The sequence below is a fragment of the Streptomyces sp. NBC_00076 genome (genome assembly GCF_045041235.1).
Lineage (GTDB): Bacteria > Actinomycetota > Actinomycetes > Streptomycetales > Streptomycetaceae > Streptomyces.
The window spans coordinates 3,768,066-4,690,811 of the sequence record NZ_CP108242.1; the positions used below are offsets into that span (position 1 = coordinate 3,768,066).

775 protein-coding genes, 11 tRNA genes, 3 rRNA genes, 1 other RNA gene, 16 pseudogenes and 1 riboswitch (2 of these 807 running past the window's edge) are annotated in these 922,746 nt (G+C 70.2%); of the genes and pseudogenes, 392 read left to right on the forward strand and 414 right to left on the reverse strand.

The annotated features are described in order from the left end of the window. Positions 1–669, forward strand: partial view of a hypothetical protein gene (locus OHA64_RS17130; RefSeq protein WP_405613850.1) — the 3' portion only. Its footprint begins 48 nt before the window's first position; 669 of the gene's 717 nt are visible here — the last part of the coding sequence; its start codon lies off the left edge, out of view; it ends in the stop codon at positions 667–669. A gap of 151 nt (positions 670–820) precedes the next feature. Here the strand turns inward: OHA64_RS17130 and OHA64_RS17135 are convergent, their stop codons facing one another. Continuing rightward, complete coding sequence (locus OHA64_RS17135; protein ID WP_405613852.1) at positions 821–1,396, reverse strand: biotin transporter BioY; 576 nt, start codon at positions 1,394–1,396, stop codon at positions 821–823. Positions 1,397–1,858: 462 nt separating this feature from the next. On the opposite strand from OHA64_RS17135, the gene OHA64_RS17140 reads away from it, so the two are divergent. From OHA64_RS17140 to OHA64_RS17170, 7 genes are all read left to right on the forward strand, one after another. After that, positions 1,859–3,061: an ROK family protein gene (locus OHA64_RS17140; protein WP_405613854.1), complete on the forward strand. Its 1,203-nt coding sequence runs from the start codon at positions 1,859–1,861 to the stop codon at positions 3,059–3,061. A gap of 302 nt (positions 3,062–3,363) precedes the next feature. Continuing rightward, positions 3,364–4,428, forward strand: coding sequence for an ABC transporter substrate-binding protein (locus OHA64_RS17145; RefSeq protein WP_405613856.1), 1,065 nt, complete (start codon positions 3,364–3,366; stop codon positions 4,426–4,428). Between the two features lie 5 nt (positions 4,429–4,433). Continuing rightward, the gene (locus tag OHA64_RS17150) at positions 4,434–5,333 is read left to right on the forward strand and encodes an ABC transporter permease (RefSeq protein ID WP_405613858.1); all 900 of its coding nucleotides are present in this window, start codon (positions 4,434–4,436) and stop codon (positions 5,331–5,333) included. Then, positions 5,309–6,043: an ABC transporter ATP-binding protein gene (locus OHA64_RS17155; protein ID WP_405613860.1), complete on the forward strand. Its 735-nt coding sequence runs from the start codon at positions 5,309–5,311 to the stop codon at positions 6,041–6,043. The genes OHA64_RS17150 and OHA64_RS17155 overlap by 25 nt, the downstream gene beginning before the upstream one ends. Next, complete coding sequence (locus OHA64_RS17160) at positions 6,040–7,392, forward strand: LLM class flavin-dependent oxidoreductase (RefSeq protein WP_405613862.1); 1,353 nt, start codon at positions 6,040–6,042, stop codon at positions 7,390–7,392. Before OHA64_RS17155 ends, OHA64_RS17160 begins: the two co-directional genes overlap by 4 nt. Before the next feature lie 12 nt (positions 7,393–7,404). After that, the gene (locus OHA64_RS17165; RefSeq protein ID WP_405613864.1) at positions 7,405–8,301 is read left to right on the forward strand and encodes a TauD/TfdA dioxygenase family protein; all 897 of its coding nucleotides are present in this window, start codon (positions 7,405–7,407) and stop codon (positions 8,299–8,301) included. 113 nt (positions 8,302–8,414) lie between these two features. Further along, the gene (locus OHA64_RS17170; RefSeq protein ID WP_405613866.1) at positions 8,415–9,806 is read left to right on the forward strand and encodes an amino acid permease; all 1,392 of its coding nucleotides are present in this window, start codon (positions 8,415–8,417) and stop codon (positions 9,804–9,806) included. Positions 9,807–10,048: 242 nt separating this feature from the next. On the opposite strand, the gene OHA64_RS17175 is transcribed toward OHA64_RS17170, so the two are convergent. From OHA64_RS17175 to OHA64_RS17185, 3 genes are read right to left on the reverse strand one after another with little or no spacing between them, the layout of a single operon-like run. Continuing rightward, positions 10,049–10,822, reverse strand: a complete 774-nt coding sequence (locus tag OHA64_RS17175) for an SAM-dependent methyltransferase (RefSeq protein WP_405613868.1) — start codon at positions 10,820–10,822, stop codon at positions 10,049–10,051. Between the two features lie 12 nt (positions 10,823–10,834). Then, on the reverse strand, positions 10,835–11,458 hold the full coding sequence (locus OHA64_RS17180) for a histidine phosphatase family protein (protein ID WP_405613870.1): 624 nt from the start codon (positions 11,456–11,458) through the stop codon (positions 10,835–10,837). Next, on the reverse strand, positions 11,455–12,957 hold the full coding sequence (locus tag OHA64_RS17185) for an FGGY-family carbohydrate kinase (RefSeq protein WP_405613872.1): 1,503 nt from the start codon (positions 12,955–12,957) through the stop codon (positions 11,455–11,457). The genes OHA64_RS17180 and OHA64_RS17185 overlap by 4 nt, the downstream gene beginning before the upstream one ends. 167 nt (positions 12,958–13,124) lie before the next feature. Here OHA64_RS17185 and OHA64_RS17190 point away from each other — a divergent pair, with 167 nt between their 5' ends. From OHA64_RS17190 to OHA64_RS17230, 9 genes are all read left to right on the forward strand, one after another. Continuing rightward, the gene (locus tag OHA64_RS17190) at positions 13,125–14,546 is read left to right on the forward strand and encodes an ABC transporter substrate-binding protein (protein WP_405613874.1); all 1,422 of its coding nucleotides are present in this window, start codon (positions 13,125–13,127) and stop codon (positions 14,544–14,546) included. Positions 14,547–14,551: 5 nt separating this feature from the next. Continuing rightward, a complete protein-coding gene (locus OHA64_RS17195) occupies positions 14,552–15,433 on the forward strand; it encodes a carbohydrate ABC transporter permease (RefSeq protein ID WP_405613876.1) in 882 nt (293 codons plus the stop codon). Further along, positions 15,430–16,260 carry a carbohydrate ABC transporter permease gene (locus OHA64_RS17200; RefSeq protein WP_405613878.1) on the forward strand — a complete coding sequence of 277 codons (831 nt, stop codon included), beginning with the start codon at positions 15,430–15,432 and terminating at the stop codon, positions 16,258–16,260. Before OHA64_RS17195 ends, OHA64_RS17200 begins: the two co-directional genes overlap by 4 nt. Then, a complete protein-coding gene (locus OHA64_RS17205) occupies positions 16,257–17,351 on the forward strand; it encodes an ABC transporter ATP-binding protein (RefSeq protein WP_405613880.1) in 1,095 nt (364 codons plus the stop codon). Before OHA64_RS17200 ends, OHA64_RS17205 begins: the two co-directional genes overlap by 4 nt. Continuing rightward, positions 17,348–18,178 carry a DeoR/GlpR family DNA-binding transcription regulator gene (locus tag OHA64_RS17210; RefSeq protein ID WP_405613882.1) on the forward strand — a complete coding sequence of 277 codons (831 nt, stop codon included), beginning with the start codon at positions 17,348–17,350 and terminating at the stop codon, positions 18,176–18,178. Before OHA64_RS17205 ends, OHA64_RS17210 begins: the two co-directional genes overlap by 4 nt. Continuing rightward, positions 18,156–19,232 carry an ABC transporter ATP-binding protein gene (locus OHA64_RS17215; protein WP_405613884.1) on the forward strand — a complete coding sequence of 359 codons (1,077 nt, stop codon included), beginning with the start codon at positions 18,156–18,158 and terminating at the stop codon, positions 19,230–19,232. Before OHA64_RS17210 ends, OHA64_RS17215 begins: the two co-directional genes overlap by 23 nt. Continuing rightward, entirely contained in the window at positions 19,229–20,266 is a 1,038-nt protein-coding gene (locus OHA64_RS17220) for a 2-hydroxyacid dehydrogenase (protein WP_405613886.1), read from the forward strand. The genes OHA64_RS17215 and OHA64_RS17220 overlap by 4 nt, the downstream gene beginning before the upstream one ends. 29 nt (positions 20,267–20,295) lie before the next feature. Continuing rightward, the gene (locus OHA64_RS17225; protein ID WP_405613888.1) at positions 20,296–21,723 is read left to right on the forward strand and encodes an FGGY family carbohydrate kinase; all 1,428 of its coding nucleotides are present in this window, start codon (positions 20,296–20,298) and stop codon (positions 21,721–21,723) included. Between the two features lie 186 nt (positions 21,724–21,909). Continuing rightward, positions 21,910–22,143 carry a hypothetical protein gene (locus OHA64_RS17230; RefSeq protein ID WP_405613890.1) on the forward strand — a complete coding sequence of 78 codons (234 nt, stop codon included), beginning with the start codon at positions 21,910–21,912 and terminating at the stop codon, positions 22,141–22,143. Positions 22,144–22,146: 3 nt separating this feature from the next. On the opposite strand, the gene OHA64_RS17235 is transcribed toward OHA64_RS17230, so the two are convergent. Continuing rightward, positions 22,147–22,806, reverse strand: coding sequence for a DsbA family protein (locus OHA64_RS17235; protein WP_405613892.1), 660 nt, complete (start codon positions 22,804–22,806; stop codon positions 22,147–22,149). Between the two features lie 159 nt (positions 22,807–22,965). Between OHA64_RS17235 and pepN (OHA64_RS17240) the strand changes: the two genes are divergently transcribed. Continuing rightward, positions 22,966–25,557, forward strand: a complete 2,592-nt coding sequence (pepN, locus tag OHA64_RS17240) for an aminopeptidase N (RefSeq protein ID WP_405613894.1) — start codon at positions 22,966–22,968, stop codon at positions 25,555–25,557. Between the two features lie 206 nt (positions 25,558–25,763). Next, entirely contained in the window at positions 25,764–26,861 is a 1,098-nt protein-coding gene (locus OHA64_RS17245) for a hypothetical protein (protein ID WP_405613896.1), read from the forward strand. Positions 26,862–27,048: 187 nt separating this feature from the next. Here OHA64_RS17245 and OHA64_RS17250 read toward each other — a convergent pair whose 3' ends face one another. The 3 genes from OHA64_RS17250 to OHA64_RS17260 all read right to left on the reverse strand — a co-directional run bounded on the left by OHA64_RS17250 (position 27,049) and on the right by OHA64_RS17260 (position 30,780). Continuing rightward, positions 27,049–28,209 carry a serine hydrolase domain-containing protein gene (locus tag OHA64_RS17250; RefSeq protein ID WP_405613898.1) on the reverse strand — a complete coding sequence of 387 codons (1,161 nt, stop codon included), beginning with the start codon at positions 28,207–28,209 and terminating at the stop codon, positions 27,049–27,051. A gap of 101 nt (positions 28,210–28,310) precedes the next feature. Next, positions 28,311–30,071, reverse strand: coding sequence for a TIGR03767 family metallophosphoesterase (locus OHA64_RS17255; RefSeq protein ID WP_405613900.1), 1,761 nt, complete (start codon positions 30,069–30,071; stop codon positions 28,311–28,313). A gap of 199 nt (positions 30,072–30,270) precedes the next feature. Beyond that, positions 30,271–30,780, reverse strand: a complete 510-nt coding sequence (locus tag OHA64_RS17260) for an NUDIX hydrolase (protein WP_405613902.1) — start codon at positions 30,778–30,780, stop codon at positions 30,271–30,273. A 241-nt stretch (positions 30,781–31,021) separates the two neighbouring features. On the opposite strand from OHA64_RS17260, the gene OHA64_RS17265 reads away from it, so the two are divergent. Then, positions 31,022–34,327: a S8 family serine peptidase gene (locus OHA64_RS17265; RefSeq protein ID WP_405613904.1), complete on the forward strand. Its 3,306-nt coding sequence runs from the start codon at positions 31,022–31,024 to the stop codon at positions 34,325–34,327. A gap of 101 nt (positions 34,328–34,428) precedes the next feature. Here OHA64_RS17265 and OHA64_RS17270 read toward each other — a convergent pair whose 3' ends face one another. Continuing rightward, positions 34,429–35,160: a hypothetical protein gene (locus OHA64_RS17270; RefSeq protein ID WP_405613906.1), complete on the reverse strand. Its 732-nt coding sequence runs from the start codon at positions 35,158–35,160 to the stop codon at positions 34,429–34,431. Between the two features lies 1 nt (position 35,161). Then, the gene (locus OHA64_RS17275; RefSeq protein WP_405613908.1) at positions 35,162–35,689 is read right to left on the reverse strand and encodes a sigma-70 family RNA polymerase sigma factor; all 528 of its coding nucleotides are present in this window, start codon (positions 35,687–35,689) and stop codon (positions 35,162–35,164) included. Positions 35,690–36,021: 332 nt separating this feature from the next. Here OHA64_RS17275 and OHA64_RS17280 point away from each other — a divergent pair, with 332 nt between their 5' ends. Further along, the gene (locus OHA64_RS17280; RefSeq protein WP_405613910.1) at positions 36,022–37,038 is read left to right on the forward strand and encodes an aspartate-semialdehyde dehydrogenase; all 1,017 of its coding nucleotides are present in this window, start codon (positions 36,022–36,024) and stop codon (positions 37,036–37,038) included. A gap of 59 nt (positions 37,039–37,097) precedes the next feature. On the opposite strand, the gene OHA64_RS17285 is transcribed toward OHA64_RS17280, so the two are convergent. Then, entirely contained in the window at positions 37,098–37,574 is a 477-nt protein-coding gene (locus OHA64_RS17285; RefSeq protein WP_405613912.1) for a DUF1203 domain-containing protein, read from the reverse strand. 166 nt (positions 37,575–37,740) lie between these two features. On the opposite strand from OHA64_RS17285, the gene pepN (OHA64_RS17290) reads away from it, so the two are divergent. Further along, the gene (gene pepN, locus OHA64_RS17290) at positions 37,741–40,326 is read left to right on the forward strand and encodes an aminopeptidase N (protein ID WP_405613914.1); all 2,586 of its coding nucleotides are present in this window, start codon (positions 37,741–37,743) and stop codon (positions 40,324–40,326) included. A 68-nt stretch (positions 40,327–40,394) separates the two neighbouring features. Here pepN (OHA64_RS17290) and OHA64_RS17295 read toward each other — a convergent pair whose 3' ends face one another. Next, complete coding sequence (locus tag OHA64_RS17295; protein WP_405613916.1) at positions 40,395–41,333, reverse strand: EamA family transporter; 939 nt, start codon at positions 41,331–41,333, stop codon at positions 40,395–40,397. Between the two features lie 109 nt (positions 41,334–41,442). Between OHA64_RS17295 and OHA64_RS17300 the strand changes: the two genes are divergently transcribed. Then, entirely contained in the window at positions 41,443–41,952 is a 510-nt protein-coding gene (locus OHA64_RS17300; protein WP_405613917.1) for a MarR family winged helix-turn-helix transcriptional regulator, read from the forward strand. 331 nt (positions 41,953–42,283) lie between these two features. Here OHA64_RS17300 and OHA64_RS17305 read toward each other — a convergent pair whose 3' ends face one another. Genes OHA64_RS17305 through OHA64_RS17315 form a run of 3 tightly spaced genes read right to left on the reverse strand, consistent with a single transcriptional unit; the run spans position 42,284 to position 45,000 of the window. Beyond that, a complete protein-coding gene (locus OHA64_RS17305) occupies positions 42,284–42,565 on the reverse strand; it encodes a hypothetical protein (RefSeq protein ID WP_405613918.1) in 282 nt (93 codons plus the stop codon). A 59-nt stretch (positions 42,566–42,624) separates the two neighbouring features. Next, a complete protein-coding gene (gene malQ / locus OHA64_RS17310; protein WP_405613920.1) occupies positions 42,625–44,739 on the reverse strand; it encodes a 4-alpha-glucanotransferase in 2,115 nt (704 codons plus the stop codon). Next, positions 44,740–45,000, reverse strand: coding sequence for a hypothetical protein (locus OHA64_RS17315; RefSeq protein WP_405613922.1), 261 nt, complete (start codon positions 44,998–45,000; stop codon positions 44,740–44,742). A 263-nt stretch (positions 45,001–45,263) separates the two neighbouring features. Between OHA64_RS17315 and OHA64_RS17320 the strand changes: the two genes are divergently transcribed. Genes OHA64_RS17320 through OHA64_RS17340 form a run of 5 tightly spaced genes read left to right on the forward strand, consistent with a single transcriptional unit; the run spans position 45,264 to position 49,633 of the window. Continuing rightward, complete coding sequence (locus tag OHA64_RS17320; RefSeq protein WP_405613924.1) at positions 45,264–45,890, forward strand: RNA polymerase sigma factor; 627 nt, start codon at positions 45,264–45,266, stop codon at positions 45,888–45,890. Beyond that, positions 45,887–46,816, forward strand: coding sequence for a zf-HC2 domain-containing protein (locus OHA64_RS17325; RefSeq protein WP_405613926.1), 930 nt, complete (start codon positions 45,887–45,889; stop codon positions 46,814–46,816). The genes OHA64_RS17320 and OHA64_RS17325 overlap by 4 nt, the downstream gene beginning before the upstream one ends. Beyond that, complete coding sequence (locus tag OHA64_RS17330) at positions 46,813–47,652, forward strand: ABC transporter ATP-binding protein (RefSeq protein ID WP_405613928.1); 840 nt, start codon at positions 46,813–46,815, stop codon at positions 47,650–47,652. The genes OHA64_RS17325 and OHA64_RS17330 overlap by 4 nt, the downstream gene beginning before the upstream one ends. Beyond that, positions 47,649–48,986 carry a hypothetical protein gene (locus OHA64_RS17335; RefSeq protein WP_405613930.1) on the forward strand — a complete coding sequence of 446 codons (1,338 nt, stop codon included), beginning with the start codon at positions 47,649–47,651 and terminating at the stop codon, positions 48,984–48,986. The genes OHA64_RS17330 and OHA64_RS17335 overlap by 4 nt, the downstream gene beginning before the upstream one ends. Then, the gene (locus OHA64_RS17340; protein WP_405613931.1) at positions 48,983–49,633 is read left to right on the forward strand and encodes a hypothetical protein; all 651 of its coding nucleotides are present in this window, start codon (positions 48,983–48,985) and stop codon (positions 49,631–49,633) included. The genes OHA64_RS17335 and OHA64_RS17340 overlap by 4 nt, the downstream gene beginning before the upstream one ends. Before the next feature lie 103 nt (positions 49,634–49,736). Here the strand turns inward: OHA64_RS17340 and OHA64_RS17345 are convergent, their stop codons facing one another. Beyond that, positions 49,737–50,273 carry an HNH endonuclease gene (locus tag OHA64_RS17345; protein WP_030670120.1) on the reverse strand — a complete coding sequence of 179 codons (537 nt, stop codon included), beginning with the start codon at positions 50,271–50,273 and terminating at the stop codon, positions 49,737–49,739. Positions 50,274–50,647: 374 nt separating this feature from the next. Here OHA64_RS17345 and OHA64_RS17350 point away from each other — a divergent pair, with 374 nt between their 5' ends. The 14 genes from OHA64_RS17350 to OHA64_RS17415 all read left to right on the forward strand — a co-directional run bounded on the left by OHA64_RS17350 (position 50,648) and on the right by OHA64_RS17415 (position 70,117). Further along, on the forward strand, positions 50,648–51,745 hold the full coding sequence (locus OHA64_RS17350; RefSeq protein ID WP_405613933.1) for a mechanosensitive ion channel family protein: 1,098 nt from the start codon (positions 50,648–50,650) through the stop codon (positions 51,743–51,745). Positions 51,746–51,960: 215 nt separating this feature from the next. Next, positions 51,961–53,172, forward strand: coding sequence for an ROK family protein (locus OHA64_RS17355; RefSeq protein ID WP_405613935.1), 1,212 nt, complete (start codon positions 51,961–51,963; stop codon positions 53,170–53,172). A gap of 61 nt (positions 53,173–53,233) precedes the next feature. Next, a complete protein-coding gene (locus tag OHA64_RS17360; protein WP_405613937.1) occupies positions 53,234–54,580 on the forward strand; it encodes an ABC transporter substrate-binding protein in 1,347 nt (448 codons plus the stop codon). A 2-nt stretch (positions 54,581–54,582) separates the two neighbouring features. Continuing rightward, the gene (locus OHA64_RS17365) at positions 54,583–55,548 is read left to right on the forward strand and encodes a carbohydrate ABC transporter permease (protein WP_405613939.1); all 966 of its coding nucleotides are present in this window, start codon (positions 54,583–54,585) and stop codon (positions 55,546–55,548) included. A gap of 1 nt (position 55,549) precedes the next feature. Then, on the forward strand, positions 55,550–56,443 hold the full coding sequence (locus OHA64_RS17370; RefSeq protein WP_405613941.1) for a carbohydrate ABC transporter permease: 894 nt from the start codon (positions 55,550–55,552) through the stop codon (positions 56,441–56,443). A gap of 93 nt (positions 56,444–56,536) precedes the next feature. Next, positions 56,537–57,802 carry a 6-phospho-beta-glucosidase gene (locus OHA64_RS17375; RefSeq protein WP_405613943.1) on the forward strand — a complete coding sequence of 422 codons (1,266 nt, stop codon included), beginning with the start codon at positions 56,537–56,539 and terminating at the stop codon, positions 57,800–57,802. Further along, the gene (locus OHA64_RS17380; RefSeq protein ID WP_405613945.1) at positions 57,793–58,782 is read left to right on the forward strand and encodes an N-acetylglucosamine kinase; all 990 of its coding nucleotides are present in this window, start codon (positions 57,793–57,795) and stop codon (positions 58,780–58,782) included. Before OHA64_RS17375 ends, OHA64_RS17380 begins: the two co-directional genes overlap by 10 nt. Before the next feature lie 268 nt (positions 58,783–59,050). Continuing rightward, positions 59,051–60,532, forward strand: coding sequence for a hypothetical protein (locus OHA64_RS17385; RefSeq protein ID WP_405613947.1), 1,482 nt, complete (start codon positions 59,051–59,053; stop codon positions 60,530–60,532). A 14-nt stretch (positions 60,533–60,546) separates the two neighbouring features. Then, positions 60,547–61,605 (forward strand): glutamate ABC transporter substrate-binding protein, encoded by a 1,059-nt coding sequence (locus OHA64_RS17390; RefSeq protein WP_405613949.1) that lies wholly within the window; start codon positions 60,547–60,549, stop codon positions 61,603–61,605. A 71-nt stretch (positions 61,606–61,676) separates the two neighbouring features. Further along, positions 61,677–63,011 (forward strand): hypothetical protein, encoded by a 1,335-nt coding sequence (locus OHA64_RS17395; protein ID WP_405613951.1) that lies wholly within the window; start codon positions 61,677–61,679, stop codon positions 63,009–63,011. After that, positions 63,008–65,602, forward strand: a complete 2,595-nt coding sequence (locus OHA64_RS17400; protein ID WP_405613953.1) for a tetratricopeptide repeat protein — start codon at positions 63,008–63,010, stop codon at positions 65,600–65,602. Before OHA64_RS17395 ends, OHA64_RS17400 begins: the two co-directional genes overlap by 4 nt. Then, the gene (locus OHA64_RS17405) at positions 65,603–66,961 is read left to right on the forward strand and encodes a PP2C family serine/threonine-protein phosphatase (protein WP_405613955.1); all 1,359 of its coding nucleotides are present in this window, start codon (positions 65,603–65,605) and stop codon (positions 66,959–66,961) included. It abuts the gene before it with no gap. A gap of 111 nt (positions 66,962–67,072) precedes the next feature. Then, positions 67,073–68,419 carry a vWA domain-containing protein gene (locus tag OHA64_RS17410; RefSeq protein WP_405613957.1) on the forward strand — a complete coding sequence of 449 codons (1,347 nt, stop codon included), beginning with the start codon at positions 67,073–67,075 and terminating at the stop codon, positions 68,417–68,419. Between the two features lie 102 nt (positions 68,420–68,521). Further along, a complete protein-coding gene (locus tag OHA64_RS17415; RefSeq protein ID WP_405613958.1) occupies positions 68,522–70,117 on the forward strand; it encodes an FHA domain-containing protein in 1,596 nt (531 codons plus the stop codon). A gap of 36 nt (positions 70,118–70,153) precedes the next feature. Here OHA64_RS17415 and OHA64_RS17420 read toward each other — a convergent pair whose 3' ends face one another. After that, entirely contained in the window at positions 70,154–71,206 is a 1,053-nt protein-coding gene (locus OHA64_RS17420) for a methyltransferase domain-containing protein (protein ID WP_405613960.1), read from the reverse strand. Between the two features lie 127 nt (positions 71,207–71,333). Here OHA64_RS17420 and OHA64_RS17425 point away from each other — a divergent pair, with 127 nt between their 5' ends. Then, entirely contained in the window at positions 71,334–71,747 is a 414-nt protein-coding gene (locus tag OHA64_RS17425; protein ID WP_405613962.1) for a globin, read from the forward strand. A 387-nt stretch (positions 71,748–72,134) separates the two neighbouring features. Here the strand turns inward: OHA64_RS17425 and OHA64_RS17430 are convergent, their stop codons facing one another. Genes OHA64_RS17430 through ettA form a run of 3 tightly spaced genes read right to left on the reverse strand, consistent with a single transcriptional unit; the run spans position 72,135 to position 74,893 of the window. After that, on the reverse strand, positions 72,135–72,812 hold the full coding sequence (locus OHA64_RS17430; protein WP_405613964.1) for a hypothetical protein: 678 nt from the start codon (positions 72,810–72,812) through the stop codon (positions 72,135–72,137). Then, positions 72,809–73,222, reverse strand: a complete 414-nt coding sequence (locus OHA64_RS17435; protein WP_405613966.1) for an acyl-CoA thioesterase — start codon at positions 73,220–73,222, stop codon at positions 72,809–72,811. Before OHA64_RS17435 ends, OHA64_RS17430 begins: the two co-directional genes overlap by 4 nt. Before the next feature lie 6 nt (positions 73,223–73,228). Continuing rightward, a complete protein-coding gene (gene ettA / locus OHA64_RS17440) occupies positions 73,229–74,893 on the reverse strand; it encodes an energy-dependent translational throttle protein EttA (RefSeq protein ID WP_405613968.1) in 1,665 nt (554 codons plus the stop codon). 252 nt (positions 74,894–75,145) lie between these two features. Here ettA and OHA64_RS17445 point away from each other — a divergent pair, with 252 nt between their 5' ends. Together OHA64_RS17445 and OHA64_RS17450 are read left to right on the forward strand one after the other, a co-directional pair. Then, positions 75,146–75,664, forward strand: coding sequence for an HAD domain-containing protein (locus OHA64_RS17445; protein ID WP_405613970.1), 519 nt, complete (start codon positions 75,146–75,148; stop codon positions 75,662–75,664). Positions 75,665–75,928: 264 nt separating this feature from the next. Further along, complete coding sequence (locus OHA64_RS17450) at positions 75,929–76,369, forward strand: VOC family protein (RefSeq protein WP_405613972.1); 441 nt, start codon at positions 75,929–75,931, stop codon at positions 76,367–76,369. A 311-nt stretch (positions 76,370–76,680) separates the two neighbouring features. On the opposite strand, the gene OHA64_RS17455 is transcribed toward OHA64_RS17450, so the two are convergent. From OHA64_RS17455 to OHA64_RS17470, 4 genes are all read right to left on the reverse strand, one after another. Further along, positions 76,681–78,081: a Cys-Gln thioester bond-forming surface protein gene (locus tag OHA64_RS17455; protein ID WP_405613974.1), complete on the reverse strand. Its 1,401-nt coding sequence runs from the start codon at positions 78,079–78,081 to the stop codon at positions 76,681–76,683. A 331-nt stretch (positions 78,082–78,412) separates the two neighbouring features. Further along, positions 78,413–78,883 carry a single-stranded DNA-binding protein gene (locus OHA64_RS17460; RefSeq protein WP_405624003.1) on the reverse strand — a complete coding sequence of 157 codons (471 nt, stop codon included), beginning with the start codon at positions 78,881–78,883 and terminating at the stop codon, positions 78,413–78,415. A 240-nt stretch (positions 78,884–79,123) separates the two neighbouring features. Next, entirely contained in the window at positions 79,124–80,947 is a 1,824-nt protein-coding gene (locus OHA64_RS17465; protein WP_405624004.1) for a GTPase, read from the reverse strand. A 405-nt stretch (positions 80,948–81,352) separates the two neighbouring features. Then, positions 81,353–82,960, reverse strand: coding sequence for a dynamin family protein (locus tag OHA64_RS17470; protein WP_405613976.1), 1,608 nt, complete (start codon positions 82,958–82,960; stop codon positions 81,353–81,355). A 322-nt stretch (positions 82,961–83,282) separates the two neighbouring features. Between OHA64_RS17470 and OHA64_RS17475 the strand changes: the two genes are divergently transcribed. Then, positions 83,283–83,355 (forward strand) — tRNA-Arg (locus OHA64_RS17475). 143 nt (positions 83,356–83,498) lie between these two features. Here the strand turns inward: OHA64_RS17475 and OHA64_RS17480 are convergent. Further along, entirely contained in the window at positions 83,499–84,275 is a 777-nt protein-coding gene (locus OHA64_RS17480) for a hypothetical protein (protein ID WP_405613978.1), read from the reverse strand. Then, positions 84,272–84,547 carry a hypothetical protein gene (locus OHA64_RS17485; protein ID WP_405613980.1) on the reverse strand — a complete coding sequence of 92 codons (276 nt, stop codon included), beginning with the start codon at positions 84,545–84,547 and terminating at the stop codon, positions 84,272–84,274. The genes OHA64_RS17480 and OHA64_RS17485 overlap by 4 nt, the downstream gene beginning before the upstream one ends. Positions 84,548–86,538: 1,991 nt before the next feature. On the opposite strand from OHA64_RS17485, the gene OHA64_RS17490 reads away from it, so the two are divergent. The 4 genes from OHA64_RS17490 (at position 86,539) to OHA64_RS17505 (ending at position 90,245) form a co-directional block, all read left to right on the forward strand. After that, the gene (locus OHA64_RS17490; protein WP_405613982.1) at positions 86,539–86,928 is read left to right on the forward strand and encodes an SCP2 sterol-binding domain-containing protein; all 390 of its coding nucleotides are present in this window, start codon (positions 86,539–86,541) and stop codon (positions 86,926–86,928) included. A 66-nt stretch (positions 86,929–86,994) separates the two neighbouring features. Further along, positions 86,995–88,215 (forward strand): acyl-CoA dehydrogenase family protein, encoded by a 1,221-nt coding sequence (locus OHA64_RS17495; RefSeq protein WP_405613984.1) that lies wholly within the window; start codon positions 86,995–86,997, stop codon positions 88,213–88,215. Positions 88,216–88,260: 45 nt separating this feature from the next. After that, positions 88,261–89,352 carry a hypothetical protein gene (locus tag OHA64_RS17500; protein ID WP_405613986.1) on the forward strand — a complete coding sequence of 364 codons (1,092 nt, stop codon included), beginning with the start codon at positions 88,261–88,263 and terminating at the stop codon, positions 89,350–89,352. Further along, positions 89,352–90,245 (forward strand): HesA/MoeB/ThiF family protein, encoded by an 894-nt coding sequence (locus OHA64_RS17505; protein WP_405613988.1) that lies wholly within the window; start codon positions 89,352–89,354, stop codon positions 90,243–90,245. Before OHA64_RS17500 ends, OHA64_RS17505 begins: the two co-directional genes overlap by 1 nt. A 199-nt stretch (positions 90,246–90,444) precedes the next feature. Here the strand turns inward: OHA64_RS17505 and OHA64_RS17510 are convergent, their stop codons facing one another. Continuing rightward, positions 90,445–91,059 (reverse strand): TetR/AcrR family transcriptional regulator, encoded by a 615-nt coding sequence (locus OHA64_RS17510; RefSeq protein WP_405613990.1) that lies wholly within the window; start codon positions 91,057–91,059, stop codon positions 90,445–90,447. 121 nt (positions 91,060–91,180) lie between these two features. Here OHA64_RS17510 and OHA64_RS17515 point away from each other — a divergent pair, with 121 nt between their 5' ends. From OHA64_RS17515 to OHA64_RS17525, 3 genes are all read left to right on the forward strand, one after another. Then, on the forward strand, positions 91,181–93,601 hold the full coding sequence (locus OHA64_RS17515; RefSeq protein WP_405613992.1) for an MMPL family transporter: 2,421 nt from the start codon (positions 91,181–91,183) through the stop codon (positions 93,599–93,601). 42 nt (positions 93,602–93,643) lie between these two features. Continuing rightward, positions 93,644–93,793, forward strand: a complete 150-nt coding sequence (locus OHA64_RS17520; protein ID WP_405613994.1) for a hypothetical protein — start codon at positions 93,644–93,646, stop codon at positions 93,791–93,793. A 144-nt stretch (positions 93,794–93,937) separates the two neighbouring features. Then, positions 93,938–94,150: a DUF4190 domain-containing protein gene (locus OHA64_RS17525; RefSeq protein WP_405613996.1), complete on the forward strand. Its 213-nt coding sequence runs from the start codon at positions 93,938–93,940 to the stop codon at positions 94,148–94,150. A 117-nt stretch (positions 94,151–94,267) separates the two neighbouring features. Here OHA64_RS17525 and OHA64_RS17530 read toward each other — a convergent pair whose 3' ends face one another. The 4 genes from OHA64_RS17530 to OHA64_RS17545 form a co-directional block, all read right to left on the reverse strand. Then, complete coding sequence (locus OHA64_RS17530) at positions 94,268–95,134, reverse strand: tyrosinase family protein (protein WP_405613998.1); 867 nt, start codon at positions 95,132–95,134, stop codon at positions 94,268–94,270. Beyond that, positions 95,118–95,600, reverse strand: coding sequence for a tyrosinase family oxidase copper chaperone (locus tag OHA64_RS17535; protein WP_405624005.1), 483 nt, complete (start codon positions 95,598–95,600; stop codon positions 95,118–95,120). The genes OHA64_RS17530 and OHA64_RS17535 overlap by 17 nt, the downstream gene beginning before the upstream one ends. Before the next feature lie 113 nt (positions 95,601–95,713). After that, positions 95,714–95,998 (reverse strand): DUF5949 family protein, encoded by a 285-nt coding sequence (locus tag OHA64_RS17540; RefSeq protein WP_405614000.1) that lies wholly within the window; start codon positions 95,996–95,998, stop codon positions 95,714–95,716. Positions 95,999–96,264: 266 nt separating this feature from the next. Continuing rightward, complete coding sequence (locus OHA64_RS17545) at positions 96,265–96,543, reverse strand: hypothetical protein (protein ID WP_405614002.1); 279 nt, start codon at positions 96,541–96,543, stop codon at positions 96,265–96,267. 515 nt (positions 96,544–97,058) lie between these two features. Here OHA64_RS17545 and OHA64_RS17550 point away from each other — a divergent pair. The 9 genes and pseudogenes from OHA64_RS17550 to OHA64_RS17590 form a co-directional block, all read left to right on the forward strand. Next, on the forward strand, positions 97,059–98,207 hold the full coding sequence (locus OHA64_RS17550; RefSeq protein ID WP_405614004.1) for a DUF3344 domain-containing protein: 1,149 nt from the start codon (positions 97,059–97,061) through the stop codon (positions 98,205–98,207). Positions 98,208–98,256: 49 nt separating this feature from the next. Next, entirely contained in the window at positions 98,257–99,438 is a 1,182-nt protein-coding gene (locus tag OHA64_RS17555) for a glycosyltransferase (RefSeq protein ID WP_405614006.1), read from the forward strand. Continuing rightward, on the forward strand, positions 99,435–100,862 hold the full coding sequence (locus tag OHA64_RS17560; protein WP_405614008.1) for an exopolysaccharide biosynthesis polyprenyl glycosylphosphotransferase: 1,428 nt from the start codon (positions 99,435–99,437) through the stop codon (positions 100,860–100,862). Before OHA64_RS17555 ends, OHA64_RS17560 begins: the two co-directional genes overlap by 4 nt. Positions 100,863–100,909: 47 nt before the next feature. Then, positions 100,910–102,226 (forward strand): O-antigen ligase family protein, encoded by a 1,317-nt coding sequence (locus OHA64_RS17565; protein ID WP_405624006.1) that lies wholly within the window; start codon positions 100,910–100,912, stop codon positions 102,224–102,226. Beyond that, positions 102,223–104,061 (forward strand): murein biosynthesis integral membrane protein MurJ, encoded by a 1,839-nt coding sequence (murJ, locus tag OHA64_RS17570; RefSeq protein ID WP_405614010.1) that lies wholly within the window; start codon positions 102,223–102,225, stop codon positions 104,059–104,061. Before OHA64_RS17565 ends, murJ (OHA64_RS17570) begins: the two co-directional genes overlap by 4 nt. Then, positions 104,045–104,809, forward strand: a complete 765-nt coding sequence (locus OHA64_RS17575; protein ID WP_405614012.1) for a polysaccharide deacetylase family protein — start codon at positions 104,045–104,047, stop codon at positions 104,807–104,809. Before murJ (OHA64_RS17570) ends, OHA64_RS17575 begins: the two co-directional genes overlap by 17 nt. A 2-nt stretch (positions 104,810–104,811) precedes the next feature. Further along, a complete protein-coding gene (locus OHA64_RS17580) occupies positions 104,812–105,963 on the forward strand; it encodes a glycosyltransferase (protein ID WP_405614014.1) in 1,152 nt (383 codons plus the stop codon). Then, complete coding sequence (locus OHA64_RS17585) at positions 105,960–106,619, forward strand: lipopolysaccharide biosynthesis protein (protein ID WP_405614016.1); 660 nt, start codon at positions 105,960–105,962, stop codon at positions 106,617–106,619. Before OHA64_RS17580 ends, OHA64_RS17585 begins: the two co-directional genes overlap by 4 nt. A 50-nt stretch (positions 106,620–106,669) precedes the next feature. Continuing rightward, positions 106,670–107,713 (forward strand): annotated as a pseudogene (locus tag OHA64_RS17590) (GNAT family N-acetyltransferase); the annotation flags it as partial. 35 nt (positions 107,714–107,748) lie between these two features. Here OHA64_RS17590 and OHA64_RS17595 read toward each other — a convergent pair. Continuing rightward, entirely contained in the window at positions 107,749–109,137 is a 1,389-nt protein-coding gene (locus OHA64_RS17595; RefSeq protein WP_405614018.1) for a glycosyl hydrolase, read from the reverse strand. 250 nt (positions 109,138–109,387) lie between these two features. Between OHA64_RS17595 and OHA64_RS17600 the strand changes: the two genes are divergently transcribed. Together OHA64_RS17600 and OHA64_RS17605 are read left to right on the forward strand one after the other, a co-directional pair. Further along, the gene (locus tag OHA64_RS17600) at positions 109,388–110,647 is read left to right on the forward strand and encodes an ATP-grasp domain-containing protein (RefSeq protein WP_405614020.1); all 1,260 of its coding nucleotides are present in this window, start codon (positions 109,388–109,390) and stop codon (positions 110,645–110,647) included. Further along, positions 110,647–111,912: an NAD(P)-binding domain-containing protein gene (locus tag OHA64_RS17605; RefSeq protein WP_405614022.1), complete on the forward strand. Its 1,266-nt coding sequence runs from the start codon at positions 110,647–110,649 to the stop codon at positions 111,910–111,912. Before OHA64_RS17600 ends, OHA64_RS17605 begins: the two co-directional genes overlap by 1 nt. 71 nt (positions 111,913–111,983) lie before the next feature. Here the strand turns inward: OHA64_RS17605 and OHA64_RS17610 are convergent, their stop codons facing one another. The 9 genes from OHA64_RS17610 to OHA64_RS17650 all read right to left on the reverse strand — a co-directional run bounded on the left by OHA64_RS17610 (position 111,984) and on the right by OHA64_RS17650 (position 119,712). Then, positions 111,984–112,538: a hypothetical protein gene (locus OHA64_RS17610; RefSeq protein WP_405614024.1), complete on the reverse strand. Its 555-nt coding sequence runs from the start codon at positions 112,536–112,538 to the stop codon at positions 111,984–111,986. Positions 112,539–113,319: 781 nt separating this feature from the next. Then, positions 113,320–113,568, reverse strand: a complete 249-nt coding sequence (locus tag OHA64_RS17615; protein WP_405614026.1) for a hypothetical protein — start codon at positions 113,566–113,568, stop codon at positions 113,320–113,322. Between the two features lie 231 nt (positions 113,569–113,799). Then, positions 113,800–114,069, reverse strand: coding sequence for a hypothetical protein (locus OHA64_RS17620; RefSeq protein ID WP_405614027.1), 270 nt, complete (start codon positions 114,067–114,069; stop codon positions 113,800–113,802). A gap of 761 nt (positions 114,070–114,830) precedes the next feature. Continuing rightward, complete coding sequence (locus OHA64_RS17625) at positions 114,831–115,106, reverse strand: hypothetical protein (RefSeq protein WP_405614029.1); 276 nt, start codon at positions 115,104–115,106, stop codon at positions 114,831–114,833. A 419-nt stretch (positions 115,107–115,525) separates the two neighbouring features. Continuing rightward, positions 115,526–115,801 (reverse strand): hypothetical protein, encoded by a 276-nt coding sequence (locus OHA64_RS17630; RefSeq protein ID WP_405614031.1) that lies wholly within the window; start codon positions 115,799–115,801, stop codon positions 115,526–115,528. A gap of 537 nt (positions 115,802–116,338) precedes the next feature. Further along, complete coding sequence (locus OHA64_RS17635) at positions 116,339–116,617, reverse strand: DUF6207 family protein (protein WP_405614033.1); 279 nt, start codon at positions 116,615–116,617, stop codon at positions 116,339–116,341. A gap of 190 nt (positions 116,618–116,807) precedes the next feature. Further along, the gene (locus OHA64_RS17640; protein WP_405614035.1) at positions 116,808–117,092 is read right to left on the reverse strand and encodes a hypothetical protein; all 285 of its coding nucleotides are present in this window, start codon (positions 117,090–117,092) and stop codon (positions 116,808–116,810) included. 273 nt (positions 117,093–117,365) lie between these two features. Beyond that, on the reverse strand, positions 117,366–118,607 hold the full coding sequence (locus tag OHA64_RS17645; RefSeq protein ID WP_405614037.1) for a glycosyltransferase: 1,242 nt from the start codon (positions 118,605–118,607) through the stop codon (positions 117,366–117,368). A 91-nt stretch (positions 118,608–118,698) separates the two neighbouring features. After that, a complete protein-coding gene (locus OHA64_RS17650) occupies positions 118,699–119,712 on the reverse strand; it encodes an alpha/beta hydrolase (RefSeq protein ID WP_405614039.1) in 1,014 nt (337 codons plus the stop codon). A 250-nt stretch (positions 119,713–119,962) separates the two neighbouring features. On the opposite strand from OHA64_RS17650, the gene ccrA reads away from it, so the two are divergent. Beyond that, positions 119,963–121,303, forward strand: coding sequence for a crotonyl-CoA carboxylase/reductase (gene ccrA / locus OHA64_RS17655; RefSeq protein ID WP_405614041.1), 1,341 nt, complete (start codon positions 119,963–119,965; stop codon positions 121,301–121,303). Between the two features lie 56 nt (positions 121,304–121,359). Here ccrA and OHA64_RS17660 read toward each other — a convergent pair whose 3' ends face one another. Both OHA64_RS17660 and OHA64_RS17665 read right to left on the reverse strand, forming a co-directional pair. Next, positions 121,360–128,022, reverse strand: a complete 6,663-nt coding sequence (locus OHA64_RS17660) for an SDR family NAD(P)-dependent oxidoreductase (protein WP_405614043.1) — start codon at positions 128,020–128,022, stop codon at positions 121,360–121,362. Positions 128,023–128,129: 107 nt separating this feature from the next. Next, on the reverse strand, positions 128,130–129,929 hold the full coding sequence (locus OHA64_RS17665) for a fatty acyl-AMP ligase (protein WP_405614045.1): 1,800 nt from the start codon (positions 129,927–129,929) through the stop codon (positions 128,130–128,132). A 194-nt stretch (positions 129,930–130,123) separates the two neighbouring features. Between OHA64_RS17665 and OHA64_RS17670 the strand changes: the two genes are divergently transcribed. From OHA64_RS17670 to OHA64_RS17680, 3 genes are all read left to right on the forward strand, one after another. Beyond that, positions 130,124–130,474 carry a hypothetical protein gene (locus OHA64_RS17670; RefSeq protein WP_405614047.1) on the forward strand — a complete coding sequence of 117 codons (351 nt, stop codon included), beginning with the start codon at positions 130,124–130,126 and terminating at the stop codon, positions 130,472–130,474. Positions 130,475–130,526: 52 nt separating this feature from the next. Continuing rightward, positions 130,527–131,864, forward strand: a complete 1,338-nt coding sequence (locus tag OHA64_RS17675) for a hypothetical protein (RefSeq protein ID WP_405614049.1) — start codon at positions 130,527–130,529, stop codon at positions 131,862–131,864. A gap of 110 nt (positions 131,865–131,974) precedes the next feature. Beyond that, positions 131,975–132,586, forward strand: a complete 612-nt coding sequence (locus OHA64_RS17680) for a chorismate mutase (RefSeq protein ID WP_405614051.1) — start codon at positions 131,975–131,977, stop codon at positions 132,584–132,586. On the opposite strand, the gene OHA64_RS17685 is transcribed toward OHA64_RS17680, so the two are convergent. From OHA64_RS17685 to iolC, 8 genes are all read right to left on the reverse strand, one after another. Then, complete coding sequence (locus OHA64_RS17685) at positions 132,577–134,118, reverse strand: von Willebrand factor type A domain-containing protein (protein ID WP_405614053.1); 1,542 nt, start codon at positions 134,116–134,118, stop codon at positions 132,577–132,579. The genes OHA64_RS17680 and OHA64_RS17685 overlap by 10 nt on opposite strands. A 146-nt stretch (positions 134,119–134,264) precedes the next feature. After that, positions 134,265–135,134, reverse strand: coding sequence for an ABC transporter permease (locus tag OHA64_RS17690; protein ID WP_405614055.1), 870 nt, complete (start codon positions 135,132–135,134; stop codon positions 134,265–134,267). Next, entirely contained in the window at positions 135,131–137,785 is a 2,655-nt protein-coding gene (locus tag OHA64_RS17695) for an alpha/beta fold hydrolase (protein WP_405614057.1), read from the reverse strand. The genes OHA64_RS17690 and OHA64_RS17695 overlap by 4 nt, the downstream gene beginning before the upstream one ends. Positions 137,786–137,949: 164 nt before the next feature. Then, positions 137,950–139,452 (reverse strand): CoA-acylating methylmalonate-semialdehyde dehydrogenase, encoded by a 1,503-nt coding sequence (gene mmsA, locus OHA64_RS17700; RefSeq protein ID WP_405614059.1) that lies wholly within the window; start codon positions 139,450–139,452, stop codon positions 137,950–137,952. A gap of 19 nt (positions 139,453–139,471) precedes the next feature. Next, positions 139,472–141,364 carry a 3D-(3,5/4)-trihydroxycyclohexane-1,2-dione acylhydrolase (decyclizing) gene (gene iolD, locus OHA64_RS17705; protein ID WP_405614061.1) on the reverse strand — a complete coding sequence of 631 codons (1,893 nt, stop codon included), beginning with the start codon at positions 141,362–141,364 and terminating at the stop codon, positions 139,472–139,474. Next, positions 141,361–142,176, reverse strand: coding sequence for a 5-deoxy-glucuronate isomerase (gene iolB, locus OHA64_RS17710; protein WP_405614063.1), 816 nt, complete (start codon positions 142,174–142,176; stop codon positions 141,361–141,363). Before iolB ends, iolD begins: the two co-directional genes overlap by 4 nt. Before the next feature lie 7 nt (positions 142,177–142,183). Next, positions 142,184–143,065 (reverse strand): deoxyribose-phosphate aldolase, encoded by an 882-nt coding sequence (locus tag OHA64_RS17715; RefSeq protein WP_405614065.1) that lies wholly within the window; start codon positions 143,063–143,065, stop codon positions 142,184–142,186. Beyond that, positions 143,062–144,012 (reverse strand): 5-dehydro-2-deoxygluconokinase, encoded by a 951-nt coding sequence (gene iolC / locus OHA64_RS17720; RefSeq protein WP_405614067.1) that lies wholly within the window; start codon positions 144,010–144,012, stop codon positions 143,062–143,064. Before iolC ends, OHA64_RS17715 begins: the two co-directional genes overlap by 4 nt. Before the next feature lie 189 nt (positions 144,013–144,201). On the opposite strand from iolC, the gene OHA64_RS17725 reads away from it, so the two are divergent. Both OHA64_RS17725 and OHA64_RS17730 read left to right on the forward strand, forming a co-directional pair. After that, positions 144,202–145,119: a sugar phosphate isomerase/epimerase family protein gene (locus tag OHA64_RS17725; protein ID WP_405614069.1), complete on the forward strand. Its 918-nt coding sequence runs from the start codon at positions 144,202–144,204 to the stop codon at positions 145,117–145,119. A 302-nt stretch (positions 145,120–145,421) separates the two neighbouring features. After that, positions 145,422–145,622 carry a helix-turn-helix transcriptional regulator gene (locus OHA64_RS17730; RefSeq protein WP_405614071.1) on the forward strand — a complete coding sequence of 67 codons (201 nt, stop codon included), beginning with the start codon at positions 145,422–145,424 and terminating at the stop codon, positions 145,620–145,622. 41 nt (positions 145,623–145,663) lie between these two features. On the opposite strand, the gene OHA64_RS17735 is transcribed toward OHA64_RS17730, so the two are convergent. Beyond that, positions 145,664–146,707: a zinc-dependent alcohol dehydrogenase family protein gene (locus OHA64_RS17735; RefSeq protein ID WP_405614073.1), complete on the reverse strand. Its 1,044-nt coding sequence runs from the start codon at positions 146,705–146,707 to the stop codon at positions 145,664–145,666. Between the two features lie 50 nt (positions 146,708–146,757). Beyond that, positions 146,758–147,135 (reverse strand): annotated as a pseudogene (locus OHA64_RS17740) (MMPL family transporter); the annotation flags it as partial. Between OHA64_RS17740 and OHA64_RS17745 the strand changes: the two are divergent. The 3 genes and pseudogenes from OHA64_RS17745 to OHA64_RS17755 all read left to right on the forward strand — a co-directional run. Further along, a pseudogene (locus tag OHA64_RS17745) lies at positions 147,128–147,352 on the forward strand (TetR/AcrR family transcriptional regulator); the annotation flags it as partial. The pseudogenes OHA64_RS17740 and OHA64_RS17745 sit on opposite strands and share 8 nt — an antisense overlap. Positions 147,353–147,558: 206 nt before the next feature. Then, positions 147,559–147,798: a heavy-metal-associated domain-containing protein gene (locus tag OHA64_RS17750; protein WP_405614075.1), complete on the forward strand. Its 240-nt coding sequence runs from the start codon at positions 147,559–147,561 to the stop codon at positions 147,796–147,798. 89 nt (positions 147,799–147,887) lie between these two features. Next, entirely contained in the window at positions 147,888–150,143 is a 2,256-nt protein-coding gene (locus tag OHA64_RS17755; protein ID WP_405614077.1) for a heavy metal translocating P-type ATPase, read from the forward strand. 756 nt (positions 150,144–150,899) lie between these two features. Here OHA64_RS17755 and OHA64_RS17760 read toward each other — a convergent pair. The 3 genes from OHA64_RS17760 to OHA64_RS17770 form a co-directional block, all read right to left on the reverse strand. Next, positions 150,900–152,198 carry a citrate synthase gene (locus tag OHA64_RS17760; RefSeq protein WP_405614079.1) on the reverse strand — a complete coding sequence of 433 codons (1,299 nt, stop codon included), beginning with the start codon at positions 152,196–152,198 and terminating at the stop codon, positions 150,900–150,902. A 264-nt stretch (positions 152,199–152,462) separates the two neighbouring features. After that, complete coding sequence (locus tag OHA64_RS17765; RefSeq protein ID WP_405614081.1) at positions 152,463–154,718, reverse strand: ATP-dependent RecD-like DNA helicase; 2,256 nt, start codon at positions 154,716–154,718, stop codon at positions 152,463–152,465. Between the two features lie 91 nt (positions 154,719–154,809). Beyond that, the gene (locus tag OHA64_RS17770; RefSeq protein WP_405614083.1) at positions 154,810–155,712 is read right to left on the reverse strand and encodes an alpha/beta fold hydrolase; all 903 of its coding nucleotides are present in this window, start codon (positions 155,710–155,712) and stop codon (positions 154,810–154,812) included. 123 nt (positions 155,713–155,835) lie between these two features. Between OHA64_RS17770 and OHA64_RS17775 the strand changes: the two genes are divergently transcribed. Then, a complete protein-coding gene (locus OHA64_RS17775; RefSeq protein ID WP_405624007.1) occupies positions 155,836–156,267 on the forward strand; it encodes a MarR family winged helix-turn-helix transcriptional regulator in 432 nt (143 codons plus the stop codon). Positions 156,268–156,442: 175 nt separating this feature from the next. Here the strand turns inward: OHA64_RS17775 and OHA64_RS17780 are convergent, their stop codons facing one another. Together OHA64_RS17780 and OHA64_RS17785 are read right to left on the reverse strand one after the other, a co-directional pair. Continuing rightward, complete coding sequence (locus tag OHA64_RS17780) at positions 156,443–157,090, reverse strand: dihydrofolate reductase family protein (protein ID WP_405614084.1); 648 nt, start codon at positions 157,088–157,090, stop codon at positions 156,443–156,445. 81 nt (positions 157,091–157,171) lie between these two features. Next, positions 157,172–157,537: a hypothetical protein gene (locus tag OHA64_RS17785; RefSeq protein ID WP_405614086.1), complete on the reverse strand. Its 366-nt coding sequence runs from the start codon at positions 157,535–157,537 to the stop codon at positions 157,172–157,174. Positions 157,538–157,780: 243 nt separating this feature from the next. On the opposite strand from OHA64_RS17785, the gene OHA64_RS17790 reads away from it, so the two are divergent. The 5 genes from OHA64_RS17790 (at position 157,781) to rbsD (ending at position 163,723) form a co-directional block, all read left to right on the forward strand. Then, positions 157,781–158,839, forward strand: coding sequence for a LacI family DNA-binding transcriptional regulator (locus tag OHA64_RS17790; RefSeq protein WP_405614088.1), 1,059 nt, complete (start codon positions 157,781–157,783; stop codon positions 158,837–158,839). Next, positions 158,836–160,365 (forward strand): sugar ABC transporter ATP-binding protein, encoded by a 1,530-nt coding sequence (locus OHA64_RS17795; RefSeq protein ID WP_405614090.1) that lies wholly within the window; start codon positions 158,836–158,838, stop codon positions 160,363–160,365. The genes OHA64_RS17790 and OHA64_RS17795 overlap by 4 nt, the downstream gene beginning before the upstream one ends. Beyond that, entirely contained in the window at positions 160,355–162,307 is a 1,953-nt protein-coding gene (locus tag OHA64_RS17800; RefSeq protein WP_405614092.1) for a substrate-binding domain-containing protein, read from the forward strand. The genes OHA64_RS17795 and OHA64_RS17800 overlap by 11 nt, the downstream gene beginning before the upstream one ends. A 127-nt stretch (positions 162,308–162,434) precedes the next feature. Continuing rightward, entirely contained in the window at positions 162,435–163,337 is a 903-nt protein-coding gene (locus OHA64_RS17805; RefSeq protein WP_405614093.1) for a ribokinase, read from the forward strand. After that, a complete protein-coding gene (rbsD, locus tag OHA64_RS17810; protein WP_405614094.1) occupies positions 163,334–163,723 on the forward strand; it encodes a D-ribose pyranase in 390 nt (129 codons plus the stop codon). Before OHA64_RS17805 ends, rbsD begins: the two co-directional genes overlap by 4 nt. A 204-nt stretch (positions 163,724–163,927) precedes the next feature. On the opposite strand, the gene OHA64_RS17815 is transcribed toward rbsD, so the two are convergent. Further along, a complete protein-coding gene (locus tag OHA64_RS17815; protein WP_405614095.1) occupies positions 163,928–164,221 on the reverse strand; it encodes a hypothetical protein in 294 nt (97 codons plus the stop codon). 266 nt (positions 164,222–164,487) lie between these two features. Here OHA64_RS17815 and OHA64_RS17820 point away from each other — a divergent pair, with 266 nt between their 5' ends. The 3 genes from OHA64_RS17820 to OHA64_RS17830 are packed head-to-tail and all read left to right on the forward strand — an operon-like array spanning position 164,488 to position 166,026. Continuing rightward, positions 164,488–165,312 (forward strand): Scr1 family TA system antitoxin-like transcriptional regulator, encoded by an 825-nt coding sequence (locus tag OHA64_RS17820; RefSeq protein ID WP_405614096.1) that lies wholly within the window; start codon positions 164,488–164,490, stop codon positions 165,310–165,312. Then, positions 165,299–165,523: a DUF397 domain-containing protein gene (locus OHA64_RS17825; protein ID WP_405614098.1), complete on the forward strand. Its 225-nt coding sequence runs from the start codon at positions 165,299–165,301 to the stop codon at positions 165,521–165,523. The genes OHA64_RS17820 and OHA64_RS17825 overlap by 14 nt, the downstream gene beginning before the upstream one ends. A gap of 47 nt (positions 165,524–165,570) precedes the next feature. Next, entirely contained in the window at positions 165,571–166,026 is a 456-nt protein-coding gene (locus OHA64_RS17830) for a GNAT family N-acetyltransferase (RefSeq protein ID WP_405614100.1), read from the forward strand. Between the two features lie 65 nt (positions 166,027–166,091). Here OHA64_RS17830 and OHA64_RS17835 read toward each other — a convergent pair whose 3' ends face one another. The 6 genes from OHA64_RS17835 to OHA64_RS17860 all read right to left on the reverse strand — a co-directional run bounded on the left by OHA64_RS17835 (position 166,092) and on the right by OHA64_RS17860 (position 170,906). Then, entirely contained in the window at positions 166,092–166,886 is a 795-nt protein-coding gene (locus tag OHA64_RS17835; protein WP_405614102.1) for a DUF1868 domain-containing protein, read from the reverse strand. 149 nt (positions 166,887–167,035) lie between these two features. Then, the gene (locus OHA64_RS17840) at positions 167,036–167,428 is read right to left on the reverse strand and encodes a hypothetical protein (protein WP_405614104.1); all 393 of its coding nucleotides are present in this window, start codon (positions 167,426–167,428) and stop codon (positions 167,036–167,038) included. Continuing rightward, positions 167,425–167,706 carry an Arc family DNA-binding protein gene (locus tag OHA64_RS17845; RefSeq protein ID WP_405614106.1) on the reverse strand — a complete coding sequence of 94 codons (282 nt, stop codon included), beginning with the start codon at positions 167,704–167,706 and terminating at the stop codon, positions 167,425–167,427. Before OHA64_RS17845 ends, OHA64_RS17840 begins: the two co-directional genes overlap by 4 nt. Before the next feature lie 73 nt (positions 167,707–167,779). Then, complete coding sequence (locus OHA64_RS17850; protein ID WP_405614107.1) at positions 167,780–168,610, reverse strand: sugar phosphate isomerase/epimerase family protein; 831 nt, start codon at positions 168,608–168,610, stop codon at positions 167,780–167,782. Then, the gene (locus tag OHA64_RS17855; protein ID WP_405614109.1) at positions 168,607–169,758 is read right to left on the reverse strand and encodes a dihydrodipicolinate synthase family protein; all 1,152 of its coding nucleotides are present in this window, start codon (positions 169,756–169,758) and stop codon (positions 168,607–168,609) included. Before OHA64_RS17855 ends, OHA64_RS17850 begins: the two co-directional genes overlap by 4 nt. Next, complete coding sequence (locus OHA64_RS17860) at positions 169,755–170,906, reverse strand: Gfo/Idh/MocA family protein (protein WP_405614111.1); 1,152 nt, start codon at positions 170,904–170,906, stop codon at positions 169,755–169,757. Before OHA64_RS17860 ends, OHA64_RS17855 begins: the two co-directional genes overlap by 4 nt. Positions 170,907–171,276: 370 nt before the next feature. On the opposite strand from OHA64_RS17860, the gene OHA64_RS17865 reads away from it, so the two are divergent. Both OHA64_RS17865 and OHA64_RS17870 read left to right on the forward strand, forming a co-directional pair. Next, entirely contained in the window at positions 171,277–172,323 is a 1,047-nt protein-coding gene (locus OHA64_RS17865; RefSeq protein WP_405614113.1) for a LacI family DNA-binding transcriptional regulator, read from the forward strand. Positions 172,324–172,388: 65 nt separating this feature from the next. Beyond that, positions 172,389–172,679, forward strand: coding sequence for a hypothetical protein (locus tag OHA64_RS17870; protein ID WP_405614115.1), 291 nt, complete (start codon positions 172,389–172,391; stop codon positions 172,677–172,679). A 74-nt stretch (positions 172,680–172,753) separates the two neighbouring features. On the opposite strand, the gene OHA64_RS17875 is transcribed toward OHA64_RS17870, so the two are convergent. Both OHA64_RS17875 and OHA64_RS17880 read right to left on the reverse strand, forming a co-directional pair. Next, positions 172,754–173,569 (reverse strand): alpha/beta fold hydrolase, encoded by an 816-nt coding sequence (locus tag OHA64_RS17875; protein ID WP_405614117.1) that lies wholly within the window; start codon positions 173,567–173,569, stop codon positions 172,754–172,756. A gap of 81 nt (positions 173,570–173,650) precedes the next feature. Further along, positions 173,651–174,316: a DUF4097 family beta strand repeat-containing protein gene (locus OHA64_RS17880; protein WP_405624008.1), complete on the reverse strand. Its 666-nt coding sequence runs from the start codon at positions 174,314–174,316 to the stop codon at positions 173,651–173,653. Between the two features lie 239 nt (positions 174,317–174,555). Between OHA64_RS17880 and OHA64_RS17885 the strand changes: the two genes are divergently transcribed. The 3 genes from OHA64_RS17885 (at position 174,556) to OHA64_RS17895 (ending at position 177,416) form a co-directional block, all read left to right on the forward strand. Then, positions 174,556–175,344, forward strand: a complete 789-nt coding sequence (locus OHA64_RS17885; RefSeq protein ID WP_405614119.1) for a helix-turn-helix domain-containing protein — start codon at positions 174,556–174,558, stop codon at positions 175,342–175,344. Positions 175,345–175,482: 138 nt separating this feature from the next. Beyond that, positions 175,483–176,415, forward strand: a complete 933-nt coding sequence (locus OHA64_RS17890) for a GNAT family N-acetyltransferase (protein ID WP_405614121.1) — start codon at positions 175,483–175,485, stop codon at positions 176,413–176,415. A gap of 200 nt (positions 176,416–176,615) precedes the next feature. Then, positions 176,616–177,416: a sugar phosphate isomerase/epimerase family protein gene (locus OHA64_RS17895; RefSeq protein ID WP_405614123.1), complete on the forward strand. Its 801-nt coding sequence runs from the start codon at positions 176,616–176,618 to the stop codon at positions 177,414–177,416. Between the two features lie 17 nt (positions 177,417–177,433). Here the strand turns inward: OHA64_RS17895 and OHA64_RS17900 are convergent, their stop codons facing one another. Continuing rightward, a complete protein-coding gene (locus OHA64_RS17900) occupies positions 177,434–178,063 on the reverse strand; it encodes a GNAT family N-acetyltransferase (RefSeq protein WP_405614125.1) in 630 nt (209 codons plus the stop codon). A gap of 349 nt (positions 178,064–178,412) precedes the next feature. Between OHA64_RS17900 and OHA64_RS17905 the strand changes: the two genes are divergently transcribed. Next, a complete protein-coding gene (locus tag OHA64_RS17905; RefSeq protein ID WP_405614128.1) occupies positions 178,413–180,425 on the forward strand; it encodes a glycoside hydrolase family 3 protein in 2,013 nt (670 codons plus the stop codon). 114 nt (positions 180,426–180,539) lie between these two features. Beyond that, positions 180,540–181,178: a hypothetical protein gene (locus tag OHA64_RS17910; RefSeq protein ID WP_405624009.1), complete on the forward strand. Its 639-nt coding sequence runs from the start codon at positions 180,540–180,542 to the stop codon at positions 181,176–181,178. Between the two features lie 107 nt (positions 181,179–181,285). On the opposite strand, the gene OHA64_RS17915 is transcribed toward OHA64_RS17910, so the two are convergent. The 5 genes from OHA64_RS17915 to OHA64_RS17935 all read right to left on the reverse strand — a co-directional run bounded on the left by OHA64_RS17915 (position 181,286) and on the right by OHA64_RS17935 (position 189,223). Next, on the reverse strand, positions 181,286–182,737 hold the full coding sequence (locus OHA64_RS17915) for a S28 family serine protease (RefSeq protein WP_405614130.1): 1,452 nt from the start codon (positions 182,735–182,737) through the stop codon (positions 181,286–181,288). Positions 182,738–182,847: 110 nt separating this feature from the next. Next, positions 182,848–183,237, reverse strand: a complete 390-nt coding sequence (locus OHA64_RS17920) for a hypothetical protein (RefSeq protein ID WP_405614132.1) — start codon at positions 183,235–183,237, stop codon at positions 182,848–182,850. A gap of 103 nt (positions 183,238–183,340) precedes the next feature. Then, positions 183,341–187,117, reverse strand: coding sequence for an ABC transporter ATP-binding protein (locus OHA64_RS17925; protein ID WP_405614134.1), 3,777 nt, complete (start codon positions 187,115–187,117; stop codon positions 183,341–183,343). 186 nt (positions 187,118–187,303) lie between these two features. Beyond that, positions 187,304–188,323: an esterase-like activity of phytase family protein gene (locus tag OHA64_RS17930; RefSeq protein ID WP_405614136.1), complete on the reverse strand. Its 1,020-nt coding sequence runs from the start codon at positions 188,321–188,323 to the stop codon at positions 187,304–187,306. A gap of 48 nt (positions 188,324–188,371) precedes the next feature. Further along, on the reverse strand, positions 188,372–189,223 hold the full coding sequence (locus OHA64_RS17935; protein WP_405614138.1) for a serine hydrolase: 852 nt from the start codon (positions 189,221–189,223) through the stop codon (positions 188,372–188,374). 787 nt (positions 189,224–190,010) lie between these two features. On the opposite strand from OHA64_RS17935, the gene OHA64_RS17940 reads away from it, so the two are divergent. The 6 genes from OHA64_RS17940 (at position 190,011) to OHA64_RS17965 (ending at position 198,823) form a co-directional block, all read left to right on the forward strand. After that, positions 190,011–191,018 carry a LacI family DNA-binding transcriptional regulator gene (locus tag OHA64_RS17940; protein WP_405614140.1) on the forward strand — a complete coding sequence of 336 codons (1,008 nt, stop codon included), beginning with the start codon at positions 190,011–190,013 and terminating at the stop codon, positions 191,016–191,018. A gap of 268 nt (positions 191,019–191,286) precedes the next feature. Next, complete coding sequence (locus tag OHA64_RS17945; protein WP_405614142.1) at positions 191,287–192,882, forward strand: sugar ABC transporter substrate-binding protein; 1,596 nt, start codon at positions 191,287–191,289, stop codon at positions 192,880–192,882. Positions 192,883–192,915: 33 nt separating this feature from the next. Continuing rightward, positions 192,916–193,902, forward strand: coding sequence for a carbohydrate ABC transporter permease (locus tag OHA64_RS17950; protein ID WP_405614143.1), 987 nt, complete (start codon positions 192,916–192,918; stop codon positions 193,900–193,902). A 5-nt stretch (positions 193,903–193,907) separates the two neighbouring features. Further along, positions 193,908–194,795, forward strand: coding sequence for a carbohydrate ABC transporter permease (locus OHA64_RS17955; RefSeq protein ID WP_405614145.1), 888 nt, complete (start codon positions 193,908–193,910; stop codon positions 194,793–194,795). Between the two features lie 263 nt (positions 194,796–195,058). Next, positions 195,059–197,275 carry a glycoside hydrolase family 3 N-terminal domain-containing protein gene (locus OHA64_RS17960; protein ID WP_405624010.1) on the forward strand — a complete coding sequence of 739 codons (2,217 nt, stop codon included), beginning with the start codon at positions 195,059–195,061 and terminating at the stop codon, positions 197,273–197,275. Between the two features lie 69 nt (positions 197,276–197,344). Further along, positions 197,345–198,823, forward strand: a complete 1,479-nt coding sequence (locus OHA64_RS17965) for a glycoside hydrolase family 32 protein (protein WP_405614147.1) — start codon at positions 197,345–197,347, stop codon at positions 198,821–198,823. 391 nt (positions 198,824–199,214) lie between these two features. On the opposite strand, the pseudogene OHA64_RS17970 reads toward OHA64_RS17965, so the two are convergent. After that, a pseudogene (locus tag OHA64_RS17970) lies at positions 199,215–199,502 on the reverse strand (hypothetical protein); the annotation flags it as partial. Between the two features lie 73 nt (positions 199,503–199,575). On the opposite strand from OHA64_RS17970, the pseudogene OHA64_RS17975 reads away from it, so the two are divergent. The 4 genes and pseudogenes from OHA64_RS17975 to OHA64_RS17990 all read left to right on the forward strand — a co-directional run bounded on the left by OHA64_RS17975 (position 199,576) and on the right by OHA64_RS17990 (position 203,777). Further along, a pseudogene (locus tag OHA64_RS17975) lies at positions 199,576–200,166 on the forward strand (Scr1 family TA system antitoxin-like transcriptional regulator). Next, positions 200,159–200,380, forward strand: coding sequence for a DUF397 domain-containing protein (locus OHA64_RS17980; protein ID WP_405614149.1), 222 nt, complete (start codon positions 200,159–200,161; stop codon positions 200,378–200,380). Before OHA64_RS17975 ends, OHA64_RS17980 begins: the two are co-directional and overlap by 8 nt. A gap of 68 nt (positions 200,381–200,448) precedes the next feature. Further along, the gene (locus OHA64_RS17985) at positions 200,449–202,743 is read left to right on the forward strand and encodes an ArnT family glycosyltransferase (protein ID WP_405614151.1); all 2,295 of its coding nucleotides are present in this window, start codon (positions 200,449–200,451) and stop codon (positions 202,741–202,743) included. Positions 202,744–202,967: 224 nt separating this feature from the next. Next, positions 202,968–203,777: an endonuclease I family protein gene (locus tag OHA64_RS17990; protein ID WP_405614153.1), complete on the forward strand. Its 810-nt coding sequence runs from the start codon at positions 202,968–202,970 to the stop codon at positions 203,775–203,777. A gap of 27 nt (positions 203,778–203,804) precedes the next feature. Here OHA64_RS17990 and OHA64_RS17995 read toward each other — a convergent pair whose 3' ends face one another. From OHA64_RS17995 to OHA64_RS18030, 8 genes are all read right to left on the reverse strand, one after another. After that, the gene (locus tag OHA64_RS17995) at positions 203,805–204,785 is read right to left on the reverse strand and encodes a phosphotransferase enzyme family protein (RefSeq protein ID WP_405614155.1); all 981 of its coding nucleotides are present in this window, start codon (positions 204,783–204,785) and stop codon (positions 203,805–203,807) included. A 157-nt stretch (positions 204,786–204,942) separates the two neighbouring features. Continuing rightward, positions 204,943–206,040, reverse strand: coding sequence for an aldo/keto reductase (locus tag OHA64_RS18000; RefSeq protein WP_405614157.1), 1,098 nt, complete (start codon positions 206,038–206,040; stop codon positions 204,943–204,945). A gap of 160 nt (positions 206,041–206,200) precedes the next feature. Next, positions 206,201–207,199, reverse strand: a complete 999-nt coding sequence (locus OHA64_RS18005) for a hypothetical protein (protein WP_405614159.1) — start codon at positions 207,197–207,199, stop codon at positions 206,201–206,203. Positions 207,200–207,360: 161 nt separating this feature from the next. After that, on the reverse strand, positions 207,361–208,614 hold the full coding sequence (locus OHA64_RS18010) for an MFS transporter (RefSeq protein ID WP_405614161.1): 1,254 nt from the start codon (positions 208,612–208,614) through the stop codon (positions 207,361–207,363). A gap of 244 nt (positions 208,615–208,858) precedes the next feature. Further along, positions 208,859–209,737: a helix-turn-helix transcriptional regulator gene (locus OHA64_RS18015; protein ID WP_405614163.1), complete on the reverse strand. Its 879-nt coding sequence runs from the start codon at positions 209,735–209,737 to the stop codon at positions 208,859–208,861. Positions 209,738–209,867: 130 nt separating this feature from the next. After that, positions 209,868–211,556: a thiamine pyrophosphate-binding protein gene (locus OHA64_RS18020; protein WP_405614165.1), complete on the reverse strand. Its 1,689-nt coding sequence runs from the start codon at positions 211,554–211,556 to the stop codon at positions 209,868–209,870. Then, positions 211,553–212,521 (reverse strand): agmatinase, encoded by a 969-nt coding sequence (speB, locus tag OHA64_RS18025; RefSeq protein WP_405614167.1) that lies wholly within the window; start codon positions 212,519–212,521, stop codon positions 211,553–211,555. Before speB ends, OHA64_RS18020 begins: the two co-directional genes overlap by 4 nt. Positions 212,522–212,595: 74 nt before the next feature. After that, positions 212,596–214,092 (reverse strand): sodium:solute symporter, encoded by a 1,497-nt coding sequence (locus OHA64_RS18030; RefSeq protein WP_405614169.1) that lies wholly within the window; start codon positions 214,090–214,092, stop codon positions 212,596–212,598. Between the two features lie 104 nt (positions 214,093–214,196). On the opposite strand from OHA64_RS18030, the gene OHA64_RS18035 reads away from it, so the two are divergent. Together OHA64_RS18035 and OHA64_RS18040 are read left to right on the forward strand one after the other, a co-directional pair. Further along, the gene (locus OHA64_RS18035) at positions 214,197–215,669 is read left to right on the forward strand and encodes a PucR family transcriptional regulator (protein WP_405614171.1); all 1,473 of its coding nucleotides are present in this window, start codon (positions 214,197–214,199) and stop codon (positions 215,667–215,669) included. A gap of 165 nt (positions 215,670–215,834) precedes the next feature. Continuing rightward, complete coding sequence (locus OHA64_RS18040; RefSeq protein WP_405614173.1) at positions 215,835–216,623, forward strand: phosphatase; 789 nt, start codon at positions 215,835–215,837, stop codon at positions 216,621–216,623. Positions 216,624–216,716: 93 nt separating this feature from the next. Here OHA64_RS18040 and OHA64_RS18045 read toward each other — a convergent pair whose 3' ends face one another. From OHA64_RS18045 to OHA64_RS18055, 3 genes are all read right to left on the reverse strand, one after another. Further along, the gene (locus OHA64_RS18045; RefSeq protein WP_405614175.1) at positions 216,717–217,589 is read right to left on the reverse strand and encodes an acyl-CoA thioesterase; all 873 of its coding nucleotides are present in this window, start codon (positions 217,587–217,589) and stop codon (positions 216,717–216,719) included. A gap of 35 nt (positions 217,590–217,624) precedes the next feature. After that, positions 217,625–218,782: an acyl-CoA dehydrogenase family protein gene (locus OHA64_RS18050; RefSeq protein ID WP_405614177.1), complete on the reverse strand. Its 1,158-nt coding sequence runs from the start codon at positions 218,780–218,782 to the stop codon at positions 217,625–217,627. Between the two features lie 211 nt (positions 218,783–218,993). Further along, the gene (locus OHA64_RS18055) at positions 218,994–219,584 is read right to left on the reverse strand and encodes a TetR/AcrR family transcriptional regulator (RefSeq protein ID WP_405614179.1); all 591 of its coding nucleotides are present in this window, start codon (positions 219,582–219,584) and stop codon (positions 218,994–218,996) included. A gap of 96 nt (positions 219,585–219,680) precedes the next feature. Here OHA64_RS18055 and OHA64_RS18060 point away from each other — a divergent pair, with 96 nt between their 5' ends. The 4 genes from OHA64_RS18060 to OHA64_RS18075 are packed head-to-tail and all read left to right on the forward strand — an operon-like array spanning position 219,681 to position 225,500. Next, positions 219,681–221,297, forward strand: coding sequence for a carboxyl transferase domain-containing protein (locus tag OHA64_RS18060; RefSeq protein WP_405614181.1), 1,617 nt, complete (start codon positions 219,681–219,683; stop codon positions 221,295–221,297). A 29-nt stretch (positions 221,298–221,326) separates the two neighbouring features. After that, positions 221,327–223,378, forward strand: coding sequence for an acetyl/propionyl/methylcrotonyl-CoA carboxylase subunit alpha (locus OHA64_RS18065; RefSeq protein WP_405624011.1), 2,052 nt, complete (start codon positions 221,327–221,329; stop codon positions 223,376–223,378). Beyond that, the gene (locus OHA64_RS18070; RefSeq protein WP_405614183.1) at positions 223,375–224,334 is read left to right on the forward strand and encodes a hydroxymethylglutaryl-CoA lyase; all 960 of its coding nucleotides are present in this window, start codon (positions 223,375–223,377) and stop codon (positions 224,332–224,334) included. Before OHA64_RS18065 ends, OHA64_RS18070 begins: the two co-directional genes overlap by 4 nt. A 5-nt stretch (positions 224,335–224,339) precedes the next feature. Beyond that, a complete protein-coding gene (locus OHA64_RS18075; protein WP_405614185.1) occupies positions 224,340–225,500 on the forward strand; it encodes an acyl-CoA dehydrogenase family protein in 1,161 nt (386 codons plus the stop codon). 142 nt (positions 225,501–225,642) lie between these two features. Here OHA64_RS18075 and OHA64_RS18080 read toward each other — a convergent pair whose 3' ends face one another. Then, positions 225,643–227,571 (reverse strand): glycosyltransferase family 2 protein, encoded by a 1,929-nt coding sequence (locus tag OHA64_RS18080; protein WP_405614187.1) that lies wholly within the window; start codon positions 227,569–227,571, stop codon positions 225,643–225,645. 463 nt (positions 227,572–228,034) lie between these two features. Between OHA64_RS18080 and OHA64_RS18085 the strand changes: the two genes are divergently transcribed. The 4 genes from OHA64_RS18085 (at position 228,035) to OHA64_RS18100 (ending at position 240,778) form a co-directional block, all read left to right on the forward strand. After that, on the forward strand, positions 228,035–229,597 hold the full coding sequence (locus OHA64_RS18085; protein ID WP_405614189.1) for a VCBS repeat-containing protein: 1,563 nt from the start codon (positions 228,035–228,037) through the stop codon (positions 229,595–229,597). A gap of 32 nt (positions 229,598–229,629) precedes the next feature. Beyond that, positions 229,630–233,280, forward strand: coding sequence for a LamG-like jellyroll fold domain-containing protein (locus OHA64_RS18090; RefSeq protein WP_405614191.1), 3,651 nt, complete (start codon positions 229,630–229,632; stop codon positions 233,278–233,280). 172 nt (positions 233,281–233,452) lie between these two features. Beyond that, positions 233,453–240,334: an RHS repeat-associated core domain-containing protein gene (locus OHA64_RS18095; protein ID WP_405614193.1), complete on the forward strand. Its 6,882-nt coding sequence runs from the start codon at positions 233,453–233,455 to the stop codon at positions 240,332–240,334. 3 nt (positions 240,335–240,337) lie between these two features. Continuing rightward, positions 240,338–240,778 carry a hypothetical protein gene (locus tag OHA64_RS18100; protein ID WP_405614195.1) on the forward strand — a complete coding sequence of 147 codons (441 nt, stop codon included), beginning with the start codon at positions 240,338–240,340 and terminating at the stop codon, positions 240,776–240,778. Positions 240,779–240,845: 67 nt separating this feature from the next. Here the strand turns inward: OHA64_RS18100 and OHA64_RS18105 are convergent, their stop codons facing one another. Next, a complete protein-coding gene (locus OHA64_RS18105) occupies positions 240,846–241,088 on the reverse strand; it encodes a DUF397 domain-containing protein (RefSeq protein WP_405614197.1) in 243 nt (80 codons plus the stop codon). A 17-nt stretch (positions 241,089–241,105) separates the two neighbouring features. Next, a complete protein-coding gene (locus OHA64_RS18110; protein WP_405614199.1) occupies positions 241,106–241,957 on the reverse strand; it encodes a Scr1 family TA system antitoxin-like transcriptional regulator in 852 nt (283 codons plus the stop codon). Between the two features lie 156 nt (positions 241,958–242,113). Between OHA64_RS18110 and OHA64_RS18115 the strand changes: the two genes are divergently transcribed. The 9 genes from OHA64_RS18115 to OHA64_RS18155 all read left to right on the forward strand — a co-directional run bounded on the left by OHA64_RS18115 (position 242,114) and on the right by OHA64_RS18155 (position 251,670). Continuing rightward, on the forward strand, positions 242,114–242,593 hold the full coding sequence (locus OHA64_RS18115) for an ATP-binding protein (protein WP_405614201.1): 480 nt from the start codon (positions 242,114–242,116) through the stop codon (positions 242,591–242,593). Between the two features lie 92 nt (positions 242,594–242,685). Next, the gene (locus OHA64_RS18120) at positions 242,686–243,312 is read left to right on the forward strand and encodes a Uma2 family endonuclease (protein WP_405614203.1); all 627 of its coding nucleotides are present in this window, start codon (positions 242,686–242,688) and stop codon (positions 243,310–243,312) included. A 295-nt stretch (positions 243,313–243,607) separates the two neighbouring features. Next, positions 243,608–244,654: an ABC transporter substrate-binding protein gene (locus OHA64_RS18125; RefSeq protein WP_405614205.1), complete on the forward strand. Its 1,047-nt coding sequence runs from the start codon at positions 243,608–243,610 to the stop codon at positions 244,652–244,654. A gap of 47 nt (positions 244,655–244,701) precedes the next feature. After that, positions 244,702–245,535 (forward strand): siderophore-interacting protein, encoded by an 834-nt coding sequence (locus OHA64_RS18130; RefSeq protein ID WP_405614207.1) that lies wholly within the window; start codon positions 244,702–244,704, stop codon positions 245,533–245,535. A 166-nt stretch (positions 245,536–245,701) separates the two neighbouring features. Next, positions 245,702–247,168 (forward strand): lysine decarboxylase DesA, encoded by a 1,467-nt coding sequence (gene desA / locus OHA64_RS18135; RefSeq protein ID WP_405614209.1) that lies wholly within the window; start codon positions 245,702–245,704, stop codon positions 247,166–247,168. After that, positions 247,152–248,435 carry a lysine N(6)-hydroxylase/L-ornithine N(5)-oxygenase family protein gene (locus OHA64_RS18140; protein ID WP_405614211.1) on the forward strand — a complete coding sequence of 428 codons (1,284 nt, stop codon included), beginning with the start codon at positions 247,152–247,154 and terminating at the stop codon, positions 248,433–248,435. The genes desA and OHA64_RS18140 overlap by 17 nt, the downstream gene beginning before the upstream one ends. Continuing rightward, entirely contained in the window at positions 248,432–248,980 is a 549-nt protein-coding gene (locus tag OHA64_RS18145) for a GNAT family N-acetyltransferase (protein ID WP_405614213.1), read from the forward strand. Before OHA64_RS18140 ends, OHA64_RS18145 begins: the two co-directional genes overlap by 4 nt. Next, positions 248,977–250,749: an IucA/IucC family protein gene (locus OHA64_RS18150; RefSeq protein ID WP_405614215.1), complete on the forward strand. Its 1,773-nt coding sequence runs from the start codon at positions 248,977–248,979 to the stop codon at positions 250,747–250,749. The genes OHA64_RS18145 and OHA64_RS18150 overlap by 4 nt, the downstream gene beginning before the upstream one ends. 39 nt (positions 250,750–250,788) lie before the next feature. Beyond that, on the forward strand, positions 250,789–251,670 hold the full coding sequence (locus OHA64_RS18155) for a DUF4429 domain-containing protein (protein ID WP_405614217.1): 882 nt from the start codon (positions 250,789–250,791) through the stop codon (positions 251,668–251,670). A 104-nt stretch (positions 251,671–251,774) separates the two neighbouring features. Here the strand turns inward: OHA64_RS18155 and OHA64_RS18160 are convergent, their stop codons facing one another. Next, positions 251,775–253,340 (reverse strand): fibronectin type III domain-containing protein, encoded by a 1,566-nt coding sequence (locus OHA64_RS18160; RefSeq protein WP_405614219.1) that lies wholly within the window; start codon positions 253,338–253,340, stop codon positions 251,775–251,777. Between the two features lie 186 nt (positions 253,341–253,526). Here OHA64_RS18160 and OHA64_RS18165 point away from each other — a divergent pair, with 186 nt between their 5' ends. Both OHA64_RS18165 and glmS read left to right on the forward strand, forming a co-directional pair. Further along, positions 253,527–253,784: a hypothetical protein gene (locus OHA64_RS18165; protein WP_405614221.1), complete on the forward strand. Its 258-nt coding sequence runs from the start codon at positions 253,527–253,529 to the stop codon at positions 253,782–253,784. A gap of 13 nt (positions 253,785–253,797) precedes the next feature. Further along, positions 253,798–255,615, forward strand: coding sequence for a glutamine--fructose-6-phosphate transaminase (isomerizing) (gene glmS, locus OHA64_RS18170; protein ID WP_405614223.1), 1,818 nt, complete (start codon positions 253,798–253,800; stop codon positions 255,613–255,615). Between the two features lie 107 nt (positions 255,616–255,722). On the opposite strand, the gene OHA64_RS18175 is transcribed toward glmS, so the two are convergent. Beyond that, positions 255,723–256,286 carry a GPR1/FUN34/YaaH family transporter gene (locus OHA64_RS18175; RefSeq protein WP_405614225.1) on the reverse strand — a complete coding sequence of 188 codons (564 nt, stop codon included), beginning with the start codon at positions 256,284–256,286 and terminating at the stop codon, positions 255,723–255,725. A 184-nt stretch (positions 256,287–256,470) separates the two neighbouring features. Beyond that, entirely contained in the window at positions 256,471–256,998 is a 528-nt protein-coding gene (locus OHA64_RS18180; RefSeq protein WP_405614227.1) for a universal stress protein, read from the reverse strand. Positions 256,999–257,337: 339 nt separating this feature from the next. Between OHA64_RS18180 and OHA64_RS18185 the strand changes: the two genes are divergently transcribed. The 5 genes from OHA64_RS18185 to OHA64_RS18205 all read left to right on the forward strand — a co-directional run bounded on the left by OHA64_RS18185 (position 257,338) and on the right by OHA64_RS18205 (position 260,968). Continuing rightward, positions 257,338–257,703 carry a hypothetical protein gene (locus OHA64_RS18185; RefSeq protein WP_405614229.1) on the forward strand — a complete coding sequence of 122 codons (366 nt, stop codon included), beginning with the start codon at positions 257,338–257,340 and terminating at the stop codon, positions 257,701–257,703. 387 nt (positions 257,704–258,090) lie between these two features. Then, complete coding sequence (locus OHA64_RS18190) at positions 258,091–259,362, forward strand: helix-turn-helix domain-containing protein (protein WP_405614231.1); 1,272 nt, start codon at positions 258,091–258,093, stop codon at positions 259,360–259,362. A gap of 177 nt (positions 259,363–259,539) precedes the next feature. Continuing rightward, the gene (gene orn / locus OHA64_RS18195) at positions 259,540–260,142 is read left to right on the forward strand and encodes an oligoribonuclease (RefSeq protein WP_405614233.1); all 603 of its coding nucleotides are present in this window, start codon (positions 259,540–259,542) and stop codon (positions 260,140–260,142) included. A gap of 109 nt (positions 260,143–260,251) precedes the next feature. Then, positions 260,252–260,324, forward strand: a tRNA-His gene (locus OHA64_RS18200). A gap of 110 nt (positions 260,325–260,434) precedes the next feature. Continuing rightward, positions 260,435–260,968, forward strand: coding sequence for a GNAT family N-acetyltransferase (locus tag OHA64_RS18205; RefSeq protein ID WP_405614235.1), 534 nt, complete (start codon positions 260,435–260,437; stop codon positions 260,966–260,968). A 47-nt stretch (positions 260,969–261,015) separates the two neighbouring features. Here OHA64_RS18205 and OHA64_RS18210 read toward each other — a convergent pair whose 3' ends face one another. Continuing rightward, complete coding sequence (locus tag OHA64_RS18210) at positions 261,016–261,834, reverse strand: serine/threonine protein kinase (RefSeq protein ID WP_405614237.1); 819 nt, start codon at positions 261,832–261,834, stop codon at positions 261,016–261,018. 118 nt (positions 261,835–261,952) lie between these two features. Here OHA64_RS18210 and OHA64_RS18215 point away from each other — a divergent pair, with 118 nt between their 5' ends. After that, complete coding sequence (locus OHA64_RS18215; RefSeq protein WP_405614238.1) at positions 261,953–262,234, forward strand: hypothetical protein; 282 nt, start codon at positions 261,953–261,955, stop codon at positions 262,232–262,234. A 5-nt stretch (positions 262,235–262,239) separates the two neighbouring features. On the opposite strand, the gene OHA64_RS18220 is transcribed toward OHA64_RS18215, so the two are convergent. Next, positions 262,240–263,295, reverse strand: a complete 1,056-nt coding sequence (locus tag OHA64_RS18220) for a LacI family DNA-binding transcriptional regulator (protein ID WP_405614240.1) — start codon at positions 263,293–263,295, stop codon at positions 262,240–262,242. Positions 263,296–263,652: 357 nt separating this feature from the next. Between OHA64_RS18220 and OHA64_RS18225 the strand changes: the two genes are divergently transcribed. From OHA64_RS18225 to OHA64_RS18240, 4 genes are all read left to right on the forward strand, one after another. Further along, complete coding sequence (locus OHA64_RS18225; RefSeq protein ID WP_405614242.1) at positions 263,653–264,981, forward strand: ABC transporter substrate-binding protein; 1,329 nt, start codon at positions 263,653–263,655, stop codon at positions 264,979–264,981. Positions 264,982–264,986: 5 nt separating this feature from the next. After that, entirely contained in the window at positions 264,987–266,000 is a 1,014-nt protein-coding gene (locus OHA64_RS18230) for a carbohydrate ABC transporter permease (protein ID WP_405614244.1), read from the forward strand. Positions 266,001–266,012: 12 nt separating this feature from the next. Beyond that, a complete protein-coding gene (locus OHA64_RS18235) occupies positions 266,013–266,933 on the forward strand; it encodes a carbohydrate ABC transporter permease (protein ID WP_405614246.1) in 921 nt (306 codons plus the stop codon). 135 nt (positions 266,934–267,068) lie between these two features. Beyond that, positions 267,069–268,532, forward strand: coding sequence for a GH1 family beta-glucosidase (locus OHA64_RS18240; RefSeq protein WP_405614248.1), 1,464 nt, complete (start codon positions 267,069–267,071; stop codon positions 268,530–268,532). Between the two features lie 142 nt (positions 268,533–268,674). Here OHA64_RS18240 and OHA64_RS18245 read toward each other — a convergent pair whose 3' ends face one another. The 5 genes from OHA64_RS18245 to OHA64_RS18265 all read right to left on the reverse strand — a co-directional run bounded on the left by OHA64_RS18245 (position 268,675) and on the right by OHA64_RS18265 (position 273,522). Continuing rightward, positions 268,675–269,559 (reverse strand): carbohydrate ABC transporter permease, encoded by an 885-nt coding sequence (locus tag OHA64_RS18245; protein ID WP_405614250.1) that lies wholly within the window; start codon positions 269,557–269,559, stop codon positions 268,675–268,677. Then, entirely contained in the window at positions 269,556–270,536 is a 981-nt protein-coding gene (locus tag OHA64_RS18250) for a carbohydrate ABC transporter permease (RefSeq protein WP_405614252.1), read from the reverse strand. Before OHA64_RS18250 ends, OHA64_RS18245 begins: the two co-directional genes overlap by 4 nt. 11 nt (positions 270,537–270,547) lie before the next feature. Further along, entirely contained in the window at positions 270,548–271,861 is a 1,314-nt protein-coding gene (locus tag OHA64_RS18255; RefSeq protein WP_405614254.1) for an ABC transporter substrate-binding protein, read from the reverse strand. Between the two features lie 309 nt (positions 271,862–272,170). Continuing rightward, the gene (locus OHA64_RS18260; RefSeq protein ID WP_405614256.1) at positions 272,171–273,040 is read right to left on the reverse strand and encodes a spermidine synthase; all 870 of its coding nucleotides are present in this window, start codon (positions 273,038–273,040) and stop codon (positions 272,171–272,173) included. A 95-nt stretch (positions 273,041–273,135) separates the two neighbouring features. Beyond that, a complete protein-coding gene (locus tag OHA64_RS18265; RefSeq protein ID WP_405614258.1) occupies positions 273,136–273,522 on the reverse strand; it encodes a hypothetical protein in 387 nt (128 codons plus the stop codon). 293 nt (positions 273,523–273,815) lie between these two features. Between OHA64_RS18265 and OHA64_RS18270 the strand changes: the two genes are divergently transcribed. Next, positions 273,816–275,282 (forward strand): hypothetical protein, encoded by a 1,467-nt coding sequence (locus OHA64_RS18270; protein WP_405614260.1) that lies wholly within the window; start codon positions 273,816–273,818, stop codon positions 275,280–275,282. Between the two features lie 14 nt (positions 275,283–275,296). Here the strand turns inward: OHA64_RS18270 and OHA64_RS18275 are convergent, their stop codons facing one another. Next, positions 275,297–275,890: a histidine phosphatase family protein gene (locus tag OHA64_RS18275; RefSeq protein WP_405614262.1), complete on the reverse strand. Its 594-nt coding sequence runs from the start codon at positions 275,888–275,890 to the stop codon at positions 275,297–275,299. Positions 275,891–276,084: 194 nt separating this feature from the next. Between OHA64_RS18275 and OHA64_RS18280 the strand changes: the two genes are divergently transcribed. From OHA64_RS18280 to OHA64_RS18310, 7 genes are all read left to right on the forward strand, one after another. Continuing rightward, positions 276,085–277,038, forward strand: coding sequence for a phosphatase PAP2 family protein (locus OHA64_RS18280; protein ID WP_405614264.1), 954 nt, complete (start codon positions 276,085–276,087; stop codon positions 277,036–277,038). Further along, positions 276,989–278,119 carry a hypothetical protein gene (locus OHA64_RS18285; RefSeq protein WP_405614266.1) on the forward strand — a complete coding sequence of 377 codons (1,131 nt, stop codon included), beginning with the start codon at positions 276,989–276,991 and terminating at the stop codon, positions 278,117–278,119. Before OHA64_RS18280 ends, OHA64_RS18285 begins: the two co-directional genes overlap by 50 nt. Next, a complete protein-coding gene (locus tag OHA64_RS18290; protein ID WP_405614268.1) occupies positions 278,110–279,699 on the forward strand; it encodes a hypothetical protein in 1,590 nt (529 codons plus the stop codon). Before OHA64_RS18285 ends, OHA64_RS18290 begins: the two co-directional genes overlap by 10 nt. Next, positions 279,696–281,033 carry an AAA domain-containing protein gene (locus OHA64_RS18295; RefSeq protein ID WP_405614270.1) on the forward strand — a complete coding sequence of 446 codons (1,338 nt, stop codon included), beginning with the start codon at positions 279,696–279,698 and terminating at the stop codon, positions 281,031–281,033. Before OHA64_RS18290 ends, OHA64_RS18295 begins: the two co-directional genes overlap by 4 nt. 173 nt (positions 281,034–281,206) lie before the next feature. Beyond that, positions 281,207–281,575 carry a hypothetical protein gene (locus tag OHA64_RS18300; RefSeq protein WP_405614272.1) on the forward strand — a complete coding sequence of 123 codons (369 nt, stop codon included), beginning with the start codon at positions 281,207–281,209 and terminating at the stop codon, positions 281,573–281,575. Between the two features lie 135 nt (positions 281,576–281,710). Continuing rightward, positions 281,711–282,325 (forward strand): bifunctional DNA primase/polymerase, encoded by a 615-nt coding sequence (locus tag OHA64_RS18305; RefSeq protein ID WP_405614274.1) that lies wholly within the window; start codon positions 281,711–281,713, stop codon positions 282,323–282,325. Beyond that, positions 282,316–282,389: transfer RNA gene (locus OHA64_RS18310), tRNA-Lys, on the forward strand. The genes OHA64_RS18305 and OHA64_RS18310 overlap by 10 nt, the downstream gene beginning before the upstream one ends. A 156-nt stretch (positions 282,390–282,545) precedes the next feature. Here OHA64_RS18310 and OHA64_RS18315 read toward each other — a convergent pair. Further along, positions 282,546–283,808: a M6 family metalloprotease domain-containing protein gene (locus OHA64_RS18315; RefSeq protein ID WP_405614276.1), complete on the reverse strand. Its 1,263-nt coding sequence runs from the start codon at positions 283,806–283,808 to the stop codon at positions 282,546–282,548. A 313-nt stretch (positions 283,809–284,121) separates the two neighbouring features. Here OHA64_RS18315 and OHA64_RS18320 point away from each other — a divergent pair, with 313 nt between their 5' ends. Further along, positions 284,122–285,930: a putative bifunctional diguanylate cyclase/phosphodiesterase gene (locus OHA64_RS18320; protein ID WP_405614278.1), complete on the forward strand. Its 1,809-nt coding sequence runs from the start codon at positions 284,122–284,124 to the stop codon at positions 285,928–285,930. A gap of 39 nt (positions 285,931–285,969) precedes the next feature. Here OHA64_RS18320 and OHA64_RS18325 read toward each other — a convergent pair whose 3' ends face one another. The 3 genes from OHA64_RS18325 to OHA64_RS18335 all read right to left on the reverse strand — a co-directional run bounded on the left by OHA64_RS18325 (position 285,970) and on the right by OHA64_RS18335 (position 288,839). Further along, positions 285,970–287,064: an LLM class flavin-dependent oxidoreductase gene (locus tag OHA64_RS18325; RefSeq protein WP_405614280.1), complete on the reverse strand. Its 1,095-nt coding sequence runs from the start codon at positions 287,062–287,064 to the stop codon at positions 285,970–285,972. A 204-nt stretch (positions 287,065–287,268) separates the two neighbouring features. After that, positions 287,269–288,000 (reverse strand): decarboxylase, encoded by a 732-nt coding sequence (locus OHA64_RS18330; protein WP_405614282.1) that lies wholly within the window; start codon positions 287,998–288,000, stop codon positions 287,269–287,271. After that, on the reverse strand, positions 287,997–288,839 hold the full coding sequence (locus OHA64_RS18335; RefSeq protein WP_405614284.1) for an aspartate/glutamate racemase family protein: 843 nt from the start codon (positions 288,837–288,839) through the stop codon (positions 287,997–287,999). The genes OHA64_RS18330 and OHA64_RS18335 overlap by 4 nt, the downstream gene beginning before the upstream one ends. A 200-nt stretch (positions 288,840–289,039) precedes the next feature. On the opposite strand from OHA64_RS18335, the gene OHA64_RS18340 reads away from it, so the two are divergent. After that, a complete protein-coding gene (locus OHA64_RS18340) occupies positions 289,040–290,023 on the forward strand; it encodes a D-2-hydroxyacid dehydrogenase (protein ID WP_405614286.1) in 984 nt (327 codons plus the stop codon). 19 nt (positions 290,024–290,042) lie between these two features. After that, positions 290,043–291,434 (forward strand): amidase, encoded by a 1,392-nt coding sequence (locus OHA64_RS18345; protein WP_405614288.1) that lies wholly within the window; start codon positions 290,043–290,045, stop codon positions 291,432–291,434. Positions 291,435–291,437: 3 nt separating this feature from the next. On the opposite strand, the gene OHA64_RS18350 is transcribed toward OHA64_RS18345, so the two are convergent. Further along, positions 291,438–291,932: a DUF3830 family protein gene (locus tag OHA64_RS18350; RefSeq protein WP_405614290.1), complete on the reverse strand. Its 495-nt coding sequence runs from the start codon at positions 291,930–291,932 to the stop codon at positions 291,438–291,440. 97 nt (positions 291,933–292,029) lie between these two features. Between OHA64_RS18350 and ehuB the strand changes: the two genes are divergently transcribed. From ehuB to OHA64_RS18380, 6 genes are all read left to right on the forward strand, one after another. After that, positions 292,030–292,956 (forward strand): ectoine/hydroxyectoine ABC transporter substrate-binding protein EhuB, encoded by a 927-nt coding sequence (gene ehuB / locus OHA64_RS18355; protein WP_405614292.1) that lies wholly within the window; start codon positions 292,030–292,032, stop codon positions 292,954–292,956. Beyond that, the gene (gene ehuC, locus OHA64_RS18360) at positions 292,956–293,696 is read left to right on the forward strand and encodes an ectoine/hydroxyectoine ABC transporter permease subunit EhuC (RefSeq protein WP_405614294.1); all 741 of its coding nucleotides are present in this window, start codon (positions 292,956–292,958) and stop codon (positions 293,694–293,696) included. Before ehuB ends, ehuC begins: the two co-directional genes overlap by 1 nt. Next, entirely contained in the window at positions 293,693–294,340 is a 648-nt protein-coding gene (ehuD, locus tag OHA64_RS18365) for an ectoine/hydroxyectoine ABC transporter permease subunit EhuD (protein ID WP_405614296.1), read from the forward strand. The genes ehuC and ehuD overlap by 4 nt, the downstream gene beginning before the upstream one ends. After that, positions 294,330–295,127 (forward strand): ectoine/hydroxyectoine ABC transporter ATP-binding protein EhuA, encoded by a 798-nt coding sequence (gene ehuA / locus OHA64_RS18370; RefSeq protein ID WP_405614298.1) that lies wholly within the window; start codon positions 294,330–294,332, stop codon positions 295,125–295,127. The genes ehuD and ehuA overlap by 11 nt, the downstream gene beginning before the upstream one ends. 222 nt (positions 295,128–295,349) lie before the next feature. Further along, positions 295,350–296,108: an IclR family transcriptional regulator gene (locus OHA64_RS18375; protein ID WP_405614300.1), complete on the forward strand. Its 759-nt coding sequence runs from the start codon at positions 295,350–295,352 to the stop codon at positions 296,106–296,108. 195 nt (positions 296,109–296,303) lie between these two features. Next, positions 296,304–296,377 (forward strand) — tRNA-Lys (locus OHA64_RS18380). A gap of 179 nt (positions 296,378–296,556) precedes the next feature. On the opposite strand, the gene OHA64_RS18385 is transcribed toward OHA64_RS18380, so the two are convergent. The 5 genes and pseudogenes from OHA64_RS18385 to OHA64_RS18405 form a co-directional block, all read right to left on the reverse strand. Beyond that, complete coding sequence (locus OHA64_RS18385) at positions 296,557–298,239, reverse strand: AMP-binding protein (RefSeq protein WP_405614302.1); 1,683 nt, start codon at positions 298,237–298,239, stop codon at positions 296,557–296,559. 39 nt (positions 298,240–298,278) lie between these two features. After that, on the reverse strand, positions 298,279–298,740 hold the full coding sequence (locus OHA64_RS18390; RefSeq protein ID WP_405614304.1) for a DUF3592 domain-containing protein: 462 nt from the start codon (positions 298,738–298,740) through the stop codon (positions 298,279–298,281). Between the two features lie 113 nt (positions 298,741–298,853). Continuing rightward, positions 298,854–299,459, reverse strand: a complete 606-nt coding sequence (locus OHA64_RS18395; protein WP_405614306.1) for a lytic polysaccharide monooxygenase — start codon at positions 299,457–299,459, stop codon at positions 298,854–298,856. A 159-nt stretch (positions 299,460–299,618) separates the two neighbouring features. Then, complete coding sequence (locus OHA64_RS18400; protein WP_405614308.1) at positions 299,619–300,728, reverse strand: SPFH domain-containing protein; 1,110 nt, start codon at positions 300,726–300,728, stop codon at positions 299,619–299,621. A 69-nt stretch (positions 300,729–300,797) separates the two neighbouring features. Continuing rightward, a pseudogene (locus OHA64_RS18405) lies at positions 300,798–301,064 on the reverse strand (peptidoglycan-binding protein); the annotation flags it as partial. Between the two features lie 350 nt (positions 301,065–301,414). Here OHA64_RS18405 and OHA64_RS18410 point away from each other — a divergent pair. The 4 genes from OHA64_RS18410 to OHA64_RS18425 all read left to right on the forward strand — a co-directional run bounded on the left by OHA64_RS18410 (position 301,415) and on the right by OHA64_RS18425 (position 306,184). Next, positions 301,415–301,488, forward strand: a tRNA-Lys gene (locus OHA64_RS18410). A gap of 2 nt (positions 301,489–301,490) precedes the next feature. Then, complete coding sequence (locus OHA64_RS18415; protein ID WP_405614310.1) at positions 301,491–301,913, forward strand: FCD domain-containing protein; 423 nt, start codon at positions 301,491–301,493, stop codon at positions 301,911–301,913. A 312-nt stretch (positions 301,914–302,225) separates the two neighbouring features. Next, positions 302,226–304,250: a glycosyltransferase family 2 protein gene (locus OHA64_RS18420; protein ID WP_405614312.1), complete on the forward strand. Its 2,025-nt coding sequence runs from the start codon at positions 302,226–302,228 to the stop codon at positions 304,248–304,250. Continuing rightward, a complete protein-coding gene (locus tag OHA64_RS18425; protein WP_405614314.1) occupies positions 304,247–306,184 on the forward strand; it encodes a galactose oxidase-like domain-containing protein in 1,938 nt (645 codons plus the stop codon). Before OHA64_RS18420 ends, OHA64_RS18425 begins: the two co-directional genes overlap by 4 nt. A 118-nt stretch (positions 306,185–306,302) precedes the next feature. On the opposite strand, the gene OHA64_RS18430 is transcribed toward OHA64_RS18425, so the two are convergent. The 6 genes from OHA64_RS18430 to OHA64_RS18455 form a co-directional block, all read right to left on the reverse strand. Further along, positions 306,303–307,328 (reverse strand): glycoside hydrolase family 6 protein, encoded by a 1,026-nt coding sequence (locus OHA64_RS18430; RefSeq protein WP_405614316.1) that lies wholly within the window; start codon positions 307,326–307,328, stop codon positions 306,303–306,305. 242 nt (positions 307,329–307,570) lie between these two features. Beyond that, positions 307,571–308,236, reverse strand: coding sequence for a class F sortase (locus OHA64_RS18435; RefSeq protein WP_405614318.1), 666 nt, complete (start codon positions 308,234–308,236; stop codon positions 307,571–307,573). A gap of 6 nt (positions 308,237–308,242) precedes the next feature. Then, complete coding sequence (locus tag OHA64_RS18440) at positions 308,243–308,809, reverse strand: hypothetical protein (RefSeq protein ID WP_405614319.1); 567 nt, start codon at positions 308,807–308,809, stop codon at positions 308,243–308,245. Positions 308,810–308,913: 104 nt separating this feature from the next. Beyond that, positions 308,914–309,693 carry an HAD-IIA family hydrolase gene (locus OHA64_RS18445; protein WP_405614321.1) on the reverse strand — a complete coding sequence of 260 codons (780 nt, stop codon included), beginning with the start codon at positions 309,691–309,693 and terminating at the stop codon, positions 308,914–308,916. 110 nt (positions 309,694–309,803) lie between these two features. Continuing rightward, positions 309,804–310,592, reverse strand: coding sequence for a hypothetical protein (locus tag OHA64_RS18450; RefSeq protein WP_405614323.1), 789 nt, complete (start codon positions 310,590–310,592; stop codon positions 309,804–309,806). 153 nt (positions 310,593–310,745) lie between these two features. Next, positions 310,746–311,882, reverse strand: coding sequence for an ROK family protein (locus OHA64_RS18455; protein ID WP_405614325.1), 1,137 nt, complete (start codon positions 311,880–311,882; stop codon positions 310,746–310,748). A 137-nt stretch (positions 311,883–312,019) separates the two neighbouring features. On the opposite strand from OHA64_RS18455, the gene OHA64_RS18460 reads away from it, so the two are divergent. The 3 genes from OHA64_RS18460 to OHA64_RS18470 all read left to right on the forward strand — a co-directional run bounded on the left by OHA64_RS18460 (position 312,020) and on the right by OHA64_RS18470 (position 314,700). Next, positions 312,020–313,120, forward strand: coding sequence for a Gfo/Idh/MocA family oxidoreductase (locus tag OHA64_RS18460; RefSeq protein WP_405614327.1), 1,101 nt, complete (start codon positions 312,020–312,022; stop codon positions 313,118–313,120). Then, positions 313,117–313,629, forward strand: coding sequence for a heme-degrading domain-containing protein (locus OHA64_RS18465; RefSeq protein ID WP_405614329.1), 513 nt, complete (start codon positions 313,117–313,119; stop codon positions 313,627–313,629). The genes OHA64_RS18460 and OHA64_RS18465 overlap by 4 nt, the downstream gene beginning before the upstream one ends. Before the next feature lie 204 nt (positions 313,630–313,833). Continuing rightward, a complete protein-coding gene (locus OHA64_RS18470; protein WP_405614331.1) occupies positions 313,834–314,700 on the forward strand; it encodes an LLM class F420-dependent oxidoreductase in 867 nt (288 codons plus the stop codon). Positions 314,701–314,816: 116 nt separating this feature from the next. On the opposite strand, the gene OHA64_RS18475 is transcribed toward OHA64_RS18470, so the two are convergent. The 4 genes from OHA64_RS18475 to OHA64_RS18490 form a co-directional block, all read right to left on the reverse strand. Beyond that, positions 314,817–315,674 (reverse strand): fumarylacetoacetate hydrolase family protein, encoded by an 858-nt coding sequence (locus OHA64_RS18475; RefSeq protein ID WP_405614333.1) that lies wholly within the window; start codon positions 315,672–315,674, stop codon positions 314,817–314,819. A gap of 128 nt (positions 315,675–315,802) precedes the next feature. After that, positions 315,803–316,516: a YidC/Oxa1 family membrane protein insertase gene (locus OHA64_RS18480; protein ID WP_405614335.1), complete on the reverse strand. Its 714-nt coding sequence runs from the start codon at positions 316,514–316,516 to the stop codon at positions 315,803–315,805. A gap of 105 nt (positions 316,517–316,621) precedes the next feature. After that, on the reverse strand, positions 316,622–316,933 hold the full coding sequence (locus OHA64_RS18485) for a DUF6412 domain-containing protein (protein WP_405614337.1): 312 nt from the start codon (positions 316,931–316,933) through the stop codon (positions 316,622–316,624). A 146-nt stretch (positions 316,934–317,079) separates the two neighbouring features. After that, a complete protein-coding gene (locus OHA64_RS18490) occupies positions 317,080–317,910 on the reverse strand; it encodes a class E sortase (RefSeq protein WP_405614339.1) in 831 nt (276 codons plus the stop codon). A 256-nt stretch (positions 317,911–318,166) separates the two neighbouring features. Here OHA64_RS18490 and OHA64_RS18495 point away from each other — a divergent pair, with 256 nt between their 5' ends. Then, complete coding sequence (locus OHA64_RS18495; RefSeq protein ID WP_405614341.1) at positions 318,167–319,639, forward strand: beta-1,6-galactanase; 1,473 nt, start codon at positions 318,167–318,169, stop codon at positions 319,637–319,639. 76 nt (positions 319,640–319,715) lie between these two features. Here OHA64_RS18495 and OHA64_RS18500 read toward each other — a convergent pair whose 3' ends face one another. Beyond that, positions 319,716–320,666: an SDR family NAD(P)-dependent oxidoreductase gene (locus OHA64_RS18500; protein ID WP_405614343.1), complete on the reverse strand. Its 951-nt coding sequence runs from the start codon at positions 320,664–320,666 to the stop codon at positions 319,716–319,718. Positions 320,667–321,055: 389 nt separating this feature from the next. Between OHA64_RS18500 and OHA64_RS18505 the strand changes: the two genes are divergently transcribed. The 6 genes from OHA64_RS18505 (at position 321,056) to OHA64_RS18530 (ending at position 329,179) form a co-directional block, all read left to right on the forward strand. After that, positions 321,056–321,484: a VOC family protein gene (locus tag OHA64_RS18505; protein ID WP_405614345.1), complete on the forward strand. Its 429-nt coding sequence runs from the start codon at positions 321,056–321,058 to the stop codon at positions 321,482–321,484. Positions 321,485–321,749: 265 nt separating this feature from the next. Further along, a complete protein-coding gene (locus OHA64_RS18510; RefSeq protein WP_405614347.1) occupies positions 321,750–322,238 on the forward strand; it encodes a carboxymuconolactone decarboxylase family protein in 489 nt (162 codons plus the stop codon). A gap of 125 nt (positions 322,239–322,363) precedes the next feature. After that, the gene (locus OHA64_RS18515; RefSeq protein ID WP_405614349.1) at positions 322,364–323,377 is read left to right on the forward strand and encodes an SEC-C metal-binding domain-containing protein; all 1,014 of its coding nucleotides are present in this window, start codon (positions 322,364–322,366) and stop codon (positions 323,375–323,377) included. Between the two features lie 613 nt (positions 323,378–323,990). Continuing rightward, on the forward strand, positions 323,991–325,544 hold the full coding sequence (locus OHA64_RS18520) for an ATP-binding protein (RefSeq protein ID WP_405614351.1): 1,554 nt from the start codon (positions 323,991–323,993) through the stop codon (positions 325,542–325,544). A 47-nt stretch (positions 325,545–325,591) separates the two neighbouring features. Further along, complete coding sequence (locus tag OHA64_RS18525) at positions 325,592–328,585, forward strand: Z1 domain-containing protein (RefSeq protein WP_405614353.1); 2,994 nt, start codon at positions 325,592–325,594, stop codon at positions 328,583–328,585. A 132-nt stretch (positions 328,586–328,717) separates the two neighbouring features. Beyond that, positions 328,718–329,179, forward strand: coding sequence for a very short patch repair endonuclease (locus OHA64_RS18530; RefSeq protein WP_405614355.1), 462 nt, complete (start codon positions 328,718–328,720; stop codon positions 329,177–329,179). Here OHA64_RS18530 and OHA64_RS18535 read toward each other — a convergent pair. From OHA64_RS18535 to OHA64_RS18550, 4 genes are all read right to left on the reverse strand, one after another. Further along, on the reverse strand, positions 329,111–330,460 hold the full coding sequence (locus OHA64_RS18535) for a DNA cytosine methyltransferase (protein ID WP_405614357.1): 1,350 nt from the start codon (positions 330,458–330,460) through the stop codon (positions 329,111–329,113). The genes OHA64_RS18530 and OHA64_RS18535 overlap by 69 nt on opposite strands. 97 nt (positions 330,461–330,557) lie before the next feature. Beyond that, positions 330,558–332,384, reverse strand: a complete 1,827-nt coding sequence (locus OHA64_RS18540; protein ID WP_405614359.1) for a DEAD/DEAH box helicase — start codon at positions 332,382–332,384, stop codon at positions 330,558–330,560. Then, positions 332,381–333,817 (reverse strand): hypothetical protein, encoded by a 1,437-nt coding sequence (locus OHA64_RS18545; protein WP_405614361.1) that lies wholly within the window; start codon positions 333,815–333,817, stop codon positions 332,381–332,383. Before OHA64_RS18545 ends, OHA64_RS18540 begins: the two co-directional genes overlap by 4 nt. Before the next feature lie 22 nt (positions 333,818–333,839). After that, complete coding sequence (locus OHA64_RS18550) at positions 333,840–334,529, reverse strand: hypothetical protein (RefSeq protein WP_405614363.1); 690 nt, start codon at positions 334,527–334,529, stop codon at positions 333,840–333,842. 255 nt (positions 334,530–334,784) lie between these two features. On the opposite strand from OHA64_RS18550, the gene OHA64_RS18555 reads away from it, so the two are divergent. Further along, positions 334,785–335,678 carry a hypothetical protein gene (locus tag OHA64_RS18555; protein WP_405614365.1) on the forward strand — a complete coding sequence of 298 codons (894 nt, stop codon included), beginning with the start codon at positions 334,785–334,787 and terminating at the stop codon, positions 335,676–335,678. 71 nt (positions 335,679–335,749) lie between these two features. On the opposite strand, the gene OHA64_RS18560 is transcribed toward OHA64_RS18555, so the two are convergent. Beyond that, the gene (locus tag OHA64_RS18560) at positions 335,750–336,370 is read right to left on the reverse strand and encodes an ATP-binding protein (protein WP_405614367.1); all 621 of its coding nucleotides are present in this window, start codon (positions 336,368–336,370) and stop codon (positions 335,750–335,752) included. 221 nt (positions 336,371–336,591) lie between these two features. On the opposite strand from OHA64_RS18560, the gene OHA64_RS18565 reads away from it, so the two are divergent. Together OHA64_RS18565 and OHA64_RS18570 are read left to right on the forward strand one after the other, a co-directional pair. Then, positions 336,592–337,437 carry a helix-turn-helix domain-containing protein gene (locus tag OHA64_RS18565; RefSeq protein WP_405614369.1) on the forward strand — a complete coding sequence of 282 codons (846 nt, stop codon included), beginning with the start codon at positions 336,592–336,594 and terminating at the stop codon, positions 337,435–337,437. A 1-nt stretch (position 337,438) separates the two neighbouring features. Then, on the forward strand, positions 337,439–337,666 hold the full coding sequence (locus OHA64_RS18570; protein ID WP_405614371.1) for a DUF397 domain-containing protein: 228 nt from the start codon (positions 337,439–337,441) through the stop codon (positions 337,664–337,666). On the opposite strand, the pseudogene OHA64_RS18575 reads toward OHA64_RS18570, so the two are convergent. The 4 genes and pseudogenes from OHA64_RS18575 to OHA64_RS18590 form a co-directional block, all read right to left on the reverse strand. Then, a pseudogene (locus tag OHA64_RS18575) lies at positions 337,659–337,950 on the reverse strand (IS701 family transposase); the annotation flags it as partial. The gene OHA64_RS18570 and the pseudogene OHA64_RS18575 sit on opposite strands and share 8 nt — an antisense overlap. A gap of 108 nt (positions 337,951–338,058) precedes the next feature. Further along, complete coding sequence (locus tag OHA64_RS18580; RefSeq protein ID WP_405614373.1) at positions 338,059–338,721, reverse strand: pyridoxal 5'-phosphate synthase; 663 nt, start codon at positions 338,719–338,721, stop codon at positions 338,059–338,061. 148 nt (positions 338,722–338,869) lie between these two features. Further along, positions 338,870–339,028 (reverse strand): annotated as a pseudogene (locus OHA64_RS18585) (transposase); the annotation flags it as partial. Positions 339,029–339,268: 240 nt separating this feature from the next. Then, the gene (locus OHA64_RS18590) at positions 339,269–340,036 is read right to left on the reverse strand and encodes a methyltransferase domain-containing protein (protein ID WP_405614375.1); all 768 of its coding nucleotides are present in this window, start codon (positions 340,034–340,036) and stop codon (positions 339,269–339,271) included. 209 nt (positions 340,037–340,245) lie between these two features. Here OHA64_RS18590 and OHA64_RS18595 point away from each other — a divergent pair, with 209 nt between their 5' ends. The 3 genes from OHA64_RS18595 (at position 340,246) to OHA64_RS18605 (ending at position 343,632) form a co-directional block, all read left to right on the forward strand. Then, on the forward strand, positions 340,246–340,797 hold the full coding sequence (locus OHA64_RS18595; protein ID WP_405614377.1) for a GNAT family N-acetyltransferase: 552 nt from the start codon (positions 340,246–340,248) through the stop codon (positions 340,795–340,797). A 781-nt stretch (positions 340,798–341,578) separates the two neighbouring features. Continuing rightward, a complete protein-coding gene (locus tag OHA64_RS18600) occupies positions 341,579–342,007 on the forward strand; it encodes a hypothetical protein (RefSeq protein WP_405614379.1) in 429 nt (142 codons plus the stop codon). 2 nt (positions 342,008–342,009) lie between these two features. Further along, complete coding sequence (locus OHA64_RS18605; protein ID WP_405614381.1) at positions 342,010–343,632, forward strand: Rieske 2Fe-2S domain-containing protein; 1,623 nt, start codon at positions 342,010–342,012, stop codon at positions 343,630–343,632. A gap of 141 nt (positions 343,633–343,773) precedes the next feature. Here the strand turns inward: OHA64_RS18605 and helR are convergent, their stop codons facing one another. From helR to OHA64_RS18625, 4 genes and pseudogenes are all read right to left on the reverse strand, one after another. After that, positions 343,774–345,945, reverse strand: coding sequence for an RNA polymerase recycling motor ATPase HelR (gene helR / locus OHA64_RS18610; RefSeq protein WP_405614383.1), 2,172 nt, complete (start codon positions 345,943–345,945; stop codon positions 343,774–343,776). 117 nt (positions 345,946–346,062) lie between these two features. Beyond that, positions 346,063–347,303, reverse strand: a pseudogene (locus OHA64_RS18615) (glycosyltransferase). A gap of 235 nt (positions 347,304–347,538) precedes the next feature. Continuing rightward, positions 347,539–349,218: a glycosyltransferase gene (locus tag OHA64_RS18620; RefSeq protein WP_405614385.1), complete on the reverse strand. Its 1,680-nt coding sequence runs from the start codon at positions 349,216–349,218 to the stop codon at positions 347,539–347,541. Positions 349,219–349,397: 179 nt separating this feature from the next. Then, on the reverse strand, positions 349,398–350,015 hold the full coding sequence (locus OHA64_RS18625; protein WP_405614387.1) for a TetR/AcrR family transcriptional regulator: 618 nt from the start codon (positions 350,013–350,015) through the stop codon (positions 349,398–349,400). A 96-nt stretch (positions 350,016–350,111) separates the two neighbouring features. Between OHA64_RS18625 and OHA64_RS18630 the strand changes: the two genes are divergently transcribed. After that, positions 350,112–351,434, forward strand: a complete 1,323-nt coding sequence (locus OHA64_RS18630) for an alpha/beta hydrolase (RefSeq protein WP_405614389.1) — start codon at positions 350,112–350,114, stop codon at positions 351,432–351,434. 55 nt (positions 351,435–351,489) lie between these two features. On the opposite strand, the gene OHA64_RS18635 is transcribed toward OHA64_RS18630, so the two are convergent. Further along, complete coding sequence (locus tag OHA64_RS18635) at positions 351,490–352,269, reverse strand: alpha/beta fold hydrolase (protein WP_405614391.1); 780 nt, start codon at positions 352,267–352,269, stop codon at positions 351,490–351,492. Between the two features lie 249 nt (positions 352,270–352,518). Here OHA64_RS18635 and OHA64_RS18640 point away from each other — a divergent pair, with 249 nt between their 5' ends. Together OHA64_RS18640 and OHA64_RS18645 are read left to right on the forward strand one after the other, a co-directional pair. Further along, positions 352,519–352,821, forward strand: a complete 303-nt coding sequence (locus OHA64_RS18640; RefSeq protein WP_405614393.1) for a hypothetical protein — start codon at positions 352,519–352,521, stop codon at positions 352,819–352,821. Between the two features lie 246 nt (positions 352,822–353,067). Then, positions 353,068–354,528, forward strand: a complete 1,461-nt coding sequence (locus OHA64_RS18645; RefSeq protein ID WP_405624012.1) for an alginate lyase family protein — start codon at positions 353,068–353,070, stop codon at positions 354,526–354,528. Between the two features lie 19 nt (positions 354,529–354,547). Here OHA64_RS18645 and OHA64_RS18650 read toward each other — a convergent pair whose 3' ends face one another. Together OHA64_RS18650 and OHA64_RS18655 are read right to left on the reverse strand one after the other, a co-directional pair. Continuing rightward, positions 354,548–356,095: an MFS transporter gene (locus OHA64_RS18650; RefSeq protein ID WP_405614395.1), complete on the reverse strand. Its 1,548-nt coding sequence runs from the start codon at positions 356,093–356,095 to the stop codon at positions 354,548–354,550. A gap of 54 nt (positions 356,096–356,149) precedes the next feature. Next, positions 356,150–357,541, reverse strand: coding sequence for a DUF445 domain-containing protein (locus tag OHA64_RS18655; protein ID WP_405614397.1), 1,392 nt, complete (start codon positions 357,539–357,541; stop codon positions 356,150–356,152). Positions 357,542–357,757: 216 nt separating this feature from the next. On the opposite strand from OHA64_RS18655, the gene OHA64_RS18660 reads away from it, so the two are divergent. Further along, a complete protein-coding gene (locus OHA64_RS18660; RefSeq protein ID WP_405614399.1) occupies positions 357,758–359,098 on the forward strand; it encodes an SGNH/GDSL hydrolase family protein in 1,341 nt (446 codons plus the stop codon). A 119-nt stretch (positions 359,099–359,217) separates the two neighbouring features. Here the strand turns inward: OHA64_RS18660 and OHA64_RS18665 are convergent, their stop codons facing one another. Continuing rightward, positions 359,218–359,826, reverse strand: coding sequence for a TetR/AcrR family transcriptional regulator (locus tag OHA64_RS18665; RefSeq protein WP_405614401.1), 609 nt, complete (start codon positions 359,824–359,826; stop codon positions 359,218–359,220). 106 nt (positions 359,827–359,932) lie between these two features. Between OHA64_RS18665 and OHA64_RS18670 the strand changes: the two genes are divergently transcribed. Next, positions 359,933–360,679, forward strand: coding sequence for an SDR family oxidoreductase (locus OHA64_RS18670; RefSeq protein ID WP_405614403.1), 747 nt, complete (start codon positions 359,933–359,935; stop codon positions 360,677–360,679). 92 nt (positions 360,680–360,771) lie between these two features. Here OHA64_RS18670 and OHA64_RS18675 read toward each other — a convergent pair whose 3' ends face one another. From OHA64_RS18675 to OHA64_RS18690, 4 genes are read right to left on the reverse strand one after another with little or no spacing between them, the layout of a single operon-like run. Beyond that, on the reverse strand, positions 360,772–361,641 hold the full coding sequence (locus OHA64_RS18675; protein WP_405614405.1) for a DUF1707 domain-containing protein: 870 nt from the start codon (positions 361,639–361,641) through the stop codon (positions 360,772–360,774). A 33-nt stretch (positions 361,642–361,674) separates the two neighbouring features. Continuing rightward, positions 361,675–362,712: an ATP-binding cassette domain-containing protein gene (locus OHA64_RS18680; protein WP_405614407.1), complete on the reverse strand. Its 1,038-nt coding sequence runs from the start codon at positions 362,710–362,712 to the stop codon at positions 361,675–361,677. Between the two features lie 6 nt (positions 362,713–362,718). Then, complete coding sequence (locus tag OHA64_RS18685) at positions 362,719–363,483, reverse strand: ABC transporter permease (protein WP_405624013.1); 765 nt, start codon at positions 363,481–363,483, stop codon at positions 362,719–362,721. A gap of 49 nt (positions 363,484–363,532) precedes the next feature. Beyond that, the gene (locus tag OHA64_RS18690; protein WP_405614409.1) at positions 363,533–364,333 is read right to left on the reverse strand and encodes an ABC transporter permease; all 801 of its coding nucleotides are present in this window, start codon (positions 364,331–364,333) and stop codon (positions 363,533–363,535) included. Between the two features lie 568 nt (positions 364,334–364,901). On the opposite strand from OHA64_RS18690, the gene OHA64_RS18695 reads away from it, so the two are divergent. Then, the gene (locus OHA64_RS18695; RefSeq protein ID WP_405614411.1) at positions 364,902–367,316 is read left to right on the forward strand and encodes a transglycosylase domain-containing protein; all 2,415 of its coding nucleotides are present in this window, start codon (positions 364,902–364,904) and stop codon (positions 367,314–367,316) included. Between the two features lie 87 nt (positions 367,317–367,403). On the opposite strand, the gene OHA64_RS18700 is transcribed toward OHA64_RS18695, so the two are convergent. Both OHA64_RS18700 and OHA64_RS18705 read right to left on the reverse strand, forming a co-directional pair. Beyond that, positions 367,404–367,760 (reverse strand): GroES family chaperonin, encoded by a 357-nt coding sequence (locus tag OHA64_RS18700; RefSeq protein WP_405614413.1) that lies wholly within the window; start codon positions 367,758–367,760, stop codon positions 367,404–367,406. A 55-nt stretch (positions 367,761–367,815) separates the two neighbouring features. Next, a complete protein-coding gene (locus OHA64_RS18705; RefSeq protein WP_405614415.1) occupies positions 367,816–368,145 on the reverse strand; it encodes a DUF3618 domain-containing protein in 330 nt (109 codons plus the stop codon). A gap of 130 nt (positions 368,146–368,275) precedes the next feature. On the opposite strand from OHA64_RS18705, the gene bcp reads away from it, so the two are divergent. Further along, positions 368,276–368,743: a thioredoxin-dependent thiol peroxidase gene (gene bcp / locus OHA64_RS18710; protein WP_405614417.1), complete on the forward strand. Its 468-nt coding sequence runs from the start codon at positions 368,276–368,278 to the stop codon at positions 368,741–368,743. Here the strand turns inward: bcp and OHA64_RS18715 are convergent. Continuing rightward, the gene (locus OHA64_RS18715; RefSeq protein WP_405624014.1) at positions 368,724–369,242 is read right to left on the reverse strand and encodes a GNAT family N-acetyltransferase; all 519 of its coding nucleotides are present in this window, start codon (positions 369,240–369,242) and stop codon (positions 368,724–368,726) included. The genes bcp and OHA64_RS18715 overlap by 20 nt on opposite strands. Before the next feature lie 278 nt (positions 369,243–369,520). Between OHA64_RS18715 and OHA64_RS18720 the strand changes: the two genes are divergently transcribed. The 3 genes from OHA64_RS18720 to OHA64_RS18730 all read left to right on the forward strand — a co-directional run bounded on the left by OHA64_RS18720 (position 369,521) and on the right by OHA64_RS18730 (position 370,957). After that, entirely contained in the window at positions 369,521–370,018 is a 498-nt protein-coding gene (locus OHA64_RS18720; RefSeq protein ID WP_405624016.1) for an HNH endonuclease, read from the forward strand. Then, positions 370,015–370,875 (forward strand): HNH endonuclease, encoded by an 861-nt coding sequence (locus OHA64_RS18725; RefSeq protein ID WP_405614419.1) that lies wholly within the window; start codon positions 370,015–370,017, stop codon positions 370,873–370,875. Before OHA64_RS18720 ends, OHA64_RS18725 begins: the two co-directional genes overlap by 4 nt. Before the next feature lie 7 nt (positions 370,876–370,882). Continuing rightward, a tRNA-Leu gene (locus OHA64_RS18730) sits at positions 370,883–370,957 on the forward strand. A gap of 67 nt (positions 370,958–371,024) precedes the next feature. Here the strand turns inward: OHA64_RS18730 and rdgB are convergent. From rdgB to OHA64_RS18750, 4 genes are all read right to left on the reverse strand, one after another. Next, a complete protein-coding gene (gene rdgB / locus OHA64_RS18735; RefSeq protein ID WP_405614421.1) occupies positions 371,025–371,627 on the reverse strand; it encodes an RdgB/HAM1 family non-canonical purine NTP pyrophosphatase in 603 nt (200 codons plus the stop codon). 31 nt (positions 371,628–371,658) lie between these two features. After that, a complete protein-coding gene (locus OHA64_RS18740; protein WP_405614423.1) occupies positions 371,659–372,063 on the reverse strand; it encodes a hypothetical protein in 405 nt (134 codons plus the stop codon). A gap of 145 nt (positions 372,064–372,208) precedes the next feature. Further along, entirely contained in the window at positions 372,209–372,946 is a 738-nt protein-coding gene (gene rph, locus OHA64_RS18745; protein WP_405614425.1) for a ribonuclease PH, read from the reverse strand. Between the two features lie 137 nt (positions 372,947–373,083). Then, positions 373,084–373,317, reverse strand: coding sequence for a glucose PTS transporter subunit EIIB (locus OHA64_RS18750; protein WP_405614427.1), 234 nt, complete (start codon positions 373,315–373,317; stop codon positions 373,084–373,086). A gap of 249 nt (positions 373,318–373,566) precedes the next feature. Between OHA64_RS18750 and OHA64_RS18755 the strand changes: the two genes are divergently transcribed. Further along, on the forward strand, positions 373,567–374,871 hold the full coding sequence (locus OHA64_RS18755) for a PTS transporter subunit EIIC (protein ID WP_405614429.1): 1,305 nt from the start codon (positions 373,567–373,569) through the stop codon (positions 374,869–374,871). Positions 374,872–374,956: 85 nt separating this feature from the next. Here OHA64_RS18755 and OHA64_RS18760 read toward each other — a convergent pair whose 3' ends face one another. Further along, positions 374,957–375,709, reverse strand: coding sequence for an MBL fold metallo-hydrolase (locus OHA64_RS18760; RefSeq protein ID WP_405614431.1), 753 nt, complete (start codon positions 375,707–375,709; stop codon positions 374,957–374,959). Between the two features lie 220 nt (positions 375,710–375,929). Here OHA64_RS18760 and OHA64_RS18765 point away from each other — a divergent pair, with 220 nt between their 5' ends. Next, positions 375,930–376,385: a type II toxin-antitoxin system PemK/MazF family toxin gene (locus OHA64_RS18765; RefSeq protein ID WP_405614433.1), complete on the forward strand. Its 456-nt coding sequence runs from the start codon at positions 375,930–375,932 to the stop codon at positions 376,383–376,385. A 40-nt stretch (positions 376,386–376,425) separates the two neighbouring features. Here the strand turns inward: OHA64_RS18765 and OHA64_RS18770 are convergent, their stop codons facing one another. The 8 genes from OHA64_RS18770 to clpS all read right to left on the reverse strand — a co-directional run bounded on the left by OHA64_RS18770 (position 376,426) and on the right by clpS (position 382,530). Then, positions 376,426–377,376, reverse strand: coding sequence for a PLP-dependent cysteine synthase family protein (locus OHA64_RS18770; RefSeq protein ID WP_405614435.1), 951 nt, complete (start codon positions 377,374–377,376; stop codon positions 376,426–376,428). A 16-nt stretch (positions 377,377–377,392) separates the two neighbouring features. Beyond that, entirely contained in the window at positions 377,393–377,671 is a 279-nt protein-coding gene (locus OHA64_RS18775) for a MoaD/ThiS family protein (protein WP_405614437.1), read from the reverse strand. A 152-nt stretch (positions 377,672–377,823) separates the two neighbouring features. Then, complete coding sequence (locus OHA64_RS18780; RefSeq protein WP_309474684.1) at positions 377,824–377,919, reverse strand: putative leader peptide; 96 nt, start codon at positions 377,917–377,919, stop codon at positions 377,824–377,826. Between the two features lie 88 nt (positions 377,920–378,007). Then, positions 378,008–379,054, reverse strand: a complete 1,047-nt coding sequence (locus tag OHA64_RS18785; RefSeq protein ID WP_405614439.1) for a LacI family DNA-binding transcriptional regulator — start codon at positions 379,052–379,054, stop codon at positions 378,008–378,010. 34 nt (positions 379,055–379,088) lie between these two features. Further along, positions 379,089–379,511 carry a Mov34/MPN/PAD-1 family protein gene (locus OHA64_RS18790; protein WP_389141245.1) on the reverse strand — a complete coding sequence of 141 codons (423 nt, stop codon included), beginning with the start codon at positions 379,509–379,511 and terminating at the stop codon, positions 379,089–379,091. A gap of 129 nt (positions 379,512–379,640) precedes the next feature. Continuing rightward, the gene (locus tag OHA64_RS18795; protein ID WP_405614442.1) at positions 379,641–381,077 is read right to left on the reverse strand and encodes an amino acid permease; all 1,437 of its coding nucleotides are present in this window, start codon (positions 381,075–381,077) and stop codon (positions 379,641–379,643) included. A gap of 434 nt (positions 381,078–381,511) precedes the next feature. Next, positions 381,512–382,114: a DUF2017 domain-containing protein gene (locus OHA64_RS18800; protein WP_405614444.1), complete on the reverse strand. Its 603-nt coding sequence runs from the start codon at positions 382,112–382,114 to the stop codon at positions 381,512–381,514. Positions 382,115–382,212: 98 nt separating this feature from the next. Next, positions 382,213–382,530, reverse strand: coding sequence for an ATP-dependent Clp protease adapter ClpS (gene clpS / locus OHA64_RS18805; protein ID WP_405614446.1), 318 nt, complete (start codon positions 382,528–382,530; stop codon positions 382,213–382,215). A gap of 57 nt (positions 382,531–382,587) precedes the next feature. Between clpS and OHA64_RS18810 the strand changes: the two genes are divergently transcribed. The 3 genes from OHA64_RS18810 to OHA64_RS18820 all read left to right on the forward strand — a co-directional run bounded on the left by OHA64_RS18810 (position 382,588) and on the right by OHA64_RS18820 (position 385,193). After that, on the forward strand, positions 382,588–383,934 hold the full coding sequence (locus tag OHA64_RS18810) for a nicotinate phosphoribosyltransferase (RefSeq protein WP_405614448.1): 1,347 nt from the start codon (positions 382,588–382,590) through the stop codon (positions 383,932–383,934). Positions 383,935–384,073: 139 nt separating this feature from the next. Continuing rightward, positions 384,074–384,664, forward strand: a complete 591-nt coding sequence (locus OHA64_RS18815) for a nicotinamidase (RefSeq protein ID WP_405614450.1) — start codon at positions 384,074–384,076, stop codon at positions 384,662–384,664. 118 nt (positions 384,665–384,782) lie between these two features. Next, positions 384,783–385,193, forward strand: a complete 411-nt coding sequence (locus OHA64_RS18820) for an MmpS family transport accessory protein (protein WP_405614452.1) — start codon at positions 384,783–384,785, stop codon at positions 385,191–385,193. A gap of 118 nt (positions 385,194–385,311) precedes the next feature. Here the strand turns inward: OHA64_RS18820 and OHA64_RS18825 are convergent, their stop codons facing one another. Together OHA64_RS18825 and OHA64_RS18830 are read right to left on the reverse strand one after the other, a co-directional pair. Beyond that, positions 385,312–385,653, reverse strand: coding sequence for a hypothetical protein (locus tag OHA64_RS18825; protein WP_405614454.1), 342 nt, complete (start codon positions 385,651–385,653; stop codon positions 385,312–385,314). Between the two features lie 133 nt (positions 385,654–385,786). Next, the gene (locus OHA64_RS18830) at positions 385,787–388,120 is read right to left on the reverse strand and encodes an immune inhibitor A domain-containing protein (RefSeq protein WP_405614456.1); all 2,334 of its coding nucleotides are present in this window, start codon (positions 388,118–388,120) and stop codon (positions 385,787–385,789) included. A gap of 446 nt (positions 388,121–388,566) precedes the next feature. On the opposite strand from OHA64_RS18830, the gene OHA64_RS18835 reads away from it, so the two are divergent. Beyond that, positions 388,567–388,890 (forward strand): hypothetical protein, encoded by a 324-nt coding sequence (locus tag OHA64_RS18835; RefSeq protein ID WP_405614458.1) that lies wholly within the window; start codon positions 388,567–388,569, stop codon positions 388,888–388,890. A gap of 16 nt (positions 388,891–388,906) precedes the next feature. On the opposite strand, the gene OHA64_RS18840 is transcribed toward OHA64_RS18835, so the two are convergent. Both OHA64_RS18840 and OHA64_RS18845 read right to left on the reverse strand, forming a co-directional pair. After that, entirely contained in the window at positions 388,907–389,593 is a 687-nt protein-coding gene (locus OHA64_RS18840; RefSeq protein WP_405614460.1) for an RDD family protein, read from the reverse strand. An 89-nt stretch (positions 389,594–389,682) separates the two neighbouring features. After that, positions 389,683–391,473, reverse strand: a complete 1,791-nt coding sequence (locus tag OHA64_RS18845) for an RDD family protein (protein ID WP_405614462.1) — start codon at positions 391,471–391,473, stop codon at positions 389,683–389,685. 238 nt (positions 391,474–391,711) lie between these two features. Between OHA64_RS18845 and OHA64_RS18850 the strand changes: the two genes are divergently transcribed. Continuing rightward, a complete protein-coding gene (locus OHA64_RS18850; RefSeq protein WP_405614464.1) occupies positions 391,712–392,125 on the forward strand; it encodes an SsgA family sporulation/cell division regulator in 414 nt (137 codons plus the stop codon). A gap of 19 nt (positions 392,126–392,144) precedes the next feature. On the opposite strand, the gene OHA64_RS18855 is transcribed toward OHA64_RS18850, so the two are convergent. Continuing rightward, the gene (locus OHA64_RS18855) at positions 392,145–393,551 is read right to left on the reverse strand and encodes an FAD-binding oxidoreductase (RefSeq protein ID WP_405614466.1); all 1,407 of its coding nucleotides are present in this window, start codon (positions 393,549–393,551) and stop codon (positions 392,145–392,147) included. A 92-nt stretch (positions 393,552–393,643) separates the two neighbouring features. Here OHA64_RS18855 and OHA64_RS18860 point away from each other — a divergent pair, with 92 nt between their 5' ends. After that, complete coding sequence (locus tag OHA64_RS18860) at positions 393,644–395,140, forward strand: tetratricopeptide repeat protein (RefSeq protein ID WP_405614468.1); 1,497 nt, start codon at positions 393,644–393,646, stop codon at positions 395,138–395,140. Here OHA64_RS18860 and hppD read toward each other — a convergent pair whose 3' ends face one another. Next, positions 395,141–396,286 (reverse strand): 4-hydroxyphenylpyruvate dioxygenase, encoded by a 1,146-nt coding sequence (hppD, locus tag OHA64_RS18865; RefSeq protein WP_405614470.1) that lies wholly within the window; start codon positions 396,284–396,286, stop codon positions 395,141–395,143. A 125-nt stretch (positions 396,287–396,411) separates the two neighbouring features. On the opposite strand from hppD, the gene OHA64_RS18870 reads away from it, so the two are divergent. The 7 genes from OHA64_RS18870 (at position 396,412) to OHA64_RS18900 (ending at position 401,549) form a co-directional block, all read left to right on the forward strand. Further along, entirely contained in the window at positions 396,412–396,891 is a 480-nt protein-coding gene (locus OHA64_RS18870; RefSeq protein ID WP_405614472.1) for an Lrp/AsnC family transcriptional regulator, read from the forward strand. Between the two features lie 20 nt (positions 396,892–396,911). After that, a complete protein-coding gene (locus OHA64_RS18875; RefSeq protein WP_405624017.1) occupies positions 396,912–397,559 on the forward strand; it encodes an ABC transporter permease in 648 nt (215 codons plus the stop codon). Further along, positions 397,552–398,790, forward strand: a complete 1,239-nt coding sequence (locus OHA64_RS18880; RefSeq protein WP_405614474.1) for a betaine/proline/choline family ABC transporter ATP-binding protein — start codon at positions 397,552–397,554, stop codon at positions 398,788–398,790. Before OHA64_RS18875 ends, OHA64_RS18880 begins: the two co-directional genes overlap by 8 nt. Next, positions 398,787–399,647, forward strand: coding sequence for an ABC transporter permease (locus OHA64_RS18885; RefSeq protein ID WP_405614476.1), 861 nt, complete (start codon positions 398,787–398,789; stop codon positions 399,645–399,647). Before OHA64_RS18880 ends, OHA64_RS18885 begins: the two co-directional genes overlap by 4 nt. Beyond that, entirely contained in the window at positions 399,644–400,615 is a 972-nt protein-coding gene (locus OHA64_RS18890) for a glycine betaine ABC transporter substrate-binding protein (RefSeq protein WP_405614478.1), read from the forward strand. Before OHA64_RS18885 ends, OHA64_RS18890 begins: the two co-directional genes overlap by 4 nt. Before the next feature lie 140 nt (positions 400,616–400,755). Further along, on the forward strand, positions 400,756–401,358 hold the full coding sequence (locus OHA64_RS18895; RefSeq protein ID WP_405614480.1) for an ArsR/SmtB family transcription factor: 603 nt from the start codon (positions 400,756–400,758) through the stop codon (positions 401,356–401,358). Further along, the gene (locus OHA64_RS18900) at positions 401,355–401,549 is read left to right on the forward strand and encodes a hypothetical protein (RefSeq protein ID WP_405614482.1); all 195 of its coding nucleotides are present in this window, start codon (positions 401,355–401,357) and stop codon (positions 401,547–401,549) included. The genes OHA64_RS18895 and OHA64_RS18900 overlap by 4 nt, the downstream gene beginning before the upstream one ends. Here OHA64_RS18900 and OHA64_RS18905 read toward each other — a convergent pair. The 4 genes from OHA64_RS18905 to OHA64_RS18920 form a co-directional block, all read right to left on the reverse strand. Next, entirely contained in the window at positions 401,539–402,330 is a 792-nt protein-coding gene (locus tag OHA64_RS18905) for a PDZ domain-containing protein (RefSeq protein ID WP_405614484.1), read from the reverse strand. The genes OHA64_RS18900 and OHA64_RS18905 overlap by 11 nt on opposite strands. A 78-nt stretch (positions 402,331–402,408) precedes the next feature. Continuing rightward, positions 402,409–403,050 (reverse strand): IclR family transcriptional regulator, encoded by a 642-nt coding sequence (locus OHA64_RS18910; RefSeq protein ID WP_405614486.1) that lies wholly within the window; start codon positions 403,048–403,050, stop codon positions 402,409–402,411. 448 nt (positions 403,051–403,498) lie between these two features. Next, on the reverse strand, positions 403,499–405,289 hold the full coding sequence (locus tag OHA64_RS18915; protein WP_405614488.1) for a DEAD/DEAH box helicase: 1,791 nt from the start codon (positions 405,287–405,289) through the stop codon (positions 403,499–403,501). Between the two features lie 327 nt (positions 405,290–405,616). Next, positions 405,617–407,329 carry an MFS transporter gene (locus tag OHA64_RS18920; protein ID WP_405614490.1) on the reverse strand — a complete coding sequence of 571 codons (1,713 nt, stop codon included), beginning with the start codon at positions 407,327–407,329 and terminating at the stop codon, positions 405,617–405,619. A gap of 216 nt (positions 407,330–407,545) precedes the next feature. On the opposite strand from OHA64_RS18920, the gene OHA64_RS18925 reads away from it, so the two are divergent. After that, positions 407,546–407,620 (forward strand) — tRNA-Cys (locus tag OHA64_RS18925). A gap of 579 nt (positions 407,621–408,199) precedes the next feature. Then, entirely contained in the window at positions 408,200–408,991 is a 792-nt protein-coding gene (locus OHA64_RS18930; RefSeq protein ID WP_405614492.1) for a hypothetical protein, read from the forward strand. 22 nt (positions 408,992–409,013) lie between these two features. Here the strand turns inward: OHA64_RS18930 and OHA64_RS18935 are convergent, their stop codons facing one another. Beyond that, positions 409,014–410,087 carry an IS701 family transposase gene (locus OHA64_RS18935; RefSeq protein WP_405624019.1) on the reverse strand — a complete coding sequence of 358 codons (1,074 nt, stop codon included), beginning with the start codon at positions 410,085–410,087 and terminating at the stop codon, positions 409,014–409,016. Between the two features lie 685 nt (positions 410,088–410,772). On the opposite strand from OHA64_RS18935, the gene OHA64_RS18940 reads away from it, so the two are divergent. After that, a complete protein-coding gene (locus OHA64_RS18940; RefSeq protein WP_405614494.1) occupies positions 410,773–411,456 on the forward strand; it encodes a neutral zinc metallopeptidase in 684 nt (227 codons plus the stop codon). Positions 411,457–411,536: 80 nt separating this feature from the next. Here the strand turns inward: OHA64_RS18940 and OHA64_RS18945 are convergent, their stop codons facing one another. The 12 genes from OHA64_RS18945 to OHA64_RS19000 form a co-directional block, all read right to left on the reverse strand. Beyond that, a complete protein-coding gene (locus OHA64_RS18945; RefSeq protein ID WP_405614496.1) occupies positions 411,537–412,694 on the reverse strand; it encodes an SUKH-4 family immunity protein in 1,158 nt (385 codons plus the stop codon). Between the two features lie 132 nt (positions 412,695–412,826). After that, positions 412,827–413,459 carry an AAA family ATPase gene (locus OHA64_RS18950; protein ID WP_405614498.1) on the reverse strand — a complete coding sequence of 211 codons (633 nt, stop codon included), beginning with the start codon at positions 413,457–413,459 and terminating at the stop codon, positions 412,827–412,829. Beyond that, on the reverse strand, positions 413,459–413,596 hold the full coding sequence (locus OHA64_RS18955; protein ID WP_405614500.1) for a hypothetical protein: 138 nt from the start codon (positions 413,594–413,596) through the stop codon (positions 413,459–413,461). The genes OHA64_RS18950 and OHA64_RS18955 overlap by 1 nt, the downstream gene beginning before the upstream one ends. Then, complete coding sequence (locus tag OHA64_RS18960; RefSeq protein WP_405614502.1) at positions 413,593–415,908, reverse strand: xanthine dehydrogenase family protein molybdopterin-binding subunit; 2,316 nt, start codon at positions 415,906–415,908, stop codon at positions 413,593–413,595. The genes OHA64_RS18955 and OHA64_RS18960 overlap by 4 nt, the downstream gene beginning before the upstream one ends. Further along, entirely contained in the window at positions 415,905–417,986 is a 2,082-nt protein-coding gene (locus OHA64_RS18965) for a 2Fe-2S iron-sulfur cluster-binding protein (protein WP_405614504.1), read from the reverse strand. Before OHA64_RS18965 ends, OHA64_RS18960 begins: the two co-directional genes overlap by 4 nt. Continuing rightward, positions 417,983–418,876: an FAD binding domain-containing protein gene (locus OHA64_RS18970; protein WP_405614506.1), complete on the reverse strand. Its 894-nt coding sequence runs from the start codon at positions 418,874–418,876 to the stop codon at positions 417,983–417,985. The genes OHA64_RS18965 and OHA64_RS18970 overlap by 4 nt, the downstream gene beginning before the upstream one ends. 224 nt (positions 418,877–419,100) lie before the next feature. Beyond that, positions 419,101–420,771, reverse strand: a complete 1,671-nt coding sequence (locus tag OHA64_RS18975; protein ID WP_405614508.1) for a beta-N-acetylhexosaminidase — start codon at positions 420,769–420,771, stop codon at positions 419,101–419,103. 37 nt (positions 420,772–420,808) lie between these two features. Further along, complete coding sequence (locus tag OHA64_RS18980; RefSeq protein WP_405614510.1) at positions 420,809–421,654, reverse strand: carbohydrate ABC transporter permease; 846 nt, start codon at positions 421,652–421,654, stop codon at positions 420,809–420,811. Continuing rightward, positions 421,651–422,646: a carbohydrate ABC transporter permease gene (locus OHA64_RS18985; RefSeq protein WP_405614512.1), complete on the reverse strand. Its 996-nt coding sequence runs from the start codon at positions 422,644–422,646 to the stop codon at positions 421,651–421,653. The genes OHA64_RS18980 and OHA64_RS18985 overlap by 4 nt, the downstream gene beginning before the upstream one ends. A gap of 5 nt (positions 422,647–422,651) precedes the next feature. Then, positions 422,652–423,944: an extracellular solute-binding protein gene (locus tag OHA64_RS18990; protein WP_405614514.1), complete on the reverse strand. Its 1,293-nt coding sequence runs from the start codon at positions 423,942–423,944 to the stop codon at positions 422,652–422,654. A 237-nt stretch (positions 423,945–424,181) separates the two neighbouring features. Continuing rightward, entirely contained in the window at positions 424,182–424,478 is a 297-nt protein-coding gene (locus OHA64_RS18995; protein ID WP_030666896.1) for a DUF3039 domain-containing protein, read from the reverse strand. A 30-nt stretch (positions 424,479–424,508) separates the two neighbouring features. Beyond that, positions 424,509–425,081: a YqgE/AlgH family protein gene (locus OHA64_RS19000; protein WP_405614517.1), complete on the reverse strand. Its 573-nt coding sequence runs from the start codon at positions 425,079–425,081 to the stop codon at positions 424,509–424,511. 310 nt (positions 425,082–425,391) lie between these two features. Here OHA64_RS19000 and murA point away from each other — a divergent pair, with 310 nt between their 5' ends. Further along, entirely contained in the window at positions 425,392–426,738 is a 1,347-nt protein-coding gene (gene murA, locus OHA64_RS19005) for a UDP-N-acetylglucosamine 1-carboxyvinyltransferase (RefSeq protein WP_405614519.1), read from the forward strand. Between the two features lie 299 nt (positions 426,739–427,037). Here murA and OHA64_RS19010 read toward each other — a convergent pair whose 3' ends face one another. The 12 genes and pseudogenes from OHA64_RS19010 to OHA64_RS19065 form a co-directional block, all read right to left on the reverse strand. Further along, on the reverse strand, positions 427,038–427,319 hold the full coding sequence (locus tag OHA64_RS19010; protein ID WP_007382399.1) for an HU family DNA-binding protein: 282 nt from the start codon (positions 427,317–427,319) through the stop codon (positions 427,038–427,040). A 338-nt stretch (positions 427,320–427,657) separates the two neighbouring features. Then, a complete protein-coding gene (locus OHA64_RS19015) occupies positions 427,658–429,085 on the reverse strand; it encodes an NAD-dependent malic enzyme (protein ID WP_405614521.1) in 1,428 nt (475 codons plus the stop codon). A 342-nt stretch (positions 429,086–429,427) separates the two neighbouring features. After that, positions 429,428–431,962 carry a HelD family protein gene (locus tag OHA64_RS19020; protein WP_405614523.1) on the reverse strand — a complete coding sequence of 845 codons (2,535 nt, stop codon included), beginning with the start codon at positions 431,960–431,962 and terminating at the stop codon, positions 429,428–429,430. An 82-nt stretch (positions 431,963–432,044) separates the two neighbouring features. Then, positions 432,045–432,869, reverse strand: a complete 825-nt coding sequence (locus OHA64_RS19025) for an anti-sigma factor family protein (RefSeq protein ID WP_405614526.1) — start codon at positions 432,867–432,869, stop codon at positions 432,045–432,047. Further along, positions 432,869–433,390 (reverse strand): sigma-70 family RNA polymerase sigma factor, encoded by a 522-nt coding sequence (locus OHA64_RS19030; RefSeq protein WP_010039908.1) that lies wholly within the window; start codon positions 433,388–433,390, stop codon positions 432,869–432,871. The genes OHA64_RS19025 and OHA64_RS19030 overlap by 1 nt, the downstream gene beginning before the upstream one ends. A 318-nt stretch (positions 433,391–433,708) precedes the next feature. Beyond that, positions 433,709–434,302, reverse strand: a complete 594-nt coding sequence (locus tag OHA64_RS19035; protein ID WP_405614528.1) for a CGNR zinc finger domain-containing protein — start codon at positions 434,300–434,302, stop codon at positions 433,709–433,711. A 307-nt stretch (positions 434,303–434,609) separates the two neighbouring features. Continuing rightward, complete coding sequence (locus OHA64_RS19040) at positions 434,610–435,761, reverse strand: uroporphyrinogen-III synthase (RefSeq protein ID WP_405614531.1); 1,152 nt, start codon at positions 435,759–435,761, stop codon at positions 434,610–434,612. A gap of 137 nt (positions 435,762–435,898) precedes the next feature. Further along, the gene (locus tag OHA64_RS19045; RefSeq protein WP_405614533.1) at positions 435,899–437,281 is read right to left on the reverse strand and encodes a nitrate/nitrite transporter; all 1,383 of its coding nucleotides are present in this window, start codon (positions 437,279–437,281) and stop codon (positions 435,899–435,901) included. A gap of 227 nt (positions 437,282–437,508) precedes the next feature. Beyond that, positions 437,509–438,714, reverse strand: coding sequence for an acyltransferase (locus OHA64_RS19050; RefSeq protein WP_405614535.1), 1,206 nt, complete (start codon positions 438,712–438,714; stop codon positions 437,509–437,511). Then, positions 438,711–440,903 carry a polysaccharide deacetylase family protein gene (locus OHA64_RS19055; RefSeq protein WP_405614537.1) on the reverse strand — a complete coding sequence of 731 codons (2,193 nt, stop codon included), beginning with the start codon at positions 440,901–440,903 and terminating at the stop codon, positions 438,711–438,713. The genes OHA64_RS19050 and OHA64_RS19055 overlap by 4 nt, the downstream gene beginning before the upstream one ends. 268 nt (positions 440,904–441,171) lie before the next feature. Continuing rightward, positions 441,172–441,918, reverse strand: a complete 747-nt coding sequence (locus OHA64_RS19060) for a hypothetical protein (RefSeq protein WP_405614539.1) — start codon at positions 441,916–441,918, stop codon at positions 441,172–441,174. A 562-nt stretch (positions 441,919–442,480) separates the two neighbouring features. Beyond that, positions 442,481–443,060: pseudogene (locus OHA64_RS19065) on the reverse strand (LysR family transcriptional regulator); the annotation flags it as partial. 140 nt (positions 443,061–443,200) lie between these two features. Here OHA64_RS19065 and OHA64_RS19070 point away from each other — a divergent pair. The 8 genes from OHA64_RS19070 to OHA64_RS19105 all read left to right on the forward strand — a co-directional run bounded on the left by OHA64_RS19070 (position 443,201) and on the right by OHA64_RS19105 (position 454,440). After that, on the forward strand, positions 443,201–444,496 hold the full coding sequence (locus OHA64_RS19070; RefSeq protein WP_405614541.1) for an ABC transporter substrate-binding protein: 1,296 nt from the start codon (positions 443,201–443,203) through the stop codon (positions 444,494–444,496). Continuing rightward, a complete protein-coding gene (locus OHA64_RS19075; protein ID WP_405614543.1) occupies positions 444,493–445,461 on the forward strand; it encodes a carbohydrate ABC transporter permease in 969 nt (322 codons plus the stop codon). The genes OHA64_RS19070 and OHA64_RS19075 overlap by 4 nt, the downstream gene beginning before the upstream one ends. Beyond that, the gene (locus OHA64_RS19080; protein WP_405614545.1) at positions 445,458–446,282 is read left to right on the forward strand and encodes a carbohydrate ABC transporter permease; all 825 of its coding nucleotides are present in this window, start codon (positions 445,458–445,460) and stop codon (positions 446,280–446,282) included. The genes OHA64_RS19075 and OHA64_RS19080 overlap by 4 nt, the downstream gene beginning before the upstream one ends. 11 nt (positions 446,283–446,293) lie before the next feature. After that, on the forward strand, positions 446,294–448,540 hold the full coding sequence (gene yicI, locus OHA64_RS19085) for an alpha-xylosidase (RefSeq protein WP_405614547.1): 2,247 nt from the start codon (positions 446,294–446,296) through the stop codon (positions 448,538–448,540). Further along, positions 448,540–449,553 (forward strand): LacI family DNA-binding transcriptional regulator, encoded by a 1,014-nt coding sequence (locus tag OHA64_RS19090; protein WP_405614549.1) that lies wholly within the window; start codon positions 448,540–448,542, stop codon positions 449,551–449,553. The genes yicI and OHA64_RS19090 overlap by 1 nt, the downstream gene beginning before the upstream one ends. A gap of 119 nt (positions 449,554–449,672) precedes the next feature. Next, positions 449,673–449,981 (forward strand): trypco2 family protein, encoded by a 309-nt coding sequence (locus OHA64_RS19095; RefSeq protein WP_405614551.1) that lies wholly within the window; start codon positions 449,673–449,675, stop codon positions 449,979–449,981. Positions 449,982–449,996: 15 nt separating this feature from the next. After that, the gene (locus tag OHA64_RS19100; protein ID WP_405614553.1) at positions 449,997–453,980 is read left to right on the forward strand and encodes a trypsin-like peptidase domain-containing protein; all 3,984 of its coding nucleotides are present in this window, start codon (positions 449,997–449,999) and stop codon (positions 453,978–453,980) included. Positions 453,981–453,984: 4 nt separating this feature from the next. Next, positions 453,985–454,440 (forward strand): DUF4913 domain-containing protein, encoded by a 456-nt coding sequence (locus OHA64_RS19105; protein WP_405614555.1) that lies wholly within the window; start codon positions 453,985–453,987, stop codon positions 454,438–454,440. Positions 454,441–454,513: 73 nt separating this feature from the next. Here OHA64_RS19105 and OHA64_RS19110 read toward each other — a convergent pair whose 3' ends face one another. From OHA64_RS19110 to ftsE, 6 genes are all read right to left on the reverse strand, one after another. Further along, positions 454,514–455,500, reverse strand: a complete 987-nt coding sequence (locus OHA64_RS19110) for an alpha/beta hydrolase family esterase (protein WP_405614557.1) — start codon at positions 455,498–455,500, stop codon at positions 454,514–454,516. A 131-nt stretch (positions 455,501–455,631) separates the two neighbouring features. Beyond that, positions 455,632–456,037: a transfer-messenger RNA gene (gene ssrA / locus OHA64_RS19115) on the reverse strand. 97 nt (positions 456,038–456,134) lie between these two features. After that, positions 456,135–456,680 carry an SsrA-binding protein SmpB gene (gene smpB / locus OHA64_RS19120; RefSeq protein ID WP_030947328.1) on the reverse strand — a complete coding sequence of 182 codons (546 nt, stop codon included), beginning with the start codon at positions 456,678–456,680 and terminating at the stop codon, positions 456,135–456,137. Positions 456,681–456,769: 89 nt separating this feature from the next. Continuing rightward, on the reverse strand, positions 456,770–457,939 hold the full coding sequence (locus OHA64_RS19125; RefSeq protein ID WP_405614559.1) for a S41 family peptidase: 1,170 nt from the start codon (positions 457,937–457,939) through the stop codon (positions 456,770–456,772). 67 nt (positions 457,940–458,006) lie between these two features. Further along, positions 458,007–458,924 (reverse strand): permease-like cell division protein FtsX, encoded by a 918-nt coding sequence (gene ftsX / locus OHA64_RS19130; RefSeq protein ID WP_405614561.1) that lies wholly within the window; start codon positions 458,922–458,924, stop codon positions 458,007–458,009. 45 nt (positions 458,925–458,969) lie between these two features. Next, entirely contained in the window at positions 458,970–459,659 is a 690-nt protein-coding gene (gene ftsE, locus OHA64_RS19135) for a cell division ATP-binding protein FtsE (RefSeq protein WP_389157974.1), read from the reverse strand. Between the two features lie 223 nt (positions 459,660–459,882). Here ftsE and OHA64_RS19140 point away from each other — a divergent pair, with 223 nt between their 5' ends. Beyond that, positions 459,883–460,074, forward strand: coding sequence for a hypothetical protein (locus OHA64_RS19140; protein ID WP_405614564.1), 192 nt, complete (start codon positions 459,883–459,885; stop codon positions 460,072–460,074). 137 nt (positions 460,075–460,211) lie between these two features. Here OHA64_RS19140 and OHA64_RS19145 read toward each other — a convergent pair whose 3' ends face one another. The 4 genes from OHA64_RS19145 to OHA64_RS19160 form a co-directional block, all read right to left on the reverse strand. Then, positions 460,212–460,871, reverse strand: a complete 660-nt coding sequence (locus OHA64_RS19145) for a hypothetical protein (protein WP_405614566.1) — start codon at positions 460,869–460,871, stop codon at positions 460,212–460,214. Between the two features lie 322 nt (positions 460,872–461,193). Then, positions 461,194–462,300 (reverse strand): peptide chain release factor 2, encoded by a 1,107-nt coding sequence (gene prfB, locus OHA64_RS19150; protein WP_405614568.1) that lies wholly within the window; start codon positions 462,298–462,300, stop codon positions 461,194–461,196. 112 nt (positions 462,301–462,412) lie between these two features. Continuing rightward, complete coding sequence (locus tag OHA64_RS19155) at positions 462,413–463,651, reverse strand: serine/threonine-protein kinase (RefSeq protein WP_405614570.1); 1,239 nt, start codon at positions 463,649–463,651, stop codon at positions 462,413–462,415. Positions 463,652–463,773: 122 nt separating this feature from the next. Further along, complete coding sequence (locus OHA64_RS19160) at positions 463,774–465,480, reverse strand: serine/threonine-protein kinase (protein WP_405614572.1); 1,707 nt, start codon at positions 465,478–465,480, stop codon at positions 463,774–463,776. Positions 465,481–465,895: 415 nt separating this feature from the next. On the opposite strand from OHA64_RS19160, the gene OHA64_RS19165 reads away from it, so the two are divergent. From OHA64_RS19165 to OHA64_RS19205, 9 genes are all read left to right on the forward strand, one after another. Next, entirely contained in the window at positions 465,896–469,672 is a 3,777-nt protein-coding gene (locus OHA64_RS19165) for an FHA domain-containing protein (RefSeq protein ID WP_405624020.1), read from the forward strand. Positions 469,673–469,946: 274 nt separating this feature from the next. Next, a complete protein-coding gene (locus OHA64_RS19170; RefSeq protein ID WP_405614574.1) occupies positions 469,947–471,329 on the forward strand; it encodes an ABC transporter substrate-binding protein in 1,383 nt (460 codons plus the stop codon). Positions 471,330–471,337: 8 nt separating this feature from the next. Further along, positions 471,338–472,693, forward strand: coding sequence for a carbohydrate ABC transporter permease (locus OHA64_RS19175; protein ID WP_405614576.1), 1,356 nt, complete (start codon positions 471,338–471,340; stop codon positions 472,691–472,693). 74 nt (positions 472,694–472,767) lie between these two features. Further along, positions 472,768–473,571: a carbohydrate ABC transporter permease gene (locus OHA64_RS19180; protein WP_405624021.1), complete on the forward strand. Its 804-nt coding sequence runs from the start codon at positions 472,768–472,770 to the stop codon at positions 473,569–473,571. A gap of 159 nt (positions 473,572–473,730) precedes the next feature. Beyond that, positions 473,731–476,007: a CDP-glycerol glycerophosphotransferase family protein gene (locus OHA64_RS19185; protein WP_405614578.1), complete on the forward strand. Its 2,277-nt coding sequence runs from the start codon at positions 473,731–473,733 to the stop codon at positions 476,005–476,007. 220 nt (positions 476,008–476,227) lie between these two features. Further along, the gene (locus OHA64_RS19190) at positions 476,228–478,429 is read left to right on the forward strand and encodes a CDP-glycerol glycerophosphotransferase family protein (protein WP_405614580.1); all 2,202 of its coding nucleotides are present in this window, start codon (positions 476,228–476,230) and stop codon (positions 478,427–478,429) included. Positions 478,430–478,436: 7 nt separating this feature from the next. Continuing rightward, positions 478,437–480,719 (forward strand): CDP-glycerol glycerophosphotransferase family protein, encoded by a 2,283-nt coding sequence (locus tag OHA64_RS19195; protein WP_405614582.1) that lies wholly within the window; start codon positions 478,437–478,439, stop codon positions 480,717–480,719. Beyond that, on the forward strand, positions 480,716–481,993 hold the full coding sequence (locus tag OHA64_RS19200; RefSeq protein ID WP_405614584.1) for a hypothetical protein: 1,278 nt from the start codon (positions 480,716–480,718) through the stop codon (positions 481,991–481,993). Before OHA64_RS19195 ends, OHA64_RS19200 begins: the two co-directional genes overlap by 4 nt. Before the next feature lie 73 nt (positions 481,994–482,066). Continuing rightward, a complete protein-coding gene (locus OHA64_RS19205; protein ID WP_405614586.1) occupies positions 482,067–483,662 on the forward strand; it encodes a hypothetical protein in 1,596 nt (531 codons plus the stop codon). Positions 483,663–483,697: 35 nt separating this feature from the next. Here OHA64_RS19205 and OHA64_RS19210 read toward each other — a convergent pair whose 3' ends face one another. Continuing rightward, a complete protein-coding gene (locus tag OHA64_RS19210; protein ID WP_405614588.1) occupies positions 483,698–484,111 on the reverse strand; it encodes an organic hydroperoxide resistance protein in 414 nt (137 codons plus the stop codon). Between the two features lie 128 nt (positions 484,112–484,239). Here OHA64_RS19210 and OHA64_RS19215 point away from each other — a divergent pair. Together OHA64_RS19215 and galE (OHA64_RS19220) are read left to right on the forward strand one after the other, a co-directional pair. Next, positions 484,240–484,737: pseudogene (locus OHA64_RS19215) on the forward strand (MarR family winged helix-turn-helix transcriptional regulator); the annotation flags it as partial. Positions 484,738–484,856: 119 nt separating this feature from the next. After that, positions 484,857–485,849, forward strand: a complete 993-nt coding sequence (gene galE / locus OHA64_RS19220) for a UDP-glucose 4-epimerase GalE (protein WP_405614590.1) — start codon at positions 484,857–484,859, stop codon at positions 485,847–485,849. Positions 485,850–485,926: 77 nt separating this feature from the next. Here the strand turns inward: galE (OHA64_RS19220) and OHA64_RS19225 are convergent, their stop codons facing one another. After that, positions 485,927–486,583: a response regulator gene (locus tag OHA64_RS19225; protein ID WP_405614592.1), complete on the reverse strand. Its 657-nt coding sequence runs from the start codon at positions 486,581–486,583 to the stop codon at positions 485,927–485,929. Between the two features lie 89 nt (positions 486,584–486,672). Then, positions 486,673–487,299 (reverse strand): TetR/AcrR family transcriptional regulator, encoded by a 627-nt coding sequence (locus tag OHA64_RS19230; protein ID WP_405614594.1) that lies wholly within the window; start codon positions 487,297–487,299, stop codon positions 486,673–486,675. Positions 487,300–487,539: 240 nt separating this feature from the next. Between OHA64_RS19230 and OHA64_RS19235 the strand changes: the two genes are divergently transcribed. Both OHA64_RS19235 and OHA64_RS19240 read left to right on the forward strand, forming a co-directional pair. Next, positions 487,540–488,457 (forward strand): ABC transporter permease, encoded by a 918-nt coding sequence (locus tag OHA64_RS19235; protein WP_405614596.1) that lies wholly within the window; start codon positions 487,540–487,542, stop codon positions 488,455–488,457. After that, positions 488,450–489,379: an ABC transporter ATP-binding protein gene (locus tag OHA64_RS19240; protein WP_405614597.1), complete on the forward strand. Its 930-nt coding sequence runs from the start codon at positions 488,450–488,452 to the stop codon at positions 489,377–489,379. Before OHA64_RS19235 ends, OHA64_RS19240 begins: the two co-directional genes overlap by 8 nt. A gap of 162 nt (positions 489,380–489,541) precedes the next feature. Here the strand turns inward: OHA64_RS19240 and OHA64_RS19245 are convergent, their stop codons facing one another. The 3 genes from OHA64_RS19245 to OHA64_RS19255 all read right to left on the reverse strand — a co-directional run bounded on the left by OHA64_RS19245 (position 489,542) and on the right by OHA64_RS19255 (position 496,230). Beyond that, positions 489,542–494,473, reverse strand: a complete 4,932-nt coding sequence (locus tag OHA64_RS19245; RefSeq protein ID WP_405614599.1) for an NAD-glutamate dehydrogenase — start codon at positions 494,471–494,473, stop codon at positions 489,542–489,544. A 469-nt stretch (positions 494,474–494,942) separates the two neighbouring features. Next, positions 494,943–495,608: an HAD family hydrolase gene (locus OHA64_RS19250; protein ID WP_405614601.1), complete on the reverse strand. Its 666-nt coding sequence runs from the start codon at positions 495,606–495,608 to the stop codon at positions 494,943–494,945. 103 nt (positions 495,609–495,711) lie between these two features. Continuing rightward, positions 495,712–496,230: a DUF6912 family protein gene (locus OHA64_RS19255; RefSeq protein ID WP_405614603.1), complete on the reverse strand. Its 519-nt coding sequence runs from the start codon at positions 496,228–496,230 to the stop codon at positions 495,712–495,714. A gap of 338 nt (positions 496,231–496,568) precedes the next feature. On the opposite strand from OHA64_RS19255, the gene OHA64_RS19260 reads away from it, so the two are divergent. Next, entirely contained in the window at positions 496,569–497,228 is a 660-nt protein-coding gene (locus OHA64_RS19260; RefSeq protein WP_405614605.1) for an Rv3235 family protein, read from the forward strand. A gap of 212 nt (positions 497,229–497,440) precedes the next feature. On the opposite strand, the gene secA is transcribed toward OHA64_RS19260, so the two are convergent. Continuing rightward, on the reverse strand, positions 497,441–500,281 hold the full coding sequence (gene secA, locus OHA64_RS19265; RefSeq protein WP_405614607.1) for a preprotein translocase subunit SecA: 2,841 nt from the start codon (positions 500,279–500,281) through the stop codon (positions 497,441–497,443). A 280-nt stretch (positions 500,282–500,561) separates the two neighbouring features. Between secA and OHA64_RS19270 the strand changes: the two genes are divergently transcribed. Together OHA64_RS19270 and OHA64_RS19275 are read left to right on the forward strand one after the other, a co-directional pair. Further along, positions 500,562–501,143 carry a GNAT family N-acetyltransferase gene (locus OHA64_RS19270; RefSeq protein ID WP_405614610.1) on the forward strand — a complete coding sequence of 194 codons (582 nt, stop codon included), beginning with the start codon at positions 500,562–500,564 and terminating at the stop codon, positions 501,141–501,143. 344 nt (positions 501,144–501,487) lie between these two features. Then, positions 501,488–502,660 carry a winged helix-turn-helix domain-containing protein gene (locus tag OHA64_RS19275; RefSeq protein ID WP_405614612.1) on the forward strand — a complete coding sequence of 391 codons (1,173 nt, stop codon included), beginning with the start codon at positions 501,488–501,490 and terminating at the stop codon, positions 502,658–502,660. A gap of 91 nt (positions 502,661–502,751) precedes the next feature. Here OHA64_RS19275 and OHA64_RS19280 read toward each other — a convergent pair whose 3' ends face one another. The 7 genes and pseudogenes from OHA64_RS19280 to mtnA all read right to left on the reverse strand — a co-directional run bounded on the left by OHA64_RS19280 (position 502,752) and on the right by mtnA (position 511,951). Continuing rightward, positions 502,752–503,492, reverse strand: a complete 741-nt coding sequence (locus OHA64_RS19280) for a response regulator (RefSeq protein WP_405614614.1) — start codon at positions 503,490–503,492, stop codon at positions 502,752–502,754. Between the two features lie 204 nt (positions 503,493–503,696). After that, on the reverse strand, positions 503,697–504,389 hold the full coding sequence (hpf, locus tag OHA64_RS19285) for a ribosome hibernation-promoting factor, HPF/YfiA family (protein ID WP_405614616.1): 693 nt from the start codon (positions 504,387–504,389) through the stop codon (positions 503,697–503,699). An 898-nt stretch (positions 504,390–505,287) separates the two neighbouring features. Further along, positions 505,288–505,921, reverse strand: a pseudogene (locus tag OHA64_RS19290) (ComF family protein); the annotation flags it as partial. A 208-nt stretch (positions 505,922–506,129) separates the two neighbouring features. Next, entirely contained in the window at positions 506,130–507,920 is a 1,791-nt protein-coding gene (locus OHA64_RS19295; RefSeq protein WP_405614618.1) for an LpqB family beta-propeller domain-containing protein, read from the reverse strand. A gap of 37 nt (positions 507,921–507,957) precedes the next feature. Beyond that, a complete protein-coding gene (gene mtrB / locus OHA64_RS19300; protein ID WP_405614620.1) occupies positions 507,958–510,111 on the reverse strand; it encodes an MtrAB system histidine kinase MtrB in 2,154 nt (717 codons plus the stop codon). 1 nt (position 510,112) lies between these two features. Further along, entirely contained in the window at positions 510,113–510,790 is a 678-nt protein-coding gene (gene mtrA, locus OHA64_RS19305) for a two-component system response regulator MtrA (RefSeq protein ID WP_405614622.1), read from the reverse strand. Between the two features lie 15 nt (positions 510,791–510,805). Beyond that, entirely contained in the window at positions 510,806–511,951 is a 1,146-nt protein-coding gene (gene mtnA / locus OHA64_RS19310; RefSeq protein WP_405624022.1) for an S-methyl-5-thioribose-1-phosphate isomerase, read from the reverse strand. Positions 511,952–512,089: 138 nt separating this feature from the next. On the opposite strand from mtnA, the gene OHA64_RS19315 reads away from it, so the two are divergent. The 5 genes from OHA64_RS19315 to OHA64_RS19335 are packed head-to-tail and all read left to right on the forward strand — an operon-like array spanning position 512,090 to position 517,808. Continuing rightward, a complete protein-coding gene (locus OHA64_RS19315; protein ID WP_405614624.1) occupies positions 512,090–513,484 on the forward strand; it encodes a glycerophosphoryl diester phosphodiesterase membrane domain-containing protein in 1,395 nt (464 codons plus the stop codon). Positions 513,485–513,488: 4 nt separating this feature from the next. Then, the gene (locus tag OHA64_RS19320; protein WP_405614626.1) at positions 513,489–514,313 is read left to right on the forward strand and encodes a DUF4129 domain-containing protein; all 825 of its coding nucleotides are present in this window, start codon (positions 513,489–513,491) and stop codon (positions 514,311–514,313) included. Then, a complete protein-coding gene (locus tag OHA64_RS19325; protein ID WP_405614628.1) occupies positions 514,310–515,509 on the forward strand; it encodes a DUF4350 domain-containing protein in 1,200 nt (399 codons plus the stop codon). Before OHA64_RS19320 ends, OHA64_RS19325 begins: the two co-directional genes overlap by 4 nt. Next, positions 515,509–516,498 carry an AAA family ATPase gene (locus OHA64_RS19330; protein WP_405624023.1) on the forward strand — a complete coding sequence of 330 codons (990 nt, stop codon included), beginning with the start codon at positions 515,509–515,511 and terminating at the stop codon, positions 516,496–516,498. The genes OHA64_RS19325 and OHA64_RS19330 overlap by 1 nt, the downstream gene beginning before the upstream one ends. Next, positions 516,498–517,808 (forward strand): DUF58 domain-containing protein, encoded by a 1,311-nt coding sequence (locus tag OHA64_RS19335; protein ID WP_405614630.1) that lies wholly within the window; start codon positions 516,498–516,500, stop codon positions 517,806–517,808. Before OHA64_RS19330 ends, OHA64_RS19335 begins: the two co-directional genes overlap by 1 nt. Before the next feature lie 103 nt (positions 517,809–517,911). Here the strand turns inward: OHA64_RS19335 and rrf are convergent. The 4 genes from rrf to OHA64_RS19355 form a co-directional block, all read right to left on the reverse strand. After that, positions 517,912–518,028: ribosomal RNA gene (rrf, locus tag OHA64_RS19340) — 5S ribosomal RNA — on the reverse strand. 92 nt (positions 518,029–518,120) lie between these two features. Further along, positions 518,121–521,243: ribosomal RNA gene (locus OHA64_RS19345) — 23S ribosomal RNA — on the reverse strand. A gap of 319 nt (positions 521,244–521,562) precedes the next feature. Beyond that, positions 521,563–523,088: ribosomal RNA gene (locus OHA64_RS19350) — 16S ribosomal RNA — on the reverse strand. The 16S, 23S and 5S rRNA genes sit together here, the layout of an rRNA operon. Before the next feature lie 567 nt (positions 523,089–523,655). Beyond that, positions 523,656–524,663 (reverse strand): stage II sporulation protein M, encoded by a 1,008-nt coding sequence (locus tag OHA64_RS19355; protein WP_405614632.1) that lies wholly within the window; start codon positions 524,661–524,663, stop codon positions 523,656–523,658. Between the two features lie 130 nt (positions 524,664–524,793). On the opposite strand from OHA64_RS19355, the gene OHA64_RS19360 reads away from it, so the two are divergent. After that, on the forward strand, positions 524,794–525,798 hold the full coding sequence (locus tag OHA64_RS19360; RefSeq protein ID WP_405614635.1) for an RDD family protein: 1,005 nt from the start codon (positions 524,794–524,796) through the stop codon (positions 525,796–525,798). 179 nt (positions 525,799–525,977) lie between these two features. Here OHA64_RS19360 and OHA64_RS19365 read toward each other — a convergent pair whose 3' ends face one another. Then, positions 525,978–526,592 carry a hypothetical protein gene (locus OHA64_RS19365; RefSeq protein WP_405614637.1) on the reverse strand — a complete coding sequence of 205 codons (615 nt, stop codon included), beginning with the start codon at positions 526,590–526,592 and terminating at the stop codon, positions 525,978–525,980. 214 nt (positions 526,593–526,806) lie between these two features. Beyond that, positions 526,807–528,261, reverse strand: coding sequence for an adenosylhomocysteinase (gene ahcY, locus OHA64_RS19370; RefSeq protein ID WP_405614639.1), 1,455 nt, complete (start codon positions 528,259–528,261; stop codon positions 526,807–526,809). A 517-nt stretch (positions 528,262–528,778) separates the two neighbouring features. Between ahcY and OHA64_RS19375 the strand changes: the two genes are divergently transcribed. Then, a complete protein-coding gene (locus tag OHA64_RS19375; protein WP_405614641.1) occupies positions 528,779–530,920 on the forward strand; it encodes a fructose-specific PTS transporter subunit EIIC in 2,142 nt (713 codons plus the stop codon). A gap of 347 nt (positions 530,921–531,267) precedes the next feature. On the opposite strand, the gene OHA64_RS19380 is transcribed toward OHA64_RS19375, so the two are convergent. The 7 genes from OHA64_RS19380 to OHA64_RS19410 form a co-directional block, all read right to left on the reverse strand. Further along, positions 531,268–532,248 (reverse strand): cation diffusion facilitator family transporter, encoded by a 981-nt coding sequence (locus OHA64_RS19380; protein ID WP_405614643.1) that lies wholly within the window; start codon positions 532,246–532,248, stop codon positions 531,268–531,270. A gap of 144 nt (positions 532,249–532,392) precedes the next feature. Then, positions 532,393–533,544, reverse strand: coding sequence for a mannose-6-phosphate isomerase, class I (gene manA, locus OHA64_RS19385; RefSeq protein ID WP_405614645.1), 1,152 nt, complete (start codon positions 533,542–533,544; stop codon positions 532,393–532,395). A gap of 163 nt (positions 533,545–533,707) precedes the next feature. Beyond that, positions 533,708–534,841, reverse strand: coding sequence for an SIS domain-containing protein (locus tag OHA64_RS19390; RefSeq protein WP_405614647.1), 1,134 nt, complete (start codon positions 534,839–534,841; stop codon positions 533,708–533,710). Positions 534,842–534,905: 64 nt separating this feature from the next. Beyond that, positions 534,906–535,076: a Trm112 family protein gene (locus OHA64_RS19395; RefSeq protein ID WP_306980442.1), complete on the reverse strand. Its 171-nt coding sequence runs from the start codon at positions 535,074–535,076 to the stop codon at positions 534,906–534,908. Between the two features lie 230 nt (positions 535,077–535,306). After that, positions 535,307–536,713: a phosphomannomutase/phosphoglucomutase gene (locus tag OHA64_RS19400; protein ID WP_405614649.1), complete on the reverse strand. Its 1,407-nt coding sequence runs from the start codon at positions 536,711–536,713 to the stop codon at positions 535,307–535,309. A 117-nt stretch (positions 536,714–536,830) separates the two neighbouring features. Continuing rightward, positions 536,831–538,447, reverse strand: coding sequence for an L-lactate permease (locus OHA64_RS19405; RefSeq protein ID WP_405624024.1), 1,617 nt, complete (start codon positions 538,445–538,447; stop codon positions 536,831–536,833). Positions 538,448–538,707: 260 nt separating this feature from the next. Beyond that, positions 538,708–539,133 carry a DUF3499 domain-containing protein gene (locus OHA64_RS19410; RefSeq protein ID WP_405624025.1) on the reverse strand — a complete coding sequence of 142 codons (426 nt, stop codon included), beginning with the start codon at positions 539,131–539,133 and terminating at the stop codon, positions 538,708–538,710. 292 nt (positions 539,134–539,425) lie between these two features. On the opposite strand from OHA64_RS19410, the gene OHA64_RS19415 reads away from it, so the two are divergent. Continuing rightward, on the forward strand, positions 539,426–539,875 hold the full coding sequence (locus tag OHA64_RS19415; RefSeq protein ID WP_405624026.1) for a metallopeptidase family protein: 450 nt from the start codon (positions 539,426–539,428) through the stop codon (positions 539,873–539,875). A 31-nt stretch (positions 539,876–539,906) separates the two neighbouring features. Here OHA64_RS19415 and OHA64_RS19420 read toward each other — a convergent pair whose 3' ends face one another. The 3 genes from OHA64_RS19420 to OHA64_RS19430 all read right to left on the reverse strand — a co-directional run bounded on the left by OHA64_RS19420 (position 539,907) and on the right by OHA64_RS19430 (position 545,599). After that, complete coding sequence (locus tag OHA64_RS19420; protein WP_405614651.1) at positions 539,907–541,394, reverse strand: DUF5719 family protein; 1,488 nt, start codon at positions 541,392–541,394, stop codon at positions 539,907–539,909. After that, on the reverse strand, positions 541,391–545,092 hold the full coding sequence (locus OHA64_RS19425; protein ID WP_405614653.1) for a glycosyltransferase: 3,702 nt from the start codon (positions 545,090–545,092) through the stop codon (positions 541,391–541,393). Before OHA64_RS19425 ends, OHA64_RS19420 begins: the two co-directional genes overlap by 4 nt. 243 nt (positions 545,093–545,335) lie before the next feature. Then, positions 545,336–545,599: a WhiB family transcriptional regulator gene (locus OHA64_RS19430; protein WP_003975777.1), complete on the reverse strand. Its 264-nt coding sequence runs from the start codon at positions 545,597–545,599 to the stop codon at positions 545,336–545,338. 742 nt (positions 545,600–546,341) lie between these two features. Between OHA64_RS19430 and OHA64_RS19435 the strand changes: the two genes are divergently transcribed. From OHA64_RS19435 to OHA64_RS19450, 4 genes are all read left to right on the forward strand, one after another. Then, a complete protein-coding gene (locus OHA64_RS19435) occupies positions 546,342–546,887 on the forward strand; it encodes a cysteine dioxygenase (RefSeq protein WP_405614655.1) in 546 nt (181 codons plus the stop codon). A 73-nt stretch (positions 546,888–546,960) separates the two neighbouring features. Continuing rightward, positions 546,961–547,920: a 2-phospho-L-lactate transferase gene (gene cofD, locus OHA64_RS19440; protein ID WP_405614657.1), complete on the forward strand. Its 960-nt coding sequence runs from the start codon at positions 546,961–546,963 to the stop codon at positions 547,918–547,920. Further along, positions 547,917–549,227, forward strand: a complete 1,311-nt coding sequence (locus OHA64_RS19445; RefSeq protein ID WP_405614659.1) for a coenzyme F420-0:L-glutamate ligase — start codon at positions 547,917–547,919, stop codon at positions 549,225–549,227. The genes cofD and OHA64_RS19445 overlap by 4 nt, the downstream gene beginning before the upstream one ends. Before the next feature lie 196 nt (positions 549,228–549,423). Further along, entirely contained in the window at positions 549,424–550,428 is a 1,005-nt protein-coding gene (locus OHA64_RS19450; RefSeq protein ID WP_405614661.1) for a DNA-3-methyladenine glycosylase family protein, read from the forward strand. Between the two features lie 299 nt (positions 550,429–550,727). Here the strand turns inward: OHA64_RS19450 and OHA64_RS19455 are convergent, their stop codons facing one another. Both OHA64_RS19455 and OHA64_RS19460 read right to left on the reverse strand, forming a co-directional pair. Then, positions 550,728–551,810 carry a sugar phosphate nucleotidyltransferase gene (locus OHA64_RS19455; RefSeq protein WP_405614663.1) on the reverse strand — a complete coding sequence of 361 codons (1,083 nt, stop codon included), beginning with the start codon at positions 551,808–551,810 and terminating at the stop codon, positions 550,728–550,730. Positions 551,811–552,059: 249 nt separating this feature from the next. Then, positions 552,060–553,667, reverse strand: a complete 1,608-nt coding sequence (locus OHA64_RS19460) for a peptidoglycan recognition protein (protein WP_405614665.1) — start codon at positions 553,665–553,667, stop codon at positions 552,060–552,062. 121 nt (positions 553,668–553,788) lie between these two features. On the opposite strand from OHA64_RS19460, the gene OHA64_RS19465 reads away from it, so the two are divergent. The 5 genes from OHA64_RS19465 (at position 553,789) to OHA64_RS19485 (ending at position 561,742) form a co-directional block, all read left to right on the forward strand. Continuing rightward, positions 553,789–554,544 carry a TIGR03089 family protein gene (locus tag OHA64_RS19465; RefSeq protein WP_405614667.1) on the forward strand — a complete coding sequence of 252 codons (756 nt, stop codon included), beginning with the start codon at positions 553,789–553,791 and terminating at the stop codon, positions 554,542–554,544. A gap of 250 nt (positions 554,545–554,794) precedes the next feature. After that, entirely contained in the window at positions 554,795–556,117 is a 1,323-nt protein-coding gene (locus OHA64_RS19470; RefSeq protein WP_405614669.1) for an LCP family protein, read from the forward strand. Between the two features lie 231 nt (positions 556,118–556,348). Continuing rightward, a complete protein-coding gene (locus OHA64_RS19475; protein WP_405614671.1) occupies positions 556,349–558,079 on the forward strand; it encodes an LCP family protein in 1,731 nt (576 codons plus the stop codon). Between the two features lie 77 nt (positions 558,080–558,156). Next, entirely contained in the window at positions 558,157–559,875 is a 1,719-nt protein-coding gene (locus OHA64_RS19480) for an LCP family protein (RefSeq protein WP_405614673.1), read from the forward strand. A 121-nt stretch (positions 559,876–559,996) separates the two neighbouring features. Continuing rightward, positions 559,997–561,742, forward strand: coding sequence for an LCP family protein (locus OHA64_RS19485; protein ID WP_405614675.1), 1,746 nt, complete (start codon positions 559,997–559,999; stop codon positions 561,740–561,742). A 125-nt stretch (positions 561,743–561,867) separates the two neighbouring features. Here OHA64_RS19485 and OHA64_RS19490 read toward each other — a convergent pair whose 3' ends face one another. After that, positions 561,868–562,920 carry a glycosyltransferase family 2 protein gene (locus tag OHA64_RS19490; RefSeq protein WP_405614677.1) on the reverse strand — a complete coding sequence of 351 codons (1,053 nt, stop codon included), beginning with the start codon at positions 562,918–562,920 and terminating at the stop codon, positions 561,868–561,870. A gap of 128 nt (positions 562,921–563,048) precedes the next feature. On the opposite strand from OHA64_RS19490, the gene OHA64_RS19495 reads away from it, so the two are divergent. After that, a complete protein-coding gene (locus OHA64_RS19495) occupies positions 563,049–564,515 on the forward strand; it encodes an LCP family protein (protein WP_405614679.1) in 1,467 nt (488 codons plus the stop codon). Between the two features lie 131 nt (positions 564,516–564,646). Next, entirely contained in the window at positions 564,647–565,006 is a 360-nt protein-coding gene (locus OHA64_RS19500; RefSeq protein WP_405614681.1) for a four-helix bundle copper-binding protein, read from the forward strand. A 75-nt stretch (positions 565,007–565,081) separates the two neighbouring features. Here the strand turns inward: OHA64_RS19500 and OHA64_RS19505 are convergent, their stop codons facing one another. The 3 genes from OHA64_RS19505 to OHA64_RS19515 all read right to left on the reverse strand — a co-directional run bounded on the left by OHA64_RS19505 (position 565,082) and on the right by OHA64_RS19515 (position 568,313). Beyond that, entirely contained in the window at positions 565,082–565,708 is a 627-nt protein-coding gene (locus tag OHA64_RS19505) for an HAD-IA family hydrolase (RefSeq protein ID WP_405614683.1), read from the reverse strand. Further along, entirely contained in the window at positions 565,705–567,012 is a 1,308-nt protein-coding gene (locus OHA64_RS19510; RefSeq protein ID WP_405614685.1) for an LCP family protein, read from the reverse strand. The genes OHA64_RS19505 and OHA64_RS19510 overlap by 4 nt, the downstream gene beginning before the upstream one ends. A gap of 143 nt (positions 567,013–567,155) precedes the next feature. Continuing rightward, on the reverse strand, positions 567,156–568,313 hold the full coding sequence (locus tag OHA64_RS19515) for an acyl-CoA dehydrogenase (RefSeq protein ID WP_405614687.1): 1,158 nt from the start codon (positions 568,311–568,313) through the stop codon (positions 567,156–567,158). A 232-nt stretch (positions 568,314–568,545) separates the two neighbouring features. Here OHA64_RS19515 and OHA64_RS19520 point away from each other — a divergent pair, with 232 nt between their 5' ends. The 6 genes from OHA64_RS19520 (at position 568,546) to OHA64_RS19545 (ending at position 574,911) form a co-directional block, all read left to right on the forward strand. Further along, positions 568,546–569,889: a UDP-glucose dehydrogenase family protein gene (locus OHA64_RS19520; protein WP_405614689.1), complete on the forward strand. Its 1,344-nt coding sequence runs from the start codon at positions 568,546–568,548 to the stop codon at positions 569,887–569,889. A 518-nt stretch (positions 569,890–570,407) separates the two neighbouring features. Beyond that, on the forward strand, positions 570,408–571,043 hold the full coding sequence (locus tag OHA64_RS19525) for a hypothetical protein (protein WP_405614691.1): 636 nt from the start codon (positions 570,408–570,410) through the stop codon (positions 571,041–571,043). Next, positions 571,040–572,380: a copper resistance CopC/CopD family protein gene (locus tag OHA64_RS19530; protein ID WP_405614693.1), complete on the forward strand. Its 1,341-nt coding sequence runs from the start codon at positions 571,040–571,042 to the stop codon at positions 572,378–572,380. Before OHA64_RS19525 ends, OHA64_RS19530 begins: the two co-directional genes overlap by 4 nt. Before the next feature lie 28 nt (positions 572,381–572,408). Then, positions 572,409–573,434: a plastocyanin/azurin family copper-binding protein gene (locus OHA64_RS19535; RefSeq protein WP_405614695.1), complete on the forward strand. Its 1,026-nt coding sequence runs from the start codon at positions 572,409–572,411 to the stop codon at positions 573,432–573,434. A 119-nt stretch (positions 573,435–573,553) separates the two neighbouring features. Next, entirely contained in the window at positions 573,554–574,141 is a 588-nt protein-coding gene (locus OHA64_RS19540) for a hypothetical protein (protein WP_405614697.1), read from the forward strand. 44 nt (positions 574,142–574,185) lie between these two features. After that, a complete protein-coding gene (locus OHA64_RS19545) occupies positions 574,186–574,911 on the forward strand; it encodes a cupredoxin family copper-binding protein (protein ID WP_405614699.1) in 726 nt (241 codons plus the stop codon). Positions 574,912–575,014: 103 nt separating this feature from the next. On the opposite strand, the gene OHA64_RS19550 is transcribed toward OHA64_RS19545, so the two are convergent. Beyond that, the gene (locus OHA64_RS19550; protein ID WP_405614701.1) at positions 575,015–575,599 is read right to left on the reverse strand and encodes a CGNR zinc finger domain-containing protein; all 585 of its coding nucleotides are present in this window, start codon (positions 575,597–575,599) and stop codon (positions 575,015–575,017) included. 101 nt (positions 575,600–575,700) lie between these two features. Here OHA64_RS19550 and OHA64_RS19555 point away from each other — a divergent pair, with 101 nt between their 5' ends. The 3 genes from OHA64_RS19555 to OHA64_RS19565 all read left to right on the forward strand — a co-directional run bounded on the left by OHA64_RS19555 (position 575,701) and on the right by OHA64_RS19565 (position 577,298). Next, entirely contained in the window at positions 575,701–576,060 is a 360-nt protein-coding gene (locus tag OHA64_RS19555) for a VOC family protein (protein WP_405614704.1), read from the forward strand. Between the two features lie 14 nt (positions 576,061–576,074). After that, a complete protein-coding gene (locus OHA64_RS19560) occupies positions 576,075–576,467 on the forward strand; it encodes a VOC family protein (protein ID WP_405614706.1) in 393 nt (130 codons plus the stop codon). Between the two features lie 180 nt (positions 576,468–576,647). Then, positions 576,648–577,298 carry a response regulator transcription factor gene (locus OHA64_RS19565; protein ID WP_405614709.1) on the forward strand — a complete coding sequence of 217 codons (651 nt, stop codon included), beginning with the start codon at positions 576,648–576,650 and terminating at the stop codon, positions 577,296–577,298. Positions 577,299–577,398: 100 nt separating this feature from the next. Here the strand turns inward: OHA64_RS19565 and OHA64_RS19570 are convergent, their stop codons facing one another. Genes OHA64_RS19570 through OHA64_RS19580 form a run of 3 tightly spaced genes read right to left on the reverse strand, consistent with a single transcriptional unit; the run spans position 577,399 to position 580,321 of the window. After that, entirely contained in the window at positions 577,399–578,577 is a 1,179-nt protein-coding gene (locus OHA64_RS19570) for a dipeptidase (protein WP_405624027.1), read from the reverse strand. Between the two features lie 50 nt (positions 578,578–578,627). Then, positions 578,628–579,164, reverse strand: a complete 537-nt coding sequence (purE, locus tag OHA64_RS19575; protein WP_405614711.1) for a 5-(carboxyamino)imidazole ribonucleotide mutase — start codon at positions 579,162–579,164, stop codon at positions 578,628–578,630. Beyond that, complete coding sequence (locus tag OHA64_RS19580; protein ID WP_405614714.1) at positions 579,161–580,321, reverse strand: 5-(carboxyamino)imidazole ribonucleotide synthase; 1,161 nt, start codon at positions 580,319–580,321, stop codon at positions 579,161–579,163. The genes purE and OHA64_RS19580 overlap by 4 nt, the downstream gene beginning before the upstream one ends. A gap of 152 nt (positions 580,322–580,473) precedes the next feature. Here OHA64_RS19580 and OHA64_RS19585 point away from each other — a divergent pair, with 152 nt between their 5' ends. Next, positions 580,474–581,046 carry a GtrA family protein gene (locus OHA64_RS19585; protein WP_405614716.1) on the forward strand — a complete coding sequence of 191 codons (573 nt, stop codon included), beginning with the start codon at positions 580,474–580,476 and terminating at the stop codon, positions 581,044–581,046. Between the two features lie 15 nt (positions 581,047–581,061). On the opposite strand, the gene OHA64_RS19590 is transcribed toward OHA64_RS19585, so the two are convergent. Together OHA64_RS19590 and OHA64_RS19595 are read right to left on the reverse strand one after the other, a co-directional pair. Beyond that, positions 581,062–582,342 carry an ATP-binding protein gene (locus OHA64_RS19590; RefSeq protein ID WP_405614718.1) on the reverse strand — a complete coding sequence of 427 codons (1,281 nt, stop codon included), beginning with the start codon at positions 582,340–582,342 and terminating at the stop codon, positions 581,062–581,064. Positions 582,343–582,478: 136 nt separating this feature from the next. After that, positions 582,479–583,156 (reverse strand): response regulator transcription factor, encoded by a 678-nt coding sequence (locus OHA64_RS19595; protein WP_405614720.1) that lies wholly within the window; start codon positions 583,154–583,156, stop codon positions 582,479–582,481. Between the two features lie 345 nt (positions 583,157–583,501). On the opposite strand from OHA64_RS19595, the gene OHA64_RS19600 reads away from it, so the two are divergent. Beyond that, positions 583,502–585,040: a peptide MFS transporter gene (locus OHA64_RS19600; protein ID WP_405614722.1), complete on the forward strand. Its 1,539-nt coding sequence runs from the start codon at positions 583,502–583,504 to the stop codon at positions 585,038–585,040. An 84-nt stretch (positions 585,041–585,124) separates the two neighbouring features. On the opposite strand, the gene OHA64_RS19605 is transcribed toward OHA64_RS19600, so the two are convergent. From OHA64_RS19605 to OHA64_RS19630, 6 genes are all read right to left on the reverse strand, one after another. Then, complete coding sequence (locus tag OHA64_RS19605) at positions 585,125–586,471, reverse strand: hypothetical protein (RefSeq protein WP_405614724.1); 1,347 nt, start codon at positions 586,469–586,471, stop codon at positions 585,125–585,127. Next, positions 586,468–587,664, reverse strand: a complete 1,197-nt coding sequence (locus OHA64_RS19610) for a hypothetical protein (RefSeq protein ID WP_405614726.1) — start codon at positions 587,662–587,664, stop codon at positions 586,468–586,470. Before OHA64_RS19610 ends, OHA64_RS19605 begins: the two co-directional genes overlap by 4 nt. Further along, the gene (locus OHA64_RS19615; protein ID WP_405614728.1) at positions 587,661–587,879 is read right to left on the reverse strand and encodes a hypothetical protein; all 219 of its coding nucleotides are present in this window, start codon (positions 587,877–587,879) and stop codon (positions 587,661–587,663) included. Before OHA64_RS19615 ends, OHA64_RS19610 begins: the two co-directional genes overlap by 4 nt. Before the next feature lie 65 nt (positions 587,880–587,944). Continuing rightward, the gene (locus tag OHA64_RS19620) at positions 587,945–588,673 is read right to left on the reverse strand and encodes an LPXTG cell wall anchor domain-containing protein (RefSeq protein ID WP_405614730.1); all 729 of its coding nucleotides are present in this window, start codon (positions 588,671–588,673) and stop codon (positions 587,945–587,947) included. A gap of 237 nt (positions 588,674–588,910) precedes the next feature. Beyond that, positions 588,911–589,447, reverse strand: coding sequence for an ATP-binding protein (locus OHA64_RS19625; RefSeq protein ID WP_405614732.1), 537 nt, complete (start codon positions 589,445–589,447; stop codon positions 588,911–588,913). A gap of 211 nt (positions 589,448–589,658) precedes the next feature. After that, positions 589,659–590,054, reverse strand: coding sequence for an STAS domain-containing protein (locus tag OHA64_RS19630; protein ID WP_405614734.1), 396 nt, complete (start codon positions 590,052–590,054; stop codon positions 589,659–589,661). 251 nt (positions 590,055–590,305) lie between these two features. Between OHA64_RS19630 and OHA64_RS19635 the strand changes: the two genes are divergently transcribed. Continuing rightward, a complete protein-coding gene (locus OHA64_RS19635; RefSeq protein ID WP_405614736.1) occupies positions 590,306–591,199 on the forward strand; it encodes an RNA polymerase sigma factor SigF in 894 nt (297 codons plus the stop codon). Positions 591,200–591,308: 109 nt separating this feature from the next. Here OHA64_RS19635 and OHA64_RS19640 read toward each other — a convergent pair whose 3' ends face one another. Together OHA64_RS19640 and OHA64_RS19645 are read right to left on the reverse strand one after the other, a co-directional pair. Next, positions 591,309–591,581, reverse strand: a complete 273-nt coding sequence (locus OHA64_RS19640) for a hypothetical protein (RefSeq protein WP_405614738.1) — start codon at positions 591,579–591,581, stop codon at positions 591,309–591,311. 76 nt (positions 591,582–591,657) lie between these two features. Continuing rightward, positions 591,658–592,077: an ATP-binding protein gene (locus OHA64_RS19645; RefSeq protein WP_405614740.1), complete on the reverse strand. Its 420-nt coding sequence runs from the start codon at positions 592,075–592,077 to the stop codon at positions 591,658–591,660. A 214-nt stretch (positions 592,078–592,291) separates the two neighbouring features. Between OHA64_RS19645 and OHA64_RS19650 the strand changes: the two genes are divergently transcribed. Together OHA64_RS19650 and OHA64_RS19655 are read left to right on the forward strand one after the other, a co-directional pair. Next, positions 592,292–593,143 carry a helix-turn-helix domain-containing protein gene (locus tag OHA64_RS19650; protein WP_405614742.1) on the forward strand — a complete coding sequence of 284 codons (852 nt, stop codon included), beginning with the start codon at positions 592,292–592,294 and terminating at the stop codon, positions 593,141–593,143. A gap of 9 nt (positions 593,144–593,152) precedes the next feature. Further along, entirely contained in the window at positions 593,153–593,359 is a 207-nt protein-coding gene (locus tag OHA64_RS19655) for a DUF397 domain-containing protein (RefSeq protein WP_405614744.1), read from the forward strand. On the opposite strand, the gene hutI is transcribed toward OHA64_RS19655, so the two are convergent. The 4 genes from hutI to hutU form a co-directional block, all read right to left on the reverse strand. Then, positions 593,310–594,509 carry an imidazolonepropionase gene (hutI, locus tag OHA64_RS19660; protein ID WP_405614746.1) on the reverse strand — a complete coding sequence of 400 codons (1,200 nt, stop codon included), beginning with the start codon at positions 594,507–594,509 and terminating at the stop codon, positions 593,310–593,312. The two genes, OHA64_RS19655 and hutI, sit on opposite strands and share 50 nt — an antisense overlap. Positions 594,510–594,541: 32 nt before the next feature. After that, complete coding sequence (locus OHA64_RS19665) at positions 594,542–595,888, reverse strand: formimidoylglutamate deiminase (RefSeq protein WP_405614749.1); 1,347 nt, start codon at positions 595,886–595,888, stop codon at positions 594,542–594,544. Continuing rightward, a complete protein-coding gene (locus OHA64_RS19670) occupies positions 595,885–597,087 on the reverse strand; it encodes an allantoate amidohydrolase (RefSeq protein ID WP_405624028.1) in 1,203 nt (400 codons plus the stop codon). Before OHA64_RS19670 ends, OHA64_RS19665 begins: the two co-directional genes overlap by 4 nt. 233 nt (positions 597,088–597,320) lie before the next feature. Further along, positions 597,321–598,985 carry a urocanate hydratase gene (gene hutU, locus OHA64_RS19675; RefSeq protein WP_405614751.1) on the reverse strand — a complete coding sequence of 555 codons (1,665 nt, stop codon included), beginning with the start codon at positions 598,983–598,985 and terminating at the stop codon, positions 597,321–597,323. A 115-nt stretch (positions 598,986–599,100) separates the two neighbouring features. Between hutU and OHA64_RS19680 the strand changes: the two genes are divergently transcribed. The 5 genes from OHA64_RS19680 to OHA64_RS19700 all read left to right on the forward strand — a co-directional run bounded on the left by OHA64_RS19680 (position 599,101) and on the right by OHA64_RS19700 (position 603,065). Beyond that, entirely contained in the window at positions 599,101–600,519 is a 1,419-nt protein-coding gene (locus OHA64_RS19680; RefSeq protein ID WP_405614753.1) for a diaminopimelate decarboxylase, read from the forward strand. 191 nt (positions 600,520–600,710) lie between these two features. Further along, a complete protein-coding gene (locus OHA64_RS19685; protein ID WP_405614755.1) occupies positions 600,711–601,121 on the forward strand; it encodes a hypothetical protein in 411 nt (136 codons plus the stop codon). Further along, a complete protein-coding gene (locus OHA64_RS19690) occupies positions 601,118–602,104 on the forward strand; it encodes a hypothetical protein (RefSeq protein WP_405614757.1) in 987 nt (328 codons plus the stop codon). The genes OHA64_RS19685 and OHA64_RS19690 overlap by 4 nt, the downstream gene beginning before the upstream one ends. Before the next feature lie 46 nt (positions 602,105–602,150). Further along, positions 602,151–602,681 carry a roadblock/LC7 domain-containing protein gene (locus tag OHA64_RS19695; RefSeq protein ID WP_405614759.1) on the forward strand — a complete coding sequence of 177 codons (531 nt, stop codon included), beginning with the start codon at positions 602,151–602,153 and terminating at the stop codon, positions 602,679–602,681. Positions 602,682–602,690: 9 nt separating this feature from the next. Next, positions 602,691–603,065, forward strand: coding sequence for a hypothetical protein (locus tag OHA64_RS19700; protein ID WP_405614761.1), 375 nt, complete (start codon positions 602,691–602,693; stop codon positions 603,063–603,065). A 47-nt stretch (positions 603,066–603,112) separates the two neighbouring features. On the opposite strand, the gene OHA64_RS19705 is transcribed toward OHA64_RS19700, so the two are convergent. The 3 genes from OHA64_RS19705 to OHA64_RS19715 all read right to left on the reverse strand — a co-directional run bounded on the left by OHA64_RS19705 (position 603,113) and on the right by OHA64_RS19715 (position 606,189). Beyond that, a complete protein-coding gene (locus OHA64_RS19705; protein ID WP_405614763.1) occupies positions 603,113–603,697 on the reverse strand; it encodes a hypothetical protein in 585 nt (194 codons plus the stop codon). Positions 603,698–603,781: 84 nt separating this feature from the next. Then, entirely contained in the window at positions 603,782–604,684 is a 903-nt protein-coding gene (locus tag OHA64_RS19710) for a MurR/RpiR family transcriptional regulator (protein ID WP_405614765.1), read from the reverse strand. Next, positions 604,681–606,189: an aromatic amino acid ammonia-lyase gene (locus OHA64_RS19715; RefSeq protein ID WP_405614767.1), complete on the reverse strand. Its 1,509-nt coding sequence runs from the start codon at positions 606,187–606,189 to the stop codon at positions 604,681–604,683. Before OHA64_RS19715 ends, OHA64_RS19710 begins: the two co-directional genes overlap by 4 nt. A 142-nt stretch (positions 606,190–606,331) precedes the next feature. On the opposite strand from OHA64_RS19715, the gene OHA64_RS19720 reads away from it, so the two are divergent. The 5 genes from OHA64_RS19720 to OHA64_RS19740 all read left to right on the forward strand — a co-directional run bounded on the left by OHA64_RS19720 (position 606,332) and on the right by OHA64_RS19740 (position 610,180). Next, a complete protein-coding gene (locus tag OHA64_RS19720; protein ID WP_405614769.1) occupies positions 606,332–607,390 on the forward strand; it encodes an ABC transporter ATP-binding protein in 1,059 nt (352 codons plus the stop codon). Beyond that, positions 607,387–608,028, forward strand: coding sequence for an ABC transporter permease (locus OHA64_RS19725; RefSeq protein ID WP_405614771.1), 642 nt, complete (start codon positions 607,387–607,389; stop codon positions 608,026–608,028). The genes OHA64_RS19720 and OHA64_RS19725 overlap by 4 nt, the downstream gene beginning before the upstream one ends. Beyond that, entirely contained in the window at positions 608,028–608,690 is a 663-nt protein-coding gene (locus tag OHA64_RS19730) for an ABC transporter permease (RefSeq protein WP_405614773.1), read from the forward strand. The genes OHA64_RS19725 and OHA64_RS19730 overlap by 1 nt, the downstream gene beginning before the upstream one ends. A 13-nt stretch (positions 608,691–608,703) precedes the next feature. After that, positions 608,704–609,639, forward strand: a complete 936-nt coding sequence (locus tag OHA64_RS19735; protein ID WP_405614775.1) for an ABC transporter substrate-binding protein — start codon at positions 608,704–608,706, stop codon at positions 609,637–609,639. Between the two features lie 103 nt (positions 609,640–609,742). After that, complete coding sequence (locus OHA64_RS19740; RefSeq protein WP_405614777.1) at positions 609,743–610,180, forward strand: hypothetical protein; 438 nt, start codon at positions 609,743–609,745, stop codon at positions 610,178–610,180. A gap of 399 nt (positions 610,181–610,579) precedes the next feature. Here OHA64_RS19740 and OHA64_RS19745 read toward each other — a convergent pair whose 3' ends face one another. Beyond that, positions 610,580–611,968, reverse strand: coding sequence for a cystathionine beta-synthase (locus OHA64_RS19745; protein WP_405614779.1), 1,389 nt, complete (start codon positions 611,966–611,968; stop codon positions 610,580–610,582). Between the two features lie 162 nt (positions 611,969–612,130). On the opposite strand from OHA64_RS19745, the gene OHA64_RS19750 reads away from it, so the two are divergent. The 3 genes from OHA64_RS19750 (at position 612,131) to OHA64_RS19760 (ending at position 615,707) form a co-directional block, all read left to right on the forward strand. Continuing rightward, positions 612,131–613,156 (forward strand): SGNH/GDSL hydrolase family protein, encoded by a 1,026-nt coding sequence (locus OHA64_RS19750; RefSeq protein WP_405614781.1) that lies wholly within the window; start codon positions 612,131–612,133, stop codon positions 613,154–613,156. 211 nt (positions 613,157–613,367) lie between these two features. Continuing rightward, positions 613,368–614,588 (forward strand): acetyl-CoA C-acetyltransferase, encoded by a 1,221-nt coding sequence (locus OHA64_RS19755; RefSeq protein WP_405614783.1) that lies wholly within the window; start codon positions 613,368–613,370, stop codon positions 614,586–614,588. Positions 614,589–614,903: 315 nt separating this feature from the next. After that, positions 614,904–615,707: a hypothetical protein gene (locus OHA64_RS19760; protein WP_405624029.1), complete on the forward strand. Its 804-nt coding sequence runs from the start codon at positions 614,904–614,906 to the stop codon at positions 615,705–615,707. 36 nt (positions 615,708–615,743) lie between these two features. Here the strand turns inward: OHA64_RS19760 and OHA64_RS19765 are convergent, their stop codons facing one another. Next, on the reverse strand, positions 615,744–616,055 hold the full coding sequence (locus OHA64_RS19765; RefSeq protein ID WP_405614785.1) for a hypothetical protein: 312 nt from the start codon (positions 616,053–616,055) through the stop codon (positions 615,744–615,746). A gap of 104 nt (positions 616,056–616,159) precedes the next feature. Here OHA64_RS19765 and OHA64_RS19770 point away from each other — a divergent pair, with 104 nt between their 5' ends. After that, the gene (locus OHA64_RS19770; RefSeq protein ID WP_067433987.1) at positions 616,160–616,390 is read left to right on the forward strand and encodes a DUF4287 domain-containing protein; all 231 of its coding nucleotides are present in this window, start codon (positions 616,160–616,162) and stop codon (positions 616,388–616,390) included. Positions 616,391–616,487: 97 nt separating this feature from the next. Here OHA64_RS19770 and OHA64_RS19775 read toward each other — a convergent pair whose 3' ends face one another. The 3 genes from OHA64_RS19775 to OHA64_RS19785 form a co-directional block, all read right to left on the reverse strand. Beyond that, the gene (locus tag OHA64_RS19775; protein ID WP_405614788.1) at positions 616,488–617,381 is read right to left on the reverse strand and encodes a Bax inhibitor-1/YccA family protein; all 894 of its coding nucleotides are present in this window, start codon (positions 617,379–617,381) and stop codon (positions 616,488–616,490) included. A 150-nt stretch (positions 617,382–617,531) separates the two neighbouring features. Then, positions 617,532–618,707, reverse strand: a complete 1,176-nt coding sequence (locus tag OHA64_RS19780; RefSeq protein ID WP_405614790.1) for a 4-hydroxybenzoate 3-monooxygenase — start codon at positions 618,705–618,707, stop codon at positions 617,532–617,534. Between the two features lie 172 nt (positions 618,708–618,879). Continuing rightward, positions 618,880–618,963, reverse strand: a tRNA-Leu gene (locus OHA64_RS19785). 400 nt (positions 618,964–619,363) lie between these two features. Between OHA64_RS19785 and OHA64_RS19790 the strand changes: the two genes are divergently transcribed. Both OHA64_RS19790 and OHA64_RS19795 read left to right on the forward strand, forming a co-directional pair. Next, positions 619,364–620,164, forward strand: a complete 801-nt coding sequence (locus OHA64_RS19790; RefSeq protein WP_405614792.1) for an ABC transporter ATP-binding protein — start codon at positions 619,364–619,366, stop codon at positions 620,162–620,164. Then, entirely contained in the window at positions 620,164–622,692 is a 2,529-nt protein-coding gene (locus tag OHA64_RS19795) for an ABC transporter permease (RefSeq protein WP_405614795.1), read from the forward strand. Before OHA64_RS19790 ends, OHA64_RS19795 begins: the two co-directional genes overlap by 1 nt. 104 nt (positions 622,693–622,796) lie before the next feature. Here the strand turns inward: OHA64_RS19795 and OHA64_RS19800 are convergent, their stop codons facing one another. The 3 genes from OHA64_RS19800 to OHA64_RS19810 form a co-directional block, all read right to left on the reverse strand. Then, positions 622,797–624,098 (reverse strand): class I SAM-dependent methyltransferase, encoded by a 1,302-nt coding sequence (locus OHA64_RS19800; protein ID WP_405614797.1) that lies wholly within the window; start codon positions 624,096–624,098, stop codon positions 622,797–622,799. A 303-nt stretch (positions 624,099–624,401) separates the two neighbouring features. Continuing rightward, positions 624,402–625,196 carry an ATP-binding protein gene (locus tag OHA64_RS19805; protein ID WP_405614799.1) on the reverse strand — a complete coding sequence of 265 codons (795 nt, stop codon included), beginning with the start codon at positions 625,194–625,196 and terminating at the stop codon, positions 624,402–624,404. Further along, positions 625,193–625,534 carry a hypothetical protein gene (locus OHA64_RS19810; RefSeq protein WP_405614801.1) on the reverse strand — a complete coding sequence of 114 codons (342 nt, stop codon included), beginning with the start codon at positions 625,532–625,534 and terminating at the stop codon, positions 625,193–625,195. Before OHA64_RS19810 ends, OHA64_RS19805 begins: the two co-directional genes overlap by 4 nt. Positions 625,535–625,834: 300 nt before the next feature. On the opposite strand from OHA64_RS19810, the gene OHA64_RS19815 reads away from it, so the two are divergent. Together OHA64_RS19815 and OHA64_RS19820 are read left to right on the forward strand one after the other, a co-directional pair. Then, positions 625,835–626,677 carry a Scr1 family TA system antitoxin-like transcriptional regulator gene (locus OHA64_RS19815; protein ID WP_405614803.1) on the forward strand — a complete coding sequence of 281 codons (843 nt, stop codon included), beginning with the start codon at positions 625,835–625,837 and terminating at the stop codon, positions 626,675–626,677. Continuing rightward, on the forward strand, positions 626,674–626,892 hold the full coding sequence (locus OHA64_RS19820) for a DUF397 domain-containing protein (protein WP_405614805.1): 219 nt from the start codon (positions 626,674–626,676) through the stop codon (positions 626,890–626,892). The genes OHA64_RS19815 and OHA64_RS19820 overlap by 4 nt, the downstream gene beginning before the upstream one ends. Positions 626,893–627,158: 266 nt before the next feature. On the opposite strand, the gene OHA64_RS19825 is transcribed toward OHA64_RS19820, so the two are convergent. Continuing rightward, on the reverse strand, positions 627,159–628,394 hold the full coding sequence (locus OHA64_RS19825; protein WP_405614807.1) for an IS701 family transposase: 1,236 nt from the start codon (positions 628,392–628,394) through the stop codon (positions 627,159–627,161). Between the two features lie 74 nt (positions 628,395–628,468). Between OHA64_RS19825 and OHA64_RS19830 the strand changes: the two are divergent. Continuing rightward, positions 628,469–629,331, forward strand: a pseudogene (locus OHA64_RS19830) (IS5 family transposase). Positions 629,332–629,346: 15 nt separating this feature from the next. On the opposite strand, the gene OHA64_RS19835 reads toward OHA64_RS19830, so the two are convergent. The 20 genes from OHA64_RS19835 to OHA64_RS19930 form a co-directional block, all read right to left on the reverse strand. Further along, positions 629,347–630,168, reverse strand: a complete 822-nt coding sequence (locus OHA64_RS19835) for an APH(3'') family aminoglycoside O-phosphotransferase (protein ID WP_405614809.1) — start codon at positions 630,166–630,168, stop codon at positions 629,347–629,349. Between the two features lie 229 nt (positions 630,169–630,397). Then, positions 630,398–631,066 (reverse strand): hypothetical protein, encoded by a 669-nt coding sequence (locus OHA64_RS19840; protein ID WP_405614811.1) that lies wholly within the window; start codon positions 631,064–631,066, stop codon positions 630,398–630,400. Positions 631,067–631,174: 108 nt separating this feature from the next. Continuing rightward, entirely contained in the window at positions 631,175–631,936 is a 762-nt protein-coding gene (locus OHA64_RS19845) for a hypothetical protein (protein WP_405614813.1), read from the reverse strand. Positions 631,937–631,980: 44 nt separating this feature from the next. After that, a complete protein-coding gene (locus OHA64_RS19850) occupies positions 631,981–632,640 on the reverse strand; it encodes a hypothetical protein (protein WP_405614815.1) in 660 nt (219 codons plus the stop codon). After that, entirely contained in the window at positions 632,640–634,913 is a 2,274-nt protein-coding gene (locus tag OHA64_RS19855; RefSeq protein ID WP_405614817.1) for a DUF6571 family protein, read from the reverse strand. The genes OHA64_RS19850 and OHA64_RS19855 overlap by 1 nt, the downstream gene beginning before the upstream one ends. A gap of 20 nt (positions 634,914–634,933) precedes the next feature. Next, positions 634,934–635,383, reverse strand: a complete 450-nt coding sequence (locus tag OHA64_RS19860; protein ID WP_405614819.1) for a hypothetical protein — start codon at positions 635,381–635,383, stop codon at positions 634,934–634,936. Positions 635,384–635,656: 273 nt separating this feature from the next. Further along, positions 635,657–637,063, reverse strand: a complete 1,407-nt coding sequence (locus OHA64_RS19865; protein ID WP_405614821.1) for an NAD(P)/FAD-dependent oxidoreductase — start codon at positions 637,061–637,063, stop codon at positions 635,657–635,659. Between the two features lie 753 nt (positions 637,064–637,816). After that, positions 637,817–638,773, reverse strand: coding sequence for an exopolyphosphatase (locus OHA64_RS19870; RefSeq protein ID WP_405614823.1), 957 nt, complete (start codon positions 638,771–638,773; stop codon positions 637,817–637,819). Beyond that, positions 638,770–639,300: a DUF501 domain-containing protein gene (locus OHA64_RS19875; RefSeq protein ID WP_405614825.1), complete on the reverse strand. Its 531-nt coding sequence runs from the start codon at positions 639,298–639,300 to the stop codon at positions 638,770–638,772. Before OHA64_RS19875 ends, OHA64_RS19870 begins: the two co-directional genes overlap by 4 nt. A 35-nt stretch (positions 639,301–639,335) precedes the next feature. Next, positions 639,336–639,812, reverse strand: a complete 477-nt coding sequence (locus tag OHA64_RS19880) for a septum formation initiator family protein (RefSeq protein WP_405614827.1) — start codon at positions 639,810–639,812, stop codon at positions 639,336–639,338. A gap of 240 nt (positions 639,813–640,052) precedes the next feature. After that, positions 640,053–641,339 carry a phosphopyruvate hydratase gene (gene eno, locus OHA64_RS19885; RefSeq protein ID WP_405614829.1) on the reverse strand — a complete coding sequence of 429 codons (1,287 nt, stop codon included), beginning with the start codon at positions 641,337–641,339 and terminating at the stop codon, positions 640,053–640,055. A 347-nt stretch (positions 641,340–641,686) separates the two neighbouring features. Continuing rightward, positions 641,687–642,385, reverse strand: coding sequence for a transglycosylase family protein (locus OHA64_RS19890; RefSeq protein WP_405614831.1), 699 nt, complete (start codon positions 642,383–642,385; stop codon positions 641,687–641,689). A 3-nt stretch (positions 642,386–642,388) separates the two neighbouring features. Further along, positions 642,389–642,556: riboswitch (cyclic di-AMP (ydaO/yuaA leader) on the reverse strand. A gap of 194 nt (positions 642,557–642,750) precedes the next feature. Then, positions 642,751–643,755, reverse strand: a complete 1,005-nt coding sequence (locus OHA64_RS19895; RefSeq protein ID WP_405614833.1) for a transglycosylase family protein — start codon at positions 643,753–643,755, stop codon at positions 642,751–642,753. Positions 643,756–643,880: 125 nt separating this feature from the next. Continuing rightward, positions 643,881–645,194 carry a cytochrome P450 gene (locus OHA64_RS19900; RefSeq protein ID WP_405614835.1) on the reverse strand — a complete coding sequence of 438 codons (1,314 nt, stop codon included), beginning with the start codon at positions 645,192–645,194 and terminating at the stop codon, positions 643,881–643,883. Beyond that, positions 645,191–646,252: a nucleoside triphosphate pyrophosphohydrolase gene (locus OHA64_RS19905; RefSeq protein ID WP_405614837.1), complete on the reverse strand. Its 1,062-nt coding sequence runs from the start codon at positions 646,250–646,252 to the stop codon at positions 645,191–645,193. Before OHA64_RS19905 ends, OHA64_RS19900 begins: the two co-directional genes overlap by 4 nt. Before the next feature lie 251 nt (positions 646,253–646,503). Next, on the reverse strand, positions 646,504–647,151 hold the full coding sequence (locus tag OHA64_RS19910) for a SurA N-terminal domain-containing protein (protein WP_405614839.1): 648 nt from the start codon (positions 647,149–647,151) through the stop codon (positions 646,504–646,506). 208 nt (positions 647,152–647,359) lie between these two features. Further along, positions 647,360–648,187 (reverse strand): glycoside hydrolase domain-containing protein, encoded by an 828-nt coding sequence (locus tag OHA64_RS19915; RefSeq protein ID WP_405614841.1) that lies wholly within the window; start codon positions 648,185–648,187, stop codon positions 647,360–647,362. Positions 648,188–648,503: 316 nt separating this feature from the next. Continuing rightward, positions 648,504–649,997 (reverse strand): protein kinase domain-containing protein, encoded by a 1,494-nt coding sequence (locus tag OHA64_RS19920; protein WP_405624030.1) that lies wholly within the window; start codon positions 649,995–649,997, stop codon positions 648,504–648,506. A gap of 38 nt (positions 649,998–650,035) precedes the next feature. Then, entirely contained in the window at positions 650,036–650,770 is a 735-nt protein-coding gene (locus OHA64_RS19925) for a hypothetical protein (protein WP_405614843.1), read from the reverse strand. A gap of 192 nt (positions 650,771–650,962) precedes the next feature. After that, on the reverse strand, positions 650,963–651,706 hold the full coding sequence (locus tag OHA64_RS19930) for an N-acetyltransferase (protein WP_405614845.1): 744 nt from the start codon (positions 651,704–651,706) through the stop codon (positions 650,963–650,965). Between the two features lie 117 nt (positions 651,707–651,823). On the opposite strand from OHA64_RS19930, the gene murJ (OHA64_RS19935) reads away from it, so the two are divergent. Beyond that, entirely contained in the window at positions 651,824–653,560 is a 1,737-nt protein-coding gene (gene murJ, locus OHA64_RS19935) for a murein biosynthesis integral membrane protein MurJ (protein ID WP_405614847.1), read from the forward strand. 142 nt (positions 653,561–653,702) lie between these two features. Here the strand turns inward: murJ (OHA64_RS19935) and OHA64_RS19940 are convergent, their stop codons facing one another. Further along, complete coding sequence (locus OHA64_RS19940) at positions 653,703–654,713, reverse strand: NADP-dependent oxidoreductase (RefSeq protein WP_405614850.1); 1,011 nt, start codon at positions 654,711–654,713, stop codon at positions 653,703–653,705. Between the two features lie 113 nt (positions 654,714–654,826). On the opposite strand from OHA64_RS19940, the gene OHA64_RS19945 reads away from it, so the two are divergent. Next, positions 654,827–655,417, forward strand: coding sequence for a TetR/AcrR family transcriptional regulator (locus OHA64_RS19945; protein WP_405614852.1), 591 nt, complete (start codon positions 654,827–654,829; stop codon positions 655,415–655,417). 33 nt (positions 655,418–655,450) lie between these two features. Here the strand turns inward: OHA64_RS19945 and OHA64_RS19950 are convergent, their stop codons facing one another. Next, entirely contained in the window at positions 655,451–656,230 is a 780-nt protein-coding gene (locus OHA64_RS19950) for an HNH endonuclease family protein (protein WP_405614854.1), read from the reverse strand. Positions 656,231–656,388: 158 nt separating this feature from the next. Between OHA64_RS19950 and OHA64_RS19955 the strand changes: the two genes are divergently transcribed. After that, positions 656,389–656,571, forward strand: a complete 183-nt coding sequence (locus OHA64_RS19955) for an Rv0909 family putative TA system antitoxin (RefSeq protein WP_405614856.1) — start codon at positions 656,389–656,391, stop codon at positions 656,569–656,571. A gap of 138 nt (positions 656,572–656,709) precedes the next feature. Here OHA64_RS19955 and OHA64_RS19960 read toward each other — a convergent pair whose 3' ends face one another. Continuing rightward, positions 656,710–657,621: an SCO6745 family protein gene (locus OHA64_RS19960; protein ID WP_405614858.1), complete on the reverse strand. Its 912-nt coding sequence runs from the start codon at positions 657,619–657,621 to the stop codon at positions 656,710–656,712. Between the two features lie 121 nt (positions 657,622–657,742). On the opposite strand from OHA64_RS19960, the gene OHA64_RS19965 reads away from it, so the two are divergent. From OHA64_RS19965 to OHA64_RS19975, 3 genes are read left to right on the forward strand one after another with little or no spacing between them, the layout of a single operon-like run. Further along, positions 657,743–658,327 carry a TetR/AcrR family transcriptional regulator gene (locus OHA64_RS19965; RefSeq protein ID WP_405614860.1) on the forward strand — a complete coding sequence of 195 codons (585 nt, stop codon included), beginning with the start codon at positions 657,743–657,745 and terminating at the stop codon, positions 658,325–658,327. Between the two features lie 58 nt (positions 658,328–658,385). Then, the gene (locus OHA64_RS19970) at positions 658,386–659,171 is read left to right on the forward strand and encodes an SDR family NAD(P)-dependent oxidoreductase (protein ID WP_405614862.1); all 786 of its coding nucleotides are present in this window, start codon (positions 658,386–658,388) and stop codon (positions 659,169–659,171) included. Between the two features lie 37 nt (positions 659,172–659,208). Continuing rightward, complete coding sequence (locus OHA64_RS19975; RefSeq protein ID WP_405624031.1) at positions 659,209–659,580, forward strand: MerR family transcriptional regulator; 372 nt, start codon at positions 659,209–659,211, stop codon at positions 659,578–659,580. A gap of 18 nt (positions 659,581–659,598) precedes the next feature. Here OHA64_RS19975 and mfd read toward each other — a convergent pair whose 3' ends face one another. Beyond that, positions 659,599–663,153, reverse strand: a complete 3,555-nt coding sequence (gene mfd / locus OHA64_RS19980) for a transcription-repair coupling factor (protein ID WP_405614865.1) — start codon at positions 663,151–663,153, stop codon at positions 659,599–659,601. Between the two features lie 368 nt (positions 663,154–663,521). Between mfd and OHA64_RS19985 the strand changes: the two genes are divergently transcribed. Continuing rightward, positions 663,522–664,979, forward strand: coding sequence for a DUF2079 domain-containing protein (locus OHA64_RS19985; protein WP_405614867.1), 1,458 nt, complete (start codon positions 663,522–663,524; stop codon positions 664,977–664,979). 143 nt (positions 664,980–665,122) lie between these two features. Here the strand turns inward: OHA64_RS19985 and OHA64_RS19990 are convergent, their stop codons facing one another. Together OHA64_RS19990 and OHA64_RS19995 are read right to left on the reverse strand one after the other, a co-directional pair. Continuing rightward, entirely contained in the window at positions 665,123–667,687 is a 2,565-nt protein-coding gene (locus OHA64_RS19990; protein ID WP_405614869.1) for an ABC transporter permease, read from the reverse strand. Beyond that, positions 667,684–668,472, reverse strand: coding sequence for an ABC transporter ATP-binding protein (locus OHA64_RS19995; RefSeq protein WP_405614871.1), 789 nt, complete (start codon positions 668,470–668,472; stop codon positions 667,684–667,686). The genes OHA64_RS19990 and OHA64_RS19995 overlap by 4 nt, the downstream gene beginning before the upstream one ends. A 423-nt stretch (positions 668,473–668,895) precedes the next feature. On the opposite strand from OHA64_RS19995, the gene OHA64_RS20000 reads away from it, so the two are divergent. Then, positions 668,896–670,389, forward strand: coding sequence for an MFS transporter (locus OHA64_RS20000; RefSeq protein ID WP_405614873.1), 1,494 nt, complete (start codon positions 668,896–668,898; stop codon positions 670,387–670,389). Positions 670,390–670,450: 61 nt separating this feature from the next. On the opposite strand, the gene OHA64_RS20005 is transcribed toward OHA64_RS20000, so the two are convergent. Continuing rightward, complete coding sequence (locus OHA64_RS20005) at positions 670,451–671,629, reverse strand: alpha/beta hydrolase family protein (RefSeq protein WP_405614875.1); 1,179 nt, start codon at positions 671,627–671,629, stop codon at positions 670,451–670,453. 201 nt (positions 671,630–671,830) lie between these two features. On the opposite strand from OHA64_RS20005, the gene OHA64_RS20010 reads away from it, so the two are divergent. Beyond that, positions 671,831–672,319: a GNAT family N-acetyltransferase gene (locus tag OHA64_RS20010; RefSeq protein WP_405614877.1), complete on the forward strand. Its 489-nt coding sequence runs from the start codon at positions 671,831–671,833 to the stop codon at positions 672,317–672,319. Between the two features lie 79 nt (positions 672,320–672,398). Here the strand turns inward: OHA64_RS20010 and OHA64_RS20015 are convergent, their stop codons facing one another. Together OHA64_RS20015 and OHA64_RS20020 are read right to left on the reverse strand one after the other, a co-directional pair. Continuing rightward, complete coding sequence (locus OHA64_RS20015; RefSeq protein ID WP_405614879.1) at positions 672,399–673,286, reverse strand: cellulose-binding protein; 888 nt, start codon at positions 673,284–673,286, stop codon at positions 672,399–672,401. A gap of 213 nt (positions 673,287–673,499) precedes the next feature. Further along, positions 673,500–676,103 (reverse strand): SUKH-4 family immunity protein, encoded by a 2,604-nt coding sequence (locus tag OHA64_RS20020; protein ID WP_405624032.1) that lies wholly within the window; start codon positions 676,101–676,103, stop codon positions 673,500–673,502. A gap of 1 nt (position 676,104) precedes the next feature. Here OHA64_RS20020 and OHA64_RS20025 point away from each other — a divergent pair, with 1 nt between their 5' ends. Continuing rightward, on the forward strand, positions 676,105–676,233 hold the full coding sequence (locus tag OHA64_RS20025) for a hypothetical protein (RefSeq protein WP_405624444.1): 129 nt from the start codon (positions 676,105–676,107) through the stop codon (positions 676,231–676,233). Positions 676,234–676,476: 243 nt separating this feature from the next. Here OHA64_RS20025 and OHA64_RS20030 read toward each other — a convergent pair whose 3' ends face one another. Then, positions 676,477–677,466, reverse strand: a complete 990-nt coding sequence (locus OHA64_RS20030) for an SMI1/KNR4 family protein (protein ID WP_405614881.1) — start codon at positions 677,464–677,466, stop codon at positions 676,477–676,479. Positions 677,467–677,828: 362 nt separating this feature from the next. Here OHA64_RS20030 and OHA64_RS20035 point away from each other — a divergent pair, with 362 nt between their 5' ends. Both OHA64_RS20035 and OHA64_RS20040 read left to right on the forward strand, forming a co-directional pair. Beyond that, entirely contained in the window at positions 677,829–678,488 is a 660-nt protein-coding gene (locus OHA64_RS20035) for a YwqJ-related putative deaminase (RefSeq protein WP_405614883.1), read from the forward strand. Positions 678,489–678,581: 93 nt separating this feature from the next. Then, complete coding sequence (locus OHA64_RS20040) at positions 678,582–679,076, forward strand: SUKH-3 domain-containing protein (protein WP_405624033.1); 495 nt, start codon at positions 678,582–678,584, stop codon at positions 679,074–679,076. Positions 679,077–679,153: 77 nt separating this feature from the next. On the opposite strand, the gene OHA64_RS20045 is transcribed toward OHA64_RS20040, so the two are convergent. Beyond that, the gene (locus OHA64_RS20045) at positions 679,154–680,470 is read right to left on the reverse strand and encodes a sensor histidine kinase (RefSeq protein ID WP_405614885.1); all 1,317 of its coding nucleotides are present in this window, start codon (positions 680,468–680,470) and stop codon (positions 679,154–679,156) included. 278 nt (positions 680,471–680,748) lie between these two features. Here OHA64_RS20045 and OHA64_RS20050 point away from each other — a divergent pair. From OHA64_RS20050 to OHA64_RS20080, 7 genes and pseudogenes are all read left to right on the forward strand, one after another. Further along, positions 680,749–680,820 (forward strand) — tRNA-Gln (locus OHA64_RS20050). A 116-nt stretch (positions 680,821–680,936) separates the two neighbouring features. Further along, the gene (gene glmU / locus OHA64_RS20055; protein WP_405614888.1) at positions 680,937–682,385 is read left to right on the forward strand and encodes a bifunctional UDP-N-acetylglucosamine diphosphorylase/glucosamine-1-phosphate N-acetyltransferase GlmU; all 1,449 of its coding nucleotides are present in this window, start codon (positions 680,937–680,939) and stop codon (positions 682,383–682,385) included. A 133-nt stretch (positions 682,386–682,518) separates the two neighbouring features. Then, entirely contained in the window at positions 682,519–683,499 is a 981-nt protein-coding gene (locus OHA64_RS20060; RefSeq protein WP_405614890.1) for a ribose-phosphate diphosphokinase, read from the forward strand. Between the two features lie 196 nt (positions 683,500–683,695). After that, on the forward strand, positions 683,696–684,289 hold the full coding sequence (locus OHA64_RS20065; protein WP_405614893.1) for a 50S ribosomal protein L25/general stress protein Ctc: 594 nt from the start codon (positions 683,696–683,698) through the stop codon (positions 684,287–684,289). 69 nt (positions 684,290–684,358) lie between these two features. Beyond that, positions 684,359–684,961 carry an aminoacyl-tRNA hydrolase gene (gene pth / locus OHA64_RS20070; protein WP_405614895.1) on the forward strand — a complete coding sequence of 201 codons (603 nt, stop codon included), beginning with the start codon at positions 684,359–684,361 and terminating at the stop codon, positions 684,959–684,961. Positions 684,962–685,014: 53 nt separating this feature from the next. Beyond that, complete coding sequence (locus tag OHA64_RS20075) at positions 685,015–685,521, forward strand: hypothetical protein (RefSeq protein WP_405614897.1); 507 nt, start codon at positions 685,015–685,017, stop codon at positions 685,519–685,521. 136 nt (positions 685,522–685,657) lie between these two features. After that, a pseudogene (locus OHA64_RS20080) lies at positions 685,658–686,358 on the forward strand (LPXTG cell wall anchor domain-containing protein). A 67-nt stretch (positions 686,359–686,425) separates the two neighbouring features. Here OHA64_RS20080 and ppc read toward each other — a convergent pair. Beyond that, positions 686,426–689,179 carry a phosphoenolpyruvate carboxylase gene (gene ppc / locus OHA64_RS20085; protein ID WP_405614899.1) on the reverse strand — a complete coding sequence of 918 codons (2,754 nt, stop codon included), beginning with the start codon at positions 689,177–689,179 and terminating at the stop codon, positions 686,426–686,428. Between the two features lie 290 nt (positions 689,180–689,469). Between ppc and OHA64_RS20090 the strand changes: the two genes are divergently transcribed. Then, positions 689,470–690,480 (forward strand): acyl-CoA desaturase, encoded by a 1,011-nt coding sequence (locus OHA64_RS20090; RefSeq protein WP_405614901.1) that lies wholly within the window; start codon positions 689,470–689,472, stop codon positions 690,478–690,480. Continuing rightward, on the forward strand, positions 690,477–691,154 hold the full coding sequence (locus tag OHA64_RS20095) for a TetR family transcriptional regulator (RefSeq protein WP_405614903.1): 678 nt from the start codon (positions 690,477–690,479) through the stop codon (positions 691,152–691,154). Before OHA64_RS20090 ends, OHA64_RS20095 begins: the two co-directional genes overlap by 4 nt. Before the next feature lie 28 nt (positions 691,155–691,182). On the opposite strand, the gene OHA64_RS20100 is transcribed toward OHA64_RS20095, so the two are convergent. Further along, a complete protein-coding gene (locus OHA64_RS20100) occupies positions 691,183–691,998 on the reverse strand; it encodes a trans-aconitate 2-methyltransferase (RefSeq protein ID WP_405614905.1) in 816 nt (271 codons plus the stop codon). A gap of 117 nt (positions 691,999–692,115) precedes the next feature. Between OHA64_RS20100 and tamR the strand changes: the two genes are divergently transcribed. Then, complete coding sequence (tamR, locus tag OHA64_RS20105; protein WP_405614907.1) at positions 692,116–692,613, forward strand: MarR family transcriptional regulator TamR; 498 nt, start codon at positions 692,116–692,118, stop codon at positions 692,611–692,613. Here the strand turns inward: tamR and OHA64_RS20110 are convergent. Further along, the gene (locus tag OHA64_RS20110) at positions 692,572–693,339 is read right to left on the reverse strand and encodes a LuxR C-terminal-related transcriptional regulator (protein ID WP_405614909.1); all 768 of its coding nucleotides are present in this window, start codon (positions 693,337–693,339) and stop codon (positions 692,572–692,574) included. The two genes, tamR and OHA64_RS20110, sit on opposite strands and share 42 nt — an antisense overlap. Before the next feature lie 259 nt (positions 693,340–693,598). Between OHA64_RS20110 and OHA64_RS20115 the strand changes: the two genes are divergently transcribed. Continuing rightward, entirely contained in the window at positions 693,599–694,054 is a 456-nt protein-coding gene (locus tag OHA64_RS20115) for a GNAT family N-acetyltransferase (RefSeq protein WP_405614911.1), read from the forward strand. 1 nt (position 694,055) lies between these two features. Here OHA64_RS20115 and OHA64_RS20120 read toward each other — a convergent pair whose 3' ends face one another. The 10 genes from OHA64_RS20120 to galT all read right to left on the reverse strand — a co-directional run bounded on the left by OHA64_RS20120 (position 694,056) and on the right by galT (position 703,745). Then, the gene (locus OHA64_RS20120) at positions 694,056–694,838 is read right to left on the reverse strand and encodes an enoyl-CoA hydratase/isomerase family protein (RefSeq protein WP_405614913.1); all 783 of its coding nucleotides are present in this window, start codon (positions 694,836–694,838) and stop codon (positions 694,056–694,058) included. Then, positions 694,741–696,099: a cytochrome P450 gene (locus OHA64_RS20125; RefSeq protein WP_405614915.1), complete on the reverse strand. Its 1,359-nt coding sequence runs from the start codon at positions 696,097–696,099 to the stop codon at positions 694,741–694,743. Before OHA64_RS20125 ends, OHA64_RS20120 begins: the two co-directional genes overlap by 98 nt. A 141-nt stretch (positions 696,100–696,240) precedes the next feature. Next, the gene (locus tag OHA64_RS20130) at positions 696,241–697,545 is read right to left on the reverse strand and encodes a cytochrome P450 (RefSeq protein WP_405624034.1); all 1,305 of its coding nucleotides are present in this window, start codon (positions 697,543–697,545) and stop codon (positions 696,241–696,243) included. Positions 697,546–697,644: 99 nt separating this feature from the next. Then, positions 697,645–698,247 carry a GTP-binding protein gene (locus OHA64_RS20135; RefSeq protein WP_405614917.1) on the reverse strand — a complete coding sequence of 201 codons (603 nt, stop codon included), beginning with the start codon at positions 698,245–698,247 and terminating at the stop codon, positions 697,645–697,647. Beyond that, positions 698,222–698,596, reverse strand: coding sequence for a DUF742 domain-containing protein (locus OHA64_RS20140; RefSeq protein WP_389156294.1), 375 nt, complete (start codon positions 698,594–698,596; stop codon positions 698,222–698,224). Before OHA64_RS20140 ends, OHA64_RS20135 begins: the two co-directional genes overlap by 26 nt. After that, complete coding sequence (locus tag OHA64_RS20145) at positions 698,593–698,994, reverse strand: roadblock/LC7 domain-containing protein (RefSeq protein WP_356772658.1); 402 nt, start codon at positions 698,992–698,994, stop codon at positions 698,593–698,595. Before OHA64_RS20145 ends, OHA64_RS20140 begins: the two co-directional genes overlap by 4 nt. Continuing rightward, the gene (locus tag OHA64_RS20150) at positions 698,991–700,214 is read right to left on the reverse strand and encodes a sensor histidine kinase (RefSeq protein WP_405614919.1); all 1,224 of its coding nucleotides are present in this window, start codon (positions 700,212–700,214) and stop codon (positions 698,991–698,993) included. The genes OHA64_RS20145 and OHA64_RS20150 overlap by 4 nt, the downstream gene beginning before the upstream one ends. Before the next feature lie 284 nt (positions 700,215–700,498). Then, a complete protein-coding gene (gene galK / locus OHA64_RS20155; RefSeq protein ID WP_405614921.1) occupies positions 700,499–701,662 on the reverse strand; it encodes a galactokinase in 1,164 nt (387 codons plus the stop codon). A 32-nt stretch (positions 701,663–701,694) separates the two neighbouring features. Then, positions 701,695–702,660 carry a UDP-glucose 4-epimerase GalE gene (gene galE / locus OHA64_RS20160; RefSeq protein WP_405614923.1) on the reverse strand — a complete coding sequence of 322 codons (966 nt, stop codon included), beginning with the start codon at positions 702,658–702,660 and terminating at the stop codon, positions 701,695–701,697. Beyond that, positions 702,657–703,745 (reverse strand): galactose-1-phosphate uridylyltransferase, encoded by a 1,089-nt coding sequence (gene galT, locus OHA64_RS20165; RefSeq protein ID WP_405614925.1) that lies wholly within the window; start codon positions 703,743–703,745, stop codon positions 702,657–702,659. The genes galE (OHA64_RS20160) and galT overlap by 4 nt, the downstream gene beginning before the upstream one ends. A gap of 177 nt (positions 703,746–703,922) precedes the next feature. Here galT and OHA64_RS20170 point away from each other — a divergent pair, with 177 nt between their 5' ends. Continuing rightward, positions 703,923–705,614 (forward strand): sodium:solute symporter family protein, encoded by a 1,692-nt coding sequence (locus OHA64_RS20170; protein WP_405614927.1) that lies wholly within the window; start codon positions 703,923–703,925, stop codon positions 705,612–705,614. 21 nt (positions 705,615–705,635) lie between these two features. Next, positions 705,636–705,938 carry a hypothetical protein gene (locus OHA64_RS20175; protein ID WP_405614929.1) on the forward strand — a complete coding sequence of 101 codons (303 nt, stop codon included), beginning with the start codon at positions 705,636–705,638 and terminating at the stop codon, positions 705,936–705,938. A 780-nt stretch (positions 705,939–706,718) separates the two neighbouring features. Here OHA64_RS20175 and OHA64_RS20180 read toward each other — a convergent pair. From OHA64_RS20180 to rsmI, 10 genes are all read right to left on the reverse strand, one after another. Then, entirely contained in the window at positions 706,719–707,423 is a 705-nt protein-coding gene (locus tag OHA64_RS20180) for a LuxR C-terminal-related transcriptional regulator (RefSeq protein ID WP_405614931.1), read from the reverse strand. A gap of 435 nt (positions 707,424–707,858) precedes the next feature. Next, positions 707,859–709,712 (reverse strand): PQQ-binding-like beta-propeller repeat protein, encoded by a 1,854-nt coding sequence (locus tag OHA64_RS20185; protein WP_405614933.1) that lies wholly within the window; start codon positions 709,710–709,712, stop codon positions 707,859–707,861. 65 nt (positions 709,713–709,777) lie between these two features. After that, positions 709,778–711,661: a PQQ-binding-like beta-propeller repeat protein gene (locus OHA64_RS20190; protein WP_405614935.1), complete on the reverse strand. Its 1,884-nt coding sequence runs from the start codon at positions 711,659–711,661 to the stop codon at positions 709,778–709,780. 194 nt (positions 711,662–711,855) lie between these two features. Further along, complete coding sequence (locus OHA64_RS20195) at positions 711,856–713,664, reverse strand: ABC-F family ATP-binding cassette domain-containing protein (RefSeq protein ID WP_405614937.1); 1,809 nt, start codon at positions 713,662–713,664, stop codon at positions 711,856–711,858. An 83-nt stretch (positions 713,665–713,747) separates the two neighbouring features. Next, positions 713,748–714,650, reverse strand: coding sequence for a 4-(cytidine 5'-diphospho)-2-C-methyl-D-erythritol kinase (locus tag OHA64_RS20200; RefSeq protein ID WP_405614939.1), 903 nt, complete (start codon positions 714,648–714,650; stop codon positions 713,748–713,750). Further along, on the reverse strand, positions 714,651–715,550 hold the full coding sequence (gene rsmA / locus OHA64_RS20205) for a 16S rRNA (adenine(1518)-N(6)/adenine(1519)-N(6))-dimethyltransferase RsmA (protein ID WP_405614941.1): 900 nt from the start codon (positions 715,548–715,550) through the stop codon (positions 714,651–714,653). 63 nt (positions 715,551–715,613) lie between these two features. Beyond that, on the reverse strand, positions 715,614–717,011 hold the full coding sequence (locus OHA64_RS20210; protein ID WP_405614943.1) for a ubiquitin-like domain-containing protein: 1,398 nt from the start codon (positions 717,009–717,011) through the stop codon (positions 715,614–715,616). A 149-nt stretch (positions 717,012–717,160) separates the two neighbouring features. Beyond that, positions 717,161–718,042 (reverse strand): TatD family hydrolase, encoded by an 882-nt coding sequence (locus OHA64_RS20215; RefSeq protein WP_405614945.1) that lies wholly within the window; start codon positions 718,040–718,042, stop codon positions 717,161–717,163. A 60-nt stretch (positions 718,043–718,102) separates the two neighbouring features. Further along, complete coding sequence (locus OHA64_RS20220) at positions 718,103–718,474, reverse strand: hypothetical protein (protein WP_405614947.1); 372 nt, start codon at positions 718,472–718,474, stop codon at positions 718,103–718,105. Positions 718,475–718,755: 281 nt separating this feature from the next. Next, a complete protein-coding gene (gene rsmI, locus OHA64_RS20225) occupies positions 718,756–719,628 on the reverse strand; it encodes a 16S rRNA (cytidine(1402)-2'-O)-methyltransferase (RefSeq protein WP_405614950.1) in 873 nt (290 codons plus the stop codon). Between the two features lie 63 nt (positions 719,629–719,691). Here rsmI and OHA64_RS20230 point away from each other — a divergent pair, with 63 nt between their 5' ends. The 3 genes from OHA64_RS20230 (at position 719,692) to OHA64_RS20240 (ending at position 724,970) form a co-directional block, all read left to right on the forward strand. Beyond that, on the forward strand, positions 719,692–721,431 hold the full coding sequence (locus OHA64_RS20230; protein WP_405614952.1) for a dolichyl-phosphate-mannose--protein mannosyltransferase: 1,740 nt from the start codon (positions 719,692–719,694) through the stop codon (positions 721,429–721,431). Positions 721,432–721,548: 117 nt separating this feature from the next. Beyond that, positions 721,549–723,192, forward strand: coding sequence for a penicillin-binding transpeptidase domain-containing protein (locus OHA64_RS20235; RefSeq protein ID WP_405614954.1), 1,644 nt, complete (start codon positions 721,549–721,551; stop codon positions 723,190–723,192). A 95-nt stretch (positions 723,193–723,287) separates the two neighbouring features. After that, a complete protein-coding gene (locus OHA64_RS20240; RefSeq protein ID WP_405614956.1) occupies positions 723,288–724,970 on the forward strand; it encodes a penicillin-binding transpeptidase domain-containing protein in 1,683 nt (560 codons plus the stop codon). On the opposite strand, the gene OHA64_RS20245 is transcribed toward OHA64_RS20240, so the two are convergent. Further along, entirely contained in the window at positions 724,950–725,318 is a 369-nt protein-coding gene (locus tag OHA64_RS20245) for an SsgA family sporulation/cell division regulator (RefSeq protein WP_405614959.1), read from the reverse strand. The genes OHA64_RS20240 and OHA64_RS20245 overlap by 21 nt on opposite strands. 192 nt (positions 725,319–725,510) lie before the next feature. Here OHA64_RS20245 and OHA64_RS20250 point away from each other — a divergent pair, with 192 nt between their 5' ends. From OHA64_RS20250 to OHA64_RS20275, 6 genes are all read left to right on the forward strand, one after another. Continuing rightward, positions 725,511–726,554 (forward strand): energy-coupling factor ABC transporter permease, encoded by a 1,044-nt coding sequence (locus OHA64_RS20250; RefSeq protein ID WP_405614961.1) that lies wholly within the window; start codon positions 725,511–725,513, stop codon positions 726,552–726,554. Next, positions 726,554–727,315: a cobalt ECF transporter T component CbiQ gene (gene cbiQ / locus OHA64_RS20255; protein WP_405614963.1), complete on the forward strand. Its 762-nt coding sequence runs from the start codon at positions 726,554–726,556 to the stop codon at positions 727,313–727,315. The genes OHA64_RS20250 and cbiQ overlap by 1 nt, the downstream gene beginning before the upstream one ends. A 310-nt stretch (positions 727,316–727,625) precedes the next feature. Beyond that, positions 727,626–728,375 (forward strand): energy-coupling factor ABC transporter ATP-binding protein, encoded by a 750-nt coding sequence (locus tag OHA64_RS20260; RefSeq protein WP_405614965.1) that lies wholly within the window; start codon positions 727,626–727,628, stop codon positions 728,373–728,375. Next, a complete protein-coding gene (locus OHA64_RS20265; protein ID WP_405614967.1) occupies positions 728,372–728,842 on the forward strand; it encodes a MarR family winged helix-turn-helix transcriptional regulator in 471 nt (156 codons plus the stop codon). Before OHA64_RS20260 ends, OHA64_RS20265 begins: the two co-directional genes overlap by 4 nt. 106 nt (positions 728,843–728,948) lie before the next feature. Further along, a complete protein-coding gene (locus OHA64_RS20270) occupies positions 728,949–729,431 on the forward strand; it encodes an organic hydroperoxide resistance protein (RefSeq protein ID WP_405614969.1) in 483 nt (160 codons plus the stop codon). Positions 729,432–729,509: 78 nt separating this feature from the next. After that, positions 729,510–730,691: a serine hydrolase domain-containing protein gene (locus tag OHA64_RS20275; RefSeq protein WP_405614971.1), complete on the forward strand. Its 1,182-nt coding sequence runs from the start codon at positions 729,510–729,512 to the stop codon at positions 730,689–730,691. Here the strand turns inward: OHA64_RS20275 and OHA64_RS20280 are convergent. From OHA64_RS20280 to OHA64_RS20290, 3 genes are all read right to left on the reverse strand, one after another. After that, complete coding sequence (locus OHA64_RS20280; protein ID WP_405614973.1) at positions 730,681–730,956, reverse strand: DUF1876 domain-containing protein; 276 nt, start codon at positions 730,954–730,956, stop codon at positions 730,681–730,683. The two genes, OHA64_RS20275 and OHA64_RS20280, sit on opposite strands and share 11 nt — an antisense overlap. Positions 730,957–731,089: 133 nt before the next feature. Next, on the reverse strand, positions 731,090–731,935 hold the full coding sequence (locus tag OHA64_RS20285; RefSeq protein ID WP_405614975.1) for an EamA family transporter: 846 nt from the start codon (positions 731,933–731,935) through the stop codon (positions 731,090–731,092). Next, complete coding sequence (locus OHA64_RS20290) at positions 731,932–732,450, reverse strand: YbaK/EbsC family protein (RefSeq protein ID WP_405614977.1); 519 nt, start codon at positions 732,448–732,450, stop codon at positions 731,932–731,934. The genes OHA64_RS20285 and OHA64_RS20290 overlap by 4 nt, the downstream gene beginning before the upstream one ends. Before the next feature lie 404 nt (positions 732,451–732,854). Here OHA64_RS20290 and OHA64_RS20295 point away from each other — a divergent pair, with 404 nt between their 5' ends. From OHA64_RS20295 to OHA64_RS20305, 3 genes are all read left to right on the forward strand, one after another. Then, positions 732,855–734,075, forward strand: a complete 1,221-nt coding sequence (locus OHA64_RS20295) for an RNA-guided endonuclease InsQ/TnpB family protein (protein WP_405614979.1) — start codon at positions 732,855–732,857, stop codon at positions 734,073–734,075. 37 nt (positions 734,076–734,112) lie between these two features. Then, positions 734,113–734,601, forward strand: coding sequence for a hypothetical protein (locus OHA64_RS20300; RefSeq protein WP_405614981.1), 489 nt, complete (start codon positions 734,113–734,115; stop codon positions 734,599–734,601). Between the two features lie 156 nt (positions 734,602–734,757). Next, the gene (locus OHA64_RS20305) at positions 734,758–735,390 is read left to right on the forward strand and encodes a GNAT family N-acetyltransferase (RefSeq protein WP_405614983.1); all 633 of its coding nucleotides are present in this window, start codon (positions 734,758–734,760) and stop codon (positions 735,388–735,390) included. 199 nt (positions 735,391–735,589) lie between these two features. On the opposite strand, the gene OHA64_RS20310 is transcribed toward OHA64_RS20305, so the two are convergent. Together OHA64_RS20310 and OHA64_RS20315 are read right to left on the reverse strand one after the other, a co-directional pair. Next, entirely contained in the window at positions 735,590–737,833 is a 2,244-nt protein-coding gene (locus OHA64_RS20310; protein WP_405614985.1) for an MMPL family transporter, read from the reverse strand. Between the two features lie 123 nt (positions 737,834–737,956). Further along, a complete protein-coding gene (locus OHA64_RS20315; RefSeq protein WP_405614987.1) occupies positions 737,957–738,562 on the reverse strand; it encodes a TetR/AcrR family transcriptional regulator in 606 nt (201 codons plus the stop codon). A 153-nt stretch (positions 738,563–738,715) separates the two neighbouring features. On the opposite strand from OHA64_RS20315, the gene OHA64_RS20320 reads away from it, so the two are divergent. Further along, positions 738,716–742,270 (forward strand): S41 family peptidase, encoded by a 3,555-nt coding sequence (locus OHA64_RS20320; protein WP_405614989.1) that lies wholly within the window; start codon positions 738,716–738,718, stop codon positions 742,268–742,270. A gap of 109 nt (positions 742,271–742,379) precedes the next feature. Here OHA64_RS20320 and OHA64_RS20325 read toward each other — a convergent pair whose 3' ends face one another. From OHA64_RS20325 to OHA64_RS20340, 4 genes are all read right to left on the reverse strand, one after another. Next, complete coding sequence (locus OHA64_RS20325) at positions 742,380–742,634, reverse strand: hypothetical protein (RefSeq protein ID WP_405614992.1); 255 nt, start codon at positions 742,632–742,634, stop codon at positions 742,380–742,382. Between the two features lie 86 nt (positions 742,635–742,720). Then, positions 742,721–743,605 (reverse strand): SDR family oxidoreductase, encoded by an 885-nt coding sequence (locus tag OHA64_RS20330; protein WP_405614994.1) that lies wholly within the window; start codon positions 743,603–743,605, stop codon positions 742,721–742,723. Next, the gene (locus OHA64_RS20335) at positions 743,602–744,540 is read right to left on the reverse strand and encodes an alpha/beta fold hydrolase (protein ID WP_405614996.1); all 939 of its coding nucleotides are present in this window, start codon (positions 744,538–744,540) and stop codon (positions 743,602–743,604) included. The genes OHA64_RS20330 and OHA64_RS20335 overlap by 4 nt, the downstream gene beginning before the upstream one ends. After that, a complete protein-coding gene (locus tag OHA64_RS20340; protein ID WP_405614998.1) occupies positions 744,537–746,036 on the reverse strand; it encodes a flavin-containing monooxygenase in 1,500 nt (499 codons plus the stop codon). The genes OHA64_RS20335 and OHA64_RS20340 overlap by 4 nt, the downstream gene beginning before the upstream one ends. 156 nt (positions 746,037–746,192) lie before the next feature. On the opposite strand from OHA64_RS20340, the gene OHA64_RS20345 reads away from it, so the two are divergent. Beyond that, on the forward strand, positions 746,193–746,900 hold the full coding sequence (locus OHA64_RS20345; protein WP_405615000.1) for a MerR family transcriptional regulator: 708 nt from the start codon (positions 746,193–746,195) through the stop codon (positions 746,898–746,900). On the opposite strand, the gene OHA64_RS20350 is transcribed toward OHA64_RS20345, so the two are convergent. Next, positions 746,897–747,700, reverse strand: a complete 804-nt coding sequence (locus tag OHA64_RS20350) for an exodeoxyribonuclease III (protein ID WP_405615003.1) — start codon at positions 747,698–747,700, stop codon at positions 746,897–746,899. The genes OHA64_RS20345 and OHA64_RS20350 overlap by 4 nt on opposite strands. An 80-nt stretch (positions 747,701–747,780) precedes the next feature. Here OHA64_RS20350 and OHA64_RS20355 point away from each other — a divergent pair, with 80 nt between their 5' ends. Further along, positions 747,781–748,263, forward strand: a complete 483-nt coding sequence (locus OHA64_RS20355; RefSeq protein WP_405615005.1) for a GNAT family N-acetyltransferase — start codon at positions 747,781–747,783, stop codon at positions 748,261–748,263. On the opposite strand, the gene OHA64_RS20360 is transcribed toward OHA64_RS20355, so the two are convergent. Both OHA64_RS20360 and OHA64_RS20365 read right to left on the reverse strand, forming a co-directional pair. Continuing rightward, positions 748,253–748,921: a LuxR C-terminal-related transcriptional regulator gene (locus tag OHA64_RS20360; protein WP_405615008.1), complete on the reverse strand. Its 669-nt coding sequence runs from the start codon at positions 748,919–748,921 to the stop codon at positions 748,253–748,255. The two genes, OHA64_RS20355 and OHA64_RS20360, sit on opposite strands and share 11 nt — an antisense overlap. After that, positions 748,885–750,171, reverse strand: a complete 1,287-nt coding sequence (locus tag OHA64_RS20365; RefSeq protein WP_405615010.1) for a sensor histidine kinase — start codon at positions 750,169–750,171, stop codon at positions 748,885–748,887. The genes OHA64_RS20360 and OHA64_RS20365 overlap by 37 nt, the downstream gene beginning before the upstream one ends. 180 nt (positions 750,172–750,351) lie before the next feature. On the opposite strand from OHA64_RS20365, the gene OHA64_RS20370 reads away from it, so the two are divergent. Both OHA64_RS20370 and OHA64_RS20375 read left to right on the forward strand, forming a co-directional pair. After that, on the forward strand, positions 750,352–751,101 hold the full coding sequence (locus tag OHA64_RS20370; protein WP_405615013.1) for an ABC transporter ATP-binding protein: 750 nt from the start codon (positions 750,352–750,354) through the stop codon (positions 751,099–751,101). Beyond that, the gene (locus OHA64_RS20375) at positions 751,095–753,569 is read left to right on the forward strand and encodes an ABC transporter permease (protein WP_405615015.1); all 2,475 of its coding nucleotides are present in this window, start codon (positions 751,095–751,097) and stop codon (positions 753,567–753,569) included. The genes OHA64_RS20370 and OHA64_RS20375 overlap by 7 nt, the downstream gene beginning before the upstream one ends. A gap of 49 nt (positions 753,570–753,618) precedes the next feature. Here the strand turns inward: OHA64_RS20375 and OHA64_RS20380 are convergent. The 7 genes from OHA64_RS20380 to galU form a co-directional block, all read right to left on the reverse strand. After that, positions 753,619–753,692, reverse strand: a tRNA-Ala gene (locus tag OHA64_RS20380). A 101-nt stretch (positions 753,693–753,793) separates the two neighbouring features. Then, complete coding sequence (gene glpR / locus OHA64_RS20385; protein ID WP_405615017.1) at positions 753,794–755,095, reverse strand: gephyrin-like molybdotransferase receptor GlpR; 1,302 nt, start codon at positions 755,093–755,095, stop codon at positions 753,794–753,796. A 253-nt stretch (positions 755,096–755,348) separates the two neighbouring features. Continuing rightward, complete coding sequence (locus OHA64_RS20390; RefSeq protein ID WP_405615019.1) at positions 755,349–755,963, reverse strand: GNAT family N-acetyltransferase; 615 nt, start codon at positions 755,961–755,963, stop codon at positions 755,349–755,351. A 20-nt stretch (positions 755,964–755,983) separates the two neighbouring features. Continuing rightward, positions 755,984–756,490, reverse strand: a complete 507-nt coding sequence (locus OHA64_RS20395) for a molybdenum cofactor biosynthesis protein B (protein ID WP_405615021.1) — start codon at positions 756,488–756,490, stop codon at positions 755,984–755,986. Then, complete coding sequence (moaC, locus tag OHA64_RS20400) at positions 756,487–756,993, reverse strand: cyclic pyranopterin monophosphate synthase MoaC (RefSeq protein WP_405615023.1); 507 nt, start codon at positions 756,991–756,993, stop codon at positions 756,487–756,489. Before moaC ends, OHA64_RS20395 begins: the two co-directional genes overlap by 4 nt. A 97-nt stretch (positions 756,994–757,090) precedes the next feature. Further along, entirely contained in the window at positions 757,091–758,413 is a 1,323-nt protein-coding gene (gene glp, locus OHA64_RS20405) for a gephyrin-like molybdotransferase Glp (RefSeq protein WP_405615025.1), read from the reverse strand. Positions 758,414–758,418: 5 nt separating this feature from the next. Then, the gene (gene galU / locus OHA64_RS20410) at positions 758,419–759,321 is read right to left on the reverse strand and encodes a UTP--glucose-1-phosphate uridylyltransferase GalU (RefSeq protein WP_405615027.1); all 903 of its coding nucleotides are present in this window, start codon (positions 759,319–759,321) and stop codon (positions 758,419–758,421) included. Positions 759,322–759,473: 152 nt separating this feature from the next. Between galU and OHA64_RS20415 the strand changes: the two genes are divergently transcribed. Then, complete coding sequence (locus OHA64_RS20415; RefSeq protein ID WP_405615029.1) at positions 759,474–760,034, forward strand: 5-formyltetrahydrofolate cyclo-ligase; 561 nt, start codon at positions 759,474–759,476, stop codon at positions 760,032–760,034. A gap of 76 nt (positions 760,035–760,110) precedes the next feature. Here the strand turns inward: OHA64_RS20415 and OHA64_RS20420 are convergent, their stop codons facing one another. Continuing rightward, positions 760,111–762,933: a penicillin acylase family protein gene (locus OHA64_RS20420; RefSeq protein WP_405615031.1), complete on the reverse strand. Its 2,823-nt coding sequence runs from the start codon at positions 762,931–762,933 to the stop codon at positions 760,111–760,113. 200 nt (positions 762,934–763,133) lie between these two features. On the opposite strand from OHA64_RS20420, the gene OHA64_RS20425 reads away from it, so the two are divergent. The 6 genes from OHA64_RS20425 (at position 763,134) to mscL (ending at position 769,148) form a co-directional block, all read left to right on the forward strand. Continuing rightward, complete coding sequence (locus tag OHA64_RS20425) at positions 763,134–764,711, forward strand: potassium/proton antiporter (protein WP_405624035.1); 1,578 nt, start codon at positions 763,134–763,136, stop codon at positions 764,709–764,711. Positions 764,712–764,985: 274 nt separating this feature from the next. After that, positions 764,986–766,254: an MFS transporter gene (locus OHA64_RS20430; RefSeq protein WP_405615033.1), complete on the forward strand. Its 1,269-nt coding sequence runs from the start codon at positions 764,986–764,988 to the stop codon at positions 766,252–766,254. 195 nt (positions 766,255–766,449) lie between these two features. Beyond that, complete coding sequence (locus OHA64_RS20435) at positions 766,450–766,794, forward strand: FmdB family zinc ribbon protein (RefSeq protein WP_405615035.1); 345 nt, start codon at positions 766,450–766,452, stop codon at positions 766,792–766,794. 78 nt (positions 766,795–766,872) lie between these two features. Next, positions 766,873–767,715: an S-methyl-5'-thioadenosine phosphorylase gene (locus OHA64_RS20440; RefSeq protein WP_405615037.1), complete on the forward strand. Its 843-nt coding sequence runs from the start codon at positions 766,873–766,875 to the stop codon at positions 767,713–767,715. A gap of 236 nt (positions 767,716–767,951) precedes the next feature. Continuing rightward, positions 767,952–768,545 (forward strand): hypothetical protein, encoded by a 594-nt coding sequence (locus OHA64_RS20445; protein WP_405615039.1) that lies wholly within the window; start codon positions 767,952–767,954, stop codon positions 768,543–768,545. A 126-nt stretch (positions 768,546–768,671) separates the two neighbouring features. Next, positions 768,672–769,148: a large conductance mechanosensitive channel protein MscL gene (gene mscL, locus OHA64_RS20450; protein ID WP_405615041.1), complete on the forward strand. Its 477-nt coding sequence runs from the start codon at positions 768,672–768,674 to the stop codon at positions 769,146–769,148. A 31-nt stretch (positions 769,149–769,179) separates the two neighbouring features. Here mscL and OHA64_RS20455 read toward each other — a convergent pair whose 3' ends face one another. Then, positions 769,180–769,362, reverse strand: coding sequence for a hypothetical protein (locus OHA64_RS20455; RefSeq protein ID WP_405615043.1), 183 nt, complete (start codon positions 769,360–769,362; stop codon positions 769,180–769,182). Between the two features lie 86 nt (positions 769,363–769,448). Here OHA64_RS20455 and OHA64_RS20460 point away from each other — a divergent pair, with 86 nt between their 5' ends. From OHA64_RS20460 to OHA64_RS20475, 4 genes are all read left to right on the forward strand, one after another. Continuing rightward, positions 769,449–770,714, forward strand: coding sequence for a low temperature requirement protein A (locus OHA64_RS20460; protein WP_405615045.1), 1,266 nt, complete (start codon positions 769,449–769,451; stop codon positions 770,712–770,714). 83 nt (positions 770,715–770,797) lie between these two features. Next, positions 770,798–771,820 carry a P1 family peptidase gene (locus tag OHA64_RS20465; RefSeq protein WP_405615047.1) on the forward strand — a complete coding sequence of 341 codons (1,023 nt, stop codon included), beginning with the start codon at positions 770,798–770,800 and terminating at the stop codon, positions 771,818–771,820. 286 nt (positions 771,821–772,106) lie between these two features. Beyond that, a complete protein-coding gene (locus OHA64_RS20470; protein WP_405615049.1) occupies positions 772,107–773,324 on the forward strand; it encodes an Ig-like domain-containing protein in 1,218 nt (405 codons plus the stop codon). A gap of 187 nt (positions 773,325–773,511) precedes the next feature. Beyond that, on the forward strand, positions 773,512–774,258 hold the full coding sequence (locus OHA64_RS20475) for a DUF6227 family protein (RefSeq protein WP_405615051.1): 747 nt from the start codon (positions 773,512–773,514) through the stop codon (positions 774,256–774,258). A gap of 126 nt (positions 774,259–774,384) precedes the next feature. On the opposite strand, the gene OHA64_RS20480 is transcribed toward OHA64_RS20475, so the two are convergent. The 5 genes from OHA64_RS20480 to OHA64_RS20500 all read right to left on the reverse strand — a co-directional run bounded on the left by OHA64_RS20480 (position 774,385) and on the right by OHA64_RS20500 (position 780,548). Continuing rightward, positions 774,385–774,633, reverse strand: coding sequence for a hypothetical protein (locus tag OHA64_RS20480; protein WP_405615053.1), 249 nt, complete (start codon positions 774,631–774,633; stop codon positions 774,385–774,387). Positions 774,634–774,750: 117 nt separating this feature from the next. Beyond that, positions 774,751–776,847 (reverse strand): fructose-specific PTS transporter subunit EIIC, encoded by a 2,097-nt coding sequence (locus OHA64_RS20485; protein ID WP_405615055.1) that lies wholly within the window; start codon positions 776,845–776,847, stop codon positions 774,751–774,753. Between the two features lie 286 nt (positions 776,848–777,133). Further along, complete coding sequence (pfkB, locus tag OHA64_RS20490) at positions 777,134–778,081, reverse strand: 1-phosphofructokinase (RefSeq protein WP_405615057.1); 948 nt, start codon at positions 778,079–778,081, stop codon at positions 777,134–777,136. Then, positions 778,078–778,839, reverse strand: a complete 762-nt coding sequence (locus OHA64_RS20495) for a DeoR/GlpR family DNA-binding transcription regulator (RefSeq protein WP_405615059.1) — start codon at positions 778,837–778,839, stop codon at positions 778,078–778,080. Before OHA64_RS20495 ends, pfkB begins: the two co-directional genes overlap by 4 nt. A gap of 200 nt (positions 778,840–779,039) precedes the next feature. Next, complete coding sequence (locus OHA64_RS20500; protein WP_405615062.1) at positions 779,040–780,548, reverse strand: MFS transporter; 1,509 nt, start codon at positions 780,546–780,548, stop codon at positions 779,040–779,042. Between the two features lie 63 nt (positions 780,549–780,611). Here OHA64_RS20500 and OHA64_RS20505 point away from each other — a divergent pair, with 63 nt between their 5' ends. Next, positions 780,612–781,613: a helix-turn-helix transcriptional regulator gene (locus OHA64_RS20505; protein WP_405615064.1), complete on the forward strand. Its 1,002-nt coding sequence runs from the start codon at positions 780,612–780,614 to the stop codon at positions 781,611–781,613. A 612-nt stretch (positions 781,614–782,225) separates the two neighbouring features. Here the strand turns inward: OHA64_RS20505 and OHA64_RS20510 are convergent. Further along, on the reverse strand, positions 782,226–783,221 hold the full coding sequence (locus OHA64_RS20510; RefSeq protein WP_356773609.1) for a sigma-70 family RNA polymerase sigma factor: 996 nt from the start codon (positions 783,219–783,221) through the stop codon (positions 782,226–782,228). A 169-nt stretch (positions 783,222–783,390) separates the two neighbouring features. Here OHA64_RS20510 and OHA64_RS20515 point away from each other — a divergent pair, with 169 nt between their 5' ends. Continuing rightward, complete coding sequence (locus OHA64_RS20515) at positions 783,391–783,921, forward strand: GNAT family N-acetyltransferase (RefSeq protein ID WP_405615066.1); 531 nt, start codon at positions 783,391–783,393, stop codon at positions 783,919–783,921. A gap of 47 nt (positions 783,922–783,968) precedes the next feature. Here OHA64_RS20515 and OHA64_RS20520 read toward each other — a convergent pair whose 3' ends face one another. Next, positions 783,969–784,784 carry a dioxygenase gene (locus tag OHA64_RS20520; RefSeq protein WP_405615068.1) on the reverse strand — a complete coding sequence of 272 codons (816 nt, stop codon included), beginning with the start codon at positions 784,782–784,784 and terminating at the stop codon, positions 783,969–783,971. Positions 784,785–784,894: 110 nt separating this feature from the next. On the opposite strand from OHA64_RS20520, the gene OHA64_RS20525 reads away from it, so the two are divergent. Then, positions 784,895–785,410 carry a MarR family winged helix-turn-helix transcriptional regulator gene (locus OHA64_RS20525; RefSeq protein WP_405615070.1) on the forward strand — a complete coding sequence of 172 codons (516 nt, stop codon included), beginning with the start codon at positions 784,895–784,897 and terminating at the stop codon, positions 785,408–785,410. Between the two features lie 94 nt (positions 785,411–785,504). Here the strand turns inward: OHA64_RS20525 and OHA64_RS20530 are convergent, their stop codons facing one another. Both OHA64_RS20530 and OHA64_RS20535 read right to left on the reverse strand, forming a co-directional pair. Beyond that, positions 785,505–787,034, reverse strand: a complete 1,530-nt coding sequence (locus OHA64_RS20530) for an MFS transporter (RefSeq protein WP_405615072.1) — start codon at positions 787,032–787,034, stop codon at positions 785,505–785,507. Positions 787,035–787,206: 172 nt separating this feature from the next. Beyond that, positions 787,207–787,851, reverse strand: coding sequence for a TetR/AcrR family transcriptional regulator (locus OHA64_RS20535; RefSeq protein ID WP_405615074.1), 645 nt, complete (start codon positions 787,849–787,851; stop codon positions 787,207–787,209). 496 nt (positions 787,852–788,347) lie between these two features. Here OHA64_RS20535 and OHA64_RS20540 point away from each other — a divergent pair, with 496 nt between their 5' ends. Next, positions 788,348–789,673: a M6 family metalloprotease domain-containing protein gene (locus OHA64_RS20540; protein ID WP_405615076.1), complete on the forward strand. Its 1,326-nt coding sequence runs from the start codon at positions 788,348–788,350 to the stop codon at positions 789,671–789,673. A gap of 223 nt (positions 789,674–789,896) precedes the next feature. Beyond that, positions 789,897–791,609, forward strand: a complete 1,713-nt coding sequence (locus tag OHA64_RS20545; RefSeq protein ID WP_405615078.1) for an IclR family transcriptional regulator C-terminal domain-containing protein — start codon at positions 789,897–789,899, stop codon at positions 791,607–791,609. 22 nt (positions 791,610–791,631) lie between these two features. Here OHA64_RS20545 and OHA64_RS20550 read toward each other — a convergent pair whose 3' ends face one another. After that, positions 791,632–792,243, reverse strand: coding sequence for an NADPH-dependent FMN reductase (locus OHA64_RS20550; RefSeq protein WP_405615080.1), 612 nt, complete (start codon positions 792,241–792,243; stop codon positions 791,632–791,634). 153 nt (positions 792,244–792,396) lie between these two features. Between OHA64_RS20550 and OHA64_RS20555 the strand changes: the two genes are divergently transcribed. Then, positions 792,397–792,469, forward strand: a tRNA-Arg gene (locus tag OHA64_RS20555). A 113-nt stretch (positions 792,470–792,582) separates the two neighbouring features. After that, the gene (locus OHA64_RS20560; protein ID WP_405615082.1) at positions 792,583–792,927 is read left to right on the forward strand and encodes a hypothetical protein; all 345 of its coding nucleotides are present in this window, start codon (positions 792,583–792,585) and stop codon (positions 792,925–792,927) included. A 97-nt stretch (positions 792,928–793,024) separates the two neighbouring features. Here OHA64_RS20560 and OHA64_RS20565 read toward each other — a convergent pair whose 3' ends face one another. Together OHA64_RS20565 and OHA64_RS20570 are read right to left on the reverse strand one after the other, a co-directional pair. Then, entirely contained in the window at positions 793,025–793,375 is a 351-nt protein-coding gene (locus tag OHA64_RS20565) for a tyrosine-type recombinase/integrase (protein WP_405615084.1), read from the reverse strand. 168 nt (positions 793,376–793,543) lie between these two features. Further along, the gene (locus OHA64_RS20570; protein WP_405615086.1) at positions 793,544–794,248 is read right to left on the reverse strand and encodes a hypothetical protein; all 705 of its coding nucleotides are present in this window, start codon (positions 794,246–794,248) and stop codon (positions 793,544–793,546) included. Between OHA64_RS20570 and OHA64_RS20575 the strand changes: the two genes are divergently transcribed. The 5 genes from OHA64_RS20575 to OHA64_RS20595 all read left to right on the forward strand — a co-directional run bounded on the left by OHA64_RS20575 (position 794,242) and on the right by OHA64_RS20595 (position 797,627). Next, positions 794,242–794,400: a hypothetical protein gene (locus OHA64_RS20575; protein WP_405615088.1), complete on the forward strand. Its 159-nt coding sequence runs from the start codon at positions 794,242–794,244 to the stop codon at positions 794,398–794,400. The two genes, OHA64_RS20570 and OHA64_RS20575, sit on opposite strands and share 7 nt — an antisense overlap. A gap of 426 nt (positions 794,401–794,826) precedes the next feature. Further along, positions 794,827–795,483, forward strand: a complete 657-nt coding sequence (locus OHA64_RS20580) for a hypothetical protein (RefSeq protein ID WP_405615090.1) — start codon at positions 794,827–794,829, stop codon at positions 795,481–795,483. A 145-nt stretch (positions 795,484–795,628) separates the two neighbouring features. Further along, positions 795,629–796,165, forward strand: coding sequence for an SdpA family antimicrobial peptide system protein (locus tag OHA64_RS20585; RefSeq protein WP_405615092.1), 537 nt, complete (start codon positions 795,629–795,631; stop codon positions 796,163–796,165). Continuing rightward, positions 796,162–797,145 carry a sporulation-delaying protein SdpB family protein gene (locus OHA64_RS20590; RefSeq protein WP_405615095.1) on the forward strand — a complete coding sequence of 328 codons (984 nt, stop codon included), beginning with the start codon at positions 796,162–796,164 and terminating at the stop codon, positions 797,143–797,145. The genes OHA64_RS20585 and OHA64_RS20590 overlap by 4 nt, the downstream gene beginning before the upstream one ends. Continuing rightward, complete coding sequence (locus OHA64_RS20595) at positions 797,142–797,627, forward strand: hypothetical protein (protein ID WP_405615097.1); 486 nt, start codon at positions 797,142–797,144, stop codon at positions 797,625–797,627. The genes OHA64_RS20590 and OHA64_RS20595 overlap by 4 nt, the downstream gene beginning before the upstream one ends. A 50-nt stretch (positions 797,628–797,677) precedes the next feature. Here the strand turns inward: OHA64_RS20595 and OHA64_RS20600 are convergent, their stop codons facing one another. The 5 genes from OHA64_RS20600 to OHA64_RS20620 all read right to left on the reverse strand — a co-directional run bounded on the left by OHA64_RS20600 (position 797,678) and on the right by OHA64_RS20620 (position 802,237). Beyond that, complete coding sequence (locus OHA64_RS20600) at positions 797,678–798,187, reverse strand: hypothetical protein (RefSeq protein WP_405615099.1); 510 nt, start codon at positions 798,185–798,187, stop codon at positions 797,678–797,680. Next, positions 798,184–798,531 carry a GntR family transcriptional regulator gene (locus OHA64_RS20605; protein ID WP_405615101.1) on the reverse strand — a complete coding sequence of 116 codons (348 nt, stop codon included), beginning with the start codon at positions 798,529–798,531 and terminating at the stop codon, positions 798,184–798,186. Before OHA64_RS20605 ends, OHA64_RS20600 begins: the two co-directional genes overlap by 4 nt. A 216-nt stretch (positions 798,532–798,747) precedes the next feature. Continuing rightward, positions 798,748–798,900 carry a hypothetical protein gene (locus tag OHA64_RS20610; protein WP_405615104.1) on the reverse strand — a complete coding sequence of 51 codons (153 nt, stop codon included), beginning with the start codon at positions 798,898–798,900 and terminating at the stop codon, positions 798,748–798,750. Positions 798,901–799,661: 761 nt separating this feature from the next. Next, positions 799,662–799,976, reverse strand: coding sequence for a hypothetical protein (locus OHA64_RS20615; RefSeq protein ID WP_405615106.1), 315 nt, complete (start codon positions 799,974–799,976; stop codon positions 799,662–799,664). 227 nt (positions 799,977–800,203) lie between these two features. Further along, positions 800,204–802,237, reverse strand: coding sequence for a CocE/NonD family hydrolase (locus OHA64_RS20620; protein ID WP_405624036.1), 2,034 nt, complete (start codon positions 802,235–802,237; stop codon positions 800,204–800,206). Positions 802,238–802,607: 370 nt separating this feature from the next. Between OHA64_RS20620 and OHA64_RS20625 the strand changes: the two genes are divergently transcribed. Together OHA64_RS20625 and OHA64_RS20630 are read left to right on the forward strand one after the other, a co-directional pair. Next, on the forward strand, positions 802,608–804,182 hold the full coding sequence (locus OHA64_RS20625; protein WP_405615108.1) for an AbgT family transporter: 1,575 nt from the start codon (positions 802,608–802,610) through the stop codon (positions 804,180–804,182). Between the two features lie 22 nt (positions 804,183–804,204). Further along, positions 804,205–805,341: a DUF5937 family protein gene (locus OHA64_RS20630; RefSeq protein WP_405615110.1), complete on the forward strand. Its 1,137-nt coding sequence runs from the start codon at positions 804,205–804,207 to the stop codon at positions 805,339–805,341. 812 nt (positions 805,342–806,153) lie between these two features. Here OHA64_RS20630 and OHA64_RS20635 read toward each other — a convergent pair. Further along, on the reverse strand, positions 806,154–806,882 hold the full coding sequence (locus OHA64_RS20635) for an SDR family oxidoreductase (RefSeq protein WP_405615112.1): 729 nt from the start codon (positions 806,880–806,882) through the stop codon (positions 806,154–806,156). 76 nt (positions 806,883–806,958) lie between these two features. On the opposite strand from OHA64_RS20635, the gene OHA64_RS20640 reads away from it, so the two are divergent. After that, positions 806,959–807,336, forward strand: coding sequence for a MerR family DNA-binding transcriptional regulator (locus OHA64_RS20640; RefSeq protein ID WP_405615114.1), 378 nt, complete (start codon positions 806,959–806,961; stop codon positions 807,334–807,336). A gap of 24 nt (positions 807,337–807,360) precedes the next feature. On the opposite strand, the pseudogene OHA64_RS20645 reads toward OHA64_RS20640, so the two are convergent. Further along, positions 807,361–809,023: pseudogene (locus OHA64_RS20645) on the reverse strand (IS200/IS605 family accessory protein TnpB-related protein). Positions 809,024–809,908: 885 nt separating this feature from the next. Here OHA64_RS20645 and OHA64_RS20650 point away from each other — a divergent pair. Then, the gene (locus OHA64_RS20650) at positions 809,909–810,862 is read left to right on the forward strand and encodes a hypothetical protein (RefSeq protein WP_405615116.1); all 954 of its coding nucleotides are present in this window, start codon (positions 809,909–809,911) and stop codon (positions 810,860–810,862) included. 366 nt (positions 810,863–811,228) lie between these two features. Here OHA64_RS20650 and OHA64_RS20655 read toward each other — a convergent pair whose 3' ends face one another. Then, positions 811,229–812,194: a LysR family transcriptional regulator gene (locus tag OHA64_RS20655; RefSeq protein WP_405615118.1), complete on the reverse strand. Its 966-nt coding sequence runs from the start codon at positions 812,192–812,194 to the stop codon at positions 811,229–811,231. Between the two features lie 89 nt (positions 812,195–812,283). On the opposite strand from OHA64_RS20655, the gene OHA64_RS20660 reads away from it, so the two are divergent. The 4 genes from OHA64_RS20660 (at position 812,284) to OHA64_RS20675 (ending at position 815,839) form a co-directional block, all read left to right on the forward strand. Beyond that, complete coding sequence (locus OHA64_RS20660) at positions 812,284–813,207, forward strand: zinc-binding dehydrogenase (protein ID WP_405615120.1); 924 nt, start codon at positions 812,284–812,286, stop codon at positions 813,205–813,207. Positions 813,208–813,389: 182 nt separating this feature from the next. Beyond that, entirely contained in the window at positions 813,390–814,340 is a 951-nt protein-coding gene (locus OHA64_RS20665) for an alpha/beta hydrolase family protein (RefSeq protein WP_405624037.1), read from the forward strand. A 631-nt stretch (positions 814,341–814,971) separates the two neighbouring features. After that, positions 814,972–815,391 (forward strand): SHOCT domain-containing protein, encoded by a 420-nt coding sequence (locus tag OHA64_RS20670; protein WP_405615122.1) that lies wholly within the window; start codon positions 814,972–814,974, stop codon positions 815,389–815,391. A 163-nt stretch (positions 815,392–815,554) separates the two neighbouring features. After that, complete coding sequence (locus OHA64_RS20675) at positions 815,555–815,839, forward strand: hypothetical protein (RefSeq protein WP_405615124.1); 285 nt, start codon at positions 815,555–815,557, stop codon at positions 815,837–815,839. Positions 815,840–816,514: 675 nt separating this feature from the next. On the opposite strand, the gene OHA64_RS20680 is transcribed toward OHA64_RS20675, so the two are convergent. Continuing rightward, entirely contained in the window at positions 816,515–816,799 is a 285-nt protein-coding gene (locus OHA64_RS20680) for a hypothetical protein (protein WP_405615126.1), read from the reverse strand. Positions 816,800–817,080: 281 nt separating this feature from the next. On the opposite strand from OHA64_RS20680, the gene OHA64_RS20685 reads away from it, so the two are divergent. Further along, positions 817,081–818,748 carry an IS200/IS605 family accessory protein TnpB-related protein gene (locus OHA64_RS20685; RefSeq protein ID WP_405615128.1) on the forward strand — a complete coding sequence of 556 codons (1,668 nt, stop codon included), beginning with the start codon at positions 817,081–817,083 and terminating at the stop codon, positions 818,746–818,748. Here the strand turns inward: OHA64_RS20685 and OHA64_RS20690 are convergent. Both OHA64_RS20690 and OHA64_RS20695 read right to left on the reverse strand, forming a co-directional pair. Then, a complete protein-coding gene (locus tag OHA64_RS20690; RefSeq protein WP_405615130.1) occupies positions 818,738–819,130 on the reverse strand; it encodes an MFS transporter in 393 nt (130 codons plus the stop codon). The two genes, OHA64_RS20685 and OHA64_RS20690, sit on opposite strands and share 11 nt — an antisense overlap. Before the next feature lie 115 nt (positions 819,131–819,245). Further along, positions 819,246–819,677: a MarR family winged helix-turn-helix transcriptional regulator gene (locus OHA64_RS20695; RefSeq protein ID WP_405615132.1), complete on the reverse strand. Its 432-nt coding sequence runs from the start codon at positions 819,675–819,677 to the stop codon at positions 819,246–819,248. Between the two features lie 71 nt (positions 819,678–819,748). Here OHA64_RS20695 and OHA64_RS20700 point away from each other — a divergent pair, with 71 nt between their 5' ends. Continuing rightward, complete coding sequence (locus OHA64_RS20700) at positions 819,749–820,744, forward strand: zinc-binding alcohol dehydrogenase family protein (RefSeq protein WP_405615134.1); 996 nt, start codon at positions 819,749–819,751, stop codon at positions 820,742–820,744. A gap of 155 nt (positions 820,745–820,899) precedes the next feature. On the opposite strand, the gene OHA64_RS20705 is transcribed toward OHA64_RS20700, so the two are convergent. Then, the gene (locus tag OHA64_RS20705; protein ID WP_405615136.1) at positions 820,900–823,200 is read right to left on the reverse strand and encodes an alpha-galactosidase; all 2,301 of its coding nucleotides are present in this window, start codon (positions 823,198–823,200) and stop codon (positions 820,900–820,902) included. A 170-nt stretch (positions 823,201–823,370) separates the two neighbouring features. On the opposite strand from OHA64_RS20705, the gene OHA64_RS20710 reads away from it, so the two are divergent. From OHA64_RS20710 to OHA64_RS20730, 5 genes are all read left to right on the forward strand, one after another. Then, positions 823,371–824,459 (forward strand): LacI family DNA-binding transcriptional regulator, encoded by a 1,089-nt coding sequence (locus tag OHA64_RS20710; RefSeq protein ID WP_405615138.1) that lies wholly within the window; start codon positions 823,371–823,373, stop codon positions 824,457–824,459. 243 nt (positions 824,460–824,702) lie between these two features. Continuing rightward, positions 824,703–826,016, forward strand: a complete 1,314-nt coding sequence (locus tag OHA64_RS20715) for an ABC transporter substrate-binding protein (RefSeq protein WP_405615140.1) — start codon at positions 824,703–824,705, stop codon at positions 826,014–826,016. An 89-nt stretch (positions 826,017–826,105) separates the two neighbouring features. Continuing rightward, complete coding sequence (locus tag OHA64_RS20720; RefSeq protein ID WP_405615142.1) at positions 826,106–827,098, forward strand: carbohydrate ABC transporter permease; 993 nt, start codon at positions 826,106–826,108, stop codon at positions 827,096–827,098. Continuing rightward, positions 827,095–827,949 carry a carbohydrate ABC transporter permease gene (locus tag OHA64_RS20725; RefSeq protein ID WP_405615144.1) on the forward strand — a complete coding sequence of 285 codons (855 nt, stop codon included), beginning with the start codon at positions 827,095–827,097 and terminating at the stop codon, positions 827,947–827,949. Before OHA64_RS20720 ends, OHA64_RS20725 begins: the two co-directional genes overlap by 4 nt. A 69-nt stretch (positions 827,950–828,018) precedes the next feature. Then, a complete protein-coding gene (locus OHA64_RS20730; protein WP_405615146.1) occupies positions 828,019–830,580 on the forward strand; it encodes a CBM35 domain-containing protein in 2,562 nt (853 codons plus the stop codon). A 79-nt stretch (positions 830,581–830,659) separates the two neighbouring features. On the opposite strand, the gene OHA64_RS20735 is transcribed toward OHA64_RS20730, so the two are convergent. The 6 genes from OHA64_RS20735 to OHA64_RS20760 all read right to left on the reverse strand — a co-directional run bounded on the left by OHA64_RS20735 (position 830,660) and on the right by OHA64_RS20760 (position 837,965). Next, positions 830,660–832,333, reverse strand: a complete 1,674-nt coding sequence (locus tag OHA64_RS20735; protein WP_405615148.1) for a hypothetical protein — start codon at positions 832,331–832,333, stop codon at positions 830,660–830,662. A 220-nt stretch (positions 832,334–832,553) separates the two neighbouring features. Beyond that, positions 832,554–833,573 carry a Gfo/Idh/MocA family protein gene (locus OHA64_RS20740; RefSeq protein WP_405615150.1) on the reverse strand — a complete coding sequence of 340 codons (1,020 nt, stop codon included), beginning with the start codon at positions 833,571–833,573 and terminating at the stop codon, positions 832,554–832,556. After that, complete coding sequence (locus OHA64_RS20745) at positions 833,570–834,595, reverse strand: Gfo/Idh/MocA family protein (protein ID WP_405615152.1); 1,026 nt, start codon at positions 834,593–834,595, stop codon at positions 833,570–833,572. The genes OHA64_RS20740 and OHA64_RS20745 overlap by 4 nt, the downstream gene beginning before the upstream one ends. Positions 834,596–834,724: 129 nt before the next feature. Continuing rightward, positions 834,725–835,612, reverse strand: coding sequence for a carbohydrate ABC transporter permease (locus OHA64_RS20750; RefSeq protein ID WP_405615154.1), 888 nt, complete (start codon positions 835,610–835,612; stop codon positions 834,725–834,727). Further along, a complete protein-coding gene (locus OHA64_RS20755; protein WP_405615156.1) occupies positions 835,609–836,508 on the reverse strand; it encodes a carbohydrate ABC transporter permease in 900 nt (299 codons plus the stop codon). Before OHA64_RS20755 ends, OHA64_RS20750 begins: the two co-directional genes overlap by 4 nt. Positions 836,509–836,621: 113 nt before the next feature. Beyond that, entirely contained in the window at positions 836,622–837,965 is a 1,344-nt protein-coding gene (locus OHA64_RS20760) for an ABC transporter substrate-binding protein (RefSeq protein ID WP_405615158.1), read from the reverse strand. A gap of 348 nt (positions 837,966–838,313) precedes the next feature. Between OHA64_RS20760 and OHA64_RS20765 the strand changes: the two genes are divergently transcribed. The 3 genes from OHA64_RS20765 to OHA64_RS20775 all read left to right on the forward strand — a co-directional run bounded on the left by OHA64_RS20765 (position 838,314) and on the right by OHA64_RS20775 (position 841,914). Beyond that, complete coding sequence (locus tag OHA64_RS20765) at positions 838,314–839,621, forward strand: ROK family protein (protein ID WP_405615160.1); 1,308 nt, start codon at positions 838,314–838,316, stop codon at positions 839,619–839,621. 182 nt (positions 839,622–839,803) lie between these two features. Then, positions 839,804–840,946: a DUF2235 domain-containing protein gene (locus OHA64_RS20770; RefSeq protein WP_405615162.1), complete on the forward strand. Its 1,143-nt coding sequence runs from the start codon at positions 839,804–839,806 to the stop codon at positions 840,944–840,946. A gap of 452 nt (positions 840,947–841,398) precedes the next feature. Next, on the forward strand, positions 841,399–841,914 hold the full coding sequence (locus OHA64_RS20775; RefSeq protein WP_405615164.1) for a glutathione peroxidase: 516 nt from the start codon (positions 841,399–841,401) through the stop codon (positions 841,912–841,914). 175 nt (positions 841,915–842,089) lie between these two features. Here OHA64_RS20775 and OHA64_RS20780 read toward each other — a convergent pair whose 3' ends face one another. The 3 genes from OHA64_RS20780 to OHA64_RS20790 all read right to left on the reverse strand — a co-directional run bounded on the left by OHA64_RS20780 (position 842,090) and on the right by OHA64_RS20790 (position 844,462). Beyond that, a complete protein-coding gene (locus tag OHA64_RS20780) occupies positions 842,090–842,284 on the reverse strand; it encodes a DUF397 domain-containing protein (RefSeq protein WP_405615166.1) in 195 nt (64 codons plus the stop codon). A gap of 191 nt (positions 842,285–842,475) precedes the next feature. Continuing rightward, positions 842,476–843,345, reverse strand: coding sequence for a helix-turn-helix domain-containing protein (locus OHA64_RS20785; RefSeq protein ID WP_405615168.1), 870 nt, complete (start codon positions 843,343–843,345; stop codon positions 842,476–842,478). Between the two features lie 361 nt (positions 843,346–843,706). Further along, on the reverse strand, positions 843,707–844,462 hold the full coding sequence (locus OHA64_RS20790; protein WP_405615170.1) for a GPP34 family phosphoprotein: 756 nt from the start codon (positions 844,460–844,462) through the stop codon (positions 843,707–843,709). A 398-nt stretch (positions 844,463–844,860) separates the two neighbouring features. Between OHA64_RS20790 and OHA64_RS20795 the strand changes: the two genes are divergently transcribed. Together OHA64_RS20795 and OHA64_RS20800 are read left to right on the forward strand one after the other, a co-directional pair. Next, complete coding sequence (locus OHA64_RS20795; protein ID WP_405615172.1) at positions 844,861–847,560, forward strand: D-alanyl-D-alanine carboxypeptidase; 2,700 nt, start codon at positions 844,861–844,863, stop codon at positions 847,558–847,560. 155 nt (positions 847,561–847,715) lie between these two features. Beyond that, complete coding sequence (locus OHA64_RS20800) at positions 847,716–849,686, forward strand: MFS transporter (RefSeq protein WP_405615174.1); 1,971 nt, start codon at positions 847,716–847,718, stop codon at positions 849,684–849,686. Between the two features lie 34 nt (positions 849,687–849,720). Here OHA64_RS20800 and OHA64_RS20805 read toward each other — a convergent pair whose 3' ends face one another. Further along, positions 849,721–850,947 (reverse strand): RNA-guided endonuclease InsQ/TnpB family protein, encoded by a 1,227-nt coding sequence (locus OHA64_RS20805; RefSeq protein WP_405615176.1) that lies wholly within the window; start codon positions 850,945–850,947, stop codon positions 849,721–849,723. Between the two features lie 332 nt (positions 850,948–851,279). Then, a complete protein-coding gene (locus OHA64_RS20810; RefSeq protein ID WP_405615178.1) occupies positions 851,280–852,119 on the reverse strand; it encodes a hypothetical protein in 840 nt (279 codons plus the stop codon). A 138-nt stretch (positions 852,120–852,257) separates the two neighbouring features. Between OHA64_RS20810 and OHA64_RS20815 the strand changes: the two genes are divergently transcribed. From OHA64_RS20815 to OHA64_RS20825, 3 genes are all read left to right on the forward strand, one after another. Continuing rightward, on the forward strand, positions 852,258–853,043 hold the full coding sequence (locus tag OHA64_RS20815; protein ID WP_405615180.1) for an SDR family oxidoreductase: 786 nt from the start codon (positions 852,258–852,260) through the stop codon (positions 853,041–853,043). A 160-nt stretch (positions 853,044–853,203) separates the two neighbouring features. Next, positions 853,204–854,781, forward strand: coding sequence for a sodium:solute symporter family protein (locus OHA64_RS20820; protein WP_405615182.1), 1,578 nt, complete (start codon positions 853,204–853,206; stop codon positions 854,779–854,781). Between the two features lie 119 nt (positions 854,782–854,900). Beyond that, entirely contained in the window at positions 854,901–857,471 is a 2,571-nt protein-coding gene (locus OHA64_RS20825) for a WD40/YVTN/BNR-like repeat-containing protein (protein WP_405615184.1), read from the forward strand. Positions 857,472–857,669: 198 nt separating this feature from the next. Here the strand turns inward: OHA64_RS20825 and OHA64_RS20830 are convergent, their stop codons facing one another. The 3 genes from OHA64_RS20830 to OHA64_RS20840 form a co-directional block, all read right to left on the reverse strand. Continuing rightward, positions 857,670–858,785 carry an ADP-ribosylglycohydrolase family protein gene (locus OHA64_RS20830; RefSeq protein WP_405615187.1) on the reverse strand — a complete coding sequence of 372 codons (1,116 nt, stop codon included), beginning with the start codon at positions 858,783–858,785 and terminating at the stop codon, positions 857,670–857,672. 161 nt (positions 858,786–858,946) lie between these two features. Beyond that, complete coding sequence (locus tag OHA64_RS20835; RefSeq protein ID WP_405615189.1) at positions 858,947–859,780, reverse strand: helix-turn-helix domain-containing protein; 834 nt, start codon at positions 859,778–859,780, stop codon at positions 858,947–858,949. Positions 859,781–860,027: 247 nt separating this feature from the next. Continuing rightward, positions 860,028–860,462, reverse strand: a complete 435-nt coding sequence (locus OHA64_RS20840) for an ATP-binding protein (RefSeq protein WP_405615191.1) — start codon at positions 860,460–860,462, stop codon at positions 860,028–860,030. A 114-nt stretch (positions 860,463–860,576) separates the two neighbouring features. Here OHA64_RS20840 and OHA64_RS20845 point away from each other — a divergent pair, with 114 nt between their 5' ends. The 5 genes from OHA64_RS20845 to OHA64_RS20865 all read left to right on the forward strand — a co-directional run bounded on the left by OHA64_RS20845 (position 860,577) and on the right by OHA64_RS20865 (position 862,916). Then, positions 860,577–861,389, forward strand: a complete 813-nt coding sequence (locus OHA64_RS20845) for a Scr1 family TA system antitoxin-like transcriptional regulator (protein WP_405615193.1) — start codon at positions 860,577–860,579, stop codon at positions 861,387–861,389. Further along, positions 861,386–861,574 carry a DUF397 domain-containing protein gene (locus OHA64_RS20850; RefSeq protein WP_405615195.1) on the forward strand — a complete coding sequence of 63 codons (189 nt, stop codon included), beginning with the start codon at positions 861,386–861,388 and terminating at the stop codon, positions 861,572–861,574. Before OHA64_RS20845 ends, OHA64_RS20850 begins: the two co-directional genes overlap by 4 nt. A gap of 104 nt (positions 861,575–861,678) precedes the next feature. Next, positions 861,679–862,026, forward strand: a complete 348-nt coding sequence (locus tag OHA64_RS20855) for a prevent-host-death family protein (RefSeq protein WP_405615197.1) — start codon at positions 861,679–861,681, stop codon at positions 862,024–862,026. 114 nt (positions 862,027–862,140) lie between these two features. Then, positions 862,141–862,656, forward strand: a complete 516-nt coding sequence (locus OHA64_RS20860) for a DUF2165 domain-containing protein (RefSeq protein WP_405615200.1) — start codon at positions 862,141–862,143, stop codon at positions 862,654–862,656. Next, on the forward strand, positions 862,641–862,916 hold the full coding sequence (locus tag OHA64_RS20865) for a hypothetical protein (protein ID WP_405615202.1): 276 nt from the start codon (positions 862,641–862,643) through the stop codon (positions 862,914–862,916). The genes OHA64_RS20860 and OHA64_RS20865 overlap by 16 nt, the downstream gene beginning before the upstream one ends. Before the next feature lie 22 nt (positions 862,917–862,938). On the opposite strand, the gene OHA64_RS20870 is transcribed toward OHA64_RS20865, so the two are convergent. Both OHA64_RS20870 and OHA64_RS20875 read right to left on the reverse strand, forming a co-directional pair. Next, on the reverse strand, positions 862,939–863,484 hold the full coding sequence (locus OHA64_RS20870) for an ATP-binding protein (protein ID WP_405615204.1): 546 nt from the start codon (positions 863,482–863,484) through the stop codon (positions 862,939–862,941). A 168-nt stretch (positions 863,485–863,652) separates the two neighbouring features. Further along, positions 863,653–864,819 carry a DUF5937 family protein gene (locus tag OHA64_RS20875; protein WP_405615207.1) on the reverse strand — a complete coding sequence of 389 codons (1,167 nt, stop codon included), beginning with the start codon at positions 864,817–864,819 and terminating at the stop codon, positions 863,653–863,655. 117 nt (positions 864,820–864,936) lie between these two features. Here OHA64_RS20875 and OHA64_RS20880 point away from each other — a divergent pair, with 117 nt between their 5' ends. The 4 genes from OHA64_RS20880 (at position 864,937) to OHA64_RS20895 (ending at position 868,768) form a co-directional block, all read left to right on the forward strand. After that, complete coding sequence (locus OHA64_RS20880) at positions 864,937–866,142, forward strand: amidohydrolase (protein ID WP_405615209.1); 1,206 nt, start codon at positions 864,937–864,939, stop codon at positions 866,140–866,142. Beyond that, positions 866,139–866,951 (forward strand): amino acid ABC transporter permease, encoded by an 813-nt coding sequence (locus OHA64_RS20885; RefSeq protein ID WP_405615212.1) that lies wholly within the window; start codon positions 866,139–866,141, stop codon positions 866,949–866,951. Before OHA64_RS20880 ends, OHA64_RS20885 begins: the two co-directional genes overlap by 4 nt. Then, a complete protein-coding gene (locus OHA64_RS20890; protein ID WP_405615214.1) occupies positions 866,948–867,832 on the forward strand; it encodes an ATP-binding cassette domain-containing protein in 885 nt (294 codons plus the stop codon). The genes OHA64_RS20885 and OHA64_RS20890 overlap by 4 nt, the downstream gene beginning before the upstream one ends. 63 nt (positions 867,833–867,895) lie before the next feature. Beyond that, entirely contained in the window at positions 867,896–868,768 is an 873-nt protein-coding gene (locus OHA64_RS20895; protein ID WP_405615217.1) for a substrate-binding periplasmic protein, read from the forward strand. Between the two features lie 135 nt (positions 868,769–868,903). Here OHA64_RS20895 and OHA64_RS20900 read toward each other — a convergent pair whose 3' ends face one another. From OHA64_RS20900 to OHA64_RS20910, 3 genes are all read right to left on the reverse strand, one after another. Then, complete coding sequence (locus OHA64_RS20900; protein WP_405615219.1) at positions 868,904–869,473, reverse strand: hypothetical protein; 570 nt, start codon at positions 869,471–869,473, stop codon at positions 868,904–868,906. Positions 869,474–869,567: 94 nt separating this feature from the next. Next, a complete protein-coding gene (locus OHA64_RS20905) occupies positions 869,568–872,153 on the reverse strand; it encodes a bifunctional FO biosynthesis protein CofGH (protein ID WP_405615221.1) in 2,586 nt (861 codons plus the stop codon). 139 nt (positions 872,154–872,292) lie between these two features. Next, complete coding sequence (locus OHA64_RS20910) at positions 872,293–873,138, reverse strand: LLM class F420-dependent oxidoreductase (RefSeq protein ID WP_405615223.1); 846 nt, start codon at positions 873,136–873,138, stop codon at positions 872,293–872,295. Between the two features lie 166 nt (positions 873,139–873,304). On the opposite strand from OHA64_RS20910, the gene OHA64_RS20915 reads away from it, so the two are divergent. Next, positions 873,305–874,909: a CehA/McbA family metallohydrolase gene (locus tag OHA64_RS20915; protein ID WP_405615225.1), complete on the forward strand. Its 1,605-nt coding sequence runs from the start codon at positions 873,305–873,307 to the stop codon at positions 874,907–874,909. 52 nt (positions 874,910–874,961) lie between these two features. Here the strand turns inward: OHA64_RS20915 and OHA64_RS20920 are convergent, their stop codons facing one another. The 8 genes from OHA64_RS20920 to OHA64_RS20955 form a co-directional block, all read right to left on the reverse strand. Continuing rightward, positions 874,962–875,372, reverse strand: a complete 411-nt coding sequence (locus OHA64_RS20920) for a hypothetical protein (protein WP_405615228.1) — start codon at positions 875,370–875,372, stop codon at positions 874,962–874,964. Between the two features lie 16 nt (positions 875,373–875,388). Further along, on the reverse strand, positions 875,389–875,931 hold the full coding sequence (locus OHA64_RS20925; RefSeq protein ID WP_405615230.1) for a protease inhibitor I42 family protein: 543 nt from the start codon (positions 875,929–875,931) through the stop codon (positions 875,389–875,391). A 29-nt stretch (positions 875,932–875,960) separates the two neighbouring features. Further along, positions 875,961–876,353, reverse strand: coding sequence for a type VII secretion target (locus tag OHA64_RS20930; RefSeq protein ID WP_405615232.1), 393 nt, complete (start codon positions 876,351–876,353; stop codon positions 875,961–875,963). A gap of 150 nt (positions 876,354–876,503) precedes the next feature. Continuing rightward, positions 876,504–878,093 carry a peptidoglycan-binding protein gene (locus tag OHA64_RS20935; RefSeq protein WP_405615234.1) on the reverse strand — a complete coding sequence of 530 codons (1,590 nt, stop codon included), beginning with the start codon at positions 878,091–878,093 and terminating at the stop codon, positions 876,504–876,506. A gap of 393 nt (positions 878,094–878,486) precedes the next feature. Continuing rightward, complete coding sequence (locus OHA64_RS20940; protein WP_405615236.1) at positions 878,487–879,938, reverse strand: aldehyde dehydrogenase family protein; 1,452 nt, start codon at positions 879,936–879,938, stop codon at positions 878,487–878,489. Next, on the reverse strand, positions 879,935–881,665 hold the full coding sequence (locus OHA64_RS20945; RefSeq protein ID WP_405615238.1) for an amidohydrolase family protein: 1,731 nt from the start codon (positions 881,663–881,665) through the stop codon (positions 879,935–879,937). Before OHA64_RS20945 ends, OHA64_RS20940 begins: the two co-directional genes overlap by 4 nt. Before the next feature lie 122 nt (positions 881,666–881,787). Further along, complete coding sequence (locus OHA64_RS20950; RefSeq protein ID WP_405615240.1) at positions 881,788–882,906, reverse strand: LLM class flavin-dependent oxidoreductase; 1,119 nt, start codon at positions 882,904–882,906, stop codon at positions 881,788–881,790. A gap of 111 nt (positions 882,907–883,017) precedes the next feature. Beyond that, positions 883,018–883,794, reverse strand: coding sequence for an SDR family NAD(P)-dependent oxidoreductase (locus OHA64_RS20955; protein ID WP_405615242.1), 777 nt, complete (start codon positions 883,792–883,794; stop codon positions 883,018–883,020). Between the two features lie 226 nt (positions 883,795–884,020). On the opposite strand from OHA64_RS20955, the gene OHA64_RS20960 reads away from it, so the two are divergent. Together OHA64_RS20960 and OHA64_RS20965 are read left to right on the forward strand one after the other, a co-directional pair. Further along, the gene (locus OHA64_RS20960; RefSeq protein WP_405615244.1) at positions 884,021–884,755 is read left to right on the forward strand and encodes a hypothetical protein; all 735 of its coding nucleotides are present in this window, start codon (positions 884,021–884,023) and stop codon (positions 884,753–884,755) included. 70 nt (positions 884,756–884,825) lie between these two features. Continuing rightward, entirely contained in the window at positions 884,826–885,617 is a 792-nt protein-coding gene (locus OHA64_RS20965; protein WP_405615247.1) for a hypothetical protein, read from the forward strand. A gap of 18 nt (positions 885,618–885,635) precedes the next feature. On the opposite strand, the gene OHA64_RS20970 is transcribed toward OHA64_RS20965, so the two are convergent. From OHA64_RS20970 to OHA64_RS20980, 3 genes are all read right to left on the reverse strand, one after another. Beyond that, entirely contained in the window at positions 885,636–886,286 is a 651-nt protein-coding gene (locus OHA64_RS20970) for a response regulator transcription factor (protein WP_405615249.1), read from the reverse strand. 175 nt (positions 886,287–886,461) lie between these two features. Then, the gene (locus OHA64_RS20975) at positions 886,462–887,397 is read right to left on the reverse strand and encodes a TIGR03619 family F420-dependent LLM class oxidoreductase (protein WP_405615251.1); all 936 of its coding nucleotides are present in this window, start codon (positions 887,395–887,397) and stop codon (positions 886,462–886,464) included. A 5-nt stretch (positions 887,398–887,402) separates the two neighbouring features. Beyond that, positions 887,403–888,659, reverse strand: coding sequence for an amidohydrolase family protein (locus OHA64_RS20980; protein WP_405615253.1), 1,257 nt, complete (start codon positions 888,657–888,659; stop codon positions 887,403–887,405). A 209-nt stretch (positions 888,660–888,868) separates the two neighbouring features. Between OHA64_RS20980 and OHA64_RS20985 the strand changes: the two genes are divergently transcribed. Both OHA64_RS20985 and OHA64_RS20990 read left to right on the forward strand, forming a co-directional pair. Continuing rightward, positions 888,869–891,862 carry a BTAD domain-containing putative transcriptional regulator gene (locus OHA64_RS20985; protein ID WP_405615256.1) on the forward strand — a complete coding sequence of 998 codons (2,994 nt, stop codon included), beginning with the start codon at positions 888,869–888,871 and terminating at the stop codon, positions 891,860–891,862. A gap of 219 nt (positions 891,863–892,081) precedes the next feature. Further along, entirely contained in the window at positions 892,082–892,264 is a 183-nt protein-coding gene (locus OHA64_RS20990; RefSeq protein ID WP_405615258.1) for a hypothetical protein, read from the forward strand. Between the two features lie 121 nt (positions 892,265–892,385). On the opposite strand, the gene OHA64_RS20995 is transcribed toward OHA64_RS20990, so the two are convergent. Continuing rightward, on the reverse strand, positions 892,386–893,990 hold the full coding sequence (locus OHA64_RS20995) for a FadD3 family acyl-CoA ligase (RefSeq protein WP_405615260.1): 1,605 nt from the start codon (positions 893,988–893,990) through the stop codon (positions 892,386–892,388). Positions 893,991–894,087: 97 nt separating this feature from the next. Here OHA64_RS20995 and OHA64_RS21000 point away from each other — a divergent pair, with 97 nt between their 5' ends. The 4 genes from OHA64_RS21000 to OHA64_RS21015 are packed head-to-tail and all read left to right on the forward strand — an operon-like array spanning position 894,088 to position 897,490. Next, positions 894,088–895,245 carry a lipid-transfer protein gene (locus OHA64_RS21000; protein WP_405615262.1) on the forward strand — a complete coding sequence of 386 codons (1,158 nt, stop codon included), beginning with the start codon at positions 894,088–894,090 and terminating at the stop codon, positions 895,243–895,245. A 55-nt stretch (positions 895,246–895,300) separates the two neighbouring features. After that, entirely contained in the window at positions 895,301–895,720 is a 420-nt protein-coding gene (locus OHA64_RS21005; RefSeq protein WP_405615264.1) for a Zn-ribbon domain-containing OB-fold protein, read from the forward strand. Continuing rightward, positions 895,699–896,487 (forward strand): enoyl-CoA hydratase/isomerase family protein, encoded by a 789-nt coding sequence (locus OHA64_RS21010; protein WP_405615266.1) that lies wholly within the window; start codon positions 895,699–895,701, stop codon positions 896,485–896,487. Before OHA64_RS21005 ends, OHA64_RS21010 begins: the two co-directional genes overlap by 22 nt. Positions 896,488–896,524: 37 nt before the next feature. Further along, positions 896,525–897,490 (forward strand): alpha/beta fold hydrolase, encoded by a 966-nt coding sequence (locus OHA64_RS21015; protein WP_405615268.1) that lies wholly within the window; start codon positions 896,525–896,527, stop codon positions 897,488–897,490. Between the two features lie 4 nt (positions 897,491–897,494). On the opposite strand, the gene OHA64_RS21020 is transcribed toward OHA64_RS21015, so the two are convergent. The 3 genes from OHA64_RS21020 to OHA64_RS21030 form a co-directional block, all read right to left on the reverse strand. Next, on the reverse strand, positions 897,495–898,115 hold the full coding sequence (locus OHA64_RS21020) for a hypothetical protein (protein WP_405615270.1): 621 nt from the start codon (positions 898,113–898,115) through the stop codon (positions 897,495–897,497). Positions 898,116–898,167: 52 nt separating this feature from the next. Next, positions 898,168–900,609 carry a PQQ-binding-like beta-propeller repeat protein gene (locus OHA64_RS21025; RefSeq protein ID WP_405615272.1) on the reverse strand — a complete coding sequence of 814 codons (2,442 nt, stop codon included), beginning with the start codon at positions 900,607–900,609 and terminating at the stop codon, positions 898,168–898,170. Positions 900,610–900,792: 183 nt separating this feature from the next. Continuing rightward, a complete protein-coding gene (locus OHA64_RS21030) occupies positions 900,793–901,539 on the reverse strand; it encodes a VOC family protein (RefSeq protein ID WP_405615274.1) in 747 nt (248 codons plus the stop codon). 134 nt (positions 901,540–901,673) lie between these two features. On the opposite strand from OHA64_RS21030, the gene OHA64_RS21035 reads away from it, so the two are divergent. Beyond that, on the forward strand, positions 901,674–902,309 hold the full coding sequence (locus OHA64_RS21035; protein WP_405624038.1) for a TetR family transcriptional regulator: 636 nt from the start codon (positions 901,674–901,676) through the stop codon (positions 902,307–902,309). 111 nt (positions 902,310–902,420) lie between these two features. Here the strand turns inward: OHA64_RS21035 and OHA64_RS21040 are convergent, their stop codons facing one another. Together OHA64_RS21040 and OHA64_RS21045 are read right to left on the reverse strand one after the other, a co-directional pair. Then, positions 902,421–902,900 (reverse strand): nitroreductase family deazaflavin-dependent oxidoreductase, encoded by a 480-nt coding sequence (locus OHA64_RS21040; protein WP_405615276.1) that lies wholly within the window; start codon positions 902,898–902,900, stop codon positions 902,421–902,423. Then, on the reverse strand, positions 902,897–904,090 hold the full coding sequence (locus tag OHA64_RS21045) for an acyl-CoA dehydrogenase family protein (RefSeq protein WP_405615278.1): 1,194 nt from the start codon (positions 904,088–904,090) through the stop codon (positions 902,897–902,899). The genes OHA64_RS21040 and OHA64_RS21045 overlap by 4 nt, the downstream gene beginning before the upstream one ends. A gap of 167 nt (positions 904,091–904,257) precedes the next feature. On the opposite strand from OHA64_RS21045, the gene OHA64_RS21050 reads away from it, so the two are divergent. Together OHA64_RS21050 and OHA64_RS21055 are read left to right on the forward strand one after the other, a co-directional pair. Then, positions 904,258–905,442: a thiolase C-terminal domain-containing protein gene (locus OHA64_RS21050; protein WP_405615280.1), complete on the forward strand. Its 1,185-nt coding sequence runs from the start codon at positions 904,258–904,260 to the stop codon at positions 905,440–905,442. 127 nt (positions 905,443–905,569) lie between these two features. Continuing rightward, entirely contained in the window at positions 905,570–905,995 is a 426-nt protein-coding gene (locus OHA64_RS21055) for a pyridoxamine 5'-phosphate oxidase family protein (protein WP_405615282.1), read from the forward strand. A 47-nt stretch (positions 905,996–906,042) separates the two neighbouring features. On the opposite strand, the gene OHA64_RS21060 is transcribed toward OHA64_RS21055, so the two are convergent. Beyond that, complete coding sequence (locus OHA64_RS21060) at positions 906,043–906,657, reverse strand: TetR/AcrR family transcriptional regulator (protein WP_405615284.1); 615 nt, start codon at positions 906,655–906,657, stop codon at positions 906,043–906,045. A 126-nt stretch (positions 906,658–906,783) separates the two neighbouring features. Here OHA64_RS21060 and OHA64_RS21065 point away from each other — a divergent pair, with 126 nt between their 5' ends. Together OHA64_RS21065 and OHA64_RS21070 are read left to right on the forward strand one after the other, a co-directional pair. After that, positions 906,784–908,208 carry an amidase gene (locus OHA64_RS21065; protein ID WP_405615286.1) on the forward strand — a complete coding sequence of 475 codons (1,425 nt, stop codon included), beginning with the start codon at positions 906,784–906,786 and terminating at the stop codon, positions 908,206–908,208. A gap of 90 nt (positions 908,209–908,298) precedes the next feature. Then, complete coding sequence (locus OHA64_RS21070) at positions 908,299–908,967, forward strand: pyridoxal 5'-phosphate synthase (RefSeq protein WP_405615288.1); 669 nt, start codon at positions 908,299–908,301, stop codon at positions 908,965–908,967. A 22-nt stretch (positions 908,968–908,989) separates the two neighbouring features. Here the strand turns inward: OHA64_RS21070 and OHA64_RS21075 are convergent, their stop codons facing one another. The 6 genes and pseudogenes from OHA64_RS21075 to OHA64_RS21100 form a co-directional block, all read right to left on the reverse strand. Then, positions 908,990–909,862, reverse strand: a complete 873-nt coding sequence (locus OHA64_RS21075; RefSeq protein WP_405615290.1) for a GNAT family N-acetyltransferase — start codon at positions 909,860–909,862, stop codon at positions 908,990–908,992. Between the two features lie 73 nt (positions 909,863–909,935). Then, the gene (locus OHA64_RS21080) at positions 909,936–910,622 is read right to left on the reverse strand and encodes a GNAT family N-acetyltransferase (RefSeq protein WP_405615293.1); all 687 of its coding nucleotides are present in this window, start codon (positions 910,620–910,622) and stop codon (positions 909,936–909,938) included. A 23-nt stretch (positions 910,623–910,645) separates the two neighbouring features. Next, the gene (locus OHA64_RS21085; protein WP_405624039.1) at positions 910,646–911,188 is read right to left on the reverse strand and encodes a Zn-ribbon domain-containing OB-fold protein; all 543 of its coding nucleotides are present in this window, start codon (positions 911,186–911,188) and stop codon (positions 910,646–910,648) included. 56 nt (positions 911,189–911,244) lie between these two features. Further along, positions 911,245–911,694, reverse strand: coding sequence for a DoxX family membrane protein (locus tag OHA64_RS21090; protein WP_405615295.1), 450 nt, complete (start codon positions 911,692–911,694; stop codon positions 911,245–911,247). 253 nt (positions 911,695–911,947) lie between these two features. Next, positions 911,948–912,430: pseudogene (locus OHA64_RS21095) on the reverse strand (zinc ribbon domain-containing protein); the annotation flags it as partial. Continuing rightward, positions 912,336–912,914 (reverse strand): ATP-binding protein, encoded by a 579-nt coding sequence (locus OHA64_RS21100; RefSeq protein ID WP_405615297.1) that lies wholly within the window; start codon positions 912,912–912,914, stop codon positions 912,336–912,338. The pseudogene OHA64_RS21095 and the gene OHA64_RS21100, both read right to left, overlap by 95 nt. 155 nt (positions 912,915–913,069) lie before the next feature. Between OHA64_RS21100 and OHA64_RS21105 the strand changes: the two genes are divergently transcribed. The 3 genes from OHA64_RS21105 (at position 913,070) to OHA64_RS21115 (ending at position 914,760) form a co-directional block, all read left to right on the forward strand. Then, complete coding sequence (locus OHA64_RS21105; protein WP_405615300.1) at positions 913,070–913,945, forward strand: helix-turn-helix domain-containing protein; 876 nt, start codon at positions 913,070–913,072, stop codon at positions 913,943–913,945. Continuing rightward, a complete protein-coding gene (locus OHA64_RS21110) occupies positions 913,942–914,151 on the forward strand; it encodes a DUF397 domain-containing protein (RefSeq protein ID WP_405615302.1) in 210 nt (69 codons plus the stop codon). Before OHA64_RS21105 ends, OHA64_RS21110 begins: the two co-directional genes overlap by 4 nt. Positions 914,152–914,217: 66 nt before the next feature. Beyond that, positions 914,218–914,760 (forward strand): MOSC domain-containing protein, encoded by a 543-nt coding sequence (locus OHA64_RS21115; protein ID WP_405615304.1) that lies wholly within the window; start codon positions 914,218–914,220, stop codon positions 914,758–914,760. Here OHA64_RS21115 and OHA64_RS21120 read toward each other — a convergent pair. Next, positions 914,711–915,970: an MFS transporter gene (locus OHA64_RS21120; RefSeq protein ID WP_405615307.1), complete on the reverse strand. Its 1,260-nt coding sequence runs from the start codon at positions 915,968–915,970 to the stop codon at positions 914,711–914,713. The two genes, OHA64_RS21115 and OHA64_RS21120, sit on opposite strands and share 50 nt — an antisense overlap. Before the next feature lie 123 nt (positions 915,971–916,093). Between OHA64_RS21120 and OHA64_RS21125 the strand changes: the two genes are divergently transcribed. Beyond that, entirely contained in the window at positions 916,094–917,056 is a 963-nt protein-coding gene (locus OHA64_RS21125) for a LysR family transcriptional regulator (protein ID WP_405615309.1), read from the forward strand. An 18-nt stretch (positions 917,057–917,074) separates the two neighbouring features. Here OHA64_RS21125 and OHA64_RS21130 read toward each other — a convergent pair whose 3' ends face one another. Next, positions 917,075–917,647, reverse strand: a complete 573-nt coding sequence (locus tag OHA64_RS21130; RefSeq protein WP_405615311.1) for a dihydrofolate reductase family protein — start codon at positions 917,645–917,647, stop codon at positions 917,075–917,077. Between the two features lie 216 nt (positions 917,648–917,863). Beyond that, positions 917,864–918,247, reverse strand: coding sequence for an AQJ64_40280 family protein (locus tag OHA64_RS21135; protein ID WP_405615313.1), 384 nt, complete (start codon positions 918,245–918,247; stop codon positions 917,864–917,866). Between the two features lie 322 nt (positions 918,248–918,569). On the opposite strand from OHA64_RS21135, the gene OHA64_RS21140 reads away from it, so the two are divergent. The 4 genes from OHA64_RS21140 to OHA64_RS21155 all read left to right on the forward strand — a co-directional run. Beyond that, the gene (locus OHA64_RS21140; protein ID WP_405615316.1) at positions 918,570–919,385 is read left to right on the forward strand and encodes an oxidoreductase; all 816 of its coding nucleotides are present in this window, start codon (positions 918,570–918,572) and stop codon (positions 919,383–919,385) included. 265 nt (positions 919,386–919,650) lie between these two features. Continuing rightward, entirely contained in the window at positions 919,651–920,745 is a 1,095-nt protein-coding gene (locus OHA64_RS21145; RefSeq protein WP_405615318.1) for a hypothetical protein, read from the forward strand. A 66-nt stretch (positions 920,746–920,811) separates the two neighbouring features. Beyond that, positions 920,812–921,402 carry a TetR/AcrR family transcriptional regulator gene (locus OHA64_RS21150; protein WP_405624040.1) on the forward strand — a complete coding sequence of 197 codons (591 nt, stop codon included), beginning with the start codon at positions 920,812–920,814 and terminating at the stop codon, positions 921,400–921,402. Between the two features lie 382 nt (positions 921,403–921,784). After that, positions 921,785–922,746 carry the 5' portion of a flavin-containing monooxygenase gene (locus OHA64_RS21155; protein WP_405615320.1) on the forward strand. Its footprint extends 235 nt past the window's final position, so the window shows 962 of its 1,197 coding nt (coding positions 1–962); its start codon is at positions 921,785–921,787; the stop codon falls past the right edge of the window.

The window sequence follows — 922,746 nt, forward strand, 5'->3', positions numbered from 1 at the left end:
TCTTTCTCGGTCGTGATGATCCTTTCCGGAACCGCCGGAGCGGACGACCAGGGGCCTGGGAGCGGCAAGGGGGGAAAGGCCGTTGACGAGGCGCCGGCGGGCGTGAAGCTGACCACGCTGCTGCCCGAGAAGATCTCGGTCGACAACGCGTCGAAAGAAACGAACATCACCGCCACGGTGAAGAACGAGGGGAGCAAGGAAAGCGGCAAGGTCCAGCTTTTGGTCGTCGGTTTCGACGGCCTCACGGTCAAGGACGTCCAAGGCTGTTCCCCGATCGACAAAAAGAATCTTCCGGAGGGCTCGAACAGCGGTTTCTCCTGCCCCGTCGACAATCTCGCGGCCGGCAAGTCGACGTCGTACGCCGTCAAAGCGACGTTCGATATCGGCAAGACCGGAAAGATCTGCCTGCCCGTGCAGAGCGGCGACGGAAAGAAGACGTTCTGGCAGCAGGGCCCGGTTCCGTTCGGTACGACCAACCCGTCACCGAACGCCCCGGCCACCCCGCTGCTGCTCGGCACCGACAACCAGCCGGTGGCGCCCGGCGGGGACGAACTCCCCAGGACCGGTCCGGGCGTTCTGCCGCTGGGCGCGGTGGGCGCGGCCCTGCTGACGGCGGGTGCGGCCGGGCTGTGGTGGTCGCAGCGACGGCCGAGGCAGCGGGAGAGCTGAGACCGGGAGCGGCGGTTCGTGGGGCTCGAGTGAGGACGTAGGTGGTCGCACGGGTGGGGGGCATGACCTGACGGCGCGTCGGCGCGTCTGTCAGGTCATGCCCCCCACCCCACCGGTCAGCCGTGTGACCTCGTGCGGGGGACCTCCGCGGTCAGCGCTTGAGCAGCTTCCAGGCGGTGGGCATGACGCCCATCGCCAGGGCCGCCTTCACGGCGTCGCCGATCAGGAACGGGGTGAGGCCGGCGGCGATCGCGGCGGACGCGGAGAGGTCGGCCGCGTAGGCGAGGTAGGGCACGCCGACTGCGTAGATGATCGCCTCGCCCACCAGCATCGTGCCGGCCATGCGGAGCGTCGAGCGGTCGGCGCCGCGGCGGGCCAGGGCGCCCACGGCGGCGGACGCGAGGATCATGCCGACGATGTAGCCGAAGGCGACGGAGACTCCGGAGGTGCCGTTCGAGAACCACGGCACACCGGCGAGACCGGCCAGCGCGTACAGGACGAGCGCGGACATGCCCCGGCTCACGCCGAGCGTCGTGCCGACCAGCAGGGCGGCGAAGGTCTGGCCGGTCACCGGCACCGGGGAGCCCGGCACGGGCACCGCGATCTGGGCGGCGAGTCCGGTGAGCGCGGCGCCGCCGACCACGAGCGCGACTTCCCGCACCCGGGAGACGGGGAGCAGGTCGGCGAGGACCTGACCGGTGCGGTTGGGGGCGACGGCGGTGCTCATGGGGACTCCGCGAGGGTGTGGACGGCAGGGGAACACGGCGACGCTATCCCAGCGCACTCGCGCCGATCACCGTCAGCGCTCGACAAAGGGTTGATCGGGAGCTTGGTGGGCTTCGAACAAAGGATGGCAGTTACACCGGAGTTGGCGTGATGCCGGTCACTGAGGTGGAGTGGCGTGAGCTACGGGGACGGCCACAGGGCATCTGTAGGGATCCACCAAAGGGCTCTGCTCCGTGGACACCTGCCGTCTCGCCCGTCGGTCGCCGTCTGGGCAGCCGTGGGGCCTTTTGCTAGCTTCGACCGCATGGTTGCCCAAGCCCGGAACTTCTCGTCGCGTCGCTATGTCGACCTGCGACGCGTGGGCACGGCCACCTGTCGCCGCCCCTGAGGCGGGCGGAGCGGCTCCGACGCGCCTCACGCACGAGACGGCGCAGTGTCGGACCCGTTCCCGAGGAAGATCCCCATGCCCCATACCCTGGCACCACCTCTCCCCTCCCCCGTGCCCCGCGCCGCCGACAGCGACCGGCGCCGCACCAACGCGAGCGTCATTCTGCGGTCCGTGCTGGAGCACGGTCCGGTGGCCCGCAGCACCATCTCCCGGCTCACCGGGCTGTCCCCGGCGTCGGTGACCGACCACTGCGCCCGCTTCGCGGGCCTCGGCCTCATCCGTGAGGCCGAGCCGCCCCGGCGGTCCAAGGGGTCGGGGCGGCCGCATGTGCCCCTCGACCTGGACGACTCCCGGTTCGTGGTGGGCGGAGTCCACGTGGCCGTGCCGTACACCACGGTCGCGCTGCTCGATCTGCGCGGGCGGGTGGTGGCCGAGCGGCAGTTGAAGCACGACGGCATCGAGCCCGGCCGGGTGCTGACACGCGCCGCCGACGCCCTGACGGCTCTGTTGGACCGGGCACCGGGATGCCGGCCGCTGGGTGTCGGCTTCGCGGCCGGAGGCTGGGTGGACCGGGAGACCGGGACCGTCGTCGCGCATCCGCTGCTGGGCTGGCGCGAGGTGCCGGTGCGGGAGGTGATCGGTGCCCGCACCGGGCTGCCGGTCCATGTGGACGGGCACGCGCGGGCGTTGGTCAACGCGGAGCGGTTGTTCGGGCGGGCGCGCGGCAGCCGCAGTGTGCTGCACCTGTTCGTCGGCAATGTGGTCGACGCGGCGTTCGCGACCAACGACGAGGTGCACCACGGTCCCCGGTCACAGGCCGGCGCGATCGCCCATCTGCCGTTGCGCGGCGGCACGGAGCCCTGCGACTGCGGTCGGGTCGGCTGCCTCCAGGTCGAGCTGAGCGAGCTGACCTTGTGCCGGCGGGCCCGTGCGGCGGGCATCATCGCCGGATCGAACCCGACGCATGTGATGACGGCGGCGGCGAAGGGCGACCCGGTGGCCGTCCGGTTGGTGGTGGAGCGGGCGCGGATGGTGGGCCGGGCGGTGGGGCTGCTGCTCGACGTGCTGAATCCGGAGAGCGTGGTCGTCACCGAGATCGGGGTCATCGGCCGCGAGGACTGTCTTTCCGCGTTGCGCGAGGCCGTCGGCCCCGAGCGGGCGGCGGACGTACGGCCGACGAGTTTCCCGGATTCCGTTCTGGCCACCGCGGGCGGAACCGTGGCCCTCGACGTCCTCTACCGGGATCCGCTGGGCGCCGCCGCCGGACGACCGAATTAATTCAGAAACTCCGAATGTTGACAGGCGATACGGAAGGCGAGGATCATCGTATTCATGCTGCTCACGACCTGTCGCACCCTCTGTTGCTGACACGTTGACGCGCCCTGGGCGCCTCCTTCTTCCTGCGTGAATTCCTGTTCTCCGGCCTTCGCCCGCCTGGAATTCCGCAGGTGTTCCTGCCGCTGCGCTCTGCCGCATGCTCTGCCGTGCGCGTTTCCTTCCAGCGCACTGCCAGCGCACTTCCACGCGACTTCCACGCGCATTTCTGTGCGTGTTTCCATGTGAACTCAGGGAGTTCTCCCATGCCTTCTCCATCCGTGTCCGGTGTCGATCGGCGGCTCTTCCTCTCCTCCCTGCTCGGCGTCACCGCCGCCGCTGCCGGACTGAGCGGCTGCGCCGGCAGCAGCGCCGCGGCCGACAAGTCCGACGCCGACGCGCCGCTCGCCACCAAGGTCCCCTCGGGCACCAGCCTGAAGATCTCCTCCTACCAGAACGTGCAGCAGGTGCAGTTCCAGCACGCGGGGCTCGGCGAACTGCCGTTCAGGGTGAGCAGTTGGGTGAACATCGGCGCCGGTCCCGATGTCATCAACGCCTTTCGCTCGGGATCGCTGGACGTCGCCAACAACGCCGGCATCCCGCCGATCCAGGCGCATTTCCAGGGATACGACGCGAAGATCGTCGCGATCAACATCACCCGGAAACCGAACTATCTCTTCGCCACCAAGCCCGGCAGCGACATCCGCACGGTCGAGGACTTCAGGGGCAAGAAGCTGGCGTTCTCGCAGGGACAGGCACAAGGTGTCGTCCTGCTGCGGGCGTTGAAGAAGGCCGGGCTGGCGTACGACGACGTGAAGCTCGTCCCGTTGACCAGCAACCAGTTCCTCACCGCGCTGCAGTCGGGCCAGGTGGACATCGCGCCGCTCGCCAACCAGCAGTCGCCCGCCTATCTGAAGCAGTACGAGTCCAAGGGCGCCCATGTCATCACCACCGACGTGGTCGACCTGCTCAACCTGCTGTGGGCACCGGCCTCGGTCCTGGCCGACTCCGCGAAGGCCGCCGCGGTCGCCGCGTACATCCCGTTCTGGGCGAAGGCCCAGGTGTGGCAGTACGAGCACCCGGACGTGTGGAACAAGGAGTTCTACGTCAAGACCCAGAACCTGAGCCTCGACCAGGCCCAGGCGATCACGAAGCTCGCCAACAAACCGCTGTTTTCGCCCAGTTGGGACGAGGCCATCAAGTGGGAGCAGGAGACCGCCGACCTGCTGGCGGAGGGCGGCTTCGTGAAGAAGTTCGACGTGGGCTCGCTCTTCGACCACCGCTTCGAGGGCATCGCCGCGAAGTCCGTACCGGCCGAGTACCGGAGGTGACTGCCATGACCACGACCTCAAGCACGGCGACCTCAAGCACGGCGACCGCAACCGCCACCACCGCGGCTGTCACAACCCCTGCCACCGCCACCACCCCCGCCCCCCAGGAGCGCCCCCAGGTCCGAAGGCGCCGGCGGCTCTCCCCCGGTAAGCGGCTGCCCGCCTCCCGGCTCATCGGCCCGGTCCTCTTCCTCGGCCTGTGGGCCGCCGCCTCCGCCGCCGGACAACTCGACCCGGCCGCGATCCCGGCCCCCTGGACGGTGCTGGAGACCGGCGGTCACCTGTGGACCGACGGAACGCTGCCGACCGACATCCTGACCTCGCTGGAACGCGCCGGATACGGGTTCGCGATCGGTCTGACCGTCGGTGTCGCGCTCGCCCTGGCCGCCGGGCTCAGCCGCACCGGCGACGCGCTGATCGACGGGACCGTGCAGCTCAACCGGGCCGTCCCGACCCTGGGTCTGATCCCGCTGTTCATCCTCTGGCTGGGCATCGGCGAGACCTTCAAGATCGCGATCATCGCCATCGTCGTCTACATCCCGATCTACCTCAACACACACTCCGCGCTGTCCGGCATCGACCACCGCTATGTCGAACTCGCCGAGGTACAGGGCCTGTCGAGGCTCGCTTTCGTCCGGCAGATCGTCATCCCCGGCGCCCTGCCCGGCTTCTTCGTCGGGCTCCGGCTCGGGGTGACCGGCTCCTGGCTGGGGCTGGTCGTCCTGGAGCAGATCAACGCCACCAGCGGACTCGGCTACATGATGTTCCAGGCCCAGAACTACGGCCAGACGGACGTCATCCTCGTCGGCCTGGTCATCTACGGCATCTTCGGCCTGGTCTCCGACAGCGCGGTCCGTCTCGTCGAACGGAGGGTGCTGTCATGGCGACGCACACTGAGCAGCTGACCCGTTCCGCCGTGCAACTGCGGGAACTGACCCGGTCGTTCGACGAGCGGACGGTCCTCGACGGCATCGACCTCGACCTGCCGGCCGGACAGTTCACCGCCCTGCTGGGACACAGCGGCTCCGGCAAGAGCACCCTGCTGCGGGCGATCGCGGGCCTCGACCACGAGGTCGCCGGCAGCGGCCGGCTGACCGCGCCGGAACGGGTGTCGGTGGTCTTCCAGGACTCACGGCTGCTGCCCTGGCGGCGGGTGCTGGACAACGTACTGCTGGGGACGGAGGGCAAGGAGGCGGCGGAGAAGGGCCGGGCCGCCCTCGCCGAGGTCGGCCTCGCGGGCCGGGAACGCGCCTGGCCCAGCGAACTGTCCGGCGGGGAGGCCCAGCGCGCCGCCCTGGCCCGCTCCCTGGTACGGGAGCCCGAACTCCTGCTGGCCGACGAGCCGTTCGGCGCCCTGGACGCGCTCACCCGGATCAAGATGCACGGGCTGCTGAGGGAGTTGTGGGTACGCCACCGGCCCTCCGTACTGCTCGTCACCCACGACGTGGACGAGGCGATCGTGCTCGCCGACCGGGTGCTCGTGCTCGACCAGGGCCGTATCGGCCTCGACCTGACCATCGACCGCCCGCACCCCCGCTCCTACCGGGATCCGCTGCTGGGCGAGTACCGGGAGCGGCTGCTGGCCGCGCTCGGTGTGACGGAGGACCACAAGTGACCACCAGACAGCTGCACCTGAACGCGTTCCTGATGACCACCGGCCACCACGAGGCGTCGTGGCGACTCCCGGAGAGCGACCCGTACGCGCATGTGTCCCTCGCGCACTACGTCCACCTCGCCCGGACCGCCGAACGCGGCACCTTCGACTCCCTCTTCCTGGCCGACGGCCCGCAGCTGTGGGGAAGCGTGGCACAGCGCCCCGCAGGCGCCCTGGAACCGCTCACCCTGCTGACGGCCCTGGCGACGGCCACCGAGCACATCGGCCTGATCGCCACCGCCTCCACCTCCTACAACTCGCCCTACAACCTGGCCCGCAAGTTCGCCTCCCTCGACATCCTCAGCGGTGGCCGGGCGGGCTGGAACATCGTCACCACCGCGGGCGAGGAGGCCGCCCGCAACTTCGGTCTGGACGCCGAGCCCGCCCACGCCGAGCGCTACGCCCGCGCCTCCGAGTTCCTCGACGTGGCCCTCAAGCTCTGGGACAGCTGGGAGGACGACGCGATCGTCGCCGACAAGGCGACCGGCGTCTGGGGCGACGACACGAAGATCCACCCGCCCCGCCACCACGGGACGTACTTCAGTGTCGAGGGCGCCCTGAACGTGCCGCGCAGCCCGCAGGGTTACCCGCTGCTGGTGCAGGCGGGCTCCTCGGAGGACGGCAAGGCGTTCGCGGCCCGGTACGCGGAGGCGGTGTTCACCGCCCAGCAGACCATCGAGGACGCGCAGGCCTTCTACGCCGACCTCAAGGCCCGGACCGCACAGACCGGCCGCGACCCCGAGCACATCAAGGTGCTGCCCGGCATCGTCCCGGTGATCGGCTCGACTGAGGCGGAGGCACTGGCGAACGAGCGGCTCCTCGAGGACCACATCGTGTACACGCACGGCGTGGACCGTCTGGAGCGGCTGCTGCAACTGGAGCCGGGAACACTGGAGCTGGACGCCCGACTGCCGGCCGACCTGCCCCCGGAGAGCGCGATCGAGGGCGCCAAGAGCCGTTACACGCTCATCGTCGAACTGGCCCGCCGCGAGCGCCTCACCGTGCGGCAGCTGGTCGGGCGGCTCGGCGGCGGGCGCGGGCATCTCACCTTCGCCGGGACGCCCGAGCAGGTCGCCGACGCGATCGAGACCTGGTTCACGCACGGCGCCGCCGACGGCTTCAACATCATGCCGGCCGTGCTGCCGTCCGGCCTCGACCTCTTCGTCGACCACGTCGTCCCGATCCTGCGCGCCCGCGGTCTGCTCCGCGCGGAGTACGACCGCCCGCACCAGACCCTGCGGGAGCGCTACGGCCTCCCGCGCCCCGCCAACCAGCACGTCACGCCCCGCAGGGAATCCGCCCTCGTCTGAAAGGACCCCCACATGTCCGAGATCGAGATCCGCAAGATCACCGGCAACATCGGCGCCCAGGTGTCGGGCGTCGACATCGCCAAGCCGCTGGACGAGGAGACGGTCACCGCCGTCCGCGAGGCCCTCAACGCCCACAAGGCCCTGGTGTTCGACGAGGTGAACCTGGACGACGAGGGGCAGCAGGCGTTCATCCGCCACTTCGGCGACCTCACCGCCGCCCACCCGACCGTGCCGTCCGTCGCCGGCGTCCCGAACGTCCTGCCCGTCGACAGCGAGCGGGGCCGGGCCGCCAACAACTGGCACACCGACGTCACCTTCGTCCTCAACCCGCCCCAGGCCAGCACCCTGCGCAGCATCAAGCTTCCCCCGTACGGCGGCGAGACCCTGATCGCCAACTCCGCGGCGGCGTACCGGCAGCTGCCTCAGTCACTCCGTCAGTTCGCCGACACGCTGTGGGCGGAGCACACCAACGACTACGACTACGCGGTGCCGGAGGAGGCCGTCGACGAGGACCAGGCCGCCGCGCGCGCCCAGTTCACGTCGATCAAGTACCGCACGGTCCACCCGGTGGTCCGGGTGCACCCGCTGACCGGTGAACGCGGACTGTTCATCGGCGGGTTCGCGCAGCGGATCGTGGGACTGTCGGTCGCCGAGTCCCGCAAGGTCCTCGACCTGTTCCAGTCGTACGTGACCCGGCCGGAGAACATCGTGCGCCACCGCTGGTCGGAGAACCAGCTGGTGCTGTTCGACAACCGGATCACCCAGCACTACGCCGTCGACAACTACGACCACCTGCCGCGCCGCCTGAACCGGGTCACCATCGCCGGTGACGTCCCGGTCGGCATCGAGGGCAAGGAGAGCTACTCGATCGAGGGAGACGCCTCGCACTACACTGCCGTAGCCGCGTAACCACGCTGCGTGCCGGATGCGTCCGCATGCTGGGCGGCCTTTCCCCAAGATCGGAGAGGCCGCCCAGACTGTGGGCGTTTTTGCCCATCTCACGCATTGGACGAGCCGCGCCCATGCCCAGCACCACCACCGAGACGCCGGCGCAGCAGGACGGCGCCTCCCTCTCCCACGGCCTCAAGCAGCGCCACCTGTCGATGATCGCCCTCGGCGGGGTCATCGGCGCCGGACTGTTCGTCGGCTCCGGCGCCGGTATCGCGGCCGCCGGGCCCTCGATCGTCGTCGCCTACACCCTCTCCGGCCTCCTGGTGATGCTGGTGATGCGGATGCTGGGCGAGATGTCGGCCGCGTATCCGTCGTCGGGTTCCTTCTCGGCGCACGCGGAACGCGCGATCGGTCCGTGGGCGGGGTTCACGGTGGGCTGGGCCTTCTGGGTCCTGCTCTGTACGGCGGTCGGCCTGGAGGGCATCGGCGCCGCGAAGATCGTCACCGGCTGGCTGCCGGGCACGCCCGAGTGGGCCTGGGTCGCCCTGTTCATGGTCGTGTTCTGCGTGACGAACCTGGCCGCCGTGAAGAACTTCGGCGAGTTCGAGTTCTGGTTCGCGGCCCTGAAGGTCGGCGCGATCGGCCTGTTCCTGGTGCTGGGCGTGCTGGCGATCGTGGGCGTCCTGCCCGGCACGACCGCCCCGGGCACCACGAACCTCACGGGCGAGGGCGGCTTCCTCCCGAACGGCGGCGAGGGCCTGGTCGTCGGCCTGCTCGCCTCCGTCTTCGCGTACGGCGGCCTGGAGACGGTCACCATCGCGGCGGCCGAGTCGCAGGATCCGGTGCGCGGGGTGGCGAGCGCGGTCCGTACCGCGATGTGGCGCATCGCGCTGTTCTACATCGGCTCGATGGCGGTCATCGTCACCCTGGTTCCGTGGGACGCGAAGGAGGTCGTCGAGAAGGGCCCGTACGTCGCCGCCCTCGACCACCTCGACATCCCGGGCGCCGGCCAGGTGATGAACGTCGTGGTCCTGGTGGCCCTCCTCTCGGCGATGAACGCCAACGTCTACGGCGCTTCGCGCATCGCCTACTCCCTGGTCGCGCGCGGCCAGGGCCCGAAGGCGCTGGGCCGGGTGTCCGGCGGGGTCCCCCGCATGGGGGTCCTCGCGTCGTGCGTCTTCGGTTTCGGCTGCGTGGTGCTGAGCTACTGGCGGCCGGACGACGTCTTCTCCTGGCTGCTGAACATGACCGGCGCGGTCATCCTGGTCGTCTGGATCTTCATCGCGGTCTCGCAGCTCAGGCTGCGTGGCCGGCTGGAGCGCGAGGCACCCGAGAAGCTCACCGTGCGGATGTGGGCGTTCCCGGTGCTGACCTGGGTCGCGCTGGCGGGCATGGCGGCGGTGTTCGTCCTGATGGCCCGGGAGCCGGACACGCGGGTGCAGTTGTACTCGACGGGCGGGATGACGGCGGCTCTGGCGGCCGCCGGGTACGGGTGGCAGAAGGCCCGGGCGGCCAGGGCCTGAACCGTCCTGACCCGTCCCCCTGAAAAGGCCCCCACGTGATCCACGTGGGGGCCTCCTTGTTGCCCGCACCCGTCCTCTTGTTGCTAACCTGCACTTGCAAGCATGTTGCAATAAAGCGTGGAGCCGCGTCCTGCCTCGTGATCGTCTTCTCACCGTTCACCCGGCAGGCGGAATGACGGAAAGCCCCGCGAGGACGTGACTCGCGGGGCTTTCCGGTGCGACACGGGGAGCTGGCGGTGCGGTCAGGGCTTGCGGCCCAGGCCCCCGTGCTGCCCGATCGGGGTGGGCGCCGCCTCGTCGGGGTGCCAGAGCGGTACCGACACCACGCCCGGTTCCACCAGCTCCAGCCCCTCGAAGAACGCCTCGATCTGGTCGACGGGCCGCAGGAAGTACGGGACCGCGCCGGTCTCGTTGTAGGCGTCCTGGGCCTGTTCGTAGGCCGGGTCCGTGCCGCGGGAGCCTTCGTTGACGGAGAGGTAGCTGCCGGAGGGAAGGCCCTTCAGGAGGCGGCGGACGATGTCGCGGGCCCGGTCGTGGTCCGCGACGTGGCCGAGGATGCCGCTGAGGATCAGCGCCGTGGGCCGGTCCGGGTCGAGGGTCCCGGCGGCGGCCTCGATGATGCGCTCCGGCTCGAAGAGGCTGATCTCCTCGTACGCCGTCGCGCCCTGAGGCGTGGACGTGAGCAGGGCGCGGGCGTGCGTGAGGACCAGGGGGTCGTTGTCGACGTAGACGATCCTCGACTCGGGGGCGAGGCGCTGGGCGACCTCGTGGGTGTTGTCCACGGTGGGCAGCCCGGTGCCGACGTCCAGGAACTGACGGACACCCGCCTCCCGTACCAGGTACCGGATGCTGCGGCCGAGGAAGGCGCGGCTGCCGCGGGCGATGGTGACGATCCCGGGGAAGACGGCGGTGTAGGCGTCGCCGGCCGCCTCGTCCACCGGGTAGTTGTCCTTGCCGCCGAGCCAGTAGTTCCAGATCCGGGCCGAATGCGGCACCGATGTGTCGATCTCCGTCATGTGCCCATAGTGCTACGGCAGATCGGGCTCGCACGGGACGTTGAGTGAGAGAAGTGCGGCGAAACCTTCGCTGTTCATGCGGAGTTCGCTGATCGCCGCGTTGCGCAACCGCGGGAACACTCTGCGGTACTCCCCGGCGGGGATCGACAGCAGCGTGCACAGCACGAGGCGGAACAGGGTGTTGTGGGCGACCACGAGGACGCGTTCGCCGGGGTGGGCGGCGGCGATGCGGCGCAGCGCGTCGCATCCGCGGGCGGCGGCCGCCCTCGGATCCTCGGCGGCGGGGAAGGGGTGCGCCACCGGGTCGGTGCGGTAGGCCTCCGCGGCGGCCGGGTCCTCGGCCGCGAACTCGGCGAGCGTACGGCCCTCCAGTACGCCGAAGTCGCACTCGCGCAGGCCGGGTTCGCGGTGCGGGACGAGGTCCAGGGCACGGCACGCGGGGTCGGCGGTGACGACGGCCCGGGACAGCGGGGACGTCCAGATCGCGTCGACCGGGTGGGCGGCGGCCCAGCGGCCGAGGGCGTCGGCCTGGGCGCGGCCGGTGTCGGTGAGGGGCACGTCGCTGATCCCGGCGTAGCGGTTCTCGGCGTGCCAGACGGTCTGCCCGTGCCGGGCCAGCAGCAAGGTCGTACTCATGAGTCCGCAGTATCCCGGTCCAGGCGGGCGCGCGCGTGCGCCGCGACCGAGGCCGACAGCCAGCCGCGGACGGTCAACTCGTCGACGAGGCGGGCGTACGGCTCGGTGAACAGGGCCGTACGCCCGGCGCGGGGCTCGACGACCGTACGGATCCGCGCCATGCGCTCCGCGACGTCCGCGAGCCGCGATCCGCCCGTGCCGCCGTGCCGTGCCAACGCGGCCATCCCCAGCGCCGGTTCGGTCTGCTCCGGCACCCGGGCGGGGCGGCCGAGGATGTCGGCGCGCAGTTGGTTCCAGTACGCGCTGCGGGCGGCGCCGCCGGTGAAGGTGAGCGGCCCGTCGACGGGGGCGCCGAGGTGGTGCAGGTAGTCCAGGCACAGGCGTTCCGCGAAGGCGACGCCCTGGAGCAGCGCCGCCCACAGGTCGGCGTCGTTCGCGGGCTCGCCGAGGACCAGGGCGGTGGCGTCCGGCGCCGTGAAGGGGAACCGCTCCCCCGGTGACACCAGCGGGTAGGTGACCATCCGGGACGGTTCGAAGGCCGCCGCCCGCTCGTCCATGGCGGCCGGGTCGGCGCCCGCGAAGGCCGCAGTGAGGACGCCCGCTCCCACGCTGGACGCCCCGCCGGGCAGCCAGGTCCCGTCCGGCGCGCGATGGTTGTAGACGACGCCCGTGGCGTCCCGGACGGGAGCGAGCGAGGCGCCTTTGAGGACCAGCGTGGTTCCGAGCACCGAGTTCCAGGAGCCGGGCCGCAGCGCGCCCGAGGCGATCTGCGCAGCGCAGCCGTCGGTCATCCCGGCGATCACGGGGGTGCCCGCGGGCACGCCGGTCGCCTCGGCGGCGGCCGGGCAGACCTCGCCCAGACGGCTTCCGGGGCGCACCACGTCGGGCAGGGCGCCCTCGGGCAGGCCCGGTACGTCCGGCCAGGCGTCGCGTTCCAGGTCGTAGCCGGTCTTGAGGGCGTGGCTGGAGTCGGTCGGTACCGGCCGGCCCACGAGCCGTGCGGTGATCACATCGGGTTGGTGGGTGATCCGCCCCGTGACCGACCCCGCCACACCTGTGACGGGCCTCGTGACCGCCCCCGGCCCGTGCTCTCCCATGAGCCACAGCGCCTTCGGCAACCCCCAGGTGTCCTGCACCGCGAGGCCCTCCTCCCGCAGCCCGGCCGCCACCCGCGCCGCCCGCCCGTCGTCGTACATCAGCGCCGGGCCGACCGCCCGCCCGGCGCCGTCCGTCAGCAGCACCGTCCCGGACGTCCCGCACACCGCGAGCCCGTCGATCCGCAGGCCCGCCAGCGGACCGAGCGCGGCCCGGGACGCCTCGCACACCGCCTTCCACCAGTCCTCGGGATCCTGTTCGTGCCGTACTCCGTCCCGCCGCCCCGCCAGCGGAGCCGAGCCGCCGCCGAGGACCGTCCCGTCCGCGGTGACGACCAGCACGCGGACGCTCTGCGTGCCCAGGTCGATCCCCAGCCAGGCCTCGCCGTCGCCCTCGCCCACCATCCGGGACCTCCCTGCATCGCGATCTATTCTGTGAACTTCTCACTGTGCACCGATATTTTCCCGTGCGCGAGGGATTGACGCCCAACTTCCGCCGATACACCCTCTGTTAGCGAGTCGACTCATCGTGTTAACCGAGTACCGGACCGAACCCCACGTGGAGGTCACGGATGGACACGCACCCGTACGACCGCCGACGATTCCTCGCCCTCACCGCCGCCGCGGCCGCGACCCCGCTGCTGAGCGCCTGCGGCGCCGGCTTCGGCGGGGACGACGAGAAGAGCGACGGCTCGGCCGCGGACGACGTCACCGGCTCCTTCGACTGGCGGCGGGAGAAGGGCACGACCGTGAAGGCGCTGCTGAACAAGCACCCGTACACGGACGCCCTGGTCGCCGATCTCAAGTCCTTCACCGAGCAGACCGGCATCAAGGTCGAGTACGACGTCTTCCCCGAGGACAACTACTTCGACAAGCTCACCGTGGACCTGTCCAGTGGGCGTGCCTCGTACGACGTCTTCATGCTCGGCGCCTACATGGTCTGGCAGTACGGGCCGCCGGGCTGGCTGGAGGACCTCGGCCCCTGGATGCGCAACTCCTCGGCCACCGCCGCCGAGTGGGACCAGGCCGACTTCTTCCCGAACCTCCTCCAGGCCGACCAGTGGTCGCTGAAGGCGGGCGCGCCACTCGGACAGGGCGGGCAGTACGCGCTGCCGTGGGGCTGGGAGACGAACGTCGTCGCCTACAACACGGAGGTGTTCCAAAAGCTCGGCCTGAGGCCGGCCGAGAGCTTCGACGAGCTGCGTGACCTCGCGGGAACCATCAAGCGGAAGGCGCCGGGCGCCGGTTTCGACGGCATGTACGGCATCGCGGTGCGCGGCTCCCGCAGCTGGGCGACCATCCATCCGGGCTTCATGACGATGTACGCCCGCAACGGACTCAGGGACTTCACGGTCGACGGCGGGAAACTCACACCCGCCATGAACACCCCGGAGGCCGTCGCGTTCACCGAGGACTGGGCCGGCATGGTCAAGCAGGGCGGGCCGCCCTCGTGGACCTCGTACACCTGGTACCAGTGCTCCAGCGACCTGGGCGCGAGGAAGGCCGGGATGCTGTTCGACGCCGACACGGCCGCCTACTTCCAGGCGGTCGACGGGGCCTCTCCCGCCTCCGGGAAGATCGCTTTCCACCCCGGGCCGAAGGGGCCCGACGGCTCCCTCGCCACCAACATGTGGATCTGGTCGCTGGGCATGAACGCCAAGAGCAGGCGCAAAAGCGCCAGTTGGCTGTTCCTCCAGTGGGCGACCGGCAAGGAGCACCTGCGCAAGGGCGCGATCACCCACAACCACATCGACCCGGTGCGGCGGTCGGTCAGCCAGGACGCCGCGTACAAGAACAAGATGAGGCACCTGCCGGGCTTCCTCGACACCTTCGAGACCGTAGTGGACCAGACGAAGATCCAGTTCACGCCGCAGGCGCAGTTCTTCGACGCGACGACCAGTTGGGCGGCGGCCCTCCAGGAGATCTACGGCGGGCAGGGCGCGAAGTCGGTCCTCGACGATCTGGCGGGCGAGCTCGCCGACAAGGTGGACTGAGCGGCATGGGCTGGCGGCTCACCCTGCGCCCCTACCTCCTGATCGTCCCCGCGTTGCTGCTGACCTGCGGAATCCTCTACCCGTTCGGCCTCGGCCTGTACTACACGCTGTTCGACTTCTCGGCGAGCAAACCGCAGCCGGACATGGTGCGGTTCGAGAACTACGCGACCGTCTTCACCCAGGAGGCGTTCTGGAACTCGGCGTGGGTGACGGTGCTGTACGCGGTCGGCGCCGCCGCCACCGAGACCGTGCTGGGGGTGGCCGTCGCCCTGCTGCTGCACCGGTCGTCGCTCGTCGGCCGGGTCCTGGAGAAGATCCTGATCCTGCCGTTGATGATCGCCCCGGTGATCGCGGCGATCATGTGGAAGCTGATGCTCCAGCCGTCGGTGGGCGTCGTCAACCATCTGCTGAAACCCTTCGGGCTGGGCGGGGTCCAGTGGACGGACACTCCGACGGGGGCGCTGCTGTCGTCGATCGCCGTCGACGTCTGGGTCTACACGCCGTTCGTGGCGATCCTGGCCCTGGCCGGGTTGCGGTCGCTGCCCACGTCCCCCTTCGAGGCGGCGGCGGTCGACGGCGCGGGCTGGTGGTACACGTTCCGGCGGCTGACCCTGCCGATGCTGTGGCCGTACGTACTGGTCGCGGTGATCTTCCGCTTCATGGACTCGCTGAAGGTGTTCGACATCATCTACGCCCTCACCGAGGGCGGCCCCGGCGACTCCACGGTGGTGCTCCAGATCCGGGCGTACCTGGAGGCGATCCGCTTCCAGCGGTACTCGTTCGGCATCAGCTACACGGTCGTGCTGTGGGCCGTGGTGTACCTCGCCGCGATGGTGCTGGTGAAGCGCCTGGGGAAGATCCAGCGGAAGGCGGCTGAGGTGAAATGACGTATCACAAACGCCTGCTGGGATGGCTGGCGGACGCCGCCCTCATCCTCTACTTCGTCTTCGCGCTGTTCCCGATCGCCTGGATGGTGATCCTCTCCCTGAAACCGACCAACCAGCTCTTCAGCACGTACTTCTCCTTCTCCCCGACGCTCGACGGGTACCGGGCGGTGCTGGGCGGCAGCGAGGGCGTCCCGTTCGTGCGGTTCTTCGTCAACAGCCTGGTGGTGTCGGTGGGCGCGGTGGCGCTGTCGCTGGTCGTCGGGCTGCCGGCGGCGTACGCGTCGGCGCGCTATCGGTTCAAGGGCTCCGACAACCTGATGTTCACGCTGCTGTCGTTCCGGTTCGCGCCCGAACTCACGGTGATCATCCCGCTGTTCGTGCTGTACCAGAAGCTCGGGCTGTTCGACACGTACGTCGGCATGGTGTGGGTGCTGCAACTCGTCACCCTGCCGCTGATCGTGTGGATCATGCGGTCGTACTTCGCCGATCTGACACCGGAGTTGGAGCAGGCGGCGCTGCTGGACGGCTACACGCGCAAGCAGGCCTTCTTCCGGGTGGCCCTGCCCCTGGTCAAGCCGGGCATCGCGGCCGTGTCGCTGCTCGCCTTCATCTTCGCCTGGAACAACTTCGTCTTCCCGCTGATCCTGACCTCCAGTAAGGCGCAGACGGTGACCGTGGGCGCGCTGTCCTTCCTCGGCGGTGACCGGCCCAAGTACAACCTGACGGCCGCGGCGGCGCTCGTCTCCGTCGTACCGCCGCTGCTGCTGGCCCTGACGATCCAGCGGTATCTGGTGCGGGGACTGTCGTTCGGGGCGGTGAAGTCGTGAGCATCGCACTGCGCGGAATCAGGAAGACGTACGGACGGACCGTCGCCCTCGACGGCCTCGAACTGGAGGTTGCGGAAGGCGAGTTCTGCTGTCTGCTGGGGCCGTCGGGGGCCGGCAAGACCACCACCCTGAAGACCGTCGCCGGCCTCGAACGGCCCGACGCCGGCACGGTCGAGATCGACGGCCGGGACATGAGCGCCGTCGAGCCCTACGACCGCGGCGTCGCCATGTGCTTCGAGAGCTACGCCCTCTATCCGCACCGCTCGGCCTACGACAACCTCGCCTCGCCGCTGCGCTCGCCCCGGCACCGCCTGCCCGCCGCCGAGGCCCGCGCGAGGATCGGCGAGGTCGCCGAACTCCTCGGCATCGGCGGCCTGTTGGACCGCCCGGTCGGCCGGCTCTCCAACGGCCAGCGGCAGCGCGTCGCCCTCGGCCGGGTCCTGGTCCGCCCGGCCCGCGCCTTCCTCCTCGACGAGCCGCTCTCCCACCTGGACGCCAAGCTGCGCCAGCAGATGCGGGCCGAACTGAAGGCGATCGGGGCGGCCCGGCGCACCACGACCCTGTACGTCACCCACGACTCGGTGGAGGCGCTGGCCCTCGGCGACCGGATCGGGGTGATCCGGGACGGGCGGATCGTGCAGACCGGCACCCGGGAGGACATCTGGTACCGGCCCCGCGACACGGAGGTCGCGCGTGCCTTCGGACAGCCCCGGATCAACCTGCTGCCGGGGACCGTCACGCCCGGCGGGGGTTTCCGGTCGGCGGACGGACGGGTCGAGCTGCCGCTGCACGCGCCGGTGCGGGAGAACACCGACGTCCTGATCGGCGTACGGCCCCGGGACCTCGCGCTCGACGGCCGGGGCCACGAACTCACCGGCACCGTCTACGTCACCGAGGTCCTCGGCCGGGCCGTCGAGGTGACCGTCCGCCTCGGCGAGCAGTACGTGTCGCTCGTCGTCCCGCGGGCGGCGGCGGCCGGACTGCGTCCCGACGATCCGGTACGGCTGACCGTCCGGCCTGAGAACCTGCTGCTGTTCGAGGCCGACCGGCCGGAGCGCCCAGGACGACGGATCGGGAAGAGCGCGCGATGAGCCACAGCAACCACAGCGCACAGCAGGGACCCGCGGCCCGCCAGGCCGCCATGGCGGAACAGGTACTGGCCGAGGGGTCGGCGACCGCCGCGGAACTCGCCGAGCGCTTCGGGGTGAGCCTGATGACCATCCACCGCGATCTCGACGAACTCGAACGTCAGGGAGTGGTACGGAAGTTCCGGGGCGGGGTGACCGCGCAGCCGTCGGGGGTGTTCGAGTCGAACGTGCAGTACCGGCTGAAGACCATGCGGCCCCAGAAGGCCGCCGTGGCCGAGCGGGCGCTGAAGCTCGTCGAGCCCGGTATGGCGATCATGCTCGACGACTCCACCTCCGCCCTGGAGATAGCCCGCGCGCTCCGGCTCGCCGAGGTCACCCCCCTCACGGTCGTCACCAACTTCCTGGAGGCGATCAACCTGCTCTCCGAGCAGCGGGGCATCCACCTCATGGCCCTCGGCGGCGACTACGACCCGCTGCACTCCTCGTTCCTCGGGGTGTCCTGCGTGGAGGCCGTGCAGTCGCTGCGGGTGGACCTGTGTTTCGCGTCGACGTCCGCGGTGCACGGGGGCTACGCGTACCACCAGGAGCAGCACATCGTGTCCGTGAAGCGGGCGATGCTCGACTCGGCGGCCCGCAACGTCCTGCTGATCGACCACACGAAGCTCAGCCGGGTCGCCCTGCACCGGGTCGTCCCGCTGTCCCGCTTCGATCTGGTCCTGGTCGACGACGGGGCGCCGGCGGACGCGCTGCGTGACCTGGACGAGCACAAGGTCCGTTACGAGGTGTGCGCGACGAAGGGCGGCGGTGATGACCCAGCTGGAGCTACGTGAGCTGCGCAAGACCTATGCGGCGCGGGGCCGGCCGGCGGTGGACGCGGTGTGCGGCATCGACCTGGCGCTCCGGTCGGGTGAACTCCTCGGGCTGCTCGGCCCGTCGGGCTGCGGCAAGTCCACCACCCTGCGGATGATCGCCGGGCTGGAGACGGTGACCGGAGGGGACATCCTGGTGGACGGCGCGTCGCTGGTCGGCAGGCCCGCCGGGCGCCGCAATGTCGGGGTGGCGTTCGAGAACTACGCGCTGTATCCGCCGCTGACGGTCGCGGAGAACCTCGGGTTCGGGCTCAGGGCGCGCGGCAGGGCGGCCCGGGGGGACGTCGACCGCAGGGTGCGGGACATCGCCGAGCGGGTCGGTCTGACCGGCATCCTCGACGCCCGCCCGGCGGGCCTGTCCAGCGGCCAGAAACAACGCGTGTCCCTGGCCCGCGCGCTGATCCGCGAACCGGACGTCCTGCTCCTCGACGAGCCGCTGTCCCACCTCGACGCCGCCCAGCGCGACACCACCCGCCGCGAGCTCAAGCGCATCCAACGCGACCTTGGGCACACCACGATCCTGGTCACGCACGACCAGGAGGAGGCCCTCTCGCTTGCCGACCGGATCGCCGTGATGAAGGACGGTGTCATCCAGCAGCTCGGCACCCCGTACGAGATCTACGACAGCCCCGCCAACGTCTTCGTCGCGGACTTCGTCGGCGAACCCCCGATCAACCTGTTCCCCGCAACCGTCACGGCCGACGGACACGCCCGTCTCTCGGACTCCGTGCGGCTCGCGCTGCCGGTGCCGGTCGCGGCGGGACGCGAGGTGGTGGTGGGGATACGCCCGGAGGACCTCGGGCTCGCCGCGGACGGCCTGCCCGCCCGTGTCCTGGCCCACGAGCCCCTCCTGGAGTCGGGCATCGCCACCCTCACCCTCGACGGGGTCGAGCGGCCCCTCGTGGTCCTCACCGATCCGGACGTGCGCCTCGCCCACGACGAGTCCGTCCGCGTCACCGCCGACCCGCACCTCACCCACGTCTTCGACGCCGACACGGGAGACACCCTCAGATGAGCCAGACGCTGCAAGTCGTGGCCGCCGGCGACCACTTCGTCCTGCCGGACCTGATCGCGCGGGCGGTGGCCGACGAGGTCGGCGAACACCCCGTGAACGTCAGCGAGTTGAGGCTCGGCTGGCCCCTGGAACCGTTCGGCCCCGTGGCGGAGGTGACGGAGGCGAGCGATGCCGAGGACGAACTGATCGAGGCGCTGGCCGGGGCGGAGGTGCTGATCACCCAGATGGGGCCCGTCACCGAACGGGTCCTGGCGGCCGCACCGGACCTGCGGCTGGTCGTCGTCTGCCGGGGCGGGCCGGTGAACGTGAACCTCGACGCGGCGAAGGCGCACGACGTGCGGGTGTGCTTCGCACCGGGCCGCAACGCCGCCGCCACCGCCGAGTTCACCGTCGGCCTGCTGCTGGCGGCCCTGCGCCGCATCCCGCAGGCCCACGATCTGCTCGCCCGGCAGGGCAGCTGGGAGGGCGCGACGTACTACACGTACGAGCACAGCGGACTGGAGCTGGAGGACCTGCCGGTCGGACTGGTCGGCTACGGCGCCGTCGGCAGCCGGGTCGCCCGGGTGCTGTGCGCCTTCGGCGCGCAGGTGATGGTGTACGACCCCTATGTGCGCGGCGAGATCCACGGACTGCGGGTGACCTCGCTCGACGAACTCCTCGCCCGTTCCCGGGTGATCACCCTGCACGCCCGCCTCACCCCCGAGACCCGGGGTCTGATCGGCGCCCGTGAGCTCGCGCTGCTGCCGTCCGGCGCGGTCGTGGTGAACGTGGCGCGCGGCCCGCTGCTGGACGAGGACGCGCTGTGCGACGCGCTGGAGAGCGGGCGGTTGTCGGCGGCGGCACTGGACACGTACGCGCGGGAGCCGCTGCCGGCCGGCGCGCGGCTCACCGCCCCGCCGCTCGCCGAGCGGGTGGTGCTCACCCCGCATCTGGGCGGGGCCAGCCGGGCGGTGGCCGAGAAGGCGGCGGCGATCGCGGCGGCGGAGGTGGGCCGCTGGGTGCGCGGGGAGCCGCTGGCCAACTGCCTGACCTGACATCCGGGACGAGTGTTGAGGAGGCCGGCATGTACGTCGGTATCGATGTGGGCACGTCCGTGGTGAAGGCCGCCGCCTTCGACGGCACCGGTCGTGAACTGGCCGTCGAGGCCCGCCCGGTGGGCCTCTCGCTGCACGGCGGCTTCGTCGAGCAGGACATGGAGGAGGTGTACGGGGCGGTCGTCGCCGTCCTCGACGCGCTGACCGCACGCGTGGCCGAGCCGGTGGAGCTGGCCGGGCTCACCGGGCAGGGCGACGGGGTGTGGCTGGTGGACGCGGCGGGGCGGCCGGTGCGGGCGGCGGCCTCGTGGATGGACGGGCGGGCCCACGAACCGCTCGACCGGTGGCTGGCGGACGGCACCTTCGAGGCGGTGTTCCGGCGGACGGGCAGCGCCATGTTCCCGGGCTGCCCGGGTCCGCTGCTGGCCTGGCTGGACCGGCACGAGCCGAAGTCCCTGGACGCCGCCGCCGCGGCCGTCTGCTGCAAGGACATGGTCTTCCAGCGGCTGACGGGGGCCACACGGGCGACGACGGACGTGTCGGACGCGTCCATGCCGTTCCTCGACCCGCGCACCCGCACGTACGACAACGGGGTCGTGGAGCTGTTGGGCCTGACCCACCGGCGTGGACTGCTGGCCCCGGTCGCCGACCCGATCGCGACGGCCGAGGCCCGCGGCGAGGGGCTGGCGCCCGGCACCCGCGTCAGCAACGGCCCCTACGACCTGCCCGCCAGCGCGCTCGGCGCCGGTGCCACCACCCCCGGGGACGGCCTCCTCATCGTCGGCACCTGCCTGGCCGCCCTGGTCGCCACGACCGACCTCGACCTGACCGGTGAACCGGCCGGCCTGTACATCTCCACCGACCGTCCGGGCCACCGACTGCGGGCCATGCCCGCGATGGTCGGGACGGCGGCCCTGGACTGGGTGCTGTCGACGACGGGCGTCCGCCACGAGGAGGTGGACGGCCTGCTGGCGGCCACCCCGCCGGGCGCCCACGGGGTCCGGGTCCTGCCCTACTTCGCGCCCTCGGGCGAGCGCGCCCCGTTCGTCGAGCCGCGGCTGCGCGCCGAACTCACCGGGGTCTCATTGGAGTCCACCCGTGCCGACCTGGTCCGCGCGACCTGCGAGGGCATCGGCTACGCGGCCCGGCACTGTCTGGCGGCCGCGGGTCTGACGGGCTCGCTGGCGGTGTGCGGGGGCGGCACCCGCAGCCCCGCCTGGATGCGGCTGCTCGCCGATGTGCTCGGCCGGCCGCTGCGGGTCGTCGAGGGCGAGGTGGGCGCCCGGGGCGCGGTGCTCGCGGCGGCCGAACGGTTCGGGATCGCGCTGGACCCGGCCGCCTGGACCGAGCCGACGGCGGTGATCGAACCGGACCCGGACCGGGCCGCGTACTACGCCGCGGGGTTCGACGAGCACCTGGTCAGGCTGGCGGCGGCTCGCGACCGGGCCCGCGCCTGAACGGCCCGACCGGTTCCCGCCGGCGGGAACCGGCGGGATGCCGGCGAAGTGCCGGAGCCGACGATTTCGGGGGACGCGCTCGCGAAGTACGCACAGTACTGCGTAGTACGCGCTGTACTACGGGACCGGGGTCGACGCGGTGGTGACCGACTTCCCGGATCCGGCCGTGATCGCGAGGAGAACGTGATGGGGACACGCACACTGGACTGCCCGACCTGCCGCGGCATGCAGGAGTTCCGGCTTCTCAACGACGAGGAGAAGGCGGCGATCCGTGCGGAGAAGGGGGACGGTCACCACGTGGACAACCTCTGGCGGTGCACCGCCAAGGGCTGTCTGACGTACTACCGCCACCTGAAAAAGAGCGACCGCGGCCGCCTCCCCGACAGGTTCGGTGAGGAGGCGGCCGCCGCCGGACAGTGATCCCTACAGGTTGCTGAAGTCAGGGCCCTTGGTACGGGTGCGCTTGAGCTCGTAGAAGCCGGGGACCGAGGCGACGGCGAGGGTGCCGTCCCACAGGCGCAGGGCGGCGTCGCCCTGGGGGGTCGGGGTGACGACCGGGCCGAAGAACGCGATCTCCTCGCCGTCGGGGCCGGGGACCGCGATGACCGGGGTGCCGACCTCCTGGCCGACCTTCTCGATGCCCTCCTTGTGGGAGGCGCGCAGCTGGGCGTCGAACTCGAAGTCCTCCTGGTCGGCGTACTCGATCAGGTCGGCGGGCAGGCCGACCTCGTCGAGAGCTGCCGCTATGGCCTCGACGGTCGGGCCCTCGCCGCCGTTGTGGAAGCGGGTACCGAGGGCGGTGTAGAGCGGTCCGACGACGTCGGCGCCGTGCTTCTGCCAGGCCGCGGTCACCACCCGGACCGGTTTCCATGCCTTGGTCGCGAGCATGTCCCGGTACTCCTCGGGCAGCTCGTCGATCCGGTCCTCGTTCAGCACGGCGAGGCTCATCACGTGCCAGCGGATCTCGATGTCCCGGGACTTCTCCACTTCCAGCACCCAGCGCGAGGTCATCCAGGCCCAGGGGCACAGCGGGTCGAACCAGAAGTCGACGGGGGTCTTGCCGGAGGCGGCGGTCTCGGACATGGGTCTCCTCGGAGTGCGGTGCGCGATACGGCGTCATGGCTGACCTCAAGGTGGAACACCGGCCGGGTCCCGCCCCATTCCCGGCTGCCGTGGCTGGCAGGCGCATGGCAGGATCAGCCCTGGTCCACATACTGAAACACACCCGAGGGAGTGCCATCCGTGCCCGGTGAGAACCTGTCCCGCGACGAGGCCCGGGAGCGGGCCGCCCTGCTGTCCGTCGACGGATACGACGTGTCCCTCGACATCCGTTCGGCGGTCGGCGACGAGACGGGGGACGGCCCGCGGACCTTCCGCTCGGTCACCACGATCCGCTTCCGGTGCGGCGATCCGGGCGCCTCCAGTTTCGCGGACCTGATCGCGCCGGATGTGACCGCCGTCTCCCTGAACGGCAAGGACCTCGACCCGAGCGAGGTCTTCGACGGCTCCCGGATCCTCCTGGAGGACCTGGCCGCCGACAACGAGCTGATCGTCGACGCCCAGTGCGCCTACTCCCGCACCGGTGAGGGCCTGCACCGGTTCGTCGACCCCGAGGACGGCGAGGTCTACCTCTACACGCAGTACGAGCCGGCCGACTCCCGCCGGGTCTTCGCGAACTTCGAGCAGCCGGATCTGAAGGCCCCGTTCCGTTTCGAGGTGCGGGCGCCCGAGGGGTGGACGGTGTGGGGCAACGGTGTCGGTGAACTCGCCGACGGGGTCTGGCGGTTCGCGGAGACCAAGCCGATCTCGACGTACATCACGTGTGTGGTCGCGGGCCCGTACCACTACGTGACCGACTCGTACGAGCGGGTCTTCGAGGACGGCACCCGCCTGGAGATCCCCCTGGGCGCCCTGTGCCGCAAGGGCCTGGCCCCGCACTTCGACTCCGACGACGTGTTCCTGGTGACCAAGCAGGGCCTGGACTTCTTCCACGACCACTTCGACTACCCGTACCCCTTCGGGAAGTACGACCAGGCGTTCGTACCCGAGTACAACCTCGGCGCGATGGAGAACCCGGGCCTGGTCACCTTCCGTGAGGAGTACATCTTCCGCGGCAAGGTCACCCAGGCGTCGTACGAGGGCCGGGCGAACGTCATCCTGCACGAGATGGCGCACATGTGGTTCGGCGACCTGGTGACCATGGAGTGGTGGGACGACCTGTGGCTCAAGGAGTCGTTCGCGGACTTCATGGGCGAGTTCTCGCTGGTCGGCGCGACCCGCTTCGTCAACGGCTGGGTCACCTTCGCCAACCGCCGCAAGGCGTGGGCCTACCGCGCGGACCAGCTGCCCTCCACGCACCCGATCACGGCGGACATCCGCGACCTTCAGGACGCCAAGCTGAACTTCGACGGCATCACGTACGCCAAGGGCGCGTCGGTGCTGAAGCAGCTCGTGGCGTACGTCGGGCAGGACGCGTTCCTGGAGGGCGCCCGGCGCTACTTCAAGCGGAACGCGTACGGCAACACCAGGCTCGGCGATCTGCTGTCGGTCCTTGAGGAGACCAGCGGCCGGGACATGGCCACGTGGGCGCGGGCCTGGCTGCAGACCGCCGGGGTCAACTCCCTCACCCCGCAGGTGCTGTTGAAAGCGGACGGCCGGATCGACGAGCTGACGGTGGTGCAGGAGGCCGCCGAATCGCACCCCGAACTGCGCCCGCACCGGGTGGCGGTGGGCCTGTACCGGCGGTCCGCGTCCGGCGCGCTGGAGCGGTACGCCCGTGCCGAGGCGGACGTCGACGGCCCGCGTACGGTCGTGTCCGAGCTGGCCGGCGCCGAGGCCCCCGAGCTGGTGCTGGTCAACGACGACGACCTCACCTACTGCAAGATCCGCTTCGACGCGACCTCGCTGGAGACCCTGAAGGCGCACCTGGGTGACCTCACCGATCCGCTCGCCCGGGCCCTGTGCTGGTCCGCGCTGTGGAACATGACCCGGGACGCGCTGCTGCCGGCGCGGGACTTCGTGGACCTGGTGCTGCGGTTCGGGGGGCGTGAGTCCGAGATCGGCGTACTGCAGATGCTGCACGCGTGGGCCGAGTCGGCGATCGTCCACTACGCGGCTCCAGGGTGGCGTGCGCAGGGCGCGGCGTTGCTCGCCGAGGGCGCGGAGCGGGAGCTGTCCCGCGCCGAGCCGGGCAGCGAGCAGCAGCTGGCGTGGGCGCGGTTCGTCGCGCGTACGGCGGAGGGGCGCGGCGGCTTCGATCTGCTGCTGGGCCTGCTGGACGGCACGTCGGCCATCGCGGGACTGGAGGTCGACCAGGAGCTGCGGTGGGCGTTCCTGGAGCCGCTCGCGGCCCACGGCATCGCCGACGAGAGCGCGCTGGCCGCCGAACTGGCCCGCGACGACACGGCGTCCGGCAAGCGCCACCAGGTCCGCTGTCTCGCCGCCCGCCCCTCGGCGGCGGTCAAGGCGCAGGCGTGGGCGCAGGTGGTGGAGTCCGACGCCCTGTCGAACGCGCTGGTGGAGGCGACGATCACGGGCTTCGACCGGCCCTCGCAGCGGGAGCTGCTCGCGCCGTACGCGGAGAAGTACTTCGGCGTGATCGAGCGGGTGTGGCGGGAGCGGTCGATCCAGATCGCGATGCACGTGGTCAAGGGCCTGTTCCCCTCCCTCCAGGACTCGCAGGAGACGCTGGACGCGACGGACGCCTGGCTCGCCGCCCACGAGGAGGCGGCGCCCGCCCTGCGCCGACTGGTGCTGGAGGCACGGGACGACCTGGCACGGGCGTTGCGGGGACAGGCGTGCGACGCGGAGGCGGCGGCCGCGAGCCGACCGTAGCCTTGGCCAAAACCTGAGCCTGCCGTCACCGTTACGGAATTCGGCCAACAGACGCCGTAACCCCTGGGACGCACCCGAACGGACCAGGGGTTTTCCACGGCTACTCGGCACCCGAACATCCGTCCTTTAGTGCGACCTTGTCCGCATTTGTCGACGGACCTGTAACAACGGTTAAAAGCCGGTCGGATGGCGGGAATCTGCCGGTCATGAACCACAACACCCCGGTCCCCCCGCTCTCCCCGCGCCCCCTCAAGCACCTCCCCGACGTGCACCAGCGGGTGCTGACGGCCGCCCGTCTCCGCTCGCACGGCGTCTCGGCCTCGGAGATGAACGAGCAGTGCCGTCCCGGCGGCCCCTGGCAGCAGATCCTCCCGGGGGTCTTCCTGCTCCACCCCAGTCCGCCGACCAGCGAGGAGCGGCTGCACGCGGCGCTGATGTACGCGGCACGGGAGCAGACGACCGGGGTCCCGGCGCAGCCCGGCGCGCACGGCCCGCACCGCCCGGTGTACACGGACGCGATGATCACCGGCCTGGCGGCGCTCACCCTGCACGGCTTCCGCTCGACCCCGCCGCTGCCCGCCCTGGACCGGATCGACATCCTGGTCCCCCGGATGCGCCGGCTGCGCTCGACGGGCTGCGCGCGGATCGTCCGCACGGGGGCGCTCCCCACACCCGAGCCGGTGAAGGGCCTGCCGGTCGCCCCGGTCCCGCGCGCCCTGGCCGACGCGGTGGCCGAACTGGCGGACGCGGATGCCGTACGCCGGCTGCTGACCGAGGCGGTCCGCGACCGGTACTGCGAACCGGCGTCGGTGGTACGGGCGTTGAACGACGCCAAGCTGCTGAGCCGCCCGCACGTGGTGGACGCGGTGGACTCCCTCCTCGCGGAGGGCCGGGCGATCGCCGAGAACCGGCTCTACCGGATGGTCGAGGAGTACGGCCTGCCCGACCCGGTGTGGAACGTGGACCTGCGCCTCCCCGGCGGCCCGCACCTGGGCGGCCTGGACGCGTACTGGCCGGAGCAGGCGGTCGCGGTCGAACTGGACACCCGCGCGGCCCGCCAGCACGACCGCGAGGACCACCGGCAGGAGCGCGGGCAGGACCGCCGACAGGACGAGCACGACGCGCTGTCGTCCGAATACGCCCGCAAGCGCGAGCACCTGGAGCGGCTGGGCATCACCGTCGTCCACATCACCCCGAAGAAGCTCCGGGACACGATGGAGCAGCAGGCGACGGTGGTCCGTACGGCCCTCATGGCGGCCGGGGACCGGGATCCCGCCGCGTATGTCGTGGTGCTGCCCCGTTAGCGCTGGACCGGGGCGGGATCAGGAGGGGAGCGGAGGGGCCCACGGGATCGCACGATCCGGCGGGCCCTTCCGCATGTCGCGGTCCTCCCGACCACCTGCCGGGGAGCGGTCCTCACGGCCTATGGCCGTGAGAGGGCCCCGACTGCGCCTCTCGCCTGTGCCCCCTCACCGCAGTACTCCGCCGTGACTACTCGCCGCAGTACTCCGCGTCGATCACCGCCATGATGTCCCCCGACCAGTCGTTGTTGAAGTTGACGGCAAGGGTGTGCCGGCCGTCCGCCGTCGTCACGGCCATCGAGGTCGAGCCGTGGATTTCCCCGGTGTGGCCCCAGACATGGACACCGCAGCTGAGGGTGACATCGCCGAGGCCCAAGCCGTATTGGGCGTTCGGGATGGTGGTCTCCGGCACCGTCGTCTTCATCTCCTTCAGCTGGGCCGGCGGGAGCAGCCGGCCCTGGAGCAGCGCGGAGTAGAAGCGGCCGAGGTCGGCCGAGGTGGAGACCATGTCTCCCGAGCCGAAGGCCAGTGCGGGGTTCATCTCGGTGACGTCGTACGTCGGGCCGGTGGTCGCGTCCGCCAGCTTGGAGTAGGCGCGGCTGCTGGGCTTCGGGAGGGTCGGCCTGGTGCCGGGGACCTCGGTGTCCTTCAGCCCGAGCGGGGTGATGACGCGGCGCATGACCTCCTTGTCGTACGCGTGGCCGGTGACCTTCTCGATCACCAGGGCGGCCAGCACGTAGTTGGTGTTGGAGTAGGACCAGGACGTGCCCGGTGCGAAGCGCGGCGGGTGGGACATGGCGATCGCGATCAGGTCCTGGGGCGTCTTGCGGTCGTAGCGGTGCTTCATGAAGCCGTCCTTGCGCTCGTACGTCTCCTCGAAGACCGGGTCGTCGCCGTAGCTGAAGACACCGCTGGTGTGGTTGAGGAGCTGGCGCAGGGTGATCGCGCGGCCGTCGTGGCCGTTGCCGCGGACCAGTCCGGGCAGCCATTTCTCCACCCGGTCGTCGAGGGACAGCCGCCCCTGTGCCTCCAGTTGGAGCAGCACCGTGACGACGAACGTCTTCGTGATGCTGCCCGCCCGGTAGTGGTCCTGCGGCGAACGCGGCTTGCCGGTCCGCAGGTCGCCCACGCCCGCGGTCGCCGACCATTCGCCCCGCCGGTCCCTGGCCGTCACCGTCACTCCGGGCACGCCGTCCGCGACCGCCGCCTCGATCGCCGCGCGGGTGGCGTCGTGGTGCCCGGTGTGGCCGGTGTTCCCGGCGGGCGGCGCCGCGATCGCGGGTGCCGCCAGGGCCGCCGTGAGTGCCACGGCGGTCGCCGCCACCAGAGTCGCCCGTACTCGTACGGTCATGTCCTCCCCCTTCTCGAACCGCTCACTGTTGAGCGTGGTCGGGTAGGGGGACTTGGGGCACCGCGGGAGAGTTGACTGCCGGTGTGCCGGTTGGGCCGGATTCAGCCCTTCTTCAGTACGAGCTCCGTGTTCCGGTCCTGTGCGTCGCCGCCGAGGCTCGTACTGGCGCCGGGCGCGTTGAAGGAGAGCTCGCGGTAGAGGGCCGCCAGGCCGGTCTGGGAGAGGTCGGAGAAGTCCGTGCGGTGCGGGGCAGAGGACTCGACGCAGGTGGTGAAGATCGAGAGCGTGCCGTCCTTGTTGTCCACCAGCTCGATGACCCGGGCGAGTTGGGGGTAGTCGACGTGGGAGGCGGTGGAGATCTCCCAGAAGGCGCGGCCGGAGGAGGTGGAGTGCGGGGTGATGTCGTTGCGGTGGATATGACCGTTCACCCAGGCCAGGACGTTGGCGTGGCGGCCGAGGAGGGAGATGACCTCCTGGCCGGTGTGCCGCCGATCGCCGGGGCGGGCCGGGTCGGGGCGGGTGTTGGTCATCGTCTTGCTGGTGTGGTGGCTGAAGAGGACCGCGTACGAGTCCTTGTTCTCCCGCAGGGTCCGGTCCAGCCACCTCAGCTGGGCCGTCCCGATGGAGCCCTCGTAGTGGCCGCCCGCGTCGGTGGTGTCCAGGCTGATGCCGATGACGTCGTCGGCGATCCGGAAGCTGTAGTACTGGGTGCCCGCGTCGAGGTTGGCGGTGGAGTAGCCGTGGCCGACCGGGCCCAGACCGCGGTGGGCCGGGTCGAGGTGGGCCTCGAGGTACTCGGTGGCGGTGAAGGGGGCACGGCTCTCGTCGGGCGTGACCGAGCGCATGTCGCGGGAGTGGGCCTTGAGGAAGTCGCGGAACGCGGTTCCCTTGGGGTCCTTGGCGTTCTTGATGGCGTCCTGGAGCTTGCTCGCCTCGGACGCGGACACGCTCATCAGCTTCTTGCCGCCGACCGCGTACTCGGCGAGCCAGGAGTCGCCGTGGCCGTAGCAGCCGAGCGGCATGGAGTCGTGGTTGCCGACCGTGGAGTACCAGGGCAGGTTGAGGCCGGGGCTGTTCAACTCCCGCAGTGCGGCGGTCAGATAGCCCTGGAGGTGCGGGAAGCCGAGCTGCTTGTCGGTGTCGCGCACGGTGGAGTCGGGCTGCCAGTACTGCTTGAGGCCGCTGTTCTGCACGCCCTCGTAGTGGCGCGGGTCGCCGGAGTTGGCGGTGACCCGGCCGCCGCTCATGATCGTCAGGAACCAGTCGAGCTCGGTTCTGGCGTTGTTGTCGGTGTTGTCGCCGGTGGTCATGGCGAAGTGCAGCGGCGAGCCGGTGACGGGCGCGCCCCGCAGCGCGTTGATCCGCTCCACGAGCGAGATGGCGCCGGGCACGGTGAGCGCCTCGTGCGGGCGCCAGGCGTGGGCGTCGGTGGAGCGCAGGTACTCCAGCCGCATCGGGTGCTGGGCGTCGATCAGGTGCAGGTCGGTGATCTGCACGAAGGAGGCCAGTGCGGTACGGCGGCCGGCCCGGCCGGACTTGGGCGCCGCGAGCTCGCTGCGGACCGTGCGGCTCCAGCCGGGGCCGTCGCCGAGGCGGCGGTAGCCGGAACCGGTGCGCGGGGCGGCGACCGAGGCGAGGGTGGTGCCGCGGGTGTAGGGGGCCATGGGGGCGGCCGGGGCCCTGCGGGACTGGGCCACGGGCGCCTGGGCGGCCGCGGTGTCGGTGACGGGGGCGGCCTGGCTGTCGGTGGGCCGCAGGGCGTAGCCGACGCCCGCGGAGAGGGTGACCGCCGCGGTGGCGGCGAGGACGGTACGGCGATGGGTCCCTTGTGCGGGACCGGCGACAGAGCGTGTGCGCGACATGGCGCGGTCTCCCCGAGTGCGAACGCGTCGGCAGTGGTCGCGGGCGGTCGCTGTTGCGAACATCCCGCTCACTACCGATCGTTGGCACCGGGCATGACCTGCGCGTGAACGAGGCAGCAACGCACAGCGCCGATCACCGTACGTGGATCTTGGACTACCCTGCGCGCCCTCGACCGCTCCCCCAACGGCTTGGGGACGGCTACTCCGTGTTCATCTTCCCGGGTAGGGGAGCTGTTTCCGGAGGGGGTTCGACCGGTGGCGGCGCGAGGTGCCCGGTGGCCGGTCGTTCCCGCCACAGCCGTAGCCCGAGGTCGACCAGGCTCACCAGGTTCAGGCCGGGCACGGCGTCCAGGTCGTGCCAGGCGGCCATGTCGGTGGAGCCGCCGATCTCGTAGCGGAGCTCGCCGCCGGTGATCCGGCCCTCGTAGACGAGCCGTACGCCGTGGTGGTCGACATCGCGCCCGAAACGGCCGGGAATGGTGCGGTGACCGGAGTGCACGCCGAGCAGGCCGGTGACCTCGATGCGGTACCCGGTCTCCTCGGCCACCTCCCGCACGACGGTGTCGTGGGGATCCTCGCCGTGCTCCATCCCCCCGCCGGGCAGAACCCACTCCGGCGGCCCGCCGTCGGGTGCCGGGGACCGGGAGAGCAGGAGCTGTCCGTCACGCACGCATATGGCGTAGGCCGCCACCCGCAACTTCTTGAGCACCAAGGGAAGTTAACCCGAACCCGGGCGCCTCTGGGGCGAGTTGCCCCATTCATGACTCATCTCCGCAAAGCGCATAGGGGGTTTTCCCCATGCGTCCATATCGTTTCGGTCAACTCTCCCTAAACATCCCTCCCATGGGTAAAGCTGTGCGATCGTCCGGGATCGCAATCCGGACCTCGGCGACCAGGACCGATCGGGTCTGGTCGCACACCGTTCGTTCCTTTACCTACAAGGGATGCCGATGACCCTCACCCCCCAGCGCGAGCCGATATCCGGCGCGAGACGCGTGGCCCGTATCGCCGTCGCCGCCGGACTGGTGGCCGCGCTCTCCGCCGCCGGGCCGATACCCATGGCCCTCGCCGCCGACGACGCACCCGTCGCCGCCGACCCGGGTGTGAAGTCCGCCCACGACAAGCTCGGCTCCGACGACGCCGACGCGCTCGCCGAGGCCAAGGCCGACGGCGACAAGAGCGTCACGATGATGATCGCGACCGCGCCCGGACAGACCGAGCAGGTCTCCCAGCAGCTCGACGCGGTCCAGGGCGGCCTGATCGGCAAGACCTACGACAAGCTCGGCTACGTCCGCGCCACCGTCCCGACCGGCAGGGCGGACGCGGCCATCGCCGCCGCCGCGAAGCTCACCGCCGTGCACGGCATCGACCTGCGGCAGGAGATCGTGCTGGACGACCCGTCGCCGGCCGCGGACACCGCCAAGGGCGCCACGGCCAAGGGCAAGGCTTCCTACCCGGCGCCGAACAGGAAGACCCCCGCCGAGAACCCGTACAACCCGTCGTTCGAGACGGGCGCCGTCGACTTCGTGACGCAGAACCCGAAGGCGGACGGCCGGGGCGTCACCATCGGCGTCCTCGACTCGGGCGTGGACCTCGCGCACCCGGCGCTGCAGAAGACCAGCACCGGCGAGCGGAAGATCGTCGACTGGGTGACCTCGACCGACCCGGTCTCCGACGGCGACGGCTCGTGGCTGCAGATGACCACCTCGGCGGCCGGTCCGGCGTTCTCCGCGACCCCCCGCGGCGGCACCGCCGAGACGTTCAAGGCCCCGGCCGGCTCGTACAAGTTCAGCTACTTCTACGAGTCCGCGACGGCCGGCGGCGACCAGGCGGGCGACGTCAACCGCGACGGCGACAAGACCGACGTCTGGGGCGCGCTGTACGACGCCGCGGCCGGCACCGTGCGCGTCGACCTCGACGACGACCACGACTTCGCCGACGAGCAGCCGATGAAGCCGTACAAGGACGGCTACCGGATCGGCTACTTCGGCACGGACGACCCGGCGACCGACGTCGCCGAGCGCATCCCGTTCGTCGTCGAGATCCGCAAGGACGTCGTCTACAACGCCGCGGGCGCCAAGGCCGACTACGTCAACATCGGCATGATCTCCAGCGAGCACGGCACCCACGTCGCCGGCATCACCGCCGCGAACGGCCTGTTCGGCGGCAGGATGAACGGCGCCGCGCCGGGCGCGAAGATCGTCTCGTCCCGGGCCTGCGAGTTCGGCCCCGGCTGCACCAACGTCGCGCTCACCGAGGGCATGATCGACCTCGTCGCGAACCGTGGCGTGGACATCGTGAACATGTCGATCGGCGGCCTCCCGGCGCTGAACGACGGCAACAACGCGCGCGCCGAGCTGTACACGCGCCTCATCGACACCTACGGCGTCCAGCTGGTGATCTCGGCCGGCAACTCCGGCCCCGGCGCCAACACGATCGGCGACCCGGGCCTGGCCGACAAGGTCATCTCGGTCGGCGCGACCATCTCCAAGGAGACCTGGGCCGCCAACTACGGCTCGGTCGTGGAGAAGAAGTACGCGATGATGCCGTTCTCCTCGCGCGGTCCGCGTGAGGACGGCGGCTTCACGCCGACCCTGTCCGCGCCGGGCGCCGCGATCAACACCACCCAGACCTGGCTGCCGGGCGGCCCGGTCGCCGAGGCGGGCTACACCCTGCCGGCCGGCTACTCGATGCTCCAGGGCACCTCGATGGCGTCCCCGCAGGCCGCGGGCGCCACCGCGCTGCTGCTGTCCGCCGCCAAGGCCAAGGGTGCCGACCTGACCCCGGCCACCCTGCGCACAGCGCTCACCTCGACCGCCGACCACATCAAGGGTGTACAGGCGTACGAGGAGGGGGCCGGCCTCATCAACATTCCGGACGCCTGGAAGTCGATTCGTTCCGGCGCCACCGCCCACACGTACGCGGTCAAGGCGCCGGTCGACACCGCGATCGACCAGTTCCTGAAGACCCCGGGCTTCGGCACCGGCCTGTACGACCGTGAGGGCGGCCTCAAGGCCGGCCAGAAGAAGACGTACGACGTCACGATCACCCGTACGTCCGGCGCCGACAAGGCGATCCGGCACGAGCTGTACTTCGAGAACAACGCGTCGAGCACGTTCAAGATCGTCGGCTCGGACGAGGTCAGGCTGCCGCTGAACCAGCCGGTGACCGTGAAGGTGCAGGCCGCGCCGAAGTCCGCCGGCCTCAAGAGCGCGATCCTGGAGGTCGACGACCCGAAGACCGAGGGAGTCGACCAGCAGGTGCTGTCCACCGTCGTGGTCTCGCAGCCGCTGAAGTACACCCACGCGGCGTCGAGCACGGTCCAGCGCAACAGCACCCAGTCGTACTTCGTGACCGTCCCGGAGGGCGCCAAGTCCCTCGAGGTCGCTATCGGCGGGCTGAAGGACAAGAGCCAGACCCGGTTCATCGCCATCGACCCGACCGGCGTCCCGTCCGACACCACGAGCACCCCGAACTGCTACAACAACTACCTCGACGGCAACGGCTGCAAGCCGGACGTGCGTTCGTACGCCGATCCGCGGGCCGGCGTCTGGGAGATCGAGGTCGAGGCGCGGCGCACGTCTCCGATGCTCGACAACCCTTACAAGCTGGACGTCTCCGTCCTCGGCGCGGTCTTCGACCCGGAGACCGTGACCGTCCCCGAGGCCAAGGTCGGCACCCCGGCCACCGCCTCCTGGAAGGTGACGAACGGCTTCGCCCCGATCGACGGCAAGCTGGTGGGCGGCTCGCTCGGCTCGGCCAAGTCGGCGCGTCCGACGATCGCCACCCGCCAGACCGAGACCACCACGGTCGAGGTGCCCGCGGGCGCCAAGTCGCTGGACGTCGCCATCGGCAACGTCTCCGACCCGGCGGCCGACCTGGACCTGTACGTGTACGACGCCACCGGCAAGGAACTCGGCAACTCCGCCGACGGCGACTCGGAGGAGGCGGTGTCCCTCCCCTCGCCCGCCGCCGGTACGTACACCATCGAGGTCGTCGGCTACTCGGTCCCGTCCGGTTCCACCGCGTACGACTACCAGGACGTGTTCTTCTCCGCCGCGCTCGGCACGGTCACCGTCGACGGTTCGACGCCGGTGAAGCTCGGCACGGGCGACTCCGCGACGGTCTCCGGCAGTGTCACCGCCGCCGCGCCCGCGCCGGAGGGCCGTGAGTTCTTCGGCCAGGTCCAGCTGGTGAACGCCCGCGGCACGGTCGCGGGCACCGGCAGCGTGAAGATCGAGAAGGTCACGCCGTAACCGAAAGGTCACGCCGTAACCGGTCGGTACGGCCGAGGGGCGGGCGTTCGTCGTCATGGCGGGCGCCCGCCCTTTTCTCATGCGCAGGTCAGACTGCGGTCTCATGCGCAGGTCAGCGTGCGGGACTCGGGCAGCGAGGCGGCGATCCAGGCCCGTTCGCGGGCGACCTCCTGCTTGCCGACGGCCCAGTGGTCAGGCGTGGCGGCGTCGTGGGGGACGCCGAGCAGGACCTGGTCGCCCTTGTGCAGGTGGGTGACGTCGTAGGGGTTGATCACGAAGGTGAGCTGGTCCGCGCCCCGCTCCGGCTTGTAGGAGCGGGTCACGCGCACGGTGACGCGCAGTTGTTCGGTGTCGGGGAGCTGTTCGAGGCGGGTGACCGTGCCCTCGGCAACCGTGCGGGCGCAGGCCAGGTACCGGGGGCTGCCGAAGCGGACGCCGGAGTCCTGCTTGGAGGCCGCGCTGTCGGCGCTGCCCGACGCGTCACTCATGCTGTCCCCCGCCTGGCTCAGCAGCCAGCCCATGCCCGACAGCACGACCGCGACGGCGGCCACCGCGAGGGCGCCGAAGGCGAGCCTGAAGGCCCGGCGGCGGGGCCGCGACGGACGTACGGGAACGGGCTTCGGAGCCTTGACGGGCTTCGGAGCCTTGGCGGGGTCGCCGAGGGCGTCGCCGATGAACCCCAACTGCTCGCGCAACAGCGCGAGATCGGACTCGGCGGAACGGTGTTCGGCCATGAAGGCGGCGTCCGCGCGGGCGTCGTCGGACAGCGGCTCATCGATGATCGCGGCCATCAGCGCGTCCATGTCGGCGGATCCGTCGTGTTCGGCGGTCATGTCATACCACCTCGTCCTCGTGCAGACGGGCGCGCAGGGCGCGCACCGCCGTGTGCAGCCTGCTCTTGACCGTGCCCTCCGGGATACCGAGTTCCGTGGCGATCCCGCGCACCGGCAGGTCGGCGTAGAAACGCAGGACGACGACCTGGCGCAGCGCGTCGGGCAGCTCGTCCAGGCCCTGGGCGACGGCGAGGGAGAGCACGCTGGTGTCCTCGCCGGAGGGGTGTTCCAGCTGGCGCAGGGAGGCCAGGCGCTCGCCGATGCGCTCCTGGCGGCGCTTGGCCCGGTGCCAGTCCATGGCCAGGTTGGAGGCGACGACCGCCGCCCACGCGGACACGTCACGCGGCGCCTCGTCGCCCCGCGCCACCCGCTCCAGCAACCGCAGGCGGACCTGCTGCACCCCGTCCGGCAGGTCCGCCTGCGGCACCCCGCCCAGGGCGAGCACCGCTCGCACCCGGCGTTCCTGAGCCGCGTCCAGAGGATCAGCGTGTTCGTCCCCCGACGCGCGGCGGGCCCTTCCGCGCAGCACAGACACCCCTCCCCTCACCGCGTTTCCTCTACGACGCCGTGGCGGGCGGAAACGTTCGGCACAACGGGGGAAAAATCCTTCAGAGGTGTACGTCACATCACCGCGGGACGGCCGCACAGCTTGCGGCATCAAGCAGTCGTAGGGCGAATTCCTGCAGCTCAGTGGGGGTGCGGACGGGAGTTCCGCAACCGTGGGCCCGCCTCGGGTGTCCCAGCCCTCGGGCATGGCGGCCAAAGAATTGGACAGGCGGACCCTTGTCGGCCGCATCATGGAAACGTCTCGGCCAGGCAACACGCACGTAAAGCATGCAAAGACAGACACAGGGAGTCGCCGTGAGGGTCGGAATCGTCGGAGCCACCGGTCAGGTCGGCACGGTCATGCGCAGGATTCTCACGGAGCGCGACTTCGCCGTGACCGAGCTGCGGCTGTTCGCCTCGGCCCGCTCGGCGGGAACGGTCCTGGACGGCGTGACCGTGGAGGACGCGACCACCGCCGACTACACCGGCCTGGACATCGTGCTCTTCTCCGCGGGCGGCTCGACCTCGAAGGCGCTGGCCGAGAAGGTGGCCGCGCAGGGCGCCGTCGTGATCGACAACTCCTCCGCGTGGCGCCGCGACCCGGACGTACCCCTCGTGGTGGCCGAGGTGAACCCGCACGCCATCGCCAACCGCCCCAAGGGCATCATCGCCAACCCGAACTGCACGACGATGGCCGCGATGCCGGTCCTGCGTCCGCTGCACGCCGAGGCGGGCCTCGAAGCGCTGGTCGTGGCCACCTACCAGGCGGTCTCCGGCTCCGGTCTGGCCGGCGTGGACGAGCTGTTCGAGCAGGTCAAGAAGGTCGGCGAGGACGCGCCGAAGCTCACCCACGACGGCTCGGCGGCGGAGTTCCCCGCGCCGAACAAGTACGTCGCCCCGATCGCGTACAACGTGCTGCCGATGGCCGGCTCGATCGTCGACGACGGCCTGCACGAGACCGACGAGGAGCAGAAGCTCCGCCACGAGTCCCGCAAGATCCTGGAGATCCCCGAGCTGAAGGTCTCCGGCACCTGCGTCCGCGTCCCCGTCTTCACGGGCCACTCCCTCCAGGTCAACGCCCGCTTCGCCCGCCCGATCAGCGTGGAGCGCGCGAAGGAACTGCTCGGCGGTGCGCCCGGCGTCGCCCTCACCGATGTCCCCAACCCGCTCCAGGCGGCCGGCCAGGACCCGGCGTATGTCGGCCGCATCCGTCAGGACGAGACCGTCGACAACGGCCTCGCCCTGTTCCTGTCCAACGACAACCTCCGCAAGGGCGCCGCGCTGAACGCGGTGCAGATCGCGGAGCTGGTGGCGGCGGAGCTGAAGGGCTAGCGTCTTTCGTTTGGATCATGCCGGACCCCGCGAGCCCGGCATGATCCAAACGAGAGGCCCTAAGGCCTGCGCACCTCGTAGAGGAAGCAGCCGTACTCGACGGCCCGGACGTGGACGAGTGCCACGGCCGGGTCGTCGAACGCTTTCCGAAAGGCGTCCTCGAACTCCTCGGGGGCCCTCACGTGCCGACCGCCCAGGATGCGTCCGTCGGCGGAGTACCGGCGCAGGACTCGGTGGGAGTTTGTGAAGGCCAGGCCGTCTCCGTCCGGGCCCGCGCACTCCTGCGCGTGGATGAACACCGGCCCCTGCTCGTCGTACGCCCCCGGCTCGGCTCCCGTCTGTGCCGCCCAGCGGCGCAGCGGCGCGTACGAGACCAGGGCGATCCGCTCCCCGGGCTCACTGCGGCGCAGACAGCAGCGGAGCGGGGCGCCGCCCTCGTCGTCGATGACGGGGGCCACGGCGCGTCCCGCGTCATCGACGGAGCGCAGTTCCTTCAGGGCCACCGGGCCGATGGGTCGTGCGGTGTACGTCGTCATGTCCTCAGACTCCGGTGCATCCGCCCTGCCCACCGGCGGGAAACGGACATCGCGTTCGATGCGGGCGCGTGGAAGGATGGCGCAACCCGCCCACCCGTCACCCGACCACCACCCCCCCAACGAGGCGCTACCGCGCCGCACCTTTGAATGACGAGGAGATGACCGCGTGCCTGGCACAAACCTGACTCGCGAAGAGGCGCAGCAGCGGGCGAAGCTGCTCACCGTTGACTCGTACGAGATCGATCTGGACCTCTCCGGCGCGCAGGAGGGCGGTACCTACAGGTCCGTGACCACGGTGCGCTTCGATGTCGCCGAATCCGGCACGGAGTCCTTCATCGACCTGGTCGCCCCGACCGTCCACGAGATCGCGCTCAACGGTGACCCGCTCGCCCCCGCCGAGGTCTTCGCGGACTCCCGGATCGCGCTGCCCGGTCTGCTGGAGGGCCGCAACATCCTGCGGGTCGTCGCCGACTGCGCGTACACCAACACCGGCGAGGGCCTGCACCGGTTCGTCGACCCCGTCGACAACCAGGCCTATCTGTACACCCAGTTCGAGGTGCCGGACGCCCGCCGCGTCTTCGCGAGCTTCGAGCAGCCCGACCTCAAGGCCACCTTCCAGTTCACCGTGAAGGCGCCCGACGGCTGGACGGTCATCTCCAACTCGCCGACGCCCGAACCGACGGACAGCGTCTGGGAGTTCGAGCCGACGCCGCGGATCTCGTCGTACATCACCGCGCTGATCGTCGGCCCGTACCACTCGGTGCACAGCGTGTACGAGAAGGACGGCCAGTCGGTCCCGCTCGGCATCTACTGCCGCCCCTCACTCGCCGAACACCTCGACTCGGACGCCATCTTCGAGGTGACCCGGCAGGGCTTCGACTGGTTCCAGGAGAAGTTCGACTACCAGTACCCGTTCAAGAAGTACGACCAGCTGTTCGTGCCGGAGTTCAACGCGGGCGCGATGGAGAACGCGGGCGCGGTCACCATCCGCGACCAGTACGTGTTCCGGTCCAAGGTGACGGACGCCGCGTACGAGGTGCGCGCCGAGACGATCCTGCACGAGCTGGCCCACATGTGGTTCGGCGACCTGGTCACCATGGAGTGGTGGAACGACCTGTGGCTGAACGAGTCGTTCGCCACCTACACGTCCATCGCCTGCCAGGCGCACGCGCCGGGGAGCCGCTGGCCGCACTCCTGGACCACCTTCGCCAACTCCATGAAGACGTGGGCGTACCGCCAGGACCAGCTGCCGTCCACACACCCGATCATGGCCGAGATCAACGACCTCGACGACGTGCTCGTCAACTTCGACGGCATCACCTACGCCAAGGGCGCCTCGGTACTGAAGCAGCTCGTCGCGTACGTCGGCATGGACGAGTTCTTCGCGGGCGTGCAGGCGTACTTCAAGGCGCACGCGTACGGCAACACGCGCCTGTCCGACCTGCTGGGCGCCCTGGAGAAGACCTCCGGACGTGATCTGAAGGCCTGGTCGAAGGCGTGGCTGGAGACCGCCGGCATCAACATCCTGCGCCCGGAGATCGAGACGGACGCCGCCGGTGTCATCACCTCCTTCGCGATCCGCCAGGAGGCCCCGGCCCTTCCCGCCGGCGCGAAGGGCGAGCCCACGCTGCGTCCGCACCGGATCGCGGTCGGCCTGTACGAACTGGACAGTTCGGAAGGGGCCAGCGGCAAGCTGGTGCGGGACGAGCGCGTCGAGCTGGACGTGGACGGCGAACTGACCGCCGTACCGCAGCTGGTGGGCAAGCGTCGGCCGGCCGTGGTGCTGCTCAACGACGACGACCTGTCGTACGCGAAGGTCCGCCTCGACGAGCGGTCCCTCGCCTTCGTCACCGAGCACCTCGGCGACTTCGAGTCGTCCCTGCCCCGCGCGCTGTGCTGGGCGTCGGCGTGGGACATGACCCGGGACGCCGAGCTCCCGACCCGCGACTACCTGTCCCTGGTGCTGTCCGGCATCGGCAAGGAGTCCGACATCGGTGTCGTGCAGTCGCTGCACCGTCAGGTGAAGCTGGCGATCGAGCTGTACGCCGACCCGGCCGCCCGTGAGGCCCTGCTTACCCGCTGGACGGACGCCACGCTGGCGCATCTGCGCGCGGCGGCGCCGGGCAGCGACCACCAGCTGGCGTGGGCGCGCGCGTTCGCCGCGACCGCCCGTACGCCCGAGCAGCTGGATCTGCTGGACGCCCTGCTGGAGGGCACGCAGACCATCGAGGGCCTGGCCGTCGACACCGAGCTGCGCTGGGCGTTCGTACAGCGCCTGGCCTCGGTGGGCCGCTACGACGAGGCGGAGATCACCGGCGAGTACGAGCGCGACAAGACCGCCGCCGGTGAACGGCACGCGGCCACCGCCCGGGCCGCCCGTCCGACCGAGGAGGCCAAGGCGGAGGCGTGGGGGTCGGTCGTCGAGTCCGACAAGCTGCCGAACGCCGTCCAGGAGGCGGTCATCGGCGGTTTCGTCCAGACCGACCAGCGGGAGCTGCTCTCCCCGTACACGGAGAAGTTCTTCACCGTGGTCAAGGACATCTGGGAGAACCGCTCGCACGAGATCGCCCAGCAGATCGCGGTCGGCCTCTACCCGTCGCTCCAGGTCTCCGAGGAGACCCTGCGCCAAACGGACGAGTGGCTGGCCTCCGCGGAGCCCAGCGCGGCCCTGCGGCGGCTGGTCTCCGAGTCCCGCGCGGGCGTGGAGCGCGCGCTGAAGGCGCAGACGGCGGACGCGGCGGCTGCTGAGTAGTCGTCGTCCGTACGTCGATGGGGGCGGCCGGCACTGTGCCGGGCGCCCCCATCTCCTGTCTCACGACGTCACGGTGAACGGTGTGACGCCACCGTGAGCCCCGCCGCCGGGACGGCCGCGCTCCTGTCGGCGGAAACCGGCGTTCCCGCGGACGAGACGCCCGGTCGGAGCTGTCCGGCGACCGTCGCCGTGAACGCCAGCGCCATGCCCGTCAGCTGCAGCGGGGTCAGCGACTGGCCGAGCGCGGCCCAGCCGACCACCGCGGCGGTCAGCGGTGACAGGGGGCCGAGGAAGGTGACCTGGGTGGCGGTGAGGCGGCCGATGCCGCGGAACCAGAGCAGGTAGGCGACGGCCGTGTTGGCGAGGGCCAGGTAGAGGTAGCCGCCGACCGCCCGGCCGTCCAGCACGGGCGGCGCGCCCTCGGCCAGGAGAGCGAGCGGGGCGATGAGCAGGCCGCCCGCGGTCAGCTGCCAGGCGGTGAGCGCGAGCGGGCCCACGCCGTCCGGGCGGCCCCAGCGCTTGGTCAGGACGGTTCCGGCGGACATCGAGGCGGTCGAGGCGAGCGCGGCCAGCACTCCCACGGTGTCGAGCGCCCCGGCCGCCTTCAGCACGACCAGGCTCACCCCGAACGCGGCCAGGATCCCGGTCAGCACACTCCGCGGCGTCGGCCGCTGCCCCAGCAGCAGCGCCGACAGCCCGACCACGAACAGCGGGCCGACCGAGCCGATGACCGCCGCCATCCCGCCCGGCATCCGGTACGCCGACAGGAACAGCAGCGGGAAGAAGGCGCCGATGTTCAGCGCGCCGAGCACCGCCGCCTTACCCCACCAGACGCCCCGGGGCAGCACCCGGGCGAGGGCCAGCAGGACCAGTCCGGCGGGCAGGGCGCGCAGGGCCGCTGTGAACAGGGGGCGGTCGGGCGGGAGGAGCTCGGTGGTGACGGCGTAGGTGGTGCCCCAGGAGATGGGGGCGAGCGCGGTGAGCAGGACGGTCGCGGGCCGTTTCATGACCGGCACCCCTTCGGAAGGCGGCTTGGCGATAAGTAGCTTAGCGCTAAGCAACTTGCATTCAAGCTACTTGCTTGCGGGTGACCGGAAACCGGCGGATACTCGGGCCATGAGTGCACAGCGCCCACCGCGCGAGGACCCCGTCGACGCGATCATCGAGCAGTGGGCCGAGGTGCGGCCCGACCTCGACACCACCGCGATGGAGGTCTTCGGCCGGATCTACCGGCTCACGCGTGCGGTGGGCGACCGCGTGGACAAGGCGTACGCCACGCTCGGCATCGGACGCGGCGAGTTCGACGTCCTGGCCACCCTGCGCCGCTCCGGCGAGCCGTACACCCTCTCGCCCCGCGAGCTGTCGGCGACGCTCATGCTCACCACCGGCGGGATGACCGGCCGCCTCGACAAGCTGGAACGCGCCGGGCTGCTGCGCCGCTCCCCCGACCCGCACGACCGCCGCGGGCTCCACGTGACGTTGACCGAGCAGGGGCTGGGCCTGGTCGACCGGGCGGTCGGCTCCGGCCTCGCCGTCCAGACGGAGGCCCTGTCCGCCCTGAACGCCGAACAGACCGACCAACTGGCCGGCCTGCTGCGGGAGTTGCTGCTCGACGCGGAGAAATGAGCCGGGCGCCTCTGGTGTGAGCCCGGGGGCGGCTCAGCCGACGTGCGCGCCGAGGGCCGTCACGATCGCGGACGGGGCGGCGGTGTCGGCCGCCCAGGCCACGTATCCGTCGGGCTGGGGCCCGCGGTGCAGGGGTCTCTCACGGCGCCGCTCCCTTGAGGAACTGCGGGCTGCGGACTGCGGGCCTTCGGACGCTGTGCGGTCGGGGTTGGCCCGGACATGCCGAGAGCGCCGGCCTCGCGCACGTACGGCGGGTACGTCGGCGGGGGGCGGCGCCCTCCGGGAAGCGTGCGGGCAGCCGGAGCCGGGCTCCGGAGCTGCGGCGCTTCGGTCAGACCTTCGACTCGGCCTTGGGCTTGGTCTTGATGTTGCGGGTGGTGACCCGGTGCGACTCGTGCGACTTGTCGAGGACCATGACCAGGCCCGCGATGACCCCGAACAGCACGAGGGGGGCCACGACGAAGAGGCCCAGCGTCTCGATGACGCTCAGGCCCGAGCCGGGGTCGTCGCCGTCGTCGCGGGTCACCGCGAGCGCAGGGGACGACATGAGCAGCATCATCAGCGTCGTACCGGCAGCCAGGGCGCCGGCGCGCAGGGCGTTCTTCTTGTCCACGGTGCCAAAAGTACCGAACGCCGGTTGAGGGTGCTCGTCCGGGGTGCCGTAGGAGGCGATCAGGGGTGTGGCGGGGCCGGTGAGGGGCGACCCTCCGCCGGCTCCCGCAGCACCTCCACCAACGCGTGCAGCCTCGGTGACCCGGCCAGTTCCTCCAGGGTCACCGGCCTCCCCTCCGCGTCCGCGATCGGCAACCGCCAGTTCGGGTACTGGTCCCAGGTCCCCGGAAGGTTCTGCGGGCGACGGTCGCCCACGCCGTCCGGGAGCCAGACACCGACCATGCGGGCCGGGGTGCGCAGCAGGAAGCGGTGGAGGGCCTGGATCTCGGCCTCCTCCGAGGAGGGGTCGGAGCCGCCGCCCGCGCCCTGGAGAAGGCCGAGTCGATGGAGCAGGGCCAGCCACTCCGCCGTGTCCGCCGCGGCCTCGGCCCGCTCCTCCTCCAGGGGGCGGGTCAACAGGCCCAGGCCGTCGCGGAGTTCGACGTGCTCGCCGGTGAGGCGGGCCGCCGTGGACGGCAGGTCGTGGGTGGTGGCGGTGGCCAGGCAGTCGGCGCGCCATCGGTCGGGGTCCAGGGGGCGGCCGTCGCCCTCCCAGTCGCGCTCGAACCACAGCACCGACGTGCCGAGCACCCCACGCTCGCGCAGCGTCTCGCGCACACCGGGTTCGACGGTGCCCAGGTCCTCGCCGATGACGACGGCCCCGGCCCGCGAGGCCTCCAGCACCAGCACGGCGAGCATGGCCTCGGCGTCGTAGTGGACGTACGTACCGTCCGTGGGCGCCTCGCCCAGCGGGACCCACCACAGCCGGAACAGGCCCATGACGTGGTCGATCCGCAGGGCGCCGGCGTAGCGGAACAGCGCCCGCAGCAGGTGTCGGAAGGGCGCATAGCCGGACTCGGCCAGGCGGTCGGGGCGCCAGGGCGGCAGCCCCCAGTCCTGGCCGCGCGCGTTGAAGGCGTCCGGGGGCGCGCCGACCGACATGCCGGCCGCGAAGTGCTCCTGCTGCGCCCAGGCGTCGGCGCCCCCGGGGTGCACACCGACCGCGAGGTCATGGACGATCCCGACCGGCATGTCCGCCTCGCGGGCCGCGCGCTGGGCGGCGGTGAGCTGGGTGTCGGTGAGCCAGGCGAGGAGGCAGTGGAAGTCGACGCGGTCCATCAACTCCCCGCGGGCGCGGGCGGTTTCGGCCGAGCGCGGGTCGCGCAGGCCATGCGGCCACTGGTGCCAGTCGGAGCCGTGCACCTCGGCGAGCGCGTACCAGGTGGCGTGGTCCTCCAGTGCCTCGCCCTGTTCGGCGAGGTAGTCGGCGTAGGCGGCGCGCCGGCCCGGACCGAGCGGCACCTCCCGCACCAGCTCCAGGGCCTCCCGCTTGAGCTCCCACACGGCGTCCCGGTCGATCAGCGCGTCCTGCTCCAGTACGGAGGCGCGCAGCCGGTCGGCCCGCTCCAGCAGGGCCCGCACTCGCTCACGGTCCTCGACATGGGCGTACTCGGGGATGTCCGACACCCGCAGATGGACCGGATCCGGGAAGCGGCGCGAGGACGGGCGGTAGGGGGAGGGATCCGTGGGGGCTCCGGGCACGGCCGCGTGCAGTGGGTTGACCTGGACGAATCCGGCGCCGAGCGCTCGGCCCGCCCAGGAGGTCAGTTCGGCGAGGTCACCGAGGTCGCCCATGCCCCAGGAGCGGCGGGAAAGGAGGGAGTAGAGCTGGACGAGCAGGCCGTACGAGCGCCCGGGAGGCTCGGGCAGCCGGGGCGGGGCGACGATCAGATGGGCGTCGGCGGTGCGGCCGTCCGGGGCGGTCGCGGTCAACCGGTGTACTCCGGGCGGGAGTTGGCCGACGGCGGCGCGTGTCTCGCCCTGTTCGGTGGCGATGCGCAGCCGGGTGCCGGCCGGGAGAGCGTCGAGGGCTTCGGGCGTACTGCCGCTCCAGCCCACCACGGTCGGCGGCAGCAGCCGTTGACGCAGCTCCTCCTCCCGGGCGGTGCGCGCGGCGTGGACCGCCTCGGGGCTGTCGGCGGCGACGCCCAGGGCGGCCAGGGCCCGGGTGACGGCAGTGGCGGAGGCCGTGACCGTACGGTCCGGGGAGGGGCTGTAGGAGGTGGAGACGCCATGGAGCGCGGCGAGCCGGGACAGGTCCTCGGTGGGCGGCTCGACCGGCCGGGGCGCCGTCATCTACGGCTCCCAGTGGGCATCGGACTCGCTGGTGAGCGGAGCGAAGTCGGCGAGCGGCGGCTCGCTGGTGAGGGGCTCGGCGTCGGGCAGCGGCGGCTCGCTGGTGAGCGGGGCCTCGACGCAGGCGCCCTCGGCGCTGAACACGCACAGGTGGAGATCGGATGCGGCGGACGACTCCGCCTCGTACAGGGCGGACAGGGCGGAGGGGTCCGCCTCGGGTTTGGAGAGGGGCGGGAGCAGAACGGGTGCTGATGCGGCCACGGGGGCCTCCTTGTCGAGTACGACGTGCGGATATCGCAGCTCTACCCAGTGGTCGCGGTGGCAGACGTAACCGAGGGGACAACGTGCCTCTCGTCACATTCCGTTCCGGTGCGCTATTACCATACTGGGCGAAAAAGCGCATGACGGCCATTCTCGTGCCCTGACGGGAATGTCGGCCGGGGCTCGGGGCGGGAGAGCGGCGGGTCGCGTGAACCGGGCGCTCCGAGGTCGTCGATAGACGAGGTGTGAGACTGTTCCGCCCCATGGGGGGCCACCGAGAGAAGGACCCGGGGGACTCGGACGCGGCGCTGTTGCGGGCGGTCGCGGGCGGTGACTCGGCGGCGATGGCCACGCTGTACGACCGGCACGCGGGGTGGCTGCACGCGCGGCTGAGCCGGCGTTGCGCCGATCCCGAGGTCGTGCGCGAGGTGTTGCAGGACACCTTCGTGACCGTGTGGCGGTCGGCGGCCGGACATCGCGGCGAGGAGGCCGGCGGCTGGCTGTGGACGATCGCCGCGCGCCGTCTGGTCGACGCGCGCCGGGCTCACGAGCGGGCGTCGCGGCTGGAGACGACGCCGATGAACTCGCCGGCGGGCGAGGCACGGGCCGGGTACGCACCGGCGGTGGCCGCGCCGTCCGTGCCCTCGGCGGAGGACCGGGTGCTGGCGGCGCTGGAGTACGGCGACGTGGGCACCGCCCTCGACCGCATCTCGCCCGAACTGCGCGAGGTGCTGCGCGCCACGGTCGTCGACGGCCTGACCACCCGCGAGACGGCCCGGCTGCTCGGCATCCCGGAGGGAACCGTGAAGTCCCGTGCGATGCGCGCCCGCGCCGAACTGCGCGCCGCACTCGCCCAGTTGAACACGTCGCCGATGGGAGGCCCGGCATGACCGGCTGGCACGCGTCCGACGACCTCGTCACCCGCTACGGCGACGGCTCCCTCCCGGAACCGGACGCCTGGTCCCTGGAGAAACACCTCGAAACCTGCGGCCGGTGCGCCACCCGGGTGTCCCGGGCCGTACGCGAGACGGCGGCGGGAACGGCCCTGGCGCAGGTGCGGGAGGCGGTCCTGGGAGCCGCGCCCACCCGGCCGGCAACGACGACGCCGACAACGGCGCCGATCACGGCGAAGCCGACCACGACTCAGCCTCGGCCGCGCGCCCGCCCCCTCGCTCTCCCCTCCCCCGGCCCCCGCCTCGCCCACCTCCTCTGGGCCGCCGGGCCCGCCGTGCGCGGGGCCTGGCTGCCCGCCGTGCTGCTCGTGGCATTCGGCGCCGTGGCGCTCGCGTACGGGGCCGACATCACCGGCGTACGGCCTCTGCTGCTAGCCGTCGCCCCCGTCGTACCTGTCGCCGGGGTGGCCCTGTCCTATGGGGCGCACGCCGACCCGCTGCACGAGATCGCCGCTTCGACACCGTCCGCCGGGTTGCGGCTGGTGCTGTCGCGGACGGCCGCCGTACTGGCGGTGAGTGTGCCGCTGCTGACGCTGGCCGGGCTGCTGGTGCCGTCCTCGGACGCCCCGGGCGCGGCCGCCTGGCTGCTGCCGGGGCTCGCGCTGACGCTGGCCTCGCTGGCCCTGGGCGGCTATGTCGGCGTCCGTACGGCGACGGCCGTGACCGGCGGCGGCTGGCTGTGCGCCGTACTCGTGCCGGTACTCGCCGCCCCGGGCGGGCGGCTGACGGCCCGGCTGGCCGAGCAGCTCTCGTACTGCCTCGACGGCGCCCCGGCGCAGGGCGGCTGGGCCGCGGCGGCCGCCCTGTCCGCCGTCCTGCTGGCCGCCCGCCGGCCCGCCTACGACCGCCTGGAGACGCGATGAGCCCGGCCGGCTCCATCTCCCCACCCACCTCTGGAGAACCGTTGAGCACGATACGAGTGACCGGTCTGCACGTCCGGCACCGCAAAACCGTCGCCCTCGACTCGGTGGACCTCGACTTCGGTCCCGGCGTGCACGGCCTGCTGGGTCCGAACGGCGCCGGCAAGACCTCGCTGATCCGGGTCCTGGCCACGGTGGCCGCACCGACGGGCGGCCGGGTGGAGCTGCTCGGCGACGATGTCCAGGACCACCGGAAGCGGGCCGCGGTCCGCCGTCGGCTGGGTTACCTGCCGCAGGAGTTCGGCTACTACCCGGGCTTCACCGTGCGGGAGTTCGTCGCCTACGTGGCCTGGCTGAAGGAGATGCCCGCCGCCGAGGTCCCGGCCGCCGTCGAACGGGCCGTGGCCCGGGTCGGTCTCGCCGACCGCATCGACGCCAAGGTGAAGACGCTGTCCGGCGGCATGGTGCGCCGCGTCGGCATCGCGCAGGCCATCGTCAACGAGCCCGACCTGCTGCTGCTCGACGAACCGACAGCGGGGCTCGATCCGGAGCAGCGGGTGGAGTTCCGGGAGCTGCTGCGCGAGCTGGGCGGTTCGTCGACCGTCATCGTCTCCACCCACCTGGTGGAGGACGTGGCCGCGGCCTGCACGGAGGTGACCCTCGTCGAGTCGGGCCGGGTCGCCTACCGCGGCACACCCGCCTCGCTCGCCGCGCTCGGCGATGGCGAGACGGGCACCGGCGTCGGCGACAACCCGATCGAGCGCGGCTACACGACGGCCCTGCGCACCCACCGCGCGTCCGCCGCGTCGGCCACGCCGCTCGAAGAGGCGGCGCGATGACCCTCGTGGCGGAGAGACGAGAGACCGCACCGCGCCCGCACCATCCGCTGCGCGCCGAGGTGGTCCGCGGTTTCGGCCCGTGGGCCGGTGCCGCCGTCCTGCTGACGGTCGCGGTCGCGCTGGGCGCCGCCGCCGACCAGTGGCAGGGCGGCTGGGCCGAGACGCGCGAGCGGTTGCACACGACCGCGGGGCTGCTCGGTGTGCCGCTGGCGCTGGCCGCGGGCTGCTGGCACGGCGGGCGCGAACGCAGACGCCGTACCGAGGACCTGCTGGCGGCGTCCGCGCGCGGGCCGCTCGCCCGGCTGCTGGCCTCGGGGCTGCCGCTGGTGCTGTGGGTGGTCGCGGGTTACGCGGCGGCGACCGTCCTCGCGCTGCTCGCCACCTGGTACCGCACCACGGGCGACAGCCCGTACCTGGTCGCGTTCCTCACGGACGTGGTCGTGCTGGCATCGGCCGTCGTGGCGGGCCAGGTGGTGGGTCGGCTGGTCGCCTGGCGGCTCGCGGCACCGCTGTCAGCGTTGGCGGGGTACGTCGTCATCGGCATGCTGACGTACGGCAGCGACAACAACTCCTACGCACCCCTCTCACCGGTCGTCGACGGTCCGACCAACTCGGTCCCGGTGTGGTGGCAGCCGATCGCCATGGCGGCGTGGGCGGGCGGTATCGCGGGCACCGCGGTGCTGGCGTACGCGGCCCGCCGAAGGGCCTTCGCGCTGCTGCCACTGGCCGCCGTGATCGCAGCCGGCACGCTGTTGGTGCAGACCGGGGACGGTCTGTGGCACACCAGCCCGGTCGCCCGCCGCCAGGTGTGTGACACCTCCAGCACCCCGCAGGTCTGCGTGAACGCCCGCTTCGAGAAGCTTTTGCCGCAGGTCACGGACGCCCTGTCCGGCCTCACCGGCCGTCTGGAGGGCGTACAGAACCTGCCGGTGCGGTTCGAGGACCGGCCGGGCCGGCCGGCCCGGGACGAGGTGGAGTTGCCGATGCTCGCGCCGATCGGCTGGTCCGTCGTACGGGGTGAGCTGGTCGATCCGCGGGAGTACGCGTGGGCGGCCGGGATGGCGTTGTACGGGCGCAGTGAGTGCGACGAGCCGGACCCTCGGCTCGACCCGGTCGACAGCGCCGTGGAGCACTATCTGGCGGCGAGCCCCTCGGAGAAGGTCTTCGACGAGCATCTCGCCGACAGGGGCGAGGCCGGCCGCGCGAGGCTCCGGGCCAGGGTCGCGGCCCGCGCCCGGCTGGAGGCGATGGGCGAACAGGACCGCCGCGCCTGGCTGTCGGAGTACTTCGCGACGACGGACCGGTGCGACGCGCGGGGGGTGCCGACACTGTGAACGCCTCTTTCCGCCTGCGCGCCGGCGCACTCACCGGCACCGCGCTCGACGGCCCGCTCCTGTACGCCCGCTCGCGCGCCGTCCCGCGCGCCCTCGCCGCGCTCCTCGCCACCGCCGCCCTCGCCGTATGGGCGGCAGACGGCCTGGACGCCTACCTCGATCCGGAACGGCGGGTGCCCGTCGTGGCGCTGGCCCCGCTGTTCGGCGCCGCGGTGATCGGGACGAGCCTGCACTCCGCGTCCGAGGAGCTGGACCGTACGGCGGTCAGCCCCTGGTGGCGGTGGCGCCTGGTCCATCTCCTGGCGCTGACCGGGCTCATGGCGGCCCTGCTGTCCGTGGCGGTGCTCGGCCACACGTCCGTGTTCGGCCCGCCCGCGATGATCCGCAACGCGCTCGGCTCGACGGGTCTCACCGCGGCGGTGGCCGCCCTGCTCGGCGCCCGGCTGAGCTGGCTGCCGGCCTTCGGCTATGTCAGCGCGGTGTACCTGGGGTCGGCCGGTGCGCACGGGAGGTCCAGCACGGTGTGGGCGTGGCCGGTGCAGCCGGGCGGCGGGACGGGCGCCTGGACCGCGGCGGCGTCGGTGTTCGTCGTGGGCGGGGCGCTGTACGTCGTACGGGGAGCGCGGGGAGAGGGACCGCGCGCCTGAGGTGCCGCCTCGCCCCGACGGGCCCCGCGCCGCGGACGGCGTGGGGCCCTTGAGGTCACCGGATCACCAGGTGTCACCGGGTATGCAAAAGCCCGGATCGTGGTCAGGCAGAGATGCCGTCGATCCGGGCCAGGGCGTCGTCCGCGCCGTACGGTTGCAAGTACGGCAACCAGCGCGGATCCCTGTGGCCGGTCCCGATGATGCGCCAGGCCAGGCCGGTGGGCGGGGCGGGTTTGTGGCGCAGCCGCCAGCCGATCTCGACGAGATGGCGGTCGGCCTTGACGTGGTTGCAGCGACGGCAGGACGCGACGACGTTGTCCCAGACGTGCTTGCCCCCGCGACTGCGCGGGATGACGTGGTCGACGCTGGTTGCGACGCCACCGCAGTACATGCACCGGCCCCCGTCACGGGCGAAGAGGGCCCGCCGGGTGAGAGGAACGGGCCCCCGATAGGGAACCCGTACGAATCGCTTGAGCCGGACCACGCTGGGTGCGGGGACAGTGACGGTTGCGCTGTGCATGAAGGCGCCGGACTCCTCAAGGCACACGGCCTTGTTCTCCAGAACGAGAATGAGCGCGCGACGGAGCGGTACGACGCCGAGTGGCTCGTACGACGCGTTCAGGACCAGGACATGCGGCACGGATGGCCTCCTTGGACGCCGGCGGCGCGTGGCTCGCGCCGGGACGATTTCGTTAGTCAGTCTCCCCTCATGCCTGGTGGAAGCGCCACCATGTCGTGGTAACGGGCTGGGAGTGTTTTCGACCACATCTGGTACATCCCCAGGATCGCGAGCAGTTCATCCCACCTGTTCATCCCCAGGTGAGCGCATTCTCTCCCCCGAACATTGCAACGATCGACACACGATGCCCCGATAGTGTGGTGGAGCTGCCCCACCGGTGACCTTTCCGTGACCTTGAAGCACGACGTACGACCGGACGTACGCCCGTACGACCCCACGCCGTACGGACCTGACCGCGACCGGAGGGGCGGACCGCCGCACTGGAGGTACCTGCCGTGTCCTTGTCCGCCGTCCTACTGGCCGCCGGTCCGTCGCCGTCGCCGTCCCCCTCGGGGACGCCGACCGCTCCGGCGGTGCCGTCACTCGAGGACGCCCAGGAGAGCGCGACGAACGCCGCCAGCTGGGTTCAGCAGAACTGGTCCACGTGGCTGGCGATCGGGCTGCGGGTCCTGCTGATCCTGGTGATAGCGGCGGTGCTGAGAGTCGTGGTGCGGCGGGCCATCACCAAGCTGATAGACCGGATGAACCGCTCGGTGAACGCGGTCGACGGCAGCGCGCTGGGCGGCCTGCTGGTGAACGTGGAGCGGCGCCGTCAACGCTCCCAGGCGATCGGCTCGGTCCTCCGCTCGGTCGCCAGTTTCCTGATCCTCGGCACCGCGGCGCTGATGATCCTCGGCACCTTCGAGATCAACCTCGCCCCGCTGCTGGCGTCCGCCGGCGTCGCCGGTGTCGCGATCGGTTTCGGCGCCCGGAACCTGGTGACGGACTTCCTCTCCGGCGTCTTCATGATCCTGGAGGACCAGTACGGCGTCGGCGACACGATCGACGCGGGGGTCGCCTCCGGCGAGGTGATCGAGGTCGGCCTGCGGGTGACGAAGCTGCGCGGCGACAACGGCGAGATCTGGTACGTCCGCAACGGCGAGGTCAAGCGCATCGGGAACCTGTCCCAGGGCTGGGCGACGGCCGGGGTGGATGTGACCGTCCGCGCGAACGAGGACCTGGACAAGGTGCGGCGGACCCTCAACGAGGTCAGCGAGAAGATGAGCAAGGAGGAGCCCTGGAACGAGCTCCTGTGGGGCCCGATCGAGGTTCTCGGCCTGGACAGCGTCCTGCTCGACTCGATGGTCGTGCGCGTCTCCGCCAAGACCATGCCGGGCAAGTCCCTCACCGTCGAACGCGAGCTGCGCTGGCGCATCAAGCGCGCGTTCGACGCGGCGGACATCCCGATCGTGGGCGGCGTGGCCGTCGTGGTCCAGGACGAGGGGGCCGCGGACCCCACGGCCGGCATGGCGGCCCCGTCCGTGTACTCCAACACGGGCTCCGCCCAGGCCCAGGCGGCCACACCGCTGACACCGCAGAGCCCTACGAAGTAAGGCCCACGCCCGCGCCCCGCAACCCCCGCGGGTAACAGCCTCCGCCCCCGCAGGTAACGACTCCGTTGCCGCGGGGGCTCTCTCTTGACGCCTCCTCCACCCCCGGCCTATGGTCCAGGCCATCAGATAGGAAACCTTCCTAACAGTCATCGCCGGATGGACTTCCCGGCTCGATCACTGGGAAGCTGGACGGCTGAGAGGCAGGTGTCGACCCCATGGCAGGAATCGCCGGTACGCCGGGCACCCCGCGCGTCCTGCGCGCCATGAACGACCGTGCCGCGCTGGACCTGTTGCTGGAGCACGGACCGCTGTCCCGCACCCGGATCGGCAAGCTCACCGGCCTGTCCAAGCCGACCGCCTCCCAGCTGCTGGCCCGGCTGGAGGCCTCGGGGCTGGTCCTGGCGACCGGCACCACCGAGGGCCGCCCGGGCCCCGGCGCCCAGCTCTACGAGGTCAACCCGGCCGCCGCGTACGCCGCCGGACTCGACGTCACCCCGGAGCGCATCCTGGCCGCCGTCGCCGACGTCACCGGCCGGACGGTGGGCGAACACGAACTGCCCACCCCCGGCAGGCGGTCGGCGAAGTCCGTCGTCCAGCAGGTCACCGCCGCCCTCGACGGCGCGGTCAAGGCGGCCGGGCTGGCCCGCGACGACCTGCACCGCCTCGTCATCGGCACCCCCGGCGCCTTCGACCCGGGCACCGGCCGGCTGCGCTACGCCTCCCACCTCCCCGGCTGGCACTCCCCCACGCTGCTCGACGAACTGGCCGCGGCGCTGCCGATGCCGGTCGAGTACGAGAACGACGTCAACCTCGTCGCCGTGGCCGAGCAGCGGCTCGGTGCGGCGCGGGGGTACGGCGACTTCGTCCTGCTCTGGAGCGAGGGCGGCCTCGGCGCCGCCCTGGTCCTCGGCGGGCGGCTGCACCGGGGCTGGACCGGCGGCGCCGGCGAGGTCGGTTTCCTGCCGGTGCCGGGCACCCCCCTGGTCCGCCAGGTGGCCAAGGCCAACAGCGGCGGCTACCAGGAACTGGCCGGCTCGCAGGCGATCCCCCGACTGGCCCGTGAACTCGGCGTCCAGGACATCCCCTCGGGCCCGTACCCCGAGGTCGCCGCCGCTCTCGTGGCCCGTGCCGCGGCGGCCGACGACGACCTGCACCAGCGCCTGCTCCAGACCTATGCGACGAACCTCGCCACCGGTCTGGCCTCCCTCGTCTCCGTCCTCGACCCCGAACTCGTCGTCCTCAGCGGCGCCTCGCTCACCTCGGGCGGGGAGCCACTGCGCGCCCTCGTCCAGGCCGAACTGGAGGAGCTGGCCGCACCCCGGCCCCGGCTCGTCGTGGGCGACGTCCATGAACACCCCGTGCTGCGCGGCGCATTGGAGAGCGCGCTCGCGACGACCCGCGACGAGGTCTTCGACACCTCGCGCTGAACCGCGTCCCCCCCCTCGCACACCCACCATCACCTCACCCTGGCCCTAGGGAGACCCCGTCATGCCCACAGCCATACCCGCAGCCGCCCGAAACGCGGCCTTTGTCCTCACTGCTTCCCTCGCCCTCCTCACCACGGCCTGTACGGGCCAGTCGGAATCGGCCGGCGCCTCCGACGACACATCCAAGGACACGACCATCACCTTCTGGCACGCCTGGAGCGCGCCGAACGAGGTGAAGGGCGTGAAGGCGCTGATCGCCGGCTTCGAGAAGACGCACCCCACCATCCATGTGAACGTCGTCGGCAACATGACCGACGACAAGATCAACCAGGCCCTGCGCGCGGGCGGCAGCAAGGCGCCCGACGTGATCTCGTCGTTCACCACCAACGGCGTCGGCAAGTTCTGCTCCTCGGGCGCGCTGGTCGACCTGGGCCCGCTCTTCAAGAAGTCGGGCATCGACCCGGCGACCACCTTCCCGAAGGCGATGGGCGAGTACACCCAGTACGAGGGCAACCGCTGCGCCGCCCCGCTGCTGGGGGACGCCTACGGCCTCTACTACAACAAGACCGCGTTCAAGAAGGCCGGCATCGCCAGCCCGCCCAAGACCTGGTCCGAGTTCGAGTCCGACGCCAAGAAGCTGACGATCACCCAGGGCGCCACGTACAAGCAGCTCGGCTTCATGCCGGACTACCACGGCTGGGAGACCACGACCGAGCACTACCTGGGCCAGTTCTCGCCGACGTACTTCGACAAGAGCGGCAAGTCGACGATCGCCACCGACCCGGGCGTCGCCGACGCCTTCACCCTCCAGAAGAAGCTGGTCGACGACCTCGGCGGCTTCAAGAAGCTGGAGAAGTTCCGTTCCGGGCTCGGTGACGAGTGGGGCCCCAAGCACCCCTTCCAGACCGGCCAGGTCGCCATGCAGCTCGACGGCGAGTGGCGCCTGGGCATGGCCCTGGACGCCAAGCCCGGCTTCGAGATCGGCGTCGCCCCGCTGCCCGTCTCCGACGACCAGGCCGACCAGTACGGCAAGGGCTACATCACCGGCACCATCGCCGGCATCGCCGCCACCAGCCAGAAGCAGAACGCGGCCTGGGAGCTGCTGAAGTACATCACCACGGACACCGGCGCGGTGGTCGGCTTCTCCAACGCCATCCACAACGTCCCCTCCACCCTGGCGGCCCTGAAGTCCCCCGACCTGAAGTACGACCCGCGCTTCAAGACCTTCCTCGACATCGCCGCGAACCCGAACTCCACCACCGCCCCGGCCTCGATCAACGGCGGCGTCTACCTCACCACCCTCCAGGAGCTCGGCTACGACTACGAGAGCGGCAAGGTCACCGACCTCAAGGCCGGCCTGAAGAAGGCCGCCGCGCAGATCGACACGGACATCGCGCAGGCGAAGTAGTCATGGCCATCCACACGTTGCGGGCGAAGCGGCCCCCCGGTCTCGCCGCGAAACAGCGGAGACAGGCGCTGCGCACCCTCGCCTTCCTCTCCCCCTGGTTGATCGGTTTCGCGGTGTTCTTCGCGTACCCGATGATCTCGACGGTCTACTTCTCGTTCATGCACTACGACGGCTTCAAGCCGCCGACCTGGGCCGGGACGAAGAACTGGACGTACGTCTTCGAGCACTACCCCTTCTTCTGGCCCGCCCTGCGCAACACGCTGTGGCTGGTGGTCATCATGGTGACCCTCCGCGTCCTGTTCGGGCTCGGGATCGGCATGCTCATCACGAAGATCAAGACGGGTACGGGCATCTTCCGCACCCTCTTCTACCTGCCCTACCTCGCCCCGCCGGTGGCCGCGACCATGGCGTTCGCGTTCCTCCTCAACCCCGGCACGGGACCGGTCAACTCCATGCTGGAGAAGATCGGCATCCCGGCACCGGGCTGGTTCAACGACCCGAACTGGTCCAAGCCGGCCCTGACGCTGATGTTCCTGTGGGGAGTCGGCGACCTGATGGTCATCTTCATGGCGGCGCTGCTCGATGTACCGAAGGAGCAGTACGAGGCGGCGGAGCTGGACGGCGCGTCGGCGTGGCAGCGGTTCCGGTTCGTCACCCTCCCCAACATCTCGCCGATCATCATGTTCGCGGTCGTCACCGGCGTGATCGCGGCGATGCAGTGCTACACACAGCCGCTCGTCGCCGGAAAGGTCGCCTCGGGCGTGATCCAGGGCGCGGGCACCATGTTCGAGCCCGGCTACCCCGAGCACTCCACACTCACCCTCCCCCAACTCGTCTACAACCTCGGCTTCCAGCGCTTCGACTACGGCTCCGCCTGTGTCGTCGCCCTGGTCCTGTTCGCCCTGTCGATGGCGTTCACCGCGCTGTTGATGCGGCGCCGGGGCGGCCTCATCCAGGCAGGTGACTGACATGACCCAAGTACTGGAACGGCCGGTGGAGTTGAAGGTTCCCGCCTCGCCCGCCGAGCGCACGGCCCGCCGCAAGGCGTTCCTGGAGTGGGTCGCGGTCCACTCCCTCGGCGTCGCGGCCGCCCTCTTCTTCGCCCTGCCCTTCGTGTTCGTCTTCCTGACGTCCCTGATGAGCGACTCGCAGGCACTCAGCCGGGACCTGATCCCGCACACCTGGGAATGGGCGAACTACCGCAAGGTCTTCGACACCCCCGGCTTCCTCACCTGGTGGAAGAACACGCTGGTCTACGCCGGACTGGGCACGCTCCTGACCGTCGTCTCCTCGGTTCCCGTGGCGTACGCGCTGGCCAAGTTCCGCTTCCGGGGCCGCAATCTGACGCTGATGCTGGTGATCTCGATGATGATGCTGCCTCCGCAGGTGGTCGTCATCCCGATGTACCTGTTCTGGGCGAAGCAGCTGGACCTGTCCGGCACGCTGTGGCCGATGATCATCCCGTTGGCGTTCGGAGACGCGTTCTCGATCTTCCTGCTCCGCCAGTTCCTCATGACCATCCCCAACGAGTACGTGGACGCGGCCAAGGTGGACGGCTGCGGTGACCTGCGGACCCTGCTGAGGGTCATCCTCCCGATGGCGAAGCCCGGCATCGCCGCCATCGCCCTCTTCCAGTTCTTCAACGCCTGGAACGACTACTTCGGCCCGCAGATCTACGCCTCGGAGAACCCGGGCGCGTGGACCCTCTCCTACGGCCTGGAGTCGTTCAAGGGCGCCCACCACACCGACTGGAACCTCACCATGGCCGCGACCGTGCTGGTCCTGGCTCCTGTGCTCCTCGTGTTCTTCTTCGCCCAGAAGGCGTTCGTCGAGGGCGTCACTCTCACCGGCGTAAAGGGTTGATCCACACATGCTGCGTCTACCCGGGGGCCAACCCCCGGACCCCCGGCCGATGAAGAGCTACGCCACCGGCGCCTGGAAGCGAGGGAACTCTCAGTGAAACTCACCGTGGTCGGCGGAGGATCGACCTACACCCCCGAACTCATCGACGGTTTCGCCAGGTTGCGGGACACCCTGCCCATAGAGGAACTGGTCCTGGTCGACCCCGCGGCCGAACGCCTGGAGCTGGTCGGCGGACTGGCGCGGCGCATCTTCGCCAAGCAGGGGCACCCCGGGCGGATCGTCACGACCGACGACCTGGACAAGGGCGTCGAGGGCGCCGACGCCGTCCTGCTCCAACTGCGTGTCGGCGGCCAGGCAGCGCGTCAGCAGGACGAGACCTGGCCGCTGGAGTGCGGATGCGTCGGCCAGGAGACGACCGGTGCGGGCGGCCTCGCCAAGGCACTGCGCACGGTCCCGGTGGTCCTGGACATCGCCGAACGCGTCCGCCGTACCAACCCGAACGCCTGGATCATCGACTTCACCAACCCGGTCGGCATCGTCACCCGGGCCCTGCTCCAGGCGGGCCACAAGGCGGTCGGCCTGTGCAACGTGGCGATCGGCTTCCAGCGGAAGTTCGCGGGCATGCTCGGCGTGGCGCCCGCCGACGTCCACCTCGATCACGTGGGCCTCAACCACCTCACCTGGGAGACGGGCGTGCGCCTCGGCGGCCCCGAGGGCAAGGACGTCCTGCCCGAACTCCTCACCGCCCACGGCACGGACATCGCCGGGGACCTGCACCTCCCCCGGCCCCTCCTGGACCGTCTGGGCGTGGTCCCGTCGTACTACCTGCGCTACTACTACGCGCACGACGAGGTGGTGCGGGAGCTGCGCACCAAGCCGTCCCGTGCGGCGGAAGTGGCCGCCATGGAACGGGAGTTGCTGGACCTGTACGCGGACCCGGCGCTCGACGAGAAGCCGGAGCTGCTGGCCCGGCGCGGCGGCGCCTTCTACTCGGAGGCGGCCGTGGACCTGACCGCGTCCCTGCTCGGCAAGGGCGGCAGTCCCTACCAGGTGGTGAACGCGTACAACCGGGGCACTCTGCCGTTCCTGCCGGACGACGCGGTGATCGAGGTACAGGCGGCGGTGGGCCCCAAGGGTCCGACCCCGCTGTCCGTGCCGTCCGTGGACCCCCTGTACGCCGGTCTGATGGCGAGCGTGACGACGTACGAGGACCTGGCCCTGCGAGCCGCCCTGCACGGCGGTCGCGACCGGGTCTTCCGGGCCCTCCTCGCCCACCCGCTCGTCGGCCAGTACGCGTACGCCGACTCCCTCACCGACCAGCTGATCGCACACAACCGGGAGCACCTCGCGTGGGCCTGACCGCAAGTGTCCTCGCCGTCGACGCGGGCAACAGCAAGACCGACGTCGCGATCGTGGCGGCCGACGGAACCGTCCTCGCCACGGCCCGCGGCGGCGGGTTCCGGCCGCCGGCGGTGGGCGTGGAGACGGCGGTGGACAAGGTCGCGGACGCGGTGGAGCGGGCGTTCGCCGCGGCGGGCGTCGAGTCGGCCGACCATGTCTCCGCCTGCCTCGCCAACGCCGACTTCCCCGTGGAGGAGGAGCAACTGCGGGCCGCGCTGCACGCGCGCGCGTGGGGAGCGCGTACGGAGGTCCGCAACGACACGTTCGCGGTACTGCGGGCGGGCGTCACCGAGCCGCGCGGCGTCGCCGTCGTCTGCGGCGCGGGCATCAACTGCGTCGGCATGCGTCCCGACGGCCGCACCGCCCGCTTCCCCGCGCTCGGCCGGGTCTCCGGCGACTGGGGCGGCGGCTGGGGCCTGGCGGAGGAGGCCCTGTGGCACGCCTCCCGCGCGGAGGACGGCCGCGGCGGTCCCACGACGCTGGCGCGGACCCTTCCCGCCCACTTCGGTCTCCCCTCCATGTACGCGCTCGTCGAGGCCCTGCACCTGGAGCACGTCAAGCCCGCCAGACAGCACGAGCTGACGCCCGTGCTGTTCGCGACCGCGGTCGACGGCGACCCGGTCGCCCGGTCCATCGTCGACCGGCTGGCCGAGGAGGTCGTCACCATGGCCACGGTGGCGCTGGCACGGCTCGACCTGCTGGAGGAGGAGACGCCGGTGCTGCTGGGCGGGGGTGTCCTGGCCGCGCGGCATCCCCAGCTCGACGACGGCGTACGGGACCTGCTGGCGGCCCGGGCCCCGAAGGCGGTCCCGCGCGTGGTGACCGCGCCCCCGGTTCTGGGGGCGGCCCTGCTGGGACTGGACCGTGCGGAAGCACCGGAGGAGGCCCACGAGCGACTGCGGGCGCACTTCGCACACTCCAGCCCGTCCGGCGTTTGAGGACGAGGATCTTCAGGCCGAACAGGGGGTCCGGGGGCGGAGTCCCCACGGCCGTGCGCCACAACGCACCTGAACACACCCACCTCCGGGCGGAACCGAACAGATTCCCACGGCGTATTCATGGGCAAGGGGTGGTGAAGGGGGCGCGGTCAAGCCGCCGGCAGGCATTCCGCACTGCGATCCGATCAAGATCCAGCCAAGGCCGATGCGGATGTCAGTCCCGCCAGCGATACTTGCGGCGACGGATGACCATGGGGGAGGTCAAACAGTGACACACCCGCCGAAGAGCAGCGCGGCGCCACCACCGGCACCGGGCGTGCCCACGATCCCGGCGGTGCCACCGCAGCCGACGCCGCCGGGTGGCCCTGCCCAGTACACCCGGCCCGGCCCGCCGGGCGGCCCCGGCCTGCCGCTTCCCCCCGCACCGCCGCAGGCACGGCGTACCGCGTTCGCCGAGGGAGCCGACCGCCTGCGCGCGGCCGCCACCACCGAACCGGGCCGGCTGCGCATCATCGGCGCCCTCCTCGCGCTCCTCGTCGTGGCCTTCGGCTCCGTCACCGCCTGGCAGACGGCCGAACGGTCGGCGGCCGCCGACGACGTCCTCAACAACAGCCAGCCGCTCAGTTCCTCCGCGGCCGACATCTACCGCTCGCTCGCCGACGCCAACACCGCCGCCTCCAGCGGCTTCCTGGCCGGCGGCCAGGAGACGGCGGCCTCCCGCGAGCGGTACGAGAAGGACATAGACAACGCCGCCGAGGGCCTCGTCGAGGCGGCCACCAACTCCGACCCCAAATCCCCCGCGGCGGCGACCGTGGCCGATCTGAACCGGCTGCTGCCCGAGTACAAGGGTCTGGTGGAGCGGGCCCGGACGTACAACCGGCAGGGCTTCCCGGTAGGTGGCGCGTATCTGCGGTACGCCAACGAGAAAATGCAGGAGGAGATGCTCCCGAAGGCGGAGGATCTCTACACCAAGGAGAACCAGCGGCTGCGCGCCGACTACGCGGACGCCACGCCCTACCCGTGGGCGGCGATCGGCCTCGGCGTCCTCGCGCTCGCCGGTCTCGCCTGGGCCCAGCACCGCAACTACCGGCGCACGAACCGGGTGTTGAACCAGGGCCTGGTCGCCGCCACGGCCACCGCCACGGTGGTGCTGCTCTGGCTGGTCGTCGGCCACAGCGTCGCGCGCGCGGACCTCAACGCCTCCTACGACGACGGCGTCCGCTCGCTGAACGTGCTGCACGACGCCCGGATCGCCTCCCTCAAGGCCCGCGGCAACGAGAACCTGACGCTGGTGGCCCGCGGCGCCGAGACCAAGAAGGTGGGCGACGAGAGCGTCGACGCCTACGACTACGACTTCAAGAGCAACATGGCCACCCTCGGCAAGGGCCTCGCCGAGGCGGAGAAGCTCGCCGACGACGCGACCGGCGAGCAGCCGGTCACCCAGGCCGTCGGCAACATGAAGGAGTGGAAGAAGCGCCACGGCGCGGCCCGCGCGGACGACGAGAACGGCAACTACGCGGGCGCGCTGGCCAGGGTGATCGGCACCAAGGGAGCGACCGGCGCGTGCTTCGACAGCGTCGACGCCAATCTCGCCAAGGCGATCGACCACGAGACGACCCAGTTCGAGCAGACCGCAGGTGACGGTCTGAGCGCGATGACCGGGCTGTCGGTGGGCGCCGCCGTCCTCGCGGTCCTGGGTGCCGCCGGCGCGGTGCTGGGCATCGGGCGCAGACTTTCGGAGTACCGGTGAAAGGGGGCGTGACGATGCAAGGACGACGACTGCGGGCCCGCCTGAAGGGCTGGGGCGGTGTGGGGGCGATGGCTGTCGTGTGCGCCGTCGCGCTGGCCTTCGCGCTACTGCTGCCGCTGGCCCAGCCGCGTGACGGCGGCACCGGCACCGGTGGATCGGGCCTCGCCCGGGTCACGCAGGCGAGCGCCGAAGAGGGCTGCACCACACCGGCGATGCGGAACGCGCCGGAGAAGCAGACCCTGTCCCCCTCGGGCGCCGACGGCAAGACCATCGAGGCGATCAAGAGCCGTACGGGTGAGAAGCGCAAGCTGATCGTCGGTGTCGACCAGAACAGCTACCGCTGGGGCTACCGCGACCCCAACAGCAACGGCACCGGCGACCTGGAGGGCTTCGACATCGACCTGGTCCACCGGATCGCCAAGGACATCCTCGGCGACGAGAACGACGTCCAGTTCAAGGCCATCCCCACCGACCAGCGCATCCCCGCCATCCAGGACGGCCGTGTCGACATGGTCGTCCGCACGATGACCATCAACTGCGCCCGCCTGTCGGATGTCGCCTTCTCCGCCCCCTACTTCGAGACCGGCCAGCAGGTACTCGCCCCCAAGTCCTCGTCGATCACGGGGTACGACGACTCGCTCGCGAAGAAGAAGATCTGCACCGCGACCGGCTCCACCGCCAACACCAAGCTGACCGACGACCAGAAGGCGGGCAAGCTCGTCTCCTCGGCGGACCTGAGGACCACCGTCCCCAACCAACTCGACTGTCTCGTCAGGCTGCAGCTCGGTGAGGTCGACGCGGTGGTCACCGACGGGGCGCTCGCCGCGAGCCAGGCCGCGCAGGACCCCACGGTCGAGCTGAAGGGCGACCCGTTCACCGTCGAGTACTACGGCGTGGCAATGAAGAAGGACGCCGACGACCTGGTACGCCGGGTCAACCAGATACTGGTGGACTACCGCCAGGACAAGACGAACGGCTGGCAGGCGTCGTACGACAGGTGGCTGTCGGCGACACTGTTCAAGGACTCCTCGACCTCGGAGCCACCGACACCGCAGTACCTGCGCACGAGCTGACGGTCATCACCATCTCACTCCCACGGACACTCTGAACCACTGACGGAACACAACGCAGCGAGAGGTGATCGATGGGCGTCACGGACCCCGCCGGGCCGGTGATGGACCGGGACGAGGTGGACCGTGCGCTGGCGCGGCTCGGCGCGGAGCACGAGGCGATCGAGACCTCGCTCCTCGCCCTGCAGGACCACGCGGGCCGCAGACTCCTGGAGGGCGCCGACCTCACCGGTGTCACCAAGGAGCGCTGGACGGGCGCGGAGGCGTCGATCACGCTGCTGTGGGCGTACTTCGACGCGTACACGGACGCGTTGCGGGCCGGCCGCGAGATCCGGTCCCGGCGCCGCTGGTCCAGCCGCGAGGACCTGGTCGAGCTGACCGAACTGCTGCGCGGCGAGGCCGTCACGGTCGCGGGTTCGGCCACCGCGACCGCCAACGCGCCCACGCTGCACGGCGGTCCGGGCAAGCTCAGCGAGCGTTTCTCGCTGGTCACGCTCGTGGACCGGATGAACGAGCTGTACGCGACCTCGCTCGACATGGTGGTCGCCGCGGACGCGGTGTGGTCGGCGCTGCCCGCCCGGATCGATCTGTTGGCCGCGGAACTCCAGCGCACCCGTCGGCTCGCGCACTCGGTCGGCGTGCGACCGGGCGAGCACCCGGCCGGCGACGACCTGGAGCGGATCACCCGCACGCTGACCCGACTGCGCGAGCAGGTGATCTCCGACCCGCTGGCGTTCTGGGTGCCGGCGCCGGGCAGTTCGGCCCCGGGCGGCGGCAAACCGGACACCACGGTCTACGACCGGGAGGCCCGCGCCCTGGAGGACGTGCGCCGGGAGATCGACGCCGTGCTCACGGTCCGGCAGGACGCCGAGGCCCGGCTGGTGAAGCTGCGGGACGTGCTCTCCCGCGCGGACCGCACCCTCGCGGAGGCCCGTACCGCGCGCGGAGAGGTCCTGGCGAAGATCGCAGCCACCGAGGTGCCGGTGGTCAGCGGCCCGCCGACCGCGCTGCACGAGCAGCTGTCGACGGCCGCCGAGTACCGCAGACACGCCCAGTGGCACCGTCTGTCCCCGCTCCTGGACTCCCTGGAGCGGAAGGCGGAGGACGAACTGCTGCGCGCCCGTGAGTCGTTGACCGCGGTCACCCAGCCCCTGGCGGTCCGCGCGGAACTGCGCGGCCGCCTCGACGCGTACAAGGCGAAGGTCGCCCGGCACGGCTTCGCGGAGGACCCGTTCCTGGTGGAGCGGTACGACGCGGCGCGCCGCATGCTGTGGAGCGCGCCCTGCGACCTGCGCGTCGCCGAACAGGCCGTCCTGCGCTACCAGCGGGCGGCCGCGGAACTGCTCGGCGCCCCGCGGGCGCCCGGTCAGGACGGAACCGAGGACCGAAGGGGGGAGTCGTCGTCATGAGTCAGGCAGAGCAGGGCCGGGCGCAGCAGAGCCAGGAGGAGCCGAGTCAGGCGGAGCAGAGCCAGGCACCACGGACCTGTCAGCGGCCCGACTGCGGCGGGTCGTACGAGGACGTGGGCGGTGGCGAGCTGTACTGCGACACCTGCGGTCTCGCCCCCGTCGTGTCGGCGACCGGCATGGTCGGCTCGCCGCCCACCGGGATCACCGCGGGCGGCCGGGGCTCCCGGGGTTCGTCGGGCAGCAGTTCCCGCTCCAGCAGCCGCAGTTCGCGTACGTCCTCCCACTCGTCGAAGTCCCGGCGCTCGGTGTCGGGACGGCTGTCGCGGTCCGTGTCGGGCAAGTCCACGGGCCGCTCGGTGTCGGTGCGCAGCTCCGGTGCGAGCTCCGGCTCGTCCAGTCGCGGGCGGCTCGGCGCGGGCCTGGTGGACGTGCCGGGTGTGCCGCGGCCCGACCCGCGCGCGATGGTGCTGGACAACCCCGAGGTGCCCGAGCGCAAGCGGTTCTGCTCGCGCTCGGACTGCGGGGCGCCGGTGGGGCGGGCCCGCGGTGAACGGCCGGGGCGCACCGAGGGGTTCTGCACCAAGTGCGGCCACCCTTACTCGTTCGTCCCGAAGCTGAAGACCGGCGATGTCGTGCACGGGCAGTACGAGGTCGTGGGCTGTCTGGCGCACGGCGGACTCGGCTGGGTCTACCTCGCCGTGGACCGGGCGGTGTCGGACCGCTGGGTGGTCCTCAAGGGCCTCCTCGACACCGGCGACCAGGACGCGATGGCGGCGGCGATCTCCGAGCGGCGCTTCCTCGCGGAGATCGAGCACGCCAACATCGTCCGGATCTACAACTTCGTCGAGCACCTCGACCAGCGCACCGGCTCGCTGGACGGGTACATCGTCATGGAGTACGTCGGCGGCAAGTCCCTCAAGGAGATCGCCAACGCCCGCCGCGGCCCGGCGGGCAAGCGGGACCCGCTGCCGGTGGAGCAGGGATGCGCGTACGGCATCGAGGCCCTGGAGGCGCTGGGCCACCTGCACAGCCGCAACCTGCTGTACTGCGACTTCAAGGTCGACAACGCGATCCAGACCGAGGACCAGCTCAAGCTGATCGACATGGGCGCGGTGCGCAGGATGGACGACGACGAGTCGGCCATCTACGGCACGGTCGGCTACCAGGCGCCGGAGGTCGCGGAGGTCGGGCCGTCCGTGGCGTCCGACCTGTACACCGTCGCGCGTACGCTCGCCGTCCTCACCTTCGACTTCCAGGGCTACACGAACGTCTTCGTGGACTCCCTGCCCGACCCGGACAACATCGAGGTATTCCGCCAGTACGAGTCGTTCTACCGCCTCCTGGTCCGGGCCACCGACCCCGACCCGGCCCGCCGGTTCGCCTCCGCCCAGGAGATGTCGGAACAGCTGACGGGCGTGCTGCGGGAGGTGGTGTCGCTGCAGACGGGCCGGGCGCGGCCCGCGCTGTCGACGCTGTTCGGGCCCGAAGTCCGCGTCACCGACACGGTGTTGTTCCCCAAGCTGGACGGCGAGGTGTCGCGGCTGGGTGCGCGGGCGGCGCGCCCCGCACGCTCCTCCTCCGCCGGTTCCCTCCCCGCTCCTGCCGGTTCCCTCCTCCCCGCCGCTGCCGGCGTCGCTCCCGGCCTCGTCAAGACGGTCGACGCCTCCGCCGCGGGCCTCGCGTTGCCCGTCCCGCACGTCGACCCGGGGGACCCGAACGCGGGCTTCCTGGCCGGGCTGATGACGTCAGCTCCGGCCGAGCTGCTCGGGGCGCTCGCCGCGGCGCCGGCCCCGTCGACGGAGACCCGGCTCAGGCAGATCCGCGCCTGGCTGGAGAACGGCGACGCGTACACCGCGCACGAGGCCCTGCTGCGGCTGGAGGGAGAGCGGCCCGACGACTGGCGGGTGGTCTGGTACCGGGGCGTGGCCGCCCTGGTGACCGGCGACCAGGAGGCGGCCGCGCTCGCCTTCGACGCGATCTACGACGCCTTCCCGGGCGAGATGGCCCCCAAGCTGGCGCTCGGCCTGTGCGCGGAGGTGCTGGGCCAGTTGGACAACGCCGCCGAGTACTACCGCCTGGTCTGGTCGACCGACCCGAGTTATGTGAGCGCCGCCTTCGGCCTGGCCCGCGTCCAGCTCGCGGCCGGGGACCGCCGCAGCGCCGTGAGAACGCTGGAGTCGGTGCCGGAGTCGTCCATCCACTACACCGCCGCTCGCGTGGCGGCCGTACGGGCGAGGCTGCGGCAACGCACCGCGGCCGCTTCCGACGTACCCTTCCTGGACGATCTGACCGCGGCCGCCGGTCAGATCGAAGCCCTGGAGGCGTACGGTCTGGATCCGGCCCGGCGTGAGCAGTTGTCGGCGGAAGTCCTCGGCTGCGCGCTGGACTGGATACTCTCCGGTGGCCAGGGTTCCGTCCCGCCCGGGGCCGCCGGGGGACGGATGCTGCTCGGCAGCGGCCTGGACGAGCGAGGCCTGCGTTTCGGCCTGGAACGTTCGTACCGCACGCTGGCCCGGCTGGCGTCGGGCGGCGAGGAGAGGATCGACCTGGTGGAACGTGCCAACCGTTACCGCCCCCGGACATGGGTGTAGTTGATGTCGCAGATGCCCCAACTGTCCGCCTGCCCGAGCTGCGAGGAACCGCTCGACTCGGGTGACCGTTTCTGCGGTGCGTGCGGATACGACCTGTCCGCCGTGCCCGTACGGCCGGACGACAACCCGACCATCGCCATGAACGGCAGCGCGCCGCCCCCGCCGCGCGCCGCCGAGGCGCCCTGGCCCCAAGTCCCCGACACCGGCTCCGGGGCGGCCGCCCCGGCGCACCTGCCGACGGACCTCCCGGGCACCGACTCGGGCGGCGGCGCCCTGCCACCGGTGCCGGCCCAGCCGCCGCACATCGGCCCACCGGGGTCCCCCGGGTCCCCGGCGCCCCCGGCCACGGGGGTCCGCTTCGACCATCCGCCGGAGCCCGACGACTACCCGCTCCAGGCGCCGGACCCGCGGGTGACGTCGGGCGTCCCGACTCCGGCCGAGGGCACCCAGGTGTGTGTGGCCTGCCGTGCGGGCCGCGTCGACAGCGACGGCTACTGCGAGAACTGCGGGCACGCCCAGCCGCGCGAACGCGACCACATGGAGCAGGAGTTCGGCCCGGTCGCCGCGGTCAGCGACCGGGGCCGGCGCCATCACCGCAACGAGGACGCGTTCGGCCTCGGGTGCGCCACGCTGCCCGACGGCTCGCCCGCCCTGCTGTCGATCGTCTGCGACGGCGTGTCCTCCGCGACCCGCCCCGACGACGCCTCCATGGCCGCGTCCCGGGTGGCGAGCGAGGCGCTGCTGGCCGCCCTGCCGCTCGGCACGCACCCGCAGCAGGCCATGCACGACGCGATCGTCGCGGCCTCCCGCGCGGTCAACTCGCTGGCCGCCGAGCCCGCCACGGCCCGCGAGCAGGCCCCGCACCAGAACGCCCCCGCCTGCACCCTGGTCGGCGCGGTGGTCACGTCCGGTCTGCTGATCGTCGGCTGGGTCGGCGACAGCCGCGCCTACTGGGTACCGGTGGACCGCAGCGCTCCCCCGGCCCGGCTCACCGAGGACGACTCGTGGGCGGCGCAGATGGTCGCCGCCGGCCTGATGAACGAGGCGGAGGCGTACGCCGACGAGCGCGCCCACGCGATCACCGGCTGGCTCGGCGCGGACGCCTACGAACTGGAGCCGCACACCGCTTCCTTCAAGCCGGACCGGCCGGGAGTGGTGGTGGTGTGCACGGACGGCCTGTGGAACTACGCGGAGGCGGCCGAGGAGATGGCCGAGGTGCTGCCGCTGGACGCCGCCGTGCGCCCCCTGCACAGCGCCCGCGTTCTGGTCGGTCACGCCTTGGACGGCGGGGGCCACGACAACGTAACAGTGGCCGTCCTGCCGTTCCCCGCACCGCCTCAGGGGGCAGGATCGGCCTGAGGCCGCGTACGCCTCGCGCAGCAACGGGGAAGCCTCGACGGACCGGAGGGGACCGGTCCGTCCACAGTCATCGCCCCGCCCCGGCGGGGTTCGAGGGGGATTCGATCAGGCATGGCCAATTTCTCGAAGTCGAACGCGCCACAGTTCTCGGTGGACGTGTACCAGAACGAGTTCCTGCCGGAGGGCGGCCGCGAGGTCAACGCGATCGTCACGGTGACGTCCACCGGCGGCGGCACGGTCGGAAGCGCGGTCGCGGCGCCCCATCTCTACGCGCCGGGCCAGGGCCCGTCCGCCGCGGTGGCGATCATGGTGGACTGTTCGGGCTCGATGGACTACCCGTCGGCCAAGATGCGCAACGCCCGCGACGCCACGGGCGCCGCGATCGACACCCTGCGCGACGGTGTGCACTTCGCGGTGATCGGCGGCACGCACGTCGCCAAGGAGGTCTACCCGGGCAACGGCCGCCTCGCCGTGGCCGACGCGACCACCCGCGACCAGGCGAAACAGGCCCTGCGCAAGCTCAGCGCGGGCGGCGGCACCGCCATCGGCACCTGGCTGCGTCTCGCCGACCGACTGCTGTCCTCCGCGGACGTCGCCATCCGCCACGGCATCCTGCTCACCGACGGCCGCAACGAACACGAGTCACCCGAGGACCTGAAGGCCTCCCTGGACGCCTGCGCCGGCCGCTTCACCTGTGACGCCCGCGGGGTGGGCACCGACTGGGAAGTGAAAGAAGTCACAGGGATCGCCTCGGCGCTGCTCGGCACCGCCGACATCGTCGCCGACCCGGCAGCGCTCGCCGCCGACTTCACGCAGATGATGGAGACGGCCATGGGCAAGGAGGTCGCGGACGTCGCCCTGCGGCTGTGGACCCCGGTCGGCACCACGGTGAAGTTCGTCAAACAGGTCGCGCCGACCGTCGAGGAGCTCACCGACCGGCGCACGGAGGCCGGCCCGCGCGCCGGGGACTATCCCACCGGCTCCTGGGGCGACGAGTCCCGTGACTACCACGTCTGCGTCGAGGTCCCGGTCGCCCACATCGGCCAGGAGATGCTCGCCGCCCGGGTCGCCCTGGTGGTCCCGCAGCCCGACGGCACGGTCCAGAACCTCGGCGCCCAGGGTCTGGTACGGGCCGTGTGGACCGACGACATGGTCGCCTCGACGTCGATCAACCCCCAGGTCGCCCACTACACCGGCCAGGCGGAACTGGCACAAGCCATCCAACAGGGGCTGGACCTTCGCAAAGCGGGAGATATGGATGGAGCAACGGCCAAATTGGGCCGGGCCGTTCAGCTCGCGAGTGACTCCGGGAACGCGGATACTGCGAAACTGCTTGCGAAGGTGGTGGACGTGGTCGACGCCGCGACAGGTACTGTGCGACTGAAGACGAAGGTCGCGGACGCCGACGAGATGACTCTCGAAACACGGTCCACAAAGACTGTTCGTGTAAAGAAGTGACGTAGCACGACCATGTGAAGCACGGAAAAGCAGCGAGCCTGACCCCTTGGGGTTGGAGAAATCCGGTCGTCGCGACCGGACAGGAGAGGGGGAAGCGCCGACATGCCGACCTGCCCGAACGGACACCAGTCGGGTTCCGACGACTGGTGCGAGGTCTGCGGTCACCGCATGGCCGGTGCCGCGCCCCCTCCGCCGCCCCCAGGTGGGGGGTACGGCTTCCCGCCGCCCCAGGCCACCCAGCCCGGTCCCGGCGGACGCCCGCCGCACCTGTCCGGCGGACCGGACCCCGAGCCGGAGCTCTGCCCGCAGTGCCGTACGCCCCGTGAGGGCGGAGCGCCGTTCTGCGAGGAGTGCCGGTGGAACTTCCTGACCAACACGGCGACCTCGTACACCCCGGCCGCCCCGCCCCAGTCCGCGCCCGGCCCCAACCCGGCCGGCCGCTTCCAGCAGCAGCCGGGCCAGCCGTCGTTCGGCGGCGGTGACGGGTACGACTACCAGAGCTCGCGCCCCTCGCAGGTGAACCGGCCCGCCGAGCCGATCCCGCCGGGCCCGCCGTTCGGCAACCAGCCGGGGCAGGGCGGCCCGGGTGGGCCCGGTGGCCCTTCCGGTCCTGGTGGTCCGGGCGGGTTCGGTGGCCCTTCGGGTCCCGGTGGTCCCGGTGGTCCCGGTGGTCCGGGCGGGTTCGGTGGCCCTGGCGGTCCTTCGGGTCCCGGTGGGCCTTCGGGTCCCGGCGGTCCTGGCGGTCAGGGGGGCTACGGCGGTCCTGGCGGCCAGGGTGGTTACGGTGGCCCGTCCGGTCCTAACGGCCCCGGCGGTCAGGGTGGCTTCGGCGGTCCCGGTCAGGGGGGTCCCGGCGGTCCCGGTCAGGGGGGTCCCGGCGGTGGTCCGGGTGGCCCCGGCGGTCCCGGTCCCTTCGGCGCCGACCCGTCGCGGCCTGTTCCGCCGCCGCCCGGGCCGACCCCTTACGGCGATCTCGGCGGTCCTGGTGGTCCCGGCGGTCCTGGTGGTCCCGGCGGACCCGGTAACGGACCTCAGGCGCCCCAGGCGCCCCAGGCCTTCCAGCAGCCCGGCCCGGGCCCGTCGGCCCCGCCCGGATATCCGCAGGAAAACCGGCCGCAGCAGGGCGGCCCGTCCTTCGGCGGCGGCAACGACGACTGGGTGATCTCCCCGCCGTCGGGCGGCCCCGGTGGCCCGGGCGGACCCGGCCCCGGTCAGGGCCCCGGCGGCGGCTACGGATACCCGCAGCCCGGTTCTCCGCAGGCCCCGCCCGGCCCCGGCTACCAGCAGCAGCCGACGACGTGGACGGCGACCATCGGCCCGGACCGCGAGTACTTCATGGCGATGATGCATCGTTCCGGCCCCGAGGCCGCGGGCCTCAACCTGCCCGCGTTCTCGCCCGAGCAGCAGCGCACCCTGTCCGGCAACCAGGTCACCATCGGCCGCCGCCGTCACTCCACCGGCGACACCCCCGACATCGACCTGTCGGTGCCGCCGGAGGACCCGGGCGTCTCGCACCAGCACGCGGTCCTGGTCCAGCAACCGGACGGAACCTGGGCGGTCGTCGACCAGAACTCGACGAACGGGACGACGGTGAACGGCTCGGAGGAGCCGATCCAGCCGTTCGTGCCGGTACCGCTGCAGGACGGGGACCAGGTGCACGTGGGCGCCTGGACGACGATCACCGTCCGGCGCGGCTGAGCCTCTGCTTTCCGCTGTACGCCTGGCACCTCCGCTTCACGCGAGGGGCCAGGCGTACGGCCCCTCCGGGTCGTCCAGCCACGCCCACTCGCGCTGGCCGCTGACCGTGATGCCGTACCGCTCGCGCTGCGGCCTGCCCTCCCGCTCCCACAGCGCGTACGCCTCCTGCGGAGCGAGGCTGCCACGGGTCAGGGTGAGCAGGAACCGGAACAGTTCGTGGTCCCTGGCCTGGCGCGGCACCCCACTCAGCGGGGCCGGCTCCGGTTCGGGCCCACCGCCACGCAGCGGCACGAAGTAGGCGGGCGTGTGCAGGAACCGCCCCTCGGCCTGACCCGTCCGATCTGCATGGCCCTCCTGACCCGCCTCACCTGCCGGGTTCGCGTGCCGCATGAGCCCCGTTTGCCCCGGCTCGTGGACCGTCAGGGCGATCAGGCCCGTGCCGAGGGGGGTCAGGATCCGGGCGCCGGGGCGGCACTGGGCGAGCCAGGCGAGCGGGATCGACGGCAGGGCGCAGGTGGCGATGACCCGGTCGAAGGGGGCACGCTCGGGCACCCCGCGCGCTCCGTCGCCGGTGACGACGACGGGGTGGTACCCCGCGGTGGCCAGATGCTGCCGGGCCGCCTCGGTGATCTCCGGTTCCAGGTCGACGGTGGTGACGAGGTCGTCGTCGCCGAGCCGGTGCGCGAGCAGGGCCGCGTTGTACCCCGTGCCCGCGCCGATCTCCAGGACCCGGTCGCCGGCCGCCACCCGCAACTCGGTCAGCATCATCGCCATCAGCGACGGCTGGCTGCTGGAGGAGACCAGTTCGCCGTCCCGCATCCGGGTGGCCAGCGGGACGTCGGCGTACACCCCGCGCACCCAGCGTTCGCGCGTGCCCGGGTCGGGGCTCTCGCCCCACCGGCGTTCGCACCCACCCCTGACGCCGACGTAGTAGTACGGCACGAAGAGATGCCGCGGGACCGCCTCGAACGCCTCCCGCCACACCGGGTCGGCGGCCCAGGCCCCGCTCGCGTCGATCTCCCGCACCAGCGCCGCCCGCGCCGAGGCGGCGAGGTCGTCCAGATCCTTGTGGAGAACATGCGTGCCCATACGTCCACTGTCCTTCGGGAGCCGTTGAGAAGCGAGCCGCGCCACCCTCGGGCTCCGGCCCGCCCATGGCTCGGCCCGACCGACCGTGGTCCTAGGCCTTGAGTCCTGGGCCCCCCGGTCTGAGAGCATGGAGGGCGTGAAAGAGATCCGGCGCGGCACGCTTCAGACGCAGACCTTCTACGAGCAGGTCGGCGGGGAGGAGACCTTCCGCCGCCTCGTCCACCGTTTCTACGAGGGAGTCGCCGAGGACCCGCTGCTGCGGCCCATGTATCCCGAGGAGGACCTGGGCCCGGCCGAGGAGCGCCTCACGCTCTTCCTGATCCAGTACTGGGGTGGCCCGACCACGTACAGCGACAACCGCGGCCATCCGCGCCTGCGGATGCGGCACGTCCCCTTCACCGTGAACCGCGAGGCACACGACGCCTGGCTGAAGCACATGCGGGACGCCGTGGACTCCCTCGGACTGTCCGAGGAGCACGAGCACACGCTGTGGAACTACCTGGAGTACGCGGCCGCCTCGATGGTGAACACACCGGACTAGGGCAGGACTGGGACCGACGGCGGCGCTTCTGGCGACCCTCGCCGCGTACTCGGGCGGGAGGCGGTGACGCGGCCCTGCGCCACTCCCTGCGGGGCCTCGAACGCCGCCGACACCGCCGCTGATCGTCCGCGCCCGACGCGCCCGCGGCCGGTCGCACGAGCGCCGACACCGCCGCCGCCCGGACGCCGTTCGACGGGCTGCCGGTGACCTGTGCGGCCCCTCGTGCGGTCCGGCCCGTACGCCCACCGGACCGGACCCAGGCACGGACAGCCGCCGGGCGGTAGTGGCACGGGAGTACGCCATGCGCGACCGCGCGGGCCGCCTCCAGCTGCCCGCCGACTGCACCCGGGCGTCAACGGCGTACCGGTTCCGGCGGCCTTCCCGCTCTCAGCGGACGCTGACGTCCAGCGTGCCAAGTCCCGCCCTGCGTACGGCGATCGAGCCGTACGGCGTGCGCAGCCTCAGCCACGCGCCCGACGAGATCAGCACCGGCGCCCCCGCGCTCTGCGTGGGCCGCAGGAACCCCAGCGACTGCGCCGCGTGCACGGCCCGCACCGGCAGCCCGGTCGTCCCGACCGCCCGGGACCAGATCTCCCGCCCGATCCGGTCCAACTCGGCCCGCGTGCGCCGCTCGTCCGCCAACTCCCCCGTACGGGAACGGAATTCGGTGACACCCGCGGCGACCATGGCCCGCAGTGCGTCCGGCTCCGGCAGCCCTGGCTCGGGCCGCCAGCCGCCGCGCGGCGGCAGCACGCCGGCCCACGGCGGGCCGGTGACCGCGGCCGGCACCACGGCCATACCCGCCGACTCGTCGACGGACTCCAGGAACTCCCCCGCGGACACGGTCACGTCCAGCGTGACGTCGAGCCCGTTCTCGTACGGCTTGGCGAGCCGTACCGCACGGATCGCCAGCACCTCGAAGGACGGTGGCCGGCCGAAGACGGCGAGCGCGGTCCCGGCCGCCTGGAGACGCACCGCGGCCCCGCGGTCGTAGTGGATCAGCCGGGAGAGGAAGGCCGCGAGATCCGCGGCCTCCCCCTCGTCGGCAAGGTGAAGCACCGTCATGCGGCGACGGCCTCGCCCTCGGCGTCGTCCCGGTACTCCTCCAGGAACTCACGTTCCTCCGCGGTGATCCGCCGCGGCCGCTGCGCCTCGAAGTCGAACGGCACTATCACCGTCGCGGCCTGGACGTACACCTGGTCCGGGTCCTTGACCTCGTAGGTGAGCGTGAAGGAAGCCGCCCTGATCTGGGTGACCCACAGCTCGATGTCCACAGGCGCGTGCCGGTGGACGAGCTGCCTCTTGTAGTCGATCTCGTGGCGCGCCACCACCGACCCCTGCTGGAAGTTCTTGTCCGGGCGGAACAGGAAGTCGATACGGGCTTCTTCCAGGTAGCGCAGGAAGACCACGTTGTTGACGTGCCCGTACGCGTCCATGTCCGCCCAGCGCAGCGGGCAGCGGTAGATGTGCCGCAAGATCGATCAGCCCCGGGTCAGCTTCTTGTAGGTGGCGCGGTGCGGACGCGCGGCGTCCGCGCCGAGCCGCTCGACCTTGTTCTTCTCGTACGACTCGAAGTTGCCCTCGAACCAGAACCACTTGGACTCGCCCTCGTAGGCGAGGATGTGCGTGGCGACCCGGTCCAGGAACCACCGGTCGTGGGAGACGACCACGGCGCAGCCCGGGAACTCGAGCAGCGCGTTCTCGAGGCTCGACAGGGTCTCGACGTCGAGGTCGTTGGTCGGCTCGTCGAGGAGCAGCAGGTTGCCACCCTGCTTGAGGGTGAGCGCGAGGTTGAGGCGGTTGCGCTCACCGCCGGAGAGGACGCCGGCCGGCTTCTGCTGGTCCGGGCCCTTGAAGCCGAACGCGGAGACGTACGCCCGCGAGGGCATCTCCACCTGACCCACGTTGATGTAGTCCAGCTCGTCGGAGACCACTGCCCACAGGGTCTTCTTCGGGTCGATGTTCTCGCGGCCCTGGTCCACGTACGCGATCTTGACGGTCTCGCCGACCTTGATCGAGCCGGAGTCCGGCGTCTCCAGACCCTGGATCATCTTGAAGAGGGTGGTCTTGCCTGCGCCGTTCGGGCCGATCACGCCGACGATTCCGTTGCGCGGCAGCGTGAAGCTCAGGTCCTCGATGAGGACCTTCTCGCCGAAGGCCTTGGAGAGGTTGTTCACCTCGACCACGATGGAGCCCAGGCGCGGGCCCGGCGGGATCTGGATCTCCTCGAAGTCCAGCTTCCGCATCTTGTCGGCCTCGGCGGCCATCTCCTCGTACCGGGCGAGGCGGGACTTGGACTTGGCCTGGCGCCCCTTGGCGTTGGACCGCACCCACTCGAGCTCTTCCTTCAGACGCTTCGCCCGCTTGGCGTCCTTCTGGCCCTCGACCTTGAGACGGGTCTGCTTGGTCTCCAGGTAGGTGGAGTAGTTGCCCTCGTAGCCGATGGCGCGGCCGCGGTCGAGCTCCAGGATCCAGCCCGCGACGTTGTCGAGGAAGTACCGGTCGTGGGTGACGGCGACGACGGTGCCGGGGTACTTGGCGAGGTGCTGTTCCAGCCACTGCACGGACTCGGCGTCCAGGTGGTTGGTGGGCTCGTCGAGCAGCAGCAGGTCAGGGGCCTCGATCAGCAGCTTGCAGAGCGCGACGCGGCGGCGCTCACCACCGGAGAGGTTGGTGACGGACCAGTCGCCGGGCGGGCAGCCCAGGGCATCCATGGCCTGCTCCAGCTGGGTGTCCAGGTCCCATGCGTTGGCATGGTCCAGGTCCTCCTGGAGCTTGCCCATCTCGTCCATGAGCGCGTCCGAGTAATCGGTCGCCATCAGCTCGGCGACCTCGTTGAAGCGCTTGAGCTTGCCCATGATCTCGGCGGCGCCGTCCTGCACGTTCTCCAGGACCGTCTTGGACTCGTCCAGCGGCGGCTCCTGCTGGAGCATGCCGACCGTGTAGCCGGGCGACAGGAACGCGTCACCGTTGGACGGCTGCTCGAGACCGGCCATGATCTTGAGAACGGTGGACTTACCGGCACCGTTCGGACCGACCACACCGATCTTCGCGCCGGGGAGGAAGCTCAGCGTCACGTCGTCAAGGATCACCTTGTCGCCGTGCGCCTTGCGCGTCTTGCGCATGGTGTAAATGTACTCAGCCAAGAGAAACCGTCCGGCAGCTTGAAATCTGGCAGTGGGCAGATACACCCCATCTTGCCCGACCGCCACCCCTGGGTCCTAACCCGTTTGGCCGGGGGCCTGTGACCTGGCACTTCGCGGCTGACCGCGGTAGCTCGACTGTCACTGTCGGTCGTCATCGGTCGTCGTCGGTCGACCGAGGGCGCCCTCGCACGGCCCCCGGACGGCTCAGCGCAAGGGTGCCGCTCCCCCACCACGCCGGGCTATCGTGCCGCCGTGACAAGCGCAGCGGAGCGCCCTCTCCTTTTCCTCGACGTCGACGGTCCACTCATCCCGTTCGGGTCGCCGTCCGCTCACCCACCAGCCGCTACGGCCGACACCTCGACGCCTGTCGATCAGGGAAACCCACTGCTGAGGCGGCTTGATCCTGGGGTCGGCGCGCGTCTCACGGCGCTGGGCTGCCACCTCATATGGGCCTCGACCTGGATGGAGGAGGCGAACGAGACTGTGGCACCACGCATCGGACTGCCGAACCTGCCCATGGTGGAGTGGCCGGACGTCTGTGCCGAGGCAGGCCCCCGCGGTCTGCACTGGAAGACCCGCCCCCTTGTCGAGCGGGCCAACGGCCGGCCGTTCATCTGGGTCGACGACGAGATCAGCGCGATGGATCGTCAGTGGGTCGCAGCCAGCCACCCTGGGCCGTCGCTGCTTCATCACGTCGACCCGAGTAGAGGCCTCGACGACGCCGACTTCGCCGCGCTCGCTGGTTGGCTTCGTGCCGTCGCGCCGAGATGAGCACCGTTCCAGGAGTTCTGCCGTCGGCGCATTTCTCCCGACCTGGCGCTCAACGGCACAGCGCAACCATGGTGTGGGCCGTCGAGGGAGCCATGCTCGTCGTGCCGGCGGTGGGTTGGTACTTCCGGATGAATCTCACCTGAGGCGCGATCCGGATTTTTTTCGGAGTTCGGCGGCCTGGGGATGTCGAGAACGTGCCACCGGCTCCGTCCCAGGGACATCAGCGGCCACCACCGGCCGCACGAGGAAGAAGGAGAGACCCGCATGGCGATTCAGCGGATGGACAACGTCGGCATCGTCGTCGAGGACTTGGATGCCGCCATCGCGTTCTTCGTGGAACTCGGTCTGGAGCTGGAGGGCAGGGCGGAGGTCGAGGGCCTCGTCGCCGACCAGTGCACCGGACTCGAGGGCGTCCGCTGTGACATCGCGATGGTCCGGACCCCAGACGGTCACAGCCGGCTCGAGCTGGCGAAGTACCGCAGCCCCGCGGCGATCAGCGACGGGCCGCGCAACCGGCCGCACAACATTCTGGGTACGCACCGCGTCATGTTCGCCGTCGACGACATCGAGGACACCGTTGCCCGCATGCGCCCTCACGGCGCCGAACTCGTCGGCGAGATCGCCCGGTTCGAGGACAGCTATCTGCTCTGCTACCTCCGCGGCCCGGAGGGCATCATCGTCGGACTGGCCGAGCAACTGCGCTGAGAGCTGGCCCATGATCTTCGATGCTCGCCCCATGGTGGCTGCCTGAAGCCGTGGAGCCCACCACTCCCACCACGGGGCAACGACCCCGCAACGAGGCATGGACCGCGACAAGCTGCCACCGTGATCCGGCCTTGTCAGTCCTCCAAAGCGTCGTTGACCTGCGGAGCGGCAATCCCCTGTCCCCCCCCATGACCCGTGACGCCGCTTGCCCTGAGGAGAGCCCACCTGTGGGTGTCCGACGCCTCAGGGCTTCCGCGTCGGCCGGATCGTTGGCGCGCACCGCGGCTCTTTCCCCGAGGAGGTCACGGCCGTCAGCCCTGCTCCTGCTTCTTGCGTACGACGATCAGCGCCGCGCCGCCGAGTACGACCAGGGCGATGGCGACACCCACGATCACCGGGGTCACGCCGGAGCCGCCGGTCGCGGCGAGGTTCACGTCCGACGCGTTGCCGCCCGCCGTCGCGGGGCTCGGCTCGCTGAGTGTCTGCGTGGTGTCGCCCGCCGCGCTGCCCTGTGTCCGGCAGTCGAGGACACCGGCGAACCGCTTCTCGAAGCCGCCCGCCTCGATCGTGAAGTCGTACGCCTGGTCCTCCTGGAGCGGGACGGTCACCGTGCGGGACTCACCCGCCGCGATGGTGTACTCGGCGCCCATCAACTCGAAGGCGAACGGCTCGTCGCCCTCGTTGGCCGCGGTGATGTCCAGGCCGCCCTCGGTGCAGTTCTTCGCCGCGGAGAGCGCGGGTATCGCGCCCGTCGCCGCCCAGCTCACGCTCGCGGTCGCCGAGACCGTCGACTCGCTGGAGCCGGCCAGGATCTGCGTCTGGCTGCGGCTCTCGGAGGCGAAGGCACGGCCGACCGGTACGGTCGTGGAGGCCTGCACGGTCAGGTCGGCCGAGCCCGTCGGGGCGTCCTCGGGCACCTCGAAGAACAGCTGGCTGCCGTTGACCGCGGACGTGACGTCCCGGCCGTCCTTGCCTATGAGCCGCACCCCGTTCGCGGCGGCGTCGGCCGGCGGCGTCACCGTCACCGTGGCCGCGTTGGTGTGAACCGTGACCGGGCCCAGCAGTGCGCCGGGGCGGCCGGAGACCGCGGGCGGGTCGAGTGTCAAAGACGCCGCGGGCTCCGCCGCGTTCCTGGCGCTCTTCTGCAGGTAGTCCGCGAGCTTCTCGGCCTGCGGGTCGACGGCGTCGACGTTCGCGCCGTCCGAGTAACGCCAGATGGCCACCTGGGTGGCCGCCGCCGCGTCCTGCTCGGTGAGCCCGCTGCCCACGCCCGCCGCGGTGGCCAGCGCCGCGAGGTCGTTGACCTGCGGGTAGGAGTTCTGCAGGATCCAACGGATCTTGCCCGCGTCCTTGTTGGCACCGAGCGAGGTGCCGCTCCACGGGGTCTCGTGGTACTTGGCCTCCCGCTGCGTGGGGTTGTGCAGGTCGATGCAGTACGTCTGCAGGGTCCCGCCGCCCTCGACGGACATCTCGAACAGACCCGCCGAGACGGTCAGGTCCCCGGACGCGTCGTGGATCACGGCGTCGCCGTACGTCTTCAGGCCACCTATGGTCGCGGTCGCCCCACCCTGGTTCTGGGGCGTCTCGTCGGCGGACGCCGTACCGGCGCCGGTCATCACGCCGACGGCGACGAGGCCGGACACCAGCGTCGCGGCGACGAGGCGGGCCGCCCCTCGCCTGCGCGCCGACGGCACGGAGAACGAAGAAAACACAGAATTCCCCTTCGAGCAGGACCCGTTGACGTGGGGGGTTACGGTCCCACCAGCAGAATCAGAAGCCCCGAGAGCTACGTTCGGCATCCTAGGTACCCGGCGCACCACGCTTCCCGGTGATGCACTCGGACCAGTGATCCGACTCGGAATCGTTATCGCCGAGACCGGCTGCGAGCAGGGCTTATCGACAAATCTACCGGGGTCGTACGGCACGCATTCGCAGATAAGCCGCAGTTCGGTCGGACACCATGCGCGAGGCGCGGGGTGATGTCTGACGTGGCGTGACGTGCTGTGACAACCTCGTTTGAAGTTGCTGTGGTGCGGTGTGACGTCACGTCACGACGGCGGGTTCCGGACGCTGTTGGGCGGTCGGCTCGGCCGGAGGTGTCTCCCAGCTCGGTTCCGGCTGCTGTGGTGCGCCGACGCCGACGGCCGCCGTCTCCCCCAGTTTGGTGCGCCGGAAGGCGGAGGTACCGCGGGCCAGGTCATGACCGATCGACACCGCGTCGACATCCGCGGAGGTCCAGCTCTGCCCCTCGCGCACTTCCGTACGCACCTTCAGCCTGCCCTGCACGACGACGGGATCGCCCACGTTGAGCGATGCCGCCGTATTGGTGGCGAGCTGCCGATTCGCCCACACCGTGAAGAAGTTGGTGTGGCCGTCCGTCCAGGTGCTCTTCTCGCGGTCCCAGTAGCGTGTGGTCACCGCCAGCCGAAACCGCGCCGACGCACCCGACGCCAGCTCCCGGTACACCGGCTGCGTCGCCACGTTCCCCACCGCGCAGACCATGGTTTCGTTCATCATGAACCCCTCCCTCACCCGGCCACACACGCCGGACACACGTACGGGCCCGTCCCGTACGGCTGCTTCCGTCTTCCGTCACGATCACGTCCGCCGTGATCGCGCGAAAACCAGACTGCCTCCGCCGGACCGAGCCCGCTGAGCGCTGTGCACCACCACCCGTCTGTGGAAAACTCCGTCATCCGGACGAGGGACCCAAGGACGGGAACAAGGGAAAGGACGGGCATCAGGGAGCGGACCTCACCTCGTCCCCGCACTCACCCCCACGACCCGCCCGTACTGCTCCCGAACCTCCTGGTAGCGCAGCAGTTCCGCCGCCACCGGATCCAGCACCCGGGCCCGTCCACACCCGGCCGCCGCCTCCCTCAGCCGCCGCTCGGCCTCCGCTCCGTATCGCCTGGCAGGCCCCCGCGCCGCGATCCGGCAGCTCCACTCGACGAGCGGGCCACCGATGATCCCGGCCACCATCAACATCACCGGCACACCGAGGTTCGGTGCCATGAACCCGAGGATCTGGCCCAACAGCCAGAGCCCGCCCACGACCTGCAGAATCGTCATCGACGCCTGCGCCAGCACGGCCGCGGGCCACCAGCCCGGCCGCGGTGGCCGTCCCGGCGGCAAACCGGCCCGCGCCGCCAACTCGTCCAACGCCTCGGACAACCCCTGTGAGCCGCGTACGGCCGCCTCGCGCACCGCCTGTGCCCACGGTGTCGGCAGCCCGCCCGAGGCCCGGTCGGCGAGCGTCCGAACCGCCTGTTCGACCTGTTGGCGCGCCGTGGCCTCCTCGTCCGCCTGGGCGCGCAACGGCAGTCGGCTGGTGGGGAGTTCACGCCGGTCCTCGTACCAGCGCCACAGCCGCAGCCAGGGCGTTCCGCACGCCTTGTTGGCGTTGCGTTGCCACGCCCGCTCGGCCGCCTCGCCTGCCGCGGTGGCGCCCACCGCGTCCGCGAGCCGCGCCGCGAAATCGTCCCGCGCCTCCTCGCTCAGCCCGGTCCGCCGCCCGGTGGCGTAGACGGGTCGCAACCGCCACGCGGCGGCGTCCAGGTCGGCGGAGATCCGGCGTGCCGCGGCCCCGCGCTCGGTCACGAACTGGCCGAGCGTCTCCCGCAGTTCACCGACGCCGTCCCCGGTGAGCGCGGACAGCGCGAGGACGGTCGCACCCGGCTCGCCGTGCTCGCCGAGCGCGATTCCGTCCTCGTCGAGCAGCCGCCGCAGGTCGTCGAGGACCTGCTCGGTGGCTTCCCCGGGCAGCCGGTCGATCTGGTTGAGGACGACGAACATGACCTCCGCGTGGCCCGCCATGGGACGCAGATAGCGCTCATGGAGGATCGCGTCGGCGTACTTCTCGGGGTCGACGACCCAGATGACCGCGTCGACGAGCCCCAGGATGCGGTCCACATGCTCGCGGTGCTGCACGGCGGCCGAGTCGTGGTCGGGCAGGTCGACCAGGACCAGTCCGCGCAGTTGAGCCTCCGCCTGGGGGCTCTGCAGTGGGCGCCGCCGCAGCCGCCCCGGGATGCCGAGCCGGTCGATGAGGGGCGCCGCGCCGTCGCTCCAGCTGCACACGATCGGAGCGGCGGTGGTGGGCCGTCGTACGCCGGTTTCCGAGATGGCCACTCCGGCGAGCGTGTTGAACAGCTGCGACTTGCCGCTGCCCGTGGCGCCCGCGATGGCGACCACGGTGTGCTGCCCGGACAGCCGACGCCGCGCGTGCGCCTCGTCCAGGACCCGGCCCGCCTCTGCGAGGGCCCGGCTGTCGAGCCGCGTACGGGACAGCCCGACCAGCTCGCGCAGCGCGTCGAGCCGCGACCGCAGCGGCCCGTCGTACGCCAGCGGTGTCACGGGCTGCGCACCCTGCGGCCTGGCCTCCACGACGGCGACGTGCTGCGCGGCGGTCTCCTCGGTGACCCTCCGCGCGATCAGGCCGTCGTCCCAGGCGCTCTCGGAGTCCGCACGGGCGGAAGCATCCGTGCCGGAGGAGGTATCCGTGCGGGCGGAAGTACCCGTGCGGGCGGACGGGTCCTCGCCGTTCGTCACGCGCGCGGAGCGGTCCGTCGTGGGCATCAAGGACGCGCCGGATGTCCTGGAGTCCCCATGGTCCTTGGAACCCTCAAGGCTGCCGGAGCCCTCGGGGCTCTTGGCGTCCGCCTGCTCGTCGAGAGCCTCGGCGGGTTCAGACCCGCCGCCGGCGACTCCCTTCATCCGGACCATGCGCTCAGAACGCTTGCCCCTGTCGCCTGTGCCACCGGAGTGTCCTGCGCCCCTCACGTCACCTGAGCCACCGGAGTCACCGGTTCCCCCGGAGTCCCGGGAGCCGTCCGAGCCCCCGGAGTGATCCGCGTGCTCCGTGTGACCCTGCTCCCGGTCCCGGTCCTGCCCCCGGCCTTGGCCCTGGTCCCGGCCCTGATCCCGGTCCCGGTCCTGCTCCTGGCCCTGGTCCTGTTCCTGGTCTGTGACGGCAGCCACCGGTCACCTCTCCTTCTGCAGTACGGACAGCGCGGCGATGAGTTCGGCCTGGGTTTCGGGGTGGACGTCGAGCGCGTCGAGCGGGGCGAGGCTGCGTTCGCGTTCCGTGTGCATGACCCGGTCGATGTGGTCGGTGAGCAGCCGCCCGCCCCGGTCGCGCAGCCGCAGCGCACCGTGCGCGCCGATCCGCTCGGCGAGCCCCTCACCCGCCGACCGCGCCCTACGGCTGCCGAGCAGCGCGGTGGCGACGAGTGCGGCGATCACCTCGGGATCCGGGGCGACACTGCGGTCGAGGCCGCGAAGCTCCTCCTCGACGTACTCCTCCAACTCCCGTCGCCACCGCCGTACGGCCATCCCGATCCGGTGTTCGGCGCTCTCCGGGAACGGGTCCTGGTCGGTCAGCTCTGGAGCGCAGCCCGCCGGTTCGCGCCGCCAGACCTGGTCGATGCGCTCGTCGGCCGCGGTGACGGCACACTGCAGGAGGGCTCCCAGACTCTCGACGAGCGCGTCGAGGAGCTCCGGGGCGGTGCAGTCCATCGGGAAGGCCCGCCAGCGCTTCAGCGCGTCACCGGCGAGCACGGCACCGGCCTGGAGACGGCCCTTCACGCGTCCGTGCTCGCTGTCGTACGCCCCCTCGACGCCGGCGGTCAGCCGCAGCGCCGCCGCGTGCTGAGCGGCGGCCGCGGCGGCCAGCTCGGGCATCCGGGACTTGAGCGAGTCGAGGACGCCGTGCACCGTACGGGCCAGGGAGTGCTGCCGGGCGGCCGGGTCCTGAGCCTGATGGACGAGCCAGGTCCGCAGCGAGGCCACGGCGGTGGTCGGCAGCAGCCCGCCTCCCCAGGCGGACTCGGGCAGCTCGGGCACGGTGAAGCGGGGTACTGCGCCGAGACCGGCCTTGGTGAGCAGCGCGCCGTACTGTCGTGAAACCTCGGACACCACCTGGTGGGGCACCCGGTCGAGGACAGTGACGAGCGTCACGTCGTACTCCTTGGCTGCGCGCAGCAGATGCCAGGGCACGGCATCGGCATACCGGGCGGCCGTGGTGACCATGATCCAGATGTCGGCCGCGCAGATCAGTTCGGCGGCGAGGACACGGTTGTCGGCGATGAGGGAGTCGACGTCGGGCACGTCGAGGAGTGCGAGGCCGTGCGGCAGGGTGTCGGCGGTCTCGATCCGCAGCACGCGCGCGGGATTCTCGCCGGGCAGCAGGAGGTCGTCCCCCGGCTCCTGGTGCGGCACCCACACGCGCGTGAGGTCGGGCAGCACGCGCATCCCGCTGAACCAGTGATGGTCCTCCGGTCGGCAGACCAGCACGGGAGTCCGCGTGGTCGGCCGAAGTACGCCCGCCTCGCTCACCCGCCGCCCGACGAGGGAGTTGACCAGCGTCGACTTCCCGGCCCCGGTGGAACCTCCCACCACGGCCAGGAGTGGCGCTTCGGGCTCTCTGAGCCGCGGCACCAGGTAGTCGTCTAGTTGGGCGAGCAGTTCGTCGCGGTTGGCACGCGCGCGTGGGGCGCCCGCCAGCGGCAGCGGAAAGCGCGCGGCGGCGACACGGTCGCGCAGGGCGGAGAGTGCGTCGAGCAGCTGAGGCCGTACGTCCAAGGTCACCACATGCGAAGAATGCCCAATTTTAGGGGAATTCTGAAGCATATGCGCATGTCTGCGCGCCGACAGGACACAAGGGATGGAAGGTGCGACTGGGACACGGGCACAGTCCAGGCATAACGAGTGCACAACACCCGGTGCGCAACACGCCAAAAGCGGTGCACGATTCGTACCTGCCTGCGATTATCAGGACCGCTTCACCGAACCTCCACATCGAGCCACGGAGGCGAAGCAACAGGGACAAGGACGCAGGAGCCCTATCCTTGTCCCCGGCGACGTCACGGAACGGCCCACACCCGGGCACCCACGACAGAGGCCACCACACCCGGCCCCCGTAGCTCAGTGGATAGAGCAGGCGCCTTCTAAGCGCTTGGCCGCAGGTTCGAGTCCTGCCGGGGGCGCACATACCCTCACCCTGCGGAAACGCGTGAGGGGTTCGTTGATGTCCGGATGCACATCGCTGTGAGACCAAGCGCATTGACTGTCCACGATCGTGGATACGTACCCTGACATCGGGGTTGCAGTTCGCGCCGCGGACGTCTGGCTACCGCTCCTCGCCCAGTACCTGGGCAGCCGCCCGTGGGTCCATGAGGTTGGACCACGCCTGTTCGGCCGGGAGCAGGTCCCGCTCAGGCAGGGCGTACTCCGGATACCAGCCCTCAGCCTCGCAGCCGGGGACGTTGCGCAGGATCAGCACGGTCAGGTTCGGCGGAACGGAGCCGGTGATCCGGACGGCGAGGTAGGTCTCGTGGCCGTCGTCCGCACGCACCTGGAGGCCAAGGGTGAAGGTGTCGAACTCGCGTGTGTGCTCACGGCCGTCGCGCAGCGTGGCGTGCGCCAGGTCCAGCAGAGTCGCCCGCAGGCGGCGCACGAAGCGGACACCGGCCTCGGCGCGGTACCGGACATGGTCCTCGCGTGCGGGCAGGAGGTGAGCGGTGTGTGTCGCGGTCTTCAGCCCGTCAGAATGTTCCGCGTTGTAGCGAGCCCGGACGGCGCGGCCGTCAGCCTCCAGGGCTGCATAGAAGTCATCGCCCGAGCCGTCCTCGCGCCGACCCGCTGCGACCAGCCACGGCAGATCGGCGTCCAGCCATACCGCGCCGCGCCATCGCTGCACCTTGACCTTGAACAGCACCTGGTCGTCCACGGACCGGATGCGTTCGTGCTTGCCGTCCTCGTCCGCGAACTGCTCGGACGCTTTGGCCAGCACCGGGTGGTCGATCTCGTCCAGCGGCACCGTGACCGGCGGCACCGCGAGGCACAAATCCTCGCGTAAGCAGCGCAGGGTCGGGCGGGCCGGGCGCAGCGGGCCGGGTCCGCTCATTCCTCGATTCCCCCGACCGCGTCGATCTCCTCCGCGGTCAGCCCGGTCAGCAGCATCACATCCGCCTTCAGCGAGCCATCCAGCACACTGAGCGCCTCCACCATGCCGGACCGCAGATCCTCACGGCGTTGCTCCAGATACGCCCGGACCGCCTCGGCCACCAGGTCCTTCTTCGTCAGCCCCAGGAAATGAGCACCCTGGCTGATCAACTTGTCCGTCGCCGGGTCCACCTTCAGCGGGGACTGGCGTACCGGCTTCGCCGCCGTCGTCATCGTCAACACCTCCGCTTGCCATAGTACCTAAATACCTCAAGGTGTAGTTGTTCCGGCGTCACCACTGTCGAACGCCCTGGCTCCGGCCGACGGCACGCGCCGTCGCTACCAGAGGCGACCATCGAGCAGGCATCCCGGAATCGACAGCAAGCGCTTTAACGATTTCCGTTCGTCGACGACCTGCGAACACGCAGGTGAGCACATCGCTTAGTCCCGCGCACCTTCTAAGCGCTTGGCCGCAGGTTCGAGTCCTGCCGGGGGCGCCTATCCCCGCCCTTCCTCGCAAGGGCCCCTTTGCTGGTCAGAACGGGTGACACGCGACACGCGGAAGCCCCGGAGCCCTCCCCCGATGATCAAGGGAGGGCTCCGGGGCTGTCCGGCTGTCACCGGGTTTTCGCGGGTGGCTGTGTCGAACACGTGTCGAGGTTCTCGGCCAAGAGGGCCCACCGGCGTCGGGCCGTTCGAGGAGATCCCAGACCTCCGGCGGTCGGAATCCGCTTCTTCGCGCGCCCGGCACCAGCGTTACGGACGCTGCTGACCCGCACCGACAACAGCCTTGATGAGGCCGGGAAATCGGCGATCCAGGTCCTCCTTTCGGAGGCGCATGTACAGCCTGTCCCCCGCGTCGCGCTGGCACACCGGACCAGCCTCACGAAGGACCCGCCCGTGATGGGTTCGGCTCGACTTGCCGACCGGCAGATCGAAGGAGGCGCAGAGCCGCTCCCCTTCCGGCCGTGCAGCGAAGGGGTCTCCTTCCCAACGCCGCCGGCATGGCGGCCGTCATCATCATGGGATGGCAGGCGGGCAGTTACCCGCGGGCTGGACCCTCGAAAAGATCCGCAACGTCTCAGGCGATTCGGCGGCCGCAGTCCTTGAGACGGATCGCCGATCCCCACGAGGCTCTCCGAGGTCTGTAGCCAGATGACTTGGTGCGGCCAAGCACGGGACCATTTCCAGGCGACGTACTCGCAGGCGAAGTCCTGCCATTCGCGCTCGGCGGCTGGGACATTTAGGAGACGAGCCGGCTTGTTTCGGTGTCGAAACGGCTCACGCCTCCCGCCCGCGGACATCCGCTTCGCGCGCTCATCGTCGGCCACTGCGCTCTTCTTGCAGATCTTGCCGTCCTTCTTGCACGGCTACGCGAGTGAGGCCGTCACGCGGGTCCGGCGGGAGGCCGTCGCCCCGTCGTGAAACAGGGGCGCACGCCGGCGCACACCGGCGCACGCCTTTCTCCTTCCCTCCTCCGGTTTCGGGCGACCGGAAGAGGGCTTCACCGTCCGCGTCCAGTTCTGCACGTCATCGTTTCATTTTCTCGCCGAATGAACGTGAGGCGCCGACACAACTGGCGGGTAACCACCCAAGGCGCGGCGCGGGGGGCCGAACTCACTGGGATTACCCGCGTTAACAGATACCACCGGAGATGGTTCACACATACTCCACATGTGATCTTGCCTATTTTGCCGCAGCTTGACGCGTTGTCGCTTCCCTGCCAAGGTCAAATCACACACCGACTCCGCGTCGGCGGACGAACTCGAGTATGCGAGGGCTGGGAAGCCGTTTTTACTCGAGGAGCGACGCCGACCTTTCCGGCCTCAGGACGCAGGCTCCGGAGGGACGTCGGTCGGCACTGAACGCAAGCACACGGGGGTGTCTTACGTGGCGGCAGCCATGTATACGTCTGTCCGCAGCGCCCAAGCAGGGCTCCGGAACGCCGGAACGCCGAGAGCGGGCCTGCGGGGGTGAGGCGGCAATCGGATCCGGCTGATACCGGCGGAATTCCGTTCGGCTGAGCCGGATTCTCCTCCATGCGCCGAAGGCGTACGCCGTCGCGCCCGGACGATAACGCCGTGGCGCGCCAGTACGCCGATCATTCGGATTGGCGAGCGCTCACCCTGTCACATGCACGCCACACCTATCGGGCTTGCCCTGCCCGTGTCCGTGTCCGTGTTCATGTCCATTCCGTTTTCCATTTCCACACGAGGAATTTCGCCATGCCCACGTTTCAGTCCAGCGACCACGCGACCCGGATCTTCACCCACCTCTTTGAAATCCTCCTCAAAGACGAGACGTTCACCCAGCGCATGCGGGAATCCAGCATCTCGCTGCACCTGATCCAGACCAAGCCTGACGTGGAACTGCACGTCACTCCGGACGGCGTGGAGCCCGGCGCTCCGGCGCAGCCCGCGGCCATCCGCCTCAAGATGAGCTCCGACACGGCCCACGACCTCTGGCTCGGCAAGCTGCTGATGCCGGTGGCCGTCGCCACCGGAAAGGTGCGGATCAAGGGGAACGTGGCCAAGGTCCTCGAGTTCGTACCGCTGCTGCGACCCGCATTCGACCAGTACCCGGACATCGCCAGGGCCGAGGGCCTGCCGGTCTGAGCAGGCGGCCGATCCGGCCCACCCCTCCGAGTCAACGCCCCACCCAAGAAGAGGTTCATCACAGCAATGGGCAACACCCCATCCTTCACCGCCGACACCGGCGCATTCCTCGCCGAGCCGCAGCAGATCCAGGAGTTTCGGCAGCGCGTACGTGAATTCGTCGACAAGGAGGTCCGACCCAAGGTCGCGGAGAACGACCGCGCCGCGCACGACGACTTCGACTGGGAACTGGTCCGCAAGGGCCACGAGGCCGGCCTGTTCCGTCTGGTCGTGCCGAAGGAGTACGGCGGTCTGGGGCTCGGCGTCCTCGGGGTCGCGGTGGCCTTGGAGGAGATCGCCGCGGCCTGCGCCGGTACAGCCCTGATCTTCGGAGCCACCCTGCTGGGCCAGGCCCCCGTCCTGCTCTCGGGTGACCCTCAGCTGCAGTCCCGCTTCCTGCCGCTGTTCTCCGGTGACGACCCGGTGCTGGCCTGCAACGCGATCACCGAGGACCAGGCCGGCTGCGACCTGCTCATACCGGAGAACGCCGAGCACGCCACCGATGTGGTCCAGGCCCGACGGGACGGCGACAGCTACCTGCTCACCGGGAGGAAGCGCTTCATCACCAACGCGAAAGTCGCGGAATTCGGTTCCGTCTACGCGAACGTCGAGGGGCACCCGGGCGCCACCGGCCTCACCGCGTTCATCGTGCCGCTGGACTCCCCGGGGATCACCCGTGGACCGGTCGCCGACAAGATGGGTTACCGCGCCTGCCTCGGCAGCGAGTTGCTCTTCGACCAGGTGCGCGTACCGGCGGAGAACGTCGTCGCCGGTGAGGGCAACGGCATGCTCATCAACATCCAGCAGATGAACATGGCGCGCGCCACGGTCGCCGCCATCTCCACCGGAATCGCCCGGGGTGCCTTCGAGATCGCCAAGCAGTGGTGCGCCGACCGCGTTCAGGGCGGAGTCCCGCTGTACAAGCACCAGTTCTCGGCCCGCAAGCTCGCCGAGATGGCCGCGCAGATCGAAGCGGCCCGGCTGATGTACCTCAAGGCAGCCCAGACCGCGGACACGGAGATCCCCGCCCCGGTGTTCGAGCCGGCCACCGCGAAGCTCTTCGCGGACCGCGTCGCCATCGATGTGGCCCAGGAGGCGATGTCGCTGATGGGCGCCCGCGGCTACCTGAGGGAGTACGGCATGGAGAAGTTCGTACGGGAGTCCCTGGGCGCCCGCATTTATGAGGGCACCCCCGAGGTCCTCGCTCTGGCGATCACCGAGTCGCTGTACGCCGAGGACGACTTCTGATTCCCGCCCCGTCGCAAAAGCAGGCAAGGTGAACAAGGGAAACCCATGGGTATGCACACCGATCTCGTGGCCGGTGACACGGCCACTCTCCGTCCCTGGAACGTGCCGCGCGGCCTGTCCGACGACCGCTCCACCGCCCAGCCGTCCGAGGAAGTACGGCAGCGGTACATCAGGGACATCCTCCGACTGCACGGCCGGCAGAGTTTCGGCCGCCTGGACGCGGAACTCCGCAGGACCGACGCGTGCCTCTACCGTTCCGATCACGGGCGCGGGGTGGTCACCTCCGTCGCCCGCTCGGAGTCCATCCCCGAGCGGTACCTCGTGGGGCTGGCCGGCTTCCGGCTCTCGGAGTACCTCAGGGCCGGCTTCGCCTGCGAGGACGTCGTCTTCAACCGCTCCCTGTTCTGTGAGCCGGTGCGGGAGTTCCACCCCGCGGACCTGCACGTGATCACCACGGACGTGGCCAGTGGCCGCATCCTCGGGTATGTGGCCCTGGCCCACAGCAAGGACCCGGAGCCCCGGCCGCTGAACGCCACCGACCGGCACCCGTTCCCCTGCGAGCAGGCTCACGACGTACGTCTGCAGAACCTGCTGCGCGATGCCGGGGACCTGACCACGCACGAGGTCAGGGAGGTCAAGCGTTTCGTGCACGCCCACGCCGTCACCGACCGGTCGTTACGACTGCGGATCACGCTGGAACTGCTGGCCGCCCTCACCCGCGCGTCTCACCTGGAGGGGTGCCTGACCCGTCTGCTGATCGGCGACGTGGAGGAGCACGTGGCCCTGCGGCACCTCGTGCTCCTCGGTCTCGACGTCCGCCTCCTGGAGGGCACGGAACCCCGCCTGAACCGGCAGAACGTCATGCACCCCATGTACACGGCCCGGGCCAAGGTCCTCCCCTTCTACGCCTGGACACCGGCGGCCGAGGAAGTCGACAGGCGCGGACGGATGCTGGAGCAGGCCGCCGCGGCCGAATCCCCGTTCCGGGCGCTGCGTGAGCTGATGTCCCAGCTCAGCGGATCCGTGCAGTACACAGAAGCCGAGCGGCGAGCGCGGCAGGCGGCCCCGGACAGGGGCGAGGAGGCCGCCCGCGAGGAGGCGGCCGGCGACGCGGCGACCGGGAAGGCGGCCGCCTGATGGCCCTCACGCATGAGTCCGCGCCCAGCCGCGACTTCTACGAGGTGTTCACCGAACGCAACCGCGGTTTCATCTCCGAGAGGACACAGGATGCCCTGTCCCGGGCCCGTCTCCTCATCGCCGGCTGTGGTTCGACGGGCGGTGCCGCGGTGGAACCCCTGACCAGGATCGGCGTGCAGGACTTCCTGCTGGCCGACGTCGGGGAGTTCGAACTGAACAACCTCAACCGGCAGCACGCCGCCTACGGCGACATCGGCCGCCACAAGGCGGAGGTGGCCGCGGAGCGCGTCATGTCGGTCAACCCGCACGCCCGGGTGGAGGTGGTCACCGAAGGCATCACGGCCGGCAACGCCGACGCACTCGTCGGCGGCGCGTCCGTGGTGATCGACGGCGTGGATGTCACCGAACGTTCCGGCTGGCGCGCCAAGTACCTGCTCCACGAGGCGGCGGTCAGCTCCCGCCGCCCCGTACTGACCGGTTACGACATGGCCGGCACCCAGTACATCAGGTTCTACGACTACCGCCGCGCCGGCTCCTCCCCATTCGACGGCAGGATCAAGACCGGAGACATCGAACGGGCGGGAATCTGGTCCCTGCTCCACCGCGCCGTGCCTACCAGGTACATCCCGCTGGAGATGATCAGAAACGCGCGCGAGCACCTGGGGGAGGAGGGCTACAGCGTGCCGCAACTGGTATACGCGTCCATGCTGTTCGGCGCGCTCAGCACCCGGATGACCGCGCAGATCCTGGTCGGTGATCCGGTACGCCAGGACGTGGCGGTCGACATCCACGGCGTGGTTCGGCCGCTGTCGGCAACAGTGCGCACCGGCCTACGGTGGCCCATCGAGCTGATCGGCGGGCTGCGCAAGCTGGCGGCGACGGCAGCCCGCTGAGACACCCGCACCGCCCCGCGCGTCCGGTTCCGCCGACGCGCGGGGTGCTGCGTGCCGGGTCGCCCGGGTGGCGTGCCGGGGGCGGAGGAACCTCCCCCCGGTGCGTCGGGCGGTGTCGTACTCCGGTCCCCCGGTACGTCGGGCGGCGTAGGGTCACGGTCCCCGTCCCGGCAGCCGGAGTGTCGCTGCTCAGCCGAGCTTACGAGGCCGCCTTGACGAGGCCGGACAGCATGTAACCCACCACCTGTGCCCCCTCCCGGCCGGCCTTCTCGTGGTCGTCGGCGAAGGCCAGCGCGGTGGCCGCCTCACAGAGGGTTCCGAAGATCACGGTCGCCGTCATCTCGATCGGTACCGGCCGCAACTCCCCCCGCTCGGCCAACTGGTTCAGGAGTCCCATCACCAGGGGCAGCGCCATTTCGTTGTCCATCTCGCGGCAGCGCTGCACGCCGAGGACGCCGGCGGACTGACGCAGCAGTGACCTCCGGCGCGCGTCCTCGACATAGCTGTCCAGAAAGCCCCGCACGGCGGCACTCGCGACCGACCACGGCGACTGCTCCTCGTCGCCGAGCTCCTTGAGGGCGTTTCCGACCTGGTCCAGGACGCCCCGCTGGCTGAGCTGGAACACCTCGTCGAAGATGGCGCGCTTGTCCGCGAAGTGGTGGTAGACGGCGCCCTTGCTGACGCGGGCCGTGCCGGCGATGTCGTCGACGGAGGTGACGTCGAAGCCCTTCTCGGCGAAGAGTTGCGCGGCTGCCTCCAGCACCGCGGCACGGGTCAGCGCCGCGTACTCCTCACGCCGTGACTTGACTGCCATGTTGCCTCCAAAGAATACTGACCGACCGTGAGTCGTTTGCAGACTGCGAGTCGGTGTACGACTCGGAGTTCCGTCATTATCCAGCCTGCCCCCTGACTTCTCCAACGCTGGGAGCCGTCGTATGTCGTCCGCCCGCACCGCCGAACCGATGCCTCCCAAAGGCCTCGCCGACCACGCCTCCCGGCTGATCAGAAAGGCTCGCTGGCCGCTGCTCGCGCTGTGGCTGGCAGCCTTGGCGATCAGCGGCGTGGGCGCCTCGTCCATAGCCGACTCGCTCAGCGGTGGCGGCTGGTTCGCGCCCGGGGCCGACTCCACCAAGGCGGCGCACCAGCTTGAGCACGGCTTCAAGGGCAGGGGACAGACCACGGCCACCCTCGTCATCCACGACAAGCGGTACGAGTCCGACGAGCCGCGGTTCGAGCAGCGGGCCCACGACATAGCGAGGCAGGTGACGGCGGAACCGGCGCTGAAGGTCACGGACAGCCATGGCTGGACCACCCTCGCCCGTGAGAACCGGTCCGACTACGCCGGCGACGACCACCGCACCGTCATCGACTCCCTGGCCCTGGATCTCGACGACGGTACGGCCCGCCGCGAACTGCCCAAGGTGCAGGCGGATCTGGAGGACCGTTTCGGTGGGCAGGGCCTCGATGTCTCCCTGGTCAGCCCCTCTTCCTTCTGGGGAGAGGTCAACACGCTCAGCCAGGAGGGGCTGGCCAAGGCCGAGTTGATCACGATGCCCCTGATCGTCGTGATCCTGCTGCTGCTGTTCCGCAGTCTCGTCGCCGCCCTTGTCTCGCTGGCCGTCGGAGTCTCCGCCATCGTCTTCACCCTGGGCGTGCTCGCCCCGGTGGCCCAGAGCCACGAGTTGTCGGTCTTCGTGCAGAACGCCGCCACCATGCTCGGCCTGGGCGTCGGTGTCGACTACTCACTGTTCGTGATCACAAGGTTCAAGGAACAGCTGGCCAGAGGGCAGGACGTCGAATCAGCCGTGGCGGCGACCCTGCGGACCTCCGGGCACACCGTCCTCGCCTCCGGCGCCACCATCCTCCTGGCGATGTGCACCCTCTTCCTCATCGACCTCAACGTCATCTTCTCCCTGGCGCTCGGGGCCGTGGTGGTCGTCGCCTGCTGCGTGCTGACCACGGTCCTTTTCCTGCCGGTCCTGCTGCACCTGCTGGGAAGCCGCATCAACGCGGGCCGCGTACGCGTGCCGAGGAGCCTGCGCGAGCGGTTCCGGCGGGCGGCCGGGGAAGGGGACCGTGCGGATGGCGGGAAGTCCGCCGCCGGCGAGGAGACCAGCCGCTGGTACCGCGTGTCCCTGAAGGTCATGGCCAAGCCGGTGCTCTTCCTCACCGCGACCAGCGTGGTCCTCGTCGCGCTCGCGGCTCCCGCCGCCCAGTTGCGCACCTTCTCTCCCGACGCCCGCATCCTGCCCGAGGCCTCAGCCGTCCGGGTCGGCTACGACCACATGCAGGACTCGTTCGGGGTCGGCGCCACCTCCCCGATCCAGGTGGTCGTCACCTCCCGTGAGCCGTTGGAAGAGTCGGAGCGGTCCGAGGACCTGACCCGCCTCGGCGGCCGCTTGGAGAAGCTGCCGCACGTCGAACGGGTCGACTCCGCCCTGCCCGTACTGGAGTCCGCCTCCCCGCAGGCGCCCTTCAAGGCACTGGCCGCGCCCTCCATGAGCCGGCTTCCCGACGACGCCCGCGACACGGTTCGGCACTATGTCGCCAAGGGCAACCAAGCCTTCGTTCTGGAGGTCGTGCCGGACGCCACGGCTTCCGACGACGTGGCACGGGATCTGCTCAGCCGCGTCCAGCACGAGGCGGACAAACTCCCCGCCGCCTCTCTCACCTCCGTGATCGGAGGTGAGACGGCCGAAGGCATCGACGCCAATCGCGTCATCGAGGACGGCCTGCCGCACGTCATCCTCATCATGCTCGCGGCCGTCTACCTCGTCCTTCTGCTGACCTTCCGTTCGCTGCTGCTGCCGCTGAAGGCCATCGCGATGAACCTGCTGTCGATCGCCGCGACCTACGGCGTTCTCGTCCTGGTCTTCCAGAAGGGCCTGGGCACCGGGCTCCTCGGCTTCGAGCAGACCGACTACCTGCAGAACTTCGTGCCGGTGCTGTTGCTGGCACTGCTGTTCAGCCTCAGTACCGACTACGAGGTCTTTCTGCTGGACCGGGTCCGCGAGGAGTACCTGGCGACCGGTGACAACACGGTTTCCGTGGCCCGCGGCCTCACCCGTACCGCGCCCCTGATCTCAGGAGCCGCCGTGCTCATGGTCGCGGTCTTCGGGGCGTTCGGGTTCGCCGGGATCGTTCCGATCCAGCAGTTGGGCTTCGGCATGGCCGTCGCCATCCTTCTGGACGCCACCCTCGTACGGCTTCTGTTGGTCCCCGCGGCGATGCGTCTGATGGGCCGTTGGAACTGGTGGTTCCCCGGCCGCGGCGACGGAGCGCCCTCTCAGCGGCCGACCGCCGAAGGGGCCGAAGCCGCTTCGACCCGCGAACGCGCCGAAGCGGGACGCAGGTAGGTCCTCGACCATCCATGCCAAGGCATCGACGAAAGGACGGACATGAACGCGCTGGTCGCCTCTTTGGCCCTGCTGGGCACCCTGCTGGGCGCCGTAGCCCAACTACCGGTCCATCTCAGCCTGATCGGTGGGGTGGTCATCGGAACCTGGCTGACCGCCTTCCTGGTGCGCGAACACCTCACCGGACGTTGAACGGAGTGTGACGCCATGCCGCTGACCGCAACCGGGCCATCACCCGCCCGGACATGCAGGCTGTTGAGGAAGCCGAGCCCGATCGAGCCGAGCGGGAAGGCTCCGAGCCGGCCGAGGGACGTCGGCCCCAGTGACACCGACGGCATGGCCGTGGCGTCCTTCATGCTCGGCCTCACCGGGCTGCTGGTGGGGAACATGCTGCTGGGCCCCGCCGCTGTCGGGTTCTCGGCGTTCGCGCTGTGGCGCGGTACACAGCGGCCTTGCCGTGCCTGGGCCGGCATGTTCCTCGGTTTCGCCGATGTCGTCGTCTTCGCGGTTCTGATCGCGGTCAACGACTCTGTCACCTGGCACCTGTAGACGCCTGCACCCCGCGGCCGTCCGGCTGCCCGGCCCCTGGCGGTACACGACCGCCAGGGGCTTCGCCGTACGCGTGCTGCTCCGTGTACCGGACCTCCCGGTACCTGGTCGTGGGTGCTAGGCGTACCGGTAGATGGAGCTGTGGCCCTCCATCTCCGCGGGTGTCACGCCCCACGGCGGCATCTTCTCGTGCCGTGCGACGATCCGGCCGCGCTGGGGGTTCCCCTGCCCGGGAGGCTTCTCGGGGAGATAGCGGGCGTCTCGATGCCGCCGCTGCCAGCGGGACCACACCATGTCGACGAAGGCATGGTGCATCCAGAAGACGGGGTCGTTGACGGAGGCGCCGCCCGCCATATGGCCACCGACCCATCGGTGGACCCGGTTGTGGTTGCGCCACGACGCGGTGCCGCGCCCCTGCCCCCACCCCTCCAGCCTGTTGCGGAACCCTTTGGCGGACACGGAGTTCCAGGGGGCCGTGTCGTAGACCGGATCCGCGAGGGCGGTCTCCAGATCACTGACCGTGGGCAGGGTGATGGGGTCTCGGGAGCGGCCCAGGTCCCGCATGAGGTACTCGGCGTCGGTGAAGCTCTCTTTGATGGTCCAGTGGCCGTGCTGGTAGGCGAAGGGGCCGGTCATGACCTGCCGGTCGGAACGGCGCCCGGTGCCGCCGAGCAGGTCCTCGGTCCATGGCACGGCCGTCGAGGAGTGGTTGCGCGTCCAGTCCCAGTACGGCAGGGTCACCGAGTCGTCCACCCGACGCAGCGCCCGCTCCATGCCCAGCAGCAACCTTCGGTGCCACGGCAGGAAGGAGGGTGTCATGTGGGCCGCGCGCAGGCCGCCCTCACCGTCGGGCACGTAGTACTTGATGTGCATGCGCACGAACTCGTCGTACTCACCGCGGCGTTTGACCTCGATGAGCGCGTTGACGAACCGGCGCCGCTCGGAAGAGGTGAGCTTGCTGACGTCCTTACGCGTGTACACCATGGCGATGACCCCCCTCTGTTCCCTGGCCGCCGCTCGGCGTACCGCTGTCGTCCATGCGGCTGCCGTCTGCGTCCCACACGCCCAACCGTGCGGTGGAGCCGAGTTCGTCGACAGCCGCGCGCGCCGCGGCGAGCGGTGTCGGATACGACTGGTAGTGGTCGATCATGGTCATCCAACTGCCGTCCACGCGACGCATCAGGTGCAGTGGCCGGCCGTCCACGGTGATGTGCCACGCGCCGGAGACGTCATCGCCAGGCTGCCGGTCATCGTCTCTGACGCCGACGATGCGCCGTCCGCGGTACGTCTCATCGAACCCCGTCTCGTCCTGCGAGCCCAACGCGGCCAGGACGGGGGCGACCGCCACCCCCGCCGCCGCCGCGAACAGCCCTCGCAGTAGCAGCCTCCGCCTGATGGACGCCGCGGGTTTGACGACGGGCGACGGGCCCGGGGCTGCGGTCGGCGGCAAGGCGTCGACCGTGAGTGTCGTGGAGCCGGTGGCGGCCCTCGTGGAATCGGCCGCGGAACTCACGGGGCGAGTCGTGGAACTCGCGGAGCCTGCCGTGCTGTTCACCGAGCCGGTCACGGCTTCCCCCGGACCGGACCTCGACGACCGCTCGCGGGCCATGGCGAGGATGAGGGTTGGGCGTCGGCCAGGGCGGCGTCACCGACCGACAGGACGTTGTCGCTCAACAGCTTCTCGTCGGCGCTCGACGTGGGCATCGAGTCTCCGCAGCCGTCCTTGAGGGAGGCGGTGAGGAAGTAGGCCATGTCACCGCCGAGAGCTTCGCCGCTCGATGCCGGGACGACGAGCGTGCCCGGGTCGTCGGCTCGCAAAGAGCGCGTTTCGCTGGTGGTTGAGGTCACCGCGGCAACCTACAGACGTTCCGGGACGCACTCGGACTTTCCCTCACCCGAACGGACCAATCGCGCCCCCATAACCACACGAACGAGGGGTTCACAGCTCGGCGGTTAGCGCTTTCGGTGGACGACATCGGCGACGGTGGTTGACCAGCCGCCACCACAGAGGGCCGACTCCGCACGGCGCGGAATCGGCCCTCTTCCAAGTACCACCGGGAAATGCCAGAAGCGCTGAGATCAGGAAGCGGCAGGCATCGCGTCCGGGGTAGTCGTCAGCTCTGCAGCGGCAGGCCACCCACCAGCGGGGTGCCGTTGCTCAGGGCGGTGGACGAGCGATCGACCGCCTTCAGCAGCGACTCCTTCTTCTTCTTGACGTCGAGCGCATCCGACGACTGGAGCGGTGCCACGTGGACGGGCCCGTTGTTCAGGGCGGTCACTGCGTCGTTGAGGCTCTCGTGCGCCACGTCGGTCGCACTGAGGGCGAACGCTGGCGCGGCACCGGCGAGAACCAGGGACCCGGTAAGGACAGCGGCAGCCTTCAGAGACTTCATCGTGTTCCTTTCTTCGGCAACGTGAGGTGCCGGAGAGAATTTCTGACGCCGTGCACAACGAGCGCCGACCGGTCCGGAAACCCTGCGTGCGGAAGATGCCGAGTCCTCATATGAGATCCCTGAAACATCTCTGAAAGTCGGCGACGCGGGACCAGAAAGGCCGAAAAGGCAACGTCCTTTTGCGCCCGCACCGCAGCCCGTCGACCTGCTCCGTCTCCGTCTCCGGCTCCGTCGACCTGCTCCATCTCGGGCTCCGGCTCTACCTCCAGCCTCCGCCTCTCCCTCCGGCACTGCCTCTACCGCTCCCTCTATCGCTGCCGCCGCGACTACACCTATAAGACGATTTATAAAAAGTCCGACTTCACCAATCCAACACACTTGCCGGGCTTAACATGATTACCACCGATAGCGGCTAGAGTGGCGCGGGCTTCTCGGCGCGCCCCTTCCGCGCGCACCTCGCCTTCGAGCTGCCCCCTCTGACACCGAAAAACCTTTCCCGAAAGGGCAACGCCGTCATGCGTAATTCCCTGACCCCCCTGATGCGCCGTGCGACAGTGGGCGTCCTCGCCCTCGCCGGTATCTGGGCTCCCGCCGGTGCCCAGGCGGTAGCGCCCGCCGCACCGCCGTCGCCCGAGGCGGCCCGCGTCGCATTCGCCGAGCGCTACCAGGCTCTCCAGCACGGCGGCATCGTCCGCGCGGCCAACGTCTCCATCAGCTGCCGTATGCCCCAGGCGGTCCACGGATCCTGGCCGTCGACGGCGCGCTCCTGCCCGGCCGCGCGCGAAGGCAAGGCCGGAGTGAACGGCGACTTCGACATGACCTACGTCGATGTCGACAAGGACCCGAACACCTACAACTCCTCCCGCGCGGAGGTCCGTCTGCCCAAGGGCGCGCGGGTCAGCTACGCACGGCTGTACTGGGGTGGCAACCTGCGCGTCGGTGAGCAGAAGCCGGCCAAGGACAACGGGCGGGTGCTGGTCGCCGAACCGGGCGGGGAGTACCGGGAGGTCCTCGCCGACACGGTCGTCGGCCACCGCGTGGCGCGGGGTTCGGACGCCTTCCAGGCCTCGGCGAACGTCACGAAGCTGGTTCGGGGGAGCGGGCCGGGTCTGTACACCGTGGCGCAGCTCAACGTGGCGAAGGGCAGGTCGACGGCCGGCGCGTGGGGTGGCTGGACGCTGGTGGTGGCGTACGAGAAGGCGGCGGAGCCGCTGCGGCACCTCGCCGTCTGGGACGGCTTCGAGGCACTGAAGTCCGGGGCGGGGCAGGAGATCCGGCTTCCCGGGCTGCGGTTCCCGAAGGGCGCGGGCGGCCGTGCGGGCCTGGTGACGTACGACGGCGACCGCGGCGCGACGGGCGACACCCTCACCCTCACGACCACCCGCGCACGCTCCGTCCCCACGACCCGCCGCACCACGGTCACCGCTCTCACCAACGCCGGCAACCCCCGCGACGACGTCCTGAACTCCACGATCAGCGACCCCGGGGCGGTCCAGCCGCAGCGCGTGCCGACGTACGCCGGCACCCTCGGCTACGACTCCGATGTCTACGACCTCAAGTCAGGCTTGCGGCACGGGGGTGACCAAGTGGCCTTCCGGGTCGTTTCGCAGCGGGACGCGGCTTGGACCGGCGTGCTCTTCGTCGCGGTCGACGCCAAGCAGTGAGGCGCGTACCCCCCGTTCCGAGTGCCAGCGTGAGCCGAGGACATCGCACATGCATCCGTCACCGTCCGACTCGCGATCGCGTGTCCTTCATCTCACCCAGCCTGTGAACGGCGGGGTCGCCCGCGTCGTGACAGACCTGGTACGGGTGCAACTCGCGGCCGGACTGGCCGTCACGGTGGTCTGCCCTGACGGAGCGCTCAGCACCAGGCTCCGGCCGCTGGGCGCGGACGTACGGCACTGGCACGCGACGCGGTCACCAGGTCCGTCGCTCGTGCGGGAGGTACGACAGCTCGTTCAGGTGATGGACGAAGTGCGCCCCCATCTGGTGCACGCGCACAGCGCGAAGGCCGGGCTCGCCGGGCGGCTCGCCGTGCGGGGGCGCATCCCCACCGTGTTCCAGCCTCACGCCTGGTCGTTCGAGGCCGTCGGCGGAGCCACCTCGGCGCTCGCGCTGAGGTGGGAACGGTGGGGGGCGCGTTGGGCCTGCCGCACGGTGTGCGTGAGTGAGGCGGAACGGATGACCGGCGAGCGCGCCGGGATCAGCGGGCGGTGGAGTGTCATCCCCAACGGCGTCGACCTGCGGCGCTTCCACCCCGCCCCCGCCGGCACCGTGCGGGCGGGACTGAGCCCGTTGCGCAAGGTCGATCCCGGCGCGCCGCTCGTCGTCTGCGTAGGGCGGCTGTGCCGGCAGAAGGGGCAGGACGTTCTGCTGACGGCGTGGAGCGCCGTCGCCCGCAAGGTGCCCGGCGCGCGTCTCGTCCTGGTCGGCGACGGGCCGGACCGCGACCTGCTGCAGGCGCGCGCGCCGAGGTCCGTGCTGTTCGCGGGAGCCGTCACCGACGCCGTCCCCTGGTACCAGGCGGCCGATCTCGTCGTTCTGCCGTCCCGTTGGGAGGGCATGGCGCTGGCTCCGCTGGAAGCGATGGCCTGCGGACAGCCCGTGGTGGTCACCGACGTCGACGGCGCCCGCGAGAGCCTGCCGCCCGGGCTCGCCGACCGCTGCCTGGTCCCGCCCGAGAACCCGGCGGTGCTGGCCAGGACCGTCACCGAACTACTGCTCGACCCGCGGCTGCGCGAGTCGCTCGGCCACCAGGGGCGCCGGTACGTCCTGTCCTCGCACGACGTGCGGCACACCGCCGAGGCGGTCGCGGACGTCTATCGCGACCTGATCAGCCTCCGGCCCGCACCCCGCGTCGCGCCCCCAGAGCATAGGGAGTCCATCCACTCGTGACCGCGGAAAGCACCCTTTCCTCCCCCGGCACACAGACCCGGGATCACGGATTCGCGCCCGTCTCCGTCGTGCCGCCTCGCGGCGCCGCCCCGGGTTTACGGTCCACCGCCCACAGGCGGCCCGCCCGGCCGGCCTCGCCGATGCCGTTGCTCGTCGCGGACGGCACGGCCGCCCTGCTGGGCGCCATGACACTGACCTGGACTCAGTTCCGTCCGCTCCCGTCGGCCCTGCTGGTGGCCGCGTCGCTCTTGCTGCGTCCGCACCGCACGCGCCCGTCGCCCCCGGGGTTCCTGGACGAACTGCCCGCCGTCTGCGGCCGGACCACGCTGGCCTGGCTGACACTCGCGACGCTCGTGGCGGCGTACCGGCCGGACCACGCGCTGTCCGCCCGTGCCCTGCTGGTGGGCTTCACCGTGCAGGCGGCGGCGGGCTGCGCGCTGCGCGCCACCGTGCACGCGAGGTCGCACGCGGCGCTGCTGCGCCATCCGCACGCCGCGCTCGTCATCGGTCCGGCACCGACAGCGCAGCGCGTGGCCGCCGCCGTACTGCGGCATCCGCGCTGCGGAGTGCGGCCGGTGGGACTCGTGGCCGAACGGCAGGACGGCGTCGAGGACCTGCCGGTGCTCACGACCGGTGCGGAGGTCGAGCGGGCGGTCGTGCAGAACGGTGTGCGTACCATCCTCGCCGTCCACCCCTCGGTACGGGCCCACCAGGGACCGTTGCTGCGCGCGCTGGCCGCGCGGGGCTGCGCGGTGTGGGAGCTCGACGCGGAGTCTCCGTCGTACGCGACCGAGGAGCGGCTGGCCGGATTCCCCTGCCGGCGCCTGGAGATGTCCGCGACGCGCCGTGACAGCGCGGGCAAGCGGACCCTCGATGTCCTGGTGTCGGGAACACTGCTGCTGCTGGTCAGTCCCCTGTTGCTGCTCTGCGCGGTGGCGCTGCGGATCAGTGACGGGCCGGGCGTGGTGTTCCGGCAGGAGCGCATCGGCAAGGACGGAAAGCCCTTCACCCTGCTGAAGTTCCGGACCCACCGCCCGGTCGACGCGCACGAGGCGGCGACCCGGTGGAGCGTGGCGAACGAACACGAGATGCGCGGCTTCTGCCGCATGCTGCGGCGCACCTCCCTCGACGAACTGCTCCAACTGTGGAACGTGCTCCGCGGCGACATGAGCCTGGTGGGGCCGCGGCCCGAACGCCCGTACTTCGTCGCGCAGTTCAGCCGGACCCACCCCGGCTACGCGGCCCGTCACCGCTTGCGGACGGGCATCACCGGCCTGGCCCAGATCCATGGGCTGCGCGGCGACACCTCCATCGAGGATCGCTGCCGCTTCGACAACGTCTACATCGACGACTGGTCGTTGTGGCAGGACGTGTGCATCCTTTTGCGCACCGCGGCCACGTTCGTGCGTCCGACGGGGAGCTGAGCGCCGTGAGCCTCGCACTGACGCTGCTGGCGCGCCGGGGCATCTTGATGATGACGCCGGTCCTGCCCGTGGTGGCCGTGCTCGTCCTGCTGGCGCTGCCGCTGTCCCCGGGCGGCGACTCGGGCCCGGGTCCCGCCGACGCGGTGTCCGGACTCGTGGTGCTGTACTGCGCGATCCGCCTGATGCGGGACCGGCGGCGGCCCTTGTCGCCCACGGCCGCCGTGCTGCTGGGCCTGCCGGTCGTCGGGCTGGCCCTCGCCGCCACGGGGGCGTACTCCCCCGGAGCCGGGGTCGCCGGACTGGGCCGGTATCTGCAGATCTTCGTGCTCGTCCCGGCGGCGGTCCTGTTGCTGATCCGCGACCGGGGCGACTTCCGCCTGCTGACCTGGTCGTTCGTGGGGATCGCCCTCTTGCAGGGGGCCGTCGGGGTGCACCAGTACGTCACCCGGACCGGCGCCTCCTACCAGGGCGAGCCGATCCGGGCGGTCGGCACGTTCGGGCCGCAGGACGTGATGGGCATGGCAACAGTGGTCGCCATCGGCCTGGTGTGCGCGCTGGGCCTCGCGCTGGGGCGGACGTCCGTACGGCAGCGGGGCGCCGCCGCCCTGTGCGCGCTGACGCTGCTGCTGCCGCTGGCGCTGTCCTTCAGCCGGGGCGCGTGGATCGCGACGGTCGTGACCTGCACGGCGCAACTGGTGCTGGCCGGGCTGCGCCGCGCGCTCACGGTGGCTGCGGCCCTGGTGGCCGCGGGCGTGGTCCTGGTGGGCGGCCTCGGTGTCGGCACGGCGATGCTGCAGGAGCGGATCGACAGCATCAGGCAGGTCACCGACACCCCCGACCAGTCCGTCGTCGACCGCTACACGATGTGGGCGGCCGCGACCGACATGTGGCGCGAACACCCGCTGACCGGTGTCGGACTGAAGGGCTTCCCCGAATACCGGGACGCGTACGCCTCGCCGGCGCTGTCGTCGTTCAGCGACACGGAGGGCGCGGGGGCCGGGTACCGGAGGCAGCCCCTGCTGTCGCCGCACAACATGTACTTGTTGGTGCTGAGCGAGCAGGGCCTGATCGGGTTGCTGGCACTCGCCGGGAGCTGGCTGGCCCTGCTGGTGTGCGCGCTGAAGGCGTGGGTGCGAGCACGCAGGCCGGGGGCGCACGGCCTCGACTGCGCGCTCGTCGCCTGCGGGTTGCTGGTCTGGAAGCTCACCGACTTCGTGTACGCCGACATCGGCGGCCCCTCCACCGTGCTGACCGCCGTGTGCTTCGGGCTGGTGGCGTGGTGGGCGCTGGCCGGGAGCGGCGAGGCGGAGGCCGTGACGCCGGCTCTGGTGGGCGGGAGCGCGGAGAAGGCCGAGGCACGGTGACGGTGACGCCGCGAGCTCCGGGACGCGGGACCGACAGGGCGGCCGTACCCCCGGCGCGGGCCTCCGCGCGGTCCGTGGACGGCACCGACCTCACCGCGCACACCCGGAAGTCCCTCGCCAAGGCCACACTGATCACGGCGTCGCTGTCCGTCGCCGGAGCGCTGCTCGGGCTGGTGCGGGACCAGACGCTGGCCCAGCTCTTCGGGGCGGGCAGCGAGACGGACGCCTTTCTGGTCGCGTGGACCGTGCCGGAGTTCGCCGCCACGCTGCTCATCGAGGACGGGCTGGCCATCGCGCTGATCCCGGCGTTCAGCTTCGCCCTGGTCCGGCGCGCTCAGGGTGCCTCCGGCGACCCGGTCCGCTCCCTGGTCGCCAGCACCCTGCCCCGCCTGTCCCTCTGCTTCGTCGCCGTGTCCGCGCTCGTCATCGGCGTGGCTCCCTACCTGGTCGAGGCTCTGGCACCCGGCCTGCCCGATCCCCGCCTCGCCGCCGACTGCACCCGGCTGACGGCGACCTGCGTCCTGAGTTTCGGGCTCGCCGGGTACTGCAGTGCGGCCCTGCGGGCGCACCGCCGTTTCCTGCCGCCCGCCACGATCTACGTGGCGTACAACGCCGGCATCATCGCCACGATGTTCCTGCTCGGCGGGGACTGGGGCGTGCGATCGGCGGCGGCCGGAGTAGCGGTGGGCGGCTGCCTGATGGTGGCGGTTCAACTACCGCCCCTGTGGCGGCAGCTGAGGAGTCACCCGTCCGCCGCCGACGGAGTCGTGGTCGAGGCACCCCCGAAGAACCTGGCCCTGATCAGTGCCGTTCTCCTCTTCGCGATGTGCCGCCAGTCCCAGGTCCTGATCGAACGCTTCCTCGCCTCCACCCTTCCCTCCGGGTCCATCTCGTACCTCAACTACGCGCAGAAGGTGGCCCAGATCCCGATGACGCTGTCGCTGATGCTGTGCACGGTCACCTTCCCGGTGGTGACGCGGGCGCTCGCCGACGGCCACACCGAACGGGCCCGCGCCCGCGTCGAGCGGGACCTGGCACTGACGTCGTGCGCGGTGCTCGTCGGCGCGGCCACGGTGGTCGCCTGCGCCCCGCAGATCATCGCGATCCTTTTCCAACGGGGCGCGTTCACCGCACAGGACACGGCGGTGACGGCGGGTGTCATGCGCGTGTACGCCCTCGGGCTGCTCGGCCAGACCCTGGTGGGGGTTCTGATCCGCTCGTACTTCTCGGCGGGGCGGCCTGCCTGGTATCCGACCGCCACCATGGCCGCGGGCCTCGGCGCGACCTTCTGGATCGGGGAGGGGACGGTGAGCTCCTGGGGTGTGTCGGGGATCGCCGCCGCCAACGCCGTCGGCATCACCGTCACGGCGGCGCTGCTGCTCGTCGGCCCTCCTTCGGGCAGGCTGAAGAGGCAGGCCGGCGGCAGGAGCGTCCACAGAGCACGAAGGCGCGAAGGGCAGGGCACGGGCGCCGCCCGGACACCGCTCGTGTGCCGCGGGCGCGGGCGTCGGGGCCGCCATCGAGCGGCTCACCGCCGGCCGAGGACGCGTGGGAGAGCCGGGCGGTACGGCAGCTCGCGCGGGGTCCCGATCCGTACCCGGCGGGTGCTGTCCGAACTGAGCAGGCTGGTGCTGGCGGCGGGGGTCGCGACGGCAGCGGGGGCGTTCGCCGCGAGCGGGCCCACGTCCCAGGTGATGGGCCTCGCGGCCGGCTGCCTGACCGTGGCCGCCGTCTTTCTCGTCGTCGGACGGGCCCTGGACACCCAGGGCTGCAGGTTCGCGCTTCATTTCGTACCCACCGTCACACGAAGGCTGAGGCATGGTCGCTCCCGTTGAATCCGTCGGTACCGGCAGACGCCCCTCGGTGCGGCCCGGCCCGGTCCCCTGGGTGGCGATGTACCACTCCGTGGGCGACTGCTCCGACGACCCGTACCGCATCACGGTCACACCCGAGCGGCTGGAGCGGCAGCTGGCCTGGCTGCGTAGGCGCGGGCTGCGCGGCGTCTGCCTGCGCGAGCTGTTCGCCGCCCGCGCCCGGGGCGAGGGGAGGCACCTGGTCGGTCTCACCTTCGACGACGGTTACGCCGACTTCCTCGAGCACGCTCTGCCGACGCTGCACCGCTGGAACTGCGGTGCCACCCTCTTCGTCCTGCCCGGGCGGCTCGGCGGCGTCAACTCCTGGGACCCGCTGGGCCCGCGCAAGCCGCTGCTGACCGCGGACGGCATCCGGCGTGCGGCCACGGCGGGCGTGGAGATCGGCTCGCACGGGCTGACGCACGTCGATCTCACCCGGGCCGACGACGTCACCCTGAAGGCCGAGGTCACCGACAGCAGGGCACATCTGGCGGAGCTCATCGGTGCGCCGGTCGACGGCTTCTGCTACCCGTACGGCACCGTCGACGAGCGCGCCGTCGCCGCCGTACACGAAGCCGGATACGCCTACGCCTGCGCCATCGACCCCGGCCCTCTGACGGGCCCGCACGCCCTCCCCCGGTTGCACATCGGCCAGAACGACACCGCCTGGCGGCTGCACCTCAAGCACAAGCTGCACCGACTGCGCCGACGCCCCGTAGAGGGCCTGTGACCATGAAGGTTCTGCACATCATCACCGGTCTCGGCGTCGGCGGCGCCGAACAGCAGCTCCGTCTGCTGCTGCGTCACCTCACCGTCGACAGCGAGGTGGTGACCCTCACCAACCCGGGCACCGTCGCCGACGGTCTGATCGCCGACGGCGTCCGCGTGCACCACCTGGGCATGGACGGCAACCGCGACCTGTCGGCGCTGCCCCGTCTGGTGCGCCTGATCCGCGCGGGCGGTTACGACCTGGTGCACACCCACCTCTATCGCGCCTGCGTCTACGGCCGGCTCGCCGCCCGCCTGGCCGGCGTCCGGGCCGTGATCGCCACCGAACACTCCCTCGGCAACTCCCAGATGGAAGGCCGGAAGCTGACGGCGGGTGTCCGCGCGCTCTACCTCGCCAGCGAGCGCCTCGGCTCCGCCACGGTCGCCGTCTCCCCCGCGGTCGCCGACCGCCTCCGACGCTGGGGCGTGCCCTCCCCGCGCATCGAGGTCGTCCCCAACGGCATCGACGTGACCCGTTTCCGCTTCGACCCGTCCCGGCGCCACCACACCCGCCGACGTCTCGGCCTGCCGGAGGACGCCTACGTCGTCGGCGGGATCGGTCGGCTCTGCGCGGGCAAGCGCTTCGACGTCCTCATCCAGGCGATGACCCGGCTGCCGGACGACCACTGGCTGTTGCTGGTCGGTGGCGGCCCGGAGGAGAGCGTCCTGCGCCGCACGGCTCATGAGGCCGGCGTCGCCGACCGCGTCCTGTTCACCGGCGAGCGCCCCTACGTCCCCGACGGCTCCCCCGGCCCCGACCTGCCCTCCCTCACCTTCGCCATGGACCTGCTCGCCTCCCCGTCCGAGGACGAGTCCTTCGGGCTGGCGGTCGTGGAGGCGCTGGCGTCCGGGCTGCCCGTGCTCTACGCCTCCTGCCCGGCGATCGAGGAGCTTCCCCCGCAGGCCACCGCCGGTGCCCGGCGGGTGCCTGGCGGACCGGAGGCGTACGCCCGTGCCGTGGCCACGGTGCGCGCGGCCGGCCCGCGGCCGCGTACGGCCCCGGACGCCGCCCACCGCTACAACATCACCCGCAGCGCCGCCCGGCTCATGCACGTGTACGCGACGGCGCTGTCCAGATCATTGCCCCCCTCACCCCAGGGAGCCAGTTCGTCATGACCGACAACCCCACCCGGCACCACCGGCAGCCCGGCCGTCTGGCCCGCGCCGGACTCCTGCGGCCCTGGTCGCTGCTCGCGGCCGGCGCGCTCGCCGGTGGCCTGGCCGGCGGCACCTACGGGACGCTCAAGGACCCGACGTACACGGCGACCAGCTATGTCGTCGCCGTACCGACCGCGAAGTCCGACCCGGCCTCCGCACTCGGTTTCGCGCAGGCGTACGGCCGTGCCGCCACGCAGCTCGCGGTGCTCGGGGACGCGCAGGCGTGGGCGAGAGTGCCGGTCCCGACGCTGCGGCGGAGCGTGCGGACGGTCACCTCACCGGACGCGCCGATGGTCGCCGTCTCGGCCACCTCCCCGCACCCCGGCCAGGCCGCCGACATGGCCAACGCCGTCACCCGTGCCCTGACCCGGCACGCGAACGCGACCAAGGACAGCACCCACGTCAAACTGGTGCTGTTCTCACGGGCGGTGCGGCCGACCGACCCGACGTCCCCGTCATGGGCGGTGACCGGTCTGGTCGGCACGAGCGCGGGCGGTCTGCTCGGCGGCCTGGCGCTGCTCGTACGGCCGAGGCGCCCCGCGGACGACCGCCCCGTCCGCCCCGCCTCGGTGCCCGGCCCGGCCTCCGCCGCCGACGTGCACGGACAGCTGTGACGGTGAGGTACACGACGGAACTCGTCACCGACACACGCGCCTTCGCCGCAATGGCCCCGGACTGGGGGCGGCTGTACCAGCGGTGCGGCGCGGCGACCCCGTTCCAGAACCACGCCTGGCTGCACTCGTGGTGGCTGTCGTACGGCAGACCAGGCCGGCTCCGGCTGCTGCTCGTGCGGGAGGGCGCCGAACTCGTCGCCGCCGCGCCGCTGATGCTCCGGCGCGCCCCGGTCCCCACACTCGTACCGCTCGGCGGGCCCATCTCCGACTACGGGGACGTCCTCATCGACGACGACCGGGCGGACCGGGCGGCCACCGCGCTCGCCGAGGCGCTGTCAGCCGCGGCCCGCACCGCGCTGATCGACTTCCGCGAGGTGCGGCCGGGCAGCGCGGTCGAGCACGTCTACGACCGCTGGAGCGGGCCGCGCCGCCGGATGCAGGACTCGCTGTGTCTGGAGCTGCCCGCGGTGCCCATGGATGAGCTGTTGTCCCGGCTGCCGTCCGGCAAGGCCCAGCGGGCCCGCGCCAAGCTGCGCAAGCTGAGCTCACTCGGTGTGGAGCGGCACGTGGTGGCGCCGGACCAGGTCGGGGAGGCACTTCAGCGGCTGCTCGATCTGCACCGGCTTCAGTGGCAGGGCCGGAGGGTGACGTCGGAGCACCTGCAGACACGCTTCTGCGAGCACCTGGTGCGCTCGGTGGGACCGATGGTGCGCTCCGGCGACGCGGTGGTCACCGAGTTCCGGCTCGACGACGACGTGGTAGCCGTGGACCTCACACTGCTGTCGCCCCGGCTCACGGGCGGATACCTGTACGGCGCCCATCCGCGCCTGCGGGAACGCAAGGCGGACGTGGCGGTGATGCTCCTCGACGCGTGCACCCAGCACACCGGAATCGGCGGACTGGGCACTCTGAGCCTGCTGCGGGGCAACGAGCCCTACAAGCACCACTGGCGCCCCGAACCGGTCGCCAACCAGCGACTGCTGCTGGCCCGGCGACGCACGGCACCCCTGATGTCGGCGGTGATCGGCGACGTGGCCGCGCGTCGGCGGGGCAAGGAGCTGCTGCGTCGCTTCCAGGAGTGGACCGGTGACGGGGGACCCGCCTCGAGGCCCCCCGTCAACGGCGACCGCTATCGGGTCCGCGACCACCTGTCGAGAGGCAGGCACGCCTTGCGGCGGAGCCAGAACTCGGCCCAGTCGCCCAGGCGGAGCGGCGAACAGCCCAGCGGACGCAACGATGCGGGAGGTGCGGGAGATGTGGTGGGCGCCGGAGGTGCGGTCGGCGCGGGAGGTGCGGTGGGCGCGGGCGGCGTCGTCGGCTCGCCGGTTCGACCGGAGAGGACGGACTTGTAGACCCGGGACGAACCGGGGTTGGCCGGGCACTGCCAGACACCGTGCGGACAGTAGTCGGTCAGCGTGTTGTACAGCGGCTTGTGCTCGTCGAACCAGGCGAGCATCCGCCGCATGTATTCGGCGTTGTCACCGTTGCGGAAGAGCCCCCATTCTGGATAGGAAATAGGCTTGTTGTGGGACTGCGCGAAGTCCACGTGTGCTTGAAGTCCGTAGGGCTCCGTCACCTGTTCGTCGAACGGGATTCCGCGCGGCTGGTCGTACGCGTCCATGCCGATGATGTCGACGGTGTCGTCCCCCGGATAGCACTCCGTCCAGGGAATGGCGTCCTGGCCGCGGCTCGGCGTGAAATCGAACCGGAATTCCTGGCCCGGCACCGAACGCATGGCGGTCACGATGTTGTTCCAGTACTTCTTCCAGGCCTCCGGGTCCGGCCCGCAGCGATGGGTGTACGTCGTGCCGTTCATCTCCCAACCGAGCACCAGGACCGTGTCCGGCACGTCCAACGCCACCAGCCGCTCGGCGAGAGCGCGGAAGTGGTGATCGAAGCGTCCGGCAGCGCCCTCTTGCAGCAGCCGTCCGACCTCGTCGTCGGAGACACCCTCCTCGTTGCGCTCCAACATGGGCACGTTGAGGACGAACATCCGGTCGTCCTTCGCTCTACGCCAGCGCGCCCACCCGTCGAGGAAGTCGGGCGCGCCCTCGATGTTGCTCCAGCGGTCGCCGGGCAGATAACTGTGGCCGACGCGCAGGTCGGCGCCACCCAGCCATCGACTGAGTTTCGTCATGCTCGCGACGCCGGGGGTCCCGGAGTCGAGGAAGGCACCGAACGCGGGGCTCTCCTCGCCGGGTGCCCAGGACTCCGGCCCGGCGGCGGAAGCGGCCGGCGGGGCCGGCTCCGGCGGCTCGAGGAGGGGCGGGCTCGAGGGGTCCGGTGTGGCCGCGGGCTCCTGCGGCGACGGCGCGGGAGCAGGCTCCTGCATGGCCGGCGGCGCGGCCGGCTCGATGACCGCGGGCACCGGCTGCCCCGGAGAGACGGGAGTTGGAGCCAAAGGATCGGGCGGCGTCCCCGCGAAGCCGACGCCGGACGCCAGCGTGGCCGAGAGGGCGACTGCCACGGCGACGACCGTCAGCCGCCTATTCCGGGCCCGGCAATGCTGTGGAACCATGCCTGCTTCTCTCCCCGCTCTTTTGCTGTCCTGTGCCGTTGTTCTACTTCGGCCGCTGATTCTGCCGCCGATTCTGCCGCTGATGTTCCCTGCCTTGCTCGTGGGACTTGCTCATTGGGTTTACTCGTCAGACTGCTGACGCCCAGTCACATGAAGTTAGTCACACAAAATGGAATATCGCCACCGGCCTTACGGCTTTCGAGTACCTCGCTCCCCTGTAAGGGTGAGCCGATCCGAAGGAATGAAGCCCGTGCCCCTGCTCGACACCCGCGTTCCCGCCGTTCTGCTGCGGATCGACCGCAATCCCTTTCACCACGGAACGCTTGGTGCCGTGCGCTCGCTCGGCAGAGCCGGGGTGGAGGTGCATGTGGTCGCCGATTCCACGGGAAGTCCCGTGACCAGATCGCGCTTCGTACGCGAAATGCATCCCCCGCCGCCCCCCGGCGCATCGCCCGGCGAGATCGCCCTCGCACTGCGCCGGGTGGCCGAGCGGGTCGCGCGTCCCGCTGTCCTGGTCCCGATGGACGACGCGAGCGCGGTCGCCGTGTGCCGCATGCGCGAGGAACTGGCCCCCTCCTATCTGCTGCCCGCCACGCCCGGCGCACTGCCCGAACGCGTCGCCGACAAGGCTGAACTGGCCCTCGTATGCGCGTCGGTGGGTATCCCGCACCCGGTGACGCTGGTCCCGGACAGCCCGGCGCAGGCCGCCGACGCCGCCCGTCGGCTGGGTCTGCCGATGGTGGCGAAGTGGAGCCGGCCCTGGCGGGTGCCCGCGGGCAGCGGCCTGCACAGCACGGTGCTGGTGAAATCCGCGCAGCAGGCGCGGGAGCTGTATCTGCGCACCGAGGAGGCGGGCAGCCCGCTGCTGCTGCAGGCATATCTGCCGCCCGGCCGGGACCACGACTGGTTCTTCCACGGATACGCCGACCGCGCCTGCGCGGTGCGGGCGGGCGGGCCGGGCCGCAAGCAGCGGGCGTGGCCGCGCGGGGCGGGCCTGACCGTGGTCGGCCGCTGGACGGACAACCCGCAGGTGCGGTCGCTCGCCGAGCGGCTCGTCCGTGAGCTGGGCTACCGCGGAATCTTCGACCTCGACTTCCGCCGCTGCGGCACGACGGGCAGCTATCACCTGCTCGACTTCAACCCGCGGCCCGGTGCCCAGTTCCGGCTCTTCTCCGACACCGCCGGACTGGACGTCGTACGCGCCCTGCACCTCGACCTGACACACCGGCAGCTCTCAGAGGCGGCGCCCATGGTGGGGCGGTCGTACGTGGTGGAGAACTACGCACCGCTCGCTGCGCTGCGGCCGGCGCCCCACGGACGCGAACTGGCCTGGCACGCCCCGGACGACCCGGCTCCCGGCCGGGCGATGTGGGCCCTGTGGTGCCGTCATGTGGCCCGTCGACTGCGACAGCGGCTGCGAGCGGCTCCGGCGGCGCCCGTCACGACCCGCGTGGGCCGCCAGGCGGCCGCACCGTCCCTGCCCGACGAAGAGAACGCGAGAAGCCACTGATGTACGACTTGCTGGTGGTGGGCGCCGGTCCGTACGGCCTGTCCATCGCGTCACACGCCGCGGCCGCCGGGCTGAACCTGCGCGTCCTCGGGCGGCCCATGGCGTCCTGGCGGGACCACATGCCCCGCGGCATGTTCCTGAAGTCGGAGCCATGGGCCTCCAACCTCGCGGATCCGGACGGTCGTTGGCGCCTGGACGCGTACTGCGCCACCCGCGGGCTCACGGCACGTCACGCGGAGCCGATCCCCGTGGAGACGTTCGCGTCGTACGGCATGTGGTTCGCGCGCAACGCGGTGCCGGAGGTGGACGAGCGCATGGTGAGCCGGGTGGCGGCCGGCCCGGTCGGCTTCGAAGCGGTCACCGAGGACGGGGAGGTGCTGCGCGCCCGGACGGTGGCGCTGGCGGTCGGCGTCCTGCCCTTCATGGAGGTGCCGTCACCCTTGCGCGGCCTGCACCCCTCACTCGTCACGCACAGCAGTTGCCACAGTGACCTCGCACGCTTCCGCGGCAAGGACGTCACGGTGATCGGAGGCGGCCAGGCGGCCCTGGAGACGGCGGCGCTCCTCGCCGAACAGGGCACGCGGGTACGGGTGCTGGCGCGGGCGGACCGGCTGCGCTGGAACGACGTGCCGCCGCCCGGACAGCGTCCCTGGTGGCAGTCCGCTCGCACCCCGCACAGTGGCCTCGGCTGCGGTTGGCGCAACTGGTTCTATGCGGAGTGTCCGGACCTCTTCCGCCGCCTGCCCGAGCCGACCCGGGTCGGCATCGCGGCCACCGCCCTCGGGCCGGCGGGCGCCTGGTGGGTACGGGACCGGGTCGAGCCGGTGGTGGAGATGCTGCTCGGCCGCGAGGTCGCCGCGGCCCGTACGGTGCCGGGCGGCGTACGGCTGGAGACGGTGAGCCGGACTGGGGACCTGCGCACACTGGAGACCGAACACGTGGTCGCGGCCACGGGGTTCCGGGCGACCCTGGACCGGCTCGGGCTGCTCTCCGCCGAGCTGCGCGGGAGCCTGGCGACGACGGCCGACGGTTCCCCCGAAGTGGGGCGTGCCTTCGAGTCCTCGCACCCCGGGCTGTTCCTGGCAGGCCTGCTGACCGCTTCCGCCTTCGGCCCGTCCATGCGGTTCGTCCACGGCGCGACCTTCACGGCGGCGACGCTCGTACGAGGGGTACGCCACCGACTGCGCACCGCCCCACCGGCCGGGAAGACCCCGGTACCGGCGGGCCGGAGGCACACAGCAGCACCGTGGACGACGCCCCTCTGACCAAGGGGGTGGTGCCGGGTGCCGGACTCGCCTCGTCCGGCACCCGACCGGAGCACTGTCGAAACGGCTCCCTATCGAGAGAAGCCGGCTCGGCCTCGTCGATAAAGGATGGTGCCGCTGGTCAGCAGTAGCGCCGCAAGACCAGACGCCGCCAACGCATTCTCCCTGGGGCCGGTCTCGGCGAGGGTGAGCGTCTGCGTCGAGGGTGCGACAGGTGGCGCCGTCGCCACCAGGACGGGGCGCGGGGTGGGCGGTGGCGTCGACCTCACTGGCGGCGTGGTGGGGGGCGGTGACGTCCGCGGCGTGGGCGGAAGTGTGGGGGGCTCTACGGGCGGTGTCTCGCCGTAGCCCCCTGGCTCGTCCGAGTCGTCACCATAGCCGCCGTCGTCTTCGTATCCCTGGTCATTGCCGGATCCGTCGTCATCGCCGGATCCGTCGTCATCCCCGTAGCCGCTGTCGCTGTCGCTGGCGCTGCTGCTGCCGCTGTCGCTGTCGTCGTAGAGGGCAGCAGACGTGCCCGACTGGACGCCGAGTGATCCCCCTGGGGGCCCCTCGGAGGTCGAGTCCGCGAACACCGGGGTGACGTACAGGGACAGGATGCTCGTCGCGGCGGCGGTCACGACCATTCCCTTACTCAGGTTCTGTCGCAATCTCGTCGTCTTTCTCATCAAAGAAGTGGGAAAAGCCGGCCCGGAACCTTGAGGAACAGGCCGTTGCACACTGTGCCCAGGCATGACGTGCCGACTCGGCAGTCAGTGCCTGTTCCGCCTCCCGTTGCGCCTGGATGCGGCTTCACGCCTGCCGTAGTTCCGCTGGGATTTAATCTTCTGACTGGTCAGGTGATGGGATCCGGTGAAGTGCCAGTACCGACAGTCAGAGCATCGGTAGATACGGTCCGGGATCCTGGCCAGCAGCGGCTGCTTGATCAGCCAGGTCCTGGCCTCGGATTCAGTGCGGAATGATGCTTTCCCGGTCTCCGGGCAACGCGGAAAAATGATCACACCACTCACACATTCCCTCCGAGGCGCGCTTTCGACTCACATTCCTCTTCAACAGAAGGGACGGAATCGATGTTGCATCAGCAGTAACCCGTCCGATCAAGCGGATGACACTCTTACGGCCGAGTAGCCCCTGAAATTAATCCGAATGGTCCTGTATCGCGGGTGATACGAATGGAGGTGATCGGATCATATCGGGCGGACGAGGAGCGCCCCGGAAGCGTTACTTCCTGCCCCAGGAAAAGACTCAGCGGCCATCCGGAGGATGGCCGCTGGCGGTATTGGATCGACTCTGCGCACGCACGGAGGATCCGGCCGTTCATCTCGCACGTCCGACGTTCAGGGACCCAAGCCCGCACCACAACGCAGGATTCGCCCCTGAACCAGCCGCCGGACAGTCAACCGATCACTAGCGTGGAGCGACCTGCGTGCAGAAGTTGCCGACATTCGTGACACTTTCACCCAGGACGGTGACCGGAATGCTGACCGTGATCACGGAGTTGGTGAATTCCTGCTCGCACTGCAACAACTGCGCGTTGTCGACAGCGGGATCGGGCGACTCACCGCCGGCGTCGTGAGCCTGGGCGGCCCCGGCACCCGTCAGACCGATGCTACCGATGGCGGCGGTCATCAGCATGACCTTCTTGAACCTGCGCACGCGTATCTCCATAGATTGACTCGGCCACCACAAAACGTCGTGGCCTCGATCAGCACAGCAAAGGGGACGTCCAGATCCTGCTTCCTCGACTTCCCCTGCTCCGCGAATTAGCGGCCCTTTCCCCTGCGGCCCCGAGCCGACAGATGATCAGGCGCGTCAGACGCGGCAAGGACTAAGGAGCGGGGTCCCACACTGGAGGCGCGAGACCCGGCTGCCTACGGCGTCCCGAGATCAGCCGACCGACCCGATCACCGTGCAGAAGTTTCCGATGTTCTGGTTCGTGTCACCGAGGACGGAACCAACGGGGACGAAAAGAGTGCCGCCGTCGAAGTCCTGCTGGCAGTCGACAACCTGCAGGTTGTTGACGTCGAACGGGTCGTCGTAGTCGCCGCCGCCGTTGGCGCTGGCAACCCCACTGCCGACAAGGCCGAGACCGCCGACCATGGCCGCTACGGCCGCAGCCTTCTTGAACTTGTGCATCAACGTCTCCGATTCCCTCACGCACACGACCCTCCTTACGGACCGTGCCCGACTCGTCACAGACGCTAACACAGGCCTCTCTTATTGCACCATTCCCGACACGCCCGTTTGAGTACTACTAGTTAAGCTATGTACCTTTTCAGGAAAGCTTCATAGTTCGATTGAGTCTCATTTGGAAGTGCATTCCGGGCGTCCGCCCTGGGAGCCGGGACGTGGCGCGGGCCGGCTCGACGAGCTGCTGCCAACGTGGCACCCTTCCGCCCGGGTCGGCCCGGACGAGTCAACCGCTCGCCGCTACAGCAGAGTTGATTCACCTACAGGTCGACGGTGTCCCTGGTGAGGAGAGGCCCTCACACCCGGCCTTCGCCGTACGTGGTACGGGAAGCGCGGTCACCGCGTCGGACCCGAGAAGCTCTGCGCTATTGGTGAGCGGAAGGTTGGCCTCGTTCCTTCAGGCCAGGTCACGTGACGGGGGAAGTCGGTTCGGCCGGACGAGTGGTCGCACTCGTCACCAATCCCCGTACCGCCAAGTGACCTGAAACAAAGGGCCTCCGACCGGCACGAGGGCGGCGATCTCCGAGGTCCTCGTCCGCGCTGATCGTAGGCACTCTCCGTTCGCACCCTGGACGCTCAACTCAGCTTTCCCAGGGCACAGTCACCCTCAGGCTGCCGTACCGCCTGGCGGCCTGCCGGTTCCCCATGACGGGCGTCCGGCGCCACACGGACAGAAGGCCAGGCCTCGCACGAGAAGTGCGAGACCTGGCCTTCGCGGTGCCCTGAAATCAGTCGACCGACCCGATCACCGTGCAGAAGTTACCGATGTTCTGGTTCACGTCACCGGTGAGCGTAGGAAGCTCGACTTCGGCGAGGCCGGCGCCGTCGAAGTCCTGCGTGCACTCCACGGGCTGCAGGTTGTTGACGCCATCGAACGGGTCGTCGTAGTCGTGACCGGCGTTGGCGCTGGCAATCCCGCCGCCGACGAGGCCGAGACCGCCGACCATGGCCGCTACGGCCGCAGCCTTCTTGAACTTGTGCATCAACGTCTCCGATTCCTTCACACACACGACCCTCTCGCGGGCCGTGTCCAACTCGGCACGGACGCTAGCACGTATCTCTCTTAACCTGTTATTCCCGACACACCCGATTGGGTGGAATACATTGGCCTATGTACCTTTTACGGCAAGGAGTAGCCGACCATATGAAGGCGTCCCCGATAGGGGCCAACACTCTTGGGGAGCAAACAAAATGCCTCCGACAGGCACTGGAACGAGGAACTCGGAGATCCTCGTCCGCGCTGATCGGAGGCACTTCCCGTTCGCACCCTGGGGGCTCAACTCTCCCAGGACACAGTCACCCTCAGGCTGCCGTACCGCCTGCAGACTTGTCGGCTCCCGTGACGGGGCGTCCGGCACCGCAAGGACAGAAGACCAGGTCCCGCACTGGAAGTGTGAGACCTGGTCTACACGGTGTCCTGAAATCAGTCGACCGACCCGATCACCGTGCAGAAGTTGCCGATGTTCTGGTTCGTGTCGCCGGTGACCGAACCGATGGGGGCGAAGGCGAGGCCACCGTCGAAGGTCTGGTCGCAGTCCACGACCTGCAGGTTGTTGACCGCGAAACCGAACGGGTCGTCGTAGTCGTGGCCGCCGTTGGCGCTGGCAACCCCGCCGCCGACGAGGCCGAGGCCGCCGACCATGGCCGCCACGGCCGCAACCTTCTTGAACTTGTGCATCAACGTCTCCGATTCCTTCACGCACACGACCCTCCTTACGGACCGTGTCCAACTCGTCACAGACGCTAACACAGGCCTCTCTTAACCCGCTATTCCCGACACACCCGATTGAGTGGCACCTATAGAGCTATGTACCTTTTATGATGACCGGAGGAGACGACCGTACTCCAGCAGCCGGCGGCTGCTCGGGCACTGCCTCTGCACCCGTATGGGCGGCAGTTGTGGCCTGCGCACGAGGATCGGGCTGGCGCTCTCCCGGGAGCCGGAGGAGACGGAAAGGGCTGTGGAGCACCTCCGTCAACACGGGCTGCGCGGCGAAGGCGTGACCCACTGTCGCCGGAGTGGTCAAGCGCGGGGTGACGGGGGCGGGGCCGATGCCGCGGGCTCGGCCGGCGGTCATCCGTCCGGCGCGGCCGCCCGAACCCTGCACGTTGGCCGCCGGAGTGGCGGCCGACCTCGCCCCAACGACGTTCCCTGGTCCGCCGTCCCCGTCGGCCGTCACGCCCTGACCATGAGCGGGCCCATGGTCAGGGTGTCCGGTGGCCGGGCGGGGCGCGATCACCTTCTGGTGCCGAGTTCCTGACGCAGATCCAGATAGAAGCGCAGCCATACGCCGGACTGGCTCGGTACCCGGGCCGTCCGGTCGTCGGCCGGGGCCGCCCACGGGTCGGAGACCGCCCGCTCAAAGGCGACCGCGGCCTTCTCATCGACGGCCGCGGTCGCCCACCGGTGGGCGACCGCCCGATGGAAGGCCAGCGCTGTCTCCTCATCGGCGGCCGCGGCATCCACGACCAGCAGACCCGGCTCCGCCATGTGCACGTCCTGAATCGGTTTCATGTCGGCCATGACGTCTTCGCCCGACGTGATCGTTCTCCCAGCCCGGCACCTTCACCCGATCGAGATCATCAACGGCTGGGAACCGTCCGCTGCGGCCGTCCGTGCAAGCCGGCCTTGAGGCCGTGGCCGGACCGGCACCCGTCCGCCCACACTCCGAACACGTGCCGCGACGCAGGTCGATGGTGCTGGGTCAGCCCACTGCCACCATCGTCAGTGCGGCCAATACGGTGATCACCGCGACGGGAACCATGACGATCCGCACCCGCTCCATCCTCGCGTGCACGCGCTCGCACCTGGCTGCTGAGCGCTCGCCGCGGCCCTCGGGTGGCTTCCGGGCAAGAAGTATTCCGTCGGTGGAGACGGGAGCGGGGCTGACGCGGCAACAACCGCAGTCGCTGTCGCCGCTGTCCAGCCAGTCCGCGCCCGTCGGCCCGGCGAAGTCCGCCGATGCCCCGTCGTCGTCCCACATCGTCATGACGAGTTCAACGATCCGCCCCAACGGTCGGCTACGTGCCCGCGGTTCATGGTGATGCGGATGTCACCGGCAGGGGTGGCCGGCCGGACCGCACACGGATGCGACCGGAGGGCCGCTGCGACAGCGCCGTGGGGGAACGAACCACTGCCGCAGCAACCTTCCGGGCGGTGTCTGCCCGTTCGGGACGCTGCCCAGTCCAGACGTCACTCCCGTGAGGGACACGGCAGGTCAGCCGCCGTACAGGGGCACGCGGCACCATGGGGAGCAACGCGGTTACGGGACAAGCCGGTTCAGGATCCGGCAGGCGTGGCCGACCCCGTCCTCGGTCGTCAGCGCGCGGCCCAGTCGACGGGCCGCCTCGGCATGACCGGTGTCCCCGGTGACGGCTCGCAGGCGGTCGGCGAGAGCGGAGACGGTGAGCTGCCGGGACGGCAAGGGCTTCGGGCCCACTCCGAGGCTGTGGACCCGGTCGGCCCAGTAGGGCTGATCGCCGAAGAACGGGCAGACCAGGGACGGCACTCCAGAGCGCAGTGCCGAGGCCGTGGTGCCCGCGCCGCCGTGGTGGACCACCGCAGCCATGCGGGGGAACAGCCAACTGTGGGGTGTGTCCCCGACCACGAGCATGTCGTCGTCACTCGTGGTCGGGTCTCCGGCCAGGACGCCGCGCAGTCCCGCGCGCCGCAGTGCGGCGCGCACGACGCGGTCGGTGGCCCTGGGGTCGCTGGTTTTCATGCTGCCGAAGCCCACGTACACGGGCGGTGGCCCGTCGTCCAGGAAGTCGAGTAGGCGCGGTGGCGGTTTCCACAGTGGTTGGTCGTGGTGCCAGAAGCCGGTCACGTGGACGTTGGGCCCCCAGTCGGGCGGCCGGGGTACGAGGGTGGGGCTGAACGCGCACAGCACGGGGGCCTGACGGACTCGGCGGTACGGGCCGAGAGGGGAGAGAGCGGGAAGGCCGAGGCCCTCCCTGCGCCAGGTGTTGATGAACTGGCGGCACACCAGCCACGCTCCCAGGTTGACCGCGTCGAAACTGAGGCGGTTTCCGAAGGGTCCGAGGAACCGTGCGGCCGGTGTGAACGGGTGGGGGAACACTCCCGTGGGCTGGCTGGGCTGGAAATGGATGATCGCGTGCGGGATGCGCAGGTACTGGCTCAGGTGGACGCCGAGGAGACCGAACGTGGGTGCCAGGACGAGATCGGCTCCCTCGGCGCCCGCCTGGGTCTCGGCGAGCAGGCGGGAGAACAGTGGCCGCATGATCCGGTTGATGCCGCGGATGAAGGCCACCGGGTTGCGTCGGCCGGCCAGCAGTTCCTGTCCTTCGGGCGATTCGATGATCTCGCCGGGGTCCGCCGGGAGAGAGTGGAACTGCAGTCCCGCGCCGGTGATCAGTTGCTGGTAGCGGGAACTGGCGAGCAGGCGGACGGAATGGCCCTGGCGGGTCAGTGCCCTGCCCAGCGCCAGGCACGGCTGGACGTCCCCACGCGATCCTGCGGCAAAGATCACTACTGTTCGGCCCATACCTCCCTCGATCCTGGTCGTACGCGTCGTCGCCGACGGGATGACCGTGCCGCGGGCAGCGCGTTCCGCTCCCGGATGAAGGCCGGGTCCGCTACGAGAGTTCCTCCGTCACCGCGGGCCAGATGCTGTGCAGTTCGCGCTGCCAGTAGGGCCAGGAATGCGTCCCGGGTTCGTAGAGGTTCGTCGAGACGTCGACGCCTGCCGAGCGGAGCGATTCGGCGAATTTCGTCACCGACGCCGGCAGTGCCGCTTCGGCCATCGAGCCCACCAGGAGCGCAGACTGCGAATGCCCTTCGTCCAGTGGTCCGGGCGTTCCGTCTCCCGAGGACAGGTGGACCTTCGTTCCGACGAAGGCGTCCGGCCTGGCGGCGGGGTTGTGGGCCTGCCAGATGTCGGGGTGTCTCTTCGGGTCTCCCCAGACGCGATTGATGTCGACGCCGTCCATGACGGCGCCGAGATGCAGAAGGAAACGCACCGTGGGGTCGTCGAGGTCGACGTACGAGCTCATGGAGGCCACGTACCGGTACATTCCCGGGTGACGCGCCGCGTAGTTGAGCGCGCCGAAGCCTCCCATGGACAGGCCGACGACGGCGCGGGAGGAGTTCGCGCGGAATCTCCTCTCCATGAGCCGGACGAGTTCGACGGTGTGGAACGTCTCCCAGCGGGGCCTGCCGGCGTACCAGTCGGAGTAGTAGCCGTGCATCCCGCCGTCGGGCATCACGACAAGCACTTCCGAGTTCTCCGCCAGCGCCTCGACGTCCGTCTCGCGCGTCCAGGAGGTGTAGTCGTCCTCCCCTCCGTGCAGCATGTAGAGCACGGGGAACCTGCGCTCCCTCTCGCTCTTCCAGCTCTTGGGGAGGATGACGCGGACCGGTACCGAGGCTCTCATGGCCCGTGACCGGACGGTCAGGTCCACGGTGCGGGCATCGATTTCGTCGACGTCCGTGATCCGGGCTCCGGTGTCGGCCGACCGGGACGCTTGCCGCACGCCGTTGCCGGCCGCGGCTGCCGCGGTGCCGTACAGCGGTGTGACGAGCAGGAGACAGGCCAGGAGTGAGCGGCCGGTGAGGCGTGCCCAGTTCGTCCGGGCAGTATCGACATTCACGTGCAGACCTTGCCGACATCGGCTGTCTGATCCCCAGCCGACACGCCGATTTTATGTAGATATGATCAACTCATTCCGATTTAGCACTGTTCGTGGTCTGTCATCGGTCCGCCCGTCGTGCAGCCAGACGGCGGACTGTGCGGTTGCGCTGCGACGAGGCAGGCGGCTTGCTTTGTAGAGGTGGCGGGAGGAGACAGGCCAGTGAACTGAGGGGCAGCCGCACGCGGCCCAGGAATCGTTGGGAGACTCCATGAGCACGACCATGTCCGAAGCCGTCATCGCGGGTGCCGACCGGGCCACGCTCGAGAAGCTGCCCCTGCCCGAACAGTTCGCCGCGGCGACGGTCCGTCTGGCTGACATCAAGATGTTCCAGGACACCGACGACAAGGACGTCCAGAAGTCCCTCTCCGTGGACCAGGTCCCGATGCCCGAACTGGCTCCGGACGAAGTGCTGATCGCCGTGATGGCGAGCTCCATCAACTACAACACCGTGTGGACCGCGATGTTCGAACCGCTGCCGACCTTTCAGTTCCTCAGACAGATGGGGAAGGCCGGGGGGTGGGAGCGGCGGCATGACCTCCCCTACCACGTGGTGGGGTCGGACGCCTCGGGTGTCATCGTGCGAACGGGGTCGTCCGTGCGCAGGTGGAAGGTCGGAGACCACGTCGTGGTGGCGACGGCGTACGTCGACGACCAGGACCCCGAAACACACCGGGACGGCATGCTCGGCCACGGTCAGAAGGCGTGGGGATTCGAGACGAACTTCGGCGGACTGGCGCACTACGCGATCGCGCGGGCCAGCCAGCTGATGCCCAAGCCGGCACTGCTCACCTGGGAGGAGTCAGCCGCCAATCCCCTGTGCGCGGGCACGGCCTATCGCATGCTGGTCAGCGATCGCGGGGCCCAGATGAAGCAGGGGGACGTGGTGCTGATCTGGGGGGCGACCGGCGGGCTCGGATCCTACGCGGTTCAGCTCGTACGCAACGGTGGCGGCATTCCGGTCGGGGTCGTGAACTCCCGCCACAAGGCCGACCTGTTGCGGTCCCTCGGATGCGAGGCCGTCATCAACCGCTCGGAGATCGACGGTGGTGACGCCACCCTGCTGGAGCGGCCGGAGGGGTGGAAGAAGCTCGGCGCCGCCGTGCGGGACGCGGTGGGTGAGGACCCGCACATCGTTTTCGAGCACGTCGGCGCGAAGACATTCGGGGCCTCGGTCTTTCTCGCCAGACGCGGAGGCACGGTGGTCACCTGCGGTTCCAGTACCGGGTACCAGCACACCTACGACAACCGCTATCTGTGGATGCGGCTCAAGAGGATCATCGGAAGTCACGGGGCCAACCTGCATGAGCAGTGGGAGGTCAACCGGTTGTTCAGCATGGGCCGTCTGCTGCCTGCCCTGTCGAAGACGTACCCGCTGGACGAGGTCGCGGCGGCTGCCAGGAGTGTTCAGACCAACCAGCACATCGGCAAGGTGGGTGTTCTGTGTCTCGCGCCGCGCTCGGATCTGGGGGTGACGGACCCGCAGGCCAGGGCGCGCGTGGGCGAGGACCGTCTGCGTGCCTTCCGGAGTGAGCTGCCCCGGGTCGCATAGCGCGGACCGGTCTCGGGCGGGTCCGGCGACCTGAGCGGGACCGGTGCCGGCGCGTGTCAGCCGCCGTGCCCCTCCAGGGCTTTGGTGAGGTGGCGCGCGATGACCTCGACATGGGGCGGGTCGATGAGTGACAGGTGATCGCCCGGGACGGGTACGACCTCCAGCGACGGGCACAACGGCGCCCATCCGAGGTCGGCCTCGCTGCGCACGTAGCGCGGGTCCAGAGCCGTGGTCAGCGCCTGGGACTCCTGGGCGCGGTAGAGCACGACGTGGCCCGGATACGGCTGGGGCCGGTATCGCTCTCCCACCCGTGCGTCGACGTAGGACGTTCGCTGGTGCTCCATGATTCCGGGGCTCATGTCGAGGCCGGCTTCGGCGACGAGCCGCATGACCACGTCGATCTGCTGCTCGTCGGGCGTGGCAGCCAGTTCCTCGTAGGACAGGTCGAGTCGGCGTCCGTACGTCTTCTCGATGTACTCGGCGAAGCGGCCGAACCGTTCGACCAGCATCTCCTTGGACTCCAGCCCCGGGAGGGCCGCCGGGAGGATGGTGTCGATGAGTCCGAGGAAGCCCACGGCCCTGCCCGTCTCGCGGAGCCGGCGGGCGACCTCGTAGGCGAGACAGCCGCCGAAGGACCAGCCCAGCAGGTGGTACGGCCCCTGTGGCTGGAGCTTCTGGAGGAGACCGAGGTAGTGGGCGGCCTTCTCCTCCAACGTCCCCAGGGTGTCCACGCGGTCGAATCCGTACACGTTGTGTGTGGGGGGAAGCAGGTGGACGAGTGGCCGGTAGACCGAGGTCGGCCCGCCCGCGGGGTGGAAGGTGAACAGGGCGGGGCGGTGGGCGCCGGGCTCGACGTCGCGCAGGACACGAAGGACGGACTCGCCTGTTCCGTTCACCACGGGCCGAATCAGGTCCGCGAGGGTGGCGACGCTGGAGTGGGCGAGAACCTGCTCCGCGGTGAGGCCCGGGGCAGTGGCATCCAGGCGTCGGCGGATGCCCTCCACCAGAGCATGGGCGGTGCGCCGGTCACCACCCGCGGCGACGAAGTCCTCGTTGACGTCCTCTGGCCGCCGCCCGAGGGTCTCGTTCCAGACGCCGGCCACCACACGTTCCGCGGCATCGCGAGGGGCCGGCCTGGTCGGCAGTGTCGAGATCGACGACCGGCCACTGACGCGCTCCCGCTCGCTGTCCTTCGGTTGTTCGTCCGCCGTCGCGTCACCCGGGTCAGCCCGCACCAGACCCAGTTCGCGCAGTACCGCGTCACCGAGGGCCCGAAGACTGGCACCCCGCAGAAGGAGCGGAGCGGGCAGCGCCACGGCGAAGTCCTGCTTGGCGGCGTTCTGGATCCGCACGGTCATGAGGGAGTCGAGGCCGAGATCGGTCAGAGGAGTGGTCTCGTCCAGGTCCTGGATTGCGCATCCCATGACGGCGGCCGTCCGCTTGACGAGACGTTCGTAGACCTTGGCGGGGGCTGCTTCGCCGAGCGCCTCGATGCCTCCTGGGCCGTCCCATTCGTCATCGGGGAGATGGCCGCCTCGCAGAACCCACGCGAAGAACGGGACCGTGTCCAGTCCGGGGAAGGCTTCCAGGACCCGGCGGGCATCCAGATGGACCACGCCGGTGTGCGCTCTGCCCCGGGTGACGAGTGCCTGGAGGGCGTCCAGTCCTTCGGCCGAGGCGATGGGTTCGAGAGCGAGGGCGGAGTTCACGGCGGGAGTACGGGGTGCCGCACCCACCTCGGCCCAGGGACCCCACGCGATGGCGGTCGCCGGCAGGCCGACGGCCCGGCGGCGGTGGGCGTGCGCGTCCAGCCAGGCGTTGGCCGCGGCGTAGGCCGCCTGCCCGGGGGAGCCGAAGAGCGCGGCGGCGGAGCTGTACGCCAGCCACCAGTCGAGATCGTGTCCCGCGGTGGCCGCCTCCAGTTGGAGGGCGCCGGTGACCTTCGGTCGGAAGACGGCGTGGATGTCGGTCGGTTGCAGGTCGGTGACGACGTGGTCGTGGAGCACCGCCGCGGCGTGCGCGACCCCGCACAGCGCATGTCCTTCGGACACGGCCGCCTCGACCAGACGCGCGGCCACACCGGGCTGGGCGACATCTCCCCGCACCACGGCGACGGAGGTGCCGAACTCGCCGAGTTCCGTGAGGGCGGCCTGCGTCTCGGGGCCCGGGGTGCGGCGGCCGTTCACGACGATGCGGCCCGCGCCCTGCTCGGCCAGCCGTCGCGCGGTCGCCAGGCCGAGGCCGGACAGTCCGCCCGTCACGATGTAGGCGCCGTCGGGACGTGCGAAGGGCACTCTGGCGGACGCGTCATCCGAGTCCGCGGCCGCCAGTCGGGCAACGAAGCGGGTCCCTCCGCGCCAGGCGGCCTCGTCGGCCTCGCCGTCGGAGAGCAGTTCCTGGACCAGGTCGTCGACGAGGCCGGGTTGCGGGTCGACGTCCACCAGAGTGGCGCGCAGAGAGGGATGTTCCAGGGCCAGTACGCGCACGAGCCCGCGAAGAGCTGCCAGATCGGGGTTCCCGGTCTCTCCGGGTACGACTGACTGGGCCCGCTCGGTCACGAGCCACAGTCGGGGAACCGACAGGGGCCGCGGGTCCGCGGCCAGACGGCGGGCGACGTCCGCGGCGGCGTGCAGCCCTCGACACGTTCCGGGCGGTTCGGAATCCTCCGTCAGAAGCATGACCAGGGCGGCCCGCCCGTCGTGTGTCTCTTCGCGCCAGGTGTCCAGCAGGCCGTCGAAGGAAGCGTCCCGGCTGTGCGCGACCGCCACCTCGACGCCTTGTTCCCGCAGTGCCGACCTGAGGGGAGCGGAACAGGGGTTCCTGGTGCCGTCGGGCTCGTCCGTGACCAGGAGGACGTGGGTCGGTGGGGAGGGGATGGAGACTGGGGCTTTGTCCCACTCGATCCCGTAGGTCGTCTCATCGAGCGGCTGCGGGACCTCCCCCCGTTCTACGGCCCTCAGCTGCGTCTCGTGAGCCACCATCAGCTCCCGGCCCCCGGCGTCCTCCGCGTGGATGTCCCACATGCCGCCGTGGGGTGATCGGTGGGCGTCGTGGCCGGTGGCCGGTTCGCCGGTACTCGGCAGGCACTGGACCCGGCATTCGGCATGGGCGGGAACCCGCAGCCGTACCTGGAGGGACCGTACGGCGACCGGAACGTCTTCCGTGGCGGGCGGTGCGGGGTCTGCCTTTGGCGGCTCGCCGTCCGCACGGTCCCGACGGGCCGGTGCGTGCAGAACGGCGTGAAGGAGCTTTCCGTGTCGATGATCCGGTGCGTGGTCCTCGGCAGCGGGGACGGGGAAGCCGACCTCGAAGGGAGCGGCCCCTCCCGGGTCCCGACGCGTCAACGCGTCGGGTTTGGTGAGAACGCGGGCCGAGGCATGGCACAGCCAGGCGCCGGAGGCGGATCGTGAGTGGATGCCGACGGTTGCCTGATCGCGCCCCTCCGGCTCCCAGACGGTCGTGACAGGCGTCCTGGCGGAGATCGGCAGCCACTGATGAACCGCCAGGTCCTCGATGCGTACCACCTCGGTGGCCGTGGAACTCGTGGCGGTCGCCGCGGCGATCACGAGTTCCGCGCAGGCCGGCAGCGACAGAACGGGTCTGCCGTGCAGCGTGGCCGGCTGCTGGTTCCAGCCGTCGGTGCCGATGTCCCCGTGCCACAGGACACGGTCCGTGCCGGGATCCTCCACCCGCGCTCCCAGCAGCACGTGGCCGCCCGCGGGGGACGGCCGCCTCGGCCGGCTGCCGCGACGGAACCAGTGCGGGACATGACGCCAGGGAGGGCTGGGCACGGTCAACCGCTCGCCGTCCGGCCACAGTTGTGGGGCCAGGCCTTCCACTCCGGCCAGGTGGAGCTCCGCGAGCGCGGTGCGCAGATGCACGCTTTCGTCACTGTCGCGACGCCCCGTCGCGAGCACGCGGCCTCGTCCCGGTGCCGTCTCGTCGAGGGTCTCGGTGATCGGGACGACGGCGATGGGGTGCGGCGAGATCTCCAGGAAGAGATCGTGGCCGTCGGCCGCGGCGGCGGCCACCGCCTGCTGGAAGCGAACGGGGCGGCGGGCGTTGGCGGCCCAGTAGTCCGCGTCCGCGTGGACGTCGGCGCGCGGGTCGTCGAGGACCGTCCCGTACCAGGGGATGGTCGCGACGTGTGGGCTGATGCCGTCGAGGGCGTCGCGCAGCGCCGGAAGGACGGGATCGACCGCCGGTGAATGTCCGGCGCCACTGACGGGGAGGAGGCGGGCGAGTCGCCCCTGCGCCTCGACTTCCTCGACGATACGGGCGATCGGTTCGGTGGGGCCGGTGACGGTGCACCGTTGCGGCGAGGCGTACACCGCGATGCTGACCTCCGGACAGCGGCCGAAGACCTTCGCACGGGCTTCCTCCGGCAGCTCCACGGCGGCCATGGCGCCGGCCTGCTCCTGGTCGATGGTCGCGAGCCGGGTGGACCGCGTGAGGATCACTCGTAGGCCGTCGCGGGTGTCGAGAGCGCCGGTGACCACGGCCGCGGTCACTTCTCCCATCGAGTGCCCGATGACGGCGGCGGGTTCGACCCCGTAGGCGCGCAAGGTGTTGGCCAGGGCGAGTTGCAGGCCGAAGAGGAGCGGCTGGGTTCGGTCGACGCTGGTGCCCTGGTCCGTGCGGCAGAGCAGGTCCGTCAGACAGACGCCCGTCTCCGCCTCGAAGACGGGGTCCAGTTCGCCCACGGAAGCGGCGAAGACGGGATCCTCGCGCAGCAGCCTGCGGCCCATCCCGTTCCACTGGGAGCCGTAACCGGAGAAGACGAGAACGGGTCGGCGCGGGGTCTTCTGGTCCGCGTCGGAGGCCGGTTCCGTCCGTGGGGGCACGACGCACGTCGGGGATTCGCCCTTGGCGAGCGCTCCGAGTGCCGCGGTGAGGTCGTGCGGCCCTCGGCCGACGACGGCGGCGCTTGCCGGGCCGCGGCGTTGGTGTGCCAGCGTGTGGCAGACGTCGGCGAGCGAGAGAGCACCGCCCTGCGCGTGCAGCCAACGGGCTAGACCGGTGGCTGCGTCGCCGATCCGGTCCTGTGAGCGTGCCGTGACCATCAGGATGTGCGGGACACCCTCGGCGGTCTGCTCCCGCGTGCCGTTGCCGCACCGATGACCGTGCCGGGGCGCCTCGGCGGGCGACGGGGCGGGCTGGGGCGCCCGCTCCAGGATGGCGTGGGCGTTGGTGCCCCCGAAACCGAAGGCCGACACACCCGCCAGGGCGGGGCGCCCGTGTTCGGTCGGCCAGGGGGTCGGCTCGGCGACGACGCGCAGGCCCAGCTCCGTGAAGTCGATGTGCGGGTTGGCGCTGTGGAAGTGGAGGCTGGCGGGCAGCTCCGCGTGGTGGAGCGAGATCACCGTCTTGATCAGCCCGACGATTCCCGCCGCGCCCTCCAGGTGCCCCAGGTTGCTCTTGACCGAGCCGATCAGCAGCGGTCGGTCGGCCGGGCGGCCACGGCCGAGGACGGCGCCCAGGGCTCCCGCCTCGATGGGGTCGCCCAGCAGCGTTCCGGTGCCGTGGGCCTCGACATAGCCGATGTCCGCCGCGTCCGTGCCCGCGTCACGCAGGGCGCTGCGCAGCAGTGCCTCCTGGGCGATCGGGTTGGGTGCCGTGAGGCCGGCCGAGCGGCCGTCCGAGTTGACCGCCGTTCCGCGGACGACGGCCAGGATCCTGTCGCCGTCGCGCTGCGCGTCGGTGAGCCGTTTGAGGACGACGACGCCGCATCCCTCCCCGCGCACGATGCCGTCGGCCCTCGCGTCGAACGGCTTGCACCTGCCGTCCGGTGCCAACGCGCCGACCTGGTCGAAGTTGGCGGTGATGGCCGGCGAGAGCAGCACGTTGACCCCGGCGGCCAGCGCGGTGTCGCATTCACCGTCGCGGAGACTGCGGCACGCCTGGTGCACGGCGACCAGGGACGAGGAGCAGGCGGTGTCGATCGTCATGCTGGGGCCGCGGAGGTCGAGCAGGTAGGACACGCGGTTCGCGGCGATGCTGCCCGCCGCCCCGCTGCTCGTCCACGGCGTGACCGCCGGCAGGTCCGCGGTGGTCAGATGTCCGTACTCGAGCGCGCTGAGACCGACGAACACGCCGGTCGCGGTGCCTTGGAGGGCCACGAGCGGAATCCCCGCGTGATCGAGGGCCTCGCATCCCACTTCGAGAAGGAGTCTTTGCTGAGGGTCCATGACGTCGGCTTCGCCGGGCGTGATCCCGAAGAAGTCCGCGTCGAAGCCCTCGATGTCATCCAGGAAGGCGCCCCAGCGCGTGGTACGTGCCAGCACTTCCGCGGTCTGCGGCGTCCCGTCGTCGAACAACTGCCAGCGTTCGTGCGGGACCCGACCCACCGCGTCCGTACCGGCGAGCAGTGCCTCCCAGAGGGCGTCGGGCCCGTTGATGCCGCCGGGGAGACGGCATCCGACACCGACCACCGCGACCGCGTCGGCGCCGGCGCCGGCGCCGGTGCGGTCCGTGCCCCTGTCCGGGGTGCGGGTGCTCCGTTCGCGCGGGTTTCCCGGTGCCAGGCTGCGGACCAGTTGCTCGATGCTGGGGTTCTCCCACACCAAGGTGGCGGGCAGTGTCCTGTCGAGCAGCTGTTCCAGCCGTCCACTGAGACCGACCGCGTCACGCGAGGTCAGTCCGTACTCGGTCAGGGGACGTTCGCCGTCGAGTTCGTCGCCGGGTACGCCGCACAGGTCTGCGACCAGTTGGCGCACCATGGAGCGAATCTCGGCCGCCGTCGGCGCCTCGGTACCCGGGGCCCCTGGTGGAGGTGCGTGCTCCGTGCTCGTGGGCCGGGGATCCGCTTCCCCTCCGTGTGCGGTGCTCATGCCGCGCCAGATCCCTTCCGTGCCGCGTCCTTCGTAGCCCTCCACGTGCCGTCGAGGTAGCGCGCACGGCAGGCGCTGCGGGCCACTTTGCCGCTGGTCGTGCGGGGTACGGCGCCGGGTGGGGCGTAGACGAAGTCGTGGACGGCGATGCCGTGCGTGACCGAGACGGCTCGGCGTACGGCTCGGGTCACCTCGTCGAGACGCGTGTGCGGGTCGGTGACGGCGGAGGGGTGCTCGGCGACGACGACAAGCCGTTCGCCCTCGTCGGTGGGCACGGCGAACGCGGCCGTGTGGTGGCGTCGGACGGCGGGGTGTGCGTTGTCCACGGTGAGTTCGATGTCGTGCGGATAGTGGTTGACGCCGTCGACGATCACCAGGTCCTTGATCCGGCCGGTGACGTAGAGCTGCTTGTCGTGCCACATCCCCAGGTCGCCCGTGCGCAGCCAACCCTGTGCCCGATCGGCCGGATCTTCGCTCTCCATGACGGCGCCGAAGCGCTCCCCGTCCGACGGGCGGCCCCAGTAGCCGCGTCCGATGTTCGGACCCCGCAGCCAGATCTCCCCGACCGTCCCGTCCTCCTGCCGGCGGCCGGTGGCCGGATCGACGATGGCGGCCTCCTGATCGGTCGGCCGGCCGCAGGCGACCAGGTCGGTGACGGAACCGCCGTCAGCCGGTTCGGCGACGCGCGCGATGCCCTGCGCCAGCAGGTCCCGGTCGAAGGGGGTGACGGCCGGTTCCTCCCCGGCGGGCGAGGCCGCGACGAACACGGTGGCTTCCGCGAGGCCGTAGGAGGGGCGCATGGTGGTTCTGCGGATGCCACACGGCGCGAAGGCCTCGTGGAACCGCTCGAGTGTCCGCGGGCTGACGGGCTCGCTGCCGTTGATCATCACGGCGACCGACCCGAGGGACAGGCCCGTCCGGTCCTCGGGTGGTACTCGCTGGACGCAGTAGTCGTAGGCGAAGTTCGGTGCGGCGGTGAAGGCCCCCTCATGGTGCGTGAGCAGGCGGAGCCATCGGACCGGTTGCTTGACGAAAGCCAACGGCTCCATGAGGACGGACCGCGTGCGGCCCACGAGCGGCATGACCACACCCAGCATCAGACCCATGTCGTGGTACAGCGGAAGCCAGCTCACCACGCAGTGGCGCCCACCGCGCCCACTGCTCACGCCATACGCCTCCAGCGCCTGCCGCGCGTTGACGCAGACGTTGGCATGGGTGATCTCCACCCCGGACGGCATCCTCGTCGATCCGGACGTGTACTGGAGGTAGGCGCAGTCCTCGGGCTGCGGTTCCGGGGCCGTCCGAGCCGCCGTATCCGCGGTGGCCGCCGTTCCGGAATTCCGCACAAGGCCCTCGACGCTCTCGACGCGCACCAGGGAAGTAATTCCGTGGCCGGTGCAGAATTCGGCCACCGCTTCCCGTTGCTCGGGGGCGGAAATGACGAGGGAAGGTGCCGCATCGGCCAGCACGGCCGCCAGTTTCTCGCCGTGGCCGGGCAGGTCGGGCGGGAAGAGCGGCACGGCAATCGCCCCCGCGCACAGGGAACCCAGGAACGCGACCACGTAGTCGAGGCCCTGCGGTGCGACGACGGCCACCCGCTCGCCCACCGCACCCGCCCGGCGAAGTCCCGCAGCCACCGCCCGTACCCGTGTGTCCAGCTCGTTCCACGTCAGCTCGGCGGAAGTCCCGTCCCTGTCGGCGTCGAAGTCCACGAAGGTGAACGCCGTTTCATCGGGCGCCTGGCGGGCGGAGAGGGCCAAATGGCGGCTGAGCGTGTCGCCCATGGCTGACGACATTGGATCACCGTGCCTTCATTGGGGTGCTTCCGTTCGTTCCAGAAATGTCTTAGAGGCCCCTATTCGCCCTATTCGGAGTCAGCGAAACATGAGCACATAATGTTGATAGATCGACACGCCGGGTCCGTTGTCCGGATATCGTCGTTCGCATCCGCGCAGTCAAGGTCGGATTGCCCCGGGCCGATGAATCGATCATGACGTCGACGCACTCACCAGCCCATCCGAAGGCCTCCGCTCCCCCGCCCGCGCTCCCGGTGGTCACGCCGGGCGCCGTGCCCGTGGTGGGCCGGGTGCTGCGGGTCGCGGTGTGGTCGCTGCCCGCGGTCCTCGTGGCGTTCGCCGGGTTCCGGCGGCGGTGGATGTCCGACGACGCCTTCATCTACGTACGGACCGTGCGGCAGGTACTGGCGGGCAACGGGCCCGTGTTCAACCCGGGCGAGCGGGTGGAGTCGTCCACCGGGACGCTGTGGCAGTGGCTGCTGGTGGTGGCCGGGGCGGTGGGGGCCGATCCGGCGTCGGCCGCGGTGTACGGGGGCTGGTGCTGACCGGCGCCGGGTTCGCGCTCGCGGGGCTCGGCGCGCTGCGGCTGTACGGCGGGTGGGCGGCCGCCCCCTTGGGGCGTTCGTGCTGTTGGGGCTGCCGCCCGTGTGGGACTTCGCCACCTCGGGGCTGGAGACGGGGCTTGCCACCTGCTGGATCGCGGGGGCGTGGCTGGCCCTGGTCGCCCTGCCCAGGTCCGTCGCGACCTCGGCGCTCATCGGTCTCGGTCCGCTGGTGCGGCCCGACCTCGGGCTGGTGTCGGTCGTCTTCCTGGGTGCCCAGTGGCTGCTCGTGCGGCCCTCGTGGCGGGGCGTGCTCGCGGGTGCGGGAGCGGCGGGGGTGCTGCCGGGCGCGTACGAGGTGTTCCGGGCGGGCTACTACGGGCATCTGGTGCCCCTGCCCGCCGTGACGAAGGAGGCCTCGCGGAGCCTGTGGGGTCGGGGCCTCGGCTACTTCGGGGATCTCGCGTTTCCCTATCTGCTGTGGGTGCCCGCGCTGTTGGTGATCGCCGCGGTGCCTCTCGGGCGCGGCGGATACGGGAGACGCGTGGGGCGCGGCCCGAAGGGGGACGGGGCGTCGCTCATGCCGGTGCTCGCGCCCGTCGTCGCCGGGCTGTTGTGCTGGGCGTACGTCGTGAGGGTCGGCGGTGACTTCATGCACGGGCGGATGCTGCTGCCGGGGTTGCTGCTGCTGGTGCTGCCGGTGTTCGTGGTCCCGGTGTCACGCGCGGGCATGTGCGCCGCCGTCGGCGTCGGGGTGTGGGCGGTGGTGTGCGCGGGGTGGCTGCGGGTGCCCTACGCGGGGCATGTCGGGCCGGCCGGGATCGCCGACGAGCGCGGGGTGTACGTGCGGCACAACGCCGACCCGCATCCGGTGCACCACGGCTTCGCCGGGGCGCCGTACCACCTGGGGTATCTGCGGGAGGTGCGGGAGGCCGTGCGGTCGGGGGCGCCAACGCTGCTGTTCGGCAAAGGCACGCGTACCGCCGCCAACTCGCCGTCGGTCACGGCCAGTTATGTGGTGCTCGGGCTCAACGGGTCCGTCGTGCCGCTGAACGGGACCGCGCTCGACCCGATCGGGCTCGCCTATCCGCCGGCCGCGCACTCCGAGCGGATCGAGGGCGGGCGGGTGGCGCACGACAAGTGGCTGCCGGCCGCCTGGCTCGCCGCCGACCACGGGCTTGCCACCGATCCGCCGCCCGGGACCGACCCGGCGCTGATCGACGCGGCCCGGCGCGCCCTGCACTGCGGGGCCCTCGCCGAACTGCGCGCCGCGACCCGGGATCCGCTCACGCCGGGACGCTTCCTGCGGAACGTGGCCGGGGCCTGGGAGCGCACGGAGTTCCGCTTCCCGAACGACCCCGTACGGGCCGAACGGGCGTTGCGCGGCGGGTGAGTTCGCGCGGGCCTGGCCCGGAGCGGGCGGCCTGCGGGCACACCGGTACGTTGCTGCCCGGCGCGGGCTCACACCCCGGCGCCGACCGACCACCCACGGAAGGAAACCCCGTGCGCCCCCAACGCCTTCGCTCCGTCCTCGTCGCCGTGTGTGCCACGGCGGCCGTCGCCCTCACCGGTGCCGCCCCGGCCGCCGCCGTGCCCGCCCCCGCTCCCGTACGGGCGGCGGTCGGCGCACCCGGACTCGCGCCGCTGACCGAGCTGTTCGCCGAGCGGCTGCTGTTGGCCGACAAGGTGGCCGCCGCCAAGTACGGCACCGACAAGCCGATCGACGATCCGGTGCGCGAGCAGCAGATCCTGGACGACGTGGCCGCCCGGGCGGTCGGACTCGGGCTGGACCCGGACGCGGTGAGCGCGGTCTTCCGTGACCAGATCGAGGCGAACAAGCTGGTGCAGCGCGGGCTGTACGCACGCTGGGACGCGCGTCCCGAGGAACGTCCCACCGAACGGCCGGACCTGACCAAGGAGGTCCGGCCCGCCCTGGACCGCATCACCACGGCTCTGCTGACCGCGCTGAAGGACACGGAGGCGCTGCGGGCAGGGCCGTCGTGCGCGCCCCGTCTGTCCCTCGCCGCCGTACGGTCCGCCTACGGCCATCAGCTGGACCTCCTGCATCTGAAGGGGCTCGGGCGGGCGTTGCCGTCGGTGTGCGCTCAGTCCTGAGGGTCGAGGTGCCGGGCTCGGCGGATGGTGTCGGCGAGCCCGCGTACCGCCCGGTCCTCGGTGGTGTCCGCCAAGTCGTCGGCACGGTCGGCCAGTTCGCCGAGGGTCGGGGCGCCCGGCAGTGCGGTCCCGTGGTAGTCGCGCCCGCGCAGGGAGTCGGCGAAGTACGCGGCGGTCGCCGTGACCTGGAAGCGGGGGCTCGCGCCGCGCAGGGAGTCGGCGAGCGAACCGGACTCCAGTTGGCCGCTCTCCTCGTGCGGGGTGCGGGTCTCGGGGTCCTGCCAGCGGACCGTGGCGGTGGCGAGGTGACCGTCGGTGCCGGGCTTGGTGCGGACGGCGTAGAGGGCGGTGACCGTGTGGCCGGGGCCGACCTCGCCGCCGTCGACGCGGTCGTCGCGGAAGTCGTCGTCGGCGACGCGGCGGTTGTCGTAGCCGACGAGCCGGAACTCGGCGACCGTCTGGGGGTCGAAGGCGACCTGGGCCTTGGCGTCGCGGGCTGTGAGGTCGATGTTCGTCGGGAGCTGTTCGCAGAAGACCTTCTCGGCGTCGTCCGCGCCGGACACGTACACCGTGTGGCCGTCGCCCTTGTCGGCGAGGCGTTCCATCAGGGCGTCGCCGTAGTCGCTGCCGACGCCGACGCCGAAGAGGGTGATGCCGTGTTCGCGGCGGGCTCCGTCGATGCGTTCCAGGATGGAGTCGGGGTCGGTGTCCCCGTCGTTGGCGAGCGCGTCGGAGACCAGCACGACCCGGTTGGTGGCGCCTTCGCGCAGGCCGTCGACGGCGGTGGCGTAGCCGGTGTCCACACCCGCGCCGAGGTTGGTGGAGTACGTCGGTTCCAGGCCGTCGATCGCGTCGTGGATCTCGCCCCGGTTGCCGCCGAGCCGGGTCATCGGCAGCACGGTCTCGGCCGTGTCGCTGAAGGTGACCAGGGCGACCGAGTCGTCGTCGCGCAGTCGGTCCGTCATCACGCCCAGGGACTCCTGGGCGAGGTCGAGGCGGCCCGGTTCGGCCATGGAGCCGGAGATGTCGATGACGAAGGTGAGGGCGGCGGGCGGGCGTTCGCCGGTCCGTTCGGCGGCGCGGGTGGCGAGGCCGACGCGGACCAGGGACCAGTCCTCCTCTTCGGTGCGGGCGCCGTCGACGGTCACCGTGAAGCCGTTGCCGTCGGGGCGTTCGTAGTCCTGGCGGAAGCTGTTGACGAATTCCTCGGGGCGGACAGTCGAGGGGTCGGGCCGCCGCCCGTCGGCGAGGGTGCGGCGGGCGTAGCCGTAGGAGGCGGTGTCGACGTCGAGGGCGAAGGTGGAGAGGTAGTCGGGGGACGGGGCGGCCTCGCGGGACTCGTCGTCCGGGCTGTTCTGTTCGCCGGTGCCGCGGCTGGGGGCGGGAGCCGGGAAGCCGGTCGCCCCGTTCGCGCGGTCCGCGCTGCTGTGGTCCGCGGTGTCGTTCGCACCGCATCCCGTGAGAAGCAGGCCGCCCGTCGCGGTGAACGCGAGCAGGGCGGCGCGCAGCCGTCGTATTCGGTACCGCTCCATGGTCCGTGCCCCCTTGGCCAGTTGACGCCGTGTCTGTGACTGTGACGGGCCAGCGGGCCGGAACGTGCGCTACGGGGCGTTGCGGATGGATCTCGAACAGGGCACGGACCGGGGCCTTCGAGACCGGCGGGTGACCCTCCGTTGACCTACGACACCACGTCCTTGCGGGCGAAACCCCTGAAGGCCAGCGCGAACAGCACGAGGGCGTACGTTATCGAGACGGAGGTGCCCTGGATCATGTCGGACCACTCCAGTTGCGGCCGTACGGTGTCGAGCCAGGCGTACTGCCAGTGCGCGGGCAGGAAGTCGCGCCAGTCGCCGAGGGCCGTCACCTGGTCGAGGACGTTGCCGACGATGGTCAGGCCGACCGCTCCGCCGACCGCGCCCAGCGGGGCGTCCGTCTTGGTGGACAGCCAGAACGCCAGGGCGGCGGTGACGAGTTGGGACACGAAGATGTACGCCACCGTGATCGCGAGGCGCTGGGCGGCCAGGCCGGCGGGCAGTGAGCCGCCGGTGGGGAGCTCCAGCGGGCCCCAGCCGTACGCCGCGCTGCCGACGGCGAGGGCGACGACCGGCAGCAGCACCATCGCGGCGAGGCTGAGGCCGAGGCCGACCACGAGCTTGGACCACAGCAGCCGGGCGCGGGGCACGGGCGCCGCCAGCAGATAGCGCAGGGAGGACCAGCTGGCCTCCGAGGCGACGGTGTCCCCGCAGAACAGGGCGACGGGGACGACGAGCAGGAAGCCCGCGGAGGCGAACAGGTTGACCGCGGCGAAGTTGGCCCCGGACAGGGTGGCCGTGTCCATCAGGTTCGTCCCGGCGTTGCCGCCGCCCGGGTCGCCGCCCACCTGGAAGGCGATGAGCAGCACGAACGGCAGGGCGAACAGGATCCCGCCCATGACGAGCGTGCGGCGCCGCTTCAACTGCCGGACCAGCTCGACCCGGAGGGGCAGCGTGCGGCCCGCGCGGTAACCGTCGGCGACCTCCGCGCGGTCGATCAGCGTGCTGCCGCTCATGCGGACTCTCCGATCAGGGTGAGGAAGGCGTCCTCGAGACGGCGGTGGGGGCCCACCGACTCCACGGGGACTTCGAGCCGGACGAGTTCGGTGACCAGGCGCCGGGCGCTGCCGTCGGCGTCGAGCCGGACCAGCAGGCCCTCGTCGGTGCGGACCGCGGAGGCCACGCCTGTAAGCGCGGCGACCTTCTCGACGACGGGCTCCTCCACCGGTGCGGCCGTGCCCACCAGCAGCATGTCGCCGGAGCCGATGATCTCCTGGACCGGGCCCGCCTGGACGAGCCGGCCGTGGTCCATCACGACCAGGTGCGTGCAGGACTGCTCGACCTCGGACAGCAGGTGGCTGGAGACGATCACCGTGCGGCCGGCCGCGGCGTAGCGGATCATCACCTCGCGCATCTCGCGGATCTGCGGCGGGTCGAGGCCGTTGGTCGGCTCGTCGAGGATGAGCAGGTCCGGGAGGCCGAGCATGGCCTGGGCGATGGCGAGGCGCTGGCGCATGCCCTGGGAGTACGTGCGCACCGCGCGCTCCAGTGCGGTGCCGAGGCCGGCGATCTCCAGGGCGTCGTCCAGGTGGGCGTCCTCGGGTGGGCGGCCGGTGGCCCGCCAGTACAGCTCCAGGTTCTCCCGGCCGGACAGGTGCGGGAGGAAGCCCGCGCCCTCGACGAAGGCGCCGACCCGGGACAGCACCGTGGCGCCGGGCGCGATGGCGTGGCCGAAGACGCGGATCTCTCCGGCGTCCGGCTTGATCAGGCCCATCAGCATGCGCAGGGTGGTCGTCTTGCCGGCACCGTTCGGGCCGAGGAGGCCGAGGACCTGGCCCTTCTCCACGCGGAAGGTCAGGTCCCGCACCGCGTACCGGTCGGCGGACTTCGCGTACCGCTTGCTCAGGTCCGTGATCTGGAGCGGCACTTCGGCCAGCGCCGGTTCGGGCGCGGGGGCGGTCGTGCGGCGCCGGGCCGTCAGGAGCAGGGCCAGGGCAACCGCCGCGCCGGCCAGCGGGAGCCACCACACCCAGGCGGGCAGCGGTGCCGTGGCGTTGGTGTGGCTGAGGGCGGTCGGCACCTTCAGGTCACCCTTGAGGGAGACGGTGTACGTGGCCGGGGTGGCCGGGGAGGCGTAGCCGAGGTCGGTGGAGGCGAGGACCAGGCGCAGCCGGTGGCCGTCGTCGACCTCGTGGTCGATCGCCGGGAGGGTGAGCGTGACGTCCTTGCCGGCCTTGGCGTCCTCGACACGGAGGGGTTCGACCAGCTGGGAGGGCAGCACCTGCCGCTGTCCGCCGCCGGGGCCGACGTCGTACACCTTGGCGAACAGGACCGCGTCGTCACTCGTCGACTTCACGTGGACGGTGGCCGTCGGGGACCCGGTGATCTGCAGGTCCTTCGTGAAGGGCGCCGACTCGAACGCGGCGTACTGGCCCGGGAAGTCGAGGGAGATCCCGACGCCGAGCGAGGACAGCTGGGCGAGACCGCCGGCGGCGCCGCCGATGCCGGGCAGCGCGGAGACGGCGGGCGGGCTGGCGCCGGCCGGGTTCTGGAAGCGCTGCTCGCGTCCGGCGAGGGCGACCGGGCGGGGGTCGCCCCGCAGGCCGGGGTAGGTGTCCGCGTCCACACCGCTCAGCCGGGTCTCACCGTCGCCGGTGCCTGCGCCGAGGGTGCGGGTGACGCGGAAGGCCGGGCCGGTGTCGGCGCCCTTGTCGTCCTTGAGGTACCGGTCGAACCAGGAGGCGGTCCGGGACTGGACGCGGCTCACCTCCATGTCGCCGCCGTCGTGCCCGCCGGCGATCCAGTCGACGTCGACGGGGGCGCCGTTGGCCCGGATCGCCTTGGCGGCGGCGTCGGACTGGCCGAGCGGGAAGAGGGAGTCGGTCTGGCCCTGCAGCAGGAGCGTGGGCACCTTGATGCGGTCGCCGACGGCGGACGGCGACCGCTCGTCGAGGAGCTTCACCGCCTGGGCGTCGGGGGTGCCGGACTCGGCGACCCGCTCGTACATCCGGCACAGCTGCGGCTCGAACTTGGCGCAGCCGCCGCCGGAGTTGACGAAGATGCCCGCCCACAGCTTCTTGAACACGCCGTTCGGGAAGAGGGCGTCGGCGAGGTTCCAGTACGTGATCGCCGGGGCGAGGGCGTCCACCCGCTTGTCGTATCCGGCGGTCAGCAGGGAGATCGCGCCACCGTACGAGGCGCCCGCCATGCCCACGCGCGGGTCGCCGGGCTTGTCGAGCTGGACCTGCGGCTGCTTGGCGAGCCAGTCGATGAGCTTGCGGGCGTCGGCGACCTCGCCCTTCGGATCGTTCAGCCCGATCTTGCCGGTCGACCTGCCGAAGCTGCGAGCCGACCAGGTCAGCACCGCGTACCCGTCCCGGGCCAGGCCCTCGGCCTGCTGCCGTACGTCGGCCTTGCTGCCGCCGAAGCCGTGCGCGAGGAGGACGGCGGGACGACGGCCGGTTCCTCCGGAGGTGAAGTAGGAGGTGTCGATGCGGACACCGTCGAGGGACATCACCTGGTCGGCGCGGTGCACCGGAGCCGGGGCGTCGTCGGCGACGGCGGTCCATGTCCCGGCGCCGGCGAGCACTACGACGACGGCCGCGGCGGCGGCAAGCCGTCGCGGTGCGCGCAGCAGGTCGCGTAGTCGGGGCAGTCGAAGATCCATGCGTCAACGGTACGGGGTGAAACTGTCGGCCAGATATCGACTGTGGGCTGAACTGAGGGCCATCCCCGGGAGGTACGGGCTCCTTTCATGTACCGCGTCCGTGGTACGGGGCTGCACGTCGGGAGGGGGCCGTCCGCGCTGCGGACGGCCCCCTCCCGACGTGCTCAGTGGTTGCGCGGGAAGCCCAGGTCCACGCCCGACGGGGCGTCGGCCGGGTCCGGCCAGCGGGTGGTGACGACCTTGCCGCGGGTGTAGAAGTGCGTGCCGTCGTTGCCGTAGATGTGGTGGTCGCCGAAGAGCGAGTCCTTCCAGCCACCGAAGGAGTGGTAGCCGACGGGGACCGGGATCGGGACGTTCACGCCGACCATGCCGGCCTCGATCTCCATCTGGAAGCGGCGGGCCGCGCCGCCGTCCCGGGTGAAGATCGCGGTGCCGTTGCCGAACGGCGAGCTGTTGATGAGGGCGACGCCCTCGTCGTAGGTGTCGACGCGCAGGACGCACAGCACCGGGCCGAAGATCTCGTCCTGGTAGGCCTTCGCCGACGTGGGCACCTTGTCGAGGAGCGAGATGCCGATCCAGTGGCCGTCCTCGAAGCCGGCGACGGTGTGGCCGGTGCCGTCCAGGACGACCTCCGAGCCCTCGGCCGCCGCGCCCGCCACGTATGACGCCACCTTGTCGCGGTGGACCTTGGTGATCAGCGGGCCCATCTCGGAGGTCGGGTCGTTGCCGGGGCCGATCTTGATCTTCTCGGCGCGCTCGCGGATCTTGTCCACCAGTTCGTCGCCGATCGCGCCGACGGCCACGACCGCGGAGATCGCCATGCAGCGCTCGCCCGCGGACCCGTAGGCCGCGCTCACCGCGGCGTCCGCGGCCGCGTCCAGGTCGGCGTCCGGCAGCACCAGCATGTGGTTCTTGGCGCCGCCCAGGGCCTGGACCCGCTTGTGGTTCGCGGAGGCGGTGGTGTGGATGTACCGGGCGATCGGGGTCGAGCCCACGAAGGAGATCGCCTTGACGTCCGGGTGCTCCAGGAGTCGGTCGACGGCCACCTTGTCACCGTGGACGACGTTGAAGACACCGTCGGGCAGGCCGGCCTCCGACAGCAGCTCGGCGATCTTCAGGGACGCCGACGGGTCCTTCTCGCTCGGCTTCAGCACGAAGGTGTTGCCGCACGCGATGGCCATCGGGAACATCCACATCGGGACCATCGCCGGGAAGTTGAACGGCGTGATGCCGGCGACGACACCGAGCGGCTGGCGGATCGAGGACACGTCCACGCGGCTGGCGACCTGCGTGGACAGCTCGCCCTTCAGCTGCACGTTGATGCCACAGGCCAGGTCCACGATCTCCAGGCCGCGCGCGACCTCGCCGAGCGCGTCGCTGTGCACCTTGCCGTGCTCGGCGGTGATCAGCTCGGCGATGGCGTCGCGGTTGGCGTCCAGCAGCGCGCGGAAGCGGAAGAGGATCTCCGTGCGCTTGGCCAGCGAGGACTGGCCCCAGGTCGCGTAGGCGTCCTGGGCGGCGGCCACGGCGGCGTCCACCTCCTCCACGGAAGCGAACGCGACCTTCGTGGTGACCGCGCCGGTCGCGGGGTCGGTGACCGGCCCGTACGTACCCGACGCGCCTTCGACGGGCTTGCCGCCGATCCAGTGGTTGACGATCTTCGTCATGACTGACTCCAGTAATCCTTCACAGAGGGCGGCGACGGGTAGAGACGTGCCGTTCGTACAGCTCACGGGCCTTCACCGCGGACGGTCGTGTCGCGGTTTCGGCCACAGGTACATCCCACCAGGCCTGCGCCGGAGGCGCGCCCGACACTGTGTCGGCCGTTTCGGTCTCCACGTAGACACATGTGGGAGTGTCCGCGGACCGCGCCTCGGCGAGGGCGGCGCGGAGGTCTCGTACGGTCTTCGCGCGCAGCACGCGCATACCGAGGCTCGCCACGTTCGCGGCGAGGTCCACGGGGAGCGGCGCCCCCGTGTACGTACCGTCGTCGGACTGGTAGCGGTAGGCGGTACCGAACCGCTCGCCGCCGACCGACTCGGACAGGCCGCCGATGGAGGCGTAGCCGTGGTTCTGCACCAGGAGGATCTTGATCGCGATTCCCTCCTGCACGGCCGTCACGATCTCCGTCGGCATCATCAGGTACGTGCCGTCGCCGACCAGTGCCCAGACGTTGCGCTCGGGTGCCGCCATCTTCACACCGATCGCGGCCGGGATCTCGTAGCCCATGCAGGAGTAGCCGTACTCCAGGTGGTACTGGTCCCGGGAGCGCGCCCGCCACATCTTGTGCAGGTCGCCGGGGAGCGAACCGGCCGCGTTGATGATCACGTCCGACTCGTCGACCAGGGCGTCCAGGGCGCCGAGGACCTGCGGCTGCGTGGGCCGTATGTCGGGCTCCTCGGCCTCGTAGCAGGCGTCGACGCGCAGTTCCCAGCGCTCCTTGTCGAGCGCGTACTCGCCGGCGTACGTCTCCGTGACCCGGTGACCGTGCAGCTGGAGGGCCTCGGTCAGTTCCTCGAGGCCGCTGCGGGCGTCCGCGACGAGGGGCCGGCCGGCGAGCTTGTGGCCGTCGAAGGGAGCGATGTTGAGGTTGAGGAAACGGACCTCGTCGCCGGTGAACAGGGTGTTCGACGCGGTGGTGAAGTCGGTGTAGCGGGTGCCGACGCCGATCACCAGGTCGGCCTGGCGGGCGAGTTCGTTGGCGGTGGCCGTGCCGGTGTGGCCGACGCCGCCGACGTCCTGGGGGTGGTCGTGGCGCAGGGAGCCCTTGCCTGCCTGGGTGGAGGCGACCGGGATGCCGGTGGCCGAGGCGAACTCGGCGAGGGCCTCCTCGGCGCGGCTGTGGTGGACCCCGCCGCCGGCGATGACCAGCGGCTTCTCCGAAGCCCGGATCGCCCTTACGGCCTCGGCGAGTTCGACCGGGTCGGCGCCCGGCCGTCGTACCGCCCAGGTGCGCTCCGCGAAGAACTCGTCGGGCCAGTCGTACGCCTCGGCCTGCACGTCCTGCGGGAGGGCGAGGGTCACCGCGCCGGTCTCCACCGGGTCCGTGAGCACCCGCATGGCCTGGAGCGCCGCCGGGATCAGGGCCTCCGGCCGGGTGACGCGGTCGAAGTACCTCGACACCGGGCGCAGACAGTCGTTGACCGACACATCGCCCGCGTAGGGGACTTCGAGCTGCTGGAGGACCGGGTCGGCGACCCGGGTGGCGAACGTGTCGCCGGGCAGCAGCAGGACCGGGAGGTGGTTGACGGTCGCGAGGGCGGCGCCGGTGACCAGGTTGGTGGCGCCGGGGCCGATGGAGGTCGTCACGGCGTGCGTGGACAGGCGGTTGGACTGGCGGGCGTAGCCGACGGCCGCGTGCACCATCGACTGCTCGTTGCGGCCCTGGTGGTACGGCATCTCGTCGGCGTACTCCACGAGCGCCTGGCCGAGCCCGGCGACGTTGCCGTGCCCGAAGATGCCCCAGGTCGCGCCGATCAGCCGCTGCCGTTCGCCGTCCCGCTCCGTGTACTGGACGGACAGGAAGCGGACGAGCGCCTGAGCGACCGTGAGCCTCGTCGTCGGGGTCTGCGCCGTCATCGGTAACCCTCCGTGTGGTCCGGGTGGAAGCAGATCCGCCACTCCCGTGTCTCACCCGGGCCGGCCATGACGTTCAGGTAGTACATGTCGTGGCCGGGCTGCGCGATCGACGGGCCGTGCCATCCGTCGGGTACGAGGACGGCGTCGCCGGAACGGACCTCCGCGAGGACGTCTGCTCCGCCCACGCGTGAAGGGGATACGCGCTGATAGCCGAAACCGTTCGGGCCGTCGACCTCGAAGTAGTAGATCTCCTCCAGCTCCGCCTCCTCGCCCGGCCGGTTCTCGTCGTGCTTGTGCGGCGGGTACGAGGACCAGTTGCCGCCGGGGGTGACGACCTCGACGGCGATCAGCTTGTCGCAGTCGAAGGCGTCGGCGGAGGCGAAGTTGCGGACGTGGCGCAGGCAGTTGCCGCTGCCGCGCTGTTCCTGCGGGACCTCCGGCGCGGGGCCGTAGCGGGCGGGGAGTTGTCGCTCGCACTTCGCTCCTGCCAAAGCAAAGCGGCCGCCCGCGCCGGAGGCGATCAGTGCCCGGGCGTCACGGGGCACGTACGCGAAGTCGGTGACTCCGGCGAACACGCTTTCCCGGCCCAGGAGTTGGAACTCTTCACCTTCTGTTTGCACGGTACATCCGCCTTGCAGCGGAACGACGATCCATTCGCTGTCCCCGGCGGTGAAGGTGTGGGTGCCGCCCGGTTCCAGTTCGACGATCCGCAGGCTGCTGTGGGTCCAGCCGGCCCGCTTGGGGTCGATGTCGACCACGTACTGGGCGTTCGCGGCGGTGCCCTTGGCGATGTACAGCTCGTTGCTGGTCATGTGGCCCTCACAGCAGTCCGACGGCGGTGTCCACGGCGGCGGCCACATCGCCGTCCGCCGGGTACAGCAGCGAACGGCCGACCACCAGGCCGCGCACGGTGGGCAGTTGCAGGGCGCCGCGCCACTTCTCGTACGCGCCGTCCTGATCGTCCCCGACCTCGCCGCCCAGCAGCACCGCGGGCAGCGTGGAGGTCGCCATGACCTCGGCCATGTCGTCGGGGTTCTCGGTGACCGGGACCTTCAGCCAGGTGTAGGCCGAGGTGCCGCCCAGGCCGGAGGCGATCGCGATCGACTTGGTGACGGCCTCGGCGGACAGGTCGTTGCTCAGCCTGCCCTCCGGAGAGCGGCGGCTGATGAACGGCTCGACGAAGACAGGGAGCCGGCGTGCGGCCATGTCGTCGATGGCGCGGGCCGTGGACTCCAGGGTGGTGAGGGAGCCCGGGTCGTCGTAGTCGATCCGCAGGAGCAGCTTGCCGGCGTCGAAGCCCAGGCGCTCGACGTCCTCGGGGCGGTGGCCGGTGAAGCGGTCGTCGAGTTCGAAGCTGGCGCCCTGGAGGCCGCCGCGGTTCATCGAGCCCATGACGACCTTGCCGTCGAGGGCGCCGAGCAGCAGCAGGTCGTCCAGGATGTCGGCGGTGGCCAGGACGCCGTCCACGCCGGGGCGGGACAGTGCCAGGCAGAGGCGTTCGAGCAGGTCGGCCCGGTTGGCCATGGCGTTTTTGCGGTCACCGACGCCGAGGGCGCCGCGGGCCGGGTGGTCGGCGGCGACGATCATCAGCCGGCCGCTCTCGTTGAGCAGGGAGCGGCGGGTACGGCGGGCGGCCGCCTCCGCTATGGCCTCGGGGCGCAGGGAACGGGTGCGGACCAGGTCCGCGACGTCGACGGTCACTTGACGGCTCCCGCCGCGAGCGCCGCTGCCACTTCGTCCGGGGTGGGCATCGCCGAGGAGCACTCCAGGCGGGAGGCGACGATGGCACCGGCCGCGTTGGCGTGCCGCATGATCTTCTCCAGGTCCCAGCCTTCGAGCAGGCCGTGGCAGAGGGAGCCGCCGAAGGCGTCGCCGGCTCCGAGTCCGTTGAGGACGTTCACCGGGAGCGGGGGCACCTCGGCCGACTCTCCCTTGCTGTTGACGGCGAGGACGCCCTTGGGGCCCTGCTTCACCACGGCGAGTTCCACGCCGGCGTCCAGCAGCGCGCGGGCGGCGGCGTGCGGTTCGCGCACTCCGGTGGCCACCTCCACCTCGTCGAGGTTTCCGACGGCGACGGTGGTGTGCTTCAGGGCCTCGGCGTAGAACGGGCGGGCCGCGTCCGGGTCGGACCAGAACATCGGGCGCCAGTCGAGGTCGAACACCGTGGTGCCGGCCTTGGCCCGGTTGGCGAGGGCCGCGAGCGTCGCCGTACGGCTGGGCTCCTCGCTCAGGCCGGTGCCGGTGACCCAGAAGATGCGGGCCTCGCGGATCGCGTCCAGGTCGAGCTCGTGGGCGTCGATCTCCAGGTCGGGCGCCTTGGGGCGACGGTAGAAGTACAGCGGGAAGTCGTCGGGCGGGAAGACCTCGCAGAACGTGACCGGCGTGGGCAGGCCCGGGACCGGGGTGACCCAGCGGTCGTCGACGCCGAAGCCCCGCAGCTCCTCATGGAGGTACGTCCCGAACGGGTCGTCGCCGGTACGGGTGATCACCGCGGTCCGCCGTCCCAGGCGGGCCGCGGCGACGGCGACGTTGGTGGCCGAGCCGCCGAGGAACTTGCCGAAGGTCTCCACCTGCGGCAACGGGACGCCCGTCTGCAGCGGATAGAGGTCCACTCCGATCCGCCCCATGGTGATCAGGTCGTACGCCATCGAGTTCCCTTCGTGCGCCGTGGCGGCCGGTAGCCGCGTGGGCTTCAGACCGCGTGGGCTCCTGGCCGCGTCGGCTCGTATCGGCTCTCCCCGGTTTCTAGCGCCGCGCAGGCCGCCCTGTCAATGTTTTGTCCAGACATTCGGACCAGGCCTTGACACCCCCCGCTCGCGAACCGCACGCTGGCGGCCATGACGTCGTTGTCACCTCAGCCCTCACTCTCCCGCATCCGGATCGGATCGGCGCCCGACTCCTGGGGCGTCTGGTTCCCGGACGATCCCCAACAGGTCCCCTGGAAGCGCTTCCTCGACGAGGTCGCCGCGTCCGGCTACGAGTGGATCGAGCTGGGCCCGTACGGGTACCTGCCGACCGATCCGGCCGTCCTCACCGCGGAGACGGCACAACGTGGCCTGAAAGTGTCCGCCGGCACGGTCTTCACCGGCCTGCACCACGGCGAGGCCGTCTGGGAGAAGACCTGGGCGCACGTCGCGGACAACGCGGTGCTGGCCCAGGCGATGGGCGCCCGGCATCTGGTCGTCATCCCGTCCTTCTGGCGGGACGACAAGACCGGCCAGGTGCTGGAGTCCGACACCCTCACGCCCGAACAGTGGCGCAACCTCACCTCCCTGACCGAGCGCCTCGGCAAGGAGGTGCGGGAGCGGTACGGCCTGCAGATCGTCGTCCACCCGCACGCCGACACTCACATCGACAGCGAGGAGAACGTCGTCCGCTTCCTGGACGGCACGGACTCCGACCTGGTGTCGCTGTGCCTGGACACCGGGCACTACGCGTACTGCGGCGGCGACAGCGTCAAGCTGATCGAGACCTACGGCGAGCGCATCGGGTACCTGCACCTGAAGCAGGTGGACCCGGAGATCCTGGCGGACGTGCGGGCGAACGAGGTGCCGTTCGGGCCGGCTGTCGCGCGCGGCGTGATGTGCGAGCCGCCCGCCGGGGTGCCCGCGCTGGGGCCCGTGCTGGAGGCCGCGCAGAAGCTGGACGTCGATCTGTTCGCGATCGTCGAGCAGGACATGTACCCGTGCGAGCCGGACACTCCGCTGCCGATCGCGCAGCGGACGCGGGCGTTCCTGAGGTCGTGCGGGGCGTAATCCAGCCCTCCGAGGATGGGCCGGGGCGCCTACTGGGGTGCCAGGTTCGACGAGTGGGCGGGGCGCGGCACGCCGCGCCCTTGAACCGGGGTGCGCCTTTGTGGCGTTCGTGTCACAAACATCCCCTTCGTGTCACGCATGTCACGTGTACGCGGCACATGCGTCACACCCGCGCACAGACCCTGCCCTGCCTCAACGCTCCGTCGTTGAGCGGGCAGGTTTTGTGATCGCCAGCGCAGTGCCCGGTACCCCCGACGGCCGCCCCCGGCCGCCACCGCGGCACGCGCGGGGAGGTGCACCTCATGACCGACCGAAGGCTTTGGTCCTACAAGGAGATCGCGGCACACATCCGGGTGCAGCCGGACACCGTACGGTCCTACCGCAAGCACGGTCTGCTGCCCCCGCCCGACCACGTCGAGGGCGGCAAGCCCTACTGGTACGCGGACACCGTCCGAGCCTGGGCGGCATCACGTCCGGGCAACCGCGGCCGAAGAGAGGCCTGACCCGGGGAACCGGACCTGCCCCACCTCCGTGTGGGGCACCGTCAGCTCCATGGCTCGATGACCGTCACACCCGCCCCCGGCGCCGAGCCCATCGCCGCCAGCGCTGCCGGTGTCGCGTCCAGCGTGATCGTGGACGTGACCAGCAGGTCCGGCCGCAACACTCCCGCCCGGACGAGTTCCAGCATCGGCGGGTAGGTGTGGGCGGCCATGCCGTGGCTGCCCAGGAGTTCGAGTTCGAGGGCGATCACGCGGGCCATCGGGACCGGTGTCGTGCCGCTCGCCGAGGGCAGCAGGCCGACCTGGACATGACGGCCTCGACGGCGCAGGCCGTTGACCGAGGCGGCGCAGGTGGTGGGCGAACCCAGGGCATCGAGGGAGAGATGGGCGCCGCCGTCGGTCATGTCGAGGATCGCCTCCGCCGTGTTCTCCGTGCGGGACGCGTCCACGCACTGCGCCGCGCCGAACTTCCGTGCCAGGTCCAGGGCGTGCGGGGACACGTCCACCGCCACCACCCGCGCCCCCGACGCCGCCGCGATCATCACGGCGGACAGACCGACGCCTCCACAGCCATGCACCGCGACCCACTCCCCCGCCGCCACCCGGCCCTGCTGCACCACCGCGCGGAACGCCGTGGCGAACCGGCAGCCGAGGGAGGCTGCGGTGGCGAAGGACAGGTCCTCGGGGACGGCGATCAGGTTCACGTCGGCGTGGTCCAGCGCCACGTACCTGGCGAAGGAGCCCCAGTGGGTGAAGCCGGGCTGGGTCTGCCGCTCGCACACCTGCTGATCGCCCGCCGCGCAGGACGGACAGGTGCCGCAGGCGCAGATGAACGGGACGGTGACCCGGTCACCCGGGCGCCATCCGGTCACCCGGGCGCCCACCGCCTCGACGACGCCGGCGAGTTCGTGCCCCGGCACGTGCGGCAGCGCGATGTCCGGGTCGTGGCCCTGCCAGCCGTGCCAGTCGCTGCGACACAGTCCCGTGGCCTCGACCCGCACCACCACCCCGTGCTCAGCGGGCTCCGGGTCGGCCACCTCGCGCACCTCGGCCGGCTCCCCGTACCGCTCGAACACCACTGCCCGCATGCGCGCCCCTGCTTCCCGTTCCTGCGCCGATCACCTCTGACGGCGGCACGCTATCCGCGCGTCTTCGCCTTGTCGCGCGCGGGCTCGTCCGCTTTCCCCTCGTCAGGTTCCCTCTCGTCAGGTTCCGCCTCCTCGGGTTCCCGCTTGTCCCCCTCCGGACCTCCTTCCGGACCTCCTTCCGGGTCGCCCCCTTCCGGCTTGCTCTTTTCCTTCTCGGCGGCGGCTACGGGCCGCTCCCCCTCGCTCAGTCCGAACCGTTCGTGGAAGCGCCGCAGCGGGCCCGGGGCCCACCAGGTCGCCCGGCCGGTGAGGCGCATCACCGCCGGGACCAGGAGGCTGCGGACGATCATCGCGTCCATCAGGACGGCCAGGGCGATACCGAGTCCGAGCATCTTGGTGTTGGTCACACGGGACGTGCCGATGGCGACCCCGGAGAAGCAGGAGAAGGAGCAGCCCCGCCGCCGCCAGGCCCGGGGTGAGCGCCGCATCGCCCAACTCCTCGAAGCCGCCGCCAACGTCTTCTGCACCACCGGCTACACGGCCGCCAGCACGAGCGCCATCGCCCGCGAGGCCGGCGTCTCGCCGGGCACGCTGTACCAGTTCTTCCCGAACAAGGAAGCGATCACGATCGAGCTGGGTGACCGGCAGCGGCGATTCGGGTACGCGCACGACGGCCCGGGAGAGTCCCGGGCACGCCTTTCACCCGACGGGGTACTCACCCCACGCCCCGCCACACACTCCGCCCGCGCACCGCACACCTCTTGGAGAAGTACCCCCTAGGGGTATAAAGTGGAGTGTGCGGGCCCCACCCTGGCCACGACCGCCCCACACGTCCGTACGAGGAGAACGACATGACCACTCAGACCGACACCCCCGGTTCCGTCACCGCCGTCTACAAGGTGAGCGGAATGAGCTGCGGACACTGCGAGGGGGCCGTCTCCGGCGAGCTCTCCGAGGTCGCCGGTGTCAGTTCGGTGAAGGCCGTCGCCTCGACCGGCGAGGTGACCGTGGTGTCCGCGGCCCCGCTCGACGAGGAGGCCGTGCGCGCCGCCGTCGACGAGGCGGGCTTCGAACTCGTCGGCAAGGTCTGAGGCAGACTGAGCCACGCACCTCCCCAACCCGTGCCGGATCGGCCGACACCCGTCGCCGTCCGACCCGGTCCGCTCTCTGGAGTACGGACATGTCCACCACCACCGACCGCGCCCCGACAACCGGGACGTCGGAAGTCGAACTGCTCATCGGCGGAATGACCTGCGCCTCCTGTGCGGCCCGCGTCGAGAAGAAGCTCAACCGCATGGACGGCGTGACCGCCACGGTGAACTACGCGACGGAGAAGGCGAAGGTCAGCTACCCGACGGACGTCGACGTCGCCGATCTGATCGCGACGGTGGTGCGGACCGGGTACACGGCCGAGGAACCGACGCCGCCCCCGGAGGAGACCGTCACCGCGAAAGACTCCGTGGCGGACGCCGAGGAGGACCCGGAGTCGGCCTCCCTCCGGCAGCGACTGACCGTCTCCGTCCTGCTGGCCGTCCCGGTCGTCCTGCTCTCCATGATCCCGGCGCTCCAGTTCGACAACTGGCAGTGGCTGGCGCTCACCCTGGCCTCGCCCGTCGTGGTCTGGGGCGGTCTGCCCTTCCACCGGGCCGCCTGGACGAACATCCGGCACGGCGCGGCCACCATGGACACCCTGGTCTCGCTCGGCACACTGGCGGCGTTCGGCTGGTCGCTGTGGGCGCTGTTCCTCGGCGACGCGGGCATGCCGGGCATGCGGGACCGCTTCGAGCTGACCGTTTCACGGATGCACGGCACCTCCACGATCTACCTCGAAGTCGCCGCCGGAGTCACCGCGTTCATCCTGCTGGGCCGCTATCTGGAGGCTCGCGCCAAGCGCCGCGCCGGGGCCGCGCTGCGGGCCCTGATGGAGCTCGGCGTGAAGGACGTGGCCGTCCTGCGGGACGGGCGGGAGGTACGGATCCCGGCGGCCCGGCTGGCCGTCGGTGACCGGTTCGTCGTACGGCCCGGGGAGAAGGTCGCCACCGACGGCACGGTCGTCGAGGGCGCCTCCGCGGTGGACGCGTCCATGCTGACCGGCGAGTCCGTCCCGGTGGACGTCACCGTGGGCGACACCGTCACCGGTGCCACGGTCAACGCCGGCGGGCGGCTGGTCGTCGAGGCCACCCGGGTCGGCGCCGACACCCAGCTCGCGCGGATGGCGAGGCTGGTGGAGGACGCGCAGAACGGCAAGGCCGAGGTGCAGCGGCTGGCCGACCGGGTCTCCGGGATCTTCGTGCCGGTGGTGATCGCGATCGCGGTCGGCACCTTCGGGGTGTGGCTCGGCGCGACCGGTGACACGGTCGCCGCGTTCACCGCGGCCGTCGCGGTCCTGATCATCGCCTGCCCGTGCGCGTTGGGCCTGGCCACCCCGACCGCCCTGATGGTCGGCACCGGGCGCGGCGCCCAGCTCGGCATCCTCATCAAGGGCCCCGAGGTCCTGGAGTCCACGCGCCGTGTCGACACGGTCGTCCTGGACAAGACCGGCACGGTCACCACCGGCCGGATGACCCTCCAGGAGGTCCACTTCACCGAGGGCGCGGACCCGAAGGAGGTGCTGCGGCTCGCGGGCGCCCTGGAGCACGCCTCCGAGCACCCGGTGGCCCGGGCGGTCGCCGCGGGAGCCGAGGAACGCGTGGGACCGCTGCCGGAGGCCGAGCACTTCGAGAACGTGCCCGGCCGGGGCGTACGCGGACGGGTGGAGGGTCGCGAGGTGGCCGTGGGGCGCCTTTTCGACGTGCTCCCTCAGGACCTGGCCCGTGCGCGGGAACAGGCCGAGAGGGACGGGCGTACGGCCGTCCTGGTCGGCTGGGACGGAGCGGCCCGCGGGGTCCTGGCCGTCGCGGACGCGGTCAAGGAGACCAGCGCGGAGGCGGTGCGGGAGCTGCGGGCCCTCGGCCTCACGCCGGTGCTGCTGACCGGGGACAACCGGACGGTCGCCCTGGCGGTCGCCGGGGCCGTCGGGATCGACGCCGAGCACGTGGTCGCCGAGGTGCTGCCCGAGGACAAGGTCGACGTCGTGCGACGGCTGCAGGGCGAGGGCCGGGTCGTCGCCATGGTCGGTGACGGCGTCAACGACGCGGCCGCGCTCGCCACCGCCGATCTGGGTCTGGCCATGGGGACCGGGACCGACGCGGCGATCGAGGCGGGCGACCTGACGCTGGTGCGCGGGGATCTACGGGTGGCCGCGGACGCGATCCGGCTGTCACGGCGGACCCTGTCCACGATCAAGGGCAACCTCGTGTGGGCCTTCGGGTACAACGTGGCCGCGCTGCCGCTGGCTGCCGCCGGGCTGCTGAACCCGATGATCGCGGGCGCGGCGATGGCGTTCTCGTCGGTGTTCGTTGTGACCAACAGCCTTCGGTTGCGCGCATTCCGATGACGGGCCCCTCTGGAGTCCGGCGCCACACTCACATAAGCTCTTCACAAGGCTCGCGCATCATCCTTACGCTTGGGTCGCCCGTTTGTCGTATCCGGGCCCTTGCGTATCTAACGGACATATGCAAGAGACGCAGATCACAGTGATGCGAACGTAACCATCGAAGGGGTTCGAAGGTCTAAGTTGGCGATGTCAGGCAGCGTCTTGGGGGGCGCTCACTGACATCTGAGGATGTCTTGGGGGACTTCCTCAGAGATGCGTTGCCGGGACACGTACACCGGGGAGCTTTGAGCGGCCCTCCCAGCGTGCGCTGTCCCGGCAGACCGCACACTGGAGTAGTACGAGGAGTTTTGCTCGTTCTGCTCAACGGAACCACCAGGCAGTATCAGGCAGTACCGCAAGACAGCGATTCAGGCGCTGGTTCTCACAGACGCCCGGCCGGATCCCGTGGGGGGAATCCGCACCGGGACATGGGAAGGCGCCCTGGACGTCGGCCCGTGGGGGGACTGGCGCTGGGGCGCCTTCCGCATATCCAGCGGCACGCCGGACATCCAGCGGCACGCCAGGTCAACCGGCGCACGGGTTCCATCACCCCGTGAGCTCACCGGTTCAGTCAGCCCACGAGTGCACGGGTTTCCCAGCCCACGAGTGCACAGGTTCGGTTCGCCCCCAGGAGCTCACCGGCACGCGAACACGAAGGCCCCGCACCCGGCCGAAGCCGTGTACGGGGCCCTGGTGGGCAACTCAGCGGTGGGCGACTCAGCGCTCCTCGACCGCAACGAAGTCGCGCTCGACCACGCCCGTGTAGATCTGGCGCGGGCGGCCGATGCGGGAGCCGGGCTCCTTGATCATCTCGTGCCACTGGGCGATCCAGCCCGGGAGGCGGCCCAGGGCGAACAGGACCGTGAACATCTCGGTCGGGAAGCCCATGGCCCGGTAGATCAGACCGGTGTAGAAGTCGACGTTCGGGTAGAGGTTGCGCGAGACGAAGTAGTCGTCGGAGAGCGCGTGCTCCTCCAGCTTCAGCGCGATGTCCAGCAGCTCGTCGGACTTGCCGAGGGCGGACAGCACATCGTGCGCGGCAGCCTTGATGATCTTCGCGCGCGGGTCGAAGGACTTGTACACCCGGTGGCCGAAGCCCATCAGGCGGACGCCCTCTTCCTTGTTCTTCACCTTGCGGATGAAGGAGTCCACGTCGCCGCCGTTGGCCTGGATGCCCTCGAGCATCTCCAGGACGGACTGGTTGGCGCCGCCGTGCAGCGGGCCCCACAGGGCGTTGATGCCGGCCGAGATCGACGCGAACATGTTGGCCTGCGAGGAGCCGACCAGGCGGACCGTGGACGTCGAACAGTTCTGCTCGTGGTCCGCGTGCAGGATCAGCAGCTTGTCGAGCGCGGAGACGACGACCGGGTCGAGGTCGTACTCCTGCGCCGGGACCGAGAAGGTCATACGCAGGAAGTTCTCGACGTAGCCGAGGTCGTTGCGCGGGTAGACGAACGGGTGACCGATCGACTTCTTGTACGCGTAGGCGGCGATCGTCGGAAGCTTGGCGAGCAGACGGATCGTCGAGAGGTTGCGCTGCTTCTCGTCGAACGGGTTGTGGCTGTCCTGGTAGAACGTGGACAGCGCCGAGACGACCGACGACAGCATGGCCATCGGGTGGGCGTCGCGCGGGAAGCCCCGGTAGAAGTTCTTGACGTCCTCGTGCAGCAGGGTGTGCTGCGTGATGTCGTTCTTGAAGACGGTGAGCTCGTCGACGGTCGGCAGCTCGCCGTTGATCAGCAGATAGGCCACGTCCAGGAAGGTGGAGCGCTCGGCCAGCTGCTCGATCGGGTAGCCGCGGTACCGGAGGATGCCGGCCTCGCCGTCGAGGTAGGTGACGGCGGATTTATAGGCGGCGGTGTTCCCGTAGCCGCTGTCCAGAGTGACCAGACCGGTCTGGGCACGGAGCTTCCCGATGTCGAAGCCCTTGTCGCCGACGGTGCTGTCGATCACCGGGTAGGTGTACTCGCCGTCGCCGTACCGCAGTACTACAGCGTTGTTGGTGTGCTCGCTCACGTCATCCCTCACCGACGTTGTGCCTCTTCTTCGAGGTTGCCCTGACTGTCTCTACCATCCCCCATTTGGCGCAGGAGAGTGCACTCGGGGTCGGCCGTTGGGCGTATCGGCGGCACTGAGTGCCGCCAACTCGCCCATCCTGCCTCCCCCTCACCCGCTTCCGGAAGAGCTCTGTGACCCATGTGACTCATTTGATCGATCATTTTTGGTGATGTCGGCCCTCAGATCCCCCGAAGCCCCCCGAAAGGACCCTGGACCGCAGGGTCACCGGCCCGAGAGCCGGAAGTCCAGTGCCGTGCAACGCCGCCCCGCCGACACCGTGCGCACCGCCTGGCCGATCGCCTTGCGGGAACCGACGAGGACCACCAGTTTCTTCGCCCGGGTGACCGCCGTGTACAGCAGGTTCCGCTGGAGCATCATCCAGGCGCTGGTGGTGACCGGGATCACCACGGCGGGATATTCACTTCCCTGCGAGCGGTGAATGGTCACCGCGTACGCGTGCGCCAGCTCGTCCAGTTCGTCGAACTCGTACGGGACCTCCTCGTCCTCGTCCGTCAGCACGGTGAGGCGCTGGTCGACCGGGTCGAGCGAGGTGACCACGCCCACTGTGCCGTTGAAGACACCGTTGGTGCCCTTCTCGTAATTGTTGCGAATCTGGGTGACCTTGTCGCCGACCCGGAAGACCCGCCCGCCGAACCGCTTCTCGGGCAGCTCCGGGCGGCCGGGGGTGATGGCCTGTTGGAGCAGGCCGTTGAGGGTGCCCGCACCGGCGGGCCCGCGGTGCATGGGGGCGAGCACCTGGACGTCCCGGCGCGGGTCGAGGCCGAACCTGGCCGGAATCCGCCGGGACGCCACGTCCACCGTGAGCCGGCCGACCTCCTCCGTGTCGTCCTCGACGAAGAGGAAGAAGTCATTCATGCCGTCGGTGACGGGGTGCTGTCCGGAGTTGATCCGGTGCGCGTTCGTCACCACGCCGGACTGCTGGGCCTGGCGGAACACCCGGGTCAGGCGCACGGCCGGGAGCGGGCCGCCGTCGGCGAGCAGGTCGCGGAGCACCTCGCCGGCGCCGACGCTGGGGAGCTGGTCGACATCCCCGACGAAGAGAAGGTGCGCGCCCGGGGGGACGGCCTTGACCAGCTTGTTCGCCAGCAGCAGGTCCAGCATCGACGCCTCGTCGACCACCACCAGGTCGGCATCGAGGGGGCGGTCCTTGTCGTAGGCCGCGTCACCGCCCGGCTTCAGCTCCAGCAGACGGTGGACGGTGGATGCCTCGGCGCCGGTGAGCTCGGACAGGCGCTTGGCGGCTCGGCCGGTGGGGGCGGCGAGGACGACCTTGGCCTTCTTGGCGCGGGCCAGCTCCACGATCGAGCGGACCGTGAACGACTTGCCACAGCCCGGACCGCCGGTGAGGACGGCGACCTTCTCGCCGAGCGCCAGCTTGACGGCGGCCTCCTGCTCGGGGGCGAGCTCGACCCCGGTACGGGCCTTCAGCCAGCCCAGCGCCTTGTCCCACGCGACCTCCCGGAAGGCGGGCATCCGGTCCTGGTCGGTGCGCAGGAGGCGCAACAGCTGGGCGGAGAGGGAGAGTTCGGCGCGGTGGAAGGGGACGAGGTAGATCGCGGTGACGGGCTCGCCGCCGTCAGGTCCCGGGACCTTCTCGCGTACGACACCGGGGTCCTCCCCCTCTTCCGGGGGCGCCGCGAGTTCGGCGAGGCACTCGATGACCAGGCCCGTGTCGACCTGGAGCAGCTTCACCGCGTCCGCGATCAGCTGTTCCTCGGGGAGATAGCAGTGCCCCTGGTCGGCGGACTGCGACAGGGCGTACTGCAGGCCCGCCTTGACGCGCTCCGGGCTGTCGTGCGGGATGCCCACGGACTGGGCGATCTTGTCGGCGGTGAGGAAGCCGATGCCCCAGACGTCGGAGGCCAGGCGGTACGGCTGGTTCTTCACGACGGAGATCGAGGCGTCGCCGTACTTCTTGTAGATGCGCACCGCGACCGACGTGGACACCTCGACGGTCTGGAGGAAGAGCATGACCTCCTTGATCGCCTTCTGTTCCTCCCAGGCGTCGGCGATCTTCTTCGTGCGCTTGGGGCCGAGCCCTGGGACCTCGATGAGCCGCTTGGGCTCCTCCTCGATGATCTTCAGGGTGTCCAGGCCGAAGTGCTGGGTGATGCGGTCGGCGAAGACCGGGCCGATCCCCTTGACCAGGCCCGATCCGAGATAGCGGCGGATGCCCTGGACGGTGGCCGGGAGGAGGGTCGTGTAGTTCTCGACGGTGAACTGCTTGCCGTACTGGGCGTGCGAGCCCCAGCGTCCCTCCATGCGGAGGGACTCGCCGACCTGGGCGCCGAGCAACGCGCCGACGACCGTCAGCAGGTCGCCGCCACCTCGGCCGGTGTCGACGCGGGCGACCGTGTAGCCGTTCTCCTCGTTGGCGTATGTGATGCGCTCCAGCACGCCTTCCAGCGTGGCCAGTCGCCGCTCGCCCGTCTGGGAGGCCCCCGCCTGATTGGACATGATCCGACGGTACCGCCCGGGTCCGACAACGGCGGGCGCGGACCGGAAACGGCTCCCGCACAGAGCGAGTGTTGTAGCGACCGTTGTGCTGTCAGCTGTGTGTGGTCGGCGTGGGCGGGACTGAGTCGGCGGGGCCGGTCAGGAAGCCGGTGATGAGCCGGCTCGATTCGGCCGGGGCGGCGTGCGGCAGCGCGTGGTGGGAGACGTGCGGCAGCGTGGCCGTCGTGACGTGCGGCAGGAGCGTCTCGGCGGCGGCGGCCACCTTGGCGGGGTTGTGGGTCCGGCTGTTCGCGGCGAGCAGGAGCAGGACGGGCAGGTTCAGGCGGCGCAGCGCCTTCGGCCTCGGGCGTGGTCCGACCACCGGGCGGAGGGAGGGGAAGCCCGCGGCCGCCTCTTGGAGGGCGAGCCAGTCGGGGTCGAAGGGGGCGCCCCCCGTCTCCCATTCCAGGAAGGTCCTAACCCTTCGGGGCGTGGGCCGCAGCAGCATCCGTAGCGCGTGCGACCCGTAGGACGACTTGATCGCGGTGAAGCACTGGGTCGGGTCCAGGAGGACCAGGTGGCGCACCCGGTGGGGCGCGCGCAGGGCGTAGTGCAGCGCGATCCAGGCGCCGTACGAGTGCCCGCCCAGGTCGGTCTCCGCGAGGCCGAGGCCCTTGAGGAGCGCGTCGAGCCAGGTCGTCAGGTCGGCGACCGTACGGGCTTGGCGGTCGGGGGCGGGTGCGCTGCGGCCCGGGGCGCCGATCAGGTCGACGGCGTACAGCCGGTGGACGCGGGAGAGTTCTGCGGCCTGCCGGTACCAGGAGGCCGAGGTCGCGCTTCCCCCTCCCGGCAGCAGGAGGAGTGGTGGGCCGTCGGCCGGGCCGCACATGTTCACGTGCGTCGCGCCGAAGGGTGTGGGCACGGTCGCGGCCCCACGCGATGTCGGCCACTTGGTCATGACCTTGTCGTAGGCGGCGAGGAAGCCGTCCATGTCGTACGTGCGGCGAGCGCTCATGAGCCAGGTCCCCTTATTATCTCGCTCAGTGAGATACTTGTTGAACGAGATGATAGTCGGAGGCCGCGAGTGACCGACAAGGATGGCGAGGAGCCCGCCGAGGGGGCGGGGCAGGGGCCCGAGATGGAGATCGTCCATCTGCTGCGTGCCGTGGCCGTCGACCTGGGGCGGCACAGCGCCCGGTTCGCCCGGCACAACGGCATGCATCCCACCGACGTGCGCGCGCTGATCGTCCTGATGGACGCCCACCGCGCGGACGAGGAGACCACGGCGGGGCAACTCGGTGCGGCGCTCGCACTGAACTCGGCGGGGACCACGGCACTGGTCGACCGGCTGGAGCGGGCCGGGCATGTGCGGCGGGTACGCGGCCAGGAGGACCGCCGCAAGGTCACCATCGAGGTCGACGAGCGCGCGATCGCCCTCGGCCGGCAGCACTTCGGCCCGCTGATCGACCGGGCGGTGGGCCTGTTGCGCCGGTACGACGAGCGGGAACTGGCCGCGATCAGGGACTTTCTGACGGGAGTGCGGGAGGCCGCGGCCCAGGAGGACGACTAGGGCCGTGGCAGGCGTCGCGACGGGGCGGACCTCGCCTGCCGCGGCACTCGGGGTGTCCGCGGACCGTCACCCACGAGCCGGGCCTGGAACCGTCTCCCCAGCTGCCCTCCACCACGGCCGCCGACGAGGTCCTTACACAGCGGTCCGCCGGCGGCTCAGCAGCTGAGGACGTGCCTCACCTCCTCCAGAACAAGTGATGCGTCACCCCGCTGGGGCTCGGCACCACATCGCAGTGGAAGCGGTCGAGGAGTTCCTCGGGCGACTCCCAGAGCCGTGAGCCGGATCCGAGTTTCACCCCCGGCGAGACCGCCACGTGCAGCGTGTCCACCAGGTCGGCTTCGAGGAACTCCCGGATGACCTTGGCGCCGCCGCCGAGGCGGACGTCCTTGCCCTGTGCGGCCTGCCGCGCCTGCTCCAGGACCTCGGCCGGGTCGCCGCCGACGAAGTGGAACGTGGTGTCGGAGAGCGTGAACGAGGGGCGCTCGTGGTGGGTCATGACGAACACCGGCGTGTGGAACGGGGGTTCCTCGCCCCACCAGCCCTTCCACTCGTGATCCTGCCAGGGGCCGCGCTGGGGACCGAACTTGTTACGGCCCATGATCTCGGCGCCGATGTTGTGCGCGAAGTCGCGCGTGAGGTAGTCGTCGAGACCGCGGCTGCCCCCGGGGTCGGTGCGGTTGGGCCAACTCGCCGTGGCACCGGCCCAGGCGAACATGGTCCCGGGGTCGGCGTGGCCGAACGGTCGTTCCAGGCTCTGGTGCTCGCCGGCACCGTAGCCGTCACTCGAGACGCCGAAGTTCTGCACGCGCAGTAGCTGAGGCACGATGCTCCTCCTGTGGTCGATGAGGGTTGGACCGCTCCGGCCGGCGAATCTCATCGGTCGTCGGGGAATCCCGGTTCCGGCTCACCCCGACTGTGCCACCACGTGCTCGATCACCTGCTTGAAGTCCTCGGTCGAGGAGAACTCCACGAACTCGCTGTCCTCCAGGGCCATCGGGACATGCCCGGGCGCCCAGTAGTACGCCTGACCCGCCTCGTACTCCTCCTCGCCGGCCGCCGTACGCACCCTGATCCGGCCCTTCAGCAGGTAGCCCCAGTGGGGGCACTGGCACGCGTCGTCGGGCAGGCCCTTGAGGGCCGGGCCCATGTCCGTGCCCTGCGGCAGGCTGATGTAGTTCACCGACATGTCACCGCCGATCGGCATGGTGCGTACCTCCACGCCGTCACCTTCGAGCGCCACGGGTACGTCGTTCCGGGTCGCCGCAGTCATGACTCCTCCGCTCCGGCCCGCCCGGGCCTCGCGACAATGGACCCCCCTCCTTCCACCCTGAACCGCCGAGGGGCACCCCGCGACATCACGATCTGATCAAGAGGTGCCCTCGGGGCCTTGATTTACGGGCGTGTAATCGATTCCATCCATCCGTCGGTGTAATCGATTCCACGAGTGCCTGACTTCGCATGAGTGCTTCCACCAGCACTCTCCCGACTGATTCCACAAGGAGGTGGAGCGGCCGTGGCCGGCATCAAGGACGTCGCTGCCGAGGCGGGGGTCTCCGTCGCCACGGTCTCGCGTGCCCTGAACGGTCATCCGTCGGTCAGCGCGGACGCCCGCGCGCGCGTGCTGGCCGCCGTCGAGACGCTGGACTACCGCCCGAACGCCGTCGCCCGCTCGCTGCGCACCGACCAGACCCACACCCTCGGCCTGGTCATCAGCGACGTGATGAACCCCTACTTCACCGAACTGGCCCGCTCCGTCGAGGAGGAGGCCCGCGCGCTCGGCTACAGCGTCATCATCGGCAACGCCGACGAGCGGCCCGACCTCCAGGACCACCACGTACGGAGTCTGCTGGACCGCCGTATCGACGGCCTGCTGGTCTCCCCGACCGACGGCAGGTCGCCGCTGATGCTGGACGCCGCGCGCGGGGGGACGCCGATGGTCTTCGTGGACCGGTGGATCCCGGGCTTGGAGGTGCCGGTCGTTCGGGCGGACGGACGGGCGGCCGTCCGGGATCTCGTCGCCCATCTGTACGGGCTCGGGCACCGGCGGCTGGCGATCATCGCGGGGCCGGCGGCGACCACGACCGGCCAGGAGCGGGTGGACGCCTTCAGGGAGGCGCTGCACGCGCACGGTCTCGAGCTCCCCGACGTCTACACGGGGCAGGGCGACTTCCAGGCCGACAGCGGGCGGCGGGTCACCGACGGCTTCCTCGACCTGCCCGAGCCGCCCGAGGTCGTCTTCGCCGCGGACAACCTGATGGCCCTGGGCGCGCTGGACGCGGTTCGCGCGCGCGGGCTGCGCGTTCCCGAGGACATCGCGCTGGCCGCGTTCGACGACATCCCCTGGTTCGTGCACACCGATCCGCCGATCACCGCGATCGCCCAGCCCACGGGCGAGCTGGGGCGGGCCGCCGTGCGCGCGCTCGTCGACCGCATCGAGGGACGGCCCCCCAAGTCCGTCACCCTCGCCGCCCATGTCGTCGTACGCCGCTCGTGCGGCGAACCGGCTCCCACGGAGCCACCCCCCGCACAGTCCCCCGCTGTGCGGTCCCCCGTAAGAAGGAGCCAGACGTGAGCAACCCGGACGAGTTGCTGCGCATCGAGGGCATACGCAAGACCTTCCCCGGCGTGGTCGCGCTCGACGGCGTCGACTTCGACCTGCGCCGGGGCGAGGTGCACGTCCTCCTCGGTGAGAACGGCGCGGGCAAGAGCACCCTCATCAAGATGCTCTCCGGCGCCTACACGCCCGATGGCGGGCGGATCCTGGCCGGTGGCGAGGAGGTGCGCATCCATGGCGCGCAGGACTCCGAGCGCCTCAAGATCGCCACCATCTACCAGGAGTTCACCCTCGTTCCCGATCTGACGGTGGCCGAGAACATCTTCCTGGGGCGGCAGCCGCGCCGCCTGGGCATGATCGACCGGAAGAGGATGGAGGCGGACGCCGCCGTCCTCCTGGAGCGGGTCGGCGTGAACGTGTCCCCCCGCGCGCGGGTGCGTGAACTCGGCATCGCACGCCTCCAGATGGTCGAGATCGCGAAGGCGCTGAGCCTGGACGCGCGGGTGCTGATCATGGACGAGCCGACCGCCGTGCTCACCTCCGAGGAGGTCGACAAGCTCTTCGCGATCGTGCGCACGCTGCGCGCGGACGGCGTGGGCGTCGTCTTCATCACGCACCACCTGGAGGAGATCGCCGCCCTGGGAGACCGGGTGACGGTCATCCGGGACGGCAGGAGTGTCGGGCAGGTCCCCGCCACCACGCCCGAGGACGAACTCGTCCGTCTCATGGTGGGACGGTCGATCGAGCAGCAGTACCCGCGCGAACGGGCCGACCGGGGCGCCGCGTTGCTCTCCGTCGAGGGACTCACGCGCGACGGCGTCTTCCACGACGTCAGCTTCGAGGTGCACGCCGGCGAGGTGGTCGGTGTCGCGGGGCTGGTCGGGGCCGGTCGTACGGAGGTCGTGCGGGCGGTGTTCGGCGCCGACCGGTACGACAAGGGGGCTGTGAAGGTCTCCGGCACCTCGGTTCCCAGGCACGACGTCAACGCGGCCATGACCGCGGGCATCGGTCTGATCCCGGAGGACCGCAAGGGCCAGGGGCTGGTCCTCGACGCCTCGGTCGAGGAGAACCTCGGTCTGGTCACCATGCGGTCCGCCACCCGCGCCGGGCTCGTCGACCTCACGTCGCAGCGCGCGGCCGCCGAGCGGATCGCCGAGCAGCTCGGCGTGCGGATGGCCGGCCTCGGCCAGCACGTACGGACGTTGTCCGGCGGCAACCAGCAGAAGGTCGTCATCGGCAAGTGGCTGCTGGCCGACTCCAAGGTGCTGATCCTCGACGAGCCGACGCGCGGGATCGACGTCGGCGCCAAGGTCGAGATCTACCAGCTGATCAACGAACTGACGGCCGCCGGCGCCGCCGTCCTGATGATCTCCAGCGATCTGACCGAGGTGCTCGGTATGAGCGACCGGGTGCTGGTGATGGCGCAGGGCCGGATCGCGGGCGAACTCGCCGCGGACGAGGCCACTCAGGACGCCGTGATGGCGCTCGCCGTCAGCAACCCCACGAACGAGAAGACCGGAACGGAGGCCTCCCGTGGCCACTGACACGCTCAAGAGCACGACGGGCGCGGGTGCCGCCTCGGGCGGCCTGCGCCGTCTCCTGCTCGACAACGGCGCGCTGACCGCGCTGATCGTCCTCGTCATCGCGATGTCGGCGCTGTCCGGCGACTTCATGACGACCGACAACCTGCTCAACGTCGGCGTCCAGGCGGCCGTGACCGCCATCCTCGCCTTCGGTGTCACCTTCGTGATCGTCTCGGCGGGCATCGACCTGTCGGTGGGCTCGGTGGCGGCCCTGTCGGCCACCGTCCTCGCGTGGAGCGCCACCTCGCAGGGCGTCCCGGTCGCGATGGCCGTCGTCCTCTCGATCGCGACCGGCATCGCGTGCGGTCTGGTCAACGGTTTCCTGATCTCGTACGGCAAACTGCCGCCGTTCATCGCGACGCTGGCCATGCTGTCGGTGGCCCGCGGCCTGTCGCTGGTCGTCTCGCAGGGGTCCCCCATCGCCCTTCCCGGCTCGGTCTCGCACCTCGGCGACACCCTCGGCGGCTGGCTGCCGGTGCCGGTGCTGGTGATGGTCGTGATGGGGCTCATCACGGCGTTCGTGCTGGGGCGGACGTACATCGGACGTTCCATGTACGCGATCGGCGGCAACGAGGAGGCGGCCCGTCTGTCGGGGCTGCGGGTGAAGCGGCAGAAGCTCGCCATCTACGCGTTCTCCGGCCTGTTCGCCGCTGCCGCGGGCGTGGTGCTCGCCGCCCGGCTGTCCTCAGCGCAGCCGCAGGCCGCGCAGGGCTACGAGCTGGACGCGATCGCCGCGGTCGTCATCGGCGGCGCCTCCCTCGCGGGCGGTACCGGCAAGGCGTCCGGCACGCTGATCGGCGCGTTGATCCTGGCGGTGCTGCGCAACGGGCTGAACCTGCTGTCCGTCTCCGCGTTCTGGCAGCAGGTCGTCATCGGTGTCGTGATCGCGCTGGCGGTGCTCCTTGACACGCTGCGGCGGAAGGCCGGGGCGACTCCGGCCGCCGCGGGCACCTCCGGCGGCGGCAAGGGCAGGCAGGCGGCGACGTACCTGCTCGCGGCCGTGGTCGCGGCGGCGATCGTCGGTGGCATGTCCTTCCTGCACGGCGGCTCCTCGGTGGCGAAGAGCCAGAAGATCGGGCTGTCGCTGTCGACGCTCAACAACCCGTTCTTCGTGCAGATCCGCTCCGGTGCGCAGGCGGAGGCGAAGAAGCTGGGCGTGGACCTGACGGTCACCGACGCGCAGAACGACGCCTCGCAGCAGGCCAACCAGTTGCAGAACTTCACCAGCGAGGGCCTCGGCACGATCATCGTCAACCCGGTGGACTCGGACGCGGTGACTCCGGCGGCGAAGGCCGTGAACAAGTCGGACATCCCGCTGGTGGCGGTCGACCGGTCGGTCAACAACGCGGACACCGCCGCGCTCGTCGCCTCCGACAACGTCACCGGCGGCAAGCTCGCCGCGAAGACGCTCGCCGAGAAGCTGGGCGGCAAGGGCACGATCGTGATCCTCCAGGGCCAGGCGGGCACCTCCGCCAGCCGGGAGCGCGGCTCGGGCTTCGCCGACGGTCTGAAGGCCTACCCCGGCATCAAGGTGGTCGCCAAGCAGCCCGCCGACTGGGACCGCACCAAGGGCCTGGACGTCATGACCAACCTGCTCCAGGCCAACCCCGACATCGACGGCGTCTTCGCGGAGAACGACGAGATGGGGCTCGGCGCGATCAAGGCGCTGGGTGCCAAGGCCGGAAAGTCCGTCCAGGTCATCGGCTTCGACGGCACGGCGGACGGGCTCACCGCCGTCAAGGCGGGCACGCTGTACGCGTCGGTCGCACAGCAGCCGACGGAACTCGGCAGGATCGCGGTGCGGAACGCGGTCGACGTCGCCGAGGGCGGCAAGGTCGCGAAGTCGGTGATGGTGCCGGTGAAGGTGGTCACGAGGGAGAACGTGGCCGGGTTCACGGGCTGAGGCCTGACTTCACGGGCTGATACGTGAGTTTCACGGGCTGGTACCTGAGTTTCACGGCTGAGGCGACGGGCGGGTGGTCCTCCGCGAGGGCCGTCCGCCCCACGTCACTTACAAGGGGAGCAACTTCATGGACGACTACGACCTCCTGGTCGTAGGGTCGGCCAACGCCGACCTGGTGATCGGTGTCGAACGACGCCCGGGTGCCGGGGAGACCGTCCTCGGCTCCGACCTGGCCGTACACCCGGGTGGCAAGGGCGCCAACCAGGCGGTCGCCGCCGCCCGCCTCGGAGCGCGTACGGCCCTGCTGGCCCGTGTCGGCGACGACGCGCACGGCCGGCTGCTGCTCGACGCACAGTGCGCGGCCGGCGTCGACACGGCGGGCGTCCTGGCGGGCGGCGCGCCGACCGGGGTCGCGCTGATCACGGTGGACCCGTCCGGGGACAACAGCATCGTGGTCTCGCCGGGCGCGAACGGCCGGCTGACACCGGCCGACGTGCGGTCCGCCGCGAGCCTGCTGCACGCCTCCCGCGTGGTGTCGGCGCAGCTGGAGATCCCGCTGGAGACGGTCGTGGAGGTCGTACGGAGTCTGGCGCCGGACAGCCGCTTCGTGCTGAACCCGTCCCCGCCGCGGCCCCTCCCTGAGGAGGTGCTGGCGGCCTGTGACCCGCTGATCGTCAACGAGCACGAGGCGAAGGTGATCCTCGGCGAGGGCCGCGTGACCGACGTGCCGGAGGACTGGGCGCGGTTGCTGCTGGAGAAGGGGCCGCGGTCGGTGGTCGTCACCCTGGGCGCGGAGGGCGCGCTGGTCGCGTCGGCGCAGGGCGTGACGCGGGTGCCGGCCGTGAAGGTGGCCGCCGTGGACACGACGGGCGCGGGCGACGCGTTCACCGCGGCGCTGGCCTGGCGGCTGGGGGCGGGCTCGTCCCTGGCGGAGGCGGCGGCCTACGCGTCCCGGGTCGGGGCGGCGGCCGTCACGAAGGAGGGCGCGCAGGACTCCTTCCCGACGGCGGCGGAGGTCGAGGGCCTGTGAAGAAGGCCGGAATACTGAACCGTCACCTTTCCGGGGCACTGGCCGAACTGGGGCACGGGGACGGGGTGCTGGTGTGCGACGCCGGTATGCCGATCCCGGACGGGCCACGGGTCGTGGACCTGTCCTTCACGGCCGGGGTGCCGTCCTTCGCGGACGTACTGGACGGCCTGCTGGCCGAGCTGGTGGTGGAGGGCGCGACGGCGGCGACGGAGGTGCGGGACGCCAACCCGGCGGCCGCGACGCTGCTGGACGGGCACTTCCCCGAGCTGGCCCTGGTCCCGCACGAGAGGCTCAAGCAGCTGTCGGGGGGCGCACGGCTGGTCGTCCGCACGGGGGAGGCGCGGCCGTACGCGAATGTGCTGCTGCGGTGTGGGGTGTTCTTCTGAGCGTCGGTTCAAGAAAATCAAGGGGGCCCAGTCCGTCGACCGGGCCCCCTCGGGTTTTCCCCTCCACATCAGAACTCCGCGATCCCCCCAGATCCCCCTCCAGAAGTCCTGATGCCATGTATGACACGGCAGGTGGCGGAAGGGTTGTACGGGATCTCGGAGTTTTTTTCGCTTCGGGGAGTCGTCCTCGCGGGGCGGGACGCCTCACTCGGCGAGACGTGCTCCCCGGCTCTCCGCGACCCGACTGACGTCCCGCAGGGACTCGGCGAGGCAACGGGCGAGAAAGTGCAGCTCGCCATGGGACAAACCCCGCTCGGCCAGGAGTTCCGCGGCATGACCGAGGAGGTCGCCGGCCATACCGAGTTGGACGCGTTCGGTCTCGTCGGCAAGGCGTGAGACCCGCCCCGTGCCGTCACCGATGACGTAGCAGGGCTTGCCCTCCGGACCCGCCCAGGGCAGCAGGCGTACGGCCGACTCTTCGAATCCGCTATCGCTCACCTGTCGCTCCCCACGCGAGGGAAGAACGCCGAACCGAGCCCCACGCCGAGAACCTGGGGCGGCGCGGGCTTCGCGCGGCGGCGCCTGCGCACCGGTGAGAGGAACCTCAGCGACTGCGTGAGAAGTCGGGTGATGGAGGTGGTCACGTCGACCTGCTTTCTCTCGACTGCGTTCTGTGGTGAACCAGTCACAGAGTGCGGTCGCCGTGGCTACGCTGCCAGTACCTGAGAGTTGACAAAGCGCACGTCAAGTGGGGAGTTGGCAGGATGGCGAAGCCTCGAACACCGCGGACACAGCGGGAGAAGTACGGGGAGGAACTGAGGCTGCGGCGGACGGCCGCCGAGCTCACCCAGGAGGAACTGGGCAACCAAGTCGTGTGCTCGCCGACGCTGATCAGCCACTTCGAGGCGGGCAGACGACTACCGAAGCCCGATGACGCGCACAGGATCGACCAGGTGCTCGGTACCGACGGGTTCTTCGTCCGCTGGCTGGAGGACCTGGAATCGAAGTACACCGACCACTTCGCGGTCGTGGCCGAACTGGAGCAACAGGCCACGCTGATCCAGCAGTTCGCCCTCTCACTGGTTCCCGGCGTGTTCCAGACCGAGGACTACTCACGCGCTTTGTTCCGGGCGTACCGGCCGAACCACACGGCGGAAGAACTTGACAGAGACGTTGTCATTCGAACAAAGCGTGCCCGGATTCTCGACGGGCCGTTGAAGCCGGTCGTCTGGACACTGCTCGACGAGACCGTACTGCGGCGCCGCGTCGGTGGCCCGCAGGTCATGGCCGAACAACTGCACAAGATCGCGGACATGGCCGAGGCGGGACGGCTGCGACTGCACGTCCTTCCGTTCGGCGTCGGGGCTCACTCACTCCAACAGAGTCTGCTCACGCTCATGAGCTTCGAGGACTCCGCTCCGGTGGCCTACGTCGAGGGCTTCCTCACCGGCAACTTGATGGATGATCCGTCGCTGGTGGCCGCCAGCCGGACCGCCTACGCTCTAGCGCTGAGCGACGCGTTGTCGCAACAGGAGTCACTGGCTGTTGTCAGAGCCGCAGCGGAGGAGCACGCACATGGTCAACAGTGAGCCCACTGTCTCCGACTCGTCCGCCCTCACGGGGTGGTTCAAGTCCAGCTACAGCGGCGGCGATCAGGGTGAGTGCCTCGAAGCCGCCCGCGGCCACGCCGACGTGCCCGTCCGTGACAGCAAGGCTGCCGACGGTCCGGCGCTGGTGTTCTCGACGCAACGGTGGGCGTCGTTCGTGACGGCCGTCAAGTACGGCCACATCGGCACCTGACTGTCGGCAACCGACGGCAGTGCGGCTCAGCGCGGACAATGCATCTCATGAACGCATTACCCACGCTCTCTGCCGCGGAGATCACCACGGACCGTCTCCGGCTGCGAAAAGCGCACGACGCCGACATCGACGGCCTCAGCGAACTCCAAACCGATCCACAGGTCCGTGCCCACCTCGGCGGCCCGCGGCCCCGCAGCGTCGTCGAGCAGTACTTCGATGCGAACGGCACCGGCGGCATTGCCGGCAAGCCCGGTACCTACGTCATCGCCGACAAGGAAACCGACCGGTTCATCGGGACACTTGTGCTCGACCGCCGTTCCGCCGACCTTCCCGGACACGTCACCGAGAAGGGCGCGGAGCTGGAGCTGTCATACCTGCTTCGGCGCGGCAGTTGGGGTGCGGGGCTGGGATTCGAGGCCGCCGCGGCCACCTTGCGCGCCGCCGACGAACTGCCCGACCAGCCGGACCTGCACTCCTTCAAGGCCCCGGTCTCCCGTCTCTGACAGTGCGGGGAGTTCACCGGACACGCCTGGGACACGAACGCCCGCTCGTCGGCGATAGGAGCGGATCAGGCTCTCGGTAGCCGCCACAACCGCGGGAACGCGAGCATGTCGTCGAAGAGGTTGAAGGCCGGGTGCTGCATGGTCACGGTGGCGGCGTCGCCGGTGAAGAGTGCGGAGCACTTCGCGGCCAGTCGCTCCATGGGGGGCACGTCGGATGCCAGCGGCTTGACCAGGCGGTAACCGATGGTCGAGTGGAACTGGTAGGTCTCGAAGTTCGACGGACGGATATCCAGCAGGGCGCTCAGCTCCCGTCGGGCCGTCCAGAGTGTGTTGAAGGTGGCGTCGTCGGCGGGGGTGAGGTCCATCGTGAAGTTGGCGTCGAAGGGGCGGAACCCCCTGACCTTCATCGTGATCGGGCCCAGCGGGGTCAGCGTCGACTCCTGGAGGCGCGCGAGGATCCGCTGGGACACCTCGGAGACATCCGTACAGTCAGCGAGCCAGGCCGGGAGTTGCTTGTTGATGACATTGTCCTGTGTCGTGGCGTCGAACACCGTCATGTGCATGCTCTGGTGCGGCAGACAGACGTACTGATCGGTGATGGAGGACCGCTTCATGATCTCCATCGCCTCGGTCTCGGCGTGGAAGAAGGCCGAGTCCTGGGGTACGGGGCAGACAACCGTGTTGCCACGGAAGCGCTGCGCGTTGCCGTCGAGGTCCCACTTCTTGCCGGGTCCGGCGGCCAGCGGCTCACGCCGCTCGGGGCTCTGCGAGACCGCAAACGCCGTGGCCGGGGCAAGCGCGAGACCGGCAGCAGCGCCGGCAGCGCCGAAGAAGACGCCTCGGCGGTTGGGGATAGACATGTCACTCCTATTGAGTTGGAACCCAGACAGGCGAAAGATGCCGGAGCGACCTGAAGGTTGGATGGACTCAGGGCTACCCCCAGGCGCAGCAACTGTGAGCTTGTCCCTGGCCGCGGGCCCACAGGCCGTCGTTCGGCCGGGGCGCCGCCTCAGCGGTTCAGGTCCATGATCCCGACCCCGAGTCCTTCGTACGGCTCCGGTGCCACGGTGGCGATCAGGCCGCCCGTGGGGAGCATCTGGTTCGGGCGTGCGGTGTGGACGGCGGCGGATACGCCGAAGTCGACGCCCGCACGGCCCAGTTCGGCGATGGTCACCGCCATGGCGTAGTCGTCGTCGACGAGATGGAGTACGTCCACCAGCACGCCCACGTGGTCGACGATCCCGGCACGTCGGCGCTCGGCCTCCAGGAGGCATAGGACGGGGACCCACAGACGTACGTCGTCGCTGGCGGCAGCGGCGTGGATGAGGCCGGAAACCTGCTTGTCGCCTCCCATCGCCAGGAGGGTGGCGGCGTCGATGACGTAGTGCTCGGTCCAGCTCAAGGGGAAAGCTCCGTCTCGGCCTGGGCGGCACGGTGAGCGGCGGAGGCCTCCCGCATCTTTCGCCGCATCTCGGCGGACTCCTCGTCCGAGACGTGGTGCCCGAAGCGCTCGGCGAGCAGCGCCCGCGTGCGGTCGGCCCGTTCCCTGATCTGCTCGGGGGTCAGCGTCTGAGCGGCTATGTCCTGCATGAGGGCACGGAGGCTGGTGCCTCGCGCCTCGGCCACGGCGGCCAGTTGGTCTCGGACTTCGGCGGGCACCCGGATCATGACGTCGGACATGCGCCGAGTATACGTCGCGTATACGTCGACGGCCGGAGAACAGGTCGCCCCGTTCTCCCGGCCGCCGAATGAGCTATGCCGTGTGCGTCACGAAACGTTCCGCGGTCTCGGCCAGCACTTCCCTGCCGTCCCGTGCCCACAGCCCGTCGTTGAACAGCTCGACCTCGATCGGCCCGGTGTATCCGGCCGCCGTCACGTATCCCAGCCACTCCCGCATGTCGATCGCGCCGTCGCCGATCTGGCCGCGGCCGTTGAGGACGCCTTCGGGCAGCGGGGTGGTCCAGTCGGCAAGCTGGAAGGTGTGGATACGGCCGCCCGCACCGGCCCGGGCGATCTGCTCGGGTGCCGCGTCGTCCCACCAGATGTGGTACGTGTCCACGGTGACGCCGACCTGCTGGGCCGGGAAGCGTTCCGCGAGGTCCAGGGCCTGGGCGAGGGTGGAGACCACGCAGCGGTCCGAGGCGTACATGGGGTGCAGCGGCTCGATGGCCAGCTTCACCCCGTGGTCCTCGGCGTACGGGCCGAGCTCCGCCAGCGCGTCGGCGATCCGCTCCCGGGCCCCGCGCAGGTCCTTGGAGCCGGCGGGCAGACCGCCGGATACCAGCACGAGGACGTCCGTGCCGAGCGTGGCCGCCTCGTCGACCGCGCGGCGGTTGTCGTCCAGCGCCCGGACCCGCTCGTCCGGGTCGATGGCCGTGAAGAAGCCGCCCCGGCACAGGGTGGTGACGGCCAGGCCCGCGTCTCGGACCAGCTTGGCCGTGGCCTCCACGCCGTACGTCTGGACGGGCTCGCGCCACAGGCCGACCCCCGGCACGCCCAACTCCAGGCAGGCATCGACCAGTTCCGGCATCGACAGCTGCTTGACGGTCATCTGGTTGATGCTGAAGCGGGCGAGGTCGGTCACTGGTCCACTCCGTACACGGACAGCAGGGTCTTCATCCGCTCCTCGGCCAGCTTCGGGTCCGGGAACAGGCCGAGGCCGTCGGCGAGTTCGTAGGCGCGGGCGAAGTGCGGCAGGGAGCGGGCCGACTGGAGGCCGCCGACCATGGTGAAGTGGCTCTGGTGGCCGGCCAGCCAGGCCAGGAACACCACGCCCGTCTTGTAGAAGCGGGTCGGCGTCTGGAACAGGTGGCGGGACAACTCGACGGTGGGGTCGAGGAGTTCACGGAACCCGGCCGTGTTCCCGGTGTCGAGGGCGCGGACCGCCTGAGCCGCCAGCGGGCCCAGCGGGTCGAAGATGCCGAGCAGGGCGTGGCTGAAGCCCCGCTCGTCGCCCGCGATCAGCTCGGGGTAGTTGAAGTCGTCGCCGGTGTAGCAGCGGACGCCCTCCGGGAGGCGGCGGCGCAGGTCGATCTCGCGCTGCGCGTCCAGCAGGGAGACCTTGATGCCGTCCACCTTGTCCGGGTGCGCGGCGATGACCTCAAGGAAGGTGTCGGTGGCCGCGTCCAGGTCGGACGAGCCCCAGTAGCCCTCCAGCGCCGGGTCGAACATCGGGCCCAGCCAGTGCAGGATCACCGGCTCGGTGGCCTGACGCAGCAGGTGGCCGTAGACGTCGAGGTAGTCCTCGGGGCTCTTGGCCGCCGTCGCGAGCGCCCGCGAAGCCATCAGGATCGCCTGTGCGCCCGACTCCTCGACGAGCGCGAGCTGTTCCTCGTAGGCCGCGCGGACCTCTTCCAGCGTCCCGGAGGCGATCTGGTCGGTGCCGACGCCGCACGCGATGAGCCCGCCGACCGACTTGGCCTCGGCCGCGCTGCGGCGGATCAGTTCGGCGGCACCCGCCCAGTCCAGGCCCATGCCGCGCTGGGCGGTGTCCATCGCCTCGGCGACCCCGAGCCCGTGCGACCACAGGTGGCGGCGGAAGGCGAGGGTGGCGTCCCAGTCGACGGCGGCCGGGGAGTCGGGGGTGGTGTCGGCGTACGGGTCGGCGACCACATGGGCCGCCGAGAAGACCGTACGGGAGGTGAAGGGCGAACCGGTGGTGACGGCGAGGGGCTCCGGGCGGGGCTCGTACGCCCTGCGGCCGCCCGCGGAGTCCGGCAGGTGGATGGTCACAGGGTCACCTCCGGAACCTCGAGACGGCGGCCCTCGACCGACGACCTCAGGCCCAGCTCGGCGAGCTGGACGCCGCGGGCGCCGGCGAGCAGGTCCCAGTGGTAGGGGGCGTCGGCGTAGACGTGCCGGAGGAACAGCTCCCACTGGGCCTTGAAGCCGTTGTCGAACTCGGTGTTGTCCGGGACCTCCTGCCACTGGTCGCGGAAGACCTCGGTGGCGGGGATGTCGGGGTTCCAGACCGGCTTGGGGGTGGCGGAGCGGTGCTGGACGCGGCAGTTGCGCAGACCGGCGACGGCCGAGCCCTCCGTGCCGTCGACCTGGAACTCGACCAGTTCGTCGCGGTTGACGCGCACGGCCCAGGAGGAGTTGATCTGGGCGATCGCGCCGCCGTCGAGCTCGAAGACGCCGTAGGCGGCGTCGTCGGCGGTGGCGTCGTAGGGCTTGTCGTTCTCGTCCCAGCGCTGCGGGATGTGGGTGGCGGTGAGGGCCTGGACGGACTTCACCCGGCCGAACAGCTCGTGCAGGACGTACTCCCAGTGCGGGAACATGTCGACAACGATGCCACCGCCGTCCTCGGCGCGGTAGTTCCAGGACGGGCGCTGGGCGGTCTGCCAGTCGCCCTCGAAGACCCAGTAGCCGAACTCGCCGCGGATGGAGAGGATGCGGCCGAAGAAGCCGCCGTCGATGAGGCGCTTCAGCTTGAGCAGGCCCGGGAGGAAGAGCTTGTCCTGGACGACGCCGTGCTTGATGCCGGCGTGGTCGGCGAGGCGCGCGAGTTCCAGGGCGCCTTCGAGTCCCGTGGCGGTCGGCTTCTCGGTGTAGATGTGCTTGCCCGCGGCGATCGCCTTCTTGAGCGCCTCCTCGCGGGCCGAGGTGACCTGGGCGTCGAAGTAGATCTCGACGGTCGGGTCGGCGAGGACCGCGTCCACGTCCGTCGAGATGTGCTCCAGGCCGTGCTGCTCCGCCATCGCCCGGAGGGCGTGCTCACGGCGGCCGACCAGGATCGGCTCCGGCCACAGCACGGTGCCGTCGCCGAGGTCGAGGCCGCCCTGTTCGCGGAGGGCCAGGATGGAGCGGACCAGGTGCTGGCGGTAACCCATGCGCCCGGTCACGCCGTTCATGGCGATACGCACCGTCTTGCGTGTCACGTCGTTCCCTTCGTAGGTGTCGTACGCAGCGTTCGTTCGCGATTCGTACGCGGTTGTGCGCGCCGCGTAGGCCTCTACTGATGAGCGGCACAGCAAGCGCTTTCTATCTACTGAGAAGCTAGCCTCTGTGCAGCGGTCCAGACAAGACCGTGACGGGGTTGAGTTGTTCGAGGGGGCGAACAACCGAGGGTCCGGGCTTTATGGTCTGCTCGACACGATCGGAACCGTGCCCATGGGGGGCGTGTCTATCCAGCCGGACGGCCCCGTCATATGACGGCTCGGCGTGACGGCTTGGCCAGATGACGGCCTGGCCACATGACGGCTCGGCCACGAGGACGTACGACGAGATGCGCGACCGGAGGACGACGAGATGACGGTGACCCTGGCGGACGTGGCGGCCCGCGCGCAGGTCTCGCCCGCGACGGTGTCGCGCGTGCTGAACGGGAACTATCCCGTGGCCGCTTCCACCCGGGAGCGGGTGCTGCGGGCGGTGGACGAGCTGGACTACGTACTCAACGGTCCCGCGAGCGCGCTGGCCGCGGCCACGTCCGACCTGGTCGGGATTCTGGTGAACGACATCGCCGACCCGTTCTTCGGGATCATGGCGAGCGCCATCCAGTCCGAGATCGGGGGTCCCGGCGGACGGGCCGGCGGGGAACGGCTCGCGGTGGTCTGCAACACCGGGGGCTCTCCGGAACGCGAGTTGACCTACATCACGCTGCTGCAGCGGCAGCGGGCGGCGGCCGTGGTGCTGACCGGCGGCGCCCTGGAGGGCGTGCCGCACGCGGCGGCCATGGGCGCGAAGCTGCGGAGACTGGCGGAGGCGGGGACGCGGGTGGTGCTGTGCGGGCGCCCGCCGGCGCCGGAGACCGGGGCGATCGCACTGACCTTCGACAACCGCGGGGGCGGCCGGGAACTCACCGAGCACCTGATCGGGCTCGGACACCGGCGGCTCGGCTACATCGCGGGTCCCGAGGAACGCACGACTACCCGGCACCGGCTGGAGGGACACCGGGCGGCGCTCGCGGCGCACGGGATCCCGGAGGACCCGCGGTGGACGGTGTGGGGGCGCTACGACCGACGCTCCGGGTACGAGGCGACGCTGGAGTTGTTGCGCCGCGACCCCGCTCTGACGGCGGTCGTGGCGGCGAACGACTCCGTCGCGCTGGGGGCGTGCGCGGCGCTGCGCGACTCGGGGCGTCGGATTCCGGACGACGTCTCGGTGGCGGGGTTCGACGATCTGCCGTTCAGCATCGACGCGGTGCCCTCTCTTACGACGGTGCGGCTGCCGCTGGCCGAGGCGGGGGCGCGCGCCGGGCGGATCGCGATGGGGCGGGAGGAGCCGCCGCCCGGGGGTATCGCGGTGATCCGGGGGGAGTTGATGGTGCGGGGGTCCTCCGGGGTGCCGCGGGGGTGAGCGGGGCGTTGCCTGTGCGGTGACTTGGTGCCGGGGCTGTTCGATCGGCTTCTCAGCTTGTTGCCATGGAGGAGCAGGGTCTGGCCGGCGGGCTGCTGTACACGTTCACCCAGTTCGGCTCGGCGGTCGGGATCTCCGCGGTGACCGCGGTGTACGGGATCGCCGCGGCCGGCGCCGACGGCTCACCGGGCGCGGTGCTGGACGCCTACCGCACCGCGCTCGTCGTCCCGGTGGTCATGGTGGTGCTGGGGGCGGCCCTCTCCGCCTTCGGCCTGCGCGGCGCGAGGCCCGCCGACCGGCCGGAGGGTGCGTCGCCCCCGGCCCGCGACGAGGTCAGCGACGGCGTTCCTGGGTGAGGGCCGGCAGCGCCGCCATGACCTGGTCGGCGGCGACCTGCCTGCCTCCAACTGCCAGTCCCCCGGTCGCGTCTTCAGCGCCCCCCGCGGTCGAGGGCGGCGACCCCGCGTACGGCCTCGGCGATGGCAGGGAAGTCCTTCTTGAGGATCGCACCGTGATTGGAGGCGACCTTCGCGGCGATCTGGATGTTCGGGTTGCGGACGGTCACCGCGTCGAGGCCGGCGCGGATCCGTTCCTGCTCGTCACCGCGGCTCCCGAAGGACGTTCCCGAAGCGACCACGTACCGCACCGGGACGGTGATGTCGTCCAGTACGGGACCCAGCTCGCGCTCGCGGGAGAGCCGGCCGAGCTCGATGTTGCTGTTGGCCTGCTGTTCGGCGGTCATCCGAGGGGTAAGGCCCGTCGGGCGCAGTAACGGCATGAACCAGCTCAGCCGTCCGAACAGCTTCCGGATCCGCCGCTCCATGGCCTCGTCGAGCCAGTCGTAGGGGAACGCGCCGTCGACCAGGACCGCGCCCAGCGCACGCTCCGGATTCCGTCCGGCCCAGTGCGCCCCGACGACCGCCCCGTAGGACCAGCCGACCAGCAGCGCCCGGTCCACGCCCCTGGCCGCGAGAACGGCATCGACATCCCGGACGGCGGCCTCGAAGGAATAGTCCGCCGAACGCTTCGATCTGCCGCGGGCCCGCTCGTCGTAGGTGATGTGCCGCCAGTCCGTCCCCAGTTCGGCGATGACCCGCCGCCAGTAACCCTGAGTGGCGAACTGGCCGTTGAGGTAGACCACCGGGATCCCGGGGCCGCCGGTGTCGGTGACGGCCAGAGCCGTGTCGTCGACCGGCACCATGCCGGTCCACTTCACCTGGGTCGAGGCGGTGCTGTTCTTGGTCATGTGTTCCCCCTGGTCGGATGCGAGTGTCTGTACGACTTCTCCGGGCCCCGCACATGGAATCGCAGCCCTGGTTCAACTCCGTCAGATACTGCGGGCGTTGATGTCGCCGTGGGAGGTGGTGGCGCGGATGTCGAGTTCGGCGGTGCCGTCGTTCTTGAGGGTGTTGCTGACGCGGCCGTAGCCGGTGTCGGCCACCAGGGCGGCCGAGACGCCTGCGGCGGCGACGACCGAGATGTCGCCGGACTGGGTGCGGAGCACGACCGTGCCGCGCACGGCCTCCGCGATCCGGATGTCGCCCTTGGTGGTGCTGATCTCCGCGGGGCCGCCCAGCCGGCCGACCTCGACATCGCCGTCGATCGCGGTGAGGCGGACGCTCGCGGCCTCGTCGATCTTGATCTGGCGGAACGCGCCGTCGAAGGCGACGTCGCCGAGGCGTCCGACGCCGCGGAGCTCGGCGCCGGCGGTCCTGACCTCGACTCGGGAGTCGGCGGGCAGCTGGACCGTGACCTCCAGGGATCCGGAGGGGCCGAGGAGCTGGTTACCGGCGGGCGGGGCCGAGATCCGCAGGACGCCGTCGGCGTAGACGACGGTGGCCTGCTCGGCGGCTTTGGTGTCGCGGCTCTTGGAGGGGTTGGCGGGCAGGACCTCGACGGTGGTGTCGGCGCGGTCGGCGGCGATGAACTGGACGCGTCCGGCGGGGATGTCCAGGACGGCGGAGATCGGGGCGGGGGTGTCGAACTTCTGCATCATGCTCTCCGGTGTTCGTTCCTTGTTTCTGACACCGGAAACGCTACGTTGCTTTCCAAAGTTCGACAACAACTCTGTTGCATCAAATGGGCATCATCGCAGGTAGAATCCATTAAACTGTTGCAACGAACCTGGAAGGTAACGCAACGACACCTACGCGACTGTTGCAATGACTCACCAGTGAACGCTATGGCGTGGGGGCACACGGACCGCCACGAAGGACCACCGAGGAGATCGCGATGCCTGGAGGCAGGCTCACCCAGCAGGAACGTCGGCAGATCGCGCTGGGGCTGGCCGACAGCCTCCCCTACGCCGAGATCGCCCGGCGCCTCGACCGCCCGACCTCGACGGTCACGCGCGAGGTGATGCGCAACGGCGGCCCCACCGCGTACCGCGCCGACCTCGCCCACCGCGCCACCGAACGCCGCGCCCACCGGCGCAGGCAGGTCGCACCCCGGGGGCCGGAGGCGCTCCCGCAGGCACACGGGCGCGACGCCGAGGCCGTGCGCGAGTACGAGGAGGTGTTCACCACCGTCCTCATGGCCTCGGGCATGCCCACGATGACGGCCCGGGTGATGGCCTGCCTCACCATCACCGACGCGGGCAGCCTCACCGCGTCCGAACTCGTCCAGCGCCTCCAGGTCAGCCCGGCGTCCGTCTCCAAAGCGATCGCGTCCCTCGACAGTCAGGGCATGGTCCGCAGGGAACGCGACGAACGCCGCCGCGAGCGCTACATCGTCGACGACGACGTCTACTACCAGCCGATGATGGCCAGCGCCCGCTCCACCGCGCAGCTCGTCGGTGTCGCCCAGCAGGGTGTGGGCGTTCTCGGCTGCGGCACCCCGGCCGGCACCCGCCTCGAGAACATCGCCCGCTTCCTCGACTTCGTCTCCGAAAGCATCGCCCGCGCCGCGGAACAGGCCCGCGAGATCCTCCACACCAAACCCGGAACGGTCCCGGACGGCGCCGCCCGACCAGATCCGGGCCACGGACGGACGGCCGATTCCCCTACCCACAACGGGACCTGACGCCCTGTGACCGACAAAGGCGGGCGCCGCAAAGGCATGGACGCGCGGCACCCGACCGTTCTACTCTCGACCCCGAGATATCTCTGACTGAGTCAACTATCGAAGATCAATCACTTGGACCACATGGGGTCGACGATCATGACTGTCCAGGACATCCGTGCCTTCAACCGCTTCTACACGAACGTCATCGGGGCGCTCGACTACAGCCGCCACCTGTACGCCCCCTACACCCTCACCGAGTCCCGCGTCCTGTACGAACTGGCGCACTCCCCGCGTACGGACGCGATCGATCTGCGCACCGAACTCTCCCTGGACGCCGGCTACTTGAGCAGGATCCTGAACAAATTCGAGCAGGACGGGATGATCGAGCGCACAGCCTCGCACGCCGACCCCCGCCGGCGGCACGTCACGCTCACGACGCGCGGCCGGGAGACCGCCACCCTGCTCGCCGAGCGCGCGAACGAATCCGTGGGCGCCCTGCTCGCCACCGTGCCGTCCCCGGACCGGCCCCGCCTGTCGGAGGCGATGCGGACCGTCCGGGAGCTCCTCTCCGACGGTCGCCCTCCGCGCCGCGAGGACGTCGTGCTGCGCGAACCCGGACCGGGCGACCTCGGCTGGGTCGTGCAGCGCAACGCGGCGCTGTACGCGGCCGAGTACGGCTTCGACGCCGACTACGAGGGGCTGGTGGCGAGGATCGTCGCCGACTACGCGGAGGATCACGACCCGGAGTACGAGCGGGTGTGGATCGCCGAGCTGGACGGGCGTCCGGTGGGGTGCGTGATGTGCGTACGGGACGACGCGCCCGGCTCCGCCCGGCTGCGGCTGCTGCTGGTCGAGCCGGACGCGCGCGGCCTCGGGATCGGCGACCGGCTCGTCGGGGCTCTGGTGGACTTCGCCCGCGGCGTCGGCTACCGCGACATCGTCCTGTGGACCAACGACATCCTCGGCGCGGCCCGCCGCATCTATCAACGCCACGGCTTCGTCCTCACCGCCGAGAAAGAGCACCGGTCCTTCGGCCAGGACCTCAATGGGCAGGACTGGCGACTGGATCTGAAAAGCACGAGTGAGTGACGGCGACGGCGGGTCCACAGGCGGGTCGGAAGTGAGGGTGACGGCGGAATCACAGGCCCCGCATGGATGGCGGTGACGGTGAATCCACCGCCCGTGCGTGCGTGACGGCCGATCCACAGGGCACGGGTGAGGGACAGGCGGGGCCGACACGGAGCGGCCCCCGTCTGGACCAGAGCTGATCCCCGAGTGACAGTAGGACTATGAAACTGGCGTTCTCCACCCTCGGCGTTCCCGGCCTCCCCCTCCCCGACGTGCTGCGCCTCGCGACCACGTACGGCTATCACGGCGTCGAACTGCGCGCCCATCCGGAGGAGCCGGTGCACCCCGGCCTCGATCTGACCCAACGCGCCGACGCGGCGGCCCAGTTCAAGGCTGCGGGGGTGGCAGTGCTGGGCCTCGCCGGATACGCGCGGGTGGCCGCGCCGGGCGACGACGAGCCCGTGATCGAGGAGATCCGCCGGCTCCTCGACCTCGCCCGCGACCTCGGCGCGCCCTTCGTCCGGGTGTTCCCCGGCGGCGGCACCGAGCAGAGCCGGGAGGAGGCCGACGCGACGGCCGCGCGGCGGCTCGGCACGGCCGCGGAGTACGCCGCCGACCTCGGCGTACGCATCCTCCTCGAAACCCATGACTCGCACCGCACGGGTGCCGAGGCGATCCGCGTCCTCGGCCCGGTCGGCCACCGCCAGGTCGGCTCGCTGTGGGACGTCATGCACTCCTGGCTGGGCGGCGAACAGCCCTCGGAGACGTACGCGGCCCTCGCCCCGCACCTCGGATACGTGCAGGTCAAGGACATCGCCTCGGCAGAAGACACGACCCCGCTGCCGCTCGGTAAGGGCGTCCTCCCGCTCGCCGAGTGCGTGGAGGTGCTCTCCCGGCACGGCTGGGACGGCTGGCTGTGCTGGGAGTACGAGAAGCGGTGGTACGAGGCAGCGGCACCACTGCCCGACCTGCTGGGCCCCGGACGAGAGCACCTGGCCCGTCTGCTCAACGACTCGGCCTGATTCCGCCCCCAGCTCCCCTACGCCCGCGTCGAATACCGCGCCACGCGCTCCTCCAGCCGTGTCCGGCAGTGCGGCCACTCCGCCGCCGTGATCGAGAAGATCGCGGAGTCGCGCAGCCGACCGTCCTCCCCCGGTGCCCAGGAGCGCGACCAGTTCCGCAGCACGCCCTCGAAGCGTGCCCCCACGGTCTGGATGGCCGCGCGGGAGCGCGCGTTGCGGGCGTCGGTCTTCAGGTCCACCCGGGACACCTCCCACTGTTCGAAGGCGTGCCGGAAGAGGAGGAGTTTGGCCTCGGCGTTGAGGCCGGTGCCCTGGGCGGACCCGGCGAGCCAGGTGAAGCCGACCTCCACGGCGTCGAGGTGGTCGTCGGACCGCCAGCAGCGCGGCTCCCAGTAGGCGGTGGCGCCGACCGCCCGGCCCGTGGCCGTCGAGATCTGCGCGTACGGGGCCAACCGTCCCGTCGCCGCACGGGCGAACTGGGCTTCGATGTACTTCCCGACCTCGTCGGCCCTCGGCACCCAGGTGTACGCGTAGCTGCCCCGGTCCCCCTCGGCCGCCACCGCCAACTCGGCCGCGTGCCGCCGCTCCAACGGTTCCAGACGCACCGACGTGCCCTCCAGGACCGGTCCCTCCAGCTTGAAGCTCATCCTTCGCCGCCTCTCCCCACCGCGCACACAGCGCACACAGCGCCCCGAACCCCTCGTGGAACCCGAAGTCTCGCGTAGACATCCGGGATCGTCGAAGGAGATTCCCAGCGCCCAACGTGCCTGCCCACGCGCCCCGTTGAGCTCATCGACACCATGCGCACCAACTTCGGGCATTTCGGCCCGAGCCGGGAACCCCACCCCACGCCCGCTCGTCCAACCCGCAAGCTGTCGGAGAGTCACCGTGGTCCGGTGTCGGCCTCGCTGCTGGCTGCGAACGCTGACTTACCCTCTCCGCCGTACCGCGGCCGACAGCACACCGCCATCGGCGCGCCCCCCTCCAACAGCGCCGATGGCGGCCCTTCGCCGAGTACCGCGCGTTCCCTTGACTGGCAGAAACTTCCCGGATATTCGTGACTCCTCGGAAGTTTCCTTCACGAGGGAAGGAGTGCACGTGCGCGACTCCGGCACAGGAAACGCAGGAAACGCAGGAAGCACAGAGAGCACAAGAACCTCAGGAAGCCCGAGAAGCACGAGAAGCGCGGACGGCACCGCACAGCCGTCCAGACGCACCCTCCTCACCGCCACCGCCACCGCGGCCGTCACCGCCGCGTTGACCGCCGGCACCACCGCCGCCCACGCGGCCGCCCCCGACGACAGGAAGCTCCGCGCCCTCCTCTCCCGCATGACGCTGGAGGAGAAGGTCGGGCAGCTCTTCGTGACCCGGGTCTACGGCCACTCGGCCACCACCCCCGACCAGGCCGACATCGACGCCAACCTCCAGGAACTCGGTGTCCGCACGGCCGCCGAGCTGATCGCGAAGTACCGGGTCGGCGGAATCATCTACTTCACGTGGGCGCACAACACCCGGGATCCGCACCAGATCGCCGCCCTGTCCAACGGGATCCAGCAGGTCTCCCTGGAGCAGCCGCGCGGGCTGCCCGTGCTCATCTCCACCGACCAGGAACACGGCATCGTCTGCCGGGTCGGCGAGCCCGCCACCCTCTTCCCCGGCGCCATGGCCGTCGGCGCCGGCGGGTCGAGGGCCGATGCCCGCACCCTCGGCCGGATCGCCGGACAGGAGCTGCGCGCGCTCGGCATCCGGCAGAACTACTCCCCCGTGGCCGACGTGAACGTGAACCCGGCCAACCCGGTCATCGGCGTACGGTCCTTCGGTGCCGAACCGGACGCGGTGGCCGCTCTGGTGGCCGCCGAGGTCGCCGGCTACCAGGGCGCGAAGGTCGCCGCGACCGCCAAGCACTTCCCCGGCCACGGCGACACCGCCGTCGACAGCCACTACGGCTTCCCGGTCATCACCCACAGCCGGGAGCTGTGGGAGAAGCTGGACGCCGTCCCCTTCCGGGCCGCCGTCCGCGCGGGCATCGACTCGATCATGACCGCGCACATCCAGTTCCCGGCCCTCGACGACTCCGGCGATCCGGCCACCCTCTCCCGCCCGATCCTCACCGGCATCCTGCGCGGCGAACTCGGCTACGACGGGGTGGTGGTGACCGACTCGCTCGGCATGCAGGGCGTGCGGACCAAGTACGGCGACGACCGCGTGCCGGTGCTCGCGCTCAAGGCCGGCGTGGACCAGCTCCTCAACCCGCCCTCCCTCGACGTCGCGTGGAACGCCGTCCTGAAGGCCGTACGGGACGGAGAGCTCACCGAGGAGCGGCTGGACGCGTCGATCCTGCGCGTACTGCGGCTCAAGGCGAGGCTGCGGCTCTTCGAGGAGCCGTACGTCAGCCAGGCCGGGGTCACCCGCACGGTCGGCACCCGGCCGCACCTCGCGGCGGCCGACCGGATCGCCGAGCGGACGACCACGCTGCTGGTCAACCAGGGGGGTCTGCTGCCGCTCTCCCGACGTCGTCACCCCAGGCTCCTCGTCGTCGGCGCGGATCCCGCCTCGCCGTCGGGGACGACCGGCCCTCCGACCGGCGTTCTGGCCGCCGCGCTCACCGAGCTGGGCTTCACGACCACCGCACTCTCGACGGGCACGGCCCCCTCCTCCGCCGCCATCGCGGGTGCCGTCGCGGCGGCTCGGGACGTCGACGCCGTGGTGGTCGGGACGTACAACGTCACAGCGACCAGTACCCAGAAGGCGCTGGTCGAGCAACTGGTGGCTACCGGGAGACCGGTGGTGGCGGTCGCGATCCGCAACCCCTACGACGTGGCCCACCTGCCGTCCGTACCTGCCTTCCTGGCCGCGTACTCGTGGACCGACGTCGAACTGCGGGCGGCGGCCCGGGTGATCGCGGGACGGGTCCGTCCGCGCGGAAAACTGCCGGTGCCGGTGCAGCGGGCGGACGATCCGGCGCGGGTGCTGTATCCGGTCGGACACGGGTTGTCGTACCAGACGTAGTCCGCATACGTCGCGCAACCGCCGCACGACCCCCGAAAGGCGCAAAGCACCCCGCACATCTGGCGTGGCCCCGCCGCGGCGGGTCACGCTGGGCGGGGGTGTCGGGGGATGTCGATGCGCGAAGGATGTTCCGTGCGGGCGGTGTGCGCGCTGTTGGCGCTGCTCACCGGCCTGCTGACGGGATGCCAGGGGTCCGGTGCGGGAGGCGGCGGCGAGGGCGGTCGGCTGGTGGGCGGGGCGTCGGCGGCTCCGACCCAGGGCTCCGGTTACGGCGCGGTGTTCCTCGCGGTCGACGAGTGCAGCTCCTTCGGCACGACCAGCTTCAGCGAGGTCGCCTGCACCAGTGAGCGGGCGGCGGCCCGGGTGGTGGCGCGGCACGACGGCACGGTGGGCGACGGTCCGGCGTGCCCGCCGACCACGGACTTCGTCCTGCACATCAGCGAGCAGCGCCCGGCTTCCGACGAGGACGGCGACGGTGCCGTGCCCCGGGGCTACGCCTGCATGCGCAACCTGGAGCCGCCGCACCCCGGCGACCCGGGCGGCGGGGGCGGCCCCCGCACCATCGTCGGCGACTGCGTCTACGGCCTGGGCGACGGACAGGTCCGCGAGACGGCGTGCGACGGGCGGGGCGACAGGAAACCCCAGTACCAGGTGACGAAGGCCGTCGACACCCGGGCGAAGTGCCCGCTGTCGACGGCCCTGTACGTCCAACTCGGCGGCAGTGATCCGGTGGGGTGCGCGCGTCCGGTCTGAGCGGCGGGGCGGGGCCCCGTGTGACGATTCGGCACGGAGTCGCTGCGGCCGTGACGGCCGACCGGCACGGGGGCCGGTCGGCCGTCGCGCTCATCGCGAAGGGGAGCCTACGGGCGCAGTGTCGGCTCGCGCTCCAGGTCCCGCTTGTCCAGCTTCGCGTCGAACCTCGCCAGCGGCCTGGCCGCCGACGGGTCCGCCTGGACGGAGGCGGAGGCCACGCCGGCCCACTGAAGGATCCGGGCCGTGGCCAGTGTCTTCTGGTCGGGGACCAGACCGGCCACGTTCGCGCCGTGGTTGAGACCGGGGGCGGTGAAGACGTACGAGTCCTTCGCGCCCTTGCCGAGACGGAACGGCTCCGCGCCCCACGGGTCGTTCTGCCCGTAGACGAAGAGCATGTGGCGGGCGTTGTGCCGCACCCAGGTGTCCACGTCACGCATCGCGCTCGGCTGGAACCTCATCGGGATCGAGCGCGGGACGAAGTTCCGGGGCGGCTGGTAGCCGTAGCGGACGTACTTCTTCTCGATGTACGGGAAGTGGATCGTCGGCGCGCCCAACTGGGTGCCCGCCTGGTAGTAGTACGGCGTGTACGTCTCCAGGCCCTGGTCGGCGTAGGCGGAGAACCCGGAGATCGTGTCGACCGAGTTCCAGATCTCGTCGTCGGTCGCGGTCGCCGCGTCGGCCGGGATCGCGTCGCAGTCGGACAGCAGGCTGTACTGCCAGAAGCCCCAGACGTAGTCGAGGACGACCGCCTCGTACGCCCGGTCCAGGCTGCCGACGGTGTCGAAGGTGAGGCCGTTCTCGGCCGCGTACGCCTGGTACTTCTTCTCCAGGGGCTCGCGGCGTACCAGTGCCTCGCGCTGGACCGCGTTCAGCCGGTCGCGGCACTCCTTGGTGCCGACGGTTTTGAAGAACCGGTCGTACGCCGAGTCCTCGTCGTTGACGACGTCGTTGGGGGCTACGTACGCGACGACGCCGTCCATGTCACGAGGGTAGAAGCGCTCGTAGTAGGTGGCGGTCATGCCGCCCTTGGAGCCGCCCGTGGAGATCCACTTCTTGGTGTACACGGCCTTCAGCGCCTTGTAGATGCGGTGCTGGTCGCTCGCGGCCTGCCAGATGTCCAGCTTGCTCCAGTCGGCCGGGGCGGGCCGGGACGGCGTGAAGAAGCGGTACTCCATGGAGACCTGGTTGCCGTCCACGATCTGGGTCGGCTCGCGGCGGCTCGGGGTCGTGGAGACGTTGTAGCCGCCGGTGTAGAACACCGTCGGGCGGGAGACGTCCTTGTGCAGCACGGTGATCCGCTGCTGGAACGTGCCCTTGGACGGGTGCCGGTGGTCGACCGGCTGGGCGTAGTTGAGGACGAAGAAGCGGTACCCGGTGTACGGCTTCTCCTCGATCAGGCTCATCCCCGGTATGGAGAGCAGCCGGTCCTTGATGTCCGTGACCGCGGTGGTGCCTGTTGGGCCGGTGGCCTCCGGCTCGGCGGCGGTGGCCGCACCTGCCGTGCTCAGCGTGCCTATGAGCACCGCGAGCGCGAGCAGCCATCTGAGCGCCTTGCGCATGCACCCTCCCCTGTGAGTACAGATGTCCGCCGGAAGCTAGCGGATCAACTGCCCTGCGCACCAGGGGATATGGCATGGAGGTGGGGAAAACCCTGTAGGAAACCCGCGGTTCAGCAGAGGATCCAGCCGGAACTGACCGAGCTCCTGCCCACCGCGCCCTTCACGCGGACGCACCGCTGGCCGGCGTGTGTCTTCCGCGGGCCGGCGTGGCGGGTGTACTGCCCCTCGTCCACGACCGGGCGGAGGCCGCGCGCCTGCACGCTGACCATCATGTACCGCTTCCTGCCGGGGTCCTTGGCCACGGTGATCGCGCAGACCCAGCCGCGCCGCTCGTAGACCCGCACGACGCCGGTCGCGAAGGGCAGCGTCCTGACCTTGCGTCCGGCGCAGGACGACTCGGCCGCCTGGGCGGGCCCGGGCGCCGCGAGCGCCAGCACCGCGGACGTGGTCAGCACGGCCGTGCCGAGCGCGAGGCGGCCCCGTATCGCAGCCCAGTCCACTGTCGTCCCTCCCCTACCGCGACGATGTACGTACTGGTGTACGGACGCCGGACGCGTGTCGGATGGTTGCGTGGCCGTCGCCCGCCCCCGCGCGATCCGGCCATCACTGCGAGGCGCCGACCGGCTCCTCCGGCTCGGCCGCCCCCACGAAGATCCGCCACAGCTCGGCGTACCGCCCGTCCCTGGCCAGCAGTTCCTCGTGTGTGCCGTCCTCGGAGACCTGCCCGTGTTCCATGACGACCACGCGGTCCGCGCGGGCCGCGGTGGTCAGCCGGTGGGCCACGACGAGTGTGGTCCGGCGGCCCGCGATGCGGTCGGTGGCCTGGTTGACCTGGGCTTCCGTGGCCAGGTCCAGGGCGGCCGTGGCCTCGTCGAGGAGGAGGATGTCCGGGTCGACGAGTTCGGCGCGGGCCAGCGCGATCAGCTGGCGTTGGCCGGCGGAGAGGTTGCGGCCGCGTTCGGCGACCTCGTGGAGGTAGCCGCCCGTCAGCTGGGCGATCATCTCGTGGGCGCCGACCGCTCGGGCCGCCGTCTCCACCTCGGCGTCGGTGGCGTCCGGGCGGCCGTAGGCGATGGCGTCACGGACGGTGCCCTGGAAGAGGTACGCCTCCTGCGGGACGACGCCGAGGCGGTGCCGGTAGGAGGTGAGGTCCAGCGAGCGGAGGTCCGTGCCGTCGACGGTCACCCGTCCGCCGGTCGGGTCGTAGAAGCGGGCGACCAGCTTGACCAGGGTCGACTTGCCGGCGCCCGTCTCACCGACGAACGCGACCGTCTGGCCGGCCGGGATACGCAGGTCGATGCCGCCGAGGGCCTCTTCCTCGTCGCCGTAGGCGAAGCGCACGTCCTCGAAGGCGATCTCGCCCCGCAGGGACAGGATGTCGAGCGGTTCCTCGGCGTTCTGGGTGGAGGTGGGCTCCCGGAGCAGTTCCTGGATGCGGCCCAGCGACACCGTCGCCTGCTGGTAGCCGTCGAAGACCTGGGAGAGCTGCTGGACGGGGGCGAAGAACAGGTCGATGTAGAGGAGATAGGCGACCAGCGCGCCCGTCGTGAGCGTCGCCGCGTCGACCCGTCCCGCGCCCGCGATCAGTACGGCCGCCGCCGCCACCGACGACAGCAGCTGCACGAACGGGAAGTAGATCGAGATCAGCCACTGGCCCCGGATCCGCGCCTGGCGATAGCTGTCGCTGCGCTCCGCGAAGCGCCGGCTGCCGTCGTGCTCGCGGCGGAAGGCCTGCACGATCCTGAGCCCCGACACCGATTCCTGGAGGTCGGCGTTGACCACCGACACCCGTTCCCGGGCCAGTTCGTACGCCTTCACGCTGGCCCGGCGGAAGAAGAACGTGGCGATGATCAGCGGCGGCAGGGTCGCGAACACGACGAGGGCGAGCTGGACGTCGAGCACCAGCAGGGCGACCATGATCCCGAAGAAGGTGACGACCGAGACGAACGCGGTGACCAGCCCGGTCTGCAGGAAGGTCGAGAGCGCGTCGACGTCCGTCGTCATCCGCGTCATGATCCGACCGGTCAACTCCCGCTCGTAGTAGTCGAGTCCGAGCCGCTGGAGCTGAGCGAAGATCTTCAGCCGCAGGGAGTACAGGACGCGTTCGCCGGTGCGTCCGGTCATCCGGGTCTCGCCGATCTGCGCCGTCCACTGGACGAGCACGGCGAGCAGGGCGAACAGGGAGGCGGCCCAGACCGCGCCCAGCGCCATCTGGGTGACGCCGTCGTCGATGCCGTTCCGGATCATCACCGGGAGCAGCAGGCCCATGCCGGCGTCCACGGCGACCAGCGCCAGGCTGATCAGGAGGGGCCGGCCGAAGCCGCGCAGCAGCCTGCGTAGGCCGTACGACTCCTCGGCGGCGACCGCCCGTGCCTCGTCGATGCCCGGGGTGTCGGTCGCCGGCGGCAACGCGTCGACCTGGGCGAGCAGTTCGGGGGTGGCCGGGCTGTCGGCCGTCGCCGCGTCCCTGGGCTCGCGCTCCCCCGCCCACAGCCGCGGCGTGATACCGCGCTCGACGTCGAACTCGGCGTCCAGTTCGTCCCTCCCCCACTCTCGAACAAACTCGAGCGGGGGGACCCCCATGGACGTGTCCTCGGCCGGCGCGGCCGGGCGGGCGTGGCCGGGTGAGACGCCGCCGAGTTCGTCCGGGTCGGTGAGGAGGCGGCGGTAGAGCTCGGACCGCTGCTGGAGCTCCTCGTGGGTGCCCACGTCCGCGAGCCGGCCGCCGTCGAGGACGGCGATGCGGTCGGCGAGGTTGAGGGTGGAGCGGCGGTGCGCGATCAGCAGGGTCGTCCGGCCCCGCATGACCTGCTGGAGTGCCTCGTGGATCTCGTGCTCGACACGGGCGTCCACGGCGGAGGTGGCGTCGTCGAGGACGAGCAGGCGCGGGTCGGTGAGGATCGCGCGGGCGAGGGCGACGCGCTGTCGCTGCCCGCCGGAGAGTGTCAGGCCGTGCTCGCCGACCTTGGTGTCGTAGCCGTGCGGGAGCTCGGCTATGAAGCGGTGGGCCTGGGCGGCGCGGGCGGCCTTCTCGATCTCCTCCTGGGTCGCCTCCGGGCGGCCGTACGCGATGTTGTTGCGGACCGTGTCCGAGAAGAGGAACGAGTCCTCGGGGACCAGGCCGATCGCGGCCCGCAGCGAGTCCAGGGTGAGCTCGCGGACGTCGTGGCCGCCGATGAGGACCGCGCCGCGCGTCACGTCGTAGAAGCGCGGCAGCAGGAGGGAGACCGTGGACTTGCCGGAGCCCGAGGAGCCGACGACGGCGAGGGTCTCGCCGGCGCGGATCTCGAAGGAGAGCCCCTGCAGGACCGGGCGGGCGCCGGGGGCGTCGGCGTAGCCGAACGCGACGTCGTCGAACTCGACGGTCGCGGGCGCGTCGGCGGGGAGTTCCTTGGAGCCGTCGGTCATCGAGGGCTCGGTGTCGATCAGCTCCAGGACGCGCTCGGTGCCCGCCCGGGCCTGCTGGCCGACCGTGAGCACCATGGCGAGCATCCGGACCGGGCCGACGAGCTGGGCGAGGTAGGTGGAGAAGGCGACGAACGTGCCGAGCGTGATGTGCCCGCGGACCGCCAGCCAGCCGCCGAGCGCGAGCATCGCGACCTGGCCGAGGGCGGGCACGGCCTGGAGGGCCGGGGTGTACTTGGAGTTGAAGCGGATGGTGCGCAGTCGGCCCGCGAAGAGCCGCCGGCCGACCTCCCGGAGTTTCCCGGTCTCCTGGTCCTCCTGCCCGAAGCCCTTCACCACCCGTACGCCGCTGACGGCGCCGTCGACCACGCCGGCCACGGCGGCGGCCTGGGCCTGGGCGTACCAGGTGGCGGGGTGCAGCTTGCTGCGGCTGCGCCTGGCGATCCACCACAGGGCGGGAGCCACGGCCAGGGCGACCAGGGTGAGCGGCAGGGACAGCCAGGCCATGATCACCAGGGAGATCACGAAGAGCACCAGGTTCCCGATCGTCATCGGGAGCATGAAGAGCAGGCCCTGGATCAGCTGGAGGTCGCTGGTGGCCCGGCCGACGACCTGCCCGGTCGACAGCTCGTCCTGCCGGCGTCCGTCGAGCCGGGTGATCGTCCCGAACATCTCCGTGCGCAGGTCGTGCTGGACGTCGAGGGCGAGACGGCCGCCGTAGTAGCGGCGGATGTAGGTCAGGACGTACACGAGGATGGCGGCGGCGATCAGGGCGCCCGCCCAGGGAGCCATGTCCCGGGTGTGGCCGACGATCACGTCGTCGATGATCACCTTGGTGGCCAGCGGGACCAGGGCCATGACTGCCATACCGGCGAGCGAGGAGCCGAGGGCGAGGACGACGTCCTTGCGGTGCCGCCAGGCGTATCCGGCCAGCCTGCGGGCCCAGCCCTGTGTCTCCCCCTGTTGCGCTGCCACGCGGGTGCCCTCCGTTCGACCTGATCTTCCGGAAGGCACCAACGCGAAATGAAGCGGATTTCATCCCTCCGCAACAAAACGGGGGGCGGCAGATCAGGAACAGAGGGGGGTGAAGGGGGTGAAGAGCCAGGTGCGTACTCGCAGGTAGTTGAAGAGTCAGATGCGCACTCGCAGGTAACGGAAGAGTCAGATGCGCACTCGCAAGTAATAGAACCGGGTCGTCTGCGCCGCGTTCTGGTTGTCGTCGCTGACCAGGAGCACGTTCAGGCCGCCCTTGCGCCGGCCGCCCGTGACCACCATGCCCTCGATGTTGTCCAGCAGGGGATTCGGCTGGGGCTGCTTCGCCGTGGCGCCCAGGGTCGGGCAGGCGGCGATGTCCGCGAGCAGGGTCTTCTTGATCGGGCGTACGCCCGCCTGACCCGTCAGGTTCTCGACGCCGCTCGTGTCGGTGGCGCGGCGGGGATCGGCCAGGTAGAGGCGGACCGTGTTGCCGACGCCGGAGGTGAAGCCGCGTTCCAGGACGAGGAGGCGGCCGTCGGGGGTGGCCTGGACCTCGGGGACGCCGAGGCCGGCGTCGACCGGGTAGGCGTACTGGGCGGCGAGCTCGAAGCCCTTGCGGTGCCGCTCCCAGGTCTGGAAGCGGACCACGCCGGAGCTGTCGCCGGACAGGGCGTACTCCAGGGACGCCAGCAGGGTGCGGCCGCCGGGGAGCAGCGTCAGCCCCTCGAAGGTGCCGTTGGAGACGGCCCGGCCGGCCGGGGCGACCTGGAGGGAGGACGGGACCGGAAGCCGGTCGAGGATCTCGCCGTCGCGGCTGTAGCGGCGTATCGAGGGCTCGGTCTCCGAGGTGATCAGCCGCGTGCCGTCACGGTCGATCACCAGGCCCTCGGAGTCGAGGGCGGCGCCGTTCTCGTCGGCGAGCGGGACCGTCGCACGGGGCTTGAGGGTCTTCGCGTCGAGGCCGAAGAGGGAGGAGCGGTCGGAGAGGGCGGCGAGCGAGCCGTCCGTGTCCACGGCGAGCGCGGAGAGGTTGCCGACGAAGGTGTCGTCGTACGTCGTCTTGTCGAGCGCGTCGGAGAAGCGGTCGAGGGAGACGGTGGCCGAACAGGCGTGGTTCTCCTGGGCGTTCGCGGAACCGGCGGCGGTCAGGCAGGTGGCCGCCGCCAGGGCCGCGCAGGTGGTGGCGAGTAGGGTTCTCAGGCGCATGGAGGTCACCGTAGGGCGGGTCGGTGACGGACGGGAGACCGGCAGACGTCAGGACGCCGCCAAGTCCCTGTGGACGACCTTCGCGACGCCCTGGATGGTCGTGATGCCGTAGTTCATGGTGCTGTTGCCGTGACTGAGCACCGTGATCATGTAGTCGTGGCCGCCACCCTTGAAGGCGCCGACGCTGTGCACCCGCCAGCCGTTGGTGGCCCGCTGCAGCCAGCCGTTCTTGACGGCGACCGAGACCCCGGACGGCACTCCGTACGGTGTCCCCCAGCGCTGCGACGAGATGACCTGGCCCATCAGCTTGAGGATGTAGGCGCGGGCGTTGTCGCTCAGGACCGTGTTCTTCGCGGTGACGAGCTTCAGCAGCTTCTGCTCGTCGGTGACGGTGATCTGGGTCAGGCCCCAGTAGCCGTTCGCGCCCGGCTTGGTCTGGGTCATGCCGGCCGCGGCGAGGAAGCCCTTGATCTTCGTCAGGCCCAACTGCTTCCAGAGCTTGCTGGTCGCGGTGTTGTCCGACTTGGTGATCATGGCCTTGGCGAGCGAGGCCTCGGTGTCGGTGAGGTACCGGTTGTGCTTCTTCGCGTCCCACAGCAGCGTGGCTAGCACGGTGACCTTCACGACACTGGCCGAGTCGAAGGCCGTGGAGGGGCGCAGGGTGCAGGTCGTCTTGGTGCTCCGGTCGTAGACGCCGACCGCGACGGTTCCCTTGCGGTTCGCAAGTGCGGCGGTGATGTCCTTCTTCAACTTGTCGGCGAGGCCCGCCTTGGCGGACGTACAGCTGACGGCCGGTGTGGCCGCGGCGGCGGGCGCGGCGGCGGCCACGAGGGGTATGAGGACACCGGCGCCGACACCGGCGGCCAGCGCTCTCGCGCGTATGGATATCCCGTGAGTCATGCCTTGTTGACGCACAAGTTCGAGGGAATGGTTGTACGCATCGGCGAACGGTTGGGCAAAGGCTGCGCAACCGTTACTGATCGGCGGGACGCACTCGGCGGACGCCGATCCGTCCCGTCGGCTCAGCGGATGCGGGATCTCTGGTTCCGTGGCCGAATCTCACGGCCGGTGACCGCTCGGTGGCCGATCAGCGCCGACCGGCTCCACCGGGCCGTGTCCCAAGGCGACTTCTCCATCGCCCACGTCGCGCGCGCCCTGAACACCACCACTTCCCACGCCATTTACCTGCTGTCCCAACACCCCGTCGACTGGAGTCCGCCCAGCTTTCGCCGCACCCGGCACACCGCCACCCGCATGAGGCAGTGGCGCGTCTGGTGCGAACAAGACCGCCTGTCCGTGGAGGCCATCGCCGACCGGGGGGCGACCAGCCTCGCCACCGTTCGTCTCGCACTCCTCAAGGACAGTGCTGGGCTCCGCGCTCCGCCCCGCCGGCGCCTGTACGGGCCGCCCGAGGCGGAGGTGATCTTTTCTGCAGCGCCTTGTGTGCGGAGGCGGTCCGACCTGCTTGGGGTGACAGGCGGGGCGATCGTAGGTCGGAGCTTCTTTGTTACCGAGTTGGGTCCGGTGTGTTGACCGGTGGGACATCTCGGTGTTTCACTTCCGGAACCGGTACCGAAACCGGTTCCGGGATCGCTTTCGGTACCGGTTCCACAAGTCTTTGTACGATCGGTCCTTCCGGTGCGGGAGGACTGTCTTCCGCCCTTGCATGGAGGGAGGGGAGGGTGGCATGGGAATCACCATCGCTGACGTGGCCGCGCGGGCCGGAGTCAGCAAGACGACGGTCTCGCGGGTGCTGAACGGCAAAGGCGAGATCCACGAGAACACCGTCTTGAAGGTCCGCAAGGCGATCTCGGAGCTCGGCTATGTGCCGAGCGCCGGGGCTGTGGGGCTCGCCCGCGGCACGACGCAGATGATCGGCATGCTGGTCCCTGATCTGGCATGGGTCTGGTCCGGCATCGTGCAGGCGGTCGTCGACACGCTGGAGAGCGAGGGCTTCGGACTGCGCATGCTGACCTGGAACCGCGGTGAGGAGTCACTGCGCAGGCTGGGCCTGCAGGTCGCTGCCAAGTCGTTCGACGGTCTGCTGGTGCTCGAGCCCGAGGGGGCCCTGGGATACATCACGGAACTGCACGAATCGGGGCTGCCGGTGGTGCTGATCGACGACCGCTTCCAGCGGCCTGGATTCCCCTACGTGACCACCACCAACCGGGAGGGGGGCGAGCAGGCCGCGCGGCACCTGCTGGAGATCGGGCGCCGTCGTCCTCTGGTGGTGACCGGTCCCGAGGCGTACGGCTGTACCCGGGAACGGCTGGGCGGCTTCGTGGATGTCTATGCGCAGGCCGGGATCGAGCTCGACCCGCGCCGCGTCATCTGTGGCGACTTCCAGTTCGAAAACAGCCGGAGCGCGGTCGCGCAAGCTCTCGCGGACGGCGTGGAGTTCGACGCGGTCTTCGGGCACAACGACCCTTCGGCGGCCGGCGTGCTCGCCGCGTTGCACGGCGCCGGCCTTGAGATTCCGCGGGATGTCGCCGTGGTGGGCTTCGATGACGTCGAGCTGGCGTCGTACACCTATCCGGCACTGACCACCATCCGCCAGCCGATGTGGGAGATGGGTGAGGCGGCGGCGCGTCTGCTCCTGGACCACGTGCGCGGATCGCCGGAGGCCGCCCCCTCGCGCACCATTCCGACCAGCCTCGTGATCCGTGGATCGTCGTCTCAGCCGAACTTAAACTGACGCGACGTCATCAGTCGGCCACCGGTTCCGGGGACCCGCCAGGGGCCCAGTCCGCCCTCTGGCCTGGGCAGGGCTCTCGGCCGCACCCGGTGGACGTATGACTCGTCACCGTTCCTGAACCGTCCGTCTCCGCCGCCTTTTCCAGCCCCGCAGGCGGGGACGGACTCCAACTGGCCGTGGAACGACCAATACCGCCCCTCGGGCGGGCGGTAGGTCGTTCAGGTCCAGCTGAAGCCACTGCACACGTCGGCCCGACCGGCCTGCCCGCGTGCCGGACGGCTTCACCGCCATCCACGCGGAACCAGGATCACGCGTCACCGCCGAGGTGCACGTGCTCACCCGCGGTTTCCCGATCCGGGACACCGAACGGAACGCCTGGCACACCCTGCCCGGCCGCCACCAGGACCGCGTCGGACGCTGCAGCCGCGATCTGCGCCTGACCGTCGACGTCACCGCCGGCCCCCAGGTCTGCGGACCGTGGCCCGACCCTGCCGGCCACTCGACCGTTCTTGCCCTCTGCCACCCCCTGAGTCCTGTACCGCTCAACGCCAAAAGGAGCCGCACGATGCGTACCACCACTCGTCACACCGTAAGAACGGTCCAGGCCCTGTGCGTCACCGTCACAGCAGCCTTGCTGGCCACCGGCTGCGGCCGCAGCGCGGACTCCGGCCCCGGCAAGGACGCTCCCGCGAAGATCGGCAGCGGCAAGGCCAAGGGAACACTGGTCATGTGGTCCATGGGTGACACCGACCCCGCCCTGAAGAACCTGGCCAAGAAGTTCGAGCAGGAGAACCCGGACGCCCAAGTCAAGATCACCGCCGTCCCGTGGGGCTCCGCCCACGACAAGCTGACCACCGCGATCGCCGGTGGCAACACACCGGACATGTCCGTGATCGGCACCACCTGGATGGCCGAGATGGCCGCCATGAACGGCTTCCAGGCCACCCCGGCGTCGATCAAGTCCTCAGGCTTCTACCCCGGCCAGTGGGACACCACCACGTACAAGAACACGTCCTACGGTGTGCCGTTCATCGCGAACACCATGGTGGTCTACTACCGCACCGACCTCACCACGAAGGCCGGCATCAAGGGCGCCCCGGCCGGCACCTGGGACGGTTACCTGAAGGACCTCAAGGCCATCCAGGCCACCGCCGGCAAGCAGAACCCCAAGCTGCGCTTCTCAACCGGGTGGAACATCGGCTTCAACTCCTGGATCTTCTGGCTGCCGCTGGTCTGGCAGCAGGGCGGTGACATCTACGACGCCGAGACCGGGAAGTTCACCTTCGACTCGCCCGAGGTCGCCAAGGCTCTGGAGTACTACGCGAGCATCCCCAAGCAGGGCCTGGCGCCGATCGACAAGACGGACAGCATGCCGGCGTTCCAGGCCGGCCAGGTCGCCACCTACCAGGAGGGCCCGTGGGTCGGCGGCAGCCTCCACAGCGACGCCCCGAAGCTGGACGGCAAGTGGAAGACCGCGCCGCTGCCGTACTCCAAGCAGCCCGCCGGGTTCGCCGGCGGCAGCGACCTGGCGGTGTTCAAGGACGCCAAGAACGCCGACGCGGCATGGAAGTTCGCCCGGTTCCTCACCGAGCCCGCCAACCTCGCGGCCTATGCCAAGGCCACCGGCAACATACCGCCGTCGCCCAGTGCGTGGAACGAGGCGAAGCTGAGCGAGGACGAGACGATGAAGGCGTTCGCCGAGCAGCTCAAGGTCAGCAAGGCGCCGCCCGCCATCAGGACCTGGCAGCAGATCGCCGACGCCGTCGACTCCCAACTGGAGAGGCTGACCCTCGGCAAGGCCACGGTCGCCCAGGTGCAGCAGGCGCTGCAGTCCAAGGCCACCTCCATCGGCACCGGCCGCTGAGCGCCGCCGCGTGAGCACCCCTCGTAGGGACGGATGACATCCATGTCCACGAAAACGCTTCCCGGGCGGGGCAATACCCACGAGCCGAGCACCGCAGGGCCGCAGCGAAGTGCCGGTCGTCGGCCCCTCGCGCTCCGGAGCACGGCGCGCGGCAGGCAGACCCGGGCCGCCTGGATCCTCGCCGCCCCGTTCCTCGCGCTGTTCGCTGCCTTCATGCTGCTGCCGGTCGTCTGGTCGCTGCTGATGAGCCTGACCGACACCCAGAGCGCCGACCTACGCACGCCGTTGAACGTGTCCTTCACCGGCTTCGACAACTACGTGCGGCTCTTCCAGGACGATCAGTTCGTTCACGCCCTGCGCAACACCGCGGTGTTCGTCCTGTTCGGCCTGCCCCTGACGCTGGCCGCCGGTCTCGCCGCGGCGGTCGCCCTCGACCGGGGCATCCGCCGCTTCCGGGCCGTCTTCCGGGTCGGCTTCTACCTCCCGGTCATCACCAGCATCGTGGCCATCGCCGTGGTGTGGAAGACGCTCCTGGAACCGCGCACGGGACTGGTGAACACCGTCCTGGGCTGGTTCGGGATCGACGGCCCGGCCTGGCTTGCCGACACCCGCTTCGCACTGCCCGTCATGATCGTGATGGCCGTGTGGCGCAACCTGGGCACCGTCATGATCATCATGCTGGCCGGGCTCCAGTCCGTGCCCCAATCCCTGATCGAGGCCGCCGAACTCGACGGCGCCGGAGCCTGGCAGCGCTTCTGGCGGGTCACCTTCCCGCTCCTGCGCCCCGCCCTGCTGCTCACCGCCGTCACCACCGGCATCGGCTACCTGCAGTTCTTCGACGAACCCTTCGTGATGACCCAGGGCGGACCGCTGGACTCCACCCTCTCGGCCACGATGTACGCCTACCAGCAGTTCGGCAACGGCAACTACGACGTTGCCTCGGCCGCCGGCTACGTCATCTTCGTCCTCATCGTCGCGCTGACCGTCCTGCAGTTCCGGATACTGCGAGACAAGGACTGATACCCATGAGCACCCTCTCCACCCTGCGAACAGCACCATCCGACGCGGCCCGGGCCCTGCGGCGCCGCCACATCCGGCAGACCTGGGGCCAGCCCTGGCTGTACGTACCACTTGTCGGCGCTCTCCTGCTGATGATCGCGCCGTTTTTGTGGATGCTCTCCGGTTCCTTCAAACCCGAGGCCGACATCCGCGCCGTGCCACCCGTGCTCATCCCCACCGCACCCACTACCGCCAACTTCCACGAACTGTTCAACAGGCTCGACTTCACGAGCATGTTCGCCAACTCCGTGATCGTGGCCGTGGCCGTCACCGCGGGCAATCTGATCTTCTGCTCGATGCTCGGCTACGCCCTGGCCAAACTGGAGTTCCGCGGGCAGCGCGCCGTATTCACGCTGGTCATCGGGACCCTCATGATCCCCGGCCTGGTCACCTTCGTACCGCTGTACGTGCTGGTCGCCAACATGAAGCTGACCGGCTCCCTGCTCGGGCTGATCCTGCCGTTCCTTGCCACCCCGTTCGGGGTGTTCCTGATGCGGCAGTTCATCTCCTCCCTGCCCGACGAACTCATCGACGCCGCCCGCGTCGACGGCTGCCGCGAACTGGCCATCTTCTGGAAGATCATCCTGCCACTGACCAAACCCGCCCTCGCGACCCTGGGGATCATCACCTTCCTCGGCTCCTGGAACAACTTCCTGTGGCCCCTGGTCGTGGCCCAGAACGAAAGCCAGTACACACTCCCCGTCGGCCTCGCCCTGGCCAGCGGCGGACAGGACTTCACCCGCTTCGGCATCCTCCTCGCCGGCAGCGTCGTCGTCCTCCTCCCGGTGATGATCATCTTCCTCCTCTTCCAGCGCCACTTCGTCGCCGGCATCGCCACCACCGGCCTGAAGTGACACCCCGGCGTGCGCCTCGCTGCCCTGTGCCGTTGCTGGTCCCGAACCCGGCGGCGGGCGGCCAGCGAGCCCCGCCGTGGCGGGCGGCAGTGTCTCTGCGGCGACACGCCGTCGTCCGCGGCAACCACCCAGGCCCGCAACGAACTTTCCGACCCGCGACTACCGATGACTTGGAGAACATAGTGGGACAGTCGGCCCGCCCTGCCACGTACCTGGATCCGGAAGCGGCCGTGGAAGCGAGAACCGAGGACCTGCTGTCCCGGATGACCCTGCCGGAGAAGGCCGGGCAGCTGCTGATGCTCGACGCACAACACGGGGACCTGGTGGACATCGTGTCGACCAAGCTGGCCGGGTCCGTTCTGCATGTGACTCCCGAACGTATGCCCGAGGCCATGGACATGGCCCAGCGGACACGGCTCGGCATTCCCCTGCTCACCGTCGACGACTGCATCCACGGCCACTCGTTCTGGCCGGGTGCGACCATCTTCCCGACCCAGCTGGCCATGGGCTGCACCTGGGATCCCTCCTTGCTCCACCGGGTGGCCCGCGCGGCCGCGACCGAGATCGCGACGACCGGAATCCACGGGACCTTCTCCCCGGTCCTGTGCATCACCCGGGACCTGCGCTGGGGCCGGATCAACGAGACGTTCGGCGAGGACCCGTTCCTGATCGGCGAACTCGGCGCGGCAATGGTGCGCGGCTATCAAGGTGAGGGCCTCAGCGACCCGACAGCCGTGCTGGCGTACGCCAAGCACTTCGCGGGCTACTCCGAAACCCTGGGCGGGCGCGACGCGAGCGAATCCGACCTCAGCCCACGCAAGCTGCGCTCATGGTTCCTGCCCCCGTTCGAGCAAGCCGTTCGGGCCGGCTGCCGCGCCGTCATGCTCGGCTACCAGTCGATCGACGGGGTGCCCATCACCGCGAATCAGTGGCTGATCAGCGACGTGCTCAAGGGCGAGTGGGGCTTCACCGGCACGCTGGTGACCGACTGGGACAACGTCGGCCGGATGGTCTACGACCAGCGCACCTGCGCCGACTACGCCGAGGCATCGGCGGTTGCCATCAACTCCGGGAACGACCTCATCATGGCCACGCCGCAGTTCTTCGAGGGCGCGCAGGAGGCGGTCGCCCGCGGCCTGGTCGACGAGAAACAGATCGATGACGCGGTACGGCGAGTTCTGCGGCTGAAGTTCGAGCTCGGGCTCTTCGAGGACCCCCGCGCCCCCGACCCCGAACGGCAGGCACAGGTGATCGGCTGCCGCGCGCACGCCGACCTCAACCTGGAGACCGCCCGACGCTCCCTGGTGCTGCTGCGCAACGAGGGGATCCTGCCCCTCGACGGCGGGCTGGCCTCGGACGGAACCGGCCGCGCCGCGAGCCAGGGCACGCCGCGGACGATCGCGGTCATAGGCCCCAACGCCGACAGCCCGCAAGCCATGCTCGGCGACTGGGCAGGCGCCACCGGCCAGGTTCCGTGGATGCCCGACGGACATCCACGCGAGACGGTGGAGACGGTGCTCGACGGCCTTCGCGCCGTCGTTCCCGCCGACTGGACCATCACGTACGCCCGCGGAGCCGACATCGCACGCCCCGCCTCCGACTCCGAGTGGTCCCTCGGGCCCGACGGTCAACCGCAGCCGCCCGTTTTCACCCCCGCCCCGGTCGACCAGGCACAACTTCGGGAGGCCACTGCTGCCGCGGAGGCCGCCGACTACGTCGTGGTGGTCGTGGGGGACACCATCGACCTCACCGGGGAGGTGCGCTCCACGGCCACGCTCGACCTCCAAGGAGGCCAGATCGCGCTGCTGGACGCGGTCGCCGCCACCGGCACACCGACGATCGTCGTACTCGTCCAGTCGAAGCCGAGCACCCTCCCGGAGTCGGCACTGAACGCGGCGGCACTCATCGAGGCGTTCAACCCGGGCATGCGCGGCGGCCGCGCCATCGCCGAACTCCTCCTCGGACTCACCGAACCCAGCGGCCGGCTCCCGGTCTCCTTCGCGCGCCACGTCGGACAGCAACCGGTCTTCTACAACCAGGTGCGCGGCCAGCACGGCAACCGCTACGCGGATCTCACCCAGGACCCGCTGTTCGCGTTCGGCGAGGGCCTCACCTACACCACTGTCACCTACTCCGACCTTGTCGTGCAGGAGGAGGACATCCCCTTCGACGGCACCGTCGACGCCACGGTACGACTCACCAACAGCGGCAGCCGCCGGGCCCTGGAAACGGTCCAGGCATACATCAGCGACCTGACGACCAGCGTCACCTGGGCCGAGCAGGAGCTGAAGGGTTTCACCCAGGTCGAAATCCCTCCGGGCGAAAGCCTGGAGGTCAACCTCAGCATCCCTGCCTCGCGGTGCTCACTCGTCACGGCCGACAACCGGCGCGTGGTCGAACCAGGTGAGTTCGCCCTCCGTGTGGGCCCCAACTCACGGCGGGAGCAGCAGCTGCACGCGGTGTTCCGCATCAGGGCCTGAGGACCACCGCCCAGCGCCCCTCGGCACCGCTGGGCGGTGCCCCTGTCTGACATACCGAAAGGCACACGTGTGTCCACCACGCCCGCACCCCGCGATCCGCACTACCCTGTCGCGCACCTGCGCCCGCCTCGTAACTGGATCAACGACCCCAACGGGCTGGTCTTCCACGACGGCCACTACCACGTCTTCTACCAGTACAACCCGTACGGAGCGACCCACGCGAACATGCACTGGGGCCACTTCCGCAGTCCCGACCTGCTGACCTGGGAGCCGCTGCCGATCGCCCTGTCTCCGACCCCCGATGGCGTGGACGCCGACGGCTGCTTCTCCGGCAACGCCGTCTCCGACGGCGACCGTCTCGTCGCCTTCTACTCCGCGCACCGCGAGGACCGCTCACCCCAGCACCAGCCCGTCACCTGCGCCGTCTCCCACGACGACGGCCGGACCTTCAGCCCGCGCACAGAACTGCTCATCCCCGAGCTGCCCGAGGGCTGCACCATGTACCGCGACCCGTACGTCTGGCAGGACGACGACGGCTGGCGGATGCTGGTCGGCGCCGCCCTCGCCGACGGTCGCGCCGCCGCGCTCCTCTACGACTCGCCCGACCTGGAGACCTGGACCTACCGGGGGCCCTTCGCGGCCCGCGAGAAGGAGCCGGTCAGTGACACCAGCCTGAACACCGGCGAAGGCTGGGAATGCCCCCAGTACCTGCCCGCGGCCTCGGGACCCGGCGCCCTCATCTTCAGTGCCTGGAACCTCGACGACGGCCCGCAGGGCGTCGAGGCCCTCATAGGCGAGGAACACGGCGACGTCTTCAAAGCCGGCCCGCCCGTGCTCGTCGACCACGGCCCCGACTGCTATGCACCCGCCCTGCTGCGCGCGCCGGGCAATCGGCGGCTGTTGTGGGGCTGGTCATGGGAAGCCCGCGACGAAGCCTGGGCCGTCGCAGACGGATGGGCCGGCGTTCTCACCCTGCCCCGCGAGATCCATGTCGACGACCACGGCAGGCTTCGACAGCAGCCCGCCACCGAACTGCTCGCCCTGCGTGGCGCGCACATCATCCACGCCGCAGGTGCGACGCACGGCCCGCAGCCGGTGGACCTGGGCACCGTGAGCCGCGCCTTCGACCTGACGGCCTGTCTGGAGCCGACCGGCAACGCCGGTCTGCGGCTGCTCACCACGTCGGACGGCTCCGAGTACCTCGACATCCGCCTCGATGTCGATGCGGGCGAACTGGTCGTCGACCGTGACCACGCCTCACTGGACCCCCGGGCCCGCGGCGGCTCCTACCGGATGCCCTGCCCAGCCGACCGGCCCGTCGACCTGCGCGTGGTCGTCGACCACTCCATCGCCGAAATCTTCCTGACCACCACCGGCCAGGTCCTCACTCTCCGCTTCTACCCAACAGGGCAGGGCGTGTGGCGAGTTCAGGCCCACAGCACGCCGGGTACGCGCCTCAGCTACGCGATCGACGTGTGGGAGCTGCACCCGCTCGTGATCAAGGAGCCGAGCACCGGCGTCGCAGCGTCGGCGCCAACGTCGCCATAGGGGCTGACTCTGCCCCCGATACTCCCCTTTATCTGGCTCGTGGTGGCTGAGAAAGTCGCCTCCCCACCCCGTTCCCGATGTTGGGATCAGTTTGGGCCCGCACCATCTCAACAGCGCCGAAGCAACAGGCGGTGACCGGCGTTCGTCGTCCCTCAGCAGCCCTTCCAACTGAGTGCGGGTCTCGGCCGTCTCGACGTCCGACCCGCTGCGCTTCAGCGTCTCGGAGGGCTGGTCCTGCAACCGAGTGCTCCGGCACGCCACTGGGGCGGGGGCGGGGGGCGGGAGTGGCGCGCCCCGGGCAGGAGTCCGGGGCAACGGGCAGCTGCTCAGATTTCCTCCCGGGGAGGTCGTCGCCGTCGGCCTCCCCGGGGCTGTCGGACTCGTCGTCCGCGGGCGCGGCAAGGCGGGCGCCCCGGCTCTCCGCGATGCGATGAACGTCGCGCAGCGCCTCGACCATGCGCGCCGCCAGGAAACGAAGCTGCACGGGCGTGGCCCTGCGGTCGGCGAGCATGTCGGCGGCGTGATCCAGGAGTTCGCCCGCCATACCGAGCTGCACCCTCTCGACGGTGTCCGCGACCCGGGAGGGGTGCCCGGTCCCGTCGCCGACGAGATAGCAGGGCTTGCCCTCGGGGCCGGTCCACGGCAGAAGACGCGTCGTCCTGTCCTGACCACCGATCACGCGGTCACCTCCACACCGTGGATGACTCGCGGGCCGATGTCGATGCCGTGCACGGCGAACCACAGCGCCCGTGATGACGCGTTCGCACATCGCCCACATCGAAGCGGGCCGCCGCATCCCCTCCAAGGAGGACGCGCGACGCCTGGACGCGGCTCTGAACACGGGCGACATGCTGAGCAGCTCCCTGAGGCGGAGGACGTCGCGGTCGCGGACTACTTCGAGGCGGCCCGTCAGCTCGAACAACAGGCGGTGATGATCCGGGAGTTCGCCCTGTCGTTCGTCCCCAGCGTCCTCCAGACAAGGGCGTACGCGTGTGCGGTTCTGGGACGTCGTTCCCTCCGGTGAGTGAAGAGGAATGTGACAGACGCCTTGTCACACGCCTTGAGCGCGCGAAGATCCTGGACGATCCGGTGACGCCGGTGGTTTGGGCGCTGCTGGACGAGGCGGTGCTGCGGCGGGTTGTGGGTGGATCCTCACGTGGTTCAACGACCAGCCGCCCGTGGCGTACAGCGAGGGCCTACGCATGGGGAAGCTGCACGACTCTCCGTCCATCGTGCAGGAGTTGCAGGGCCGCTACGACCTCGCGATGAGCGACGCGCTGCCGCTGAAGGAGTCAGTGGCCCTGCTGAGGGCCACAGCGAAGGACTACGGACACCATGACTGACCCGATATTCCCGGACACCGCGACACTGCGGGTGTGGCGGAAGTCCTCTTACAGCAACAGCGACGGGGGCAGCTGCCTCGAAGTCCGCGACGGCCACCCCTCGGGCGTCCCCGTCCGTGACTCCAAGTCCCCGCACGGGCCCGCCCTGGTCTTCTCGCCAGGCGGGTGGTCGCACTTCGTCGCGGCCGTCAAGTACGGGACGTTCCAGGCCTGATCAGCATCCACAGCCCGCCCCAAGGCAAGGCACAGTCCGTGCCCATGCGGCGTATGCATCGTGCACGGGTGACCTCAGCCACCGATCCCCGCCCCCACCCCACCGTGACCCCCGACCTGCCGCCCCCGGCCCCGCCCGCGGCGCCACCGGAGACGGCGCCTCGCTGGTCGCTCCCCGCACTGGTCGCGATCATGATCCTGGCCGCGGCGCTCTACTCCTGGAACCTGTCCGGATCGAGCCTGAACAGCTTCTACAGTGCCGCCGTGCTGAGCGGCACGCAGAGCTGGAAGGCCTGGTTCTTCGGCTCGCTGGACGCCGGCAACTTCCTCACCGTCGACAAGCCGCCCTTCGCGCTGATGGTCATGGGCCTGTCGTGCCGGATCCTCGGGTACGGCACCTGGCAGATGATGGCGCCGATGGTCGCGTCCGCGCTCGGCACGATCTGGATCCTGCACTCCTCCGTGAAGCGGGTGTTCGGTCACGCGGCGGCGGCCGTCGCCGCGCTGGTCCTCGCGCTGACCCCGATCACGGTCGCCATCAACCGTGACAACAACCCCGACACGCTGCTCGTGCTGCTGATGGTCGGCGGCGCGGCGCTCGCGCTGCGGGCCGTCCGTACCGACAGGCTGCTGCCGCTGATCGGCTCCGCGGTGTGCTTCGGGCTCGCGTTCAACACCAAGATGCTCCAGGGCTACATCGCACTGCCCGCCGTCTTCGCCGTGTACGTGTTCGCGTCACGGCTCGGCTGGAGGAAGAAGGCGGTGAACCTGGTTCTCGCCGCCGTGGCCCTGGCCGTCTCCAGCTTCTGGTGGGCGGCGGCCGTGTCGCTGGTGCCCGCCTCCGAGCGGCCGTACATCGGCGGCTCGACGGACGGCACCGCCTGGAACCTGATCATGGGCTACAACGGTCTGGGCCGGATCTTCGGCGGCGAGGGCAACGGCGGGGGCGGTGGCGGCGGAGGCGGCGGCTTCTCCGGTACGGCGGGCCTCGGGCGTCTCTTCAACGACATCCTCGGCGGCCAGATCTCCTGGCTGATCCCCTTCGCGGCGATCGCCTGCGTCGGCGGCCTGGTCCTGTGCGGCCGTGCCCCGCGCACCGACCCGACCCGGGCCGCGCTGGTCATGTGGGGCGGCTGGACCGCGCTGCACTACCTGACGTTCGCGATGGCCGAGGGCACCATGCACCCGTACTACACAACCGCGTTGGCGCCCGGTATCGCGGCGCTGTGCGGCGGCGGAGGCGCGCTGCTGCTGCGCGCCTTCCGTGCCGACAGGCGCTGGGCGTGGGTGCTGCCGGCCGCCCTGGCGGTCACGGCGGTGTGGGCCGCCGTGCTCCTGCGCCGGGCCTCCGGCTGGAACACCTGGCTGTGGCCGACGATCACGGTGGTCATGGCGCTGGCGATCGCGGGCCTGCTGGTCTTCCGCTCCGGCACCCGGGTACGGCTGCTGGCGGCCTCGGTGGTCGCGGCGATCGTCGCCGCGGTGGCGGGCCCGGCCGCGTACGCCTGGTCGGTACCGTCCGGCTCGGTCGGCGGAGGGGGCATGGGCGGGGGGACGAACCCGACGGCCGGGCCTTCTACGGGGAGCGGCTTCGGCGGTCCCGGTGGGGGCGGCGGCGGCCGGGGCGGCTTCGGCGGCGGTGAGTTGCCGGGCGGCACGCAACAGGGCGGCCGGGCAGACGGACAGACCGGCCAGGAGGGCGGCGGGCCCGGCGGCGGCCAGATGACGCCCGGTGGCGGCAACGGCGAACTGCCGGGCGCGGCGGGGGGCGCGGGCCAGGCTCCCGGCGGTGCCGGTGAGATGGGCGGTACGCCGCCGGGTGCCACCGGCGAGAACGGCGGTACGGCGGCCGAGGGCGGCACCGGCGGTCAGCCCGGCGGCATGGGCGGCGGGGGCATGGGCGGTATGGGCGGCGGCGCGAGCAGCGAGCTCGTCTCGTACCTGAAGAAGCACCAGGACGGCGCCAAGTGGCTGCTGGCGGTGTCCAGTTCACAGAGCGCCGCGCAGCTCATCCTCAGCAGCGGTGAACCCGTCATCTCCATGTGGGGCTGGTCCGGCAGCGACAACGCGATGACCCTCGCCAAGCTCAAGGACCTGGTGAAGAAGGGCGAGCTGCACTACATCCAGGTCGGCGGCGGCGGCATGGGCGGCGGCCCCGGCGGAGGCTCCGACCTCAGCTCCGAGGTCACGGCGTGGGTGCAGAAGAACGGGACGGCGGTGAAGGAGAGCGCGTACAGCGCCGGCTCGACGTCGGAGTCGGAGTCCAACTCCTCGTCCCAGGCCAACTCCCCGTCCCAGTCCAGCTCCTCGTCGCAGTCGAGCCAGTCGACGGTCTACCGCCTGGACGCCTCGGACGTCAGCTGACCGACACAGCCCCACCGTCCCCGGCGTCCCCACCGTCCCGGACTCCCCAACGCCCTCTGGTCTTCCGGTCAGAGGGCGTTTTGACATGTCAACTCGCGTAGACAAAGGGCAGATTGTCGGATCCGGTCACCTGTTGGACACGTCCGATTCATGGACAGGAACGCATGTCCATGTCACGCTCCCGATTACCCGCTCCACTCAACCCGCGTAGAACGGACACCCCCATGCCCGTGGCCCCCATACGCACGCGCCGCTGGAAGCCCCTGGCGCTCGCCGTCTCCACCGTCATGATCAGCCTCGCCGCCCCCGCGCTGACCGCGACCCCCGCCGCGGCCACGACGACCGCGTACGACTCGACGTACTACAAGAACGCGATCGGCAAGACGGGGACGAGCCTCAAGTCCTCCCTGCACACCATCATCAGCAGCCAGACGAAGATCTCGTACTCCGCGGTCTGGAACGCCCTCAAGGCCACCGACCAGGACCCGAACAACAGCAGCAACGTGATCCTGCTGTACAGCGGTGTCTCGCGCAGCAAGTCCCTCAACGGCGGCGACACCGGCGACTGGAACCGCGAGCACACCTGGGCCAAGTCCCACGGCGACTTCGGCGAGGTGACCGGTCCCGGCACCGACCTGCACCACCTGCGCCCGGCTGATGTCCAGGTCAACAGCATCCGTGGCAACAAGGACTTCGACAACGGCGGCAGCGCGGTCAGCGGCGGGGGCGGCAGCCTCACCGACTCCGACTCGTTCGAGCCGCGTGACGCGGACAAGGGCGACGTGGCCCGCATGATCCTGTACATGGCCGTGCGGTACGAGGGTGACGACAGCTTCGCCGACCTCGAGCCCAACGAGAAGGTCAACAACGGCAGCAACCCGTACATGGGCAAGCTCTCCGTGCTCAAGCAGTGGAGCGACGAGGACCCGCCGAGCGCCTTCGAGGAGAAGCGCAACCAGGTCATCTACGACACGTACCAGCACAACCGCAACCCGTTCATCGACCACCCGGAGTGGGTCGAGGCGATCTGGTAGGAGCGGCGTGCGAGAGTGCCTGCCGGATCAGCTCGGCCGCGCGAGAGCCTGAGTCAGTCGGGAGACGGCGGCCGGATCCGGCAGGCCACGCAGGGAGGCGACGACCTGTCCGCTCGCGAACTCGCGCTGTGCGGCGGTCACGGTCGGGTCGAACGCGCACTCGGCCTGTACACGGACGTAGTTCAGGGCCGTCGCGAAGAGCATCGAGAACGAGCCCACGCCCTGGATGACACCGGGGCCGCCGGCCTCCCGGTACGCCCGCACCAACCGCCGTGCGGAATCGGCACGGAAGTCGTTGCCGCCCGCCCATACGTACACGGCACGCGCGAGCTCGCGTTCCGCCGAGACGGTGCCGGCGTTGTCCCAGTCGAGGAGCACCGGCCCGGCCGGACCGACCAGCACGTTCTGGGGCTGCATGTCGAGATGTGACGTCACCAGGCCGTGCGGGTCGGACGGGGTGACGTGCTGCGCGAGCTCCACCGCCGAGGTGGCGACGAACCGGCCGAGCGCGTCCGACCAGGGCACGCCGACCCGGCCGGTCTCCTGGTGCAGTTTCTCCCAGTCGGCTTCGCCGGGGCACTCCTCGTACCAGGCGTCCGGTGTCTCGTCGGCGCCCTCGCCGGCCCGGTGGAGCAGGGCCAGGGTCCGTCCGCACCAGCTCAGGATCTCCGGATCGGTGGGGTCCGCCTTGGCGCCGTCGACCCAGTCGTACAGCTTCACGTGGGACCCGCCCAGCGCGGGGGCGAGCCGGGTGACGTGTGCGCCGCCGCGATTCGGCAGCAGCCGTGGCGAGGCGATCCCCAGCCGCTCCGCGGCGTCGCGCAGGGCCGCCTCCCGGGCGACCTGTCCCTGGTCACAGCCGAACAGCAACTCCTTTACCGCCCAGGAGGATTCGTTCCCGGCCAGCTTCCAGATCTGCCCGAGCGCGCCCCGGGTGACGGGTATCACCGTCCATGGCCCCGCGCCCAGCCCGTAGGTGTCCGCTATGAAGTCGGCTGCGCTCTGCATACGAGGGCCTCTCTGGCTGCGACGTCCGTGTCCCGGCGCCGCATGGTCAGGCGGCACATGGTCAGGCCACAGGATTACACCTCAGTTCACTTGAGATGCCTCGGCGCGAACATCCGCAGCACCGCTTGCCGGCCGACCCGCACCCGAAGAACAACTCCTAGGCTTGTGGTGACGCGTGGCCGAGAGGTGCGTCGCTTCCGCCGTCGACGAGGTTCGCCTGGGCCTTGCTGCCGTGGAAGTCGCGGGAGCGCTGTGCGGTGCCGAAGTCTCCGTAGGGATAGCCGCCGTGCCGCGGTGCGCTGACGGTGTCGAGGGCTGCGGTGGTGTCGGCGTCGAGGTGCAGCTCGGCCGCACCGAGGTTTTCGGTGAGGTGGGTGAGGGTGCGCGCGCCGACGACGGGAGCGGCGACGGAGGGCTGGTCGGCTGTCCAGGCCAGGGCGACCTGGCTGGGCGTGTGGCCGGTCTCGCGGGCGATGCGGACGACCGTGTCGATGGTGTGCCAGTTGCGGTCGGAGGCGGCGTACTCGGCGGAGACCCACTGGTAGAGCTCGTCGTCGGAGCCGGCACGGGTGTCGGGGGCGGGGGTGCTGCCGCGCTGGTACTTGCCGGTGAGGAAGCCGCCGGCGAGCGGGGACCAGGGCAGCAGGGAGACGTTGTTGTGCGATGCGGCGGGGATGACTTCGTATTCGCTTTCCCGGGAGAGCAGGCTGTACTGCTGCTGGAGCGTCACGGGCACGTGGATGCCCATCCGCTGTGCGGTGGAGAGGGTGAGCTGGAGCTGCCAGCCGGCGAAGTTGGACAGCCCCACATAGTTGACCTTCCCGGAGTGGACGGCGTCGTCGAGGAAGGCCAGCGTCTCCTCGATCGGCGTCAGGGGATCCCAGGCGTGGATCTGGTACAGGTCGACGTGGTCGCGTCCCAGGCGGCGCAGGGATCCGTCCAGTGACCGGCGCAGCTGTCGGCGTGTGGAGCCGAGGCTGTTGACGTCGGTGCCGGTGCCGTAGCGGCCCTTGGTGGCCAGGACGACGCGGTCGGTGACGTCGCTGGGGCGGCCGGCGAACCAGCGGCCGATGATCTCTTCGCTGCGTCCGCCGCCGTAGACGTTGGAGGTGTCGACCAGGTTGCCGCCTGCTTCCACGAACGCGTCAAGGAGCGCGAACGCCTCGTCCTCCGGGGTGTGGACGCCGAAGTACATGGCGCCGAAGGCGATGCGGGAGACGGCGGTTCCGGTGGTGCCGAGCTTGCGGTACTCCATGGTGCTCCTTGCGTTGTGCGGCGTGGTTGTGCGGCGTAGTTGTGCGGCTCACGCCGCGGTGGGGGGAGAGCTGCGGCGGGCTTGGGACGACCTGGACGGTTCGTGGCATCGGCCCGAGGCGGCGATCGGCTTCTGCGGATCGTGGTGCTCCCCGGGCCGCTCAGTGGTGCCGTGGGTGCGCGGTGAGGGCATCGCGGTTGATGGTTCCGCGCTGCAGTTTCGCGTCGTGGGGTGTGTTGAATCCGGCGTTGGTGATGAACAGTTGATTGCCGCGTACCGCGGTGGTGGTGGGTGAGGCGAGTCCGTCGTCGACGGTCAGGGCGGTCTCGGTGGTCCCGTTCGGGTGCACGACGCTGACCCGGTCGGTCGTGTCGTTCTGCGCGGCGAAGACAGTGTCGGAGTGGTCGTCGAGGAAGGAGAAGTCGTCGACGTCGGGGAGGTTGTCGGCGACGGCGTGGATGGGGCCGGGGGTTCCGTGGGCGCCGACCGGGATCCTCAGCAGCGTGCCCTGGTTGAAGTTGCTCACCCATACGGCGCCCTTGTGGAAGCGGACGCCGTTCACGCCCAGCTTCAGGGATGCCTTGGGGGCGGGTGCGAGCTCCGGACCGGTCAGCCAGGCCCTCGCCGCACCGCCGGAAGCGGGCACGGCCCACACCGTGCCGTTGCCGCTGTCGGCGGCGTAGAGGGTACGGCCGGCCGGGTCGATGGCCAGGCCGTTGGGCAGGCCGTCGGCGGGCAGGGCGGCCAGACGCTGGGGGCGGCCGTGCGGGGGCAGCTTCCAGGTACCGGCCCGGGAGGCGTCGTCGGAGGTCACGTTGTAGTAGACGGTGCCGTCGCGGCCGCGGGTGTTGCCGGTGATCTGATCGCCCTGGTGCCCGCCGACGAGGGTGGTGCGCTGCCCGGACGAGGTGATGCGCACGAGCTTCGGCGGCTTGTTCGCGGGGACGCCCAGCATGGACACGGTCAGGGAGCCGTCCGGGTTGACGGTGATGTTCTCGGGTGAGTCGCCGGAGGCGAAGTCGAACGCGGCCGCGGTCTTCACCTGGGTGATGACCGGCTGCGTACGGTCTTCTCCGGTGGCGGCGGACGCCAAGGGATTCGAGACGAGAACGGCCGCGAGAGCGGGGATCGCCGCGGCGTGAGTGAAGCGAATGCGCAAGGTGGTGCTTCCTGTGAAAGCGGCTGGAGGACGACGGAGTTGGTGCCGTACGTCTCCGGACCGAGCGGCGCCCCGGCCGACCGCCTGGTGGCCGGGGAGGGGACTGCGGGTGGGGACTACGGGAGTGAGGCGCGGCGCGGCATCAGGTGTCAGTTCTGCCGTCAGCTCCGCGCTGATTCCGCCTTGCGGTGGGAGGCGGCCAGCAGGCCAAGCGGCAGCAGGGCCGCCAGGGCGAAGGCGAAGCCGGCCAGCGACGGGCCCTGGAGGCCCAGGCCGGAGGTCAGGGCGACGCCGCCGAGCCAGGAACCCGTGGCGATCCCGACCTGGAACGCGGACGTGGCCAGGGCCATGGGCAGGGACCGGCCGGCTCCGGCGATACGGACCACCTCACCGACCACGACAGGGTTGTTGGCGAAGCCGGCTCCGCCGAGCAGCACGACCAGGACCACGGCCACGACGCTGTTGGTCGCCCACAGGGTGATGGCGGCCAGGAGCGCGGCGGTGACAGCGGTGGCCGGGATCAGGGTGGCGTAAGGCCGGCGGTCGCCTAGGCGTCCACCGACCGTGGTGCCGGCCAGGGCGCCGATGCCGAAGCCGAGCATCGCCAGCGGCACCACGCCCGTCGCGAGCCCGGCCCGGTCGGTCAGCAGCGGGGCGACGTAGCTGTAGGCGGCCATGATGCCGGCCTGGATGAGCGCGATGGCCAGGTAGACCAGCCACAAGCGCGGATGCTTGAGCGCGGCCGTCTCGGCGCGCAGGGAGGTGTCGGCACGCGTGGTGTCGGCGGGCAGTTGGCGGGCCACCACGGCGGCGGCCGCCACGGCGAGAGCGGCGAGCATCCAGAAGGGGGCCTGCCAGCCGCCCAGTTGGCCGGCCGCCGTCCCGAGCGGGACGCCGACGATGTTGGCAAGGGTGATGCCGCCGACCATCACACCCATGGCACGGGTGCTGGCGGCCGGTCCCGCGGCGGCGGTCGCCACCACCGCGCCCACGGCCCAGAAGGTGCCGTTGCCCAGCGCGGCGGCGAACCGGCCGACGAGCGCGAGCCCCAGGTTGGAGCTGAGCGCACTGACGACGTGGCCCGCGGCGAAGACCAGCAGCGCGGCGACCAGGGCCGAGCGACGCGGCAGGCGCTGGGTCGCCAGGGACATCACGGGCGCGCCGATCATCATGCCGACGGCGAAGGCGGTGATCAGCGTCCCGGCGCTGGAGACACTGACATCGAGGGCGCCGGAAATCTGCGGCAGCAGGCCGGAGACGACGAACTCGCTGGTGCCCATGAGGAAGGCGATGGCACCCAGCAACCACACCACCGGCGGCAATGTGACCTTCCCGGCAGGCGCTGCCGTGCCGTCGTCACCCGTGAACGGTGCGGCGGCCGAGGTGTCCGGCTTCGTGGACGAGGGGGAACTCACTGACGATCCTTTCAAGAGCCGGCGCGTGCCCCTGTCATCCGAAGGCGTTCCGGAGCAAGGTGGCATGCGCGCCGAAGGGGGTGCGGGCGGAGCACTTCAGGCCCGCCGCAATCCACGAAACCAAGAGCCGAGCCCGGCAGACAGTCACGCTTGTGAGGATTAACAGCAGGGACCCCCTCCTGCCGGGAGCGTGAGTGAATGCGGGCGGCGCTGGGGAGGGGAGTCCCGGAGGGACCGGCTCAGGTCAGCGCTCAGGGTCGGCCTGAGAGGCGGCCGCGTCCCGGTTCCGGCTCGCTGCCCAGCCGGCCAGCAGCTTCAGGGCGTCCGCGGCCGGGGTGCCGGGGTCGGCGCTGTACACGGTGATGGACAGCCCCTCGTCGCCGGGCAGGTCCAGCGTCTCGTGGACCAGCTCCATGCCGCCCACCGCCGGATGGTGAAACCGCTTGGTTCCCTCGGTGAAGACGTGCACGTCGTGCGCGCCCCACAGGGTGCGGAAGGCGTCGCTGCGGGTGGACAGTTCACCGATCAGGTTGGACAGCTCACGGTCGTAGGGGTTCTTGGCGACCTCGACACGCAGCACCCCGACTCCGTCACGGGCCACGCGTTCCCAGTCGGGGTACAGCCGCGTGGCCCGCGGGTCGAGGAAGACGAACCGGCAGGTGTTCACCGGCTCCACCTCGAACACCTCGCTGTGCAGAGCGCGGGCGAGCGGATTGGCCGCCAGGATGTCCATACGGTTGTTGCGCACGTAGGCCGGCTGGTCGTGCAGACCCTCGACGATACGCAGCACGCTGGGCCGCACGGTGGCCTTCTTCGGGCGGCGCCGGACCCGGGCCCCACTGGTGTTGGCCGCCCGGGCCAGGGCGTGGAGGTGATCCCGCTCGGTGGCGTCCAGCCGCAGGGCCTGGGCGACGGCGTCCAGGACGCTGTCGGAGACCCCGGTGAGGTTGCCGCGCTCCAGACGCGTGTAGTACTCGACGCTCATCCCGGCCAGCATCGCGACCTCACCGCGGCGCAGCCCTGGCACCCGCCGCTGCCCGTACACCGGCATGCCCGCCTGCTCCGGTGTGATCTTGGCGCGGCGGGACTTGAGGAATGCGCTGACTTCGGCCCGGTTGTCCATGGATCCCAGCGTAGGAAGGCGAGGCGATCAGTGGGGGTCCCTGTCAGTACCCCTCACAGCAGGGACTCCATGACGGGGCCGCAGTCACAGCCGAGCGCCCGCTGCAGGTGTCGCCGAGCTCGAAGTGGCGTCAGCCGTCCACATGCGTCGGCGCGAACATCCGCAGCACCGCCGGGAGGACGACCACCGCCGGGCCGGGTGACGCGAGTGCCTTCGACAGGTCGTCCGACAGGGTCGCCGGGGTCGTACGGACTCCCGGCACCCCGAAGGACTCGGCCAGGGCCACATAGTCCGGGCGGGTCAGTTCGGTCGCCGTCGCCTCGCCGAAGGCGTCCGTCATGTACTCGCGCAGGATGCCGTAGCCGCCGTCGTCGACGATCAGCCAGGTGACGTCGAGGTCGTACTGGCGGGCCGTGGCCAGTTCGGCGATCGAGTACAGGGCGCCGCCGTCGCCGGAGACCGCGAGCACGGGGCGGGTGGGGTCGGCTGCCGCCGCGCCGAGGGCCGCCGGGAAGGCGTAGCCGAGGCCGCCGGCGCCCTGGGCCGAGTGCATGGTGTTCGGGGACTTCGGGTCGAAGGCCGACCAGGCCCAGTAGGACAGGATCGTCATGTCCCAGAAGGAGGGGGCGGAGGCGGGGAGCGCCCGGCGTACCGACGCCAACACGTCCTGTTCCAGGGTGAGTTCCTGGGCGGCGATACGTTCCGAGACCCGGGACAGGACCGCGCTCACCCGCTCCGGGGCCGACTCGTCCACCCGCTCCGAAACCGTCTCGAGCAGCGCCTGCAACCCGAGTCGCGCGTCCGCGTGGATGCCCAGCGCCGGGTGGTTGGACTCCAGCTTGCCGAGGTCCGCCTCGATCTGGATGACCCGGCCTCGCGGCTTGAACGTGTGGTAGTTGGAGGAGAGTTCACCCAGGCCCGAGCCGATGACGAGGAGGACGTCCGCGTCCTCCAGGAAGTCCGTGGTGTGGCGGTCCTCCAGCCAGGACTGGAGCGACAGCGGGTGCTTCCAGGGGAACGCCCCCTTGCCCCCGAAGGTGGTCACCACGGGGGCCTGGATCTTCTCCGCCAGCTGCTTCAGCTTGCCCGAGGCGTCCGCCCGTACGACTCCCCCGCCCGCGATGATCGCCGGACGTGCGGCGCGGGACAGCAAGTCGGCTGCCACCGCGGTCAGTTCGGGGCGCGGGGGCAGTTCTTCGGGGAAGGCGTCGCCCCCCGTCACCACCGGGATCAGCGTCGTGGCCAGCAGTACATCCTGCGGGATCTCCACCCAGACCGGGCCGTGCGGGGCCGTCAGCGCCGACTTCCACGCCTGAGCGATCGCGGACGGGATCTGGGACTGGGCGCGGACCGTGTGGACCGTCTTCACCACGCCCCGGAACGAGGCCGACTGGTCCGGCAGTTCATGCAGATAGCCGTGGCGGCCGCCGCCCAGCCCCGCCGTCGGGATCTGACTGCTGATCGCCAGCACGGGCGCCGAAGCCGCCGCCGCCTCCTGCAAGGCCGCGAGCGAGGTCAGCGCCCCCGGCCCCGTCGACAGCAGCAGCGGGGCCGCCTCGCCCGTGATCCGGCCGTACGCGTCCGCCGCGAACCCGGCGTTGTTCTCCACCCGCAGGCCGATGTACCGCAGATCCGAGCGGCGCAGCGCGTCGAACATCCCCAACGCGTGCTGGCCCGGCAGGCCGAAGACCGTGGTCGCGCCGAGCCCGGCCAGCGTCTCCACGACCAGGTCTCCGCCGTTGCGGCCGGGGGGCGGGTTCAGCGCGGCCTCCGTCTGGGACGGTGTCGGGCGGAGCACCAGGTCGTGGTCGTGAGTCACTTCGCGCGGGCCTCTGCAATCTGGCGGGTCATGATCGTGGTCAGTTCGTACGCCGTGTGGGATGCCGCCACCGACGTGATCTCCGCGTGATCGTACGCGGGGGCCACCTCGACGACGTCCGCCGAGACCAGGTTGCAGGACGCCAGGCCGCGCAGGATCTCCAGCAGCTCACGGGAGGTCATGCCGCCCGCCTCAGGCGTACCCGTGCCGGGCGCGTGCGCCGGGTCGAGACAGTCGATGTCGATGGAGATGTACAGCGGACGGTCACCGACGCGCTGACGGAGCTGGTCGGCGACCTCGTCGACCCCGCGCCTCATCACATCCGCCGAGGTGACGATCCCGAAGCCCATCTTCTCGTCGTCCGTGAGGTCCTGCTTGCCGTACAGCGGGCCGCGCGTACCGACGTGCGAGAGCGCCTCGGTGTCGAGGACGCCCTCCTCGACCGCCCGGCGGAACGGCGTGCCGTGCGTGTACTCCGCCCCGAAGTACGTGTCCCAGGTGTCGAGGTGGGCGTCGAAGTGGAGCAGGGCGACCGGGCCGTGCTTCTTCGCGACCGACCGCAGCAGCGGCAACGCGATGGTGTGGTCGCCGCCGAGGGTCATCAGGCGGGCGCCTGTCCCCAGCAAGTCATCCGCCGCCGCCTCGATCGTCTCCACGGCCTCGTTGATGTCGAACGGGTTCACGGCGATGTCGCCGCCGTCCGCGACCTGGGCAAGGGCGAACGGGGAGGCGTCCTGCGCCGGGTTGTAGGGGCGCAGCAGCCGGGACGCCTCACGGATCGCGTTGCCGCCGAAACGGGCACCCGGCCGGTACGAGACGCCCGAGTCGAACGGCACCCCGACCACGGCGACATCGGCGCGGCCGACCTCGTCGAGGCGGGGCAGCCGGGCGAAGGTCGCGGGACCGGCGTACCGCGGTATGCGGGAGGAGTCGACGGGACCGCGGGGCGTCTCGTTGCTGCTCATGAGGTACTGCCTTCTTTCCTACGCTTCATCGCGTATGCACATCTCTGCACACCTATGTGCTGCTGTTGACGACTCTACTGGGGCGTCGGGACCGATTCGTACGCAGGTTCGGGCGCTCGGCCCGCGAGGCGCTCGCGCCAGGCCGCGAGGACGGCGGCGTCGGTCGCCGGAGTCGCCAGGGAGACGACGAGATACGCGGCCAGGGAGGACAACAGGCCGTAGTAGACGGGCTGGTTGGCGAGGATGCCGTAGGACGCCATCAGACCGACGACCGCGAGGCCGCCGACGATCACGGAGGCGAGGGCGCCCTGGACGGTGCCTCGCTTCCACAGCAGCCCGCCGAGGATCGGCACGAGGAGACCGCCGACGAGGAGGTTGTAGGCGACGGTGAGCGCCTCGACGACGTTGTTCAGCGCGATGGCGGTGCCGATCACCGCCACCCCCATGACGAGGATGAAGACGCGGTTGCCCCTGACCTCGTCCCGCTCGACCTGCTCGCCGGCCTCGCCCTGGTCGTCCCGCTCGCCCCGCGCCCCCCGCACGGCTCCCCGCAGTCGCGACCAGATGTCGTTGTTGGCGACGGTCGCGCAGGCGATCAGCGCGCCGGAGGACGTCGACATCACCGCGGCGAGCGCGGCGGCCAGCACCAACCCTCGCACCCCGATCGGGAGTTCGTCCTTCACGATGGTCGCGAAGGCGTCGTCCGCATTCGCCAGGTTCGGGTAGAGGACCTTGGCAGCCGTACCGATGACGGCGCCGGCGAGGGCGTACGCGAGACAGTAGGTACCGGCGACCGTGCCGCCCCACCGCGCCGTCGTGTCGCTGCGGGCGGTGAAGACGCGCTGCCAGATGTCCTGCCCGATGAGCATGCCGAAGGTGTAGATCAGCACATAGGTGAAGATCGTCTCGCCGCCGATGCCCAGCGGATCGAAGTACCCGGTGGGAAGCTTCGCCCGCATCTCGCCGAAGCCGCCCGCCTTCACCACGGCGATGGGCAGAAGCAGCAGCAGGACGCCGATGGTCTTCACCACGAACTGCACCATGTCCGTCAGCGTGATCGACCACATGCCGCCGAGCGTGGAGTAGGCGACCACGATCGAACCCCCGAGGACGATCGCGAGGGTCCGGTTCATGTCGAAGAGGACGTCGAAGATCGTCGCGTACGCGATGGTCGACGTGGTCGCGAGCATCAGGGTGTACGCCCACATGACCACACCGGAGATCACACCGGCCCGGCCGCCGTAGCGCAGGTCGAGCATCTCGGAGACGGTGTAGACCTTGAGGCGGGCGATGCGGGCGGAGAAGAACACGGACAGGGCGAGCAGCCCGAGACCGATGGCGAAGACCATCCAGGCGCCGGACAGCCCGTACTGGTAGCCCAGCCCCACGCCGCCGATGGTGGACGCGCCGCCCAGGACGATCGCCGCCATGGTGCCGGAGTACATGGCGGGACCCAGGCGGCGGCCCGCCACCAGGAACTCGCTCTTCGACCTGGCACGGCGCATGCCCCACCAGCCCATGGCCAGCATGCCGGCCAGATAGACGACGATCACGGTGTAGTCGACGGCCATGGGGCCCTCCTTCGCGCACTCTCGGTGGCGTGTGACGAGGTCTGACACTAGGTGGCCGGAAAGCGACTGCGAAGTGTACGTTTCATCCATTCGAGCCCTGCTGGATGGAGGGAACGTCCACCGTGCCGGACCCCGCCGTTCCGCCCACACCGCCCGTGCCCCTGACGGCACTGCTGGCCCGCGAGGACCTGGCCCTGCGGCAGATCGCGGGGCCCTGTGATCCGGACATCGTCATCCACTGGGCGCACACCTCCGAGATGGCGGACCCGTATCCGTATCTGCTGGGCGGCGAGCTGCTGCTGACGGCGGGCGTGCACATTCCGGAGGCGGCGGGTTCGGGCACCTACTTCGACGACTACGTCTCGCGGATCGTCGCGGCGGGCGGCGCGGTCCTCGGCTTCGGGGTGGCGCCGGTGCACGACACGGTGCCGCGGGCACTGGTCGCGGCCTGCGAGGCGTACGAGCTTCCCCTGGTCGAGGTCCCGCCGCGGACCACCTTCTCCGGCGTGGCCCGCGCGGTCTGGCAGCTGATGGCCCAGGCCCGGCACACCGAACTGCGCCGCGTCACGGAGGCCCAGCAGAGCCTGGCCGCCGCGGCCTCCCGCCCCGACCCGGTCCCCTCGGTCCTGCGGCAGCTGGCCCGGCGGACGGCCGGCCGGGCGGTGCTGTACGGGCCGGAGGGTGCGGAGATCGCGGCGGCGGGGACCGATCCCGGGGTCGCGGTGCGGGAGGCGCTGGCCGGGTTGGCGGGGATCGTCACCAGCCGCTCCTCCACGACCGCCACCGACACCGTCGCCGGCATCCATCTCGCCGCCTACGCCCTCGGCGCCGGACAGGGTTTCGTGCTCGGCGTCGCGGCGCCGCGTCGCGAACCCGGCGACCACACCGTCGCCTCCGTCGCCGCGGTGCTGCTCTCCCTCCTCACCGGCGAGCACCAGAGCGGCACGGGGGCGGCGCGCTCCTCGGCGCTGGTACGGCTGCTGCTGGGGTCCGCGCCCGAGGAGGTGGCTCCCCTCCTGGGCGAGGAGCGGTGGGTCGTCGTGCACGCCCGGCCCGACGCGCAGGTCCCCGACGCGGTCGGCGCCTTCGCGCTCGGTGCCGCGCTGGGCTCCTCGCTCGTCGACGTGGACCGGGACGTCGTACGGATCCTCGTGCCGGCCGGCCGGGAAACCGCCGCGCAACCCGGCTGGACGCTCGGTGTCAGCGCCGCCGTCGGTCCGCGGGAGTGGACCGACGCCGACTCCCAGGCGGGCCGCGCCCTGGCCCGGGCACGCGCCACCCGCGTCCCGCTCGCTCGCCACGGGGCCCGCCCGGCCCTCGCCGACCTGGTCCCCGGGGACGAGGCCGAGGCGTACGCCCGTACGCTGCTCGCGCCGATCACCGCCGTCCCGGCGCTCCCGGAGACCCTGCGGGCCTGGCTGTCCCTGCACGGCGGTTGGGACCGCACGGCGGTGGCGCTGGCCGTGCACCGCAACACCGTGCGGCAGCGGATCGCCCGGTGCGCGGCGCTGCTGGGCGTGGACCTGGACGACCCGGACGTACGGATGGAGCTGTGGTTTGCGCTGCGGCGGCTGTGAGCATCGATCCGGGCAGGGATCCCGGGCACCGATCCCGGCACGGATCCGGGCACCGATCCAGACACGGGGACAAGCGCAGGTCGAGCACCTCGTGACCGGCGTGACTCACGTCCCAGGGGGCGGGATGCCGGGTGATCCCCAAGTCGTCTGCCTCACAATGGAGAGATGCCGATACCCGGGACACCCAGCCGCGCCGAGCTCGTCGACCACCTTGTGAGGACCCGTATCGCGGGCGAGGTCGCCACCCCGCGCGAGAACAACCTTTCGCATTACCGCCAGCTGGCGAACGGCGTTCGCAACTACTGGCTCGGCCTGGAACTCGGCGACCGGTGGACCGACGAGCAGGACGTGCTCGCGGTGATGGCGGAACGGGTCGGAGTGAGCGACGATCCCGAGTACCGGCACGGCCAGGACACCATCGACCCCGGTCTGACGGTGGCCGGCCTGGAGCGTATGGCGGCCCGGCTGCGCAAGGCCGCCGCTGGACGGCAGCGGGTCCTCTTCGCCACCGGCCACCCGGGCGGCCTGCTCGAGGTGCACCACTCCACCGCCGCCGCGCTGCGCGCCGCCGGCTGCGAGATCGTCGTCATCCCGGAGGGGCTGCGCACCGACGAGGGGTACGTCATGCAGTTCGCGGACGTGGCGGTGCTGGAGCACGGCGCCTCGCTGTGGCACACGCACTCCGGCGAGCCGATGCGGGCCATCCTCACCGCGCTGGAGCACGAGGGCCGCCCGCTGCCGGACCTGGTCGTCGCGGACCACGGCTGGGCGGGCTACGCGGGCCAGCACGGCGTGGACTCCGTCGGATACGCCGACTGCAACGACCCGGCGCTCTTCCTGGCCGAGGCGGAGGGCACCGTGCAGGTGACGGTCCCGCTCGACGACCACGTGGTCAGCCCGCGTCACTACGACCCGATGACGGCGTATCTGCTGGCGGAGGCGGGCCTGGCGTAGGGCCTGGCGTCCGGATCAGGTCACCGGCGTGATCCACGACAGGCCCCAGCGCCGGGCCGGGGAGGGGGACCCGGCGCACCGCCGGGCCGCCCCTCAGCGTTCCCGAGGGGCGCGGACCACGCCCTCCTGGATCACGGAGATGGCGAGGCGGCCGTCCTGCGTGTAGATGCGGGCCTGGCCGAGACCCCGGCCGCCGTGCGCGGACGGCGACTCCTGGTCGTAGAGGAGCCATTCGTCGGCGCGGAACGGGCGGTGGAACCACATCGCGTGGTCCAGTGACGCGCCCACCACGTCGCCGACCGCCCATCCCCCGCGCCCGTGCGCGAGCAGGACCGAGTCGAGCAGCGTCATGTCCGAGACGTACGTGGCGAGGACGACGTGCAGGAGAGGGTCGTCCGCCAGTTTGCCGTTGGTGCGGAACCAGACCTGGGAGTGCGGCTCGCGCGGCTCGCCGAACCTTCCGTACGGCGGCTCGTCGACGTAGCGCAGGTCGATCGCCTCGCGTGCCTCCAGGAACCTCTCGACCACCTCGGGAGCGATGTGGTCGTAGCCGCGCAGGCGCTCCTCGGAGGTGGGCAGCGTGACGGGGTCCGGCGAGTCCGGCTTCGGGGTCTGGTGCTCGAAGCCCTCCTCGTACCGCTGGAAGGAGGCGGACAGGGCGAAGATCGGCTGTCCGTGCTGCACCGCGAGGACACGGCGCGCGGTGAAGGAACGGCCGTCGTTCATCCGCTCGACCGTGTAGACGATGGGCGCGCCGGGGTCTCCGGTGCGCAGGAAGTACGCGTGCAGGGAGTGGGCGAGACGGTCCTCGGGGACCGTCCGCCCGGCGGCGACGAGCGCCTGGGCCGCGACCTGGCCGCCGAAGACCCGGGGGATCACGGCGGAGCGGGACTGGCCGCGGAAGATGTTCTCCTCGATCTGCTCGAGGTCGAGCAGATCGAGGAGATCGTGTAGTGCCTGACTCATGGCGTCAGTTCTACCGGCAGGTAATTTCGCGGACCTTACAGACCCATGTCCTTCGCGATGATCGACTTCATGATCTCGCTGGTCCCGCCGTAGATGCGGTTGACGCGGTTGTCCGCGTACAGACGAGCGATCGGGTACTCGTTCATGAAGCCGTAGCCGCCGTGCAGCTGGAGGCAGCGGTCGATCACGCGGTGGGCGACCTCGGTGCAGAACAGCTTGGCGCTGGCGGCCTCGGCCGGGGTGAGCTCGTCCGCGTCGAGGGCTTCGAGCGCGCGGTCGACGACGGCCTCCGCGGCGTCCACCTCGGCCTGGCAGGCGGCCAGTTCGAACTTGGTGTTCTGGAAGGAGGCGACGGGCTTGCCGAAGACCGTGCGGTCCTGCACGTACTCCTTGGCGAACCGGACGGCGGCCTTGGCCTGGGCGTAAGCGCCGAAGGCGATGCCCCAGCGCTCGGAGGCCAGGTTGTGGCCGAGGTAGTAGAAGCCCTTGTTCTCCTCGCCGAGGAGGTCCTCGGCGGGGACCTTGACGTCGACGAACGCCAGCTCGGCGGTGTCGGAGGTCTTCAGGCCGAGCTTGTCGAGCTTGCGGCCTATGGAGTAGCCCTCGGACTTGGTGTCCACGGCGAACAGGGAGATCCCGTGGCGGCGGTCCTCGGCGGTGGGCGCGGAGGTGCGGGCACAGACGATCACGCGGTCGGCGTGGACGCCGCCGGTGATGAAGGTCTTGGAGCCGTTGAGGACGTAGTGCGTGCCGTCCTCGGAGAGCTTGGCGGTGGTCTTCATGCCCGCGAGGTCGGAGCCGGTGCCCGGCTCGGTCATCGCGAGGGCCCACATCTCCTCGCCGGAGACGAACTTCGGCAGGAAGCGCTTCTTCTGCTCGTCGGTGGCGAGCATCTTGATGTACGGCAGGCCGAGCAGCACGTGCACGCCGGAGCCGCCGAACTGGACGCCCGCGCGGGCGGTCTCCTCGTACATCACGGCTTCGAACTTGTACGAGTCGATGCCGGCGCCGCCGTACTCCTCGTCGACGCGGATGCCGAAGACGCCGAGCTCGGCGAGCTTGTAGTAGAAGTCGCGCGGCGCCTGGCCGGCGGCGAACCACTCGTCATAGACGGGGACGACCTCGGCCTCGATGAAGGCCCGGAGGGTCTCCCGGAACGCTTCGTGGTCCTCGTTGAACACCGTACGGCGCACCGCCGCACCTCCTTGCGCCTAAGCCGGCGCCGCTCTCGCGTACGTGGTCGCTCGCCGTTGGGGTTCCCCAATCGATGATTGCGGTCCACAAGGCTAAGCGCTTGCTCACTCAAAGGTACCGGTGAGTAGGAAGGCGCGTCCAGGTAACGCTCATCACGTGTGGATCCCGGCGGTTCAGGCCCACCGGAGGCGAGTTCGCCACTCCGCCCCCCTACTCCGCCGCCGCGAACGCGCCCCGCGCCATCCGGTGCAGCAGCGCCGCCGTGGCCCCCCGCCCCGGCAGCGAACCCGTTCGCCCCAGGTGCGGGGTCGAGTTCAGGAGCCCGAACACCGAGTGGACGGCGGAGCGCGCCGTCGCCTCGCCCAGCCCCGGGTACACCTCCCGGACCACGCCGACCCACAACTCCACGTACTGCCGCTGCAACTGCCGCACCAGCTTGCGGTCGCTCTCCCGGAGGCGGTCCAGCTCGCGGTCGTGGAGGGTGATCAGCGGCCGGTCGTCGAGAGCGAAGTCGATGTGGCCCTCGATGAGGGAGTCGAGGACCGACCCGGGGGCGACGCCGTCGGCCTCCTGCAGCCGCCGTTTCGCGCCCGTCAGCAGCTGACCGCTGATCCCCACCAACAGCTCGGCGAGCATCGCGTCCTTGCCCGTGAAGTGGCGGTAGAGACCAGGACCGCTGATCCCGACCGCGGCGCCTATCTCGTCCACCCCCACGCCGTGGAAGCCACGGTCGGCGAACAGCCGCGCGGCCTCCCTGAGGATCTGCTCGCGACGGGTGGGGGCGTCGGTTCTGGTGGCCATGGAAGCAATTCTAGACAGGGAGGTTAGCGGTCGTTAACCTGAAGGAAATGGTTAACGCTCATTAACAGTCCGACCGCTGGGTGAGGGGACCGCAGAATGCACGAGGCAGCGGAGCTGACGAGCGCGGCAGATCCCGCGTCGGAGACCTGGCGGGTCAACGAGGAAGCACACCTCGCACTCGTCGAGGAGCTGCGCGGCAGGCTCGCCGCCGCCCGGCTGGGCGGCGGGGAGAAGGCGCGGGCGCGGCACACCGCGCGCGGGAAGCTGCTCCCCCGCGACCGCGTCGACACCCTCCTCGACCCCGGCTCACCCTTCCTGGAGCTGGCGCCGCTCGCCGCCGAGGGGATGTACGAGGGGCAGGCGCCGGCCGCCGGTGTCATCGCGGGGATCGGCCGGGTCAGCGGGCGTGAGTGCGTGATCGTCGCCAACGACGCCACCGTCAAGGGCGGCACGTACTACCCGATGACGGTGAAGAAGCATCTGCGGGCCCAGGAAGTGGCCCTGGAGAACCGGCTCCCCTGCGTCTACCTCGTCGACTCGGGCGGGGCCTTCCTGCCCATGCAGGACGAGGTCTTCCCGGACCGTGAGCACTTCGGGCGGATCTTTTACAACCAGGCCCGGATGTCGGGGGCCGGGATCCCCCAGATCGCGGCGGTGCTCGGATCCTGCACGGCGGGCGGAGCGTATGTCCCGGCCATGAGCGACGAGGCCGTCATCGTCCGCAACCAGGGGACCATCTTCCTCGGCGGCCCCCCGCTGGTGAAGGCCGCCACCGGCGAGGTCGTCACCGCCGAGGAGCTCGGCGGCGGCGAGGTCCACGCGCGCGTGTCCGGCGTCACCGACCACCTCGCCGAGGACGACGCGCACGCCCTGCGGATCGTGCGGAACATCGCCGCCACCCTCCCCGCGCGCGGGCCCCTGCCCTGGGAGGTCCGGCCCGCAGTCGAGCCCAAGGTGGACCCGTACGGGCTGTACGGCGCCGTGCCGGTCGACTCCCGCACCCCCTACGACGTACGCGAGATCATCGCGCGCGTGGTCGACGGCTCCCGTTTCGCCGAGTTCAAGGCCGAGTTCGGGCAGACCCTCGTCACCGGCTTCGCCCGGATCCACGGCCACCCGGTCGGGATCGTCGCGAACAACGGCATCCTGTTCTCCGAGTCCGCCCAGAAGGGCGCCCACTTCATCGAGCTGTGCGACCAGCGCGGCATCCCGCTGGTGTTCCTGCAGAACATCTCGGGCTTCATGGTCGGCAAGGACTACGAGGCCGGGGGCATCGCCAAGCACGGCGCCAAGATGGTCACGGCCGTCGCGTGCACCCGCGTGCCCAAGCTGACCGTCGTCGTCGGCGGGTCGTACGGCGCCGGGAACTACTCCATGTGCGGCCGGGCCTACTCCCCGCGCTTCCTGTGGATGTGGCCCAACGCCAAGATCTCGGTCATGGGCGGCGAGCAGGCCGCCTCGGTCCTAGCGACCGTCAAACGGGACCAGTCCGAGGCCCGCGGTCAGACCTGGCCCACCGAGGACGAAGAGGCCTTCAAGGCGCCGATCCGCGCGCAGTACGAGCGCCAGGGGAACGCCTACTACGCCACCGCCCGGCTGTGGGACGACGGGGTCGTGGACCCGCTCGACACCCGGCAGGTGCTGGGTCTGGCCCTGACCGCCTGTGCCAACGCGCCACTGGGCGACCCCCAGTTCGGCGTCTTCCGGATGTGAGGGACTTGCCGACGATGTTCCGCCAGACGATGTTCGACACGGTCCTCGTGGCCAACCGCGGCGAGATCGCCGTCCGTGTCATCCGCACCCTGCGCTCGCTGGGTGTCCGCTCGGTGGCCGTCTTCTCCGACGCGGACGCCGACGCACGGCACGTCCGGGAGGCCGACACGGCCGTCCGGCTCGGCCCGGCGCCCGCCGCCGAGAGCTATCTGTCCGTCGAGCGGCTCCTGGCGGCGGCCGAGAGCACCGGCGCCCAGGCCGTCCACCCGGGATACGGCTTCCTGGCGGAGAACGCCGGATTCGCGCGCGCGTGCGCCGACGCCGGGCTGGTGTTCATCGGGCCGCCGGCCGAGGCGATCGCCCTCATGGGCGACAAGATCCGCGCCAAGGAGACGGTGCGGGCGGCCGGAGTGCCGGTGGTACCCGGGTCGAGCGGCAGCGGGCTCACGGACGCCGAACTCGCCGACGCCGCCCGGGAGATCGGCATGCCCGTCCTGCTGAAGCCCTCCGCCGGCGGGGGCGGCAAGGGCATGCGGCTGGTGCGCGACCCCTCCCTCCTGGCCGACGAGATCGCCGCCGCCCGCCGCGAGGCAAGCGCCTCCTTCGGGGACGACACACTGCTCGTGGAGCGGTGGGTGGACCGGCCCCGGCACATCGAGATCCAGGTCCTGGCCGACGGCCACGGCCACGTGATCCACCTGGGCGAGCGTGAGTGCTCCCTCCAGCGCCGCCACCAGAAGCTCATCGAGGAGGCGCCGTCCGTCCTCCTGGACGAGGAGACCCGGGCGGCGATGGGCGAGGCGGCGGTCCAGGCGGCACGTTCGTGCGGGTACGCGGGCGCGGGCACGGTCGAGTTCATCGTCCCGGGCGGCGACCCGACGTCGTACTTCTTCATGGAGATGAACACCCGCCTCCAGGTGGAGCACCCGGTCACGGAACTGGTCACCGGCCTCGACCTGGTGGAGTGGCAGCTGCGGGTCGCGGCGGGCGCGCGGCTGCCGTACCGGCAGGACGACATCAGCCTCACCGGGCACGCGATCGAGGCCCGCCTCTGCGCCGAGACGGTGTCCGTCAAGGAGGGCGCGCGCGGCTTCCTCCCCTCCGGCGGCACGGTGCTCAGGCTCCACGAACCCCAGGGCGACGGCGTACGCACCGACTCCGGGCTCAGCGAGGGCACCGAGGTCGGCAGCCTGTACGACCCGATGCTGTCCAAGGTGATCGCGTACGGGCCGGACCGGGAGACCGCGCTCAGGAAGCTCCGGGCGGCCCTCGCGGGGACGGTCACGCTGGGGGTGCAGACGAACGCCGGGTTCCTGCGGCGGCTGCTGGCGCATCCCGCGGTCGTGGCGGGCGAGTTGGACACGGGGCTGGTGGAGCGGGAGGTGGACGGGCTCGTCCCGACCGACGTGCCGCCGGAGGTCTACGCGGCGGCGGCGCTGCTGCGTCAGGCCGCCCTCGCTCCCGCGGGCTTCGAGTCCGGTGCCGGCTCGGGATCCGGCTGGGTCGATCCGTTCTCCGTGCCGGACGGCTGGCGTCTGGGCGGTGCCCGGGCGTGGACGGAGCACCACCTGCGGATCACCGGCCACGACCCGGTCACCGTCCGGGTGCGCAGCGCGCCGGACGGCGGCCTCGAAGTGCTGCCCGACGGCGCCAAAACCCCGCTGCGGGCGGTCGGAAGCCAACTCCCGGGCGCTGGACCGGAAGGCCGGTTCACCCTCCGCCTCGACGGCACTGTCCACACCTTCGCCGCCCTGCCGGACGGCACCTGGCTGGGCCGCGACGGCGACTCCTGGCAGGTGCGCGACCACGACCCGGTCGCCGCGTCCCTCAACCGCGGGGCCCACGAGGGCGCCGACTCGCTCACCGCGCCCATGCCCGGCACGGTCACCGTCGTGAAGGTCGCCGTCGGCGACGAGGTGACCGCTGGTCAGAGCCTGCTGGTCGTCGAGGCGATGAAGATGGAGCACGTCATCTCCGCCCCGCACGCCGGCACGGTCGCCGAACTGGACGTCGTACCGGGCTCGACGGTCGCCATGGACCAGGTGCTCGCCGTGATCGCACCGCACGAGGAGGCGGAATGACTGCCCAGGGACTCCCCATGCCCGTACCGGTACCGAACCTGCCCGCGCGCGTGCGCATCCACGAGGTCGGTGCCCGCGACGGCCTGCAGAACGAGAAGGCGACCGTCCCCACGGAGGTCAAGGCGGAGTTCGTCCGCCGCCTGGCCGACGCGGGACTGACGACGATCGAGGCCACCAGCTTCGTCCACCCGCGGTGGGTGCCCCAACTGGCCGATGCGGAGCAGCTGTTCCCGCTGGTCAGCGAGTTGCCCGTGGATCTGCCGGTGCTCGTGCCGAACGACCGCGGCCTGGACCGGGCGCTCGCCCTCGGCGCCACCCGGGTGGCCGTCTTCGCCAGTGCGACGGAGTCCTTCGCCAAGGCCAACCTCAACCGGACGCTCGACGAGTCGCTGGCCGTGTTCGAGCCCGTGGTGGCCCGCGCCAAGGACGAGGGCGCCCATGTGCGCGGCTATGTCTCCATGTGCTTCGGCGACCCCTGGGAGGGACCGGTCCCCGTCCACCAGGTCGTCCGGGTGTGCGCGGCGCTGCGGGACATGGGCTGCGACGAACTGAGCCTCGGCGACACGATCGGGGTCGCGACCCCGGGTCATGTCCTCGAACTCCTCTCCGCGCTCAACGAGGAGGGCGTACCGACCGACGTCCTCGGCGTGCACTTCCACGACACCTACGGCCAGGCACTGGCCAACACCCACGCGGCCCTGCAACACGGGGTCAGCACGGTCGACGCCTCCGCCGGAGGTCTCGGCGGCTGCCCGTTCGCCAGGTCCGCCACCGGCAACCTCGCCACCGAAGACCTCGTGTGGATGCTTCAGGGGCTCGGCATCGACACCGGTGTCGACCTCGGCCGTCTCGTCGCCACAAGCCTGTGGATGGCCGACCGACTGGGCCGACCCAGCCCTTCCCGCACCGTCCGAGCCCTGTCCCACGAGGACCCCGAAAGCCGCAAGGAGCAGTGACCGTCATGGACCACCGTCTCTCCCCCGAACTGGAAGAACTCCGCCGTACCGTCGAGGAGTTCGCGCACGACGTGGTGGCGCCGAAGATCGGCGACTTCTACGAGCGGCACGAGTTCCCGTACGAGATCGTCCGCGAGATGGGCCGCATGGGGCTGTTCGGGCTGCCGTTCCCGGAGGAGTACGGCGGCATGGGCGGCGACTACCTGGCCCTCGGTATCGCGCTGGAGGAACTGGCGCGGGTGGACTCGTCGGTGGCGATCACCCTGGAGGCGGGCGTCTCGCTGGGCGCGATGCCGCTCCATCTCTTCGGCACCGAGGCCCAGAAGCGGGAGTGGCTGCCCCGCCTGTGCTCCGGCGAGATGCTGGGCGCCTTCGGTCTGACCGAGCCGGACGGCGGCTCGGACGCGGGCGCGACGCGGACGACGGCCCGGCTCGACCCGGAGACCGACGAATGGGTGATCAACGGCACCAAGTGCTTCATCACCAACTCGGGCACGGACATCACGGGCCTGGTCACGGTCACCGCGGTGACCGGCCGCAAGCCGGACGGCAGGCCGCGGATCTCCGCGATCATCGTGCCGTCGGGCACCCCCGGCTTCACCGTCGCCGCGCCCTACTCCAAGGTCGGCTGGAACGCCTCGGACACCCGCGAGTTGTCCTTCTCCGACGTACGGGTCCCCGCGGCGAACCTGCTCGGCGAGGAGGGCCGCGGCTACGCCCAGTTCCTGCACATCCTGGACGAGGGCCGGATCGCCATCGCGGCCCTGGCGACGGGCCTGGCGCAGGGCTGTGTGGACGAGTCGCTGAAGTACGCGAAGGAACGCGAGGCCTTCGGCCGGCCGATCGGCGCCAACCAGGCCATCCAGTTCAAGCTCGCCGACATGGAGATGCGGGCCCACACCGCCCGTCTCGCCTGGCGCGACGCGGCCTCCCGCCTGGTGAACGGAGAGCCCTTCAAGAAGGAGGCCGCCCTCGCCAAGCTCCACTCCTCGACCATCGCCGTGGACAACGCCCGCGACGCCACCCAGATCCACGGCGGCTACGGCTTCATGAACGAGTACCCGGTCGCCCGTATGTGGCGCGACTCCAAGATCCTGGAGATCGGCGAGGGCACGAGCGAGGTCCAGCGGATGCTGATCGCGCGGGAGTTGGGGCTGGCGGGCTGATTCCGGTCGTCGGCCCGTGGCCGCCAGGGGGCGGGCCGGCGACTGCCGGGAGTCGGCCGCCGAGACTGGTCGGCCGCGCAGCTTTACCGACCCAGCCGCCGCCGAGCCTGGTCGGCCGCCCAGTCCTGTCCGCCGCCCGGCCCTACCGCCCCAACCGCCGCCGCAGGCTCCGGACCCGGCGGTTGTCGGCGACCGCGTCCCGGAGCCGACGCCCGGTGCCGGCCTGGTACGCCGGGCCTTCCAGCCGCAGCAGGGAGCCGTCACGGACGACGGCGTACGCGACCGGGGTGTCCGCCTTCGGGAAAGTGACCGGGTGGCGTCCGGCCGGGAGCTTGAGGCGGGTGGGGAGGCGTAATCGTGCCGTTCCGTCGGCTCCGGGGGCCAGTTCGGCCTCGACCGTCAGAGTGGACACAGTGAGCCGGACGGGAAGCGGGGCGCCCCCCGAGGCGGCCATGTACGGCAACCCGAGCGACCGCCGGGCACGCGAGGTGTTCGCGGAGACGACAGATTGCGTGTCGGGCCCCAGTCTTCGCAGGCGCTGGTCCAGGTCGAGGGCGAGCTGGCCCTTGCCCTTGGTCCAGTACGGGAGGGCGAGCCGCCCGCCGGTCAGCGCTGGGCTCGCGGCCGGGTCGCCCGGAGTGCCGTCGCCGGTCAGACGGACCATCCGGTCGACGCCCAGCAACTGGACGTGCGCCCACACGTCGTGGACCCCGCGCTTCAGCGGCCGACCGCCTGCCAGCCGCTCCGGGTCCAGGCGCAGCCGCCCCGACACGACGAGCCGCGACCGCCCCTCCGCGAGCGGCTCCAGCCGCACTTCCGGGTCACCCTCCGGGTACCACCAGTCCTCCCGGTCCCGGTCCTTCACCACCAGCTCCGCACAAGCCCGCCGGAACGGATCGGGGACCTCCCAGCCGTCCTCCGTCCCCGGCACCCCGTCCAACAGCTGAGGGTCCAGCCACCACGTCCCGTCCCGCTCGACGAGGGCCAGCGGTTCGCCGTCCCCCCGCAGCAGGTCCAGCGTGACGTCGGCGACCAGGCAGCCGTCCTCCCACCGCGGCTCGCCGACCTCGCCGCGTACCGTCACGTCGCGGACGCGCTCCGCCAGCGCCACCGCCCCGTCGAAGTCGCCGCGTTCCAGCAGTGCGGCCCGCAGCCGGGACACCGCGGGCAGTGCCTCCCGTACGGCGGCCGGGAACTCCTCCCGCGCCACCTCCCGGGCCGTCTCGAAGCGCTGCCGCTGTTCGGCCGGGTCCTCGCGCAGGATCTCGGGCTCACGGGTCCGGGAGAGGATCTCCACGTGGTAGAGGCGGTGCAGCAGCCGGTTCTGCAACGCGTCGATGTCGTCGGAAGGGGTGGTGCCGTCCTTGATCTGGCGGACGATGGTGCGAAGGTTGGGCCAGAACCCGTGCCGGGGGTTGAACCGGTGCCGGGTGTTGTTGCCGCCGTCGTCACGCTTCATCCAGTAGTAACAGGGGTAGTCGGCGAGGATCGAGATCCGTTCGGCCTTCAGGTAGGCGGCGCTGACGAAGGCCAGGTCCTCCATGATCCACGGCCCCTCCGGAAACCCCAGGCCGTGTAACTCCACGAACGCCCGCCGGAACATCTTGTGCGGCGACAAGCTCTGCATCAGCTCGTCGTTCTCGATCGTGCAGGCGTCCACCGTGTGCCGGAACAGCCGCCGGGGCAGCGCCATGTCGGTGGACATCTTGCCGATCACCACGTCGGCGTCGTTCCGCTTCGCGTGCTCGTACAGCCGCTCCAGGGCCTCGGGCCCGAGTTTGTCGTCGTGGTCGACGAACTGGATGTACTCCCCTTGGGCGTGCCGCATACCGAAGTTGCGCGGCGCGCCAGGCCATCCCGAGTTCGCCATGGTGTGCACCTGGACGTTCGGATGCGCGACCGCGATCTTCTCCAGCCGGCCCGGCGTGTCGTCCGTCGACCCGTCATCGACGTAGATCACCTCGTACTCGTCGGCGGGCAGACTCTGCCCCAGCAGCGACGGTGCGCACTCGTCGACGTACTTCCCGGTGTTGTAGACGGGAATGATGACGCTGACTTTGACTCTCGGCATTCCACGGACCTTAAAACTCGGCGATACAGGCGCCGAGGGATCGTTTTGCTGAGCAAGATTCGATGCAGGCGCGCAAGCATTCGCCCGGCCGCCATGGCGCCCTTTACTAAAAATTGGCGTGCAGATTGACCCGCGATATCAAAGCAAACATAAACACGGGTCAATTACAACCGTGAACATATCACGACCTTATCGCACCTGTCACGTGACGGTTCGGTGAAGTCACAGCACATCGACTCATCTCAAGGTGCGACGGAGCGACACTTTTGTCCTCATTTGACACTCAAAGGACGCTTTCCAACCATTACTGCACGCAAGGCGAGGATGGTCACAACCCGTTCAATTTATGCGCGCAACAAGTTTCCCGATGCACTTGACTCCCCTTATCTGACTCGTATTTAGTCTCCCTTTACGTCATTCATAGGGTTGGCCTTATCTGGCATTACCCAAAGGAAAACAAGGGGTGGGTGTGCGCACGCGTACACATCTGGCCGGGGGGTTAGCCGCGTTGGCCGGCCTGTTCCTGGCCGCTACGGGGGTCGTGACGATGGCGTCGCCGCAGGCGGCAGCGGCGACGTGCACGGCCGGAGTGGCAAGCGACTTCAACGGCGACGGGGTGGCCGACACGGTGATCGCGGACCCGGAGGCCACGGTGAACGGGGCCAAACAGGCCGGGCTCGTGCGCGTGGCGCTCGGCGGCGGCAAGGGGGTCTTGGAAATCTCTCAGGCCACCACCGGAATGTCGGCGACGCCGGAAATGGGTGACAGCTTCGGGGCCTCCGTCGCCGCTTATGACGCCGACGGTGATGGTTGTAGCGACCTGGCGGTGGGGGCGCCTTACGAGGATGTCGTGCAGGACGGCGCCAACGTCGTCAACGCGGGGGCGATCTACATCGTCCATGGCACGCCCACCGGCATCGGGGCGGGCTCCAAAATCGAAGGGTATACCCAGAAGGAGCTCGACTCGACTACCGCGATCGAGACGTCTGACTGGTTTGGCTTCTCCCTCAAGGCTGGCTCGACCGCGAGCGGCGTGCCGTACCTGATCGTCGGTGTCCCCGGTGAGAACGTCACCGTGGACGGCAAGACCTACTCGGACGCCGGCTGTATCGAATACGTGCAGGGCAGCACCAAGAAATCCCTCAGCCAGAACGACCCCGGGATCCCCGGTGCAGTCGAGGCCAACGACCGCTTCGGTTACTCGCTCGCAGGGACCAACCGCTACTTCGCGGTCGGCAGCCCGGGAGAGACTATCGGTGACGAAAAGTTCGCCGGAAGCGTCGCGACCTTCAACCACACCCTCTCCAATGGCATGCCCACGCCACTCATTGGACTCGACCAGAACGACACCGGGATCGCCGGTGCGCCGGAAGCCGGCGACAGCTTCGGTACCTCGATCTCCATGAGCGGCTACCGGCCGAGCGGCCAGACGTACAACTCCGACGTACTGCTCGCCATCGGGATGCCCGGCGAGGACGTCGGGACGTTGGCGGACGCCGGCGGTGTCGCGGTCGTCCGCGTCCAGCCGTCCGGCGCCTACACCCCGGTCACGGCGATGGACGGCAGCACCATGGACCTCGAGGGCGACGCGGTTGCCGGTGACTTCATGGGCCAGCGAGTGGCGATCACCAACACCGACACCAGCGTCGTGACCACCTCGGCGACCGTCCGTCTGGCCGTCGGTGAGCCCGGCAAGGACACGGCGTCGGTCAAGGACGCGGGGGCCGTCCACATCTTCCGGCCGCTCGACACGGCCATCGGCGCTGCCGACAAGGAGCTCACTCGCGGCTCTGGGCTCCCCGGCGCTGGGACGGCCCGTGACTACACAGGTGTAGCCCTGTTGGCCGGGTCCACCAACCTCTACGTGGGCGTGCCTTACAGCAAGGCCTCGGCCACCTCGAAGGGCGTCCTTTACGTCGTGCCATGGACGAACATCGACGGCAACACGAGCACCGGCACGACGACCTACCAGCCCGGTTCCGGTGGACTGCCCGACCAGGGCGCGGCGTTCGGGGCGATGCGATGAACGCGAGGTCGACGCGAAGAAGGCGCAGCACCATGAAAACCCGCACCAGAGTGGGACGCCGCTCCCTTGTCACAGCCGCCGCCATCGCAGCCATGCTGACCCCCGGCCTGGGCGTCAGTCCTGACGCCGCTCCCGTCGCAGGGCAGGCGTCGGCGGGCACGAACACCTCCGACGACAGACCCCCGTCGCTCTCCCCCTCCGCCGCCCAGGCCAAGGCGAAGAAGTCCGGCGAGCCCGTCGAGATCCAGACCCTGCGCGACGAGCGCGGCACCACCGTCGCCAACCCCGACGGCACCTTCACGACCAGCGAGTACGTGCAGCCCGTCCGCACCCGCAAGAACGGCGAGTGGACGGACATCGACACCACGCTGGTCATGCAGGAGAACGGCACGATCGCTCCGAAGGCCACGCTGACAGCCATGTCCTTCTCGGGCGGCGGCGACTCGACCTTCGCGGCGATCGAGAAGGACGGGCACGCCCTTTCCCTCGACTGGCCCGGCGAACTGCCGAAGCCGAAGCTGGACGGCTCCACCGCCACCTACGCGAGCGTCCTGCCCGGCGTCGACCTCAAGGTCACGGCCGACGCGGAGGGCTTCTCTCACGTCCTGGTGATCAAGAACAAGAAGGCTGCGGCCAACCCTGAGCTGGCCGAACTCGAACTTCCCGTCGACACCACCTCGTTGGACGTCAAGGAGGACGCCGGCGGCGGGCTGACCGCCACCGACACCGGCTCCGGCGGCACGGTCTTCGAGGCGCCCCAGCCACTGATGTGGGACTCCAGCAACGGCTCCGGCGACACGGCCTCGGCCGAACCGTCCGCCGCCGCGAGCGACCCTTCCGCCGACCCGGCTGACAACGCGGCCCCGCCGCAGGGTGCCCAGGTCGCCGACGTCGCCGTGGACGTCGCCCCGGACGCTCTGACCCTGACTCCGGAGCAGGGCATGCTCACCGACGTGGACACGGTCTACCCGGTCTACATCGACCCGGTGGTCAAGACGGCCAACCGCACCGGCTGGACCATGGTGTCGTCGTTCAACTCAACATACGAGTTCTGGAAGTTCGGCGACGACGAGGGCGTGGGCCGCTGCCCCTCCGACGTGTCGTACCGCTGCGCCAACTCCACCGACGTCAAGCGACAGTTCTTCGCGATGCCGACCGGAAGCTACGAAGGCAAGGACATCATCAGCGCGGAGTTCGCAGTGACGCTGGTGCACGCCTACAGTGACTCCCCGCGCGAGGTGCAGCTGGCCCGGGTGAACAGCGGCGGCGCGAGCGCGATCAGTTCGTCGACGAACTGGTCGAACCAGCCGTCGTCCAAGGAGACAATCTCCAGCAAGTCGCCTACGGACACGGCGGGTTCGTGTACGTCGACGAATCAGAATGTGCGCTTCGGCGTGACGGGCACGGTCCAGAAGGCGGCCGACAACGGCTGGGACACGACGACGTTCCGCCTCAAGGCGGGCAGTGAGTCCGACACGTCGTACTGGAAACGCTTCTGCGGCAACGCGCACCTTTCCGTCACCTACAACCGGCCACCGCTGGAGCCGGACCAGGACGACCTCCAGATGAAGCCGGGAGGTTCCTGCGAGTACGGCAGCGCCACCGAGCACTACGTGACCGAGGCGCCGCGCGTGACTGCGGTCATCAAGGACTACGACCACCATGACACCGGTTCCAACACCGAGACTCTCCAGGCCCAGTTCAAGGTCTCGTGGACGAACAGCTCCGGCGCCGAAGTCGTCCACTACGCCACCGCCGCCAAGAAAACCACGGTCGGTGTGACCAAGGGCAGCCAGACAGGCCAACAGACCTTCTACTACACCATCGGCTCCGATGTCTCGGGCGACGGCGAAGCGGGCTTCTCCATCCCGTCGAACACCACCATCGCCTGGGCGGTCCGCGGCTACGACCAGACCTCCTACGGCCCTTGGTCCACCGACGGCGACCAGACCCGCTGCGAGTTCATCTACGACGCGAGCAAGCCCAAGTCAGCCGTGGTCACCTCGGCGGAGTACCCGGACGACGAGGCATGGCACGCGGGCATCGGTGACTACGGCTCCTTCACCATGGACTCGCCGTCCACCGATGTGACCGGTTACTCGTACTACTTCACCGGTCCGCAGGCTGACAACACAAAGAAGACGGTGGCCGCAAAGCCCACCGGCGGCCCGGCGACGATCCGCTGGATGCCACCGAGTGAGGGCTCGTACACCCTCCACGTCACCGCGGTCGACGGAGCCGGCAATCCGCAGAAGACGCCGACGACCCATGTTTTCCTGGTCGGTGACGGCCGCGCACCGGTCGCCGCCTGGACCCTCGGCGACAAGCGGGGTTCGGCCAAGGCGGCGGGCTCGAGCGGCGCACCCGACGCCACCGCGGGTTCCGGCGTCACGTTCGAGCAAGAGGGCCCTCTCGGCTCCACCGATACCGCGGCCACCTTCGATGGCACCGACAACGCCTACCTCGACGCCGGCGCGCCCGCCGTCGACACCGGTACCACCTTCTCAGTGAGCGCCTGGGTGAATCTGACGTCGAAGCCCACCGAGAACATGACCGTGGTGAGCCAGGACGGCACCGCACAGCCCGGCTTCGAACTCGGCTACGACGTGGACAGCGCCTCCTGGACCTTCCGTATACCGGTCAGCGACATGGAGTCCCTCAGCACCTGGAACGTGTCCGGAGCGACGGCCGTCGTCGACAGCTGGACCCACCTCATCGGGGTGTACGACGACGAGCTGGGCAAGATGATGCTGTACGTCAACGGAGTCCTCGTCGCCGACGACGTCCAGGCCCGGCACACCGTCTGGAGCGCTTCCGGAGCCGTGCAGGTCGGGCGCAGGCTGTCCGCCGACGGTTACACGGCCGCCCTCAAAGGCAGCGTGGCTGACGTCAAGCTCTACGACCGCGTCATCCCGCCCGCCGAGGGCCAGGAGATCGGCGGTATCCAGCCGCACCAGCTCTCCTACTGGCAGCTGGACGAGGCGAACGCCGGCCTCTCCCCGGAGACGGGCGGGGGCACCGGCCTGACCCTGGGCGGCGGCGCCTCCATCTACCAGCCGGACGAGTCCTGCGACACCGAGGCCGACCCGGACTGTGTGCCGCCGGCCGAACCCCTGTGGGGCGACGGGCACCTGGCCCTCAACGGCACGGGCGCCTACGCCACCCGTGCCGTGGCCGGACCGCTCACCGCGCAGGACAGCTTCACTCTGACCGCCCGCGCCCGGCTGGCCTCGGCGAGCCCGACCGCGGACGCGACGGTGCTGTCGCTGTCCGGTGCCAACGGCAGCGCGATCAAGGTCAAGTACTCGGCGTCCAAGGCTCGTTGGCAGCTGGTGGTGACCGACGCCGATACCGGGACCCCGGTGACCACCACGCTCCTCGACACGGTCGACGCGCCGAGTTCCCTGGGCGACGGTGATCACCTTGCGTTGGTCTACAACGCGGTCTTCGGTGACGTGCTGCTGTACGTCAACGGAGTCGCGGCGGTCGACGCCTCCTGGGACAACGCCTGGGACTTCAGTACCACGAGTCTTCAGGTCGGCCGGGAGCTGACGGGTTCCAAAGCGAGCGGGTACTTCTCGGGCTCCACGGACGAGGTCCGCATGTACCGGGGCCCATTGGACGCCTCGCTCGTGGCACGGGTGGCGGTTCTGCCATCCGGCTCCAGCATCGACGAGGCCTAGACGCAACGCCCCGATCCAGATGGGCGGGCGGCACGGAAGCCGCCCGCCCACGCGTCGCTCTGCTCGCTTCGTTCTCTCCCCTTGTTTCGTTCCTCTCTCCCGCGTTCCTCTCTCCCGCGTTCCTCTCTCCCGCGTTCCTCTCTCCCGCGTTCCTCTTTTCGATGGAGATGTCATGTCCTCGCCCCCTTGGTACCGGTCGCCACGACCGGCTTGGCGGACCCGCCACAGACGGGCCGCGCTGCTGCTCGGCCTGGCCCTGTCGGTCGGCCTCCTCCCGCAGTACGCCCCCGAGGCCACCGCCGCCGACGGCCTGACTCAGCCGAAGGCACAGACGAACCTCGACGACCCCGTCCGCGGTAAGAACGCCAGGGCCAAGGCGTTCAAGAAGGCCGACGAGGCGGAGAAGGCGGCCGTCAAGCAGGCCGACGAGACAGCCTGGCCGAAGGCAGGCAGCGCCGAGATCACACTGTCCGGCAAGGCGGCCAAGGCCAAGGGACTGCCCCTGACGGCGAAGGCGGTCGGCGGGAAGAAGGCCGCCGAGTCCGTCCGCGTCGAGGTCCTCGGCCGCAAGGCGGCCACCGCGGCCGGCGTCGACGGAGTCCTCTTCACCGTCGCCCGCACCGACGGCGAGGCCACCAAGGGTGCAGCTCAAGTCGCCCTGGACTACACGGACTTCGCGGATGCCTACGGCGGCGGCTACGGCTCCCGCCTCCGGCTCGCCCAGTACCCGGCGTGCGTACTCACAGCGCCGGAGAAGAAGGCGTGCTCGACTCCGACGTACCTGAAGAGCACCAACAACGCGGCGGCGCAGACACTGACGGCGACCGTCGGCGCGGCCGGTGACACCTCGGGCACGCAGACCCAGCTGCTGCGGACGGCGGAGACGACCACGGCCTCCTCCGCCACCGTCCTCGCGGCCACCGCGAGCAGCGGCGGTGACGGCGGCGACTACGCGGCGACCAGCCTCTCGGCGTCCTCCGAGTGGGGCGTGGACACCAGCTCCGGCGCGTTCACCTGGTCCTACCCGATGACCGTCCCGCCGGTCCCCGGCGGCCTCCAGCCCACGGTCGGCCTGAGCTACAACTCCCAGTCGGTCGACGGCCAGACGGCAACGACCAACAACCAGGGCTCGTGGATCGGCCAGGGCTTCAGCTACGAACCCGGCTACATCGAACGTCGCTACAAGCCGTGCGCCGACGACGGACACGACGACACGTACGGTGACGAGTGCTGGGCATACGACAACGCCACACTCGCCCTCGGGGGCGGCACCTCCGGCCAGCTCGTCAAGGACGACACGACCGGTGAGTGGCGGCTCAGCTCCGACGAAAACTCCAAGATCGAGCATCTGACAGGTGCCACCAACGGCGACGACAACGGGGAGTACTGGAAGATCACCGTCGCCGACGGCACCCAGTACTTCTTCGGCCTGGGCCGCCTGCCCGGCTACGCCAGCGGTAACGAGGAGACGGGTTCCGCCTGGACCGTGCCCGTCTACGGCGACGACTCCGGCGAGCCCTGCTACAACGCCACCTTCGCGAACGCGTCCTGCGCGCAGGCCTGGCGCTGGAACCTCGACCACGTCATCGACCCGCACGGCAATGTCATGTCGTACTACTACGGCAAGGAGATCAACTACTACACGCAGGGCCTGAAGACCGATCAGAACGGCAAGTCCTACGTCCGCGGCGGCTACCTCAAGCGCATCGACTACGGACAGCGCGCGGGCAAGGCCTACTCCACCAAGCCTGCCGCCCAGGTCGTCTTCACCACCGCCGAGCGCTGCATCGGCGCCCCCACCGACTGCGAGCCCTCCGACCTCACGGACTCCACGGCCGCCAGTTGGCCCGACGTCCCCTGGGACCGGAACTGCAAGGCCGACACCAAATGTGTGGGCCAGAACTCGCCGACGTTCTGGACCCGCAAGAAGCTCACGAAGATCACCACGCAGATCCGCACCGGTGACGCGACCTACTCGCCCGTCGACGAGTGGAGCCTGTCCCACGTCTTCACCGACAACGGCGATGCCTCGAAGTCCCTGTGGCTCAACGCTGTCGACCACACCGGCAAGGCGGGTACAGCCGCCTCCGTCCCGTCCGTCGAGCTGTACGGCACTCAGCTGCCCAACCGCGTGGACGAGACCGGTGACAACCTCAACCCGTTCTACCGCTTCCGCCTCTCCGGCGTGGTGAACGAGGCCGGTGGTGCACTCAGCGTCAATTACGCGGCCGCGCAGTGCACGACCGGCAACCTGCCCGCCGAGGACTCCTCCACCAAGCGCTGCTTCCCGGTGAAGTGGAACCCGCCCGGCGCTGAGGATCCGATCCTCGACTGGTTCCACAAGTACGTCGTCGGATCGGTCGTCGAGACCGACCTCACCGGCGGCAACGACGATCAGGTCACCTCGTACACGTACGTGGGCGACGCCGGCTGGCGCAAGACCCCGGCCGACGGCATCACCACCTCCGAGTACCGCACCTGGGGCGACTGGCGCGGCTACGGGAGGGTCCAGGTCGCGACCTCGGCCGGCACCAACTCCGCGTCCAACACCAAGACCGAGCACGTCTTCTTCCGCGGCCTCGACGGAGACGTCCGCAAGGACGGCACCACCCGCTCCGCGACGGTCACCGACTCCCTCGGCGTCTCCTACGACGACTCCGACTGGAAGGGCGGCCGAGAACTGGAGACGATCACCTACAACGGCTCCGCCATCACCCAGAAATCGGTGACGGTGCCTTGGACCGCGGTGACGGCCACCCAGACGAAGGACTGGGGCACGCGCAAGGCACGTTATGTCGCGCCGGGTTCGGTGGACACGTACGTCGCGCTGGCCACGGGCGGCTGGCGGCACACCAAGTCGACGACGTCGTACGACGACAAGACCGGTCGTGCGGTCAAGGTCGACGACGCCGGTGAGGTGGGCGTAGCAGACAACCAGTGCATCCGCACCGAGTACGCGGACAGCGCGAGCCTGCACATGTACTCGTATGTGTCGCGGGTGGAGAGAGTGAAGGTGGACTGCGCCTCCACTCCGGACCGCAAGTCCGACGTCATCTCCGACGACCTGACCTACTACGACGGCTCGACCACTCTGGGCGCGGCCCCGACCAAGGCCGACGCGACCACGACCAAGCGCCTCTCGTCCCACAACGGCACGACGGCGACGTACCAGACGACCTCCGTCACGACGTACGACGGCTACGGCCGCCCGCTGGTCGTGAAGGACGCACAGACGGCGTCGTCCTCGACGACGTACACGTCCTCGACCACGTACACCGACAACACGTACGGCCTGGCGATGAAGTCGACGACGACCAACCGCCTCGGCTGGACGACATCGACGGAGTACGCCCCCCAGCGGGGACTGCCGAGCGCGAAGGTCGACCAGAACGGCATGAGGACCGACTTCGCGTACGACGGCCTGGGCCGTCTGGTGTCGGTGTGGCTGCCGGACCACCCCAAGGCCTCCGACTTCGTGCCCTCCCTCAAGTACACGTACCTGATCCGCGGCGACGACGGCCCCACCGCCGTCCACACCCAGAAGATCCAGAACGACGGCACGTCGTACGGCAGCGAGTGGTCGCTGTACGACGGCTTCCTGCGGCCCCGCCAGAAACAGACCGAGGGCGCGGACGGCGGCCGTATGGTCGCGGACACCTTCTACGACGGCTCCGGCCGCGTGGTGAAGGTCAATGACACCTACTACGCCGCCGGTGTCCCGTCCTCCACGCTCTTCGAGCCGGTCGACGCCGACCTCGACGCGCAGACGGTCACGGAGTACGACGGCGCGAGCCGCACCAAGGCGACGATCTTCAAGGTCCAGGGCACGGAGAAGTACCGCACGACGTTCGCGTACGGCGGCGACCGCGTCACGACGACCCCGCCGACGGGTGGCACGAAGACCACCGTCGTCACGGACGCGCGTGACCGCACGACGACCCAGGTCCAGTACCCGGCCGACGGTGACGCGGTCACCACGTCGTACGGCTACACGGACTCGGGTCTGCTGTCGAAGGTGACCGACGACGCGGGCAACGTGTGGTCGTACACCTACGACCAGTTGGGCCGCAAGAAGACGGCGGAGGACCCGGACACGGGTGACAGCTCGTTCACGTACGACGAGCTCGACCGCCTGACCTCCACCACGGTCAACGGCAACAAGACCTCGACCGTGTACGACGACCTGGGCCGCGTGGCCTCCACCTGGCAGGGCGAGGCCACGACGGGCACCCGGCTGTCGGTGACCCGGTACGACACCTTCGCCAAGGGCGAGTTGTACGGCGTCTATACGTACAAGGACGGTGCGGTCTACTCGTCGGTGACCTACCCGGTCCTCGACGCGGACAACGACTACAAGCCGACCTCGACGAAGTACTACCTCTCCAAGACGGCCGAGCCGCAACTGGGTGGCACGTACGAGTTCAACACCCAGTACAACCGCGACGGCACCGTGCAGGGCCAGGGCCTGCCGGCGGCGGGAGACCTGACGGGTGAGGCGCTGTCGTACACCTACGACGAGCTGCAGCGCCCCGCAGCGCTCAACACATCACTGAGTGGAGGCAGTTACGTCTCGGACGTCTCCTACTCCCCGACCTCCGACCTGGAGCAGCTGGAGCTCTCCACGGGTGTCTCGTCGGCACCCAAGACCTGGATCACCAACACCTTCGAGCAGGGCACGGACCGCCTGACCAACTCGCGGGTGGACGTGGAGGGCGCGTCGAGCGTCGCGTACGACTCGGACTACACGTACAACGCCGTCGGCGACATCCTCTCGATCGCCGACACCCCGACCGGTGGCACAAGTGACGTCCAGTGCTTCACGTACGACGGTCTGCGCCGGCTGACGGACACCTGGACGTCGTCGGTGACGTCCGGCGGGGCGTCGGGCACGGGAGCCTCGGAGAGCGCGTGCTCCTCCGGTGCGTCGTCCTCGACGGTCGGAGGAGTGTCCCCGTTCTGGACGGAATACGGCTACGACTCGATCGGCAACCGCGCGAGCGAGGTACGGCACGGTGTGAACGGCGGTGCGACCGCGACCCGTTCGTACAAGTACGGAGAGGCGGGCTCCGGCCCGTCCGGGACGAAGTCCGGCCCGCACACGGTGTCGTCGGTGGTCGAGACGACGGCTGCGACGAGCACCACCCCGCAGGTCACTTCCCAGGACACCTACACCTACGACGTGTCCGGCAACACCAAGACACGTGTCCTCGGCGGCGACACCCAGTCGCTGGACTGGGACAAGCAGGGCGAGCTGACGACGGTCACGAATGCCGACGGAACGGCGACGTCGTACAAGTACGACGCATCCGGTGAGCGGATCCTCCGGGAGACCCCCGACGAGAAGACGTTCTACCTGCCGGGCATGGAACTCCACCTGGCGAAGTCCACGTCAGCGGTGACGGCGACCCGCTACTACTCCTTCGGCGGCACGACGGTCGCGATGCGGGAGGCGGACGGTGTCCACTTCCTGGCGTCGGACCATCAGGGCACGGCGGAACTGGCGGTCGACGCGAAGACGGGCGAGACGACACGACGCCGCACCGACCCCTTCGGCAACGCGCGCGACGAGTCCACGTCGTCGTCCCCGGGCTGGGTGAACGACAAGGGCTTCGTGGGCGGAACGATCCAGGAGTCGTCGGGCCTGACAACACTGGGGGCGCGCGAGTACGACTCGGACACAGGCCGCTTCATCTCGGCGGACCCGATCATCGACTACACCGACCCGCAACAGATGAACGGCTACGCCTACAGCAACAACAATCCGGTCACCTTCTCCGATCCGAGCGGGCTCAAGTTCTGCTCCGACGACCGTTGCGGCCCCGGCGCCGACTACACCGTCAACGGGGTCTATTACTCCGTCCCTGGCCACAACGACGGCTGCGGCGGGTGCTCGGGATCCAAAGACCCCTCCTCCAACGCCCCCGCCCACAGCTATCGGATGAGCTCCACGCCCCCTGCGGCGCGCCAGGCCATCGCGGCGAAGGCGGGAGAGGACGCGGCCAAACAGCGCGCGATCGCCGTCGCCAAGGAACTGGGCAAGATCCTCGCGGACGAGTTGGGCATCACGGACGCGCTGGACTGCTTCACCACCGGCAGCCTCGGCTCCTGCGGGGCAACCGCCCTGAACGTCGTCACATCGCTCATCAGCGGCGGTCCAGTCGGCCGGCTGGTGGCGAAGTACTGGTACCGGGTGAAGAAGGGCTATGCCCTGATCAAACGGATCGGAGGCTTGGCCGAAGACCTTTGGGACAGCTTCCGGGGGTGGCGGAGGAGCAAGAAGGCCGTCGAGGAGCTCGGGCAGTGCAACAGCTTCACGCCCGAAGCCCGAGTACTGATGGCCGACGGCTCGACGAAGAAGATCGAGGACGTCGACATCGGGGACAAGGTCCTCGCCACCGACCCGGAGACCGGCGAGACCAAGGCTGAGACGGTCACTGCCGAGATCAAGGGCACAGGGCTCAAGCACCTCGTCAAGGTCACCGTTGACATCGACGGCAAGAAGGGGGCCAGGACGGCATCGGTCACCGCGACCGATGGACATCCGTTCTGGGTACCGGAACTAAGGGTATGGGTTCCGGCCACCGATCTTGAGCCGGGCGAATGGCTGAGCACCAGTGCGGGAACGCGGGTCCAGGTCACTGCGGTCAAGCGTTGGTCGGCGTCGACGGCCACGGTTCACAATCTGACCGTCAGTGACGTGCACACGTACTATGTGCTGGCGGGGGCTACGCCGGTACTCGTTCACAATTGCAATACACCTCGGGGCTTTCCCGACCGGGAGCTTCCGAGGGACCCCCGGACTGGTGAGCCAGCTCCTGACCCGGCGGCCGCCGGGTATCCGCACACGCAACTTGGGGTGAAGGGAAGCAGGCGCAATCCCCCGTACGCTCAGGCCCGAGAGTTCGATGCAGGCGGCAAGCCCGTCAGAGATGTCGACTTCACTGATCACGGACGGCCGCAGAACCATGACAATCCGCATCAGCACCCCTGGAACGAAAACGCGACCGGTGGCACCCGCAGCCGCGGTGGCGCGGAACCGCTGGATTGGGGGTGAACGATGAGGGATATCGTGGAATTTCGGATGCACGACGCTGAAGGGGAAATAGTCGGTCTCGACAGCCTGCTTGCGCTGGTCCCTGACAACAACTGGATATGGTCCGTGCTCGACTTCGACGGGATTGGGCAGGGGGCAGCCGGCCTGGGATACGCAGAATTCCGTCAGAAGGTAGGTTCCTCGCCCCAGGGGTATGTCATGTCTTGGGGTCAGGTTCGGGAATTCGCGGCTGGGGTCAGGCAGTGCTTCGATCTGCTGCTCGTAGCGGCAAGGGACCGTCGCCTGCTTGATCCAGAGCGGTTCGCTGTAGGCGACTTCACAGGATGCCTCATGGTTCTAGCTGCGAGCGACAGCACCTGGTGGACGGTGGAGATCGACGCTGACACTGACGGAGCATCTGGTCTCGCTGCGGAACTCCGAGCGCACTATCGAGTCGATACGTGACAGAAACCAGCAAACATAGGTAGCCATTGAGGCAAACTTGAAGCCCCGCCAGACCCTGGCGGGGCTTCTACTTGGGGTGACGACAGTCGGTACCTACACCGATCCGATTCTTACCACCGGAAGAAGCATTCCTGGGTTCTTGCCGCAGGGTGGATATCAACGCGCGGAGTTGGTGTGGGCCGACGGTGAGGGTGGTTTCCGGTTCGTCGCTTTCGCGCAGGAGGATCGTTCCCGTGGGCGTGCTGGCGAGGTAGACGCAGGCGGAGCCTTCCTCGCTGTAGGTCGACTTCTGCCACGTCGGTTCGGTCACGGTTCGTCCCTCGTCTGTCAGGTGTCTTGGGCGATGCGGTGGATGAGCTCGCGGGAGGGAGCGGGCTTCAAGGCGACCGCTTCCATGCGGTCCAGGACGAGCCGGTACTTCTCCAGTTGTCCTGCCGCGTCGATGAGTTCGCCGCCGTGGGCGGTGTCGACCTCGACGGTGTCCAGGTCAGGTACCGGGCCGTGGAAGTAGTCGACGGCATGGCCTGTGGTGGGGAACGAGGTGCCGTCGAAGGGGATCACGAGGAGTCTGATGCCCGCCTGCTCGCTGACTTCGGCGAGGTGCTTGAGCTGAGCCCTGGCCACTTCGCGGCCGCCGAACTGCATACGCAGGGCGGCCTCATGGACGATTGCCGTGTACGGCGGCGGCTGCTCGCGGTGAAGGATGACCTGGCGCTTGATGCGGTGGGAGATGCGGTACTCGATCTCGTGCGGGCGCAAGGCCGGCACTGCCTCGCGGAACAGGGCGCGGGCGTGTTCCGGTGTCTGGAGCAGGCCGGGAATGTTGATGACCTGGGTTACGCGCAGGGCGGTCGCGTGGTGTTCCATCTCGGCGAGGTCGAGGAGGCGGGGTGGAAGGGTGTCCCGGTATTCCTCCCACCAGCCGCGGGTGCGGTCCGCGGCCATGTCGGCGAGGGCTTCGACCAGGGGCTGGTCCGTGCAGCCGTAGATATGGGCGAGCGTGCGTACGCGTTCCGCGCTGATACCGAAGCGGTTGGCCTCGATGTTGCTGATCTGGGCCTGTGTGGTGCCCAGAGACCGGGAGGCCTCGGCGGCGGTCATGCCGGCGCGTTCCCGCATCCGGCGCAGTTCGACGCCGATGCGGAGGCGGCGTGCTGTGGGGGCGCTGCGTGGTGCCATGTCCTCGCTCCGTTCGTACGCCTGGCGTGGCGGTCACCCACACGAGGTAAAAGCCTGAAGGTTTTGCCGCTCCGTGCAAAACCTTCAGCACCCGCAGTCTACGGTGAGATCCGAGCCGCCCAACCGGCCCAAGTCCCGCCATCGCAGGAGGCATTCATGGCCACCGTATCCCCGTCGGAATGCGAGACGTTCCCAACGTGGGCGTACGCCCTCCAACTACCCCACGACGCACGCGCGGCCCGCATCGCCCGTGTCACCATGCGAGCTGTCCTCGCCGGACACGGCATGTCCCAACTCCAGGAGACGGCCGAGCTGTTGGCCTCGGAGCTGGTCACCAACGCCTACCGTTACTCGGACGGCCCGGCCGCTCTGCGCCTGCGCGGGCTCGGTGGCGACCGGCTGCGGGTGAGCGTCTCGGACACCAACCCGCACATCCCGCCGCCCTTCGACAACCGGTCCCAGCGCCTGTGCCCGGTTCCGGCGGAGGCCGCCGGCGGGCGTGGGCTGTTCCTCGTCTGCCACTACGCGGAGACCTGGGGTGGCTATCCGCTGGGAGATGATCTCTTCGGGCGGGGCGGGAAGCTGCTGTGGTGTGAGGTGGGGCCGAAGGCTGCGGGGCGGATGGCTGCGGCGTGAGGGGGGTCGAGTCGCAGGCGGTCGATGCGGGGCGACGCTATCGTGGAGCGAGCGACACGCTCTGTAATCAATGGAGGATCGCGGTGCCCACCATGACCGAGCGACCTGCCCCCATAGACACTCCTCCGGCCGGAGCCTTCGAAGACATGCTCCGGATCGTCGAGGAACTGGACACACCTGACGGCTACAAGGCCGAGCTCATCCGGGGGAAGATCGTCGTGTCGCCGTGGTCGAAGCTGCGCTACCTTCGTCCCATGCGCAGGCTGCGCGCACAGGTCGAGGCCCACGCCCCTGACGGGCACGTCACAGAGACCTCGCCGTTCCTCTTCGTGTTTCCTCCCTCCGAGCGTGGTTTCGGCCCCGATCTCTTCGTCGCCGATGAATCAGCGTTCGACGCCGAAGGCCGCCACGCCGACGGTGCCGCCCTCTCCCTCGTCGCCGAGCTGACCTCGGACTCCACCAAGGACGCGGACTGGCTCGACAAGCTGGACACGTACGGGCGGATCGTGCCGGTGTACCTCGTGCTCGACATGCAGGTGCAGGAGGTGTCCGTCTTCTGGGACCCGTCTCCCAAGGGATACCGGTCGCGGACCAACGTCCCGTTCGGGCAGCCTGTGCGGGTCCCCACTCCCTTCGACTTCGAGTTGGACACCTCGGGGTTCATGCGCCCCGCATCTGAAACCGAGCCCGAAGCCGGTTCCGGTCACGTCCCCGGCTGAGGTCCACCCTCTCCCTCATCAGCCCCTTCGCTGGCATCGAAAGTCCAGGCCGGCGGGGCGAAGTGGCGGGCGCTGTGCGGGAGTTCATCGGTGACATTCAACAGGAGCCGCCCCGCGAACCACGCCGGTTGTGACACGCACCATGCCCCGCGCGGGCATCGCACCACACAGGACGGGAACTGGGGCCGGGCGCCCTCTGGACAAAATAGAAGGTTAGGCTAACCTAATTCTGATTCCGCCACCCATCGTTGGCGTGCACCCAGTTGCCCCCGTACGCACGAAAGCAGACCCCTCCATGCCGAACGCCAGAACCGCCAACTTCTCCCGTCGCGGCCTGATCGCCACCGGCGGCGCGCTCGGCCTCGGCGCCTTCCTGGCCGCCTGCGGCGAGAGCGACTCGGAGAGCGGCGGCTCGGACTCGACGACGCCCGCCAAGGCCTCCGGCCCCTGGTCGTTCAAGGACGACCGCGGTACGACGGTGAAGCTGGACGAGGTCCCGGCGAAGATAGTCGCCTTCACCGGTGTCGCCGCCGCCCTCTTCGACTACGGCATCGAGGTCAAGGGCGTGTTCGGCCCGACCACGACGAAGGACGGCAAGGCCGACGTCCAGGCCGGCGACATGGACGTCAGCAAGCTGACGGTCTTCGGGAACGCGTGGGACCAGTTCAACATCGAGAAGTACGCGGTCTTCGCACCCCAGGTCCTGATCACCACCACCTTCGACGACGCCGGCACCCTCTGGTACGTACCCGAGAAGTCGAAGGACAAGATCGCCAAGCTGGCCCCGAGCGTCGCCGTCTCCGTCTACGACCGTCAGTTGACCAAGCCGCTCACGCGCATGTGGGAGCTGGCCGAGTCGCTCGGCGCGGACATGAAGGCCGCCAAGGTCACTGACGCCAAGAAGCGTTTCGAGGCCGCTTCGGAGCGGCTGCGCAAGGCCGCCAAGGCCCGGCCCGAGATCAAGGTGCTGGCGGGTTCCGCCGCCGACGCCTCGTTCTACGTCTCCGGCACCAACCTCTCCATCGACCTGGAGTACTTCAAGGCCCTCGGCGTGAACTTCGTCGAGCCCCCGGAGTCCGCCAAGAAGGCGACCGGCGGCTGGTACGAGACGCTGAGCTGGGAGAACGTCGACAAGTACCCCGCCGACATCATCATGATGGACGACCGCACCGCGACCATCCAGCCGGCCGACATCACCGAGGCCACCTGGAAGAAGCTCCCCGCGGTCAAGGCCGGCCAGGTCATCGCGCGTTCCCCCGAGCCGATCCTGTCGTACGACAAGTGCGTGCCGATGGTCGAGAACCTCGCGAAGGCCATCGAGGACGCGAAGAAGGTCAGCTGACCCGCGCATCTGCCCGAGCACGACTTCCTGACCCTCAGGAGCTCTCCATGACGACGGCCGTAGCCGCCCCGTTCCGTTTCTTCTCCCTCCAGGTCGTACGGACGAGGCGGCTCGGTCCGTCCCTGGTCCGGGTGACCTTCGGCGGGGAGGATCTGCACGCCTTCTTCTCCGACGGGCGGGACCAGTCCCTGTCGCTGTTCCTCCCGCACCCCGGTCAGCCCGAGCCCGTCGTCCCGATCGAACTCGGTGACGGCTGGTGGCAGGCGTGGCGTGAACTCCCGGACGACGTACGGGCCGTGATGCGCTCGTACACGCTGCGGGCGCTGCGACGCGATCCCGACGAGATCGACATCGACTTCGTGCTGCACACTCCGGCCGGCCCGGCCTCCGCGTGGGCCGCGCGGGCCGCCGCCGGGGACCGGATCCTGCTGCTCGGTCCGGCGGTCGCGGACAACCGGGCGATCCGTTTCCGGCCGCCCGTGGACACCGATCTGGTGGTCGTCTGGGGCGACGAGAGCGCCGTCCCGGCCGCCTGTGCCATCGTCGAGTCGCTGCCGGCCGGTACCCGCGCCCGGGTCTGGCTGGAGGTGCCGCACGCCGCCGATGTGCAGGACCTGGTGACCGAGGCGGACGCCGAGATCACCTGGCTGGTGCGCGACGAGGCACGCGCCGAGGGGTCCCCCATGGCCCTCGGCGCCCTTCGTGAGGGCCAACTCCCGCCCGCCGAGCGCCCGTACGTCTGGATCGCGGGCGAGTCCGGGTGCGTGAAGGAGCTGCGTCGGCACTTCGTGCGGGAGCGGGGGATCGACCGGCGCAGTGTGACGTTCGTCGGCTACTGGCGCCCGGGCCTGTCGGAGGAGCAGCTGCGCGAGCGGGAGTGATCCGTCCAGGGACGCATGCACGACGCCGGGCCGGGTCCTAAGTGACGGCGGTCACGGCAGGGGCGGGGTTTCCCCAATGCAACTTTGGTTAGGCTAACCTAAGTTGAAGCCGAGGCCCCGCCCTGCTCCCCCGCCCCCACGGACCGTCCCCACCGGAGGACCCGCAATGCGCTCGCACCTGCTCAACGACACGACCGCGGAGCACTACCGTCGCTCCGCGACCGAAGGAATCGAGCGGGTGGCGGCCAAACTCGCCACCACCTCCCGTCCGTTCACCGGCGTCACGGTCGACGCCCTCTCCTCCCGCATCGACGAGATCGACCTCGACCGTCCGCTGCACGACACCACCGCGGTGCTCGACGAACTGGAGGACGTCTACCTCCGGGACGCGGTCTACTTCCACCACCCCCGCTACCTCGCCCACCTCAACTGCCCGGTCGTCATCCCGGCCGTGCTCGGCGAGGCGATCCTCTCCGCCGTCAACTCCTCCCTGGACACCTGGGACCAGTCGGCCGGCGGCACGCTCATCGAGCGCAAGCTCATCGACTGGACGACCGCACGCATCGGGCTCGGAGAGAACGCCGACGGCGTGTTCACCTCCGGCGGCACCCAGTCCAACCTCCAGGCGCTGCTGCTCGCCCGTGAGGAGGCCAAGCCTGGCCGGGAAGGGCGGGAAGCCGCGGACTCCTTCTCCAAACTGCGCGTGTTCGCCTCCGAGGTCAGCCACTTCAGCGTGAAGAAGTCCGCGAAACTGCTCGGCCTGAGCCAGGACGCCGTCGTGTCGATCCCCGTCGGCGACGACAAGCGCATGCAGACCGTCGCGCTCGCCCAGGAGCTGGAGCGCTGCGTGCGGGACGGCCTCGTCCCCATGGCCGTCGTCGCCACCGCCGGCACCACCGACTTCGGCTCCATCGACCCGCTCCCTGAGATCGCCGAACTGTGCGAGCAGTACGGCGTGTGGATGCACGTCGACGCCGCCTACGGCTGCGGACTGCTCGCCTCCGTGAAGCACCGGGACCGTATCGACGGCATCGAGCGCGCCGACTCGGTCACCGTCGACTACCACAAGTCCTTCTTCCAGCCGGTGAGTTCGTCGGCCGTCCTGGTCCGGGACGCGAGCACCCTGCGGCACGCCACCTATCACGCGGAGTACCTCAACCCGCGCCGCATGGTGCACGAACGCATCCCCAACCAGGTCGACAAGTCCCTCCAGACCACCCGTCGCTTCGACGCTCTCAAGCTGTGGATGACCCTGCGGGTGATGGGCGCCGACGGCATCGGGCAGCTCTTCGACGAGGTCTGCGACCTGGCGGTGGAGGGCTGGAAACTGCTGGCCGCCGACCCGCGCTTCGACGTCGTGGTCGAGCCGACCCTCTCCACCCTGGTCTTCCGCTACATCCCGGCCGCCGTCACCGACCCGTCCGAGATCGACCGCGCCAACCTGTACGCCCGCAAGGCCCTGTTCGCCTCCGGCGACGCGGTGGTCGCGGGCACCAAGGTGGGCGCCCGCCACTTCCTGAAGTTCACCCTGCTCAACCCCGAGACGACGGTCGACGACATGGCCGCCGTACTCGACCTGATCGCCGGCCACGCCGAGCAGTACCTGGGAGAGTCCCTTGACCGCGCGTCCTGAAAACCCGACCGGAACCCATGACTTCGTGGGGATCGGGCTCGGTCCGTTCAATCTCGGCCTGGCCTGCCTCACCGAGCCCATCGACGAACTCGACGGCGTCTTCCTGGAGTCGAAGCCCGACTTCGAATGGCACTCCGGCATGTTCCTGGACGGCGCCCACCTCCAGACCCCGTTCATGTCGGACCTGGTCACCCTCGCCGATCCGACCTCGCCGTACTCCTTCCTCAACTACCTGAAGGAGAAGGGGCGGCTGTACTCGTTCTACATCCGCGAGAACTTCTACCCGCTGCGCGTCGAGTACGACGACTACTGCCGCTGGGCCGCGAACAAACTGAGCAGCGTCCGCTTCGGCACGACGGTCTCCGACGTGACGTACGACGAGGGCGCCGAGCTGTACGTCGTGCGGACCACGGCCGGCGACGTGTACCGCGCCCGCCACCTGGTCCTCGGCACCGGCACCCCGCCCTACGTGCCGGAGGCCTGCCAGGGCCTGGGCGGCGACTTCGTCCACAACTCCCGCTATCGGGAGCACCGGGCGGAGCTCCAGCGCAAGGAGTCGATCACGCTGGTGGGCTCCGGACAGTCCGCCGCCGAGATCTACTACGACCTCCTCAGCGAGATCGACGTGCACGGCTACCGGCTGAACTGGGTCACCCGTTCCCCGCGCTTCTTCCCGCTGGAGTACACGAAACTCACGCTGGAGATGACCTCCCCGGAGTACGTCGACTACTTCCACGCACTGCCGGAACAGACCCGCTACCGCCTCACCAGCGAGCAGAAGGGCCTGTTCAAGGGCATCGACGGTGACCTCATCAACGAGATCTTCGACCTGCTGTACCAGAAGAACCTCGGCGGTCCGGTGCCCACCCGGCTGCTCACCAACTCGTCGCTGAACAGCGCCCGGTACGAGAACGGCACGTACACGCTGGGACTGCGCCACGAGGAGCAGGAGAAGGACTACGAGCTCGACACCCAGGGCCTGGTCCTGGCCACCGGCTACAAATACGCCGAGCCCGAGTTCCTCAAGCCCGTCCGCGACCGGCTGCGCTACGACTCCCACGGCAACTACGACATCGCCCGCAACTACGCGATCGACGTCACCGGCCGGGGCGTGTTCCTGCAGAACGCCGGCGTCCACACACACAGCATCACCAGCCCCGACCTGGGCATGGGCGCGTACCGCAACAGCTACATCATCCGTGAGCTGACCGGCGGCGAGCACTACCCGGTCGAGAAGTCCATCGCGTTCCAGGAGTTCGCCGTATGACCTTCGCCTTCCGCCCCGTCGACCCCCTGAAGGACGCCGAGCTCCTGCATTCCTGGCTCACCCACCCCAAGGCGGCCTACTGGATGATGCAGGACGCGAAACTGGTGGACATCGAGCGGGCCTACATGGAGATCACGGCCGATGAGCACCAGCACGCGCTGCTCGGGCTCCAGGACGGCGAACCGGCCTTCCTGATGGAGTACTACGACCCCCGGCACCGTGAACTGGTCGGCCTGTACGAGCCGTTGCCCGGTGACGTCGGGATGCACTTCCTGGCGCCTGCCACCGACCGGCCCGTGCACGGATTCACCAAGTCGGTCATCACCGCCGTCATGGCCCGCCTCTTCGAGGACCCGGCGACCGAGCGTGTCGTCGTCGAGCCGGACATGACCAACAAGGCCGTCCACGCCCTGAACGAAGCCGTCGGATTCGTGCCCGCGCGCGAGATCCAGAAGCCGGAGAAGAAGGCGTTGCTGAGCTTCTGCACCCGAGAGCAATTCTTCAAGAAGAAGCCCAGCCTTCTCGCGACGGGGGTGTCCGCATGACCCTCGCCGACTCCGTGGCCCACCTCTCCCCCGAGCGCTGGGAGAAGGCCAACCGCCTGCTCATCCGCAAGGCCCTCGCCGAGTTCGCCCACGAACGGATCGTCACGCCGAAGGCCACCGCCGACGGCGACTTCGAGATCCGCAGCGACGACGGCCTGACGTGCTACCGCTTCAGCGCGGCCCGCCACGCCCTCGACCACTGGCAGGTGGACGCCGGCTCCATCACCCGCACCCGGGACGGCGCCGAACTCCCCCTCGCCGCACTGGACTTCTTCATCGAGCTGAAGCAGACGCTGGGCCTGAGCGACGAGATCCTCCCGGTCTACCTGGAGGAGATCTCCTCCACCCTCTCCGGCACCTGCTTCAAGCTCACCAAGCCGCAGATCCCGGTCGCCGAGCTGGTGAACAGCGGCTTCCAGGAGATCGAGACGGGAATGACCGAGGGCCACCCCTGCTTCGTCGCCAACAACGGGCGGCTGGGCTTCGGGATCCACGAGTACCTGTCGTACGCCCCCGAGACCGCGAGCCCGGTCCGCCTGGTGTGGCTGGCCGCGCACCGCTCGCGGGCGGCGTTCACGGCGGGGATCGGGATCAAGTACGAGTCCTTCGTACGGGACGAGCTGGGGGACGAGACCGTCGAGCGGTTCGACGGCGTCCTGCGGGACCGCGGCCTCGACCCGGCCGACTACCTCCTCATACCCGTCCACCCCTGGCAGTGGTGGAACAAGCTCGCGGTCACCTTCGCCGCCGAGGTCGCCCGTGGCCATCTCGTCTGCCTGGGCGAGGGCGACGACGAGTACCTGGCCCAGCAGTCCATCCGGACCTTCTTCAACAGCTCCCACCCCGAGAAGCACTATGTGAAGACGGCCCTGTCCGTCCTCAACATGGGCTTCATGCGCGGGCTCTCGGCCGCCTACATGGAGGCGACCCCGGCGATCAACGACTGGCTGGCCCAGCTCATCGACAACGACCCGGTGCTGAAGGACACGGGCCTGTCCATCATCCGGGAGCGGGCGGCCGTCGGCTACCGGCACCTGGAGTACGAGGCGGCCACCGACCGCTACTCGCCGTACCGCAAGATGCTCGCCGCGCTGTGGCGGGAGAGCCCGGTCGGCTCGCTCCAGGACGGCGAGTCCCTCGCCACCATGGCCTCCCTCGTCCATGTGGACCACGAGGGCGCGTCCTTCGCGGGTGCCCTGATCGAGCGGTCCGGACTGGCACCGACCCAGTGGTTGCGCCGCTATCTGCGGGCCTACTACACCCCGCTGCTGCACAGCTTCTACGCCTACGACCTGGTCTACATGCCGCACGGCGAGAACGTCATCCTGGTCCTGAAGGACGGCGTGGTCCAGCGCGCGATCTACAAGGACATCGCCGAGGAGATCGCGGTGATGGACCCGGACGCGGTACTGCCGCCGACGGTCGAGCGGCTGCGCGTCGAGGTCCCGGAGGACAAGAAGCTCCTGTCGATCTTCACGGACGTCTTCGACTGCTTCTTCCGCTTCCTCGCGGCGAACCTCGCCACCGAGGGGATCCTGGAGGAGGAGGACTTCTGGCGGACGGTCGCCGAGGTGACCCGCGACTACCAGCGTTCGGTGCCCGAACTCGCCGACAAGTTCGAGCGGTACGACATGTTCGCCCCCGAGTTCGCCCTGTCCTGCCTCAACCGGCTCCAGCTGCGCAACAACAAGCAGATGGTGGACCTGGCGGATCCCTCGGGCGCGCTCCAGCTGGTCGGCAACCTGGAGAACCCCCTCGCCGGGCTGTGACGGGCACCCACGCCGGAGTGCGGTGGAACAATCTGCCTCATGGCGGAAATCATCCAGAAGGACGGGACGTGGGTCTTCGACGGCGACGCCCTGCGGCTGACTCCGGGGAGGGACAAGAACGTCAGCCTTCTCCGCCGGACGCTGGGTGAACTCGTCGTCCCGCTGAGCGCGTTGGCGGGTGTCTCGTTCGAACAGGGGAAGCGGGCCGGCCGGTTGAGGCTGCGGCTGCGGGACGGCTCCGATCCGCTGCTGCTCGCGACCGGCGGCCGGCTCGGCGAACCGCACGACCCGTACCAGCTGATCGTCGAGTCCGACCGCTACGGCGTCGCCGAGTACTTCGTCGACGAGGTGCGGGGCGCGCTGCTGCTGGACCAGGTGCCGTCCGCCCCGGTGGACAGGTACCTGCTGCCGGGCCCGGCCGTCCCCATCTCGGTGTCCGCCGGGGACGGCACCGCGAGCTTCGACGGCGCGCAGATCCGCCTGGAGTGGAACTGGAAGACGGAGGACGCGAAGGCCACCGCGGGCCCGCGCGTCCTCGCGGTCACCGACCTGACCGCCGTGGAGTGGCATCCCGCGGCCGGCCTGGAGAACGGCTGTCTCCGCTTCACCGTGAAGAACTCCCCCGGCAAGGCCCCGCCGAAGTACGACCCGAACGCCGTGGAGCTGTGGAACTTCCGCAAGGACCCGCTGATGGCCCTCGTAGCGGCGGCCGTCCAGGCCCGGCTGCCGCATCCGGCGACCCGAGGGGAGGACGGCGGGCCGCCGGGGCCCGGAGCGCTCGCCGTGCCCGCGCCCGCCGCCGAGCACGAGCAGGACGCGGTGCTGCGGCGGCTGCGCGAGCTCGGTGAGCTGCACCGCGCGGGCGTGCTGACGGACGAGGAGTTCGTGACGGCGAAGCAGGCGATCCTCAAGCGGATGTAGTCATCCGGGTCGAGGACCGCCTGCCGGGGACTGTCACCGGGCGTGAGCCCGGACTTCCGGGCACCTGCCGGCACCTACCGGGCACACGAACCGCGCGTACGGCCCTACTTGGCCTTGCGCGCCACCGTGAAGTGGTCGACCTGCTCGCCGCTCTCGGCGATGCCCCGTACCGTCAGCGTGGCCGTGCGGCCCTTGGCGGCCGGGGTGACGTCCACGCGCAGGAAGGAGTAGTCGAGGTAGCGCACCCGGGACCAGGTGACGGTCTCGTTCTGCTTGCCGCCCTTGACGTTGATGAACGAGGACACGGACTCGACCTCGTTCTCGTGCCCCTCGTACGACAGCGGGGCGCTGAACGCGTAGAGGCTGCGGCCGGCCGCACCCGCCGTCACGTACACCACGCCGTCGGTCTCGGGGTACGCCGTGCCGCCGATCGGGAGCTTCTTGGTGACCGCGCCCGCCTTGATGACGTCGGTGCGCTCGTACTGGTGGTTGTGGCCGTTGATCACCAGGTCGACGGTGTACTTCTCGAACAGCGGCACCCACTCCTGGCGCACGCCCCCCTCCGAGGCGTGCGAGGTGGAGGTGCAGTAGGCACAGTGGTGGAAGAAGACGACGACGAAGTCGATGTCCTGGGAGGCACGGTACTTCTTGAGCTGCGCCTCCAGCCACTTGGTCTGGGTGCCGCCCGAGATGCCGAGGTTGGCGGGGATCTCGAAGGAGACGTCGTTGGGGTCCAGCGAGATGATCGCCGTGTTGCCGTGGACGAAGGAGTACACGCCCGGCAGGTTCGCCTTGTCCGGCCCGTTGTCGGGGAGCGTGAAGCGGGCCTCCTCGCCGCCGTAGCCGTTGGGCGAGTACCAGGCCTCCATGTCGTGGTTGCCGTAGCTGACCATCCACGGCACGGACTTGGCGACCGACTCGGTCTGGGCGAGGAACTGGTCCCAGGTGCGCGAGTCGAAGCCCGTGTCGGACGCCTGGCCCTGGCCCGTCGGGTCACCGTAGGCGATGTCGCCGGCGTGCAGGTGGAAGGCCGGGTTCTGGCCCAGGATCAGGGCGTCGTTGGCCAGCGCGTGGTAGCTGACGCCCTGGTCGCCGAAGGCCGTGAAGGTGAACGGCTTCTTGTGGGCGGGGGCCGTGGTGAAGGTGCCGAGGGTGCCGAGCAGGTGCGGCTCGGCGGGGTCGAAGCCCTGGTGCCCGACGCCGTAGTAGTACGTCCTGCCGGGCTTGAGGTGGGTCAGCTTGGCGTGCACGTAGTACTGGGTGTGGTTGCCGCTGGCACCGACACCGGCCGGGGTGTACAGGGTGCGCACCTCGGCCTCGATCTTGCGGGAGAGGTCCCAGGGGTGGGCGCCGATGCGGATGAAGGGCTTCTTCACCGCGACCGGGACCTGCCAGGAGACGGTCATCTCCGTGCTGGCGTCGTTGCCGTAGGCGAGGTGGCGGCCGAAGGGGGCGACCAGGGCGCCGTCGACCGTCGCGGCGGCCGGGGTGTCGGCCCGGGTCGGAACGGCGGCCTGTGCGGTGGCACCCGGTACGAACGCGCCACCCGCGACGGCGCCCAGCGTGACGGCGCCGCCCCTGATCATCGTGCGTCGGGAGAATCTGTTGCGCAGGTACTCGTGCTGCTCGGCCATGTTCATGCGTGCGGCGAGCTGCTCGGGTACGCCCATGCGAGGAATGTCCATGACGTCTGAAACTCGTCCCCTCAGGCGACAAGTCGCAAGACGCCGGATGGACGACGCACGAACAGGTCCTCATGACAGATTCAACGTTCACCCAAAGATCCCCCACGGACACGTGCCCGAAATCGGGCAGAATTCTTGCGAAACGGTCGTCGGTACCTCAGGATCTACCGAGTGCACGAGGAACTCGTTGATCATCTGGCGCGGTCCACGCCCCTCAACCGGGGCGAGGCGCTGCGTGTGATCCAGGACGTGCTCGCCTACTTCGACGAGACGACCGAGGAACACGTCCGTCGCCGCCACCGCGAGTTGCAGGCCCGGGGCCTGGTGAACGCGGAGATCTTCGAACGGATCCTGGCGGATCTCAAATACCGCGCGGTGGCACCGCCGGAGCTCACGCTCAGGCAGCTGCGCCGCATCGTCTACGGCTGAGGGACACACCTGTATGTGCGGAATCGTGGGATACATCGGGAAGCGTGACGTGGCTCCGCTGCTCCTGGAGGGCCTGCAGCGCCTGGAGTACCGCGGCTACGACTCGGCGGGCATCGTCGTCACCTCCCCGAAGACGTCCGGCCTGAAGATGGTCAAGGCCAAGGGCCGGGTCCGTGACCTGGAGGCCAAGGTCCCGGCGCGCTTCAAGGGCACGACCGGCATCGCGCACACCCGCTGGGCCACGCACGGCGCCCCCTCCGACGTGAACGCGCACCCGCACCTGGACGCCGAGGGCAAGGTCGCCGTCGTCCACAACGGCATCATCGACAACGCCGCCGACCTGCGCCGCAAGCTGGAGGCGGACGGCGTCGAGTTCCTCTCCGAGACCGACACGGAGGTCCTGGTCCACCTCATCGCCCGCGCCCAGGGCGCGAAGCTGGAGGACAGGGTCCGCGAGACCCTCCGGGTCATCGAGGGCACGTACGGCATCGCCGTCCTGCACGCCGACTTCCCGGACCGGATCGTGGTGGCCCGTAACGGCTCCCCGGTCGTCCTCGGCATCGGCGAGAAGGAGATGTTCGTCGCCTCGGACATCGCCGCCCTGGTCGCCCACACCCGCCAGATCGTGACGCTGGACGACGGCGAGATGGCCACCCTCAAGGCCGACGACTTCCGCACGTACACCACCGAGGGCACCCGGACCACCGCCGAGCCGACCACCGTGGAGTGGGAGGCCGCCTCCTACGACATGGGCGGCCACGACACCTACATGCACAAGGAGATCCACGAGCAGGCCGACGCCGTGGACCGCGTGCTGCGCGGCCGCATCGACGACCGCTTCTCCACCGTGCGTCTCGGCGGCCTGAACCTGGACGCCCGCGAGGCGCGCCAGATCCGCCGCGTGAAGATCCTGGGCTGCGGCACCTCCTACCACGCGGGCATGATCGGCGCCCAGATGATCGAGGAGCTGGCCCGCATCCCCGCCGACGCCGAGCCGGCGTCCGAGTTCCGCTACCGCAACGCGGTCGTCGACCCCGACACGCTGTACGTCGCCGTCTCCCAGTCCGGTGAGACGTACGACGTGCTGGCGGCCGTCCAGGAGCTGAAGCGCAAGGGCGCGCGGGTCCTGGGTGTCGTCAACGTGGTCGGCTCGGCGATCGCCCGCGAGGCGGACGGCGGCATCTACGTGCACGCCGGTCCCGAGGTCTGCGTGGTGTCGACGAAGTGCTTCACGAACACGACCGTCGCCTTCGCCCTGCTCGCCCTGCACCTGGGCCGCACCCGCGACCTCTCCGTCCGGGACGGCAAGCGGATCATCGAGGGCCTGCGGAAGCTGCCCGGGCAGATCACCGAGATCCTGGAGCAGGAGGACGAGATCAGGAAGCTGGCCGAGGAGTACGCCGAGGCCCGCTCGATGCTCTTCATCGGCCGCGTCCGGGGCTACCCGGTGGCCCGTGAGGCCTCGCTGAAGCTCAAGGAGGTCTCGTACATCCACGCCGAGGCCTACCCGGCCTCCGAGCTCAAGCACGGCCCGCTGGCCCTCATCGAGCCCGCCCTGCCGACCGTCGCGATCGTCCCGGACGACGACCTGCTGGAGAAGAACCGTGCCGCCCTGGAGGAGATCAAGGCCCGCAGCGGCCGGATCCTCGCGGTGGCCCACGAGTGCCAGGAGAAGGCCGACCAGACCATCGTGGTCCCGAAGAACGAGGCCGAACTGGACCCGATCCTGATGGGCATCCCCCTCCAACTCCTCGCCTACCACACGGCGTTGTCCCTGGGCAGGGACATCGACAAGCCGAGGAACCTCGCGAAGTCGGTGACGGTGGAGTAGCAGCGGGCCCCCGCTGCCGGAGAAACGCGACGGACCCCCACGTGACGCCACAGTCACGGGGGGTCCGTTCTCAACGCCGGGGGCCGCCCAACCCCCGGCCTACGCGGTTAACCGGCGACCGTCACTCCCCGGCGGGCCGCGCGTCGCGGGAGGGCGGTCGGCCACTGGGCCAGCGCGGCCGTCGCCGCGTACCAGGCCACCGCGCCCGCCGCCACGGCGAACCAGCCGCCGACCTTGGCGAGACCGTCGTTGTCGGCGAAGCCGGCGATGGCCAACAGGACCAGGGAGACCAGGAACAGCCCGTACGTGCCCTTGGCGAGCGGGTCGCCGACGGCCACGGTGAGGGACAGCACCACCAGCGCGAACAGCAGCAGGAACAGTCCGGCCGCGTTGTCGGAGGCCTGGCCGCCGGCGGAGACCGCCCAGGTGAACCAGAGCGCGCCGAGTGCGGAGAAGGCCGTACCGGTGACGGTGTCACGGTCGCGGAACGCGAACAGACCGGCGACGAAGAGCGCAACGCCGCCTACGTAGTGGGCCAGTGATACGGCGTCAGCCGCCGTCACGCCGTCGATCAGACCGGAGTTGCCGAGGCCGAAGGCCAACAGGGTGATGCCGAGCGCGAGTCGGCCGACGATCGTGGTGGTACTTCCCGCAGAGACGTCGTTGTCCACGGCGGGCTCCCTTCATGCATATGCGGTTGTGCGGTGACCGGTATATGCCCTTCACAAGGGCACAAACACATCTACGCGCGAGTAGATTCGGGCGGCGCACAAAGGGAGTTGCCGGTACCCAGGACGCATCTCACCTGGGACAACGACGAGTTACGGATTGACAACGACAACCAGGCGCGGACGGCTACGGGATGACCACCACGGGCCGCTTCGCCCGCTTGGCGAGCCGCCCCGCCACGGACCCGAAGAGGCGTCCGACGAGGCCATGGGTGGAGCCGACGACGATCGCGTCCGCCTCGTACTCCCGGCCCACCTCTTCGAGCTCGTGGCAGATGTCGCCGCCACGCTCGACGAGGATCCAGGGCACCTCGGCGAGGTACTCCGCACAGGCGAGCTCCAGCCCGAGGACCTCGGTGCGGTGGTCCGGTACGTCGACGAAGACCGGGGGCTCGCAGCCCGCCCACACGGTGGTGGGCAGCCGGTTGGCGACATGGACGATGATCAGGCCCGACCCGGAGCGATGGGCCATGCCGATGGCGTACGCGAGGGCGCGCTCGCTGGAGGTGGAGCCGTCAAAGCCCACGACGACGCCGTGCTTGAACGCTGGGTCGCAGGAGTGACGTGACTCTTCCGCCGCCTGGGGCTCGGCCGCCGTGTGATCGGCGACGGGCCGCTTGCGGTCCGCGGGTTCGAAGAATTCGTGACCGGCCATGGCTGTCTCGGCGTTGTGATCCTTTATGGATGGGACATCAGTGTGCGGCGGAGCTGTGTCCGGGAATCATCTTCCCAACCTCGTACCCCCAAGGGTACGGCGGCACGCCTCCTTAGCCCAGTTCCCGCCCGCTCCCCCACTCTCGATCGGCTCGAGCGGGGGACCCCCGTCGCGGGGATTCCAGGGAGCATGCACGAGGGGGCGCCCGTAACGCAATGGTTGCTGCGCTGTACAGGCGGTTTGCACAGGATTCACTTAACGCCGTTCCGTTTCGGGCGCACAGTGACCGATCGATCGAACACGCGTTGAACCCCGTGAGCCACGCCCCAGGGAGCAAGCATGTCCGGTCCGAGACCCCGTTCCGAGGCCCGCCGCGCGTCCTCACGCGGCCAGGACTCCGCGACGGACGTCGTCCGCTGGGCGGCCTTCAGCTGCGTCCTGGTCCCCGTCGTCCTCCTCTGGTACGGCAGCTCGCTGGCCGGGGCCGCCGGCACCGCCCTGGGTCTGGCCGCCGTGACCGCGGTCTGCCGTATTCTCCTGCGCCAGTCGGAGCGCGGCGCGGCTCGCATGCGCGCCGAGGAGCGGGCCCGCCGCGGCGCCCACCATGGCCGTTCGCCCGCCCGCCCGCACGGCCGTCATCACCGGGCCGCAACCGGGGCTCGTAGAGGCGGACGTCACAGTGGGGGAAATACACCGGTCGGCTGACCGGTTTCCGCGCACGCGCCCGACTCTTTTCAGCCAACTTCTGGCCCCCGCCCACCCCTTGGCCGAAGCACCCCTCAACCCCCGTTCCACCTGCACGGAAAGGGTCTTCGGGGGTCTGCGCACCCTACGTGGATTAGCCACTGCGACAAGGCGCACTTCCCTGCACGCCCCACGAGTGCAACGCTTCGTGATCGAATGCTTCACGCCAAGTTGCCAAGTCGACAATGTGCCGGATGCCCAACTGGTCACGCCGGCACCACGGGACGCAGTAGATTCGATCTTGACTGTCTTACGGCGGGGGACTCGTGCAGGACCGAGGGGAAACGTGTTGGAGCGACAGACCCGAAAGGTTAAGGGTGCCGCGACCACCGAGGGGGGCTTAGCAGTATGAGCCACGACTCCGCTGCCGCGCCGGAAGCCGCAGCCCGGAAACTCTCCGGGCGACGCCGCAAGGAGATCGTCGCGGTGCTGCTGTTCAGCGGCGGCCCCATCTTCGAGAGTTCCATACCACTGTCGGTCTTCGGGATCGACCGCCAGGACGCGGGCGTGCCGCGCTACCGCCTGCTGGTGTGCGGCGGCGAGGACGGCCCACTGCGGACCACAGGGGGCCTGGAACTCACCGCACCACATGGCTTGGAAGCGATCTCCCGAGCGGGCACCGTCGTCGTGCCGGCCTGGCGTTCGATCACTTCTCCGCCACCCGAGGAGGCGCTCGACGCGCTGCGCCGCGCCCACGAGGAGGGTGCCCGCATCGTCGGGCTGTGCACCGGTGCCTTCGTCCTCGCGGCGGCGGGCCTGCTGGACGGCCGGCCCGCCACCACACACTGGATGTACGCGCCGACACTGGCCAAGCGCTATCCGTCGGTGCACGTGGATCCGCGCGAACTGTTCGTGGACGACGGCGATGTGCTGACGTCCGCGGGCACGGCGGCCGGAATCGACCTCTGTCTCCACATCGTGCGGACGGACCACGGCAACGAGGCGGCGGGCGCGCTGGCCCGGCGTCTGGTGGTACCGCCGCGCCGGTCGGGCGGCCAGGAGCGCTATCTCGATCGATCTTTACCAGAGGAGATCGGCGCCGACCCGCTCGCCGAGGTCGTCGCGTGGGCGCTGGAGCACCTCCACGAGCAGTTCGACGTGGAGACGCTGGCTGCGCGCGCGTACATGAGCCGCCGTACGTTCGACCGCCGCTTCCGGTCGCTGACCGGCAGCGCACCGCTCCAGTGGCTGATCACCCAGCGGGTGCTGCAGGCGCAGCGGCTGCTGGAGACGTCGGACTACTCGGTGGACGAGGTCGCGGGGCGCTGCGGCTTCCGCTCACCGGTGGCGCTGCGCGGGCACTTCCGCCGTCAGCTGGGTTCGTCCCCGGCCGCCTACCGGGCCGCGTACCGCGCCCGCAGGCCGCAGGCGGAACGGCAGCCGGTGGACAGCGACGGCATGGCGCTTTCGGCCGGGCAGGTCGGTCCGGCGGGCACGCCGACGCCCCTGCACCCGGACAGCGGCGGGCCGGTTCCGCTCCAGACCCGGCGCACGGCACCGAACCCGGTCGGGACATCGGCATCGCTGTCGTCGTCCTCGTCGGCTTCGTCCGCGGAGAACGGGCGCGAGGCGTACGCGGGCAGCCGGGCGAGTCTGCCGGGGCAGCGCGGCGGAATGTGAGCGGGGTCCACGCGATCCTGAGCGGGATGTGAGGTGTGGCGGGGGTGGGCGCCGACTGGTGCTCGCCCACGTCGCCCTGCCCGGCCGGTGCCGTACCGGCAACCGCCCCGTCCCCCCAGCGAGGGCCGCGGGTGTACCGGCGCTCACAGAAGCGGACGTCAGCCTTAGGGTGGTCGCATGAACGATCGCATGGTGTGGATCGACTGCGAGATGACCGGCCTCTCGCTGTCCGACGACGCGCTCATCGAAGTGGCCGCCCTGGTGACCGACTCCGAGCTGAACATCCTCGGCGAGGGTGTGGACATCGTCGTCCGTCCGCCGGACCAGGCACTGGAGACGATGCCGGAGGTGGTACGTCAGATGCACACCGCGTCCGGACTGCTCACGGAACTGTCCGGCGGCACAACGCTCACGGACGCCGAGGAGCAGGTCCTGACGTACGTACGGGAGCATGTGAAGGAACCCGGCAAGGCCCCGCTGTGCGGCAACTCGGTCGGCACGGACCGCGGTTTCCTGCTCCGGGACATGCCGACCCTGGAGAACTACCTCCACTACCGGATCGTAGACGTGTCCAGCATCAAGGAGCTCGCCCGGCGCTGGTACCCGCGGGCGTACTTCAACAGTCCGAAGAAGAACGGCAACCACCGCGCGCTCGCCGACATCCGCGAGTCCATCGCGGAACTGCGCTACTACCGCGAGGCCGTCTTCGTACCGCAGCCGGGCCCCGACTCCGACACCGCGAAGACGATCGCCGCCAAGCACGTCCTGCCCGGCCGGTAGGGCGGAACCAAGGCCCGCGAAGGGGCGCCTCGAAAGGCGGGCGCGAGCACCCCTTCGGAGCCTGTACACTTTTTCTCGGCCGGTCGGGGAAACCCGAACCGCCGACATGGTGGGTGTAGCTCAGCTGGTAGAGCACCTGGTTGTGGTCCAGGATGCCGCGGGTTCAAGTCCCGTCACTCACCCTCGGTAATCAGCCGGTGGCCTTGGAAACAAGGTCACCGGCTGATGTCGTTCCCGGCACCCGCATCCCGAGCGGCCCGGACTCCTTCCGGATCTCGAAGAGGGCCAGCCGATGACCGAGCCCCTCGTGGCGGCCGAGCCCTTCTCCGCACCTCGCCTCGACCTCCTCCCGCTGCGGGTCGACCACGCCGAGGAGATGGCCACCGTCCTCAGCGACCCGGCCCTGCACACCTTCACCGGCGGCACGCCCTACTCCCCCGACGCCCTGCGGACCCGCTACGAGCGGCTGGTCGCCGGGTCGCCCGACCAGGACGTCACGTGGTGCAACTGGGTACTGCGGCCGCGCGCGGAGGACTGCCTCGTGGGCACGGTCCAGGCGACGATCACCCGGGGACACGCGGGGCGGGCCACCGCCGAGATCGCCTGGGTGATCGGGACGCCCTGGCAGGGGCGCGGATTCGCCTCGGAGGCGGCGCGGGCGCTCGTCGAGTGGCTCGGGAGGCGGTCGGTGCGGGCGGTGGTCGCCCACATCCACCCCGAGCACCTCGCGTCCGCCTCGGTCGCCGCGGCGGCCGGCCTCACGGCGACCGAGGAGGAGCAGAACGGCGAGCGACGGTGGCGGCTGATCCTGGGCGACGCCCCCTAGGGACACAGCGGACGCGGCACCGGGGTCCGTCCGGATCCCCCCGCCTCTCAAGCAGCCGCCGCCCTCCACGCCGTCGTCAACTCCCCCACGCCTGGGAAACGTTCGCCCGGATCCGGGCGGGTGGCCCGTTCGATGACCGCCGCCTGTGCCGTCGTGCCCCGGAAGGCGCGCTCGTCGTCGTCGGCGCCCAGAAGGAGGCGGGCGGCGCGGCCGAGGACGTACACCGTCGTGCGGCGGTCGATGACGGCGCCGCGTCGCCACTCCTCCGGGGCCATGAAGCGGCGGGAGCCGGGGAGGCGGTCCGTGGTGAGGACGAACGGGCCGGGGCGGTACTCGTCGAGGTCGATCAGATGGAGCTCGGCGGCCCGGAAGTCGTAGAGGAGGGAGCCGTCGTAGAGGTCGACGGCGACCTGGCCCGCCGCCTCCACCGCGAGATGGGCGTCGAGGAGACGGTCCAGGGCGGCGAGGACCCGGGAGACCGGGAGCGCGCGGAAGCGGGACCGGGGGCTGTCGGGGTGGGAGCGGTCCGCCGGGGTGTGGAGGGACTCGCCCTCACGCCAGGGCATCACCGTCGCCGTACGGCCGTCCCGTAGCGCGATCCGGTGCAGTTGCGGGACGATCGCCGGATGCCGGACCGATCGGTGGAAGGCCCAGGCACGGTCGAGCGAGCGGTGGGCGGCGTCGGTGGTGGCCTCCTTGACGAAACTGCGTGTGCCGTCCGGGAGTTGGACGCCGTACGAGACGCAGCCCGAGTCCTGGGTACGGAAGGCGCGGAACACCTCGCCGACGGTGCGGAGGTGGGGCTCCAGCTCGGGGACCTCGTCGACGTCCAGCAGCGGATGGGGAGTCGGCGGTTGCGGAGTCATGGACCTCAGCATGCGTCTGGGAGCGGGGCGGGTGCCGCCGGTTTTCCACACGCTCTCGCCCGGATCATACGGGCGTATGGTCAGGTTATGAGCCGTTCATGACGTTGGGAGGCTCGTCATGCGGGCCCGGCGCACTCCCCGGTGGCGGCTGCTGACCTGGGTGTTCCTCGCGTTCAACCTGGCCATGCCGCTGTGGCTCGTGGTGGCACTCGACGCGGCGCGCGAGGGCTGCGCCGGGGAGCTGTGCCGGGGCGCCGACGACCCGGAGTGGCTCGTCGGCGCCTGGCTGGTGATCGTCTGCTGGCTGGCCGGGGCCGTACTCCTCGGCATCGCCTGGTTCGTCACGCACCGCACCGAGCGGCCGCGACGGCGACCGCACAGCGGGTGGCACCGGCATTGACCGGGTCAGGACGACGTCCGCGGCACCAGCTCCGTCGCCAGCACCACCTGGCGTCGCTCCAGCTCCCGGGTGACCGCCGGACGACGGTCGGCGATCTCGGTCAGCAGCAGGTCGATCATCCTGCGTCCCATCTCCTCGATGGGCTGACGCACGCTGGTCAGCGGCGGGTCCATGTGACGGGCGATGGCCGAGTCGTCGTAGCCGACGAGCGCCACGTCGTCGGGGATGGCGCGACCCTCCTCACGCAGGACCTGACGGGCGCCGGCCGCCATCACGTCCGAGCCCGCGAAGACCGCGTCCAGGTCGGGACGGCGGGCCAGCAGCTTCGTCATCGCCCGTCGGCCGCCCTCCTCGGTGAAGTCACCCGTCTCGATCAGTCGCTCGTCCACCAGGTGCCCCGCGTCCAGCAGGGCGTCACGGTAGCCGTCGGCACGGCGCTGGGCGCCGTACACGTCGAGCCGGCCGGTGATGTGGGCGACCACCCGGGAACCGCGGGCCAGCAGGTGCTCGACCGCCGAACGGGCGCCGCCGTAGTTGTCCGAGTCGACCGACGGCAACGTCTCCCCGGCCGATCTCGGGCCGCTGATCACTGCCGGTATCTCCAGCTGGGCGAGCAGGTCGGGCAGCGGATCGTCGGCGTGCACGGACACCAGCAGGACGCCGTCGACCCGGTGCGCGGCCAGGTACTGGGCGAGGCGGGCCCGCTCCCGGTCGCTGCCCGCGAAGATCAGCAGCAGCTGCATCTCCGTGTCGGACAGCTCGGCGCCGACGCCCTTGAGCATGTCCGAGAAGTACGGTTCGGCGAAGAACCGGGTCTCCGGCTCGGGGACGACGAGGGCGATCGCGTCGGTGCGGTTGGCGGCCAGGGCACGGGCGGCCGTGTTGGGTACGTAGCCCAGTTCGGCGACCGCCGCCTCCACCGCCGCCCGGGTGGCGTCGCTCACCCGGGGCGAACCGTTGATCACCCGGGAGACCGTCCCGCGACCGACGCCCGCCCGTGCCGCCACCTCTTCGAGGGTGGGCCGGCCACCGCTCCGGCCACGCGCTCCGTGGCTTGCCATGGGCTCCGCCTTCCCGCCGTCATCATCACGCTGGCCTGGAATCTAACAGTCTGCCGAGGGCCCGACCGCGCCCCGTGGGCTCCCGCGTTTCCGCGGGAGAGCCCCGGACGGCTGGCCGGATCGTTGTCCCCCTGAGTTAGTTAACAGGCTGATAACTGAAGACATATCTCCTTGCTGACTCCCTTGACACCCCCGCCCGTACCGACGAACCTTCAACACATCACGAGTGGGAGCGCTCCCACGGTACCTGACACATACACATCCCGCACGTTCCCCACCCGAGCCGCAGCTAGAACTAACGGGTCCAACAGCGCAGTTGGCCGGGGGGTCGGCACGTCAGGGCAACAGGAGGACGCAATGCGAGCACGTACCCGATCCGCCCGCAACAGGGCGGTTGTTCTCGCGGCTGTCGCGTCGCTGGGCGCCGGGCTGCTGGCCGGCTGTGCCGACGACGGAGGCGACGACGCCAACAAGTCGTCTTCGGACGAAAACGGCGGCAAGACCACGATCACGCTGGGTCTCTTCGGCACCATGGGCTTCAAGGAGGCCGGCCTCTACACCGAGTACGAGAAGCTCAACCCCAAGATCAAGATCGCCGACAACGTGATCCAGCGGAACGAGAACTACTACCCGCCGCTGCTGAACCACCTCACCACCAACAGCGGTCTGCTGGACGTCCAGGCCGTCGAGGTCGCCAACATCGCCGAGATCGTGAACACCCAGGCCGACAAGCTCACGGACTTCTCCAAGGTCTCGGGAGTGGACAAGAGCAAGTGGCTCGGCTGGAAGTGGGAGCAGGCCACGACCAAGGACGGCCAGACGGTCGGCCTCGGTACCGACGTGGGCCCCATGGCGATCTGCTACCGCACCGACCTCTTCAAGCAGGCCGGGCTGCCCACGGACCCCGCGGAGGTCGGCGCACTGTGGAACGGTGACTGGTCCAAGCTCCTCACCGTCGGCGAGCGGTACAAGGCGAAGGCGCCCAAGGGCACCTTCTTCATGGACTCCCCCGGCGGTCTGCTCAACGGGATCATCGGCAGCGAGAAGGAGAAGTTCTACGACTCCTCCGGCAAGGTCATCTACAAGACGAACCCGGCCGTCAAGGCCGCCTTCGACCTGACCGCGGAGGCCGCCGAGAAGGGGCTGGTCCAGGCGCAGACGCAGTTCCAGCCCGCCTGGAACTCGACGATCGCCAACAGCAAGTTCGCAGCGGTCTCCTGCCCGCCGTGGATGCTCGGCACGCTGAAGGACAACTCGAAGCCGGAGGCGAAGGGCAAGTGGGCCGTCGCCACCGCGCCCAAGAGCGGTAACTGGGGCGGCACCTTCCTGACCGTGCCCAAGAGCGGCAAGAACGTGGAAGAGGCCCAGAAGTTCGTGGCCTGGCTGACCGCACCGGAGCAGCAGGCGAAGCTGTTCAAGGTACAGGCCAGCTTCCCGAGCGCCCCGGCCGCATACACCATGCCCGAGGTCACCGGCGCGGTGAACCAGATGACCGGTGAGCAGAAGATCGGCCCGATCTTCGCCGAGGCCGCCAAGACCGCCCCGGTCCAGGTGATCGGCCCGAAGGACCAGATCATCCAGCAGGGCCTGTCGGACAACGGCGTCATCCTGGTGACGAAGGGCAAGTCGGCTCAGGAGGCCTGGGAATCCGCCGTCAAGTCCATCGACAACAAGCTGGACCAGTGACCCGGATGACCACCCGTCACGACACCGCCGCGCCCCCCGTGAAGGAGGGGGGCGCGGCCCCGGGCCGCCCGCCCGGGGACGAAAACTCCGCCGCGGCGCAGCAGAAGCGCGCCCGGCTGTCCCGGCGCTGGCAGCGGGACATCCGCTGGAGTCCGTACGCCTTCGTCTCCCCGTTCTTCCTGCTTTTCGTCGCGTTCGGCCTGTTCCCGTTGCTCTACACCGGCTGGGCCTCGCTGCACCAGGTGGAGCTGACGGCGCCGACCGACATGAACTGGGTGGGGCTGCGCAACTACACCCGGATCTTCGACGACGAGTTCTTCTGGAACGCGGCGAAGAACACCCTGACGATCGGCATCATCTCCACCGTTCCGCAGCTGTTGATGGCGATGGGCATCGCCCACATCCTCAACTACAAGCTGCGGGCCTCGACCTTCTTCCGGGTCGCGATGCTCGCGCCGTACGCGACCTCGATCGCCGCCGCCTCGCTGGTGTTCGTCATGCTCTTCGGCCGCGACTACGGCATGATCAACTGGGCGCTCGACGCCGTCGGCATCGATCCGGTGGACTGGCAGAACGACAAGTGGCCCTCGCAGATCGCCGTGTCGTCGATCATCATCTGGCGCTGGACCGGCTACAACGCGCTGATCTACCTCGCCGCGATGCAGGCGATCCCGCACGACCTGTACGAGTCGGCGGCCCTGGACGGGGCCAGCCGCTGGCAGCAGTTCATCCATGTGACGGTGCCCGCGCTGCGCCCGACGATCCTGTTCACGTGCGTGGTGTCGACGATCGGGGCGAGCCAGGTCTTCGGTGAGCCGCTGCTGTTCGACGCCAACAAGGGCACCTCGGGCGGCGCGGAACACCAGTTCCAGACGCTCGGCCTGTACCTGTACGAGCAGGGCTGGGTCGCCCAGCACCTGGGCCGTGCCTCGGCGATCGCCTGGACGATGTTCCTGATGCTGATCGTCATCGGCGTCATCAACTACGTCATCTCGCGCCGGCTGCGCGCCAGTAGTTAAGGAGTCCCGGCCGTGACGACTACGGTGACGCCCACCGACCAGAATCCCATCGACTCGAAGCCCGCGGACAAGCCCAGGCGCCCGCGCCTGCCCAAGGCCGCGCGGGCCGGCGGCCAGCTGCACGGCGGCCCGATCGCGTACGCGATCCTCATCCTGTTCACGATCATCTCGCTGTTCCCCCTGGTGTGGTCGGCGATCGCCGCCTCTCGCGACAACAACCGGCTGGCGCAGACCCCACCGCCGTTCTGGTTCGGCGGCGGCCTCTTCGACAAGATCGAACTTGCCTGGACGGACGCCAATCTGGGTGAGGCGTTCTTCAACACCACGCTCGTCGCGGGGGTTTCGGCGGTGACCGTCGTCTTCCTGTCGACGATCGCCGGGTTCGCCTTCGCCAAACTGCGGTTCAGGGGCCGTGGCGCGATGATGCTGATCGTGATCGGCACGATGATGGTGCCGCCGCAGCTGAGCGTGATCCCGCTGTACATGATGGTCGCCAAGCTGGACTGGACCGACCAGTTGCAGGCGGTCATCTTCCCGTCTCTGGTGAGCGCCTTCGGGGTGTTCTTCATGCGGCAGTACCTGATCCAGGCTTTGCCGGACGAGATCATCGAGGCCGCCCGGGTCGACGGGGCGAGCAGCTGGCGGGTGGTGTGGCACGTGGTGTTCCCGGCGGCCCGGCCGGCGATGGCCGTGCTCGGCATGCTGGTGTTCGTGCAGACCTGGAACGACTTCCTGTGGCCCTTCCTGGTCCTGACCCAGACCGGCAACCCGACCGTGCAGGTCGCGGTCGCCGCCCTGGGCCGCGGCTACACGCCCGACCAGTCCCTGATCATGGCGGGCGCGCTGCTCGGCACGCTGCCGCTGCTGCTGGTCTTCGCGATCTTCGGCAAGCAGATCGTGGGCGGCATCATGCAGGGCGCCGTGAAGGGCTGAGCGCCCGCATCCCCTGGTTCTGCCGGGGCCGGGTCACCGTCGCCCCGGCCCCTGCCGGCCCTGTCTCCCCCTCCGCCACCCCCTCCCCCATCCCCTTCTCCGTCGGTCCCCCCGACCTCCAATGGGAGCGCTTCCATGCCTGAGTCCGAAACTCCGGACACCCCGGTGACCTTTCCGCCCGCCTTCCTCTGGGGCGCCGCGACCTCCGCGTACCAGATCGAGGGGGCGGTGCGGGAGGACGGCCGTACGCCCTCCATCTGGGACACCTTCAGTCATACGCCGGGCAAGACGGCCGACGGCGAGCACGGTGACATCGCTGTCGACCACTACCACCGCTACCGCGACGACGTGGCGTTGATGGCGGAGCTCGGCCTGGGCGCGTACCGCTTCTCGATCTCCTGGCCGCGGGTGCAGCCGACGGGCCGCGGTCCGGCGGTCCAGCGGGGCCTGGACTTCTACCGGCGGCTGGTCGACGAGCTGCTCGCGCGCGGCATCAAGCCGGCCATCACCCTCTACCACTGGGATCTGCCGCAGGAGCTGGAGGACGCGGGCGGTTGGCCGGAGCGCGACACGGCGTACCGCTTCGCGGAGTACGCGCAGATCGTCGGCGAGGCGCTCGGCGACCGGGTGGAGCACTGGATGACGCTCAACGAGCCGTGGTGCAGCGCGTTCCTCGGCTACGCCTCCGGTGTGCACGCCCCCGGCCGCACCGACCCGGCGGCCTCCCTCAAGGCCGCACACCACCTGAACCTGGCCCACGGCCTGGGCACCACGGCCCTGCGCTCGGCGATGCCGGCCCGCAACTCGGTGGCGGTGAGCCTCAACTCCGCGGTCGTACGGCCGCTTTCGCCGGACTCGGCGGACCTGGCGGCGGTCCAGAAGATCGACGACCTGGCCAACGGCGTCTTCCACGGCCCCATGCTGCACGGCGCGTACCCGGAGACGCTGTACGCGGCGACGGAGCTGATCACGGACTGGTCCTACGTCCAGGACGGCGACCTGGCGGCCATCAACCAGCCGCTGGACGCGCTGGGCCTCAACTACTACACCCCGGCGCTGGTCTCGGCGGCGGACCCGCACGCGAGCAGCCCGCGCGCCGACGGCCACGGCTCCAGCTCCTTCTCCCCCTGGCCCGGCGCGGACGACGTCGCCTTCCACCAGTCGCCGGGCGAGCACACGGAGATGGGCTGGACGATCGACCCGACCGGCCTGCACGACCTGATCATGCGCTACACCCGCGAGGCCCCGGGCCTGCCGCTGTACATCACGGAGAACGGCGCGGCCTACGACGACAAGCCCGACCCGGACGGCCGGGTCCACGACCCCGAGCGGATCTCCTACCTCCACGGCCACCTGTCGGCGGTCCGCCGCGCCATCACCGACGGCGCCGACGTCCGCGGGTACTACCTCTGGTCCCTCATGGACAACTTCGAGTGGGCCTACGGCTACGGCAAGCGCTTCGGCGCGGTCTACGTCGACTACGCGACCCTGGAGCGGACCCCCAAGTCGAGCGCCCACTGGTACGCCCGGGCCGCCCGCACGGGGACGCTGCCGGCGGTGACCGTGGCAGACCTGCCGCCCCTGGCGGCGACGGACTGACACCCGAGACGAACTGACACCCGAGGGGGGAAGCGGGGGACGGGACGCGGCATCCGACGGGGGATGCCGCGCCCCGATTGTCGGGCCGCACGGGGTCCGCAGGGTGCTTCTCTTCCGGCGAACGGGCCGGTCGAAAGGGGTGTCAGCCCTTGTTGGCGCCGAGGGTGAGGCCGCTGACGAACTGGCGTTGGAGTGCGAAGTAGACGATCAGGGTGGGGATCGCGGTGAGCAGGGCGCCGGCGGCGACGAGGTTGGGGTCGGTGAAGTACTGGCCGGAGAGGTTGTTCAGGGCGGAGGTGATCGGCATGTTCTCGCCGGTGGAGATCAGGACGATGGCCCAGAAGAAGTCGTTGTAGATCCAGATGGACAGCAGGGTGGCCAGGGCGGCCATCGCGGGTTTGCACAGGGGCAGCACGATCTGCCAGTACAGGCGCCATACGGAGGCGCCGTCGACGAGGGCGGCCTCGGTCAGTTCGTGCGGCAGGGAGCGCATGTAGTTGCTGAGCACGAAGGCGCAGAACCCGGACTGGAAGGCGACGTGGATGAGGACCAGGCCGAGCGCGGAGTCGTAGAGCTTGCCGCTCATGGTGATGCCGGGCAGGTCGATGAGGAGGTAGAGGCGGTAGAGCGGGGTGATGATGACCTGCTGCGGGAGCAGGTTGCCGGCCGTGAACACCAGGAGCAGGAACAGGTTGACCCTGAAGTCGAAGCGGCTGACGTAGAAGGCCACGCAGGAGGACAGGAACAGGGTCACCAGGACCGCCGGGACCGCGATGAGCAGCGTGTTCCCGAAGTAGTGCGTCATGTCCGACTGCTCGAACGCGTTGGTGAAGTTGTCGAAGCTGAGCTTGTCGGGCCAGGAGACGTAACCCTTGGTGCTGGTCTCGGAGTAAGGGCGCAGGGCGGCGAACAGTGCCCACAGCAGGGGGGCCAGCCAGGCCAGGGCGGTGACGATGAGGAAGGTGTGCAGCAGGATCCGGGCGGGGCGGATGGGGGTGCGCTGCTTGGTCGCGAGGGTCGCGCTCATGCTCGCCGCTCCTTGCGGAAGGTCGCGATCAGGTACGGGATGATCACGGCGAGGGAGATGACCAGCAGCACGACGGCGATCGCGGAGCCGTATCCGATCCGGCTGGACTCGCCGATGATGTTGTTGGTGACCAGGATCGACAGCAGTTCGGTGCCCTGGGCGCCCTTGTTGAAGACGAACACGAGGTCGAAGGCGCGCAGCGCCTCGATGATCGTGACGACCAGGACGACGGTGTTGGTGGGGCGCAGGGTGGGGAAGATGACGTTCTTGAACGTCTGCCACTCGTTCGCGCCGTCCAGCGAGGAGGCCTCGCGCAGGGACGGGTCGACGCCCTTGAGGCCGGCCAGGTAGAGGATCATCATGTAGCCGGTGTGGCGCCAGCAGGCGGCGACGAGGATGGCCCACAGGTTGAGGTGGGGGTCGCCGATCCAGTCGATGTAGTGGCCGGGTTTGTTGGCGCCGATGAGGCTGTTGATCAGGCCGGTGTCGGGGTTGTAGATCAGCTGCCAGACGAAGCCGGTGACCGCGAGCGAGACGACGACCGGCAGGAACAGCGCGGTCTGGTAGACGCGGCTGAACCGGATCTTCTTGTCGAGTTGCACGGCCAGGAACAGCCCGAGCGGGGTCGGGATCAGGATGAGCACGACGAACCAGATGACGTTGTGCTGGACGGCGGGCCAGAACTGCGGGTTGCTGGTGAACAGGTCACGGAAGTTCTGCAGCCCGACCCACTTGATGGAGTCGAAGCCGATGCCGTCCCAGGTGGTGAAGGCCAGCGCGATGGAGGCCAGCGCGGTGACCCAGACCAGGGCCACGTGCAGGATCGTGGGCACGCCGGCCATCAGGCCCAGCGTGATGCGGTCGCGGCGGGTGAGCAGGCGCCGGTGGCCCTGCGGGATCCGCTTGGCGGCGGACGCGGCGCCCGGAGGGGGCACGGCGGCCGCCTCCGGGCTGTTCGTGGTCGTCTCAGCAGTCATGGTGTGGGTGCTCAGGCAGACGCGAAGATCTGCTTCTTCTGACGTTCGACCGACGACAGGATGCTGTCGATGTTCTTGGGGTTGCGGACGAAGTTCTGCAGCGCGGGCTGCATCACCGTCGAGGTGAAGTCCGGCCGGGAGTCGCGGTCCATGAACTGCGTCAGGCTCTTGGCACCCGAGATCATCTCGTACGCCTTCTTCTGCAGGGCCGTGTACGAGGAGGTGTCGGCCTTGCTGGAGGCGGCCACCACACTCGAGTCCGCCTTGAGGTAGATCTGTTCCGCCGCGGGCGTGCCCAGGTACTCCAGCAGCTTCGCCGCGGCGGCCTTGTTCTTCGGGGCCTTGGAGAGCATGTACCCGTCGGTCGGCGCCTCGACGGTGTCCTGCCCATAGGCCGGGTCGATCTCCGGGAAGGCGAAGAAGTCCAGGTCGTCCGCGTCGGCCTTGTTGGTGAACTGCTGCCCCACGAAGGTGCCCAGCAGGTACATGCCGGCCTTCTTCGCCACCAGGGTCTGGGCGGCGTCCTGCCAGGTCCGGCCGACCGCGCCGTCCTGGTGGTAGGGGAGCAGCTCCGTCCAGTGGTCGAAGACCTTGCGGACCTTGGCGTCGGTCCAGGCCGCCTTGCCCGCCATCAGGTCCACGTGGAAGTCGTAGCCGTTGGTGCGGAAGTTGATCTGGTCGAAGGTGCCCATCGCCGGCCAGGCGTCCTTGTCGCCGAACGCGATCGGGACGAGGCCGTCCTTCTTCATCTGCTTGCACAGGGCCACCAGCTGGTCCCACGTGGTGGGGACGGTGTAGCCGTGCTGCTCGAAGACGCTCTTGCGGTAGAACAGCGCCCACGGGTACGTGTACAGCGGCACGAAGTAGTACTTGCCGTCCGCGCCCTTGCTGAGCTTCTTCATCGCGTCGGGGAAGTTCCCGCCGATCTTGGACCACACGTCGTCGATCGGGGTGGCGAGGTTCTTCGCCGCGAAGAACTGCATGCGGTAGCCGGCGAACCAGGTGAACACGTCGTCCGGCGTGCCCTGCAGATAGGAGTTGATCTGCTCCTGGAAGGTGTTGTGGTCCTTGGTGTTCACGTCGACCGTGATGCCGGACTGCTTCTGGAAGGCCGCGTAGATCTCGGCGAACGCCTTCTTCGGGACGGCGTCAGAGGAGTTGGAGCCGAGGGTGACGCTCTTCGAGTCGGAGGCCGTGCCGCTGCCGCCGCAGGCGCTCAGCAGGGGTATCCCGGCGCCGAGGACGGCGGCACCGCCGACGCCGCGCAGCAGGGCGCGACGGCTCGGGGAGGAGAGGGAGAGGCCGGAGGGGGCGAGGTCGGGCATGACGGCTCCTGAGGGCAGGGTTCGGCCACGGGGTGAGACTGACTGAAAGCTGATCTCAATCGACCAGAAATCAACTTGACCGAACACGATGGCGCCATAACAGCCGTATGAGCTGGCATGCGTCAAGACCCGCTGCGTTCATTTGTCGAAACGTAATCGACATGATTGGCCACCTTTAGGCAGCGAGTGATCATTTGTGGGGTGTGAACGCCTTCGCGAACGCGGCCTCGACATCGGGGCGCGGACCGAGTGCCGGTGTCCTGCACCTGAATGACGGGCCACCGCGGGTGGAGATCGGGACCTGCTGAGTCACCGGAAGGCGGACGGCGGTGGCGCGGGCGACGCCACGGCCGCCGCGTCCGTCACCGGCAGCGCCCCGCCCGCGAAGTCGGTGAGCGTCTTGCCGTGTTCGACCCGCCCGGGGTGCGGGTCCGAGGCGGCGCGGCGGGTGATTTCGGCGAGCGGGAGCGGGTGGTCGCAGGCGACCAGGACCGCGTTGCCGAATCGTTTGCCACGCAGGACCGTCGGGTCGGCGACCAGCGCGAGCTCCGGGAAACACGCCGCCGCGGTGGCGATCTGGCCGCGCAGATGGGCCAGCGGCGGACCGTCGGCGAGATTCGCGGCGTACCAGCCGCCCGGCTTCAGCGCCCGGCGGACCTCGCCGAGGAACTCGGTCGAGGTGAGGTGGGCCGGGGTGCGGGCCCCGCTGAACACATCGGCGATGACGAGGTCGGCCCAGCCGTCGGGCACCTTGGCAAGGCCTTCGCGGGCGTCCGTGGATCTGACCCGGATGCGCGCGGTGGGCGCCAGGGGCAGCTCCCGGCGGACCAGCTGAACCAGGGGCGCGTCGCGCTCGACGACCTGCTGGGTGGAGCGGGGGCGGGTGGCGGCGACATACCGGGCCAGGGTGAGCGCACCACCGCCGAGATGTACGGCGTGCACGGGGCGGCCGGGCGGGGCGACCAGGTCGATGACGTGCCCGAGCCGTCGCTGGTACTCGAAGGACAGATACGCCGGATCGTCCAGGTCGACATGCGACTGCGGCGCTCCGTCGATGAGCAGCGTCCAGGCCCGCGACCGGTCCCGGTCGGGGACGAGTTCGGCGAGCCCGCCGTCGACGGTCTCGACGAGCGCCTCGACGGCGGCGCCGGTGCGCCGGGGCTTCCTGGACTTTCCCATTGCGCCATTATCAGGCGCCGCGGAATGGACGACTCAACGCGCTCGGGTCAGAACTCGGCGAGCTCCTGGCGACGGCTCGCCGGCTCGCGCCGAGGTCAGCTGCAGTTGTCCACCGCCTCGATCAACCGCGCCGCCTCCCCCAGTGCCGCCCGCAGCACCACCGGATCCGTCGCGAGGTCCGCATCTCCGGAGGGCAGCAACGGTCTCAGTCTCAGCCCCCTCCCGTCCGTCTGCGTACAGGTGCTCCCCGGCACGTCCCACGCCGCGGCGGTCCCCGACGGCACCAGGAACCCCAGCGTGTCGCAGCCGTCGTCGTGCAGTACGGGCCCCACCACGTCGCCCACCCCCCGGCGCAGGATGTCGACGGCCTCGAGCCCCTGCCGCGTCGGCACCGTGACCAGATCGCACGCGCTGCCCGGGCGGGAAGGCGGCGCACCGGTCGCAGTCGACGTACAAGGATCGGCGCTCTGACTGATCTCCATCCCGGCCTCCACCACGAAACCCTCCAACGAACGGTTCGGGAGTCGGGCGGCTCCCGGTCCACGGGGTTCAACGCGGCGACGCGTCAACGGCTACGGCCGAAGTCCGCCGCAAAGGATGGCAGTTCATGGCAGATCAAGGATGAGATATCCGGTTTGCGACCAAACTCTGCGTGGCGGGGCGCACACAGCAGGTACGTTCTTGCCCGCCGGAGACAGGGTGTCACGCGGACAACTCAGCCCGAACCCACCTCGCTTCCGGCATGGTTCGACGGTTCGCACGAGAGGACCCGGCCATGGCGTCGTCAATGGTGACCTCGTCCCAGCCCCCTGGCCCACCGCGGCCGAATCTCGCGTTCCGGCGGTTGCGCGGCCAGCGCTCGCCGGCCGAGTTCGCCGCGGCGGTACGGCGGGCAGCCCGCGAGATCGGCGAGCAGGTGAGCTGCGACGCGCGCTATGTCGGACGGGTCGAGGCGGGCGAGATCCGCTGCCCCAACTACGCGTACGAACGGGTGTTCCTGCACATGTTCCCGGGCCGAACGCTCACCGACCTCGGGTTCGCGACCCGTTCGTCCGTACGCGGACGCCGGTCGCGCACGCCTGAGGACGCGCCGCCTTCGTGCACCACGATTCCGGCATATGCAACAGGTGAGACGCGAGGGGCGGACGAGCCGTATGACACCGAGGACACACCGGACCCGTACGGCGCACACAGCCCGTACGAGACGCACGACAACGAGGAGAGCGACGTGCTGCGTCGCGCATTCATGACCAGCTCAGGCGCCACGGTGGCCGCCGCCTCGCTGAGCCCCCTGGGGCTCGCCTTCGACGCCGCGGCCGCGGGCCGTCCGGTCCGCCGGGTCGGCGCGAGCGACGCGAACGCGCTCGAGGAAGCGGTCCGCAGAATCCGGCTGCTCGACGACCGGCACGGCGCGGACGGCTTGTACCAGCGCGCGGCGGCCCCGCTGCGCGCCGCCTACGCGCTGCTGGACGCCGGGGTGACCCGGCAGAGGACCGCCGACCGGCTCCACTCGGGCGCCGGTGAACTGGCCATCTCGGTGGGCTGGCTGGCCCATGACTCGGGACGCTTCGACGACGCCCGCTCGCACTACGCGGAGGCCCTCGCGACCGCCCGGGTGAGCGGCGACGACGCCCTGGAGGCGCACGCCTTCTGCAACTCGGCGTTCCTCGCGCGGGACGCCGGCCGACCGCGCGAGGCGGTACGCGCCGCCCAGGCCGCGCAACGCGTCGGGCGCTCCCTGGGTTCCGCCCGGCTGATGTCGCTGCTCGCGCTGCGCGAGGCGGGCGGCTGGGCCGGGCTCGCCGACCGCACCGGCTGCGAACAGGCCCTGGCCCGCGCCCAGGCCCTCTACGAGCGAGGCACGTCGGACGCCGACCCCGAGTGGATGAGCTTCTACGGCGAGGCCGAACTGGAGGGCCTGGAGGCGCAGTGCTGGTCGACGCTCGGCGACTGGCCCCGAGCGGCCCGGCACGCGCGTCGGGCGGCCCAGCTCCAGGACCCGCACTTCAGCAGGAACATCGCCCTGTACACGGCGGAACTGGCGGACGACCTCGCGCGCGGGGGCCGCCCCGACGAGGCCGCGGCGGCCGGCATGAAGGTGCTGGACCTGTTGAAAGAGGTGCAGTCGTCACGGGTGCAGACGATGCTGGCGGGCACCGCGAGGGTGCTGCGGCCGCACCGGCGGGCGTCGGGGGTGTCGACGTTCCTGGAGAGGCACGGCTCGTTGCCGCGTACGGCATGAGGGGGCGGCCGGCGTCAGAAAAGGTGCCCCAGGTCGTTCCAGCTCTCGATGGCCGGTTCGCCGTACGCCCAGCCGAGCACCGACAGCGACGTCGGGTTCAGCCGGATCCGCGCCGCGAAGTCCAGCGGCAGACCGAGCCAGCGTGCGCCGATGGACCGCAGTATGTGCCCGTGCGCGAACACCAGCACGTCCCGGTCCGCCTCCCGGGCCCACCCGACCACCTCGTCCGCGCGGGCCGTAACCTCCGCGAGCGGCTCGCCCTCCGGTACGCCGTCGCGCCAGATGAGCCAGCCGGGCCGCAGGGCGTGGATCTCCTGCGGGGTCATGCCCTCGTAGGCGCCGTAGTCCCACTCCATGAGCGTGTCCCAGCTGCTCGCCCGGTTCCCGAAGCCGGCGAGTTCGCAGGTCTCACGCGCCCGCACCAGCGGGCTGGTGCGCACCTCGACCCCGTCGAGACCGTCGAACGGCGCCCGGTGCAGGCGCTCCCCGAGCAGCTTGGCGCCACGCCGGCCGTCCTCCAGGAGCGGCACATCGGTCCTGCCGGTGTGCTTGCCGGACAGCGACCACTGCGTCTGTCCGTGCCGGGCCAGCAGGATGCGCGGTGCCATGGGGGGACCTTCCCGGGGGAACTCGAAGGCAAAGTCCCTCCATCATCGCGCACGCTGTGCAGGGGCAACCCGGCGGGCGATCTCTGCGTCTTTGAGGGCCGGGGGCGCTCCACGGGGGCGCGCACATACGCCGTAAAGTGGCACGACCGGAAAGACACCACCGGACGGGCGCGACGAAGGGGGAGGGCGATCGGATGCCGCAGACCGTGACACCAGGCATCGAGGCGGTCCCGGACACCCGGTTGCGCTGGTGGACCGAGCTGCCGCTGATCTTCCTGGTGTACGCCTGCTACACGGCGGGGCGGCTGCTGGCGCGAAGCGATGTGGCGGGTGCCGTCGACCACGGTCTGACGATCCTGCGCATCGAGAAGGTCCTGCGCATCAACGCCGAGCACCCCCTCAACCGGCTGTTCACGAGCGAGGCGTGGCTGGGCGTACCGGCCGACTTCTGGTACGCGTCGCTGCACTACGTGATCACACCCGCCGTCCTGGTCTGGCTGTTCCGGACGCACGCCGTGCGCTACCGCGCGGCCCGCACCTGGCTGATGACGTCCACCTTCATCGGCCTGATCGGCTTCACCCTGCTGCCGACCTGCCCGCCCCGTCTGCTCGCCGAGAGCTACGGTTTCGTGGACACGATGGCCCAGTACAGCTCGTACGGCTGGTGGGGCGGCGAGGCGAGCGCACCGCGCGGCATGGGCGGTATGACCAACCAGTACGCCGCCATGCCGAGTCTGCACGTGGGCTGGGCGCTGTGGTGCGGAGTGATGCTGTGGCGCCACGGCAGGACGCGCACCGCGAAGACCGCCGGTGTCGTCTACCCGCTGGTGACGACGATCGTGGTGATGGGCACCGCGAACCACTACTTCCTGGACGCGGTCGCGGGCGCGGCGGTGATGGGCGTCGGGCTGCTTCTCGCGCCGCATGTCACGAGGGTCGCGGAGCGCGCGGGGACGCGGTTGCGGGCCCGGTTCCCGGTCGTCGCGGGGGACGCTCCCGGCACACATGCCTCAATTGTCAGTGCCGGATGCCAGACTTCCGCGGGTGAGCACATTCCACGGCAGCGCGATTCCCGGTTCGCAGGCGGAGCCGAGCCGAGTGCCTCCCCCACGGACGCGGGAGACGGCGCTCCGGCAGCGGCTCGCTGAGCTGCGCGGTCCCGACGTCCCGGCGAAGGCGCTGGACGCGCGCGCCCTGGCGGCGCTCGCCGCCAACCCGGGGTGCGAGCGGCGTGCGATCCTCGACGGCGCCGGGGTGAACAAGACGGCTCTGGCGAGCGCGTTGGGCGCCCCGTCGGCCTTCGGGCAGTCGCAGTTCGCCCTGACCCGGGGCAACGCCTTCGAGGCCCGGGTCAAGTCGGACGGCGGCGCGGAGCTGCTGCGGCTGGTGCACGAGAAGCTGGACCCGGCGGCCGAGCCGCCGTCGCACGCCCAGGTGCCCGAACTCACCGCGATCGGCCCCGAAGGGCGCACCGCGCGCACGGCCCTCGCCCTGCGCGAGGCCACCGCGGCCGAGGGCTGGACCCTGCTCGACCACCCCATGCTGGCGCTCGACGTCGCCGGTTCGCCCGCCTTCCTGGAGCCGGACGCGGTGGTCGTGCACCCGGACGGCAGCTGGACGGTCGTGGAGATCAAGTCCTTCCCGATGCTGGACGGCTCCGCGGACCCGGCGAAGGTCGGCGCGGCCGCCCGGCAGTCCGCGGTGTACGTGCTGGCGTTGGAAGAGGTCGCCGCCCGCCTGGATCCTGTGCCCCGGGTGCGTCACCATGTGCTGCTGGTCTGCCCGAAGGACTTCTCCAACCTGGCCACCGCGTCCGCCGTCGACATCCGCAAGCAGCGCGCGGTGACCACCCGCCAGCTGGCCCGGCTGACCCGCCTCCAGGACATCGCCGACGCCCTCCCCGAGGGCACCTGCTTTACCCCGGAGCAACCGGCCGAGGACCTCACGGCGGCCGTCGAGGCGGTCCCCGCGACCTACGCTCCCGAGTGCCTGTCCGCCTGCGAGCTGGCCTTCCACTGCCGCGAACGGTCCCGCACCGCGGGCGCGGTGACCTCGCTCGGCCGCTCGGTCCGCGCCGAACTGGGCGGCCTCACCACCGTCGAGGACGTCCTGGCGGCGGCCCGCGGAGAGGCCGGGAACCCGGACGACCCGGCGGTGGCGGCGCTCAGGAGGGCGGCCGAACTGCGGGCGGAAGCGCTGGGCAGCCGACAGGGGGCGGCATGTCGCTGATCGCCACCCTGGCCCGCCTCGAAGCCGTCAGCACCGGCCGCGCCCAGCCCGCCGCGACCGTCCGGCACCGGCGGCTGTCCGAGCGGCCGCTCGTCTTCGTGCCGCTCACCACCGCCGGTGAGGCCGGCGCCCCGCTCGGCGCACTGGTGGGCACCGACCGGGACGCCCCACGACTGCTGGTCGTGCCGCAACCCCGCGACCGCGACCTCAGGTTCGCGTTCCTCGCCGAGCTGGCCGACGTCGTCCTGCCCTACGTCGACGCCTGCGCCGAGTCCGTTGAGGCCGCCGAACGCACCGAGACGGACCCGGAGACCGGCAAACGGGTCAAGGTCGAGGTGGACCTGTGCACGGACGCCCCGCAGCTGATCGTGCCCAGCCGCGCGGGAGTCGAGTTCGTCCGGCTGCTCGGGCGCTCCATGCGCTTTCGGCGTACGGCGGAACAGGACCCGGAGACGCCCTATCCCGCACCGCCCCGGCTGCCCCTGCTCGGGCGGTGGCTGACCCATTTCGGGGAGCGTGCCCGGGTGCCCGGCTCCTCGCTGCTGCTCGCCATGACGGACGTACTGGCCCGGCACTGGTCGACGGGCCAGTCCACCCTGGAGGACCAGCACCTGGGCGTGCTGCTCTCCTGGATCGACCCGCCCGAGGGCGTCCTGGGCGCCGACGCCGCCCTTCGGGCCGAACTCCACCGGGACGCGGACGGCCAGCTGGTGTGCCCGCCCGCCGGCCCGGCCACCGACCCGGCGTTCGACAACAGGCTGCTCGCCCCCGCCATCGAGCGCTACGACCGTGCCCGCACCGCCCTCGCCGCCGCCGAGGACGGCCCGCAGTCCGACGACCGGCTCGGCATCCTCACGGCGGCCGAGCGCGAGCTGCGCGCCCTGGTCGAGAGCCGGACGCGCCCCACCTGGGACGCGGTGTGGCGGGGCCTGGACCTGCTGCGGGCACTGCCGGAGGGCGCTCACGTCGAGGAGCGGTGGACCCGCGACCGCTGGTCGTTCACCGCCCACCGCGACCGCGTGCTGGCCGGCGAGCCCCCGCAGCCGCGCCGCGACGACGCGGTCACCGCCGCGAACAAGCTCGCCGCGCGGGAGCGTGAGCAGGCCCGTCTGGACGCCCAGGAGGCCCTGGACGACCCGCTGGTGATGGCCGGGCGGCGGCTCGCCGGGGAGGCGTTCGCGGGCGAGGTCACGGATGTCGTCATGGCCTACAGCGAGGGCAAGCGGCCCAGCCCCCGCCCGCTGGTCACGGTCCGCACCGACGACCGGCCGCACCTGGGCGAGCGGGCCAGGGTGTACCGCGCGCTGGGCGGCAAGCCGCAGGCGGCGGAGTTCGTCGGGCAGGAGGACGAGGGGGTCCTGGTCCTGCGGATCGTCGACAAGATGGGCCGCGGCAAGGAGCCCGAGCCGGGGTCCGTGCCGGAGAAGGGCGACCGGCTCTGCTTCACCCTCTTCGAGCACGAACAGCGTGGCGGGGCGAAGCTGCCCGACCCGGAGGACACCCCGTGGACACACGGCGGACCGCCGGGCGAGGCGACGGTTCCCGATCCCGACCCGGTGACCCAGGAGGACGTCCTTTGAACGCTCGGGACTTCGACCCCGGTGCCCTGGCGGCCCGCGCCACCGGGGCGATCCTCCACGACACCCTGCACGGCACCCACCGCGGTGTCGTCGTCGACTCCCCGCCGGGCGCCGGGAAGTCCACCCTCGTCGTCCGTGCCGCGCTCGAACTCGCCGACGCCGGGCGGCCGTTGATGGTCGTCGCGCAGACCAACGCACAGGTCGACGACCTGGTGCTGCGGCTCGCCGAGAAGAACCCCGACCTGCCGGTGGGCCGGCTGCACAGCAGCGACAGCGACCCTTACGACAAGGCGCTGGACGACCTGCCCCACGTACGGAAGTCGTCGAAGGCGGGCGATCTCGGCGGGCTGGCGGTGGTGATCTCCACGGCAGCCAAGTGGGGGCATGTGAAGGTCGACGAGCCCTGGCGGCACGCGATCGTCGACGAGGCCTACCAGATGCGTTCGGACGCGCTGCTCGCCGTGGCGGGGCTCTTCGAGCGGGCCCTGTTCGTGGGCGACCCGGGTCAGCTTGACCCGTTCGCGATCGTCGGCAGCGAGCAGTGGGCGGGCCTGTCGTACGACCCCTCGGCCTCCGCCGTGACGACCCTGCTCGCGCACAATCCCGAGCTGCCGCAGCACCGCCTGCCGGTGTCCTGGCGGCTCCCGGCGTCGGCCGCTCCACTGGTCTCCGACGCGTTCTATCCCTACACGCCCTTCCGTAGCGGCACGGATCACGACGACCGTCGTCTCGCCTTCGCGGTCCCCTCCGACGGGTCGGGCCCCGACAGGGTGATCGACGAGGCCGCGGAGTCGGGCTGGGGTCTGCTGGAGCTGCCCGCACGGCACACCCCGCGGACGGATCCCGAGGCGGTCCGGGCCGTGGCGGCGGTCGTACGCCGGCTGCTGGACCGGGGCGGCGCGGCCACGTCGGAGCGCGGGCCCGACCCCGTGCCCCTGACCGCCGACCGCGTCGCCGTCGGCACGGCCCACCGCGACCAGGCGGCGGCGGTCCGCGCGGCGCTCGCCGACCTGGGCGTCACGGAGGTGACCGTCGACACGGCGAACCGCCTCCAGGGCCGCGAGTTCGACGTCACCGTCGTCCTCCACCCCCTCTCGGGCCGCCCCGACGCCACCGCGTTCCACCTGGAGACCGGTCGCCTGTGCGTCCTGGCCTCCCGCCACCGGCACGCCTGCATCATGGTCTGCCGAGCAGGCGTCACGGACCTCCTGGACGACTACCCCTCGACGGAACCGGTCCAGCTCGGAACAGTGGTGAAATTCCCGGACGGGTGGGAGGCGAACCACGCGGTACTCGCACACCTGGCGGAACACCGGGTGTCGTGGCGACCATGACCGGTGGGAGGTACCCGACAGTCCGAGGAACATCGTGAGCCCTGGCGCCCTTGATATCTCTGGAGTGTGCAAGGGCACCGTCCAAGGTGCCCGGCCCACTTGCGCGGGCGCGGGAGAATGGACGGTGGCCCGAGCCGAGACGGGTCTTTCGTGACGTACGAGAAGGAGAAGACATGGCGGAGCCCACGCCGCGTCGGAACGAACCGCGGCTACGCCCCGCGCCCCTGCTCTTCGAGCCCGCGCAGGCCGCCGACGATCCGGAGCACTTCTTCGATCTGGAGTCGATCGACGACCCCCGCGCGCTGCTGGCCCGTGCGACCGAGCTGACGCAGGCGTTCCGGACGGCGACCGACCGTGCCGTGGAGTTCCAGGCGATAGCGGCGGCCCAGCTGGCCGACCCCCGCCGTTTCGACCGGCTGACCCCGGCGGACATCGCCGCGCGAGCCGAGTGGACCGAGGACTACGCGAAGAAGATGGTCGAGTTCGGACGCGACCTGATGCGGGGCGGCGCCGAGGGCCGAGGGACCGCCGACCCGGTGTGAGACACCCCCACCGAGACGCGTGGGCATATGCCAGGTGGGCAAGATGCGGGCAAGATACTCCCTCGCCGCCCCTCTCGTCCCGCTTTCCGGCAACCCTCAGGGACGACCTCCTCACGCCCTGTAGATGTATGGGTCATGAGCAGCACACGCGAGCAGTCCTCCTCCGCCCACTCCGACGTCTCGGGGGCGACCCCGGACGGCGCTGCCTGGCTCGCCTCCGCCGGAACCCATCCGCGCAGCACCCTGGCGCTCTGGGAGGAGTGCCCGAACGCGCCGGTCGTCCTTCCCTGCGGCACCGCCTTCGACGTCGTCGGCGCGCCCGCCGTCTTCGGGCGCCGCATGGTCGACCGACTGTGGGCGGAAGGCCCGGGCTCAGGACCGGTCGCGGCGTTCCGGGGTCGGATGCTGCTGTTCGCCGCACCCGGCACGGCCCAGCGACTGCCCTCGCTGCTGCACTGGGAGGAGTCCGGCCGCACGGGAGCCATCCCACCGCTGCTGTGCCACGGCATCGGCGACGCGGTGACCGTCCCCGCCCCGATGGCCGCCCCCGATCCGATGGCCGCCGACGACTCTCCGGGCCGCCCCGACTCGCGCTGGCTGGTCGCGCCGGACACCCGTCGCCCGTGGCTGCCGGGCCCGGAAATCCTGCTCTGGGCAGCCGTCAGGGCTGCCCGTGCGGCCGTACGGATATCGATTTTTCCTCCCGCCGACCAGGGTGCTAAGGTCTACGACGTCAGCAGGCGCCGCTAGCTCAGTTGGTTAGAGCAGCTGACTCTTAATCAGCGGGTCCGGGGTTCGAGTCCCTGGCGGCGCACGTTGGCGATGGCGAGGCATGTTCGCGGAAAGCGCGAACCGGCCTCGCCATCGTTGTTTTTGCGCGGCTTCGCCGCGCGTGGTGGGGGCTCCGCCACCCACACCCCCTCACGCCGGCGATGTGGCCGCAGGCTGAGCGGGCGATCCGGCCGAGCGATCATCCGACCGTGATCTTCACCGTCCACGCCCCCGAGGCCGTCCGCCCCTCCGCCTCCACTCGGACGTTCTCGCCGGGCACCCTGAAGCTCTCCCCCAGGGCGACCGGGGCGTCCGCGAGGGGCGGATAGACGGAGCTCTCCCAGCAGGCGTCGGTGCGCGGATGGGCGTCGATCACCTCGACCGGACCGCGGCCGGACTCCGCCGTGCCGCTCACCCGGTAGACGAGGATGCCCGACCGGCAGGCCGTCGTGTCGTTGCCCACCGGCCCGCGCACCTCGAAGGCGAGCGCGCTGTCGACTCCGGTACGGACGACCGCGAGCTTGGTCCCGCTGCCCAGCCCGAAGGCGGGCGCCCCGGCGGCGCCCACGGTGAGCACCCCGGGGCCCGCGCCGAGCGGCTCCAACGTCAGCCGCGTCGGCCCGCTCTCCTGCACGCAGGTCACCTGCCTCGACTCCAGCCAGCCGAGCTTCCACTTGTGCCAGCCGAAGAGATCCGGCGCCAGTCCGAACTGGCTGCCCATCAGATCCCAGTCGCCGACGAACGTGTCCCAATCGCCCTTGCCGTCCACCGGCCGGTGGTACAGGTCCGGAAGGTCGAAGACGTGCCCGGTCTCATGGGCCAGAACCAGCCGGTCCGGCGGGTGCTGCTCGAACACCGTCACGACCCGCCGGATGTCCGTCCCGTCGGCCCGCAGCGGGGTGTCCAGGTTCACCACCTTCGTCGCGTCCGAGTCCACGCCGGGCGCGTCCGGATCGGCGACGAAGTAGACGACGTCGTAGCGCGAGAAGTCGACCTGCCCGTCGGCCGCGGCGAGTGCGTCGCGCAGGTAGGCGGCCCGATGTGGGGCGCTCCAGTCACGCTGCATGACGTACGACGTCGACGGCCTCGGCATCCGGATCCAGTGCCGCAGCGGGTGCGGGCGCAGGGTGAACCGGCCGTAGGAGGCGCGCTGGAAGAAGCGGCTGGTGGCGGGGAAGTGGTCGGCGGCGAGCTGGGCCGGGGCGGTCAGCGGTGCCGAGTCCGGGAAGGACAGGAAGACCATCACCGCGTCCAGCTCGCGGGTCGGACGCGGATAGGCGGAGTTCCAGGTGCCCACGCCCTCCGAATGGTGGGCCGCGGTGCGCTGGAGGGCACAGGGTGCCGCCGGAAACGGTTCGGCGACCGAGGGGCCGGTCACGAGGGAGGTCGCCGCGAGGGCCGACAGGGTGGTGAACACGGCCGCGGTGCTGCGCAGTCGGGGGCGCGGAAACGGACGCGGCACAGGGACCTCCGGAAACGGTTCACGGGACACCGCGTCCATATTGTGTGCTTTTGTCGTATAAAGCCCTGTTTATCTGCACCAGAAGAGTGAGAAGTCCGAAAGACCGTCAGATGGGTCACGTGCGAACCGCTCACGGAACGTCACAACTGGTCAGGCGCCTGAAGAACACGTCCAAGGTCCGAGCAGAAACGATCTGCCAGAAGGGCAGGATGTTCCGGGACACTGGATAGCGGCTGGAAGGGTCTTGGGGCAGCCTCTATGATCGGCACACTTTCCTGCCGGACAGCGATCGAGTGCACTGCGGGAGCGAGCGGTGAGCGAAACGTCCGAAGGGCCGACGCCCGCGGCAGACCTCGACCGGTCAGCCGTCACAGAGGGTGATCCCGGCACGGCTACCAGTACCGGGCCCCAAACCTACCGCTCGGTGTTCACGGCCGCTCCGCTCGCGATGGCCGTCGTGGACCGCGAGGGTCTGGTCGTCAGCGCCAACGCCACGCTGGGCGCACTGCTCGGCTGCCCGCCGGACGAGCTGACCGGACGGATCGCCGCCGACCTGGTGGACCTCGCCTCCGACGCGCGCAGCTGGCACGCCTACCGGGAGGTCCTGCGCGGCCGTCAGGCCAGGCTGCGCTGCTCCCGTCGGCTCAAGCACCCCGACGGCCGGTCCCTGTGGGCACAGGTCACGGTCGCGCCCCTTTCGGGCCAAGGGCCCGGCGCGGTCCTGCTGTCCATCAGCGACATCACCTCCCGCCGCGAACTCCAGGCGCGGCTCAGGCACTTGCAGATGCACGACCCGGTGACCCGGCTGCCCAACCGCACCCTGTTCTTCGAACGGCTCACGGCCGCGCTGGAGGCGGAGTCGTGCGAGCAGGGCGGCACCGGCCGGGTCGGCCTGTGCTACCTCGACCTCGACGGCTTCCAGGCCGTCAACGACACCCTCGGCCACCGGATCGGCGACCGGCTGCTGGCCGCCGTCGCCGACCGTCTCACGCGCTGCGCCGACGAGGCCGGCCTCGGACGGGTCAGTGCGCCGCTGGTGGCCCGGCTCGGCGGCGACGAGTTCGCGCTCCTCGTCGAGGACTCCACCGGCACCGAACAGCTCGCGGATCTCGCCGAGGCCGTACTGAACGCGGTCCAGGCGCCTTTCGACATCTCCGGGCAGCGGCTGTCGGTGTCGGCCTCGATCGGCGTGGTGGAACGACAGGCGGCGGGCACCAGCGCGACCGGGCTCATGCAGGCCGCCGACACCACGCTGTACTGGGCCAAGGCCGACGGCAAGGCCCGCTGGACCCTCTTCGACCCGGAGCGCAACGCCCATCGCATGACCCGGCAGGCCCTCGCCTCCACCCTGCGCCCGGCGATCGAACGCGGCGAGTTCGTACTGGAGTACCAGCCGCTGGTGGCGATGGAGGACGGCCGGCTGCGGGGTGTCGAGGCCCTGGTCCGATGGAGTCACCCGCAGTTCGGGATGCTGACGCCGAATCGGTTCATCGGACTGGCCGAGGAGGACGGCTCGATCGTGCAGCTCGGCCGCTGGGTGCTGGCCACGGCCTGCCGTCAGGCGCGGCAGTGGCAGTTGGGCCATCCGGACGAGCCGCCGGTCTTCGTGAGTGTGAACGTGGCGGTCCGTCAGGTCTGGGACTCCGACCTGGTCGCGGACGTGGCCGCGATCCTCGCGGAGACGGAGCTGGCACCGCACCTGCTGCAACTGGAGCTCACGGAGTCGGCGGTGATGGGCTCGGCCGGCCGGCCGCTCCAGGCGCTCCAGGCCCTCAGCGACATGGGCGTGCACATCGCCATCGACGACTTCGGCACGGGCTACTCGAACCTGGCGTACCTCAGCCGGCTGCCGGTGTCGGTGCTGAAGCTGGACGGGTCGTTCGTGCGGGGCTTCCAGTACGAGGGGGAGGGCGTCCCGCCGAACCCGGCCGACGAGGTCGTCGTCGAGGCGATGATCCAGCTTGCCCACCGGCTGGGGCTGACGGTCACCGCGGAATGCGTGGAGACGTCCGCGCAGGCCGCGCGGCTGCGGCGGATCGGCTGCGACACCGGCCAGGGGTGGCTGTACTCACGGCCGGTGTCGCCGGATCGTATCTCCGGATTGTTGGATGTACGGGTTTGAGGTGTGCGGGGGTGTGCTGCGCGCGAATGAGGGGCGGGATCAGGCGGTCGGCAGTCCGTAGGCGTCCGCGATGAGCTCGTAGGAACGCAGGCGTACGTCGCCGCTGTGCGCGTTGCCCGTGATCATCAGCTCGTCGGCGCCGGTGCGCTTGTGGAGGTCGTCGAGGCCGGAGCGGACCTCGTCGGGGGTGCCGTGGATGACGTTGGCGTTCCAGGAGTCGACGAACTCGCGCTCCATCGGACTGAACTCGTAGGCCTCGGCCTCTTCGGGGGTGGGGACGAGTCCCGGTCGCCCGGTGCGCAGCCGCACCATGTTCAGGGCGGCGGCCAGGACCTGTCGGCGTGCTTCCTTCTCGTCCTCGGTGGCGAGGGCGGAGACGCCGATGAGGGCGTACGGCTGATCCAGGACGGCGGACGGCTGGAAGGACTCGCGGTACAGGTCCAGGGCCGGGACGGTGTTCTGGGCCGAGAAGTGGTGCGCGAAGGCGAAGGGCAGGCCGAGCTCGCCGGCGAGGCGGGCGCTGAAGCCGGAGGAGCCCAGGAGCCAGACGGGCGGGCGGTGCGGGGACTGGACGCCGCCCGGGGAGGTCGCCTGGATGGGGCCGGGGACGGCGTGGATACGGCGGTAGCGGTGACCGTCCGGGAAGTCGTCGTCGAGGAAGCGGATGAGCTCCGCGAGCTGCTGGGGAAAGTCGTCGGCGCCCTCGTGGAGCCGGTCGGTGCGGCGCAGGGCGGCGGCGGTGGCGCCGTCCGTGCCCGGGGCGCGGCCGAGGCCGAGGTCCACGCGGCCCGGGGCCATCGCCTCCAGGGTGCCGAACTGTTCCGCGATCACCAGCGGGGCGTGGTTGGGGAGCATCACGCCGCCCGAGCCGAGGCGGATGCGGGTGGTGTGGGCGGCGAGGTGGGCGAGGATCACGGCCGGGGAACTGGACGCCACGCCCGGCATGGAGTGGTGTTCGGCGACCCAGTAGCGGTGGAAGTGGCGGGACTCCGCGAGCTTGGCTATCTCGACGCTGGTGCGGAGGGCGTCGGTGGCGGTGCGGCCGGCACCGACGGTGACCAGGTCCAGGACGGAGAGCGGGGTGGGGGCGGTGCCGTGTGGTGTTCCCCGGGTCTCGTCTGGCGTTGCGGTCACGGAGGGCCTCCTGGGTTGAGCCGGTGCGGTGTCCTCCGGCGGTAACAGGAGGGGGTCTCCGGTTATTCCGTCTCGGGGGCCGGCTCGGGTGGGTGGGGGTGGGCGTTCCCGGGACTCCGCCCCGGACCCCGGTGCTCGCCCACCCCCACTCCGTCCGTCTCGGTTGCTCAAGAGGCCGGCGTCAGAAAACCCCGGCGCTCCGGACTACGCCTGGACGATGGGTTCCCTCGTGAACAGGGCCCCCAAGGACGGGGCGTGCACCCTGCGGTCCGCCAGCCTCAGAGCTTCCCAGACGGTGACCTGGTTGGCCGTGAGGACGGGTTTGCCCAGGTCCTTCTCCAGGGCCGGGATGTGGGCTGCCGTGTGCAGGGCGGTGTCGGGGAGCAGGACGGCCTCGGCGTCCGGCGCGTCGGCCTCGCGGGCCAGGGCGAACACCTCGGCCTCGCCCCACGTCCCGACCTCCGCCGCCGTGATGATTCCGGACCCGCGGACCCCGGTGACCTCCACGCCGGCCGCGCGCAGGAACTGGGCGAAGAGGTCCGCCACGTCGTCCGGATAGGTCGCGCCGACGGCCACCCGGCCCACCCCGAGCTCCCGCACCGCGTGGACGAAGGCGAACGAGGTGGAGGAGGCCGGCATGCCGGCGGTGTGGGCGAGGGTGCTCACCTGCTCGTGGGCGCCCTCCCAGCCGTAGACGAAACTGCCGCTGGTGCAGGCCCACACCACCGACTCGGCGCCGCCCATGCGCAGCTCCTCGACGCCCGCCGCGAGCCGGCCGGCGGAACCCATTTCGAGCAGGGCGTCGACCCGGTGGGCGTCCTCGCCGATATCGGTGTGCACCAGGTCCAGGCGGATGTCGCTGCCGAGCAACTGCTCGATGCGCGGATAGTCGTCCTCGGCGGAGTGGCCCGGATAGAGGAATCCCAGTGCTGTCATGTCCAGCCTTCCTGCTGCTGTTCTTCGTCCGGCAGTCCCGGTACGTCCGGTAGCGCCGGGACGTCCGGCAGCACCGGTACGTCCGGCAGTACGGGGCCGAACCGGGCGGCCGGATCGATCAGCGCCTGGTACGGTCCCACTGCTCGGGTACCCAGTTGGCGCAACGCAGCCCACATCGTCACCTGGTTGGCCGAGATCACCGGGATCCGCAGCTCCGCCTCCAGCTGGGGAATCACGTCGTAGGTCGGCAGATTGGTGCAGCTGATGAACAGCGCCTCGGCCCCGTTGAGCCCGGCCTGGCGCGCCATGTCGGCCACCTCCCGGTACGGAACCTTCCAGATGTGCCTGGTCAGGCCCATGTACGCGCAGCTGGTGACGGTGACGCCCGCCTCGGCCACGTACTCCTCCAGCGCGCGGGTGACGGACACGGTGTAGGGCGTGACCAGCGCGACCTTGCGGACGTCGAGCTCCGCCAGTGCCTCCAGCAGCGCTCCGGACGTCGTGACCGAGGGCAGCGCGCCCGCCCGGGTCATCGCCGCGCACATCGCGCGTTCTCCGGCGATCCCGCCGACGAAACTGCCGGACGTGCAGGCGTAGGCCACGACCTCGGGTGCGATGGCGGTCATCGTGCGCACCGCCTCGTGCAGGGTCTCGTGCTCGCTGACCAGGCGGGCGAGGTCGAGGCTGACCTCGACCGGGACGTAGGGTGTTCGGGTCAGATGGAGGGAGACCTCGTCGGGCACCCAACGCCACAGTTCGCGGTCGAGGGCGAAATCGAACGGGGCGACGACCCCGACACCGCGCTGGGGACGTGGACCCCCCAGAAACGAAACGTCCAAAGCAGACACCGGCCTCACACTGAGGGACCAGGGGACAACGGACCGTACGCATGCCCGTGTTGACGAAGGTAGGTTGGGGTGCGAGCGTGGTCAATCCGCCCTCGTGACCAACAGGTCACGCATCGGTCACCCGCCGATGTCCGCCCACGTCAGAGGGTCGTCGCCTCCGAAGAATCGGTACCTCGAATGGCTTCTTCCGCATGACCGCGCCCACCTCCGGTTCCTCCTCCGGTACCCCGGCCGTCCCCACCGTCCTGGTCCTGGACGCCGACCCGCCGCCCCGCCTCGGCAGCCTCACCGGCCGGGCCCGCGTCGAGCACACGGACGCGTCGACGCTCGCCGAACGGCTGCCGTCCGCCGATGTCCTGCTGGTGTGGGACTTCGCCTCGCACGCGGTCCGCGCTGCCTGGCCCGGCGACGGTCCGCGGCCACGCTGGGTGCACACGGCGAGCGCGGGCGTGGACCACCTGATGTGCCCCGAACTCGCCGCCGCCGACACGCTGGTGACGAACGCCCGGGGCGTCTTCGACCAGCCGATCGCCGAGTACGTGGCCGCGCTGGTGCTGGCGATGGCCAAGGACCTGCCGCGGACCTGGGAGTTGCAACAGCGCGGGACCTGGCGGCACCGCGAGTCGCAGCGGGTGACCGGCACACGCGCGTGCGTCGTCGGCGCCGGGCCCATCGGGCGGGCGATCGTCGCCACCCTCGAGGCGCTCGGCGTCACGGCCGCCCTCGTCGGCCGTACTCCGCGCACCGGCGTCCACGGCCCTGAGGATCTGGACCGGCTGATGGCCCGGGCGGACTGGGTGATCGCCGCGGCGCCGCTGACCGAGCAGACGCACGGCATGTTCGACGCCCGCCGCTTCGGCCTGATGCAGCCCTCGGCCCGGTTCGTCAACATCGGCCGGGGACCGCTGGTCGTCGAGGACGCACTGGCCGAGGCGCTGTCCAAGCAGTGGATCGCGGGCGCCGCGCTGGACGTCTTCGAGCACGAACCCCTGCCTGCCGACAGCCCGTTGTGGCAGGTCCCCAACCTGATCGTGTCCCCGCACATGAGCGGCGACACGGTCGGCTGGCGGGACGACCTGGGCACGCAGTTCGTGGAGATGTACGGACTCTGGGAGGCGGGTAGATCACTTCCGAACGTGGTCGACAAGCAGCGGGGGTATGTACCCGGACACTGACGTCCTACGGAGGGGCCGGATGACGGAGCTCAGCGAACTGACCGCAGTACAACTCGTCGACGGCTACCGCAAGGGCGACTTCAGCCCCGTGGAGGCGACCCGCGCTGCCCTGGAGCGCGCGGAGGCGATCCAACCCGAGGTGAACGCCTTCACGCGGCTCACGGCGGAGGACGCGCTCGGGCAGGCGCGGGCGTCGGCCGAGCGGTGGCGACGCGGTGAACCGGCCGGGCTGGTGGACGGTGTCCCGGTCACCGTGAAGGACATCCTGCTGCAGCGCGGGGCGCCGACCCTCAAGGGGTCCAAGGCGCTCTCGGAACAGGGAAGTTGGGACGAGGACGCGCCGTCCGTCGCCCGCCTGCGTGAGCACAACGCCGTCTTCCTCGGCAAGACCACGACCCCCGAGTTCGGCTGGAAGGGCGTCACGGACTCCCCACTGAACGGCGTGACCCGCAACCCGCACGACCCGACCCGCACGGCGGGCGGCTCCAGCGGCGGCGCGGCGGCGGCCGTGGCCCTCGGCGCGGGCCCCCTGGCCCTCGGCACCGACGGTGGCGGCAGCGTCCGCATCCCGGCCGCGTTCTGCGGGATCTTCGCCCTGAAGCCGACGTACGGCCGGGTGCCGCTGTATCCGGCGAGCGCCTTCGGCACCCTGGCCCATGTGGGCCCGATGACCCGGGACGCGGCCGACGCGGCCCTGCTCCTCGACGTGATCGGGACCGCCGACTCCCGCGACTGGTCGGCGCTCGCCCCGGCGCCGGGCCCCTTCTCGGCGGGGCTGTCGGGCGGGGTGCGGGGGCTGCGAATCGCCTACTCACCCTCGTTCGGCGGTCAGGTGGCGGTGCAGCCGGCGGTCGCGGCGGCGGTACGGCGGGGGGTGGAGCGGCTCGCGGAACTCGGCGCGTACGTCACCGAGGCGGACCCCGACTTCACCGACCCGGTCGACGCCTTCCACGCCCTGTGGTTCAGCGGCGCGGCCCGCGTGACCCAGCACTTCGGGCCCCAGCAGCGGGAGTTGCTCGATCCGGGGCTGCGGGAGATCTGCGACCAGGGCGCCCGCTACAGCGCGCTCGACTACCTGGCCGCGGTGGATGTCCGCATGGAACTCGGGCGCCGCATGGGCAGTTTCCACGACTCCTACGACCTGCTGGTCACCCCGACCCTGCCGATCACCGCGTTCGAGGCTGGCGTCGAGGTGCCGAAGGGGTCCGGTCACCGCCGCTGGACGGGCTGGACCCCGTTCACGTACCCCTTCAACCTGACGCAACAGCCCGCCGCGTCCGTCCCGGTGGGAACGGACGACGACGGGCTGCCGGTCGGGCTTCAACTGGTGGCCGCCCGCCACCGCGACGACCTGGTGCTCCGGGCGGCGCACGCGCTGTACGAGGCGGGAACCGCGTCGTCCGTCAGGTGAGCGTCACGCCCGCCGGAAGCTGAGGGTCTCCCCCGCCGCCCCGGTCCGCCACAGGTCGTTGCAGGCGTCCGCCAACTCGGGCAGGCCCTCGGTGATCTGGCCCCAGACGATGCCGGGGACCCAGCCGACGTCTCCGTTGAGGAGCAGGTTGTTGCGTTCGTAGAAGAGGGCCAGGTCGACGATCGTGGTGCCGGGGCGGACCTCGCGGTCGTAGCCGTAGGACTGGGTGCCGAGTTCCGCTCCCGCGAAGGAGAAATAGCAGAGATCCCCCGGGATGGGGGTGACTGTCGGGTTTTCCAGCGGTGGTTCGGATGTCGCGAAAGGCGGAAAAAGGGCGTAGATCTCGTTACGGGCGTATTTGGCGTGGTAGACGTCTCCGGCGAGCGGAAGGGAATCCCAGACAGCCGCACAGGTGATCGGCGCGCGATCGTCGAGCAGCTTTGCCGTGGCGGTGATTCCTCGCTTGACCAGCGAGACTTCGATGTATCGATCAGCCATGCGTTCCATGGTCCACCCGCGGTCAAGGGGGCCTCGGCATCAACCGGGGCCAAAAGTGATCGGCATAACTCGAATGAAGTCGGGTAGCCGCGCGCCCATGGCTCGACCACACGCAAACCGATCAGGAACCGACAACAAATCCCACAGAGGGTTCAGCCGCCGCTCCCTTCTGACCGGAGCAGTGTCGCTGGGCGCGGCGGGAAGTCTCGGGATGGTCGGCTGCAGCCGCGTCCCCGGTGAAGGGAAGGTGCTGGGCGGCAGCCTGTTGGACACCCTGCGCAACCAGGGGTCCGTGAAAATCGGTATCGCCAGCGAGCCGCCCTTCGGCTACGTCGGAGACGACGGCCAGGCCACCGGCGAAGCACCGGCGATCGCCAGGGTGATCTTCAAGAGGCTCGGCATCGACGAGGTCACGCCGGTGCCGGTGGACTTCGGCGCGCTCATACCCGGGCTGAAGGCGCGGCAGTTCGATGTGGTGTCCGCCGGGATGTACATCAATCCCCTCCGGTGCGAACAGGTGATGTTCGCCGACCCGGACTACCTCATGCTGGACGCCTTCATCGTCAAGAAGGGCAATCCGCACGGCATCAAGACGTACGCGGACGTCAAGAAGAAGGGCCTGAAGCTCGCCTCCGGCAAGGCCTACGCCCAGATCGACTACGCCAAGGCCGCGGGCATCAGCGACGTCCTGGTCCTGCCCGACCAGGTGGCCGGACTCGACGCGGTGGCCCAGGGACGGGTGGACGCCTTCGCGGGCACCCGCATCACGGTCAAGTCGGCGGTTGCGGGTTCCGGACGCGTGTCGGCGACCGAGCCGTTCCAGCCCGTGATGGACGGCAAGCCCGCCTACGGCGCCGGCGGATTCGCCTTCCGGCTGTCCGAGAAGAACTTCCGTGACGCCTTCAACAAGGAGCTGCTGAAGCTCAAGGCGAACGACTACCAGGAACTTCTCAAGATCGTCGGGCCCTTCGGCTTCTCCAAGGCCGACATGACGGACCTCACGGCGAAGGAGCTGTGCGGCTGATGATGAGTTCGGAGTTCTTCACCACCTGGTTCCTGCCGGGCGTCTGGGTCACCGTCCAGGTGACGGTGTACGCCGCGGCCCTCGGCGCGGCCATCTCGTTCGCCATCGGTCTCGCCCGCGGTTCGCAGTACTGGATCGTCCGCTTCGTCGCCGGGGCGTACTTCGAGGTCTTCCGTGGCATGTCGGCGCTGGTGCTGATGTTCTGGATGTTCTTCGCGCTGCCCCTCTTCGGCTGGCAGTTGGTGCCCATGTGGGCCGGTGTCAGCGCGCTCGGCCTGACCTACGGCGCCTACGGCTCCGAGATCGTCCGCGGTTCGCTGGCCGCCGTCACCCCGGCGCAGAAGGAAGCGGGCATCGCACTCAACTTCACCCGCTGGCAGCGGCTGCGCCTGATCGAACTGCCCCAGGCCTGGCCCGAGATGGTGCCGCCGTTCAACAACCTGCTGATCGAGTTGCTGAAGGGCACCGCCCTGGTCTCGGTCATCACGGTGGCCGACATGACGTTCGCCGGCAATCTGCTCCGGCTGGGCACCAACGAGACCACCCCGATCTACACCCTGCTGCTGGTCCTCTACTTCGTTCTCGCCTTCCTCATCACCCGCGGTATGCGGCTGGTCGAGCGCAGGGCGAAGGCCGGAATCGGGCAGCAGCCGCAGAAGACCGGCGGGACGACCAGGAAGCCCGGCGCCCGCGGCGAGAGTCTGCAGGCCGGTTCGCAGTCCGCAGGAGGTATGGGATGAGCTGGGACTGGAACGTCGTGGACGACTTCATGCCGCGGTTCTGGGACGGCGTACTCGTCACCCTGCAGGCCCTGGCCATCGGCACCCTGATCGCCTTCGCGCTGGGTCTGGTGTGGGCGCTGGCACAACGGTCCACGCAGGTGTGGGTGCGCTGGCCGGTCGTCGCGGTCACGGAGTTCATCCGCAACACACCGCTGCTGGTGCAGCTCTTCTTCCTCTTCTACGTGGTGCCCAACTTCGGCCCGTCGATGTCGCCGCTCACCACCGGCATCGTCGGCCTCGGACTGCACTACTCCACCTACACCGCCGAGGTCTACCGCGCCGGCATCGACGGCGTCCCCGCCGGCCAGTGGGAGGCGGCCACGGCGCTGAGCCTGTCCAAGGGCCGCACCTGGCGTGCGGTGATCCTTCCGCAGGCGATCCGGCGCGTCATCCCGCCGCTGGGCAACTACGTCGTCGCCATGCTCAAGGACTCCCCGATGATCGCGACCATCGGCGCCTTCGACATGCTCGGCGAGGCCCAGGCCTTCAGCAACGAGACCTTCACCACGGAGGCGCTCACCATCGTGGGCGTGGCCTTCATCGTCATCGCCTACCCCGCCTCCCTCCTGATCCGAGCCCTGGAGCGACGCCTTGTCCGCTGACACCAACCCCGCAGAGAACACCGACACCCTCGCCAATCCGCCGGTGGACGGCAGCGAACTGATCCGGCTGGAGCAGGTCACCAAGCGGTTCGGGAGCAACACCGTCCTCGACCGGCTGGACTTCTCCGTGGACTCCGGCAAGCACGTCACGCTGATCGGGCCGTCCGGCTCCGGCAAGACGACGATCCTGCGACTGCTGATGACGCTGACCAAGCCCGACGAGGGCACGATCACCGTCGACGGGGAGCGACTGTTCCCGGCCCCCGAGAAGCAGGTCCGCGAGGTCCGCAAGAAGATCGGGATGGTGTTCCAGCAGTTCAACCTGTTCCCGAACATGACGGCCCTCAGGAACATCATGGAGGCCCCGGTCACCGTGCTCGGCCTGTCCAAGGACGAGGCGGAGGAGCGGGCGCGCGGGCTGCTCGACCTGGTGGGCCTGGCCGACAAGTGCGACGCCCGGCCGACCCAGCTGTCCGGCGGCCAGCAGCAGCGGGTGGCGATCGCCCGGGCGCTGGCGATGCGGCCGCAGGTCCTGCTCCTGGACGAGGTGACCTCGGCGCTCGACCCGGAGTTGGTGGCCGGCGTCCTGGACGTGCTGCGGGACATCGCCCGCACCACCGACATCACGATGCTCTGCGTGACCCACGAGATGAACTTCGCCCGGGACATCTCGGACCAGGTCCTGATGTTCGACTCGGGTCGCGTCATCGAGTCGGGCTCGCCGGAGAAGATCTTCAGCGACCCGGAGCAGGACCGGACCCGGGAGTTCCTCAGCGCGGTGCTTTGACGTACAAGAGGTGAACACGGCTCAACACCCGAGGTCCGGGCCTCGGGTCGTGCCGTTGGCATATGCCAGAGTGCCAGCGCCCCAGCTGAGAGCCGTGCGGGGGCGCTGGAATCTCGCCAACAACCGCTCGCTGCAAGCCCCTTGCCCGTTATCGTGGAAGGGATTCGCTGTCCGGATTACGGCCCAGCTGTAGAGCGACCGAGCGAGCGCAGGGGGAACACCGTGGCGCTGATGCACGAGCCGACCGCGCCGTACCACTCGACCCAGGACGCCCTGCGCGTCCTGGAGACCGTGGCACGGCATCCCACCGGAATCACCGACAGCCGACTCGCCCGCCTGACCGGCCTCAGCCCGGAGCGCCTGACCACGCTCCTGCGGATGCTGCGCCGCGAGGGCTACGTCGAGCAGGTCACCGACGGGGCGTACGTGACCGGCGCCGCCCTCACCCGCCTCGGCTCCACCCAGGACCGCGACCAGGCCCTGCGCGAGAGGCTCCAGCGCGCGCTGGAGCGGCTGCGCGACACGGTCGGCGCCGCCGTCTACATCAGCCGGTACGTCGACGGCGAGATCGACATCACGCAGTACGCCGCCGGACCCACCACTCCCGCGGTCCACGAGTGGGTCGACTTCCGCCACTCCGCCCACGCAACCGCCATCGGCAAGAGCCTCCTCGGCCAACTCGACCACAACGGCCGCCGCGACCACCTCTCCCGGCACAAGATGGCCCGCCTCACCTCGCGCACCATCACCAGCGACAAGCTGCTGCTCTCCCGTCTGGAGTCCCAGCCGCCGACCGTGCCCCACCTCGACCTCCAGGAGTACGCCGTCGGCACGGTGTGCGCGGCCGTCCCGATCACGGCCGGCAACTCGGTCGGCTGCCTGGCCCTCTCCCTGCCGGTCGAGCACGCCCACCGCCTCCGCCAGGCCGCGGACCGGCTGAACCGTGGGGCGGCTCCGGTGCTGCTGTCCCTGGCGATCTAGGGCCTGTCCGGCGGATCATGCCGCAGACGCGGGGCCTGGCACGCCCACCTGTGTCGATGAGGCGCCGCCGATTTCCTGCGACCTGATCCGCCGGACAGGCCCTAGCGGCCACCCGGAAACGTGGTCGGAAGCACCCCCTCGGACCAGGTAGTATTTTTCTGTCGCCAGCCGCCACGAGCGGTCGGCGAGAGTCATGCGCCGCTAGCTCAGTTGGTTAGAGCAGCTGACTCTTAATCAGCGGGTCCGGGGTTCGAGTCCCTGGCGGCGCACGATGTCGATGGCGAGGCGTGTTCGCGGAAAGCGCGAACCGGCCTCGCCATCGCTGTTTTTGCGCGGCTTCGCCGCGCGTGTGGGGGCTCCGCCACCCACGGCCCCCCTGCCTCTCCGCGTCCCCTGCTGCCATGGCTCTCCGCGCGCCCTGCTCCCGGCTCCTTCCGCGCCCCCGCTTTCAGCGCGCCTGCCCGGTGAGCAGCTCTTCCCGCCCGTGCTGCCGGTACTCGGCGACGAGCCCGTCCCTGTCCTCCTCGGTCAGCCGGCGGTACCCGTCCTCGCCCGGCGGCCGCCACCACACGGGATCCGCGCGGACGAAGCCCTCCTTTCGCAGCGCCGCCCGGTGGATCTTGTTCGTCGCGGTCACCGGCATCCGCTCCACCACCCGCACGAACCGGGGCACCATCTTCGTCCCCAGGTCCGGCTGGGCGAGCAGGAACCCGGCGAAGGCCCGGGGGTCGAAGTCCCCGGCGACCGTCGCCATCACCTGGTCCCCGGTCACCGGGTCCGGCACCGCGTACACGGCGACGGCGGCCGCGCCCTCGTACCGGGCGAGGATGTTCTCGATCATCGCGGCGGCCAGGTTCTCGCCGTCCACGCGCAGCCGGTCGTCGGCGCGGCCGGCGAAGTAGAGGAAGCCGTCGGCGTCCCGGTAGAAGAGGTCGCCGGTCCAGTACCCGCCGTCATGCCGCCGCTCGGCCTCCGCCGCCGGGTTGCGCCAGTAGCCCTCGAAGGGGCTGAGCCCCCGGTTGACCAGCTCACCGATGGCCTCGTCACCGTTCAGCAGCCGTCCGGTGGAGTCGAGGACGGCCGGCGGGCACTCCTCGCGCGTCTCCGGGTGGAGAACCACCAGACCGGGCGTCGCCGGACCGACCGCGCCGCGCGGTGTGCCGGGCCGCCACTGGATCGCCGCGCCGCCCTCCGAGGAGCCGTACCCCTCCACCAGCCGCACCCCGAACCGCCGTTCGAAGGCGGCCGCGTCCACCGCCCCCGCCTCCGTGCCGAAGCCGAGGCGCAGCGGATTGTCCCGGTCGTCCGGCTGTTCCTCGGTGGCCAGGACGTACTGCACCGCACGTCCCACATAGGTGAAGTACGTCGCCCGATACCGCCGTACGTCCGCCAGGAACCGGGACGCCGAGAACCGCCGCCGCAGCGCCACGCCCGCCCCGGCCGCGAGAGCGGGCGCCCAGTCGGCGATCACCGCGTTGCCGTGGAACATCGGCATGCACACGTAGTGCACATCGTCCGGCCGTACGGCGAACTGGTCCGCCAGGGAGCGGCCGGCCGCGGCCAGACGGCCCTGGGAGCAGAGCGCGGCCTTGGGGGCGCCGGTGGAGCCCGAGGTGAAGTAGAGGAGGAGACGGTCGGCGGGGTCGGCGCGGGACGGGTCCGGACGGGACCCCGCGTAGGGCGCGAGGAGGTCGTCGTACTCCTGCGAGTCCGTCACCAGCAGGCACACTCCCCCACGCTCGACCGCGCCCGCGCGGCCGGGCCCCCAGGGCAGCCCCAGGCCCGTCAGCAGGGGCAGGTGGGCGCGTTCGGTGATCAGGATCCGGCACTCGGTGTGCAGGATGTCGCGGGCCAGTTCGGGGCCCCGGCGGGTGGGGTTGATGCCGGCGACGGCCACGCGGGCGAGGGCGGCGGCGCTCAGCCACAACGGGTACTCGGGGGTGTTGTCGAGCAGCAACCCGATGTGCGCCCCGGCCGGCAGCAGGTCGGCCAGCAGCGCGGCCCGGGCCGCCGCACCGGCCGCCACCTCGTGGTGCGTGAGCACCCGTTCCCCGCACCAGAGGCCGGGACGGTGGTCGTCCCAGCGGTCGGCGACGAGATCCGCGATCGTGCCCAGGTCACTGGACTCCATGGGGGCGCACGGTAGTTGACGCACCGTCAGATGTGGAGGCTAAGGCGTGAATCCGTCCGCGGCGTCGAACATCGTGTGGGCCACGACCATGAAGCCCAGGCAGAACACGATCAGCACCCCGAAGACGGCCAGCAGGCAGCCCGTGCCCGCCGCCAGCTTCCCGGGCGCGGGCGCCTTGGCCGTGGCCCGCTCCGGACGGTCCGCCACATAGTGCACCGTGACGATGTCGCCCTCGACGGTCGTCCCCGGTCCGCCCGTCTCGTCGAACCGGACCGGGCGGCCTTCTCGCGTGGCGAACTCGTAGACGTGGTGCAGCGTGGTGCGCACGGACGTCTCGCCGCCACCGCTGGTCGTCGTGTACGTCCGCAGACAGCGCGCCTCGGCCGTCAGGCCGCTGTTCCAGGCGCTGCTGATGTCCCGGGCGCGGCGGATCACCGTGTACGCGGCGAAGGACACGATCCCGATCATGAGCAACGGCACCACGTAGAAGAAGGCTTCCATGACGTCCCCCGATCTCCGTGCGCCGTCACGTTCGGCGACGTACGGGGAACGTACCCACAGGGGATGCCGGACCGCCTCAAGTAAGGCTCAGAGTTCCGGCATCCCCGTGCAGGTCAGAACGTGACGTCGGAGCAGGCGTAGAACGCGTTCGTCGTGTCCGCGACGGTCCAGACCGCGACGACGACGTGGTGGCCGCTCAGCCCGGACGGCAGTGTGCCGCTGTGGGAGAGCGTGGTCGGGGGTCGCTGGCCGCCGTAGGGGACGGTCAGGAACGGGGTGAGGTTGAGGTCGGAACGGGCCAGGTTGTGGTTCTGGTTCCAGCCCGGCTTGGTGACGTAGTACCTGAAGTCGGTCGTGGCGTGCATGGCCGTGAACTGCCAGCGGAACGTGTACCGCTGACCGCCCGTCACCCTGGTGGTGGGCCAGGCGCCGCCCGACGGGGTCTTCGGGCTGTCGAGCTGCGCGAAGCGGGTGTTGCCTGCGGAGCAGATCCGGCCGTCGGCCGGTCCGGCGCCGGGGAAGCCCTTGAGGCCCTCGACGCTCTGCGGCTCCCACTGGATGTCGCCGCAGTTGGTCACCGAGCCGTTCTGGCAGAGCTTCTGACGGCTGACGGGGAGGTCGGTGTAGCCGTGGCCGCTCGCACCCGGGGACGAGAGCACCAGGGCTCCGGTCGTCGCGAGGCCGAGCGCGGCGGCGTACCACTTGGTCTTTTTGCGCATGCTGCCGCTCCTGGAGAACGTGGGGGAGGTTCAGTGAGCTGTGCAGGTAGGTCTAGACCAAGTCTCAGATTATTGCGGTTACTTGAACATGTCCATACCAATCGCGAGGCGGCACGGGTCGACACGGGAGGGCGGACCGGCGGGGCCGATCGGCGAGCCTCAGCCGACGCCCCCCGCCTCCCCACGCCCCACGCAGAACGCCACCGTCAGATCCTTGACCAGCGCCTTGCGTTCGCCGTCGTCCAGCTCCACCAGTCCCCGCATGGTCAGCCGGGTCACGGTGTCCTCCACCGAGTCGACCACCGACGTGAGGACGGTCGCCCGGTGCTGGGCGTCCAGTGCGGCGATCCGGCGACGGTGCATCGCGGCGGCGACCTCGGGGGCGTACTCCACCCGCGACGGCCGCACCGAGAACACCTCGATCCCGACCGGTGCCGTATCCCCCGCCACCAGCCGGGTCAGCGCCTCCGCGGCCGCGTCGACGGAACCCCGGCCGGAGCCGGGCGTCCCCACCGGGACCCGGGTCAGCGCCGCCTCCACACACTCGCGCAGATACGTCTCGTGGTCCTCGACGCCCAGCGTGGCCCGCGCGGTGTCCCGCACCCGCCACACCACCAGCACCGCCACCCGCAGCGCGACCCCGCTCGCGTCGGCCGCGGGCATCTCCTCGCTGCGCCAGTGCCGCAGCCGTACGTCCACCCGGCGACGCAGCAGCAGCGGGTTGACCCACATCAGGCCGGTGCGCCGGACCGTACCCCGGTAGCGGCCGAACAGGCCGAGCACCCAGGCCCGCCCGGTCCGGCCCCGGGCCAGCCCGCCGAAGCCGAACAGCCCGAGCGCGCCCGCCCCCGCGTACGCCGCCCACTGCGCGGGGCCGAGCCCCGCACCCGGGTACAACGGCAGCCCGAGCGCCCGCTCCACGAGCGGCGGCAGCGCGCCCGCCCACCAGGTGGTGGCCAGGCCACAGGCCAGGCCACAGACTCCCCCGACCACTCCGGCCGCCCCCGGCAGCACCCGCGCGGGCCGCTCCACCAGCGCGGGGTCGACCTGGGGGGCGTGGCGCGCCTGCGCGGGAGCCGGCCGGCGCAGCCGCGGCTGCTCCCCCGTCCCCTCCCGGCGCCCCACGACGGAGGGCCGCAGCGGCACCGGTTCGGGTTCGTCACGGAACAGCAGGTGGACGGGGATCTCGGTGGTCGCCTCGTTCTGGATGAGCCGGACGGGCCGGGTCGGCCCCTCGGACTCGGGCGTGTGTGAAGTGGTCGTACTCATGCGTGCCTCCAGCCTCCGCGCCAGATACGCCATGACAGTGCGTGGGTCGCCCCCTGCCGGTGCGTGGTTCTACGAGAAGAGCCGCCGCCAGGTCTCCGGCCCCGGGTAGCCGTCCGCCGCGCCGCCCCGCCATCCCTGGGCGCGCTGAAAGGCCTCGACGCCGCGCCGGTCCGCCTCGCCCCAGCGGGGTCCCGGCCCGGACGGGTAGAACCTGCCGAATCCTTCCTTCGTCAGCTGTCGGCCCAGCTGGGTGACGTACTCGTTGTCCGCACCCGGCCGGAACATCGCCCGCCCCGGATAACCGGGCACACCGTGCGAGGCGGGCCCTGCGGGCGAGGCGGGCTCGGAGGTGTCCGGCGTCACGGCCCGGTGGGCGGCCGGGTGTCGGGCGACCGTGGACTGGGGCAGCACCCGCCGCCAGTGAACGCATCCGGGGCAGTCGCAGTCGCTCGCGGGATCGAGTTCCTCGAAGACCGGAGCCGCCATGCGATTCCCCTCATACCTCGGGTGGAAATGTCCGCGCCTGTGCACGTTCGTCAGTTTCTCAACTGTCGTCCCGACGCGCATGTTGACGGTCCGAATGATGTACACGACCCGCCGCCGAACGCCGGACGAACGGTCCGGGGCCGGCGATACGGCGGTCCGGAGCACCTCATCGCATCCGGTAAAGTTGTGCAGGTCAGCGGGCGCCGCTAGCTCAGTTGGTTAGAGCAGCTGACTCTTAATCAGCGGGTCCGGGGTTCGAGTCCCTGGCGGCGCACGATGTCGATGGCGAGGCATGTTCGCGGAAACCGCGAACATGCCTCGCCATCGTCGTTTCCTGACCTCATTGAACTGAACCGGCTCGGCGACCGTACGGAACGGGAGGCCGCCGAGGGAGCCGGTCTCGCCGAGACCGACCGCGCGTTTCACGCCACCCTCCACCGGGCGCTGGACATCGTACTGCTGGGCGAGGTGCTGGAGGCGTTCCGGGACCCCTTACACCACGTAGGCATGGTCCTCGTGGATGTTCGGCAGGATCCGCAGGTCACCTGCCGGCCGACCGGGACAATCCTGGAGGCGGCGAGGTCGGGCGACGCGATCAGGGCGGAGGGTGTCACAGGGAAGCGCTTCGGCGGCATCCGCACCTGCCTGTCCACAACGGCTCCACAAGGTCCCCACACGGACCACAATGAACGCGTATGACCGGTAAACACCGCGTTTCGCATCTTGCGATCATGATGAACACCGTAGAACCCTGGTTTTCAAGATGCTGCGGATTCGCGGCAGTTGGGGGGCAAAGAGCCGGTTGCCGGTGCTACGGGGAGAGGGGGCCCCGTTCATGGACCGATGCCGAGGGGGGCATCATGCAACCGGAAGGTCGCAGTTCCGTGTCCTAGATGTGGACGATGTGGTGACTGTGGCCCACCGCTGATACGACTGTGAAGGTCTAGGGGGACTGAAGCAGCCGTAAAGATACGACTGACACGTGATAACACACGTGTGGGGGGATGACTCATGACGTCGACGCCGACGGGCGCCCGGCAGAACTACGACCCGTCCCAGACCACCCAGCTCAGGGTGCCGTCACACCGGACCGGCGCGTTTCGCCGGATAAAGAAGACGCTGCCGAAGTACGACTACGAGCACTACAGCAGGCTGGCAGGTCCCCTCACCCAGCCCGACCCGACCAAGCCGTACAGAGTGCAGTACCGCTCCTTGCTCTCGCAGGAACCGCACCGCATCAGGGTCGCGCTGATGCTCGCCGCCGCGCCGCTGCTCTCGCTGGTGCTGCTGGCCTGGCTGTTGCAGCCCGAACACTGGACCGAGCGCGACTACCCGGCCTTCTCCTGGCTGCCCGCGCTCGACATCGTGATGCTCGTCGCGATCGGTCTGATCGAGTTCTTCCGCTGCATGAACGTGCTGTCGAACGCGCACGCCACCCTGGTCGCCCGCGACCCGGTCCCGGTGGTGCCCGAGACCGGCACCAGAGTCGCCTTCCTCACCTCTTTCGTGCCCGGCAAGGAGCCGCTGGAGATGGTGACGAAGACCCTGGAAGCCGCGGTGCGGATCCGGCACCGCGGCCTCATGCATGTCTGGCTCCTGGACGAGGGCGACGATCCCGCGGTCAAGGCCGTGTGCGAGCGCCTGGGCGTGCACCACTTCTCCCGCAAGGGCGTCGCCCGGTGGAACCAGGCCAGCGGCCCGCACCGCGCCAAGACGAAGCACGGCAACTACAACGCCTGGCTGGACGCGCACGGCGACGAGTACGACTTCTTCGCCTCGGTCGACACCGACCACGTGCCGCTGCCCAACTACCTGGAACGGATGCTCGGTTTCTTCCGCGACCCGAACATCGGCTTCGTCATCGGCCCGCAGGTCTACGGCAACTACGACAACTTCATCACCAAGGCCGCCGAGTCGCAGCAGTTCCTCTTCCACGCGCTGATCCAGCGCGCCGGCAACCGCTACGGCTCGCCGATGTTCGTGGGCACCTCCAACGCCGTGCGCATCAAGGCGCTGAAGCAGATCGGTGGCCTGTACGACTCGATCACCGAGGACATGGCCACCGGCTTCGAGATCCACCGGCACAGGAACCCCGCGACGGGCAAGAAGTGGCGCTCGGTCTACACCCCGGACGTGCTCGCGGTCGGTGAGGGCCCCAGCGCCTGGACGGACTTCTTCACCCAGCAGATGCGCTGGTCCCGCGGTACGTACGAGACGATCCTCAAGCAGTACTGGAAGGGCTGGTACTCGCTGCCGCCGAGCAAGCTCTTCAACTACACGATGATGATCATCTTCTACCCGATGTCGGCCCTCAACTGGATCCTCGCGGCGATGAGTTGCGCGCTGTTCCTGGGTCTGGGCGCCTCGGGTGTGAACATCGACCCGACCGTGTGGCTGATGCTCTACGGCAACGCCTCCGCGCTGCAGATCGGCCTGTACATCTGGAACCGCCGGCACAACGTCTCCCCGCACGAGCCGGAGGGATCCGGCGGTGTGGCCGGCATGGCCATGTCCGCCCTGTCCGCGCCGCTCTACGCGAAGGCGCTGGTCGACTCCGTCCTGCGCCGCAAGAGCAAGTTCGTGGTCACGCCCAAGGGCGATTCGGCGAGCCCCGACAGGTGGTTCGCGACCTTCCGGTACCACTGGTACTTCATCCTGATCTTCGGCGCGTCCATCACCGCCGGTTTCGTCTTCGGGCACTCGCACCCCGCGATGATCATCTGGGCGACCTTCGCCACGCTGGTCACCGCGACGCCGATCTTCGCCTGGCGCCACCAGTTGCGGCAGGCGAAGAAGAAGCCCGCCGTGCCCGAACAGGAGCCGCAGGACGCGGTTCCCGTCGCCCAGCCCGCGGCTCCCGCGGGCGCCTACGAGTCGCAGTCGCTGCCCGCGCAGCGGACTGGCGCCCAGCACGCACCGAACGCACCGCATGTCCCGCATGCCCCGCAGCAGAAGCCGAGTTGGGCCGCCTCGAACGGCACGGGCGACCAGACCATGCAGATCGCCCTTGGTGGACTTGGGGGACGTAAGGAATGAACGACCGAGCAGGCCGCCGCCGCGCCCGTCGACTCGCGATCGGCACGGCGGTGGTGCTCGCGCTGGCCGGGATGAACGGGCCGTGGCTGTACCGCTTCAGCACCGAGAAATACCACCAGTACCAAATCGACAGACCGGAGTACAAAGCCGAGAACGGCAAGTGGGACGTCATCGAGTTCCCCGAGGAGTACCGGCAGAACACCATCCACGCGGCGCTGCTGCGCACCGGGAAGGTGCTGCTCGTCGCGGGTTCGGGCAACAACCAGGACAACTTCGACGACAAGAAGTTCGACACCCGGGTCTGGGATCCCGTCAAGGGCACCATCAAGAAGGTCCCCACGCCCAAGGACCTGTTCTGCACCGGCCACACCCAGCTCGCCAACGGCAATCTGCTGATCGCGGGCGGTACCAAGCGGTACGAGAAGCTGAAGGGTGACGTCACCAAGGCCGGCGGCCTGATGATCGTCCACAACGAGAACCCGGACAAGCCGATCACGCTGCCCGCGGGCACGAAGTTCGTGGGCAAGAAGAACGGCAAGGCCTTCGTGTCGAAGGACCCGGTCGTGGTCGAGCGGGCGAAGAAGAACTTCGACAAGCGGACCGGCAAGTTCCTCGGCAACTCCCCGGGGCTCGGGCGCATCTACGTCGAGGCGCAGAAGAGCGGCGCCAAGTACGAGACGGGCACCCAGGACAACTACCGCATCCAGGGTCTGTCCGGCGCCGACGCCAAGAACACGTACGGCATCGCGCAGAAGCTCGCCCTCGACAAGAAGGACTTCCAGGGCATCCGCGACGCCTTCGAGTTCGACCCGATCGCCGAGAAGTACATCAAGGTCGACCCGATGAAGGAGGCCCGCTGGTACCCGACGCTCACCACCCTGAGCGACGGGAAGATCCTCAGCGTCTCCGGCCTCGACGACATCGGGCAGCTGGTCCCGGGCAAGAACGAGACCTTCGACCCGAAGACCAAGAAGTGGACGTACCTGCCGAAGACCATGCAGTTCCCGACCTACCCGGCGCTGTTCCTGTTGCAGAACGGCAAGGTCCTGTACTCGGGCTCGAACGCGGGGTACGGGCCGGACAACGTGGGCCGCGACCCCGGTGTGTGGGACGTGGACACCAACAAGTTCACGAAGATCCCCGGGCTGAGCGACCCGAACCTCATGGAGACGTCCGGGACCGTGCTGCTGCCGCCGGCCCAGGACGAGAAGTACATGGTGATCGGCGGCGGCGGGGTCGGCGAGTCCAAGCTGTCCAGCAACCGGACCCGGATCGTCGACATGAAGGCGGACAGCCCGAAGTTCGTGGACGGGCCCAGGCTGGAGAAGGGCACCCGCTATCCCCAGGCCTCGGTGCTGCCGGACGACTCCGTGCTGGTGTCCGGCGGTTCGGAGGACTACCGGGGTCGCGGCGACTCCAACATCCTCCAGGCCCGGCTGTACCACCCGGACCGGAACACGCTCGACAAGGTCGCCGATCCGCTGGTGGGGCGCAACTACCACTCCGGATCGCTGCTGCTGCCCGACGGGCGGGTGATGTTCTTCGGGTCGGACTCGTTGTACGGCGACGCGGCGAACACGAAGCCGGGGACGTTCGAGCAGCGCATCGAGATCTACACGCCGCCGTACCTGTACCGGGACTCACGGCCGTCGCTGTCGGGTGGCCCGCAGACGATCGAGCGGGGTGGGTCGGGGACGTTCACGTCCCAGCACGCCTCGTCGATCAAGAAGGTGCGGTTGATCCGGCCCAGTGCGGCGACGCATGTGACCGATGTCGATCAGCGGTCCATCGCGTTGGACTTCAAGGCGTCCGGGGACAAGATCACGGTGACGGTGCCGAAGAACAAGAACGTTGTTCAGTCGGGCTGGTACATGGTGTTCGTGAACGACGACCAGGGGACACCGTCGAAGGCGCAGTGGGTGAAGGTGCCGTAGGCCTCAAGGCGCCCTAGGTGAACGGCCCCAGCGCTGCCGCACGTTGATGAGTGCGGGAGCGCTGGGGCCGGTCGGGTCCGCGGGGCCGTGCGGCGTGCCGACACAGCCCCGCGCGCGTCTAGGTACCTGAGGCCTCAGCCAGGTCCAGGGCGTAGTCGGGCCACCACTCGCCCGCCTTCGGGCCGCCCTTGCACTCGCCGTCCGACTCCCCCGGGCGCTTGACCCAGACGTACGCGTCGACGAGCGGGTCGGCCGTTTCGGTGGTCGGGTTCTCTCCCAGAGCCCGGCCGGGCGGGTTGCACCAGCGCTTGTCCGGGTCGCCGCCGTCGTAGGGGCCGTTGCCGTTGCGGCTGGTGTCGATGACGAAGGGCTTGCCGCCCACCTTCGAGGAGAGTTCCTTGCCGTAGGCGATGGATTCCCCGGTGGGGTAGAAGTTGGAGACGTTGACCGCGAAGCCGTCGGCCTGGTCGATGCCGGCGCGCTTGAGCGGTTCGAAGATCTCGTCGGGCTTGCCCCAGCCGGCGTTGCCCGCGTCCAGGTAGACCCTCGTGCTCTTCAGCGACGTGAGCTTCTCGATGGCGTCACGGAGAAGGTCGTAGCGCTCCTCGTGGAACTCCTTGGGCGTGCAGTTGTCCACCATGTGCAGCACCGCGTCCGGCTCCAGGATGACCCTCGCGGGGCGGTCGCCGATGCCTTCGGCCACGCTGTCGAGGAACGACCGGTACGCGTCGCCGTCGGCGGCACCGCCTGACGAGAACTGGCCGCAGTCCCGGTGCGGGATGTTGTAGACGACCAGCAGCGCTTCCCGGTCCGCCTTCGCGGCCGCCTCCGTGTAGCCCCGGGCCTGTTCCTCGGGGTTCTCCGGGTTGATCCACTCGGCGGTCGGCTGCTCGGCGACCTTGCGGAGCTGCTGGGCCTCGGTCTTCTTGCCCGCCTTCTCGTACTCCTTCACCTGCCGCGCGGCGTTGCCGTCCGGGTTGACCCAGAACGGGTCCGTCTCCTTGGGCTGTTGGGCGATGCCGGTGTTGTCGTCCTGCTGCTCCTCGCCGTCGCCTCCGTCGCCCGAGGAACAGCCTGCGAGCAGCAGTGCCGCCCCCAGCACCGCCGCGGCAGCCCGCGTTCCAGCCCCCCTGCTGACGTACATCCAACTCCCCCTTGGGTGCACCGTTCCAAGTCTCAATCGTGACACATCAGTCGCGTCGCCCATGAGGACACCCGGGCCTTGTCCGGGAGCTGTTACAGCCCGATGGTCGCGAGTTCGCCCACCGGTACGGGACACACCAAGTACCCGCTCACCGCGTCGAACATCCGTCCGCCCGGGCGCACGGAGCACCACTCGTCGACGGCGGCGGTCGCAGGACCGGGCCAGGTGCCAAGGGCCTGCCCTCACAGTGCCGTGCCCGTGAGGTACGCCGAGACGATCACGTTCGCCGAGTAGCTGCGGCTCACCCGGTCGAAGGTGCCGCCGCAGGTGATCAGCCGCAGTTCGGAGCGCCCGGTCTTCCGGGGTCCGTAGGCCTGCTGGGCGTCGAAGCGGTCGCGGTTGACGACCTGGACGTCGTCGACGGTGAACTCGGCGATCCTGCCGTCGTCGCGGAACACCCGGACCGTCTCGCCGGGCTTCATCGCGCTGATCCGGTAGAAGACGGCGGGCCGGGTCTCGGTGTCGACGTGACCGACCATCAGGGCCGTCCCGGCCGCCCCGGGCTTCGCCCCGGCCGCGTACCAGCCGACCACACCCGCCTGGTCGAAGGGCGGCGGATCGATCGCCCCCTGCCCGTCCAGGCCGCGGGCCACGACCGGTGCCTGGATGCCGAGGCCGGGGATGTCGACGCGCTGCGGAAGCGCGTCCCCGAGCGGCCGGTGCGGGGGCGGCAGTCGCACGTCCGGGGGCCGGCCGACCGCCGCCATGTCGCCGGTGGCAGGAGCGGACACGCCATGCCGTACGTCGGTCACCTCTCGTCCCCACAGCCACAGCCCGAGCAGCAGGAGCGCCCAGACCACGCCGGTGAGCAGCCGGCCGGTGCCGCTGACGCGTTCTCGGTCGGACATCGCCGGTCAACCTGTCCTACGGCTCCGGCGGCTGCCGAGCAGCGCGACGGCCACTGCGGCGACCCCGGCGAGGATCAGTCCGGTCACTCCTTGCGCCGTACCGGGACCGGCCGCGCGGGCGTCGTCCACGGCGGAGAGGTGGGCGGTGCCTCCGCCGCCGGCGGGTACCGGGGCGACCGGGGAGGTGTGGGCGGACGGGGAGGCGTGGGCGGGAGGCGCGGCCTGGCCGGACGGCTGCGCCGAACCGGGCCTGACGATGATCTTGCCGTTCACCCGGGTGTCGGCACAGCTGATCCGCACGTCGTACGAGCCGGCCTTGATCGTGGTGCGGACGCGGGTCTCTCCGGCGAGCGTGCCGCCGGAGCCGGTGAGCCGGGCGTCCGTGACGAACGCCGCCGAGGCGGCGGTGGCCGACTTCACGGCACAGCCGCTCACCCGCAGCGCCACGTCGGCGCCAGGGGCGGGGGAGGACGGGGTCACCGTGACGCTGCCGCCGTCGGCCGCGTGCGCGGCCGGAGTGAGAACGGTGACAGCCAGGGCGGCGGAACAGAGAGTGAGGCGAAGTGAACCCATCGTGAACCTCCAGACATCTGGAGCCTCCCCCCGGGCCCCCCTCCCCGCATCCTCACTGGGGGCCCCGTTACTCCGTGCGGGTGGTGTTTTTGGTCCGGTTGGTTTCAGATCCGGTCGACGAGGTCCGCGATCGAGTCCACCACCTTGGACGGCCGGTACGGGAAGTTGTCGACCTGCTCGGGCTGGGTCAGGCCGGTGAGCACCAGGAACGTCTGCATCCCGGCCTCCATGCCGGCCAGGACGTCGGTGTCCATCCGGTCGCCGATCATGGCGCTGGTCTCGGAGTGGGCGCCGATGGCGTTGAGGCCGGTCCGCATCATCAGCGGGTTCGGCTTGCCCGCGAAGTAGGGCTTCCTGCCGGTCGCCTTGGTGATCAGCGCGGCGACGGCGCCGGTCGCGGGCAGCGGGCCCTCGGTCGAGGGGCCCGTCTCGTCGGGGTTCGTGGCGATGAACCGGGCGCCGGCCTCGATGAGCCGTACGGCCTTGGTCATGGCCTCGAAGGAGTAGGTCCGCGTCTCCCCGAGGACCACGTAGTCCGGCTCATGGTCGGTGAGGATGTAGCCGATGTCATGCAGCGCGGTGGTCAGTCCCGCCTCGCCGATCACGTACGCCGAGCCGCCCGGCCGCTGGTCGTCCAGGAACTGGGCGGTGGCCAGCGCGGAGGTCCAGATGGACTCGACCGGCACGTCCAGGCCCATGCGCCGCAGGCGGGCGTGCAGGTCACGCGGGGTGTAGATCGAGTTGTTGGTGAGGACCAGGAAGGGCCTGCCGGACTCGCGGAGCTTCTTGAGGAAGGCGTCGGCGCCGGGGATCGGAACGCCCTCGTGGATGAGTACACCGTCCATGTCGGTGAGCCACGACTCGATGGGCCTGCGGTCTGCCATGTGCGGGATCTCCTGCCGTACGCATGTTCGCGGTGCTGCGTGCGCACAGCCTAGACAGAGGCCGGATCTTGAGGGAATGGCCGGTTCACGGAGGTGGTGGAGGGAGAGGGTCAGCGGCGCTTGCGGGCGACCAGCAGGGAACCGACGACGATGAGCAGCATGGCTGTGGTCGCGAGCGCGGCGGTCCGGCCGAGTCCGCTGCGGGCGAGTTCGTCGGCGAAGGGGAGGCGGCCGGCGGCCGGTGTGGTGGCGTCGGCGCCCGGGCTCGGCGTCGGCCGCACGACGGTGGCCTCGGTGTGGATGCCGAACCGGTAGTCGTTCGACTGCCCGACCCAGTCGCCGTCGTCCTCCTTCCGCTGTACGACGGCCGCGCTGGCGGTGACCTCGTTCGGCCCGGCATCCGAGGTGACCGCCAACCGCACCTTCACGGTGAGGGTCTCGCCGGGGGCGACGGTGAACCCGGGGAAGCGGTCCCTCTCCTGTCCCACCTGGCCTTTCTCCTTTCGCTTCCCTTCTCCCTCCTCCGCGGCGAAGACTCCGATCAGTTCGTCGGAGTCGGTTCGCTCGAAGCGGACGGAGTGCGGGCGTGCGCGGTCACCCGCGTAGAACTCCAGGCGGGCGTGGCGGGGTCGAAGAGCACGGCGCTGGTCGACGAGGACGACGACCGGGTGGATGTTCCCGCAGGTACGGCGGGCGATGTTGGTGAGGTCGAGATACCAGACGCCGTATCCCCCACCGGCTTCGTAGGAGTCGGGCCCGCCGTGGATCCGGGTCCTGACCGGGAAGTCCCTCCCGTCGGGTCCGGCCTCACAGGAATCGGCGTACGCCGGGGCCGCGAGCGGGAGATGAACGGCGGCGGCCGTCGCGAGGCAGAGCAGAGCGGACGAAGACAGTCGCATGAACACATGACATGCCGGGTGTCGGTGGCCGACGGGCGACGCCATTCCGCCGTGGTCACCGTATGGGCGCGCGATACCGCCCGATTGGCGCCACCGCGGGCCGCGGCTGTGCGCGGGTGCCTGACCGATCGGTGCGCCGTACAGCAGCCCCGCCTACCCGTCCCCCCGCCCGAACAACGGCGCCAACAACAACTGCGCCGCTCCCTCCGCGACCGCCCGCACCCCGCCGGAGGCGACCCGTACGGGCACCCCCTCACGTCCCCCCTCCCGCTCGGCACGCGCGTCCAGAACGGCCGCGACCCCTTGCACGAAGGGCGACGGATCGGCGGCCACCGTGCGACCGCCCAGCAGCACCAGGTCGATGTCGAGCAGCCCCACCAGATTCGCGGCGCCCTCCCCCAGGACCCGCGCCGCCTCCGCCGGCTCCCCCCGGGCCATCGCATTGAGACACAGCACCTCCACGCACCCGCGGTTCCCGCACCCGCACACCGGCCCGTCCAGCTGAATGACCTGGTGGCCGAACTCCCCCGCCCCGGTCCGCGCCCCCCGGTGCACGTTCCCGCCGATCACCAGCCCCGCCCCGAGGCCCGTACCGAGATGCAGGTAGGCAAAGGAGCCGCCCTCGCCCCCGACCGCGAGTCCCAGCGCGGCGGCGTTCGTGTCCTTGTCGACGACGACCGGCAGACCCACCCGACGCGACAGGGCGGCCCGCAGCGGAAACCCGTCCCACTCGGGAAATCCGGTGACCCGGTGCAGCACTCCCCGGGTGTGGTCGAGGGGGCCGGGCAGCGCGACGCCGAGCCCCAGGAGGGAGCCGGCCGCGGCGAGCGGCCCGGGGGCGGTTGTGCCGAGCGCGTCGGCGACCATGGCCTCCGTCTCCCGTGCCACGGCCGTCAGCACCGCGTCCGCCCCCGCGCCCAGGTCCAGCGGGGCGCGCCGCTCCCCCACCACGGCCCCGGTGAGATCGACGAGCACGGTACGCAGCTCGTCCCGGTCCAGATGCACGCCGGCCGCGTGCCCGGCCTCCGGCACCAGTCGCAGTACCGTGCGCGGCTTGCCGCCCGTGGACGCCCGGCGCCCCGCCTCGGCAACCAGCCCGTCCTCCCGCAGCCGTGCCGTGATCTTGCTGACCGCCTGTGGGGTGAGCCCGGTGCGGTCGGCGAGTTCGAGCCGGCTGATGCCTTGGGCGCCCGCCGTGCGCAGCAGGTCGAGGACGAGCGCCGTGTTGTGGCTGCGCAGGGCGAACAGGTTCACACCGACCGCTGATCCCGCTGATCCCGTCACTCTCATCACTCCCCTCGAGCCACCCGCACCAGCCGTACCGCTGCCCGCACTCGCATCGCCGCTCTCCCTCCCGTCCACCTTCCCATTGTCCCCGGCGCTTGCACTTTGGCAACAGCGTTGCCAAAGTGGGAGCCATGACAGGCATGACAGCTACGACTGGAACAGCCGGTACGGCTGGCACCCCCCTTCGTGTGGGCCTCGTCGGCTACGGCCTCGCGGGCTCCGTCTTCCACGCCCCGCTGATCGCCGCCACCGAGGGCCTGCTCCTCGACACGGTGGTCACCTCGAACCCCGAGCGGCAGAAGCAGGCCCGCACCGAGTTCCCCGACGTGCGCACGGTCGCCGGCCCGGACGAGCTGTTCGACCGCGCCGACGATCTGGACCTGATCGTCATCGCGTCCCCGAACAAGACGCACGTCCCGCTCGCCACCGCCGCCCTGAAGGCCGGCCTGCCCGTGGTCGTGGACAAGCCCGTCGCCGGCACGGCCGCCGAGGCACGCGAGCTGGCCGCTCTCGCCGAGGAACGCGGCCTGCTCCTCTCCGTCTTCCAGAACCGCCGTTGGGACAACGACTTCCTGACGCTCCGAAAGCTTCTCGCCGACGGCGAACTGGGCGACGTATGGCGCTTTGAATCCCGCTTCGAACGCTGGCGGCCGCAACCGAAGGGCGGCTGGCGGGAGTCCGGCGACCCGGCAGAGATCGGAGGTCTGCTGTACGACCTCGGCAGTCATGTCGTCGACCAGGCGCTGGTCCTCTTCGGCCCGGCCGTCTCCGTGTACGCCGAGTCGGACATCCGCCGCCCGGGCGCGGAGACCGACGACGACACCTTCATCGCGATCACGCACGCGAACGGCGTCCGCTCCCACCTGTACGCCTCCGCGACGACCGCCCAACTCGGCCCTCGCTTCAGGGTGCTGGGTGCGAAGGCGGGCTATGTGAAGTACGGCCTCGATCCGCAGGAGGCGGCGCTGCGCGAGGGCGAGCGTCCCGGTGCGGGAGCCGACTGGGGCCTGGAACCCGAGTCGCTGTGGGGCCGTGTCGGTGCCGGCGAGTCCCCGCTGAGCGGCGGCGGTCGTCCCGAACCGACCCTGCCCGGCGACTACCCGGCCTACTATGCGGCCGTGGCCAGGGCCCTTACCGACGGCGGTCCCAACCCGGTGACCGCGCTGGAGGCGGCCGCCGCCCTCGACGTACTGGAGGCGGCGCGCCGTTCGGCCCGTGACGCGGTGGCGGTGAAGCTGTGACGCACAACCAGGAGATCGGCCCGAAGTTCCACCCGGAGCTCACCCCGCCGCTGGAGGAACTGGAGGCGCAGGAACGCCGCCTGGTCTTCCGGCAGTTCACGTTCGACGACGCGTGGGCCCTGGGCACCCTCCTCGTCGAGCTGGCCCGGGAATCGCAGGCGCCCGTCGCCATCGACATCCACCGCGCCGGCCAGCAGCTCTTCCACGCGGCCCTGCCCGGCTCCAGCCCCGACAACGACGCCTGGATCGCCCGCAAGCGCAGGGTCGTGGAGCGCTACGGCTCGGCCTCCTACCTGGTGGGCGCCCGCTTCCGCGCCAAGGGCAGCACGTTCGAGGAGTCCTCCCGCCTGGACCCGGACGAGTACGCGGCCCACGGCGGCTCCTTCCCGATCACAGTCGAGGGCGTCGGCGTAATCGGCGCGGTGACCGTGTCCGGGCTGCCGCAGCTCCAGGACCATCGGTTCGTCGTGGCGGCCCTGGAGCAGTACTTGGGCCTGGACCGCGACTGACGGAGACACCGGCTGCCGGACACCGACTGCTGGGAAGCCCGACTGACGGGAAGGCCGGCTGCCGGGAAGGCCGGCTGCCGGGAAGATCCCGCCGCGCCCTCCGGTTGGCACCTTTGTAGCGCCGTAGTGCCGTAGTGCCTAGTGCCCTGGTGCAGACCTGTGGCGCGCACCCGTAACACGCACCAACCGGAGGGACCCCGACCCATGAGTGACGCCTTGAAGGAAACCGTCGGACGGTACGGCATCTGGAGCGTCGGGATGCGCTCCGAGGACCCGTCCCGACGCGGCGAACTCACCGAGGCGGCCGCCGAGTTGGAGGAGCTGGGCTACGGCGCCCTGTGGCTGGGCGGCAGCAGCGCCGTCCGCAACGCCGTACCGCTCGTCGAGGCCACCTCGCGCATCACCGTCGGCACCAGCATCCAGAGCATCTGGCAGCACGAGGCCGACGACGCGGCGGCGGACCTGGCCGAGCTGGAGGCCACGCACCCCGGCCGCTTCGTCCTCGGCCTCGGTGTCGCCCACGCCAGGAACACGGAGCAGTACCGCCGCCCCTACTCGTCCCTGGTCAGCTACCTCGACGCCCTGGACAAGGCGGGTGTCCCCGCGGACCGCCGCGTCCTGGCGGCCCTAGGCCCGAAGAACCTCGAGCTGGCCCGCGAACGCTCCGCCGGCTCGATCCCCTACCTGGTGACCGCCGACCACACGGCGAAGGCCCGCGAGATCCTCGGTGACTCGCCGCTCCTGGCCCCCGAGTTGATGGTCGTCCTGGAGACGGACCCGACCCGCGCCCGGGCCCTGGCCCGCGAGGCCCTCGCCATGTACCTCGGCCTCCCGAACTACACCAACAACTTCCTCCGCGCCGGCTTCACCGAGGCCGACCTCGAGAACGGCGGCAGCGACCGTCTGATCGACGCGCTGTTCGCCTGGGGCGAGGACGACGCGGTCCGGGCGTCCATCGAGGCGTTCCACGAGGCGGGCGCGGACCACGTGGCGCTGCAGATCATCGACGGCAACTCGCGCGAGACCCTGCCGAAGGAGGCATGGCGCAGGCTGGCCTCCCTGCTGGCCTGAGTGGAGACACCTGAGGGGCGGGGGACTGTGAGTCCCCCGGGCCTGAGGGGTGCGGGACTGTGAGTCCCCCCCCCTCAGGCCCCCTGCCTCTCGGGCCTCTCGGGCCCCTCGGCCCCTCAAGCGTCCTTGAACTCCTGACGCTGCCGCCCGAGCCCCGAGATCTCCAGTTCCACCACGTCACCGGCCCGCAGGTACGGCTTGGGCTCGGGCGCGCCCATCGCGACCCCCGCCGGTGTGCCGGTGTTGATGACGTCACCCGGATACAGCGTCATGAACTGGCTGACGTACCGCACGACCTCCCCCACCGGGAAGATCTGCTCGGCCGTCGTCCCGTCCTGCTTCAGCTCCCCGTTGACCCACAGCCGCAGGGACAGCGTCTGCGGATCGGGCACCTCGTCGGCGGTCACCAGCCACGGCCCGAGCGGGTTGAACGTCTCGCAGTTCTTGCCCTTGTCCCAGGTCCCGCCCCGCTCGATCTGGAACTCCCGCTCGGACACGTCGTGCGCCACCGCGTACCCGGCGACATGCGCGAGCCCCTCCTCGGCGGACCCCAGATAGCGGGCCGTACGCCCGATGACGACGGCCAGCTCGACCTCCCAGTCCGTCTTCACCGACTGGCGGGGGATCAGCACCGTGTCCTGCGGCCCGACCACCGTGTCCGCGGCCTTGAAGAAGATCACCGGCTCGGGCGGCGGCTCGGCCCCCGTCTCACGGGCGTGGTCGTGGTAGTTCAGGCCGATGCACACGATCTTGCCGATACGCCCGACGGGCGGCCCGACCCGCAGCCCCGCCGGGTCCAGAGCGGGCAGCGAACCCTCGTCTGCGGCAGCGCGGATCCGGCCGAGGACCTCGTCGTCGGCGAGCAAGGGTCCGTCGATGTCCGGGACGACGCCGGACAGGTCCCGCAGCGTCCCCTCGGTGTCGAGCAGCGCGGGACGCTCGGCCCCCGCCGTACCGACTCGCAGCAACTTCATGATCACAATCTCCCTCGATCGCGGCGCTGTCGACCGACGGGCGCAGCCATCGGATGACTGGTCGATCCTCCAAGCTCGGCGTCCAGTCCGCAATACCCGGTTCACGGACTGGACCGCCGAGCCGGTCGTCACCTGTACAGCACGGCTCGCTCCACCGCGCTCCACGTCGTGCTGGTCACCACGTACAGGGCTGCGGCCAGCGGCACCACCGCCACGGTGAACAGCGTGAAGAAGGACATGAGAGGCATGGCCTTGGTCATCGCGCCCATCCCGGGCACTTGCTGGCCCTCCCCCACGGGCACCGCCGGAGCGGCGGCCATCATCGACTTCGTACGGCGGTAGTTGAACGCGGCGACCGCGGTGACGAGCGCGAACAGGCCGACGTACACGAGGCCCGCGCCCCCGAACATCCCGCCGTCGCCGAGAGCGTCCGTCCACCGCTCCCCGAGGGGCGCGGCGAACAGCTGGTGCGTGAGCAGCTCGTTCGTCCGGCCGCCGATCTCCGTGTTCGAGAACAGGTGGTAGAGCAGGAAGAACGCGGGCAGCTGGAACAGGCTGGGCAGGCAGCCGGACAGCGGCGACACCTTCTCCTCGGTGTGCAGTTCCAGTACGGCCTTCTGAAGCTTCTCGGGGTTCTTCGCGTGCCGCTTGCGCAGCTCGGCGATCTTCGGCTGAAGCGCGGTCCGCGCCTTCTGCCCGCGGGCCGCAGCCCGGGACAGGGGGTGCACGAGGAGGCGTACGAGTGCCGTGAACAGGACGATCGCGGCGGCGGCCGCGGTGGCGCCGAACAGCGGTTGGAGCAGGTCGGCCAGGTGCTGGACCAGGTCGGCGAAAACGGACATGGGTGAGCCCTCCGGGGGTCTCGTCGTGCCGGGAGTGGTGAGAGACGGCATGACGACCCGCGCGGAGACACGGACGTACGGAAGAGTGCTGGTGCGGCCGGTGCCCTACGCGACGGTCGTCGGGAGGGCGTGTCCGGGCGCTCGGGGGCGGGTGCGCCCCCTGGCGTCGGGATCTCGCTGGGGCAGGAACGCCGTACGGCGGACGCGGTCCCGGATGGCCGTGCGCACCCGGGTGGGCGGCACCGCGGGCGCGGCGCGCGAGAGGAGCAGCGAGCAGACAGCGAGCGCGGAGCCGGCCGCGGCGGTCGCGGCGAGCGCGACGGCGGCGGAGAGACTGCCGACGTCGAGCAGCGCGACGTCGAGGAGCACGATCAGCAGTACGACGGCGGGGCGCGGGTTGGTCCAACCGCGGATCACAGGCGGCCCCTCCCCTCGTACGTCGGTCGGCGCGTCGTGCTCGTACGCCTGTGTGTCCTGCCTCGGTCCTACCTGTATACCTGATCAGCCTCGCATACCTGATCGGTTTCGATGGGCCGCGAGAGTCGCCTCGGCCACCCTGCGATTCACTGTGCCTGGCGCGGCCGCATGGAGACGAGCTTGGCCCACACCACCAGGCGGTACCTGGACGTGTACTCCGGAGTGCAGGTGGTGAGGGTGAGGTAGTACCCGGGGTCGGTGTAGCCGCGGCGTGGATGGACGGTGGAACGCGGGATCCGGTGGATCACGGTCGCGTCGCGGGCCGAGGTCTGCGGCAGGGTCTTGTCGACGGCGTACGTGTAGACCGCGCCCTTGGTCTCGACCTCGACGATGTCCTTCGACCGCAGCCGGTTGAGGTACCGGAAGGGCTCGCCGTGGGTGTTGCGGTGCCCGGCGAGGGCGAAGTTCCCGGCCTGGCCCGGCTGTTGGGTGCTGGGGTAGTGGCCGACGTAGCCCTTGTTGAGGACGTTCTGCTTGCTGACGCCTTCGGCGACGGGGACGCGGAGGTGGAGGCGCGGGATGCTGAGGATGGCGTAGGCCTGGGAGCGGCGGGGCGCCGAGGAGAGGTCGCCGATGGCCGGCGTCTCCGGCTGACGGGCGGCCCGCTCCTCGGGAGCGGCGGACGGGACGGACGTACCGGAATCGCCGCCGTCGGTGCCGCTCCCGTCGCCGCTCCCGCCGCCGCTCTTCTCACCGCTCCCCTCTCCTTTGTCGCCGTCGTCCCACGTCCGCTCCAGCGCCTCCACCTTCCGCTCGGCGCCCTCCCGGGCCTCCCGGTTGGTCCACCACAGTTGGTGCACGACGAGAAGCAGCACCAGGACCCCGACGGTGACGAGGACTTCGCCGCCGCTCCACAGCGCTCGTCGGCGCAGGGCGCGTCGTCGCCGTATGCCGTGGTGCACGACGTGAAGCCGCATGCGTACGCCTCCTCGACCGGGGTCGCGCCGTCCGCCGCCCGCACGATAAGGGCGGGGCCTCCAAGTCACCAGGCCCGACGCCGCCGTGGCAGCCCGGCGTTCGACATACCGCACTTTCTCCATAGGTTTTAGAAAGGGCTGACAGAACCCTCGACAACCTCACGCGTCACACCCGATGCTTCGTCCTGGCATCACGGGACAGGCCACGTCGCCGGTTCAGGGATCGACGACGATCGAATCGGACTTCGGAGTAGCCATGATCCGACGCAGAACGCTGCTCACGGCCGCGGGAGGCTCCCTCCTCGGCAGCGCCCTGGCGACTGGCACCGCACACGCGGACGCCACCATTGCCGTCAACCCCGGTACGTCGTACGGCACTTGGGAAGGCTGGGGCACCTCGCTGGCCTGGTGGGCCAACGTGTTCGGCGCCCGGGACGACTTCGCCGACATCTTCTTCACCACCAAGTCGGTGTCGTACAACGGCACGACGCTGCCCGGCCTCGGAATGAACATCGCCCGCTACAACCTGGGCGCGTCCAGCTGGAACAGCGTGTCGGGCACGACGATGGCCCAGTCGCCGAACATCCCCGCCTTCAAGCAGATCGAGGGCTTCTGGCAGGACTGGAACAACGAGGACCCGGCGTCCGCCGCCTGGGACTGGACCGCGGACGCCAACCAGCGCGCGATGCTGGTGAAGGCGGTGAACCGGGGCGCGACGACCGAGCTGTTCGCGAACTCCCCGATGTGGTGGATGTGCCTCAACCACAACCCCTCGGGCGCCTCGGACGGCGGCAACAACCTCCAGTCCTGGAACTACCGCCAGCACGCCTCCCACCTGGCCGCGGTGGCCCTGCGCGCGAAGAACAACTGGGGCGTGAACTTCGCGACGGTCGACCCCTTCAACGAGCCCAGCTCCAGCTGGTGGACGGCGACCGGCACCCAGGAGGGCTGCCACATGGACGCGACCGTCCAGTCGGCCGTACTCCCGTACATGCGCAGCGAGTTGGACAAGCGCGGCCTGACCGCCACGAAGATCTCGGCGTCCGACGAGACGAGCTACGACCTGGCCCGCACGACGTGGGGTTCCTTCAGTTCCTCGACGAAGGCCCTGGTGAACCGGGTGAACGTACACGGCTACCAGGGCTCGGGCGGCCGTAGGGACGGGCTCTACACGGACGTCGTCACGAACTCCGGCAAGGCCCTGTGGAACTCGGAGACGGGCGACAGCGACGGCTCGGGCGCCACCATGGCGAGCAACCTGCTCTACGACTTCCGCTGGCTCCACCCGACGGCCTGGGTCTACTGGCAGGTCATGGACCCGTCGACGGGCTGGGCGATGATCGCGTACGACCAGGGCACCCTCCAGCCGACCTCGGTCCAGACGAAGTACTACGTGATGGCCCAGTTCAGCCGCCACATCCGCCCGGGGATGAGGATCCTCGACACGGGCGTCAGCTACGCGGCGGCGGCCTACGACGCGAGCGCGAAGCGCCTGGTGATCGTGGCCCTGAACACCTCCACCTCCGCCCAGACCCTGACCTTCGACCTCTCCCGCTTCACCACGGTCAGCGGCGGCTCGGGCGGTCTGGTCCCGCGCTGGAACACGGGCACCACAGGCGGCGACAAGTACGCGGCGTACTCCGACACCCGCCTGAGCGGCAAGACGGTGGCGGTCCCGTTCGCGGCGAAGGCGGTGCAGACACTGCAGATCGACGGCGTGACGATCTAGTTGTGCCTGTGTGATGTCGCGACAGGTCTTCGGGTTCGGTCCCCGTGCGGGGACGGGATCCGCCAAGACCTTACGCCTACGAAAAGCCGAGGCTCGGATCGGCGCCGACCAGCTCACCGCCGGCGGCCCACAGACGAGCGGCGACGGCCGGGTCGGCCATATGAGAGGGGACGGGTTCACGCCGTGGCATGCCGCGCAGGCCGAAGACTCTCGGCCCCCACAGCTGCCCTCCCCGCACCTCCGGGTCGAGGACGGCACGGACGACGGGCCATGCTCCGGCGTCCTTGCCCTGCACCATGAGCCCGGCGGGCAAGCCGCGCAGCCGCTCGCCGGGTGTTGTCACGTGTACCGGCGGGCGGGACGGGGTGAGGGAGTCCAGTGCGCCGCCGGGGTGGGCCACCACACTGAGCACCGTGCTGCCGAGGGCACGCAGGCGGCGGTCGAGTTCGAAGCCGAAGCACATCTGCGCCACCTTCGACCGGCCGTAGGTGCGCTTGGGCCGGTAGTCCTGGGTCGACTGCAGATCGCCCAGGTCCAGTCGCTCGGACCGCGCCGCGAAGCTTCCCACCGTCACGATGCGACCCGCCGACGCCGCGGACAGCAGGGGGGCCAGCCACTGGGTGAGCGCGAAGTGGCCGAGGTGGTTGGTGCCGAACATCAGCTCGTGGCCGTCCCTGGTCTCTCGACGCGGCGGGTCGTCGAGCGCGACCCCCGCGTTGTGGACCACCGCGTCGAGACGATCGAGGTCCAGCCTGTCCACGGCGCTCTTCAGGGACGACAGGTCGGCGAGGTCCAGTTGAAGGTGCCGCACCTGCGCGCCGAAGACGCGCGAGCGGATCGAGGCCATGGCGGCGTCGGCCTTCGCGGCGTCCCGGCTGCCGAGCACGACAACGGCGCCGGTGGCGGCGAGCTGCTCCGCGGCGAAGTAGCCGATCCCAGCGTTACCCCCGGTGACCAGGAAGATCTTTCCCTCGGCAGACGGCAGCCGATGAACGTCCCACGCTCTGCTCTGGGATACGGAAGACACGATGACAGGCTCCTTGCACTCTGAGCGGCGTGCTCACGGGAAGCACCAACCCGCCCAAGGTCGCAACCTCCACCGACATACCACCGACAGATCACGGTCACCGCCGACAGATCAGGGTCACCGCTGAAAGACTTCCGATCCTTCCGGAGGACTGCGCAGAGCAAGAAGGCCAGTACAGCCGAAAATCGGCGTTGCCCCAGCCCGTGATGCTCATTAGGGTCGGTCGGGTGACTGCCGGGTCGGCCATGGGCCATGCACGAGTCAGGTTCCCGGCCTCGGCGTGAGCACGAGGCGGGCAAGAGGCCCGCCCCCTTCTCCGTGTCTTTGCTCCCGGCGCCCGCGCGCGGCGCTCCATCCCAGCAGATCACAAGACCGGAGACACACCACTGATGTCCGATGCCCAGCAGCACCCGCAGGTATCCGAACTGCCGACGGCCGCAGTCCAGTTGAACCACACCGTCGTTTACGCCAGCGACCGGCACCTGTCTGCCGAGTTCATCGCCGCGATCCTGGGCCTGAAGGTCGGTGCCCCGTTCGGGCCGTTCCTGCCCGTCGACCTCGGCAACGGCGTGACGCTCGACTACTACGAGAAGCGCGACGAGCCGATCCAGGCTCAGCACTACGCCTTCCTCGTGCCCGACGAGCAGTTCGACGCGATGATCGCCCGCCTGGAGACGGTCGGAGTCACCTACTACGCCGACCCCAGCCACACCGAACCCAGCCGGATCAACCATCTGTTCGGCGGTCGCGGCGCCTACTTCGAGGACCCGGACCGCCACAACATGGAGATCATGACCCGGCCCTACGTCCGCCCCTAGCAAGCCGCCCGGCAGCGATCCATCGGGCCCTCTCCGCCGAGCGGTTCTCACCTTCCTGGCCTGGGCCGGCGAGGTGAGCCGCTTGGCGGCGCGGGCGACACATGCGTGACCTGGGCGCCGAGCTACCTGATCGAGGACCACGGACAGGGCTGTCACCAGGTCCGGAACACTCCATCAAACTTTTCCGGATTCCTGTCACATCCGCGTGCGCCGTTCCGTCAGTGCTGTGAAGACGCCGACCAGGCCGAAGCGAAGGAGAGCAGCCATGACGAACACCTCCATCTCCCGGATGCCCAACCCCGCCGAGTTCGTGCCCGAGCTCAACGACATCAGCGCCGCCCTCTTCCGGGCCACGGGCAACCGCTCGGTACCGCGCACCACGATGAACCTCGTCCACCTGCGCGCCGGGCAGATCGTCGGCAACACCTACCTGACGATCCTGAACACCGGCTTCCTGCGCAAGGCCGGGGAGTCCGAGGAGCGCATCACCGCCGTCTCCTCCTGGCAGGACGCCCCCTACTTCACCGACGCCGAACGCGCCGCCCTGGCCTTGGTGGAGGCCACCCTCCAGCCCGCCCCACACGGCAAGGAGCGCGTCTCCGACGAGCTGTACTCCGAGGTGGCGAAGCACTACGACGAGAAGGCGCTGGCGACCCTGACCATCGCGATCGGCCAGATCAACTTCTTCATCGCCCTGGCCGTCATCGGCAAGCCCCAGCCCGTCAGCTCCCTCTCCGACGAGCAGTGGGACTGACTCATTCATCCAGGGGCTCCCAGCGCCGGCGGGAGCTCCCGTCAGGGCCCTCCCACCGTCGCTGGCCTGCACCTCTCTCCACCTTCTTCTCTTCTTTGTCACCGCTCGGCAGTACGGTGTCCCCCATGCGCCCCGACACGCCTGCCGAGAACGCCGACCACACCGCCGAAGCGGCACGCCTGGAGCGGACCGCCGGCCTGCATCCCGAGGACGCCGAGGCCCTGCTGCTCCAGGCCTCGGCCCACCTGGAACTGTCCGGCGACCGCCCCGCCGCGACCACTCTCTACGACCGCCTGCTGTCGTCCCCGGACAGCCTGGAGAACCCGCTTCTGGTACGCGCCCTCAAGGCCTCGAACCTCTGGGAGTACGGCCACGAGGCGGAGGCCAGAGCGATCATCGACGGCGTCCGGGCGGCGTCCCCCCGCGACCCGGCCCCCTGGGTGATCGTGGCGGAGTCCCTGGAGGCCCACGACGAGCTGGAAGCGGCGCAGGAGACGTTCACAGAGGGCGTGGAACTGCTCCTCGCGGACGCCCAGGAACCCCCGTACGCCACACATCCGCTCCTCTTCGGCCGCCACCGGGTACGCAGGATGCTGGGCATGGGCCACGACGACTGGGACGTCCTGGCCGACACCCTCCACTCCTCCCCCGTGTCCCTGGACGAGCTCCACGACCCCAAGCGCGTCTGGTCCCTGGGCTCGGACAACCCGGCGGAACTGGCAGCGGAGATCTCCCGCCTGCAAGCGGAGCTCGGCACCTACCGGGAGGCCCTGTCCCGCCCGTTCCCCGTAGCGGTCCTGCACTGGCCGGAGGACGAACTGGCGGAGCTGGTGGACGCATATCCGTCGCTGGCCACGGAGTACCCCTCCCACCAGCAGCACCTGGCAACGATAGAAACGTCACTGCGTGAACTGTCCGCCTCCGGCACCCCGAACCTCGGCATCGTCACGGGCACGGTCCCGTCGTACGAGGCGTTCGCTGCATCGGAGGGCACCACCCCGGAGGACGTCTCCCTGCTCCCCCAGTACGCGACGACGCTGGCGGCGCGGGGGCGAGCGGTGTCTTGGCCGCCGCAGCGGGGGGCGGTTTGTTGGTGTGGGTCGGGAGAGCCGTACCGGGAGTGCCACGGGGGCCAGTAACTCGCGGTTCCTATTCAGCGACCCCTCCCTCTAATTCCCCCTGCCGGCGTCGGGACCGGACCCCCCACGCCCCACAAGCCGCTCAACCGCCCGGCGTGCTGGCGAGACGCACTCGCGCCCGGGCCCCGGCCCACCGCTCAACAACCGCCAACGCCCCTTACCTGGCAACCCCTTCTCCGGGCCGCCCGCTCGCTTCTCCCCCGTACCGGAGCGGCCCGGGTCAAGGGGGGCCCGAAGGGCCATCGCCGAAGGCGACGCGTAACGCATCGCAGCGGAGTGGAGTGGAGCGCCCTTGAGGCGGGGCGCGGAGGGACGACACTGGCTGGGAAGCGGGCGGCCCGACGGTGCCTTTGAATCCAACGGCGAACCCCGAACTCCCTGGAACCGTGCAGGAGTCCACGCAGACCAGCCCAGAAATGGGATGCGCATAAAGCACCACATGCGGGAAAGATCCCTGGCCAAAGCTGTTGACAGATAAGGGACTTATCGCACCCGTTCGACATCTGCCTCCCCCTATGTCCAACCTTTGCAGTACGGTCACATCCTCCATCTGTTGTGTGTAGGGGGCTGCTAACTCGTGGAGCAGGCCCTGACCTGTGCCTTTTGAGGAAGCATGCTCTACGAGCCCGGTACCGAATGGCAGTACGACGTCCCCACGACTGGCAGCACACACCTGCCGCCAGACGCGGGCTATGGGAAAGCCCTGACCAACCAGGGCTACGGCTTCGAGGTCGCCGTCGCTGACCTCATCGACAACTCCATCGACGCCAAGGCCGACAAGATCGTCGTGCACTTCCTGCGCGATGCCGACCGGATCCTCACCCTGCTGATCATCGACAACGGCAAGGGCATGGACGAGGCAGGCCTGGATGCCGCGATGACGGTGGGACGCCGCCGTGACTACGGCGACGAAGCCCTCGGTATGTACGGCACGGGACTGAAGGCGGCTTCCCTGTCCCACGCTTCATCGCTCACCGTGGTCAGCCGCACCCGGCGGAGCCGCGCCGCTGGGCGTCTCCTTACCGCGGAGGGCATCGAAGACAGCTTCCGCTGCGACACCGTCGACGCTCGGTACGCGCAGGAATTCGTAGACCGGTACGACGGAGTCATCGAGTGGCAGGGAACCATCGTGCGCTGGGATGGCGTGCGGGCCTTCGAGACAGTCGCGCGCGGCCAGAGCGACCAGTTCCTCTCCAAGGCGATCTCCCGACTTGAGACCCACCTCGGTCTCTACCTCCACCGGTTTCTGCAGCGCGGCCTCAAGCTCGACATAGCGGTGTGGGACGTCGGCAGCGGAGGGCAGGGCCTCGGCGAGGAAGTGGACCATATCGCCGTAGAGGCCCTGGACCCCTTCGGGTACAAGGTGCCGGGCAAGGCGGACTATCCCCGGGAGTTCATCGCCCCGGTGGAAGGTCTGGGCGACCTTCGGATGAAGGCCCACATCTGGCAGGCCAAGTCCAAGCAGGCGGGCTTCCGTCAGATCGGTTCCCTGATGGACAGACAGGGCTTCTACTTCTACCGGAACGACCGCCTCGTACAGGCTGGCGGATGGAACGGCTGGCGGAATCCTGAGGGCCACCTGGCCCTCGCCCGCGTCGCGATCGACCTTCCGTCCCACGAGAACAACGTCCTGAGTCTCGACGTGAAGAAGGAGACCATCACCGTCACGCAGGCCTTCACTGACGGCCTCGACAAGGCGGTGGATTCCAAGGGGCGCACTTTCCGGAGCTACATGCTGGACGCCGAGACCGCCTACAGGGACGGTTCGAGGCGTAATGAGATTGTCCGCAAGCCTGTGACTCCCCCGGGTAAGGGCCTGGACCCGAAGGTCAAGCGGGTCATCAAGGAGGAACTGCCAGAGAAGCCAGGCGAAGAACCGATCACCTTCACCTGGGGCCCCCTTCCCCCTGACCAGTTCTTCGCCCTGGACCGCGAGCGCAACGTCGTCGTCCTCAACAAGACCTTCCGGGAAGACTTCAACGACGGCAGGCGTGGTGGGGCAAACGATGTCCCCGTGACAAAGACCCTGCTGTACCTGCTTCTTGAGGACTGCTTCGGGCTGGGGCGCTGGGAGCGGAGTCGCCAGGACCGTCTGGACTACTGGAACACCATCCTCATGGCTTCGGTGGGCGCACAGCGCACGCGGCGTGCGCAGCCACTTTCCTGACGCCAGCGACGCAACCACCACGCCTTCTCTCAGACTGAGGACTTCACATGAGCGACACCCCAGCCACCGTGCTCCTTGAGATTCACACCGACGCGCTGGCAGGTATGAGGAACGCGCCCCGGCATTTCGCCAAATGGGCTGCTCTTGCCGCGGATGAGGACTACCCCGACGCCGACCTGAGCGAAGACCTGTTTCACACCTACCTGGTCAGCGGCGATGAGGCACTCAGAGCCCTGTGGAGCCGTCGCCTGACCGCCTGGGACTTCGCCGAAGCTCCTCACTGGGCGGTGGCCACCCCCGCTCGCACCGATGAGCGCCGAACGGCGGTGTACGACCGGCTCCAATTCGGAATCGACGTGCGCAAGGCGTTGAATGACGCCGTGCCCGTGGCGAGAATTCCGGGTCCCACCGTGATCACGCGCGAGTTCACTCCTTGGTACACCCCTGAGCGAGCGGCTGCCCGTCCCTTCTACTGGACGTCGTACGAGGGAAAGCTCCGCGCCAAGGGCTGGTCCGATGCCGCGATCGCGAGCCTCGACGAAGCAAGCCGGGCAGTCGTTGAACGCCTCACTGATCCAGAACAGCAGGCGGCTCGACAGGCGAAAGGCCTGGTCGTCGGATACGTGCAGTCCGGTAAGACCGCCAACTTCACGGGTGTCGCCGCCAAGGCGATCGACGCTGGCTACCGCCTCGTCATCGTGCTCGGCGGCACGCTCAACCTGCTGCGTGCGCAGACCCAGCGCCGCCTCGACATGGAGCTGATCGGACAGGAGAACATCCTGCGAGGCGCGGACATCACGGACCTCGACTCCCTAGTAGGCGTGGACTACGTAGGGGACGACGACGCGGACTGGCACGAGTTCGTTCAGCACGGAGCACGGCCGTCCGTCCTTGGTGCGTTCGACATCGAGCGTCTGACGACTCGTGACAAGGACTACAAGAGCCTGGCGCAGGGCATCAGGGCCCTTGAGTTCGAGAAGCGTGAACCGACCCGTCCGCTGCATGAGCCGGCGAACCTCCACCACGCGGCCGCCCGCGTCCTGGTGGTGAAGAAGAACAAGTCCGTTCTGACCAAGCTCGTCAAGGACCTCAAGCAGATCCATGGGCTGCTGGGCGAGTTGCCTGCCCTGATCATCGATGACGAGTCTGACCAGGCCTCGGTCAACACCCTGGATCCCAAGAAGTGGGAGCAGGGCAGGCCCGAGCGCACGGCCATCAATGGGCTGCTCTCTCAGCTCCTGAAGCTGCTTCCGCGCGCCCAGTACGTCGGCTACACGGCGACCCCCTTCGCCAACGTCTTCATCGACCCCGGTGACGATGAGGACATCTTCCCCAGCGACTTCCTGATCTCGCTTCCTCGCCCCTCCGGGTACATGGGCGCCCAGGACTTCCACGATCTGGACTCGGCGATCCCCAGGGAGGAGCGCACGTATGCCAACTCCCAGGAGAAGGCGCACATCCGGGACGTCTACGAGTCCACCGGCGACCGTCTCCAGGAAGCCATGGACGCCTTCGTTCTGTCGGGCGCACTGAAGTTGTACCGAGCCGATCATGGTGTGGATGACGGTCCGTTCCGGCACCACACGATGCTCGCGCATCAGTCGGTGCGGAAGGACGATCACGCGGATCTCGCGCTGCGAATCAATTCCATGTGGCACCAGGCGGGTTACAGCTCGACCGCCGGCCACGAGCGGCTCGCCGCGCTGTGGACTTCCGACTTCGCTCAGGTCAGCGAGGCCCGCGCCTCGGACCTCCCTGCTCCCACCACCTACGAGGCGCTGCGACCGTATGTGAATGCCGCACGTCAGCGCATCGGCTCAGGCGGTCAGCCCGTCATCGTCGTGAACGGCGACTCGGACCGCTACTTCGACCAGCTGAACCTCGACTTCGACCGGACGCAGCACGTCTGGAAGATTCTGGTGGGCGGAACGAAGCTCTCTCGCGGTTTCACCGTGGAAGGCCTGACGATCACCTACTACCGGCGCACCACCCAGCAGGCGGACACCCTGATGCAGATGGGCCGCTGGTTCGGCTTCCGGCCTGGGTACCGGGATTTGGTCCGGCTCTACATCGGCAGGGAGGAGCCTTTCGGCCGCAACAAGTACGCCGATCTGTACGAGGCTTACGAAGCGATCTGCCGCGACGAGGAGACGTTCCGGGAGCAGTTGGCCCAGTACGCCATGTTGGTCGACGGCCAGCCGCAGCTAACCCCCGTGCAAGTGCCTCCCCTCGTGGCGCAGCACCTGCCCTGGGTCAAGCCTTCCGCCCGAAACAAGATGTTCAATGCGGAGTTGGTGGAGATCCAATCACCCGGCCGCCCCATTGAGCCGGCCGCCTATCCGCTGAAAACCTTGGTACTCAAGCGGAACACCGAGCGGTGGCGCCCACTGTTGGACGCGCTCAGTTCAGCCCCGGTCACCTTCACCAATCCGCCAGACAACTCCAGTTCACTGGCGCGCACCTTCGAGGCACTGACCGGCACCGTCTCTCACCGTGACCTTGTGAGCGTGCTGTCCCAGCTCGAATGGGAACGTCCTGGTCACTTCGATCCGCACCTGACGTACCTCAGCCAGCTCGACGGCACGCTCGCCAAGGTGGACGACTGGCAGCTCATATCCCCACGCCTGGTTGCGGGCACACGCATAGAGGCCCGGGTGCTCGGTTCGCTGCCGCTGTCCCTCGTCCGCCGAACCCGGCAGTCCAACAAGACGTCCTTCGGCCGCATTGCCAGCGTCGAGCACCGCACCGCGGCACAGCGTCTGATCGATGAGGCGGGCGCGTCTCCCGAGGCACGAGCTCAGGGCGCCAGGATCGGGTCTACGACAGGAGTCGTGCTCCTGTACCCGGTAGTGGAGGGGGGCAGCCACAGCGACGTGCAGGCCGTCGTGCAGAGCGGCTCCGCCGATCCGTCGCAGATCGTGATGGCCTTCACCTTGATCCCGCCCACCTCAGCGGCGAGCGCTGATCGCCGACTGGTGCGTTTCCGCGCCAAGAGTTCGCGATACGCCTCTGAGGCGACAATTCCGACCGACGCGTCCTGAGGTCTTCCTTCCCCGAGGTCGAGGCCGCCCGCACCAGGGCGGCCTCACCTCAGGCAGCAGACGATCATCATCGCCATCGGCAAACAGTCCCACTCACCTCGCGGTCACCCGCCGCCGTCTACGCTCTGAGGCGTGCCCGATGATCCGAAATGGGAAGCGCCGCCAGGCTCCTGGGCTTCGTCTGCTGCCCGCCGCCGCAACATGCAGGCGATCCGGAGCCGCGACACAAAGCCCGAACAGCTAATCCGCCGCCTCGTGCATGCCCAAGGCCTGCGGTACCGCGTGGCCGCGCGTCCACTGCCAGACCTTCGCCGGACGGCTGACATGGTCTTCCGGTCAGCAAAGGTCGCCGTGTTCATTGACGGATGCTATTGGCACGGCTGCCCACAGCATTACGTGGCACCGAAGACGAACCCGGGTTACTGGTCAGATAAGGTTCTGCGGAATATGGAACGCGATCGCGACACTGAACAAAAGCTCACAGAGGCGGGATGGCTTGTACTCCGCTTCTGGGAGCATGAGCCTTCAGACGCTTGCGCTCGCAAAATCGCCGACACGGTCCTTGCGAGGCGCTTGGGACTGCGGGACTCCTGACACAGGAAAAGCCATCTGCTCGGGAGCCGATTCCAGGATTGAGGAATCTTCTGACTCCATCTCGTAGCTATTCAGCAGCTCATCTCGTTGCTCCGGGCGAAGGACAGCAGCAATCGCCCGGCCAACAGCCTCTGCGACCGGGGGCGGAAAAGCATTGCCCACCTGCCGGTACCGGGCTGTCTTCTTACCTTGAAATTCCCACCCGCGCGGAAACCCTTGAATGATGGCGGCCTGCTCTACTGTCAGCATGGGGCCGGCCTGACGGAAAAGGTCTCGCTCAGGATCGCAGTCTTCTCTGTCGTTGGCGACGCCCATGGCATCGACTCCCATAGCCGCCCAGGCCCGCTTGGCCCGAGTGGGCCCCAGATCCGCGCCACCATGCTTCCTCGACCCTCCGACAAGGGTAGGCGCCACGCCCTTCCCTGCTGCCGCGGCTTTTTCAGCGGACTCAAGCCAGTCATAGTAGACATCTCTTCCGGCACGCTCACCGGGGCCCGCTTGCACCCCCCGCTGGTTCTTGTCCCAGAAATCGTCGCAGCGTTCCCGCATGGTCTTTTCCAGCTTCTCCGCTACCGTCGCTTCTGACCTGAGGAGGCGCTTAGGCCAGGCGAACGGGGGAGCGCCTTCCTCTAGAAGATCGCTACGAATCGCAACCAGAATGGCGCGGGGGCGCAACTGCGGTACACCAAAGTCACGCGCATCAAGCCGACGCCAGACCCTGCGCATGACCGCATCCTGATTGACTGGAAGCCAGCTCGCGTCAACCTCGGGAACCGAGTATCCAGCCTCCCGTAGCTCATTCAGAATATCGTTACGATATTCAATGAATACCTCAGGGGGCTCAAGAATGCCGCGCACATTCTCAATCATGACCGCCTTGGGCATCAGATCTCTAACGATCCGCAAGGCATCCGGGAAGAGGTCACGCTCGTCATCACGGCCGAGTCTTTTACCCGCCAAGGAGAAGGGAGGGCATGGAACGCCACCCGCAAGCAAATCGAGCTCGCCTTCCTGCAGGCCAAGACTCTTATGTACCTTAGATCCAAGAAACTCTTTGACATCCATAGGCTCGATGCTTTGAGCACGCTTCGCGCTCCATCCAGGCCAGCCGGCTACGTTCGCCCGAAGCGTTTGCACCGCATGACGATCCCACTCAATCAAGGCACGGTGATCAAAGCCGGCGTTGTGCAGTCCAACGGCTTGCCCGCCTGCCCCCGCACAGATCTCGATCGAGGTCAGTGGCGGGGTGAACCGCGGGCGCTTCCGGCCGCTGGCGCGCATGGGCGCTCCTCCTGGTCTGACTGAAAAGACATGTCGTTCTTGCCGAGGCAACGATCAAGCATGCCTCAACACACCAGGAGTCTCCCAAACTCAATCCTCAGGGGCTAGCGAGACCCTTCACATGACTGAGCAAGGCCTCAATGTCAGCCGATGCGAGGCCAGCCGCCACGGATGGCTCTTCCTGCAGGTCAGCCAGCTGCTGCACCGTGGGGTCATCAAGGATCTTCCCCATGAACTCCAGCTTCCTCTCCAACCGCATCGCGACCACCTCGTCGATGGTCTTCCGGACTCCCAGCACGGTGACCCGGGTGTCCGTTCCCGGGGCGAGGCCGAGGCGATGGATCCGGTCAAGACTCTGAAGGAACCGGCCGGCCATAAAGTCTCTGTCCACGTAGATGGCGTCATGGCACACGTGGTGCAGGCTGATCCCCTCCCCTAGGGTCGCCGGGTTCGAGATCAGCACCATGCAGCTAGGGTCTTCACGGAAACGCCTGAGCTGTTCGTCCCGGTCGGGGGTCCCCCCGTAGACGACGGCCGGGCTGTACTTCCCCAGCATCTGCTCCAGGGTCGTCAGGCTCCTGACGAAGGTCGTCCAGACGAGCGTCTTCCGGCCCTGGGCCGCGTTCTCCGCGACTATCGTCGCCGCTTCCTTGTACTTGGGTGACAGCTCGTAGTCCGGCAAGTTCTGCATAAGCGAGTAAAGGGAGCTGCCTTGCGGGATGTCCAGCGGGGGTAGCTGATACGCCAGCGGCTCATACCGGCTTCCCCCCTCAAGTAGCAAGGCCGGGCTCGTCGCTGCCATAAGCAACCGCAGTGCCGTCTTGCCGAGAGAACTGAGATCGTCCCGGGCCACCCCGTTGCTCATGCCTCCCACCAACGAGCTGTAGATCTCGTCGTGCAGCGGCGGCATGTCGACGTAGCGCATCCTGAGGTGCACGGGAGGGAGCCCCAGCTCCTGCTTCGTCGTCCGGCTGAACAGCGGTCGCAGGACAGAGCTGGCATAGGCCAGGTCCCCACCCGCCACGGCCTGCACCACGGCCCGCTGTCCGTGTCCTGGCCAGACGAAACCCAGCAGATTTTCCAGATCTTTCGAACCGTTCGGCGCCGGCGTACCGGTGAGAATCATGCGCCGCTCGGCCAGAGGGCCCAGAGCCATGCACGCGGCACCGTAGGTCCCACGCGCGCCGAGCTTCATCCTGTGAGCTTCGTCAAGGATGATCATCGAAGGCGCCGCCTTCAACCAGCTGGCCAAAGTGGCCAGTGAGCGGTCCAGGCGCTCGTAGTTGACGATCAGCACCTCGGCCCACTGATCCATCGAACCGTCGAGGACGTGGGTCCGCAGCGGATAGCGGAAGCAGACGGCGGTCTCGTAACGCCAGGACTCGTATGCCGACTTGGGGCACACGACCAGGACCCGGCTCACACGCTCCTGAGCCTTCTGCGCCGCGTACACCGCCAAGGCAACCCGGGTCTTGCCCGCGCCCGGCACACTGAAATTCGCTCCGTGCTGGAGCGAGAGCAACTTCGCGATGTCACGGAGCTGGAACTCGCTGAGCGAGGCCTCCCACAGGTTTCCCAGCAAGTTGGGGACATCGCTGGAAGAAAGCTCACCCGGCGTCTGGGTGCCGGCAAGGCGCTCCTTGACCGTGTTGGCGTCCCTGACAACGCCCGACACCAGATTCCTCAGCTCAGGAGCCCACTCCACGCCCTCGCGGTGCGGCCAGCCACCAAGTACGGCCAGGTCGGCGAGGAGTTCGTCCAGGGCAACTGAAGCGGTGAGCGGGCCAAGCTGGCCGCCCGTGCGGAAACGGGCAGCCAGCTGGACAAGATCCTGCTGGTACTGGTCAGTCGTCCTCAGAACAACGCGGGTGCGCGTCTCGTCGAAACCCAGGTGCAGGGACGTTATGGTCGTGCCGCCGCTCAACGGGAGCCCTCCGCGGCCACGGCCTCCAAGAGCCAGGCCACACCGTCACCGGGGGTAGGCAGCCCCCGCCCAGCCTGCTGGGCGAGCTTCCGGAGGCTGCTGCGCAGCTTTAGGACAGCCTCGTCGAAGACCTCCTCATCAAGGCTGTGCGAGGTGCGGGCCTGCACCAGATCCATCACGCACTGATCGATGCTCGCGCAAGCCTCCGCGAGGCGTGCGGGAGCCATCTGCTTCCGCTTCCTCAGACGGGCGTTACGTCCGGCGGACTCGATCGCCTCGTCGAAGGCCTTCCTCGCCCCGTCGAGAACGGCCTGATCCTGCGCCTTATCGCTGTCAGGCAGGTCCGGCGCCGCACTGCGAACGGCCGCACTGGCGCGGAGAATCTGATCGTTCAAGGCTTTCGCTTCGGACACCACCGAGGAAGTCGCCGGCACCGCGAGGTCGAGCCCCGGGATCGAGACCTCAACCGGCTGGGCCGCGTCAGAACCGCCAACAGCCAGAGCCGGCGGCAGCGATCGAGTCAGATAACCCTCCTTGAGGAACTCCTCGTCGATGTGCCGGACATCCGTCTTGGAGAAGTCGAGGAGGATCGCGGCCAAGCGGAACTCCTTGAGGACCTCAGCCTGGTCACGGTCCACGGATTCCAGCTTGAGGTACAAGCGGTGCAGTTCCTTCAGCCGCTCCTGAGCGCCCTCCCAGTCAACGAGCCTGAGCGCGACACCACCGCCACTCTTGCTGCGGTCGATCAACTCCCGGATGGTGCTCAGGATCCACCTCTCCTGGTGGTAGGTCTTCACCTGGATACGGAAGTCCTTCGCGATCTGTTCCGGTGTCCGTCCGACGGAAGCCTGTTCCTCCATAGCCAAGAGCCTGTTGATGTACGAGTAGTCGCGGCGGTGGTCCTTGCGCAGCTGGAGCGACAGCTCGACGGCATTGATGTCCGCCCAGGTGAAGGACTCCGGCAGGACACCCACGCGCATCGACTGCACGCCCAGGTCACGGAGGGCAGCGGCGCGCGTGTTGCCGTTCACCAGTACGCCGTGGTGCGTCACCAGGCCGGGATCGTTCTGACCGAACTGCTTCAGGCTTTCCTGCAGCTTGTCGAATTCCGGGTCACGCAGGTTCGGGTCGGTCGGCGAGGCCTTGAGGAGGAACATCAGGTAATCCTGGCTCTCGGCATCCCAAGGGTCGTTCTCCAGAGCCTCATCCCGGGCAGCGTCGTGACTCCGCTGAGCACGGATGCGGTGCGTTCCCGGGTTGAAGTAGAGCCCGCTGAGCCGCAGGTCGATGACCTCGACATGGGCCTGCTGCTCGTTCCAGTCGACCGTGACCGTCTCCCTGGTACCGCCGGCCGCCTTGGCCTCCTCAACCTTCTTCTTGATCTGTTCGCTGAACTCGGCCGCCCTCGGCGGCGGCGGGAACTCCCGCAGCATCGCTTTTCTCCGTCCCGTACTTCTAGTCGTCCATGTCATCGAGAGCGTCAGCGACCGTGTTCCGGGACTCTTCCGGAAGCGTCCGCAGAATGCCCCAGAGTTTGTCCAGCGGACTCAGAGTGCGCCGATCCGCAACCATCCAGCCGGCCAGGGTCAGACGCTCGACGGGAGACAGCGCCTCCACCATCTCCAGTACGGCACCCAGGTCGACCTCGCGGTCGGAACCCCCCAATCCGCACCGCTTGCACTCCGTGACGAGCTGGTACTCGATCTCACCGTCGGAGAGGAGCACCTTGCGACGGGCCACGTTCAGCTGCGCCTGCTCGACGCCGTCTCCGTACTCTTCACCGACCGCGATCCCGCACGTGCGGCACAGGTAGTTGTCCCCCTGGAGGATCTTCGTGCGCTGCGCGGGAGTGAGGCTGTTCTTGTGCTTCGGGGCCTTCGCCTGGCCCGGGATCCACACGTCGGCTCCCCGCGTCACGAGCCGCTGCTCCTGCTGCTTCAGCTCAGCGTCTTCGCGACTCGTGTCGATGCGCCAGCCGTACTTCCGCAGGTCCCGGAGCCGCCTGTCGATCTGAGCCACCTCGGGAAAGGCCTCACGCAGCGCCGCCTTCGTGAAGATGTTCCCTTCCCCCACGACCGTCACCAGCCACAACGCGGCCCGAGCCATGCTTCCCAGCTTCTTGTCCTGCCAAGACGGCAGCGTCATCCATCGCCTCCGGTCACAAGTCGTGCGGCACGCAGACCGCATAAGAACGCACAAAGCACACAATTTGCCTCATGCGTGGTCTTGCGCCCCCCGTTTTCTCGGGCGGTTCCTCCAGTCGACACCAGGCGCCGAATAGAAGTCCAGTGTCAGAACACTTGCTCCAGAACTCGCAAGAACGCCAACTCCGGCCACCTGATGCACAATTGCTGCACCTGCAGACACGTCTCATCTCGGCCTCCGGAGGTCGGCATGCCCATGACACACACAGACTCCACAGCGCGAAGCTGGATTGACAAGGAATTCCGCAGCAACGTGCTGCCTGGCAGACAGGCTCTCGCCAAGGCTCTGCAGGAAGTGTGCCGCCACCTGTCTCCGGCCAAATCCACCAGGAATCGAATAACTCAGGCGAAAGCTGCAGAACACCTCCGATGCAGCGAAAGCGCCTTATCCAGGGCCCTCAGTGGGGAGTCGCTGCCTGGGCTTGCCCTAGTCGAGAGCTTCTACAAGCAGGCGTGCGCTGATGCTGGCAGCGAAGATGCCGTCGGCGTCAGTCTTGAGGAACTCAGGGCACTCCACAGCGAAGCGCGGGCTGAAAAGTGCCACAACTGCGTCGTCCTGGAGGCAAAGATCGACGATCTCGCCCAGCAGCTACGGGAGAGGGAGAGTGAGTGCTCAGCACTAAGGCAAGCGGTCGCCGAACTGAACATCCTCAGGCGCGAAGCGGCCGAACAGAAGGCTGTCGTAGCGAAATTGAAGGCGACCCGAGCCGGCTTGCAGGCACGCCTCGCCACTCGGGTGTCGTCAGCTCCGCTGCCGGTCCCCCGCCGAAAGGGGGACCGGCAGCGGAGGCAGAAAGACATGGCCGCCGCGCGGCTACTCGCACACCAGGCCGGAGAGCTGGACAGGGACCGAGGACCTGAAGCCGCATTGACCCTTGTGCGTCAGACCACCGAAGCACTCAGCCCTCCCGAGATGGCGACACTCCTCCTGCTGCTCCGCCAGCAACAGGACGACCGGCTGGCCGACAACGTGATCCATATCTACGGCCGGGACCAGAGCCACCGAGACGTTCTGCACGCAACCCTGGCGCTCCACGAGCATGGCGCCACAGAAGACGCCGGCGCCATGCTGCGTGCGGCATTGACATGACTGCCGGCGTCGCGCATTCGCTCCTTCCCTCTCCATGCAGGCAGAGGGCCCACACGAAGAGCACCTGACACCTAAGCGGCGCTCGTCTCAGCCTCGTAGTGCATCTGAGCTCGGTCCAGGAAGTCATCCGGGTCATGGCCGCGGGCGGCGGTCCAGTGGAGGAGGTCCGCGATCAACTCGATCGCGGACTCTTCGAGACCCCTTCTCCGGAGGGCAGACGCGTCGTGAGTCCCCTGATAGTTCTCCAAGGCTTCCGCCGCCCGTTCAACACGTCGACATCCCGGCGTGGCGCCGAGCGCAATCTCGCACCAGACGGCCTTGCCGACCGCTGTAAGCACCGTGCCCCAGTCCACGGCCAGCGAAGCGAGCAGGTGCAGGCCGCGGCCGCACTCGCGGTCACAGTCCGGCGCTCTGAGCGACGGACTCACGGGACTTTTGTCATGGACTTCAAGCCGCAGCCGCTCTCCCCTCCATTCGAGAATCAAGGTCGCGGAGGCACCCTCGCCGACATGTTTGACCACATTGGTGGCCAACTCCGTGACGAGCAACTCCGCTTCATCGACGGCGACAGGCATACCCCAGCGGGTCAGCTGCCTGACGGCAGCTCTGCGCAACAGGCGCACTTCCGCCGGCGCCGCCTCAAAAGGCAGGACGCAGCGGAGTCTCGCTTCAGTGACTTCGTAGCCGGGCATGGCCGACTCCTCCCTCCCAGGCCACGCACATGCCTGCGCCTGCCGTATCCGTACGGCTGCACTGCGTAGCGATCCGTGTCCGAGCATGGCATGGAGAAATCTCACTGTGTAACTTCTCACGAGAATCCATCGAGTGAATCTGATGGTGAGTCTGAGGCTTCGCTGCCTAGCCTGATGGGGATCTCCGGGCCCGCCAGCCCGATGCATGGCGAAGGAGTCGAATGCCTGAACGGACCACCACCCGCCGCCGCCAACTAGGCGCGATGATGCGTAAGTTGCGCGCCCGTAAGGGGCTCACGCTCGAGGAGGCCGGTCAGCTCGTCGGCGTATCCAAGGCAACAGTCAGCAGGTACGAAACCCAGTCCGGGCCGGTCAAGTGGATCATCATTGATGCCCTGTGCCGCGAGTACGGAGCAACCGAGGCCGAGCGCACGGCAATTGTCGGGCTCGCCAAGGACGCCAAGCAGCAAGGCTGGTGGAGCTCCTTCGCCGACGCCATCCCAGAGAGCATGAACCTGCTGCTCACGCTGGAAGACGAAGCTGTACGCGAGAGTCACTTCTCCTGCGTCTATGTCCCAGGCCTCCTGCAGACGCGTGCATACAGCACAGCACTGCAGCAGGCCAACGAAGTCCCTCTGCAACCAGCAGAGATCGAGCGCCTGGTCGACATCCGCATGAAGCGGCAGGAGATTCTCACGCGCGCGAAGCCGCTGCGCCTGTGGGCGATCCTCGACGAGTCCGTGATCCGCCGCGTCGTCGGGTCCCCTCAGATCATGAAGGAGCAGCTCGATCGGCTACTCGAAGCGAACGAGTCACCCCACATCACGCTCCAGGTGCTGCCCTTCTCTAAAGGAGCCCACGCCGCAGCTCTCGGAAGCTTCGTCATCATCGGCGGCAGCGAGCTGACCCTCGACGTGGTGTACGTCGACTTCCACACAGGCTCGCTCTTCCTGGAGAAGGACGAGGAACTGGACCGATACAGACTTGCGTTCGAGTACCTCCAGGCACAAGCGTTGGACATGGAGGCGTCCTCTTCCATGATCCATCGCGTCCGCAAGGAGCTATGAAGTGTCCACTGCCGCTCAAGCTGCCCGCCAGCCCGCCTGGTTCAAATCGTCGTACAGCGGCGGGAATGCGACTGAATGTGCGGAAACCGCTTTTGTTTCCTCCAGCGTGCTCGTGCGCGACTCCAAGTGGCCAGGGGGCGCATCTCTCACGTTCTCTGCCGAGGCATGGGGCGGGTTCATATCCAGAGTGGGGAATTATTTCCCCCTGAACTTCCGGAAAGAGAGCTAGATGTGGAGCGGCGGAGCTGGTGCTCAGTGAGTCCGGCCAGGCCTTTCTCGGTTTGGACGGTCTCTTCCACCCGCCATCTGGACCCGGCGGCCCGCAACAACTGGAGCAGTGGCACCGGCTGGTCCGAGAAGCAGCGGCAGTAGGCGAGTTCTCCAGTGCTGCGGCTGCGACGGATCGGCAGCTGGTGGTGGCCGACTGGGTCTCGGCGAGGTCGATGACAGCCCAGTCGTAAGAGCAGTGCCCCTGGCGTCGGCACCTTCGGACAGCTTCTGCAAGGTAGATCGCGACCTGAGAGTTTCCGATCCTCCCGGCGGCGCCGATGTACTGGCGCTGAACGCTGACGGTATGGATGCCTTTCGAGCAATGGTCAATACTTGTGGATCGGACAGCAATCAAGGCCACAGCATCTGCTTGGTCCACCCGTCGGGTGAAGGCAGGTAGACGAGCCGGGTGTGGCGGCGTTGCTTGTCGCCCTGCCAGAACTCCACCGACTCCGGGCGCACCGAGTACAGCGTCCAGCCTGGCGCCACGAGGTCCGGCTCGCTCTTGATCCGCGTGAGCGATTCCTTCACCTGCGCGTCCCTCTCGGCCAGATCCGCGAGCGGTTGCGATTGCCGGCCGAGCAGGGCTTCCGCCCGTGCCCCCTCACCACGGCCGAGGAAGTCCGCTGCGCACCGTTCAGGGGTCTCTCGCACAACCGGTCCGCGCACCCGGACCTGGCGGGCGAGCTGTGCCCAGTAGAAGGTCAACGCCGCATAGGGGCGGACAGCGAGGTCGCGGCCCTTGAGGCTGCTCGCGTCCGAGGCGAACTGCCAGCCCTCGGGGCTCACGTCCTTGAGGATGAGTACGCGGGCGGTCGGATCACCACTGGCGTCCGCCGTGGCCAGCGTCATGGCATGCGGCTCCTTCACCCCGGCGCTCAACGCCTTGAGCAACCACTCGATGAACAGCTCGGACGGCGTGTCCGGCGCAATCGACGGGTCGAACCCGGGAAGGTCGCCGGCGAAGACCTCAATGTCCCGCAGCGTCTGTCGCAGGTTGCCCGCACCGGTCACGTTCCACTCCCCCAGTCGTGATCACTCAAGTCGAACTGAACCTATCAACCTGCGTAATTCACAGGCTGATTGAGGCTGACCACGCCGCTGCAGTCCCAGGGCGTTCGACAAGGTGGCCGTTTTTGAAGCGGGCTCCAGCACGGACGGCCAGCGCCTTCCACAGGCCCATCGCGTCGTCGCCGACGACCAGTTCGGGATCGCGCATGCCGCGCCCGCGGCAGTCGCGCAGCAGGTCGGCCCACGACTCGGTCGACTCGCGCAGCCCCTCCGTCAGTGCGATCAGCGCTTTGGTACCGTCCAGCCGCACCGCTGATCAAACGTGCACCGACGTCGAGGGCAAGGCAATGGCCAGGCGGTGCGGCGTGAGCTGCGACGCCGCCGGATCCTGCCGGTGATCTCCCGCAAGGGCGCCCCCAACATAAGGGCCTGGGCAGACTCCGCCATGTCATCGAGCAGACCTTCACCCTGCTCCACCAGTTCAAGCGCCCGGCCCCGACGCCATGTTGGGGTGCGCCTGGGATGGCCGGTCCGAGGCCGGGGGTGTGGTTCATGTTCGGTGGATCGCGTACCCCAGATACGTCACCACCGGGCTGCCCTCAGGTTCGAGCACCATGTCGACCAGGTCCGGCAGCTGATCGTCGGTCAGCGTGCCGCGCCTGCGCCCGTGTGTCGCACGCACGAGGCTGCGTGCGTCGCGCGGCCTGAACGCCGAGACGTCCTTCGCGGACAGCCCCGCCTGGTCGAGGGCCGCGGCGAGCTCTGCCGGGCGGCGCAGCCGGTGTGCGGCGTAACGGCCTCGGGGCATGATCCGTGTGCCCGGGAAGGCTTGGAAGGCGCCGAGGTAGATGAGGCGAGACACCGGGGTGCGGTTCACCGTGTCGTAGACGAAGGCCCCGCCGGGGCGCAGCACGCGTGCCGCCTGTGCGAGGACCGCGTCGAGCCGTTCGGTGATCTCGAGGGTGTCGGCGCAGTACACGAGGTCGAAGGAGCCGTCCGGCAGGTCGAGTTCCTCTGCGGGTGTCGTCAGGTAGGTGATGCCCAGCCCGTCGTCCGCGTCCAGGGCGAGGGCCGTCGCGGCGGGGGACGGATCGGCGGCGACGACCTCGAACCCGAGCCGGGCGAGGCCGTAGGCCAGAAGGCCGCGCCCGCTGCCGACGACGAGCGCCCGGCTGCCGGCCGCCGGGAGGCTCAGCTCCGACAGCACGTGCCGCAGATACTCCAGCCGTACGGACTGGAAGGTCAGGGCCCGAATGTGGCGGCCGTCGACGGCCGCGGGCCCGGCCGAGTCGAGTTCAATGTGCGGGGCGGTGGGCATGCCAGGCTCCCTCGACGCTCCGGGTCAGGTTCCCTGAGGAACGTAACATCGACGCCCGGACGTGCTGCCCGGTGCACACGACGCGGCGCTCAGCCGCAGTAGCGGCTTGACCGCACCCAGAGGCTTTCGTCCACGATCCACGACCGCCTGCTCACGCACCATCGCCCCCGATGCCCCGACCACCCGCGAATGGTTTGAAAAGAGCTCCTGTGAGCCTTGAGCTGCGGCACCACACCGATGTCGAGCCGGTGCGACAGGCAATCGTGGACATCCATGTAGAGGTTCGCCAGAGAGACCTCGGCCTCACCGGCCCCTTCTACTCCGCCGAGCGCTTCAACGAGCGCCTGACAGGCCATAGTTCGGTGCCCGGCTGGGAAACGGTCATCGCCTACGACGGGACCGAGCCGGCCGGGTTTGCGTATGCCACCCCCCTCGGCCCCAGCACTCGCTGGTGGTCGGCCATGACCAGCCCTCTGCCCGACGGGTACACCGTCGAGACAGGCAAGCGCACGCTCGCGCTGAACGAGATCGTGGTCCGACGCCCGTGGCGCGGCACGGGCGTCGCACACCGCATCCACGAAGAACTCCTGGCGAGCAGGGGCGAAGAGCGGGGCACGCTCCTCGTCAACCCGAAGGCGGGAAGCGGCAAAGTACAGGCCGTTTACGAGCGGTGGGGCTACGAGAAAATCGGCGAGCAGCAGCCCTTCGCCGACTCGCCCGTGTTCGCGTCGATGATGCGCGAACCATTGCACCGGGGATGACCCTGGAATACGGGTCAGGCGCCTGCGGATCTCGGGGCAGCCTCCTGCCCCTCGTCAGACCCGGCCGGTGTTTGCGTGACGCCGGTGTTCTCGGCGTCCACTTCACCCTGCCTTTTGAGGGCGAGTTCCCTCGCCGTCTTTTCTGAGTGCAGCCTCATTTCTGCTTCTGTCCGGAGATCGAACATCGTTGCCTCCTTTGGGATTTGTTCTGCCGCGGTCGTTGCGGGAGTGTTGGAGTGTCAGGGTCTGCGTGCCGTCCGTCGCCCCGACCTGGGGCGAGGGGCAGTGGGGGATGAATGCCTGCGCGGCTGCGGTGAGCGCTGACTGACCGCAGCCGCGCTCGTGCGTGAGGGGGCGGTCGGTCAGGCTTCCTGAAAGGGGCACAGCGCTCGCGCATGGAGCGCTGAACGCGTCGCGACCGTAGGGCGCCGACGCTAGGAGCGCGAGTGAATCCGGTCCCGGAGTGACTGTGCCGACTGGTGTCCGGGTTCGTGTGGAATCCGTCGCCGCTGCATGGTCACTCCTTCCGAATTGGTTATCGCGAGCACCTCTTTGCCTGGACATTACCGTATGACCGAGGGTCCAGTCACGGTCAAGTTACCGTCGTACACGAGTAATTGACTCTGTGAACGATGCGTGAAGGGGGCGGCGCCATTCGCGTGCCCGTTGTGATCAGGAACGGGCGGAAAAGGAGGCGTTCGCGACAACTGCCGTGGCTGCCCGGAGCCGGAGGCCACACTGGCCGCCTAGACACGAGGGGGCGCCTGTGGGGACCGTGCGGATGACGTCCGGGGACGAGAGTCTGACGGGCGAGTTGGACGACTGGCTGCGTCGGGAGCCCGGGCTGCGTGGGCGGGTGCGCCGGGAGCAGTCGCCTACGCCGGGGACCTTGGGAGGCCTTCCCGAGTTGGTGATCGGGAGTGGTGTCTCGGGAGCCGCGGGGGCGCTTGCGACGGCGTTATCCCAGTCGCTGGCCGGCTGGCTGCGGTCCCGACGGGCCCGCCGCGCGGGATCGCCGGGCGCGACGACCCTGACGCTCACCGCGCAGGACGGACGCAGCCTGACACTGGACGCCCGGTCCCCGGTGGACGCGGCGGCGGTCGAGCTGTTCCTGCGGTCCGCCTTGGGCGGGACCGTGCCGGCGCCGGACGCCGCAACCGCGCCCACGCACCCGCCCGCCGCCCCGGTGGACGGCAACGGGAGCCTCTGACCGTGCGGCTGCCCGACCCCGCGCGATCGAACGCCGTGCTGATCGGTACGGGTACCTACCGGTCGCCCGACCTCCGGGACGTGCCCGCCGTCCGGGGCAATCTCGCCGACCTCGCGGCGGTCCTCAACGACCCCGTGTTCGGGTCGTTTTCGGCCGGGCGGTGCGCGGTGGTGCCGGACCCGGGCGACGCGCGGACGGCGTGCCGTGCGTTGCGGGACGCGGCTGACGCGGCCGAGGACACGCTCCTCGTGTACTTCGCCGGTCACGGGCTGCTCGGTGCACGGGGCGAGCTGTTCCTGGCGATGGCGGACACCGATCCGGCGGAACTGCGGGTGAGCGGGCTGGAGTACGACGTACTGCGGGAGGTGGTGTCGGAGTGCGGTGCGGACAACCGGATCGTGATTCTCGACTGCTGCTTCAGCGGACGGGCCGTTCCCGCTCTGGGAACGGTGCTCAGCCAGACGGCGATCGAGGGGACGTACGTGCTCGCCTCGGCCCCGCCGAACGGGGTCGCCCTCGCGCCGGACGGGGCGGCACACACCGCGTTCACCGGCGAGCTGATCGCGCTCCTGCGCAACGGTGTGCCCGGTGGGCCGGAGTTGCTGGGCCTGGGCGAGATCTATCGCAGGCTGCTGCGGGCGGCTCTGCTGCGCGGGCTTCCCCGACCGGAGTGCAGCGGCACGGGAACGGTGGATCTGCTGGCGCTGGCCCGAAATGCCGCCTCAGGCCCGACGGTTGTGGAGGTCGCCCCGGATGTCCCCCCGGATGTCCCCCTGGAAGCCCCGCGCACTCCGGAGGTCCCGGAAAGTCCCAGCCCCAGCCCCAGCCCGAGCCCCAGCCCCAGCCCCAGCCCCACAGCATCGGAGGCCGTCCTGTCAGGGGCGCCCGGGGCGACCGGGGCAACCGGGACCTCCGAGACAGTGGTCCTCGTACCGCCCGGCGCCCCGGGCACCACGTCGCCCGGCCCTACCCCCGTGGGGCGCTCGCGGCGCCGGACTCTGGCGTCCATGGCCGCGGTCGCCGTGACCGGCGGTGGCGTCGGCATCGGCATCACGGCGTGGAAGGTCCTGGACCGGACGGGGGGTGGCGGCGGCAGCCACGCCGGTGGCGCGGCCTCGGCCGGTACGCCGTCCGTCGGCGTGAAGGGCGCGACCACGACGGTCACCGCCACCTCCAGCACGACCGCCACCGCCACCGACACCGACGATGCGAAGAGTGGCGAAGGCGGCGGCGGCGCCGGCGATCCCTCCGCGGACGGGTCCACCTCGGAGGACGACGTTCCCTCCGAGGGCGCCACCACCGTGCAGAAAGACGCCCTCACCTGGAAAGTGATCGCCGATGCGGCGGACATCCCGGTCGGCGGCGGTCTGGTCGTCGCGGCGGAGAAGGTCGTGGTCACCCAGCCCCAACGAGGCGCGTTCCGGGCGTTCACCGCCGTCTGCACGCACCAGGGTTGCACGGTGAACGCGATCAGCAATGGGGAGATCCGGTGCCCCTGCCACGGGAGCGCCTTCGACATCACGGACGGCTCGGTGCAGCTCGGCCCGGCCACCGGACCGCTGGCCGCCCGCCCGATACGGATCCGTGGAGACAGCGTCGAGATCGCGGCGGACGCGGACGCCTGAGGAGCGCCCGTGCCGACCTGAGCAGATGAGAGGCTCCCCGCGAACTCCGGACCCCGAACTCCGAACTCCGACCTCCGACTTCCAGCCCTGACGCGCGTTCGCAGCTCCCTCTCCTGCCTGGGCACACCCGCCCGCCCGGCGTCAGGAGCTCGTCAGGATGACAAGTCGCTGGGTCGCTCGGGTCATCGCGACATAGCGGTCGACCGCTCCTTCGACGCCCGTTCCGAAGGTCTCCGGGTCGACGAGGACGACCAGGTCGAACTCGAGGCCCTTCGACAGTTCCGGGGTCAGGGAGCGGACGCGGGACGTCGTACGGAAGGTGGGGTCGCCGATGACGCAGGCGATTCCGTCGGCGTGGGCGGCGAGCCAGGTGTCGAGGATCGAGGTCAGGTCCGACGTGGGTCCGTGGACGACGGGGACGCCGCCGCTGCGGATGGAGGTCGGCACGTTGGCGTCGGGGAGCGCGGCGCGGATGACCGGCTCCGCTTCCGTCATGATCTCCTCCGGCGTCCGGTAGTTGATGCTCAGGGAGGCCAGGTTGATGCGGTCGAAGCCGAGCCGTTCGAGGCGTTCCTGCCATGACTCCGTGAAGCCGTGCCTGGCCTGGGCGCGGTCTCCGACGATGGTGAAGCTCCGGGACGGGCAGCGCAGCAGCAGCATCTGCCATTCCGCGTCGGTCAGTTCCTGGGCCTCGTCCACGACGACGTGCGCGAACGGGCCGGCGAGCAAGTCCGGGTCGACGATGGTCAGTTCGGACTCGTCGACCAGGCTGACCTGGGCGTCCTCGCCGCGCAGCATCCTCACCAGGCCTTCGCCGTCGTCACCGTCGGCGCCGGAGTTGGCCACCGCCTCGATCAGGTTGTCGACGACCTGCGCCATGCGCTCGCGCTGGCCGGCGATGACGGCCTGCTGACGGCGCCTGCGTCGCGCCGCCTCCGGGTCGCCGAGCCGCTGCCGTGCCGCGTCCAGGAGCGGCAGGTCGGACACCGTCCAGGCCTGCGGGTCCGCACGCTGCAACTTCTGGACGTCGTCCCGGCTGAGCCAGGGAGCGCACATCCGCAGATACGCGGGAACCGTCCACAGGTCTCCGACCAGGTCGGCCGCTTCGAGCAGCGGCCACGCGCGGTTGAAGGCCGTGAGCAACTCCCTGTTCCGCAGCAGCGACTTGCGGAGCTGGGCGGGCGGGACGTCCTCGCCGTCGTGCTTGTCGACGAGGATCGTGAGCAGTTCCTCCCAGACCTGCTCGCGCGCCTCGTTGTGCGGGGTACCGGGTTCTGCCGCGTCGAACGCCACGGCCCAGTCGTCGGCGCTCAGCGAGATGTCGGACCAGTGGGTGGTGACCGTCATGCCCTTGGCGGGCGGGTCCTCGTAGAACCGGACGGCCTTCTCGATCGCGTTCACCAGGTCCGCGGACGACTTCAGGCGGGCCACGTCCGGGTCGGTCTCGGTGGCCGCCGCGGCTCCCTCGGTGACGAGGTCCCGCAGGGTGCAGGTCTGCACGCCCTCCTCTCCGAGGCTGGGGAGGACGTCGGCGACGTAGCCCAGGTAGGGCTGGTGCGGACCGACGAACAGCACGCCGCCCCGGCGGTGACCGAGGCGGGGGTCGGAGTAGAGGAGGTAGGCGGAGCGGTGCAGGGCGACGACGGTCTTGCCCGTGCCCGGGCCGCCGTCGACGACGAGAGCGCCGCGGGATCCCGCGCGGATGATGGCGTCCTGGTCGGCCTGGATGGTGCCGAGCACGTCCCGCATCCGGGGCGAGCGGTTGCTGCCCAGGCTGGCGATGAAGGCGGACTGGTCGTCGAGTGCGGCGTGCCCGGCGAATCCGTCCGAGGTGAACACCTCGTCCCAGTAGTCGCTGATCCGGCCGCGGGTCCAGCGGTACCTGCGGCGGCTGGCCAGGCCCATCGGGTTGGCGTGGGTGGCTCCGAAGAACGGCTCGGCCGCGGGGGAACGCCAGTCGAGCAGCAGCCGACGGCCCGTGCTGTCGGTGAGACCGAGCCGTCCGACGTACACGGGCTCGGAGCTGTCCGCGCCGACCATGTGTCCGAGGCACAGGTCCAGGCCGAAGCGGCGCAGGGTGCGCAGGCGACTGGTCAGACGGTGGATCTCCGTGTCCCGGTCCATCGCCTGCCGGCCCATTCCGCCAGGTGCCCTGCGTTCGGCGTCGAGGCTGGCGGTCAGCTCGGCGATCGACTCTTCGAGGCACTCCGCGATGGCCGCGAAGTGCTGCTCGTCGTCGGCGATCAGCGTGGGGTCGGCCTTGGGGGCGAGGCGGTCGGGAAGGTCGAACGCGCTGGTGGTCAGGGGGTTCACGTAGTCGCTCCGGTAGTCCGATATGAGGTCGCTTGCGGCCGTCGCGCGCGGCACGGCATCCGGGCCCGGTGTGCCGAACCTGGGGTGTCAGGTGCCGGCTGGACGATCCCGGGTGGGTCACGCGGGCACGGGCGGCTCTTCCCGGCTGATCGCGTCGAGCAGCTTCGCGGCCACCGTCGCCCCGTCGGTGCGGACGGTGGCCGCCACGGTGGTCGCTCGTGCGTGGGTGTCAGGGGTCAGGGCCGTACTGAGCGCGGCGGACAGGGAGTCGAAGGTCGGAGTCGGGCCGTCGTGGGCCACGCCGATGCCCAGGTCGGCGACCCGGCCGGCCCAGTAGGGCTGGTCCACTCCCTGGGGCACCACCACCTGGGGTGCGCCGGCCCGGGTGGCCGTCGTCGTCGTGCCCGCGCCGCCGTGGTGCACGACGGCGGCCACCCGGCCGAACAGTACCTGCTGGTTGACCTCGCCGACGGCGAAGCAGTCGTCCTGCTCGTCGATCAGGGCCAGGTCCGCCCAGCCGCGGCCGACGAGGACACGGCGGCCCTGCGCGCGGACCGCCTCCACGGCCACCTGGGCGACGTCCGCCGAAGCGTGCATGGGCATGCTGCCGAAGCCCACGTACACCGGCGGTTCGCCGGCCTCCAGGAAAGCGGCCAGCTCGGCCGGGAGCGGACGTTCGTCGGGCAGGAACCACGCGCCGGTCTGTACGACGTCGAGGCCAGGCGTCTCCTGCCACGGGTCCAGGACCGGGTCCGTCGCCAGCCACGGATGGTCACCGAAGGCGTAGGCGCGGACGTCGTCCACCGGGGGCAGGCCGATCGACGCCCGGTTGGTGTTGAGCGCCTCACCGAACAACGCGTTGATGTTCTCGGCGTCCAGGTTCCACAGCTCCCGGTTGTCCGTCACGTCCGGTGGGAAGGGGCGGCCCGGGTACGCCAGCGGTCGGCGACGCGGTGACGGCAGGGTGAGCTGCTGCAAGGTCGCGCACACGGAGGGGATGCCCAGTTTCTCGGCCACCGACCGCGCACCGGCCACCGCCGGCAGGACGCCGGCCACCGCCACCAGCACGTCACAGCCCTCGGCCGCCGCGATGACCGCGTCCAGCTGGCCGGCGATGATCTCGGCCGCGCGCCGGGGCAGGTCCACCTGTGACGGCCGCGTCGCCGTCTTCGCCAGCATGCGCACCGACGGGCCGAAGGGCACCAGCGGCACTCCGACGCCGGCCAGCCGCCGCGCGAAGTCCTCGTCCGGCGGCGCGCACACCCGCACCTTGCGCCGAGTTCCCGCAACCGCACCGCGAGTCCCACCACCGGTTCGACGTCCCCGCGCGATCCATACGTCGACAACAACACCCGCACTTCGCAACCCCCGTTTTCCGCAGATTCTGGCCTCGGCCGGAGATTCTGCGGCACGACGGGGGGCTTGCCGCAAGCCCCCCGGTGCGCTATACGTTGAGAGTGGCAAGGAGTGGGTGACCGGTTGGTGACCTCCTTGCCTTCGCTGTTTCCTCTCCCTGCTTCCCCAGCCGTTCCCCTCGGCCGCTGTCCTTTTCTCCTTCTTTCTCGCGCGATTTCTTATTCCCGCGATGCTGCGTCACTTGTTGCGGTAGGGGCCCCAGGGGTCCGCCCTGCGTGCGAGGGTTCGGGCGCGACGGCGTACGTCCGGAGGCAGGTGTCGGAGTACCGTGCCGGCCGCTCGGCGGACTCGGGGGGACGCCGTCGTGCCGAGGAGGATGCGGTCGCGGACCGTGGCGTCGCCCGGTTGCCCCACGGTCAGGCGGAGTTGACCGGTCTGGCCGAACCAGGTGGGCACGACGAGCCGGGGCGGGGTGCCGACACCGACAGCGGCGAGACCGGCACGGTGACCGTCCGGAACGACGCGGGCCCTGCGGCCCACGCCGAGGAGCTGGCCGCTCGCCCACACCTCGTGCGTGCCGGGTTCCATCGGGGCTCCGCCGGCCAGGGTGAGCGGGTCGATGACCGTCTCGCCGGTGAGGACCACGCGGTGGCGGCCGCCGCCGAGGGGTTCGGTGCGCGGGGTGAGGTCGGCGTCCGGGTACCACCACAGGTCGCGGGCGGTGTCGTGGAGGAGGAGTTCTCCGTGGGCGTGGCCGAGGGGGTGCGCGGCCTCCCAGTCCTCGGCGCCCTTGATGCCGGCCAGCAGGTCGGGGTCGAGAAGCATGCGGCCGTAGCGTTCGACGAGGGTGAGGGGGCGGCCGTCGGGTCGGCGCATGCCGATCGTGGTCGTCACGTGGAGTCTGCCGGCGCGCCAGCGGATGTCGTCGACGGTGAGCTCGGGTCTGATCCCCTGGGTGCGGCGGGCGAGTTCCACGAGGGAGTCCAGGTGGCCCTCCTCCAGCAGGTGCGCTCTGAGCCGGGTGATGCCCGGGAGGCCGTCGCGTACGCCGGGCGGGTAGGCGTCGAGGGCCATGCGGCGTACGACGGTGAAGTGGCGTTCGAGGTTCTTGCCGGTGCGTTTGAGGGCGCGGGACTCGCCGACCGGGCGGAGGAGTTCGACGCGGTAGGAGCGGCGTAACAGGTGGTCCTGGAGCGGGCCGGGTGGGGTGTCCTGCTTGATGGCCTCCACGACCGTGCGCAGGTGTGCGTAGTAGTCCTCGGGCGTGACCACCCGGCTGCTGGTGTTGCCGCCGTCGTCCCGGCGTTGCCATACGTAGCAGGGGTGGTCGGCGAGGATCGAGACCTTCTTGGCGCGCAGGTAGGCGCGGGCCATGAAGAGCTGGTCCTCCAGGCGCACCGGGCCCTCGGGGAAGGCGAGGTCGTGGGTGAGAAGGAAGTCGCGGCGGAACATCTTGTGCGGGGTGAGGCTCTCCATCAGGGGCGCGGTCTCGACGGTGCAGTGGTCGACGGTGCGTTTGAAGACGTTGCTGGGTCCCGCCATGGTGCCGACGACCTTGCCCAGGACGATGTCGGAGCCGTTGCGGTGGGCGAGGCGGTGGAGGTGTTCGAGTGCCTGGGGGGTGAGCTCGTCGTCCTGGTCGACGAACTGGACGTACTCGCCGCGGGCCAGTCGGACACCGACGTTGCGGGGCTTGCCGGGCCAGCCGGAGTTCTCCTGGCGGACCACGCGTACGTGCGGGTGCCGGGACGCCAGCTGGTCGAGGCGGTCGGCGGAGTCGTCGGTCGAGCCGTCGTCGACGTAGATGATCTCGTACGCGTCTCGGCCGAGGCTCTGGTTGACGAGCGATGGTGAGCAGAGATCGATGTACTGACCGGCGTTGTACACGGGCACCACGATGCTGACCTTGAGCGTCAACGCTCCCCCTAAGAGACCAAGTCACCTGTCGTTCTGTTCTCGTTCTACGGACGTTCAGGTACTGGCAAAGGTTGTCCCGAGGAGAACATGTTCAGGCGAATTCGTTCAGGTATGGCGTGATCGCCCCATCATCCGCGATCACTCCTGATCATCCGCGGCGCCACTCCGGCCCTGCCCTTTCAGGTGACGGGTTCGGCCCGGCGAAGGGCGCGGAAGACCGCGGGTGTGGCCCAGCCGCGCAGGGCAGCGTGAATCGTGGATCGGAACGCGGCCTCGGCCGTGGGTGCGTCCAGAGCCCCGGCGAGTTCGAGCGTCACAAGCCCGTGCAGGGTGACCCACAGCGAGAGCGCGATCGACGTCGTCTCACCGGCGAGGAGTGAGCCCGCCACGGCCCGGTCGATCGCCTCGATGAGCGGCCGGATGGGGTCACGGGAGCCGACCGCGCCCGACGGATCGAAGGATTGCGCTCCTCCGAACAGCACCGTGTACAGGTGGCTGTGTCCGCACCCCCATCGCCGATAGGCGACCGCCAGGGCATGGAGGTCGGCGAGGGGGTCCTCGGAGGTCGGCACAGCCGACACCTCCTCGAACAGGCCGGAGACAGCCCGGTCGCGCACCGCTGCGATCAGTCCGTCCTTGCCGCCGAACAGGGAGTAGACCGCCGTCGTCGACGTGCCGGCGGCAGCCGCCACGGCGCGAACGGTGACCGATTCTCGCGGCCCGTTGGCGAGCATCTCGGTCGCGCACGCCACCAGCCGCTCTTTGACCGCCTCGTCGTTCGTCCTCGGTCTCCCCATGACGAGAAGCCTACCGCCTCTGATAACGTCGTTTTGAAACAACGTTCTGAAACGTGGGGGCCCTTCATGTCCACCTTCGCCGTACGACTTGTCCGCTTGAGCGGACGCTTACTGCTGGCGCTGACTGCCGTCGCGTCGCTGGTTGTTGTCTTTCTCGCGTTGATCGTCCTCACGGACGGGGCCGGCTCGGGACTCGCCGCTTGGCTGACGACTCTCGGAGTCGCTTCCGCCGCCGCGCTGTGGCGGAGCCGGCGTCGTACCCGGGCGGCGCGACTCGTGCCGTTCCTGCCGGTGGTCGTCGCGGCGGGGTTGACGGCGACGGTCTGCGTCCCGACCGTGCCCACGGCCCGGCAGTACCCGCCCGCCCTGCCCTTCGTGGCCACCCAGCACTGGAGCCTGACCACCGGCAGCAGGGTCGCGGTCTATCACTACCCGCCCGCAGACCCGGGCGCCCGACACCCGATTCCGCTGGTGTACCTCAACGGGGGACCAGTGCGCGGCATATCGGTTCTCGACCACCGATTCCTGCAACTCCTGGCACGCCAGGGCCACGAGGTCTACGCCTACGAACAGGCCGGCGGCGGACGCAGCGACCTGCTCCCCATGGACCAGTACACGATCTCCAGATCGGTCCGTGACCTCAACGCCTTCATCCACCGTGTGAGCAGGAGCAAGGGCAACAGCACGGGCAAGGTCGACGTCCTCGGCTTCTCGTCAGGCGCGGTCGTGCTCACCCGGGCCCTGGCCGACCCCTCCGTCACCGCACAGCCGCACCGGGCGATCATCGCCGAGCCCGGCCCGATGGACGGCCCCACAGCGAGGATCACCGAGCCCAAGGGACGTCCGTCCGCACGCGGCCTCGCACCGGCGATGAGCGGACCGCGGTCAACGCACATGCCCCGGTACGCCACGGCATTCGGCCTCATGCGACTCGGACTGCTCAGCCCCGACACCCGACTGATCGGTCAGGCTGAGGGTGCCAATGCCTTCACCGCCGCCGATCTCGGCAGCGACACCGCATCCGCGTACTGCGCGCGCGACGCGCATCGCATTCCGTCCGAAGACACGCCACGAAACTTCTCCTTCAGTCCCGCCGCCAGCCTGCGCATCCAGCAGACGGTGAAGGACTCCCCCTCCATCGCCCCGCACCTGAGGCGCTCGAAGACGCCCGCCATGCTGATGATCGCCGAGTGCTCCTCCCAGGTTCGTCCCTGGGCGACGACCGTCCTCGCCAATGACCCCGCCATCCAGCGCACGCAGTACATGCGCGGCGTCGGGCATCACATGTGGAACGGACTGGACGACAACAACGACCGGGCCGCCGCCGTCGTCACCGCGTTTCTCCGAGGCGAGCCGGCACCTCTGGCGAACCACCCCACTCGCGAGGAGATCCCCGACTTCCTGCGTGAGCGCAAGTGACGCCACCGCAACCCGCGTTCCGCCCGGTCAGCTGGGCGTCGTGCCCGCATGCCGGCTACGGCCGGCCGTGGTCCGTGAGTGCGGCCGCGGTGGCGCGTACGAAGGCCTGCGGGTTGTCGAGCATGATGTTGTGCCCGCAGTCCGGGACCGAGACCACGGACACCCCGGCCTCGGTGAGCGCGTCGGTGCCGGGGAGCGGACCGTCGGCCTCGGGCAGCAGGTAGGTGCGGGGGATCTTCAGGTCCAGCAGGAGTTCGCGCATGGTGGGATCGGTCCCGCGGATGAGATGGGTGGCGGTCCGATGGAGGGCTTCCCGACCGGCCAGGCGCATCGTGGACCACCAGTGGGGGCCGACCCGGTCGCGGACCTCTTCCCAGCCGCCTGCCAGGAACTCCTGTTCGGAGTAGGCGGCGATGCCGCTGCTGCCGCTGGAGCCGGGCGTGCGCGGGAGCGGGTCGAGGTTGGCGTCGACCAGGACGAGGCGGGAGACCAGGTGGGGGTGACGGGCGGCCAGGACGATCGCCACGGAGCCGCCCATACTGTGCGCGATCAGCTCGGCGCCGGTGACACCCGCGGAGGTCAGGGCCACGGCGAGGGCGTCGGCGTGCGATTCCAGGGTGTAGTCAAAGCCCGTCGGCCGGTCGCTGATGCCATGTCCGAGCAAGTCGATCAGCAGCGAACGTCGGCCGGCCAGCAGGGGATGGACCGCGACTTCGGCGAAGTAGGCGGGCGAAGTCGCACCAAGACCATGCACGTAGACGCGGGACGGCTCGTGTCCCGGCAGCTCCACCCAGCGAATCTGGTCACCGTCGGACGTGGCGGTGGCGGTACGCACAGTCTGCTCCCCTGTAGTCAGGATCGGTGGTGGGACGAGAGTAACCACGGAGATCGGCACGTCACCGCCGGGCCCAGGCGTAGGCGTAGGCGTAGGCGTAGGCGTAGGCCGGCAATCCCCAACTGCCCGCGGAGGGAACTTGGGAGGGAACTTGACAGGCCTGGGCTCAGGTTCGATGCGGCGGCCCACCTGGGCGTTAGCCTCGGGGTTCGGTATTCGGCCGGTTGTGCAGGTGATCAGGAGGCAGGCATGGCGAAGGTTCCCAGCGCGGTGGTCGCGGCGGGTGGGATCGTCGGCGGGTACGGCGTGGCCCGGTGGACCAGGAAGCGGCAGCTGGGCGGGGTCGTGCTGGTCGCCGCCGGGGCCGCGGCCGCGCGGCAGTGGCGGGAACAGGCGGGCGGGAAGGCCGCGGGCGCGCTGACGGCGGCGTACGTCGCCGCCTTCGCCGGGTCCCACCCCCTGGCCAAGAAGGTGGGCCCCTGGCCTGCCGTCTTCGGGGTGGCGGGCGCGGTGGCCCTGGCGTCGTGGGCGGTCGCCGACCGGAACGGCTGAGCCACGGCGACGCGACGTGGCCTCGGCGTCCTCGACCTCCACGCCGAGGTCGGGGGCGACGGGGGCGGTGCGTTCCGTCTCACGTCGGCGTGACCGGTCGGCGTAGCTCGTCGCAGTTCCTCGTCGGCGCGCCCCAGTTTTCGTTATCGCCCCCACCTCCCGCGCGTCTCCTCAACGTCCCTGCCAGGTACGTGACTTACGACGTTGAGGTGCGAGCACGTGACACGACAGATCAGCCGCCGGAGCATGCTGAGGGCCACGGGTACGGCCGCCGGGGCCGTCGCCATCGGTACGACGCTCACGCAGGCCCCTGCCGCCGCGGCGAACCCCTCCTCCGCGCACCCCGGGCTGCTGCACGCCCGCGCCGACCTGGAGCGGATGGCGGCCAAGGTGAAGGCGGGGTCGGCCTCCCACACCGCCGGCTTCGCCAAGCTGACCGCCAACCGGCATGCACAGAGCGGCTGGCGGGCCAATCCGCGGGCCACCGTGTACCGGGGGTCGGGCAGCCCGCAGAACTACACGATCCTGTACAACGACATCCACGCCGCCTACCAGAACGCCCTGCGCGGCCACGTCAGCGGCGACAGCGCGCACCTCGACACCTCCGTCGCGATCCTGAACGCCTGGTCGGCCGAGCTGACCGCCCTCGAAGGCAGCGCCGACCGTTTCCTCGCCGCCGGGCTCTACGGCTACCAGTTCGCGAACGCCGCCGAACTCGTCCGCGACCACCCCGACTTCGACCTGGGCCGGTTCCAGTCCATGCTGAGCACCGTCTTCGCGCCGCTCAGCGACAGCTTCCTGGCCGATCACAACGGCGCCGTCGTCACCAACTACTGGACCAACTGGGACCTCACCGCCCTGGCCTGTGTCCTGGCCACCGGCATCCTCTGCGACGACAAGGCCCAAGTCGCCCGTGCCGTCGACTACTTCAAGCACGGCGACGGCCTCGGCTCGGTCCGGCACGCCATCCCCGTCGTGCACGACGACGGCCTCGGCGAGTGGCTGGAGGCTGGCCGGGACCAGGGGCACGCGCTGCTCGGTGTGGGCCTGATGGGCACGGTCTGCGAGATGGCCTGGAACCAGGGCATCGACCTGTACGGCTACGACGACAGCCGTTTCCTCAAGGGCGCCCAGTACGTGGCCAAGTGGAGCATGGGCGGTGACGTGGCGTACACCGCCAACACCCGGGCGAAGGGCGCGGTGAACGGCTGGTCCGGCCGGGAGACCGCCGCCGACGCCGCCGCCGTGGACCCGGGCATGCGGCGGCCGATCTGGGCGATGATCGCCAACCACTACACCAAGCGGCGCGGGCTGTCCGCCACGTACCTCACCCGGATCGCCGCCCAGTCCGCGCCCGAGGGCGGCGGCGGGGACTACGGCCCCAACAGCGGCGGCTACGACCAACTCGGCTTCGGCACACTGGCGTTCACGCGGGACCGGGCGGCCGACCCGTCGGCCGGCCCCAGCCCGGCGGGCGGCGGCGCCTCGGCCTCCGGCGGGGGCACCGGTTCCGGCCCCCGGCCCCAGACGGCCGCGTCCGCCTCACCGTCCGGCTCCGCGTCGGCGTCAGCCCGGGCCGACGACGATCTCGCGGCCACCGGCTCCGACGACATCGTCGGCTGGACGGCCGCCGCGGGCGTCACCGCGATCGCCGGAGGCCTGCTGTTCCTGCGCCGCCGGGACCAGGCGCGCCGCGCGGGGTCGTGACGCGAGCCCCGAAATCCCGCTACGCCGTAGCCGCCCGCGACCCCGACCCCGAAGCTCCCTCCCCTGTCGACCCCGTCGCCGCCGATGCCACAGACCCTGACGCCGACCCCGGCTCCGACGCCGCCGTCAGCGGCGTGGCGATGTCCTCCAGGGAGCGGCGTTCCGCGCGTACTGCGAGGGCCGCTGCCACCAGGCCGGCCAGGCACATCAGGGCCGCGCCGATCTGGAAGGCGAGGACCGTGTCGCCGACCTTGCCGGTGCCGGTGAGTTCGGCGAACAGCAGGGGGCCGCTGATGCCGCCGGCGGCGGTGCCGATGGCGTAGAAGAAGGCGATGGACATCGCGCGGGTCTCCATCGGGAAGACCTCGGAGACCGTGAGGTAGGCGCTGGAGGCGCCCGCGGAGGCGAAGAACAGGACCGCGCACCAGCAGGCCGTCAGGGTGCCCGCGCTCAGCGAGCCCCGGTCGAACAGCCAGGCCGTGCCGAACAGGAGCAGGCCGGAGAGGATGTAGGTCGAGGAGATCATCACCTTGCGGCCGACCGTGTCGAAGAGCTTCCCGAGCAGCAGCGGGCCGAAGAAGTTGCCGACGGCGATGACGGCGAAGTAGTACCCGGTGTCGCCGGTCGGCACGTCGTAGAACGTGGTGAGGATGGCGCCGAAGCCGAAGGTGATCGCGTTGTACAGGAACGCCTGGCCGATGAAGAGGGAGAAGCCGAGGACGGCCCGTCGGCGGTAGTCGGAGAAGACGGTGCGGCCGATCTCCACGAAGCTGACGCTCCGGCGCTGGTGGATGGTGATCTCGCCCTCGGGCCGCGCGAGGGGTTCGCCCGTCTCGGCCTCGACCCGCTTCTCGATCGAGGACACGATCCGTTCCGCCTCCTCGTCGCGGCCGTGGATCAGCAGCCAGCGTGGGCTCTCCGGAACGTGACGGCGTACCAGGAGGATCACCAGGGCGAGGGCGGCACCCAGGGCGAAGGTCAGCCGCCAGCCGACGTTCGCCGCGAAGAAGTCCGTGTTCAGCGCGAGGATCGACAGCAGCGAACCGCCGACCGCGCCCAGCCAGAAGCTGCCGTTGATCATCAGGTCGACCCGGCCGCGGTACTGGGCCGGGATCAGCTCGTCGATCGCGGAGTTGATGGCCGCGTACTCGCCGCCGATGCCGAAGCCGGTCAGGAAGCGGAAGGTGAGGAACCACCAGGTGTCGAAGGACACGGAGGTGAGCGCGGTGGCCGCGAGATACACCGCGAGGGTGATCATGAACAGCTTCTTGCGGCCCCACTTGTCGGTGAGACGGCCCCAGAAGAGGGCGCCCAGACAGGCACCGGCCACATAGAGCGCGGCGGCGATACCGGTGACCTGGCCGGAGGTGATCGGCAGTCCGCTGCCGGGCTCCGACAGGCGGCCGGCGATGTTGCCGACGACCGTGACTTCGAGACCGTCGAGGATCCACACGGTGCCGAGGCCTATGACGATGGTCCAGTGCCAGCGCGACCACGGGAGGCGGTCGAGGCGGGCGGGGATGTTGCTCGTGATCGTTCGGCCGGTCTGGGCCTGCGCGGTGGTCATGGGCTCCCTCCTCATCGAGCGAGAACGCCCGGCGAGTGCCCGCAACCAGCGCGCCTACGCCCCCAGTGCCCGCGACACCGTGTAGATCAGCAGCCCCGCGAGCGAGCCGACCACCGTGCCGTTGATCCGGATGAACTGGAGGTCGCGGCCGATGTTCGCCTCGATCTTCCGGGTGGTGTGCTCGGGGTCCCAGCCGGCCACCGTGTCGGTGATCAGGGAGGTGATCTCCGCGCGGTAGGTGGTGACGACGTAGACCGCCGCGCCCTCGACCCAGCCGTCGACCTTGCCCTGGACCTTCGGGTCGGCGGCCATCCGGGACCCCAGGGACAGCAGTGAGGCGCGCACCCTGAGCCGCAGTTCGCTGCGTTCGTCCTCGGCGGCCGAGACGATCATGGAGCGGACGGCGGTCCACGCGGAGGCGATCAGGTCCTGGACCTCGCCGCGGCCCAGCACCTCACCCTTGAGCCGCTCGACGCGCGCGCGGGTGTCCGTGTCGGACTGGAGGTCGGAGGCGAAGTCGGTGAGGAAGCGGTCGAGGGCGCCGCGGGCCGGGTGGGAGGGCATGTCCCGCATCTCCGCGCAGAACCGCAGGAGTTCCTTGTAGACCCGTTCGCCGACCTTCTTGTCGACGAACCTGGGGGTCCAGCCGGGCGCCCCGCCCTGTACGGCGTCCATCACGGAGTCGCTGTGCAGCACCAGCCAGTCGTGCGCCCGGGCGACGATCAGGTCGACGGCCCGGCGGTGGCCCCCGTCGGCCACGACCTTCTGCAGCATCTTGCCGATGCCGGGCGCGATCTCCTGCGCGTCGGCCCGCCGGGTGATCGCCTCGCCGACCACGGCCTGGACGTCCGCGTCACGCAGGACGGTCAGGGCGCCCCGCAGTGCCGCCGACAGCTCCGCCGTCACCCGGTCCGCGTGCTCGGGTTGTGCCAGCCAGGTGCCGAGCCGGCTGCCGATGCCGACCGCTCGCAGCCGCTGCCGTACGACGTCCTCGGAGAGGAAGTTCTCGCCGACGAACTCGCCCAGGGTGACGCCGAGCTGGTCCTTCTTCTTGGGGATGATCGCGGTGTGCGGGATGGGCAGGCCGAGCGGGTGGCGGAAGAGGGCGGTGACCGCGAACCAGTCGGCGAGCGCGCCGACCATGCCGGCCTCGGCGGCCGCGGCGACATAGGCCGCCCAAGCCCCCGCGCCCTCGTTCGAGGCCACTTTCGCGAGGACGTACACCACCGCGACGAACAGCAGCAGTCCGGCCGCGGTGAGTTTCATGCGGCGCACGCCGCGCTGCTTCTCCGCGTCCGCCTCGCTGAACGTGTTCATGGCACGGGCGGCCGCGGCGGGCACTCCGCTGGCGGCCGAATAGGGGACGGCACGGTCACCGGTCACCGTCGCCCGGGCATCCCGCCCGACGCCGGATGATCCCTTTTTTTCAGGTTTCGTACGTTCCATCCACTCCACCCGTTCGTGATCCCCTGCACACATTGTCCCTTCCTGACCGACTCCTGGAACGGAACAAGAGTTCCCGACGTCTGTCGGGTGGGGGAATTCACGGGGAACTCCGCGGCCCAAAGGGGGGTCCTGTTCAACTACCCCTGACTTCATGACGCATCATGAGGTGATCACACCGGAGCCTCGGGCTCCCATTCCAAGGAGACACACAACCGCATGACCAAGCGTCACGGTTATGCGCTGCTCAGCACGATCATCGCTCTGATCGTCGTCCTGTCCGCGGCCATATACGTCGGAGTCGACTCCGGCCACGGCAGCGGCGAGAGCAGCACCACCACCCTTTCCGGGGCCCGCGCCCCGCACAACTCCGCCGCCCCCGCCTCCTCCGGGGTCTGGGTCGGCACCTGGTCCGCCTCCCCGGTCGGCGGCGAGCCCGGCACCGAGACCACCGGCATGGCCGGCCGTTCGGTGCGCAACGTCGTCCACACCACCATCGGCGGTACGAGTGCCCGTATCACGCTGTCCAATCTCTACGGCCAGTCGCCGCTGACCATCACGCACGCCACGATCGCCGTCGCGGCAGGCAACGGCACCGCCGAGGCGGCCGCGGAGACCATGCGGCGCCTGACCTTCGGCGGCAACACCGTCGTCGTGGTCCCGGCCGGACAGCAGGTGCTGAGCGACACCGTCGCGATCCGCGTCCCGGCGTACAGCGACATCCTGGTGACCACGTACTCCCCCACGGCGTCCGGCCCGGTCACCTACCACCCGCGCGCCCGTCAGATCTCGTACGCCGCCGTCGGTGACCGCACCGAGGACCCGACCGGCACCGCGTACACCGAGCAGACCGAGTACTGGCGTTACCTGACCGCGTTGGACGTGCTCAGCGACGAGGCCGACGGCACCGTCGTGGCCTTCGGCGACTCGCTCACCGACGGCGTCGGCTCCACCGACAACACCAACCGGCGCTGGCCGAACCTGCTGTCCGACCGGCTGCACACGGCCATCGAGGCAGGCGACGACGTGCCCCGCTACAGCGTCGTCAACCAGGGAATCGGCGGCAACCAGGTCCTCGCCGACGGCCTCGGCCGCCCCGCCGAGAACGAGGCCGGCGTGAGCCGCTTCGCCCGGGACGTGCTCGGCCGGACGAACGTCAAGGTCGCCGTCGTGGACCTCGGCATCAACGACATCCTGCGCAACCCCCGGCTGGCCGACCCCGACAGCGTTCTCGACGGTCTGCGCACCCTGGTCCGCCAGGCCCACGCCCGCGGCATCAAGGTCGTCGGCGCGACCCTGATGCCCTTCGGCGGCCACCGCGGCTACTCCGCCGCCCGCGAGAACGTCCGCCAGGCGATCAACGCCCAGATCCGCGCGGGCCACGTCTACGACGCCGTCGTCGACTTCGACAAGGCCGTCCAGGACCCGTACGACCCCCGCAGGTTCCGCTCCGACTACGACTCGGGCGACCACCTCCACCCCAGCGACAAGGGGTACGAGGCGATGGCGGCGGCGTTCGACCTGGACTCCCTGAAGGGTTCGGCACCGGCGCAGCTCTAGCGTCCGTTCCGCTCCGCAGCGTCTGTTCCGCTCCGCGGATCCTCCGACGGCGCACTCGGTCGCCGGCACCCTCAGTCGTCAGGGCTCTCGACCGTCAGGGCCCTCGACCGTCACGGCCTTCAGGCAGGTGGCCAGCTTCGCAGGGCCATGTCGGCCACCTGCTGGAGGTCGTCGCGGGTGGCGCCGCCCGCGGCTTGCACGGCGATGCCGTTGGCCACGGTCATGAGATAGCGGGCGAGTAGTCCGGGATCGGTGTCGGGGGGCAGGTCGCCTTCGTCGACGGCTCGCCGGAACCGGTCGCGGAGCAGGGAGATGTGCTCGTTGCGCCAGGCGGTGAGGGCGTCGCGGGCACTGCTCCCCGGGTCACCGGCGGCGAGGGACCCCTGGACGCCGAGGCACCCGGCGGGGCAGCCGGGGCGGGTGGTGGTCCGGACGGAGCCGTTGAGGAACGCGGTGGCCACCTCACGGGCGGTCGGTTCCTTCAGAGCCCGGGCCCCGTACGAGGCGGGGCCCTCGGTGTAGCGCTCCAGGGCCTTGCGGAACAGGTCCTCCTTGTTGCCGAAGGCCGCGTACATGCTGGTGCGGGTGATGCCCATGGCGTTGGTGAGATCGGTGAGGCTGGCGCCTTCGTAACCCTGTCCCCAGAAGACCCGCATGGCGCGTTCAAGGGCCTCGTCGGTGTCGAAACCCCTCGGTCGGCCGATCGGTGCCTTCTGACGCGAATCCATGCCATCGATCCTACCTCTTCCGTACCGATCGGTGCAGATGTGCTACGGTCCCGTTCGGTAGCCGATCAGTACCGATCGGTACTCAATTTTGGGGAGGTCAATCGTCATGGGACAGCTCGAAGGCAAGACCGCCGTCGTCACCGGCGGCGGCACCGGGATCGGCCTGGCCACCGCCGTCCGGCTGGCAGCAGAGGGCGCGCACGTCTTCATCACCGGCCGACGCAAGGCCGCGCTGGACGCCGCCGTCGAGACCATCGGCCCGGACAGGGCCACCCCGGTGGTGGGCGACATCTCCGACCTGGCCGACCTGGACCGGCTCTACGACACGGTCCGCGCCCGGGGCCAGGGCCTGGACGTGGTGTTCGCAAATGCCGGCAGCGCCTCGTTCGCGACGCTGGAGCAGGTCACCGAGGACCACGTCGAGGAGATCTTCGGCGTCAACGTCCGGGGCACACTGTTCACGGTGCAGAAGGCGCTGCCGCTGCTCAACGACGGCGCGTCGGTGATCCTGAACTCCTCGGTGCGCGCCGACGACGGTGTCGCGGCGTTCGGCACGTACGCGGCCTCCAAGGCGGCGATACGGTCCTTCACCCGGACCTGGGCCAACGAGCTCAAGGACCGCGGCATCCGGGTCAACGCGGTCTCCCCGGGCACCATCGACACTCCCGCACTCGACGCCGTGACCGCGGGAGACACACCCGTCACCAAGGCACAGTTCGCCGCGAACGTCCCCCTGGGCCGGATCGGACACCCGGACGAGGTCGCCGACGCGGTGGTCTTCCTCGCTTCCGAGCAGAGCAGGTTCATCCTCGGAGCCAACCTGTACGTCGACGGCGGCGAGAACCAGGTCTGACGCGCGGGCGCCCCATCCGCCGCGCGATCACCAGCGGGGACGATCCGTGACGTACGCGCGTACCGGCGCCCGCGACCAGTACCCGTCCGCGGTCAGTACTCGCGGTCGCGGCGCCGGTCCCGTGCCTCACGGCGCTGGTCCTGTGCCTCCCGGCGCCGGTCCCGCTCCTCCTGGCGCTCCCGCTTCCGCTCGCGCATCAGGTCGTGATGGCCGTCTAGCATCCTGCGGTGAGCCTCGAGGGCGTCGTCGCGATACGACTCCCCGAGCTCCCGCAGGGACTCCTTGCGCTCCAGCTTCTCCTGGCGGCGCTCCTCCTTCAGGCGCTGCCGCTCGGCCCGGGTGACCTTGCGCTCGACGCCGACGCCGCCCCAGAAGGCGAAGCCCGTCACGATCACCCGCGGGGCGCCCGGATCGCCCGGCACGCCTTCCTCACGGTGGTCGAAGCCACCCATGACGCCGATCCCACGCACCACGACCTCGACGCCGGGCGGCACGATCACCTGCATCCCGCCCATGATCGCGATGCAGTTGATCTCGACCTCGCCGGCCTCGAAGTCCGCCTCCCGCAGATCGATCTCGCCGCCGCCCCAGAAGGCGAAGCAGTTGAACCGCCTCGGTACCGTCCAGCGGCCCTTGCGCTGGAAGCCCGACATGACGGCGACGGCCCACGTCGACGACCCCTCACGGCCGGTGATCCGGCCCGCCCAACTCCCGCTCGGCGCCGGCTCCTTGCTCATCGAGACTCGAGGTGCTGTCCCGGCGGACGCGGGGGACGGGGCGGACGGCAGATCCCGGGTGATCGGAGCGAGCTCGCCGTACGTGCGGGCCTTGTACGTGGCGTCCAGGCGCTCCTCGAACTCCTCCATGTCGAGACGCCCCTCCGCGAGGGCGTCCCGCAGGACCTCGGTGACTCGGTCACGATCGGCGTCGGAGGCGCGCAGCTCCGGAGCATCCTCGGTCATACCCAGCAGCCTACGAGGTGTCGGCGCCGGGCACTATGCGATCGAGCCCGGCACTGCGCGCTCGTCCGCCCCGCGCCCCTCCTCGTACATCTTCGCGATCACGGCCTCGATGTCCGGCTCCCGCACCGACAGGTCCAACAACGGGTACTCCGCCGCGATCCGCGCGACGAGCGGAGCCGCCGACTGAGACGCCGGGAAGGCCACCCACTGCCGGGGCCCGTCCACCTTCACCACCCGCGCGGGCGGCGGCACGTCGATCGGCGGCAGCTCACGTTCCAGGTCCACCACCAGGGTCCGCTCGCTCTCCCCCGCCTCGTGCAGCCCGGCCAGCGCGCCGTCGTACATGAGCCGCCCGTGGTCGATGACCATCACCCGCGAGCACAACTGCTCGATGTCCTGGAGGTCGTGCGTGGTCAGCAGCACCGTCGTGCCCCGCTCGGTGTTCACCTCCCGCAGGAACTCCCGCACCCTGGCCTTGGAGACGACGTCCAGCCCGATGGTCGGCTCGTCGAGGTACAGCACCTCCGGGTCGTGCAGCAGGGCCGCCGCGATGTCGCCGCGCATCCGCTGGCCGAGCGAGAGCTGACGCACGGGGACGTCCAACAGGTCTGCCAGACCGAGGAGTTCGACGAGCCGGTCGAGGTTCTCGCGGTAACGGCCGTCGGGGATGCGGTACATGCGGTGCATCAGCCGGTACGAGTCGATCAGCGGAAGGTCCCACCACAGCGTCGTACGCTGCCCGAACACCACCCCGATCCGGTGCGCCAGCCGGATCCGCTCCCGGGACGGGTCGATGCCCGCGACCCGCAGCCGGCCGCCGCTCGGCGTCAGGATGCCGGTCAGCATCTTGATGGTCGTCGACTTCCCGGCGCCGTTCGGGCCGATGTAACCGACCATCTCACCGCGCGCCACGGAGAAGGAGAGCGCGTCGACCGCCCGCACCTGACGCCGTTCCCGCTTCATGAAGCCGGTCTTACGACGCACGTCGAAGACCTTCTCCAGCCCGTCCACCTCGATGAAACGCGTGTCCAGGGAGCCCGTGCCCGCGTCCGTGTCCGTGTCCGTGTCCATCAGTCCTCAGCTCCCCGTACTCCGATACGACCGCAGCCCCGCCCGCCAGGCCAGCCCGGCGAGCGCACAGCACGCCACCGCCACCAGCGGGGGCGTGAACGCCACCCACTGCTGCAGCCCGAGCGGATACGGCCGCCCCAACACATAGCTCCCGGGCACCCAGTTGACGAAGGCGAGCGGCAGCATGAACGTCACCCCGCGCACCAGGTCCTTCCCGAACACGGTCGGCGGATACTGCAACAGCGTGGTGCCGCCGTACGTGAACGCGTTCTGCACCTCGGCGGCGTCCTGCGCCAGGAACTGGAACGCGGCGCCCGCCACGAACAGCGCCCCGAAGATCGCCGCGCCGCTCACCAGCATCACCGGCACCAGCAGCACCTTCGCCGGAGTCCAGACGACGTCGACCGACAGCAGCGCCCAGCCCAGCACCAGCGCGCCCTGGGTGATCCGGCCCAGGCGGCGCAGCGCGAAGTGGTCCGCGCCGACCTGGGCGAGCACCGGGGCGGGCCGTACCAGCAGGGTGTCGAAGGAGCCGTCGCGCATCCGGGCGCCCAGCACGTCCATGGAGCCGAACACCAGGTCGGCGATCCCGAACGCGGTCGCGGACAGCCCGTACAGGAAGGTGACCTCGGGCAGCGTCCACCCGCCGAGCGAGTCGACCTGCGAGAACATCAGCAGGATCGCGACAAAGTCCAGCCCGGTCACCAGCAGGTTGCCGAACACCGTGACACCGAAGGAGACGCGGTAGGTCATGGCCGACCTGATCCACATCCCGGCGATCAGCCGATAGGCCCGCAGCCCCTCCGTCAGGCGGTTGTGCTCACCCACCCTGCACCACCACCCGGCGGGTCGCGGCCGACTGCAGCAGCCGCCCCGCCCACAGCAGCACCACCGCCCACACCGCCTGGAACGCGTACGCCCCCAGCGGGGCGGTCTCCCCCATCAGCACGTCCGCCGGCATCTGGAGCTGTGCCGCCCACGGCAGCACCCGGACGACGTCGCCGAGCGCGCCCGGGAAGGCGTTCAGCGGCAGTGTCATGCCCGAGCAGAAGACCCCCAGGACCATCAGGGCCTGGTTGACGCCAGTGCCGTCCATGAGCCAGAACATGCTCAGGGCCGCCAGATAGCGGATCCCGAAGCTGACGACCATCGCCAGCAGCAGCGCGACCAGGAACGCCACCCAGGTGCTGACGTCCGCCGGCAACGCCATCGGGAAGAACAGCGCCCCGAAGGCGAACGGGATCACACCCCGCCCCAGGGTCTGGAACAGCGCCCGGCCCAGGTCGCTCGCCAGCCACCACAGCTGCAGGTCGGCCGGCCGGTACAGATCGATGGCGATCTCGCCCGTGCGGATGCGGGCCATCAGATCCTTCTCCACGCCGCCGCCCTGGATGGCGAGGGTCGCGTACAGGCACTGTCCCAGCCACACGTAGGTCACCGCCTGCGTCTGGTCGTAACCCCCCAGGTGCGGCCGCTCGTCCCACAACGCCAGGTAGGTGTAGACGAGGATCAGCCCGAAGACGGTGTTCGTGAACACCCCCGCCGCCGTGGCCACCCGATATGTCGCGTACCGCCGGAATCCCCCCGCCGCGACGGCCGCGTACAGCCGTGCCGAACCCACACCCACGGCCCTCCTCACCCGCGCCGGACACCGAAGCGCAGGAGCCTAGTACGGGGGCGACCGGGCGGGCGAGCCGTTTTCCCACCGCCGAGAGCGGCCGACGAAGGGGGCCGAGACCCTGCCCGTCATGGGTTCGGGGCCCTGCCGGTCATGGGTTCGGGGCCCTGCCGGTCATGAACTCGGGGGCCCTGCCCCGCCGGTCGCATGGGTCAACTCGCCACCGAATCACTGCTGTTGAGACGCCTCTGGGAGAGCGGACTCCAGCGCCTCCGGACCTGCCACCCCGGCGACCGTCGCCGCCCGATACGTCGCGTATCGTCGGGAGCCCCCGCCACGACGGCGCGTACAACCGCCCCGAATGCGCACACACGCCCCTCCTCACCCGCACCGGACGCCGAAGCACAGGAGCCCGATGCGCGGATGGCCGGGCGGGCGGGCCATTTTCCGGGCGAGACGCGCGCCATATCCGGGAACGGAACGCGTGGTGCGAGAGTCTTCAGCAGGGGGCGCACAAGGCGTAACGAGACGTACGGGAACGTACGACGCGAAACAGGAGTCCGTGCACGAGATGAGCGACGAGCCGCAGCCGCAGCCGAACGAGGACTCGGCACCGAGAGAGCCGGAAACGGCCGAAGTGCCCGCGGCCGGGGGGCCGGCCGGGAAGAAGCCCAAGCGACCGGCGCGCACCGGCTGGCGGCGGATCATCCCGACCTGGCGCGTGGTGCTCGGCACGTTCGTCCTGGGCGTCCTGCTGCTGACGGGCATGTTCTTCCTCGGCTACTCGATGGTCAAGATCCCGTCCGCCAACGCGTTCGCCATCAAGCAGAGCAACGTCTACCTCTACTCGGACGGCAGCCAGCTCGCCCGCGACGGCGAGGTCAACCGGGAGATCATCCCCCTCTCCCAGGTCTCCAAGGCAGCCCAGCACGCCGTACTGGCCGCCGAGGACCGCGACTTCTACACCGAGTCCGCGATCGACCCCAAGGCGATGGTCCGCGCCGGCTGGAACACCGCCACCGGCAAGGGCAAGCAGTCCGGATCCACGATCACCCAGCAGTACGTGAAGAACTACTACCTGGCCCAGGAGCAGACCGTCACCCGCAAGGTGAAGGAGTTCTTCATCTCGATCAAGCTGGACCGCACGGAGTCCAAGGACCAGATCCTCGAGGGCTACCTAAACACCAGCTACTTCGGCCGCAACGCCTACGGCATCCAGGCCGCCGCCCAGGCCTACTACGGCATCGACGCCACCGAGCTGGACCCCGCCAAGGCCGCCTACCTCGCCGCACTGGTCAACGCGCCCAGCGAGTACGACGTCGTCGCCCACCCCGAGAACAAGGCGGCCGCCCAGGCCCGCTGGAACTACGTCCTGAACGGCATGGTCAAGAAGGGCTGGCTCACCCAGTCGAAGCGGGCAGACCTCACCTTCCCGATGCCGAAGGAACAGACCGTCGCCATAGGCAAGTCCGGGCAACGCGGCTACGCCATCGAAGCGATCAACCAGTACCTCACCACGAACAAGATCGTCACCGCGGACGAGCTCCAGGCGGGCGGCTACCGCATCACCACCACCCTGCAGAAGAGCAAGCAGGACGCCTTCGTCAAGGCCGTCGACGACCAGGTGATCTCCAAGCTCGACAAGAAGAACCGCAAGGTCGACAACTACGTCCGCGCCGGCGGTGCCTCCGTCGACCCCAAGACCGGCAAGGTCGTCGCCATGTACGGCGGCATCGACTTCGTCAAGCAGTACACGAACGGCGTGACCCGCCGCGACTTCCAGGTCGGCTCCACCTTCAAGCCGTTCGTGTTCACCTCCGCCGTCCAGAACCACTCCGAGACGCAGGACGGCCGCGTCATCAACCCGAACACGATCTACGACGGCACCAACAAACGCCCCGTCCAGGGCTGGGACGGCGGCACGTACGACCCGGAGAACGAGGACCAGGGCTCCTACGGGAACGTCACCGTGCGAGAGGCCACCGACAAGTCCATCAACTCGGTGTACGCGCAGATGGCCGTGGACGTCGGCTCCGACGAGGTCAAGGGGACCGCGATCGACCTGGGCCTCCCCTCCACCACCCCCGAACTGGTCGCCAGCCCCTCCATCGCGCTCGGCGTGGCCCGGGCGAGCGTCCTCGACATGGCGGAGGCCTACGCCACCCTCGCCAACCACGGCAGGCACGGCACGTACACGATGGTCGAGAAGATCACCAAGGACAGCACGAGCGACGTCGCGCTGCCCGAGAAGCGGACCAGCCAGGCTGTCAGCCGCGAGGCCGCCGACACCACGACGGCCGTGCTGCAGAGCGTGGTCGAGAACGGCACCGCCACCGCCGCCCAGGCCGCCGGCCGCCCCGCCGCGGGCAAGACCGGCACCGCCGAGGAGGACACGGCGGCCTGGTTCGCCGGCTACACCCCCGACCTCGCCACCGTCGTCTCCGTCATGGGCCAGGACCCGGTGACGGGCGCGCACAAGTCGCTGTACGGCGCGATGGGCCTGGAACGCGTCAACGGAGGCGGGGCTCCCGCGGAGATCTGGGCGCAGTTCACCAAGGAGGCCCTCAAGGGCAAGACGGCCACCGACTTCGACCTCCAGATCCAGCCGGGCTCCGACGAGTCCCAGGCCCCGAGCACCGACGTCCCGGTGGACCCGACCACGGGCGGCCAGGACACCGGCGGCACCACGGACGGCACCACCGGCAGCCCGGACCCCGAGGACCCGACCCAGGGCCAGACCGGCGGCACCACCGACACCGGGGGCACCACGGACGGCACCACCGGCGACCCGACCGGGACGCCCGGGACCACCGGGGATCCGACCAGCGGTGACACCACCACGGACGGCGGCACGACGGACGGCGGCACGACGGACGGCTCCAGCGGGGACACGGCCACCGGCGGCACGACGGACGGCACGGGCGGCGACACCGGCGGCGACGACGGCGGCGGTGAGACAGAGGGCACGACCACCGGCCCGGGCTAGCCCGTCGGTGTGCGAAGGGACGACGAAAGGGGCTGGTGACCATGGTCACCAGCCCCTCGAACCTTCGCGAACTCTCGAACCCGCTGCTTACAGATACAGCCCCGTCGAGTCCTCGGACCCCTCGAACCGGTCGGCGGCCACCGCGTGCAGATCGCGCTCACGCATCAGCACATAGGCGATCCCCCGCACCTCCACCTCGGCCCGGTCCTCCGGATCGAACAGAACCCGGTCACCCGGCTCCACCGTCCGTACGTTCTGCCCCACGGCCACGACCTCGGCCCACGCCAGCCGACGACCGACGGCCGCGGTGGCCGGAATCAGAATCCCGCCACCGGAACGCCGCTCGCCCTCGCTGGTGTCCTGCCGCACGAGGACCCGGTCGTGCAGCATCCGGATGGGCAGCTTGTCGTTCAGGGTGCTGTGCTCTTTTCTCTTGGCGCTCACGGCACTGAACCTACCTGCCTTTGCCGGGCCCGTAAGCCGTCGGGTCCGCTGTCGGTCAGCTCCGGCGCCGACGCGTCCCCAGGACGAGCAGGCCGGCGAGCCCGACGACGACCAGCGCGACGGGGACGACCCGCTCCAGCCGAGGAGCGCCGTCCTCATCCACGAACTGGGACTTGACGTCACTCACGGCCCGGTTGACCCCGACGTAGGCCCGCCCCAGCGTGTGATCGATGTTCGACACGACCTTGGCCTTGGCGTCACCCATGATCGTCTTCGGGTGCACCCGCACCCCGAGCTCGTCGAGCGTCTCCGCCAGGTTCTCGCGGCGGCGCCTGATGTCCGCCTCGATCTGCGCCGGGGTTCTGGTGTCCGACGTGTCCGCCACCGTAAGGCCTCCGAAGTCAGCTGATGCCTGTTGCTGATGCCTGCTGATTGTTCTGGAAAGTTGCTTGTCGGGACAGTCTGTCAGCTCGGTGCGCCGTCGCACGGCCAGGACCCCCGGTTACGCTTGCCCGATGAGCGAGCGACTCCAGCCCGGTGACGTGGCCCCCGCCTTCACCCTCCCCGACGCAGACGGCAAAGAGGTCTCCCTGTCGGAGTACCGGGGCCGCAAGGTCATCGTCTACTTCTACCCCGCGGCCCTGACCCCCGGCTGCACCAAACAGGCCTGCGACTTCACCGACAACCTCGACGTCCTGGCCGCCGCCGGCTACGACGTCATCGGCATCTCCCCGGACAAGCCCGAGAAACTGGCGAAGTTCCGCGAGAAGGAGTCCCTGAAGGTCACCCTGCTGGCAGACCCCGAGAAAACGGTCACCGAGTCCTACGCCGCCTACGGCGAGAAGAAGAACTACGGCAAGACCTACATGGGCGTCATCCGCTCCACGATCGTCGTCGACGCGGAGGGGAAGGTCGAACGGGCCCTGTACAACGTCCGCGCGACGGGCCACGTGGCGAAGATCATCAAGGACTTGGGTATCTGAACGAGATCCAGATGTCGGGAACCAGGTCGGGCCGCTCGGGCTCCGGCCTGGCTTCCTCGGTCCACGCTTCCCCGACGAGCTCGATCGCAACCCGCCGCCAGAAGCGGACGGCACCGGTGTTCTCGTCCTGAAAGGGAATCTCCCAGTCCCCCGGATGCCGGGCGACCACCTCCCGTATGCCCCGGAGCCCCACCCCGGTCCTCCTCACCGCGCGCACGACAAAGAAGCTGTTGAGCACCCGGACGGGCCCACCGAGCGCCCGCACGAACGCGAACCCGACGGGATTCTCACCGACGCTGAAGAGATACGGCGCCCAGTCAGGGTCACCGGAGAAGGCAGCCTCCAACCGCTCACTGCGGAACGTCCCGTCCGGGTTGGGCAGTTGCCCCCCGAACGCGGACAGGTCATGCCGGAAGAGAAGCCAGAGGCGTTCGACGGCGGGGCGATCAGCGGGGGTGGCCGGGCGGATGTTCAGCCCTGGGTCCTTGGTCTCGGTCATGAAAAAAGCCTCCCGAGCGGACAAGCGTCCGCACCTGGAAGGCCTCGCCGGTAAGCATATCAACTGCCTTGTCGTTTCGAGGGTGACCGTCCGATAAGCGGTTCGTTACTCCGTGCAGGTCACGAACGTGTGGCCGAGATCGGAGGGGATCGATGGGGGTCCGGTACACACGCGAGTTGCTCGAAGAGGCGGCGCGGGCAACAACGAACTGGGACGACGCCGTGCGGTGGTGCGGAGGTTCGCCCACACCAGGCAGCAGACGGTATCTGCGTCAGAAGATGGCGGAGGCGAGCGTAGACGTCTCACACTTCCCGACAGGGTGGGCTCGCCACACCGAGGAGACGCTTCGAGAGATCGTGGCCGTGTCTACCAGCGTCAAAGATGTGGTTCGCCGCCTGGGGATCAGCCCAGTGGGCGGCAATCACACGCACATCAGCCGCCGCATCGCGACGCTGGGCATCGACACGTCCCACTTCGCGGCGCGATCGGGCAGACCGAAGGGCTCGCTCGGCGATCTGCTGAGCCTCAGGTCACGACACGACGGCCGAGTCCCGGGAAGTCGGCTCCTTCAGCATCTGCTCCATCGCGGGGTCCCGGAGACCTGCGCATTGTGCGGCACAGGACCCAGGTGGAACCACAAACCCCTCCGACTGGAGGTCGACCACATCAACGGCGACTGGTGGGACAACCGTCCGGAGAACCTCCGACTACTCTGCCCCAACTGCCATGCGGTGACGGACACATACCGAGGCCGCAAGCGGAGGACACACACATGAGCAAGCCGAGGTACACGCTCGACCTGCTGACTCGGGCAGCCGCCGAGGCCACCAGCTTGGTCGACCTGATGCGCATGCTGGGAGTACCGATGGGGAGCGGCCCTCGCTGCTATCTCGGCAAGCGGCTACAGCACTACGGCATCGACACATCCCACTTCATCGATGAGCCGTTGCCATTGCGCTCAACGCGTTCATACACGAGGGAACTACTTCAAGAGGCCGCAGCCAACTCCCACAACATCAAAGAGATGCTGGAGTACATGGGCGTTCCGCCCTATGCCAGCGCGTACAGCCATCTCCGCAGAAGACTCGACCGGTTCGGCATCGACACATCCCACTTCACCGGAAGACGAGGTGCCAAATCGGGCACCCTCTTCCCGCGCGAAGACATCACACGTGCCGTCGCCGAATCGCACAGCTTGGCCGGAGTGATGCGAATGCTTGGCCTCCATCCTCTTGGCGGTTCCGGGCGAGCAAAGGTCAGGCGCAGCATCGCAGCCTTTGACCTGTCGACCTCCCACTTCGCAGGGCAAGGTCATTTCCGTGGCAAGCCCTCTCCGAACCGCAAGTCCGCAGCCGAGATCCTGGTGAAGCTCGCGCCTGGCTCCCCACGCACCCAGACCGTCTTGCTCAGACGAGCCCTCGACGACCTCGGCACGCCACATTTGTGCACGGAGTGCGGCACTGGAGAAATTTGGCAGGGCAGGAAGCTCGTTCTGGAGATCGACCACATCAACGGTGACCGGCTGGACAACCGGATCGAGAACCTGCGATACGTCTGCCCGTCCTGTCACAGCCAGACGAAGACCCACTCTCGGCCTCGCCGCACAGTCAAGGCACTCGGCCCAGTAAAGTAACCGTGATGGGTCCGTACCCCAGCTGGCCAGAGGGCGCCGGTTTAGGTCCGGTGTGTCGTGGGTTCGAGTCCCACCGGGCCCACCGCCAACAGGGGCGCAGCACCATCGCGGTGCTGCGCCCTTCGGCGTGTGTGCGTGGCACACAGTGTTCAGCCCAACAACTCCCGAACCACCGGCACCAACCCCCGAAACGCCTCCCCCCGATGACTGATCGCGTTCTTCTCCTCCGCGGTCAGTTCGGCGCAGGTGCGTGTCTCGCCCTCGGGCTGGAGGATCGGGTCGTAGCCGAAGCCGTTCGTGCCGGTGGGGGCGTGTCGCAGGACGCCTCGCAGTCGGCCCTCGACCACCCGCTCCGTGCCGTCCGGCAGGGCGAGCGCCGCGGCGCAGGCGAAGTGGGCGCCGCGGTGTTCGTCGGCGATGTCGGAGAGTTGGGCCAGGAGAAGGTCCAGGTTGGCGCGGTCGTCGCCGTGTTTGCCGGCCCAGCGGGCGGAGAAGATGCCGGGGGCGCCGTTCAGGACGTCGACGCAGAGGCCGGAGTCGTCGGCGACGGCGGGCAGGCCGGTCGCCTGGGCCAGGGCGTGGGCTTTCAGCAGGGCGTTCTCGGCGAACGTGACGCCCGTTTCCTTGACGTCGGGGATGTCGGGGTAGGCGTCCGCGCCGACGAGGTCGTGGGGCAGGCCTGCGTCGGCGAGGATCGCCCGGAGTTCGGTGATCTTTCCGGCGTTGCGGGTGGCGAGGATCAGGCGGGTCATGCCCACCAGTATCCCGGCCGCGCCGGCGGGGTTACGGCGTGCAGACCTTCGTCAGTTCGCCGGCCGCGTCCGTGACCGGGCTGAGGTCGGGGGTCTCGTCGCCGTTCTTGACGGCCGTACGGACGTTGCCGACGGCGGCGCCGAGGTCGTCGACCGCCTTGTTGACGTCGGTGTTGTCGGTCTTGTCGCCGATCTCGTCGAGGTTCTTGTCGATGGAGTCGAGCGACTCCTCCAGCTGTGTCGGGTCGTTCGACGCGCTCTCCACGGCCTGTTGGAGATCCGTGACGCTGTCTGCGATGGCGTCGGCGGTCTGGACACAGTCGAGTGCCTTGCTGACGGCGTCGCAGCCGGTGGTGAGGCCGACCGTCAGTCCGACGGCCGCGACGGCGGCGGCGATGGCGGTACGGCGACTACGGCGGCGTCGGCTCGCGGCCATGGATCTGTTCCCTCCGTTGGTCAGGCCCCCGGCGGGCCCCCCGTGTTGGCCGGGCGCACGGTGGTGTGCCGTGCGCCCGTACCGGTAGTGACGCGGGGACGGTCGGCGCGGTTGCCCGTGACTGCCGTCCTTCTTGGTGGTCCCTTTACTTTTCGAGGACCGTATCAAGTGCCGCGCGCTGCAGGGCCGTCAGGTCGGCACAGCCGGCGACCGCCAGATCGAGGAGGGAGTTGAGTTCGTCGCGGGCGAAGGGTTCGGCCTCGGCGGTGCCCTGGACCTCGACGAAGCGGCCGTCGCCGGTGCAGACGACGTTCATGTCGGTCTCGGCGCGCACGTCCTCCTCGTAGCGGAGGTCGAGGAGCGGGGTCGAGTCGACGATGCCGACGGAGACCGCGCTGACCGTTCCGGTGAGGGGCTGGCGGCCGGCCTTGATCAGTTTCTTGCCCTGGGCCCAGGAGACGGCGTCCGCGAGGGCGACGTATGCGCCGGTGATGGCGGCGGTGCGGGTGCCGCCGTCGGCCTGGAGGACGTCGCAGTCCAGGACGATGGTGTTCTCGCCGAGTGCCTTGTAGTCGATGACCGCGCGCAGGGAGCGGCCGATGAGGCGGCTGATCTCGTGGGTGCGGCCGCCGATCTTGCCGCGGACGGATTCGCGGTCGCCGCGGGTGTTGGTGGCGCGGGGCAGCATGGAGTACTCGGCGGTGACCCAGCCCTCGCCGCTGCCCTTGCGCCAGCGCGGGACGCCTTCGGTGACGGAGGCGGTGCAGAAGACCTTCGTGTCGCCGAAGGAGACGAGGACGGAGCCCTCGGCGTGCTTGCTCCAGCCGCGTTCGATGGTGACCGGGCGGAGTTGTTCGGGGGTGCGGCCGTCGATTCGAGACATGGCGTTGAGCCTAGTCGTACCTGTGGAAGGGCCCGTCCCTCGGTGGGAACGGGCCCTCAGGGGGTGACGTCCGATGCGGCGTCAGGAGTGAGGCCGGGGTGGGAGTCGGGGGTGAAGCCGGGGATGATTCCCGCGCTTCACATCAGGTCTTCGATCTCCGCGGCGATCGGGTCGGCGTCGGTGCCGATGACGACCTGGATCGCGGTGCCCATCTTGACGACGCCGTGGGCGCCGGCGGCCTTCAGGGCGGCCTCGTCGACCTTGGTGGCGTCGATGACCTCGGTCCGCAGGCGGGTGATGCAGCCTTCGACCTCTTCGATGTTGTCGATGCCGCCGAGCCCTGCAACGATCTTCTCAGCCTTGCTGGCCATGTTCCTTCTCCCTTGACGTCACAGCACCGAAATCGTCCGTAGCTGGTCTACACCACCTGGCGGGCGGTCGCCAAACCATGAGTGCTCTACCCGGAGAATGGGGTGGAGGACGTTCCGAAGGTGTAGCGCACCGTAGCTCTTTCGTCACGTGGGATTACGTAGAAATCGCGGGTTCCTTATCTCTCCTTCACCGTGCTACAACGTGGTCTACACCACTGAATGGTGTAGACCACCACCGATGGAGGAAGTATGAGCTCCGCCACCGCAACGGCGGCCCCCGCGAAAAAGCGGGGTTCCGGTCTGTTCCAGGGACTGCAGAAGGTCGGCCGCAGCCTGCAGCTCCCGATCGCCGTGCTGCCGGCGGCGGGTCTGCTGCTTCGGCTGGGGCAGGCAGACGTCCAGGAGAAGCTGCACCTGCCCGCCGACGTCGCCAAGGTGTTCGCCGGAGCGGGCGGCGCCATTCTGGACAGCTCCCTCGGGCTGCCCCTGTTGTTCTGCATAGGCGTGGCCATCGGCTTCGCGAAGAAGGCCGACGGCTCGACGGCGCTCGCCGCGGTGGTCAGCTTTCTGACCTACTACGCGGTGATCCACCAGTTCCCGATCGAGGAGGGGCACGAGGGCGCTACCTACACGGCCGTCGCCCCCTTCGGAGGCTTCTGGCAGAAGGGCACCGAGGCCGCCCAGGCGGCGTCCTTCCAGAACCCGGGTGTACTCGGCGGCATCATCCTCGGTCTGCTGACGGCCGTGCTGTGGCAGCGCTACCACCGCAAGCGGCTCGTCGACTGGCTCGGCTTCTTCAACGGCCGTCGGCTCGTGCCGATCATCATGGCCGCCGTCGGCACCCTCCTGGGTGTCCTGGTCGTGCTGGGCTGGCAGCCCATCGGTGACGTCATCACCAACTTCGGTGAGTGGATGACCGGCCTCGGCTCCTTCGGTGCGGCCCTCTTCGGTCTGATCAACCGTGCGCTGATCCCGATCGGCATGCACCAGTTCGTCAACTCCGTGGCGTGGTTCCAGATCGGCGACTACACCAACTCCGCCGGCACCGTCTTCCACGGCGACCTGCCCCGCTTCTTCGCCGGTGACCCGTCCGCCGGTCTGTTCATGACCGGCTTCTTCCCGATCATGATGTTCGGTCTGCCTGCGGCCGCCCTCGCCATCGCGCACACCGCCCGCCCGGAGCGCCGCAAGGCCGTCCTGGGCATGATGGTCTCGCTGGCGCTGACCTCGTTCGTCACCGGTGTCACCGAGCCGATCGAGTTCTCGTTCATGTTCATCGCCCCGGTGCTGTACGCGATCCACGCGATACTCACCGCCGTGTCGATGGCCGTGACGTGGGCCCTGGGCATGCACATGGGCTTCAGTTTCTCGGCAGGTCTGACCGACGTCGTCATCAACTGGGGCATCTCCACCAAGCCCTGGCTGTTGCTCCCCGTCGGTCTGGTCTTCGCCGCCGTCTACTACACCCTCTTCCGCTTCGCCATCATCAAGTTCAACCTCCCCACCCCCGGCCGCGAGCCCGAGGAGGAGGTCGAGGACCTCACGAAGGCGTGAGTCACCGCTGACAGCGACGAAGAGGCCCCGGAGCCATGCGCTCCGGGGCCTTGGTCACGTCGCGGACCTGGTGCCGCGTCAGTCTCTAGATCTCGTACGACGCCCTCGGCCTCGCCAGTTCCGTCGGGCCGTCGAACGCCGTGCGCGCGTCGACGAGGTTGGCCTGGGGGTCGGTCCACGGGGGGATGTGGGTCAGTATCAGCCTCCGGGCGCCTGCCCGGGTCGCCGTCTCGCCCGCCTCGCGGCCGTTGAGGTGCAGGTCGGGGATGTCTTCCTTGCCGTGCGTGAAGGCGGCCTCGCACAGGAACAGGTCGGCGTCCCGGGCGAGTTCGTCCAGCGCGGGGGTGATGCCGGTGTCGCCGGAGTACGTCAGGACCTTCCCGCCGTGCTCGACACGGATGCCGTACGCCTCGACCGGGTGGGCCACGCGTTCCGTGTGGACCGTGAACGGGCCGATGTCGAAGGTGGACGGCTTGACGGTGTGGAAGTCGAAGACCTCGCTCATGGAGGAGGCGGTGGGGGTGTCCGCGTAGGCCGTGGTGAGGCGGTGTTCCGTGCCCTCGGGTCCGTAGACGGGGATCGGATCGCAGCGGCCGCCGTCGTGGCGGTAGTAACGCGCGACGAAGTACGCGCACATGTCGATGCAGTGGTCGGCGTGCAGATGGCTGAGGAAGATCGCGTCGAGGTCGTAGAGACCGCAGTGGCGCTGCAGCTCGCCCAGGGCACCGTTGCCCATGTCGAGAAGCAGCCGGAAGCCGTCGGCCTCGATGAGGTAGCTCGAACAGGCCGATTCCGCGGACGGGAACGACCCCGAGCAGCCGACGACGGTGAGCTTCATAAAGCAGAAACCTCCGCTGGCGGGAATTCAGAAGATCGGGGAACAGGGCGTCGGGGGTCGTGCGGTCCGTCGAGCGTAAGGCGCAAAACCCCCGGTCGCGCCTCCGCCAAGGGCTGTTGTGGGCGAACTCACCTGTGCTGTCACCGGTTCGGCTGGACCAGAGGCGCGTGATGCTGACGAGGGGGCGCGCCGGTCGTCGCGCGCCGGTACCGTCGTCGGCATGGACACGTCCTGGTGGTTGGCCTTCGCGGCGGTGGTGCTGCTCGCGCTGGTCGCCACGCTCGTCGACGGTTGGGGTCGGGGCCATCGGCCCGCGGGTCGTGGGACCCGCCCGCCGAGGCCTCCGAATCGCTCCGGTGCCCGGCCCCGGCCGGCGGAGATCTGGTGGGCGAAGGTGCCGTACGAGGCGGCGGCGGGTGACGGGCGGGCCAAGGACCGGCCCTGTCTGGTGCTGGCGGTGCGCGGGGACCGGGCGACCGTCGCGAAGATCACCAGCAAGTACCGCGTCGAGCGGGGCGGGGTGATCCCCCTGCCGCCGGGCTCGGTCGGTGATGCGCGGGGGCGCGCGAGTTTCCTGGAGACGGGCGAGGTGCGCGTCGTGCCGGTGTCGGAGTTCCGGCGGCGCGCCGGGGTGGTGGACCCGGTCCTGTGGGACCAGGTCCGCCACCTCGCGTAGTAGGCAGGTCGCACGGCAGAGGCCGCTTTCGCACCAGGCCCTACGCCCAGAGCTGGCCCTGGAGGGCCTCGATGGCCGCCTCGGTGGTGGCCGCCGTGTAGACGCCGGTGGAGAGGTACTTCCAGCCGCCGTCGGCGACGACGAACGCGATGTCCGCGCTCTCGCCCGCCTTCAGCGCCTTCCTGCCGACGCCGATCGCCGCGTGCAGGGCGGCGCCGGTGGAGACGCCCGCGAAGATGCCCTCCTGCTGGAGGAGTTCGCGGGTGCGGGTGACCGCGTCGGCGGAGCCGACCGAGAAGCGGGTGGTGAGGACGGAGGCGTCGTACAGCTCCGGTACGAAGCCCTCGTCGAGGTTGCGCAGGCCGTACACGAGGTCGTCGTAGCGCGGTTCGGCGGCGACGATCTTCACGTCCGGCTTGTGTTCGCGCAGGAAGCGGCCGACGCCCATCAGGGTGCCGGTGGTGCCGAGGCCCGCGACGAAGTGGGTGATCGACGGGAGGTCGGCGAGGATCTCCGGGCCGGTCGTCGCGTAGTGGGCGCCCGCGTTGTCCGGGTTGCCGTACTGGTAGAGCATCACCCAGTCGGGATGCTCGGCGGCGAGTTCCTTGGCGACCCGTACGGCGGTGTTGGAGCCGCCCGCGGCGGGGCTGGGGACGATCTCGGCGCCCCACATGCCGAGCAGGTCCCGGCGCTCCTGAGAGGTGTTCTCGGGCATCACGCACACCATGCGGTAGCCCTTGAGCTTGGCCGCCATGGCCAGGGAGATGCCGGTGTTGCCGGAGGTGGGCTCCAGGATGGTGCAGCCGGGAGTCAGGCGGCCGTCCTTCTCCGCCTGTTCGATCATGTGCAGGGCGGGCCGGTCCTTGACCGAGCCGGTGGGGTTGCGGTCCTCCAGCTTGGCCCAGACCCGGACGTCGGCGGACGGCGAGAGCCGCGGCAGGAGCACCAGGGGGGTGTTGCCCACCGCGGCCAGCGGGGAGTCGTAACGCATGGGTGGTCAGCGGGCCTTAGGCCATGCCGCCGGCCACGGCCGGCAGGATCGTCACGTTGTCGCCGTCGGCGAGCTTGGTGGTGATGCCGTCCAGGAACCGGACGTCCTCGTCGTTGAGGTAGACGTTGACGAAGCGGCGCAGCTGGTCGCCGTCCACGATGCGGGCCTGGATGCCCGCGTGCCGGGTCTCGAGGTCGGTGAAGAGCTCGGCGAGGGTGTCCCCGTTTCCTTCCACCGCCTTCTGGCCGTCGGTGTACGTGCGGAGGATGGTCGGGATGCGGACCTCGATGGCCATGGTTGCGGGCTCCTGTCGGAAGTGGTCAGGTCGGTGGGCGCACGACAGCGCGGTACAGCTGGGTTGTACGGGTGAGGATCCCCCACGCACGGTCTCGCTCGCGCGGGAGGTGCCCCCACCGGCTCACGGCCGTACGGCGGCACGGGGCAGCGTCAACAGATGGCGCTGGCGAGCCTGCACAGGTCGACGTGCAGCCGCGCCACGAGCAGTGCGCCCGGCGTCTTCTCGCTCACGTCGTCAAGAACCATGGGCTCATCGTATCGATTCCCGGTCCGGATCCCGGAGTGCGGTTTCACATGGTGGACGTTTTGTGGCCGGTGAGTGAGACCGTACAGCTCACGCGGACTCCCGGAGCACCAGACGGGTGGGCACGACCACCGAGGAACCGGGCGGGGCGTCGGGTTTCTCCGTGCGGTCGAACAGCAGCCGGGCCATCAGGCGGCCCATCTCCTCGACGTCCTGGTGGACGGTGGTCAGCGGGGGTTCGGTCGACTCGGCGATCTCCCTCAGGTCGTCGAATCCGACCACGGCCACGTCCTGCGGCACCCGGCGTCCGTGTTCCCGCAGCGCCTGCAGCGCGCCGGACGCCATGAGGTCCGAGGCGACGAAGACGGCGTCCAGGTCGGGGCAGCGCCTCAGCAGCGCGGCCATCGCGTCGGCGCCGCCCCGCTGGGTGTAGTCGGCCTTCTCGATCAGGTGCGCGGGGGCGCCCGGCAGGACGTCCCGGTATCCGGCGAGCCGGTCGGCGGCGGAGTTCTCCTGGTCGTAGGGACCGGTGATGGTCGCGACGCGGGAGCGGCCGAGCGAGACCAGGTGCTGGACGGCCTGCCGGGCTCCCCCGCGGTTGTCGCCGTCGACGTAGGCCTGGCCGCCCCGTACGGGGTCCCCGTCGCGCAGCAGCGGACGGCCGCCGAAGACGGCGGGCAGTGCGAGTCGGTCGACCATCTCGGGCAGTCGGTCGCCGGGCCGCAGGGAGAACAGGAGGGCGCCGTCGACATGGCCGCCGCCGAGGTAGTCGGCCACGCGCGCGTGGTCGTCGGGCTCGTCCAGGAACAGCAGGACGGCCTGGGCGCCGTGGCGGGCGAGTTCCCGGCGGATGCCGCGCAGGAGGCAGTCGAAGAACGGGTCGAGGAAGAGGCGGTTCTCCGGCTGGGTCGCCACCACCGCGACCGCGCCGGTGCGATGGGTGACCAGCTGGCGGGCGGCCTGGTTGGGGACGTATCCGAGTTCGGCGATCACTTCCCGGACGCGGTCGATGACCTCGGCACGCACCCTGGGCTCCGCGTTGATCACCCGCGACACCGTGGACTTCGACACCCCCGAGCGACGTGCGACGTCTTCGAGCGTCGGGCGGTGTCCGTTCGGGCGTCGCGTCAACACCATCTCCGATAGGGCGAGTTGTCGGGGCGTACGACGATCAGTATGCCTCGACGACCTGTACCTCCTCCTCCGTCACCTCGCCTTCCAGGATCCGGAAGGAGCGGAACTGGAACGGGCCGGCCTCGTCGGTGTCGGCGGTGGAGACGAGGACGTAGTGCGCGCCGGGCTCGTTGGCGTAGGAGATGTCGGTGCGGGACGGGTACGCCTCGGTGGCCGTGTGGGAGTGGTAGATGATCACGGGTTCCTCGTCCCGGTCGTCCAGCTCCCGGTAGAGCTTGAGCAGGTCGCCGGAGTCGAACTCGTAGAACGTGGGCGAGCGGGCCGCGTTCAGCATCGGGACGAACCGCTCGGGGCGGCCCGAGCCCGCCGGGCCCGCGACCACGCCGCACGCCTCGTCGGGGTGGTCCTCACGCGCGTGGGCGACGATCTGGTCGAACAGGGCCTGGGTGATGGTCAGCATGCTGGTCAGGATAAGCAAAGGGCCGCCCCGTACCGAGTGGTGGTACGGGGCGGCCCACATGGCGGACGTCCTGAGCGGCGACCACAGGGGGCGCCACGAGCGCTCCCGGCGGCCGGACGTCCGGGCCCGCTAGCCGCCGACCTTCGCGAACTCCGCGTCGCGGCGACCGGTGCCGCCCGAATTGCGGCTCTTCAGGACCAGCCAGCCGATGCCCAGACACACGAACCAGAGCGCCATCACGTACAGACAGACGCGGGCGTCGGCGTCGTACGCGATCAGGCCGGTGACGAAGAGCAGGAAGGCGATGGCGACGTACGAGCACTTGGAGCCGCCCGGCGCCGGGAAGGAGGAGGCGGGCAGGCGGCCCGCGTCGACCGCCCGGCGGTAGAGGACGTGGCTGATCAGGATCATCAGCCAGGTCCAGATGCCGGCCGCGGTGGCCACCGAGGTGACGTAGCCGAAGGCCTTCTCCGGGACGACGTAGTTCAGGACGACGCCGATGCCCATGAAGAGGACCGAGACCATGATGGCGAAGGCCGGCGTCTTGGTCGAGGACAGCTTCCTGAAGACCGCGGGGGCCTCACCGCTGTCGGCCAGGTTCCGCAGCATGCGGCCCGTGGAGTACATGCCGGAGTTGCAGGAGGACAGGGCGGCGGTGAGGACCACGAAGTTCACGATGCCCGCGCCCGCCGGGATGCCGATCTTGGCGAAGGCCTCCACGAAGGGGCTCACCCCGTCGGCGAACTCGGTCCACTTGACCACGCACAGGATGACGGTGAGGGCGCCGACGTAGAACAGCGCGATCCGCCAGGGCAGGGTGTTGATCGCCTTGGGGAGGGTCTTCTCCGGGTCCTCGGACTCGCCGGCGGTGACGCCGACCAGCTCGACGGCCAGGTAGGCGAACATGACGCCCTGCAGGGTCATCAGGGACGAGCCGACGCCCTTGGGGAAGAAGCCGTCGAAGGCCCACAGGTTGGAGACGGCGGCGGTGTCACCGGCGGAGCTGAAGCCGAAGGTGAGGACACCGAGGCCGATCACGATCATGCCGATCAGGGCGGTGACCTTGACCATCGAGAACCAGAACTCCAGCTCGCCGAAGAGCTTCACGGAGATCAGGTTGACCCCGAACAGGACCACCAGGAAGACCAGGGCCGTCACCCACTGCGGGATGTCCGGGAACCAGTAGTTCACGTAGATCGCGGCGGCCGTCAGTTCGGCCATGCCGGTGACCACCCACATCAGCCAGTAGGTCCAGCCGGTGAAGTAGCCGAAGAACGGGCCGAGGAACTCGCGCGAGTACTCCGCGAACGAGCCCGAGACCGGGCGGTAGAGCAGGAGCTCGCCGAGCGCCCGCATGATGAAGAAGATGATGACGCCCGCGAGGGCGTACATGAAGATCAGGCTGGGTCCGGCCTTGGCGATGTTCGCCCCGGCTCCCAGGAAGAGGCCGACGCCGATCGCGCCGCCGATCGCGATCATCTGGACCTGACGGCTGCCGAGCCCGCGCTCGTACCCCTCTTCCGACTCCTTAGGGGCATTTTCCTTGTCGACCTGCGCTGAGGTCATGTGTGGTGCGCCTTTCTCCATGCCGACCCGGGCCTCTCGTCGGCCTCGGATCGGATCTCGATCCCCCCGGATTGCTGGAGCTGAGCGGAGTCCGCTCGTGCCTGGCCGACGGTCGCCGGCTCGGTGGCGCACCCGGACGAACATGGGTGGTGTTCGCCGGGCGGTCGTGAAGATTTATCACGGTCGCAACACTGATCACCTGCGTGACATGTGACGCAGAGCACAAGAAGAACTGGACAAAGAACACCGCGGCGGGTCATAGGTGCCCGCCGCGGTAATGTGATCGTTATCCGGATTTGAGCGTCCGTTGAGCGAACACGGAACCTACACAAGATGGGGCATATGCCCAGCGCCCACCTCGCGCTCGCTCTTACTCACTCGCGCTCCCCCGCGCCTCTCCTCGCTCCCTCTCACCCCTTCTCGCTCCCCCGCGATTACGGCAGGAGGGTGGTCACGAGCGTCTCCTGAAGTCCTCCGAGCCACAGATACGCCATCACCATCGGCTTGCGCGGGTCGTCGTCCGGGAGGTGGTAGAGGAGGTCGCCGTCGTCCTCGTCACTGATCTCCAGACGGGAGCCGATCGCCAGCCGCAGGTCGTTGAGGGAACGCAGCCACTGCTGGGACTCACCGGGCGCCAGCTTGAGGACCGCACCGCCCTCGCCGGACGGACTGAGCGCGTCCAGGGAGCGGATCACCGCGAGGGCGTTCTCCCGCTTGCCGGCTCTGAGGTCGTTCTCGGTGTAGCGGCGGAACTCGGCGGAGTACTCGCGTTCCTCGTCGGCGCGCTTCGGCCCGGGGTCGCCCTCCGGGTCGCGATAGGCGTCGGGGAAGAGCCGCTTGAGGACCGGGTCGGACGGAGGTTCGCTGGGGCCCTCGGCGAACAGCTCGGCGAGCGGATCGTCACTGGCCTCCTCGGCGGGGCCGGGACCGATGAGTTCCAGGAGCTGGACGGCCAGCGACCGGATGATGGAGATCTCGACGTCGTCGAGGGCGACGGCCGCGCCGCCGCCGGGGAGCGGTTCGAAGTGTCCTGGCATGGAATCTTTTCGCTGCTTGGCGGTCTGCTGGGCTGCTTCTCGGCGGTCCGCCGGGGTGCCTGTGGGCGGTCCGCCGGGGTGCCTGTCGGTCTGACGGACTACTTGCGGTCCTGCTGGAGCGTGGCCCACAGACCGTAGCCGTGCATGGCCTGCACGTCGCGCTCCATCTCCTCGCGGGACCCGCTGGAGACGACCGCCCGGCCCTTGTGATGGACGTCGAGCATGAGCTTGGTGGCCTTGTCCTTGGAGTAGCCGAAGTACGTCTGGAAGACGTAGGTCACATAGCTCATGAGGTTGACCGGGTCGTTGTGGACGATGGTGATCCAGGGGAGATCCGGCTCGGGGACGGCGAAGACCTCCTCCGCCGACTCGGTGCGTTCGGTCTCTAGGGGAGCGGGTGACGTCACATGGCCCATGCTGCCACGGCCCTCCTAAATCGTCACACTGACGAAATGGGGGTAGCATCCATTCGCATGAACACAGCGGACCTTGGGCTGCCGGTGGACGTTCCCTCGACGGCGCTCTTCACGGACCAGTACGAGCTCACCATGCTGCAGGCCGCTCTGAAGGCGGGCACCGCCGAACGGCGCAGCGTGTTCGAGTGCTTCACCCGGCGGTTGCCCGAGGGGCGTCGCTACGGCGTGGTGGCGGGCACCGGACGCGTCCTGGACGCGGTGGAGAACTTCCGTTTCGACGCGGACGTCCTCGGCTTCCTGCGCGAGCACTCCATCGTCGACGAGGCGACATCGAACTGGCTCGCCTCCTACCGCTTCTCGGGTGACATCTGGGGCTATCCCGAGGGCGAGGTGTACTTCCCGGGGTCGCCGATCCTGCGGGTCGAGGGCTCGTTCGCCGAGTGCGTGCTGCTGGAGACCGTGATCCTGTCGATCCTCAACCACGACTCGGCGATCGCCGCGGCCGCCTCCCGGATGTCCTCCGCCGCCGGCGAGCGCCCGCTGATCGAGATGGGGGCCCGCCGCACCCACGAGCTCGCCGCGGTCGCCGCCTCGCGCGCCGCGTACGTCGGCGGCTTCACCACCACCTCGGACCTGGCGGCCGGCTTCCGCTACGGCATCCCCACCGTGGGCACCTCCGCCCACGCCTTCACCCTGCTGCACGACCAGGAGCGGGACGCCTTCCAGGCCCAGGTGAACTCGCTCGGCCGGGGCACCACGCTGCTCGTGGACACGTACGACGTCGAGGAGGCCGTCCGGACGGCCGTGGAGGTGGCCGGTCCCGAGCTGGGGGCTGTGCGGATCGACTCCGGGGACCTGCTGCTGGTCGCGCACCGGGTACGGCAGCAGCTGGACGAGCTGGGGGCCACCGAGACGCGGATCATCGTGACCTCGGACCTGGACGAGTACGCCATCGCCTCGCTGGCGGCGGCGCCCGTGGACGCCTACGGCGTCGGCACCCAGCTGGTGACCGGCTCCGGGCACCCGACGGCCTCGATGGTCTACAAGCTGGTCGCCCGCGCCGAGACCGCCGACCCGAAGGCCCCGCTGGTGCCGGTGGCGAAGAGGTCCACCGGCGGCAAGACGTCCGTCGGCGGCCGCAAGTGGGCGGCGCGGCGGCTGGACCGGTACGGGGTCGCGGAGACCGAGGTCGTCGGCACCGGGCCGGTGCCGGGTGAGCTGGCCGACCGTCAGCTTCTGGTCGAGCTGGTCAAGAGCGGCGAGGTCGTCGCCCGGGAGCCGCTCGACGTGGTCCGCGACCGGCACGCGGCCGCCCGGGCCGGGCTGCCGCTGTCGGCGACCCAGCTGTCCCGCGGGGAACCGGTCATTCCGACGGAGTATGTCCAGGCGCGCTCGGGTAGTTAGAGCGGGTGCGCCCGTCCATGCCGCTCACGCCCTGCGACGCCCCCTCCCGCCCCGGCCCGGAAGTCCGTAGGCTCGGAGGTTCACCGGCCGGGCCCGCACCCCTTCTCTTCCCCGACCCCATAGTCGAAGGACACCGACCATGCGCCGCGCCTTGATCGTCGTAGACGTGCAGAACGACTTCTGCGAGGGCGGCAGCCTCGCGGTGGTCGGAGGGGCCGATGTGGCCGCCGCCGTCACCGAGCTGATCGGTCAGGCGGGCGGCTCCGGTTACCAGCACGTCGTCGCCACCCGGGACCACCACATCGCGCCCGGCGGCCACTTCGCCGACAACCCGGACTACACCCACTCCTGGCCCGCCCACTGCATCGCCGGCACCGAGGGCGTCGGCTTCCACCCCAACTTCGCCCCCGTGGTGGCCTCCGGCGCGATCGACGCCGTCTTCGACAAGGGGGCGTACGCGGCGGCGTACAGCGGGTTCGAGGGCGCCGACGAGAACGGCGTGACGCTCGCCGACTGGCTGCGCGCCCGGGAGGTCGACGAGGTGGACGTGGTCGGCATCGCGACCGACCACTGCGTGCGGGCCACCGCGCTGGACGCGGCACGGGAGGGCTTCCGTACCCAGGTGCTGCTGGATCTGACCGCCGGAGTGGCCGAGGCCACGACCGAGGCGGCGCTGGAGGAGATGCGGGGCGCGGGCGTGGAGCTGTCCGGCAAGCCCGTGGTGGCCTAGGTACCAACGGCGCACCGGCCCACTGACCTGCGCATTCATCGGCTTACAATCCGGTTGACTTTACTTTCTCTTTGCGATTGGCTGCGGATTCGACCATTCACGATCCGGGGGGATCCCTATGCACCGCATCGTCCGCGGCGCCGTCTGCTCCGCCGCCGTCACCGGCCTCGCGCTCGGCCTCAGCTCCTGCTCCGGGACTGTCGACCAGGTCGACAAGGCAGTGAGCGAGACGTACGAAGTCACCTACGAGGTCACAGGGAAGAACGTCGACTCGATCGACTTCCACGGCGGCGGCGGCACGGCCGCGAAGCCGAAGATCGAGTCGGTGTCGAAGCCCAAGCTGCCCTGGACGAAGACGGTCACACTGCGCGGCATCATGCCCGCGGCGGTGATGCCGGTCGCCACGGACCCCGAAGGCGCTGAGGTCGCGTGCAAGATCACCCACAAGGGCAAGGTGCTGGAGGAACAGAGCGCCAAGGGTCTGGTGACCGCCGGCGGCTGCATCGCGGAGTCCCCGGTCACGGAGTGACCCCGGGACGCCCCCGGTAGGTCGGCGCAGCCTGGGGGCGCGCCGGCCTACCCAGAAGCAGCGTGGCGCGTTCCGGGGCTCTCGCCTTCCGGCCCGCGTGCCGCGTACAGCCGGTCCGTCACGCAGGCGCCGCCGGGCGCCTCAGCAGTGCCCTGATCGGGTGCCACAGTTCCTGGACCAGTTCCGGTCCGACGACACCGTTGTCAGGTGCCGTGCGCCATATCAGGCCGTCCGGGTGGTGCAGGACCGCGGTGATCTCGTCCGGTGTCGGCGGGGCCGCGTTGCCCCGCAGGTAGACCGCGCGCATGCCCAGGTTGCGCAGCCTGGTCAGGGCGCGCGCCCGGTTCCGGGCGTGGACGAGAACGCGCACCGAGCCCACGCTCTCTGCGGCGGGGCTGGGCAGGTTCAGCGCCACCACCACACTGCCGGTCGGCAGCTTGCAGAAACCTCCTGCGCCCATGCGGTCATACCCCCGTGCGAGTCGTCGTCGATGTCGGTGTCAATAAGGGATCCACAGGACGCACCTAAACACGATCGGCGGCAACCCGCCAGGGGGTCACCGCCGATACGTCTTTGACCTGCGAAAATACCGTCTACTTCGCGGACGGTCCTACCTGGAGCGAGATCGTCGAGCCGTCCAGCGGCTCCTTGGAGATCTTGATCCGGGTGTTGGTGTCAGTGATCTTGACGCCCGCGAGCGGGTTCGAGGCGTCGTAGTACGTCGACGTGCCGTCGTCGAAGACAGGGACACCGGCGCGCGACTTGATCTTGGTCGGCGCGCCCGCGTTGTGCAGCGTAATCGCGTCCGTCTGCTGCCGGCTGAAGGTCGAGTCGTAGGCCTGGATGCGGTTGCGCATCAGCGTGCCGTCGGACCACTTCAGAGGCGTCGGGTGGGAGTCGATCGGCAGGATCAGGCCCTGACCGGGGTGCTGGCTGGTGTTGTCGTCGGCCTGGGAGGTGTCCCACTTCCAGATCAACAGGCCGTTCTGGTAGGCGTAGTGCTCCACCCAGCCCGGACGGGTCGTCGAGAAGCCGTAGTTGTACGGGCCGACCTTGAGGGTCTTGTCGTACGACACGTACTGGCGGTTCTCGGCGATGTAGTACTGCGGGTAGTCGTCCGTGATGGAGGCGCCGATCCGGGAGAAGCCGCTGGCGCTCCAGGCGGCGTCGGCGGACTCGGCGTTGTCGGAGAACAGGGTGGCACCGTCGGCGGTCACCGTGATCTCGTCGGCCGTGAAGCCCTTCTGGGCCACGCCACTGTCGGTCTGGTAGCGGAAGCGCAGGCCGATCTTCTTGCCCGCGTAGGCGTCGAGCGGGTAGGTCAGCTTCTGGTGGGCGTCCACCGTGCCGGTGAGGGCGGGCTTGTCGCTGGCGTCGCGCGGGACGGCGCTGCCGTCGGCCAGCTTGCCGTCGATCGGCGTCCAGTTGGCGCCGCCGTCGGTGGAGACCTCCGTGTAGACGTAGTCGTAGTCCTTCTCGGTGTCCCACCAGCCGTCGAGGGTCAGGCTCGCGGCGGACTTGCCGGTCAGGTCGACGGTCCGGGAGAGCGAGTTGCGCAGGTCGTTGCCGCTGCCGCTCCACCACTGCTTGGTGCCCTGCGCCGGGGCGACGATCTCGGTGGTGACCGTCTTGTCGGGCAGCTGGACCACGAGGGCCTGCGGGTTCTTGGTGTTGTACTCCGCGAGGCCCAGGGTGTGCTTCGACTTCACGCCCGCCTGGGCGATGTCGTAGTCGAGCCAGCCGAGTTGCAGCTTGTCCCAGGCGTTCATGTCGCCGGGCAGGTCGCCGATGGACTCCTTGCCGGTGCCGAGCCAGGAGCCGGACGACATCAGGGTCCAGAAACCGGTGGAGTTCTCGCCGCCGCCGGAGGTGTCGTACTCGTCGGGCAGGCCCAGGTCGTGGCCGTACTCGTGAGCGAAGACGCCCAGGCCGCCGTTCTCCGGCTGGATGGTGTAGTCGCCGACCCAGATGCCGGTGTCGCCGATCTGGGTGCCGCCGAGCTTGTTGTTCGCGGGGCCGGCGGAGCCGGCGTCGGTGCCGAAGGCGAACCAGCGGTGGGCCCAGATCGCGTCCTCGCCCTGCGCGCCGCCGCCCGCGGACTCGTCCTCGCCGGCGTGCACGATCTGGAAGTGGTCGATGTAGCCGTCGGGCTCGTTGAAGTCGCCGTCGCCGTCGAAGTCATTGCGGTCCCACTGGTCGAACTCGGCCAGCTCGGCCTTGATCTCGGCGGGGGTGTCACCAGCGTCCTCGCGCTGGGCGACCCAGGCGGTGACGCCGTCCCGGACCGCGTACCAGGCGGCCGTATCGTCCTTGTTGGAGCCGTAGCGGGCCTCGTTGTAGGGGACCTTGACCCAGTCGGTCACGTCGCCCTCGACCGAGTAGCGGCCCGAGGACTGCTTCTCGTAGTACTTCTTCAGCGACTCGGTGTTCTTGCCGGTGCCGAAGTACAGCTCCTGGAAGTGCTGCTGGTTGTAGTCCGCCTGCCAGGCCGTGCTGTTGTCGTCAGCGCGGTCCGGCTGGGCTATCTCGTTGTGCAGCGGGCCGGGCGTGCCGCCGTAGCGGCTGTCGACCTGGTCGCCGAACTCCACCAGGATGGTGAAGATCTTGTCGGTCTTCTCTCGGCCGAGCTCGACGTACTTGTCCTCGCCCTTGAGCTTGACGACCTTCGAGCCGTCCCGGTCCTTGACCTTGGCGGCGCCGGATATGACCTGGTTGAGCGCCTCTTCGCGCTGGGCCTCCTGGGTCTTGGACAGCGGACCGTCGAGGTCGTGTCCCCTGCTCTTGGCCGGCTGCGGGTCGTGCCCGTCAACGGCTGCGGGTGCGGCCGGGGCGGCCTGGGCCACCGCGAAGGTCGAGAAGGTGGCGGTGGCCGCGGCCACCGCGACCACGGTCGCCGCCGTTCTGAACTGCCAGGATCTGCTGGTCACTTGAGTTCCTCCCCCGCGTCCGGGCGCGCGGAAGGAGGGGGGTCCTTAGCCTGGTGGGTCCGCGCGCGCGTGTTCAACGCGTGTAGTCAAGTGACGACATTGGACTAGAGGTTGGCGAGAAAAGACAGATCTTGACTTGGACAAGTCAATTGCACTATGCGGAGTTGGCGTCCGCTTTACGAACGCCCGGCTGGGCCCACAAGGGCGCCGGACTCCGGCCCTCCGGGGCGCCGGGGGCTCATCGAACGGGCGCGCGGATCTGTCCACCTGCTGGACGGCATGAACCCGTGCGCCCCCCATGCTCCGGCCCTGTTGGTCAGGTCACGCTTACCTGTCGTTCCGCTCGGGCATGCAGGCGATTAGAGTCGATTGGCGGAACGCCCTGAATTCGGCGGAAAGCCAGGCCGACGACCCCGTGGACCCCCACTTCCGAGGACACGATTGCCATGCCTCGTCCGACTGTCACGCCTCGCCCGACGGCCGCACAGCTCGCCTACGGTTCGTGCACCGTGATCTGCTCGACGTTCGCCATGCTGCTGCTGTCACAGACGAGTTCGGGCGTGGGGATCGCGATCATCGCCGTCGCCGCACTCGCCCTCGGACTGCTGGTCGCCATGACGGTCCCGATGCCGAAGTCCCGTGTGGTCGCGGCGGACCGGCCCGCCGCGGAGCCCGCCGAAGCCGCACAGACGCCACAGGCGCCCGTGCCGGCGGCCTCGGTCGCCGCGGTGGCGTCCGAGCGGCCGGTGCACGAGCGCGCCGCTTCCTGACCCGGCCTCCGGGTGGTCAGTCGGTCTTGACCACCACCGTCTTGGCCGCCTTGTCATGCAGGCCCTGCTTGTAGGGCTTGTCGAAGAAGCTCCAGCCGCCCGCGATCGCGGTCCAGACACAGGCGCAGCAGAAGGCGAACGGGATCCACAGCACCGCCGAGCGGATCAGGTTGCTCTGCACGGAGGGGGTGGCCCCGTTGTCCAGGTTGGCCACCCGCATACCCAGCCACTTCTTGCCGAACGTCTGGCCCGTCCTGCTCATCATGACCGTGTCGTAGCCCATGTAGAGCACGGCGGCCACGAGCGACTGTCCGAGGGACTTGCCGTACTCGATCTTGTCGTTGTCGATGTCGTACTCGTGGACGTCCATGGCCCAGGTGAGCAGCCAGACGACGATCCCGACCATGATCATGTCGATGATCCTGGCGAGCGTGCGCCGGCCGCTGTCGGCGAGCGGCGGCATGCCGGCCAGCGGGTCGCCGGGGTACTGACCACCACCGCCGTGCGGGCCTCCCCCGCCTCCGTACGGGCCGCCGCCACCGCCGTACGGGTCGCCGCCGCCACCGCCGTAGGGGTCACCGCCCCCGGGAGGCGGGGGCTGAGCGCCGTACGGCGAACCCGAACCCTCGGAGGGCGGGGGCTGCTTCCTGAACGGGTCGTCTTCCGGCGGCTGACCGGAGCCGGGGGGCGGTTCGGTACTCATGGCCCGAGTCGACCGCGAACCCTCCGGCTCCGCATCCGGCGAGCGGCCGTCCGGAGTACCGCGTCCCGCGGATCCTTCGCCGGGTCCGGTCAGCCCGCAACGAACGTATGCGCGGCCTTGTCGTGCCAGCACTGGCGCCACGGCCGGTCGAACAGACCCCACAGGACACCCAGGACGCCGACGGCGAGCAGACCGGGCACGCTGTAGACGAGCCAGCGGCGCAGGGCGGCACCGAAGGACGGGGCCTCACCGCCCTCGATGTCCCGCACGTCCAGACCGAACAGCTTCTTGCCGAGGGTGCGGCCCCACTTGGCGGTGGGCAGCGCCTCGTAGAGCGCGCCGAAGACGAGCAGGACGGCGAGGACGATGCCGAGATACGTCGACGTCGTGCCGTCCAGCAGCCAGACCGTGACGGTCTCGCCGGACAGCTTGGCCGCGTCGATCTTCTCGTTGACGTGGTCGAGCGCCTTGGTGCCGAGCGGTACGGCGGCCACGGAGGTGACCGCGGCGAGGACGACGGTGTCCACGAGCCGGGCGGCCAGTCGCTTGCCGAGTCCGGCGGGACGGGCGGACGACTGCCGCCTGGCGGCCGCCTGGAACACGTCGTCCACGGGCGGCTTCCAGGGCACGACGGGCTGCTCGTCGTCGGACGCGCCCGCGAGCCGGTGCACCTGCTGGGCCCAGGAGGGCTGCCCACCACCGGCGCCGGACGCCATGGGGCCGCCCTGCTGGGGCACGCCGGGCTGCTGGGGCACGCTCGGGGCGGGGGCCGCCTGCTGCGGGCCGGACAGGGCGCCGGGCGCCGCGGAGGCGGCCTGGGCGGCGGCTGCGGGCCCGGCTTGCCCCTGCGCGTCCGCCGCACGCGCGGCGGCGGCCTTTCCGGCCCCGAATCCGGACGTGCCGGGGGTGCCGGGAGCGCCGGGAACCGGAGGGGCTTGGGAGGACGCGGCGGCGTCCGGGGACGCGGCCTGGGCTCCGGCGCCGGCCGCCCCGGGACCCGCGCCCGCCGCGAACTGGGCGCCGAACGCGCCCGGCGCGGGGGCGCTTCCGGCGCCCGGGGCGCCCGTGCTCCCCTGATGCGCCCCCGCCGCCCCGTTCTGCTGGGCCGCGCGCGGGGAGAGCGCGCGGAAGGTCACGGTGCCCTCGTCGTCGACGGGGCCACCGGGGCCCGGGACGCCGGGAGTTCCGGTGCCCGCGCCGCCCGCCGCTCCGGGGCCGGGCGTCGGCCGACGGAAGACGAACGTGTTGCCGGCGGCCGCCTCGTCCGGCTCGGTGGGCGGAATCGTCGCGCTGCCGTCCGTACTGGCCGAGCGGCCCTCCGGCTGGGGCGGACCGTCCGGGGGCTCCGCCGCGCGCGGCACCCGCGGATCCGCACCCTGCGGAAGCCCGGGTCGGCCGCCCTGCGGGGCCCCCGGCTGACCTCCGTGCTGCGCTCCCTGCGGAGCACCTTGCGGTGACCCCCACGACACCCGGCGGTCCTGGTCGCCGCCGAAGCCCGACTGCTGGGCGCGGTCGGCGCCCCACGCGGCCGCGGGTTCGGGCCGGCCACCGTGCTGGGCGCCCGCCGCCGAGGACGAGCCGGGCCCGCCGGACTGATCGGGCAGGCCCGACTGACCGGGTCGGCCGACCGGGTCCTCGTCGAAGAAGTGCGGGCCCGTCTCCTCGACCGGGGCGGCCGGACCGGCCGGGCCTGCCGAAGACGGGTCCGAGCCGGCGCCGGACGGCGGGGCGAGCGGTACGCCGTCCGTCGGTGCCGGACGGCTGGTACCCGGTACCCAGGCGGCACCGTTCCAGTACCGGACATATCCAGGAATGGAGGGGTCCGGGTAATACCCTTCGCGGGGCCTGTCATCACCAGGTGCCGGGGTTGGGGCGCTCATGTCCGTCGTCCCGTATCTGCTCGGGGGTCAAATGGGGGCCTCCACATCTATCAGACCGGCGCAACCCCCACCGCCAGTCCCGCCGGACCCACCCCTTTCCGGGCAACGCCGTGCAGCGCCTTCACAGATCCGGAAAAAAATTCTCCGAACCCGCGTAATGGTCGCCTCTCCTCCCGCTCTCCACTCGTACGGGCCCACCGCGGGCCCCGCGAGAGCGCGCGAGAGAGGAAACACCGCCATGCAACCCACCGTTGTCGAACGCGAGCTGGAACTCAGACTCATCCTGTCCCAGGACCACAGCATCCCGGTCCTGACCCGGCTCGCCTACCGCGCCGACGACCCGTACGCCGTCCGCGTCACCTTCCACATCACCTCCGAGCACCCGGTGAAATGGACGTTCTCCCGCGATCTCCTGGTGGAGGGGGTCTTCCGGCCGAGCGGGGACGGAGACGTGCGGGTGTGGCCGTCGAAGGTGGACGGCCGCAGCGTCGTCCTGATGGCGCTGAGTTCACCTGATGGTGAAGCCCTCATCCAGGCCCCGACCGCCCAGATGTCCGCCTGGCTGGAGCGGACGCTGCGGGTGGTGCCTCCGGGGACCGAGGGCGAGCAGCTGGGGATCGACGGCGAGCTCGACCAGTTGCTCGCCCAGTGACCGTGGCGGGGCGCGAGGATCAGAACAGCTTGCCCGGGTTGAGGATGCCCAGCGGATCGAAGACCTGTTTGATCTGCCGTTGCATCTCCACCCCGACCGGGCCGATCTCGCGCGCCAGCCATTCCTTCTTCAGGACGCCCACGCCGTGCTCGCCGGTGATCGTGCCGCCGAGTTCCAGGCCGAGCGCCATGATCTCGTCGAAGGACTCGCGTGCGCGCCGGGACCCCTCTGGGTCCTGGGCGTCGAAGCAGACCGTGGGGTGGGTGTTGCCGTCACCGGCGTGCGCGACGACCCCGATGGTCAGCTGGTACTTCTCCGCGATCCGCTCGGTCCCTTCGAGCATCTCGCCGAGCCTCGACCGGGGCACGCACACGTCGTCGATCATCGTGGTGCCCTTGACCGCTTCGAGCGCGGTGAGCGACAGCCGCCGCGCCTGGAGCAGCAGTTCGGACTCGGCCAGGTCGTCGGCCGGGACGACCTGGGTGGCGCCGGCCGCCTCGCACAGCGCGCCGAGGGCGGCGAGGTCGGAGGCAGGGTCCGGGGTGTCGAAGGCGGCCAGGAGGAGGGCCTCGGTGCTCTCCGGCAGTCCCATGTGCGCGAGGTCGTTGACGGCCTTCACCGTCGTACGGTCCATCAGTTCGAGGAGGGACGGCACATGGCCGCCCGCCATGATCCGGCACACGGCGTCGCAGGCGGCGGCCCCGGACGCGAACTCCGCCGCCAGCACCAGCTGCTCGGGCGGTTTCGGCCGGAGCGCCAGGGTGGCTCCCACGACGATGCCGAGCGAGCCCTCCGAGCCGACGAAGAGGCGGGTCAGGTCGTACCCGGCGACGCCCTTGGCGGTACGACGGCCGGTGGACATGAACCGCCCGTCGGCCAGCACCACGTCGAGCCCGAGGACGTACTCCGCGGTCACCCCGTACTTCACGCAGCACAGGCCACCGGAGGCGGTGCCGATGTTGCCGCCGATCGTGCACATCTCCCAGCTGGACGGATCCGGCGGGTAGTAGAGGCCGTGTTCGCCCACCGCGCGGGAGAGCGTGGCGTTGATGACGCCCGGTTCGACGACGGCGACGCGGTCGACCGGGTTGATCTCCAGGATCCGGTCCATCTTCGTCAGGGACAGCACGACGCAGCCGTCGGAGGCGTTGGCCCCGCCCGACAGGCCCGTGCGGGCGCCCTGCGGGACGACCGGGACGCGTAGTTCGGTGGCGGTGCGCATGACGTGCTGGACCTGTTCGACCGTGCGCGGCAGGACGACCACGGCGGGGGCGCCGGCCGGGCAGAAGCTGGCCATGTCGTTGGCGTAGGAGGCCGTGACGTCCGGGTCCGTGAGGACGGCGTCGGCGGGCAGGCCGTCCAGCAGACGGTCGAAGAGGTTGCCGGTCGCTTCGTCGCGCGGCGCTTCGATACGGCTCATGATCACAGGTTCGCACCCGGGGCCATCGGTGTGAACCCCATGTGGGGCAGCTGCCGTATGCGAGGGGGTGGTCGTCGTGTTGACGCACAGTGAGCGCCATGGAGAACCACGAGGAGGCTCCTTCGCCGGTGGGCGGGCCGTGGGGCCGGTGGGTGAGGACTTGGCGGGTGAGGGACAGGTGGGGGCGGGACAGGCGGGTCCTGATCGCCTCCGTCGCCGGGTGTGCCGTCCTCGGCGGAGTGCTGACGCTGCTGTCCTGGGAGGGGGCGGCGGGCCGGCCGCCCGCACCGGCGCCGGGGGCCCGGGCGCACGCGGCGGTGGCCGCCGGGGTGCCGGCCTCGCTGCCCGACCTGGCGGTGCTGATCGGTGAGCGCGAGAGGCATCTGCGTGCGTATCCCGAGGACGCGGAGTCGTGGACTGTGCTCGGGGCGGCCTATGTGGAGCGGGGGCGGCGGACCGCCGACCCGGCGTACTACCCGCGGGCCGAGAGGGCACTGCGCAGGTCGCTGAAGGTGCGCGGGAAGCGCGACGCCGAGACGCTCGGCGGGCTGGCGGCCCTGGCGAACGCGCGCCGGGACTTCCGGGCCGCGCGGTCCTGGGCGGAGGCCGCCCGGAAGGCCGAACCGGGGCGCTGGACGACGTATCCGTTGCTGATCGACGCCTACACGGGGCTCGGCGACCACAAGGCGGCCCGGGGTGCGCTGGGCCGGCTGACGGAGCTGCGGTCCGGGCCGGCCGTGCTGGCGCGGGCGGCGGCCGTGTACCGGGACCGGGGCCGGCGGGAGGACGCGGCGGCCGCGTTGTCCGACGCGGCGGCGGGAGCGCGGGCGCCGGCCGAGCGGGCGGCGTATCTGGAGCGGGCCGGGCAGCTGGCCTGGGAGCGCGGCGAACCGCAGGACGCGCTGCGGTACTTCCGGGAGTCGGTCCGCCTCGACCCGGACCAGCGGGCCGCACAGGCCGGGCAGGGGCGGGTGCTGGCGGCGCTGGGGCGGACGACGCGGGCGGTGAACGCCTACCGGGTGGCGCTGGCCGGGCAGCCGTGCCCGCAGTACGCGCTGGAACTGGGCGAGTTGTACGAGTCGCTGGGGCGCGGGCGGCCCGCCCGGGAGCAGTACGACCTGCTGCGGGCGCGGGTGCGCGACGCCGCCGCGGGCGGGGCGGACGAGGACCTGGTGCTCGGGCTGTTCGAGGCGGACCACGGTGACGCGCCGGCCGCGGTACGGCGGCTGCGGGCCGAGTGGGCGCGGCAGCCGGGGGTCGCGGTGGCCGACGCGCTGGGGTGGGCGCTGCACCGGGCCGGGGAGCACCGGGAGGCGTTGCGCTTCGCGACCCTGGCGACGGACCGGGAGAAGGGTGGTGGCGTGCGGAGTGCGGCGTACGCCTTCCACCGGGGCGTGATCGAGCGGGAGCTGGGGCGGTACGGGCCGGCCCGCAGGCACCTTCAGGAGGCGCTGCGGATCAACCCGTACTTCTCGCGGGTCCATGTGCGGGCGGCTCGGGCGGCGCTGGCCGAGCTGGGTGAGCCGTCCGTGACGGACGTGCCCGTGACGGACGTGCCCGTGACGGACGTGCCGGTGACGGACGCAAGGGAGTGACTACAGGTTGCCCCTCTTGTCCTGCTCCCGTTCGATCGCCTCGAACAGCGCCTTGAAGTTGCCCTTGCCGAAGCCCATCGAGCCATGGCGTTCGATGATCTCGAAGAACACGGTCGGGCGGTCCTGGACCGGCTTGGTGAAGATCTGCAGCAAGTAGCCGTCCTCGTCGCGGTCGGCGAGGATCTTCAGCTCGCGCAGGGTCTCGACGGGGACGCGGGTGTCGCCGACCCACTCGCCGAGGGTGTCGTAGTACGAGTCCGGCGTCTCGAGGAACCGCACCCCGGCCGCCCGCATCGTCCGTACCGTCTCGACGATGTCGCTGGTGTTGAGCGCGATGTGCTGGACGCCGGCGCCGCCGTAGAACTCCAGGTACTCGTCGATCTGGGACTTCTTCTTGGCGATGGCGGGCTCGTTGATCGGGAACTTGACCTTGAGCGTGCCGTCCGCGACCACCTTCGACATCAGCGCGCTGTACTCGGTGGCGATGTCGTCGCCCACGAACTCCTTCATGTTCGTGAAGCCCATGACCTTGTTGTAGAAGCCGACCCACTCGTTCATCCGACCGAGCTCGACGTTGCCGACGCAGTGGTCGACGGCCTGGAACGTGCGGTGGGCGGGCGGCTCGACGAGGGGTGCGGCCGTCTCGTATCCGGGGAGGTAGGGGCCGTCGTAGCCGGTGCGCTCGACCAGGGTGTGGCGGGTCTCGCCGTAGGTGGCGATCGCGGCGAGAACGACGGTGCCGTGCTCGTCCTTGGTGTCGTACGGCTCGGCGATCGAGCGGGCGCCGTGCTCGACGGCGTAGGCGTACGCGGCGCGTGCGTCCGGTACCTCGATGGCGAGGTCGACCACGCCGTCGCCGTGCTCGGCCACGTGCTGGGCGAGGAAGTGGCCCCAGGGGGTGGCGGCCTTGATGACGGAGGTGAACACGAAGCGGGCGGAGCCGTTCTCCAGCACGTAGGAGGCGGTCTCGCGGCTGCCGTTCTCCGGTCCGGAGTACGCGACCAGCTTCATGCCGAAGGCGGTGGAGTAGTAGTGCGCCGCCTGCTTGGCGTTGCCCACGGCGAAGACGACCGCGTCCATTCCCTTGACCGGGAAGGGGTCGGCCTGCCGGGCGGTGTCGGGAGTGTGCTGTGTGGTCTGCGTCATAGGGGTAGCCTCGTCCGTGGCGGCAAGGTGCGCAACAGTTCGCGTTTTCACTGGACACCATGACCAGTGGTACGGCCGCTTCGCCGGGCTTTCTGTACATGATGACCAGGATCCGGAGGGCTGTCATGGGGATCGACCAGCTGGACGGGCGGATCATCGCGCTGCTGGCGCGGGAGCCGCGGATCGGGGTGCTGGAGATGTCCCGGCGGCTGGGGGTGGCCCGGGGGACGGTGCAGGCGCGGCTCGACCGGCTTCAGTCGAACGGAGTCATCCGCGGGTTCGGCCCCGAGGTGGATCCGGCGGCGCTCGGCTATCCGGTCACCGCGTTCGCGACGCTGCAGATCCGGCAGGGGCAAGGGGCGGACGTCCGGGCACACTTGGCGACCGTTCCGGAGGTGCTGGAGCTGCACACCACCACCGGGAGCGGGGACATGCTGTGCCGGCTGGTGGCCCGCTCGAACGCCGATCTCCAGCGGGTCATCGACCGGGTTGTCGGCTTTGATGGGATTGTCCGGGCCTCCACCGCCATCGTCATGGAGAACCCCGTTCCGCTGCGGGTCATCCCCCTGGTGGAGCAGGCGGCTCAGGACGCGGAGGGAACCTAGCCGACCTGGGGGTGAGCGGAGTGAACTTCTGGGAGTACCTCGGCACCGCCCATGAGCAGCTGCTGACGGACGCCTACCAGCACGCGAGTGTCGTCTTCCAGTGCATGGTCGTGGCGACGCTGGTCGGGGTGCTCCTCGGTGTGGTCACCTCCCGCACCGAGTGGGCCGGCGCCCTCGCGACCACGGCCACCTCGGCCGTCCTGACCGTTCCGTCGCTCGCCATGATCGGGCTGCTGATCCCCGTGGTGGGCCTGGGCGTGCCGCCCACGGTGATCGCGTTGACGCTGTACGGGCTGCTGCCGATCGTGCGCAACGCGATCGTCGGACTGCGCGGGGTCGACCCGTCGCTGGTGGACGCCGCGAAGGGCATCGGGATGTCCCGGCTGATGCGGCTGACGCGGGTCGAGCTGCCGCTGGCCTGGCCGCCGATCCTGACCGGGATCCGGATCTCCACCCAGATGCTGATGGGTATCGCGGCCATCGCCGCCTACGCCTCCGGGCCCGGTCTCGGCAATGTGATCTTCCGGGGCCTCGCCTCCCTGGGCAGCAGGAACGCGCTCAACCAGGTCCTCGCGGGCACCCTCGGGATCATCGTCCTGGCTCTGCTGTTCGACGCCGCGTACGTCCTGCTCGGGCGGCTGACCATTCCCCGGGGGATCCGTGCCTGAGACAGCGACCTCCGGCGCCTCCATCGAGCTGGAGAACCTCAGCAAGCGGTATCCGGGCGCTCCCGGCCCCGCCGTCGACAGCGTCACCATGGAGATCAAGGCGGGCGAGATCGTCGTCTTCGTCGGCCCGTCGGGATGCGGTAAGTCGACGACGCTCAAGATGATCAACAGGTTGATCGAGCCGTCGGGTGGTCGCATCCGGATCAACGGCGAGGACGTGACCGACATGGATCCGGTCAGGCTGCGCCGCCAGGTCGGCTATGCGATCCAGGCCTCGGGCCTCTTCCCGCACATGACCGTCGCCCAGAACATCGCGCTGGTCCCGAAGATGGTCGGCTGGCCGAAAGGGCGGATCAAGGACCGGGTCGAGGAGATGCTCGACCTCGTCGGGCTGGATCCGGGTGAGTTCCACGGCCGCTATCCGCGTCAGTTGTCCGGCGGTCAGCAGCAGCGGGTGGGCGTGGCCCGGGCGCTGGCCGCCGATCCCCCGGTCCTGTTGATGGACGAGCCGTTCGGCGCCGTGGACCCGATCACCCGGGACCACCTCCAGGACGAGCTGATCCGGCTCCAGCACGAGCTGCGCAAGACGATCGTCTTCGTCACGCACGACTTCGACGAGGCGATCAAGCTGGGCGACCGGATCGCCGTACTGCGCGAACACTCGCACATCGCACAGTTCGACACCCCGGAGGCGATCCTCACCAACCCGGCCGACGACTTCGTGTCCGGTTTCGTGGGCGCCGGGGCCGCGCTGAAGCGCCTCAACCTCACCCGCGTACGGGACGTGGAGATCACCGACTATCCGACGGTGGCCGTGGACGACCCGCTCCAGGAGATCTTCACCAAGCTCCGCTCCAGCAGCACCAACGAGATCCTGCTGATCGACAGGCACGGCCGGCCCTACAAGTGGCTCCGGCGCGGGGACCTGATGCGCGCCAAGGGCTCGCTTGCTCGCGCCGGGACGCTGGTGAGCGACACGGTGACCCGGGACGCGACCGTGCGGGACGCGCTGGAGGCGGTGCTCACCGACAGCGCGGGGCGGGTCGCCGTCACCGGGCGGCGCGGCGAGTACACCGGCGTGGTCGACGTGGAGACGCTGATGAACTCCGTGCACGAGCTGCTGGAGGCCGACCGGCTGGAGGCGATCGCGCACCGGCACGACCTGGCGGAGCTGCGGGCCACCCACACCCACGCCGAGCAGGAAGGCGCCGGAGGGGAGAGGAAGGCGTGAGCGTCCCCGACGGCGTGACCGCTGCCGAGCTGGAGGCAGAGGGCCCGGGCGAGGACCGGGGAGGGGGCCCGGGAGATGCCCAGGCGGAAGGCCCGCCGGCACCGCGGGGTCCGCTGAAGCCGCGCCTCACCTGGCAGAAGCTGACGTTCCTGCCGACGCTGCTGGTGGCGGTCCTGCTGGCGACGTGGCTGTGGTTCGAGCAGGCCGACCTCGACCCGCTCTCCGAGAACGCGCTGTCGAACGGCCAGGTGTCGAAGGCGCTGTGGCAGCAGATCGAGCTGACGGCGATCTCGACGTTCTTCGTGTTGATCATCGCAATCCCGCTGGGGATCCTGCTGACCAGGCAGGCGTTCCGGAAGGCGACCCCGGTGGCGATGGCGTTCGCCAACATGGGCCAGGCGACCCCGGCGATCGGCCTGCTGGCGCTGCTGGTGATCTGGCTGGGCATCGGCATGAAGGCGGCGTTGATCGGCATCATCGCCTACGCCGTCCTCCCGGTCCTGTCGAACACGATCGCGGGCCTGAGGGCGAACGACCCGACGCTGCTGGAGGCGGCGCGGGGCATCGGTATGTCGCCGTGGGGCGTGCTCGGGCGGGTGGAACTGCCCCTGGCCGTCCCGCTGATCCTGGCCGGTGTGCGCACGGCGCTGGTCCTCAACGTCGGTACGGCGACCCTGGCGACCTTCGGCGGGGGCGGCGGCCTGGGTGTGCTGATCACCACCGGCATCACCAGTCAGCGCATGCCGGTGCTGGTCCTCGGCTCGGTCCTGACCATCTCACTCGCCCTGCTGGTGGACTGGCTGGCCTCGCTCGCCGAACTGCTGCTGCGTCCGCGCGGGCTGGAGGTGGGCACATGATCACGAGAGGGCGTATCTGCCTGCTGACGGCCGCGGTACTGATCGCGGCTTCCGCTTGCGGTCTGACCAGCGGCTCCCCGATGGTCGACGACGTCGAGCCGGGCACCGTCGGGCGGGGCAGGCCGCTGAAGGGCGCCGAACTCACCGTCACGTCCAAGGAGTTCACCGAAGGGCTGGTCCTCGGCGCGATCATGGGCATCGCCTTCGAGGCGTCCGGCGCCAAGGTACTCGACCGCACCGGCATCCAGGGCTCCGTCGGCACCAGGGCGGCCGTCGAGAACGGCGACGCGGACGCCGCGTACGAGTACACGGGCACCGCCTGGATCACCTACCTGGGCAACAGCAAGCCGATTCCCGATCCGCGGCAGCAGTGGCGGGCGGTGCGTGACGCGGACGCGAGGAAGGGGCTGACCTGGCTGGCGCCGGCGCCGATGAACAACACCTACGCGCTGGCGACGAACCAGGCCAACTACCGGAAGTACCGCACGACGACCCTGTCGGACGTCGCGAAGCTCTCGAAGTCCGATCCCGATGCGGTGACGCTGTGCGTGGAGGGTGAGTTCGCCAACCGTGCGGACGGGTTGCCGGGTCTGCAGAAGGCGTACGGGATGGATCTCCCGGCCAGGAACATCACACAGATGGACACCGGCATCATCTACACCCAGACCGCGAAGGGCGCCTGCACCTACGGCGAGGTGTTCACCACGGACGGGCGGATCAGGTCGATGCACCTGGTCGTGATGGGCGACGACAGGAAGTTCTTCCCGAACTACAACGCGGCTCCCATGATCCGGACGGCCACGCTGGAGAAGTGGCCGGCGATCGCGGCCATCCTCGCCCCGATCACCAGGAAGCTGGACAACTCCGTGGCGCAGCAGTTGAACGCGAAGGTGGATGTCGACGGCGAGGATCCGCACCAGGTGGCGTTGGACTGGTTGAAGGGGGAGGGGTTCGTCGAGGAGGGGTGAGGGGCGGAGGGGTGAGTGGCGGGGACTTGCGGTGGGGACTTGCGGTGGTGCCATGTGGTGGGGACTGCCCCAGGACTTGCAAAGAAGTTGATGCAAAAGACCTGTTGCAAAGGAATCTTTGCAACGTTACCTTTGGATGCATGCCCGAGCCCCACTCCGAAGAACGCCAGATCCACCACCTCGACGCCCGCTCCCTGCGCGGGCTGGCCCACCCCCTGCGTATGCAGCTGCTGGACGCCCTGCGCTTCGGCGGACCCGCCACCGCGTCCCAACTCGCCGAGCGGCTGGGCGAGTCGAGCGGAGCCACCAGCTACCACCTGCGCCAGCTGGCGACGTACGGCTTCGTGGTGGACGCCCCGGAGCACGGCAAGGGCCGGGAGCGCTGGTGGAAGGCCGCCCATGAGGGGCTGATGTTCGACGACGCCCTGTTCATGGACGACAACCCCAGCGTGCGCGGCGCCATCGACATGGTCATGCACGAGATCGCGACCAAGCACGCCCGGGACCTGTCCACCTTCCTCGGCAACCGGCACACCTGGCCCGAGGAATGGACGCAGGGCAGCGACATGAGCGACATGACCCTACGGCTCACACCGGAGCTCGCTCACGAACTCATCGAGAAGATGCATGCTCTCGTCGAGAGCTACCGCGACCTGCCCGCGGCGGACGCCTCCGACGCCGAGCGCGTACGCATCCACACGCACGCCTTCCCGATCACCAAGGACGGAGAAGCCACCCGATGAACCCGGACGCCCATCTCGCCCAGCACCACTTCCGCGCCACCGAACTCCGTGCCGAAGCGGACGCGTACCGCCTCGCCGCCGGCGCCAGGCCCCCACACGGCCTCCGTACCCGCCTCGGCTGGACCCTGATAGAGGTCGGCCTGCGACTGGCGACCCCGAGACCGTTCCTCGCGATCGGCCCTAGCAGCTAGGGACGGATCCCTTCCCGTTCTCCAACGCCGTCAGCGAGCTCACCGCGCTCTTGAGCGTGGTCACCGGAATCAGTCGCAGACCCTTCGGCAGCTCGGTCTTCGCGTCGGAGCACTCCGCCTTGGGGACCAGGAAGACGGTCGCGCCGTCCCTGCGCGCGGCCTGGGTCTTCAGTGCCACTCCCCCGACCGCGCCGACCGTTCCGTCGGCGTCGATGGTGCCCGTACCGGCGATGGTGCGGCCGCCGGTGAGGTCGCCGCCGCTGCCGTCGCCGTTCAGCTTGTCGATGATGCCGAGGGTGAAGAGGAGACCGGCGCTGGGGCCGCCGACGTCGGCGAGCTTCAGGGTGACCTTGACGTCCTTGTCGTCGAGCTTCAGGTAGTTCAGCGCGGCCTCGGTCGCCGCGTCCTGGGACTGCTCCATCTCCGCGGTGTTGTGCTGCTCGATCTCCTTGACGCTCTGCCCGCTCGGGTAGACCGCGTCGCGCGGCATGACCGCCTGGTCGGAGCGGAACCAGCTGTCGATCACTTCGCCGAGCGAGACGCGGGTGTCCGGATTGGTCGCCTCGATCGTCGTCATGCGCAGCTGCCCGCGAGTGTCCCGGGCGGGCGCGCCGGAGATCGTGATCACCGGGGTGCCCTTGTTCTCGCCGAGCACGTTCGCCGTCAGACCGGGCTGCGTGAGCGAGAACGGCAACGGCGCGAGGACCGCCGTGGCGATCAGGGCCACGACGGGCAGGGCGCAGACGGCGACGGCCCGGGGGCGCGTGAGACGAGAGAACACGGGATCAATCTAACGCGGAGGTGAAATCCGGCCAGGCGCAGGTGGGCCCGCACCCTTGCCGCGCATCGCTCGGCGACGTCAGCGCAACGCCTCGGCCACTTCCCGAGCCGCGTCCACCACCCGCGGCCCCACCCTCTCCGGCACCGCGTCCGCCAGCATCACGACCCCGACGCTGCCCTCGACACCCGTGACACCGATCAGCGGCGCCGCCGCCCCGCACGCCCCCGCCTCCAGTTCCCCGTGCGTCAGCGTGTAGCCGGGTTCCTCCGACGCCTGTTGCCGCGCGGCGAGGATCGCCCTCCCCGCCGCTCCCCGGTCCAGGGGATGCCGGAACCCGGCCCGGTAGGCCACGTGGTAATCCGTCCACGAGGGTTCGACGACCGCCACGGCCAGGGCTTCCGCCCCGTCCACCAACGTCAGATGAGCCGTCGCCCCGATGTCCTCGGCCAGTGATCGCAACGCCGGCAACGCGGCCTCCCGTACCAGCGGATGCACCTGCCGGCCCAGCCTCAGCACGCCGAGGCCCACCCGTGCCCGCCCGCCCAGGTCACGCCGTACGAGGGCGTGCTGCTCCAGCGTGGCGAGCAACCGGTACACGACGGTCCGGTTCACCCCGAGTTTGTGGGAAAGCTCGGTGACGGTCAGCCCGTGATCCGTGTCGGCGAGCAGCTTGAGGACGCGCAGTCCCCGGTCGAGCGTCTGAGAGGTCTCCGCGGTCACGACGCCCACTCCTTAAGTGGTGAGGTCGGCAGCCCCCGTCGCGGCGAATGCGTGGCCGAGTCCCGTCGGCGACGCGCGTCAGAGGCCGCCGATAGGCCGGCGGCCCGGCCTGTCCGGACCGCGTCGCTTCACGGCTGCGCTCCGCGGCGGCGCTGCCACGGGGCGTGTGCGTAGCGGGACAGTAGCGAAGCAGGTTCGCTCAGCGGAAGGCTCCGTCCAGAATCCGGGCAGCGACCGGGACGGGCTACCCCCGTTCGTCCTGATACGTACCGGCGCGTGGAGCGTCCCAAGGGGCGCGGGGCCGTGTTGCACGGGCGGCTACCGCCGCGGGGGCGCGACCAGCCACTACGGGCCCGCGGCCGAAGCACGGGACCAGCCACGACGGGCCCGCAGCCGAAGCACGACAGGCACCTCCCGCCCGTCACCGGCCACGGCACAGCGCCCGTCGTCACCGCATCCGCGTGGCCCACTCCTGCACCTTGGCGATCCGCTGCCGCAGCTGTCCGGCTGTGGCCTCGGCGCTCGGCGGGCCGCCGCACACGCGCCGCAGCTCGGTGTGGATGACCCCGTGCGGCTTGCCGCTCTGGTGGACGTACGCGCCGACCATCGTGTTGAGCTGCTTGCGCAGCTCCATCATCTCCTTGTGCGAGACCACCGGCCGCCGCTCGGCGGGCAGTTCGAGCAGGTCGGCCTCGTCGTCCGGCTTCTTGCGGCTGTGCGCGATCTGCCGGGCCTGCCGCTTCTGCAGCAGCATCTGCACCTGGTCGGGTTCGAGGAGCCCGGGAATCCCGAGGTAGTCCTGCTCCTCCTCGCTTCCCGGGTGGGCCTGCATGCCGAACTCGGCACCGTCGTAGAGGACCCGGTCGAAGACGGCCTCGGACTCCAGCGCCTCGAAGGAGAACTGCTCCTGCTCGCCGGTGTCCTCGTCCTGCTCCTTGTTCGCCTCCTCCATCTCCTTCTCGGACTCGGCGTACGGGTCCTCCTCGCCCTCCTTCTTGGGCTTGTCGAGGGCGTGGTCCCGCTCCACCTCCATCTCGTTGGCGAAGGTGAGGAGGTCGGGGACGGTCGGGAGGAAGACGGAGGCGGTCTCGCCGCGCCGCCGGGACCGTACGAAACGACCGACGGCCTGGGCGAAGAAGAGGGGCGTCGAGATGGTGGTGGCGTACACACCGACGGCGAGCCGCGGCACGTCGACGCCCTCGGACACCATCCGCACCGCGACCATCCACCGGTCGTCGCTGCCGCTGAAATCGTCGATCCTGCTGGACGCCCCGGCGTCGTCGGACAGCACGAGGGTCGCCTTGCTGCCCGTGATCTCACGGATGAGCTTGGCGTAGGCCCGGGCGGAGTCCTGGTCCGAGGCGATGACCAGGGCACCGGCGTCCGGGATGGCCTTCCTGACCTCGGTCAGCCGCTGGTCGGCCGCGCGCAGCACGCTGGGCATCCACTCGCCGCGCGGGTCGAGGGCCGTGCGCCAGGCCTGGCTGACGGCGTCCTTGGTCATCGGCTCGCCGAGCCGGGCGGCGATCTCGTCGCCTGCCTTGGTCCGCCACCGCATGTTGCCGCTGTAGGAGAGGAAGATCACCGGCCGGACGACCCCGTCGGACAGTGCCGACCCGTACCCGTACGTGTAGTCGGCCGCGGACCGCCGAATCCCGTCGTTGCCCTCCTCGTACGTCACGAAGGGAATGGGATTGGTGTCGGACCGGAAGGGCGTACCGGTGAGCGCGAGCCGCCGGGTCGCCGGCTCGAAGGCCTCCAGACACGCCTCACCCCACGACTTGCTGTCACCGGCGTGGTGGATCTCGTCGAGGATCACGAGCGTCTTGCGCTGTTCGACCCGGTTGCGGTGCAGCATGGGCCGTACACCCACGCCCGCGTAGGTCACCGCGACGCCGTGGTAGTCCTTACCGAGCGGCCCCGCGCTGTACTCCGGGTCCAGCTTGATCCCTATCCGGGCGGCCGCCTCGGCCCACTGCTTCTTCAGGTGCTCGGTGGGCGCGACCACGGTGACCTGCTGCACGACATGGTGGTGCAGCAGCCAGGACGCCAGCGTCAGCGCGAAGGTCGTCTTGCCGGCGCCGGGCGTGGCGACCGCGAGGAAGTCACGTGGCTGCTCCTGGAGGTAGTTCTCCATCGCCCCTTGCTGCCAGGCACGCAGCTTGCTGGCCGTGCCCCAGGGCGCGCGGCCGGGGAAGGCGGGCGAAAGGTGGTGGGAGGAGGCGGCGGTGGTAGTCACGGTCTCCGTCGGTGGGTCGAATGTGAGGGGCCGCGCGAAGCGCGTCGAGTGGGGCGACGGTGGGCGACGGGCGGACGACTCGGCGAACTGGTGGAACTGCTCGGCTACATATGACAACCGGGCCACCCTACCGGCGCCCCCACGGTGTCAACACGCGGACAAGCCCGGCTGGGCGTCGGGTGGGACCCACGTCACAGAGAGCGCGGCCGGCTCAGCGAGCGCGGCGCGGCGACGGAGCTGCGGGCAGGACACCTGTCCGTATGTATCGCAGAAGATCCCGGCCGTATCGCAGAAGTTCCTGGCGCTGATGGGGTCCCTTGCCCACCATCACGCCCTGGTCGACGGCAACAGTCGCCTCGTCACCCAGGCCCCCACCAGCGCCACCCCCGCCATCGGCAGGAACACCGCGAGGAAGGCTGCGGGATGGGTACCGGACGCTTCTGTGACCGTGTGGCTGACGCTGCCGCCGCCCAGGGCCGCGAAGGCCGCGCCGCCCGCCGAGAGCAGGATCACGTTGGACAGGCCGTCGGAGATCTGGAGGGCGGCGGAGTTGGTGCCGGCCTCCTCCGGGGCGGAGAGATGGAGCAGGAGCACGCTGGTCGAGGAGATCACCAGGCCCATGCCGAAGCAGCCGAAGGCCCACGCGACGGCCACCGTCCAGACGGGCACGGAGTCGATCAGCACGCTCGGCGCGGCGGCGATCGCGGCGGCCACCAGCACCATCCCGAGCGTCATCAGCCGTTGTTGGTACGGCTCCACGCGCCGCCGGGACTGCACCCACGACCCCAGCGCCCAGGTCCCGCCGCCCGCCGCGAGCGAGAACCCGGCCAGCGTCGGGGACAGCCCCCGCTGGGTGACCAGCATCAGCGGCACGAAGGACTCGGCCGCGATGAAGGACCCCGCGGCGACCCCGCGCAACAGCACGACGGACGGCAGTCCGCGCGCCGCCCGATACGTGCCGCGCGGCAGCAGCCCCAGAGCCGCCGGCACGAGCAGGGCGGCACCAACGGCACCGGGGACCAGCGAGATCCACCGCAGATCCTGTGCGGCGTACTGGAGCAGCCCCGCACCGAGGGAGATCCCTGACGCGAGCCGAATACGCCGCCGATCGAAGGAGCCACGGCCTCGCGCTGACCGCCCACGCTTCACGGAACCACCGCCGCGGCGGCTGCCTCTGCGCTCGTCGGCATCACCTTCTGCATCGGCACCGGTTTGGGCTTCGGTTTGGGCTTCGGCTTCGACTTCGGCTTCGACTCCGGCTTGGGCTTGGGCTTCGGCTTCGACTCCGGCTTCGGCTTGGGCTTCGGCTTCGGCTTCGACTCCGGCTTGGGCTTCGGCTTCGACTCCGGCTTGGGCTTGGGCTTCGGCTTCGACTCCGGCGGACGCAGCGGTGACCGGACCGGCCGCCCGTCGCCGTATCTGCGGCAGCGCGAGCGCCAGCGGAAACACCACCAGCACCGGAATCCCGACGAACACCCAGCGCCAGCCGAGGTGTTCGGTCACCGCGCCCGCGGCAAGCGGTCCGACGATCGACGGCACCACCCAACTCGCGGCGAAGGCAGCCATGATGGCCGGCCGCAACCGCTCCGGGTACGCCCGCCCCACGACGACGTACAACGCGACGATCACCAGCCCGCCGCCGAGCCCCTGCACGGCCCGCCCGAGGATGAACAGCCACATCGCGGTCGCCGTACCCGCCAACAGCAGCCCGGCCGCGAAGGCGGCGATCCCCGTGGTCAGCGCCCCGAGCGGCCCCCGCCGGTCCGACCACTGCCCGGCGAGCACCATCCCGAACAGGCTGGTCGTGAAGTACCCCGAGAACGCGAACGCGTACAACGACACCCCGTCCAGCTCCCGCGCCGCGACCGGCATCGCCGTCCCCACGGCCGTCGCCTCGAACGCGATCAGCAGCACGACGGAGACGATGCCGATGCTCAGCGCCCGATACGGACGGCTCAACACGGTCTCGTCCCGCGGAGTGCCAGGGGGCGAGGCTGCGATGTCCGCGACATCGGTGTCACGGGGTTCCAGGGCGGTCATGGTCGCCAGCGTAAGGGCCAAGAACCACTGTGGCCCCTGTCTGAAGCCTGGCCCGACCTGAGACCTTCGTCGTACGACCACACCGGCCCGCACCTCCTTTCATGAACGCGGTGTGGCAGTCCCATTGCGGCCCCCGGCTTTCTCTTGAGCCCCCTCCCCACCGCGCCCTACGGTCGTTCCACCGGGTTCGGAAGGAGCACCACGCTCCACCGACACGGCCGTGTGCCCGAGTGGTTCAGGGGCTCGCCTGCAAAGCGAGTTACGTGGGTTCGAATCCCGCCACGGCCTCCAGTGCCTGATCAGGCAAAACGAAAGGGTGGCACCCCCGAGGGGTGCCACCCTTTTGGCTGTCCGTCTCAGTTGCCGTCTCAGTTGCGGAGCCTGAACCCGCTGAGCGCCCCCAGTCCATCAGAGATGACGGTGACGGGCAGCCAGAGCTTCCTACCGAAGCTAGCGGTGCTGCACCCACCACACGAAGCCGAACACCAGTGCGCTACCTGCCGCCGTGGCGGCACCGCGGGTCATCGCAAACATCGCCGTAACGACAAGCCGCTGGGCTGTCTTTCTCGTCCACATGACCTGTTGCCCTCTCATCTACCGCCCGGGTCTTCCGAGCTCGGGTTCGAGCATCAGCGCGGACATGAGTGAGTTGGACGAGTAGAAGCCAGCCCTGAACATCTACGGACGCCACCACCTGCGTTCGGCTGAGATGCCATGCTGGTGGACAGTTTCGGACGGTCTTGGACGGGGGCAGGCATGGGTAGACCGGGGTTTTTCCGTAAGCCGGATCTGACTGGCCGTGAGCACCGCGAGTTCAACGATGCCCTCCACCGCCTTCACCTGCTGGCTGGCCGACCCAGTCTTACGGTTATGGCCCGAGAGGTGCGGGGGGCAGGGATTTCTCGAAGTTCAATTCACGACGCGTTCAGCAGCGTTCGTCTTCCGCAATGGCATGTCGTGGATGCGCTCCTTGAGATCCTTGCGTCCAAGGCCCCCGGTCTCACGGCCGAGCAGCAACTTGAGCCCATGCATGCTCTTTGGTTGCGCGCGGCCGAGGCAGAGCAGAGCCTGGTCAAGTCGGCGGCCGGGGCCATGATGGCTGACGCCCAGAGAAGCATCCTGTTGTTCGACGCCGAGCATTACAGCGACCGCGATGACGTTCAGCAGGCGTATCTACGCCGCGTGCTGTACGAGATCATCGATCACGTACTGGCCGCTGCCGGAATCAATGAGGCCCAGCGGCGACGTGAGGACCGTGGTGACTCAGTCATGGAACTGATCGATGCAAGCGTTTCTCTCACTGCGCTACTGCGAGCACTAATCACGGAGATGCCAAAGCGCCTGCTCGCTGTCAACCGGGCGCTGTCCAGCGGCGCCCAGGTCAGGATTCGCGGAGTGCTCGCGACGGGCCACGTGACCATCGACGAGTACGACGGCTGGGTGGGGTCCGATCTCAACCGCGCCTGGCGCATGCTCAATGCCGAGTTTCTGCGGAAAGCGCTGCAAGAGCAGACCAACAACATCGCCCTCTGCATCTCCGACTCTGTCTACCAAGGGACCGTGCGGCACGGACGCCCGCTCATCCCGTTGGAAAGCTTTCACCGGGTGACGTTCGACAGCAGAGACGGGCAGATGGCCGCTTGGCTGACCAGTCCCTCCTAGTACTCCAGTCTGGTTTCGTGATCTACCCGGCGGACTCGTCGGGGGTTCGTCGTCGGTAGTGGCCGCGTCGGGCTGTTGCCTGGTGGCGCCGACGCCAGTTGGACCAGTGCAGCAGTCTGGCCACGGTCACGGCTGGTGGGTTGAAGACGGCGACGAGTAGGTGTCGGATCTCCGGGACGGTCAGCGTGATCGGATCGCGGCTGCGGACGGGGTGGTATGCGTCATCGGGCCGTTCGGGGGCCGCGTCGGCGGCGAGGGCGGCCAGGAAGGCCAGGGCAAGCATGGCGAGGGTGATGTGCCGGTGCCAGGAGGTCCAGTTGCGGACCTGGTAATGGTCGAGACCGACCTGGCCCTTGGCTGCCTGGAAGCACTCCTCGACGCTCCAGCGGACACCGGCGACGCGGACCAGTTCGGACAGGGGCACTTCGGTGGGTGACCAGCACAGGTAGAAGGCGAGTTCGCCGGTGAACCGGTTGCGGCGGATGAGCAGGTGCCGGTGGCTGTCGGTGCCGATGTGGATCCAGGCCCAGTCGTAGTACCGCGGGCCTTTCGCACCGTTTCCGGCGCTGTGGCGCTGCCAGGCCGTGGCGGGCAGGCGGCCGGCGACGGCGTCCGCGCGGATGGGCGTGCGGCCGTGGTTGATCCTCACCCGCATCGAGCAGGCAACGGCCATCACGTAGCCGGTGCCGCGTGTTTCCAGGGCGGCGCGGAGCTGGGGGTCCTGGCCGTAGGCTTCGTCGCCGGTCACCCAGGAGGCGGTGATGCCGGCGTCCAGCGCAGCGGCGATCATCTCCGAGGCCAGACGGGGCTTGGTGGCGAACTGCACCGTCTCGGGTATCCCGGCCGCGGTGCGGCGTTCGGGATCATCGGCCCAGGAGTGCTCGGGCAGGTAGAGCCGACGGTCGATCAGGGCCCGTCCCCGCTCGGTGACCAGGGCGAGGAACACGCCGACCTGGGCGTTCTCGATGCGTCCCGCGGTGCCGGTGTACTGCCTCTGCACTCCCGCCGAGGACCGGCCCTTCTTCAGGAAGCCGGTCTCGTCGACCACGAGAACGCCGCCGTCGGCGCCGAGGTGTTCGACGGCGTGGGCACGCAGGTCGTCGCGTAGGGAGCACGACGCCCTCCGCGGAGTGCAGCGGTAGCGCGACGCCCCACCTCCTCGAAATGCCCGTGACGGAGGATGTGTGAACTTCTACGGTCACCTAGTCCTGGCCCTAGCCAGAGTGGAGGGGGATCGAGCGACGCTGCTCGGCTCCTGCTTTCCTGTAGGCCGCAGGCACCTAGCGACAGCGCTGCACGTGGTCGCCCCCAGCGATAAAACCATTGGGTGCCGTCGGGCACCCATGCTGAACGACCTCGCGATGCCCCTCCAGCACGCCGCGCGGCGTCAGCGCCGTGGCCGCGTCCGTCTCAATTCCCGTCTCGTTCATCGCCGTGCGGGACCGTCCAGAGCGGTTCACAGGGCCCTCGCGCTCCCTGGATGCGTACGGGATTGAACGCCGTAGAACGGGCCCGAATCACCCTCTGACCAGCACAGACAAACCTGCAAAGCGAGTTACGTGGGTTCGAATCCCGCCACGGCCTCCAGTGCCTGATCAGGCAAGACAAAAGGGCGGCACCCTCGGAGGATGCCGCCCTTTTGGTCGCCCGTCCCAGTTCCGTCAACGTGCGACCTGCCGACCTCGGGTGTTGACTGGTTATCAGAGTCCGCCGCGTCCGCCACATCACCGCGATCAGCACTCGGGTTCGATGTCGAATTTCCTCATGCCGCAGAGGTAGCCATGAGCAGAAAATTCTGGATGCGCATGTGCACGGCAGTAGCCATCACGCCGCTACTGGTCATCAGTGGTAGTTACGCATACAGCGCTCCACAACGCGCTCCTGCAACAGTGCGAGACGCAATCGAACAGGACATAGACACAGCGGTGCAAGGCGTCGACGACTTCTGGACGAAACACTGGTCGGAATTCTTCACCGAAACCTATTCCTCACCCACGGTTCTGGGCCTGTACGACGGTAGATCGGCGGACGCCCCCACCTGCGACGGGCAGCCACTGGAGGCAGGCAACGCGTTCTACTGTCCGACAGAGGACTACCTCGCCTGGGACATCGGACTCATGCAGACCGGCTATGCGACCGGAGACGCCTACGTGTACTTCGTCGTCGCACACGAGTGGGGACACGCGATACAAAGACGCCTCGATGTCCGATTGCAGGACGTCGCCGAGGAAATACAGGCCGACTGCCTCGCCGGGGCAGAACTCACGGGCTCCCAGGAGGACGGAACAATCGCCTTCGAGGACGGGGATGCCGACGAACTTGTGAAGGCCATATACAGCGTTTCCGACGATCTTCCCTGGACCAATGTCGGGGACCACGGAGACGCCGACCAGCGAAGTAGCGCCTTTGTCAGGGGGATGAAAGGCGGGGTTGAATCCTGCCTGCCGCTGAAGGCTCTGCGCTAGCCAGGAGTAGAGGGGCGTCACCTCCCCGGGTTACAGGTCAGCCCCTGCCCTGTGAGATCAGATCCGTCTGCCGTGCGGGGTCAGAGCACTCCGCTCTGCTCGTCCTGGAACAGCTTTGTCCAGTAGTGCCAGTCGGCGGCGGCCGTGGTTGCCGCCGGGTCGATCGCCGACAGCAGTTGAATCATCGTCATCGCGACCTGGGCGTAGCGATTGCGGGTCAGTTCGTGGGCCAGTGCCCCGTCGATCGTCCTCTCCCGGTGCAGGAGCCAGAGAGTGAAGGCGAGGGTGGAGACGTCGGTGTTCAGCGGGTGCAGGGTGGCGTCGGGCTCGCTCCAGTGCAGGACCGCGCCCGTCTCGCCGTCGACTACCAGGCTGTTGTCCTCGACGAGGTGGCCGAGGCGTATCAGGTGGTCGGCGCGGGCCGGGAGGTTGTCCGACCGCTCGTCGGCGCAGCTCTCGGCGAGGGTCGGCAGCGGCATGTCCGTGTCGAGGGAGAACAGGGTGCCGTCGTCGGGCAGGCCGGTCTCACGCAGGAAGCGGCGGGTCGGCTCGTGCGTGAGCGTGGTGGGGTAGTCGATGTCCTCGAAGCGCATCACCTTGCCCCGGCCGAACTCCTGGTCCAGCAGGCGGGGCGGGAGGTCAAGGGCGAGTCCGGTCTCCGAGCCGGGGCCGGCCACCAGGGCCAGCGGACGGATCAGGGCCGCGATCTTCCAGAACACGGGCACCTCGGCCCCCATGTCCTCCTCGAACACCGCCAGCAGTTGCCGCGTGGCGTCCTCGACCACTTTCGGTCCGAAACGGTCGGCGTAGGAGGCGAACTGGCCACGCCGCCTGGTCAGTTCGTCCGTCGCCGTCGCGAAACGCACCAGGGTGGGCAGCGAGGGTGCCAGCGGGGCGCGGTCCATCAGGCCGGGACAGGCGTGGAAGAAGGACGTGGTCGAGACCTCGCCCGTGGCGCCGTCGAGCAGCAGCGACTCCGTCTCGTTCCCGTGCAGGTCGGGCAGCCCGCCCAGCACCAGTTGGTCGCGCAGGTCAGCCGCCAGCCGGTCCGGGGCGCCGGTCGAGTCCGCCACTCTCCGCAGGCCCTCCCGACGCAGCTCGGCGAAGGTGAACAGGCCGCTGTCGTCGGGCAGTCCGGGACCCGTCAGCCAGCGGCGCGTCGACGCGTGCGTGACGTAGGGGCCCAGTTCGGCCTCGGTCAGTCTGATCGTCGCCGGGCAGGCTTCGGTCGTCGTCATCATGTGTTCCCCCGCGTGTACGTGCTCACAGTCCCCGCCGTGGGCACGCCCGGCCCGACCAGCTCCGGCAGCGTCCCCACTGCCCAGAACATTACGCGCCACCACTGACAACGCCCCCGGACCAGGAAGACGTCAGACCACCCTGGCCCGTTCCCGTCCCGCCACGATCGCGTCCACCGTCTCAGCCGCGGTCAGCGTGGAGGTGTCCAGCCACAGACCGATCCGCGGTGTCGACGCCCGCAGCACCTCGTCCAGCGCCTCGATCGACCAGGACTCCCCCGCCTCCGGTCGCCCCGCCGGCGTCGAAGCCCGGTTCGCACCACCATTCGCAGCCCGATTCGCAGCCCGTTGCGTGGCCGATTCCCCAGCCGGTCCGTAGCCGGTCTTCGCGCGCCCGGCCTCCCGGACGGCGACGGTCTCGGCACTCGGCGCCAACACGACCACGTACAGCGGGCGGGTGCGGACCAGTTCGACGTACGCCGCCAAGTCCGGTCCCAGCAGCACGTCCTGCACGACAGCGGTGAAACCCGCCTCCGCGTACGCGTCCGCCGTCGCCGCCGACAGCCGGTACCGCAGGCGGAGTTGGGCCTCGGCCGCGCCACCGGCCTCGGCTCCGGGAATGAACTCCTCACGCCCCGACACGATCATCCGCCGGAAGACGTCACCCCGGACATGCGCGGCCCTCGGCAGCCTCTCCGCCAGGGTCTGCGCCACCGTCGACTTCCCGGCCGCCATCACGCCGGTGATGACCACGACCCCGCGCATCACGCGAAGTACACGCCCCCCACCACGACCACGACGGCCGCCACCACGAACAGCAGGATCCACAGCGCCACCTTCCCCACGCCGGGCGGGGGTTCGTAGCGCGGCTGGTCGCCCAGGTCGGGCTCCGGCGTGCTCACTGGGCGGTCACCACCGCCGCCTGCGGGCGGATCGGGAGCCGGTTCACGGGGCGACCCGTCGCGGCCCGGACCGCGGAGGCGATCGCCGCGGGGGACGTCACCACCGGGACCGCGCTGACCGCCTTCGCTCCGAAGGGGGCGACCACGTCGCGTTCCTCGACCAGCTTCACGATCCGGATGTCCGGGGCGTCCAGGGCCGTCGGCAGGGCGTACCCGGTGAGGTCGGGGTGGCGGATCACCCCGCGGTTGCTGCGCAGGTTCTCGGTGAGCGCGATGCCCACGCCCTGGGTGACGCCCGCCTCGATGCGTGCCGCCAGCTGAGCCGGGTTCAGCACCCGGCCGACGTCCTGGGCGAGCGCGAGCTCCACCACGCGCACCGAGCCCAACTCGATGTCGACGTCCACGACGGCCCGGATCGCGCAGAAGGCGAGCCCCACGAAGGCGTCGCCCTGGCCGGTCTCGTCCAGCGGTTCGGTCGGGTGCGGGCGGCACTGGGCCGTCGCCCACAGCTCCTTGCCGTCCATCGCCTCGGTGACGGTGGTCGACAGCACGCCGTCGTACGAGGTGATCTTGCCGTCGGTGATCTGAAGCAGCTCCGTGGACATCCCGAACTTGTGCGCGAGGGGCTGCAGCAGCTGCGTACGGACCATCTTCGCCGCGCGTTCCACCGCCCCACCCGACACCCAGGTGTGGCGGCCGCGGCAGCTCGGGCCGGCCGACGGCTGGTCGGTGTCGACGGAGGCCACGTGGACCTCGTCGATGCCGAGGGTCTCCTGGACGATCTGCCGGGCCAGTGTGGTGAAGCCCTGGCCGGTCTCCACCGCCGCGCACAGCACCGTCGCCACGCCGTCCTGGACCCGGACGGTGGCCGTGGAGACCTCGTCCGTGCCCTCCGCGCCCAGCATGTGCACCATGCCCAGGCCGTACCCGACACCCCGGCGCACCGCGCCCGGTTCGCCCGCGCCCTCGGGGCCGCCGGGCAGCAGCCACAGGTCCTCGGGCGTGTCCTTGGGGAGCGCGGGGAGCGGGAAGTCCCGTACGGCCTGCAGCAGTTCGGCGACCGGCGCCGGGCAGGTCACGCTCTGGCCGGTCGGCAGGACGTCCCCCGTGGCGATCACGTTGCGCAGCCGCAGCTCGGCCGGGTCGACGCCGAGCTTCTTGGCCAGCTTGTCCATCTGCGCCTCGTAGGCGGCGCACACCTGCATCGCGCCCTCGCCGCGCACATGGCCGGAGGGCGGGTTGTTGGTGCGCACGGCCCAGCCCTCGATGAAGGCGTTCGGGACGATGTACGGGCCGCAGGCGAACGAGACCGCGGCGGCCAGCGACTCGGACGAGGTGTCCGCGTACGCGCCCGCGTCGAGCAGGATCTGTGCCTCGACCTTCACCAGCCGGCCTTCGGCGTCGGCGTGGTGGCGGTACCTCAGCAACGTCGGATGCCGGTGGGCGTGGCCCAGGAAGGACTCCTCGCGCGTCGCGGTGATCTTGACCGGGCAGCCGGTCCGGAGCGCCAGCAGGCCCAGCGGAAGCTGGAAGCCCTGGTCCTCGCGGTCCGCGGTGGCGCCGGGCACACCGGTGACGACGACCTTCACGCGCTCCGGTTCCAGGCCGTAGCAGGCGGCCGCGGTGTCGCGGTCGGTGTGCGGGTCCGTGGAGGCCACGTACAGTTCCACGCCGCCGTCGGGTCGCGGCACGGCGAGTCCGGCCTCGGCGCCGATGGGGGCGGGATCCTGGCGGCCGATGCGGTACAGGCCCTCCACCACGATGTCGCCGACCGCGTCCGGGTCGCCGTGGCGCAGGGGGATGTGCCGGATCAGGTTGCCGTCGGGGTGCAACGCCTCGGCCTCGAAGGCCTGCTCGGGGTCGGTCACCGGGTCGAGCACCTCGTACTCGACGATGACGGCGGCCGCGGCCATCCGCGCGGTGTCGGGATGGTCGGCGGCGACGGCCGCGATGGGCTCGCCGTGGTGGCGTACGACATCGGAGGCGAACACCGGACGGTCGGGTCTGCCGCGGCCGTGCAGCGCGCTGCCGGGCACGTCCTCGTGCGTGACGACGGCTCGTACGCCGGGCATCTCACGCGCGTGGGAGGTGTCGATGGACAAGATGCGCGCGTGCGGGTGCGGGGAGCGCAGCACGGCCGCCCACAGCAGGCCCTCGGCCCACAGGTCGGCCGCGTACGGGAAGGTGCCCTCGGTCTTGGCGCGTGCCTCGGCGGTCGGCAGGGACACGCCGAGGCCGTGCGGGATCGGCTCGGGGGCGGTCGCGGCCTCCGCGGTGGCGGTGGTGGTCGCGGTGGCGGCTTCGTTGCTCACGCCTGGCCTCCGTCCTGTCCCTGTGCCTGTCCGGGTCCGTACGCCCGGTCGTGCTCGGCCGGTTCGAACGCCGACCGGTTGACGCCGCCGGAGCCCGGTCCCGCCTGGTGCGGAATACGTGCCTCGTCCGCGTCCGTCTCACCGTCCGCCGCGGAGTGCGACTCGCGTTCCGCGACGACCTCCTGGACGGCGTCCACGACGCCCCGGTAGCCGGAGCACCGGCAGAGGTTGCCGCACAACGCCTGGCGGGTCTCCATCTCGGTCGGCGCCGGGTTGCCCTCCAGCAGGTCGTGCAGGGTCATCGCCATGCCCGGCACGCAGAAGCCGCACTGCACCGCGCCGCACTTCGCGAGCGCGCGCTGCACGTCCGAGGGCTGCCCGTCGACGGCCAGTCCCTCGACGGTACGGACCTCGCTGCCTGCCGCGGTCACGCCCGGCACCAGGCAGGACGCGACGAGCCGGCCGTCGACCTGGACGTTGCAGGCCCCGCACTCGCCCTGCGAGCAGCCGTCCTTGGCGCCCGCGAGGCCGAGCCGCTCACGCAGCACGTAGAGCAGGGACTCGCCGATCCAGGCGTCGGTGACGGGGCGTTCGACACCGTTGACCCGCAGGACGTAGGAGGAGAGCGGGTGTTCCTCGCCTGAGGGCGCGGGTGCGCCGTCGCCCGCCTCCGGGTCGGCTTCGGGGTCCTCGTCCGCGGGCCCTCCGGCGGGCTCCGGTGCGGACTCCGCGTCCGCCGCGGCGCCGGGCGCGGACTCGGAGGCCTCCTCGACGGCCTCGACGGCCCTCTCAGCGGCCGCTACGGCTCCGTGGGCGTGCTCCGCCGCCTCGGCGGCCTCACCGGGCCCGTGAGGCCGCTGTGAGACCGCTTCCGTGGTCTCGGAAGGCTCGGCGGGCTCTTCGTCGGACGCCTCGCCGGGGTGCCGCTCGGGCGGGAGCGGCTGAGGCTGCTCGGCCGTCTGGGCGGGCGGCTGTTCGTGCCCGGCATGGTGCGGATCCTCGGGCGCGTGCCGCTCCTGGGCGTGGAGCCCCTGTTCGGGCGCCTCGGGAGCGTACGGCTCGGCCGCCCGCGCCTCCGGGACGTGCTGTTCCGCCGGGGGGTTTTCGGGCGTGTGGTGTTCCGGTGCGTGGTGTTCGGGTGCGTAGTGCTCAGGCTGGTGCGGTTCCCGCGTGTGCGGGACGGACGGCACTCCGCCGTGCGTCGCGTGCTGTTCGTGCGCGCCGCCGGAAGCCGCCGACCGATCGAGCTCGGACCAGACGTCCGTCGGCTGATCGTGCCCGTGGCCGGCCCCGCTCGGCCGGTCGTACGCGGACCCGGTCCCGGGCCCCGAGGGCCGGCCCTGCGTGTACTCGGCACTCGCCGGCCGGTCGAACTCGGGCCCCGTCGGCTGCCCGTATCCGTGCCCGGACCCGGTGGGCTGTCCGGCCCCGTGTCCGGATCCCTGACCGTGGCCGTGGCCGTGGTCCGTCTCCTGGTCCGGGGTTCCGGGCGGCTGCCCCCAGGGCTGCCCCGCCGGCTCCGTCGCCCAGGGGGCGGCGGCGCCGCCGGGCAAGGTGGCCGGCGGCGTGCCGCCCCACTGCTCGACCAGGGACGACGTGGTGAACTCGCCCGATTCGTCCGGGAGGTCGCCGTCGGCGACCGGGATCGACCACTGGCCGGTGACGTCGTGCCCCTGCTCCGCGGCGGTCCGCGCGGCTTCCGCCGCGCCCGTCTCCTCGAAGTTCCACTGCCCGGTGGCACCCGGGTTGTACGTGAACCGGTCGTCGCCGGTGCTGTGGGGCACCGCGTTCGGGTCGGGCCACTGGGCGCCCTCGGCGGGCGCGGACGGCATCGCCCAGGAGCCCGTGGCCGACGGGTCGGTGCCCGCGATGGTGTTCGGATTGACCGTTATCTGCGGCGGCACATAGCCGTGACCGGGCGCGGCGAGCGGACTGTCCGCGGAGGCCAGGAGGGCTTCGACACCCCCTTCGGGGAGTTTCACGAAGGCGGTGGCGCCGTCGTCGTAGTCGCCCTGGGGCAACGGGTCCCAGCGGCCCGCGCTCCGGGGCGTGCCCTCTTCGTGCTGGTCGTCGGTCACGACAGCGCCCTCCCCAGTGCTCGTCGGGCCAGCGCGGCGACGGTGCGCCGCAGGTGCAGTACGGCGGGCGGAAGCTGTTGCACGGAGCCGTCCTCGGCCGGGACCGGGTCGGGAATGCAGGCCGTGGCAACGTACTCGCCGAAGGCGCTGAGCGCCTCCGGGACGAGGGCACGGCCGTTGTCCCAGTCGATCAGCCGGGCGACCCACTGCTCGGCCTGCAGCGGCCTGAGGGCCATCGGCGCTATGGCGCCGACGGCGCACCGGACACCACGCCGGGCGGGGTCGAGGACGAGGGCCACTGAGGCGACGGCACGCCCCGGCCCGGTGCGGCCGGTGGCCTTGAGGAAGACCTGCGGCGCGTGCAGGAGCGGCACGCGCACGAAGCCGATGAGTTCACCGGCGCGCAGCAACTCCATGCCGGCCAGCAGGTGCGACACCGGGATCTCCCGGCGGGCTCCGCCCGGGCCCGCGATGATGAGTGTCGCCTCCAGGGCGGCCAGTACCGGGAGCGCGTCCCCCGTGGGGGCGGCCGAGGCGATGTTGCCGCCCAGGGTGCCCGCGTTACGGATCTGCGGCGGACCGGCGGCGCGCGCGGAGGCCGCGAGCGCCGGGATCAGGGCGGCGAAGTCGGGACGGCCCATCCGCGCGTGGGTGAGGCCCGCGCCGAGCAGGGCGTGCCCGTCCTGGTACTGCCAGCCGCGGATCTCGCTGATCTTGCCGAGGCCGACCAGCGCGGCGGGCCTGAGCTGCCCGGAGTTGACGGCGGCCATCAGGTCGGTGCCGCCCGCCACGGGCACGGCTGCGGGCATGGCGGTGAGCGCCGCCACTGCCTCGTCCAGCGTTGTGGGCAGGGTGACGGCCTGCGCCGCCTGCGGTGCGTGCGTGGTCAAACCGGCTGCCCCTTCCCGCTGCCCCACCTGGTCCCGCCTGTGTTGCCGTACGGTACGTGCTGACAGGGCGGACGTGGCAACTCTGGCACATCTTCGCAGGACCCGAAGACGGGGGTCCGCTAGGAGGCATTCGCCCACCTCAGCAGGTAGATGGTCCGTTTTCGCACGGCATCACCGGTGCGCACCGATTGACACTCTTCGGTGACTCTTGACGGCTTTCTTCCTTACTTGTTCGGGGGCGCCCCCTCGATCGGCCGGCCGAGCACCCCGGGCCGCCGCTGCCACGGCAACGGCCCCGTGGGCGGACGGTAGCCGACGCCCAGGGCGTCAAGTCGCCTGTAGTGGGCGGTCATCCGCCGCTCGAAGTCGGCGAAGTCCCGTTCCGCGGGGGCGGGCAGCGAGCCCCAGGCCACCTCGGCGAAGGCGGCGAGCCTCGGGAACGTCTGGTAGTCGACGCGCCCGGAATCCTCCATCACCTCGGTCCACACGTTGGCCTGCGTACCGAGGACGTGCCGGGCCTCGTCCGCCGTCAACTCCGGTGGAACGGGTTCGAACCGATAGACGTCCTCCAGGGTGCGCACGTACGCGATGGGGACCGGCTCGTCCGGGCCCCCGTGCTGCCGGTAGTCCAGATACACCTGCTGCTCGGGGCACATGACGACGTCGTGACCGGCGCGGGCCGCCGCGATGCCGCCCCGGTAGCCGCGCCACGACGACACGGCCGCACCGTCGGCGAGACCGCCCTCCAGGATCTCGTCCCAGCCGATGAGCCTGCGCCCGCGCGCGGAGAGCCACTTGTCGAAGTGCCCGATGAACCAGGACTGCAACTCGTCCTCGTCGGCGAGGCCGAGTTCCTCGATACGGGCCTGTGCGGTGGGCGACTGCCGCCACTGGTCCTTGAGGCATTCGTCGCCTCCGACGTGCACGAACTCCGAGAACTCGGCGGTGTCGGCGGGGAACAGCTCCAGCAGTTCCTCGAACACCCCCTCGTAGAACCGCAGGGTGTTGTCAGTGGGGGCGAGTACGTTCTCGGAGATGCCCCAGCTGTCCCAGACCGAGAGGGAGGTCGTGTCGATGACGTCGGTGTTGCCGAGTTCCGGGTACGCGGAGATCGCGGCCTGCGAGTGCCCCGGTACGTCGATTTCGGGGACGACGGTGATATGCCGCTCGGCCGCGTACGCGACGATCTCCCGGATGTCGTCCTGGGTGTAGAAGCCACCGTGCGGCTTCTCCTCCCACAGCGGTGAGTCCCCGTGGCCGAATTTCGTGCGTGCCCGCCAGGAGCCGGTCTCGGTCAGCTTCGGGAATCGCTTGATCTCGACGCGCCAACCCTGGTCGTCCGTCAAGTGGAAGTGGAGGACGTTGAGTTTGTGCGCGGCCATCAGATCGAGGTAGCGCAGGACACCGTCCTTGGGCATGAAGTGCCGGGACACGTCGAGCATGAGGCCGCGCCAGCGGAAGCGGGGGCTGTCCTCGATCGTGACCGCCGCGAGGTCCCACTCCCGGCCCGGCCGCACCGGCGCCCGTCGGTAGGCGTCGGGACCGAGCAGTTGCCGGAAGGTCTGCGCACCCCAGAAGACACCGGCCGCGCTGCCGCCCTGGATCAGGATCGCGGGGCCGTCGACGACGACGCGGTAGCCCTCCGGGGGCAGGTCCTCCTCGATGCTCAGCGCGAGTCGGCTCTCGCGCTCACCGCCTTCAGGGCGGCCGCCGCCGTCCGGAAGGGGGAAGCCGGTCGCCGCGCCGAGCGTCGCCCGCAGCCAGCGCGCTACGCCCTCGGTGCCGGGTCCGGCCTCGAGCCGGGTCCCCTCGTCGAGGCGGCCGTGGCGGTGCTGGTCGAGGACGATGCGCCGCGGCGCCGGAATCAGTGCCGTCGCCTCTGGCGTCTCTGTCATGTCCGCTGTTTCCGTTGTTCTTGTCGTGGGAGTCATGTCAGTCCTTGACCGCTCCGCCCAGCCCGGAGACCAGACGTCGCTGTACGAGTACGAAGAAGATCAGCACCGGAATCGTCATCACCGTGGAGGCCGCCATGACGCCGCCCCAGTCCGGGTCGTCCGGCTTGTAGAAGACCAGCAGTGCCATCGGCAGGGTCGACTGGGAGGTGTCGCTGATGATGAACGACTTGGCGAACAGAAAGTCGTTCCAGGCCGAGATGAAGGAAAACACGCTGGTGGCCACCAGGCCGGGAAAGACCAGCGGGAAAAGGATCTGCCACAGAAATCGCGCGCGGCTCGCCCCGTCGATGTACGCGGCCTCCTCCAGCGCCTCCGGTACGGCTTTCACGAAACCGCGCAGCATCCAGATCGCGAAGGGCAGCGAGAAGGCGATGTGCGGCAGGATCAGCGACCCCAGTGTGTTCAGCTGCCCGGCGTCCCGCATGAGGAAGAACAAGGGGATCGTCAGGGCCTCGACGGGCACCATCTGGGCCACGAGAAACATGATCAGCAGCGTGGTCCGGAAGCGGAACCGGAATCGGGTCACGGCGGTCGCCGCGAGAAACGCGACCAGTGCCGAGACGATCACGACACTGCACGCGACGACAAGGCTGTTGAGGAAGTACCGGCCGAATTCCTGCTGTTCGAACACGCGCCGGAAGGAGTCCAGGGACGGAGACAGAGTCCAGGGCCGCGGCTCGGACGACTCGATTTCCCCGGCCGGTTTGAAGGCGCTGAGCACCATCCAGTACAGGGGGAACGCGACGACGACCGCGATCAGCAGGGCGGAGACCTCGGCGGCCAGCCGCCACGGGCGCCGCAGTTGCCGGTGTATCAGGTTCACAGTTCCTCCCCCTGCCGGCGCAGCAACCGGAGGTACACGAGCGTGACCGCGAGCAGGATCAGCAGCATCACCACGCCGATCGCCGAACCGAGGCTGTACTGCGAGGACGCGAACGCCTGTTGGTAGGCATACACGTTCAGTACGAGGTTCTGGCCGGCGATGCCGCCGCCGTTCGTCATGACGTAGATCTGTGTGAAGACCTTGAAGTCCCAGATGACCGACTGGATGGTGACGACGGTGAGGATCGGCCGGAGCATCGGCGCGAGCACGGACCGCCAGATGCGCCACTGTGAGGCGCCGTCCAGGGCCGCGGCCTCCAGGACCTCGCTCGGCACGGCACGGATACCGGCGTAAACCGTCACCATCACGAACGGGAAGGAGCACCACACCACTTCGAGCAGGACCAGGAAGAAGGCGCTGATCCTGCCGTACGTCCAGGAGTGGTCGCCCAGGCCCAGGACCCGGTTGACCGGGCCGAAGTCGGGGTCGAAGAGGAACAGCCACACCGTGGAGCCCGTGATGGCGGGCGTCGCCCACGCACCCAGCGCGGCCAGCATCAGCGCGAGCCGGGGTACGGACCGCACCCGCGTGAGCAGCACGGCGAGCGTGCAGCCGACGGCGAGCGTCGAGACGACGCACGCCGCCGCGAAGAGGACCGTCGCCAGCAGCACCTGCCAGAACTGGTCGTCCCCGAACAGCTCGGCATAGTTCCCGAACCCCCGGAAGGTGGTCGGTTCGCCTCCGCTGACCTGGGCCTGGGTGTACTGGAGGAACGAGATCAGGCCGAGCTGGTAAATGGGATAGACGAGCAGTCCGCCGAGGATCACCAGCGCGGGAGCGAGGTAGAGCCAGGGGGCCTTTTGCCTGCGCGCACTCCGACCCCGCGAGGGACGCGGGGCTGTGTCGTTCTGCGGCTCCGCCACGGGGCGCGACCCGCCGCCGGCGACCCGCGGTCGCCAACGGTCCACGGTCTTCGAGCCATCAGGCGTCATCGGCGTCACCCGGTGGAGCTGAACGCGTCGTTCATCTTCTTCGCCGCGTCCTTCGAGGCCGCGGCCACGTCCTTCTTGCCGCTGATGACCTCCTGGAACATGGTCGGAAGGACCAGCGAGGAGTCGATCTGCGCCCAGGCGGGCGAGGCGGGGACGAACTTGGTGCCCGCCGCAAGGGTCTGCGCGAAGGGCTTCACGTACGGCTCCTTCGCCGCCGCCTGCTGCCGCACGTCCGCGTAGGTCGGCAGGAAGCCCATCGCGTCGAAGAGTTCGGACTGCGTCTTCTTCGAGGCGAGCTGTTCCATCAGGTCGATCGCCAGGGTGCGGTGCGACGTGCTCTTCAGTACGCCGATGTTGTTGCCGCCCGCGAACGCCGGGGCTATCGAGCCGGAGGCCACGCCCGGCAGCGGAACGACCGCGTACTCGCCCTTCACCTTCCCGGCCTCGACGGCGGTGTGGCTGAAGTCGCCGCCGATCGCCATGCCCGCCTTGCCGGCCGCGAACGCGGTGATCGTGTCGTTGCCTCCCATGCCGGCGCACTTGGCGGCGGGGCAGTTGTCGTCGCCGAAGAGGGACGTGTACGCCTTGATGCCCTTCTGGGCGTTCGCGCTGTCGATCGCGGAGGCGTACGAGCCTCCCTTGCCGGCGGCGAGTTCACCGCCGTTGGCCCAGATGAACGGCATCGCGCCGTACGTGTAGGCACCGCCGACGACCAGGCCGTAGAGGTCGGGTCTGGCGCTGCGGATCTGGCGGGCGGTGGTGGCGAGTTCGGCCATCGTCTTCGGGACCGCGAGGCCGAGTTCCTTGAAGACGTCGGTGCGGTAGTAGAGGGCGCGGACGCCGACGTAGAAGGGAGCGCCGTAGATCTTGCCGTCCACGGTGACCGACTGCTTCGCGGTCGGGTCGGTGGCCTTGGCCTCGTTCCAGTCGCCGAACTCCTTCGTGACGTCGAGGAGTCCGCCGTCCTTCACGTAGCCGGCCGTGTCGGTGTTGCCGTACTCGATGACGTCGGGGGCGGACTTGGGGTCGTTGAAGGCTGCCTTGACGCGCTGGGCGCGGGTGTCGACCGGGATGTACTCGACGGCGACCTTGGCGCCCTTGTGGGCCTTCTCGAAGGCGTCGACGACGGAGTCGACGACCTTCTCCTTCGGTTTGTTGCCGACCTCCTGGAAGAGCCAGACCCGCAGGGTGCCGGTGTTCTCGTCCTTGTCGGAGGAGGAGTTGTCGGACGTCTGGGGGGCGCAGGCGGTGACGACGGCGGCGGCCAGCAGTACGGCCAGTCGGGGGGCGAGCTTCATGGAGTGTTCCTCCGGGCGCGTTGCAACATATGCAATGACGGTTTCGCTCTGCACAACACCACGGAGGCTAGGGACTACATGAACACGTCCACAAGAGGTCTCAACCACTTCGTGACCCAGGAGGACACAGAAGTGGCACGCACGGCCACCTCAAGGGGCGCGGACGCACCGACGCGCGAAGGCCCCGGGGACGCTCAGCGGCGCCCCCGGGGCCTTCGGAACCTCAGCCGGACAGGGTTACTTGTCTCCGCCCTTGTCCTTGTCGTCGCCGCCGGAGCCCATGGACTCGTAGATCTCCTTGCACATGGGACACACCGGGTACTTCTTCGGGTCGCGGCCCGGCACCCAGACCTTGCCGCACAGCGCCACGACGGGGGTGCCGTCGAGGGCGCTCGCCATGATCTTGTCCTTCTGGACGTAGTGGGCGAAGCGCTCGTGGTCGCCGTCGCCGTGGGACACCTGCGGCGTCGGCTCTACGAGTGTCCCCGTCCCAGTGCCTCGCTGCGGCTGGGTCTCAGGCTCAAGAGTGCTCATGAAAACCAAGGGTACTGAAGCTCACACGCATCAGTTGAGCGAAGGGTCGTCCGGGTACGTGGCCACCATCGCGAGTTCGTTGCGCTGGCGGCGCAGGACCTCGCGCCAGAGCCTCTCGGGGGACGGGGACGAGATGTCGCCGGGTTCCGACTCGACCACATACCACGCCCCCTCCACCAGCTCGTCCTCCAGCTGGCCCGGGCCCCAGCCGGCGTAACCGGCGAAGATCCGCAGACTACCCAGGGCCGAGGCGAGGAGTTCCGGCGGGGCCTCCAGGTCGACCAGACCGATCGCACCGTGCACCCGACGCCAGCCCAGCGGGGCCCGGTCGACGGAGCCGCCGCCGGGGATGACGGCGACGCCCAGCGCCGAGTCCAGGGACACCGGACCGCCCTGGAAGACGACACCGGGTTCACCTGCGAGGTCCGCCCAGCCCTCGAGGATGTCGCCGACGTCCACCGGAGTGGGACGGTTGAGGACGACGCCGAGCGAGCCCTCCTCGTCGTGGTCGAGAAGGAGCACCACCGCACGGTCGAAGTTCGGGTCCGCCAGGGCCGGCGTTGCCACGAGCAACCGCCCTGTGAGCGAGGACACCTCGGTCATGCCAGACATGATCCCGCATCTTGCGGTGCGGTGGGGAGCCAATCGGGGTTCGGGAGTGAATGCGGTCCTGAATCGAAGGAGCGGCCTGGTAAGGACCCGTTTTGCGGGTGGCGGGGGGAGAGCGGTGGGCGCGGAGGTGCGTCCCACGCGCACCAACCACGGCGGTGACCCCTTGTGCCCGACGAGGAACCCTTCGTGTTGTGACAGAGCTATGACGGAGTTGCGTGGTCCTTGGGCTTACAGAAGGGGGGTGGGCGGCGATTACCCTTTCCCTTCTGGCCCCTGCCCCCCTCATCGGAACGCGAGATACATGACCGTCAACGGCAATGACGACGTACTGCTTGTACACGGCGGAACCCCGCTGGAGGGCGAGATCCGTGTCCGCGGTGCGAAGAACCTCGTACCGAAGGCGATGGTCGCCGCCCTGTTGGGCAGCGAGCCGAGTCGACTGCGCAACGTTCCGGACATCCGTGACGTGCGTGTCGTACGCGGTCTGCTGCAACTGCACGGGGTGACGGTCCGTCCGGGTGAGGAGCCGGGCGAGCTGGTGATGGACCCGACCCGTGTCGAGAGCGCGAACGTCGCTGACATCGATGCCCATGCGGGGTCCTCGCGCATCCCGATCCTCCTGTGCGGTCCGCTGCTGCACCGCCTCGGCCACGCCTTCATTCCCGGTCTCGGCGGCTGCGACATCGGCGGGCGGCCCATCGACTTCCACTTCGAGGTGCTGCGGCAGTTCGGCGCGACGATCGAGAAGCGGGCGGACGGTCAGTTCCTGGAGGCGCCGCGGCGGCTGCGGGGTACGAAGATCACGCTGCCGTACCCGTCCGTCGGCGCGACCGAGCAGGTCCTGCTGACGGCCGTGCTCGCCGAAGGTGTCACCGAGCTCTCGAACGCGGCCGTGGAGCCGGAGATCGAGGACCTCATCTGCGTCCTGCAGAAAATGGGCGCCATCATCGCGATGGACACCGACCGCACGATCCGCGTCACCGGCGTGGACCAGCTCGGCGGCTACGACCACGGCGCCCTGCCGGACCGCCTGGAGGCCGCCTCCTGGGCCTCCGCGGCGCTGGCGACCGAAGGCAACATCTACGTCAAGGGCGCCCAGCAGCGCTCGATGATGACGTTCCTGAACACCTACCGGAAGGTGGGCGGTGCCTTCCGGATCGACGACGAGGGCATCCGCTTCTGGCACCCCGGCGGCCAGTTGAAGTCCATCGCCCTCGAAACGGACGTGCACCCCGGCTTCCAGACGGACTGGCAGCAACCGCTGGTGGTGGCGCTCACGCAGGCGACCGGCCTGTCCATCGTCCACGAGACGGTGTACGAGTCCCGGCTGGGCTTCACGTCCGCGCTGAACCAGATGGGTGCTCACATCCAGCTGTACCGCGAGTGCCTGGGCGGCTCCGACTGCCGCTTCGGCCAGCGCAACTTCCTGCACTCCGCGGTCGTGTCGGGTCCCACCAAGCTCCAGGGCGCCGACCTGGTCATCCCCGACCTGCGCGGCGGCTTCTCCTACCTCATCGCCGCCCTGGCGGCCCAGGGCACGTCCCGGGTCCACGGCATCGACCTCATCAACCGGGGCTACGAGAACTTCATGGAGAAGCTCGTGGAGCTGGGCGCGAAGGTCGAACTGCCGGGCAAAGCACTCGGCTGACCCCAGCCACCCGACCCCGGCCCCGAACAACACCGTCCCGGCCGGGGGTCCGGGGGTCGCCCCCCGGGCAGGCACAGCATGGAGAAGCTCGTGGAGCTGGGCGCGAAGGTCGAACTGCCGGGCAAGGCACTCGGCTGACCCCAGCCACCCGACCCCGGCCCTGAGCGTCGAGCTGTCTGCCAGGCGCTCGGGCAGCCCGTACGGCGCCTGAGTACGACGATGGGGCGGCCCCCGATCAGGGGGGCCGCCCCATTGGCGTTACCGAGCCTCGTACGCAGTGTCGTCGCGTACTTGAAGGCTTACTTGCCCTTGGCGGCTTCCTTGAGCTTCGAGCCCGCCGAGACCTTGACGCTGTAGCCGGCCGGGATCTGGATCGGGTCACCGGTCTGCGGGTTGCGCGCGGTGCGAGCGGCACGGTGGGTGCGCTCGAAGGTCAGGAAGCCGGGGATGGTGACCTTCTCGTCGCCCTTGGCGACGATCTCGCCGACGGTCTCGGCGAACGCGGCCAGAACGGCGTCGGCGTCCTTGCGAGTCACCTCGGCGCGGTCGGCCAGCGCGGCCACCAGCTCACTGCGGTTCATGTTGTTACTCCCGTGTTCTTCTTGCCGTTGAGGCGTGCCACGCGGCGGAGCCGCATGTTGGGCACAGCGAAAGCCGATGCTGCCAGGTTCCTCGGTGAGTCCCCGGAGCCGGGTCCGTCGTCAGACCCTCGCGCCCAGGGACGCATCCTGCCCCTACCTGCGGCGGGAAAGCCAATCCGGCGCCCGTAGGAGTTGTGAGAACACCCTTGGGGGTCACCCGAAGAGGGCCTGAGCCTGGCCGACACGATAAACGTCGGCCTAAGACCCCGGGTTCCACGACGCGCCGAGTTCAGGCCTGCCAGTGGCGATCCTCACAGCGAGTACACCCCCACGGGCCCCTACGGCGCCGTGAGAGCCGACGCGCCCACGGCCTTCGCCGCGTCCCGCACCGCCCCGGCCACCGCGCCCGCGACCTTGTCGTTGAACACGCTCGGGATGATGTAGTTCGGGTTCAGCTCGTCCTCGGTCACGACGTCCGCCAGCGCCTTCGCGGCGGCGATCATCATCTCGGTGTTGACCGTGCGGGACTGCGCGTCCAGCAGACCGCGGAAGACGCCCGGGAAGACCAGCACGTTGTTGATCTGGTTCGGGAAGTCGGAGCGGCCGGTGGCCACGACCGCCGCCGTCTGACGGGCGATCGCCGGGTCGACCTCGGGGTCCGGGTTCGCAAGCGCGAACACGATCGCACCGTCGGCCATGGCGGCCACGTCGTCGCCGTCGAGGACGTTCGGGGCGGAGACGCCGATGAAGACGTCCGCGCCGCGCACGGCCTCCTTGAGCGTGCCGGTGAGGCTCTCGGGGTTGGTGTTGTCGGCGATCCAGCGCAGCGGTGAGTCCGTGGCGGCGTCCACCAGGTCCTCGCGGCCGGCGTGCACGACACCGTGGATGTCCGCGACGACGGCGTTCTTGACGCCCGCCGCGATCAGCAGCTTGAGGATGGCCGTACCGGCCGCGCCGGCCCCGGACATGACGACCCGGATGTTCTCGATGGCCTTGCCCGTCACACGCAGCGCGTTCGTGAGCGAGGCGAGGACGACGATCGCGGTGCCGTGCTGGTCGTCGTGGAAGACGGGGATGTCGAGGGCCTCCCGCAGCCGCGCCTCGATCTCGAAGCAGCGCGGGGCGGAGATGTCCTCCAGGTTGATGCCGGCGAAGCCCGGGGCGATCGCCTTGACGATCTCGACGATGGCGTCGGTGTCCTGGGTGTCCAGGCACAGCGGCCAGGCGTCGATGCCGGCGAAGCGCTTGAAGAGCGCCGCCTTGCCCTCCATGACCGGGAGGGCGGCCTTCGGCCCGATGTTGCCGAGGCCCAGCACGGCCGAGCCGTCCGTCACGACCGCAACGGAGTTGCGCTTGATGGTCAGGCGGCGGGCGTCCTCGGGGTTCTCCGCGATGGCCATGCAGACGCGGGCGACGCCCGGCGTGTAGATCATGGACAGGTCGTCACGGTTGCGGATCGGGTGCTTGGACTGCATCTCGATCTTGCCGCCGAGGTGCATGAGGAACGTACGGTCGGAGACCTTGCCGAGCGTGACGCCCTCGATGCCGTGCAGCTGCTCGACGATCTCGTCGGCGTGCGCGGTGGAGGACGCCGCGATGGTGACGTCGATCCGCAGCTTCTCGTGGCCGGAGGCGGTCACGTCGAGGCCGGTCACCGAGCCTCCGTGGGACTCTACGGCCGTGGTGATCTGAGAGACCGCGGTTCCGCCCGCGGGCACCTCAAGCCGGACCGTAATCGAGTAGGAGACGCTGGGCGCCGTTGCCATGGCCGACTTCCTCTGCTTTCACCTGTGACGCTGGATCTGTCCGATGGTCGCACCTACCGCCGAGTAGGCGTTAGCCGGGTGGGATTGAGAACTTTTTGTTCGCCAGGCCGTGGGGAAGCCGTAGACGAGCCGTGGAGAAGAAGCATGAAAAAGAGGCCCACGTCACTGGGTGACGTGGGCCTCTCATCCGTTCAGTGACACCGACCCGCCATGCTCGCCTCGCGGCAAGTGGTCGCTCGTAGCGACGAAGGTTGGGCCCGGGGGCTTGGATCGGGCCGGTGCCACACTCAGGCTAACAAACGGATGCCCGAACGCCATTCCCGTCCGGGGACTTCACAGGAATCAGTCCCGCAGCAGGTCCGGCACCCCGTTCTCGTCCGGCGTGTCCCGCTCCGCCGACACCACCGTGAGCTGCTGCGTCGCCCGGGTCAGGGCCACGTACAGCACGCGCAGACCGGCCGGTGACTCGTCCGCGATCTCCGCCGGGGAGACGACCACCGTCGCGTCGTACTCCAGGCCCTTGGCCTCCAGGCTGCCGAGGGCCACGACCCGGTCGCCCAGTGCGGAGAGCCAGCGTCGCGCCTCCTCGCGGCGGTTCATGGCGACGACGACGCCGACGGTGCCGTCGACGAGGTCGAGAAGCCGGGCGGCCTCGGCCCGGACCGTCTGTGCGAGGGAGTCCCGTACGACGGCGAAGCGCGGCTGGACGCCGGTGGAGCGGACGGCCGACGGGGATGGCGAGCCCGGCATGGCCAGCGCCAGCACCTTCGCGGCCAGTTCGGCGATCTCCGCCGGGTTGCGGTAGTTCACGGTCAGCTCGAAGCGGCGGCGCGGGCGGGTGCCCAGGGCCTCGTCGCGGGCCTCGGCGGCCTCGTCGGGGTCGGACCACGAGGACTGGGCCGGGTCCCCGACGACGGTCCAGGTGGCGTGCCGGCCCCGGCGGCCGAGCATCCGCCACTGCATCGGCGTGACGTCCTGGGCCTCGTCGACGATGACGTGGGCGTACTCGGTGCGCTCCTGGGCGAGCCGCTCGGCCCGTTCGCGCTGGGTCTCCTCGCGCACCGGCATCAGCTCCTCGAGGCCGGTGAGCTGGTCGAGCGGGTCCGCCTCACGCTTGCGGCGCGGGCGGGCCGGGGTGCCGAGGATCGCCTGGAGTTCGTCCAGCATGGCGATGTCGTGCACGGAGAGGCCGTCCCGGCGCAGGGACCGGGCGACCCTGCGGACCTCCCCGGGGTTGAGGATCCGGCGCGCCCAGCGGCCGAGCCGGCGCTCGTCGGCCATGGCCTCCAGGACCGCCTTCGGGGTCAGTTCGGGCCACCAGGACTCCAGGAACTCCAGGAAGCTGTCCTCGGAGCTGACGTCCTCGTCGAAGGAGGAGCGCAGCTCGGCGGCCAGCTCCGGGTCGGTGTGCCGGCCGCCCGCGCCGGAGCGCGTCCACAGGGCGTCCAGGAGCAGCTTGCGGGCGCGCGGGCGCAGCAGGTTCACGGGCGCGGTGCCGCTGAGGGCGGTCTGCCGGATGCTGTTCAGCTCCGCGGCCTCCAGCTCCAGCCGCCGCCCGAAGGCGACCACCCGGAGCCGGGTGGGCGGGCCGGCGGGAGCCTGCGGCCGTGCCGGGGTGCCGTTGCCGTGCTCGCCGCGCTCGCCACTTCTGTCGCGCTCGCCGCGCTCGTCGGTCGCGTCGGTCTCGTCGCCGAAGGCGAGCTGTTCGGATGCGGGCCGGTCGGAGCGGGCCCCGTTGGAGGCGCCCGGGCGCGCGGGGGCGCCCCTGCCCCGGCCGGTGCCGGGTGCCCCGCCGCCGGACTCCCCTTCCAGCGCGCCCCGGGCGGCCTTCCGCAGCACCTTCAGCATCCTGTACGAGCCCTTGGCCCGGGCGGTGGCCGGGGCGTCGTACAGGGTGGCCTCGGCGCCGTCGACGAGGGAGCCGATCGCGCGGATGGCGACCTGGCCCTCCTCGCCGAGGGACGGGAGGACGCCCTCGGTGTACGCCACGAGCAGCGGGGTCGGGGAGACGATCAGGATGCCGCCCGCGTACCGGCGCCGGTCCTGGTAGAGCAGATAGGCGGCCCGGTGCAGGGCGACCGCCGTCTTGCCGGTGCCCGGGCCGCCCTCGACGTACGTCACGGAGGCGGCGGGGGCGCGGATCACCAGGTCCTGCTCGGCCTGGATGGAGGCGACGATGTCCCGCATGGAGTGGGTGCGGGCCTGGCCGAGGGCGGCCATCAGGGCGCCGTCGCCGATGACGGCCAGTTCGTGTCCGTCGAGGTGGGCCTTCAGCTCGGGGCGCATCAGGTCGTCCTCGACGCCGAGCACCTTGCGGCCCTTGGAACGGATCACCCGGCGGCGCACCACCCGGCCCGGGTCGACCGGGGTGGAGCGGTAGAAGGGGGCGGCGGCGGGCGCCCGCCAGTCGATGACCAGCGGGGCGTAGTCCTGGTCGAGGACGCCGATGCGGCCGATGTGCAGGGTCTCGGCGATGTCGGCGGTGTTGTCGTCCCGTACCGCGCCGTCAGCGGCCTCGACGGCGGTGAAGGCGCCGTCGGGCCCCTTCTTGCCGTCCTTGCCGAGGAGCAGGTCGATACGGCCGAAGAGGAAGTCCTCGAACTCGTTGTTGAGCCGGTTGAGGTGGATGCCGGCCCGGAAGACCTGTGCGTCCCGCTCGGCGAGCGCGCCGGGGGTGCCGACCTGACCGCGCTGCGCCGCGTCGTTCATGAGGAACTCGGCCTCGTGGATCTTCTCCTCGAGGCGCTGGTACACCCGGTCCAGGTGTTCCTGTTCGACGCCGATCTCGCGCTTCCGCACGGAGTCCTGTGCGGATTCCTGGACCGAGTCCTGTGCGGCGACGCGAACGGCGGTTTCCTGCTGAGCCTGAGCGGCCACCGGGCCCCCTTCTGACGTGCTGGGCAGCCGTCAACCGTACGCGAAGGGGGCCCGGGGAAGCTATGTGTCCGCTCTCAGTGATTCACGCGTCGACCTCGACGAGCTTCTTGCCGTCGAAGGTCATGACCTCGTAGTGGTCGGTCTCGTTCGGGGTGAAAGCCGCTCCGCCGCCGATGTAGAGCGGGTTCTTGGCCTTGTCGGTCTTGCCGTCCGGAAGGCCGTAGCCCCAGTCGGGGACGGACCAGGAGGAGATCGTCTCGCGCTCGCCGTTCTTGCCGACGGCGATCAGGGAGCACTTGATCGGGCCCTTGACGTTCTTGAGCTCGAGGACGACCTCGGAGCCCCAGTCCTTCTTCTGCGTGCCGACGGTCGCACTGACGTCCGTCGAGGGGTCCGTCGCCGTGACCTTGTCGTCCATGGCGTCGAACGTGGTCTTGGCCGAGCTCGCCAGGGGGGTCGCCTGGGTGCCGCCACCCGAGTCGCCCCCGTTCACGGCCACCGCGGCGATCGGGCCGCCGATGATCAGCGCGGCCGCGGCCGCCACCATGTAGAAGCTCTTGCGGCGCTTCTGCGCGCGGCGCTCGGAGACCTCGTCGACGAGGTTGTTCACCAGCCGTGGGCTGGGCTTGGCGGACAGCGACTCACCGATGCCGGGTGTGCCGGAGCCGGGCAGGTCCGCGAGCGCGGCCAGCATCGGCTCCATGCCGGCGAGTTCGTCGAGTTGCTGGGCGCACCATTCGCAGGTGGCGAGATGGGCCTCGAACGCGGTCGCTTCGACATCGTCGAGGAGGCCGAGGGCGTAGGCACCGACGGTTTCGTGCTCGTTCGGGCCCGGAGATCCCATCATGGGGCCAGACATACCCGTACCACCCGTACCGAATCCCTGTGATCCCCCATACACACTCATCACGCCGTCACCCCCCGCTCCTCCAGTGCCAGCTTCATCGACCGCAGGGCATAGAAAACCCTTGAGCGAACGGTGCCGCTGGGTATGCCCAGGGTTTCGGCCGCCTCGTTGACCGTACGCCCCTTGAAGTACGTCTCGACGAGCACCTCCCGGTGGGCCGGGGTCAGGTCGTCGAGCGCATCGGACAACGTCATCAGCCACAGCGCCTTGTCGATCTCGTCCTCCGCGGGGATGACCTCCAGCGGCGACGGATCGACCTCCTGCGGCCGGGCTTGCCGGCTGCGGTGGCCGTCGATGACGATGCGCCGGGCGACCGTCACCAGCCAGGGGCGTACCGAACCGGTCGCTCGATTGAGCTGGCCGGCATTCTTCCAGGCACGGATGAGTGTCTCCTGCACGACGTCCTCGGCTCTCTGCCGGTCGCCGGCAACGAGACGAAGGACGTACGCAAGGAGGGGTCCGGCGTGCTCCCTGTACAGGGCACGCATCAGCTCCTCATCAGGTTCCGAGGGCTGGGACATGCGATGTCGGGCCCTCGATCCACGTTCATTGGCCACGACAGAATCCTTGCGCACGCCCACCTCCGATGTCCCGGGGTTCCCCCAGTCGGTCGCTCGCCCACGAGTACGGGCGCGAGGAGTCGGGTGTTCAAAGTGGGGCGACAGTTTTCTTGTGGGTGTCGTGACGAGGCCGGACATGACCGCACATTCCCACTGCGCGATCTTCACATTTTCGGCACATAGAAAAGATCACGCCAGCTGCCCGTCGGCCCCGTCAGGTAAACGACGTGTAATCGAAATCACTTCGACAGTGCCTTCATAAAAGGGGCATAACGCCGCTCAGGCGCGGGTGAGTGCCGCCCGGCGTCGATGCCGGGCCACCCTTTCCCGGTTCCCGCAGACCTCACTGGAGCACCAACGTCGCCTGCGGCCCCGTGATGTGTCGAGGTAGACGATGGGGCAGTTGTCCCCTTCGCACTGTCTGAGTCCCGCCCGCGCGAGCGGATCGGTGAGCAGTTCCACGACGTCCCGGGCGACGGCCCCGAGCAGCGCCGTGCACGCGGGCGGTCCGTCCAGCTGCCGTACGAGCGTGCCGTCCGCACCGGGCACGGCTCGGGGAGCCGGGGGCGCGGCGCGGGCGATCTCGTTGACGTGGGCGAGCGCCAGGTCGTAGGGCCGCCCCTCGGGAGCCAGCCCGCCCGGGACCAACTGTCCGATACGGGACCGCAGTTCACGGAATCCGGCCAGCCAGGAGGTGTCGGCGTGCGCCAGTTCGGTGCCCGCGGGGACGAGCCCCGACCCGGCGATCCAGGCGCGCAGCACCGCGACCGAGCCGAGGCGTTCGACGGGGTGGGTGGTCGCGAGGAGATCCAGACAGATCCGCCCGGCGTCGAACCGCAACTCGTACGCGTCCGTGGCCGTACCCAGTGCCATGTGCCTGTCACCGCCTAGGTCACCCCCGGTGGGGAGGGGGTGGGTGAGATGCCAGCGAAGGGGGCTGGGGGAACCGTGCCGATCCGTGCCCTCTAACAGTGCCTGCCCGATCCTGTCGCCGGAACCCCTCGTACCGCCGGTACGCGGTGAGCGGGAGCGCGGTGCACCTGTGCGGGTTCGGACGCGTGTCCGGGCCGTGTTCGCCCCCGGCCGCTCTCAGCGACGACCGGGTCCACGTCCAAGTGGTGTGGGACATCGACGACTTGATCGCGAACCCGGTGTTCTCACCAAGACGCCGAGCGCCTGCTCACCCGTCCGAATACTTCGCGTCGGCGGCCGGGTCCAACGCCAGCCGGTACCCCCGCTTCACCACCGTCTGGATCAGCTTCGGCGCCCCCAGCGACGTCCGCAGGCGAGCCATCGCCGTCTCCACGGCGTGCTCGTCGCGCCCGGAACCGGGCAACGCCCGCAGCAGGTCCGAGCGGGCCACCACCCATCCCGGCCGTCGGGTCAGGGCCCGCAACAGGGACATCCCGGCCGGCGGCACCGGCTTCAGATCCCCGTCCACCAGCACCGCGTGTCCGCGGATCTCCACCCGATGCCCGGCGATCGGCAACGTCCGTGCCCGCCCCGGCAGTTCCTTGCACAGCAGTTGGACGAGCGGACCGAGCCGGAACCGCTCCGGCGAGACCGTGTCGACGCCCTGGGCCTGGAGCGGCAGCGCGGTGACCGGGCCGACACAGGCCGGCAACACGTCGTGGTTGAGCGCGGCCAGCAGCTCGGGCAGCAGACCCCGTTCCTCGGCCCGGGACAGCAGCGAGGCGGCGGCCGGCGCGCTGGTGAAGGTGAGCGCGTCCAGGCCGCGGGACACGGTGGCGTCCAGCAGCCGGTCCACCGGCCCGATGTCCTCCGGCGGCATCCACCGGTAGACGGGCACCCCGAGCACCTCCGCTCCCCCGGCCCGCAGCGCCTCCACGAACCCGGGCAGCGGCTCACCGTGCAGCTGTACGGCGACACGGCGGCCTTCCACGCCCTCCTCCAGCAGCCGGTCGAGCACCTCGGCCATGGACTCGGACGACGGCGACCACTCCTCGGTCAGGCCGGCGGCACGTACCGCGCCCTTGACCTTGGGACCGCGCGCCAGGAGCTCGACTCCGCGCAGCCTGGTCAGCAGGTCCTCACCGAGGCCCCAGCCGTCGGCGGCCTCGACCCAGCCGCGGAAGCCGATCGCGGTGGTGGCGACCACGACGTCCGGCGCCTTGTCGATGACCTCCTTGGTCGCCGCGAGCAGCTCGCTGTCGTCGGCGAGCTGCACGATGCGCAGGGCGGGGGCGTGCAGGACGGCGGCTCCGCGCCGCTGGAGCAGTGCGCCCAGCTCGTCGGCCCGGCGCGCGGCGGTCACCCCCACGGTGAAGCCCGCGAGGGGGCCGTGGTCCGGTAGCTGCTGTTCGTCGTACATAACTCTCGTCCCGCACTCGAGTCGGCACCTGCGTGAGGTGGTCGCACCCAGGTATGGGGTGCTCGCACCCGCATGCCGATCGAGCCTGTCAACGGTGCGTGACAGGCTCGGTTCGGCTGGATGTCAGCAGTGTTACGTCACACTTCCGCGTAGTTGAGCTGCGGCTTCGTGTCTGTGGCAGCCGTCGCCGTGGCCTGGCGGGCCGGACGGCGAAGGTATACGGCCCAGGTGACCACGAAGCAGGCACCGTAGAAGGCGAGGAAGGCGACGAAGGCGCCGGTGCCGGAACCGTAGGAGAGGAAGGACTGCCGGAAGGCGAGGTTGATGCCCACGCCGCCGAGCGCGCCGACCGCGCCGATCAGACCCATGGAGGCACCGGAGAGGCGACGCCCGTACGCGGCGGCCTCTTCGCCCTCCAGCCCCTTGGCCAGGGCCTTCGTCTGGAAGATGCCCGGGATCATCTTGTACGTGGACCCGTTGCCGATGCCGGTGAGGACGAACAGCACCACGAACGCGACGGTGAACAGCGCCAGCGACTTCTCCATGCTGGCGGCGATGAGCACCGCGGTCGCGACGCCCATGCCGACGTAGTTGTACAGCGTGATCTTCGCGCCGCCGTACTTGTCGGCCATCCAGCCGCCCACGGGCCGGATCAGTGAGCCGAGCAGCGGGCCGATGAAGGTGACGTAGGCCGCCTCCAGCGGCGTGCGCCCGAACTGGTTCGTCAGCACCTGCCCGAAGGCGAAGCTGTAGCCGATGAACGAACCGAAGGTGCCGACGTAGAGGAAGGACATGATCCAGGTGTGGGCGTCCCTCGCGGCGTCCTTCGCGGCGCCGGTGTCGTTCTTCACGTTCTCGAGGTTGTCCATGAACTGCGCGGCGAGGACCGCGGCCACGACGATCAACGGGATGTAGATCCCGAGCAGCACGCGGGGGCCGCCGCTGGCGCCGATGATCGCGAGCGCGATCAGTTGGATGACCGGCACGCCTACGTTGCCGCCACCGGCGTTGAGGCCGAGGGCCCACCCCTTCTTACGGAGGGGGAAGAAGGCGTTGATGTTGGTCATCGAGGAGGCGAAGTTGCCGCCGCCGATACCGGCGAGGAGACCCACGACCATGAAGGTGGCGAAGGAGGTCCCCGGCTTCATCACGACGAAGGCGGCGATGCTGGGGACGAGGAGGAGACTGGCCGAGATGATCGTCCAGTTCCGCCCGCCGAAGATCGCTACCGCGAAGGTGTAGGGAACTCGGACGACGGCTCCGACCAGCGTCACCATCGACGTCAGCAGGAACTTGTCCGCCGGGGTGAGCCCGTACTCCGGGCCCATGAAGAGCACCAGCACGGACCACAGGGTCCAGATCGAGAACCCGATGTGCTCGGAGAGGACCGAGAAGAAGAGGTTGCGCTTGGCGACCTTCTCTCCGGTCTCCTTCCAGAAGGTCTCGTCCTCCGGATCCCACTGCTGGATCCATCGGCCGCCCCTGCTAGGGGGTGCGGGGGCTGTGCTCGGGGCTGTCATGACGCCTCCACGGTGTACCGGGGCTCGGGTGGTTCGAGGGAGTGGCTGAGTCCCGACGGTAGGGAGGGCGCGTTTCCGGTCTGTGGCACTGGGTGACCGGAAGGGAACTTTGCTCTCACCGAGCGTGCAGTGGGGATGAGAGGTCTCGGAACGTTATGTGACCTGGCCCGCGGAGGCCACGACGTCAGTGGTGTCTGCCGTCGCGGCCGCTCGTCCAGGTCACGACATCAGCGGTGTCTGGCGTTACGGCCGCCTCCCGACCCGTCCGGCCACAGCCTCGGCCGTCTCTTGGCCGCCACGTCCTCCATCCAGCCGAAGGCCAGGATGCAGCAGGCGGTGAGGGCCCAGACGACGACCAGCAGGGGCCAGGAGCTCTCCAGCAGCCAGGGGGCGTGCTCCTCCAGCAGCGGGACGTTCCACAGGTGGTCCCACAGGGACTCCGCGACCACGATGCACACGTTGTGCCACAGGTAGATGGTCACCGCCCGGGAGTTGAACAGGGTGACCAGCCGGTCCCAGCGGCGCAGCGGACGCGGCCACTCGGACCAGGAGGGGCTGAAGTGCAGGAGCAGCAGCACGGTGGCGAAGGACCACAGGGACTGGGCGAAGGGGATGTCGTCGAGGTCGTGGTTCGGTCTGAAGCCGTGCGTGAGCATGTACCAGAGGCCGATGCAGGCGACCACGGGCGCGAGCGAGGGCACGACGTAGCGCGGCAGGCGTTGCAGGATGCCTTCCTGGTGGGCCATGCCGAGGAGCCAGCAGGCGCCGAACGCGCCGAAGTCGACGAGGTTGGAGTCGAGCCGCCAGCTGGGCACGTTGAGCCAGCCGAACTCCAGGGCCGCGGACAGGGCGATCGGCGACAGGATCGTCGGCCAGGGCAGCGCGCGCAGCGCCTTCAGCAGGAACGGCGACAGCAGGACGAACCACAGGTAGGCGCGGATGTACCACAGCGGTACGGCCAGTTGTTCGGACCATTCGCTGCCGATCAGCCCGTGGATGCCGGGCACACCCTCGCCGTACGGCGGGTCGCTCAGCGGCAGGATCCAGAAGGAGAGGTGGATCCACCACCAGGCCGGATGGCCCTCGGAGTCCGGCCCCCAGCCGCCGAGCAGCATGCCGGACACCCCGATGGTGCCCAGCAGCCACAGCGGCGGCAGCAGTCGGCGCATACGGCCGCGGACGACCTGCACCGCGGGGCGCTTGCCGAGGGAGCGGGCCATGAGGTTGCCGGCCAGAGCGAACATCACGCCCATGGACGGAAACACCACGGGGAGCCAGGCCCAGCCGAACAGGTGGTAGAAGACGACCCGGCCGAGGGCGATGGCCCGCAGCAGGTCGAAGTAGCGGTCGCGGCCCGGAGCGGCGGCCGGCCGCTGCTCGGGCACCTCGCCGGGCTGTTCCTGAAGGGCGGGCTGTGTGGGTGCCGTACTCATCCCACCGGCCTCCTTTCCGCGACCTTCCTGCCCTGCACGGGCACGTTCGGCGGCGCCGACACCCCGCCCATGCGCCGCAGCTTCTGCCAGCGCAGCCGGCCGCCGGTGAGGGCGGTGATCCAGGACTGGAGCAGGACGACGTACATCAACTGGCGGTAGAGGATCTGTTGCAGGGGCAGTGAGATGAGCGGGGTCAGCCGCTCGCGGTCCAGGACGAAGGAGTACATGGCGCAGGCCGCCTGGATGGCGAGGACGCCGAACCAGGCCACGATCGTCTTCTCGGTGGGGCCGAAGACCAGGCCGTAGATGAGGAACACGTCGATCAGCGGGGCCAGCAGCGGCGCCAGGACCATGAAGAGGGACACCAGCGGCAGTCCGACCCGGCCGAAACGGCCCGACGGGCCCCGGTCGAAGAGGGCACCGCGGTGTTTCCAGATCGCCTGCATGGTGCCGTACGACCAGCGGTAGCGCTGGGACCACAGCTGCTGGACGGACTCCGGGGCCTCGGTCCAGGCGCGGGCGTTCTCGGCGTAGACGACGCGCCAGCCGTCGCGGTGGATGGCCATGGTGATGTCGGTGTCCTCGGCGAGCGTGTCGTCGCTCATGCCGCCGACCCGTTCCAGGGCCGTGCGCCGGAAGGCTCCGACGGCGCCCGGGATGGTGGGCATGCACTGCAGGACGTCGTACATCCGGCGGTCCAGGTTGAAGCCCATCACGTACTCGATGTGCTGCCAGGCGCCGATGAGGGTGTCCTTGTTTCCGACCTTCGCGTTGCCGGCGACCGCGCCGACCCGGCGGTCCCCGAAGGGCTGCACGAGTTCGCGGACCGTGGACGGTTCGAAGACGGTGTCGCCGTCCATCATCACGACGAGGTCGTACCGGGCGTTCGCCACGCCCCGGTTGAGGGCCGCGGGCTTGCCCGCGTTGAGCTGGCGGACGACACGGACGCCCGGCAGGGCGAGTTCCTCCACGATCCGGGCGGTGCCGTCGCTCGACCCGTCGTCGATGACGACGACCTCGATCGGATGGTCGCTCTGCATCAGTGAACGCACGGTGCTCTCGATGCACTTGGCCTCGTTGTACGCCGGGACCAGCACCGACACCGGTTCGGTGACCGGCGCTCCCCAGCTGAAGCCGCGGCGGCGGACCCGACGGACGTGGATGCCGGAGAGCAGGAACATCAGGCCGAAGCGCGTGATGACCAGGAAGCCGATGCCGGCGAGGCAGACCACCAGGACGGCGGCGATGTTGTCCGAGGCCTGCACGAGGAAGATCCAGGCCTTGCCCTTCCACAGGTCGACGCCGGTGACCGGGGTGGCGGCGCTGGGCGCGTCGAGGGCCTCGGTGAGGTTGTCGAACTCGTAGCCCTTGGCCTGCATGTCGGGCAGGAAGCGGTCGAGTGCCTGCACGGTCTGGTGGCGGTCACCGCCGGAGTCGTGCATCAGGACGACGGCGCCCTTGCCGCCCTTGGGCGTGGCGTTGCGGACGATCTGCGCGACGCCCGGCTTGCGCCAGTCCTCGCTGTCGGTGTTGTTGACGACGGTGATGTAGCCGCGGGTGCCGATGTATTCGGTGACCGGCCAGGACTTGTTGTCCATGGCGTCGGCGAAGGAGGAGTACGGCGGCCGGAAGAGCGAGGTGCGGATGCCGGCGGCGCCGGTGATCGCGAGCTGCGTCTGGGACAGCTCCCAGTCGATGCGCTTCTGCGACTGGTAGGAGAGGTCGGGGTGGTCGAACGTGTGCAGGCCGACCTCGTGGCCCTCGTCGACCATGCGCTTGACCAGGTCCGGATAGCGCGAGGTCATGGTGCCGGTGACGAAGAAGACGGCGTGCGCGTGGTGCTTCTTGAGCACGTCCAGGACCTTGGGGGTCCAGGTCGGGTCGGGGCCGTCGTCGAAGGTGAGGACCATCCGGTGGTCGGGCACCTTCAGGGTGGTGGTGCGGCCGCCGCGGGTGTCGATGACCGGGCCCCCGTCGAGTATCTTCTCGGGCACCTTGTCGGTGGAGGCCTCGGGCTGGATGCGGTGGTCGGCGAGGATCTCGCTGTGGACGTAGCCGCGCAGCATCAGCATCGCCATCAGCGCGACGAGGACCAGCAGCGGCAGCAACAGACGCATGGGCAGGCGGCGGCGCCGGGAGCCGTCGGGGGCTCCGGTCGCGGCCCCGGGACGGCGGGTTCGGGATGCCATCAGAGGTTGTGCTCCGGGGACGGGGATGCCATCGGACGATGGACACCGGGGACGGGGGTGCCACCAGACGATGAACACCGGAATCGGGGTGCGTCCACGGGGAGCACCGGTTCGACGGACGGCCACCTGCGACCGCGCCCCGCCGACCGGCGCACACCGCGACGCGCGGCCCTCGCACGACGTACGCGGACGCGCGCGGTGTCGTTGTGCGGTGGGCGTTCGGAGCGGGGGCGCCGTTCGGTCGAGGACGTCGGGAGCGGTGGGGTCATCAGGTGACGGGAACTGCGGTCGACGCCGGAGCCGGCGCGGGGTCGGCGTGCGACTCCGTGGCGATGGGCGTCGGGTCGCTCGGGCCCTCGGCCACCGGGCCGGTGCCGGGGGCCGGGCTGTCGCTGGGGCCCGCGGTCTCGGACGGCGTGGGCGTGGGCGTTGTTCCGGGATCGGTCGGCGTCGGGGTGGCCGCCGGGCCCGTGGCCGCCGACGAGGTCCCCGTCGGCGTCGGGGTGGACACCGTCGGACCGGCGACCGGCCCCTTCGGGGTGCCGGTCGGGCTCGTCTTCGGGGCCGCCGAGGTGCCCGGCTTGGCGGGGCTGGTGGTGGCACCGGACGCGCTGGCGCCGGGTGTCGGAGCGGTCGCGCTGCCCTGACCGGTCGACGGGCTGGTGGAGCCGGGTGAGCTGCCGCCCTTGCCGGCGCGCGTCGCCGAGTCGGTGGGCGGCTTCGTGCTCTCCACCTTGCCGGCGGGCTTTCCCACCTCCTGGCCCGGCACGGGCAGCCAGGGCGCGTTGGAGTTGCCGGACAGCAGGGTGGCGACGATGACGACGGCGTACACCCCACAGGCCACGCCGACGGCGATGCCTATCCGGCGGTACAAGCGGCTGCGGCGACCCGACTCGTCCACGAAGACGGGACCGTCGGAAATGTCCTGACCACCGCCCGGCCCGTCGTCGCTCCTGGCCTGCTTTACGAGCAGGTCCTCCAACTGCTGGCCGATGCCGTCCAGTTGCACCGTCACCTCATACGGATCATGGGCGGGGTCGCTGCCATCGCGTCCATTCCCGCCATACAAGTCGTGGCTGGAAGCCGACCCGCCGGGCTCCTCCCACGGGTCCCGCACGGCGGCGGGCAGCCCAGCGGGCTCGAGTCGGTCCTTGGACGTGCCGGGCGACGCGAGGACATCGGCGCCGCCGGCCCGGCCCGGGTCCGGGACCCCCCGGGCATGTCGGCCGAGTCTCTTCGTCCTGCCGGTCAACGAGGCGGAGCGGACGCTCTGGCTCGGGATTCCGTTTTCGCCCATCACGGGGCCCTCGGCCCCTCTGGTCTCCGGAAAGACCTGGTTGCGGCCCTCTGGAGCCGAGGGCTCCTGGGCCGACGCGACCTCGGGCCATTCCGGTTGGGCTTCTTCTTGCCAGTTCTTCACTTGCACGCACATCCCCCCACGGGACAGGTCCAGGCGCGCGTTCGACCTCAGCACCCGTCGGTCGAGCCGAGCCCCCACCCGGTTCGAGCGCCCCGTTTATCACACTGTGCTCAGGCGTCGAATGTAGCGCAAGCGGAGGTTCTGTGTTGGCATCGTGTCAATAACGAGTGTTCATCAAGGCCAAATCAGTGGCTGAAATCCGACCCTCGACGGTTCGTTCAAGCCAACGCTTCTCGACCGACAGTTCGACCGCCGCCCGGCGCGGCGCGGCAAACCCTGGATGCACCAGCCCCTTACGCCACACCAGTGACACGAGTGACCACGGAACGGGAGCGATCAGTGGTCGCGTCACCGTCGCGGGCATGGCCGGAAAATCCACCACGGCGAGGACCGGCGTCCGGGCCTTCGCCGTGATCCGCTGGAACTCCTCGTCCCCCACGGCGAGCGGAACGGGGGGGCGCGACTTCCACGCCCCGCCCCTCGAACAGCGCCCGGGCCGGGCCGGCCCACTCCGGCGTGCGCGGATTCCCGGCGCCCGCATACAGGACCTCACCGGCGAGGGCGCCGACCGGCACCGCCTCCAACTCCGCCGGCGAATGATCCTCGGGCAGCACGACCGCCATCGCCTCGAAGCGCACGGGCCGGTGCTCGAGGCCCGCCCGCAGCACCGGATCGAGGCGAGTCAGCCGACCGTCGACCCGTCCGGCCGTCGAATCGCTTCCCTCCCCCGTCCCCCCAATTCCGACGCACCCCATTGACGCCGCAACAGCCGCAACATACGTTCGCCCGTCGAAGCGCTTCGACGTCGCGCATCGAATCGATTCGATCGACGCTGCGTGACGTTCCGACACCCATCCGGCTCCCCTGGAGGCACAGGATGTCAACGGCACGAAGGCGTAGGACGGCGGTCATGGCGGCGATGCTCGGCGGGGCGCTGCTTCTGACCTCCTGCGGCGGCTCGGACAGCGGGTCCGGGGACGGCAGGACGCTGAGACTGTGGCACTACGAGGCTCCGAACAGCGCGATGGGGCAAGCCTGGAACGCGGCCGTCAAGGAGTTCGAGGCCACGCACCCGGGCGTGAAGGTGGAGTTCGAGGCGAAGGGCTTCGAGCAGATCCAGAAGACCGCGCAGATGGTCCTCAACTCCTCCGACGCACCCGACCTCATGGAATACAACAAGGGCAACGCGACGGCGGGCCTGCTCTCCAAGCAAGGGCTGCTGACCGACCTGACCCCCGAGGCGACGAAACGCGGCTGGGACAAGAAGATCGGCAAGGGCGTCCGCACCACCAGCGTCTATGACACCGAGGGCGTCATGGGCTCCGGCAAGTGGTTCGGCGTGCCCAACTACGCCGAGTACACGATGGTCTTCTACAACAAGGACCTCTTCGCCAAGTACAAGATCCCCGAGCCGAAGACCTTCGACGAACTGACCGCCGCGATGGACAGGTTCGTGGCCGAGGACATCACCCCGCTCGCCAACGCGGGCGCCGAATACCCCGCCCACCAGTACCTCTACCAGCTCGCTTTGTCGAAGGCCGACCGCGCCTGGGTCGACGCCTACGAGCTCTACAAGGGCAAGCCCGACTTCCACGACGCGGCCTGGACCTACGCGGCGGAGACCTTCGCCGACTGGGTGAAGAAGGGCTATCTGAGCGAGAACTCCACCAGCGCGAAGGCGGAGGACGCCGGAGTCTCCTTCCTCCAGGGCAAGTCACCGATCCTGTTCTCCGGCAGCTGGTGGTACGGCCGCTTCCAGGACGAGGCGACGTTCGACTGGGGCACCTTCCTGTGGCCCGACTCGAACCTCACCCTCGGCTCCGGCGGCAACCTCTGGGTCGTCCCCAAGGGCGCCGAGAACAAGGACCTCGCCTACGACTTCATCGACATCACCCTGTCGAAGAAGATCCAGAACCTGCTCGGCAACAAGGGCGGCGTCCCGGTCGCGGCGGACGCGAGCGCCGTCACCGACCCCCGGTCCAAGACCCTCATCGACCACTTCAACACCCTCTCCCGCCGCGACGGCCTCGCCTTCTACCCGGACTGGCCGATCGCCGGCTTCTACGACGTCCTCGTCTCGGAGACCCAGAAGCTGCTGACCGGCAGCGAGAAACCGGACGGCTACCTGGACGCGTTGCAGGAGGCGTACGACAAGAACGCGCCCAAACGATGACGGTCACCGTCGAACGCGGCGGGCGGGTGGCCGGCAAGCAGGACCGCACCGGCCCTCCGCGCCGCCGCCCCCGTGACTCCTACGCCCTGTTCCTGCTCCCCGGGATCCTCGCCTTCCTGGTCGTGATCGTCGTCCCGTTCCTGATGAACACGGGCGTGAGTTTCACCGACTGGCAGGGCGTGGGCTCCCCCGGCTGGTCCGGGCTCGCCAACTACCGGGCGCTGCTGGACGACTCCGAGTTCTGGGCGTCCTTCCGGCACAGCCTCTTCATGGTCGTCGCGATGGCGGCCGTACCGACGGCGATCGGGCTGGTCCTGGCGGCCGCGCTGTTCGACTACGTCGGCAAACACTTCGGCGACAGGATCACGGCTGTCCTGCGCGCCTGCTTCTACCTCCCCCAAGTGCTGCCCATCGCCGTGGCCGGCATCGTCTGGAGCTGGATCCTCGCCCCGGACAACGGCTCCCTCAACGAACTCCTCAAGGCCGTGGGTCTCACCAGTTGGCAGCAGGACTGGCTCGGCGACCCGGACCTCGCGCTCTACAGCGTCATGGGCGTGATGGTCTGGGTCCAGCTCGGCTTCCCGCTGGTCGTCTTCATGGCGGGCCTCGGGCGCGTCGACCCGCAGCTGTACGAGGCGGCCGAGCTGGACGGCGCCGGCTGGTGGCGCCGCTTCCGGCACATCACGCTGCCGCAGATCCGCCCGGAGATCTACGTCGTGCTGACCTGGTGCACGATCGCCGCGCTCAAGGTGTTCGGCGCGGTGTACGTCCTCACGAAGGGCGGCCCGGGCGGGGCGACGAACGTTCCCTCCTACTTCTCCTTCACCACGTTCTTCGAGAAGACGCAGGTCGGCTACGGCGCCGCGATCTCCACCGTGCTCACCGTGATCATCCTGCTGTTCTCCCTGATCGGCCTGAAGCTCCAGACCCGCGCGGAGGACGCCGAGGAAGGGACCCGCGTATGACGACCGCGCTCCGCCGCTATCCGGTGCTGGTGGCCCTCTGCATCGCGGCCCTCTTCATGGTCGTCCCGTTCGCGATCGTCGCCGTCAACGCGGTCAAGTCCCCCACCGAGTACGCCCAGAACGGCCCGCTCAGCCTGCCCGAGGGCCTCTACCTGGACGGTGTCAAGGACTTCTGGGAACGCGTCGACTTCGGCCAGAAGCTGGTCAACTCGGCGCTGATCAGCGGCGCGGTGGCGGTGCTTGCGGTCGTCCTGTCGGTCCTCAACGCCTACGCGATCGGCATCGGCCGGATCAAGGGCCGCACCTGGGTGCTCGCCTTCTTCGTGCTCGCGAACATGCTGCCGCAGGAGGCGCTGGTCTACCCGATCTACTACCTGAGCAAGGAGGCCGGTCTCTACGACACCCGGCTGAGCGTGATCATCGTGTTCACGGTGATCCAGGCGGCCTTCGGCACGTATCTCCTCTCCTCCGTCCTCGGCCAGTTCCCCCGGGAGATCATCGAGGCCGCCCGGATCGACGGGGCGAACAAGTGGCAGGTGCTGTGGCGGATCGTGGTCCCCGTCAGCCGCCCCACCCTCGGCGTGCTCCTGGTCTTCTTCTTCATCTGGACCTGGAACGAGTTCCTGCTCCCCCTGGTCATGCTGATCTCCAACGACAACCAGACCGTGTCGGTGGCCCTCGGCGTCCTCCAGGGCCAGCGTCTGATGGACGCCACGATGACCAACGCGGCAGCCCTCCTGGGCGTCCTGCCCGCCCTCGTGTTCTTCCTCGTCTTCCAGCGAACCCTCACCCGCGGCATCGCCGTCGGTGCCGTGAAGTAAGGAACCCCCACATGAAGTTCACCGACGGCTACTGGCTGCTGCGCGAGGGTGTCACCGCGGCCTATCCGGTCGAGGTGCTCGACGTCACCGCGCAGGACGGCGCGCTGGAGATCCACGCGCCGACCCAGCCCATCCGCCACCGCGGCGACCTGCTGAAGGGACCGGTCGTGACGATCAGCGCCCACGCGCCGATGCCGGACGTCATCGGCGTCACCTTCACCCACTTCGACGGCGAGCAGCCGCGCGGCCCGGAGTTCGAGGTCACCCACGAAGACGTCCCGCCGCAGGTGGCCTACGACGACGAGCACGCCACCCTGACCTCCGGCGCGCTGTCGGTCCGGGTGGCCCGCACCGGCTCCTGGCACGTCGACTTCCTCGCCCACGGCCGCACCCTCACCTCCAGCTCCACCAAGGGCATGGGCATCATGCGGGACGCCTCGGGGCACTACCTGCGCGAACAGCTCAACCTCGGTGTGGGGACCTCGGTCTACGGCCTCGGTGAACGCTTCGGCCCCCTGGTGAAGAACGGCCAGGTCGTCGACATCTGGAACGCCGACGGCGGCACGGCGACCGAGCAGGCGTACAAGAACGTCCCCTTCTATCTGACGGACGCGGGCTACGGCGTCTTCGTCGACCACCCGGGCAAGGTGGCCTTCGAGGTCGGCTCCGAGGTCGTCTCCCGGGTGCAGTTCAGCGCCGAGACGCAGCAGTTGACGTACTACGTCATCTACGGCCCGAACCCGAAGGACATCCTGCGCAAGTACACCGCCCTCACCGGCCGCCCCGCCCTCCCGCCGCCCTGGTCCTTCGGCCTGTGGCTGTCGACGTCCTTCACCACGTCGTACGACGAGGAGACCGTCACCTCCTTCATCGAGGGCATGCGCGAGCGCGAACTGCCGCTGTCCGTCTTCCACTTCGACTGCTTCTGGATGCGCGAGTTCAACTGGTGCGACTTCCAGTGGGACCCGCGGGTGTTCCCGGACCCGGAGGGGATGCTCGCGCGGCTGCACGCGCGGGGCCTGCGGGTGTCCGTGTGGATCAACCCGTACATCGCCCAGCGCTCCCCGCTGTTCGCGGAGGGCAAGGCACTGGGGCACCTGCTGAAGCGGCCGGACGGCAGCGTCTGGCAGTGGGACCTGTGGCAGCCCGGCATGGCGCTGGTCGACTTCACCAGTCCGGCGGCCCGCGAGTGGTACGCGTCCAAGCTGGAGGCGCTGCTCGCACAGGGTGTCGACTGCTTCAAGACGGATTTCGGCGAGCGGGTTCCCCTCGACGTGGTCTGGTCCGACGGCTCCGACCCGGAGCGGATGCACAACTACTACACGTACCTCTACAACCGCACGGTCTTCGACGTGCTGCGCAAGCACCGGGGCGAGGAGGAGGCGGTCGTCTTCGCCCGCTCGGCGACCACCGGGAGCCAGAAGTTCCCGGTCCACTGGGGCGGCGACTGCGAGGCGACGTACGAGTCGATGGCCGAGTCCCTGCGCGGAGGCCTCTCCCTCGGGCTCTCCGGCTTCGGCTTCTGGAGCCACGACATCGGCGGCTTCGAGGGCACCCCGACCCCGTCCCTGTTCAAGCGCTGGGTGGCCTTCGGACTGCTGTCCTCCCACAGCCGCCTGCACGGCAGCTCCTCCTACCGCGTGCCCTGGCTGTTCGACGAGGAATCGGTCGGCGTACTGCGGCACTTCACCCGGCTGAAGCTGCGCCTCATGCCCTATCTGTACGAGGCCGCGCGCACCGCCCACTCCGAGGGCGTGCCGGTGATGCGGGCGATGGTGCTGGAGTTCCCGGACGACCCCGGGTGCGCGCACCTGGAACGGCAGTACATGCTCGGCCCGGACCTGCTGGTCGCGCCGGTGTTCAGCGACGAGGGCGATGTCTCGTACTACGTGCCCGAAGGCACCTGGACCCACTTCGTGACCGGTCGGACGGTGACCGGGCCGCGCTGGGTGCGTGAGAACCACGAATTCATGAGCGTGCCGCTCCTCGTGCGCCCGGGAGCCGTCATCCCGGTGGGTTCGGTGGACGACCGGCCCGACTACGACCACGCCGACGGGGTCACGCTGCGGGCGTACGGCCTGGAACGGGGCGACCAGGTGACGGTACGGGTCGGGGACGTGACCTTCACCGTCGTACGCGAGGGGGATCTGCTGCGGGCGTCGTGCGGTGACCCGGCGGCGCCGTGGGGGCTGGCCGTCGGTGAGCGCGAGGTGCGGGCGCGGGCCGGGACCGGGTTCCTCACGGTGGAGTGCGCCTGATGGTGAAGATCACCGACGTGGCGCGGCGCGCCGGGGTGTCCCCGAGCACCGTGTCCTACGCGCTCAGCGGCAAGCGCCCCATCTCCGAGGAGACCCGGCAGCGGGTGGAGGCCGCCATCCGCGAGCTGGGCTACCGGCCCCACGCGGGCGCCCGGGCGCTGGCGAGCAGCAAGTCGAACGTGCTGGCGCTGGTGGCGCCGCTGCGGGCCGGCATCCATGTGCCGGTGATGATGGAGTTCGCGGTCTCGGTCGTCACCACGGCCCGGCGCTACGACCATGACGTGCTCCTCCTCACCCAGGAGGAGGGCGAGGAGGGCCTGCACCGGGTCGCCGACACGGCACTCGTGGACGCGCTGATCCTGATGGACGTACAGCTGCACGACCCGCGGCTGCCGCTGCTGCGAGCCCTGGAACGGCCGTCGGTGGTGATCGGGTTCCCCGCCTCCTCCACGGACCTGACCTGCATCGACCTCGACTTCAAGGCGGCCGGCGAGGCGTGCGTGGAGCATCTGGCGGGCCTCGGACACCGGGTGGTGTCGCTGGTCGGGTCGCCGCCGCAGGTGTACGTCCGGCAGACCGCGTTCGCCCAGCACGTGGTCCAGGGCTTCACCGCCGCCGCCGACCGGCACGGCCTCGCCTCCTCGGTCCACCCGTGCGAGGCGGTCCCCGGTGGCGCCGGCGCGGTCGCCGAGCAACTCCTGCGCGAACAGCCCGCGCTGACGGGAGTCGTCGTCCACAACGAACCCTTGCTGGAGCCCCTGATCGACGCCTTCGAGAAACTCGGCCTACGCGTCCCCGGCGACCTCTCCGTCACCGCCATCTGCCCCGACGAACTCGCCGAGTCCGTCCGCGTACCCGTCACCTCGGTCGCCCTTCCGTCGGCGGAGGTGGGCACGCGCGCGGTGGAGCTGCTGATGCGGAAACTTGACGGCGACACGGACGTACCGGAGGCGACCCTGCTGGCACCGCGGCTGACGGAACGGGCGAGCACGGCGCGGCGGACGATCGCGTGAACAGACCTTCACATTCTGTGCCGCCCAACTCCCCTGGACGTACTGGTCATCCACGGCGAATCCCGGCGGAGAATCGCTAGCATGGCCACGGATGATGAACGCGGTGACGGGGGTGGGGCATGGCACGCGACGAGCGTGACGAGGACTGGCTGGATCTGGCGGACGCCATCGAGGTACTGCGGTCCCAGTTGTCGGAGGCCCAGCGCCGCGGTCAGGACTCCTCCCTGCGCTTCGTGCTGGGTGAGATCACGGCGGAGTTCGAGATCGAGCTGGTCCGGGCGAAGAACGGCGGCGGAAGGCTGCGGTTCGGTGTCGTGGAGGCGGACGCCCGAGGCGAACGCTCGGCACGGTCCACCCAGCGCGTGACCCTACGGCTGAACCCGGAGCGGCGCGATGGCGGAGAGGTGTCTGTGGGCGACGTCGAATAGTCCGGGGACGGGTTCATGGAGCAGGAACAGGTCGTCAAGGTCCGCAGCAGAACCGTCGGCACAACCCTGAGTACCAGCTTCGGCAGTGGCTACCTGATCGCGCCCCGGCTCGTCCTGACCGCCGCGCATCTGCTGCCACCGGACGAACACGGCGAGATCACGGTGTCCCTCCCGGACTCCACCGATCGGTTCCCCGCACAAGTGGTTTGGCGACGGCACGACGAGACCGTGGACGCCGCCCTGTTGGAGATCCCCGAGGCCGCCCGGGACTGGCCGACGCCGAGAACCCTGCGCGGTGCTCCGTACCGCCACCCCCAACGCTGGGGCCGGTGCGTGACGGGCGGCACCGAGCTGCGGGCCATCGCGACAGGATTCCCCCGGCAGGAGCGCACCACGGACCGCCGGAACCAGACGGCACTGGCCGGCCGGGTCAGGCCGCACGGTGGCGCGACCTTCGAGATCCTCGACGACATCGGGCTGGTGGAGGCCGACGTCTCGGAGCTCGACGCCGAAACCGCCGCGAGGACCACCCCATGGTCCGGGATGTCGGGCGCTGCCGTCTTCCTGCTCGGCGAGAAACTGCTGCTGGGCGTGGTGCGAGCAGACCGCCGGCCGCGTCAGGGCACGCGGCTGCGGTACACCCGCAGCGACGACCTGCTGGCCTGTCCCGACTTCCGCGCGGCCGTCCGCGCGGCGACCGGCGCCGACCCGCAACTCGAAGCGGCCGAGTTCACCGGCCTGCTGGAGCCGGCGCCGCCCAGACGGGACATGCTGTCCCCCATCGCGCTGCTGCGGGCCGACGCCGAGGTCGTCTCGTTCCACGGCAGGCAGGACACACTCTCCGACCTGGAGGAGTGGTGCCGGACGGATCCGTACGGTCCCCTCGCTGTCCGGGTACTCACCGCTCCGGGCGGGCAGGGCAAGACCCGGCTGGCGCGGCAGCTGATGGCGCGGATGCGGGACCAGGGCTGGGTGGTCGGACAGCTGTCCCACGAGCCCCGTGACCTGCACGCCCTGGGCGCGGTCCAGTATCCGTTGCTGCTGGTCATCGACTACGCCGAGACCCGGCCCGAGCTGGTCAGGAAGCTGCGGGAGCAGACTCGTCAGGCCCGGCATCCGGTGCGCCTGCTGCTGCTCGCCCGCTCGCTCGGCTCCTGGCAGACCAGGGCCACCGGCGCCCTGCCCGAGACCAGACTGCATGCGCTCAGCCCCGGCGCCGCCGACCGGGAGGAGGCGTTCCGGACGGCGGTCCGGGACATCTCCCGCCACCTGGCGGAGGTGATCGGCGGGACGGACGTCGACTGGCCCGCTCTCGCCGACGCCCTGACGGCCGCCCGCCCCGCGGCGGGCCCTGGGGCGCAGACGGCACTGACGGTGCAGATGGAGGCGCTGGCCGCGCTGCTGCGCCGTGTTCGGCCATCCCAGCGGGACGCGAGGACGCTGGAGGACGAACTCCTGGACCACGAGAGGACGTACTGGCAGGAGACCGCCGACGGGTGGGGCATGGGGCCCCGGGGAAACAAGCTCCTCGAACCGGCGGTGGCGGCGGCCGTGCTGTGTCCCGCGCAGGACGAGCAGGAGGCCCGGGCGACCATCGAACGGCTGCTGCCCGGTGAACTGCCGGGACACATCACGGACATCACCGCCTGGCTGCGCGACCTGTACCCGCCGCCCGAGGGCCGGTACTGGGGTCAACTGGAGCCGGACCGGCTGGCGGAGTACCACGCCTCGGAGCAGATCGTCGCCGACAGGGGGTTGCTCAGGAGACTGTTCGGCCGAGCCACGGACCACCAGCGGGTGCAGACCCTCACCGTGCTGGCCCGCTCTGCCGTGGCCCACAGCAACCAGGGCCGCGCGGCCATGGCACACACCGTCATCGACCTGCTGGGCGAGGCGATGCGCTCCGTCCCCGGCTACGCACCGCTGACCGCCACCGTGCTGCGCGCCCACTCGGACGCGCTGCCGGAGCAGTCCCACGTCCTGCGCGACCACGCGCTCGATGTCGCCCGCGAACTGAGCCGCCTGTGCCACGCCACGGGAGACGCCCCGCAGGCACGACGTGACCGCGCCTGGGCGCTGCACAACCTGGCCGAGCGTCACCAGGCGGTCGGCGACTGGGAGGACGCCCGGGAGGCAGCCGCCGCGGCCGCGGCGCTCCGCGAGGACCTGGCCCACGACGGGACGCTGACGCTCCGCACGGAGTGGGCCGACTCGCTGCTGGTGCTGTCGCAGGCCTGCGGCATGACCGGCCGTCTGATGGAGGCGTACGACGCCGGCGACCAGGCGTTGAGCCTCTTCCGCGCGCTGGCGGAGGAGGACGGCGAGGAGCGGGAGAAGCGCGAGCGCGGACTGGTGCGGGCACTGATCAACCAGTCACAGGCGGTCTGGCAGCTCGACCCGAGCGCGATTCCCTTCGACCAGATCGCCCGGTCCGACGATCACACCGAGGAGGCCGTCCGGCGCGCCCGAGCACTGGTCTCCGCGTACCCCGAACTGGACCCGCTCCTGCTCGTCAGGGCGCTGACGGAGCGAGGCACGAACCTCTGGCGCCTGCAACGGCATCCGGAGGCACTGGCGCTGGGCGAGGAGGCGGTGAAGGCCTCTCGCCGGTTGGCCGAGGAGAACCCGGACGCGTACACCGCCGACCTCGCGCGCGCTCTGATGGGCCTCGCCGTCGACTACAGCGCCGCCTCTCGGCCCCGCGGCGAGGCCATGGCGCTGGAACGGGAAGCGATCGAACTGCTGCGCCCGCTGGTCGGGGAACTTCCCGGAGTCCACCGCTCCACCCTGGCGCAGACACTGCACAACCTCGCCCTGGGACAGTCCCAGGAAGGGGACGCCGCGGCGGCGCGGGAGTCCATCCGAGAGGCCATCGAGCACCGCAGGGCCCTGGCCCGCGACCCGCACGGCGTCGCGGTGCCAGGCCTCGCCCGTTCGGTCAGTGTGCTCGCCGGTTTCCACGAGCGCACGGGCGACGACGCGGCGGCGGCCGAGGGCTTCGAGGAGGCCCTCGAGATCTACGCGCACGCCCCTCTGCCGCTCAACGCGAGCAATCTGAACGCTCAATCCGGAACCGCTCTGGATCTCGCCCGCGCCTACGACGCCCTCGGCCGCCCGACAGAGGCGGCCGCTCCCCTGGGGCAGGCCCTTGCCATCCGGCGGCGCCTCAGCGAGTACGCCCCGAGCCTCTACACGGAGGGGTATGCCAGCAGCCTCCACGACGGTTCCTACCTGTACTGGAAGCACGGCCGTCCCATCGCGGAGCGCATCCTGCTGCGCCAGGCCCTGCCGCACCACCGCCGCATGGCCCTCGACAGCGAGGAGGGGCGCGAGTGGCTGGCCATCTGCCTGCATGACCTCGGCGCCAGCTACGCGAGGTCCTCGGTGACGGTCCACCGGGCGGTTCCCGCACTGCGGGAGGCGTACGAGCTGCGTGTGGAGCTGGCGGCCAGGGACGCTCGGTACGAGGCGGGCCTGGCCGCCACCTGCGCGGAACTGGCAGGAGCGTTCCTGTGGACGAGCCGCTTCCGCGACTGCCTCCCGATCGCGGAACACTCGGTACGCCTTCGCCGCAAGCTGCTCGTCGCGGACCCCGACAGCCAGGAGCAGCCTCTCTGCTACGCCCTACTGCGGCTGGCCCAGGCGCAGGCGATGGCGGGGCACGCCTTGGCGGCCTGGCGCACCGTACTCGAGGGCGAGGAGCTCTGCCGGGCGCTGACCGATCGTCCCGGCCGGTCACCGGAGCAGAACGCCTTCCTCCTCCGGCAACTGGCCCAGGCGTTGAGCCTGTGCGGCCGGCACGACTTTCGCCGGGCCGTCCGGGCGGTGGAACCGGCCCGGCGGGCCGCTCGCATCTTCCGGAACCTGGTGGATCAGGACCCGCACCAGGCCCAGGCCCAGGCCAACCTGAGAGGGGCCCTCACCCTGCTCACCAGGGTTCTGGACCGCATCGGCCGTCACGACGAGGCCGTCGAGGCACAAATGCGCAGAGGAGCATGACGCCATGACAGCACCACGTGAAGAGGGGCAGGACGAGTCGCTGGACGACATCCGGCGCGACGAGGAGAACGCCGCTCGCCCGGCAGAGCTCTTCTACGGGAACGTCAATGAATTCGTCACCGAGCGGCTCATCTACTTCGTTCCCTGTCCCGCTCCTGGCTCGGGACGGGTCTGGTGCTCGGAGTGGTACCGGCATGCCGCGGCGCTGTCCCGGCTGGACTCGGTCTGGCGGGCCTGGGAACACCTGCGCTTCGACCCTGCCACGGGCATGTCGAACTGGTGGCTCCACCACGCGGACCCACATCTTCGCGCCCTGATGGACCCCGTCACAGGACCGTTCGGCGGGTGCGTCGACGGCCACCGGAGCCAGGAGCCGCTGCCGGTCGAGACCCCGCCGGACAGTCTGTTCACGGACCAGAGGGGGCAGCTGGGCGCAAACGATCCGTTCGCCCTCGGCTGAGCCGTCCTCGAGTAGGGCGAAGGTCCGGTCCGCGCGGTGGCGGGCGTCGGCGCCCCGGCCCAGGAGACGAGGTTCAGCCGAGCCCCCAGGCCCGTCCGAGCCGGTACGCGGCACACAGGTTCACGTCGAGGAGGTACGCCCCCGCCGTCCCGCACTGCTCGCTCCCGCTCCCGGGATCGACGGGCTGCCCGTGTCCCATCCCGGTGACGCTGTACGTCTCCACGACGGGGTGCCCGCCCGCGTCCTGGAAGACCTGGTGGGGATACCCGGCCACGGTGTCGCTGACGTCGGCGGTCCGGTCGACCCCGTGGACGTCGGTCCACTGACCCGTCAGGTCGGTCATGTTGACGGGCTTCACGGTGTGGTCGGCGGTGCCCTGGAAGACGGTGAGCGTGGGCCAGGGGCCGCCGTACCCGGGGCGGGCGGCCCGCACCCGGTCGCCCCACTGCCGCGGGGTCTGGGTGGCGCCGACGTACATGCAGACGTACGGCGACCCGGCGGCCTGCGCGCATCCGTACGGCAGTCCGGCGACGACGCCTCCGCCGGCGAACTTCTCCGGGTACGCCGCCATCATCACGGCGCTCATGCCGCCGCCGGCGGACAGCCCGGTGACGTAGACCCGCGAGGCGTTGCCGGAGACGTCGGCGAGTTGCCGGTCGACCATCTGCGCGACGGACGCGGCCTCTCCCCGACCCCGCTCGATGTCGCCGCTCTGGAACCAGTCGAAGCAGCTCGACGCGTTGTTGGCGGTCTGCTGCTGCGGCAGCACGACGGAGAAGCCCCAGCGGTCGGCGAGCTGGAGCCATCCGCTGCCGGTGCCGTAACCGGAGGCGTTCTGCGTGCATCCGTGCAGCGCGACGACGACGGGCCGGCCGACGGGAAGCCCGTCGGGGACGTACCGGAACATGCGGAGAGCACCGGGGTTGGTTCCGAACCCGGCGACCTCCTGGAGGGAGGCGGCCTCGGCCCGGCCAGGGGTGAGAAGGGTGGCGAGGAGGGCGAATAAGAGGGCCGCCAGATGGAGAGGGCGGCGTGCGGCTCTGGTGTCTGTGTCTGTCATGAGGAGGGACCGTAGAGGCGTGAACGGCCCGTCGACATGGGGCGACACACCACAACGAGCGGGGCGCGCGTGTTCGCGCATGACACAGGCCCCGCCGCTCGGAAGCGACGGGGCCTGTGCCCACATGGGATGAGTGGAGATGGCGGGAATCGAACCCGCGTCCAACGGTGCGGAATCAGGGCTTCTCCGTGTGCAGTTCGCTGTGATTTTCTCAGCCCCGGCGATCACGCGAACAAGTCACCGACGGGCTCAGTCACTGTTTGGTTTCCCTCTTCACCCCGTGACCGGGATCAAGGTTTAGTCCCCTAGCTGATGCCAGGATCCGGGTCGGGAACAGCCCCGGGCTGACACTCCGTTAAGTGCGGAGCAGTAGCCTAGTTACCTGAGATCAGGCAGCGATGGCGTACTGCGACTGCACGGGAGAATCGCTCTTGATAGTGGCGATTATTTTTTGCGACATATGGTTTACGAGATCATTGCCGCTTCCTCGACACGCTTCCCCTGCTTCGACAGCCGCTGTCGAAACCGATCATCCCCATGTTGATTTTTCAATACGCACACCGGGCTCGCCGGTGTTGGTGCCATCGTACGTGACCAACGCGGGACGATGCCACCGCATTCCCGGCGGTCCGCCCTACTGGGCGGCGCGCTGCTTCCGCTTCGCCGCCGCGATCGCCCGGTCCGACTCCCGCCGGTCCTGCTTCTCGCGAAGGGTCTGGCGCTTGTCGTACTCCTTCTTGCCTCGCGCGAGGGCGATCTCCGCCTTCGCGCGGCCGTCCCTGAAGTACAGGGCGAGGGGCACGATCGTGTGACCCGTCTCCTGGGACTTGGCCTCCAGCTTGTCGATCTCCTCGCGGTGCAGCAGCAGCTTGCGCTTGCGGCGGGCGGAGTGGTTGGTCCAGCTGCCCTGGTGGTACTCGGGGATGTGGGCGTTGTGGAGCCACGCCTCCCCCCTGTCGATCTGGACGAAGCCGTCGGTCAGCGACGTCCGTCCCTCGCGCAGCGACTTGACCTCGGTGCCTGTGAGGACGATGCCGGCCTCGTAGGTGTCGACGATCGCGTAGTCGTGCCGGGCCTTCTTGTTCTGGGCGACGATCTTGCGCTTGCCGCCCTTCTCGCCTTCTCTGGCCTTCGCGGCCGTCCCGCCCTGCTTGGCCTGGGACTCCTTCGGTACGTACATTCCCTTGCTCATAGTGCGGCCCATTTTCGCACTACGGAGGGGGTTTACGCGAAGCCCATTTACAGGGGGGTGGGCGAGGAGGAGGCCCGCTACCGCCCCAGTCCGCTCAGCACCGTCCCGGCCCGCTCGAGGACGTTCCGCTCGACGTCCAGGTCGGGCGTGATGCCGTGGCCGTCGACCCCGCGGCCTGCCGGGGTGCGGTAGTGCCCGACGGTCAGCTCCGCGACGGAGCCGTCGGGCAGCCGGGTCGGCATCTGGACCGAGCCCTTGCCGAAGGTGCGGGAGCCCACCACGACCGCGCGACCTCGGTCCTGCAGGGCACCGGTGAGCAGCTCGGCCGCGCTCATCGTGCCCCCGTCGACGAGCGCGACCAGGGGTCTGGAGGTGTCGCCGCCGGCATGGGCGTGCAGGGCGCGCTGGTCGCCCTCGACGTCGTACGTCGCCACCAGGCCGCCGTCGAGGAAGGCGGAGGCGGCGGTGACGGCCTCGGTGACCAGGCCGCCGGAGTTGCCGCGCAGGTCGAGGATGATCCCGGCGCCGGCCGGAGCCTGCCGTACGGCGGCACGGACCCGGTCGCCCGAGCCCTTGGTGAAGGCGGAGATCTTGATGACGGTGGTGTTCTCGGCGGGCGTGCACACGGTCACGTCGTCCGTGGACAGGCGGGCCCGGCGCAGGGTCTCGCTCCACGCGCGCGTGCCGCGCTCCAGACCGAGGCGGACGGTCGTACCGGCGGCGGCCGTGGCGTCACCGCGCAGCAGCGAGACGACGTCGGTGACGGGGCGCCCGTCGACCTTCCTCCCGTCGACGCTGCGCAGTCGGTCGCCGCGGTGGATCCCGGCGGCGGCCGCGGGCGAGTCCGACAGGACCTTGGTCACCTCGATACGGCCGTCCCGCTCGCGCCGCGTCCACAGGCCGACTCCGGTGTACTGGCCGTCGAGGGCCTCCTCGAACTCCTCGTACTCACCCTGGGAGTAGACGGCACCCCAGCGGTCCCCGCTGCGGCTGACCGCGCGTTCGGCGGCCTCCATGGGGGACTCGCCGTCGGCCATGGCCTTCTCGGCGGCCTTCGCCACCTGCTCGTGGCGGCTCGCGGAGGCGGCCGACAGGGTGGGGTCGGAGGCGGGTTTCCGGTCGCGGACCTCGGAGTTCGGGAAGGAGCCGGTCGCGGCTCCGGCGACGAGAACACTCGCGAAGACCAATGTCAGGGCGGCCCCGCGGCCGATGCGGCGGGGCTGACAGAACAGGTGTCGGCCTGACATGCCGGTGAGTCTAGGACAACGCGAAGGGCCGTACGGTCCGTTGACCGGACGGCCCCCTTGGCATGCGTCACACCTTCAGGTACTTGCGCAACGCGAAGAACGCGGCCAGCGCGGGCATCAGCAGACTCGTCGCCAGGATGAGCGGCAACTTCGTCAGGACCGCGTCCCAGCCGATGAAGTTGATCAGGTTCAGCTTCTCGGACAGGGCGAGGCCGTGGTCGATGAGGAAGTATCTGGCGATCACCAGGAACCCGCACGCGACCGTGCCACCGATGAGTCCGGCGACGGCGGCCTCCATGATGAACGGCGCCTGGATGTAGAAGCCCGAGGCACCGACCAGGCGCATGATCCCGGTCTCGCGCCGCCGGCTGAACGCCGAGACGCGCACGGTGTTGACGATCAGCATCAGCGCGACGACCAGCATCAGCGCCATCACCGCCCGCGCCGCCCAGTTCATGCCGTTGAGCAGCCCGAAGAGGTTGTCGAGGATGCCCTTCTGGTCCTGCACCGACTGCACGCCGTCCCGCCCGTCGAAGGCGGTCGCGATGACCTGGTACTTCTCCGGGTCCTTCAGCTTGATGCGGTACGACTCCTGCATCTGGTCCGGCGTGAGGGAGCTGGCCAGCGGGGAGTCGCCGAACTGCTCCTTGTAGTGCTTGTACGCCGCGTCCTGCGACTCGTACGTCACCGTCTGGACGACCGACATCTTGCCGAGGTCGGACTTGATCTCGGTCTTCTGCTCGTCGGTGACAGCGCCCTTGGCGCAGTTGGGGTCCGACTCGGCGTCGCTCTTGTTGCAGAGGAAGATCGAGACGTTGACCTTGTCGTACCAGTAGCCCTTCATCGTGCTGACCTGGTCACTCATCAGGAGTGACCCGCCGAACAGGGCAAGTGACAAGGCGACGGAGACGATGACGGCGAAGGTCATCGTCAGGTTGCGGCGGAGACCGACACCGATCTCCGACAGAACGAACTGGGCGCGCATGGCGGCTTCTTCAGGCCTTTCCGTGAACGTCTGCGGGGCGGTCGGTCAGTGCTGGTAGCCGTAGACGCCGCGTGCCTGGTCGCGGACGAGACGGCCCTTCTCCAGCTCGATGACGCGCTTGCGCATCTGGTCCACGATGTTCTGGTCGTGCGTGGCCATCAGCACGGTGGTGCCCGTCCGGTTGATCCGGTCGAGCAGCTTCATGATGCCGACGGAGGTCTGCGGGTCGAGGTTGCCGGTGGGCTCGTCCGCGATCAGCAGCTTGGGCCGGTTGACGAACGCGCGCGCGATGGCGACGCGCTGCTGCTCACCACCGGACAGCTCACCGGGCATCCGGTCCTCCTTGCCGCCGAGCCCGACGAGGTCGAGCACCTGCGGAACGGACTTGCGGATCTCGCCCTTCGACTTGCCGATGACCTCCTGCGCGAAGGCGACGTTCTCCGCCACCGTCTTGTTCGGCAGCAGCCGGAAGTCCTGGAAGACCGTCCCCAGCTGGCGACGCATCTGCGGCACCTTCCAGTTGGAGAGGCGCGCGAGATCCTTGCCCAGGACGTGCACCTGACCATGGCTGCTGCGCTCCTCGCGGAGGACCAGCCGCAGGAAGGTGGACTTTCCGGAGCCGGAGGACCCCACGAGGAACACGAACTCGCCCTTCTCCACTTCCAGGGAGACATCCCTGAGTGCGGGGCGGGTCTGCTTGGGGTAGACCTTGGATACGTTGTCGAATCGGATCACGGATGCACCACGGGTCGCCGGGGGTAGATGAGCGTGACCCTACGCGAACCGGGTAGCGGACCGCAGTCACCGGTCTGGGTTACGTAAGAGATGTGCGTTTTGTGCATGCCCCGGCTCCATGGGACCCCGCGCTGAATCCCCGGGAACCTGGCACAGTGGAGGGGGAACGTTCGCGTTCCTGTAGGCGTTGTGTACATGGAACCGGTGCAAGGAGGGCGAGCGCATGACGTACGACCGGCTGGTGTGCGCTAACTGCGCGGCGCCTGTGAGCGAGGGTCGGTGCCCCGTGTGCCGTGCGAACCGCGAGCGGCTGCAGCAGGACAACCTTTTCGCGGGTGTGAACCCCATGGCACTGATCGCGCTGCTCGCGGTCCTGATCGCGGCGGTCGCGCTGCTGGCGCACCAGACCGCGTAGGACGCGCTCCGAGGATGCGCTTGCCCTGAGGCGCCCGGAAAGCGACGGAAGACACACGAAGGGCCCGGAGCGTCCCCCACTCCGGGCCCTTCACCGTACTCAGTGCGTACGGTCAGCGATCAGTCGGCCACCTGGCGTCAGGCGGCCGCGCCGCCCCGGCCGCCCATGAGGCGCGGCAGGATGCGGAAGCCGATGCCACCGGCGATCATTGTGGCGGCACCGATCACCAGGAAGCCGGTCTGCGCGGCACCGGTCTCGGCGAGCTGCGCGCCACCGCCCTGGGCCTGGGCCGACGTGTCGGCCGGGGTGGTGTCCGAGCCGGTCTCGGTGAGGGCCGAGGAGCCCTCCTCCTGCGGGGAGGTGCCGGAGCCGCCGTCGGGGTCGGCGTTGTTACCGCCGCTGGCACCGTTTCCGTTGCCGTTCCCGTTGCCGTTGCCATTCCCGTTGCCGTTCCCGTTGCCGGGCTCGGTCGGGTCGGCGGTCGGGTTGTCCGTCGGCTCCTCGGTGGGCTCGGTGGGCTCCTCCGTCGGCTCGGTCGGGTCGGTGGGGTCGAGCGTCGGGACATCCGTCGGCACGTCCGTCGGGACGTCCGTGGGAATGTCCGTGGGGATGTCCGTGGGCGGGTCGGTCGGCGCGTCGCCGAGGCCGGTGTCGACGTTCACGCCGACCCCGCTCGAGTCCACGTTCACGCCGATTTCCAGCGCGGACGCCGCACCGGCGGCGGTCAGCGAGGCACCGGCCGCGATCACGGCACCGGCGGCTATGCGCGCGATCCGGATCCGCGTCTTCTTTGTCATATGGTTGCTACCCCCAGTAGCTCATCGTCAGTGAGGCGGCGCTCGGGGCTGTGATCGACGGAGGAGGTAGCTGCAACTCAGGCCCCCCGGTTCACATGCGCCCCAGAGATACGCATGCCGAGCCTCACCTTTTCCGTTTTTCAAAGCAACGTCAAGGCCGTTGCGCGCGCAATGTCCAACTAAGGGATTTTTGCCGGAGATTGAAGCGTGTGAGTGTGATGTAAAACCCAGACATCAGGCATGCAACCGGGCAGAAGAAAAGGCAACTGCCACCAGATGGACGGCAGTTGCCTTGTCGACAAAGCGCTGTGCGCTTCTGACGCTACTTCTCCTGCTGCTTGCGCCAGCGAATCCCGGCCTCCAGGAACCCGTCGATCTCGCCGTTGAACACGGCCTCCGGGTTTCCGACTTCGAACTCGGTGCGCAGGTCCTTGACCATCTGGTACGGGTGCAGGACGTACGAACGCATCTGATTGCCCCAGGAGTTGCCGCCGTCGCCCTTGAGCGCGTCCATCTTGGCCTGCTCCTCCTGGCGGCGCCGGTCGAGGAGCTTGGCCTGGAGGACGTTCATCGCGCTCGCCTTGTTCTGGATCTGCGACCGCTCGTTCTGGCAGGAGACGACGATGCCGGTGGGCAGGTGGGTGAGGCGCACCGCGGAGTCGGTGGTGTTGACGCCCTGGCCGCCGGGTCCGGACGAGCGGTAGACGTCCACGCGCAGTTCGGACTCGTCGATCTCGATGTGGTCGGTCTGCTCGACCACCGGAAGGATCTCGACGCCCGCGAAGGAGGTCTGGCGGCGCCCCTGGTTGTCGAACGGCGAGATGCGCACCAGCCGGTGCGTGCCCTGCTCCACGGAGAGCGTCCCGTACGCGTACGGGATCTGCACGGCGAAGGTGGTCGACTTGATGCCGGCCTCTTCCGCGTACGACGTCTCGTAGATCTCGGTCTTGTAGCCGTGCTGCTCCGCCCAGCGCAGGTACATGCGCTGGAGCTTCTCGGCGAAGTCGGCCGCGTCGACACCACCGGCCTCGGCGCGGATGTTGACGAGCGCCTCGCGCGAGTCGTACTCGCCGGACAGCAGCGTCCGCACTTCCATCTCGTCCAGCGCCTTCTTGACGGCGGTGAGCTCGGACTCGGCCTCGGCGCGGGTGTCCGGGTCGTCCTCCTCCTCCGCCATCTCGAACAGCACGGAGAGATCGTCGATCCGTCCGCGCAGCGTCTCCGCCTTCCTGACCTCGGCCTGGAGGTGGGAGAGCTTGCTGGTGATCTTCTGCGCCTCGTCCGGGTTGTCCCACAGGGACGGCGCGGCCGCCTGCTCCTCGAGCACGGCGATGTCTGCCCTCAGCTTCTCGAGGTCCAGAACGGCCTCGATCGACTCCATGGTCGAGGAGAGGGACTTGAGCTCTTCGGATACATCGACGACTGCCACGCCTCCAGCGTAACGGCTCCGCCAAGCGGGGAAGGCCGGTGCCCGTCCCCGGGCCGGGACGCCGCTCGGGCCGCGCCCTCCGGCGGGCCCGAGGGGGCGAAGCCCCTGGCGGTCACGGGGACGCCGGGGCCGAGTTCTTCGTGTCCTGGGGGGTCGCCCCCGCGTCGTCGCCCGAGGTCGCCGCCCACGTGCCGACGCCGGCCGCGACCAGCAGGACCAGCGTGGCGACGCCCAGCACCGCGCGCCGGCGCCGCGTGGCCGCCCGGTGCCGTGCGGAGCCCGGTCGCGGCGCACCCGCCGCCCGCGGCGCCCGGGCCGTCCCGCGCGCACCGCCGGCCAGTTCGTCGGGCGCCGGCACCCTCATCGAGGTGTGCGTGTCCCGGTTGGAGTCCGCCGGCTTCGCCCCCGGCACCAGCGGCACCGCCCCGCGGCGCACCCGCGAGGAGGACTGGGGCTCCTGAGGCGGATCCTCCCGCTCGTCCTCCTCCGCCTCGGTGTCCGGCTCGTCGACGTCCAGCGGCGGCATCCCGACCAGCATCGGCAGCAGCTCCCGCAGCCGCGCGCCGAGCTCCGAGGCCCGCAGCCGCGAGGCCGGCGCCTTCGCCAGGCACTGCACCATCAGCTGCCAGAGCTCGTCCGGGATGCCCGGGAGCGGGACGACCGTCTCGGTGACGTGCCGGCGCAGCACCGCGCCCGGGTGTCCCCCGCCGAACGGGGTGAAGCCCGCCAGCAGCTCGTACAGGACGGTCGCGAGGGCGTAGATGTCCACCGAGGCCCGCGGCGGCAGGCCCTCGACGATCTCCGGCGCCAGATAGTCCGGCGTGCCGATGATCTTCGTGGCACGGGTCCGCCGCGGCGAGTCGATCAGCTTGGCGACGCCGAAGTCGGTAAGCAGCGCCGGATGGGAGCCGCCCGGGCCGAGCGGGCCCTGCATGTCCAGCAGCACGTTCTCCGGCTTGACGTCGCGGTGCACGACCCCGGCCGCGTGTGCCGCCGCCAGCCCGTCGGCCACGTCCGCGACGATGGCGGCCGCCGCCTCGGGCGAGAGCCGCTTGTCCCGGTCGAGCCGGGTGCGCAGGTCCGTACCCCGGACCAGGTCCATGACGAGCGCGAGGTCGTTGCCGTCGACCACCAGGTCCCGTACCGAGACCACGTTCGGGTGCTCCAGGCCGAGCAGCGCCGTGCGCTCCTGGACGAAGCGTCCGACGAGCTCCTGGTCGGACGCGAGGTCCTCGCGCAGCAGCTTGATGGCGACGGGCCCGTCGGGTCCCTCACCCAGCCACACCGTGCCGGCGCTGCCCCGCCCCAGGATCTGGTGGGCGGAGTACCGGCTGCCGATCTTCCGTGTCAAGGCTGCTCCTACGGACGCGTGTTGCCGACAAAACTACGCGCCGGAAGAGCCAACCTTCACCGCGGAGACAGAAATCACCCGCCAGGTGTCGACAAATCCCCAAGCTCACTGCCAGGAGCGTCCTACTTGGAGGAGCCCCCACCCACGTCCTCGATGAATCCGGTCACCTTGCCGAACCAGTCGCTGAGCTGCTCCCAGTAGCCCTTGCCCGTCCCGATCCAGTCCTGGAGCGGGCTGAACTCCCAGACCAGCCAGCTGGCGACGAACAGGATGAGGATCGTGAACAGACAGCCCTTGAGGCAGCCCAGGCCGGGGATCTTCATCGGGTTTGCGTTGCGCTGCCGGGGCTCGCGCGGGGCCCGCCGCGGTTCCTGCTGGGCGGGCGGCGGCGCCTGCCGCTGGGGCCGCGGCTGCTGCCGGGGCTGCTGCTGCGGGGCGTACTGCTGGGGTTGCTGCTGTTGCGGATGGCCGTAACCGGACTGCGGCTGCCCGTATCCGGCCTGCGGAGGCCGCTGCTGCTGGGGCTGCTGCTGAGGGGGCCGCTGCTGCGGGCGGGCGACCTGCCGCTGGGGGCGGCGGCGCAGCGGGTCCTCGTTCGGGTCGAGGTACTGGACCTGCGTCTGTTCGTTGCGGTCGCGGGCGGCGCGCAACTGGTTCTGCCAGGGGTGCGGATCCTCGGGCCCACCGGACTGGCCGGGCTGTTGTCCTGGCTGCCCGGGCGGCACCGGCGGCATGACGGCCGTCGGGTCGGCCGCGCCCCGGTTCGGGAGTACGGCGGTGGGGTCGGCGGCGCCCGCCGGGTTTCCGGAGGTGTGCGGCAGCACGCTGGTCGCGCCGTTCGGGTCGTACGCGCCCGCGCCGTGCGGCAGCACCTGTGTCGGGTCGGCGGCGCCAGGCATGCCCGGGACGGCCGCCGGTGCCGGATCGGGTGCCAGCAGCGCGCCGACCCCCTCCGCCGCGGCGATCTGCGCCGAGTTCGCGTGCACGCCGATGCCCTCGGCGACGGCGCGCAGGCCGCGGGCGAGGTTCTCGGCGCTGGGCCGTTCGTCCGGGTTCTTGCGCAGACAGCGCTCGATGACCGTCCACAACGGGTCGGGGACCGTGGAGGGGCGGCGCGGTTCGGCGCTCAGGTGCTGGTGCAGGACCTCGAGGGCCGAGCCGCCGGAGAACGGCGGACGGCCGGTGACCAGCTCGTACAGCAGGATTCCGGCGCCGTAGATGTCGACGGCGGAGGTCTGCGGGCGGCCCTCGGCGGACTCGGGTGCGACGTACGCGGGCGTGCCGACGAACTCGTGCGTGCGGGTCAGCCCGGGCGAGTCGGCGAGGCGCGCGATGCCGAAGTCGGTCAGCATCGGGTGCATCTGGTCGCCGAACTGCTGAAGCAGGACGTTGGCCGGTTTCAGATCCCGGTGGACCACGCCGTCGGCGTGGCTGGCGGCGAGCGCGTCGGCGATCTGGGCCGTCACCAGCGCGGCGCCGACGGGGCTGAAGGGGCCGTTCTCGCGCAGATAGCGATGCAGGTCGGGGCCGTCGACGAGGTCCATGACCAGGGCGAGCAGATCGCCCTCGACCACCAGGTCGCGCACCCGCACGATGTTCGGGTGGGTCAGGCGCAACAGGACGGAGCGCTCCCGCAGGAACCGCATCACGATGTCGGGGTCGCTCGCGAGCTCCTCCTTGAGGACCTTGATCGCGACGGTCTCCCCCGGCCGGCCCTGCACGGCGGCTTCACTGCCCGCTGCCTCGCGCTGGCGGGCCCGCCAGACGGTCCCCGTGGCACCGCGTCCCAGCGGCTCCTCGAGGAAGTACTTGCTGCCTACCGGCCGCACGTCATGCGCTCCCTGCTGCTTGCCTGTGTACCGAGCTGCTTGCCTGTGTTCCGACCTACTGTAGTGCCGCCGTGCTCGACGGCAGGTTGTCGTCTTTCTGTGCGTCTTACGTACCGCTTGCCTTACTTGTTCGAAGGAAAGACGCTCTGCTCGGTCGGCTGGTTGCCGGACCCGGACGTGACCGATCTCAAGCGGTCAGGTCCGGAGTACCGGTCAGGCACTTTTACGGGCAGAGCCGACCAATCAAGATCATTTGCCGTTGGGAGGCGGGCGCGTTGTCAGTGGCAGGTGCGAGGATGCCTCCTGTTACTGGCCGACGTGCTCGTGGTGGTGGGGGAAGTCCGCGGTGGGGGACCGTGAGCGGCTTCGTCCCCGTCGTCCGCGGGTGCCCGCGCGGAAGGGACCGCTGACGGCGATGCAGATCCGGCTGACCGTCATAGACCCGCTGGGCCCGTCCGATCAGGCGCGGGGCCGCGCCACGAGTTGCGACGTCCTGGTCACGGCGCCGGCGGGCACCGCCCTCGCCGCGGTGGCCTCGGCGCTCGCCGCGTCGGTCTCCGCGGACGGGGTCCCCTCGCGCGCGGGCGACGAGCGCGGCGGAGGCCCGACCGTGCTGTACGCCGGCGCGGAGCGGCTCGACGCCCAGCGCTGCACCCTGGGCGAACCCCCTCTGATCGACGGGGCCGTGCTGTTCCTGGGCGCCCCCGGCGAACCGGAGGCCCACCCCGAGCTGGACGACGCCCCGACCCAGCTCCATGTGATCGCCGGCCCGGACGCGGGCGGGGTCCACCTGTTGCACGGCGGCCGGATCGACATCGGCCGCTCGGCCGACGCCGACGTCCCGCTCGACGACCCGGATGTCTCCCGGCTGCACTGCGCGGTGACGGTCGCAACCGACGGCCGCGTCTCGGTCGCCGACCTCACGTCCACCAACGGCACCACGCTGGACGGCACGCGCGTGGGCACCCGCCCGGTCCGCTTCGCCCCGGGCGCCCTGCTGAGGCTGGGCGAGTCGGCGCTGCGGCTGACTCCGGCCGGCGGGCCGGGGGCCCGGGTGCGGACGGCTCCGGACGGCGAGGGCCATGTACGAGTGGCGACCGGCGGCGCTCTTGAGGCCGGACCGGACCGACCCCCCGCGAACGGCGACGGCTCAAGCCCTGCCGGTCCCGCGGGTCCTGCCGGTGGGGCCCCTCACGCATACGGCTCGGCGGGCTGGGGAGCCTCGGCCTGCACTCCGGGCGGGCAAGGGCACCGGTCGGGTGAACCTCCCGTGGTGCCCGGCCAGGGGACGGCCCCGCTGATCGAGTCGCAGGGAGCGCGGCACTACGACCGGCGCAGGACCGTCCCTCGCCAGGGATCCGTCGCGGGCCCCGAGGCAGGCGGCTTCGGGGCGGGGACCGGTCGCAGTGAGGAGGCGCACACAGGCCGGACCGGCGCGGACGCACACGGCGGCTCCTCCGGTGCCGTCCCGGGTGCCCCCTCCGCAGAGACTTACGGAGACGTCGGAGCAACGCACGGGGGCCGGTTCGGAGCGCTCGGGCGGGGCGGTGTCTTCGACGACGCGGATGCGGACCCGGGTGCGGGAGGCGACCGTGACTCCGCCGCCGCACCCCTCGCGGGAACCGACGGCCCGGGCAGCGGCACCCGCAAAGGAACCCCCCTCCGCGGCACCGACGTACCGCAGGGCGTGCGCAAACGCGGGGGCCTCTCCGCGTGGGCGCGTCGGCTGACCGGCGGACGCGGCGAGCAGGACCCGGCCGCACAGGACCCGTACGAGGGCACCGAGGACACCGAGGACCCCGCCTTCGCCGCGCCGGAGACCTTCCCAGTGCCGCTCTCCCAGGCCCCCGAGACCTGGCCGGACCCGGCGTCCCTGCTGCTGACCGCGCTGGGCCCCGGACCGCGTCTGTGGGAGCGCGGCCCGGGCCACCCGGAGGCGCTCACGGTACGGCTGGGCACCGCCGACCGAGCGGCGCCCGACGGCTCCGGGCTGCTGCCCGCGGTGCCGGTGACCACAGATCTGCGCGAGGTCGGCGCGCTGGGCCTGGCGGGCCCGCGCACGCGGCTCGCCGGGCTGGCCCGCGCGGTCGTCGCCCAGCTCACCGCGCTGCACTCTCCCGACACCCTGGAAATCGTCCTGATCAGCACGGACCGCTCCCGTCCCGTCGAGGAGCGGTCCGCCGAGTGGTCGTGGTTGGGCTGGCTCCCCCATGTGCGCCCGGGCCACGGCCAGGACTGCCGCCTCCTCCTCGCCTACGACCGCGAACAGGCCGCGGCCCGCACCGACGAGCTCCTCCGCCGGCTGGAGGACCACCTGGCGGAGGCGGGAGCGGGAACACGGTCTGCGCTCACGGACGGCGCGGCCGACTCCGGACCGGCGGGCGACGGCCGTACGGTCAGGCGTCCGTCCTGGGCCAGGGACGACGAGGCGGACCAGCGGGACGCGACCGGCTTCACCGGCCCCTACACCGTGCTGGTCGTGGACGGCGACACCGGCGGCGCGACCGTGCGGGAGGCGGTGGCACGCCTGGCGCTGGAGGGGCCCCGGGCCGGCATCCACGTGGTGTGCCTCGCCGAGACGGCCCCCGCCTCGCCCGCGTCCCCGGTGACGGAGACGTACGAGGCGGCCTGCGCGGCGGCCCCGGCCTTCCGGGACTGCGGCGCCGTCGCCCTGCTCAGCGGTGACGTGGCGACGGCCCTGCGGCTGATGCGCGTGGCCCGCACCGGCACGGAGCCCGCCGCGGGCAGGGACACCTCCCGGGCGGCGACCGCACCGCACACTCCCGGTGACCCCACAGGACACGGCTCCACAGAACCGGGCCGCACCGGACACGGCTCGGTTGGCGACGGTCCCATGAGCCACGGCCCCGTGGGCCACGGCACCGTCGCCGCCGTGGACGCCGTCTCCCCGGCGTGGGCCGAGCGGTTCGCGCGGGCCCTGGCGCCGCTCCGGGCCGAGGGCCCCGCCGGTGACCGGCACCCCCGGGTGTCGGCTCCGCTGCCCCAGTCGGCCCGGCTGCTGGACGAGTTGGGGCTGGCCCGGGCCACCCCGGCGTCCCTGATGGCACGGTGGGCGGACGCGGCCGACGACAAGGAGTCGCTCGGCGGACGGGCCTGGGCGGTGCTCGGTGCCGGACCGCGCGGCCCGGTCTGCGCGGACCTCGCGGCCGAGGGCCCGCACCTGCTGATCGAGGGACCGCCGGGCAGCGGACGTACGGAGCTGCTGCGGGCGGTGGTGGCCTCCCTGGCCGCCGCCGAGCGCCCCGACCGGCTGAGCGTGGTCCTGCTGGACGGCCGGGACAGTGTGGGTACCGACGGCGGCGGCCACGGCGAAGGCCTGCGCGTCTGCACCGACGTACCGCATGTCACCACCCATCTCACCGCCAACGACCCCGTGCGCATGCGGGAGTTCGCCCAGTCCCTGAGCGCCGAACTGAAGCGGCGCGCGGAGTTGCTCGGGCGGTCCGAGTTCGCCGAGTGGCACACCGGTCGTGAGGTGTCGGGCCGCCTGGTCACCCAGCGCACCCCGACGGCACGCGGCGCGTCCGCCGCCGGTACGAGCGCCAGGGCGGGCGTCGAGTCCTCCTCCGGCGATCTCGACGGCGACCTGGACAGTCCGCCCAGCTCGACCCTCCGGTTGCGCCCGGCGGCGGCCCGCAACCGGACGCAGGCGACCCCGCCGTTGCCCCGGCTCGTGGTCGTCGTCGACGACCTGGACCTGCTGGTCTCCCCCGCCCTGGGCTCCCCGGGTCGGCCCGCGGCCGGGTCGGTGATACGCGCACTGGAGGCCGTGGCCCGGGAGGGCGAGCGGCTCGGCGTGCACCTGGTGGCCGCGTCCGGCGTCGGCGGCCGTACGGCCCAGTCGGAGTCGGCCAGAAGGGCCACTGTGCGGATCACTCTCGACGCGCCGGCCTCCGGCCCGGACGAACCGGCCCCCGGGCGTGGCCGCCTGGCCCGGCCGGACGGACGGGTGACCCCCTTCCAGGCCGGCCGCGTCACCGGCCGCATCCCCCGCACGGCGACCCTGCGCCCCACGGTCGTCCCCCTGGAATGGGCCCGCATGGGAGACCCCCCGACCCGCCGCCCCGTACGCGAACTGGGCAACGGCCCGACGGACCTCGCGCTGCTGGCCAGCGCGCTGGAGCGAGCGGCACGCGAGGTGTCGGCGACCGAAGTGCCGTCACTCCTGTAGCGGTTGAGGTGCCGTCACTCCCGTAACGGCCGAAGTGCCGCATTTTTGCTGCCCGTTCGCCGCTGACGACAAGGCCGTTCGGGCCGATCCCGGGGGTCTGGGGGCAGCAGCCCCCAGCAAGGGTCGCCCCGACGCGCCCGCCCCTGGTCACGACGGCATCACGATCCCCCGCTTGACAGCCGACGCGCTCTTGCCGACCCCACTGCACGGGCGTAGACCAGATCGCACGGGACAGCGCTCGCACGTTCGACGAGGCACGAAGAACGGGGCAGTGATGCACAGCACGAGCAGCAAGCACCGGACACCCAGGGCCGCCAGGACCGCCGCCGCGCTCCTCGCGGGAACCTTAGCCCTGGCGCTCACCGGCTGCGGCGGCGACGACGGCAAGAAGGACAGCGGAGGATCGAGCGGCGCCACGGAGGGCGGCAGCTCCCTCCAACTCCCCAAGCTCGACGGCCAGACCCTGGAGGTCGCCGCCGTCTGGACCGGACCCGAGCAGGAAAACTTCACGAAAGTCCTGAACGAGTTCGAGAAACGCACCGGCGCCAAGGTCGACTTCGTACCGACCGGCAACAACACCTCCACCTTCCTCGGTACCAAGATCCAGGGCGGCCAGCCGCCGGACGTCGCGTTCCTGCCGCAGGTCGGCGTACTCCACCAGTTCGCGCAGAAGGGCTGGCTCAAGCCCCTCGGCGCACAGGCGAAGGCCCAGTTGGACAAGAACTTCTCCAAGGGCTGGAGGGACCTGGGCGCTTACCAGGGCAAGCAGTACGGCATCTACGCGAAGGCCGCCAACAAGTCTCTGGTCTGGTACAACACGGCCGCGTTCGAGGCCGCGGGGATCACGGACCCGCCAAAGACGTGGAAGGACTTCTTGTCCACCGCGCAGACGCTGTCCGACGCGGGCACCCCGGCCGTCTCCGTCGGCGGCGCGGACGGCTGGACACTGACGGACTGGTTCGAGAACGTCTATCTCTCGCAGGCCGGTCCGGAGAAGTACGACCAGTTGGCCCAGCACAAGATCAAGTGGACGGATCCGTCCGTGAAGCAGGCGCTCACCACGCTCGCCGAGTTGTGGGGCAAGGACGAACTGCTCGCGGGCGGCCGCAAGGGCGCGCTGGGGACGGAGTTCCCGAAGTCGGTCACCCAGACCTTCTCCGGTGACACCCCGGCCGGGATGGTCTTCGAGGGCGACTTCGTGGCCGCGAACATCAACGCCGACACCAAGGCCAAGATGGGCACGGACGCCAAGGTGTTCCCGTTCCCGGCGGTCGGCGCCGACTCCCCGGTGGTCAGCGGCGGTGACGTGGCCGTGGCCCTGAAGGGCGGCGAGGGCGCCCAGGCGCTGCTGACGTTCCTGGGCTCGACCGACGCGGCCGAGATCTGGACGGCACAGGGCGGGGTCATCTCCCCGAACAAGGAGATGGACCAGAGCAAGTACAAGGACCAGGTGGCCCGGGACATCGCCAAGGCGCTGATCGACGCGGGTGACGACTTCCGGTTCGACATGTCCGACCAGGCGCCGGCGGCCTTCGGCGGCACGCAGGGCATCGGCGAGTGGAAGGACCTGCAGGACTTCCTGAAGAACCCGAGCGACGTGGCCGGCGCCCAGCGGAAGCTGGAGGCCGACGCGGCCAAGGCCTACCAGAACGGCTGACGACTCACATGTCGTCCGCCGTGGCGAAGTCGTCGGAGGGCGCCGGTGCACTGCCGACGCCCTCCGGCGCACCGCGCAAGAGCGTGACGGGGACCCGGTGGCGGATGGCGGTGCTGTTCCTCCTGCCCGCGCTGGTCCTCCTCGGCGCGCTCGTGGTCTACCCGATCGGGTACTCGATCTGGCGCAGCCTCTACGACGCCGACGGTTCCGGGTTCGTCGGCCTGGACAACTACGTCGACATCTTCACCAACGAATCGACGCTCACCGCGGTCCGCAACACCGCGATCTGGGTCGCGGTCGCCCCGGCCCTGGTCACCGCGCTGGGCCTGATCTTCGCGGTGCTGACCGAACGGGTGCGCTGGGGAACGGCGTTCAAGCTGGTCGTCTTCATGCCGATGGCGATCTCCATGCTGGCCGCCGGCATCATCTTCCGGCTGGTGTACGAGCAGGACCCGAGCCAGGGCGCGGCGAACGCGGTCGCCAAGTCGATCCACGACACGTTCGTCTCGTCGTCGGTGTATCCGAAGGCCAGGCCGAACGCCACCGCAAGCGATCTCAAGCCGTCCGGCGGTGGTTCGTTCACCACGGCCGGCACCGTGAAGGCGGGCACGCCCGCCCTGCTGCCCCTGGTGGGTATCGCCCCGAACAAGCTCCCGGGCAGCCCCGAGAACGCGAAGGCGGCGAGCGGTTCCGGTGTCACCGGCACCGTCTGGCTGGACTTCAAGCTGGGCGGCGGCGGGACGAAGGGGCAGGTCGACGCGAGTGAGAAGGCGCTGAAGGACGTCAAGGTGGAGGCCCTGAAGGACGGCAAGGTGGTCGCCTCCGCGAAGAGCGGCGCCGACGGCACCTTCAGCCTCCCGCAGGAGGCCGACGGGGCCCGACTCCGCCTGCCGGGCTCGAACTTCGCGGCGCCTTACAACGGCATCGACTGGCTCGGCCCGACGCTGGTCACCCCGGCCATCATCGGCAGCTACGTGTGGATGTGGGCGGGCTTCGCGATGGTGCTGATCGCCGCCGGTCTCGCCGGCGTGGACCGCCATCTGCTGGAGGCCGCCCGGGTGGACGGCGCCAACGAGTGGCAGGTGTTCAGAAGGGTCACCGTGCCGATGCTCGCGCCGGTCCTGGTCGTCGTCCTCGTCACGCTGATGATCAACGTGATGAAGGTCTTCGACCTGGTCTACATCATCGCCCCGCAGCCGAGTCAGGACGACGCCAACGTGCTGGCGTTGCAGCTGTTCCTGTCGTCGTTCGGCGGGGGCGGCAACTACGGCGCGGGCAGTGCGATCGGTGTGATCCTGCTGCTGCTCGTCCTTCCGGTGATGTACGTGAACATCCGCCGGCTGCGGAAGGAGCGTGAGCGGTGACCCCCTACGACACGACCGTGCGCGCGAAGCGCTCCGTCGCCGCCCGGGTCGCGGGCGGCGCGGCGGGCGGGGTGATGCGGGTCTTCCTGATTCTCGTCGCCGTGTTCTGGCTGGTGCCGACGTTCGGCCTGCTGGTGTCGTCGTTCCGGGAGCCGACCGACATCGCCTCCTCGGGCTGGTGGAAGGTGTTCACCGCTCCGAGTCAGCTGACCGCCAAGAGCTATCAGACGCTGCTGGAGAACGACGCGATCACCAGTTCGCTGTTCAACACGGTCTGGATCACGGTGCCGGCGACCCTGCTGGTGGTGCTGATCGGCGCGATGGGCGGATACGCCTTCGCGTGGATGGACTTCAAGGGCCGCGACTGGTGGTTCCTGGTGGTCGTGGCGCTGCTCGTGGTGCCGGTGCAGGTGGCGCTGATCCCGCTGTCGGACCTGTTCGGCAAGATCGGGATCTTCGGCGAGATCATCGGTGTGGTGCTCTTCCACGTCGGTTTCGGACTGCCGTTCGCGATCTTCCTGTTGCGCAACTTCTTCGCGGAGATCCCCCGGGAACTCCTGGAGGCGGCACGGCTGGACGGGGCGGGCGAGGTCAGGCTGTTCGCCACGGTGGTGCTGCCGCTGGCGGCTCCCGCGCTGGCGTCCCTGGGGATCTTCCAGTTCCTGTGGGTGTGGAACGACATGCTGGTGGCGCTGGTGTTCTCCAACTCGGAGTCGCAGCCGCTGACGGTCGCGCTCCAGCAGCAGGTACGGCAGTTCGGCAGCAACATCGAGGTCCTGGCGCCCGGCGCGTTCATCTCGATGGTGATCCCGCTGGCCGTGTTCTTCGCGTTCCAGCGGCAGTTCGTGTCCGGTGTGATGGCGGGCGCGGTCAAGTAGCCCGTACGACAGGCACATTGAGCGAGGGGCGGGCCGTCACCGGCCCGCCCCTTCACGTACACCGACAATCCCCCGTATGCCGCACACACCGTAACCAAGTCACTCCATTGGCCGTTCCCGGGCAAAACGCCCGCGCCCGCGTCGACCCATGGATGTGCCGTGCCCAGGTTCAGTGTCATCGTCCCCGCGTACAAGGTTCAGGCGTACCTGCACGACTGCCTGGAATCGGTGCTCACCCAGTCGTATCCGGATCTGGAGCTGATCGCGGTCGACGACCGTTCACCGGACGCGTGCGGCGCGATCATCGACGAGTACGCGGCCCGTGATCCGCGCGTACGGCCGGTGCGTCTGCCGGAGAACCAGGGCCTGGGCGGTGCCCGCAACGCGGGGATGCGCGAAGCGCACGGCGACTACCTGCTCTTCCTGGACGGAGACGACACCCTCGCCCCGGACGCCCTGCGGGCGATCGCCGACCGGCTGAAGGAGACGGGCGAGCCGGACATCCTGGTGCACGACTACGCGCGCACCCACTGGGACGGCCGGACCGTGCGCAACCAGGCCACCCTCGAGCTCACCGAGCGGGGTCCGGCGCCGTTCCGCCTGGAGGACCGCCCGGGACTGCTGCACCTGCTGATGGTGGCCTGGAACAAGGCGTACCGCCGGGAGTTCGTCGAGCAGGCGGGCTTCGCCTTCCCACCCGGCTCCTACGAGGACACCCCGTGGACGTACCCGGTGCTGATGGCGGCCGAGACGATCGCGACCCTGGACCGGGTGTGCGTGCACCACCGGCAGCGCCGGCAGGGCAGCATCCTCGGCACCACCAGCCGCCGTCACTTCGACATCTTCGAGCAGTACGACCGGGTCTTCGCGTATGTCGAGAAGCACGCGGAACTGGCGTGCTGGCGGCCGGTGTTGTTCCGCCGCATGGTCGATCACCTGGCGACGGTGTTCACCCGCCGTGACCGGCTGCCGCGCGAGTACCGGGCCGAGTTCCTGCGCGCCGCGCGTGCCCACTGCCGCCGGTACCGCGCCCCCGGACACCCGGCGCCCCCCGGTTCCCGCCTGCGGCACGCCCTCGTCCGCCTGGGTCTGCACCGCGCGTTCCAGGCGCTGCGGCTGGCGTCGGCCGTGCGCCGCCGGAGCGTCAAGGCGGCCGGCCGCCTGCTGAGGGGCCTGCGTCGCGTCGCCCTCCGGCTGCACTACCGCGTCCAGCTGCGTCTGCCCGTGTGCGCCGACCGTGCCGTGTTCGCCGCCCACGGGGGCCGTGGCCACGGCTGGGACCCGGGCGCCCTGGAGACCGCGTTCCGCACCCACGCGCCGCACATCACCACGGCGTGGATCGCCCGCCCCGAGCACCACCACACGATCCCGACCGCGACCCGTCGCGTCACCCCGGACACGGCCGCCTACTGGACGGCACTCGCCCGTTCCAAGTACCTGGTGCACAACGCCGACTTCGACCGGCGACTGGTCAAGCGCCCCGACCAGGTCTTTGTGCAGACCCAGCAGGGAACCCCCCTCAAGCACATGGGCCTCGACCTCCAGGAACGCCCGGCGGCCGCCCGGGACACGGACTTCGCCGAGCTTCTGCGGGGCGTCGACCAGTGGGACTACGTCCTGTCCGGCAACCGCCACTCCACGCTCACCTGGGAGCGGGTCTTCCCCGGCCGCTACACCACGCTCGCCCACGGCCGCCCCCGCAACGACGTCCTGCTGCGGGCCACCTCCGCGGACGTGGCCCGGCTGCGCGAGTCCCTCGGCATCCCGAAGGGCACGGTCGCGATCCTGTACGCGCCCACCCACCGCGACTACCGGCGCACCCAGCGCCCGCCGCTGGACCTGGACCGCCTGCTGCGGCGCCTCGGACCCCGCTTCACCGTCCTGGCCCGCGCCCACCCCACCCACGGTGGTTCGCCGGCCGAGGACGCCGGAACCTCGCCCGGGATCTTCGACGTCACCGACCATCCCAGCATCGAGCAACTCTGTCTCGCCTCGGACGCCCTGGTCACCGACTACTCGTCGATCATGTTCGACTACGCCAACCTGGACCGCCCGATCGTGATCCACACCCCGGACCGGGAGGCGTACGAGGCGGCCCGCGGCACCTACTTCGACCTGCGGTCCTTCCCGCCGGGCGCGGTGGCGGACAGCGAGGACGAGCTGATCGACATCTTCGCCACCGGCCACTGGCGCGGCTCCCGCTCCGCCCAGCTGCGCGCCGCGTTCCGCGAACGCTTCTGCCCGTGGGACGACGGACACGCCGCCGAACGGGTCGTACGGCAGGTGGTCCTGGGCGAGAGCGAGGCCGCTCTGCCGCCGGTCGTGCCGCTCGCCGAGCGCCACCCCGTGCCGTCCGCCGCCGCGGCCTTCGCGCGCTCCGCGCTCACCACCGTGCCGCAGCACGCCGGTCCCCGGACCGTCACCGACCTCGTCTGAACGTCGTCCTCACACCGGGGAGTCCCGATGCCCTCCAGCCCCTCGCGGCCCACCCCGACGCGGCCGCCCACCTGGCGCCCGACGGGCCGGCCGGGTCGCGGCGGCAGGTGAGCCGCCCGCGCAGCCCACGCCTCTCGCGCCTCTCGCGAACCGGGAACGGCCCGACAACCGCCCGACAACGACCTGCGACCGATCCGGGAACCTCGACAGAAAGAGCAGAATGCCCCGCTTCAGCATCATCGTCCCGTCCTATGGGGTCGCGGGCCGGCTGTCCCAGGCACTGGACTCGGTCCTCGCCCAGTCCTTCGGCGACTTCGAGCTGATCCCGGTCTGCGACGCGCCCGGCTCCCCCGCGGCGAACGTCGTCGCCGGGTACGCCCGCCGGGACTGCCGGGTGGCCCCGGTGCACTCACCGCCGTCGGCGGGCCTCGCCGGGGCGCGCAACGCGGGGGTCGGGGCGGCGACCGGCGGGTATCTGCTGTTCCTCGACGGCGACGACGTCCTGGTCCCCGGCGCCCTGGCCCGGCTGGACGCCCGGCTCACCCAGACCGGTGACGTGGACGTCCTGCACTTCGAGCACGAGCGGACCCCGTGGTGGGAGGGCGAGCCGACCAACCCGGCCGCGCTGGTGCTGACGAGGACTCCGCGGGGCGCCTTCTCGCCGGAGGAGGCCCCACAGCTGACCGGCGTACGGCTCCCGGCGTGGAGCGCCGCCCACCGCCGTGCCTTCGTCACCGGGCACCGGCTCTCGTTTCCTGACGGCCACTTCACCGACGTCGGCTTCTGTGCCCTGGTCGCTCTGCACGCCGAGCGGGTGGCGGTGCTGCACTCGGTCGTCGTACGGCATCTGGTGCGCCGGCAGGGCAGCCGGCTGAGCCTTCCCGGCGAGCACCACTTCGAACTGCTCGACCAGGCCGACCTGGCGCTCACCCGTGCGGCCGAACGGGGCCTGGCCGGCGCGCGGTTGGACGAGCTCTTCGGACAGCTCTTCGCCGCCGTGCTGAAGACGGCCGCCCATCCCCACCGGCTGCCCGCGCGGCGTCGCGCCTACTTCCGCCGGGCGAGCGGGCTGTACCGGCGTCACCGCCCCGCCGGGTTCCGGACGCCGGGCGGCAGCCTGGGCGTCCAGCACCGGCTGCTGGCGGCCGGGGCGTACGTCGCGTTCCGCGCGCTGCGGGGCGCCAACCAGCAGGCGTCGAGGGCGGTCCTGAGCGTGGCGCGTCCCCGCGGGCTGCGCACCCGTCTGCGGTACCGGCGCCACCTGCGCCGCCCCCTCGATCCGAACCTCGCCGTGTACTGCGCCTACTGGGGCCGCGGCTACGCCTGCAACCCGGCCGCGATCCACGCCAAGGCCCGCGAACTCGCCCCGCGGATCCGCTCGGTGTTCCTGGTCGGGCCGGACCAGGCGACCACCGTGCCCGCGGGCGTCGACCACGCCGTCATCGGCAGCGACCGCTACTGGGAGGTGCTGGCCCGGGCCACGTACCTGGTGAACAACGCCAACTTCGCGGAAGGCGTGGTCAAGCGCCCCGGCAGCGTGCACCTCCAGACCCAGCACGGCACCCCGCTGAAGACGATGGGCGTCGACCAGTCGACCTACCCGGTGGTGGCCGCCGCGACCGGCAGCTTCGCGGCGCTCCTCGGCCGGGTGGACCGCTGGGACTACAACCTGTCCGCCAACCGCCACTCCACCCAGATGTGGGAGCGGGCCTTCCCGGGCTCCTACGAGCAACTGGAGTACGGCTATCCGCGCAACGACGTCTTCTACACGGCGACCGCCGACGACGTGGCCCGGGTCAGGAAGGAACTGGGCGTCCCGGAGGGCACGACGGCCGTCCTGTACGCACCGACCCACCGCGACCACCACACCGGCTTCGAGACCCGACTGGACCTGGAGGCCTTCTGCGAGGCGGCCGGCGAGGACGTGGTCGTCCTCCTGCGCGCCCACTACTTCTACGACCGGGGCGGTCACGGCGGCAGCGGCCGGATCATCGACGTGACCGCCCACCGCTCCTCCGAGGACGTCTGCCTGGCCGCCGACGCGCTGGTCACCGACTACTCGTCGATCATGTTCGACTACGCCAACCTGGACCGCCCGATCGTCGTGTACGCCGACGACTGGGACGTCTACCGGGAGACCCGGGGCGTCTACTTCGATCTCCTTCAGGCCCCGCCGGGCCCGGTGGCGAGGACGCCGGAGGAGTTGGCCCGGGTGTTCCGCGACGGCTCGTACGCGCGAGCCGGATCGGATGCGCTGCGGGCCCGCTTCCGGGAGCGCTTCTGCCAGTTCGACGACGGACGCGCCGCCGAGCGGGTCGTACGCCGGGTGTTCCTCGGCGAGCCGCCCGAGGCCATCCCGCCCGTGCTCCCGCTCGCGGAGCGCGTCCCGGTCCCCGCTGCCGCCGCCCTCGTGAGGAGCTGACCCCGCAGTGCCCCGCTTCAGCGTCATCGTGCCCGTCTTCAAGGTGCAGGGCTTCCTGCGCGAGTGCCTCGACTCAATCCTGGAGCAGTCCTACCGGGACATCGAGGTCATCGCCGTCGACGACTGCTCTCCGGACGGCTGCGGCGCGATCCTCGACGAGTACGCGGCCCGGGACGGGCGCGTCCGAGTGCTGCACCTGCCGGAGAACGTCGGCCTCGGCCGCGCACGCAACGCCGGAATGCCGCACGCCACCGGCGACTTCCTGTTCTTCCTCGACAGCGACGACACCCTCACGCCGGGTGCGTTGCGCGCGATGGCCGACCGGCTGGCCGAGACGTCCGACCCGGACGTGCTGGTCTTCGACTACGCGCGCACCTACTGGTGGGGCGGCACCCGAAGGAACGTCCTCGCGCACGTGCTCGCCGACGCCTGCGACGGCACCGCTTCCGCCGACGCCACTCATTCCGACGGCACGCATTCCGACGGCACCTTCACCGCGTCCGAACGCCCGGAGATCCTCGACCTGCTGATGGTCGTGTGGAACAAGCTCTACCGCCGTGACTTCGTCGAGCGCGAGGGCTTCGTCTTCCCGCCCGGGTACTACGAGGACACGCCGTGGACCTTCCCGGTCCTGCTGAGCGCCTCACGGATCGCCACGCTGGACCGGATCTGCCTGAACTACCGGCAGCGCCGCCAGGGCAACATCCTGTCCACCACCAGCCGCAGGCACTTCGACATCCACGACCAGTACGAGCGGGTCTTCGCGTTCGTCGACTCCCGCCCCTCGCTGGGCAGTTGGCGTGGGCGTCTGCACGCCAAGATGGGCGAGCACTGCCTGGACATCCTCGCCAAGCCGGACCGGCTGCCGCCGTCCGCCAAGGGCGAGTTCTTCCGCCGTACCGCGGAGCTGTTCCGTAAGCACCGGCCGGCCGGCACGTCCATCGCCCCCGAACTCCGGGTTCTGGAGGGCGGATACACGGGGTACGTGGCCAAGCGGCAGGCGGTGCGGGCGGGACGGGAGCTCGCGCGGCGCGCGCTGGCGGCGCGTCGGGCGGCGGACGCGCGGCTGGTGCGCTGCCGTTCCACGCTGGGCGCCCGCCGTACGCCGGACCCGGACCTCGTCCTCTACTCGGCCTTCTCGCACCAGGGGATGCTCGGCGACCCGGCGGCGATCTATCACAAGGCCCGGGAGATCGCCCCGCACCTGCGCGGGGTGTGGGTGGTGCGGGACGAGGAGACGGCCAGGGCCGCTTTGCTGCCGCCGGACGTCGAGTACGTCCTGCTCGACTCCCCGCGCTGGCACCGGCTCGCCGCACGGGCCGCGTACCTCGTCAACAACGCCAACTGGCCCGGCGGTCTGCCCAAGCGCCCCGGCAGCGTGCACGTCCACACCCACCAGGGCACCCCGCTCACGTACATGGGCGTCGACCTGCTGGACAAGCCCGGTGCCCGGTACGGCCTCGACGTGCCGCAGATGCTGCGCCGCGCCGACCGCTGGGACTACAGCCTGGTCGCCAACCCGCACTCCGAGCTGGTGTGGGAGCGGGCGTACCCGTGTCACTTCACCTCGCTGCGCACGGGCAGCCCCCGCAACGACGCCCTCGTCCGCGCCGACCCGACGCACGCCGCGGCCGTCCGCGCCCGGCTCGGCGTCCCCTTTGGCCACCGGGTCGTGCTGTACGCGCCGACCCGCCGCGACTACCGGCGGGGCGGCCACGTGGACCGGATCGACCTGGCCCGGTTCGCCGAGGACCTAGGCGCCGGCCACACCCTCGTCGTCCGTCTGCACCCGGCACTGGCCGACGGCCCGGCCCGTGGTCTGGGCCTCGCCGAGCTGCACCGGCGCGGTGTGGTGGTCGACGCGACCGACGAACCCCACGTCGAGGACGTCATGCTCGCCGCCGACGTGCTGGTCACCGACTACTCGTCCCTGATGTTCGACTACGCCCTCCTGGACCGCCCGATCGTCGTCCACGCCGACGACTGGGGCGCGTACCGGGCGAGCCGGGGCGCCTACGTCGACATCACCGCCGAACCACCGGGCCATGTCTCGCGCTCCTACCGCGAACTGGCGTGGCTGTTCGCCTCCGGGACCTGGCGGGACGAGGAGTCGGCGCGGCTGCGGTCCGGCTTCCGGGAGCGGTTCTGCGCGTACGACGACGGACACGCCGCCGAGCGGGTCGTACGGACGGTGCTGCTGGGCGAGAGCGGGTGGGTGCCCGGGCCCTCGACGGCCGGCGGGCCTCCGGCCGCCCGCTCCGCCGACCGTGACGTGCTGACCTCCTCGTGAGGCCACGTACCTGGGTGCTGGTCCTGGCCGCCGTGTTCGCCGTGCTCCAGCTCGCGAACGTCACCGGCAGGGACACTCCCGACAGCAAGAACTACCTCTCGTACGCGCTGAGTCTGCGCGGTGACGGCAAGTGGGAGGCGGCGGCCGCCACCATCGACTACGCGTGTGCGGGCAGGGCGGCGATCGCGCGCCGCAACCAGAAGGTCGACGTGGTCCGTTTCCACGCCCCGAGCCCCGCCTCGCGGGTGATGGCCGAGTGCCGGGCGGCGGAGTGGCGGGGCGTGGACGCGCGGCTGCGGGCGGGACCGACGGGCGGGCACACCGTGCCGTTCATGCCCGAGCGCTTCATGCGGATCTTCGAGTCGCGGCCCGGCTATCCGGTGTTCCTGGTGCCGTTCCTCACCCTGTTCGGTGTGACGTGGGGCGTGTGGGCCGCGGGTGTCGTCGTGACGGTCACGGGCGGGGTGCTGGCCTTCCTGATCCTGCGCACCCTGCCGGTGCCGATGCCGCTGGCGCTGACCGGCCAGGCGCTGTTCTACGTCCTGCCGTGCGGGACGACCGCCATGCGGCCCATGACGGAGGGGCTGCTGCTGACCCTGACCCTGGCGGCGCTGTGGGGGTGCGCGCTGGTCCTGCACGGGCGGCGGGAGCGGGCCGGCCTGTGGTGGGTGGGCGGCTCGCTGCTGGCCCTGTTCACGGTGAAGCACTCCCAGTCGCTGTTCCTCGGGCTGTGCCTGGCCGGGGCGGGCGCGGTGATCGCCGTACGACGGTGGCGGCGGGGGCGGGCACCGGGACGCGGGGTCGTCGCGATCGCGGTGGTGGGCTGTTGCGGGACGGCCGGGACGCTGCTGCTGGCGAAGGCGCTGCACTACCCGTCCGAGGCGGAAAGTCTCCAGGACCTGCTCACCGCGCACTTCGCCCGGCCCGACCGGACCCGGCCGTGGCCGGAGTTCCTGCACCTCCAGGTCAACTTCTGGGTGGAGTGGCTGCGCCGGCAGCTGTGGCAGCCGCTGTTCCTGGCGGCGCTGGCGGCGGGCGCGTGGGGGGCGCTTCGCACGCGGCGGGCGTTCGGCGGTTTCCTGCTGGCGGCCGCGTTCACCGGTGTCCTCAACGAGGCCGGGCATCCCGACATCACCATCTGGGGCGACCGGCTGATCGTGCTGGTGTGGCTGCTGCCTGTGGTGGGAGTGCCGTTGCTGCTGGAGTGGATCGGCCGGAGGCCCGTCGCGATGCCCGCCCAGAAGCGTGGCGAACGGGCTCACTCGATGCGGTGACGTCCCGCTAAGCCGCTGACGTCCGCGGGAACATACGGGCAATGCCCCAGCCCACGTGTGTTCCCTCCGTCCGATGACCGCCGGCGTCCTGGTCCGGCGGACCGTGCGCGGCGCGACCGCGCTGCGCGGCGGCCGGATCCGGCGTCCGACGCCGTACCAGGTCTTCGGCTTCCTGTTCTGGCTGGTGATGTCGCTGGCGTACTGGCGGGTGCCGCTGTGCTGTGACGCCGGCCAGCACGCTGCGGTCGTCGAACGCCTGAAGAGCCATCTGCTCCAGCCACGCCATCCGATGGCGGACCTGGCGGGAGCGGGCAGCCCCTACTACTCGCCGTACGCGGTGGCCGAGGGCGCGTTCGCGCGGCTGTCGGGGCTGGGTGGCTGGGAGGTGGTGAAGCTCGCCGGGCCGCTGAACCTGCTCGTCCTGCTGACCGGCATCGGCCGCTTCGTGCGGGTGCTGACGCCGCGCCAGTGGGCGCCGGTGCTGGCGCTGGCCGCGATGACGCTGCTGTGGGGGACCGAACGGGCCTGGTGGAGCGGGTACCTCGGGCTGATGTCGATGACGGGGAACCTGGGGTATCCGTCGACGTTCGCGATCGGCTTGGCGTTCTGGGCGTGGGGGCTGACGGGCTCGCGGGCGCGGGGCGGGGCGCCGATGCCTGGGGACGGTCCGCCGCGGGGTGCGGGGCGGACGGTGCGGTACGTCGGGCCGAGCGGGCTGCCGGGGGCCGGCGGGTACGTGGGGCTCGGCGCGCTGTACGGGCTGATCCTGCTGAGCCATCCGATCACGGCGGTGGCGGCGGTGCTCGGGGCGGTCGCGTTCGTGGCCGGGTGGCAGCGGAACTGGTCCGCTGCCCTCGCCGGGCGCTGGGTCCTGGCAGGCGGCACGGCTGTGCTGGTCGCCGTCTGCTGGCCGTACTTCGACGTGCTCGCGCTGGCCGGGGACGGCAGCGTCGACGCCATGCACCGGACGCTGTACCTGGGCCTCGGCGGCCACTTCTGGCTGGCGCTGCTGGGGGTGCCGGCGCTGTGGCTGCGGGCGCGACGGGGTTCCTGGCGGGATCCGCTGGTGCTGCTGTTCGCGCTCGACTGCCTGGTCGTGGCGTACGGCTGGGTCAGCGGGCACTACACGTACGGCCGGATCCTCGGGCTGACCCTGGTGCCGCCGCAGTTCGCGCTAGCGGTGGAGCTGGCGGCGCCCCGGCCGTGGGGGGTGTGGCGGCGGGTGCTGGGCGGCGCCGCGGCGGCGGGGGCGTGCGTGGGCTTCCTCGCCGTGCAGGCGGGGGCGGTCGTGCCGCGCGCGCTGGACCCGGTCGGCTTCGCGCAGCCGCCGCGCTGGCCGACATACGAGTGGGCCGCGCGGCACATCGGGCCCGGCGAGGTCGTGATCACCGACGGCTACTACGCCGTACACGCGATCGCGGGCTACGGCCCGAACCTCGCCGCGCCCGCCTGGCCGGACGCGGCCCTGGACGAACGCGAGCGGCTGCGACGCCTCGCGGACGTCCGCGCCTACCTCGCCCCGACCTCGACCCGCGCCGAACGCGCCGCCGTCGCCCACCGCTATCACGTGCGCTGGCTGCTGCTGACGCGCTGGCACCCGGTACCCGAGGAGGCCGTGGTGGTGGCGTGGAGCGGGCGGACGGGGGAGGTGCTGGCGCGGGTCGGGTGAGGCTCCTCGGGGTTACGGAGCTGGGGTCACCAGAGTCACTCGATGACGAGATCGACTTCGATGTTGCCGCGGGTGGCGTTGGAGTAGGGGCAGACCTGGTGGGCCTGCTCGACCAGCTTGCGGCCGGCCGCCTCGTCCACGGAGTCGGGCAGCTCGACGCGGAGGGTGACCTTGAGGCCGAAGCCCTCGCCCTGCTTGCCTATGCCCACCTCGGCGGTCACGGCGGCGTCGCTCACGTCGACCTTGGCCTGCCGGCCGACCAGGCCGAGGGCGCTGCCGAAGCAGGCGGCGTAACCGGCGGCGAACAGCTGCTCCGGGTTGGTGCCCTGCCCGTTGCCGCCCATCTCCGGCGGCATGGCCAGCGCGAGGTCGATCTTGCCGTCGGAGGAAACCGCACGGCCCTCACGGCCGTGAGTGGCGGTGGCGACTGCGGTGTAGAGCGCGTCCATGGATAACCATCCCTCTCAAGTCATGTTGCGGTGGCCCGTCAGGCCGCCTCACGACGACAAGTAGAGCACACAATTAAGTTGTGCACAACTAAGTGGCTCGCAAGAGCTACCCTGGAGACATGACAGGCATGACCCCGACCCCGACCCCACCCGCCGCCGCAGCCTCCACCGCAGCCGCCGCGGAGAACTGGCTGCGCCTGGACTCCCAGATCTGCTTCTCCCTGCACGCCGCCTCACGCGCCTTCAACGGCGTCTACCGCGTGCTCCTCAAGGACCTCGGGCTCACCTACCCGCAGTACCTGGTGATGCTGGTGCTGTGGGAACAGGGCGAGTTGCCGGTCAAGAAGCTCGGCGAGCACCTGCGCCTCGACTCCGGCACACTGTCCCCGCTGCTCAAGCGGCTGGAGACGGCCGGACTCGTACGACGGGAGCGCAGCGCCCGTGACGAACGGTCGGTGGAGGTACGGCTGACCGAGGAGGGCGCGGCGCTGCGCGACCGCGCGGTCCGCGTCCCACCCCGGATCGCCGCCGCGACCGGCTTCGACCTCGACGAGATCCGCGCACTGCGCGACCGCCTCGACCAGCTCACCTCGACGCTGGACGCGGCGGCGTTGGGGGAGACGCCGGGGTGTGAGGAGGAAGTCGTCGCACCTGCCGCCTCAGACGCCGCCGCCTGCTTGACTGAGGACGGAACAGGAGCCCATCCGCTCCACACAGAAGCCAACGGACAAGGGGACGGCCGCAGATGACCTGGCTGATCACCGGCGGCGCCGGCTACATCGGGGCGCATGTCGTACGCGCGATGACCGACGCGGGCGAACAGACGGTGGTGTACGACGACCTGTCCACCGGCATCGCCGACCGCGTCCCCGAGGACGTACCGCTGGTGACCGGATCGACCCTGGACGCCGAGCGCGTGGCGCGCACCCTCGCCGACCACGAGGTCACCGGTGTCGTCCATCTGGCGGCGAAGAAGCAGGTCGGCGAGTCGGTGGACCGGCCCCTGCACTACTACCGGGAGAACGTCGAGGGCCTGCGGGTCCTGCTGGAGGCGGTGACCGCGGCGGACGTGCCGTCCTTCGTGTTCTCGTCCTCCGCCGCGGTGTACGGCATGCCGGACGTGACCCTGGTGACGGAGGAGACCCCCTGCGTCCCGATGTCTCCGTACGGCGAGACGAAGCTGGCCGGCGAGTGGCTGGTCAGGGCGACCGGGCGGGCCACGGGCCTGGCCACGGCGTCCCTGCGCTACTTCAACGTGGCGGGCGCGGCGAGCCCCGAGCTCGCCGACGTGGGCGTCTTCAACCTCATCCCGATGGTCTTCGAGAAGCTGACCGAGAACGCGCCTCCGCGGATCTTCGGCGACGACTACGACACCCCGGACGGGACGTGCGTCCGCGACTACATCCACGTGGTCGACCTGGCCGAGGCCCATGTCGCCGCCGCCCGCGCCCTTCGGTCGTCCCCCGGCCTCGACCTCACCCTCAACATCGGCCGCGGTGAGGGCGTCTCGGTGCGCGAGATGATCGACCGCGTCAACGCCCTCACCGGGTACGACCGTCCCCCGACCGTCGCCCCGCGCCGCCCGGGCGACCCGGCCAGCGTCGTCGCCTCCGCCGACCGGGCCGCCACCGAACTCGGCTGGACGGCCAAGCACGACATCCAGGACATGATCACGTCGGCCTGGAACGGCTGGCTGCGCCTCCACCCGGAAGCGGCCCGCGGCTCAGTGCTGTCGTAGGGCGCCCACGATCGCCGTCCACTCCCTGCCGGGCGTCATGCGGGCGACGGTGAACCACGACCTGGCCCGGCGCACGCCTACGCCTTCCCGCCCGCGCTGTTCAGGTACGCCAGGACGGCCAGTACGCGGCGGTGTCCGCTGTCGCTCGGCGGCAGGCCCAGCTTCAGGAACACGTTGCCGATGTGCTTGTGGACCGCGCGCTCGGTGACCACCAGCATCCCGGCGATGGTGGCGTTGCCATGCCCCTGCGCCATCAGCTTCAGCACCTCCCGCTCCCTCGGCGTCAGCGAGTCCAGCGGCGAGTCCCGGCGGCGCGTGAGCAGCTCGGTCACCACCTCGGGGTCCAGGGCCGTACCGCCGGCCGCGACCCGCTCCAGCGCGTCCAGGAACTCGTCGACCCGGCCCACCCGGTCCTTGAGCAGGTAGCCGAGGCCGCCCGCTCCCCCGGCCAGCAACTCGGCGGCGTACGACTCCTCGACGTACTGCGAGAGCACCAGCACCGGCAGACCCGGGAGTTCCCGGCGCGCGGCGAGGGCGGCGCGCAGTCCCTCGTCGCGGAAGTCGGGCGGCATGCGCACGTCCAGGACGGCCACGTCCGGGCGGTGCTCCAACAGCGCGGGCAGGATCTCGGGGCCGGTGCCGACCACGGCCACCGGGTCGTGTCCGGCCGAGGTCAGCAGGAGGACGAGCCCTTCGCGCAACAGGGCGTTGTCCTCGGCGATCACCACTCTCATGGCACCCATGGTCCTACGGGGCCCTCGGGCATGCTCCGGCGCGGTCGACCCAGACGCTCACAGCGCCTCGAGCGACACCGCGCAGGCGTTCACAGCGCCTTGAGCGCCTCCGCGGTGGCCCCTGCCAGGGACGCCAGGTACCCCTTCGGGAGCTTGGGGCTGCGGATCACCACCGAGCGCCAGTACAGGGGTCCCGAGATCAGGTCCAGCGCCAGGTCCGCGTCGAAGCCGTTCCGGATCTCGCCACGTCCCTCCGCCGCCACCACGATCTTGCTGGCGACGCCCTCCTGTCCCTCCCGCAGGGCCTTCTGCAGGGCCTCGGCGATCTCGGGGTTGCGGGCCGCCTCGGCCTGGAGATCGGGGATGACCTGCGAGGCCACGGGGTGCCGCAGGGCCCGGGAGGTCAGCTCGTACAGCAGCCGCAGGTCGCCCTCCAGCGAGCCGGTGTCCGGTACGGGCAGGCCCTGCACGGCGAGCGCGGAGACCAGGTCGAGGACGAGGTGCAGCTTGGAGCGCCAGCGGCGGTACACCGCGGTCTTGCCGACGCCCGCGCGGCGCGCGATCCCCTCGATGGACATCCGCGCGTAGCCGACGGCCGCGAGCTCCTCGAAGACGGCTCCCCGGATGGCCTCCGTCACATCCTCGCGCAGCACGGCGGCCCCCGCGGGGGCCCGGCGACGCGGACGGGTCTTCGGCTCCTCGGCGTTGGTCGTCATACGGACCAGCATAGGGCGTTACGACGAAACGGTTGCGTTCCGACGTCACATCGGCCTACGCTCACGTTGCGACGATACGGTCCCGTCCCGACGTAAGAAAACATGAAGAGAACCGTAAGGAAACGCCGGGCGACGGACACGTCGGCCGCGCCACCTGTCACGCGGCACAACTCCATACGCACCACACCCCCCGCACCACAGCCCCACGCACCACCCACCCCCCGAACGAAAGCAGCGGATGTGAGCCAGGCCCTCCACACACCGCCCCCGACGACGGCACCCGCGACCGACGACCTCGCGGCCCTCGCCGCCCGCCACGGCCTCACGGTCAGCGGCGCCCGCCCCACCCTGCGCGAGTACGTCAGCCAGCTGTGGGCGCGGCGTCACTTCATCACCGCCTTCTCGACCGCCAAGCTCACCTCGCAGTACAGCCAGGCGAAGCTGGGTCAGCTCTGGCAGGTGATGACCCCGCTGCTGAACGCGGCGGTCTACTACTTCATCTTCGGCGTGCTGATGGGCACCAAGAGGGGCGTGCCGGACTACGTCCCGTTCCTGGTGACGGGCGTATTCGTCTGGACGTTCACGCAGAGCTCGATCATGGCGGGCACCCGGGCGATCTCCGGCAACCTGGGCCTCGTACGGGCACTGCACTTCCCTCGGGCCGCGCTGCCGATCTCGTTCGCGCTCCAGCAGCTCCAGCAGCTGCTGTTCTCGATGGCGGCCCTGGTCGTGATCCTGCTCTTCTTCGGTGTGCCGGTGGCCGCGTCCTGGCTGCTGGCGATCCCGGCGCTGGTGCTGCAGTTCACCTTCAACGCGGGCATCGCGATGATCCTGGCGCGGATGGGCGCGAAGACACCGGACATCGCCCAGCTGATGCCGTTCGTCCTGCGCACGTGGATGTACGTCTCCGGCGTGATGTGGAGCCTCGACCGCCTGCTCAGCAACCACAGCGACCTGCCGTCCTGGGTGGCGCCCGTGCTGCGGGCCAACCCGGCCGCCGTCTACATCGACCTGATGCGCTTCGCCCTGATCGACAGCTTCCACTCGAGCCAGTTGCCACCCCACGTGTGGCCGGTCGCGACCGGCTGGGCCCTGCTCGTCGGCGTCGGCGGCTTCATCTACTTCTGGAAGGCTGAGGAGACGTACGGCCGTGGCTGACAACACGCAACTCCCGCAGGAACAGGTCCCCACCGTCGTCGTCGACGGCGTCGACATCGTCTACCGGGTCAACGGCACCGGCGCCGGCCGGGGTTCCGCGACCGCCGCCCTCAACCGCATGCTGCGTCGCAGGAAGACCGAGCAGGCGGCCGGTGTGCGCAAGGTGCACGCCGTCAAGAACGTGTCCTTCGTCGCCTACCGGGGCGAGGCGATCGGCCTGATCGGCACCAACGGCTCCGGCAAGTCGACCCTGCTCAAGGCCGTCGCGGGCCTGCTCCCGGTGGAGAACGGCCATATCTACACCGACGGCCAGCCCTCCCTCCTGGGCGTCAACGCTGCCCTCATGAGCGACCTGACCGGCGAGCGCAACGTCTACCTCGGCGGCCTCGCCATGGGGATGTCCCGCGAGCAGGTCAAGGACCGCTACGACGGCATCGTCGACTTCTCCGGCATCAACGAGAAGGGCGACTTCATCACCCTCCCGATGCGGACGTACTCCTCCGGCATGGCCGCCCGCCTGCGCTTCTCCATCGCCGCGGCCAAGGACCACGACGTCCTGCTCATCGACGAGGCGCTGGCGACGGGCGACCGTTCCTTCCAGAAGCGTTCCGAGGCCCGGATCCGCGAGCTGCGCAAGCACGCGGGCACGGTGTTCCTGGTCAGCCACAGCAACAAGTCGATCCGTGACACCTGCGACCGGGTGCTGTGGCTGGAGCGCGGCGAACTGCGCATGGACGGGCCGACGGAGGAGGTGCTGCAGGCGTACGAGGCATTCACCGGCGGCCCGGACAAGGCGAAGACCAAGCCCGAGAAGCAGGCCACGCCGCAGTCCAAGCCTCAGTCCGAGTCGCAGTCCAAGTCGCAGTCCAAGTCGCAGCCACAGTCGCAGTCCGAGCCCGCCAAGGTGCCGCTTCCCTCGTGAGACCTGCGGGACCTGCGAAACCTGCGGGATCTGCGCTTTCCGAAGACAGAAAGGGCGCCCCGAGCCGCAACGGCCCGGGGCGCCCTTTTGATGGTCGTACGGCTACCAATCCGTGCGACTACGAACCCGTACGTCTACGAACCCGTAGGGCAACCAGCCTGGTCACGCATGCGCCCGCAGCAGCGTCCGCATCGTCCGCATCGCCACCGACAGGTTCGCCAGATCGAACGAGTCCGAGCTCTGGATCTCCTCCAGAGTCGTCCGCGCCCGGCCCAGGATCGGCGCGTTCTTCTCCTCCCACGCCTTGAAGCGCTGCTCGGGGGTCGAGGTGCCATTGCCGACCGCGAGAACGTCCGCGGTCAGCGCCGCGTGGGCCGCGTACAGGTCCTCGCGAATGGACGCGCGGGCCATGGACTGCCAGCGGTCGGCGCGCGGCAGCTCGATGATGCGGTCCATCAGCTGGGTGATGCGCAGACGGTCGGCGAGGTCGTAGTAGACGTCGGCGACATCCATCGGGTCCCGGCCCATCCGGTCGGCCACCGAGACGATGTCGAGCGTCGGGAAGGCCGAGGAGAACCCGGCCACCCGGGTGGCGACGTCGCCCGGGACACCGACGCCCGTCAGCTCGTCGTAGATCTTCTGGTACCACTCCAGGTCAGCGCCCCGCAGCAGCTTCGGCAGCTGCGACCACACCTGCTCGACACGGTCGGCGAAGAACTCGGCGGTCTCGGCGAGCTGGAGCGGCTGCGGCCGGTTGTTGAGCAGCCAGCGCGTGCCGCGCTCGACGAGGCGACGCGAGTGCAGCCGGATGCGGGTCTGCACGGCGGCCTCGACCTTGTTGTCGAGGGCCTCCACCGCGTCCCACACGACCCCGGAGCGGAAGATCGCACGGGCCACGGTCTGTGCCCGGACGATCTCCTCCAACGAGGCACCGGTCTCCTCACGCAGCCGGTGCAGATACGTCGTACCGCCCGTGTTGACCGTGTCGTTGACCAGCACGGTCGTGGTGATCTCGCGGTGCAGCGGGTGGTTGTCGATGCGGTCGGCGAACTTCTCGCGCAGCGCGCTCGGGAAGTACGCGTGCAGCAGGACGCTCAGGTACGGGTCGTCCGGCAACGAGGTGTGCAGCAGCTCCTCGGCGACGGTGATCTTCGTGTACGCCAGCAGCACGGCCGTCTCCGGGCTGGTCAGGCCCTGCCCCGTGTTCAGCCGCTCGCGAATCTGACGGTCGGTGGGCAGGAACTCCAGGCCCCGGTCCAGCAGGCCCTCACGCACCAGGTGGCGCAGGTACCGCTGCTGGGCGTGGAGCATGTCCTTGGACTGGGCGAGCGCGTTCGCGATGGCGGTGTTCTGCGCGTAGTTGTTGCGCAGGACGAGCCGGCCGACCTCGTCGGTCATCTCGGCGAGCTGCTTGTTGCGCTGCTTGACGGTCATGTCGCCGTCCGCGACCAGGCCGTTGAGCAGGATCTTGATGTTCACCTCGTGGTCGGAGGTGTCCACGCCCGCGCTGTTGTCGATGGCATCCGTGTTGATCTTGCCGCCGAGCCGCGCGAACTCGATCCTGCCGAGCTGGGTCAGGCCCAGGTTGCCGCCCTCGCCGACCACCTTGACCCGCAGGTCGGCGCCGTCGACGCGGATCGGGTCGTTGGCCTTGTCGCCGACGTCCGCGTGCGTCTCGGTGCTCGCCTTCACGTACGTCCCGATGCCGCCGTTCCACAGCAGGTCCACCGGCGCCTTGAGGATGGCCTTCATCAGGTCGGCCGGCGTCATCTTGGAGACCTTCTCCTCGATGCCGAGGGCCTCCCGGATGTGCGCGTTGACCGGGATCGCCTTGGCGGTACGGGGGAACACCCCGCCGCCCCCGGAGATCAACTCGGTGTTGTAGTCGGCCCAGCTGGAGCGCGGCAGCTCGAAGACGCGGCGGCGTTCGGCGTAGGAGGTGGCCGCGTCCGGGTTCGGGTCGATGAAGATGTGCCGGTGGTCGAAGGCGGCCACCAGCCGGATGTGTTCGCTCAGCAGCATGCCGTTGCCGAACACGTCGCCGGACATGTCACCGATGCCGACGACCGTGAAGTCCTCGGCCTGCGTGTCCACGTCCAGCTCGCGGAAGTGCCGCTTCACGGACTCCCAGGCACCGCGGGCGGTGATGCCCATGCCCTTGTGGTCGTAGCCGGCCGAGCCGCCGGAGGCGAAGGCGTCACCGAGCCAGAAGTTGTACTGCTCGGCGACCCCGTTGGCGATGTCCGAGAAGGTCGCGGTGCCCTTGTCGGCCGCGACGACGAGATACGTGTCGTCCTCGTCGTGCCGGACGACGTCGGCGGGCGGGACGACTTCACCGGCGACCATGTTGTCGGTGATGTCGAGCAGCGCCGAGATGAAGGTCTTGTAGCTGGCGATGCCCTCCGCCAGCCAGGCGTCCCGGTCCACGCTGGGGTCCGGCAGCTGCTTGGCGACGAAACCGCCCTTGGCGCCGACCGGCACGATGACGGTGTTCTTCACCATCTGCGCCTTGACCAGGCCGAGGATCTCGGTCCGGAAGTCCTCACGCCGGTCGGACCAGCGCAGCCCGCCGCGCGCGACCTTCCCGAACCTGAGGTGCACGCCCTCCACCCGCGGCGAGTACACCCAGATCTCGAACGCCGGGCGCGGGGCCGGCAGATCGGGGATGGCCCGCGGGTCGAACTTCATGGAGACGTACGTGTGCGGCTGACCGCCCGCCGCCTCCTGGAAGAAGTTCGTGCGCAGGGTCGCCTTGATGACGGTGAGGAAGGACCGCAGGATCCGGTCCTCGTCGAGCGACGCCACCTGGTCGAGAGCCGCGTCGACCTCTTCGAGGAGCGCGTCGACGATCTCGAGCCCAGCCCGCTGCCGCTCCGGCGACATCCGCGCCTCGAACAGCGAGACGAGCAGCCGGGTGGTGTGGACGTTGTTGCGGAGGGTGTCCTCCATGTAGTCCTGGCTGAACGTCGAGCCCGCCTGCCGCAGGTACTTCGCGTACGCCCGCAGCACCATCGCCTGACGCCAGTTCAGCCCGGCACTCAGCACGAGGGAGTTGAAGCCGTCGTTCTCCGCCTTGCCGGTCCAGGTGGCGGCGAAGGCGTCCTGGAACCGCTCGCGCCCGTCGTCACCGAGGTAGTCGCCGCTGCCGCTCCTCGGCCGGGGCATGCGCAGCCCGAAGTCGTAGATCCACGCCACGCTCCGGTCCGAGCAGCGCAGTTCGTACGGCCGCTCGTCCATGACCTCGACGCCGAGCCGGTTGAGGACCGGCAGCACGGCCGACAGGGTGATGGAGTCGCCCTTGCGGTAGATCTTGAACCGGCGCTCCTCGGGGGCGGCGCCCACGGGCTCGTAGAGGCTGAGCGCGAAACCCGTCTCCTCGGTGAGCTTTTCGATCTGCGCCAGGTCGGCGACCGCGGAGCGCGGGCTGTGGTCGGCCTTGTAGCCCTCGGGGATGGCGTTGCCGTAGCGGCGCAGCAGTTCGGCGGCGCGTTCCTCGCCGAACTCGGCGTTCAGTGCCTCGGCGAACCCGTCGGCCCACGACCTCGCGGCCGCCACCAGCCGTGCCTCGATGCGGTCCTTGTCGCTGTCGCTGAGCTGCGGCAGTTCGGTGCCCTGCGGGACACGGACGACGAAGTGCAGCCGGGAGAGGATCGACTCGGTGTTCCAGGCCGTGAAGTCGACGCTGGTGCCGCCGAGTTCCTCCTTGAGGATGTCGATGATCCGCAGCCGGACACCCGTGGTGTACCGGTCGCGCGGAAGATAGACGAGGGCGGAGTAGTAGCGCCCGTACTCGTCCTGCCGCAGGTAGAGCCGCAGCCGCCGCCGCTCCTGGAGGTAGAGAACGGACGTGACGATGGACTGCAGCTCGTCGGGCGGGGTCTGGAAGAGCTCGTCGCGCGGGTACGTCTCCAGGATCTGGAGCAGATCGCGCCCGTCGTGGCTGTTGGGCGAGAACCCGGCCCGCTCCAGTACCTCTTCGACCTTGCGCCGGATGACGGGCACGCGCCGCACGGACTCGGTGTAGGCGGCGGACGAGAACAGTCCGAGGAACCGCCGCTCACCCACCACGTTCCCGTCCGCGTCGAACTTCTTGACGCCGATGTAGTCGAGGTACGACGGCCGGTGCACGGTCGACCGGCTGTTCGCCTTGGTCAGCACCAGCAGCTTGTGCTCGCGCGCCTTGACCCGCGCATCGGCCGGCAGCCGCTCGAAGGAGGGGCTGACGGGGTGGCTGTCGCCTTCGGCGTGATGCGGGTCGGACCGCAGAATGCCGAGCCCGGTCCCGGGCACGGCCGCCAGCGAGTCGTCCTCCCGCAGCTGGTACTCCCGGTACCCGAGGAAGGTGAAGTGGTCCGTGGCCAGCCAGCGCAGCAGCTCGCGGGCCTCCTCGACGTCCTGCTCCCGCAGGTCGGAGGCGATGGGCTCCTTGGGCAGCTCGTCGGCCATGCGCAGGGCCGCGTCCCGCATCTTCTCCCAGTCCTCGACGGCCTCACGGGCGTCGGACAGGACACGCAGCAGGTCGGCCGTGATCTGCTTGAGGTCGCCGCGGTCGGTCTCGCGGTCGATCTCCACGTGGATCCAGGACTCGGTGTGCGCGTCGTGCGGAAGCCCGCCGGTCAGGGGCGGGGTGAGCACCTCGCTGAGCTTGCCGGCGACATCGCGCCGCACGATGACCTGCGGGTGGATGACGACGTGGATCCCGCGTCCCTGCCGGGTCAGTTCGTTGGTGACGGAGTCGACAAGGAAGGGCATGTCATCGGTGACCACCTCGACCACCGAATGACTGCACATCCACCCGTTCTCCTCCACGGTGGGCGTGTGGACCCGCACGTTGGCCGTCCCCTGCGGGCGGTTCTCGGCCAGCCGGTAGTGCGAGAGTGCGGCACCGTAGATGTCGACCGGGTCGCGGCCGGTGAGGTCCTCCGGTGCGGTGTGCAGGTAGTAGCGCTGGAGAAACGCGAGCAGGGTGTCCCGGTCAGGCGTGCTCGCGTCCGTCGTCCCGGTCGGTAGGTGCCCCCCGACCGGGCTGTTCTCAGCAACCCGGGCGGCCCTCTCGAGCAACTCGGCCTTGGCTTCGTCCAGCTTGGTCTGCATTGTCCTCTGGCTCCTGTCGCGCGCCGTTGCGTGACGTAGAAGGAAGTACGGTCTCTTCCCCTGTGACGTGACGCCGCGACGCGGGGTGTCCGGTCTGCTCCGACGCTATGCCGCAGGGTGAGATGAGCGGGGGGATATCAGCCATTCTCGACACGCCCTCGGGGTGTGACGCTGCTCTCTGCGGCGCGTGCTTCCAAGGTGTGTACGGCGTCCTGGGGGCTCCTGCGCCCCCGTCCCGCCCGTGAAGACCAGCGACCGCCGCCCGGTCACGGAGGTACTCCGTGCTTCCCGGGCGCAGGGCAGAGGCGATGACGCCCCCGCGAACTATCGCGCTGATCACGCCACCAAGGCTATCGCTCCGCACAGGGGCCCCGTCATGAGCCGTATGTGTACAAAACTGGGGGTGGAAGTTTGACGTTTCGCACAGGGGCGGGAGTCCTGGCGTGGGTGCAGACTCCGCCCCGCGCTCTCACGCGGCCAACCGCTCCGCCTCCACGACCGCCTCAGCCAGCGTGTCCACCACAGGCACCCCGACCTCCTCCAGGCTGGCCCGCCCGTGGGATCCCCCGGTGTACAGCACGGCCCGCGCCCCCACATGCAACGCCGCCACCGCGTCGTCCGCCGCGTCCCCGATCACCACCGTCCGAGCCGGGTCCACCCCCGCGAGCGCCGCCAGATGCCGCACCATGTGCTCGGCCTTGCTCCCGCCGGACGGTCCGGTCCGCCCGTCCACGCGCAGGAAGTGCGCCTCGATCCCGAACCCCCGTACCAACGGGACGAGTTCGTCATGGACGTACATGCTCAGGATCGACTGGCTGCGCCCCGCCGACCGCCACCCCGACAGCAGCTCCACCACCCCCGCCGTGAGTCCGCACCCCACCCGGTGCTCGGCGTAGTACCGGTGGAAGGTCACGTCCATGACCTCCCACTCGGCATCGGTGGGAAGCCGCCCCATCAGCCGCTCGTAGAACTTCGGCACCGGCACGCAGTACAGCGCCCGGTACTGCTCCATCGTGAGCGGCGCCAGCCCCAGCTCGGCGAACGCCGCGTTCGTCGCCCCGATGATCGCGTCGTTGTCGTGGAACAGCGTGCCGTTCCAGTCCCAGACAATGTGTGCGCCTGTCTGCTTCCCCATGTCAGAAAACTACCCGCCCGCACTGACAATCAAGAGACCACAGGTCAGAACCCACCGAGAGGCTGTCGGGCCCGGCATTCGAGAGGCGCGTCGAGCCGCCCGCTCAGTCCTCCACCGACCCCACCAGGTTCGGGATCTCCTGCGTCGCGAACCACAGCAACTCGTGGTCCTCGGCCCCGTCCACGACGAACTGCGCGTCGTCGTCCCCGTCGTCCGCCGCCGCGAGGGCCTCGGCCGCGGCGGCCACATCCGCCTCCGCGTCGTCCGAGTCGACGTGCACGGCGGCCGCCTTGGCCAGCCGTACGGTCCCGGTGACCCGCACCTCGCCGAGCACCGCCGGATCGAGCGCCCGGTCGGGATCGGCGGTCGCTGTCCCGTCGGGTACGTCCACGGCGACCACGACCCGGCGTCGCGCCGCATCCGGGTCCGCCGCCAGCAGCCGCAGCGAGGCCAGGGCGGCGCGGTTCAGCGCCGCGTACTCCAACTCCTCGATGTCGTCGGAGAGGTACCACTCGCGCAACGCCGGCGTGACCGCGTACGCGCCGAACGGCCCGCTCCCCAGCTCTCCCGTCTTGTACGCCTCGGCGAGACCGGAAAGGGTCAGGGGGACGTAGACGCGCATGACTGGCCGCTTTCGTGGTCGGTTCCGTGGTCGGAGGCTTCCGCACAGGTCCCGGAAGCGCGAATCCGCATCCCCCGGACGGACTTCAGGATACGTGCGGGCGTCCCCTTTCGAGTCCCTGCCCACACCCCCTCGGACGTCAACCCACGACCTCGAAAGTCACCCTCCACGCCCTCGCCACCTCAGCCTTTCCCGCCTCGATCACCCGGATAAGTGAACATCCCGAGCGCCCCGACCCGAGCCTTGGTCGCCTTGCTTCCGCACCCCGCGGCCCCGTACAAGATCCCCAACCAGAAGTTACTGCCCGGTACTGCCGAGCCGATCGAACGGGGACGGACATGAACAAGGTCATGACCAGGGCGAGCCACCCCGGCACCCGCCCCACAAGCCGTCGCGACCAGCGCCGCCCCGGCGGCACACCCCCGCGCACGCCCGGCGGGGGCGCCACCCGCACCACTGCCCCGGACGGCCGACCGCCGGGCTCACCGGGCGGCCGAGGCACTGCCCTCCGTACCCGGCCCACCGACAACCGCCCACCGACCACCTCCCCTGCCGCCCTCAGGTCCCTCACACCCACCCCGACGCCCGCTCCCACTCACGTCGTCCCCGTCGCCCCCGTCGTTCCCGCCCCGGCCCCGAGCAGGCCGCTCCCGCAGCCTCGACCCACCGACGTGTTCGCCGACCGCCTGCTCGCGGTCCTGAGCGGCCGACGGCCCGTCCACTGGATGCTCCGGCACACCGCGGGCCGCGCCTACGACGAACTGGCCTGGCTCGCCGATCGCGGCCCCCTGCGCACCACCCGGGGCACCGCACCGGTCGTCCGGGACATCGGCTACTACGTCCCCCGCCCCGGCGCCATCGAGGCATTCGCCCGCATCGGAGCCGGCGACCAGCTGCGCGCCATGGCCTTCCGCCTGGAACAGGGCAGGGACCTGCGCTGGCGCTGCACGGCGGTGGAACTGGGCGGCCCACGCAGGCCGCACACGGACGACGACTGAGGAGGGCTGAGGACGGCTGACGACGGCTGACGACGGCTGACGACGGCTGACGACGGCTGACAGCAACCGCCCCCGTGCCTCCCCGTCACGGCATGCCGAAGGGCCGGCACCCAGAGGTGACCCGGCCCTTCGCCCATCGCTACAGCGCCGCAGGCGACCGCACCGTCACTTCGACCGCATGGTCGCTTCCCGCACCGTCGCTTCCTGCAATGTCACTTCTTGCGGCGTCGCCCGCCACGGGACTGCTTGCGCCGCTCCGCGCGGGTGAGGCCGTCGGCCTCGGAACGCACCGGCTCCTCGTCGTCGGCGAAGTCACCCTCGATGACGCCACCCTCCCCGTCCACGGTGGGCGCGGAGAAGTGCAGCTCCCGGCGCTGCGGGACGTCGAGCCCCTTGGCGCGGATCTCGGGACGCCCGCCCGCCTGCGCCGGAACCGCGTCCTGCTTCTCGAGGGACGGCTTCTCGTCCTCGACCGGGACCTCCTCGACCTGCTGCTCGACCTGGACCTCCAGGTTGAACAGGTAGCCGACGGACTCCTCCTTGATGCCCTCCATCATGGCGGTGAACATGTCGAAGCCCTCACGCTGGTACTCGACCAGCGGGTCCTTCTGCGCCATCGCCCGCAGGCCGATGCCCTCCTGGAGGTAGTCCATCTCGTAGAGGTGCTCGCGCCACTTGCGGTCCAGGACCGACAGCACGACCCGGCGCTCCAGCTCACGCATGATCTCGGAGCCGAGCTGCTTCTCGCGCCCCTCGTACTGCTCGTGGATGTCGTCCTTGATGGACTCGGAGATGTACTCGGCGGTCAGTCCGGCCCGGTCGCCGGCTGCCTCCTCCAACTCCTCGACGGTGACCTTCACCGGGTAGAGCTGCTTGAACGCGCCCCACAGCCGGTCGAGGTCCCAGTCCTCGGGGAAGCCCTCGGCGGTCTCCGCGGAGATGTACGCGTCGATGGTGTCGTTCATGAAGTGCTGCACCTGCTCGTGCAGGTCCTCGCCCTCCAGGACGCGGCGCCGCTCGCCGTAGATGACCTCGCGCTGCCGGTTGAGGACCTCGTCGTACTTCAGGACGTTCTTACGGGTCTCGAAGTTCTGCTGCTCGACCTGCGACTGGGCGGACGCGATCGCGCGCGTGACCATCTTGTTCTCGATCGGCACGTCGTCCGGGACGTTCGCCATCGACATCACGCGCTCGACCATCTGGGCCTTGAACAGGCGCATCAGGTCGTCGCCGAGGGACAGGTAGAAGCGCGACTCACCGGGGTCGCCCTGACGGCCGGAACGACCGCGCAGCTGGTTGTCGATACGACGCGACTCGTGGCGTTCGGTGCCGAGGACATAGAGCCCGCCGAGGTCCTTGACCTCCTCGAACTCCGCCTTGACGGCCTGTTCGGCCTTCTCCAGAGCGGTGGGCAGGGCCGCGGCCCACTCCTCGATGTGCTCCTCGGGGTCGAGGCCGCGCTGGCGCAGCTCCGCCTCGGCGAGGTCGTCGGGGTTGCCGCCGAGCTTGATGTCCGTACCACGGCCGGCCATGTTCGTGGCGACCGTCACGGCGCCCTTGCGGCCGGCCTGGGCGATGATCGGGGCCTCACGGTCGTGCTGCTTCGCGTTCAGCACTTCGTGCTGGATGCCGCGCTTGGAGAGCTGCTGCGAGAGGTACTCGGACTTCTCGACCGACGTCGTACCGACGAGGATCGGCTGGCCCTTCTCGTGCTTCTCGACGATGTCGTCGACGACCGCCTCGAACTTCGCCACCTCGGTGCGGTAGATCAGGTCGGACTGGTCCTTGCGGACCATCGGGCGGTTGGTCGGGATCGGGACGACGCCGAGCTTGTAGATCTGGTGGAACTCGGCGGCCTCGGTCATCGCCGTACCGGTCATGCCGGAGAGGCCCGGCAGTTCCTTGCCGTTCTGGTCGTGGCGCTTGTAGAGGCGGAAGAAGTTCTGCAGGGTGATGGTGGCGAGCGTCTGGTTCTCGTCCTTGATGTCCACCCCTTCCTTCGCCTCGATCGCCTGGTGCATGCCCTCGTTGTAGCGGCGGCCGGCGAGGATACGGCCGGTGTGCTCGTCGACGATCATGACCTCGCCGTCGATGACGACGTAGTCCTTGTCCGCCTTGAAGAGCTCCTTGGCCTTGATGGCGTTGTTCAGGTAGCCCACCAGGGGGGTGTTCACCGACTCGTAGAGGTTGTCGATGCCCAGCCAGTCCTCGACCTTGGCGACACCGGGCTCGTGGATGGCGACCGTGCGCTTCTTCTCGTCGACCTCGTAGTCGCCGGTCTCCTCGATGCCCTTGAGCGGGTTGCCCGCCTCGCCGCGCTTGAGGCGCGTGACCAGCTTGGCGAAGTCGCCGTACCACTTGGTGGCCTGGTCGGCCGGGCCGGAGATGATCAGCGGCGTACGGGCCTCGTCGACGAGGATCGAGTCGACCTCGTCGACGATGGCGTAGTTGTGGCCGCGCTGGACGAGTTCGTCCTGGGACCAGGCCATGTTGTCGCGCAGGTAGTCGAAGCCGAACTCGTTGTTCGTGCCGTAGGTGATGTCGCACGCGTACTGCTCACGGCGCTGGGCCGGGGTCATGTTGGCCAGGATGCAGCCGACGTTCAGGCCCAGGAACTTGTGGACGCGTCCCATCATTTCGGAGTCGCGCTCGGCCAGGTAGTCGTTGACCGTGATGAGGTGAACGCCCTTGCCGGCGAGGGCGTTCAGATACGCGGGCAGCGTGCCGACGAGGGTCTTGCCCTCACCGGTCTTCATCTCGGCGACATAGCCGAGGTGGAGGGCCGCACCGCCCATCATCTGAACGTCGTAGTGACGCTGGCCGAGCACGCGCTTGGCAGCCTCACGCACGGTCGCGAAGGCCTCGGGAAGCAGGTCGTCCAGACTCTCGCCCTCGGCGTACCGCTGCTTGTACTCATCGGTGAGGGCCCGCAGCTCGGCGTCGGAGAGGTCGACGAAGTCCTCTTCGATGGAGCTGACCTGGTCCGCGATGCGGTGCAGCTTGCGCAGGATTTTACCTTCGCCTGCACGCATGATCTTTGAGAGGACGGACACGGGGGTTGGTCTCCTTGCCGGTCGGGCCTGGGACGGTCGGTTTCCATTGGACTACTGAGCAACGGCCATCGTATGCGAGGACCCCACCGCGCCGGGAGGCCTGCCGGGACCACGACCGTCCACTGTTCGCGTGCCTGCTTCAAATCTTCTTCAAAGGGCACAACGGCCGGGCCCCACGGATGGTGCCGCGTCCCGCCGACGAATTGCACGAATTGTGATCACTCGCTCACGTGCGGCTAAAAGATGGCGCCTCGGCCCGCATCCTGAGCAGAATCGCCCGATGGACCCCGTCACACTCACCACGGACCGCCTCGTCCTGCGCACGGTCGACGCGCGGCACACCGACTCCGTGTACGCGGCCGCCCAGGACCCCGACATCCAGCGCTGGACCACGATCCCCACGCCCTACCGCCGCGAGCACGCCCGGAGCTTCACGCAGGAGGTGGCACCCGAGGGCTGGGCCTGCGACACGATGTACACGTGGGGTGTCTTCCTCCCCGAGGGCGAGGACCTCGTGGGCATGCTCAGCATCACCATGCGCTCCCCCGGCACGGCCGAGATCGGCTACTGGGGCACCAAGGAGCACCGAGGCAACGGCTATCTGACGGAGGCCACCCGCAGCGCCTCCCACTGGGCCTTCGACCGAGCCGGCGTCGACCGCCTGGAATGGCGCGCGGAAGTAGGCAACCATCCCTCCCGCGCGGTGGCAGAACGGGCAGGCTTCACCATCGAGGGCACCCTCCGCTCCGCCATCATCAACAAGGGCGTACGCCGAGACTGCTGGCTAGCCTCCCTACTCCCCTCAGACCTGTCCCTACCGTCCACAGCCCCCTACACCCCAGCACCCCCACCCACCACCTGAGCCCCACCCCCCAAGCAACCCCGACCGGAACACGACACCTCGCCGGTTCCCGGTGACGGAACCCCTGGGATGCCTGGGCCGAGGCCCCGGCCGGGCCCGGAAAACGACACCCTGCGCCCGAGGGCTCGGGGGAACAGCCCCCAGGGGTGTGGGTCACAGTCTCGCCAGGTCCCCGGGGGAACTGAGCGGGGGACGCGGGGGTGCAGGGGCGGAGCCCCTGGGGATGGGACGGGTAAGGGCGGCGTGGGCGAAACAACCCGCCCCCACAAACCGCACTCGACCCCCACCCCACAAACCCCCAGCTCACCCCCCACTGTCAGTCCCGCCCCCTATCGTGCGAACCCATGACGACCCCGCGCCCCACCACCCCCCTCTCCGCAGACGAGGCACGCCGCCTCGCTCTGAGAGCCCAAGGCTTCCTCGGCGCCCCCGACCGCAAGTCGGGCGTGCGAGGCGTACTCCGTCACCTCGGCGCGGTCCAACTCGACACCATCTCGGTCCTCGCCCGCTCCCACGAACTCATCCCGTACGCCCGCCTGGGAACCGTAGGCCGCAAGACCATCGAGAACGCCTACTGGAAGGACACCCACGCCTTCGAGTACTGGTCCCACGCCGCCTGCATCCTCCCCATCGAGGAGTGGCCCCACTTCGCCTTCCGCCGACGCTCCTACCGCAACCGCCCACATTGGAACCACGACCTCCCCGACGGCGCCTACGACCAGGTCATCAAGCAACTCCGCGCCGAAGGCCCCCTCACGGCCACAGAATTGGGCGGCGCCAAAAGGACCAGCGAGTGGTGGGACTGGTCCGGCGCAAAGGTGGCCGTCGAGCGCGCCCTCATGTACGGCGAGGTGGTCTGCGTCGAACGCCGCGGCTGGAAGCGCGTGTACGACCTCGCCGAACGCGCCGTACCCGAAACCCTGTTGCACGACGACCTGGACGACGGAGAGTGCCTGCGCCGCCTGGTCCGGCTGGCCGGCCAGTCCCTGGGAGTGGGCACCCGCGCCGACATCGCCGACTACCACCGCCTCAAGGGCGAGCAGGTCGACGCGGTGATCGCCGACTCGGGCCTGGTCCCGGTCACGGTCGAGGGCTGGGGCAAGCAGGCCTGGGCGGACCCCGCGGCCCTGGAGACACCCCCGCGCGGCCGCCACCGCACCACGCTCCTGTCCCCCTTCGACTCCCTCGTCTGGGAACGGGCCCGCACGGAACGCATCTTCGGCTTCACCCACCGCCTGGAGGCGTACGTCCCCAAGCCGAAGCGGGTGTACGGCTACTTCGCGATGCCGGTGCTCGCAGGCGGCCAACTGGTCGGCCGCGTGGACCCGGCCCGCGAGGGCCGCACCCTGGTCGCCCGGCAGGTCACCCTGAACAGCCCGAAGGCCGTCCCGGCGGTCGCGCAGGCCCTGGTCGAGGCGGCGAGCTGGGTGGACTGCTCGGACGTACGCGTGGAACGGGTGGACGCCCCGGACCTCCGCGAACCCCTCACCCGAGAACTCGCCCGCGCCCTCACCTGACCGCCCGACCCACCAAGGACACGAGAGCCACCGAAGAGCACGAGAGACACCAACGACGCGGGAGACACCAACGACACCTGCGACACCGGAACTACTGGATCTCGAGGATCTTCTCCCGCATCGCGTAGACGACGGCCTCCATCCTGGAGTGCAGTTGCAACTTCTCCAGGATGTTGCGCACGTGGTTCTTCACGGTGTTCTCGGAGATGAACAATTGCTTGGCGATGTCCCGGTTGTTCATGCCCGTCGCGACGAGCTTGAGCACTTCCAGTTCACGGTCGGTGAGCCGCGGCGCCGGCACGAGCCGACGCTCGTCGGTCCTCTGGATCATCGACTTGAACTCGGTGAGCAGCTTCGACGCCATGGACGGACTGATCTGCGACTGCCCGTCGGCCACCGCGCGAATCGCGGTGGCCACTTCGTCCGTGGAGATCTCCTTGAGCAGATATCCGGTGGCGCCCGCCTTGATCGCGTCGTAGAGGTCGGCCTCCTCGTCGCTGATCGTCAGCATGATGATCTTCGCGCTCGGAGCGACCTCCTTGATGGAGGTGCACGCCTCGATACCGCCCCGTTTGGGCATCCGTACGTCCATCAGCACGATGTCCGGCAGCAGATCGGCGGCCTTGTCCACGGCCTCCGCGCCATCACCGGCCTCGCCGACGACCTGGATGTCCTCCTCGGCGGCGAGCACGATCTCCAGGCCACGGCGGAAGAGGGCGTGGTCGTCCACGACCAGGACACGGATCGGCTCCTTGCGTGGAGAACCCGGGTCCGGGTTCATGCCGACGGCGCCGTCGCCGACGTCCTGCATCGGTCCGAAGCTGTCCGCCATCGTTCCTCCCCCTGAAGGCTGTGGCCTGTGGTCCTGTGCCATCGCCAACGCAAGGCAACGACCCGCCGGTTGGGCCGGTGCGACCATGATTTCATGCCCGGACGACACTGAGGTGACAGATCGGGGCGTGAAGTGGTCGCACGCCGGTGCCCCTGGGGGCGCACACGCGCACCAGGGGCACCTGCTCAGCTGTCAACCGGATGATCAGCCGCCCAACGTGCCACCTGCCGTGGTCGGCTGCGCCTGGGTGACCATCGGGTCCGTACTGAGGTGGATGACGCCATAGTCATAGGCGTGCCGCCGGTAGACGACACTCGGCTCCTTGGTCTCGGAGTCGATGAACAGATAGAAGTCGTGCCCGACCAGCTCCATCTCGTAAAGGGCCTGGTCGAGGGTCATCGGGGAGGCGACGTGTGTCTTTTCGCGGACGACGAGGGGGCCGTCCCCCTTGATCTCCAGCGAGCCGATCTTCTTGGTGGGTACTCCGTCCGGCTCTTCCTCGTGGACGGGGTGGCCGTTTCCGTTGAGCGTCGCGGCGCCCGGAACGTGGTCGGCGACCTCGGCCGCCGTGAGCCGACGTGATCCTCGGCGCGTGTGGCGCTTGTCGTGCTGCTTACGCAGCCGGGCGTCCAGCTTCTCCGCCGCCAGATCCAGTGCCGCATACGGGTCGCTGGCTGCCGCTTCCGCCCTGATCACCGGTCCGCGGGAGCGGAGCGTGATCTCCACTCGGTCACAGCGGTCGGCCTGTCGGGGGTTGGGCTCCTTGGACACCTCGACGTCGAGGCTGATCACCTTGCCGTCGAGCTTCTGGATCTTCTCCAGCTTCAGCTTCTCGGCCACGTGCTTGCGGAACCTCTCGGGCACCTCGGTCTTGCGGCCCTTGACGACGATGTCCACGCAGAACTCCGTTCCCGGAACGCTCCGCCTCGCTGCGGAGCATCTCCCTTTTGCACCAGGCTCCGGTGAGCCCCGGAACCTCGGACTCGGTGACTTCCACCTCCTCCCCCGCGGACAAGGTCTCCACTCCACCGGCGCGGGTGATGGTGAAAATCCCATAGCACGGCATTCGGAGATGAGAGGTGTGGCCTGCGCCTTTCCCTCACAACCGAACATATCTCGCTGGGACGGATGGCGTCACCCTCTACTGCGGCGTACCTCCGTTCAGGTGAATTCGTCCTCTCATTACCTGCAACGATGCAAGTTCACAGTCAGTTCCGGTTGATTTCGAAGGCATCCGGCGTGGCCGCGACCACAGCCGCGCAGATCACGTCACGAGCAGCTCCGCCGCCCGCTGTTCCCGGCCGGCCAGGCGCCCGCCCCGACTCCTCCTCCATCACCCGGGTCATCCGTTCCTCTCTGCTTTCCCGACTTCCCGCCCCGTACACCGGCGCGACCACCCCCCGGCACTCCCCCGCCGCATCCGCCCGGCAGGCAGCCAGATCCCCCACATCCACCCCGCGACCGGTCACCCGGCCGCCCGGTCGGCCTCGAGCCAGGCCACACAACCCCACGTCCCACCCGCTCACAACGCCACCGCGGGTAACACCTGCCCGTCCACCCCACAGGCTCCCCGACCCGCCGTACAGGGCCTCCTCGCCCCCACTCACAGCGCTGCCGCAGCTCTCCGCTCCCCACTCCCTCACCAGGGCGCCACACACGGCGTTCCCAGGCCCACTGCGAGAGCCGCCGTAAGCCACCACACCGCTCCCCGCATCTGCCACCTCCTCGGTCTCCGTCACCCCATCGGTCACGCCCGCCATCCCCGGCTCCTGCACAGCCCCCGCCGTCACCTCCGCCAGCGCCGCCCGCACCGCACGCGCGGCCTCCGCCAAGGACGCCCCGGTCGTCATCAGGTCGTCGACGAGCACCACCGGGCCACCGGACAGCAGACGACCACCGCCCGAAACCACCACCAGCGCGCCCGCGAGGTTCTCCATCCGCTGCCGGGAGTTGAGCCCCGCCTGGTCGGCCACGTCCCGTCGCTGCCGCAGCACGGCCGCCACCCGTGCCGGAGTCCCGCTGCTCCGCAAGTCACGGGCCGCTGCGAGCGCGATCCGCCGCGCCGGATCATGCCCTCGCGCCCGAACCGCCCTCCGCGCGGACGGCACCGGAACAAGCACCACTGCCCCCTCTCCCCACACCGCCCCGGCCCGCACCGCCCCGGCCAATGCCACCCCGAGCGGCGCGGCGAGTGCCAACGCGCCCCGCTCCTTGTGGGCCAGCAGTACCGCGCGCACCTCGTCCCCGTACCGTGCCGCCGCGTGCACGACCGGCAGACCCGGTGGTTCCGGCACCGGTCGCACCCGGCGTGGTACGGCGCCACTCAGGGCCGCACGGCACTCGGGACAGAGCACCGTGCGAGGCCTTCCACAACCTCCGCACTCGGCCGGCAGCACCAGGTCGGTGAGGTCCTGCCACCACCCCCGCATGCCCACCACTGTGCCAACGCCGACCCGCCCCTGCCACCCCTGTGGACAACTGCCTGTGGATAACTCCGCCCCTGCCTTCGCCACCCCAGCCCCGCCACTCCCGCACAGCAAAACGGCCGCCCCCGCCGGAGTCTCCCCGGCGAAAACGGCCGTTCATGTCACCTGTCGCCCACCACCCGGTCGCCCACCTCACCGACCGTTCCGCGACTCACCCCGGATAGACCGGCGCCGTCCCGTCCGCGTCCACCTTCTGCCATTGCGCCCCGGACGGCAGCCGCACGATCCCGTCCTCCGAGTACGCCACCAACGGCAACTGGTCGTCCTCGGACGCGGCGATCTCCTTCACGCCGGTCAGCGCCGCAGGCGGCGGCCCCTCCGGGGTGGAGCCGTCGACCTGGACGTACCGCATCTGCTGCACACCCTCCTGCTCGCGGCCGACCACCACGAGCCGGCTGTCACCGGCCCAGGAGATGGTCGTGACCTCCTCCAGCTCCGATGCCGCGGAACGCAGTTCCTGGACCGCTACGGGCGACCGCCCGCCGGACTTCTCACCGCGCTCGATCCGGCCGATGAGCAGGGACTGCCGGCCGCCCTTCTCCACCACGAGCGCGATCCGCACGCCGTCGGCGGCCACTCGAATGTCCTTGATACGGCCGTCCAGCCCCGGAGTCTCCACCTTGAGCGGCTCGCCCGCGCCCTTCTCCAGCACCAGGAGCCGGGCGTCACGGGGATTACGGTCGGCCACCCACAGGTCGCCCTCCCCGTCCCAGCTGGGCGCGGTCAGCCGGTCGTGGGCCGTCGCACCGGCACTGGTCAGCACCGGGCTCCCGAGGGACCCTCCCGACGTCATCGACCCGACGTACAGCGACTTGCCGTCGATGCCGACGCCGGCCGCCCTGTGCTCGTCGCGCGACACCGCGACCGACTGGAATTCTTTGTCGCCCTCGCCCAGTGCTCCCAGGACGGGATCGGGCTTCGTTCCGCTGCCGTCGGCCGCCATCCGCACCAGCCGGTGCTTGCCGTCGACGAAGTACAGGTACCCGGGGTCCTGCACCGAACCGCGCAGCGCGACGGCGTCGGCGTCGTCCCGATCTTCGTTGAGTGAGCAGAGCTGCTTGCCGCGCGCCTCCAGGGCGACCTCGTCCACCGCGGGCGTGAGGTTCTGCAGGGTGAACAGGATCTGGGCCGCCATGGAGTCGCACACGGTCGAACCGACCCGGGCGGCCTTGTCGTTCAGCGGCACGGTCAGCTTGTTCTGGTCGTCCGGCGTCAACGCGGTGACGCCCTTTCGCAGCTGGGTCCCGGTGGGGAAACTCGATCGGACGACCGGCCCCAGCCAGCTGGTGGGCCCGCTGAGCAGGGACCGCACCATCTGCGTCATGGCGTCCACACGCTCACGTACGTACACGGGATCGGCGACTGCCACTGCCTGCGCGCGCGTTTCGGAGGTCGTGTTCGAGGCGTAGTAGTACTTGTCGACGGACATGTAGTTGCGCTGGAAGTCCGACTTACCCATGACGACGCCCTGCGGCAGCCCGTCGATGCGCCACTGGTCGGTCTTCTGGTCCTTGACGAGGTGCACCGACTGGCGGTAGTTCCCGTCGGCGGGCGCGTACGCCCCCTGGGCGTCCACCGCGGCGACCTTGCTGCCGGTCAGCGTGAACAGGAGGTCGTCGGACTCCGGCCGAGCGCCCGCAGGCTCGACGACGATGCCCGGCCCCTCCGCGAGCACCGTGGTGGCCCGCTCCGGCCGCCATGTCTTCGCCGCCCCGGCGGTCAGATACTTGCGGGCCGTCTCATAGTGCGGATCGTCGCTGGTCAGCGCCTCCAGGAAGCCCTGCACGATCGTCGGGGGCTTCGCATCCTCCTGGGGCGGCATGGCGAAGACCCGCACCTGCGTGTCCTGGCGCGGCGTCGACTCGACGCCGCGCAGATCCCCGCTGTCGGGCATCGAGGCGCACCCGGCCAGCAGCACGACACCACAGGCTGCGTACGCCATCGCGCGCCCCGCTCCGCGCCGGGCGCCCCCCTCGCGCTCAACGCCCACGAAACGCCTCCCCTTGTTCGTACGGATCCGTTGACGCCCTGCCCGACGAAACCGCCGCCGATCCAGCCGACGCGCCCCCGGAAGAACCCGTCGATTCGTCCTCCGGCCCGCCGTCCGGCCCGCTCGCGGCACTGCCCCGCGGCCCAGCCCCATCCTCGGCCCCGGTGGGCATCTCGTCCGGCCGTCCCCCGCTCGATGCCGGCCGGGGCACCACACGCGCGCCGTTGCCGGGCAACGCCGTCGGGTCGGCCGTGGGTGCCAGGGACACCGGGCGGGGCGCGATCGGGCCCCGTGACGGCCCCCTGCCCTCTGTCGGCTGCGCGGGCACGGTCGCCGTCTTCTCTCCGCCACCGCGCGGCAGCCCGGCGTCGTCGAGCCCTCGATTGCGGCGCGAGTCCTTGGGCTCAAGCGGTATCGGAGAACCCCGCAGCGGCTCGTCCGCGGTGCGTGGCAGCGTCAACCGGAACTGCGAGCCACCGCCCGGCTCGCCCCATGCCTGCAGCCAGCCGCCGTGCAACCGCGCGTCCTCCAGGGCGATGGACAGCCCAAGGCCCGTACCGCCGGTGGTACGAGCGCGTGCCGGGTCGGCCCGCCAGAAGCGGCTGAAGACACGCGTCGCCTCACCGGGCTTGAGTCCTACGCCGTAGTCGCGCACCGCGACCGCCACCGCCCCGCCCGCGGCGGCGAGCTTGACCACGACGTCCTTGCCCTCGCCGTGTTCCACGGCGTTGACGACGAGGTTGCGCAACACCCGCTCGACCCGCCGGGTGTCGACTTCCGCGACCACGGGCTGCTGGTCGCCGACCACCCGTATCGTCGTCCCCTTGCGCTCGGCGAGCGGCTCGGCCCCGCTGAGGACCCGCCGCACGACATCCCTCAGGTCGATCGGCTCGGCCTCCAGCGCCGCCGCTCCCGCGTCGAAGCGGCTGATCTCCAAGAGGTCCGCGAGCAGCGACTCGAACCGGTCCAGCTGGTCGGCGAGCAGTTCCGCCGACCGCGCGGTCACGGGGTCGAAGTCCTCACGCGCCTCATGAATGACGTCGGCCGCCATCCGGACCGTCGTCAGCGGAGTCCGCAGCTCGTGCGACACGTCCGACACGAACCGCCGCTGCATCCGCGAGAGGTCCTCCAGCTGCTGGATCTTCAGCTGAAGGTTCTGCGCCATCTTGTTGAAGGCCTCACCGAGCCGCGCGATGTCGTCCTCGCCGGTGACCTTCATCCGCTCCTGCAGCCGCCCGGCGGACAGCCGCTCCGCGATCCCGGCCGCCATCCGCACCGGCGTGACGACCTGACGCACCACCAGCCACGCGATGGCCCCGAGAAGTACGACGACGAAGAGACCGGCCGTCGCAAGAGTCCCCTTGACCAGGCTCAGCGACTTCTCCTCCTGGGTGAGCGGGAAGAGGTAGTACAGCTGGTACGGATCGCCGTTCGGATCGTTGACCTGCTTGCCGATCACCAGGGCCGGCTGGGACTCCTTGGTGGAGCTGTAGACGATGCGTGTGTAGCTCTGGGCCGCAGCCGTGTTGTCGTCGACCTGCTCGCGCAGGCCCTCGGGCACACTGGCCGACGGATCGACGTCACCGGAGGCACGGGGACCGCGCCCGCCACCGGTGTCGCCGCCCGCGGGAAGCGTCACCACGTCGAAGGCGCTCTGACCGCCGCTGGAGAGCGACTCCACCAGGTCGCTCATCCACTGGATGACGTTCTGCTCGGCCCGGTCGTCCACCGGGGCGGCGTCGTCGCCGGTCCCGGCCCCCGCCTCGTCGGACTTCTGCTTGGCCACCGCGAACCCGCCGGTGGCCTGGCTCTGCGACGCCTTCACCTTGGCGTCCAGCAGTCCGTTGCGCACCTGTCCGATGACGACGAAACCGAGCAGCAGAACCACACCCATCGACATCAGCAGGGTGGTGACCACGACCTTGAGCTGGATGTTGCGCCGCCACAGCCGCATGACAGGCAGCAGCGGCCGGCGTATCCAGCGCATGAACAGCCGCAGTACCGGGCTGCCCTGTACGCCACCCTGCAGCAGCCCGCTCTCGAGGAGGCGCCCCCAACGGGAGCCTCCCGTCTTCCGGCCGACAGACCGCCCCGCGCGAGCCCCGGTCCGCCCGGGCGACGAAGCGGCACTGTCTTCGGACATGTCAGCTCGGTCCTGCCTTGTATCCCACACCCCGGACGGTCACCACGATCTCCGGCCGCTCCGGGTCCTTCTCGACCTTGGAGCGCAACCGCTGCACATGCACGTTGACCAGCCGTGTGTCCGCCGCGTGCCGGTAGCCCCACACCTGCTCCAGCAGCACCTCACGCGTGAACACCTGCCAGGGCTTGCGGGCCAGCGCGACCAGCAGATCGAACTCCAGCGGCGTCAGCGCGATCGACTGCCCGTCCCGCTTCACGGAGTGACCTGCCACGTCGATGACCAGATCGCCTATGGCGAGCTGTTCGGGAGTCGGCTCCTCGGACCTCCGCAGCCGCGCCCGGATCCGGGCCACCAGCTCCTTCGGCTTGAACGGCTTCACGATGTAGTCGTCGGCCCCCGACTCCAGGCCCACGACGACATCGACGGTGTCGCTCTTGGCCGTGAGCATCACGATCGGCACCCCGGACTCCGCCCTGATCAGGCGGCACACCTCGATACCGTCCCGGCCCGGCAGCATCAGATCGAGCAGCACGAGGTCGGGCTTGGACTCACGGAAAGCGGCCAGCGCCTTGTCGCCGTCAGCTACAAAAGACGGTTCAAAACCTTCACCACGCAGCACAATGCCGAGCATCTCGGCCAGTGCGGTGTCGTCGTCGACGACAAGGACTCGTCCCTTCATAACGACATCATCCCATTAGCTAATCGTTACCTGGCGTGACCTGGCACACAGCTCGGCAAGCGCCTCAGCTGTCACGGGCGAAACGGCGCCCTCTTCGGTGACGATCGCCGTCACCAGTTCGGGCGGTGTCACATCGAACGCCGGGTTGTACGCCTGGGTCCCCAGGGGTGCCACCGGAATCCCGCCTCCCGCTTCAGCCGCCCCCGGCACCTGGGGTGCTGTGAGCTCTGTCACCTCATGACCGGGGCGTTGTTCGACCTCGATGGACGCCCCGTCCGGCGTGTCCGGATCCACCGTCGTCAACGGCGCCACCACGATGAACGGCACATGGTGGTACCGCGCGAGCACCGCGAGCGGATAGCTCCCCACCTTGTTCGCCACCGAACCGTCGGCCGCGATGCGGTCCGCGCCGATGAGCACCGCGTCCACCTCTCCGGCCGCGAAAAGCGAGCCCGCCGCATTGTCGGTCAGCAATGTGTACGCCATACCGCTGCGAGCCGCCTCGTACGCCGTCAGGCGAGCACCTTGCAGCAACGGACGCGTTTCGTCCACCCACAGGCGTCGGAGGCTCCCTGCCCGATGCGCCGCCAGCGCCACCGCGAACGCCGTTCCCTCGCCACCCGACACCAGTGCCCCGGAGTTGCAGTGGGTCAGGATCCGGTGGCTCCCGCCGGGCAGCAGCTCGTCCAGCAGCGCCAGACCCCGCTCGGCCATTTGGGCGCTGGCCTGGGCGTCTTCCTGGTGCAGCCTGCGCGCGGCGGCCAGCGCGGCCTCCGCGGCCTGCCGATCGTCACCGCCCGTGCCGAGCTCGGCACGGTACGCGGAATGCGCCCTGCGCACTCCGAGGGCCAGATTCACCGCGGTGGGACGCGCGCCCGCCAGCGCTGCAGCGGCGTCGTCCACGTCGAATCCACGCACCGCGGCGAGCGCGACGCCGTACGCTCCCGCGATACCGAGCAGTGGTGCCCCGCGCACGGCGAGCGAACGGATCGCCTCCACCAGCACGGACGCGTCCGTACAGACGAGTTCGACCTCCTCGGCCGGCAGCCTCGTCTGGTCCAGAAGCACCAGTACGGGGCCTTCGGGTGGCTCTTCCCAGCGGATCGCCGGAATATCGGTCGGCCTGTTGTCCTCGCCGCTTTGCGCGTACTGATCAGCCATGCGGTCAGTCTGCCCCTTATCCGGCGGACAATTGAAGGTGTGCAGCCCATACCGCGGCTGGTCACTGGGTGACCACCCCATGGCACGATGGCTGCCACTGCCGCCGCGCCCGCGGACGGGCACCGTGAAGGAGCGACGATGAACGACACTCCGGGCTGGGCCTCGCCCGGATCCGCCCCGTCCGACGGGCAGCAGCCCGGTGCGTCCGGTCCCGCCGAGCCCGCCGACCGCCCCGGCACCGCGACCCCCGCGGAACAGCCAGGAGCGGAGCCGCCGGGACCGGATCCCCAAGGCCCGAGCTCGCAGTGGTCCAAGGAGCAGCCGCCACCCGGTCAGTGGTCCGCGCCCACCGGTCCCACCGCCCCGGGCCAGACCCCGCCGCCCCCACCGCCGGGCCCGGGCGGCTGGGGCACCCCGCCCCCGGTCGGCCCCGGAGGCTACGGCGGCCCCGGAGGCTACGGGCCGCCCGGCGGGCAACCCGGACCCGGCGGCTGGGGAGGCGGCTACGGTCCTCCTGGCGGATACCCCGGGTACGGCGGCTGGGGCGGCCCTCCGCCCGCGGCCAAGCCCGGCGTCATCCCCCTGCGCCCGCTCGGCGTCGGCGAGATCCTCGACGGCGCGGTCTCCACCATGCGCGCCCACTGGCGCACAGTCCTGGGCATCTCCCTGACCGTCGCCGTCCTCACGGAGATCATCGTCATCCTGCTTCAGGGCCTGGTCCTGAACGACACCGCCGGCAGCGAGGCCCTCAACGACCCGAGCGCCACGCTCGACGAACTGACCCGCGCCATGGGCGACGCCATGCTCAGCTCCTCCGTCGTCTTTGTGATCTCGCTGGTCGGCACAGTCGCCGCGACCGCGCTGCTCACAACCGTCACCAGCCGTGCGGTGCTCGGCAAGTCGGTCACCACCGGCGAGGCCTGGCGTGACGCCCGCCCGCAGGTGGTGAAGCTCCTCGGCCTGATCCTCCTGCTGCTGCTCATCACCGTCGGCGTCGTTGTCGTCGGCGCGCTGCCCGGCATCCTCCTGGCCGTCTCGGGCCAGACCACCGGAGGCGTCGCGCTCGCCGTCCTCGGCAGCTTGGGCGCCGCCGTCGTCGCCCTGTGGCTGGGGATCCGCTTCTCGCTGGCATCCCCCGCGCTGATGCTGGAGAAGCAGAGCATCACCAAGTCGATGAGCCGCTCGGCGAAGCTGGTCCGCGGCTCCTGGTGGCGGATCTTCGGCATCCAGCTGCTCGCGACGATCATCGCGAACATTGTCGCGGCGATCGTGGTCATCCCCTTCACCTTCCTCGCCGCCGCATCCAGCGGCGACGGCGTCGGCGGCTTCCTCAACGGCACCGGCGACCTCGGCTGGACCTTCCTCATCATCAGCGGCATCGGCTCGGTGATCGGCTCCATGATCACGTTCCCGATCACGGCAGGCGTCGCCGTGCTCCTCTACGTCGACCAGCGCATCCGCCGCGAGGCCCTCGATCTCGACCTGGCCCGCGCCGCCGGCGTCCAGGGCTACGGCCCCACCCCCGGGAGCTGATGCGGTGAATCCGGCGGGGGGATTTCTCACAGCCGTACCGGCACTGCCGGACGCTGCCGACTCGGCCGTACGACTCGTGCTGCGCGCCGGCGACACATCCGTGAGGGCGGTCCTGCGCACCGCCGACGCCGCGTCCGTCCTGTCGCTGTCGCGCTCCGACGACGCACCGCCGCTGACAATTCCTCGCGACCCCGCGCGGGAGGCGGCCCGGCGCGAGCTGTCCAAACGGATGTACCACGAGAACGACCCCGGCCTGTTCCAACGAGCCCTGGACGCGTTCTGGGACTGGGTCGACAAACTGTTCAACGCGGCCTCGTCCGCGACACCCGGAGGGCCGCTCGGCCTGGTCGTCATCATCGTGGCCGTACTCGCGGTCCTGGCCGCCCTGTGGTGGCGTCTGGGCACCCCACGCCGCGAACCGACCTCCGCGTCCGTCCTGTTCGACGACCGGCCCCGCAGCGCCGCCGAACACCGCGCGGCCGCCGAGGCCCACGCCGCCCAGGGCCATTGGAACCAGGCCGTCCAGGAACGCATGCGGGCCATCGTCCGATCCCTGGAGGAACGCACCCTTCTCGACACCCGCCCCGGCCGCACCGCCGACGAGGCTGCCGTGGAGGCGGGCCGCACCCTGCCCTCCCAAGCGGACCGGCTGCGCACCGCCGCCCGGGACTTCGACGACGTGACATACGGCGGCCGAAGGGCGAGCGAGCAGTCGTACCACCGCATCGCCGAACTCGACCGCGATCTCGACCGCACCAAACCACAACTCGCGAGCAGCAGCAGCAGCCACAGTGCAGGCCACGATGACCACCGGGGAGCCGCCGGATGACCACCGAGGTCACCCTTCCCTCCACGTCGGTCTCGCCCACCACCCGCCAGGTGTGGACTCGCGCGCGAGGCGTCATCCTCGCCCTTGTCTTTCTTGTGGCGGGGGCCATCGCCATCGCGGCGATCCGCTCCGACACTCACGAAGGCAGCCTCGACCCGCGCTCCGCCACTGACTACGGCAGTCGCGCCGTCGCCGAACTCCTCGCCGACCGAGGGGTCTCCACGCGGGTGGTCACCACCCTGGCCGAAGCGCGCGCCGCCGCCGACCCGGACACCACCCTCCTGGTAGCCGTCCCGGACCTGCTGACCGAACGTCAGCAGAGTCGGCTGCACGCCGCCACCGCCGGCACAGGAGGCCGTACCGTCCTTGTCGCCCCGGGCAGCTCGTCCGTCGAACGGCTCGCCCCCGGCATCGTCGCCAGCCCCGCCACCAGCCTCGACTCCACGCTCTCCCCCGTATGCGACCTGCCCGCCGCCCGCCGCGCCGGCGCGGCGGACACCGGCGGCATCCGCTACACAGTCACCCGACCCGGCGCCGACGAGTGCTACCCCAGCGAGCGTCTGGCCACCCTGGTACGCATGCCGGACACGTCCGGCGACGGCGACACGATCGCGCTCGGCGCGCCCGACATCCTCTACAACGACACCCTCGACGAGCAGGGCAACGCCTCGCTCGCCCTCCAACTCCTCGGCACCCGCCCCCATGTGGTCTGGTACCTCCCCTCCCTCTCCGACTCAGCCGCCGACACCGACGACGAAAAAGGCTTCTTCGATCTGCTCCCGTCGGGCTGGCTCTGGGGCACGCTGCAGCTCTTCATCGCCGCGGCACTCGCCGCCCTCTGGAGAGCACGCCGACTCGGCCCGCTCGTGCCCGAAAGACTCCCCGTGGCGATCCGCGCCTCCGAAACCGTCGAAGGCCGCGCCCGCCTCTACCGCAAGGCCAACGCCCGCGACCGCGCGGCCACCGCTCTTCGCTCCACCACTCGCACGCGCCTCGCCCCCCTCGTAGGCGTCCCCGTGACCCAGGCGAATTCGCCCGAAGCCCTGCTGCCCGCCCTGTCCGCCCACCTCCACAGCCCCGGAGACGGACAGGCAAGGCACTCTCTCCTCTTCGGCCCGTCGCCCAGCGACGACACGGCCCTCATCTCCCTCGCCGACCAACTCGACGCCCTCGAAAGAGAGGTACGCCGTCCATGATGGACCCGACCACTGACAACGCAGGGCACACCGGGGACCCGGGCACCGCCCGCGCCTCCCTGGAAGCCCTGCGCGCCGAGATCGCCAAAGCCGTGGTCGGCCAGGACCCCGCCGTGACCGGCCTCGTCGTCGCCCTCCTGTGCCGCGGACACGTTCTCCTCGAAGGAGTCCCCGGGGTCGCCAAGACGTTGCTCGTCCGCACCCTCGCATCCGCACTCGAGCTCGACACAAAACGCGTCCAGTTCACCCCCGACCTGATGCCGAGCGACGTGACCGGTTCCCTCGTCTACGACTCCCGCTCCGCAGAGTTCTCTTTCCAGCCCGGCCCTGTCTTCACCAACCTCCTCCTGGCCGACGAGATCAACCGGACCCCGCCCAAGACCCAGTCGTCCCTCCTGGAAGCCATGGAGGAACGCCAGGTCACGGTCGACGGCACCCCGCGCCCGCTCCCCGAACCATTCCTGGTCGCCGCGACCCAGAACCCCGTCGAGTACGAGGGCACGTACCCCCTGCCCGAAGCACAGCTGGATCGTTTCCTCCTCAAACTGACGATCCCCCTCCCTTCCCGCCAGGACGAGATCGACGTCCTCACCCGGCACGCCGAGGGCTTCAACCCGCGCGACCTGCACGCCGCCGGCGTACGCCCCGTCGCGGGTCCCGCCGACCTGGACGCCGCCCGCGCCGCGGTCGCCAAGACAACGATCTCCCCGGAAATCACCGCCTACGTGGTCGACATCTGCCGAGCCACCCGCGAATCGCCCTCCTGCACCCTCGGCGTCTCTCCGCGTGGCGCGACGGCCCTGCTCGCCACGGCCCGCGCCTGGGCTTGGCTGACCGGCCGCGACTACGTCACCCCCGACGACGTCAAAGCACTCGCGCTCCCCACCCTCCGCCACCGCGTACAGCTCCGCCCGGAGGCCGAAATGGAAGGCGTGACGGCCGACTCCGTCATCAACGCGATCCTCGCCCACGTCCCCGTTCCCCGCTGATGGCACTCACCGGGCGCGCCGCCCTCCTCGCGGCCCTGGGCTCCCTCCCCGTGGGTATCTGGGAACCCGGCTGGACAGGCCTGCTCGCCGTCAACGCCCCCCTGGCTGTGGCCTGCGCCTGCGACTTCGCCCTGGCAGCCCCGGTACGACGCCTCGGCCTGACCCGTTCCGGCGACACCTCTGCACGCCTCGGAGACCCCGTGGACGTCACCCTCACGATCACCAACCCGTCCCGCCGGACGCTCCGCGCCCACCTGCGCGACGCCTGGCCCCCCAGCAGCTGGCAGCCCGGCACCGAAGTCGGGGCCTCCCGTCACCGTCTGACGGTGCCCGCGGGCGAACGCCGCCGCGCGACCACTCGACTGCGACCAACTCGCCGCGGCGACCGCCAGACGGACCGCGTCACGATCCGTTCCTACGGCCCCCTCGGCCTGCTCTCCCGCCAGGGCACCCACCGGGCCCCCTGGACGGTACGCGTCCTCCCCCCGTTCACCAGCCGCAAGCACCTGCCCTCCAAGCTGGCCCGCCTGCGCGAACTGGACGGCCGCACCAGCGTCCTCACCCGTGGCGAGGGCACGGAATTCGACAGCCTCCGCGAGTACGTCCCCGGCGACGACACCCGCTCCATCGACTGGCGAGCCACGGCCCGTCAGACCACGGTCGCGGTACGCACCTGGCGCCCCGAACGCGACCGCCACATCCTCCTGGTCCTCGACACCGGCCGCACCTCCGCCGGCCGGGTGGGCGACGCTCCACGCCTCGATGCCTCCATGGACGCGGCCCTGCTCCTGTCGGCCCTGGCCTCCCGCGCCGGCGACCGCACCGACCTTCTCGCATACGACCGTCGAGTACGTGCCCTCGTCCAGGGCCGCTCAGCAGGCGATGTCCTGCCGGCCATGGTCAACGCGATGGCCACCCTCGAACCCGAACTCGTCGAAACGGACGCCCGAGGTCTCGCGGCCACGGCACTCAGATTCGCCCCGCGCCGCTCACTGATCGTCCTGCTCACGACGCTCGACACAGCTCCCGTCGAACAGGGCCTGTTGCCGGTCCTTTCTCAACTCACCCAGCGACACACGGTCCTGCTCGCTTCGGTCGCAGACCCACATATCGCCCGCATGGCCACAGCACGGGGCAACACCGATGCCATCTACGAGGCCGCAGCCGCCGCCCAGGCTCAGACCGAGCGCCACCGCATCGCGGAACAACTCCGTCGGCACGGCGTAACGGTCGTCGACGCGACACCCGACGATCTGGCTCCCGCACTGGCAGACGCATATCTGGCACTCAAGGCAGCGGGCCGTCTCTAATCCGAGATCCCTGAGATTTAAGGGGACAGGGCGCCCCGCCTGCCCAGTCCCCTTAAACGCAGAAAACCCCCGTGCCCATGGCACGGGGGTTTTCCCAAAAATTGTTCGGCGGCGTCCTACTCTCCCACAGGGTCCCCCCTGCAGTACCATCGGCGCTGTAAGGCTTAGCTTCCGGGTTCGGAATGTAACCGGGCGTTTCCCTCACGCTAAAACCACCGAAACACTATGAAACTGAACTGCCGCACCACACCCGTGGCCCTGGGTATGGGGCTGTTCGTGGTTTCAGAACCAACACAGTGGACGCGAGCAACTGAGGACAAGCCCTCGGCCTATTAGTACCGGTCACCTCCACACGTTACCGTGCTTCCAGATCCGGCCTATCAACCCAGTCGTCTACTGGGAGCCTTAACCCCTCAAAGGGGGTGGGAATACTCATCTCGAAGCAGGCTTCCCGCTTAGATGCTTTCAGCGGTTATCCCTCCCGAACGTAGCCAACCAGCCATGCCCTTGGCAGAACAACTGGCACACCAGAGGTTCGTCCGTCCCGGTCCTCTCGTACTAGGGACAGCCCTTCTCAATATTCCTACGCGCGCAGCGGATAGGGACCGAACTGTCTCACGACGTTCTAAACCCAGCTCGCGTACCGCTTTAATGGGCGAACAGCCCAACCCTTGGGACCGACTCCAGCCCCAGGATGCGACGAGCCGACATCGAGGTGCCAAACCATCCCGTCGATATGGACTCTTGGGGAAGATCAGCCTGTTATCCCCGGGGTACCTTTTATCCGTTGAGCGACGGCGCTTCCACAAGCCACCGCCGGATCACTAGTCCCGACTTTCGTCCCTGCTCGACCCGTCGGTCTCACAGTCAAGCTCCCTTGTGCACTTACACTCAACACCTGATTGCCAACCAGGCTGAGGGAACCTTTGGGCGCCTCCGTTACTCTTTAGGAGGCAACCGCCCCAGTTAAACTACCCATCAGACACTGTCCCTGATCCGGATCACGGACCCAGGTTAGACATCCAGCACGACCAGACTGGTATTTCAACGACGACTCCACCTGAACTGGCGTCCAAGCTTCACAGTCTCCCAGCTATCCTACACAAGCCGAACCGAACACCAATATCAAACTGTAGTAAAGGTCCCGGGGTCTTTCCGTCCTGCTGCGCGAAACGAGCATCTTTACTCGTAGTGCAATTTCACCGGGCCTATGGTTGAGACAGTCGAGAAGTCGTTACGCCATTCGTGCAGGTCGGAACTTACCCGACAAGGAATTTCGCTACCTTAGGATGGTTATAGTTACCACCGCCGTTTACTGGCGCTTAAGTTCTCAGCTTCGCCAAGACGAATCCTGACTAACCGGTCCCCTTAACGTTCCAGCACCGGGCAGGCGTCAGTCCGTATACATCGCCTTACGGCTTCGCACGGACCTGTGTTTTTAGTAAACAGTCGCTTCTCGCTGGTCTCTGCGGCCACCCCCAGCTCGAGGAGCACGTCCTCTCACCAGTGATGGCCCCCCTTCTCCCGAAGTTACGGGGGCATTTTGCCGAGTTCCTTAACCATAGTTCACCCGAACGCCTCGGTATTCTCTACCTGACCACCTGAGTCGGTTTAGGGTACGGGCCGCCATGAAACTCGCTAGAGGCTTTTCTCGACAGCATAGGATCATCCACTTCACCACAATCGGCTCGGCATCAGGTCTCAGACTATTGCCAGGCGGATTTACCTACCTGACGTCCTACACCCTTACCCCGGGACAACCACCGCCCGGGATGGACTACCTTCCTGCGTCACCCCATCACTCACCTACTACAAGTCTGGTCCGTCGGCTCCACCACTTTCCTTTCCCCGAAGGGTCCGGAACGGCTTCACGGACTTAGCATCGCCTGATTCAATGTTTGACGCTTCACAGCGGGTACCGGAATATCAACCGGTTATCCATCGACTACGCCTGTCGGCCTCGCCTTAGGTCCCGACTTACCCTGGGCAGATCAGCTTGACCCAGGAACCCTTAGTCAATCGGCGCACACGTTTCCCACGTGTGTATCGCTACTCATGCCTGCATTCTCACTCGTGAACCGTCCACCACTCGCTTACACGGCGGCTTCACCCGGCACACGACGCTCCCCTACCCATCACAGCGGGCGTTGGCCCTCATGCTGCAATGACACGACTTCGGCGGTACGCTTGAGCCCCGCTACATTGTCGGCGCGGAATCACTAGACCAGTGAGCTATTACGCACTCTTTCAAGGGTGGCTGCTTCTAAGCCAACCTCCTGGTTGTCTGTGCGACTCCACATCCTTTCCCACTTAGCGTACGCTTAGGGGCCTTAGTCGATGCTCTGGGCTGTTTCCCTCTCGACCATGGAGCTTATCCCCCACAGTCTCACTGCCGCGCTCTCACTTACCGGCATTCGGAGTTTGGCTAAGGTCAGTAACCCGGTAGGGCCCATCGCCTATCCAGTGCTCTACCTCCGGCAAGAAACACACGACGCTGCACCTAAATGCATTTCGGGGAGAACCAGCTATCACGGAGTTTGATTGGCCTTTCACCCCTAACCACAGGTCATCCCCCAGGTTTTCAACCCTGGTGGGTTCGGTCCTCCACGAAGTCTTACCTCCGCTTCAACCTGCCCATGGCTAGATCACTCCGCTTCGGGTCTTGAGCGTGCTACTGAAACGCCCTGTTCGGACTCGCTTTCGCTACGGCTACCCCACCCGGGTTAACCTCGCAACACACCGCAAACTCGCAGGCTCATTCTTCAAAAGGCACGCAGTCACGACGCACCAAGCAAGCTTGATGCGCGACGCTCCCACGGCTTGTAGGCACACGGTTTCAGGTACTATTTCACTCCGCTCCCGCGGTACTTTTCACCATTCCCTCACGGTACTATCCGCTATCGGTCACCAGGGAATATTTAGGCTTAGCGGGTGGTCCCGCCAGATTCACACGGGATTTCTCGGGCCCCGTGCTACTTGGGTGTCTCTCAAACGAGCCGTTGACGTTTCGACTACGGGGGTCTTACCCTCTACGCCGGACCTTTCGCATGTCCTTCGCCTACATCAACGGTTTCTGACTCGCCCTGCCGCCGGCAGACGACAGAAGAGAGATCCCACAACCCCGCATACGCAACCCCTGCCGGGTCTCACACGTATACGGTTTAGCCTCATCCGGTTTCGCTCGCCACTACTCCCGGAATCACGGTTGTTTTCTCTTCCTGCGGGTACTGAGATGTTTCACTTCCCCGCGTTCCCTCCACTTGCCCTATGTGTTCAGGCAAGGGTGACAGCCCATGACGACTGCCGGGTTTCCCCATTCGGACACCCCCGGATCAAAGCCTGGTTGACGACTCCCCGGGGCCTATCGTGGCCTCCCACGTCCTTCATCGGTTCCTGGTGCCAAGGCATCCACCGTGCGCCCTTAAAAACTTGGCCACAGATGCTCGCGTCCACTGTGCAGTTCTCAAACAACGACCAGCCACCCATCACCCCGAACCAACCGGTTCGAGTGCACTGGGGCCGGCAACTGAAGATCCAGACTCTCAAGCCCGTACCCTCAGACACCCAACAGCGTGCCCGGCATCCCTGCCGCTTCCCTCAACGTTCCACGCTCCGAAGAGCAGTACTGGAAGGAGAAGACGATCAAGTATGCCGAATAGTCAACGTTCCACCCTTGAGCAACCAGCACCGGACATTCGCCGATGTACTGGCCTCTGACCTCACCCCGGAGGGATCGGTAAGAAGTGCTCCTTAGAAAGGAGGTGATCCAGCCGCACCTTCCGGTACGGCTACCTTGTTACGACTTCGTCCCAATCGCCAGTCCCACCTTCGACAGCTCCCTCCCACAAGGGGTTGGGCCACCGGCTTCGGGTGTTACCGACTTTCGTGACGTGACGGGCGGTGTGTACAAGGCCCGGGAACGTATTCACCGCAGCAATGCTGATCTGCGATTACTAGCAACTCCGACTTCATGGGGTCGAGTTGCAGACCCCAATCCGAACTGAGACAGGCTTTTTGAGATTCGCTCCACCTCACGGTATCGCAGCTCATTGTACCTGCCATTGTAGCACGTGTGCAGCCCAAGACATAAGGGGCATGATGACTTGACGTCGTCCCCACCTTCCTCCGAGTTGACCCCGGCGGTCTCCTGTGAGTCCCCATCACCCCGAAGGGCATGCTGGCAACACAGAACAAGGGTTGCGCTCGTTGCGGGACTTAACCCAACATCTCACGACACGAGCTGACGACAGCCATGCACCACCTGTACACCGACCACAAGGGGGGCACCATCTCTGATGCTTTCCGGTGTATGTCAAGCCTTGGTAAGGTTCTTCGCGTTGCGTCGAATTAAGCCACATGCTCCGCTGCTTGTGCGGGCCCCCGTCAATTCCTTTGAGTTTTAGCCTTGCGGCCGTACTCCCCAGGCGGGGAACTTAATGCGTTAGCTGCGGCACCGACGACGTGGAATGTCGCCAACACCTAGTTCCCACCGTTTACGGCGTGGACTACCAGGGTATCTAATCCTGTTCGCTCCCCACGCTTTCGCTCCTCAGCGTCAGTAATGGCCCAGAGATCCGCCTTCGCCACCGGTGTTCCTCCTGATATCTGCGCATTTCACCGCTACACCAGGAATTCCGATCTCCCCTACCACACTCTAGCTAGCCCGTATCGAATGCAGACCCGGGGTTAAGCCCCGGGCTTTCACACCCGACGTGACAAGCCGCCTACGAGCTCTTTACGCCCAATAATTCCGGACAACGCTTGCGCCCTACGTATTACCGCGGCTGCTGGCACGTAGTTAGCCGGCGCTTCTTCTGCAGGTACCGTCACTTTCGCTTCTTCCCTGCTGAAAGAGGTTTACAACCCGAAGGCCGTCATCCCTCACGCGGCGTCGCTGCATCAGGCTTTCGCCCATTGTGCAATATTCCCCACTGCTGCCTCCCGTAGGAGTCTGGGCCGTGTCTCAGTCCCAGTGTGGCCGGTCGCCCTCTCAGGCCGGCTACCCGTCGTCGCCTTGGTGAGCCATTACCTCACCAACAAGCTGATAGGCCGCGGGCTCATCCTTCACCGCCGGAGCTTTTAACCACCATTCAGGAGAATGGAAGTGTTATCCGGTATTAGACCCCGTTTCCAGGGCTTGTCCCAGAGTGAAGGGCAGATTGCCCACGTGTTACTCACCCGTTCGCCACTAATCCCCACCGAAGTGGTTCATCGTTCGACTTGCATGTGTTAAGCACGCCGCCAGCGTTCGTCCTGAGCCAGGATCAAACTCTCCGTGAATGTTCTCCCGTAATCGGGATGACACCACGAGAGCGGAACAGTCAGGCGGAATAAGCCCGGCCGTTCACAGCGTCCTCGCTGTGTTTTCTTCAAAGGAACCTCGCCCTCTCAATGACTGAGAGAGACGGGGTATCAACATATCTGGCGTTGACTTTTGGCACGCTGTTGAGTTCTCAAGGAACGGACGCTTCCTTTGTACTCACCCGAGAGACTCTCTCAGGCTTTCCTCCGGGCGCTTCCCTTCGGTCTTGCGTTCCCGACTCTATCAGACCTTTTCGCGATCCGATTTCCTCGGTGCTTTCCAGGTTCCCGCTTCCGCGTTTCCCTTTCCGGCGGTCCCAACATTATCAGAAGTTTTGGACCGGATTGACCGGGCATCATTTCCGATTCATCGGGAGGGTGGCTTCTGTGGAATCAAAGTTCTCGAAGCCGACAGACACTCACTGTCGCCGAGCCGGTTCAACCGAGCTCCAGGCAACTGTTCGAATCTACCTCCCCACGCGATCCGTGTCAACGGCTCTTGTGGGGCGAAGGAGACAGTAGCAGTTCAGCCGCGGCATCCGCACATCAGGCAGCGGTCGGGACAGTGGCGCTGCGTTCGGCTGCCTCGACATCGCCCGTGTCGCCGGCTCGGGCCGCGCGACCGCCCAGGACATAGACGTAGGCGAGGAAGGCCAGCTCCGCTCCGATGCCGATGCCGATGCGGGCCCAGGTGGGCAGGCCGGACGGAGTGACGAAGCCTTCGATGGCGCCGGAGACGAAGAGGACCAGCGCGAGTCCTATCGCCATGCCCACGGCAGCTCGGCCTTCCTCCGCCAGGGCCGAGCGTCGGGAGCGCGGGCCGGGGTCGATCAGGGTCCAGCCCAGGCGCAGTCCTGTGCCGGCGGCCACGAAGACCGCGGTCAGTTCGAGCAGGCCGTGCGGGAGGATGAGGCCCAGGAAGGTGTCGAGGCGGCCGGCCGACGACATCAGTCCGAAGCCGACGCCGAGGTTGAGCATGTTCTGGAAAAGGATCCAGAGCACTGGCAGACCGAGGAAGACGCCAAGGACGAGGCACATGGCTGCAGCTTGGGCGTTGTTCGTCCAGACCTGGGCGGCGAAGGAGGCCGCCGGGTGGCTGGAGTAGTACGTCTCGTACTCGCCACCCGGGCGGGTGAGCTCGCGCAGATCGCTCGGTGCCGCGATGGTGGCCTGCACCTCGGGATGGGTGCCGATCCACCAGCCCAGAAGAGCCGCGACGACCGTGGACAGGAGCGCGGTGGGCACCCACCAGTGGCGGGACCGGTAGACGGCGGCAGGGAAACCGTGCGTGAGGAAGCGGGTGACGTCGCGCCAGGAGGCGCGTCGCGTGCCGGTCACAGCACTACGCGCGCGTGCCACCAGTTGACTGAGCCGGCCGGTCAACTGTGGGTCCGGGGCGCTGGACTGGATCAGCGAGAGGTGGGTGGCGGTGCGTTGGTAGAGAGCGACGAGTTCGTCAGCCTCGGCTCCGGTGAGACGGCGCTGGCGTCGCAGCAGGGCGTCCAGCCGGTCCCACTCCGCTCGGTGTGCGGTGACGAAGACGTCGAGGTCCATCGGTTTGTCTGCTCCTCCGTTGGTCGTCGGCGGTTCGTCGTGGATGTCAGCTTGTCGTACTGCGGCGCGATGCGCCCTCAGCTTGGCAGACTGGCTGTTCACAGGGCAGGTCAGGGGAAGGGCGGCGGGCGTGAGTGAGCTGGTGACTGGTGAGGCGGTGGCGCTTGAGTTGCGTCCTGCGAAGTTGCCCAGCAGGGCGTTGGCCGTCCTGATCGATCTGGTGTTGGCCGTCACCGCGTACATCGTCGTGACGATCGTTCTGGTGGCTTCCACTTCGTCCATGGATGAGGCAGCGCAGATCGCGCTGTCGATCGCCGTGTTCCTCCTGGTGCTGGTGGGTGGGCCGATTGCGGTCGAGACACTCAGCCATGGGCGTTCGCTCGGGAAGCTGGCGTGCGGGCTGCGCGTGGTGCGGGACGATGGCGGGCCGATCCGATTCCGGCACGCGCTGGTGCGGGGGGCGATAGGCACGGTGGAGATCCTGATGACGTTCGGGGTCGTTGCCTGCATCGCTTCGCTGGTGTCGGCACGCGGGCGCCGGCTCGGTGATGTGTTCGCGGGAACTCTGGTCGTACGGGAACGGGTGCCGACTGCGCAGATGGGCTTCGTGCCGCCGCCACCGCCGTGGCTGTCCGGCCGTTTCTCGGAACTCGATCTGTCGGCCGTACCCGACGGCCTGTGGCTCGCGATCCGTCAGTACCTGACGCGAATGCAGCAGTTGGATCCGCAGGTCGGTTGGGCCATGGCGGAACGGCTCGCCTCCGACCTCGCGGCTCACACGGGGGCTCCGGCTCCGCAGGGGGTTCCGTCGGCCGCGTATCTGGCGGCGGTGGTGCAGGAGCGTCAGGCCCGGGAGATTCGCCGGAGCTCCGTCGCCCGTGCAGCCACGGCCGCGGGAGCGGCGACGGATACCGGCACCGGCCTTGGTACCGGAAGCGGTACGGGTCCGGGCACGTCGTCGATCGGTGCCGGTGCTGCGCATGGGGCGCCGGGGTCTTTCGGGCCTCCGGCCGACCCGCGCTCGGTCACTCCACGACTCTCCGTAGACGTCACCGGGGCCCGGCCTGCTGCCCCCCACGACGATCCGGGTCGGTCCGACCGCGGTTCCGGTACCGGGTTCGCGCCGCCCGCATAATCTGCGAGGAGTCGGCGGCGGGTCTGCGGGAGCGTCGGTCTGCCCGAGCCCGCGCCACCCAGGTCTCTGCCTCACGCCGCGTAATGCGCTCCACCCCGCCCGCCCCGCCCGTTCCAGGCAGGCTCGTCCCCCCCTCATCCCACTCCGACCCCGTCTCCGTCCACTCCCACTCCGCCTGCTCAGGCGAATACGGATGGTGGCGAGTCGAGGTCCTCCAGTTCGATGCCGGGAGCCGCGAGCACCACGTCGCCGGAGATGTGCACCGTGTGCTGCTCACCGGTGTCCAGCGCTGTGACCTGGTATTCCTCCACGGTCAGGGGGCCGTTGTCAGTGGCGTGTGCTTCGATCTTCAGCAAGGCCCAGGACTGGTCCACGGTGCGCGGGGCGAGGACCGGGTCGGTGAGGGCGACGAGGCGTACGCGGGTGGCCGAGTTGGAGGGGGCGAGGCGCAGGAGACGCGTGGTGGCGATGAGAAAGGCCGGGGATGTGCCGGTGAAGGCGTGGGCGCGCACGCTGCCTTCCGTGGCATGGATTCCGGTGGGGTCCGTGCGGACCCAGGTGACGCCGTCGATGGCGGCGCCGCGGACCTGCCAGCTCGCGGCGTGAAGTTCGAGGCGGATGGGGCGGCCCAGTTCGTCGAGGGTGAGGTCGACGGAGCCGCTGTGGTCGCCCGAGGGGGTGGTCAGTTGGGAGACGTACCGCCAGCCGGACGGTCCGGGGGCGCAGTGGAAGTGCTCTTCCGCGAGGGGGGTGTGATCGTGCGGATCGTGGAGCGAATAACGGCCGCGGGGCATCGGGGTCCTGAGGCTTGACGGGCTGGTCCGGGCAACAGCGGCCAAAGGGGCAGGCCCCCGGCACGGGGGTGCGGGGGCCTGCCTTGGAGGCACTGCTGGTGATGAGCGAGTCAGCGCACCGACGCGTTCATCACAGCTGCGGCCCGGACTCGGTGGCTGAGGCGTTCAGCGGGGGTACAGGGCGCTGAACCCCTCAGCGGCGGCACTGGTCCGGTCAGTAGCGGTAGTGGTCCGACTTGTACGGGCCGTCGACCTCGACACCGATGTACGAGGCCTGCTCGGGGCGGAGCTGGGTGAGCTTGACGCCGAGCGCGTCCAGGTGGAGGCGGGCGACCTTCTCGTCGAGGTGCTTGGGCAGCACGTAGACGTCGGTCGGGTACTCGTCGGGCTTGGTGAACAGCTCGATCTGGGCCAGGGTCTGGTCCGCGAAGGAGTTGGACATCACGAACGACGGGTGACCGGTGGCGTTGCCCAGGTTCAGCAGGCGGCCCTCGGACAGGACGATGAGCACCTTGCCGTCGGGGAACTTCCAGGTGTGCACCTGCGGCTTGACCTCGTCCTTGACGATGCCCGGGATCTTCGCGAGGCCGGCCATGTCGATCTCGTTGTCGAAGTGGCCGATGTTGCCGATGATCGCCTGGTGCTTCATCTTGGCCATGTCCGAGGCCATGATGATGTCCTTGTTGCCGGTCGTGGTGACGAAGATGTCGCCCTTGTCGATGACCTCGTCCAGCGTCGTGACCTGGTAGCCGTCCATCGCTGCCTGCAGAGCGCAGATCGGGTCGATCTCGGTGACGATCACGCGGGCGCCCTGCCCGCGCAGGGACTCCGCGCAGCCCTTGCCCACGTCGCCGTAGCCGCAGACAACGGCGGTCTTGCCGCCGATGAGGACGTCGGTGGCGCGGTTGATGCCGTCGATCAGGGAGTGGCGGCAGCCGTACTTGTTGTCGAACTTCGACTTGGTGACGGCGTCATTGACGTTGATCGCCGGGAACAGGAGGACGCCGTCGCGCTGCATCTCGTACAGGCGGTGGACGCCGGTCGTGGTCTCCTCGGTCACGCCGCGGATCTCCGAGGCGAGTTGGGTCCACTTCTGCGAGCCGTCCGTGATGGTGCGGTGCAGGAGTTCGAGGATGACGCGGTGCTCGTCGGACTCGGCGGTGTCGACGTCCGGGACCTTGCCGTCCTTCTCGTACTCGACGCCCTTGTGGACGAGGAGGGTGGCGTCACCGCCGTCGTCCAGGATCATGTTCGGGCCGCCGGTGGGGGTGTTCGGCCAGGTCAGGGCCTGCTCCGTGCACCACCAGTACTCGTCCAGGGTCTCGCCCTTCCAGGCGAAGACCGGGATGCCCTGCGGGTTGTCGGGCGTGCCGTTCGGGCCGACGGCGATGGCGGCGGCCGCGTGGTCCTGGGTGGAGAAGATGTTGCAGGAGGCCCAGCGGACCTCGGCGCCCAGAGCGGTCAGGGTCTCGATGAGGACCGCGGTCTGAACGGTCATGTGCAGGGAGCCGGTGACGCGCGCGCCGGCCAGGGGCTGCGTCTCGGCGTACTCCTTGCGGATCGCCATCAGGCCGGGCATCTCGTGCTCGGCGAGGGTGATCTCCTTGCGGCCGAACTCGGCCAGGGAGAGGTCGGCGACCTTGAAGTCCTGGTTGTCGACAGTCGTCATTACGTGCTGCTCCTCGGGGTTGGGGCGAGGTGGGTACGGCTGTTCTGCGCGGCGGCGGACACAAAGGTGCCCGAAAGAGGGCACGGGGCATGCCCGCATGTGCGCAGCGCAGTCCGTCGGAGGCCCTCTCTCCCTCGGTCGGTCCGCGGTGGGACCGCCCGACCGCCATCAGCAGCGACGTCTGGCTCCGACCCAAGCTACACCGGTGGGCCCGGCCACCCCCAGTCCGCCTCCGAACACTTCGCGCCATCACGGCTTGGGGTCGGGGCTTGTGCCCGGCTCCCGCCGGACTCATGCCGGGTGCGGAGAGTGGGCCTGATCACGGGTGAGAACAGGACATCCGCGAGCGAGGGTGGGAAGGATTACGCGTGCGCGCAGAACAGAGCCGACAGGGGCTTTCTGCTCCTTGGGGCTGCGGGCGGGTGTGGGGCAGGATGCCGGGAGATCGGAACAACTGATCGATCTTGCGGGGCGCCCGGGACGGCGTTCCGTTCGACGAAGGCGTTAGGAGATCGACGTGACCAGTCCGGCCGGCCCTCCCCCCACGGGCCGCGGCACCACCGAGCAGAAGCACTTGAAGCTGCTCGCGGTGACCGCGTGCCCGACCGGCATCGCACACACGTACATGGCCGCCGAGAAACTCGCACAGGCCGCCGCGAGCCGCGGTATCGAGATGAAGGTGGAGACGCAGGGGTCCATCGGGGCCGAAAACATCCTTGATGACAACGATGTCAGAAGCGCGGACGGGGTCATCGTCGCCGCGGACAAGGATGTCGACCTGAGCCGTTTCGTGGGCAAGCGCGTCCTGACCGTCGGGGTGGCCGAGGGCATCCGTCACCCCGAGCAATTGATCGACCGGGTGCAGTCGGCGCCCGTGCACGCACCGGGCCGGACCATAGCGCCCACGGCGGCCCACGGTGGCGGCAAAGAACGCAGTGTCGCGTACAAGGCGCTGATGAACGGGGTCAGTTACATGATCCCGTTCGTGGTGGTCGGAGGGCTCCTGATCGCCATCTCGCTGTCGCTCGGCGGGCACACCGACCCGTCCGGCGGGCTGGTCATCCCGAAGGACTCCTTCTGGATGGACGTGAACAACATCGGTGTCATCGGCTTCACGCTGATGGTGCCGATCCTGTCCGGCTACATCGCCTATGCCATCGGGGACCGGCCAGCGCTGGTCCCGGGCATGATCGGCGGCTGGATCGCCAACACCGGGTCGCTGTACGACTCGAAGGCGGGTGCCGGGTTCATCGGGGCGATCGTGACGGGGTTCCTGGCCGGGTACCTGGTGCTGTGGATCAAGAAGTTCAGGGTCCCGAAGTTCGTGCAGCCGATCATGCCGATCATCGTGATCCCGATCGTGGCGACCACGGCACTCGGGCTGTTCTTCGTCTATGTGATCGGAAAGCCGATCTCGTGGGTCTTCGAGCATCTCACCGACTGGCTCAGCGGGATGACGGGCACGAGCGCGATCCTGCTGGGCGCGATCCTCGGCCTGATGATCGCCTTCGACATGGGCGGCCCGGTCAACAAGACGGCCTTTCTCTTCGGTACCGGGCTGATCGCGACCGGCAACCAGACGGTCATGGGCATGTGCGCCGCGGCCATCCCGGTCATGCCGCTGGGGCAGGGGTTGGCCACGCTGATACGCAAGCGGCTGTACACCGAGCAGGAGCGGGAGACGGGTCTCGCCTCGCTGTTCATGGGCTGTTTCGGCATCTCCGAGGGAGCGATCCCGTTCGCGGCGGCACGGCCCGCGCAGGTCATACCGGCGAACATGCTCGGCGGCGCGGTGGCCGGTGCGGTCGCCGGTGTCGCCGGTGTCGAGGACGCGGTCCCCCACGGCGGACCGATCGTGGCGGTACTGGGCGCGGTGAGCGGCGTACCCATGTTCTTCGTGGCGGTGGTGGTCGGCACGGTGGTCACCGCGCTGACGACGGTCGCGTTGGTGGACGTCGGTGAGCGTCGGCGCGGCCTTGCCCCGGTCCCGAATGCTGAGCCCGTGCTGGTCGGGGCAGGGGCGGGGACGGGCTCCAGCGCGCCGGGCGGCCCCGGTGCGGGTACGCCCGCCGCCTCGGCTGTCAATGCCCCGGACACGACGCCGGACGAAGGCACTCCGGACGCCCGTGCCGTCGTACCGCATCAGAGCCCCTCCAGGTTTGGGGAGGCTGCCGCATCCGGTGAGAGCGGTGCTGTCGGCGACGAGGTCCTCTCCGGCTATCTCAGCGAGCGGACCGTGAAGGTCGAACTCGACGCGCGGGACAAGGAGTCCGCCATTCAGGAGATGGCGGAACTGCTGGCGCGGACCGGCAAGGTCGTGGATGGGGACGAGCTCGTGGCGACGGCGCTGCGGCGGGAGGCTCAGGGAACGACCGGGCTCGGTGAGGAGATCGCGATTCCGCATGCCAAGACGGACGCGGTGAGCGCACCCGTGGTCGGCTTCGCACGGTCCGCCGAGGGTGTCGAGTGGGGCTCCCTGGACGGCACGAAGGCCAGGTTGGTGTTCATGATCGCCGTACCGGAGGCGGCCGCGGGCGATGAACATCTGCGGATTCTGGCGCTGTTGTCACGGAAGTTGATGGATCCCGGGTTCCGGGAGCGGCTATCGGCGGCCGTGGACGAGACGGCGGTTCTCGCTGTGCTGAGCGAGATCCGTTAGCCGGGCGATCCGTTGGCCGACGGGCCCGCGTCCGAGTACGGGACGCGGGCCCGCACAGCCGGTTCACAGGCCGCCGATACTCTCTGCGCCGCGGTGACGTGGTGCTCTGCACCGCGCCCGGGCGGTACCACTTCGACGGCGCGGTCATGCAGCGTGTCGTGGTGCTGCTCGGCCTGGGGGCGTGGGTGGGCTCCTGGTCGGACTCACCGGGCTCGGCCTGGGGATCGCCGCGCTTGCTGTGCGGCAGCGGAAGGCGGTTAACGCGGGCCCGTCCTGGAGGGCGCAGGTGTGACGACGGCCGACGGGGCCCGCCGAACACTCGGCGGGCCTCGTCGCCGTACGGGAGCTCAGTGCCCGGTCGGCTGCTGTGCGGGTCCCCCGGGTGTGGCCTCGCGGTCGGCGCCCTTGGCGGCTTCCGCCTCGCTGTAGATGTCGGGTTCGAGGTAGATCACGCGGGCGATCGGGACGGCCTCGCGGATACGGGCCTCGGCGGCGTTGATGGCGGAGGCGACCTGGGCGGCGGAGTCGTCGTGCTGGACGGAGATCTTGGCGGCGACCAACAGCTCCTCGGGGCCCAGGTGGAGCGTGCGCATGTGGATGATGCCGGTGACCGTGGCGCCGTCGACGATCGCCGTCTCGATCTTCCGGACGTCCTCGACGCCCGCCGACTCGCCGAGCAGCAGGGACTTGGTCTCGGCGGCCAGGACGAGGGCGATCAGGATGAGCAGGATGCCGATGCAGAGGGTGCCGATGCCGTCCCACACGCCGTCACCGGTGAGCAGGGCCAGGCCGACACCGCCGAGTGCGAGGACCAGGCCGACGAGCGCGCCGAAGTCCTCCAGAAGGACGACCGGGAGTTCGGGGGCCTTGGCACGGCGCACGAACTCCTTCCAGGAGAGGTCGCCGCGCAGCGGGTTGGACTCCTTGATGGCCGTCCGGAAGGAGAACGACTCGGCGATGATCGCGAAGACCAGGACGCCCACCGGCCAGTACCAGTGCTCGATCTCGTGCGGTTCCTTGATCTTCTCGTAGCCCTCGTAGATGGCGAACATGCCGCCGACCGAGAAGAGGACGATGGAGACGAGGAAGGCGTAGATGTAGCGCTCGCGGCCGTAGCCGAAGGGGTGCTGCGGGGTGGCCTCGCGCTGGGCCTTCTTGCCGCCGAGCAGGAGCAGGAACTGGTTGCCGGAGTCGGCGAGCGAGTGCACGCCCTCGGCGAGCATCGACGATGAACCGCTGAACGCGAACGCCACGAACTTCGATGCCGCGATCGCGAGGTTGGCGCCGAGTGCCGCCACGATCGCTTTGGTACCGCCTGACGCGCTCATGTGTTCGCGTTGTCCCTTCGCCTTCGTACGTACGCGGTCGCTCAAGGAGGGTCGCCAAGGACCCGGGCCTTTGCCGGGCCTTTGCCGGTGGGCCATTCTTGCAGCCCCGCGCGGCACGGACTCGTCAGGTATCCACAGAGACGGTCAGACAATCACAGTGGCTCGGAAGAGTGTGCCCGCCCCCGACACCTCGGCCTTCTCGCCCGCCGGTACGAACACGGACTGCCCGGCCGTCAGCTCGTACTCGCCCGCGCGTACCGACCCGGACGCGCAGAGCAGGATCTGTGGGGTCGCGCGGGTGAGGTCGTGGGCGGCGGCGCCCTCGGGCAGGACGTACCGGGAGAGCCGGAACTCGTCGATCGGGGTCTCGTAGACCTCCTCGTCGTCGAGTGAGGCCTCGGGGCGCAGCACGCCGGGGTCGCTCGGTTCGAAGCGGACGATGCGCAGGAGTTCGGGCACGTCGACGTGCTTGGGGGTCAGGCCGCAGCGCAGGACGTTGTCGGAGTTCGCCATGATCTCGACGCCGAGGCCGTTCAGGTACGCGTGCGGGATGCCTGCGCCGAGGAACAGTGCCTCGCCGGGCTGGAGTCGGACGTGGTTGAGGAGCATCGCGGCGATGACGCCGGGGTCGCCCGGGTAGTGGTGGGCGATGTCCGCGTAAGGGGCGTAGGTGCCGCCGAGCCGGGTGCAGGCGGAGGTGGCCGCGGTGACCGTGCGGGCCATCTCGTCCGGGTCGGCGGTGAGGATCGCCGTGAGGACCTCGCGCAGGGCCGCGTCCTCGGGGCGGGCGTGCAGCAGGTCGACGTACGGCTTGAGGGCGTCGACGCCGAGCCCGTCGAGGAGGCCGGCGGCCTCGGCCGGGTCACGGAAGCCGCACAGGCCGTCGAACTCGGTGAGCGCGCAGATGAGTTCGGGCTTGTGGTTGGCGTCCTTGTAGTTGCGGTGCGGGGCGTCGATGGGAATGTTCCGGCGTTCCTCGTCCGCGTAACCCTCCTTCGCCTGCTCCAGGTCGGGGTGCACCTGGAGGGAGAGCGGGGCGCCGGCGGCGAGGATCTTGAGCAGGAAGGGCAGTCGCGGGCCGAACTTGGCCACGGCCGGCGCGCCCAACTCTCGTTCCGGGTCGGCCTCGACGACCTCGACGAGGGTGCCGCGCCCGGTGCGGGAGGGTGCGCCCGGGTGGGCGCCCATCCACATCTCCGCCTGCGGCTCACCGGTCGGCTCCACGCCGAGCAGTCGCGGGATCGCGGTGGCCGAACCCCAGGCGTAGGGGCGGATCGTGTTGTCGAGGCGGTCCATGGGGTTCTTCCTGCCGGTTCTGTGCGTACGACTTCTCTGTGTGCACGGCTTCTGCGTGCCGCTTCTGCGTGCATTGCTTCTGCGTTCACGAGTTCTGTGTGCGTACGACTTCCGTACGCACGACACCGCTGTGCCTACGGCGGTCAAGGCGTCCTGGGCAAGATCAGGGCCTGGAAGCGAGCGCCAGGTAAACGGCGGCGAAATCCGTCATGGCGATCAGTTCCGCGAGGGTCTCCAGTTCACCGCCTGATTCCGGCTCCAGTTCACTGATCGGTGTGTCGTGGGTGAGGGCCAGTTCGCGGGCGCCGGGGGCGGCGGTGAGGCCGCCGATCGGGCGGTCGCGGAGCAGCACCACGCGCGCGTGCAGGGCGGGCGCTTCCTCCACGCGGTCGCGGAAGAAGTCGTCGGGGTCGGCGGCGGCGGCCAAGGTGCCCGCGAGGAGGGCACTGTGGGCGGCGAGGGCCTCGGGCAGTTCGGCGACGACCGCCGGCGTGCCGGCCAACTCGGCGAGGGCGGCGGCGAAACGGCGCCCGGCGGGTCCCCCGGAGGTGCCCTCGGTCCAGATCACCGGGAGGGTGTCGGCGAGCTCGGCGGCCAGGGTCTTGGCCGGGTTGCTGTAGGTCGCGATGGCGGGACCGCAGCGCTCGGCGACGCGGTCGAGGCGGTCGGCGACCTTGCTGAGGGCGTCCGGCGGAGCGGTGAGCAGACCGGTTCGGTCGAGGATCGCGAGCAGTGGCGTGAGCAGCGCCCACAGGATGCCGGGGGCGGACGCGGCGGGGAGTACGTCCTGCTGTTCGTCGTACGGGGCGGTCGCCAGCGGCACGAAGAGGCCGTGGGCGCCGTCCACCGCCTCGGTGAGCGGAGTGCGGGCCGGGGCCACGGCGACGACCGTGCAGCCCCGTCGGTACGCCGCTTCGGCGAGCAGCGACAGCCCCGGTTCGGTGCCGTCGGGGGTGGCGATCAGAAGCAGGTCCACGGAGCCGGCCCAGCCGGGCAGTTCCCAGCGCAGGGCGCCCGCCGCGGGGGCGACGCCGGTCGGAGCCAGGCGGATGACCGGGCTGCCGGGGCCCGCGAGCGTGCCGAGGAGGTCGGCGACGCAGACGGCGGCGGTGCCGGGGCCCGCGATGAGGACGGCGCGGGGGCGGCCGTCCGGTTTGAGGTCGGGTACGCCGGCCTCGGCTGCGTGCCGGGCGGCGGTGCGGACGCGGGCACCGGCCTCGGCGGCGCCTCGGAGCAGGCCGCGATGGTCGGCCTCCGCGAGTGCCTCAGGGGTGTCGAGGAGCGATTCGTCGAGCATGGGCGGCAGCCTCCGGTGGCCGGGTTCGTCGGATGCGCGGGTCTCCGGGTCGCCAGGTGGTGGCTCAGGCGGGGCGGCGGGCCTCGTCGACGAGGAGGACGGGGATGCCGTCACGGACGGGGTACGCCAGGCCGCAGTCCTGGCCGGTGCAGATCAGCTCGGTGTCCTGCTCCGTGAGGGGGGCGTGGCAGGCCGGGCAGGCGAGGATCTCCAGGAGGCCGGCTTCGAGCGGCATGGGGTGTCCCTTCGGGGCGGGTTCGCGTGCGCTTGCGTGTGCGGATGTGCCTGGTCAGGGTACCGCCGGGAACGCGGGGTGTGGATGCCGCAGCGGACCGGGGTTCGTGGGCGACCGGTGCGGGCGTGGCCGGCCGCCGAGTTGGCCCTGCTTTGCCGGTGCCCGTCCCCTCCGCCGGTGCCCGTCCCTTCGGACGGGTACCGGCGGCGCTCAGCCTCGGATGATCCGCCTCAGCCTCGGATGATTGCCAGAACCTCGTCCCGCACCTTCGTCATCGTCGCCTCGTCCCTGGCCTCCGCGTTCAGCCGCAGCAGCGGTTCCGTGTTGGAGGGACGGACGTTGAACCACCAGTCGGCCGACGACACCGTCAGGCCGTCCAGCAGGTCCAGCTCGATGCCCTCGTGGCCCTCGTACGCGGAGCGCACCGCGGTGAGGCGGCCCGCCTGGTCGTCGACGGTGGAGTTGATCTCGCCGGAGCCGGCGTAGCGGTCGTACTGCGCCACCAGGGCCGAGAGGGGGCCCTCCTGACCGCCGAGGGCGGCCAGGACGTGCAGGGCGGCCAGCATGCCGGTGTCGGCGTTCCAGAAGTCCTTGAAGTAGTAGTGCGCGGAGTGCTCGCCGCCGAAGATCGCGCCGGTCCTCGCCATCTCGGCCTTGATGAAGGAGTGGCCCACGCGCGTGCGGACCGGTGTGCCGCCCTGCTCCTTCACGACCTCGGGCACCGACCAGGACGTGATCAGGTTGTGGATGATCGTGCCCTTGCCGCCGTGCTTGGCGAGTTCGCGGGAGGCCACCAGGGCGGTGATGGCGGACGGGGAGACCGGGTCGCCGTGCTCGTCGACGACGAAACAGCGGTCGGCGTCGCCGTCGAAGGCGATACCGAGGTCGGCGCCCTCGTCGCGGACGCGCTTCTGCAGGTCGACGATGTTCGCCGGGTCGAGGGGGTTGGCCTCGTGGTTCGGGAACGTGCCGTCCAGTTCGAAGTACATCGGGACTACGTCGAGCGGTAGGCCGGCGAAGACCGTGGGGACGGTGTGGCCGCCCATGCCGTTGCCCGCGTCGACGACGACCTTCAGATGGGAGGGGCCCGAAGCGCCTTCCCTGGTAGGGCGGTGGTGGGAGCCGGACGTCAGGTCGACGAGGGAACGGAGGTAGGCGGCGTAGTCCTTCAGCGTGTCCTGCGTCGTGATCGTCCCCGGTGCCGCGGCCGGCTCGGGGGCGCCCGACTCGCTCCACTCCTCGACCAGTTCGCGGACCTCGGCGAGGCCCGTGTCCTGGCCGACCGGGGCGGCTCCCGCGCGGCACATCTTGATGCCGTTGTACTGGGCGGGGTTGTGCGAGGCGGTGAACATGGCGCCCGGCAGGTTCAACGCGCCGGACGCGTAGTACAGCTGGTCGGTCGAGCACAGGCGGATCTCGGTGACGTCCACGCCGCGTGCCGCCGCTCCGCGCGCGAAGGCACGCGACAGTCCGGGGGACGACGGCCGCATGTCGTGCCCCGTCACGATCGCGCTCGCCCCGGTCACCTGGACGAACGCGGCGCCGAAGAGCTCGGCCAGCGACTCGTCCCACTGGTCCGGGACGACCCCGCGCACGTCGTACGCCTTCACGAGCTGTGAGAGATCAGCCACGACCAACCCTTCTGAAAGTCCTGTAGGTCGCCCCAAACTACCCGTACCGACTGACAGTGCGCTGTGCGGTGGCCGAGTGGACTTCCGGCCGTAACCTCAGGTCAGACCAGCACAGGTGTGTCGTCAGGGCAGCATCCAGCCCAGCACCGGGGAACTCTGCCCGACCACGATCAGGCACATCACCAGGAGCAGTCCGGCGCTCCAGGGCAGCACCTTGCGCAGCAGGTCCCCCTCGCGGCCCGCGAGGCCCACCGCCGCGCAGGCGATGGTGAGGTTCTGCGGGGAGATCATCTTGCCGAGGACGCCGCCGGAGCTGTTGGCGGCGGCCAGGAGCTCCGGGGACAGTCCCGACTCGCGGGCCGCGGTCACCTGCAACGCCCCGAACAGCGCGTTGGCGGAGGTGTCCGAGCCGGAGACGGCCACCCCGAACCAGCCGAGGACCGGTGAGAGGAAGGCGAGACCGGCGCCGGCGGCCGCCACGAAGTGGCCGATGGTGGCGGCCTGTCCGGAGAGGTTCATGACGTATGCGAGGCCCAGGACGGACGTCACGGTCAGGATCGCGAACCTCAACTCGTGCACCGTGGACGCCCATTCCCTGACCGCCACGCGCGCGTGCACCTTGAGCACGACCGCTGTGCACACGCCGGCGAGCAGCACGAGGGTGCCGCCGGTGGACACGATCGGCCAGCTGAAGAGGTTCCCGCCGACCGGATCGCCGTCCGGGGTGACGACGTTCAGGAAGGGCCAGTCGTACGTCTGGGTCGTCCGGGCCAGCCAGTCCTTGACGGCCGGGATCTGCGCGACGGAGAAGATCGCGACGATCAGCGCGTACGGGGCGTAGGCGCGCAGGACTTCGCCGCGCGGGTCGGTCTCGTCCAGGTCCTCGCTGCGGGCCCCGGTCAGCACCGCCGCGCGGACGGGCTCGGCAGCCGGCCTGCGCGCGTGCGGTACGGCGACCAGGGCGCCCGCGCCCGCCAAAGCGGCCCCGATGTCTGCGAGTTGCGCGGAGAGGTAGTTCGAGGCGGCGAACTGCGCCGCGGCGAAGGCGGTTCCGCACACCAGGGCGGGCACCCAGGTCTCGCGCAGGCCCCTGCGGCCGTCCACCAGCCAGACCAGCACCAGCGGCACCACCAGGGCCAGCAGGGGAGTTTGACGGCCCACCACGGACGCCACGGTGTCCAGGGGCAGTCCGGTGACCTGGGCGAGGGTGACGACCGGCGTGCCCATCGCGCCGAAGGCGACCGGCGCGGTGTTGGCGACCAGCGCGACGACCGCCGCGCGCACCGGGTCGAAGCCCAGCGCCACGAGCATGACGGAACAGATCGCGACGGGCGCGCCGAAGCCGGCGAGGGCCTCCAGGAGCGCGCCGAAGCAGAAGGCGACCACAAGGGCCTGGATCCGCGGGTCGTCGGACAGCCGCCCGAAGGAGCGGCGCAGGATGTCGAAGTGCCGGGTGCGGACCGTCATCCGGTACACCCACAGGGCGTTGACGACGATCCACAGGATGGGGAAGAGACCGAACGCGGCTCCCTGGGCGGCGCTGGAGACCGTCTGCTCCAGTGGCATGCGGTAGGCGAGCCAGGCGACCAGTACGGCCGCGAGGAGGCCGGTGAGGCCCGCCAGGTGCGCCTTCACGCGGACACCGCCGAGGAGCACGAGGACGATCAGCAGGGGCAGTGTCGCCACGAGGGCGGACAGGCCGAGCGAGTCGGCGACGGGTTCCAGTTCCTGGACGTACACGGGCGGCTCCCCGGATTCCGTCATGCGGAAAGCGATTTCTCACTTCGGCTAACGGAATGGTCGTGTCCGCGCCAACGACACGTCAATGGGGTGTGCGTCATCCCGGTCATCCCGTCATCCCGTCATCCCCCAACCACCCTTCCCGTCATTCGAACGGAAACGGAACGGGACGGCCGTACGGACACGGGGCAGCCGTGCGGACAAGGGGCGGACCGTAGTCAGCTGTCCGGACTCGGCTGTCCGGACTCAGCTGCCCGGAATCAGTTGTCCGGCGAGCGCAGCACCCGCAGATGACCGCGGCGTGCGACCTCCATCGGGTCCGCCCCACGCCCTCCGCCGGCACCCCCGGCCGCGCGCTCCTGGGGGCGGGCCGCCTCGCGCACGGCGTTGGCAAGCGCTTCCAGGTCGTCGCCGCTGGGCCGGGCCGGAGCCGAGCCGTCGAGGAGGCGGACGACCTCCCAGCCGCGCGGGGCGGTGAGGCGCTCGGAGTGCTCGGCGCACAGGTCGTAGCAGTGGGGTTCGGCGTAGGTGGCGAGCGGGCCGAGGACCGCGGTCGAGTCGGCGTAGACGTACGTCAGCGTCGCGACGGCGGGACGGCCGCAAGCGGTTCGCGAACAGCGACGTACAGGGCTCACGACGTTGGACGGTACCGCACTCTTGAGCGGGCCGCGACGACTCTCCTCCAGGTCGCTGCACTGTGTCGTGCTGTGAAACGCCCCACACACTCCTCCGGGCACACCGCTCTGACCTGCACCGACACCGCTTTCCGAGGGGTCGGACGCTTTCGAGCACGGTCACCACTCGACACAAACCACGTCAATTGCCTGGAGATCGACGGTCGCGCAGAGATACGGAATCGAGCCCAACCTTGGCTGGAATGGTCAACTGCCGACATGCCGTGCGGGACGGACGGATGCCGTCGCGATGCCGCGTGGGGGTCGGGCACGCGCGCGTGGCGGGGACTACGCTTCACCAGTGATGGACAACCCCGCAACACCCCGTGCCGCCGGCCCCGGGCCCCGTCGTCGTGATCGCCACGGACGGGGCATGCGCGGCCCGATCGCCCCGCCGCAGGTGCCGCTCTCCGCGAGCCGTGCGGAGGCGTTCGCGGATCTGGTGCAGGACTCCGTGGAGCGGCTGGAGCGGCGCTGGCCGCAGCTCGCCGACATCGATTTCCTGGTGCTCGAAGTGCCGCGGCTCGACGGGCCCGGGGAGGTCTGGAACGACGAGGCGGTTCCCCTGGGCGGCACGATTCCCTCAGGGGAGGGACAGCGGGCCCGGGTGATCGTGTACCGGCGGCCGGTGGAGATCCGCACCAAGGGCCGGGACGAGCGGGCCGCGCTGGTGCACGAGATCGTCGTGGAGCAGGTCGCGGAGCTGTTGGGACTGACTCCGGAGACGGTGGACCCCCGGTACGGGGAGGACTGACCTCAGCCGGGTCCTCCCTCCCGGTCCGGAGCTACTTCTGCAGGACCGACAGGTCCTCGTCCGCTTCCGGTACCGACACCATCCCCCGGTCGTCCGCGAGGGTCTGGATGGTGAAGCCCGAGACGCCCCCCTCGGCGGCTGCGAGGGTGCGGGCCGCGTAGACCGGGCCCCCCGACAGCGGCTCCACCGTCAACGCGTACGTGCCCTTCAGGCCACTGGGGACCGGCGCCTCGACGTTCTGGGCAGTGCCCGCCTTGATCGTGAACGTCTTCGACGCGGGAGTGCCGCCGTCGCTGCCCGCCGAGGCGGTGACCTTGACCTTCGCGGCACGGCCCGGGGCGGTCAGGGCGAGCGTGGTGCCCTTGGAGCTGTTGTCGGCGGACGTGGCGCGCCGGCCGACGGCTGCGGCGGCGGGGATGAACGCCGTCTCCTGCTTGTCCCCCTTGCCGCGGACGATCCTCAGGGCGGCGACCACCGGAACGGACTGGTCGGTCGGGGTGAGGATCAGGGAGCCGGCCTCTCCCCGGGTGACGTCCCCGAGGTCGACCGCGGTCGTCATGCCCGCCTTCACGTGCAGCGTCTCGTTCCCGGCGGGCGTGATCGACCCGGTCGGGGAGGCCAGGCGCACCTTCAGGTCGGCGTCGGAGTCTCCGGGGGTGAAGGCGATCAGGCGTACGGCGGTGGCGTCCTTCGGGATGCCGGGCAGGACGAGACCGCCCGCCGGGTCCGTGGCCGCGGCCAGCCAGTCGCCGCCGAGCCGGTCGTCCAGCGCCTGCACGGACGCCGCCACGCGCCCGCTGCGGACGTTCACATGGACGGTGAGGTTCTCCTGCTTCGCGGCCGTGAGCGTGGACAGCAGCACCGGATCACTGGAGTGCGGCTGGACCGTGATGCCCTCCCCGACCGTGGTCTGCAGGGCGCCGTCCTTGCCGTAGAGCTCGACGTCGACGACGGCGGCGGAGTCGTCGGGGTTGGTGAGGTGCACGTAGTCGGTGCGGTCGGCGGCCGTGCTGGCGCCGGGGAACCAGAACTCCGTGTCCGGGGCGGTGCAGTTGACGCCCTGGAGACCGCGGCCCGTGCCCGCGGCGACCTCGGTGGTCTCCTGGAGGGTCCAGCCGGGCGCGTAACTGCCCTCGGCGGTGCCGAGGAGTGCGGGGCTGTCGCCACCGGAGACGTCCCCCGTGACCGGGGTGCCGGGCGCCTTCTGCGTCAGGACCGGCTTGGCCTTCTTCTTCGACGCGCCCTTGTCGTCCGCCGACTGCCCGGCGGCGGGCTGGAGTTCGCCCTTGCCGTCGCTCCCGGCGCCCTTGGTGACGGGCGTGAAGGACGTGTACGAGGTCTCCGCGAGGTCGGAGAGGCTGGGCGTCGGGCACAGCAGGCTGGTGCGTTCCACGGGCAGTTCGGCCGCCGTGCGCGCGGCGTTCGAGCCGGCGGCGTCCGGTGTGTCGAGGACGGCGAATCCGGTGATGGCGGCGAGCGCGGCGGTGCCGGCGATCAGGGACAGGGTGGTGCGGTTCACTGCTGGCTCCCGTCGGGGCGCTGCTCAGGGTCGGTGCCGTGGGGGTGCGGCGGCTGCTGCTCCTGCTGCTGCTGCTGCGCCGGGTCGTACGTGGGGTCGTAGCCCTGGTCGTAACCCTGCTGTGCGTACTCCTGGCCGTAGCCCTGGTCGTACGGCGTCTGCTGGGACTGGGCGCCGTACACGTACGGGTCGTACTGGCCGCCCTGGTACGGGTCAGCCTGGTAGGGCTGTTGGTCGTAGCCTCCCGCGGAGTACTGCTGGTGGGCGTCCTGGTACTGCTCGCCGCCGTAGCCGTTGCCGTACGGGGCGCCGGTGTGGCTCGGGGTGTCCCACTGGCCGTAGGACTGCTGCGGGACGGGGGCGGGCACGGGGGCCTCCCCCGGCGGCGGAGGCGGGAACTCGTCGGGTCGGCCGCCTTCTTCGGCCTCGGCCTGGGCGCGCAGACGGCGGGCGCGGCGGCCCTCGCCGGCGACGGCCTGGGCGGGGACGGCGGGCTCCTCGGGGAGGTCGTCGTCGACATGGCGGCGGCGGCCGGGCAGCGCCAGCACGACGAGGACGAGGGCGAGGGCGCCCTGCGCCCACAGCCAGGCGGTGTGCGTGAACGGGTCGTCGAAGGTGACGTCCAGCTTGCCGCCGGAAGCGGGGAGTTCGAAGCCCTGGGCCCAGCCGTCGACCGTGGTGCGGGGGAGCGGCCGGCCGTCCAGGGTGGCCGTCCAGCCCTCGGCGGCGGTGTCGGCCAGGCGCAGGACGCGGCCGTCGGCGCCGGACGGGATCGTGGTGTGGATGTCGACTGGACCGGCGGCGACGGGCCGCGGGGCACCGGACTCGGTGACGATGGTGGCGCGCGCCACCTCCTGGTCGATCCGCCACAGGCCGCTGCCGTCCTGCTGGCTGAGCCGGGACAGCCCCGGTGTGGCGTCCAGGACGCGGGTGACCTCGCGGGGCGCGCCCTTGTGGACGAGGACGTAGCGCACGGCGAACTTGCCGAGCTGGTCGGTCTGGTCGGCGCCGGAGCCGGCGACGAGGTTGGCGACGACCTTGTCGAGCCCGCTGTTCTCGCCGTCGGCCGCGGTGAGTTCGGCGTCGCCGAGGCGGGCTCCGGAGCCGCGGACCAGCATGTAGCCGACGTGGGCGGCGGAGTCGCTGTCGAGGACGAGGGTGCGGGCCTGGTCGCTGGTGCCGCTCTCCTCGGCGACGAACGCGGGCACCTGCACGGGGTCGCGCCGCTCCAGCGGTCCGTCGGCGCCGCCGATCATCCAGCCGGCGGCGACGAGCAGCGGGCCCGCGGCCGAGGCGAAGGCGATCAGCGCGGCGACCGGCTGGCGCCAGCCGAAGCTCTGCTCGGCCACGCGCGCGCGTGCCCCGTCGGCACCGAGAACGGCCGCCGCCAGGAGGGCGAGGCCGTAGACGAGGGTGGCGGGGCCGGCCCAGGTGGAGGCGTTGGACAGGACCGCGAACATCAGGCCGACGAGGGCCGCGGCCCAGGCGGTCCAGATGCCGAACTGCCGCTCGGTGCGCAGCAGGGAGGCGAGCGCGGCCAGGACCACGCCGATGAGCATCAGTCCGCTGACCGTGCCGGGGCCGCCGGGACTGATACCGAGCAGGTCCAGGGCGGTGGCGGCCGAGGAGCCGTACTCCAGGCCGGCTTCCCGGAAGAAGCCGAACGGGAGCAGGGTCAGCGACCAGGGCGCGAGGACGAGCAGGGGCACGCCGAACTGGGCCAGGAAGCGCAGACCGTAGGCGGTGATCTCGGCGCGACGCACGGCCAGCAGGCCGATGCCGAGGACCAGCGTGATGGGCCAGATGATCGGCGTGAACGCGGTGGTGACGGTCAGCAGCAGCGCGTACGCCCAGGTCGCCCGCCAACTGCCGCGCGTGCCGGAGGCGTTCGCGAGGCCGCTGGCCGCGATGCCCGCGCGCGCGATGAGCGGCAGCAGGACGGCCAGAACGGCGGTGCCGAGGCGGCCGCCGGCGAGGGCACCGGTGGCGGCGGGCAGGAAGGCGTAGACGACGGCGGCCCACGCGCGCAGGAGGCGGGACTCGACGAGCGGGCGGGAGGCGAAGTACGCGGTGAGGCCCGCCAGCGGGACCGAGCAGACCAGCAGGATCGTGATCGCGAGGCCGGTCGAGCCGAACAGCACGGACGCGATCATCGCGACGAGGGCGAGGTACGGCGGCGCGGACGAGGTGCCGCCGGCGCCCACGGTGTGCCAGGCGTCGAGGTAGCGGGACCACAGTTCACCGGAGTCGGCCGAGGCCGGCAGCAGGGCACCGCCCGCCAGCGCGCCGCCGCCGAGGAGGGCGCGGCAGGCGACCAGGGAGACCAGCAGCAGCATCAGGAAGAGCACCGGGCCGGGCTTGCGGGCGACGCGCTTGAGGCGGGCGAACTGCTCGATCTCCAGGAAGTCGGCGTCGTCGCCGCCGGGCCCGGACTCGATTCCGCCGCCGTGCCGGCCGGCGCCGGAGGTGGCCTCCGGGTCGGAGCTGCCGAAGAGGTCGCCGGCGGCCTGTTCGACCGTGGCGCGGATCGTCGCGCCGGGCGGCGGGAAGAGCGGCCGCGTCTCCTCCTTGCCGACGGAGGGACGGCCGCGCCTGCGGCGGCCGGCGAGGATCCGCTCGGGCCGCAGCAGGGTGCCCAACAGACCGCGGATCTCGTCGACGGCCTGTCCGGGGACCTTGCCGACGAGGTAGGCGACAGTCCGCAGCAAGGTGCCCAGGACGAGCCGCAGCAGCACCCAGGGCAGCACGGCCGTGCGCGTGTTGACGAGCAGGGTGTAGGCCGCGCCGGCCTTGTCGACCTTGTGCGGGGAGGCGGTGGTGCGGCCCGCGCAGTCGACGGCACGACGCTCGCGGGAGGCGGCCTCGGCGTGTCGTACGACGGCTTCGGGGGCGATCAGGACGCGGTAGCCGGCCGCGTGGGCGCGCCAGCACAGGTCGACGTCGTCACGCATCAGGGGCAGCCGGCGGTCGAACCCGCCGAGTTGCTCGAAGACGTCGCGCCGGATCAGCATGCCCGCGGTGGAGACGGACAGCACCGGGCGGACGTGGTCGTGCTGGCCCTGGTCCTGTTCGCGGCGGTCGAGGCCGGTCCAGCGGCGGCCGGAGTGGGCGATGGTGACGCCGACCTCCAGCAGCTGCCGGCGGTCGTACCAGCCACGGAGCTTGGGGCCCACGACGGCGACGTCGTCCCGGCCGAGTTCGTACTCGCTGTCCACGACCCGCAGCAGCTGGGCCAGGGCGTCCGGTTCGGGGGCACAGTCGTCGTGCAGCAGCCACAGCCACTGGACCGGTTCCCCGTGCGGGAGTTCCGGCATGTCGTAGGCGTCGTCGCGCCAGGTGCGGCTGACGGGGTCCCAGCCGCTCGGCCGCTTCAGGTACGGCAGCTCGTCGGGCGTGAGGGCGGGGGCGGTGCGGCCCGCCTCCTCGACGGCCTGGCCGAAGCCCGTGCGCCGGGCGAGATGCAGCACGCGGTCGGCGCCGAGGGCGTCGGTGACCAGCTGGGCGGAGTCGTCCGCGCTGCCGGTGTCGGCGCCCATGGCGAACTGCACGGGGCGCTCCTGGCCGAGCAGCCCGGCGAGCGCGTCGGGCAGCCAGCGGGCGCCGTCGTGGGAGACGAGGACCGCGGTCACCACATGGCGCGGAAACTCAGGTGTGGCAGCGGTGTCTTGCTGGGCTGCCGGGTGGCTGTGCACGGACATCGAGGTACGGGCCCCGGTTCGCTGGACTGCGGTGGACGCCTGTGCCCCGAGGGGGCAGCGGGGCGTCTCGGACGAGCGCCCACACTATCGGCAGAACCAAAAGGGTCGATGCGAAGCGCCTCGATGGGGGGCGGTGGCCGGGCGACGGAAGGGTGATGCGGCCGGCCGCCTGTGGACAACCCACCGGCGACGGGCCGTTCGTGGACGTAGGGGTGTACGGACGTGAGGCGGGTGCCCCTCGGTTCAGACGGCGGCCTTCTTCAGTCTGCGGCGTTCGCGCTCGGACAGACCGCCCCAGATGCCGAAACGTTCGTCGTTGGCGAGGGCGTACTCGAGGCACTCGGAGCGGACCTCACAGGCGAGGCAGACCTTCTTGGCCTCGCGGGTGGAGCCGCCCTTCTCGGGAAAGAAGGACTCGGGGTCGGTCTGGGCGCACAGCGCGCGCTCCTGCCAGCCGAGTTCCTCGTCCGCGTCGTCGACCAGCAGTTGCTGCACCAGCTCGGTCATGTGCGCCCCTCGTCTGTCTTTCGCGTCCCCGTGATCTAGCCGTTACCGAAGTCGGCTGAACGACACGAGTGAAATTACAAGTGTGCTGATCCGGGCGAGTCAAGCCGAGATCTGCTATTGGGCCCCTTATTCACTCTGCGGAACCAAGGCCTTGCGGAAAGTCTTCAAATCGTCATAAACCTTGACAAGCAGAAGGAGCCCGAGAGGACGCCCCATGTCCCACAGGGCCTTTCCGGACCTGTACGGAGAAGGACGCCCAGAAGTTCGGTCTCGTTCCGACACGCGCAGCGAAGCAAACCGGATCACAGTCGCATCACGGGATCACAACGGGGCTTGCGCGCCCGGTTGTGCGCCATGTGTCCCGGGTGGGGCCTGCACAAACCTTTCACCTCGGAGATGGACCGGATGAGGTGAAACATGTCCCACTTGTCGGGTGCCGAGTTGACAGTCGGTGTGTGAACCGATGTCCTTGTGGGCATGCTCGCGAACTTGGCACTCACCTCGACCCGCTCGGCCGGGTCCCTCGGTGCTGCCCGCGCTCGCTGTAGCTGTTGTTGCTGTCCCAGCTGTTGAGCCCAACGCGCTCCGGCTGTACGTGAGTCCACCGCGACTCGGCTGCCGTTTCCTTTGATCCCCACCCGGATCGAGCCCTCACCGGGCACCCCTCCCGCTCGCGACCCGGGCGGACGGTACGCGACACCCAGCCAGCCCCCACTCTTCCGCCGAGGAAACACCCCACCCCATGAACAGCGACAGCGACATCCAGATCGCCGGCGACATCCTCGAAGTCCCACACCTGCTCCAGGCCCCGCGCGAGCACCCGGCCACCGTGGCCGAGTTCGTCGGCCTGGCCCGCTCCCTCGCCGCCGACCGCTCCCAGTGGGAGCACCTCGTCCGCTACGACGCGACCACGCGCTGGTACCACCGGCTGCGTACCGGGCCCGGCTACGAGGTGTGGCTGCTGTCCTGGGTGCCGGGGCAGGGCAGCGGGCTGCACGACCACGGACGCTCCTCCGGTGTCCTGACCGTCCTGGAGGGCACGCTGACCGAGCGGACCGAGCGGGGCACCCGCGCGTTGGGGGCGGGCGCCCAGCGGGTCTTCGCCCCGGGATACGTCCACGAAGTGGTCAACGACGCGCTGGAGCCGGCCGTGAGTCTGCACCTCTACTACCCGGGCCTCACCGAGATGCCGATGCTCCCCCAGTCCCAGCTGCGGTCGGCCGGTGCGGCCCCCCTGGCGTGCACGGCCCCCGCGACCCAAGACGACGTGGACGTCGTGACCGCCTGACGCAGGTCGTGCCCGGCCGGCGCTTCGCGTGACCGCCTGACGCGTTGTCGTACCCGCCTGCAAGACTTGGCCCATGCGCATTGTGGTTCTGGCAGGCGGCATCGGTGGTGCCCGGTTCCTGCGCGGTCTGAAGCGGGCCGCGCCGGACGCGGACGTCACGGTCATCGGCAACACCGGGGACGACATTCACCTCTTCGGGCTGAAGGTCTGCCCGGACCTCGACACGGTGATGTACACGCTCGGCGGCGGCATCAACGAGGAGCAGGGCTGGGGGCGGGCCGACGAGACCTTCCACCTCAAGGAGGAGCTCGCGGCGTACGGCGCCGGGCCCGAGTGGTTCGGGCTCGGCGACCGCGACTTCGCCACGCACATAGTGCGGACGCAGATGATCAGTGCGGGGTATTCGCTGAGCGCGGTGACCGAGGCACTGTGCGACCGGTGGAAGCCGGGCGTACGGCTGATCCCCATGACGGACGACCGGGTCGAGACCCATGTCGCCGTCGAGGTCGACGGGGAGCGCAAGGCAGTCCACTTCCAGGAGTACTGGGTGCGGCTGCGGGCCGGTGTGCCGGCCGAGGCCATCGTGCCGGTCGGGGCGGACCAGTCCAAGCCGGCGCCGGGCGTCCTGGAAGCCATCGCGGAGGCGGACGTCGTACTCTTCCCGCCCTCCAACCCGGTCGTCTCCATCGGCACGATCCTCGCCGTGCCCGGCATCCGCGAGGCGATCGCCGACGCCGGGGTGCCGGTGGTGGGCCTGTCCCCCATCGTCGGGGACGCGCCCGTGCGCGGGATGGCCGACAAGGTGCTCGCGGCGGTCGGCGTGGAGTCGACGGCCTCGGCGGTCGCCGAGCACTACGGCTCGGGCCTGCTGGACGGCTGGCTGGTCGACACCGTGGACGCGGGCGTGGTGGAGCGGGTGGAGGCCGCGGGGATCAGGTGCCGGGCCGTGCCGCTGATGATGACCGACCTCGACGCGACCGCGCAGATGGCCAGGGAGGCGCTGACGCTGGCCGAGGAGGTGCGAGCGGTATGAGCGGCGTACCTGTCGACGGTTACCGGGTCTGGGCGGTGCCCGGGCTCCCCGAGGTGCAGCGGGGCGACGATCTCGCCAAGCTGATCGCCGCCGCCGAGCCCGCGCTGGCCGACGGGGACGTCGTCCTCGTCACCTCGAAGATCGTGTCGAAGGCGGAGGGCCGTGTCATCCAGGCGTCCGACCGGGAAGCGGCGATCGACGCAGAGACCGTACGTGTCGTGGCGCGGCGCGGTGCGCTCAGGATCGTCGAGAACCGGCAGGGGCTGGTGATGGCCGCCGCCGGTGTCGACGCCTCCAACACCCCTTCGGGGACGGTCCTGTTGCTGCCGGAGGATCCGGACGCGTCCGCGCGGGCGATCCGGGACGGCCTGCGGGACGCCCTCGGTGTCGACGTCGGGGTCCTCGTCACCGACACCTTCGGGCGGCCCTGGCGCGCGGGTCTCACGGACGTGGCGATCGGCGCCGCCGGAGTGCGGGTGCTCGACGATCTGCGCGGCGGCACGGACGCGTACGACAATCCCCTCAGCGCGACGGTCGTCGCGACGGCGGACGAGCTGGCCGCCGCCGGTGACCTGGTGAAGGGCAAGGCCGCCGGGCTGCCCGTCGCCGTGGTGCGCGGGCTGCCGCATGTGGTGGCCAAGGAGCACGGTGAGGGCGCGCGGACCATGGTGCGCGACGCACGCGACGACATGTTCCGGCTGGGCACCTCGGAAGCGGTGCGGGCCGCGGTGACCCAGCGGCGTACGGTACGGGCCTTCACGGACGAGCCGGTCGACCCGGGGGCCGTTCGACGGGCCGTGGCCGCGGCCGTGACGGCGCCGGCGCCGCACCACACGACGCCGTGGCGGTTCGTGCTGCTGGAGTCCGAGGCCGCGCGGACCGGGTTGCTGGACGCCATGCGCGAGGCCTGGATCGCCGATCTACGGCGGGACGGGAAGAGCGAGGAGTCCATCTCCAAGCGGGTGCGGCGGGGGGATGTGCTGCGGGGCGCGCCCTGTCTGGTGGTGCCGTGTCTCGTCATGGACGGCTCGCACACGTACGGCGATCCGCGGCGGGACGCGGCGGAGCGGGAGATGTTCGTGGTCGCCACGGGGGCCGGCGTGCAGAACTTCCTCGTCGCGCTGGCCGGGGAGCGGCTGGGGTCGGCGTGGGTGTCGTCCACGATGTTCTGCCGTGATGTGGTGCGGGAGGTGTTGGGGCTGCCGGAGGACTGGGATCCGATGGGGGCGGTGGCGGTCGGGCATCCGGCCCAGGAGCCGCGGGAGCGGCCTGAGCGGGATGCGGGGAGCTTCATCGAGGTGCGGTGAGGTGCCGCCGGTGAACTGCCGCCGGTGTGGTGCTGCGTCGAAGCGGGGCGCGGATCCGTTCGGGTGCCGCCCGCTTACGGTTACCTCTGGTCCGCGTGGCCTCTACTCTCGTAGGACTCTCGCAGGGCTCTGGTAGGGCCCTTAGGACATTCGCAGGACCTTCGCAGGACTTTCCGGCATCCCTGGGACTTTCATCGTGGCAGGACGGTTCGCTCCCCGGCCCACGCGCGCGACCGTGCGCGGCGGGGAGGTCGTCGTGCCCGCCGCTCGCGGGGCGGTGCCGGGGGCCGCGGGGCGGGTGCGGAGGTGGGTGCCCGACTGGCCGCTCGATCTCGGGCTGGTGCTCGGGCCGCTTCGGCGGGGGCCGGGTGATCCGACGTTCCGGGCGATGCCGGACGGGTCCGTGTGGCGGGCCAGCCTGACTCCGGTCGGGCCGGGCACGCTGCGGGTCGCCGCGGTGCGGGGTGAGGTGCTCGGGGAGGCATGGGGGCCGGGGGCGGAGTGGCTGCTGGGTCGGTTGCCGGGGATGCTGGGGGCCGATGACGACCCGGCCGCGTTCACGCCTCGGCACCGGGTGGTGGCGGGGGCCTGGCATCGGCGGCCGGGGCTTCGGCTGGCGCGGACCGGGCTGGTGCTGGAGTCGTTGATCCCCTCGGTGCTGGAGCAGAAGGTCACGACCGACGAGGCGTATCGGGCGTGGCGCTTGCTGGTGCGGAAGTTCGGGGAGCCGGCGCCGGGGCCCGCGGCGGGTGGGCGGCTGTGGGTGATGCCAACGCCTCGGACGTGGGCGTTGATCCCGTCGTGGGAGTGGCATCGGGCCGGCGTCGACAACAAGCGGGCGTCGACGATTCTGCGGGCTGTCCGGGTGGCGGCGCGGATGGAGGAGGCCGTGCGGATGGAGGCGGAGGCGGCGCAGGCTCGGTTGGAGGTGGTGCCGGGGATCGGGCCGTGGACGTCGGCGGAGGTGGTGCAGCGCAGTCACGGAGCGGCGGACGCGGTGACCGTGGGGGATCTGCATCTGCCGGGGATCGTGGGGTGGGCGTTGGCCGGGGATCGGGACGCGGACGACTCGGTGATGTTGGAGTTGCTGGAGCCGTATGCGGGGCAACGGCATCGGGCGGCCCGGTACATCCTGCTGAGCGGAAGGGTTCCGGCTCGGCGGGCGCCGCGGATGCCGCGGGGGGACATCGGGCGGTTGTGAGCCGGCCGGCGTCACGGTGATGTGCCCGGGGGCCGTCACGGTGATGTGCCCGGGGCCCGTCACGGTGATGTGCCCGGGGCCCGTCACGGTGATGTGCCTGAGGGCCCGTCACGGTGATGTGCCCGTGAGCCCCTCAGATCCCCACTCACCTTCGTCATCCGACCACGCCCACCGGTCCCGGCCCCACCGGAAGCCGGCCTCGCGCTCGAACGCCGGACAGGCTGGAATGCCTGGCCCGGCGTCGCCAGGCGCCGCCCTCGCCTGCCGGGTCCGCGCCTACCGGCCCGCCGGCCCCTCGCCTACTGGTCCGAGGAGAACCGCACCGCCCCCGCCGGGATGCGCGCGTCGCACCACACCCGCATTCCGTCGCGGAGTTCGTTGTCGGCGCCGACGACCGCCCCGTCGCCGATGACCGTGCCGGTGAGGACGGAGCGTTCGCCCACGCGGGCGCGGGTGCCGATGAGGGAGTCGGTGATGACGGCGCCGGGTTCGATGACGGCACCCGGGAGGATCGTCGACCCGAAGACCCTCGCCCCCTCCGCGACGAGGGCGCCCTCGCCCACCACCGTGCCGCCCGTGAGCTTGGCGTCGGGGGCCACGGTGGCCGTGGGCAGGATCAGGCGGTCGGCGCCGCGGCCGGGGACCGCGGGAGACGGGGCCCGGCCCAGGACCAGGTCGGCGGAGCCGCGGACGAAGGCCGCCGGGGTGCCGAGGTCCAGCCAGTACGTGGAGTCGACCATGCCCTGCAAGTGGGCCCCGGCCGCCAACAGGTCCGGGAACGTCTCGCGTTCCACCGAGACCGGGCGCCCCGCCGGGATCGTGTCGATGACCGAGCGGCGGAAGACGTACGCCCCCGCGTTGATCTGGTCGGTGACGATCTCCTCGGGCGTCTGGGGCTTCTCCAGGAACGCCAGGACCCTGCCCGTGTCATCTGTGGGGACCAGGCCGTAGGCCCGCGGGTCGGTGACCTTGGTGAGGTGCAACGACACGTCCGCGCCCGTGGTCTCGTGGGTGTGGACCAGCGCCCGGATGTCCAGGCCTGTCAGGATGTCGCCGTTGAAGATCAGGACCGGGTCGTCGGGACCCGATTGGAGGCGGGACGCCACGTTGCGGATGGCGCCGCCGGTGCCGAGGGGCTCCTCCTCCGTGACGTACTCGATGTGGAGACCCAGCGCGGAGCCGTCGCCGAAGTACGGCTCGAAGACCTCGGCCAGGTACGAGGTGGCGAGCACGATGTGGTCGACGCCCGCCGCTCTCGCTCTCGCCAGTTGGTGCGTGAGGAAGGGGACCCCGGCCGCCCGGACCATGGGCTTCGGCGTGTGCACCGTGAGGGGGCGCAGCCGGGTGCCCTTGCCGCCGACCAGGAGGATCGCTTCTGTCACCTGTCGTCTCCGCTTCCTGCCGGGACCGGCCGAACTGTCTTTCGGCCGGACAGTGTATGCAGACCGTTGTGCGCTGCCTTCGACGGGCAGGTGGCATTCAGCCTCTTGTCCCCCGACGGCGGCGAATGTGTCCTCCGGCCAGTCGAACAGACTCCGCCGGTCCCCGGACGGTTCCCGCTCCCGAGCCGACCCGGGCCAGGTCGGGATCCAGGTCCACGTCCAAGTCCAGGCCCGGATCCGGGTCCCGCCCTAGCGTCCCTGGTAGCGGGCCGCGGTCGTGCGGGCCGTGCCGAGCTTGCCGTAGAGCTTGCGGCCGGGGCACTCCGTGGCGAAGCCGTCCCGATGGCCGGAGATCACATTCAGTCGCACATTTTTTCCCTTTCGGTAGAGATTGCCACCGCCGGACTTCAGGTATGTCTTCGCACGCGGATTGACCCCGTGAAGGCCGAGTTTCCACGCGGTGAGCCGAGCGATGGCCTTCACCGTGGCGGCGGACGGCTTGGTGGAGCTGTAGCTGCCGAGGACGGCGATCCCCATGCTGTTGGTGTTGAAACCGAGCGTGTGTGCGCCCATGACCGGCTTCGCCACGCCCCCGGCACGTCCCTCGTAGATGTTTCCGCACTTGTCGACGAGGAAGTTGTAGCCGATGTCGCGCCAGCCCATGCTGACGACGTGGTAGCGGTAGATACCACGGATGACTGAGGGGGCCTGCGCGCATTTGTACCCGTTGCCCGTGGCCGTGTGGTGGACGAAGGCGGCCTTGACCTTGCTCGTGTAGCCGAACCACTGCTCCCGCAGCTTCTCGTTCGCGCCCCAGCCACGCCGCGTGACAATACGCGGGCGTGGTCCGATGTACGGCTTCCCCCGCGGCTTCCCCCGCAGCGACTTCGTCGACTCACCGGTCCGCAGGGCGAACAGCTCCCGCTCGGTCGCCTTCCGATCGAGCGCGGGAATCGCGGTGGCGCCGAGGGGGACCGACAGTTCGGCGTTGGCGGCGGAGGCCTGCACGGCGGTGAGGGCCTTGGCCGGTTCGGCGGCCGAGTTGTTGCCGCGGCCGGTGGTGTAACCCGCCAGGACCTGCGGGCCGTTGACGGGGACTGAGGTGTGGCGGGCCAAGGCGTCCGGAGCGGTCGCGCGGACCGAGGTTCCGCTGGCCGAGGCGCCACCGACCGAGGCGCCAGGAGCGGCGGTGCCGGGAGCGGCCGGGGTCGCCTCCTCGCCGGGGTCCACGAGTTCGAGGCGCATGCCCGCGGGGAGGGGGGAGGTCGCCGTCGCCGTACGGTGGCCGTCGGCGGGCTCGTCGGCGTGGGGCGCCGGGATCTTGGCGTCCGCCCGGACGCGTACCTCCACGCCGTCGGAGTCGCCCACCCACAGCGGGGCCGTGGCGCCGCGCACGCGATCCGAGGCGCCTTCGGCGGTGTCCGGGTCGGCCGCGTGTTCGGCGTTGTGGGTCTCGACGTCCTGCCAGCCGGACCAGGCGCCCGTGCCGGCGGCGCGGGTGCGGACCTGGACTCGGCCGTGGAGTTCGGTGGCGGGGTCGTCCCAGACCACGCCGACGAGCGAGAAGTGCCGTACTTCGCGGCGGGGCAGGCCCTGTTCCGCCGCGGGTCCGAGGGAGCGGTCGCGGGCCAGGGACGCGAGCGGCAGTGACTGGGTGCTGCCGGACGCTTCCGCGGTCGACCGTCTCGCGGTCGCCGTGGCCGCGTTGTCCGTCAGGGCCGCGGTGGCCGCCGCACTCGCCGGGGCCGGGGTGTTCACCGCGGCCGCGGGCGGGGTCAGCGGAAGAGCCAGGGCGGCCGCACAGGTGACACCGATCGAGGAAGCAAGGAATCCACGCATGTCCCCGATCTTGGACATAGCCACTCATATCTGTCCATTGCGGAGTTGACGGGCCGTCGAGTGGTGTTCCGCCGAACCGGTGGCGCGACGAGGGCCCGGCGACTCGAGGCGCGGGACGGGCCCGCGTACCCTTCGGTGGGTGAACGCCACCGACCGCACCCCTGCCGACCTGCTGCGTTCCGCGCTCGCCGCGGACCCCGGACGCCCGCTGGTGACCTTCTACGACGACGCCACGGGCGAACGTGTCGAATTGTCCGTGGCCACCTTCGCCAATTGGGTGGCCAAGACCGCCAACCTGCTCCAGGGCGACCTCGCCGCCGCGCCCGGCGACCGGGTCTCGCTGTTGCTGCCCGCGCACTGGCAGACCGCGGTGTGGCTGCTGGCGTGTTCGTCGGTGGGGGTGATCGCGGACGTCGGCGGGGATCCGGGGGCGGCCGACGTGGTGGTGACCGGGCCGGACTCGCTGGAGCCCGCGCGGGCGTGTTCCGGGGAGCGGGTCGCCTTGGCCCTACGGCCGCTCGGCGGGCGTTTCCCGCAGACTCCGGCGGGTTTCGCGGACTACGCCGTGGAAGTTCCGAGTCAGGGTGACCGGTTCGTGCCGTTCGCGCCGGTGGATCCCGAGGAACCTGCGCTGGTCGTGGCCGGACGGGAGGTCAGCGGAGCGGAGGTCGTCGAGCGGGCGCGGGCCGAGGCGACGGCGGTGGGACTGACAGGGCCTGGATCCCGGCTGCTGTCGGGGCTGCCGTACGACACCTGGGAGGGACTGAACGCCGGGCTGTACGCGCCGCTGGCCACCGGCGGGTCCGTGGTGCTGTGCCGGAACCTGGACCAGCTGGGTGAGGACGCGCTGGCCAAACGGATCGAGAGCGAGCGGGTCACCGCGACCGCGAGGTAGGCGACCCCTCCGGGCGGCCTCGGCATCCCTCCGCGGACAGCCCCCGCACCGCCCGTAGGACAGCCTCCGCCTATCTCTTCGGACAGCCCCCGCACTCCCCGTCGGACAGCCTCCGCCTATCTCTTCGGACAGCCCCCGCACTCCCCGCCGGCCGACCGCCGCGTCACCCGTTCGGCTCAACTCCACCCTCCCTCGCCGCCCCGTCCGCGCCATCGTCGTAGGAGCAGCCCGCACGACGCGCTCGTACGCCATGAGGGGTGGGATCGACGTGACCGACACCGCAGGCGCTCCCTCCGGACGGAACGGCGGCGACGTCGGCCTCGGTCCGGGGGTGGGGGCCTCGGCCGGCGGGAGGGGGTTGGCCCGGCGGCGCAGGCGGCGGTGGCTGCGGGGAGTGGGGCTGGCCGTCGTGGTCGTGGTGCTCGCGGCAGGCGGGGCCGGGTGGGCCGTCTACGCGAAGCTCGACGGCAACATCACGCCGGACGAAGAGGCCGCGGCCGAGCTCGCGCGGTACGAACGGGAGCGGCCCACCTCGCTGGTGCGGGGCGCGCAGAACATCCTGGTGATCGGGTCGGACTCGCGGTCGGGGGACGGGAACCGGCGCTACGGGCGGGACTCCGGGACCGAGCGGTCCGACACGACGATCCTGCTCCATCTGTCCGCAGGACGGCGCAGCGCCACCGCCATGTCTCTGCCCCGGGATCTGATGGTGGACGTGCCGGGTTGCCGACGACCCGACGGCAGCCGCACCGAGCCCATGTTCGCGATGTTCAACTACGCCTTCCAGGTCGGCGGTTCGGCCTGCACGGTCCGGACCGTCGAGCGGCTCACGAACATCCGTGTCGATCACTACGTGGTCGTCGACTTCCACGGGTTCAAGGACATGGTCGACGCGGTCGACGGCGTCGAGGTGTGCCTGGCCGAGCCGGTCCACGACAAGGCGGCCAAGCTGCGGCTCCCTGCGGGGCGGGTGACGCTCGACGGCGAACAGGCCCTCGGCTATGTGCGTGCGCGGAAGTCGCTGGGCAACGGCAGCGACACCGACCGGATGGACCGCCAGCAGCGTTTCCTCGGCGCCCTGGTCCACAAGGTGCGCGGCAACGACGTCCTGCTGAATCCCGTGCGGCTCTACCCCGTGCTGGACGCCGCCACGTCCTCGCTCACGACGGACCCGGGACTGGCGAGCTTGCGTGGTTTGTACGAACTCGTGCGTGGCGTGCGCGACATCCCCACCGAACGTGTGCAATTCCTGACCGTGCCCCGGGAGTCGTACGTCTACAACTCCAATCGCGACCAACTCGTGGAACCCGAGGCGGAGAAACTGTTCGAACGATTGCGCACGGACAAACCGGTCGTGGTGACGGCGGTCGCCACACGGAATTCGGTGACAAAAAGCCGCAATTCGGCCGCCGGGATCGAGGGCGACTACAGCGAGTACGGCACCGGCGCCCCCGACACAGTGGTGTACGAGGCCGGGAAGGCGGCCGAAAAGCGCTCGGGCGAACCCGCGAACGATGCTTCCCCCGCACCCACGTTCCGCGGGAACACGGCCGCCGAAGACCCCTGTGAGTAAAGCATTTGTCAAGGTGATGAACTGTCACCCGAGAAAATGAGCGAATTGCCCGGTTGTAGGGAAGTGGAATACGTCACCGGCGTCGCTCGACGCCTTATCGGGCGGTTAGTGTGAGCGACCCGGTGCGTCCGGCCACGAGGTCCGTCCTTTGGTCGTGCATCGTGTGACCGAGACCCGGGCGCCTTTGGAGGGGGAAGGTGCCGCGTGCCCCGACGGAGGAATCTGACAACCGTGGACGCGCAAGGCCGTGGGCGGGCGGATGATATCGACCCCGCAGACCAGTGGGTACTCAATCCGGACACCGGCGAATACGAACTGCGACTGACCCCTTCCGCACCGCAGTCGGCGGCGGTGCCCAGACCACGTGCCGCCGCCCCCGTCGGGGCGGGCGCGCCACGCGGCCGTACGGCGACACCCGTGGCGCCCGGACGTGACGTCCCGCCGCCGCGCAGACGCCGTGGGGCGCCCCCTGAGGAACCGTTGCCGGGACGGCGCGGACGTCGGCCGGTGAAGAAGGCGTCGAAGGCCAAGAAGGCCCTGCTGTGGACCGGCGGCACGATGGCGTTCGTGCTGGTGGCCGCGGCGGGCGGCGCCTACCTCTACATCGAGCACCTCAACGGCAACATAACCTCGGTCGCCGACGACGGCGCGAGCACCGGCGGCTTCCAGAAGGACAAGGCGATCAACATCCTGTTGATCGGCACGGACAAGCGCACGGGCTCGGGCAACGAGGGCTACGGCGACGCCGGCAGCGTCGGGCACGCCGACACCACGATCCTGCTGCACGTCTCCAAGGACCGTACGAACGCGACCGCGCTCAGCATCCCGCGCGACCTCATCGTCGACGTCCCCGACTGCCCCACCACGCAGGCGGACGGCACCCAGAAGATCATCCCCGGCACCCCCGACGTCCGCTTCAACACGAGCCTCGGCCAGGACGACCGGACCCCCAGCTGCACCGCGCGGACCGTCACCGAGCTGACCGGGGTCAAGCCGGACAACTTCATGGTCGCCGACTTCAACGCGGTCAAGACGCTGACCACGGCGGTCGGCGGGGTCGACGTGTGTCTCGGCAAGGACATCAAGGACCCGGACTCGCACCTGGACCTGAAGAAGGGGACGCAGCACATCTCGGGCGAGACGGCGCTCGCATTCGTGCGCACCCGGCACGCCGTCGGGTTCGGCGGCGACCTGAGCAGGATCGGGCTGCAACAGCAGTTCCTCAGCGCGCTGATGCGGAAGCTGAAGTCCAATGACACGCTGTCCAGCCCGTCGAAGATGATCAAGCTGGCCGAGGCGGGCACCAAGGCGCTGACCGTCGACTCCCAGCTGGACAGCATCAACAAGCTGAAGGACCTCGGCCTGGAGCTGGGCAAGCTCAACGTCAAGAACCTGACGTTCACCACCGTGCCGGTGATCGACAACCCCGCGGAGAAGGTGAAGGCGACCGTCGTCGTCAACCCGTCGACGGGTCAGCAGGTCTTCGACATGATCAAGAACGATGTGTCGTTCACCGAGGTCAAGGCCCAGAAGAAGAAGGAGGCGGCCGCAGTGGCCGCCCGCCTGGAGGGCACCAAGTCGGCCGCGTCGGAGGTGCGGGTGCGCATCCTCAACGGCGGTGCCGTGGCCGGCAGCGCCCAGGCGGAGCTCGAGTACCTGCAGAACGACGAGGGCGTGGTGAAGTCCGAGAACGCCGGCAACGCGCCCGCGGAGCTCGCCAAGACCACGCTCGAGTACGCTCCCGACCAGGCCGACCAGGCACGTCGGCTCGCGGACATCATGGGGTTGTCCGGATCGGCGATGAAGCCGGGCAAGAGCGTCACCAACTCCCAGGGCCTGCCGACGATGACGCTGACGCTCGGCGAGGACTTCGAGGAGGCGGGCACGTCGCTCACCGCTCCGACGAAGGCGCCGGAGGGGGTTCAGAAGTCCACGGCTGACAAGGTCGAGTGCGCCAAGTGACCTGACGGGCCTGTCGTACGTCTATAGGGACGTACGACAGGCCCGTTCGATGGTGCGAGGGTGGGGAGACAGGGGAGATGACGCGCAGCAGCGTGCAAGGGGAGGGGACCCGGCCGGACGTCCGGAAGGACGCCACGGGCCGGGAGGGCGGCCGCCGTGGGGACGGCGGGACCGGCCGACGCAAGGGGCAGCGCTCGGGCGGCGAGGCGGGAGGCGGGGACGGCTCCGGCAGACGCGGCACGGGGGGCGGACACGGCGGGCGGCGCGGCCGGCAGCGGTCCGGGCGCAAGCACCGGGTGCTGCGCTGGTCGGCGACGACCCTGTCGGTGCTGATACTGGGCACGGCCGGCGCCGGGTATCTCTACTACGAGCACCTCAACGGCAACATCCAGAAGGGCGAGCGCAGCAGCGGTGACTCCAAGGCGCACAAGGCGGAGCCGAACGCCGCCGGGCAGACGCCGATGAACATCCTGCTGATCGGCTCCGACAGCCGTAACTCCGCCGCGAACCTGAAGCTCGGCGGACACCGGGCGAGCGTGGGCAGTCCGCCGCTGGCCGACGTGCAGATGCTCATCCACCTGTCGGCGGACCGCAAGAGCGCCGCGGTGGTCAGCATTCCGCGTGACACCCGGGTCGACATACCCAAGTGCGAGGACCCGGACAGCGGCGAGAAGTTCCCGGCGACCAACAGGATCATCAACGAGACGCTGGCCCGCGGCGGAGCCGGCTGCACGCTGGCCACCTGGGAGAACCTCACCGGGATCTACATCGACCACTGGATGACGATCGACTTCGCGGGCGTGGTGAGCATGGCGGACGCCATCGGCGGCGTCGAGGTCTGTGTGGACCAGAACGTGTGGGACCGCCCGTTGCCCGGCGTGCCCGGCGGCTCCGGACTGAAGATGACGGCCGGGAAGAAGAAGGTCCAGGGCAAGCAGGCCCTGCAGTGGCTGCGCACCCGGCACGCCTGGGGCAGCGACCCACTGCGGGCCCGGGCCCAGCACATGTACATGAACTCGATGATCCGCACGCTCAAGGGCCAGAACGCCTTCACCGACACCGGCCGGCTGATGAACCTGGCCGAGGCGGCCACCAAGTCCCTGAAGGTCTCCGAGGAGATCGGCACGGTGAAGAAGCTGTACGACCTCGGGATGCAGCTCAAGACGGTGCCCACGGACCGCATCACCATGACGACGATGCCGACGACGGAGGACACCCAGAACTCCGACCATCTGCTGCCCGCCGGCGCCGACGCCGAGAAGATGTGGGCGATGATCCGCGACGACGTGCCCTTCGACGACAAGGGTGCGAAGACGGACGGGAAGTCGGACGCGAAAGAGTCCGCCGGCATCGAGAAGGGCTCCGGGGACCCCGCCGCGGCGAAGGACCAGATCGGCGTCCTGGTGACCAATGCCACCCGTACCTCCACGCTCGGACCGGTGTCCGGCCGCGCGGGCACGATCGCCGAGGCGCTCGTCGGGAAGGGGTTCACGAAGGCGGCCCGGGACTCCTCGGCGGCGCTTTCCGAGGACCGGACCGTGGTGCGCTATCCGAGCGCCGAACTGGAGGGCGACGCCCAGGAGGTCGCCAAGTCCCTCGGGATTCCTGTGAGTTCGGTGAAGAAATCGACGGACGTGTCCGGGGTCACGGTCGTCGTCGGCGCCGACTGGCGTACGGGCACGGCGTACCCGAAACAGTCGGCTCCCAAGGCCGGTGACCTGCCCAGCAACTCGGATGCCATCAACGGCTCGGACTCCGGTCAGTGCATGCCCGTGTACCAGCCCTACCGCTGGTAGTCCAACTCCCTCGCCACTCAATCCCCAGGAAATTCAGTCTCCGCCGAAGTGTGCGGATAGTGTGAGCGGTCCAGTGATCCCCGGCCACGAGATCTGGCCCAGACGGAGGATTCCGACAACGGTGGACACGCAAGGCCGTGGGCGGGCGGAGAACGTCGACCCCGCAGACCAGTGGGTGTTAAACCCGCAGACCGGCGAATACGAACTGCGACTGAGCCCTTCCGCACCGCAGTCGGCAGCCACGCCGCCGTCGACAGCCGCGCCGCAGTCGGCGGTTCCCCGGCCCCGGGGCGCGGGCACCGCCCGTACGCGGACGGCGCCGCCCTCGTCCCCCGGGCGCGCGGTACCGCCTCCGCGCAGAGGCCCGGGTGGGCCCGAGGAGCCGCTGCCGGGACGGCGTGGACGCCGGCCGGTCAAGAAGACGTCGAAGGCCAAGAAGGCCCTGCTGTGGACCGGCGGCACCATGGCGTTCGTCATGGTCGCCGCAGCGGGCGCCGGCTACCTCTACCTCCGGCACCTGGAGGGCAACGTCCAGACGACCGACGTCGGTGACGCGGGCGCCAGCGACTTCAAGAAGGACGAGGCCTTCAACGTCCTCGTCATCGGCACCGACAAGCGCACCGGCGAGGGCAACGAGGGCTACGGCGACAAGGGCAGCGTGGGCCACGCCGACACGACGATCCTGCTGCACGTGTCCAAGGACCGCTCGAACGCGACCGCGCTCAGCATCCCGCGCGACCTGATCGTCGACGTCCCCGACTGCCCCACCACGCAGGAGGACGGCACCAAGACGACCGTCCCGGGGCTGCGGGCCGCCCGTTTCAACAGGAGCCTCGGCGAGGGCGGCCGGGACCCCGGCTGCACCATGCGCACGGTGACGCAGAACACCGGCATCCCGGTGGACCACTTCATGATGGCCGACTTCAACGCGGTCAAGACGCTGACCACTGCGGTGGAGGGCGTCAAGGTGTGCGTGACGAAGGCGATCGACGACGAGGAGTCGAAGCTCGTCCTGCCGAAGGGCGAGTCCACCGTCGAGGGCGAGAAGGCCCTCGCCTTCCTGCGTACCCGTCACAGCTTCGGCAACCAGGGCGACCTGGACCGGATCAAGGTGCAGCAGCAGTTCCTCGGCTCGCTGATGCGCAAGATGTCCTCAGGCGACACCCTGACCAGCCCCAGGAAGCTGCTGAAGCTGGCCGAGGCCGCCACCGAGGCGCTGACCGTGGACAGCGCCATCGGCAGCGTCGGCACGCTCAAGGACATGGCCCTGGAACTGAAGAAGGTGCCGACGAAGAACATCACGTTCGCCACGATCCCGGTGAAGGACAATCCCGCCGAGAAAGTCAGGGCGACGGTGGTCTTCAACGAGTCCACGGCCCCCCAGGTCTTCCAGATGATCAAGGACGACGTGTCGTTCACCGAGGTCAAGCAGCAAAAGGCGAAGGAGAAGGCCGAGATCGCCGCGCGGCTCAAGGGCACCAAGGCGGACGCCTCTGAGGTGCGGGTGCGCATCCTCAACGGAGGTGCGGCGGCCGGCAGCGCGCAGAGGGAACTCGACCATCTGCAGAACAGCGAGGGTGTCACCAAGTCGGAGAACGCGGGCAACTCGGACGGCACGCAGGCGAAGACGACGTTGGAGTACGCCCCCGAGCAGGCCGATCAGGCACGTCGGCTCGCCGACATCATGGGCCTGTCGGGGTCCGCGATGAAGCCGGGCGAGAGCGCGACCAACGCGCAGGGGCTGCCCACGATGACCCTGATCCTCGGTGAGGACTTCAAGGGCGCGGGCATCAAGCTCGACGCCGCCTCGGCCCAGACCCCGGACCTGGACAAGTCCACGGCGGACAAGGTGCAGTGCGCGAGCTGAGCCTGAGCCGGTGAGGTGAGCGGGACCGCGAGCTGAGCCTGAGTCAGTACGGTGCGCGGACCGCGAGCTGAGCCGGTGAACGGGACGGGGGCGACCGCGGGTCCGAGGTCGCCCCACGCTTCTCGTCAGCCGGCGGTGGCGTCCGCGCGGACCGCCGGGCGCCGGGAGGCGATGACCTTCCTCGCCAGCGACTTCGGGCTGGTCAAAAAGCCCCAGCCCCACGACATGTGCATGGTGGCGAGGGCGACGGGGATCTGCAGCCGGGCCTTCAGCGGCAGCCCCTTGCCCGCGGGCACGGACCCGAGGGCGATCGCCGCGAGATAGCCGCCGGGGACCACGAAGCCCCACGGGGTGAGCGCGGCGCCGACCACGATCCCCGCCGCGATCGCGCACACCGCGGTCGGCGGGGCGAGGTAGCGCAGGTTGATGGAGCCCTCGTGGTAGCGGGCGACGACGTGCCGCCAACGGCCGTAGTCCTTGTACTGCTTGGCCAGCGCCCGCACCGACGGCCTGGGCCGGTACGACACCTTCAGCTCCGGCGAGAACCAGATCAGGCCCCCCGCCTCCCGGATCCGGAAGTTGAGCTCCCAGTCCTGGGCGCGGATGAACTCCACGTTGTAGCCGCCCTGTTGCTCCAGCGCCTCGCGCCGGAACACCCCCAGGTACACGGTCTCGGCCTCGCAGGCCGCGCCACCGGTGTGGAAGACGGCGTTGCCGACCCCGATCTTCGAGGTCATGGCAGCGGCGACCGCGTGCTCCCAGTCGTTCTCACCCTCGGCGTGCATGATGCCGCCGACGTTCTGCGCGCCGGTCTCCTCCAGGAGCCGTACGGCGGTGGTGATGTAGTTCGGCGAGAGCATGCCGTGCCCGTCGACGCGCACCACGATCGGATGGCGGGAGGCCTTGATCGCGGCGTTCAGCGCGGCGGGCGTGCGGCCGGTCGGGTTCGGGACGGTGACCACACGTTTGTTCGTGTGGGACGCGGTTTCCGCGACGAGCTCGGCGGCGATCTCGTCCGTACGGTCCGTGGACGGACCGAGGGCGATCACGACCTCCATCTCGCCGGCGTACTCCTGCGTGAGGATCGCTTGGACTGCTCCGCGCAGATGCCGTTCCTCGTCGAGGACGGGCATGATCACAGAAACGGCGGGGAGCTGCACGTCGGGCTTGGCGTTCATAGGGGGCTCACGTTACCGCGAATGGGGGACACCAGTGCGCCCCTCCCGGGGCGGCGCCCGTGGTCGCAGATCGTATGGACCTACGGTGCTCACGATCCCACGTTCGGCCCTAGCGGAGGTGTCCCGCCATGCCCACGCCGCCCCGCCGCTCCCCGACCCCGGCGCAGCGCAGCCCCAAGCCGCGGCGCCGCGCACAGCGGTCCGCCGTACGGCGGAAAAAGCCGCGTTGGGCCATGCGGGCGGTGACCACGCTGTCGGTGGTCGTCCTCGCCTCCGCCGGGATCGGCCACACGGTGGTCACGAGCATCGACGCGGACATCGCCCGGGTCGACCCCTTCAAGGACATGAAGAACCGGCCGCGGGCCGGTCACGGCATGAACGTGCTGCTCGTCGGCACGGACGGCCGGGACAAGATCACGGAGGACGAGCGGCGCGAGTACCGGCTCGGCGGCGCCCCCTGCCGCTGCACCGACACGATCATGATCGTGCACATCTCGGACGACCGTGAGCGGGCCAGCGTGGTGAGCCTGCCCCGCGACTCGTACGCCGTGGCGCCCGCACACACCGACCGGATCACCGGGCAACAGCACGACGAGCATCCCATCAAGATCAACGCGGCGTACGCGGAGGGCGGGCCGAACCTCACCGTGCGCACCGTCGAGGACATGACCCATGTGAAGATCGACCACTACCTGGAGATCGACTTCACCAGCTTCATGAAGACGGTGGACGTGCTCGGCGGCGTGAAGATCTGCACCGCCGACCACCTGAAGGACACCTACACCGGACTCGACCTCCCGCCCGGCGCGCACACCCTGCGCGGCGGCCAGGCCCTCCAGTACGTCCGCGCCCGGCACGTCGACGCCTCCTCCGACCTGGGCCGGATGCAGCGCCAACAACGCTTCCTGGCCGCCCTGATCGAACGGGCGACCTCCTCCGGGATCCTTCTCAACCCGATGAAGTTCCGGGACATCACCCTGGCCGTACTGGGCTCCGTACGCGCCGACAAGGGCTTCGGCACGAGCGAACTGCTGGACCTGGGCCGGGCCATGCGGAACTTCTCCCCGTCGTCCTCGGAGTTCACGACCGTCCCGATCGGACAGATGGCGTACGTCGTGAAGGGCGTCGGCTCCACCCTGAAATGGGACCCGCAGAAGTCCGAGCGGCTCTTCCGGTCGCTGCGCGCCGACCAGCCGCTGTCCGCGCACCGCCCGAAGCACAGGGCGGTGCAGGTGGCGGTGGCCCCGCAGCAGATCCGCGTCCAGGTGGAGAACGGGACGCACACGGTCGGCCTGGGCACCAAGGTGGACGCCGCGCTGGCGGCGACCGGATTCCGTACGACGCACCGGCCCGTCGACGCGGTCGACCGGTCCGTGAAGCGGACCGTCGTCGCCTACGACCCCCGCTGGGACCGCTCGGCGAAGTCGCTGGCGACCGCCCTCCCGGGCAGTGAACTGCGGGCGGTGAACGGACTCGGAGCGACGCTGAAGGTGATCGCGGGCACGGACTTCAGACAGGTGCGGAAGGTGCGATCCGAGGACCCGTACCAGGGCGAGTTCGGGGTGATGCTGGGGGACGAGGCGGTGTGCTCGTAGGTCCGGCACCAAGCCCCTGACACGGAATCCGTCCGTTTGCCCCCGTCCGCCCCATGGCGCAGGCGGGCCGGCAGGCGTAGGACGGAGGGGCGGGAGCCGATCCCGCGGTTCCCGCCACCGAAGGAGGAACCATGGCACAGCCCACCACCACCGCCCTCAGCAAGGAAATGCAGGATTGCGTCGAGGCGTGCATGGCCTGTCACAGCGCGTGCGAGGAGACGATGAGCTCCTGTATGCAGATGGGCGGACAGGCCCAGATGCAGATCATGCGTGCGCTGATCGACTGTTCCGAGACGACCCGTATGTGCTCGGACATGATGATGCGCCGCTCCCCGATGTCGGCCGAGATGTGCGCCCTGTGCGCCAAGGCCTGTGACATGTGTGCCGAGGCCTGCATGTCGATGCCCGACGATCCCCAGATGACGGCCTGCGCTCAGGCCTGCCGCCGCTGCGCCGAGACCTGCCGCGCGATGGCGGGCGCCACGATGTGAGTACCAGCCCACCAGGCCGGGGGCACCCTGCGGGGTGCCCCCGGTTCGTGCCGGGTGAAGGGGTCGTCCAGGGTCTTACGAGAGCAGCGGCTCCAACGCCCCGGCCAGGTCGGCCGGGCCGCGGAAGTGGAGCGGGCGCATGCCCAGGGCGGCGGCCGCCTCGACGTTCTCCTCCGTGTCGTCGACGAACAGACAACGCTCCGGGCGGACGGCGGCCAGGGACGCGGCGAGCCGGTAGATGCGCGGGTCCGGCTTGACCATGCCGACGCGCGCGCTGTTGACGACGTGGTCCGCGAGGTCGGTCAGACCCAGCGCGGCGAGGTCGTCCTCCAGGCGGAGGGTGGCGTTGCTGACGAGGACCAGGGGGACATGGCTGCGGGCCCGGCGCAGCAGGGACACCACCTCGGCGTCCGCCTTGAACGGCGACTCCAGCAGGGTGGTGCCCAGCTCCCAGGCCGTCGGCTCGGGCACCGGCCCGGTCAGGCCCTCGGCGATCGACCGCACCCATTCCTGCGCGTCGATCCGCCCCAGCAGCAGCGACAGGATGGTCTCCGGCGCGAAGGCCACCTTCATGGTGGTGCCCTCGGTCAGGCCGGCGGCGCGTTCCACGGCGTGCAGCCTGGAGGAGTCGTAGAAGCGGATCACGTTGTCGACATCGCAGAGCACCGCGTCGAAGGGTGCTCTGCCGCCCGGGTCAGTCACTCGACCGTGACCTTCTCATCGTTGTTCAGCTCCTCGACGAGGGTCTTCACCTTCGCCTTGTCCCAGACGAGGTTGCCGCCCGTGGAGCCGGAGATCGGCATGTTCATCGACTTGCCGTCGCCGCCGTTGACGCTCTTCATCGCCCAGAACATCTTGCCCAGGTCGTACAGGCCCATGTCCTTGTCGACGATCAGCGAGTCCAGGCCCGAGCCCATCGTCGGGTACAGCTTGAAGGGGTTGAGGATGGTGCTCGGGGTGGCGACCTGGTTGGCCAGGGCGTTGAGGAACTTCTGCTGGTTCTTCGTACGGTCCAGGTCGGAGCCCGCCAGCGCGTACCGGGTACGGACGAAGGCGAGGGCCTGCTCGCCGTTCAGGGTCTGCTTGCCCGCCGAGAAGTCGGCGCCGGACTTGGTGTCCTTCATGCCGCCCTTCGGGATGTCGATCTCGACGCCTCCGACCGCGTCCACGATGTTCGCGAAGCCGGCGAAGCCGATCTCCACGTAGTGGTCGATGTGCAGGCCGGTGTTGAACTCGACGGTGCGCACCAGCAGCTCGGGGCCGTCCTCGGCGTAGGCCGCGTTCAGCTTCACCTGCCGGCCCGTGCCCTTGTACGTCTTGCCGGAGTCGGAGCCCACGAACGTCGGTATCTCCACGTTCGAGTCACGGGGCAGGGAGACCAGGGTGTCGCCGTTGCTGCCGACGTGCAGCAGCATCATCGAGTCGGTGCGCTTGCCCGCGGCGGACCCGGTGTGCAGCTTCTTCTTCTCCTCCGAGGACATGCCCGCGCGGCTGTCGGAGCCGACGATGAGGTAGTTGGTGCCCTCGCCCGCCTCCGGCCGGTCGATGACCTTGGACAGGTCGACCTCGCGGTTGAGCTTGGAGTCGGCCCAGAAGTACGTGCCGACGGTCGTCACGACCAGCACGGTCGTCACGGTGATCGCCGTCCACTTGATCCGGCGGCGCCAGTTCGGCGCGGGGCGCGGACCGCGGCCGCCGCCGGGGCCACCGGAGCCTCCGCCGCCGTAGACCTGGCCCGTGTTGTAGCCGCTGTCGTACCCGTCGTCGTACCCGTTGTCACCACTGCCGTCGACGTACGACGGCTGCCGCGGGACCCCGCCGTACCCCGGGGCCGCCTGGCCGGGACCGTAACCGCCCTGGCCGGGGCCGTAGCCACCTTGGCCGGGCGGTGCCGCCGAGCCGCGGCGGACCTGCCGCATCACACGGGCGCTCTCGGGCTGCGCGCCTGCGCTGCCGCGTCCGTACCGGCTGCCGCGGTTGTCGGATCCCTCGGGCCAATCGCTCATGGGCCCCAGTGTGCAGGGCGAAGGTATGTCCCTTACAAGGTTCGTCGGAAAATAAGGGCAACCCTGTTGCGAAGCTGACACAAAATGCGTCGCCCTCCGCCCGACGAAGCGGGCGGAGGGCGACAAAGAAGCAGGCGCGCGCCTTACGGCAGGTTGCGGGCCATCACGATCCGCTGCACCTGGTTCGTGCCTTCGTATATTTGTGTGATCTTCGCATCGCGCATCATCCGCTCCACCGGGTAGTCACGGGTGTAGCCGTAGCCACCCAGCAGCTGGACCGCGTCCGTGGTGACCTCCATCGCCACGTCCGACGCGAAGCACTTGGCCGCCGCGCCCTGGAAGGTGAGATCGCTGTCACCGCGCTCGGACTTGGCGGCCGCCGCGTAGGTCAACTGACGCGCCGCCTCGATCTTCATGGCCATGTCCGCGAGCATGAACTGGATGCCCTGGAAGTCGGCGATCGCCTTGCCGAACTGCTTGCGCTCCTGGACATAGCCCTTGGCGTAGTCCAGGGCGCCCTGGGCGATGCCGAGGGCCTGGGCGGCGATGGTGATGCGGGTGTGGTCCAGGGTCTTCATCGCCGTCGCGAAGCCGGTGCCCTCGTCGCCGATCATGCGGTCCGCGGGGATGCGGACGTTGTCGAGGTAGACCTCGCGGGTCGGGGAGCCCTTGATGCCGAGTTTCTTCTCCGGGGCGCCGAAGGAGACGCCCTCGTCCGACTTCTCGACGACGAACGCTGAGATGCCCTTCGAGCGCTTCGACGGGTCCGTGACCGCCATCACCGTGTAGTACTCGGACTCGCCCGCGTTGGTGATCCAGCGCTTCACGCCGTTGAGGACGTAGTGGTCGCCGTCGCGGACCGCCTTCGTCTTCATGCCGGCCGCGTCGGAGCCCGCGTCCGGCTCGGACAGGGCGTACGAGAACATCGCGTCGCCCTTGGCGAGCGGGCCCAGGTACTTCTTCTTCAGGTCCTCGGAGCCGGAGAGGATCACCGGGAGCGAGCCCAGCTTGTTCACGGCCGGGATCAGGGAGGAGGAGGCGCAGACGCGGGCGACCTCCTCGATCACTATCACCGTGGCCAGCGCGTCGGCGCCCCCGCCTCCGTACTCCTCCGGTACGTGGACGGCGTGCAGGTCGTTGGCCACGAGCGCGTCGAGTGCCTCCTGCGGGAAGCGGGCCTCCTCGTCCACCGCGGCGGCGTACGGCGCGATCTTCGCCTCGGCCAGTGAACGGATCGCGTCACGGAGCATGTCGTGCTCCTCGGACGGGCGGTACAGGTCGAAATCAGCCGATCCGGCCAAGGTCTCTCACGCTCCAAAGACGCTGTGATGCTGGCGCTAATTACCGTTAAGTAACTCAAATTTTAAGGGCCTGCCCAGTGGAGTGATACGTGACCTTGGCGACAGCCGGAAAGCTGGCCTTCCAGGCCCGTTCCCCTACCCGGACTATGCTCTTCCAGCGCACCTCGTACACCCCCCACAGCCGTACCCCGAAGCCGCCCCGCACCCCCACAGTCAGACCCCTGGAGCACCCATGAGCCTCAAGATCACCGTGATCGGAACCGGCTACCTCGGCGCCACCCACGCCGCGGCCATGGCCGAGCTCGGATTCGAGGTGCTGGGGCTGGACGTCGTGCCGGAGAAGATCGAGATGCTCCAGCGGGGCGAGGTCCCCATGTACGAGCCCGGGCTCGAGGAGCTGCTGCGCAAGCACGTCGCCGGGATCAAGGGGTCGAGCGGGCGGCTGCGGTTCACCATGGACTTCGCGGAGGCGGCGGCCTTCGGCGACGTCCACTTCGTGTGCGTGAACACCCCCCAGCGGCACGGTGAGTACGCGTGCGACATGTCCTACGTCGACGCCGCCATCGCCTCCCTCGCTCCGCATCTGACGGGGCCCGCCCTCGTCGTCGGCAAGTCGACCGTGCCCGTCGGGTCCGCCGATCGGCTCGCCGCCTATCTCGCCGCGAACTCGCCCGCCGGCGCGGCCGCCGAGCTGGCCTGGAACCCGGAGTTCCTGCGCGAGGGCTTCGCGGTCCAGGACACGCTGCACCCGGACCGGATCGTGGTGGGCGTGCGCAGCGAGCGGGCGGAGAAGCTGCTGCGGAAGGTGTACGCCGGCCCCATCTCCGCCGGCTCGCCCTTCGTGGTCACCGACTTCCCGACCGCCGAGCTGGTGAAGACGTCCGCGAACTCCTTCCTGGCCACGAAGATCTCGTTCATCAACGCGATGGCGGAGATGTGCGAGGCCTCCGGCGGTGACGTGGCCAAGCTGGCCGAGGCCATCGGGTACGACGACCGGATCGGCAGGAAGTTCCTGCGGGCGGGGATCGGCTTCGGCGGCGGGTGTCTGCCGAAGGACATCCGGGCCTTCATGGCGCGCGCCGGTGAGCTGGGTGCCGACCAGGCGCTGACCTTCCTGCGCGAGATCGACTCGATCAACATGCGCCAGCGCGGGCAGATGGTGGAGCTGGCGCGGGAGGCGCTGGGCGGCGGGGCCTTCCTGGGCAAGCGGATCGCGGTGCTCGGCGCCAGCTTCAAGCCGGACTCCGACGACGTCCGGGACTCGCCCGCCCTGAATGTCGCCGGGCAGATCCACCTCCAGGGCGGCCAGGTGACGGTGTACGACCCGAAGGGCATGGACAACGCCCGCCGTATCTTCCCGACGCTCGGGTACGCGGACTCCGCGGTGGATGCGGTGCGGGGCGCGGACGCCGTGCTGCATCTGACGGAGTGGCGGGAGTTCCGCGAGCTGGACCCGGCGGCGCTCGGCGAGGTCGCGGCGACCCGGCTGGTCCTGGACGGGCGCAACGCCCTGGACCCCCAGCTGTGGCGGAAGGCCGGCTGGACGTACCGGGCGATGGGGCGGCCGACGGCCTGAGGAAATTCGGCGCGGAACTCGCCACGAAGCTCGGCAGAGGCTCGGCGCGGAACTCGGCGCGGAACTGGGTAGGGAAGTCGGTGCGGAGGCCTTCGGTAACGCGACGCCGCAATCGACACCGAGTTCCGTGCATTTCTGACGGATTTGCGGAAGGTCGAGGAATTCTCGCGGGATCGGTGAAGAAGTGTGCCGAACTGCGGAGGTCTTCTGTACGTCATTCGTCGCCACGCCTGGCTGGCCAGGGAGCGGTGGGCCAAGTTCCCCGAGATTGAGGCCCGTCTCCCCGGGCGGCATATGCGATCATCCGCGAAACCATCAACATGAGTTCGAATTTCATTCGACTTCCATTCGAGCAGCATGCGGAATGGACCGTTCTCACAGTGGGCACCCCCACGATGGAGAGCTAGGCAACAATCGGTTAACCGAGGCGTATTCGCGCGGAATCCGCACTCCACTCCACTGGTCGTCATTCGCCACACCCTCATGTGGATTGACCCGACCATGCCAGGAGAGAACACATGCCCTTGTTCCGTAGGGCGGAGTGGCCACGGGATCACCGCGACGAGTTGGTGGCGGGAGCACTCGTCGGCGCCGTGGTGATCGTGCTGGGTTACGCGTCGGGCATCGGCGCCCCCTCCGCCTCCGGAGAGGCCGCCACGGCTCCCACGCCACCGCCCGCCGCCACGGCGCCGGCGAGCCCCGTACCGACCGCACCGGGCGGCTCCGGCGCGCAGGACCCCGGCACCGGAATGGGCCAGTACCCCGTCGGGACCGGCGGGATGCCCGGGTACGGCGGGATCGGCGTGGGCACCGGCTACGGCACCGGCGGCCAGGCGGGCGGCTCCGTCGGCACCGGCGATGCCGGTCACACCGGCCACCAGACCACACCGCCCGCCGGCACCGGCTACCCCTCCCCCACACCCACCCCGTCCCCCTCGGGCTCCACTCCCGCCGACGGCGACACCTGCCAGGACGGCGAGGTCACCCTCGTACAGCCGCTGCTCGGCGGGCTCACCCAGCCCGTGTTCGGGCTGCTCGACGGCACCGACGAGACACCCGAGCCGCAACCGTCCCCCTGCGTCGGTCTCGCCTCCGTCTCCCTGACCGGCCTCCTGGGCGTCAGCGCCTCCCCCCAGCCGGGGGCGACGCCATGACGACGCCGCTTCGCCGCGCCCTGCTCCTGTTCCTGCTCACCCCGCTCCTCTACGCCCTGGTCGGGGCGCCCCAGGCCGCTTCCGCCCACACCGAGCTGGTGTCCTCCTCACCCAAGGACGGCGCGCACCTCAGGAAGGCGCCGGGCCACCTGACGCTCACCTTCGACGAGCCCGTCGACCTCACCGACGTACGGGTGCTGACGGTGGACGGCGACCGGCTGCCGGTGTCCCGGGCCGCGAAGGGCGGCACCCGCGCCGTGCGGGTCGCGCTCGCCGCGCCGGACCACGGTGATCTCGCCGTCGTCTGGTCCGTCGTCGACAAGGAGGACGGGCACGCCTCCTCCGGCCGGATCGCTCTCAGCGTCGGCACACCCGCCGCGAAGGCCACGACCGGCGGCGACGAGGCCGCGTCCCCCGCTCCCGCACCGTCCCCCTCGGTGCGCAAGGGCCTCGTCGCCGCCCGCTGGACCGGCTATCTCGCCCTCGCCCTGTTCCTGGGCGGTCTCGGCTTCCTCGTGCTGCTGTGGCCGCGCGGCGCGGACGAGCCCCGGGCGCGGGCCCTGCTCGGGCTCGCCTGGACGGCGGGACTGCTGGCGACGGTCGCGAGCATCGGCCTCCAGGGCGCGTACACCACGCTCGGCGGCGTCCGGGACGCGCTGCGCCCGGCGACGTACGCCGACATGCTGACCACCGAACCCGGTGTCGTGCTCGCCTCGCGCACGCTGCTGTGGGTGCTGGCGGCCGTGGTGCTCGGCGCGCTGCTCCAGGGCGGGGAGCGTGCCTCCCGCTCCCCGGGGTGGCGGGTGGGCGCCCTCGCGGTGACCTTCGGGCTGCTGCGGACGACCGGGATGACCGGCCACAACTCCGAGGGCAGCGAGCCCACTTGGGGCGCGATCGCCGACTTCGTCCATCTGCTCGGCGTCTCCCTGTGGATCGGCGGGCTGGCCATGCTCGCGCTGGCCGTGCTGCCGCGCCGACGGGCCGGTGAGCTGGCGGCGGTGGTGCCGGGCTACTCGCGGCTCGCGGCCGTGAGTGTCGCCGGGATCGTCGGCGCCGGGCTGGTGCTCGCGTGGCAGGTGGTCGGGTCCTACGACGCCCTGCTGAACACCTCGTACGGACATCTGCTGCTGCTGAAGACAGGTGTCCTCGGGTGCGTCCTGCTCGCCGCGTACGCGAGCCGTCAATGGGTGCGCACCCGCCTCGATCTCGCCGTGCTGCTGCGCGGCGACGCCGCCACCGTGCGGTCCTTCGGTTACTCGGTCGCGGCCGAGACGGGGCTCGTCCTCGTCGTGCTCGCCGTGACGAGTCTGCTGGTCACGGCCGACCCCGGCCAGTGAACTCCCCCCAAGTACAAAGGAGTAGCAAGTGACAGAGAACGATGAGGTCGGCACGGCCGATGCGGCCGGCGGCCGACGGCACAGGTCGCCCGTCGGGAACCGGGGCCTGCTGGTCGCCGGACTCGGCGCGGCGCTGGCCGCCGTACTCAGCCTCGGACTGCTGAGCGCGGCCAACGGTTCCACGACGACCTCGGAGCAGAACGCGGGCGCGGCTCAGGCGCCCGCTGCCGCTGCCGCCGCCCAGCCCGCCGCCGCCAAGACCGCCGACTACCAGGTCGACATCATGGGCAACAAGTTCGGCACCGGGAAGCAGCTCGTCGTCCAGGTCGGCCAGACCGTCCAGTGGACCAACCACGACAGCGTGCCGCACACGGTCACCACGACCAAGGCCCCGGTGAAGTTCGACTCGGGCACCCTGAACAAGGGCGACTCGTGGTCGTACACGTTCACCAAGACGGGCACGTACGAGTACTACTGCGCGGTGCACCCGGACATGGTCTCGTCCGTGAAGGTCGTCGCGGCGAGCGGTGGCGGCTCGACGCCGGCGCCCACGCCGACGACCGCTCCCACGGGCACGCCCACGACCGGCCCCACGGCCGCGCCGACCGGGACGCCCACCACGGGTCCGACCGGCATGCCGATGCCGACCGGCACGGGCGGCACGGGTGGCGGTTCCGGTGGTGGTTCCGGTGACGACGAGCAGTGCGCCAGCGCCCAGGACGTGCTGATGCCGATCCTCCAGCACCTCTACGCGGCGCACCTGGAGCGGTCGCCGGGCGAGCAGGTGCAGGACGCTCTCGCGCTCGACTCTTACATCAAGATGCACACCGTCTGGGTCGAGAGCATCCTCAAGCCGGCCGTCGCAGGCGGCAGCACGGTGCTCGACAGCACGCTCAGCACTCTGCTGAACCACGTCAACAACGCGCACCTGGGTGAGTCGCTCGGACAGCAGGTCACCGATCTGCTGAACCCGGACGCCTACGTGAAGATGCACACCGTCTGGGCCGGGCAGATGCTCGCGCCCACCACGGACTTCGTCACCAACAACTGCTGACGCGATCCGCGACACGGGAAAACGCCGCTCCGGCCGGGGCTCAGCCGGCCGGAGCGGCGCCCGTGTCCATTCTCCACTCCATCGCCACGCATCGGGAACCGCTTTCCAAGGAGACCGGGATGACGACCGTCACCCTGCCCACCGTCCTTCCCCCGCCGGAGTCGCGCGCCGACGCCGACCGCCGGCTGCCCCTGCCCGGCCGGTACACCGTGGCCCCCGGCCGCTCGCTCACCGAACTCACCGCCTGGTACGGCCCGTTGCCGACCCTGCGCCGCCGCGTGGCGCTGGCCGGGGCGTACCTGACCGTGCCGGCCGACACCGAAGCCACGGAACACGCCGAGCACGGTGAGCACGGCGGACACATCGAACACGGCGGACACGTCGAGCACGCCGAGCACGCTGTTGCCGGCGGCCACCCCTTCTTCCGCTTCGAGTTCGGCGACCGTCAGCTCACCGCCGCCCTCACCTCCGAGCACGTCGACGCGACTCCCGGCCGTCTCCAGCTCACCGGCGATCTCGATGTGAACGGTGTCGCCTTCCCCGTGCTGCTGCGGCTGCGGGTGGTGGAGCGCTCCGACGACCGGCTGCTCGTCGTGGGGCGCGCCCGGCTGCCGTACCGGCTGCTGCGCCGCGCCACCGGGTTCCGGCTGCCATGGCGCCGGCCGGCCACCCGGCTGCGGCTGCTCGTCGCGGCGGAGTTCGCGTGAGGGCGGCCCGGCGGACGATACGGCGGACCGCCCGGGGTGCCGCCGTGTCCGCCGTCCTCGCGCTCCTCGCCCTGCCGCTGCTGCCTGCCGGGCAGGCGTCGGCGGCCTCGTTCAGCGTGACGATGAAGGGGTACGCCTTCTCGCCCGCGAACCTGACCGTCCCGGTCGGGTCCACGGTGACCTGGACCAACCAGGACACGGCACCGCACGACGTGAAGACCACCTCGGGCCCGGTCTCGATCCACTCCCCCATGCTCAACAAGGGGCAGAGCTGGAGCTTCACGTTCACCGCGGCCGGGGCGTACGGCTACTACTGCACCGTCCACCCGAACATGACGGCCGGGATCACGGTCCGCCCGGCGGCACCGGCGACGTCGGCGGCGCCTACGCACGAACACCACGAGGGCTCGAACTCCTCCGGTTCCTCAGGCGGCACCGGCGGCACCGGCGGCACCGGTGGCACCGGTGGCTCGTCGACGGGAGGCCGGGCGCCTGCGCCGACCCGGACCGCGGCGAGCAGCAAGGCACCGCCGATGGACATGCCGTCCTCGTCGCCGTCCGCCACCGCGTCCGGGGCCGCCGCGCCGCAGACGTCCCCGTCACCGCAGGGGCCACCTGCGGCACAGATGCCCGCGACCCAGCCCACCGCCTCGACCGCCCGTCCCCTGGACCCCCTGCTCGTGCTGACCGGCATCGTCGCCGGAGTCGCGGTCCTGTGCCTGCTACTGGTCGGTTCCCGGGCTTCGGCGCCCCGGAAGGAGGAGGCGTAGACCGGTTCTCGGCCCGAGGTCGGCCTTCATCAAGACGCCCTGAGGCCACAGGTCCGGCCTCGACCCGTCGGTCGTCGGCGGCAGTCCGGACCTCGGCCGCAGGTCAGGCTTTGGCCCGGTACCGGCGCATCTTCGCGCGGGCTCCGCACACCTGCATGGAGCACCAGCGGCCGCGGCCGGCCGGGCTGCGGTCGTAGTACGCCCAGTGGCAGTCGGCCGCCTCGCAGGCCTTGAGCCGGGTCCAGGTGCCCTCGACAAGGGCCTGGGCGACGGCAGCCGCGACCCGGGAGAGCAGCGGGACCTCGACGGCCCGCGCGAGGGCGGCTGAACCGTCGCCCGGGGCAAGGGACGCCGAACCGTCGCCCCGGACAAGGGCCGGCGAACCGTCGGCCGGGACAAGGGCCGCCGAGCCGTCGGCCGGGTCGACCGTGAGGACCAGGGGCGCCCGGGCGAGCAGCTCGCCCAGCGGGTTCACAGTGCGGTGCGGGGGGTGGCCCGCATGGGCGAGCAGGGCGGCGCGCAGGGACTCGCGCAGTTCGCGGGCCCCCTCCAGCTCGTTCTCCGCGATGCCGAACCGCGCGCGGCCCTCCACCCCGTCCAGGGAGTCGGCGTACGACTCGATGTCCAGCGTGTTCACCAGGGACTGGACCAGGGCCAGACCGCCGGGCGCGGGCGATCTCTCACTCATGCTCGTGACGTTACTGCCAAAAGGGATGCATGCGGTAACCGTTACCGGTTACTCTGCTCTACAGGTAACCGACAGGTTGTCGCGACTTCAAGGAGGAAGTCATGCCGTTCGCCAAGCTGGGCTCCGTCGTCCTGGACTGTCCCGACCCCCGTGCCCTCGCCGGGTTCTACGCCGGTGTGCTCGGCGGCACCGTGAAGGACGAGGGAGAGTGGGTGGACCTCGTGCTGCCCGACGGACAGACCCTGGCGTTCCAGGCCGCCCCCGGCTACGTACCGCCGAGGTGGCCCGCGCCCGACCACTCACAGCAGTTCCATCTGGACCTCACCGTGGAGGACCTGGACGCGGCCGAGAAGGAGGCGCTTGCGCTGGGCGCCAGGCCACTGGAAACGGAGGACCGCTCGCGGACCTTCCGGGTTTACGCGGATCCGGCGGGGCACCCGTTCTGCCTCTGCGCCGGCTGACCTGGGAGGACCTCATGGCACCCGTGGCACGCATCCGTTCCGTGGTCGTCGACTGTCCCGACCCGCGCGCGCTCGCCGCGTTCTACGCACAGGTCGGCGGCGGCACCCCCGAGGCGGCGGACGACGACTGGGTGGTCCTCCGCGTTCCGGACGGGCCGCGACTGGCCTTCCAGCGGGCGCCCGGCCTCACCCCGCCTCAGTGGCCGCGCGCGGACCGCAACGCGCAGCAGTTCCACCTCGACTTCGACGCCGGGAGCACCTGGGAGGAGATCGACGCGGCCGAGGAGAAGGTGCTGGCGCTGGGAGCGCGCGTCCTGGACCGGGAGGACTACGAGAAGAAGGACTTCCGCGTCTACGCCGATCCTGCCGGGCATCCCTTCTGCCTCTGCCGGATCGGCCCGATCTGACCCCTGCCGCTGACCCCTCCCGCCCCTGGTACCGGCGTCGGTACCAGGGGCGGGCTGGGAAGTACGCGCCACGCGGCACACGCTGGGCGTTGCCCCAGAGGTACCGACCGGGCACCTTTGTGCGGGGATCTTCGTATTCAGTACGTGAACCTTCAAAGACCCGCCCCCCTCCGTGCCCTCGTGATCGACGCCGACCCCCGCACCCGGCCCCTGATCACGGAGCTCAGCAAGCTGGGATTCGAGGTGTACGCGGCCAGCCGCGGCCGGTTCGCGATACCGGTCGGCCGCTCCGCGCGGCCCGACCTCGTCGTCCTGGACGTGGCCCTGCCGGACGACGACGGCATCGAGACGTACGACGAGCTGCGGGCAGCCGGGGTGAACGCGCCGGTGCTGTTCCTCTCCGGCGAGGAGCCGGAGGCCTCGGCCGCGGTGCGCCGCGTGATGACGGGCGCCGACGGGCACGTCACCAAGCCGTTCACGCTCGCCGAGGCCGTCACGCGCCTCCAGGAACTGCTGGCCCGGGACCAGGCCGACGAGAGCCGGCTGTTGCGCAACGGCGGCCTCACGGTGGACGTGGACCGCCGCGCGGTCTGGCGGGACGGCACCCGGGTCGAGCTGTCGGTCCGCGAGTTCGACCTGCTGAGCTATCTGATGGACAACCTCGGCCAGGTCGTCACGAAGAAGCAGATCCTGGAGCGGGTCTGGGGGACGCCCTCCCGCTCCGGGACCGTCGAGACGTACGTCTACTACCTCCGCCGCAAGCTCGGCGACGACGACCAGTCGCTGATCAGGACGGTCCGCGGCCTCGGCTACACGATGGCGCGCGACTGACACCCCACCACCCGCCGCCCGGTCACCGAGTCACCGAGTCACCGAGTCACCCAGTCACCCAGTCACCCAGTCACCCAGTCACCCAGCGACCATGCCCCGGTCACCCGTCCAGTGACTCGATCGTCGCGTTGGACGGTCCCCGCGTCGACTGGAGGTCGCGGGCCACGTCCTCCGCCGCGCCCAGTACCCGTACCGCGTTCTGCCAGGTCAGCTTGGCCAGGTCGGGCTTCGACCAGCCGCGGTCCAGGAGTTCGGCGATCAGGTTGGGGTAGCCGGAGACGTCGCTGAGGCCGTCCGGGGTGAACGCGGTGCCGTCGTAGTCGCCGCCGATGCCGAGGTGGTCGATGCCGGCGACCTCGCGCATGTGGTCGAGGTGGTCCGCGACCGTCGCGACCGTCGCGACCGGACGCGGGTTGCTCTCCTCGAAGGCACGGTGCACCCTCATCGCCTCCGGGGTGGTGGCGAGATGGTGGAAGCCGTGGACGCGCATGTTCTCGTCGGCCGCCGCCGTCCAGTCCACGGCCGCCTGGAGCACGAACTTCGGGACGAACGTCACCATCGCCACGCCGCCGTTGACGGGCAGACGTTCCAGCACGTCGTCCGGGATGTTGCGCGGGTGGTCGCACACCGCCCGGGACGAGGAGTGCGAGAAGAGCACCGGCGCGGACGAGGTGTCCAGCGCGTCCCGCATCGTCGTGGCCGCCACGTGCGAGAGGTCGACCAGCATGCCCTCGCGGTTCATCTCCCGCACGACCTCACGGCCGAAGGCCGACAGCCCGCCGACGCCGGGCCGGTCGGTCGCGGAGTCCGCCCATGCCACGTTGTCGTTGTGGGTGAGGGTCAGATAGCGGACGCCGAGGGCGTACAAGCCGCGCAGCGTGGCGAGGGAGTCGGCGATCGAGTGGCCGCCCTCCGCGCCCATGAGCGAGGCGATACGGCCCTCACCGCGCGCCGCCGTCATGTCCGCCGCCGTCAGCGCGGGGCGCAGGTCCCGCGGGTAGCGGGCCATCAACTGCCGTACACAGTCGATCTGTTCCAGCGTCGCCGGGACCGGGTCGGGCAGGTCCGAGCGCACGTACACCGACCAGAACTGCGCGCCGACGCCGCCCGCCCGCAGACGGGGGATGTCGGTGTGCAGGTGGGGGCCCTGGTCGGTGGAGATGTCGCGGGCGTCGAGGTCGTAGCGGACCTGTTCGCGCAGCGCCCAGGGGAGGTCGTTGTGCCCGTCGACGACGGGGAACTCCCGCAGCAGCTCCCGGGCTTCGTCCACCGAGGTCATGGAGGTCACCGAGGTACTCGGGGTCGGCGGCGTCATCGGGGTCATCGGGGTCACTTGCCGAAGCCGAAGCTGTCGCCCGGCCCCTCGACCTTGGCGCGCAGCCGCTTGCCCTTCTCGGTGGCCTGGTCGTTCAGCTCCTGCTGGAACTCCCGCATCCGGCCGAGGAGTTCCTCGTCGTGCGTCGCCAGGATCCGGGCCGCGAGCAGGCCCGCGTTGCGCGCGCCGGCGACGGAGACCGTGGCGACCGGGACGCCGGCCGGCATCTGCACGATGGACAGCAACGAGTCCATGCCGTCGAGGTACTTCAGCGGGACGGGAACGCCGATCACCGGCAACGGGGTCACGGACGCGAGCATCCCGGGCAGATGGGCCGCGCCTCCGGCACCGGCGATGATGACCTTCAGCCCGCGCTCGGCGGCCTGCTCGCCGTACGTGACCATCTCGCGGGGCATCCGGTGCGCGGAGACGACGTCCACCTCGTACGTGATCTCGAACTCGTCGAGGGCCTTGGCGGCGGCCTCCATGACGGGCCAGTCGGAGTCCGAACCCATGACGATGCCCACCACGGGGGCGGCGGCGGAACTCATTCGGTGATCGTGCCTCTCAGGTAGCCGGCAGCGTGACGGGCGCGCTCCAGCACGTCGTCCAGGTCGTCGCCGTAGGTGTTGACGTGTCCGACCTTACGGCCGGGCTTCACGTCCTTGCCGTACATGTGGATCTTGAGCTGCGGGTCGCGGGCCATGCAGTGCAGGTACGCGGTGTACATGTCCGGGTAGTCGCCGCCGAGCACGTTGACCATGACCGTCCACGGGGCACGCGGGCGCGGGTCGCCGAGGGGGAGGTCGAGGACCGCGCGGACGTGGTTGGCGAACTGGGACGTGATCGCCCCGTCCATCGACCAGTGGCCGGAGTTGTGCGGGCGCATCGCGAGCTCGTTGACGAGGATGCGCCCGTCGCGGGTCTGGAACAGCTCGACGGCGAGGTGACCGACGACGTCCAGTTCCTTGGCGATGGTCAGGGCCATCTCCTCGGCCCTCAGCGCCAGCGTCCGGTCCAGGTCCGGAGCGGGCGCGATCACCGTGTCGCAGACGCCGTTCACCTGCCGGGACTCGACGACCGGGTAGGCGACGGCCTGGCCGTGCGGGGAGCGCACGACGTTGGCGGCGAGCTCCCGGGCGAAGTCGACCTTCTCCTCGGCGAGGACGGGGACGCCGGCGCGGAAGGGCTCTTCGGCCTGCGTCACGTCGTCGACGACCCACACGCCCTTGCCGTCGTAGCCGCCGCGGACGGTCTTGAGGACGACGGGGAAGCCGTCACCCTCCGCGCCTTCGGCGAGGCCTTCCGCCGCGAAGGCGGCGACATCGGCCGGGTCGCTCACGATCCGGTGCCGAGGACACGGCACCCCGATCGCGTCGAGTCTCTCCCGCATCACACCCTTGTCCTGGGCGTGCACGAGCGCGTCCGGGCCGGGGCGGACGGGAATGCCCTCCGCCTCCAGCGCCCGGAGGTGCTCGGTGGGCACGTGTTCGTGATCGAAGGTGATCACATCGCACCCGCGCGCGAAGTCACGCAGCGTGTCGAGATCGCGGTAGTCGCCGATGACGACATCGCTCACGACCTGCGCCGCGGAATCCTGGGGGGTGTCACTGAGGAGCTTGAATTTGATGCCGAGCGGGATGCCCGCCTCGTGTGTCATACGAGCGAGCTGCCCCCCGCCGACCATGCCGACTACCGGGAACGTCACGGTCCCAGGGTATCGGCCATTCCGCAGTGGCCGGTTTCCAGCCCTCCGGGCCCCTCTTTGCCGTCCTGTGAACTCGCCCATAGGCGATCACTAAGGGGGGATGGTTAGCATGGCTGAGTTGACGAAATCTACGGACGGGGGCCTGGACAGCCATGGAACGTGGTTCCTCGGGGCTTCCTGCGGCTCCTCCGGCACCTCGTGGCGCGGCGCGCCTGCGGGTCGACCGGCTCATGCGTGAGGCCGTCAAGTTCGGCGCCGTGGGCGGGGCCGGAGTCCTGGTCAACCTGCTCGTGTTCAACCTCGTACGGCACGCGACCGACCTCCAGGTGGTGCGGGCGAGTGTCATCGCGACCGTCGTCGCCATCGTCTTCAACTACGTCGGCTTCCGGTACTTCACCTACCGGGACCGCGACAAGAGCGGCCGTACCAAGGAACTCATGCTGTTCCTGCTGTTCAGCGCGGTCGGCCTGGTGATCGAGAACGGCGTGCTCTACGCGGCGACCTACGGGTTCGGCTGGGACAGTCCGCTGCAGAGCAACATCTTCAAGTTCGTCGGCATCGGCGTCGCGACCCTGTTCCGCTTCTGGTCGTACCGCACCTGGGTCTTCCGTACACTTCCGGCCAAGGAAGCGGTGGCCAGCGCGGAATCGTTCCTGACGACGGACGCGACCACCGACGCGACGACCGACGCGAAGAAGCGCCCGGCGGATCAGCGCGCCGCCTGACCGTCCCGGCCGCGCTCAGCGGACCGTCGGTTCCTCGTCCGCCTCCTCCGGCACCGCCTTGCGCAGCGGCGTACGCGACAGGAACAGACCGAACACCGGGGGCAGGGTCTGGAGCATCTCCAGGCGGCCCCCGTCGGCCTCCGCCAGATCCCGGGCCACCGCCAGGCCGATGCCCGTGGAGTTGCGGCCGCTGATCGCCCGCTCGAAGATGCGGGCCCCCAGGTCGGTGGGCACCCCGGGACCCTCGTCCGTGACCTCGATCACCGCCTGGTTGCCGGTGACCCGGGTGCGCAGCGCCACCGTGCCGCCGCCGTGCATGAGGGAGTTCTCGATCAGCGCGGCCAGCACCTGCGCGACCGCCCCCGGCGTACCGACCGCCGTCAGGTGCCGCTTCCCGGAGCTGACGATGGCCCTGCCCGCGCTGCGGTAGGCGGGGCGCCACTCGGCGAGCTGCTGCTGGATGACCTCGTCGAGGTCGAAGGTGACGGCGGAGCCGGTGCGCGGGTCGCGGGAGTTGGTGAGCAGCCGCTCGACCACGTCGGTGAGCCGCTCCACCTGGGTCAGGGCCACGTTCGCCTCCTCCTTCACCGTGTCCGGGTCATCCGTGAGGGTGATCTCCTCCAGGCGCATGGAAAGAGCCGTCAACGGCGTACGGAGCTGGTGGGAGGCGTCGGCGGCGAGCCGGCGTTCCGCGGTGAGCATGCGGGCGATGCGCTCGGCGGAGGAGTCGAGGACGTCGGCGACCCGGTCCAGTTCGGGGACGCCGTACCGCTTGTGACGGGGGCGCGGGTCGCCGGAGCCGAGTCGTTCGGCGGTCTCCGCGAGGTCGGTGAGCGGGGAGGCGAGCCGGTTGGCCTGGCGGATCGCCAGCACCACCGCGGCGACCACCGCGAGCAGTGCCACCAGCCCGATGATCAGGAGGGTCCGGCCGACCTCGCGGGTCACCGAGGAGCGCGGTTCCTCGACGACGACGGTCTCGCCCTCCTCGCCCTCGGCCCTGCCCTGGATCACGTCACCGGGCAGCCGGGTGCCGATCTCGATGCTGCGCTCCCCCGGGATCCGGATCACGGCGTATCGATCCTGCGCCACCTGGTCACGCAGGATCTTCGCGTCCACGGTCGCCGAGGTGAGCAGCCTGCTGTCCACGATGCTGGCCAGCCGTTGCGCCTCGGAGTCCACCCGCTCCTGCGCACTGGTGCTGATGGTGCGGGTCTCGACGATGACGAGGGACACCCCGAACACGGCGATCACGACGAGCACCACGGCGAGGGTGGACTGGATCAGACGGCGACGCACGAGGCCCTCCGGGCAGCTTTACGACGAACAGTGTGCACATGCGCCCCCAGGGGCCGCGGGAAACCGCGCGGCCGGCCACCAACGGCCCGCAGTCGCCCACCCGCACGAGCCGGCACAGCGCGACGCGCGTAGTCGCCTAGCTCTTCTCGAACCGGAACCCCACACCACGCACCGTCGCGATGTACCGGGGGTTCGCCGCGTCGTCACCGAGCTTCTTCCGCAGCCAGGAGATGTGCATGTCGAGCGTCTTCGTCGACGACCACCACGTGGTGTCCCAGACCTCCCGCATCAGCTGGTCCCGCGTGACGACCCGGCCGGCGTCCCGCACGAGGACCCGCAGCAGGTCGAACTCCTTGGCGGTGAGCTGGAGCTCCTCCTCGCCCATCCACGCGCGGTGCGACTCGACGTCGATGCGCACCCCGTGGGTGGCGGGCGGCTGGGCCGGCTCGGCGGCACCGCGCCGGAGCAGGGCCCGGACACGGGCGAGCAGTTCGGCGAGCCGGAAGGGCTTGGTGACGTAGTCGTCGGCACCCGCGTCGAGGCCGACGACGGTGTCCACCTCGTCGGCACGCGCGGTCAGGATGAGGATCGGGACGGTGAGGCCCTCGGCGCGCAACCGGCGGGCCACTTCGAGGCCGTCCATGCCGGGCAGACCCAGGTCGAGCACGACCAGGTCGACACCGCCCTGCGTTCCGGCGTCGAGCGCGGTGGGGCCGTCCTCACGCACCTCGACCTCGTACCCTTCCCTGCGCAGTGCGCGGGCCAGCGGCTCCGAGATGGACGCGTCGTCCTCGGCGAGCAGTACACGGGTCATGAGGTGATGGTAGTCCGCGCAGGCCAGGACCTGGGGTGTGATCGACGGCTCGTTGTTCTTACCTTTCTGCGTACTGGTCCGCCCCCGCGAGGCGCCGTGATGCGAACCTCCACCCCTGGGGTGTGATTAGCGGAGAAACCTTGGAAAGGGTGTGTACGACTCCCGTCTTACCTGTGATTCGCGTCTCAGGTCCTTTTTTTTCCGGCGCTGTGCTGCCGTATGGTGACTGGACGCCTGTAGCACCGTGGGGACCTTTGGCGAGGAGTTCGACGCTGAAGGTCTCTTTTGTGTGCGGGCCGGTGTTGCGCCGGCCTCGAAAGGAAAGCACCCCAGCAAGGATCGACCATGGCGTCCAGCCTGACGAAGGACTCGGTCACCCCGGGCACCCCCGGGTCCGGAAAGACCTTCTTCGGCCACCCCCGCGGACTGGCCACTCTCTTCATGACCGAGATGTGGGAGCGATTCTCCTACTACGGCATGAAGGCCCTGCTCACCGTCTATCTGCTCTCCGGCGGCCCCGGCGCCGGCAAGGGCAGCATGGGCGGCGGTCTGGCCATGGACGTGGCCACCACCACGGTGATCGTCTCCGTCTACTCGGCGATGGTGTACCTGCTCGCCATGCCCGGCGGCTGGCTCGGTGACCGCGTCTGGGGCCCGCGCAAGACGGTTGCCATCGCCGCCGTCACCATCATGGCCGGCCACCTCGTGCTTGCGCTGCCCGGCGGTCAGGCACCGTTCTTCGCGGGCCTCGCCCTGGTCGCGGTCGGCTCCGGTCTGCTCAAGGCCAACATCTCCACGATGGTGGGCCACCTGTACGACGGCCCCGAGGACCCGCGCCGCGACGGCGGCTTCACGATCTTCTACATGGGCATCAACGCCGGTGCGTTCTTCGCCCCGCTGGCCATCGGCACCGTCGGCCAGGAGGTCAACTGGCATCTCGGCTTCGGCATGGCCGCGGTCGGCATGGCGATCGGCCTCGCCACGTTCCTGCTCGGCACCCGCAACCTCAGCCCCCAGAGCAGCGTCGTGCCCAAACCGCTGGCGACCGAGGAGCGCGCGGCCTGGCTGCGCAAGGGTCTGCTGTGGGTGATCGCGGCAGCCGTCTTCTACGGCGTCGTCGGCGCCACCGGCCACTTCACCCTGAACTGGGCGATGATCCCGCTCACCGTCATCGGTCTGGTCGTCCCGGCGGGCGTGCTGCTGCGCATCAAGCGGGACAAGGAGCTCTCGGCCACCGAGCAGTCGAAGATGACCGGCTACATCTGGTTCTTCGTCGCGGCCGCCGTGTTCTGGATGATCTACGACCAGGGCGCGTCCACCGTCCAGGCGTTCGGCGAGGGCAAGGCGGCGGGCTCGCTGTTCGGCTTCGACTTCCCGTCCTCCTGGTACCAGTCGCTGAACCCGCTGTTCATCATGGCGCTGGCCCCGGTCTTCGCCTTCGTCTGGCTGTGGCTCAACCGCCAGGGCAAGGAGCCGAGCACCATCGTGAAGTTCGCGATGGCGCTGGTCCTGATCGGTGTGTCGTTCTTCTTCTTCCTGATCCCGCTGGGCCTGGCGGCGAACGGCACCGCGGTCAGCCCGATGTGGTTGGTGGGCATCTACTTCATCTTCACCGTCGGCGAGCTGTGCCTCTCCCCGGTCGGCCTGTCGGTGACCACGAAGATGGCCCCGGCCAAGTACGCCAGCCAGATGATGGGCGTGTGGTTCCTCGCGGTCACCGCGGGCGACTCGATCACGAGCCTCCTCTCCAACCCGGCGATCGCCGGTGTCGACCTCAGCGGCACCCCCGCCGTCCTCGGAGAGGCGGTCCTCGCCGCCCTCGCCGGCGTGGCGGTGTGGATGTACCGCCGCAAGGTGAAGTCCCTGATGGGCGACGTCCGCTGAGGCCCGCCGGCCCGGCCTGACGCGTGGAGGGCCACCGCACCTGCCCGGTGCGGTGGCCCTCGGCGCGTCGCGGCCCGGGGTGGGTCAGCGCAGCCGCCGCCGTCCCGGCATGAACGTGAACACCGCGCCGCCCAGCAGTACGGCTGTCCCGGCCACCAGGCCGAGGGCCTTGAGGGCGCCGTTCGACTCCGCGCCGGTCTCGGCCAGGCCGCCACCGGACGCCGTACCGGAAGTGCCGCCCGAGCCCGAGGAGCCGGCCGAGCCGCCGCCGGACGCGCCGCTCGCCTGCTCGGCGGTGTCCAGCTTGAGGGAGACCTCCGACTTGGTCGGCGTGCAGGTCGTGGTGGTGCCGAGGGCCTTGACCGTCAGGACGCCCGGCGACAGCGTGGACTCGCCGCTCGCGCCCGGCTTGTAGGTGCCCTTCAGGTCCGGGATCGTCATCGGGTCACCGGCCTTGATGTCCTCCGCGTTGGTCGGGCCCTCCACATGCACCGTGCCCTTGTCGGCACCGCCGAGGACCACCTCCATCGACGGCTTGACCGAGCCCTTGGGAATGGGGGCAGGGCTGTCCATCACCGACCCCTTGAAGCGCACGGTGAGGTCGTAACTCCCGCCGTTCTTCTTCGCGTTGATCTGCACGGGCGAGGTCGCGTTCTTCTCGCCGATGGGCGTGTTGCAGGCGTACGGCACCTGGACCTCCTTGCCGGTGAAGTCGGTCTGCCCGGTCCCGTCGTCCTCGCTCCCGGTGGCACTCGGGGTGCTCGTCGGGGTGCTCGTCGGAGTCTTGGTCGGGGTGCCGGTCGGCGTCGGGGAACCGGTGCCCGTCCCGGTGGGAGTCGGGGTGGGCGTCGAAGTGCCGTCCGACGCCGTCACGTTGATGGTCGCGGCCGGCTGCACCGCCGCCGTGGGCGCGCACTTGGTGTCCGTCGACATGACGTTGATGTCGTACGCGTCCGGCGTCAGCTTGACCTCGCCCGGCGCCGTCAGCTTCAGCTTGCCCTTCATGTCGGCCAGCACCATGTCCCCGCCCTTGGGGATCGCAGGGTTCTCCCGCGGCCCCTCCATGGCGACGGCGGTGGTCTGCGCGCCGGCCGCCTTCAACGTCCCGGACGGCTGGACGGAGTTCGCCGGCAGGTCGATCAGGTCGGGGTTCTTGGAGGCGGCCTGCACGAACTTCCACACCACCTCGACCTCGTCGCCGACCTTCGCGGTGGCCGGCGCGGTGATCTCCGCCTTGGTGGTGCCGTCGACGGGCGGCAGGCCCGCGGCGGCGGGCGGCACACAGCGGGTCGCGTACGACACCTCGGCGGCCTGCGCGGACCCCGCGGTCACCCCGAGCAGCACGCCCGCCCCGCCGAGCACCAGCGCGAGGCTCGCCGCGCCCGCTCTTCTCGGCCCGTGGCCCGGTATGACTCTCCTTCGCTCGCTCACGTGGGTCCTTTCGTGGTGGGAGTCGTGGGACTCGTCGGACTGTCGTCGTGCGGTGCGGAGAGCCGACCGGCCGTGCCCGGACCGGCGTCCGGAACGAACCACGGCAGGGTCGAAGCGGAGGGGGGCGCCTGCTCGGGGGCCCTCGGTCGGGCGGCGCGACGGGCCGTGGCACCGGGGGCACGACGGGCCTTCGGTCCGGAAGCACCGCGGGTCGCCGGTCCGGAAACCCCGGAGGTCTTCGGCCAGGGCAGGCCCCGCGGGAGTTCGGGCAGCCGAAGGCCTCGGTGCCTGAGCCCGCCCGCGCGGCGCGGCCGGACCCGGTCCACCACCGCCATCCCGGCACGGAACAGCGCGGCCGGTACGACCAGGCAGACCAGGATCCAGAACAGGGCCACGCCCCAGGGCCGGCCCACGTCCCAGGGCTGCTCGGCGAGGACCTTGCCGCCGTACTTCAGCGAGACCGTGTAGTCGCCGTGCGCCCCGGCCGTCAGCTCCAGGGGCAGCTTGATCCGTGCCTTCCCGCCGGGCTGGAGCGTGCCGCGCCACTGCTGTTCCTCCCACTGCGGCGCGAACACACCGTGGGCGGTGCCGACCTGGAAGACGGGGTCCTTGACGGCGGAGGTGCCCACGTTGCCGACGGTGAGGACGAGGGTGCGGGCGGGCGGCGCCCCGAACCAGGTCAGCAGCCCGCTGGAGCCGTCGAGCCGGGTGTCCGTGAGCACCGACAGGCGGCCGCCGGCCGGCTCGGCGGGCAGCGGCTCGACCGCGTGCCCGGCCACCTGGAAGATCGCGTCGGCCTGGGCCTGAGCCCCGGTCACCGTCGCCACGTGCACCACGCAGGGACACGGCACGGGCGGCTCGGTGACCGGCAGCTTCCGGCTGAACCGGCCCTTCCCGTCGGTCGTCACGGCCCGTCCGTCCGCGTTGGCGCAGGAGTTGGTGCCGCCGATCACACCCCGGGACGGCACGGCCTGCCCGCAGATCAGCATCATCAGCAGCGCCCGCTCCCGCCAGCCGCTGCCGGTGACGGTGATCGAACCCCCGGTGCCCGCCTGCGAGGTGGACAGCTTCACGCTCGGCTTTGCGCTCGGCTTTGCGCTCTGCCCGTCGGCCGCGGTCGCGGTGCCCGCCAGGGGCAGCAGGAGCAGCGCGAGCACCATCGCCAGCGCCGGGATCCGCGCCTTCCCGCTCACGTCGTCGCTCCCGTCAACTCGGGCCGGGCGCCGCCGGACGGCGCTACGGGCCGGCTGTCGGCAGTCTCGGCGGTCTCGGCCGTCATGGCGGTCTCGCCCGTCGTGGCGGTCCCGGCGGTCTCAGACGCCGTGGCGGCCGAAGCGGCACCGAGGATCGGCGGGAGGGACAGCAAGGACAGGCACAGGGCCCTGAGGGCACGGTCGGTGGACGGCATCGGGCGGCTCCAGCGGCGGGGCGGGTGCGGATGCTGACGGCGTCGGCGGGCGCCCGCCGACGCGGTCAGCGGCGGGCAGCCTGGTTCCGCCGGGTCAGCCACAGCGCGCCCGCCGCGCCCGCGAGCAGCACCGTGCCGCCGAGCGTGCCGAGGGCGACCGCGGAGTCCTCGGGGCCGGTCTGCGGGAGTTCGGTTCCGGAGTCGCCGCCCGAGCCGCCACTCTGGGTGCCTCCCGAGTCGCCGCCGCCCTGGGCGCCTCCCGAGGAGCTCCCGCCCGCCGCCGTCACGTCCAGGGACAGGGACGGCTTCGGGCTGCCGGTCGGCGTGCAGGTCGTCGTCGTACCGAGCGCCTTGATGGTGAGCACGCCCGCCGTGAAGGTGACCTTGCCGGACTTCTTCGGGGTGTACGTGCCCGACAGGTCGTTGATCTTGATGGGGGTGTTCGCGGGGATCGCGGCCTGGTTGGCGGGTCCGGTGACGCTCACCGTGCCGCTGTCCGCGCCGCCCAGCTTGATGGTGGCGCTCGGGTTCATCGACCCCTTGCCCAGTTCGACCGGGCTGGAGGAGACACCCTTCTGCCACGACATGGTGACCTTGTAGCCGCTACCGCTCTTGACGCCCTTAATGTCGATGGGCGAGAGGGCGGACTTGACCCCGATCGGTGTCTCACACCGGTAGTTGACGTCGACGACCTCGGCGTGGGCGGCGGGGGCGGCCATCAGCACCGCCGAGCCGGCCAGGGCCGCGGCGGACGCGAGCGCGACGGTTCGTTTCTGGTACGTCCGGTTCGACACTGTCCCCTCATTCCTGAAGGCGTTCCTGAAGGCGTTCCTGACGGTGTTCTGACGGTTTTCTGACGGCACATCAGATCGGCCGTCAAGGTACGCCCGGGCAACAGAGGAAGGAAGACAAAGGAAGCGCCGGATCTGTGGCGATCCGGCGCGGGTGAGGTGCGTATGAAGAAAGTGTCGAACCGTGGGTAACCTAGGCGGGGCTCATGGCGGCTCTCATGACCAGCCTCATCGCGGGACTCACGCGGGTGCCCCGAGCTCGGCCCACACCGTCTTGCCCGCGGCCTCGGGGCTGCGCACCACACCCCAGTCCAGGCACAGCCGCTGCACGATGAACATGCCGTGCCCCCCGGGGCGTCCGGCACGGTGCGGGGTGCGCGGCGACGGCTGGCCGGTGCCCTTGTCGGAGACCTCGAGGCGGATCACCTTGTTGTCGCAGGCGATCCGCAGCTCATCCGGCCCCTCGGCATGCAGACAGGCGTTGGTGACCAGCTCGGACACGACGAGCAGGACATCCTCGGCGGCGGCCCGCTGGTCGGCGGAGGCGGCGGGCAGCCAGCCCCACTCGTACAACGCCTGGCGGGCGAAGTCGCGGGCGAGGGGAACGACACCGCTCTGCCCTTCGAAGCTCAGCCCGCGCACCTGACGCCCCCTAGACGACACGGCCGCGCCCCCGTCGGACGCCCCGGTCGACGGCACGCCCCCCTCGGACGCCCCGGAAGCGCCGCTGGGCTCCGGACCGCGGTCGCCCGGCGGGTTAGGCCGGGTGATGCTCATCAGCGCTTCACCTCACCGATTCACCAGTTCACGATTCAAAACATCACTATTCAGTCGGTTCGCCCGGCCGGCCCCGCACAGCGGGTACGGATGTCTCCTGCCCGACCGATCCGGGTGAACACCCCCGTATTTCGACACGAAAGGCGTGACGCTCGGAAAGCACCGATCACAGGGGGACGAGCGAGGCGTCAACCAGGCCCGGCCCGGCGACTCATCCGGACTCGTCGGCCTCGCCCGATTCGCCGGCCAGAGCCGCTTCCAGGGTGTCATGGACAGTGAAGACCGCATCCGCCCCCGTGATCTCGAAGACCCGCGAAACCACGGGCAGCATCCCCGCGAGATGCACTCCACCCCCGGCCGCCTCAGCCTTCAGTCGCGCGCCCAGCAACACGTTCAGCCCCGTGGAGTCGCAGAACTCCAGGCGTGAGCAGTCGACCACCAGTCGACTGAATCCCTTGGCGAGGCACTCCTCGAGCGGCTCGCGCAACAAATCGGCGGTGTGGTGGTCCAACTCACCCGCCGGGGTCACGACGGCACTAGAGCCCGTTTCCCGAACCTCGACCAGAAGCCGGCCCGACTGTGCGCTGCCGACTGTCCCGCGGTCCATGCCGTCTTCTCTCCCGACGTCGTGGCTGCTGACTGACGCCCCCGAACACTACGCCTTCTCCACAGCCTCCGACACCTGAACAATCACCCACAAACGGACATAACCGAACATAATGCACTTGCGGTGGGCTCAGGAAACCGGGTAGGGCTAGTAGAGACACGTATTTCGACACGGTCGGCTTCGGAGGCGCCGCACACCGCAGTGCACAAACCGGCTTCGGCAGCCATATGCCGAGAACGATGGAGGACATCATGTCACCCCGGCTCGACGCATCGCATACCCAGCAGGCGACGTCGACATCCCCCTCGGAACATCTGGATCCCATCGAGCATGACGACCTGCTCGCCGGGCTTCCGGAGATCCCGCCTTACGCCGAGGTGGGCCCGGTGGACGCGCGGGCACTGTCCAAGACCCTTTTCGCCCGCCTCGAGTCACTGGAGGAGGGCACCCACGAGTACTCGTACGTCCGCAACACCCTCGTTGAACTCAATCTCGCCCTGGTCAAGTTCGCCGCCTCCCGCTTCCGCTCCCGCAGCGAGCCCATGGAGGACATCATCCAGGTCGGCACGATCGGCCTGATCAAGGCGATCGACCGATTCGAGCTCAGCCGTGGTGTGGAGTTCCCCACCTTCGCGATGCCAACCATCGTCGGCGAGATCAAGCGCTTCTTCCGCGACACCTCCTGGTCCGTGCGCGTCCCGCGCCGGCTTCAGGAGCTGCGGCTCGACCTGGCCAAGGCCGGCGACGAGCTGGCCCAGAAGCTCGACCGCGCCCCGACTGTGGGCGAGCTCGCGGAGCGCCTCGGCCTCTCGAAGGACGAGGTCGTCGAGGGCATGGCCGCGTCGAACGCGTACACCGCGTCGTCGCTGGACGCCCAGCCCGAGGAGGACGACGCCGAGGGCGCCCTCGCGGACCGTATCGGCTACGAGGACCACGGGCTCGAAGGCATCGAGTACGTCGAGTCGTTGAAGCCCCTGATCGCTGACCTTCCCTCCCGGGACCGGAAGATCCTGTCCCTCCGCTTCGTCGCGGGCATGACCCAGTCCGAGATCGGCGAAGAACTCAACATCTCGCAGATGCACGTGTCCCGACTGCTGTCGCGCACGCTGGTGAAGCTGCGCAAGGGGCTGACCGTCGAGGAGTGACGGCAGGCGCAGCCGACGATGACTGAGCGACCCGGCCCGGGTGGGCCGGGTCACAGTTGTCGCCGACGCCGTCGCCGTCGAGGGGCGTCCCGGCCTGCGGTCGTACGGCTCAAGCGCCGTCGGCGAACAGCTCCCACGCGTCGGTGACCTGATAGGAGCAGTCGAGCCAGGTGCCGAGTTGGTCCAGGTCGGTGGACGAGAGAACACGGTCGCGAACCTCGTCGGGTACACCGATCTGACGCCACCGGAGGACTCGCAGAACGCCCGCCGCTCGCTCTTGAGCCCGGCCCTCGCGAATGGCTTCCGCCCGGCCCTCCCGTCGGCCCTCCTCGCGCACCTGCTCGGCGAGCGGGTGCCGCCAGAAGTACTGGATCGCCGTCATCAAGTCCCTCCACATCTGCTGGGCCTGGGGGTTTGCCAGGCATGAGTCGACGAACTGCACGAACTTGATCAACGAGCTACGCGGCGACCAGGTCACACCACACGTACTTCCCCCGGTTGCCGAATCTGGAGAGCGGCTGCCAGCCCCAGACATCGGCGCAGGCCTGGACCAGGGCGAGGCCCCTTCCCTCCTCCGCGTCCATGAGGTTCGCCAATGTGCCTGGCGGCTCTGGAGGTCGAGGGTCCGCGTCCCACGCACCGATCCGCAGGACGCCCGCCGACCAGCGGACACGGAGCGTCGCGGGGCCCTTCGTGTGGAGTACGGCGTTGGCGATCAGCTCGGTCGCGAGGAGTTCGGCGGTGTCCGCGAGCCGGATCAGTCCGTGCATGGTGAGGATCAGACGGAGGGTGCGGCGGCAGATGGTCACGGCGCGGGGATCGTTCGGGATGGAGAGGGAGTACTCCCAGGGCTCGGACTCGGTTCCGGTTTCGGGCATGCGGCAGCTCCAGGGGTGGGGTGGGGTGGGGTCGGCGAGTGGAGGGCGGTGGCATTGCCGCAGCCGTCATGGCAGGACGGAGTGGTGCGCTTCCGCAGCGTGTGCGTCGCGTCACTGACGGTATTTCCTAATATTAGGAAGACGCAAGTCAGTGTCGTATTCTGACCCCCGAACGAGGTACGCACACAGGGCAGTTGAAACGAGGAGGTGCCGGTTGCCGCCGAAGAGGCATCTCACGGCCCGCAGGCTGCGACTAGGCGCTGAGCTGCGCAAACTACGTGAGGCGACGGGCATGAAGGCGCGGGAAGCCGCAGCCTTGCTCGGTGCCGACGCGGTCCAGATGAGCCAGATCGAGTCCGGCGTCGCAGGCGTGAGCGCGGAGCGCGTACGACGCCTCGCCGCCCACTACGCCTGTACGGACGAGGCGTTGATCGAGGCCCTCACCACGATGGCAACCGACCGCACCCGAGGCTGGTGGGAGGACTACCGGGGAGTGCTGCCCCCGGTGTTCCTGGACGTCGCCGAGGTCGAACACCACGCGACGTTCCTCCGCGAGGTGGTGATCACGCATGTGCCAGGACTTCTACAGACGGCCGACTACGCTCGCGCGGTCTACACGTACATGGTCCCCGGCCTGCCTGAAAGCGAGCTGACCCCTCGGGTGGAGCACCGGATGAGGCGACGCACTGTCATCGAAGGCGAGACTCCAACCCCGTACGAGACACTGATCCACGAGTTCGCCCTGCGCATCCGCGTAGCCGACCGCCAGTCGTCCCACGCTCAACTTCGGCAGATCCTCGACCAGATCGAGCAGGGCCACGTCACGGTCCGCATCATCCCCACCGACCAGGACGGTTTCGCCGGCGCCGGGGCTTCGATGATGTACACAGGCGGCAGGGTCCCCCGGCTGGACACCGGCCTGCGGGACGCGCCTACCGGTACCGCATTCATTGATGCGGAAGCCCAGCTGACTCAACTTCGAACACTCTTCCGTAAGGTGGAGAAGGCGACGTTGGACCCCGTGGCATCGCGGGACTTCGTCCACCGCCTGACGAAGGAGATGTGAGGCACTGCCATGAACCACACCCTGCGCTGGCAGAAGTCCACCTTCTCCGACGGCGGGGACGGCAACACCTGCGTCGAACTCGCCGCCTCCCCCACCACCCTCCACCTCCGCGAAAGCGACACCCCCGGCACCGAACTCACCACCACCGCCGCCCCGTTGGCTCACCTCATACGCGGTGTGAAGTCAGGTCTGTTCCCCGCCGCCACACCCCGCTGACCAACGGAACCCCCGGCCGGTAGGCCAGGTGGACGTGGCTCGGGGCGTCGAGGAGCATCAGGTCGGCGTACGCGCCCGGCGTGAGGCGGCCGATGTCGGAGCGGCGGAGCGCTGCCGCCCCGCCCGCCGTCGCCGACCACACCGCCTCGTCGGGGGTCATCCCCATGTCCCGTACGGCGAGCGCGATGCAGAACGGCACGGACGAGGTGAACGAAGAGCCCGGGTTGCAGTCGGTGGACAGGGCGACGGTCACGCCGGCGTCCAGGAGACGGCGGGCGTCCGGCCATGCGGCGCGGGTGGAGAACTCGGCGCCGGGGAGGAGCGTCGCCACCGTGTTGCCGGCGGCCAGCGCGTCCACGTCGGCGTCGGTCAGGTGGGTGCAGTGGTCGGCGCTGGCCGCGTCCAGCTCCACCGCCAGTTGCACACCGGGGCCGTATGACAGCTGGTTGGCGTGGATCCGTGGGTGGAGGCCCTTCGCCTTGCCCGCCGTGAGGATCGCGCGGGCCTGGTCGCCGTCGAAGGCGCCCTTCTCGCAGAAGACGTCGATCCAACGGGCGTACGGGGCGCAGGCGTCGAGCATCTCGCCGGTGACGAGGGCGACGTACGCGGCGGGGTCGTCGGCATGGTCGGGGGAGACGATGTGGGCGCCGAGGTAGGTGACCTCGTCGGTGTGGGCGGCCGCGATGCGCAGGGCGCGGGACTCGTCGGCGACGGTCAGGCCGTAGCCGGACTTGGTCTCGAAGGTGGTCGTGCCCTGGCGGAGTGCTTCGGCGAGGTAGTGGGTGAGGTTGGCCTCCAGTTCGCTGTCCGTCGCCGCGCGGGTCGCCGCGACCGTCGTACGGATGCCGCCCGCGCTGTACGGACGCCCCGACATCCGGGCGTTGAACTCCGCCGTCCGGTCGCCCGCGAAGACCAGGTGGGAGTGCGAGTCGACGAAGCCGGGCAGGACCGCTCGGCCGCCGGCGTCGACCCGATTGTCAGTGGCGGGTGCTTTGCTTGATTCACCGGTCCACACGATGCGGTCGCCGTCGATGACGACGGCCGCGTCCTGGATCAGTCCGAGGGGGGAGTTGTCACCGAGGGAGGGATCGTTGGTGACCAGCGTGGCGATGTTGGTGATGACGGTGGTCGTGCCGGTGGTGCTGCTCATCGTGTCCTCGTGGGGGCGGGGTTCGGAGGTCCTTACGCGCGCAGGGCTTCGACGGCCCGCGCCAGAGCTTGCGGCACATCGGGGACGAGCGTGTGCGCCCCGTCGCGTACGACGTGCCGCCCGCCCACGATCGTGTGCCGTACATCCGCTGCCGTCGCCGCGAATACGGCCGTCTCGGCGCCGAGCCTGGGCAGTGGCCCCGCTGTCCTGACGGAGTCGAGCGCGACCGTGGTGAGGTCGGCGAGCGCGCCTGCCTCGATGGTGCCGGCCTCGCCCCAGCCGAGGGCCGCGTGACCGTCGGCGGAGGCGGCCCTCAGCAGGGCGGCGGCGGTCCAGTGGCCGCGGGTGCGGGTGCGCAGGCGCTCGTTCAGCTCCATCGCGCGCGCCTCTTCGAGCAGGTCGATGACGGCGTGGCTGTCCGAGCCGAGGGAGAGGGGCGAACCGGCCTGCTGCAGGGCGGCGGCGGGGCCTGTCCCGTCGGCAAGGTCCCGCTCCGTCGTCGGGCACATGCAGGTGCCGGTGCCGGAGCCGCCGAGCAGGGCGATGTCCTCGTGGGTCAGGTGCGTGTTGTGGACGCCCGTGGTGCGCGTCCCGAGGACGCCGTGGTCGGCGAGGAGCTGGGTGGGCGTGCACCCGTGGGTGGCCCGGCAGGCGTCGTTCTCGGCGGTCTGCTCTGACAGGTGCACATGGAGCGGGGCCCGCCGCTCCTCGGCCCACCGGGCCACCGTCGCCAACTGCCCGGCGGGCACGGCCCGTACGGAGTGGATGGCGGCCCCGATCCGCGCGTGATCCCGTTCCTTGAGAACTGAACAGCGTTCGGCCCAGGCGTCCGCGCTGCCGTCGGAGAAACGGAGCTGGTGGGTGTTGGGCGGCTGTCCGAAGCCGGAGGAGAGGTAGGCGGTGTCGAGGAGGGTGATGCGGACACCGGCGTCGGCGGCGGCCTGGATGAGGGCGTCACCCATCGCGTTCGGATCGGCGTAGGGGGTGCCGCCCGGGGCGTGGTGCACGTAGTGGAACTCGCCGACAACGGTGACGCCGGCCAGGGCCATCTCGGCGTACACGGCCCTGGCGAGCGCGAGGTAGGTCTCGGGGGTCAGCCTGTCGGCGAACGAGTACATGACCTCGCGCCAGGTCCAGAAGGTGCCGGAGCCGACCTGGACGGTGCCGCGCAGGGCGCGGTGAAAGGCGTGCGAGTGCGCGTTCGCGAGGCCGGGGAGGGTGAGGCCTCTCAGGATCTCGGCCCCGGGGGGCGGGGCGGGGGTGTCGGTCCGGACGGCGGTGATGCGGCCGTCCTTGACCTCGACGACGACCCCCGGCTCGACGTGGGTGTCGAGCCAGGCGTGTTCCAGCCAGTACGTCCGCGTGTGGGGGTGGGTCACCTGCGGGCCAGCCCTTCCAGTACGTCGGCGAGTGCGGTCACCCCGGCCACGCAGTCGTCCTCCGCCGCGTACTCGGACGGGGAGTGCGAGACCCCGGTGGGGTTGCGTACGAACAGCATGGCGGTCGGGATGCGTCCGGAGAGAATCCCGGCGTCGTGTCCGGCGCCGGTGCCGAGGACGGGGACCTTGAGGTCCGTGTCCTTGCCCAGGATGCGGGCGAGTTCGTCGCGCAGGGCGTGGTCGAACTCGACGACGGGCGTGAAGGACTCGCGGACCACGTCGAGGTCGACGCCGTGTTCCCGGGCGTGGGCGCGGGCCGCCTTCTCGATCCCCTCGACCACGGTGTCCAGGGACTCCTGGTCGGCTGCCCGGGAGTCGAGCCAGCCGCGCACCAGGGAGGGGATCGCGTTGACGCCGTTGGGCTCGACGGCGATCTTGCCGAAGGTGGCGACGGCTCCCGCGAGTCGTGCCTCGCGGCGGGCGGCGAGGACGGTCTCGGCGTAGGACACCATGGGGTCGCGCCGGTCGACGAGCCGGGTGGTGCCGGCGTGGTTGGCCTCGCCCCGGAAGTCGAACCGCCACCGTCCGTGCGGCCAGATGGCGCTCGCGATGCCGACTTGGTCGCCGCTGAGGTCCAGCGCCCGCCCCTGCTCCACGTGCAGTTCGACGAAGGCACCGATGCGGGCGAGCCGCTCCGGGTCCGGTCCGATGGCGTCAGGGTCGTATCCGGCGGCCGCCATGGCCTGCGGGAGGGTGACCCCGTCGCCGTCGGTCAGCCGGTGTGCCTGCTCGACGCCGAGTTCCCCGGCGGTCAGCCGCGACCCGACACAGGCGAGCCCGAACCTGGCGCCCTCCTCGTCACCGAAGTTGACGATCGCGAGCGGCTTGGCGAGCGTGACGCCACGCGCGCGCAGTTCGTCGAGCGCGGCGAAGGAGGACACGACTCCGAGGGGGCCGTCGAAGGCGCCGCCGTCCGGTACGGAGTCGAGATGTGACCCGGTGACGACGGCGTCCCCGGCATCGGGGTCCCCGAGCCACGCCCACTGGTTCCCGTTCCGGTCGAGCTCGTAGGTGAGCCCACGGCTCTCGGCCTGCTCCCTGAACCAGGCCCGGCAGTCGATGTCGGCGCCGGTCCAGGCGAAGCGCCGGTAGCCCCCGGAGTCGGGGTGCCGCCCGATGGACCGCAGGTCACGCCACATCTGTTGGAAGGGCACACCGGCCGACCCGGGCTGTGACACGCCACCCTCCACAAACTCAAGCCCGTCCGCCGCCCCAGGCTGGGGGCAGCCGTTCCGCAGGGCGGGGCCGGCGGGCGCAGCCGGACGCGCGCCACCGCCAGCACCCGCACCCGCACCCGCACCCGCACCCGCACCCGGCGACGGGACCTCGCCCCCTGCCGGACGGTTGCCGTCCGGTTCACCTCCCGGACGGGTCACGCGTCGTCACCCTCGCGCATCGGCACCCGCACATTCCGCTCGTCCGCGACGGACTCCGCGATGTCGTACCCCGCGTCCACGTGCCGGATGACACCCATGCCGGGGTCGTTCGTCAGCACCCGCCGGATCTTCTCGCCGGCCAGCTTCGTGCCGTCGGCCACCGTCACCTGCCCGGCGTGGATGGAGCGCCCCATGCCGACGCCACCGCCGTGGTGGAGGGAGACCCAGGACGCGCCCGACGCCACGTTGACCATGGCGTTCAGCAGCGGCCAGTCGGCGATCGCGTCGGAGCCGTCGAGCATGGCCTCGGTCTCGCGGTAGGGGGAGGCCACCGACCCGCAGTCGAGGTGGTCGCGGCCGATGGCCAGCGGGGCGGCCAGCTCACCGGAGGCCACCATGTCGTTGAACCGCTCACCGGCCTTGTCCCGTTCGCCGTAGCCGAGCCAGCAGATCCGGGCGGGCAGGCCCTGGAAGTGGACGCGCTCGCCGGCCAGCTTGATCCAGCGGGCGAGGGACTCGTTCTCGGGGAAGAGGTCGAGCATCGCCCTGTCGGTCTTCGCGATGTCGGCGGGGTCCCCGGACAGGGCCGCCCAGCGGAAGGGGCCCTTGCCCTCGCAGAACAGCGGCCGGATGTAGGCGGGGACGAAGCCGGGGAAGGCGAACGCCCGATCGTATCCGGCGAGTTGGGCCTCGCCGCGGATCGAGTTGCCGTAGTCGAAGACCTCCGCGCCGGCGTCCATGAAGCCGACCATCGCCTCGACGTGACGCGCCATCGACTCGCGGGCGCGGGTGGTGAAACCGGCCGGGTCCTTGGCCGCGGCCGACGCCATGTCGTCGAAGTCGACGCCCACCGGGAGGTACGCGAGCGGGTCGTGCGCGGAGGTCTGGTCGGTGACGATGTCGACGGGGGCACCCTCGGCGAGCATCCGCGGGAGCAGCTCGGCGGCGTTGCCGAGCAGGCCGATGGAGAGCGGGCGGCGGGCGTCGCGGGCCTCGACGGCCAGCTGGAGGGCGTGTTCCAGGCTGTCGGCCTTCACATCGAGGTACCGGTGCTCGATGCGCCGCTCGATCGCGCGCGGGTCGCAGTCGATGCAGATGGCGACGCCGTCGTTCATGGTCACGGCGAGTGGCTGGGCGCCGCCCATGCCGCCGAGGCCGGCCGTCAGCGTGATCGTCCCGGCGAGGGTGCCGCCGAACTTCTTCGCGGCGACGGCGGCGAAGGTCTCGTAGGTGCCCTGGAGGATGCCCTGAGTGCCGATGTAGATCCAGGAGCCGGCGGTCATCTGCCCGTACATGGTCAGGCCGAGGGCCTCCAGGCGGCGGAACTCCTCCCAGTTGGCCCAGTCGCCGACAAGGTTGGAGTTGGCGATGAGGACGCGCGGGGCCCACTCGTGGGTCTGCATGATGCCCACGGGGCGGCCGGACTGGACCAGCATGGTCTCGTCCTGCTTCAGGGTCCTGAGCGTGCGGACCATGGCGTCGAAGGAGCGCCAGTCGCGGGCCGCCTTGCCGGTGCCGCCGTAGACGACGAGCTTGTCGGGGTGCTCGGCGACCTCCGGGTCGAGGTTGTTCTGCAGCATCCGCAGGGCGGCTTCCTGCTGCCATCCCAGGGCGCTCAGTTCCGTACCGCGCGGCGCTCGTACGGGGCGGGGTCCTGACATGGTCTGCCTCCTAGCGGACTGTTGCTGCCGTTATTCACATCCTGACGTCATGAATAGAACTAGTCAATACATGAGGGCGACGGCAGGGGCCGGGTCCGGGTGTTTGGCTGGACGCATGGGTGCAGACACCGACCTGACGGGGGATGCCGTGAGCAACGCCAACGAGAGTCATGTGAGCGACGACGACGAGGGGCGGGTCGCCCGCCGGGACGAGGCGGTCCGCGCGGCCGTGGAGCAGGGACTGCTGGGCCCCGGCCGCCCCATCGTGGGCCTGCTCGACGCCACCGGCATCCGGGAGTCCGCGACCCGGCTGCGGGCGGCGTTCGACGAGGTCACCGCGCCCGGCACACCCGTACTGCACGCCTTCGCGGTGAAGGCGACCCCACTGGTGCCGGTGCTGCGGCTGCTGCGGGAGGAGGGGATCGGCGCGGAGGTGGCGAGCCCGGGCGAGCTGGCGCTGGCGCGGGCGGCGGGGCTGTCGGCGGCCCGGACCGTCCTCGACTCACCCGCCAAGACACCGGCCGAGCTGCGCGAGGCACTGGCGCTGGGGATCGCGATCAACGCCGACAACCCCCAGGAGCTGGACCGCATCGACGGTCTGATGCGCTCGGCGCCCAGTCGCTCACCCCTCGGCCTCCGGGTGAACCCGCAGGTCGGGGCCGGCGCGATCGAGGCGCTGTCCACCGCCACGGCGACCTCGAAGTTCGGGGTCGCGCTGCGGGACGAGGGTGCGCGCGAGTGGGTGGTGCGGGCCTACATCGAGCGCCCCTGGCTGTCCCGGCTGCACGCGCACACCGGGTCTCAGGGTGTCCCGCTCACCCTGATGGCCGAGGGCGTGGCGCAGACGTACCGGCTCGCGGAGGAGATCAACCGGCGGATCGGGCGGCCGCAGATCGACACCATCGACATCGGCGGCGGGCTGCCGGTGAACTTCACGTCGGACAGGACGACACCGACGTACGCGGACTACGCGCGGGTACTGAAGGAGACGGTGCCGGGGCTGTTCGACGGGCGCTACGGGCTGGTGACCGAGTTCGGGCGGTCACTGCTGGCCAAGCACGGAACGGTGGTGGCGCGGGTCGAGTACACCAAGAGCGCCGGCGGGCGGCGGGTGGCGGTGACGCACGCGGGCGTGCAGGTGGCGACGCGGACGGTGTACGCGCCGGGGGCGTGGCCGCTGAGGATCGCCGGGTACGACGGCAAGGGGCGGCCGAAGGAGGGGCCCGAGGTGGTGCAGGACGTCGCCGGTCCGGCGTGCTTCGCGGGCGACCTGCTCGCCCAGGGGTATCCGCTGCCGCTGCTGGCGCAGGGCGACTACGCGGCGGCGCTGGACACGGGCGCGTACTACTTCGCGCACCACTACGCGTACAACTCCCTGGCTCGGCCCGGCATCTACGGCTTCGCCCCGGACGGGGCCGGGGGGACCGCCTTCTCGACCGTGCGCGAGGCGCAGAGCGTCGAGGAGATCGTGGCCGAATCCGGAGGGGCGCACGCGGATGCGCTCACCACCCTGCGCGCGCCCGGTCGCCGTTGACGCACGCCGGTGGGTCTGCTGCTCCACTGGTCTGGGCATGCTGATCAACTGGCCTGTGCGTCAGGCCAGTTGACCCACCTTAGTCACTCGCCGCATGTTCCACTGGAAAATGCCAGATCCCTCACCCCTCACGCACACGTTGCGTAGCTTCGGCGTCACTCAGCCGAATCCCAGGCGGGAGGGGAGCCACGGTGCCCGGAATCGACGAGTGCCTGCTGGAAGCCATGCGACTGCCCGGTGCCCGGGGCGCCGCACTGGTCGACTGGACGAGCGGACTGGCCCTGGGCACCGTCGGGGAGTCCCCGGGCGGCGACCAGGAGGCCGCCGCGGTCGAGGCCGCGGAGCTCGCCCGGCTCGCCGCCGAGCAGCACGCGTTCGCGGCCGGCGCCGGCGACGGCGAGGCAGGCGACGGTGACGGCGCCGACCCGCCGGTCGAGGACCTCATCATCAGCAACCGGGACAGCTACCACGTGCTGCGGTTCGTGCCGACGTCCTTCGACAGCAGCGTGTGCCTGCACCTGTGGCTGGCCCGCTCCGAAGGCAATCTCGCGCTGGCCCGCATCCGGCTGGGCGAGATGGCCGGACGGCTGGTGCTGGGATGACCGCCGTCCAGACCACTCCCCCTCCCCGGCTGCCCGTGCGGGACAAGGCGGCGGCCCTGGACCGCGGCTGGGGCGGCGTCTCACCGATGCTGACCCGGCTCGCCGCCGAGCGGGCCACCGGCGTCCTCGTCCGCGAGCGCGGCACGCTCCATCTCGCCGGGGGCCGGGTGGTGCACGCGGAAAGCCCGGCCGCGCCCGGTCTGGACGTCCTGCTCACCGCCCGCGGCACGCTCGACGCCGGCACCTGGCGGCGGGCGCTGACCGAGACCGGCGACCGGCACCGCGCCGGCCACCTCCTGGTCGACGGCGGACACCTCACCCCGGGCGCGCTGGACCTGTGCCGGCTGGTCGCGCTGTACGACGCGGCGTACTTCGCCCTCGCACCCAGCGGCAGCCCGGGCCGCTTCCGCTACGCCACCGAGAACGCGCCCGGCTGTCCGTGCCCGGTGCCGGTGGCCGCCCTGGAGCGCGAGACCCTGCGCCGCCGTGACCTGCTGCACCGCATCTGGCCCGACCCGGCCACGGACGACGCGCCCCTCGTCCGTACTCACCGCCCCGCGCCCCCGGCGCCCACCGCACGCCAGCGCGCGGTCCTGGCCCGCTTGGACGACACCCATCCGGACGACGCCCGCACGGCGGCGGACATCGCCAGGGACCTGGGCCGCCCGGCGTTCCACACCCTGGTGGACCTACGGCGGCTGGCGGCGGCCGGTGCCGTCTCGCCCCGCCGACCGACCTCCGCCGAACCGCCCGAGGCACTCGAAGCGCCCGAAACGCCCGAAGTGCCCGGCCAATCCAGACCACCTGGACCACCCAGACCACCCAGGCCGTCCAGACCACCCAGCCCGTCCGGTCCGCCCGACCCACCCGACCCATCCGGTCCACCCGTTCGGCCCGACCCGCTCGCGGCCTTCCCCACCGATGTCACCGACCCCCACATCACGTTGCTGAAGAGGCTCAGAGATGCGTTGGAGGCCCTTTGAGTGGCAGCGGCAGCAGCAGCGGACCCGCGCCGAGAGGAGAGACCTGATGGCGGCGGAGGCCGAAATCCTGGAGGAGTTGCACCGGCTCAGAGCCCGCGTGCCCCAGCTGACCGGTGCCCTGGCCGCCGGGGCCGACGGTCTCGTCCTCGCCCAGGACACCCCCGGCGTCGACCCGCAGGCGATGGCCGCGCTCACCGGCACCGCCCACGACCTCGCCGGCCGGCTGACAGACGCGACCGGCCAGGGCGACTTCCGCGAACTGCTCGTCCGCGGGGTCTACGGCTACGTGGCCACGTACGCGGCGGGCCGCACCGGCCTGCTGACCCTGCTCGCCCAGGACCGCGTCAACGTCGGCCGCCTCCATCTGGAGGGCCGCCGGGCCGGGGCCCGCATCGGAGAACTGGTCGACGCCACCCCGGCGCCCCCGCCCAAGCCCCCCGCGAAAACGACCGCCAGGACCACCACACCGCGGCCCAGGACCACCCGTACCTCCCGGTCCAAGCCCGCCGCCACACGTGACCCGGTCACCGAAACGCCCACCGCACCCACGGTGGCGCGTACCACCACCGAAAGTTGAGGAACCGTCATGGCCAACACCGAAACCACACTCAAAGAAGCGCTGGCCACCATCGAGGGCGCCACCGGTGTCGCGCTCGTCGACTACACCAGCGGTATGGCGCTGGGCACCTTGGGCGGCAGCAAGGGCTTCGACCTCAATGTCGCCGCCGCCGGCAACACCGACGTCGTCCGCTCGAAGATGCGCACCATGGAGCACCTCGGGCTCAAGGCCCAGATCGAGGACATCCTGATCACACTGTCCGACCAGTACCACCTGATCCGCCTGATCAGCGGCCGGGGCGGCAACGGCCTGTTCCTCTACCTGGTCCTCGACGCCAAGCGGGCCAACCTGGCGATGGCCCGCCACCAGCTGAAGCGGATCGAGGAGGACCTGGAGGTCTGACGCGACGGGTCCCAGGCCCTGTCCTGGGCGCCTGTCCTGGGCCTGTCCTAGACGAGGGCCGCGGTGCGGCGGCGGGCTCCACCCGGGGCCGCGTCGCCCGCCGCGATGCCCGTGCTGCGGTACGCCCTGACCGCCTTGCCGGCCGGGCGTCCGCCGTCCGCGGCGAGCCAGTCGGCCCGCACCCACAGCAGCGCGTCCTCGTCGCGTTCCCGCCGCCCGAGCCAGGCGGCCTTCAGCCGCAGCCCGGTGCCGCAGCCGGCGAGCAGCATGCCCCCGGCGGCGGGCACGGCGAACGCGCTGCCCAGCGCGGCGAGGAAGCCGAGCAGCAGCCACCAGCGGTGTCCCCGGCGCCAGTTGCGCACACTCACCGCACGGTCCTGGAGCACATCGTGCTTGGCCGCGCGGGCGGCCGAGCCGACCAGAGCGACGTACCGCTTACGACGGTGGGACGCCACGACCGCGACCGCGACGACGAACAGCGCCGCCCCGGCCATCACCCCGATCCGCCGGCCCGTGACACCGGGCACCAGCACACCGATCCCCGCCGCGAACACCCCGAGCCACCACATGGGCGCGGCTCCGGCCCGTACGACGACAGCCACCCGAGCCAGCCCCTGACCTCCGCGTGACACGCTCCGCCTCCTCGTCGCCCAGCACGATTTCTGGTCGCGCAGATTAACGGGCGAAGGTGAGACGAGTCTGAGAGCGACCCGCGCTCACTCGACGAACAGCCCCTTCGCCGCCGCCTTCGCGTCGAACTCCTCGAGCCGGGCCTGCGCCTCGGGCAGGTCGTCGCACATCGCCTCCAGCAGGACCCGGCCCAGCAGCATCGGCGCGCATGCCGTGTCGAAGGCGAGTCCGGTGCCGACGGCGGCCGGCAGCAGCAGGTCGGACACCTTGGCGACGGGTGCGAAGGCGGAGTCGGCGACGGTCACCACGGTCAGCCCCGCCTCCTTGGCGTAGGCGAGGGTGTCCACGACCTCGCGCGGGTGCCGGGGCAGCGCGAAGCACAGCAGTGCGGTGGCGCCCGCGTGCACGGCGGCGTCGATCCGGTCGTGGATCATCGTGCCGCCCTCGTTGAGCAGCCGTACGTCCGGATGGACCTTGGCGGCGAAGTACGCGAAGCCGTACGACTGCGAGGCCGCGGCACGCAGTCCGAGTACGGGCAGGGGGCGGGAGGAGGCGAGCAGCCGCCCCGCCCGCCGCACCGGCCGCGGGTCGGCCAGCACCTCCGCGAGAAGCCGCAGGTTCTCGATCTCGGCCTCGACGGCCTGCTGGTACTCGTTGTACGAGGCCGCGTCCGCGGCCGGTTCGGCGGGCGCGACCTCGCGCAGGTGCTTGCGCAGCGCCGGGTAGCCGTCGAAGCCGAGGGCGACCGCGAAGCGGGTGACGGACGGCTGGCTGACCCCGGCCAGCTCCGCCAGCTCCACGCTGGACAGGAACGGCACGTCGGAGGCGCGCCGCACCATGCTGTGCGCGATCCGCCGCTGGGTGGGCGTCAGCCGGTGTCCCTCGAACAGGACCTGCAACCGTGCGGCGGGGCTGTCCGGCACGGCCGCGCCGCCACCTCGCACGCCCGTGCCCGCGCTTCCGTCCGCCACGTTCCCGTCCCCGCTCATGCGTCGCTCCCCCTCCAGATGTCCGTGAACCGGTCGAGCAGTGCGGCCGCCGCTGTCACGTCGTGCGTGAGCGGCCGGTCGGCCGGGTCCTCGTCGAGCACCGACTCGGCGAGTTCCAGCGCGTGGCCCACCCCGAGCCCAGGCTCGGGCTCGAGGCCGCGCTGACGCAGCGCCCGTACGGCGGCGACGAGTTCGCAGCCGACGACGAGCCGGTACGCACCGCACGCGCGCAGTGTCTGCCGTGCGGCGAGCGAGGCGAAGCTGGCCTGTTCCTCGACGCCTCGGGAGAGTACAGCGTGCCCGAGGGAGGCGGGCGCGGAGAAGGCCCGCAGGTCGCCGAGGGCCGCGGCGGCGGCGTACTCCAGGATCATCACGCCGGAGGAGGCGGGCTCCGGATCTGCGAGGAAGGGCCGCAGCCGGGTGAAGGCGGGCTCGTTCAGGGACGCCAGCCGGGACGTCGACAGCCGGGCCACCTGGGTCATCGCCAGCCTGAAGTGGTCCAGGGCGAGGGCGAGTTGGGCCTGGTAGAAGCCGCCGTGGTGGTAGGCGGCCAGATCCTCCGGGCAGATCAGCGGGTTCTCGGCGGCCGCGTTGATCTCGATCGCGAGGACCTCCTCCAGGGCGTCGGCCGCGTCGTGTGCCGGGCCGTGAACCTGGGGCAGGCAGCGGAAGCCGTACGGGTCCTGGAGCCGGCCGAGCGGCGGGGTGGGCCGGTCGGCGGCGCCGATCAACGTCCGCATCCGGCGGGCGACTTCGCTGGAGCCGCGGTGCGGGCGGGCGGCGTGCACGGGGGCGGCGTAGGCCTCGTGCGAGCCGTCGACGGCGAGCAGGGACAGGGCACCGACGATCTGGGTGGCCTCCAGGAGTCCGCGCAGTTCGTGCAGGGCGAGGGCGGACTGGCCGAGGGTGAGGGCGTTGCTGCTGATGAAGGCGAGGGCGTCGTTGTTGTCGAGCGGCTGGGGTTCGGGGGCGCCCGTTCCCCGCCAGGGGTGTTCGCCGGCCAGCGCCAGGCCGGCCTGGGCGAGGGCGGCGATGTCGCCGGTGCCGACGGACCCGAACTCGTTCACGACCGGGTGGGCCCCGCTCTCCAGCGCCTCGCACAGGGCGGTGACGACGCTGGGCCTGAGACCCGCACCGCCGGCCAGCAGTTGGTTGGCGCGCACCGCGAGCATCGCGCGCACCTCTCGGGCGGGCAGTTCCTCGCCGATGGCCCCGGCGTGACTGCGCAGCAGCCTGAGGCCGTGTTCGGTGGCCGCCTCGGTGGGCACGTCCTCGTTCCGGTTCGCTCCGACGCCGGTGGAGCGGCCGTAGACGCGCCCGGTGGCGGCGATCTGCCGGGCGGCGTCCCAGGCCCCCTCGACGCGCCGGGTCGCCTCGCTCCCGGGAACCGGTCGCGCGGTCCCGTCGGCGAGCCGGACGACGTCCCCGACGCCGAGGCCGACGCCGTCGAGGACGACGAGAGCGGAGCCCGCAGTCCGCGGCGGGTCCACGATCTGAGACGACATTGAACCCCAAACCCTTCTCAAACAGGACAGCTGATCTTGCTTCGCGGTCATCTGTTACCTCGGATTAACGCCGAGGCGTTGACAACCTATTCACCTACCAAGAACTCTGCATGACGTTATACAGCCGGGCAAGGGACAACTCATGATCCAGTTCGACGCGGTCCACAAGCGCTTCCCCAACGGCACGACAGCAGTCCACGACCTCTCCCTGGAAATGCCGGAAGGCGGCGTGACGGTCCTCGTCGGATCCTCCGGTTGCGGCAAGACCACCACCCTGCGCATGGTCAACCGGATGGTCGAACCGACCTCCGGCACCATCCGGGTCGGCGGCAAGGACGTCCAGCGGCAGGACGCGGCCGAGCTGCGCCGCTCCATCGGGTACGTCATCCAGCAGTCGGGCCTCTTCCCGCACCGCACGGTGCTCGACAACATCGCCACGGTGCCGCTGCTGCTGGGCCACGGCCGCCGCAAGGCCAGGGCCCGCGCCGCCGAACTGCTGGAGACCGTCGGTCTCACAGCGGAGGCCGGCAAGCGGTACCCGCACCAGCTCTCCGGCGGGCAGCAGCAGCGCGTCGGTGTCGCCCGCGCGCTCGCCGCCGACCCTCCGGTGCTGCTCATGGACGAGCCGTTCGGCGCGGTCGACCCGGTGGTGCGCACCCAACTCCAGGACGAACTGCTGCGTTTGCAGAAGGAGTTGAGCAAGACCATCGTCTTCGTCACGCACGACATCGACGAGGCGGTACGGCTCGGCGACCGCATCGCGATCTTCCGCACCGGGGGCCACCTCGTCCAGTGCGCCCCGCCCACCGAACTCCTCGCCCGCCCGGCCGACGACTTCGTCGCCGACTTCCTCGGCGCCGAGCGCGGCCTGAAGCTGCTCTCGCTGAAGACCCTCGCGGACGTCCCGCAGGGCCCGGCGCCCGAGGGCGGCGCCTGGACGCTGGCCCTCGACGAGGCACGCAAGCCGCTGCACTGGACGTCGAAGGACGCCGACCTCCCCGTACGAGCGCTCAAGGACGGCGACTCCCTGCTGTCCGCGCTCAACGAGTCGGTCGCCTCCCCCACCGGTCTGATCGCCCGGGTCGACGCGGCCGGAGTCCTCACCGGCGTCTCGTCCCGCGAGGACATCCACGCCCACGCGGGCCGGGCCCACACCGAAGCCCGCGCCGAAGCTCCCACCGGGAAGGGCGTGGCCGCATGACCGTCGACTGGTCGTGGATATCCGGCCACACCGACGACCTCACCACCCTCACCCTCTCCCACCTCCAGGCGGCCCTGACCGCCGTCCTCCTCGGCCTGCTGATCAGCCTGCCCCTGGCCGTGGTGGCCCACCGGGTCCGCCCCCTGCGCGGCTTCCTGCTCGGTCTGTCGAACGTCCTGTTCACGATCCCGTCGATCGCGGTCTTCGTGCTTCTGCTGCCGATCAGCGGCCTCACCCGCACAACGACCGTCATCGGCCTGACGATCTACACCCTGGTCGTCCTGCTCCGCAACACCGTCGAGGGCCTCGACTCGGTCCCCGCGAGGACGAAGGAGGCCGCGAAGGCGATGGGCACCCGCCCGCTGCGCACGCTCCTCACCGTCGAACTCCCCCTGGCACTCCCCGTGATCATGGCGGGCGTCCGGATCGCGACCGTCATGTCGATCTCCCTGGTCTCGGTCGCCACCTACATCGGCGACGGCGGCCTCGGCCAGCTCTTCACCGACGGCTTCCAGCGCAACTACCCGACCCCGGTGATCGTGGGAGTGGTCCTGACCCTGTTGCTGGCGGTGGTGGCGGACGCGCTCCTGGTGGCGGTCCAGTACGTCCTCACCCCGTGGAAGAGGCGGCGAGCCTGATGTACGAACTCTTCAAGAACCTCGGCTCCTGGCTGACCGGCGCCGCCCAGTGGTCCGGCTCGGACGGCATCGCCCACCGCCTCGTCGAACACCTCCAGTACTCGCTCCTGGCCACGCTCATCGCGACCGCCATCGGACTGCCGCTGGGCCTGCTGATCGGCCACACCGGCAGGGGCGCGTTCCTCGCCATCAACCTCGCGTCCTTCGGCCGCGCCCTGCCGACCGTCGGCCTGGTCGTCCTGGTCTTCCTGGCCGGCGGCCTGTCGATGCTGCCGGTGTACGTCGCCCTGGTCGCCCTCGCGGTCCCGGCGATCGTCACCAACACCTACGCCGGGATGACCGCCGTCGACCCGGACGTGAAGGACGCCGCGCGCGGCCAGGGGATGCGCGCCCACCAGGTCCTCCTCCAGGTGGAACTCCCCCTCGCCCTCCCGCTGATCATGACGGGCCTGCGCCTCGCGCTCATCCAGGTGGTGGCCACCGCCACGATCGCCGCCTACGTCTCCTTCGGGGGCCTGGGCCGCTATGTCTTCGACGGCCTCGCCCAGCGCGACCTGGTCCAGGTACTCGGCGGCGCGGTGCTGGTAGCCGCGGTCGCCGTCGTCCTGGACCTGGCCCTCAGCGGCCTCCAGCGCTTCCTCTTCCGCCACCGCATCGCCTAGGGATCCCAACGAAATGAACCGTCGTACTCTCCTCGGCGCGCTCGCAGGAGCGGCCGTCACCGTCCCCGCCCTCTCCGCCTGCTCCAGCGGCATCACCTCCCTCGACAGCCAGGGCACCACCTCCGGTGGCGGCGGCTCCAGCAAGGGCGGGGTCACCATCGGCACCGCCAACTTCACGGAGAACCAGGTCCTGGGCTACCTGTACGCGGCCGTCCTCGGGACAGCCGGCGTGCAGACCACCGTCCGCCCGAACCTGGGCACCCGCGAGATCCTGATCCCCGCGCTCAAGGGCGGCGACATCGACCTCCTCCCCGAGTACCAGGGCGCCCTCCTGCACTACCTGGATCCGAAGGCGACGGCGACCGAGGAGGGCGCGATGCAGAACGCCCTCGCCATCGCCCTCCCGGCCGGCCTCCAGGTGCTTCCGTACGGCATGGCCGAGGACTCGGACGCCTTCGTCGTCACCCGCGAGACCGCCCGGAAGTACGGCCTGGCCTCCCTCGCCGACCTGCGCAAACAGAACGGCAAGCTGGTCGTCGGTGCCGCTCCCGAGGTGAAGAAGCGCCAGGTGGGCGTGGTCGGCCTGAAGGACGTCTACGGGGTGGAGTTCAAGGAGTTCAAGTCCCTCGACTCGTCCGGCCCGCTGGTCAAGGGGGCCCTGAAGAAGGGCGACGTGGACGTGGCGAACCTCTTCACCACGGACACCGACATCCAGGCCAACGACTGGGTGGTCCTGTCCGACCCGAAGAACCTGATCCCCGGCCAGCACATCGTCCCGCTCATCGCCGACCGCAAGGCCGACTCCACGGTCCGCAAGGCCCTCGCCCGCCTCGGCAACGTCCTCACCACCGCGCAGCTCACCGAGCTCAACCGCCAGGTGGACAAGGACAAGAAGGACCCGGAGGACGTGGCGAACGCGTACGCGAAGCAGCACGGGCTGGCGAAGTAGCCGGCCCCCGAAGACGCCCGGCGCACCCGACCGGCGCGCCCCCATTCCAACAGGGGGGCTAACCCCAGTGCGGCGGGCGCGCGGGCTCCTTACGGTGGGTCACATGAGCGGAATTGACGCGCGGGACACCGAGCTGAAGAAGGAACTCGACGCCACCCTGCAGGCCCGCAGGGAGCTGGGCGAGGAGTACGAGTCCGCGCTGGTCGACTCGTTCCTGGAGAAGGTCGACCAGCGCATCGACGGCGCCGTGGAGCGCCGGGTGCGCCGGCAGATGGCCGAGCAGCAGATGGTGGTGGCGCGGGGTTCCCGGTCACCGCAGACCACGGACTCCTGGGGCGAGCGCTACGGCTTCGGCATCGTCTCGCTGGTCCTGGCGGTCCCGCTGTCCGCGATCGCCGGCGGTATCTCCGACCTCCCCGGCCTGCTGGTCGCCTGGGCCGGCATCGTGGGCGTCAACGCCTTCCAGGCCGCCCGCGTCAACCCGGACCTCTTCCGGGGCCGCCGCCGCAAGGACACGGAGGACAGCGACTGGAAGGACTGACTACCGGCGCCCGTTCACGCGCGCGGAGCGCGTAACGGAGCTCGCGGGGCGGGGATCGCTGATCCCGAGAAGTTTGTGCGCGGGGACCGCCGCACCCCCTGTACGGGGGGCGGGACGACGGCGGTCCCCGCGGGGGACGCGGGCCGGGTCAGGCCTGGCTTGCGCGTCCTAGGCGTCTGTGGAGGTCCGGGAGCCGCTCCGGAGGTCCGTGACGCCGTTTCGGTGCCGGCTGGGCGGGGAGCCGCTCCCGCCCTGCCGACATCCACTAATGTGCCGGACCCGTGTTAAGCGTGTGCTGCGAGGACGTGACACGCTCGTACCACTTCTGCGAAGTCCACCGATGGGGTGGGCGAACCGCAAGTTCGCCACCGACACCGGCAGTTCACCGCAGGTTTGCCGTCACTTCCCGCCCTTGGCGAGGAAGGCCAGCAGATCCTGACGGCTGACCACTCCGGTCGGCTTGCCCTCGACGAGGACGATCGCCGCGTCCGCCGTGCCGAGCACGGACATCAGGTCCCCGACCGGCTCGCCGGATCCGACCTGGGGCAGCGGCGGCGACATGTGCTTCTCCAGCGGGTCCTCCAGCGAGGCGCGCTGGGTGAACAGGGCGTTGAGCAGCTCCCGCTCCACGACCGAGCCGACGACCTCCGCGGCCATGACGTCCGGGTGACCGGCGCCGGGCTTGACGATCGGCATCTGCGAGACGCCGTACTCGCGCAGCACCTCGATCGCCTCGCCGACGGTCTCGTCCGGGTGCATGTGGACGAGGGACGGGATGGCGCCGTGCACCTTGTCGTTGAGGACGTCGGCGACGCGGGCGCTGGGACCCTCGTCCTCGAGGAAGCCGTAGTCGGCCATCCACTCGTCGTTGAAGATCTTGCTGAGGTAGCCGCGCCCGCTGTCGGGCAGCAGCACCACCACGACGTCGTCGGGCCCGAGCCGCTCGGCCACCCGCAGCGCCGCGACCACGGCCATTCCGCAGGAGCCGCCGACCAGCAGCCCCTCCTCCTTCGCGAGCCGCCGGGTCATCTGGAAGGAGTCCTTGTCGGACACCGGCACGATCTCGTCGGCGACGGTCCGGTCGTAGGCGGTGGGCCAGAAGTCCTCACCGACACCCTCGACGAGATACGGCCGCCCGGAGCCGCCCGAGTACACGGAGCCCTCGGGGTCGGCGCCGACGACGTTCACCTTCCCGTCGCTGATGTCCTTCAGGTAGCGGCCGGTACCGGAGATGGTGCCGCCGGTCCCCACGCCCGCGACGAAGTGGGTGATCCTGCCCTCCGTCTGCTCCCACAGCTCAGGACCGGTCGAGTGGTAATGGGAGAGCGGGTTGTTGGGGTTGGAGTACTGGTCGGGCTTCCAGGCTCCGGGCGTCTCGCGGACCAGCCGGTCGGAGACGTTGTAGTACGAGTCGGGGTGCTCCGGGTCCACCGCGGTCGGACACACGACCACCTCGGCGCCGTACGCCCGCAGCACGTTGATCTTGTCGGTGCTCACCTTGTCGGGGCACACGAAGATGCACTTGTACCCCTTCTGCTGCGCCACGATGGCGAGCCCGACACCGGTGTTACCGCTGGTCGGCTCGACGATCGTGCCGCCGGGCTTGAGCGCCCCGCTCTCCTCCGCGGCCTCGATCATCCGCAGGGCGATGCGGTCCTTCACGGAACCGCCCGGGTTGAAGTACTCCACCTTGGCCAGGACGGTTGCCCGAATGCCCTTGGTCACGCTGTTGAGCCTCAGCAGCGGGGTGTTGCCGACGAGGCTGATCATCGAGTCGTGGAATTGCACCGTTGTCTCCGGATGCTTGCAAAAAGAAGTGGTCGTGATGGGTGAAGCCAGCCTATGGCTTCCGCACGATCCGTGGCTGCCGTTCACTGCCCGTTGAGATTGGGCGACGGTCCGTACGGGGCAAGGAGTGGATGTACGGATACGAGGAGGTGGCGGCGACGCATGACGAGGATGTCGAGGGCGAGGGTGGCCCGGCGGATCGCGGCCGGTGCCGCGTACGGCGGCGGCGGGATCGGTCTGGCCGGCGCGGCGGCCATGGGGCTGCTGCTGGCGGAGGTACGGCTGGCCAAGCGACAGGTGGGCAACGGCACGACGCCGCATGTCCCGCAGGCGGAGGGCCGCTACGGCCATGTCTACGCCACCCCCGACGAACCGGCCCTGCGCCTGGTGATGCTGGGCGACTCCACGGCCGCGGGCCAGGGCGTCCACCGGGCCGCGCAGACACCGGGCGCGCTGCTCGCGTCGGGACTGGCCGCGGTGGCGGAACGCCCGGTGGAGTTCCGTAACGTCGCTCTGCCCGGGGCCCGCTCCGACGACCTCGACCGCCAAGTGGCCCTGATCCTGGGGGATCCGGGGCGGGTGCCGGACATCTGCGTGATCATGATCGGCGCGAACGACGTCACCCACCGGATGCCCGCGACCCGCTCGGTGCGTCATCTGTCGACAGCGGTACGACGGCTGCGTACGGCCGGCGCGGAGGTGGTGGTCGGCACCTGTCCCGACCTCGGCACGATCGAGCCGGTGCAGCAGCCGTTGCGCTGGCTGGCCCGCCGCGCCTCCCGGCAGCTGGCGGCGGCCCAGACGATCGGAGTGGTCGAGCAGGGCGGCCGTACGGTGTCACTGGGCGATCTGCTCGGCCCGGAGTTCGCGGCGAACCCGCGGGAGCTGTTCGGCCCCGACAACTACCACCCCTCCGCGGAGGGCTACGCCACGGCCGCGATGGCGGTCCTGCCGACGGTCTGCGCGGCCCTGGGCCTGTGGCCTGCGGAGGAGGAGCGCCCGGACGTCTCCCGCCACGAGGGCTTCCTTCCGGTGGCACGAGCGGCGGCGGAGGCCGCGTCCGAGGCGGGCACCGAGGTCGCGGCCGCGGTGCCGAGCGGCCCGAGGGGCCCATGGGCCCTCCTGAAGAGGCGCAGGCGCCGGAGGGTGCCGGTGACGGAACCGACCCCCGTCACCCCGTCGCCCTGAGCTGCGGCCGGAGGGAGACTGGGCACGGAGGCCGTTGGGGCCGGGGGCTCCGAGACCGCGCCCCCGGTTCCATCCGCATTCCTGCGTCCACGCCCCACAAAAGCAAGCGCTTAGAAACTGCGGCAAGTGTCACACCGCGATACCCGTGACCAAGCCCATACGTACGGGTAACTTCCCAGTCAGCCCCACCCCCGTCGCCAATGGAGCCGTCATGCCCGAAGCCGTGATCGTCTCGACCGCCCGCTCCCCCATCGGCCGCGCCTTCAAGGGCTCCCTCAAGGACCTGCGCCCGGACGACATCACCGCCACGATCATCCAGGCCGCCCTCGCCAAGGTCCCGGAGCTCGACCCCCGGGACATCGACGACCTGATGCTCGGCTGCGGTCTGCCCGGCGGCGAGCAGGGCAACAACCTCGGACGGATCGTGGCCGTACAGATGGGGATGGACCACCTCCCCGGCTGCACGATCACCCGCTACTGCTCCTCCTCGCTCCAGACGAGCCGCATGGCCCTGCACGCCATCAAGGCCGGCGAGGGCGACGTCTTCATCTCGGCCGGCGTCGAGATGGTCTCCCGCTTCGCCAAGGGCAACTCCGACAGCCTCCCGGACACGCACAACCCCTTCTTCGCCGAGGCCGAGGCCCGCACCGCCGCCGTCGCGGAGCAGGAGGGCACGACCTGGCACGACCCGCGCGAGGACGGCCTCGTCCCGGACGCCTACATCGCGATGGGCCAGACCGCCGAGAACCTCGCCCGCTCGAAGGGCGTGACCCGCCAGGACATGGACGAGTTCGGCGTCCGCTCCCAGAACCTCGCCGAGGAAGCCATCAAGAACGGCTTCTGGGAGCGCGAGATCACCCCGGTCACCCTCCCCGACGGCACGGTCGTCTCCAAGGACGACGGCCCGCGCGCCGGCGTCACCCTGGAGGGCGTCCAGGGCCTCAAGCCGGTCTTCCGCCCCGACGGCATGGTCACCGCCGCCAACTGCTGTCCGCTCAACGACGGCGCCGCCGCGCTCGTCATCATGAGCGACACCAAGGCCCGCGAGCTCGGCCTGACCCCGCTCGCCCGCATCGTGTCGACCGGCGTCTCCGGCCTCTCCCCCGAGATCATGGGCCTCGGCCCGGTCGAGGCGTCCCAGCAGGCCCTGCGCCGGGCCGGCCTCGGTATCGACGACATCGACCTGGTCGAGATCAACGAGGCGTTCGCCGCCCAGGTGATCCCCTCCTACCGCGACCTCGGCATCGACCCCGACAAGCTGAACGTCAACGGCGGCGCCATCGCCGTGGGCCACCCCTTCGGCATGACGGGCGCCCGCATCACCGGCACGCTCATCAACTCCCTCCAGTTCCACGACAAGCAGTTCGGCCTGGAGACGATGTGCGTCGGCGGCGGGCAGGGCATGGCGATGGTCATCGAGCGCCTCAGCTGACGAGCCCTCGGGGCTCCCGGAGCTCCCGGATCCCCAACCCCCCGTATCCGTAAGGGAACCCAGCGTCACACTTCGGCCCGGAACCCGGGAAACTCCAAGGTTCTGGGCCGATTTGTGATCCAATTTCCCCCAGGATGTGACCTATCTCGCTCGGACCGGGATTCGCGCAGGTCAGCAGTACTTCAGCAGTAAGCCCCGAGCCCAAAGTCCTGTCCGTTTCGTGACGTTACGCACTGACAGCGGGTTAGTCCGCCCTTCAAGCTGATGTAGGAAGTCGGGGTCGACTTTGGAACCGGGAGTACGTCAGTGAGCGCCATGCCGATCGCTTTGTTGGTCACCACGGTCGCCACCGGCGCCGTGGGCGTCGCCGTCCTGCGCACCCTCATGGTGCTGCGCCGACAGGTCGCCGCCCTGCACACCGAGATCGCCAAGAGCAACGCCACGGCGACGCGGGGCTTCGTGCCCGCCGCCCGGCCCGCCGCCGATGTCGACGAGATACGCGCCGCCGTGGCCGAGGCCCTCGCAGAGGAACGTGAGCGTGAGCTCGCCGAGGCGCGCGCCTTCTGGGCCGCCCAGGAGGCACGTGACGCCACCGACGCGCCCTCCTCACTGCTGGGCCTGCCCGACAGCGAGCTGTTCCTGCCCCGGCAGACCGATTTCGTGGGCCTGGAGCCCCTGGAGCCCGTCGCCGAGCCCGGCGCCGACACCGACGAGTTCGCCGGGAGCTCCTCCTCCGGGGGAGACTCGCCGGAGCTGGCCGCGGCCCGCCGCCGCCACCCCTCCCACCCGGACTTCGTTCCCGTGGCGTCGCCCGTGGTCAACGACCACGAGCGAACGGTGGCCACGTTGGAGGAGCTGGCCGCCACCGCCACCGAGCTGACCGACGTCCGTCCCGGCCCCCTCGGCACCCTCGACGTCTACGTCTTCGCCGACGGCACCACCCTCTGCATGACCCCGGGCCACCGCGAAACCGCGGAACATCTGGCGTCGGCCCTGCGCGCCGGCGAGACGCCCGTACTGCTGGGCGGCTCGGGGATCTCGGGCGCGTACACCCTGACCTTCGCGTGCGGCGAGGAGAACGTCTACATCCTGGCGGACCGGGTCATAGCCTCGCTCTAGAACCCGGAGGGATGGGTGCGCCCTGTGCCCCCGCCCCTAGACCCCCGCCCTCTTCTGCGCATCCTCCACCAACCGCACAGCGTCATCGACTTGGCCCTCGTCCTCCAGCACGAGGGCCAAGTCGTGCACGGCCACGGTGATCTGGTCGGCGGCGGCGAACATCCCGGCGTCCGGCATCACCCGAGGCTCCACTCCGGGCGCCTCCACGGTCTGTGCCCACCGGGCCATCTCCCTGGCCAGTCCCAGGGCCTCGGCGGCTGCGCTCCGCTGCAGCCGACTCTGCGGCGCCGCCCTCAACCGGTCGGCAAAGTGATCCACGGCTTGCGTCAGGCGCGTCGTATCCACCACGCCGTGAGCGTACGCGCCGTACCGAGACTGTTGCCAACGGGCGAACCCTCAGGCACCGTGACCTGAAGGACCGGCTTACATCCCCTTTGCGTCCGGAGGCGCCGATGTCCCACGTCCTCTCCGAGGAGACCCACCGCAACATGCTCGCCCGCATCCCCCACTGCACCGGTCGTGAAGTCTCCGACTGGCTCCGCACCGTCGAAGACGGTCCGGCCCTCTTCCGCTTCGAGGAAAAGGTCAGCTGGCTCCGCCACGAACACAACCTCGCGTACGGCCACGCGAAGGCGATCGTCCACGAGTACGACCTGAGGAGGGCGGCGCGCAAACTCCTTTAGGCGCGCACAACGACAAGGGCCCCGGGAGAAACCCGGGGCCCTTTCACGTCTGCCGCTTCATGTCTGCCGCTTCACGTTGCCGCGCGAGCGGCGTACGTCAGTCGCTGCTGTTGAGGATCGCGATGATCCTCAGGAACTCCATGTAGATCCACACCAGCGTCATCGTCAGACCGAAGGCCGCCAGCCACGCCTCCTCGCGCGGCGCGCCGTACGCGATGCCGTCCTCGACCTGCTTGAAGTCCAGGGCCAGGAAGCAGGCACCGAGCAGGATGCCGACGACACCGAAGACCACGCCGAGCGGGCCGCTGCGGAAGCCGAGGCCGTCACCGCCGCCGAAGACGGCGAACAGCAGGTTCACCATCATCAGCAGGACGAAGCCGAGCGCGGCCGCCATCACGAAGCCGTAGAACCGGCGGTTGACGCGGATCCAGCCCGCCTTGTACGCCACCAGCACCCCGGCGAAGACCGCCATGGTGCCGATCACCGCCTGCATGGCCGCACCGTCGGCGATGCGGTTGTCGACGATGTTGGACAGAACGCCGAGGAAGACGCCCTCGAAGGCGGCGTACGTCAGGATCAGCGCGGGCGAGGCCTTGCGCTTGAAGGACTGGACGAAGGCGAGCACCATGCCGATGAGCGCGGCGCCGATGCCGATGCCGTACGACCGGCCGATGTTCGCGTCGTCGATGGGCAGCAGCGCCCAGGCGAGCGCGGCCGTGACGATCAGGACGCCGAGCGTGCTGCCGGTGCGCAGGACGACGTCGTCGATCGTCATCCTGCCGGTGGCCGGAGCCTGCGGCGGTGCGCCCTGCTGCAGGTCCTGCTGTGCGTACGGGTTCTGGGCGTACGGGTTGCCGGCCTGTGGCTGGGCATACGGGTTGCCCTGCGTGCCTACGGCTGCGCCCCCGGCCTGCGGCGCGGTGTTGAAGCCCGCGTAGCCGTTGTCGCGGCTGAACCCCCGTCGCGAGAAGACCGGGTTGCTGCTCCTCATTTCACTCCTCCATGGCCGCCGTGTGTGGGCCTTGGCTCAAGAGTAATAGGTAGGCAAAGGAATGCCCCTAGTGCTTGGGGAGGATCTTTCCCTTGTCGTGGTCGGCAACACGCTACGCGAACGGGTGATTCCCGCCACGGCCGGGTCGTTTCACCCGAATGGGAACCCGGTGTACGCCTCGGCGAGGTCCGTCTCGGCGGCCCGGGAGGAGGAGATCCGCTCCAGACGGGCCAGTTGGAGGCGGTCCTCGAAGGCGGTGGCGTCGGGGGCGCGGTGCAGGAGGCTGGTCATGTCGTAGCTGAAGCGCTCGGCCTGCCACACCCGGCGCAGACAGGTCTCGGAGTAGGCGTCGAGCAACTCCGCCGATCCCTTCTCCTTCGCGTACGTCAGTGCCCGCGCGAAGGTCACCACGTCCCCGACGGCCAGGTTGAGTCCCTTGGCTCCGGTGGGCGGCACGATGTGGGCCGCGTCCCCGGCGAGGAAGAGCCGGCCGTACCGCATGGGCTCGTGGACGTAGGAGCGCATGGGGGTCACCGACTTCTGGGTGATGGGTCCGCGGGCCAGCCGCCAGTCGTCGGCGGTCTCGAAGCGGCGCTCCAGTTCCGCCCAGATGGCGTCGTCGCTCCAGGAGTCGGCGTCCGTGCCCTCGGGGACCTGGAGGTAGAGACGGGAGACGGACGGGGAGCGCATCGACAGGAGCGCGAAGCCGCGGTCGTGGCGGGCGTAGACCAGTTCGTCGTGCGAGGGCGGGACGTCGGCGAGGATGCCGAGCCAGGCGAAAGGGTACGTCCGCTCGAACACCTGGGTGAGCCGGGCGGGGATCGCCTTGCGCGCCACCCCCCAGAAGCCGTCGCAGCCGACGACGTAGTCGCACTCCAGGACGTCTTCCCTGCCCTCGTGGCGGAAGCGGACGCGCGGCCGGTCGCTGTCGGCGTCCTCGACGGCCAGCGCCTCCGCCTCGAACAGCAGGGGGCCGCCCTCGGCGAGCTGAAGGGCGATGAGGTCCTTGCAGACCTCGGTCTGGGCGTAGACCATCACCGACCGGCCACCGGCGAGGGCGGGGAAGTCGACGCGGTGACGCTGTTTGGCGAACCGCAGTTCGATGCCGTCGTGGCGCAGACCCTCCCCGTCCATGCGCGCCCCTGCGCCGACCTCGCGCAGTACGTCGACGGTGCCCTGCTCCAGGATCCCGGCCCGCTGCCGATGTTCGACATAGGTACGGTCGCGGCTCTCCAGGACGACCGAGTCGATGCCCGCGTCATGGAGCAGCCGGGCCAGGAGGAGGCCGGCCGGACCGGCTCCGATGATGCCGACGGTGGTGCGCATCGACCAGCCTCTCTGTTCGCCCTTTTGTTCGCATGGTGAAGTTTGTTTCACCAACTTTAGGACGTGAGTCTGCGACCGCACGTGCCCGCTGTCAACGGTCGTGCGGTGAACTCTTCAATGGAGGGTGCAGGGATCGAAGGCCACGAAACGGCGGTTCGCAGAGGTACGGAAGTGCCCGGAGCCGGACTTGAACCGGCACGCCCGCGAAGGGGCAGCGAGGTTTAAGCTCGCCGTGTCTGCATTCCACCATCCGGGCAGGCCATGGGCTCCGCATCGAGGTTCCGAGCCTATCGGGAGGCTCCCCCCGAACATCGGGCGGGCGGACCGATGTTGTCTTATTTTATTGAGGCCTGAGGGAGCATCAGCACCTGGAACAGGCCATCCGCACTTGCCAGCAGCCTTGCGCGCGCCGCTCGGCCACGCATGCGGAATGACGGAATTTCACCGCCTGAACGAGGACGCTCCACCTGTTCTTGACGTCTCCTGTCCTCAGGGGTGCCCGTCATCCCCAGGTATGACAGCGCACGGTGTGGTCCGACCCGAGGCTGTCTTCAGAACCGGAACAGCGGCTGACTACACGGCGACTTGAAGCGGCCACGATTGAACACGTCCCGTCGGGGCCCCATCCGTCGTCGTTCCCTCAGGAGTGCCTACTCGTGACCACCGCATCCATCGCCGACCGGACCACCGCAGTGGCCGCGCGCGCCACGGATCTGTCGAAGATCTACGGACAGGGCGAGACCCAGGTGGTCGCCCTGGACCGGGTCTCCGTCGAGTTCCGGCAGGCCGAGTTCACCGCGATCATGGGCCCCTCCGGCTCCGGCAAGTCCACGCTGATGCACTGTGTGGCCGGCCTGGACACCTTCTCGTCCGGTTCGGTGCGCATCGGCGAGACGGAACTCGGGTCCCTCAAGGACAAGCAGTTGACCAAGCTGCGCCGGGACAAGATCGGCTTCATCTTCCAGGCCTTCAACCTGCTCCCGACGCTGACGGCCCTGGAGAACATCACCCTCCCGATGGACATCGCGGGCCGCAAACCGGACAAGCAGTGGCTGAACTCGGTGATCGGGATGGTCGGCCTGGCCGACCGTCTCAGCCACCGTCCCTCCCAGCTCTCCGGCGGCCAGCAGCAGCGCGTCGCGGTGGCCCGCGCCCTGGCCTCCCGGCCCGAGATCATCTTCGGCGACGAGCCGACCGGAAACCTAGACTCGCGCGCGGGCGCGGAGGTCCTCGGCTTCCTGCGCAACTCCGTACGGGAGCTCGGGCAGACGGTGGTGATGGTGACTCACGACCCGGTGGCCGCGGCGTACGCGGACCGGGTGGTGTTCCTGGCGGACGGACGGATCGTCGACGAACTGCACGGACCGACCGCGGACTCGGTCCTCGACCTGATGCGGCGCCTTCCTGGGGGCAACCCCCAGACCCCCGAGTTCGACGCGAAGGGCCGTACCAGCTGATGTTCCGCACCGCCCTGCGCAACGTATTCGCGCACAAGGCCAGGCTGCTCATGACCGTGCTCGCCGTTCTGCTCGGCGTGGCCTTCGTGTCGGGAACCCTGGTCTTCACCAACACCATCTCCGAGGCCTTCCAGAAGAGTTCGGCCAAGGGCTTCGACCAGGTCGACGTGGCCGTGGAGGCCGAGACCCAGGAGGACAAGGGCGACACCGTCGGCAAGACGGCCGAGCTGACGCAGGCGCTGCTCGACGACAGCGCGAAGGTGCCGGGGGCCGCGTCCGCCGTCGGCGTCGTCAACGGGTTCACCGCGATCGCCGACAAGGACGGCAAGCTCATCGGCGGCGGCTTCCAGTCGCAGGGCGGCAACTACTGGGGCACCAAGGACACCCGGTATCCGCTGGCCGAGGGCCACGCCCCGAGTGGCGCGAACGAGGTCGTCATCGACTCGGAGACCGCGAAGCGCGCCGGGTACAAGATCGGCGACACCGTACGGATCTCGGTGGACGGTCCGGTCCTCACCCCGAAGATCGCCGGCATCTTCACCACCGACGACGGCAATGTCGCCGCCGGCGGCAGCCTCGCCCTCTTCGACACGGCCTCGGCCCAGCAACTGTTCGGCAAGAAGGGCACGTACGACCAGATCGACGTGCGGGCGAAGTCCGGCGTCAGCCAGAGGGCGCTCAAGGCGGAGCTGGACAAGGCGCTGCCGAAGGACCTCGTCTACACCACGACCGGGCAGCAACTGGCCGACGACCAGGCGAAGATGATCTCCACCTCGATGTCCGGGATGAAGCAGGGCCTGCTGGTGTTCGCGGGCATCGCGCTGTTCGTCGGCACGTTCATCATCGCCAACACCTTCACCATGCTGGTCGCCCAGCGCACCAAGGAGCTGGCGCTGCTGCGCGCGGTCGGCGCCTCCCGCCGGCAGGTCACCCGGTCGGTGCTGCTGGAGGCGTTCTTCGTGGGCGCGGTGGCCGCGGTGACCGGCCTGGCCGCCGGGATCGGCATCGGGGCGGGCCTGCGGTCGCTGATGGGCTCGATCGGGGCGACCGTCCCGGACGGGCCGCTGATCATCACGCCGGGCACGGTCGGCGCGGCCCTCGCCGTCGGCGTCCTCATCACCATGCTGGCCGCGTGGCTGCCCGGCCGCCGGGCCGCTAAGATCCCGCCGGTGGCCGCGATGAGCAGCCTGCACGCACAGGCCACCACCAAGTCGCTGGTGCTGCGCAACACGCTGGGCGCGCTGTTCTCGGCGGCGGGTGTCGCGGTGGTCCTGGCCGCGACGACGATGTCCGGCTCGGACGGCCAGGCCCCGATGGGCCTCGGCGCGGTCCTGCTGATCATCGGCGTCTTCATCCTCACGCCCCTGCTGTCCCGCCCGCTGATCGCGGCCGCGGCACCGGTGCTGCGGGTGTTCGGCGTCTCGGGCAAGCTGGCCCGTCAGAACTCGGTGCGCAATCCCCGTCGTACGGCGGCCACCGCCTCCGCGCTGATGATCGGCCTCACCCTCATCACCGGCATGACGGTGATGGCGGGCAGCGTCCAGAAGTCCATCGACAAGATGGCCTCCTCGGCGATCCGCGCGGACTACGTGGTCTCCATGGCCAACGGCAACGAGCTCTCCCCCGACGTCGAGAAGAAACTCGGGGGGATCCACGACGTCACCGCCGTCAGCCCGCTGCGCAACGCCCCCTCCCGCATCGACGGCGAGAGCGAGTACCTCACCGGCGTCACGGGCGACGCGATCGGCAAGCTGACCGACCTCAAGGTCGACGACGGAGCCTTCAAGGTCGGCGGTACACAGGTCGTCGTGGACGATACGACGGCCAAGTCGCACGGCTGGAAGGCCGGTTCGGACTTCACCGTCGCCTACGAGGACGGCAAGAAGCAGCAGCTGACCGTCGCCGGGGTCTACGAGGGCAACGAGATGATCCAGGGCATCATCCTGGACAACACCGCGCTCTCCCCGCACCAGTCGGACCCGGGCGACATGCAGGTGATGGTCAAGACGTCCGACGGCGCGTCCGGCGCGACGAAGGACAGGCTGGAGAAGGCCCTCGGCTCCAACCCGGCCATCAAGGTGCAGAGCAAGCAGGACCTCTCCGACGAGATCGCGAAGATGTTCACTCTGATGCTGAACATGCTCTACGGGCTGCTCGCGATGGCCGTGATCGTCGCGGTGCTCGGGGTCATCAACACCCTGGCGATGTCCGTCTTCGAGCGCTCCCAGGAGATCGGCATGCTGCGCGCGATCGGCCTGGACCGCAAGGGCATCAAGCGGATGGTCCGCCTGGAGTCCCTGGTCATCTCGCTCTTCGGCGGGGTGCTCGGCATCGGCCTCGGGGTGTTCTTCGGCTGGGCGGCCGGTGAGCTGCTGGGCACGAGCCTGCCGACGTACGAACTCGTCCTGCCGTGGTCCAGGATGGCCGTCTTCCTCCTCCTGGCGGCGGCGGTGGGCGTCCTGGCGGCGCTGTGGCCGGCCCGGCGGGCGGCCCGCCTGAACATGCTGACGGCGATCAAGTCGGAGTAGCCGGAACAGCGGTACGAGCAGGGGCACGGCAGTCGGGCCCGCTTCCTTCGACGGGAAGCGGGCCCTTCTTTTCGTTCGGGTCTTCGTCCGGGTCCTCTTTCGGGTCAGTTCCAGGTGCGGGAGCGCAGGGGCATTCCGGAGTCGCCGGACTTGGGGGTCCGGACGGCGAGGACCTGGTTGACGCCGATCTGGTTGTGTTCGAAGGCAAGTGCGGAGGCGGCCATGTAGAGCCGCCAGACGCGGGCCCGGCCGGGGCTGGTCAGCCGCACGGCCCGGGCCCAGTCGGCCTCCAGGTTGGCGACCCAGCGGCGCAGGGTGAGGGCGTAGTGCTCGCGGATCGACTCGACGTCACGCACCTCGAACCCGGCGCGTTCGAGCTGGGTCACGGTGGTGCCGATCGGGGCCAGCTCACCGTCGGGGAAGACGTAGGCGTCGATGAACTCGTCGATGTCGTACGTGGATTCGTCGTGGTGCGGGCGGCGGCCGATCTGGTGGTTGAGCAGCCGACCGCCGGGCTTGAGGAGCCTGAAGAGATCCTCGGCGTACTCCAGGTACCGTTCGGAGCCGACGTGTTCGGCCATCCCGATGGACGAGATCGCGTCGTACGGCCCGTCGGCGACGTCCCGGTAGTCCTGTACGCGGATCTCGACCCGGTCGGTCAGTCCCTCGCCGGCGACCCGCTTGCGGGCGTACGCGGCCTGCTCGTCGGAGAGGGTGATGCCGACGACGCTCACGCCGTGCTCACGGGCGGCGTGGATGGCCATGGAGCCCCAGCCGCAGCCGACGTCGAGGAGCCGCTGACCGGGCCTCAGGGCGAGCTTGCGGGAGACGAGTTCCAGCTTGTCGCGCTGCGCGGCCTCCAGGGCGCCGCCGTCTGCTTCGGGGGTGGGCCAGTAGGCGCAGGAGTACACCATGGACGGCCCGAGGACGATCTCGTAGAAGTCGTTTCCGACGTCGTAGTGGTGGCTGATGGCCCGTCTGTCGGTGCGCTTGGTGTGCAGGCCGCGGCGTGGTCTGCGGACCTCCTCGCGCGGCGGGGCGGGGGGCAGCGGGGGCCCTGCGAGGGCGATGAGTCCGCGGGCGGCTGCGCGGAACTCGGGGTCGCGGAGTGCCTGGGCGAGAGTACGGGCGTCGTCCCCGCGCTCCCAGACGAACCCCGACATCAGGTCGAGGCCGGCGTAGAGATCGCCCTCGATGTCCAGGTCACCGGCGACCCAGGCACGGGCGAGACCCAGCTCGCCCGGCTTCCACAGCAGGCGGCGTACGGCCCGGCGGTTGCGCACCACGAGGGTCGGCGCACCCGGCGGCCCCGCCTGCGACCCGTCCCAGGCGCGGATACGCACCGGCAGAGGGGCTCCCAGCAACTGTTCGACGAGGCTTTTCAGCCGCTGCGCGGCATCCGGCATGACGTGCACCTCCGTGGCGGTGGATCCCGGAATGTCCAACACCACGTAAACACCTGCGGGGCCGGGCCGCAGTCCCCCATGCGCGTTACGCCTTGGTAAAAAGCATGTAGATGCCAAGGGCTTTCCCGTGCCGCGAGGTCGGGTCAGAGCGCGCCGCGTGCGTACGGCGTGATGTCGACGCCGATGCCGTAGGAGGCGTCGGCCTTGAGCAGGCCCCGGTGGGTGCAGGTTCGTGTTACGGCGACCATGCCTATGCCTTCGTGCTGTGGCGGGGCAGGTCCACCGTGTCGATCGTGGCGAAAGTCATCCGGCAGCCTCCGCGTCTCCGAGGCCGACGTCGGCCCATACGGTCAGCCCGCTGCCGGTACGCCGCGTACCCCACCGGTCGGCCAGTGCCTCGGTGATCAGCAGGCCGCGGCCGTGTTGCTGCTCCGGGCTCGGCCGCCCTGCCGCGCCCAGGGGCGACGCCGGTGGGCACCCCTGGCCCTCGTCGGTGACGCCGATCGTGACCGTGCGGGAGGCGAGGGCGCAGGTGACGGTGATGGTGTGGCTGTCGGTGTGCTCCAGGGCGTTGGCGACCAGCTCTCCGGTGATCGTTTCCAGGTCGTCAGTCGTATCGGGCGACAGCCCCCACACTCCAGCCGTGTCCCGCACATAGCGCCGGGCGGCACTCGCGGAGGTGAGGTCGCGACCGGCGAGAGTGAGCAGGCCGAAGCCTCGGGGGGCGGTCGGGCCGTGCGCCAGAACGTCGTGGAGGACCGTTGGCGGCGACGGCGCGATGGTCACTCCGCCTTCCCGGGCCCACCGGTCCCCGCGGAGGCGACAGCCCCGCGCGACCGCGATGAGCAGCATGTCCTCAAGCGCGTCCGTCAACTGGCATGTCAGGTCGGCGAATTCTGCAGCCTCACTCGGCCCACACTCCGGGAGTCCCTCACGCACGCGCCCCAGAAGCCGCTGCGCGAGCCCGAGTTGCACTTCCTCGATCCGGTCGGCCAACCGAGAGGCGACGCCACCGTCGCCGTCCGTGAGGAGGAGGCAGGGCTGGCCTTGGACGCCGGTCCAGGGCAGGAGCCGTAGGCGGTCCGCTCCCTCATTCATGACGCGGCCCCCAGTACGGCGTGGATGTCCCGGAGGTCGAGGTCGACACCGTAGGTGGCACACCAGAGAGCGCCGCGGCGCAGGCGCTGAAGGCGGGCCTGTTCCTCGCGCTCGTGTGCGGCGAGGTAGGGACGGACGAGGGCGGTGGAGGTGCCGTCGATGGGGGTGCGCCAGTGGCGGACGGTAGGAGCGAGGCGGCTCAGCGCCGGGAGAGTTGTGGCGGATCGAGAAGCCCGTGGCGGCTGGCCCCTCGATGGCAGAAGCGGTGCTCGATGGCGCCCAGTCGGCCCGGCGAACAGCCGTACACAGTAGACGAGTTGGCTAACCAGCCGCCGCATAGGGACTCCTTCGACGAAGTGAAGCTCAGGGCATGAGCGCGCCGCACATAGCAGCCACCATCAGTGACCGATCCAACACGCGATGCACTCATTGAGTATGCTGCCATTGAATTTCAACAATCGAGGTACAGCGCCTCAACTCTCCCTCGACAGGGTGAACTTCAGGGAGAGAGCACTGCGCGCGCTGGCCCCGCATACGCTCTGGATGCCGCACCGCAGGCAGGGCGCGCGAGTGAGCATGACGGCCGAGTGGGAGACAAGACGGTGACCGTACGAGGATCAGCGGGCCCTGCTGGCCGCATGCAGATCGCCCGTGGGCTCAAGGCGCTCCGTACCCGGGCCGACCTCACACAGTCCGAAGTGGCCAAGCTCGCGGGAGTCTCGGTCGGGACCGTGAACCGCTACGAGACATGGCAGGACCGCGCCAAGCTCAGAATCCCCACCGTGAGAGCGATCGCAGACACCTGCGGCGCCACATCCACGGAGTTGGACGCCCTGACACAGCTCGTCCGCAACCAGGAGAACGGCTGGTGGATGGACCATCCTGCCGTTCCCGAGGTCATGGACCCGCTGATGTCCTTCGAGGATGTCGCCGAATACGAGCATGTCTTCGCAAACGCTCTGGTACCGGGCCTGCTCCAGACCCCCCGATACGCCCTCGCTCTCCACGAGGCGCAGGACGTCCGTACCACTGCCGATGTCATCACGAACAAAGTGGACGCCCGCATCAAACGCCAGTCGATTCTTGAGCGTTCGCCCGCACTGCACCTCTGGGCGGTACTGGACGACTCGGTCCTCAGGCGACATGTCGGCGGCGCCGACGTGATGGCAGAGCAGATCGGCCACCTGCACGCCCTGGCGCAGCGGCCAAACGTGGACATCCAAATCCTGCAATTCACCGCGGGCGCCCACGCGGCCGGCTCGGGCGGCCACTTCCTGATCCTCGGGCGTGACGATGCAGGCGACCCGCTCAGCAGCATGAACGTGGTCTATTTGGAGATCCACAAGCGAGGTCTCTATCTCGACGCCCCCGGCGATGTGCAGAGCTACAAACTCATGTTTGACTACCTGCGATCACAAGCGGCCGACACGTCGGTCAGCCTTGAGCTGCTGGCCGCAGCACGACAGGAGTTCACCCGATGAGCGAAACGCCAGCCACAGCCCAGCTCACGGCAGGAAGCTGGTTCAAGAGCAGCTACAGCGCAGCAGACAACGAGTGCGTGGAGGTGGCCTGTTCCTTGCCGCGCGTGGGCATACGCGACTCGAAGATCTCCGGCCAGAGCGGGCTCATCGTCAGCGCTGCCGCGTTCGGCTGGTTCGTCCGCGGGTTGAAGTACAGCGCCGATATCCCTCGTTGAGCCCGTTCACCGTTGTCCCGAAGGGACAGCGGACGCGGTCGCCGCACGCGGTGATCTGGACGGCGTGCGTCTGGTCACGACCCCCGGTCCCGTACGTCCGGGTCTCCGCAGCTCCCACCGGCCGTCTCGAGGACTAGTAGTGCTTCGTTAGGTTCTGGGCTGTCTGCGGCTGCTCCGGGGGCTGGGCAGGGGGCGGCCGCAGGTGGTGCAGGTACCGGTCCAGCACCTCAACAGGTCCTGAAGAACGTCGAGGACCTGGTAGAGAGTCAGGCCGGTGTGCGGACTTTTGGGTCGAGCCGCCTGAGGGTGAGGAATGCCTGGGCGGCAGTGACGAGGGTGACGTGGTGGTGCCAGCCACGCCAGGTGCGGCCCTCGAAGTGGTCCAGTCCCAGGCCGTGCTTGAGCTCGCGGTAATCGTGCTCGATCCGCCAGCGCATCTTCGCCCACCGCACCAGGTCAGCGGCAGGTGTGGTGGCAGGCAGATTCGATACCCAGTAGCCCGTCGGAGTGTCCTGGCCGTCCGGCCATTCGACCAGGAGGGTCCGGGCGGGCAGGACGCCGTCCCACTGGTTGCGGCCGCCGCCCGCCTCCTGGGCTGCGGCCAGGGACTGCTTGCCCGCGGGCCGCACTGTCAGCACCGCGAACCGTGAGGTCATCGCGCCTTTGCTGCCCTGCCTCCAGGTCACCTCGGTGAACCGCTCCACACCCGCCTCCGCTGCGAGGACGCAGACGGCTCGCGGTGGGGTGCGGTAGCGGGCAAGGGTGGGCGGGCCGAGTCCGCCATAAGCAGGCTGGTGCGGCTCAACATCCTCCCAGTGGGCGACTTCCTTCCCGGCCAGGGCCAGGACATAGGACAGCCCTCGCTCCTCGAGACCGAGCCGGAACGGGGTACTGACGCCGTAGCCGGCATCGGCGACCACGACCGGCGCCTTCAACTGCCACTGGGCGAGGGTGTCCAGGAGGCCGAGCGCCAGACGCCACTTCTCCTGGTGCACCACGTCGTCGGGGACTCCTGCCCTGCGGCATCGCTCCGGCGCATCCGTCCACTCACGCGGCAGATACAACTGCCACTGCAACGGGCACGAAGCGGTGTCGGTGGCGGCATGGACACTGACTGCGACCTGGCAGTTCGCCCGCTTGCCGACCGCTCCGCAGTACTGGCGGGCCACCCCGACCGACGCCCTGCCGCACTTGGGGAACGACACATCGTCGATCACCCACACCTCGGGCCCGACAACGTGGGACAGCCGCTCGGCGATCCGCCGCCGCACCGGCACCGGATCCCACGGCGACTGGCTCACGAACTGCTGCAGGGCCTGCATGTTCCCGTCCGGCAGACGCTCGGCCATCGGCTGGATCGACTTGCGCCTGCCGTCCAGCATCAGACCCCGCAGATAACACTCGCCCCACCGCCGCTGATCCCGCCGCGGCAGCGACCCGAACACATCGGCAACGAACTCCGCTAACTCACCCCGGAGTCGTTCCATCTCCCCCAACCTCATACCAGGAAGATGCCCACACCAGGCGAGATCACCCAACGTAACGAAGCACTACTAGGCCGTTTCGTTCGGATCATCTGATCGTTGGTCTGTGTGTGCCGTTGACTGACGCGCAGTGGGCGCGGATCGAGCCGTTACTCCCGGACCGGACGCCGAAGCGGGGTGGACGGTGGAGGGACCATCGCGAGGTGATCGACGCGATCGCCTTCAAATTCAAGACCGGCACGCAGTGGGTGCACCTGCCAGAGAGGTACGGCAACTGGCGGGGCGTCTACAACCGGCTGCGGATTTGGGCCGTCGACGGAACCTGGGAGCGGGTGTTCACCGCGCTGATGGCACAGGCCGACGCCGAAAAGGATCTGAACTGGGCCGTGTCGGTGGACTCCACGGTCGTGCGGGCCCGCCAGCATGCGGCCGGGGCTCGGAAAAAGGGGCCCCGGCCGGCGAGCCGGGCGACCACGCCCTCGGCCGGTCCCGCGGCGGACTGACCACGAAGATCCACCTCGCCGCCGACGACCGCTGCCGGCCGCTGGCCTTCGTTCTTACCGCCGGACAGGCTGGCGACGCGCCCGCCTTCACGGAGGTGATGGCCCGCCTTCGCGTTCCCCGACGCCATGGACGGCCGCGCACCAGGCCCGACGTGGTCCTGGCCGATAAGGCGTACTCCTCCCGCGCGATCCGCAACCACCTGCGACAGCGCGGTATTCGCGCGGTGATCCCCGTCCCGGCGGACCAGCAACGTCACCGACTGCGTCGGGGAAACCGCGGCGGTAGGCCACCGGGCTTCGACCGCGATGCCTACAAGCAGCGCAACACCGTCGAGCGGTGCATCAACCGCCTCAAGCAATGGCGCGGCATCGCCACCCGCTACGAGAAGACCGCGACCATCTACCTGGCCGGACTCCACATCGCCAGCAACTTTCTATGGTCCGCCCGATGATCCCCACGAAATCGATTAGCCCCAGGTGAGCGGGTCGAGATGGAGGTAAAAGTGGAGGCGGTCGTGGTCCAGGGCGATGCCGTACTTCTCGGCGAACGCCATGTCCGCAGCCCGTCCCCGCTCCTCGTCTGGCCATGTCTCTCGCGCGTTGGCGAGCAACAGCGCCAAGTCGGCGTAGCGGTCGGCCAGCCCGAGGCGGCCCAGGTCGATGAAGCCTGACACGTCCAGGGTCCGCGGATCGAGGATGATGTTGGGCAGGCACAGATCCCCGTGGCAGACGACCGTGTCGGCGACTTCCTGTTCCCGCCGCCGTGGGACCTGCCGGGTGAGGCGGTCCAGCAGCTCCGAAGCGGGCTTGTGTTGCTGCTCGACGGGGAGGAACTCCGGGTTGACGGCGTCGCGGGCCACGACGTCGCGCGCCACGGCGACCGTAGCGTCCAGGCCCCGGCGGAATGGGCACTGCGACACGGGCACCTCGTGCAGTCGGCGCACCGCGTCCGCGATGGGTTCCCAGGCGACCCGCAGGTCCTCAGCGGGCACCTGATCAGCAGGTATGCCGGAGACGGCACTGGTCATCAGGCAGGCGCCGGCGTCACCGGAGTGCCAGTCGAGCACTCGGGGACCAGGCACACCCTGATCGTTCAGCCATGCGACCCGGTCGCGCTCGGCCTTCAGGTCGGCTGCACTCGCAGCGGACACGCACTTGGCATACTGGGTGGCGTCCGCGCTGCGAAAGACAACTGCTCCCGACTCGCCAGCGGTGACAGGCAACCAGTCGCCGTCCCCCACCCCGAGGAGCACCGGCGATAAGACCTGAGGCCCGGGGTGATCGCTCATGGCTGCCACTTTAGCTAGCCCGGCAGTCGGCCCGGGACCGCAGGGTCTCTGCAATACCACGTACCCGGCATGCGGCAAGGCGTGATCCGAACGAAACGGCCTAGGGGTGTGGCCGGCACCAAGGCGTTCGCCCAGTCGGGCGGTTCGGCCCACCCCGAACTGGTGGTTGCCTCGAAAGAACCGGAGTGATGATGCAACTCAGTCCGTCCCGCAACCGGGCAGTCCTGTCTCACCCGATGCTCGGCGCGCCGCCCGGCAAGCTCTCGGCATTGGCGCAGTACCGGATGTCCTGGGCAGCGTGTCGGATGGTGTCGGCAACGAGGCCGGCCACACTCTCGCGCACGGTGGGATCCTTCATGTCCGAGCCGTTGCCGCCCACACCGACCGAGACCTCCAGGAGATCCTTGCCGCCCGAACGGACCGGGCAGTCGACAAAGAGGTGGGCGCCAGGGCCGTTCAGATAGCCCACCGCGTCCCCGAGCGTGAGGGGCGTCCTTCCAGATTTTCCGGCATCGCGCTCAACGTCTTCGCGCGCGTGGTCGCCTCCTTGGAGAAGCCGGTACTCGACCTCGACGGTCACCCCTCCGCCGGACAGCAGACACTGCCCAAGCCCCCAGTCCCTCATGGCGTCTTGGCTGTGTCCGGCGGAGGCGAAGTTGTAGGCGTTCTTCTCCTGGAACTTCTCACCGTGCTCAGGCATGAGGCCCTTCACGTTCCCGCCGGGCAGCGACTTCTCGCACACCTTTCCGGGCACCGCCACGGCAGCGTCTTCGTCTGGCCACAACAGCCATACACCGGCGGCGACCAGAACCAGTAGTACGGCAACCATGGCGGCGGAGATCTTCCACGGTGCACGGCCCGCCGGGCTGCTCTTGGCCGCCAGGACTGTCTCTGTCATGTCCTCATCCTGTGGCTGCCGTTCGTCTTCGTTGCCGAAGGTCTGCCCACGGCCCCCGGCGTCGAGAGGCCAGGGTCAGGGAATGGCACAGGTCTTCGTCTGCAGGAGCTACTTCACGGCGATGGGCGGTTCCGCCGGAACCTTCGGGTTGTTCTGGCAGTCGAAGGAGCGCGCCACGACGCCGGCGGAGTGCAAGAGGTACTTCATGTGGACCCGGGCATCGGTATCGCCGGTGAGGGTGTCGTGCATGACTCCCTCGATCGGTACCTCGTTCTCCTGACCTGCCGGTGCGCCGGAAATCCGACACTTCACATAGATGTAGTACTTGCCGCTTCCGTTCTTTCTTTTTGCGTGCACCAGCTTAACGTCAGCGTTTACCGGGGTGGCTGTTTTGGTGCCTTGAGCGCCCGCCTTCTCGTCGACGGAGAAGTCGAATGGAACTATGGACGCGCCGTAGTAGATCGACAGGTTCTTGTTGGTCGTAGCGCCCGACGTCTTGACCACCCTGCACAGTTCGGAGTTGCTGAAGGTGGGGATTTGCGTGCTCTTCGGGTCCCAGGCCTTCGCATAGCCGTAGAACAGCGATCTGGCACTCTTCAGGTCCTCGGAGTCGGACGCCACGCCCGTCTTCTCCTTGGCACTGTTCTTGACCCACTCGACGCCGGCTGCCCCGAGCAACTGCTCACAGGTCGACGGCTCGTCGGCAGTCGTCTCCTTACCGTCCCCGTCGCCGGACGTGCAACTTCCCGTCCCCAGCAGCAGTACGAGCAGAGAGCTGGCGGCGGCCTTTCGCATCCTCACCATCCCGCGCGTCATCGGTGTCGGTGCATTCTCCAACGTCGCTGCAGACGCCAGCGCATCCCTCGCCATGGGGTGTCTTTCTGCCCACAGCTCGCGGCGCCGAGAGCAGCGAGTCACTGAAGGGCCGCGGGCGGCTCCGCAGGGATCGTCGGGTTGTTCTGGCACTCCAGGGCGGCAGTCATCGCTCGCGCGGAGCGCAGCAGGTACTTCATGTGGTCGCGGGCCGAAGTGCCGGTGGTGAGAGTATCGGTCATCACGCCCGCCAGTGGAGTCTTGGCCGCCTGCCGCGGCGAAGTGCCGGGAATCTTGCACTTGACGTACACGCCGTACTTGGGAACTCCCTTGTAGTCGTCCACCTCATGCAATTTCACATTCGAGTTGACCGGGGTGAAGACCCCATCCTCGACGCTCTTCGCCTGGAAATCGAAGGGGAGGGATGAGGGACCGAACTCTACCTTCAGTTCTTTCTTCTTTCCGGCGTCGAAATAAGTCAACGTGCATAGTTCTGACGACCAGTGGGGTCCATCCGAGCCCCCAGACCCCACCTGCTTGTAGTGTTGCGCCCGCGCTTCCTTCAGATCGACGCCGCCTCTGTCCAAGTCACTGCCACCGGGCAAATCTGCATGGTTTTCGGCCCACTTGATTCCCTCAGCTCCGAGGGTTTCTTCGCAGCCGTCTGCAGGCGATTTCGCCGCGCCGTCGACCGCGGTACAGGATGCGACCGTCAGGACCAGGGACACCAGGGCCACAGAGACGCCGGGAATTCTCTTCATTAGAATCCTCGCACATCCTTGGTGTCGCTACGCGCGCGGCCCTTATTGTAAGCTTCTTCCGCCTCGTCCGACAAATCCCAGATATCGTCATCGGACATGCCGCTCGACTTCCCGTAGTTCAGGAGCGGAATCATCGCATTGCGCTGGCCTGCGTCTCGAGCCTTGTCGATTCCCTTTAGCGCGTCGTCAGTATTATCGAACTCATTCTCCTGGAGCCAGTCGAGAGTCTGATTCGACATATGGGTCTCCGCCGCCCCGCCGACCACTTCGAAGGCGAGCGGCACGGCGATAGCCGCAGCCGCGCCGGCTGGAATGATCACTTCTGACGCCACCCCCACTGTGGTGCCGATCGCGGCACCGGCGGCAAAGTCCCGCCAGGCTCCCTGTTTCTCCAGCTCCCTGTTGGCGGCTTCCTTCTCGTCGGCGAACTCGTGGCCGATACTCTCGAACCGAGACTGATCGAGCATGCCGTGCATCATCATGCTGTGCATCGCGACCCGCTTCACATCCCCTTCGTCGCCCCCCTGCGCTGCCATGACGCTAGAACCGTAGGCCTGCTGGGCCGCCGACACCGTGTTATACGCATCCTCATCGGCTGCCACGGCACGAAGAAAATTCGTGGTACTGGTCGCGCCGAAGTCGGCGAGGTGGTTCTTTTCCGCACCGAAACGGGCGTCGCGTCCGTTCACGTTCCCGTCTCCGCTGCCACCGAATTCGGCAGCCGAGAAATTTAGGCTGTCAATGTGACCCGACGCCATACGCGCCAAACTCTCACTGATGCCCGACTGCTTCTCAATCACATCCGCTGAGCTGTAATTGTTCACGACCCTCGACATCAGATCGGTTCGCGCCTCTCGAGCCTCGATCTGAGCCTCGGTTTTCATCGGCGGAATGCTGGGATTTTCGTCATCGTACGCATACCCCAGCGTGGCGGACTCCAGCGCGTGGCCGAGATTGTCGAAGCCCGTCGGCTTGCCGTCATCGCCCAACGGCCACTTGCGGGCGTCGTTGCCATGGCCGACGAGGTAGTCCCAGTTGTCGAGCTTCTTGCCGTCCGCCGTAGTCGAGTCGTTGAAGAACTCCAGGGACGCCTCGGGGTTGTGGCCGAGGGCCTCCATGTAGCCGGCGACCGGATCGTTGGCGTTGCCGGTGGGCGGGTAGCTGAGGTCGGTCGTGTCGCGCCAGGCGACGCCGGGGTCGCCGGGATACTCGCGCTCGTACTTGAGCATCGCGTCGCCGTAGTCGTGCAGGAAGTCGTCGTCGAACTTTCCCTTGCCCATCAGGCTGCTCATCACCTGGTAGCCGTTCGGGCCCATGGGCATGGCGGGGTCGACGGGGAAGATCTTGGTGCCGGACGCGATCACGTCCTTTTTCCAGGCCTCCATGGCCTGGCTGTCGCTGTGGGAGGCGTTGGCGAGGGACATACTCAGGTTGTCCTGTACGTGCCCCAACATCTTGGCCCGGTCGCCCTCGACCGCGCCGCCGGGTGGGGCGGCGAGGTCACGCCAGAACTGGAGAGTGCCGTCCGCTCCCAGGCCGGTGGCGAAGGACTCGGTGAAGCCGGGGTTGTCTCGCTGGTTCTCGAGAGTCTCGTTGAAGCGCGCCAGCTTCTCGTCGCTCCACTCGGAGACGTCGCCCTTGGCCACCTCCTTGCGCCAGTACTCGGCGTCCGCCTTGCCCTGGTCGCGGTCGGCGTCCTTCAGGTTGTCCGGGCCCTGGTCGGTGAAGTCGTACTTGTTCCTGGCAAGTTGGCGCAGCGCCCGGGCCGCGATGCGGTCGGTTTCAGTTGCCTCCCAGAGGATCCTGGTGATCCTGCTCTGGGCGGCGTCGAGTTCCCCGTCCGTGGGCTTGTGGATGTCGGCGTCACCGCCGGCCTGGCCGGAGGGGACGGAGGCGGCGACCTTCCCGTTGCCGTTTACGTAGATGTTGCTCTTCGCCAGCTCGTCGATGGCGGTGCGAAGGCTTTCCTTGTGCTTCTTGAAGGCAGAGTGCGCGTCACGCAGAACCGCCAGCACGCTCTTCGCCTCGTCGGCCGCGTCCGCGAACTGCGCCGCCGTCTTCGTGACGAACTCCCGCGAGACCGTGGCGTTGGCGCCCTTCCAGTTCGCGGCGTTGGCCTTCTTCTCCAGATCCGTCGCGCTGACCTCGCCGTTGCCGCCGGTGGCCAGTAACTCCAGTCTGCCGACCATGGTCTTCCAGTCGGAGACCGCGGTGTTCAGCGTGCCCAGGCGCAGGTCCGTGAGTTCCTGCGCGGTGAGTGTTTCCGTCGCCATCTTCGTCAGCCCCGCCGCCGCTACTTGAAGTACTCGTTGATGCGGGAGACCGTCATCAGGTCGCCCGCAGCGTTCCGCATGCCGGTCACGACGGCCGCGTCGTCCTTGGCGTGCTGGGCACGGCTGAAGTCCAGATGGTTGGAGATGTGGGCGCAGGCCTCCTTGAGCGTCTGCTGCTGCGTGTTCCACGCGTCGTGCAGCTCGGTGAGCGCGGACCCCATGTCCAGGCCGTCGTTGAAAAGGTCGATCGATGCCGTGAAGGTGCTGGGCCGTGCGAAGTCCGCGTCCACCCGGAATTTCCCGAGCAGGTCGTACGCCATGTTCCCGAGCTTGCCCAATTCGTCGTCATGGACGACCAAATCGCCGGAGCTACCGCCACCACCCTCCGCAGGCAGCTGGTTGAGCCGCATCTGCGTCGAGCCCCCATGTGCCGCGTCGGACTTGAGTTGCTCCCACTCGTCCCAGGCCATGCCCCGTAACCCTCCCGCGTTCCCCGTGATCCCCGTGCCGCGTCAGTCGCGAAACGCGCGACTGATTGCGGATTTCCTTACCCAACTCTCAACGTATCAACGGCGGCGACGGCCCTGAGTAGTCGAGGGCACACTCGCATCATTGCTTCACACTTGCCTCGTCCGGACGACGCCGGGCTGCTCGCGCGTGAGTGAGGGGGCCGGAGCACGCCGAAGGGGCCGCCCGCACCACGGATGGCGGGCGGCCCCTTCGGGACGTTCGGTGACCGGAGGTCAGGAGGCCTTGGCCTGCTCGGCCTTGGGCTTCTCCTCGGCCTTGCCGGCCTTGCTCGCGGCAGCGACCGGCGCGGGCTTGGCAGCCTCGTAGAACTCCTCGCGGGGAGTCTCCAGGGCGCCCAGCGCGACGACCTCGCGCTTGAGGAACATGCCGAGAGTCCAGTCGGCGAAGACGCGGATCTTCCGGTTCCAGGTCGGCATCGCCATACCGTGGTAGCCGCGGTGCATGTACCAGGCGAGACGGCCCTTGAGCTTGATCTTCACCTTGCCCATGACGATCATCGCGACGCCCTTGTGGAGGCCGAGGCCCGCGACAGCACCCTTGTTGGCGTGGCTGTAGTCCTTCTGCGGGAAGCCCCGCATACCGGAGATCACGTTGTCGCCGAGGACCCGCGCCTGCCGCAGCGCGTGCTGCGCGTTCGGCGGGCACCAGGCGTTCTCGTTGCCCGCCTTGCGGCCGACGAGGTCCGGAACCTGGGCGTTGTCACCGGCGGCCCAGATGTAGTCGGTGCCCTTGACCTGGAGCGTGGGCTCGCAGTCGACGTGACCGCGGGGGCCCAGGGGGAGGCCGTAGCGGGACAGGGCCGGATTGGGCTTGACGCCGGCCGTCCAGACGACGGTGTTGGAGTCGACCTCGAGGCCGTTCTTCAGCACCACGTGGCCGTCGACGCAGGAGTCCATGGAGGTGGACAGGTAGACCTCGACCCCGCGGGTCTCCAGGTGCTCCTTGCCGTACTGGCCGAGCTTGGGGCCGACCTCGGGGAGGATCTTGTCGGCGGCGTCGACGAGGATGAACCGCATGTCCTCGCGGGACACGTTGTTGTAGTACTTCGCCGCGTCGCGGGCCATGTCCTCGACCTCGCCGATGGTCTCCGCACCCGCGAAGCCACCGCCGACGAAGACGAAGGTGAGCGCCTTGCGGCGGATCTCCTCGTCGTTCGTGGAGTCGGCCTTGTCCAGCTGCTCCAGCACGTGGTTGCGAAGGCCGATGGCCTCCTCGATGCCCTTCATACCGATGCCCTGCTCGGCGAGGCCGGGGATCGGGAAGGTGCGGGAGACCGCGCCGAGCGCGATCACCAGGTAGTCGAAGGGCAGCTCGTACGCCTCGCCGACCAGCGGGGCGATCGAGGCGACCTTGCGGTCCTGGTCGATGGTGGTGACCCGACCGGTGAGCACCTCCGCCTTGGGCAGCACGCGTCGCAGCGGGACGACGACGTGGCGCGGGGAGATGCTGCCGGCGGCGGTTTCGGGGAGGAAGGGCTGGTAGGTCATGTACGACCGGGGGTCGACGACCGTGACGGTCGCCTCGCCGTAGCGCATCTTCTTCATGATGCGCCGAGCTGCGTACAGGCCTACGTACCCACCGCCTACTACGAGGATCCTGGGACGCTCCGTGGTGCTCATGGCATCGAGTATCCACCCGCCACTGGACCATCGCTCGTGCGCCCCTTCACAAGCATGGTCGGGGTGTGTGCTATCCTCCGCGACTCGCGTGATCCACGTCATGGCGTGAACCGGGAACCTGTGCACAGTGGATGCCGTTGTCAATGCCGCGTGAGCTGCTCCTCCGCGCCACCAGACCCTCCCGTGAACCCCTCTCGCCAGACCCTCCGCACCCCCTCCGAAGCGTCCCCGCCCACCCCTTCTGAACACGTTCAAAGGGGTGTTGACCCCCCGGACGGGTCAACGGGGCGACTTTCGTCCTCCGAGAGGGCCGATTTCCTTGTGAAGAACTTCACGAACTTTCTCGGGAGCATGTCACCGAGGGGCCCGCAACGACCCCTCAGAGGCGCTCATACGTTCTCCGACCTGCTCAGCAGAGGGCGATCGGGATCATCGGCGGGTGCCGTCTCCGGGCCCGAAACCGGGCCGAGGTGTCCCCAGCCGCTGGGGGTCGGCCTGGACGGACACAGAGCACCCTCAGTGCGCTTCGAGGAGGTGGGCGGAGGCGTGTCGCAGGACTTCCCGCAGGATCGGTGGAGTTGCCCAGGGGATCACGGATCGGAGGGCTGCGACGGACCGGACGTCCTTTTCGAGCAGTAGCGACTCGTGCAGTTCCGCGATCAATGGAGGGAGCACGTGCGCGCAGCCGCTTGGATGCTCGCAGGCCACACCCGCGAGAACGCCCAAAGACCAGCCGATCCCGTCGAGCATCGCCTACGAAGGCGACTCGCTCGCCGCATGGAACGCGATCCCGTCGAGGATGTCGTGCTCGCTCACCACGACCTCCTCCGCGCCCGTCCGTTCCATGATCGCGAGGAGGACGAGGGCGCCCGCGCCGATCACGTCGACGCGGCCCGGGTGCATGGAGGGGACGGTCGCGCGCTCGGCGTGGGTGGAGCGCAGCAGCCAGTCGGTGATCTCTCGGACCCGGTCGTGGGAGACCCGGGAGTGGTGGATGGCCTCAGAGTCGTACTCGGGGAGGTTCTGCGCGATCGCGGAGATCGTCGTCACCGAGCCGGCCAGGCCCACCAGGGTGCGCGCCTCGCGCAGCGGGACCGTCTGTTCGGCGAGGTCGAGGGCGGCCTCGATGTCGGCCCGTATAGCCGCGATCTGCTCCTCTGACGGCGGGTCGGACACGACACCGTCCCGGACGAGGTGGCGCTCCGTCATACGGACGCAGCCGACGTCCACCGAGCGGGCCGCGCGCACATGGTCCTCGCCGACGACGAACTCGGTCGAGCCGCCGCCGATGTCCACGACCAGGAAGGGCCGGTGCAGGTCGTCCCGTCCGGCCAGCTCCCGTGTCGCGCCGGTGAAGGAGAACTCGGCCTCCTGGTCGCCGGAGATGACCTCGGGCTCGACGCCCAGGATGTCCAGCACCCCGCGGACGAACTCGCCCCGGTTCTCGGCGTCCCGGGAGGCCGAGGTGGCCACGAAGCGCACGCGCCGCGCACCGTGCTCCTTGATGACCGCCGCGTACTCACGGCAGGCGGCGAAGGTCCGCTCCAGCGCCTCGGGGGCGAGGCGGCCCGTCTTGTCGACGCCCTGGCCGAGACGGACGATCGTCATACGGCGGTCCAGGTCGACCAGTTCCCCGGTCTCCGGGTCGGCGTCGGCGACCAGGAGCCGGATCGAGTTCGTACCGCAGTCGATGGCGGCGACCCTTGTCACTTGGCGTCCTCCTGAGCACGCGTCACACACGTGCCCTTGCGCCACCACTCCGGCAGCATCTCCAGCGCCTCGTCGCCCAGCGGGTTCACCCCGGGGCCGGCCGCGAGGGAGTGGGCGACCAGGACGTGCAGGCACTTCACCCGGTCCGGCATGCCGCCCGCGCTGGGGAAGCCAGTCAGCTCCTCGATCTCGTCGCGGCGCCGGATGTAGTCCTCGTGCGCGGCACGGTAGGCGGCGGCCAGCTCCTGGTCGCTCTCCAGACGGGCCGTCATCTCCTTCATCACGCCGTTCGCCTCCAGCGTGCCGATCGCCGAGGCGGCCTTCGGGCACGTCAGGTAGTACAGCGTGGGGAAGGGGGTGCCGTCGGGGAGGCGCGGGGCCGTCTCCACCACGTCCGGCTCGCCGCACGGGCAACGGTGCGCGATCGCGCGCAGGCCGCGCGGCGGGCGTCCGAGCTGCTGCTGGAAGGCCTCGACGTCGGCGTCGGTGGGCTCGGTGCGCGGGGTGGGCGGCGGGGGCGTTTGCATGCCTGTAGGAGAGTCTCTCTGGATTGTCTGTCGGTTCACTGGTCGGAGGCGTCGGACGAGTCGACGCCGTCCCAGACGTTCGCGTACCAGGGGCGGTCCGCCGCGCCCAGGTCGTTGCGGGACTGCTTGGCGGCGTTCGGGTCGATGACGACGAAGCCCGTCTCACCCGGCATGACGTAGTGCAGCCGCTGCCGGATCTGCTGCTCCGCGTACGCGTCGTCCTGCCACCGTGCCTTCAGGTCGCGCAGCTGCTCGACCCGTTCCCGGGTCCGCTCCTGCTTGCGCTGCACCTCGGCGATCTCGGCGCGCTGGGCGACGTACTGCCTTATGGGATAGGCGAGCGCCACGATCAGCGTGCACAGCACGAGGGCGAGCAGCGCGGCACGGCCGGTGAGCCGGGAGCGACGGGCCTGCCGTTTGGTCTGGGAGCGGTAGACACGGGCGGCCGTCTGCTCGCCGAGCAGCCTGATCCTGGTCGTGGTGGAGAAACGGTCCCGGTCCTTCACGGCCATGTCCCCGCCTCCCGTCTCACACGTGCGTACGTCCCCGGACACGGTACGGGACCGGGTACGGGGACGTACGTACGACTGGCTAAGGCTTGGCCCTCAACAGGTCAGCCCTTTGAGTTCTCGCCGCGGCTGTGCTCACTGGTGCGCACAGCGGCTGGGCTGCGCTTACCGGTTCGCAGAACGGCCGTGCCTACTGGTTCGCGGAGCGGCTGTGCTGACTGGTTCGCAGAGCGGCTGCGCTGACTAGTTCGCAGAGCGAAACCGCGGGAAGGCGGAGCGGCCGGCGTACACCGCGGCGTCGTCGAGGATCTCCTCGATGCGCAGCAGCTGGTTGTACTTGGCGACGCGCTCGGAGCGGGCCGGGGCGCCGGTCTTGATCTGGCCGCAGTTGGTGGCGACGGCGAGGTCGGCGATGGTGACGTCCTCGGTCTCACCGGAGCGGTGGGACATCATGCACTTGAAGCCGTTGCGCTGGGCCAGCTCGACGGCGTCCAGGGTCTCGGTCAGCGAGCCGATCTGGTTGACCTTGACGAGCAGCGCGTTGGCGGCGCCGTCGTCGATGCCGCGGGCCAGGCGCTCCGGGTTGGTGACGAACAGGTCGTCGCCGACCAGCTGGACCTTGTCGCCGAGCCGGTCGGTGATGGTCTTCCAGCCGGCCCAGTCGTCCTCGAACAGCGGGTCCTCGATGGAGACGAGCGGGTACGCCTCGACGAGCTCGGCGTAGTAGTCCGTCATCTCGGCGGCGGAACGCTCCTTGCCCTCGAAGGTGTAGACGCCGTCCTTGTAGAACTCGGAGGCGGCGACGTCGAGCGCGAGGGCGATCTGCTCGCCGGGGGTGTAGCCGGCTTCCTTGACCGCCTCGAGGATGAGGTCGAGGGCCTCACGGTTGGAGCCGAGGTTCGGGGCGAAGCCGCCCTCGTCGCCGAGACCGGTGGACAGGCCGCGGCCCTTCAGCACCTTCTTGAGGGTGTGGTAGACCTCGGTGCCCCAGCGCAGCGCCTCGGAGAAGGACTCCGCGCCGATCGGGGCGATCATGAACTCCTGGATGTCCACGTTCGAGTCGGCGTGCGAGCCGCCGTTCAGGATGTTCATCATCGGCACCGGCAGCAGGTGCGCGTTCGGGCCGCCCAGGTAGCGGAAAAGCGGGAGGTCGCTGGCCTCGGAGGCGGCGTGGGCGACGGCCAGGGAGACGCCGAGGATGGCGTTGGCGCCGAGGGAGCCCTTGTTGTCGGTGGCGTCCAGGTCGAACATGGCCTGGTCGATCAGGCGCTGCTCGGTGGCGTCGTAGCCGACCAGCTCCGGGCCGATCTGCTCGATGACGGCGAGGACGGCCTTCTCGACACCCTTGCCGTGGTAGCGGTTGGGGTCACCGTCGCGGAGCTCGATGGCCTCGAAGGCACCCGTGGAGGCACCGGACGGAACGGCGGCACGACCCGTGCTGCCGTCGTCGAGGCCGACCTCGACCTCGACCGTGGGGTTGCCTCGGGAGTCCAGGATTTCCCGGGCTACGACGACGTCGATGGACGGCACGAGCATCTCCTTCTGGGATGTGACGCGGGTACGCGGGGCCGCGAGGCCCCATGGTGCACGGAGTCGCGGTCGGCTCCGCGGGATGAGCCTAACCGCCCAGGGGCGATCGGCCAGCCTGTCGCCCACCCCTTGGGCAGAACCGAGAGGAAATTGTTTCCGAACGGAACAAAGCGTGGCGAGGAAGAGCGCGCGAAGTCGCGAGAAAGTCCGTACGAAAAAGCCCCGCTCCGGTGCGTACGGGGGAGACGCACCGGAGCGGGGAGCCCGTGGGGGCGGGGGCCCTCACGAGGTCCTCAGTGTGAGGACCACGGTTGTGAGGGCGCTGTGGTTCGGGTGGGCGCCGCCTACTACTTCAGGTGCAGCTGCTGACCCGGGTAGATGAGGTTGGCGTCCTGGACGATGTCCTTGTTCAGCTCGAACAGCTTGGCCCAGCCGCCCTTGACCTTGTGCTTCTCGGCGATCGAGCTGAGGGTGTCACCCTTGACGACCTTGTACTCGCCGTCACCCTTCTTGACCTTCTTGCCGGTCGGGGTGGTGACGGTCTTCTTGGCCGCGGGGCGCTCCTGGGAACGGGAGGCCGGCTGCTCGGAGGAACGGGTGCTGGTCTCCGAGGAGCTGGAGCTGTTCGAGCTGCTGGAGCTGTTCGACGAGGTGTCGGTGCTGCCGTCGTAGCCGGAGCTCGACAGGCCCTTGCCGCAGACCGGCCAGGCGCCCTTGCCCTGGGAGGAGAGAACCTTCTCGGCGACGGCGATCTGCTGTGCCTTGGAGGCCTGGTTGGCCTGCGAGGCGTACTGCGTGCCGCCGTACGCGGCCCAGGTCGAGGCGGAGAACTGCAGGCCACCGTAGTAGCCGTTGCCGGTGTTGATGGACCAGTTGCCGCCGGACTCGCACTGGGCGACGGTGTCCCACTCGGAGGCGGTGGCGGCGGAGGCGTTGCCGGCCGCCATCAGCGGAGCGGCGATGGCGACACCGGTGACTCCGGCGATCGCGGCGGCGCGAGTGGTCTTGTTCGGACGACGGTGCTTGCCCTTGCCGGAAAACAGCATGGTTGATCCCCTCACCGACGCCTGCGAGGTGAGCTGTCGGGTTCGGGCCGGTTGAGTTGCCCGGCCGCGTCCCTTCCGGGACGCGGCTTCACCCCAAGCCGGGTCCAGCTCAACTGCTGAGCCCGGCGCTTACCTTGGGTCCCCCGCTCCTGCCTACGGCGCTTGACGCGACGACTGTTCCCGGACGGCCGCTGGCAGGATTCGGCGTTGCGGCAGCCGGGGCTCGTGTTGGCGAGCGGTCCCGACGGTAGACACGCGATCCGCGGAATTTCAAAGACGATCAGGTCTTCTGAGACTCATCCCACACTTTCACCAAACCAGACATTCGATGGCGAAGTATGACGCGAACTCCCGTCGGTTTAGCCCTATTCGGCACCAAGTCCAAGGGTCTGACCGGGGACGATACGACTCGGGTCGGAGCCGATCTCCTGCTTGTTCTCCTCGTAGAGGGCACGCCATCCGCCGGGAAGGTCAAGGGAGTCGGCGATGGACTCGAGGGTGTCCCCGATCCCGACGGTGTACGAGCCGCCGCCGACGGCGTGGCGGCCTGTGGAGGTGCCAGTGTCGGCGTCGACGGCCGCGTCCTCGTCGGCACTGCCGCCGCGGTGCTTGCCGCCCCCGAGCGCCCCGGTGTCGACCAGGCTCGAAGAGCCGCCCACCCGCCAGGAGTTGTCTGATTCGTCCTGCTTTGTCGCACCTGTGGACGTTTCGCCGGATCCCCTTGAGGCGCTGGATCCGGAGTCGGCGGACGCGTCGGACTCGGCCGAGTCGCCCGCCCCGCTCGAGCCGTCCGAAGACGCCCCGGAGGAGGAGCCTGAAGGCGAGCCGGAGGGAGTGTTCGAGGCGGAGGCCGAAGGCGTACCCGACCCCTCATCCGAGGATCCACTTCCGGACGAACCAGTCGATGAGCCCTCAGAGTCCAACAATCCGGACGAGTCCGATTCGCCCGACCCCGTCTCGCTCCCCACACCCGTGTCGACATCGGCCGCCTCGGAGCTCTTGGTGAGTCCGTTGAGCAGCCCGCAGGTGGACCAGTAGCCGACACCCTGGTCGGCGAGGATCTTCTCCGCGACGGCGATCTGCTGGTTGCGGCTGGCCTGGTCGGCGCGCGAGGCGTAGTCGAGGCCGCCGTACCGCTCCCAGTCCTTCTGGGCGATGTGGAGGCCGCCGTAGTACCCGTCGCCTTCGTTCGCGCTCCAGGAGCCCTCGGTCTCGCAGTTGGCGACCTGGTCCCACGTGGTCCCGGTGGCCGCACTGGCGCCGGTGGCACCGAGCAGCGGGATGGCGATGGCGGAGCCGGTCACGCCGGCCGCGACGAGGAGAGCCGGAGCTTGACGGGGGCGACGATGCCGGCCGTTCCCGGAGAGCATGCGGAGAACCTTTCGCGAGACAACGGTGACCGTGCGGCGGATGACACTCGCCGCAGCGTTGATCCGTGAACGTATAGGCAGACGATCACTTGTCACAAGTTAATGCCGCGTAGATCACGTGAAGATCACAAAATTGAGGGCGTGTCACCTTTACGCAGGTGAGGGACTCGACCACGCGGCGTGAACTCGACGGGCAACGTACGCAGTCCGCGCATGATGAGCCCGCCACGCCAGCGCAAATCAGCCGAATCCACGGCGAGTCGCAGGTCCGGGAGGCGGGTGAGGAGCGTACCGAGCGCACTCTGGCCCTCCAGCCGGGCGAGGGGCGCGCCGAGACAGTAGTGGATGCCGTGGCCGTATCCGAGGTGTTGGTTGTCACTTCGTGAGAGGTCGAGCACATCCGGATCCGCGAACCGCTCCGGATCCCGGTCCGCGGCGGCGAGTACGACGAGCACGGGGTCGCCGGCCGCGATGTCCTGCCCGCCGATGCTGACCGGCCGGGTGGCGAACCGCCAGGTGGCGAGCTCGACGGGGCCGTCGTAGCGCAGGAGTTCCTCGACGCCGGTCTCCAGGAGGCCGCGTTCCCCGGCTGCGAGGGACTGTTGGAGGCGGGAGCGCTGCTCGGGGTGGGTGAGCAGGGCGTAGGTGCCGTTGCCGATGAGGTTGACGGTGGTCTCGAAACCGGCGAACAGCAGGATGAAGGCCATCGCGGCGGCCTCGTTCTCGGTGAGGTGCTCGCCGTGGTCGGAGGCTCGGATGAGACCCGAGATGAGGTCCTCGCCGGGGGTGCTCTCGGCGGGGAGTGCCTCTCGCTTGCGGTGGATGAGCTCGGCGAGATAGCCGCGCATCTTCTTCACCGACCGGGCTACACCGCCGCGCGGCCCGCCCCCGTGACGGATCATCATGCCCGCCCAGTCCCGGAAGTCGTCCTGGTCCTCACGGGGGACGCCGAGCAGGTCGCAGATCGCGTAGATGGGCAGGGGGAACGCGAAGTCGTGAATCAGATCGGCACTCCCCTTCTCCGCGAACCCGTCGATCAGATCGTCGGTCAGTTCCTGCACCCGAGGGGCGAACTCGGCGACCCGTCTCGGAGTGAACGCCTTCGACACGAGGCGCCGGAGTCTCGTGTGGTCCGGCGGGTCGATGTTGAGCAGATGGGTCATCAACTCGGCCTTGCGCTCACCGGGGATACCGGTCTTGCCCTTGGCGTGCGCGGGCTCGTCGTGGTGCGCCGGGTTCTTCGAGAGGCGCTGGTCGGCGAGGGCCTGCTTGGCGTCGGCGTAGCGGGTGACCAGCCATGCCTCCACGCCACTCGGGAGTTTCGTCCGGTGGACGGGGGCGTGCTCCCGGAGCCAGGCGTACGCCGGGTAGGGGTCGGTGGCGAACTCCCAGGTGAAGAGTTCCGGGGCGGGGCTCGTGGAGGCGGGCTGGTCGGTCACTCCGTGACGGTATCCGGATCGTGGGGCAGGCCCTGCGTGCCGAGTCCCTCAGCAGCCCGTACCGCGTCCCGGTAGGCCCGGGCGGCCGCGCGCAGTGCTGCCTCCGGGTCCACTCCGGCCGCTTCCGCCCGGACCGCCTGGGTCAGCAGCTCGTAGCCGACGCCCTCGCCGGTCGGGAGCGGTACGTCGAGCTCTGCCGTGCGGACCCGTGACGCCAGCTTCGCCGCCAGGGCGAGGCCCGGCTGGCCCAGGGGTATGCCGTCCGTCACCGACTCGCGGCGCTTCTCGATCGCCTTGGTGCGCAGCCAGTGCTCCTTGACCTCCTCGGGGGTCGTCGCGGTCTCGTCGCCGAAGACATGAGGGTGGCGGTGGATGAGCTTGGCGACGATGCCGCCGGCCACGTCGTCGATGGAGAAGGGGTCGGTGCCGTCCTCGGCGCGGCCCTCCTCGGCGATGCGGGCGTGGAAGACGACCTGGAGGAGGACGTCACCGAGCTCCTCCCGCAGTTCGTCGCGGTCGCCCTCCTCGATCGCCTCGACGAGCTCGTACGCCTCCTCGATGCCGTACTTCGCCAGGCCCTTGTGGGTCTGCTGGGACGACCAGGGGCACTCGGCGCGGATGCGGTCCATGACCTGGACGAGGTCGAGGAGGCGAGCGCCCGGAAGGTCGTAGGAGGCGGGGAGCAACTCCAGCTCGGGCATCGAGACGCGGCCGGAGCCCGCGAGGCGGGCGAGGCCGTCCGTGAGGGTGGACTCGCCCTCACCGGTCGCGACCACGACCACCGTCCTGCCCTCGGCGCAGGCGGCGACCAGCTCCTCGGCGGTAGGCGACGCCTCGTCGACCGTTGTCCCCGCCTCACGCAGATAGGGCAGCTGCGGATGCGCGCCGTCCGCGCACAGCACGCGGTCGGCGGCGTGCAGTGCCTGCCAGGCGGGCCAGGACAGCAGCCCGGGTGCGACACGGTGACTGGTGGTGAGCAGGACGACACGGCCGGGGGCGAGGGTGGCGTCCTGGCTGAGGCCTGGGGTCGAGGCGGCTTCAGGGCTGATTGCGTTCACCATTCGAAGCTAACGCACGCCGCCGGGCAGGCGATCAGGTTGTCCACAGGCGAGGGGTGGCGGTGCGATCGTATGAACATCCACCGTGTGAACGTCCGCGGCGTACCGTTCCGCCTCTCGTCCGCCCTGCGGCCGGGCCCCTCACCGTCCGGGCCCCTCACCGTCCGGGGCCCTCACGTCATGCGGGGCGCCCCCTCGTCACGCGGGCGCACCTCTTGCCTGCCCCGGCACCAGCCCCGTGCTGTCGCCCCTCACGCCGTCTGCGGGATCTCCGGCGCCGTGACCTCTCGTACCCAGGGGGTCTTCGCGTCGACGCGGCTGCTCTTCTCCACGTCCCAGGTGCCGTAGCGCGGGTTGAGGTCGACGCCGAGTTCCTTCGAGGCCTTGGTGAGGACGCTCCAGAAGGCGGGGTCGCGGGTGTCGGTGCCGAGCTTGACGGCGAGCTTCTGGGCCTCCAGCTGAAGGCGGAGGTTGTCGTCGAGGCGCTCCGGGGCGATGCCGTACTGCTGGAGCCAGGCGGTCTCCAGCGCCTCGGCTCCGCCGGTCTGCTGCTCCAGGCCGGCCCGCATCTGCTGGATCTCCATGCGGCTGACGGTCACGCCCTCGTCGTCCGCGGCGCGGTGCAGCACCTGGTCCAGGACCATGTTGTGCAGGGTGTCGCGGGCGAGCGTGCCCGTCTTGGCGATGACCTGCTGGTACTGCGCCTCGTCCGGCACCGCCGCCCGCTGGGCGTCGCGCACCTCGCTCACCCGGTTCTCCAGCTGGGCGACGGTGATCCGCTGGTCGCCGACGACGGCCGCCGCGCCCGGATGCGCGTCGTTTCCGCAGGCGGTGAGGAGGGGGGCCGCGGCGATCGCGGCGGAGAGCAGGAGCGCGGTGCGACGGCGACGGCGGTGCAAGGGAACCTCCCGAGGAGATTGTGCGACGGTGCACAAGGTCTTGCGATGATCGATGTTAGGCAGTGGGCAGGCTCTGGCCAACCCATTGGACCAACGATTCGCCAGGACTTCGGGCACCGCCGCACCTCGCCGCCAGGAAGAGCGGGAGGACCGGGAAGAGCGGGATGCCCGGGATGCCAGGGATGCCCGGGAAGAGCGGGAAGAGCGGTCAGCCGGTGATGGCCACCGGGGCGTCCCACGCGTCGCGGTCCACGGTGATCGTGTAGCCGTTCCGCGTCTCCTTGCTGTTGACCATGTACTGGTGGCCCCGGCTGTGGTTCGTGAACTGGGTGGCGCCGAACGGCCAGTCAGTGGTCGTGGTGTTCTGCTTGTCCCACAGCGCGTACCACATGTTGCCCGGCAGGTCCGTCTTGTCGGTGGCCTTGGCGATCGCCTTCGCGCTGGAGCTGGTGAAGCCGTAGTAGCCGCTGCGGTACGTCTTCGCGCGCAGTGCCTTGTCGAAGGCGCGCACATAGGTGAGGACGGCGTTGTTGCACGACGTGTTCGTGATGTCGTACGGCTCCATGTCGAGGTAGACCGGGCTGCCGGCCTTCATGCCGAGGGCGGAAGACTTCGCCACGGCGTCGGCGGCGTCGCTCGCGCCGAGCGAGGCGGCGGTGGTCGCGGTGAGCTTCTCGGGGCTGGAACCGGTCTGGCAGGGCGGCTGGGCGCCGACGTAGATCGGGATGAGCTTCCAGCCGACCGTGCTGACCGACTTCACCCAGGATGCGGTGAGGTTGGGCTGGGAGCAGCCTCGGTTCTTGCCGCCGATGTAGACGGCGGCGGCGCCGTAGAGGCCGCCGTGCCAGGCCTTCATCGCGGACAGGGAGGGCGCGGCGCAGGTGTCGAAGGCGCGGCCGGTGTAGGTGCGCTGGGCGGGCCAGGTGGTGGCGGCCATGGAGGTCTGCGCGGCGATGCCTGCTCCGGCGACCACGGCGGCACCGGCGACGGTCCAGGTGACGTATCTGCGCTTCTTGGACTGCCGATGGCTGGACATGAGTGACCCCACCCCTGATTGCGCGACGCATCACCGGGACGCGTCGCGTGACGAGCGCGCGCATGGCGCGCGGAACTGGCGTGCACGACCGACGCGCGACCGGGGCGCATACGGCGTACGAAGGTTTACGAAGGCATACGAAAAGGTGCGCGGCGCGCAGAGGGGGCGCGCGCCGCGCGTGAAGTGGATCGCAACCTATCCCGCGCCGTACCTCTGTTCGGGAAACGCCGCCCCCAGTGGTGCACAAGAATCCCTCTGGGGCGAGCAAAATCCGGCCGTCGCAGGCCTCCGGCGTCGTCCCGCCCACGTGTCGACCTCAACCGCGAACCTGCCCGAGCCACTGCAGCGTCCTGCGGATCTCCGCCGCGAGCGGGTGTCCGGTGCCGTGCAGGCGTTCCGTGTCGTGCAGGAGGCGGGCCAGGGTGTCGTGAGCGGCGGCGCGGTCGCCGAGGGCGAGAAGCAGGTGGCCGATGCGGCGGCGCACGTCGTGGGCGAGTTCCGGGTCACCGGCCACGTACTGGTTCTCGTAGTACGGGAGCAGCGCGCGGTACTCGGCGAGCGCCGCCGCCGGTTCGCCGAGCTGCTCCAGGCACTGGGCGGCCTCGTAGCGGAAGCGGAGGGACTGCGGGTCGGACTGGCCTGCCTCGGCGGCGCGTTCGTCCACTAGGCGGCGCAGTTCGGGCAGTGCGCGCCGGTACTGGCCGTCGTCCATGAGCGTGGCCGCGTACTGCTTGCGCAGGGTGCGTACGACCGGAGAGCGCTCGCCGTGCTGCTCGGCGGCGGCGGGCAGGATCGCGCCGAGGATGTCGACGGCCTGGGTGATGCGGCCCTCGCCGAGGAGCCGCTTGACCTCGTCGACGGCGCGCGCGACATCCAGCTTCTCGGCGGCGGGCGCGACCGGTGAGACAGGGGCGGGCTGCGGCGCGGGCGTTCGCGCGCGGTCCGGCCAGGGGGCGTGCGGGCGCAGGAAGGGGCGGGTGGGGTCGAGGGGCGCCCCTGTGGGCATCCCGCGCGCGGGCAGCAGCGAGGCGAGGTCCTCGTACACGTCCTGCGCGGAGGCCGGCCGGTGTTGCGGGTCCTTGGCGAGCAGGCGCAGGACGAGCGCTTCCAGCGGCTCGGGCACCTCGGGGCGGGTCCGGCGCACGGGCAGCGGCGGCTCGTACAGGTGGCGGTGCAGCACGCCGAGCGCCGTCGAGCCCGCGAACGGCACGTCGCCGCTGAGCAGTTCGTGCAGGAGGACGCCGAGTGCGTACAGGTCCGTGTACGGGCCTACCGCGCCGCCCATCGCCTGCTCGGGCGCCATGTAGGCGGGCGAGCCGATGGGTGAACCGGTGTGCGTGAGGCGGGTGGTGTCGGTGTCCATGACGGACGCGACGCCGAGGTCGAGGACGGTGACCGTGCCGTCCTGCTTCACCATCACGTTGCGCGGCTTGAGGTCGCGGTGGACGATCGGCACGGCGTGCACGGCGCTCAGCACGGCGCACAGTTGCGCGGCGACCGCGACCGCCCACTGCCACGGGTACGGGTCGTGCTCGGCGAGGTGGTCGGAGAGGTCCGCGCCGTCGACGTACTGCATGACGAGGAACAGCTCCTCGCCCACGCTGCCCGCGTCGTGCACGGTGACCAGCCCCGGGTGGTCGACCTGCGCGGTCACCCGGCACTCGCGCACGAACCGCCGGCGCAGCTGGTCCGCCTCCTGGCCGGCCACCTTGTCGGGGCGCAGCAGCTTCACCGCCACGCGCCGGTCCAGCCGCTGGTCGTACGCCGCCCAGACCTGGCCCATGCCGCCCTGCCCGATGAGCGTGGACAGTTCATAGCGGCCGGCGACGACACGTCCCGTCGTCACGCTCACCTTCCGCCCTCGTGGTCGCCGTCGTGGTGACCGTTGTGCTGTCCGTCCTGCCGGCGCAGGTAGTCACTGAGCTCGTCGAGCTCGGCGCGCACCTGATCGATGCGGGCGGGCGCGGGGCGCTGCGGCGGTGGGGGAGGTACGGGGGTGCGGTGAGCGGGGCCTTGGGAAGCGGGGCTGTGCGGGGCCGGGGTGTGCGGGGCGGGGCTGTGCGAGACGGCCTCGCTCGGTGCGGGCGGCTGCGGTATCGGTGCCCGGGGCGGCGGGCTGTGCGGGAGGACCGGGTGCTGCGGGGTCGTCGTCGCGGTGTACGGCGACTGGGCCTGGGTCTGGGCCTGGGGGTAGCCGTACGCCGGTGCCGGGGGCCGCTGCGGGGCGTAGCCGGAGAAGCGGAGCTGGTGGAAGTGGCGTACGTCGGCCGCGAGGTAGTACGAGATCGACGCCACGAGGGTGCCAAGGAGGAAGGCCAGGCCCGTCCAGCCGCCCGGGGTGTGGATCTCTTCGCCCGGCTCGGAACCGATCAGGTACAGGCCGAGGGCCTCCGCCACGATCACTCCGGCGCACAGCCACCAGTCGAGCGCCCTGCGGGTCACGATGGCCAGGCGCAGCATCATCGCCCACATCAGGAGACCGCAGCTCAGCACCGAGATCACCACGAAGAGCACGCGCAGGAAGACCAGCAAGCCGGTCGGCGGGGCCTGCCTCGCCGGCTGCGCGTAGCCGTGGCCTTGCATGGCTGCTCCTGATCCCTGAAGTGGGGGGGTACCGGGTCGACCGGCACTGTCCGGTACGGGACAACGCCGGTCGCGTGATTGTCGCTTCGAGCGTATAGGCCGACACCGACAAGCGGTCCTGGGTTGTACCGAACCGTTGTCATGCCGATCACATCGGCCCGGCCGGGAGGTCAGCGGGGCGGGAACAGCGGGTCACAGAGGATGCCGCATCCACACGTTCGGCTCGACGTAGACGGCGTATCCCCGCTCCGGCTCGCACCGCACCGGCACCAGCGCACCGGGCACCTCGATGTCGCCCGCCGTGTCGAAGGGCAGTCCGGTCCAGCGGCGCCACTGCTCCAGCGAGCCGGACACGGTCATGGAGGCCGGTGCCACGGACTCGATGGTGGCGCCGGCCCGGGCGTGGACGCGCAGCCAGGGGTCGTGCGGGAGCCCGTCGGGGCGTACGCGGTGGGCGTACGCCCCGATCGGTGTGCGCGGTTCCAGGTGCTTGGCGTTGGGACGGACCGGGGCGACGACCTCGCCGAAGCCCAGGGCCCGGGCGCTGTCGCGCATCGCCGACAGCATGCGGCCGGACAGGCCGTGGCCCTGGAGCCCGGGAGTGACGGCGATGGAGATCGCGCTGACCGTGTCGGGCCGCACGCCGCGGCGCAGGTCGGCGAAGGCCCACAGGAGCACCTGGTCCCAGCCTCGGGCGGGCAGTTCGCCGCGGTCCTCGACATCGAGCGCGAACGGCACGCTGTGGGCCTGGGCCACGACCTCGCCGCGCTCGTCCTCCGCGAACAGCACGTGGTGCGGGAGTTCCGTGGCGATCCGCCCGAAGTGGGAGTCGCCCACGGCGTCCTGGACCACGAACTCCGGCCAACTGGCGGCCATCCCGACGACCCGCTCGTACATGTCCGGGCGCTCGGCGAGACTCGACGCCTTCAGCTCCATGCGGTCACCGTATGCCGGGTGCGGGACGGGGGAGATCAGATTTCGCCCCCTGTTCCCAACAGCCGTGTTTCTCGAGCCGGTTGGTGTCCGCCGATCGTGGCGACGTAGGTTGGCGGCATGCTGGAGGGGGCGAGGACCACGGGGACCACGGCGGGGAAGACAACCGGGAACGTCACGACGGAGACCGGACCAGAAGCCGGACCGGAAGCCGGACCAGCCCTCGGACCGGAGGCCGGACCGGGGACCGCCTCTGCGTCGGCGGGTCTCGCCCGGTCCTCATTGCTCATGGCGGCGGGCACCGTCGTGTCGCGGGCGACGGGACTGATCCGTACGGTGCTCCAGGCCGCAGCGCTCGGCACGGGCCTGCTGGCGACCACGTACAACACCGCGAACACCGTGCCGACCAGCCTCTACACGCTGCTCATCGGCGGAGCGCTGAACGCGGTCCTCGTACCGCAGCTGGTGCGGGCCCGCGCCACGCACCCGGACGGCGGACGGGCCTACGAACAGCGCCTGGTGACGCTCGTCCTGACCGTGCTCGGTGTCGGGACCGCACTGGCGGTGTGGGGGGCGCCGCAGATCGTCAGCGTGTACGTCCGGGACACACCCGACACCCACCAGTCGTTCGAACTGACGGTGGTCTTCGCGCGGTTCCTGCTGCCGCAGATCTTCTTCTACGGCGTGTTCGCCATCCTCGGCCAAGTCCTCAACGCCCGGGAGAAGTTCGGGGCGATGATGTGGACACCGGTCCTCAACAACGCCGTGCTGATCGGCATGTTCGCCGCCTATCTGGGGCTGATGACCGTGCCGGACGGGGTGGGGGACGTCACCGCGGGGCAGGTCCGGCTGCTCGGCATCGGGACCACCGCCGGCATCGCCGTGCAGGCCCTGGCGCTGGTTCCGTTCGCCCGGGCCGCCGGGTTCCGGTTCCGGCCGCGGTTCGACTGGCGTGGTACCGGCCTCGGCTCGGGCATCCACGCGGCCAAGTGGACGCTGTTGTTCGTGCTGGCCAACCAGGTGTCCCTGACGGTCGTCACCAACTTCGCCAACAGCGCCGACCGGGAGCTGCCGGAGTCGGGCGTCGGCTACACCGCCTACACCTACGCGCAGACCATCTGGATGCTTCCCCAGTCCATCGTCACCGTCTCTCTGGTGACCGCGCTGCTGCCGCGGATGAGCCGGGCCGTGGCCGAGGGCCGGATCGGGGATCTGCGGGCGGATCTCTCACGGGCCCTGCGCCTCAGCGGGGTCGTCATCGTGCCCGCCGGTTTCCTCTTCGTCGTGCTCGGGCCGCAGCTCGCCGCGCTGCTGTTCGCGCACGGAGCCGCCGACGCCGCCACCGCCGAGCCGCTCGGACAGATGTTGCAGGCGTTCGGGCTCGGTCTGATTCCGTTCTCCGCGCAGTATCTGTTGCTGCGGGGTTTCTACGCCTTCGAGGACACGCGCACTCCGTTCTTCATGGCCTGCTGGATCGCCGCGGTGAACATCGCTCTGGCCACGGTGTGCCAGGTGGTGTTGCCCGTGCGGTGGGCGGTGACCGGCATGGCCGGCGCCTACACGGTGTCCTATCTGGCCGGACTCGCCCTGACGGCACGGCTGTTGCGCCGGAAGGTCGGTGGCCGTCTCGATGACGGGGCCCTGCGTCGCACCTACGCGAAACTCCTGTGCGCCGCCGGTCTCTCCGCCGCGCTGGGCTGGGTCGCCTCGCGCGTCTGTGCCGCCTTCACCGATTCGGGCACCTGGTCCACCGCGCTCGCCCTCGTGGCGGGGACGGTCACCATGGCGCTGTGCTACCTCGGTCTCGCCCGTCTGCTGCGGGTCGGTGAGGTGCGGGGGCTGCCGGGCTTCCGGTGAGTTCGCCGATCGACCGCTGCGGTCCGCAGGTGATACGCCCTGAGCTCCCCGCATCGGCGGCTCGATGGCCTTCAGTGGCCCGAGGAAGAGCGCCGGAGCGTTGGTGAAACGGATTGCTGCTAGCCGACGAAACGGCTTGTCCCTAGGCCACCGTGAGCACGATCTTGCCCTGGATGTGCCCGCGGGCGGCGCGCTCGTGCGCCGCCCGGGCATCCGCCAGCTTGAACGTGCTGTCGATCGCGACGCGGACCGTGCCCGCGTCGAGCAGGCGTCCCAGTTCGGCTAGTTGCGCGCCGTTCGAGCGGACCTGGGCGCTCGAGACCGTGACGCCCAGCTTCGCGGTCTCCTCTTCGTCGAAGTCCCCGGGGAGCACGGGGAACTGGGCGCCGCCGCGCTTGAGCGTGCGCAGGAACCTCTTGCTGTCGGGGCCGCCGACGGTGTCGAGAACGAGGTCGACGTCGTGCACGAGTCCCTCGGGACGACTCGTGGTGTAGTCGATGAACTCGTCGGCGCCGAGCTCGCTCAGGAACGTTTCCTGCGCGCCCGATGCCACCGCGATGACACGCGCGCCCTTCCACTTCGCCAGCTGCAGCGCGAAGTGCCCCACGCCGCCGGCCGCGCCGTTGACGAGCACCGTCGTGTCGGCGTCGAGTGCCGTCGGACGATGCCGTGCCTGCTGGAAGGGCGAGGGGTGATCGTGTCCGACCTCGATCAGGAACTGCCACGCCGTCAGCCCGGCCATGGGCGCCGCGGCGGCGTGCACGTGGTCGATGCCGGCCGGCTTGCGTGCGAGATCGGACGCGGGCGCGGCCACGTACTCGGCGTATGCGCTGCCGTGGAAGCTGGGAAAACGCAGAAGCCCGAAGACTTCGTCACCTACGGCGAGGCCGTCCACGTCCGGGGCGACGACCTCGACGACGCCCGACACGTCCGTCCCCGGAATGACCGGCAGGCTGACGGTCGATTCCGTCTCCCCGGGCATCCTGGTCAGCCCGCCGCGGAGGTACCAGTCCGGGGGATTGACGCCGACCGCGCGCACGCGGACAAGCACCTCACCCGGCCCCGGCTCGGGAACCGGCACCTCCTCGTAGCGCAGAACTTCAGGGCCGCCGTGCTCATGGAGACGGACCGCCCTCATCGTGTGTGTCGGCATCGTTTCTCCTGCCCGCACTGCGGGATAGGGTTATTCGGATCAGCGCTCCACATAAACGGACCACTGATCCGAATATATGGACCACTGATCCGGATAGTCAAGAGGAGGGACGGATGCGGGCCGACGCCAGGAAGAACCGCGACCACGTGCTCGCAGTAGCGGGCACCGCCATCACCGAGCAGGGCGTCGACGTGTCACTGCGCGACATCGCACGCAGGGCCGACGTCGGGCTCGCGACACTGCTGCGTCACTTTCCGACGCGCGAGGCGCTGCTCGAGGCCCTGCTCCACACGAGCTTCGACGAGCTGACGGCGAGGGCGGGCGAGCTGGAGACGTCGAGCTCGCCGGACGACGCTCTCGTCTCGTGGCTACGCGACTGTGTCGCGTGGACAACCGAGTATCGGGGCGTGACCGTGCTGATGGCAGCCGCCATCGAGGACACCGACTCCGCACTCCACGCCTCGTGCGTCACCCTGCGCGCGGCCGGTGCGCAGCTGCTCGCCCTCGCCCAGGCCGCGGGCACAGCGCGGACCGACATTGACGGCAACGATCTGTTCGCGCTGATAGCGGCGCTCGCATGGATCGGCGATCAACCCTCGCTCGCCCCACGCGCCGATCACCTCTTCGATGTCGTCGCGAGCGCGATCCTGACGAATCCGGCGAGCACCGACACCGGGGGAACGCCACCCCGGGCCCGTAGTTGAATCATCGCCACCGCGGACCGGCGGAGACCGCTCCTACCCGCCACACTGCTTCAACATCATCTGCTTGTCCGCCGCCGTCACCGGCAGCTCGTACTTCAGCGAGACCTGCGCGAACCGCACACTGTACGAGCAGCGGATGCTCTTGTTCGGCGGCAGCCACGTCGCCGGACCGGAGTCGCTCTTCGCGCCGTTCGTCGGTCCGTCCACCGGGATCAGGTTGAGCGGATCGTTGGCTATGTCCTCCCGCTTTTCCTTCGTCCAGCGCGAGGCGCCCATCTGCCAGTCGTACGACAGCGGCATGACGTGGTCTATCTGGACCTTCGTCGCACGGGACTTGGTCCACTCGATCGCCTTCCCGGTATAGGGGTCCCGCAGCGTCATGGAGGCGACCACGCAGTCGGAGCCGGAGCGGAAGCGCAGACTCCGGCCGTCGCGCTTGAGGAGGTCATTACGGGTGTCGCAGCCGTTCCTCGCGAGCGGGACCCCGTCGGCCGTGTCCATCCAGGCGTAGCCGAACTCGTCCCGGTCGTAGCCCGTCTTGGGGCCGCGGCCCTTTGTCCGCAGGCTCTCGATGAGCTTGCGGGCGGCGGCCTCGTCGGTTTCGCTCGTGATGGGTGCGAGGCCCGGCTTCGTGCCGTCCGGGTTCTTCAGCGGGCTGACGGATCGCCCGTCCGGCGCGGGTGCCGGCGCGCCGCTCTCCGGCATGGAGCCGCTCGTGTCGAGGCCTTCACATCCGGCGACCAGTGTCACGGCCGCGCACGCAGCCAGTCCGGTCATGACGGCGGAACGCGCCCCGCCCCTCAGACGCAGCATGATGCGCCCCTCCCCTGCCTCCCGGTTCCGCCTCCGCACGGGCGGTTCTCGCTGCTCACGGTAGCGGCCAAGAGGTCCAGACCACACCGGGCCTAAATGGGCATACCTCGCTTTCCGGGCGTATCGTCGACTGCGAGTCACCTCGGAAGGAGCTCTGGATGGGCATCTTCGACAGATTCAAGCACCAGGCCAAGGGCAGCAAGGCCAAGGACATGTCCGACGCCGCGGAACGCAAGGCCAACGAGAAGACCGGCCACAAGCACGAGAGCCAGGTCGACGACGCGCAGCAGCGCATCGAACGCCAGGCAGGCATGGATCGCGACCGGCCCGAGCAGCCGTAGGACCGGAGACTCACGGGGGGCCGTGCGGCCTGTTCGCGCCGGACACGGCGGCTGACCGGTCCACTGAGACCACCTTGGACATGAGGCCGTCCGCGGAGACCCACCTCCCGCGGGCGGCTTCGCTGTTCATCCCTGCGTTCATACCTTCCCGATTCCCAGAGTCGTCTCCGAAGGCAGCAGCCCTGAGGACAGGACGGCGACCCAGAACTCACCCAGCAGGTCCGCGAGTCGGGCCGCGCCGTCCGAACCGAGGGCCTGCCAGGGGGCGGCGGCGAGCCGGTCGGTGTCCTGCTCGACGCTGTGGCGCAGTGCGCGGCCCGCGTCCGTGGCCGAGCCGTCCGTGTCGACCAGGCCGCGCGCGTACAGACGCTCGCGGGCGGCCGCCCATTCCGCAGCGCTCCAGCCCCGACTCTCGAAGCGCTCGGTACTGGCGGCACCTATGGCGGCGAAGGACACCAGCGACTCCACCGGGTCCAGGCCGGCCACCAGCAGGGCGGCTATATGGCCGTCGCCACGGTGTTCCCGCAGGATCGTGGCCGCGTGCCACAGCTGGAGATGCGGGGACTCGGGCCATTCCAACTCGGCATTGGCCGCAGCGAGCGGGCGGCCCGCGGTGTTCGCCGACTCGGCCGCACGTCGGGCCAGGGCGGCGGCCTCGGCCAGTTCGGGGCTGTCCGCGCGGTCGCCGAACAGGGCGCGGTAGGCCCGGTCGATGCCGCGTGTTCTCGCCGCCAGCACCACCTCCGGGCTCGCGATGCCCCACGCGGGAGCCATGTACTCGGTGACCATGCGCGGGCTGAAGCTGTAGAAGGCGGACGTCACACGCTCACCGCCCACCGCCCCCAACGGGGCCGCGCGGTACGGGAAGTAGGTCGGCCAGCGCTCCTGGACCTCGTACCCCAGAGCCGCCGCCTCTTCGAAGACCTCCGGCGCGTAGTACAGCACCGCATGCAGAGGCTCGAGCAGGTGCCAGAGTTGACGCACCCGGGACAGTTCCACGCCGCCGCCCAGGGTCGCCGCCCCCGCGACTTCACCGCCGTACTCCGACATGACGCGCCTCCTCGCTGTGTTCTCCGCACGCACGCTTCCCGCCCGCACAACTTGACACTGACAAGATTGCCCGAGCCGCCTCCAACTTGTCAATGACTAGATTGGGCGTACGCTGCTTGCCATGGCCCCCACGGAAGCGAAGCCCGGCAGTCGCCCGTACCACCACGGCGACCTGCGCCGCGCCATCCTCGCCGCCGCGCTCGACGTCATCGCAGCCGACGGCCCCACCGCGCTCAGCCTGCGCGATCTCGCCCGGCGCGCCGGTGTCTCGCACGCGGCGCCCGCCCATCACTTCAAGGACCGCACCGGGCTGCTCACGGCGATTGCGGCCGAGGGCTTCGGGCTGCTCGCGGCCACGCTGGCGGACGCGGCCGACCTGAAGGACGCGGGCGTGCGCTACGTACGCTTCGCCCGCGAGCACCCGGCGCACTTCCCGGTGATGTTCGCACCCGAGCTGCTGCGCGCCGAGGACCTCGAACTCACCGCGGCCCGCGCCCTGGCCGCCGACGCCCTGCGTCAGGCGGTCTCCGCCGTACGACCCGAGGACTACGGCGTCGACACCCGCCTCGCCGGGGTCGCCGCCTGGTCCCTGGCCCACGGATTCGCCACGCTGCTCCTCAGCCACAACCTGGACGGCCCGGTGGGCGACAAAGACCCGGAGGAGGTCTTCCGGACCCTGGCGGCCACGCTGTTCCGCGCCCTCTGACGCCCCTGGGCGGCCGCACTTGACCTTGACACCGGCGTCAGGGTTCGACCATCACCCCATGGACACCAACGCGCCGCCGAGCAAAACCACCGGCACCACCGACCCGCCTCGCATCGTCCTCGTCACCGGCGCCGGCACCGGAATCGGCCGGGCCACCGCCCGCGCCTTCGCCGCGCAGGGCGCGCACGTCGTCGCCGTGGGCCGGCGCGAGGCGCCCCTCGCGGAGACCGCCGCGTACGACGAAACCCGCATCACTCCGCTCGCCGTGGACATCACGACCGAGGACGGCCCCGAGACGATCGTCCGTGCGGCACGGGAGCGGTACGGCCGTCTCGACGTCCTGGTCAACAACGCCGCGATCGTCAACGCCCAGTCCCTGCGCACCTACACGCTCGGGTCGGCGCACGCCCAGCTCGCGACGAACCTGCTCGCCCCCGTGCTGCTCACCCAGGCCGCGCTCCCGGCACTGGAGGAGAGCCGCGGTGTCATCGTCAACGTGACGACGGCCGTCGGACAGCGCGGCTGGCCCGGCAACTCCCTGTACGCGGCGGGGAAGGCGGCCCTGGAAGTACTCACCCGCAGCTGGGCGGTGGAACTGGCCCCGCACGGCATCCGCGTCGCCGCCGTGGCCCCCGGCGCCATCGAGACCCCGATCGCGGACCACTCCGGTTACACCCCCGAGCAGCGTGCCGCGATCCGTAAGTGGCAGCTCGACCACACCCCGCTCGGCCGGGTGGGCCGTCCCGAGGACGTCGCCTGGGCGATCATCCAACTCGCCTCACCCCAGGCCTCGTTCATCACCGGAGTGGTCCTCCCGGTGGACGGCGGAGCCGTCGTCACATGAGACTGGCCTCATGTCGCAGCCCCGTCCACAGCCCCGTATGCGGATCGGCGAGCTCGCCGAGGAGACCGGCACGACACCGCGGGCCCTGCGCCACTACGAGCAGGCGGGGCTCATCACCTCCGAGCGTGCCGCAAACGGCTATCGGCTCTACGAGCCCGCCACGACCGTCCGCGTCCGCAACATCCGCCGCCTCCTGGATGTCGGCCTCACCCTCGACGACGTACGGGTGTTCCTGTCCTGCCTGGACCGTGACGTCACCGCCGGGCCGCCCTCCGACAAGGGCCTGCGGGTCGCCGCCGAGCGCCTCGCCGTGATGGAGGAGCGCATCGCCGCCCAGGCCGCCGTACGCGACAGGCTGGCGGCGGCACTGCGCCAGGCCACCGGCGCGCGGGTACGCCCGGTGGCCTGATCGCCTTGCCAGGAAGGCCTACGACCCCAGGATCGACGTCAGGAACTCCCCCACCCACCCGAGCAGTTCCCGCCCGACCAGCGGCTTGCCGCCGACCTTCGCGGTCTTCGGGCGGGGGACGAGCACCTGGTGCGCTGTCGCCTTGATGACGGTGCCGGGGTACAGCCGCTTGAGCCTCAGTTCCTGGGACTCGCGCAACTCGACCGGAGCGAAGCGGATGTTGGTGCCCTGGAGGACGATCTCGCCGACGCCGCACGCGCGGGCGAGCATCCGCAGGCCCGCCACCAGAAGCAGGTTCTCCACCGGTTCGGGCAGCTTGCCGTAGCGGTCGACGAGTTCCTCGCGGACGGCCTTGACGTCCTCCTCGGAGTTGACCGAGGCGATCGACCGGTACGCCTGGAGGCGCAACCGCTCGCCGGGGGCGTAGTCGTGCGGGACGTGCGCGTCGACCGGGAGCTCGATCTTGACCTCCAGCGGCGGCTCCTCCTCCACACCGCCCTCCAGGGAGGCGCGGTAGTCCGCGACCGCCTCGCCGACCATGCGGACGTACAGGTCGAAACCGACGCCCGCGATGTGGCCGGACTGTTCGCCGCCCAGCAGATTGCCCGCGCCTCGGATCTCCAGGTCCTTCATCGCCACGTACATGCCCGCGCCCATCTCCGTGTGCTGGGCGATGGTCGCCAGGCGCTCGTGGGCGGTCTCCGTCAGCGGCTTCTCCGGCGGGTAGAGGAAGTACGCGTACCCCCGCTCGCGGCCTCGGCCGACGCGGCCGCGCAGCTGGTGCAGCTGTGAGAGGCCGAAGTTGTCGCCGCGCTCCACGATCAGGGTGTTCGCGTTGGAGATGTCGATCCCGGACTCGACGATCGTGGTCGACACCAGCACGTCGAACTTCTTCTCCCAGAAATCGACCACGACCTGTTCCAGGGCCGTTTCCGACATCTGGCCGTGGGCGGTCGCGATGCGGGCCTCGGGGACGATCTCGCGCAGGCGGGCGGCCGCGCGGTCGATCGACTCCACCCGGTTGTGGATGTAGAAGACCTGGCCCTCGCGCAGCAGCTCGCGGCGGATGGCCGCGCCGATCTGCCGCTCCTCGTACGGTCCGACGAAGGTCAGCACCGGGTGCCGCTCCTCCGGCGGGGTGGTGATGGTGGACATCTCGCGGATGCCGGTGACCGCCATCTCCAGGGTCCTCGGGATCGGGGTCGCGGACATGGTGAGCACGTCCACGTTCGCGCGGAGCTTCTTCAGCTGCTCCTTGTGCTCGACGCCGAAGCGCTGCTCCTCGTCGACGATGACGAGGCCCAGGTCCTTGAACTTGGTCTCCGACGAGAACAGTCGGTGGGTGCCGATGACGATGTCCACCGAGCTGTCCCGGAGCCCCTCGAGGACGGCCTTCGCCTCCGCGTCGGTCTGGAAGCGGGAGAGGGCGCGCACCTTCACGGGGAACTGCGAGTAGCGCTCGGAGAACGTCCCGAAGTGCTGCTGCACCAGCAGGGTCGTCGGGACCAGCACGGCGACCTGCTTGCCGTCCTGGACGGCCTTGAAGGCGGCCCGGACCGCGATCTCCGTCTTGCCGTAGCCGACGTCGCCGCAGATCAGGCGGTCCATCGGGACCGTCTTCTCCATGTCCTCCTTGACCTCGGCGATGGTGGTGAGCTGGTCGGGGGTCTCCGCGTACGGGAAGGCGTCCTCCAGCTCGCGCTGCCAGGGGGTGTCCGCGGCGAAGGCGTGCCCGGGGGCGGCCATCCGCGCGCTGTACAGCCTGATCAGGTCGGCCGCGATCTCCTTGACGGCCTTCTTCGCGCGGGCCTTGGTCTTCGTCCAGTCGGCGCCGCCCAGCCGGTGCAGGGTGGGGGCCTCGCCGCCGACGTACTTGGTGATCTGTTCCAGCTGGTCGGTCGGGATGTAGAGGCGGTCGCCGGGCTGACCGCGCTTGGCGGGGGCGTACTCCACGACCAGGTATTCGCGGGTCGCGCCCTGCACGGTCCGCTGCACCATCTCGATGTAGCGGCCCACGCCGTGGTTCTCGTGGACGATGTAGTCGCCCGCCTCCAGGGTGAGCGGGTCGATGGTCTTGCGGCGGCGGGCGGGCATCCGGGCGCCGTCCTTGCCGGCCGCCTTCTGGCCGGACAGGTCGGTCTCGGTCAGGACGGCCAGCTTCAGCGCCGGGTCCACGAAGCCGTAGTCGATCGAGCCGCACGCCACGTGCACGACGGACGGCGCGATCTGACCGAGTTCCGCGTCCAGGCGGGCCGCGATGCCCTCGCCGCCGAGCACCTCGACGGTGCGGGCCGCCGGGCCGTGCGCCTCGGTCACGTAGACCGCGCGCCAGCCGTCGGCCAGCCAACCCTTGGTGTCGGCGAGCGCCTTGGCGGTGTCGCCGCGGTAGCTCTCCGGGGCGTGCATGCCCAGCTTCAGGGTGTCCGCGTCCCCCGCCGCGTCAGCGGAGGATGTGAACGTCTCGTCCGCCGCGAACGGCGACACCGACCACCACATCATGTCCAGCTCGCGCGCCCGCTCCCGGACGTCCGCGATGGACCACAGGGAGGCCGCGCCGACATCGATCGGGGCCTCGCCGCCGCCCGCGGTCGCCGCCCAGGACGCCTGCAGGAACTCCTGGCTCGTGGCCACAAGGTCCGAGGCACGCGTGCGGACGCGTTCCGGATCGCACACGACGGCCATGGAGCCCTTGGGCAGGACGTCCAGGAGGAGCTCCATGTCGTCCACCAGGACGGGCGCCAGGGACTCCATGCCCTCGACCGCGATCCCCTCGGCGATCCTGCCGAGCAGTTCGCCGAGCTCCGGGTGCTGTTCGGCGAGGTCACGCGCGCGCGTGCGGACATCCTCGGTCAGCAGGAGTTCGCGGCAGGGCGGGGCCCACAGACCGTGTTCGGCGACCTCCAGGGAGCGCTGGTCGGCGACCTTGAAGTAGCGGATCTCCTCCACCTCGTCGCCCCAGAACTCGATCCGCAGGGGGTGTTCCTCGGTGGGCGGGAACACATCGAGGATGCCACCGCGGACGGCGAACTCGCCGCGCTTCTCGACGAGCTCCACTCGCGCGTACGCGGCGGCGGCGAGGGCGTCGACGACCTGGCCGAGGTCAGCGGTCCGACCGGTCCTCAGAGCGACCGGTTCCAGGTCACCGAGGCCCTTGACCTGCGGCTGGAGCACGGAGCGTACGGGCGCCACGACGACGGAGACGGGGCCGGTCTCGGGGTCGTCGGGGCGCGGGTGGGCGAGGCGGCGCAGGACGGCGAGGCGACGGCCCACGGTGTCGCTGCGGGGGCTGAGCCGCTCGTGCGGGAGGGTCTCCCAGGACGGGTAGTCCACGACGCCCTCCGGGGGGAGCAGCGAGCGCAGGGCCGCGGCCAGGTCCTCCGCCTCACGGCCCGTCGCCGTCACCGCGAGGACCGGGCGGCCGGACTCGCGGGCCAGGGCGGCGATCGCGAAGGGGCGGGCCGCGGGAGGGCCGACCAGGTCGACGTGCATGCGGTTGCCGTCTGCGGCCGCGGTGATCGCTTCCGCGAGGGCGGTGTCCTTGACGACGGCGTCGAGCAGACCGTGCAGGCTCATTCGGGGGCGGCTTTCGTCCGGGGGTGGGCAACGCGAATCGCCCGACGCGGGTTAGGGGCCGGGGGGTCTCCAGCCTACGACGACGCCGTCACGGGCGTCGGGGCCTGTGGACAACCTCAGCCGGGCGGACAACCTCCGCCAGGTGGACGACCTCAGCCGGACGGACAGCCTCCGCCAGGTGGACGACCTCCGCCGGGCCGGGGCTCCCGCCCCCGCCCCCACACTCCGCTCGCCCCGTCTTCACTTACGCCCAGTAACCTGCGGCCGTCCCCCCTTCCCTACCGTTCCCGCCCGTTCCTGCACGTTCCTGTCCGTTCCTGCACGTCGCCCGCCAACGGATCCGCCCGCCCCGATTCATGAGGCCCACCATGCCGGCTCCCGCCCTCCCGTCGACGCCCACGAACCCCCTCATACCGGCGCCGGTCACGCACCCCCCGCGTGACCGGCTCGTTCCTCCCGCCCGGTGGGATCCATGGCTGTTGGCCGGGGCGCTCTTCCTCGCCTACGCGGCGCTGTCCCTCGGCCGGTACCGGCACATGGCCAGCCGATCCTGGGACCTCGGGATCTTCGAGCAGGCGATACGGGCGTACGCGCACCTGCGGACGCCGGTGGCGGATCTCAAGGGGCCGGGGTTCGACATCCTGGGGGACCACTTCAGCCCGGTGACGGCGCTGCTCGCCCCGGTCTACCGGGTCTTCCCCTCCCCCGTGACCCTCCTCGTGGCGCAGGCCGCCCTGTTCGCGGTGTCCGCGGTGCCGGTCACGCGGGCGGCCGAGGCGCTGTTGGGGCGGCGGCGAGGGCTCGCGCTCGGGGTGGCGTACGGGCTGTCCTGGGGCCTTCAGCGGGCGGTCGACTTCGACTTCCACGAGATCTGCTTCGCGGTCCCGCTGATCGCCTACTCCCTGGAGTCCGTGCTCGCCGGACGGTGGCGGCGCGCCCTGTGCTGGGCGCTTCCGCTCGTCCTGGTGAAGGAGGACCTGGGGATGACGCTGGCCGCGATCGCCGTGGTGGTCGCGATACGCGCCCGGCGTACCTCCTCGCGGACCGCGTGGTACGCGCTCGCGGTCGCCGTCCTCGGGGTGGCCGCCACCGTCGTCACGCTCACCCTGGTCATACCGGCCTTCAACACCACGGGGTCGTACGGCTACTGGGACAAGGTCGGCGGCTCGGGCGGCGGCCCCTTCGACGGCTGGGACACGAAACTCCGTACGCTCGCCTGGCTGCTGGTCCCCACCAGCGGACTGCTCGCCCTGCGGTCCCCGCTCGTCCTGGTCGCCCTGCCGACGCTCGGCTGGCGGTTCCTCTCCTCCGGCTCGAGCTACTGGGGCACGGACTGGCACTACAGCGCCGTCCTCATGCCGGTCGCCACCCTCGCACTCGCCGACGCCCTGACCGTCGTACGGCACAGCCCGCGTCCCCGGCTTCGGTCGTACGCCCTGCACCTGCCCACCGCCGTCGTCGCGGCCTCGCTGGCGCTGACCACCAGCCTGCCGTTGTCCGCGCTGACCGAGCCGGACACCTACGGCAAGCCGGCCAGGGTGAAGGCCGTCGAGCGGATGCTGGCGCGGATCCCGGACGGGGCGAGCGTGGAGGCGAACATCGGTCCGATCAGCCGGCTCACCTCGCGGTGCCGGGTGTTCTGGCTCGGCAACACCCGCGGGATCGCCCCCGACTTCATCGCCGTGGACAACAACAGGAAGTGGCTGTCCGACACCGAGGCATACGCCCGGCAGCTGCACCCCCACGCCACCTACACCGTCGAGGACGTCACCCACGGCTACGTCCTGATGAAGCGGGAGACCCCAGGCGGGCCCCCCGGGCCGTGACCGCCGGACCGCGAACATCCCACCGCGGACGCCCACATGCGAACACCCGACCGTGAACGTGTCGTCGAGCCCGGTGCCGGAGGCAGCAACCTCCCACACCGGGCCCGACGTTCCCCGTTCCCCCGCTCCCCCGTCCGCGGTGGCTATTCGGTCGCGATCGCGTTCAGTACGTTCATCCGGCCCGCCCGGAACGCCGGGACCAGGGCGGCGAACAGGCCCACGAAGGCGGATCCGATGAAGACGCCGATGATCGTCGGCCAGGGGATCTCAAGGACGTTCAGACCCTCCAGGGCGAGCAGCTTCTGCGCGGTCGCGCCCCAGCCCATGCCCAGGCCGAGGCCCAGCAGGGCGCCGAAGAGGGCGATCACCACCGACTCCATGCGGATCATGCGGCGCAGTTGGCGGCGGGAGAGGCCGATGGCGCGCATCAGGCCGATCTCCCTCGTCCGCTCGACCACCGACAGCGCCAGGGTGTTCACCACACCCAGGATCGCCACGATGATCGCCAGGGCGAGCAGGCCGTAGACCATGTTCAGGAGCTGGCCGATCTGATCCTTCAGTTCCTGCTTGTAGTCGGTCTGGTCGCGGACCTGGTACTGCGGGTAGTCGTGCATGGACTTCTTCAGCGCCGTGTACGCCTGCTCCGCCTGACCGGTCTCGGCCTTGGCGAACATGATCGTGTTGGGCGGGATCTGGGCTGCCGGGACGTACGTCCGCATCGTGTCGATGCTGATGTAGCGCGCGCCCTGGTCGATGGCGGTGTCGTCGTCCGTGATGGCCGCGACCTTGAGCTTCGCCGTCTCGCCGCCCTTGAAGGCGACGGAGATGCTGTCGCCGACGTGGACGCCGTGCTTGGCGGCGTAGTCGGAACCGACCGACATGGCGTTCTTCCCGTAGGCGGCGGAGAGGCTGCCGGCCGTGGTCGGGCGGCGCAGGTCCTGCGCGTACGTCGGGTCGGCGGCCGTCACTCCGGAGTCGTCGGTCTTGCCGTCGGGCGAGGTCAGGGTGGCGTTGAGTTCCTTGTAGCGGGTGACGTGGGCGAGGCCCGGGGTGTCCTGCATGGCCTTCTCGGCCTGCGGGACGATCCGCTGGTTGCCCTGGACGATGAAGTCCGCGCCGACCGACTTGTCGAGTTCGCTGGTGGCCGAGGCGACCATGGAGGAGCCGACGACCGACAGGCAGGCCACCAGGGCCAGGCCGATCATCAGGGCCGCGCCGGTGGCGCCGGTGCGGCGCGGGTTGCGCAGGGCGTTGCGCTCGGCCAGCCGGCCGACCGGGCCGAAGGCCCGCAGCAGCACCGCGCTGATCGCCCGGACGACACCGCCGGCCAGCAGCGGGCCGATGACGACGAACCCGATCAGGGACAGCACCACACCGCCGCCCAGCATCAGCGCGCCGTCGCTCGCCTTGTCGGCGCCCGCCGCCATGAACAGGGCCGCGGCACCGGCGGCCGTCAGCACCAGCCCGATGATGCCGCGTACCAGACCGGCCCTGCCGTCGGCCGGCGTGCCGGCGTCGCGCAGCGCGGCCATCGGGGAGACCTTGCCGGCGCGGCGGGCCGGCAGATAGGCGGCGAGGACGGTGACGACGACGCCCAGGATCACACCGGCGACCGGGGTGGTCGCCTTCACGGTCAGGTCGTCGGTGGAGAGGTTCATGCCGGCCGCGGACATCAGCTTCATCAGGCCGATGGCGATGCCGACTCCGGCGCCCACGCCCAGGATGGAGCCGACGACACCGAGCAGCAGCGCCTCGACCAGGACCGAGCGGTTGACCTGCTTGCGGGAGGAGCCGATCGCCCGCATCAGGCCGATCTCCCGGGTGCGCTGGGCAACCAGCATGGAGAAGGTGTTGATGATCAGGAAGATGCCGACCAGGAACGCGATCCCGGCGAAGCCGAGCATGGCGTACTTGATGACGTTCATGAACGAGTCGATGCCCTGGCGGTTCTCGTCGGCGTTCTCCTTGGCCGTCTGGATCTTGTACGTGCCGTCCAGGGCCTGGGTGACGTGCTGCTTGAGCTGTGCGTCGGCGACGCCGGACGCGGCGTTCACGTAGATCTGGGTGAACCGGCCGGTGGCGCCGAGGAGTTCGCGCTGGGCGGTGGCCGTGTCGAAGTAGACGACGGCGGCACCGGGGTTGGTCACCTTGAAGGTGGCGATGCCGACGATCTTCGCCTTGAAGTCACCGGTCTGCGCGATGGTGCGCAGTTCGTCGCCCATCGTGAGGTCGTGCTTGTCGGCGGTGTCGGCGTCGACCATCACCTCGGTCGGGCCCCGCGGGGCGTGTCCGGAGGTGATCTCCATCGCCCGCGCGTCGCTCTTGGTCCAGTTGCCCGCGATCGTCGGGGCGCCGCTGGTGGACCCCATGTTGTCGTTGTCGCGGTCGACGACGGTCACGTTCATCGAACTGACCGCGCCCTCGGCCGACTTGACGCCGTCCGCCTTCTCCACCCGCGCCAGCAGGGAGGCCGGCAGGGACTCGGGCTTGCCGTTCTGCGGGGTGTCGTCGCTCTTGGCCGCCTTGGGGGAGACCGTGACGTCGGACGCGGTCGTCGCGAAGAGCTTGTCGAACGTCGTGTTCATCGTGTCCGTGAACACGAGCGTGCCGCAGACGAAGGCGACCGACAGCAGGACCGCCACCGCCGACAGGGCCATGCGTCCCTTGTGCGCGAAGAAGTTGCGCATCGAGGTCTTCAGGACGGTCATGACGTACGCCCCCGGGCGTCGAAGTCCTTCATGCGGTCCAGGACGGCGTCCGCGGTCGGCTTGTACATCTCGTCGACGATCCGGCCGTCGGCGAGGTACAGCACCCGGTCCGCGTAGGAGGCGGCCACCGGGTCGTGCGTGACCATGACGATGGTCTGGCCGAGTTCGTCGACGGAGCGGCGCAGGAAGCCCAGGACCTCGGCGCCGGCGCGCGAGTCGAGGTTTCCGGTGGGCTCGTCCCCGAAGATGATCTCGGGCTGGGCGGCCAGGGCCCGGGCCACGGCCACCCGCTGCTGCTGGCCGCCGGAGAGCTGCGTGGGCCGGTGCTTGAGCCGGTCGGAGAGTCCGACGGTGTCGACGACCCGCCCCAGCCAGGCCCGGTCCGGCTTGCGGCCCGCGATGTCCATGGGCAGCGTGATGTTCTCCAGGGCGTTCAGCGTGGGCAGCAGGTTGAACGCCTGGAAGATGAACCCGATCCGGTCCCGGCGCAGTTGGGTGAGCTTCTTGTCCTTCAGGCCGGTGATCTCGGTGTCGTCCAGGTAGATCTGTCCGGACGTGACGGTGTCGAGACCGGCGAGGCAGTGCATCAGGGTGGACTTGCCGGACCCCGAGGGGCCCATGATGGCGGTGAACTGGCCGCTGGCGATGTCCACGTCGACGTGGTCGAGCGCGACGACACGGGTCTCTCCGGAGCCGTAGGCCTTCACGACCTGCCGCGCCCGCGCGGCAACGGCCGTACGCCCTCCAGTGCCCCCGTGCCTGGGAATGGTTACAGCCGATGTCACGGTATGTCTCCTATGTCGGTCAATCTCAGTCAAGTCGGTGCGTGGAGCGTGGGAAGAAGTGCTTGACGTCGAAGAGTCTGGTCCCCGGAGGGGGTCCGGCGCGCTGGTGCTCAGCGCAGTCTTCTACTGAGGAAAACCCCACCCCCACCGGTGTGGCGAACCGCCCCCCAGCGGCATAAAGCCAGATTAAGGACCGCACCGTGCCGGCTCATCCTCCGGCGGTACGAACCCTCCCCGAGCCGTAGTACGGAGGTACCCCTAGGGGCCCTCCACCGCGGGGTGGAGCTGTTCTCAGGGTCGGCTCCACCCTCCGGCTCACTCAGGCTCCACCCTGCCGTGGCGTGAGGGTCAAGCCCTCCCTCGATGCACGGGCGGGATGGGAAGCTGTCCCACGGCAGATAGATGCAGGGGGAAGGAATCCGCGTGGGCGATACGAGACCGGCGATACGCGAAGCCGGGCGGGGCACCGTACCCGACCGGCGTGGTGCGGTCGTCGCCGCCCTGATGCTGGCGATGGCGCTGGCCGCCCTCGACTCCACCATCGTCTCCACGGCCGTACCGCAGATCGTCGGCGACCTCGGCGGCTTCTCGGTGTTCTCCTGGCTGTTCTCCGGCTATCTGCTCGCCGTGACGGTGACCCTGCCGGTGTACGGCAAGCTCTCCGACACCTTCGGCCGCAAACCGGTGCTGGTCGCGGGCGCGGTCCTCTTCCTACTGGGCTCCCTGCTGTGCGCGCTGGCCTGGAACATGGGCGCGCTGATCGCGTTCCGGATCGTGCAGGGGCTGGGCGGCGGTGCGCTCCAGGGCACGGTGCAGACGCTCGCCGCCGACCTGTACCCCCTGAAGGAACGCCCGAAGATCCAGTCCAAGCTGTCCACGGTGTGGGCGGTGTCGGCGGTCGCGGGGCCCGGCGTGGGCGGGGTACTGGCGGCGTACGCGGACTGGCGCTGGATCTTCCTGGTGAACCTGCCGATCGGGGCGGTCGCGCTGTGGCTGGTCGTCCGGTACCTGCACGAGCCGGAGCGGGAGGCGCGGGCCCGCGCGCGGGTCGACTGGGCGGGCGCGCTGGCGGTGTTCGCGTGCGGCGGGGTGCTGCTGACCGCCCTGGTGCAGGGCGGGGTGGCGTGGCCGTGGCTGTCGTGGCCCTCGCTCACCCTGTTCGGGGCGGGACTGGCGCTGGCCGGGCTGGTCGTCGTCATCGAACGCCGGGCCGCCGAGCCGATCATCCCCGGGTGGGTGTGGCGCCGCCGGACGATCGCCGCGGTCAACCTCGCCCTCGGCGCGCTGGGCCTGCTGATGGTGGCGCCGGCCGTGTTCCTGCCGACGTACGCGCAGTCGGTGCTGGGACTGGCGCCGGTGGCCGCCGGGTTCGTGCTGTCCGTGTGGACGCTGAGCTGGCCCGTCTCGGCCGCCCTCAGCCAGCACGTGTACCGGCGTATCGGCTTCCGCAACACGGCGATGCTGGGCATCGGCACGGCGACGCTGATCCTGTTCGCGTTCCCCTTCCTGCCGTATCCCGGCGAGGCCTGGCAGCCGGCCCTGCTGATGCTGCTGCTCGGCGGCGCGCTCGGCCTCTTCCAGCTTCCGCTGCTGGTGGGCGTCCAGTCGACGGTCGGCTGGGCGGAACGCGGCACGACGACGGCGTCCGTCCTGTTCTGCCGGCAGACCGGCCAGACGGTCGGCGCGGCGCTGTTCGGCGCGGTCGCCAACGGCGTGCTCGCGGCGCGGCTCGGCGGCGCGGGGGACCTGGACTCGGTGACGCGCGCCCTGGACGCGGACACCGCGCCCGAGGCCACCCGCCGGGCCATCGCGGACGCGGTGCACGCCGTCTACCTGGGCGCGTCCTGCGCGGCGGCGACGGCGTTCCTGGTGCTGCTGTTCCTGGCGCCGCGCAGGTTCCCGGTGCTCAAGGACTGACGCTCAAGGGCTGACCCTCCAGGACGGACACCCCCGGACGGACGCTCAGTGAGTGACGCCCTCAGGGCAGCCGTACGGAGACCTCGGGGCTGTCCGGTGACGGTCCGTCCAGCACCGGCTGGGCGATGCCCTTGAGATGCTGGTCGAAGAAGGCGGCGAGGTACGCGCGCGTGAGGGCCTCCCCTCGCTCGAAGGGAAGCGACGCGGTGTCGGGGATGCCGGCCAGCTCGGCGAGCAGGGGGACGTCGGTGAAGGAGCCGTGGTCGGCTCCGGCCACCGTCAGCCAGCGCTTCCAGCCGTCCAGGCGGTCCCAGCCCTCGTGCCAGGTCTTGTCGCCGGTCCTGTCCTTCGCCCCGAACATCAGGAAGGGACGGCCGTCGAGGCCGGTGTCGGGAACGGGCGCGAACATGCCGCCGTCCATGTTCGCGCCGGCCCGCACGCGCGAGTCGGCGGCCATGGTCGCGACGGCGGAGGCGCCCCCGATGGAGTGTCCGGCCATGCCGATCCGCCGCGGGTCGATCATGCGGGCGTACCGCCAGGCAGGATGACGGCCGGTCAGCCGGTCGAGCACGAAGGAGACGTCCACGGCCCGGCTCTCGGCGACGGTCCCGAGGTCGACCTCGGTCTGCTCGTCGCAGATGGCGCAGGGCAGGGTCGTGCCGTCGGGCAGGGTCGTCCCCGCGTTCTCGTACGGATGGTCGACCAGCGCGACGACGTACCCCCGGCTCGCCAGGTCCTCGGCCAGACCGGTGAGCGTGGCCCGCGGGAACGTGAACCCGGGAGAGAGCACCAGGAGCGGGAACCGGCCGCCCCGGGGCCGCGCGTCGGTGTGCGACCAGGTGCGGACACCGCTGATCACCTCGGGCGGGACGGCGGCGTCCGGAGCCCTCAGCCGCAGCAGGAAGCGGGCCTCGTCGGTGGTCATGTACGGCGCTGTCGGGCCACTTGTACCGGGCTGGGCCGGGTAGTACATCGACACCATCAACTGCCGCGCGCCGGCGGCGGGCACCCAGGGGTCGGGGCGGTCGGTGTCCACGAGGTGGAGCGTGCCGCGACCGACGGGGTACGGGCCGGTGGGGCGCGGGAGTTGGGCGGACGCGGAGACGGACGCCGAGACGGACGTGGTGGCGGAGGCCGGTGAGTTCGCGGTGGTCGCGGAGGCGGCACCGGCGATCGGCAGGGTCAGGGTGAGCGCGAGCACGGCCGTCGCGGCCGTGGCTAAGCGGCGTGATCTGGTCATACCCAGGACGGTAGGCCGCGGGACACGTGCCTGACGTCACCCCGCGGTCCCATGACCACGGGGTCCCGTAGTCCTACGGGACCCTTACCTCAGAGTTACGACCGAGCGCCCCCGTCCTTCCGTGGCCGCATGCCGGCCCTGACCCGGGAGCCCGCTTCGGAAACCCACGACACCCACCCGCGCCGTGCCTACGCTGACCCCATGCCGAACCTGGAGCGCCTGCGGGCCGATCACGCGGACGCGCTGCTCGCCTTCGAGCGGGCCAACCGCGCCTACTTCGCACGGTCCATCCCGGACCGCGGGGACGCGTACTTCGAGGAGTTCGCCGCCCGCCTCGAGGACCGCCTCGCCGAACAGGACGCCGGGCTCTGCCACTTCCACGTCCTGGTGAACGAGGAGGGCGAGCTGGTCGGCCGGGTCAACCTGGTGGACGTGGCGGCCGGATCCGCCGAACTCGGCTACCACATAGGCGAGTTGACGGCGGGGCGTGGTGTCGCGACGGCGGCGGTCCGGGACCTGTGCCGGCTGGCCGGGACGACGTACGGCCTCGTCTCCCTCACCGCGATGGCCACCCTCGACAACCCGGCGTCGCGCACCGTCCTGGAGCGCAACGGCTTCACCGAGACCGGGTCCGTCACCCTCAACGGCCGCCCGGGCGTCCGCTACCGGCGCACCCGACTCATCGACTGACCACCGACCCGCAAAGCTCCGTACCGGCGCACCACGGAGCACCGGACGACGAATGAGCCCCCCCCCCACCCCAGCACCATCACTCCAGCGCAGCCCGCCCCGTGAGCGCCGTCAGGCTGTTCCGTACGTGATCCATCTGCGTCCGCAGTTCGTCCCACCGGTCGCCGTGATCGCGCAGCACCTGTTCCGTCTCCCGGGCGATCCGCTCCTCCAGCACCCGCGCCTCCGCGATCACCTCGGTCGCCCGCGCCTGCGCCTCCTCCGGCAGTCTGCGCGCCAACAACTCCGCGTCGGTGTACGCCTGCTTCGCCTCGGACATCGCGGCCTCGGCCCGCACCCCCCGCTCCGCGACCCCGGCATTCAGGGCGGCCAGTCGCTCCGCCGCCTCCCGCTCGGCGTCGGCCCACCGCTGGGCGTGCACCTTCTCCTGTTCGGCGAGCATCCCGGCGGTGCGCTGCCGCAGCTCCCGCACCTCGGACAGCGCCTCCGCACGCTCCTCCTTCACTTCACGCCGGGCACCGACCCAGATCTCGTCGGCCTCGGCGCGCGCCGCCAACAGCCGTTGCCGGGCGCGCTCCTCGGCCTCCGCGCGTACGGCGTCGGCGTGCGCCTGAGCGGCCTCGCGCACGCCCTCCACCCGCGCCCGCGCCTCCTCCATCAGGCGCCGCGCTTCCTGCCGCGCGCCCTCCCGCAGCACCGCGGCCTCCGTCTGCCCGAGCTCGAAGAGCCGCCGCGCGTTCTCGCCGAGCGTCTCGTAAGTCTGCGGGGCCAGCGCCGACACGGCCTCCCGCAGCTCCGCCGCCTCCGCCTCCATCTGCTTGGCGAGCACGGTCAGCCGGGCGGCGCGTTCCCAGGCGGCGTCCCGGTCCCGGGAGAGGGCACCGGCGTACGCGTCGACCTGTTCGGGACGGTAGCCGCGCCCTCGTCCGGCCACGAACCCCCGCGCCGACACCGATGCGCTGCTCATCCTGGAACCCCTCTCCACCGAACGGATGCAACATGATGATTTTGCGCACATCTTGATATATCTGACGTAAGTGTTCATAACGCGACACTCCGAGTGCGGGTTACGGTCGCACACGCACACACGGGCAACAAGCGCGCACGCAAAAGGGCCGGGCCCGATCACTCGACCGGGCCCGGCCCTCTGCACGACGCGGATCGCGTCAGCGCGGACGCGTCACAGCAGTCCGTCCCACATCTGCTCCAGCAGCACCGACCACCAACTCTCCGGCGAACCGAGCGCCGCCGGATCGAGAGCGGCCAACTGGGCCTGGAAGTCCACGCTCCACCGGCCCGCCTGCTCCTGGTTCAGCCCGAACCTGAGCCGCCACATCCGCCCCAGCAGCGAGAGGCACCGCTGGAACTCCGGCAGCCCCGTGTTCACGAACTGCGGCGGTACGGGAGCACCGCCCGGCCCCGCCTCCACGGGCACCGCCACGATGTTCGCCGTGCCGTACTGCACGCAGATCGCCTTGCCGAAGTCGCTGCCCATGACGAGGTACGAACCCGCGTCCGAGGAGGGCTGCACCCCGCGCTCGGCCGCCAACTCCGCCAGCGTCGGCACCGGCCGCCCCGGCTGGGCCTGCGCCCAGAAGAACGGCCCCATGTCGGTCGGCAGCCCCGCGACCACCAGCGAGTGCGCCACGACCGGCGGCACGCCCTGCCGGGACACCGCGGCCTGCTCGAACCGGAACAACCCCGGTCCGAACGCGCCCGCCAACTCCTGCGCCACGCCCTCCGGCGGAATCGGCGGCGCCGGCTGAACCTGCGGCAGCGGTGCGCGGATCGGAGCGGGGCGGGCGGGGCCGTCGGCCACCTGGTGCAACTCGCCCTGGTGCACGATCAGTTGGCGCATGCCCTGTTGCCGGCTCGCGTGATCCGTGCCGTACGGGGCGATGCTCGCGAGCCGTGCCTGCGGCCACTGCTCTCGGATCATCCGCGCGCAGTACGCACCCGGCAGCTCGCACGACTCCAACTCCGTGTGCAGCTCCAGCACCTGGTCCGGCGGCACGTTCATGGCCCGCAGCTCGTGGAAGATCTGCCACTCCGGGTGCGGTGTCCCCGGCGCCGAACGCCGGATCAGCTGCTGCTCGGAACCGTCCTGCGCGCGGTACCGCAGGACGGCCTGATACCCGGGCCCGACCGTCGGCTGCCCCTGCTGCGGATAGCCGTACGACGGCTGCCCGGCCCCCGGCGGGGGCGGCGGCATCGCACCGGGCGGAGGCGGAGGCATGGCACCCGGCGGAGGCGGAGGCATGGCGCCGGGAGGCATTCCGCCAGGCGGCGGCATCGCGCCGGGAGGCATCGGCTGGGGCGCTCCGGGCGGTGCGACGGGGGCGCCGCCCGGAGCCATACCGGGAGCACCGGGAGCACCGGGAGCCTGTGGCGGCGGGGGTGTGCCGGGGGCGCCCACCGGAGGCCCGGACAGTACGGTCTCCGCGTGGTGCACAGCCCCTCGCGGGCCCCCGGAAGAGCCCTGTGGGGCCGCAGCACCAGGAGCACCCGGGGCCCCCGGATGCTGGGGCGCGCCAGGAGCGGCGCCCGGCATCCCCGGAGCGCCGGGCGGATGAGGCGCCCCAGGGGCACCCGGAGGGGTCGGCGCGCCCGCGCCGGGGCCCATCCCGCTCGGGTCGGCAAGCATCGTGGCGGCATGGTGGACACCGCCCGGGGGCGTCCCACCGGGCGCCCCCGGAGCGCCGGGCGGCTGCGGAGCACCGGGCGGGTTGGGAGTACCGGGCGGGTTGGGAGCACCGGGCGGATTCGGCGGGCCGGGAGCCCTGGGCGCGTCCGGAGCGGGGGGTGCGGGGGGAGCCCCCGGCCCTGCGGCGGGACCTCCAGGCCCGTCGGGACCGAGCGCCGACACCATCTGCGTAGGCACATACCCGCCCGCCGCAGGACCCGGCGCACCCGGCGTACCCGCAGGTCGCGCACCCGGCGTACCCGGGGCGCCCGGCGGAGGCGGCGGGTTCGCGCCCCCACTGCGCGCACGCCGCATCGGAGGCTCGGCCTTGCTCGTCGCGGCGTCGGCGATGTCCCCGGCGTTCGGCGCGAGCGACGGTCCCGGAGCGGCCGCACCCGGTGCGGGAGGCTGCGGTGCGCCGCCTCCGGCCCCCTGCGGATACCCGTACGAGGACCCATTCGGCGCAGGCGCAGGCGGAGCAGGCGGCACGGAGCCCGCCGAAGGAACCCCAGGCGGCGGAGTACCAGGCACCCCAGCACCACCAGGCCCCTGCGGATAGCCGTACGAGGACCCACCCGGCGCGGGCGCAGGCGGCGGTGCGGCACCGGCACCGGCACCGGCAGCACCCGAAGGTGGCGCACCCGGAGTCCCCGCCCCCGACGCGTTCGAGTCGTGCACCGCCGGGCCGACCGCCGTACTCGGGAGTTGGCTGCCACCCGACATCAGCGCCGTCTTGGCGTCCGGCGGCGCCGCGGGCGGCTGCGCCTCGTCGTCGGAACCGCTCAGCGGCGGCGCGAACACCGTCGCCGGCAGCGGTACCGAACGGTCCTCGCCGACCCCGTTCGTGTCCGTCCCGGCCCACGGTGTCGCCCCGGGCGGCGCACCCGGCGCCCCGGAGGACCCACCGGAAGCACCAGAAGATGCCGCGGCCGCGGCACCCACGCCCCCAGGCCCCGCCTGAGTCTCCGGAAGCGCCCCCGAACCACCGACCGAAGCCGAACCGGAAGCCGCCCCCGAACCGGAAGCAGACCCCGAAGCAGGCCCCGCCTCCGCACCCGCCGCCGAAGGAGAAGCCGCCCCTCGCCGATCCGGAATACCCAGCTTGTCCGCCGCCTCCTGCAACCACTCCGGCGGGCTCAACAAGAAGGACGTCTGGTTCAGGTCCACCCGAGCCGCGGGCGCCGACGTCGGCTGGTCCACCGGGTCGGGACGGCCGTACTCCTCCTCGTAGCGGCGGATCACCTCACCCACCGGCAGCGAGGGCCACAGCGTGGCCTCCCCGCTGTCCCGCGCGATCACCAGCCGCTGCCTGCCGCCGTCGCCGCGCGGCCCGTCCGCGCGGTCCTCGGCCCACACCACGAAGCCGAGCTCGAACTCCCGCACCCGCACCTCACAGTGCTGGTACGACGGCACATCCCCGTTGATCCACTCTTCCGCGCGCTCCTGCGCCTGCGCGAACGTCACCATCGCTGACTCACTCCCCCACGGAAGAGACGGGAACGGACCGCGCGAACCCGCCGTCCACCATCAGGTTCGCCACGGTCTCCAACTCGGGCGGATTGCCCGCCAGCCGCGACAGGAAGACGTCGAAGTCCTCACCGCACGGCAACAACAGCCGCTCCACCCGCTCGGCCGGCGGCAGCCCCGGGTCCACGTCCCGCGCGTCGTCGTACGCGCAGAACCACACCGAGCCGAGCCGCTCGCCCTTCACCTTCACGGCCAGCAGACCGCCCTGCACGAACCCGACGCCCAGGTAGTCCTTGGTCAGATGGTCCCGCAGGCACTTGTTGACGTACACGAGGTCGTTGACCGCCGCCTCGTCCCGCACCGTGAAGAACGGCTGGTCCACCAGCAGCCCCAGTTCCGCGTCCAGCGCCGCGCCCACCGGCGCACAGCCGCCCGCCGCCTTCAGGAACGTCCGGTACGCACCCGGCAGCCGGTACCCGAGGTCCTCCTCGACCCCCTGTACCTGCGCCTCCGTCACCGCGACTCCCGACTTCGGCAGCCCGACGTGCGCGGGGCGGGTCTCCTGAAGCGGCCTGGTGCCGCGCTTGTCCTGGGCGACCATCGCCGTCGCGATGCCGCCGTGATGCCGCAGAAGCGCCTTGACCTCGACGGGAACCAGCTCCAGCCGCCGGCCGCCGGCCACGTGGTGCCACGTCCAGCCGTGCGGCGTCGCCACCGCCGGCACCGTGTCCCACAGTTCGTGCCCGGTCGCCGACAACGCCGCGTTCGCCGACACGTAGTCCGTCAGCCGCAGTTCGTCGACGCCGAATCCCTCCGGCGGGTCGGCGATCTCCACCGCCGCCCGCGCGTACGCCGAGAAGTCGGGGTAGCCGCGCTCATCGATCCGTACCCCTCTGGGGTGACGGGCCGCCCGGACCGGATCCGGGAAATGCACGACCTGCCCGGCGTAGGCCGCGTTCGGCGGCGCGGCTTGCTGCCCGAGCCGACCTGTCGTCATGGCGGTTGCCCCCTGCGGCACTCTGTACGACCCGTAGTGACCAGCTCCGCGCCACTACGCCCCGTATCGACTGTCTCGTCCGTCACGACGACCGTCTCGACCCACGTCTCGACGCCCGCCCCGACTTCTCTCCGCTTCTGTCCACGCGTTGACCGCGTGGATCGCGGTGCCGACAGCCTATGCGGTACCGCAAGACCGGTCACCGGGCACCGGCCGACGGCCCTCCGCTTCCGTGACCAGCCGTCACCCCGTCGTGACAGCCAGCCCGAACACGGGCGTGTCGCACCGCCCCAGCTTCCGCACCAGCCACACCATTTGGCAGTCTGTGTCAGCCGGGGGATGCCCGGGAGGGGATGACGATCATGAACGCGACGCAGACGGGACCGCACCCAGGACCGCGACCAGGCACGTCCGGAGACCCACGGACCAGCACGCCGGCGGACCAGCACACCGGATCCCGGACCGAATCACAGCCCAGATCGCAGCCGGGCGCGGAGCCCGGATCGCAGCCCAGACCGCACAGCGGTGCGTCCTTCGGCCCGTCCGGAGACCCCCGTATCGGCTGGAGCAGCACGGAGACCCCGCACGCTCCCGCCCTGCGGCACCGTCGCGACGGCATACTCCCCACCGTCGCCGCCGCCCTCTCCGTCCGCGGCGTCACCCTCACCGGCACGCCAGCCCGCGGCGACCAGCCGCCCGCCCTGCACCCCCTGGTCCAGGACTTCCTCGACACCCTCCCGAGCGGACAGCGGGACCGCTTCACCGGCCGCTGCGCCGAGGCCATGCTGATGTCCCGGCACATCGCCGCCGTCGACGCCACCCGCAGCAAGCGGGCCGCCCGCAAGCCGATGACCAACGGCGAGGCCCGCAGAGCCCTCAAGCAGGCGAAACTCACCACCCGGCGGATCCGCGAGGACGGCGACCCCCTGCACGGCAGCTTCGCGGCCCCCTGCCGGGCCTGCACAGCGCTCAGCGCCCACTTCGGCGTCCGTGTGGTCGACTCCACATCGACGGGCGGCTGAGCCGGTCACCCACCCATCACGTACATCAGCGTGCACAGCCACACGTACCTCGGCACGTACACAGGCAACGGCGCCTCGACGAACGAAGGGCAGATGCACCCCGACCGCACCTCCACCACGCGCTTCGCCGTTACCGTCGACGCCACTCTGCGCGCCGCCGGCTGGCTACCGGGACGCTGGGACATAAAGCAGGCCGAGATCTGGGCCGACGCGCTACGTGAACATGCCTCGCCCGCCGGACATCGGCACGCGGTCTTCCCCGCCGCCGTGGAGGCCTGGGCCGAGTTCGGCGGTCTCCACCTCGCCCCGACCGGCCCCGGCCGTCAGGTCGCCCCCGTCGGTCTCCACTTCGATCCCCTGCACGGCCTCCACCTGGCCCGCACCCTCGCCGACCTCGGCCGCGCGCTCGACACCGAGGTCTGCCCCCTCGGCGCCGAGACCGACAGCCAGGCCCTCCTGGCCATCGACACCGAAGGCCGCGTCTACGCCCTCGACCACACCGGCGACTGGTACCTGGGGCACGACCTCGACCAGGCCCTCACCACACTCGTCTCCGGCATCGAACCGACCCGCCTCACCACGGGCTGAACAACCGCACCCACAGCACCCGCAGCACAAAGAACACGAATCACCGCCCCGCCCGCACAGCCCCACGGCCCCAGGCCCTACGAAGCCGGAATCACCGCCGACACCCGGAAGCCCCCCGCGTCCGTGGGCCCGGACACGAACACCCCGCCCAGGGCGAGGACCCGTTCCCTCATGCCCACCAGCCCGTTGCCCCCCGACGGCAACCGCGCGGCCGCGGCGGTGGCCACCTCGTCCGGGGGGTCGTTCTCCACCTGCATCGCGATCTCCGCCACCCGGTGTGCCAGCCGTACGTGCGTCTTCGCCCCCGCCGCGTGCTTGTGGACGTTCGTCAACGCCTCCTGCACCACCCGGAACGCCGTCTGCTCGATCTCCGCCGTGTACTCCCGCGAGTCCCCGTCCACCGACAGTTCGACGACCATTCCGGCGGCCGCCGACTGCCCCACCAGCACGTCCAGATCCGACAGCCACGGCCCGTCCGCCGCGCTCTCGTCGTCCGCGGCCCGTGAGGCCGCCGCCGCGGCCGCCACCCCCACCGCCGCCAACGGCACATCCTCACGCCGCACGGGTGCGCCCTCAGCGCTGCGCAGCACACCGAGCATCTCCCGCAGCTCGGTCAACGCCTGGCGTCCCATGTCCCCCACGAGCGCCGCGTTCTTCACGGCCTTCTCGGGGTCCTTCCGCGCGATCGCCTGGAGCGCGGCCGCGTGCACCACCATCAGGCTCACCCGATGGGCGACGACGTCATGCATCTCCCGCGCGATCCGGGTCCGTTCCTCGCCCCGCGCCCACTCGGCCCGTTCCTCGGCCCGCTCCGCGAGCAACTGAAGCTCCCGCTCCAGGCTGTCGGCGCGCTCCCGCAAGCTCTCCATCAACCGACGCCGGGCCCCCACGTACAGCCCCAGCAGCAACGGCGGCGCGGTCAGCCCGAGAGAGGTCGTGATCGAGGCGAAGGGGACGAACCAGTCCCCCATCGTCAGGTCGCCCCGGGCCATGTCCTGCCGCACCCGTACGAACGTCACGATCAACGTCCCCACCAGCGACATCCCCGCCAGCGCTCCGATGATCCGGCGCGGCAGCTCCGAGGCGGCCAGCGTGTACAGGCCGACGATGCCCATCAGGAAGCCCATCTGGGCGGGAGTGATCGCGATCGACACCAGCACGACCGCGATCGGCCACCGCCGCCGCAGTACCAGCACCGAGCCGGCCAGCAGCCCGAACACGATCCCCGCCGCCAAGGGGATCCCCGCGTCCCGCGCGAACGGCACCCCCTCCACGGCACACTCCGCCGCGGACACCAGCGCCAGACCGACGTCCAGCACCGCGCTTCGCCACCTCGCCCACCACCACGGCGGCCCTTTCTCGGCCGCCGCGTGCTGTTCCCCCGTCGTGGTCATGACTCCAGCCTACGGTCGCCGGGCGCCCCTTTTCCGGTGAGTTTCCGTGACTGGCCCACACCACACTCCGTGACCGGACGGCGACGAATCCGCCCGATATCCCTCGAACTGCTGAATCGCTCACCGTTCGACCCTGGAAGATCGGATTCCGCCACCGAGGGCGCCTCGTTGTACCGTCGCGTGGACGTTGTACCGTCGCCCGGAAGGCGCTCGGTACGGCATAGTGTTGGGTGCCGACTCGACGATCCAGCCGAATGTCCGGTTCAGTCGAGCGTCATTCCCCCGTGGTGTAATTGGCAGCACTGTGGCTTTTGGTGCCATCTGTCCGGGTTCGAGTCCTGGCGGGGGAGCAGCGGCGGTCCGGGCCCTGACCACAGCGTCGGGGCCCTTACTCATGTCCCTCGCGAAACGCCCCGGTATCCTGCGGATGTCGAACCCCACCCCCCAGAAGCCGAAGGGCAACCCCGTGAGCGCCATTCGCCCGGCAGCCGTCGTCGTTCTCGCAGCGGGTGAGGGCACCCGTATGAAGTCGGCCACACCGAAGGTCCTGCACGAGATCTGTGGCCGTTCCCTCGTGGGCCATGTGCTGGCCGCCGCCCGCGAGTTGCAGCCGGAGAACCTGGTCGTGGTCGTGGGCCACGCCCGCGAGAAGGTCACCGCGCATCTCACCGAGGTCGACACCGAGGTCCGTACGGCCGTACAGGCACAGCAGAACGGCACCGGGCACGCCGTACGGATGGCGCTCGAAGAGCTGGGCGGCTCGGTGGACGGGACCGTGGTCGTCGTCTGCGGAGACACCCCGCTGCTGACCGGCGAGACGCTTCAGCAGCTCGCCGCGACCCACTCCGCCGACGGCAACGCCGTCACCGTGCTGACGGCCGAGGTGCCGGACGCGACCGGGTACGGCCGGATCGTGCGGGACGGGGCGTCGGGGACGGTCACCGCGATCGTCGAGCACAAGGACGCGTCCGAGTCGCAGCGCGCGATCCGGGAGATCAACTCGGGGGTGTTCGCGTTCGACGGACAGTTGCTCGCCGACGCGCTCGGGAAGGTGCGTACGGACAACTCGCAGGGCGAGGAGTACCTGACCGACGTCCTGGGGATTCTGCGCGAGGCCGGTCACCGGGTCGGCGCCTCCGTCGCCGGCGACCACCGTGAGATCGCCGGGATCAACAACCGCGTGCAGCTGTCCGAGGCGCGGCGGATCCTCAACGGCCGGTTGCTGACCAGGGCGATGCTCGCCGGTGTCACCGTCATCGACCCCGCGACGACGTGGGTCGACGTCACCGTCACGTTCGAGCAGGACGCCACCGTCCACCCGGGGACGCAGCTGCACGGGTCCACGCATCTCGGCGAGGGCGCGGTGGTCGGCCCCAACAGCCGGCTCACCGACACCCGGGTGGGGGCCGGCGCCCGGGTCGACAACACCGTCGCGGACAGCGCGGAGGTCGGCCCGCAGGCGACCGTGGGGCCGTACGCCTATCTGCGTCCCGGCACCCGGCTCGGAGCGAAGTCCAAGGTCGGTACGTACGTGGAGACCAAGAACGCCTCGATCGGCGAGGGGACGAAGGTCCCGCACCTCTCCTACGTCGGTGACGCGACGATCGGCGAGCACACCAACATCGGTGCGGCGAGCGTGTTCGTGAACTACGACGGTCAGGACAAGCACCACACGACGGTCGGCTCGCACTGCCGTACCGGTTCGGACAACATGTTTGTGGCTCCCGTCACGGTCGGGGACGGTGCGTACACCGCCGCCGGGTCCGTGATCACGAAGGACGTGCCGCCCGGTTCGCTGGCCGTGGCCCGCGGCCAACAGCGGAATATCGAGGGCTGGGTGGCCCGTAAGCGTCCGGGAAGCGCGGCGGCGAAGGCCGCCGAGGCCTCTTCCCGTCAGGCAGAAAGCGAAGACTGACCGGAAACGGACGCGCCGGGCACGGCGTACCGTGATAAGTGCACACCCGCACCCCACCACCCGAGACGACCTCTCGCAGCCAGCTGAGACGGCCGTCCGGTACCCGCTGAGAAACCTCTGAGGAGACAGTGCTGTGACCGGGATCAAGACGACCGGCGAGAAGAAGATGATGTTCTTCTCCGGCCGCGCCCACCCCGAGCTTGCCGAGGAGGTCGCCCAGCAGCTGGGTGTCGGGGTCGTCCCGACCAAGGCCTTCGACTTCGCGAACGGTGAGATCTACGTCCGTTACCAGGAGTCGGCACGTGGTGCGGACTGCTTCGTGATCCAGAGCCACACGGCTCCGATCAACCAGTGGATCATGGAGCAGTTGATCATGATCGACGCGCTGAAGCGGGCGTCGGCCCGCTCCATCACCGTCATCGTGCCGTTCTACGGTTACGCGCGGCAGGACAAGAAGCACCGCGGACGTGAACCCATCTCGGCGCGCCTGATCGCCGACCTGATGAAGACGGCGGGCGCCCACCGCATCCTCACGGTCGACCTGCACACCGACCAGATCCAGGGCTTCTTCGACGGCCCGGTGGACCACCTGTTCGCGCTGCCGATCCTCGCGGACTACGTGGGCGCGAAGGTCGACAAGTCGAAGCTCACGGTCGTCTCCCCGGACGCCGGACGCGTGCGCGTCGCCGACCGCTGGTGCGACCGGCTGGGCGCGCCCCTCGCCATCGTGCACAAGCGGCGCGACAAGGACGTGGCGAACCAGGTGACCGTCCACGAGGTCGTGGGTGAGGTCAAGGGCCGGGTGTGTGTGCTAGTCGACGACATGATCGACACCGGTGGCACGATCTGCGCCGCCGCGGACGCCCTGTTCGCGCACGGCGCCGAGGACGTCATAGTGACGGCCACCCACGGAGTGCTCTCCGGTCCGGCCGCCGACCGGCTGAAGAACTCGCGGGTGAGTGAGTTCGTGTTCACCAACACGCTGCCCACGCCGGGTGAGTTGAGCGGTGACCTGGACAAGATCACGGTGCTGTCGATCGCGCCGACGATCGCGAGCGCGGTGCGTGAGGTGTTCGAGGACGGTTCGGTGACGAGCCTGTTCGACGAGCAGTAGAGACCGCTGCGGTACCGCGGCAAAGATCCTTTTGGGTACGGCCTCCCCCTCCGAGTAGACTGCCGAAGTTGCTCGGCGAGGGAGGCCGTACCTGTTCGCGCAGGTGGTGGCTGTCCGTTATCGACGCGCTCTTCGTAGCAGGCCGTTCGTGGCCGGGTGACCACGTCCGTCCTAGTTCCCACGAGGAGTGATCCGCATGTCCGAGATCAAGATCGCCGCGGCGACCCGTACCGAGTTCGGCAAGGGTGCCGCCCGTCGCATCCGCCGTGACAGCAAGGTTCCCGGCGTTCTGTACGGCCACGGTTCCGACCCGATCCACCTCACGCTTCCCGGCCACGAGCTGCTGCTCGCGCTGCGTACCCCGAACGTCCTGATCGCCCTGGACATCGACGGCAAGTCCAACGAGCTGGCGATCCCGAAGTCCGTGCAGCGTGACCCGATCAAGGGCTTCCTGGAGCACGTCGACCTGCAGCTGGTCACGCGTGGCGAGAAGGTCAACGTCGAGATCTACGTGCACACCGAGGGCGAGCTGGCCCCGGGCGGCAACCTGCTGGAGCACGTCCTGAACGCGCTTCCGGTCGAGGCCGAGGCCACCCACATCCCCGAGTCGGTCACGGTCTCCGTCGAGGGTCTGACCGCCGGTGACTCCATCCTCGCCAAGGACATCCCGCTGCCGGCGGGCACCAAGCTGGGCGTCGACGACGACACCGTCGTCCTGCAGATCCTGGCCGCGCAGGCCGAGGAGGCCACCGAGGACGAGGCCGAGGGCGACACGGCCGCCGAGGCCTGATCCTCACCTTCGTCGTTTCGTCAGCCGCTGTTCCCCACGGGAACGGCGGCTGGCGCATATCAAGGAGACGTGGACTTGACGACCGATGCCAACGCGCCCTGGCTGATCGTGGGGCTGGGCAATCCGGGGCCGGAGTACGCGGCGAACCGGCACAACGTCGGTTTCATGGTCGCCGATCTGCTCGCGGAGCGGATGGGGGGCCGGTTCAAGCGGGCCGGCAAGGCGCAGGCGCAGGTCGTCGAGGGGCGGATCGGGCCCCCCGGTCCGGCGAACCGGCGGGTGGTGCTGGCGAAGCCGATGTCGTACATGAACCTGTCGGGCGGGCCGGTGAACGCGCTCAAGGACTTCTACAAGGTGCCGGTCGCGAACATCGTGGCCGTGCACGACGAACTGGACATCGACTACGGCACCCTGCGGCTGAAGCTGGGCGGCGGGGACAACGGGCACAACGGGCTGAAGTCGATGACGAAGGTGCTGGGTTCCGAGTATCACCGGGTGCGGTTCGGGATCGGGCGGCCTCCGGGGCGTCAGCCGGTCGCGGACTTCGTGCTGAAGGACTTCTCGGCGGCGGAGCGCAAGGAGCTGGACTACTTCGTGGACCGGGCCTCGGACGCTGTCGAGGCGCTGGTGATCGAGGGGTTGGAGCGGGCGCAAAGCACGTACAACTCCTGACTTGTCCGCCCACCGGGCCCCGCTGAAGTTGACCGGACGCAGGACCATGGCCAATGATCCCCGCCATGTCGCGCGCCTCAGCCACCCCGTCCCGCCGGACCTCGGTCGTCGCGCTGCGGTTCGGGCGGATCGCGGCGATGGGCACGGTCGCGGTGCTGATCCTGATCGCGGGTGTGTGGGCGTCCTGGGGCTCCGCTCAGCACGTGATGCTCACCAAGGGGCGGGAGCGGGGCACGATCCAGGTGGCGCGGTGCGGTGCGGACACCTGCACGGGCCCGTACACGCCGTTGTCGGCCGGTTCGCGGGCCAGGAAGAGCGTGGTCATCGAGCACACGGTCGCCGTGCGCAAGGGCCGGACCTACGACGTGGTGATCAAGCCCGGCAGTGACGACGTGGTGCGGTCCGGTCCCGCCGGGATCCTCTACGCGTGGGTGCCGATGGGCGGGGCCCTGTTGCTGGCGTCGGTGGTGGTCGCGGGCGGGTTGCGACGGACACGGGCCGCGTGGGCGCTGGCGGGGTCGGGGGTCGCGCTGCTCACGGCAACTTTTGTGCTGGTCTGAGGGACTTCGGCGGTCTCGACTTCCATGGCCGAACGCTTCGTTCCCTGTTCGTGATTGACCTGCGGTCAGTCCCGGCTGGAAGCTGAGCCACCCCCTCCACATCTTCCCTTTCACATCTGGAAGATGGAACCGCCCCATGCGTATCCTCAGCCGCGCCGGCGTCCTGTCCGCCGTAGCAACAGCGGCCTTCCTGACCGCCCCCCTCGCACATGCCACGCCTCTTGCCGTCGTTCCTGGCGACAACGGCACCGTGAAGATCCACGACGCCACCACCGGCGAGGCGCTCCGTAAGAACGAGCCCCACGTCTGCACCTTCTACCTCGACGCCTTCGGCTTCGACGCCGTCCAGCAGGTCGACTGGCACATCGAGGCCTGGCCCCGACGGCCGACGTCAAGGGCGAGACCGTGAAGTCCGGCGAGATCGCCCTGGACGCCGACGGTCACGGCCGCACGGACGACCTGTCGCTGCCCGACGGGCACTACAAGCTGTTCTGGAACTTCGACGGCGAGAACGGCGCCGCCAAGCACAAGGTGTTCTGGACCGACTGCGAGGACGACGGGGACGGCGGCGGTTCGACGCCGTCCGGGTCGGCCTCGCCGAGCTCTTCTCCGAGCTCCTCGGCCGGCGAGTCGGCGGACCCGTCAGCGTCGCCGAGCCCGAGCTCGTCCGCCGGCGGGTCGACGGCCCCGTCGGCCTCCTCCTCCCCGTCCGCCCCGGGCACCGGTGGCGACCTCGCCGAGACCGGCAACGGTGCCCCGGTCGGCCTGCTGTCGGGGGCCGCGGCCGCGCTGGTCGCCGCGGGCGGTTACCTGATGTTCCGTCGCCGCAGGGCCTGATCGCGCATACGGCGGTGCCCCCGAGCCTCAAAGAGGCTCGGGGGCACCGCCGTTCGTACGAGGACCGTCAGCCGGTGTTGCGCAGGCCCGCGGCCACGCCGTTGACGGTGAGCAGGAGTGCGCGGGAGAGCAGCGGGTCGGCTTTCTCGCCCGTGGCGGCCGCGTCGCGCTGCCGCTTGAGCAGGGCGACCTGGAGGTAGGAGATCGGGTCCAGGTAGGCGTCGCGGATGGCGACGGTCTGCTTGAGGACCGGGGTGGCGTCCAGCAGTTCCGTCTCGCCCGTCACCCTGAGCACCTCGCGCACGGTGAGTTCGTGCTCGGCCCTGATCGTCTCGAAGACGTGCTTGAGCTCGTCGGGGACCAGGGTGTCGACGTAGTGCTGGGCGATCCGCAGGTCCGTCTTGGCGAGGGTCATCTCGACGTTGGAGATGAAGTTGCGGAAGAAGTGCCACTGCTCGTGCATCTCGTCGAGCACGACGTCCCCTTCCTCCCGCAGGCCGGCCTCACGCAGGGCCTTGAGACCCGAGCCGACCCCGAACCAGCCGGGCACGATCTGCCGGGACTGGGTCCAGCCGAACACCCACGGGATGGCGCGCAGTCCGTCGAGCGAGACGCCCGAGCCGGGGCGGCGGGAGGGCCGCGAGCCCAGGTGCAGGTCGGCGAGCTGGTCGACCGGCGTGGAGGCGAGGAAGTACGTCGGCAGGTCGGGGTCCTCGACGAGCCTGCGGTAGGCGGCCTCGGCGGCGTCGCTCACCACGTCCATGGCCGCGTCCCAGCGGGCCAGCGCCTCGACCGACTGGCGGGGGGCGGTGTGCAGGGCGGACGCCTGGAGCGTGGCCGCGACGGTCAGCTCCAGGTTCTCCCTGGCCAGGGACGGCACGAGGTACTTGTCGGAGATGACCTCGCCCTGCTCGGTCACCTTGATCTCGCCCTCCAGGGTGCCCCAGGGCTGGGCGAGGATCGCGTCGTGGGAGGGGCCGCCGCCGCGGCCGACGGTGCCGCCGCGGCCGTGGAAGAGACGCAGCCGGACGCCGTAGCGGTGGGCGACGTCACGCAGACGCCGCTGGGCGCGGTGGATCTCCCACTGGCTGGTGGTGATGCCGCCGAACTTGGAGGAGTCGGAGTAGCCGAGCATGACCTCCTGGACGTCGCCCCGCAGCGCGACCAGGCGCCGGTAGGACGGGTCGGAGAGCATGTCCTCCAGGATCGTGTCGGCGGCCTTGAGCTCGTCGGTGGTCTCCAGCAGCGGCACGATGCCGACCTTCGCCCAGCCGGCGTGCAGGTCGACGAGGCCCGCCTCGCGGGCGAGGACGGCAGCGGCGAACACGTCGTCGGCGCCCTGGCACATCGAGATGATGTACGACTCTATGACCTCGGGTCCGAAGACCTCCAGGGCCCGCTTCACGGTCTGGAACACGCCGAGGGTCTTCTCGCCGGCCGCGTCCACGGGCGCCGGGGTGGACGCGAGCGGGCGGCGTGAGCGCAGCTCCTTGGCGAGCAGCTTGGCGCGGTACTCGCGGGGCATGTCGGCGTACCGCCAGGACTCCTCGCCGAGGCGGTCGAAGAGCTGGCCGAGGGCGTGGTGGTGGGCGTCCGCGTGTTCGCGTACGTCCATGGTGGCGAGCTGGAGGCCGAACGCGGCGAGGGTGCGGATCGTACGGTCCATGCGGCCGTCGGCGAAGAGGCCGCCGCGGTGCTCGCGCAGGGAGGTCTGGATCAGGGTGAGGTCGTGGATCAGCTCGGCGGTGCCGAGGTAGTCGCGGCCCTGCTCGTGCGGGATGCCCTTGGCCAGGCGCAGCTTGGTGTTCTCCAGCTTCTGCCGGATGCAGGTGGCCTTGAGGCGGTAGGGCTCCTCGGCGTTGAGGCGCTTGTAGCGGGGGCTGATCTCCGGGAGGCGCTCCAGGTCGGTGCCGAGGGAGTCCAGGAGCTCGTCGGTGGCGCCGGTGTAGCGGATCGAGTTCGACAGGAAGCCGCGCAGCTCGTCGACCGTCTCCAGGGCGTCGTTGATGCCGTGCTCGTGCTGGAGGATGAGAACGTCCCAGGTGACCTGGGGGGTGACGTTCGGGTTGCCGTCGCGGTCGCCGCCGATCCAGGTGCCGAAGGTGAGCGGCCGGGTGTCGTCGGGGAGCGTGACGCCGACCCGCTCCAGTTCCGCCGTCAGGTCCTCCAGGACGTCCCCGACCGCGCCCGCGTGCAGCTCGTCCAGGTAGTAGATGGCGTTGCGGGCCTCGTCGGCGGGCTCGGGGCGTACGACGCGCAGCTCGTCGGTCTGCCAGACGAGGTCGATGTTCTCGGCCAGCCGGGTGTCGTGACGGCGGCGGTCGGACTCGATGACCGGGGTCTCCAGGAGCGCGGCGATGCGCCGGAGCTTGTTGAGGACCGAACGGCGGGCGGCCTCGGTGGGGTGGGCCGTGAACACCGGGCGAACGTTGAGGTTGGCGACCGTCTGGCGCAGGTGCTCGGGGTCGGCATCCTTGAGGCGGTCCGCGGTGCGGGCGAGGAGACCGCCCTCGGCGGCGCGCTTGGCGCGCAGCTCGCGGCCGCGGTGGACCTGCTCGGTGACGTTGGCCAGGTGGAAGTAGGTGGAGAAGGCGCGGACCAGCTTGGCGGCGGTCTGCAGTTCGGTGCCGCGCAGCAGCTCGGCGGCGGCTTCGCCGTCCTCGCGGGTGAGACGGCGGACCTTCTCGACCAGCTCGAGCAGCTCGGGGCCCTCCTGCCGGACGAGGGTCTCGCCGAGGAGGTCACCCAGTCGCCTGATGTCGGCGCGCAGGGCGCTGCTCGTTGTCGTGGTCCGGGTTGTCAGGTCGTCGGCACTGCTCACAGGTGCGGCTCCTTGCAGTGTTGAAGCTCGTCTGGGAGGGAACCCGGACGGCGGCCTCTGGCGGCGCTGCCGCATATGAGGCCGGACAGCCGGGAAGAATTCAGAGCGGACCGCGCTGTCCGACCGACATAAGGATAGGTGTCCGGGTGGACGCGCAGACTGTCGGGCTCTTGCCGACCGGCATCGCGCTGCCATACTTACGATGCCGTAGGTTACGGAACCGTAGGAAGCACTGCCCGGTTCCCGTGACCTGGCATCGGCCTCATTCCAAGACCCCACAGGGGACGCGCATGACCTCAAGCTCCGACGTGATCGAGGACCCTTCGAAGGGGACTGACGGCTCCACGGCGCCGCTCGCCACCCTGGGTGGCGAACAGAAGCGTTCGATCGAGCAGATCACGCTGCTGCTCTTCATCACCGTCCCCTTCCTCGCGCTGGTGGCGGCCGTGCCGCTGGCGTGGGGATGGGGCGTGAGCTGGCTGGATCTCGGCCTGCTGGTCTTCTTCTACTTCCTGGGCTGTCACGGCATCACGATCGGTTTCCACCGTTATTTCACCCACGGTTCCTTCAAGGCGAAGCGACCGCTGCGGATCGCGCTGGCGATCGCGGGGTCGATGGCGGTCGAGGGTCCGCTGGTGCGCTGGGTGGCCGACCACCGCAAGCACCACAAGTTCTCGGACGCCGACGGCGACCCGCACTCCCCCTGGCGGTTCGGGGAGACGGTCCCGGCGCTGATGAAGGGCCTGTGGTGGGCCCACATTGCCTGGATGTTCGACGAGGAGCAGACGTCACAGGACAAGTACGCCCCGGATCTGATCAAGGACGGCGCGATCCGGGCGATCTCCCGCCAGTTCGTGCTGTGGACGTTCCTCTCACTGGCGCTGCCTCCGCTGATCGGCGGGCTGGTGACGATGTCCTGGTGGGGCGCGTTCACGGCGTTCTTCTGGGGCTCGCTGGTCCGGGTGGCGCTGCTGCACCACGTGACCTGGTCGATCAACTCGATCTGCCACGCGGTGGGCAAGCGCCCGTTCAAGTCGCGGGACCGCTCCGGCAACGTGTGGTGGCTGGCCGTGCTGTCCTGCGGTGAGTCCTGGCACAACCTGCACCACGCCGACCCGACGTCGGCGCGGCACGGGGTGGAGCGGGGGCAGCTGGACTCCTCGGCACGCTTCATCCGTTGGTTCGAGATGCTGGGGTGGGCGTACGACGTGCGCTGGCCGTCACGCTCGCGTATCGATTCCCGCCGTCACACCGGGGAGGACGGCTCCCGGCGGAAGAGGGAGCCGGCCGAGGCGGCATGATTGACGCCGTGGCGACCGACTCCAGCAGCACCCCGAGCAATGACAAGCCGCGGCGTGCGCGTCGCACCCGGATGACCGGTGCCGAGCGCCGCCAGCAGCTGCTGGAGATCGGTCGCACCCTCTTCGCGGCGAAGGGTTTCGAGGGCACGTCGGTGGAGGAGATCGCGGCGAAGGCCGGGGTGTCCAAGCCGGTGGTCTACGAGCACTTCGGCGGCAAGGAGGGGCTGTACGCGGTGGTGGTGGACCGCGAGATGCGGCGCCTGCTGGACATGGTGACCAGCTCGCTGACGGCCGGCCACCCCCGAGAGCTCTGCGAGCAGGCCGCCTTCGCGCTCCTCGACTACATCGAGGAGTACACGGACGGTTTCCGCATCCTGGTCCGTGACTCCCCCATCCCGCAGTCGACGGGCACCTTCGCCTCGCTGATCTCGGACATCGCCACCCAGGTGGAGGACATCCTGGGCCGCGAGTTCAAGAGTCGCGGCTTCGACCCCAAGCTGGCACCCGTGTACGCCCAGGCCCTGGTCGGCATGGTCGCCCTGACCGGCCAGTGGTGGCTGGACGTCCGCCGCCCGAAGAAGGCGGAGGTGGCGGCCCACCTGGTGAACCTGGCGTGGCACGGTCTGGACGGGCTGGAGGCGAAGCCGCATTTGATAGGGCGCCGCAAGAGCTGAACGGCCGGCTCGGGGGCGGCGCCCAGGGTCACACCCTCTTGCGCGCCACCGCGAAGACACGGCGGAACGGGTACGCGGTGCCGTGGGCGCCGGCCGGATACGCCTCGCGCAGGGCCGCCCGGTACTCGGCGACGAACGACTCCCGTGCGCCCGGATCGTCGTCGAGGGCGGTGAGGACGGGACGCAGGCCGGTTCCCTTGACCCAGTCCAGGACCGGGTCCTCGCCCTCCAGCAGATGGACGTACGTCGTCTCCCACGCGTCCACCTCGCAGCCGAGGTCGGCCAGCCGCTCCAGGTAGGACCGCGGGGTGTGGACGGCGTCGTCGTGCCGGAGGGTGTCGGCCAGGCGGTCCTTCCAGCGGGCGGAATGAGCGAGTTCTCGCATCAGCCGGTGGCTCGGGGAGTCGAAGTTGCCGGGCACCTGGAAGGCGAGGGTGCCACCGGGCGCCAGCCCCGCCACCCAGTCCGCGAACCGCTCCACGTGGCCGGGGACCCACTGCAGCGTGGCGTTGCTGACGATCAGGTCGTACGGCCGGGTGGGCGCCCAGGTCCCTACGTCGGCGTGGGCGAAGCCGAGCCGGCCGCCGCCCGCGGTCGACCCCTCGTACTCCGCGTGGGCCCGGTCGAGCATCTCGGGCGAGTTGTCGTACCCGGTGACGAGGGCGGCAGGCCAGCGGGCGGCGAGCAGGCTGGTCACGTTGCCGGGGCCGCAGCCCAGGTCGGCGATGCGGGGCGGGTCCGTGGGAAGGTCGGGGACGCGGGCCAGGAGGTCGATGAAGGGGCGGGCTCGATGGTCTGCGTGACGCAGGTACTGGGCGGGGTCCCAGGTGGGGGCGGCGGACATGGGGCCTCCTCGGTGTGACCGTGATCGACGGTCTCAGGATCCTCGCCGATTTACCTTGATGTCAAGAGACTTCACGTCAAGAGACTTCACGTCGACACAACCACTACACTGATCGTCATGGAGGACGAGGTCGATCGGCTGGTCGCAGCATGGCGCCGGGAGCGCCCGGACCTCGACGTGGAGCCGCTGGAGGTACTCAGCCGGGTGAGCAGACTGGCCCGGCACCTGGACCGGGCACGTCGACTGGCCTTCGCCGAGCACGCCCTCGAGCCCTGGGAGTTCGACGTGCTGACCGCGCTCAGGCGGGCGGGGACGCCGTACCAGCTCTCGCCGGGGCAGTTGCTGACGCAGACCCTGGTCACCTCGGGCACGATGACGAACCGCATCGACCGGCTGGCGAAGAAGGGCCTGGTGGAGCGGCTGCCCGACCCGAGCGACCGGCGCGGTGTGCTGGTCCGCCTCACGGTGGAGGGCCAGGACCGCGCGGACCAGGCCCTGGCCGGCCTGCTGGACCAGGAGCGCGCGATCCTCGCGGAACTCTCCCGCGCCCAGCGCGGCGAACTGGCGGGTCTGCTACGCCAGCTGACCGCCCCGTTCGACAACATCCCCGGCTAGGTCCACGGGGCCGACACCGGCCCGGCGGGCCAGCGCGACGGCGGCCAGGGTGGAGTGCACCCCGAGCTTGCCGAGCACGTTCTGCATGTGGGTGCGGACGGTGTGCGGGGAGAGGAACAGCCGCTCGGCGACCGCCTTGCGGCCGAGGCCCGCGACCATGCAGCGCAGTACCTCCCGCTCGCGCGGGGTGAGGGACTCCACCAGGCGTTCGCTCTCGGTGCGGTGCTTGCGGGCTGCCGTCAGCTCCCGCAGCACACCGGTGAGCAGCGCGGGCGGCAGATGGGTCTCGTCCCGCAGCACGCCCCGGATGACCGTGAGCAACCGGGACAGCGAGCAGTCCTTGGCGACCCATCCGCAGGCGCCGGCCTGCAGGGCCAGCGCGGCCCGCCGGGGGTCGTCCTTCTCGGCGAGCACGACGATCCGTACGGCGGGCTGCGCGGAACGCACGCCGACGACCAGCGAGATACCGTCGACGAGGCCGTCCTCGCCCACCTCCTGGACAGCCACCGCGGGCCGTATGCCCGCCACGTTGCAGCCCAGGTCGGCGTCGACGAGCAGCACGTCGTAGCGGCGCCCCTCGGCTGCCGCGCGCTCCAGACTGCGCAGCGCGGCCGGGCCGCTGCCCGACGCTGAGACCTCCACGTCGGGCTCGGCTGCCAGGGCGGCGGCGAGCGACTCTGCGAAGATGCGATGGTCGTCGACGACCAGCACTCGGATGCGAACCACGAAACCCCCTTCCCCAAGCTCCTGAAGAGCAGGGGATACCTCAAGGTCCGGCGAATGGTGACGGAGCGCGGGTACGACACCTGGGGATGACGTCACCGCACGGCCGCCGCCGTGCAGAGACCGCTACCCCCCATTCGGGCGTCGTACCCGACTGTCTCGCCCCCTGATCAGCACCGGCCCCCACCGGTGCTGTTCATCAGAGTACGGGCGGGGGGCCAGAGCGGAAGGTAATTTGCAGAACTGACTGTCCGACGCGTTTATGGTGAGCCGCATGTTTCGTATCGAGACAGAAGTCGACAAGGAACGGCGCGATCTGCTCCGGAATCGGCTGCGGGAGACGAACACCGCCGCCTCTCCCGTCCTGCGCGCCCTGCGCACCACACCCGACGCACGCGAGGTCCCCCTCCACATCTGGGCGCTGGACGACAGCGACGCCCTGGTCGGCGGCCTCGTCGGTCACACGTGGGCGAGCTGGCTGCATGTGACGTATCTGTGGGTCGACGAACGCCACCGGGGCTCCGGTCTCGGCTCCCGGCTGCTCGCCCGGGCGGAGCGGACGGCCCGCGGCAGGCGGGGCTGTGCCGCCGTACGCCTGGAGACCTGGGACTTCCAGGCACCGCGGTTCTATCAGAAGCGGGGCTACGAGGTGGTCTGCGTGATCCCCGACTATCCGCCGGGGATCACGGAGTACACGCTGGTCAAGCGGTGGGGGTGAGTCAGTCGGCGCCTCCTCGCCCGTTCTCGGCGACGACCGCAGCCATCAGTTCGGCGTCGAGGGCGGAGGGATCGGCCAGCCGTGTGGCGGCGGTGTAGGCGTTGAGCATCGTTTTGGTGACGCGCAGGGCGGCGGGCGGGCGTCTGGTGATGGGCTTGGCCCATGCTGTGACAGCCGCGTCGAGTTCCTCGGCGGGAACGGCCTTGTGCAGGATCGAGAGGGACAGGGCTTCTTGAGCGTCGAAGGCACGGCCCGTGAGGACCAGTTCACGGGCGCGGGCGGGGCCGACCTCGTTGAGCAGCCGGGGCAGCAGACCGCCCCAGGCCATGGGCAGACCGAAGGCGAGTTCGGGCAGCCGGAAGCTCGCGTCCTCGGCGCCGACGCGCAGGTCGCAGGCGAGCGCCAGGGCGAACCCGGCGCCTATCACCTTGCCGTGGACCCGGGCCACGGTGACCGCGGGGTTGGACGTGAGCGCCTCGCTCACGCGCCGGGCCTTGGTCCCCGAGACCCGGACGCCACCGCCCGCGGGGTCCACGACCAGATGCTCGGCGATCTCGGTACGGTCGCCGCCGACGCAGAAGTCGTCCCCGGCACCGGACAGGACGAGCACGCGCACGTCCGGATCCTGGTGGGCGAGGACGGCCCACAGGTCGTCCAGCATCGCGTCGGTGACGACATTGCCCGGCTCAGGGGTGCTGAGCTCGATGAACAGGACACTGTCCTGCCGGTGGACTCGCAGGGTTCTCAGCGAGAGGCGGGGGCGCAGGGCCGGCGGGGTCGTCATCTGAGGTCACTTTCAGGGAGGTCACGCGGCGGAACACCATCCGGGGCGCGTAAGCGGGGGCGGACACCGGGCGCAGAGTCTGGAAACGTTTCATCAGCTCGGTCAGGAGCGTACGGCCTTCGAGTCGGGCCAGGGCCGCTCCCAGGCAGTAGTGGATGCCTCCGCCGAAGGTCATGTGAGCGCCGCCGCGCAGGACGTCGAAGCGTTCCGGGTGCTCGTTGCGCCGTGGGTCGTGGGCGGCCGCGCCGTACATCACGTGGACCATCTGGTCCCGGGCGATCGGGGTGCCCGCGAGGACGGTGTCGTCGGCGGCGATACGGGTGTTGATGTGCACCGGGGGGTCGTAGCGCAACGCCTCCTCGACGGCGTCCTCGACGTGTTCGGGGTGTTGGCGCAGCCACTCCCACTGGTCGCGGTCCCGGGTCAGTAACCAGACGGCGGTGGCCATCAGGGTCGCCGAGGTCTCCAGCGAGGCGATGGTGATGAACATGACCAGGTCGTAGACGGTCCGGTCGGCGGCGGCTGGGTCGTCGGGGAACTGCTCGTCCCAGTGCCGGATCCAGCCGGAGACGACGTCGTCGCCGGGGTGGGCGCGACGTTCCGCGATGAGCTCGGTGAAGAACGTCCGCATCTCCGCGGTCGCCTGCTGGGAGACGGCCAACTCGCTCTTGGTGGGCAGGAGTTCCTGGGAGTGGACCTGGCGGTGGGTGAAGTCGAGGATGTGCGCGTGGTGTCGCGCGGGGATGTCGAGCCACTCTCCGACGGTGAGGACCGGCAGCTGGTCACCGACGACGGTGACGAAGTCGGCCTCACCGCCGTCGCGTATTCGCTCGGCCAGTTCGTCCACGATCCGCCGGGCGTGGTCCGCGATGCGGGGTGCCAGAGAGTCGAGGGTGTGACGGTCGAAGAGGTTGCCCAGGCTGCGGCGTTGGCTCGTGTGGCTCGGCGCGTTGAGCCGGAACAGGGCCCGGCTCATCGCCTGGACCGCCGAATCCTGCCAGCGTTCGGGATGGGGTTGCCGTTCCTGCCAGGCGAGGTCCGGCACCAGCCAGTTCCTGCCGCGCAGGACCTGGTTGCAGGCGTCGTGCCCGGTGACCAGGTAACCGCCCCACGGGGCGGGAACGACGTCGCCGAGGGCGCGAAGTCGGTCCCACACGGGCAGCGGATTGCTCTGGCCTTCCGGGGAACGCAGGCGCCGGAGAAGTGAGATGACGGCTCGACGGTCAGTGGTGGTTCCGCTTATGTCGCCAACGGCGGTCACGCGGAGCTCCTTTATGGCTGGGCGCTTCCGTTACTTGCGGAACCTACCCTTCCCCTATCCCGCGTCATGCGCCGCTACGTGTTGCTCCCGTCACATGCGGTGCACCGGACTCTCGGTGCACCGCCGTCAGTTGGTGGTGTGTCAGACGCGGAACAGATCGACCAGGGTGCTCCAGAAGCCCCTCTTCCGCGCGGGCTGTTCCGGCTGCACGGGCTCGGCACCGGTCGGTACACGCGGCTGCTCGGGCTCGGGCAGCGGCGCCGACTTCTGCAGGGCCGAGACCATGCGGGTGGCCGGGGTCGGGCTGAACCGCACCGGCAGCGCGGCCAGCGCGTGCTGGAACGGCCCCGGACGGAACTGCAGAGCCTCGTCCGGCACCGCCAGGGTGAGGTCGGGCAGCGCGTTGAGGATCCGCTCGATCGCGGCGATGGCGATCACCAGGGCCGGGTCCTTGGCGGGGCAGGCGTGCGGGCCCGCCCCCCACGCCAGGTGCGCGCCCTTGTTGCGTGACTCTCGGGCCTCCTTGAGGGCCGGGTCGACGTTGGCGCCGGCGAAGCTGATGACGACCGGCGAGTTCGCCTCGACGACCACTCCGCCGAGGTCGACGTTCTGCACCGGGAAGTGCGCGGCGTAGTTGGCGATGGGCGGGTTGTTCCACAGGACGTGGTCGATGGCCTCCTCGATCAGCATGCCCGAGCCGCCCGAGCCCTGGTTCGACAGGAGCAGGTGCAGGGCGTGGGCGATGAGGTTGCGCTGGGGCTCGAAGCCGGCGCCCATCAGCATGACGAGTTGGTCCTTGAGCTCCTCGTCGGTCAGGCCGGCGGGGTGCTGGATGAGCCAGGAGGTGACGTCCTCGGCGGGCCTGCGGCGCTTGATGGAGATCAACTGCATCAGGCCGGCGGTCAGTTCCTCGTTGGCGCGCTGCACGTCGATGCCGTCGAAGAGGGCGCCCAGCGAGCTGGTGAGGGTGTCGCCGATGTCGGCGGGGCAGCCGAAGAGCTTGTTGAACAGCAGCAGCGGCAGCATCTTGGCGTAGTCGTTGACCAGGTCGGCGCGGCCGCGTTCGCTGAACTGGTCGATGAGGAAGTCGGCGATCGGCTCGACATCCCGGCGCAGCCGCGTCATGTTCAGCCGGTCGAAGCTCGCGGTGACCGCCTGGCGCAGCCTGAGGTGCACGGCCCCGTCGGTGAACAGGCAGTTGGGCCGGTAGGCCATCATCGCGAGGATGGGGCTGTCGAGGGGGACGCGGCCCTCGTTCAGCGCCTTCCAGCGGCGGGAGTCACGGGCGAACAGGGAGGGGTTCTGCAGCACCCTGAGGGCCGTCTCGTGCTCGACGACCAGGGTGGCGTCCACGCCGGGCGCGAGTTCCACGGGTCCCGCGGGACCGTGGGCGCGGACCCGGTCGTAGATCTGCTGCGGGTCGGCGGTGAAGGTGCCGTCGAACATGGGGCATCTGGCGCCGGGGGCGGCCGGCGAGTGGTGAGTGTCCACGGGGGGAGTCCTTTGCGGGCCTGGGCCTCGCGGCCCGGCCGGGGAGGGAGCGGATCAGGCCGCGCGATCGAGCAGATGGCGGACCAGGGCGATCAACGCGTTCGCGGACGACCGCTGGTCGCGGGCGTCGCAGTAGACGACAGGGGTGTCCGGCAGCAGGTCGAGGGCCTCGCGGATCTCCGTCTCGTCGAAGAACCGCGCGTCGAAGCTGTTGACGGCGATGGCGTACTCGAGCCCGTACTCGTCGATCAGGTCGATGACGGGGAACGTCTCCTCCAGCCGGGCGGGGTCGACCAGCAGCAGCGCACCGAGCGCGCCGCGGGCCATGTCCTCCCACAGCTGCATGAAGCGCTGCTGTCCGGGCGTGCCGAACAGATAGAGCACGAGTTCCTCGGTCAGGGTCAGACGCCCGAAGTCCAGGGCCACGGTGGTGGTCACCTTGTCGGGTACGCCCCGCAGGTCGTCCACGTGTACGGACGCCTGCGTCATCTTCTCCTCGGTCCGCAGCGGCGTGATCTCCGACAGCGAGCCGATGAAGGTCGTCTTGCCCACCGCGAAATGCCCCACGACCAGGATCTTCGCGGCGGTGGTGACCGCGTCGGAGACATAGATCGTCCCGTTCGCGGCCGTCTCAGACGATGAGGGTTTCGAGTCCATGCAGAACCTTCTCGAGGGTCTCTCGGTCAGCGAGCTGGGCGCGGGTGGGTTCGGAGCGGCGCAGAAGGTGGCCCTGTTCGAATAAATCCGTCAGCAGCAGTCGGGCCACGCCTACCGGCAGCGACAGGTGGCCGGCCACCTCCGCCACGGACAGGTAGCCGCCCCCGCACAGCTCCCAGATGGCACGGACCTCGGGACCGGCGCCGAGCGGCAGTTCACGGTCGGGAGCCAGGGTGACCAGGGTGTGCAGCGCAAGGTCGTCCGCCGACGGCAGTCGCCGTCCGCCGGTGATGACGTAGGAACGGACGAAGTCGCTGGTGACCGGAGCTTCTTCGCCGGGACCGGTCATGCGTCGGCACCGGCGTTCAGTCGCGGCGCGGCACTCATCGCCTCGCGCAGCGCGCTCACGGTCTTCTGCATCCGGAAGGACATGGCTTCCATGTCGACGTCCAGGGCCGCCGATACGGCCAGGTAGGCGCCGCTGCCCGCGGCCACGAGGAAGATCCATCCGCCGTCGAACTCGACGAGCGTCTGCTTCCAGGTCCCGTGGCCCCCGCCCACGAACCCGGACACGGCGCGGCACAGGGACTGGATGGAGCTCATCGCCGCCGCGTTCTTCTCCGCTTCGTCACGGCTGATGTCGTCGGAGCGCTGCATCAGCAGGCCGTCGGCGGAGACCAGGATCGCATGGCGGGCCCCACGCACCTCGAGCACACCGTTCAGCACCCACGACAGGTCGGGATTCACTGGTTCTGGGATCCTTCCGTGTTGTTCGAGACCCGGCCGAGGTGCGTTCCGCGGGCGAACGCGCCGATACGTGATGCCGTCACCTCGCTGGTGTTCTCCCCGTCGGAGGCCGACTTGGCGGGTGCCGCCTGGTCGGGCTGGGGAACCATCGAGACGGGCCTGTCGCGCCTTCTGCGCCGAGGCAGACCGCCCTGCGTGGTGCCGACGACGAGCGTCGGACCGGGGGCGGGCACCGTGGCGCGGGGCCGCTCGCGCTGCTCGGCCTGCTGGTCCTCCACCTCAGGGTCGTGGTGCGAAGCGGCGGGCTGGGGGGCGTCAGTGGTCAAGAGGCCCTCCGGCACACGGATGACGGCGCGCACTCCGCCGTAGGGGGAGACCGAGTCGACGGACACCGAGAAGCCGTAGCGGGCGGCGAGCATCCCGCAGACGGCGAAGCCGAACTTGGGCGGGTCGCCGAGGCCGGTGATGTCGACGGTGCTGTCCGGCGACAGCAGGGTGGCGGCACGGGCCTTGGTCTCCTGGCTCATGCCCACACCGGCGTCGTCGACCACCAGGCACACCCCGGTCGGCACGGCCTGGATGTTGATCTCCACCGGCGACTGGGGCGCGCTGTACTTGGTCGCGTTGTCCAGGAGCTCGGCGAGGACGACGGCGACCGGCTCGACGGCCTTGCCGGTGATGGAGATGCTGACCTGGGCGTTGACCCGGACCCGGGAGAAGTCCTTGATCCGGCCCTGGGCGCTGCGGGCCACGTCGTACACGGAGGCGCTCTCGTCGCGACGCCCGAGCCAGCCGCCGCACAGCACCGAGATGCCCTTGGTACGGCGGCTGAACTGGCTGCTGGTGTGGTCGATCAGCATCAGGTCGGCCAGCACGCCGGAGTCGTCGCCGTACTCCTTCTGCAGGTTGTCCAGGAGCACCTGCTGCTCCTCGGCGAGGGACTGGAGCGTGCCCATCGCCGACTTGAGGACGGCCTTGGTGTCCGACTCCGCGTCAGCCCGGACCTCCGAGAGGTCCTCCACATGCCGTGCGGTGAGGGTTTCGTAGCCCGTCTGCACCTGGCGCAGTTGCCCTTGTACGGACACCAGGTTGCTTTGCAGGTTGTCGTTGTTGCGACGGAGAGCCATGTTGGTTCTCCGCGCGCGCATCACCGCGAAGACCGCGGCGATGATCACGATGAGCAGGATCCACAACAACGGATCCTGGATGAATGACGTCATGAGACTCTCTTCAAGTCGCCTCGCGCCGGGGGCCAGAGCAACAGCCTCTCCTTCGCGATGGGGCCCTAGAGACTGTCCCCCCGTACGCGTCATGACGCGCAGTCAGCCTACTGAAAAGTACATTGATCGTATCAGTAGCAACATGGTCAACAGGCGTACCAGACGGCGCATTTGAGGACCTTCACAAACACCACGCGCAGGATCGATTTTCCGTTGTTCCTCTTGAACGAGCGTCAGCCCCGCGCTCGTTCGGGAGCACGGGGCTGACGTGTGGAAACGGGGGTTCAGCGCAGGCGACGCGCCCCCGCCGAGGGGACCGCCTCGAACACCCGCGGCGCGGTGAAGCCGGCCGCGGCGAAGGCCTCCTGGAGCGCCTTGGTGATGGTGTCGACCTCGGCGGCCTCCGCCAGCACGATCGCCGAGCCGCCGAACCCGCCGCCCGTCATCCGGGCGCCGAGCGCGCCGGAGGCCAGGGCCGTGTCGACGACCAGGTCCAACTCCACGCAGGAGATACGGAAGTCGTCGCGCAGGGAGGCGTGCCCCGCGACCAGGACCGGCCCGATCGCCCGGGTGTCACCGGACTCCAGCAGGGCGACCACCTTCTCCACCCGCTCGTCCTCGGTGACGACGTGGCGCACCAGGCGGCGCACCTCCTCCTCGTCCCCGAGCCGCCCCAGCGCCGCGTCCAGGTCGGCGTAGGGGATGTCCCGCAGCGCGTCGACGCCCAGCAGGGCCGCGCCCTTCTCACAGCCGGCCCGGCGCTTGCCGTACTCGCCGTCGCTGTGGGCGTGCTTGACCTGGGTGTCGACGACCAGCAGGCGCATGCCCTCGGCGGCCAGGTCGAAGGGGATCTGCTTCTGGGACAGGTCACGGGTGTCGAGGAACAGGGCGTGGCCCGACTCGCAGCAGGCGGAGGCGGTCTGGTCCATGATCCCGGTCGGGGCCCCGACGTACACGTTCTCACCGCGTTGGCACAGCCGGGCCAACTGCCAGCGCTTGAGCCCCAGTTCGTACAGGTCGTTCAGGGCGAGCGCGACCACGACCTCCAGCGCCGCCGAGGAGGACAGGCCCGCGCCGGACGGCACCGTGGACGCCAGGTGGACGTCCGCGCCGGTGACCGGGTGGCCCGCCTCGCGCAGCGCCCAGACGACACCCGCCGGGTACGCCGTCCACTTCCGGTCCGACTCCGGGACCAGGTCGTCGAGCCGCAGCTCCACGACACCGCCCTCGATGTCCGCCGAGTGCAGGCGCAGTACGCCGTCATCGCGCCGGGACACCGCCGCGACCGCGATGTGCGGAAGGGCGAACGGCATCACGAAGCCGTCGTTGTAGTCGGTGTGTTCGCCGATGAGGTTGACCCGGCCCGGCGCCGCCCACACCCCCTCGGGGCCCGCCCCGTACAGCTCCTCGAACCGTTCGGCGACAGCCCCTGCGACAGCCTCGCTCATTGCCCTGACCCCTGACCTTCCGTACGTACCGGTTACTGATTGCCGCGCCGCTGCGCGAAGTCCCACGCGTCCGCGACGATCCCCGTGAGGTCCGCGCGGGACGGGTTCCAGCCGAGCTTCTCGCGCGCGCTGTCGGCCGACGCCACCAGGACCGCCGGGTCGCCGCCCCGACGAGGGGCCACGACTTCGGGGATCGGGTGGCCGGTGACCCGGCGGACCGTCTCGATGACCTCACGGACGGAGAAGCCGTTTCCGTTGCCGAGGTTGCAGATCAGGTGCTCGCCGGGGGTGGCGGCCCGCAGGGCGAGGAGGTGGGCCTCGGCCAGGTCGGCGACGTGGATGTAGTCGCGGACACAGGTGCCGTCCGGCGTCGGGTAGTCGTCGCCGTAGACGGAGATCGCCTCGCGCCTGCCCTGGGCGACCTGGAGGACCAGCGGGATCAGGTGCGACTCGGGGTCGTGCCGCTCGCCGTGGGCCCCGTAGGCACCGGCCACGTTGAAGTACCGCAGCGACACCGCGCCCAGCCCGTGGGCCGCCGCCTCACCGGTGATCATGTGGTCGACGGCCAGCTTGGTGGCGCCGTACGGGTTGGTGGGCCGGGTCGGCATCGACTCGACGATCGGGGTCTCGGTCGGCTCGCCGTAGGTGGCGGCCGTGGAGGAGAAGACGAGCCGGCGTACGCCCGCTTCCCGCATGGCCCCGAGCAGCGCCATGGTGCCGCCGACGTTGTTGTCCCAGTACTTCTCGGGCTTCACGACCGACTCGCCGACCTGGGAGAAGGCGGCGAAGTGCAGGACGGCGTCGAAGGTGGAATCCAGCCACTTGGCGGCGTCACGGATGTCGCCCTCGACGAAGGAGGCACCCGCCGGCACCCCTTCGCGGAAGCCGGTGGAGAGGTTGTCGAGGACGACGACCTCGTGGCCCGCCTCCAGCAGATGCTGGGCGACCACGCTGCCGACGTACCCCGCACCACCCGTGACCAGGTACTTACCGCTCATGAACTCGCTACCTCCCGCAGTCGCTGTGCCGCGGCCTCCGGCCGGATGTCGTTGATGAACACGTTCATGCCGGATTCGGAGCCCGCGAGGAACTTCAGCTTGCCGGACGTACGACGGATGGTGAAAAGCTCGAGGTGCAGCGCGAAGTCGTCACGGCTGACGCCCTCGAACTCCTCCAGCGCGCCGAACGGCGCCTGGTGCCAGGCGGCGATGTACGGCGTCGGCGGCTCTCCCGCCCCTTCCCTCTCTCCACCCGGACCGTCGAAGATCCGGTCGAAGCGCCTCAAGAGTTCCAGATAGACCTTGGGGAACTCTGTGCGCGCGGCCTCGTCGAGACCGAGCAGATCGGGCACCCGGCGCTTCGGGTACAGGTGCACCTCGTACGGCCAGTGCGCCGAGTACGGCACGAAGGCGACCCAGTGCTCGCCCTCCAGGACGACCCGCTCACCGGCGAGTTCCTGCTCCAGGACGACGGCGTCGAAGAGGTTCTCCCCGCCGGTCGCCTCCTTGTGGGCCGCGACCGACCGCAGCATCAGCGCGGTGCGGGGGGTGGTGAACGGGTAGGCGTAGATCTGCCCGTGCGGGTGCCCCAGGGTCACGCCGATCTCGGCACCCCGGTTCTCGAAACAGAACACCTGCTGCACGGAGGGCAGATGGGACAGCTCCGACGTCCGGTCGGTCCACGCCTCCAGGACCAGCCCCGCCTGCTCCTCGGTCAGGTCTCCGAAGGACGCGTTGTGGTCGGAGGTGAAGCAGACGACCTCGCAGCGGCCGGAGTCGCCGGCCAGCGAGGGGAAACGGTTCTCGAAGACCGCGACGTCGTACGACGAGTCCGGGATCTCACTCAGCCGCTCACCCTGCGAGGGGCACAGCGGGCACTCGTCGGCCGGCGGGTGGTAGGTGCGCCCCTGCCGATGCGAGGCGATGGCGACCGAGTCTCCGAGCAGCGGGTCCCGCCTCACCTCGGAGGTGGTGACGGTCCGCTCCAGCGGCCGCCGGTCTACCGCGTCCCGGACGACATCGTCCCGCAGGTCGTAGTAGATGAGCTCGCGACCGTCCGCCAGCCGGGTCGAGGTCTTCTTCACTGCGGACTCCCTATTCGAGCCACTCAATCACCAAACAGAACCAAACACATTGGAACACAACCCACCATGATCGTCAACATCACAATCAAACAAAGAGCGTCAACAGAAGTGTTCATCAACTGAACTCGGAGGCATAGGTTCCGCTACGGATCAGTTCACGCAACGAAGCGAGTGCTTATGCAAACCCCCACCCACCAGGCGATAGACCTGGCAGCCGACCTGCGGCTCCCCACGAACTGGCTCGACTACACGATCCTCGGCATCTACTTCGTCGTCGTCCTGGGCATCGGGTTCGCCGCCCGCAGCTCCGTGAAGACCAGCCTCGACTTCTTCCTCTCGGGCCGCTCCCTGCCCGCCTGGGTCACCGGTCTCGCGTTCGTCGCCGCCAACCTGGGCGCCACCGAGATCCTCGGCATGGCCGCCAACAGCGCGCAGTACGGCGTCTACACCACGCACTGGTACTGGATCGGCGCCATCCCGGCCATGGTCTTCCTCGGCCTGGTGATGATGCCCTTCTACTACGGCAGCAAGGTCCGCTCGGTCCCCGAGTTCCTCCTCCTGCGCTTCGACAAGGCAGCCCACCTGCTCAGTTCGATCTTGTTCGCCTTCGCCGCCATCCTGATCGCCGGCGTCAACCTCTACGCCCTCGCGATCATCGTCGAGGCGCTGCTCGGCTGGCCGCAGTGGGTGGCGATCGTGGTCGCCGGCTTCTTCGTGCTCGCCTACATCACCCTCGGCGGTCTCTCCTCGGCGATCTACAACGAGGTACTCCAGTTCTTCGTGATCCTGGCGGCCCTCATCCCGATCACCGTCCTCGGCCTGAAGAAGGTCGGCGGCTGGGACGGGCTGTCCGACTCCCTCACCAGGACACACGGCGCCGACTTCATGACCTCCTGGGGCGGCACGGGCATCGGCGACCCGAACCCGCTCGGCGCGAACTGGCTGACGATCGTGCTCGGTCTCGGCTTCGTCCTGTCCTTCGGCTACTGGACGACCAACTTCGCCGAGGTCCAGCGAGCCCTGTCGGCGAAGAACCTGTCGGCGGCCCAGCGAACGCCCCTCATCGCCGCGTTCCCCAAGATCTTCATCGTCTTCCTGGTGATGATCCCGGGCCTGGTGGCGGCGGTCCTGGTCCCGAAGATCGGCACACCAGGCTCGGACCTCCAGTACAACGACGCGATCCCGTACCTGATGGAACAGCTGCTGCCCAACGGCGTCCTCGGCATCGCGGTGACCGGTCTGCTGGCCGCGTTCATGGCGGGCATGGCGGCCAACATCTCGTCCTTCAACACGGTCTTCACCACCGACATCTGGCAGAAGTACGTGGTCAAGGACCGCCAGGACGAGTACTACGTACGCTTCGGCCGCCTGATCACCGCGATCGGCGTTCTCGCCTCGATCGGCACGGCGTTCCTGGCCTCCTCGTTCTCGAACATCATGAGCTACCTCCAGACGCTGTTCTCCTTCTTCAACGTCCCGATGTTCGTCGTCTTCATCATCGGGATGTTCTGGAAGCGCGCGTCGATGAAGTCCGGCTTCTGGGGTCTGCTCGCGGGCACGACCGCAGCGATGGTCAACTACTTCGTCCTCTACAAGCGGGACATCATCGACATCCCCTCCGACCAGGGCGCCAACTTCGTGTCGGCGATCGCGGGCTTCGTGGCCGGCGCGGTGGTGATGATCGCCGTATCCCTCGTCACGTCCCCCAAGCCGACCGAGGAACTCGAGGGCCTGGTCTACGGCACACGGTCCCCGGGCATGTCCGAGCCGCCGGCCGCCGGCGACGACGCCTGGTACCGCAAGCCGGCCCTGTTGGGCTGGGGCGCGGTGATCCTGGCGGCCGCCTGCTACATCCCGTTCTCGTTCTGACCGCGGGAGGATTGAGAAACCATGTCTGAACACCCCGACCAGAACATCCAGCGCGAGGTCTCCGAACTACAGACCAAGTCCGCGACGGCCGCCCGCCTCTTCGACATCCGCCGCATCATCGGCGGCCTGTTCGTCCTGTACGGCGTCATCGTCACCCTCGCCGGCCTCACCGACGACGACGCGGCCATAGCCAAGGCCCAGGGCGTGAACATCAACCTCTGGACGGGCCTGGCCATGCTCGCCCTGGGCGTCTTCTTCCTGGTCTGGCTCAAACTCCGCCCCACGGCTCCCCCACCCCCAGCCCCCAACGAGCCCCCGCAGTAGCCTCCGTACCGCCCGCTCCCGTCGAGGCCGCCTGAGGGCTCCGCCCAGTCCCCGCTGCCGGGAAGGCTGTTCGGCACCCCGCGCCCCGGCTTCCGGGACCGGGCGCGCCCGCCGCGGGTGGGTCGGGGCGAGACGGCGAGGCGCCCTCTCCCGCGGGGTCCCTCGCCAGCGTGAGGCCAAGTGCCCCACGCCCGAGGGACGAGGGCGTTCAGGACGGATGGCCCCTCCTCCTCACCCCCGAAGACGAACGGGCTCAGGGCGGCGGGCGAGACGGCCTGGCTCCCTCCCACCCGCAGACGCCGGACAAGGAACGAGGAATGGCCCCTCCTCCTCACCCGGGAAGACGGACGGGCTCAGGGCAGCAGAGGAGGGGCTGCCCACGAGACGCCACCCACCGGCGACGCACGGGCTCAAGGCCACAGACTGTGGCCGCAGGTCAGGAGACTGACCCTCGGCCATCACGGCCGGACGGGGCGGACAGGGCCGCTACTCGCCCACGGCGGGAAGGGGACGGGACGGGGGTGTCCGCCCGCAGCGGTTGTCGCGTCAACACCGCCCCCTCACCAAGAAACCGATTCCGCGACGTTCCGAGGACGGACACCCCCGTCCCGGCCCCAACCCACCCCCGAACCGCAGGCGCTACAGCCACCCCCACCGAACCCGCACAGGCGCCGCAGGCATGCACCCCACCGAACCCGCAGATACCCACCCCACCGAGCCCCTGCTACAGCCACCCCGCAGGCCACCGCACGCACCCCGCCCCACCGCCGGAGGCACCCGTCACTCCTCCGGCCCCTCCCCCACAGAAGACACCCGCGCCACCGGCCCCGCCCGATCCAACAACCCCGTCCGCGCAGCCAACGCCGCCGCCTCCAGCCGCGACCCCACCCCCAGCTTCATCAACACCCGCTGGACATGCGTACGAGCAGTGGACGGCGCGATCCCCATCCCCGCCGCGATCAACCGCGTGTCCTCACCGTCGGCGACCCGGACCAGCACCTCGACCTCGCGGGGCGTCAGCATCTGCAGCAGCCGCTGCCCCTCGTCGTCCGGCTGAGCCGCCGGGTTCAGCAGCTCGCTGAACGCCCCCTGCAACAGCTGCGGAGCAACCGCCGCCTCCCCCGCCCGAGCCTTGATGATCGCGCGCTCGACACCCTCGATGCGCTCGTCGTGCCGCACATAACCGGACGCCCCCGCGGCGAACGCCGCCGCGATCCCACGAGGACTCGGCACCGGCCCCAGCACCAGCACCGCCACCTGCGGCCGCTCCCGCTTGATCCTCACCACCGGGTCGAACATCCCCGGCTCGGCGGGCGTCGCCGTACCCAGCAGGCACACCTCAGGCGCCCGGCTGATCACCAACTCCGCCGCACCCGCGGCGGGCGCCGCCGCGGCGAGCACCCGGTGCCCCCGCAGCTTCAACGCCGAGGCCAACGCCTCGGCAAGCAATCGGTGGTCGTCGACCACCATGAGCCGAACTCCCATCGAGTAACCCCCCACTCCCCGCAGTCCCCCACAGCACCCACGCCCACAGCGCCCTGTCTCCACAACGCCCACAGCCTCCAATGGACCTCATGGACCTCATGGACCTGATGGACCTCATGGACCCTATGGCTGCCCACGACGGATGCCCACCGGTTCACCCGGACAGAAAGCCCCCTCCCGGCCCCCCGCCCTTCATGCCCCCGGAAGCTACACGCTTGTTCGACGTTGCGCTTCCCCTACCGGTGAGAAGTGCCCCGGATCGCCGAAAATCATCTCATTCGAGGTTGACGAACGATATGCGCGCGCCCCGCCCCCGAGCCAAGCAGCCCCGCCCCCGACGCGAACGGCCCCGTCCCTTTTCAGGGACGGGGCCGCAGCCACACCGACGGGTCAACGGGACCGGTCAACCGAACCGGTCAACCAGACCGGCTACGTTCAGCTCGCGCCGAACCCAAGCACCAGATACTCCTTGTCGTCCGAGCTGGTCAGATCACTCGCGTACACCGAGGACATGAACAGATGCCCCTGTGCGTACAGGAACTCCGAGTAGTCCGGCGACATGCTGGTCTCCGCGTCCCGCACGGACTTGGTCGCCGGGTTCTCCAGCAGCTTGGTCTCCTTGAACGAGCCGCCGTCGATGCTGACGATCTGACCGCCCTTGTCGTACGGCGGACGCTTGTACGCGATGATGTTGGTGCCGTCCATCCGCAGCGGCATGATCGTGTAGTCGTCCCCCGCGTCGGCCCGCTGCCCCGTCTGCTTCCCGGTCGCCAGATCGATCGCGACGATCTCGTTGGTGTCGCTGAACTCGCCGCTGCCGTCGTGCTCCTCGGTCGCCAGGTAGAGCCGGTCGTTGCCGACCGCGATCTGGTGGCACTCCTCGACCTTGGTGATGCCGTCGCACTTGGCCGCGTACTGGTCGCTGGGCGCGGAGATCCGGGTGCGCAGCTTGCCGGTCTTGTTGTCGATGGAGAAGAAGTCCGAGATCCCGCTACCGTCCTTCGCGGCTTCGCCCACGTCGGCGGCGACGACCAGCGGATCGGTCGACACGACGCTGGCGTACGCGATGCCCGCCCCCATCTTGTACTCGGAGATCACCTTCCCCGACTTCGGGTCGATGGTCTGGATGTGCAGCTCGGCCGAGTCGTACGAACCGCACCGACGGACCGCGACCAGCTTCGGGCCGCCGCCGTATCCGGAGTCGAAGCAGGTGTCCGTCGGCTTCGGGGCCCACAGCTGCTTGCCGGAGGCGATGTCGAAGGCGGCGCCGCCGCTGGAGCTGCCCACGGCGACGGTGCTGCCGCTGAGGGTGACGTTGTTGAAGCTGATCGGCTGGTCACCGGAGGTGGCGGTCTTCGTCCACAGCTTCTTGCCCGCGGCGAGGTCGATCCCGGCGATCTGGCTGCAGCCGTGCGAGGGCTCGGCCTTGGTCGGCATCTCGGGCTGGTAGATGATCGCCGTCTTGTTGTCGCTGGTGTGGTTGCTGCCCTGGCACACCGGGCCGGGAAGCTTGATCGTCCACAGCTTGGTGCCCTTGTCGGGGTCGTAGCCGACGATCTCGGCGATGCCGCTCTTGGCGTACACCGTGTCGGTGAGCCAGGAACCGGCCGTGGCGATCGTGCTGTCCTTGGAGACCTTGGGCGCCGGGACCTGGAAGAGAACCTTGGAGGCGGTGTTGGCGGGCACCTTCTCCACCGGCTCGGTGGACGTGGTGCCGCCGGCACCGCCGTCGGCGCCGTCGCCGCCGTCACCCTCCTTGGCGTCGTCCTTGCCGCCGGTGGCGCCGTTGGAGCTCGCGGTGTCGTCCTTCTTCCCGCTGTCGTCACCGGACGAGGACGCGTACCAGACACCACCGCCGACGATCAGCGCGATCGCCACGACGGCACCGACAATGATCATGACCTGCGCGTTGAACCCCCGCTTGCCGGGCTGTCCGGGCTGCCCCGGCTGCCCCGGCTGCGGCTGCATCGGCATGGTCGCCTGCGGGTAGCCGTAACCGGGCGGCTGCCCGTACGGGTTCGGCGCCTGGCCGGGATACCCGTACCCCGGAGGAGCCTGCGGAGGCTGGGGGGCCTGCCCGGGATACCCGTACCCGGGAGGCTGCTGAGGCTGCTGCTGCGGAGGCGGCGGCTGCTGGGGATAGCCGTACCCGGCCGGCGGCTGACCACCGGGCGGGACCGGCGGAGCGGCCGGCGGACCCGGCTGGACCGGCGGAGTGGTCGGCGGCGGGCCGAACCCCCCTTGTTGCGGCGGCTCGTTGGGGGGTGGAGGAGGGGGCGGCTGGGTCATGACGTGAGCACCTCGATGGCGGGGGCGACGACAGCGGAAGGAGAGGAAGGAGAGGGGAGAAGGGGTTACTTGCCGTAGGCGAGCATCAACTTCTCCTTCGTGTCCTCGTTGCCGGACAGCCGCGTGGTCGAGAGGTAGAAGCGCCCGCCGACCCAGTCGACGTCCTTCGAGTAGAAGCCGCTCTCGATCTGCGCGGTGCCCTGCGGGTTCTGCAGCAGCTTGGCCGGGGTGTGGCTGCCGCCGCCGGTCAGGATCGACACGATCCGCCCGCCCGCGGAGTACGAGGGCTCCACGTACGCGATGAGCTTGCCGCCCTCGACCTTGATCGGGACCATCGACTCGTCGGTGGGCGACTTGACGCGCCACTTCTCCTTGCCGGTGGAGAGGTTGATCGCCACGATCTCGTTCGGCCCGCTGGTCGCCTCGGTGGGCAGGTACAGCGTGTCGGCGTCGGCGGCCACACCCTCGCAGCCCTGAAGGTCACGCGCGATGATGGCCAGACCGCAGTTGGGGGCGAAGTCCTCGTCGAAGCCGACCTGCGAGCGGAACTTGCCCGCCGCGGTGAACGCGGAGATGTTCCACGACTTCTTGTCGTCGTTGGTGCTGTAGACCACGAGCGGGTCGGCGGAGTAGACCCGCGAGACTCTCCAGCCCTTGTCGAACTTCTGGGTCCACTTGGCCTTGCCGGTCTTGGGATCCAGCTCCTGGACCTCGTCGTGCTCGTTCGTCCCGGCGGCGTCGCAGGAGGCGACGGCGACCAGCCGGGCGCCGCCCGAGAACGCGGTCGGGAAGCAGGACTCGCCGTACCTCTTCTTGTCGAACAGCTTCTTGCCGGTCCGTACGTCGTACGCGGTGCCGGACTGCGAGCGGCCGACCATCAACGTGTCGCCGCTGACGCTCAGTTCGACCTGGAGCGCGCTGTCGAACAGCTCGCCGTCCCCGACCTTGGCGGTCCAGCCCTTGTCGCCCGTGTTCAGGTCGATCTGCTGGAGCAGGTTGCACTTGGCACGGTCAGTGGTGCCGTTCATGTACGCGACGACGATCTTGTCGTCGGACGTCTTCTGCGAGGTGACCGCGCAGATCTTCTGCGGGAAGGTGATCGGGGCCCAGGTCGGCTTGCCGTCGCCGACGTTGTAGGCGACGACCTGCTTGTACGCCGACTTCACCGCGGTCTTGTCGGTGATCCACATGCCGGCGGCGTCGGCGCCGTCACCGGGTGCGTCGGGCGCCTCCTTGTACCAGAGCACCTTCGACTCGCCGGCCTGCCGGCCCTCGTTGAGGTTCTCCGGGTCCTCGCCGCCGGCGCCGCTGCCGTCGCCGGGGTTGACCGGGGACTCGGAGGTGGTGGGCTTGGAGTCGTCGCTCTTCTCGGCGACCGGCTTCTTGTCGTCACCGTCGTCACCGCCGCTGGTGACCGCGAACACGGTCCCGCCGATGACGAGCAGCGCGGCCACGGCGGCGCCGATGACGATGGCGGTCTTCCCCTTGAAGCGGTTCCCGGAGCCGGGCGGCGGGGTGCCGGGGGCGCCCGGGAACTGGGGCTGCGCCGGATAGCCGTATCCCTGCGGCTGTCCGTACGGACCCGGCTGCTGGGGCTGACCGTAAGGTCCCGGCTGCTGCGGCTGACCGTACGGACCCTGCTGGCCGTAGGGGCCGGGCTGGGGCTGACCGTACGGACCCTGCTGGCCGTAGGGCCCCGACTGCGGGGCGGCGGGCGGCTGCTGGGGATAGCCGTAACCGGGCTGCGGGGCACCGGGCGGCGGGCCCTGCGGAGGCGGCGGCGTCTGCGGCGCCCCGAATCCGCCCTGCGGCGCGGGTGCCTGCGGCGGCTGCTGCGGTGGTGCCGGCTGTGGTTGTGGCTGCTGCGGTTGCGGCGGCTGGTCCTGCGGCGGCTGGTCCTGCGGCGCTCCGAAACCGCCCTGTGGCGGCTGGTTGGGCGGCTGCGTCATCAGCGTGTTCCCCCGTTCAATCACTGATTTCTAGCCACGCCCTGAGGTACGTAATGGACCCAGAGTCGTACTCAGAAACTTCTCAGACGGCTCTTTCTATCACCCGGGACCGACAACGCACTGGGCCGGTTCCGCCCCTGTTCCCAAGGGAGAACCGGCCCGTGACGCCCCCGTTATGCGCCTTCACGCACCCTTCACGCATCCTCGGCGAGTTCCAGCCACCGCATCTCCAGCTCGTCCCGCTCGCCGGCCAAGTCGCGCAGTTCGGCGTCCAGTTCCGCCACCTTCGCGAAGTCGGTGGCATTCTCCGCGATTCGGGCATGCAGCTTGGCCTCCTTCTCGGAGACCTTGTCCAACTGCCGTTCGATCTTCTGGAGTTCCTTCTTGGCGGCGCGCTGGTCGGCGGCGCTCTTCTCCGGTACGGCCTTGCCGGCGACCGGCGTGGGAGCGGAGGCGGCGGCCGCCTCCTCCATCCGGCGGCGACGCTCCAGGTACTCGTCGATGCCGCGCGGCAGCATCCGCAGGGTGGCGTCGCCGAGCAGGGCGAAGACTCGGTCGGTGGTGCGTTCGACGAAGAACCGGTCGTGGGAGATGACGATCATCGAGCCGGGCCAGCCGTCGAGCACGTCCTCCAGCTGGGTCAGCGTCTCGATGTCGAGGTCGTTGGTGGGCTCGTCGAGGAAGAGCACGTTGGGCTCGTCCATGAGAAGACGCAGCAGCTGAAGCCGGCGCCGCTCACCACCCGACAGGTCACCGACCGGCGTCCACTGCTTCTCCTTGCTGAACCCGAACGTCTCGCACAGCTGCCCGGCGGTCATCTCGCGCCCCTTGCCGAGGTCGACGCGCTCCCGCACCCGCTGGACCGCCTCCAGCACCCGCAGGTTCGGGTCGAGTTCGCCGACCTCCTGGGAGAGGTAGGCGAGCTTGACGGTCCTGCCGACGGCGACCCGGCCACCCGCGGGCTGCGTCTCACCGTCGGTCCAGGACGCCTCGGCCATGGCCCGCAGCAGCGAGGTCTTCCCGGCGCCGTTCACCCCGACCAGGCCGATACGGTCACCTGGCCCGAGCTGCCAGGTCACGTGCTTGAGCAGCACCTTGGGACCGGCCTGGACGGTGACGTCCTCCAGGTCGAAGACGGTCTTCCCGAGCCGCGACGAGGCGAACTTCATCAGCTCGCTGCTGTCCCGGGGCGGCGGCACGTCCGCGATGAGCTCGTTGGCGGCCTCGACACGGAAGCGCGGCTTGGACGTACGGGCCGGGGCACCGCGCCGCAGCCACGCCAGCTCCTTGCGGACCAGGTTCTGCCGCTTGGTCTCCTCGGTGGCGGCGATCCGCTCACGCTCGGCGCGCGCGAAGACGTAGTCGGAGTAGCCGCCCTCGTACTCGTAGACGTCACCGCGCTGGACGTCCCACATGCGCGTGCAGACCTGGTCCAGGAACCACCGGTCGTGGGTCACGCACACGAGCGCCGAACGGCGCTCACGCAGGTGTTTGGCAAGCCAGGCGATGCCTTCGACGTCGAGGTGGTTGGTGGGCTCGTCGAGGACGATCAGGTCCTGCTCGTCGATGAGCAGCTTGGCGAGCGCGATACGGCGGCGCTCGCCGCCGGAGAGCGGACCGATGACGGTGTCGAGCCCCTGCGGGAAGCCCGGCAGGTCCAGCCCGCCGAACAGCCCGGTCAGCACGTCTCTGATCTTCGAGTTTCCAGCCCACTCGTGGTCGGCCAGGTCGCGGATGACCTCGTGGCGGACGGTGGCGGACGGGTCGAGGGAGTCGTGCTGGGTGAGCACGCCGACCCGCAGCCCGCCCGAGTGCGTGACCCGCCCGGTGTCGGCCTCCTCCAGCTTGGCGAGCATCCGGATCAGGGTCGTCTTGCCGTCGCCGTTCCGCCCGACCACACCGATCCGGTCCCCTTCGGAGACGCCGAGGGACACGCCGTCGAGGAGGGCACGAGTGCCGTACACCTTGCTGACGTTCTCGACATTGACCAGGTTGACGGCCATTTCTCTCCTGACAGGGGGGACGATCGACCCTCCAGGGTAGTCGCCGGGGCGGACGGACCTCCCCGGCGCAGGTCGGACGGGCCTCAGGCCCCCGCCACCACCGTCGCGCCCGGCACCGGCCCCGCGGCCGTACGCACCGTGCGGCACGTGCCCGACGCTCCGAGCGCCGCCGCCACCTTCGCCGCCGACCCGGCGTCGCGGGCGAGGAACGCCGTGGTCGGGCCCGAGCCCGAGACCAGTGCGGCGAGGGCGCCGGCCGACCGGCCGGCCGCGAGAGTGCCGGCGAGCTCCGGGAACAGGGACAGGGCGGCGGGCTGGAGGTCGTTGGAGACGGCGGCGGCCAAGGCGTCGGGGTCGCCCTTGGCGAGGGCGTCGAGCAGCTCCTGGGAGACGACGGGCTCGGGGACGTCCCGCCCCTGCGCCAGCCGGTCGAACTCACGAAACACGGCCGGCGTCGACAGCCCGCGTCCCGCCATCGCGAACACCCAGTGGAAGGTTGCCCCGACCTCCAGGGTCCGCAGCTTCTCCCCGCGTCCGGTTCCGAGCGCCGCCCCGCCGACCAGGCTGAACGGCACGTCACTGCCCAACTCGGCGCAGATGTCCAGGAGTTCCTCGCGGGAGGCGTCGGCCCCCCACAGGGCGTCGCACGCCACCAGCGCGCCCGCGCCGTCCGCGCTGCCGCCCGCCATCCCGCCGGCGACGGGAATGTCCTTGGTGATGTGGACATGTACGGCGGGGTCCAGGCCGCGGCGCCCCGCGAGGGCGATCGCCGCCCGCGCCGCCAGATTCGTACGATCGAGGGGCACCTGGTCGCTGTCCGGTCCCGAGCAGGTGATGCGCAGCTCGTCGGCCGGGGTCACGGTGACCTCGTCGTGGAGACCGACCGCGAGGAAGACGTTGGCCAGGTCATGGAACCCGTCGGCACGGGCGGCGCCCACCGCGAGCTGGACGTTGACCTTGGCTGGGACGCGTACCGTCACGCTCACTTATTCGGACTCTCCTTCGGGGGTGGCCGTCGTCCGCGTCACGGCGGCCTCCGCGATCCGCGCGAACTCCTCGACCGTCAGGGCCTCCCCGCGGGCCTGCGGCGAGACGCCCGCGGCGACGAGGGCGGTCTCCGCGGCGGCGGCCGAGCCGGCCCAGCCGGCGAGCGCGGCCCGCAGGGTCTTGCGGCGCTGGGCGAAGGCGGCGTCCACGACGGCGAACACCTCACGCCTGGACGCCGTGGTCTTGATCGGTTCGGCCCGCCGCACCAGCGAGACGAGCCCGCTGTCGACGTTCGGCGCGGGCCAGAAGACGGTGCGGCCGATGGAGCCGGCCCGCTTGACGTCGGCGTACCAGTTGGCCTTGACCGACGGGACGCCGTACACCTTCGAGCCGGGTGCGGCGGCGAGCCGGTCGGCGACCTCCGCCTGGACCATCACGAGGCTGCGTTCGATGCTCGGGAAGGTGCTGAGCATGTGCAGCAGCACCGGTACGGCCACGTTGTACGGCAGGTTCGCCACCAGGGCGGTGGGGGCCGGGCCGGGCAGTTCGGTGATGTGCATCGCGTCGGAGTGGACCAGCGCGAACCGGTCGGCCCGTGCCGGCATCCGGGCCGCGACCGTCGCGGGCAGCGCGCCGGCGAGTACGTCGTCGATCTCGACGGCGGTGACCCGGTCGGCCACCTCCAACAGCGCGAGGGTGAGCGAGCCGAGTCCCGGGCCGACCTCCACCACCACGTCGTCGGGCCGGACCTCGGCGGTGCGGACGATACGGCGGACCGTGTTCGCGTCGATCACGAAGTTCTGACCGCGCTGTTTGGTGGGGCGCACCCCGAGGGCGCCCGCGAGTTCGCGGACGTCGGCGGGGCCGAGAAGGGCGTCGGGGGTGGGGCTGCTGCTCACGCGACAAGGGTACGGGCGGTACCCGGCACGGCCGACCAGCGGGCCGACCGGCGGCCGGGGGGCTCAGCCGTGCAACCGTCCCCCGCAGTGCGGCCACGGACTGGCCCCCTGCTGCATGTACAGCTTCTTCGCCCGGAACGTCTGCTCGGACGCCGACGCGTCCTGCGGCCGTCCCGTCCCTCCGAGGCTGTGCCAGGTCTGCGTGTCGAACTGGTAGAGCCCGCCGTACGTCCCGGAGGCGTCCACCGCCCCGGGCTGCCCCCCGGACTCGCACGCCGCGAGCCCCTGCCAGTTCAGCTGGTCCGCGCCCTGCACGGCGGCCGGCAGCGGCCTCGTGCCCACCTTCACCACCTGCGCCCGCGGCTCCCGCACCACCTCGGTCCCGACCCACCGGGGCTTCTTCCGGACGCCGTTGACGGTGCGGACGGAGTACGTGACCCGCCGCAGCCCCGGCTGTCCGGGCCGTTCGACGACCTCGGTCCCCTGGAACAGCGAGGGGTCCGCGGTCCGCTCCACCTCGAACGGGATCAGCTCCTCCCGGATCTCCTTCGTGCCGGTGATCCGCAGCACGGAGACGGTCTGCCCGTCGCGCGGGAAGCTCTCCGGCGCGACGGACGTGGCGTCCTGTCCGCGCAGGGTGATCCCGGCCTCCGCGACGGCCTCGCGCACGGTGGCCGCGTTGGTGCGGATCGTGCGGGCCCGGCCGTCCGCCATGACCGTCACGGAGCGCTCGGTGCGCACGTCCAGCGCGAGCCCCTCGCGCCCGATGCGACGGGAGCGCGAGGCGGACAGATAAGCACCCTCCGCACGCACCCCCAGCTGCTGAAGCGCCCCCTCCACGGTGTGCGCCGTCGTCCACACCTCGCGTTGCTGACCGTCCAGCATGAGCCGCACGGGGCGCGCGTAGCGCACCGCGACCTCGTCGCCGCTGGCGAGCGCCTCGCCCGGAGCGGGCACGATCACGTCGTGGGCCCGCACCCGCACGCCCTCCTCGGCGAGCAGTTCGGTGACGTCGTCCGCGAAGGTGTGCAGGGTGCGCGGCCGTCCGTCGACGCTGAGCTCGATCGCCTTGTCCTCGGCGACGAACGCGGTGGTGCCGCCGGCGAGGAAGGCGACCACGAGCGCCTGCGGAAGCAGCCGCCGCACGGTGCCGTCGACCCGCTCGGTGCACCGCGCCCGACGTGCGCGGGCCCCGGCCCTCCGACCCGTCGTGGCACGCGCGCCCGGCTCGGTCGGGTCCGCTCCGGTCACGCTCCCCGCCGGACGCGGGAGCACCGCCTCGGGCACCTCGTAGGCGGGCCGGTAGGTGTCCTCGTACGCCGGAGGTGCCGCCGCCTCGTAGGCCGGGGGCGGTACGTACCCGCCGTAGGCCGACGTCTCCATGTTGTGCAGGTCGGTGCGCGGATCGAGGGCCGGCTGCGTGCCGTACGCCTCGAACGTCTGGTACTGCGAGTTGCTCACGCCGACACGCTCCAGGGGCCGAAGGGGTCCAGAGGGACCAGAGGGGTCCGGATCGGGCCCCCAGAACCTAGCGGAGCGACGGTCACTCTCCAAAGTGACGCGACTACCCAGAGTCGTGTTCGGGTGAATCGGTGACGCCCGGCAACGGGTCAGTAGTCGAACGCCCGTGCCGTGTTGGCGGCGAGTGCCGACGCCAGCGCGTCCTCGTCGCTGCCGCGTACGGCGGCCAGCGCGCGCACCGTGACCGGAATGAGATACGGCGCGTTGGGCCGTCCGCGGTACGGCACCGGCGTCAGGAACGGCGCGTCGGTCTCCACCAGCAGCAGCTCCACCGGGGCGACGGCCACGGCGTCGCGCAGGTTCTGGGCGTTCTTGAAGGTGACGTTGCCGGCGAAGGACATGAAGTACCCGGCGCCGGCGCAGATCTCCGCCATCTCGGCGTCGCCGGAGTAGCAGTGGAAGACGGTGCGCTCGGGGGCGCCCTCCTCCTTCAGTACGCGCAGCACGTCGGCGTGGGCGTCGCGGTCGTGGATGACCAGGGCCTTGCCGTGCCGCTTGGCGATCTCGATGTGGGCGCGGAACGACCTCTCCTGCGCCTCCTTGCCCTCGGGCCCGGTGCGGAAGTAGTCGAGTCCCGTCTCGCCGACTCCCTTGACCTGCGGCAGCGCGGCCAGCCGGTCGATCTCGGCGAGGGCCTCGTCCAGCCCGGCGGCCCCGCCCGGCGTGCGCGCACCCTGCCGGGACCATCCGTCAGGGTCGCCGTGGACGATCCGCGGGGCCTCGTTGGGGTGCAGGGCGACGGTCGCGTGGACGGCGTCGTACCGCGCGGCCGTCTCGGCGGCCCACCGTGAACCGGCCACGTCGCAGCCGACCTGCACGACCGTGGTCACCCCCACGGAGGCCGCCTTCGCGAGCGCCTCGTCCACGGTGCCCGCCTGCATGTCGAGGTGGGTGTGGGAGTCGGCGACCGGCACCCGGAGGGGCTCCGGGAGCGGCGGGGCGGCGTTCTTGTCGGCGGCGTTCGAAGGCATGCCCCGATCCTACGAAAGGGGCAGGCCCCCCTCGGTCGCCGACCAGCTCAGCCGATCGGCTCAGCTCGCCTTGCGCTGGAACGGGTGCAGGAGATCGGACAGGTGCCAGTGATGATCCTTCTGCTGCCCCTCGCCCGCGGGCACCGGCACCTGCACCGGCCCGGCGGGCGGCGCCTGGTGCTGCCGGTGTGCGGCGTCGCGGGCCGAGGCGACCCGGCCCGGCCGCATGATCCGTACGACGTGGTTGTCGCAGTTCGAACAGGTGGGCCTGGAGAGCGGGGACGGCACGACTTGGCCGTGCACGACGTACTGCACGAACTCCCGGCCGTCGGCGTCCACGTGGTGCTCTATCTCGTACGACTGCTCCCACCCGTGCCCGCAGCGCATGCAGGCGAAGGAATACGACTCGTGAACGACGGCGATCTCACTCATGCCAGCTCCTGTAGTCCGCTGGATCGAGGGGACGGGTATGTCCCTTTCACCAGTGGACGCCTTCGCCGACGTGAACGCAGCAAGCCTGTCGAGTGTTGGATCCGATTTGGGCGTCCCTTGCCAAAGCGCCCCTTCGGCCCGCTTCTGGCTTTGCCTTCCGGGAAGGCTCTTTGCGCGTCCATGGGGCGCACGCTCAGAGGAGATACGCCCTGCTCAGGAACGTGTGCGCCCCTTTGTGCGCCCCTCGTGGAACGCCCCCCGGGAAGGACCCGGAACGCGCCTCAGGAAGGGCTCGTTCCGGATGCCGCGTTCTTCGCCGCCACCACCGCGTCGAACACCTGCCGCTTGGGCAGGCCCGCGTCGGCGGCCACCGCGGCGATCGCCTCCTTGCGCCGTTCCCCCGCCTCCTCGCGCACCCGCACCCGTCGTACGAGCTCCGCGGCGTCCAGCTCCTCGGGGCCGCGCTCCGGCGCGCCCTCCACGACGACGGTGATCTCCCCGCGCACCCCCTCCGCCGCCCACGCGGCCAGGTCGCCCAGTCCGCCGCGCCTGACCTCCTCGTACGTCTTGGTCAGCTCGCGGCAGACGGCGGCCCGCCGGTCCCCGCCGAACGCCTCGGCCATCGCGGCCAGGGTGTCGTCGAGCCGGTGCGGGGCCTCGAAGTAGACGAGGGTGCGGCGCTCCTCGGCCACCTCGCGCAGCCGGGACAGCCGTTCGCCCGCCTTGCGCGGCAGGAACCCCTCGAAGCAGAACCGGTCGACGGGCAGCCCGGACAGCGCGAGCGCGGTGAGCACCGCGGAGGGCCCCGGTACGGCGGTGACCCGGATGTCCTTCTCCACGGCCGCCGCGACCAGCCGGTATCCCGGGTCGGACACGGACGGCATCCCCGCGTCGGTCACCAGCAGCACCCGCGCGCCGCCCACCAGTTCCTCGACCAGCTCGGGCGTGCGGGCGGACTCGTTGCCCTCGAAGTACGACACGACACGCCCTCTGGGGGTGATCCCCAGAGCCTGTGTCAGCCTGCGCAGCCGCCGGGTGTCCTCGGCGGCGACGACGTCGGCCCCGGCCAGTTCCTCGGCGAGGCGGGGCGGGGCGTCGGATACGTCACCGATGGGAGTGCCGGCGAGGACCAGGGTTCCGGGCGTGTCTGTCACGTTTCCATCCTCGCAGGGCCCCAAGCACGGGACGCACACAGCGCCGTTCCTTACGATGGCGCGGTGACCAGTACCGCGTCCTCCACGGACACCCGGCAGGACCACGCCCCCCAGGACCAGCGGCCGTCGTGGCAGCAGCGACTGCGCCGTTTCGGATACGCCGCGGGGCCCAGAAGCGACGTGCGCGACCGACTGGTGCCGCCGTACGTGCGGCCCAGCCCGCGGTTGTGGCAGGTGCTCGGGGTGACCGGGCCGGCCGCCGAGCGGTTCGCCCGGTGGAGCGGCTGGGGCGGTCCGCTGCTGGTGACGCTCTTCGCGGGCGTGCTGCGCTTCTACCACCTGGGCAACCCCAAGGCGGTGATATTCGATGAGACGTATTACGCGAAGGACGCGTGGGCGCTGGTCCACCGCGGGTTCGAGGTCAACTGGGACAAGAACGTCAACGACCTGATCCTGTCGGGCGGGAACGTGCGGCTCCCGACGGACGCGGCGTATGTCGTGCACCCGCCGGTCGGCAAGTACGTCATCGGGCTCGGGGAGCTGCTCTTCGGGTTCAACCCGTTCGGCTGGCGGTTCATGACCGCGCTGCTCGGCACCCTGTCGATCCTGATGCTGTGCCGGATCGGCCGCCGTATCTTCCGCTCCACGTTCCTCGGCTGCCTGGCCGGCGCGCTGATGGCGGTGGACGGCCTGGCGTTCGTGATGGCCCGCACCTCGCTGCTCGACGGCGTGCTGATGTTCTTCGTGCTGGCCGCGTTCGGCTGCCTGGTCATCGACCGCGACCGGGCCCGGGAGAGACTCGCCGCCGCGCTCCCGGTGGACGCCGACGGCCGGGCCCGCCCGGACGCGCACATCGCGGAGACGACCCGCCTCGGATGGCGCCCCTGGCGCTGGCTGGCGGGCCTGATGCTCGGCCTCGCCATCGGCACCAAGTGGAACGGCCTCTACGTCCTGGCCGCGTTCTGTGTGCTGGCGGTGCTGTGGGACGTCGGCACCCGCAGGACCGCGGGCGCGGGCCGCCCGTACGCGGCGGTCCTCAGGCGCGACCTCGGGCTGGCGTTCCTCGCCACCGTCCCGGTCGCGATCGCCACGTACATCCTGTCCTGGCTGGGGTGGATCCTCTCCGCCACGGACGGCACCGGCGGCTACTACCGCAACTGGGCGACCGCCGACGGCAGGAGCAGCAGCTGGTCGTGGCTCTTCCCGGACTGGTGGCTCAGCCTGTGGCACTACGAGCACGAGGTCTACAAGTTCAACATCAACCTCTCCTCGCCGCACACGTACCAGTCCAACCCGTGGAGCTGGCTCGTCACGGGCCGCCCGGTCTCGTACTTCTACGAGTCCCCCGCCCCCGGCAAGGACGGCTGTCCCATCGACGCGGGCGAGAAGTGCGCCCGTGAGGTCCTCGCCATCGGCACTCCGGTGCTGTGGTGGCTGGCGTGTTTCGCGATCCTGTACGTCCTGTGGCGCTGGTTCTTCCGCCGCGACTGGCGCGCGGGCGCGATCGCCTGCGGCATCGCGGCCGGCTACCTGCCCTGGTTCCTCTACCAGGACCGCACGATCTTCTTCTTCTACACGATCGTCTTCGTCCCGTTCCTCTGCCTGGCCGTCGCCATGCTCCTCGGCGCGATCGTCGGCCCCCCGGGCTCCTCCGACACCCGCCGCGTCGCCGGCGCGACGGGCGCGGGCATCCTGGTCCTGCTGATCGCCTGGAACTTCATCTATTTCTGGCCCCTGTTCACCGGCACCACGATCCCGATCGACGAGTGGCGGTCGCGGATGTGGCTGGATACGTGGGTCTGACAATCGACGGAATCTTTACCCCGTGTGTCACACCCGCCGCATAGAGTGCGACACAAGCGCTTTCTGAACGCGTTCAAGAAGACGTGCGGAAGGCAACAACGGGGAGGGGTCCGCGAAATGGGCAGACGGGTGAAGGTCGCCGTCGTCGGTGGTGTGTTCGCCGTGATGGTGGGCGGGGCCGGGTACGGGACGTACAACTTCATGTCCGCGTTGAACGAGGGCGGCGGGGGCCGGGGCGGGACAGGATCGGCCGGGCCCGCGCCCGTGAAGAGCGGGCCGGCGAGCTCGGACGAGGTCGAGGAGACGTCCGCCAAGTTCTTCGCGGCCTGGGAGAAGGGGCAGGCGGCGAGTGCGGCGGGGTACACGAACAACGACACGGCCGCCGAGCAGCTGCTGACTGCGTACGGCGAGGCCGCCCACATCAGTGACGTCAGGATCACACCGGGGACGTCGTCCGGCGCCACCATGTCCTACACCGTGAAGGCGAAGGTGGCCTACGACGGCAAGTCCAAGTCGCTGACGTACAAGAGCAAGCTGACCGTCGTACGCGGGGTCACCACCGGGCGGGCGCTGGTCGACTGGCAGCCCTCCGTGATCCACCCCGAGTTGCGGCGGGACGACACCCTGGTCACCGGGGAGTCGGCGAACCCGCCGATCGAGGCGGTGGACCGCAACGGGGCGGTGCTGACCAAGGACGAGTACCCGTCCCTGGGGCCCATCCTTGACGCGCTGCGGGACAAGTACGGCGACAAGGCCGGCGGCACCCCCGGCATCGAGCTGGTGATCCGGCACGCCGGCGAGGACGCCGCCGACACCCCGCTGCTGACCCTCGCCAAGGGCAAGGCGGGCAAGCTGCGGACCACGCTCAGCGCGGGCGCGCAGGCCGCGGCCGAGAAGGCGGTCAAGCAGTACGCCCAGTCCTCGCTCGTCGCCGTCAAGCCCAGCACGGGTGAGGTGCTGGCGGTGGCGAACAACCGCAAGGACGCCTTCAACGCGGCCTTCGAGGGCGAGGTCGCCCCCGGTTCCACCATGAAGATCATCACCGCCGCGATGCTCATCGACAACGGCGTGACCTCGATGAACGGGCCGGCGCCCTGCCCGGACACGGCGACCTGGCAGAGCCAGACCTTCAAGAACCTCACGAACATGCGGCCCGACGAGAACGCCACGCTCGCCAACAGCTTCATGCGGTCCTGCAACACCGCCTTCATCAAGCTGATCGACGAGAAGCCGCTCACCGACGAGTCGCTGACCACGGAGGCCCAGACGCGGTTCGGGCTCGGCCTCGACTGGAAGACCGGCGTCGTCTCCCGGGACGGCAAGGTCCCCGCGTCGAGCGGTCCGGACCGGGCCGCGAACGCCATCGGCCAGGGCCAGGTCCAGATGAACCCGCTGAACCTGGCCTCGGTGACGGCCACGGCGATCACCGGCGACTTCCGTCAGCCCTACCTGGTCTCGCCCGAACTCGACGACCGTCAACTGGCCACCGCCAAGGGGCTGCCGTCCGGCACCGCCGCGCAGCTGAAGCAGATGATGCGGCTGACCGCGACCCAGGGCACCGCCGTCGAGGCGATGGCCGGACTCGGCGGGGACATCGGCGCGAAGACCGGTTCGGCGGAGGTCGACGGGCAGGCCGTGTCCAACAGTTGGTTCACCGGTTTCCGCAACGACGTGGCCGCGGCGGCCATGACGGAGGAGGGCGGCCACGGCGGCGAGGCGGCCGGCCCGATTGTCGCAGCTGTGCTACGAGCCGCCGGCTGATCTCACCCACGGGGGACGGGACTCTAGGCTGTTGCCGTCGTTGGGACTGAAGAGGGCAACGGGGACCCTGGGGATTTCGCGGAGGAACGAAGGCTGTGGGTAACAGAAGGCGCGTCGCCGAGCGACGGAAGACCAAGCCCGCCGTGGTCGGCGGGGTGATCGCCGTCGTCGTCGTCGGCGGCGCCGGCTTCGGCGCCTACGCACTGTACGGAGGCGGGTCGGCGGCCGACGACGGGAGCCGGTCGACGTCCGCGAGCGACGACCACAAGAAGGACATCCCGAGCGGTCCGCTCTCGGCGACCGAGGTCACCAGCACGGCCCGGACGTTCCTGACGGCCTGGCAGCAGGGCAGGGTGCCCCGGGCGGCCGCCGCCACGAGCGACACGGCGGCGGCCACCACCCTGCTCACCGGCTACACCAAGGACGCCCATCTCAAGGACGTCACGCTCACCGCGGGCGCCCGCACCGGCGACAAGGTCCCCTTCTCCGTGAAGGCCACGGTGTCGTACAAGGGCACCGAGAAGCCGCTGACGTACGACAGCGCGCTGACCGTCGTCCGCGACACCACCGACGGGAAGCCGCGGGTCGACTGGCACTCCTCCGTCGTCCACCCCGACCTCAAGGACGGCGACACCCTGGTCACCGGCGCGTCCGGGACTCCGCCCGTGAAGGCGGTCGACCGGGACGGGGGCGAGATCACCACCGCCAAGTACCCCTCGCTCGGCACGGTCCTGGACGGGCTGCGCGAGAAGTACGGCAAGACGGCCGGGGGCAAGGCAGGCATCGAACTCAGGGTGATCCGCGGGAAGTCCGCGAAGGCGGCGAAGGCGTCCGACAAGACGCTGCTGGAGCTGAGCAAGGGCACGCCCGGCACGGTGAAGACGACCCTGAACCCGACGCTCCAGGCGGCGGCCGAGCGGCAGGTCGCCAAGAAGGCCAAGTCGTCGGTGGTGCTGATGCGTCCCTCGACCGGCGAGATCCTGGCCGTCGCGAACGCCTCCCACGGCTTCAACATCGCCTTCCAGGGCTCCCTCGCCCCCGGCTCCACGATGAAGGTCATCACCTCCTCGCTGCTGATCGACAAGGGCCTGGCCTCGGCGGACAAGGCGCACCCCTGCCCGAAGTACTTCAAGTACGGCGGCTGGAAGTTCCAGAACGACGACAAGTTCCAGATCAAGGGCGGCACCTTCAAGGCGAGCTTCGCCCGCTCCTGCAACACGGCCTTCATCAGCCAGGCGCCCGACCTGGACAACGACGACCTGACCAAGCAGGCCCAGCAGGTCTTCGGTCTGTCCATGAACAACTGGGCCATCGGCGTGCCGACCTTCGACGGCTCGGTGCCGGTGCAGAGCGCGGCCCAGATGGCGGCCTCGCTGATCGGACAGGGCGGGGTCCGGATGAACCCGCTGAACATGGCGTCGGTGTCGGCCACGATCGAGTCGGGCAGCTTCAAGCAGCCCTACCTGGTGTCGCCCACGGTCGACGACCGCAAGCTCGCCACCGCCTCCCGCTCGATGTCCTCGGGCACGCTGTCGCAGCTGCGGGAGCTGATGTCGTACACGGCGGGCTACGGCACGGCGGCCGAGGCGATGTCCGGGGTCACCGGCAACGTGGGCGCGAAGACCGGCTCGGCGGAGGTCGACGGGCAGAAGAAGCCGAACGGGTGGTTCACCGCCTACCGCGGCGACCTCGCCGCCGCGGGCGTCGTCCAGCAGGGCGGGCACGGCGGCGACACGGCGGGCCCGATCGTGGCGTCCCTACTGAAGATGGGCGGCTGAGGTCGGCATCGGGACGGCCAGATACGTCCGCCGCAGGAACCTGAGCAGCGCCTTCGCATCGAACTGCACCACCGATACGCCCTGCGCGGAGTGGAACTCGACGACGGTCTGGACGCGTCCGCACGGCCAGACGCGGACCTCTCCGCTGCCGGCCGGGGCGCGCAGGCCCTGTTCGAGGAGCGAGCGCGAGAAGGTCCACTCGTGCGAACCGGGCAGGAGCACCCGTACCGAGCGCGGGTCGGTCTCGGGGTCGTAGCGCAGGACGACCGGGACCGCCTCGTCACCCTCTCGCGGGATGTCCGCGTCCGTGACGATGTGAGCTCGCGCGTACTGTTCGACTACAGACATCGTGACGGCCCTCTCACGCTGCGTAACCTGTGCGGAATCTGTGTGCTTATTTCCCCTCCAGCGTCGCACATTTCCGGGATCGCGCCTTGGTGGACGAAGATGCTGTTCCTCACGCCCTCGCGGCGTTTCCCCGCACTGTTCGATTCTCGGCGCTCTTGCAACTCATTCGCAACAAGCCACTATCATCGAACGGTGCATGTGCCTGACGGATTCATCAACGCGCCCGTATCCGCCGCGACCGGAGTCGTCGCCGCCGGCGCCGTCGCCCTGAGCCTGCGCGGCGCGCGCCGCGAACTGGACGAGCGCACCGCGCCGCTGGCCGGCCTGGTCGCCGCGTTCATCTTCGCCGTGCAGATGCTCAACTTCCCCGTCGCGGCGGGGACCAGCGGACATCTGCTCGGCGGCGCGCTCGCGGCGATCCTCGTCGGCCCCTTCACCGGGGTCCTGTGCGTGTCCGTGGTCCTGCTGATGCAGGGCATCCTGTTCGCGGACGGCGGCCTGACCGCCCTCGGCGTGAACATCACGGACATGGCGATCGTCACGACCGTCGTCGCGTACGCCGTCTTCCGGGGGCTGGTGAAGGTGCTGCCGCGCACCCGCCGGTCGGTGACGGTGGCCTCGTTCGCCGCCGCGCTGCTCTCCGTCCCGGCCGCGGCCCTCGCCTTCACCCTCCTGTACGCCGTGGGCGGCACCACGGACGTCGCCATCGGCAAGGTCGCCACCGCCATGATCGGCGTGCACGTCCTGATCGGCATCGGCGAGGCCGCGATCACCGCGCTGACCGTGGGCGCCGTCATCGCCGTACGCCCGGACCTGGTGTACGGCGCCCGCGGCCTCCAGCAGAAGCTGAAGCTGCGGGTGAACGGCGAGTTGGTCGACGTCCCCGACGCCGAGCCGGTTCCCGTCGCCGCCCGCTCGCACCGCACGCTGTGGATCACCGGCCTGGCGGCCTCCCTCGTGCTGGCCGGATTCGTCAGCTTCTACGCCTCCGCGAACCCCGACGGGCTGGAGAAGGTCGCCGCCGACAAGGGCATCGACCAGCGGACGAAGGAGCACGCGAACGCGGACTCCCCGCTCGCCGACTACGGCGTCAAGGACATCGAGGACGCCCGCCTCTCCGGCGGTCTGGCGGGCGTGATCGGCGTCGGCGTCACCGTCGTCGCGGGCAGCACGGTGTTCTGGGCGGTCCGCAGGCGCCGCACCGACGACACCTCTCCCGCGAGCACGAGCCTCTGATGGGCGCCGGGCACGCGCACAGGCTCTACCGGCACGGGCACTCGCCCGTGCACGCCCTGCCACCGCACACCAAACTCGCGGCGACCTTCGCCTTCGTGGTGGTCGTGGTGTCGACCCCGCGGGAGGCGATGTGGGCGTTCGGCCTGTACGCCGTACTGCTGGCGTCCGTCGCGTACGCGGCCCGGGTACCGGCCGGCTTCCTGCTCAAGCGGCTGCTGATCGAGGTCCCGTTCGTCGCGTTCGCGGTGCTGATGCCGTTCGTCGCGGAGGGCGAGCGGGTCGAGGTGCTCGGGATGTCGCTGAGCGTGAACGGCCTGTGGGGCGCCTGGAACGTGCTCGCCAAGGGCACCCTCGGGGTCGCCGCCTCCGTACTCCTCGCCTCCACCACCGAGCTGCGCGAACTCCTCCTCGGACTCCAGCGGTTGAAGCTGCCGCCGCTGCTGGTGCAGATCGCGTCCTTCATGATCAGGTACGGCGACGTCATCACGGACGAGATGCGGCGGATGCGGATCGCCCGGGAGTCACGGGGCTTCGAGGCGCGGGGCGTGAAGCACTGGGGCGTGCTGGCCAAGTCGGCCGGTGCGCTGTTCATCCGCTCCTACGAACGCGGGGAGCGGGTCCATCTGGCCATGGTCAGCCGGGGGTACGCCGGTTCGATGCCGGTCATCGACGAGGTGACCGCTTCCCGGGCGCAGTGGTCGTACGCCCTCACCCTGCCGTTCGCCGCCCTCGTCGTCTGCGTGTTGGGATGGGCTCTTTGAACCCTCCCCCAGCTGAAGCAGGGGGATTCCTGGCTCAGGAAGCCCCACCGGTCAGCGACCAGCGAGGTCTTACTCCCTCAGCACCAGCCGGGACGGAACCTGCCCGGTTGACTGAAAGCATTGGTGCGCGCCGGCTTGGTTCTCGCTCGGCACGTCGTGCGCGCTTGGTTCTCGCTACGCACGGTATGCAGCTTACCCGATCGTGTAGTCGGTCTTGCGCCCTTGAGGCGAGACCCCGTCCTCTGCCCTGCTCCGCAGGGGTTCGGTTCCTCCCCGCGCTGAAAGCCGGGGCATCCTCAAAGGAGACCCAGTGACTGCTTCCCTCGAGGTCTCCGGCCTCGCCTTCGCCTACCCGGACGGCCACCAGGCGCTGTTCGGCGTGGACTTCGCCGTCGCCCGGGGCGAGCGGGTCGCGCTGCTCGGTCCGAACGGCGCCGGCAAGACGACCCTGGTACTGCACCTCAACGGCATCCTGAGCGGCGGCACGGGCTCGGTGAAGGTGGCCGGGCTGCCCGTCGGCCGACAGCACATGGCCGAGATCCGGCGCAGGGTCGGGATCGTCTTCCAGGATCCGGACGACCAGCTCTTCATGCCGTCCGTGCGTGAGGACGTGGCCTTCGGCCCGGCGGCGGCCGGGCTGAGGGGGGCGGAGCTGGAGGAGCGCGTGGACCGGGCGCTGGAGCGGGTCGGCATGGCGGAGTTCAAGGACCGGCCCCCGCACCACCTCTCCTTCGGACAGCGGCGCCGGGTGGCCGTGGCGACCGTCCTCGCGATGGAGCCGGAGATCCTCGTCCTCGACGAGCCGTCCTCCAACCTCGACCCCGCCTCGCGCCGCGAACTCGCCGACATCCTGCGCTCGTTGGACGTGACCGTCCTGATGGTCACGCACGACCTCCCGTACGCCCTTGAGCTGTGCCCCCGCGCCCTGATCCTCAGCGACGGCACCATCGCGGCCGACGGCCCAACCGGCGAGCTACTCTCCGACGACGCGCTGATGCGGGCCCACCGACTGGAGTTGCCGTTCGGATTCGACCCGCGGTCCGTGACAATGGGCGCGTGACGAACCAAGAGGGCGCCGATGACGAGGGCTCGCTGCTGCTGGACGACCAGCTGTGCTTCGCGCTCTACGCGGCCCAGCGCGCGGTGACGTCCGCCTACCGTCCACTCCTCGACGAGCTCGGCCTGACCTACCCGCAGTACCTGGTGCTGCTGGTGCTGTGGGAGCGCGGCGAGATCACCGTCAAGGAGCTGGCGGGTGCGCTGCGGCTGGACTACGGCACGGTGTCGCCCCTGCTCAAGCGGCTGGAGGGCGCGGGTCTTGTCCGCCGGGAGCGGGCTGCGAACGACGAGCGCTCGGTGCTCGTGGCGTGCACGGACCGCGCCGAGGAGCTGAGGGAGCGCGCGGCGCGGGTGCCCGGTGCCCTGCTCGCGGCGACCGAGCTCGACAGCACGGAGGTCGGTCGATTGCGTGCGGAGCTGTGGGCACTGGCCGAGCGCGCCGAGGCGGCGGCGGACCGCGCCCGCTGATCTCGGGTTACCCACGGTTGCCACCCCCTGATAACAGCGACCTCCCTACCGGCCAGTATCTTGTGCACGATGCACTTGTGCGCACCTGTTCCGGGGGGAGCCGGCCATGACTGACGACACCACCGTCGACGCGACTGCCAACGCCATTGGCGACACCGCTGTAGACACCCGTCCCTCGAAGATCGTGTACGTCGCCGAGGCCACCGCGCACGGCGGCCGGGACGGCTTCGTCACCAGCCAGGACGGCCAGATCGAGCTGAAGGTCGCGATGCCGCCACAGCTCGGCGGCGACGGCAACGGCACCAACCCGGAGCAGCTGTTCGCGGCCGGCTACAGCTCCTGCTTCCACAACGCGCTGGTACTGGTCGGCCGGCGCTCCGGCTTCGACCTGACCGGGTCCACGGTCGCCGCGAAGGTCGGCATCGGCCCCAACGAACAGCGTGGCTACGGCCTCGCGGTCGCCCTCAGCGTCTCGCTGCCGGTCCTCGACCCGGACATCGCGGCCAAGCTGGTGGACGCGGCCCACGAGGTCTGCCCGTACTCGAACGCGACCCGCGGCAACATCGACGTCACCACCCTTCTCGGCTAGCGAGACACCGGAATCGAAGGCCGTACGGGCATGTTTCACTCACTGTCGTAGGCGAACCACCGGACAGGGAGTACGGACGTGGACGTGAACGGGACTGTGGCCGAGGGCTTCGAGCCGGTCAGGGACGCGTTCGTGCGGAACTTCGAGGCACTCGGGGACCGGGGCGCGGCCGTAGCCGTGTACCGGGACGGACGCCGGGTCGTCGATCTGTGGGGCGGCACCAAGGACGTCGACGGGACCACGCCCTGGCAGCGCGGCACCGCCCAGGTGGTGCGCTCGGCGACCAAGGGCGTCGCCGCCGCCGTACCGCTTCTGCTGCACCAGCGCGGGGAGCTGGACCTCGACGCGCCGGTCGGTGAGTACTGGCCGGAGTTCAAGGCGCACGGCAAGGACCGGGTGCTGGTGCGGCATGTGCTGAACCACCGGGCCGGGCTGCCGCTGCTCGACCGCCCGATCACGCCGCAGGACGCCCTGGACCCGCGCCGGGGCCCGGAGGCGGCCGCCGCGCAGGCCCCCGTCTGGGAGCCCGGCACGGACCACGGGTATCACGCGCTGACGTACGGCTGGATGCTCGACGAGCTGGTGCGGCGCGTGACCGGGCGGGGCGCCGGTGAGTGGATCGCGGCCGAGATCGCCGCGCCGCTGGGCCTGGACCTGTGGCTGGGGCTGCCGGAGGCGGAGGAGGCGGCGGGCCGGACCGGCCGGGTCGGCCGGATCGAGGCCCCCGAGCCGGCCCCCGGCCCGGGACTGCGGGTGCGCCCGAAGCGCTCGGTCACCGAGGCCTACGACGACCCGGGCTCCCTCACCCGCCGGGCGTTCGCCGCGATCACCCCGTTCCCCGACCAGAACGACCCGGCGTACCGGGCGGCCGCCCTGCCCGCGACCAACGGCATCGCGACCGCCGACTCCCTGGCCCGCTTCTACGCGGCGCTGATCGGCGAGGTCGACGGCATACGGCTGTTCGACCCGGCCACCGTGGCAGCGGCACGCGCCGAGGAGTCGGCGGGCCCGGACCGTGTCCTGGTGGTCAACACCCGCTTCGGCCTCGGCTACATGCTGCACGGCAGCGCGTCCCCGCTGCTCGGCCCGGGCTCGTTCGGCCACCCCGGCCGCGGCGGCGCGCTCGGCTTCGCCGACCCGGAGACCGGCGTCGCCCTCGGCTATGTCACCAACGGCTTCCGCAAGACCGTGACGGCGGATCCGCGTGCGCAGGCGCTGGTCGGGGCCGTACGCGTCGCGCTGGAGCAGGTCACACGTTGATCGGGTGGGACGTCCGCCCGGACGCCTCGTCGATCTCGCCGTGCGCCTTGGTCAGCAACCGCATCGCGAGTTCGTTCAAAGCACGGGCCGCGGCGATCTCCTCACCCACTCTCGGCTGGTTCGGATCGATGTGGTGACGGCTGGCGTGCCCGTGCGTGCGTACCTCGGTACCGTCGGGCAGGCGCACCATCGCCGCCGCCCGGGTGCGCTGATCGTCCTCCTGGAACTCCAGCTCGATGTGCCATCCCACGGTGTTGTGCAACATGACGACCACCTCCGGAAGACCTGCTTCCAGGGTGCTCCTCGACGGCCCGTGATGCACGATTCCGGCACGTGGCCGCTGTCGCGGACAGCACCGGACGAGCCGCCCCCGGGGTCACGTGACGACATGCGCCGCTTCATCCCGCGTGCAGCATCAGCCCGATCCCGAGCACCAGCAGTCCGGCCGCCGCGATCCTGGGCGCCCCGAACCGCTCCTTGAAGAACATGGCCCCGATGGCCGCGCCGACGATGATCGACGACTCGCGAAGGGCCGCGATCGGCGCGAGTTCCGCCCTGGTCTGCGCCCACAGGACGAGTCCGTACGCGAACACGGAGAGGAACGCTCCCAGCAGCCCGACGCCCGCGAACGGCCGTAGCACGGGGACGAATTCGCCCCGTAGGCGATACAGCGCGTACGCCGGGATCGCCATGCCCTCCACCGCCATCAGCCAGGCGATGTACCCGAGGGCGGACCCGGAGGCGCGCACCCCCAGCCCGTCCACGACCGTGTACGACGCGATGGCCAGCCCGGTCGCCAACGCGGCCCCGATCGCCGCCCAGTCGGGCCGCCGGCCGCGCAGTCCCCACAGTGCGACGCCGGTCAACCCCGCGCAGGACAGGGCGATCCCCGCCGCCGCCCAGCCGTCGGGCACCTCGTTCGCGAAAACGGCGGCGAGCAGGGTGACCACCAGGGGCGCGGTGCCGCGCGCGATCGGATAGGCCTGCCCGAAGTCGCCCAGCCGGAAGGACTTCATCAGCAGCAGGTAGTAGACGAGGTGGATGACCGCCGACACGATCAGATACGGCCACGCCCCCGCCGCCGGGAGCGGCACGAACGGCATCATGGCCAGGCCGATCAGCGATCCCCCGCCCGCGATCAGCGTGAACCCGACCAGTTTGTCGGTGATTTGATGGGCGATCGCGTTCCAGCTGGCGTGCGTCACCGCGGCCAGCAGCACGGCCGCGGTGACCAGCGGGGTCACGAGGTCCGCTCGCGCACGTCCACCAGGGTGGCGCCGGCGTGGACGACAAGGTCCTTGGGCCGCATGGGAAAGACGGTGTACGGGGTACCGGCGGCGGCCCACACCACCTCGTGCTCCAGCAGCGACCGGTCGGCGAGCACCCGGGTCTGGGTCCGGTGCCCGAAGGGCGGTACGCCCCCGATCGCGTACCCCGTCGTCTCCCGTACGACGTCGGCCCTGGCCCGTGTGACCTTGTCCGCGCCGAGCGCCTCGCGGACCAGCTCCAGGTCCACCCGGGAGGCGCCGTCCATCAGCACCAGCACCGGCACCCCGTCGGCCGCGAAGATCAGCGACTTGCAGATCTCGCTCAACTCGCATCCGAGCGCCGCGGCGGCCTCGGCGGCGGTGCGGGTGGCGTCGGGGAAGCGGCGGATCCGGTGGGTCAACTCGTCGAGCCCCAGCTCACGCAGGGCTTCGGCGAAACGGGGGTGGGCTTCGGAGCCCTCGGGGCGGGCGTCGGGCGCGGGCGTCGTCATGGACGGCACGCTAGTGGCGGGTGTACGGGACACGCGAACGGGTTCTCTGTCGGTGTCGCGAGCGGATTCTCCGTCTGGGACGCGCGCGCATTCACTGTCAGGAGGCGTGCGGTTCACTGTCCGTGGCGCCAGCGGGTTCACCTGTTTCTTGCGAGGAGGCCTCGGTGTTCACGCCCGGTGGAATCGCATCCGGGTGTCGCGACGCGGAGTGTTGCCGTATCAGGGCGCGGAGCGTTCGTACTGCTGCCGGTATCGCCGGGGTGTTGCGAACGCGTGTGCCTGTGGTCGCTGGTCGGGGTGGTGGCTGTGGGTTTGGGGTGCGTGTGTGCGGCGGTCGTACATACGGTCCTTCGCAGGGGTGAGGACGGCATCGTGTCTGGGCCGGGACACTGTGAGGGGGCGAAATGGCGCAGGCGGCGGTCGCTGTGGAGGGCGGGCATGCCCGGTACACCTACCGGCTGCGCGTGCCGTCCACCGCTCGCACCGCGCTGGTGGGGGAGTGGGACCGGTGCCGCTGGGTGTGGAACGAGTGTGTCGCCAAGTCCAGGGCCGTACACCTGCACAACAAGGCGGCCGGCCAGAAGGCCACGTGCGGTCCGGCGCAGCTCGACAGGATGCTGACCGAGGCCCGCGCCCGTACGCCGTGGCTGCGTGAGGGCGCATCGGTTCCTCAGCAGCAGGTCATCCGCGACTTCGGCCGCTCACGTGCCAAGGCGCACAAGGACATCCGCGAGCGCCTGCCCATGGCGCGCCGGGCCGGGATGCCGAAATGGAAGACCAAACGCGAGGCACTGGCGACCCTCAGCTACACCAAGCGCGGGTTCCGGCTGAAGGACGGCCGGCTGCACCTGGCCGGGGGCATCGTCCTGACCGTGGTGTGGTCGCGGGACCTGCCGGGGGAGCCGTCCTCGGTGCGTGTGTACCAGGACAGCCTCGGGCACTGGTACGCCTCGTTCGTCGTCCCCGCCCAACTCCAGCCGCTGCCGGAGACCGGTCGCGTGCTCGGTGTCGACTGGGGTGTGAAGGAGACCGCGACCACCACGTCCGGCGCGCACGACCTGCCACACGCCGGGCACGGCAGGAAGGCCCGGGCCAAGCTGACCCGGTACGACCGGATGATGGCCCGCCGCAGGCCGAAGAAGGGACAGCCGGCGTCGAAGGGCTACCGCGAGGCGAAGACACTGCGGGCGAAGGCGTACAAGAAGGTTGCCAGGCAGCGTGCGGACACCGGCCGTAAGTGGGCCAAGAAGGCGGTCCGCGACCACGACGCCATCGCGGTCGAGGACTTCCGCCCGAAGTTCCTTGCCAAGTCCACCATGGCCCGCAAGGCCGCTGACGCCGCCATCGGCGCCACCAAGACCGCTCTGGTGGAGATGGGCCGCAAGCACGGGCGGGACATCCGCCTGGTCCACCCCGCGCACACCACGATGGACTGCGCGCACTGCGATGCGAGAGCCAAGCATCGCCTGCCGCTGGGTGAGCGCACCTACACCTGCACCGTGTGCGGAAGGGTGTCCCCACGGGACAAGAACTCCGCACGTGTGATGCTCGTCCGGGCTGGTCTCAACCCGGCTGGTATTGATGGCGGAAGACCTCCTGGAGCGCAGCTCCAAGAGGCGGCCTGAGCCAGGAATCACCTCCCTTCAGGGAGGTGAGGATTCAATGTCAGTGGTGGATGTCATGATCGGCCCTATGGGAGTTCTCTACGGCTACTACAGCGCCGCCGATGACCAGGACGCCGGCCGGGCGATCGTCCGCGAGGACGAGCAGCCCAGCGGGACCGGATACGACCAGTTCGTGCTCAAGGGCATCGACCCGGTGGCCAACCTGCTGCCCGCCGAGTCCCTGATAACCGGCCGTTCTCAGGACGAAGTCAAGGCCGATCCCCGACACGGTCACCTGGTCGCCATGGTGGGAGACGGCGAGATCGTCAGCGTGTCGCTCACCGACACCTTCCGTGACGCCCTCGTGAGCTTCGACCCGGCGTTGTTCGACGCCGTCGCCCAGGGCTGGTCCGTCTCGGACGCCTTCGACTCGCCACCGGACAAGGACACCGTGGACGACCTGGCCGCGTTCCTGCGCGAGTTGACCGACCTCGCCCAACGGGCCACCGCCAAGGGGCACCGCCTGTACTGCTGGATCTGCCCTTAGACCGGACCCGCCACCGTCGCCGTTTCCGTCGCCGTTTCCGTCGCCGTTTCCCATCGACGTTCGAAGCCGCTCGCAGCCGACGCCCGTTCCACGCCCCGGAGTCCGAGCACCGGACGACCCGTTGTGAGAGCGCTCCCCACTGGGCAGGATGCGGCGATGACCTCAGTACCCGCCATACGTCCGTACCGACCCGAAGACCGCGAAGCCCTCGACGACATCTGCGTCCGCACCGCGCACGCCGGCCAGGACAGCCGCCCCCACTACACCGACCCGACCATCTTCCCGGCGATCTTCGCGGCGCCGTACGCCCATCTCGAACCGGACCTCGCGTTCGTCCTGGACGACGGGCACGGGCAGGCCGTCGGGTACGTCCTCGGCACCGCGAACACACCCCGTTTCGTCGAGGACTACCGGGCGAAGTGGCTGCCGTCGGTCGCCGAGAGGTACCCGGAGCCGAGCGCCCCGCCGCGCACCCCGGACGAGGAGATCGTCCCCCTCCTCCACCATCCGGAGCGCATGCTGGTGCCGGAGGTGGCCGCCTACCCGGCCCATCTCCACATCGACCTGCTCCCCGAGTGGCAGGGACGCGGCAACGGGCGGGCCCTGATGGAGACCTTCCTCGACGCGCTGCACAATAAGGGCGTACCGGCCGTGCATCTCTCCATGGTCACCGCCAACGCCTCCGCCCGGGCCTTCTACAACCGTCTCGGGTTCGACGAGATCGAGGTGCCCGGTGCCGATCCGGGTGTCACCTACCTCGGACGTGAGACGCGAGACGCGAAACAGTAGCCGTACAGGAACAGCTCGACCAGCTGCTCATCCCGCTCGGCGGGCTGGACGATCCGCGGACCGACGCGGAACGACGATCTGGAGCGCACCCCCACCGCGCTCCTGGACACCCCCGCTGGGCTGAGACGAGGAAGGCCGGTGAGGCCGCCCCGTCCACACGGAGCCCTCACCGGCCGGCCAAGCACGCGAGCAGGGTGCGTCAGACCCCTACCAGCTCGCGGTCGCCGTCCGCATGGCCGTCGTCCCGCCGCTTGTCGTCGTCCAGGGTGCGCAGCCCCTCACCCTCGACGTCCACGTTCGGCAGCGCGCGGTCCAGCCACTTCGGCAGCCACCAGGCCTTCTTGCCGAGCAGCGCGAGCACCGCCGGGACGATGGCCATACGGACGACGAACGCGTCGAAGAAGACGGCGATCGCGAGGCCGAAGCCGATCATCTTGATCATCGACTCGCTGGAGCTGATGAAGCCGCCGAAGACGGCCATCATGATGACTGCGGCCGCGGCCACCACCCGGGCGCTGTGCCTGAAGCCGGTCACCACGGCCTGGCCCGGCGACTCGCCGTGGACGTACGCCTCCCGCATGCGGGTCACGAGGAACACCTCGTAGTCCATCGCGAGTCCGAAGACCACGCCCACCATGAAGATCGGCATCATCGACATGATCGGACCGGTCTGCTCGACGCCGATCAGGCCGGAGAGCCAGCCCCACTGGAAGACCGCGACCACGGCACCGAGTGCGGCGAGCACGCTGAGCAGGAAGCCGAGGGCCGCCTTCAGCGGGACCAGGATGGAGCGGAAGACCACGATCAGAAGCAGGAAGGCCAGGCCCACCACCAGGCCCAGATACGGGATCAGGGCGTCGTTGAGCTTCTGCGAGAAGTCGATGTTCATCGCGGTCGTGCCGGTGACCAGTACCTCCGCGCCCGTGTCCGCCTTGACGTCGGCGCCCGCGCCACGGATGGCGTGGACCAGGTCCTCGGTCTGGACCGAGGACGGCTTGGAGCCGGGGATGACGGTGATCGTCGCGGTGTCGCCGGTCTTGTTGAACGCCGCCGGGGTCACCGTCACGACGTCCTTGAGGCCCTTGACCCCATCGGTCACCGCGGTGGCCGCCGTCTTGGGGTCGTCGCTGTTCTTTGCGTCGACCACGATCATCAGGGGGCCGTTGAAGCCGGGGCCGAAGCCCTCCGACAGCAGGTCGTACGCCCGACGCTGCGTCGTGGACGTCGGCTGCGAGCCGTCGTCGGGCAGCCCCAGCTCCAGCTGGGTGGCCGGGACGGCGATCGCACCCAGACCGACCACGCCGAGCAGCAGCACGGCGGCCGGACGGCGAATGACGAAGCTCGCCCAGCGGGTGCCCATGCCGGGCTTGGCCGGCACCTGGGAGGACTTCTCGGCCGCGTCGCTCTTGTCGCGCTTCCCGCGCTTCTCGCCCGCCGGACGGATCTTCCGGCCGGCGTATCCGAGGAGCGCCGGGATCATGGTCAGCGCGATGAGGACGGCCACCACGACCGTGCCCGCCGCCGCGAGGCCCATCTTGGTCAGCATCGGGACGCCGACGACCGAGAGGCCCGCCAGCGCGATCACGACCGTGAGACCCGCGAAGACCACCGCGGAGCCGGCGGTGCCGGTGGCCCGGCCTGCCGCTTCCTCTCGGTCGCGGCCGTCGGCCAGCTCGCCCCGGTACCGGGAGACGATGAACAGGGCGTAGTCGATGCCGACCGCGAGACCGATCATCAACGCGAGCGTGGACGTGGTGTCGCCGAGGTCGAGCGCGTTGGCGAGGGCGGTGATGGTGGAGACGCCGATACCGACGCCGATGATCGCCGTCAGCAGCGGCAGTCCGGCCGCGACCAGCGAGCCCAGGGTGACGACGAGGACGACCGCGGCGATGGCGAGGCCGATGACCTCACCGACCGCGCCCGGCTCGGCCCCGGCCTGGAGCGCGTCGCCTCCGACGTCGACGGTCAGTCCCGTGGCCCGGGCCTCGTCGCCGGCCGTCTCGAGGGCGTCCCTGGTCGTGTCCGCCAGTTCCATGCCGGGGAGCTTGTACTTCACGGAGGTGTAGGCGACCGTTCCGTCCTTGCTCACGGCGTGCGTCGTAAAGGGATCGGTGACGGAGACGACCTCGGAGCCGTCGCCCAGTTCCTTGACGGTCCTGTCGACGGTCGCCTTGTTGTCGGCGTCCGTCATCTTCTGGCCCTCAGGCGCCTTGAAGACGATGCGCCCGGTCGCGCCGTCCGCGCCGGCGCCGGGGAAACGCTGTTCCAGGAGGTCGAAGGCTTTCTGCGCTTCGGTCCCGGGGATCGAGAAGGAGGTGGTTCCGGCGGCGGGGGCGCTGGCCGCGCCGACGCCCGCGAGGGTCAGCAGCGCGACCCATATCAGGGCGACGAAATGCCGTCGCCGGAAGGCGAGTCGGCCGAGTTTGTACAGGAACGTGGCCACGAAGGCGTCTCCCGGTCAGGTCGTGGTCTCTTCAGGGCAGGTGTGATCAGCCCGGTGGGTGGCAGGGCTGATCGGCCCGACGACTTGAGCGGTGGCGTCAGGTTGGGCGGACCGTGGGGACGGTCAGGTGGTGGTGGGTGCGCAGAGGGCGGGGAGGACCACTGCGTCGATGTACGAAAGGAGGAAGCTCTGCGTCGGCGGCTGCTCGTCGAGCAGCGTGCGGGCGGCGAACGCTCCGATCATCATGTGCATCATGAACTGGGCCGCCGGGCTGTCCGCACGGACCTCGCCCCGGTCGATCGCCCGGTCCAGCACACGACGGAACTCCGCCATCTCCGGCTCGATGAGATGTGCCTTGAACGCCTTCAGGAGGTCCGGGTTGCCGTGGACCGCCATGGCCAGACCCCGCATCAGCGCGGAGTTCTGCTCCATCTGGCAGTCGTCCGAGCGCAGCGTGAGAGCGTGCAGGTCACCCCTGAGCGACCCCGTGTCGATCTCCCCGAGGGAGCCACCCGGCTTGCTGTGCCGGACCGCCTTCGCCACCAGTTCGGGCTTGCCGCCCCACTGACGGTAGAGCGTGGCCTTGCTGGACCGGGTGCGGGCGGCGACGGCGTCCATGGTGAGGGCGTCGTAGCCGACCTCGCGGAGCAGGTCGAGCACGGCCGTGTACAGCTCGGCCTCGCGCTCGGGTGTGATCCGACTGCGACGCGCCGTTGCTGCCTCAGCCACTCTGCTCACCTTCCAGGTCCGAACCACGGTTTCGTACATGACGAATGTATCGCACCCTCAAGCGAAACGAAACTGTTTCGTTCGTGTTATGGGTCACGGGCCGGGCAATAGTCATAAGTTGCTCCGGTTCGTCCCCAGGAAAAGCATGGGGAGGTGAGCTATCTGCGTTTTCCGCATCTGAGCGGCGATCAGCTGTGCTTCGTGGCCGAGGACGACCTCTGGCTGGCCCCGCTCGACGGACCGGGCCGCGCCTGGCGACTCACCGTCGACCGGACGAAGGTCGGCCACCCCCGCTTCTCGCCCGACGGCAGCCACCTCGCGTACACGAGCTGGCGCAGTCTGGTTCCCGAGATCCACCTGGTGCCGGTGGACGGCGGGCCGGGCAGGCAGCTCACCCACTGGGGCTCGCCGGACACCCAGGTGTGCGGCTGGACGCCCCCGGACGCGGAAGGACACAGCCAGATCCTCGCCGTCGCCTCCCACGGCGAGCCCTTCTCGTACTTCACCTGGGCGTACAAGATCCGTCCCGACGGCGACCCCGGCCGCAAGCTCCCCTGGGGCCCGGTCTCCGACATCCAGTCCGCCGACGTCGACGGCGAGCGCCGGACCCTGCTCCTCACCGGCACCCCGCCGCACGAACCGGCCGCCTGGAAGCGCTACCGGGGCGGCGCCACGGGCAGGCTGTGGCTGCACGGGGAGCGGATCCTCGCCGACCTGAACGGCCACCTCCACTCCCCCCTGTTCGTCGGCGACCGGATCGCCTTCCTCTCCGACCACGAGGGCGTCGGCAACCTCTACTCCTGCGCCCACGACGGCTCCGGCCTGCGCCGGCACACCGACCACGACGCCTTCTACGCCCGGCACGCGGCGAGCGACGGCACCCGGGTGGTGTACCAGTGCGGGGGCGACCTGTGGATCGTCGACGACCTGGCCGCCGACTCCGTTCCGCGCCGGCTCGACGTCCGGCTGAACGGGCCGCGCGCGGGACGCCGTCCGTACCAGGTCCCGGCCGCCCAGCACGTGGACGGCGTCTCGGTCGACGAGACGGGCCGCGCGAGCGCCGTCGTCGTCCGGGGGAGCCTGTACTGGCTGACCCACCGGGACGGTCCCGCCCGTACGATCACCGACACTCCGGGGGTACGGGTCCGGCTCCCGGAGATGCTCGGCTCGGGCGGCCAGGTCGCGTACGTGACGGACGCGGAGGGCGAGGACGCGATCGAGATCGCCTATCTCCCCAGGGCGACGGGACATCCCGAGCCCCGCCGACTGGCGTCGGGCGAGCTGGGGCGGGTGCTGGAGCTGGTCTCCGACCCCCAGGGCGAGCGGCTGGCCATCGCCTCGCACGACGGACGGCTGCTTCTGATCACCGTGTCCGACGACGCGGGCGCCGGCGCGGGTACGGAGGACTCGGGCGCCGGCACGGGTACGGAGGACTCGGGCCCGGACAACTCAGGCTCGGGCTCGGGCGGTTCAGGCACCGGCGACTCGGGGTCGGGCACGGTCGAATCGGGCCCGGACGGTTCAGGCACCGGCGACTCTGGGTCGGGCACGGACGGCTCAGGCACCGGCGACTCACGCGAAGGCCCGGACAACTCGGGCTCGGGCCCGGAGACCTCAGCCTCAGGCCCGGAGACTTCAGGCTCGGTCCCGGAGACCTCAGCCTCAGGCACGGAGACTTCAGGCAGCGAGGTGGTGGAACTAATCCACTCCATCAACGGCCCAGTGCGCGACCTCGCCTTCTCCCCGGACGGGGCCTGGCTCACCTGGTCGCACCCGGGCATCGGCCGCACACTCCGCCAGATCAAGATGGCCCGCATCTCCGGCAACGGGCAGGCGGGCCCGGTGATCGTGGACGTCACCAACGGCCGCTTCGAGGACGAGAACCCGGTGTTCACCAGGGACGGCCGCTATCTCGCGTTCCTGTCCTGGCGCGGCTTCGACCCGGTGTACGACGTACACACCGGCGACCTGTCCTTCCCGCTCGGCTGCCGCCCCTACCTGGTTCCCCTGTCCTCCGCCACCCCCTCCCCCTTCGCCGTGAACCCTGAGGGCCGGCCCGCCGCCGGGGGCCTGGACCCCGTGGAGGAGGACGAGGGCGGCGACGGCACGGTACTCGTCGAGGTCGAAGGCCTGGAGAGCCGAGTGACGCCCTTCCCGGTGACCGCCTCCAAGTACTCGGCGCTGTACCCGGTCGCGGGCGGCGGGCTGGTCTGGCTGCGCTGGCCGATCTCCGGTGCGCTGGGCGAGACCTTCGCGAACCCGGACGACACCAGCGGCCGCCCCACGCTGGAGCACTTCAGCATCAGCAAGGCGAAGAAGTCCGAACTCGTCGAGCACCTGGACTGGTTCGCGGTGAGCGGCGACGGCACCCGGCTGGTCCTCGTGGACGAGGGCGACCTGCGCGCGGTCCCCTCGAACGAGTCCGGCGACGGCGACGCGACGGTCTGGATCGAGGTCCGCCGCATCCTGCACGAGGTCGACCCGGCCGCCGAGTGGCGCCAGTCGTACGAGGAGGCGGGCCGGCTCATCCGGGCGTACTTCTGGGATCCGGGGATGTGCGGCATCGACTGGGACGCGGTCCTCGACCAGTACCGTCCGCTGGTCGAACGGGTCGCGTCCCCGGACGAGTTCGCGGACCTCCTGCGCGAACTGCTCGGTGAACTCGGCACCTCCCACGCCTACGTCTCGGCCGCCCGCCGCAACGAGGGCCCGCCGCACTACCAGCGCCGCCAGGGCCTCCTCGGCGCCAACTTCGTCCGACGGGACGAGGGTTGGACGGTCAGGCGGATCCTGCCCGGTGACTCCTCCGACTCCAAGGCACGGTCGCCGCTGGCCGGTACGGGCATCCGGGAGGGCGCGGTGCTCACCCACGTGGACGGCCGTCCGGTGGATCCGGAGAGGGGCCCGTATCCGCTGCTGGCGGGGGCGGGCGGTACGACGGTCGAGCTGACCGTCACCCCGGCCGAGACGAAGGGACACGCCCGCCGGGTGGCGGTCGTCCCGCTCGTCGACGAGCGCCCCCTTCGCTACCAGGACTGGGTGGCCAAACGCCGGTCCGTCGTACGGGAGTTGAGCGGCGGCCGCTGCGGCTATCTGCACATCCCCGACATGGGCGGCTCGGGCTGGGCCCAGTTCAACCGGGATCTGCGCATGGAGGTCTCGCGCCCCGCGCTCCTCGTGGACGTACGCGGCAACGCGGGTGGTCACATCAGCGAGTTGGTCGTGGAGAAGCTGACCCGCACGATCCTCGGCTGGGACCTGACCCGTGACGCCCAGCCCGTGTCGTACGCCTCGAACGCCCCGCGCGGCCCGGTGGTGGCCCTGGCCGACGAGGCGACCTCCTCGGACGGCGACATGATCACGGCCGCCTTCAAGCTCCTGAACCTGGGCCCCGTGGTCGGGCAGCGCACCTGGGGCGGAGTCGTCGGCATGACCGGCCGTCACCAACTGGGCGACGGCACGGTGATCACGGTTCCGATGAACGCGGCCTGGTTCGACGCGTACGGCTGGTCCGTGGAGAACCACGGAGTCGCCCCCGACCTGGAGATCCTCCGCACCCCGCTGGACTGGGCGGAGGGCAGACACGCCCAACTGGCCGACGCTGTGCAACTGGCCCTGGAACTACTGGAATCCAACCCCCCGGCCACTCCCCCGGAGCACAAGAACCTCCCGGACAGGTCGCGGCCCAAGCTGCCCCCGCGCTTTTGAACGGCCCACTGAACGGCCCACGGGGCGCGGACCCCGACGCACACCGGAACGTGGGGCGCCCCTTCCGAGAAAGGGCACCCCACGTCAGCGGTCACGCCGAGTTCAGCGGCTACATGTCGTAGTCCTGGCTGAGGCGGTCCTCCTCCTCGCGCTCGCGCCGCATACGCTCGGTCTCCTCGTCCCGCATGGGCTGACCAGGCCGGCCACGCTCCTGGCCGCGCTCCTGGCGCTCCTCACCCGGACGGCCACGCTCCTGGCCACGCCCCTGACTCTGCTGACCCTTCTCCCGGGCCTGCTGAGCCTTCTGCTTGGCCTGGTCCCGCATCTGCTCCGACTTGTTCTGGAACTGGTCCTTCATACCCATCTGGGTTCACTCCTAATGAGTGGGGGATGGACCCCTAGGTGGGGCCTCGACCAGATTCACACGACCGGACACAGTGCGCATTTCGATCAACTACGGTGCGTAGCGCGGGCCTCCTCGTCCGCCGCCCCACCTGCGCCGACGAGCCCCGTCCGCATGCCCTCCAGCCTGGACGCGAACCGCCTCATCTCCCGTTGCCCCACGGTCCCGATGACCCCCGGCAGGTACCCGCGCACGCCCTGCATCCCGCGCAGCCACCACTGCCCGTAGACATGACTCGACCTGCGCTCGATACCGGCCACGATCCGGTCCGCCGCCGGGCCCAGCGGATACGTCTTGTTGGACGGCCACGGCAGCCGCTGCCGCAGTTCCCGCATCACGTCCTCCTGATCGGCCCCGCGCACCATGTCGGTGTCGGTCCAGGACAGGTAACCGACCCCGACCTGCACCCCCTTGTAGCCGACCTCGGCCCGCAGACTGTGCGCGTACGCCTCCACACCCGACTTGGACGCGCAGTACGCGGTCATCATCGGCGCCGGGGTGATCGCCGCGAGGGAGGCGATCTGGAGCAGGTAGCCCCGGCTCTCCATCAGCACGGGCAGGAAGGCGCGGGCGGTCATCGCCGAGCCGATCAGGTTGACCTCGATGACCCGCCGCCAGGCCTCCGGGTCGGCGTCCACGAAGGGCCCGCCGGTGGCCACGCCCGCGTTGGCGACGACGATGTCGACCTTCCCGAACCGCTCCTTGACCTCCCGGGCGACCTGGGCCATCGCCTCGTGGTCGGTGACATCGGCGTACCAGTGGCCGCTGTCGCCGTGCAGCCGCTCGGAGACCTCCTTGAGCGCGGCGGGCTCCAGCCCGACCAGCGCCACCGTCGCCCCGCGCGCGGACAGCTTGCGGGCCAGCAGCTCCCCGACGCCCCGCGCGGCTCCGGTGACGACCGCGACCTGCCCTTCGAGACCGACCCTGCTCATGCGTCCTCCTTGACGTGACCGACGACGGGACCGACCTGGACGTACGTGGTGACCAGTTCCCGGATCTTCCCGGTGACCGGCGCGGGCGCCTCGACCGGAGTCATGTGACCGATGCCGGGCAGCTCGGTCAGACCCAGGCAGTCCGGCAGGGCGGCGACCAGCGCGCGGGCCTGCGTCGGCGGGGTGAGCCGGTCGGCGGAGCCCACCACGACGGCCGTCGGTGCGCGCAACTCCCGTACCGCGTGGTCGAGATCGAGCAGATCGAGCACGTGCGACCAGGCGTACCGCACCGCGCGCGGGCAGGCGTGCACGATACGGGCGCACGCCTCCACCATGTCGGGGGCCGAACCGGAGCCCATCGTCCCGTACTTGAGGATCCTCCGGGCGAGCGGCGTGACCGGACCGAGGGGGGCACGGGAGCCGAGGATCCGCCGGGTCAGCCAGGTCCTCGCCCGGCCCGCGCGGATCGGTAGCACCAGCGACTCGGCGACCAGCCGCGAGGAACCGGTGCTGCACAGCAGGACGGCCGCCGCGTGTTCCCGGAAGGCGGGCCGGGTGGCGGCGGCCATCACCGTCATGCCGCCCATGGAGTGACCGACCATCACCGCCTTCTCGCCCGGCGCGAGGACCGCCCCCAGCACGGCTTCGAGGTCGTCGGCGAGCGCGTCGGTGCTGCAGGCCGGGCTCGCCGGGCTGCGTCCATGGCCGCGCTGGTCGTAGGCGATGACCCGGTGGTCGACGGACAGGTCCCGTATCTGCGCCGCCCAGAAGGCCGTCGAGCAGGTCCAGCCGTGGGCGAGGACGACCGTCGGGGCGCCCTCGGGTCCGTGCACCTCGACGTGCAGACGGGCGCCGTCGGCGGAGGTGGCGGTCAGTTCGCGGGCGGGCACCGGCGGGGCGTACGGCCCGGAGGCGACGTGCAGGAGACGGCTCACGCGCTGACCTCGGCCTTCTTCTGGGTGGGCACCCGTACGACGTCGTACTCCCCGAGGTCCACGCGCCGGGTCGCGCGCCGGAACTCCGTCGTCGTGCCCGGCCAGATGGTGGTGTTGCGGCCGCTCGCGTCCATGTACCAGCTGGTGCAGCCGCCCGTGTTCCACACCGTGCGCTTCATGCGCTCCTGCACCCGGTCGTTCCAGGCGCGCACGGCGCCCGGGCGGGCGTCGAGGGCGACCCGGCCGCCGAGGACGTTCAACTGCCGTACGAAGTCGGCCATGTAGTTCAGCTGGGACTCGATCATCAGGATCATCGAGGAGTTGCCGAGGCCGGTGTTGGGGCCGATGACGGTCATCCAGTTGGGGAACCCGGCCGCCGAGGCACCGCGCAGGGCCTCCATGCCGCCCTTCCAGTACTCGGCGAGCGTGCGCCCGTCCGCGCCCACCACCCGGTCGGCGATCGGCATGTCCGTGACGTGGAAGCCGGTGCCGAAGACGAGCGCGTCGGCCTCGGCCTCGGTGCCGTCGGCCGCGACCAGCGTCGAGCCGCGGACCTCGCTCAGCCCGCTCGCGACGAGGTCCACGTTGGGCTGCGCGAGGGCCGGGTAGTAGGTCCCGGACAGCAGGATCCGCTTGCAGCCGATGCGGTAGTCGGGCGTGAGCTTGGCGCGCAGGGCCGGGTCCTTGATGGAGCGGGCCATGTTGCGCGCGGCCAACTGCTCGACCAGAACGAGCTCGTTGGGGCGCTTGGTGAACGCCTGGACCTGCAACTCCCGGATGCCCCACGACAGTCCGCGTCGGGCCTGCGCGGTGAAGGGCAGCGCCCGGTGCAGCGCGCGTTCCGCTCCGCTGATCGCCCGGTCGACCCGGGGCAGTACCCAGGGCGGGGTGCGTTGGAAGAGGGTGAGCCGGGAGACCTCGGGCTGGATGGCCGGGACGATCTGGATGGCGGAGGCGCCCGTGCCGACCATGGCGACCTTCTTGCCGCGCAGGTCGGCGTCGTGGTCCCAGCGGGCCGAGTGGAACACCTTGCCTGGGAACGAGTCCAGCCCCGGGATCTCCGGGATTCTCGGGTCGGACAGCGGCCCGGTGGCGGAGACGACCAGGTCGGCCCGGAGCGAGCCGCCGCTGGTCTCGATGTCCCAGCACAGCAGCTCGGTGTTCCAGGTCATCCGCGTGACTTCGGAGTGAAGACGCAGGTGCGGGCGCAGCCCGAAGACGTCCGTCACCCGCTCCAGGTAGGCGCGGATGTGCTCCTGACCGGAGAAGGTGCGCGGCCAGTCGGGGTTGGGCGCGAAGGAGAACGAGTAGAGATGGGACGGCACGTCACAGGCGCACCCCGGATAGGTGTTGTCCCGCCAGGTCCCGCCGACGCTGCCGGCCCGCTCCAGCACGACGAAGTCGGTGACGCCCTCGCGCCGCAGTCGTACGGCGGCCCCCAGCCCGCCGAATCCGGACCCGATCACCGCCACCCGCACGTGTTCCTGCTCGGCCATCCCGAAGCCTCCACGCATCACGCTGAACCCTGCCAGTGAATACTGGCGCAATGGGGAGAGTAGAGCAGGTCCGTACTCAGGGGTAGGGGGCGGGCCAGGACTTTTACCTCAGCGGCCGCCGCCACTGGTACCGGGACCACGACATAGGGTGCGGGCGTGGCAGACAAGCGTGAGTACCGCATGGAGGAACTGGCCGAGGCGGCCGGGATCACGGTGCGCACCCTGCGCTTCTACCGCGAGCGCAAGCTGATCCACCCACCGCGCCGCGAGGGCCGTATCGCCTGGTACGACGACAGTCACCTGGCCCGCCTGCGCACCATCACCACCCTGCTGGAGCGCGGCCACACCCTGAACGGCATCGCGGAACTGGCGGAGGCCTTCGACCACGGCCGCGACGTCGGCGACCTCCTCGGCGTCGACACCCCCACCGAGGAGGAGCCGGTCCGCCTCACCCCCGAGGAACTCGCCGCCCGCTTCGAGGGCCAGGTCACCCCCGAGAATTTCGCCGCCGCCCTGGACCTCGGCTACCTCGGCACCGCCGGCGACGAGATCGTCCACATCAGCCGCCGCCTCCTGGACGTCTCCTCCGCCCTGGTCCAGGAGGGCATCCCGCTCGCCGAGGTCCTGTCCGCGGGCACCCGCGTCCGCGCACACGCCGACGCCCTCGCCGACCTCTTCACCGACCTGATCCTCCGCCACGGCCCGCAGGAGAACCTCCAGCGACTGCGGCCCCTGGCCCGGAGCGTGGTGGAGGCGGAACTGTCACTGGCGCTGGACCGGCGGTTGCGGAGGGAGAACCACACGGGTCCGGACGGGGAGCACACAGGTCCGGACCGGGACCACATGGGCCCGGACACGGACTAGCGGTCGTAGACCACGGTCACCGGAGCGTGGTCCGACCAGCGCTCGGCATGGGTGGCGGCGCGCTCGACGTACCCCTTGACCGCCTTGGCGGCCAGGCCGGGCGTCGAGCAGTGGTAGTCGATCCGCCACCCTGAATCGTTGTCGAAGGCCCGCCCCCGGTACGACCACCACGTGTACGGGCCCTCCGCATCCGGGTGCAGCGCCCGTACGACGTCGACGTAGCCGCCCTCCGTCGCGTCCAGGACCCGGGTCAGCCACGCCCGTTCCTCCGGGAGGAAGCCCGAACTCTTCTGGTTGGCGCGCCAGTTCTTGAGGTCGGCCTGCTGGTGGGCGATGTTCCAGTCCCCGCAGATGACGACCTCGCGGCCGTCGGCGGCGGCGCGTTCGCGCAGGTCCTTGACGTAGGCGAGGAACTCGCCCATGAAGCGGACCTTCTCGTCCTGGCGCTCGGTGCCGACCTCACCGGAGGGCAGGTAGAGCGAGGCGACCGTGACACCCGGCAGGTCGGCCTCGACGTAGCGGCCGCTGGTGTCGAACTCCGAGGAGCCGAAGCCGATTTGGACCCGGTCGGGTTCACGGCGCGTGTAGAGGGAGACACCGGCCCGCCCCTTCGCGGCGGCGGGCGCGTGCACGACGTGCCAGCCTTCGGGGGTGCGCACATGCTCAGGCAGCTGCTGCGGCTCGGCGCGCACCTCCTGAAGACAGACGACATCGGCGGAGGTCTCCGCGAGCCACTCCACGAACCCCTTCTTCGCGGCGGCACGCAGCCCATTCACGTTCACGGTGGTGACAGTCAGCATCCGCGGCACAATACCGGCAGGTCCACAGCAGACTGGACGGTGTCCGGACTTCGATCCAGTACAGATGTACGATTATGCGCATGCATATTCGCCGGGTCCCGTTCGACCACCCCGACGCCGTGAAGCTCAACGACGCCGTCCAGGCCGAATACCACGTGCGCTACGGCGACGGTGGCGACTCCACGGTGCTCGCCCCGTCGGACTTCGAACCGCCGAACGGCGTCTATCTCCTCGTCTACGACGAGGCGGACCGGCCCGTCGCCACCGGCGGCTGGCGAAGCCAGGACGCCAACGGTGAGGGCAACGAGGACGGCGACGCCGAACTCAAGCGCATGTACGTGATCGACGACATGCGCGGCCGCGGTCTCGCCCGGCGCCTGCTGACGGCCCTGGAGGTGGACGCCCGCGCGGCCGGCCGTATCCGCATGGTCCTGGAGACGGGCACCAAGCAGCCCGAGGCCATCGCCCTGTACACCTCGTGCGGCTACGAACCGTGCGGCAAGTTCGGCTACTACCGCGAGTACGAGGACAGCCGGTGCTTCGCCAAGAAGCTCAGCTCCTGAGGTAGGCCAGCACGGCCAGCACCCTTCGGTGGACGTCGTCCGCCGGCGGCAGGTCCAGCTTGGTCAGGATGCTGCCGATGTGCTTGCCGACGGCCGCCTCCGACACCACCAGCGCCCGCGCGATCGCGTTGTTCGACCTGCCCTCCGCGATCAGCGCCAGCACCTCCCGCTCGCGCGGAGTGAGCCGCGCGAGCGGATCCCGGCGCCTGCGCAGCAGTTGTCGTACGACTTCGGGGTCGACCACCGTGCCGCCGCCGGCGACCTCCCGCAGCGCCGCCACGAACTGCTCGACCTGCCCCACCCGGTCCTTGAGCAGATAGCCGACGCCGCTGCCGTCCCCGGAGTCGAGGAGTTCGGCGGCGTACGCCCGCTGCACGTACTGGCTGAGCACCAGCACCGGCAGTCCGGGGCGTTCCGCGCGCAGTCGCAGGGCGGCGTGCAGCCCCTCGTCCTGGAAGCCGGGCGGCATCCGGACGTCGGTCACGACGATGTCGGGCTGGTGCTCGGCGGCCGCGCCGAGCAGCGCGTCCGCGTCGCCGACGGCGGCCGGCACCTCGTGGCCGAAGCGGGTGAGCAGCCCGATGAGGCCCTCGCGCAACAGCACGCTGTCCTCGGCGAGGACTATGCGCAGGGGTCCGTCTGTCGTCTCGGCCGGCAAGGAATCTCCACACGCAGCAGGGTCGGCCCGCCCGGCGGGCTGGACAGGGAGAGTCTGCCATCGAGCACCGACACCCGGTCGGCGAGACCGGTCAGTCCGGTGCCGCCCGCCCTGTCGGCGCCGCCGTCCCCGTCGTCGCGGACGACGAGGGTGAGCCGCCCGCCCTCGTATCCACCGCTGACGGTGGCACGGTCGGCCCCGCTGTGCCTGGCGACGTTCACGAGGGCCTCGCAGACGACGAAGTACGCGGCGGACTCGACGGGTTGGGGCAGCCTTCCGGGCAACTCAAGGTCCACGTCCACGGGGACCGGGCTGCGGTCGGCGGCGTCGGCGACGGCGGCTTCCAGGCCGTAGTCGGCGAGGACCTTGGGGTGGATGCCGTGGATCAGCTCACGCAGCTCCGCGAGGACCTGCCCGGCCTCCTCGTGGGCCTTGGCGAGCTGGTCGGCGAGCGGCCCCGGCGGGACGTCCAGCCGGGCCAGGCCGAGGGTCATGGTGAGGGCGACCAGGCGCTGTTGGGCCCCGTCGTGCAAGTCCCGCTCGATCCGGCGTCGCTCCGCCTCGAAGGCGTCCACCAACCGCACCCGGGAGCGCGCCAGTTCGGTGACCCGCTCGTTGTCCTTCGAGGTCAGCAGGGCCCGCGCCAGCTCGGCGCGGGCCCCGGCCACCACCCCCAGGGCGTAGGCGCCGCCCGCGAGCAGGACCAGCCCGAGCGCGGCGGACCCGAGGGCCCCGGGCCAGGTGTCGACCGTCCACAGCTTGGCCACCCTCGCCTCCCCGTCGACGGCGAACCACACCGGTACGGCGGCCATGACCAGCGGAACCCCGGCCGCGAAGGCGACCGCCAGCGCGTCGAGCGGCCACAGCACCAGCCCGAACAGCACGGCGTACGCCAGCTCCCTCCAGGTCGCCGGTTCCCGCAGCCGGGTCACCAGCCAGACCCGCAGTCCCGGGCCGTCGGGCACCCGGTGACCGTCGCCCGGCGCGGGTCCGACCCCGACCAGGCGCAGGCGCAGCCGCTCCACGGCGGCCACGGGGATCCCGGCCAGCACGGTCAGTACGAGCAGCGGCAGCCCGAACAGGACGACGGCCAGCACCCCGCCGACGACGAGTCCGCCGAGGATCACCACCAGGACGACCACGCCGAGCAGCGCACCGCTGCCCAGGTAGGCGACCGCTCGCCAGGGCCACGCCGATCTCAGGTATCCGCGCCCGCCGGACGCTCCGCTCAGGGCCTGCCACACGCTCATGGGGATCACCGTAGAAGCCGGGCGGGGGCGGGGCCATGGGCCCAGGCGGAGGCTCGGGGGTATGCCTGGCCCTACCCCAAGTCTCCGTCCTGCCGCACTGCTTCGGGGTGTGGTCGCGCGGTTGTCTTGCCCCACCGACACCGAACTGGTGTGAGCAGAGGCGGAGATGAGAGGGCGCGGATGAGAACCGACGCGATCGAACTGAGGGCCGTGAGCAGACGGTACGGGACCGGCGGCAACACCGTGACCGCGCTCGACGACGTCACGCTCGCCTTCCCGACGGGCACCTTCACCGCCGTCATGGGGCCGTCGGGTTCGGGCAAGTCGACCCTGCTGCAGTGTGCCGCCGGGCTGGACCGGCCCGACTCTGGCTCGGTACGGCTCGGAGACACGGAACTGACGGCACTGAACGAGCGCCGGCTGACCCTGCTGCGCCGCGAGCGCATCGGCTTCGTGTTCCAGGCGTTCAACCTGCTGCCGTCCCTGACCGCCGCGCAGAACGTCGCCCTGCCGCTGCGTCTGGCCGGCCGTCGGCCCTCGAAGGCCCGGGTGCGGGAGGTGCTGCGCCAGGTCGGCCTCGGTGACCGCGCCGGCCACCGCCCCTCCCAGCTCTCCGGCGGCCAGCAGCAGCGCGTCGCGCTCGCCCGCGCCCTGATCACCCGTCCCGAGGTCCTGTTCGGCGACGAACCGACCGGCGCGCTGGACTCCGGGACCGGACGCGAGGTCCTGTCCCTGCTGCGGGACCTCGTCGACACCGAAGGCTGCACGGTGGTGATGGTGACCCACGACCCGGTGGCCGCGTCGTACGCGGACCGCGTCGTGTTCCTGGTGGACGGCAGGGTGAGCGGGGAGCTGGGAGGGGATCCGGGAGGGGCGTCGGCGGGGGAGATCGCGGCGCACCTGACAGAGCTGGAGGCCGCCCCGTGCTGAGCCTTGCCCTCCACACCCTGCGCACCCGCTGGGTGACCTTCACCGGCACCTTCCTGGCCCTGTGTCTTGGGGTCGCGCTGCTCACCGTGATGGGGCTGGCCCTCGCCTCCTCCGGGGACGCACCCGAACGGAAGCCGGAGCGGTTCGCGGCGGCGCCGGTCGTGGTGCGGGGGCAGGACACGCTGCGCGTGCCCACCCCGGTCGGCGTCCGCACCGAGAAGCTGTCCCGCCCCCGCCCGGTCCCGCCCCGGACCGTCGCCGCGCTGCGCGCCCTCGGCCCGGTCGTCGAGGACCGCACTTTCGCCGTACGGGCCACCGGAGCGCCCGCCGACCTGGTGGGCCACCCTTGGTCGACGGCCGCGTTCGCCCCGTACGAGCTGACCTCCGGCCGAGCCCCGCACGCCGCGGACGAGGTGGTGGCCACCGGCGACTGGACGGCCGTGGGCCGCCGTCTGCACACCGCCCACGGAACCGTCCGCGTGGTCGGCACGACCCCCGACCTCGGCTTCGAGAACGGCCTCTTCTACTCCGACGCCCGCGCGGCCCGCCTGTCCCCGGTGAGCATCCAACTGGTCGTGGACGCGGACGCGGCGGCGGTACGGCGGACGACCGCAGCACCGCGGTCCGCCGGCCCGAGCGTCCTCACCGGTGACGCCCGGCGGCTCGCCGACCCCGCCCCCGACCGGGACCGGGAGGCGGTGACCGCGTTGAACGCCCTGTTCGGCACGGCCGGCGGGGTCGCCGGGTTCGTGTCGGTGTTCGTCGTGGCGTCCACCTTCGCTTTCGCGGTCGCCCAGCGGCGCCGGGAGTTCGGCCTGCTGCGCACGGCGGGCGCCACCCCGGGCCAGATCCGGCGGACGGTCGTCGCGGAGGCCCTCCTGATCGGTGTGCTCGCGTCGGCGGCGGGCTGCGCACTCGGCGGACTCGCCGCCCCGCACCTGGCCGCACGGGTCGTGGCCGAGGGTCTGGCGCCGGCCTGGTTCACCGTCGGCGAGCATGTCTGGCCGTACCATCTGGCCTTCTGGACGGGCCTGTTGGTGGCGCTGAGCGGTGTGCTGGCCGCGTCCTGGCGGGCCGGGCGGACCGCCCCCACGCAGGCCCTGCGAGAGGCATCCGTCGACACCGGAACCCTGACCCGGGGCCGCCTGTTGAGCGGTACGGTCCTGCTCCTGGCCGCCGTCGTGACCCTGGCGACGGCCCTGCTGACCGACCCGGGCGAGCTGCTGCACCGCAAGTCGTACGTCAGCCGTCCCATGCTGCTGATCACCGCGGTGGCCCTACTCTCCCCGGTCCTGGTGCGGCCGTTGGTCCGGGTGGTCGCGTGGCTGCCGGCCCGACTGCCGGGCGCCTGCGGGCTGTTGGTGCGGGAGAACACCGCCGCGGCCGTCCGCCGCACGGCCGCCGTCGCCGCTCCCGTCCTGGTCACGGTCGCCCTCACGGGCTCACTGCTGGGCGCCACCGCGACCCTGAACGAGGCGCAGGCGGCGGAGCTTCGGCACCGTACGACCGCCGACTTCGTGGTCACGCCCACGGCGTCCGGTACCGGCTCCGCCCCCGGGACGACCGGCACCGGACTCGCCCCGGAGACCGTACGGCGGCTGCGCGCGGTGCCCGGCGCCGAGGTCTCCGTGAGCGCGGCGAGCACGGTTCACACGCTGGAGGAAGGCGTGGCCCTGATCAGGTCCCAGGCCCGCGCGGTCGACCCGAAGGCGCTCGCGGCGACCGTACGGCTGCCGTTGGCCGCCGGCCGGATCGCCGATCTCGACGACGACTCGATCGTGGTGAACGAGGAGTGGGCCCGGCGCACCGTGGGCGAGCAGGTGACGGTGTGGCTGGGCGACGGCACCCGCAGGTCCCTGCGCATCGCCGCGGTCATGCCCACCGGCACGGGCGACAACGGCGTGTACGTCACCCCGTCGAACGCCCCGGACGCCCCCGTGGACCGCATCGACGTGAAGGTCGCGCCCGGCGCGGACACGAACACGGTTCGCACGCGGCTGCGGCAGGCGGTCCGGGCGTCCTCGCCCGCGGGGGCCCGGGTCCTCACCCGGGAGGAATGGCTGCGCGCCGTGTCGCCCCACGCCGACGGCACGACCCGGCTCGGTTTCCTCCTGGTCCTGGGCCTCGCCCTGCTCTACGCCGGCCTCTCGCTGGCCAACACCCTGGTCATGGCCACCTCGGACCGGGCACGGGAGCTCGCCTCGCTCCGGCTGGCGGGAGCCACCGGCGGACAGGTGCTGCGGCTGCTCGCGGCGGAGGCCCTGACCGTGGTGACGGTCGGCGCGGTGCTCGGCCTGGTCGTGGCCGCGCTCAACCTGTTCGGCATGAGGACCGCCCTGGACCTGCTCTCCGCACCCGCCCCGATCCACCTGCCCTGGCCGGCCCTCGGCACGGCGACGGCCGCGTGCGCACTGGTCGCGGTGGTCTCCACCCTGGCCACACACAGAAGATCCCGCCCGATCAACTGATCGGACGGGATCTTCTCAACTGCCCTGGTTTCCCGGGGAGTTGTTGCGGTGGACCTGTGGGGATTTGAACCCCAGACCCCCTCGATGCGAACGAGGTGCGCTACCAGACTGCGCCACAGGCCCTTGCAACGAGTGAAACTCTAGCATCCCCGTTGGGGTGCTTGGAAATCCGTTCCCGGCTGGTCAGGGCGGGCACTGCGACCGCGCGTGCCGGCCCTCGGAGCTCACTCGTTGGCGGCCCGGGGCCGGTCGCCGTCCTCGTACTGGTCGAAGAGCGGGGTGCGGCCGCGTTCGCGGGCGCGGCGGGCGGAGGCGGCGCGGCGGGCGTCACTGCGATCGTCCTCCGGCCTGTCGTCCGCGTCGGCGGAGTCCCCCTCCGATCCACCGTCCCCTGCCGCGGACTCCGCCTCCTGGTCGGGCGTGACGGTGCTGGAGCGCGCCGAGCTCCACGCGTCCGGCGCGCCCAGGTCCACGTCGGAGGTGGCCCGGGGCGCGACGGGTGCGGTCACGTACGTCGGCAACGGCACCGGTACCGGGTCCCAGCTGTCCCCCTGGGCGGGGCGCTGCTGCCGCTCGCGCTGCTGGTCGACCCACTCGGCGTGGTCGGTCTGCTCGACGAGCGCACGCCGGTCCGCGGCAAGGGCCGACATTCCGGAGTCGCTCGCCGGCTCCGGGCCGTCGTCCGGCTCGTCGGAGTCGGCGCTCGCCTCGACGGCGGCCCGCCGACGCGGCTGGCGGGCGCGCTCACGCAGTCGCTGCGCGGCGGCCTCGGCCATACGCCGGTCCATCTGGTAGGCGAAGCGCCGCCGTTCCTGGGAGCGCAGGTACGCGATGTACGTGCTGAGCAGTACGGCGGGCACCCCGGGAGCCCACAGGAACGTGAGCCCTCCGACCGCGGCGACGACCGTGCCCAGCGTGAAGGCGAGGAAGAGCATGACCGTGGTACGCCGACGGCGCGCGAGCACCTTCGTACGCCTGGCGCGTGCCGCGGCGGCCTCCTGCGCGGGCGTACGCCGGGGGGCCGGCACGCGCTTGGGCGCCGAGGAAACCGAGTCTCCCCGCACGGATTCGGGCGCGGGTTCGCGGACGGACTCCCGAGCGGGTTCCCGGCCAGGTTCACGGACGGACTCCCGCGCCGATTCCCGCGCCGGCTCCCGCTCTGGCTCCCGCGCCGGTTCTCGCTCCGGCTCGCGCGCTTGTTCCGCGCGCCCCGGGCTCTGCGCCTGAACCACCGCCTTCGCCTGCGGGCGGTTCGGAGGCATGGCGAAGGCACGGACGTCCACCGAGTCGGTGACCGCGCCCGCGTCGACGGCGCCTGGCTCCCCCTCCTCGGTGGAGCGCGCCCGCAGGTCCTTGGCGTATCGGCGCTCCATCCCCGCCCGTCCGGACAGCAACCGGATGGCTGTGCTGAAGCGTTCCGTCGGACGGGCCTCGTTCAGCTCGTCCTGCCTACGGAGCCACATCGGCACCAAGTAGGCGGCCCAGGCCCCGACAATGACTGCGTAGATGAGGCCGCTGCTGCTCACGTCTCACACGGTAGAGGGGTTTACGTGAGGCCATCTGCCAATTGAGTCGGTGTGTCGCACGATCTGGCTGATATTTCGAGCTTTTTTTGCGACCGATGCGATCAGCACGCCACCGAGGTGACGAATTCAACGTCCCAAGTCGGTCATCCGCCGATCATTTTCGAACACATATTCAATTTCCCGGGCTATGGGCTTTGCGCTGTGGGCTATGCGTATGAGCCACGGGTACGGACTACCGGCTACCGGCTACCGGCTACGCGGGATTGTCGTGAGGCGTGCTTCTGGAGCGTGCCCGCTGCCAGCGCCTGAGCAAACCGTCGGGCACCTCTTCCGAGGTGAGCGCGAACACGAGATGGTCGCGCCAGGCGCCGTCGATGTGGAGATAGCGCGGGCGCAACCCCTCCTCGCGGAATCCGAGCTTCTCCACGACGCGCCGGCTGGGCCCGTTCTCGGGGCGAATGCAGACCTCGATCCGGTGCAGGCCGACGGCCCGGAAGCAGTGGTCCACGACGAGTGCCACGGAGGTCGGCATCACCCCGCGGCCGGCCACCGATTCGTCCACCCAATACCCGACGTGCCCCGAGCACATCGAGCCCCAGGTTATTCCGGCGACCGTCAACTGCCCGACCAGCCGCCCCTGGTACTCGATGACGAACGGAAGCATCCGTCCGGCGTTCGCCTCGGCCCGCAGATGCCGGACCATCTGCCTGTAGGTCGGCCGGTGCGCGATCGGGCCGCTCGGCGTGGGCGGCGGAATGGTCGCCTCCCACGGCCGCAGCCAGTCCCGGTTGCGCCGGTTGACGTCGCGCCACGCCCGCTGGTCGCGCATCTTTATCGGCCGGAGGACGACATCGCCGTCCGCCAGCACGACGGGCCAGGATGGGCTGTTCAGCTCGCACCCCCACTGCCGGCGTCGGGTCTCGAGTGGTCCCCGCCGCGGATCTGGTCGACGGCGTGCGTCAACAGAGGCTCCAGGACGGCGAGACCGTCCTTCACACCGCCGGAGGAACCCGGCAGATTGACGATCAGTGTCCGTCCCGCCACTCCTGCCAGGCCACGGGAGAGCGCCGCCGTCGGCACCTTCTCCCGGCCGTAGGCCCTGATGGCCTCGGCGATGCCCGGCACCTCGTGGTCGATCACCCGGCGGGTCGCCTCGGGTGTGCGGTCGGTGGGCGAGATGCCGGTGCCGCCGGTGGTGACGATCACGTCGTACCCGGCGTCGACGGCGGCGCGCAGGGCGGCTTCCACGGGGTCGCCGTCGGGGACGACCTGGGGGCCGTCGACGGCGAAGCCGAAGCTCCGGAGGCCGTCGGCGATCAGCGGACCGCCCTTGTCCTCGTAGACCCCGGCCGCGGCCCGGTTGGAGGCCGTGACCACAAGAGCTCGATACGTCATACCCGGCTCCAGTCGCCCGACTTGCCGCCCGTCTTCTCCTCGACCCGTACGTCCGTGATGACCGCTCCCTTGTCGACCGCCTTGATCATGTCGATCACGGTGAGTGCGGCGACGGAGACCGCGGTGAGGGCCTCCATCTCCACGCCCGTGCGGTCCGTCGTCTTCACCGTGGCCAGGATCTCCACGGCGTCGTCCGCGACCCTCAGGTCCAGTTTCACACCGGACACCGACAACGGGTGGCACAGCGGGATGAGGTCCGGGGTGCGTTTGGCGCCCATGATGCCCGCGATCCGGGCGGTGGCGAGGGCGTCGCCCTTGGGGACGCCCTCGCCCCGCAGCAACTCGATCACGCGGGGCGAGACCAGGACGCGGCCGCTGGCGCTGGCGGTGCGCGCGGTCACGTCCTTCCCGGAGACATCGACCATGCGGGCCGCGCCCGCCTCGTCGATGTGGGTCAGTCGGTCTGAGGGTCCGGGGGTCTCCCCCCGGGAAGGCACTGTCATGCTGTGTGGCGCTCCCGGTCCGGGCCCGGCGCGCGGGCCTGCTGTGCGCGACACGGTACCGCCAAGTCGAACCGTCGAGCGGCGCGGACCCCACGGCTCAGCCGAGCAGCACGACCTCGACCTCGCTGCCCGGCTCGACGGACTCCACGTCCTCGGGGACGACGATCAGCGCGTCCGCGTGCGCCAGGGCCGCGACCAGGTGCGATCCGGCGCCGCCGACCGGGGTCACCGCTCCGTCGGCGTACATACCGCGCAGGAACTGCCGACGGCCCTTCGGCGAGGTCAGCGCCTTGCCGGCGGTCAGCTTCGCGCGGATGCGCGGCCGGTGCACGTCGTCGAGGCCCATCAGGGTGCGGATCGCGGGGCGCACGAACAGCTCGAAGGAGACGTACGACGACACGGGGTTGCCGGGGAGCGCGAGCAGCGGGGTGTGGTCGGGGCCGATGGAGCCGAAGCCCTGGGGCTTGCCGGGCTGCATGGCGAGCTTGCGGAACTCGATGCCACTGCCGGCCTCGTCCTCGTCGCCGACGTGCGACAGGGCCTCCTTGACGACGTCGTACGCCCCGACGCTGACCCCGCCCGTGGTGACCATGAGGTCGGCGCGGACGAGCTGGTCCTCGATGGTGGAGCGGAGTGTCTCGGCGTCGTCGGCGACGGCGCCCACCCGGTAGGAGATGGCACCGGCGTCGCGGGCGGCGGCGGTGAGGGCGAAGCTGTTGGAGTCGTAGATCTGGCCGCTGCCGAGTTCCTCGCCGGGCTGGACGAGTTCACTGCCGGTGGACATGACGACCACGCGCGGCCGCGGGCGCACCCGGACGGTGCCGCGCCCGATGGCGGCCAGCAGGGCGATCTGCGGCGGGCCGAGGACGGTGCCCGACTCCAGGGCGCGGTCCCCGGCCTTCACGTCGCTGCCCGTGGCGCGCACATGGGCGCGGGCCTCGGCCGGGCGGTACACGTGCACGTGCCCCTCGGCGCCCTGGGGGGACAGGGCGCGGGCGCGCATCCCGGTCACCGGGCCCTCGCCGAGGCCGCCGTCGGTCCACTCGACGGGGACGACGGTCTCGGCGCCGGGCGGCAGCGGAGCGCCGGTCATGATCCTGGCGGTCTGGCCGGGGCCGACGTGGAGCAGTGCTGCCTGGCCCGCGGCGACGTCCCCGACGACCTCCAGGACGGCCGGATACTCCTCGCTCGCACCCGCGACGTCCGCGACCCGCACCGCGTACCCGTCCATGGAGCTGTTGTCGAACGGCGGCAGGGACACCGGCACCGTGACGTCCTCGACCAGGACGCAGCCCTGGGCGTCGAGGATCTGCAGCTCGATGGGTTCGAGGGGGCGGACGGTCGCGAGGATGTCCTCCAGGTGCTCGTCCACCGACCAGAGGTGGTCGGGGTCGGCGGTGCGGGGGGCGGCGCTGCTCAACGTTGTTACATCTCCTCGGCTACGTAACTGCGAAGCCAGGTCCGGAAGTCCGGGCCCAGGTCTTCACGTTCGCACGCGAGTCTGACAATGGCACGCAGGTAGTCGCCGCGGTCGCCGGTGTCATAGCGGCGGCCCTTGAAGACCACGCCGTGCACCGGGCCGCCGATCTTCTCGTCCGTGGCGAGCTGCTGGAGGGCGTCGGTGAGCTGGATCTCGCCACCGCGGCCGGGCTCGGTCTTGCGCAGGATCTCGAAGATGTGCGGGTCGAGGACGTAGCGGCCGATCACCGCGTAGTTCGACGGCGCGTCCGCCGGGTCCGGCTTCTCCACCAGGCCGGTTACCTTGACGGTGTCGCTGTCCTCGGTGGGCCCGACGGCCGCGCTGCCGTAGAGGTGGATCTGCTCGGGCTCGACCTCCATGAGCGCGATGACGCTGCCGCCGCGCTGCTCCTGGACCTCGACCATGCGCTTGAGCAGCGGGTCGCGGGGGTCGATCAGGTCGTCACCGAGGAGGACGGCGAAGGGCTCGTTGCCCACGTGGGGGGCGGCGCACAGGACGGCGTGGCCGAGGCCTCTGGGGTCGCCCTGGCGGACGTAGTGCATGGTCGCGAGGTCGCTGGACTCCTGCACCTTGGCGAGCCGGCTCGCGTCGCCCTTCTTCTGAAGGGCGGATTCCAGCTCGTAGTTGCGATCGAAGTGGTCCTCCAGGGGGCGCTTGTTGCGGCCTGTGATCATGAGGACGTCGTCCAGGCCGGCGGACACGGCCTCCTCGACCACGTACTGGATCGCGGGCTTGTCGACTACCGGCAGCATCTCCTTGGGAGTGGCCTTGGTGGCCGGCAGGAACCGGGTGCCAAGACCTGCTGCGGGAATGACAGCCTTGCTGATCCGAGGGTGCGACTGAGTCATGCGGCAACCTTATCCGGTGCCTTTGATCGGAATCTGAGGCTCCGGTGAATTAGCTCTCATATGAGCATATTGGAAGGATACGGGTGCAGCCTTTGAGCCACGTCGAACGTCCGGCCGAGCCTGACAAGCGAACGTTGCGGCAGGAGCTCCTCATGGTGAGGAACAGGTTGACGGCCGATGACGTGCGGGAAGCTGCCACAGCGCTGGCCCAGCGGGCGTTGGGGCTGCCCGAGTTGGCGCGGGCGCGCACGGTGGCGGCGTACGTCTCCGTGGACAGCGAACCCGGCACGCTCGCGCTGCTGGACACGCTGCGCGAGCGGGGCGTGCGGGTCCTGCTCCCCGCGCTGCTGCCCGACAACGACCTCGACTGGGGCGCGTACACCGGCGAGGGTTCACTCCAACGCGTCCGACACGGCGGGCGGATGGCCCTCTTCGAGCCCGTCGGGGAGCGTCTGGGCCCGGACGCCGTGACGGGCGCCGACGTGGTGTTGCTGCCGGGGCTGGCGGTCGACGCGCGCGGGATGCGTCTGGGGCGCGGCGGGGGCTCGTACGACCGCGTCCTCGCCCGACTGGAGCGCGCGGGCGCGCACCCCGCGCTGGTGGTGCTGCTGTACGACTCCGAGGTGGTGGAGCGGGTGCCGGCCGAGGCACACGACCGTCCGGTGCGGGCGGTGGTGACGCCGTCGGGCGTACGCCGCTTCCCGTCGGACTGAGCGGCCCGGCCGCCGAGCCGAGAAGGCCCGGTCACCCAAAGGGACCGGGCCTTCAACAGCTCACCGCTTCAGCGGCTCACGGCCTCAGCACCAGCGAGTCGCTCGTGTTGCCGTCGACCGCCTTGTCGGAGAAGGACCAGTCCAGCAGCTCGCCATCGGCCCACTTGTCCGTCTGGTCGACGTAGTGGGCGCTGTAGGCGTGCCCGGAGGCGCCGGCGAGGTTGATCCACTTCGACTTGTCGAGGTCGCCGAGGTTGACCACCATCCGCATGGACGGCACCCACACGACCTCGTAGCCGCCGGCGGCGTTCCAGCCGGTGGCGTTGACCGCCGCCTCGCCGCCGCTGAGCTTCCACGGGCCGCGGTTGAGCATGTACTGCAGGAAACCGGGACCTTCGGTGCCCAGGGTCTGGTTCTTCAGGAACAGGCGGTGCAGCCGGCCCCAGCTCCAGGTGTCGATGTCCTTGCCGAGCTTGGCGGTCAGTTCCCAACGGCCGTCGATCATGGCGCGCTTGAACAGCTCGTCACGGTTCTTGGCTTCGGGGCGGGTGCCCACGTCGGGCGTCTTCCACCAGTCGCTGTTCTCGTCGTCCATGAGGTTGCGCACGACCTCGAACCAGCGGTCGCCGCCGTCCGGCTGCGCCTCGTCGGCGTCACGCTCCCCGCACTCACGGACCTTCTTGGTCTCGTCGACGGGCCCGGTGGTGTTGACCGGGTCCACCCACAGGCACTGTCCCTCGACCCGCAGTTCCTTGGGCAGCTTGTTGCCGAAGGCGAGCTTGAGGATGTTGCGCCAGACCGAGTTGAAGTAGGCGGCGGCCGCCGAGTCGGCGTCCTGGGTGTAGTCCCAGCCCTCCAGCAGCTCCTGGGCCTGGCGGACCTCCTTGTCGTCGACGTCGATCTTCAGCAGCTTGGGCACGAGCAGCTTGGCGATCTCACTGCTGTTGTCCAGCTGCATCTGCCGCATGTCGTCGGTGGAGATCTTGCCCCCGCCCTTGATCTTCTGCTCGATCAGGTCGGTTATCCGCTGGCTGCGGGTGCCGTAGCCCCAGTCCGTGGTGAGCGCATAGGGGTACTTGTCCTTGTCGATCACGGCCTGGTTGGCGGTGACGATGTAGCCGCGCTTCGGGTTGTACTCGTAGGGCAGCGCGTCCTGATCGATGAAGCTGGTCCACTTGTATTTGGAGTCCCAGCCCGGTGCCGGGATGGAGCCGTCGTCGCCCTTCGCCCGCGTGGGGATCCTCCCGGGCAGCGTGTAGCCGATGTTGTCCTTGGTGTCGGCGTAGACCAGGTTCTGCGACGGCACGTCGAACAGCGTGGCGGCCTTGCGGAAGTCGCTCCAGCCGGCGGCCTTGTCCATCGCGAAGACGGCGTCCATGGAGGTGCCCGGGTCCAGCGCGGTCCAGCGCAGGGCGATGCCGTAGCCGTCGCCGCGGTCGGGGGCGGCGGTGTCGACCGTGGCCTTCTTGCCGACCTTCACCAGCTCGCTGTCACGGTCGGACAGCAGGGGCATCCCGTCGCTGGTCTGCCGGACGACGATCTTCTTGGAGGAGCCGCCCGCGACCTTGATGGTCTCCTCGCGCGTGGTGAAGGGCTTGACCTTGCCGTCGTAGAGGTAGCCGTCGCCGGAGAGCTTCTCCAGGTAGAGGTCGGTGACGTCGACGCCGGAGTTGGTCATGCCCCAGGCGATGTTCTGGTTGTGGCCGATGACCACACCGGGCATGCCCGCGAAGGTGTAGCCGCTGACGTCGTACTGGCACTTGCTGGAGATCGCGCGGCAGTGCAGGCCCATCTGGTACCAGACGGACGGCAGGGAGGGAGACAGGTGCGGGTCGTTGGCGAGCAGCGGCTTGCCGGTGATGGTGTACTTCCCGCCCACCACCCAGGAGTTCGAGCCTATGCCGTTGCCGTTCACGCCGACGGCCGTGGGGACGTCGTCCAGGACCTTCTGGAGGCCCGTGAGCTGACTCTGCAGAGCGGAACCGGCCGTCCCTGAGGTACCGCTCGTACCGGAGACACCGCTGGTCCCGCCCGTGCCGGTGCCTGTCCCCGTGCCGGTGCCGGTACCTGTGCCGGTCCCCGTGCCCGTGCCCGTGCCGGAAGCGTCGTCGCCGCCGTCGAACGTGCCGGTGAGCTCGTCGTACTGACCCTGTTGGACGATCGTCCGGTTGCGGCTGTAGGGGTACTGCGGGTACAGGTCGGCGATCTGCTTGGGGCCGAGGCGGCTGGTCATCAGGGCGCGGTCGATCTCGTCCTGCATGTTCCCGCGCAGGTCCCAGGCCATCGCCTTCAGCCACGCGACCGAGTCGACCGGGGTCCACTTCGCGGGCTTGTAGTCGTTGGTGAAGCCGAGCGCCGCGTACTCCAGGGAGATGTCCTCGCCGCTCTTGCCCTGGAGGTAGGCGTTGACCCCCTTGGCGTAGGCCTGGAGGTACTTCTTCGTGGAGGCCGACAGCGTCTTGTCGTACTCCTGCTTCGCCACCCGGTCCCAGCCCATCGTGCGCAGGAACTCGTCGTTGTCGACCTGGCCCTTGCCGAACATCTCCGACAGCCGCCCGGAGGTCATGTGGCGGCGCACGTCCATCTCGTAGAACCGGTCCTGCGCCTGGACGTAGCCCTGCGCCATGAACAGGTCGGCGTCCGAGGAGGCGTAGACCTGCGGGATGCCGTAGCCGTCCCGCTTGACGTCGACGGGTCCGGACAGGCCGTCCAGGGTGATCGAGCCCTTGGTCTGGGGGAACGAGGCGCGGACGGTGCTGATGGACCAGTACGCCCCGTAGGCCACGCCTCCGATGATGGCCAGCACGAGGACGAGTACGAGCAGACGGGCTTTGCGCCCCTTCTTCCTGCCGGACTTGCCGGGCTTCTGACCCGATGAGGCGGTGGTGTTGGGGGGCATCGCTGTCCTTGCTGTCCTAACGCGAGCGGCAGGCGGGCGTATCCATTTGACTGAGCGCTGGAGCAACCATAGGCGCAGGGCCCGGCGCCACTTGACGCGGAGTCGGGAACCAGGACGCACGCGCGTTCGATCTTGCCTCTTCGAGTGTCAAGAAATCGTCAAGAGTTAGGTAAGGTAACGAAGTACTTGGATGCGAAACGATTCTCCGTCGTGTCCGATGTACAGGAGCCCGTGCGCGTGACGCCGCGGGCCAGCGAAGGGAACGGCCGCTGACTGTCCACCACCTCAACCAGCTCCTGCTCGTCTGCTCGCTCGTTCTGCTCGTCGCCGTGGCAGCGGTTCGGATCTCCTCGCGCAGCGGGCTCCCCAGCCTGCTCGTATACCTGGGGATCGGCATCGCCATGGGCCAGGACGGCGTCGGCGACATCCACTTCGACAACGCCGAACTGACCCAGGTCATCGGATACGCGGCCCTCGTCGTGATCCTGGCCGAGGGCGGTCTCGGCACGAAGTGGAAGGAGATCAAACCCGCCCTGCCCGCCGCCTCCACACTGGCGCTGGCCGGGGTCGCGGTGAGCGTCGGGGTGACGGCGACGGCCGCGCACTACATGGTCGGGCTGGAGTGGCGGCAGGCGCTCATCATCGGGGCGGTCGTGTCCTCGACTGACGCGGCGGCGGTCTTCTCGGTGCTGCGCAAGGTCCCCCTGCCCGCGCGGGTGACGGGCATGCTGGAGGCCGAGTCCGGCTTCAACGACGCCCCGGTGGTCATCCTGGTGATCTCCTTCTCCACCGCGGGCCCGTTCGACCACTGGTACGTGCTGCTGGGTGAGATAGCTCTGGAACTGGCCATCGGTGCCGCCATCGGCATCGCGGTGGGCTGGCTGGGGTCCTGGGGCCTCAGGCACGTCGCCCTGCCCGCCTCCGGCCTCTACCCGATCGCCGTGATGGCGATCGCCGTCACCTCGTACGCGGCGGGCGCGATGGCCCACGGCAGCGGCTTCCTCGCGGTCTATCTCGCCTCGATGGTGCTGGGCAACGCGAAGCTGCCGCACTGGCCGGCCACCCGCGGGTTCGCCGACGGGCTCGGCTGGATCGCCCAGATCGGCATGTTCGTCCTGCTCGGCCTGCTGGTCACCCCGCACGAACTGGGCGACGACATCTGGCCGGCGCTCATCATCGGGCTGGTGCTGACGATGGTGGCGCGCCCGCTGAGCATCGTGCTCTGCCTGACGCCGTTCCGGGTGCCCTGGCAGGAGCAGACCCTCATGTCCTGGGCCGGACTGCGCGGGGCGGTGCCCATCATCCTGGCGACCATCCCGATGGTGCAGGGCGTCGACGCCAGCCGCCGCATCTTCAACATCGTCTTCGTCCTGGTCGTCGTCTACACCCTGGTCCAGGGACCGACCCTGCCCTGGCTCGCCCGCAAGCTGCGCCTGGGCGGCGACCCGGAGGCCGCCTCCGACCTGGGCATCGAGTCGGCACCCCTGGAGCGACTGCGCGGGCACCTGCTGTCCGTGGAGATCCCCGAGGGCTCGAAGATGCACGGCGTCGAGGTCAACGAACTGCGCCTGCCGGCCGGGGCGGCGGTCACCCTGGTCGTCCGCGACGCGAAATCCTTCGTTCCACTGCCGACGACGGTGCTGCGGCACGGGGACGAGCTCCTCGTGGTCGCCACCAATCCCGTCCGGGACGCGGCGGAACGACGACTGCGCGCGGTCGGCCACGGCGGCAAGCTGGCCGGATGGCTGGGCACGGGCGGCACCGGCACAAGCCGTTAAGGGCATGTTTCGTACGGTTCACACCCCGGCAATCACAGGCACGCGACCCCATGGTGCTCGTTTTCACAGGTCAGTCAGTCTTGATCCCTGTACGATGAAGGCACACCCTGATCGAACCAACTCTGCCTGACGCAGAGCTGGCGCGACCGTATGGCGGCCGGGACGCTCCTGACAGCGGGCTTTGGCATCTACCGCAGTCCGCGCAAGAGGACAGCTCTCGGCGTCTCGCCCCCTGGAAGGGGCCGCGTCACCAGGCGGCAGAAAGGCACGGGCCGTGGCATCCACGGTCACCTCCCGCCCCGGATACGGGCAGCTGCTGCGCACCAGCGGCGCATGGACGTTCCTGCTCCCCGGCTTCGCGGCACGCCAGCCGTTCGCGATGCTCACCGTCTCCATCGTGCTGCTCGTACAGCACACCACCGGCTCGTACGGGGCGGCGGGCGCCGCCGCGGCCGTCACCGGTGTCTCCACGGCCCTGTTCGCGCCGTTCGGCGGTCACCTCGCCGACCGCCACGGGCAGCGCGCGGTGCTGGTCCCGAGCGTGGTCGTACACGCACTGTCGGGCCTGGCCCTCACCGCGCTCGCGCTGTCCCACGCCCCCCTGTGGGCGCTGCTCGCGGCAGCCGTGCCGACGGGCGCCTCGACGCCCCAGGTCGGCCCCATGGTGCGGGCCCGCTGGGCCGCGACCCTCAAGGACTCGCCCCTGATGTCCACCGCGGCGGCCTTCGAGTCGGTCACGGACGAGCTGACCTTCGTCGTCGGCCCGCTGCTGGCCACCGCGCTGTGCACGGCGGTGGATCCCGCCGCGGGTCTGGTGACGGAAGCCTCGCTGACGCTGCTGGGCGGCCTGCTGTTCGCCGCGCAGAAGAGCACCCAGCCCACGGTCGCCGCCGACGGGCACGCGCGCGTGGAGCACACCTCGGCGCTGCGCGTCCCCGGAGTGCGGGTCCTGATCGTGGCGTTCCTCGGCATCGGCTCCGTCTTCGGCGGCATGCAGGTCTCGCTGGCCGCGTTCAGCGAGTCGATCGGTGAACCCGGCCTGAACGGCGTCCTGTACGGCACCTTCGCCGCCGGCAACACGCTCTCCGGCCTGGTCTGCGGCGCCATCGCGTGGAAGGTGAGCCCGCGCCGCCGCCTGCTCGTCGGGTACGCCGCCCTCGCGCTGACCGCGTCCGGCCTGTGGGCCGCGCACTCGGTGCTCGTCCTGGCCGGCCTCGGCCTGCTCGTCGGCATGTGCGTGGCGCCCGCTCTGATCACCGGCTACACCCTGGTCGAGGAACTCGTCCCGGCCGGCGCACGCACCGAGGCGTTCACCTGGCTGACCGGAGCGGTCGCACTCGGCCAGGCGGCCGCCGTCACGATCGCCGGACAGCTGGAGGACCGCTTCTGGGGCGGCGCCGGGTTCCTGGTCCCGACGGGCGGCACGTTGCTGGCGTTGGTGACCTTGCTGGCGCTGCGTTCGCGGCTCATGCCGCCGCGCGCGACCAGAGTGGTCACGCGCGGCGCGGCCCATCGCGAACCTGCCGCGATCGGTGAGATGTGACGATGTATTTTCCGCGGAATACGTCACTGTGACTCCGCAGCTACGCTGCTTCTCCCTTGGGCACAAGCCGCGAGACGGTCAAGCCCTGACCGCTGCCCGCAGGCAGGTGACGCACGTTACTCCATTTGCAAGCGGCACAGGTTAGTATGGACGATCGTTAGCACTCATCGAGTGAGAGTGCCAGGAGGAAGACAAGTGCCGACCTACCAGTACCAGTGCACCGAGTGTGGCGAGGGCCTCGAGGCGGTGCAGAAGTTCACCGACGACGCACTCACCGAGTGCCCCAACTGCCAGGGCCGCCTCAAGAAGGTGTTCTCCGCGGTCGGCATCGTCTTCAAGGGCTCCGGCTTCTACCGCAACGACAGCCGCGGTTCCTCGTCGAGCAGCGCGCCGTCGACGTCGAAGTCGGCGACGTCCTCTTCGTCCTCGGAGTCGAAGTCGTCCTCCGACTCCAAGTCGTCCTCGGACTCGAAGTCCTCGAGTCCGAGCACGGGCGCCTCAAGCACGGGCAAGTCGTCCAGCAGCAGCTCCGCCGCGTAGGACCCTTTTCTTACGGGACCCTGTCGTCGTACGACGGCGGGGTCTTCGGCGTTTCCGGGGGCCGTTAGGGTGCGGGGCATGGCGAACAAGGCGAACGCAGAGATCGGTGTGATCGGCGGCTCCGGCTTCTACTCGTTCCTCGACGACGTGACCGAGATCCAGGTGGACACCCCCTACGGGCCGCCCAGTGACTCCCTCTTCCTCGGCGAGGTCGCCGGTCGGCGAGTCGCCTTCCTGCCCCGGCACGGACGCGGCCACCATCTGCCGCCGCACCGCATCAACTACCGGGCCAACCTCTGGGCCCTGCGGTCCGTCGGGGCCCGCCAGGTCCTCGGTCCGTGCGCGGTGGGCGGCCTGCGCCCCGAGTACGGGCCGGGCACGCTGTTGGTGCCGGACCAGCTGGTCGACCGTACGAAGTCCCGGACGGGCACGTACTTCGACGGGCTGCCGCTGCCGGGCGGCGGGGTGCCGAACGTGGTCCACGTGTCCCTGGCCGATCCCTACTGCCCGGCCGGACGGGCGGCCGCGCTGAAGGCGGCGCGTGGGCGGGACTGGGAACCGGTGGACGGCGGCACGCTGGTCGTGATCGAGGGGCCGCGGTTCTCGACCCGCGCCGAGTCGGTGTGGCACCAGGCGCAGGGCTGGTCGGTGGTCGGCATGACCGGACACCCCGAGGCGGCTCTCGCCCGCGAACTGGAGCTCTGCTACACCTCGTTGACCCTGGTCACCGATCTCGACGCGGGCGCGGAGACGGGCGAGGGCGTCTCCCACGACGAGGTGCTGCGGGTGTTCGCGGCGAACGTGGACCGGCTGCGGGGCGTCCTGTTCGACGCGGTGGCCGCACTGCCGTCGGGCGAGGAGCGGGACTGCCTGTGTGCGAGCGCGCTGGGCGGGATGGATCCGGGGTTCGCGCTGCCGTAGGGGTGCCGGCCTCGAGGGTTCTGGACTCGGGGCTGCTGGACTCAGGTGTGCTGGGCTCAGGGCTGCTGGACTCGGGGTTCCGGCCTCAGATGACCCGCCGCCGCGGGTGGAACTTCCCGTTCGGGTGAGGGAGTTGTCCACAACTCGGCAGTAGCCCACCGGCGTCTGCGGGAATCGGCGCGAAGCCGCATCGTGGCATCGCAAGCCGATCCCTCGTCGCAGGTGGTGGTCCTCCCGTGTCCTTCGCACTTCCGTCCTCTCCCTCGCCCTCGCCCTCTCACTCCCCTTCTCCCGTTTCTCCCGCTTTCCCGCGGCCGCTCGGCGTGGAAGCTCCCCCGACCTGCGAGGTGCCGCACTTCGCCCCCGTGCGCATTCGTGGCGGGCGTTATCAACTACAGCGACTCGTACGGCACCGACGGCGTGCCGTAGCTGCCGGCCTCACCGTCACGGCGGCCGCGGTCCTGGCGGCGGGACCCTCGGTCCCTCAGGAAACGGAGCAGCCCCGCGGGCGCCCCGTGGCGGATCCCGTACGGGAACACCGTGCCGTCCGGCTCGTGACGGCACCGGTGCGGATCGCCGACGGAGCCACGGTCCGGCTGTTGCGGCCCGGTGACCGGGTGGACGTCATCGCCGCCGAGCAGACGGCGACCGGCGGCGACGCCCGCGTGGTCGCGCGCGGGGCACGGGTGACGAAGGTGCCGGAGGCGCTGGAGGCACCGGGTGGCGCGGCTGAGGGCGGGGCGCTCGTCGTGCTGTCGGTACCGCGCTCCACCGCGGCGCGTCTCGCCGGCGCGAGCACGACAGCACGGCTGGCGGTGACACTGTGCTGACCCACGCGATGCGCGCCGCTTCACGCCCCTCCTTGAAGCCACCCGGCTGGACAGGGCCGTCTCGTCCTCACGTAGGTTGCGGAGCTGTTTGTTCCACTACCGGTTCGTATGAGGAGAGTCCCAGAATTGAGCGAGAAGAAGCCAAGCGTCTTGCAGGGGTTCAAGGCCTTCCTGATGCGCGGGAACGTCGTCGACCTGGCGGTGGCCGTGGTCATCGGCGCAGCCTTCACCAACATCGTCAACTCGGTGGTGAAGGGCCTGATCAACCCGCTGGTCGGAGCGATCGGCACCAAGAACCTCGACGGTTACAGCTCGTGTCTCGAGGAGACTTGCACGGGCACCGGCGACAACGCGACGGGCGTCCGGATCATGTGGGGGTCCGTCCTCGGCGCGACCCTGACCTTCGTGATCACGGCGGCGGTCGTCTACTTCCTGATGGTCCTGCCGATGTCGAAGTACCTGGCGCGGATGGAGGCCCGCAGGAAGGCGAAGGAGGGCACGCAGGAGGTCATGGAGGTGACCGAGTTGGAGGTGCTCAAGGAGATCCGCGACGTGCTGCTCGCACAGCAGCGGCAGCGTGGATCCGGCCACGACGAGCGTTAGCAGCGGCTGCGGTCCGCGGCGCCCGGCGGGTTCAGAGGTGGTGGGGCGGCTTCTCGTCAAGGAAGCGCTTCAGGTCGGCCGCGCTGTCGCCCTCGCCACCGGGCCGCTCGCCCCATCCCCGGTCCGTGTCGTCCGAGGACTGGCGGTCCAGCGGGTCGTCGAAGATCAGCGCGGGCTTCGGGGCACGCGGCTCGGGATCGGGGGCGGTGCTCATGTCTCCAGGGTACGGCCCTGGTGGCGGCCCACCGCCGGCGAAGTCATCCCCAAGCCATTCAGGCGCTGATCTGCTGTGCTGGACCCATGACGTCCAGTTCCCCTCCCCCGCCCGTCCCCCAGGGCGCTCCCGAACGCCGCGGCCCCCTGCGCAGGCTCACGGCCCGCGGTCGCCAAGAGGCACATCGTGTGGCCTCGCCACTGGAGCTCTTCTTCGACCTGTGTTTTGTCGTGGCGATCGCCCAGGCCGGCATCCAACTGGTGCACGCCGTGGCCGAGGCGCACACGGGCGAGGGCATCCTCAACTACACGATGGTCTTCTTCGCCATCTGGTGGGCCTGGATGAACTTCACCTGGTTCGCCTCGGCGTACGACAACGACGACACCCTGTACCGGGTCGTCACCCTGGTACAGATCGCCGGCGTCCTGGTCCTGGCGGCCGGGGTCTCGCGGGCGTTCGAGGAGCACGAGTTCCTGGCCGTCTGGCTGGGCTACGTGATCATGCGGCTGGCCATGATCGCGCAGTGGCTGCGGGTGGCGCTGTCGAGCGAGGGCCCGGAACGGACGATGGCCCTGCGGTACGCCGGCGGCGTGCTGCTCTGCCAGGTCGGCTGGCTGGGTCTGCTGGTCCTGCCCGAGGGCGCCCGGCCCTGGGTGTTCCTGGTGATGGCGCCGCTGGAGATGTGCGTGCCGCCGTTCGCGGAGAAGGACCACCCGACGTCCTGGCATCCGCACCACATCGCGGAGCGGTACGGACTGTTCACCATCATCGTGCTCGGCGAAACGATCGCCGCGGCCACGGTCGCCGTGAAGTCGGGCATCTACGAGAACGACGCACTGGACGATCTGCTGCCGATCGCAGGGGGCGGTCTGTTGATCATCTTCGCCGCCTGGTGGATCTACTTCGTGGTGCCCATCCATGGTCATCTGCGCTCCAGCAGGCAGGCGTTCCTGTGGGGCTACGGCCACTACCTGGTCTTCGCCTCCGCCGCGGCGATCGGCGCCGGGCTGGAGGTCGCGGTGGAGCAGACGCTCGGCAAGGCGCACATCTCCACCCTGGCCGCGGCGGCCGCCGTGACCCTGCCGACGGCGCTCTATCTGCTCACCGTGTGGGTGCTGCACTCCCGGCACTACAAGGTGGGCATCGCCCAGCAACTGGTGCTGCCGACCACGGCACTTCTGGTGATCGCCAGCTCCTTCCTGGGCGAGTGGGCGGTGTTCGCGGCGGGCATCGTGGCGGCGCTGGCGGTGGTGGTCGGCACGACGCTCACGGCACGCATGACCGCGCGGGAGGCCGACTCGGCGCGGGAAGCCGGGGACGCTCGGGAGGCCGGCGACGCGCGGGCCCTTTGAGGGGCTGGTGGCGCCATAGCCGGAGGGACGCCGGCGGGCGCGGAAGCGCATGGGCCCCCGACGGCTGGACGAGACTGGGATCCATGACAGTTGACGCATTGACGGACATCGCCGGTGTACGGGTCGGGCACGCCACGCGTACCGGCGGGGGCTGGCTCACCGGCACCACGGTCGTGCTCGCGCCGGAGGGCGGGGCAGTCGCCGCCGTGGACGTGCGTGGCGGCGGGCCCGGCACAAAGGAGACCGACGCCCTCGACCCGCGCAACCTCGTGCAGAAGGTCGACGCGATCGTGCTGACCGGCGGCAGCGCGTACGGCCTCGACGCGGCGTCCGGGGTGATGGCCTGGCTGGAGGAGCAGGGGCGAGGCGTACCGGTCGGGGTGGACCCGGCGCAGGTCGTGCCGGTGGTACCCGCGGCCTGTGTCTTCGACCTGGGCCGGGGCGGCGACTTCCGGGCCAGGCCGGACGCGGCCACGGGGCGCGCCGCGGTCGAGGCGGCCGCGGCGGGCGAGCCCGGGGCTCGGGTGCCGGAGGGATGTGTGGGCGCGGGTACGGGCGCCACGGTCGGGCCGCTCAAGGGCGGTGTCGGCACGGCGAGCACGGTGCTCGGCTCGGGGATCACGGTGGCCGCGCTGGTCGTGGCCAACGCGGCGGGGTCGGTGACGGATCCGGAAACGGGAGTTCTGTACGGGGAGTTGTTCCAAGGACGGGTGGAGTACCCGGAGACAGGTGTCCATGACCATGCCCTGCGTCGCCTCGCCGACATCACGGCGACCAACGCGCCGCCCCCGCTCAACACCACGCTCGCGGTGGTCGCCACCGACGCGGACCTGTCGAAGGCCCAGGCGCAGAAGCTGGCCGGCACCGCGCACGACGGCATCGCCCGCGCCGTGCGACCGGTGCACCTGCTCCACGACGGCGACACCGTGTTCGCGCTGGCGACGGGCGCCCGACCGCTCGGCACCGACCACCCCCTCGCACTCAACGAGATCCTCGCGGCGGGCGCGGACGCGGTGACCCGCGCGATCGTCCGCGCCGTGCACGCGGCCGAGTCGGTGGCCGCGCCGGGCGGGACGTGGCCGTCGTACGGGGAGTTGTACGGGTAGTTCCAGAGGGAGTCGCACGGGGAGTCGTAAGTGGGGGTGTGTCAGGTGGGTGTGTGGGGGAAGTCGGGCGGGAGCCGCTGAGGCGGACGCACTGCGGGAGGCGTGGAAGGGCCACCAGGGGACGGACTGCGGGAGGCGCGCCGGCCGGCAAACCGGCGTGGCATTGTCCCGGTTGTGTCACGTGATGGCGTTCATCGCGACCGGAGGGAACCCGACCGGCCCGCGATGCCTTCTTTCTTCACGCACTGGAGCGGATCACCCACATCACAAGAACCTGGAGCAGCCCGTGACAAGGCCGGACACAGCGACTCGGCGCGCACTCGGGGCCTGTGCCGCCTTGATGGTCGGCGCCCTCACACTCACCGCCTGCGGCAGCGACGCCAACGCCAAGAACGACGACAAGGGGAGCACCGGCTCCGGCAAGACGTCGGCGGCAAAGATACTCATCTCGGCCAAGAACGGCTCGACCGGGGCGTCGATCAACTCGACCGGCGTGCAGGTCAGCGACGGCACGCTGACCGACGTGAAGATGACGGTGGCGGGGGCGGGGACGGCCGTACCGGGAACGATCTCCGCGAACGGCGGCGCCTGGAAGCCGAAGGAGCAGTTGGAGCGCGGGACGAAGTACGAGATATCGGCGACCGCGAAGGATACGGACGGCAAGTCCACCGCCGCCGAGTCGGTCTTCACGACCGTCTCCAAGGCGAACAGTTTCATCGGGACGTACACGCCGGACGAGGGGTCGAGGGTCGGCGTCGGGATGCCGGTGTCGTTCAGCTTCGACAAGGCCATCAGCGACAAGAAGGCCGTGCAGTCGCACATCGCGGTGACGTCGAGCAGTGGGCAGAAGGTGGTCGGGCACTGGTTCGGGGCGCAGCGGCTCGACTTCCGGCCCGAGGAGTACTGGAAGGCCGGCTCCAAGGTCACGATGAAGATCGACCTGGACGGGGTCGAGGGCGCGAACGGCGTCCGGGGAGTGCAGAAGAAGACCGTCAGCTTCACCATCGGGCGCTCGCAGGTGTCCACGGTCGACGTGAACACGCAGACCATGACGGTCGTTCGGGACGGCAGCACGTTGAAGACGGTGCCGATCTCGGCGGGCAGCCCCGAGTTCACCACGTACAACGGGCAGATGGTGATCTCCGAGAAGTACCGGAAGATCCGGATGGACAGCAGGACGGTCGACCTCGCGAACGCCTACGACATCCCTGACGTACCGGACGCGATGCGGCTGACCACGTCGGGCACCTTCATCCACGGCAACTACTGGTACAACAAGGCCAACCCGCCCTTCGGCAGCCAGGGCACGAGCCATGGCTGTGTGGGCCTCCAGGACGTGCGGGGCGGCCAGGGCGGCACCCCCGCCAAGTGGTTCTTCGACAACTCGCTCATCGGGGACGTCGTGATCGTCAAGAACTCCCCCGACAAGACGGTGTCCCCCGACAACGGGTTGAACGGCTGGAATGTGCCGTGGAACGAGTGGGTCGCGGGCAGCGCCGCGTGATCACTTCCAACGTGTGCAAGTAGCACCTGACCAGCGGTTTTTGACGAATCATCGGGCCGCGTGGGAACTTTCCCCGCGGCCCGGACGTTTTCCGGGCGTATGTTTTCTCGGTTCCCGGACATGATGTCCGACCGAGGGGCTACGGTATGCACCCACAAGGTGACATGCAGCAACGCCGGGAGAAACCTTGAGCGTTCCGTACGAGACGGCAGCGTACGAACCACCCGAGTCGCCGGAGTCTCCGGAGGAGCATCTCGCGCGGCTTCTCGGCCGTGCCCTGAACTCCTTCGAGCTGCCGGACGAGACGATGCAGCGACTGGACTGCGCGCTGGCGCACGACAGTTCACTGCACTCCGCGCACCACAGCGCGGGGCTGCACCGTGAGACGTATCGGCACACCTGGCTGCTCGACGACGGCTCGGCGCTCACATTGTGGGAGCTCGTCCACAACACAGCTTCGGGCAGCGTCCCGCAGCACGAGGTGTACGTCGACGAGGAGGAGCTGCGCACGGCCACCGCGCGGCTGCCGCTGCCGCCGGACGCACCGGACTTCGAACTGCCGGTGACGGTGCAGCTGTCACCGGTCCCCACGCCCCGGCACGCGTATGCGCGGGACGACTCGGCCGATCACGCGCGGCGGCTGCTGCGCCGCGCGGAGAACGCGGACCGCCCGGACGCGGAGACGGCCACGTTACTGGCCACGGCGTGCGCCCACCAGATCACGCAGGCCTTCGGACGACCGGGCCGTGCGGGCCGTGCAAGGTTGTGTTTCTCGCTCTACGAGCACGCGTTCCTGCTGCGCGACGGTGAGGAGGTCTCCCTCTGGGAGGTCGAGCACACCGCCACACCGAACGGCCGGCACATGTGCGAGGTGTACCTGAGCGAGGCCGCGGCCAGGGACGCGATGGAACGCCGGGCGGCACAGGTCTCCTGAGCTTCTGAGCTTCCGCGACAGCGGTCGGCCGTGGCAGCTGAGGGCCGGTCGGCTGTGTCAGGTGGTGGGGCCGGTCGCCTGTGTCAGATGTCGGCTGCTGTGTGAGCTGGTCTTCCGATGGCTGTGTCAGCGGTCGCTGAGCCGTCGCACCAGGCCCGCGAACTCGTCCTGTTCCACCGAGGTCAGTTCGACCGACTCACGCTCCGGGCCGATCTGCCGCTGATGGGGCAGGTCGTACGCGGCCTGCGCGCGCCGCATGGCGGCTTCGACACGACCGCGGCGCAGCATCACGGCCAGCCCGATTCCCCAGGCGACGGTCACCAGGACGAGGAACGTCATACCAAGGAACTGGTAGACGGAGACATGCTGAGGCATGCGTTCCAGTAGACACCACGGCCCGGGACCCAGGTCCCGGACCGTGACGTATCTCGCATGTGCCGTGAACAACTCACGGCATCCCAAAGGGACGGAGCGGCGATGGGGCAGAGGTGGCTACGCGGCCACCGGCTGCTTCTGCTCCGCCGCCGTGGCGGCCGTCTCCGCCGTACCGGGGGCCACGGCACCCGGCGCCGGCTTCCGCAGGCTCTTCAGCACCACGACCAGGGCGGTCGTGACGCCCACGCCGGCCGCGATGGCGATGAGGTAGAGGAACGGGTTTCCGATCAGCGGGACCACGAAGATGCCGCCGTGCGGGGCGCGCAGGGTGGCGCCGAAGGCCATCGACAGGGACCCGGTGACCGCGCCGCCCACCATCGAGGACGGGATGACCCGCAGCGGGTCGGCCGCGGCGAACGGGATCGCGCCCTCCGAGATGAAGGAGGCGCCCAGCACCCAGGCGGCCTTGCCGTTCTCGCGCTCGGTCGGCGTGAACAGCTTGGCGCGGACCGTCGTGGCCAGGGCCATCGCGAGCGGCGGGACCATGCCGGCCGCCATCACGGCCGCCATGATCTTCATCGCGGAGTCGCTGGGGCTCGTGACCGCGATACCGGCAGTGGCGAAGGCGTACGCGACCTTGTTGACCGGGCCGCCGAGGTCGAAGCACATCATCAGGCCGAGCAGGGCGCCGAGCAGGATGGCGTTGGAACCGGAGAGGCCGTTGAGCCAGTCGGTCATGCCCTTCTGGGCCGAGGCGATGGGCTTGCCGATCACGACGAACATCAGGAACCCGACGACCGCCGAGGAGATCAGCGGGATCACCACCACCGGCATGATGCCGCGCAGAGCCGCCGGAATGTTGACCTTCTGGATGGCCAGCACCACGCCACCGGCGATCAGACCGGCCGCCAGACCGCCGAGGAAGCCCGCGTTGATGGTCAGGGAGATCGCACCGCCGACGAAGCCGGGCACGAGACCGGGCCGGTCCGCCATGCCGTACGCGATGTAGCCGGCCAGGACCGGGACGAGGAAGCCGAAGGCGACGCCGCCGATCTGGAAGAACAGGGCCGCCCAGCTGTCGGCCTGCATCCACATGAAGTGGTCCATCACCGACGGCGCCTTGTCGACCTTGTATCCGCCGATCGCGAACCCGAGGGCGATCAGCAGACCGCCCGCCGCGACGAAGGGGACCATGTAACTGACGCCGGACATCAGCCACTTGCGCAGCTTGGTGCCGTAGCCCTCGGCGGAGTCGCCGCCCCGCTCGACGGGGGTCCCGGGAGCGGAGCCGGCGGTGACCTCCCCGCGCTCGGCCTTCCCGCGTACCTCGGTGATGAGCGCGCCGGGCCTGTTGATGCCCGCCTTCACACCGACGTCCACGGTGGGCTTGCCGGCGAAACGGTCCTTGTCCCGTACGGGCACGTCGTGGGCGAAGATCACGCCGTCCGCCGCCGCGATCACCGCCGGGTCGAGCCGGGTGAAGCCGGCCGAGCCCTGCGTCTCGACGACGAGTTCGACGCCCGCCTCGCGGCCCGCGTTCTCCAGTGACTCGGCCGCCATGTACGTGTGGGCGATACCGGTCGGACAGGAGGTGACGGCGACGATACGGAAGGGACGCTCCTCGGAGGCCTCCACGGCTCCGGCAGCCTCGGCGTCGGGGGCTTCGGCGTCAGCGTCGCCGTCAGCTTCGGCGGTACCCGTGGCGGCGCCGGCGGAGGCCGCCGTCGGCGCCGCCACGGAGTCTTCGGAGGCGCTCTCGGCGGCAGCCGCGGGTTCGTCCCCGCGGATCAGCGCCGCCGCGGCCGTCGCGTCGCCCGCCGAGCGCAGCGCGTCGGTGAACTCGGCGTTCATCAGCTGCCGGGCCAGGGAAGACAGGATCGTCAGGTGGGCGTCGTCCGCGCCGGCGGGGGCGGCGATCAGGAAGATCAGGTCGGCGGGGCCGTCCGCCGCGCCGAAGTCGATGCCGTCGGCGCTACGTCCGAAGGCGAGCGTCGGCTCGGTGACGTGTTCGCTGCGGCAGTGCGGGATGCCGATGCCGCCGTCGAGGCCGGTCGGCATCTGTGCCTCGCGGGCGGCCACGTCGGCGAGGAAGCCCTCCAGGTCGGTCACCCGGCCCAGGGCCACCATGCGTTCGGCGAGGGCACGCGCCGCCGCTTCCTTGGTCTGGGCGGACAGGTCGAGGTCGACCAGGTCCGCGGTGATCATCTCGCTCATCGCGGGCTCCTTCGCACGCGTATCGCCCGGGGGGTGGGGTGGGCGGGGGTGGGGACGGGGGTGCAGTGGGGGTGTGTGGGGGTGAGGCTGGTGCCGGAGAGGGGGCTGGGGAGACCCCGCCTCCGTTCGACCGCGGCGGGTAAAGGGGAGTCCTGCCGTACGGCGACCGGTCGGGTCGGGGCCGATCCGGTGCGGACCGATCCGGTGCGGACCGATCCGGTGCGGGCCGATCCGGTGCGGACCGATCCGGCAGGGGCCCACCAAGTGGTCGTAGCCGTACGGGCGTTCATGACACCGGCTCCTTCAGTACGCGATCCACCGGTACCTCGGCCGTGACGGTCACCGCCGCCGGGTCCAGGTCGCCCGGTGTCGGCATCTCGCTGCCGGGCAGCTGCACAGCCGCCGCCCCGTGGGCGACCGCCGACGCGAGGGCTTCCGGTCCGCTGCCGCCGGCGATCAGGAAACCGGCGAGGGATGAGTCACCGGCGCCCACATTGCTGCGTACGGTGTCGACGCGCGCGCTGCCGAACCATGCGCCGTCGCCGTTGACGAGCAACTGCCCGTCGGCGCCCAGACTCGCGAGCACCGCGCCCGCGCCCATCTCCCGCAGTTCCTCGGCAGCCTTCATGGCGTCGCCCACCGTGGACAGGGGGCGCCCCACGGCCTCCGAGAGCTCCTCGGCGTTCGGCTTCACCACGTCGGGCCGCTCGCGCAGCGCGGCGAGCAGCGCGGGCCCAGAGGTGTCCAGGGCGATCCGCGCGCCGACAGCGTGTGCCCGCGCGACCAACTCGGCGTACCACTGAGGCGCGAGTCCCCGCGGCAGACTTCCGCAGCAGGCGATCCAGTCCGCGTCGGGCGACTGGACGCGCACCGTCTCCAGGAGCAGCTCCCGCTCCTCCGCCGACAGTTCGGGGCCCGGCGCGTTGATCTTCGTGAGCACGCCGTCGGACTCCGCGAGCGCGATGTTCGAGCGGGTGGCTCCGGCGACCGGGACCGGCGCGACCTCGATGCCCTGCGCGTCCAGCAGGTGGGCGACGAGCGCGCCCGGCGCACCACCCAGGGGCAGCACCGCGACCGTGCGCTGCCCGGCGGCCGAGACGGCGCGCGAGACGTTCACGCCCTTGCCACCCGGGTCCATGCGCTCGCCGGTGGCGCGGATGACCTCGCCACGGTCCAGCGAGGGGACCTCATAGGTGCGGTCCAGGGACGGGTTCGGGGTGACGGTGAGGATCATGCGCGCACTACTTCCGTGCCGCCGCGCTCGATCGCGGTGGCGTCTTCGGGGCTCAGCCCGCTGTCGGTGATCAGCAGGTCCACATCGCTCAGGGCGCCGAAGCGGGCGAAGTGCTCCTGGCCGTGCTTGGCGGAGTCGGCGAGCAGCACCACACGCCGGGCCGCGGCCACCGCCGCCCGCTTCACCGCGGCCTCCGCGAGGTCGGGAGTGGTCAGACCGTGCTCTGCGGAGAAGCCGTTGGCGGCCACGAACAGGACATCGGCGCGGATCTCGCCGTACGCCCGCAGCGCCCAGGCGTCCACGGCGGCGCGCGTACGGTGCCGTACGCGCCCCCCGACGAGGTGGAGCTGGATGCCGGGGTGGTCCGCGAGGCGGGCCGCGATCGGCAGGCTGTGGGTGACGACGGTGAGCGAGGCCTCCAGCGGGATGGCGGCGGCCACGCGGGCGATCGTCGTCCCGGCGTCGAGGACCATCGTGCCCTCGGTCGGCAGCTCCGCGAGGGCGGCCTTGGCGATGCGGTCCTTCTCGTCGGCCGCCGTCGTCTCGCGCTCGGCGAGGTCCGGCTCGAAGTCGAGACGGCCGGCCGGGATGGCGCCGCCGTGCACCCGGCGCAGGAGGCCGGTCCGGTCGAGGGCCTTCAGATCCCGGCGGATCGTCTCCGCCGTGACCTGGAACTCCTCGGCCAGTGACACCACGTCCACCCGCCCGCCGTCACGGGCGAGCCGGAGAATCTCCTGCTGCCGCTCCGGTGCGTACATGTCCGTTCGCCTCCGACCTGTGCCCGAACTTGTGGTTTCGCAGGGAGGCTACGCCGGGATTTCCGGAAAGTAAACAGGTTCGGACGTTATTCGGGCATGAACGGACTTCGGGCAGGAACGACATCGGCCGTCTCTGAGCGCGAGCGCAACACAAGGGCCCGGCACCTCCCCAGGTACCGGGCCCCTTTCTCCACCCCCGCTCACGCCACGAGCTCACGCTCCCTCTCGTCCACCGCCCCGAACTCCGGGCCGGCCCCCTCCACATGCTGCGCGGGCCGCTTCGGGAGGGCGAACATCAGCAGGAAGATGACGCCCATCACCGCGGCCACCCACCACAACGCGTTCTGGAAGCCCTCCACGAAGGCCGGGCGCACCTGGGTCGGCCGCAGATCGTCGGCCATCGCTCCGAAGAAGACCACGGAGACCAGCCCGAGCCCCAGCGCGTTGCCCATCTGCTGCACGGTGTTGATGAGTCCCGAGGCCGAACCGGCGTGCTCGCGCGGCACCTCCGACAGCACCGCGTCCGTCAGCGGGGCGACAATCAGGCCCATGCCCGCCCCCATCACGACCAGCGGCAACGCCATCTGCCAGGACGCGATGCCGAGGCCGTACCGCTCGGACTCCCAGATGTAGAGCAGCACGCCCAGCCCCATCCCCAGCGCGCCCGCCTGGAGCACCTTGCGACCGAAGCGCGGGACCAGCTGCTGCACGGACAGACCGGCCGCCAGGGACACGGCGATCGAGAACGGGACGCCGGTCAGCCCGGCCCGCAGCGGGGTCCAGCCCAGCCCCGTCTGCATGTACATGGTCCACACCAGGAAGAAGATGCCCAGCGCGACCCCGAAGACGGTCTGCACGGCGATACCGGCGGCGAAGCTCTTGACCCGGAAGAGGGACAGCTCGATCAGCGGGGACCCGTCGCGTGCCGTCTTGCGCCGCTCGTACGCCACCAGCGCGCCGAGCACCGCGAGCGAGCCGCCCATCGACACGTATCCCCACACAGGCCAGCCCAGCTCCTCGCCTCGGGTGAGCGGGTAGATCAGCATCAGCAGACCCAGCGTCACCAGCGCGACGCCCACCAGGTCCAGCTTCAGCGCCTTCGGCGCCTTGGACTCGGTGATGAAACGGCTGCCGAGAACCAGGCCCGCGATGCCGACCGGCAGGTTGATGAGGAAGATGGGCCGCCATTCGAGCCCGAACAGGTTCCACTCGGTGAGCAGTGCGCCCAGCAGCGGGCCGGAGACCGCGCCCAGGCCGACGATCGCGCCGAAGAGTCCGAAGACCTTGCCCCGCTCGTGCGCCGGGAAGGTGGCGTGCACGATCGACAGGACCTGCGGCACCATCAGCGCCGCCATGCCGCCCTGCAGGATGCGGGAGGCGACCAGCATCTCCGGGTTCGCGGCGAAGCCGCACAGCGCGGAGGCGAGGGTGAAGCCGCCGATACCGATCAGGAACAGCCGCTTGCGCCCGTGGATGTCGCCGAGCCGCCCGCCGGTGATCAGGCCGGCGGCGAAGGCCAGCGCGTATCCGGCGGTTATCCACTGGATCTGACTGAAGGAGGCGCCCGCGTCCCGCTGGATCGACGGGATGGCGATGTTGACGATCGTGACGTCGACGAGGTCCATGAAGGCCGCGGTCATCACGATGGCGAGGGCGAACCAGCGACGCCGGTCGCCCGCCGCCCTGGGAGTGGGCTCGGTGGAGGTCATGTCCCACAAGCTAAGACCCCATTAGGTCAGATCGTGTCCTATTTCTGCGGCATCCTCGAAGCCATGACGACGGACACTCCGGCTCGACTCCTCCACCTCCTCTCCCTCCTCCAGACGCCGCGCGAATGGCCCGGCGGCGAGCTCTCCGAGCGCCTCGGGGTGTCTCGGCGTACGGTCCGGCGGGACGTCGACCGGCTGCGCGAGCTCGGCTATCCCGTGCAGGCGACCAAGGGCGCCGACGGCGGCTACCGGCTCGTCGCGGGCAAGGCCATGCCGCCGCTCGTGCTCGACGACGAGGAGGCGGTGGCGATCGCGGTGGGGTTGCGAGCGGGTGCCGGTCACGCGCTGGAGGGCGTCGACGAGGCGTCCGTACGGGCGCTGGCCAAGCTGGAACAGGTGCTGCCGGCCCGGCTGCGGCACCGCGTCGCCACACTCCAGGCCGCGACGACTCCGCTCACCAGCGGGGACGGGGCGAGCATCGCACCCGAGACGCTGACCGTGATGGCCTCCACGGTGGCCGGGCGGGAGCGGCTGCGGTTCGCCTACCGCGCGCGGGACGGCGCGGACTCGCGCCGCGTGGTCGAGCCGTACCGGCTGGTCTCCACCGGGCGGCGCTGGTACCTCGTCGCCTACGACCTCGATCGCGGCGACTGGCGTACGTTCCGCGTCGACCGGGTGAGTTCACCCTTGGCCACCGGCGCGCGGTTCACGCCGCGGGAGTTGCCGACCGGCAGCGCCGCGGAGTACCTCCGGCAGTCGATGTACGGGCGGCACGAGATGTACGACTTCACGGTGACGTTCGACGCACCGGCCGAGGCGGTCGCCGCCAGGCTGCCGGGATGGCTCGAGGCCCTCCCGGAGGCGCTCGACGGGGAGCGGTGTCGCCTGCGCGGATCCGCGGGGGACTCGGCGGAGTGGCTGGCGGTGCGGTTGGCGATGCTCGGCTTCGACTTCACCGTGCAGGAACCGGAGGAACTGGTGCGGTGTGTAAGGGAGTTGGGTGCGCGGTTGGTTCGGGCGGGGGGTACGGGGGCGGGTAGCGCCGGGGAGGTGCGGCGGGATTGAGTGAGGAGGCCCGACCTCATCGGGCACCCGCACCCGAAAAGCCTGAAAACAACAGGCACACACAGAATTCTGGAGACGCTGGGCCCATGTGACAGAATCTGCCCTCCGGCGGGCCACCCCGGGGTTCAGGTTCGGGGTGTCCCGCCGGTCCGGCATATCCGGGGGCGGAGCGGCACGAAGAGAGCCGGACCCCGGCGCCCGGGGGGGGGAGGGCGCCGAAGCCCGGCTCGGGGAGAGTCCCGGCGCCGGGGGGAGTGCGACGGGACTTGGCTCGAGGGGTCCGGGAGATGGTCTCGGACTCGAACTCCTGGGCCCTGAAGTCTTGTTCCCGGGGCCCAGCGGGTTGAAGCGGCGTTACACGCCATGTTTGCGCTGTCTTTCGCCACCGGGCGCGCGCCGGGTCACGGGTGCCGAACGGATTGCGTCACGGGTGCCAACGGATGGCGTCGCGAGTGCCGAACGGATTGCGTCACGGGTGCCAACGGATTGCGTCACGGGTGCCGAACGATGGCGTCGCGACCGCCCTACCGACAGGCGTCACCGATGGCGTGAGCGAGGCGTCAGCGGTTCCCCTACCGACGCCCCGCGACAGACGTCACGCCGCCGCAGACCTCACGCCGCCGCGTCGAAGCCCGTGCTCCGCGCCAGCTTCTTCAGTTCCAGCAGGGCGTGCTTCTCGATCTGGCGGATCCGCTCGCGCGTCAGGCCGTGCTCCTTGCCGACCTCGGTCAGCGTGCGTTCCCGGCCGTCCACGATGCCGTACCGCATCTTGATGATGGAGGCCGTGCGCTGGTCGAGGCGGCCGATGAGGTCATCGAGCTCCTCGCTGCGCAGCAGGGTCAACACGGACTGCTCCGGGGAGACCGCCGACGTGTCCTCCAGGAGATCGCCGAACTGGGTGTCGCCGTCGTCGTCCACCGACATGTTCAGGGAGACCGGGTCGCGGGCCCAGTCCAGGACGTCCACGACGCGCTCCGGGTTCGAGCCGAGCTCGGCGGCGATCTCGGCGGGCTCCGGGTCGCGGCCGTGTTCGCGGTTGAACTCCCGCTGCACGCGCCGGATCCGGCCCAGCTCCTCCACCAGGTGGACGGGCAGCCGGATCGTGCGCGACTGGTCCGCTATCGAGCGGGTGATCGCCTGACGGATCCACCAGGTCGCGTACGTCGAGAACTTGAAGCCCTTGCGGTAGTCGAACTTCTCGACCGCGCGCACCAGGCCGGCGTTGCCCTCCTGGATCAGGTCGAGGAGAGGCAGCCCACTGCGGGGATAGCGGCGGGCCACCGCGACGACCAGACGGAGGTTGGAGCGGATGAAGACGTCCTTGGCACGCTCACTCTCGTCGACCAGGGCCTGGAGCTCCTCACGGGAGGCATCCGCCTTGGCGTCCTCGTATCCGTCGAGGACCTGTCGCGCGAACACACCCGCCTCGATGATCTGAGACAGCTCGACTTCCTTGGCGGCGTCGAGCAGCGGTGTGCGCGCGATCTCGTCGAGGTACATGCCGACCAGGTCGCGGTCGGCGATCTCGCCGCCACGGACGCGAACACTGCTTGCCGTGTCGGTCCGACCGGTGGCGGACTGACGACGGGCGACGGCACGGGTTGCCATGCGTGCTCCCTTGCGATGTGAGTCAGCGGGTGGTCCTTGGGCGCTGGGCACTCTCCTCGGGTGCCCTGCTTCCGATGGAAACAACGACTGGAATCCGGACAGAATTCCCAACCCACCCGCCTGTTTTTCTGATCATGCAGTATCCTGCCCGGCCACAGAGGGAGGTCCGATGTCGGTGGAACGTACAGAGGTGCAGGTCAGGCCGGGAGTCGAGGCAGACCTCGATACCCTCACCGACCTCTACAACCACTATGTACGTGAGACCTCCATCACATTCGATACCGCGATCTTCACTCCGGAGGAGCGCCGCCCTTGGCTGCTCTCCCACCCTGAAGACGGCCCGCACCGGTTGATGGTTGCCACGGAGGCGGGTTCCCCAGGAACCTCACAGGAGATTCTTGGCTACGCCACATCGAGCGCGTTCCGCCCCAAACCGGCGTACGCGACCTCGGTGGAGGTCACGGTCTACCTCGCTCCCCACGCGCGCGGGCGCGGCGTCGGCACGCTGCTCTACAAGGCCCTCTTCGAGGCCCTGGCCGACGAGGACGTCCATCGCGCCTATGCGGGCATCGCCCAGCCCAACGAGGCGTCCGCCCGCCTGCACGAGCGCTTCGGCTTCCGGCACGTGGGCACGTACCGCGAGGTGGGCCGCAAGTTCGGCCGCTACTGGGACGTGGCCTGGTTCGAGAAGGAGTTGTAGCCCACAAGGGGCCCGAGCTCCACCGGGAGTTGTAGCCCGCGCGAGGATCAGCCGAACTGCACCGACCGCTTGGCCATGCCCATCCAGAAACCGTCGATCACGGACTTCTGCGCGTCGAGCTCGCCGACGACGTCCGCGGCGCCCATGGTCACGAACAGGGGGGCGAAGTGCTCGGTGCGCGGGTGAGCGTAGCGGCCGGCCGGGGCCTTGTGGAGGAAGTCCAGCAGGGCGTCCCAGTCGCGTGACTCCAGGGCGTGGCGGCCCCAGTCGTCGAACTCGGACGACCAGGTCGGCACTCCCCCGCCCGTGTGCCGCAGCGCGGCCAGGTTGTGGGTGAAGAAGCCGGAGCCGACGATCAGCACACCCTCCTCGCGCAGCGGCGCGAGTTTGCGGCCGATGTCCATGAGCTTCACCGGGTCGAGGGTCGGCATGGAGATCTGCAGGACGGGGATGTCGGCCTTGGGGAACATCTCGACCAGCGGGACGTACGCGCCGTGGTCGAGTCCGCGGTCCGGGATGTCCTGCACGGGTATGCCGGGCGCCCGCAGCAACTTGCGTACGGACTCGGCGAGTTCGGGGGCGCCGGGGGCGTCGTAGGTCACCTGGTAGTAGTGCTCGGGGAAGCCCCAGAAGTCGTAGACCAGGGGGACCGGCTGGACGGCTCCGAGGGCGAGCGGGGCCTCTTCCCAGTGGGCGGAGACCATGAGGATCGCCTTGGGGCGGGGCAGACCGGCGGACCAGGCGGCGAGTTCGCCGGGCCAGATCGGGTCGTCCGCGAGCGGCGGGGCGCCATGACTGAGGTAGAGGGCCGGCATGCGCTGCCCAGGGACGGCGGGAGTGCGCTCCTCGATGGCGGCGGACATGGCTGCGACTCCCTCCGGAAGAACAAAGCTTGAAACATCAAGCTATGACAATATTGAGTGTACGCCTCACTTGTTTAACATTCAAGGAGAGCTCTCGTACAGTGGAGTACATGAACACGGCATCCACATCCGCGCGCGCTGAGGAGCCCCGCTGGCTCACCGACGAGGAGCAGCGCGTCTGGCGTGCCTATATGCACGCCACCACCCTTCTCGAAGACCACATGGACCGCCAGCTCCAACGGGACGCGGGCATGCCGCACGTCTATTACGGTCTCCTCGTCAAACTCGCCGAGGCCCCGCAGCGCCGGCTGCGCATGACCGAGCTGGCCATGCACGCGAAGATCACCCGCTCCCGCCTCTCGCACGCGATCGCCCGTCTGGAGAAGAACGGCTGGGTGACCCGCGAGGACTGCCCCGACGACAAGCGGGGCCAGTTCGCGGTCCTCACGGACCAGGGCCGGGAGATGCTGCGCGAGGCCGCGCCGGGCCATGTGGCGGTCGTACGGAACGCGGTGTTCGACCGGCTCACCCCGGAACAGCAGAAGTCCCTCGGCGAGATCATGGAGATCGTCGCCGAGGGACTCCAGCCGAACGAAGCGGGAGCGGACCTGCCCTGGCTGCGCTGAGCGCGACCAGGGCAGGTCCTGTGGGGCGTACGTACGGAGCGTCCCCTCCCCGTACGTACCGATGGCCCGAAGGGGTACGAGTGGACGGGCGCCGTCAGTGCGCGACCACCGGCACCGGCAGCTCGTCCTCGACACCGTCGCCGGAGCCGGTCACCGTGCTGGTGCCCGGGCGGCCGGTGTTGATGAACGTCGCGGCGATCGTCGCGGCGAGCACGAGGATGCCGACGGCGAACCAGATCGCGTTGGTGTACCCGTGCACCTGGCCCTCCAGCTGGACCAGCTGCTGCTGGGCCTGGGAACCGGCGCCGCCGATGTGGTCCTTGATGTACGAGGTCGTCGCCGAGGCGGCGATCGTGTTCAGCAGGGCCGTACCGATCGCGCCGCCCACCTGCTGCGAGGTGTTGACCATGGCGGAGGCGACACCGGCGTCACGCGGCTCGACACCGTGCGTGGACAGCGACATGGCGGGCATGAACGCCGTACCCATGCCGAGGCCGAGCAGGATCATTCCCGGCAGGATCGTGCTGGAGTAGGTGGAGCCGATCTCGAGGCGGGTCAGGATCAGCATGCCGAGCGCGGCGACCAGGAAGCCCGGAGCCATCAGGAAGCGCGGGGGGACCCGGGTCATCAGGCGGGTGCCGATCTGCGTGGAGCCCACCATCATGCCGCCGATCATCGGCAGGAAGGCGAAGCCGGTCTTGACCGGCGAGTAGCCCTTCACGATCTGCAGGTAGTAGGTCAGGAAGAGGAACAGGCCGAACATCGCGATGATCGCGAGACCGAGGGAGAGGTAGACGCCTCCGCGGTTGCGCTCGGTGATGACGCGCAGCGGCAGCAGCGGGGCCTTGACCTTGGACTCGGTGAAGACGAACGCGGCGAGCAGGACGACCGCGGCGACGAACAGCCCGACGGTCGTGGAGTCGCCCCAGCCGTCGGACTCGGCGCGGGTGAAGGCGTAGACGAGCGTGACCAGACCGAGGATGGAGAGGATGACGCCCGGGATGTCGAGCGGCGAACGGTTGCGGCCGCCGGCCGGCTCACGGATGACGTAGTAGGCGCCCGCGGCCGCGATGATCGCGAACGGGATGTTCACGAAGAACGTCCAGCGCCAGTCGAGGTATTCGGTGAGGACACCGCCGAGGATGAAGCCCACGGCGCCGCCGCCACCGGCGATCGCGCCGTAGATGCCGAACGCCTTGGCGCGCTCCTTGGGCTCCGTGAACATCACGGCGAGCAGCGAGAGCGCGGCGGGCGCGAGCAGTGCGCCGAACGCACCCTGGAGGGCGCGGGCGCCGAGCATCATGGCCTCGTTGGTGGCCGCGCCGCCGAGCGCGGAGGCGCCGGCGAAACCGATCAGACCGGCGACGAAGGTGCGCTTACGGCCCCACAGGTCGGCGATACGACCGCCGAAGAGCAGCAGACCGCCGAAGGCGAGGGCGTAGGCCGTGATGACCCACTGCCGGTTGCCGTCGGATATGCCCAGGTCCTGCTGTGCGGACGGCAGGGCGATGTTCACGATGGTCGCGTCGAGGACGACCATCAGCTGGGCGAGCGCGATGAACGTCAGCGCTTTCCAGCGGTTGGCATCCGGGACGCCGGGAGCCTTTACGGCTGTTTGAGACATGGGGGTACCCACTTCGGGACTTCGGGACGGAAAAAGGTGTCGTAAGGGTCGGCTCGTCGGTGACGACTGCCGGAATCTGTAGGTGCGACCGCCGGTCTGTGGTGACTGGCTGGTGACTGGCTCTGAGGTCTGAACTAATCGGTCAGGCGGATCTGAGGTCTCAACTCATCGGTCAGGCTTGGCGGAGGTCCTCCATGGTCACGGCCGCGCCCGGCAGGACGGAGTGGGCCGGCGCCCGCAGTCCGTCCAGGAACAGCTGCAGATGACGGTGTACGAAGCGGTCGGCGCTGACGCACGCGGTACCGGCCGGGGGCCGGCTGAGCTGGGCCACGGCGACCATCAGATCGCCGACACCCACGTCGACGCGCATCTGTCCGGCCGCCTTGGCGCGGTCCATGATCTCGTCGATGATCTGCTCGACCCGCTGGCGGGCCGCCTCGAGGTCGGGGTGGTTCCGGTCGAAGGCGTTGGCGAGCATCGGGCACAGCGCGCCGATCCGCTCGTCGGCCGAGACGTGCACGAAGCGCTCCAGCGCCCCGAAGGCGTCGCCGTGCTCCGCGAGCGCCTGTTCGGCCGCTTCCGAGGTGCGATCCATGACCGAGCAGATGACCTCGCGGACGAGGGCGTCCCGGTCCGGGAAGTTTCGGTACACCGTCGCGTTGCCGACGCCGGCCCGGCGGGCGATCTCGTCGATCGGCACGTCGGGGCCGAACTCGGTGAACATCTCCCGAGCGGCACTGACGATCCGCTCCCTGTTGCGCAGGGCGTCGGCGCGCGGCCGGGTCGCCTTGTTCTGCACGGGGGTCGCGGTCTGCACGGTGCACTCCTGAGGTTGTACGGGTGACATTACGTAACGAATGTGACGAACGGGTAAATATCCGGGGATGGATTCCCCGTTTCGCTCGAACACATGGCTAAACGGGGAAGTGGTCCCCGGTTATTTCCCTTCTCGGCGAGGATTCCATGTGACCTGAGTCACAGGATGGGTCGAGGCCTCTCGGGACCGGGGCGTGGAGCTGGTGGGGCCCGTCTCGGAGCGGCTGGCTGGTTCCGCGGGCCCGCCTGTCCAGGGGGATTCCAGCTGGTTCCGGGGGCCCGTCCTGGAGGGGATGGCTGCTGGTCCCGAGGGTCCGCCCTGGAGGGGAGATTCCAGCTGGTTCCGGGGCCTGACCTGGAGCGGGCGTCACCTGATCCCGGGGCGAGAAACCCACGTTCGGTCTCCTCCAGCGCGCGCCCGTGAACCCCTCGACACAGGGTGTTCGAAAGGGCGCAGCCTTCCGTTCGGCGGCTGCCGCGGACCGAAAGGGCCATGCATGCAGCCGCAGGCTGGGAGACCTCGGGGAGGGACGGGCACCTCTCCGGAGCCGCTCCGGCGTCGGATACGCCCGCGCCGCGTGGCCGCCCTGGCCTCCCTGACCGCGCTGACTCTCGCAGTCAGCACCTCGGCCGGCACCGGACGCCTCCCCCCGGGCCCGTCGACGGCCGGCGCAGGACCGGTCCCCATCGCCCGCTCGGCCACCCAGGGCCCCTGCATGATCAGCGGCGGCCCGACGGTCCAGATGTCGGAGGGCGTCCCGACCTCCGGCGGCTACTCCCGCTCCCTCGGCACCGTCCACGTCCTCACCCTGATGGTCGACTTCTCCGACGCGCCCGGCTCGGGCAGCGCGCAGAGCCGGTTCCGGGAGTTCTTCCCGATGACGCAGGAGTGGTTCCGCACCAGTTCCTACGGCCGCCTCGACTACCGCCCCGAGACACCGATCCCCGACTGGCTGCGCATGCCGAGGTCGTTCCGGTCCTACGGCATAGAGCGCGGCACGCCCTTCGACCCCGGCTACCGGCAGCTGGTCCAGGACGTCGTGGCCGCGGCCGATCCCAGGGTCGACTTCCGGTCGTACGACTTCCTGAACGTGCTGGTGACACCCAACGCGGGACCCTCCGCGCTGAACACGGTCCTGTCGGTCACCTTCGCCGGCAACACGGAGGCCCCCGTCGCCGACGGCGTCCGGGTGGCGAACGCCTCCTTCGTGTACTCCCGCCAGGACGACGGCTCAGGCTCCTACGACAAGACCGGCTACCGCGTCCTCCCGCACGAGAACGGCCATGTCTTCGGCCTGCCCGACCTGTACACCCCGGACGGCGGCGGCGCGGTCGGCCACTGGGACATCATGAGCGAGGACTGGGGGGCCAACAACGACCTGCTGGGCTGGCACAAGTGGAAGCTCGGCTGGCTGGACGCCGACCAGATGAGCTGCGTGACGACACCCGGCACGACGGAGCACATCCTCACCCCGCTGGCCCGGACCGGCGGCGCGAAACTGCTCTTCGTCCCGCTCGGCGGCAGCACCGGATACGCCGTCGAACTACGCACACGCGAGGGCAACGACGAGACCGTGTGCAGGCCGGGCGTACTGATCTACAAGGTCGACGCGGACGTGGACACCGGCCAGGGCCCCGTCACGGTGCACGACTCCCGCCGCGCCAGCGGAGGCTGCACCCGCAGCCCGAACGTCCACGCCGAACTCTCCGACGCCCCGTTCGCCCCCGGCGAGGATTTCCGGGACCTGAGGAGAGGCATCCGCATCTCGGTGGCGGGGGCGGACCTCTCCGGGAACTACCGGTTGCTGGTGACTCGGCGTTGAGCATTGAGGGGGTGTTGAGCTCTGAGGGGCGGCTCCGGGGACCGCGGGTGGCGAGGCCGCCCGAGCCGACGGCGCCGGGAATCACGGGACCGCGGATGACGTGGCTGCCGAGCGAACGGCACGGGGAATGACCGGCTAGCGACCGGCTGCTGGTGACCCGCCCTTGTGCACGGAGGCCCTCGGATTACCGTAGGCCTGCCGCGACCGCCGTACCGGAGAGCCGATGCCCGCTGAGACACCTGCCGAGTCCCCCGTCGAGACGCCTTTGAACTTGCACGCGAAGACCTCGCGGGAGGTCACATCGGACGGCACCTCCGGCATCCCCAGCACCCCGGTACCGGCCGAGGCGGTCGCGCCGCTGATCCGGGGCATCGGCCTGCTGCGGCAACTCACCGAGGCCGGGGGGACGTTGAGCCTGAGTGGGCTCGAACGTGCCACCGGTCTCGCCCGCTCCACGGTGGACCGGATCACCTCCACCCTCGCGCGCATGGAGTACGTCCGTCTGGACGGCCGGGACGTGGCCCTCGCCCCACGCCTCATGGAACTGGGCAACGCCTACCTGGCCGCCCTGCGCCTGCCCGCCCTCCTGAACGCCCGCGCGGACGCGCTCGCCGATGAACTGGACGAGTCGGTGTCGCTCGCGGTCGGCGACCGCGACGGAATCCGCTTCATCCACCAGGCCACCCGTCGCCGCGCCATGTCCCTGAGCTTCCGCATCGGCGACCTGCTCCCGGCCGAACGCACCGCCCCCGGCCCGCTGTTCGCGTCGGAGTGGGACACGGAGGAGTGGCAGGCGTGGCGGGCACGCCGGGCGGCGGACCCGGAGGACCGGGGCTTCCCGGCCGTACCGCCGCGCGCACACACCTCGCCGGACGACGACTTCGAACGACGTGCGGCCCGTACCCGGCAGGACGGCTGGGCGTTGGACGACCAGCTGATCGAACCCGGACTGGTCGCGGTCTCGGTACCCGTACGGGATCCCGGTACAGGCCGGATCGCCTGCGTGGCGAGCGTGGTGAGCCACACGAGCCGACACTCGGCGACCCACCTCCACGACACCCTGCTCCCAAGGCTGCGTACGGCGGTGGCTGAGATGGAGGGCGTACTGCGGAGGGCAGGGACGACCTCCACTTCGGCGTCGGCTTCCACTACGGCCTCGGGCTCGGCGTCGGCGTCGGCGTCGGCCCAACTCCTCCGGGAGTCGAAGCAGGAACTGGGCCGGGGGTTCATCGAGTCGCTGGCTCGCGGACTGACCGTACTGACGGCGTTCGGCGAGGACAGGCCGGCGCTGACCCTGACGGAGGTCGCGAAGGCGACCGGCCTGGCGCGCGCGACCGCACGCAGGGCGCTGATCACGTACGAACACCTGGGACTGGTGACCGCGGGCCCGCACCGCGCGTTCGCCCTCACCCCCCGGGTCCTGTCCCTCGGCTTCCCACCCCTCTCCCGCACCTCACTCCCCCGCATCGCGGCCCCTCACCTGGCGGACCTGGCCTCCCGGCTCCACGAATCCACGTCGCTGGCGGTCCTGTCCCCGACGGGGGAGGAGATCCAGTACACGGCCCGGGCAGCCGCGCAACGCGTGATGAGCGTGGACATCACGGTCGGCACGCGACTGCCGGCGACGGCGACGTCACTGGGCCAGGTGCTGCTGGCGGAGCGGGGGGCGGCGCCTTCCGGGGTGCTGAAGACCGTCCGCCGACAGGGTTACGCCCTCCTCGACGAGGAGTGGGAGGAGGGCCTGCGATCGATCGCGGTACCGGTCCACGACCGCACGGGAACAGTGGTCGCCGCCGCCAACGTGGCCCTGCACGCGGCCCGCCGCACGCCGGAGGAATGCGTCCAGGACATCCTTCCCGAGCTGAGAGCGACGGCGGCGCGGATCGAAGGGGAGCTGGCGGTGGCGGGAAGGTTCATGCGGGTGGCGTTGCACTGAGGGGAGATGGCTGGTTGTGGGCTCACCCCACGTAGGGCCGGGCGGCCCGCCCCTCCCGCAGGGTGAGCCCCCACCAGGCGAGCTGATCCAGCAACACGGTGGCGGCCTTCCCCGCCCCGTCCTCGTCAAGCGGCCGCCCGCGGTCGTCGAACTTCTCCCAGGCCATGTGGAAGCTGACGGTGTCCCGGAGGGTTACGGCATGCAACTCGGCGAAGACCTGCCGCAGTTGCTCCACGGCACGATGACCACCGGCCATCCCCCCGTACGAAACGAACCCGACCGGCTTGGCCCGCCACTCGCTGTACACGTAGTCGATGGCCAGCTTCAGGGACGCCGGGTACCCGTGGTTGTACTCGGGCGTGACGACCACGAGCCCGTCGAGCCCCTCGATACGCCGAGCAAGCCTCGGTACGTCACCGGGGCGATGGTCGGGACGATCACCGGACTGCTCGAAACTCAGCTTGAGTTCGTCGACGAGGGCGGGCTCGGCCAGATCGATCACATGGATCTCCATGTCCTGCCGCCCCCCGGCCTCGGCAACAAACCAGTCGGCAACCTTGTCGGCAAACCGCCCGGCCCGAACACTGCCGATGAGGACGCCGATCTTGAGCGGATGTGCGCTGTGTGTTGACATGCGAGGACCATAAAAACTCAACCAAACTTGAGGTCAACCCTCCCCCTCCCCGCCCCCTCGGGCGCGCCCCACCCACCCCCACCCACCCCTTCCGAACAGCCCTCACCCGCTACACTGACGCAGTACGCCACCACCACGGCGCCACACCACCCTGCCTTCGTAGCTCAGGGGATAGAGCACCGCTCTCCTAAAGCGGGTGTCGCAGGTTCGAATCCTGCCGGGGGCACAGAGAAACACCTGGTCAGAGGCCCTTCCGTCCGTCAGACGGGAGGGCCTCTGTGCCTGCAGCACATATATGGCACACATGCTGTGGGTGCGGACGGTGGGGAGCTGTGCAGGATGCCCGTCGAGGATGAGCTGGCCCGGCGCCGGTACGTGAAGCTGGTCGACCGCCTTGAGTCCCTGATGCTGGCCGCACTCAGGCCCGAGTACCAGGGCTACTACGGGCAGCTGATCCTGAACAGCGACGATCTTGCGGAGATGGGCGAGCTCAAGGACGTCCGGCGCGCCGCTCGGGAGGCGGGGCGTCGTCTCGGCTGGAAGACGACCACTCATCTCGTCGGCGGCCGGCTCTTCGTGCTCGACGAGCGGGAGGTGCCCGAGGAGATCGAGCGGCTGGCCGGGGACGCGGCCGCTGCTGCGATTGACCGAGGTCGGCAGGAAGGCCGCCGGCCGCGGGACTGACCTGATCCGAGGGAATCGCAAAGGGCCGCCCTCACCGCAACAGTGCGGTGAGGGCGGCCCTTTCGGTTACAGCTCCCCGGCACGGATCAGGCACACATCACGCGACGTCTTCCTCCAAGGCGGCAACCGCCTCGGCCGCCTCGCGAGTCTTCCGCTCAGCCTTCTCCAGCTTGGCCTTTGCCTTGGCCAACTGCTTGGCCCGGCGCTTGTGCATCTTCTTCGAGACCTCATCCAGACGGTCCGGGAAAAGGTGCCCGTACGTGTCCAGGGTCAGCGTCGCGGACTTGTGGCCCAGCATCGTCTGGACGACGTTGACGTCTGCCCCGCTGGCGATGGCGAGTGAGGCTGCCGTGTGCCTCAGCTTGTGCGGGGTGACCTTGAGGTGCCCCAGCCCGGCCTTCACGACCGCCGGCGCGAAGAATCGCTGGCGGAAGTTGCAAGTCGTCATCCCTCCGCCCCTGGACGTGGGGCGTCAGCTCGTCGGCCAGGAACCGCGGGATCAGTACGGACCGGCGCTCGTGGTTCTTAGGGGTGTCGAGGCAGAGCTTGCCGTTGTCCTCGGCGTACGCCTCCACGATGTGAGCCCGGCAGGCGTCCAGGTCGACGCGGCCCACTCTCAGCGCGGACGCCTCGCCCCAGCGCACGCCGGTGTAGGCCAGCAGCAAGATGAACACCCGGTAGGCGCCTGACGCGTCGGCCAGAGCGTCGACCTGCATGTCGTCGAGGTACACGTGGTCCGCCGGCATCGCCTTCGGCAGGGGCACGCCGACAGCCGGGTTGACCGCCAGACGACGAGCCTTGACCGCGTAGCCCAGAACGCGACTGAGGACGACGTACGCCTTGCGGACAGCAGATCCGCGAGCCACTCCGCGATGTCCTCGAAGTGGATGCGGTCCAGCGGGGTGGTGCCCCACTTGGGGATCACGTGGACGTCGAGAACACCGCGGTAGCGAGCCCTGGTTGAGCGCTTGAGATGAAGCTGCTCTGCCAGCCAGGACTCCGCCACCTCTGCGAACTTCACGCGGGCGGCGGCCGGGTCACGGTAGGAGCCGTCGTTGAGACGGGACTCCATCCTCGTCCGCTCGGCCTCGGCGTCGACCTTGCGGGTGAAGGTCTTCATCTTCGGCTTGCCGTCGGGGTCGTACCAGCGCACGCGGTAGCGCCCCGGCGGCGTACGCCCCGCCCTTTTGGCATCCGCCACGGCCCGTACGTACGCCGCGTGCCCTATCCGGTCCTCAATCCAGACCCGTGCCAACCAGCACCCCCTCTGGTCATCACCAGACGCCGACGGGAGCGGCAGGAGCAGGGCCGCGGGTGCCATGTGCTGAGACCAAGACCGGTCGGCCGCAGACAACGCGTCGTCAGCTGACAGACCACCATCTGCCCGTGACCACCGCCTTCGCGATCCTCTTCGCCGTCGTCGAACGTCACGCCGCCCGCGCCTGCGAGGCCCTGGACGACTACCTCCGATGAGCTGGTCCAGTCGTCTGATCAGCCAATGCCTGTCAGAGCGCGCAAACTTGGGCCCGGTCAAGTTGGCTCAGCCCGTCCAAGCCTTCTCGTGCAGCTACTCTCCGCAACGGGATCTTTTCGAGTGATCCACATCACTAAAGCCACGGCAAAGCTTCGGTTGGATTGCAATAAATTACGGACTCGCCTGATTGAAGCCGATCTCACCGAAAGTTCGCCCGCCGGGGAGAGGGTAACCCAAACTTCGCATAGTGGGTGATCACTGAAGGTGCCGCTCCGTTTTCCTGTGACGGTCCCAAGAATGGACGCCGTTAGCATGCTCATGACCATTCGACTCATCGCAGTAAGCACTCGTGCCCAGTCTTGACCACGACCAGGGTATGAGTGGCCCGTGGTGGGCCTCAACGTGCTACAGGGGAAGGTAATTCGTTGAGATCCAAGGCCAAATTAACCGCTGCCGCAGTGGCGCTCTGTCTCTCGATCGGCGGTGCCACCACTGCCTACGCGGTGGGTGGTACGTCCCATGATGTTGCGGCGCCGCATATCGCAGTCGTCAAGTCCGTCGGATCCACAGCAGACGGACGGGCGCTGTTCCGGGGAATCTTCTTCGGCCAGGGGACGGTTGCCCAGGCGCTCGCAAAGGACAGTGACCTCTTCTCCAAGATCGGAGAGGTGTACAAGCAGAACAACGGCGCCACGGCGATGAAGGCCGGCGACGCACTGCTGGATGCGCTGGCCAAGAAGAATCCGGGCTACTTCCAGAGGTTCTCCACCGAAGTCCATTCCGGGTCGCCTGCCCGGGTCCAGGCTGCACTCCTGCGGGCCCCGAAGGACCTCAAAGCCATCGGCGTCGGCGCCAAGGATGCGGACGCCGGGCCCACATGTGTGACCATCGCGGTCGCCGCTGCGGGTGTGCACATCGTCGCCGCGCTGACCGCCGCGGTCGTCGCCGTCGCAGAGGCCGCTGTCGCGGGCGCCAACATCGTGATCGGGACCAACTGGTTCTGGTCGGCGTCCAAGGCCGGTTCGACACTCACCCAGGAAGAAGCCGTCGCGAAGGTGACCACCCTCCTGCACGCGGCCTGAATTCCATCGGCGGGGCGGGTCCCGCGGACCCGCCCCGCCCCCACTTCCTGGTTTCCGTCTCGGAGTTCGACCTGTCATGCCATTGGGAAATAAGTTCGAAATAGAACGCGAGCCGACCAGCCCGCGTCAAACTGAGATTCCTCGTGTGAGGATTATTGTCGTCGGCGCGGTCGTAGCGGTGCTCGGGATCATCGGGATCCACAGCCAGCTGCCCCGGAATGCGCTCGAACTCCCCGGCGAATCCAGCGGATTTCGCGAAAACATCGGGTACATATTTCCGCAAGGCTGGGCGTTCTTCACGAAATCCCCTAGAGACCCTACGATCGAGATGTTCAAGATTGACGCCCAGGGGAATCCTGAGAAATTGTCACTCACGCCGCATTCCGCCCCCCATAACTTCTTCGGGCTCGGCCGGAAGTCCCGGGCTCAAGGACCCGAGTACGCGCTGCTTGTCGAATCCGTCCCCTATTCCACGTGGGCGGCGTGCGGAACGGAGCTCAAGTCCTGCCTCGCGCCGAAGCTCCCCGCGCACGAAGTGGTCGACCGGACTCCGTCCCCGACATTCTGCGGAGACGTTTATGCCGTCTCCTGGAAGCCGCAGCCCTGGGCCTGGCGTGACATCACCACTCAAGATCACGTGCCCGAGCGCGTGCTGCACCTGAAAGTGAAATGCGAGTCATGATGAGAAGCCTCGCTGCCTCCGTGCGTGTGCCACTGGCTTGGGGGACCTGCTACGGCCTGGCCCGCACCCTCATCGCTCTCGGGACGGCCGGCACCCTTGCCTTCAGCAGCTCGGACAGCCTGTTCGGGCTCGTGTCCAACAGGCCCAAGGCTCCCTACTGCGCGGGGATCCAGCGCTTCGATGCGTTCTGTGTCACGTCGTCCAGTCACCTGGACGGTGTGCGATGGGCCTGCGTCGCGGCACTCCTGGTGGTGGCCTCCGGCTGGCGGCCCCGATGGACCTGCATCCCTCACTGGTACGTGGCTGCCAGTTTCTACACCAGCAGCTCGATCCCCGACGGAGGCGACCAGGTCGCCTCGATCCTGACCCTGCTGCTCGTCCCGGTCGCTCTGGGCGACCCACGACGCTGGCACTGGCAGCGGCTCTCCCCACCGGCCGGCGAGGCCCCCTCGGAGCTCCGCCGGTGGGCCATCGTGGGTGCCGCCTGCTTCACCTTCGCCATCCAACTCCAGGTGGCCGGCATCTACTTCCAGTCGAGCATCGCCAAGCTCAGCCACCAGGAGTGGGCCGATGGCACGGCGATGTACTACTGGGCCTCCGACCCCTCCTTCGGTGCCTCCAGCTGGCTGGCCCCGGTCTTCAGGGTTCTGACGGACTGGGGCCCTACGGTGACGTTCCTGACGTGGGCACCTATTGCGCTGGAGTTCGCCCTTTCGATCAGCCTCCTGATGTCCCGGCGGGCAAGACTCATCCTGCTCGTCGGAGGGTTCACCCTGCACCTGATGATCGGTCTCCTCATGGGATTGTGGAGTTTCGTCCTCGTGATGTGGGGTGCTCTGCTGATCTTGTGCAATCCCATCGGTGCATCACTGCCGTGGCGGATTTCACGCCTGAAGGCGTCGCCGGCCGAGGAGAACGGCGCGGCCGACAAGGGCGCGATGGACACGGGCGATGAACGATCCACAGAGGTGACAGTATGAGCGAGGCGAACCGGAGGCGAGGGGTGGCCTTTTCGGAGCGGCGCCGAAACCCGCGGTCTGTCGACGTGGTCCTGTCGTCCGCGATGGTGGTCTGTATTGTCGGCGCGCCGTTCTTGTGGCCGCTGTCGGTGGAGGTCGTTCCCCGCGTACTGATCGTCGTGTGTCTGGTCGTGGTGCCCGCACTCATCCTCTCATTCCACAGCAGGGTGACCGTGGACGACGAGTGCGTACGTCTGTCGTTGGTGCCCGTGTGGCGCAGGACCATCGCAAGGTCGGACATCGTCGAAGTACGCCAACGCGCCATCCTCGCCCGCGACATGGGCGGGCTTGGTCTTCGGCGAACGAGTGATGGCGCGATCGGCCTTGTCATGCGGGGGAAGGATGCAGTCGAGGTCACCTTGAGGGACGGGAAGCGTTACGTCCTGGGTACCGACCGCCCCGGAGACCTGCTGGCCGTGCTGACTCCGGCAGCATCGGCATGACGGGCCGCTGGGGCGGTTGGCTCTGCGGGGCGGCTTCCGCAGCCGATCGGTCAGCCGCGTGTCAGGAAGCGGTTGACGAAAGCCGCTCCCGTTCCTGCGTCCCTGCAACTCACCGCCAGTCGCTTGCCGTTGCGCAGGTCGAGGACCAGGCATTCCCCGCCGCATACCATGACGACAGTCGTGCCTCGTTTCACCCGGTACCCCCAGCCTCCTACGGACGCGGGGGATATCTGCTCCACGGCAGCGCTGGCGATGTCGGCATAGTCCACGACTTTCGCGGGCCAGCCCCAGCGGCCCAGACCCACGCGAACGCCGGCCTGTCCTGCGATGACCCGGACAGAGCTGAGGGTCGCCACGATGCCGGGCAGGATCAGCAGGGCAAGGATCCCAGGTCCCGCGCTGTCCCAGCGCCAGACAATCAAGGCTGTCACGAGTACCAGGCTGAAGCCGGGCAGCCACCAGTTGCGGGCGCCGCTGATCCATGCGGTCCGGCTGGAGGGCTGCCCGGCGATGCCGCCGCCTCGCTGCCCGGTGGCCGCACCGTCCCCCCGTTCGTTCACGTCAACTCCTCAATCATTCGGGCGAGTTCTTGCCGCTGGTATCCACATCGCTGGCCAACATCCACCGCGCGACGGAGCAGTTCCATGAGTTCCACCTCCTGAGGGAGGGTGCCCTTGACGGTGACCCCGCGTCCGCGGCGGAACTCCAGGAGCCCTTCATCCCTGAGGGCCCGCAAGGCCCGCAGCACCGTGTTCGCGTTGATCCCCAACGCTTCGGCCAGTTCTTTTGCCGAGGGCAGCCGGTCTCCGCGTGACAGCTCACCCCGGCGTACGGCCCCGCGAATCCCGGCGGCCACCTGTTCATGCAGGGGTCGCGCGTCTGACGTATCGACCTGAAGCAACATGATGCTAATGACAATAGCTTCATTGCCTCAGTGTGAGTAGTACTGGCTGAGATCCTGTGGCCGCCGATCGCGCTGACCGTGCTCCGGCCTGATCAGCGGATCGCCAACTTGACGGCGGAGACTGGCATCCGCGGGTTCGGACGGCTCCTCCCCCGTCAGGGGCGCCTACAGCGTCATGTATCCGCTCTGACCGCCAGCAGGAGTGGCGTTGCCGCTCTACCGCTCGGCGGTACCGTCCTCGTCGTCAATCTCGTAGATCCGCCCTTGAAGCAGTTCACCAGCCCAGTCCAGCCCGACACCCTGGTCAAACCAGTGCCGATCCTTGCGGACTTCGGGCAATGAGAGGTTCACCGCCGCCCAGGAGAACACCCCCGGGAGGATGGAACGCCCGCGCTGCACTACGCGCACGGACGGCGCCGACGTCTCGCTGCCGTCACTCGCTGGTTCCCCCGAGCGACTCATGATGTCCTCGTCGAGCAGCTTTCACCGGCACGCATTCAGCACACACGGGGACGGGAAGCACCGTGAACACGTGAGAACTATGGAGAAGCCTTTCCCTGGCCAGACACACCGATGCCCACATATTCGCAGGTCACAGCCTCACCCGGCGAAAACTCCTAAAGCGGGTGTCGCAGGTTCGAATCCTGCCGGGGGCACAACGCATTACCGCTCTGACCTGGGGTTTCTACTCCCGGGAGGGCGCCTAGTCGGCCTCGGCCCCCTCGTCCGGGGCCGTTTGCGTGAGCGAGGGGTTCTGCTCGGCTGTAGCGGGTCTCTGCGCGCAGGTCTGGCCGTCCGACCTCTTTCCGGTTCAGGCCAGGCCGAACTTCTCGGCGTGTACCTGTCGAACGGAGACCGTCTCGTGGGCGGCAAACACGGCCCTGGTCATGGCGGGCGGGCCGCAGACGTACACGTCGCGTTCGGTGATGTCGGGGACAGGGTGGTGCAGGCTGAACGGCGGGCGCCGTGCTCGCCCGTCCGCCCGGTGAGCAGGTGGAGTCCACCCCGCAGCGCGACCATGTGGTGCAGCACGACAACGTCGCCGGTCGCCGCCTCTCAGGGGAAACAGCAGCGCCAGGCAGCACCCGGCAAGGATTCGATCCCACTCCTGAAGCGGGTGTCCCGCCCGCTTACCGAGTCCACATCCGCTGGAATTCTTCGGCCGGGATGGTCTCCAGCGGGTCCCCTTCAGGGTCGATCGCTTGGTCTGTGAGGAAACCGTGCTCGTCCTCCAGGTGCTCCCAACTGTATTGGCGGAGTTGGCCGGCCGGAGTCAGCTCGGCTTGCTTGATGGCGATCAACTCGCCGCGGTCGGGTACGGCCTCGAAGTACCACGAGGCGCCCTCCTCATCAGTGCCGCGGAAGTGGTGCCGCAGAGTGGCGTTCTCATCAAGTGCTCGGAAGTACGCCACGGTCTCTGCTTTGATGCGCTCCAGGTCAACCACAGGGCCATCGTGTCAGCGAGCGAGCGCAGGTTGCTCCGTTGCGACATCTACGAGTGACATCAGCGGCACCGGACGCCAACACTCGTAGGCGGTCAGGCCTGGCCGGCGTGGCCGCATGCCCCCCGGCTGGCTGAGCAGTGATCGAACTCCTGAAGCCGGTGCCGCAGGTTCCAATCCTGCCGGGGCACAGAGGTCCCTGCGGCAGCCCGGGGCGGCACGCCGGCCGGCTACGTGAGCGCGTCCGCTCCTCCTTCCAGCCACACTCGCAGGTGGGACGGGCGCCCTGCATCCAGGTGCACGGTGTTCGTGGCCACAGCGGTGCGGCGGGCGGCTGCCTCCGGTTCGCCGGTGTTGGTGTTGACGTCGAAGCGGGGGAAGTTGCTGGAGGAGACGTCGAGCCGGATGCGGTGGCCTGCGGCGAACGTGTTCGCCGTGTCGGGGGCGGTGACCTCGATCTCGTACACCTCGCCCGGAACGAGCAACTCCGGCCTCTCGTAGGAACGGTGGAAGCGGCAGCGGACGATGCCGTCGGTGAGGTTCATGGCGAAACCGTGCGGATAGTCGGCGTTCGGCGGGTGGACGTCGATCAGTTTGATGGTGAAGTCCGTGTCCGGGGCCGTCGTCGAGATGTAGAGCTTTGCCGAGACCGGGCCGGCCAGCACCACGTCCCGCTCCAGTGGCGGGGTGCTCAGGCTGATCACGTCCGGGCGGGAGTCCAGCGGAAGGTACGGTTCGCGCGCCCCGTACACCCGGGCGTCCGGGGCGTTCTGGTCGTAGGCCCCGCCCGTCATCACCGGCTCGCCCGAGGTGACTTGGCCTCCCATGGTGGGCACCGGGTGGCGCGGGTCGAAGTCGTAGGTCACCGACGCGGCGGCAACGGTGGGCGGGGCGGTGGTGAGGGCTCCGTCGGTGGTGAGGTACAAGGCGACGGGAGCCGTGGACGCCGGCGGCCACCGGGTGTCGGTGTGCCATGCGCCGCCGTGCCGCATCCGCCCCGCCGTATCCCGTCGGCCGTCACCGCCGCCCATCAGGAAGTACTGGACGGCGGGGAGGTCGCCGAACTCCGCGCCGTTCTCCTCGCCGCCCTCCGCGCCGCCCTCCGCGCCGCCCTCCGCGCCGTTCTCCTCGCCGCCGGCACGCCCCACGCCGGCGTTCTCCGGATTCGCCCCGTCGCCCTCGTCCTCCCGACGCAGCGCCCGGTCGAACCAGCGGCGGCGGAACTCCAGGTACGACGGGGCGAGGTTGCCGTCCAGTGTCGCCCGCGGGCCGAAGTCCACGTCTCCGGCGTACGTCTCGCAGCGGTGCCCGTGCGTCCACGGGCCCATGACCAGGTAGGAGGGTGCCGACTTCAGCTCCCGCAGGGCGGTGAAGTTCTCGATGGTGGAGCGGACGTACGGGTCGTACCAGCTGCCCATGTGCAGGCTAGGCGCGTCCGGGAAGCGCTCGTAGAAGCCTCGCCCGTAGATCGCCGGGTTGCGGTAGTAGTCCCCGAAGGTGTCCTGCCGCCACTGCTCCAGCAGGAAGTCCTCGTACGTCGACAGGTGCCGCAGTGGCGTGCAGCCCGGCCGCCACGGCATCGCACCGAACCAGCCCGTCAGGTCCACGCGCCGCAGTTCCTCGGCCAGGACCGGATCCGCCGCGGCCTCCGGGCTCTGCACCGCATGCCGCAGTGCCCAGGTCACCTGCTTCAGCTCGAAGGCGCCGCCCATCCGCATCCCCGCGTCGTACGCGGAGGAGAAACCGCCCGAGTCCTGGAACATGGCGGCCAGCCCCGTCGTTCCCTCGGCCGCCGCGGCTGCCTGGACGTGGGCGGAATAGGACACCCCCGTCATCACGACCCTGCCGTCACACCACGGCTGGTTCCTGAGCCAGGCGATCGTGTCCGCCCCGTCCGGGCCTTCGCCGAGGTACTTCACGAACGTCCCCTCGGAGTCGCCACGTCCCCGGCAGTCCTGGCGTACGACGTGGTAGCGGGCGTCGGTGAAGTGCCGGGCGATGTCCTCGGGCTGCGGGACCGGCGCGTCGCTGCGGTCCTGGTCCGAACCGCGCTGCGCGCGCCGACCGTACGGGGTGCGCTCGAGGAGCACGGGTAGCGCGGGAAGCGCGGTCGCCTCCGGCTCGGGTGAGGTGGAGTACAGGTCGGCGGCGAGATGGATGCCGTCCCGCACGGGGATGCGCAGGGTACGGCGCCACAGGGCACCGCCCTGGAGGGGCTCGGGCCTCTGGAGGGGTTCGGGTCCCTGGAGTGGGCCGGGCCCCAGGACGGGTTCGAGCCCCTGAAATGGGTCGGGCTCGGGTCCCAGGACGGGTTCGGGCCTGCGGGCGTGGGAGGTGTCGTACGAGGTCACTCCCGTGACGCTAAGCACTGGCCAGGATCATGGCGATCACTTGACGTCATCAGGTCAACTGTTCCGCCGGACGGTGACGGGGCCGGACACGGCACCTACTGTCAGCGAAACCCGAGAGCGCTCCGCGTGCCATCGCTGCGGATGGTGGTCCCGCGCGGCTCCGGGTCCCGTTCCGCACTGCTCGCGGCACAGCCGCACCTTGCCCTCGTTTCCCCCTCCCCCTTCCCCTCCCCGTCTTCACCCCCCTCCCCCCGTTCTCTCCCACTCCTCACAGGAGGCCGCCATGAGCGCATCCGACACCCGCACCGAGGAGGTGCAGTCCACCGAGCCCGACGAGGGGGGCCGTGGCTCCCGGCTCCTCGACCTGGTCGAGCGCGCGGGCAACGCGCTGCCGCATCCGTTCTGGCTGTTCTGGATCCTGTGCGGTGTCGTCGCCCTCGTCAGCTGGGCGCTGAACACCTCCGGCCTGCGCGTCGAGGACCCCTCCTCGGGTGACCTGGTCGGCGTACGCAGCGCCCTGTCGGTGGACGCCGTACGCGACCTGCTCACCGGCGCCGAGGAGTCCTTCGTCACCTTCGGCCCGCTCGGCGTCGTGCTGATGGTGATGCTCGGTGTCGCGGTCGCGGAGCGTTCGGGGCTCTTCGAAGCACTGGCACGCCGCATGCTGTCGGGGCTGTCGCCGCGCACCGTGGTGCTGGGCGTGGCGTTGGGCGGCGTGCTGGGGAAGTTCCTGTCCGACTCCGCGTACGTGGTCCTCATCCCGCTCGGGGCGGTGGCCTTCCGCGCCGTGGGCCGCTCCCCCATGCTCGGCATGATCGTCGCGTTCGTGTCCATCAACGCCGCGGGCGACGCCAATCCGCTGATCGCCCCCGGTGACGCGCTGTTCGCCTCCGTGGCCACCGAGGCCGCGCAGCTCGTCGACAAGGGTGTGGTGGTCCGCGCGACGGACAACATGTACTTCACGACCGTCTCGGCGTTCGTGCTGGCCGGCACCATCGCGCTGGTCGTGGACAAGATCCTCGCCAAGCGTGAGCACCACCTGGTCCCCGACGCGGACCTGGAGGCCGCCGCGGCGGGACAGGGGGCGGCCGCCGGGGTCGACGACGCCACCGAGCTGCGGGCCCTGAGGCTGACCGGGCTGGCCGTGCTCGGCTACGCGACGCTGATCGTGCTCGCGATGCTGCCCGCCTCGTCACCGCTGCGCGGCGAGGGGGGCGCGATCGTGGAGTCGACCTTCATGAACGCCATCGCCGTCTTCCTCACCGTCTTCTTCCTGCTCATCGGCGCCGTGTACGGGCGGCTCACCGGGCGGATCAGGGGGAGCCGCGCGATACCGGAGTTCATGGCGGACGGAGTGCGCTCCATCGCGCCGCTGCTGGTGCTCTTCTTCGCCGTGTCGCAGTTCCTCGCCCTGTTCAAGTGGACCAACATCGCCACGGTCGTCGCGGTCGAGGGCGCGGACTTCCTCAAGCGGATGGGCGCGCCCACGCTGGTGCTGTTCATGCTGTTGATCGTCGCGGTCGCGCTGATGAACCTCGTCATCACCTCCGGTTCCGCCCTGTGGACCCTGGTCGCCCCGGCACTGGTGCCGATGCTGATGCTGCTCGGCACCAACCCGGCCACCACCATGGCGCTCTACCGCATCGCCGACTCCTGCACCAACTCCATCACCCCGATGAGCACCTCGTTCATGCTCTGTGTCGGCTACCTCCAGACCCTCCGCCGCAAGGCCGGCATCGGCACCCTGGTCTCCTTCACCCTCCCCCTCGCCATGGTCATGCTGGCGGTCTGGGTGCTGCTGTTCTTCGCCTGGTACCTGCTGGGCGTCCCCCTCGGCCCGGGCGCGCCCGTGCGGTGAGCCGTGGCCGTACGCTGACGGCGTGAGCATCGTCCTCGACCTCGGAGGGCTTGGCCCCGCGGATCTCGTGGCCGGGCCCTCCGCGCTGTCGGAACTGATGGCGAGCCTGCACGTGCTCGCCGAACCCGAGCACCACCCGGAGTCCACCGGCTGGACGGCCCGCGCCGCCGCGGCGGGACCCGCGCTGCACGACGAGTTGTCCGTGTTCGCTCCTCTGTGGGCCCGCTACCGCTGCCGCCTGTTCTTCCCCCGTACGGTGCCGCTCGCGACGAGCCTGGACGAGGAGTTGGCGGCCATCGCGGCGCTGACGGCCGAGGACTTCCTCGACCTGGTGGCGCCCGGGGTCCTCGGCACCAACACGCAGCTCGTGCCGCCGGCCCGGGAGCTGCGCGCGGGCACCGTCGCCGCGGAGGACTACGCGCGCCGCTGCCTGCGCCGCTCCTACGCCCGCGGTGAGCTGGCGCGACAGCTGGTGGCGGCACCGCTGGAGCTGCGGGACCGGCTGCTGGCGGTGCTGCGGGCCGCCGACACCGCGTTCTTCGCCGAGGACTGGCGCACCCTGCGCACGCCCTTGGAGGACCACGCGCGGGAGGTACGTCGCCGGCTGGCGGCCCTCCCCGTGGGGGTCCCCCCGGCCGGGGAAACCCCCCTCTCGCTTCGCTCGCCCGCGGATGTGCTCGCCGCGCTGCTGCCGACCGCGGCCCGGGTCGGGCCGGGGGAACGGGTCCGGCTGGACAAGCTGCAGATCGACGAGGTGAAGGTGGCACCGCGCCCCCTCGTTCTGGTCCCGTCCGCCCGGGTGTGGCCGCATCTGACGGTCAAGAACGAGTACCCGTCGTGCGTGGTGGTGCAGTACGCGGTGCGCGGCGCCACCCCGGCCGAGCAGCTGACCCTGCGGGATCTGCACCACCGGCTGATGGCGCTGACCTCGCCTGCCCGGATGGAGCTGTGCCGTCATCTGCTGGGCGAGCCCATCACCACCTCGGAGCTCGCCGCCCGACTCGGCTCCAGCGAGCCACAGGTCTCCCGCGCCCTGCGCACCCTGCGCGACGCGGGCCTGGTGCGCTCCACCCGGGACGGCAAACTGGTGCGGCACCGGCTCGCCACGGACGTCATCCAGCGGCTGGGCCGCGATGTCCTCGCCACCGTGGCTCGGTGAACCAGTGAGGAAAGCGTGGGCTGCGGAACGCCCCGGCCCGGCCTGGAGCCCTGCGTCAGCAAGGCCATGGGCCACATCCACGCCTTGAACAGCTGGTTCAGGTAGAGCTGCGCAGTGCTGCGGGCCCGCCGCGCTTCGGGCGTGCGACGAGCGCTCGAACGGGCACGGGAAATCGCGCTCTTGCTGGAAGGGGTTACGCCTGTCCGGACTACGTCGCTGTCGTACGAGTGCGGCTACGTCGGTCCGTCCGACATTCGCCCGAGCTCCCTGGGCCCGCAGTCAGCTCGAGCCGCTCCCGCGTCAGCGGCCCCGGCGGCGTGGCCGCGCAGACGATCGAGGGCCCCGACGCCCTGCTGTGTGGCGCCTTCGTCGCCCCCAAGGTCTGTGCGGTGCTCAGGGCCTCTCCCAAAGCGGGTGCCGCAGGTTCGAATCCTGCCGGGGACACAGAAAGAGGGCCAGCTCAGGAGGGTTTCCTCCCAGGCCGGCCCTTCGTCGTGTTCGGGGCCGGGCCACACTCGTGCCACTCATGCCACTCGGATGACACATCACTCCTTGCTGATGGCCTCTCCCCACGACGGCGAGCCCACGCTTGTCAACTACGCAGACGTTGAGGAGCTTTCCGGGGAACAGCGGGAGCTTCCCCCGGTGGCGACCAGGACTCCAACAGCGCTCCGCCGCAGGTCACAGCTCCAGCCGCAGCCAAGGGACCCAAGCTTCCCAAGCTGATGACTCGACAGCCGGTGCGTAAGGATCAGGCATCACCGAGGCAGCAGCCTCAATGCCGATGTGATGCTCTCGGCCCGAGGGGCCCCTCAGGTCGCCATCAGCGCCGCCAGGGCGCGGTCCATTGCGGCGTTGAACTCTTCCGGAGCCAGCGGCAGACGGGACTTGACGTCCCGACTCCACTGGTCGGCGAGGACCTCGGCGGAGCCCGCCTCGACACCGTCGAGCGCCGCGTCGGCCAGGTCCGACGGAGCGATCTTGTCCACGGGCCAGCCCGCCGCCATGTCGGTGTCGGCCAGGCCGAGGTGTACCGCTGTGACGAGCGTGCCCTGCTCGGCGAGCTCCAGGCGGACGCCGTTGGTCATGGCCCAGGCGGCGGCCTTGGTCAGGTGGTAGGCATTGGCGCCCTTGCCCCCGAACCACGACATGGCGGAGAGGACGTCGACGATCGCGCCCCCGCCGTTCCTGGCGAGCGCCGGCGCGAACTCCCGGATCATTCCCAGGTGGCCGAACATGTTGGTCTCCAGCTCGTGCCGCACCACGTCCAGCGAACCGGTCACCAGGTCGGTCCCCGTACTGATTCCCGCGTTGTTGATGAGTAGCGAGACGTCCGGGGCGGCCTCGGCGGCGGCCCTCACGGATGCGGGATCGGTGATGTCGAGGGGCAGCACCTCGACCCCGGGCAGGTCCACGGTCTCCGGTCGGCGGGCCGTAGCGTAGACCGTGCGGGCGCCCCGTTCGAGCAGGCGCTGGGCGAAGGCGCGGCCCAGGCCGCGGTTGGCTCCGGTGACAAGGGCGACGGAGTTGTTGATATCCATGTCCGTGACGCTAGAACCTGACGTTAGCGTCAGAGGCAAGTGCTGGTCGTCAGGGCCAGGGGTGAGGGGAATCACCATGACTGTCACAGTGGCCGCGACCGAGCGGTTGATCCGCATCGGCGAGGTGGCACGAGGTGCCGGCGTCTCGGTGCGCGCCGTGCGCTACTACGAGCAGCAAGGGCTGCTCATCGCGGAGCGCAGCCCGTCCGGCCAGCGCCTGTATCGGCAGGACGCCATCCCCCTGGTCCGCTTCTTCCAGGAGATGTTCGCCGCCGGCCTCACCAGCCGAAGGATCTCCGAACTCCTTCCGTGCTGGGACGCCGGGCACACCGACGCCGAGCAACGAGCCATGCTGCGAGCCGAGCGCGAGCGCATCCAGGCCAAGATCGACGACCTGCAGGCCACCTTGGACCACCTCGACGAGGTCATCGCCATCACGGACACGCACCCGTAGCAGCATGCGAACGTTGCACCGTTCCTAATCAGTGAGCAGGAGTGAGTCTTGGACCCATACCTGGTCGCTGCGGACATCCCGACCGGTGTTGGATGTCCTGGTCGCCCGCTTTCGCTCCGTGTCCGGTGACACGGATCGCGTCCGTGGTCCGGGGCTACGGGGGCGGGGTCCCTCACGCCTGCGGGTGTCCGGTCGGGCCTGGACGGTCCGATGCCCACGACGATCACTCTGGTCGTCGTGGGGCGGTGCCGTCCTCCCCCAGTGCCTTAAGGGCCTGGGAGGTGCCCCCAGCCGGATCGGATGCCCGAGGGCGCGTCGCCCGACCGCGATGCTCGCCGCATCGTGCCGGGACATTGTGCGAGTCGGTGTGGTCAGTGGTTTCTGCCAGTGCTGGGCACCCCACCGGCTCGTGTAGGCGGGGTCGACCGCAACGATCGCGATGTTCTGTTCGGCGGCCATCGACACCAGCCGGGCGCGGAGTTTCGCGGTGGGGAAGCGGGAGAGCAGGCGGCGGAAGCGTTTGTTGCGGCCGTGCTTCTCCCGGCTTGTGCCCTCGCGGAAGTCGAGGTCCTCGATGGCGATCGCGCTCGCCCCGCAACGCCGGGCATGGTGCAGCAGCCGGGTCAGGGCGTGCCGGATCTGCGCGTCCCGGTGCTGGGCGGTGCCGTTGAGGTCGTAGGAGAAGCGTGGGTTCGCCGACCGGGTTGCCGTGCACATCCAGACGCCAGCAGGCGAGGTGGTCGTCGTTCATGTCCACCGCCACCACACCCCGGGCCAGCGCCGCCTCCCATGGCAAGACGGGGGTGGCGGCGCGCTGCCAGGACGCGGTGACATACCAGCGTCCGCGTACCGGGTCGTGGTGGATGCGGTAGGCCACCGCCCGGTTCGCGGCGATCCGGTCCAGCCACTCCTGCCCTCGATGCTGGAACCGTACGGTCGCGTCCAGCAGATACCGGCCGTGGGGTGCGTTGGCCAGGTGGGCCAGCGGGGCCGGGAGCTTGAGGGAGACCTGCCCGGTGTCGGTGACACGGATCGTTTCGTTGCCGGAGCGTTTGCCGGACTCTCCGTCGGCGGCCAGGAACATCCGCTCCGCCCGCCAGCGCTCCCTCCATTCCTGCTCGGCCAGCCCGGCCGCCTCCAAGTGGTGACGGGTGTTCGCGAGGCGTTTGCCGCCGCGCACCACATGCACCCGGCCCGCCGCCCAGTCCGCCTCCACCACCGCGAGCCGGCCCTTCAACGTCTGCAGGCGGCGGGACTTGGCATGCCACTCACCACGCGAACCGTAACCGCGTACCAGGCCGTCCCTCTTGTCGGCCTTGGCACCGAGCGGCCGGGACAGCCGCGCCTCGACCGAGTCGATCTGCCTCCGCAGCCAGGCCATGTGGGCGGCCTGTCCACGCCGCGCCAGCGCCCACTGATCATGCGTGGCCTTGGTGATACTGCCCGCCCAGCGTGCCGAGGACTTCCCTGTCAGCTCGCGCTTGCGCACCGCCCAGGAGGCCGCATCATGCGCCGGCCCCTGCCGGGACCGTATAGCGAGACCCCCGGCCGCCAGCGAACCCAGGAACATCCCCACCCCGGCAAGTACAGCCGCGTCCGACTCACTCACCCGCAGCCGGTCCCGCACCGCCACACCGGCCGGACCGGGCACCACGAACGCCGCCACCAACTCCCTCAGCCCGCCCACCCGTCCACCCCCGCCCGCGGCTCGAAGGCCCCCTGTCACCGCAGTCAACGAGCACCGCCCGCAAAGGTCACCCATTCGATGAGGGAACTTCTGTTCCCTACGCCCCACCACACCCCAGACCCTCACTCATGCATGCCAGAACACACTCGTGCGCTGTTCCGCGGCAGCAGTTCACAACCCCTCGACCCATGTTCCGCTCACCCCGCACCACAAGCGCACCAGGTCGAGCGGGGAGCAGTGGTGAAGAGTGCCGAGCCCAGTGAGGCCACGCTACGGTCGTTTGCCCAGTTCAACACCGAGACCGCCCTCAAACGCCCGCAGCTTCCCAAGCTGAGGGCTCAGAGCTGGCGCTCCGCTCATTCCGTCGCTCCTTCTCCTGATCTGGCATGCCCCCAGCAGGAGGTGCTCCCACCAGGGTTGACGGCGGTGATGGAGCCCTGCCGGGTCAGCGGCTCAACCTCGCCCACCGGTCGCTGCTGCTTCCACGCGTCGCAGTCCGGGCACTGGACCAGCGGCTTCCCCAGGAGGACGTGAAGGCGAAACCGGTCTCGCGCCACTCCTGCGCGGCGAGCAGACGCTCCCGGTCCTGCTCCTCGCGGTGCAGCTCGCTCCAGCAGCCGGACCAATGCACCGGGCACGCCGATCACCCGGCGGGCGGCCCGCGATGTGATGTGTCCGGCTCCTCGGTGGAGCCCGAATGGTCCGTGTAGGCCGAATAGGTAGGTTCATCGGACTGTTCGAGGGGCGGGCCGATCACCCCTGATGCTGCGCCGCCCGGCCGGGGCACCACATGGGGGATCACTGGGTGCTCACTCCGTGCCGAGAGAACGACGTGAGGGCGTACCCCTTTCCAAACATGTGTGCCGAAAGGCCAGGAGGAGCCAGATGCTCATCGAAGTAGGCAGGAGCCTGCCGCGCCGCTGGGTTGCGTCGGCGACGGTAGCGGGAGCTGTAGCGGCAGTCGGCCTGACCGGAGTGGTCCCGGCCGCGGCTGCCCAGGTGACCACCGCGGTGAGCTGCAGCGCCAACCCCGGCGCCCTGCAGCCCGCCATCACCGCCGCCTCGCCGGGAGACACCCTGCTGGTGAGCGGGACCTGCACCGGCCCCTTCACCATCAACAAGAACCTGACCCTGAGGGGCGTCAGTAGGGCGGTGCTCGACGGCAACCAGGCAGGCTCCACCGTCACGGTCGGCAGCGGAGCCCAGGTTCTCCTGGACCGCCTGGTCCTCACCCATGGCAGCGCTGCGTCCGCCGGCGGCGGCATCCGCAACGAGGGCACGCTGACGGTCACCAACTCCGCGGTGAGAGACAACACGGCGCCATCAGGCGCGGGCGGCGGCATCCACAACCTGGGCACGCTGACGGTCGTCAGCTCCACGGTGAGCGCCAACTACTCCCTCGGTGCCGGCGGCGGCATCAACAACAACGGATACCTCACGGTGCGTAGCTCCAGTGTGTTCGGCAATTCCGGAGACAACGGCGGAGGCATCTTCAACTATCTCGCCGGCCAAACGGTCGCGCTGATCCAGTCGTCGGTGCACCACAACACCGCGAGGGTGAGTGACGGCGGCGGCCTCCTCAACTACCAGGGCGAGATGACGGTCTCCGGCTCCACGGTGTACAGCAACACGGCCACCTTCGGAGGCGGCATCTGGAACGGAGGCACGCTGACGGCGACCCGTTCCACCGTGCTGCTCAACACCGCGACGGGCGGCCCCGGCAGTGGCGGCGGCATCTACAAAGCCGGCGGCACCGTGGCCCTGGACCGCTCCGTGGTGCGTAGCAACACCCCGGACAACTGCGCTCCGCCCGGAAGTGTCCTGGGCTGCACGGGCTGAGCACCGCCCTACACCCCCAAAGACACCGTCGCCCACCCGCTTCGCAGGCCTTCGGCCGCTGCCACCGTGGGCTCAGACCCACTCCACCCGAACGTCACCCCGACATCGACACCCACGTACACCAGCACAGAGCAGGGCCAGCTCAGGAGAGGTTTCGTCTCGGGCTGGCCCTTTGTCGTATCCGGGGTCGTCCCACATTCATTCCACTACTGCCGCGTGGAGGCCGGATCCCCTGGCCGAAGGTGTGCCGTGAACCGCGACGAGTGCGTCATCCCGGTGCACCGACTTGGCACCCGCGCAAGAAGCCCCGGCGTGTGCCGAGGCTGAAGTTCACAGGGAGCCTGGCGGGAACTGGCGAAGTGCCCTTCAACCTCTTCGCGGGTGAGGACCCTGCCGGTCTTCCGTGGTGGCGTGGGTTTCGGGCAACCAATCATGGGCCGGGTCGTACTCCAGCCAGCGGTTGCGCCCGGCCTCTGTCGTGAAAGCGCTCAGCAGTTCACCCAGCAGCGGGTGCCCGCCCTTGTCGCGCCACAGCAGTGCCCAGGCGTACAGCGGTGTGGGATCCACCAGCGGAACGGAACGGACCCCGAGGGCCTGGGGAAGCGGCACGTCGGCCGGGATCAACGAGAAGCGCCGCGACTCCGCGACCATGCCGGCGAGGAAGTGGTCAAGGCCCAGGTTGGGGCCCTCGGCGTGGTCACGGATGCCGAACTGCTCGGCGAAGCGGTGCAGGAAGTCGAGCCGATCCAGCGCCCCTGGAGTCCACAGCACACTGTCCTGAAGCTGTTCGGGCCGCAGCACGGGCTCGGCCGCAAGCGGATGGTCCTCGCCGAGGATCACGTCCACCGGCTCAAGGCGCACCAGACGATGCGCCAGTCCGGCAGGCAATGGCGGATGGACCCGCCCGAAGCCCGCGTCGATGTCACCGTGCAGCAGGGCGGCCGCCACCGAGGGCAGATCGCGGCCGTGGCCAAGTTCCAGAGCCAGTTCGCCGGTCCGCTTCGCCACCTGGGCAAGTGCCCGCATCGGCGCGTACAGGTGGCCCCACACGTCAACCCGTAGCGGACGGCGTTCGTCCCGCACTGCGGCCAGGGCCTGGTCCGCGGCGGCCAGCGTCTGCCGGGCCGGTCCCAGGAAGCGACGGCCGACCTCGGTGAGCTGCACCCCTTGGCCACTGCGCCGGAACAGCTCGGTGGCGAGCTGGGACTCCAGCCGCGCGATCCGTTTGGACAGCCCCTGCTGTGAGATCGACAGTGCCTCAGCTGCCCGTCCGAAGTGCAGCTCCTGCGCAGCGATCACAAAGGAGCGGACGTGCGCCAGGTCGAGATCCACGCCTCTCACCATAGGTGACAACCAACGGTTGTGAGCGTTTCCGTTCCCTTGTTGGATTGCTCGGCATCGCCGCCCGTTTCATGAATCGCATGCAGAGACTGATCCCCACGGGGAATCCGGCGCGTCCGGTCGCGTTCGCGGAGGACGCCCAGCCCGTCCCGCAGCCGGACGAGGCACTGATCAGGGTCGAGGCGTTCGCGCCGAACCGGGGCGAGACGTTCCTCCTGGAAAAGCCAAGGCCAGGGCTGCTTCCCGGCAAGGATGTCGCCGGCCTGGTGGTGCAGGCTGCGGCCGACGGCTCCGGCCCGCAGATCGGCGCCCGAGTGGTGGGGCACCCGCCGCAGGGCGGCTGGGCCGAGTACGCGGCGGTGCCCACCCACTCGCTCGCGGTGCTGCCCGATGGCCTCGGCGCCGTTCAGGCCGCAGCTCTGCCGCTGGCCGGGATCACCGCACTTCGGCTGCTTCGTACGGCCGGCAGCGTGTCGGGGCGGCGGATCCTGCTGACCGGTGCGTCGGGCGGTGTCGGCCACTACGTCACCGAACTGGCGGCAGCCGCAGGAGCGGAGATCACCGTGGTGACCGCCACGCCGTCACGCGGCGAGCGGCTGCGCGAGCTGGGGGCGGCAGCGGTCGTGCACAAGGTGACCGAAGCACAGGGTCCGTTCGACGTGGTGCTGGAATCCACCGGCGGCGCCCATCTGCCGGTCGCGCTGTCGAAGCTGGCACCAGGCGGCACGCTGATCTGGTTCGGCCAGGCCAGCCTCACTCCGGTGACTCTCGACTTCTTCGACCTCCTCGCCGGTCCCGAAGGGGCCACGATCCGCCACTTCCACTACGCCGGTGCGCCCTACAGCCCCGACCTGACCACTCTGGTGCGCCTGGTGAACGGCGGGCGGTTGCATCCGGAGATCGGCCACGTCGCCGACTGGGAACAGACCGCACAGACGCTGGTCGATCTGCGGGAACGACGCATTCGAGGCAAGGCCGTCCTCACCACGGGAACAGTGCGATGAGCGCCGCCGAATCCACCACGGAATCCGCTGCCGAATTCGCCGCTGAATCCACCACGGAATCCGCTGCCGAATTCGCCGCTGAATCCACCACGGAATCCGCTGCCGAATTCGCCGCTGAATCCACCACGGAATCCGCTGCCGAATTCGCCGCTGAATTCGCCGCTGAATTCGCCGCCGCCCAGATGACGCGCGCCACGGGAGCCGGGCTCGACCCGCACGAGTACCTGCACGTCACCGGCGGACTGGCATCCGTCGACGGGTGGGGTCAGGCATTCATCCGCACCGCACAGCAACACGCCGCCCGCGCGAAGCAGGCTGCCTCACCCACATCGGCAGGCGAGCACTATCAGGTGGCAGCACGCTGGTTCCACATCGCTACGCTCGCTCCGCACGGGGACCAGGACCTGGCCGCGGCAGAGGCGGACCGTGCCATGGGCCGCGCTCTGGCCCTCCTGGAGCCCGGTGCCCGCCGGATCGAAGGGCCGGCCTTCACCGGCTGGCTGCGCGGCCCCGCCGACGCGCCGGCCACCGTGGTCGTCGTCCCCGGCCTGGACTCCAGTAAAGAGGAGTTCCACACCGTCACCTCAGCCCTGCTGCGCAGAGGGGCGGCAGTATTCACGATGGACGGGCCCGGCCAAGGCGTACTCGCAGCCACCACCACCGTGCGGCCGGACTACCACCAGGTGATCGGCCAGGTCATCGACGCGCTCGGTGTCGACCGGATCGGACTCATCGGGCTGAGCCTGGGTGGCTACTACGTTGCGGAGAGCGCCGCCCACGAACCTCGCGTGGCCGCTGCCGCCACCGTGAGCGGCCCCTTCCGCCTCGACTGGGACACCGCCCCGCCCTTCGTTCAGGACATCCTCGCCCGGCGGGCCGGCGGACCCGAGGCAGCCCGCGACATCGTCCGCCACATCGACCTGTCCGCGCAGGCAGCGCGTATCACCTGCCCGCTCCTGGTGGTGGACGGCGGCCGCGACGTCATCCCCGGCGTGACCAACGGAGAGCCGCTGGCCCGCCTGGCGCCGCACGGCGAGTACCTGCTCGTCCCGCACGGCGATCACCTCCTCGGCAATGCCCGGCCCGACTGGCTGCCCACCACCGCCGACTGGATTTCCGGAGCACTCACATGAACCGCTTCACCGTTGTGCCGTACAAGCATTCCTCGCCGCGGTGTCACCGCCTTCGGGGAGCCACAACCGGTGACGACCTGCCCGGCCTGTTTGGCCGCGGACATCCCCCAGGCGGCGAGCAAGTGCCGGTACTGCGCCAGCCACCAGCCGTCTGCGGGTGCGCCTGCCCGACAGGCCCTCGTTCCATCGAAGCCCCAGATCAGACCGTCGAAGGGGCCCTCCCGCCCGGCGGACGGGAGGGCCCCTTGCGGTTGCGGCATGCATACGGCGCACATGCTCGTGAGCGCGGTGGTGGGAGCCGTGCCAGACGACCGCGACTTGGTAATGCGCCCTTCTCACACCCTGGTTATGGTTGACACGAAGTGAATGCGCAGAACGCATCTCTGACGGGCCCGTAGATCGGTCATCGCCCTTCGTCGTGTGCTCTGTCTCCGAGTGCCACCCGGCCACCGACCGGCCGCGAACATGCCGCGGCCTCGCCGTGATGCGCCACGTCCACCTGGACTCCGCCCCCCACGCCCCGTCCCTGCCGCAGGCCGGGGCGGCGAGTTCTGGCCGGGTCGGCAAGAGGCCCGCGGCCCTTCCTCTCGCGCGCTGCGGGCTGACGGGAGGACACCACAGAGGAGAAGCGATGGGCAGCACTGTGAACCTGGCCTACGACTACCCGGTCCTCGGAGCCTTCTGGACGGTCATGTGGATCTTCCTGTGGATCCTGTGGATCTTCCTGCTCTTCCGCGTGGTCGTCGACATCTTCCGCGACGACTCCCTGAGCGGCTGGGCCAAGACGGGATGGCTGGTCTTCACGATCGTCCTCCCCTTCCTGGGCGTCTTCGTCTACGTCATCGCCCGGGGCAAGGACATGGGCAGGCGTGAACAGGAACACACCAGGGCCAAGTTGGAAGAGACGGACCGCTACGTCCGCGAGACCGTCGGCGCCACCGGCCCCGCCAGCGAGGCGGACCAACTCGCCAAGCTCTCGGAGATCCGGGCCCGCGGCGACATCTCCGACGAGGAGTTCCGCCGGGCAAAGGAGAAGGTCCTCCATTCGTAACCGCACGCAAGGCAAGACACGTCAGGAGGGGAGAGCCCGGAGTTGAGCAGGCCCTGCTGGAGATCGGTCTTCGGTCACCCTGGCGACGCACACCCGAACCCGTACGGCGTCCTGAGCCGTCGGTCGGGATGCGATGTGGTTCGACCCGTTGGATGGTGGAGTCATGAACCAGCAGCACCCCCAGTTCCGTCGGACGATCGACCTCGACACCCGGCTCGTCAGGGCCGGAGCCGTGCTCACCGCGGCCGGTGCCGTGGTGGCGGGCGTCGGCATGGCCATAGGGGCCTTCGCCGTGTTCACCGCAGGTCGGCGCATGATCCGCGACATGGACGTGCCCCCGTCCCAGCAGGCGGCCGTGAAGTGGCAGCAGGCCAAGGAGGCGTCCCGAGCGGGTATGCGGGCATGGCAGTCCGCGGCCGAAGCCCAGAACGGGTCGCTCGCCCGCTAGTCCGGCGAAGCCGCTCCGTCCACCGGGTCTGCGGATCGGGCCGGGCCCGGTGTCGGTGGAGTGATGCCTCCTGCCGGGACTACCTCCTGCGTGGGATCACGCGGGTTCTCCGGGCCGGATCCGGGTGGAGCATGCCCAGTGCGGCCGGTCGGCCGTTCCTCGCCGCGAAAACATAGCCGGTCTCGTGACCTAGACGGTCTCAGACCGCTCGATGCCCCGATTCCTGAGGGCAGGAGGGTGTCTGCTCCGGCGTAAATGCGGAACCGTCTGCTCCCCCGGAGTCGGGGCACGCGATGTTCATGACACTCGCGCGCTCATTTCCCGATGATCCCACCGGGTGGTGGATCCTTATGGGCACTCTCGTTCTCTACGTCGGAGCCCGCTGGTTCTTCGCCTGGCAGCGGGCCCGGCGCGAAGGCGACGGCCACCCCTTGCGGGCCGCGTTCGCCGAGGAGGACGATCCGGGCACGGCAGTGGGGGGTGGGTTCCGTTCCTACCGCCAGTTCTTCGGCTGCGTCGGGAGCACCGTCGCAGTGTTGCTGGTCGCCGCGCTGACAACGGGCCGGCTCCGTTTCGCGCTGCTGTGGATCATTGTCCCGCTGCTGGTCACAGCGCTGGCGTACCTCGACTTCCGTCAGGCCCGGAAAGCGCGTGACAGCTCCTCGATCCGTGGCACTACGCGTCCTGAGCGGTGGAGGACTGGTCCAGGTCGCGGTCGCGGACCATGGTGAAGATGGCGAGGGCCACGCAGGCCAGCACCACGTAGACGACGCTCCAACCGTGCTGGAGACCCTGTACCGCCCGGTCCACCAGGTCCTCTCCGCCGCTTGCGCGTACGGAACCCAGACGGCCCTGGACCACGTCGTCGGCCATCGCGCCACTGGCCGTACCTCCGCCGCCCGTGTCGCCGCCGTGCGCGGACAACTGCTGGCGGGTCGAGGTGAGCAGCAGCCCGCCCACGCACGCGACACCGATCGTCTCGCCCGCGACCCGGAGGGTTCGGAGCTGCTGGCGGAGTAGTAAGCAGGAGTGAGTTGGGGTGAGTGTGAGTGAGTGCCGAGGCTGGTTGTGTGGGTCCGGTAGTCCGCGGTGCGCTGGGGGTGTTCTCTGCTGCCAAGGGGTGTTCTGAGCTTCGCCCGCCTGTGGGGAACGGGAGTTCTTGGGTCGAATGGGTGACCTTTGCGGGTGGTGGTCGTTGACTGCGGTGACGGGGTCTTCGCATCGCGGTCGGGGGTGAACGGGTGGGTGGGCTGCGGGAGTTGACGGCGCCGTTCGTTGTGCCCGGCCCGGCCGGGGTGGCGATCAGGGACCGGCTGCGGGTGAGCGAGTCGGACGCGGCGGTCCTCGCAGAGGTGGGGATGTTCCTGGGTTCGCTGGCGGCCGGGGATCTCGCCGTACGGTCCCGGCAGGGGCTGGCGCATGATGCGGCCGGGTGGGCGGTGCGCAAGCGGGAGCTGACGGGAAGGTCGTCGGCACGCTGGGCGGGCAGTATCACCAAGGCCAGCCACGATCAGTGGGCGCTGGCCCGGCGAGGGCAGGTCGCCCACATGACGTGGCTACGGGGACAGATCGCGTCGGTCGAGGTGCGGCTGGCCCGGCCGCTGGGCGCCAAAGCCGACAAGAGGGACGGCCTGGTACGCGGTTACGGTTCGCGTGGTGAGTGGCATGCCAAGTCCCGCCGCCTGCAGACCCTGAAGGACCGACTCTGGGTGGTGGAGGCGGACTGGGTGGCGGGTCGGGTGCGGGTGGTGCGCGGCGGCAAGCGCCTCGCCCACGCCCGCCACCACCTGGAGGCCGCCGGGCTGGACGAAGCAGCGTGGCGACAGCGGTGGCAGGCGGAGCGGATGTTTTTGGCCGCCGACGGAGAGTCCGGCAAACGCTTCGGCAACGAGACCATCCGCATCACCGACACCGGCCGGCTCTCGGTCAGGCTCCCGGCACCACTAGCCCACCTGGCCAACGCCCCGCACGGCCGGTATCTGCTGGACGCGACCGTGGCGTTCAAGCACCGGGGTGAGGAGTGGCGGGACCGGATCACCGCGAACCGGGCGGTGGCCTACCGCATCCACCACGATGTGGCACGCGGCCGCTGGTATGTCACCGCCTCGTGGCAGCGTGCCGCCGCACCGGTGCTGCCGCTGGAGGCGGGGCTGGCGCGGGGTGTGGTGGGGGTGGACATGAACGACGACCACCTCGCCTGCTGGCGTCTGGATGTGCACGGCAACCCGGTCGGCGAACCACGCCGCTACTTCTACGACCTGACCGGCACCGCCGCGCACCGGGACGCGCAGATCCGGCACGCCCTGACCCGCCTGCTGCACCACGCGCGCCGTTGCGGAGCGTCCGCGATCGCCATCGAGGACCTCGACTTCCGCGAGGGCACAAGCCGCGAGAAGTACGGCCGCAACAAGCGTTTCCGCCGCCTGCTCTCCCGCTTCCCCACCGCGAAACTGAAAGCCCGGCTGGTGTCGATGGCCGCCGAACAGGACGTCGCCGTCGTAGCGGTCGACCCCGCCTACACGAGCCGGTGGGGTGCCCAGCACTGGCAGCAGCCACTGACGACCCCGCGACGCACAATGTCCCGTCACGATGCGGCGAGCATCGCGGTCGGGCGACGCGCCCTCGGGCACCCGATCAGGCTGGGGGCACCTCCCAGGCCCTTAAGGCACTGGGGGAGGATGGCACCGCCCCCGCAGCACCAGAGTGATGGTGCGGGGCATCGGACCGTCCAGGCCCGACCGGAGGCCCGGCGGCGTGAGGAAACCCGCCCCCACATTCCCGGACCGCGCACCGGATGCGCGCCGCCGGGCCGTGGAGCGAAAGCGGGCGACCAGGGTGCCCAACACCGTTCGGGACACCCGGCTGAGCACGAGTCCTGGCAACAGAACCCACTCCCGCTCAGTCTTTAGGAACGGTGTTGAAGATGCCCGACGCCATACCGCTGCGTTCGGCCGGCACCACGCTGACCGCCGCGTTGTCCATGACCCCGAAGGCGAGACCGATGCCGACACCGGCCAGCAGCAGCGCCGCGTACAGCCCCGTACGGGACGACAGCGGGTCGGTGAACGTCATCAGCAGCAGCGCGACGGCCAGCACCGCGGGTCCGACGGCGAGCAGCGTCCGTACGGACAGCAACCGCACCAGCGTGGGGGTGAACAGCGGCAGGATGAAGACCGGCAGCGTCAGCGGCAGCAGCATCGCACCGGACATCGTCGCCCCGGCGCCGCCCGCGCCCTGGAAGTAGGGCGGCAGGTAGACGAGCAGGGCCGCGAACGCGAAGACGATGCTCACCGGCTGCCAGATGTCGAGACCGTTGACGCGCTCAACTTCATGCTGGCGGTCGTGGTGTTGGTCTTCGTCCTCTGGACGGTGCGTCGCTTCTTCCGGGCGCGCGGCACCATCTGAATCATGGCGCCTCGTGGACGCGGGTCAGTAGCGTCACCAACTGTTTCTGCTCGTCCGGAGTGAGCGGTGCCAGCAACTCGGCGTTGGCTGCTTCGGCCAGGGCCGCGCACCGGGTGAGGACGGCCATGCCTTCTGGGGTGGCCGTGATGGCGTTTTTGCGGCGGTCGGCGGGGTCCGGGGTGCGCAGAACGAGTCCCGCCTGTTGGAGGTCGTTGAGGATGCCGACCATGTCCTTGGGGTCTACGGCGAGCCGACGCCCCAGCTCGGCCTGGGCGACCGGCCCGTACTCGGCGGTCGCGGCCAGCACCGCGTGATGCATGAGCCTCAGCCCTTCCGCAGCGAGCGCACCGGCGACCAGGCCGCGGGCGCGCGCCGCGACGCGTCCGACGAGCCAGCTCGGCAGGGACTGGATGCGCTGGAGAGCTTCGGTCATGCGGTCAACCTATCCCGAAATTCATTGGAACTCCCTATGACTTCTGCCTATCGTTGGGCTACCCAATGAAAATGGACAGGGAGGTCCTTGTGCTGCGCATTCGCCATGAGGTCGGGCCCGGCGCGCTGGTCGCCGAGGAAGCCGACCGACCCGAGCCGGGAGCCGGGGAGGTGCTGATCCGGACCAGGGCGGTCGGGGTGACACTGCCCGCTGTGCGCAAGGTCCGGGATGCGAGGGATCCGATCTCGCTTGCGGGCGAAGTCGCCGGGCAGATCGTCGCCCTCGGCGAGGGGGTCGCCGCCTTCGGCGTCGGAGACCGTGTCACTGGGCTGTGCTTCGCCGACGCCTACGCCGAGTTCGCGGTCCTGAACACCGCGATGACCTCCCGGATCCCTGACGGCGCGAGTGACGTGGAGGCAGTGGCACTGGTCCGCAGCGGGATGGTGGCACGCGGCGCCTACGAGGCTGCGCGCGTGGAGCCTGGCGAGTCGGTCCTGGTAACGGCGGCGGCGAGTGCGGTGGGCACGCTCGCCCTCCAGTACGCCAAGGCCGGTGGGGCTGGACGCGTCGTCGCCGCTGTCAGCAGCACCGACAAGGCCGACTTCGTACGGAGTTTGGGCGCCGACGAGGTCGTTGTGTACGAGGACGCCGACTGGGGCGCACCGTACGACGTGATCCTCGATGGAGTCGGCGGCGACCTGCTCGGCCCCACCGTGCGGGCCCTGGCCACGGGCGGCCGGCTGGTGGCCTTCAGCTCCGGCGGAGGCACCGTGGAGGCATACGAACTCCTCGTCCGCGGCGCCTCGATGATCGGCTTCCAGATGCGTGCCATCGCTGTCGGCAAGCCCGAACTGTACGACCGCTGGCTGCGCGAACTCTGGCAGCTGCACGAGGAGGGCACCCTGCGCACCGCCGTGCACGAGGAGATCCCCCTCGCCGAAGCCGCCCGAGCCCACGCCCTCATCGAACAGCGCCGCAACCTTGGCAAGGTCGTCCTTGTCGCAGATGACGGTGCAACTCCCTCGTCCGGTCGGTGCGGTGGGGATGGTTCGAGTGGGCGAGGGTGAGCTGCCGAAGCGGCTTGAAACGCGCCCCGACGGGGTTCGATACCTCGTGGAGCGCGGGGAATCGCTCGTCCCTGCCCAGGAATCCTTCGGGCCGACGGTCCGGCGAAACGGATAGATGGTCGGCTGTGTCGCTGTTCCCTCGGCCGGACAGGGAGTCAGTCCGGCGAACCGGCGCTCAGCCGGAGGAGGACGGCGGTGTTGGCGCGTGGCAGGGAGACAGTGAGGTTTCCGTCGGCCGCGTTCCACTCCGCGATGGTGTCGGCGGTCGTGGGGTGGAGCACCGTGGGGTGGACGTGTACGCCACTCAGGTGCGGGATGGTGAGTGTGCGGGTGGTGTCGACGGGCCCGTTCTGCTCGGGGCCGCTCAGGACGGCCCCGTCGCCGCCATGGCCCACGCCCAGGTTCCCGCCCAGGTCCCGTCTCCAGATCATGAGGAACGTGGACTCCTCGCCCCGCAGGCCGTGGGCGATCCAGGTGTCCTCCCAGGAAGGCAGGCCCAGCGGCCAGAACGGGTGCGCTTCGCCGATCTCCGGCCGGATGTCCTTGTAGACGGAGATCGCCGAGCGGACGAGGTCGAACTGTTCGCCGCTCATGCGGTTGAGGAAACCGGAGAGGTGGACGCGGCCGAGCAGTGCGCCGGTGAGGGTGAAGGCGATCTCGTCGAGGCTCTGGTCCGGCTGGGGGTAGGCCCACACGGCGGCCTGCTCGGGCGTCGCCGCGGTGGCGGCCGCGGCGGCGATGGGCGGGTAGCGCAGGGGGTCCTGCTGGTCACTGGTCGACTGCAGTTGGGCCACGGCCAGTTGGGCGTAGTCCATACGCAGGCCACCGGAGCCGCAGTTCTCCAGGACGAGGTGGGGGTGGCGGTCGAGGAGCGAGTTCATCCAGTCGAGGTGGGCACGGTGGTGCCCGAGCAGGCCGGCCCCCGCGCTTCCGAGGCCACTCCCCGTACCGAGGCCACCACCCGTACCGACGCCACTCACCGCACCGTCGACCCCCTCGGCACCGGGAACTCCGTCCGCACCGGGAACTCCGTCCGCACCGCGAACGCCCTCCGCACCGACAACCCCCTCCGTACCAGCCCCGACGTTGATGTTGTAGTCGAGCTTCAGGTACCCGACGCCCCACTCGCCGACCAGCCGGTCCACGACCGCGTCGAGGTGGGCGCGGGCGGCCGGGTGGCGCAGGTCCAGGTGGTGCCGGCCGTGTTCCGTGACGCGGACACCGCCGCGTTGGAAGAACGCCTCGGGCGGCAGGGTGTGGGCCAAGGGGCTGCGTACGCCGACGACTTCGGGTTCGAGCCAGAGGCCCGGGGTCATGCCGTGCCGTCCGATGGCGTCCAGGACCTCCTGTATGCCACCGGGAAAGCGGTGGGGGGCGGCCTCCCACGCGCCGACGGCGTCCCACCAGCCCTGCGCGTCGTCGTCGTACCAGCCCGCGTCGATGACGAAGATCTCGGCGCCGGCCGTCCCCGCCGCCTCGATGAGGGGCAGGAGCCGTTCGGTGGTGGGGTCACCCATGAGGGTGTTCATGTAGTCGTTGTAGATCACCGGGAGGGTGCGGTGGTCGGGGTGGTCGCGGCGGATGCTCCGGCGGTAGTCCGTGAGGGTCCCGAAGGCGGCGTCCAGGCCCCCGGCCTCGGTCCGGACGAGCGCGGCGGGGACCGTGTGGAACTCCTGGCCGGGGGCGAGGGTGTGGTGCCACTGGTGGTGGGCCTCGTCGGGACCGAACAGGGCGACGTACGCCGCGCCCTCGCGTTCGCCGGTCTCGAAGCGCCAGCCCGCGCTGGACTCGATCTGCCAGAGCCAGGCGCGGCCGTCCCGGTCGGTGAGGGCGGCGACGGGGAGATGGCGGCCGGTGGACCAACTGCCCTGCGAGTAACGCTCGAAGCACCCGCGTCCCTCGTGGCCGTGGGCGGACCGGCTCAGCGGGACGACCCGGTCACGGAACGCGGCCCGGCGCCAGCGGCACTCGGCCAGCCAGTCGTTGTCCGCCCAGTGCAGGGTCAGGCCGTCGAGGCCGCCGTCGGCGTCGGAGATGCCGCCGAGGGTCAGGGTCGTCACGCTCTCCAGCCGGAGCGCGGTGGTGCCCTCGTTGACCAGACGTACCCGCGCGCGCAGGAAGCCCGCGCCGGAGCTCGCCTCCAGGGTGACCTCGGCGGCCAGGCCGGTCACCGGGTCCGCCAGCCGGATCGTCGTACGCTCCAGGCTTCCGTCCTGGACCGTCTCATGGCCGCGGTAGGCCAGGCGGTCGCCGACGGCCGTCTCGATGAAGCGCTCCCCCGACCACATGCGCCCGTGACCGGTGACGGTGACCTCGACGAGGGGCACCAGACAGGCCCAGTCCTGGCCGGGCGCTCCCAGCCTCACCGAACCGCCGGCGTCCACGACGGCGTGCAGCCCGAGCGCCGGGTGCGCCCAGATACGGGACCTCTCGACTGTTCCTACGGCACTGGTCAACGCAATTTCCCCTTCTGGGACGGTTCGGTCCTGCGTGTCTCGTGCAAGCGCTGAGCTGGGGCTTCACGCTCGGCGGGAGGGGACCGTGCCGCGCCGGCGCATGGGGTCGCTGGGTAAATCCGCGGTTACGGTCTCTTGACGCCCACGTTGTGACCGCTCACAATCCTCGCATGCATGTGACCGGTCACACAAGCTCCGGCGGCCACGGCGGCCCCCAGCAGGGGCCGCAGAAGGCCGCGAGCATCCGCGATGTCGCGCAGGCGGCAGGCGTCTCCTACCAGACCGTTTCGAGGGTCATCAACGGCCATCCGAACGTCAGGGAGGAGACCCGCACGCGGGTCGACGCGGCCATCCAGGCACTGGGATTCAGGCGCAACGCCACCGCGTTCGCACTGGCCAGCGGAGTGACCCGGTCGGTCACCGTCCTCACCTCCAACACCGTCCTCTACGGCTACGCAGCCACCCTGCAGGGCCTGGAGGAGGCGTCCCGCGCCGCCGGATACGCGCTCGGCGTCCGGGTCGTGACACCCGAGGACGACCTGGACCGCACGATCGCCGCGGCCGCCGACACCGGTGGTGGCGTGGTGGTCATCGGCTTCGACCGCCTCGGTGCGGCCGCCCTGGACCGCGTACCGGCGCACGTGCCGTGTGCGGCGGTGGTCGAAGCGCCGCCGCCGGGCCGCACACCGGACCGTCCGGCGGTGTGGGCCGACGACCGCGAGGCGGCCCGTGCCGCCACCGAGCACCTGCTGACGCTCGGGCATGAAACGGTCCACTATGTGGCGATTCCCGCCTCGACCGGGACCCGGCGCCTGGCGGGACCTCGCGCCGAGGGCTGGCGCCAGGCGCTGGAAGCGGTCGGCGTCGCCCCTCCCGCGCCGTCCGGCAAGGGCTGGGACGCCCAGGCCGGATACGAGGCCGGGAAGAAGCTCGCCAGGAACCGGGACGTCACCGCGATCCTGTGCGGCAACGACGACCTGGCGCTGGGTGTCCTGCGGGCCCTGCGTCACGCGGGCCGGCGGGTTCCGGAGGACGTCAGCGTCATCGGCTTCGACGACGCCCCGCACTCCGGTTTCGTCACACCGTCCCTCACCACGGTCCGCATGGACTTCCACGGGCTGGGCCGCGCCGCCTTCGGGCTACTGCGCGCCCAGCTCGACACCGGCCAACCGGCTTCCGAGCAGGCGCGGTTGCCGACACCGGTGCCGGTCGGACCCGCCCTCGTCCTCCGGGAGAGCTCGGGGCCACGAGACATCTGAGCCGGGCCGGACGACATCCGCGCCCGCCGAATCCATCAGCCGCTCCCCACCGCCGTCGCTCCTCCCCACCGCCCTCGTCCACCACCGCCTCAGCACCCGCCCGAAGTCACCCTCGACCGCAGTCACCGGCCACCTCCCAACCCAGCACCCTCCCAACTCACCGCCCTCCTCACCTCCCCCCAGCCATCGCCCTCCCCCCAGCGCCGCCCCGCCACCCTTCCCCGGACGACCAAGGAACTCGCCATGAGAAGAGCCGTTTCCGTCCTTGCCACCGCCTGTGTTCTCGGGCTGACCGCCACCGCCTGCAGCGACAGCACCGGTGGCACCACGGCCGACGCACCCCAGGGTTCGGTCGACCCGACCGCCTCCCTCAAGGGCGTCAACCTCACCATGTGGGTCGCCCAGAACAGCGTCTCGGAGCCGAAGCAGGCCATCGACGCGTTCGAGAAGGCCACCGGAGCCAAGATCACCACCGAGGTGATACCGGACCCCTACGAGTCGAACGTCCCGACCAAGCTCGCCTCGGGCGTCAAGCCTGACCTGATGTTCTGGCAGCCCACGGGCAGCACCCTGCCGTTCGTCCAGCCGGCCAAGAACCTGCTCCCGCTCGACAACGAGGACTGGGTCTCCAAGCTCGGCGAGACGGAGAAGAGCCTGGGCCAGGTCGACGGTCACCGTTACGCGGCCATCGTCACCAGCCCCGCGGTCCTCGGCGTCTACTACAACAAGGACGTCTTCAAGAAGGCGGGCATCACCTCCATGCCCACCAGCTACGACGACATGCTCGCCGACGCCGCGACGATCAAGGCGAAGGTCCCGGGAGTCGCCCCGTTCTTCGAGGTCGGCGGTGACAAGTGGCCCCTGCAGTGGCAGGTCCAGGCCCAGATGACGGACCTGCCGCAGTCGTTCTGGGACAACCTCAACAAGAACAAGGACAGCTGGACCAACAAGACCATCGTCGACGCCATCACCACGTACAAGACGAAGGTCCTCGACGGCGGGCTGGCGCAGAAGAACTACAAGACCGCCACCTTCGTGGACCAGGGCAAGGCGGTCATGGACGGCACGGCCGCGATGGCGGTGAACGTCACCGCGCTCCAGTCCGAGATCCAGGCCACCTCCAGCACCGAGGAGATGGACAAGAAGCTCGGCTGGTTCCCCATCGCCAACAGCTCCGCCAAGGCCGAGTACTCCCCCGACCAGACCAACGGCGTCGTCGCCTTCAACACCGGCGACACCAAGCGCCAGAACGCCGCCCGGCAGTTCATGTCCTTCTGGCTCGGCCCGAACTACCCGGCCTACATCAAGGCCAACAAGCTCGTGTCCGTCGAGCCGTCCGTGCCCAACCCCGAGGGCCTGCCGCAGACCGCGATCGCCCAGGCCAAGGCGCTGTCCTCGGCCCAGGGCGTCTTCCAGGTCAAGGCGCTCACCGCCCCCGACATGCACCTCGCCCTCGCCGACATGATCTACGGCAAGAAGACCCCGCGCGAGGTCGCCCAGGCTGCCGAGGACCAGTTCAAGCAGGTCCTCAAGGCTCGCGGCGTCTCCGGCTTCTGACCGACGGCCCCACCCAGGGGTGCCTTGCCAGCCCGTCTCCCGGGCCGCCCGTCGGCGGCGTGCCCGGGGCCCGTACCGGAGGTAGGAAAGTGGTGGACACCGCCACGATGGACGCCATCGACGCCGCGCGTGCGAAAGACCATGCGAAGGGCTCTGCGAAGAGCTCCGCGAAGGACCGGGAGCGGCCATCCAAGCGCGGCCTGCGCGAGGGCGCCCGCGGCAGGGCCAACCAGCCCTGGTGGTTCGCGCTGCCCGCGCTCGCCGTGTTCGGCCTGTTCTTCCTGCTGCCGAACCTGCTGAACTTCGTCTATCCGTTCACCGACTGGTCGGCGTTCCACTCGAAGATCGGCTTCGTGGGCCTGTCGAACTTCCGCACCATCCTCCAGGACGGGTCGATGGCCCGGGACATCCGCATCACCCTGGAGTACGCGGTCCTCGTGGCCGTCTTCCAGAACGGGTTCGGTCTCGGCCTCGCCCTGCTGCTGGAGCGCGACAGCCGCTTCAACCGCTTCTTCCGCGCGGTCTTCTTCCTCCCCGTGCTGATCTCCGCGCTGGCCGTCGGCTACCTCTTCCGGGCCCTGCTCGCCCAGGACGGGGCGCTGAACAGCGTGCTGTCCTCGCTGGCGGGACATCACGTCGACACCCCCTGGCTCGGCTCGACCACCTGGACGCTGGTCGTGGTGACCCTCATCCACGGCTGGAAGTGGATGGGCCTGGCCATGCTGATCTACCTGGCGGGGCTGAAGAGCATGCCGGGTGACGTGCTGGAGGCCGCCCGTATCGACGGGGCCGGTTCCTGGCGCACCTTCTGGTCGATCAGGTTCCCGCTGCTGGCACCCGCGGTCACGTTCAACGTCACCACCGCGCTGATCGGCTCCATGAACACCTTCGACATCGTCCAGGCCACCACCGCGGGCGGCCCCGGCAGCGAGACCGAGGTGTTCAACATCTACATGTTCCGCATCTTCGGCCAGGGGCTGTACGCGCAGGCGTCGGCGATGAGCCTGGTGCTGTTCCTCATCGTCGTCGTCCTCGCCGTGCCCGTCATCGTCGGCCTGCGGCGGAGGGAGAACAACCAGTGACCACCGTTCCCGCGTTCGCCCCCGCACGCCGGCGCCCCCTGCGCTGGGTGCAGCCCGTCGCCGTGCTGTTCATCGCCGCCCTCACCATCGGCATCCCGCTGTGGCTGGTGGCGGTCACCTCCGCCAAGCCCCAGGCCGAGGCGATCAAGCCCAACCTCTCGCTGCCGCACCACGTCCAGGCGGCCGCGAACTACCAGCAGAGCTTCGACGAGGGCAAGATCGTCCAAGGCTTCGTCAACAGTCTTCTGGTCGTCGCCCCGTCCGTCGTCGTCGTCCTGCTCCTCGGCGCCGGTGCCGCCTGGGTGTTCGCCCGCCGCAAGGGGCGCCTGGTCAACGCCATGTACGCGCTGAGCATCAGCGGGCTGCTGCTCCCACCCGCGGTGATCACCATCGTGATGGAGCTGCGCCAGCTGGGGCTGGCCGGCACCCGTCCCGGCATGATCGGCGTCTACGCCGGGATGTACCTGTCCACCTCGATCTTCTTCATGACCGGGTTCATCCGCGCTCTCCCCGAGGAACTGGAGGAGGCCGCGCGGATGGACGGCGCCGGGCCGCTGCGGGTCTTCCTGCGCATCATCCTGCCGTTGCTGCGGCCGGTCATCGCCACGGCGACGATCATGGTGATGCTCTTCGCCTGGAGCGACATCTTCTACGCCTTCTTCGTGCTCGGCGGCGGAGCGAAGGCCACGCTGCCGCTCAACCTCTACCAGGTCGCCAACGCGCAGCTCTACCTCAACAACTGGCATCTGATCTTCGCCTACGTGGTGATGATGAGCCTGCCGATGGTCCTCGTCTTCGTCATCGCGCAGCGCCGCATCGTCTCCGGCATCACCAGCGGCGCCGTCAAGTAGCCCCGGTAGTCCCCCCCCTCGGCGGTACCCACGAACCTCCCGCAACGGTGCGGGAGTTGGAGGACAGGCATGCCTCGAACACCTCGCAGATCCGGACGCTTCCGCGGCCTCATGGGCGCGGGCGCGGTCACCGCCGCCCTCGTGGGCACGGCGCTGACCGTCCCCGCCGCGCAGGCGGCCACCCCGCAGCTGACCGTCGACCTGGGCCGGACCACCGGCGCGGTCATGCACGGAGCCAACGGCGTCCTGTACGGGCTCAGTGACGACGGAGTGCCCGGCGACAGCATCGTCACCCCGCTGCACATGACGTCGATCGCGACAAAGGCGCCCGACGGCGCGCAGCACCCCAACGGTGACGCGCTGGCCGTCCAGCCCGCCTTCGTCCGCGGTGGCGGCGGCGACAACCTGATTTACATGCAGGACATCTACGCCCAGTGGCCGTACGAGAACCTCGGGCTGAGCGACTACCTGGCCAAGGTCGACACCATGGTCCGCAAGGTGGCCGCCAGGTCCGACGCGAGCACGTTCGTGTGGGTGCCGTTCAACGAACCGGACGGCAACTGGTACAGCGGACTGGGCAGTTCCGACACGACCACGTACAACAGCGCGCTCAGCAGCTTCAAGAGCGACTGGACCACCGTCTACGACAAGATCCGGTCGATCATTCCGAAGGCCAGGATCGCCGGCCCCAACGAGACCCACTACGACGCCCGCCTCATGGGCGACTTCTACCCGTGGGCGAAGGCCAACGACGTCCTGCCGGACATGACCACCTGGCACGAGCTGGACCCGGGCTCCCTGTCCCACTTCGAGGGCACCCTCAGCGCCTACCGGGCCCTCGAGCGCGCGAACGGCATCAGCGCCCGCCCGGTCAACATCAACGAGTACGGCAACCGCCGCGACCTCTCGGTCCCGGGCCAGATGGTCCAGTGGATGTCCATGTTCGAACGGAACAAGGTCTACGCCGACCAGGCGTACTGGGACGTCGCCGGGAACCTGGACGGCAACGTCAGCCAGACCAACATCCCCAACGGCGACTGGTGGCTGCTGCGTTGGTACGCGGGCCTGACCGGCAAGACCGTCCAGGTGACCCCGCCGCAGGTCAACGTCATCGACACCCTGCAGGGCATCGCCTCCCTCGACACCGGCCGCAAGCAGGCCCAGGTGCTCCTCGGCGGCGGTACCGCCGGCTCGGCGAACACCGTCATCCAGCACATCCCGGCCTCGTTCGGCCGCAAGGTCAACGTCTCCGTGGAGCGCACCGCCTGGAGCGGCTACGAGGGTGCGGGCCCCGCGCCGACCGTGCTGGCCCGCACGACCCACACGGTCGCCGCGGACGGCAGTGTCACCGTGCCACTGACCGGCCTCGACCCGATGGCGGCCTACCGCGTCACCGTCAACCCGGCCGGCAGCGGCGCGCCCACCGCGGCCGACGTCCCCTGGTCCGCGTCGTACGAGGCGGAGAACGCCGCCCTCACCAGCGGCACGGTCTACACCCAGGGCACGGTGTCCAACCCGTACGGCTACGCCACCTCGGGCACGAAGGACGTCGGCAGCCTGAACCAGGCGGACAGCAAGGCCGCCTTCACCGTCGACGTCCCGAAGACCGGCACGTACGACCTCGACGTCTTCTACGGCAACCAGTCCGGCGGCCCGGCGACCCAGACCCTCACCGTCGACGGCGGCTCACCCCGGACGATCACCTACACCCCGACCCTGAACTGGACCTACCGCGCCACCGCCGGCGCCTCGGTGTCCCTGACCGCGGGTACCCACACCCTCACCCTGGCCAAGGGGACCAACGAGGTCACCCTCGACAAGATCGACCTCACCGCGGCCTCCGGCGCGGAGACCGTCTACCCGGCCGTGTACGCCGACATCACCGGGAAGCCGTCCTACGACTACTCCGCCTCCGGCACCACCGGCGCCGGTGCCCTCGCCCTGAAGGCGGGCTCCGCGGCCGCCTTCGACGTGTACGCACCGGCCGACGGCTACTACACCGTCCACACCGACTACGCGTCCGACGGGGCGGCCAGGCTCACCCTGGACGGGGCCACCGCGGTGAGCCTGCCCTCCACGCGCGGCAGGCTCACCGACAAGAGCACCCGGCTGTACCTGTCCGCGGGCAACAACCGCGTCACCGCCGCCACTTCGGGCTCCACCACGCTGACGCTGCGCGACCTGCGCGTCGCGGCGAAGGGTGACACCTCGGGCGTCACCGCCTACGAGGCGGAGGGCGGCACCCTCGCCGGAGCCGCCGTCGTCGCCTCCGACAGCTGGGCCTCCGGCGGCAGTTACGTCGGGTACGTCGGCAACGGCTCGGGCAACACGCTCACCGTCAAGGTCGACGCCGCCGACGCCGGGCGGTACGTCATGAACGTCCGCTACGCCAACAACCAGGTAGCCGGATCCGGGAACTACAACACCAACGTCGTCTCCCGGGCGGCCCGGATTTCCGTCAACGGCACCGCCCAGACCGTCATGTTCCGCAACAACTACAGCTGGTCGAGCTACTGGGACCTGCCCGTCCCGGTCACCCTCGCCGTCGGCACCAACACGATCACCTTCGCCAACGCCGACGCCTACGCACCCAACATCGACCGCGTCACCGTGGCGCCGCTCACCGGCTGACGAACGGACCAACTCAAGCGGGTGCCGTACGAGTCGCGAATCCCCGGCTCGTACGGCACCCGTCGTGCTCGGTGTGGAACTACGAGCCGAAGTCGCCGATCACTTCGCTCATGTTGTAGCTGTACAGCTCACGCTTGCAGGACGAGCACCCCGCGCTCGGTGCGTGCTCGCCCAGCGACCACAGCTGCGGTGCGAAGCCGTCGCCACGGCCGTGCGCGAGGTACAGGTCCTCGGGACCGAAGGAACTCTGCAGCGCCTTCGCGTTGCCGGCGAGCTGTGTGGTGCCGTCGACGGAGGTCGGGGTGGCCTGGAGCAGGCGGCCGTTGTCGTAGCCGTTGCTCCGGTGGAAGTACCACTTGCCCTCGTAGCGTGTGGCGCCCTGGATCTTGTGCCAGAGGGCTTCGTCGTTGAAGGACGGGCCCGTGGGCAGACCGTAGGCGGCGTCCGCGTCGGCGTTCGTGCCGGTCGAGCCCTCGACGGCCGCGGTGAGGTCGGACATCGGGTACGTGCCGACCCGGCCGTTGCTGGTGCTGCCGTTCTTGTAGATGCAGTACTCGCCGAGAATCAGGTGATCGGTGCCGGTGCGGTCCAGGGAGATGTAGGACGCCTTCGGACGGTCGGTGGCGTAGCACTGGTTCTTGTCGGTGTCCTTGGTTGTCCTGGGCGTGGTGAACTTGAGCGTGGCGACCTGCGGCATGACGTAGCGGTAGCCGAAGCCGTACCAGACGTTGCTCTGCCGGCCGACGCGCTTCTTGTCCAGGACGTCGCTGACGAGGCCGTCGGGCGTCGGGTCGTTGACGTCGGCGTCGTTGTCCGGGTTGAGGTCCATGATCTTGCGGAGGTCGAAGACCCGCATGCCGTTGGCGGTGTCGGCGACGTACAGGTAGTTGCCGTACCAGACCATGCCGCCGGCGTGAATGCCTCCCTGGGCCTTGCAGGCCTTCGTCACGGAGTCCGTGCACTTGCCCTCGCGGGCGTGCAGCGCGTCGAAGGAGATGTTGTCCTTGCGGTTGATGTAGGGCCAGACCAGCAGCACATGGCGGTACTTCTGGGTCGCCTGGTTGAAGAAGGTGACCCGGATGCCCTTTTCGTTGCAGGCGTCGGACGCGGAGGTCTGGACGCAGTTCTCGCGTCCTGCCTCGTAGTTGCTGCGGCCGGGGTTCGCGTCGTCGTACGAGCCGACGGCGATGGGCTCGGCGTTGGACGTGCCCCAGTCCTCGTCCTCCTGCGCGTCCGAGACACCGGAGATGGCCTGCGGAATCCACTCGCTGGACGTGGCGTCGTCGCTCTTCCAGCAGACGCGGTGGTTCACGGCGAGGTCGGGGCCGTAGATGCCGGTCGAGCCGCATTCGCCGTCCCAGCCGGCGTCCCGGTTGGCCTGGTCCATCAGTTCGGTGAGGCCCTGCTTGGGAAGGGCGGCGTCCAGCTTGTTCACCAGGGGCGTGAGGGACGAGCCGGCCTCCAGCTGGAAGTCGCCGGGGCGCCCGGGGACGGGGGCCGCGAGGAGCCCGGGGTTGCCGGACTCGGGCGGGGCCAGGGGTGCGCCGTCCGAGAAGTCGTCCTGCTCGTTGTCGGGTTCGTCGATGAAGCCGTCGTCCGGCATGTCGTCGGTCGGCTCGTCCGCCGTCACCGCCGCGCGCGGCAGGCTGCCGGGGGCGGCGGACGCCCCGGTGGCGGGCATCAGCCCGGATGTCAGCGCTCCGGCTAAGACCGCCACCGCGACAAGACGTATTCGACCGGACAGGTGTGTCATCTGAAGGCCCTCCCGTGGGTGAAAACACGCAGATCAGAGGGTCAATGACGACCCATCAGCCGATCGGCGTCACTCCAGTTAACAAGCCAACCCACGGCCATTTGCAAACATTTGATCGAGGGTCACCAGATCTACACGAACATCGCGGTGGGATGCGGCCGACGGCCGACGCGGCGGCACCCGGCCCTGGTCCGGCCCCGGATCCGAGGTGTCGCGAGCCCTACCGCGTCGGCAGCGTGACCGGCCGGCCGGTGCGCAGCGACTCGTAGGCGGCCAGGACGATCCGGAGGGTGCGCAGGCCCGACTCGCCGTCGGGGGACGGCCGTCGCCCGGTGCGTACGGCGTCGAGGAACTCGTCGAGCATGGCTGCGTCCAGGTCCGCGCCGCCCGCCTCCCAGCGGTCGCGACCGGTGGTGGAGTCGAAGCCGCCGAGCAGCGGGGGGAAGGCGTCGAACTCCACGATCGCCTTCTCCGCGACGCAGGTCATGGCGAGGCCGCCCCAGGTCGGGTGGTCCGGGGGGTGGCTCCAGCTGGCGTCCACGGCGGTGACCAGCCCGCCGGGGTACCGGATGGTGACGAGTCCCGCGGTCTCGACGTCCGGGGTGGGGCCGCCGTCGTCCAGGATGCGGTTCGCCTGGGCGTACACCTCCGCCGCCTGCTCGCCGTCCAGCAGGGCGTCCACGAGGTCGGCGATGTGGACGGTGTGGTCGGCCAGCGCTCCGCCGCCCGCCAGTTCCGGGTCGGCGAACCAGGGGTGCGAACGGGCGGGGTTCGAGCCGTTGTTGGCGCCGTGGACGCTGATCAGCCCGCCGAGCGAGCCGTCGGCCAGGGCGCGGCGCAGGGCGGTGAACGCGGGGCTGAACCGGACCGGGTAGGCGGTCATCAGGGCGACCCCGGCGTGTGCGCAGGCGTCGATCATGGCCCGGGCGTCCGCCTCCGTCGTCGCGAGGGGCTTCTCGCACAGCACGTGTGCCCCGCTCGCGGCGGCCCGTTCGACCAGGTGCCGGTGGCGGGCGTTCTCGCTGGTGACGATCACGGCGTCGGGGCTCAGCGTGAACACCTCGTCCCAGCTGTCGGCGTAGGCGACACCGAGTCGTTCGGCGAGGGCCCGGCCGCGGGTGGGGTCGTCGGGCGGGGCGTCGGGGTCCGCGGTGATCAGTTCTATGCCGTCGCGGTCGCGCAGCAGCCTGATGTAGGTCGCCGCGTGCACATGGGCGAAGGACAGTACGGCGACTCTCACTGGTCGATTCCCTCCGTGGGTACGGTCGTTGGGTGCGGGCCGAGTTCCACGGCCCGCCCGGTGCGGGCGGACTCCGCCGCCGCTTCGGCGAGGCGCACGGCGGCCACGCCGTCCCGGCCGCTCACCCGGGGTTCCGGACCACCCGTGAACGCCTCGGCGAACTCGCGGATCTGGGTGAGGTAGGGCGACTCGCCGAAGTCCCCGTCGGGTATGCCGTCCGCCGGGCCGCCGGTCGCGCGACCGGTGATCCGCAGATCGAGGTGGGCCTGCGAGTCGTGCTGGACGGTTCCTCCGGTGCCCGACACATGGAACGTGGTGCGGAACGGTGTCGCCGGTGGCCCCCACACCCCTACGACCTGCGTGAGGGTGCCTCCCACGTGGGTGAGTACGGCGGTACCGGTGGCGACCGCCCCTTCCGGGGCCGGGGCGGTGAGCTGACCCTGCTGGCTGGCGTGGACCCGGACGACGTCGCCGAAGAGCCAGCGGGCGATGTCCATGTCGTGGATCATCTGGTCGCTCAGGATCCCGCCGGACCGTGCCGGGTCGGCGAACCAGCCGCTCCAGGTGGGATAGCGGCCGGTGCGGGTGAACCGGGCGACCGCCACCCGGCCGAGGCCGCCGCCCTCGACGAGGTCGCGCAGCCGGGCGTAGGCGGGGAAGAAGCGCACGACATGGCCCGGGTACAGCCGCACCCCCGCCGCTTCCGCCGCGTCGGCCATGTCCCCGGCGTCGGCCGCGCTGAGCGCCAGCGGCTTCTCGCACAGGACGTGGGCGCCGGCCGCGACGGCGGCCAGAGTGATCTCCCGGTGGGTGTCGGTCGGGGTGCACACGTCCACCACGTGGGCCCCGGCGATCGCCTCGCGCAGGGAGCCCGCGCAGGTCGCGCCGAACTCGCGGGCCAGGGCGGGGGCGCGGCTGTCGGGCGCGTAGACACGTATCCGCGCGCCCAGGGCGACCCACGCGGGCAGATGAGCGTGGGCGATGCCGCCCGCGCCGATCAGCGCGACTTCGAGTTCTGCCATGGAATTCTCCGACCTCCTGTGTGGTCCGTTCTGGTGCGGCCGGCCCGTTGGAGGCCGGCCCTCGCGTGGCCGGCCCTCGCTCGGTCGGCCCTCGCTCGGTCGGCCTTCGCTTGGTCGGCCCTCGCTCGGTCAGCCCTTGAGGGCGCCGCTGAGCACGCCGCTGATGAAGTGCCGCTGGAAGAACAGGTAGACGAGCACCACCGGGGCGATCACGATCAGGGTGGCCGCGGCGAGCAGCGGTACGTCGACGCCGAACTGCCCGGTGAAGAAGCCCAGTCCGGCGGGGGCCGTACGGCGGGCCGGGTCCTGGATCAGGATGAGCGGGAGCAGGAACTGGTTCCAGCTCCACACGAAGTACAGGACGCCCAGCGTGGTCACCGCCGGGCGGGAGCTGGGCAGCAGGATCCGCCAGAGCGTCGCCCACGACGACGCGCCGTCCAGCCGTGCCGCTTCGATGAGGCTGCGCGGCATGGTCGCGAAGTGGGCGCGCATCCAGAAGACCCCGAACGGCATGAACGCGCCGATCTCCGCGAGGGCGAGGCCCGGCACCGTGTTCGTCAGTCCTACGGCGCGCAGGTCGTAGTAGAGCGGGATGACAGTTCCCTCGGTGGGGATGGACAGGCCGAGCAGCAGATACGCGTAGAGCCGTCCCCGGCCGGGGACTTCGAGGGTCGCCAGCGCGTACCCGGCCAGGGTCGCGCAGACCACCGCGGCCGGCACCACGCACACCGCGATCACCACGCTCGACCGCAGCAGCGTCCCGAAGCCCGCCGCGGACCAGGCGCGGGAGAAGTTCTCGAAGTGCAGCCCGTCCGGCAGGGCGAAGCCGGTCAGCGGGGCGCCCGCCGGCTGGAGCGAGGCCAGCAGCAGGGAGGCGAACGGCACGAGCACCGCGGCCATGAACAGCGCGAGCACGACGGGTGCCGCCCATCGCCTGGTGAGCGTTCTCGTGCCGGTGGGCGCCGACCGGCCGGTGAGCGTTTCGGCGCCGGTGGCCGCTGTCATGGACGAGGTCACGGTGCCTCCCTGGACAGCCGGTTGATCACCAGGACGGCGAGCGAGATGACCGCCGTCAACGCGATCGCCAGGGCGCTTGCCACACCGACCGCGCCGCCCCCGAAGGCCAGCCGGTAGATGAGGATGCCGGGCACGACGGTGCTGTTGCCCGGGCCTCCTCCGGTGGTGATGTAGATGAGGTCGAAACTGGACAGGGCGGCGATGACGGTGATGGACAGCGCCACCGCGAACTCCGGTCGCAGCAGCGGGACGGTGATCGCCGTGAACTCGCGTACCGGGCCTGCCCCGTCCATCCGTGCCGCCTCGTAGATCTCCTGGTCGATGCGCTGCGTCCCGGACAGGAACAGCACCATGCACAGGCCCGAGACGACCCAGGTCCCGATCAGTCCGACGGCCGGCAGGGCCCAGGTGAAGCTGCCGAGCCAGGCGTCGGCGAGTGTGCCCAGGCCGATCGCCCGCAGTGCCTGGTTGAGGACGCCGTCCTCGGCGTACACCCAGCGCCACAGGATGCCGACCGCGACCAGCGGGATGACCTGGGGCAGGAACAGCACCGTCCGGACCAGGCCGGTGCCGCGGCGCCCGGCGCGCCGGGACACGACGGCCGCCGAGACCAGCCCCACACCGATCGGCAGGACGGAGAAGAACAGGATCAGCGCGCCCGCGTGCCAGGCGGCGTCGCGCAGCTGCGGATCGTCGGCGATACGGCGGTAGTTGTCGAGGCCGACGAAGGACGGGAGGGTCACGCCGTCCCAGTCGAACAGCGAGAGGTAGGCGGTGTGCAGCAGCGGCAGTACGGCGAAGAGCGTGTACGGCAGCAGAGCCGGCAGCAGGTACAGCAACGCCACGGCCCGCCTGCGCCGGCGCCCGGACCGTGCCGTGCGGGGGTACCGGCGCACGGCATCCTCCGGCCCGTGCTTCACCGGACGCGGGACGCCGGGAGCACGGGAAGCGCCGGACGCTCCGGATACTCCGGGCACTCGGCCTGGATCGGTCAGTCGGTCGGCGGTGGTCATTTCTTGTGGTAGTTCTCGAAGTCCGCCTGGAGACCGGCCAGGAACTTGTCGGTGGTGACCTTGCCTCCGACGAGCAGTTGCAGCTGCGTGGTGAGGGTGTCGCCCATCGTCGGGCTGGAGGAGTTCTGGATGAACGGCTGCAGACCGGCGTCCTTGACGATCGTCTGCCAGCCCGTCTGGACGTCGCCGATCAGTCCGCTCTGACTGGGCATGGCTCCCGCGTCGGGGGCCATGAAGCCCGCCTTGGCGGTGATGGGGGCGGCCTGCGCGTCGGCGGCGAAGTCGAGGAAGGCGGCCGCCGCGGCCGCGTTCGAGGACTTGCTGGACACGCAGTAGTACACCCCGGCGCCGGTGGTGCGCAGCTTCCCGCCGGCGGTGACGGGCGGCATGTTGAAGTAGCCGGCCCGCTCGCCCAGCCCCTTGGAGACCGCGGCCGCCGCCCAGTTGCCGCTGATCCGGAAGACGCCCCCGCCCTTGGCGAACGCGGCGGTGGCGTCGTTGTCGCTGACACCGTTGACCTTCGGGGTGACGTACCCCTTGTCCACCCACCGCTTGAGTGTCTCGGCGGCTGTTCTGGCGCCCGGCAGCACGATCGTGGCGCCCTGGTGTCCGAAGGCCCACGCCTCGCGGTCCTTCGGCGTCAGGTACGCCGAGAGCAGCACGTTGAAGGGGTGGTTGAGTCCGCCGTCGAGGTTGCCGGCGACGAGCGCGGTCTCACCGGCCGCCTTGGCCTTGGCGAACAGAGCCTCCAGCTCGTCCACGGTGGCCGGAGGGACGGTCAGGCCCAGCTTCTCGGCCTTGGCCTTGTTGTAGTAGACGCCCTCGAACGACAGGCCGGCACCGACGCCGTACAGGTCACCGGCGCCGACGGTCTTGCCGTCCGGGGTGAGGGTGATCTGGTCCAGGCCGGGGAACTTCTCCGCCCAGCCGTACTGCTTGCCGTATCCGTCGACCTTGAGCAGCAGCCGTCCGGGGACGAGGTTCTGCATGCCGGGGGTGAACTGGGCGATGTCGGGGGCGCCATCGGCCGACATGGTGGTGTTGATGCTCTTGAGGTAGTCGTCCCAGCCCGTGTACTGGCGCTTGACGGTGATGTTGGGGTGCTTCGCGCGGAAGGCCGCCACGAGGCCCGGGGTCATGGTGGTGTCGTCGGCGTCGGCGACCAACAGCGTGATCTTCTTGTCGGCCGGTACGGCCGTGGAGGCGGGGGCCGCGCTGCTCGCGCCGGACGACGAGGCGCCCGGGGTCAGATCACTGCACGCGGTGAGTGCCGCGGCGCCGAGCGCGCCGGTGGCTGTGAGGAAGGTACGTCTCGAAAGGGACGACGGGCTGGGGCTCATGAGGTCTCCCGGGCGTGGCGGGACAGCGGAAGCCGACGGCGGACCGGCGGCGGAGGCGCGAGGAGTGACGCAGGGGTGACGCGAGAAGGCTGGACGGCGGCGGGGACGGGCCGGGATCGCGGCGGGTCCTGCGGGCGGCGGTGTCTCAGCGGTTCGACGGCGCGGTAGCGCCGTACCCCCAGGCCGCGACTGCCACGACAGTGCGCTAGTTCGATAAAGCAGTTGCGTTTTATAATCGGAGCGCATCTGGTCCGCGTCAAGGACTCATGGCTGGATTGTTATCGTCGGGGCGGTTCGCGCCAGGTCCCGTTGTGCCACTCCGCGTGCCGCTCCACAGGAGGTTGATCATTGGCCAGGTCCAGGGACCGCTCCCCGTCCACGGCTCCCGTCACGCAGGTGCTGTGGCCGCTCAGCGGGCCGCCGGAGCCGAGCTCCCCCGGGCAGGAACTGCCCACGGTGGTGGGCGTCGCGGACCTGCGTGCCACGAACGCCGCGGCCGTCCTCGCCGCCGTCCGCTCGACGGATCCGCACCCCCGGCTCTCCACCCTGGCCGAGGCAACCAAGCTCTCCCGCCCCACAGTTGAGGCCATCGTCGAGGAACTGACCGACTGCGGCCTCATCGAGGTCGCCCCGGCCGTGTCCGCCCGCGGCCAGCGGTCCCCCGGCCGGCCGGCCCGCCGGTTCCGGTTCCGGCCACACGCGGGCTTCGTCGTCGGCGTGGACGTACGGCCCCGGTCGGTGAGTGCCTGTCTGGCCGACCTCGACGGCCGCGCGGTGGCCGTCGAACGCAAGGCGGTGCGCGCCGACCTGGGCGGCCCGGCCCGGGCCCGCGCCGTCGTCTCGGTGGTACGGCGCGCGATCGACCGCGTAGGAGCCGACGCCCGGGTGTGGGCCGCGACGATAGGCACCCCCGGACTGGTGGACCGGAGCAACACCCGTATCCGGCAGGCCGACAACCTCAAGGGCTGGGCCGAGGCGGACGTCGTCACCACCCTCCGCGACGCCCTCGGCTGCCCGGTCGCCGTGGAGAACGACGCCAACCTCGCCGCGCTCGGCGAGCAGTGGCGCGGGGTCGGCGGCTCAGCCGAGGAGATGGTCTTCGTCCTGCTCGGTGAACGCCTCGGCGCCGGCGTCATCACCGGGGGACGCCTGCTGCGCGGGCATCGCGGCGCGGCCGGTGAGATCGGCTTCATCCGCTTCCCCGGCGGCACCTCGTCGCGGCCCGGCCTCGAACCCCTGGTCGCGGACGGCGCCGCCCCTGACAGCGTTGCCCCTGACCGGACGGACCCGGCCCGTCACACAGGTGCCGACCTCGTCCGTGCCGCCGCCGAGGGGGATCCGCAGGCAGTCGCCGCCATCACCTCGTACGGGCGGAGGCTGGCCGCCGGGATCGCGCCCGTGCTGCTCGCGCTCGACCCGGCCCTGGTCGTGCTCGGCACCGGCCTCTTCTCCGATCCGGCCCTGCTTCCGGCGGGGGAGATCCTCCTGAGCGCCACCGAGGAGGAAGCCGGCAGCCTCCTCGTCGACCTGCCGCGGTGGCGGCTGTCCTCCCTGGCCGACGAGGCCGTGATCACCGGCGCGGTACGTTTCGCCCTCTCCTCCGTGGAAGAGGTGCTCCGAACCCGGCCGACCCTCCTTCCGGCCCGGGGGCGGTGAAGCCGGCGCTGGGCAGGCGGCAGGCGGGGCGTGCAGCCTGGCGGGGCATGCAGACAGGCGGGCGGGCAGCAGTGCTGCCATAGCAGTTCACATATACAAGCCCCTCCCGTACGCCTGTCCGACGATAAATGGGTATCAATCCCCAGAAAGGCGATTCAGCGGTTTCCCCGAGGAGGGATGCCATGTCCAAACGCCTGGTCATCTGTTGCGACGGAACGTGGAACCTCGCCGACCAACCGAGCAAGACCAATGTCGCCAAGGTCGCCCTGTCCGTACGCCCACGCTCCGCCGTGGGGACGGAGCAGCGCGTGTACTACCACGACGGCGTCGGCACCCGCCGGTGGGAACGCCTGCGGGGCGGTGCGTTCGGCGTGGGGCTGTCGCGGAACGTCACAGACGCCTACCGCTTCCTCGTCGAGAACTACGAGGTCGGTGACGCGCTGTACCTGTTCGGGTTCAGCCGGGGCGCGTTCACCGCTCGCAGTCTGGCCGGCCTGGTGCGCAACTCCGGCATCCTGCGCCGGGAGAACGGCGGTCGGTTGCCGGAGGCCTGGACCCTGTACCGCGACCGGACCGAGAAACCGAACGGCACGGCCTCGACCCTGTTCAGGCGGGCCTACTCGCACGAGACGGAGATCCGCTTCGTCGGCGTGTGGGACACGGTCGGTTCCCTCGGCATTCCGGCCCCGGGGCCCCAGTGGATCCAGCCGGCCGTGGACCTCGTCAACCGCCGCTGGGCCTTCCACGACACCCAGCTGAGCACCTGGGTCAACGGCGCCTTCCACGCGCTGGCCATCGACGAGCGGCGCACGGCGTTCCGGCCGACCCTGTGGCACCAGCGGCCGGGTGCCGAGGACAAGGGGCAGGAGTTGAAGCAGGCGTGGTTCACGGGTGTGCACGTCGACGTCGGTGGCGGCTATCCGGAGACGGGCCTGTCCGACCTCACCCTGCTGTGGATGATCCAGCAAGCCCTCAGGTACGGCCTCGAGTTCGACTGGGAGGTTCTCGGTGCGGCCGGTTCGGGGGTGACGGAACCGGACGACAGCGCCGCCTTCAGCGTCAGCCCCGCCGTCACGGGCCAACTGCACGACTCGCGGACGAGGATGTACAAACTGAGCCCGCCCCTTCACCGGCCCATCGGAGCGGCGGCGGACAAACAGGGCCGTCCCGACGGGAGGGAGTACCTGTCAGCGACCGCCGAGGAACGCCGCGGCGACCCGCTCACGAACTACCATCCGCCACGACTCGACGCCTACCTCGCCGACCACGCGGAAGTGAACCGCGAACCGGTGCCCCGGTCGGTCGCCGAAGTACGCGACCCATGAGGGCGGCCGAACAGTCGGCACTCCCGACCGGCTGCCCGCCGCGCCTGGATCAGGTGATCCACATGCTGGCCGCCGCGACAGCCGGTTCCGGGGCGGCACCGTAGGCCGCGGCCAGGGCCCAGATCGCCAATACGGCACAAATGCGACGAGCGCATGTCAAAAACAGCTGGGTGGGGGTGATCATGTGCGGCTCTCGCTCTCCGTTCGACGAAAAGAGTCGACTCCGTGTCCCCGCCGGAGCGGCCGCCATGGTGCCATGGGAGCGCTCCCAATTCAAAGGACGAAGGACGGAAAGCACGAGGATGGAAAGAGGCCAGTGAGGTTCTGGCGAGGTTCTGGCCCGGCAAGGTGCGGCCGGTCCCGGCCAGTGCCGACCAGTCCCGGCCAGTCCCGGCCAGTCCCGGCCAGTCCCGGCCAGTAGGACGACACCTGACGGAGTTAGCATCCGCTGCATGACGACTTCAGACAGCAACGGTGCTTCCCCCTCTCCCCTCGACGTCGAGATCGGCGCCCTCAAGGGCGGTTCCGCGAATCTCTCCCAGTACGCCGGCCAGGCCGTGCTGGTCGTGAACGTGGCGTCCAAGTGCGGGCTGACCCCGCAGTACACCGGGCTCGAGCGGCTTCAGGAGCAGTACGCCGGGCGTGGCTTCACGGTGCTCGGGGTGCCCTGCAACCAGTTCCTCGGGCAGGAGCCCGGCAGCGCCGAGGAGATCGCCGAGTTCTGCTCGGCGACGTACGGCGTGACCTTCCCGCTGACCGAGAAGGCCGAGGTCAACGGGGAGGGCCGACACCCGCTCTACGACCGCCTGGTCGGCTTCGCCGACCCCGAGGGGCACAGCGGGGACATCCGCTGGAACTTCGAGAAGTTCCTGATCGGCCGCGACGGCGAGGTCGTGGCGCGCTTCTCGCCGCAGACCGAGCCGGAGTCGGCGGAGCTGGTGGCGGCCGTGGAGAAGGCGCTCGCCTAGAGAGCCTGTCCCTCGCCCGCCGGGCCGGGCGCCGGATGGCCCGTGCGCCGGGTGCGGGCAGAGCCGAGCCCCCTCGGCAAGGACGGCGATCTGGTCGAGAGGGCTCCTGGCTGTTGCTTGTGCAGTTGTCGGTGACGCACTCGGCTCGGGAGCGGGACCAGGAGGGACCGCTCCCTTACGCCTTGACCGACGCCACGAAGGCGTTCCACGCGTCCGCGGGGAACCGCACCTTGACCCCGTCGGGGCCGACCTTGGTGTCCCCCACGTCCAGCGACGTCTCAGTGGTGGACCTGACCATCACACAGGCGCCGTTGTTGTTCGTGTAGGAGGACGTCAGCCACGTATCGGTGGCACCCAGGCGAATTGCCATGTTGTTTGCTCCGTTAGGCAGTAGCACTGTTCGGATTGCGCCAACCTTTACTGATCGTTGGCGTGATCGACGCTACTCGCCGCCCTCACCTTTCGGAGCAGCCATTCACTCTTCCGTGCGGCATATTCCGCTTGGGTCTTCCCGGCGGGCCCGGGCCGGGTGTAGCATCCCCCGCCCGCGCCCGGGAAGGCTCAACCGGCGTACTCCCGGGCGTACTCCTTCGCCACGTCCTCGATCAGCTGACGCGACTGGTCGACGTTCAGGGCCTGGGCCCGCAGGTGCTCGTACATGACCGTGTACTTCTGCACGTCCTGCGCCTTCTCCAGGTACAGGTCGCTGGTGACACCCTCCATGTACACCACGCTCGAGTCGGCCGCGTCGGCGAACTCCAGGATCGAGTACTGGCCGTTGATGCCGGGATGCGCCCCCACCTCGAACGGCAGCACCTGCACGGTGATGTGCGGACGCTGGGACACCTCGGCCAGGTACTCGAGCTGTTCGCGCATCACCTGACGGCTGCCCACGACCCGGCGCAGCGACGCCTCGTCCAGCACCACCCACAGCCTGAGGGGCTCCCCCGTGGCGGCGATACGATCCTGCCTCCGCAGCCTGACCTGCGCACGCTTGTCGATCTCGGTGTCCGACGTCTCCGGCGAACCGCCCCTGATGATGGCCTCGGCATAGGCGCGGGTCTGCAACAGGCCGGTGATGATCTGGGGTTCGTAGACCCTGAGCGACTCCGCGTCGGTCTCCAGACCGATGTAGACGCTGTACGGGATGTCCCCGAACGCGTGCCACCAGCCCTGTTGCCGGGAGTCCTTGGCCATCTGCATCAGCGACTCGACGATGCGCTGGTCCTCGACCTCGTAGACCCCGCACAGGTCGCGGACGTCACGCTGGCTGATGCTGCGCCGCCCGTTCTCCAGACGGCTGATCTTCGACTGGGACACCAGCAGTCGCTCGGCGACTTCCTCGGCCGTCATGCCCTTGAGCTCACGGAGCCGACGCAGCTCCTGACCCAGCCGGCGTCGCCTGACAGTGGGATTGACATTGGACGCCACGGGACGTGCACCTCCGGCTGCATGCCTCATCATTGCCACTTTGCGTATCTGCTGTTGAGCAGACTGCCACCAAGGGGCTTACTACCGCTGGGAAACGGTGGATATGCGCTGCGTACACGGAGGTTGAAGCGTTTTCGGCCGTCTCGCTCAGGGCCGGATTCCCGCCCGGGTCCGGACATGCGGCCGCGCGGGGCGGCGGGACCGTTCCTCGTCCGGTGGCCCGGACGTACGGTCCCGTCACCCCGCGCGGACCAGCGGCTCCCGGACCGGTCTGGGGGACTGCGGTGCGGCGCTCGGCGGTGCGTGGTGCCCTGCTGCGGTGCCTCAATGCTGTTGTCGTGCGGTGCCGTGGAACTGTGGCTCAGTGGGCCACGGCGCGCGCCATGGGTCCGCGGCGCGGTTGCATCGGAACGCCGTGCGCGGGCTCCGGTGCGGGCCTGGCTCCGGGGGCGACCTGACGGCCGGCCGGTGCCGGGCTGCGGCGCGGCTGGACCGCCACGCCGTTCTGGACGTCCATCACCGCGTGCGCGACGAGACCGCCCATGGGGTCGTGCCTGATCAGATCCCTGAGCCGGGAGCGGGAGGACCGCCCCTCGTTCCCTGGGTACAGATGCTTGCCGAGGCCTACCGCGTGCGCCAGTGCGGCGAGCGCCGCGGTCCGCGGGTCCGGCGGAACGCCGGTGCGTATCGCGGAGTCCAGTCGGGCTCTGATCTCCCGGCTGATCTCGGTTTCCGTCGCCTGATAGCGAGTCGTCGGCAACACCCCGCACATCTGGCCCGCCACGGCATGCACCATGCCGCACCGCTCCAGATACGAGAGGTAGGTCTGGCGCAGCCCGAGACGCGGCCCGCCAATCCAGTGGACGGCCCGTACGGGAGCGCCACGCCTTCGCAGCAACTCCAACGCGCAGTCCAGTGTTGGATCTCCTGTCGGCCGTGGCGACACCACGGCGATACGATCCCCGTCTGGGGCTATCCGTCCGGCCAGCGCCAGCTCTACTAGCTGTGCTCCGGCCAGACCAAGGTCGAGCGACTGCGGCTGTGCGGTGGTACCCGTGGTCGGGTCCAACGCCAGCAACAGAAGCTCCTCCGGAATCGTTCTGCGGCTCCTGCCCATCCATGCCTCCCCGCGTGGATGAATGACAGGGTGACCCCTCTCACATTGGTCTGTCGAGGGTGCGTTACCTGTTTGTGAGGGAACCAGTAGGTATGTCGTTCTCGTCTACCGCTTCGGTCAAGCCCGCACACAGGACACTGGTACATGGTTCGGACAGCGCGTGAAGCGGTGTCCCGGGCGGCTGTTCACGATTCGGTAGCCACGCGGAGGGCGTGTGGCGCATGGAGGAGGCATCGGTGGCGGGCGAGTCCCCCGACAGGTCGAAGCAGCACGAGTCGTCGGTAGAACCGACGTCGGGGAGTTCGGGTCCGGTTCCCGAAGCCAGGAACGAGAAGAGCGCGCCCCGTGACCCGCGGGTGTCCATGGCCCGCGAATCGGCCTCGAAGGCGCGTGGCGGCGTGGACACAGCGACGCGGGTGCTGTCCGTGAGGGAGCTCGCGGAGGCCACTGAGGGGGCCGAGGAGGCCACGGAGGCCGCACAGGAGCCCTCTGAGGCGCCCGAGGCAGCCTCGGACGCCGACGCCGCCGGAGAGGCCGGGAGCGCGGACGCGACGGACTCCGGTTCCGTGGGCGAGGACTCGGACACGCCTGACGGGCCCGACGATGCCGACCCCGCCGCCCCCGCCGACGAGGACGCGACCGGCGCCGACCCCGAGGGCGAGGACATCTCGGACACGCCTGACGGGCCCGACGATGCCGTCACCGACGTCGACGAGGACACGACGGACGCCGACTCTGAGGCCTCGGACGCCTCCGACGCCCCGGACGGCGACGACGAGGCCGCCGGGACGGGAGACGCCCGCCTGCGGGACGTGGTGGCCGCTTGGGTGGCCTCGGCGGACGAGGAGCCCGCGGCTGCCGCCAAGGACACCAAGGACGCGAAGGCGGACGAGGCGGACGAGGCGGACGGCGAGGGTGCCGACGACGCGACCGACGCTGCGGACGAGGACAGCGCCGACGAGGCCAGCACCACGGATACGGCCCAGCCCGAGGCCGAGACGGACCAGGCCGACCAGACCGACCAGGCGGACGGCACCGGTGCGGACAAGGGCCCCGAGGGCGCCGTAGAGCCGACAGGAGACGGCCCCGAGAGCGGAGCCGACACCGAGGCCGAACCCGAGGCCGAGTCGGACACCGAGGGCGAATCGGACACCAAGGCCGAGTCGGACGGCGAGGCCGAAGCAGCCGACGCCACCGATGACACTACCGACGCGGCAGACGCAGACGCAGACGCAGACGCAGATGCAAACCCCGCAACGGACCTGGCCCCGGAACCGGACGAGTCTCCGGCTGCCGAAAAGGACACCGACGGCGAGGGCGACTCGAAGGCCGACGCCGAGACCGACACGGGCACCGACACCGCCAAGGCGACCGACGAAGCCGACGCGGCCGACAAAGCCCCCGCTTCCGAGAAGCCCCCCGTCGATCAGCCCACCGCCGTCTTCAAGGCCCCACGCCCCTCCGCGCCCGCCGTGGATCAGCCGACGACCATGTTGAAGCTCGGCGACGCGGCCAGGGCCAAGGACCCCAAGGCGCCCAAGGACCAAGCCCCCGAGGACCGAGCCCCCAAGGGCCAGGACCCCGACGCCAAGGACTCCGACGCCAAGGACCCCCAGGCCAAGGACCCCGAGACCGACGCGGAGCGGACCAGCACCTTCGTCGCGCTCAAGCCGTTGGACGACCCCTCGGCGCGGAAGCCGAGGGCCGCCGACGCCACCACCGCGCTGCCGCGGGTGACGAAGCCGCCCGCCGACCCCACCGCGCCCGCGCCCGCGCCGCAGCTCGGGCCGGAGCGGACGACCCAGCAGCCGTTGCCGCCGAAGCCGCCGCTGGACCTGCTGGCGGAGCTGACGAACACGCCGCCGCCCCCGGACACCCCGGTCCGCACGGCCCTCCGCCGGGTCAAGATCTGGACCCCGCTGGCCCTGCTGCTCATCGTCGTCCTCGCGGTCGCACAGGCCGTACGCCCGCTGCCCGCCCCCGAGCTCCAGCTCACCGCGTCGGACAGCTACACCTTCAAGGGCGACAAGGCCGACATGCCCTGGCCGACCGACGGCCAGGCCGCCCTGGACGTGCAGGGCATCGGCAGCTTCGGCTCGTCCGGCGAGCAGAAGCCCGTGCCGATCGCCAGTGTCGCGAAGGTCATGACCGCGTACGTCATCCTGCGCGACCACCCGCTGAAGAGCGGCGCCGACGGCCCGAAGATCGAGATCGACCAGACCGCCCAGGACCAGTCGGACGCCGGCCAGGAGTCGACCGTCGACGTGACCAAGGGCGACTCCCTCTCCCAGCGCGAGGCGTTGGAGAGCATTCTGATCGCGTCCGCGAACAACATCGCGCGACTGCTCGCCCGTTGGGACGCCGGGTCGGAGAAGTCGTTCGTCAGCAAGATGAACGACGCCGCCAAGGACCTCGGTATGACCAACACGACGTACACCGACCCCTCGGGCCTGAACAACACCACCGTGTCCACGGCGGTGGACCAGGTGAAGCTGGCCAAGAAGGCGATGGACGAGCCCGCGTTCCGGGAGGTCGCCACGATGATGTCGTACGTCGACTACAAGGGCACCAAGCACGACAACTGGAACCGCCTGGTCGGCTACAACGACGTCGTCGGCATCAAGACCGGCACCACCACCTCCGCCCTCGGCAACCTCGTCTTCGCGGCGAAGAAAGAGGTGAACGGTGAGATCCGACGGGTCGTCGGCGCCGTGGTGCGCCAGCCCGCGGGCGGTTCGGACAACACCATCCTCGCGGGTGCGCTGGACGCCGGTGACAAGCTCATCCGAGCCGCGCAGGGAGCGCTCGACTCCGCCACGATCCTGAAGAAGGGCGAGGTCGTCGGGTACGTGGACGACGGTCTCGGCGGCCGTACCCCGGTCGTCACCACGAAGGACGTCACGGCCGTCGGCTGGGCGGGTCTCACGGTCAAGCTGACGTTCGCCGCCGACGACCTGCCGCACACGGCGAAGGCCGGCACCAAGGTGGGCACGCTCACCGTCGGTGACGGCTCCGGCAACGCGGTCAAGGTTCCGGTCGCGCTCCAGAAGGAGCTCATGGAGCCCGGCTTCACGGACAAGTTGACGCGTCTCGGCTGATCGGGACGGAGAAGTGCCGCCTTCGCACGCCGCCGACCGGAACCCGTCCCGGTTCCGGTCGGCGGCGTGCGTGCTAGCGTCACGAAACGGGGCAGGCGCCGCTGACGGGACGCGGCCGAGAACAGAAGACAGGACACCACGGGGAGTGCCTTCAGGTGGCCACAGCGGAGCCGACACGCGCCGACGAAACCGACCCGGGCCCGGGACCAGGCCCGCGAATACGGCTGCCCGCGCACCCGGGCGAGGACCACGGTCAACCCGACACGGGCACGGGAGCCGACACCGACACCGGTGCTGACACCAGCACCGGCGCTGAGGCCGTAGCAGACACCGGCACCGACCCGGGCGACGACGACAGCACCCACGACCCCGCCGAGGACAGCCGGCCGACCTCCCGGCTCGGCGCGGTCTTCGCCGCCGTCCGCGCGTGGGGACGACGTCACCCGGTCCTGTTCATCACCGCCTTCGCCGGCGCCCTGCACATCGCCTGGTTCTTCACCTTCGCGAACAGCGGGGGCGACCTCGCCGCGCAGGACGCGTGGGCAGAGTTCGTCGGCCGGCACCCGGACTCGGCCTACAACCTGGCCTGGTACGGCGGTATGCACCCGGTGTCGTACAGCGTGGTGTCGCCGTACCTGATGTCGGTGCTCGGCGTCCGTACGACGATGATGATCGCGGGGACGCTCTCGGCGGCTCTGCTGATGCTGGTCCTCCTGCGCTGCCGCCCGGTGCGGAAGCCGCTGTGGCCGGCGCTGGCGGGGGTCTTCGCGCTCCTGTGCAACGCGATCTCCGGGCGGGTGACGTTCGGGCTGGGCACGATGTTCTCGCTGGCCGCGGTCGCCGTCGTGTTCTGCTGGCCGCACCGCTGGCGCTACAAACGGTGGGCGAAGGCCCTGTGCGCGGCGCCGCTCGCCGCGCTGGCCACGATGGCGTCGCCGGTCGCGGGTCTGTTCGTGGGGCTGGTGGCGGTCGCGCTGTTCCTGCAGAAGCGGCGGCCGGGCGCGTGGGCGCTGGGTCTCGCACCGGCGGCCGTCGTGGCGGTGTCGGCATGGCTGTTCCCGTTCTCCGGCACCCAGCCGATGTCGATCTTCTCGACGATCCTGCCGCTGGCGTGCGCGGTGGCCGTGTTCGCCGTGGTCCCGCGCGAGTGGGAGACCGTACGGATCACGTCGGCCGTGTACGGGCTGGGGGTGCTGCTGGTGTGGCTGGTCAGCTCCCAGATCGGCTCCAACATCACGCGGCTGCCGATGCTGTTCGCGGGGGTCGTGCTGCTGGCGGCCCTGCCGTTCACGGTGCCGCGCTCGCGCAAGTGGTACACGCTCGTGCTGGCCCTCGTCGCCTTCACGGGGTGGATCGGCTTCAAGACGGTCGACGACATCATCCACACCACCCCGGCGGCGTCCTGGGCGCGTGAACTCGCGCCGCTGGTCAACGAGCTCCAGGAGGTCGGCGCGGAGAAGGGCCGGGTGGAGGTCGTGCCCGCCCGCTCCCACCGGGAGGCCTCCGCGCTCGCGCCCTACGTGAACCTGGCCCGCGGCTGGAACCGGCAGGCCGACATGGAACGCAACCCGCTCTTCTACGACGACACCCTCAACTCGGCGAACTACCACGAGTGGTTGCAGCGCTGGGCCGTGCACTTCGTCGTGCTGCCCAAGGACGAGCCGGACGGTGACGGAGGTCAGCGGGAACGGCAGCTGGTGCAGCGCGGGATGCCGTATCTGCGGCAGATCTGGGGCGACGCCAACTGGCAGTTGTTCATGGTGACCGACCCGGCGCCGCTCGCCGAGCCGAACTCGATCGTGGACCGGGCCGCACAGGGCGAGCTGACCATGGAGGTGAAGAAGGCGGGACGCATCCTCATCCGCATCCCGTACTCGCCGTGGCTGAGCATCGTCGACGCCGAGGGCAACAAGCTGAAGCCCCCGCAGGAGACGGACGCGTCGAAGGAGCGGGGCGAGGACGAGGCGAAGTCGTACGACAACGTCAACGGGTGCCTGATGGAGACCGCGGAGGACGCCGAGGGCGACAAGTGGACGATGCTGATCGCTCCGCGAGCGGGGACCTATCGGCTGGCGGCGCCCTACACCTTGCCGCGGGGTACTCCGTGCCCCGACGAGCTGAATTGAATCCTCGCCTCCCTGAAGGGAGGTGATTCCTGGCTCAGGCCGCCTCCTGGAGCAGCGCTCCTGGAGGTCTTCCGCCATCAATACCAGCCGGGTTGAGACCAGCCCGGACGAGCATCACGCGTGCGGAGTTCTTGTCCCGTGGGGACACCCTTCCGCACGTCGTGCAGGTGTAGGTGCGCTCTCCCAGCGGCAGTGCGTGCTTGGCTCTCGCATCGCAGTGCGCGCAGTCCATCGTGGTGTGCGCGGGGTGGACCAGGCGGATGTCCCGCCCGTGCTTGCGGCCCATCTCGATCAGAGCGGCTTTGGTGGCGCCGATCGCGGCGTCAGCGGCCTTGCGGGCCATGGTGGTCCTGGCCAGGAACTTCGGACGGAAGTCCTCCACAGCGACGGCATCGTGGTCGCTGACCACCTTCTTGGCCCACTTACGGCCGGTGTCCTCACGCTGCCTGGCGACCTTTTTGTACGCCTTCGCCCGCAGCTTCTTCGCCTCGCGGTAGCCCTTCGATCCGCGTTGTCCCTTCTTCGGCCTGCGGCGGGCCATCATCCGGTCGTACCGGGTCAGCTTGACCTGGGCCTTCCTGCCGTGCCCGGCGGGCGGCAGGTCGTGCGCGTCGGACGTGGTGGTCGCGGTCTCCTTCACACCCCAGTCGACACCGAGCACGCGACCGGTCTGAGGCAGCGGCTGGACCTGGGCGGGGACGACGAACGAGGCGTACCAGTGCCCGAGGCTGTCCCGGTACACGCGCACCGAGGACGGCTCCCCCGGCAGGTCCCGCGACCACACCACCGTCACCACGATGCCCCCGGCCAGGTACAGCCGACCGTCCTTCAACCGGAACCCGCGCCGGGTGTAGTTGAGGGTCGCCAGCGCCTCGCGTTTGGTCTTCCATTTCGGCATCCCGGCCCGGCGCGCCGTGGGCAGGCGCTCTGCGATGTCCTTGTGCGCCTTGGACCGTGAGCGGCCGAAGTCGCGGATGACCTGCTGCTGGACAACCGATGAGCCCTCACGCAGCCACGGCGTCCGGGCGCGGGCTTCGGTCAGCATCCTGTCGAGCTGCGCCGGACCACACGTGGCCTTCTGACCAGTCGCCTTGTTGCGCAGATGCACGGCCCTGGACTTGGCGACACACTCGTTCCACACCCACCGGCACCGGTCCCACTCCGCCACCAGCGCGGTGCCAGCCGTGGACGACACGCGCAGCCGGTACGTGTACCGGGCATGCCCGCCCTCCGCAACTACCCCCACCGCCGCCTGCACCATCTCGCCCCCTCACAGCGTCCCGGCCCAGACACGGTGCCGTCCCGAACCCTGCGAAGGACCGTATGTACGACCACCGCACACACGCACCCCAAACCCACAACCACCACCCCCACCAGCGACCACAGGCACACGCTTTCGCATCACCCCGGCGACACCGACAGCCGTACGGGCACTCCACGCCCTGATCCGGATACGGCGACACTCCACGTCGCGACACCCGGATGCGATTCCACCCCGGCATGAACGCCGGGGCCTCCTCGCAAGAAACAGGTGACCCATTCGGTCGGACCGGCCGCCGACGTCCCCCCGGGCGTCGGCGCCACCCGCTGAGCTCAGCGCAGCCGGTCCACGTACCTGTCCGTCCCCGGGATCGTCGGGACGAACGGCGCCAGCAGTTCCACCCTGCCGAGCCCCGACTCCCCCACCGCCTCCTCTAGGCCGCCGAAGTGCCCCTCCCAGCACTCCCGTGGATCCGTCTCCAGGAACCACAGCAGGGTCAGCCGGGTGTCGACGCCCTCGACCTGCTTGACGTACGTCATGCGGTCACCGGGGAGCGGGGTGGGCCGGAACACGGTCACCATCGCCGTCGGTGAGCCCGTCACCCGCTTCGGGAGGTGGCGGGAGACCAGCCACTCCAGCAACCGCGCCCGCTGGTCGGCGGATTCGGTGTCGACGACCTGGAGGACCAGGCCGGCGTAGGGGTGGTCGAGGGCGTGGAAGTCGCGGGGGCCCGCCGCGCCGTCCCGGTACACGGTCGCCTCGTGGTCCTGGAAGGCCGTGAAGACGTGGGTGCGGTCCCGGTAGACGCGGCCGTCGCGGTTGAGGCGCTTGTTGATGGCGACCGTCCAGCGCATGTGGTCGTCGTAGCGGCTGTCGGTGATCCAGTACGTGGAGAGGTAGCAGCCCGCGGTGACCGGTTCGGCGATGGCCGACTTCTCGGGTCGGCGCAGGAGTTGGAGGTCCCGGGTGGCGACCCAGCGGCGGCCGGCGTACATCCAGGGCATGGCCATCGCGCCGGCGTAGTAGTGGTCGTCCTCGTACCAGCGGTTGTACGCGTACTCGTGGCCCGGGTGCGGCTCGACCATGGTGATCAGGGCGTGGCCGGGGCGGACTCCGTACGGCCCTACGGCGGCCAGTTCGGCGTACGTCTCGCTGCGGGTGTCCTCGGGCATGGGCACTCCTCTTCCGCCTTCCCTTCCGTCCTCCTGCGGTCGTCCCTACTCTGACGCCCCGTCAGATAATTGGCCAGAGCCAGGCCGGAGACAGGCCGGAGACAGGCCGGAGTCAGGCCGGAGTCAGGGAGGACAGCGATGTCACTGCTCACCGGAAAGACCGTCGTCGTGTCGGGAGTCGGCGCCGGGCTGGGTCACCAGGTCGCGGCTGCCGTCGTACGGGACGGCGGGAACGCGGTGCTCGGCGCGCGTACCGAGGCGAACCTCGCGAAGAGCGCGGCCGAGATCGATCCCGACGGCACGCACACGGCGTTCCGGGCGACGGACATCACCGACGAGGGACAGTGCGAGGCGCTGGCCGGGTTGGCGCGGGAGCGGTTCGGGCAGATCGACGGGGTGGTCCATGTGGCGGCGTGGGACAGCTACTTCGGCGGGGTGGAGGACGCCGACTTCACGACCTGGCAGTCGGTGATCGACGTGAACCTGCTGGGGTCGCTGCGGATGACCCGGGCCTGCCTGCCGGCGCTGAAGGCGGGCGGCGGGTCGGTGGTGTTCATCGGTACGCAGTCGGCGGTGGCGGCACCGTCCCAGGTCCGGCAGGCGGCGTACGCGGCATCGAAGGGAGCGTTGACGAGCACGATGTACTCGCTGGCGCGGGAGCTCGGGCCGTACCGGGTGCGGGTCAACACCGTGCTGCCGGGCTGGATGTGGGGGCCGCCGGTGCAGGCGTACGTGCAGTTCACCGCGCACACGGAGGGGGTGCCGGAGAGCGAGGTGCTGGCACGGCTGACGGAGCGGATGGCGTTGCCCGAGCTCGCCTCGGACGTGGATGTGGCGGACGCGGCGGTGTTCCTGGCGTCGGATCGGGCGCGGGCCATCACCGGTCAGTCGTTGCTGGTCAACGCGGGGGAGTTGATGCGCTGACCTGATCGTTTTCAGCCAACCTCAAGTTCACATACTTGGACGTAGGACATCACTCAGAACTTTTTTACGCGCTCTTGACCTTCCTCGAGCTTGCCGTGAGCATGCTCACCACCCAGAGTTCACATGCCTGACCCTGGCGGCGGACCCTGGAAGGAGGCCCATGAACAGTCTCGACTGGGCCGTGCTCATCGGCTACTTCGGCGTGATGGTCGCGATCGGAATCTGGTCGCACAAGCGCGTGGACAACGTCAGCGACTTCTTCACAGCCGGCGGCAAGATGCCGTGGTGGCTGTCCGGCATCTCCCACCACATGTCGGGCTACAGCGCGGTGATGTTCACCGGCTACGCGGGAATCGCCTACACCTACGGCGTGACGTCCTTCGTCACCTGGTCCTTCCCCATCGCGCTCGGCATCGCGATCGGCTCGAAGCTGTTCGCGCCGCGCATCAACCGGCTGCGCTCGCGACTGCATGTGGCCTCCCCGCTGGAGTACCTGAAGAACCGTTACGACCTGAAGACCCAGCAGGCCCTCGCCTGGTCGGGCATGCTGCTGAAGATCGTGGACGTGGGCGCGAAGTGGGCCGCGATCGCGACCCTGCTGTCCGTGTTCACCGGGATCTCGCTCAACCAGGGCATCCTCATCACCGGCGCCATCACGGCCGTGTACTGCACGATCGGCGGTCTGTGGGCCGACGCGCTGACCGAACTGGGCCAGTTCATCATCCAGTTGCTGGCCGGCGTCTCGATGTTCGTCGCGGTCGTACTGAAGCTGAACGACAAGGGCATCGGCTTCTTCGGCGCCTGGGACGAGCCCGCCCTGCAGGGCCACGGCAAGCCCCTGGTCGGCCCCTACGGCACCGTCTTCCTGCTCGCCTTCCTCTTCATCAAGCTCTTCGAGTACAACGGCGGCATGCTCAACCAGGCCCAGCGCTACATGGCGACGAGCAGCCCGCACGAGGCCACCCGCTCGGCCCGGCTGTCCGCGGCCCTCTGGCTGATCTGGCCGGTAGTCCTCTTCTTCCCGATGTGGATGTCCCCGCTCCTGGTCCACGCCCAGAAGCCGGACGGCTCCGACTCCTACGGCCTGATGACCGAACAGCTTCTCCCGCACGGCCTGTTGGGCCTGGTCATCGTCGGCTTCTTCTCGCACACCATGGCGATGTGCTCCTCCGACGCCAACGCGATCGCCGCGGTCTTCACCCGGGACGTGGCTCCGGTGGTGTCGGCGCGGGCCCGGTCGTGGGGTGAACGCTCCGGGCTGATCGCGGCCCGGGTGACCACGGTTGTCTTCCTCGGCCTGTCCATGGCGGTGGCGACGCAGGTCAACTCCCCCGCCTTCAAGGACATCATCACCGTCGTCATCAAGTGGGTCGCCGGACTCATGGGCCCGATCGCGATCCCGATGATGCTCGGCCTGCTGCGTACGTTCCGCCGCTCCGGACCGACCGCGGCGCTCACCAGCTGGTCCATGGGCCTGCTCGCCTTCTGGCTGGTCAACTATCCGATCAACTGGAACGTCGACGGCGGCGTCCCGCTCGAGTACCAGGTGTCGATCCCGCTGGCCGTCTCCTTGGTCCTCTACATCCTCGTCGGCTTCCTGAAGCCGGAGGACACCCCGAACCGCCTGGCGATCATCGAGCGGGTCAACACGGACGACGACAGCAGCGCCGCGGCAGCGGTCCCGGCGCCGGCCCCGGCGGGCGACGACGTGGTGGGCACGACGCCGGTGAAGGACTGACCTCGCGCTCGGGAGCCCTCAACCGCCCTGTTTCCTGGAGCGGTTGAGGGAAGAGCTTTGCTGGATCATTGCCGCCCGGACATACCAGGGTTCAAGCAGTTGCTGTGTGATCACTGTTCATGAACCTGCCCCACCCCCCACTCGGAGTACGTGCGGCCGCCGTGGCCGCATGTGCCCTGCTCCTGGTCGCGGGCCGCGCCGACGCCGCGCCCCCCGCCCGCCCCCACGACCACCTCAGCCCCGGCCCGATCAGCCCCACGAGCACCACCACCGTCAGCGCGCTGACCGCGACCGACGGCGGTGACGACGACGGCGGCGGCGATGACGGCGACGACGGCGACCGGGACGACCCCACCGCCGGGTTCGCCCAGCAGGCCCGTATGAAGACGGCTCCCGGCGACACGGTCGGACCGGGCGCGCTGACCAACGCCTATGCCCAGGCAGGGAAGCTGCCGACCGTTCCGACCCGGTGGTCGGAGGCCACGAACGTCCCGCTCCAGCAGGAGGACAAGGAGTACGCCGACCCCGTCTCGTCGAACTTCGGCTCCGGATTCGGCCTCGTCAGCGGACGGGTCGCCGCACTCGCCGTCGACGGGAACACCGTGTACGAGGGCGCCGCCGACGGCGGCCTGTGGCGCTCGGACGACAACGGACAGCACTGGAAGCCTCTGTCCGACCATCAGCAGACCCTCGCCATGGGCGCCCTGGCCGTGAACCCGGCCGACCACTCCCTGTGGATCGGCACCGGCGAGCCCAGCAACTCCGGCGACTCCTACACCGGACTCGGCGTCTACCGCTCCACCGACCAGGGCCGCACCTGGAAGCAGGTGGGCAAGCGGATCGACGGCAGCATCGTTCCCCGGATCACCTTCGACGGCCAGGGACACGTCTACGCGGCCACCAACGAGGGCGTCCTGCGCCGCGCCGCCGACGACACCACCGCCGACTGGACGGTCGCCCTCGCCCCCGGCGCCCCGGACACCACCTGGTCCTCGGCCGCCACCGATGTCGCCGTACGCCCCGGAACCGGCGGACGGCAGGTGACCGCCGTGATCGCGCGTCAGTTCGTCGGCGCCGGCGACGCGAACGGCGTCTACCAGTCCGACGACTCCGGGAAACCCGGCACCTGGCACAGGGTCACCCCGACCGGCGACCTGGCGGGCGTCACCCCCGGCCGGTCGAGTCTGTCGTACTCGGCCGACGGCCACGAACTGTTCGCCCTCGTCGGTGACGCGTCGGGCGGCAGCGACCAGGGTGCGGTGTACCGCTCGGCCACCGGTGACGCGGCCGGGCCCTGGACGACCGTCGCCGACGAGGACGTACTCAAGGCGTCCGGCGCGCAGAACAGCGACCCGGCCGGCGCCGCCTGGTACAACCAGTACGTCGCCGTGGACCCCGCCGACCCCGACCACGTGTACGCGGGCTTCTCCGAGGTGTTCGAGAGCTGGGACGCCGGGAAGACCTGGGCGACGATAGGCCCGTACTGGAACTACGGCCTGAAGTGCTACACCGACGGCCTGATCGCGGGCGGCTGCCCGATGACCACCCACGCCGACCAGCACGCCATCGCCTTCGGCCCCGGCCACCGCGTCTACTTCGGCAACGACGGCGGCGTCTACGAGCGCTCGGCGACCCTGCGTCCGGACCCCGTGCTGCCCTCCGAGGGCTGGCGCAACCTCAACCAGGACCTGCGCACCCTCCAGTACTACGACGCCGCCTACGGGACCGACCCGGCGACCGGCGCCCTGTCCACCTGGGGCGGCACCCAGGACAACGGCAACGTGCTGAGCCTGCCGGGCGCGCGTGAGCTGTACCAGCCCTCGGGCGGCGACGGCGGCTTCGTCCTCATCGATCCGCGGAACGCCGACCGCGCCGTCAACGAGTACGTGGACCTGGACATGGTGCTGACCACCAACGGCGGACGCTCCGACGGCACCACGCCCTCCTTCACCAACATCTCCCCCGCCTGCGACTGGAACGCCGACCTCAAGGGCTGCGACCCAGGTCCCGAGTTCATCGCCCCCTACACCTCGGACGTCAGCGACGTGAACCACTGGGTCGCGGGCGGCCGTTACATATGGGACAACTCCGGCCACGGCTGGAACACCCGCTGCACCGCCACCTCCTGCGACTGGACCGCCGTCCACGACACCGGCGAGGACCACTCCGTCACCGCCCTCGGCGTGAACGGCTCGGTGACGTACGCGGGCTGGGAGGACTGGAGCGGCGACCAGTACGCCAGCGGCATCGACACCAACGCGGGCGGCACCTGGCACCGGCTCACCGCGCCGCTGCCGAACCGGTACGTCACCTCGCTCACCGTCGACCCGCACGACGCCCGGCACGTCTGGGCGACGTACGGCGGCTTCACCCGGTCGTACGTCTCCGGCGCGGGCGAGGGCCATGTCTTCGAGAGCAACGACGGCGGCACCACCTGGACCGACCGCACCGGCGATCTGCCGGACGCGCCGGCCGGGGCGCTCGCCCTGTGGCACGGCCATGTCGTCGTCGGCACGGACGTCGGCGTCTTCGCCGCCGCGCCCACCGCCTCCGGCTCGTACACCTGGTACCGGCTCGGCGGCGCCCTGCCCCACGCCGGGATCGTCTCCCTGGACGTCTCACCCGACGGCGGGCGGCTCCTGGTGGGGACACACGGACGCGGACTGTGGTCGGCGACGGCACCGCTGTGACGCCGATGATGTAACGCGGGACATCGACGGTACGAAATGAGGTCGGGGGGCGGGCGCCCGGTTCGGGCGTCCGCCCCCCGACCGCGGTGGCGCAAGGCGTCACTTCCGACCTGACCTCCATGGGAGACCAGTCGGGGTGCAGCCGAAGGGGACAGAGCCGGAGTCGGGGACGCCGTGCCCCGCCCTTTGATTGACGCCTCAGGCCCTCGGATACCTCGCCAACCATCCCGGGGACGACCCGGCCGGACCGTGCAGTGCCGGTCCCTGGGTCATCTCCATCGCGAAGTCGTCGGCCAGTTCCAGCAGGGTCGGGCGGCCCTCCAACTCGGCTATCCAGCCCGGGGGGAGGGCCGTCTCGCCGTGCAGGGCGCCCAGGAGGGCGCCGGTGAGGGCGCCGGCGGCGGCTGAGGGGCCGTCGTGGTTGACGGCCAGCCGCAGCCCGTGCCTTACGTCCTCCCCCACCAGCGCGCAGTACACCGCGGCTGCCAGCAGCCCCTCCGCCGTACCCTCCGCGAGAAGCTCCTCGACCCGGGCCGGGGTCGGCATCCCCTGCCGTACCGCGCCCAGCGCGTGTTGCAGCGCGTCCGAGACGGGCTGATGGCCCGAGCGGGCGGAGAGCAGGGCGAGCGCCCGCTGGACGGCCGTGTCCAGGCTCTCGCCGAGGGCCAGCGCGTGCACGATCGCGGCGTACGCGCCCGCCGAGAGGTAGGCGACGGGGTGGCCGTGGGTCTGCGCGGCGCACTCCACGGCGAGCTGGACGACGAGTTGCGGCTCCCAGCCGACGAGCAGACCGAAGGGCGCTGACCGGGCGGTGGCCTCGGGGCCCGCCTCGGCCGGGTTCTTGGGCGTCTCCAGCGTGCCCATGGCCTCGTCGCCGAACCCGATCAGCAGCGAGCGGGTCGGTTCCCGGCGGGCGTACAGCCACTCCTCCCGGGCCAGCCATCCGTCCTCCTTGCGCCGGAAGTCGGGTCCCCAGTCGCGCTGGGTGGCGGCCCAGCGCAGATACGCGCGGTGCAGATCGGTCGGCGGATGCCAGGCGCCGGTGTCCCGGCGGACCTGGGCGCGTATCAGCCCGTCCACGGTGAACAGGGTGAGCTGGGTGAGGTGGGAGACCGCGCCGCGCCGCCCGTGCCCGAAACCGAGATCGACGAGCCCCTCCGCGCCGTACTCCTCGCGGATCTCCTCCAGCCCGAGCCCGTCGACGGGCACGCCCAGCGCGTCCCCGACGGCCCCGCCCAGCAGCGTGCCGCGCACCCTGCTCCGGAAGTCCTGCTGCTCGACCCGCCCCCAGACGGCCCCGGCTGTCGCACCCACCAAGACCTCCCGCGGCGACCGTCCACACGTACGACAGCTCAGCACTGTAATCGAACGGGGACGAACCGCTTAAGAGGTGCTTCGTTATGCCAGGTGTGACCGGATTAGCCAGATTCGCCTTTAAATAGGCAACTATCGGCCGTACCGTGTGACATTGCTTCCTACGCTGCCGCGACGCCCGGACGACACCCCCGGCACCGGCCCGGACCTGGGGCCCGGAACGCCCGGTCGCAGCCGTCGCAGTTCTGGAGGGGGTCGGGGCGGGAGCTCTCCGGCCCTGGTTCGAAGGGGGGCGGCAGGAGGGCGGTGAGGCGGTGCGCCAGGAAGCCGACCGGGTGGCGCACGCCTTCCGGCGGCAGTCCTGCCGCGAGCGTTCGCTGAACGTCGTCGGGGGCGACGCCTCGTTCCAGCCAGATGACCACGGCCGGGGCGAGGCGGCGTACGTCGGGCTCGGCGAGGTGGAGTCGCGGGTCGCGGGTGCGGAGGCCTGTCAGTACGTTGCGGGCGGCGCGGTGGGCGGGCAGATCAGGAGCGTCCGGGCCTGGCAGCGAGGTGACCTGGGCGGGTTGTTCCGGCTCCTTGAGGTCAGGGGCCGGTTCGCGGCGCGGGGCGGGGGCCGTACGGGCCGTGCGCTTCTGGGGCTTGTTGTAGGAGGTCGTGCGGGTAACGATCCGCCCCGACGGCAGGCGCTCCTTGGTGCGGGACAGATACCCGTGCGTCTCCAACTCCCGCAGGGCCGCGGCGATCCGCGTCTCACCCTCGGGGAACTTGGCCGCCAGGACCTTGATGCCGACGAGCGTTCCGGTCGGGAGCGACTGGATGTGGGTCGCCAGGCCGATGGCCGTGAGCGACAGATCGGGATGCTGGGCCAGATGGTTTCCGACGACCGTGAACTCCTGGTTGTGGCGTTCGTCCACGTGGGCAACTCCGAGGTGGGAACGGGCGAAACGGGCGGAACGGGAGCGCGTGGGCGCGCTAAGGTGCTGATCAGTCATCGGGAAGTCTCGTTTCCTGGGTGATCAGGCCCTCGTTCGGGATGCCAGTCCCGGCGGGGGCCGTTTGCTGTGTGCGGTTGTCTGGCACCGCTGCCCTTCTGACGCTGCCTGACGAATTCGCCGACACGCCAGCGGAATCAGACGCGACCACTCGACCGGGTGACCAGGGATGCGGTGGCGACGGGCTGGGTGGGGCGGGGTTGGTTCTTTCCCCGGTTCTTTGTCTTTGGCGTCGGGCCCGGCCGGGTCACTGGTGCCTGCGATCCGGTGTCAGTTCGGCCCACACGGTCTTGGCATGCGCGGGCACCTCGTCGACGCCCCAGCGGTCCGCGTACGCCGTGACGATGCGCAGGCCGCGGCCCGATTCCAGGTCGTCGGCGACCGGGGCCGGGGTCGACGGGAGCCGGTCACCCCTGGCATCGGTCACCTCGATACGGAGGGTGCCGTCGGAGTGGAGCTTCAGCCTCAGCCGGAAATCCCGTCCCGGAACGCGCCCATGGAGTACGGCGTTCGACGCCAACTCGGCCACGATGTGCACCGCGCCCTCCAAGGGCAGGCCCCAGTCGTCCAGTTGACGCTCGGCGAGTAGACGGGCGAGTCGAGCACCTCTTCGAGTCGCGGACAACTGAACCGTGAAGTGGTGCGTCGGGGAAGTGACTTGAGAGAGGGATTTCTGGCTCATGTCACCCAGCGTGGCCAGTCGCCCCTACGCTGACCAGTAACGACACCGGTACGGACAGTGACTGTCCGGAGCTCAACCCGGGGTCGTACGGCTCGTACCACGGGAGGGGCGAGGGTGGAGGACGAGGAGACCGCGGCCGTACTCAGGACGGTCGGGCGTCAGGTAAAGGTGTGGCGGGAAGCCGCCGGGATGAAGCAGGCGGAACTCGGGGCGGCCATCGGGTACGGCGACGAGATGGTCTCGTCGGTGGAGCGTGGGCGGAGGGTCCCGAAGCCCGACTTCCTGGACAAGGCCGATGAAGTCCTCGGCGCGGGCGGGAAGCTCTCCGCAATGAAGGAGGACGTGGAGCGGGCCCGGTATCCCAAGAAGGTGCGGGATCTGGCGAAGCTGGAGGACGAGGCGGTGGAGCTCGGCGCCTACGCCAACCACAACATGCATGGCCTGCTCCAGACTCCCGAGTACGCGCGTGCGCTGTACGCGAGGCGGCGGCCCGCGTACTCGGAGGACGAGATCGACCGCCACGTCTCCGCACGCATGGCACGGCAGCGCGTCTTCGAGCGGGTGCCCGCGCCACTGCTCACTTTTGTCCTGGAGGAGGTGACCCTTCGCCGGCCCATCGGGGGCACAGTGGTGCTGAGGCAACAGCTCGAACACCTGTTGAGGATCAGCGCGTTGAGGCACGTCGAAATCCAGGTCATGCCAACGGAGTGCGAGGACCACGCGGGCTTGGCCGGGCCGATGCGAGTGCTGAAACTCCGGGACGGCAAGACGCTGGGGCACACGGAAGGGCAGCTGTACAGCCGGGTGATCAGCGATCCGAAGGAAGTTCAGGTCATGGAGATGCGCTATGGAATGATCCGGGCGCAGGCCCTCTCGCCCCGGGAGTCACTGGCCTTCATCGAGAAAGTCATGGGAGAAAAGACATGACCTCCACCACCGAGCCGACGTGGTTCAAGAGCAGCTTCAGCAGCAACGACGGTCCTGATTGCGTCGAGGTCGCCATAACCCCCGCCGACACCACCGTCCACGTACGGGACTCCAAGGACAAGAACGGCGGACAGCTCGCGTTCCGGAACGCCTCGTGGACCGAGTTCGTCACTCACCTGCACTGAACCACTCCGCGTAGCGGGCCCGGAAGGCATCGCGCGCCCTGACGACTCGGATCAGACGAGGACCGAGAGGGCCGGGTCCGCTTCGGGGCTGCGTATCAGGAGGCATGTCCACACTTATGGTCGCCTTTTCACGCCACGACCAGCAGCGCGAGGAGACGGCGGACATCACGGCCCGTCCCCTCGCCGCCCTGATCCGCAGCGACGCCGGCGAGCGGGCCCTATTGCGCGCGCTCCCCGCGGTCATTCCGTGGGTCCGTCATCTGTCGGCTGACGAGCTGAAGCAGTTCGTGACGGAGCTCATCGACGCCACGCACGACCTCGCTCAGCTGGACGTTCATGCCAACCTCCACCGGGTCGTCGTCGAATGGCGAGCGACGGCACGCATCCTCGCCGCCCCGATCTCACCGCTCAGCTCACCCGCCGACTGCCGGACGAGGACCACGGCGAGGTGACCGCGCCGTGAACTCACCCGAAAGACACCGAGTGATTCCCCAACTCCGTTGTCAGGAGCGTCATTCTGGCTCGATGTCTATGGGAGGCCGCCGCCCCCGGGGAAAATGATCGGCATGTCCACGACCCCACCCACCCCCCGCAGCGCGCTGTCCCTCGGCGCCACCCTCCTCACCGCGACCGTCGCCCTCTACATGGCCCTGGTCGCCTTCGGGAACATCACCGACTTCGGTACCAACCAGCAGTTCGTGCAACACGTCCTGGCCATGGATACGACCTTCAAGGACGAAGACCTCATGTGGAGGGCCGTCACCAGCAAGGGACTTCAGAACACGGCGTACGTCGCCATCATCGTGTGGGAGACCGTCGCCGCCCTCGTCCTGCTGTACGGGACCTGGCTGGGGGCGCGCAACGACCTCGGCCGGGCCCGCCGGTTCTCCACGTACGGCCTGCTCATGGTCATGCTGCTGTTCGGCGCCGGGTTCATAGCGATCGGCGGTGAGTGGTTCTCGATGTGGCAGTCGGAGAACTGGAACGGGCTGGAGGCGGCGACGCGGGCGTTCGTGTTCAGCGGGATCGTGCTGCTGGTGGTCAACCTGCCGTCCGGGAGCGGCAGGTGTGGCAACGGCTGACGGCGGGCCGGAGGGGTGGCGGTCGCGGCCCGACGGGCGGTGCGCTGGCGCAGACCCGCCGGCGGGTGGGGGCCGAGCCGCTGCACCGGCTGTTCGACCTGCTGCGCGGTCCGGCCGCCGGCATCGGCACCGCCGGCGTGTGGTGGCGCGGGCTGCTGGTCTGCGCGATCGACGGCACGACCATGGCGGTGCCCGGCGAATCTGGTGGCGTTCACCAAGCACCGCTGGGCTTGGGGCAAATGCTGGGACCGGGCCGATGAGGGGGGATCGTGTCCGCGTGTGTCAGAGGTACGCGATGTCGATCGGCAACCGCGGTTCAGCCGCGCCCGCCCCGTCATACGCGTCTGCCGTGACTCGTTCGTCCTCGGCTTCTGCGGCCTGTTCGTCCACCGGGCAGGGCAGTTCGACCCAGACGGTCTTGCCTCCGTCGTCGGTGCGCTCGGTGAGAACGACCCCGTTCAGCTCTTCGATCAGGGCGTGCACGATCTTCAGGCCGCGGCCACTGGTGGCCTCGGCACTGCTGTCCGCGGGGGCGGGGCAGTCGGGGTGGCCGTCGTGAACTCCCAGACGTATCCAGGCGCCGTCGCACAGTTCCACCACGACGTCGATCCGGACCGTGGCCGGGGACGCGTGGAGAACGACGTTGGTCAGCAGCTCCGAGGCGATCAGCCGTATCGCGTGGACGGCGTCGCTGCCGGTCGGAACCCCCCAGTGCCGAAGGGTGTCCAGGACGGCCCGGCGGGCGAGAGGGACCTGGTCCGGCTGGGCGGGGACACGGATGCATCGGGTGCTCTGGCGCTGAGCGTTCATGGTGTCCTGAGCGTTCATGGTCCGGGCTCCTCGTGCGGTTCCGGGTGAGGCCCCTTGCGGCGTGAGGAAACGTTAGGAGTGCCCTGGTCCCCCGCCCACGACGGTTGTCGCGGTGCCGGTAAGTCTTGGGCGGCGCGCCGCTGCGAGTCCGGGGGGACCTGGCTGCATCGGCGAGCCGGGACTCGCTCAGTGGAACAGCGCGGTGAGCAGGTCCTCGCCTAGGCTGCGTACGCGTTCCAGGTGCAGCTGGTAGTACGCGCGTCGGCCGTCGCGCTCGACGGTGACGAGGCCGGCCTCGCGCAGCCGGGCCAGATGGCGGGATACCTGCGGCAGGGTCATGCCACTGCGGGCGGCCAGTGCGGAGGGAGTGAGGGGTTCCCGGGCGATGGCGCGTGCGATCCGCTGGCGGCCCGGGTCACGCATGACCTCCAGCCGACGGTGCACCACCGCGTAGCTTGGCTGGTCGTCGCCCTCCGGGATCAGGGGGTACTGGACGACGGCCACCAGACCCGGCTCGTGCTTCACCAGGAAGTGGGGGCGGCCGAATGCGGACGGTACGACCAGCACCGGGGTGGTGGCGACGTTCACGATTCCATGGTGGAACTTGTCGAAGACGACGCGGGGCGGTTCGTCCCGGTACGACGCCGTTGAATCCAGGTCGGCCAGCGCTTTGCCGGGGCCACTGTGCTCGATGGAGTCGCGCAGCCGCGGCAGCTGTCCGGCGATCGCACGAGCCGCCCTGGCGAGGTCCGGTTCCAGGGCCCGGGCCGCCTGGGCCAGCAGGTCGAGGAGATCGGCGCGCAGGGACTCCGGGGCGTTGAGCAGCCTGCGGGCGAGTTCGGCCCGGGCCGTGGAGCGTTGCTCGGCCGCCGTCAGCAGGCCCTCGCGCTGCGCGCGGTCGTCCAGCACCCGGTTCAACGGGGCACCGGAGTTGCCGCCTCGGATCGCGTATCCGGTGAGTTCGACGAAGAGCGGCAGCGGCAGCTCCGCCACGTCGGCGAGCTCGGCGTCGAGCGGCCGGTCTCCTGCGGCACTCAGCGGGAACAGATACCGGGCCCGGTACGAGGCCCACAGCGGCGCCCAGTCCCTGATGCGCCGTCTCAGACCGGGGGTGAGAGTGGAGGCGGGCGCCCCGTCCCGTGCGGATCCCTCGCCGTCGGGGACGTCGGGGGCGTTGAGAGCGTCGGGGGCGTCGGGGGCGTCGGTTTCGAGTCCGCGGGCCCAGCGGAGCGCCCGCGGATGGTGCTCGGTCTCGGTGTAGGCGTGGAGCGCCGCGCCCAGCTCGGCGAGCGGTGAGGCACCAGCGGACACGCAGGAGGGCGAGGCGCCGGCAAGCGAAAGGACGACGCTCATGGCCACCTCCGGCCCCCGGGAATGTCGCTTACCGCTACCGCGACAACCATTGTAGGTATGGCCTTCGGGGAGTTCTACGGTTCCGGCAACCCGACCGAGCCCTCCCCCGGAGTAGCCATGAATCAGCCCGTCCCCGCCGACCTCCGCGCCGCCGTACGCGAGCGCCGGTCCATGCTGGAGCAGCTCAGCCTCGATCTGCACGGCACACCGGAGACCCGGTTCGAGGAGCACTACGCCGTCGAGCAGTTGGCTGGGCGGCTCGCCGCCGAGGGTTTCGAGGTGAACAAGGGCGTGGCCGGGCTGCCGACGGCTTTCACGGCCGTCCACCGTGGGCCGGTGGACGGTCCGACGGTCGCGGTGCTGCTGGAGTACGACGCACTGCCCGGCATCGGCCACGCGTGCGGACACAACCTCATCGCGGCCGGCGGACTGACCGCCGCCGTCGCCGCGGCTGCCGTACGGCCCGACCACCCCGGCACGCTGATGGTGATCGGCACTCCTGGTGAGGAGGGTGGCGGCGGAAAGATCCTCATGCTGGAGCGCGGCGTGTTCGAGGGCGTGGACGCGGCGGTGATGTTCCATCCGGCCGACCGCAGTCTGCGGGCCCGGCACGCACTGGCCGCAAGCCATCTGAGGCTGACCTTCCATGGTGTGGCCGCACATGCCGCCAAGATGCCCTGGGCCGGGCGTTCCGCCGCCGCGGGCGCCCAGCTTTTCCTCACGGCGGTCGACTCGCTGCGCCAGTTCATCCCGCCGACCGCGCGGGTGCACGGGATCATCGCGCACGGCGGCACCGCCCCCAACGTCGTGCCCGACCGTACCGAGGTGGAGCTCTTTGTCCGCGAGGCGACCTCCGCCGCCCTGGACGCACTGCTGCCCCGTGTCCTCGCGGCCGCCGACGGAGCCGCGCTCGCGACCGGTACCACCGTCGAGACCACGGAGACCGCGCCCCGCTACGCCGAGCGCAACGACAACATGGTGATGGCCGACAGGATCGCCGCCTACGCGGCCGACCTGAGCCTGGAGCTGGAGCCGCCGTCCCCGGCGAATCCGGCCGGTTCCTCGGACATCGGCAACGTCTCGGTCGAGCTCCCCGTGATCCATCCGTATGTGCAGATCTGCCCCCGCGACACCCCTGGGCATTCCGCCCGGATGCGCGAGGCCGCCCGTAGCCCCCGGGCCCACGACGCGGTCACGACGATGGCGACCGCCATGGCCGCGCTCGCCCTGGACCTGATCGGCGATCCCGAATTCCTCACCGCGGTCCGTACCGACTTCGATGCGTCCGCTCCCTGCTCCGCCCCTGGTCAGGAGCCGTCATGACCTCCTCGTCCCCGACCGCCCTCGCCTCGAACGCCCTGGTCGACACGTTCTTCGACTGGGACCTGATCGCGCAGACCTTCCCCCGCCTGATCACGGAGGGCCTGCTGAACACCTTGATCATCGCCGCGGGCGCGATCGTCCTCGGCGTCGCCATCGCCCTCGTGGCGGCGATGCTGCTGTTGTCGAAACGCCGGTGGGTGCGACTTCCGGCCCGGGTCTACGTCGACGTCTTCCGCGGCCTTCCGGTGATCATCACGGTGATGCTGGTCGGCGTGGGCCTGCCCGCGGCCGGGATCCGCCCGTTCGGCACCGACCCGTTCGGCTACGCGATCCTGGCGATCGGCATCATCTCCGGCGCGTACACCGCGGAGATCTTCCGCTCCGGCATCCAGAGCGTCGACCCCGGCCAGCTGCAGGCGGCCCGCAGCCTCGGTATGAGCTACCTCAAGGCGATGCGCCTGGTCGTGGTGCCGCAGGGCATCCGCCGTGTACTGCCCGCCATGGCAGGTCAGTTCGTCAAGGACATCAAGGAGAGCTCGCTCGTGTACCTGCTCGGCCTCGCCGCCGGGCAGCGCGAGCTGTACTTCATCGCGCAGGAGGAGGTCGCGCGAACGTACAACTCCTCGCCCCTGATCGCCGCGGGCATCTGCTACCTCGCCCTCACCATCCCGCTGACGTACTTCGTGAACTACCTGGACCGGCGGTTGCGCGAGGGCCCACACCGCGGAACCACCCCGGCCCCCGTCGAGCCGGATCTGCCCAAGACCCCGCTCCAGCCCGCCGGAACCGCCGGAGGAGAAGGCCGATGACCCCCGCGACCGCCGGAAGAGACCCGATGATCCCTGCGACCCCCGAGACCTCCGTGCCCTCCGAGACCTCTGTGACCTCCCGAGGGGGCCCGGTCGCCCCTTCGACCACCGCGCACGACCCGGTCACCCCGGCGGACACGGCACCCGCCACCCCTGTCGCCCTGCAGGTCATCGGCCTCAGCAAGAGCTACGGCGCCACCCCCGTGCTGCACGACATCAGCCTCGGCGTGCAGCGCGCGGAGACCCTCTGCCTGATCGGGCCCTCGGGCTCAGGCAAGTCCACCCTCCTCAAATGTCTCAACCTGCTGGAGACGTCCGACGCCGGTGAGATCTGGCTCGGCCAGACCTGCCTGACCGCGCCGCACGCCGACGTCGATGGCGCCCGCTCCCGTATCGGTATGGTCTTCCAACACTTCAACCTCTTCCCGCACATGAGCGTCGAGCGCAACGTCACGCTCGCCCTGACCTCCGTCAAGGGCATGGGCCGAGAACAGGCCCGCACCCTCGCCCGACGCCATCTCGGCGAAGTCGGCCTCGCCGCCTTCGCCGACCAGCGGCCCGGCCGACTGTCCGGCGGACAGCAGCAGCGCGTCGCCATCGCCCGCGCCCTCGCCATGGAGCCGGAGGTGATGCTCTTCGACGAGGCCACCTCCGCGCTCGACCCCGAACTGGTCAAGGACGTGCTCGCCGTGATGCGGGACCTCGCATCCGGCGGGATGACCATGGCCGTCGTCACCCACGAAATGGGCTTCGCCCGGGAGGCCGCCGACCGCGTCGCCTTCATGTGCGACGGCCGCATCGCCGAGATCGGCACCCCCGACCGGATCTTCGAGTGCGCCGATCACCCCCGGCTGCGCCAATTCCTCTCCCAGGTGCTGTGAACCGACGCCCGGCCCGTCATCTCCACCGTCGTGAACCTCCCTCTCCATCAGAAAGCCCATGTCATGCACCTCACTTCACGCAGATCACTCCTCGCCGGCGCTGTGGCCGCCACCCTGCTGTTCTCCCTCTCCGCCTGTGGCGGTGGAAGTGAGGCAGCGGACTCCTCGGCCAGTAAGTACAAGCTCGTCCAGGGCGGAGTGATCACCGCGGCCACCCAGTCCGAGCAACCGCCCTTCGCGATCACCGACGCCTCGGGCAGGCCCACCGGCTTCGCCGTCGACCTGATGAACCAAGCCGCGGGGCGCCTCGGCCTGAAGGTCCAGTACAAGACCACCACCCTTCAGGGCATACTCGCCGGCCTGTCGGCCGGGCAGTACGACATCGGCGTGGCCGGCGTCGGCGCGACGGCTGAGCGCAAGAAGCAGGTCGCGTTCACCACCCCCTACTACTGGGGCTTCACCGACGTCCTGACGCTCAAGAGCGGCAAGCAGACCGCTCTGCCGGACTTCGACGGCAAACGGGTCGGCGCCGTCAGCGGGTCCGTGCAGGAGACCTTCGTCAACCACGAGATGGGGAGAGTCGAGTTGGTGAAGTTCAAGGACCAGACCGCACTCATGACACAGCTCCTCTCCGGAGGCATCGAGGCAGCCGTCCTCGGCGGTGCCAGCGCGGACGCGTACGTCGCGAAGGAGCAGGTGCGCATCGCCGTCAAACTGGAGAGCCTCCAGGGAAGCGCCTTCCCGATGCGCAAGGACGGCGACCCGAAGCTGCTCAGGGACATCGACGCCCAGATCAACGCGATGATCGACGACGGCACCTACATCAAGCTGTACAGGAAGTACTTCCACGACCCGATCGCCATCGACCTGATCAAGGAGCGCCCGAACCTCGCCAAGCAGGTGGAGAACACCGACTTGGCCCCCGTCCGGCGCTGACACAGCGGTGGGGGCGTCCTTTGCGCGCCGCCCCCACCGCACTCGATAACAACTCGAAGTAACGCAATCAGGATCACGAGACACTAGGTGCGCTCTCGTTGTCCCACCGCCTGGGGCCTGCCACGGGCCCCTGTCCTACTTGACGACGACCACCGGTGTGCCCGTCTCGCCGAACGTCCACAGTGCCGCCCCGTCCGCCTTGCCCGTCCGGATGCCGCTGGTCTGCTTCCCGGAGGCGACGGCGGGCGGCGAGGAACCGTCCAGGGCGTTGGAGAACGCGATCGACAGGCCGGACTTGGCCGCGAAGTACATGATGTGCTCGATCTGCACGCCGTCGGAGCCGGTGGTGGCCTCCGTGCGCTGGGAGATCGTGTAGCTGCCGGGGTCCGGGCCGACCGTGCCCGGCCACACCGGGAAGCTCCGGCGGGAGACGTCGCTCGCGTCCACCAGCCACACCCGCTTCCGGCCGACGGAGTACACGACGCGCCGCCCGGTGCCGGAGTCGTCAGGCACCGCGGTGGGCGCGGCGGACTTCGACGCGGAGGGCTGCGGGCTCGCCGCTGTCGAGGCGTTCGGCCGGGCGGTGGCGGTGGGGTGCGGTCCCCGGTCCGCCTGCACGGCCAGCACGGTGACCGCCGCGACAGCGCCCACCGTCAGACCGGTCACCCAGACCCACGAGGGAAGCCGTCGGGCAGGCACGGGCACGCATCTCCTCAGCTACGGGACCCCTCCCACGAGGGGTCCGATCATCGTACTGTGGGCGGCCCGCGCTGCCCTCCACGCTCCGGCGCCGGTTCGCTCAGTCCAGCACCGGCAGCAGCTCCGGCAGGTGCCCGTCCGAGGCGGTCGCCGCGTGCTGCCGTTCCTGCGGTACGTCCCCGTACAGCGTGGTACGCGGCTTCGCCGGACGGCCGGCCGCGTCGGCCACCGCGATCAGGTCCTTGACGGACTTGTACGAGCCGTAGGAGGAGCCCGCCATCCGGGAGATGGTCTCCTCCATCAGCGTGCCGCCGAGGTCGTTCGCGCCGGAGCGGAGCATCTCGGCCGCGCCCTCCGTGCCCAGCTTCACCCAGCTGGTCTGGATGTTGGGGATGTACGGGTGCAGGAGCAGCCTGGCCATCGCCGTCACCGCCCGGTTGTCCCGCATGGTCGGGCCGGGGCGCGCGATGCCCGCCAGATACACCGGCGCGTTGGTGTGGATGAAGGGGAGCGTGACGAACTCCGTGAAGCCGCCGGTGCGTTGCTGGATCCCGGCGAGCGTCCGCAGGTGCCCCAGCCAGTGCCTCGGCTGGTCCACGTGCCCGTACATCATCGTCGAGGACGACCGGATCCCCAGCTCGTGCGCGGTCGTGACCACCTCGATCCAGGTGGCCGCCGGCAGCTTGCCCTTGGTCAGGATCCAGCGGACCTCGTCGTCGAGGATCTCGGCGGCCGTGCCGGGAATCGAGTCGAGACCGGCCTCCTTCGCCGCCGTCAGCCACTCGCGGATCGACATCCCGGTGCGGCTCGCGCCGTTGACGACCTCCATCGGCGAGAAGGCGTGCACATGCATGCCGGGGACGCGCTCCTTCACCGCCTTCGCGATGTCGAAGTACGCCGTGCCGGGCAGGTCCGGGTGGATGCCGCCCTGCATGCAGACCTCCACCGCGCCCACCTCCCAGGCCTGTTGGGCTCGGTCGGCGACCTGGTCGAGGGAGAGCGTGTACGCGTCGGCGTCGGTACGGCGTTGCGCGAAGGCGCAGAAACGGCAGCCGGTGTAGCAGACGTTGGTGAAGTTGATGTTCCGGGTGACGATGTACGTCACGTCGTCGCCGACCACCGACTTACGGACGTCGTCCGCCACCTCGCACAGCGCGTCCAGCGCCGGGCCGTCCGCGTGCAGCAGGGCGAGGGCCTCGTCGTCGGTCAGCCTCGTCGGGTCGTCGGCCGCCGTGGCCAGCGCCTGTCGCACGTCCGTGTCGATGCGCTCGGGTGCCATGCCGGGGACGGCCGCCTCACGCAGGGCGCCCCAGTCGCCGTACACCTCGTCGAAGTCGTCACGACGGTCGGAGGTGCGGCCCTCGGTGTCGATGGTGCGGTGCAGGTCGGTTCGGCCGGTCGACTCGAAGACCTCCTCGGGCTCCTGCCAGGGGTGCCCCTCGACCACCGCGTCCGGCCGCGCGAGCCCCGTCTCCGGGTCCGCCAGCGCGGCCACGTGCGGACGCAGCCGCGGGTCCAGCCAGGGCTCGCCGCGCCGGACGAACTCGGGATACACGCACAGACGTTCCCGCAGCTCGAACCCGGCCGCCTCGGACCGTGCCGCGAGTTCCTCGATCTGCGGCCAGGGGCGTTCGGGGTTGACGTGGTCGATGGTGAGCGGGGAGACCCCGCCCCAGTCGTCGATACCGGCCCCTATGAGCCGCTCGTACTCGGAGTCGACCAGGTTCGGCGGGGCCTGCAGACAGGCGGCCGGGCCCATGATGTGGCGGGCGACGGCCACCGTGGCGACCAGCTCGTCGAGTTCCGCGTCCGGCATGCCGCGCATCGCGGTGTCCGGCTTGGCGCGGAAGTTCTGGATGATCAGTTCCTGGACCGAGTGATAGGCCCGGGAGACCTTCCGCAACGCGAACAGGGACTCGGCCCGCTCCTCGAACGTCTCGCCGATCCCGATCAGGATCCCGGACGTGAAGGGCACGGAGGAACGGCCGGCGTCCTCCAGGACCCGCAGCCGGACGGCCGGCTCCTTGTCCGGGGAGCCGTGGTGCGGGCCGCCGGGCTCGGACCACAGCCTGGTCGCGGTCGTCTCCAGCATCATGCCCATGGACGGGGCGACCGGCTTGAGCCGCTGGAAGTCCGTCCAGGTCAGCACCCCGGGGTTGAGGTGGGGCAGCAGGCCCGTCTCCTCCAGGATCCGGATGGAGATGGCACGGACGTAGGCGATGGTGTCGTCGTAGCCGTGCGCGTCGAGCCACTCGCGGGCCTCCGGCCAGCGGTCCTCGGGCTTGTCGCCGAGGGTGATCAGGGCTTCCTTGCAGCCGAGGGCGGCACCACGACGTGCCACGTCGAGCACCTCGTCGGGCGACATGAACATCCCGTGACCCTCCCGGCGCAGCTTGCCGGGCACGGTGACGAAGGTGCAGTAGTGGCACTTGTCCCGGCACAGCCGGGTGAGCGGGATGAAGACGCTCTTCGAGTACGTGATGACGCCTTGGCGGCCCGCCGCCTCCAGGCCCGCGTCCCGCACCCGGGCGGCGGACGCGGTGAGGTCGTCGAGGGCCTCGCCGCGGGCCTGCAGCAGCACCGCCGCCTCGGACACGTCGAGGGCGACGCCGTCCCGGGCGCGTTTGAGGGCGCGACGCATGGAGTTGTCGGTGGGTCCGGTTCCGGGGGTCGCGGAGGTCGTCATCCTTCGAGCATACGGAGGGGCTCCGCCGGTTCAGCGGGGACGGGGGGCCTCGAGGGGCTGCGGTGCGTGGCCGGGTGCGGGTGGCTGGTGGCTGGTCGCGCAGTTCCCCGCGCCCCCAGATGGGCTGCCCGGCCCTCGGCTACAAGTACGCCGCGTATTCGTCCAGCACCCGCAGCACCTCCGCCTCCCCCGCGGGCGGCAGCTGCACCACGACCTCCTCGATGCCGAGGTCCGCGTAGTGCGCGAGCTTGCCCGGGCTCGGGTGGACGGCGTACGGGACGATCTGGAGGCTGGCCGGGTCCCGTCCGGCGTCCGCCCAGGCCGCCCGCAGCACGGGCAGCGACTCGGACAGTCCCCGCCCGCCGATCGGCAGCCACCCGTCGGCGTACGCGCAGATGTGGGCGAACAGCTTCGGTCCGGCGGCACCGCCGACGAGCGTGCGCGGCCCGACGACCGGTCCGCGCGGCTTCTGTACTGGTTTGGGGTACGCGAAGCTGGCCCGCACGCTCCCGAACTCCCCCTCGTGCGGAGTCGGCGCCTCGCTCCACAGGGCCCGCATCAGCGCCATCCGGTCCCGGACGAGCTCACGCCGGGTGCGCCACTCGACACCGTGGTCGGCGGCCTCCTCGACGTTCCAGCCGAAGCCGAGGCCGAGCGTGAACCGCCCGCCGGAGAGGTGGTCGAGTGTCGCGACCTGCTTGGCGAGGTCGATCGGGTCGTGCTGGGCGACCAGTGTGATGCCGGTGCCCAGTCCCAGCCGCTCGGTCACCGCCGCCGCCTGGCCGAGCGCGACGAAGGGGTCGAGGGTCCGGCCGTACTCGGGCGGCAGGTCGCCGCCGGCCGGGTACGGGCTGGTCCGCTCGACGGGGATGTGCGTGTGCTCGGGCAGATACAGCCCGGCGAACCCGCGGTGCTCCAGCTCGCGGGCGAGCCGGGTCGGGGCGATCGTCTCGTCGGTGAGGAAGACCGTCACGGAGATGCGCATGGCACATCTGTACCGGCTGCCGGTCCAGCTGTCCATACCGACCGGTCGGCATTATTCGGACGCTCGAGGGGCATCTCATCGGACGCCCATGCGACGCCATGGACCGGGATGCGCCAATTCCCCTGTCTTTCCACGGCAGTTCACACCTCTCCGGCACGGTGGAGGCATGTGTGACGACAACGACGGCAACCATGAAGACGGCCACCACCACGACAACAACACCAACGACAGCAACATCAACGACAACAACGACGGCAACGAGGCCCGGCACGGCGTCGGAAGACGCGCCCTGTTCGTGACGGGAGCCGCCGCCGCGCTTACGTTGGGAAGCGTGAGCTTCGCTTCAGCGGCCGGGGCGGCCGACGGAGGACCGGAGACGAGGACCGTGCGCGGCACGCTGCCCGCCGGCTCCCCCGACTTCGTGTACGTACCCGTCGAGGTCCCCTCCGGCGTACGGGAGATCAAGGTCGCGTACAGCTACGACCGGCCCGCCGTACCGGCCGGCACCCCGGGCAACGCCCTCGACATCGGCATCTTCGACGAGCGCGGAACCGAGCTGGGCGGCCGGGGCTTCCGGGGCTGGTCGGGCGGCGCCCGCACGGAATTCTTCCTGCGCGCGGACGACGCGACGCCGGGCTACCTCCCGGGTCCGGTGCGCGAGGGCACCTGGCACATCGCGCTCGGGCCGTACACGGTCGCCCCGCAGGGCCTGGCATACGAGATCACCGTCACCCTGACCTACGGCGAACCGGGCGAGACCGTGGCGCCGACGTACCCGCCGTCCCGGGCGAAGGGCCGGGGCCGCGCCTGGTACCGCGGGGACTGCCATCTGCACTCCTGGCACTCCGACGGCCGCCGCACGCCGGCCGAGATCGCGGCGCTGGCACGGGCCGCGGGCCTGGACTTCATCAACTCCTCGGACCACAACACGCACGCGTCGCATCCGCACTGGGCGTCCGAGGCCGGTGACGACCTGCTGATCATGCTGGGTGAGGAGGTCACCACGAGGAACGGCCACGTGGTCGCCCTCGGCACCGACCCGGGGACCTTCGTCGACTGGCGCTACCGGGCCCGCGACAACCGCTTCGGCCGCTTCGCCCGCCAGATCCGCCGCGCGGGCGGCCTGGTCGTCCCCGCCCACCCCCACGCCACCTGTGTCGGCTGCAACTGGAAGTTCGGGTTCGGGGAGGCGGACGCGATCGAGGTGTGGAACGGACCGTGGACACCCGACGACGAGGTGGCCCTCGCCGACTGGGACAGCATGCTGGTGGCGTCGGAGCGCTCCGGCGACGGTGCGTGGATCCCGGCGATGGGCAGCAGCGACGCCCACCGCGACCCGGACTCGGTCGGGTCGCCCCAGACGGTGGTGCTGGCCGACGACCTGAGCCGCGAGGCCGTCCAGGAGGGCATCCGGGCGGGCCGCTCGTACGTGGCCGAGTCGAAGAACGTGTCCCTCGCCTTCACGGCGTCCGGCGGCCGGGGCGAACACGCGGGCATCGGGGAGCGGTTGCGGGTCGGCCGCGACACTCCGGTGACGGTCCGGCTGGAGGTGACGGGGGCCCCGCGCTGCCTGGTCCGCCTCGTCACCGACCAGGGCGTCCTGTTCACCGGCGGACCGCTGCCGGTGACGGGATCGGGGGTCGTGGAGTGGCGTACGACGCCTGCGTACGCGGCCTACGTCCGCGCGGAGCTGCGGCACGAGACGGCGGCGGGCCCTCTGCCGGGCGCACTCGCGGCGTTCACCAACCCGATCTTCCTGGGCCGCGCGTAGGCCGCCGCCGGGACGGGTCGGATCTGCTCGGGTCAGTTCTGCTCGGGTCAGATCAGTTCTGCTGGGCGCGCGCCCTCGCCAGGTGCTTCAGTTCGATGATCGTCGCGACGGCTCCCAGCCAGCGGGCCGTGGCCTCGTCGGCGGGGGCGCCGCCCGCGAGCTGGGTGGCGGCCTCCAGCCAGCCCCGTACGATCTGCGCCGCCTCGGGACGCGGCAACGGCTCGGGCAGCTCCGCGGCGTACGCCACGCCTCCGGCCCGGACCACCTCGGCGAGGAAGGCCACGGAGCGCGGCTGGGTGTGGAGCCGGTCGAGCGTCACGGCGGCCGCCGCGGCGCCGTCACCGAAGAGGGCGGTTCGGCGGGGGCCGGCCTCGGCGGTGAGGCCGTAGCGCAGGAGGACCGTGACGTCGAGTGCGGCCAGTTCGTCGTCGGTGCGGTCCGGGTGCTGCGGGCTGGCGTTCATTGGTGCGGTCCTCGGCTCAGCTGACGGTGACGGTGTAGGTGACCCGCTCGGGCTCGGACGGCTTGGCGGACCCGCTCGGCGTGACGGACCCGCTCGGCGACGGCGTCGGCGACGGCGTGGAAGCCGAGCCGCTGCCGTTGCCACTGCCGTCGCAGGGGGCCTTGAACGTGCAGTGCGTCAGCACGATCTCGGTGCTGCCCTTGCCTGTGGCCTCGAAGGTGAAGGTGAGGCTGCTGCCGGCGCCGGGCACCGGCTCGTCGCCGGAGTCCGACTCGCTCTTACGGCCCTGGCTGCGGACCACCGAGGTGTCGGGCTTCGGATCGGCCAGGTACCAGTGCTCGCGGGTGGAGGCGTTCTCCTCGACGGTGAGCGTGAAGCGCTCGCCGACCTCGGCGGCGATGCTGCGGTCCCCGACGGGGTGGCTGGTGGGCTTCTCCGCACTCGTACTCGTATCCGTACTCGTACCCGTGTCTTCCCCTCCGCACCCCGTGGCGAGGGCGAGGAACGCGACCGCGGTGACCACCGCCCTGCTGCGGGATGTGGACGCCGTACGCGTCATCGGATTCGCTGTTGGCACCGGACAACCTCTCAGTACTGGGACAGAGCAGAGGGCCGCTCGGCATAGGTCGGCATCGTGGTCAGGGCGCTGTCGCCCACCAGCACGCCACTGGCCTGGGACTCGACGAGGCCGTCGCTGCCGGAGTACGCCCCCTTGGAGAGGCGCAGCTTGTCGGCGAGTTCGTGCAGCGCGTCCTCGATCGTGCGGGCCTCCGCCGTCCAGGCCCCGGCGTACGAGTTGAACGCTGCCGCGGAGTCGGCGCCGCCCAGCGTCTCCGTCGAGTAGCAGGCCCTGGAGTCGATCGCGGTGCGAATCGTCCCCGCGTCGTCGCCCGCGTCGTTCAGCTGTTTCGCCTGGCCGGTGAGCCCGCTCTTCTCCACGCCGAAGTCCGGCGCGGACGCGGAGTCGTGTGCAATGGCCATCGTCATCCCCCTGTCCCCCGTAGATCCCCCGTTGATCACATCCGCGGGAGGCTAACACGCGTCGCGGAAGCGAATCCTCAGGGATCACACGCCCCGCACGCGGCTCCCACACCATCCCCGCGCATGCCCCTCCGGCCCGGGCGCGCCGCCCTACTGCGGGACGTAGACGCTGTACGCGTCGTTGAGTTCGCCGTTCGACGCCTTGCCCATGTGGCCGTTGATGAAGTCGTCCTCGCTGACCCAGGTGGTGGTGCCCCAGGGGTTGTAGATCTGCAGCATGTCGCCCTCCTGGCCGATGATGGTCATCGCGTGGGCGCCGTCGGAGCTCTTGACGTCGACCGGGACGGGCTTTCCCTCGGCGACGGACTTCTCGACGTCGGTCAGGACCTGCCGGCGTTCGTCGGCGTTGTTCATGTCGTGGCGCTGGTAGTCGTCGCCGGTGGCGCCGCCGATGGCGTCGTCGGCTATGCGTTCCTGTCCCTCGGGGCCCATGCCGCCCCAGTTGGCGCCGCCGTCGCCTTCCGTGTGCAGCCGGTGCTGTTCCTCCACCAGGCGCTGCCGGAACGCTCCGGGGTCGTCCTCCTGGCCGCTGGGCCCGCCGGTGAGTTCGAGGGCGTAGAGGGGGTCGACCATGGCGCGCGCGGTGACGGTGGACGAGGCCACGCAGGTGCCCTCCGAGCCGTCGCCGCCCTGGATCCACTTCTGACCGTCGAAGGTCTGGTCGTCGGTGTTGACGCTGGACCCGTTGGCGTTCGTGCCCTCGTCCTTGAGGCTGTCACCCTGCGTGGTGATCGGCGACAGGTGCCGCTGCAGCCACGCAGGGTCCTTGCCCTGGATCTTGTAGGCGAACTCGTCGATCTCGTCGACGCTGCGGCCCGCGGCGAGGGCCTTCATGAGATACGCCTTCTCCTGCGGGGACGACGTGTTCGTCATGAGGAGTTCCATCCGGGCCCGGTCGGCCGGCGGGAGGTTGTCCATGGCCCGGCCCGAGCGCTCCAGCTCGTTGGCGGAGAGGATCTCGTTGTACTCCGCCGCGCCCTTCGCCCCGCTGGCGTCGGCGAGCATGAGACGGTCGACCGGGGACAGCTCGTCGGAGTCCATCTTCCCGGCACGGGCCTCGCTGGCCCATTTGTTCAGGTCCCGGGCCGCGACGCGGCGGGCCTCACCGGCGGCAAGAACGGCCTTCCGCATCTCACCGACGCCGTAGGAGGCGAAGTGGGCGGCGTTCTTGCGGTCCCACTCCTCCTCGTCGTTCTCGCGCAGGTTGTCGAAGAAGCCCTCGCGGTCGCTACCCATCTCGTTCAGCGCCTGCCGCAGCTTCCCCCGGCCGACGCCGTCCTGACTCTGGGCGTCCAGGATCGCGTCCGCCAGGACGATCAGCGCCCGGGAACCGCCCGCGAACGCGTCCGCCATGTCCGACACCGCCCGCGCCACGGCACTCACCGCGTCCGAGGCGAGAACACTCGTGTCGCCCACCCAGACCTCCGGCAAACCCTTGCGGGCCACCTTGTCCACCCGGTCGTGCAGGCTCATGACCTCGTCGAGCTGGTCCCGATACCGCCTGCCGAGCGCTTCCAGCGTTCCCGGGTCGCCTTCCGGCGGGGGCTCCGAGAAAGCCAGGTCTATCAGGTCCAGCAGATCGTTCTTGCTGCCGGCCGCCAGCATGCGCTCACTCAGCCCGGCCAGCCGCTCCGCCCGCTCGGCCGCGGACTCGTTCGCACCCCGCAACACCCCTGCCATCGCCGGCCCCGTTCCCCCGTTTTTCGTCCCGGCGGTACCGTGCGCGGGACACTGAACATGATCACGCCCGCGGGACGCTAACACGCGACGGAGGTCCACACGCCGGACGATCACACGCCCCGCACGCGACGCCCACAGCATCCTCGCGACGGGGCCCTGCCGAAGGCTGAAGGCCTGACCGACCGGACCGACTGCGTCGGCGAGATCGCCTGCGCCGCCATGCGTGACGGCACCACGGCCACCCTCGCCTTCCTGGCCCTGGCCGCCTACCTGCTCCCGGTCGGCGCGGCCGCCCTGTGGCGCTTCACCCGCACCGACATCGGCTGAACGACCCTCGCACGCCCTGCCCAGGCGGTTGGCCGCAGGTGAGGGACACCTCCGCCCAAGCGCGTCTCACCCCGGCCACACGATCGCCTGCACCTCGCTGTACGCATGCAGCGCGTACGACCCCACGTCCCGCCCCACCCCGCTCCTCTTGAACCCCCCGAACGGCGCCTCCATGTTGCGGCCGACGGTGTTGACGCCCACCCCGCCGGCTCTCAACTGCCGGGCGACGCGGAAGGCGCGGGCCACGTCCGCGGACCAGACGTAGTCGATGAGGCCGAAGTCGCTGTCGTTGGCCAGTTCCACCCCCTCCTCCTCGTCGTCGAAGGGGATGACCGTCACGACCGGGCCGAAGATCTCCTCCCGGGCGACCCGCATGTCGTTGGTGCAGTCGGCGAGGAGGGTGGGGGTGACGTAGAAGCCCCTTTCCAGCGGCGGTCGTTCACCGCCCGACACCACCACCGCCCCTTCCTTGCGGCCGAGTTCGACGTACGACTCCACCCGGTCCCGGTGGGCCGCCGAGATCACCGGTCCGACGACCGTGTCCCGCTCGCTGGGGTCACCCACCTTCAACCGGCGTGCGTACCCGGCCAGTTGCTCAACCAGACGGTCGTACACGCCCCGCTGGGCGAGCACCCGCGTCGGTGCCGTGCAGATCTGGCCGCTGTAGAAGGAGAAGGTCGTTCCGATGCCGGCCACCGCCGCGCCGATGTCCGCGTCGTCGAGGACGACCGCCGCGCCCTTCCCGCCCAGCTCCATCAGCTGGCGTTTCATGTCCCGGCCGCACACCTCGGCGATGCGCTGTCCCACCGCCGTCGACCCGGTGAAGCTCACCATGTCGACGTCGGGGGAGGCCACGGACTCCTCCCCCACCTCGACCGAGCGGCCCGAGACGACGTTCACCACCCCGCGCGGCACCCCGGCCGCCTCCAGCGCCTCGGCCATCCGGTAGACGGAGAGCGGGTCCTGCGGGGCCGGTTTCACCACCACCGTGTTGCCCATGGCGAGGGCGGGGGCCACCTTGCCGGCCGGGTTCGCCCAGGGGTTGTTGTACGAGGTGACGCAGGTGACGACGCCGACGGGCTGCCGCACGGCCAGCGCGCCCATCACCGCCGCCCGTCCCATCGGCCCGGCCTCGTTGATCTGCGGCGCGATCGCCCACTCGGCGGGTTCCACGCGTGCGTAGCGCCGGAACCGGGCGGCGGCCACCCCGACCTGCATGGCCCGCGCCGTCGCCGTCGTCGCGCCGGTCTCCGCCCGGGCCAGCGCGGCGTACGGCTCGACCTGGCCGCGGATGATGTCCGCGGCCCGGCCGAGGACCGCCGCCCGTTCCTCCGGCGCCGTGCGCGACCACGGTCCGAAGGCCTCGCGGGCCGCGGCGCAGGCCGCGCGCACCTGGTCCCGCGAGGCCTCCGGCGCCCACCCGACGGTCCCCTCGGTCGCCGGGTCGACGACCTCGTAGTGGCCGCCCTCCGGCTCCACCCAGGCGCCACCGACGAACAGCCGCTGTTCTTCGGTCACTTGGTGGCCACCGTCCGCGTGTCGCGCCCCGAGCGCAGCACCTTCCCCGGCACCGCCCCGTTCACCACGTCGTCCCGGATCGCCTCGACCCCGTTGACCCACACGGCCCGGATCCCGATGGCCTTGGAGTCCAGCCGCGGGCTGTCACCCGGCAGGTCGTGCACCAGGGTGGCCGTGCCCGCGGCGATCCGTTCCGGGTCGAAGAGGACCAGGTCCGCATGGAAGCCCTCCTCGATACGACCGCGCTCGCGGAGTCCGAACAGCCGCGCCGGGTCGTCCGTCAGCATCTTCACGGCCTGCTCCAGGCCGACCAGCTTCCGGCCGCGCAGACAGTCCCCGATGAAGCGTGTCGTGTACGGCGCTCCGCACATCCGGTCCAGATGCGCGCCCGCGTCGGAGCCGCCGAGCAGGACGTCCTCGTGCTGCCAGGTCTCGGCGCGCAGCGCCCAGGACGCCGGGTCGTTGTCGGTCGGCATGGGCCACAGGACCGTACGCAGGTCGTCGGCGGCGCAGATCTCCACCAGGCACTCGAAGGGCTCCTGCCCGCGTTCCGCGGCGATGTCCCGCACCACCCGCCCGCTCAGACCCCGGTTCGCCTCGCTGTACGTGTCGCCGATGACGTACCGCCCGAAGTTCGCCAGCCGGCGGAAGACGCCCGCCTCCTTGGACCCGGCGCGCTCCAGCATCCCCGCGCGTACGTCGGGGTCGCGCAGTTTCTCCAGACGTTGCGGGACGGGCAGCCCGAGAATCGGGCCCCAGCCCGGGATGAGGTTCAGGGCGCAGAACGTGCCCAGGGACATGTTCATCGGCGTGAGGATCGGCATGGTCAGCGCCACCACCCGGCCGCCCGCCTTGCGCGCCTGTTCGCTGGCGAACAGCTGCCTGGGCACCCGCTCCGGGACGGACGCGTCGATGGTCAGGACGTTCCAGTTCAGGGGGCGTCCGGCCGCCGCGCTCATCTCCACGAACAGCTCGATCTCGGCGTCGCTGAACTGGTCCAGGCAGCCCGCGACGATCGCCTCGATCTGGGTGCCCTCGTGTTCCCCGACGGCCCGCGAGAGGGCCAGCAGCTCGGCGGGCAGCGCGTGCCGGGAGGCGACCGGTTCGCCGTCGCCGTCGGAGTGGGTGGACGACTGGGTGGTGGAGAGACCCCAGGCGCCCGCGTCCATCGCCTCGTGGAGCAGCCGGAGCATCTGCGCGAGCTGCTCCTCGCTGGGCTGTCCGCCGATCGCGTCCGGTCCCATCACATACCGGCGCAGCGCGCAGTGCCCCACCATGAAGCCCGCGTTGACCGCGATCCGCCCCTCCAAGGCGTCCAGGTACTCCCCGAACCCGTGCCAGCTCCAGGGCGCCCCCTCCTCCAGCGCGACCAGGGACATCCCCTCCACCTTGGACATCATCCGGCGGGTGTAGTCGGCGTCCTCGGGGCGGGCCGGGTTGAGGGGCGCGAGGGTGAACCCGCAGTTGCCTGCGGCGACGGTCGTCACGCCGTGGTTGAGGGAGGGCGTGGCATACGGGTCCCAGAACAGCTGGGCGTCGTAGTGGGTGTGCGGATCGACGAAGCCGGGGGCGAGGACGAGACCGGAGGCGTCCTCGGTGGTGCGGGCTTCCTCGGTGATCTGCCCGACGGTGGCGATACGGCCGTCCCGGACACCGACGTCGGCGGTGTAGGCGGGCGCGCCCGTGCCGTCGACGACGGTCGCTCCCTTGATGACGTGATCGAGCATGGGGCTTGCCTCCTTGGGCTCCGGGCCGGTGTACGTGCCTCAGGGGCGCGGGGCTGTGTCGATATGCGGCTCCGCCGTGCGGGCGCGACCAGCCACGACGCGCCCGCACCCCGCAACGGCGATCACCCGGCAGCGCGGAACCGCGACGTCCGGTGAACAGGATCCGTATCGATCTTCGGAATCACGTGCTCCCCGACCAGCCGGATCGTCTGCAGCGTCTCCTCCTTCGGCACCCCCACCGGCAGCCCGAAGCTCAACTGGTCCGCCCCCGCCTGCTCCCACCGCTTGCACTGCGTGAGCACCTCGTCCGGGTCGCCGCAGATCAGCAGTTCCTCGGCGATGAGGAGCTCGATGAACTCCTCGTTGTACTCGGGCAGCGTCTCCGGCCACACCGGGAACCCCTCGGGACGAGGGAACGTGTCGTGGTAGCGGAAGACCAGCGACGGCAGATAGTGCAGCCCGCCGTTCACCGCGATCCGTACCGCCTCCTCGTGGGTGGGCGCGCAGATCGCCGTGGTCGTCACCATCACGTTGTCGTTGACGAAGTCACCGATCGGCTCGGCGTCCACGACCGCGGTCTTGTACTGCTCGAGGACCCACTCCATGTCGGAGACCTTCTGCACGCTGAAGCCGAGCACCCCGAGCCCCTTGCGGGCGGCCATGGCGTACGAGGGCGGCGACCCGGCGGCGTACCACATGGCGGGGTGGGACTTCCCGTACGGCTTGGGCAGGATCTTCCTCGGCGGGAGCTGCCAGTGCTTGCCCTGGAACCCGACGTACTCGTCCTGGAGCCACATCTTCGGGAACTCGGCGATGGTCTCTTCCCAGATCTCCTTGGTGTAGTTCATATCGGTCACACCCGGTATGAACCCGAGGATCTCGTGCGAGCCGGCCCCGCGTCCGCTGCCGAACTCGAAGCGGTTCTCGGTGAGATGGTCGAGCATGGCGACCTTCTCGGCGACCTTCACGGGGTGGTTGACCTGGGCGAGCGGGTTGAAGATGCCGGAGCCGAGGTGGATCCGGTCGGTGGCGTGTGCGAGGTAGCCGAGGTAGACGTCGTTGGCGGAGAGGTGCGAGTACTCCTCCAGGAAGTGGTGTTCGGAGGCCCAGGCGTACTTGAAGCCGGACCGGTCGGCCTGGATGACGTACTCGGTCTCCTCCATCAGCGCCTTGTGCTCGGCGAGCGGGTCGGTCTCGGCGCGCTTGCCCACGTATCCCTGTACAAAGAGCCCGAATTCCAAGGAGGTTCACCGTCCCCACGGTCAGTTCCGGCGGTCAGTTCTGACGGGTCGTCAGATTCATGGATCCGACTGTTCCACCGGCCCCTGGGAGCGTCAATAGCTGACGTACCATCAGACGACGTTCACGCCCGCCAGCCAGCCGCCGTCGATCACGAAGGGCTGGCCGGTGATGTAGGAGGAGTCGTCACCGGTGAGGAAGAGCGCGAGCCGCGCCACCTCCTCGGGCCGCCCGATCCGCCCCAGCGGCACGAGCTTGCGGTAGAAGCGGTCCAGGGCCCGTGACGCCTCCTCGGTGTCCGAGGCTCCCGTCGGATCCAGGTGGGCGGGATTGGACATCGCGGTGTCGATGGCGCCCGGGCACATGGCGTTGACCCGGATGTTCCGGGCGGCCAGCTCCAGGGCGGCGACCCGGGTGAGCCCGAGGATCGCGTGCTTGCTGGCCGCGTAGGCACCCACGGCCGCCATCCCGGTCACGCCGGTGTAGGAGGCGGTGTTGACGATCGTGCCCCCGTCGGCCATCCGGGCGGCCACGGACTTGATGCCGAGGAAGCAGCCGACCTGGTTGACCTCGACGATCCGCATGAACTCGTCGAGGGGCGTGTCGATCAGGGTGTTGAAGCGCAGGATGCCGGCGTTGTTCACGAGCCCGTCGATACGGCCGTACGCCTCCGTGACCCCGTCCACCGCGGACTCCCAGTCGCCCTCCCGGCTCACGTCGAGATGGACGTACAGGGCGCCGAGTTCCTTGGCGAGGTCCCGCCCCCGGTCGTCGAGCACATCCGCCACGGCGACCTCGGCGCCCTCCTCGCGGAACAGCCGTGCCTCCTGCTCCCCCTGGCCTCGTGCGGCGCCGGTGACGAGGACAACACGCCCGTCGAGCTTGCCCATACCGAACCCCTTCGCCTCGCGACGCATCGCATCGCATCGCTGGAGCTCAGCATCGTAACGCCGTATCTGACACAACGTCAGATGACGGTTCCGGATTGCTTCGAGTTGCAGGCGCACACTGCAAGTGACCGGTAAGTAGGGACATTTGACTCTGTCCACACCCCTTGGCGGACTCCAATAATCCTCCACGGAAAGGTAAAGCCACCCTCAAGGACGGAGCGGCCCCATGGCCAAGAGGAGACTGAAGAACAGGAAGGTCCGGTACGTCGCGATCGGTGCGGCCCTGGCGACCGGCGGGGTCATCATCACCCTGCTCCCGTCGGCGAACGCCGCCGACGCGAAGACGCCGGAGCAGATCATGACGATGTGCGAGAGGTCCGCGGTCGTCAGCGGCAAGCAACGGTCGGTGCGGGACTTCGGGGGCGCCTTCGCGGACGGTTTCCAGGCCGACAACTGCGACTACGTCGAGACGAAATTCGAGACCTTCGACGGCCCGGCCGAGAAGGCGTCCATCGATTTCCCCAACTGTGAACCGAACGCCACCGAACCGTCCAAGGTCTCCATCACCTGGTCGGCGACCGCGGCCCAGGGCGAGGGCAGGTACACCGCGACCCAGCAGGGCGGCGGCGGTGGCCTCTTCGGATTCCTGAGCGGATCCTGGCTCAAGCACAAGGGGACCCTCGACATGACCGTGAAGTCCGCGACGGCGGGCGACACGGAACAGCGGGAGGTACCGGTCGGCAAGGTGCTCCACATGGAGTTCACGCCGAAGATGCAGCGCATGACCGGCGAATGGCGGGTGCGTATCGACGCCGACCCCGGAAGCTTCGCCGTGAACCCCTCCCCCGAGCAGAACTTCGTCGCGCCCGAGGTCGTCGAGGGACCCGTGATCCTGCCGGGCGCCGCGGGCGCTCCGGGCATCGCGGACGGCACCTCCAAGCCGGTCCTCGAGGACTGCTGACCCATGAACACCCCGCACCGCGCCTGAACACCCCTTGACTCGCCTGAGCCTGCCCCACAAGGAGCCCCCCATGACCCACACCCCCCGCCCCAGAAGCCACCGCGGCAAGAAGAAGCGCATCACCCTCGTCCTCGCCCCGGTGGCGGCCCTCGCGGTGGCCGTCCCCCTGATGAGCCAGGCGGGTGCCGCCACTCCCTCGGAGGTGACCGCCGACTGCGCGGCGGACTCCGACAAGCTGGCGAACTGCGAGTTCGTCGACGTCCAGTTCAAGCAGAACAGTCTCGGGCCCAACCAACGGGTCTCCACGGTGAGCGACAACTGCGGCTCGACGAGCACCGCCTCGAAGACGTTCAACGTGAGCACGTCGGTGACCCGGACCATCCAGCTGGAGGACGGGTACACCGCCGCGGCCGACACGAAGCTCGGGAGCTCGTTCTTCGAGATCGGCATCAAGTTCAACTCGACGGAGTTCAACATCACCCGCGACGACAAGGCGACCGGCCTGCAGTTCAGCCGGACGGACACCGTGAAGGCCGACAGCGTCGCCTTCTTCATGTGGTCCGCCAAACGCACCGACGTCAGCGGATTCCTCAAGGCCACCTACAAGGACGAGCAGAACGGCCAGACGGTGTTCTTCTCCCCCGGTGAGGGCGCCACGAGTGTGCACGTCTTCTATCCGCAGATCCTGAAGAACGGAACGCCGGACGGCCGGCTGTGGCTGCGCAATGTGACCTGCGGAACTCCCGAGGCCGACGGAATACAGAACTCGGCGAAGAGTCTGCGCGCGGAACCCGGATTCGGTGAGGGCGGCGGCAATGTCACCGACGTGGAAATCCCGCTGAGCGAGGTCCCGGCTTCCTGACGCTCCCGTAAGACGTTCTCAGGTGCGAAGCACGGGCGTGGCTCCCAGCCACCGCAGGACCGCGTCCGTGCCACCCCGGGCGTCCAGTTTGGCGTAGATGTTGCTGAGGTTGTTGCGGACGGTCTTCTCGCTCAGCCGTAACCGCAGCCCGATCTCCTGCGCGCCCAGACCGGTCGACAGCAACTCCATGATCTGCTGCTCACGCGGCGAGAGCAGGGCCCGCAGCCGTTCCATCGCGTCGTCGGCCGTGGGCATCCGCCGGGCCCCCTCGCGCAGGGCCGCACACGCGCTCGGCGAGAGGTAGGTGTGCCCGACGGTCGTCGCCATGACCGCCGAGGACAGCATGTGGGTGCAGTAGTCCCCCTCGACCAGATAGCCCGCCCCGCCCCGGAACACCTCGACCACCGTCTCGGTGTCCTGGCGCGGACTGACGACGATGACCGGGACGCTGCGGGTGCCGAGGGCCTCCAGCAGCACCGGGAAGGACACCTTCGGCTCCGCGCAGCGCAGCACGACGACGTCCGCCGCGCAGTCCCGCAGCCCGCGGTACGGCGGGGAGACCCGCAGGACCCGGTCCACGTACGGATCGTCCGGGGCCGGCCAGTCGTCGTGCGGCCAGCCGCCCTCGGCGCAGGCCAGGGCAACGGAGAGTCGTTCGGAGGATCGCACTGCACGGGCCCTTCCGCCGGAGCCATCTCGTCCGTACGTCCGTACATACGCGACCCGGTGTGGACATGTTCAAAAATTCAAGAAGAAAAGGCCCAGCTGTCTGACAGGTTGTAGGCCGCGGCGGGATCTCCGACTCCTCGACGGGCCGCCCCACGACTCCCGCGCCGCGGACCCCTTACGACTCCGCCAGCAGCGGGCCCACCTCGGTGCCGAACGCGGCCATCTGGTCGGTGAGTTCGGTACGGCTTCGGCTGCGGAACCGGACCTGGACCTGGTCCACGCCCATCGCGCGGTAGCCCCGCAGGGACTCGGCGAGTTCGTGCGGGTCGCCGGTGAGGGCCCTGCGGCCGACGTCCCAGGCCGGGCTGCCGACGTACAGCGGCTCGGCGATCGCGCCGACGACGAAGGGCCCCTGGATCGAGTGCTCCGCGCGGATCTCCCGGATCCGTGCGATCTGCGCGGGCAGCCGCTCACGCGGGTCCCCCTGCGGCAGCCAGCCGTCGCCCTTGAGTGCGGCCCGGCGTACGGCGGCGGGTGAGGAACCGCCGACCCACAGGGGTACGCGGGCCTGGCTGGGCCGGGGGCGCTGGCCGAGGTCCTGGAAGTCGTAGAGCTTGCCGTGGTGTTCGGGGAATTCGTCGGGCCCGAGGCCGGTGCGCAGGGCGTCGATCGACTCGTCGAGGACGGCCCCGCGCTGCCGGAAGTCGACCCCGAGCGCCTCGAACTCCTCCGGTACGTGCCCGGCCCCCACCCCGAGGATCAGCCGCCCGCCGCTCAGGTGGTCGAGGGTCGCGTACTGCTTGGCGCCGATCAGCGGATGGCGCAGACCGACGACGGCGACATGGCTGAGCAGCCGAACGCGTTCGGTGGCGGCGGCCAGGAAGGCGAGGGTGGCGACCGGGTCGTACCAGACCGTGCTCATCGCGGACGCGAGCCGGCGCGGGATCGCGACATGGTCGCAGCAGGCGACGTACGAGAATCCGGCACGGTCGGCGGTCCGGGCGATCTCGACAAGGTCGTCCGGACCGGCGTCGGCCTCCCACGGCTCGGCGTAGAGGGTGCTCTGGGACTGGACGGGGAGCTGGATGCCGTAGGAGAGGCGGGGGTTCACCGCTGTCACCTGGAACCGTGCCAGAGTCCGTCGGGGGTGAGCCCGAGCAGGTCGATGGCGTTGCCCCGCACGATCCGTTCCACCACGTCCGGGGCCAGGTGGCCCATCTGGGCCTCGCCGACCTCGCGGGACTTCGGCCAGGTGGAGTCGGAGTGGGGGTAGTCGGTCTCGTACAGGACGTTGCCGACGCCGATGGAGTCGAGGTTCCTCAGCCCGAAGGCGTCGTCGAAGAAGCAGCCGTAGACGTGCTCGGCGAAGAGCTCGGACGGCGGGCGGTGGACCTTGTCGGCGACGCCGCCCCAGCCGCGGTTCTCCTCCCAGACGATGTCGGCGCGCTCCAGGATGTAGGGGATCCAGCCGATCTGGCCCTCCGCGTACATCACCTTGAGGTTCGGGAAGCGTTCGAACTTGCCGCTCATCAGCCAGTCGACCATCGAGAAGCAGCAGTTGGCGAAGGTGATGGTGGAGCCGACGGCGGGCGGGGCGTCGGCGGAGGTGGAGGGCATCCGGCTGCTGGAGCCGATGTGCATGGCGATGACGGTGCCGGTCTCGTCGCAGGCGGCCAGGAAGGGGTCCCAGTCGTCGGTGTGGACGGACGGCAGGCCGAGGTGCGGGGGTATCTCGGAGAAGGCCACGGCCCGGACGCCCCGGGCGGCGTTGCGCCGGACCTCCGCCGCCGCGAGTTCGGCGTCCCACAGGGGGATCAGGGTGAGCGGGATGAGACGGCCGCGGGCCTTGGGCCCGCACCACTCCTCCACCATCCAGTCGTTGTAGGCCTGGACGCAGAGCAGACCGAGCTCGTGGTCCGTCGCCTCGGTGAAGGTCTGGCCGCAGAAGCGCGGGAAGGTCGGGAAGCAGAGCGCGGACTGGACGTGGTTGACGTCCATGTCGGCGAGGCGCTGCGGGACGTCGTAGGAGCCGGGCCGCATCTGCTCGTAGGTGATGACCTCCAGCTTGATCTCGTCCCTGCTGTAGCCGACGGCGGTGTCCAGGCGGGTCAGGGGCCGGTGCAGGTCCTCGTAGACCCACCAGTCCCCGATCGGGCCGTCGGTGCCCTGCGCGCCCATCACGGGCTTGAAGCGGCCGCCGAGGAAGGTCATCTCCTTCAGCGGCGCGCGGACGATCCGGGGCCCGGTGTCCAGGTACTTCTTCGGAAGCCGGTCCTGCCAGACGGTGGCGGGCTCCACGGTGTGGTCGTCGACGGAGATGATCAGCGGAAGCGGGGTCGGGGTGTCCGTGGCGGTGTCGATGGCGGTGTCCATGGCGCTGACGGTAGCGCCGATCTGACGATCCGTCAGCTACGCGGACGGGCCCCACTTGTGGTGGTTCCTGCGCGAGTGTGTGCGAAGAGAGCGTGAGGGCTTTGTGACATCCCGCGCGCCGACCTGTGATCACACTCTCCACAGCTGACGCATCTGCCATGAACAAGGCAAACTGGCGGGGTTGCTCAGGATTTCCAGGGGGGACGGCGATGGACGGTGTACCGCGAGTGCCGGAGGTACCGCGCGTGCCGGAACAGAGGCGTCCCGGCTCCGCCGAGCAGGCGGGGGCGGAGACGGAGGCGGTGTCGCTGCGCTTCGGCGTGCTCGGCCCCGTGCGCGCCTGGCGCGACGAGGAACCGCTGAGCACCGGTTCTCCCCAGCAACGCGCCCTGCTGGCCGCCCTGTTGCTGCGCGAGGGCCGGACCGCGACCGCCGCGGAGCTGATCGACGCCCTGTGGGGCGAGGAGCCGCCCTCGCGGGCCCTGGCGGCGGTACGGACGTACGCCTCCAGGCTGCGCAAGGTGCTGGACCCCGGGGTCCTGGTGAGCGAGTCCGGCGGGTACGCGGTGCGTGGGCTGCCCGAGGGCGCGCTGGACGTCACCGTCGTCCAGGACCTGGCGACGGAGGCGGAGAAGGCACGCGGCGCCGGGGATCTGTGCCACGCGCGTGACGTCCTGGGCCGGGCGCTCTCCCTGTGGGACGGCGAGGTGCTGGCCGGGGTGCCGGGCCCGTACGCGGAGGCGCAGCGGGTCAGGCTGGAGGAGTGGCGGCTCCAGTTACTGGAGTCCCGCCTGGACATGGACCTGGAGCAGGGCTGCCACGCGGAGGCGGTGTCCGAACTGACCGCGCTGACGGCGGAGCATCCCCTCCGGGAACGTCTGCGAGAGCTGCTGATGCTGGCCCTGTACCGCAGCGGCCGTCAGGCGGAGGCGCTGGCGGTGTACGCCGACACCCGCCGGCTGCTGGCCGACGAACTGGGCGTGGACCCGCGCCCGGGCCTGAGCGAACTCCAGCAGCGCATCCTCCAGGCGGACCCGGGCCTGGCGGAACCGTCCGTGAAGAAGGCGGAACCGGACGCCGTACCGGTGCGCCCCGCCCAACTTCCGGCCACCGTCCCGGACTTCACCGGGCGGTCGTCGTTCGTCACGGAACTCGGCGAGGTGCTCGCCTCCGCGGAGGGCCGGGTGATGGCCGTGTCCGCGCTGGCCGGCATCGGCGGCGTCGGCAAGACCACTCTGGCGGTGCACGTCGCCCACCAGGCCCGCGGCGTCTTCCCCGACGGCCAGCTGTACGTCGATCTCCAGGGCGCGGGATCGAGGGCGGCGGAACCGGAGACGGTCCTCGGCTCCTTCCTGCGCGCCCTGGGGACCCCGGACTCGGCCATCCCCGACTCGCTGGAGGAACGGGCGGCGCTGTACCGCTCGGTGCTGGACGGCCGCCGGGTCCTGGTGCTGCTGGACAACGCGCGGGACGCGGCCCAGATACGCCCCCTGCTGCCGGGCACCGAGGGCTGCGCGGCCCTGATCACCTCCCGTGTCCGCATGGTCGACCTCGCCGGGGCCCACCTCGTCGACCTGGACGTGATGTCCCCGGACGAGGCCCTGGCCCTGTTCACGAAGATCGTCGGCGAGGAACGGGTCCGCTCCGAGAAGGAGGCCGCGCTGGACGTGGTGGCGGCGTGCGGTTTCCTGCCCCTGGCGATCCGTATCGCGGCGTCCCGTCTGGCCGCCCGCCGCACCTGGACGGTCTCGGTCCTGGCGGCGAAGCTGGCGGACGAGCGGCGCCGCCTGGACGAGCTCCAGGCCGGCGACCTCGCGGTGAAGGCGACCTTCGAGCTGGGGTACGGGCAGTTGGAGCCGGTCCAGGCCCGCGCGTTCCGGCTGCTGGGCCTGGCGGACGGCCCGGACATCTCCCTGGCGGCGGCCGCGGCGGTGCTGGACCTGCCGACCGACGACACGGAGGACCTTCTGGAGTCCCTCGTCGACACGTCGTTACTGGAATCGGCTGCGCCGGGCCGCTACCGCTACCACGATCTGGTCCGGCTCTACGCGCGTGCGTGCGCGGAACGGGACGAACGGCCGCCGAGCGAACGGGCGGCGGCGATGTCCCGGTTGCTGGACTTCTACCTGGCGACGGCGTCGGCGGTCTACGCGATCGAACGGCCCGGCGAGCGCGTACTGGACCACCTGAGCCCGGTCGACTACCCGGGGCTGACCTTCACCGACCGGGACAAGGCACTGGACTGGCTGTTCAGCGAGGCGAGCGCACTGCTCGCGGCGGTACAGCAGGCAGGCGGCGAAGGCCTGTTGAGGCGGGCGGTGGATCTGCTCGTGGTGGGGATCGACCTCGGTGAGTCGGGCGTCAACTCACGCCAGTACGTCAGATCCTGCGCCGCGGTGATCACGGCGGCGCAGCAGGCCGGTGACGCCCTCGCCGAGGGCCGGGCCCGCCTCATGCACAGCCATCTGCTCGGCATCGCCGGTCAGTTCGCCGACTCCAGCCTGGAGGCCGGCCGGGCCCTGCGGCTCGGGCTCGTCGCGAACGACCCGGTCGTCTGCGCCCAGGCCCCCAACCAGCAGGGGATCATCGCCCTGTACGACGGCCGGCACGACGAGGCCGAGGAGCATCTGACGCAGGCGCTGACCGCGTTCCGCGACGACCGGAACAACCCGGGCGAGGCCAGCGCCCTGTGCAACCTGTCCCGGGTGCACCTCGCGACGGGGCGTACCGACAGTGCCGTCTCGCTGGCGCGCCAGGGCGTCGCCATGTACGAGCGCGACGACACCGGTATGGCGCTGCGGCTCGCCAACGGCAAGTACGCGCTCGGTCTCGCCCTCACCAGCCTGGGCCGGACCCGGCTGGCCCACGACACGCTCACCGAGGCCCTGCACATGTTCCAGGCCGCCCGGCAGCGCCTGTGGCACGGCATGACGCTGTTCCGCATCGCCGAGGTCCACCTGGCCGACCAGCGCGCCACGCAGGCCGCGGCCTGTGCCGAGCAGGCGCTCGTGGTGCTGCACGGGATCGGCGGCGACTGGCGCCGCGCCAACGTGCTGACGGTGCTGGGCCGCGGCCTGCACGGCATCGGCCAGACCGACCGCGCCAAGGTCTGCTGGCAGGAAGCCCTGTCCATCTTCGAGAGCTCGGGATCGCCCGAGGCCAAGGACGTGAGAACGCTGCTCAGCGCCGCCCCGGTGGCCTGACGCCGGGGCGCGGGCGCCGCGTTCATCATTCGTTTATCGCCACCCGGCACTCTCATGGATGCCGGACCGTCGTGTCGGGGGGCAGACGGCTCGGCACCAGGGTCGCACCACTAAGGTGAACGGCTCTGTGACGCCCGCCCGGCGGCCCGCGGGGGAGCTGCCGGGCGGGTTCTCATCAGTCTCGTTCGTCCTATGTCCCACGTCCCAAGGAGCAGTCTCATGGCCGAGAACACCGGCGACGTCAAGCCCGACGACTTCCACGCCACCGGCGAGGAGACCGCGGTCGCCGCCGCGGACTCCGAGAAGAAAAAGACCGACATCACGACCAAGGACTTCCACGCCACCGGTGGCGAGACGGTGGAGCCGAACGACTTCCACGCCACCAGCGAGCCGTCCAACTGAGCTTTCACCTCACGGGGTTCGACCGCGGCGGCGCGGATGGGGGAGCCGCCGCGGTCGATGCTTTTCCGCGGAGGCCGGCGGTGAGGGCGGACGTGAGGGCGGGCGGTGGGGTTCCGGCCGGTTATCCCGCCCGCCCCCGCAAGGCACCCTTCACCACCTTCCCGCCGGCGTTGCGCGGGAGCTCTCCCAGGAACTGAACCGCTCTCGGGACCTTGTAGTTCGCCATCTCGCGGCGGGCCCAGGCGATGAGGTCGTCGCCGGTCACCACCGACCCGGCCCGCCGCACCACGTACGCCCTGCCGACCTCTCCCAGGCGGGCGTCCGGGACGCCGATCACCGCGACGTCGGCGACATCCGGGTGCAGGCCCAGGAGTTGCTCTATCTCCGCCGGGTACGCGTTGAAGCCGCCGACGATGAACATGTCCTTGATCCGGTCGGTGATACGGAGGTTGCCCGCGTCGTCGAGTACGCCCACGTCGCCCGTGCGCAGCCAGCCGTCCTCGCCCAGTACCTCCGCCGTGGCCGGCTCGTCCTGGTAGTAGCCGCGCATGACGTTGAAGCCGCGGACCAGGACCTCGCCGGGAACACCGGTCCCGACCGGTCCGCCCTCGGCGTCCACCACCCGTATCTCGGTGCCCGGGATCGCCCGGCCGGACGTGGACGCGATCACCGACGGGTCGTCGCCGCGGCGGCACATCGTGACGATGCCGCTCGCCTCGGAAAGGCCGTAGGCGGTCAGGACGGTGTCCACGCCCAGTTCGCCGCGCAGGCGTTCCACCAGCCGCAGCGGGACCACCGCGGCACCGGTCACCACCAGGCGCAACGCCGACAGGTCGTGCGCGTCGCGGGCCGGATGGTCCAGCAGCGACTGGTGGAGGGTGGGCGGGCCCGGCAGCACCGACACCCGCTCCGCCGCGATGTTCGCCAGCACCGTGTCCACGTTGAACACCGGCTGCGGGATCATCGTCGCGCCCCGCATCAGGCAGGCGATCACTCCCGCCTTGTAGCCGAAGGTGTGGAAGAAGGGGTTCACGATCAGGTAGCGGTCGCCGTGCCGCAGACCCGCCAGGTCGGTCCAGATCCCGTACGCCCGCAGGGTCTGGGCGTGGGTGATGACGGCGCCCTTGGGGCGGCCCGTCGTCCCGGACGTGAAGACCAGGTCGCAGGGCTGGTCGCCGTGCACGGCCGAGGCCCGGGCCCGCACCCGCTCCGGCCCCACCTCGTCGCCGGCCGCCAGGAACTCCTTCCAGGTGCGGAAGTCCGCCGGGGCGTCGTCGGACAGCACCACCACCTGCTCCAGCGCCGGCAGACCCGGCAGCGGGCCGGAGCCGGTCCCCTCCCCCGCCGCCCGCCGCAGTGACGCCACATACGACGTCCCGAGGAACGTGCCCGTCACGAACAGCAGCCGGGCCCCGCTCCTGCCCAGCACGTCGGCCGCCTCGGCGCCTTTGAAGCGGGTGTTCAGCGGCACCAGGACCGCGCCCGCCGACACCGCGCCCAGGGCCGAGACGATCCAGTCGAGCGAGTTGGGGGCCCAGATCCCGACCCGGTCGCCCGCCCGCAGCCCGCTCGCGACGCACGCCGCCGCCGCGCGTTCCACCCGGGCGCCCAGTTCGCCGTACGAGACCCGGGTACGGCCGTCCACCACCGCCTCGGTGTCCGCGTACCGCTCGGCCGCCGACCGGACCAGGTCCGGGATGCTGTCCCACTCCATGTCTGCGCGCACAACCAGCCTCCTGAAATCGGTAGCTGACTGATCGTCAGATTAGCGGTAGCCTGACGGCCTGTCAGCTCGTCCGTCCGTCTGCGGAGGTGTGCGTACCGTGACCGGAGGCCCAGGACTGAAAGACGCCACCGCCATCGTCGGCATCGGGCAGACGCCCTTCGCCAAACACCTCCCCGAGGACGAGCGGACCCTCGCCTGCCGTGCGGTCCTCGCCGCCCTCGACGACGCCGGGATCGCCCCCGGCGAGGTCGACGCCCTCGCCTCCTACACCATGGAGGAGACGGACGAGGTGGAGCTGGCGAAGGCCGCCGGCTTCGGGGACCTCACCTACTTCAGCAAGGTCGGATTCGGGGGCGGCGGCTCCTGCGCCACCGTCGCCCACCTCGCCTCCGCCATCGCCTCCGGGCAGGCCACCGTGGGGGTCGCGTGGCGGTCCCGGAAGCGGGGCAGCGGGCCACGCCCCTGGACCAACGCCACCGTCCAGCTCCCCACCCCCGCCCAGTGGACCCGGCCCTTCGGTCTGCTCCGGCCCGTCGACGAGATAGCCGTGCTGGCCCGCCGCTACATGCACGAGTACGGCGTGACCCGCGACCACCTCTTCAACGTCGCCCTCGCCTGCCGCAACCGCGCCAACCAGAACCCCGCCGCCGTGATGTACGAGCGCCCCATGACCCGCGAGATGTACATGTCGTCCCGGTGGATCAGCGAGCCCCTGTGCCTGTACGACAACTGCCTGGAGACGGACGGCGCGTTGGCGTGCGTGGTGGTGAGCAGTGAGCGGGCCCGGGACTGCCGCCGGGCCCCGGTGTACGTCCACTCCGCCGCCCAGGGTCTGCCCGCCCAGCACCACGGCATGGTCAACTACTGGAACGACGACCCGCTCACCGGTCCGGCCTGGACCGCCGCCCGGCACCTGTGGAAACACGCCGACTTCACCCCACAGGACGTGGACGTCGCCCAGATCTACGACGCGTTCACGCCCCTGGTCCCGCTCTCCTTGGAGGGCTACGGGTTCTGCGGCCGGGGAGAGGGCGGGGCGTTCACCGAGCAGGGCGCTCTGGAGAGCGGCGGACGGCTGCCCCTCAACACCGGCGGCGGCGGGCTCAGCGAGGCCTACGTGCATGGCTTCAACCTCATCAACGAGGGCGTGAAGCAGCTGCGCGGGACGAGTACGGCACAGCTGCCCGGAGCCTCGACCTGCCTGGTCACCGCCGGCGAGGGCGTCCCCACGTCCGCTCTGCTCCTGAGGACATGAGGGCGCGAGGGCACGACGACCTGAAGACCCGGGACCCCGAGGAGTTGACCCCGCCATGCTGACCCCCGTCACCGACATCGACGGCGCCCCGTTCTGGGAGTACGCCGCCCAGGGCGAGCTGCGCGTCCAGGCCTGCGCCGACTGCGGTGAGCTCCGCTTCCCACCCCGGCCGTGCTGCCCGCACTGCCAGTCCTTCGCGAGCGAGTGGCGCCGGATGTCCGGACAGGGCCGCGTCTGGTCGTACAGCGTTCCGCACCCGCCGCTCCTTCCGGAGTACGCGGCGCGGGCGCCGTACAACGTCGTGGTCGTCGAACTCGCCGACGCGCCACGCATCCGGCTGGTCGGGAACCTGGTCCGCGCGGCCGGGGATCCTCTCGACTCCCTTGATCCGCGGGGTGTTCGCATCGGCCAACGGGTACGGGTCGTCTTCGACCCGGCGACCGGGCTTCCCCAATGGGTCCTGGAGCGGGCGTGAACGTCCAGGTCAGTCCCGACAAGGACACCGGCGTCGCGGTCGTCACCCTGGACCGGCCCGAGCGGCTCAACGCCATCGACCTCGCCATGGTGGACGAACTCCGCGATGTCTGGCGGGAGTTGCGGTTCGACGACGCGGTGCGGGCCGTGGTGCTCACGGGCCGCGGGGAGCGCGCGTTCTGCACCGGGATCGACCGGGACGCGGTCGTGCCGCAGCCCGGTTCCCCCTATATGGCGGACGATCCGCTGCTCCGGATCGGGCCCAAGGCGAACGACCTGTGGAAGCCGGTCGTCGCGGCCGTGCGGGGCATGGCCTGCGGCGGGGCCTTCTATCTGCTCGGCGAGAGCGACTTCCTCGTCGCGGACACCACGGCCACCTTCTTCGACCCGCACACCACCTACGGCATGGTCAGCGCGTACGAGGCCGTCCTGATGGCCCAGATGATGCCGCACGGGGAGACCGCCCGGACGGCGCTCATGGGGACGGCCGAGCGGATGTCTGCGCGACGGGCCCACGAGGTCGGGCTGGTCACCGAACTCACCGAGCCGGGCCAGGCGTTGACAGCCGCAACCGCCGCCGCCGCGGTCATCGCCGGCTATCCGACCGAGGCCGTTCAGGGCACCGTGCGCGCCCTGTGGGCCGCCAAGGAGGCGTCCCTGGCACAGGGGTACGCCCAGGCTCCGCATCTGGTGGCGCTCGGGAACCTGCCTGGCGAACGGCAGGCCGGGCTGTTCCGGGCACGGCAACGCGAGTTCAGGTTGCGGTAGCAATATGCGTGTACCGCACAGGCGTATGCTCGCGGGCATGGTTGAACATCGCGTGATCGACGTGAACGGCATCCGTCTGCACATCGCGGAGGAGGGCACGGGACCGCTCGTCGTGCTGCTGCACGGGTTCCCCGAGTCCTGGCACTCCTGGCGCCACCAGTTCGGCCCGCTGGCCGCGGCCGGGTTCCGGGTGGTCGCACCGGACCAGCGCGGTTACGGCGGCAGCGATCACCCCGAGGACGTGAACGCGTACAGCATCCTCCACCTCGTCGGCGACGTGGTCGGGCTGATCCACGCACTGGGCGAGGAGCGGGCGTTCGTCGTGGGCCACGACTGGGGTGCGCCGGTGGCCTGGCACACCGCGCTGCTGCGGCCGGACGTGGTGCGCGGGGTGGCGGGGCTGAGCGTGCCGCCGCCGTTCCGTGGGGAGCGGCCGCCGCTGCGGGCCATGCAGGAACGGTTCGGCGGCCGCTTTTACTGGAACTACTTCAACCTGCCGGGCGTCGCCGACGCCGAGTTCGCCCTGGACACCCGCGCGAGCCTGCGCCGGCTGCTGTTCTCCGCCTCCGGTGACGCCCCGGACGCCGGCGGCTGCGAGGGTGCCCTGGTCGACCTGGAGCGGGGCTGGCTCGCGGACATGACCGACCCCGAGGTGCTGCCGGACTGGCTCACCGAGGAGGACCTCGACGAGCTGACCGAGAGCTACGCGAAGGGCTTCACCGGCGCCCTGAACTGGTACCGCAACCTGGACCGCAACTGGGAACTGACCGCCGCCTGGCACGGCGCCGTGGTCAGCCCGCCCGCGCTGTACATGTACGGCGACCGCGACCTGGTCCCGGCCTTCCCGGGCACGCCCGAACTGATCGCCGGGCTGCCCGAGTTGATGCCCAATCTGCGCCGCGACCCGATCGTGCTGCCCGGCTGCGGCCACTGGACCCAGCAGGAGCGGCCGAACGAGGTGAACGAGGCCCTGGTCGACTTCCTCACCGGGCTCAGCGACTGACCGCTCAGTTCGCGAGCTCGGCCTCCGGGTCGACCTGGCAGTGGTCGACCGACGCCAGGAACCGCTCCCCGAGCTTCACCTTGGTGTTCGCCCAGCCCTTCGCCGGCACGCTGACGGTGACGGAGCTGTTCCTGAGGAGCTCCGTGCCCTCGGCGTCGTAGAAGGTGACCTCGGCCTGGAACTCGGCCTCGCGCTTGTTCGGGTTGGTGATCTCGACCGTGGCGTACGGAGTGGTCGCGGTCGCACAGCTGACCAGCTTCGCCCTTCCGTCCTTCAGCGCCGTGCCGGAGCCGGTGCTGGAGGAGGTGGGCGTGGAGCGGTAGCCGGGCCGCCGGTTGTAACCGCTCCCGCTCCCGCTGCCACCGCTGGTGCTGCTGCTGCCGTAGCTGTCGCCGCTGGTGCTGCTGCCGTAAGTGGAGTCGTCGTCATCGGAGTCGTACGAGCCCGACGAACCGCCCGAACTCGTCGACGAGCTGCCGTGGTTCTGGCTGGAGCTGCTGCAACCACCGCCGTCACCGCTGCCGCTGTGGCTTCGGCCGTGCCGCCCCGACGAGAATCCGGTCAACGCGAGTACGACCATGGCCAGTACCGCTGTGAACTTGAGTGTGCGCCCCCGTGAATTCATGCGATCACTCTAGCCACTTGTGCGATCGCTCACGCAAACTTGTTCCCAACTCTCAGGTGGTCCTGGCCGTTCCGGTGCCCTTCTCCGCGTCCAGCGCGTACACGCACCGGTCCTTGCTGCACGCGTACACGACCCCGTCCTTGACGACCGGGGAGCCGGTGATCTCGCCGCCGGTGGCGAGTTTCCAGCGCAGGCGGCCGTCGTCGGCCTTGAGCGTGTACAGCAGGTGGTCCGTGGAGCCGAAGTGGATACGGCCCTCCGCCACCACCGGGGCGCCGACGATGTCGCCGCCCGCCTGGAAGCGCCATTTCGGGGTGCCGGTGACGGCGTCCAGTGTGTAGAGCCCCTTGCCGCTGCCCACGTGCACATGGCCCGCGGCCACCAGGACCGAGTCGACGGACGAGCGGGCCTCGGTGGCGATACGCCAGCGGTCGCGGCCGTCGGTGGCGTCGAGGGCGTACACCGTGCCGAGGTAGTCGGTGAGGTAGATGCCGCCGCCGGTCACCGCCGGGCCCGGTACGAAGGTCGGCGGGCACAGGAAGACCGCCGGTGCCTCGAAATGCCAGCGGACATGGCCGCTGACCACGTCCAGTGCCATCACCCGGGTTCCCGCGGACACGTACACATAGCCGTCGTGGGCCGGCGCCAACCGCACCGGCACGCCGCCGCAGGAGGCCGTGTCGCCGATCGGGTACGACCAGCGCTCGTCGCCCGTGCGGGCGTCCAGGGCCCGCACCCGGGCGTCCTGCCAGACGTACACCGTGCCCTCGTGCAGCACGGGTCCCGCCTCCGGGGACTCGAAGTCGGTCTGGCAGCCGGAGATCTCCCACAGCTTCTGCCCGCCCGAGGCCTCCCACGCCTGGACGCCGCCGCCGCGGGTGCCGGTGATCACGGTCCCCCGCTCGGCCTTGAGGGAGTACACCCAGGCGTCCGTGGACAGCCGCCACAGGTCGCCGCCCTCACGGGCGTCCAGGGCGAACAGGGTGGGCCCGTCGGAGGCGTGGATACGGCCGTCCGCGACCGCCATCGACCAGGCCACGTCCCGCGTCTTGAAGCGCCGGCGGCCGGTGGCCACGTCCAGGGCGTGCACCTCGAAGGAGGTGACGTAGACCAGGTCACCGGCGACCGAGGGGGTCCCCCAGACGTCGTTCGACATGCGGAAACGCCAGGGCCGCCAGCCGCTCGCGCTCTCCGGCGCGGGCGCCGGGACGGCGGGTACGGCAGGGCCCACGGCAGGCTCTGTGCCGTTGACGCCGGGGCGGGGCCTGGACCAGGAGGCGACCAGGCCGGCCTCCGGCGGGGGCGCCTGCACGGCGGCGGCGCGGGCGTCGGCGACGCGCGGGCCGGGCCCGATCGGGACCTGGGCGCCGGCCAGCCGGACGGGGCCGGTGTCGGGGCCGCCGACAGACACGGGCGGCGCGGACAGCGGCGACGGCACCGGGCCGGGGCCGGGAGCCGGGACGACGGGATCGCGGGACGGCGGGGGCGGCAGGGGGGCGACCCGGCCGCCCTGTAGGGGGGCGACCCGGCCGCCCTGTAGGGGGGCGACCCGGCCGCCCCCGCTGCGAGCGCCGCCCTGCGCGGGCTGCATCGCCGTACGGCCGCCGCGCCGCGTCTCGATCAGGCCGACCGCCGGCTCGGGCAGCCACGCCGAGGCCGTACCGCTGTCGTCGGAGCCGGAGCCGAAGAGGTGCGGGGCCAGCTGGGCCTGGAGGTCGGCCGGGTTGGGCCGTGCCGTCGCCTCCATCTGCATACAGGACTCGATCAGCGGACGCAGCTCGTCCGGGAGGCCTTCGAGGTCCGGGCCCTCGCGGAGCAGCATGAAGACCGTCTCGACCGGGTTGGCGCCGTGGAAGGGCGGGTGTCCGGTGGCGGCGAAGACCAGCATGGAGCCGAGCGAGAACACATCGCTCGCGCCGGTCACGCTGCGGGAGTCCTTGGCCTGCTCCGGGGACATGTAGGCGGGCGTACCGACGGCGACGTTGGTCATCGTCAGACGTGTGTTCGAGACGCCGGAGGCGATGCCGAAGTCGATCACCCGGGGCCCGTCCTCCACGACGAGCACGTTGGAGGGCTTGAGGTCACGGTGGACCAGCCCGGCGCCATGGATCGACTGCAGCGCCTCCGCGACGCCCGCCGCCAGCCAGCGCACCGCCTGGGCCGGCATCGGCCCGCACTCGTTCACTATCTCCTCTAGCGAGGGCGCGGGAACGTACGCGGTGGCCAGCCAGGGCACGGCCGCACGAGGGTCGGCGTCGACCACGGCCGCCGTGTAGAAACCGGAGACCGCGCGGGCCGCCTCCACCTCCCGGGTGAAGCGGACGCGGAAGAGCTGGTCCTCGGCGAGCTCCGTCCGGACCGTCTTGATCGCCACGCGCCGGCCGGACGCCGAGCGCGCGAGATAGACCAGCCCCATGCCGCCGGCACCCAGCCGTCCCAGCACCTCGAACGGCCCGATCCGCCGCGGATCGTGCTGCGTCAGCTGATCCACCACTTGCCTGCCACCTCCCCGTACGAGCCGCGTCACCTATGTACGCGACCCCGTGCAGCGTCTCACCACCGCACCGCCATGGCGGCACGCACCCTGATTCTTCCTGGCCGGAGCGCTGCTGGCGAACCCGAGGACAAATGGGATGTCCCACATGAATAAGGGTTGCCTGCCGTCGCCCGTCACCGTCTAGCGCTCCAGTACCGCGAACGACGCTCCTTGATTGTCCGTGACGACGGCCACTTTTCCGTACGACGTCTCAAAGGGCGGCGCCTGCACCCGCCCGCCGAGCCGGTGCACCGCCTCGAGAGCCCCCTCGCAGTCCGCCACCGCGAAGTGGACAAGGAAGTGCGCCGGCATCTCGGGCGGGAAGACACCGGCGACCAGGGCGCGGCCGAAGTCCGGGTGGGCCTCCGGTCCGAAGAGGGCGTCGTGGAAGAGACCGCCGTAGAAGGTGTCGGCGGACTCGGTGTCCCGGGCGTACAGCTCGGCCCAGGCGAAGGTGCCCGGCTCGTGGCGCCTGCCGAAGCCGTGGTGGGTGCCCGGCTGCCAGAGGCCGAAGACGGCCCCCTCCTGGTCGGTGACCAGCGCGGCCGTGCCCAGCTCGCCGACCGGCACGGGCGCGGTGACGACCTGCCCGCCGGCCGCCCAGACCCGGTCCGCGAGGCCCTCGATGTCCGGGGTCGCGAAGTACACCGTCCACACGGTCGGCAGGCGGCCGTCCGCCTTGCGGGCGAGCGCGGCGACGGGTTCGCCCTCACTACGGGCCCATACGGCGCCCCCGTACGCCTGCGAGGTGGCCTCGAAGGTCCACCCGAAGAGCTCGCCGTAGAAGCGCTTGCCCGCCTCGACGTCCGGAAGCTGCGCGTCCACCCAGCAGGGGACGCCCTCGCCGTAGACGTCCTCTCCGTACCCCGATGCCCTATTTTCGGCCATGTCGCCAAAGTAACGGTGACCGTCGCACGCCGCAGACCAGGAACAGCAGCCTCCACGCCCCCGTGCACCCCATTTGCAGTCGGCCGAATCGCGCTCCCATCACCCCTCGGTAAGCTGACGTCATGACAGGACAAGTGCGTACCGTCGACGGCCGCGTGGCCGGCCGGCGTGGGCAGGCGACCCGACAGAAGCTGCTCGACTGCCTCAGCGAGATGCTCAGCTCCTCCCCGTACCGGGACGTCAAAGTCATCGATGTCGCCCGGAAGGCGGGCACTTCGCCCGCGACCTTCTACCAGTACTTCCCGGACGTCGAAGGCGCCGTCCTGGAGATCGCCGAGCAAATGGCCGCCGAGGGCGCCGAGTTGACCGAACTGGTCGCCGGCCGCTCCTGGGTCGGCAAGGCCGGCTGGCAGACCGCGCAGGAACTCGTCGACGGGTTCCTGGAGTTCTGGCGCCGCAACGACGCGATCCTCAGAGTCGTCGATCTCGGTGCCGCCGAGGGCGACAAACGGTTCTACAAACTCCGAATGAAGATCCTCAACTCGGTCAACAACTCCCTCTCGGACGCGGTCGCGGAACTACAGGCCAAGGGCAGAGTCGACAAGGACGTGAACCCGGCAGCCGTCGCCGGTTCGCTCGTCGCGATGCTCGCGGCCGTCGCCTCGCACCAGAAGGGCTTCCAGACCTGGGGTGTGAAGCAGGCCGAACTCAAGCCGAACCTGGCGCTGCTGGTGCACCTGGGCGTGACCGGGAAGAAGCCCACGAAGTAACCCCGCGCCGCCACCGACGACGTCAGCGACGACGTGTTTGGTGCGGCCCCAAGTCCTGTCACGCGGGCGGCAGCTCACCCAGGTGGGCTGCCGCCCGCCGCGCTGCGCGGGTCATCGCCCTACGGCTCTCTCGATCCTGAAGACCCGGATCTCCCGCTCCACCCGCTCCTGGTACGTGGCGTACGGCGGCCAGAAGGCCAGCAGCGCCCGCCACGCCGCCGTCCGTTCCGCGCCCTCCAGCAGCCGGGCCGTGACGGGGATGTCCCGCCCCTTCCAGTTGACCGTGGCGTCGGGATGGGCGAGCAGGTTGGCGGTCCAGGCGGGATGGCCTGTCCGTCCGAAGTTGGAGCCGACCAGGATCCAGCTCGCGCCGCCCCGCTCCGGCATGCAGGCCAGCGGGGTCCGCCGGGCCAGCCCGGTCCGCGCCCCGGTCGAGGTCAGGATCACGCCCGGCAGCAGCTGGGCGCTGAGCAGCACCCGGCCCCGGGTGAGCCGGTGCACGGCCCGGTCCAGGGCGGGGATCACATGCGGGGCGACCTTGGCGAATCCCGGCGTCGACGACACCTTCTGGATCACTCGTACGCCGATCACACCCTGACCTCCGGTTCCGTGAAGAGCTGCGCCGCCTCGGCGGCGTGCGCCCGCAGCCGGTGCGCCGGCCCGAACAGCAGCTCGTCGCCCGAGGCACGCTTGAAGTACAGGTGCGCCTCGTGCTCCCACGTGAAACCGATGCCGCCGTGCAGCTGGATCCCCTCGGCGGCGGCACCGCGCAGGGCCTCCAGGGCCTGCGCGAGGGCCAGCCCCCCGACCCGCTCCCCCTGGGCGGTGGCCCAGGCCGCGTAGTACGCCGCCGAGCGCGCCGCCTGCACCTGGACGTACACATCGGCGAGGCGGTGCTGCACCGCCTGGAAGGAGCCGACCGCCCGCCCGAACTGCTCGCGCTGCCGGACGTACTCCACGGTCCGTCCGAGCATCTGATCGGCGGCCCCGACGGCCTCGCAGGCGACCAGGGAGGCGGCCGTGTCACCGGTCCCGGCGAGCGCGGCAGGCACGGCGGCCGCGTCGACGCTCTCTTCGCCGAGCAACTCCGCCTCCACATCGCGCAGTTGCAGCCGCGCCTGCGGCCGGGTCGCGTCCAGAGCGGTCTGCCGTACGCGTACGAGTCCGTCGGCGTCCCCGGACACGAGGAAGAGCAGGGTCCGCGACCGGGCGAACCCGCCGGCGTGGGCGGCGACCAGCAGCAGCCCCGCGTGGTGCCCGTCGAGGACCTGGTCGACCTGCCCGTACAGCCGCCACCCCGCTCCGGCCTGCCGGGCCTGCATCCCTCCCGCGCGTCCGCCGCCGGCCCACCCGCCGCCGTTGTCGCCGGTCAGGGCGAGGGCGGTGGCGAGGCAGGTGCCGGGTACCGCGAGCGCGGCGGTGAGCGTGCCGGAGGCGATGCGTGGCAGCAGGGCGGTGCGCTGGGCCTCGGTGCCCAGGGCCAGCAGCAGGGGTGCGGCGAGCCCGGCGGTGGCGAGCAGCGGGGAGGGGGCGAGGAAGCGGCCGGTCTCCTCACAGGCGAGGGCGAGGTCGGTCACCGAGCCGCCGACACCCCCGTAGGCGTCGGGGAGCGCGAGGCCGGGCAGGCCGAGCTGTTCGGCGAGGGCGGTCCACAGGGCGGGATCGTGTCCGGCCGGGGTGTCGACGGCGGCCCGTACCTCCGCCGGACCGCAGCGATCCCGCAGCAGAGCGCGCAGGGTGCGGCGGATCTCGTCCTGCTCGGCGGTGAAGTCGGTGTCCATGGGGCCTCTTCTCCGCGGGGTCCGGATATCGCCCGGACTGGCGGGCGGCGAACGACGATGCCGCCCAGCCAGGATCTGACGGTGCGTCATATTAGGGCTGTGGGGGCGGGATGCCCAGCCCCACGGCACCTGCCGCCGGGCACCAGATCTGATGTACCGTCAGATTCATGCCGCGCAGATTCATGACGCGCTCCCGGAAGGTCGCGATCGTCGGCGTCTCCCTCTCCGACTGCGGCCGCGTGGACGACGCGACCCCGTACGCCCTGCACGCCCAGGCCGCCCGCCGCGCGCTCGCCGACGCGGGACTGGACCGCTCGGTGGTCGACGGCTTCGCCTCGGCGGGCACCGGCATCCTGGCGCCCGTCGAGGTCGCCGAGTACCTGGGCCTGCGTCCCACCTGGGTCGACTCCACCTCCGTCGGCGGCTCGACCTGGGAGGTGATGGCGGGCCACGCGGCGGACGCGATCGCCGCAGGACACGCGAACGCGGTCCTGCTGGCCTACGGCTCGACCGCCCGCGCGGACATCAGGGCGGGCCGGCGGACCGGCAACCTCTCCTTCGGCGCGCGCGGCCCGCTCCAGTTCGAGGTGCCCTACGGCCATACTCTGATCGCCAAGTACGCCATGGCGGCCCGTCGCCACATGCTCGAACACGGCACCACGGTCGAACAGCTGGCGGAGGTCGCGGTACAGGCGCGGGCCAACGCCGCCCTGAACCCGGAGGCGATGTTCCGCGCACCGATCACCGTGGACGACGTCCTGTCCGGCCCGATGATCGCGGACCCCTTCACCAAGCTGCACTGCTGTCTGCGCTCCGACGGCGGTGCCGCGGTGCTGCTGGCGGCCGAGGAGTACGTGGCCGACTGCCGCACCGCACCGGTGTGGGTCCTCGGCACCGGAGAGCACATCTCGCACTCCGCGATGTCGGAGTGGCCCGACTTCACCGTGTCCCCGGCGGCGGTGAGCGGACGGCTCGCCTTCGAGAGGGCCGGGGTGCGGCCGACGGAGATCGACTTCGCGGAGATCTACGACGCGTTCACCTACATGACCCTGGTGACGCTGGAGGATCTCGGCTTCTGCCCCAAGGGCGAGGGCGGGGCCTTCGTGGAGAAGGGCCGGCTGCGGGTCGAGGGCGGGGAGCTGCCGGTGAACACGGACGGGGGCGGACTGTCGGCCCAACACCCGGGAATGCGAGGGCTGTTTCTGCTGGTGGAGGCGGTGCGGCAGCTGCGGGGGGAGGCGGGTGACCGTCAAGTGCGGGGTACGGGTGGGCAGTTGCCGCGGTTGGGGGTGGCCTCGGGGACGGGTGGCTGGTTCTGTTCGTCGGGGACGGTCGTGCTGGGAAGAAGCTGAGCGGCGGGGAACACGGGAGACGGGGCCGGTGTTGTGGTGCGGCAATCGGCGCCGCGGTCGACGCAGACTGTCGGTGCGACGCCGACCATGCCGGTCCACGTCCGAGCCGCCCGGAGGAAACCCACTCATGGCCCTGACCCACGAAGAGCGTGCACAGTTCCTGGCCGAGCCTCACATCGCCGCACTCGCGGTCGACGCGGGACCGGGACGCGCTCCGCTGACCGTGCCGATCTGGTACCAGTACGAGCCCGACGGCACCGTGTGGATCATGACGGGACTGGAGTCCCGCAAGAACGAACTGATCAGCGCGGCGGGCCGGTTCACCCTGATGATCGACCGGCTCGAGCCCACCATCCGGTACGTGTCCGTCGAGGGGCCGGTCCTCGACACGACCCCCGCCACCATCGAGCAGCTCCGGGAGATGTCCGCACGCTACCTCCCGGCCGACAAGGTGGACGGGTACGTGAACACCGCATGGAAGGAGCACGGCGAGCAGGTCGTGATCCGGATGCGGCCCGAGCGCTGGCTGTCGTCGGACCTGGGGACGGTCTGACGGACGCGCCCCTCGCCGGCCCCTGATCGCGGTGGCCTGAAGAAGAGCTACAGATCAGGCCGCATCTGTTGCTCCCAGAGGCCGGCCAGGTGCGCGTGGAGGACGTCGTGTGCCTCCTGCGGGGTGAGGTGGCCGATGAGGACGTGCATGGTGAGGCCGTCCGCGAGGGCGAGGAGGGTGCGGGCCTCGCGTTGCGGATCCAGGGGCACGGCGCGGCCGGCGCCCTCGCCGGCTTCCGAGATGAGGCGGGTGAACGCCTCCTGCAGGCTTGCGTAGTTCGCCTTCAGCGTCCTTGCGAGCGCCTTGCTGACAGCCGCCTGCGCGACGAAGGCGAGCCAGACCCTGGCCTCGGCGCGGTGCTCTTCCCCAAGCAGTGAGACCTCGCCGGCCGCGTGGCCCAGGGCGGTGCCGGCCGACTGGGCCGGGCTTCTGACGAGGCGGGCCTGTACGCGCTCGTGGATCCGCTCGCCGATGTGTCCGAGAGCGAACACGAGCATCTCTTCCTTGGTGCGGAAGCACCGCTGAACGGCGCCCATCGACACCTGCGCGCGGGCGGCGACGTCGCGGAGGGTCACGCCCTCCAGCCCGCGTTCGTCGGCGAGGTGACACACGGCCTCGGCGATGAGGCGGCGTCGGCCCACGTGATCCACCTGCCTGGGCATGCGCGGTCACCTCCCTGCTTCACAGCTCTCCAGTTCCCAGCGCACTTTATGCGATGCGCTCGCATCGGTTCCACGGGTACTGTTCCGATGCAAGCGCATTGGTACGTGGACGAGGAGGGAAGAGCCATGCGGGATGGCCTGTGGAGGATGCCGGCGGCCGCGCAGGCGGAGGCGGTGCGCAGCGCGGAGGTCTCAGCGGTCGAACTGATCGACAGTCACCTGGATCGCATCGCCGAGGTCAACCCGCGGGTGAACGCGGTCACGCAGCTCCTGGCGGAGCGCGCACGCGAGGCCGCGGCACAGACGGACCGTCGGCGGGCCGCCGGTGAAACGCTGGGACCGCTCGCGGGCGTGCCCTTCACGGTGAAGGAGAGCACCGCCATCGAAGGAGTGCCGACCACGTTCGGCACGGAGCGCTTCCGCGATCTGGTGGCCTCGGCCGACGCACCCCCGGTGGCACGACTGCGCGAGGCCGGGGCCATCCCCATCGGGCACAGCAACATCCCCACCTTGATCCTGGCGGGGATGCACACGCGCAGCGAGCTGTTCGGCGACACGGTCAACCCGTGGGACAGCAGCCGGACCCCGGGCGGCAGCAGCGGGGGCGATGCCGTGGCCGTCGCCACGGGCATGGCATCGCTCGGGCTCGGCAACGACTCCGGCGGGTCCGTGCGCATCCCGGCCCAGTTCTGCGGTGTGGCCGGGCTGAAGCCGTCCACAGGCCGGTTCCCCGCCGACCACCGCGTTCTCGGCCCGGATGACCCGGGCCCGGCGTCCCAGATGCTGGTCACCGACGGCCCGCTGGCCCGGAGCGTGGGCGACCTTCGCCTTGCTTACGAGGTGCTGGCCGGGACCGATCCGCGAGACCCGCGGGCCGTGCCGGTGCCCGCCTACGGCGAACCGCTCCCCGGAGGCGTGACGGTCGCTGTCGTGGCGGACCCCGGCGGACACGGCGTCCACCCCACGGTTCGCGGAGCCGTCGCGACCGCGGCCGACGCGCTCCGCGACGCCGGATACGACGTGCGCGAGGTACAGGACGTACCGCGGATGGACGAGGCCCTCGAGGCCTACGGCCGGATCACCGTGACCGAATTCGCCCCGACCTGGCCGGTGGTGCGCGGGCTGCTCGGCAAGGGCGGGGACCGCTATATCGAGATGGCGATGGAGAAGACCCCTCCCGCGAGCGCGGAGGAGTTCATGAAGTTGATGGGCACCTGGATGAACATCCGCCGCTCATGGGCCGAATTCCTCGACGCATACCCGCTGTTGCTCGGCCCGGTCTTCACCGAGCCACCGGTCGAGCCGGGGCTGGAGTCGCGTGACAAGGCAGGCAGGGACCGGGTCGGGTCGGCCATGCGTCTGTGCACCGTGACCAGCTTCGTGGGCGTACCCGGTGTGGCCATACCCACCGGGATGGTCGACGGGCTTCCCTCCGGAGTGCAGATCGTCGGCCGCGCGTTCCGGGAGGACCTGTGCCTGGACGCGGCCCAGGCGATCGAGGACCGACTCGGAGTTCTCACACCGGTCGACCCGCGGGGGAGGCCGGACTGATTGAGCCATGGCGTACGCCTCCAGCGTGTACGGCGAGTGTCGGTCTGATGCGCCGCGCGGGGCTCGCGGGGCTCGCGTGACACTTGGGGCATGAGAACGGATCTGCACGAGCTGCTGAGGTCACTGCGGGTGTGGGACCCGGAGGTCACCGCGCTGCCCTCCTTCGACCCGGGCGCCGCCCCCGACGACCCCCTCGCCCTCTTCACCGACTGGTTCGCGGCGGCGGTCGCGGCGGGGCAGACCGAGCCGCACACCATGTCCCTCGCGACGGCCGACGAGGACGGCCTGCCGGACGTACGGATCGTCATGCTGCACGGCGCCGACGCGGACGGCTGGTCCTTCGCGACCCATGCGACCAGCAGCAAGGGCGGCCAGCTGGCGGCCCGCCCGTACGCCGCCCTCGCCTTCTACTGGCCGGTCCTGGGCCGCCAGGTGCGGGTCCGCGGGCCCGTCACCGCCGCCCCGTCCGAGGAGGGCCAGGCAGACCTGCACGCCCGTTCCACGGGCGCGCTGGCGGCCGCCCTCACCGGGCGGCAGAGCGAACCCCTCACCTCCCTCGACGAGTTGGCACGCACTTCGCAGGACGCGTGGGAGCGGGCGCAGCGCGAGCCGGAGGCCCCGGTGTCCTCGTGGACGCTGTACCGCCTCCGGCCGCGCGAGGTGGAGTTCTTCCAGGGGGACGAGCGGCGGCAGCACGTACGGCTGATGTACCGGCGGGAGGAGGCGGGAGGCTGGGCCAAGGGTCTGCTGTGGCCCTGACCGCCGGCCGGCGCTCCGGCGGCTACTCGGCCGAGTCACCCGCCGCGAAGTCGTACACCGCGAAGTCGCCGACCGGCCGGTACCCGATCCGCTGGTACAGCGCGTTGCTGGTCGGGTTCGCCAGGTCGGTGAAGAGCAGCACCTCGTCCGCGCCCGCGTCCCGCGCGGCCCGGCTGACCTCGGCGGTGACGGCGCCGGCGTAGCCCCTGCCGCGCAGCTCGGCCGGGGTGTAGACGGGGGCGACCCGGACCTGGCCGGCGACCTGCGGAGTCACTCCGGCCATGGCGACGGGGGTGCCGTCCGAGGTCTCCCAGAAGGTGGCGCCTCCGTAGGCGATACGGGCGTCGGCCCAGGCGTTCCCGTCGATGCCGGGCTCGCCGATGGCCTGGGTGAACTCGTCGTACCACTTGGCGAGTTGAGCCCGGTCCGACGCGGTGGCGATGCGCGCCCGGCCGGCCGGAACGGGCTCCGGCACGGTCAACGTGCCCAGGCGGTACAGCCGTTGCCGCTGACGGAGGGTGACCGTGGCGCCCGTACGAGCCTGCCAGGCCGTGGCAACGGCGGCGGCGGACTCACCGTCTCCCCCGACGCCGGGGACCGGGCGACCGAGTCCGGCCAGGTGGACGGCCAGGGAGTCGGCCTCCTCGGTCGTCAGTGCGGTGACCTGGAGCTGGTACGGAGGTGTCTGGAAGTAGGCCGCCCGCACGGCGCCGTCCCGCTCCAGCGTGCCGTAGACGGGAGGTTCGTCGCCGTACGCCCCTGGCCCGCGTCTGCGTACCGCCTCGGTCACCGATAGCACGACGGTGTGCTGGGCGGGCCGGGAACGCAGGAAGTCTCCGGCACGGTCGAGGAAACGGTCGAGGTCTTCGGTGCGGTACCAGTGGTCGGGGCGCATGCCCCATGGTCACGCGTGAGGGCCGGTAACGCCCGTGATTTTCCGACGGGTTGCCTTTCCCCCGGACCCACGACTACGACACGTCCCACTCCGGGTCCATCGCCAGGCGTGCGTGCAGGTGCATGTCCCGGAACGCGTCGTGGCGGCCCGCCTCGAACATCGCGCCTCGCAGGGTCCCCTCGTACCGGAATCCGCACCGCTCGGCGATCCGGCAGGAGGCGTCGTGGCCGAGGGCGTGGTCGAGTTCGAGGCGGTGCAGGCCCAGCTCGGTGTGGGCCCAGTGCGAGGCGAGGGCCAGGGCGCGGGTGGCCACGCCACGGCCACGCGCCTCGGGGAGAACCCAGTAGCCGACGCGGGCCTGGCGCAGGTCGGGGTGGATGGCGTTGACGCCGATGTGCCCGAGGGTCGTACCGGTGTCGGCGTCCGTCACGCGGTACGACGCGGAGGTGCCGTCAGCGACCTGCGCGGCCTTGGAGCGCAGCGACTCGCGTGCGGTGTCGGCATCGGTGATCGACATGATCGGCGTGTTCCAGCGCCGGAACTCCGGATCGGCGCAGCCTCGCAGCCAGGCGTCGACATCGGCCTCGGAATCCGGATCCCAGGGGCGCAGGCGCAGTCCGTGGCCGAGCAACTCGGGGAAGGGGAAGGGGATACGGAGGGGGACGGAGACAGAGGCGGGGGCGGGGACGAAGGCGGCGGCGGGGGTGGGGGCGGGGCACGGACGTGGGTGGGTGCTGTGCTGGTCGTCGAGGTGGGCCATCAGGACATTGAAGCGGGTCCGTCTCACCGACGCGGCCGGAAGACCGGCACCACCGGGGTCCCTGCTTGTACGGCAACCCCGTCCTGGGCGCCCTTCCCCTCCTGGACGCTCTCCCCCTCCTGGACGTGAGCCCCGTCCTGGACGTGAGCCCCGTCCAGGACACCCGCCCCGCCATGGACCCCGCCCCCGTCCCTGAAGGCGACCTCCAGTGCCATCCCGGCTCGCAGTTCCTCGTGCGGGCAGTCCACGATCTCCGTCATCATCCGCGGGCCCTCGGCGAGGTCGACGACGGCGGCGACGTACGGGGTGCGCCCGCCGAACGGTGGCAGGTCGTTGCGGTGGACGACGGACCAGGTGTAGAGCGCGGCCCGGCCGCTCGCGGGCTCCCAGACGACGTCCTCGCTCCAGCAGTGCGGGCAGAACTCGCGCGGGTAGTGGTGGGCCCGCCCGCACGCCCCGCAACGCCGCAGCAACAGCCGGCCCCGCGCGGCGGCGTCCCAGTAGACACGGGTGAAGGCGTCCGGCTCGGGCAGGTCGTGGCGGGTACCGGCGGCGCTCTTGGGCAGGTCGCGGTCCGGGGCGGAGGCGCTCTTGAACGGGCCCTTGCGCGGGGCGGCGGCGCTCACTGGAACAGCCCCAGCGCTCCGTCGACCGACCAGTCCTGCCACGACATCCCGAACAGGGCGACCAGCGAGATGAGGGCCATCATCGAGTTCTGCCCCTGCTCGGCCCAGTCGTGGATCATGAGGGTGAAGTAGAGGACGTTGAGCAGCAGCCCGCCGATCAGGGCCAGCGGAGTCAGGAATCCGAGGATCAGGCCGAGGCCCAGGGCGAGTTCGGCGTAGGCGACGACGTACGCCATCGTCCTCGGACGCGGGGTGACCACCACGTCGAAGCCACTGCGCACCGCCGTCCACCGGTGCTTGGCGGCGATGTCGGCCGCCCAGGTGATCCCGCCGCCCTCGAACCAGGTGCTCTTGTCCTTGTGCCGCCAGCTCTCCAGCCACCACAGCCCGAGCCCTACGCGCAGGACGGCCAGCCACTGCGCCCCGGTGAGCCAGATCGTGTCCATGAATCTGACGGTACGTCAGATACTCGGTTCCGGGAACCCCGTGGGTCTCCGATGAGAGACCGCCGTGCGCCCACCTGAAGCTGTGCGCCCGCCATGAAGCTGTGGGCTCCCCATGTAGCTGTGGGTCCTCCATGAATGCCGCAGGACGGTTGGCAATTTTGTTCGCACTACGGCTAGCTTCGAGACGCCAACCGAAACAGTGAGGGAGTCGAACCTTGAATCCTCGCCTCCCTGAAGGGAGGTGATTCCTGGCTCAGGCCGCCTCCTGGAGCAGCGCTCCAAGAGGTCTTCCGCCATCGGCACCAGCCGGGTTGAGACCAGCCCGGACGAGCATGACGCGTGCGGAGTTCTTGCCCCGTGGGGACACAGTCCCGCACGCGGCGCAGGTGTAGGTGCGCTCACCCAGCGGCAGGCGATGCTTGGCTCTCGCATCGCAGTGCCCGCAGTCCATCGTGGTGTGCGCGGCGTGGACCAGGCGGATGTCCCGCCCATGCTTGCGGCCCATCTCCAGCAGAGCGGCCTTGGTGGCGCCGATGGCGGCGTCAGCGGCCTTGCGGGCCATGGTGGACTTGGCAAGGAACTTGGGACGGAAATCCTCCACCGCGACAGCATCGTGGTCGCGGACCGCCTTCTTGGCCCACTTACGGCCGGTGTCCGCACGCTGCCTGGCAACCTTCTTGTACGCCTTCGCTCGCAGCCTCTTCGCCTCGCGGTAGCCCCTCGACGCCGGCGCCCCTCGCACCGAAGCACGAGGATCCGCGTTCCGGCTTCGGCTCCGGTTCCGGTTCCGGTTCTGGTACGAGGTTCAGTTCCGCCCAGACCGTCTTGCGCGGGTGCGGCGCCTGGGCGACGCCCCAGCGGTCGGCGAGCGCCTCGACCAGGACGAGACCCCGGCCCGATTCTGCGTCGGGGGCGGGGCCTTGGCGGCAGGGCAGGAGGTCCCCGCGGGTGTCGGTCACCTCGATGCGCAGGGTGCCCGCGACGACGTAGAGGGTGCCCCGGAAGTCCCGACCGGGGACCCGGCTGTGCGTGGCCGCGTTGGCCGCGAGCTCAGCGACGATCTGACGCGCAGGATCCAACGGAAGTCGCCAGGTGCGGAGTTGCTCGGTGGCGAGCAGCCTGGCCAGCCTCGCTCCGCGGGGCGTGGGAGACAGCTGCACGCTGAAGTTGCGGATGTGGTGGTCGGATCGAGCCTCGGGGGCGCCGGTTTCTTGGATCACGTCACTCAGAGTGGCCGTGCACGCCTACCGTGAACAGTGACGACTCCGTTGCGTACGGTCACTGTCCGGGTGTTGTCCGGTCGTGTCCGGGCTGTCGGGACCGGCCGTACGGGTAGGGGGCGTCGCGGCACGGTCGTACGACGGAGGGGTGCGAGATGTCCGTAGAGGCTGGAGTGGAGCGGCTCAAGACCGAGGCCGATGAGCCGGGTTGGGAGGTGGATCCGGATGACGACTGGGGTGTGGCGGTCATCGCGACCGTGGGACGGCAGCTGAAGCTGCGGCGTGAGGCAGCGGGGATCCGGGCCGCCGACTTCGGGGAGATCGTCGGGTACGGCGAGGACATGGTCTACAAAATCGAGGGCGGGAGGAGGATTCCCCGACGGGAGTACCTGGACAGGTCTGATGAGGTCCTGAGCGCAGGCGGGCTGATCTCCGCGACATGGGAGGACGTGAAGAAGGTCCGGTACCCGAAGAAGGTGCGGGAATTGGGCAAGTTGGAGGCCATGGCAGTCGAGATCGGAGTGTACGAGTGCAACATCATCGCCGGGCTGTTGCAGACGCCGGAGCATGCGCGGGCCGTGATCGGTGCGGCACAGCCGCCGTACTCGCCGGACGACGTGGAACGCATGGTGGCGGCTCGTCTGGCCCGGCAATCGGTCTTCGGACGGGACCCTGCCCCGTCGATCCACTTCGTACTGGAAGAGGCACCGCTGCGGCGCGAAGTCGGGGGCACAATGGTGTGGCGGCAACAGCTCGAACGCCTGCTGGAGGTGGGGCGGTTGCGTAACGTCACGCTTCAGGTCATGCCGACGAACACCGAAGCCCATCCGGGTCTGGACGGCCGGATCGAGTTGTTGAAGTTTCCGGACGGGACAGCGGTGGGGCGCGCTGATGGTGTCTTCAACGGTCGCCCGACCACTGACCCGAAACAGCTCCGTATCGTCGAACTGCAATATGGGACCATCCGGGCGCAGGCTCTCCCGCCACGAGAGTCGATGGCCTTCATTGAGCAACTGCTGGGAGAGACATGATCCACAAGGCCCACACCGGGGACGCCTCCGAACTGACGTGGTTCAAGAGCACCTACAGCGGCGGCACCAACGGAGAGTCCTGCGTCGAACTCGCCACCACCCCGAACACCGTCCACGTCCGCGACTCGAAGCACACCGAAGGCCCCCGCCTGGCCTTCTCCCCCACCACCTGGTCGGCCTTCCTCCCCTACGCGTCCGAAGACTGACCGCGCACGCGCTGTCACCAGGGATAGGGTCGTAACTGACCGTTGTCAGTGGAGGGGGATCCGATGATGAGCGCGATGGTTACGGCAGTCAGCAGCAACGGCGAGTACTCGTTCACCAAGCCGAACCGGGACAGCATCACGCTGCTCGCCGGGCTCGGCGTGGAGGGTGACGTACACGCCGGCGTGACGGTCAAGCACCGCTTTCGGGTCGCGCAGGACCCGACCCAGCCGAACCTGCGCCAGGTCCACCTCATCCACGAAGAACTCTTCGCCGAGGTCGGTGCTGAGGGCTTCAGTGTGGCGCCCGGCGCCCTCGGCGAGAACATCACCACTCGCGGCATCGATCTGCTCGGCCTGCCGGTCGGCACGCTGCTGCGGATCGGCGACGACGCGGTGCTGGAGGTGACCGGCCTGCGCAATCCGTGCCAGCAGATCGACAACTTCCAGAACGGGCTGCTGAAGCAGGTCGTCGGCCGCGATGACGCCGGGAACATTGTGCACAAGGCCGGGATCATGACCATCGTCAAGGAGGGCGGCGTGGTGCGCCCGGGCGACGCGATCAAAGCGGAGCTTCCGAGCGGGCCGCATCGGCCTCTGGAGCGGGTCTGACCTCTCTCCAGCGGGCAGACCGTGTGGGCAGCAACAGCGGGGTGGCCAGCAGGAGTACGCCGGACATGGTGATCGCGGCGAGCGGACTGGTGAGTGTGGCGAGAACGCCCCAGATCACCATCAGGGCAGCAGTGACGAGTTTGCTGATGGCACTCCACGTACTGAGGACCCGGGCGGTGTGATCCGCGGGAGTCCGTTGCAGGCGTTCTGTCGCGTAGATCGGGTTGAAGACGCCCATGCAGGTGATCAGCAGGCCCTCGACGACGATCACGGTGAGGAGTCCTGGGATGCCGGGACGGACGAACGCGAGACCGAGTGGGAACAGCGATCGCAGCCAGCCGGAGACGGCCATGACTCGGTGCCGGCCGTAGCGGGTCACGAGGCGTGCGGAGAGGCGGGCGCCCACGAAGCCGCCGAGTGCCGGGACGCCGAAGGCAAGACCGTACTGCCAGGCCGGGAAGTGGTACTGGCCCAGCAGGAGGACGGACAGGAGCGGGGCGGTGGCCATGATGAGGCCGCTGACCAGGACCGAGTTGAGGAACAGGCCCCTCAGTACGCGGTCGCGGAGGATGAACCGCCAGCCGTGGAGAAGGCCGGCTCCGCGCACCCTGGTGGTCGGGGAGCGGGGTGCGGCGACGTCGCCTCCGCGGATACGGAGGACCGCGAGCGCGGACAGCAGGTAGCTGAGGGCGTCGGCCATGACGGTGACGACCGGGCCCAGCAGCCCTATGAGTGCACCACCGAGGGGCGGGCCCGCCGCGGTCGCCACCCAGCTCGTGCCCTCGAACCTCCCGTTCGCCACCAGGAGGTGATCGCCACGGACGAGATGCTTCAGATACGCGCCGGACGCGGCGCTGAAGGCGATGCTCGCGGTCCCGGAGATGACCGAGACGACCAGCAGTTGGCCGTATGAAAGCACGCCGAGGACGTAGGTGATCGGGACACTCGCCAACGCGACGAACCGGATCAGGTCCATCGCGATCATCACCGGACGCTTGGCGCGGTGCTCGACCCACGGCCCGAGTGAGAACGCGACAACCGCCGCGACGGCGAGTCCAGCCGCCTCCAGGAGCGACACGGCGAAGGCCGGCGAGTGCAGCACCCGAACCGCGAGCAGCGGGAAAGCGCCGAAGGCGATCCACGTACCGTACGTACTGACGGCGTAGGCCGACCACAGCCAGCCGAAACCGCGGCCCAACTGCACGCGCATGCGACTCCCTCGCGACAACCGATGTTCGGGTCTCCGCATCACACCGGCCGCAGCCGTCAGGGATCAAACAACCGGCTCCCGGGCGAGCCACAACCATCAGTTGAGCGCCTCTACGCTGCCTCCATGGATACCGAGGCAGTGCGATCGTTCGTCCGCGCGGCCGAGCTCGGACAGCTGCAACACGCGGCCGACGAGCTCGGCGTCACGCAACAGGCCGTGTCGAAGCGGATCGCGACCCTCGAGCGGCAACTCGATGTCCGGCTGTTCACCCGTACCGCCCGAGGCGTCGAGCTGACACTCGACGGCCAGGCCTTCCTCCCGCACGCCCGGAACATCATCACGGGCGTCGACCGTGCCGTCACCGCGATCAGACCGGGTTCGCGGGCGCTTCGGATCGACGTGCTCGGCCTGCGAACCGCGCAGGCCGTCGTCCTGCACGACTATTGGCGGTCGCATCCCGAAACCGACCTCGACGTGGTGACCCTCAAGGTCAACGACCCGCACGTGGCGGTCTCCGCCGTCCAGGCAGGCGATGTCGACGCCTCGTTCCGCTCGGTCACCGACCCGGCCACCCTGCCGCGGGACGTGCAGATGATCCACGCCTTCGACTCGCCGCTGGAACTCGTCGTCGGCCCGAGGCACCCGCTCGCCTCCGCGCGGACACTGACACCGCCCCAGCTGCGGCGGCACCGGATCTGGGTGCCGGGTATAGCGCCGCGAAGCGAATGGGCGGAGTTCTACGATCAGCTCACCACCGAATTCGACCTCCGCGTCGACGCCGCGGGCCCGAACTTCGGCAACGAGGTACTCCTCGACATCCTCGCGGACTCCGCGGACGTGGCAACCCTCGTGGGCTCGCGCGACCGGTACATCTGGCCGACCAACCACGACCTGCGCCGCATTCCGATCGTGAACCCGACGCTCGCCTACCCGCTCTCGCTCATCCTCCCCCGAGCGAACCCGCACCCAGGACTCCGGGCGATCATCGACCACTTCGCGAGCCTGACACCCCTCCCCGAGGCAGCCTGGCTCCCGTCCTGGGCGACGACACCACGCCGCGGCGAGGGACACACCGAAGGGACCTGACGAGGTCAGTCGTCGAAGTCAGCGGACGACGTCGAAGACGTTCTTCTGCAGACCGTTGGCGTAGACCTCGTGCTCGACGAGCTTCAGCTTCTGGGTGTCCTTGTCCGTGCTGCTGAAGAGCCGCTTGCCCGCCCCGAGCAGCAGCGGGAACACGAGCAGGTGGTATCTGTCGATCAGGCCGGCGTCCGAAAGGGCCTGGTTCAGGGAGGCGCTGCCGTGGACGATGACCGGGCCGCCCTCGGTCTCCTTCAGGGCGGCGACCTCGTCGAGCGAGCGCAGGATCGTCGTCTCGCCCCAGTTCGACACCAGGTCGTCCTCGGTGAGGGTGGTGGAGACGACGTACTTCGGCATCACCTTGTAGTCGGCGAAGTCCTCCATGTCGGGCCACACCGGACTGAACGCCTGATAGCTGGTCCGGCCCAGCAGCATCGCGGTGGCTTCCGTCTGCTCCCGGCCCTTGATCTCGAATGCCTCGGGGAGGAACTCGATGTCCTTGAAGGTCCATCCGGCGTTCCGGTAACCGGGCTCGCCGCCGGGGGCCTCGACGACGCCGTCGAGCGAGATGAAAGCGGTGCTGATCAGGGTACGCATCTGGGGTTCCTCGGTGTCTCGTGTCCGTCAGCGGATGGTGTCTCGTGTCCGGTTCTCAGCGGTCGGTGCGCTTCGATCACATTCGCACCCGCCGGCGCACCAACCATGACCTCTGACTGCACAACACGGAGAAACTCATCGGACTTCGGACGGACGGCCCGGGCCCGGCAGGCCTACCCGCGTCGGCGCAACGCCAATGTCCGAGCAGGCTGTGGGTCAGGTAGTGGGATGAGGGCCCCACGCGTTCTGGAGAGCTGTCCGCGCGTCCTTCCCGAGCATCACGTGCGTGCTCCCGCCTGGCAGGGTGGGCAGCTCAGCCCAGTGCGTCACCGTTTCATCGCTCGCGAGGCCGTAGGGCAGACGGACGATCCCGTCGGAGTCGACGAAGCAGTCTCTGTGCTCGCTCCCGTCCTCACTGAAGTGCAGGGTCGTGAAGTACATCGGCCGCACCAGCCAGAACTCCTCACCTGACGCCGTATCGGACTCGGTGACGCTGTCAGCGGGATAACGACCCGTGATCGCCGCTGCCACCGGTATACCGCTCGGAGGCAGTCCGTCGCGTACGTCGACCCACGTCACCACGGTGTTCAGATGCGTCATCTCCACCCTCGCTCAGGCGCTCGGCAGGTCGTCTTCCGTCCCTGTGCCGGCCCGTCGGCACAGGCACTTCCCCCCGACCTCTGCACCCAGCAAGACCGCTTGGCGTTCGCGGAGGTTGCTCGAGACTCCCGCCACCGAGGCGAGGGCCGCCCGCCTCGGTCAACCGCTCACCATCCGCTCGGGCCTCACCCGTACCGCACCCCCACGTTCCCCCAATCTTTCTCGAATCGCCGGACGCTCCCCCTTGCCATCGATCGACGACCCCCATATGGTCGTACGAACGTAAGGCATACGAACGTAATTCAAGCCAAGGGAGCAGGCAATGGCGACACATCGGCCGGTGGCACTCGTGACGGGAGCCTCATCGGGAGTCGGCAAGGAGACGGCCCGTGCCTTCGCCGCGGCGGGCTTCGAGGTGATCGGAACCGCTCGCAACACCGCGCGAGTCACCGCGCCCGCCGGAGTGACCTACCTCGACCTCGACGTGACCAGCGACGAATCGGTCGCCTCCGTGGTCAAGCAGGTGATCGACCGGTTCGGGCGCATCGACGTCCTGGTCAACAATGCGGGCGTCGGCGCGAACGGCGCCGCCGAGGAGTTCTCCGTCGCCCGGACGCAGGAGGTCTTCGACGTCAACGTCTACGGCATCATGCGGATGACCAAGGCTGTTCTGCCGCACATGCGCACGCAACGGCGCGGACGCGTCATCAACGTCTCCTCCCTCAGCGGGTTCGTCCCCAGCCCGTTCATGGCCATCTACACCTCGACCAAGCACGCGGTCGAGGGCTACTCCGGGTCGCTGGACCACGAGGTCCGCGAGCACGGCGTCCGGATCCTGCTCGTCGAGCCCGGCCCGATCAACACCCCGTTCGGGGACCACAGCGTGCAGGGCGACACCCCATTGCCGCTCTACGCGTCGGGACGGCGCACCTTCGACGAGGTACTGGCCAAAAACACCAGCGGCGGCGACGATCCCGCCACCGTGGCCAAGGTGATCGTCGGGGCGGCCACCGACCGCAACCCGAAACTGCGGCGCACGGCCGGCACGACGGCGGCCGGCATCAGCGTGTTCCACCGCGTCCTTCCGGCCCGGATCTTCGACCGCATCGTCCGCAGGTTCAACCGGATGCCGAACTGACGCTCGCCCTTCGCCTGCCCTCACCCGTCCGAAAACGACGGCGCATCTTCGACGAGGTGATCGCGCAGGCGAGGAAGGACGGCGACGACCCCGCCGTCGTCGCCAGAGCGATCGTCACCGCGGCCACCGACGAGAACCGAAGCTGCGCTGCACCGCCGACCCGCCGACCCGCCCGCCCCACGCGTCACCAAGGCACACCGCCTCGTCCCTCTGACGTCGCCGAAAGCCCATTGATCAGTCACTCGTTGATTTGCCGAGGAGAGTCATGCAGCAGCAACGTCAGCAAACGGCCCGGCGCAGTGCGTCGAGCGCACGGCGTTTTGTGAAGAGGAACGTCGGCATCGCGCTGGCGGTCACCGCGACGGCGGCCGTGCTGGTGTCGGCGCCGTCCGCGTCCGCGGGGACGAGACACGGGACGGGAGACTCGTACAGCAGATCCGTTGTCACCGACGTACGGACCGCGGCGACGTTCGACTTCGGCGCCGGCGAGATACCCGAGAACATCACCGCCAACCCCGACGGCTCAGTGACCCTGTCCATGCTCGGCAGTTGCGCGGTGTGCGAGCGCACCCATGGGCCGGAGCTGATGCGTATCTCCGCGTCCGGAGAGCGCACGGTGCTCGTCACCGGGCAGGTGGGTGAGGCGATCAGCGGCAACGCCCGCGGCGGTGACGGCACCGTCTACTACGCGTTGTGGGCCCCGGGCAACGCGGCCAGGAACGGCGTGTACAAGCTGCTCGCGGACGGTACCCCGCAGCGCGTCGCCGCTCTGCCCGCCGACTCGGGCCCCAATGGACTGGCCGTCGATGCGGCCGGACGCATCCTCTACATCGCGGACAGCCTGAAGGGCGTCATCTGGTCCGTTCCGGTCTCGGGCGGATCGGTGACCCCGTGGCTCACCGATGCCGCTCTCGCGCCGGTGCCGACCGAAGCACTGCCGATCGGCGCCAACGGGCTCAGGTTCCACCACGGCGCGCTGTGGATCAGCAACTTCAACAAGGGAACCCTGCTGCGCGTACCGGTCACCATCGCCGGCGCGGCAGGCCCCATCCGCGTTGTCACGGGCGGCCTGCCCAACATCGACGACCTCAGCTTCCTGACCCCCTTCTCCGATGTGGTGTTCGCGGCGCAGAACGGCTCCTCCTCGCAGAACGGTCCGGACAGGGTCGTCGTCATCTACCCGGACGGCACCTACAAGCCCGTCCTGACCAGCGCGGACGGCCTCGCCTCGCCCTCCGCGACCGCGGTCCGCGGCGATCGGCTGTACATCACCGACGGCGGGGTCCCCGAGCCCCACGACCCGAAACTGCAGACCGCCAGGATCAACTTTCCCGCTCTCCTCGCAGGCGCGGCACGCTGACCTGACCCGACCTGACCTGACCAGCGGCAGCCGGGGCCGCAAGCCCCGGCTGCGACGGAGGAACCCATCGTGCGGTACACGAAAGAACACAAACAGCAGACAAGGCAGCGGATCATCGCGACGGCCGGCCGCCGGCTCAAGCGCAACGGCATCGACGGTTCCGGAGTCGCGACGCTGATGAAGGACGCGGGGCTGACCAGCGGCACCTTCTACGCCTACTTCGCCTCCAAGGACGAACTCGTCGCCACCGCGGTCGCCGACCAGATGCGCGCACAGCACGAGAACATCGTCGCGCAGGCGGCACCCGGCCGTGCCGGACTCGAACAGTTGATTCACTGGTACTTCTCCCCCGAGCAGCGCGACAGCATCGAGGACGGCTGCCCCAACGCCGCCCTGCTCGACGAGATCGCACGCTCCACGGATCCCACCAAGCAGGCGTACACCGACGGCGCGCTGGCCCTCATCGACGGCTTCGCCGCCCGCCTGGTACCCCACGACCCGCCCTCGGCACACGTGAAGGCACTCAGCCTCCTCGGCATGATGGCCGGGACACTGCAACTCTCCCGAGCCCTGACCGACCGACTGCTCGCCGACGAACTCCTCGAACAGGGCATCCGCAACGCCCTCGCACTGCTGGATGCGGAACCGCACGACTGAGACGCCTACCGCGTATCGCCTACGGGACTGGTCTGCTCACCCACGCGTGCGACCGCCCCGACGAAGCCCGCAGACCAAGCCGCCGAGGCCGCCGCAGCGGTGGCGCGGGCGGGAGCGTACCTGCGAAGCAGGACCGCCGCGCCCACTCCCCCCACACATCCACCCTCCCCACGGCACGAGCCCCACCCCCACCCCCCACAGCCGTGATCAATCCGCAACCAATTCCGGTCTTGACCGAGACCCATCAATCGCGCCCGGGATTACGCTCGCGCTCATGGCCGACTCCCCAGCCTCCGCAAGCCCCGCGGAGCCGACGCACGACGCGACGAGCCCAGCAACGACCCACGCGACGGACCCAGCGACGGACCCGGCGACGGATTCAGTGACGAGCCACGCGACTGCCCCCGCCGCTGCCCACGCGGAACAACACCCCGTCTACGTCATCGGCGGCGGCCCCGGCGGGCTCGCCACCGCGTACGCCCTGCGCGCCCGGGGCATCCGGGCCGTCGTGCTGGAGAGGTCCGACCGCGTCGGGGAGTCCTGGCGGCGCCACTACGACCGGCTGCACCTGCACACCACCCGCCGGCTGTCAGCCCTGCCGGGGCTGCCGATGCCGCGCCGGTTCGGGCGCTGGGTCGCCCGGGACGACGTGGTGCGCTATCTGGAGAAGTACGCCGAGGTCCACGAGCTGGAGATCGTCACCGGTGTCGAGGTCTCCCGGGTGGAGCGCTCCCCCGACGGCACCGGCTGGCTGCTTCACGCCACCGGCGGACGTGAGCTGACCGGCGCGGCGGTGGTCGTCGCCACGGGCTACAACCACACGCCCCGGGTTCCTGACTGGCCGGGCCGCGACACCTACACCGGCGAGTTCCTGCACGCCGGCGACTACCGCGACCCGAAGCCCTTCGCCGGCCGTGACGTCCTGGTCGTAGGTGTCGGCAACACCGGTGCCGAGATCGCCGTCGACCTGGTGGAGGGCGGTGCCTCGCGGGTACGGCTGTCCGTGCGTACCGTCCCGCACATCGTGCGCCGCTCGACGGCAGGCTGGGCCGCCCAGTACAACGGCATCGCCGTCCGTCGGCTGCCGGTCGGGCTCGTCGACCGGCTCAGCGAGGTGTTGGCCAAGGTGAGCATCCCCGATCTGGCGGCACACGGGCTGCCCCGCCCCGACACCGGCCTCTACAGCCGGACCAAGGAGGGCGCGATCCCCGTACAGGACGTCGGTCTCGTCGACGCGGTGCGCAAGGGCCGGGTCGAGGTGGTGGCCGCCGTCGAGGGATTCGAGGGCGCCGAGGCGCTCCTCGCCGACGGTGCACGCGTCTCCCCGGACGCCGTGATCGCGGC

Excerpts from the sequence above, each read along its gene's own strand:
- OHA64_RS21125 (WP_405615309.1), top strand. The coding sequence starts at position 916,094 with ATGGATACCGAGGCAGTGCGATCGTTCGTCCGCGCGGCCGAGCTCGGA.
- OHA64_RS18030 (WP_405614169.1), bottom strand. The coding sequence starts at position 214,092 with ATGGCCGTCGACTACACCGTGATCGTCGTCTATCTGGCCGGCATGCTG.
- OHA64_RS17525 (WP_405613996.1), top strand. The coding sequence starts at position 93,938 with ATGGCCGTGGCGTCCTTCATGCTCGGCCTCACCGGGCTGCTGGTGGGG.
- OHA64_RS19480 (WP_405614673.1), top strand. The coding sequence starts at position 558,157 with ATGACGCGCAGCAGCGTGCAAGGGGAGGGGACCCGGCCGGACGTCCGG.
- OHA64_RS18715 (WP_405624014.1), bottom strand. The coding sequence starts at position 369,242 with ATGACCGAGACCAAGGACCCAGGGCTGAACATCCGCCCGGCCACCCCC.
- OHA64_RS19500 (WP_405614681.1), top strand. The coding sequence starts at position 564,647 with ATGGCACAGCCCACCACCACCGCCCTCAGCAAGGAAATGCAGGATTGC.
- OHA64_RS17320 (WP_405613924.1), top strand. The coding sequence starts at position 45,264 with ATGGGGGGCCACCGAGAGAAGGACCCGGGGGACTCGGACGCGGCGCTG.
- OHA64_RS19035 (WP_405614528.1), bottom strand. The coding sequence starts at position 434,302 with ATGGCACTGGGTACGGCCACGGACGCGTACGAGTTGCGGTTCGACGCC.
- OHA64_RS19520 (WP_405614689.1), top strand. The coding sequence starts at position 568,546 with ATGAGCCTCAAGATCACCGTGATCGGAACCGGCTACCTCGGCGCCACC.
- OHA64_RS18695 (WP_405614411.1), top strand. The coding sequence starts at position 364,902 with ATGAGCGACGAGCCGCAGCCGCAGCCGAACGAGGACTCGGCACCGAGA.
- OHA64_RS21080 (WP_405615293.1), bottom strand. The coding sequence starts at position 910,622 with ATGGCCCACCTCGACGACCAGCACAGCACCCACCCACGTCCGTGCCCC.
- OHA64_RS19930 (WP_405614845.1), bottom strand. The coding sequence starts at position 651,706 with ATGGAGCTGAAGGCGTCGAGTCTCGCCGAGCGCCCGGACATGTACGAG.
- OHA64_RS19125 (WP_405614559.1), bottom strand. The coding sequence starts at position 457,939 with ATGTCAGGCCGACACCTGTTCTGTCAGCCCCGCCGCATCGGCCGCGGG.
- OHA64_RS17250 (WP_405613898.1), bottom strand. The coding sequence starts at position 28,209 with ATGACCGTACGAGTACGGGCGACTCTGGTGGCGGCGACCGCCGTGGCA.
- OHA64_RS20675 (WP_405615124.1), top strand. The coding sequence starts at position 815,555 with ATGAACCAGCAGCACCCCCAGTTCCGTCGGACGATCGACCTCGACACC.
- mmsA (WP_405614059.1), bottom strand. The coding sequence starts at position 139,452 with ATGACGAAGATCGTCAACCACTGGATCGGCGGCAAGCCCGTCGAAGGC.
- OHA64_RS18180 (WP_405614227.1), bottom strand. The coding sequence starts at position 256,998 with ATGGCCGGTCACGAATTCTTCGAACCCGCGGACCGCAAGCGGCCCGTC.
- OHA64_RS17875 (WP_405614117.1), bottom strand. The coding sequence starts at position 173,569 with ATGACCAAGAACAGCACCGCCTCGACCCAGGTGAAGTGGACCGGCATG.
- OHA64_RS17295 (WP_405613916.1), bottom strand. The coding sequence starts at position 41,333 with ATGAAACGGCCCGCGACCGTCCTGCTCACCGCGCTCGCCCCCATCTCC.
- OHA64_RS18425 (WP_405614314.1), top strand. The coding sequence starts at position 304,247 with ATGAACGACCGAGCAGGCCGCCGCCGCGCCCGTCGACTCGCGATCGGC.
- OHA64_RS20235 (WP_405614954.1), top strand. The coding sequence starts at position 721,549 with ATGGGCAGACGGGTGAAGGTCGCCGTCGTCGGTGGTGTGTTCGCCGTG.
- OHA64_RS18770 (WP_405614435.1), bottom strand. The coding sequence starts at position 377,376 with ATGCGTTACGACTCCCCGCTGGCCGCGGTGGGCAACACCCCCCTGGTG.
- OHA64_RS20035 (WP_405614883.1), top strand. The coding sequence starts at position 677,829 with ATGAACGCGACGCAGACGGGACCGCACCCAGGACCGCGACCAGGCACG.
- OHA64_RS17410 (WP_405613957.1), top strand. The coding sequence starts at position 67,073 with ATGGCCAATTTCTCGAAGTCGAACGCGCCACAGTTCTCGGTGGACGTG.
- OHA64_RS19845 (WP_405614813.1), bottom strand. The coding sequence starts at position 631,936 with ATGGCGAGGGATGCGCTGGCGTCTGCAGCGACGTTGGAGAATGCACCG.
- OHA64_RS20905 (WP_405615221.1), bottom strand. The coding sequence starts at position 872,153 with ATGACGACCTCCGCGACCCCCGGAACCGGACCCACCGACAACTCCATG.
- OHA64_RS17685 (WP_405614053.1), bottom strand. The coding sequence starts at position 134,118 with ATGGAGCGGTACCGAATACGACGGCTGCGCGCCGCCCTGCTCGCGTTC.
- OHA64_RS19635 (WP_405614736.1), top strand. The coding sequence starts at position 590,306 with ATGTCACCCCGGCTCGACGCATCGCATACCCAGCAGGCGACGTCGACA.
- OHA64_RS20595 (WP_405615097.1), top strand. The coding sequence starts at position 797,142 with ATGAGCGAGGCGAACCGGAGGCGAGGGGTGGCCTTTTCGGAGCGGCGC.
- OHA64_RS20910 (WP_405615223.1), bottom strand. The coding sequence starts at position 873,138 with ATGCGCATCTCCGTGACGGTCTTCCTCACCGACGAGACGATCGCCCCG.
- OHA64_RS18840 (WP_405614460.1), bottom strand. The coding sequence starts at position 389,593 with ATGAGTACCGAACCGCCCCCCGGCTCCGGTCAGCCGCCGGAAGACGAC.
- OHA64_RS19335 (WP_405614630.1), top strand. The coding sequence starts at position 516,498 with ATGGCACTCACCGGGCGCGCCGCCCTCCTCGCGGCCCTGGGCTCCCTC.
- OHA64_RS18115 (WP_405614201.1), top strand. The coding sequence starts at position 242,114 with ATGGCCACCGTATCCCCGTCGGAATGCGAGACGTTCCCAACGTGGGCG.
- OHA64_RS17585 (WP_405614016.1), top strand. The coding sequence starts at position 105,960 with ATGACCGACAACCCCACCCGGCACCACCGGCAGCCCGGCCGTCTGGCC.
- OHA64_RS17335 (WP_405613930.1), top strand. The coding sequence starts at position 47,649 with ATGACCCTCGTGGCGGAGAGACGAGAGACCGCACCGCGCCCGCACCAT.
- OHA64_RS17210 (WP_405613882.1), top strand. The coding sequence starts at position 17,348 with ATGAGCCACAGCAACCACAGCGCACAGCAGGGACCCGCGGCCCGCCAG.
- OHA64_RS19210 (WP_405614588.1), bottom strand. The coding sequence starts at position 484,111 with ATGGACGCGCTCTACACCGCAGTCGCCACCGCCACTCACGGCCGTGAG.
- OHA64_RS20395 (WP_405615021.1), bottom strand. The coding sequence starts at position 756,490 with ATGACGTATCGAGCTCTTGTGGTCACGGCCTCCAACCGGGCCGCGGCC.
- OHA64_RS18990 (WP_405614514.1), bottom strand. The coding sequence starts at position 423,944 with ATGAAGCTCGCCCCCCGACTGGCCGTACTGCTGGCCGCCGCCGTCGTC.
- bcp (WP_405614417.1), top strand. The coding sequence starts at position 368,276 with ATGAGCGAGCGACTCCAGCCCGGTGACGTGGCCCCCGCCTTCACCCTC.
- OHA64_RS18835 (WP_405614458.1), top strand. The coding sequence starts at position 388,567 with ATGCCTCGTCCGACTGTCACGCCTCGCCCGACGGCCGCACAGCTCGCC.
- OHA64_RS19695 (WP_405614759.1), top strand. The coding sequence starts at position 602,151 with ATGGCGGCGGAGGCCGAAATCCTGGAGGAGTTGCACCGGCTCAGAGCC.
- OHA64_RS17825 (WP_405614098.1), top strand. The coding sequence starts at position 165,299 with ATGGTCAACAGTGAGCCCACTGTCTCCGACTCGTCCGCCCTCACGGGG.
- OHA64_RS17880 (WP_405624008.1), bottom strand. The coding sequence starts at position 174,316 with ATGCAGAAGTTCGACACCCCCGCCCCGATCTCCGCCGTCCTGGACATC.
- OHA64_RS17820 (WP_405614096.1), top strand. The coding sequence starts at position 164,488 with ATGGCGAAGCCTCGAACACCGCGGACACAGCGGGAGAAGTACGGGGAG.
- OHA64_RS19015 (WP_405614521.1), bottom strand. The coding sequence starts at position 429,085 with ATGGCAACGGCGCCCAGCGTCTCCTACTCGATTACGGTCCGGCTTGAG.
- OHA64_RS18900 (WP_405614482.1), top strand. The coding sequence starts at position 401,355 with ATGAACCCGGACGCCCATCTCGCCCAGCACCACTTCCGCGCCACCGAA.
- mtrA (WP_405614622.1), bottom strand. The coding sequence starts at position 510,790 with ATGAAGGGACGAGTCCTTGTCGTCGACGACGACACCGCACTGGCCGAG.
- OHA64_RS17140 (WP_405613854.1), top strand. The coding sequence starts at position 1,859 with ATGCCCCATACCCTGGCACCACCTCTCCCCTCCCCCGTGCCCCGCGCC.
- OHA64_RS20930 (WP_405615232.1), bottom strand. The coding sequence starts at position 876,353 with ATGGCCATTGCACACGACTCCGCGTCCGCGCCGGACTTCGGCGTGGAG.
- OHA64_RS19835 (WP_405614809.1), bottom strand. The coding sequence starts at position 630,168 with ATGAGCGATCACCCCGGGCCTCAGGTCTTATCGCCGGTGCTCCTCGGG.
- OHA64_RS20945 (WP_405615238.1), bottom strand. The coding sequence starts at position 881,665 with ATGCTCGATCACGTCATCAAGGGAGCGACCGTCGTCGACGGCACGGGC.
- OHA64_RS17465 (WP_405624004.1), bottom strand. The coding sequence starts at position 80,947 with ATGCCCACGACGGACCGCTCCGCGCGCGTGACGAACGGCGAGGACCCG.
- OHA64_RS20635 (WP_405615112.1), bottom strand. The coding sequence starts at position 806,882 with ATGGATATCAACAACTCCGTCGCCCTTGTCACCGGAGCCAACCGCGGC.
- OHA64_RS19940 (WP_405614850.1), bottom strand. The coding sequence starts at position 654,713 with ATGCCGACACACACGATGAGGGCGGTCCGTCTCCATGAGCACGGCGGC.
- OHA64_RS17645 (WP_405614037.1), bottom strand. The coding sequence starts at position 118,607 with ATGGGCCGAACAGTAGTGATCTTTGCCGCAGGATCGCGTGGGGACGTC.
- OHA64_RS19010 (WP_007382399.1), bottom strand. The coding sequence starts at position 427,319 with ATGAACCGCAGTGAGCTGGTGGCCGCGCTGGCCGACCGCGCCGAGGTG.
- OHA64_RS20920 (WP_405615228.1), bottom strand. The coding sequence starts at position 875,372 with ATGAACGCCAGCCCGCAGCACCCGGACCGCACCGACGACGAACTGGCC.
- OHA64_RS20530 (WP_405615072.1), bottom strand. The coding sequence starts at position 787,034 with ATGTCTCAAACAGCCGTAAAGGCTCCCGGCGTCCCGGATGCCAACCGC.
- OHA64_RS20090 (WP_405614901.1), top strand. The coding sequence starts at position 689,470 with ATGACCTCAAGCTCCGACGTGATCGAGGACCCTTCGAAGGGGACTGAC.
- OHA64_RS18890 (WP_405614478.1), top strand. The coding sequence starts at position 399,644 with ATGATCACGAGAGGGCGTATCTGCCTGCTGACGGCCGCGGTACTGATC.
- OHA64_RS20175 (WP_405614929.1), top strand. The coding sequence starts at position 705,636 with ATGTCTGAACACCCCGACCAGAACATCCAGCGCGAGGTCTCCGAACTA.
- OHA64_RS20520 (WP_405615068.1), bottom strand. The coding sequence starts at position 784,784 with ATGTCCGCCGCCATCGAGGAGCGCACTCCCGCCGTCCCTGGGCAGCGC.
- OHA64_RS19625 (WP_405614732.1), bottom strand. The coding sequence starts at position 589,447 with ATGAGCATCACCCGGCCTAACCCGCCGGGCGACCGCGGTCCGGAGCCC.
- OHA64_RS19800 (WP_405614797.1), bottom strand. The coding sequence starts at position 624,098 with ATGCCGGATGCCGCGCAGCGGCTGAAAAGCCTCGTCGAACAGTTGCTG.
- OHA64_RS20965 (WP_405615247.1), top strand. The coding sequence starts at position 884,826 with ATGACCCACACCCCCCGCCCCAGAAGCCACCGCGGCAAGAAGAAGCGC.
- OHA64_RS19925 (WP_405614843.1), bottom strand. The coding sequence starts at position 650,770 with ATGCAAGGCCACGGCTACGCGCAGCCGGCGAGGCAGGCCCCGCCGACC.
- OHA64_RS19080 (WP_405614545.1), top strand. The coding sequence starts at position 445,458 with ATGACGACCGCGCTCCGCCGCTATCCGGTGCTGGTGGCCCTCTGCATC.
- OHA64_RS17415 (WP_405613958.1), top strand. The coding sequence starts at position 68,522 with ATGCCGACCTGCCCGAACGGACACCAGTCGGGTTCCGACGACTGGTGC.
- OHA64_RS20140 (WP_389156294.1), bottom strand. The coding sequence starts at position 698,596 with ATGACCGGTCCCGGCGAAGAAGCTCCGGTCACCAGCGACTTCGTCCGT.
- OHA64_RS18555 (WP_405614365.1), top strand. The coding sequence starts at position 334,785 with ATGACACACACAGACTCCACAGCGCGAAGCTGGATTGACAAGGAATTC.
- purE (WP_405614711.1), bottom strand. The coding sequence starts at position 579,164 with ATGAGTTCCGCCGCCGCCCCCGTGGTGGGCATCGTCATGGGTTCGGAC.
- OHA64_RS18625 (WP_405614387.1), bottom strand. The coding sequence starts at position 350,015 with ATGGGGAGACCGAGGACGAACGACGAGGCGGTCAAAGAGCGGCTGGTG.
- OHA64_RS18480 (WP_405614335.1), bottom strand. The coding sequence starts at position 316,516 with ATGTCCGTTTTCGCCGACCTGGTCCAGCACCTGGCCGACCTGCTCCAA.
- OHA64_RS20010 (WP_405614877.1), top strand. The coding sequence starts at position 671,831 with ATGCCGAACCTGGAGCGCCTGCGGGCCGATCACGCGGACGCGCTGCTC.
- OHA64_RS20605 (WP_405615101.1), bottom strand. The coding sequence starts at position 798,531 with ATGTTGCTTCAGGTCGATACGTCAGACGCGCGACCCCTGCATGAACAG.
- OHA64_RS18015 (WP_405614163.1), bottom strand. The coding sequence starts at position 209,737 with ATGGACAACCGGGCCGAAGTCAGCGCATTCCTCAAGTCCCGCCGCGCC.
- OHA64_RS18045 (WP_405614175.1), bottom strand. The coding sequence starts at position 217,589 with ATGAGTCAGGCACTACACGATCTCCTCGATCTGCTCGACCTCGAGCAG.
- OHA64_RS18505 (WP_405614345.1), top strand. The coding sequence starts at position 321,056 with ATGTCCGATGCCCAGCAGCACCCGCAGGTATCCGAACTGCCGACGGCC.
- OHA64_RS17565 (WP_405624006.1), top strand. The coding sequence starts at position 100,910 with ATGATGACGCCGGTCCTGCCCGTGGTGGCCGTGCTCGTCCTGCTGGCG.
- OHA64_RS18510 (WP_405614347.1), top strand. The coding sequence starts at position 321,750 with ATGACGAACACCTCCATCTCCCGGATGCCCAACCCCGCCGAGTTCGTG.
- glmS (WP_405614223.1), top strand. The coding sequence starts at position 253,798 with ATGTGCGGAATCGTGGGATACATCGGGAAGCGTGACGTGGCTCCGCTG.
- OHA64_RS20195 (WP_405614937.1), bottom strand. The coding sequence starts at position 713,664 with ATGGCCGTCAACCTGGTCAATGTCGAGAACGTCAGCAAGGTGTACGGC.
- OHA64_RS18845 (WP_405614462.1), bottom strand. The coding sequence starts at position 391,473 with ATGAGCGCCCCAACCCCGGCACCTGGTGATGACAGGCCCCGCGAAGGG.
- OHA64_RS19260 (WP_405614605.1), top strand. The coding sequence starts at position 496,569 with ATGAACAAGGTCATGACCAGGGCGAGCCACCCCGGCACCCGCCCCACA.
- OHA64_RS18095 (WP_405614193.1), top strand. The coding sequence starts at position 233,453 with ATGTCCTCGCCCCCTTGGTACCGGTCGCCACGACCGGCTTGGCGGACC.
- OHA64_RS17150 (WP_405613858.1), top strand. The coding sequence starts at position 4,434 with ATGACCACGACCTCAAGCACGGCGACCTCAAGCACGGCGACCGCAACC.
- OHA64_RS19470 (WP_405614669.1), top strand. The coding sequence starts at position 554,795 with ATGAGGGGTGGGATCGACGTGACCGACACCGCAGGCGCTCCCTCCGGA.
- OHA64_RS19435 (WP_405614655.1), top strand. The coding sequence starts at position 546,342 with ATGAACAGCGACAGCGACATCCAGATCGCCGGCGACATCCTCGAAGTC.
- OHA64_RS19415 (WP_405624026.1), top strand. The coding sequence starts at position 539,426 with ATGGACAACCCCGCAACACCCCGTGCCGCCGGCCCCGGGCCCCGTCGT.
- OHA64_RS20120 (WP_405614913.1), bottom strand. The coding sequence starts at position 694,838 with ATGACGACCCCGCCGGCCCTGCGCCCCCGCCTCTCGCTGAGAACCCTG.
- OHA64_RS19030 (WP_010039908.1), bottom strand. The coding sequence starts at position 433,390 with ATGTCCCAGCCCTCGGAACCTGATGAGGAGCTGATGCGTGCCCTGTAC.
- OHA64_RS17245 (WP_405613896.1), top strand. The coding sequence starts at position 25,764 with ATGAACCACAACACCCCGGTCCCCCCGCTCTCCCCGCGCCCCCTCAAG.
- OHA64_RS17900 (WP_405614125.1), bottom strand. The coding sequence starts at position 178,063 with ATGAGCTTCAAGCTGGAGGGACCGGTCCTGGAGGGCACGTCGGTGCGT.
- OHA64_RS18130 (WP_405614207.1), top strand. The coding sequence starts at position 244,702 with ATGACGACGGCCGTAGCCGCCCCGTTCCGTTTCTTCTCCCTCCAGGTC.
- OHA64_RS20170 (WP_405614927.1), top strand. The coding sequence starts at position 703,923 with ATGCAAACCCCCACCCACCAGGCGATAGACCTGGCAGCCGACCTGCGG.
- OHA64_RS18070 (WP_405614183.1), top strand. The coding sequence starts at position 223,375 with ATGACTGCCCAGGGACTCCCCATGCCCGTACCGGTACCGAACCTGCCC.
- OHA64_RS19890 (WP_405614831.1), bottom strand. The coding sequence starts at position 642,385 with ATGCTGTTTTCCGGCAAGGGCAAGCACCGTCGTCCGAACAAGACCACT.
- OHA64_RS19750 (WP_405614781.1), top strand. The coding sequence starts at position 612,131 with ATGACGAGGATGTCGAGGGCGAGGGTGGCCCGGCGGATCGCGGCCGGT.
- OHA64_RS18110 (WP_405614199.1), bottom strand. The coding sequence starts at position 241,957 with ATGGCACCACGCAGCGCCCCCACAGCACGCCGCCTCCGCATCGGCGTC.
- OHA64_RS19670 (WP_405624028.1), bottom strand. The coding sequence starts at position 597,087 with ATGTGGCGTGACCTGCGGTCCATCGGGCGGCACCCCGACTCCGGGGGC.
- OHA64_RS20710 (WP_405615138.1), top strand. The coding sequence starts at position 823,371 with ATGCATGTGACCGGTCACACAAGCTCCGGCGGCCACGGCGGCCCCCAG.
- OHA64_RS17485 (WP_405613980.1), bottom strand. The coding sequence starts at position 84,547 with ATGACGACGGCGGCGAAGCCGGTACGCCAGTCCCCGCTGAAGGTGGAC.
- mfd (WP_405614865.1), bottom strand. The coding sequence starts at position 663,153 with ATGAGCCTGCACGGTCTGCTCGACGCCGTCGTCAAGGACACCGCCCTC.
- OHA64_RS20355 (WP_405615005.1), top strand. The coding sequence starts at position 747,781 with ATGCATATTCGCCGGGTCCCGTTCGACCACCCCGACGCCGTGAAGCTC.
- OHA64_RS19000 (WP_405614517.1), bottom strand. The coding sequence starts at position 425,081 with ATGACCGAGGTGTCCTCGCTCACAGGGCGGTTGCTCGTGGCAACGCCG.
- OHA64_RS19755 (WP_405614783.1), top strand. The coding sequence starts at position 613,368 with ATGCCCGAAGCCGTGATCGTCTCGACCGCCCGCTCCCCCATCGGCCGC.
- OHA64_RS20150 (WP_405614919.1), bottom strand. The coding sequence starts at position 700,214 with ATGACGTCATTCATCCAGGATCCGTTGTTGTGGATCCTGCTCATCGTG.
- OHA64_RS18435 (WP_405614318.1), bottom strand. The coding sequence starts at position 308,236 with ATGTCCGACCGAGAACGCGTCAGCGGCACCGGCCGGCTGCTCACCGGC.
- OHA64_RS20350 (WP_405615003.1), bottom strand. The coding sequence starts at position 747,700 with ATGCTGACTGTCACCACCGTGAACGTGAATGGGCTGCGTGCCGCCGCG.
- OHA64_RS19680 (WP_405614753.1), top strand. The coding sequence starts at position 599,101 with ATGGGTGCAGACACCGACCTGACGGGGGATGCCGTGAGCAACGCCAAC.
- OHA64_RS19955 (WP_405614856.1), top strand. The coding sequence starts at position 656,389 with ATGGGCATCTTCGACAGATTCAAGCACCAGGCCAAGGGCAGCAAGGCC.
- OHA64_RS18470 (WP_405614331.1), top strand. The coding sequence starts at position 313,834 with ATGAGTGACGCCTTGAAGGAAACCGTCGGACGGTACGGCATCTGGAGC.
- OHA64_RS19600 (WP_405614722.1), top strand. The coding sequence starts at position 583,502 with ATGGCGTCCAGCCTGACGAAGGACTCGGTCACCCCGGGCACCCCCGGG.
- OHA64_RS20875 (WP_405615207.1), bottom strand. The coding sequence starts at position 864,819 with ATGAGCGTCGTCCTTTCGCTTGCCGGCGCCTCGCCCTCCTGCGTGTCC.
- OHA64_RS21105 (WP_405615300.1), top strand. The coding sequence starts at position 913,070 with ATGTCCGTAGAGGCTGGAGTGGAGCGGCTCAAGACCGAGGCCGATGAG.
- OHA64_RS18680 (WP_405614407.1), bottom strand. The coding sequence starts at position 362,712 with ATGGACACGGACACGGACACGGACGCGGGCACGGGCTCCCTGGACACG.
- OHA64_RS18490 (WP_405614339.1), bottom strand. The coding sequence starts at position 317,910 with ATGCGGCTTCACGTCGTGCACCACGGCATACGGCGACGACGCGCCCTG.
- OHA64_RS19230 (WP_405614594.1), bottom strand. The coding sequence starts at position 487,299 with ATGACGACCAACGCCGAGGAGCCGAAGACCCGTCCGCGTCGCCGGGCC.
- OHA64_RS20565 (WP_405615084.1), bottom strand. The coding sequence starts at position 793,375 with ATGACGACTTGCAACTTCCGCCAGCGATTCTTCGCGCCGGCGGTCGTG.
- OHA64_RS17185 (WP_405613872.1), bottom strand. The coding sequence starts at position 12,957 with ATGGTGGGCGAGGGCGACGGCGAGGCCTGGCTGGGGATCGACCTGGGC.
- OHA64_RS20775 (WP_405615164.1), top strand. The coding sequence starts at position 841,399 with ATGACGACTTCAGACAGCAACGGTGCTTCCCCCTCTCCCCTCGACGTC.
- OHA64_RS18055 (WP_405614179.1), bottom strand. The coding sequence starts at position 219,584 with ATGGCCACCAGAACCGACGCCCCCACCCGTCGCGAGCAGATCCTCAGG.
- OHA64_RS17805 (WP_405614093.1), top strand. The coding sequence starts at position 162,435 with ATGGACGACTACGACCTCCTGGTCGTAGGGTCGGCCAACGCCGACCTG.
- OHA64_RS19090 (WP_405614549.1), top strand. The coding sequence starts at position 448,540 with ATGGTGAAGATCACCGACGTGGCGCGGCGCGCCGGGGTGTCCCCGAGC.
- OHA64_RS17400 (WP_405613953.1), top strand. The coding sequence starts at position 63,008 with ATGAGTCAGGCAGAGCAGGGCCGGGCGCAGCAGAGCCAGGAGGAGCCG.
- OHA64_RS17785 (WP_405614086.1), bottom strand. The coding sequence starts at position 157,537 with ATGACTGCGGCGACCCGGAACGACGTACCCGTGGCGCTCGAAGGTGAC.
- OHA64_RS18150 (WP_405614215.1), top strand. The coding sequence starts at position 248,977 with ATGACCCTCGCCGACTCCGTGGCCCACCTCTCCCCCGAGCGCTGGGAG.
- OHA64_RS18390 (WP_405614304.1), bottom strand. The coding sequence starts at position 298,740 with ATGGAAGCCTTCTTCTACGTGGTGCCGTTGCTCATGATCGGGATCGTG.
- hutU (WP_405614751.1), bottom strand. The coding sequence starts at position 598,985 with ATGTCAGGACCCCGCCCCGTACGAGCGCCGCGCGGTACGGAACTGAGC.
- OHA64_RS18655 (WP_405614397.1), bottom strand. The coding sequence starts at position 357,541 with ATGGAACGTACGAAACCTGAAAAAAAGGGATCATCCGGCGTCGGGCGG.
- OHA64_RS17155 (WP_405613860.1), top strand. The coding sequence starts at position 5,309 with ATGGCGACGCACACTGAGCAGCTGACCCGTTCCGCCGTGCAACTGCGG.
- OHA64_RS17165 (WP_405613864.1), top strand. The coding sequence starts at position 7,405 with ATGTCCGAGATCGAGATCCGCAAGATCACCGGCAACATCGGCGCCCAG.
- OHA64_RS19175 (WP_405614576.1), top strand. The coding sequence starts at position 471,338 with ATGTCGTCCGCCGTGGCGAAGTCGTCGGAGGGCGCCGGTGCACTGCCG.
- iolB (WP_405614063.1), bottom strand. The coding sequence starts at position 142,176 with ATGACCAGCAACGAGCTGTACATCGCCAAGGGCACCGCCGCGAACGCC.
- OHA64_RS18220 (WP_405614240.1), bottom strand. The coding sequence starts at position 263,295 with ATGGCAAGCCACGGAGCGCGTGGCCGGAGCGGTGGCCGGCCCACCCTC.
- OHA64_RS18430 (WP_405614316.1), bottom strand. The coding sequence starts at position 307,328 with ATGTACGTCAGCAGGGGGGCTGGAACGCGGGCTGCCGCGGCGGTGCTG.
- OHA64_RS20270 (WP_405614969.1), top strand. The coding sequence starts at position 728,949 with ATGACTGACGACACCACCGTCGACGCGACTGCCAACGCCATTGGCGAC.
- OHA64_RS21060 (WP_405615284.1), bottom strand. The coding sequence starts at position 906,657 with ATGCCCAGGCAGGTGGATCACGTGGGCCGACGCCGCCTCATCGCCGAG.
- OHA64_RS20805 (WP_405615176.1), bottom strand. The coding sequence starts at position 850,947 with ATGGTGCAGGCGGCGGTGGGGGTAGTTGCGGAGGGCGGGCATGCCCGG.
- OHA64_RS17515 (WP_405613992.1), top strand. The coding sequence starts at position 91,181 with ATGTCGTCCGCCCGCACCGCCGAACCGATGCCTCCCAAAGGCCTCGCC.
- OHA64_RS17730 (WP_405614071.1), top strand. The coding sequence starts at position 145,422 with ATGACCGACCGAAGGCTTTGGTCCTACAAGGAGATCGCGGCACACATC.
- OHA64_RS19170 (WP_405614574.1), top strand. The coding sequence starts at position 469,947 with ATGCACAGCACGAGCAGCAAGCACCGGACACCCAGGGCCGCCAGGACC.
- OHA64_RS20485 (WP_405615055.1), bottom strand. The coding sequence starts at position 776,847 with ATGAGCGAGATGATCACCGCGGACCTGGTCGACCTCGACCTGTCCGCC.
- OHA64_RS19025 (WP_405614526.1), bottom strand. The coding sequence starts at position 432,869 with ATGAGTGTGTATGGGGGATCACAGGGATTCGGTACGGGTGGTACGGGT.
- OHA64_RS20220 (WP_405614947.1), bottom strand. The coding sequence starts at position 718,474 with ATGAGTGAGATCGCCGTCGTTCACGAGTCGTATTCCTTCGCCTGCATG.
- OHA64_RS19760 (WP_405624029.1), top strand. The coding sequence starts at position 614,904 with ATGCCGATCGCTTTGTTGGTCACCACGGTCGCCACCGGCGCCGTGGGC.
- OHA64_RS18205 (WP_405614235.1), top strand. The coding sequence starts at position 260,435 with ATGACCGAGCCCCTCGTGGCGGCCGAGCCCTTCTCCGCACCTCGCCTC.
- OHA64_RS20660 (WP_405615120.1), top strand. The coding sequence starts at position 812,284 with ATGCAGAGACTGATCCCCACGGGGAATCCGGCGCGTCCGGTCGCGTTC.
- OHA64_RS20925 (WP_405615230.1), bottom strand. The coding sequence starts at position 875,931 with ATGACGCGTACGGCGTCCACATCCCGCAGCAGGGCGGTGGTCACCGCG.
- OHA64_RS17425 (WP_405613962.1), top strand. The coding sequence starts at position 71,334 with ATGGAGGGCGTGAAAGAGATCCGGCGCGGCACGCTTCAGACGCAGACC.
- OHA64_RS21115 (WP_405615304.1), top strand. The coding sequence starts at position 914,218 with ATGAGCGCGATGGTTACGGCAGTCAGCAGCAACGGCGAGTACTCGTTC.
- OHA64_RS19540 (WP_405614697.1), top strand. The coding sequence starts at position 573,554 with ATGACGACCGTCACCCTGCCCACCGTCCTTCCCCCGCCGGAGTCGCGC.
- OHA64_RS20990 (WP_405615258.1), top strand. The coding sequence starts at position 892,082 with ATGGCCGAGAACACCGGCGACGTCAAGCCCGACGACTTCCACGCCACC.
- OHA64_RS19445 (WP_405614659.1), top strand. The coding sequence starts at position 547,917 with ATGAGCGGCGTACCTGTCGACGGTTACCGGGTCTGGGCGGTGCCCGGG.
- OHA64_RS17220 (WP_405613886.1), top strand. The coding sequence starts at position 19,229 with ATGAGCCAGACGCTGCAAGTCGTGGCCGCCGGCGACCACTTCGTCCTG.
- OHA64_RS19490 (WP_405614677.1), bottom strand. The coding sequence starts at position 562,920 with ATGAACGCCAAGCCCGACGTGCAGCTCCCCGCCGTTTCTGTGATCATG.
- smpB (WP_030947328.1), bottom strand. The coding sequence starts at position 456,680 with ATGTACGTACCGAAGGAGTCCCAGGCCAAGCAGGGCGGGACGGCCGCG.
- OHA64_RS18160 (WP_405614219.1), bottom strand. The coding sequence starts at position 253,340 with ATGGGCGTACCCGAGCAGCTCGCCGCACGCATGAACATGGCCGAGCAG.
- OHA64_RS18920 (WP_405614490.1), bottom strand. The coding sequence starts at position 407,329 with ATGACCGCCCTGGAACCCCGTGACACCGATGTCGCGGACATCGCAGCC.
- OHA64_RS17755 (WP_405614077.1), top strand. The coding sequence starts at position 147,888 with ATGTCCACCACCACCGACCGCGCCCCGACAACCGGGACGTCGGAAGTC.
- OHA64_RS18660 (WP_405614399.1), top strand. The coding sequence starts at position 357,758 with ATGACCAAGCGTCACGGTTATGCGCTGCTCAGCACGATCATCGCTCTG.
- OHA64_RS17890 (WP_405614121.1), top strand. The coding sequence starts at position 175,483 with ATGACTGTCCAGGACATCCGTGCCTTCAACCGCTTCTACACGAACGTC.
- pfkB (WP_405615057.1), bottom strand. The coding sequence starts at position 778,081 with ATGATCCTCACCGTCACCCCGAACCCGTCCCTGGACCGCACCTATGAG.
- OHA64_RS17215 (WP_405613884.1), top strand. The coding sequence starts at position 18,156 with ATGACCCAGCTGGAGCTACGTGAGCTGCGCAAGACCTATGCGGCGCGG.
- OHA64_RS19040 (WP_405614531.1), bottom strand. The coding sequence starts at position 435,761 with ATGTACGACGAACAGCAGCTACCGGACCACGGCCCCCTCGCGGGCTTC.
- OHA64_RS20365 (WP_405615010.1), bottom strand. The coding sequence starts at position 750,171 with ATGAGCGTGTGGCAGGCCCTGAGCGGAGCGTCCGGCGGGCGCGGATAC.
- OHA64_RS18100 (WP_405614195.1), top strand. The coding sequence starts at position 240,338 with ATGAGGGATATCGTGGAATTTCGGATGCACGACGCTGAAGGGGAAATA.
- OHA64_RS18810 (WP_405614448.1), top strand. The coding sequence starts at position 382,588 with ATGAACACAGCGGACCTTGGGCTGCCGGTGGACGTTCCCTCGACGGCG.
- ccrA (WP_405614041.1), top strand. The coding sequence starts at position 119,963 with ATGAGCACGACCATGTCCGAAGCCGTCATCGCGGGTGCCGACCGGGCC.
- OHA64_RS19990 (WP_405614869.1), bottom strand. The coding sequence starts at position 667,687 with ATGACCGTCCTGAAGACCTCGATGCGCAACTTCTTCGCGCACAAGGGA.
- OHA64_RS17955 (WP_405614145.1), top strand. The coding sequence starts at position 193,908 with ATGAGCACCCTCTCCACCCTGCGAACAGCACCATCCGACGCGGCCCGG.
- OHA64_RS19330 (WP_405624023.1), top strand. The coding sequence starts at position 515,509 with ATGGACCCGACCACTGACAACGCAGGGCACACCGGGGACCCGGGCACC.
- OHA64_RS17695 (WP_405614057.1), bottom strand. The coding sequence starts at position 137,785 with ATGGATCTTCGACTGCCCCGACTACGCGACCTGCTGCGCGCACCGCGA.
- moaC (WP_405615023.1), bottom strand. The coding sequence starts at position 756,993 with ATGACAGTGCCTTCCCGGGGGGAGACCCCCGGACCCTCAGACCGACTG.
- OHA64_RS19945 (WP_405614852.1), top strand. The coding sequence starts at position 654,827 with ATGCGGGCCGACGCCAGGAAGAACCGCGACCACGTGCTCGCAGTAGCG.
- OHA64_RS20700 (WP_405615134.1), top strand. The coding sequence starts at position 819,749 with ATGGACAGGGAGGTCCTTGTGCTGCGCATTCGCCATGAGGTCGGGCCC.
- OHA64_RS19815 (WP_405614803.1), top strand. The coding sequence starts at position 625,835 with ATGCAGATCGCCCGTGGGCTCAAGGCGCTCCGTACCCGGGCCGACCTC.
- OHA64_RS17285 (WP_405613912.1), bottom strand. The coding sequence starts at position 37,574 with ATGACGACGTACACCGCACGACCCATCGGCCCGGTGGCCCTGAAGGAA.
- OHA64_RS18650 (WP_405614395.1), bottom strand. The coding sequence starts at position 356,095 with ATGACCACCGCGCAGGCCCAGACCGGCCGAACGATCACGAGCAACATC.
- OHA64_RS20370 (WP_405615013.1), top strand. The coding sequence starts at position 750,352 with ATGAGAACCGACGCGATCGAACTGAGGGCCGTGAGCAGACGGTACGGG.
- OHA64_RS18815 (WP_405614450.1), top strand. The coding sequence starts at position 384,074 with ATGCGCCGCGCCTTGATCGTCGTAGACGTGCAGAACGACTTCTGCGAG.
- OHA64_RS19715 (WP_405614767.1), bottom strand. The coding sequence starts at position 606,189 with ATGTCGTCTCAGATCGTGGACCCGCCGCGGACTGCGGGCTCCGCTCTC.
- OHA64_RS18155 (WP_405614217.1), top strand. The coding sequence starts at position 250,789 with ATGGCGGAAATCATCCAGAAGGACGGGACGTGGGTCTTCGACGGCGAC.
- OHA64_RS21005 (WP_405615264.1), top strand. The coding sequence starts at position 895,301 with ATGCTGACCCCCGTCACCGACATCGACGGCGCCCCGTTCTGGGAGTAC.
- OHA64_RS17735 (WP_405614073.1), bottom strand. The coding sequence starts at position 146,707 with ATGCGGGCAGTGGTGTTCGAGCGGTACGGGGAGCCGGCCGAGGTGCGC.
- yicI (WP_405614547.1), top strand. The coding sequence starts at position 446,294 with ATGAAGTTCACCGACGGCTACTGGCTGCTGCGCGAGGGTGTCACCGCG.
- OHA64_RS18250 (WP_405614252.1), bottom strand. The coding sequence starts at position 270,536 with ATGACTGCTGAGACGACCACGAACAGCCCGGAGGCGGCCGCCGTGCCC.
- OHA64_RS17580 (WP_405614014.1), top strand. The coding sequence starts at position 104,812 with ATGAAGGTTCTGCACATCATCACCGGTCTCGGCGTCGGCGGCGCCGAA.
- OHA64_RS20180 (WP_405614931.1), bottom strand. The coding sequence starts at position 707,423 with ATGGGAGTTCGGCTCATGGTGGTCGACGACCACCGATTGCTTGCCGAG.
- OHA64_RS20065 (WP_405614893.1), top strand. The coding sequence starts at position 683,696 with ATGTCCGAGATCAAGATCGCCGCGGCGACCCGTACCGAGTTCGGCAAG.
- OHA64_RS18275 (WP_405614262.1), bottom strand. The coding sequence starts at position 275,890 with ATGGCACCGCGCATCCTGCTGGCCCGGCACGGACAGACGCAGTGGTCG.
- OHA64_RS18520 (WP_405614351.1), top strand. The coding sequence starts at position 323,991 with ATGCTCTACGAGCCCGGTACCGAATGGCAGTACGACGTCCCCACGACT.
- OHA64_RS17835 (WP_405614102.1), bottom strand. The coding sequence starts at position 166,886 with ATGTCTATCCCCAACCGCCGAGGCGTCTTCTTCGGCGCTGCCGGCGCT.
- OHA64_RS19840 (WP_405614811.1), bottom strand. The coding sequence starts at position 631,066 with ATGACAGAGACAGTCCTGGCGGCCAAGAGCAGCCCGGCGGGCCGTGCA.
- OHA64_RS18800 (WP_405614444.1), bottom strand. The coding sequence starts at position 382,114 with ATGCCAGGACACTTCGAACCGCTCCCCGGCGGCGGCGCGGCCGTCGCC.
- OHA64_RS17950 (WP_405614143.1), top strand. The coding sequence starts at position 192,916 with ATGACATCCATGTCCACGAAAACGCTTCCCGGGCGGGGCAATACCCAC.
- OHA64_RS20850 (WP_405615195.1), top strand. The coding sequence starts at position 861,386 with ATGACCTCCACCACCGAGCCGACGTGGTTCAAGAGCAGCTTCAGCAGC.
- OHA64_RS18645 (WP_405624012.1), top strand. The coding sequence starts at position 353,068 with ATGCTGAGGGCCACGGGTACGGCCGCCGGGGCCGTCGCCATCGGTACG.
- mtnA (WP_405624022.1), bottom strand. The coding sequence starts at position 511,951 with ATGGCTGATCAGTACGCGCAAAGCGGCGAGGACAACAGGCCGACCGAT.
- OHA64_RS20820 (WP_405615182.1), top strand. The coding sequence starts at position 853,204 with ATGAACAGTCTCGACTGGGCCGTGCTCATCGGCTACTTCGGCGTGATG.
- OHA64_RS18945 (WP_405614496.1), bottom strand. The coding sequence starts at position 412,694 with ATGACGACGACCGAAGCCTGCCCGGCGACGATCAGACTGACCGAGGCC.
- OHA64_RS21090 (WP_405615295.1), bottom strand. The coding sequence starts at position 911,694 with ATGGACACGATCTGGCTCACCGGGGCGCAGTGGCTGGCCGTCCTGCGC.
- OHA64_RS20715 (WP_405615140.1), top strand. The coding sequence starts at position 824,703 with ATGAGAAGAGCCGTTTCCGTCCTTGCCACCGCCTGTGTTCTCGGGCTG.
- OHA64_RS21020 (WP_405615270.1), bottom strand. The coding sequence starts at position 898,115 with ATGAATTCACGGGGGCGCACACTCAAGTTCACAGCGGTACTGGCCATG.
- OHA64_RS20325 (WP_405614992.1), bottom strand. The coding sequence starts at position 742,634 with ATGGGTATGAAGGACCAGTTCCAGAACAAGTCGGAGCAGATGCGGGAC.
- OHA64_RS17500 (WP_405613986.1), top strand. The coding sequence starts at position 88,261 with ATGGGTATGCACACCGATCTCGTGGCCGGTGACACGGCCACTCTCCGT.
- OHA64_RS17980 (WP_405614149.1), top strand. The coding sequence starts at position 200,159 with ATGACTGACCCGATATTCCCGGACACCGCGACACTGCGGGTGTGGCGG.
- OHA64_RS21130 (WP_405615311.1), bottom strand. The coding sequence starts at position 917,647 with ATGCGTACCCTGATCAGCACCGCTTTCATCTCGCTCGACGGCGTCGTC.
- OHA64_RS20525 (WP_405615070.1), top strand. The coding sequence starts at position 784,895 with ATGAACACGGCATCCACATCCGCGCGCGCTGAGGAGCCCCGCTGGCTC.
- OHA64_RS21030 (WP_405615274.1), bottom strand. The coding sequence starts at position 901,539 with ATGGCCGAAAATAGGGCATCGGGGTACGGAGAGGACGTCTACGGCGAG.
- OHA64_RS19895 (WP_405614833.1), bottom strand. The coding sequence starts at position 643,755 with ATGCTCTCCGGGAACGGCCGGCATCGTCGCCCCCGTCAAGCTCCGGCT.
- OHA64_RS20880 (WP_405615209.1), top strand. The coding sequence starts at position 864,937 with ATGAATCAGCCCGTCCCCGCCGACCTCCGCGCCGCCGTACGCGAGCGC.
- OHA64_RS21015 (WP_405615268.1), top strand. The coding sequence starts at position 896,525 with ATGGTTGAACATCGCGTGATCGACGTGAACGGCATCCGTCTGCACATC.
- OHA64_RS20290 (WP_405614977.1), bottom strand. The coding sequence starts at position 732,450 with ATGACGACGCCCGCGCCCGACGCCCGCCCCGAGGGCTCCGAAGCCCAC.
- OHA64_RS20215 (WP_405614945.1), bottom strand. The coding sequence starts at position 718,042 with ATGCCTTCGAACGCCGCCGACAAGAACGCCGCCCCGCCGCTCCCGGAG.
- OHA64_RS18305 (WP_405614274.1), top strand. The coding sequence starts at position 281,711 with ATGAGCAGCACACGCGAGCAGTCCTCCTCCGCCCACTCCGACGTCTCG.
- OHA64_RS18795 (WP_405614442.1), bottom strand. The coding sequence starts at position 381,077 with ATGACCTCAGCGCAGGTCGACAAGGAAAATGCCCCTAAGGAGTCGGAA.
- OHA64_RS20650 (WP_405615116.1), top strand. The coding sequence starts at position 809,909 with ATGCTCATCGAAGTAGGCAGGAGCCTGCCGCGCCGCTGGGTTGCGTCG.
- OHA64_RS19110 (WP_405614557.1), bottom strand. The coding sequence starts at position 455,500 with ATGACAGACACAGACACCAGAGCCGCACGCCGCCCTCTCCATCTGGCG.
- OHA64_RS18450 (WP_405614323.1), bottom strand. The coding sequence starts at position 310,592 with ATGCGACTGTCTTCGTCCGCTCTGCTCTGCCTCGCGACGGCCGCCGCC.
- OHA64_RS18785 (WP_405614439.1), bottom strand. The coding sequence starts at position 379,054 with ATGGTGTTGACGCGACGCCCGAACGGACACCGCCCGACGCTCGAAGAC.
- OHA64_RS18760 (WP_405614431.1), bottom strand. The coding sequence starts at position 375,709 with ATGAAGCTCACCGTCGTCGGCTGCTCGGGGTCGTTCCCGTCCGCGGAA.
- OHA64_RS17200 (WP_405613878.1), top strand. The coding sequence starts at position 15,430 with ATGACGTATCACAAACGCCTGCTGGGATGGCTGGCGGACGCCGCCCTC.
- OHA64_RS20665 (WP_405624037.1), top strand. The coding sequence starts at position 813,390 with ATGACGCGCGCCACGGGAGCCGGGCTCGACCCGCACGAGTACCTGCAC.
- OHA64_RS18940 (WP_405614494.1), top strand. The coding sequence starts at position 410,773 with ATGAGCAGAAAATTCTGGATGCGCATGTGCACGGCAGTAGCCATCACG.
- OHA64_RS20760 (WP_405615158.1), bottom strand. The coding sequence starts at position 837,965 with ATGAGCCCCAGCCCGTCGTCCCTTTCGAGACGTACCTTCCTCACAGCC.
- OHA64_RS18950 (WP_405614498.1), bottom strand. The coding sequence starts at position 413,459 with ATGCGCGGGGTCGTGGTCATCACCGGCGTGATGGCGGCCGGGAAGTCG.
- OHA64_RS19255 (WP_405614603.1), bottom strand. The coding sequence starts at position 496,230 with ATGCGCGTCTACGTCCCCCTGACCCTTTCCGGTCTCGCCGAGGCGTAC.
- OHA64_RS18090 (WP_405614191.1), top strand. The coding sequence starts at position 229,630 with ATGAAAACCCGCACCAGAGTGGGACGCCGCTCCCTTGTCACAGCCGCC.
- OHA64_RS19550 (WP_405614701.1), bottom strand. The coding sequence starts at position 575,599 with ATGAGTGAGAGATCGCCCGCGCCCGGCGGTCTGGCCCTGGTCCAGTCC.
- OHA64_RS20045 (WP_405614885.1), bottom strand. The coding sequence starts at position 680,470 with ATGACCACGACGGGGGAACAGCACGCGGCGGCCGAGAAAGGGCCGCCG.
- OHA64_RS19105 (WP_405614555.1), top strand. The coding sequence starts at position 453,985 with ATGACAGCACCACGTGAAGAGGGGCAGGACGAGTCGCTGGACGACATC.
- OHA64_RS20670 (WP_405615122.1), top strand. The coding sequence starts at position 814,972 with ATGGGCAGCACTGTGAACCTGGCCTACGACTACCCGGTCCTCGGAGCC.
- OHA64_RS18000 (WP_405614157.1), bottom strand. The coding sequence starts at position 206,040 with ATGGAGTACCGCAAGCTCGGCACCACCGGAACCGCCGTCTCCCGCATC.
- OHA64_RS17830 (WP_405614100.1), top strand. The coding sequence starts at position 165,571 with ATGAACGCATTACCCACGCTCTCTGCCGCGGAGATCACCACGGACCGT.
- OHA64_RS21110 (WP_405615302.1), top strand. The coding sequence starts at position 913,942 with ATGATCCACAAGGCCCACACCGGGGACGCCTCCGAACTGACGTGGTTC.
- OHA64_RS20305 (WP_405614983.1), top strand. The coding sequence starts at position 734,758 with ATGACCTCAGTACCCGCCATACGTCCGTACCGACCCGAAGACCGCGAA.
- OHA64_RS20935 (WP_405615234.1), bottom strand. The coding sequence starts at position 878,093 with ATGGCAGGGGTGTTGCGGGGTGCGAACGAGTCCGCGGCCGAGCGGGCG.
- OHA64_RS19720 (WP_405614769.1), top strand. The coding sequence starts at position 606,332 with ATGATCCAGTTCGACGCGGTCCACAAGCGCTTCCCCAACGGCACGACA.
- OHA64_RS19645 (WP_405614740.1), bottom strand. The coding sequence starts at position 592,077 with ATGCCCGAAACCGGAACCGAGTCCGAGCCCTGGGAGTACTCCCTCTCC.
- OHA64_RS19585 (WP_405614716.1), top strand. The coding sequence starts at position 580,474 with ATGGAACGTGGTTCCTCGGGGCTTCCTGCGGCTCCTCCGGCACCTCGT.
- OHA64_RS18065 (WP_405624011.1), top strand. The coding sequence starts at position 221,327 with ATGTTCGACACGGTCCTCGTGGCCAACCGCGGCGAGATCGCCGTCCGT.
- OHA64_RS19850 (WP_405614815.1), bottom strand. The coding sequence starts at position 632,640 with ATGAAGAGAATTCCCGGCGTCTCTGTGGCCCTGGTGTCCCTGGTCCTG.
- OHA64_RS17505 (WP_405613988.1), top strand. The coding sequence starts at position 89,352 with ATGGCCCTCACGCATGAGTCCGCGCCCAGCCGCGACTTCTACGAGGTG.
- OHA64_RS17225 (WP_405613888.1), top strand. The coding sequence starts at position 20,296 with ATGTACGTCGGTATCGATGTGGGCACGTCCGTGGTGAAGGCCGCCGCC.
- speB (WP_405614167.1), bottom strand. The coding sequence starts at position 212,521 with ATGAGCAGCAACGAGACGCCCCGCGGTCCCGTCGACTCCTCCCGCATA.
- OHA64_RS18750 (WP_405614427.1), bottom strand. The coding sequence starts at position 373,317 with ATGGCCAGCAAGGCTGAGAAGATCGTTGCAGGGCTCGGCGGCATCGAC.
- OHA64_RS19100 (WP_405614553.1), top strand. The coding sequence starts at position 449,997 with ATGGAGCAGGAACAGGTCGTCAAGGTCCGCAGCAGAACCGTCGGCACA.
- OHA64_RS19460 (WP_405614665.1), bottom strand. The coding sequence starts at position 553,667 with ATGTCCAAGATCGGGGACATGCGTGGATTCCTTGCTTCCTCGATCGGT.
- OHA64_RS18395 (WP_405614306.1), bottom strand. The coding sequence starts at position 299,459 with ATGCGCAAAAAGACCAAGTGGTACGCCGCCGCGCTCGGCCTCGCGACG.
- OHA64_RS21045 (WP_405615278.1), bottom strand. The coding sequence starts at position 904,090 with ATGGACACCGACTTCACCGCCGAGCAGGACGAGATCCGCCGCACCCTG.
- OHA64_RS20590 (WP_405615095.1), top strand. The coding sequence starts at position 796,162 with ATGATGAGAAGCCTCGCTGCCTCCGTGCGTGTGCCACTGGCTTGGGGG.
- OHA64_RS17545 (WP_405614002.1), bottom strand. The coding sequence starts at position 96,543 with ATGAAGTCTCTGAAGGCTGCCGCTGTCCTTACCGGGTCCCTGGTTCTC.
- OHA64_RS20860 (WP_405615200.1), top strand. The coding sequence starts at position 862,141 with ATGTCCACGACCCCACCCACCCCCCGCAGCGCGCTGTCCCTCGGCGCC.
- OHA64_RS17555 (WP_405614006.1), top strand. The coding sequence starts at position 98,257 with ATGCATCCGTCACCGTCCGACTCGCGATCGCGTGTCCTTCATCTCACC.
- OHA64_RS20030 (WP_405614881.1), bottom strand. The coding sequence starts at position 677,466 with ATGACGACAGGTCGGCTCGGGCAGCAAGCCGCGCCGCCGAACGCGGCC.
- OHA64_RS20440 (WP_405615037.1), top strand. The coding sequence starts at position 766,873 with ATGGCGAACAAGGCGAACGCAGAGATCGGTGTGATCGGCGGCTCCGGC.
- OHA64_RS20825 (WP_405615184.1), top strand. The coding sequence starts at position 854,901 with ATGAACCTGCCCCACCCCCCACTCGGAGTACGTGCGGCCGCCGTGGCC.
- OHA64_RS19180 (WP_405624021.1), top strand. The coding sequence starts at position 472,768 with ATGCGGGTCTTCCTGATTCTCGTCGCCGTGTTCTGGCTGGTGCCGACG.
- OHA64_RS18415 (WP_405614310.1), top strand. The coding sequence starts at position 301,491 with ATGTCGATGGCGAGGCATGTTCGCGGAAACCGCGAACATGCCTCGCCA.
- OHA64_RS18515 (WP_405614349.1), top strand. The coding sequence starts at position 322,364 with ATGCGCCCCGACACGCCTGCCGAGAACGCCGACCACACCGCCGAAGCG.
- OHA64_RS20115 (WP_405614911.1), top strand. The coding sequence starts at position 693,599 with ATGGTGAGCCGCATGTTTCGTATCGAGACAGAAGTCGACAAGGAACGG.
- OHA64_RS19770 (WP_067433987.1), top strand. The coding sequence starts at position 616,160 with ATGTCCCACGTCCTCTCCGAGGAGACCCACCGCAACATGCTCGCCCGC.
- OHA64_RS18895 (WP_405614480.1), top strand. The coding sequence starts at position 400,756 with ATGCCCGAGCCCCACTCCGAAGAACGCCAGATCCACCACCTCGACGCC.
- OHA64_RS18445 (WP_405614321.1), bottom strand. The coding sequence starts at position 309,693 with ATGGCAGACCGCAGGCCCATCGAGTCGTGGCTCACCGACATGGACGGT.
- OHA64_RS17175 (WP_405613868.1), bottom strand. The coding sequence starts at position 10,822 with ATGACGGAGATCGACACATCGGTGCCGCATTCGGCCCGGATCTGGAAC.
- OHA64_RS19860 (WP_405614819.1), bottom strand. The coding sequence starts at position 635,383 with ATGGCCTGGGACGAGTGGGAGCAACTCAAGTCCGACGCGGCACATGGG.
- OHA64_RS19225 (WP_405614592.1), bottom strand. The coding sequence starts at position 486,583 with ATGAGAGTGGTGATCGCCGAGGACAACGCCCTGTTGCGCGAAGGGCTC.
- OHA64_RS19315 (WP_405614624.1), top strand. The coding sequence starts at position 512,090 with ATGAACGACACTCCGGGCTGGGCCTCGCCCGGATCCGCCCCGTCCGAC.
- ahcY (WP_405614639.1), bottom strand. The coding sequence starts at position 528,261 with ATGACGACTGTCGACAACCAGGACTTCAAGGTCGCCGACCTCTCCCTG.
- OHA64_RS20955 (WP_405615242.1), bottom strand. The coding sequence starts at position 883,794 with ATGGGCAAGCTCGACGGGCGTGTTGTCCTCGTCACCGGCGCCGCACGA.
- OHA64_RS19970 (WP_405614862.1), top strand. The coding sequence starts at position 658,386 with ATGGACACCAACGCGCCGCCGAGCAAAACCACCGGCACCACCGACCCG.
- OHA64_RS17530 (WP_405613998.1), bottom strand. The coding sequence starts at position 95,134 with ATGGTGTACACGCGTAAGGACGTCAGCAAGCTCACCTCTTCCGAGCGG.
- OHA64_RS18400 (WP_405614308.1), bottom strand. The coding sequence starts at position 300,728 with ATGAGTACGACCACTTCACACACGCCCGAGTCCGAGGGGCCGACCCGG.
- OHA64_RS18125 (WP_405614205.1), top strand. The coding sequence starts at position 243,608 with ATGCCGAACGCCAGAACCGCCAACTTCTCCCGTCGCGGCCTGATCGCC.
- OHA64_RS18280 (WP_405614264.1), top strand. The coding sequence starts at position 276,085 with ATGCCGCAGACCGTGACACCAGGCATCGAGGCGGTCCCGGACACCCGG.
- OHA64_RS19205 (WP_405614586.1), top strand. The coding sequence starts at position 482,067 with ATGACCGCCGGCGTCCTGGTCCGGCGGACCGTGCGCGGCGCGACCGCG.
- OHA64_RS19775 (WP_405614788.1), bottom strand. The coding sequence starts at position 617,381 with ATGAGGAGCAGCAACCCGGTCTTCTCGCGACGGGGGTTCAGCCGCGAC.
- OHA64_RS18495 (WP_405614341.1), top strand. The coding sequence starts at position 318,167 with ATGATCCGACGCAGAACGCTGCTCACGGCCGCGGGAGGCTCCCTCCTC.
- OHA64_RS18870 (WP_405614472.1), top strand. The coding sequence starts at position 396,412 with ATGGGGATCGACCAGCTGGACGGGCGGATCATCGCGCTGCTGGCGCGG.
- OHA64_RS17430 (WP_405613964.1), bottom strand. The coding sequence starts at position 72,812 with ATGACGGTGCTTCACCTTGCCGACGAGGGGGAGGCCGCGGATCTCGCG.
- OHA64_RS19380 (WP_405614643.1), bottom strand. The coding sequence starts at position 532,248 with ATGAGCGCGTCAGGCGGTACCAAAGCGATCGTGGCGGCACTCGGCGCC.
- OHA64_RS19245 (WP_405614599.1), bottom strand. The coding sequence starts at position 494,473 with ATGCAGACCAAGCTGGACGAAGCCAAGGCCGAGTTGCTCGAGAGGGCC.
- OHA64_RS20695 (WP_405615132.1), bottom strand. The coding sequence starts at position 819,677 with ATGACCGAAGCTCTCCAGCGCATCCAGTCCCTGCCGAGCTGGCTCGTC.
- OHA64_RS20985 (WP_405615256.1), top strand. The coding sequence starts at position 888,869 with ATGGACGGTGTACCGCGAGTGCCGGAGGTACCGCGCGTGCCGGAACAG.
- OHA64_RS17230 (WP_405613890.1), top strand. The coding sequence starts at position 21,910 with ATGGGGACACGCACACTGGACTGCCCGACCTGCCGCGGCATGCAGGAG.
- OHA64_RS20075 (WP_405614897.1), top strand. The coding sequence starts at position 685,015 with ATGATCCCCGCCATGTCGCGCGCCTCAGCCACCCCGTCCCGCCGGACC.
- OHA64_RS18420 (WP_405614312.1), top strand. The coding sequence starts at position 302,226 with ATGACGTCGACGCCGACGGGCGCCCGGCAGAACTACGACCCGTCCCAG.
- OHA64_RS20040 (WP_405624033.1), top strand. The coding sequence starts at position 678,582 with ATGCACCCCGACCGCACCTCCACCACGCGCTTCGCCGTTACCGTCGAC.
- murA (WP_405614519.1), top strand. The coding sequence starts at position 425,392 with ATGACCGTCAACGGCAATGACGACGTACTGCTTGTACACGGCGGAACC.
- OHA64_RS21140 (WP_405615316.1), top strand. The coding sequence starts at position 918,570 with ATGGCGACACATCGGCCGGTGGCACTCGTGACGGGAGCCTCATCGGGA.
- OHA64_RS19965 (WP_405614860.1), top strand. The coding sequence starts at position 657,743 with ATGGCCCCCACGGAAGCGAAGCCCGGCAGTCGCCCGTACCACCACGGC.
- OHA64_RS19855 (WP_405614817.1), bottom strand. The coding sequence starts at position 634,913 with ATGGCGACGGAAACACTCACCGCGCAGGAACTCACGGACCTGCGCCTG.
- OHA64_RS20415 (WP_405615029.1), top strand. The coding sequence starts at position 759,474 with ATGGTGAGGAACAGGTTGACGGCCGATGACGTGCGGGAAGCTGCCACA.
- manA (WP_405614645.1), bottom strand. The coding sequence starts at position 533,544 with ATGGACCGCCTCGACAACACGATCCGCCCCTACGCCTGGGGTTCGGCC.
- OHA64_RS19570 (WP_405624027.1), bottom strand. The coding sequence starts at position 578,577 with ATGACCTCGGTGGACGAAGCCCGGGAGCTGCTGCGGGAGTTCCCCGTC.
- galE (WP_405614923.1), bottom strand. The coding sequence starts at position 702,660 with ATGAGCGGTAAGTACCTGGTCACGGGTGGTGCGGGGTACGTCGGCAGC.
- OHA64_RS21010 (WP_405615266.1), top strand. The coding sequence starts at position 895,699 with ATGGGTCCTGGAGCGGGCGTGAACGTCCAGGTCAGTCCCGACAAGGAC.
- OHA64_RS19430 (WP_003975777.1), bottom strand. The coding sequence starts at position 545,599 with ATGACCGAGCTGGTGCAGCAACTGCTGGTCGACGACGCGGACGAGGAA.
- OHA64_RS19985 (WP_405614867.1), top strand. The coding sequence starts at position 663,522 with ATGCCGGCTCCCGCCCTCCCGTCGACGCCCACGAACCCCCTCATACCG.
- OHA64_RS17460 (WP_405624003.1), bottom strand. The coding sequence starts at position 78,883 with ATGAACGAAACCATGGTCTGCGCGGTGGGGAACGTGGCGACGCAGCCG.
- OHA64_RS20745 (WP_405615152.1), bottom strand. The coding sequence starts at position 834,595 with ATGGCAGAACTCGAAGTCGCGCTGATCGGCGCGGGCGGCATCGCCCAC.
- OHA64_RS18765 (WP_405614433.1), top strand. The coding sequence starts at position 375,930 with ATGGACACGTCCTGGTGGTTGGCCTTCGCGGCGGTGGTGCTGCTCGCG.
- OHA64_RS18995 (WP_030666896.1), bottom strand. The coding sequence starts at position 424,478 with ATGAGCACTCTTGAGCCTGAGACCCAGCCGCAGCGAGGCACTGGGACG.
- OHA64_RS19560 (WP_405614706.1), top strand. The coding sequence starts at position 576,075 with ATGGCACCCGTGGCACGCATCCGTTCCGTGGTCGTCGACTGTCCCGAC.
- OHA64_RS18985 (WP_405614512.1), bottom strand. The coding sequence starts at position 422,646 with ATGACGCCTGATGGCTCGAAGACCGTGGACCGTTGGCGACCGCGGGTC.
- OHA64_RS18780 (WP_309474684.1), bottom strand. The coding sequence starts at position 377,919 with ATGGTTCTTGACGACGTGAGCGAGAAGACGCCGGGCGCACTGCTCGTG.
- OHA64_RS19190 (WP_405614580.1), top strand. The coding sequence starts at position 476,228 with ATGCCCCGCTTCAGCATCATCGTCCCGTCCTATGGGGTCGCGGGCCGG.
- OHA64_RS17365 (WP_405613939.1), top strand. The coding sequence starts at position 54,583 with ATGGCCATCCACACGTTGCGGGCGAAGCGGCCCCCCGGTCTCGCCGCG.
- OHA64_RS20190 (WP_405614935.1), bottom strand. The coding sequence starts at position 711,661 with ATGACGCAGCCGCCCAACCAGCCGCCACAGGGCGGTTTCGGAGCGCCG.
- OHA64_RS20005 (WP_405614875.1), bottom strand. The coding sequence starts at position 671,629 with ATGACCAGATCACGCCGCTTAGCCACGGCCGCGACGGCCGTGCTCGCG.
- OHA64_RS17905 (WP_405614128.1), top strand. The coding sequence starts at position 178,413 with ATGGCGGCCCTTCGCCGAGTACCGCGCGTTCCCTTGACTGGCAGAAAC.
- OHA64_RS18535 (WP_405614357.1), bottom strand. The coding sequence starts at position 330,460 with ATGCGCGCCAGCGGCCGGAAGCGCCCGCGGTTCACCCCGCCACTGACC.
- OHA64_RS19525 (WP_405614691.1), top strand. The coding sequence starts at position 570,408 with ATGCCCTTGTTCCGTAGGGCGGAGTGGCCACGGGATCACCGCGACGAG.
- OHA64_RS17255 (WP_405613900.1), bottom strand. The coding sequence starts at position 30,071 with ATGTCGCGCACACGCTCTGTCGCCGGTCCCGCACAAGGGACCCATCGC.
- OHA64_RS19530 (WP_405614693.1), top strand. The coding sequence starts at position 571,040 with ATGACGACGCCGCTTCGCCGCGCCCTGCTCCTGTTCCTGCTCACCCCG.
- OHA64_RS17610 (WP_405614024.1), bottom strand. The coding sequence starts at position 112,538 with ATGGTCGTGACCGCCGCCGCGACGAGCATCCTGTCCCTGTACGTCACC.
- OHA64_RS18720 (WP_405624016.1), top strand. The coding sequence starts at position 369,521 with ATGGCGGAGGCGAGCGTAGACGTCTCACACTTCCCGACAGGGTGGGCT.
- cofD (WP_405614657.1), top strand. The coding sequence starts at position 546,961 with ATGCGCATTGTGGTTCTGGCAGGCGGCATCGGTGGTGCCCGGTTCCTG.
- OHA64_RS18550 (WP_405614363.1), bottom strand. The coding sequence starts at position 334,529 with ATGACGCTGCCGTCTTGGCAGGACAAGAAGCTGGGAAGCATGGCTCGG.
- OHA64_RS18790 (WP_389141245.1), bottom strand. The coding sequence starts at position 379,511 with ATGCTGACCATCACCCAGGCCCTGTTCGACCAGATCGTCGCCCACGCG.
- OHA64_RS19070 (WP_405614541.1), top strand. The coding sequence starts at position 443,201 with ATGTCAACGGCACGAAGGCGTAGGACGGCGGTCATGGCGGCGATGCTC.
- OHA64_RS19950 (WP_405614854.1), bottom strand. The coding sequence starts at position 656,230 with ATGCTGCGTCTGAGGGGCGGGGCGCGTTCCGCCGTCATGACCGGACTG.
- galK (WP_405614921.1), bottom strand. The coding sequence starts at position 701,662 with ATGAGCGAGGCTGTCGCAGGGGCTGTCGCCGAACGGTTCGAGGAGCTG.
- OHA64_RS19140 (WP_405614564.1), top strand. The coding sequence starts at position 459,883 with ATGACGTACGACCGGCTGGTGTGCGCTAACTGCGCGGCGCCTGTGAGC.
- OHA64_RS20560 (WP_405615082.1), top strand. The coding sequence starts at position 792,583 with ATGCCCGTCGAGGATGAGCTGGCCCGGCGCCGGTACGTGAAGCTGGTC.
- OHA64_RS18040 (WP_405614173.1), top strand. The coding sequence starts at position 215,835 with ATGCCGATACCCGGGACACCCAGCCGCGCCGAGCTCGTCGACCACCTT.
- OHA64_RS18190 (WP_405614231.1), top strand. The coding sequence starts at position 258,091 with ATGAGCCACGACTCCGCTGCCGCGCCGGAAGCCGCAGCCCGGAAACTC.
- OHA64_RS17885 (WP_405614119.1), top strand. The coding sequence starts at position 174,556 with ATGCCTGGAGGCAGGCTCACCCAGCAGGAACGTCGGCAGATCGCGCTG.
- OHA64_RS18345 (WP_405614288.1), top strand. The coding sequence starts at position 290,043 with ATGACGGAGCTCAGCGAACTGACCGCAGTACAACTCGTCGACGGCTAC.
- orn (WP_405614233.1), top strand. The coding sequence starts at position 259,540 with ATGAACGATCGCATGGTGTGGATCGACTGCGAGATGACCGGCCTCTCG.
- OHA64_RS18035 (WP_405614171.1), top strand. The coding sequence starts at position 214,197 with ATGGAGGGAACGTCCACCGTGCCGGACCCCGCCGTTCCGCCCACACCG.
- OHA64_RS19975 (WP_405624031.1), top strand. The coding sequence starts at position 659,209 with ATGCGGATCGGCGAGCTCGCCGAGGAGACCGGCACGACACCGCGGGCC.
- OHA64_RS17895 (WP_405614123.1), top strand. The coding sequence starts at position 176,616 with ATGAAACTGGCGTTCTCCACCCTCGGCGTTCCCGGCCTCCCCCTCCCC.
- OHA64_RS20815 (WP_405615180.1), top strand. The coding sequence starts at position 852,258 with ATGTCACTGCTCACCGGAAAGACCGTCGTCGTGTCGGGAGTCGGCGCC.
- OHA64_RS21050 (WP_405615280.1), top strand. The coding sequence starts at position 904,258 with ATGCCGCGCAGATTCATGACGCGCTCCCGGAAGGTCGCGATCGTCGGC.
- OHA64_RS20500 (WP_405615062.1), bottom strand. The coding sequence starts at position 780,548 with ATGACCTCCACCGAGCCCACTCCCAGGGCGGCGGGCGACCGGCGTCGC.
- OHA64_RS18440 (WP_405614319.1), bottom strand. The coding sequence starts at position 308,809 with ATGGGTTCACTTCGCCTCACTCTCTGTTCCGCCGCCCTGGCTGTCACC.
- OHA64_RS17355 (WP_405613935.1), top strand. The coding sequence starts at position 51,961 with ATGGCAGGAATCGCCGGTACGCCGGGCACCCCGCGCGTCCTGCGCGCC.
- OHA64_RS20840 (WP_405615191.1), bottom strand. The coding sequence starts at position 860,462 with ATGAGCCAGAAATCCCTCTCTCAAGTCACTTCCCCGACGCACCACTTC.
- OHA64_RS18975 (WP_405614508.1), bottom strand. The coding sequence starts at position 420,771 with ATGACAGAGACGCCAGAGGCGACGGCACTGATTCCGGCGCCGCGGCGC.
- OHA64_RS18820 (WP_405614452.1), top strand. The coding sequence starts at position 384,783 with ATGCACCGCATCGTCCGCGGCGCCGTCTGCTCCGCCGCCGTCACCGGC.
- malQ (WP_405613920.1), bottom strand. The coding sequence starts at position 44,739 with ATGACGGCGCCCCGGCCGGTCGAGCCGCCCACCGAGGACCTGTCCCGG.
- OHA64_RS19795 (WP_405614795.1), top strand. The coding sequence starts at position 620,164 with ATGTTCCGCACCGCCCTGCGCAACGTATTCGCGCACAAGGCCAGGCTG.
- OHA64_RS20790 (WP_405615170.1), bottom strand. The coding sequence starts at position 844,462 with ATGGGCAGGAGCCGCAGAACGATTCCGGAGGAGCTTCTGTTGCTGGCG.
- OHA64_RS21120 (WP_405615307.1), bottom strand. The coding sequence starts at position 915,970 with ATGCGCGTGCAGTTGGGCCGCGGTTTCGGCTGGCTGTGGTCGGCCTAC.
- OHA64_RS17420 (WP_405613960.1), bottom strand. The coding sequence starts at position 71,206 with ATGGGCACGCATGTTCTCCACAAGGATCTGGACGACCTCGCCGCCTCG.
- OHA64_RS17195 (WP_405613876.1), top strand. The coding sequence starts at position 14,552 with ATGGGCTGGCGGCTCACCCTGCGCCCCTACCTCCTGATCGTCCCCGCG.
- OHA64_RS20095 (WP_405614903.1), top strand. The coding sequence starts at position 690,477 with ATGATTGACGCCGTGGCGACCGACTCCAGCAGCACCCCGAGCAATGAC.
- OHA64_RS17960 (WP_405624010.1), top strand. The coding sequence starts at position 195,059 with ATGACCCTGCCGGAGAAGGCCGGGCAGCTGCTGATGCTCGACGCACAA.
- OHA64_RS17995 (WP_405614155.1), bottom strand. The coding sequence starts at position 204,785 with ATGCAGAGCGCAGCCGACTTCATAGCGGACACCTACGGGCTGGGCGCG.
- OHA64_RS17395 (WP_405613951.1), top strand. The coding sequence starts at position 61,677 with ATGGGCGTCACGGACCCCGCCGGGCCGGTGATGGACCGGGACGAGGTG.
- OHA64_RS19510 (WP_405614685.1), bottom strand. The coding sequence starts at position 567,012 with ATGAGCGATTGGCCCGAGGGATCCGACAACCGCGGCAGCCGGTACGGA.
- OHA64_RS20300 (WP_405614981.1), top strand. The coding sequence starts at position 734,113 with ATGTCAGTGGTGGATGTCATGATCGGCCCTATGGGAGTTCTCTACGGC.
- OHA64_RS17370 (WP_405613941.1), top strand. The coding sequence starts at position 55,550 with ATGACCCAAGTACTGGAACGGCCGGTGGAGTTGAAGGTTCCCGCCTCG.
- OHA64_RS19390 (WP_405614647.1), bottom strand. The coding sequence starts at position 534,841 with ATGCTCGACGAATCGCTCCTCGACACCCCTGAGGCACTCGCGGAGGCC.
- OHA64_RS18560 (WP_405614367.1), bottom strand. The coding sequence starts at position 336,370 with ATGCCCGGCTACGAAGTCACTGAAGCGAGACTCCGCTGCGTCCTGCCT.
- OHA64_RS20295 (WP_405614979.1), top strand. The coding sequence starts at position 732,855 with ATGGCGCAGGCGGCGGTCGCTGTGGAGGGCGGGCATGCCCGGTACACC.
- OHA64_RS18525 (WP_405614353.1), top strand. The coding sequence starts at position 325,592 with ATGAGCGACACCCCAGCCACCGTGCTCCTTGAGATTCACACCGACGCG.
- OHA64_RS17690 (WP_405614055.1), bottom strand. The coding sequence starts at position 135,134 with ATGAGCGGCAGCACGCTGATCGACCGCGCGGAGGTCGCCGACGGTTAC.
- OHA64_RS20340 (WP_405614998.1), bottom strand. The coding sequence starts at position 746,036 with ATGGCCGAGCAGGAACACGTGCGGGTGGCGGTGATCGGGTCCGGATTC.
- OHA64_RS17265 (WP_405613904.1), top strand. The coding sequence starts at position 31,022 with ATGACCCTCACCCCCCAGCGCGAGCCGATATCCGGCGCGAGACGCGTG.
- OHA64_RS18565 (WP_405614369.1), top strand. The coding sequence starts at position 336,592 with ATGCCTGAACGGACCACCACCCGCCGCCGCCAACTAGGCGCGATGATG.
- OHA64_RS17635 (WP_405614033.1), bottom strand. The coding sequence starts at position 116,617 with ATGAAACCGATTCAGGACGTGCACATGGCGGAGCCGGGTCTGCTGGTC.
- desA (WP_405614209.1), top strand. The coding sequence starts at position 245,702 with ATGCGCTCGCACCTGCTCAACGACACGACCGCGGAGCACTACCGTCGC.
- OHA64_RS21065 (WP_405615286.1), top strand. The coding sequence starts at position 906,784 with ATGCGGGATGGCCTGTGGAGGATGCCGGCGGCCGCGCAGGCGGAGGCG.
- OHA64_RS18825 (WP_405614454.1), bottom strand. The coding sequence starts at position 385,653 with ATGGGCGCAGGAGGTTTCTGCAAGCTGCCGACCGGCAGTGTGGTGGTG.
- OHA64_RS17170 (WP_405613866.1), top strand. The coding sequence starts at position 8,415 with ATGCCCAGCACCACCACCGAGACGCCGGCGCAGCAGGACGGCGCCTCC.
- OHA64_RS20780 (WP_405615166.1), bottom strand. The coding sequence starts at position 842,284 with ATGGCAATTCGCCTGGGTGCCACCGATACGTGGCTGACGTCCTCCTAC.
- OHA64_RS17330 (WP_405613928.1), top strand. The coding sequence starts at position 46,813 with ATGAGCCCGGCCGGCTCCATCTCCCCACCCACCTCTGGAGAACCGTTG.
- OHA64_RS18475 (WP_405614333.1), bottom strand. The coding sequence starts at position 315,674 with ATGAAGTTGCTGCGAGTCGGTACGGCGGGGGCCGAGCGTCCCGCGCTG.
- OHA64_RS19960 (WP_405614858.1), bottom strand. The coding sequence starts at position 657,621 with ATGTCGGAGTACGGCGGTGAAGTCGCGGGGGCGGCGACCCTGGGCGGC.
- OHA64_RS19165 (WP_405624020.1), top strand. The coding sequence starts at position 465,896 with ATGCAGATCCGGCTGACCGTCATAGACCCGCTGGGCCCGTCCGATCAG.
- OHA64_RS20640 (WP_405615114.1), top strand. The coding sequence starts at position 806,959 with ATGACTGTCACAGTGGCCGCGACCGAGCGGTTGATCCGCATCGGCGAG.
- OHA64_RS20870 (WP_405615204.1), bottom strand. The coding sequence starts at position 863,484 with ATGAACGCTCAGGACACCATGAACGCTCAGCGCCAGAGCACCCGATGC.
- OHA64_RS17595 (WP_405614018.1), bottom strand. The coding sequence starts at position 109,137 with ATGGTTCCACAGCATTGCCGGGCCCGGAATAGGCGGCTGACGGTCGTC.
- OHA64_RS20495 (WP_405615059.1), bottom strand. The coding sequence starts at position 778,839 with ATGTACGCACCGGAGCGGCAGCAGGAGATTCTCCGGCTCGCCCGTGAC.
- OHA64_RS18120 (WP_405614203.1), top strand. The coding sequence starts at position 242,686 with ATGACCGAGCGACCTGCCCCCATAGACACTCCTCCGGCCGGAGCCTTC.
- OHA64_RS19875 (WP_405614825.1), bottom strand. The coding sequence starts at position 639,300 with ATGCAAACGCCCCCGCCGCCCACCCCGCGCACCGAGCCCACCGACGCC.
- OHA64_RS19825 (WP_405614807.1), bottom strand. The coding sequence starts at position 628,394 with ATGAGGTTGGGGGAGATGGAACGACTCCGGGGTGAGTTAGCGGAGTTC.
- OHA64_RS19250 (WP_405614601.1), bottom strand. The coding sequence starts at position 495,608 with ATGGGGAAGCAGACAGGCGCACACATTGTCTGGGACTGGAACGGCACG.
- OHA64_RS20730 (WP_405615146.1), top strand. The coding sequence starts at position 828,019 with ATGCCTCGAACACCTCGCAGATCCGGACGCTTCCGCGGCCTCATGGGC.
- OHA64_RS19810 (WP_405614801.1), bottom strand. The coding sequence starts at position 625,534 with ATGCGGCGGCTGGTTAGCCAACTCGTCTACTGTGTACGGCTGTTCGCC.
- OHA64_RS20130 (WP_405624034.1), bottom strand. The coding sequence starts at position 697,545 with ATGTTCGACGGCACCTTCACCGCCGACCCGCAGCAGATCTACGACCGG.
- OHA64_RS20550 (WP_405615080.1), bottom strand. The coding sequence starts at position 792,243 with ATGTCAACACACAGCGCACATCCGCTCAAGATCGGCGTCCTCATCGGC.
- OHA64_RS20245 (WP_405614959.1), bottom strand. The coding sequence starts at position 725,318 with ATGTCTGTAGTCGAACAGTACGCGCGAGCTCACATCGTCACGGACGCG.
- OHA64_RS19425 (WP_405614653.1), bottom strand. The coding sequence starts at position 545,092 with ATGTCCGTGCACAGCCACCCGGCAGCCCAGCAAGACACCGCTGCCACA.
- OHA64_RS20420 (WP_405615031.1), bottom strand. The coding sequence starts at position 762,933 with ATGCCCCCCAACACCACCGCCTCATCGGGTCAGAAGCCCGGCAAGTCC.
- OHA64_RS19730 (WP_405614773.1), top strand. The coding sequence starts at position 608,028 with ATGTACGAACTCTTCAAGAACCTCGGCTCCTGGCTGACCGGCGCCGCC.
- OHA64_RS17865 (WP_405614113.1), top strand. The coding sequence starts at position 171,277 with ATGACGGTGACCCTGGCGGACGTGGCGGCCCGCGCGCAGGTCTCGCCC.
- OHA64_RS20465 (WP_405615047.1), top strand. The coding sequence starts at position 770,798 with ATGACAGTTGACGCATTGACGGACATCGCCGGTGTACGGGTCGGGCAC.
- OHA64_RS20890 (WP_405615214.1), top strand. The coding sequence starts at position 866,948 with ATGACCCCCGCGACCGCCGGAAGAGACCCGATGATCCCTGCGACCCCC.
- OHA64_RS18060 (WP_405614181.1), top strand. The coding sequence starts at position 219,681 with ATGCACGAGGCAGCGGAGCTGACGAGCGCGGCAGATCCCGCGTCGGAG.
- OHA64_RS17190 (WP_405613874.1), top strand. The coding sequence starts at position 13,125 with ATGGACACGCACCCGTACGACCGCCGACGATTCCTCGCCCTCACCGCC.
- OHA64_RS18755 (WP_405614429.1), top strand. The coding sequence starts at position 373,567 with ATGAGCTCCGCCACCGCAACGGCGGCCCCCGCGAAAAAGCGGGGTTCC.
- OHA64_RS17930 (WP_405614136.1), bottom strand. The coding sequence starts at position 188,323 with ATGCGCCTGAGAACCCTACTCGCCACCACCTGCGCGGCCCTGGCGGCG.
- OHA64_RS18210 (WP_405614237.1), bottom strand. The coding sequence starts at position 261,834 with ATGACTCCGCAACCGCCGACTCCCCATCCGCTGCTGGACGTCGACGAG.
- hppD (WP_405614470.1), bottom strand. The coding sequence starts at position 396,286 with ATGACGCAGACCACACAGCACACTCCCGACACCGCCCGGCAGGCCGAC.
- OHA64_RS18860 (WP_405614468.1), top strand. The coding sequence starts at position 393,644 with ATGGAGAACCACGAGGAGGCTCCTTCGCCGGTGGGCGGGCCGTGGGGC.
- OHA64_RS18725 (WP_405614419.1), top strand. The coding sequence starts at position 370,015 with ATGAGCAAGCCGAGGTACACGCTCGACCTGCTGACTCGGGCAGCCGCC.
- OHA64_RS19365 (WP_405614637.1), bottom strand. The coding sequence starts at position 526,592 with ATGCCCCGCGGCCGTTATTCGCTCCACGATCCGCACGATCACACCCCC.
- ehuC (WP_405614294.1), top strand. The coding sequence starts at position 292,956 with ATGATGAGTTCGGAGTTCTTCACCACCTGGTTCCTGCCGGGCGTCTGG.
- mtrB (WP_405614620.1), bottom strand. The coding sequence starts at position 510,111 with ATGTCCGAAGACAGTGCCGCTTCGTCGCCCGGGCGGACCGGGGCTCGC.
- ftsX (WP_405614561.1), bottom strand. The coding sequence starts at position 458,924 with ATGCGCGCCCAGTTCGTTCTGTCGGAGATCGGTGTCGGTCTCCGCCGC.
- OHA64_RS20960 (WP_405615244.1), top strand. The coding sequence starts at position 884,021 with ATGGCCAAGAGGAGACTGAAGAACAGGAAGGTCCGGTACGTCGCGATC.
- OHA64_RS20135 (WP_405614917.1), bottom strand. The coding sequence starts at position 698,247 with ATGGACTCGAAACCCTCATCGTCTGAGACGGCCGCGAACGGGACGATC.
- OHA64_RS18225 (WP_405614242.1), top strand. The coding sequence starts at position 263,653 with ATGCGAGCACGTACCCGATCCGCCCGCAACAGGGCGGTTGTTCTCGCG.
- OHA64_RS18740 (WP_405614423.1), bottom strand. The coding sequence starts at position 372,063 with ATGGCCGCGAGCCGACGCCGCCGTAGTCGCCGTACCGCCATCGCCGCC.
- OHA64_RS20895 (WP_405615217.1), top strand. The coding sequence starts at position 867,896 with ATGCACCTCACTTCACGCAGATCACTCCTCGCCGGCGCTGTGGCCGCC.
- OHA64_RS20545 (WP_405615078.1), top strand. The coding sequence starts at position 789,897 with ATGCCCGCTGAGACACCTGCCGAGTCCCCCGTCGAGACGCCTTTGAAC.
- OHA64_RS17660 (WP_405614043.1), bottom strand. The coding sequence starts at position 128,022 with ATGGTGCGCCAACTGGTCGCAGACCTGTGCGGCGTACCCGGCGACGAA.
- OHA64_RS19075 (WP_405614543.1), top strand. The coding sequence starts at position 444,493 with ATGACGGTCACCGTCGAACGCGGCGGGCGGGTGGCCGGCAAGCAGGAC.
- galE (WP_405614590.1), top strand. The coding sequence starts at position 484,857 with ATGACCTGGCTGATCACCGGCGGCGCCGGCTACATCGGGGCGCATGTC.
- OHA64_RS20510 (WP_356773609.1), bottom strand. The coding sequence starts at position 783,221 with ATGGCAACCCGTGCCGTCGCCCGTCGTCAGTCCGCCACCGGTCGGACC.
- OHA64_RS18460 (WP_405614327.1), top strand. The coding sequence starts at position 312,020 with ATGACAGCTACGACTGGAACAGCCGGTACGGCTGGCACCCCCCTTCGT.
- OHA64_RS18245 (WP_405614250.1), bottom strand. The coding sequence starts at position 269,559 with ATGAGCGCGACCCTCGCGACCAAGCAGCGCACCCCCATCCGCCCCGCC.
- OHA64_RS17235 (WP_405613892.1), bottom strand. The coding sequence starts at position 22,806 with ATGTCCGAGACCGCCGCCTCCGGCAAGACCCCCGTCGACTTCTGGTTC.
- OHA64_RS17360 (WP_405613937.1), top strand. The coding sequence starts at position 53,234 with ATGCCCACAGCCATACCCGCAGCCGCCCGAAACGCGGCCTTTGTCCTC.
- ehuD (WP_405614296.1), top strand. The coding sequence starts at position 293,693 with ATGAGCTGGGACTGGAACGTCGTGGACGACTTCATGCCGCGGTTCTGG.
- OHA64_RS17845 (WP_405614106.1), bottom strand. The coding sequence starts at position 167,706 with ATGTCCGACGTCATGATCCGGGTGCCCGCCGAAGTCCGAGACCAACTG.
- OHA64_RS19865 (WP_405614821.1), bottom strand. The coding sequence starts at position 637,063 with ATGAGCACCACGGAGCGTCCCAGGATCCTCGTAGTAGGCGGTGGGTAC.
- OHA64_RS17145 (WP_405613856.1), top strand. The coding sequence starts at position 3,364 with ATGCCTTCTCCATCCGTGTCCGGTGTCGATCGGCGGCTCTTCCTCTCC.
- OHA64_RS19295 (WP_405614618.1), bottom strand. The coding sequence starts at position 507,920 with ATGGCGTACGCAGCCTGTGGTGTCGTGCTGCTGGCCGGGTGCGCCTCG.
- OHA64_RS18290 (WP_405614268.1), top strand. The coding sequence starts at position 278,110 with ATGTCGCTGATCGCCACCCTGGCCCGCCTCGAAGCCGTCAGCACCGGC.
- OHA64_RS19595 (WP_405614720.1), bottom strand. The coding sequence starts at position 583,156 with ATGACCCGTGTACTGCTCGCCGAGGACGACGCGTCCATCTCGGAGCCG.
- OHA64_RS21075 (WP_405615290.1), bottom strand. The coding sequence starts at position 909,862 with ATGCGCCCCGACCACTGGTACCGCACCGAAGACCTCGACCGTTTCCTC.
- OHA64_RS17575 (WP_405614012.1), top strand. The coding sequence starts at position 104,045 with ATGGTCGCTCCCGTTGAATCCGTCGGTACCGGCAGACGCCCCTCGGTG.
- OHA64_RS19735 (WP_405614775.1), top strand. The coding sequence starts at position 608,704 with ATGAACCGTCGTACTCTCCTCGGCGCGCTCGCAGGAGCGGCCGTCACC.
- OHA64_RS20810 (WP_405615178.1), bottom strand. The coding sequence starts at position 852,119 with ATGCCCGAGGACACCCGCAGCGAGACGTACGCCGAACTGGCCGCCGTA.
- OHA64_RS17495 (WP_405613984.1), top strand. The coding sequence starts at position 86,995 with ATGGGCAACACCCCATCCTTCACCGCCGACACCGGCGCATTCCTCGCC.
- rdgB (WP_405614421.1), bottom strand. The coding sequence starts at position 371,627 with ATGACCCGCCTGATCCTCGCCACCCGCAACGCCGGAAAGATCACCGAA.
- OHA64_RS17550 (WP_405614004.1), top strand. The coding sequence starts at position 97,059 with ATGCGTAATTCCCTGACCCCCCTGATGCGCCGTGCGACAGTGGGCGTC.
- OHA64_RS19640 (WP_405614738.1), bottom strand. The coding sequence starts at position 591,581 with ATGACGGCGATCCAGTACTTCTGGCGGCACCCGCTCGCCGAGCAGGTG.
- murJ (WP_405614847.1), top strand. The coding sequence starts at position 651,824 with ATGCTGGAGGGGGCGAGGACCACGGGGACCACGGCGGGGAAGACAACC.
- OHA64_RS20185 (WP_405614933.1), bottom strand. The coding sequence starts at position 709,712 with ATGACCCAGCCGCCCCCTCCTCCACCCCCCAACGAGCCGCCGCAACAA.
- OHA64_RS17605 (WP_405614022.1), top strand. The coding sequence starts at position 110,647 with ATGTACGACTTGCTGGTGGTGGGCGCCGGTCCGTACGGCCTGTCCATC.
- OHA64_RS18640 (WP_405614393.1), top strand. The coding sequence starts at position 352,519 with ATGGCGAAGGTTCCCAGCGCGGTGGTCGCGGCGGGTGGGATCGTCGGC.
- OHA64_RS18675 (WP_405614405.1), bottom strand. The coding sequence starts at position 361,641 with ATGACCGAGGATGCTCCGGAGCTGCGCGCCTCCGACGCCGATCGTGAC.
- OHA64_RS17180 (WP_405613870.1), bottom strand. The coding sequence starts at position 11,458 with ATGAGTACGACCTTGCTGCTGGCCCGGCACGGGCAGACCGTCTGGCAC.
- OHA64_RS19270 (WP_405614610.1), top strand. The coding sequence starts at position 500,562 with ATGGACCCCGTCACACTCACCACGGACCGCCTCGTCCTGCGCACGGTC.
- OHA64_RS18385 (WP_405614302.1), bottom strand. The coding sequence starts at position 298,239 with ATGGAGTCCAGTGACCTGGGCACGATCGCGGATCTCGTCGCCGACCGC.
- clpS (WP_405614446.1), bottom strand. The coding sequence starts at position 382,530 with ATGGGCCATGTGACGTCACCCGCTCCCCTAGAGACCGAACGCACCGAG.
- OHA64_RS18255 (WP_405614254.1), bottom strand. The coding sequence starts at position 271,861 with ATGCCCGACCTCGCCCCCTCCGGCCTCTCCCTCTCCTCCCCGAGCCGT.
- OHA64_RS19275 (WP_405614612.1), top strand. The coding sequence starts at position 501,488 with ATGACGACCCCGCGCCCCACCACCCCCCTCTCCGCAGACGAGGCACGC.
- OHA64_RS18265 (WP_405614258.1), bottom strand. The coding sequence starts at position 273,522 with ATGGAGATCAGTCAGAGCGCCGATCCTTGTACGTCGACTGCGACCGGT.
- iolD (WP_405614061.1), bottom strand. The coding sequence starts at position 141,364 with ATGACGGCGCAGACCCCGACGACGAGGCTCACGGTCGCTCAGGCGCTC.
- OHA64_RS20625 (WP_405615108.1), top strand. The coding sequence starts at position 802,608 with ATGAGCGCATCCGACACCCGCACCGAGGAGGTGCAGTCCACCGAGCCC.
- OHA64_RS18600 (WP_405614379.1), top strand. The coding sequence starts at position 341,579 with ATGACGTCCGGGGACGAGAGTCTGACGGGCGAGTTGGACGACTGGCTG.
- OHA64_RS18930 (WP_405614492.1), top strand. The coding sequence starts at position 408,200 with ATGGCCCGAGAGGTGCGGGGGGCAGGGATTTCTCGAAGTTCAATTCAC.
- OHA64_RS18215 (WP_405614238.1), top strand. The coding sequence starts at position 261,953 with ATGCGGGCCCGGCGCACTCCCCGGTGGCGGCTGCTGACCTGGGTGTTC.
- OHA64_RS18145 (WP_405614213.1), top strand. The coding sequence starts at position 248,432 with ATGACCTTCGCCTTCCGCCCCGTCGACCCCCTGAAGGACGCCGAGCTC.
- OHA64_RS18850 (WP_405614464.1), top strand. The coding sequence starts at position 391,712 with ATGCAACCCACCGTTGTCGAACGCGAGCTGGAACTCAGACTCATCCTG.
- OHA64_RS17775 (WP_405624007.1), top strand. The coding sequence starts at position 155,836 with ATGGAGATCGTCCATCTGCTGCGTGCCGTGGCCGTCGACCTGGGGCGG.
- OHA64_RS17765 (WP_405614081.1), bottom strand. The coding sequence starts at position 154,718 with ATGTCCAATCAGGCGGGGGCCTCCCAGACGGGCGAGCGGCGACTGGCC.
- OHA64_RS17770 (WP_405614083.1), bottom strand. The coding sequence starts at position 155,712 with ATGAGCGCTCGCCGCACGTACGACATGGACGGCTTCCTCGCCGCCTAC.
- OHA64_RS17510 (WP_405613990.1), bottom strand. The coding sequence starts at position 91,059 with ATGGCAGTCAAGTCACGGCGTGAGGAGTACGCGGCGCTGACCCGTGCC.
- OHA64_RS17915 (WP_405614130.1), bottom strand. The coding sequence starts at position 182,737 with ATGCGCAAGGCGCTCAGATGGCTGCTCGCGCTCGCGGTGCTCATAGGC.
- OHA64_RS19710 (WP_405614765.1), bottom strand. The coding sequence starts at position 604,684 with ATGAGCGGGGACGGGAACGTGGCGGACGGAAGCGCGGGCACGGGCGTG.
- OHA64_RS19655 (WP_405614744.1), top strand. The coding sequence starts at position 593,153 with ATGAACCACACCCTGCGCTGGCAGAAGTCCACCTTCTCCGACGGCGGG.
- OHA64_RS17520 (WP_405613994.1), top strand. The coding sequence starts at position 93,644 with ATGAACGCGCTGGTCGCCTCTTTGGCCCTGCTGGGCACCCTGCTGGGC.
- OHA64_RS18300 (WP_405614272.1), top strand. The coding sequence starts at position 281,207 with ATGGCGGAGCCCACGCCGCGTCGGAACGAACCGCGGCTACGCCCCGCG.
- OHA64_RS17725 (WP_405614069.1), top strand. The coding sequence starts at position 144,202 with ATGACGTCGTTGTCACCTCAGCCCTCACTCTCCCGCATCCGGATCGGA.
- OHA64_RS18665 (WP_405614401.1), bottom strand. The coding sequence starts at position 359,826 with ATGGATTCGCGTCAGAAGGCACCGATCGGCCGACCGAGGGGTTTCGAC.
- OHA64_RS19820 (WP_405614805.1), top strand. The coding sequence starts at position 626,674 with ATGAGCGAAACGCCAGCCACAGCCCAGCTCACGGCAGGAAGCTGGTTC.
- OHA64_RS17135 (WP_405613852.1), bottom strand. The coding sequence starts at position 1,396 with ATGAGCACCGCCGTCGCCCCCAACCGCACCGGTCAGGTCCTCGCCGAC.
- OHA64_RS18185 (WP_405614229.1), top strand. The coding sequence starts at position 257,338 with ATGTCCGGTCCGAGACCCCGTTCCGAGGCCCGCCGCGCGTCCTCACGC.
- OHA64_RS19915 (WP_405614841.1), bottom strand. The coding sequence starts at position 648,187 with ATGTCCAGCCATCGGCAGTCCAAGAAGCGCAGATACGTCACCTGGACC.
- OHA64_RS17490 (WP_405613982.1), top strand. The coding sequence starts at position 86,539 with ATGCCCACGTTTCAGTCCAGCGACCACGCGACCCGGATCTTCACCCAC.
- OHA64_RS18670 (WP_405614403.1), top strand. The coding sequence starts at position 359,933 with ATGGGACAGCTCGAAGGCAAGACCGCCGTCGTCACCGGCGGCGGCACC.
- OHA64_RS17665 (WP_405614045.1), bottom strand. The coding sequence starts at position 129,929 with ATGTCGTCAGCCATGGGCGACACGCTCAGCCGCCATTTGGCCCTCTCC.
- OHA64_RS20480 (WP_405615053.1), bottom strand. The coding sequence starts at position 774,633 with ATGCCTCAGCATGTCTCCGTCTACCAGTTCCTTGGTATGACGTTCCTC.
- OHA64_RS19050 (WP_405614535.1), bottom strand. The coding sequence starts at position 438,714 with ATGAGTACGGCACCCACACAGCCCGCCCTTCAGGAACAGCCCGGCGAG.
- OHA64_RS18080 (WP_405614187.1), bottom strand. The coding sequence starts at position 227,571 with ATGCCGAGAGTCAAAGTCAGCGTCATCATTCCCGTCTACAACACCGGG.
- OHA64_RS20330 (WP_405614994.1), bottom strand. The coding sequence starts at position 743,605 with ATGAGCAGGGTCGGTCTCGAAGGGCAGGTCGCGGTCGTCACCGGAGCC.
- OHA64_RS20280 (WP_405614973.1), bottom strand. The coding sequence starts at position 730,956 with ATGTTGCACAACACCGTGGGATGGCACATCGAGCTGGAGTTCCAGGAG.
- ehuB (WP_405614292.1), top strand. The coding sequence starts at position 292,030 with ATGGCTCGACCACACGCAAACCGATCAGGAACCGACAACAAATCCCAC.
- OHA64_RS19630 (WP_405614734.1), bottom strand. The coding sequence starts at position 590,054 with ATGGACCGCGGGACAGTCGGCAGCGCACAGTCGGGCCGGCTTCTGGTC.
- OHA64_RS19045 (WP_405614533.1), bottom strand. The coding sequence starts at position 437,281 with ATGACAGCCCCGAGCACAGCCCCCGCACCCCCTAGCAGGGGCGGCCGA.
- OHA64_RS17640 (WP_405614035.1), bottom strand. The coding sequence starts at position 117,092 with ATGACGATGTGGGACGACGACGGGGCATCGGCGGACTTCGCCGGGCCG.
- OHA64_RS19395 (WP_306980442.1), bottom strand. The coding sequence starts at position 535,076 with ATGCCGCTCGAAGCCGGCCTCCTGGAGATCCTCGCCTGCCCGGCCTGC.
- tamR (WP_405614907.1), top strand. The coding sequence starts at position 692,116 with ATGGAGGACGAGGTCGATCGGCTGGTCGCAGCATGGCGCCGGGAGCGC.
- OHA64_RS18075 (WP_405614185.1), top strand. The coding sequence starts at position 224,340 with ATGGACCACCGTCTCTCCCCCGAACTGGAAGAACTCCGCCGTACCGTC.
- OHA64_RS20980 (WP_405615253.1), bottom strand. The coding sequence starts at position 888,659 with ATGGACACCGCCATCGACACCGCCACGGACACCCCGACCCCGCTTCCG.
- OHA64_RS17935 (WP_405614138.1), bottom strand. The coding sequence starts at position 189,223 with ATGACTCACGGGATATCCATACGCGCGAGAGCGCTGGCCGCCGGTGTC.
- OHA64_RS20835 (WP_405615189.1), bottom strand. The coding sequence starts at position 859,780 with ATGACTGATCAGCACCTTAGCGCGCCCACGCGCTCCCGTTCCGCCCGT.
- OHA64_RS19145 (WP_405614566.1), bottom strand. The coding sequence starts at position 460,871 with ATGACAAAGAAGACGCGGATCCGGATCGCGCGCATAGCCGCCGGTGCC.
- OHA64_RS20515 (WP_405615066.1), top strand. The coding sequence starts at position 783,391 with ATGTCGGTGGAACGTACAGAGGTGCAGGTCAGGCCGGGAGTCGAGGCA.
- OHA64_RS18340 (WP_405614286.1), top strand. The coding sequence starts at position 289,040 with ATGACCGCGCCCACCTCCGGTTCCTCCTCCGGTACCCCGGCCGTCCCC.
- OHA64_RS17940 (WP_405614140.1), top strand. The coding sequence starts at position 190,011 with ATGGGAATCACCATCGCTGACGTGGCCGCGCGGGCCGGAGTCAGCAAG.
- hutI (WP_405614746.1), bottom strand. The coding sequence starts at position 594,509 with ATGAGCAGCACCACCGGCACGACCACCGTCATCACCAACATCGCCACG.
- OHA64_RS19880 (WP_405614827.1), bottom strand. The coding sequence starts at position 639,812 with ATGGCCGTGAAGGACCGGGACCGTTTCTCCACCACGACCAGGATCAGG.
- OHA64_RS19780 (WP_405614790.1), bottom strand. The coding sequence starts at position 618,707 with ATGCGCACCACCGTCGGCATCATCGGAGCCGGTCCGGCCGGCCTCCTC.
- OHA64_RS18230 (WP_405614244.1), top strand. The coding sequence starts at position 264,987 with ATGACCACCCGTCACGACACCGCCGCGCCCCCCGTGAAGGAGGGGGGC.
- iolC (WP_405614067.1), bottom strand. The coding sequence starts at position 144,012 with ATGGCGTACGACCTGATCACCATGGGGCGGATCGGAGTGGACCTCTAT.
- OHA64_RS20015 (WP_405614879.1), bottom strand. The coding sequence starts at position 673,286 with ATGAGCAGCGCATCGGTGTCGGCGCGGGGGTTCGTGGCCGGACGAGGG.
- OHA64_RS21055 (WP_405615282.1), top strand. The coding sequence starts at position 905,570 with ATGGCCCTGACCCACGAAGAGCGTGCACAGTTCCTGGCCGAGCCTCAC.
- OHA64_RS19700 (WP_405614761.1), top strand. The coding sequence starts at position 602,691 with ATGGCCAACACCGAAACCACACTCAAAGAAGCGCTGGCCACCATCGAG.
- OHA64_RS20570 (WP_405615086.1), bottom strand. The coding sequence starts at position 794,248 with ATGGCACCCGCGGCCCTGCTCCTGCCGCTCCCGTCGGCGTCTGGTGAT.
- OHA64_RS18545 (WP_405614361.1), bottom strand. The coding sequence starts at position 333,817 with ATGCTGCGGGAGTTCCCGCCGCCGCCGAGGGCGGCCGAGTTCAGCGAA.
- OHA64_RS17300 (WP_405613917.1), top strand. The coding sequence starts at position 41,443 with ATGAGTGCACAGCGCCCACCGCGCGAGGACCCCGTCGACGCGATCATC.
- OHA64_RS19805 (WP_405614799.1), bottom strand. The coding sequence starts at position 625,196 with ATGAATGAGGGAGCGGACCGCCTACGGCTCCTGCCCTGGACCGGCGTC.
- OHA64_RS17910 (WP_405624009.1), top strand. The coding sequence starts at position 180,540 with ATGCGCGAAGGATGTTCCGTGCGGGCGGTGTGCGCGCTGTTGGCGCTG.
- OHA64_RS19725 (WP_405614771.1), top strand. The coding sequence starts at position 607,387 with ATGACCGTCGACTGGTCGTGGATATCCGGCCACACCGACGACCTCACC.
- OHA64_RS17750 (WP_405614075.1), top strand. The coding sequence starts at position 147,559 with ATGACCACTCAGACCGACACCCCCGGTTCCGTCACCGCCGTCTACAAG.
- OHA64_RS20770 (WP_405615162.1), top strand. The coding sequence starts at position 839,804 with ATGTCCAAACGCCTGGTCATCTGTTGCGACGGAACGTGGAACCTCGCC.
- OHA64_RS18240 (WP_405614248.1), top strand. The coding sequence starts at position 267,069 with ATGCCTGAGTCCGAAACTCCGGACACCCCGGTGACCTTTCCGCCCGCC.
- OHA64_RS18330 (WP_405614282.1), bottom strand. The coding sequence starts at position 288,000 with ATGACAGCACTGGGATTCCTCTATCCGGGCCACTCCGCCGAGGACGAC.
- OHA64_RS21135 (WP_405615313.1), bottom strand. The coding sequence starts at position 918,247 with ATGACGCATCTGAACACCGTGGTGACGTGGGTCGACGTACGCGACGGA.
- OHA64_RS17480 (WP_405613978.1), bottom strand. The coding sequence starts at position 84,275 with ATGAGCGGACCCGGCCCGCTGCGCCCGGCCCGCCCGACCCTGCGCTGC.
- OHA64_RS20885 (WP_405615212.1), top strand. The coding sequence starts at position 866,139 with ATGACCTCCTCGTCCCCGACCGCCCTCGCCTCGAACGCCCTGGTCGAC.
- rph (WP_405614425.1), bottom strand. The coding sequence starts at position 372,946 with ATGTCTCGAATCGACGGCCGCACCCCCGAACAACTCCGCCCGGTCACC.
- OHA64_RS20460 (WP_405615045.1), top strand. The coding sequence starts at position 769,449 with ATGACGTCCAGTTCCCCTCCCCCGCCCGTCCCCCAGGGCGCTCCCGAA.
- OHA64_RS17390 (WP_405613949.1), top strand. The coding sequence starts at position 60,547 with ATGCAAGGACGACGACTGCGGGCCCGCCTGAAGGGCTGGGGCGGTGTG.
- OHA64_RS20915 (WP_405615225.1), top strand. The coding sequence starts at position 873,305 with ATGTGTGACGACAACGACGGCAACCATGAAGACGGCCACCACCACGAC.
- OHA64_RS19615 (WP_405614728.1), bottom strand. The coding sequence starts at position 587,879 with ATGCCGTCCACCGACCGTGCCCTCAGGGCCCTGTGCCTGTCCTTGCTG.
- OHA64_RS19280 (WP_405614614.1), bottom strand. The coding sequence starts at position 503,492 with ATGGCGGACAGCTTCGGACCGATGCAGGACGTCGGCGACGGCGCCGTC.
- OHA64_RS19555 (WP_405614704.1), top strand. The coding sequence starts at position 575,701 with ATGCCGTTCGCCAAGCTGGGCTCCGTCGTCCTGGACTGTCCCGACCCC.
- OHA64_RS18260 (WP_405614256.1), bottom strand. The coding sequence starts at position 273,040 with ATGGGAAAGTCCAGGAAGCCCCGGCGCACCGGCGCCGCCGTCGAGGCG.
- OHA64_RS19495 (WP_405614679.1), top strand. The coding sequence starts at position 563,049 with ATGCCCACGCCGCCCCGCCGCTCCCCGACCCCGGCGCAGCGCAGCCCC.
- OHA64_RS19690 (WP_405614757.1), top strand. The coding sequence starts at position 601,118 with ATGACCGCCGTCCAGACCACTCCCCCTCCCCGGCTGCCCGTGCGGGAC.
- galU (WP_405615027.1), bottom strand. The coding sequence starts at position 759,321 with ATGACTCAGTCGCACCCTCGGATCAGCAAGGCTGTCATTCCCGCAGCA.
- OHA64_RS17870 (WP_405614115.1), top strand. The coding sequence starts at position 172,389 with ATGGAGGAGCAGGGTCTGGCCGGCGGGCTGCTGTACACGTTCACCCAG.
- OHA64_RS18350 (WP_405614290.1), bottom strand. The coding sequence starts at position 291,932 with ATGGCTGATCGATACATCGAAGTCTCGCTGGTCAAGCGAGGAATCACC.
- OHA64_RS19095 (WP_405614551.1), top strand. The coding sequence starts at position 449,673 with ATGGCACGCGACGAGCGTGACGAGGACTGGCTGGATCTGGCGGACGCC.
- OHA64_RS17990 (WP_405614153.1), top strand. The coding sequence starts at position 202,968 with ATGCCCGTGGCCCCCATACGCACGCGCCGCTGGAAGCCCCTGGCGCTC.
- OHA64_RS20100 (WP_405614905.1), bottom strand. The coding sequence starts at position 691,998 with ATGTCCGCCGCCCCCACCTGGGACCCCGCCCAGTACCTGCGTCACGCA.
- OHA64_RS18685 (WP_405624013.1), bottom strand. The coding sequence starts at position 363,483 with ATGTGGATCAGGTCGGCCATGACCTACCGCGTCTCCTTCGGTGTCACG.
- OHA64_RS17670 (WP_405614047.1), top strand. The coding sequence starts at position 130,124 with ATGACGTCGACGCACTCACCAGCCCATCCGAAGGCCTCCGCTCCCCCG.
- OHA64_RS19325 (WP_405614628.1), top strand. The coding sequence starts at position 514,310 with ATGACCACCGAGGTCACCCTTCCCTCCACGTCGGTCTCGCCCACCACC.
- OHA64_RS18270 (WP_405614260.1), top strand. The coding sequence starts at position 273,816 with ATGGCGTCGTCAATGGTGACCTCGTCCCAGCCCCCTGGCCCACCGCGG.
- OHA64_RS21145 (WP_405615318.1), top strand. The coding sequence starts at position 919,651 with ATGCAGCAGCAACGTCAGCAAACGGCCCGGCGCAGTGCGTCGAGCGCA.
- OHA64_RS19055 (WP_405614537.1), bottom strand. The coding sequence starts at position 440,903 with ATGGCATCCCGAACCCGCCGTCCCGGGGCCGCGACCGGAGCCCCCGAC.
- OHA64_RS21070 (WP_405615288.1), top strand. The coding sequence starts at position 908,299 with ATGAGAACGGATCTGCACGAGCTGCTGAGGTCACTGCGGGTGTGGGAC.
- OHA64_RS17450 (WP_405613972.1), top strand. The coding sequence starts at position 75,929 with ATGGCGATTCAGCGGATGGACAACGTCGGCATCGTCGTCGAGGACTTG.
- OHA64_RS20540 (WP_405615076.1), top strand. The coding sequence starts at position 788,348 with ATGCAGCCGCAGGCTGGGAGACCTCGGGGAGGGACGGGCACCTCTCCG.
- OHA64_RS18455 (WP_405614325.1), bottom strand. The coding sequence starts at position 311,882 with ATGAGAGTGACGGGATCAGCGGGATCAGCGGTCGGTGTGAACCTGTTC.
- OHA64_RS17325 (WP_405613926.1), top strand. The coding sequence starts at position 45,887 with ATGACCGGCTGGCACGCGTCCGACGACCTCGTCACCCGCTACGGCGAC.
- OHA64_RS18590 (WP_405614375.1), bottom strand. The coding sequence starts at position 340,036 with ATGCCCACCGCCCCGCACATTGAACTCGACTCGGCCGGGCCCGCGGCC.
- OHA64_RS20735 (WP_405615148.1), bottom strand. The coding sequence starts at position 832,333 with ATGACACACCTGTCCGGTCGAATACGTCTTGTCGCGGTGGCGGTCTTA.
- OHA64_RS17270 (WP_405613906.1), bottom strand. The coding sequence starts at position 35,160 with ATGACCGCCGAACACGACGGATCCGCCGACATGGACGCGCTGATGGCC.
- OHA64_RS20455 (WP_405615043.1), bottom strand. The coding sequence starts at position 769,362 with ATGAGCACCGCCCCCGATCCCGAGCCGCGTGCCCCGAAGCCCGCGCTG.
- OHA64_RS19355 (WP_405614632.1), bottom strand. The coding sequence starts at position 524,663 with ATGGACCTCGACGTCTTCGTCACCGCACACCGAGCGGAGTGGGACCGG.
- cbiQ (WP_405614963.1), top strand. The coding sequence starts at position 726,554 with ATGGGCGCCGGGCACGCGCACAGGCTCTACCGGCACGGGCACTCGCCC.
- OHA64_RS20855 (WP_405615197.1), top strand. The coding sequence starts at position 861,679 with ATGTCCACACTTATGGTCGCCTTTTCACGCCACGACCAGCAGCGCGAG.
- OHA64_RS19740 (WP_405614777.1), top strand. The coding sequence starts at position 609,743 with ATGAGCGGAATTGACGCGCGGGACACCGAGCTGAAGAAGGAACTCGAC.
- OHA64_RS20505 (WP_405615064.1), top strand. The coding sequence starts at position 780,612 with ATGACGACGGACACTCCGGCTCGACTCCTCCACCTCCTCTCCCTCCTC.
- OHA64_RS18775 (WP_405614437.1), bottom strand. The coding sequence starts at position 377,671 with ATGGCCATCGAGGTCCGCATCCCGACCATCCTCCGCACGTACACCGAC.